We start from the raw sequence: 922,746 nt of genomic DNA, 5'->3' as shown, positions 1-922,746 counted from the left end.
GAAAAACTAGAAGTGCGCGGTTATGTGGGCTTTTTTTACCGTAACCAATACTGGTTAAAAGTAGAATAGTTAAGAATTAAAAAGCGCTGCATGGCAGCGCTCTTTGCAATAGTGAGTTATAGGGTTTTAGCGTACTCTGTCATCACTTGTTCTACCCACGTGGCAATACGCTCGTCGCTTAGCTCGTACTGACTATCTTCGTCTAATGCTAAACCTACAAACTGTTTACCGTCTTCGGTAAGGGCTTTTGATGCTTCAAATTCGTAATTACTGTCGTTCGGCCAAAAGCCTAATTGAGTAATGGCTTGGGCATTTATTTCGTCGTGAAGCATGCCTAATGCGTCTTGAAACCACTGGCCATACCCTTGCTGATCGCCCATGCCAAATAAGGCAATGGTTTTACCATTTAGGTCGACATCTTTTATGTCGTCCCACTTTGATTCCCAATCTTCTTGAATTTCGCCAAAGTCCCACGTAGAAATACCAAAAATGATAAAGTCATATTGCTCAGCGTTTTTAAGCGGCTCGTCTTTAATATTGTGTAAACTGACGATATCGGCGCCAATAATGTCGCGTATTTTTTCTGCCGCCATTTCGGTATAGCAGGTAGTAGAACCAAAAAATAAACCAATCTGCATCGTATTTATCACTGTGTAATTGCCTGTTATGATAGGCTCAAGTTTACCGTAAGGTATTTTTAATTGATACCTTCTCCCGTGGTATTACCAACATGAGATCACAACGTGACAACGCTATCTGACGATTTACCTGAACAAAATACTGAGCTAAGCAGCAATAGCGACTTTTTAGAAACCTTTTTAGATAGCCTCTATTTAGAGCAAGGCGTAAGTGAAAACACACTGAGCGCTTATCGCAGTGACTTAGATAAGTTTTGCCAGTTTTTAAAAGGCGAAAACTTAATGACGGTAACCAGCTTAGATGTTGAAAGTTACCTAGCACACCGCGTTGATTTAGGGCTAAAACCACGCAGCACTGCGCGAAGTATTAGTGCATTAAAACGTTTTTATCAGTACTTTGTACGTGAAAAAATAATTAGCGACTCACCTATGGTCAATATTGCTCAGCCAAAGGCAGGGCAGTCGTTACCAAAAACGCTATCTGAGGCCGAAGTAGAAGCGCTATTAAGTGCGCCCAACATTGAAGAGCCAATGGGGCTGCGCGATAAAGCCATGCTGGAGTTACTGTATGCAACAGGCCTGCGGGTAACCGAGCTGGTGGGGCTTAGAATGGAGCAAATAAATTTGCGCCAAGCTGTGGTGTTTGTAAAAGGTAAAGGTAACAAAGAGCGATTAGTGCCTTTAGGTGAAGAGGCCATGTATTGGCTCGAGCAATTTTTAAAGCTCGGGCGCGCGCAAATGATAAAACATGCTACCGATTTTGTGTTTCCCTCAAAGCGAGGAGTGGGTATGACACGACAAACTTTTTGGCATCGGATTAAACACTATGCTATTTTGGCATCCGTTGAGTCGCCGCTATCACCCCATACCTTGCGACATGCATTTGCAACGCATTTATTAAATCATGGGGCTGACTTGCGTGTGGTGCAGATGATGCTTGGCCACAGCGACCTATCAACTACCCAAATTTATACGCATGTAGCGAATGAGCGATTAAAATCGGTGCATGCTGAGCATCATCCTCGTGCTTAAGCGAATTTTTTTGTCACTAAGCCGGTCATATAGACACGATAAGATAAGTATTTTTAGGATAGAGAACCCGTTATGAAAAAATTAATGTTAGCAGGTGCCATGTTGTGCACTAGTTTGAGCGCTTTTGCTAATAGCGTTGCAGTCACTCCGGATGCTACAGATCCTATCGTGACAAAATTTGCCGCGCTAGGGGTGACCGTTAAACAAATTAATCCAAGCCCAGTTGCAGGCTTAAAAGAATTGATCACCAATAAAGGTGTGCTGTATGCAAGTCCTGACGGTCAATTTTTAATGCAAGGTACGCTAATCGATCTAAACAACCGTAGTAACCTAACCGAGCAAGCACTTAATGGTGTGCGCCAATCAGGGTTAAAAGAATACGAAGACTCAATGATTGTTTACAAAGCACCTGAAGAGAAGCACAGCATTACTGTATTTACCGATATTAGCTGTGGTTACTGTCGTAAATTACACCGTGAACTAGATGACTTACTTGATGCGGGTATTACCGTTAAGTATTTAGCATTTCCACGCGGCGGTCTGCAAGGATCTGGTTACGCTGATTTAATGAATGTATGGTGTGCGAAAGATCAGCAAGAAGCATTAACTGAAGCTAAATCGGGTGCAGATACCCAAATTGTTAAAGGCTGTAGCGCACCTGTTGCTGAGCATTATCAGTTAGGCCAGAGTTTTGGTATTAGCGGTACACCGGCTATTATTTTAGAAGATGGCACGATGATCCCAGGTTATCAGCCTGCTGCGGCATTAAGCGCAGCGCTTGAGGCTAACAAAGCGGGCTAAGCAATACCACGAGTATGTGTTTAAAAAGGCCTTAATGGCCTTTTTTTGTCTTATATCATGAACATCATAAGTTAAAAACTAGCATGAAAAAAATGATCATTGCGCGAGAACCCGTTGACGACTCTCATCTGCCGAGCCATCTTCACCCTGTTATTAAGCAAATTTATGCCACGCGAAATGTGTCCCATGCCGATGAGCTAAACAATAGCGCAGCTACACTCCACGACTTCAAACTTTTTAAAGATATAGACAAAGCCAGCCAACTGTTAATTGAAGCCCTACACGCACAAAGCAAAATACTTATTGTGGGCGACTTTGACGCCGATGGCGCAACCAGCACCGCCACCTTAATGCAAGGGCTGGCCATGTTTGGCTTTACCCACTTAGATTACTTAGTACCAGACCGCTTTAGTTTAGGATACGGCTTAAGCCCAGCATTGGCTGAGCAAATAGTGACGATGCAGCCCGATTTAGTGATCACCGTCGATAACGGCATATCGTGTATCGCAGGCATTGATATTGTTAAAGCCGCAGGCATTAAAGTGCTGGTAACAGATCACCACTTGCAGGGTGAACAACTGCCTAACGCCGATGCTATTGTTAACCCTAACCGCCACGATTGTGATTTTCCCTCTAAGTCGATAGCCGGTGTTGGTGTGGCATTTTATTTACTCATTGCCCTGAGAAGCGCATTGCGTGAACAAGGTTATTTTGAGCAGCATCCTATGCCAAATATTGCTGATTTGCTTGATATTGTAGCGTTAGGTACGGTGGCCGATGTGGTAGCCCTTGATGCGAATAACCGCACCTTAGTGCACCAAGGCTTGGCACGTATTCGCAGTGGTAAAACTCGCCCAGGTATTACCGCACTGATTGAAGTGGCTAATCGCAATGCCGCGCGCTTGAGCGCCAGTGACTTTGGTTTTTCGCTTGCTCCACGCTTAAATGCAGCAGGGCGCTTAGACGACATGAGTCTAGGCATAGCGTGTTTACTTAGCAACGACATAAATCAAGCAAGGCGCATAGCTGGCGAGCTTGATAGTTTAAACTTTGCCAGACGTGAAATAGAGCAAGGCATGCAAGTAGAAGCGCAAGCGGTGCTCGATAGGCTCGCCTTTAAAGAAGATAGTGTGCCCGATGCTATTTGTTTGTACCAAGACGATTGGCACCAAGGGGTAATTGGTATTTTAGCCGGGCGCTTAAAAGAAAAGTACCACCGCCCAACGGTGATATTTGCCGGTGGTGAAAATGGTGAAATAAAAGGCTCATGTCGCTCAATTGAAGGCTTGCATATGCGCGACCTACTTGAGGGATTAAACACCGCGCAGCCTGGTTTAATTAATAAATTTGGCGGCCACGCAATGGCGGCAGGGTTAAGTATTAACGAGCAGCAATTTACTGAGTTTAAACGTGCGTTTGATAGTGCGGTCAGCGCGCAACTCAGTGAAGAAAGTAAACGCTGCATTGTATTTACTGATGGTGAACTACCTAACGACTGCTTTAGCATGGATTTTGCCCAGCTTTTAAAACAATCAGGCCCGTGGGGGCAGCAATTTCCTGAGCCGATATTTGAACACACCTTTGAAGTGATACAGCAGCGCATTGTGGGTGAAAAACACCTAAAGTTAGTCCTTAAACACCAATCTGCACGTTTAGTTGACGCCATAGCTTTTGGCATTGATGTAAAAGCGTGGCCAGATACCGAGGCGCAGTTTGTTAAAGTAGCGTACCAGCTCGATATAAATGAATTTAGAGGTAAATTTAGCTTACAACTGATTGTAAGAGAGCTTGAAAAAGTGGGCTAAAAAATATCTTCAAACCATGCATAAAAGGCTAATAAAACGCGCGGTTTTTTGTTAAAATCGGGCGTTTTTATTATTTGATGATTTTTAATTGCGCTCGGTCTCTTTTTTAAGTGCGCAATAACCTAGCCATTTTGGAGTAATGTACATGTTTGAAGTGAATCCTGTGATTAATCAAATCAAGGAAATTCGCGAACGTACTGAACTGCTTCGGGGGTACCTTTGACTACGCTCTTAAACAAGAACGTTTAGAAGAAGTTAACGCCGAACTTGAAGATTCAGCCGTATGGAATGAACCTGAGCGCGCACAAGCCCTTGGTCGTGAAAAGTCAGCACTAGAGGCTGTTGTTGAAACCATTGACACCTTAGTGGCGGGTACTGACGACGTTGAAGGGTTAGTAGAGCTTGCTGTTGAAGCCGAAGATCAAGACACCTTTGATGAAGCACAAAGCGAACTGGCTGATTTAAATCAGCAGCTTGAAGGCTTAGAGTTTCGCCGTATGTTTTCAGGTTCTCACGATTCAAACGATGCTTACCTTGATTTACAGTCAGGCTCTGGCGGTACTGAAGCACAAGACTGGTGTAATATTTTACTGCGTATGTACTTACGCTGGGGTGAAGCAAAAGGCTTTAAAGTAGAGCTAGTTGAAGCGACCGATGGTGATGTTGCTGGTATTAAAGGCGCAACGGTACGTTTTTCTGGTGAATACGCTTATGGTTGGTTACGCACTGAAACAGGCGTACACCGCCTCGTCCGTAAAAGCCCATTTGATTCAAGTGGCCGCCGTCATACCTCGTTTGCTTCTGCGTTTGTTTACCCAGAAGTTGATGACAACATTGAGATTGATATTAATCCGTCTGACTTACGTATAGACGTTTACCGTGCATCAGGCGCGGGTGGTCAGCACGTAAATACCACTGAATCAGCGGTACGTATTACTCACGTGCCAACTAATACTGTGGTGCAGTGTCAAAACGAGCGCTCGCAGCATAAAAATAAAGCCCAAGCAATGAAGCAGTTAAAAGCGAAATTATTTGAGCTTGAGCTACAACAGCAAAATGCAGAAAAGCAAAGCCAAGAAGACAACAAGTCTGATATTGGCTGGGGAAGTCAAATTCGTTCTTACGTACTTGATGACTCGCGTATTAAAGATTTACGTACCGGCGTTGAAAACCGTAATACTCAAGCGGTACTCGATGGCGACTTAGACAAATTTATTGAAGCCAGCTTAAAATCTGGTTTATAACCACCAAGCTAAAAAAGAGCTAAAAAATGACTGATCAAATCCAAGACGAAAATAAGTTAATCGCTGAGCGTCGCGGCAAATTAGACGCTATTCGCGCAAATTGCCCAGCCAACGGTCATCCAAACCAATTCCGTCGTGAGCATTACACGGCAGATTTGCAGGCTGAGTTTGGTGATAAGAGTAAAGAAGAATTAATCGAATTACAGCACGTAGTATCGATTGCAGGTCGTATTCTTGCTAAGCGTGGTCCGTTTATGTCTATTCAAGATATGAAAGGCCGTGTACAAGTTTATGCATCAAAAGACGTACAAAAAGATTTAAAAGCAAAATATGGCCAGCTTGATATTGGCGATATTATTGGTGTTAAAGGGCCGCTTAATAAATCGGGTAAAGGCGATTTATACGTAGACATGGCTGAGTACGAACTACTGACTAAGTCACTTCGTCCACTTCCTGAAAAATTCCATGGCCTATCGGATCAAGAAACGAAATACCGTCAGCGTTATGTTGATTTAATTACTAACGAAGCAACGCGTGAAACATTCCGTATTCGCTCACAAGTGGTTGAAGGTATTCGTCGCTTTTTAGCAGACCGCGATTTTATGGAAGTAGAAACGCCAATGCTACAGGTTATTCCTGGTGGTGCATCTGCGCGTCCATTCGTAACTCATCATAATGCGCTTGATATCGACATGTACTTACGTATTGCGCCTGAGCTTTACTTAAAGCGTTTAGTAGTAGGTGGTTTTGACCGTGTATTCGAAATTAACCGTAACTTCCGTAACGAAGGGTTATCAACGCGTCACAACCCAGAATTCACCATGATTGAGTTCTACCAAGCATACGCTGACTACATTGATTTAATGAACATCACCGAAGACATGTTACGTACAGTTGCAACTAACGTATTGGGCAGCCCAATCGTGGTTAACACCACTAAAGATGAAAACGGTGAAGTGATTGATTCAGTAGAGTATGACTTTGGTCAACCGTTCACACGTTTAAGCATGAGTGACGCAATCTTAAAATATAACCCTGAGTTTGATGCTGCGGTATTTAACGACCCAGAAAACCACTTTGAAGAATTAAAAGCGTACGCTAAACAAGTGCATGTTAAAATTCCTGAAAACTGCGTATGGGGCCCGGGTAAGTTTTTATGTGAAATATTTGAAGAGACGGCTGAGCATATGCTTATCCAACCTACATTTATCACAGGGTATCCGTGGGAAGTATCGCCACTTGCACGTCGTAACGACGAAAACCCATTTGTAACTGACCGCTTTGAATTCTTTGTTGGTGGCCGTGAGCTTGCAAATGGTTTCTCTGAGCTTAATGATGCACAAGATCAAGCTGAGCGTTTTTCTCGCCAAGTTGAAGAAAAAGACGCAGGTGATGATGAAGCAATGCACTACGACGAAGACTACATTCGCGCGCTAGAGTATGGTTTACCACCAACAGCCGGTGAAGGGATTGGTATTGACCGTTTAGTCATGTTGTTTACTGACTCATCAACTATCAAAGATGTTATTTTATTCCCGCATATGCGCCCACAAGCAGACTAAGCTTGAAGGAATAAACTAAAAAATTATCAACGCCGCTAACTAGCGGCGTTTTTTTTGCCCTATTGTTTGTGAGACATTGCCTAAACTTCACATTAGGGCTTTTAATTAATAAGTACTACACTGATAATTAAGTGTAAGTATAAAAGTAAATTAATCTTTAATTCAGCTTCATTATCATAAAGTTGCTTGACTGCTTAGCAACATTACAGCAGTGCTATAACTTTTTGGTATGATTGTTTTTTAAACATTATGTTGTATTTATGTGAATTTTTTAGCTAAAATGTGGCCGAAATTTATACACGGTCATTCTTAGTCGTAAAAAATAAAAATTTCTAAAGGACTTAGAGAAATAATATGAAAGCTAAACGAGTAGAATCTTTACCTGATGAGAACACTACAGAGCAACAGCGAGAAGCGTATTATCGCGCGTGTATTGCCGAGTTTCAGAAGTTAGGCTATCAAGAGCAATACCTTGCTGAACTTACGGACGAACTAGTGCCAGTGATGGGTGTAAATTCAAGCACCCCAAACACCTAACCTGATTATTTTTCAAACTAATTACACTTTAAAACCAGGCATGTGTGCAATCTATAGCCATATAGTCACTTTTGTCAGAAAAGTGTTTGACATATTTTCTGAAATCTTTATTATACGCCCCACAAGACGGAGAGGTGTCCGAGTGGCCGAAGGAGCTCCCCTGCTAAGGGAGTATAGAGTTTGTAGCTCTATCGAGGGTTCGAATCCCTCCCTCTCCACCATTTTTTAAATGGCGCATCTTGTAAAATAAAGTATGGGCGCATAGCTCAGCTGGATAGAGTACCTGGCTACGAACCAGGCGGTCGGAGGTTCGAATCCTCCTGCGCCCACCATACTTTACTCTCTTTTAGAGAACGCTCTGCTTAGAGTTAAAACAAGCAAAATGAAAGTGGGCGCATAGCTCAGCTGGATAGAGTACCTGGCTACGAACCAGGCGGTCGGAGGTTCGAATCCTCCTGCGCCCACCACTTTCAACTCTCACTTAGAGTTTAAATAAGTAAATATGAAAGTGGGCGCATAGCTCAGCTGGATAGAGTACCTGGCTACGAACCAGGCGGTCGGAGGTTCGAATCCTCCTGCGCCCACCACTTTCATACATAAGCCGACATTAAGTCGGTTTTTTTGTGCCTGAAATAAATCAAAGCGTGGATGTGGATAAAGTAACCTACTGCGAACCAAGCAGTCGGAGGTTCACTCTTACAAGATACGTCCTGCGCCCAGCACTTTCATACATAAGCCGACATTAAGTCGGTTTTTTTGTGCCTGGAATAAATCAAAGCGTGGATGTGGATAGAGTAACCTACTACGAACCAAGCAGTCGGAGGTTCACTCTTAGAAGATACGTCCTGCGCCCACCACTTTCATAAATAAGCCGACATTAAGTCGGTTTTTTTGTGCCTGAAATAAATCAAAGCGTGGATGTGGATAGAGTAACCTACTGCGAACCAAGCAGTCGGAGGTTCACTCTTACAAGATACGTCCTGCGCCCAGCACTTTCATACATAAGCCGACATTAAGTCGGTTTTTTTATGTCTGAAATTTGAGAAAGCTTTCAGATATCAGTTAAACCTAATGATACATACTGCCAAATCTTCCATTCAGTCACTTTTCTAAAAGCGCAGCGCCTCTTAACCTCTTTGTGAATAACGCCCTTAAAAACTTAAATGCACAAAGAGAAATGAAAGAGGGGTAAATGAGAAGTTCAAAATCACCATGAGTATTTAAACGCCTGTAAGCTACGGTCTATAAATAATATCACCACAACGTTTTAATGTAGACGAAGAGCTTGCTCACGTAGATGTGCCGTTTCCTCTAGCTACGAACAGGCTGTCATAGGTTAACCCTTACAAGAGATATCCTGCGTCTACCGCTTTTATAAATAAGCCGACACTAAGTCGGTTTTTTTGTGTCTGAAATAGAATCAAAAGGCTAAACTACGAGGAAAATACTTGAGGTTTATCTGGCTTTAGCTTCAAAAATTAGAAGGTGATTTCGGTTTGTATTATATCTAACTCGTCTTGGCGTATTTGACTAGTAATAAAAATAATCGATATGGATACTATGAGACTGTTAAATAAAAGTAACAAAGTTTAACGTTTACACACACATCCAAAAGGTCAAACATGCACACAATAAATAAAACAGCACTATCAATAGCCGTTGCGTTGGCTTGTTCAATGCCATTGAATGCTCAAGAAGCTTCTACGGATAAAGAGCAAGCGTCAGAAAAAGAAACAGTTTCATTAGAAATCATTTCGGTAACAGCAACTAAGCGAAAAACAAGATTAATGGAAACACCTGTTGCCATTACAGCATTAACTGAAGCCGAGCTGAAAAGAAACGGTGTTAATAGCGTTAAGGATATTGCTAACTTAGTCCCTGGCTTAGATATTTCAACTGCAACAGATCAAGCTGCGCCGGTTATTTCAATGCGAGGTGTACGCTCTACTAATATTACTGAGCTTGGCGATCCGGCTGTGGGTGTTCACCTTGATGGTATTTACTCACCACGTATGCAAGGTGCCCTTGCATTGATGTACGACATAGACAGGGTTGAAGCTCTAAGGGGCCCACAAGGCACTCTATTTGGTCGTAACTCAACGGTGGGTAGTATTAATGTTATTTCAGCAAAACCAGAGTTTACCGGTTTATATGGCAACGTCAGTATTGAAGCGGGAAACTTTAATAGTAAAAATATTGATGCAGTCTTAAATATTCCTATTAATGATGAATTTGCCGTTAGGTTTTCAGGAAAAGGCTTGAAACGGGATTCTTATTTAGAAGGGTATTACGATCCTAACCAATATGACTCAAGACGCTTAAGCGACGATATTCTTAATGCGCCAGTAATCTCTGAAGATTCTTATCAAGGCGTGGGTCAAACAATTACCCAACGAGAAAACTGGTGGATAGATGGCGCTGGCACAGATCCAGAAGCGCAAAAAGTTCGCGCGCTAACACCGGCTGATAAAAGCAATTTTTACAATAATGCTGATGAATATTCATTTAGAATTAGCACCTTGTGGGAGCCTTTGGGCGGCAATTTTTCAAACCACACTGTTTTTCAAAAGTATGTAAATGACAGCAATAACAACCTAGATTTAGTTAACTGCGATAAAATTCGTGGCAGAAGTGCTGAACTAGGGGGAGACTGCACTAACTTTTTACCCAGCGATAATACTTATCAGGCGGTTGTAAATGTGCCCGGTAAGCTTAATTTAGATATCACGTACTTAAGAAACACCCTTAATTACAACATAAACGATGAATATTCACTTGTCTGGTTATTGGGCTATGAAGATATGGAACGCTCTTCAGCACAAGATAGTGAAGTAGGTTTAGACCCTTGGGATGGCGCAACTTACTTTTTAGACGGCACTGGCGCAGAGTCTTTTTCAACTGAGCTGCAAATACAATCTGATGAATATGGCGACTTTATCTGGATTGCAGGTATTAATTACTTTCATGAAAGAACAAAAACCTTAGGTTATTACGATAATCCTATGGATGACAAAGCGTTTTGGGATCAACCCGATCGCTCTACCGACGCCCTCGCATTATTTGGTCAAGGTACATACAACTTAACTGAAAAGTTACACCTAACACTTGGCTATCGATTTAGTGATGAAACAAAAGAAGATAAAGGCGGAAAAACCTATCGCTGTTCTAATGCTGATGGCTGCGCCGTAGGTTGGTTAAATAGAACTGATTTAAATAACCTTCCTGTTGACTACTACGAAGATCCTTCTATTTATGCGTCATACTTTGAAAACGACAATAAGGGAAGTTGGAAACACCATGATTTTCGTGTTGGTTTAGATTATGACATTTCACCTGAAACCATGGTTTATACCTATCTTGCCAGTGGCTTTAAAGCCGGTGGTATTGGTGATGTTTACGAAGTGGTAAATGACAGAACCGGTGACGTTACTCGTTTTGAAACCAAGTTCGACCCAGAAGAAGTACTAACATGGGAATTGGGTGCTAAATCGAGCTTTTTTGATAACTCATTAAACCTAAAAGCCGCATTTTTTTATACAGATTACACCGACATGCAATACGCATCAGTGGGCTCTATTGGTAACGTAGAGCGTTTATCTGTGGTAGAAGATGAAGATGGCTCTCCCGTTTTAGACGGTAATGGCGAGCCTGTACTCGATTTTCAAAACAAGCCAGTTATAGCTTACTACACACAAAATGTCCCTGGCTCAACAATAAAAGGGATTGAGCTTGAGTTTGATTGGAAGCCGTATCCAAATGGTCGAATTAGTGGTTACGTAACGTGGACTGATGCAAAAGTTACTGAAGATTGGAATACTAAATGGGATTACGACGCGGAGTATCTGTTTGATATTTCTTATGAAGAATCAAAAAATCCTGAAAATACCCTGTTAGCTACCAATCTAAAGGGGAATAATTTAGCAATGACCCCTGAGTTTACCGCCAATATCAGTTACACACATACACTCAACTTAGGAGAGTATGGTTTTGTTCACGCATGGTTAAATGCCAGTTGGAAAGATGAGTCGTACTCAACGGTATGGAATGTTGATAAACATTTAGATGACATGGATTTTCAAGTGCCAGATGAAGCAACAAAATATATCGATGATAGCCGCGATGCGTTTGCCGTATTTAACGCCTCTATTAAGTATGAGCCGCAAGGACAAAACTGGTTTGCAGAAGTGTTTGTTAATAATGCTTCAGATGAAACTATTCAATACTGGAATAATACTGGTAAGGGAATCCCAAAAGGCAGCTTTGGTATGCCGAGATACTACGGTATGAGAGCGGGTTTTTCATTCTAAATAACCGAGTAAAAGTTACCCTCCTACAGGCTAAAGTACTGTAGGAGGTGCTTGATTAAATAAGGATTTAATAATGAAAACGAAGTTAATTTCAACCTTAGTTGCTGGCCTTATAGTTATTTCACCCGCCACATACGCTAACTATTTTAAAGACGATTTTTCGTGGGGATTTGACACAACTCTTTGGAGTGCACGTAGTGGCGATAATGGCTCACCTTTTGGCTGCGAATTTGTCCCAAGAATGATTAACCCAAGTCAACACGGCATCACCCTTTCTCTGTCACAAGGTGCATGTGCTGAGCTGCAAAGTAATCACTTTTATAGTTTTGGTAAGGTACAAGGCAGTGTTAAGTCGGGCAATATCGCCGGTACCGTGTCTTCTATTTTTACTTATACCTCATGGTGGGATTCGCCAGGACGCGCATGGCAAGAAATAGATATCGAACTATTACCTTCTTTAGGCAATGTTGTTCATACCAATGTGATTTACCAGCCCCAAGGAGGCACGTATCAAAGTTGGGAAAAGGATATCGATTTAAGCCAGTTTGGGCTTGATTACAGAGAAAACTTATTAACCATTGGCTTTGATTGGTCAAGCTCATCAATTCGTTGGTATCTGTACGACTCACAAGGAAACGAGAAAACAATTAGAGTGATGTACAAAGACAATGGGGATGGCGTAATAGCCGATAATGAAATTCCCGGCTATGCATGGCCAATTGATAAAACAAAAATAATGATTAACCAGTGGAATGGTGACAACTCGACTCAAGGGAATTACTTTCCGGGTCAATACTACGACAGCCCTTCATGGGCATATTATGATTTTATTGAATATATTCCACACTAAATTAATCAGTCCGTATTTTATAAAACAGTATTTAATCTCGAAGGTTTTAAATGTCGAAAATAAAACACCCTAAATTATTACTTTGCTTATTGCCTGTTTTTGGCATGTTCAACTGTCAAAATGTATTGAGTGCAGACAATCAGCAAGTTAACTGGCCTTATGTGAATACGCAACTTAAGCGTGATCCAGCCGTTGAAAAACAGATTGATAAACTGCTCGCAACAATGACTTTAGAGCAAAAAGTGGCGCAAATGATCCAGCCAGAAATTGGTTATTTAAGTGTAGAGCAAATGAAAAAGTATGGATTTGGCTCTTATCTAAATGGCGGAAATACTGCCCCTTACGGAAATAAACGAGCGGATCAAGCTACTTGGTTAAAATACGCAGATGAAATGTACCTAGCCTCTATGGATTCGACCATAGATGGTATTGCGATCCCGACAGTATGGGGAACCGATGCCATGCATGGGCATAGTAATGTGTATGGCGCTACGTTATTTCCGCACAATATTGGCTTAGGAGCTGCGCATGATGCTGATTTAATTAAACGCATAGGCCAAGCAACAGCAAAGGAAGTATCTGCCACAGGGATTGAATGGAGTTTTGCGCCTACTGTTGCTGTAGTCAGAGATGATCGCTGGGGCAGAACTTATGAAAGTTACTCAGAAGACCCTGAATTAGTTAGGTTGTATGCAGGTAGTATGGTGACCGGTATTCAAGGTGACATAGGCGCTGACTTTTTAAAAGGCAGTAACCGTATTGCCACCGCTAAGCACTTTGTGGGTGATGGTGGCACTGAGCGAGGCGTTGATCGCGGAAATACCCTTATTGATGAAAAAGGATTAAGAGATATTCACAGCGCAGGTTATTTTTCTGCTATTAATGAAGGCGTGCAATCAGTGATGGCATCCTTTAATAGTTGGAATGGCAAACGTGTACATGGCGATAAGCATTTATTAACGGATGTACTTAAAAACCAACTTGGTTTTGATGGGTTTGTAGTAAGCGACTGGAATGCGCATAAGTTTGTAGAAGGCTGCGATTTAGAGCAATGCGCCCAAGCTATAAACGCAGGTGTTGATGTAATCATGGTGCCAGAGCATTTTGAAGCCTTTTATCATAATACTGTTAAGCAAGTGAAAGAGGGGGTAATAGCCGAATCAAGAATAAACGATGCGGTTAGACGCTTTTTAAGGGCTAAAATCCGCTGGGGGGTGTTTACAAAGGGTAAACCATCAGCGCGACCTGAATCACAACACCCGCAGTGGTTAGGCGCTAATGAGCATCGCACTTTGGCAAGAGAAGCGGTTCGCAAGTCACTCGTTCTATTAAAAAACAACGAAAACGTTTTGCCAATTAAAGCGCATAGCCGCATCTTAGTTGCCGGTAAAGGCGCCAATGCAATCAATATGCAAGCCGGTGGCTGGAGCGTTTCTTGGCAGGGCACAGACAATACTAATAGCGATTTTCCAAATGCGACCTCTATTTATGCAGGTTTAAAGTCGCAAGTATTAAAAGCAGGCGGTGAAATAAGCTTAAGTGAGTCTGGTGACTATAAAACCAAGCCAGATGTAGCCATTGTTGTTATTGGTGAAGAACCTTATGCTGAGTGGTTTGGTGATATAGAAATGCTAGAGTTTCAGCATGAAAGCAAACACGCTCTTGCACTGCTGAAAAAACTTAAGGCAGACAATATTCCGGTAGTCACCGTATTTTTAAGTGGTCGCCCGCTTTGGGTCAATAAAGAACTCAATGCATCAGATGCCTTTGTTGCTGCATGGTTACCAGGCTCTGAGGGTGAGGGAGTTGCAGACGTATTACTAACAGATAAAAACGGTAACAGTCGGTTTGATTTTAGCGGTAAGTTGAGTTTTTCGTGGCCTAAATACGACGACCAATTTAGCCTTAACTTAGGCGATGTAAATTACGACCCGCTCTTTGCCTATGGCTACGGGCTAACTTATCAAGACACAGTAAACATACCTGTTGTGAGTGAAACTACAAGCCCTAAAAAAATCGTTAAAAGCGATGCACACCCATTGTTTGTAAAAAGTTTAGCTAAAAATCTCACTTGGGCGTTAGCTGATACAACAGCAAAGGTTTTAACTAGTGGTTCATCGGCCACCAGTGGCGATAAAAAAAGTTTGTTAATGCAATCGGTTAATTTATCGTATCAAGAGGATGCAAGGCAGTTTAAGTGGCAATCTCAATCCTCAGATGCAACGCTTAGCCTAAGTTACTTAAAACCTACGCTACTCGAACGCAAATTTAAATCAGGTTACCTTGAACTAAAGATGCGATTAGATAAAGCTCCAGAGCAAGGTGCCCAGTTACAAGTAATGTGTAATTTAGATAACTGTTTAAGAAGTATTGATTTTTCATCGTTTGAAAAAACAATGGCAGATAAGCGCTGGCATACTTTATCAATCGCACTCAATTGCGCCGATAGCGAACTGATTGAACAATCTATGTCAGATGTAATTCGTATTTCAGCTCAGCGTTTAAGTTTAGCAGTTGCAGATATCGCGTTGACTGCAAAACCTAATAATGACGCATTATCAATCACGTGCTCAAAATAAATAAGGCAAAGGCAGTTGATAATAAGTAAGCTATTCAACTGCCTTTAAAGTTGGACGTATTAATTTGAATTCCAAAAATCCCAGAAGTCATCTTTTCTGGTTGTTTCAGAGCTGCGGTTGGATTGTGTATGCAATGCTGACCGAGCTAATGATAAAAATACCAAGCGACGAGCCATGGTCGATACATATTCCGCATTTAGTTATTGATGTAGCGTGTGGCTTTTTAATCACCTTACTTTTAAGAAGGGCTTATAACTGCTCAAATAGGCAAGGGATTAAAGTTAAAATAGCACTGCATCTGGTGCTACTGTTAACTGCCACATTAATTTGGACACAAATTAAATGGGCGTCTTTGCAGTGGTTATATGGCAATTGGTGGCTTTCCATGTCGTGGTTTGACTTTGGTACATGGACGTCTGCATCGTTAACTATGCTCTCAACATGGACTGCTTTTTATTACGGGATCAAAATATATCTCGACAATTTAGAGCAAACTCAAAAAGCCGCAGAAGCGACACACCTAGCTAAAGAGTCACAGCTTAAAATGCTTCGATATCAGCTTAATCCGCACTTTATGTTTAACAGCATTAATGCTATTTGCACCTTAATCTTAAAAAAAGAAAGTGTGCAGGCAGTGAATATGCTCGAAAAGCTTTGTGATCTTCTGCGCCATAGTTTGTATACCGATCCGCTTGAAAAAGTAGCGATTAAAGAAGAAATTGCCATATTAAAAACCTACTTAGATATAGAGCAATGTCGATTTACTGACCGGTTAGAGGTTAATATTAACGTTGATGAACCATGCAACGATTTATTAATACCTTCTTTATTAATTCAACCATTGGTAGAAAACGCGTTAAAACATGGTATGCGCGCAGATCAAAAAATGGTGATCACAATTAAAGTTGAAAAAACAAAAACCGCATTGCTCATTAAGGTTGCAGATACTGGTAAAGGGTTTGACGATAATAAAAAATCGAAAAGGGGCATTGGCTTGGCTAATTGCGAGCAACGCTTAAAATTAATGTATGGAAATAGCCATCGCATTGAGAAAGGCAATGGCAAATTAGGCGGCGCATGGCTTTGTATTTCTCTTCCTATTAATGGTTTGCAATAATGATTCAATTAAAAACATTACTTGTTGACGATGAATACAGCGCTATTGAAGGGTTGCGTATTCGTTTAGAGGCCTTTGCTGAAATTGAAGTGATTGGCAGTGCACAAAGTGTTGATGACGCTATTAACGTACTTAACAAACATGACGTTGATTTAGTGTTTCTAGATATAGAAATGCCAACAAAATCAGGCTTTGAACTAATTAAATATTTTCAACCAGAAAGCTGTCCAGCGGTTATTTTTGTTACTGCGTTTCACCAGCATGCCGTTAAAGCATTTGAGGTAAGAGCCCTTGACTACTTACTCAAGCCCGTTAAGTTAGCTCGCCTTGCAGAAGCCATAGAAAGAGTAGTAAAAACAGAGCAACTCCACAGAAAAAATACATTGATTGAAGTACACCAATCGCTGATAGAAAACGAACATCAAGAATTAGAAAGCTCAAAAAACTCAGAATATAAATTTGAAGCCGAAAACTTAGTCATCCAAGATGCTAAAAACCCAATTCAAATAATTCCGTTTAAAGATATTTTATGGATTGATGCCGCAGGCGATTATATGTGTGTTCATACACTGGCTGAAACCCATGTAATGCGTGCGCGTTTAAAAGATCTTGAAAAAAATACCTTACCAGAAGACTTCTTACGCATACATAAATCAACGATTGTTAATTTAAGCCATATCAAACAGCTCAACCCATTACGTAATTCTGAATATATGGCGGTGTTAGATAACGAAAAAACACTCAAGGTAAGTAGAACGTACAGTAAAAACTTAAAGAGCTTAATAAAACAATAACGGTGGTTTTTTGGTAACACCACCGCCAACATTATCAATGTGGATGGAGAGCTTGCTTACGTTAGAAGCGCAGCTTCTGATTTATAATGTTTTAATCACTTCTCTAAAAGCGCAGCGCCTCTTAATCTCTTTGTGAATAACGCCCTTAAAAACTTAAATGCACAAAGAGAAGTGAAAGAGGAGTAAATGAGACGTTCAAAATCACCATGAGCATTTAAACGCCAGCAAGCTATATTTTAGAGATAATATTATCGTCTATTTTCAATGTGGACGTAGTGCTTGCTTACGTTAAAAGCGTCGCTTTTGATTTATAATGTTTCAGTCACTTCTCTAAAAGCGCAGCGCCTCTTAACCTCTTTGTGAATAACACTCTTAAAAATTTAAATGCACAAAGAGAAATGAATGAGGAGTAAATGAGACGTTCAAAATCACCATGAGTATTTGAACGCCAGCAAGCTATATTTTAGAGATAATATTATCGTCTATTTTCAATGTGGACGTAGAGCTTACTTACGTTAGAAACACAGTTTCTCATTGCTAAAACCTGAAACCTGCGCGAGGTAAACTCCCGCCTACAATATAAAAATTGCGCTTGCAAAAGGCTCGGTGTTTTATTTTTATTACCTGACCGCTGACCGCTGACCGCTGACCGCTGACCGCTGACCGCTGACCGCTGACCGCTGACCGCTGACCGCTGACCGCTGACCGCTGACCGCTGACCGCTGACCGCTGACCGCTGACCGCTGACCGCTGACCGCTGACCGCTGACCGCTGACCGCTGACCGCTGACCGCTGACCGCTGACCGCTAATTCTTAAAACCTAAGCTGCTCTTTAAACTTAGCTGTGTTATTTTAAATGCCTTGTTTAAAAGGATCTTGCTGTATGTTTAAAACCGTGTTTTTTACCTTCTTTTTTATACTAAGTGCACTTTTTACCGTTGCTACACATGCAAATGAGACTAAACATGCAATCGCCGTTGGTGCAGAGCAATTTGCTTTGTATGCACCCCAATTAAAAAACAAACGTGTAGGGCTGGTGGTTAACCAAACCTCTCTTGTGGGGCAAACGCATTTAGTTGATAGCTTGCTGGCTAAAAACATCAACATCACTAAAATTTTTGCACCTGAGCATGGCTTTCGAGGCGATCACGATGCCGGTGCTCATGTACAAAACGCCGTTGATAGCAAAACCGGTATTGCGCTTATTTCTATTTACGGTAAACACAAAAAGCCAACCCCCGAGTCATTGCAAAATGTAGATGTAATTATTTTTGATATTCAAGACGTGGGCGTACGTTTTTATACCTACATAAGCTCTATGCATTACATGATGGAAGCCGCGGCCGAGCAGGGTGTTGAATTTATAGTACTCGATAGGCCAAATCCTAATATTAGCCACATTGACGGCCCATTATTAGAAGCAGAATTTAAATCGTTTGTGGGTATGCACCCAATCCCTGTACTTCATGGTATGACGGTAGGCGAGCTTGCTAACATGATCAAAGGTGAGGGGTGGATCAATCAGGCTCGTGATTTAAAGCTAAACGTGATCCCTGTTGCCGGCTACACCCGCACAACACCATATAGTTTGCCGGTAAAACCAAGCCCTAATTTACCCAACGATCAATCAATTGCGCTTTATCCATCACTTTGCTTTTTTGAAGCCACTCCTATTAGTATAGGTAGAGGAACTGACTTTGCCTTTCAGGTTATTGGTTATTCACCAGTAGCACTTGGGGACTTTAGCTTTACCCCTCGCTCAATAAAAGGCGCAGCGCTTAATCCTAAATTTAAAGACCAAATGGTGAAAGGGATTGATTTACGCCATAGTAATATCACAGGCTTAAACTTAAATTATTTAATTAATGCTTACCAGCAGCTTACACAGGCTAAGCAGGTGTTTTTTGAACGTGCCGATTTTATGGATAAGCTCGCAGGTACCGATAAATTAAGGCTCGCCATAGAAGCAGGGCACTCAGCTGAGGAAATTAAACAAAGTTGGCAAGCCGGGCTTAAACAGTTTAAACAGCAAAGAGCGCCTTATTTGCTGTATTAATAAAAGGGATGCGTGCATTGGGCTTTAAAAATGATAAATAATAAAACGTACTATAAAGTAGTTATATTGCTGCTGAGCATTATTATTGCTGGCTGTAGTCGCTCTACAGCAATTAAATCAGAGCGCCCTTTAACGGCTAATCATATTAACGCGTTAGCTAATGCGCAGGTGATTGCTACCTTTCCTGAGCCAAATCCCAGCACCAGAGAATATGTAAATAACCGCGGCACTTTTAAAGCCTACCGGGGCCGAGGACAACTATTGCTACAAAATGTCAGTGCGGTTAGCGCCGATATATACATCAATAATAAAAAGCTCTCACTTAATGAGCCTTTACGCGCTAACACCGAGTACGACTTTAATTTAGGGCACTATACGCATAACGGCGTGAATACCTTTAAGGTAGAGAATATTCAACCTGCTGGCGGCAGTTTAACTCTGCGCTTTGCATTTGCTACCTTAGAAAATACCGCCACAAAAGAAATCGACTTTAGCCAAGTTGATACCTTAATTGAAAACGATATAAAAGCAGGCTTTCCAGGAGCAGTAATAGCGGTTGTTAAAGCGGGTAAGGTATTAAAATTAACCGCGTATGGCGATGCAAAACAATATCAGCAAAGTGATTTAATGCTACTGCGCCCAGAGCCTATGCAAACCAATACCTTATTTGACTTAGCCTCAAATACTAAAATATTTGCTACTAACTTTGCATTAATGAAGTTGGTCAGCGAGGGGCAGTTAAACATAAATCATACGGTGCATTCATACCTAAAAGAGTATCAGGGTAATGGCCGAGAGCACCGCCAAGTAAAAGACTTACTAACTCATAGTGCCGGTTATCCGCCAGTGTTTGATTTTCATCGAAAAGACACCGCTTACGGCGATGCGTTTTTCTCACAAACAAGCGAAACCACTAAACAGCTATTATTAACAAGTGTGCCATTAACCGCTGAACCTACAGCGCCGCATGTTTACTCTGATATTGATTACATGATTTTAGGGGTTTTAATTGAGCGAATTAGCGGCCAACCTCTCGATGAATACCTAGAGCAGCATATTTACGCGCCTTTAAAACTCAATAACACCTTATTTAATCCGCTTAAAAAAGGTTTTAATCGTCAGCAGTTTGCTGCCACGGAGCTTAGCGGTAATACCCGAGATGGGCGTATTCATTTTGATAATATTCGCACCAATGTACTGCAAGGGCAGGTGCATGACGAACGTGCTTATTATTCGCTCGATGGTGTTGCAGGCCATGCGGGATTATTTAGTAACGCTCCCGATTTAGCTGTGCTGTGCCAAGTTCTACTTAACAAAGGTGGTTATGGCGATACGCAAATTTTTAACGCCAGTAGCTTAGCGCAATTTTTAACGCCACAAAGCAGTGATGAAACCTACGGGTTAGGCTTTCGTCTTGCTGGAAATAACCAAGCGCGGCGTTGGCACTTTGGCCCTTATGCCAGCGCTCAGGCCTATGGCCACACAGGGTGGACAGGCACAGTCACCGTGATTGATCCGGCTTACGATTTGGCCATTATTTTACTGACTAATGCGCGGCATACTCCTATTAAAGGCACTGAAAAGCGCTATCAATTCGTAGGGAAAAATTTTGAAACAGCGCAATACGGCTCTATTGTGTCGCTTGTTTATGAGGCATTATTAAATCAATAAGTGTTAGTAAGTGACTTAAGTGCTTATATCTATTAAGTTAAGTAAAGCGTCGTCATTATAAAAATAAATAAGGTTTGTTTATGCATTGGTATTCTATTTTACCGCCACTGATTGCCATTGCTATCGTGTTTTGGCGTAAAGAAGTGATTATGGCTCTTTTGGTGGCAGTGGCTTCATCAGAGTTTTTACTGGCCATTCAGGGCGAAGGAAATAGCGTATTTAATACATTTTTAAATACCATAGAGCGCATTATTTCGGTAGCAAGTTCCCCCGGTAATACCCGTATACTCATATTTAGTATTTTAATAGGCGCATTACTGGCCTATATTCGCGAGTCTGGCGGTGTTGCTGCTACCGTTAATTTGCTGATGAACAAAGGCGTTGCTAAAAGTAAGCGCCAAGTAGGCTTTTTAACTATGTTTACCGGCGTAGCGGTATTTATAGAGTCAAACTTAAGTGTGCTTACCTCGGGTATTTTATCTCGCGGTCTGTTCGACAAATTTAAAATGAGCCGCGCGCGTTTAGCCTACATAATCGATAGCACTAGCGCCCCTGTGTGTATTTTAATATTACTAAACGGCTGGGGGGCATTCGTACTGGGCTTGCTAGGTAATTACGAATTAGGCGAGTCGGCCGTATCGGTGCTGTGGGGCAGTGTAGGCTATAACTTTTACGCCATAATCACCTTGGTTATTGTTTTTTATACTATTGCCTTTGATAAAGTTCATGGCCCAATGAAAGTAGCTGAACAAAAACTAGAGCTACAAACAACTGAACTAAAAGAAGAAGTAAAAGGCTCTAAAGCACGCTTTATGCTAGTGCCACTGCTAACGCTAATTGTTAGCATGGTCGGCTTTATGTTTTACACCGGTAACGGGGTACTTGCCGAGGGTAGCGGTTCAAAATCAGTATTGTACGCCACGGTTTTAGCTATTGTTGTAGCCTATTGTTTAATGATTGGCTCGCGCCAATTTACCCATCACCAACTTGTTGATACCGGCTTTAAAGGCATGGGCGAATTAATGCCGTTAGTGGCCATAGTACTGTTGTCGCTTACACTGGGTGCAAGCTTAAAAGAGCTAGGTACAGGTGTGTTTGTCGCATCTTTGGTTGGCGACTACTTACCTATTTATTTAATAGTACCGGTGCTGTTTTTAACCGGCGCGGTTATGTCGTTTACTACAGGCACCTCTTGGGGCACGTTTGCCATCCTCATCCCCATTGGTGTACCGCTTATTCAAGCGCTTGGTTTACCGCCATCGTTGGTGGTAGGCGCTATTTTAGGCGGCGGGATATTTGGCGATCACTGCTCCCCAATATCCGACACCAGCGCGGTATCTGCCATCGCCTCGGGCTGTGATTTACTCACCCACGTTAAAACCCAGCTACCTTATGCGTTAGTGGGCGGCGGCCTAACGTTTGTAGCTTACTTAATAACGAGCTTAATTGTTTTGTAGGTTGGGTAGAGCGTAGCGAAACCCAACAGAACGGCAACCCACTTTGCAGCTTTAACGTTAAATATAATTACTTTTTTGTAGGCGCTTAGCTTGTTAGGGCATCGGGCTATCTTTACTATTTGTGAATTTGATAGATGTAAGTTATGTAATAAATATACAGTATTTATTATTTAGCTTCGCGTTTACGAAATTACATATTCTCAGAACGTTGCAAGTTAGGTTTATGCTACTAGTTATTATAAAGATCACGTCTGACATTCTTATATAACACTAAAGAAAACTCCTTTGTATTACAAGGATGCGAACATTGCATTAAGGCTAGGCAATATTTTACTTTTATAATATTTATGTTACTCATGAAACTATGTTTTTTAATTGTAAATGAGTTAATATATTTACAATTGCATTTCAGTATTAAATCAGCTTTAGGTTATGGTATTAATTTGATTAATTATATGAAGAAAGTTTTAAGTCATCATTTGACTCTTATTTTTGCTTTAATTGTATTTCTCAGTTGGATCCTAGTTCAGTTTTATTTTTATAAATCTATTAACTGTGCTTCAGAAACTTGCAGTATTAAGCTGCCATTTTTTGGTGTACTACCTAAATCATTAGTTGAATCTTACCTTGCGTCTTCTATTGATAGCTTCATTTTCTTTTTATTTATTGGTGCCATTGCACTGTTTATTTCACTTAAAAGTCCTGAAGAAGAAGATTTATTAAAAAAAATAAACTTTATCTTTCCCGAAACTAAGAATGATCAGAATTTATTACTGCATATAAAGGAAAGAGTTGCTTCGCTCGCATGCATTGTTACAGAATCTAAGAGGCATATCGATCTACAAGATATTTCTCAGTGTAGTAACTTTGTAAAAGTGTCTATTAAAAGTGAATCTCAGTTGACGAATATATATCATAATCATGATTATATTAATAATAAAATGACCTTCTCTATTAAAGCCAACCCTGTCCAAGGTGAAGAACTATGGGGTGAAGTAACAGAGGCTTCATTGACTAGCTGCACTAAAACTTTACCTAAAGATCATAATAATTTGCGGGCCAATAAAAAACTAACAGCGAAAAAGCCTGAGTATAGTAAAAATCTTTCTATAAAGTTAAAGCCTTCACAAGGCGCAATTTATCGTACAAGTGCGTGGTGTTGGCAAAATCCAAATGATGATTTTAAATTTAAAGTTAATCGATATACTAAAAAGCAAAGCTACACAGTTAGGAACTCATCGTCTAATACAATTAACTTTTCAGTAAAGTCTAAAAAATTAACGATAGGTGTAGCTGAGAAAATAGCAAATTATGTTAAACAGTACTTAGATAAAAATGAAGTTTCTAGTGTTAATATAAATAAATTATTAGACAAAAAGAAAATTGATGCAGATTTTGAGAAGCAAAATGAATCTTCTAAATCTTTTACTCTTAGGCCCTTAGAAGTCGCTGAATTTGAATGTAGAGGCGTAACTCCTGATGATATAGTTATACTTAAAATTCACACTAAAGAAGCTAAAGAATCTAAAGAAGCTAAAGAAGCTAAAGAAGCTAAAGAAGCTAAAGAAGCTAAAGAAGCTAAAGGTTGATAAAGATAGTCTTTATTTTATCCATTTATGTTGCTATGATTAAGGTCAGATAAAAATTTAAGGTGGTGGAATATGAAAATAGTTATTATTTATAAATCTAGTGAGTTCACTGGAGCATAATTCTGTAACTCATCTAATAGAAAAAGCTATTATTATTGAATCTTAGAGTATTCTAGCTTGACATTAAGAGCCCTCATTTACCAAGAGGGCTCTTTCGTTTTTATAGGTAAAAACAGATTAGTGCATGAATAAATAAACTTAGTCTATTATTCAAGCCTCGCACTGCCTAATCCCAACCCCAGCATGTTTAAGTGCAATAATCTGCCCTTTGCCGTTATGCGCCATAGCAAGCGTGTCACCGGTATTGATATTACTTTCAACTGCATGCTTTCCTTTTAAATCACTGAGCAGTGATTGTTTAATGTGTACCAGTACCTCGTCATTGCAGCTGGCTATGTACCAGTCGTTGTCGACCTTTACGAGCGTGCCGTATTCTATATGGTGTTGTTGATGGCGGCGTAAGTCGTTTGCTAGTTGGGTGTCGAGCGCGCGTTTTTGTTGCGTTATGGTGCTTGCGTAGCTACCTGTTTGATCTATTTCATGCGTTGTTATAAACGAGTAGTCGTGTATGTCTATGGTGTTTAATACGGTTTTAGGGGCAGTATTTATCACGTTGTTACTGTCGAGCACTATAAAAGCCAGTAAGCCCAGTGCGCAGGTAAGACTTGTGAGTTGCAGGGCAAAACCAAGCCTTTTAGGTTGTTTTTGGATTACGGAGTGTTTTAACGCCTGTTGTTGAGCATGCGAAAGAGTGGTACGTGCTTTTCGCTCGTTATAATGTTGTGTGAGCTTTTCATTAAACTGCTCATCAGGCTTATTCATTACATTCTCCTAATAATTGTTTTAGGTTTTGTTTGGCGTAGCGTAGCCTTGTTTTTATGGTTTGGGCGTTGCTTTGCGTTATAAGCTCTATATCGGCAAGGCTAAAGCCTTCTTGTTGTAAGGTTATGGCCTCGCGCTGCACAAAACTAAGTTGCTTGAGCGCAGCATTAAACGCTTCATAACTTATGTGTGTGTCGCCTATGTGTGAGTCACTACTTGTTAATTCACTTTGATTGTTATTTTGCGCAGGTAGTTGGCTGTTTTCGTCAAGCTCGACAAAGTGTTGCTGTTTGCGGTATTCGTCTATTAGGGTGTTGCGTGCGAGTTTAAATAACCAGGCTTTGGGCGTGGTTTGTGTTTGGTAAAGGTGGCGCTTTTCAATAACCTTTAGCCATGTTTGTTGGCTTACGTCATATGCTAAATGTGTATTAGACTGGATAACTAGGTAGTGATATAAATCGTTACTGTATAAGGCAATAAGCTGCTCTAAGTGGCGGTTGTCGCCACTTTTTGCATACCGCGCCATGCAGTCTTTGCTTGGCGCTTCAAATAACCATGACTTAATACTCAATAGCATAGGCGCTTATTCCTTTACTGCGAACTGTCTAATTTAAAATCAAGCTGTACGGTTTGACCTGTTTGTAATTGTGCCACACCTTCAATTACTTTTGGACGATATTTCCAGCGTTTAATTGCGCGAAGTGCCTCGCGATCAAATATGCGTTTTGGTTCGGCATTTACTACTGTGGCATCAATCACTTCACCAGTGGGTGAAATATTAAAGCTAAGTTGCACCCAGCCTTCTATACCATCACGTGCTGCGCTAGTTGGGTACTTTGGATTTATGCGCACAATGGGTGAAGCATCTCCCGTAGGGCGGGTCAGTGTTTGCTTCATATCGTTACCAAATCCGTTAATTACTATGGGTGGTGCTGTGCTTATTGCTGTTATTGGCTCATTGCTAGGTGTTACACGTGGTGGTGTTTTAGGCGGCACTTTAGGTGTGGGTGGTGGCGGTATTCTTTTAATATGCGTGGTTTGTTTATCTTCTGGTGCTTGAAAAATCTCAACAGTAATATCATCACCCAATTTTATAGGTGCTCTTTGTTCGCCACTAATTAAGTATTGCATAAAGGCGAATGCAATAAAGGTCATCACAGCACCGCCAAGAACAGCTGTTGATGTTTTGAACATGGGGTTTTTAGGGAATTCAAGTGTGTGCATAAGCCGCTCCAAATTAACTTATTATGTTGTTTCAGAGCTATAACGGTTGGCAAATAGAAAAGGGGTCAAATAGTTTTAAAATTTAATTAAAAATACAGGGGTAGTATTTAACCTATATAAAAGGTCTCTTGATTTTTTTATTTTGGGTTGGCTAAAAAGAATGTAGTTAATTTAAGGTTTGCCTGTTATTTTCTATTTTATCTACTCTAGGTAGATGAAATTTAGAGCTTTAAGTTGCTTCCCTGCTGTTGTTAGATTTTGCTTCTCAGTAGTAGCGGTGGCAACATTCAGGCATGCTCATTAAAAAGGATTTTATAAATGAAAAAAGCAATATTCGTTTTTTTATTATTTGTTAGTGCGTGTTCATATTTCGAAAGTGAAACAGAGCAAGCTAATCGTTTATCCAAAACACACGAAGTAGACATTCAAGCTGGTGAACCCCGTTTATTTTTCCCTGAACAATTTACAGTTAGTGATGGAGAGCCTCCAATTCTTGAAATGGAAATGACTACGCTTGCAGATGCTTCTGAGTCACTCGATGGTATTGAGGCCGCATTAACGACCTATCCTCCAGGGTTTGTTGCTGAAGCAATTGACGCTATTTACCTCTCTGGACCTATGCTTATAGAGGGGGCTGCTGCTGGAGGAACCTATTCAAGTAATTCCATAATTCTAGTTAATCTCTCAGGATGGAATGGCATGAATTTTAATTTCGAAAATTCGTTGAAGGGGGTTCATCATGAATTAAGCTCGTTGGTTTATATGCGTTCACCTTTCGTTATTTTTGCATGGCAAGCTTTGCTGCCAAAAGAGTGGAAGCCTGTATCCTCGAACTATGAGGCTTTAACGCAAGATAGAAATATAGGGCCTGATTATGAAAATGGGTTTTTATCTAAATATGGTAAAACTAATATTGAGAACGACTTTAATATTTATGCTGAATTTGTCTTTGCTGAACCTGAAAAATTGCGGGAACTTGCCGTTACCTATCCAATAATAGCTAAAAAGTTGAGTTTGTTTATTACCGCGTATACGCAGTTCTCGGCTAAATATCAGCAAGACTTTGAAGATTATTTTGCGAGAACCGGTTTGAGTGATGTTGCTGTACAGCCTGATAATTTTGAAATGACTATCCATTTAGATTTAAGCGATATAAAGCCACAGATAAGCCAATGAGGTTTTTCTTTTTGGGCTGTTATCTCTGCTTAGCATTATGCTAGAATCGGCCTTATCATATAATAAATAAGGATATTTTTGTGGATATTATCATTGGTCAAAATGTGCTGAAGAAAAAAGCGCAACTAACTCAACTTTCTGAGCGCGCTATTGGGCGGGCTTTCAAAGAGCAAGCCGCTTTGGCAATCCAAATGACACAGTGCAGTGCTGCGGTTTATCGCCGCTTACAACGCACCTATAAATCTACTGTAACACCTAGGGATCAAAAGCGTGTTAAAGCCGGTGGCTTAACGACACAGTCCGTTGTTTTTTCTACCAGTAATAATAGTCAAAAATCTTTTAATAGCTTACTTCCTGCTATGCGTGGGGGAGCTTCAGCACCCGGTAGTGTTGCAAAAACATCTAACGATGTTGCTATTGCTTCAAATCAGCCCCAAGCAATCAACTTATTAGCTTTATTACACCCAGTGATAAACGAAGATATTATGAAAACAGGTAATAGTGTTGAGAAAGCGGCAACTATTTTAGGCCTTGTTACTACAACAGTTGGTTTTGCTGTTCCTGGTGGTAGTGTTGCTTCTTCAATTGTGAGCTGGGTAGGTAGTGGTGCTACTTATTCAGGGTTTACCATGTCGAGAATTCGCCCAGATGCTCCTGATCGTGCGTATCATCAACTAACAAACTATATTACTTGCTTGGCTGCATGGAATAAAAAGGCATGTGAGTTAATTGATATTGCAGATCCAAATGGCAAGTGGACTTTTCGAGATATTGAAACAGGGTTTGCTTAAAATCTAAAACAATTAAGGGAGTATAATGACTCCCTTAATTGATGTTTGCTTAGCGTGTTTTTTAAAACACTTAAAAGCAGTAAAAATTAATTTTTCACGTCATCTTCGTGAAGATCTTTAAACAGCTCCCCTTGGGGATGTTCAAAAAACTCATCATCTATTTCTTCGTCATCCACAACCAACATTTGATCTTGTGCGGTGGTTTCTTCAATACGGGGATCCATAGTTGCTGCCAGTGGCGAGTTAGTTACATCGGACGTACCGACCACATAATCACTGGGTTCAGGCTGCTCTACTTTTTGTTTAGAATTAATAAACGTGAGTAATAAATACATGGTTACGGTTAATAGCGAAATAGACGCATACAATGCTTGGTGACCAAAGTAGCTCATGAACTGTGCGTTAACTGTTGAGCCTATTGCCGCACCAGCGCCAAAAGCAACCAATAACGCTGATGACACGCCTACGCGTTCTTCGTCTTCAACTCGCGAATTGGCCAATGCCGAACAAAGCGGATATAAAGTAAAGGCAAACAAACCAAATATAAAGGTCAGTATGTAAGCAATTAACTGTGAGCTTGGTAATAAAAACAATGCCAAACTCACAATGCCTATAGCTATGGCATTAGTACGAATTAATAAACTGCGGCGAATACGATCAGAGAGCATGCCCATTGGCCACTGGGCTAGTAGGCCGGCTAAAATAGTTAGCGACATAAAAATAGCAATTTCAGCAGCGTTAAAGCCAGATAGCTTAGCAAAAATAGGTGCTAGACCATAAAAGCTACCATTGATAATACCTGCAAAGTGGACCGCAGTAAGCGATTGTGGCACTTTTTTAGCGTAATCAAACAGGCTCATTTTTATCGGTTTTAAGGGTTTTGGGTGGATTCTACGAGTGATAGAAATAGGAATAATACCGATTGCTAACGCCATGCAGACTAAAAATAGCGGCGCATAACCTAGCTCAGGAAATTGTGCGAGCGCTAATTGCCCTAAAATCATCCCCAAGTATGAAGTGATCATATAAAACGAGAATACGCGGCCGCGTGATTCGGGGGCTGACTGTTCATTTAGCCAGCTTTCTAGCACCATGTAATTACACATCATACCTAAGCCAACAAAAAGCCTAAGGCCTAACCATATATAAAGATTATCGCTCACCCCGTGAGCAGCCACACAGGCAGTAACCGCCGCAGTACTGGCGGCAAAGGTTCTGATGTGACCCACCGATTTAATAAGATGATAGCCAAGTTTTGAACCCAGTAATAAGCCAAGGTAATAACACGAGGTCATTAGGCCTATCCAAAACGTAGACGTGCCTTGTTTACCTAAATAAAGCGCTAAATAGGTAGTAAGTAAGCCGGTACCAATAATTAAGAATAAATTGGCAAAGTACAGTGACGGAAATGATTTCATTAAAATGCAAATTATGAGCTAAGACAACTAGATACTAGAGCAAGCGAGAAGGTTTTCCAAGCTGTAAAAGGGAGTTTTATATGGCGCAACCCTATGCAGGCTTTAAATAGAGGTTAATGAATAAAATAATCATTTAATAATATTTTCATTTCACCGTTTTGCAGATATTCGGTAATTTTTTTGTTTATTTTTTCAAAGTCTTTTTTATAGCTTGGGTGGCAAATAATATTATCGTTAATGCTCACCGGTGAGTAGTTATTACTATAGGGTAGATGGGGGTGTATATTTAACGCTTTATAGGCAAAGTTAATATCGGGGTAAAACGCTAATATTAAGTCTACTCGCCCGAGTAATAAAAGTTGTAAGCTTTCCATTTCGCTATTTACTTCAATTACTATTTTGGCTTTTTCTTTTATTCTATCTAGCTCACGACTACTGGGCACCCCTCGAACAATGCTAATAATATCGCTGTTATTAATTTGGCCTACGTTTGAAATAACTCGCTTTGGGTTATTAGAAACCACTTTGATCAGTGCTTTGTTAAAAGGTGTGCTGTGTAAAATGTTTTTAGGTAATGTAATCCCTTCTGAGCCATCAAAGGTGTCCTCACCTGGTGCATAGCAAGCAACAGTTTGTTTTAAAAACTCAAGCTTAGCGCGTTTCATTGGCATGACTTCAATTATGTATTGATCACTCAGTTTTGTATCTGCGAGTGCTTTGGTTAATAACGCATGATAAACCCCTTGGTGTTGATTATTAGCAGCGTGTTGAAACAGTCCACTTAATTCGGCAACAGCAATAATTTGTTTGGCAGCGGCCTTTTGATGCACACAAACCATCAATAAAAATAACCAAAAGTACGATGTAGATAAATACTTACTACTGAGCATGACTTTAAACTAATTTATTTTTTGTAGCTTTAATATAGTCTTTGAGGGCTGAAAATACGACTGGTGATTTAATTAACGCCTCAATTTATACCTATATTACTGCAGAGTAAGCGCTACATAATAAAATAATATGACTAAGTGCCATGCTAGAATAGCGGGCTTATTGCGGGTATTATGCAAAGAAGCAATATTTAGCATTATTTATTCCACATTAGGGGAAATTAATGGCAGCAGTAATATTTTTTGGAACTAAAAATGACCAGTAATAATCAAGCTACAAATAAGCGTAAAAAAAATAATCCGCTTATCGAAATAGTCTTTAATATCATCATCCCTTCAGTCATTTTAATGAAGTTTTCTGGCCCTGAATATTTAGGCAGTGTGACTGGTTTAATTGTCGCGCTTATATTTCCTATTAGTTACGGTATTTATGATTTTATAAAAGCGGGCTCATTAAACTTCATCTCGCTTTTAGGCTTTTTAAGTACTTTGCTTACCGGTGGTATTGCCTTGTTTGAGCTAAACGTTGAGTGGTTAGCTATTAAAGAAGCAGCTATTCCGGCAATCATTGGTTTTACCGTGCTGATGTCGGGCTTTTTTGGCAAACCGTTACTAGCCAAACTTTTATTAAACTCACTTTTATTTAAGCTAGATACTATTTATGATGCCTTAGATGCACGAGGCAATACACAAAGCTTTAAACAAAAAATCACCAATGCTAATTACCTCTTAGCGCTGACCTTTGTGTTTTCATCTACGATGAATTACATCCTTGCTAAATGGATTGTTACCAGCCCTGCAGGCTCCGTTGAATTTAACGAACAGCTTGGTGAAATGACGCTATTGAGTTATCCGGTAATTGCTATTCCGTCTATGCTCATGCTCATTGGTATTTTTGTTTATGTAATTAAAGTACTGACTAAATTAACTGGTATGAAGTTTGAAGACATGGTTAATGCTGAATAGAGTTATACATAATCTATAATAAAAAGCCGTTGTTTAATAACGGCTTTTTTGTTTATGCTTACCTATAACTATTTATTTGTAATCAGAGTACTTCGTTCTGTGATAAGGAATAAGTTTATAATTTGGCTGTAAAAAGGTTACTAAATCAGTAAGTTCAGAAACGGTCATGGTGTCGTTAAATACCGTCATTTTAGATGCTCCATCGGGGGTTCTAGCATCAGCTCTGTAAGGCCTCGAAAAGCGGTGCGAAGGGTTAATAACCGATGTAACTAACTCAGCGTAAGTGACTATTTTGGTTTTATTTCCGCCTAGTCTGATAGAAATATCGTCATGTTTTTTTATACTGTCATCTTCTACACCTGCAAGCGTATGGCATGCCAAACACTCATACTTAATAAAAACGGCTTTACCTTTTTCAGCATTTCCCTCTGGTAAGCTAAACCCCCTTGGAGAATCAACGCCTTTATCGCAACCTGCAAGTGCAATTAAGCATAAAATTATTAATGTATATTTCATGGTAGCTCCTTTGTCTTTCATTGGGTTTAGTGAGCGGCAATTGATAAACCATAGCCATAAACAACTTATGGCTAATTAGCTAAAACTAAAAGCGACCGCATTAGCGACTAAACTATGTATTTACTGCGCTGTATGATATTTGCATCTGGCTATTGTTTGTATTTTTAAGGCTTAGTAAGTAGCAAGAAAAGGTAATAAGGCTACGCTTATTATTAAGTGTTGATTTATTAAAATGCTTGAACACTCTATTGTTTTTATAAAGAGTCATTCACAATAAATGACTCATCTAGTGTAGTTGAGGAAAAATAATAACCCTAATTATTACCTGCATTTATCTCTTCGGAGTTTTGCGATTGAAACATCGTAACCTCGTCGACATGCTGACTGACGCTGTTTTTTTGTAAGGCAATGTATAAGTCTGAATGAATATAAATACCGTCTTTACCTGAGGCGATACCAGCGGTTTTAAACCAAGAAAGTAGCTGGCGTTTTCTTCCTGCTAGCTCTAATCGAATACCTCGTTTTTTAAATATCACATCTAGGTCTGCGAGCATGGCCATAACGCTTAAATCAAGATGAGTGAAGCAGGGCACAGCATCAATAATGACACATTGCGTATCTTCTTTTTGTCTTGCATATTGCTCTAACAAGCGGCGTTTAAAATAACTGGCATTAAAATAGGTTAAAGGAGAATTAAAACGATATATAAAAACCCCTTGTACTGCTTTGGCTTTATCTGTTTCGTCTAAGCTTCTTACTACGCCTTTTATATCCACACCTAAAATGGTGTCTGATGGGCGCATAACAGTTCGAATAAATTGAAATAACCCTAGTAATACAGCAAGGGTAATTCCTGGTATAACACCAATAAACAGCACAGCAAAAAGTGTGGCTGAGGCTAAGTAAAATGCCTGCTTATCTTTAAATTTTAATTGCCAGACTGCCTTTAAATCAAGCAGGTGAACAGAGGCAATTATTAATACAATCCCGAGTGCAGCACTGGGAATAAACTCAAGCGGCGCCGTTAAAAAAAGAGCGATAACGCCAATAATAGCGGCAGCTATAATCGAAACTAATTGGGTTTTTCCGCCAGAGTCGTCGTTTACGGCTGTGCGTGAGTCGGCACCACTAACGGCAAAGCCTTGTGATAATGCTGACGCTAAATTAGCGATGCCCAAGGCTCTAAATTCTTTATCGGCATCGATGTCGTAGCCATTCTTTGCTGCAAAGCTTCGCGCTGTTAGCATCATGCTGACAAAGCTAACTATGGCTAAGTTGAGTGCAGGTACAACAAGTTCTCGAATAATACCCACGTCAAATACTGGAGTGTTAAACACAGGCAAACCACCGGTTACTGTGCCTATGGTTTTTATTTCAAACTGCTCTAAATTAAACAACCAAACGAATACCGCACCTAGTGCAATGGCAAACATAGAGGCTGGCCATGTAGGTTTTAAGCGCTTTAACACAAAGTAAACGCCGAGGGTAAATAAAGCCATTAGCAAGGTGGGAATATGAGTTTGCGATAAATACGTAGGGACGCCACCTAAACGCTCAAGCAAGTAGCGTTCATCAAAGGTAAAGCCAAATACTTTAGAAAACTGACCAACAATAATGGTAATAGCCACACCGTTTAATAACCCCATTAAAATTGGTTTAGATAAAAAGTCGGCTAATACACCTAGCTTAAAGCGGCTGGCAATAAAGCACCAAAAACCGGTCATTGCGGTCATGGTGATCACTAATTGCCAATGTTTAAAGCTATCGCCTGCAGCAAGTGGAGTAACAACTGCTGCAATAACCGCACATGTTGCGGCATCAGGGCCAATAATAAGCTGTTTAGAGGTACCAAAAAGTGCATAAAGCATCATAGGTAATACGCAAGAATACAGGCCAACTGCAGCATTAACGCCTGTAAGTTGCGCATAAGCTATAGCAACAGGTAAAGCAACGGCTGCAACCGATAATGCCGCCCTCACATCATCAGCAAACCATTGGCGTTGATAATTAAATAAGGTGTGTAAACCTGGCATAAAGCTATATAGACGCGACAACACTTCAAATTCCCTGCTAATAATTAGGAGTCGATAGTAAGTTCTCTTTAATAATAAGTATAGTAACTAAACGTGTTAGATGCGCTAAATAGGGGGATTTCTAGTGTATTAATAAGAGGAATATAGTTTAAAAACAAAAAAGCCCAGCAAGTTACTGGGCTTTATAAGTCAAATGACTGCTTTAAAAATTAGCTGTTCAATTGACCAGTAGATGATTCTATGTGGGCGCGAACAAACCACTGATATTGCTCAAGCTCTGCAAGTTGCGCAATGATCATATCTTCAGATACCGGATCAAGCTCAGCAAGTGATTCTATGGCTTTACGGTGATCACCGTTAACGCCGTTATATACTTTGTCTAATGCGGCTAAGTGTTCAGTTACTAAGCCTTTACCTATGGCGTAATCTTCCCATGTACGACGCTCAACAATCGATTTTGGTGTGCCAACTGGGACGCCGCCTAAAGTGGCAATACGTTCTGCTATGGTGTCGGTCATTTCACGGACGGTTTCTACTTGTGGGTCTAGCATTTCATGTACGCCAATAAAGTTTGGACCTACTACATTCCAATGAATATGTTTTAAAGTTAGCTGTAAATCAATTAGCGCTACCATGCGATTTTCTAGTACAGATATTGCTTTATTTGCTGATTCGTTTTCTACACCGGGAGCGGTAAATTCAGCGACTTTATTTGCATTATTACTGTTACTCATGATTCCTCCTACTATTTCAAAAATAGTGCTCGCTTTACTCTAGTGAGTATTTAAATTGCGATAACGAACACCTCTTGTATTTATAGAAGCAATCGTCATGCCGATAGTGATATAGTTTTAACTAACTGAAAAATAGCAGTTTAATTTTTATTTATAGTACTTGATAAAGCAGTAAGATTAAGTGCATATGAAAAATATGCACTTTTTTGTAAATTCTGCAAAACAGCAGTACTTTAAAGTGTTAGCGAATAGCGTGCCCTTTATAGTGGTTATAATGAAGGTATTATCATTGTTGATTAATGTCCTGTTACATATACTCAACTTAAAGATTCATTAAAGGAGAAGTGTATGTTGAGGTTTTTTTCCATCGAGCAAGGAGTGATCAAAGAGTTAGCGCCTTTACCTGATACCCCTGTTGAAGTATCCATAAAGAATGCACATTGGATTGATACTATTAATCCAACACCGCAGGAGCAAAATGCGCTTGCAAAAACGCTCAATATAACTTTTCCAGATTCGGTAGATGTAGAAGAGATTGAAACGTCGTCTAGGTGCTTTATCGATAATGAAGGTTTACATGTGCATGCATTGTTTATGTCACCTAATGAAGGGCGATTTAATACTGTAACGGTAGCTTGTTTGTTGCAAAACAATTGCTTACTTACTATTCGTGATGAGGAATTGGCTGATTTTAGACTACTGCGCTTAAGAGCGCGCAAAGGTCAGGTGGCATGCGATACAGCAAAACAATTATTAATCACTTTATTTGATCAAAAAGTTGAAAACCACGCGGATATGCTCGAAGACATGCATCATCAATTAGAGAAGCTCAGTGCTTATGTACTTGAAGAAGATAACTCAGACTTAGAAGAGGCGGTTGGTCGCATAGCTCGCTTAGAAGATGCTAATGGTAAAGTGCGTTTATGTTTAATGGATACGCGACGCAATATTTCGTTCTTAATACGCCGTATAGGCGCGCAAAATGATGAGCGCGAATCTCTTCGAGAAATTGTACTCGATATAGAAACTTTAATGTCGCACTGTACCTTTTTGTTCGACAAGGTGAACTTTTTGATGGATTCAACACAAGGCTTTATTAATATTGAACAAAATCAAATTATTAAAACCTTTTCTATTGCCTCAGTGGTTTTCTTACCGCCTACAGTAGTGGCTAGTGTGTATGGTATGAATTTTAATATAATGCCTGAGCTACAATGGGAATGGGGTTATCCATTTGCAATTGGCATTATGTTACTGTCGGGCTTTGCCCCTTATTTATTTTTTAAACATAAAGGGTGGTTATAATACTTTAATATTGCAAGCTGAGCGCTCAAATCATTACCCGGTATATTGATGTGCTTTTAATACTTCAAGGGGAATAATATCTAGCGCTTTTTGGTTTGTTGCTTCAAGTACAACAGGAGGAGCAACATTTGCAGCAATGGCATGATACCAACGAATCGCACATAAGCACCATTTATCGCCAGCTTTTAAGCCTGCAAAATCATACAAAGGATTAGGGCTAATTAAATCGTTACCTTGCGCCTTAGAAAATTGCAAAAATTCGTCGGTCATAATGGCGCACACACTGTGATTACCAAAGTCTGAATCTGGCACATAGCAAAACCCTTCGCGAGTATAGCCGCCATTGCCACAACATAGCTGTAGGCGAGTTCCTAATACATTTAATTGATTAGCCATATGACAAATTACCTTTTAGTAATAACTGCTGAAAGTAGAGCTGTTTACCATAACAGGCTGTTAGTGACTTAGCTATATACGAAGAGGCTTCTGGGTAGGTATTTGTTTATAAAAATAGCTGCGCTTTGGGTAAATTCAAAACGCAGGTTTTTTATTGTGCTATTAAGTTAAGATAATAGCGCCGCAGCTAAGCGCACAAAATCAGAAGAGGTTAAAATACCTACCAGCTGACCTTGCTCGCTAACCACAGGCATACAGCCATGGCGATTCTCTACAAAAAACTTAACCACATCTGATAATGGCTGGGCTGGAGTGACACTAATAAAGTCACTCACCATAATATCTTCTACTTTTGTGAGTTTTTCTTTGCGTTGTAGTGCATTTGCGCCAAAAGTAGCCATGATCCCCATTACTTTGGCGACCATAATTTTTTGCGTAAGCATGCCAACAAATGCGCCATCTTCGTCGATAACGGGAATGTGACGAACATTTTTTTCTTTCATTAAATTATGTGCGTCGTGCAAAGTACTTTTTATATTCACTGAGAATGGGTTAGGTGTCATTAAGTCTGCAACGTTTTGACTCATGTTTATTCCTTTATAAAGCGTGTGGTATATCACATTATATTAGCGCGCTTTTTAAGCTTTGCACCTTATTGAGATCAAGGTTTTTGCAGATTTAATTCACAGGAGGGAAACAGGCATCACTTAATAAAACACCCTAAAGCGTTTTATTAAGTGATAAAAAATGACTATGGGTGAATGTTATTCGTAACCACGTTCTTTTTTAGTTTTAATAACCGCAATGTAACCGTGCCAACTAGCGTAACTAAGTAGTGGCATAATAATAATGAATCCAGCGGCACCCGCAGCAAAGCCCAGTGCCACAAGTACAAATATACAAATAGACCACACCAGCATGGCTGCAAAGTTTTCTTTAACTGCATGTATTGAAGAAACCACGGCAGTCATTATATCAACGCGTCTTTCCATCATAATTTGCGGGGTAAATGCCGAAATTGAAAACACACTAACCAGTAAAATACCGCCAATAATACTGCCTATGGTTAAAAACGCCGAAAGCTCTTCAAATGTTGGGTTTGCATGGCTTGGGTACAATGCATGAACAATTGCAGCTAAGCGCATCCAAATAACCATAATTACCATAAGTAACACGGCAAAACCCCACTCACCTACAGGGTTACGAAACATCGATTTTAATGAATGGCTTAAAGTAGGTTTATGGCCTTTTTCAAGCTCCCAAGCCACATCGTACAAACCAACCGCAAACACAGGACCTATTAAGGCAAATGCAACCGTGGCTGGCAGTATGGCAAGGTGGCTGTCGGTAAGTACAACAGAGTAAACAATCGCTACGGGAATAAGTGTGAAGATTAAACCGTAAATTAAGCTCAGCATGGGCGCGCGCGCCATATCCTTAAACGCTAACGAAAGCCAATGAAAAGCGGCAAATGTATTTACTTTGTTGCACTCTAAACAACGTGCGAATTTGGTGTCTTTTTCTATTGTGTTTGTAGTTGGCATAAAGATGCTCCTTTTTTAGTCACCTTTTAGTTTTAGAACATAGATGTTTTATTTACAACTCATAAACAACTTATACGCAAGATTTAGTTGCATTGTTCATTTGTTAATCATTTTTATTGCGTGTTAGCGATTAGGTATATTTTTGAGCACGTACTTAAAAAAGTGGGTTCGTATTTCTTTTACACAGTGGTAATCTAAACGCTGTAGCTAATTTTAAGAGACCGTAATGAAGGAAAATAAACAACAATATCAAGGAGCTTTACTGAGCAGTAAACGGTTTTTACCTCTGTTTGTGACACAGTTTTTCTCCGCTTTAAATGACAATGTTTACAAGCAATCAATCCTGCTTATTTTAATTTTTCAGGCTGCTACGGTGGCCGATGGTGCTTTTTATTCTAACGTGGCTGCGGGATTATTTATTTTGCCATTCTTTTTATTTTCGGGCATGGCTGGTCAAATTGCAGAAAAGTTGGAAAAATCAAAGTTGATCAGCATCGTAAAGTTTTGCGAAATTCCAATAATGCTGGTGGGCGTGGTATCTATTTTAACCGAGCAGGTTTGGTTAATGTTGGGTACTGTGTTTTTAATGGGTTTACAAAGCACTTTTTTTGGGCCACTTAAATACTCTATTTTACCGCAGCATGTGGCTCCTCATGAATTAACCAAAGCTAATGGGTTAGTTGAATCTGGCACCTTTGTGGCTATTTTATTGGGCACCGTATTTGGCACTTATTATATAACCCAAGCTGCAGGCCCTGTTTATATCAGTATCGCGATAGTGAGCTTGGCGGTTATTGGTTATTTGAGTAGTCGTTTTATACCAAAAAGTGCTGCGAATGATGCTAATTTAAAGGTATCGCTTAATCCTATTTCCTCGACCAAAAGTGTATTTAATGCGCTTAACGCACAAACCGAGTCAGTGGGTAAATCAGTATTGGGGATCAGCTGGTTTTGGCTGATTGGTGCAGTGATATTAACCGCGCTCCCTAACTATGTAAAACATGTAATGGGAGGCGATGAGCTGGTGGTTACCTCAGCTTTAGTGGTGTTTTCGTTGAGTATTGCATTGGGGTCTTTACTTTGTGAGAAGCTATCGCGCTCACGTATTGAGTTAGGCATTGTGCCTTTTGGGGCGCTTTTAATTAGCTTGTTTTTATATTTATTAAGCCAAGAGCCAAGCATTGAGTTTTATCGCCAAACTAATGAATCGCTGCTTACCCTTGAACAAGTGATTAATACCGGCGATATGCTCTGGCACTTTATTTGGATGGCTGGTATTGGTATAGCTGCGGGTTTTTATACGGTGCCACTGTATGCACTTATTCAGCAGCGTACTCACCCAGATAGCCGTTCACGAGTGATTGCTGCCAATAATGTACTAAACGCCTTATTTATGGTGGGCAGCGCTGTTTTAAGTATTGTTACCCTAACACTTTTACACTGGGAGATTTCACAATTACTGTTGTTATTAGCAGGGCTTAATTTACTGATATCGCTGTACATATATAGCAAAGTGCCTGAGTTTTTCTTACGTTTTATTATTTATATTTTAGCGATTTGCATGTATCGAGTACGCACTAAGGGAACGCTTAATATGCCCGATGATGGGGCTGCCGTGGTGGTGAGTAACCATGTTAGCTTTGTTGATTGGATGTTTATTTTAGCCGCGTCACCTAGGCCAATTCGGTTTGTCGTGTTTGCCCCTATTTATTATTCACCAGCACTTAATTGGTTGTTTAAAATGGCCAAAGCCATTCCAATTGATAGCGAAAAAGCAAATCCTAAGGCGTTTAATAAAGCCTTTGACGATATCGCTCAGGCACTAGAGCGTGGAGAGCTGGTGGGAATTTTTCCTGAAGGCAAGCTCAGTGGAGATGGCGAAGTTGATGTATTTCGCCGTGGCATTGAAAAAATAATTCAGCGCACACCGGTGCCTGTTATTCCTGTTCATTTAGATGGACTATGGGGCAGTATGTTTAGTCGAAAAACAAAGTGGCGATTGCCTAGACCAAAGTGGTCGTTGGTCAATGTGACTATTGGTGAAATGGTGGCTGCACAGAAGGTTAATGCCGATGATTTGCGCGAGCGAGTGGTTGCTTTAAAGTAGCTTAATAAAAAAGCGCTGCAATTAATTGCAGCGCTATGGTTGTATTACTTAATGGTTATTAACGGTCTAAGTTCATTACTTTAGTCCATGCCGCAACAAAGTCTTCTACAAACTTTTGCTTTGATGTATCAAAGGCATATACTTCGGCAACTGCACGCAATTCTGAATTTGAACCAAAAATCAGATCAACTGAAGTGGCTGTGTACTTTTGCTCACCTGATTGACGATCAAAGCCTTGATAAATCCCCGCATCTGATGACTTTTTCCAAACCGTCGACATATCTAATAAATTAACAAAGAAGTCGTTATTTAGAGTGCCTGGCTTGTCAGTAAATACGCCGTAATCAGTGCCTTTGTAGTTTGCATCAAGCGAACGTAAGCCACCGATTAATACAGTCATTTCTGGCACGGTTAGGTCAAGCTGATCGGCTTTATCTATTAGCATTTCAGTTGGCGATTTATAGCTTTTTTCTGCATCAAAGTAGTTTCTAAAGCCATCGGCAGGCAGCTCTAATAAACTAAATGCATTAACGTCAGTTTGCGCTTGCGTAGCATCGCCACGGCCAGCATTAAACGGTACATCTACTGTGTAACCTGCATCTTTCGCTGCTTTTTCAATCGCTGCATTACCACCTAACACAATCAGGTCGGCCAGTGACACTTGGCTTTTGCTAAAGAAACTATCATTAAAGTCGGCTTGAATCGCTTTTAATACGTTAAGTACTTTTGCGGTTTCGGCTGGATTATTTACCGCCCAATCCTTTTGTGGAGCAAGCGCAATGCGTGCACCGTTGGCACCGCCGCGCATATCTGAATCACGGTAGCTAGCAGCAGAAGCCCAGGCTACACGTACTAACTCAGGTACACTTAGGTTTGAGTCTAAAATAGCGGCTTTAAGCTCTTTTACTGCACCAGCATCAATGTTTGATTGAGTTTCTGCTGAAATAGGGTCTTGCCAAATTAAGTCGTCTTTTGGTACTTCTTTACCTAAAAAGTTACGTGGTGGTCCCATATCTCTGTGAGTCAATTTGTACCATGCTTTAGCGAATGCAAGTTGATACTCTTTAGGGTCGTTTAAAAAGCGCTCAGCAATTTTGCGATACTCTGGGTCAAATTTTAACGCTAAGTCGGCCGTGGTCATTACTGGTGCGTTAAACTTACCTTTAATATGAGCGTCAGGTACAGCGTTGTGTAACGATTCATCCGTTGGGATCCACTGAATGGCACCTGCAGGGCTGCGAGTTTGTTTCCACTCAAAGTTAAGCAGGTTGCTCAAGTACAGTGATGACCAGCGAGTAGGAGCTTGTGTCCATGCGCCTTCTAAACCACTTGATACGGTATCTTCAGAGTGGCCTTTACCACATTTGTTTTTCCAGCCTAACCCTTGCTCTTCAATACCTGCTGCTGCAGGCTCTGCACCCACACAATCTTTAGGTTTGTGCGCACCATGCATTTTACCAAAGGTGTGACCACCGGCGATAAGTGCCAGTGTTTCTTCATCGTTCATCGCCATGCGAGAAAACGCCACACGAATATTTTTAGCTGAACCAATTGGATCAGGAACCCCTTTAGGGCCTTCAGGATTTACGTAAATTAAACCCATGTGCGTTGCACCTAATGGGCGTTCTAATTTGCCGCTGGCATCTTCACGGTCGCTGGCAAGCATTTCTACTTCTGGACCCCAGTAAACCATGTCTGGTTCCCAGTCGTCAGTTCGCCCGCCGGCAAAACCATAGGTTTCAAATCCCATGTTTTCTAGAGCAACGTTACCTGCTAATACGATTAAGTCTGACCATGAAAGTGCTTCTCCGTATTTTTGTTTAATTGGCCAAAGTAAACGGCGTGCTTTATCTAGGCTTACGTTGTCTGGCCAGCTGTTAAGCGGTTCAAAACGTTGTTGACCACCGCCTGCGCCACCACGGCCATCAAGCGTACGGTAGGTGCCTGCGCTGTGCCATGTCATACGAATAAAAAATGGGCCATAGTTACCAAAATCCGCTGGCCACCAGTCTTGAGATTGCGTAAGTAGGGCGTCAATATCACTTTTTACTGTGTCTAAATCTAGGCTGTTAAATGCCTCTGCATAATTAAAGTCTGCACCATAAGGGTTAGAACGTAGATCATGATCACGAAGAGGAGATAGGTTTAGTTGATCTGGCCACCAAAATTGGTTTGTTCTGGTTGCGCCCATTTTAGCCTCACCCATGCCAACAGCACCTTGTGGCTTAGACATTTGTGGTTTTTCTTGGCTAAAAGCAGAGCCAGACATAAGTGCCATACTTATAAATCCAACAAGTGCTTTTTTAGTAAATGATCGGTTTTTCATTGTCAGCTTCCTTAAAGTTAACGAATTTCGTTATATACAAAGCGTATTACTATTATTAAAAATAGAATCTAATAATTTAAAAATTAGTGAGCTTTTACTCCATTCAAGTTGTTGTTTACAAAGCTTGAATGACTAAGCAGTGCGAATAGTATAGTAGAGGGGCTAAAAACCGTGTGCGAAATAAACCGATTGATACAATCTATAAAAATGATTTATTAAAGTTAAATGATTAAATAAACAAATCACTAAAGAGCTTTGAAAGTGGCAGACATAAAAAAGCCCAGCGTAGGCTGGGCTATTAGATTAAAATCTGTGTTATTGATTTTTCATTAATTTACTGGTGATCACACCTGAGGTCATAGAGCCCGATACGTTGAGTGCTGTGCGTGCCATATCTATTAAGGGTTCAATAGAAATAAGTAAAGCCACAACCTCTATAGGTAATCCCATGGTAGGCAATACAACCAACGCTGCGAAGGTAGCACCACCACCAACACCTGCAATACCAAACGAGCTAATAACCACAATACCAATTAGCGGTAAAATAAACTCAAATGTAAGTGGGTCTATCCCCACACTTGGCGCAACCATCATTGCGAGCATCGCAGGATAAATACCAGCACAGCCGTTTTGACCAATAGTGGCACCAAAAGAAGCCGATAAGTTTGCAATTGCTGGTGGTACTTTTAACTGGTTAATTTGCACATCGACATTCATAGGAATGGAGGCCGCTGAGCTACGTGAGCTAAATGCAAAGGTCAGTACTGGCCAGATTTTTTCAAAATAATGCTTTGGATTTACACCCACAAAGCTAAGCAATAAGCCATGCACAACAAACATCAATAAAATAGCTACATACGAGGCAACAATAAAGGCAAGTAAATTTAAAATATCGTTACTGCTAGAGTTTGCCACGACGCTTGCCATTAGGCCCGCAACACCATAAGGCGTTAGTGCAATCACCATGCGAACTAAGCTCATTACCGTAGCTTGTAGGGCGTTTACACCGTTACGAATTGGGCTGGCAAGTTCTGTTTTTTCCAGCATTACTTTACGTGCAGCTATACCAACAAGGACACCAAATATAACCGTGGCAATAATAGAGGTTGAACGTTGATTACTTAAATCCGCAAAGGGGTTTTCAGGAATAAAGCTCAGTAGCATTTGCGGCACGCTTAAGTCGGCTACATTCGCAGCTTTGCTTTGTAGGGTGTCCATTCTAGCGGCTTCTCGAGTACCCGAAACAAGCCCTTCAATACTGAGGTCAAATCCATAGGTGACAGCAATACCCACCAAAGCGGCAATTGCTGTGGTAAAGAGTAAAACAGAAATACTAATAAATGATATTTTACCTAAAGAGCCTTGGTTTTCGAGCTTTACCACTGCGGCAATCATAAAAATTAATACCAATGGCATGATGATCATTTTTAATAAACCGACATAGCCTTTACCCACCACGCTTACCCAGCTGAGTATTTCTTTAATCGTCTCTGGAGAGTGGGCAAATAAAAACTGTAGGGCTAAGCCAAAGGTGCTACCAAGCACTAAGCCAAATAAAACGGTACGAGATAAAGAGCTGCTTTTTTGCGAAAAAAGATAAATCGCGAACAGCAAACCGACAAATAATGCCAACATTAATAATACAGCAAGCGACATAGTACCCTCTTTTATAGCTGTGAATTAGCGCGGCACTTTAACGCTTTGTAAGACGTTAACAAAATACGCTTTCGCTATGGTATAGAATTAAAATGAATATAGTAATAATATTAAAGTATAACGAATGAGCACATTGTTGAAAAAATTAGCCCATATGATTGTATTTTCTTTAATTTATGGCGTTTACTAGATGAAAGTAAGATCTTAACTACAAATAAAATCGTAACCCTAATACGTAGTAATAAATTAATTTGTTCACTTTAGTTTTTATTTAAAAGAGGGAGTAGAGGTATGTTAAAGGCAATAATGGCACTGGTGATGGTTTTAGTGGTTAGTGGGTGTTCAACCCAATACCCAAACCAAGCACTACTTGGTAAGCAATTTCCTACTGTGACGGGAGAAAGCTTAGAGCAAAAGTCATTCACCATTCCTGAGGACTTTAACAACCCCAATACGTTGCTGTTAATTGGTTATAAACAAGATAGCCAGTTTGATATTGATCGTTGGCTTATTGGTTTAGATATGAGCGCAGTGGATGTGACCGCTTATGAGTTGCCCACTATTCAGGGGATGGTTCCTCGTATGTTTAGTACCTTAATTGATAGCGGTATGCGCAAAGGGATCCCAAAAGAGTTGTGGGGTGGGGTGATCACAATTTACAAAGATGGCGATAAAGTTCAAGCATTTACTGGTAACGAAAACCCTAACAACAGCCGCGTAATACTGCTTGATGAGAGTGGCAAAATTATTTACTTTTACGACCGTGGCTTTTCGGTCTCCGCGTTAAATAATTTAAAAGCAGTGATTGAAAAGCAATAGGTTGCAGGTAAAGTTAGCATGCCTTTGGGCATGCTATAACTAAACGTTAGCGTGCCACGTTACAAAAGCATTATTCGCTTACGTTGTTTCTGCCTTTCTTTTTAGCTCTATAAAGCGCTAAATCAGCATTTTTTAAAGCTTCGTCAAAGCTTTGTTTTGCTGTTCTTTGTGCTACTCCAATAGAAACAGTCACGTTCACCGTTTTATTGTCGTTTGGCTGTTTACCTTTGCGAGATTTTTTATCTGTGCGTTTTGGGTTTCTGATCACCATGTCGTAAGTTGCAATATTTTGACGCAGTGTTTCGAGTTCAGGAATTGACTGCTCAGCTGTTTTTCTTGGAAATACAACGGTAAATTCCTCTCCGCCATAACGGTAAATCTTGCCACCCCCTTTAACGCCACTCATTTTTGCTGCCACTAGCTTAAGTACTTGGTCGCCAATATCATGGCCATAGGTGTCGTTGAATTTTTTAAAGTGGTCAATATCGAGCATAGCAACAGTGTATTTTCGCCCTAATGATAGAGCAAGCTGATTAAGTGCGCGGCGCGTTGGTAAGCTCGTTAAATCGTCTCTGTAAGCTAAATAATAAGAGTCGGTACTCACCGCTAATAAATACAGAGAAGCCATAAGTACAGCAATGACAGACCAAGGAAAATCAATAACATGTTGTTGGTTAAGGCACCACACAATAAAAGTGATGAGTAACGCCGTTTGCGTCAGGTTATGTGTTCTTACGCTTTGCCAAATGAGTAAGCTGCCAATGAGCGACAGTGGTAAAGCTATGGGTAAATAAGGAAGCAGTTGAGTATAAACAGAAGGTTGTAATGATAGCCCTTGTAAATGCAGACTCAGTGCCAGCCACGCAAACGCTGCGCCGCCACATAGAATAATTAATAGGGTTCGGGTCGCAGTGTGTATTGATAAAAGTGCGCGTTCTTTAATCACGGCTAACAACATTAATAAACTTGCAGCGCATAGTAAAACCCAATCAGATTGCGCTTTAAGCCAACTTGACCAAGGCATAGCATACTCAAGTGAACATAAATAAAGTAACCAAAACGCGCACAAAATAGCAACTCGACTTCGATTAAACTGAGTGGCAAATATAGCGGTAATAATCAGTAATGGATAAACAAGATTATTAATAAGAGAGAGCTTACTTTGCCATTGGGTTTGAAATTGAGTTAATAACAAAAATAATCCACACACGGCTAAAAGACTCAAAGAAGTTGATTTAACTCCTGCTAATTTTAACAACCCATGCTCCAAAGGCCGATGCCTAAAAAAATAAAAGCTTATTGTATTGATATATAAAAATATTACTACTTTAATGCTTGTTAATTATTTAAAAGCAATACTTTAAAACTAATTTTAATGCTTTTTATCGACATTTTTTAACCAAATGTATGACATTTTAGTAAATGTAAAAATAGTGAGCAGATTAAATTCAACAAAGTGGGAGACGATGTAAAAAGCGTTTAAACATTGAATAAGGCCATCCATGGCCTATTAATTAATCGTTTTTGTAGTAAGGGTAGTCACTGTAACCTTGCTCAGTCCCGCCATACATAGTGGCTGCATCGGCTTCATTTAATGGCCATTGATTTTTTATGCGCGCTGGTAAATCAGGGTTTGCAATAAAAGGGCGACCAAAAGCAAATAAATCACCGTAGCCTTTAGCTAACATCGCCACCGCTTTTTCAACAGTGTACTTACCAGCGTAAATAATACGCCCAGAAAATTCAGCTCTAGCTGCTTGATAAAATAGCTCTGGTAAATCAGGAGCATTGTCCCAATCAGCTTCTGCAATTGAAAGGTAGGCAATACCGGCTTGTTCAAGTACTTTAATCGCTTCAATGTAGGTATGGTGTGGGTCTGATTCTACTAACCCTAAATAAACACGGGTTTCATCAGTACTGCTAAATAAGGGCGCAAATCTAACCCCTAAGCGCTCAGGGCCTACTACGTCACTTACTGCCGCGACAATTTCTTTTAAAAAGCGCAGGCGATTAGTAAGAGATCCGCCGTATTCATCATCTCGTTTATTGGTGTGCTCAGAAATAAACTGATTTACTAAATACCCATTAGCACAATGCAGTTCTACACCATCAAACCCCGCTTCTAGCGCATTACGGGCAGCTTGTGCATACATGCCAACAAGCTCTTTTACTTCATCGGTTGTTAAAGCTTGTGGTTCACTTGGGTTGGCTAAAGCGCCTTGAGCCGGTCCTGTTTCAATAAAGACTTTAACGCTATCAGCTATTAGAGCTGAGGGGGCAATAGGTTTGGCTTCATTAGGCTGTAAGCTGGTATGTGAAACGCGGCCAACGTGCCAAAGCTGGGCAAAAATAATTCCACCTTCTGCATGTACTGCATCAGTTACTTTTTTCCAACCAGCTATTTGTTGATTAGAATGAATGCCTGGTGTCCAGGCATACCCTTGTCCTCTTGGTTCAATTTGAGTGCCTTCGGTAACCATAAAACCAGCACTAGCACGCTGTGCATAATATGTGGCCATCACCTCGTTGGGGATATTGCCAGGAACTGTGCTGCGTGAGCGTGTAAGTGGCGGCATTACAATACGGTTTTTAAGTGTGTATGGGCCTAAATTGATTGATGAAAATAGACTGTCTATATTTTTACTTGGTTGACTCATTTTAATACCTTTTAAATTAATAATGCTGTTTAGCGCCAATTACAATGCTGGTGAGCATAGGGATTAAAAGGTACAATTTGAAACAATGCTTTTTTGTTTAAGATACAATTATGAATGGTATGTCTCGGCTTGATATAAAACAATTACGAATATTGAGTGCATTACTTAAACTAAAAAATGTGTCGGATGTGGCCCGCAAAATGGGCTTAACCCAGCAGGCTATTAGTGAGCAGCTGCGAAAATTGCGTGACTTATTTGACGATCGGCTTTTTATTCGCCAAGGCAATACAATGGTTGCAACACCTAAAGCAATTGCACTAGAGAAGCCCATTAATCAAATATTAACTCAGGTAGAAGCGTTATTAATACCTAAACAATTTATCCCAAGTAGCTACAAGGGCGTATTTACAATAAGTGCGACTGATTACGCTATAGCAGCTCTTTTGCCACAATTATTAGAAATAACAAGACGCGAAGCGCCAGGATTAAAGCTGATTATTCGTGACTTTGCCTCTGATAATGTTAATCAATTAATAAGTGCAGGAGAGCTGGATTTATTAATTAGTTTTCCTGAATTTATCCCTACAAACTTAATCTATGACACATTATTTGAAGAACAACATATTTGTATTGCGGGGAAAAACACGGTGTTTTCTTCATCGACGTTGAGCCTTGCTGAGGTGGCGGCACACCCTCAATTAGTGGTTTCAGCGTCACGTGCTAACTTAAGAGGCTCTCACGACCAATGGTTTGCTGATAAGGGCTATGCGCGCAATATAGTTATGTCAGTGCCTGGCTTTTCATTTGTCCCCGATTTGCTTTGCAGTACTGACTTAATTGCTTTTTACCCATCGCGTTTACTGCCAAACGCCAAAGTGAAATAGCTTGAAGTTGAATTATTACCACCGCCATTTAAGGTGATTGCAGCGTGGCATCCACGTTCAAATAACAGCGATATTCACCAGTGGTTAATAGGGCAATTAAAACGGATTTAGTGATTATTTAATTAGTTGACGAATATCGTTCCCTGTTGGTGCCTCATGGGCACGTAACGAAAAGGCGGGTAATATCGCTAATATATGGTCAAATATATCTGACTGAATATTTTCATACTCACCCCAATTAGTTGTATTGGTAAATGCATAAATCTCAATGGGTAAGCCATTTTTAGTTGGCTCTAGCTGCCTTACCATCAGTGTCATTCCCTGATGAATATGTGGGTGATGTTTTAATAGCGCGACTAAATAATGACGAAATGTGCCAACATTAGTGAGCCGACGACCATTTAACGTACAGCTCATATCTACTTTTTTTGTGGTATTTTGCTCGTTGATAACCGGTAGGGTAATTTCGAGGTAGTGACTTAATAAATCTGCTTTTTTCAGCGCGGTGATCTCTTGCTCATCTAAAAAGCGCACACTGCTCATTTCTATATGGATACTCCGTTTTATGCGCCGCCCACCGGATTCTGACATACCGCGCCAGTTTTTAAATGAGTCAGAAATTAGCGCATAGGTTGGAATAGTGGTAATGGTTTTATCCCAATTTCTTACTTTAACTGTGGTCAAGGCTATATCAATCACATCGCCATCAGCGCCGTATTTGGGCATTTCTAACCAATCACCAACCGCAAGCATATTGTTTGCTGAGAGCTGAATACCGGCCACCAGCCCTAAAATAGCGTCCTTAAACACCAGTAGCAGTACAGCCGATAGCGCACCTAAACCACTGAGTAATATTAACGGGGATTTATTCATTAATAATGAAATCGCTAAAATACCGGTTAATACGCTGGCGATCAGTTTAATTGTTTGTAAAAAACCACGTAATGGAAAGTGAGCTGCAATGGGTTGCCTGTCAGATATTGCTTGAAAAATATTGAGCAAAGAGAACAGCGAGAGCAGTGCAAATAAAATGATCCACTGATCAGTAAACATCTCAATGATATGTAAAAAAGCCGTTCCTTCGGGAACCCAAAGCCTAGCTTGTATAACAACCACAGCACCTTGTAAAACAAAGGAAATATTACGTGTTAATTTAAGCGCTAAGTCGGCAGGCGTGTGGGTATCAGTTTGAACAACTTTATCACTAAAGCGGCCTTTAAGTAGTCGTTTTGAAACTGACCTTAAGATGAGGTGCAATATGAGCGCAAATAAGCCAACCCAGCACAGTACTAATATGTTGTACCATAAATGCGCACTCCCAGGAAAATAAAGACTAAACCATTGCAGTAAAAATTCTCGCAGCTGCGATCGTATTTCAGTCATTTATATTCCCAAGAGATTTATTTGCGTGAGTTTCATCTATTTAATGAAATCTAGTTAAGCAGATGGGGCGAGAAAAGTCTATTTAAGCCGCGCTTAAATAGACGTTTTAAAAATAATATTTATATTTTATTTTCAGCAAGTTGCAGAGTTAACTCCTCAAAAATACTCGGATCGTCAATGGTTGATGGAATTTGCAGTTCTTCACCATCAATAAGTTGACGTAAGTTTTTGCGTAAAATTTTACCTGAGCGTGTTTTTGGTAAGCGTTCTACACACATAATATTTTTAAGACACGCAATAGCGCCGATTTGATTACGCACGGTTTGCACCAATTGCTGCTCTACTTCTTTATGCGAGCCATGAAAATCATTTTTTAACACTACCATGGCCATGGGGTTTTGACCCTTGAGCGCATCATTAACACCAAATACGGCACACTCAGCAACCGCGGGATGAGCGGCTACAATTTCCTCCATTTCACCGGTTGATAAACGATGTCCCGCGACATTAATCACATCATCGGTGCGGCCCATAATAAATAGGTAGCCATCATCATCAATATAACCGCCGTCGCCAGAAAGATAATAGCCTTCATATTCACTTAAATAACCGGCTTTAAAGCGTTCGGTATTTTGCCAAATAGTGGGTAAACATCCTGGCGGTAAAGGCAGTTTAATAACGACTGCACCTTGTTCATTGGGGGCGCATTCGTCACCATTCATATCTAAAATACGTACGTCAAACCCAGGAGTCGCAACCGTTGAACTGCCTGCTTTTGTAGGTAGGTGCTCAATGCCGACAGGATTACAGGCTATCGCCCAACCAGTTTCGGTTTGCCACCAATGATCAAGCACAGGTAGGCCTGTTTTTTCTTTGAGCCAATCGTAGGTGGGGGGATCTAAGCGCTCGCCTGCTAAAAACAAGCGTTTCAGACTTGAAGTATCGTATTGTTTAAACCCATCGGCATTGGGATCTTCTTTTTTTATCGCTCTAAAGGCCGTTGGTGCGCTAAATAAAGCCGTTACTTTATACTGTTCAACCACTCGCCAAAATGCACTGGCATCTGGGGTTCTAACTGGTTTACCTTCAAATAAAATAGTGGCACAGCGGTACATAAGCGGGGCATACACTATGTACGAATGGCCTACAACCCAACCAATATCCGAAGCGGCCCAAAACACGTCACCAGGTTTCATTCCGTATACGGTTTCCATGCTGTAATGCATGGCCACGGCATGGCCGCCATTTTCACGAACAACTCCCTTGGGAGTACCGGTTGTGCCTGACGTGTATAAAATATAAAGCGGGTGATCGCCATTTACCGGAACGGGATCAACGCCAGTAGCTGTTTGCATTGCAACAGCCCAGTCAATATCACGCTCAGGCATAAGTGGTGCAGTTACTTGTTCACGCTGATAAATAATACAATGTTCTACTTTATAAGAGGCTGATTCGAGGGCGTTATCAAGTAACTCTTTGTATTCAATTACGGTATTCACTTCCACACCGCAAGAGGCACTGAGTACTAACTTAGGCTTGGCGTCATCAATACGTACCGCTAATTCATGTGCTGCAAACCCGCCAAAAACAACTGAATGAATAGCGCCGATGCGGGCGCAGGCTAACATACCAATTACGGCCTCGGGGATCATGGGCATATAAATAACCACGCGGTCGCCTTTTGTTACGCCTAAAGACTGCATTACTCCTGCGAATTTAGCGACTTCTTGTTGCAGTTCAAAGTAGCTGTAGCTGCGCGCGGTATTGGTTACGGGTGAGTCATAAATTAACGCTGTTTCATCACCATGGCCTGCAATAACATGCTGATCTACCGCTAAAAAGCAGCTATTAAGTTGGCCGTCGGCATACCAGTGATATAAACCGTTTTCATCTTGTGTGTAAGCTGTTTCGGGAGCCTGGTACCAAGGGAGGCGTTTACTTTGCGATAACCAAAACGCTGCCGGGTTTTGTTTAAACTCGTTGTAGTGTTGTTTGTATTCACCTGACATAAAGGCTCCTGAGCAAAATTTAATATAACTTTATTTAAAACTAAGCGCTTTTTATCAGGAGTGATATTCGACTATGGTCGGTTAAATAATAAACGGATTGTTTGGTTTTTAGCTAACGCTATGGTTTATAAAGAACTAACGACTAGTTTGATGATTTAAATGAGGTAACATATAAAAATGATGAACTATTTAATGTGGTAATAATGAGTCAAGTTGTCAGAGTAGGCGTTGCAGTGATAGTAATGCATGATAATAAAATTTTACTCGGTGAACGGTTAGGTGCGCATGGTGCAAATACGTGGGCAACCCCTGGGGGGCATTTAGAATTTGGTGAAACGGTTGAGCAATGTGCAGTGCGCGAAGTCGCAGAAGAGACAGGGCTTACTGTTACTAATATTCGTAAACTCGATTTTACCAACGATATTTTTAGCGCCGAGAACAAGCACTATATTACTTTATATGTGCAGGCAAAGTATGAAGGTGGCGAGCCTGTGAATAAAGAGCCTAACAAATGTTTACAGTGGCGTTGGTGTGATATTAATAACTTACCTTCACCTTTATTTACTTCATTAAAAAATTACTTAACGCAAGGCGTTTTACCTACTCAATACTAAAGGCGCGTTGGAATAGGGAGCTGCCATTTATTTAAAATTTGTTGGTATTCACCGCTTTCTTTTATCGCGTTTAATCTATCAGTAATAATTTTTGCTGTTTGCGGGTTAAGCTGCTTACTTGCTGCAAAGTGAAGAGAAGAAGGTAGCTCATCTAAATGTATACGCTTAGTAATTAAGTTTGGGTCGAGCCCTGCTCGCTTTAACTCGTTTTCAAGGGTGAGGGTGTTAGTCACCACAAAATCGATACGATTTTTATACAGCATTCTCCATAGCTGCTGGTAGTAACTGACTAAGACTAGATTCTCACTTTCAGTAAAGCCTTGAGCTTCTAAATAAGCTTGTGCAGAATAACCGCGAATAGTGGCCACTTTGTATTCTTTGGCAAAGTTTAAGTGAATCACTTCATCGTTATGACTGCGTAAACTTACTAGGTATGCATCTGCAAAATACACTTTTCCCAGCCACTTAAACTGGCTGTTTCTGTTTGGCGTTTTTAACAGTGACAGCATGATGGCATTAGGATTGGCTTGTTGTTGTTGAAACATACGCGCCATCGGCATTATTTCAAACGTTGCTGTTAAAGCCGTGCCTTTTAATACTGCTTTAGCGATATCTACTAAGGCACCCTGCGCTTCACCTTGAGGGTTTTTAAAATGATAAGGGGGCAAATCTTCAGCGATGAAGGTAACCGGGTTTGCGTGACAGACCGCACTATAAAAAACCAATACAAAAACAGTTAACATCATACGCAAACGCATAAATAATTGTCTTTAAAGCAATACATGAGGCTAGTGTAAATAAAATCAATAAAAAGGTACACGTTAAATGTGTGTTTTAGGTAATCAAATTGTTTAATTATTGTTTTTTATAAATTGACGAGGTGAGCATTGATACCAGCGCTTAAAGGCGCGATTAAAAGAGCTTTGATCATTAAACCCCAACATAGTTGCAATACTGCTTAGCGAATAATGAGGAATATAAGTTAACAAACGGCGTTTTTGCTCTTGCTCAAGAAGAGCGGCAAAATTGATGTTTTCTTGCTTTAGATGACGTTGCACTGTGCGCGGGGTCATATTTAAAGCACTAGCCGTTCTGATCAGTGAACAGTCCTGCAAATCATATTTAGCCATTAAAATATGATTAATTTTTTCTGTTAATAATTGCTGACTTTTAAATTGGGATAGCTGTTGCTCTGACATTTGCTTTAGCACAGCGTTAATCTGGGAGTTATCGGTTTTAAAAGGAAGGGTTAAGTAACTACTTGGAAACTCTACTTGATTAAAGTTAGCGCCAGCTTTTACTGGGCAATTAAACCATTGCGCTAATTGTTGTAACTCACTGTCTGAAAAATGTGCTGTAAAATAAACGCAACTAGGCGAAAGCTGAGGATTAAGCAGTTGGCGTATAACACTTACCCACGCGGTCATATTTCTTAATACGGCTTGTGGACTGCACTGTGGGTCTGCTAACCAGGTTACCTTGCAAAGTGTTTGTTGCTGTTCAAACTCAGCACGCCCTATGTTAGCCACTAAACTGTCGTAGCTCAGTAATGCAGTAATGGCACTGGCTAGATTAGTACTCGATTCAATTAAATACCCAAGTACACCAAAATCAGCGGTACGTATTTGTTTTCCTAATTCAAACCCGAATAAGGAGTCATTTAGCGTTTGCTGTGCATAACTAAGCAGCGCATTATAGCTTTTTAAGCTAATACGAGGCGCTAATTGTTGTGTTTGCTTATTTGTATATTCATCAAATTCAATGGCAGTTAGTATCTCTTTGCTATCTAATCCTGTGCTTTGAAGATAATCCAAACAGCTAGAAAAGTAATGATCGGCTAAGGTTTTCATTTGTCGCCTAAAGCTAAAAAATAGTCATCTAATCGCAAGTTTGCCATGCAATATTTTTATATGCTAGAGATCTATAAAAATAATATGGGGCACACAATGATTGAGATAAACGTTAAACATAGTGTGGCAGCAACGCCTGAACAATTACGCACCTTATTATTAGCGCATGCTGATTTGGGGCGCTTTTTTAATGCGCAGTTTGAAGTGTTAACACCGCAAGACTCGGGTGAAATAAGTGGTGGAAAAGGCACCATTAGACAAATAAAAATGCAAGGTACAACATTTAAGGAGCAAATAATAACGGCCGATAATAGCCACATTTGTTACCGCATTTTAGGGGATAAACCTGTTGCACAGCACCGTGGTGATATTTACTTAAAAGCCAATAATACTCAGCCATCACTCACCGAGATCAGCTACCATATTCGTTGTATTGCGCCTTTGTGGTTACCCGACTTTATACTGGCTTTTTTTATAAAAAAAGATGTTAGCCAAGCACTTAAAAAAATAGCCAGCTATTTTCAGGAGAAACGTCATGAGCATTGAAATTATTTTATTGGCACTGAGCCCTATTTTTTTGCTGTTTGTAGGGGTTGAGTTTATAAAATTTAGACGTTACTACGATATAAAAGACAGCTTAGCCAACGCGTTACTTGCTTTATTACATCAAGGAGCTGATGCCATTGCGTTATTATTATTAATGCCGTTTTTTTATTGGTTGTATCAGTTTCGGCTATTTGATATTGAATTGACGCTATTTACTGTATTAGGCGCTTTTTTACTGCAAGACTTTTTATACTATTGGTTTCATCGTGCATCACATCATATTCATTGGTTATGGGCCGCTCATGTAGTGCATCATAGTTCTACTAAAATGAACTTTACCACGGCATTTAGGCAAAGTTTAATGTATCCGCTGGCGGGAATGTGGCTATTTTGGTTGCCGATGATATTAATAGGCTTTGAGCCTGTGATTGTTTTTGCGGTGGTGGCACTTAATTTGGCTTATCAATTTTTTGTACACACGCAAGTGGTAAAAAAGCTCGGTTGGTTTGAAGCATTATTTAATACCCCATCGCATCATCGGGTGCACCACGCTATAAATAATGGCTACTTAGATAAAAACTTCGCTGGCGTTTTAATTATTTGGGATAAATTATTTGGCACTTATGTAGAAGAGGATGAAAACAAGCCCTGTAAATACGGCATTATTGGTCAATTAAACAGTAATAACCCGATCAAAATCACCTTTCATCAGTGGCAGTATTTATTTAAAAGTACTTACCAAGCTAAAGGGTTAAAAGCCAAGTTAAACGTGTTGTTTGGCTACCCAACAAGCTCTCAACGTAGTAATAAGTAAGCCTATATTTATATAAAAAAAGCCAGGAGCAAATAGCATCACTCCTGGCTTATCTCACAGTAAAATTTAGTTATTTGGCCGTTGTGATCACTGTATCAATTAAGTGTACAACGCCATTACTAGTGTAAATATCAGTGGTTGTTACATTGCTGCCAGCTACTTGTAGTGATGTAGCCGGTAAGCTTACTTGCCACCAAATATCGTTCACAGCTTGACCATTATTCTGACCAGCTGCCGTATCACCTGAGAAGGTATATAAAGGGCGGCCAAGGTAAGCGACTTGCATGCTGTCATCTGAGCGAGCAATCAATGATAAACCCGGAATATTTTCGATAGACGCCGCAGTACCTAACACGGGTGGCCACGTTGTTGCACAAGCTGCTTCACATACGCTCATTGCCTCACCTAAGTCGTTATCAAATACATACACGGTTTTACCAGGCATTGCATCGGCCATACCCGTTACTAAACGATTATTTGTTGCATCATAAGCTACGCTGTCTGTTGCTGTATTTTCGGTGCTGGTAAAATCTACCACGTTTACGCTTAGCATATTATCAGCAAGTGTAGTGACCATTTTACCATTGGCTGCAAATGCATCGGTACTTCCAACTTGAGCGCCTAATACATGTTGAGTCAAAACACCTGTTAGTGCAGCGGTGTCAGCCAATAAGGCATCTAAATCAGCGGAAGGGATTTTACTAAATGCCGCATTTGTTGGTGCAAATACAGTAAATGATTGAGTGGTATCGTTAAACGTATCAACTAACCCTGCTGCTTGCAGTGCAGTTACTAATGTAGATAATGCAGGCGTTTCTGTGGCAACTGTTGCAATAGTTTTAGTCGGTGTGCCGACTTCAGCCGGTGGCATAATCACTTTATTTAATACATGAATAACGCCGTTGCTAGCGGTTACATTTGCCTCTGTGATTGCCGAATCATTGATAAATAGCGAGCTATTTACATAAGAAATAGCAGCCATGTCGCCATTGGCCATTTCTACTTTGTTACTATTGCTATTAGCAATGGCTACAGCGTCATCAGATAAAACAGTGGCGTCAGGGAATACATGGTAAAGCAAAATATCACGAAGCGTATCTGTATCAGCTAACAGCGCATTAATTGTATCCTGACCGAGCGCTGCAAATGCATCATCCGTAGGAGCAAATACACTAAAAGTGTTATCTGGATCAGCAACTAACGTATCTAAGCCTGTTGCCGTTAGCGCAGCAAGAAGTGTAGTAAAGTTACCATTTGCACTGGCTATATCAGCAATTGTTCCTGCGCTTTGCGGTAAGGTTACATCAGAAATAATAACCGAATCGATTACATGGATAACACCGTTAGAAGTCATAATATCTTTAACAATGATGTTTGCACCGCCAAACGACAACATATTTGTATCTGCGTTTATCGCGATTGGAAGTGTATTGCCTAATAGCGTTTCAGCTGATTGGCCGTTTAAAGACATTGCAGTGACTGAATCAACTGACCCAACAAGCACATGCTGCTTTAAAACATCCGCTAAAACGGTGGGATTAGCCAGTAATGTGTTTAAAAAGTTGCTACCAATTGCCTCGAATGCAGCATCCGTAGGGGCAAATACGGTAAATTCTGATGATTCGTCCGCTAGTGCTGAAGTAAGGGATGCAGCGTCAAGAGCCGCAAGTAACGTACTAAAGTTACCAGCTTGCTGAGCTGTTTCAATAATATTATTGGTTGGCGCAGTTTCTGACACTGTTTTTGGTGTGAGCACTGCATCAATAACATGAATAATTCCGTTATCAGTCACAATGTCGGTCATTGTTACTGTGCTGGTATTAACTAATAAATTCTCACCATCTAAAGATAAAGCAATGCTTTGCCCGTTAACAGTTTCAACGGTAGTACCCGCTAAACCAATCGCAGTTTGTGCATCGACTCTGCCAGAGACCACATGGTAAGTTAAAATTGAGCTTAGCGTGTCTGTATCAGCTAATAAGTTATTAATGGTTTCTTCGCCTAGTAATGCAAACGCATCATCGGTAGGGGCAAAAACAGTATAACTGGTGGTTAAATCATCAAGGGTTTCATCTAGGCCGGTTGCTTCAAGTGCTGCAACAAGGGTAGTGAATTCTCCAGAGTCCTGTGCGGCATCAAAAACAGAAACGGCTGGTTGTGGATCTACAGTGACAGGGGCGTTGTTATCGTCGTCGCTACTACAACCTTGAATGAGTAACAAGGGAAGTATGATAGCACCGAGCTTAAATACTTTATTCATAATTTTTCCTTTAATTGAATGTTACAGTGTTACAGCTTTGTGAACTCTACGTAGCCAAACTCTGTATTGATCAAAAAAAGGAGCATTATTTTTGTACGATTTAATAGGTGTAAGATTTAATTGAACTTTTATTCAAGTAAGTCTTAAATTTTAGTTTTTTTACTGCGAGGCGCACCCAGTAAAATAAAAAGGTGGCAAATACACACTGATAAAAATGCACTAATTCCCAAAGCGCCACCAAAGCCATCAAGAATGGGAACCAAATAGGCAAAAAACAATGAAAATATAATTGCTGAACTGGCAAGCGTATAAACACCAAAGCGGTGAGGGGCGCTCATGCCAATAAAGGTGCCGCCAAAAAAAACGATACTATAGAGTTCTGCGTTGAGGCTCAGCTGTGTAAAAATCAGATAGGCAATAATTGAGAGTGCAGCGGAGGCTCTTATAGCATCAAAGCGGTTATGCTTTGCTAAATAAAAGGTAAAAAAAGCACCAGCCAAGGCTAATACTGGGTATGTAATAGTCATATCAGCAATCCTTTAGCTAAAACAAACAGGGCTACACTGGCAAATGCAATACTGCCTAATCGTCCGCCAAATCCTGCAAATACATTAAGTGTTAGTGTATATAAAACAGCGCCAATGGCAGAAATAATAGCGATTTCCCAATAGTTGCTAATTAAGTTGGTGGAACACATACCGGCAAAACTACCTGCATAAATGGAGGCATAAGGGTGGTTTTGATAACGTGCAGGAAACGGAATAAATGAGCCGATGAGGCCTGTTAAAGCAGCAGACACAACAATAGGTAATGCCAATGTGGTATGCATTATAAAGCACGACAAGCAGCCGATAAAAAAGGTGATGAATTTTAAAAGTATGAATTTAGTCATAAGGCGCACATCATAAAGGTTCAGTTTTAGCTTTAATAGTTAAAATCGACAATTTAAGACTAAAAGCGATATATGGCTCCCAAAAGAGCAAATAACCGTGGCTTTAAATTAAATGTACGCAATGAATGACTAAAAATAATGCCGTTAATGTTCTATAAATTACAAATTATGTATAATGCAGCATATTTCATATATTAAAAGTTATAACCTAAGGTAATTTATGTCTAACTGTTTGCATTTGGCTATTCCAGCTGGTGATCTTGAAAAAGCGAAAGCGTTTTATTGTGACGTGCTTGGTTGTAAAACGGGTAATAGTGAAGCTGGGCGATGGGTAGACATTGATTTTTGGGGTAACGAGTTAACGCTTCATCAAAGCACAGAGCGCTTACCAACAGTGCGTCATGATGTTGATATGGGCGCAGTAGCTGTACCGCATTTTGGTATTCACTTATCTGAAGATGAATTTCAGGCGTTAAAAACTCGGATTGCGGCTGCTGGCCTTGAATATTTAGATAAGCCTTACCGCCGTTTTGTAGGTGATGAATTTGAGCAAGAAACGTTTTTTATTGAAGATCCAAATGGTAACGTTTTAGAAATGAAAACTATGGTAAACCCAGAAGTATTATTCAAAAAAGGCGAGTAATGATTATGCGCCTAAACGATTACTTTAGGCGTTTTCTCTTGTGTAGGTTTGCTTAGCCTGCGCTTTTCGTAAAGACTTTTTCTGATACATTGCTTCATCACCGGCTTTTAAAACCTCATCTAAATTTTTAGGCGCTTCGCTATAGTTTATTTGTCCTACGCTTGCGTAAATAGCGATGGTGTTGCCTTGGTGTTCTAAGCTAAGCGCATTTAATTTTTGTTCAAGGGTCGCAACTCGCTGGTTAATTTTATCTTTGCTGGTAAATAATGCCATAGCCACAAACTCATCTCCGCCTAAGCGGCCAACTGCGTCTTCACTGCGCATATGCTGACTAATTGACTCTGCCACCGTACAGAGTACTTTATCGCCAACATCATGGCCGTAGGTATCATTTATTGCTTTAAATCGGTCTAAATCGATATATAAAAAACACAACACGCCACCACGTTGAGCATGTTTTTTTAATAACTCATTAGCTTTTAAACTCCAGCCTCGGCGGTTATAAATATGACAAAGATGATCGTAATTAGCGTGCTGTTCAGCCCGTTTTTTAGCATAACTGAGTCGTTGAATTCGCCTACCAACTGCAATAGCAAGAAGCAGAGATTCAATTGTAAAAGCAATCACAAACCCATAACGCTGCATAAAAGGACTGTATTCGGTTAGTAACACTCTAAATATCATGCTGATAAACACGCAGCTTAAGGCAATAAATACCAAGCTGGCTTCGTTAATGCCTTGTTTAGCTTGCACGGCTGAGAGTATAAAAATGGTCATAACAATCAGTAATGACAAATAGCCAGTAACGATTGTGGTGATATTAGTAATAGCGGGTAAATCTAAAGCTATTTTTTGTAAGCACAAAGTCAGTACACATAACGCGATAATTTTTAATGCATAACTTAATTTGCGCCAATACTCAGGTAGCTCTAATAGTGCGCTCATAAACCAAGTAGCACTGACTATAGTTAAACCAATACTTAATGTATAAAGGTGGCTGATATATGCAGAAAAGTAGCCATTGGTAAATAAATAGGGCTGGCCTTCTTGTAAAAAAATAAAGCTAGCGATACAAAAAAGATAGATGCCATACAGTTTAAAAATAGCGTCTTTAATGCCATAACCTATTATTAAAGCATAAAAAATAAGCGTTGCGCATAATCCATAAAACACCCCAAATATTAAATTGTACAACTGCACCTTTTCAATAAATTGCTGTGAGTCTAGCCAAGTAAACCAGGGGTTATAGCTGGCAGTAGTGGTTAAAGTTAGCTTTGCATTAAAGCTGCCTTGTTCCATTAAAATAGCCATTTGATTTGTTTTTAAAGGGGCTTTTAATTGGTTATTTTGTTGCCACGAAAAACGTTCAAGTGCAGGGCGAGTAAACGTAAAAACACCGCTTTGGTTTAGCGTACATACCAACTCAAATTGGTTAATGCCTTTTTCTAGTTTTATGTCTGCAGCAATACCTTGCGATAAGGGAATGGATACACTGTTTGCGATAGATTTTAAATTGCAGCTATCTTTTGCAATAGCTGTATTGCAGATAAGAAAAATAAAAATGACAAATAAAGCACCGCAAAATTTAATACATAAGGAGGTGGTTGTATGTAAGTGCTTCCTTATTGTTACGGTGTTATTGAGCATAGTAGGGTTATAAAAATGGCAGTTGCCCTATATTAACAAAGCGTGTTATCTTTGCTAGTAAAAGTTAATAATAAAGTTTGATATAGCGCATGAATGGGTAAATCTTATTTTTATAACTGTATTTCACTCGGAGTTTTATTAAAGTGGCGTTTAAACTCACGGCTAAACTGTGATGCACTGGTGTAACCTACCTTAAAAGCAGCTTCATTTGCTTTGCTGCCCGCTGTGGTAATTAACTCTTTTGCTTTAGCTAAACGTACTTTTTTTAAGTATTGTAAGGGAGATTCAAACGTTACCTGTCTAAATGCACGATGAAAAGAGGATACGCTCATATTTACCTCTTCTGCTAAACCTTCAACAGTAATAGGGTTTGCATAGTCCTGATGCATCGTTGCTAGTGTGCGAGCTATACGCGCATAATGGCCATCATGCATAGCTAGGCCTATTAAAGTATTCCCTTGGGGGCCGCAAAGGACACGATACACTAGCTCTTTTACTATATCTTCGCCGAATACCTCAGCCTCAAGTGGATTATTTAAAACCGTTAGTAACCTACATGTTACCTGCTCCATTGCGCAGTCTAGCTTTGCTGATTGTACTGCGCCAATGTTCGCGCTGGAGACAGATAAAGGCTGGTGCTGCATCATCTGATTAACCAGCTTGTGCAACATGACAGGGTTTATATCTATAGCTATGCCCATAACCGGTAAGTCATTATCGGTAAAAGCTTCACACTCTAATGGGACCGGTACACCTAGTACCAAGTAATCACCTTCGCCGTATTTTATTTGATGTTCTGGGAAGTGAATTATTTTATGGCCTTGGCCAACCACGATTATGCCTGAATTATAAATAAGCGGCTGGCGCGGTGAGCTTTTGGTAGCGCGATGAAAATACACCCCAGGAATAATTGTTTCCATGGTGCCCTCAAAGCTTAGTAAATTATTGTGCTCGGCGTATTGTTGCAACATTTTGGCTATGATGGGCATAAAAGTATCTGTAATTAAAATATTTTGCGTAAAATAACAGTGCTGGTAGTTTTAGGCAAGCTTTAGGCAGTTATTGGGCTTTTTATATATTAACTTTGCTACTAATATGCATTCATCAAAGCTTTACTTGATATGTGACTAAGTAAAGCATTATGAAATTAACCGTCACCTAGGAGCAAAATAATGAAATTTAGCTACGTAAATCCCACTCTCATCCAATTTGGCCAACAGCAAATTGCCGCACTTAGCGACTTGATCGCAAAAGATCAAAAAGTATTAGTTGTTTATGGCGGCGGCTCAATTAAAAAGAACGGCGTGTATGACCAAGTTGCTGCTGCACTTGAAGGTTTTGATTGGGTAGAATTCTCGGGCGTGGGTGCTAACCCAACAATTGAAGTACTTGACCAAGCGGTTAAAATTTGTAAAGAACAAGATATCGACTTTGTATTAGGTGTCGGCGGCGGCTCTGTAATAGACGGCGTTAAATACATTGCGGCTTCTGCAGTATACGACGGCGAAGGTTGGGACATTCCTACTGGCAAGCATACAATTACTAGCGCATTACCAATTGGTGCCGTATTAACGCTACCAGCTACAGGTTCTGAATCTAACCAAAACTCAGTGGTAAGCAAAGAAGCGACTAAGCAAAAATTGCCGTTTGCTTCACCAGAAGTACTGCCTAAATTTGCGATTATGGATCCTGATGTAATGAAAACATTACCACAGCGCCAGCTTGTAAATGGCTTAGTTGATGCGTGGGTGCATACTTGTGAGCAATACCTTACGTTCCCTGAAGGCGCATTGGTACAAGAAGGATACGCAGAGGCACTGTTAAAAACGCTCAAAACACTGGGCGATAACTTTGAAAACCAAGACGATGCATGGCGTGCAAACCTTATGTGGGCAGCTAACCAAGCACTTAATGGCTTAATTGGTTCTGGCGTATCGCAAGATTGGGCAACCCACATGATTGGTCATGAGCTTACTGCTGCCTATGGTGTTGACCATGCGCGTTCGCTTGCTATTGTTCAGCCTTCTTTATTGCGCAATCAATTTGCAGTTAAAAAAGCGAAACTAGAGCAAATGGGTAAAAACGTATTTGGCCTTGAGCAAACAGACGATTTAGCAGAGCAAACAATTCAAGCGATTGAAGCGTTTTACCACAGCCTTGAGGTTGCAACACAGCTAACTGAACATGGTGATGATAAAGCGGCTGCCATTGATAATATTATTGGCAAACTAGAAGCACATGGCATGGTTGCCCTTGGTGAAAACCAAGCGATTACGCTAAAAGAAAGCCGTGAAATTTTAGAACACGCGGTTGCTTAAGCGTTAATTTTAAAAAACCACTGGCTATTAAAGCCGGTGGTTTTTTGTTTTATAGTTAACCTCAGTAAACGCAATTGGCGCCATTAATTGATAAAAAGCCCTTTATTGTCGTTTGCCGCTAATATACTATGTGGCTTCAATTGGTTAGGTTTATTTAAGTCAATTTTAGGCTGAGAAGATAGCTAAATTATGCGCTCAAATCGTTTGTTAATGGTCATGTTACTCGTGCTTGTGCACAGCTTTATAAGTTGTGATGGCGCTGCATACCATTTACAAGAAGACGTTGAGCATGTAAGTAACGCATTATCACAAAACACTATAACCGCTGATAATGACCAAGGACAAAGCGATAATCAGCCACCGGTTGAGATTCATGCACACCAACATTGTCACTGTGGCTATTACAGCACACTTAGTCACGCTATTATTCCTCAACAAAGTAAACCCTCAGTACTTGTGTATTACCATGGTTTAAATTATCCACCTGATGTACCCCCACCGAATTCATTTAGCTAGTTTTTAATTTAATTTCAATTAATTATTGTGCTTTTAGCTGCCTGCGCGTAAGCGTTCCATGGGCTGTTATAGGCATGTTTAAATTGCTAACTATTTTACACTGTCGCTGTTTTTAGCGTAGGTTGTGAATGGTTTGCAAGTGAACTCTGTTTATTAAAAAACGGACAAGCTATATGAATAAAAAACCAATTATGCTGGTGGTGATGCTGTGCGCGCTACCTGCTTTTAGTGCGTTTGCAAATGTTAAAACGTTAACCCTAAAACAAGCGTTGATAAATACCGAGCAACAAAATCCGCTATTAAAGCGCTATCCTTATCATCAAAAAATACTCAGCGCGCTTAAATCTCAAGCGGCGCTTTCGCCTAATCCTGTCTTAAATGTAGAAGCCGAAAACCTATTAGGAACTAACGATGCGCGTGGTGTGCAAGGGGCTGAAATAACCTTGGCATTTAGCCAGCTTATAGAGCTTGGAGATAAACGCCAAAGCCGTATAAATTACGCAACGGCGAACATTAAAGCCCAAGCAATACAATATCAAAATACTCGGTTGCTTTATTAGCAACCACTGGTGAGCGATATTACGAGGCGCTTAAATTTCAAACCTTACTTACGCTTAACAGCGAACGACAACACGTGGTGAGCCAAGCTCTCAAAGCAATAAAGCAACGGGCTAACGCCGGCGCTGTATCGCAAGCCGATGTAACCCGTATGCGTTATGCACTAAGCCAAGTTGAGCTTGAGACAGCTAAGCTAAATAGCGAATTTGAGCGAGCGCGTTTATCGCTCAATGAGCTGTGGAATGAGCAACATGACTACACGAATTTCGCAGGGAATATGGCTACCTTAATACCGCTTAAATCTGAGCAAGCGTTACTCAATGCAGTTAACCAAGCGCCTGATTTTGCTATGTTACAGCAGCAATACTTAAAGCAAGCGGCCAACTTAACGCTGCAAAAAGCCAATGGGCAAAGTGACATTAATGTAGGTGCAGGCCTGCGTTACAACCAGCAAAACAATACCAGTTCGTTGTTGTTTTCGTTTTCTATGCCGTTGCAATTGAGTAACTCAAATAGCGGTAATATTGAAGCGGCTAACAGTCAGTTGGCATTGTTACGTGAGCAGCAAGGACAGTTACGGATTCAATTACGCCAACAAGTTCGTACTTTGTATGCCTATTACCAAGGTAAGACGTTACAGGCACAGTTGTTATCTGGGCAAGTTATTCCCCAAGCCCAAACACTCATTGAGCAAAGCTTAAAAAGCTATCAACGCGGACAAATTTCGGTGTTGCAATTACTCGATGCTCAACAAGCCCTTTTTGACTCTAAACGCGCGTTGATTAACACATATGCAGCGTTATATCAGACCCACCTCGCACTTGAGCGTTTAACTGGCCAATCTTTAACTGAGACTTTTCAATCATGAACAACACGTTTATCGCATTATTAGTATTTCTCTCGTTTGTAGCTAGCTTAACAAGCACATATGTATTTGCCTCAGCAGAGCATGGGCAAATGCAGCAATCCCAAAAACAAGGTGCCCATGGCGGCTTTTTATTAACCAACGCAAAGCTCACTCTTGAGTTAAAGCTGCAAGAATTGGCAGGTAAAGTTGAGCTGCGCGTATATGGTTATGAGCAAAAACAGCCGGTAGATATAAACGATTTAAGCATCGAAATGAACTTAAAACGATTAGTAGAAGCGCCACAAAAAATACAATTTACCCGTGAGAATGAGTACCTTGTTAGCACGCAACCCATAAATGAGCCACATTCGTTTGCGCTTTTCATTACTGCCAATTATAAAGGTGAGCGCGTTAGTTTTGAGTACTCTCAGCACGAAGGCCGGACTGTGCTTAGTGAGCGAGTAGTTAAAGGTGCGGGTATTGAAACGCAGATAGCACAAAGTGGCGAGATTGATATTTCCGATACGCTGTTTGGTGTTATTGCACCGACACAGCACGGCACAGTAGAAGTGATGGCGCCATATACCGGATTGATCAGCGATATTTTTGTCAGCATTGGTCAAACGGTTCAAAAAGGTGAGTTACTGGCCAGTGTCACCAACCGTGAAACATTACAAAACTACAGTATTAAAAGCCCCATTAGCGGTGTGGTAACCGAGCAATATTTAAAGCGTGGCGAACTGGCAAGTACTCGCGCGCTTATGCAAGTCGTGAATCTTGATAAAGTATGGGTTGAGCTCTCAGCCTTTCCTGAAAACATCGAAAATCTAGCCATTGGTCAAAGCGCCACGGTGTACGATTTACATCACCATTTAAATGCCCAAGGTAAGGTGTTTTTTATAGCGCCTATGATGACCGGCGGGCACATTGCACGTGCCCGTATAGCGCTTAATAACCCTGATGGTCATTGGCGTCCGGGCATGCATGTTAATAGTGATGTCAGTATCGATAAGGTTAATGCTAACGTGCGTGTAAAGCCTGAGGCTATTCAAGAGTTTAATGGTATGACGAGTGTGTTTGTGCGTAAAAATAGTGTATTTGAAGTACGCCCTGTTACTTTAGGCGCAAAAAGTAGCGAGTGGGTTGAAGTGATCGCGGGTTTAAGCCCAGGTAGCGAGTACGTCACAACCAATAGCTATGTGATCAAAGCCGACATTTTAAAAAGCGGCGCAAGTCACGCACACTAGGAGGTACCATGATTAACTGGATTGTTTCTTTTGCGGTTAAACGCCGCATGATGGTACTGGCACTAACATTTTTATTTGCTGGGTTTGGTGTGTATAACATCCAAAACTTAGCGGTAGATGCTGTACCCGATATTACCAATGTACAAGTGCAAATTAACTCTAAAGCGCCTGGTTTTACGCCGCTTGAAGTTGAGCAGCGTATCACTTACTTAGTCGAAACAGCGATGGCGGGTATTCCTAAGCTTGATTATACCCGTTCGCTTTCTCGCTATGGGCTTTCTCAAGTAACCATTATTTTTGATGAAGGCACCGATATTTATTGGGCGCGTCAACAAATTGGTGAGCGTATTCAAAGTATTCGCGCCGATTTACCTAATAATGTTGAGCCAAACCTTGGACCTATTGCCAGTGGTTTAGGTGAAATATTTACCTATAGCGTGCATGCAAAACCCGATGCGTTAAAAAGTGATGGTATGCCTTACAGCGCCGAAGATTTACGTACTTTACAAGACTGGGTTATTCGTCCGCAGCTTTTAAAAGTAAAAGGCGTAACCGAAATAAATAGCCAAGGTGGCTTTGAGCGCCAGTACCAAGTTGCGCCCATACCAGAAAAGCTCATCGCTTATAAGCTAACAATCAAGGATGTTATTAGTGCACTTGAGCTTAATAACAGCAATCGCGGAGCCGGTTACATAGAGCGCTTTGACGGCCAATATTTAGTGCGCTCCCCTGGGCAATTAAAAACATTAGCGGATATAGCAAACACCGTTATTGCTAAGCGTGATGATGCTCCTGTGCGAATTAAAGACGTGGCAAATGTATACTTAGGAAAAGAACTCAGAACTGGCGCGGCTACTTATAATGGCGAGGAAACCGTATTAGGCACGGCGATGATGCTAATTGGTGAAAATAGCCGTGTGGTTGCCAAAGCCATGGCTGATAAGCTTATACAAGTACAAAAAAGTTTACCTGCAGGGGTTATTGTTGAGCCTGTTTATGACCGCACCAATCTGGTTGATAAAACTATCGCCACAGTAGAAAAAAACCTGTTTGAAGGGGCGGTATTGGTCATCGTCATTCTGTTGTTATTGCTTGGGAATATCACTGGTGCGCTTATTACCGCCATGGTTATTCCGCTGAGTATGCTATTTGCTATTACAGGCATGGTGGGCAATCGAGTCTCGGGTAACTTAATGAGCTTAGGCGCAATCGATTTTGGATTAATTGTAGATGGCGCGGTGATTGTGGTTGAAAACTGCCTTCGTCAATTAGGGATGGCTCAACATAAACACGGGCGCTTACTTACACTCAGTGAGCGTTTAAAAGTTGTCACTTCAGCCACCAAAGAAGTGTTTAGCCCCGCCGTATTTGGTATTTTAATTATTATGTTGGTATATTTACCGCTATTTGCGCTCAGTGGTGTTGAGGGCAAAATGTTTCAGCCTATGGCGTTTACTGTGGTTGCCGCGTTAATAGGTGCACTCATTTTTGCTGTCACCTTTGTGCCAGCGGCTATTGCCGTATTTGTGCGTGGTAAAGTAGATGAAAGCGAAAACGCAGTAATGCGTGGCGTTAAAAAAATCTACAAGCCACTGCTTAACTTATCGCTTAAATTACCGTGGCTGATGGTGAGCATTGCGACGGTTTTAGTACTAGTGCTTGGCTTTAAAGTTAAAAATATGGGCGCCGAATTTTTACCTCAGCTTGATGAAGGTGACATTGCAATGCATGCGCTGCGTATTACTGGCACCGGTATTGAACAATCGGTGCAAATGCAAAAGCAGTTGGAGCAGGCTTTATTAGCACAACCCGAAATTGCGAACGTATTTTCGAAGATTGGTACTGCGGATGTAGCCAGCGATCCTATGCCGCCAATGTTGCCGACACCTTTTTAATGTTAAAGCCGTCCGAGCAATGGCCAAACCCATCACTGAGTAAAGACGCGTTAGTGCAGCAAATTCGTCATCGCGTGAATGAGGTACCGGGTAATAACTATGAATTTACCCAGCCTATAGAAATGCGCTTTAACGAGTTAATTGCTGGTGTGCGTGCCGATGTAGCGCTGCGTATTTACGGTGACGATTTAGCCATACTTAAGCAGTTTGGCGAAAAAGCCACTGGTTTAATGCGAAATATTACCGGTGCTACTGATGTTCGTTTAGAACAAATACAGGGGCTGCCTACACTTTCTGTTACTCCAATGCGAGACCACATGGCGTTATTAGGATTAACTGTAAACGACATTCAACAAACGCTTGCCGCTGCCGTTGGTGGGGTGCAAACAGGGCTCATTTATGAGGGTGATAAGCGCTTTTCGTTACTAGTACGCTTAGATAAGCGTTGGTCTGATGATGTCTCTGCGCTTGCGCGTTTACCTATTGCATTACCTCAAAGTAGTAACCCTGAGCTTGCATTTGTACCGCTTGGAGAAGTGGCTACAATCAGCATTGAAAAAGGGCCGAATCAAATAAACCGCGAAAGTGGTAAGCGTAATGTGGTAGTAACGGCCAATGTAGCGGGGCGCGATTTAGCAAGCTTTGTCAGTGATGCCCAAGCGAAAATGAACGCACAACTTAACCTACCTAGCGGTTACTGGCTTGAATACGGCGGTACGTTTGAGCAATTACAATCGGCGAGTAAACGTTTGTCGTTGGTTGTGCCTGTGACTTTATTGCTTATTTTTGGCTTACTTTATAGTGCTTTTGGCTCGCTGCGTGATTCACTCATTATATTCAGCGGTGTACCTCTGGCACTGACCGGTGGGGTATTGGCGTTATTGCTACGAGATATGCCGCTTTCTATTTCAGCGGGTGTGGGTTTTATTGCCCTAAGTGGTGTTGCGGTATTAAACGGTGTAGTGATGTTGTCGTTTATTAAGCAGTTACGAAACGAAGGGTTAAGTTTATACCATGCAATACACAGCGGCGCATTACAGCGATTACGCCCCGTGCTGATGACCGCGCTTGTGGCAAGTTTAGGCTTTATACCTATGGCGCTCAATACCGGTACCGGCTCTGAGGTGCAAAGGCCATTAGCAACCGTGGTTGTAGGCGGTATTATGTCATCTACCTTACTAACGCTATTAATTTTGCCAGCACTTTATAAGTTAGTGCATACAAAATTTAAAAAGCAGCAAACAGCTTAACTAATTACCAATTAGGTAATAACGTAAAAAGCAGCTGAAGTGTCAGCTGCTTTTTCGTTGTTATTAAGTAAAGCGTGCAGTTTAATTATATTGAAACAGGTTATCCCAGCGTTCATCTAATATGGCTTTTGCGTGCTCTAGATTTATCGCGTTATATAGGGTGTTTGTGCAGGTTACTAAATGCATACGTTCAAGTTTTTCAAGCGCATCACTAATTTCAAAATCTAGCTCGCATTGATACTTAGTTTTAAACCACGTCTCTATTTGCTCATCAAGCGCGTGTGCGCTTAAGCCATTTTTAGATTTTAGTAAAAACGTATACGCAAGCAGGGCTTCTTTAATGTCTTCTTCTTCGGCAGCGTCTATCAGAGTGTGGAATACACCGGCGTTGTTATCTAGGTTTTTAAAGTAGAGATTATCGCTCAACGCTTTCATAAATTTAATTTTGCGGTTTTTAAATTTACTCCACTCTTTAAAAACAAAACTACCAAATACCCCAATACCAATCGCTAACGTAATAAAGTGCTGCTGAGTCATGGTAACGGCTTCATCTCTAAACCCTCCCCAAAATGCAAACAAAGCAAACAATAAAAGTAATGAGGCGCCCAGTTTGGTAACTAACACCACCGCACCGCCAATAAGTGCAGATGAGCCAATAATAATTTTATCAATCGGGCGCATCCGTACTTCGCTATTAGGAAATAGCATTTCTAAGTCAGCTTTTGGCACATTTTGAAATAGTTTTACTATGGTAGAACTTGGCTCAAACCCCATAGGTAGTTTATTTTTTGATTCAAAATAGGCTTTATCTTTAAAGCGAATAAATACCGCTACGCGGTCGTAGTTGGTAAAATGCAGTGGCTTTTTACGTAAGCCCCAAAAGCTGGTTATGGTTTCGGTGAGTTGCGATTCGCCTCTGCGATAAAAGACCACTTCTTCAAAGTCGTCAAACTCTACCTCTAGGCGTACCTTAAAAAGCGATTCTTCGTTGAGTGCATCTTGTAGGTCTTCATTGGTAATCACTTCAAAATTAGCCGCATTTAATACGTTGGCAAAATCTTTAGCAAAATCGCGTTGGCACTGGGCTTTTTGCTCCTTCGAGACAGGAGCTAACGAGCGAGTGTCGCTATTAGGATCAAACGGTGCGTAATTGTTTTTTAGTGACTCAAGGGTTGAGTGGTAATTATAATGAATCAGGCTGGCGAGCACGTCGCAAAACTGTTTGAAAGAGGTTTGTTGTGCACTATCGGCAAGCTCTTGGCTGCACATGCCTATGATATCTTGCTTTCTAAAAGGAATAAAACGCGCAGTTTGCATAATTAATAATTGTCAGAAAAGTATAATGGCATTGAGCAATAATAAAGTACTCTGGGAAGTATTACTATTTTGCCAATGTTAAATCTATAAATAATAAGGCGTTATATTTTCAGGTTAGATTAACCTAACTGTGCGATGATGCCAGTACCCGCTAAAAATATTAATCTCAGTAGTTAAAAGGATGTTTAATGGCTATACAAAAAAAGCTAAAGCAAAAAACGCGTCAGTTTATTGAGTCTAAAAATATGCTCAGCGGTATTACGTTTGCCTCATTTTTAGAATCCACCATAGTGCCCATTCCACTTGAAGCAGTACTGGTGCCATTAATGCAGGCAAGGCGTGAAAAACTGTGGCAAATTGCCCTTATGGCCACAATCGGCTGTGTTATTGGGGCGTTGTTTGGTTATGCGTTGGGTTATTATTTATTTGATGTAGTGGGCGATTGGATCATTAATACCTTTTCTAGTCCTGAACAGTTTGAAAACGTTAAGCAAAAAATGCAGGCACAAGGTTTTTGGTTTGTATTAAGCTTAGGTATTGTGCCTATTCCGTTTCAAATTGCGATGTTGGCCGCTGGTGCAACTAAGTATTCGCTGGCACTGTTTTTAGTGGCATCTGCGATTGCGCGCTCTATACGCTATTTTGGATTAGCGTTAGTGGTATATTATGCAGGCAATCAAGCTGAGCGACTTATCAGTAAACATAAAACTAAAACCATGATTGGGTTAACTATTTTAGTTGCTATTGGCTGGGTTGTTAGCACACTAATATAAATCAATCCGTTTTATAATTTGTGGTATAGTTTTTAATAGTAATTATAAAAATAATTTAAATATCGCCTATGATGAACCCGGAAAAAGTGAGTCTAAAGTTAAGCCATTTTGTTAAAATTACCAGATTAAATAAGCTGTTAATTTTGATGACGCTGGCGTTTATTATCGCTTTCTCAATTTTTTCGTTGATGTACTTTCCCCGATTAGACATAACCCAAAACCTCTATGGCTTTACCACTGACTTTATTAATTTAGTGGTGATTTTTGCTATTTTTTTTGTAGTGCAATGTTCACGGTTAGCTAAAAAAGCGTATTTATATGTCAGTATCGGTTTAATGCTATGGATTGTAGGTTCTACTGCCGATGTGCTTGATGAAGTAATACGTCAGCCTTTTTGGATAAGCAATTACGTAGAAGACTTATGCCGCACATTAGGTATGCTAATTACCGCTTATGGTTTATTTAAAACCATGCACTTTATGCAGCGAATGCACAACCGGTTAGCGCAAGAGTTTATTATGGATGATTTAACCAAAGTGTATAACCGTCGCTGCTTTTATCAGCATGTGAAGGGGGTTGTTAATAATCCTTACACTGTTTTAATTATAGATCTCGACCACTTTAAACGTATTAATGACGATTATGGCCACGATGTGGGCGATAAGGTGCTTAAACAGTTTGCTGATAAAGTGAACCGTCTTTTTAAAGATGAAAATATTTTTGCTCGTATAGGTGGTGAGGAGTTTGCCGCTTACCTGCCTAGTTATGAGCTTGATGAAGTACTTAACTTTTCGCAGACTATTCTAGAGACGGCTCGTACTATTACAGTACAAAATCAGCGTTCTTTAACGGTCAGTATCGGTATTGCACATCGTACAAGCGACCAGACCTTTGATAATGTAATGAAACGTGCTGATCAAGCATTATACCGCGCTAAAAAAGCAGGCCGTGATCGCCTTGAGGTTGCTTAAACATCGTAATTTTATGGTATAAGCTTTGTTTGTAATTTTTTTGGGTACTTGTTTTGTAAAATAAAAAAGGGACTGTATGGATGAGTTAATCGGATTAGCAATCATTATATCTATTGCGATTGTTGCAGGAGGCGTATGTGGTTTAGTTGCCTTAGTGCAATTAAACGGCTTAAAACAAGAGATTGCAGTATTAAAACTCAAGCTATCACAGTATGAGTTAAACCCAAATACAGTCCCTAGCGAATCCCCTGTAAACACACAACCAGATAACGCAAAATCTTTAAACCGCGCAGACATTCCTGATTCTGATTATAAACCTGCGAGCATTAAACATACGCCACTACCTAAAGTAGCAATTAAAAAGCCATCGAGTATTGAACTGCTTTTTAAACAATTACGTGCAGGCTTTGAACAAAACTGGATGACCTGGATTGGTGCTATTGCTTTGGCTTTAGGTGGCGTGTTTTTAGCCAAATACAGTTTAGAGGCGGGGCTACTTTCACCTGCAATGAGGCTCAGTGCCGGTGGATTATTTGGCATTGGCTTAATCGCAGCAGCGTATTATTTACATTATAAACGTATCGTTTTTGAAGGCTTTAATAATTACATTCCTGCAGCCCTTGCCAGTGGCGGCTTTGTGACTTGCTTTGCCTTAATGTTTTTGGCCTATAACAGCTTTACCATGCTAAGTGCTGAGTGGGCATTTATTGGCTTAGCAGTGATTGCTCTTTGCGCCAGTGCAATGGCGATTAAGTTAGGCCCTTTACTTGCTGTAATTGGCATTATAGGCGCATACAGTGTTCCTATTTGGGTAAATACGGGCAGTGGTCAGTTATTTTCTTTACTTATTTATGTTGCCCTTGTGAGTGTTGCCGCAGCGGTTGTGGCACATAAAGTACAGCGAGTGTGGTTGTGGTATTTACTATGGGTAGGGCATATAGGCTGGTACTTGGTTGGACTCACTCTATTTAACTACGACACAGTGTGGTTAATAGGCGCGTATGCGTTACTAAGTATTTTAGGCTTAATCGCTATTGCACGCTTAGGCTTGGGCTTTAATACCCTTGAAGTGCGCCCGCACAGCTTCAAACGATTAGTTAACTTATTTCCAGATCACGGATTATTACTGGCCTTTATGGCGCCTTTAATGATTGCCATGCTATTGAGTTTGTTTAATTTACAATGGCAAATCGTGGCGTTGTTAAGCATCGCTTTGTTACTATTTTTAGTGTTAAAAAATAGCCGTTGGGATGCATGGCAAGGGGTTTCTTTAGTGATTGCGCTGTTACTAGTGATCAGTGCTAAACAAACTTATGCCTTTGATGATGCGTTATTTATTTTTAAAAACGAATATGGGCTAGGCTTATTACTTGCTCTGGGGTTAAGTGGCTATGGACTCTATTTTGGTAATAAATACTCAAAACGATTAGCTTTTCATTTGCTTGCTTCATTAAGTGTGTTTGCATTAGTTGGCACTTTGTATGCGATGATCCCAAATACGGCTTTAGCAACCGCTTATCCACTTTGGGCGGTATTGTTATGTTTAATGAGTGCGGTGTTAATTAAATTTACGCAAAATAATACAACCTTATGGCAGCGTTTTAGTTATTGGGTGGGAGCAAACGCCAATATCACTTTAGCAATTACTATGCTACTGAGCGATAGCGGCCTTACCATTGCACTGGCTGTTCAAGTATTACTGCTGAGCTTATTAATAAAAAAATACAGTGTGGCTATGCCACACTGGCCAATAAAAGCCCTTGTGGCGGCATTACTTTTACGCCTTACCTTATCGCCGTGGACGCCTAGTTATGATTCTCTAACTATCTTTGGTTTGCATTGGAGCTTAGTTGTTTACCCGCTGTGTATTGGGTTATTTTTTGCAGCGGCTAAATGTTTTAATACTTCAAAACTAAAAATATGGTTAGAGGGGGCAGCACTGCATTGTTTAGCGTTATTTGTGACAACCGAAACCAGTTATCAACTGGTAGGGCACTACCCTCAGTTGTTTTCTTTAAGTTTTTATGAGCAAGTTTTGCTCAGCTGTAACTTGCTTGCTTTAGGCTGCGTTTATTTATATCGCGCGCAAAGTGCAGGGCAGCTGGGTAAGTTATACCGCACTGCAGGTTTGATTTTATCAGCGTTAGCTGGCTTATTATTAATCAATACAACGTTGGATGATAATCCGTTATTAATGCGTCTTTATGTTGGTGAAACGCCAATATTTAACTGGGTGCTTTTAATCTGGTTCGTCCCGAGCCTGCTGGCGTTATGGTTAGCGAGTTTAGTTAAATCGTTAAATGCTAAATTGAGTCAAATTACACTCGGTGTGTCTGGTTTATTAGCGGTATTAGCTATCAACACCTTGATCCGCCAATATTGGCAAGGCGGCTTTATTTACCTTGATAAGGCAACCAGTGACGCCGAGCTATATAGCTATTCGGTTATTTGGTTATTACTTGGCGCATTGGTGGTGATCGCCGGACATTTAAAACAGCTGCGGTTATTACAAAATGTCGGTTTGGGGATTCTTGGTGCGGTAATCGTTAAAGTATTTTTAATTGATATGGCTAATTTAACTGGGCTTTTAAAGGCATTATCGTTTATTGGCTTAGGGCTTTCGTTAGTCGGGCTTAGTTGGTTGTTCCAAAAACTAAGAAAGCGTAATTATAGCAATTAAGCATAGCTTTAAGCCCAGTATTTTACTGGGCTTAAGCGTTTATTGGTGGTTAAGTACTATGATTAAGCAGGGCCTTAAGTTTACCTGGTTTTACTGGTTTACTTAGGTAATGAATATTTTCAGCTTTGGTTGTTTGTTTTAGCTCGGTGTCACGCACCGCGGTAATTAAAATTGCCGGAATATCGCTTTGCCAAGTCTCTCGCAGTGTTTTAATTAAAGTAATGCCATCCCAATCATTACCTAATTGATAATCCATTAAAATAACATCGGGCGCGGCATGCGCTTTAGCATACGCCAACACAGCATCAACTTTGTCGAATAAGGTGTAATTTGCCCGCCATTTTTTCAATAAGCTGGCCATCGCGGCTAAGTTTTCAGGATCGTCGTCAACGGCAATAATATTAATCGCAGCGCGGTTGTCTACGATATTTTGATTTGTTTGTTTTTGTTGCACTAATTGCGCATCACCATAAGGCACTTCTATGCTAAATCGACTGCCTTTATTAGGTAAAGAAACGACATCAATCGGCAGGCTCAGTAAATCAGCCATACGTTTAACTACCCCTAGACCAAGGCCTACGCCTTTATTGTCGCCCGCTTCAATTCGGTAAAAGTCGTTAAATATTTTTGCCTGTTCAATATCGCTAATGCCGGGGCCTGTATCCCATACTTCTATTCGTAAACTGTGTTTACGATTTCTGCAGGCAATTAGCACTCGGCCATTTTCGGTGTATTTAATCGCATTAGACAGTAAGTTTTGTAGTATTCGGCGCAAGTAGGTAATGTCACTATGCACTATTTGCTTATTTGAGCGCACTGTAAATGACAGTCCTTTATCGCTCGATAAAATGGCATATTCACTTTTGAGAGGGTCTAAAATATCGTCAATACAAAAGTGACGTGGGCTTGGGGTCATTGCGCCTTGTTCTAATTTTGCAATTTCGAGTAAGGCCGACATTAAATGCACAGTTGAATCTAAACTGTCGCCAAGCTTATTAAAATTATTTTTATTCGTGGTGTCTAGTTGTGTTTCGTCAATCGCGGCAAGGTATAAACGTGCAGCATTTAATGGCTGTAAAATATCGTGACTGGCCAATGCTAAAAAGCGAGTTTTACTATCATTGGCCTGTTCTGCCTCGCGCTTGGCCAAAGTAAGTGCTTGCTCTGTTTGTACGCGGCTATCTATTTGTGCTTGTAGATTACTATTAATCGTTTGTACTTCTTGGGTGCGCGCTTCAATACGGTTTTCTAAGTCCATATTAATTTCTTCTAGCGCATTTTGAGTACTAATGTGAGTAGTAATATCAGAAAAACTGGTTACAAATCCGCCATCAGGAAGTGGGTTACCGATCATTTCATACACTTGGCCGTTTCGACGATGGCGAATAAAGTGATGTGAACTACCATTTTTTAAATGCTGAACTCGCTTATCAACATGACGGTCAATTTCACCTGGGCCACATTCACCGCGCTCTGCGTTATACCGGATTATTTCCTCAATAGGTTGGCCAACTTGTAAAAAGCCCTCGGGGTAGTTAAACATTTCACTGTAGCGCTTATTCCAAGCAACGAGGTTTAGGTCTTTATCAACAACGGATAGGCCATGGCTTAAGTTCTCTAACGAGGTAAACAATAAGTTTTGATTAAACTGCAGTGCTTGTGTGGTTTCATCAAAAAAGTTTACCACCTCTTCAAACGCCATGCGTTTGCCCGATGATACGGTATGAATAAGTGCTTGCGCTGATGAGGCACCTAATACCCCAGTAAGCGCACGTTCGCAGTAAGCAATAAAGTCAGCGCGAGGGTGAGCATTGTTGTCGTTTAAGTCGTGATGAAGCGCATAGTGTGATAATACTTGCTGGCTACGTTGAATGCCTAAAAAGGTTTGCAGCAGTATTTTAAAGTCGTATACCGTGGCTTTTACATTTTTATTTAAGCGACGCGATAAAATAGCCTGATCTTTAGGATTAACAAAAGCAGCCGCTTGAATTTTGTCGATTAAGCGCTCTTCAGCCCCTAGCGAAAAACTAATGTAACAGCCAATATTAGCAAACAAAGCGATAAGTGTACCGCGCGTTATTAGGGTTTGTTGTAACTCACTGTCTAGTGGGTTGGGGGCATCTAAAATAGGCAACATTAAAAACAGCACCCAACATATCACGCCGGCGAGTAGTCCAGCATAAACCCCATAGGCATGGCCTTTTCGCCAATATAAACCACCCACAATGGCAGGCAATAGTTGCGATACCAATGAAAAAGCAACCAATCCCATACTAGCCAGTGCACTGCCATTTCCAAACCATTGCTGATAGAAGTAAGCTAAAATAAGTACTCCGGCAATGGTAAATCGACGCACTAGTAAAATACGTGATTTATAGCTGCTGGTAATTAAGTTACGTTTAAATTTACGACGTAACATTAACGGCAGTACCACATCATTTGAGATCATGGTACTTAACGTTAATGTGGCTACAACAATCATGGCTGTAGCTGCTGAAAGCCCCCCAATAAACACAAACGTAGTCAAAAAAGCATTATTGTGCAGCATAGGTAAGGCAAGTACAAAGCTGTCTGGTGATAAGCTGCGGCCTATTTCTGGGTGAATCGCAGCGGTGGCAATAGGTAAAATCATTGCTGCTGTTAGTAATAAATACAGTGGGAAGGCCCAACGCGCAGTGAATAAATGGCGCTTATCTTGGTTATCGACCACGGTTACATGAAATTGGCGTGGCAAACAAATAATAGCCGCTGCTGCCATAAGTGACTGGCCGATAAAATTAAAACTAAAAAAGTCAAAGTGTGTCCAGTGCATCCAAATAGACTCGGCAACTTGACTGCTACTTTGGGTAGGTAAATTAAATAAGCTGTATATCGCAAGCCCTGCAACGGCGGCTAAGGCAAACAGTTTAACTAGAGATTCAAACGCCACAGCGAGCATTAAACCTGAACGGTATTCGGTTACATCAACTTTGCGCGTACCAAAAAATATAGCAAATAGCGCCATCATTAACGTGGCCGATAGCGCTAAAATATCCCCTGATATCTGATTGCTGTTTTGTAGGAGTAAAAAGCTAGAGCTGAGTGCTTTTAATTGCAATGCAATGTACGGAATGGTGGCCAATAAGGCGATTATTGTCACCATAATGGCGGTGGTTTGACGCTTACCATAGCGGGCTGAAATAAAGTCGGCAATAGTGGTGATATTTTGTTTTTTACTCACCAGTACCAGTTTACGTAAAAAGCCTTGACCGAAAAAAAACAATAAAGCGGGGCCTAACAAGATAGGTAAAAAACTCCAGCTGCTGGTCGCTGCTGTGCCTACTGAGCCGTAGTAAGTCCATGAAGTGCAATAAATACCTAGTGCAAATGAATACACAAACGGGTGATGACTAATACGCTTGGCAAGTGGCGTGGTTTTATCCCCCCAATTAGCCAGCCAAAACAGCACGCCTATGTAGCCAAAGGCAACAATGAGTAGTACAGCCGTCATGTTTATTTAACCTTGTAGAATATTTTTATAATTTGCCATAACTATACCCAAACTATTTCAAGATGCGAGCGTCAGTTGGCGTTTGAGGTAGTTTGGGTTTTTACAATATTTGGTTGCGGGTTAAATAGGGGGGTATACATTTTATTTATATTATCTATAAATAAAATAAAGAATTGATTTTTAATGATTTATTTTAAATTGGTTATTTAGTTAGACTAATGTCTTATTCCCACGCTTTACTCAAAAATTGGCGTAAACACCTCGCAAATAAATTAATTAACTTACTGAAATTAAAGTAGTTCACTTGTTGTTTACTAATTAAGCGCCTACAGTTTACGAAAACGTTAACATGTTGTTACGACTATTGTCGCAATTCAATATTTGAGTAGCGTTGCTAAATTGATTAACGAATATAAAAAACCACCCATCGTAATCTTGCGATGTTTAAAGGGGAAAATAAAAATGGCTTTTAAAAATGAAGAACAAGCAAAAGCTTATTGGGCAGAAAACATTTCATTACTGTTTAAGTTATTAGCGGTATGGTTTGTGGTCTCTTTTGGCTTTGGCATATTACTTGTAGATGTACTAAATGAAGTACGTTTTTTTGGGTTTAAACTTGGCTTCTGGTTCGCCCAGCAAGGCGCGATTTATACCTTTGTAGCTTTGATTTTTGTGTACGTTTTCAAAATGAATACGTTAGATAAAAAATATGGCGTAGACGAATAGGAGCTAAGCAATGGATGTTCAAATACTCACTTTTATAATCGTCGGTTTAAGCTTTGCGCTTTATATCGGCATTGCAATCTGGGCTCGTGCAGGGTCAACAAATGAATTCTATGTTGCCGGTGGTGGTGTACCTCCACTAGCCAATGGTATGGCAACTGCTGCGGATTGGATGAGTGCTGCGTCATTTATTTCAATGGCGGGTATTATCTCGTTTGCTGGCTATGACGGTAGTGTTTACTTAATGGGGTGGACGGGTGGTTATGTACTACTGGCCATGTGTTTAGCGCCTTACTTACGTAAATTCGGTAAGTTTACTGTGCCAGACTTTATCGGGGATCGTTACTACTCACGTACTGCGCGTTTAGTGGCTATTTTATGTGCCATCTTTATTTGTTTTACTTACATTGCGGGTCAAATGCGTGGTGTGGGTGTGGTGTTCTCGCGTTTCTTAGAAGTTGAAATTGAAACCGGCGTTTACATCGGCATGATAATTGTTTTCTTTTATGCTGTACTTGGTGGCATGAAAGGCATTACTTACACGCAAGTTGCGCAGTACTGTGTACTGGTATTTGCTTATTTAGTACCGGCTATTTTCATCTCTATGATGGCAACCGGTCACTTTTTCCCACAAACAGGGTTTGGTGCCACGCTAAGTGATGGTTCAGGCATGTATGTATTGGATAAATTAGATGGTTTAAGTACTGAGTTGGGCTTTGGCCAATACACTGAAGGCTCGAAGAGTATGATTGATGTATTTGCAATCACAGGTGCTCTTATGGTGGGTACTGCTGGTTTACCACATGTAATTGTTCGCTTTTTCACTGTACCTCGCGTAAAGGACACACGTATTTCAGCGGCGTGGACACTGGTGTTCATTGCTATTGTTTACACAACAGCACCCGCAGTAGCTTCGTTTGCCCGTGTAAACATGATTGACACCATTAATGGTAAAGACGGTAGCGGCACAGCGTATGCAGATGCACCAGCTTGGATTAAAAACTGGGAACGTACAGGCCTAATTACCTTTAATGATAAAAATGGTGACGGCAAAATGTTTTACACATCAGGTAAAATCACTGACCCTAATAGCGCGAACGAAGTAAACGTTGACCGCGATATTATGGTACTAGCGAACCCTGAAATTGCCGACTTACCAGCATGGGTTATTGCACTCGTTGCTGCTGGTGGTATTGCCGCGGCACTATCGACTACAGCGGGCTTACTATTGGTTATTTCAACCTCAGTATCGCACGATTTGCTAAAACGGACACTCAAACCGGATATAACCGACAAGCAAGAATTACTTGCAGCGAGGTTAGCAGCGATGATTGCTATTGTAATATCCGCCTACTTTGGGATTAACCCGCCAGGATTTGTGGCCTCGGTTGTTGCCTTTGCCTTCGGCTTAGCGGCGGCGAGCTTCTTCCCTGCAATTATTATGGGTATTTTCTCTAAATCAATGAATAAACATGGTGCAATTGCAGGCATGGTAACGGGTATCACCTTTACTGCTGCATACATCATCTACTTCAAGTTTGTGAGCCCAGAGCTTAATAGCCCAGAAAATTGGTTCCTAGGTATTTCACCTGAAGGGATTGGTTTAGTAGGTATGATCATTAACTTTGCAGTAGCAGCAGGTGTTATGAAAATGACTCAACCAACACCAATTGAAATCCAAGAAATGGTGGAAGGTATTCGTAATCCTAAAGGGTCTAGTGAAGCGCATGCTCACTAATCCATATAGCTAATGATATAACGCATCAAAGCCCGACTTAAGTCGGGCTTTTTATTTGTTTAAAAAATGACTACATTTCAGGTTAAGTCGCTTTTTTATTGAGGATGATTTATGAGTAGTGAGCAACAGGAAGTCGCGCAGTTTATTAACAAGCAAGCACCATTTTCAATGTTACAGGACAGCGCCTGCAGTTATTTTGTTAACCATCTCGATAGTATTTATTTGACCCGAGAAAACCAAACGCAATGGCTTAACAGTGAACAGCCTAAGTTATTTTTAATCCGCTCCGGGTTATACGATTTAGTCGATGCCAAAGGCGATACGGTAACGCGTTTAACCCAAGGTGATTACTTTGGTTACCCCTCTTTACTAACGGGAGATGCAATTCAAAACAGTTTAGAAGTACAAAAAGAGGGCATAGTGTATATGCTCGACCAAACGCATTTTGATTATTTACGCCGAGAATATAAAGCCTTTGAGCAATACTTTGTCCGTGCACATGCAAATCGATTACTTTCATCGCATTATAAGAGCAACAACGACAGCTGGTCTGAGCGTAAAATATCAGAGATCATGACTCGCAAAGCGATAACGCTGCCCCCCGATGCCAGCATCCGTCATAGTGCTAAAAAAATGCAAGAGCATGGGGTTTCTTCAATAATGATCACCGAAAACTCGCACCTTGTTGGGGTGGTTACTGACCGTGATTTACGTAATCGAGTGCTTGCTGATGAGGTGGACCCCGCGCAAGCTATCAATAGTATTATGACCAATAAGCCTAAGTTTATATTTGAAAATAATCGTGTGTTTTCAGCGCTACACTTAATGCTTAAGCATAATATTCATCATTTACCTGTGCTTGATGAAAATCATAAACCGCTAGGTATGATCACTAGTACAGACTTACTACGTCAACAAAAAAGCGACCCTGTCCAGCTCATTGGTCGTATTTATAAAGCGCATAATGTCGCTGATTTAAAGCGTTACGCTAAAGAAATTCCTGAGTTATTAAAGGGGTTTTCTAATAATATTGATGATATTTCACTGATTGGAAAACTACTCAGCGGTTTAACCGATGCGCTAACCTCGCGGCTAATATTTTTATTTCAACAACAACATGGTGTTGCACCTACGAGCTTTAGCTTTATTTGTTTTGGCTCTCAAGCGCGCGAAGAGCAAACACTGCATTCTGATCAAGATAACGGCTTGTTATTACCCGATGGTCTAAACGATGAGCAGCACGCGTACTTTAAACAAATGGGTGAATTTGTTTGTGAAAACTTAGTTGAATGCGGTATTCGTCGTTGCCCTGGTAACATTATGGCCAGCAGTGATGCGTGTCGAATGAGTGTTAGTGATTGGCGGGCGAAGTTTTTAAAGTGGATCACCAGCCCCACACCCCAGGCAATGCTCAACTGTAAAATATTTTTTGATCTGCGTTTTATTGAAGGATCAACCACGCTTTATAGCCAGTTTTGTGAAGAGTTAACCCATATTTCTCGCAACGATCTTTTTTATGCGGCAATGGCCAGCGATGTGAATACCAACAGCGCGCCGATTGGTTTATTCAATAACTTTAAAACTGAAAAAACCGAGCAGCATCACAAATACATCGATCTTAAAAAGCGCGGGGTAGTGATCATTAACGATCTGGCAAGGCTGTATGCATTAAAAGTAGGCATCCGCCGTGCTAACACCCAAGAGCGATTAGACGCCTTATTAAAGTATTCATTGTTAAGCAAAGAAGATATTTATAATTTAAAAGATTGTTGGCGATTTTTAACTCAACTTAGGTTGCGCACACAAATAAACGAAGAGGGGTTGCCCAGCAATTGTATAAACCCAGATAAGCTCAATTCGTTAGAGCGTCATCAGCTTAAAGAAGCATTTTACCTAGTAAAACAAGCGCAGCAAGGCGCGGCGTTTAAATTTGCGCGTGGGAGTTTGTAACAACAATGGTTAAGCAGCTTATTACTCGTTATTTAAAGCGCCGCCACTTGCTCATGCAAAGTGCTTTAAAGCAACGTTACTTAGTGATTGATTTGGAATTAACAGGGCTTGATCCTAAACAACATGAAATTGTTTCGGTTGCTTGGGTACTGATTGATAACGAATGTATCAAAAACAGTCAGTCGCAGCATTTGGTTAATAAAGAGGTGAAAAGTCTAGAGCAGAGCCCCGTTTTTCATGGCATTAGTACTGACTCTGTGGCACAAGGGCAAAGTCTACAAAGCATTATAACGTCTTTAAGCGCTCACTTTAGTGACTGTATTTTAGTATTTCATAATGCCATGCTCGATTGGGGTTTTTTAAAGTTAGCACTAAAAAATGCAGGGATCACCCAGCGCCCCAAGTTGATTATCGATACCTTACAAATAGAAAAAAAGCGTCTGCTAAAGCATAGCTCAGATATAAAATTAGACGATTTAACTCTTAATGAATGTCGTAAACGCTACGACTTACCAAGCTATCATTGTCATCACGCCCTTACCGATGCACAAGCTACTGCTGAGTTGTTATTAGCCCAATGCCATCAAATAAGCGCCGGTAAGGAGCTCAAAGTAGGCGAGTTGACGTAGGTTGGGCAGAGCGAAGCGAAACCCAACCTATAAAGAATGCATAAATACTTGGTTAATGAGGCAGTTTACTTTTGTTTTTATTTGTATAATTATGGGAACGTGTGATTTATTATGAATTCAAGGAACGAATATGAAACTTATCATCGCTATTTTTATTAACTTATTCCCTCTTATTACTTTTGCTAATTCAAGCGTGCCAGCTAATCGTCATATTTCAGTGCAGGGGTCAGCTGAGGTATTTGTTGAGCCTGATATGGCTCAAATTATATTTGAAGTAAAAAGCACTGAAGATACATTACTTGAGGCTAAACGTGAGCTTGATGGCCGGATTAGCTTGCTACTTGAACAATCAGACAAATACGGTTTTGGCCAAGACGATGTTTATATATCTGGTTTAAAAAGCAAGTTATACACTATGATTGGTACAGAATCTGGGACTGTTTCAGGCGATAAGTATTTAGCCCTGAAAACAGTTAAAGTCACATTAAAAGATATTAAAAAAGTCGATGAATTTATTAATTTTGCTCAAAGCTTAAAAATAGACAATATCGAAAAAATTAATGGTTTATCCTCTAAAGTTAATCAGTTAGAGGCAGAGGCAACACAATTAGCAATCGATAACGCAAAAGCGAAGGGAAATAAGCTCGCTCAAGCTTTTGGCGCTGAACTTGGCAACGTTTACAGTATCAGTGCAAATTCCAGCAGCTCAGATTACGATTATGACGCGGGCGGTGTTAAGCACATTATTTTATCTAGCCACAGAAATAGTATGGTTGCTAGTAATAACGAGAATCCATTTATGCAGCAGCAATATTTAGGCGCAACAATAAGCGTTAAAGCATCAATAAAGGTGGTGTTTGATTTAAAACTAAAATAGCAAACAGTGCAAATACCCACTAGCAGGGCTAAAAGTAAAAGTGCAGTGTGTGTTGATTATGACGTTAATTTAAAGTTTCTAATGCTTGGCTCTTATAATCACAGGCAAGGTCGATTACAATACCGCCATCTAAAAGGCGACGCTGCCTTTCTCTGTACGTAACTAGAGTGGATTTTATATTTCATGGCAATCAAACTTGCAATTAATGGTTTTGGTCGTATTGGTCGAAATATTGTCCGTGCACTATACGAATCAGGCTTAAGCGACGAGATCAAAATTGTTGCAATTAACGAACTAGCCGACCCTGAAGCTATTGCCCATTTATTAAAATACGACACCTCTCATGGTCGTTTTGCTTTTCCAGTTAAACTAGGTGAAGACACTATCAGCGTTGCTGATGACACCATTGCGTTATTTTGTGAACAAAATCCAGTTGAATTACCGTGGCAAACGTTAGATGTTGACGTGGTGCTTGAATGTACGGGGGTTTACCACTCACGTGAGCATGCACAGTTACATTTGACTGCGGGTGCAAAAAAGGTGCTGTTTTCACATCCTGCGGATAATGATGTTGATGCCACTATTGTTTACGGTATTAATGACGATGAGCTTAAAAGCGAGCATACTATTGTCTCTAATGGCTCGTGTACCACCAACTGCGTTGTTCCTGTTATTAAAGTACTCGATGATGCCTTTGGCATTGAATCAGGTGCTATTACGACCATTCATGCGTCAATGAACGATCAGCAAGTGATTGATGCGTATCATCATGATTTACGCCGTACGCGTGCCGCCAGCCAGTCTATTATTCCTGTAGATACAAAATTAGCCCGTGGTATAGACCGTATTTTACCTAAATTTAAAGGTCGCTTTGAGGCCATTGCGGTCCGTGTACCGACCATTAATGTGACGGCGATGGATTTAAGTGTCACGGTTAATGCAGATGTAGATTTAAGTGCGGTTAATAATGCCCTTAAAGCACAAGCTAAAGACCGCCTTGAAGGTATTTTAAGTTACACCGAAGAGCCGTTGGTATCGGTTGATTTTAACCATGACCCACATTCTTGTATCATAGATGGCACACAGACACGTGTTAGTCATAAACGACTGATAAAGTTATTAGTTTGGTGTGATAACGAGTGGGGGTTTGCGAATCGCATGCTCGATACCGCGCGTGCTATGATGGCATTTAAGTAATATTTAAAACGTATTTTTCAGGTTCAGTATCGTTAACTAAGGAGATGTTCATGTCGGTCATTAAAATGGCAGATTTAGATTTAAACGGCAAACGCGTATTAATTCGTGAAGATTTAAATGTACCCGTTAAAGCAGGAAAAGTGACGTCAGATGCACGTATTCGTGCTGCGTTACCTACTATCAAACTAGCGTTAGAGAAAGGCGCGAAAGTGATGGTTATGTCACACCTTGGCCGTCCTACGGAAGGGCAATACGAAGAAGAGTTTTCATTGGCTCCGGTTGTTGATTACTTAAATGATGCACTTGAGCAAACAGTTCGCCTAGAAAAAGATTACCTAAACGGCGTTGATGTTGCAGATAACGAAGTCGTTGTTTTTGAAAACGTGCGTTTTAATAAAGGCGAGAAAAAAGACGACGAAACCTTATCAAAGCAATTAGCTGCATTATGTGACGTGTACGTAATGGATGCCTTTGGTACTGCGCATCGCGCACAAGCATCAACGCATGGTGTAGGTTTATTTGCTGATGTAGCGTGTGCCGGTCCATTATTATCAGCTGAACTTGAAGCGCTAGGCAAAGCACTTGATAACCCAGCACGCCCGCTCGTGGCGATTGTGGGTGGCTCTAAAGTGTCAACTAAGTTAACCGTACTTGATTCGTTATCTAAAATTGTTGACCAGCTTGTTACGGGTGGCGGTATTGCTAATACCTTTATTGCCGCTGCAGGTTATCCTGTAGGTAAGTCCCTTTTTGAAGCTGACTTAATGGACGAAGCTAATCGCTTATGTGCAGCAGCAAAAGCTAACAATGGTGAAATTCCAGTACCGACTGATGTTGTTGTGGGTAATGAATTCTCAGAATCAGCTGTAGCAACACTTAAAGATGTAAGCGAAGTTACCAGCGACGATATGATTTTTGATATTGGCCCTGATACAGCAAACAAACTTGCAAAAATTATTGCTAATGCGGGCACCGTTGTATGGAATGGCCCAGTCGGTGTGTTTGAATTTGATCAGTTCGGTAATGGTACACGTGCTATTGCCCAAGCAATTGCTGATTCAAAAGCGTTTTCAATTGCAGGCGGTGGTGACACTTTAGCAGCAATTGACAAGTACGGCATTAGTGACAAAGTTTCGTATATTTCTACCGGTGGTGGTGCTTTCTTAGAGTTTTTAGAAGGTAAAAAACTGCCAGCAGTAGTGATGCTAGAATCACGTGCTAAGTAATACGTTAAGTATTAGCTAGCCGTTAGGCAGATGTGGAGTGTCCGCATCTGCTACACTTAACTGATAAATACCTCTCACTTTTATTTATTAGTTATTTAATTCGAATTTTAGGCGTTGAGCTTTAAGGTTCGAGGTGCAGTTATTGCGCCAAACTAACAAATCCGTTCAAACTAGATAGTTAAATGACTATCGATAAATTGGAGAATACCCAATGGCTTTAATCAGTATGCGACAACTTCTGGATCATGCCGCTGAGCATGGTTACGGTGTACCCGCGTTTAATGTAAATAACCAAGAGCAAATGCGCGCAATTATGGAAGCGGCTGATAAAACAAACAGCCCTGTTATTGTGCAAGGTTCTGCGGGCGCACGTGCGTATGCCGGTGCACCTTTTATTCGTCATATGATTTTAGCGGCAGTTGAAGAATGGCCACATATCCCCGTGGTTATGCATCAGGATCACGGTACATCACCGGGTGTATGTCAGCGTTCAATTCAGTTAGGTTTTTCATCAGTAATGATGGATGGCTCGTTAATGAGCGATGGTAAAACTCCGTCAAGCTACGATTACAACGTTGATGTAACACGTAAAACAGTTGAAATGGCACACGCATGTGGTGTTTCAGTTGAGGGTGAGCTAGGTGTATTAGGTTCACTTGAAACCGGTGAAGCGGGTGAAGAAGACGGCGTTGGCGCTGAGGGTAAACTTACCACAGAGCAAATGCTAACGAATCCAGAAGAAGCAGCTGATTTTGTAAATAAAACCCATGTTGATGCGCTGGCTATTGCCTGTGGTACATCACACGGTGCCTACAAATTTACTCGTCCACCAACCGACGACATTTTAGCGATTGATCGTATTAAAGAAATTCATGCGCGTATTCCAAACACGCACTTAGTAATGCATGGCTCGTCTTCTGTACCACAAGAGTGGTTAGAAGTGATTAACCAATACGGTGGCGAAATTCCTGAAACATACGGTGTGCCAGTTGAGCAAATTGTTGAAGGTATTAAATACGGTGTGCGTAAGGTAAACATTGATACTGACTTACGTTTAGCGTCTACCGGTGCAATCCGTCGTCATTTAGCAATGAACCCGTCTAACTTCGACCCACGTAAGTTTTTAGCCGCTGCAACACAAGCGATGACTGATATTTGTATCGCCCGTTACGAGGCGTTTGGTACTGCGGGTCAAGCAAGTAAAATTAAGCCAATTTCATTGGATGAAATGCACCTTAAATACTTAAGCGGTGAGTTAAACCCAAAAATAAAATGATGAGCCAATAACGGCGATACTCTCGCACTCATTATAAAAAGCCAGTTGCTTACGCACTGGCTTTTTTGATCTGTAAGAGATCAGTATTTTACTTACCGATAAATCTGGGATCACTCGATTACTAACTAACCTTATCTGGGATCATTACTTTACTAAGTGAAGGGCTTAAAGTGATGCATTTTGTACTTTTAAGTGTCGAACATCATAATTAATGGATAAAAATCACACAGTAAATCATTGGTTTAGCTTTGTTAGTGGGTAAAATAGTGATCCGAAAAGGGATCTGCTTGATAAAACTCTGATCCTTGTATTTAAGATCTTAATAAACCTGATCTAAATAGGTGCCGACTTTTATTATTAAGCCTAAAAATAGCTGCTAGTTAGTAATTTGATGATCCCAAGTTAATATCATAAATAATGCCTTTAATAACGACTCACTTTACTGCAAACCACTTTTTTATTTACTGCTCAAGATGATAAAAATATGACATATTCAATTTTTTGTTACTATTTTGTGTTTTTTTTAGTCTCATTTTAATTTAGACGTTACACTTTAATAAAAATGTCATACTTAGTCATAATAATGAAACCTACTCAATAGCCTAAGAGATAAATTGGAATGTCACGTAAAGTATTAGTCGTTGATGACGAAGCACCTATCAGGGAAATGTTGGTTTTTGTTTTAGAACAAAATGGCTTTCAAGCCATTGAGGCAGAAGATTATGATTCTGCAATAGCCGCAATGGTTGAACCTTATCCAGATATGGTGTTACTCGATTGGATGCTACCTGGTGGTAGTGGAATTCAAATTGCTAAAAAATTCAAACAAAATGAACACACACGCCAAATCCCTATCATTATGCTGACTGCTCGCGGTGAAGAAGAAGACAAAATACGCGGTTTAGAAGTGGGCGCTGATGATTACGTTACTAAGCCGTTTTCACCTAAAGAGTTAATGGCGCGTATTAAAGCGGTTATTCGCCGAGTAGCACCTACCTCTTTAGAAGAAGCAATTGAAGTGCATGGCCTGCGCTTGGACCCTATTTCGCATCGTGTTACCTCAGGGGGCAGTGAGCTTGATATGGGGCCAACCGAATTTAGACTGTTACACTTTTTTATGACCCATCCAGAGCGTGTTTACAGCCGTGAGCAACTGCTTGATCATGTATGGGGCACGAATGTGTATGTTGAAGACAGAACCGTAGATGTTCATATTCGTCGCTTGCGTAAAGCGATTGCTACGCTTGGACATGACCGCTTAGTACAAACGGTACGCGGAGCTGGTTATCGCTTTTCGAGTAAACTATAGTGTGCTTACAATTAAGCTTACTTAGTTAAGTAGCAATCTATTAACCTAGTTCAGTCAACTTGTCTGCTAGCGTTTATAAGGTAAAGAGCGTGTATGTATCGAGTTATTAACAAGCAGGCGCTAACAAAGCGGCTGTTTGTCTATTTTATACCTTTACTTTTAATTGGGGTGCTTATTGGTGCCCCATTTTTGATGTTGTTTTTGGGCGCTTTTTCGCTACTTATGTGGCATTACCATCAACTTTATCGGTTAAGTGATTGGCTGCATAACCAGCGCAGTTTTAACCCACCAGAAGGTGAAGGATCGTGGGAGCAAGTATTTGAAGGCATCTATCAGCTGCAACATCGTAATCGTAAAAAGCGTAACGAACTGGCAGAGCTGATACGCCGTTTTCGTGACGGTGCTGAGGCGGTGCCTGATGCTGTTGTTGTATTGCAAAACGATTTATCAATTGTGTGGTGTAATCAACTTGCACTCAAAGTGTTAGGGTTACAATGGCCGGTTGATCATGGTCAGCGTTTAGATAACCTCATTCGCGATCCTAAATTTGCTAAATATATGCGCCGTAAAGAGTTTAGTGATGCACTGGAGCTTGAAAGTGGCCACAGTGTTGAGCAAGTTCTTGAATTTAGGGTGATGCCTTATGCTAATACTCAGTTATTGGTGGTAGTACGCGATGTAACCCGTTTAAAGCAGCTTGAGCAGATGCGTAAAGACTTTGTTGCTAATGTGTCTCATGAGCTCAGAACCCCTTTAACGGTTGTTACCGGCTACCTTGAAATGCTCGACAGTGATTCGCTCCCTCCGCCTGCAATGTGGAATAAAGCACAAACTACCATGCTAGAACAATGTAAACGCATGGATAGTTTAGTGAATCAGTTACTTTCGTTATCACGTATTGAAGGCGCAAAACGCCACAGTAATGATAAGGCAGTAAATGTACCGCAATTGCTAAAACTGATTGAAACTGAAGCACAGTCTATAAATCAAGATAAAGGCCATCAACTTATTTTTAATATTGATGCGTCACTTGATATTACCGGTGCTGAGGATGAGCTCAGAAGTGCGTTTTCAAACTTAGTATTTAATGCCATTCATTATACTAAGTCAGGTGGTAAAATTGAGGTGTGTTGGCAGCGCAACAATGAACAGGCATATTTTAGTGTTACTGATAATGGTGATGGTATTGCACCAGAGCATATAAATCGCTTAACTGAGCGTTTTTATCGGGTCGATAAAGCCAGAAGCCGCACCACAGGTGGCTCAGGATTAGGCTTAGCAATTACTAAACATGTACTTACTCGCCATGGTAGCCAATTAAAAATTAACAGTGAACTGGGTAAAGGCTCCTGTTTTTCTTTTGCGTTTTCAAGCGATAGGCTGATCTCTATTTCGCCATTAGTGACGAGTAATACTGCTAGTCATAAAAGTGTCATTTAAGAGTCACACCATTGTCATGTACTCACTTTAGAGTGAACCGCAGTTAGGAAATGGGACGAACAAACTGGAGAACCCCAAAATGAAATTTAAAAACTTAGTTGCCGCAATGGGTGTGGCTGTTACAACATTTGTATCTGCGCAAGCAGTAGCATTAGAAGACGGTATGCCTGAGTATCAAAAAATTAGCGGTGTATCAGGTAACTTTTCATCGGTAGGGTCTGATACGTTAGCCAACATGATGACCTTTTGGGCTGAAGAATATAAGCGTATTTACCCAAATGTAAATATTCAAATTCAAGCGGCAGGTTCGTCTACTGCGCCACCAGCATTAACAGAAGGTACGGCAAATTTAGGTCCAATGAGCCGTGCTATGAAGTCGAAAGAAATTGAAGCATTTGAAAAGCGCTATGGCTATAAGCCAACACAAGTACGTGTAGCAATTGATGCATTGGCGGTATTTGTTCATAAAGATAACCCAATTGAAGGGCTGCGTATTGACCAAATCGATGCTATTTTCTCATCAACACGTAAATGTGGCGCACCAGAGCAAGTAAACCGCTGGAGTGATGTTGGTCTAGAAGGTGATTGGGCTGCAAAAGACGTGCAATTATATGGACGTAACTCAGTATCAGGGACTTACGGTTACTTTAAAAAGAAAGCCTTATGTAAAGGCGATTTTCGTAATAACGTGAACGAGCAACCGGGTTCAGCTTCTGTTGTACAGTCAATTTCAGCATCACTAAATGCCATTGGTTATTCTGGCATTGGTTATAAAACATCGGGTGTACGTACTGTTCCGTTATCTAAAAAAGGTACTAACTTTGTTGATGCCACGCTTGAAAACGTAGCTCAAGGTAAATACCCACTTTCACGTTTCTTATATGTTTATGTAAATAAACACCCAAATAAGCCACTTGGCCCAGTTGAAGCTGAGTTTTTAAAGATGGTACTTTCGCAAGAAGGTCAAAAAATTGTAGAAAAAGATGGTTATGTGCCACTTTCTGCAAAGCTAGTTGAAGTTGAGTTGAAAAAGTTAGGCTTAAAATAAACCGCTAATAATTAAAAAACCGCTCAAATGAGCGGTTTTTTTTGGTTTACAATTTATGCCAATTGATATTAGTCAGCTTTACTTAAGTTTTCAGCTTGTACTTTGCATTGATTATACGCTTCGATGCATTTAGATGAGCAAACCTGTGACTTAAGGCTATCGGTGGTTGTTTGTTGTTCACAGCTGGTTTCGCATTGATAACTTTGCTGAGCGCATTGGTTAAGTGCTGGATTACCTGCTTGGCTTTGGCACCCTGCCAATGCTGCAAAAGAAAAAGCCACTAGAGTGGTTTTAATAAAAGTTTTCATACTTATCCTTAAAGTGAGGCTACACCAGTATTAAACTTCAACCTGTATATTGTCGATTAATCTAACACTTCCTAAAAAGGCGGCAGCTAAAATAACAAATCGTGTATCTTCGAGTGTAGCAGCTTTTAATGTATCTCGTTGAGCTATCGAAAAATAATCTGGTTTTAGCCCTGCGCTTTCTAAAGTCGCTTTAGCATCAGCTTCAAGAGTAGCAAACGCTTTATTTCCGCTTTTTAGTTGCTGCGCACAGTGATTTAAAGTGTTGAATAAAATCGTAGCGGTTTGCTTTTCATCACTTGATAAATACCCATTGCGTGAGCTCATGGCAAGGCCGCTAACTTCACGCATCGTTGGCACACCAATAATTTCTACTGGTATCGACAAATCACGGGCCATTGTTTTAACAACTTGCAGCTGCTGAAAGTCTTTTTCACCAAAGCAGGCGTAATCAGGTTGGACTAAGTTAAATAGTTTAGTGACAACTGTTGCTACACCTTTAAAATGACCAGGACGTGAGCCGCCGCAATAGCCCATCGAAATACCTGGTACATCAACAAAACTTTGCACCCCTAAGCCATTTGGGTAAATAGCCTCTACACTGGGGATAAACAAAATATCCGTTTCAAGATCGGCTAAACCTTGTTTATCGGCATCTAAGGTACGCGGATAATTGTCTAGATCTTCGTTAGCACCAAATTGCATCGGGTTAACAAAAATACTAACAACGACTTTGTCGGCCAGTGTTTTTGCTTTTTCTACCAACGAAAAGTGACCGCGGTGCAGGTTACCCATAGTAGGTACTAGTGCAACACTTAAACCCGCTTGGCGCCAAGCTCTTATTTGACTGCGTAATGATTTAATTTCAGTGATTGACTGCATTATTTAAACTCGTGTTCAGCGCTTGGAAAAACGCCGCTTTTAACATCGTTACAATACTTTTTAACAGCGGCAGGCATGTTGCCTGTTTCGAGTAAAAAGTTTTTTGAAAATTTAGGAATGTAGCCTGCAGAAATACCGACTAAATCGTGCATAACCAAAATTTGGCCATCGGTTACATTGCCCGCACCAATCCCTATAGTCGGAATGCTTAATGAGTCAGTAATACGTTTTGCTAAGGCACTTGGAATACACTCAAGCACGAGTAGTTGAGCACCCGCTGCCTCTAATGCTTTTGCATCGGCAATAATTTTTTGTGCTTGTGCTTCTTCACGGCCTTGAATTTTAAAACCACCAAATACGTGCACAGATTGCGGCGTAAGCCCTAAATGCCCACACACCGGAATACCTTGCTGAGTAAGTGATTTAATGCTGTCATGCAGCCATTCGCCACCTTCAAGCTTGACCATATTAGCACCTGAGCGCATGAGCTCTGCGGCATTTTTACACGCATCATTTGGATTTGCGTAGGTCATAAACGGTAGGTCGGCAATAACAAATAGATCACGGCTTCCAGCGCGAACACAGCGAGTATGGTACGCAATTTCTTGGTTTGTCACAGCGAGTGTGTCATCGCCACCTTGTAATACCATTCCCAAAGAATCACCGACTAAAACAACTTCAACGCCATTCTCATGAAATAACTTAGCAAAACTGGCATCATAAGCTGTTAACGCAGTGATTTTATTACTTTCAGCCTTCATTTTATTCAAAGTTGAAACGGTTATTTTAGACATAATATTCTCGCAGACAGTGGTCTTAGTTAATTACAGCGGTAATTGTTGTAAGTCGTTAAGCGGTAGGTTATTTGCTATCTGTTTGATAGATGCGCCGCTTGGTAAAATAAGTTCGGGTGCAATTTCTTGCAGCGGGTAAACAACAAACTCTCTCTCGTTTAATCCGTAATGAGGCACCGTTAAACGTTTTGTATTTATAACCTGCTCACCAAATAATAAAATATCAATATCCAGTGTGCGTGCGCCCCAACGCTCAGCTTTTCTGACTCGACCATGCTCCACCTCTATGGCTTGCGTTAAATCAAGTAACTGCTCTGGCTGTAGCGAGGTATTGATACAGGCAACCGCGTTCACATAATCGGGTTGATCTTGTGGCCCCATAGGCTTGCTCGCATAATAATGTGAGCAAGCGATAAACTCGCTGTTAGGCAAGTTTTTAAGTGCAACAACAGCATCATCAAGTTGTTTTTTAGGTGTATTAAGGTTGGCACCTAAGCCTAAATAGACACGTTGCATTCTTTACTCAGCTGGTTTTTTAGTGGTGCGCCGACGAGGACGCTTACGTGGTTTTGGTCCACCTTGATGACCTAGCTCTCGCACCATTTCTTTTTGGCCATTAATATCTTGACTCAAGTACTGTGTCCACCACTGTGCAAGCTCTGTATGCTCAGTTTCACCGGCATCAACACGCAGTAATAAAAAGTCATAAGCGGCTTTAAAACGAGGCTGCTGTGTTAAGCGATAGGCACGTTGGCCTGCACGTTTGTCTAAACGTTGTTGAATATGCCAAATATCACGGGCGCCTAACGTAAAGCGTTTTGGTACTGCAATATGCTGAGCGTTCTCACTAAGTACTTTATTAATTGCTTGGGCAAAGGCATCGTATTCAGAGAGTTGTTCTTGACGTCGAATTTTTTCAGTACGTTCAACCAATGGAAACCACAGTAACGCTGCAAATACAAACGCAGGGGTGACTTTTTTCTCTGCATTAATGCGGATGTCAGTGTTTGCAAACATTTGCTTGATGAAAGTTTCTTCAAGCCCGCCTGGGTTTTTATCCAAAATGCGGTCAAGTTCTGGGAACAACGATTTAAATAACCCGTATTTGCGCAGCATTAAAAAGTTTTGTTGTGCTTTGCCGTTTAAAAACAGCTTGAGTATTTCTTCAAACAAACGTGCCGGTGGAATGTTATCAAGCAAGCTAGCTAGAGCGGTTATTGGCTTTTCGCTTGCAGGTGCTATTTGCATATCGAGTTTAGTAGCAAAGCGCACTGCACGAAGCATACGCACGGGGTCTTCACGATAGCGTGTTTCAGGGTCGCCAATTAACTCAATTTGTTTTGCCTTTATGGCCGCTAAACCATTGGCGTAATCATAAATACAAAAATCATTGATTGAGTAATATAAGGCATTGATTGAAAAATCACGACGCTCGGCATCTTCTTCAATGCTGCCAAATACGTTGTCGCGAAGTAGTTGCCCATGTTCGCTTGATTGGCTAATTTGATTTTTGTCTTCTTGTGCTTCGTGATGGCCGCGCATGGTGGCCACTTCAATAATCTCACGACCAAAAACAATGTGCGCTAAACGAAAGCGGCGGCCAATTAAACGGCAGTTACGAAACAGTTTTTTAACTTGCTCAGGGGTTGCATTGGTTACAACATCAAAATCTTTGGGTTGTTGACCTAACAATACATCGCGAATGCAACCACCAACTAAGTAGGCATCATAGCCACCATCTTTTAGGCGATAGAGTACTTTGATTGCATTTGGGCTAAATTGTTTGCGAGAAATACCATGCTCACCTCGAGGGATCACCAACGGTTCACTGCTGATTGCGACATCTTCGGCACTGGCATTCGGGCCGATAATTTGTCGACAAAATTGAAAAAGCTTGGAAATAATAGTCTGTCTCCTAGAGAAGCGGTTGATTGACTCGCCATTGCAATCAAAATGACAACAAGTACCTTCTCATAGAGCTGTACTTACTGTTTTATGTAATTAGCATATATTTAGGCGGCTATCATATACCAGCAAGGTGGAAAAATTAAGTTGCAGTGCTGAAATTAAGCCATTTTTAACGATTTTATTTGAATTTGTTATACCCAATCCGCGAAAGAGCGTTAAATCTGTATTTCACGCGTAGTGGGAACGCGGCTTAAGTTAAAATGTGCCACGCCCCAAGCAAGTAATTGCTCTGTGGTTAAATCCATAAGTTGGTCGTGGGTTGGCAAACCTAAAAAGTTAAATACCGCTATCAAAGTCGGTTTGGGATTTTGTTTGCAAATAGCGGGGGCGTAATTTTGTTTAGAGAGTTTAAATCCGGGTTTTGCTACCGCTAAAGGTAAATGAGCAAATTCTGGAATAGGGTTATTAAGTTGCTTAAAGAGACTTATTTGACGGGCGGTAGGTTCAAGTAGATCAGCGCCTCGTACAATTCGATTGATCCCTTGCTCAATGTCATCAATAACCACCACCAGTTGATAGGCAAATAAACCGTCGCTACGTTTTATAATGTAATCTTCATGGGCCAGAGCAGGGTCAACGTCAATACGCCCCTGAATAAGGTCGTTATAAGTCACGGTTGCATGGCATTGAGTTAAGCGAAGGGCATGACCCTGTTCACTGAGTTGGCTATGTTTACATTGCCCTTGATAAATTCCACCTAGCGCTTTTATTTGCTTACGAGAGCATTGGCAGGCATAAATAAGGTGTTGTTTTGACAGTGAGTTTACTGCATCTTGATAAATAGTAAGACGCTGTGTTTGATACACAACGTTTTCATCCCAATTAAGGCAGTAGGCGTCTAAGGTATTTAGGATATCGGTGGCTGCGCCTTTAACAACGCGAGTGGTGTCTATATCCTCAATGCGTACTAACCATTTCCCTTGGTTAACTTTTGCATCTAGGTAGCTACCTACAGCCGCCACAAGTGAGCCAAAATGTAACGGCCCCGAAGGAGACGGTGCAAATCGGCCGCGATAGTCAGATACTTGCGCGGTAACGGCTGTAGAAGACATGGCTATAACTTAATTAGCCGCGTCCAGCTTGCTTTTCTTTAATTTCGGCAAGTGTTTTACAGTCTACGCATAAATCGGCAGTAGGACGTGCTTCTAAACGACGAATGCCAATTTCAATGCCACAAGACTCACAAAAACCAAACTCGTCTTCTTTAATTAAGTTGATTGTTTTTTCAATTTTCTTAATTAATTTGCGTTCGCGGTCACGAGTACGAAGCTCTAATGAGAACTCTTCTTCTTGTGCTGCGCGGTCAACGGGATCAGGAAAGTTAGCTGCTTCGTCTTGCATATGTGACTTAGTACGATCAACTTCGTTCCGTAAATCATTACGCCAAGTTTCTAAAATTGTTTTAAAATGAGCACGTTGTGCTTCATTCATGTACTCTTCACCCGGTTTTTCTTGGTATGGTTCTAAACCGGCTTGAGCCAATAAACCATGTCTTTTTTGGTCTGGCATAACTCTCTCCTAAATCCTTAATTTAATGCCTCAGCATTAGCCGGCGGTATAAATAACAGAAACTTATACCCTAGGCAAATTTATTTTTAAATAATCGAATTAGCTTCAACCCTGTTTACCCATATAAAAGTAGCAAAAGCAGTGTTTATACTTTTTTATTACAGTATCGGTTTATAAACTGGCGTTGTTATGTGGGCAAAAATAATAAAAACAACTCATCTTTTACTTTTCGGTTAAGTATTTTTTAGGCGTAATACAATACCAGCGTTTAAAAGCACGCTGAAAAGCGCTTTGTTCAGAAAAGCCCAGCGCAGTGGCAATGTTTAACGAACTGAGTCCTTGTTTTAGTAATATAAGGGCTTGTTGTTTGCATATTTCGTCAATAATTTTGCTGTAGCTGGTGTGTTGTTGTTTTAAGTAACGCTGTAGGCTGCGAGTTGATAGCGCTAATGCCTGAGCAGCTTGCTGAACACTTAAACGCTCTGGCAGGTGTTGTGTTATTAGCGCTTTGAGCTGACTAATATACTGAGCTTCGTGGTTGTAGTTAATAGCCTGTGCGGCTAATAAAGTTTCTAGCTCGTTATTAGCGCCTTTTAGTGGGCAGTGTAGTAATTGGCTATCAAAGATCATGCTATTTGTTGTGCTATTAAACTCAATAGGACAGTTAAATACACTTTGATACTGTTTAACTTCATTGATGGGCGGTTGTGGGCGCATTAATTTTATTTGGCTGAGCATCAACGGGGCTTGCCATTCACAACATTGTTGAGCAAAAGCAAGCCAGCTACTAAAAAGCTCATCTGCCATGAAGTGTGTGACTGGTGTTTTGGGGTGCCATTCTAGGCTGCTGTGTTGTGGGTGATGATGTAGGCTAATAGTGCCAATGTTTCTAACTAAGGTATGCAGCTTTAAAGCATGTTGTAATGCGCTTAATAAAGAGTCACTCACTAAAGCAATATGCCCAAGTAATCCCCAGTTTTGCGCATTAAGCGCTTGACCAAACTCTAATCCTACTGTGTTCCTATTTAAGTGTTTTGCGCCAATGGCCATGAGCTGTTCGTAATCAGCAAGCGGGTATTTATAGCGACTGTTATTAAGTTGCTGCCCTCCTTGAGTAATATTATTAAGTAAGTGTTCTTTATTCAGACCTTGAGAAGCTAAGTAACTAGTTAAAGAACGAATAATTTGGCTACTTACAAAATACATAAAATATCCTTTTCTAGACGGTTAAAGTTTAAGCTGCCCTAACTGGCGCGCAAAGTCAATTTTGTGCGTTTGAGGTCAAGATTTTAATAAGTATTTACGGCATGGTTGTAAAGTTAAACAATAATAATGACAAGGAACACCACAATGAAGCCCCATTTACTCTCACTTTGTATCGCCAGTAGCCTACTTTTAATTGGTTGTAGCGAAGACAATGACAATAACGTTGCACCACCAATTGTCGTGGTGCCTGATCCCGTTCCAGAGACGAGCGCGCCAATAATTGCATTTGATGACGATAATAAACTTGATGCGAATATCCGTTGGACTACCTTCGGTGTGCCGCATATCACTGCTGATAACTTAGAGAGCTTAGCGTTTGGTAGTGGTTATGCTTATGCTAAAGATCATGCGTGTCTATTGATGGATCAAATTATTAAAGTGCGCGGTGAACGCTCGAAATACTATGGTCCAGATAAAGTACCAGGCAGTGGCGACTCAACGCATTTAATTTCTGACTTTGGTTATAAAGCCTTGGGTGTGAATGAATATGCTCAAGCCAATTATGATCAATTAGAAGAGAACAGCCGAGCGCACTTTGAAGGGTTTGTGCAAGGCTTTAATAAATACGTTACTGATACGGGGGTTGATAATTTAGCGCCGGAGTGTGCCTCTGCACCTTGGGTTACCAGTTTAACAGCACAAGATATGTTGGCGTACTCTATGGCTACAGTGCAGCTAGCCAGCTCGGCTAACTTTTTAGAGCTCGCTTTTTTAGCAAACCCGGGTGATGCGAATGAGTATCTGCCAATGCCTACGTCAGAGCAGCCAAGTGCTGTGTCTTCAATGGTAGGCAATATTAATCAGCGAGCAAAGCAATTTAAGCTAGAGAAAAAATTTGATCACTTAGGGTCAAATGGTTGGGGGCTTGGTAAAGATATGATGGCCAATGGTAAAGGTGGTCTATTAGCAAATCCTCATTTTCCTCACGAGGGCAATTTACGCTTTTGGCAATCACACCTAACCATTCCCAACGCTATGAATGTAATGGGGGGCAGTTTGCAAGGGATGCCAGGAGTGATCAATATTGGTTTTAATGAGCACATAGCTTGGACCCATACTTTTTCTACAGCACGTCATTTTTTAATTTATCAGCTAGCACTAAATGAAAATGATCGCATGGGTTACAGCGTTGAAGGTGATAATTATGAAATTACTTCAAAAACAATTAACGTTGAGGTAACTGTGGCACCAGGGACCACAATTACACTTAGCAAACCGTTTTACTATAGCCACCATGGTTTAATGATTGAAACACCTGCCGCAAATGGTTTAGGGTGGAACGACAGCCAAGCATTTACCATCAAAGATGCCAATGAGTTTAATATGGATGTGGTTGCTCAGTGGTCAGCTATTAATCAAGCAACCAGCTTAGAAGAGATGAAGGCCTCGTTTGCTAAATACGATGGCGTTTCATTTAATAACACCATGGCCAGCGATAAAGAAGGTAATGTCTTTTTTGTTGATGACAGCACCGTTTTGAAACTGGGTGATACCGCAAATATGGCAATTCGTTTGCAACCTGAATTGGTTGCACTTAGAGAGTCGACGGGCTTTGATTTAGTACCTGGTAACTTAAAGTTATTTGAGCCGCAAGGCGTTGTGCCTTTTGAACAAGCTCCCCAACTAAGTCGCACTGACTACGTACAAAACTCAAATGACAGCTATTGGGTTACTAATCTTGAACAACCTCTTGTGGGCTTTGCTGCGCAATATGGCGATGTTCATCAGCCATTATCATTGCGTACCCGTATGGGTTTGAAGCTCATAAAAGAGGGAGGCGGTGAAGACAGTAAGTTTGATTTGGCTGAACTTGAAAATGCGCTAGTAGGCAATCGTATCTATTTAGGTGAATTAGTATTTGATGATTTAGTTGCCCAGTGTAAAGCGCGTGGCGCAACACCGGTTACCCTAACTAATGGAACAAGTATTGACCTAACAGCTGCCTGCGCCGTGTTAGAGGGCTGGAATGGCGCTATGAACCTTGATACACAAGGCGCTGCGTTAATCAGAGAGTTTGCTCACTTATTTAATGGTGATGAATACTTATATGATAATTTTGATGTGACCAACCCTGCAAATACGCCAAATACCTTACTTGCCGATGGCTCTGCGTTAACGGCTTTAGCGCATGCAGTGCTTAATTTACAAAGCAATGGCGTGGCATTAAACAGTACTTTAGGTGAGCTGCAATTTGTTGAAAAAACGCTAGCAGGCGGCATTGCTTCAGGCGAGAAACTTCCTTGGAGTGGGCCAATGAGTGTGGAAGGAGGCTTTAATGTGTATCGTTTTGATCGCAGTAGCAGTCGTTCATTTTCTACGGTGATCCCATATATCGATCATCAAACATTGGATGATGCGATAACAGGTAAACCGTTAGCGTCAAATTTAACAGCCAGTGGTTACCCTGTTAATTACGGATCGAGCTGGATGTTTGTGATGAACTTTACCGATGATGGTCCTGTGGCAAAAGGATTACTGACTATGTCGCAGAGTTCAGATTCAAGCTCAGAACATTTTGATGAGCAATCGCGTTTTTACTCAAATACGCCAGTATTAAGACCCATCTTATTTAAAGATGCAGATATTAATCTAAATTTAATTAATGAAATGGATTTATCAATGAGTAAAGAGTAAGCACACTTTGAGCGCCAGTACGAATGCTGGCGCTCTATTTACCTAGTCAATAAACGGCACTTTTTCAATTAAAGTAACTTCACTCGCTGAAATGTGTGCTTTATAAGCTAATACTTCTACGCCTTGCTCAATGGCCTCGCTAAGCAATTCTGCATAGGTTGGGTCAATATGCACCGCAGCACTGACTTGTGTGATGCCTTGGTGCAGCACTGCAAATAGTAATACCGCTCGATGCCCTTGTTTTACCATGTCGATTAATTCACGAATATGCTTTTGCCCACGAACAGTTTGGGCGTCAGGGAAGTAGCCTTGACCACTTTGTGGACGATCTTCGCTCAGCAGCGTGACTGATTTAACTTCAACATAGCAATTGGCTTTGCTGCTGTGGGTAAGTAAAAAGTCGATGCGGCTGTTTTCACTGCCATACTTCACTTCACTTTGTATGTGTTGATAGCCTGTAAGCTCATCAATAACCTCATTATTAAGTGCTTCTTCGACCACTTTATTGGCGATAGCGGTATTTACACAAATAAGCTGTGATACATTATTTTGCGTCAGCTCTAATGACTGCGGGTACTTTCGCTTGGTATTACTGCTGGTGGAATAAAAGGCAGTAAAACCGACATCGGCACAGCCCGTCATCTTACCCGTATTAGCACAGTGAGCGGTAAAAGTAGTGCCATCACTGAGCTCTAAATCAGCTAAAAAGCGTTTGTAACGCTTTAATAAAGTGGCAGATTGTAATGGCGGGGTGTACTTCATTTATGACTTCCTTATGTAACCTGAGCACTGGATAATAAGTTTATTTCAAGTAGTTGTTTTAGCGCTAACTGCGTTGAGTTCATTTTTTCTAGAGATAATAAACTTAAATATTTTTATAGCTCAATATGTTAGCAAACTTATTAACCCGAGTTTAGGGTAAGTAAAATTGAGGTTTACAGGCCGGTTGAGGTTATTCACCTCAAGCAGTTGGGAACTTAAGCGCTCTATAGTAAACTCAACCGCACATTTAAGTGCAAGGATATTCTAACATGAGTGAAAAATTTGTTGTTCAATTAAGCGAGCAGTTGGCACCAGGGCATTGGGGCGAAAGTGCGTCATTATCTTTTAACGAACACGGCGCAACGGTTCATTTATCTGAGCAAGAAACATTAAAAAATGTGCAAAAAGCGGGTCGTACAATTGCAAATCAAGGCATTAAAAATGTTGTTCTTGAAGGTGATGTATGGTGCACAGAGAGCCAATGGGCTTTTTACCAAGGCTTTGTATCACCAAAAGTACTAAACGGTGTTGAGTTTGTTGATAACGCACAATCTGATCTTAAAGAACTCGCTGATTTAAAAGCATCGGCAACGTGGGCGCGCGAAATGATCAATGGTACCGCCGATGACATTTACCCAGAAAGCTTAGCTGAAAAAGCCGCTGAATTTATTCAATCACTTGCACCAGAGCATGTTAGCTATCAAATCATAAAAGGCGATGCGCTATTAGAACAGCAGTGGATTGGTATTCATGCCGTTGGTCGTGGTAGTGAGCGTCCGCCAGTATTACTTGAGCTTGATTACAACCCAACTGGCGATGAGAACGCACCGGTAAGCGCAGCACTTGTTGGTAAAGGTATTACGTTTGACTCAGGTGGTTACTCAATTAAACCAAGCGAAGGTATGTTGGGTATGAAGTGCGACATGGGTGGTGCAGCAACGGTAACCGCAGGTTTGGCACTGGCAATTAGCCGTGGCGTAGAAAAGCGTATTAAGTTGTTTTTATGTTGTGCAGAGAACTTAATTTCGGGTAATGCATACAAACTAGGTGACATTCTTACTTACAAAAATGGCATAACCGTTGAAATTGTAAATACCGATGCTGAAGGGCGTTTAGTATTGGCTGATGGCTTAATGGCCGCAGGCGAGACAGGCGCTCCACTTATTATTGATGCGGCAACCCTTACTGGTGCCGCCCTTGTTGCTGTTGGTCAAGAGTACAACGCATTGTTTGCCCTTGATAAAGAGCTAGTGCGTGAAGTGGAAGACTTTGCGTCACAAGAAATGGAAGCCGCATGGCCATTACCACTTGAAAAGTGGCATCAACAAAACTGCCCATCGCCGTATGCGGATACAGCAAATAGCCGCGCCCAAAAAGGCGGTGGTTTCGGTGGTGCATCTAACGCCGCTGGTTTCTTATCTCGCTTTGTGCCAAACGATGGCAAAGGCTGGGTACACATCGATTTAGCTGCTGCATTTAATATGGGTGGTAGCACAAGTCAATGGGCTTCAGGTGCAACTACACAAGGTATGCGCACCGTAGCACGTACCCTACTTGAAAAGGCATAATCTACTGAGATTACGCATTAGTTAAAAAATAGGTACCTTAGGGTGCCTATTTTTTTATCCGCCAAACAAGCAATTTTGTTTTATTTACGGTAAAATCCTTCGCCATTACGTGTTTGGGCATCTATTTTTATTTAAACCTCGCTCAAATATTATACATACCACTGGGATCCTTACTATGTCAGAAAAGTGCTATATCACGGCTCAACAATTACTTGAAGATTCATTCCGCGTAGCGGCACAAGTGTATAAAGATGGCTTTCGTCCAGATTTTATTATTGGTATATGGCGCGGTGGTGCTCCAATTGGGATTGCGGTTCAGGAATATTATGATTACAAAGGCATAGAAACGGATCACATTGCGGTTCGTACCTCGTCTTATTACGGTATTGGTAAGCAATCAAAAGAAATCAAAGTACATGGTTTACACTACATAGTTGAAAACGCAAATGCAGGTGACTCTTTACTGATTGTTGACGATGTTTTTGACTCAGGTCGTAGTATTGTAGCGTTAAAAGAGAAGCTCTCTGAGCTAATGCGTTTAAACTTACCACGTGATATTCGTATTGCTTGTCCATACTACAAGCCAAAAAATTCAAAAGTTGATACAGTGCCTGATTACTACATTCATGAATCTGAAGAATGGTTAGTATTCCCGCATGAATTATCAGGTTTAACGCCGGATGAAATTATTGAAGGTAAATCTGATTTAGCTAAAATCCACGATATTTTACTTGAAAAGTAAATGTGATTTTGATCAATAAAAAAGGCCTTAATGGCCTTTTTTATTGTCTTTAAAGCTGTGCAAAGCTATCTACATAGTCACTTAATTTAGGAATATCGACAGCTTGTAGTCCTTGTGTGCTTCTTTGCACTAAGTTTTTCTCTACTAACTCACTCACTACACGCCTGTATGCACGCTCAGTGGTTGCAAAGCGCTCAGCTTCTGCATTTACCGTAGGGTAAGCACGTAATAAAGTGGGATTGTTATTCTCTGCACGTAATAAGCAGTCTTTGGCAATATTGTAGCTCAACGGCAGTAACAGCTTATCTAAATTAATTTTTTGATTTTCTTGAAACTTAGCCGCAATCGTTTGCGCTGTATATAAGCTTAGCTCGGGTTTATCGAGCAATAATGAACGCCAATGTTTTAATTCAATCAAGTTATACGTGACATCACTAAAGCAGGTTACCGTGTAAATGCAGGGGTTATTATTAAGTGCTTCAATTTCGCCAATTAGGGTATTGTTACAGTCGAGTTGGCCAAGTAGCAGGCGCCTGCCATTACCTACATCGTAACTAAACGATACAGTTCCACTTCGCACTAATACCAACTTAGTTAACGGCTGGTCTTGCTGTATTAATATTTCTTTTTTTGATTGCTGAAAACTACTGCCGGCAAACGTCAGCAGTTGATCAACAAGGTAACTGGAAAAATGGTATTGAAACATCGATCATGCTCTTCGGACAATTGTCCTATTTATTACACCTTAATGACGATAGCATTAAGATTAAGAATTTATGCTAACTTGCCCACGCCGTTAAGATAATTAATAGCGTTAAATGACCTTCATTCTTCCGTGTAATGATTAAAAATTGTGGTATTAACCAGTATATTTTAAGGTTTTATTGGTAAGTTAGCTTTTTTATTTTAACTACTGCGTAGCGTAGCTTAATAATGTACTAAAATTTAACGCGTAATACTAACCTAAAGCCTAGGAGAGAACAATTGAGTTGGGAATATTTAGGTTATTTAGCATCCGTCTTATTAGTCATATCATTAACCATGACTGATGTAACCAAACTACGTTGGTTTAATTTATTGGGCTGTATTGCGTTTACTTTTTACGGTACGGCTATAGGCTCAGTGCCGGTGGCTTTTACCAACGGCTTGTTGGCTTTGGTCAATATTTATCACATTATTAAGCTATATCGTCAGTCAAAAGTTGATACAAAAAAGGGTTAACGCAAGTTAACCCTTTTTGTTTTTAATTACTCAGCTTTTGCGGCATCTTTTTCGTAGCGTAACGTACCCGCAATCCACGTTTGCAGCACCTGAGTTTTGTATAGCTGCTCAATGGGGACTTTAAAGTAGTCTTGATCAACCAGTATAAAGTCAGCCCATTTACCTTGTTCTAAACTCCCTAGCTTAAACTCTTGATGCGCTGCATACGCGCCGCCAAGGGTAAACGCACGTAATGCATCTTCTCTGCTTAACACTTCACTGGCGCGCCAACCATTTTCAGGCAATTGATTATGATCCATACGTGTAATGGCAGAATATAAGCCATCAAACGGGTTCGCCAGCTCGACAGGGTAATCAGAACCCGCTGCAATAGTCGACCCCTGCTCTAAGAATGTTTGCCAAGCGTATGCGCCTTGGAGTTGTTTATCGGTTAAACGCTGCTCTGCCATATGCATGTCAGATGTAGCATGCACAGGTTGCATTGATGGAATTATTTTCAGGGTTTTAAAGCGCGGTATATCCTCCGGCGAAACTATTTGTGCATGCTCCATGCGATTACGCAGTAGTATACCACCGGTTTGCTTAAATACATTTTGATAGGCATCGAGCACAATTTTATTTGCTCTATCGCCAATGGCGTGGGTATTTGCACTAAACCCGCTTTTAAAAGTGAGTGTAAATAATTGTTCTAGCTTTTGTTGGGTTTCAAGCATTAGGCCAAAGTGGTTTGCTCTGTCTGCGTATTCTTCAATAAGCGCGGCACCGCGTGACCCTAGGGCTCCATCAGCATAAATTTTTACACTGCGAATAGATAAAAAATCTTGAGCATCTTGATACCGACCCGCTTTAAGCATCATGTTTAAATCTGGGCTTGCTGCACTTAACATCGCTACAATTCTAAGCGGTAATGTACCTAACTCAGCGCGCTGTTTATAAACTTGCCACGTGGTTTTATCAATACCTGCATCGTGGGTTGAGGTAATGCCTAAGCTTAATAAATGTTTACCTGCGGCATCTAATGCATTGCTAACCGATTGCGCAGATGTTGCAGGCATATGTTGAGTAACCAAGGTTTCTGCTTTATCTATAAAAATACCGGTTGGTTTGCCAAACTCATCTTTTATAATTTCTCCACCTGCTGGGGCTGGTGTGTCAGCATTAATATTGGCAAGTTCTAGTGCTTTTGAATTAACCCAAATAGCATGGCTATCTACTCGCGATAAAATAACAGGGCGGTCGCTGACGACTTTGTCTAAATCAGCAGCGGTAGGGAAACGCGTGTCGGACCATAGCTCTTGGTTCCAGCCCCGACCAATAATCCAACCTTCTTTGCCTTTGGCAAATTCGTTGAGCTTAGCGGTTATTTCATCTACCGATTTTGCGCCGCGAACATCCAGCTGTGACAAGTTTTCACCCAGGCCAATTACGTGTCCGTGGGCATCAATGAGCCCTGGTAATAAGGTTTTTCCATTGGCGTCAATTAGGGTTGCGCCCGGGAAGCTATTTTTTAAGCTGTCAGGACCTGTTTTTACAACTTTGCCATCTTTTATGACTAAGGTTGTAAATGTATTTACTTCGCCGTGGCGCATTTTTCCTTTGTATAAAGGGGTGTAGCCATTGGCATTATATATTACTTTCGTTTGTGCAATTGCCACACTAGATAAGGCGCAGAGGCTTGCTAGTAATACCGGTTTAATTAATTTATTGAGTCGCATAAAAGGTATGTTGTTATTATTTGTACTATCACAGTAGCAAACTCAAATTTAGAATACCAATAGCATAATTTATTAATAGTCGAATAAGCCCAGCTTTTAGCTAGAGCAAGCAAATTCAGGGTAGGATAGGTTGCGTGTTAACAGGAAAGAATTTGTTTAATCTTCTCAAATAAAGCCTAATTAACTAGGCTTTATTTGAGGGAGCTATTTATTTACTGGCGTACAAACTATATTCGCTTAATGACAATTGTGCGTCTTTGTCACGGTCGTAGCTGCCAAAGCGTGACCATAAAGCAGGATCACTGGCAGTTTCCGAACGAGTTAAAAAACCATCTTGATTACGGTCAAGTTTTTCAAATTCTGAGGCAATATAGCTATTTGTCGCAAAGCTCATGCAGCTAACAACAGTAAGCGTTAGTAAAATAATATGGCGGATAGGTTTCATCTAAATACTCAGTACAAATTGGTGGTTAGATAGTTTTTAAACTCAGTTAAAGAAATTCTGTTGTCTTGATTTTCATCCCAATTTGAAAATGAGTTTAATAGCTGAGGCTGAGCAGCAAGCTCGCTATGGGTTAAATACCCGTCGTTGTTGGTGTCTAGATGTTCAAAGCGTTGCTTTACATCAAGTGCACATGCACTATGGCTAACAAATAGTAAAGCACCAATAAGGAGAAGCTGTATTTTCATGGTTGGCGTTCCAAGGCATATTTTAATTGCTGGCAGTAATGAAATAAAGCACTTGCCATAATTTAAATCCCAACATTAAATCCGTTTACACACTCCCTCAGGGATTATGGCAAGTGCTTTTAACTCTATACTAATAGATTAAACTTGAATCTAAACTTAAGGTTTAAAGTTTTGGAATTCTTTTTTAGAAATCATCTCGTTATTATCTTTGTCTAAATCGGCAAACTGCTTAAGTAATTGTTTATCTTGCTTTGCCTCAACAAGCGATATTTGGTCATCCATATTTTTATCTAAATGCATAAAACGTACATTTAATGGCGATGCCAGTGCGGTGGCACTAATAGCTAAAAATAGGAGCGAAAAAGCACCAATTAGTTGTTTCATGAATGTACTCCTTTATTTTATAAACAGCTTAAATTCGTTTAGAGATATGAGCCCGTTTTCATCGGTGTCTATCTGTGCAAAGTTCTCATGTAATAAAGCATCTTCACCTGCTTCAGCTTCACTCAATGTGCCATTACTGTCTTTGTCTAAACGATTAAATTCAGCATCTACATCAAGGGCGAACAAATGAGTACTGGTTAGGCACAAACCGATAAGTGCAGCGTTCTGTAAATTGTTTTTGAACATTCCTTGGCTCTTTTTAGATTAATATTAATGTTCTCGTAACAAAAATGATGCCAATATTTATTTTTATTAATAATCAGTGAGTTATGTTTTTTTTGTGATGGTTGGTGCGTAATTTTTACAAGTAACTGTGTGTTTTATGCAACAATTTTGCAGTTATAAGCGTTTAAAATTTTTTAAATCAATTGCTTAACTTGTCGCTATTTAGAGACAGCAGGGTTTTTATCCTTGATGGTTCAGCGAGTGTATAAGTTGAGCGCTTAATAATAGAACGTTTAAAAATAGTAAAGGACTTTTGTATGCCCGCAGTCATGGCTGAAAAATATAAAGCATTGATAAATTGGCGCCCCAATTTAATTGGCCAATTTGTAATGAGCATGCTGTTGTCGCTGTTGCCCTTATCTATAGTAGTTATTGTGTTTTTAAATGTATTAAATAAGCAATTAGCGGTCACTCAGCAAATTGTGAGTAATAATTACCAAGTAACTAAGTCGTTTAATGTGCTTAAGCAAGAGCTTAATAGTTTAGAAAGGGCAACAAGACAAAATTGGGTATTAAAGAGCGACTCACTCGATAAGCTAATCGTAGATAAATGGCAATCATCATTACAAAACATCAATGAGCTAAAACAGCTTTCAAATAACCAAGCAAATACACACCAATGGCAACGGCTAACGGATACTTTGCAAACGGCGCATACTCAACTTGTGGTTGAAGCGCGTCAACAAGCTGAGTTATTTGTGCCAATCAGCGAAATATTAGCGGAGCTAACATTGTGGTTGCGTGAGGAAAATGAAGCCAAAATCACTCAAAACCAAATTAAGCTCACAAATTTACAAGCTTCCTTTATAAACTGGTTGATTGCACTTACGCCTTTAACGCTGCTTGTTGGCGGCGGTTTTTTGTGGCGCATAAGCGGGCGCTTAAAAAGCTTAACCTCAGTGATTGATAAATTAGGCCAAGGAGATTGGCAGCAAAAAATATCGGTGCAGGGATCAGCTGAACTCATAGAGTTAGGTAATAAGTTGCAGTGGGTGCAAGCGCAGCTGCATATGTTAGAACAACAAAAAGATACATTTTTACGCCACGTTACTCACGAATTAAAAACCCCTTTGGCTTCTATGGTTGAGGGCACTGAATTACTAGCCGATGAAATCGTTGGCCCCATCAATAACGAGCAAAAAGCGGTACTTGGGCTGATCAGTCAATCGATGGTGAGGCTACGTACTATGATAGACAGTTTATTGAGTTATAACGCCATTCGCACCAGTAAAGACAACGTCAGTGAAGTGGAATTTAATCAGCTAATAAAAAAGGTAAATAACCACTTTGAGCATCGCTTAAATGCGCGAGAACAATCGCTTATTTGGCACAATAGTTTACCTAATATTTCTCTTAGTTTGCCACGGGAGTTAATTGAAATGATTTTAATTCAGTTAATTTCCAATGGCTTAAAGTTTTCTCAGCCAAACCAAGTCGTTACTATTAGCTTGAGTCTAGAAAATAACGGCCTAAATATGCAGGTAGCAGATGAGGGCTGTGGCATTAAAGAGCATGAAAGAGAACATGTTTTTGGGGCGTTTTATCAAGGTAAACATACCAAAGAGATTAGCTTACAAGGCAGTGGTTTAGGCCTTACTATAGTCAAAGAGTCAGTTGAACAGTTACATGGGCAACTAAAAATTGAGCATAATGAGCCGCAAGGCTGTCGATTTAACATTGTCATTCCCTATAAAAATAAAGGAGTTAAATAATATGTCTGCGCGTTTAATGGCTATTGTATGGCTAACCAGCAGTCTTGTTTTTTTATCTGGGTGTGAAATAACAAACACTCAAACACAGGGTGAATCAGCATTAAATGTACCCTCTCAGCCAGATAGCAAAACGAATCAGCCAAATCCCAAACCTCGGCCAAAATCAGAGCCAATATATCCCTCTGCAGCGCTAGTTATTGCTTGGCATGCCAATCAGTGCGGTGGTTTTAAATTAGCGCCTAGCAATGAAGCCTACTTAGGGGAGCAAGCACTGAAAGCGTTTTTTAGTAAAGCATGTTTAAAGCTTAGTAGTGACCCCAATACTGTGATGAGTCAATTACTTAAGCTGGATCAGGCATACTATTGGCCCGATGATATAAAGCACTATTTATGGCTGCAAAAACAGCAGGTATTAATGCAAATAGATGCAAAAAAACAACAGCAAGCATTGAACGTCAAAATGCAAAAAACCTTGTCGTCATTAGCCGCAATTGAACAGCAACTTTTATTACGTGAAGAAACCAAGGAGCAGTAACTATGTCAGTCACACTTCCATCAAGTGCTAAAGTTTTACTCGTTGATGATGATGCCAGCTTGCTGCAATTACTGGCGATTCGAATTCAATCAAAGGGTTATGAAGTAACGACCTGTGATAGTGGTATGAACGCATTACAACTACTTAAAAACCAAGTGTTTGATGCGGTGATCACCGATTTAAGAATGGATGAAATGGACGGCATGGCGCTTCACCGACAGTTGCAAAACCGCTACCCTGCGTTGCCTGTTATTATGATGACGGCTCATGGATCTATCCCTGATGCGGTAGAGGCCACCAAGCAAGGTATTTTTGCCTTTATCACAAAACCCGTTGATAAAGATGAGCTGTTTGACAGCCTAGCTAAAGCCATTGAGATACATGGGGTTAATAATGATGAAGTCGCCCCGCAAAGTAATATTGTCACCCGCAGTGGCGCTATGCTGCATTTGCTGGAGCAAGTGAAACTATTAGGGCCTACACAAGTTAACGTGCTTATTTCTGGTGCCAGCGGTACCGGTAAAGAGTTGCTTGCGCAGGCGATTCATCAGCATAGCCATGTTAGTGATGGTCCATTTGTGGCAATAAACTGTGGGGCCGTGCCTGGTGAGCTATTAGAATCAGAGCTATTTGGTCACAAAAAAGGGGCATTTACAGGAGCTGTAAAAGATCATCAAGGCCTATTTCAGCAAGCGCAAGGCGGTACCTTATTTTTAGACGAAATTGGTGATATGCCGCTTAATTTACAAGTTAAGTTGTTGCGTGTGCTGCAAGAAAAAACCATTCGCCCAGTGGGCTTTCAAGAAGAAATTCCTATTAATGTGCGAATTGTGTCTGCAACCCACAAAAACCTGCCTGAAGCGATTAGTAATCAACAGTTTAGAGAAGATTTATACTACCGGTTAAACGTCGTAAACTTAAAGCTGCCCCCGCTGTGTGAACGCCGTGAAGATATTAGCTTATTAGCCAACTTTTTTAGTGCCAACATCGCAAAGCGTATGGAGCAAAAAGAAAAGCGCTTTGCAAACGATGCCATGCATGCCCTAGTAAGGTATGATTGGCCAGGTAATATACGTCAATTACAAAATGTAGTGGAGCAAGTGGTTGCGTTGACTCCTAGTGAGGTTATATCTGAACATTTAGTGCTTAGTGCCCTAAACAGTAATGAAAGCAACGTTGAGCCATTATCACTTAATGAAGCTAAAAAAGAATTTGAACGAGACTATGTAATTAATACCCTGAAAATGGCAGGGGGCAATGTGGCAGAAGGCGCCAAACTTGCCAAGCGTAATCGTTCTGATTTTTATAAGTTGATTAAAAAGCATGAGATTGACGTAGATAGTTTAATTTAATTTGGTTTTTAAAAGGAAGTGAGCATGCAGTTATTCATGGTGTATTTAGGTGGACGCATTCAAGGTTGTCACATAGAAATGCACGACGTACGTTTTGTGGTAGGCCAAAATATTGAGCAAACCTATACCAAACTAAAAAGCCAATGGGTGGGTGATAAAAACAGTGTACACATGGATAGCTACATGGCGGTTAATCATATTGATGGTTATAAAATCGAGGTGGTTGATAGTTATGTAGAGCAAAATAAGCAACTTTATTTTGTTAACTTAGGTGCTTACAGAAGCGACTCAATGGCAGAGCAACACGACTTTGCTTTGTATGTTGCCAGTAGTAGTGAAGAAGCGAAACAACGCGCTAAAAATGACTTATTAGCAGGGCTGAGTCATCTTCATAAAGATGATTTATATGATGTTGATGACTGCTTTGCGATTGATTTACTCGATAGTCAGCTTAATATTAAGCTAACCCCAAGCGGCCAAGCGCAACCAATTAAACCGGACTGGTTCGGTTATCATGTATTATAGTTGCTAAGCATTTGTTTGGATATTGTGTGAAAAAGTATGCGTTTATACTTTTGCTAGTTGGCTTAAGTGGCTGTAAATCACTGTCGGGTTTACCGCCCGTTGTTGATTTAAATAAACTGGTAAAGCAAGTAAAAAACGACCCGACTAATGTGGTTGCAATTCACAAGCAAGCACAAAAAACACACCGCTCTATTAAAGCACAGGTTGGTAGCGTAAAACAGCTTTTAGCTGCATTAGAAAGCGTTGTTGGGCGCAAGTGGGGTAAGCAAAATACGCAACAGCCTAGTGCAAAAAAATACGTCAAATACAGTAATGATTACCAAGCTCGTGCCATTATTGATTTTGAGCAAGGCACTGTAAAAGTAGAAACCATCGCGTTAAAAAATACAATAAGCTTGTTACAGCAGGCCATTGTTATGACCCTACTGACCTCCAGCGACCCCGATAAAACCGATATTTTTACCAGCGAAGCCCCCATATTAGAAGGCGAACCGTTTTTATATCAACAAGTACTCGACCAAGATAAGTTACCAATAAAATACTCTTGGCGTGCTAATCGATTTGCGCGTTATTTAGTAAATAATAACTTAAAAAAGCAACGACAATATGGACATGTTATTTCGTCAGTTAGTTTTGATTTAGTCGAGCAAAATGCCCATTTAAGAAAACAAAAGTACAGTGATTATGTGCTGGCGGCTGCAAAAAAATATCAAATATCGGCAGCGCTTATTTATGCCATTATTGAAACCGAAAGTAGCTTTAATCCACATGCGGTGAGCTCATCAAACGCATATGGATTAATGCAAGTGATCCCCGCAACTGCAGGGCGGGATGTGTATCAAAAAATTAAAAAAGTACCCGGGCAGCCAACCAAAGCAGTGTTGTTTAATCCAAAACATAATATTGATATTGGCAGCGCGTATCTAAGTATTTTAAAAAATAATTACTTACATAAAATTAATACTGATAAAAGTAAGCACTTTGCCATGATCTCGTCTTATAACGGTGGGGCGGGTAATGTATTGCGTATATTTAATAAAAATAGAAGTGTGGCGTTTTCACAAATAAATCAGCTTACTTCAAGCCAGTTTTATAACATTCTCACCACTAAGCACTCTCGAGTGGAATCAAGACGCTATTTATATAAAGTCACTAAAGCAGAAAAAAACTATCAGTAACTTATTTACTCATCACTTTCTTGTTGTTCACTTTTAGCTGCCATTTTAAAGGCCACTATCACTAAGCCAAACATAGCAAATGGAATCGCAGCTAACAAATACTCAACCAAATGACTGTCTTGAAAATTAGCTTGCAGCAAAAAATGCCCCGCAACACACATAATAATAACGATCAAAAGGATGGGCAGTAACCTAAGTTCTTTTTTTGCTGAGTGTTTTTTCATTAGTTAAGGTGAGTTGAGGTATAAAAAATAATGCACTATTGTAATGAGCTTACTAAAGCTTGGCAAACAACACTGATTTTTAAATTGCGATTAGGTATGATTAACATCAAAGAAAACCTTAAAAGTAGTGGTTGGGGATAAAGTGCAACAAAGCTTAAAGCAAGTTTACCTAGTTGGCGGGGCAGTGCGAGATAAACTGCTAAACATACAATCAAAAGATAACGATTACGTTGTTATTGGTGAAACGCCAGAGACAATGGAAGCGCTTGGGTTTTTACCCATTGGCAGTGATTTTCCCGTTTACTTACACCCACACACTAAAGAAGAATATGCACTAGGGCGCACTGAGCGTAAAAGTGGTAAAGGTTATACCGGCTTCGTGGTGGATGCGAGCCCAAACGTAACCCTTGAAGAAGACTTAGCACGCCGAGATTTAACCATAAACTCTATGGCACTTGACGAAAACGGCACTATTATTGACCCTTTTAATGGTCAAGATGATTTAAAAAATAAAGTGCTGCGCCACACCACACACGCATTTGTAGAAGACCCGGTTCGGGTATTACGTATTGCCCGTTTTTTAGCCCGTTATGGCAGTGAATGGTCTATTCATCCAAGTACTACTGCATTAATGCAGGAGCTTAAAAATAAAGGCGAGCTGGAACATTTAGTGCCAGAGCGAGTATGGCTTGAAACAGAAAAAGCGCTTGGTGAAAAACACCCAGAGCTTTATTTTCAAGCATTAGATGGGTTAGGTATTTTTCCTGAAATAGAACAGATGAAAAACACTCCGCAGCCTGCAAATCATCATCCCGAGGGCGATGTGTTCGCCCATACTATGTTAGTCCTTAGGCGAGCAGCCGATTTAAACTTTAATTTAGAAACGCGTTTTGCTGCTTTAACTCATGATTTTGGTAAAGCGCTCAGTTACAAAAAACAGGGGAATTTACGCGGCCATGAACGTGAAGGGGTTGCGGTGGTTGAGGCCTTTTGTGAACGTTTAAAAGTACCTAATCGCTTTCGTGATATCGGTGTGCTTACCAGTGATAACCATACACTTTGCCACACGCTTGAACAGTTAAGACCGCAAACTATTCATAAATTAATCGTCACTAATTTAAATGCGCTAGTGCATCCAGAGCGTTTTATTGCCTTTACTCAAGCATGTCAGTGTGATGCACAAGGACGAGGCGAAACGCTGGTAGATAAGCCTTATCCACAAGCCGCTAAATTACGTGCTATTCACAACGAACTACAAAAAATGGATAAAAAACAAATTGTGCAACATGCACTTAAAAGCGGTAAAAAAGGCCCCGAAATAGGCGAAACGGTCAAGCAGGCAGAAATAGACTGTATTAAAGCGTTTTTACAGCTTAATGGCTAACTTGTAAGGTTTGTGTCGTTAAGCACTACGAGCTAAAACCTCAGCTTGCATGGCTTGTTTATTACTTACCTTGGGCTTTTTAGTCGCGCCCTGTTGAGCATGGTTATTGGCTGCATTAGGACGATATAAATCGAGAATAAACTCTATTTCTTCGGGTTCTAGTAACTCTTTCATTTTGACTCCTCCTAGGTGAGTAGACTAAGACTGAGCGAATGAATTAAAAGTGAATCGTTACACTTGAGTGTGAATTAAATTGTAACTGCAAAGCTTTAAAATAAAGCGGTTTATAATTAAACCGCTTTTTGTTTAATTATTTAAAGGCAGGTTCACGGTAAACACCACACCATTACCTTGCTCATTATTGTGCGCCGTTACTGTGCCTTTGTGGTAATCACACACCAGCCTGACAATATAAAGTCCTAAACCTAAATGCGGTTGTTGCTGCATTTGCTGGCTGCGCACCGATACCATAGAATCAAAAATATGTTCAGTAAGCCCCTCAGGCAACAAAGTACCTGTATTACTTACCGTTAATGTTGCTTTGTTTTCGCTTTGCTTCAGACTGACTTCAATCGCGGTGTTGGCTTCACTAAATTCCAAGGCATTATTTATTAGCTTATCGAGTAGTTGCGCTATAAATTCAGGGGCACCTTGCATTGGCAGTGTGCTTTGGCAAATGTTGAGTGTAAATAACTGGTTAGGATAAGTAAGTTGGTAGCCCTGCATACAGCCACTAATTACTTTTTGTAAATCAAACGGCTCTGGCTCATTACTTTGAATGCTTTGCTCAAGGCGGGTCGCTTCACTCATAGTGGTAATTATTTTCCCTAAACGCTCAACTCCTTCACTGGCACGCTCAAGATATTTTTGACTCAGTTCACTTTGCTGCAAGCTTTGTAAGTTCTCAAGTGATGAACGTACAACAGCAACCGGCGTGCGCAGCTCATGAGATAAGCGCGACGACATATTTTCTAAATAATCGGTATACCCTCCAAGGCGGCTCACTATATTTGAAAAGCTACGCGATAAATCGCCAATTTCGTCATTGGCATCGCTGTAATTTATATGGCCTGTTACCCGCCCTTGTGCATCAATGGCTTGCTCTGCTGTATCGCGTAGTCGCCTAATACGACTTGATATACGTGAGGCAAAAAAGAACAAAGTGACTGTGCCAATTAACATGACCGCTAAAATCACATTAAACAGTTTTTCCAGCGATTTATTTCGCAGTGTGCGCACGCCATTAGTGGTTTCTTCGGCTATAACTGCACCGATAACTTTATCCTCAATCCAAATAGGATACGCGGCCGATAATATTACCGCTTTGTTATCGGGGGTGAGTCGCCAAGACGAGGCCGGTTGGCCTTTCAGTGCTTTGGCTAAATGAGTCCCTTGCATTGAGGCGACATCGTGCAGGGTGTCTATAAACTCATCTTCGGGACGGGTTAAAATTTTATAGTACAAAGGATGCAAATAGGTTTGTTCAAAGCGTTGCCATGCGGTTTTTGGCGCTTGATTTTTTAGCCCATCAGCCCATACGCCATCGGCATTTTGAATACTGCCCGATTGCGCTAAAACGCGGTGATGATTATCGACCACCCAAATGCGACTGCCGCTGTGGCCCATGCCTTTTAATATACGGTTTATTTCAGGGGAGGGCACCAGTACTGAGCCTAAATCATTTGGGTTATTTAAGTTGGATGTAGACATGATATTAGGTGTTTGGTTTGGTTGTTTACTATCAACATCGGCAATGGCAAACCCCAGTTTATTGCCAAGCATACTCAAAGGAAAGCGCAGCTCAAGGTTGTAACCTGTTTCAGTTTGTTTAAAAAAGCCCTGAATTTTAGTAAAAGGCATTTTACTGTTGGCATCAAATGCGTTGACCCAGCCATCTTGGCGCGGAGCAATAATATAAGTATTAAATTGCCCATCAGGATTTTTTAGGCCAATTTTTACATAGTCATTATTGGTAATGCTGAGGCTGTTTTTAGCACGGTAAATTACAGTGTCATCTGTGACTTTAAAGACTGCATATAAGTAATTATCAAACTTACCCACCATGTGGCTAAATGATAAGTCGCTCAGTTGATGGTTATCATTGGCTGTTTGTAAGTAGCGTTTATCATAAAGCCAAAACAGCGATTGATAAGCGTCCCAGTCGTTGAGTTTGCCATCGAGCTGAATCGGGCTTTTTAAATTATAAGCATAAAGATCGCGACCTTTTACAACTTGATCTAAAAAGTTGGTTTGTTCGTCAAATAAAGCGGGGCGTTCATGCAGGGCCGTGGCCAGTGCGCGTGTAGTGCCTACCAACGTTTTTTCTTGGCCTTGGCGTAAAAACTTTTCCATTTCCCATACATATTCGTAGCCAAGCCATGGCAACAAAAACAAAAAGCACGAAAGTAGGATAAATTTACTGCGTAGGCCAAATCTCAGCATGTGGGTTGCTCCCACCTATAGCCCATGCCATACACGGTATCTATACAGTCAAACTGGCTATCGAGTGCTATAAACTTTTTACGAATACGTTTTACATGCGAGGTAATGGTGCTGTCGTCTACATAAATTTTAGCATCACTCATTAAATCGTTACGGCTTTTAACGTGCCCTGGTCGCTGGGCGAGTGAATGCAGCATCCAAAATTCAGTCACGGTTAAATCAACTAACTGGTGTTGCCAAAGCACCTGCATGCGTTGCGTATCGAGCGTTAGTTGGCCACGAGTTATTAATGCGTTAGCATCGGCGGGTTGCTCTAATGCTTCCATACGGCGAAATAGTGCGCCAATACGCGCAGCTAAATGGGCTAAGCTAATATCTTTGGTTAAGTAGTCGTCGGCGCCCATGCGCAGGCCACATACGGTGTCTATTTCGCTGTCGCGAGCGGTTAAAAAAATAATCGGTAAGGTTTTAGACAGTGAACGCAGTGTTTGGCACAGTAAAAAGCCGCCATCTATTTCATGGCCTAAACCAATATCAACAATGGCCAAATCGGGAAGCGCTTCTTTAAAGGCCGCTTCTGCTTGAGCGCGGTTTTCATAACCACTCACCTGATAGCCTTGAGCGCTCAGCATTTCTATGTAGTTTTCGCGGATTGCGGTTTCATCTTCAATGATGGCTATTTTCTTCATTTTTATTAATTACTCATATTGACTTAGGCGCACTATAGCGAAGTTTTTGCGCTAAGTACGGTTAAAAACACAATTGCCATTTTTTTGCCACAATTGCTCAGCAGTTTGCCATTTTTGATCCCCTTTGTTGCCACTTCATGCTGTTTTAATACAACTATTGAAATTACAGATACAACGCAAGTGCCAACCAATAGCTTGCCAACCCATTACCAATAGTAAGGAATAAATCATGAAGAAAACATTAATCGCACTCACACTCGTTAGTACTTTTTGCGCTCCTGCTTTTGCCGCGGATACTCCATCGAAAGAAGCAAAAAAGGAAACCATAGTCGGCCTAAGCACAGGTGCCATTATCGGTGGCGTTGTTGGTGGGCCTATTGGCGCGTTTGTAGGTGCATTTGCTGGTGGCTTAATTGGCGATGCCAAGGTGGCTGAGCAAACTATTGCCGAGCAGCAACAAGCTTTAACAGTTATGGCAGAGAAAACCAACGACTACCAACATGTTCTTAATCATAACAGCCACTTAGAAGCGCAACTTGAGCTGCTGGCTCAGCAAAATGAGCAACTAACGCAATCACAGCTTAATAATTTATTGGCGATGACAGTGCAATTTAAAACAGGCTCTAGCGATATTGCTCCACATTTTGCCAAGCAGCTTGATCAATTAGTTGCGTTATTAAAAAGCCAACCGCAACTCGCGCTTGATTTAAGTGGCTTTGCCGATCAGCGTGGTGAAGAGCAAGCAAACTTATTACTTTCAAAAGCCAGAGTAAACGCCGTACAAAGTTACTTAATTAAACAGGGGGTTAGCCATACACGCTTAAGCGCACAAGCATTTGGCGAGCAGCAAAGCATAGCAAGCAGTAACACCCTTGAAGATAACTTTTTTGATAGACGCGTTACCCTCACTACCCGTGCGCTAAATCAAACGACTGACCAAACAGCAAGCAATTAACAACGTGCGTTCTATGGAGTGATTTATGTTGAGTAAACCCACCAAAGTGCTTACCAAGGTAAGCCTTTTTATTTTTATTATTATCGTGCTTTTAGCCAGCTTTAAAAGCCATGCGCAGTCGCCAAAACTATCCTTGTTTGATAGCCAAGGAGTGGCGGTTAATCCTGGGGTGATTTTAAAAAGCGATGCAAAAATGACCCTAACAGGACTAATTAATCATGTTGTAGTAACGCAGCACTACATAAATGAAAACCCTTTTGCAGTAAATGCACGTTATGTATTTCCTTTACCCGATGAAAGCGCCGTGCAAGCAATGACCATGCGCATTGGCGAGCGAGTTATCAAAGGTAAAATAACAAAAAAACGCCAAGCTGAAAAACAGTACCAAGCTGCCAAGCAAGCAGGGAAGCAGGCCTCTTTGGTTCGTCAGCAGCGTTCAAATATGTTTATTACAAATGTGGCGAATATAGGGCCTGGTGAAGAGATTGTTATAACGCTTGAATATCAAGAGATTATTGATTACCAGCATGGAACCTTTGCGATTCATTTTCCAACCACAATAACGCCACGCTATCATGCAACAACAGGGAAACTGAACGAAGAGCAAGATAAGCGTACGGTAAAAAGTGATCATACATCTTCGTTTACTCCACAAGGATGGTTAAGCCCTATTTATACAAAGCAAACCAATGAGGCGGCTAATGCCAGCGATTTAAGCTTAACAATTAACATGGATATAGGCTTAGAATTGGTTGATATAAACGCTAAGTACCATCAGGTAAATATTGAAAACTCTGCGTTTGGACAATACAGCATTGTGCTAAAACCACAGCAAGCAATAAATAAAGACTTTGTACTGGAGTTTAAGCCACTACAAAAAGCGCAAGCTCAAGCCGCACTTTTTACTCAGCAAGCAAAAAATGGTGAGCAGTTTGCGTTAGCGATGTTAATGCCGCCAAGCGATCAGTTTACCCAGTCTGAGCGTTTACCGCGTGAAATGGTGTTTGTAGTTGATACCTCGGGCTCTATGCATGGGCAGTCTATGGAGCAAGCTAAAAAAGCATTGTTTTACGCACTCTCGTTACTTGATAGTGATGATAGCTTTAATATTATTGGCTTTAATAATCAGGTTACTGCCATGAGTGATACCCCTTTAGTTGCTAGTGACTTTAATTTACGCCGTGCAAGGCGCTTTATTTATAACTTGCAAGCCGACGGTGGTACTGAAATACAAGGTGCGCTTGATGCCGTACTTAATGGTGCGCAATTTGAGGGTTTTGTACGCCAAGTGGTGTTTTTAACCGATGGTAGCGTGAGTAACGAAGATGAGTTATTTAAAAGTATTGCGCGCACTTTAGGTGACAGCCGCTTATTTACCGTCGGCATTGGTAGCGCACCTAATCGCTTTTTTATGCGCCGCGCTGCTGATATAGGTAAGGGGTCTTATACCTTTATTGGTAGCACCTTTGATGTGCAGCCAAAAATGCAGCAGTTGTTTGATAAACTCGCTCACCCGGCGATGACTAATTTAGCGTTAACAAATACAAATGGAGACAGCTTAGATTTTTGGCCCTCCCCATTACCGGATCTGTATTTTGCTGAGCCTATTATGGTGGCTATTAAATTAGATAATACCGATACAATTACTTTTACTGGGCAAACAACGCATGGTGAGTTTAAGGTTAAGCTTAATTCGCAAGCAAGCTCAAAAGCCACAGGAATTGATAAGCTCTGGGCACGTCAAAAAATAAAGTCATTATTGCTATACAACCAACAAAGTGTTGTAAAACAGCAAGTGCAGCAACTTGCGCTTGAGCATCAATTACTTAGCCCATTTACTGCGTTTATTGCCATAGAAGAGAGCACCATTAAAGAAGTTGCTAAACAAACTACACAAGTGGCTAATTTAATGCCACAAGGAATGAGTATGCGTTTGCCGCAAACTGATGGGCAAAGCAAAATGCATATTGTGTTTGGAGCTTTAATGCTACTAGGTGGCCTGTTGTTAGTAAGGCGCTGTAAATGAAAAAGTGGTTGAGCATAGGTTTACTAGCCTTAGGACTGAGCCTATTTGGCCATGGTGCATATATGCAGGCAAAGGCATGGCTTGCACAAGTGTTAATAGAGCAAGCATGGCAAACAGCCCTTAAATCACCCAATAAAAAAATTAAGCCGTGGTTTTATGCTGATAGTTACCCAGTGGCACAAATAATATGGCCAAAGCATAATAAACGACTAACCGTGCTCGATGGCGCAAGTGGTAGAAATTTAGCGTTTGCGCCCAGTCATTTTTTAGCTGCGGGGGAATTAGGTGGGGCTGATGTTGGTAATTCGCAAGGAGCACTTATTGCTGGCCACAACGATACCCACTTTGCGTTTTTAAAAAACGCTAAAGTGGGGGAGCAATTTTCTCTGCAATTACAAAATGGCCAAGTGCAGCATTATTCAGTGACATATGTTGAGGTGATTAATCAGTACAACACCGATTTTTTGCATCAAGCAGGGCTGTATTTACTGACCTGTTACCCTTTTGATTCGCTGGCCTCGGGTACCGATTTAAGGTGGCTAGTATCGGCTGAAATATCCTCACCCGAGGTAGCGTTAGGAATATCGACCACTAGTTCTTGATGGCGTTGGCTTATCATTACGCCTATAAACACCACAAATATGCTGATCCACTGGCCAAGTGTCAGTACTTCGTTAAGAATAATGGCTGACAAAATTAAAGTGAAAATTGGGATTAAATTAGAATAAGCTGCTGCGGTTAACACCGACACTTTACTAATTGCGTAGTTGTACATGCCGTACCCACCCAAAGTGACACAAGAGCCTAAGTACAAAATGCTCATTAGTGCGGTTAAATCGTGTTGGTTTTCACTGGGTAGGTCAATAAATAATAAAAACGGAGCAAAAAACAAACTACCACTCACACCTTGCAAAGCAATCAGTGTGAGTGGGGAATAGCGGTTAGCTAAATGTTTTATACACACGGTATAAAATGCCGCGCACACCATGGCCATTAATTCTAAAAAATTCCCTAATAACGGGTTTGGTGCTTGGCTTGAACTCGGTGAGAGCAAGGTCAATAAAATACTGCCGCCAATACACAGCGTAAAACCCACCACAATAGCTTTACTAATGTATTCTTTGAGCATAAAAAACGCTAATAACGCCACAATAATAGGTAAGCAAGACACAATAACCCCCGCCTGAGAGGCTGAGGTGTACTCCATTGCGTGGCCTTCAAATAAAAAGTACAAACAAGGCTCTGCCAGCGACATACCTAATAAATACTTCCAATCGCCTTTTAAATATTCAAAACGAATTACGTAACGCCATAAACATAACGAAATCAGTAAAGTGGTGAGCATACGTAAAAATATCACCAAGGCCGGATCATAAATCGCAATCGCGTATTTAAGTGCAATAAAGGAGCTACCCCACAAAAAGGTGGCAATAATTAAACATAAACTGGCAGGCATAAGGTGTAATTTAATCGGTTGAATATAGTGCGATCCTAGCACGCAGAGGGGGTGCTTGAATATTTTTTACTTGTTCAAAAATACCGAACTGGTATAAATAAATTCATCATTTATTGCGCTAAGTAAAAAACATGCAAAGGGATCAGGTAGTAGTTGTAAAGCTAGGTACAAGCGTACTCACTGGCGGTACCGATAAGTTAGACAAAGCACATATGGTGGAACTTGTTCGCCAATGCTGTGAGCTAAAAAAGCAAGGTCACCAGGTTATTTTAGTTTCTAGTGGTGCGGTTGCCGCAGGTCGCGAACAGTTATTAAAACCCTGTGGGCGCACATTAATAGACAAACAAATGTTGGCCGCTATTGGGCAAGGGCAACTCATTCATATTTGGCAAAGCTTATTTGCGTTGTATGGTGTTAACGTGGGGCAAATGCTACTAACGCGCGCCGATGTTGACGACAGAGAGCGTTATTTAAATGCCCGCGATACTCTCAATGCCTTATTAAATTATGATGTTGTGCCGATCATCAATGAAAACGACGCGGTTGCTACCAGTGAAATAAAAGTAGGTGACAACGATAACTTATCGGCATTAGTGGCTATTTTGGCCAATGCCGATAAATTACTGCTACTGACCGACCAACAAGGGTTATTTACCAGCGATCCGCGCACTGACATTAACGCCACCTTGATTGACGAAGTTACGCATATTAATGATGAGTTACGCCAACTTGCGGGTGGCAGTGGTACAAACCTAGGCACAGGGGGTATGGCAACCAAACTACAGGCAGCCGATATTGCCAGAAGAGCTGGGGTTGAGGTGATTATTGCCAAAGGCGCTGATGAAAACGTGATTTTAAAATGCATGAGCGAGCAACTGCCAGGCACCCGTTTTTTAAAACTTACCGCCCCTAAAGATGGCCGAAAAAAATGGTTATTAGCAGGGCCTAAAAGTAGCGGCCAAATTTTAATTGATGCCGGTGCGGTGCATGCATTGCAATCTAAGGGCGCCAGTTTACTTGCTAAAGGCATTACGCGTGCAATAGGTGAATTTGAACGCGGAGATTTAATTAACTTAATTGATGTAAACGAGCAAATTATTGCACGTGGGTTAACGCGCTTTAGCCATCTTGAAATCGATAAAATAAAAGGCGCACACTCTAATCAAATCAGCCAATTACTTGATTACGACAGCAGTGCCGAAGTACTACACAGAGATGATATGGTGGTGTTGTAATTAAGCACTTTTTTAACGATATAGCGCAACGTATAATCCGCTTATAGTGTTGCGCTTTTTTGTGTTAAAATCTTGCACCTTAAATTTGTTGTAAAGAGTATTGAAGATGAAATTAGTTCGCTGGGTTTTAGGTTGTATCATCTTATTTTTTAATTTTGTTTTTACGCCGCGTAGCAAAAAACGTGATCCGCAAGAGCAAACTAAGCTTGATCAGCAAACCGCACAATTTAAGCTCTATCAATTCAAAGCATGCCCTTTTTGTGTAAAAGTGCGTCGTTCAATTAAGCGTGAAGGCTTAAAAATTGAAACACGCGATGCAAAAAATGATGAGCAATACCGCCAAGAGCTATTAGAGCAAGGCGGAAAAGTTAAAGTACCTTGTTTACGTATTGAGCAAGATGGCCAAGTAAAATGGCTTTATGAATCAAACGATATTATTGCTTACTTAAACAAAGTAGCCGCTTAAAATATTTATTGGTATTTCATACCATCTCACTTATTAAAAGAGACATTACCATGACAATTCGTACCCGTGTTGCTCCGTCGCCAACTGGTGACCCGCATCTTGGCACCGCTTACATTGCCTTATTTAACTACTGTTTTGCTAAACAGCAAGGCGGTGAATTTGTACTTCGTATTGAAGATACTGACCAAGTTCGCAGCACACCAGAATCTGAACAAGCCATCATGGATAGCTTACGCTGGTTAGGCCTTGAGTGGGATCATGGTCCTGATGTAGGTGGAGAGTTTGGTCCATACCGTCAATCTGAGCGCAGTGATTTATATAAAAAATACGCCCATCAGTTAGTTGAAGACGGCAAAGCGTTTTACTGTTTCGCAACCAGCGAAGAACTGGACCAAATGCGTGAAGAACAAATGGCCGAAGGTCTGCGTCCTAAATACGATGGCCGTGGCTTAAACCATACAGAAGACGAAATTAAAGCAAACCTAGCTGCTGGTAAACCGTACGTTATACGTATGAAAATCCCAAGCGAAGGTACGTTTAAATTTAACGACTACCTACGTGGTGAAATTGAGATCCCGTGGGAAAACGTAGACATGCAAGTGCTATTAAAAGCGGATGGTTTTCCAACTTACTTTTTAGCTAACGTGGTGGATGATCACCATATGCAAATTAGCCATATTTTCCGTGGTGAAGAGTGGATAAACTCAGCACCTAAGCTATTAAAACTGTATGAAGATTTTGGTTGGGAAGCACCCGTACTAGGTCACTTACCATTACTGCGTAATCCAGATAAATCAAAACTGTCTAAGCGTAAAAACCCAACGTCTATTAATTACTATAAAGAAATGGGTTACTTACCAGAAGCGGTACTTAACTACTTAGGCCGTATGGGTTGGTCAATGCCTGATGAGCGTGAAAAGTTCACCCTTAATGAGATGATTGAGCACTTTGACATGAAGCGTGTATCACTTGGTGGCCCAGTATTCGACGTAGACAAGTTAAGCTGGTTAAACGGTATGTGGATCCGCGAAAACCTAACTGATGCAGAGCTAATGCAGCGTTTTGTTGACTGGAAATTTAATGGTGACATGCTGGCTAAAGTATTACCAGAAGCTAAAACGCGTATAAATACGCTCTCTGACATGGTTGATTTAGCAGGGCACTTTGTAGGCGGCATCCCGACCTACGACCCAGCGCTATTAACAGCCGGTAAAGCTGACGAAGATGTTATTCGCCAAGCATTACAATTTTTTGTATGGCAGCTAGAAGGCTTACGTAGCTTTGAAAAGCCTGCTATTTTTGCAATTGCAAAAGAAGTAGCCACCTTCCACGAGCTTAAAATTAAAGATTTCTTAGAGCCTATATTTGTGGCTATTACCGGCAAAACATCATCAACTTCGGTATTAGATGCAATGGAGATTTTAGGGTCTGACCTATCGCGTGCACGTTTACGTGTCGCGCTTGCCCATTTAGGTATTTCTAAAAAGCAGGCTAAAAAGATAGAGCGCGCATACCGTGATTACCCAAGTGCGTAATCGCGTATACAGATTCAAAAGCCGCTTAATTTAAGCGGCTTTTTTGTGCCTGTAATTCTAAGATGGAGTTGCCAGCATAGGGTAAGTAAATAAGAAAAAATGAAACACGTTAACGAGCCAATGACATAAAATGGCCCATTCTAATCGGCTAGTTTTATAGTAAATATAGCCATAACCAAAACCTGCAACGGCCGCCACGAGCATATAATGAGTACCCGCTGAAAAGTGTGCCAGTGAAAATACACAAGTACTGATAGCCGGTGCGAGCAGTGCAAACCTGCTCGGGGTTATTAGTTTTGAAAGCTTAGTTTGTATCACTCCCCTAAATAATGCCTCTTCTGCAACGCAGGTAAAAAGTAGGTTGATAGCTATAAATAACAACCAAAATTCAGGTACTTTTGGCGCAAATTCAACAAGGTTTAACGTTAAAGCAGTTATGAGCGCCGCTAAAATAGTGATAATTATGATTAAAGCAGGGTAGCCGATAGTTACTGGCTTTGCCGTTTTATTTTTTTCAAAAACATAAGCGGCCAGCATTAAACCCGCTAATGCTTTATCAAAATTAGCATACAAGGTAAATGCAATTGCGTTACTGGTGATTTGTTCATTAACAACAATAGGCAGGTTATTAAAACCCGCAAACCAATGTATGGCCAACCCGAGTGAGGCTGTTATAAATAAAGACGTTAGAACATTACGTTTTAACGCTGAGGTTGCCAATAGCGTAAAGTGAAACAATCCCACATAAACAGCTATAACAGCAACCGCGTTTAAATTTATATATTCTTGATAATAGGCGCTAATAACACTTAGCAGCAATAAGTATTGCCATAATGGTTGGCGAAATACAGAGAGTTTACACTGCGGGAAAACACATAAAATAGCGGCAGCTAAAAAGTAAAAAGTCATTGGCAAATACTGCTTGTTGTTTGATAGAGGAAATGAGAGAAAACGAATCACATAGCGTTATAGTCTCAATTAGATAATTTTGAGCTATTAATAATTATAGGCTTGTCCGGTACAGGTAACGGCTAAATCACAATTGTAGCGGGATACTGATTGGCATTGCTCCAGTGTAAATGCATTGCCACCTAAATAAAGCACATCGTTTTTAAGGGATTCTATAGCTTGTGATTTCAAACGGTTATAGCTAATTGAGGATGTTCGCGTATCGTCTGATACATCGCAGCTTTCGCCTTTTATTCCACCAAGAGGGCTTGCACCTCTATCGAGAGCGTCCTGAACACTGTAAAATTGCTCTAGACCACGTTTTTTAGTGTGGCTTGAAACGTGTTCTGATAAAACCTCGTCGTCGATATTGGTTGTGTAAGTAATGTTATTACAGCCAGTTAATAATGAAACCGCGCATATTAATAAACAAAAATACTTCATTAGTTAATCCCTTAAACTCGTATTTGCCTAATTTACTTAGTTAATTAGCGAGTTGCAAATTATCATTTTTCGCCTTTATTAAACAGATTCGACCTCTCAAGATTTTTTTTCTGGTAGTATAGCTAGGTTATAAGCAGTTTAAGCAGTGAACACACTATGTTAAGTCCTTACTATCAGCAGCATGCTGATTATGTTTCAATTTCTCGTGAGCAAGGTTGTCGCTTTGCTAAATGTGTAGCCGACGACTACAACCCGCTTCATGATAAAGACGCTAAAAAGTTTTGCGCACCAGGAGACTTACTTTTTTCTCTAGTGTTAGACCGCTATGGCATTAGTGAGCGAATGGAGTTTACCTTTGCCGGTATGGTTGATGAAAATACCAAGCTAAATTTTCCAGAACAACCTGGAGAAGAGTTTGATGTAAACCATGGCGAAAAAGTAATTTTAAAGGTTAAACGCGACGGTAAAACCAGTAAATGCCCAACACTTACAAACAGTTTAATAAAAAATTATGTTGAGTTCTCAGGTGCTGCGTTCCCGCATGTGATTATTCCTTTAATGGGCAAGCAAGAGGTAATGATAAACCCTGCGCGGCCTATGATTATTTATGAATCAATGATCATTAATCTTAATAATATTGATATTAAATCACCGACCCTTGAGTTTGCAGAGCCAAGCTTTGAATACGCTGGTAAACGCGGCAAAATAACCTTGCGCTTTAATTTATTAGAAAACGGCGAAAAGGTGGGTTTTGGTGAAAAACACATGGTGGTATCGGGTATTCGTGAATACTGTCAAAGCACCGTAGATGATTTAATTGCATTTTATAATGAGCGTAAAGCCACATTAAAACCGGCTTAAACACTTCATTTTACTTAGGCGCTATTTAGCGCCTTTTTTATTACTAAAGCTCAGGTATAATAGCGTTCTTTGTTATTTTAAAGCCAAGCTTATGTCTGCCACATCGTTCTCATCACTAGCCCTAGACCCGTTACTATTAACGGCAATAGAGCAAAATAATTACACTACGCCTACCGCCATTCAGCACAAAACGATACCGCCAATTTTAGCGGGCAAAGACGTGATGGGCAGCGCTCAAACTGGCACCGGTAAAACAGCCGCTTTTGTTTTGCCGCTATTACATAAGCTTTTAAATACCGCTAAAAAAGACGAACCAGGCATTGCCCGTGTGGTTATTTTAACGCCCACTAGGGAGCTTGCTCAGCAAGTATTTGCAAGCTTTGAAAAATACGCACAAGGTACAGATATAAAAGGTGCACTTGCTTATGGTGGCGCAAGTATTGGTCCACAAATCAAAGCACTTAAAACAGCACAAGTAATAGTGGCAACGCCAGGGCGCTTACTTGATCATATAGTGAAGGGCAGTGTGGTGCTTTCAAGCGTGGACTCTTTGGTATTTGATGAAGCAGACCGTATGCTGGATATGGGTTTTATTGACGAAATTAGACGAATACTGCGTCATATCCCAGGCGATCGTCAAACCTTACTGTTTTCCGCGACCTTTGATGACAGTGTTTTTGAGCTAAGTAAAAAATTGCTCAAAGACCCTGAGCTTATTGAAGTCGATAAGCGCAACTCTGCTGCTGTAGAGGTTGAACAAGTTATTTACGCAGTTGATGAAGACAGAAAGCGCGAGCTGGTATCGCACATGATTGGCATGAAAAACTGGCGCCAAGTGCTTATATTCACCCGCACAAAACAAATGGCCGATAAGCTTGCCAAAGAAATGTGTAAAGATGGTTTAAAAACCGAATCTATTCATGGTGATAAATCACAAGGTGCTCGCGACCGCGCTCTTCATAACTTCAAAGAAGGCAGTACACGTGTTCTAGTGGCCACCGATGTAGCAGCGCGCGGTTTAGAAATACCGGCACTTAAATATGTAATTAACTTTGAATTACCATACATAGCTGAAGATTATGTACACCGTATTGGCCGTACAGGACGAGCTGGCGAGCAAGGCCTTGCTATGTCGCTAGTGAGCTTAGATGAGCAATGGCTGCTTGAAGAAATTGAAGTACTGCTTGATACCCGCTTAACACCACAATGGCTTGAAGGCTATGAGCCCGACTTAAATAAGCCGCCTAAAGATAACCGCAAAAACACTAACAAAGCGCGTAAAGATCGCGATAAAAAACGTATTACAGGGCAAAGAGCGCCAAATAGAAGACGTAAATAAAAGCTTAGGGCTTCACCTAACAGGCAGCTAAGAGCGAGAAGCGGTCATTGATATTGGCTAAATATCGTCGTTAATTGATTTGTTAAACTGTTCTTTGCGCATATATTCATGAAAATGAGCGATGCGCGCATATTGTTCTATTTAACTTTTCTTTAAAGTTTTAGAAAACTTAGTGATAGTAATACCTTAGGTAATTTGTTAAAACTATATAAAGTAGATAAATGAGCGTGGAGTCGGTAGAAATATGCGCGACGAGCGCACTATTAAATTGTTATGTGCCAAAAGGAATTTGAATGCACAAGAATAATCAACTAATAATCGCTGGCAGTTTAAGTATCCTGGCTGCATTACTTCATATTGGTTGTATTTTCGGCGGCTCTGATTGGTATCTTTTTTTTGGTGCTGGTCAACGTATGGCTCAACTCGCAGCTCAGGGCGACCCGTACCCAACAATTGTAACTTTAGCAATTGCTTCATTTCTTACTGGCTGGGGCTTATATGCATTTTCTGGTGCAGGTATCATCATCAAGTTGCCACTACTAAAAACCTGTTTAACTTTAATTACTGCCATCTATTTGTTGCGTGGTATCGCAGGCTTAGCTGGTCCCTTTCTAACTTCAGACCCTGTGGTACACCAAAATTCAATAACCTTTTGGTTAGTCAGCTCAATTATTTGCTGTATTTATGGTACGTTTTATTTATTGGGCACAGTAAAGTTATGGCGGTAGTAGAGAGTGTGCTGGCACATAACAAAAAAATTAAGTACGCCCGCTGCGCGGGCTGGGACGCATACATGCGGGGCGGCTTCGCCATTATGCCCCACATGCCTGCGCCCCTTATTTAAAAGTTAGAGCTACAAGCTCCGAGAGGAATAATGAACATATTTTTGAATATTGTCGGCTTTATCGTATTAATTGTATCCGTATTTTTATTTGGCCTTAAGGGGATGGCTGCTGAAATGGGAATAGCGGTTGCGGCCAGCGGAGTTTTTCTGGCTTTTGCCAATCTAGATAAATTTTCAGAGTTTAAAGGGGCTGGCTTCGAAGCAAAATTAAGAGAAGCTGTAGACGAAGCAAATGCCACAATTGAGAACCTAAAGGAGGTAGCTAAACCTCTTATTAAAACAAATCTATTTGCTTTAGCTAAAGCAGGAAGGTTTTCAGATGGTGCATTCAATAAAAGCCATGATGTCTATGATCAGCTTGCCGAGCTACAAAGTAAAATCGGACTGGATGGGCAAGATCTAGAGAAGTCAAAGGCAAGTTATCTCAATATTCATGCATGGGATATGGTCTCAGAGCTGTCTGGTAATATCGAACGCGCCGGTAATGAGCGGTTTTCAGTGACATCCCGTGAGGCCATGGGCACTCATAGTTTTGAAGTCGCGCCTGATTTAAAAAAATTCAATGAGCTGGTATCAGGCGTAGAGCTTGATGAGGTTTCTCAAAACCAGTTTGAAACTCTAAAGAACTATTATGCCAAATACCAGCTCTAACAATCGGCTGCATCGGACAAATTTCCGCTGTCACCTTTTGTGCAAAAGACGCACAAAAGTCGCCATCAAAAATTTGCTCGGTGAGCCGGGCGTTACCAATGACCGCCCATGGCACTCAGCCGATAGTCGGTATAGAGTGGTTTAACTTACAGTATAAAGCAGTTATATATCGCTAACGTGGTAAATTAGATTGTTTCTGGTAAATTCATTATTTTTGTCGGATGGCGTGGCTCCGCCACTTATCCGACCTACGTCAAAATGTAGGTTGGTTAAGCCGAAGGCGCCACCAAACAGGCTTTCAAATTCACTTTTTATCCGCTCATGGCAAAAATGCGACATTCAGATTTGATAAAGTCCTGACAGATCAAGTTAGTACTTATTAAAATAAACGAAGATAACTACTTGAACTAGCTTATTTTATTTCGCTTATCATTGTTGCCCGAACCCCGAACCCCGAACCCCGAACCCCGAACCCCGAACCCCGAACCCCGAACCCCGAACCCCGAACCCCGAACCCCGAACCCCGAACCCCGAACCCCGAACCCCGAACCCCGAACCCCGAACCCCGAACCCCGAACCTCGAACCTCGAACCTCGAACCCCGTAATTAAGCTATTAGTTTCTCCGCAAGGTTGAGTTCCATTGTTGCTTTTAATAAACGGTATAAGTTAATAGATGCGTCTATTTCTTCTTTACGGTTGGTTAAGCTTTCAATATTTAAACCCAGTGGCACACCTAAGTGGGCACAGCTTTTTAAAATTGAGTCGAGGTTTTCGCGACAAATACGCACCGATTCACTTAATGTATTTTCCGAATCAAGCATGCGCCATTTAGTTGCCTCTGGTACTGAGATACCTAGCCATTGCATAAACTCCAAGGTTTTTTCACCACCACAAGGCGTAAAGGTTAATATAATCCTATTAGGTGTCAGGCCTTGTGCTTTGCATGTGCGCGCATAACTAGTTATTAAATCTATGGTTGCTTGTGCATTGTAAACGGCTTGAGAGATAAAAAACTGGCATCCTTGTGCCGTTTTTTCTATTAAGCGTTGGTGCTCGTTGCGCTTATTGGCATGGCGCTCAGCAATGGTTACGCCACCTAAAAAGAAGTCTTCTGACTGCTCTGCCAGAGTTTTGTAGGCATTCGGTAAGCTCAGCTTTATATCACCCGCTGATGATGGGCTGCCCACTAACACCACGTTTTTTAAATCGTAGTCATTTTTGGTTTCATCTAACCACGTTTTAAACTCACTCACACCGCGCTGAGCTACACTTTTATAAGTAATGACATCAAGATCAGATAAGCCTCGTAAGAGTTGACTGTACTCGCGCGGATCAACTGTTTGCTTAAATGCAAATGGACGCGCTTGCTCTGTACGGCTGCTTTCATCTTGAATGTCATAAATAATCACACCGTCATATTCAATTTCGTGTAAACGGCCTAATAACTTTTCGGCAATGACTTTTAATTGCGCTTTATCAGTCCCAATTTTTGGCGGTGTTGTGCCAATTAGGTAAACACCTTGGTTGGTGTCCTGTATTTTTTCTTGAAGTGATAAAGCCATAATCCCCATTCCAGCTTAATTTGTGATGATGGATTTAATATAGCAGCCATTTAGACGTCTAGATAGATTTATTTGTTGAAAGTTTCTCAACTAACGTGAATTATTTTCATAGTTAATAACTGACACAGTTGTTTACATAATTAATAGGCTTAGGGCTCTTATATTTAATTACTTTACGGCATACTTAGTTTGGTAAATGTTTTAAAAATTGCTCAATTTAAAAAGGGATAACAATGAAATTTAAATTATTGGCAACTAGCCTAGCGGTATCGCTGGCCTTAACAGGTTGTGCTATGCAGCAAAGTCAAAACACGCAAACAGCAGCTCAACAAGAACAAGTTAATAAAGCAGATGAGCGTGTTTTTTCACAAGATTACCTAATAGAAGAGCTAGATAACGGCCTACGTGTGATGGTAGTTAAAACCGATTACCCAGATGTAGTATCGCTACAAATACCTGTATCTGTTGGCTCGCGTAATGAAGTGGAAGCAGGTAAAACTGGTTTTGCTCACTTTTTTGAACACATGATGTTTAAAGGGTCTGAAAAGTTTCCGCAAGATGTGTATTCAGATATTTTAAAAAATTCTGGAGTTGATAACCGCGCCTACACAACTAACGATTACACTAACTACCACTTAAATTTTTCAAAACAGCATCTTGATAAAGTACTTGAAATTGAAGCTGATATTTTTCAAAACTTAAGCTACACCGAAGAACAATTTAGAACCGAAGCGCTTACCGTTAAAGGCGAGTACTTAAAAAATAACGCCAGTCCAATTCGTAAATTATTAAGTGCGGTACGCCAAGAAGCGTTCGATAAACATACCTATAAACACACTACTATGGGCTTTTTTGAAGATATTGAAGCCATGCCAGATCAAATGGCCTACGGTAAAGAATTTTTTGATAAGTTTTATAAGCCTGAATATGTATCGCTTGTGATTGTTGGTGATGTTGATCCAAAAGAGACCATGGCGATGGTTAAAAAACACTGGGGTAATTGGCAAAAAGGCGACTATGTTGCTGATATTCCAAAAGAGCCAACTCAGCAAGCGCCAAAATATGTGCATGAGCAAAACGAGGGATTACCTGGCCATTGGTTACTTGTGTCGTATAAAGGGGCTGCATGGGAGCCTCAGAAAAAAGACAGAGCCGCATTAGATTTACTGTCGCAGCTTTATTTTTCGAGCAATTCAGATATTTACCAAGAACTGGTAGTTGAAAAGCAAATCGCGAGTCAAATGTTTACTTATAACCCAGAAACTAAAGATCCAGGGTTACTGCATGTATTTGTAAAAGTTGAAAATGCCGATGATTTAGCCACAGTGCGTGATGCTATAAACCGTACGTATGCCAAAGCGCGTACCGAGTTGGTTGATAGCCAAAAACTTAGCGATTTAAAGTCTAACCTTAAATACAGCTTTATAAATGGTTTAGATTCGTCGCAAGCAATTGCCTCTACACTTGCCAGCTATATGCATTTTGAGCGCGATCCTGAGGTAATTAACCAACTGTATAAATCGGCAGACAATATCACTAGCGAAGATATTAGAGCCGTTGCCAATAAGTACTTTGTTGATAATGCTCGCACCACAATTACTATGTCGGCACTTGATAAAGCCCCAGGTTTTGAACAAGAAAGCGACTTAAATGCCTTGGTAGCAAAATATCAGCAAGCACCGAGTAAACCTATCTTTAAGGTGCTGGATAAAACTAATAGCTCGCCGTTAATCGATATTAATTTATTATTTAATACCGGTGCCGCTGCTGATCCGCAGGGTAAAAAAGGGGTTGCAGCGCTCACTGCCGCAATGCTGGCGCAAGGTGGCTCAACCTCAATGAGTTACAAAGATATTAAAAAGGCAATGTACCCGCTGGCGGGTAGCTTTGGTTATCAAATAGATAAAGAAATGCTGTCGTTCCAAGGGCGTATTCATAAAGATAATGCAGCTCAGTGGTATGCCTTAGTGAGTGAGCAGCTGCTAAACCCAGGCTTTAGAGAAGATGACTTTAAGCGTCTGAAAAAAGAAATGATCGATGGCATTAAATCGGGTTTAAGAGCCTCTAATGATGAAGAGTTGGGTAAAGAAGTCCTCTACAGTGTGCTTTATAAAGGCCACCCTTATGAAAGCTATAACTACGGTGACTTATCTGACTTAGAAGCGCTGACCCTTGATGATGTTAAAGCGTTTTATAATGCTGAACTTACACAAGCTAAACTTACTGTGGGTTTAATTGGTGCCGTGCCTGAAAAACTCAAAGCACAAATGTTAACTGATTTAGCGACGCTCCCTAAAGGTGAGCAAAGTCGCTTAACAATCCCTGATGCGCCAGTACTTAAAGGTCATCATGCAACGATTGTTGAAAAGTCAGCGCAATCAACGGCTGTGTCGTTCGGGTTCCCTATTGATACCATTCGTAGCAGCGAAGACTGGACCGCATTGTGGTTAGTGCGCTCGTACTTTGGTGAGCATCGCAGTTCTAACAGTTACTTGTACGAACGTATTCGTCAAACGCGTGGCATGAATTACGGTGATTACGCCTACATTGAATACTTCCCTCGTGGTATGTTTCAAACTAAGCCAGATGCAAACTTAGGGCGCTCTGAGCAAATATTCCAGGTGTGGCTGCGTCCACTGCGCTCAAACAACGATGCGCACTTTGCAACCCGTACCGCATTATTTGAGCTGGATAAGTTGATTAAAAATGGTATGACTGAGGCCGATTTTGAAGCCACACGTAACTTTTTAATTAACTTTGTGCCACAAATGGTTGCTAGTCAAAATCGCCAGTTAGGTTATGCGCTAGATAGCGAGTTTTATAACACCGATAGTTTTGTAAACTACGTCACAAGCAAACTGAAAACATTGACTGTTGACGATGTAAATCGAGTGATTAAAGATAACCTACAAACTGAGAATATTCACTATGTGTTTGTTACCGGTGATGGTGAAGATATGCAAAAACGTTTAGCAACTATGCAAACCTCGCCTATGGTGTATAACACCGATAAGCCTGCCGAGTTAGTGGCTGAAGATAAGGTAATTGCTGATTATAAACTGGCAATTCCTGCAAAAAATATTGAAGTAGTAAAGGTGGATAAAGTATTTCAATAATTAAAGTTTTTAAGTATTAAAAAATGCCCCTGTGCAGTAAGCATTGGGGCATTTTTATATTTTAGGTTGTAAATACTAGTTACTTACTAAAAGTACTGAGGCTGCACCAAGAGCAAAACTAATAACAGAGCTAATGACTAAACCAGCAATAAAACTTTTAGATGGACTGTTATTGGCATCATTTTGGTTGTTTTCATCAAGCTTAATAAGCTCACCTTGGCGTACTTCAAATACCGCACATAAGGCCATGGTGGTTTCTTTTGAGGCTGCACCTTCTTTTTCTACTCGTTGAATGGTTCGCAAGCTTACATCGCAGGCATCGGCAAGCTGTTGTTGTGTCCAATCGAATGTGTGCCTGAGCGACTTTACCGTTGTAGGGTTTAATTGCATGTTAAAGTTTCCCTACAATTAGCTCTACGGCTGTTGCAGTGGTATAGCCAAATACTGCACCACCTAACGCGCAGCCTAGAATAAAAAAAGCCGCTTTTTTAGGATCGCTAGGAAGACTACTTTGAACTTGCTTGGCAAGCACTTCTTGATCTTTGTATAGAGTGCACTCAAGTCGTCCTGTGAGTATATTGAGCATGTCAAATTTCACTTGGTACTGCGAATTTTCAAAATCAAATGTGTGTGAGCTTTTTATATTAACACTGCGCCTGCTGCTAACTAAGTCATCGTTAATATAGACTTCTTCTTTACCTGTAAAGTAGCTTCCAAAACAGGCTATTTGGTTATCGCCATCTTGAAAGTAAAATTTATAGCCTAATTTTTTTGTATTTAATATGTCGTTTTTCATCATCGTTATCCTTGTTGAGTTGATGATGCTAATTTAGCGTTTATTATTATTTTTTACGCCGTCAGCAGTACGCCAGTGGCTATTTTGGCACATGACACACGTGCTGTCATATGTTGTTATTTACTGATTTTTATTAACTTATTTTATTTTTGCACAAATGGTTAAACCTGCCTAGCTGTCATATAGTATGGCTTTGAAAAAGTAGTCTAAAAATGAAATTTAACTAGTTATATATAATAACCAGAACAAATAACGAAGGGATTAACACCTAGGCGGCTAAATCCGTTAGAATTGGCGGTAGGCTCTTTGTAATAACTTAAGGCAGTATTATGCGTCATGAAATTTGGCAACAGCTTCGTAGTGAAGCAAATGAAGTAGTAACTCGTGAACCCCTTTTAGCGAGCCATGTGTATTCGTGTATTTTAAATCATGAGTGCTTAGGGTCGGCATTGAGTTTTATTGTTGCTAACAAGCTAGCTGATGCTGTGGTTTCTGCTTTTACAATCCGTGAGCTGTTTGACCAAGCTTTTGTAAAGTGTGACCGCATGCTGACACATGTTGCTCATGATATTAAAGCAGTAAAAGATCGTGACCCTGCGGCCGAAACCTACCTTACTGTGATTTTAAATTTAAAAGGGTTTCACGCGATACAAGCACACCGCTTAGCTAACTGCTTATGGCAACAAAACCGTAAAGAGCTTGCGCGCTTTATTCAAAGTCGTACCTCAGAGGTGTTTGGGGTTGATATTCACCCTGCTTGTAAAGTAGGCCAAGGCATCATGTTTGACCATGCCACCGGTATTGTTATAGGTGAAACCGCCGTAATTGAAGATAATGTATCTATATTACAATCGGTTACATTAGGTGGTACGGGTAACGAGCAAGGCGATCGCCACCCTAAAATCAGAGCGGGCGTACTTATTGGCGCGGGCGCTAAAGTGTTGGGTAATATTGAAGTGGGCGAGGGCGCACGTATTGGCGCAGGTTCAGTGGTATTAAGCCCTGTGCCGCCTCACACAACTGCTGTTGGCGTACCTGCAAAAATTATTGGTCGCCCTGATTGTGAGTGCCCGGCAGAAAGTATGAACCAAAACTTTTTAGAATATCCCGAGCCAGAAAACGAATCGCACACCAGTGCAATGCTTTAATTTTTGAGTACCTAGAAATGATATATAAAAGTAACTTTGTGGCTATGCTGCTCTGTTTTTCTTCAGGCGTGGCGTTAGCAAGTGGTTACTTTTTGTTTTTTAAAGATTCCACTCGTGTTTCCTCAGCGCCCAAACAAGCTGTAATCTCTTCGGCTAACACTCAAGTCAATAATCAGCCAACTACTTTGCAAGGCCTAGTGCAGGTCAATAAAGCCCAAGTGGCTGATCAACAAACTCAGCTAGCACAACATGTGGTTGAGCTTAATCAGCGGCTTGAAAAAAAATCAATCCAGCTTAAGCAGTCTCAACAACAGCTAAAGTTAAATCAATTAGAAAGTGTAGAGCTTGATGATGAGCTCGCAATACAGTTTGAGCAAGAGGCTGATAATCTCGAATGGAGTTACGAGCTTGAAGTCGCGTTAACTGACTTTTTAATTATTAATGAGTTTGCAGATAGCGCTGAGCTTACAGCGCTAAAGTGTAAGCAAACAATTTGTAAGTTTGAGCTTACCATAAATCAACATGCCGTTAATTATGGAGCTAAATTATGGCGCGAGCTAAACGATAAGCTTCACCTTGAACCTTGGTGGCAGCAATTTACACTCAGTGCATCTCAATCTAACGATGCCCGTATTGAGTTTACCGTAAGTACGCAAGGCTAGCGCTTAGCAATATGGCTAAGCTTCTACCTTTGAAATAACCTGGCCATCTACTAACTCAGTGATCAACACATCACCCACTTTTACATCTTCCACTGATTTAACCACTTTATTTTGCGCTGTTTTCGTTATGCTATAACCACGCGCTAATACATTAAGGGGGCTGACCGAATCAAGCCGACTTGCTTGTAAGGCAAGCGTATTATTTGCGTGTTGTAGTTGCTGCTGCATCGCTTGATTTAGCCTTGCATGGAGCTGTGCTAACTGATGGTTTGCATTTGCTAGCTTTTTATCTGGTGATTGGCGCATTAGTCTGGGTGTTAAATTAGCTAACACGCGTTCTTGTTGATATAAACGCTGACGCATTGCCTGTTGCAGTGCAATACTCAACTCATCTAAGCGTTGTGATTTTTGGTTTAGCTGATTGCGCGGGTGGCATAAATTAAGGCGATGCTGCAATTGTATGGCTAGTGCGCGTTTATCGGCAATGTCGTGTTTAAATGCATTCGCTAAACGATTAATTAACTGATTAACCCTATTATGTAGCTCTTGTGTATTGGGGCTTACGAGCTCTGCGGCTGCAGAAGGAGTTGCTGCGCGTACATCAGCAACATAATCGCTAATTGTGGTATCTATTTCATGGCCAACAGCGCTCACAATGGGTAGTGCGCTTTGATAAATAGCGCGAGCAAGGTGTTCATGGTTAAAGCACCATAAATCCTCTAATGAACCACCACCGCGCCCGAGTATGATAACATCGACCTCATTACGTAAATTTGCCAGCTCTATTTGCTTGATTAAATGGCCATGCGCTTCTTTGCCTTGCACCATCGCAGGGTAAATAACCACTTCTAATTGCGGCGCACGACGCTTTAAAACAGTTAAAATATCTTTGATTGCGGCGCCTGTAGGTGAGGTGATCACCCCTATGCGATTAATGTTTTGGGGTAGGGGTTTTTTATAAGCGGAGCTAAATAAGCCCTCTGCAGCCAAACGCATTTTTAGCGCGTCAAACTCTTGCTTAAGTTGCCCTTCGCCTGCAGGCTCCATATGTTCAACAATAAGCTGGTAGTCACCACGGGGTTCGTACAAAGATACACGTGCTTTAACGGTTACTTGTGCGCCGTTAATTGGTCGGTAACTTTGGTTGCGATTATTGCCTCGCCACATGGCGGCTTTAATTTGCGCTTTATCGTCTTTTAACGAAAAATACCAATGCCCAGAAGCAGGCGCAATAAAGTTAGAAATTTCACCAGTGAGTACTAAAGACGCAAAACCTTGTTCAAGTAAGGCACGTATTTCACGATTAAGGCGAGATACGGTATAAACCGTTTGCGAGGGCTTAGAAAACATAAAAACTACCAAAAAACATTTATAAATCTAGCTTATCATAAATAAATACAAAATATTATTTACTAGTGCCTACAACGCTGTTAAAATTTGGCCGCAATTCCTTATCTTAGATCCACATGTGAGAAGTTGCCAAAATGCTTAGAATCGCTAAAGAAGCTCTTACCTTTGATGACGTACTTTTAGTACCTGGTCATTCTACTGTTTTGCCACATACGGCAAATATTTCAACTCGCTTAACGCGTGGTATCAAACTTAACTTGCCGCTCATTTCAGCATCTATGGATACTGTTACAGAAGCTCGTTTAGCTATTGCCCTCGCGCAGGAAGGTGGTCTTGGTTTTATTCATAAAAACATGACCATTGCAGAACAAGCGAAAAATGTTCGTAAAGTTAAAACCTATGAAGCAGGTATTGTTTCATACCCTGTTACAGTAACGGCCGATCTGACTATTGCAGATGCTGTTGAATTGTCTCAGGAAAAGGGATTCTCAGGTTTTCCGGTCACCGATAGCGAAAATAACCTAGTAGGTATTGTAACTAGTCGTGATATGCGCTTTGAAACTAAGCTTGAACAGCCGGTTTCAACAGTGATGACGAAAAAAGAAAACCTAGTAACGGTTAAAGAGGGAACGGCTCGCGAAGATATCTTAAGCTTAATGCACGAACATCGCATTGAAAAGATTCTTGTGGTTGATGATGCGTTTAAACTTAAAGGCATGATCACCGTAAAAGATTACCAAAAAGCACAAGACAAACCAGATGCATGTAAAGACGAACAAGGTCGTTTACGTGTAGGTGCTGCGGTAGGTGTTGGCGCGGGCACTGATGAGCGTATTGCTGCATTAGTTGAAGCCGGTGTTGATGTACTTCTAATCGATACTTCTCATGGTCACTCTCAAGGTGTTATTGACCGTGTTGCAGCGACTCGTCAAGCTTACCCAGATTTACAGATTGTTGCAGGTAATGTAGCAACAGCAGAAGGGGCCATTGCGCTTGCAGATGCCGGTGTTGATGCTGTTAAAGTAGGTATCGGCCCAGGTTCTATTTGTACTACACGTATTGTTACTGGTTGTGGTGTACCACAAATAACAGCCATTTCAGATGCGGTTGAAGGCCTTAAAGGTCGCGATATTCCAGTGATTGCCGATGGCGGTATTCGTTTTTCTGGTGATATTGTAAAAGCATTGGTTGCGGGTGCATCGTGTGTAATGGTTGGCTCTATGCTCGCGGGTACTGAAGAAGCACCAGGTGAAGTTGAACTTTATCAAGGTCGCTACTACAAATCTTACCGTGGTATGGGTAGCCTAGGTGCGATGGATCAAAAAGAAGGTTCATCGGATCGCTACTTCCAAAAATCAAACCAAGCTGACAAGTTAGTACCAGAAGGTATTGAAGGTCGTGTTGCTTATAAAGGGCCAATTGCAACCATTATTCACCAACAAGTTGGTGGTCTTCGCAGTGCAATGGGCTTAACCGGTTGTGCCACAATCGAAGAGCTAAACACTAAACCACAGTTTGTACGTGTAACTTCTGCTGGTATGGGTGAGTCGCATGTTCATGATGTGCAAATCACTAAAGAAGCACCGAACTACCGTTTAGGCTAATCAGCCTTAACAACTTGAAATAAGTGGGCTAACCTTTGTTAGCCCTAATATAGTCACACAGCTTAAGCTGGTGGCGTTTAGCACCTGACTTTACGAGATACTTCATGAGCAAAGACATTCACGATTCACGAATCCTCATTTTAGATTTTGGTTCACAATACACGCAGTTAATCGCCCGTCGCGTACGCGAAATTGGTGTTTACTGTGAGCTTTGGGCTTGGGATGTAACCGAAGAGCAAATTCGCGAGTTTAACCCACAAGGTATTATCCTTTCAGGTGGCCCAGAATCAACTACGCTTGAAAACAGCCCACGTGCTCCTGAGTATGTATTTAATGCAGGCGTTCCAGTACTTGGTATTTGTTACGGTATGCAAACTATGGCAACGCAGCTTGGCGGCCGTGTACATAGCTCAGATAAAAAAGAATTTGGTTACGCAAAAGTTGAAAAAGTGGGTAACTGTGCATTATTTGATGCCATTGAAGATCATATTACTGATGGCGGCAATGGCGTACTAGATGTGTGGATGAGCCACGGCGATAAAGTAATGGAAATTCCAGATACGTTTAAAACCACTGCTAAAACATCTACTTGCCCACATGCGGCAATGTCTAACGAAGAAAAACGCTTTTACGGCGTACAATTTCACCCAGAAGTAACACACACACATCAAGGTCAACGCTTATTAGAGCGTTTTGCTATTGATATTTGTGGCTGTGAAAAATTATGGACGCCAGCAAAAATCATTGATGATGCTATTGAGCGTATCAAAGAAACTGTAGGTGACGACGAAGTTATTTTAGGCTTATCAGGCGGTGTAGATTCATCGGTTGTAGCTATGCTTATTCACCGTGCTATTGGTGAGCGACTAACCTGTGTATTTGTTGATAATGGGCTACTTCGTTTAAACGAAGGCCAGCAAGTTATGGATATGTTTGGCAATAAGTTTGGCTTAAACATCGTCAAAGTAGATGCCGAAGATCAATTTTTAAATGACTTAGCAGGTAAATCAGATCCTGAAGATAAGCGTAAAGCTATTGGCCACACGTTTATTAATGTATTTGATGAGCAAGCTAAAAAGCTTAAAAACGCGAAATGGTTAGGCCAAGGTACAATTTACCCTGACGTAATCGAATCAGCGGCATCAGCGACTGGTAAAGCACACGTGATTAAATCGCATCATAATGTGGGCGGCTTACCAGATGACATGCAAATGGGCTTAGTAGAGCCATTACGTGAGTTATTTAAAGATGAAGTACGTAAAATTGGTTTAGAGCTAGGTTTACCGTACGATATGCTTTACCGTCACCCATTCCCAGGGCCAGGTTTAGGTGTGCGTGTACTTGGCGAAATCAAAAAAGAGTACTGTGATTTACTTCGCCGCGCAGATGCTATCTTCATTGAAGAGCTTCACAAAGCAGAGCTTTACCATAAAGTAAGCCAAGCGTTTACTGTATTCTTACCGGTTAAGTCGGTAGGGGTTATGGGTGATGCACGTAAGTACGATTGGGTTGTTTCACTTCGTTGTGTAGAAACCATCGACTTTATGACTGCCCGTTGGTCACATTTACCGTATGAATTCTTAGGAGTGGTTTCAAACCGTATCATTAATGAAATCGACGGTATCTCACGTGTTGTTTACGATATTTCAGGTAAACCACCTGCCACTATCGAGTGGGAGTAATCCTCCCGTTACTGTAATTTCGTAATAACTAACGGCGAATTAGCATGCTAATTCGCCGTTTTGTTTATTTAAAAAGCAAACAAACCGAAAAGTTGAATTTTTACTTTACCTTTGTCAAAAGGTCTTTATAATTCATCGTCATTGCAGGGGCGTAGTTCCAATTGGTAGAACAGCGGTCTCCAAAACCGACGGTTGGGAGTTCGAATCTCTCCGCCCCTGCCATTTCTTCTTTACATCGTTTTGATTACTTCCTATATTATTCATCTTACTAATCCATCGAGTTGTTATGCATTCACGTTACGCATCTGTTTTTGGTATAGAAAAGCTTGAACTTAATCAACACTTTCGCCCAGCTCAAGCTGAGTTGTCAGCGACTTCATCGTTAATTCTCTGTGATACATTAAAAGATGATATTGAGCGTGCCTTTGCGCCTGTAACAATAAACAAGATTGTTAAATCATCAACCATTGAGTTTAGTGAGCAACAATTAGGCCTGCCTGATTCTAATCTAACCTGTGCGCAAAAACGTGCGTTATGGGCTTTAATGAGTGAACACCTTGATACACTTTAAGTCGGTTACCGATGAGAATATCAATGAGCTGATGGCTATTGAAAATGCCTGCCATACACACCCTTGGACGTTAAAAACCATGCAGTCGTGTTTGCAGGGGCGTTATTTCAATTTAGCTGCGTTCAAAGACGAGCAAATGATAGGCTTTTACATTGGTGAAAAAGCAGGGCCCGATTTTACCTTAATGGATATTTGTGTCGCCCCGAGCTTTCAGGGACAAGGATTTGCTAAGCAGTTATTAACGCAGTTTATAGCGTACGGCGAGCAACACAGTGCCGAAAACTTATTTTTAGAAGTGAGAGAGTCTAATACGCGGGCGATTGCTTTGTATGAGCGTGCGGGCTTTATTGAAATGTCAGTACGTAAAAATTATTACCCCAGCGATGCGCCAAATAAAAATGGCTTTGAAGATGCGATTTTAATGGGCATGGCACTGGGTTTAAATTTTTAATGATTACTTATTAGCGATGGCTTGTTCTATTGCTGTAATGAGTTCTACAACGCGTTTTTCTCTTTGAGTCATATCATTGCCTTTTAAACTTTGCTCAAGCGCTGATGCGCTATGGTAAATATCATCAAAGTTAAAACAACCGGCACTGCCCTTAATACTGTGGGCAAGTGCGCGTAGTGTTTCGCAATCTTGGTTGTTATAAAGGGTTTTTATCTGCTTTAAGTAATCAGGTAAACTTGCCAAATAATTAGCATTTATTTGCTGAAATTTCTCACTTTTTAATAAGCTATCCCACTTATTTTGATTATCGCGTTCAAGGTGTAAATAGCTGACTAATACATTTTCTAGTGCGTCTTTATCAATGGGTTTACCAAGCGCTTTGTTACAGCCTGCTTCAAGGTAAGTATCTATATCATGGTTCATGACATTTGCGGTTAGGGCGATAATTGGGCCATCGTAGGCGGCATCTCTGAGCATTTTAGTTGCTTCTAAGCCGCCCATAACCGGCATTTGCATATCCATGATTATAAGCTGGTAGTCGTTCACTAGTGCCATTTCTACTGCTTGTGCGCCATTATTGGCTATATCAGGCTCTAACCCCCATGTTTGAAGGAGTAATTTTATCAGCAACTGATTATCGGGGTTATCTTCTGCCACTAAAATATGCGCATCAAAGTTATTGGTTGCAAAAGAAAGTTGCGGGTCTTTTTCGGGTGATAGCTGAGAGTGTTCAGTCAAAAGCAGGTTACTACTAAGCCCATTACCTAAATGGCAATCTATATCGATAGTAAAGCAACTACCCACACCCACTTCACTGGTTACGCTGACATCGCCACCGAGCAGCTGAGCCAAGTTTTTTGAAATACATAGCCCTAATCCTGTACCACCAAATCGGCGTGTGGTTGTGGCATCAGCTTGTTCAAATGGCGTAAATAATCGACTTATTTGGTTTGCCGACATGCCTATACCGGTGTCTTCAACTATAAATGTAAGAATTTTTGGTGCTTGAAACTTTGCCGTAATTGTTACTTGGCCTTGCTCAGTAAATTTAACTGCATTACTGGCAATATTAATCAGTATTTGTTTTAAACGAGTAACGTCACTATTTATCGTATGCGGCAAAGGTAGCGAATAATTAATTGTAAATGAAAGCTGCTTCTCTTGTGCTAAAGGTTTAATGATTGATTCAACATCATGAATAAGCTGCACAACATTTAATGGCGTTTGCTCAACAGCGAGTTTTTCGGCTTCAATTTTTGATAAATCGAGGATGTTATTAATAAGCTCTAATAAATGTTTTGAATTACGAAGAATAGTGCCTAAATGATGTTTATCGTTTGTTTTCTTATCGCTATGCAGTAGTTGCTCGGTAAAACCCATAATGGCAGTGAGTGGAGTGCGAATTTCATGGCTCATATTGGCTAAAAAACGACTCTTAAGCTGGTTTGCTTGCTCTGCTTGAGCGATGGCTGTTTCAAGCTTACTATTCATTGATTCAAGTGCCTTAGTACGGCTCTCTACTTTGTCTTCTAAGTGATGCTTATATTCTTCTAGCTGCTCTTGATAATGCTTAATTTGGTTAATCATGTGATTAAAGTCGTTAAACAGTATGCCTACCTCATCGGTTGTATAAGCAGGCAGTGTGACTGAAAGATCGCCATCACCAACGCGATGACTTGCTTCACCTAGTAATTCAATTGGGTTAAGCAGTAAATTGCGCACCACAATAAAAATTAAGATCGGTAGGGTGATCACAGAAATAATTACAATTAGCCCAGTGATGACACTAATTGCTTTACCTGATTGATACAGTACCGCTTTAGGGATGGTCGACACATAATAGTAGCCGCCACTCATTTGGGCTGCGAAAATCAATCGTTCTATTTTATCAACGCTCGAAAGCTCAATGGTTGATAAGCTGCCAATATCAGCTAGGTCATTAATTTTATTAAGTTCATACTCACTAACATAGTGGCCACGCATTTTGTAATCAGAGCTAAATAAAATTTTACCATCATTGGCGAGCAGTAAATTTAAGGTATTGTTATAAGGGGCTTCTAAAATACTGGTGTTTAAAATCGAAGGTTCGACCTTAAGGACAATAAAACCAAGTTGTTGTGGGCGTTTTAAATAGTAGTCAACGCTGTATATGCGTTGCACAAAATATAAGTTGGTGGTGCCGTCTTCTTTTTGCACCATAAACTGCTGCTGGCTTAAATTGCTTTGTATGACTTGGTCAAAAAACGGATAAGACTTTGGCGCGACAGTTAAATTACTGGAGTAATAGGCATCACTTTCACCGGTTTTTGAGACTAAATTAATACTAATAATATCAGGGTAGGCTTCACTGTAACTGGCAAATACATCCATTAACGCGCCAAGGCGATAGGTATAGCTGGCGTCTTCAAATAAATCTTTAGCTAAAAAGTCACTTAGTACCGGTGAGGCAGAGAGTAACTTAGCCGTTGCATGAAAAGAGTCTATATAGTTAAATACTTTTTGCTGTTGTTGCTCTACAAAGCGACTCATGATCAAGTCAGCTTGTTTTTGCGTAGAGTTAGTTACATTAGTGAGCGTAAACCCACCTAAAAATAACAACGGCAGTATAACCAGTGGAGTTATATACCATAATAATCGAATACTTAGCTTACTGGTTTTCATTACCCAACATCAAATCCTCCATGTAATCGAACAATAATATGATTTACAGAACCATTACTCAAGCTTGGTGTTAAGTTAGTGGGCAATTTATAGCGTTATTGTTAATAATCGCTGAAAACACCAAACTTAAAAAAGATCCGTTAATAACCAACCATTGATTGTTTATAAAGCCAAGATCAGCGAAAATAGTCTTCAATTACGATTAACTTAACGGATAGCGTCACAAGAGCTAATTTGGGTTCTTGTTGGGGTATGTTGCGCTTTCTAGGTTAGCTTGTTTTTAGCCTTGAAAGCTCAGCATACTAAAATACAAATACATCCGTATATCAACTAAAAGAACCTTTTTAATGGCAGACCAAAATCTCCTTAGCGAAATTAATAAACGCCGTACCTTTGCGATCATCTCGCATCCGGATGCGGGTAAAACCACTATCACAGAAAAAGTATTGTTATTCGGACAAGCAATTCAAAAAGCCGGAACAGTAAAAGGGCGTGGCTCTAATCAGCATGCTAAGTCTGATTGGATGGAAATGGAAAAAGAGCGTGGTATTTCTGTGACTACCTCAGTAATGCAATTTCCATATAACAATGCGTTAGTTAATTTACTTGATACTCCAGGACACGAAGACTTCTCTGAAGATACTTACCGTACATTAACCGCGGTAGATTCGTGTTTAATGGTGATAGATGCCGCCAAAGGTGTAGAAGAACGTACCCGTAAGTTAATGGAAGTAACACGTCTGCGCACCACGCCGATTGTTACCTTTATGAATAAATGTGACCGTGATATTCGCGACCCAATGGAACTACTCGACGAAGTAGAAACAGAGCTAAATATTGCCTGTGCACCTATTACGTGGCCTATTGGCTGTGGTAAAGAATTTAAAGGTGTTTATCATATCCATAACGAAGAAACTATTTTATACAAAACAGGCCAAGGCCATACTATTCAAGAAGTGCGTAGCATTAAAGGACTTGATAACCCAGAGCTTGACCAAGCGATTGGTGATGAACTTGCAGCCCAGTTACGTGACGAGTTAGAGCTGGTTATTGGTGCATCACACGAGTTTGATTTAGATCTGTTCTTAGCGGGTGAGTTATCGCCTGTATACTTTGGTACTGCACTTGGTAACTTTGGTGTAGATCATGTTCTAGATGGACTGACTGAATGGGCGCCAACGCCTTTACCTCGTGAAACAGAAGACCGCCAAGTTGTAGCCACAGAAGAAAACTTCACTGGGTTTGTATTTAAAATTCAGGCCAACATGGATCCAAAACACCGTGACCGTATTGCCTTTATGCGTATTGTGTCGGGTAAATACAGCCAAGGCATGAAAATGAATCATGTGCGTATAGGTAAACAAGTGAGTATTTCTGATGCGGTAACCTTTATGGCGGGCGATCGTGAGCGTGCAGCTGATGCTTACGCTGGTGATATTATTGGTTTACATAACCACGGTACGATTCAAATTGGTGATACCTTTACCCAAGGCGAAAAAATTAAGTTCAGCGGTATTCCAAACTTCGCCCCTGAATTATTCCGCCGTATTCGTCTGCGCGATCCATTAAAACAAAAACAGCTATTAAAAGGACTGGTACAGCTTTCAGAAGAGGGCGCAGTACAAGTATTCAGACCATTAATTAATAATGACTTAATTGTAGGTGCGGTAGGTGTATTGCAGTTTGACGTGGTGGTAGCGCGTTTAAAAGCTGAATATAACGTTGATGCAATTTACGAAAGCGTGAATGTAAATACAGCCCGTTGGGTTAGCTGTGATGATGTTAAAAAGTTTGAAGAATTTAAACGTAAGTGCGAAAGCAACTTAGCACTTGATGGTGGCGATAATTTAACTTACATCGCGCCGAGTCGTGTAAATCTTAACTTGTCGACAGAGCGTTACCCTGAAGTGACATTTAATCACACGCGTGAAAACTAGCACTTAGCCTCTAGAATTAACACAAAGCCTGCTTTGGCGGGCTTATAAAGGTAAATAATATTATGAATATTCGTACTATTTTAGTAGAAAAAGCCATTGCCGCTATGACCGCCGCAGGCCTACCAGAAGATACTAACCCAGCGGTTACCCAAAGCACTCGCCCACAGTTTGGTGATTACCAAATTAATGGCGCGATGGGCGCAGCTAAAAAAATGAAAAGTAACCCGCGTGAATTGGCGCAAAAAATTATTGATCAGTTAGATGTAAGCGACATTGCCGAAAAAACGGAAATTGCTGGCCCTGGTTTTATTAATATTCACTTAAAGCCGGAGTTTTTAGCTCAAAGCGTACAAGCTGCTAATAACCACGCAAAACTTGCCGTAAATGAGCACGCCAAACCACAAAAAGTAGTGGTTGATTACTCATCGCCTAACCTTGCAAAAGAAATGCACGTAGGTCACTTACGCTCAACTATTATTGGTGATGCCGTAGTACGTGCGCTTGAATTTAGAGGCGATACCGTTGTTCGTCAAAATCACATGGGTGATTGGGGCACACAGTTTGGTATGCTAATTGCGCATTTAGAAGATCAAATTAACCAAGGTGTTGATTTAGATACTGTTGCGCTTGCTGATTTAGAAACCTTTTACCGCGATGCGAAAAAGCGTTTTGATGACGAAGAAGGCTTTGCCGATAAAGCGCGAAATTACGTAGTTAAACTGCAAGGTGGCGACGCACACTGTGAAAAACTGTGGAAACTATTTATTGCCACTTCAGTTAAGCATTCTGAAGAAGTATACAAGCGTTTAAATGTAACACTAACACCTGCCGACATTATGGCTGAAAGTGCATACAACAGTGAACTTAACGATATTATAAGCTTATTAAAAGATAAAAATATTGCAGTAGAGTCGCAAGGCGCACAAGTGGTATTTTTAGATGAGCTGGCAAATAAAGACGGTGAACCTTCAGCGTTTATCGTGCAAAAATCAGGTGGCGGCTTCTTATATGCAACCACTGATTTAGCGGCGTGTGATTACCGTTCAAACAAGCTAGGCGCTGAGCGTATTTTAATCTTTGTTGATGCGCGCCAGAGTCTTCACTTTAATCAAGTGGAGCTAACTGCGCGTAAAGCCGGTTTGTTACGCGATGAAACTAGTTACGAGTTTTGCCCATTTGGCACCATGATGGGCGCTGATGGCAAACCATTTAAAACCCGTACAGGCGGTACGGTTAAATTAGCTGATTTACTTGAAGAGTCAATTACTCGCGCAGCAGCTAAATTGGCTGAGCGTGAATCAGATTTATCTGACGAAGATCGTAGTGAAATTGCTCGTAAAGTGGGTATTGGCGCGGTTAAATATGCTGACCTTTCTAAGCATCGTACCAGCGATTACATCTTCAACTGGGACAGCATGCTAAGCTTTGAAGGCGCAACAGCCCCTTACTTACAATATGCTTATACGCGTGTTCGCAGCATTTTCCGTAAATCTGGCGTTGATGCTGCAAGCTTAAAAGCCGATGTAAGTATTATTGAGCCGCAAGAGAAAACCCTCGCGCTTAAATTATTACAGTTAGAAGAAGTCCTTGATCTGATGATCAATGAAGCCACACCGCACGTATTATGTGGTTACTTATACGAACTAGCCAGTTTATACATGACATTCTATGAAGCTTGCCCAGTACTTAAAGAGGGCGTAGAGCCAAGTGTTCGTGATAGTCGTTTAGTGTTGTGTAATTTAGTGGCAGATACGTTAAAAACGGGTTTAGATTTGTTAGGCATCGAAGTCATGGAGCAAATGTAATCTGCTGCGTGTAGTTCGCTTTGACTGCGTTGTCGTGCTTTTTTAGCCTAAGTCACATACAAAAACGTATGCTCCTTGGCATAAAAAAGCACTTCGCCTTGTCAGCACTTCTACACTTGCAGATGCGAAGCTTGGCACTAAATAGTTGACCCTAATCACATACAACTACATATGCTCACAGGGATAAGTCGAGTGTCCGCCTTATCTTAGACTAAACTACTTAGGTGAACGTCTGCTGCGTGTAGTTCGCTTTAGCTGCGTTGGTAAAACTATTTAGCCTAAGTCACATACAAACCGTATGCTCCTATGCATAAATAGTTTTACCGCCTTGCTAGCACTCCTAGACTTACAGATAATTTTAGGTTTAGGTGTTAGATTTATATTGACACTGTTCGGTATGTTCACCAATTTTGTAGCTGATAGCTGATAGCTGATAGCTGATAGCTGATAGCTGATAGCTGATAGCTGATAGCTGATAGCTGATAGCTCATAGCTCTTTAGAAGGATTTGATATGAAACTCGAAGATATTCGTCGTGAATACCTGCAAGATGCGCTCAGTGAAGACAACTTGCTTGATGATCCGTTTAAGCAGTTTGAAACCTGGCTTGAGCACGCTGTTGCTAGTAACTTGCCCGACCCTACAGCAATGGTGGTCGCTACGGTTGATGACACCGGTCAGCCTTCACAGCGTATTGTGCTGCTAAAGCATTTAGATGATAACGGTTTTGTGTTTTTTACTAATACCGGTTCACGAAAAGCACAAGAGCTTAAAGGCAATAATAAAATTTCCTTGCACTTTCCATGGCACCACATGGAGCGCCAAGTAATTGTATATGGTGAGGCGCAGCCGCTTCCAACGTCTGCCGTGGCTAAGTACTTTTTATCACGTCCAAAAGAAAGTCAATTAGCCGCTTGGGCGTCGCAACAAAGCCGCCCGGTGTCGTCGCGCAAAGTGTTAATGGAAACCTTTGCCAATATGAAAAACAAGTTTGCCAAAGGTGAAATACCACTCCCTGATTTTTGGGGCGGATATTGTGTTGTGCCGCAAAAAATCGAGTTTTGGCAAGGCGGAGCTCATCGTCTACATGATCGCTTTATGTATCAGCGTCAGGCCGATAATAGCTGGCAAATAACGCGCTTAAATCCGTAGTGGGCTAGTTTTTTGAAGTTTATAGATTCGCATTGCCATCTTGATTTTAGTGAGTTTGATGCAAACCGCGAATCACTTATTAATGCCTGTGTAGCAAAGGGCGTTAGCCAATTTATTGTGCCAGGTATTAGCTTGGCGCAATCTCAAAACCTACTAGAGTTTAAAGCAACCTACCCACAAGTCAGCATAGCGGCAGGGCTGCATCCTTATTTTTTAGAGCAACACCAACAATCACATTTAGAGTCATTATTTAATTTTGCTAAAGCAAATAAAACACAGCTGGTGGCTATTGGTGAGTGCGGGCTCGATCGCAGTATTTCCAATCTTGAAAAACAAACATTTTTGTTTGAGCAGCAAATAGCGCTTGCTAATGAGCTTGATTTACCGCTAATTGTTCATCACAGGCAAAGCCATGATTTAATTGCGCAGTCGTTTAAGCGTTGTAGGCCAAAAAACGGCGGTGTGATCCATGCTTTTTCAGGCTCAATTCAACAAGCGCACTATTATATAAAGCAGGGTTTTAAACTTGGAGTCGGTGGGGTTATAACTTACGAGCGTGCAGCTAAAACACGTGCGGTTATAGCAAAGCTTGAGCCGCAGCAGTTAGTGCTTGAGACAGACTCACCTTCAATGCCGCTAAGTGGCTATCAAGGGGAGGTAAATACCCCACTGCATATTCCTAACGTATTTGATGCGCTTTATGGTTTAAAACCAAATAGCGATAAATTTCAATTAGCTGAGCAGCTTTATGATTCATGCTCAGACGTTTTTTGTATATAACGATTTACTTGCCAGCGCTTTAATCCTCGGCCTAATTGCCAAGTAAAAATACAGGCAATCACTAACATAAGTAGCACCTGGCGACCTAAATCATGAAAATGATTATGGCTAGCCGATACCGCAGCACGGGTTAAATAGGTAATAGATACAAAGCCAATCGGGCGGTTGTCGTCTGAAATAACTTGCTCAACAAAAGGCGTTTTTAACTTACTAATACCCGGTGATGAGTCAGGTAATAAGCCATATACATGATGCGATTGCCAATTATCACTGCTCGCAAGTACCACACCTTGTTTGTCATAAATAGTGGCCGAGAGTACAAATTCATCTTTACTGATATTGTTGCATAAGGTGGTCAGTTGCTGCTTGTTTTTTTCTATCAGCGGATTTTTAGCATTCAGTGCCATAAACTGAGTGAGAGATTTAGCTGCGCTATTGGCATTATCGTAAAGCAGTTGATGACTTTGAAAGCTACTATTTATACCCACCCAGCTTAATAATACAAAGCAGCCAGCGGCCAATAGCAAACGGACTAAACGCTTTTTTTGCGAGGCTGTAAGTGGATTTTTAAGATGGTTATTTTTCATAGTCACCGTATATGCTGCTGACAGCATTTTGATTTGATGTTACAACTACACTATAACCTTAAATCCACCCTGATGGCGAATTTTGTATCTTATATCCTTATCATCAATGCGCTAAATGTCAGGAAATATAAACGGAGATCCCATGTCGAACGCGAACATGGCACAGCACAGCGCTGAGCAACCATTATCACAACTTACCCTAAATAAATGGTTCAGCTATCAAAAGGGCGTATTTGCACCTTTAAATACAATTCCAAGCAGAGAACGAGGGCTTTTTAGTATCGCATTTGCAGGCGATTTTAGTATGGCGCATATCAATAGCATGATTGAATTTTTTGCCACTCATCAGCAAAATGTGACAGCAATGTGCCAATACCAGCCAGATTTAGGGTTATCTCCGGCATTATGTTTTTATATAGAAAATGCAGAGCAGGCAATAAACCCACTTGAACTTCAAACTTTTGCAAATACCTTGGCGTGTCAGTTAGTGCAAGTAACCAATCCCCCTGATTTAAAAAAACCAGGATTATTGGTAATGGATATGGATTCAACAGCCATTACTATTGAGTGCATTGATGAAATTGCGCGTTTAGCCAATGTATATGACGAGGTTGCCAGTGTGACCGCGCAGGCAATGGCAGGTAAGCTTGATTTTAGTGAGAGTTTAAACCAACGCGTTGCCAAGTTAAAAGGGATTGAAAAAAGCTTAATTGATGATCTAAAAAGTGCACTGCCTTTAATGCCGGGTATTAAAGCGTTGTGCCAAATTTTAAAGCACCACCAATGGTATTTAGCCATTGCATCAGGCGGGTTTGTGCCGTTTGCAGAGCGTGTACAAGAGCTGATTAATTTAGATGAAGTGCATGCCAATGTATTGGAATTTAAAGACGATAAACTAACAGGTAAGGTGTTAGGAGGCATTGTTGATGCTGAGCAAAAAGCGGTTATTTTAGAATCGCTCCAACAAAAACTAGGCCTTGAAAAAACGCAAACTGTTGCCATTGGTGATGGCGCAAATGATTTAAAAATGATGGCTCAAGCAGGATTAGGCGTTGCTGTGCATGGCAAACCTAAAGTAGTTGAACAAGCCCAAGCGGCTATTTGCCAAGGCTCGTTATTACAATTGCTGTATATGTTGGCGGTTCCGCTAAATCCATCACAGGGTTAACGTAAACGGTTTAACCAAATTAGTTTTCGCCTAGACATTTGCTCAACCTGTTGTTGGTTGAGCGATAAATGTACAAGGGCTTCGTCACTTACATCAATAATATCGCCAACTCCCGATACTGACCACAAGGCATCCTCTAAGTCTTTAGCCTTGTGAATTGCGTATTGGCTAACGTATTTTAGCTCATTTGCTAAGTAGTCAGTATCGAGTCGACCAGTACGTGAAATATATAAACGCATTATAAAAACCAGCTCAGACTTCAGCCCTTTACTTACTTGCTGTTTAAACTCGCTGCAGTCGGTGCCTAAAATACACTGACTGGTAATTGCATCGGCTATATTTTCTTTTTTAGGATCGAAGTTAATCACCAAACTAAATTCTAATGGCGAGTCTTGGCGAGAGCGCTCTTTAATATTCGGGGTGATCACATCAGCAATGTGCGCTTTAGTAATAATATTTGATAAGTCTGTTTTAGTATTTAGCAGTGAAAAATTTTGTAAAATAACATGCAGAGGGCTTGGATATAAACCAAATCCCATGGCGCCAATTTCAAAGTGAGCCATTGATTTATGTAAGTATATTGGGAACTGGCAAAGTGTTTTGGTTACCATATTTCTAAGTGCTGTAGAAAGCCCAGGTACTTTAGGTGACTCTTCTGCTATTTTTAATTTTTGTTTATTGCTGTTAATTAAAAGAGTAAAAAAATCGACCCCAGTATGAGGCGACTTTTTCTCTACATGTGCTTTTAAATTAATCGTGGTTAACGATTTACTCACCGCCATTACTTCATATTGAATAAGACTTAATGAATAACTTTTGGTGATTTTTTGTAAATCGGGGAATGACAGCGACACGATATCGCCTTTTTTAAAGTTTACTTCTTGATTACACTCTAGCTGTAAACCAAAGACTGAAAAGTCCCGAGTATGGCCATGCAGTACTGAGTCACGGGTGTTAATAACGACGCTGGTTTTATAAAGGTAACGCTTATTAGAACGAAGGTTCACGTACTCTAACGGCACGGTATTTAGCTCCGGCGGTGATGCATGCTTACTGTGGCCAAACAATTTCAATTTATTGGCCAAGGCTTTATCAAATTCATACTGTTGATAATGCTGTTGTTCATGCTTATTACCTACTTGAGTAAGTAGCATTAAATATTTTACGTCTTTTATGGCGCCTTCAACACGTGGTGAAGGCGGTTTATTAAGTTTCTCAATATCCTTACCCAAAGAGTTAGGTAAAGATAAAGGAATATAAGCATCTTCAGTATGGCTTGGCATCAATTGTAATTTAAAGCAGCGCCAACTGTCTCTTCGGCTACCAAAACCAAAAAATAACGCTTTTAATTGTGCATGTTGCTCAAGCTCTGAACGAGTGGCTGAATAGTAGTAAATTTTTCCTGCAGAGACATGGGTAAAGGTATATAAATATTCCTCTTTTACAGCAACAGGTTTTAGTGCCAAGTTACGAATACGCTTATGGTTTAACACACTGTATAGGCAAGATACTTTGCGCTCATCGGTAAAGTAACGCTGAATAAACAGGCTGTTTTCTGTAGTTAAACTTAAGCTTGGATAATAAACACCGTTTTTTTGACTTATAAAAACGTATAGCGAATTGACCCTTGGAATGTAATATTGCTCGTATCCTTTAGAAATAACTGCATCGAGGGTGTTATCTAAGTTCACTTTGTAGCGGCGTTTATTGCCGTGAATAAAGCTTTCTAAAAAATGGTCAAACGCGGTGTTGTTTTCTTTAAATGTGCGTTTTAAGCGAATATGATTAAATTCATCCGAGGTGTTTTCTATCGCAACCACTTCGTATTCAATCCCATTTTTCAACCCAAGCTCAAAATCTTGTTCAAGGCCAACTAAGTGCATAACAATAAGCTGACCTTTTTTTAAGTTATAGCGGGATGCCAACTTAATTTTACAGCCACTGAGTGAAATATCAGAAGTACTTGCTTCAATTTTTGTTTGCTCATCGTACTCAATAGTAATTTTAATTGAGTAATTCATTCGCTCTTCGCTACGACTTTCATAAGCCGCAAACTTAATTACATCGGTGGTTAGTTCGGGTAATGGTTCAATTATTTTAGCTGGGGTGGTCGTTGATTTTTGCTGTAATACACGATAATTATTTTCGGTATTCATCACCGCTTCGTACACGGCAAGGGTGTAGCCTTTATGTTGTTTTATTGATGCTTCGAATACTTCAATGGCGGTGTCATCCATAAAGTGTTGTTTACCGTTATGCTCATATGGTTTTACTTGGCCGGTTACTGAGCCACGCAGATCAATAAAGCGGTCTATCGGCTGAGATAAACGCGACATTTCCATTTTTATTAAAAACTGCTCGGGTTTGCTTAACTCGGCGGTTTTTGACTTGAAAATGAGATCAAACTTAGCATTTCCCAAATACTGTTTTAATTCATTTACAAGCGCTTCATGCTTGAGCAATACGTCTTCAGCCATTTATAAATCATCACCGTCTAATTTAAAAGTAGGTATACTGTTGCAATCATTTATTAGAGAATTAAATAAATCTAATATCGAAAAGTGGTTAAATGCGACCACGATATTATGCGTAACTATACTTTGTGTTTATTGTTATTCGTTATGAGCCAATTAATTGGCATGTTTTTATTAGCTTTTTAAAGCAAGAAGCATGCCCTAAAGCAGGTTAAATGAAACTACATCAGTATAGTGTGAGTGTGATACTAAATGCGCTATTCCACAAGGCGTTGTTGCTAAGGTAAAGCCAGCAATGGCAAAATAAGCGCTTAACAGTCAATATTTCAAAATAAAGAATAGTAGGTAAGGTTTTAAATGGCTAAAGCGGCAAAAGTAGAGTTTGTTTGTACAGAATGTGGCATGAACTATCAACGCTGGCAAGGTCAGTGTCGCTGCGGTGCGTGGAACACATTAGCAGAGTTTAAACCTTCTGCAGGGCAAAGCAAAAAAGTAGCAGCTCGTGCAAGTGTCGGTGGCTACGCCGGTGGTATTGGCGGTGGCTCTAAAAAAATTAATGAGGTAGCAACCTCAGAGGCAGAAAAACAGCTTACTGAAATTGGCGAGCTTGACCGTGTACTAAGCGGCGGTGTAACCACCGGCTCGGTTAATATTATTTCTGGCGATCCGGGGGCGGGTAAAACCACGCTACTATCGGATTTAGTGGCAAGAATGTCTCAGCGCATGCCATCGCTTTATTGTACTGCTGAGGAGTCTTTGTCGCAGTTTAAAAACCGAGTAAACCGTTTAAAACTTAACTATAACGAAGATGAGCTCTATTTACTTTCTGAAACCAGTGTTGAAACCATTATTGAAGAGCTGGATAAAAACAAAATTAAGTTTGCCGTTATCGACTCTATTCAAGCCGTGGTCACCGACACCGCTAATGGTAGCCCTGGCTCACCCTCGCAAGTAAAAAGTGCCGCTCAAGCGCTAACCCAATATTGTAAGCAAAACGATGTCACTATGTTCATTATTGCTCACGTAAATAAAAATAATGAAATAGCTGGCCCGCAAACATTAGTGCATATTGTTGATGCACTGTTACATATTGATACCAACGATGGTCAAGTGCGTACGCTGCGTGCTAATAAAAACCGCTTTGGTGATATAGATACTGTGGGCATTTTTAAAATGTGTGAACGCGGTATGCTCAGTGTGGATAACCCCAGCGAAATTTTCTTATCCGGTTCAACCACTGAATCACCGGGGTCGACGATTACCTGTATTCGTAAAGGTAATCGTAATTTACTACTCGAAATTCAATGTTTAACCACTGAAACAGAAGCAGAATTTCCACAGCGAGTATGTGTTGGTTTAAATATGAACCGGATTAAAATGCTCACTGGTATTTTACGTAAACACACTAAAACTAAAATATTTCACGATACGTTTTTTAATATTGTGGGTGGTCTAAAAATTGATGAATCAGAAACCTGTATTGATTTAGCGCTTGTTACTGCACTTTTAAGTAGTTTGAACGAGTTTGTTGTACCTCGAACCACCTGTATTATGGGGGAGCTAAGTTTAAACGGTGATGTGCGTCCAATCGACAGTGGTGTACCCCGTGTTAAAGAAGCGGCGCAACATGGGTTTACTGAAATATTTATCCCATTTCGTAACTACCATAAATCGATGGAAGGGCTGGGTGCTAAAATAACGCCAGTTAAAACAGTGCACGAGCTACTGAGTTTAATTAACTAGCAAACAAAAAGTGCTTAACGATGCATGTTCTCAATGTTAGTCTTGCTTAAAGCCACTTATATAAAGAGTTTAATAAGGAAATGACATGAAAAAATTAGTGATTGCAGCCGCGATTATTGCTGCAGGTGTGGGTGGCGTGAGCTATGCAAACTATGTTGCAACACAAGAGGTACGTGCTGAGGTTGATAAACAGTTGGCCTTGGTCAGCGAACAAACAGGTGCTACTTTTAACTACGCAGAGCTATCGGCGAGTGTTATTTCAAACAGTGTTGCCATTAGTAATATTGAAGTGACTAGCCCTGAGGGCGATAAAATTGCCACGGTTGAGCATGTTGAAGTGACAGGTTACGAAACCGATAAAATATCGCCACATACTGCTTTTACGTTAAAAAACTTTCAATTTGATAAAAGCTTTGTCGATACACTTCCTGCAGATACAAATACACAACTTGCCTCAGCCAGTTATGATTTACACTCTTCATTAGATTACGATGAGCAATCAGGTAACAGTGATATTGTTGTTAAGCTGCAAGCTAATGATATTGCCAGTATTGATATGGACATGGGGCTTGCTAATTCTAAAGCGCTCATGGACGCTTCACTTGAAATCAGTAAGGCTCAACAAGCTGCAGGCAGTACGCCACTTACTTATGAGCAAGAGTTACAGCAGCAAACAATGATTATGCAAGCAATGAGTAAGCTAGAGCCACGTAATGTTAGCTTAGTTATTAATAACCAAGGTGATCTTAAAGGCTTATTAGAAAGTGAGCTAGCAAAGCAAGGTATGACGTTAGAGCAAATGCAAACAATGCTTGATCAACAGCTTCAACAAGCACCTGTGACCGAAGAAATAGCCAAGGCGTTAACTGATTTTGCTAAAGGACTAAATTCGTTTAGTGTGTCAGCAAAACTGCCTGAAGGTAAAACTATGATGGAAGTGAATCAGCAACTAATGATGTTAGCAGGGCAACCCGAAGAGCTGGTTAAGTTTATAAATTTAGAAGTTAAAGGCAAATAACAGCGGTAAGTTATAAGCCGTCAGGATTCAATTTAAAACAAAAAAGCCGTACTTGATTATTCAAGTACGGCTTTTATTATTTTAGCTGATAGTTAGTGAAGAATACGCGCTCTAATTGTGCCTTCAACTGCACTAAGTTCTTTAAGTGCGACTTCTGAGTGATCTGTGTCTACATCAATAACCACGTAGCCAATTGCTTCATCCGTTTGTAAGTACTGCGCGGCAATATTAATACCGTGCTGAGCAAACGCTTGGTTAATTTGCGTTAGCACGCCAGGGCGGTTGTGATGCACGTGTAACAAGCGGCTGCGATTAGCAAGCTCTGGCAATGATACTTCAGGGAAGTTAACCGCAGTAATAGTTGAGCCGTTATCTGAGTACTTAGCGAGTTTACCCGCTACTTCAATACCAATGTTCTCTTGTGCTTCTTGAGTAGAACCACCTATATGCGGCGTTAAAATAACGTTGTCGAATTCACGCAGTGGCGAGATAAATTCTTCATCGTTAGATTTAGGTTCAACTGGGAATACGTCAATTGCTGCGCCGCTGAGTTTTTTCTCTGTTAGCGCTTCTGCTAGGGCGTCAATATCAACGACAGTACCACGTGAAGCGTTAATTAAAATAGAGCCTTGCTTCATTACCGCCAATTCAGCCGTGCCAATCAGGTTTTTAGTTTGCGGTGTTTCAGGTACGTGCAAGCTAATAATATCAGCGCGTTGCAATAGCTGCGTTAAGTTATGTACTTGTGTCGCATTACCTAAAGACAGTTTGTCTTCAATGTCGTAATACTCCACGTTCATACCAATATTTTCAGCCATAATGCCCAACTGAGTACCAATGTGACCGTAGCCAATAATACCTAAGGTTTTACCGCGCGCTTCAAACGAGCCATTGGCTGTTTTTAACCAGCCACCACGGTGCGCAGCGGCATTTCGCTGTGGAATACCACGTAATAAAAGCAGTATTTCACCTAGTACAAGCTCAGCTACAGAGCGAGTATTTGAAAACGGGGCATTAAATACTGCAATACCGCGTTCACGTGCTGCGTTTAAATCTACTTGGTTGGTACCAATACAAAAACAACCGATAGCAACCAGTTTTTCAGCTGCATTTAATACCGATTCATTAATATGAGTACGAGAACGCAGCCCCACAAAGTGCACATCTTTAATGCGCTCAATAAGCTCGTCCTCAGGTAGCGATGTTTTAACGTAGTCGATATTGCTATAACCGTTACGTTTTAGCGTTTCTACAGCGCTTTGATGAACACCTTCAAGCAAGAGAATTTTAATTTTGTCTTTTGCTAACGATACCTTACTCATAACCATATCCTATTTAATTTGTGGCCCATTTTTTGTGCCGATAATCACTTTATCAGCACCGCGCTCTGCAAATAGGCCGTTGGTGACTACGCCAACAATTTGATTTATTTGTGTTTCAAGCTGTTTAGCATGGGTAATTTTTAAATTATGTACATCTAAAATAACGTTGCCGTTATCGGTTACAACACCTTGGCGATACACAGGATCACCGCCAAGTTTTAATAATTCGCGGGCAACATAGCTGCGCGCCATCGGAATAACTTCAACTGGCAGCGGGAAATCCCCTAAGATATCGACTAGTTTGGTGTCATCAACAATACACACAAACTGTTTAGCCACTGCCGCGACTATTTTTTCACGGGTGAGCGCTGCACCACCGCCTTTAATCATTTCGTTTAGAGCGTTAATTTCATCTGCGCCATCAACGTATACATCCAGAGCATCAACATCATTTAGCTCAAATACTTCTATACCAAGTTCTTTTAAACGTGCTGTAGACGCTTCTGAACTAGATACTGCACCAACGATGGTGTCTTTTACTGTGCCTAAAGCATCAATAAAATGATTAACGGTTGAGCCTGTACCAACACCCACTATGGTGTTTTCTTTTACAAACTCCAGTGCAGCCCATGCAGCTGCTTTTTTTAATTCATCTTGTGTCATTGCTATGTGCTCATTTATGTCAAAAATAGACTGTTAGTTTACAAGATTAATTGTTACCAACAGTAGGTTTTATTGGGTGTAATAATAGTTTTAAGAGGCACATCCCACGATTCAATTGGGAGCTTATCCACTTGTTGGCATTCGTGTGCTAGGCCAATAAGTTGTGGTTGCTGCCAGTTTTCTTCGTGTAAACGTGCCAAGGTTCTATCGTAAAACCCACCCCCCATTCCAAGGCGATTACCAAATTTATCAAATGCAACAAGTGGCATAAGTAGATAATCAAGCGCTGGCAATGGGCATATTTGAGAGCAGTTCAGCTTAGGCTCCAAGATACCATAGCGGTTTGCTCTCATGGGTGAGTTTTTTTCATATCGTTGAAATAGTAAATTAGCCCCGTTGAAAGGGTGAATTACAGGTAAGTAAACATGCTGTTCAATGCTCCATAATTCATTAATTAACAATGAGGTATCTAATTCGCCATCATTGCTTAAATAAATGGCGATATGTTTTTTTTTAGCTGTTTTTTGGCTTTTTATATATTGAATAAAATTCAATTTAAGCGAGTGGGCCGCTATTTCTTGCTGGTTTTTTGATAGATTATTCCGTGCTTTACGAATATCGAGTCTTATTTGTGCGCGATTATTGCTCATTAAATAACTAAACCATGATTAAAAAGAGAATAAATTAGGAAATAATAAGTACACAGCAAGCACAATAAGTAATATTACAACTGTGGCAATCAGTGAATATAAAACAAGGTTACTGCGTTTTTTGGGTGTTGTAGAGAGTGGCTCATCTAGCATTAAATCGTCATCTTGCCATGGTTCGTCATTTTCATCAGGCAGTGATAACTCAACCTCGGGGAGACGTTGCTCAAGATCCTCAAGTTTCTCTTCAAGACGAATTAAGCTACTAGTAATGTAATCTAGGGCATCAAATAAGCGCTGATCTCGCTGGCTGTCGTGCGCTTTTTGAGAAGTAGCTTGTGTAGGGGCTGTTTGCTGAAGTTTGCTTTTGATCCCCAGCGTTGAAAGTAACTTAGCTTGCTTAAGGGCTTTCTCTTTGTTGCTAGGAGCAAACAGCGGCTTGCCATTAAAAAATGCCGCCACCTTTTCAGGTGAGGTTTTTAGTTTTTCTGTCAGTGCATTGGTCACTGCTTGGCTGTCTGCGCCTTCTGCAAGTCCTACAAATATAACACGAAAATTGTCGGCCATTTTTTATCCCTAACACGCTTTATTGTATAAGCAGAGTATATACCTAAAATGTTAAACAGTTCGAGACTGTTTTATGACTAACTTAATACACATAGCAAAACGGCCCTAAAAAGGGCCGTTTTAATATTAGCTAGGTGGCTTACAGGCCAGCTGCTGCGCGAAGTACGTCTGCTTTATCTGTGCGTTCCCATGGGAATTCATCACGGCCAAAGTGGCCGTAAGCCGCTGTTGGAAGATAAATAGGGCGCTCAAGATCAAGCATTTGAATTAGGCCGTAAGGGCGTAAGTCAAAGTGTTCACGAATAAGTTCGATTAAACGCGCTTCTTCTAATTTACCTGTGCCAAATGTTTCAACACTGATAGATGTTGGCTCTGCAACACCAATAGCATAAGACACCTGAAGTTCACACTTGTCAGCAAGGCCAGCAGCAACAATGTTTTTAGCAACATAACGTGCAGCATAAGCCGCTGAGCGGTCAACTTTTGATGGATCTTTACCAGAGAAAGCACCACCACCGTGACGAGCCATGCCACCGTAAGTATCTACAATGATTTTACGACCAGTTAAACCACAGTCACCCATTGGTCCACCAATTACAAAACGACCAGTTGGGTTAATAAAGAATTTAGTGGCACTAGTAATAAGCTCAGCAGGAAGTACTGGCTTAATGATAGTTTCCATTACCGCTTCTACTAAATCACTTTGCGATACATCTTCGCTGTGCTGAGTAGAAAGTACAACGGCATCAATGCCTACAGGCTTGCCATTTTCGTATGCAAACGTAACCTGTGATTTTGCATCTGGACGCAACCAGTTAAGCTCGCCGCTCTTACGTACTTGTGCTTGGCGTTGTACTAAACGGTGAGAATAAGTAATTGGAGCAGGCATTAATACTTCTGTTTCGTTACATGCGTAACCAAACATTAGGCCTTGGTCGCCAGCGCCTTGCTCTTCAGGGCTTGTACGGTCAACACCTTGGTTAATGTCAGGAGACTGTTTACCAATCGTGTTTAAAATTGCACACGAATCGGCATCAAAGCCCATGTCTGAATGTGTGTAACCAATTTCACGTACTGTTTTACGTGTAATTTCTTCGATATCAACCCATGCGCTAGTCGTGATTTCACCACCAACCATAACCATACCGGTTTTAACGTAAGTTTCACACGCTACACGGGCATGAGAGTCTTGCTCTAGGATAGCATCAAGTACCGCATCAGAAATTTGATCGGCGATTTTATCCGGATGACCTTCAGAAACAGATTCAGAAGTAAATAAATGTTTTGCCATTGTAATTATGCTCACAAATATTGCGCTTCACAAACGTCGGTATTAGCGCTAAAAAATTAAGGCGCGTATTTTATCTAAAACAAATGAACTTGCATAGTTTTTTTACGCCTAGACGTCTAAATAAAATATCTAATAGTAAATGGTTCTTAAAAAATATTCATAATGCCCTATTTTTATGGGTTTTTAATTGCACACAGCCCCCACAATAAGTAAGAATGGGGATAAATAAATACCCGCGCAAATACATATAAAGGTAGGAGAATTCATGCCATCTCGCAAAGAACTTGCAAATGCTATTCGCGTCTTGTCAATGGACGCAGTACAAAAGGCCAAATCTGGTCACCCTGGAGCCCCTATGGGCATGGCTGATATCGCAGAAGTATTATGGCGCGATTATCTAAAACATAACCCAACAAATCCAGAGTGGGCTGACCGAGATCGATTTATACTCTCAAATGGTCACGGTTCAATGCTAATTTATTCTCTACTGCATTTAAGTGGTTATGACTTGCCACTGGACGAAATTAAAAACTTCCGCCAAATGCATTCTAAAACACCAGGCCATCCAGAATATGGATACGCGCCAGGAATTGAGACCACTACGGGCCCATTAGGTCAAGGGATCACAAATGCGGTAGGTATGGCGATTGCTGAAAAAGCATTAGCAGCGCAGTTTAACCGTGAAGGCCACGACATTGTTGATCACCACACGTATGCGTTTATGGGTGATGGCTGTTTAATGGAAGGCATTTCTCATGAAGCATGCTCACTAGCCGGGACATTAGGCCTAGGCAAGTTAGTGGCATTTTGGGATGACAACGGCATTTCAATCGACGGTGAAGTTGAAGGTTGGTTTAGTGATGATACCCCAGCACGTTTTAAAGCATACGGCTGGCATGTAATTAGTGACGTTGATGGCCATGATAGCGATGCAGTAAGTGCAGCAATTGCAGAAGCTAAAAGCGTGACTGATAAGCCAACACTAATTTGTTGTAAAACTATTATTGGTTACGGCTCACCTAATAAATCAGGTAGCCACGATTGTCACGGTGCACCGCTAGGTGATGACGAAATTAAAGCGTCTCGCGAGTTTTTAGGTTGGACGGGCGATGCATTTGAAATCCCTGAAGATATTTATGCACAGTGGGATAACAAAGAAAAAGGCCAACAGCTTGAAGCAAGCTGGGACGAAAAATTTGCCGCATACGAAAAAGCATACCCAGAGCTAGCAGCAGAATACAAACGCCGTACACATTCAGAATTACCAGCTGACTGGGCTGAAAAATCACAAGCGTACATTGAAGAGCTGCAAGCAAACCCAGCAAACCCAGCATCACGTAAAGCGTCGCAAAATGCATTAAATGCGTTTGGCCCGTTACTACCTGAATTTATGGGTGGCTCTGCCGATTTAGCGGGTTCAAACTTAACAATTTGGGATGGCTCTAAAGGCTTAACTGCTGATGATGCAAGTGGTAACTACATTTACTACGGTGTACGTGAGTTTGGTATGTCGGCCATTATGAACGGTATTGCACTGCATAAAGGCTTTATTCCTTACGGCGCAACGTTCTTAATGTTTATGGAATACGCACGCAACGCGGTACGTATGGCTGCATTAATGAAGCAACCAAGCATTTTTGTATACACGCACGATTCAATCGGTTTAGGTGAAGATGGTCCAACTCACCAACCAGTTGAGCAAATTGCCAGCATGCGTTTAACGCCTAACCTATACAACTGGCGCCCATGTGACCAAGTTGAGTCAGCAATTGCATGGCAACAAGCTATTGAACGTAAAGACGGTCCTACATCTTTAATCTTTACTCGCCAAGGCTTAGAGCAACAAGCTCGTGATGCCCAGCAATTAAGCGATGTTAAAAAGGGTGGTTATATCCTAAGTTGTGACGGCAACCCAGAGCTTATTTTGATTGCAACGGGTTCTGAAGTACAGCTAGCGCAAGACTCTGCGAAAGAGCTACGTGCACAGGGTAAAAAGGTACGTGTTGTATCTATGCCGTGTACCGATGCGTTTGAAGATCAATCGCCTGAGTACAAAGAAAGCGTATTACCAGCAAGCGTTTCGCGTCGCGTAGCGATTGAAGCCGGTATTGCTGATTACTGGTACAAGTATGTAGGCCTAAATGGCGCAGTAGTTGGTATGACCACCTTTGGTGAGTCGGCACCGGCAAACGAGCTATTTGAGTTCTTCGGCTTTACGGTAGAAAATGTAGTTAACAAAGCAAACGCATTGTTTTAATTAATTACTTTAGTGTTTTAAAAGCCCGCGCTGTGTAAACAGGGCGGGCTTTTTTATGAGTTGTACTTTTATCACTTCTCTAAAGCGTAGTGTCTCATCGCCCTCTTTGTGCACAAATCATTAAAAATTAATTTGGACAAAGAGAAGCGAATGAGAAGAAAATGAGGTAATACAAAACCCAAATTATAAAAAATAGTTGTTTGATCACTTCTCTAAAGCGCAGCGTCTTTTAGTTCTCTTTGTCCATAAATCACTAAAAGTACTGTTCGAAACTCGTAGCCCGTTGCTCGAAGCATATCTCTCTATAAAGTCGTTCTTTTTTAACCTTTTGGATTTTAGATGAGTAATTTTCACAGCACTTAACTTGCAAGGTTTTTATGTATCAGGCACTGTGGGGGTAACAAAATTATAAATTAACAACAGGAGTTAACATGCCAAAGTTCGATAACGTTAGTGTGGTTAAAAAAGCCAATGTGTACTTTGATGGCAAAGTATCAAGCCGTACTGTGCTTTTAGGTAACGGTGAAGCAAAAACCTTGGGTTTTATGCAACCCGGTGAATTTGAGTTTAATACTAACCAAAAAGAGTGCATGGAGTTGTTAGCAGGGCAGTGGGATGTATTACTACCTGGTGAAAGCGAGTGGAAAACATTTAATGCGGGCGAGTCATTTAATGTTGATGCTAATGTGAGCTTTCATGTAAAAGTAAGTGATTTTGCAGATTATTGTTGTTCATACACCGATTAATTTGTTGGTTGATTAAATTATCAACACCTCTAAAGGCCGCTTCAAAGCGGCTTTTTGCATACTTAATGCTAAATGAATGATCTAAATCAGGTGGGGTAATAAATAATTGCGTAATTTTCATTTTTTCTCTTGTGTTAATTCGTTTAGCCCCCAATACTAACTATGAGGTAACAAATAAAAGGATACCCTATGAAAATTAATCTTTCTGGTCACCATGTTGACGTTACTGATTCTATTAAAGAACACATTAACGAAAAGTTCTCAAAAGTCGCGAGCCATTTTCCATCATTGATATCTCTAGATATTATTCTTTCAAAAGAGCATCATAAGTTCCAAGCAGAAATTAGCACAAATTATGAAGGTGCGCGTATATCGGTAAAAGGGGAAAACGAAGTTATGTATCCTGCTATTTCCAGCGCAGCTAAAAAACTCGATGCCGCACTAAAGCATCGTAAAGGGCAAATAAAAGCGAACTTACATGAAAAGCCTGTAAGTACCACACCAGAAATAGCACATGAAATCATCCAAGAGATGGATTTAAATTAATAACTAACAGCGTGTTATTTTAAAAAGAGCCTAAGGGCTCTTTTTTATTGCCTGTAAATTAGGTAAGTTATGCATTCACACAGTTTATTAATGATAAAAATTAATAATAAAAGCACATAACACACCAAATTTGAGAAGTTAATGCAGTACACACAAAACACATGGAAGTCTCGGTTAGGGGCGCTCGGCCCAGGTATTTTAATGGCAACCGCTGCCATTGGTGGCTCACACTTGGTGGCCTCTACTCAAGCAGGCGCATTATTTGGCTGGCAGCTATTTTGGCTTATTGTGGTGGTTAACGTTTTAAAGTACCCGTTTTTTCGTTTTGGTATGGAATACACACTCGCCACCAAAAATAGTTTAGTAGAAGGGTATAAAAACCAAGGGCCTGGGTATTTTTACAGTTTTATTGCCCTGAATATTATCGCCGCTGTGGTAAATACTGCGGGCGTATTGCTGCTTACGGCGAGCTTATTACACTACGCATTACCTATTAGTATCCCTGTTACCTTATTGTGCTGGTTAATATTGGCTGTGTGTTTAATTATATTATTACTAGGGCACTTTAAAGCGCTCGATAACGTAGCAAAAGCTATTATGGGGCTACTTACTATAGCAACCATAACCGCATTAGTTATTGCTATAAATAACGGCCCAGTAGCGCCTGTAAACTACGTTGGCCCCTCACCGTATGAACTTGCCATGTTAGGCTTTATGGTTGCCTTAATGGGCTGGATGCCAGCGCCTATTGAAATATCGGCACTGAGCTCTTTATGGCTTAAAGAAAAACAAACTCAGCAAAGTGTGACTAAAAGCCAAGGTTTATTCGACTTTAATTTAGGTTATTGGTTAACCGCAGGGCTTGCGCTGGTATTTTTTAGTTTAGGCGCGTTAGTGCAATACGGGCAGAGTACAAATATAGAGCTAGGCGGCGTGGCGTTTGCTAAACAGCTGATTGATATGTACGCATCAACAATAGGCGAGTGGGCAAGGCCTTTGGTATCAGCTATCGCGTTTTTGTGTATGTTTGGCACCACACTCACCGTACTTGACGGTTACGCCCGCACACTTAACGAATCACACAAATTACTTGGTTTTAAGCAATCTAAACACAGCTTAAATACGTGGCTTATACTGCAAGCATTGGCCGGTATGGCGGTTATTTTATTTTTTAAATCAGCCCTTGGCCCTATGCTTACCTTTGCAATGACACTTGCTTTTGTAACCACCCCTGTTTTTGCATGGCTTAACTTCAGCCTAGTGCGCTCAGAGCCCGCGATTAAACACAGTCTACTTTTGCGTAGCTTAACGTGGTTAGGTTTAGTGTACTTGGTTGGTTTTGCTGTGGCGTTTGTAGTGTGGAAGTTGATGTGATTTTATTTTCGAGGTTCGAGGTGAAAGGTGCAAATCAAACAACCTCTGCATAAATACCGACTAGTGTGGACCACGATAGCCTACGGTGGGCGAGAATTTGCCTGTCAAAAGTAATAGCTAGGTGAAAAAGATGATCATACTTGAAAGCCAAGTATTTAAGACAATCCCTAAGTCTCCAGAACAGAGCTTTATCTTTTTAAATAATACGCAAACAGATAAAGTTGTTGATGGTACTTATTTGGAGCTTTGCATTAAAGCCGGTTGTAAATACCTTGTCTTTATGACGGATGACACTCCTTACGAGGATATGCTTCATATCCATCTTTTGAATGAGCGCCTTGATATTATTGATTCAGCTACGATTGGTAGCATGTATTCAACGGGATCTTTTCGAAATTATAATATTCAAAACTCGAACACGTTAACTTTTCATTTTATTGGCGATACTAAATGGAAAATAGAAATACTAGATAGCAAGGAGTTCTTATTTCCTCTTATTTCTTCACTTAAAGGAGTTTCGAGAAAGAATATTTTTTATCAATATTTTAAAATTTATAGCAATCCTTCGTTATAAACCTTGTAACTTTAAATTGTCCTAGGTAATCATTATTTTATGTTTAATCTACAAGGTGGAAACTATGATATTTAATATGGTCATTACAGACAACTTCGCATCATTTTATGGTGAGGATAAAGAAGTACATATTTTTATTGATAGTTTTGATAATCAAAAGTTTGAAATGCGAATAGGGGACTTAGAACACTCGAAACCACTCGGTAGTGTTATCGCTTTTACTGATGATGAGTTAAATATAAAGTTATTAGCGCTTTATATTAAATATTAATACACGGAAAAATGAGTTGTAAATGGAAATAAGAACAGGCGAGCTTTCAAACCCACACGTCATAAAACTATTAAAAACGCATCATAACGATATGCTAAAGCACTCACCTGTTGAGAGCGTACATGCACTTGATGTGAGTAAACTCACTCACCCCAACATAACATTTTATAGCTTATGGATTGATTGTAATTTAGCGGGTGTAGGTGCATTAAAAGCGCTTAATACAACTCATGGCGAAATTAAATCAATGCGTACATCAAGTAACTATTTGCGCCAAGGCATAGCGGCTAAGCTACTTACGCATATTATTGAGCAGGCAACACTGCGAGGTTACAAAAAGCTAAGTTTAGAAACTGGAACAGCAGAGGCATTTTTGCCCGCACAAAAGCTCTACGCCCAATTTTGTTTTAAAGAGTGTGAACCGTTTGGGAATTATGAGCTAGATCCATATAGCTTGTTTATGAGTAAAGCGCTTTGAGTAAAAATGAACGAGAAAGTAAGGTTTCATAGTCATAGGACGTATATATTATCTGTATGGCGGTTCAGTTCGTGAAGTCGATAGTCAAAAATTATGATGTATGAAGTCAATATTTGACACTTTAGCTTCATGAAGTGGAACCGAGATCATGTTATGTTACTAAGATTGCATCTAAGGGAAATGTTAAATGTTCAAGCGTCTAAAAGTAAAAGTAGGTCGATTTTATATACATTACTTTTTTTGGTTTGCTCTGTGGCTTTCAATAGCAATTCTTTTATACGGCTTATTTATAATTTTATCAGCAAAGGGAGAGTCCAGTAATATTTTAGCAAACTTTGGAAGCTTTTCTGGTGGAATGGCTACAGTTATAGCTGCTCTTGTTGCTGTAAGAGAATTTATATTATTTAGGCATAATCAAGGTGTTAAAGAGTTTAGAGAGTTTTTCAGTACACAGGTACAATCTTTGCCTAATTTTGTTCTTGAGATGGCCGATGAGGCTTATTTACTATTTGCTAAGTTGGATCGTAAAGTTAAAGATGATTTAAAAAGACCCGGAGTAATCCATGAAATCCAAGAGCTTGAGAATAAATTAAAGCTGTTTGAAGAAGAAGTTTCTATCCGATACCATCAGCTAAGTGCAGAGTCAGCTAATATTTTTTCTATGAGTACATACTTAGAAATATTACTAGGCACTAAAACTAAACGTTTAATTTGTATTTTAGAAGAGTTAAGGGACGCAATTCTTAATTACGAGTTGAGAGCTGATTTTTATATAAATACAGTTACAAAAATGAGTAGCTCAGAAATAAAGTGTGATTACTTAGTTAATAATAAAAACGAGTTTATATCGCACTACCCTGGCTTGGATTACAAACGAAGAGGATCACTATTTCATAGGATGCCAAAGCTCCTAGGAGCTAAACGTAATTCAATAATAGGTGAAGTCTTTAAAATATATGAAGAGTTTAAAGAGTTAAAGATAACTTAAAAATTACGACCATAAAAGAAACTACTATTTCTAAATAACCACAAGTATGAGAGGAGTTTGGCTTGCATACAATTAACGCGGTGCATCGGATTGTTTCTGGTACATCCATCATTTTGTCGGATGGCGCGGCTTCGCCACTTATCCGACCTACGTCAAAAGGTAGGTTGGTTAAGCCGAAGGCGCCACCCAACAAAGTTATAGGTTCACGCCCGAAGCTCTGCTGCTGAGCTGTCGTAAATTAATATTTAACTCAGCTCTTTTATCGCGCTACTTATTCCATCTAAACTCAGCGGGTACATGCGGTTGTTCATCAGCTGCTTTATAAAATCAATTGATTGATAATACGGCCAGTGTTCAACCGGTTGTGGGTTGAGCCACGCGACTTTATCAAAGTGATTAGTGATTCGTGCCAGCCACGCGCTGCCGGGTTCTTCATTCCAATGTTCTACTGAGCCGCCAGGATAGGCAATTTCATACGGGCCCATAGTGGCATCACCGACAAATATAACTTTGTAGTCGCTGGTAAACTTGTTGATCAGCGTCATGGTGTCAATAACGTTTGAGTGGCGGCGTTGGTTATCTTGCCAAACATGTTCGTATAAACAGTTATGAAAGTAGTAAAACTCTAAATGTTTGAACTCGCTGTGGGCGGCGCTAAATAATTCTTCACAGGTATGAATGTAGTCATCCATTGAGCCGCCAATATCAAACAGCATCAATACTTTTACGGCGTTGTGGCGCTCGGGTGCCATTTTTACATCCAGCATGCCACCTTGTTTGGCGGTCGCGCGTATGGTTTCGTTTAAATCAAGGGTGTCGCTTGCGCCAGTGCGGGCAAATTTGCGTAGTTTTTTAAGGGCCAGCTTTATAGTGCGTGAGCCAATTTCGCGGTCAGAATCGAGGTTACGGTATTCGCGCTTATCCCACACTTTTACCGCTTGGCGATTGCGGTTGCCGTCTTGACCAATGCGTATGCCCTCAGGGTTATAGCCGTGTGCCCCAAAAGGCGAGGTGCCGCCGGTACCTACCCACTTATTGCCGCCAGCGTGGCGTTTTTGCTGTTCTTCTAAACGCTCTTTAAGAGTTTTCATCAGCTCGTCTAGCCCGCCCATGGCTTTTAGTTGAGCTTTTTCTTCATCGCTTAGGTGCTTTTCAAACTCTTTACGCAACCAATCTTCAGGTAAGTTGTGCTGCTGTTTTAAGCTCTCGAGCAGGTCTAAGTCGGCAATACCGCTAAAGTAATCGCTGAAAGCTTTATCGAAACGGTCAAAATGGGTTTCGTCTTTTACCATAATAGTGCGCGCTAAATGATAAAAGGCGTCTACATCAGCAAATACAACGCCTTGTTTTAAAGCGTTTATTAAATCGAGCAGTTCGCGCAGACTCACGGGTAAGCGGTATTTGCGTAGCGTGAAAAAAAACTGTACCAACATATTAGCGACGGCTCATAAACGCGAGCTTTTCGATTAGGCTTATGTCTTGCTCGTTTTTAAGTAGTGCGCCAAACATCGGCATTAAGCCGCCTTTTTGCGCTTTGTCGTGCAGGGTTTTTGCGTCTATATCTTCAGCCATTAATAGTTTTAACCAATCCAGTAACTCGCTGGTGGATGGCTTCTTTTTAAGGCCGTTGGCTTCGCGTAAGTTAAAAAACACTTCAAGTGCTTGGCGAACTAAATCTTGTTTAACATGCGGGTAGTGCACATCAATAATTTGCTGCATTTCGTCGCTATTTGGAAAATCAATATAATGGAAAAAGCAGCGGCGTAAAAACGCATCAGGCAGCTCTTTTTCATTGTTTGACGTGATGATCACAATAGGGCGCTCTTTGGCCACAATGCGCTCACCGGTTTCGTAAACGTGAAATTCCATTTTATCGAGTTCGAGTAGTAAATCGTTTGGAAACTCAATATCGGCTTTGTCTATTTCGTCAATCAGGAGTACTGGGCGTTTTCCGTTTAGCTCAGCGTACATGAAGGCTTGCCACAGCTTACCTTTAACTATGTAGTTACTAATATTGTGAACGCGCTCATCACCTAGCTGGCTGTCGCGTAAACGCGATACTGCATCGTACTCGTACAAACCTTGCTGCGCTTTAGTGGTTGATTTTATATGCCACTGAATAAGCTCTGTATCTAAACTTTTTGCCAGCTCTTCAGCCAACATGGTTTTACCTGTGCCCGGCTCGCCTTTAATTAAAAGCGGCTTTTGCAGCATAATAGCGGCGTTTACGGCCTGTTTTAATGCTGAGCTTGCGATGTAATTATCAGTAGAATTAAATTGCACGGGTTATCCTTTATCTGGTCTGAGCAGTAATTATTATGCGTTATAATGCCATAGTTAATCGGCTTCACCAAGGTAGGCAAAACGCGCAATCGTTTTACCGTCTTTTTCTACGGTTTCAGTAAACATACTTAGTGGACGTGCCCATATGCCGTATTCACCGTATAAGGCTTGGTAAATAACCAATTGCTCGTTGGTTTCGCTGTGAGTTGCCACATGCATAACTTTGTATTGTGGGCCTTTGTAGTGTTGATATAAACCCAGTTTTAGTGCTGTAGTCATAGTCTGTTATCTTGTATAATTTGCCTTCGCTTTTTATTATGCCAAAGAATACGCCAATACTATGAATTATATTTCTCTTGATGATTACAAAAAAGCCTGGGTATTTCGCCACAAAGATATTCCGGTTTCAGATATTGATGCAGCTAATATTAAACCGATGACCAGCGAACGTGCTGCAGTGCTATGGACAACCATGGTGAGTCGTGAACATGATCATCCTGACTTTTTTGATAAAACCGATTGGTGCGCGCAAGAGCAAAACTTTAGCCAAGAAGTAAATTGGGAAGACGCATGGGAAAGCGAAGCTCCCCAATTTCCTGACGCTATTTTAAACCACCTAGACTGGCAGGCTAACACCACCGTTTATTTTTGTATGGCGCGCGATAATATTATTGAAACGAGCTTTGATGTGTTTAAACGCAACTGGCAAAACTTTATGTTTTTAGCCGATGGCAGTTTATTAATTGGAAAAAAACGTAATACTGTTGTGCAATTTTTAGAATCAGGCATTGCGAAATTAGGCGAAAAGCCCTAACAATCGGTGCTTAAAAACTGTGCATTACTGTGTTATAAAACATCTATTAAGGTGTTTTTGAGTACAGCGATTGGTCAGTAAAAATAAGCAGTTTGACACAAATCAGCAAGTTGAAATGTGGCAAACTGATGCACAAAAAGTGCTTTATGCACAATTATGTAATGCCTTTTATCAGCGAGAGGTGCAACGCTTAGTTGCTGAACCTAATGGTGATCGTTTACGCAGGCAATTAAAAAGCCTGCCTTATTACATTGAACGTGCCGCAACACGGGTGGCTAATGCAACATCGCCTTTTACGTTCGATGCGCAAAATGGTGGGTGGCTTGAAAAGCAAAAACCAACTCCGCCAGAAGTTAATTCTTCAGCGAATGAACTTTTTTATCAAGTCTATGCCAAAGTTGGGCTGATTATTCCTGTATTATTACAAAATCACGGCCAAATTCGGGTTAGAATAGACAGCATTGATCAAGTAACTAAAACACAGATTCATTGCAATGAGCTTGGCTGGTTTGATTTTTTAGGTCAAGGGCTTGAGCAGCAAAGTGCGCAATTACTCAAACCCAACAAAGCAACGCTTGCTGCGGCGTGTTGTGGCCACCAGTGGCAGTTTTCAAAGCGCAGTACGCCACGGGTATTATCGTTACGGGAAATGTTATTGGCTGCCAATATTAATTGGCGCAATGTTAAGCGGCCATTGGCGTAAAGCTTACAATTCAAAATTAAAATAAGGAGTGTTTAATGCGATTTTTTCAATTTGGCTTGTTGTGCTTAGCACTTTTTATTCAGTATAGACTTTGGTTTGGCCATAATGGTGTGCAAGACTACACCCGTCTAAAAAATGCGGTAGCATCGCATCAACAAACAAACGAAAAGCTGATCAAGCGTAATAAAGTATTAAAAGCGGATATAGAAGATTTAAAGCTCGGCCTTGAAGGCATTGAAGAGCGTGCCCGCAACGAATTAGGAATGATTAAACCGGACGAAACCTTTATTCGTGTTTTACCGGCTCAACACCATGACAAATAAATTTACTATTGCAGCTATTGTTCCTGCCGCAGGTGTTGGCAGCAGAATGCAACATGCAACACCTAAGCAATATATTTCCTTAGCGGGAAAAACTATTTTAGAGCATTCGCTTGCCAAGTTGTCTGGCTTATCGCAGTTAAGTTCTATTGTGGTGGCACTGAGCGACAACGACCCTTACTTTGACGACCTCACCCTAACTGATCCTCGCATTGTGCGTGCCACTGGCGGCAAAGAACGTGCAGATTCAGTATTAAATAGTTTACTTTTTTTAGCAGCAAATCCGCCTACCTGGGTATTGGTGCATGACGCAGCAAGACCATTAGTGAATATTGCTGATATGGAGCATTTAATAACACAGTGCGTGCAATCAGATGAAGGCGGCATTTTAGCCAGTAAAGTAAAAGACACCATAAAACGCGGCCAAACACATGCACAGCACACTGTGCCGCGTGACGATTTATGGCAAGCGCTTACTCCGCAACTGTTTAAATATGACGAGCTGAAAACAGCACTGCAAAATGCGCTTAACAGCGGCGTAACCATTACTGATGAAGCCAGTGCAATGGAGTGGGCAAATAAGCCGGTAAAGCTGGTGGCAGGGCGCAGTGATAATATTAAAATTACCACCCCAGAAGATTTAGACTTAGCAGGCTTTTTACTGCAAAAACAAAATAATGAGAGTGCAACATGATACGAATAGGCCATGGTTTTGACGTGCATAAGTTTGGAGGCCAAGGGCCTTTAACCATCTGCGGCGAAAAAATTGATTACCCGCAAGGCTTTTTAGCGCACTCAGATGGTGATGTAGCTATTCATGCGTTGTGTGACGCGATTTTAGGCTCATTAGCGCTGGGCGATATTGGTAAGCACTTTCCAGATACAGCCAGTGAATATGAAAATATCGATAGCCGTATTTTACTTCGCCATGTAGTGAGTCTAGCCAAGCAACAGGGCTATGTATTGGGCAATGCGGATGTCACCATTGTGGCACAAGCACCAAAAATGCTGCCGCACATTCAAGCAATGCGAACCAATCTTGCCAGTGATTTAAATGCTGAGCTCTCACAGATAAATGTTAAAGCCACAACCACTGAAAAGCTCGGGTTTGAGGGGCGAAAAGAAGGTATTTCAAGCCATGCCGTGGTCATTATGAGTAAACAAAGCGCATGAGCGAATTAAATTATTTATATGGTGCGCCGCTTTCTAAAGCCGACTTTAAAACCACCGCAGAAGACTTTATGGTTGATGAAGATCTTGGTATAGAGTTTACCGGTAGTGGTGAACACGTGTGTTTGCAAGTGGTTAAAAAGGGTGAAAACACCCAATATGTTGCCAAGCTGATTGCACAAAAAGCGGGTGTATCGCCACGTGATGTAAGCTATGCCGGTATGAAAGACCGCCATGGAGTATGCTCGCAGTGGTTTAGCGTAAAAGTACCGATTAAAAAGCATATTGATTTTACTGAGCTCAACAGTGAAAGTGTGTTTGTGGTATCGCAGCAGCGCCATGAGCGAAAATTACGCACCGGTTGTCATAAAGGAAATAGATTTACTATTACCTTGCGCAATGTAACCGAGCCGCTTGATATTTTGTGCCGTATAAACGCAGTGCGTGCTGGTGTGCCTAACTATTTTGGTGAGCAGCGTTTTGGCCGTGATGGACACAACCTAGTGATGGCCGAAAAAATGTTTGCCGGTGAGCGCATACGCGATAAAAAGCTGCGAGGCATTATTATTTCTGCAGCACGTTCACATGTGTTTAATCAAATTGTTAGTTTACGCGTGGCAGAACATGGCCTTGCTAAAACCATGCACCGCGAAGTATTTATGCTTAGCGGTAGCAATGCGTTTTTTGAAGATGCGATAAGTGATGAAAATATTGCGCGTCTTGCCTCTGGCGATATTATGATGTCGGCGCCCATGGTGGGAAAAAGCGAAAAAGGCCTTACCGAACAAGAAAAAACATGGTTGGCACCGTATCAAGCATGGTGTGATGGCTTAGGTGAGTTAGGGCTTAAAAACGAGCGCAGGATGCTGCGTTTAATCCCCCAAGATCTAAGTGTAGAAACACTTGATGAACGCACATTAAAACTCAGCTTTGGTTTACCCAAAGGCTGCTTTGCAACGGCTTTACTGCGCGAACTGGTTGATTATACTGACGCCAGTCCTCGCGAGCGAAAAGAAAAGGATAACGTAGATGAAGATTCTATTAAGTAATGATGATGGTGTTAATGCCAAAGGTATTGCTGTTTTATACCAAGCATTAACACAAATTGCTGAGGTAACGCTGGTTGCGCCAGATAGAAATTGCAGTGGCGCAAGTAATTCACTGACGTTAATGAATCCTTTGCGTGCAACGACACTCGACAATGGCTTTATGTCGGTTAATGGCACGCCAACGGATTGTGTGCATTTAGGTGTGAATCAATTAATGGATGAAAAGCCCGATTTAGTGGTAGCCGGTATTAACCACGGCGGCAATTTAGGTGACGATACACTTTACTCTGGTACGGTTGCTGCGGCGACTGAAGGTCGTCATCTGGGTTTACCAGCAATTGCGGTGTCTTTGTGCTCTCACCATGGTGAACACTTTGAAACGGCAGCAGCCGTTACGGTCAATATTATTAAAGGGCTTGCTTCGCATCCACTGCCTAAAGATCAGATCATCAATATTAATGTGCCAGATATTCCTTTAAGTGAGCTAAAAGGGGTTCAGGTAACTCGCTTAGGCGCGCGACACAAAGCAGAAACCATGACTAAGCAAAGCGATCCTTGGGGACGCGATATTTTTTGGTATGGTTCTTTGGGTACAGAAAGCGATGCCGGTGAAGGCACTGATTTTTATGCTGTAAATAATGGCTATGCATCAGTCACCCCATTGAGCGTTGATATGACCGCTAAAGACAGTATCAAAGCTGTGGGAGAGTGGTTAGCCGAGTTGGAGATCAACCGTGCTGGCTAATTATACCCGCAGTGCACAAGCGCTTTCAGACCTATTACAACGAGAGGGCGTAGAAGATAAGGAGGTTTTAAAGGCGATTGCGCAAATTCCTCGGCATATCTTTATTGATGATGTACTAAAGCACAAAGCGTATCAAAATACGGCGCTACCGATAGGGCAAGGACAAACTATTTCTCAGCCTTACATTGTTGCCCGTATGACCGAATTGATGCGTTTAGCTGGCGTGAAAAGTAAAGTGTTAGAAATTGGTACCGGATCCGGCTATCAAACCGCGGTACTGGCTAAAACCTTTGATAAGGTGTATTCGGTTGAGCGTATAAAAGCTTTGCAATGGCAAGCAAAGCGTCGATTACATCAGCTCGATTTATATAATGTCACTATGAAACACGGTGATGGTTGGCAAGGATGGCAATCGCAAGCGCCATTTAATGGCATTATTGTGACGGCTGCGGCAACGATTATCCCTCCAGAACTACTCGCACAACTTGCAGATGGAGGCGTATTACTTGCCCCCATTGGTGAGGCAGAACAAAAATTAACCATGGTTATTCGCCAAGGCGATAGCTTTACAGAGCATGTAATTGCGCCAGTAAGATTTGTACCTTTGGTCCCTGGCGATATTGAATAGGAATTCATTTTGAAGTTGTTTACCAAGTTATATGATATGGCCTTAGTGTGGGCTAAGCATCGCCATGCAGAACGTTATTTAGCAGGGATGAGCTTTGCCGAATCGGTTTTTTTTCCGGTGCCACCCGATGTAATGTTAGCGCCTATGTCGCTGGCACAACCGAGTAAAGCATGGCGATTTGCAAGCTTTGCTACCGTAGCTTCTGTGCTTGGCGGCGTGCTAGGTTATCTACTAGGGTTTTGGTTATTTGAACCTGTTGTAGAGCCTTTTATTGCACAAATGCAATGGCAAGATAAATTTAATACGGCACTTACATGGTTTAAAGATTATGGCGTATGGGTGGTATTTTTAGCCGGGTTTTCGCCTATTCCTTATAAGGTATTTACTATTGGTGCAGGGGTATTACAAATGGCGTTTTTACCCTTTATTGTTGCATCGGCGGTTGGACGAGGGGCGCGTTTCTTTTTAGTATCTGCTTTAATGAAATGGGGCGGAGTTAAAATGGAGCAAAAATTACGTCAATATATTGAAGTGCTTGGCTGGGCTGTTGTTGCTTTAATTGTTGTTGCGTACATTTTATTACGTTAAGTACTATATATTAATGTTATTAACGCAGAGGGCAAAACGCATTGAATAAACAAATACGCTGTTATGTTGCTTTATTTATTAGTGTTTTGCTCTGTGCATGCTCGTCTCGCCATGTTCCCGCTCCGGTAAGCAGTTTAAATAATAATATTAATGACTATCCCTCACGGATTAATATTAACGGCGGAAAATACACAGTACAAAAAGGCGATACACTTTACTCGATTGCTTTTAGTGCCGGAAAAGATTTCAGAGAGCTTGCAAAAAACAATTCAATTCCATCACCTTACACTATTGTTCCTGGTCAGGTTGTTTCTCTTTTAGAGCCAAGCAAGCCAAGGGTTACAGCAAAAACGAATCAAAAACACCCAGCTAAAAAGTCATCTCGTTTACAAAAAAATAACAAAAAATTAAAGAAAGAGCTTGATAAGCCGAAAAAACGAAGGTATGTTCAAAAACAAGCTAACCAAAAAATTAGCAAGTCTCAAGGTTCTACAAACAGAAAGTTGAGTTGGTTTTGGCCTGCTAAAGGTAAAATAATCCAACGCTTTTCTAACAAGGAAAATGGTTATAAAGGCCTACAGATTGCTAATAAAAAGGGGACGGCAGTATTCGCCGCTGCTCAAGGAACGGTAGTCTATGCGGGTAGTGCACTAAGAGGTTACGGTAATTTAATTATATTGAAACATAATGATGATTACCTAAGTGCTTATGCACATAACTCAAAGTTACTTGTTAAAGAAAAGCAAATAGTGAAGGCGGGACAAAAAATAGCAGAAATTGGTAATTCAGAGTCTTCAGTAACGGCACTTCGCTTTGAAATTCGTTATCGAGGAAAAGCTGTTAACCCTGCTAAATACCTACCCTGAACTAAAGGTGTTGATTGACAGTTCTGGAGAAGGCTCATGGCTAATACAGCAAAAGCTAATAAAACGACTACAGACCTTAATCATAAAGTTATTGATAGCTTGCTCAGGAGAAGTCTTATGGCTGATGTAGCAAAAGCTGAGAAAACCCCCACTGATGATAAGTTTGACGATTCAAAAGTTGAAGAGCCAACGCAACTACTTGATGACGTGGAAGATGAAGACGTATTTGTTAAAGAAGAAGTCACTAAAAACTTCGACGCCACTCAGTTATACCTAGGCGAAATTGGCTTTTCCCCTCTATTAAGTGCCGAAGAAGAAGTTTTTTTTGCACGAAAATCGCTTAAAGGCTGTGAAGCTTCCCGTAAACGCATGATTGAAAGTAACTTACGCTTGGTTGTGAAAATTGCGCGCAGGTATAACAATCGTGGGCTTGCTCTACTCGATTTAATTGAAGAAGGTAACTTAGGACTCATTAGAGCGGTTGAAAAGTTTGATCCTGAACGTGGTTTTCGATTTTCTACTTATGCTACATGGTGGATACGTCAAACCATTGAGCGGGCGATAATGAATCAAACGCGTACGATTCGTTTGCCTATTCATGTAGTTAAGGAGCTTAACGTTTATTTACGTACAGCACGTGAGCTAACGCAAAAGCTTGATCATGAGCCTACCGCAGAAGAAATTGCAGAAAGCTTAGATAGACCGGTTGAAGACGTCACCAAAATGCTACGCCTAAATGAAAAAATAGCCTCTGTAGATATGCCCATTGGTAGCGAGAATGACAGTGCATTATTAGATGTGATAGCTGATGAAAAAAATGTAGGCCCTGAAGGTGAAGTACAAAACAACGATATGAATACGCATATTATTGACTGGTTAGGTGAATTAAACCCTAAGCAACGCGAAGTACTTGCACGTCGGTTTGGTTTACTAGGCTATGAACCCTCAACCCTTGAAGATGTTGGCCGTGAAATAGGCTTAACCCGTGAGCGAGTTCGCCAAATACAGGTTGAAGCGCTGCGCCGCTTAAAAGATATTTTGCAACAAGAAGGCTTAAGTACCGAAAGCTTATTTGAACAATTTGCTTAATCTAATCTAAACACACAGAGAAATGAATACAGCCCGGCTTTTTAAGCCGGGCTGTTTGCGTTTAAAGCAGTGCTTTTAATTTATAAAGCAGTTCATGCGCCTGACGCGGTGATAGGTTATCAGGGTCTATTGCGCTCATTTGTTGCTCAAGCTCACTAGGCTGAATTATTTGCGGTTCACTATCAAACGGTAAAACCTGTTGCTCTGTAGTGACTGTGGTGACACTTTGATGGTTTTCAAGCAAGCTTAGCTTTTGTTTAGCTTGGGCAATAACTGCTTTAGGCACCCCGGCCAGTGCCGCTACTTGCAAACCAAAGCTCTTACTCGCTGCGCCATCTAATACCGTATGCATAAAGGCAATGGTATCGTTGTGTTCGATGGCATCTAGGTGCACATTAACCAGCCCAGGCGTTTGCTCTGCAAGTTCTGTAAGTTCAAAGTAATGGGTTGCAAACAGGGTTTTAGCCGCTATTATTGAAGCGAGGTGATCAGCCGTCGCGTACGCCAGTGATAAACCATCGTAAGTACTGGTTCCTCGGCCTATTTCATCCATAAGCACCAATGATTGCGCGGTGGCATTATTTAAAATAGCCGCGGTTTCGGTCATTTCAACCATGAAGGTTGAACGCCCAGATGCTAAGTCGTCACTGGCGCCAATACGGGTAAATATTCTATCTATATTACCAATTTTAGCGCTATCGGCAGGAACGAAACAGCCAATATGTGCCATAAGCACAATAAGCGCAGTTTGGCGCATGTAGGTTGATTTACCGCCCATGTTAGGGCCGGTAATAATCAACATTTTACGCTGGTTATTGAGCTCCACAGGGTTGGCAATAAACGGGTCTTTCATTACCTGCTCTACCACAGGGTGGCGGCCTTGTTTAATGCTGATATTATCGTTATCGCAAAGCTCAGGCTTGGCATAATTAAGTGTTTGAGCACGCTCTGCCAAGTTATTTAGTACATCTAAATCGGCAATCACCGAAGCCATTATTTGTAGCTGCTCAATATGCGGAGCTATAAATTCAAATAACTGTTCGTACAATTGTTTTTCAAGAGCCAGCGCTTTTGATTGACTGCCGAGGACTTTGTCTTCGTGTTCTTTTAGTTCTGGGATTATATAGCGTTCGTTATTTTTTAATGTTTGACGACGAATGTAATCTGCAGGCACTAAGTGCGAGTTGGCGCGGCTCACTTCAATAAAAAAGCCATGCACTCGGTTATAACCAATTTTAAGTGTACTAATACCGGTGCGTTCACGTTCGCGCAGCTCTAGCTGTTCAAGCACATCGGTGGCACCTTGGCTTAAATTACGCCACTCATCGAGTTCGCTGTTATACCCTGGCGCAATAACACCGCCATCACGAATTAACACTGGCGGATTATCAATGACAGCACGTTCAAGTAATGCTTGTAGCTCAGGAAGCTCTTTAGAATGCGTAATTATATGTGAAATACGTGTATCAGTTGCATCGTTTAATAAGCTATGCAGCGGTGCTAATGCTTGAAGCGCACTGCGAAGCCGTGTTAAATCGCGTGGGCGAGCGGTATGTAATGCCAAGCGAGCAATTACACGTTCTATATCACCAATCTCTTTGAGCGCGTCATGCAGTTCACCACATAATTGTGCATCTAAAATGGCAGTAATAGCATTAAGTCGTGAGTTGAGTTCATCTTTATTACGAATAGGAGTATGAATGCGACGTTTAAGTAATCGCGAGCCCATCGCCGTTGCTGTTTTATCAAGCACTTGGGCTAAGGTGTTTTCAAAGCCGCCGGATAAATTAACCGTTAACTCAAGGTTTTTACGGGTTGGCGCATCCAAAATAACCGCGTGTTCGTTATGCTCAAGAGTGATTGCGCGGATGTGCGGTAATGCAATACGTTGGGTATCTTTTACGTACTGCATTAAACAGCCTGCTGCCACCAAGGCGCTATGTGCTTTGTCGACGCCAAATCCCACTAAATCTTTGGTCCCAAACTGCTCGCACAGTAAGTGTTGCGCGGTATCAAGGTCAAACTCCCAATCAGGGCGACGTCTTGCCCCTTTAATGTGTTCAATTAAGTGGATATTTTCAAAGTGTTCGCTATACAGTAATTCAGCAGGCGCTAAGCGTTGTAGCGTTGAGCTAAATGCTTCATCAGTGTTTACTTCAACAACATTAAAGCGTCCTGAGTTGATATCAAGATACGCAATACCGTATTGGCCTTTTTTATTTTGCCAGACACTGGTTAAAAGGTTGTCTTGGCGTTCTTGCAGTAAGGCTTCGTCAGAAATGGTACCCGGGGTGACAATACGTACTACCTTGCGCTCAACAGGACCTTTGCTGGTGGCTGGGTCGCCCACTTGCTCACAAATAGCCACCGACTCGCCCATTTGTACCAAGCGGGCTAAATAGTTTTCTACTGCATGATAAGGCACGCCCGCCATAGGAATAGGATCGCCACCGGCTTTGCCGCGATGTGTTTGTGAAATATCAAGCAATTGCGCGGCGCGTTTTGCGTCGTCAAAAAAGAGTTCGTAAAAATCCCCCATCCGATAAAACAATAAAATATCGCGATGCTCTGATTTTATTTTTAGATACTGCTGCATCATAGGGGTTTGTTGTTTTATAGTGTGCGGTGCATAAAGATCAAACGACATGTATTTACCCAAAGGCTGAATATGGAATTACATCAAGAGATTAAGACACTTGCTGCGCAATTAGGCGCTATTTTAACGGATAAACGCTTATGGATCACTACCGCTGAATCATGTACTGGTGGTGGAGTGAGTTATTCGCTTACCGATACCCCCGGAAGCTCTGCATATATTGACCGCGCATTTGTCACTTATAGCAATAACGCAAAGCATGAATTGCTCAATGTGAAGCGTGATACCCTCGAGGAATTTGGCGCGGTGAGCGAACAAACAGTCATTGAGATGGCAGCAGGTGCATGTAAGGCGGCTAATGCTGATATTGGCATTGCTATTTCAGGAATTGCAGGTCCCGGTGGTGCCACTGAGGGCAAACCGGTAGGGCTTGTGTGGTTTGGGCTACAAATTAACGGTAAACACTGGACGTTTGAGCAAGTATTTGATGGAGATAGGGCGCAAGTTAGGCTGCAAGTTATTGTATTTTCATTGAAAAGTATAATAGAGAAGATAAAATAATAAAATTAGCTTGATACTGTGATTTCATACAGTATACTTGTCTGCATTAGCTGGATTTGGAGAGTAAAATGAACGATAACAAACAAAAAGCATTGGACGCAGCTTTATCACAAATTGAACGTCAATTTGGTAAAGGCTCAATTATGAAATTGGGTGATAACAAGGCGTTAAACATTGACGCTGTATCAACAGGCTCGCTAGGTATTGATATTGCTTTAGGCATAGGCGGCTTACCAATGGGGCGTATTGTTGAAGTATATGGCCCAGAGTCATCAGGTAAAACAACGCTAACATTGCAAGTTATCGCTGAAGCTCAAAAAGAAGGTAAAACGTGTGCCTTTGTTGATGCTGAGCATGCTCTTGATCCAATTTATGCACAAAAACTAGGCGTTAACATTGATGAGTTACTGGTATCTCAACCAGATACGGGTGAGCAAGCACTGGAAATTTGTGACATGTTAGTGCGTTCAAGCGCGGTTGATGTGGTTATTGTCGATTCGGTTGCAGCATTAACGCCAAAAGCTGAAATTGAAGGCGACATGGGTGATTCACACATGGGCTTACAAGCACGTTTAATGTCACAAGCATTACGTAAGCTGACTGGTAACATTAAGCGCTCAAACACGCTATGTATTTTCATTAACCAAATCCGTATGAAAATTGGTGTAATGTTTGGTAACCCTGAAACAACAACCGGTGGTAACGCCCTGAAATTTTACGCCTCTGTACGTATTGATATTCGTCGTATTGGTTCGGTAAAAGAAGGCGACGAGGTTGTTGGTAATGAAACGCGCGTTAAAATTGTTAAAAACAAAGTTGCACCGCCGTTTAAACAAGCTGAATTTATCATTATGTATGGTGAAGGTATTTCTAAGCAGGGTGAGCTGATTGATTTAGGTGTTAAGCACAAACTTGTTGAAAAAGCAGGTGCTTGGTATAGCTACAATGGCAACAAAGTTGGCCAAGGTAAGTCTAATTCGATTAAGTTCCTTAAAGAAAACCCTGAAATTGCAGATGAAATTGAAGGTAAACTGCGTGAAATGCTATTGCTAAAAGCAACAGTTGAGCCAGAAGATGGCGAAGACGTATTAGGTGACGAAGGCGACCTTTAAGCCAATTAGTTTTAAAAGCTTGATTTGACCCGAGCTTAAAAAAAGCGCTAACCAATTAGGTTAGCGCTTTTTTATTGCTTGCTATAAATTGACTTAAGCTCTGTTCATGAGAGCCCAGTACTCAGGTTTATAGCTGCCAGTTAACTGACAGTGAGTAGTTACGCGGTGCACCGTAGTAACCTTGAGCCCAATAGAGGCTGTTTATGTATTTTTCATCAGTGCTGTTATTAACATTGAAGGTAACACCGACGTTTTGAGTGATTTCGTAGGTGGCCATTAAATCTAGTAAGCCATAAGCACCTTGTTTTGTAGTAACCAATGCGTTGCCTGCTGGATCTTTTACTTGCACGCGGCTAATAGAGTCTTGCCAGCGGTAATTAGCACCTAAGGTTAAACCATCAATAAATGGCACCTGATAAGTGGCAGCCATTTTTAATTGGTTTTCTGGGGTGTAGTCTTTAACAAGTTCGTCACCATCAATACTTAAATTACTAAAGCTGATACTGGCACTTAAATCATCAGTTAAGCGACCGCTTAGCTCAATTTCGAATCCATCGCTATTGATACCATCTGCAGCATAATAACGCGTATCGCTAGGAAGAGAGTTTGGAAGTGCAACAGCAAGTCCATCTTGCTTGGCATCAAAGTAGGCGAGTGTAACAAATACTTGCTCACCTAAAAGCTGTGCTTTTAGGCCAACCTCAGTACTTTTGCCAATTACAGGAGCCAGTTGTTCAGCGTTAATGTCTAACTCTTTTTGTGGCACAAACGTTTCGGTGTAGCTAGCATACGCAGATAACGACTCGGTAAAATCGTACACTGTGCCAATATAAGGAATTAATTCTGAGTCATCACGGGTTTGTACTACATCATAAGCAATACCTTTAGTTTCCCAATCGGTATAGCGTACTCCAGCTAAAATACTCAGTGGTTCAGCTAATTTGATGCGGGTTGAAATATAAGCCGACCTTTGTGTGTTTTGTACATCACTGCCATTAGGTCTATCAACCAATGTCGCTTCTGGAATAACACCATCCCAACTTGCTAAATCAGGCATACCTGGAAAACCATTACCTGTAGTGTAGTCATAAAGCGATTGGTCATTAAAGTCCATGTTTGCTTGGCTGATGCCGAATGATAAGTCGTGCTCTAGCGAAAATAGCTCAAACTTACCGCTGGCATATAAATCATACAAATCTTGTGTGTCTTTGTAATCATAACGACTCGCATAGCCCGTTAAACCTAAACCAGTTTCTTTATCTGGTGTGCCATACACATAAAACAACTCTGAATTTTGTTCATTTTTTATGTGGGCATAACGCGCTTTAGCGACCCAAGTCGCTGATAAGTTTTGCTCAAGTGTTACATAAACACGTTCAGCGCTATTATCCCAATACGACCAATCTGCAGCTGTGCTAGTTGAGTCATCATAGTTAGTTGCTGAGCCATCAGTGTAATAAAGTGGTAACGCGCCCCATAAAGGACTGTCGGCATCTTTTTGTTCGTTTACGTAGTTAATGCTCAGTAGTGTATCGTCAGTCAGCTTACCCTCATAGGCAAGGTAGGCAACGGTTTTATCGGTTTCGTAACGGTCTAGGTATGACTCTTTATCTTGCTTAGTAAATACAGCACGAACAGCGTGTTCATCGTTAATCGGTGTGGAAACATCAATATCTACACGTTTATTATTCCATGATCCATAAGAAGCGGATGCATGAGCTTGCGTGGTGTAGGTTGGTTTTTTTAGCACCATATTAACAGTAGCCGATGGGTTACCTGCACCGGTCATCATGCCGTTGGCACCACGCACTATTTCAACGCGATCGTAAATTGCCGTATCAAGTGTACCTTGAATTGAACCTGAACTTTGCGGCGTGCCTAAACCATCAATTAAAAAGTTAGTTATTTCAAAACCACGGGCTTTAAAGTAAGTACGATCGGTTTCTATTTGTTCCACTGTTACGCCTGGGGTGCTTTCTAATACCGCATTAATATCATCAAGTGAAAAGTCATCCATCAACGCACGTGAGACAACAGAAATTGACTGTGGAGTTTCTTTAATTGTTAAACCTAGCTTAGTCGCTGACTGTGCTTCTTCGGTAATATAATTTTTATGATGTTGCCCATAAACGGCAATTTTTTCTAGAGGTAGGTCGTCTTGCGTGTCGTTAGCAATAGCATGCCCAGATAAAACCAGTGAAGTAAGTAGACTCAGTTTAAATGCAGAGTTTTTATGTTTGTACAGCATCTTGTTTCCCATAAGATAAAATGTGGGTGTAATTTAATCTAAATGAGAGTGATTTGCAATTGCGTTAAGTCGGTATTTTACACATCTTTGATATTTTTTAAATAAAGTGTGTGGTTGTAGTTAACCTGAGCGCTAGTTAAAAACCAAAAAAAGCGGCCGAAGCCGCTTAGGAAGTAAATCAGTACTTTAATCAGTAAAGAAATTAAAATGCATATTTAACAGAGAACTGTAAGCGATCCATATCGCCATCTACGCCACTTTCAAGCTCACGTTCTGCATGTTTTAATTCAGCACCAAAGGTTAAGCGTTTAACCGGTGAGTACAGAATATTTGCGCTGTAGCTTTGGCTTGATTCTGTCGGATCACCTGAGAATGAAAGTAAGTCTGTATTGTTATCTGCAGAGAAAAACGAATATAGGAATGTAGAGCGCCATTGGCTGTTCCACTTATGTTGATAAGCAATAAAACCTGATGTTGAATCAATGGCATCTAAATCATCACCGTTGAGTACTGCACCACGTGCTACGTTTAGACCAACATAACGGCCTAACCCTTTACCTTGAGTAAGCATAAATTTAAGGTTGTCTTCACCTAGTTTAACCATACCTGATGCACTGACACCAAAAGAAGTTTCATCGGCATCAACACCGCCTACTTTATAAGTTAATTGACGAGCGAGTGCAGCAACTACAAAGTTACCCCAGTCAGCATTGTGGGTATAGCGTGCAGTAAAATCAGGTAATGAGGCATCATCCGTCACTGCCATGCCACCACCAGGTGTTGTAATTGTACTTTCTGGGTTTTCTAAAGAGAAAGACCATGCGCCCGTAGTGTATTTAATTTGAGATTGACGAACAAAGACGGTGCCTTCAGCTGGGCCAACAAAATCAAGCGCTTCTGGTAATGCACCGACGTTTTGAAAGTTTGACCATGTTTGACCAAATAACCAGCCATCATAAGAAATAAAGGCATGGCGAATACGCGGAGAATATGAATTGGACACACGCTCGTTGCCGCCAGGAGCAGACGCTAAAAAGTCTAACTCAATTTTAGTTTTAACCGTTTTGCCATTATCTAAAAGTGTAGACGTACCAAAGTTAAAGCGAGATTCACGTGCGTGCATATCAAATACAGCATCTGAGTTATTATCGCTGCCAACGGTTAATGTACTTGGTACATAAAAGTCACGGCCAACACTGGTGCCTGCAGGCGCACCTGCTGAGTAGTCACTCCACATTGCGTCGAGTTTAATGTATCCACCGTAGGTGAATTCGGTATCACCTATTTTTGCAGCTGTTGCGGCATAAGCTGTGCTAGAAAGTGCACAAAGTACAGCTGTAGCTGCCAGTGTTTTAATTGGAGTAAGTTTCATTGTTGCGTCCTTTTATAGGCTACTTGTTGTATGTTTTTTCTAACGTGTGTTACTTATATAGTACTAACAAATTGAATTTACATAGTTTTAATTTAATTTGTAAGTAAATAAGGATTGTTAATAAACAGTCAATACTTTTAAATATTTAAGCTACTGTTGTATATGTACACAATTTACTCAATCAACTATTAGTCTATTAGACTAAGGTTTAATAAATATGAGTTGTTCATATTCTTTGCTTTAATAATGTGTATTTTTATGTATATCAAGTGTAACTAAGGGGATTATAGATAAGATAATAGCTGTTTGAACCTAGATACAACTAATGTCTAATATTTAATAGTGCACCGCTGAGTAATCCTTGATGAAAAGCCTAAGGCAAGTAATATAAATTGGAGACTAATATGTCACAAAGTATCTACCCAGTTCCTGCGCATATTAAAAACGCAGCGCTCGTCGATAATGAAAAATATAATACGATGTATAAACAGTCTGTAGAAGACCCTGAAGGGTTTTGGGCTGAGCACGGTAAGCGTCTTGACTGGTTTACTCCTTATTCAAAAGTAAAAAATACTTCATTTGATAAAGGCCATATTAATATCAAATGGTATGAAGATGGCTACCTTAATGCATCTTACAACTGTATCGACCGCCACTTAAAAACAAAAGCAGATAAAGTAGCGCTTATTTGGGAAGGCGATGATCCTTCGCAAAGTGAAAATATTACCTACCAACAACTACATGACGAAGTCGCTAAATTTGCCAATGGCTTAAAAAAATTGGGTGTAAAAAAAGGTGACCGTGTTGCCATTTATATGCCAATGAGCCCACAAGCTATTTATGCAATGCAAGCTTGTGCCCGTATAGGTGCGATTCATTCAGTTATATTCGGTGGCTTTTCACCATCTGCTATTGCAGATCGTATTAATGATTCAGGCGCTAAGGTGGTGATCACATCAGATGAAGGTCGACGCGCGGGTAACTGTGTACCGCTTAAAGCCAATGTAGATGAAGCGGTGTTACAAGATTCGGTAACTACCGTTGAGCATGTAGTTGTTCATAAACTGACCTCTGGCGATGTTGATTGGCATAGCCATGATATTTGGTGGCATGACTTAGTTGCTGATGAAGCACCCGAGTGTGAGCCTGAGCGCATGAACGCTGAAGACCCGCTATTTATTCTGTATACCTCGGGTTCTACAGGTCAGCCTAAAGGTGTGGTACATACCACTGGTGGTTATTTAGTGTATTCATCAATGACTCATGAATATGTTTTTGACTTACAAGAAGATGATATTTTTTGGTGTAGTGCCGATGTGGGCTGGATCACAGGTCACAGTTATATTGCTTATGGCCCGCTTGTTAATGGGTGTACGCAAGTCGTATTCGAAGGTGTGCCAACTTACCCAACAGCAGGGCGTATGGGTGAAGTTGTTGATAAACATAACGTTACTATTTTATACACCGCACCTACTGCTATCCGAGCGCTTATGGCCAAAGGAGATGAGCCAATTGCCAGTTCAAACCGAGATAGCCTGCGTATTTTAGGTTCAGTAGGTGAGCCAATTAACCCCGAAGCGTGGACGTGGTACTACGAAAAAATTGGTAAATCTAACTGCCCAATCGTTGATACCTGGTGGCAAACTGAAACTGGCGGCATTATGATTGCGCCTCTTCCAGGTGCAACCGATATGAAACCAGGCTCTGCAACTCGTCCATTCTTTGGTATTGCACCGGCGTTATTTGATGCTGAGGGTAATACATTAGAGGGCGCTGTTGAAGGAAACCTAGTTATTTTAGATAGCTGGCCTTCGCAAGCACGAACTGTTTATGGCGATCACGAGCGCTTTGAGCAAACTTATTTTAGTGCCTACCCGGGTGTTTACTTCACCGGTGACGGTTGTCGTCGTGATAAAGACGGAGATTACTGGATCACAGGGCGTGTGGATGATGTGCTTAATGTATCTGGACACCGTTTAGGTACTGCTGAAATTGAAAGTGCCTTAGTTGCTCATGAAGCCGTAGCTGAAGCTGCAGTTGTCGGTTACCCGCACGATATTAAAGGCCAAGGTATATATGTTTACATTACACCTAACGAGGGTGTAACGGTGAGTGATGAGCTAACAAAAGAGATCCGTAATTGGGTACGTAAAGAGCTGAGCCCTATTGCATCACCCGATATGATCCAATGGTCGCCAGGGTTACCAAAAACTCGCTCAGGCAAAATTATGCGTCGTATTTTACGTAAAATTGCTGCAAATGAGTATCAACAGCTTGGTGATACGTCGACACTCGCCGATCCGTCAGTCGTTGATGAGCTAGTAGAAAATCGATTAAATCGTTAATTTCGCGTTAAAAGCTTGATTAGAAGTTGATTCTAAACGTAGTATATCGGCTGTTGTCTATCGGATAGCAGCCGAATTTTTGGGAGTGAACAATGAGTCAGTTTTTAATAGCGGACGATCATCCGTTATTTCGCGAAGCATTAAAGGGCGCTTTGAGCGCAAAATTTGCAGGTTTAGAGGTTTTTGAATCGGCCGATTTTGATAGCACATTGAAAGTGTTAAGCGAACAAGAAGATCTTGATATATTACTACTAGATTTACACATGCCAGGTAACGGTGACTTATACGGATTAATCCGTATTCGTGAAGATTATCCGAGCTTACCGATTGCGGTGGTTTCGGGGAGTGAAGATGTAAATATTGTTTCTAAGGTAATGGGTTATGGCGCTATGGGGTTTATTCCCAAATCATCTTCATCGGATGATATTGCTAATGCAATAAACCAAATACTTGAAGGCGACACTTGGCTGCCAACTGAACTAAAAAGTAAGGTAGCTGAAATAGAAGGCGAAGATAGGGAAATTGCCGCACAAGTTGCATCACTTACTCCACAGCAATACCGTGTATTGCAATATTTGCACGAAGGCCTACTGAATAAACAAATAGCTTACGAACTGCATATTTCAGAAGCCACCGTCAAAGCACACATAACTGCCATATTTAGAAAACTCGGTGTTTATAACCGAACTCAAGCTGTTTTAATTGCTGCAAAATTACAACTAGAACCCATAGAGCAAGTTTAAACAGGTTAAATTAGAGGCGAGAGCCTCTTTTTTGCAACTCAAGCACGCGAAACCATTCAGTTACTATGACATAACAAGTCATTCATCTTTATTACATGACCTGCTGGGTAAATAATGCTAGGTTACGGGCATTTTGTAATTAAGAGAGCATGGTATGTCAGACTCAATAGACTCACCAAACACATCCCAAGATGAAAATCAGGTCGCAAAGAACGGCTGGTTTAATCGATTTTTAGCCACTGTAGAATTTTTAGGGAACATGCTTCCCCACCCAATTACGTTATTTGCATTGTTTTGTATTGCCATTATTTTATTTAGTGGTGTTGCCGATTGGTTTGGACTCAGCGCTATCGATCCACGGCCTGAGGGCTCTGCTGGGCGCGATCCAGATGGTGTTATTGAAGTAGTAAGCTTACTCAGTGCAGAAGGCTTACAACGTATTGTAACGGGGCTGGTGACCAACTTTACTAGCTTTGCGCCATTAGGGACGGTATTAGTTGCGCTATTAGGTGTGAGTGTAGCTGAGCATTCAGGGCTATTATCTGCCGCTATGCGTGGCATGGTAATGGGGGCATCAAAACGCTTAGTGACCTTTATGGTGGTGTTTGCCGCTATATTATCAAATACAGCTTCTGAGCTTGGCTATGTGGTATTGATTCCGCTAGCGGCAATGATATTTCATAGCTTAGGTCGTCATCCGCTTGCCGGTCTTGCTGCGGCATTTGCTGGGGTATCTGGTGGTTACAGTGCTAATTTATTATTGGGTACTATCGATCCGTTACTAGCCGGTATTACCACACCAGCTGCACAAATGATTGACCCAACTTACCAAGTAGGCGCAGAAGCAAACTGGTATTTCATGATGATATCGGTATTTTTAATTGCCATATTAGGCACGCTAGTTACTGAGAAAATTGTAGAGCCGCGATTAGGCAAATATAACCCAGACGAAGCCAGTGAAGATTTAGCTCAAAACAACATTGCCGGTTTAACTGACAAAGAAAAGTCGGGCTTAAAATGGGCTGGATTCTCATTACTTTTTGTTTCATTACTACTCGCGTGGACGGTTGTACCCGCAGACGGTATTTTACGTAACCCAGAAACAGGCCTAGTTGCTCACTCGCCGTTTTTAAAAGGGATTGTGGTTTTTATTTTTGTCACCTTTGGTATTCCAGGTTTTGTTTATGGCCGCGTTGTTGGCACCATGAAAAATGATAAAGACGTGATTAACGCCATGAGCAAAAGTATGAGCTCTATGGGAATGTACATTGTATTAGTTTTTTTTGCTGCGCAGTTTGTGGCATTTTTTAAGTGGACTAACTTAGGTACTATTTTAGCCATTAATGGCGCTGCATTATTACAGGCACTTAGCCTAACGGGGCCGGAAGTATTTGTGTTGTTTATTTTAATGTGTGCTTTAGTGAACTTAACGCTAGGCTCATCGTCAGCGCAGTGGGCAGTAACAGCCCCTATTTTTGTTCCTATGCTGATGCTTATAGGTTATGCCCCCGAGACAATTCAAGCAGCTTATCGTATTGGTGATTCGGTAACTAACTTAATTACCCCGATGATGAGTTACTTTGGCTTGATCCTCGCGGTTGCCACTAAATACAAAAAAGACATGGGAATAGGTACTTTGGTAGCGACTATGTTGCCATATAGTATTATTTTCTTTGTTGGTTGGGTGGTGCTGTTTTACTTATGGGTATTTGTTTTAGGTATGCCAGTAGGTCCTGGAGCACCAACGTATTACACACCCTAACTAAGTAAGGTTTAATATTTACTTATAAAAAATGCCAGCTTATTAGCTGGCATTTTTATTTAAAAGTAAAAATTATGAAAATACGACGGTTTTATTGCCATTAATAAATAGCTTATGTTCTGATGCTAGTTGCAATGCTTTACAAAACACTGTTTTTTCCACGTCTTTACCCATTTTAGCCATCATTTCAGCCGTATTAGCATGGGTTACACTCGATACGTCTTGTAAAATAATAGGGCCTTCATCTAGCTCATTATTTACAAAGTGAGCCGTGGCACCAATAATTTTTACACCGCGCTCAAACGCCTGATGATAAGGTTTAGCACCAATAAAAGCCGGTAAAAATGAGTGATGAATATTGATGATTTTACCCTCAAATCGACCAACAAACTCAGGGCTTAAAATACGCATGTATTTAGCTAATCCAATAATGTCAGGGTTATAGCTGGCAATTAAGTCACCGACTTTTTCGTCGTGCTCACTGCGCGTAAGTCCTTCATGAGAAACCACATGAAAAGGAATATCAAATCCCTTAACCAAAGGTTCTAATGTAGGATAATTGGCAATCACGGCAAGTATCTCTATGTTTAGGGTTTGTTCAAATTGCTTTAACAACATGCCGCCTAAACAGTGGGCTTCTTTTGTGGCTAATAATACGACTTTGGTTTTTTCTTCACCGTGTAGCGCCACTTTTGCACCTGCGGGTAATACTTCGCGCAGCTGTGCTAAAAACTCAGTGTGGGGTTCGCCAGTGAGTTCAGTGCGCATAAAAAAGCGCTGTGCATCTTTATCTACAAACTCGTTATTACGAATAATGTTTAAGTTATGTCGGTGACACAGCCCGGTAATTTTGGCGATTAAGCCAATATCATCGGCGCATTGGGTGGTTAGTATGTAACTCATTTTCCTCATTCTTACCCAGTAGTTAGTTGCTTCATTATTTGCGTTTTAACTCAGAAAGCAAGACCTTTGTGTGATGCCCAATATTTAATTTCATTAAAGCTAAAATAGCGTTAGTCAGGTTAATTTAGCTTTAAGGAAGTTTAACAAGCTGTGTACTGGCTATTTGAAAGGCTAAATTGTTTTTGGTTCTTTATTACTGCTTATATACTATCGTCTAGTTATAAAGTGTTTTTTAGTGTGTTTTACTATTGTAAGAGTGTATTAGATTGCTAAACGATCTCGTTTGTGCTTAATTTGTATACAGGTATGCGTTGTATAGTAATGCAAACAATGAAATTTTTTAGCTAACGGGCTACAAAATAAAAAGAGCTTGATGGCTTGTAATGTTAATTGGAGAAATAATGGGTAATTTAAGCTTAAAAAACAAATTGCTACTGTTGGCTGTTTTACCATTAATTGTATTGCTAATCAGTTTTATGGCGGGTTCATATTATTTAGAGAAGCAAAATCAGCAGCAATACTTTAATGAATTCAAAACCAAACTAATAGCAGATAAACAAACGCTGCTAAAAACAGAAATTGAAATTGGTTCTCAAATAGTGCAATACCAATTAGCACAAGGTAATGAACAAGACGCAAAAAATGCGCTAAGGGATTTAAAATTTGGCGAAGATGGCTATTATTTTATTTACGATACCGATGGCGTGAGTGTTTTTCATGCATTGTTAGGCGATGCAATTGAAGGGCAAAATAAAATAGACATGACCGACCCAAACGGTAAAAAAATAGTGGTTGGTTTACTAGAGCAAGCTCGTAAAGGGGGTGGGTCTTTTACCTATCACTTTCAAAAACCCAACACGACGGGTTTGATTGAAAAAATAGGGTATGCAGCCATGATCCCAGGTACTAACTGGATGATTGGTACGGGTACTTATATGGATGACATTGAGGCTGAACTAGTTAAATACCAAGCAACCATGGCTGAGCATTTAACTGAAAAAATGACCACCTTATTTTTAATATCACTTCTGCTACTTGGTTTAGCAGCCGTGGGTGCCTTATATGCAGCGAGTAATATGGTTAAACCAATACATCGAATGGTACAAAGTTTAGATGACATAGCCAAAGGTGAAGGTGATTTAACCAGAAGATTAGTGATTGACACCCATGATGAAATTGGTCAACTAGGTGAATCGTTTAATCTGTTTGTTAGTAAGCTGCATAGTATTATTTCGGGCGTGGTCGATGTGACGAGCGATGTTAAAACGGCCTCATCAGATATCAATACGCAAACCTTATTAATTGAAGATAAATTATTGAAACATAACCATGAAACTGAACTAGTAGTCACCGCTATTACTGAAATGTCAGCAACCTCGCATGAAGTGGCACAAAATACCACACAAGTTGCGGTATCAACGCAGGCAGCAACAAAAGAAGTGGCCAATGCGCAAGATTGTGTGGATGTTTCACTCAGTGAAGTTTCAAACTTAATGGGCGAAATTAACCAAGCCGCTGAGCAAGTAAACTCGTTAAGTGAACAGTCTAAAAAGATTAATAGCGTGTTGAGTGTTATTGGGGGTATTGCTGAGCAAACGAACTTACTGGCATTAAACGCCGCTATTGAGGCTGCACGAGCGGGTGAGCAAGGTCGTGGTTTTGCCGTTGTAGCTGATGAAGTAAGAAGCTTAGCAAGCCGTACTCAAGATAGCACATTAGAAATTAATGAAATGCTTAGCGAATTACATAACTTAGTCACTGCGGCTGTAGGAGCCATGCAAGCGAGTCAACAAAGCTGTAACCGCTCTGTAGAGTCTTCACGCGCTATATCTGAAAGTTTAGGTGCGGTTACTACATCGGTAACAACAATTAACGATATGAGTACACAAATTGCCACCGCAGCTACTGAGCAAAGTAGCGTTACAGAAGAGATAAACCGTAACGTGTATGCAATTCAAGAAATTGTGAATGAATTAACGCAATCGAGTAAAACGACTTCTTCGGTAAGTCAGCACTTAGCGGGACGAGGTCAAAACTTAGGTGATTTAGTTGGTCAGTTTAAAATATAAATAACACTTAGCTATTAATTGCTTTTGGAAGCCGTGACTTATTTAGTTACGGCTTTTTTTTGCTTTATTTTTAGCTAAAGCGCAATAGTTTATAGCCTGCTACATCCATAAATATTTAACAGCACAGCGATTTTTTAATATTTTTATTAGCGACTAATGTACACTATAAGGGTCTGTTGACCTTTTTGGATTGAAACATGTTCAACCTCGAAAGATAAACAGATCCTAGCTAATCTCATTAATAAGTACTTACTTATTACAGTAAATTTATAGTGAAACGACTATTTTAGGGTTTTTAAATGATAGAGTATCCGGTTGATCAGTTACCACAACTCATAAATGACTTATTGCAGTGTGATACCACTGAGCGCAAAAATAAATTACTTATAGATGCTCAGCAAACTTTATCAACTGAGCACTTATCTTTATTGTTTGAGGCGATCCCTAAAGAGCAGCGTCTTGAAATTTGGCATTTATTAGATGAAGACACGCAGCACGAAATTTTTGTTAATTTAAGTGAAGATAGCTGTTTATGGTTACTACAAACACTAGATGACAGTGCCGGATTTAAATTATTAGACGAAGTAAATGTTGAAGAGCTACTTGAGTTAGAAGAAGTTATTCCACAACGTTTTATTGATTACGCTAAAAAACAACTCGATGAAGCACAAACTAAGCAATACGAACTGGCTCAGCAATATACGCCAGAGCAATTAGGTCACTGGATTGGGTTTGATTTTTTAAAGGTGTCAGACAAACTCACTGCGGGTGGCGCTAAAAAGCTGCTACACAAAGGCTTACCGCAATACAGCGAAGTTATTTATTTGGTGAGCCGTAAAGGTAGCTTAATCGGTGAAGTTGCGGTTAATGATCTGATAAAAGCGCATGATAACGAGAGTTTAATGACGTTAGCTAATCATGACTTTACCTCATTGCACGCAGACCATGATTTATATGAAGCCGCTGAAGTGGTTATTCATAGCGAGAAAATGGCCATGCCAGTGGTTAATGCCGATAACAAATTAATAGGGCGTTTAACCATTGCATCAGCTTATGAATTACGTCAAGAAATAGCCGACGAAGCCACAGCAAAGGCCGGTGGTTTACGAGAAGACGAGGACTTATTTGCCAGTGTTCGTAAAAGTGCTAAAAACCGTGGTATTTGGTTAGGTATCAACTTAGCAACGGCATTTTTAGCCTCGTGGTTTATCGGTTTGTTTGGCGCAACTATAGAGCAAGTGGTTGCACTTGCGGTATTAATGCCTGTAGTGGCGTCAATGGGCGGTATTGCCGGTAGCCAAACCTTAACGGTTATTGTACGAGGACTGGCTCTGGGTCAGGTTACTGACTCAAACCGAAACGCATTACTTAAAAAAGAGTTGCGAGTAGGGGCGGTAAATGGCTTGGTGTGGGCATTAGTGATTGGTTTGCTAACCTTTGTATGGTTTAACGATATTATGCTCAGTATAACCATTACTGTGGCAATATTACTTAACTTAGTGGCAGCATCGTTGGCGGGCGTAGTGATCCCCTCTATTTTAGATAAAATGAAAATTGACCCTGCGTTGTCGGGTTCAGTGATTTTAACCACAGTCACTGATATTGTCGGCTTTGTGACCTTTTTAGGGTTAGGTAGTTTGTTATTACTGTAATTTTTATATAAAGATTAATCTCTTATCTACAGCATTTAAAATTAATCTAAACGCCAGTAAAGTAACTCAATTTAGTGGCTTTTAGGGTAGATATAGCGCCATGGAATGGCCTTTAATTTAAACTTTAAACAACAGTACTTATTTTATTTCTACCTTCGGTTTTTGCGCGGTACAAAGCCGTGTCTGCGGCGTACAACAGCGCCTCGTAGGTACGGTATTGACTATTGTGCTCACAGGCAATCCCTTGGCTCACACTAACTTTAACCTCTGGTGGCAGGCCTATATCTGTAAATGTCATCGCATTAATTTGTTGTTGTACATGCTTGGCAACAATCGTTGCACTTTTTATATCGCAACGCGGTAAAATAATAGCAAACTCCTCACCGCCATATCTCGCTGCCAAACACTCTCTTGACGGGATACAATGCAAAAGCATTTTTGCAATTTTTTGTAAGCATTTATCACCTTTAATATGCCCATAGGTGTCGTTGAATTTTTTAAAGTGATCTACATCAATCAATATGCTGGTTAGAGGTTGTTGGCTTTGAATACTTTCTTGCCAGTATTTTTTTAGTGACTCATCTAAAGCTAAACGATTAGCGAGCCCAGTTAAGTGATCGGTTGAAGCTTGTATTTTTAAACGGTTGTACATCGCTTTATGCGTACTGAGATCATGAAGTATGCAAACGTATAATTTTTGCGCCGATGCAATACTTTTTGGCATACTAGATATTGATAAGTCTGCTTCAATAATATCACCATTCGCTTTATTTATTTTTATTTCATTTGGGCCAAAGCTAAGGGAAGTATCTTTAATGTCTATCCAATTTAATAACGTCTGTTTATATTTATCAAGGTCTGCACCGTGTAAAAACGACAGTAAATTTTCGCCTATTAGAGATTGCTGAGAGTAACCTAATAGCTGTGCTGCTTTTGGGTTTGCAAACTCAAAACCACCGTGCTCATTAAGTACAAAAATGCCTTCGGCGGTGCCGTTAAATAATTCAATTAAAGCGCCAAATTGGGTATGAGAAAAAGGACTCGATAAAGCGCAATCGAAGGGGAGTGCTTTATCGTTTTTAACCGCTGGAGTCTCTTTTTTATTAATTTGTTTAGACACGTTTTAGCCTTAGCATGATACAGACGTTTTTGATGTCTACAAATTTACATAAAAAAGTGCAATTAAACCTTTCGGTAATCTTCTGCTTTTAAGTTTTTGATTAATAGTATTTTTTATTATGCACAGGCGTTAAAGGCCTGTGCAATTTGGAAAACAAAAATTAAATATTAAGCGTTGTTTATTAATTTTTGTCTTTATTTTCAATTTGTGGGTCGGCGCTTTCATAGGCTTTACCATTGCACTCAACATTAAATATTAAACACACAGTGCCATTATTTTCATCTGTGTCTGTGATGGTGATTGATTGGCCATCATCATTGATTTCTGATTTAAAATCACCAGCACAGTCGCCTTCTTTATCAGTGATAGTGGCTCCGGTGAATAAAAAACCTTTAGCAAGTGTTGCTTCATTTAAGCTATAAATACCTGCGGTTTCAGTTCTGACAACGCCACCGCCAGAGACTTCTTTGTTATCTTTAAAGTATGTAAAATTGGCGTTGTCGTTACTGTCTAATTCAATATTTACAGTAAAGTTAATTTGTTCTTGAGAGCTATCCATATTATTTCCTTTTGTATTCGTGGTTATAGTTTAAAGTGAGTAATGCCTAATTTAACTAGACTTGCTTTTATTTTGGGGATTTCGTTTGCTCTATTTAAGCAGGTGTATGCCTGTAACAGCGGGTGCGTTACGTGAACGCTTTGGTTTATTTTTACTGTTTCAGCAATGGCTTTAAGCGCATTTAAGCAAAATTGCTCTCGCTGTACGGTATTTTCAGCTAATTTAGCTTTAAGTAAATTTATATTCGTAAAGTCTACATTATCACCACTCTTTGCTTTATTAGCTATGTACTGTTGGTAGCTTGTATCACTTTCAAGGGCTGTTAAAAACTCATATGCTTTAAGTGGTGACTGTCTATCAATAAAGTACTGTATAAGGATCAATTGAGTATTAATTGCAAAGTTATTTTTAAAGTCCTGCACTTTCAAAAAGTTAATAATATCCTTAACTCGGTTATCAATGTTTTTATTAGGTGAAAGCATTAGCTGGTGGGCTAAAAAACGATAATAAGAATGTTGAATGTCTTTACTTTTTGGATCTTGCAATCGTGCGGTATTAACTGTTTTTGTGGCTTGCTGTGCTTTTTTGTAGGCTGGTTGTTTATTTGGCAGGTAGCTCAAAAGGTAGCTTTGTTGAATATAAGTATAAGCTAAACTGCTTGATAAACTGGCATCATCTGGATATTCAATTAATAAACTTTTTAACTCATTAGATGCATTTTCATACATGGTTAATGCGGCATTAAAGTTACCTAGCCTTTCTTCTGTCTTTGCCAGCCAACTGATGGTATCGGCTTTATCGCGCAGTAAGTTTTTGTTGCTGGGTTTAAGCTCAAGGGCTTCATTTTTAAGGGCGAGCGACTTTGTAAAGCGTTGTTTCGCGGCAGTGTAGTTAAATTGCTTTAAATACAAAGAGCCCAGCGAATTATGCGAATACGATAGCTCCATAATCGAGTTAAAACCATTCGGTGCTAATGAATACATTTTCTCGCTGTAGGCATGATATTTTTTAAATAATGGCTCAGTAGCAGCGTAATCACTTTTATCATAATGAAGCTGACCGAGCCAAAAGGCATTGGCACCGGCAAGCGTTAATAGCTCTAAATTATCTGGTTGTATTTTTAATAGTGCTTCAAGGCGAATGCGGGCGTTTTCAAAGGCAGTGAAGGCCTCAATGGTTTTACCGCGAGAATAGGCCACTTCGCCCATAGCCTCAAGAGTTTGTGCATATTGAAAGCGGTTGTTAAATTCGGCTTTTTGGTCGTTAAAACTAAAAAGAGAGCTGGGCTCATCTGCTTGATTGGTAAAATACTCAAGTGCTTTATTACTAATGCCATCGAGCAAATCCATACGCTTAACGCTGCGCAGTTTATCGGCAAAGTCACCGACCATAAAGCCAAGTAGGCTTTCGGCCTCTTGGCGCTTTTGCTGTGCAAGTTGCTGCGCTTGAAAACTGGTAACACTCATAAATAGGGCAACACAGGTAAGTAAGCAAAGCAGAGCGACCGTGCCGCGTTTTATGATTATTTTTGTTTTACTGTGTTTAAGAGAGCTGGTTATAAGCGCGCGTTCGTCATTGTCTAGTTTGAATATATTGTCGTTTAATAACGTGAGCGCTTCTTGCAATGGTTTACCCGGTGCTAATAGGTAAGCGCTACTTTTATGTTCATTAAGCCACTGTTGCGTGTGGTGGTGCAAACGGCTTTTAATAGCAAGGGCGTCTTTATGATCGTTTATCCACTGTTTGGCACGTGGCCATTGGCGTAATAATGCCTCGTGGGCAAGGCTAAAGCAGGCTTCTTGGTTTTGTAAGTGCGATACAAATAAGCGACTGTCGACCATGGCTTGTACAAGCTCTTTTTGGCTGGTGTTGGTTAATGCTTGTAAGCGGGCCGCACGGCTAGTAATGGTTTTACCATCTGGGTTTAGCGTCACTAACTGCGATAATACGCTTTTTAGTTGCTGTTGTTGTTTTGCGCTCAGCCCAATAAAAACATCTTCTGCCTTTTTACCAATAGCGCCTTCAATACCGCCGAGTTTTTCATACACGCTGTGCAATAACTCATTATTTTCACTGCGCTGTAAATACAGCTCTTGCAGTGTGTATTGCAACATGGGCAGGGCATCAGGGTTGTTGGCGGTATCTGCAAAGAGTATTTCATCCAGCGGAGTTTTGGTTTGCGGGTCGTGTGAGAACGTTAAATTAGCGGTTAATGCCGGCAAGCGAATAATTTGTTGTAGTTCCTGGCGGTTGGGCGGGGTTAAATCATAATGGGCGCCGTTCGCTTTTGCGGCCATAAGGCTGGGTTGCTCTACCACTAAAGGGTAAAAGTCGTTACGACACGCACTAAATACGATCACCGCTTTAGAGGTGGCTAAACGTTCAATAATCGATAAAAAATGACTTCGGGTGTTGGGACTAAATAGTGGCGATGAAAGCAGCACCTCTAAGCGGTCTATAAACAAAAAAAACTGCGGTGTGTTTAGCTTTGTATTTGCCTTACTGATTGCAGTTTGTAACGTGTTTATCGCTTCGTCAATTGTGTGCTCTAATTGCTGCGCCAGTATTTGCGAGCTTAATCCTTCAAATACGGGGTGTTGGTTTATATCCCAATCAAGCATGGCAGAGGCTAAATCTAAATAGAGCCTAGTTTGATGCACATCTGCAAAGTCGAGCTGAGTGTATGAAACAACGCCAATACCATCATAACCACGCTCATCAAGTAGCTTTGGTAAAATACCCGCATTGACTAACGACGATTTACCCGTACCACTTGGGCCAAGTATTAAGCAAAAAGCACGGCCAGATTTTACTTGGTTTGATACGTTTTCGAGTAAGGTGGTGATGGCTTGGTTACGACCAAAAAATAAATGAGTATCGGTTGGGTTATACGCACTTAAGCCTAAAAAAGGAGAACCGCCTTGCCACGTGTTTACAGGGCTTGATGTATCTTCTGCAAATGGAAACTCAAGTTTTGCAATAATACGGTAGCCGCGTTTACGAATGGTTTCTATGTATAGCGGGGAGCTTGCCTTATCACCCAATGCTTTTCGCAGTTGTGTGATGGTTTTATGCAGTGGGTTATCGCCTACTTCAATGTTTTGCCAGCACTGATTGAGTAACTCGTCACTGGTGACCATATCGCCTTTTTGTAAGCACAGATATAATAATACATCCATTGCTTTAGGTTCTAATTGCGTTACTTTTTCAGCACATTGTATACAATTGCTGGCAGGCGTTACCTGCCAGTCGCCTAAATAAAAAGGTGATTGATGCATAAGGACTCGTTATTATTTTATTTGTAAGCACGCTTAATTAATTTAATATGATTTAAAATCATATTAAGGTTTTTATTTATTTTAGGTCGCTTTTATTAAGCGTAACAATGCGTTGTGGAAACGGAATTTCAATATTGGCATCGTTAATCGCTTTATACACACCGCCATTTATAGCGAGTTTAGTTTCAATAATTTTAGTGGTGGGCACCCAATAACGATAACTAATGGTGACGCCGCTATCAGCAAAACGTTCTATACCAATTTGTGCATTAGGGTGTTTAGCTACGAGTTCATGATTGACTAATACGTTTTCAATAAGGCTTATCGCAGTATCACTACAGGCACTGTAGGCTATGTCTATTTCACCTTTTACCAGTGAATAATTAAATGAGTTATGCAGAATTTCGCCAACAATATGTTTGTTAGGAATGGTTATTTCTACTTTTTCTTCATTAATTAATATGGTGTGCCCCAGCTCAATTACTTTTACTTGGCCACTAACGCCTTTTACTTCTATGGTATCGCCAACCACAAATGGCCGCGTAGCAATAATGGCAAGCCCCGCGCCATAATTAGAAAGCATACCTTGTAACGCTAAGCCTGCGCCTAATGAGGCGGCACCTATTGCAGCTACAAATGGGGTCACACTAATGCCAATTTTACCAAGCGCAATAATGATCACCATAATGATCAGCAGTACTTTTACAACATTACTGACAAAATTAGTCAGGGTGATATCAATGTTGTGGCGGGTCATTAAGTTTGCGACAACTTCGGCGAGCTTTTTAGCGACCCACAGGCCAACGAGTAGAATAAAAATAGCGCCCACTATTTGCATACTGTAGGTAACTAAATACTCGGTAAGCAGGGCGTAGTACTTTTCAAATTGCTGAATTTCGGAACTGATCATGCTGGGCTCTATTTTTAGCGATACTGTTATCTGCTTACTATAACAAAGTGTTAACTAAAATTGGATATAATAGTGGTACTATCACTGCGGTTAATAATGCACTGAGTGCCATAGCCACTGATGAAAATGCGCCTATTTTTGGGTGTTCGGCAATAGCTGCCGCCGTACCAATTGCATGGCACGCGGTACCGATTGCAATTCCTTGTGCCTCAAAGTTATAAATCTTAACTAATTTGAGTAACATAAAGCCAAACAAAGCCCCCAATAAACCAATAAAAATAACCATGGCAGCGGCAAGTGAGCTAATTCCTCCTAATGAGTCAGTAACCAGCAGTGTGATAGGGGTTGTTACACTGAGTGCCGCAACAGAGGCGCTCAATTGTGAGGGCACAGCAAATAAAATACTTAATACAAAAGCCACTAGTGTGGCGTTAACAATACCTATACTGCAAGTAGCGACAATTAATAGTAAGTTTTTACGTACGTGCATAAATTGCTGATAAAGCGGCAAGGCTAAAGCAACTATGGCCGGCTCTAATAGCCAACTTAGTAACTGACTATGTGAGGCAAATTGTGAATAGGGTAATTTAAGGTTGACTAACAGTAGGGCAATAATGCCAATGCTTAAAAAAACAGGGTTGGTTAATGACTTTAAAATACTCTGGTTTATTTTAAGATTAACCGCTCTTAGTGCAATAAAGAGAATAATAATAAATGGCACGGTTAACCACCATAGGCTGGGGGTTATGCTGGTGGTTAAGTTAGTCATTATTAGCTCTGCCTTTAAAATAGCCCACTAGGCTTGCCACTAAAATTAAACTACTGAGTGGGACTAATAAGATGACCGCAGTTAAGAAAGGCCAATGTGATTTAATTAGCCCTAAATGTTCTATAAAACCGACGCCTGCAGGAATAAAGAAAATAGGCATTACATTCAAAATAGGTGATGCGCAGGGAGCGAGTTGATGTTCTTTAACTATGCCCAATAACAGTAACGTTAGCAGCAAAACCATGGCGAGTAGAGGAGCAGGAAAACTTGCATCAAGAAGATGCATAATGAATTTGCTTGTTGCCAAGCACAATAAAATAATTGCGCTACTTAGTAGGTATTTCATTAATTTGGCTCACTAGAATAGAAGAGCCTAACTTTAACAAATAACGCTGTTTTATGCATTGTGCCTTAGTATTACCATCAATGTTACCAGCGCTTGGCGTTTGTAAACTCAATATCAGCTTTCCCTTTAGCTTTAGCAATGGCTTTTTTAGTATTAGGGTTGATCAGTAAGCGAATTTGGCTCCATGTTTCTTTAGCGAGTATTTTTCGAGCAGGGGCTTTATAGCTTTGTTGAGTTACACGCTTTACTGCGGCTAATGTGTCAGGTGAGCGCGCTAGCAGTGTATCAAGCATCTCTTTAGTTGCTTTATCTGTATCGTCGGTTGTTTTGGTTACTAAACCTAGTTCAAAAGCATGTTGTGCGTTTATTGGATTTGCGTGACTTGCTAACCAGAGCGCTTGGTCGCGTTTTACTAAGCCTGAAAGCATAACATTAGCGCCCATATCTGGGCATAACCCCCAGCGCGCTTCCATAATGGCGAGTTTGGCATCGTGGTGAACAATCCGGTAATCGGCACCCAGTGCTATTTGCAATCCACCCCCAAGGCAATTTCCGTTTATTTTGGCAATAACAGGCACACTCAATGATTGCCAACCAAGTACTACTTTTTGCGCTAAATTTTGATTACCAGGAAGCCATTTAAATAGGAGTTTTATAATATTCATTGGCGAGGCCATAACCGCGTTAATATCAAGCCCTGCACAAAAGTGTTCGCCTTCACCGGTTAATACAACCGCACGAATATTGGCATCTTTTTTAATATTTTTAATCACCTTGTTAAGCTCAATAAACATAGTAAAGCTTAAGGCATTTTGTTTTTCTACTCGATTTAATGTGACGGTGGCAATGCCCTGTTTTTTTTCTAGTTTTATCATCTTGCACTCCTCTGACCTGTTACTTGAGCTTATGTTTTTATTTGTGCTAAGTAAAGTGGGTGAAGATGAATAAAAAACAAAGTGAATTTTTTAATGCAATTGCGGTCTGTTATCTTTCAAGGCAAATTTAATCTTGAAAGGCCAACAGACCCTAATGCTAACCAATCCATTAATATCTATAAGTATTAGGTAAAAGCAAAAAAGTCAGTATTTAACGTGTTTTTTTTATCAAAACACTAACAACTTTTGATATTATGGCGCCAACTTAAAAGCTCAGAGGTTAACCACTCATGTCAGGTCCACGTTTATTTACGGTAGAAGAAGCAACCCATCAAGCTTATGATATTTTTTTGGAGCTGGCTCCCAACAACCTGAGTGATAAAGATGTTGAAGAATTTAACCTGCATCGTGAAGAACTTGGCTTTATTGAAGAAGATGAGCCCGATGAACAGTGGCAAGATTTTGTTGCACTAGAAATAGAGCCTGAGCATTTTATTCAAGTATTAGTTGGGCTTGAATTTGAAAGTGAAGACGTTTTATTTGCGAAAATATTAATTAGCCGTGATAAAGACGCGCCTTTTTGCCATATTTTATGGAAAGAAAGTGAATAACTTTTTCGGCCCCTTTTCATTATTACCATTTGCAAGAGAATGTATTTTGCGAAAGTACGTTGTATTACTGCTTTTATTATTTAGCTCCTACAGCTGGGCAGTGGATCCCTTTGAAGATTTTCATCAATATGGGGAGCTCTCCGATGAAGAAATTCATGAGCTACACAAAGGCGAAGTACTTTATGGTGATACCGAGTTTGGTTTTATTTTAAGTAAAGGTAATACCAACTCAACCAGTTTTAAACTCAAAGGTAATCTTTACCAAGATTTTGAAAACTGGCGTAATCAATTCAAAATAGATTCCTTATACAAACGTGACGAAAATGAAGAAACGGGCCAGTCGGATGTTACGGCTAATCGCGTGTTTGTTTCTGCGCAGGGTAACTATAAAGTTGGTGTTAAAAATTCGTCGTTCTTTATTTATGGTGATTATGAAGAGGATGAATTTAGCGGTCTGGATTTTAAAAGTACGGTGGCAACCGGCTATGGTGCACGTATTTATCAAGGGGTTAAAAACAAAGTAGATATAGATATTGGCCCTGGTTTATATCGCTCCGTTGCTGATGATGAGTCAACAATAAGCGAAGACGATAAAGACAAAATGGGTTACTTGTTACGTATTGCCATGCAATGGGAGCGATTAGTATCTAAGCGCACCCGATTTAATCAAGACATTAGTATAGAGCAGTCTTTATCTGGGCTTAACTCACGGTTAAAGTCAGAAACCGCCTTAATTAGCCAAGTGGTTGGGGCTGTATCGCTCAAGTTTGCTTATATGTACCGTTATAACTCTAAGCCTGAAGAAGATAAGCTTAAATATGATTCAGAGCTCAGCGCAACGTTAGTATACAGTTTTTAACTTTTTAATTGAGAGTGTTATGTATCAGCATAAGCAGTATGCGGTATTTATATTTGTAGTATTGGCATGGATAGGTGGGTTTGTTGCACTTGCATGGAATTTAATGGGTGCCGATGTGCCGTTAATGGTATTTGCAGGTATTTTATTGCTGGTGGGTTTTTTATTTCATGGTTTAACCATTAAAGTTGATGAAGCCCATATTAGCTGGGCATTTGGTCCAGGCGTTGCGGGTCAAAAATTAGCACTAGAGGACATAGTTGACGTAAAAGCAGTACAAAACTCATACCGTCACGGTATTGGTATTCGCATTACGCATGATGGTTGGATTTATTCAGTATCAGGCTTTAGTGCCGTGCAATTAACGCTTAAAGATGGCAGCCAATACCGTATAGGCACTAATGACCAAGCCGGATTAGTTGCTGCGCTTGAAGATAAAATAACCCCTGGCGAAGCAGCAGCAGAGCCTCAAGTTAAATTACGTACGCATAATAATATGCTATAAAAAAAGCGCCTGAGGCGCTTTTTTTATTACTGGATTAGGGTTTAGTGGTCGTGACCACAACCGCCTTCACCATGTACATGGCCATGCTCGAGCTCTTCAGCCGTTGCATCGCGTACTTCTAAAATCTCTACATCAAAATTGAGCGTAATACCAGCGAGTGGGTTGTTACCATCAACAATCACTTCTTCGTCTTGAATATCGATGATCATGACTGACTGGTCGCCGTCATCGGTGGTTGCACGAAATTGCATGCCCACTTCAATGTCCATGCCTTCAAACATTGATTTTGGCACGGCTTGCATTAGGTGATCATGACGTTCACCGTAACCTTCTTCAGGTTCAACTTTTACACTTAGTGTATCGCCAGCTTGTTTGCCTTGCAGCGCGTTTTCAAGTCCTGAGATAAGGTAACCCGTACCAACGATAAAAATTAATGGCTCACCGCCAAATGAGTTATCAATGGTATTGCCGTCATTATCTAGTACAGAGTAATGCATTTTTACCACTTTATTTGCTGCAACGATCATAGTCATTCCTATTATTCATCTTCAAGAGAGTAAGGTAGAGGCAGAATGTTTAGCTCTACCGAAGGGGTATGTTTTGCACGAAGAACCTGAGCGGTGTCAGTATCGTTTGGCAACACAACTAAGCCAGTTAAAGTGTGTGTTTTTTCATTAAAGCTTTGCGCAATAAGTTTGCCCGCGCGGCGCCAGTTTTCACCTAACTGGGTTTCGATATCGGGTGCATCGAGCAATCCTTCACTTTGCCCTGTAACGATATACATGGCACGTTTATTTTTACCTAAGTATTTCATACGTGCGACGGTTTCTTGGCCGGTGTAGCAACCTTTTTTAAAACTGATGCCATTGATGGCTTGAAGGTTAACCATTTGCGGCACATACTCATCAATTGCATCAACGCTTAACTGAGGCTCACCAGCTAGCAGTGAGGCCTGTTGCCACATAGCGTCGTTGTCGAGGGTAGATACTTCATCAGGTAAGCAAAATTGGCTATCAACCATAAGTAAAACGCGGTTTGGCGCAAGTTTAAGGGCTTTGCCGTTAGCAAAGTCGCATGCTGTGGCATCGTCACTAAAGTGAATATCAAGTTGCGTAAGCAAATCAGTTAGGTCATCACCTAATAAACCAATTAATCGCTCTGGGGCTTTATTAATTTCAACTTTTGCAAATACAGCGTATTTTTTTAACTCAGCCAGTGAGCGTTCTACTTCAGCACTTGATCCGGTTAAATAATAGTTTTGCTGGTAAGAAAATAGCTTAAATACACCCCACAGCTTACCTTTTGCGCTACAGTGACCTGTCCACAAAAAGTTGTTGTTGTTGATTTTATTGAGATCTTGAGTGATTTGTCCGTGTAGGTAAGATAATTTATCTGTGCCTGAGAGGCTAATAACCTGATGTGATAAAGGACATGCATAAACCAGAGACATAAACACCTTCTTTGCAATAACAAATGAAACCACATAATAACGTAGTTAAAGCCGATGGTACAGCCACCAACAAGCGTTGTTTTTTTATAATTTAGTGCTGTTAAATTAACGCGCATTTGTTAAACTCGAATTAATTAAATATGAGGTTTAAAATGGTTGAAATACATAGTAAAGCACGTATCCGTTGGGCTTGCCGCCGTGGCATGTTAGAACTAGATGTTTTGTTTATGCCGTTTGTTGAAGAAGCTTATGATTCGTTAGATGCTAAACAGCAGGCGACTTTTCAGCGCTTATTAACACAAGAAGACCCAGATTTATTTGCTTGGTTTATGGGCCATGAAAAATGTAAAGACGTTGAGCTAAACAGTATGGTTGAGCTAATTTTAGACCGAGTTCGTGTATAGGTTTACCGTCACAGATAATCAGACAGACCACAAACAGATTGTGGTCTTTTTTTGTGTGCTAACTTTAATATTATGCTTATTTACCACTTCTATTTTGGCAACTCTTTTTTGCATTGCGCTTAATATCGTTGCTGGCATTATCGTTTGGCGAAAAATCGTGGCTGCTCAGCCAGAGCAGGGCGTTATATTATTAGAGCCAAATCAATTTCGTTTTGAGAATGAAAAGCTGCTAATTCAAGGGGTTATTGGTAAGCAAAGCCGATTACTTGGTCGCAGTGTGTGGTTGTATATTAATGGCTTTAGTGAAAACTATTGGCTGATTATCTCAGCCAATAGTGTTGATGAGCAAAGCTACACGCGTTTAAAACGGGCAACACTTGCGGCAATTAATTGCGCTTTGGAGTCAAAATAGTTGGCGTTGGATTTTCGTTTTGCTCTGGGTAGTCAATGGTAAAGTGCAGTCCGCGACTTTCTTTACGTTCCATAGCACTTCTAATTATAAGCTCGGCTACTTGAACTAAGTTACGTAACTCAAGTAAGTTATTACTCACTCTAAAGTTCGCGTAGTAATCGTGGATTTCTTGCTGTAATAGTTCAACACGATGAAGCGCGCGTTCAAGTCGTTTGGTTGAGCGCACAATCCCAACATAGTCCCACATAAATAATCGCAGCTCATGCCAGTTATGGGTGATCACGATTTCTTCATCTGAGTTAGATACGCGGCTTTCATCCCAACTAGGTAACTCAACCAGTGCAGGAGCGGTCTCTATTTTACTCAAAATGTCTTTTGCTGCTGCATGGGCAAATACAATGCACTCTAATAATGAGTTACTTGCCATACGGTTAGCACCGTGCAGCCCAGTGTAAGCCACTTCACCCACAGCGTATAAATTAGCTAAGTCGGTTTTGCCATTAAAGTCGGTCATAACGCCGCCACAGGTATAATGCGCAGCAGGGACAACAGGAATTGCCTCCTTGGTGATATCAAGCCCTACGCTTAAACATTTGGCGTAAATCGTTGGGAAGTGTTCAATAATAAAATCTTTGTCTTTGTGGCTAATATCTAAATATAAGCAATTTGCACCAAGGCGCTTCATTTCAAAATCGATAGCGCGCGCGACTATGTCGCGCGGGGCGAGTTCTTCTCGCTCATCAAACTCTTTCATGAATCGCGTGCCATCTGGGCGTTTTAAATAGGCTCCCTCACCACGCATTGCTTCGGTAATTAAAAAGTTTTGCAACTCAGGGTGATAAAGACTGGTTGGATGAAATTGATTAAATTCCATATTAGCAACGCGACACCCTGCACGCCATGCCATGGCAATACCATCACCGCTAGAAACATCAGGGTTAGAGGTATAAAGGTATACTTTACTTGCGCCACCCGTTGCTAGGGCAACAAATTTTGCGCCAATTGTTTCTACTTTTTTGGCTTTTTTATTCCACACATACATGCCATGAACATGTGAACCCGTTTTGCCAATACTTTTATCGGTAATTAAATCAATCGCGTTGTAATGCTCTAACAAGGTGATATTGCTGTGCGCTTGAACTTGGCTAATCAAGGTTGTTTGCACAGCTTTACCTGTAGCATCGGCTGCATGCAAAATGCGTCGGTGGCTATGCCCACCTTCACGAGTTAAATGAAAGCGCTCTTTACCTTTGCTATCAAACTCCATATCAAAAGGCACGCCTTGGTCAATCAGCCATTGCAGGCAGTCATGAGCATTGCTGGCAGTATAATGAACCGCCTCTCTGTCGCATAAACCGCCACCGGCGTCTAAGGTATCTTCAACGTGAGACTCTATACTGTCATTTTTTTTATCAAAAACAGCGGCAATTCCGCCTTGGGCATAAAGAGTAGAACCTTCGGTTAATTCACCTTTACTAATTACGGTAACGTTACAGTAATTAGCCAAAGATAAAGCAAGTGATAAGCCTGCTGCGCCGCTACCAATAATAGCGACATCGGTAATGTGATGTTTATTTTGGTTCATCTGTGAGGTACTTTGCGGTTACAATGCTCAGATAGAGCAATATTTATTTTTAATACTTATAGTTGTACCATATTTGTAGCACTACCACGAAGTGGTTTTAGCGTATAAATACGTAATTTTTTAGCTATTTTATAAAAAAACAATATGAAGCAGAACTTTTTATTCATCTAAGGGTCAGAGTAGGTGTGAACAATGGCGACACTATGAATAATAAGCAAGAATCAATCAGAGGAGTACCGGCTCGAATGAGCGAGCAGGAATTAGATTTAGCGTTAGTGAAAAGGGTTCAGCAGGGAGATAAAAACGCCTTTAACCTATTAGTTAAGAAGTATCAGAACAAGATTGCCGGTTTGATCTCACGTTATGTATCAAATCAGGGTGACATTGCTGATGTAGCACAAGAGGCGTTTATTAAAGCGTATCGTGCCCTTCCTAATTTTCGTGGTGACAGTGCTTTTTATACTTGGCTTTACCGTATCGCCGTTAATTGTGCTAAAAATTACTTAGTGGCTCAAGGGCGTAAACCGCCAGCAAATGATATAGATGCTGACGATGCCGAGTTTTATGAGGGTGCTGATTCAATGCGTTCAAACGCATCACCTGAAAATTTACTATTAAGCGAAGAAGTACGCGCTGTTATTTTTAATACGATTGATAGTTTGCCTGAAGATCTTAAAACCGCGATTACCCTTAGAGAAATTGAGGGGATGAGCTATGAAGAAATAGCCGTGGTGATGGATTGCCCAGTCGGGACGGTGCGTTCGCGTATTTTTCGTGCCCGTGAAGCAATTGATAACAAATTAAACCCATTAATAGGCGAGTCTTAGTATGACAAAAGCACACGTTAACCGCTTAGATAACGAATCGTTATCAGCATTACTTGACGGTGAGCAAGCATTAAATGATGCCGAGATTGCATCTGCTGATGTAGCTACATTTGGCCGTTACGCGTTAATCGGTGATGCAATGCGAGCTAAAGAAAACAACAAAAATATGGATTTTGATATTAGCGATCGCATTTCGTTAGCACTTGATAGTGAGCCGGTTTATGCAGACTTTAGCCAGTCTGAAAGTGTGGCAAAGTCGGTAAATACTGAAGCCGATAATAAAATCGTGGCGTTTAATTGGCGCAAGCCGGTTGCGCAGTTAGCAATTGCAGCTAGTGTGGCAATGTTTACTATTGTTGGCGTGAACACCTTGCCGCAAGGTGAAGATGCTGTGCAAAACGAAATTCCTTTATTACAAACCACGCCGTTAACCGGCATGGCATCGCCAGTGAGTTATTCATCAGCACCGGCGCTAGAGAACGCAGAGCAAGGCTTACGAGAGCTTCAACAGCAACGTATTGGCGCTCTAGTACTTGAACACCAGCGTCAAGCACGTGTGGCTCATTCGTTGAAAACTGCGAAAACAGATGAAACGTCGCAAGAGGAAAAAAACTAATTAGATGAAAGTAATAACTTTTGTTATGTCGTTGGTGTTAAGTTTTAATGCTTTTGCCAATGACACAAACCCCGCTAAAGATTTACTGCTTGAAATGGCCAGTGCAGTTCATACACGTAATTTTGATGCCTCTTTTGTTGTTGTTAAAGGCAAAAGTATGGAGCCCTACCGTTGGGTGCATGCTAAACAGGGGGACGTTGAGCTTGAGCATTTGAGTTTACTCAACGGTGCTGGCCTTGAAATGATCCGCATTGACAACCAAGTTACCTATTTTGAGCCACAATCAGAGCCGTATTCATTAACAACCGACTCAATTGCCGGCCCTATTCCTGAAGTGCTTTTTAAAGATATTAACCGCTTAAGTGCGCATTATGATTTTGTGCTTGGTGGTAAAGGCCGTATTGCTGGGCGTCCCGCGCAATTAGTTCGAATTGAATCTAAAAACGAAGACAAATACAACTATTGGATATGGATTGATACTGAGTCGTCGTTATTATTAAAAGCGGCGTATGTTAATCATCAAGGTGAAGCGCTTGAGCAATTACAGCTCACTCATATTAGCGTGACTGAGCAACCGGCAAACTTATTATTAGAAGTGCTTAATCGTAACTTTCCAACCCCATTACCTGCCAATTCAATTGATGAACAAACTAAAGCGAATGCCATGAATTGGACTATTGGCTGGTTACCTGAGGGGTTTGAATTACTTAAGTCAGACAGGCATAAGCTCGACTTAAATAATGAATTAACAGACTATTATTTATTTTCTGATGGGTTTGTTGAAGTATCTGTGTTTGTACAACGACCACTACCGGGTAAGCGTTTAAGCGGTGCCCTCACCTCAGGGGCAACTACGATTTATGTACACAACGGCGGAAATTTTGATGTCTCTGTGGTGGGAAACATTCCAACCATGAGTGCCAAAGCCATTGCTGAGTCTGTATCGCGGGCATTATAAGTAACTAAACTATGATTGAACAAACGTTAACCGTCGTGGCCCTTAGTGGCCACGTTGCGCATTTAGAAGCCCAACAAAAACAGGCCTGTGAAGGCTGTAATGGACGTTGTGGCTCACAAGTGTTTAGTAAGTTATTTGGTACCGCCAAAAAAACATTACCTTATAAATTTGAAACACAGTTAGAAATAGGCCAAAAAGTAACTTTGTCATTGGATGATAGCCATGTTGTAAAGCATGCCTTTGCAGTTTACATGCTGCCTTTGTTTTTGAGTTTAATATTCGCTTTAATAGCCAGTGAATTGATATTGTTAGCCGAAGGCTGGCAAATTTTAGCCGCGATATTGGGTGGGATCACCGGCTTTTTAATTGCTAAAACATGGGTGAAATCATTAAGACATGAGATAAAAGTGATAAAAATTCATCCAATTAGCCTCCCTTTAACTCAAATAGATGGTGATTGACGCCAATTAAATGTAAAATTGCGTTTTTATGCCACAGTAACTTGAAAATACACAGCAAGTATTTTCAAGTTATTTAGGCATATGACCTTAGTCCTTTAAAATAGAAGTTTAGAATCCAGTTTATGAAGCATATCCGTAATTTTTCGATCATCGCCCACATTGACCATGGTAAATCGACCCTTTCTGACCGTTTGATCCAAGTTTGTGGTGGTTTAACCGACCGTGAAATGCAGAAGCAAGTTCTGGATTCAATGGATATTGAACGTGAACGTGGCATTACCATCAAGGCACAAAGTGTAACCTTAAATTATAAAGCGAATGATGGTGAAACTTACCAACTTAACTTTATCGACACCCCTGGGCACGTTGACTTTACCTATGAAGTATCGCGTTCGTTAGCGGCTTGTGAAGGGGCACTGCTCGTTGTTGATGCTGGTCAAGGCGTAGAAGCGCAAACATTAGCAAACTGTTACACCGCCATTGAAATGGACTTAGAAGTTATACCGGTACTTAATAAAATTGATTTACCGCAAGCTGATCCATTACGTGTAGCCGAAGAAATTGAAGACATTATTGGTATTGATGCCCTTGATGCGGTGCAATGTAGCGCCAAAACAGGTGTAGGTATTGCTGAAGTACTTGAAATGATCGTTAAAGATGTACCGCCACCAGTTGGTGATAAAGACGCGCCATTACAAGCGCTAATTATCGATTCTTGGTTTGACCCGTACCAAGGCGTTGTATCGCTAGTGCGTATCAAACATGGCGAACTTCGCGCGGGCGACAAAATTAAAATCATGTCAAACGAAAACGTACATACCGCAGATCATGTGGGGATTTTTACGCCTAAACAAACTAACACCGGTGTTTTACGCACTGGTGAAGTAGGCTTTGTTATTGCTGGTATCAAAGAAATACATGGTGCACCGGTGGGTGATACCATTACTCATCAAAAAAATGCGGCACCACTGCGCTTACCTGGTTTTCAAAAAATTAAGCCGCAAGTTTATGCGGGTATGTTCCCAATAGCCTCTGATGATTACGAGTCATTCCGCGATGCCCTTAACAAACTTAGCTTAAACGATGCCTCGTTATTCTTTGAACCAGAAAATTCAACTGCGTTAGGGTTTGGTTTCCGTTGTGGATTCTTGGGCATGTTACACATGGAAATTATCCAAGAGCGTTTAGAGCGTGAATACGACATTGATTTAATCACCACGGCACCAACGGTTATTTACGAGGTGGTAACTAAAGAGGGCACGACGCAAATTGATAACCCGTCTGATCTTCCACCAGTTAACGATATTTTAGAGATACGTGAGCCGGTTGTAGAAGCTAATATTTTAGTTCCACAAGAGTACTTAGGCAGCGTAATCACCTTATGTGTTGATAAGCGCGGTATGCAAACTAAAATGAGTTATCACGGTAAGCAAGTTGCAGTAACGTATGAACTGCCAATGGCTGAAGTGGTAATGGACTTCTTTGATAAGCTAAAATCAACAAGCCGTGGTTTTGCCTCGCTTGATTATAACTTTAAGCATTTCCAAACTTCAGACATGGTACGTGTAGATATACTTATCAATGGCGAGCGTGTGGATGCATTGGCTATCATTGTTCACCGCGACAGCGCACAATCACGTGGTCGACAGCTTGCTGATGCGTTAAAAGAACTTATACCACGTCAAATGTTTGATATTGCGATTCAGGCAGCAATTGGTCAACATGTAATCGCCCGAACAACTGTTAAGCAACTACGTAAAAACGTAATCGCTAAATGTTACGGTGGTGACGTGAGCCGTAAGAAGAAATTACTTCAAAAACAAAAAGATGGTAAAAAGCGAATGAAGCAACTTGGTAACGTTGAAGTGCCTCAAGAAGCGTTCTTAGCCATTTTGAAAGTTGGTAAATAAAAATAAAGGATAATAAATGGCTGGCTACTTTTCAGTTTTATTGGTGTTGTTAACTTTAGGCTCAGGTCTAATATGGTTAGTAGATCACTTAATGTTTGCCCCTAAAAGGCAGGAACGTTTAGCAATTGCTCAAACTTCTGCCGGTGGTCAACTTGATGAAGAAACCGCAGCATTGATTGCGCCTGAGCCAATGATTACTGAAACAGCAAAGTCGATTTTTCCGATGATTGCTGCTATCACTATTTTTAGATCATTTATTTTTGAGCCGTTTCAGATCCCATCGGGTTCAATGATGCCCACCTTATTAGTGGGTGATTTTATTTTAGTGCAAAAGTATTCTTATGGGATTAAAGACCCAGTATGGCGCAGCCAATTAGTGGATGTAAGCGAACCAGAGCGTGGCGATATTGTTGTTTTTAAATACCCGTTAGATGAGAGAGTGGACTATATTAAACGTGCTATAGGTTTACCTGGCGATAAAATTGTTTATCGTGATAAGCGTTTATATATTCAACCAAAATGTGAAGAAGGCGAAGTTCAAAAGGGCGCACTTCTTTGTAATGAATTCAATAAAATTGATTTTAAATTAATTAATGATAATGAATTTAAGCAAGGCCCAATGGATTTAGCGCGTTTAAATGAAGATTTAACCACGACTAACCATGACATTTTAATCAACCCAAAATCGCCTGAACGTAAGGGGCGTTACTACCAGCAATTGGGCACACCTGCGGATGAATGGGTGGTTCCAGCTGATCATTACTTTATGATGGGTGATAATCGCGATAACAGCCAAGATAGTCGCTTTTGGGGCTTTGTACCAAAAGAAAACTTGGTGGGTAAAGCTGTCTTTATATGGATGAGTTTTGAATTTGATAATGGCCCAGATGACATTTTACCAGGATGGGTTCCAACTGGTGTTCGTTTTGAACGCCTAGGTAATATTCAGTAACAATGAAAAAAAATGTAACAGAGTTATACAAAAGAATTGGCTACACATTTGCTGATCAAGGGTTACTTGAGCAAGCAATGACGCATCGCAGCCACAAAGGTCAACATAACGAGCGACTCGAATTTTTGGGTGACTCAATTTTGAGCTTTGTCATTGCCAATGCACTGTACGCTAAATTTCCTAAAGCACGCGAAGGCGATTTAAGCCGCATGCGTTCGACTTTAGTTCGCGGCCAGACGTTAGCTGAATTTGGCCTTGAATTTGAGCTTGGTGATTACCTACGCTTAGGTCCTGGCGAACTAAAAAGTGGTGGTTTTAGACGCGAGTCAACCCTAGCGGATGCAGTTGAAGCTATTATTGGCGCTGTATTTTTAGATTCAGACATAGATCGCTGCGGCGAGCTTATTTTAGCGTGGTATGAATCACGTTTAGATGCTATTTCACCAGGGCTTAACCAAAAAGATCCTAAGACCCTGCTGCAAGAGTATTTGCAAGCTCGTAAGCTATCATTACCAGGCTACACCGTAGTTGATACTAAAGGTCAGGCACACAATCAAACATTCACGGTTGAATGTATCGTTGATGGAATGGATAGCATTATTTCTGTTGGCAGCTCACGGCGTAAAGCCGAACAAAAAGCGGCCGAAAAAGCATTGAAGATACTTAAAAATGAATCTTGATACCTTAATACAGCCTCATGAAGGCGAAATAGACACATTTTGTGGCATGGTTGCGATTGTTGGTCGTCCTAATGTGGGTAAATCAACACTGCTTAATGAAATTATTGAGCAAAAAGTCAGTATTACCTCACGTAAGCCACAAACCACGCGCCACCGTATTATGGGTATTCATACTGAGGGTAAGCACCAAGCTGTGTACGTCGATACCCCAGGCCTGCACGTTGAAGAAAAGCGTGCTATTAACCGTTTAATGAACCGTGCAGCGTCTAGCTCAATTGGTGATGTTGAGCTGATCATTTTTGTGGTTGAAGGCACTCATTGGAATGCCGATGACGACATGGTACTTAACAAAGTAAGCCAAAGTGGCAAGCCGGTATTGTTAGTTATTAACAAAATTGACCAAGTGAAAGATCGCGACCTTGTACTTCCACATATGAAGTTTTTAGGCGATAAGTTTGATTTTGTTGGTATTATGCCCGTATCTGCGACTCAGGGTAAAAACATTAACCTGATCAAAGAAGAAGTGACTAAGCGCTTACCACCGTGCGAATTTTATTTTCCTGATGACTACGTAACTGACCGCTCAATGCGCTTTATGGCGGCTGAAGTTATCCGTGAAAAGCTAATGCGCTTTATGGGTGAAGAGTTACCGTATTCAGTGACTGTGGAAATAGAGCAGTTTAAATGGCAAGAAAACGGTATTTGGCATATTAATGGCCTGATACTAGTTGAGCGTGAAACGCAAAAGCGCATGGTAATTGGTAACAAAGGCGAAAAGCTAAAAGTAATCGGCCGTGAAGCGCGTAAAGACTTAGAGGAAATGCTTGAAAATAAAGTGTTTTTAGAACTGTGGGTTAAAGTTAAATCGGGCTGGGCTGACGATGAGCGTGCCTTAAGAAGCTTAGGTTACGGTGAAGATTAACATTTTATACGCAGCATAATTTATGGACAGCGATTTCTATAAAGCTTATTTATTACATCGGCGTCCATATAGCGACTCGCAAGTAATGCTCGATATGCTAGTAGAAGGCGTTGGCCAGCTTAGAATGCTCGCACGAGTTAGTGGCCGCCAGGCCACTAAATACAAAGCCCAACTCCAACCATTTCAAGCCTTACTCGTCCATTACAATGGCAAATACGATTTAAAGTACATCAATAAATTTGAGCTTCATGGTAATCCGTTATTTTTAACCGGTGATAAGCTTTACTGTGGCTTTTATTTAAATGAATTAACCAACCGAATTGTGCCGATTAATGAACCCATTGATCAGGTTTTTCAACTTTATAAAACTCACCTAGAAAACCTTAATAGCAGGACTGACATGCAAGCAGTGCTTCGCTCTTATGAGTTTCAATTGCTAGAGCTACTAGGCTATGGGGTTGATTTTAGTTTTGATGCGGATGGTGAGCCAATTGATGACACGCAAACGTATAGCTACTTTGCAGAAGTGGGCTTTGCTGTGCAACACGACTCGCGTTCTGGGTTTACTGGTTCACAACTCAATGCCATAGCAAATCATGACTTTAGCCAAGCGGATGTGTTATATATGGCAAAGCAATTAAGTCGTTATTTATTAAAACCATTGTTGGGCAACAAGCCATTAAAAAGTCGTGAATTATTTACGGCCTCTCAATAAACAAATTTCACAGGTACAAAAATGAAAGATATTCTTCTAGGCGTGAACGTAGATCATATTGCAACGCTTCGCCAAGCACGAGGTACTTCTTACCCTGATCCTGTCCATGCAGCCAGTGTTGCAGAGCATGCCGGTGCTGATGGCATTACTATTCATTTACGCGAAGACCGCAGACACATTCAAGACCGCGATGTGTATGTAATGGCTAAAACCATTCAAACACGTATGAACCTTGAAACCGCAGTAACCGATGAAATGATTGCTATTGCACTTGAGGTTAAGCCTGAATATGTATGCTTAGTGCCTGAAAAACGTGAAGAGCTTACTACCGAAGGGGGCTTAGATGTGGCAGGCAATATCGATAAAATAGCCGCTGCGACTAAAACATTAACACAAGCTGGAATTAAAGTATCACTGTTTATTGATGCTGATAAAGCGCAGTTAGATGCAGCAAAAGCGTGTGGTGCACCTTATGTTGAAATTCACACTGGGGCTTACGCAGATGCCACCAACGATGAAGACACCGCCAAAGAGCTCGAGCACATTCGCCAAGGCGTGAAATATGCAGCCAGTATTGGTTTAATTGTTAATGCTGGCCATGGTCTGCATTATCACAATGTAAAACCAATTGCAGCGATGCCAGAGATTTATGAGCTAAACATTGGCCACGCTATTATTGCCCGCGCAGCCATTGACGGTTTAGATAAAGCGGTTCGTGATATGAAACGCTTAATGCTTGAAGCTCGCGCGTAGAGTTATAATTAACGATATTAAAGACGAGCTTATTTATTAGTGATATCAATGTTGGCATCAACAAGTAAGTTTTCAAGCTCGTCTTGCAACTCAAATAACTCGGGCTCAATATTCTCAAGCGTACATTCATTTTTAAGTGATGTTTCGATCGTTTCAGCCAATGTTTTTAATTTTGGTACACCTGTATAGCAGCATGCGCCATGAAATTTATGGATAACGCTAAGTACTTGAGGGCAATCTTCGCTGGTTATTGCTTGATTTAGTAAGTTCAGGGTTTCGGGCACGCTTAGCAGTAACATATTAAGCATTTCATTGGCTAATTCTGCTTTACCGCCTGCACGTTGCAATGCCAGCGTCCAGTCAAGGCGAGTGCTATCAAAAGGAGCAGGGCTATGTTCAAATGTGCTTTTTGACTTATCACGACTCACTGGTAATTGCGGGCTATGATCGCAAATAATTTGGTTTAGCATATCTTCATCGATAGGCTTAGTTAAATAACCTTCAAAACCATCTTTTAATAACTGTTCTTTTTCACTATTAAGTGCATGCGCCGTCACGGCAATAATAGGCGTATCTTCATTCAAAGATGACTCTTTAATGAGTTTACAGGCTGTAATACCATCCATTATAGGCATTTGAATATCCATAAAAATCACATCATATTTATGGCTTTTGCTTAAACTATACGCTTGTGACCCATTATGTGCGGTATCAATTAATTCAACTTGCTCGTTGAGTAGGGTGTAAATTAATTTTAAATTAGCGTCATTATCATCCACCACTAACACTTTTAGTGGCAGCAGGGTTTGTTCATGCTGTTCTATATTATGTGCCGGGTGGTCGAGTCGATAAGGCGCAGCTAATAGCTCACATAGCTTTCGGTGATTAAGAGGTTTACTCAAACAGGCGTCAGCGCCGCTGCCGATGAAGGCTTCGCGCATGTTGTGCGATACGGTATTAAGCATTAAATATAAATAATCGGTTGATTCTCTAACCGCTTTTACATAGCTTTTTAAACGCTGCATATCGTCAACTGATGCCATGTGACCAATAAGACAAATATCAAAATTGATCTCTGAATTTTTTATGCACTCTAAAAATTCGGTTTCGTTATAGCAAGGAGTGACACTGACTTTCCACTCTTGTAATAATGAGGCAACAGCATGATGGGTATGCTTATGCGGCTCTAAATAAAGAACACGTTTACCAATTAATGACTGGGTAGGCAAATCGTTGATAAATACATGATTTGGTAATCTAAATACGCCATTAAAGGTAAAACAAGTACCGCTACCAGGGGCTGAATTTAAGGTAATACGGCCGCTCATTGCTTCAACGATATGTTTAGTAATAATAAGCCCTAAGCCGGTACCACCAAATTTGCGGGTAATACTGGAGTCGGCTTGACCAAAGGCGGTGAATAGCGCGTCTTGTTTATCTGCTGGAATACCTACCCCAGTATCTGCGACTGACACCAAGACAGAGGTGCGCTCTTCATCAAGCAAACGATGGCTAATATCAACTTTTATCGCGCCTTTTTCAGTAAATTTAATCGCGTTACTTAACAAGTTAATCAGCACTTGTTTAAACCGTGTGGGGTCGCCAGTTAAGTGATCAGGCACCTGAGGATTAATATAAATAGAAAGCTCAAGTTGTTTGTCGTGTGCGCTAGGTGCTAGTAAGGTCATAACTTCGTTTACGCTATCGCGCAGTTGAAACTGAATAGACTCAAGCTCCATGGCTCCGGCTTCTAACTTGGAGAAATCTAATATGTCGCTAATAATAGTCATTAAGCTGTTAGCCGAAAGCTCTATGGTATCAAGGTAATCTTTTTGGTTTTTATTCAGAGGCGTTTTATAAAGCTGGCGGGTAAATCCAATAACCCCGTTAAGTGGGGTGCGTAACTCATGACTCATTTTAGCTAAGAAGTCAGATTTAACGCGGTTAGCATCCTGCGCTTCTTTTTTAGCCATGGTGAGCTGGATATTTTGTGTTTCGTATTGTTCAAGCGTTTCGCGGTAATCGCTGGTTGCCTGATCAATATTTTTTTGCATTTCATCTTTTTGCATCACCATAGAATGCGAGATGGTATTGAGCCCCTCACGTAATAACTCAAACTCGCCATTCATGGGTTCAGTTAATCCGGTTTGTCTTTTACCTTCAATCAACCTGTCGGTAGCAAGTACTAACTTATTAAGCGGGGTCATAAACATCCGACTAAGTCTTAGCGCTAAAATAGCGGCTAATACTAAGGCGAGAATAATAATAATACCGCTGACCAATAATGCACGTTGTTGGCCAATAACAGCTTTATCGCGGTTAAGCTGAATCACAACGGTGCCCAACGAGGTTTGGAACTCAGAAGTATTCCAGTCGCTATTGGGGGTTGTATGGTTAATGATAGGGGTGAAAAAGGTTACTAAGTCTTCACTTTGCTGAACATAGGTGGCTTTAAAGCCATTTAATTGCGTCTGCTCAATTAAAGTGTCGAATGAGCGATGATAATTACTGGTTATAATAAGTTGGTTGTTATCATTAAAGATGGCAATCGATTTAATCGAAGGAGAGTGTTTGTTGTGTGTATAGCGAATTATGCGATTAAGCAGTTTTTTATTTTTTTCCAGTAAAGGTTGTTCAAGTGCAATAGCCAGAGGTTCAGCAATCGTTGTGCCTTGTTGATATAAAATTTCATCAAGCTCAATGTAACGATTTATTGTAAAATAACCACCTAGTAATAGCCCGATGATCACTGTGGGGATCAGGGTGAGTGTTAAAACAGAATCGCGCAAGCCTAGTTTGGTCATAATCTGAGCATTATTATCATTTTTATTGAATGTGAGTATATACATACTCATAGTTATTCTCAAAGTATCTAGGTAGAGACGTGATTCATCAACCTTTTAAGGTAATGCCTAATGGCACAAATATTTAAAGCAAAGAAAAAACCACTTCAACAGCAATCACTTGAACTTGATATAACGGCAATGGATCACCACGGACGTGGTATTGCTAAGCATAATAATAAAGTGTGTTTTGTCAGTGGGGCATTACCTGGTGAGCGAGTAAAAGCCAAGTTAATTGATGATAAAGCACGTTACAGCCAAGCTGACACGCTTAAAATACTCAAAGCCAGTGAATATCGCACTACACCCATTTGTGAACACTACAGCCAATGTGGTGGTTGTCAGTTGCAGCATTTAGATGCCACACAACAAGTCGTTGAAAAGCAAGCAGCAGTAAATCAATTATTTGCCAAATTTGCAAAATTAACCGATTTAAACTGGCAAGCTCCGCTGCTAAGCCAAGCAACGCATTACCGACGTAGTGCCCGCATTGCCGTAATGTTCGACAAAGCAGCAAAAAAAATGCGGGTAGGCTATAGAGCACGTGGCTCTAAAAGTATTGTTAGCATTAATCATTGCCCAGTATTAAGTGACGTATTTGCAGAGGTATTTAACGTATTTGATAACATAATTAATCATAATAAGGCGCTGCACAGTATAAGTCATTTGCAGTTATGCGCTGCAGATGAGCAACACTTTATTGTTATTCGTCATACAAAAGCCATTTCGCCCACAGATAAAGCGTTTGTTGAGCAAAGTGTCTCGGCGCATCATTGGCAATTAGTGTGGCAAAGTGATAGCGATATGATTGATCATGCCCATTTAGCGATGCCATTTTATAAGCTTGATCAGTTAGATATAAAATTTGAATTTGGACTAAATAACTTTATTCAGGTCAATGCGAGTGTAAATCAGGCAATGTTAATTCAAGCGGCGAGCTGGTTAGCATTACAAGGTGATGAAAATGTACTGGATTTATTTTGTGGTATTGGTAACTTCTCTTTAGTGTTAGCAAAGCAGGCTAAAACAGTAACAGGAATTGAAGGCGTTACTTCGGCGGTTGCATTAGCGACGCAAAATGCGCACACTAACTCTATTTTAAATACTCAATTTCATTGTTTTGATTTAACCACGAGTATTAAAAAAGCGCCGTGGTTTAATAAAGAGTTAGATATTTTAGTACTCGACCCCTCTCGCACTGGTGCTATGGCAGTTTTAGAGCAGCTTCCATTAACGCAGTTTAAAGCGATTTTATATGTCTCTTGCGACCCTGTTACTTTAGCCCGTGACAGCGCTATTATTTCGCAAGCCGGCTTTGAACTTAATAAAATAGGGCTAATGAATATGTTCCCTCATACGGGGCATATCGAAACTATGGCGTTATTTCAACGGAGGTAAAGCGCATTATGGTAGCGACACGTCAATCTCATCAACATGACAAAGCGGGTGACTTTTTTTCACGCGTAGAATCTCTTGATTTGTCTCAGGAAAAAATTAGCTTACTCAATAAAGCGCAGCAACTTTGCCAAACTTGTGATAACAGCGAACGCCAAAATACCGCCATAGAGATGGTGGAGATTTTGGTTGAGCTAAATTTAGATGCTGACTCGTTAGCCACCGCCTATTTAACCCCTTATTATTTAAATGATGTAGTGAGCATTGACGCTGTCGAAGAGCATTTAGGAAATCATGTTGCGGTGTTATTAACGGGTGTGTCGCAAATGGCCACCATAAGTACGTTAGCTCATCAAGGAAATGGTACCGTGCAGGTCGATAATATTCGCCGTATGTTGCTTGCTATGGTGGAAGATGTGCGTGCCGTGGTGATTAAATTAGCCGAACAGGTGTGCCATTTACGCAACGTAAAAGATGCCGCTGAAGAAGAGCGAGTGATTGCAGCCAAAGAGACTGCGGATATATTTGCACCGCTTGCTAATCGCCTTGGTATTGGCCAATTAAAGTGGGAGCTAGAGGATTTAGCCTTTCGCTATTTACACCCAGATATTTATAAAAATATAGCTAAACAACTTGATGATAAGCGCCTTGCCCGTGAAGCGTATATGGCTGATATGGTTGAGCAAGTAAAACAGCGCCTACATGAAGCGGGTATTAAAGCCGAGGTATACGGCAGGCCAAAACATATCTACAGCATTTATAAAAAAATGGCGAAAAAGAACTACGAGTTTGATCAGCTGTTTGACATACGCGCGATGCGAATTGTGGTTGAGCGCCTGCAAGATTGCTACGGTGCCCTAGGCATAGTGCACACTAATTGGCGCCATTTAAATAAAGAATTTGACGATTACGTTGCGACCCCAAAACAAAATGGCTATCAATCTATTCATACCGTAGTATTTGGCCCCGAAGGTAAAACTGTTGAGATTCAAATACGAACGCACGACATGCATCAAGATGCAGAGCTGGGCGTTGCCGCACATTGGATGTACAAAGAAGGTGCGTTACCAGGGCGTGGTTCAGGCTATGAGCAAAAAATTAGCTGGTTGCGTAAGTTACTGCAATGGCAAGAAGAAGTGGTTGATGGCAGCGATTTAGCGCAAGAGCTTAAAAACCAAGTGGTTGAAGACCGGGTCTATGTGTTTACTCCACGTGGAGATATTTTTGACTTACCGCTAGGGGCAACGCCTCTTGATTTTGCTTACTACATTCACTCCAATGTAGGGCATCGGTGTATTGGTGCAAAAATATTTGGCAAAATAGTGCCGTTTACTCATCAATTAAGTACCGGCGATCAGGTTGAAATACTGACCCAAAAGCAGCCAAATCCAAGTCGTGATTGGCTAAATCCGTCGTTAGGTTACATTAAGTCTTCTCGCGCTAGAGCCAAAATACATCATTGGTTTAAACAGCTCGACCGCGATAAAAATTTAAGCGCGGGTAAAGAAATCCTTGATAACGAATTACAAAAGTTAGAGTTAACTTACAAAGATTTAGACCCAGCGATAAAGCGCTTTAACTTTAGAGAGCTTGATGACTTAATGGTCGCCATTGGTGCAGGCGATATTCGCCTTAACCAAATGCTCAACTTTATTACCCATAGAACGGAGCACGAGCCGGTTATTCGCTTTAAATCGCCCAGTAAAGTGACTGGCGATAAAAACGGTATTGTGGTTGATGGAGTAGGCAGTTTAATGAGCCATGTTGCTCGCTGTTGCCGCCCTGTACCTGGGGATGAAATTATTGGGTATATTACCCAAGGCCGTGGCATTGCCGTGCATCGTGAGGATTGTGACTCGTTTAGTAATTTAAAAAACAAGCACCCAGAGCGCGTTATTTCAGTAAGTTGGTCAGATGATATTAGCAGCTCCTACGCGTTAACTATTCGTATTGAAGCCAGCGATCGGTCTGGTTTAATTCGTGATATTAGTTCTGCTTTGGCGAATGAAAAAGTCAATGTGCTCAATATGAATGTCAACACGGTTGATAGCACTCAAACGGCTATTTTTGTGATGCAAATAGAAGTGCATGACTTACAAGGCACCAATAAAGTGCTTTCTAAGTTACACCAGATAGAAGGGGTGCACAGTGCAAAACGAGGGCAGTAATCAGGCTAATAATGAGGCTTTAAGCCAACTGCTGGAAATAATGCAAACACTGAGAAACCCTGATGGCGGATGCCCTTGGGATCTCAAGCAAACGTTTGCGTCAATCGTGCCACACACGCTTGAAGAAGCCTATGAAGTGGCTGATTGTATTGAAACGAATAATTTAAGCGATTTAAAAAATGAGTTAGGCGACTTACTATTTCAAATTGTGTTTTATGCGCAACTAGCACAAGAGCAGCAATTATTTAATTTTAACGATGTAGTGGCACAGTTAAATGAAAAGCTGTTGCGTCGTCATCCGCATGTATTTTCAGCGCAAGACACACCTAAAACCGATGCCGAATTAGCCGCGCAGTGGCAAGCAATAAAAGCACAAGAGCGTGCGGCTAAACCTCAAGATCAAAGCTCAGCGCTTTGGCAAGATATACCAAACAGTTTACCTAGCTTAACAAAAGCTAAAAAAATTCAGCAACGGGTCGCTGCGTTAGGGTTTGATTGGCCAACTTATCACGGTGCTATTGATAAAGTGAGTGAAGAGGTTGAAGAAGTGAAAGAAGCCTTAGCTCATGACCCATACTCAGATCATACAGCAGAAGAGCTAGGTGATTTGCTGTTTGCTACTGTTAATGTAGCGCGCCACGTTAAACGCGACCCCGAACAACTGCTTCGCAGTGCCAACGATAAGTTTTCTGCACGGTTTGAAAAGGTACAAAACTACTTAATTGCACAGGGTAAATGTATTGATTCTGCGTCTTTAGAGGAAATGGATGCAGCATGGGATGCGATAAAAAAACTAAATAAATAGGGACATAAAAAATGTTTGTTTTTTGTGCACAGATTTACCAATTTTAGCTGGATTGCTTAGCTATGTTTTGGTACAATTTCGCCCCGTCTTGTTTATATTCCAAAATCACTTGTTTGGGTATTATATTCCTTTTAATTCCTGATATTCTAGGGTTCGCATGAGTACAAAATTTATCTTCGTTACTGGCGGAGTTGTTTCTTCGTTGGGTAAAGGTATTGCAGCAGCATCGTTGGCCGCTATTTTAGAGGCCCGTGGCTTAGATGTTACCATTTTAAAGCTGGATCCTTACATCAACGTTGACCCAGGCACAATGAGCCCAATTCAACACGGTGAAGTATACGTTACCGAAGACGGCGCAGAAACGGACCTTGATTTAGGTCACTACGAACGTTTTATTCGCACCAAAATGACCAGCCGTAATAACTTTACGCAAGGGCGCGTATATGAAGATGTACTACGTCGTGAAAGACGTGGCGAATATCTTGGCGCAACAATTCAAGTTATTCCTCATATCACTAATGATATTAAGCAACGTGTTTATGATGGCGCAGAAGGCCATGATATAGCAATCGTTGAAATTGGTGGTACGGTAGGCGATATTGAGTCTCAACCATTTATCGAAGCTATTCGTCAAATGGGCACAGAGATTGGTCGTGAACGTGCGCTATTTATTCACTTAACGCTAGTGCCATTCTTAGGCCCTGCCGGTGAAGTGAAAACAAAACCAACTCAGCACTCAGTTAAAGAGTTACGCTCAGTCGGTATTCAACCAGATATTCTTATTTGTCGCTCAGACCGTAAGCTGCCAAATAACGAGCGTGCAAAAATTGCATTGTTCACAAACGTTGAAGAAAAAGCCGTTATTTCACTGCCTGATGTAGACAGTATTTATAAAATCCCTGCGTTATTAAAGTCGCAAGAGTTAGACAACTTTGTATGTCGTCGTTTCCATTTAGACGCGCCTGAGGCTGATTTAGCTGAGTGGGAACAAGTATTGTATCAAGAGTCTAACCCAACGGGTGAAGTGACAATTGGTATGGTTGGTAAATACATTGAATTACCGGATGCATACAAATCAGTAAACGAAGCATTAAAACATGCGGGACTAAAAAATCGTTTAACTATTAATATTCAATACGTTGATTCACAAGACTTAGAAACTAAAGGAACGGATATTCTTTCTCGCTTAGATGCTATTTTAGTGCCAGGTGGTTTTGGTGGTCGTGGTGTTGAAGGTAAGATTCTAGCGGCTAAATATGCTCGTGAAAACAAAGTGCCTTACTTAGGTATTTGTTTAGGTATGCAGGTTGCGCTAATTGAATACGCACGAAATGTTGCCGGTTTAGTTGATGCAAACTCAACGGAATTTAATGCAAACTCAGAGGCTCCAGTGGTTGGTTTAATCACTGAGTGGCTAGACGCTGAGGGTAACGTAGAAGTACGTGATGAAAAGTCTGATTTAGGTGGCACAATGCGTTTAGGCGCACAAAAATGCCATTTAACGCCTGGCTCTAAAGTACACGAAGTGTATGGCAGCGACGAAATTGTTGAACGTCACCGTCACCGTTACGAAGTTAATAACAACTTCGTTGCACAGCTTGAACAAGCAGGTTTAAGCTTTACTGGTTTATCTGAAGATAAAAAGCTAGTAGAGATTATTGAAAATAAAGATCACCCTTGGTTTATTGCAGCGCAATTCCACCCGGAATTCACTTCAACGCCACGCGATGGTCATCCGCTATTTGAAGGGTTTGTAGCTGCGGCTCATACCTACCAAAAAGCGTCTTCGTAATTTAAAAAAGGCTGTGCATATTGCGCGGCCTTTTTTGTTTCTAAGGCTAGCCTAGGTTAGCCGTACTCACCATTTTGGGAATATAGAGGAATCAAGATGTCAGAAATCGTAAAAGTAATCGGTCGTGAAATTATGGACTCGCGTGGTAACCCAACTGTAGAAGCTGAGGTATATTTAGCTGATGGTTCATGGGGCCGTGCTGCTGCACCATCAGGTGCATCTACAGGAACTCGCGAAGCATTAGAATTACGTGATGGTGATAAAACTCGTTATTTAGGTAAAGGCGTATTAAAAGCGGTAGGTTTCATTAATAATGAAATTGCAGCGGCTTTAAAAGGTCAAAATGCACTTGCTCAAAGTGATGTAGACCAAGTAATGCTTGATTTAGATGGTACTGAAAATAAAGAAAAACTAGGTGCTAATGCTATTTTAGCGGTTTCACTTGCTAACGCAAAAGCGGCTGCACAATCTAAAAAAGTAGAGCTATACGAGCACATTGCTGACTTAAATGGCACGCCAGGTGTTTACTCTATGCCACTACCAATGATGAACATCATCAACGGCGGTGAGCACGCTGATAACTCAGTAGATATTCAAGAATTTATGGTTCAGCCAGTTGGTGCTGCTAATTTCCGTGAAGCATTGCGTATGGGTGCTGAAGTATTTCACAGCCTTGCAAAAGTGCTTAAAGCAGATGGCCATTCAACAGCTGTTGGTGACGAAGGCGGTTTTGCACCAAACCTTGCATCAAACGAAGCAGCACTTGCAGCAATTAAAGTGGCTGTTGCAAATGCCGGTTATGAGCTTGGTAAAGATATTACCCTTGCACTTGATTGTGCTGCCTCTGAGTTTTATGACAAAGAAGCAAATATCTACGACCTTAAAGGTGAAGGTAAAAAGTTTACCTCTGAAGAGTTTAACTACTTCTTAAAAGACTTAACTGAGCAATACCCAATTGTATCAATTGAAGATGGCTTAGATGAGTCTGATTGGGATGGCTTTGCACATCAAACTAAACTAATGGGCGATAAAGTCCAATTAGTGGGTGATGATTTATTCGTAACCAATACTAAGATTTTAAAACGTGGTATCGACAATGGTATTGCTAACTCAATCTTAATTAAATTTAATCAAATTGGTTCACTAACAGAAACGTTAGCGGCAATCAAAATGGCGAAAGATGCTGGTTTTACAGTCGTTATTTCTCATCGCTCTGGTGAAACTGAAGATGCAACCATTGCTGATTTAGCGGTTGGTACAGCTGCAGGCCAGATCAAAACAGGTTCATTAAGCCGTTCAGACCGTGTTGCTAAGTACAACCAATTGCTTCGTATTGAAGAGCAATTAGGCGCTAAAGCACCGTACAATGGTTTAAAAGAAGTTAAAGGTCAGTAATTCTTTAATTTGTTTAAAATTATAAAAATCCTCGCTTATGCGGGGATTTTTAATCATAAATGCAAATATAACAGGTGGGTGGTTTATTGTTTGTAAATTTATTGTTACTTTAGGGGCGTATTAAAAATAACAATAAAATGATTATGAAAAATAACTATGTTACTCACCTCATAAATGCCAAATATCATGGCACGCTTCCTCCAAAACAAGAAATAGTGTCTTTTGCGCTAACAGCTCCTGAATTTGTTCACTATTGGTTATGTCATGCGGTTTCATCATCAACTTCTTCTCAGGAGCTAGCCATTGTTTTATGCTTAGCTAAGTATCATAAAATTGAAGCTCTTAAGGTTTTATCTCACTTTTGGCCAATCCGAACAGCTGCTCCGCAAGTAACAATTAACTTTGAAAAACATATATCGGGCCTTCCTAAGACTATACAGCAGGGTATTGAAACCGATTTAATAGGGTTGTGGAGTAGCTTAATTATGCCATTGAATATTCAATCCTCTGAACAATCATTACCTGTGACAACATTAGAAACGCAACTAACGAATGAATTAGCGCAGGAGATTATAAAGCTTGCTAATAATAATTTAAATTTAGCTGGGGTGTATGCTGAAAACTCTACAAGACAAAAAGTTATAGACATCAGAGACAATGAGCAGCTTATAACACAATTACCAGTCGATAATATTTTAATAGCTATATTACAGCGCATCATATGTTCAGACGACTATGCTGACTTAGCATATGCTGAGCCTATGATTATTTATCGTTATACTCAAGGTCAGCAATACAAATGGCACTATGATTTTATTACACCTTCAAATGAAAATGCTAAAAAAGAACTTAATTTTTTTGGTCAAAGACGGCGAACACGTATTATAAATTTAAATGACGGATTTGAAGGTGGAGAAACCGCTTTTAAAGACTGGAATGTAAGTGTTAAAGCCAAGCAAGGACAAGTAATTAAATTTAATAATATGATTGGTAATCAGGTAGATAAAAACTCAGTACATAGTGGAAAACCCGTATTATTAGGTGAAAAGTGGATTTGTACGCTTTGGATGCGAGAAAAACCTTTTTGGTTACGCGAATCTATTTGGTGCAAAAATTAATACCGACAAATAATTACAACTGAAACTGCTGTTTTAATATCTCTTTTGTAAAACTGGTTTTCAAATAAAAGCCACGGGGCAGAGTTTGTATAATTTGCCCGTTGGGGCCTATGGCATCGGTAACTACTTTGCTATTAGCTGCTTTTGGCCGTATTTGCATTACATCCCCTAAATGTCCTGATATTTCATCTACCCGGCCAAGGGCTATAAGCTCCATTTGCTCTTCCCAGTCACGCTGTAATTGCGCATCTTGCACGGGGGAAGGTTGCCACAAAAAGCCACTGCCTATGGTTCTATCAAAAGGGGCAATATCGCGCTCACTTAAAATAGGCAACCATAAAACATGATTCAACTTTTTACGTACGCTACTTGTGTGCCAGGTCATGCCGGTTACATTCATTAACGGGGTGACCGACACAAAGGTAGTTTCTAGCGGTTTACCTCTATATGAAATAGGCAATGTTTTAAGCTCTATGCCTAAATCTTCAAAGTCGGGTAGCGGTTTTGACCCAGCTGTTGCGCCTAATACATACTCAATCAGTTGACCTGTCCAGCCTTTTTCACGCAATAAATCATCTGGCGTTTTAAAGTGGTACTGCTGTGCGAGTTGTCCAAGTGTGAGCCCTGCAATAGCATTGACACGTTGCATTAATTGATTGATTGAATGAGGTTTTAAAGGTTGCATACTGTTTATTTTAGTTGAATAAATACCAGCGCCATGATAGCAAATTAGCTTGTTAGTGGATATCTTTAGCGGTTGGTTGAATTTTGTTCGTACTGTATGTGATGCAATTTTATGCGCTGTTTTAAAACGCTAAATTTAACTAAGTAACTGAACTGCATTGTTTTTTTTGTTTTAAGTGTTCAGTTTTAATTAAGGTCTATAATTGTTGTAAGGATAAATACAGATGTATAAACATGTTTATCCACAGATTCTGTGGAGAACATCACTTTTTAGATCTTGTATTGTGGATTTGTTTGCTAAATGAGCGTGTTTTACAAAAGTTATGCACAAGCTGTGAGTAACCAGCACAAACAGTGTGGTTTTTATGTATTTACACTCATGGCAGTGTTGTTTGTTATTCACATGCAATGGATTTTGCCATTAATTTGCCTTAACCGAGGATGTTAACGAGGCTTGCACGTAATAGTATTTGCCGTATTGCAGCTAATGTGGAACAATCATAAAAAATCGACTTACAAATGAGGCACTAAGGTGATTGATGCCGAAGGTTTTCGTGCCAATGTCGGAATTGTAATTTGCAATAATCAGGGGCAAGTGTTTTGGGCCAGACGCTATGGTCAACATTCTTGGCAATTTCCCCAAGGCGGTGTTGATGATGGTGAAACACCAGAACAAACTATGTACCGTGAATTACACGAAGAAGTAGGTTTGCGACCAGAAGATGTAGAAATAGTTGCAAGCTCAAAACATTGGTTACGCTATAAATTACCCAAACGATTAATCCGCCGCGACTCAAGTCCGGTGTGTATTGGGCAAAAACAAAAATGGTTTTTACTGAAGTTACGCTGTAAAGATGAAGATGTAAATTTACTAAAAACGCACCATCCTGAATTTGATGATTGGCGGTGGGTGAGTTATTGGTATCCAGTAAGGCAGGTAGTATCGTTTAAACGGGATGTTTATCGACGTGTTATGAAAGAGTTTGCTCCTTTTGCTATGCCCTTCAATAAGCGAGAGCAACAAAAAGACAATTGGCGAAGCAAAAGGTAGTTTTACATAAAAAGGAGCAGTGTATGCTGGCAACACTCAGATCGATAGCTGAGTCTGTTTCGCAACAAGCGAATTTAGACGATGCGTTAGTGTGCTTTGTGAAAATGGTAAAAGATGCCATGAATACCCAGTGCTGCTCCATTTATTTTGCCGATTACAGTCAAGATAACTTTGTACTAATGGCCAGCGAAGGGTTAAACCCCGATGCGGTGGGTAAATTTAGAATTGGCTTTACTGAAGGACTTGTTGGGCTAGTTGCTCAGCGCGAAGAGGCGATTAACATTGCGTTTGCTAAATCGCATCCTCGCTTTAAACTCTCCCCAGAAGTGAACGAAGAAGGCTACAACGCTTTTTTGTCTGTGCCTGTTGTTCATCAAAAAAAGGTATTAGGCGTTATTGTTGTGCAACAGAAAATGGCTCGAGTATTTTCTCAAGATGAAGAGTCGTTTTTAATTACGCTCTCAGCGCAGTTAGCTTCACAGCTTGCGCATGCCGAAATAAAAGAAGTATTGCGCCAAGATGAGTCGTCTCATCAAACATCGGTTTTAAAAGGGGTGTCTAGTGCGCCAGGCATTAGTATTGGTAAAGCCTTTGTTGTTATTCCTAAACTTAATTTTAAGTCCATAGAGCTTACTAAAAATAGTGATGTGAATGAACAACGCCGTTTATTCACGCAAGCGGTTGCTGCAACGCGCAAGGAATTTAGCACTTTATCGATGACATTAAGCGATACCATACCGCAAGAGGCGTTGGCGGTGTTTGATGTGTATCAGCAATTATTGGATGCTAAAAGCTTAGGTCATAATGTAGAGGCACAATTACAAGAAGGTTGGTGTGCAAAAAGTGCATTAAAAATTGTGATTGAACGTTTAGTTGCGCAGTTTAATGAAATGCAAGACCCTTACATTAAAGAGCGTGCGGTTGATGTTAAAGACATTGGCTTACGGGTGCTTCATCACTTAGTGAACACTGAGCATGCAATAAAAGACTACCCTGAAAACACAATCCTCATCGCTCACACATTAACGCCAGCGATGTTAGCAGAAGTGCCAAATGAGCGTTTAGCAGGTGTGGTAAGCATTAATGGTTCAGCTAATAGCCATGCCTCTATTTTAACGCGAGCAATGGGGGTGCCTGCAATTTGGGGTATTGAAGATTTACCGTTACTGCAGTTTGATAACAAAGAAATGATTTTAGATGCTTTTGCTGGGCGTTTATATATTTCGCCTTCGCAAATGCTTATTGATGAGTATACCGAGTTACAACATCAAGATAACTTACTCAACAATCGTTTTTTAGAAGAGCAATCACTGCCTGCAATTACCTTGGACGGGGAGCATATTAGTTTATTGCTCAACGCAGGGCTTGAACTTAATACGCAACAAAATAGTGCCCATATTTGTGATGGTGTTGGTCTTTACAGAACCGAAGCGTGGTTTATGCAAAAAGGGCAGTTTCCATCGCAACAAGAACAAGAAAAATGGTATCGCGAAGTACTCAGTAGCTATTATCCTAACCCCGTAGTTATGCGAACGTTAGATATTGGTGGCGACAAAGTTTTAGATTATTTTAATATTACCGAAGAAAACCCGTTTTTAGGATGGCGTGGTATTAGAATTAGCCTAGATCATCCTGAGCTTTTTTTAGATCAGCTCAAAGCCATGCTCAAAGCGAATATTGGCTTAGGTAATTTAAAAATAATGCTGCCTATGATCAGTGGCACTGATGAAGTTGAAGAGTCGCTGGCATTGTATAACCAAGCCTATTATGAGTTAAGCGAAACATTTCCTGAGCAATTAATAGAAAAGCCAGATATTGGCATTATGCTTGAGGTACCTTCAAGTGTATTTATGCTGCCAGAGTGGTCTAGAAAAGTCGATTTTTGCTCAGTGGGTAGTAACGATTTAACTCAGTATTTATTAGCGGTAGATAGAGCAAATGCCCGTGTGGCCGATTTATTCAATCCTTATCATCCAGCTGTGTTACGTGTATTAAATAATATTGCCAGCGAATGTGAGCACTATGAATTGCCCTTTAGTTTATGTGGTGAGCTTGGCGGCGATCCCGAGGGAGCAATATTACTTATTGCCATGGGCTATAGACGTTTAAGTATGAACTTATCGTCGTTAAATAAAGTGAAATGGGTGCTTAGGCGCTTAAATGTTAGTGACATGGAACAATTACTGAGCGAGTGTTTAGCACAGCCCAATGCTAAACAAGTGTTGCGTTTAACCCGTAATTTTATGATAGAGCATCAGCTAGGTAATTTATTTTATACACCTAAATGATAGAGCTGTTATTGTTTATATAATCAATTAAAATATACATATTCTTAAATGTATTAGAGATAACTATGTATGAACTAGGACTTCTAGTTGCAAGTTGTGCGTTATTAGGTTGCATTGTTGGTTTTTTAGCAGGACTTCTAGGCATAGGCGGTGGTTTAATCATTGTGCCGGTGCTAACGAGCTTGTTACTGGGTTTTAATGTGGCCGCTGCCGATCATGTATTAGTTATCGCTATTGCGACATCTTTAGCCTCTATTTTATTTACCTCGACTTCTTCAGCGTTAGCTCATCATAAAAATGATAATGTGCCTTGGAAAATTGCCCCTTGGGTAATGTCGGGTGTGGCCATTGGCGCCTTGATTAGCGGCTTTGCTGCCAGCTTTATACCTGAGAAAATGTTACGAACCGTGTTTGCGGTGAGTGTGGTTTTTATTGCTATGAGAATGGTGCTTTCTGCCCGTAATAAAGTGAGCGTAGGTCACCCGATGCCTGCAGGCCCCGTGCTAGGAAGTATTAGTGCGATAATGGGGGCACTATCTGGGTTGATTGGGATTGGCGGTGGCGCACTACTTGTGCCTATGTTGCACTATTTTTCGGTTGATATTAAAAAGGCAATTGGTTGCGCTGCTGCATGTGGTATTGTAATTGCCTTTTTTGGCTCTATTGGTTATGTCAGCGCCGGTTGGCAAGTAACTGACTTAGCGCATGGTTTTATGGGATTTGTTTATTTACCTGCATTGTTAGGGATTGTTGTTACCTCATGGTTTATAGCGCCAATAGGCGCCAAAGCAACGCATTACTTACCTGTGAATACAATTAAGAAAGTTTTCGCGATGTTACTTGTTATCATCGCTATTAAAATGGTTTTTAGCTAAAGGTTTATTTTTATGGCACTGGAGTTTCCTCAAATTGATCCAATAATTTTTTCTATTGGGCCACTTAGCGTTCGTTGGTATGGATTAATGTACTTAATTGGTTTTGCGTTTGCGATGTGGTTTGCTAATCGTCAAGCTAATAAGTCCGGTTCAGGTTGGACTAAAGACGAAGTCAGCGATTTACTCTTTTACGGCATGCTGGGCGTTATATTAGGTGGGCGTATTGGTTATGTTCTGTTTTATCAGTTTAGCTATTTTATCGAAAACCCCTTATATTTGTTTAGAATAGACCAAGGTGGCATGTCGTTTCATGGTGGAACACTGGGGGTGATCACTGCAATTGCTATTTTTGCTTACAAGCGTAAAAAATCGTTATTACAAGTCGGTGATTTTGTAGCACCTTTAGTGCCTGTTGGTTTACTGGCTGGGCGTATAGGTAACTTTATTAACGGCGAATTATGGGGGCGTACCACTGATGTTCCGTGGGCAATGGTGTTTCCAACTGGAGGCCCGCTTGCACGCCACCCTTCACAACTTTACGAAGCTTTTTTTGAAGGGCTTGTATTGTTTGTCATATTATTGTGGTTTATTAAGCGTCGACGTCCTGCGGGAAGTGTGTCGGGTTTGTTTTTACTGGGTTACGGCGTATTTAGATTTTGTATTGAATATTTTCGCCAACCAGATGCGCAATTGGGGCTATTTGCCGACTTTATCTCTATGGGGCAAATTCTATCGTTACCAATGATAATTGGCGGGTTAGGCTTACTTATTTGGGCCTATAAACAACCACAATCAAAAACAGCGGCAAAAGCTTAAAAGAAGAAGTTAGATGAAACAATATTTAGAATTATGTCAGCGCATTGTTGACCAAGGACAATGGGTTGAAAACAAGCGTACCGGTACACGTTGTTTAACGGTTATAAACGCTGATTTAGAATACGATGTGGCTAATAATCAGTTCCCAATGATCACCACGCGAAAAAGCTATTACAAAGCGGCTATTGCTGAATTATTAGGTTATTTAAGAGGCTATGACAGTGCTGAGCAGTTTCGTAGCATAGGCTGTAAAACTTGGGATGCCAACGCCAATGAAAATAGTGCCTGGCTTAATAATCCTAATCGTAAAGGTGAGGATGATATGGGGCGCGTTTATGGCGTGCAAGGACGAGGCTGGCAACGCCCTGATGGTTCAACACTGGATCAACTTGCAAAGGTCATCAATAATTTAAAAAATGGCATTGATGATCGCGGCGAAATTATTACCTTTTACAACCCAGGTGAGTTTGAGCTTGGCTGCTTGCGCCCATGCATGCATACACATACCTTTTCATTACTAGGTGATACCCTGTATTTAACCTCGTACCAACGAAGTTGTGATGTACCGCTAGGTCTAAACTTTAATCAAATTCAATGTTTTGTTTTATTGGCACTGGTTGCACAAATTACTGGCCACAAAGCAGGTAAGGCATATCATAAAATCACCAATGCCCACATTTACGAAAATCAGCTAGATTTAATGCGAGATGTGCAATTAAAGCGCGAGCCATTTGCTTCTCCTCAATTAAAAATTAACCCAGAGATTAAGTCGCTCGAAGATATAGAAACATGGGTAACACGTGATGATTTTGAGGTGGTTGGTTATCAATGCCACGAGGCTATTCAATACCCATTTTCAGTTTAAAAAATAAGGAGAGCATAATGAAAGCAGTGATCCCCGTAGCCGGCCTTGGAACACGTATGTTACCGGCAACTAAAGCAATTCCAAAAGAAATGCTGCCCGTTGTAGACCGTCCACTCATTCAATACGTTGTTAGCGAAGCGGTTGCCGCTGGTATTAAAGAGATAGTGCTAGTAACGCATTCGAGTAAAAACTCGATTGAAAACCATTTTGATACCAGCTTTGAACTAGAGGCAACGTTAGAGAAACGTGTAAAGCGGCAATTACTTGCCGAAATACAGTCTATTTGCCCTAAAGATGTGACCATTATTCACGTACGTCAAGGTGAAGCAAAAGGCCTAGGCCATGCTATTAACTGTGCCGCCCCTATTATTGGCAATGAACCTTTTGTGGTTATTTTACCCGACGTTATTATTGATGATGTAGAAAGTGACCTAACAAAAGACAACTTAGCTGAAATGATTACTCGCTTTGAGCAAACTAAACACAGTCAAATTATGGTTGAGCCAGTCCCTAAAGATGACGTAGATAAATTTGGTGTTGTGGATTTAGGTGATGTTGAGTTAAACCAAGGTGAAAGCTCACCCATTCAAAGCATGGTAGAAAAACCACCCGTTGACGAGGCACCTTCAAACCTTGCTGTGGTTGGTCGTTACGTGTTGAGTAAAAATATTTGGCCATTACTGGCTAAAACCCCTCAAGGTGCTGGTGATGAAATTCAGCTAACAGATGCAATAGCCATGCTTATGCAAGATGAAAAAGTAGATGCCTACGCAATGAAAGGCCGAAGCCATGATTGTGGCAGTAAAATTGGTTATTTAAAAGCAACCATTGAATTTGCTCTTCGTCGTGATGAATTCGCCGGTGAGCTTAAAACGTTTATTAAAACGTTAATTTAAATAAACTTATCATTATTAGAAGCGCCTATATGGCGCTTTTTTTGATTGTAAAATAGTTTTTTTAGTATTTTAAATTATCACTATTTTTGCAGTTATACAGACATATTTAACATTGTGTTGTAATCTTTATGTTAACCCAAGTTTTTTTGTTGTTAACGTGCTTTATTGATTCAATTGAAAATTGACTTAATTGAGCGGTCTAAACTATTGAAAGAGAAACAATCAATGTGTGAATACAGCAAAAAGTATCACCGATATCTATTAGTCGTATTACTGTTGTTATTAAGTACTGGTTGTACGATATCGCCTGATAAAACATCATTAAATGAACAAGTTAAAGATTCACCTGAATATGTAACTATCACTGCACTTGAGCTTGCTCAACTAAAAGATGCCGCCTTGCAATGGCAGCAAGCACGCTCTGGCATAGAGCGGCTATTAAAGTTAGAACGTGAGCTCACATATTTAGTTGATAACCTGGATATTATTAACAGTAAAGCAATAGCGCAATCTAATCAGGCTGTTAGCAATCGTTATGCTCGCTCAGTAATAAACACAAAGGCGCCGCCAAATCTTAGGTATGGTAATAATTACGCAAGCACCTCAGATAAAGTTGAACGACCAAGGCAAAGGTATAGTAATCGCTACGCAAAATCCTCTAAAGGGGACGTTCTATACAATCAGCGACACAGTAGTCGCTATGCTAGCGTTCCTACAAAAATGATTACAGCCCCTTCAAAAAGCTACAGTAAGCACGCTGTTAGTTTGCCTGCGAAAGCAACGAACTCAATCGTGAAGAAAAAAGTATTCTCTCAAACATCGAAGCTAACAAAAGTGGCAATGGTTGATACCAACAAAAAAGTATTTGCATTGCAGGTTGCGTCACTCGATTCACAAGAGAGTGTTGCTAAAGAATGGAAGCAAATTAACAAAAAAGCAGCGCCTTTGTTTAAGGACAAAATCACGACAAATATTGAAAAAGCAAAGGTTAATAACAAAACCTATTATCGACTAAAATTAGGTGAGTATTTTAACTTTAAAAGTGCAGAGGATGATTGCGAAGTATTTAAATTTTATAAAGTTGACTGTTTTGTGAGTAACTACACTGACGGACCAATTAGGTTATAAAACAGTATTACTTGGCGCTTTTATTGCATAATAGCTTTAGATAGCTAGTCTTTTGTAATGGGTGCCTAAAGTGAAACTTCATTTAATAACATTATTAATACCATTTGCATTAGCTGGTTGCAGCAACCAGCTAATGCCCGTCGACTCACAAAGCGACAAGCTTGTGCGTGAAAAAGATATAAAACCTTACTTAGAGCAATGGGATAACAACAAAGAGCAGATAGCGCGTTTAAGCACCATGGAAGAGGACTTATCATTACTGATTCAAGCTCTTTCTGCACAAACAGATATTGATACCGTACCTGAGCCATTGAAAGAGAAGGTAAAACGTGTTGAATATGGCTCTAAGCAATCTTTACAACTCTCCTCAGAAACTGTCTTAGCCGATAACACTATCAGTATAAACAAAGCAATTTACGGTGTACAAATTGGACGTTATTTAGTTTCTAACGGAGCCAAAAGGCAAGTACAGCGACTAAAAGAGCAATACCCTCAGTTAAACAGTATTTTACAATACCGCATTAATGAGCAACAAAAGGAATCAACAACGTTTTATAGTGTTGTAGCAGGCCCGCTGAAAAATCAACAGCAAGCGGCGCAGTTGTGTTTGTTTTTTTACAAAATAGGTAATAAGTGTACCTTAGCGACATTTTCAGAGGATGTTTAAGGTTTTTTTACGCTTATTTTTTCATCCTGTTATTATAAATCAAAATAAAGTAAATATTTTCTAACTTTTTAGTGATTTTGGCCGATACTTAACATAACCTGACTAACAGGTTTATACTTTATGTCTAAGGGAAAACTATGAACAAAATATTTACTAAAGCAGCGTTAGCTGCATCAATGACTGTTCTTTCTTTCGGTGCGGCTGCAGAAACTGCTTCTTTTCAAGCGGGTGTTACAGTTCAAAACGCATTCACCTTTACGAATGATGCACCACTAGATTTTGGTACAATCAGGGCTTCAGGTGATTTAACGGGGACGGAGACTGCAACATTAGTATTAGCCGCAAACCCTGCTACTGCTCCTACAACGGCTTCTACAGATGCAACCGCAGCTGAAATTGCAATTTTAGTAGCAGGTACACCAGCTTCTTTTTCTGTTTCTGGTGTTTCTCCTTTTGGTACATTGACCATTACAAATCCGACTGAAACTGCGATTGCGCCTGATACAGCACCTGCGGGCACTGCTGCATTTACTTTGGGCACTCCAACGTATTATGTGTTAACCGGTGCGACGCCTAATAGCGCAGCTACAACGACCATTCAGGTTGATTCAAATGGTGAAGCAACTTTTAATTTTGGTGCAACATTAACCACAACAGGGGTTGCTGCAACTAGTGATTATATCGATGGATCATACAGTGGCACGTTTACATTAGAATTAAATTACTAATGGGCAAAGCCTGCTTTATTGTATAAAGCAGGCTACTTTATGAAATTATTTTTACTCATACTAGCAGCTTTCTTAACTACGGATTTATACGCACAAGTTACACCGCTTGAGCAATTGAATTTTGGTAAAATTGTTATCAGTGATAACCAAAGTGTTAGCTCTATGACCTTGTTGCCCAGTAACACAAATACCTTAACCAATAAGATATATTTACTTGAAAAAGGCCATGCAGCCGAATTGTTGCTTGAAGGATACCCTGCACGTATCCAGGTAAACGTGAGTGACTTTGTAAGTGATCAGCCCCTAAATAACATTTTTGGTGGCGCGCCACTGATTTTAAATCAACTCATTTATAATACGACCATTACAACCGATACCACAGGAACTGCTTTATTGAGAGTAGGGGGGCAATTAAGTACCTCGGGTGACGGAAATACTTATAAAGATGGTATCTTTGATACTACAATTGAAGTGACGCTAAATTATTAGACAACTAGAGATGTTGATTAAATGACAATAATAAAAACTTTTTTTATCTTAGTAAGCTTTATCTTAACTAGCTTCCATTCTTATGCAAACTTACTTATCTCGCCAACAAGAATCAATTTTGATGAGCGTCAACGTGTTGCTAAAGTTATTGTTGTTAATAACTCTAATGAAGCAAAAACTTATAGGTTGGAGTGGCAAGACAAAGTTGCACTAGCTGGCGGTGGGTATGCTAATTTAGCGGCTGATCAAGAAAGTTCATCTTCACTTAAAAATATGGTTAGGATCAGCCCATCGCAAGTTAGATTAGCACCAGGAGAAAGGCAGATTGTTAAGCTTGCTATTCGAAAGCCAAAAGGTTTAATAGAACAGGAATACCGTTCTCACTTAGCATTTAAAGCACTCCCTAATGAAACTCAAATCCAGCAACAAAGACTTGGTATTAATTTGAAATTACTATTAAGTTACACTATCCCTGTTATTTTGCGAAAAGGCGCTGAAAAACCTAATGTTAATATTAGCAATTTACAGCTTATACATAGCCCAGAAAAAAAAGCGCTTGAGATTGAAATTAAGCGAGAGGGGGGCTTTAGCTCTTTTGGCAAGTTAGAAGTTTTCTTTAAGCAAAAAGGAACGGATACAGAGAAAAAGATCGCTATGTTAAACGATTTTAGTATTTACCCTGAGCTAAAAACAACAACGGCGACGATACCAATTTTTGCAGATCAAAATATCCCGAAAAATGGTCAAATTCGCGTAATTTATACAGGGCTTAAAGAATATCGCGATACTATTTTTAGTGAAAAGGTTGCGCCAATTAATAATGCAATTATCGGTAACTTGAAATAGGCGATGTATTACTTTAAGCGCTTAAAGTGGTTGTTGATCATTTTTTTATCAATTGATCCATTATTAGCAGCAGAGCCTGACACTCAGGCCATTTTTGCTAGCATAAAAAAAATAGATAAAAAATGGCAGCGATACAACACTGGTCAAGCTGCAAATGAAAGAACAGAGCCTGAGCTTAATGTGCAGCAAGGTGAGGGCATCCCCGAAGGCGAGTTATTATTTTTTTCATCGTTCGTGAAAAAAAATTACCTGGGTGAAATGCTCGGGGTGAAAAGTAAAACCGGTGTATTAATAGATTTATTAAGTTTTTCAGAAAGCCTGGATTTTGCTATCGATATAAATAGCGATGACCTTATTGCTCAAGGCTGGTTTATTCGTGAAGATAATCAGTTTTATCTAGACCTAAATACAAAAACAGTACAAATTAACGGCGCTAGATATTCATTTAACAGCCAACAAGCTTATGCTGAGAACGGCGATATGTTTGTTGATAGTAACTTGTTAGCGCAGTGGTTTTCGTTAGATATTGATATTGAATATTCAGCACTTGAGCTAAATGTAAGCTCCCCCACCAAATTGCCTATAGAATTAAAACGCGAAAGAGAGCAGCGAGAAACTGTAACGAATAGAGAGTCACGTCAAGCAATATTACCTTGGAAGGCCAGTCCATACAGCGCAATTTCATCGCCTCTTGCTGATGTGCAGCTTAGTGCAACTAAGAGTAATACGGATTCAGCGATAGGGTACTCTGTATTAGGATCAAATGACTTGGCCTATTTTAATACTCAGTATTTTTTTGCAGGGCGAAAACAAGATTTACTATCTGATTCAAGATTATCATTTAGCCGTCAAAGTAAAGATGCACGCCTATTAGGTCCTTTAAATGCGACAACGGTTCAATTTGGAGATGTATTAGCAACTCAAGTCGGTAAACGATTTAATGGTAGTTACGCCAGAGGAGTAAAAGTTGATAACAAACCACTTTTTAAACAGGTTAATAGTAATCAAATTAACTTAACGGGTGCCATTCAACCAGGGTGGGATGTTGAGTTATATAGAAATGATGTACTGCTAGCGCAGCAGTTTAGCTTAGCTGATGGGCGCTATTTATTTGAAGACATTGATTTATTATTTGGCGCTAATAATTTTGAGCTGATTTTTTATGGTCCACAAGGACAAGTAGAGCGAAAAACAGAGCAATATTTTATAGATGGTAATAGTTTGTCAGCAGATGAATCGTTTTATGAGTTGTCAATTACTGAGCAAGGTGAGCAGTTATTTAATCAGTCACTTTATTCGACACAAGGCAAAGGTTGGCAGCTAGCGGGTCGTTATGAAACGGGATTAACTGATTATTTATCGGTTTATGCTGGTACATCAATATTAAATAGCAATTCGGGTGATAATGTTAACAATTATGCCTTTGGTTCAAACCTGAGTATATTTGATAAGGTATTACTTAATCTAGATTATGAAAAAAATAATAACGATGAAGATAAGCTAGAGGTCGCAGCTAGAGGTGAATTAGTTGGTCAATCGGTACGTTTAAGCCTGTCTCAAAACAATGAAAAAATAGTTGGTGATACAGATACAGCGAAAACTGAAAGTTATCAACTATACACGGCAGGAAAGTTATTTGATGAATCATTTGGAAGCTTGAGCTATCAAAATACGCTCGCCTATAACAACAGAGAATTTAGTGACTCATATTTAAGTGTTGATAATACCTTATCGTATAATTTAGGTGGTACCGTTGTTAGTAACAATTTAATTTGGCGAAAATTTGATTCTTTAGATGATGCAACAACACTTGGTAGTATGCGTCTTCAACATCGATTTGGTAAAACATACACTCGTTTTAGTGTTGACTACAGCGCAGACTCTGGTTCGACTATACTGGGTTACCAAGCAGAATTAAGCCGTAATTTATCTCAGAATTTGCAATCTGAATTCACACTAAGAAACTCCCGTATAAACGATTTAGTTTCTATGGAGTTGGGTCTAAATTGGCAAAGCGATAGTTTTAGCTTAAATAGCACAATGAGCTACGATGACGATGATAATTGGCGACTAGGTTTATTTAGTCGCTTTAGTATCGGTTTTGATACGAACACTGACGAGTACTTTTTAAGTAAAAGAAGCCTCGTAAATTCAGGGACTTTAATGGTTCGAGTTTTTCTTGATTCAAATAATAACAATATTCAAGATGACGGAGAAAAGGGAATTGAAGGCGTTAAGGTAAAAGGAGTTCAAAATTATCGCCGAGCTGTAACTAACGAAAATGGCTTAGCGATACTTAAAGGTATGCCGGCGAATAGAACAACCGACATAGTGATTGAGCCTGTTAGTATTAGCGAGCCTTTTTTAGTTGCCGCCAACGATGGCTTTTCAATTACACCGCGTGCCGGTTTTGTTGAATATATGGAAATACCGCTTAACAACAGTAGTGAATTAGAGGGAACTGTTTACAAACAAGATGAGCAAGGCAGTAGTGAAGTACAGCCTTTTGCTACCGTAAAATTACTCGACAAACAAGGCAAGCAAGTGGCGCAAACTCAAGCTGCTTATGATGGTTATTATTTGTTTACCGATTTACGCCCTGGCGAATATAAAGCGGTTATAGATGATGAGTTTAAGCAACGTAAGTCCTTAAAAGATACGCAACAAGTAATGGTGAATTTACCAGCGCAAGGTGAAGTAGTAATGGGCGTTGACTTTGAACTGAAAGAAAAAACACAAACGCCAGCGTATATTGCCAATGCGGGTGGGTTTTCATCATTGCCGATTATGAAAGCGTATTATCAATTAATTAAGCGCCATCTAAATGAGCAATTAAAGCGTGATGCTTTTTATATTAAAGACGATAAACAAAAGCGGTATATTTTAGCCGTCGCTTATGCCGAGTCTGCCCAAGGAGAGCTTGAACAAGTATGCGCAGAATTAAAAGTGAAAGGCTTGAACTGCCAAGTCCAAGCGCAACTTATTAGCCACTAATAACAATAAGGTTTAACCATGCAACATGCTAATTTATATAAACGCTATTCAATACTCATCGCCTGTATTGGTGCTCTTTTTATATCTGGATGCAGCAGTCCCAAAACAACAGTAGAGTCGCCTCAGCCTAAACAAGCCAGTGCAAGCCTTTCTGACGAGGAGTTAGCGCAGCTAAAAGCCTCGTCTCAGCAGTGGCAAGCAGCCAAAGCGGGGGTTGAGCGTCTATTAGTGATTGAACAAGACTTAAAGCTATTAATAAGCCAATTAAATGCGGTGGCAAATCAAGACACCGCATCAACAAATACGCCTGTAGTACCAACAGCTAAAGCTTCAGCTGAAACGGTATCACCAAAAGTAGCACAAAAAGCTCAAGTGGCAACGAATGCAGCAGCTGATGAAAAACAAGCCGTTAAAGCGCTGTTTGCCCTCCAAGTTGCAGCCGTTACCGACAAAGACCGACTTAGCCAAAGTTTAAATCAAATAAAAGCCAGCGCATCTTCGTTATTTGAGGGGGAATTTGTGGCGAATGTAGAAACTATCAACGTGAGTGGCATGACTTACTACCGTTTAAAGCTTGGGGCTTATCAGGAACAAGCGAATGCGGCTGCTGATTGCGATAAACTTAAACAGCGCCAAATCAACTGCATTGTGAGTCATTACACCCAGCAGCCTTTAAAATAAATATGTGACAAGGGGATTCGGCATAATAATTGCTTTGTTGTTATTATGTTTTTAGAGGATGGCAACTATGCGCCTTTTGTTACCCTTACTATTATTAAATTTAGCGGGCTGTAGTTTAACACCTCAGCCAAAGCCGAGTATAAGCACTGATGCGCCTAAAGCGGTTATGGCACCTTATACGGTGAACCAGTACGTAAGTAGCTTAAGTGCCCAGCTTAGCCATATTAAAGAGCCTTTTAAAAGCACTGCTTCAATTGCGGTCAGTAGCTTTTATTTAGCAGATGCCCTAGATTCTCACGTTGCTCAAGGGCAGGGGGCAGGGCTTAGCCAGCAGATTCAGGAAAGCTTAATTACCCAGTTCACCCAATTAGGTTATAACACGGTTGAATACCGGCTTGAAAACCAACTTAACTTATCAGCGAGTGCAGACTCAGTACTAAGCCGCAATACTGGCAACTTAAAGCAGCGTCAGATTATTGACTTTGTCATCACCGGTACTTTAACCCGCCAAGAGCATGCTTATATTGTTAATGCACGAATGGTAAATATGCAAACCAACCAAGTTGTATCTGCCGGCAGTACTGAAATTCCCATCAATGTGATGTGGAGCAATGAAAAAATACAGCAGCGCGGTGACTACATTTACCGCAGTGAATATTAATTAGGAGCACACATGAAACGCCTACTATTAACTTTATGTTTGCCACTAGGCTTTGGTTGTTCACAAATGACAAACCATAGTGACACACAAATTACCGACGATGCGCCTATGTTTTTTGAGCAACGCCCTGTAGCCGCACCTACACAAAGCGACTCGCTGTATCAAAATAAAACAGCAGTGATGAATAAAAACAAACAAGTTAACACGCCAACACGCAAAAATATTAATCACTATGTGCGTGGAATTATGCAAGACATGGCCGAAAATTTACAGTACGTAAATACTAAAACGCCATTGGCGGTATCGAGCTTTGTTTTTTTAGACCGTGACTATAACAATGCTGACTTAGTGGGTAACCAAATAGCAGAGAGCTTTATGCATGAGCTGCATAATTTTGGTGTGCCGGTCATTGATTTTAAAACCACCGATTATATGCGCGTAACGCCTGGCGGCGATTTTGTTTTTAGTCGCGACTACTTAGAGCTTAACCAAGAACAAAATTTTAGTTACGTATTAGCCGGCACGCTAGTAAACCACCAAGGTGGCATACTAGTAAACGCACGTATTGTTGGTTTAGCGAGTAAAGCGGTTGTAGGCTCTGCACAGGGCTTTATTCCGCAATCAGTGATCGACGCGTTAAATAGCAGTAACAGTGCTGATGGCATCATGCTAAAACAAGCGAGTAAGTGAGGTTTATCATGGCTAACTTAGCTAAGCGCTCAGCTTTAATTAGCATAAGTGCATTATCATTATTACTTTCAGGCTGTAATTTAATGGGCGAGTCGACCGCGACCGAGCCCGCCAAATCTGAGCCAGAGCAAACAGTGGTAAGTGATCTTGATTTTAACCAGATCATGGCGCAAATGCAGCGCAATGACGAGCAAGAGCAATATGCTGATACAACGCAATTTAATCCAAACAAGCACCACAAAAGCTTAGTTAATTACGTTGAGCAAATGGCACTTGATTTAACCGACACCATGCAAGTAGCCCCTCAAGATGCAGCGATTGCGGTTACGTCGTTCGTTGATTTAGACGCAAGTTTAACTACAGCAAGCCAGTTAGGTAATCAGTTATCAGAAACCTTTATACATCAACTACAAAAGTTTGGTTACAGCGCCGTTGATTTTAAAACAGCCAATTTAATTACCGTAAATAAGCAAGGCGATTTTGCTTTTACACGTAACACTCGCAAACTTGCAGGTACCAGTATAGCCAGCCATGTATTGTCAGGCACCCTTATTTATAGAGAGGACGGCGTAGAAATAAACGCACGCGTTATTGATATTCAAAGCAAACGCTTAGCAGCCAGCAGCCGAACATTTATACCGCTTTACGTATTAAATAAAGAAGATATATATTTATCAAGCAATTAACTTAATTTGATGCTTGATATAAAAAACCAGATGCCGTTATAATTTCCAAACACCTAGTACTTAGCACCCAGCGTGGCCTCTTAGTTAAATGGATATAACGGCCCCCTCCTAAGGGGCAGTTGCAGGTTCGATTCCTGCAGGGGCTACCAATTAAATCAATGGGTTATTTTTTCTCTCTATTCCTATCCCAACTCTATGTAGTATATTTGTAGCAATGTCAGCAATGTCAGCAATGTCAGCAATGTCAGAAAGCCTGTTGGGTGGCGCCTTCGGCTTAACCAACCTACATTTTGACGTAGGTCGGATAAGTGGCGGAGCCACGCCATCCGACAAAAATGATGAATCTACCAGAAACAACTGCTTTACACTGTAAGTTAAACCACTCTATACCGACTATCGGTTGAACATTAGTAACGCTAAGCTAACGGGTAGTGACCGAAAGGAGCGGGTTTAGTGCCTTATATGTGATTACCTATTACGCGCCTAAAAGAGGCAAATGCTTTCGCTGCTGATAGGTTAAAGCTAGCTCTAAGCAGTTCTTGATTTCCGCCTCAGGCAACGAACTCGATAAACTTAATACGATTGCTCTATTACCTTGAAATTCGAGTGTGTCATTGTGCAGCTCTCTAAATGTATCGATTAACTTAGTTTGGCAGTTGAAGAACAAGTAGTATTGGTTTGGCGATTCCAACTTCCAATCAGTTCTAATTGGACTGCCTGTTTTTACACTATAACTATGCTCACCCCATTTCAGTGACTCTTCGACTTCACCTAGCTCCAAATTGGATGCAAGCTTGAGGATTAAAGTTCGTAACTCCTCAAGTCGTAGCCGAACTTTTTCGGGATATTCTTCGAAGCGATTTTTGACTACCTCGTCCATTGAAAGCTCCTATTCAAATAACAACTTTATCAGAGGACACTTGCCCTATTCTAGCGCGAAAACGTCCATATTTTATGAGCTTCTATTATTATTCTTGTAGCTTATCTGAGCGTATAAAAAAGAGGAAAGTTTTTTTCTTTCTTACTAAGTAAATGAAGACTCACCTCAATGTTCGGTGATCGCTCAAAGAAGCCCTCCATTAAATTTTTCATAATAAAAAAGCGAGCTATCAATTAGCCCGCTTTATAAAATACTTTGCCGAACCCCGAACCCCGAACCCCGAACCCCGAACCCCGAACCCCGAACCCCGAACCCCGAACCCCGAACCCCGAACCCCGAACCCCGAGGCTATAAATCAGCCATCACTGGTAATCGTAGCAATCAGCTCACTCAATACTTCTTCGGCTTTGTCAGTGTCTACTTGGCAAGTGCCGGCATTTAAATGGCCGCCGCCGCCGTATTTAAGGCATAACTCGCCAACATTAGTATTTGAGCTGCGATTGGTGATTGATTTACCAATGGCGTACACCACATTTTGCTTTTTAAGCCCCCACATTTTATGAATTGAGATATTACACTCGGGGAACATGGCGTAAATAACGAAGCGGTTAGTAGCGTAAATGGTTTCTTCTTCGGTTAAATTGAGTACCACTAAGTTGTCGTGTACTGATGAGCAGCGGTCTATTTGCTCTTTAGCTTGTGCGTTGTGCTCGTGGTATAACGCAACACGCTCGGCAACATCTTCCATTGCTAGTATTTGTTCTATGCTGTGATCTTTACAGGCGTCAATTAGCTTCATCATTAACTGGTAATTAGAAATTTTGAATTCACGAAAACGACCAAGCCCTGTGCGCGCATCCATAATAAAGTTCATCAGTACCCAATCAGTTGGGTTTAAAATTTCATCTTTTGAAAATTGTGCAGAATCCCCTTTATCGACCGCTTCCATCATGTCAGTTGAAATATTAGGGAATTTCTCTGCACCGCCATAATAATCATAAACAACGCGTGCTGCAGAGGGCGCATCTGGGTCAATAATGTGGTTTTTTATATCGCTTGCGTTACGAACGGTTTCACTCAAGTGATGATCAAATGCAATATGACAACCGGCAACATAGGGGAGGTTAGTGGTAATGTCGTTGCTGGTAATGGCTATTTTACCGTCTTGCATGTCTTTTGGATGCACAAATAAAATATCGTCGATTAAGTCTAAATCTTTAAGTAATACGGCACACACTAGGCCGTCAAAATCGCTTCGAGTGACAAGTCTATATTTATTATTGCTCATTTTCGGTCCATTTTTGTTTGTTTATTAATCTGAGTGTAGCAGTTTAAACTCCATTTTATATACCAGTTTTTAACATAAAAAAAGCCAAAACAATGGTTTTGGCTTTGAGTAGCAAGTGTGTATTAGTGATGTGTTATGCGCCTGGGCCACATTCCATACAATGGTTAAGAATGTCTGGGCCAAATTTTAGTTTAGCGTTTAAATCACGCAGTGCAGTGCGTAGACCTTCTTCAATAACAGGGTGATAAAAAGGCATATCTAGCATTTGCGGTACAGTCATTTTGTTTTGTACAGCCCATGCAAGTAAGTGTGCTATGTGCTCTGCTTGTGGGCCAATAAATTCAGCACCTAAAAATAAGCCGGTACCGTGCTCGGCATACACACGCATGTGCCCTTTGTTTTTTAGCATAACGCGGCTACGGCCTTGGTTTTCAAAGCTGACTTCGCCTATTTCAAAGCAGTCACAGCTTCCTAATCGTTCGCTAATTTCTTTAAAGCTTTCACCAACCATGGCTATTTGTGGGTCGCTAAACACAGCGGCAATTTTAGCTCTACGTAAACCAGCACGCACTTGAGGATAACGGCCTGCGTTTTGCCCTGCGATTGTTCCTTGATCAGATGCTTCGTGAAGCAGTGGGATCATGTTACTGGCATCACCGGCTATAAATATGTGTGAGTCGCCACATTGCATAGTATGGGCATCGGCCGTTGGTACGCCACGTTCATCGAGGTCTATGCCGGTGTTTTCTAACCCTAGTTTATCTGTGTTTGGTACTCGCCCTGTTGCAGCCAGCACGTAGTCAAATTGTTCAGTGTGTTTAATGCCTTGTTTGTTGGTGTAGGTGAGCTCTGCTTTATTACCAACTTTTTTCATGTCGGATACGTTTGAGTCGGTATCAACATAAAATTCTTCTGCAAATACGGTGTTAGCGTAATCTTTAACTACTGGGTCGGTTAATGGACCTATGGCACCACCTACACCAAATAGTTTTACCTTTACACCCAATCTGTGTAACGCTTGGCCAATTTCAAGGCCTATAACACCTGGGCCAAATACGGCTACTGATTCTGGTAAATCATCCCAGTCGAATACATCGTCATTTATAATCAGTCGGTCGCCAAAGTTATTAAATACACCTGGGTAAGAAGGGCGTGAACCCGTTGCTATTACAAAGCGCTTGGCAGTAATAATGGTGTGGTCGTCTATTTGTACGCGGTTGGCATCTAAAAACTGTGCATAGCCGCGAATTTTATCTTCGCTAGGTATTTCATCTACCGCTTCTACTACGAATCCTGCAAATCGATCGCGCTCACTTTTTACTCGTGCCATAACGGCTTTACCGTCAATTACCGGTTTTGAGCTGTGAACACCAAAGGCAGGGGCCATTTCTATTGAATGGGCGGCTTCTGCTGCGGCAATCAATAATTTACTTGGCATGCAACCAACACGTGCGCAGGTTGTACCGTATGGGCCAGATTCAATCATAAGTACGTTTTGAGTAAATTGTTTAGCATTACGATAGGCACTTAAACCAGCGGTACCTGCACCTATAACAACAACGTCGGTTTGCAATTCTTTCATAGTGTTTTTCCTTTAGTAAACAGGGGCGTTGCAGCCCCTGTTTTATTTACTTAATTAAGCAAAGTATTTTTCTAGGTCGTCTGAGCCACCAATGTGCTTACCGCCAATAAATACTTGTGGTACGGTTTCACGGCCCGATACAGCTTTAAGGCTGGTAAGTGATGCGCCAGCGCCCATTACGATTTCTTCAAATGCAAAGCCTTTAGCTGTAAGTAGCTCTTTTGCTTTTTTACAGAAAGGACAGCCAGGCTTAGTAAATAGAGTAACTGCTTCTGGTTTTACTTGAGTTGGGTTGATGTAATCAAGCATAGTGTCAGCGTCTGATACTTCAAATGGGTCGCCTGGTAAATCTGGCTCAATAAACATTTTCTCTACTACGCCATCTTTAACCAGCATAGAGTATCTCCAGCTGCGCTTGCCAAAACCTAAATCGTTTTTATCAACTAACATGCCCATGCCGTCGGTAAATTCACCGTTACCATCTGGTAGTAAGGTAATGTTTTGCGCTTCTTGATGTTCAGCCCATGCGTTCATTACAAACGTATCGTTTACTGATACACAAACAATGTCATCAACGCCATTTTGCTTAAGTACGCCAGCTAGTTCGTTATAGCGTGGTAAGTGCGTTGATGAACACGTAGGTGTAAATGCACCAGGTAGTGAAAATACAACAACCGTTTTACCTTTAAAAATGTCGTCTGTAGTCACTGATTTCCATTCGTCGTTTTGACGCGTTGCGAATGTTACGTTTGGGATTGTTTGACCTTCAATATTATTTAACATGTTTTTTAGTTCCTCTTGATTTGTTGATAGCCATTATGGCGAGTATTTAAATATAGTTCCAATCGTTTGTTTGTATTAAACTGATAGATGTAAACTATCAGGTTGAGTGTGAATATGAACTTAAAAGATTTAGAGTATGTCAAAGCGGTTGCCCACTATAAGCATTTTCGTAAAGCGGCCGATGCCTGTTTTGTAAGCCAGCCTACCTTAAGCGGGCAAATTAAAAAGCTTGAGCAAGAATTGGGTGTTATTATTTTTGATCGCTCTACCAAGCACGTTACCTTAACTGCCAAAGGTGAACGTTTATTGACACAAATAGCTGTCGTTCTAGAGCAAACACAAATATTAAAAGAGCTGGCAGCAACATCTAATGAACCACTGCAGGGCAAGCTTACCATTGGTATTATTCCAACGATTGCGCCTTATTTATTACCTACGCTACTAACATCAATGAAAGCAGCGTTTATAAATAGCCAGTTTTCGTTTATTGAAATGCAAACAACCACTATTTTAGCTGCGCTAGAAAGTGGTGAAGTCGACTTTGCAATTTTAGCGGATGTACCTGAACTTAAAAGTTACCATACCATTGATTTATATAAAGAAGACTTTTTAGTTGCCGTATCAAGCGATAACGTATTGTGTAAGCATAAAAAAGTGGCACTGCAAGACCTGCAAGGTTGCAACCTATTAATGTTAAGTGATGGCCATTGCTTTAAAGATCAAGCCCAGCAGTTTTGTTTTTCGGCAGGAGTCGATGTTTCCAGCCAGTATCAAGGAAATAGCCTTGAGACTTTATTAGCGCTGGTGGCGATGGATGATGGAATTACATTTGTGCCAAAACTTGCAGCAATACCACGAGTGGGTATTCATTATTTGCCTATTTTTCCTAATCAACAACGTAATATTGTGTTTGCATGTAGAAAGCATTACCCGCACTTATCTGGGGTTGAGCAATTGGCTCAGTGGTTAAGCGCCCACTCTAATTTAAAGGCTAAACTAAGCGAGGCGCTTTAGCATTTTACACGCGGCTATTGCTCGGCAATCTCTACAATGTCATTAATTTGTACGCCCGGCAAAGGCTGATCATTAATACTAACGGCAATAGCGCTGTGCTGATAAAGCTGCTCAATTCGTATACGGTTAAGTGTAGTGATGGTATGCGGCATAGTGTTGCCTTGTGCGTCGGTTAAATAATTATGATGGGCAATACTCAGTTGTTGGCCTTTTTCTAAGCCATGAGCCTTACCTAAATTAATCACTAATTTATTGTTTTCCATATGCATTATTTTACCTTGAGTAGGTAGACAGGCCATGGCAGCTTGTAGGTCGTAACTTAAGGTTTGGTTTATATCACTAATGCTTTGGCCAAAAGGTGATTGCCAAAACCGATTACTATTTACATCAATAATAGCTGTTTTTTCAAATGGCCAAATTGCTTGGCTTTGATAGCTATTTTGCCATAACGGCTCGTAAGTGGTGCCATTAAATAAGCTAAACTCTATTTGGTAGTGGCGCTGATAGCTTTCATCTTGCCAAAACGCATAGTCGCTATTGAGTTTATCGCTGGTAGATAAACTGGTTATTTGACTTAACAGCACATATTGCGCGTTGCTGCGTGATGAAATTTCTTCTAACTGACTGTTTGAATAGTCATGCTGCTGATTAAAGTAGGTATCAACCTTTATAGCTTTGTTGAAATAGGCAACGGGTATTGCACTCATTTTTGATTTTTGCAACGAGGTATAAATGTTTTTACTGACTGCTTTGTTAATGTCAAATATTTGACCCATTCTCGCTTGTTCACGATTTGTTAATTGGCTTTGCGTGACGGCTATAAACTTATTAAAGTTACTTTGTGGACATTGCTCTGTTTGCGCAAAGATATCTAAGCGTAAGGTAATTGCAAACTCATCACTACTGCGGTTTTCACTGACAAGCTCTATTTTTTGAATTTCGCCTTGGCTACTTATTTTTAGCTGATCTTGGGTTAAAACACCATCAACAAGCGTTTGCACCGAGCTCACCCGCGCACCAGAGAATACAAGGGCTTGGGTAATCGCATCTTTTATTGCAGCGGCCTTTGCACCGGGAATGTCGCTATTTTGAATAACCGCATGGCCTGTAGACTCATACCACTGAGCGTGGGTAAAAGGTGAAAACGTTAATACAGCAGTGGTGCTTAATCCTGCCAATACTGCTTTTAAAAACGACTTCATACTCTTACTCCAATTAAACGTTAGCGTTAATGAGTCTCAGCAAGTAATGTACCACTATTATTTGTTGTTACAGAATATATGTATCACTGGCATTAAACGTGCATAACTGAGTTTAATTAGTTTTTAAAGGGCCTGTATGATGCGAGTAATGCCATTAATGATCACATTAGGCTGCTTAACGTTAAGCGGTTGTAGCAATATATTTGATAAGCACGTTGAATATAAATATGTTGAGCCAAATAATTACCCTGTATTAAAAGCAATAGGGTACGCGCCCATTAGTTTGCAGTCGGGAAGTAATGACACTCAAAAACAGCTTATGGCAATTAAAGCCTCTAAGCTAGAAGCATACCGCGAACTAACGGAACAAGTGTACGGGCAAAAAATTACCGCAGGCACAACCGTCGCAGGCTCTGTTGCCCAAGATGATTATTTACAGAGTAAAGTGCAAGGTATTATAAAAGGCGCGCAAATTATAAAAACTTATGCCGTTAATGATATGTATATTACTGAGCTTGAGCTTAATATGAAGCGCGTACACGACTTGTACATCGGTGAGATAAAACCACGGGAAGTGAAAAAAGTCACTTATTACTAAGCGACAAGTTATTACTCATAAAAAACGCCTAAACGAATAATCGTTTAGGCGTTTTTTTATGAGTATTCTTTAGGCTTTTAGGTTACGCACAATACTGTTGTCAGTATTAACTACGCTACCGGCTTGATCGTAGGTCATAGACGAAGGTGCGCCAATTAAAATACCCTTTAATTGCTTTACACTTAACTGCGCTTGATGCGCTGCGTGAGCGTTAACTTCATTTTGTTTTTGACACTGCTCAAGCTTTTCTCGAGTTAGCTTTATTAAGTCAGCGTTTTCATCTGTTTGCTGATCATTACTGGCAATAAGTTTGCTAAGTTCTTTATCAAGGGTGCTTACACTGGTTAAAAAAGACATTTTTTGTTGGGCAATTTCTTTTAAACCTTCACCTCTTCGAGATGCAATCGCAGTAAGCTCCTGAGTGAGTAACTCGCTCAGTTTTGTTAAGCAAGTAATTTGCTCATTTAGTTTAATTGTAATTAAACTATTGTGATCAGCCATAAACGTTAAACTCAAAGTCTGCTAGATTTTTGGCAAGCTTCTCACTGTCGATTTGATAATTACCTTCAGTAATCGCTTTTTTAAGCTCAGCAACTTTGTTGCTATCAAAACCAGAAGACTGCTGCGCTTTCTCTTGTAACGATTTTAATTGCTTAGCTTGCGGTGTTAAGCTCACCGAATCGCTGGCAGCTTTAGGTGAAGGCGTTTGTGCCGCCTGTGTATTTGCATTATCTCTTTTTAAATCAACTTTTTGCTGTTGAGTGTTTGTTAAAACACTCGGTTGTTGATTTGATTTATTTACTTGACCGACCATAATAAAAATCCGTATATTGCCCAACTGATGCCTTTATATCGGCATTTATTAAAGATACTTTAGCATAAATTTATATTAAATATTTACTTGCACAGACTCTACACCATCTACACGCGCATTTAAAACTTTACCTGTCTTTTTGTTTTCTACTCTTACTTGCTCGCCCAAGGTGCCATCCTCTAATGCAATACCCGTCGTTTTTACTCTTAACCCTTTGATATTAGCATAAATTGTAACAGAATCACCTTTGCACACCATACATATTTGATTTAGTAAAACGGGCATTCCTTCACGGATGTTGCGTTTGCTACGACTACCAATAAGAGCCGTTGGATCTTCAAGGTACTGCGCTCTGATAAAGTGTGCAGGGCGCATATCAATACTTAAATGGGATGGAGTAATCACTTCACCTCGTGCTAAATTGGTAGTTGCAACTACAACAGGTGCTGATTCAGTGATTCTGACATGAACGTACTGTGCCCAGTTGTCACTATCGTTACATTTTATTTGAATAGTGACTTGGCGATTAAAGGGAGGCTCACTTGGCGTTATTAGCTCAGGCTCAGAATTACATTGGCGATCGGGAATGCGGCTATCTAGCGGTAATGCGCTAAACTGTATTTTGTTATCATTTGTAGTCACTGCTTTTTGAGCAACATAAGATACAGCCATTTCTTGCAATAACTCTTTACTAAATACTTGTGCCTTTAGTGGCAAAGCGAAGCAGAGGCTAGCAAGAAAATAAAAAACACTGTATCTTCTGGTTTTTTTTAACAAACTCATAATGTTTCGACTATGCTTATGGTTGCAAACAGGGTATAAATATTTTGCGTCAGAATTTAGACGCCCCCGTTGTGTTATGACGCTTTATTAATTGAAAGCAATTATCGTTCCTTATATTTGTTTTCTTAGGAGATTTAAATGGCAGGTATTTTAGACTCAGTAAACCAACGTACACAGTTGGTTGGGCAAAACCGCTTGGAATTATTGTTATTTAAGCTTAATGGGCGTCAGCGCTTTGGTATTAATGTGTTCAAGGTAAGAGAAGTTCTTCAATGCCCTCCATTGACTAGCATGCCGAAATCTAACACTTATATCCGTGGCGTAGCACATATTCGTGGGCAAACTATTTCGGTAATTGACTTATCTATGGCTGTAGGTGGGCGCCCAATAAAAAGCATAGAAGATGGCTTTATAATAATTGCTGAGTATAACCGTACAGTGCAAGGATTCTTAGTAGGTGGTGTTGAACGTATAGTTAACATGAACTGGGAAAAAATAATGCCACCGCCGTCAGGAGCGGGTCGTTATTCTTATTTAACAGCCGTCACTGAAATTGAAAATGAGCTCGTTGAGATACTCGACGTAGAAAAAATCTTAAACGAAATCTGCCCAGTTAATACTACCGTGAGCGATGATGTTGCCTCGCAAGGTAATATACAAAAAGATTTAGGCGAGAGAATAGTATTTATTGCTGATGATTCGGCTGTTGCGCGAAATCAAGTAAAACGAGCATTGGAACCATTAGGTGTAACAACTGAGTTGGCTAAAAATGGTAAAGAAGCTTTAATAAGATTAAAAGAAATTGCAGAGCTCGATTGCGTAAATGATATTACAGAGCGAGTAGGGCTACTCATTTCTGATGTAGAAATGCCAGAAATGGATGGTTACACGCTGACTGCAGAAATCAAAGCTAATCCTAAACTTGCGCCACTACATGTGATTTTACACACATCATTGAGTGGTGTTTTCAATCAAGCGATGATTGAAAAAGTAGGAGCAGATGATTTTATTGCAAAATTTAACCCAGACGAGCTTGCAACAGCCGTTAATAAATGGGTTCATCGTGATTAATAAACATAGGTGTTATTGATTTGACTAATAAAGATTTGCAGCAAAACGAATACGATCAATTTCGCTTATTTTTAGAACAACAGTGCGGTATTGTTTTAGGTGAAAATAAGCAGTATTTAGTAAAGAGCCGTTTGGCACCATTAATGTCTCGATTTAATGTTGAATCGTTGTCTGAATTGGTAAGTAAAACTCTCGGTGTGCATGAGCGCCAGTTGCGCGCAGCCGTTGTTGATGCCATGACAACCAATGAGACATTGTGGTTTAGAGATCAGTATCCGTTTGAGTTACTTAAAACCAGATTATTCCCTGAGTTTAAAACGTTAAACAGGCCATTAAAAATATGGTCTGCGGCGAGCTCATCAGGACAAGAACCCTACTCAATAGCGATGTCGGTTGCTGAGTTTCAATCCAGCAGCCCTGGTGTTTTAAAAATGGGTGCACAAATAATTGGTACAGATATATCAAATACCATGCTTGATATGTGTAAACATGCTGAATATGATGCATTGGCATTGGCTCGCGGACTCTCTGCTGAACGTCGTAAAAAGTTTTTTAAAGACAGCGGCAATGGTATGGCACAAGTGGTTGATTCATTGAAAAAGCAAGTGAGCTTTAGGCATTTAAATTTGCTCGATTCGTACGCTTTAATGGGTAAGTTCGATATTATATTTTGCCGTAATGTTTTAATTTACTTTTCACCTGAGGTGAAAGCCAAAATAATTGCACAATTCTCTCAAGCACTTAACCCTAAGGGGTATTTATTTTTAGGTGCGTCGGAGTCTATGTCTGGTTTAAGTACTGACTTTGATATGGTGCGTTGTAACCCTGGTATCATTTATCAAAAGAAATGACCTTCATTAATATATTATCCCTCCTCTAAACGACGCCTATTGCGTCGTTTTTTGTTTTTATCATCACTATTTTCACTGCTGGCTCATTTATTGCTTTATCGGTACTGAGTCAATTTTTTGGAGGTAGTTATGGCTATCAGTTTTGATAAAGCATTAGGCGTGCATCCGCATGCGATGTTGATCCGTTCGCAAAGAGCAGAAATGCTCGCTACTAATATCGCAAATGCTGATACGCCCGGCTATAAAGCAAAAGATATCGACTTTGCCTCAGCATTAAAAACGGCAAAGTCCAACCAACTAAGCGGCAATACCATGGTAAGAACCAATGAAAAACATATTGCCGGTGGTACCCGTAGTGTAGGTAGTAATGAACTATTTCGTACGCCAAATCAAACAGATACAGGTGATGGTAACTCTGTTGATATACAAGTGGAACGGAACTTGTATACACAGAATGCTATGGAGTATCAGGCCAGTGTCCAGTTTCTTAATGGTAAATTTAAAGGCCTGAAAAAAGCCCTCGGTAGTCAAGGAGCCTAATTATGAGTTTATATAATGTGTTTGATATTGCTGGTTCTGGTATGAGCGCGCAAAACGTGCGATTAAATACCACGGCAAGTAATATCTCTAATGCCAATACAATTAGCTCTTCACAAAATGAGACGTACCGAGCGCGACAACCTGTATTTGCTGCGGAGCTAACAAAAGCGTCAGCGTCAGCAAGCAACCCACAGGGCTCTGCCGTTGGTGTGAAAGTGTTAGGAGTGGTTGAAAGTAATAAACCACTACAAATCGAATATAACCCAAATCACCCGAGTGCGGATGAAAATGGATATATTTACAAACCCAACGTGAATGTTGTTGAGGAGATGGCAAATATGATTTCTGCTTCTCGCTCTTATCAGACAAATGTTCAAGTTGCTGATGCAGCTAAGCAAATGTTAAGTAAAACACTGCTGTTAGGTCAGCGGTAACTGAGGGTAGCTCATGAGTAACGATATTAGTACTTCTTCATCCTACATGGACTCTTTACGTTGGCAAGATAAGCAAGTGCCAAAAAAAGAAGAGAGTGATGCGTTAACCCAAGAAGATTTCTTTTCGTTGTTAACACAGCAGTTGTCATATCAAGATCCCAGCAAACCAGCTGATAACGATCAGATGATTGCACAAATGACAAACTTTACCATGGCTGAAGGGATCTCAAATTTAAACTCTAACTTTGAGTCTTTAGCTGCGTCGATGACATCAAATTCAGCATTGCAAGCATCAACACTGGTTGGTAAGCAAGCGCTGCTGGAGTCTGACACACTTGAGCTTAATGAGTCGGGTGAGGTAAAGGGAGCGATTGTTGCTGAAAAGCCGGTAGACAATTTAACGCTTCGTATTGAAGATGCATCAGGGCAATTAGTTAAAACTATTGATTTAGGCACGCAGCCTGCAGGTGCGGTTCGCTTTGCATGGGATGGTAAAAACGAAGCGGGTGAACGACTTCCTCCTGGTGAATACAATGTTAAAGCTGAAGGCAGTACGGATGGCGAATTCTCTAGCTTACCAATTGCCTCATTCAAAAATATTGAGAGTGTTAATATTAATGGCTCAAGCGGCATTATTATTAATACCAAAGAAGGTGCGGTTAGGCTGACTGATGTCGCAGAAATCGCGTAATAGATTTTATGTATTTTTTAGCCAATAGGCTAAATATTTTTTAGGTTAGAGGTTAATTATGAGCTTCAATATTGCATTAACAGGCCTTGCTGCCGCACAAAAAGATTTAGATGTTACCGCCAATAATATTGCCAACGTAAATACCACGGGCTTTAAAGAGTCTCGCGCTGAATTTGCTGATGTATACGCATCATCAGTATTTAGCGCCGGTAAAACGAAAAATGGTGATGGTGTACAAACCACTATGGTTGCCCAGCAGTTTCATCAGGGCTCGCTGCAGTTTACTAATAATTCACTGGATTTAGCGATCACAGGTGAGGGGTATTTTGCTACCAGTCAAGACTTAGGCGCACAAGACTTTACCTACACGCGTGCGGGTGCATTTAAGCTTAATAAAGATAACTTTGTTGTAGATGCTAAAGGTAATTTTTTACAAAGCTTCCCAGTTGATGAAGTTAGTGGTGATACGACCTCTGTAAGTCTTAGTACTTCATCTGCTTTACAAATACCAGATTCTTCGGGCTCTCCGCGCTCTACTTCAAACGTTTATACATCATTTAACGTCGATTCTCGAGAAGATGTAATAGCTGTCCCTTTTGATGCAACAGACAGTACTACTTATAACTCTTCGACATCGACCACAATGTATGACTCACTTGGTGAGCCACATGTTCTACAATTCTTTTTTGTAAAAACAGCGCCTAATGAATGGCAAGTACATGGTACGCTTGACAAAACTCCCTTTGATGCAACTGGTGCCGCGACAGCAACACCAAGCCCGCTAAGTACCTTTGGGTTTGATGCTAGCGGTTTGCCTGCAACGACTAATGGTGCTCCAAATGTTGGTCCAACCTTTACTGATGTTAATTTAACCGGAGCTAATTTATCGGGTATTTTATCTAATGGCGCCCAATTTGATGATATTGCGATTAATTGGCGCGATGAGGCCGGTACTGCAAATAGAACGCCTACTCAATATGCGAGTCGCTTTGAGGTGAAAGCACTAGAGCAAGATGGTGCGACAGTAGGTCGCTTAGCGGGTATTGATATTGGTACAGATGGAAAAGTTGTTGCATCTTACAGTAATGGTGATTCAACTTACTTAGGTCAAGTTGCCATGGTGCGCTTTTCAAACTCACAAGGTTTGCAGCAAGTAGGTGACACTTCATGGAAAAAAAGTTTGACCTCGGGGGAACCAATTGCGGGTGAGCCAGGTTCAGGCACACTAGGCAACATTAATTCGTCAGCTCTTGAGCAGTCTAACGTAAACTTAACCAATGAGCTGGTTGATTTGATTAGTGCGCAGCGTAACTTCCAAGCAAACTCTCGTGCGCTTGAGGTTAACTCAACTATTCAACAGAACATCCTTCAGATCAGATAATCATATTTTGATTTACTAAGGCTGCTTAGTGCAGCCTTTTTTATTCCTCTCCTAAAATCTTATTCACACTTAAATTTAATTTGGCACTTATATTGCATTTACTCATGCATAGATTTCTTAATGAGTCGATGTTATGGATAAAATGGTCTACATAGCGGCATCTGGCGCTAAACAAAGCATGCAAGGGCTTGCTCTTAAAGCCAATAATTTGGCAAATGCGAATACCACTGGGTTTAAATCTGATTTTGCGCAAGCACGGTCAATGCAGGCTTTCGGTGAAGGTTTGCCGACTCGTGTTTTTGCTATGCAGGAGCGCCCAGGTTCTAACATGACATCGGGCGGTGTTGTCGAAACAGGTCGCAGCCTTGATATTGCTATGAGTGATAATGCATGGCTGAGTGTTCAGGATGCCTCCGGTAATGAAGCCTATACAAAAGTGGGTTCGTTAAATATAACGGCTGAAGGAATGTTGACTACCAGCGACGGTCGTCAAGTTATTGGCGAAGGTGGGCCAGTCATATTACCTGTACCGATTGAAAAAATTGAATTTAGCAAAGATGGCACTATTCAAGTTCGCCCTCAAGGTGCACCGGCTAACTTTTTAGAAGAAGTTGATCGGCTAAAAGTAGTTGATGCAAACAACGCTACACTCGAGAAGGGTAACGATGGCTTATTTAGAGCTAAACCAGGCCAAATAGTCGAAACATCAGCCAATGTACAAGTATTAGGTGGCACATTAGAAAAATCGAATGTAAATCCTGTGCATGAAATGGTCGATATGATCAGTCATCAACGCCAATTTGAATTACAAGTAAAACTGATGAAAACAGCTGAAGAGATTGACGAACGTCAAGAACAGCTGATGCGCATCGTTTAACTATAACGTGAGGATATTATTATGAATCCAGCATTATGGATAAGTAAAACAGGGCTTGACGCTCAACAAACAGATATATCGGTTATATCAAATAACTTAGCGAATGCCAGTACAGTGGGTTACAAAAAAAGCCGCGCTATTTTTGAAGACTTACTCTACCAAAATATTAATCAACCAGGCGGTCGCTCATCGCAAGACACCGAAATGCCGTCGGGCTTAATGCTGGGCGCGGGTACGAAAGTGGTCGCTAATCAGAAAAACTTTTCCCAAGGTAACATGCTCACCACTGAAAATTCATTAGATTGGATGATTTCTGGTCCTGGATTTTTTGAGGTTTTACAGCCTGATGGCAATATTGCCTATTCGCGTAACGGCCAGTTTACCACCGACGGTGAGGGGCGAGTTGTAACTTCGGGTGCCGGTTACGTTGTTCAGCCTGAAATGAATGTGCCTGATGATGCACAGTCAATCACCGTATCTCAAGATGGTGAAGTGTCAGTTCGAATTAAAGGTCAAGCCGAAAACGTGGTTATTGGTCAAATTACTATTAGTGATTTTATCAATCCGTCGGGCCTTGAGCCTATAGGGCAAAACCTTTATACCGAAACTGCAGTAAGTGGTGCACCTGTTCAAGGTAACCCGGGGGTTGAGGGCTTAGGTACAATTATTCAAGGTTCACTTGAAACATCAAATGTAAATGTGACCGAAGAGTTGGTTAATTTGATTGAAACTCAGCGAGTTTACGAAATGAACTCAAAGGTAATTTCAGCGGTTGATGAAATGATGAGCTACATCAATCAACAACTATAGTCTTGGGGGATTGTATGCGTAATATCATGTTATTTGCAGTAGGGACTTTACTGTTAAGCGGTTGTGTATCTACACAAAATAATGAAGTAGTGCAGGACGATCCCTACTATGCACCTATGTATCCTGAGCCTAATATGGAGCCAGTGGTAGCAACTGGCTCTTTATTCAGTACTCAGTTATCGAATGACTTATATGCCGATAAGAAAGCACTTAGAACAGGCGATATCATTACTGTTAAATTGCAAGAGTCAACCCAAGCCACAAAAGCGGCTAAAACAGAAACAGATAAACAAACAGATGCTAGCCTCGATCCTGTTATTGGTTTAGGTGGTTTACCGGTTAATATTGGTGGCGATAGTATTCAATTTGGGGTTGGTAGTGATGCGTCGTTTAAAGGTGACTCAAAATCAAATCAATCAAACAGCCTAGTTGGCGATATTTCGGTTAACGTGATGCGAGTATTACCAAATGGTAATTTAGTGATTCGCGGTGAAAAATGGCTAACGCTAAATACCGGTGAAGAATTTATTCGCTTAGAGGGGTTAGTGCGTCCACAAGATGTTAATGCTGATAATACCGTTGAGTCTAATCGTATTGCGAATGCGCGTATTCAGTATTCAGGTAAGGGTCAAACTCAAGAGGCACAAAGCCCGGGTTGGTTAACGCGTTTCTTTAGTAGCTCATTGTTTCCCTTTTAGAGGACATTCAACATGAATGGTTTTAAAGTTTTTTGTTTTATGGTGCTACTAGGCTGGCAATTTACTGCCAGTGCTGAGCGAATTAAAGATGTGTCTATGGTCGAAGGGGTGCGCTCAAACCAATTAGTGGGCTATGGATTGGTTGTTGGTTTACCGGGTACCGGAGAGCAAAGCCGTTTTACCGAGCAAAGTTTTAAAGGCATGCTTAATAGTTTTGGTATTACACTACCTGCGAGTTTAAAGCCAAAAATTAAAAATGTTGCAGCGGTTGCTGTTCATGCTGAACTTCCTCCATTTAGAAAGCCAGGGCAAACCATAGATATAACCGTGTCATCGATTGGCAGTGCAGGCAGCTTGCGCGGTGGCACATTACTACAAACATTTTTAAAAGGGGTTGATGGTAATGTATACGCTATCGCTCAAGGCAGTTTAATTGTAGGTGGCTTAGGCGCTGAAGGCCTAGATGGCAGCCGAGTCGTTATTAATACGCCAACGGTAGGGCGCGTGCCAAATGGTGCAACCGTTGAACGTGCCGTTAAAAGCCCATTTATGCAAAACGATTATATAACCTTTAATTTAAATCGTCCGGACTTTACAACCGCAAAACGTTTAGAGAAAACCATTAATGATTTAATCGGCCCAAATAGCGCACAAGCACTCGATGCCGCCTCTATTCGGGTTGTCGCGCCACGAGATGCTTCACAGCGCGTATCGTACTTATCAACTCTTGAAAACTTAGAGTTTAAGCCTGCGGATACTTCGGCAAAAATAATTGTTAACTCACGTACCGGCACTATAGTTATTGGAAAAAATGTAAAATTACAACCTGCGGCAATTACACATGGTGGCCTTACTGTGACCATTGCTGAGCAACAAAATGTGGCGCAGCCAAATCCTCTAGCAGAGGGGGAAACAGTGGTTACCCAACAAAGTATTATTGACGTTAATCAAGATGATTCACGTGCTTTTGTATTTGACCCAGGTGTAAGCCTTGATGATTTAGTTCGTGCTATTAATGAAGTTGGCGCTGCCCCTGGCGATTTAATGGCGATTCTTGAAGCACTTAAAGAAGCCGGTGCAATTAACGGTCAGCTTGTTGTAATTTAGTTTTATAAGACCCTAGACCCTAGGGTCTGATACGACTCTATAACCTTTCACCCTTTACCTTTAACCTTTCATCGCTACTCTTTTTTTGGCTCAATTATTGCATTTCATTAGGTATTATTAATTATTGTGTCAAAAAGCTGATGGAAACAAATCATCTAGATAAGCAAAACTTTTTTGATTTAGGCAACTTAGACTCTTTGCGTCGAGATGCTTTAAACAGCGGTGATGCATCAACCGATGCATCTAAAGCGGCGTTAAAAAAAGCGGCGGCACAATTTGAAGCTATCTTCACCCAAATGCTACTGAAAAGTATGCGTAAAGCCAATGAGGCTTTTGAAGACAAAGAAAGCCCATTTAATGCAAGTGGCGTGAAGTTTTTTGAAGAAATGCACGACCAACAGATGGCTACAGAGCTTTCATCAAATGGCTCTTTAGGTCTTGCTGATTTAATTGTGCAGCAACTATCGCCAGATGGAAAAAACTTTATGCCAGGCTCAGTTCTTCGTACAACGTCAGATTTCTTTAGTGACCAACGTGCGGGTAGCACCTTACCTCATCAAGAAAACCAAAAGGTCACTGAAAAAGTGCCGCTCGTTGATTCAACTGAAAAAAGCGAACAAAACATAGCGTCTGGCACGTTTGAGAATGCTGAGGAATTTGTAAGTACAGTGTGGGAGCATGCAAAAACAGCGGCTAAGAAAATTGGTTTAAATCCGGCGGTTATGGTTGCGCAAGCAGCATTAGAGACTGGTTGGGGTAAACATATTATCAGTAAAGGTGATGGCAATAGCTCAAATAATTTATTCAATATAAAGTCAGATAAAAGTTGGCAGGGCGAAAAAGCCAGTAAGGTCACTTTAGAGTTTGAGCAAGGCGCTGCAGTTAAAAAGCAAGCAAGCTTTAGAGCGTATGACTCAATAAAAGATAGCGTGAATGATTTTGTGGATTTTTTAACACAGAACCCTCGCTATCAAGATGCATTAAACAATACAGCAAAGCCGCACAAATTTTTAGACTCTTTACAGCAAGCCGGTTATGCAACCGACCCTAACTATGCAGACAAAATAAAAAGAGTGCTTAACAGTAACGAGTTAAAGAATATCGCCACAAGCGTTATCCGCCAAGGAGTAGAGTAACATGTCGTTTAATTTATTAAATATTGCTAATTCAGGAATAAGAGCAAACTCTGAGTTATTGCAAACGACAAGTAAAAACATCGCAAACGTCAATACTGAAGGGTATGTACGAGAGCGCACTGAATTTACTACCATGATTGATAATCAGGTGGGCCGCGGTCAAACGTACCGGTTATTAAATGAGTTTGCACAAAAGCAATTAAACCGAGATACCTCAAATAAAAGCTTTTTTGATCAATTTGTTAGCGAGGCGAGTCGGGTTGATCAAATTTTTTCAGAAAAATCAAACAGCTTATCAACTAGTATCAACTCGATGTTTAACAACGTACAAGAAGCACTTAACCAACCTTCATCTACGGTTGCTCGTTCATTAGTGATGAGTGATGCGCAAAATCTGATTGATCAAATGGACCGGCTTGCAGGTATTGTTTCAGAGCAAAAAGCAGTGGTTAATGAGCAATTAGAAATATTTTCTGAAGAGGCGAATACGTTAATCGAAAGTATTAGTTCGTTAAATCAAGAAATTGCGGGTGTTCATGGCACTAAAAACGAAGCAGATGCTAGCTCAGCTTACAATGAGCGTGATAAAGCAATACGTGATTTATCAAAACTAATTGATATAGAAACACTCGATGGCCCTAATGGTGAAAAACAAGTATTTATGGGCACAGGTGAAGCGGTTGTTATGCAAAATGGTTCATTTAACTTGTTTTCGATTAGTGGCGATCCCGATGCTAATTTTAAAGAGTTACGCTTAGATGTAAATGGTGGCCAAGCCGTTCCACTAGAAATAGATCCCACTAAACTCAAAGGTAAAATTGGTGGCTTATTGGCATTTAGAGACGATATTTTGGTGCCTGCACAAAATCAAATAGGTCAGATGGGCATTGCGCTTGCTGATTCGTTTAATCAGCAAAACCGTTTAGGAATGGATGCAAACGGTGAGCTTGGAGGCGATATTTTTGATATCCCAACGGTCAGTGCTTTTGTTTATCAAGCAAATACCGGAACAGCTAATATGTCAGCAACCGTTGAAGCTGGTAAAGGCAGTGAACTACCAGCGAGTGATTTTGTGATCACCTATACGGGGAACCCTAACGAAGTAAGTATTCAGCCAATAGATAATAAAGGCGAGCCTTTAGGCAGTGCATCGTTAGCTGTTATTCCACCGAGTGGCATTATTGACTCTGCGGCAATCACCAGCGGGGAGTCGTTTGGTTTAGAGCTAAACGTAACCGGAGCTGGTAATGCCGGTGATCAATTTCAGATAAAACTTAATAGTGGCGCGGCTGGCAATATATCGCTGACAACAGGTCGGGGCGAAGACATTGCCTTGGCCTCTCCAATTAGAACAGCAGACGGGCTTGATAATACAGGCACTGGGACTATTTCACCGGGTGATGTGAGCGATGTAACTACCGGCAGTTTTACAAACCCTTTAGACTTAGCAAATGGTCCTATTAACATTGTTAAAACTGCTAATGCTAACGAATATCAACTTACTGATGGTAATGGTACAACCACGTTTACGGTTACACCGCCTGCTAACAATATTTTGGCGCAAGCGGGGCCTCCTTATGATGGCTATGGTTTTGACTTTAATATTGAAGGGGTACCGGCTACAGGTGATACCTTTAATTTAGAATTTAATGAAGGCGGTTTTGATGATAACCGTAATGGTCAAAAACTCGCTGACTTACAAAATAGCGACTTAGTACGTCAAAATGTGGTAGCAAGTGCCTCAGCCGATAATCATAAAACCTTGAACCAGGCCTATGCTGGATTAGTAACCGATGTTGGTGTAGTAACCAGTCAAGCAAAAACCAACGGGGCGGCATTTGATGCTTTAGCACAGCAATCAGAAGCCTGGTATGAATCGTTATCCGGCGTAAATTTAGATGAAGAGGCAGCTAATTTGCTGCGTTTTCAGCAATCTTATGCTGCATCGGCTCAAGTACTGTCTGCAGCACGTTCTATTTTTGACACTTTACTGAGTGCGGCGAGGTAATTATGCGTTTATCAAATAATTTAATGTATCAAAATAACATTAATAAAATACTTGAGAATCAACAAAATGTAGCTGGTGCGCAGGAGCGCGTTACGACAGGTCAAAAATATTTGAGTACCTCAGAAAACCCTGCTGCTATTTCGCAGGGCATGTTGTACACCAATAAAATAGAAACTAATGAGCAGCTGACGAAAAATATTAACCAGCTAAAAGGGCGTTTAGAAACCGAAGAAAGTTTATTACAAGGTATGAACGACACTATTTTAGAAGCGCAAATGTTAACTATACGAGCGGGCAATGGTTCGTTAGATAAAGGTGATTTGGCTTCGGTTGCCAGTGAACTAAAAGAATTGCAAAAATCGCTGCTTAACTTAATGAATAGTCAATCTGAAGGGGGGAAATACCTATTCTCTGGCTATCAAGACGATATTCAAACTTATACATTTAATACCACTAATGGCAAATACGAATACCAAGGCGATCAAGGCCAGCACGAAGTAACCATTGCAAAAGGCGTTGAGATCAAATCCAGCGATAATGGCTTCAATGTATTTGAACGCGTAGATGCGCGACTAGATGTCGTTTCAAACGATGGAACGCCAACAGGCGGCATTACCGCTGGAACTGTTTATGTTCAAAATCAAGGTGAGTTTGATCGTTTTCATAAAGATAATTATAACTCAGACCCAGATCCGCTTATTTCTCCAACGATCAATACCTATAACGTTAATGTGATCCCTGGTGCGACCCCTTCATCGCCTGATCAGTATGAGATATTACGTGATGGTAATCCTCTTGTACCACCTGTGACTGGTGAAGTAACTGATGAGCCGATTGAATTTGCCGGTATGGAAATTCAACTTGAAGGTGTAGCACCGGGGCAGCTTGATTTTACCCTTGAGAAACCAAGCAAAGAAAATGTATTGAATACACTAGAAGATTTGATCATTAGCCTAAATGACGAACAACTTGATGAAGCGCAAATTAACCAAGCATTATCGGATGGTTTAATTCAGCTTAAAAATGCTAGTGAACAGATTGTATTTACACAAGCTGGTTTAGGTGGACGGATGAATGTGGTTGAGCGTGTGACCGATTCAAACAGTGCACTGGATATTAATAATCAAGAAAATAGATCCAGCCTGATTGAGATTGATGCTGCTGAAGCCATCAGCGATCTTACTAAACATGAGTCTGGTTTACAGGCTTCACAAGCGACTTTTGGTCGCTTGGCTAAACTTTCATTATTCGATTATTTATAAATACCATCCAAGGCAGGTTATTACTTTACGAGAAAAGTAGGTAATAACTTGCCTTAACGAAGCGGCAAAAAACTGTCACCCCCTTTTTATCTTCTGTCAAAAAATCGCTAACTTCTAATTTAAAGCCGCAATAAGTGTTATTTAGTTGTTTTAAAACATAAGGTTAATCTTTTTTTTCTAGTTGGCACAACTAATGCATTTAGCTAGTTATAGAAAGTGTGGTTTTTGCTTAAATATTTTGAACCACATTCTGATTGAAACTAGGAGATGGTAAAATGGCTTTAAGCGTAAATACAAATGTTGCATCACTTAATGGGCAACGCAATCTATCTAAATCTAGCATGGCACTTGAAACCTCAATGCAGAGACTATCATCTGGTTTGCGTATTAATAGCGCAAAAGACGATGCTGCAGGTTTACAAATTGCCAACCGACTAACTTCTCAGGTTAATGGCCTAACAGTTGCTCAGCGTAATGCCAATGATGGTATTTCTATGGCGCAAACCGCTGAGGGTGCGATGCAAGAGTCTGCAAACATCTTACAACGTATGCGTGACTTATCACTGCAATCAGCGAATGGTTCAAACAGTGCGGTTGACCGTGCATCCCTGCAAAAAGAAGTCAGTGCACTGCAACAAGAACTCACTCGAATTGCAGACACCACCAAATTTGGTGGCACCAGCTTACTTGATGGTACCTTTGGTACAAAACAATTCCAAGTGGGCGCAAACGCGAATGAAACCATTAATGTAAGCTTACGTAATGTAGCAGCAGATTCAATTGGTGCGCATGAAATTAAAGGGCCAGGCAACGCCGCAGATGCAAATACTAGGCTTGGCGATGTACAAACGGTTAACTTAGCAACCAACCATGGCACCAGTGCTGATACAGTTAACATTAATGGTACAGATATTGTTATTGCCGGTGGGTCCGGTGCGGCTGTAATTGCAGATACAATTAATAAGTCGGGTGCAGGCGTGGTTGCAGAGGCCAAAATTGATACGAGTTTTGCAGGTATTACCTCATCAAGTACGGGTGTTATTGAAATTAAAAAGAATGGCGCTGTAGAAAAGTCATTTGATTTAGGTACCTACGGTGGTGATATGGAGCGTTTAACTAGCGATATGCAGCAAGCTGGTTATGATGCTATTTACGACCCTGCAACAAAAGAAATTGCATTCAAAGCAACGGATGTTGATGGTATCGATATCACTGGAACTGATGTAAGTGGCTTTACAATAGGTGGTACTGCAGTAACAACAGTAGCTAACTCTTTTAGTGTGTCTGCAGAGTTAAACTTATCATCAGCAAATAAAATTGGTATTTCAGGTACAACTGCAAATCAGTTATTTGGTACAGGTACGGCAGCAATACAGTCAACAGGTGGTACTAGTTCGCTAACAAGTATTGAAAGTGTGGATATTTCTGGTTCGACTTCGGAAGGTGCTCAAAATGCTATAAAAGCGATTGACGCTGCACTGGCGCAAATTGATGCACAGCGAGCTGACTTAGGTGCGGTACAAAACCGTTTTGGCTTTACTATTGCCAACCTTGCAAACGTATCTGAAAACGTGTCAGCTTCGCGTAGCCGTATTCAAGACACAGATTACGCGCTTGAAACAGCAACCCTGACTAAAAACCAAATCATGCAACAAGCAGGTACTACTATTTTGTCACAAGCAAACCAGTTACCGCAGGCTGCATTAAGCTTGTTAGGTGGTTAATAATAATTAAAATTAAAAAGCCAAGTATTTATACTTGGCTTTTTTGTTTGTATTTCAATTAACTAAAGTTTTTTACTGTTTTTTTTAAAAAAAAGCTAAAGGTAATTTTATAACGGCCGTTAACTTAATTAGAACGGAGCTTGAACAGATTTTTATTGTGATGGCTCTTGGTTAAAATCAATTAGTTACATTACGAAAGTAATCAGGAGTTATAACATGGCTTTATCAGTAAATACTAACGTTGCATCAATAAATGCACAAAGAAACTTATCAAAATCTAGCGATGCATTAGGCACATCAATGCAACGTCTTTCATCTGGTATGAAAATTAACAGCGCGAAAGATGATGCGGCTGGTCTACAAATTGCTAACCGTCTATCTTCACAAATTAACGGTCTAGGTGTTGCTCAGCGTAATGCTAATGACGGTATCTCAATGTCGCAAACCGCTGAGGGTGCGATGACAGAATCATCAAACATTCTACAACGTATGCGTGACCTAGCGCTGCAATCAGCGAATGGTTCAAACGATGCTGATGCACGTGCGGCCCTTCAAAAAGAAGTAGGCGCATTGCAACAAGAATTAACGCGTATCGCAGAAACAACTAAATTTGGTGGTACTAGCTTACTAGATGGCTCATTTGGTACTAAGCAATTCCAAGTAGGTTCTAATGCAAATGAAACAATTAACGTAAGTCTTCGTGATGTATCAGCTGATGCTATCGGTGCAAATGAAATTAAAGGTGGTGCAACATCGACTGTTTCTGCTCTTGGTGATGTTCAAACGGTTGCTTTAAGTGCCAATGTAGCTACTTCAGCACAAACAGTTAATATCAACGGTGTTGATATTGAAGTTGCAGCAAGCTCTGGTGCTGCAGCAATTGCTGATACTATTAATTCTTCAGGGGCAGGTGTAAATGCTCAAGCTAAATTAACAACTACAATCGCTGGTATTGATGCAAGTAGCTCGTCTACAATTGAGATTAAAAAGGGTGGCACTGCGGTTGATAAATATGACTTGGGTACATTTGGCGGAGACATGGCTCGCCTAGCTAAAGATATGCAAGAAGATGGCTATGATGCTGTTTATGATGAGGCAGCCGGCTCTATATCATTCACAGCTACAGATATAGATGGTATTGATGTAACTGGTGCTGGCGATACAAGTGGTTTTACTATTGGCGCTCAAGCTGTGGCTAGTACAGCAGGTTCGCTTAGTGTTTCAGCAGAACTAAACCTAAGCTCAGCTGATAAAATAGGTATATCAGGAACAAAAGTAGATGAGATATTTGGTTCAGATGCATCTACAATAGATTCAACAGGTGGTTCAAGTGCGTTAACTTCAGTTGAGACTATTGACATCTCAGGTGCTACTTCTGCAGGTGCACAAAATGCAATTAATACAATTGATGCGGCACTTGCTCAAATCGATGCGCAACGAGCTGATTTAGGTGCGGTACAAAATCGTTTTGGCTTTACCATAGCAAACCTTGCAAACGTATCAGAAAACGTATCGGCTTCTAAAAGCCGTATCGAAGATACCGATTACGCTGCAGAAACGGCTAAACTGACTAAAAACCAGATTATGCAACAGGCTGGTACAACAATCTTAGCTCAGTCTAACCAGTTACCACAGGCAGCACTTAGCTTATTAGGTTAATTTAACAATAAGCTCTATACTTTAACTACTAAGGAAGGGGCAACCCTTCCTTTCTTGTATAGGTATAAAGCTTTATATCGCTTTATAGTAGGAGCGAATTATGGAAACGCAAAATTTAAATTTAAATATCAGCTCAGCGCAAAAAGGTGAGGTTACCTCAAGTTATCAAGCCCCATCTCAAGTTAAGCAAAATATTGATGAACAGAAGAATACAACCACCCCTACTGCTGCAAGTAATAATGAAGTCTCTAAAACTGAGTTGTCACCTGAAAAGCTAGAGAAGGTGGTACAGCAATTGCAGGACTTTATGGGTGAAATGAACCGCAGTCTTCAGTTTAAAGTAGATGAAGATTCTGGCCGCAATGTAATCAAGGTTATCGACAAAGAAAGTGGTGATTTGGTAAAGCAATATCCGTCAGAGGAAGTATTAGGTATAGTTGCTAAATTGGCTGAAGCCACCGGTGTATTGGTTGATTTTAAAGTTTAATTTTTCAGTAATTTAAGAGGGTAATTATTATGGCTATTTCATTTACGGGCATAGGCTCCGGACTTCAAGTAAACGAAATTGTAAGTGCTTTAGTCAATGCTGAAAAATCCCCTTATCAAGCGCGAGTAACAAAACAGCAAGCTAATTTCACGACTGATATATCTGCTGTAGGCACACTAAAAGCGTCTTTAGAAGAGCTGAATGGTTCTTTGGAGTCACTATCATCAGTTGATGAATATCAAAAAAGAACAATAAGTGGTAGTGATGAATTTGTTTCTTTTAGCTCTGAAAAAGATGCACAAACCAATAATTACTCAATTAAAGTTAATAGTTTGGCCGAAAACCATAAGCTAACATCAAATGCTATAGCTGGCGATGAAGCGGTGGGTGAAGGTAAGCTATCTATAAGTTCTGGCGCTAACAGTTTTGGTATTAATGTGTCAGACACCGCAACACTTGCTGATATACGTGACGCGATTAATGACTCAACTGACAATGACTCCGTGAATGCCACTATTATTACCGATGACACGGGGCAGCGGTTAGTATTATCAAGTAAAGAAACCGGCGCCGAAAACGCAATAAAAATTGTAGTTGATGATGTCTCTGATGGCAACAATACAGACGCCTTGGGTTTATCTCGTCTTGCGTATGACAGTGATACAGCATCAGCAACTTACGCTGAAAACCTAAACGAAGTAACTGCAGCGACGGATGCCTCAATTACGATAGATGGTACGCTTGTTGCGACGAGCAGTACAAATGAATTTAAAGATGTCATTGAGGGCGTCACCATTAATGCCAAAAAAATGCATGGAACTGACGATGATTTAAGTAAAGCCGTAATAACAGAAAATAATAAAAATATTACAGCTGGTTTGAACTCATTTGTAGACAAATTTAATGCTTTTATTGATTTATCTAAGCAATTAGGACGCTCAAGTGCTGAAGAGGGCGTAGGGGCGCTTGCTGGTGACTCATTATTAAGAGGGTCTGTAAACCAGGTGCGCTCATTGTTAACCTCAGAATTTAGCACGGGAAATGGTAATACCGATTTTTTAGCTAATTTTGGTATTAGAACGGAGCGTTCAGGTAAATTAAGTATTGATTCTGATGCATTAAAAGCTGCGATAGAAAAGGATCCTCAAGCCTTACAAACCTTTTTTATCGGAGAAAGTGACGGTGATGGTTTTGTTGGCCAGTTAGACACAGTCATTAAAGGTTATACGGCTTCTGATGGTATTATTAGTTCACGTATAGAAGGTCGTGAATCACAGCTTTCTAAACTAGAAACTGATGTAGAGAAATTTAATATTCGTATGGCGAAATACGAAGAACGGTTATACAGTCAATATAATGCAATGGATTTATTAGTCGCCAATTTAAATTCAACAGGCAGCTATTTACAACAACAATTAGCTAACCTACCTGGGGTGGTTAAAAAATCAAGTTAAGCGGAGTGAAATTTGGACGCTAATCAACAAGAATTAACAAAAATGATGTTGCAAGCAACCTTGCTTGCAAACCTAGCTCTATTGCAAGAGCAAATGCCAGTTATATATGAGTCATTTAAAGACTACACACCAAGTGATACGGGCGTAGCTATAGATGAAGCAAATAATGCAAACTTATTTAATAATAATGAGTTTGTCTATCAAGTTAATCCTAGGGAGTTTGCAAAACAACAAGTTGTTCAGTTTTTAGAAAATCCGCTTTACTTCAAATATCAACTAGGTCATCAAGATGACGAAAATATTGTTTTTGAACATGCCGCGCTTTTGAAATCAATTTATAACGTTCGTTCGTCAGAGACAGATAATAAAATTCACAACCCTGCTGCAGAGAATCGTCTCGACTTTATCTGCTTTTTAGGCGGTGGCTTAGGGTATCAGATAGAAGAGCTACTCAGTAAAAAAGATGTACTAAATGTGTTTTTATTTGAGCCAAGTAAAGACGCTTTTTATGCGTTACTACATTGTATAGAATTAAAACCACTTTTTGATAAATGCACAGCTAATGGCGGACAGTTTTCAATACGTGTAGGCGGCAATGAAGATGGCGTGATTAACGAAATTTCCAAATTTTTGTTTAATCAAGGTCACTTTAATATCAGTCAAATACTATTTTTTAAGCATTATGATAGCTCATTGATTGAAAAAACAATTGATCGTATAAAAGGTATTGGCCATCGTTGGGCTGCAGGCTGGGGGTTTTTTGAAGATGAAATAATTGGCGTGTCGCACACATTAGCCAATTTAAATGCTAAGTTTCCAGTGTTAAAAAAGCCTGAACTAGTTAAAAATTCATTAAATGATTACCCCGTATTTATAGTCGCTAATGGTCCTTCTCTTGATGATGCAATTGAGTTTTTAAAAAATAACCAAGACAACATCATCATAATTTCTTGTGGTACTGCATTGAGAGCTTTGCTTAGCAATAATATTAAACCTGATATCCATATTGAAATGGAACGTACTGCGGCACTATTAGACTGGATTGAGTCAATTGATCGCACATCTGATTTAAATACAAAGTTAAATCAAATAAATATAATTGCGTTAAATACTGTTTACGATAATATTTTAAAGCGTTTTAAAAATGCGCATTTGTTATCAAAAATAAATGATGCAGGCGGTCGTCTTATTCGTGCTTTGGATACAAAGAAGCAGTTTACTTACCCTGATTACAGTAATCCTACAGTATCAAATACAGCGCTTGCTACAGCAATTGAATTAGGGTTTAAGAAAGTATATTTAGTTGGTACTGACTTAGGATTTGTCTCTAAAGAGCACCATCATTCAAAACATAGTATATATTTCGATAATGACTTTAAGCATAAAAAAGTAGTTGAAAAAGGTATTGAAGGTGCATTTGTTGTTAAAGGTAATTTTACTGAAGAAGTATTCACAACCCCGATATTTGACTCATCAAAAGGTAACTTAGAATTACTACTTCAAGAAAACCTAAATGTTAAAGTATTTAATACCGCCAATGGTGCTTTCATTAGGTATACTGAACCTAAACTTATTAAAGATATTGGTAATATAAAACCGATTGTTAATAAGGAAGATAAGATCACAGCGCTACTTTACAAAGCTACTTCTTTAGAGCAATTGTCTGCTGGTAATGTTAATCATAAAATGGAAGCTATCAAAACGAGAACAAAAGATGTTCTTGAGCAGCTGTTGTCTATAACTTCTCAATATTTTGAAACACGTGAGCAGCTTGCTGATGCGTTTAATTTACAAAATAAAATATTACTTACATTACGTAATAGCACCGCAGACGATGTTGTAGTTTATTGGCTGATTCAGGGAACTTTTAGATATTTTCAAGCTTATATTATGACAAGTAGCTATTATTACAATGACTTAGAAATGCGTACTGGATTTATAAATGCATGTGTTGACGCGTTTCATGAACATGTAAAAGGTATCTATTTAGAGTTTATTGAAAACTATAATAAACCGGCCAAAGTCTAATCAAAGTTAGTCGTTATTTATTAGTAACGACTAACTCAATAAAGTCATCTTGTGGTTTTTTGAATAAAGACATGAACACGACATCAGATGGCTTACCATCTAAAATATAATGCTCCTTTAAAATACACTCATTTTCATACCCAGCCTTTAAAAATGCTTTGATACTACCAATATTAGAGGTATAAGCACTTGCAGTGAGCTTTCTTAATCTCAATTTTTGAAAAGAGTACTGGCTTACTAGTCTTATTGCTTGGCTAGCGTAGCCTTTTCCCCAGAACTTTTTATCCCCTATAAAGAGGCTAACCTGGGCAACATTATGAATTGTATTGATACTTCCTATTTTTATATTGCCAATATGTTCATTTTCACTTGTTCTTATTGTAAAAAGTTGCTCGAGAGGGTTATTTAGCTGTAAGGATATATAATTTTTAACAGAATCTATATCCTGCTTATGAAAGCGTGTTTCTAAATACTGGTTCACTTTTGAGTCATTTAACCAACTTACGTATTTAGTTGTAACGTCCTCCAACTGAATACTTCTAATAAAGATACCTTGGATATTGTGACTTTTTATCGTTAATTGGTTCATGGGTTTCCTAAAATGTGAATTTATCGATCGCCTAATTAATGCATTTATTTTAAGGCATAAGGAGCGTAGATATTTCCTCGCCAACCTAATGAGGTCAGCTCATGCTTTATTTCATCATGAAATGAAGATGAGATAATGACTGTTAGCTTTTTGTCTAAATCTTTATTAATGAGAGCATTAATAGTATCGATTGAATACTTAATCGTATAATTGAGACCACAAAAGCGTTTCCCAGTTTTATTTGGATTTCCATCGATAATATACAGAGGCTTTAACCCTGTTAAAGCCAATAAAGTTACAGCTCCAGAACCTGCACCCCAGAAGATAAACTCTTCATCTTTACAGTAGCTTTGTAATGCTTGAATATCTTTATCTATCTTTTGTTTTAGTTTGCCATTATCCGATGGTGCTAAAGGCAGTAAAGATTTTTTCTCTTTATTTGTGAATGAAATAATTAAATTACCGGATGCAGTTACAATACTTTTATCTTTAAACCAACCAAATTGATTTGCAAGGGTTACTAATGAACGCTCTGAGAAAACATGTATATGTTCAACATGAAAAGCTTGTGTTGAAGGCTGTGTGATAGACCAGTCTAAACTAGGTGTTTCTAAAATGAGTGTAGAAGTTGAATGACTTACCTTTGATATGGCTTTGAAAAAATCTTTAAAATCAAAAATGTGTTCAATTACATGGCGAGAATAAATAAGGTCAGATTTAAAACATAGGCTAGAGGCAATTTTTTCAGTGAAAAAAACCTTTTCTACTATCAACTCTTTTTTTTCAGCTGCTATCGCAGTTTCTTCATTTGGCTCAATGCCATGGTAGTCCACATTAGAATAAATTGTCTTTAGTTCTGCTAGTACTTCTCCACTTGAACAGCCTATTTCTAGAACATTTAGCGTTTTTTTATCAATGATATTGTTTTCACTAATAAACTTTATGAAATCATACCTAAATGAGGCTCCTATATTTTCAGGTGACGGTGTATAGTAATGATGCTTATATATAGCTTCTAGAATATCTTTATTGTAGTTTAATTGAAAAGCATGTGCGCACTGCCTACAGATTGAGTATTCAATATCAATAACATGTGGCAAAGGTATATTTGACGTATCATCCATTGGATGTTGGTAAATTGGAAAGTTATTTAACTTAAGTAATAAAGTGTTTTTTTTATAATTACAAACAGGGCAATTCATAGCTACTCCTTCTTAACTAACTTTTCTTTTGAGCATAAAAGCTTCTGCATAATCAACACCGACGGTATTACCTCTTACTTTTGCCAATGCCTCAATTGCATCAATAGAACGAGAGTGGGGAGGCTTGCGCATTTCATCTTCATATATTAAGAGTAGCTTTTTCTTTTCTGCTATATGTTCTGAGATATCGACAAAAAACGTTGGTGAAAATGCAAATGCATTGATTGGCGTATTCCACTCTGTACTTGAGTTAACTTCAAATGAATATATTGTTGGGGTTTTTACTAAGGGAATAGGTCTAAATGCAGTCATGACTGCTTGATGTACAATACGATGATCTATATTTAAGTCGCCATAATGGTGTGTATAAATAATATCTGGTAGTTCTTTTTTAGTGACAGACTCTATTGCTTGGACTACATCAAGGATCGCAACTGTGTCCATTTTATTATCAGGAAAATTAAAAAAGTATTGCTTAGCAGACAAATACTCTCCCGCTTTTTTTGTCATCCTAAGGCGCTGTTCATAATCCGTATCAGAGCTGTTTTTTCGTGCTGAAACGCCATTTGTCATATATACAATGGATATATGATCACCTTGTTTTTGATGTTTTAATAAAGTACCACCACATCCAATCGCTTCATCATCAGCATGAGCGACAATAGCAAAAATATTTTTTTTCACTTATTAGTTTCCATTGTTAAATGTTTATTTGATAGCGCTGTTCCTCGGATGATGTCAGATGTAAATTTTTGTCCGATAACTAAATCATAATTATTAGGGGGTAAGCCAAAACCTGGGCGTATTACTCTAATGTTTTCTGAGTTTACAGTATCCCCTTCCTTAACATCCTTTACAACGTAGATTGAACGCCCATGTTCTTTACCTAATCTAGAACCTTTAGCCAGTATTTCGGCGCTACCCAATGCCTTCCATGTGTTGTGGCATGAAATTACTAAAGACTTTAATTCATCTGGCTCTATTGAAAATGTTGCATCAGGTCCGCCTAGTTTACGATCTAGAATAAAATGCTTTTCTATTATCCTTCCACCCATAGCAATAGATGTAATCGCTGGGATATTTGAAAGACTGTGATCAGATAAGCCAGTAATTATGTTTAGCCTTTTTAATTCGTTAAGAGCATTTAAATTCATCTGCTCAAACGATGCTGGGTATGAACTTGTACAGTGCAAAACGGCTATTTGGCTACTGCCATATTTTTTCAAATACTCAACACTTTCTTTTATTTCTTCAAAGCTAGATATACCGCTTGATAAAATTACAGGTTTTCCAGTCTTTGCTATCGCTTTTAATAATTTAAAATCTTGCACCTCAAAGGAGGCAACTTTGTAAAGAGGGCAGTCAAATTTTTCTAATATCGAGACTGAAACTTCATCAAATGGAGAGCTAAATAAAATAATATTATGCTCTTTTGCTTTTTGAAAAAGTGACTCTGTCCAATCTAAAGGCATTGAGATTTCTTCATATAATTTATAATAGCTTTGACCTTTCCAAGGCGGACTTTTGATAATGAAGTCATCCCTATCGCAGTCAATAGTTAGAGAGTCAGCTGTATATGTCTGTATTTTTATTGCATCAACGCCGCACTCAGATGCGACTTCAATCATTTTTAAAGCAAGCTCTTTATTTCTTAAGTGGTTGTTAGACATTTCGGCAATAATGAATGGCTTACTGTTTGCTGAAATTTCTTTATTTAGTATTTTCATGTAGATAATCTTTGTAACTAAAATGAATAAAAGGAATTTTAGCATTTTTTGCGAAAAGTCCGTCTGTTTCTGTTGTATCTCCAACCATTACAACAGAATTAAGTTTATGGCGTTTATTTAATAAATCAAAAGCATATCTGTTTGGTTTTAAACGCTCAGGTGATTTAGGATCGCATAACACTATATCGCAAACATAATTATTTAACTGCAGCCTATCTATTTTAGTTTGCTGAACATTTTTTTGGCCATTGGTAACGACAAATAACCTTTTTTCATCAAGTATCTCAAACAAAGTTGGGATTAAGCTTGCTTTTTTGCTTATGTACTTTCCATCATGTTTATAGTAGGTATTTAGCATTATGCTTAGGTAATGGTTTGGTAATTCATAGGCTGCTATCGCATCATTAAATAGGTACGGATGAAGTACTCCCATTTTTAGCTTATGAGTATGGAGGAATATAGCTAGGCCTTTGAGGGGAAGTTGGGTTATTTCGGAAAGTATTTTTTCAATCTCTTTAAACGCTCCAATGTCATAATCACTTTGATCAAATAGTGTATTGTCTAGATCGAAAATAATATCATCATATTTGCTTAACTGATGCGCCAATTTTTTTATCAGCATATATGTTCTTGCCAATATCTTATTAAACGGTTATCAGAAATATTTTCTTCTAGTGGTATTTGATATGGCAGCGACAACCAGCTTTTTATGCTCAAATCGATAATGTCGAACCCTGAGTTTATTGAAAAAATTAAACTACCTGAAAGTCTAGGATTGATTTCAATGATATGTGCGTTCTCTCTATCTTCATCTAACATTATTTGTATATTTATGGGGCCATTAAAGCGAATCTTTTCAACACATTTTTTAGCTAATGTAAGCACTAAAGGGTGTTGATTTATTTCACCGACTCTCGACACCCCAACTGCTTCAAGGCGCTTTCTCGCTAACCCAAAAACCCAATCACCCTCGGAATCTACAAGCACGTCGACGGTATATTCTGTGCCCTTTAATAAGGTTTGTATTACGCCTTTTTTATTTTTAAAAAAAGGAAATAATTCATCGTCTTCAATAATATAAATTCCCTTCCCACCTCTACCATACTCTGGCTTAAATATCGCGGGGGCAGATGTTGATGTTGGGGCTACGGGCAAGTTATTTTCTTCGCAGAATAGTTGAAAATTAACCTTACTTGTACAGATGCTTATTGTTGACTTGCTATTAATTAATATCTTCTTTGAGATACTTTTTGATAAGTCTGAACTTTGAGAAAGAATAATAAGTTCTTCATCAATAAATGGAATATATAAGTCAAACTTATCATCAAGTTGGTTGATAAATGGAATAAACTCAGAGCTACTGCATAAAGGCGATAAGTAGAAGTCATCACAGAAGTGCATTGCAATACTTTTGCTATTCTCATTTGCGTCAATACCTATCACTTTGTGACCTAAGGTTTGCAAGTGCTTAATAATAGATATAGCTGCAGCAGATGCCGCAGCACTCATTAAAATTCTCATAATAAAGCCTATAGCTATTTTTAATTCGAGAGCTCTTCAGCTCTCTATTCTTAAACTATATAAAGATGGTGTTAAAGCTGTAAAACCTGCTTTTGTAAAAGCAGTGATAGATGCTAAATTATCAGGTCTAATCTCAGCAATAATCGTTCCATGTTTCTTTAGTTCGGTTATATTATTCAAAGCTGCAACTCCAATACCTTTTCCCTGAGCTTGGGGCGAGATCAGAATCGAAACTTCATATTTATTTAATTCAATTTCATCTAAACGAAGAGTGCCAATATCATTTCCATCATGATTAATTATATATAGGGTCCTATCGGCTCTTTTTAGTGTATCTTCGAACCATTTGCAATGCTCTGGCCATGTTGGAATTGCAGTTTGCTTAAAGTATTTACGAACACCACTACTTGTTTGCCACTCAAAGACATTTTTTTTATCGGAATAAGTGGCTTTTTTTAGTTGTACTTTAGATATGAGATTAGGGTTTTGTTGCATTTATATAGTTCTCATTTAAATATGTAAGAGAGTCAATTTTCACTTATATCAACGATGAATTTTGATGGATACAATGAGCAATTCTATATTTTCCTTTGCCATCACTAATAGCTTTTGCTTTTAATGCTAATATTTTACTTTTATCTTCAATTATTTGAATACAGCTATATATGTTGGAGACGGTTGATAAAATAGCTGCTTCACTTAATTCAAATAACTCAATGTTACCATTTTGATTTTCTGCTGTTTTTATCATTATAATGGATTTTCCCATTGATGCAGCTTCGAAGAGCATTGAACCAGGAGCTGTAATGATTACTTTTGATTGATACATTAAGTCAGCTAAGTTTGGAGGTGCTTGATGCCAAGTTATGTTTAAATTTGTATTTTCAATGAGGCTTTTTAGCGTTTTTCCGTGTGCATAACCCAAACCTGTAGTTAAACAAATTTTACCCTTGTATTGCCTTACATCAAGTTCATATAACGAAGCAAAGCTATTGTTTTGAGGATCTGAGGCGCCAAAACATATAAATATGTCATAGGCTAAGTGCTCATCGTTTAATTTTCGAATGAATTCATCTCTGATAATTCCATATTTAGGACCCAGTAGAAGTTTGCATTGCTTAGGCACAAGCTTTTTATAAGCGCTTAGCCTAGACTCTGATGCCGTATCAATTAGTAAATTACAAAGATGTGCTCTATCAGCTAGATCATCGATTATAACTATATAATCAGCTATTAATTGTTGCTCCCATTGAATATCTATTTCATAATGGTCAATTAAAATACTTTTGATATTGTATTTTTCAAGTATTTGGTTGGTTTCTTCAAGTCCATTATTTGCTGTAGATAATTTTAAATAACTAACTAACTGGCTCTTTAGTAAAGATTTCGCTAAAGCAGACTCTTTTACAATGAATCTAATTTTTATATTTTTTTCGGCTAAAGTGTTTGCTAACTCTAAACAGCGCATCAAATGGCCGGCACCGATTAATTCGTTGGCATCTGTTCTTATGGCTAATTGCATTATCTCACCTTAAAAACGGGCTCTAATAGTTTACCTTTAAAAATATCATACAAATTTTGCGTTTTTATTGTATTTTTTAAAATAAAAATAACTTCATCGTATGCATTAAGTAATTTCTCTATATCATCATGTGTATGGGCAAAGCTAAGGTTATGACTACCACCAATTAAAATACCTCTAGTGCACATCTCTTGAATAAATAAAGATTTTAGCTCTAATGAGGAATATTTTTGAGTGTCTTTAATAATAATAAAAGACCATGACGGATGACCTGCAGTGCTCAGCCAATCTTTTACATCGTGTTTTTCTATTAATTTATTAAGCTCACAAATTAATTTTTCACCTAAAGTGTGAATATGTGTCAGTACTCTTTCTTGCTGCATTTTTTTTAATGTTGTTTTTGTAGCAACTAAAGACATGGTTTCGCCCGCAAAGGTGCCGGAGAAGAAAATATCTTCCATCAATGACATTATTTCTTTCTTTCCAACAATAGCTGAAATAGGGAATCCGTTTGCCATGCCTTTGCCAAAGGTTGCTAGGTCAGGTGTAATATTAAATAAGCCTTGAGCACCATGTAGATCAAACCGAAAACCGGTAATTGTTTCGTCAAAAATTAGTACAGAGCCATGTTTTTTACAAAGTGCTTGTACTCCTTCAAGAAATCCAGCTTCTGGAAAGGCTATATTCATTGGCTCCATAATTACAGCAGCAAGCTGTTCAGGGTATTCAGTAAAGAGCCTTTCTAATGAGCTAAGGTCATTGTATGTAAACGTATGGGTAAGCGCTCTAACACACTCGGGAACACCTAAATTTCTGGTTGTTGAGCCAATATACCAATCTTGCCAACCATGATAACCACAGACTGCAACATGCTCTCTTTTTGTATAAGCTCTTGCTAGTCGAATAGCAGCAGATGTTGCGTCACTGCCATTTTTACCAAAACGCACCATTTCAGCGCAAGGTATTAGCTTTGTGAGTTCTTCGGCGACTTCCATTTCTAATCTATGAGGAAGGGAGAAAGTGATCCCTGAGCTAAGCTGGTCTATCACAGCTTGATTTACATCAGCATCACAGTAGCCTAAAGAAACAGAAAGTAAGCCATTCACAAAGTCAATATACTCATTATTATCTGCATCCCACACTTTAGAACCTAAACCTCGTTCAATAAATAAAGGTGCTGCATTTTGTGGGAACGCAATTCTACTCTTACTAAAAGTTTGGGAACCTAGAGGAATGGTTTTTTCAGCTCTATGTAGCCACTCCGCTGAATTAGTGTAATTATTCATAGCCTTCTTCTTTATCTTGTTTTAATGATTTAACCATTCCCTCATTTCGAGCAATTTGGGAGTTTAATAAGTTCAGCTCTGGTTTATGCGATAACAATTCCAGTATATCTTGATAATTAAAATTAGGCTTTTTTACATATAAATTTTCATATATTGATGAAATCAACTCAAAGTCATTGGGTTCGTCAACAGTCCATCTATAGGCAGAGAGGTCTTGCTCACTTTGGATATTCTGTAACTTATACTTATCAGGGTGACTTGTTATATAAGGTGTTACGTGTTCTAGCTCAGAAGGCTTTTCTGCATATTTATAAGCGTTATGTAAGGCCTTTTTACTGATCACTTCAATATCGAGACCATCAGGGTATGTGGCTACTAAGCAGTTTGAAGTATAATCATTTTTGTTTTTTAAATGACTATTAATGACATAGTCCATGAGCTCAGGGTCAATCACTGGGCAGTCAGCTGTTATTCTAACGATAGCATCACAAGGGTAATTGAGTTCAGCATGAAAGTACCGGCTGAGAACATTGCTTAAACTTCCTCTAAAGCATAATAAATTATTCTCATTGCATAACTGTTCAATAATGTCGTCACTTTCATCAGTACTTGTGACAATAACTAGGTTGTCTACTAATTTTGCTCGTTGTACACGCTTAGCTTGTTGAATAAACATAGGTAAACCTTGGAGGTTCTTTAAAACTTTATTAGGTAAGCGTGTTGATCCTGTCCTAGCTTGCATGAAAGCATTTATCATATTTTTAATCCTAGCGCTTAATTAACCAAGCCATTGCGATGGATTGATTAATGCTAAATTACTTGAAGCTAAAGAGGCTAAAACGTCATCCGAGGGGAGTGTAAGCTTTTTTGCGGCGCAGTAGCTGTCTATTAATTGTGTTAACTGTTCTTGTGAGCAACATCCTATAATTGCATTTTCGATATGAGGGGCTTTTTGCGCAATAATTGCTAATGCGAAAGTTAGCCGATTGCAGCCTAATTCATTAATAACACGATTATACTGAGAAAACTCATTATTAAACTGTGAAAAATAAGCGTTATTTTGAATCATTGGCTCTAATAAAAGCCCTTGTAAAAATATCGAGCGAGCGTGAAGCTTTATATTTTTTTCTATTAGCTTATCGATAATTTCAGGTTGTATAAAACGTTGATCTAACCAATTAACAGGAGCTTGAATCAGATCTAAATTAAACCTTTCACTAAGTAATTCAAGTTCTTTAGGATTATAAACAGAAACACCTATTCGCTTAACTATGCCTTTGGTTTTTAACTGCTCTAGCTGCGAAAAATAGTCTTCCCCTGAGCTGCTTAAAAGCAACTCACAATTATGAAATAACACTGCATCAATTGAGTCACAGTTCAGATTTTTTAAGCTTTTTTCTACCTGCGCGTGAATATTTTCACTTGATACTTTAGTAACGATAGATAAAGCTTGGCTTAAACCCGATTGGCCAATATTACTCTCGCTAATTCCATAAGCTGATGCCGTATCAACCACTGTAATGCCAGCGTCTAGCGCAGCACTAAGTATTCGTTTGATCTCATTTTTTTTTACCTGCCCAAGGGTGTTACTAATACCATAATTCAAACCAAATTGGGCGGTTCCTAAAGCGATTTTCATAGTTGTTTAGCTAATGTTTCTATTATGAAGTTTTGTTCTGAATTAGTTAATCCAGGATGCAAAGGTATGGTGAGAGCGCAGCTGTAGTATCTCATTGCATTTGGAAAGTCATTTGCCTTAAAGCCAAGCTCTTTGTAATAAGGTTGTATATGAATTGGAATGTAATGCAAATGACTCGTTATGCCTTGCTCTCTTAAACTACAGATAAGAGAATCATGTTTTACAATTGCATCACCAAACAAGGTTAAAATATATAGATGGTAACTAGAATAGCTTTGGTGTGATTGAGTTAAATGATTGATAGACATATCTTTTAGCTTGCTAGTATATACTTTAGCTAGCTGGTTGCGTTTTGCAACAAATTCATCAAGCTTTGAGAGCTGGCTAAGGCCTAGTGCAGCTTGTAACTCAGTCATTCTATAATTAAAGCCGAGTTCAACTTGCTGATAGTACCAAGGGCCATGACTTGGCTCTGTCATTTCACTCTGATCGGATGTAATCCCGTGACTACGTAAACGCACCATTTTATTAGCAAGTCGTTTGTTGTTTGTTACCGCCATTCCACCTTCAGCTGAGGTGATTATTTTGACTGGATGAAAGCTAAATACGCAAATATCTGAAAACTCACAGCTGCCCACAGGCTTACCTAAATATTTTGCACCAATAGAATGTGAAGCATCTTCAATAATCTTAAAGCCATATTCAACTGCAAGTTGATATATAGCCTGCATATCACATGATTGACCTGCCAGGTGAACTGGGATGACTACCTTTGGTAAACGATTATTTTCTTTAGCAATAATAAGTTTTTTTTCTAACTCATCAGTGCACATATTCCCTGTTGCTACATCAATATCCACAAAGTCTATTTGAGCACCACAGTACAGTGCACAATTTGCGGAAGCAACGAACGAAATAGGGGAGGTCCACACGATGTCATCTTTCCCCACATTTAACGCTAAACATGCAACGTGCAATGCTGATGTGGCACTGTTTGTTGCACATGCATAGGTGCTGCCACAATAATTTGCGATGGCTTGCTCAAAAGCGGGTACTTTTGGGCCTTGCGTTAACCAATCAGATTTTAAGACATCAACTACTGCGTCGATGTCTTGTTGAGAGATAGCTTGTTTGCCGTATGGGATCATGGAGTCATTACTTTTAAATTAAGGCTTCAATATTGAAGGCTTCAATTTCTTCAATCGTCATGTAATGTGGGTTGTTCAAAGAGTTATATTCAAAGCCTTGCTGAACTTTTTTTCCCTTTTCATTAAGTGCATTAACTGTAAAGTCATTACTACGACTGCTAAATTTGATGCCTGGTGCAATTACAAAATGATCGTTATATTCATAGGTTTCAAAACACAGATCGGCAGGGCACATAACTTCATGAAGTTTCTCTCCTGGGCGAATACCAATAATTTTAATAGGTAATTCAGGAGCCATTGCTTTTGCTAAATCAGCAATTCGAATTGATGGGATTTTAGGTACGAAAATTTCACCGCCCAACATGCGCGCGAAATTTGTTAAAACAAAATCAACACCTTGTTGAAGGCTTATCCAAAAACGAGTCATTTCGTCATGAGTGATAGGGATGTGATCACGGCCTTCATTAATGAATTTTTGGAAAATAGGCACAACTGACCCTCGCGAACATACTACATTCCCATAACGCACTACTGAAAAAGTCGTTTTATGGCCGCCTGCAATATTGTTTGCCGCTACAAATAATTTATCCGAGGCTAATTTAGTGGCACCATACAAATTAATAGGGTTAGCTGCTTTATCTGTAGAGAGGGCAATGACTTTTTCAACATTGTTATCAAGTGCTGCATTAATGACGTTTTCTGCCCCATTAATATTAGTTTTGATGCATTCCATTGGGTTGTACTCTGCGGCAGGTACCTGCTTAAGGGCTGCAGCATGGATGACATAATCAACGCCACGCATTGCGCGATTTAGTCGTTCTTTATCTCGAACATCACCAATAAAGTAGCGCATGCAAGGCTGATCAAAATCTTGCTGCATCTCAAACTGTTTTAACTCGTCACGAGAAAAGATAATAATTTTTTTTGGACTGTACCGCTCTAATAGTGTTTTTACATACTTTTTACCGAACGACCCTGTTCCACCTGTTATTAAAACTACCTTTCCATCAAACATGAGATTCTCTCCACAGCTAACCAGCCTAATATTGCCAAATCTATTTTAAAAGTTAGATTTATACTTATTTACAGCTTTTTTATTTTTTTGATTACCAACTATTTTAACCGCTAATAGTTGTTTTTGAGCATCCATTTTAGCAGATAGCTGTTCTATTAGGTTAATTAAAAACTCAAGTTCAGTCGCAGAGTAAAAAGCTTTTTCTCTTGTAAGTGATTCACTTATATATGTATCAAGCTTATTATGAATACTCAGCGCTTGCTCAATATCCCAATCCTCTGAGTCATTAATCAAACTCACTAGCTCATTACAATATTTGCGAGTTTCACTATCTGTAACTTGTGAACTCGTTATTTGCTTTAAAGCCATTATAGTTGTGGTTCTCTTTGCTCGAATGGAATTGCTTCCCAACCTGATTTAATCTCTTTAATCAAGGTAATTACTTCATCGATTTTATCTATATTGTTTTCAAGGTTTGCAGTTAATAAGCAGCGCTGGCAGTAGTCATACAAAGAGTCTAAGTTAGTTGATACTTCATTATTGTGTTCAAAATTTAATACCTGCTGCAACGCACCAAGTAGCACAATACAATCAGAGATTGCGTTGCCTTTTTTTTCTAACTCTTTACGTTCAATAAATCCTTTTGCAGCAGAGAGCTTGCCAACAATATTCACAAACACGAGTTTAACTTGGTCGTAAGGCGTCATTTCTTTAACACTGCTAACTGTTATTTGACGGTATTTATTGATTGATGCATGAGCCATAGGTAATTCCTCAAATTTTAATAACATGTTCAGAACTCTAAGCAAGTTTAGTTCCAACATAAGTTTGACTATTACTTTATCGGCAAAAACAGTCACACCTTTAAGTAATAATAGCAGTTTTTATGTGTTTCTTCTGTGTGGAATCGTATCATTGAAAATCGCATTATATGTCGTTTAATTCATCCTAAGTATGTATATCACTAAAACTACCCAGGTAATTAATAGTTATAAAGTATTGACTTTGTGCGGCCAGTGTCTGTTTTTTGGCGTTAATGTCAAAAAATCGCCGCTATTGCTTGCATCCAAACCCAACTGGCTTACAATTTGATTAATAAAACAAATTAGTGAAATAAATGGCTCGCTAAAGATGATCTTAATTTTAGATAATAATAACAATCGCTCTATTGGATTATACGCATCGCTTACTTTTATTGGTGAGGCTGTACAGTTGCAAACAGAAGCTGACTTTGAACAGGCATGCAGCCACTATCAAAACAAAGAATGTATTGTGGTGTTAGGTGCTTTGCAGTCTTTAGATCACGAAAGTTTAATTAAACGATACCCAACATTTCCTTTTTTACTCATTGGTGAAACGCTTAAACCTTTGTTGAGTTTGGCTAATGTTGTGGGGTTGATATGTGAGCCATTTACTCATGAAATAACCACACAGCTGTTACACGACTGTCAGCAATATCAGCGCATGTTGCCGCATGAACATAAAAATAATAAAGAGAAAAGCACCTTTGATGGTCTTGTTGGTGAAACCAAAGCGGTAAAAGATTTACGCTTTTTAATTACGCAGGTTGCTAAAACCGATGCTAACGTACTTATTTTAGGTGAATCGGGCACAGGTAAAGAAGTAGTTGCCCGTAACGTACATTTGCTTTCTAAGCGTAACAAAGGCCCATTTGTACCAGTAAACTGTGGGGCAATTCCTGCAGAGCTACTAGAAAGTGAACTATTTGGTCATGAAAAAGGCGCGTTTACTGGGGCTATTTCAGCACGAAAAGGCCGTTTTGAGTTAGCGCAAGGTGGCACGCTATTTTTAGATGAAATAGGGGATATGCCACTGCAAATGCAGGTTAAGTTACTGCGAGTACTACAAGAGCGTAGCTATGAGCGCGTTGGTGGTACCAAAGCGATCCAAGCTGATGTGCGTGTGATTGCTGCAACCCACCGTGACCTTGAAAACATGATAGAAAAAGGCTCATTTAGAGAAGATTTATACTATCGCTTAAATGTTTTTCCTATTGAGAGCCCATCTCTTGCTCAACGCGCAGAAGACATACCATTACTACTTAAAGAGCTTATGCGCCGTGTAAATGAACAAAGCGGTACTACGGCTAAGTTTACAGAGCGTGCTATTGATAGTTTAAAAGAACATTCTTGGCCGGGTAATATTCGTGAGCTCGCTAACTTAGTTGAGCGTATGGTTATTATGTTCCCAGACAAGGTGGTGGATGTTCCTGACTTACCTAATAAATACCGCTACATTGAAGTTGAAGCCTATGAGCCACAGTACCCAGAAGAACTGATGGAGCGTGATGCATTTAATGATATTTTTAGCGGCGGATTTAGTGAAGATGAAATAGATCTAGAAGATGACTTTGCTCAGGCCGCACCTGGTTTATTGCCCGATGAAGGTATTGAGCTTAAAGAGTACTTAGCTGAGCTTGAAATTAACTTAATCACACAGGCATTAGAGCGCTTTGATTACGTTGTCGCCCGTGCTGCCGAGGTGCTTGGCGTAAGGCGAACCACTCTGGTCGAAAAAATGAAAAAATATAACCTATCGAGAGATTGAGAGCTAAGGGCAGGTTTCAGGTATTAGGTTAGAAAAACTAAACACCGCGTTTAATGCAAACTCGGCGCTATACTTGTCAGCGGGTTAACCCCGCGTCTCGTAACCCGTAACCCCACCTAGCCTAGCTTTTTAACTTCTTCTTTTCTAAAGCAATTATTACTATGATCGTTAACCATTCCACACGCCTGCATGTAGGCATACACTGTGGTTGGGCCTAAAAACTTAAAACCGCGCTTTTTTAAATCTTTTGCAAATAACGTTGATGCTTCAGTAACTGCAGGGTAATCCGCAAGCGTCTCTAAATCGTTTACCTGAGGTTTATTGCCAACAAACCGCCACTGGTAATCACTAAAGCTGCCAAACTCTTTTTGAATAGCAATGAAGCACTTTGCATTATTAATTGTTGCGGCTATTTTTAAGCGGTTGCGAACAATTCCCTCATTTTGCATTAATGTTTCTAGGTCCTGCTCAGTAAAGGCCGCTACTTTATTTACATCAAAGTTTGCAAAGGCGTTTTTATAATTAGCGCGCTTTTTTAATATGGTGTACCAACTTAACCCTGCTTGTGCCGATTCTAACGTTAAAAACTCAAAAAGTAGGTGATCGTCATACACAGGTACGGCCCATTCATGGTCATGGTAATCCACGTAGTCGGGTTTTGAAGTATCTAACCATGGACAGCGACACTGAGCTTCTTCTTTCATGCTTATTCCTTAGCGCGTCATTTTTACGGCACGTATTTTAACTATTTAAATTGTTGATATTATTATGAAATAATTTTGGTACATATTGTGCATTAGCTACAGTATCTACATTATTTTAGAGAGTTGATTATGGCCCTTGCAAGTGTGCTAAAACCCCAGTTTATTTCTGCTAATCAGTATAACCCATGTTTACTGCAAGAGGAGTATGTTGGTGAGTTGAGTGATTTGCGTCAACAAGCAAGTTGGCTCTCTCATCTGGTTGATACCATGCCTGCGGGCGTTATTGTACTTGATGGTAAAGGAATGATCGCTAAGGCAAACCAAATAGCTATCGATATGCTCGGCGAGCCATTAGAAGGAGAGAAGTGGTTTAGCGTTATTCAGCGCTCATTTCGTCCTCATCAAGATGATGGTCATGAAGTGTCGTTAAAAGATGGACGCTTAATAAAGCTCGATATTACTGCACTCGCGCCTGAGCCTGGGCAACTTATACTAATGACCGATTTAACCGAAACCCGACGCTTACAAAAGCGAGTCGCGCATATGCAGCGTTTAAGTGCCTTAGGTAAAATGGTTGCGTCTTTAGCTCATCAAGTACGCACACCGTTATCAGCGGCTATGTTGTATGCCGCAAATTTAGGCTCAAAACGCTTACCCGAAGCGTCTCGCGGCAGTTTTCATACTAAATTAATGTCACGTTTAAAAGATTTAGAAACCCAAGTAAACGACATGCTGTTATTTGCTAAAAGTGGTGATCAGCAAGTTGTTGAGCAAGTGTCGATGCAACAGCTACTAAGTGAAGTTAAAGCCGGTGCCGATGCTATGGTAGCGCTCAATGATAGCGAATTAAATGTGAGCTTACCTGAACCCGATATTGAAATTATGGGTAACAAAACAGCATTGGCAAGCGCAATTCAAAACCTAATTCATAATAGTATTCAAGTCATTGGCAGTGGTGCACAAGTACATCTTAGTGCTTTGCGTGATATACAAGACTCTGATTATGTTCGCATTAGTGTTAGTGATAATGGCCCTGGGCTTGATTTAGCACAAACTGAAAAAATATTTGAACCCTTTTATACCACTAAAAGCCAAGGTACTGGTTTAGGACTTGCCGTTGTAAGTTCAGTGGCCAGTGCACATCAGGGACGTGTTGAAGCAAACAACAACCCACAAGGGGGAGCAATTTTTAGTATGTTGCTACCTATTAGTGTCACATCTAAATTAGGGGAGTCACAATGAGTAACACTATTTTAGTTGTAGAAGATGACGCCGGACTTCGTGAAGCATTAATTGATACGCTTGAAATGTCAGGTATAGCCTGTATGGCCGCCAATAGTGCCGAGCAAGCCATGGTGCTACTAAAAAAAGAAGCATTTTCATTGGTGGTCAGTGATGTACAAATGGGCGCAATGAGCGGCTTGGATTTATTACGTAGTATTAAATTAAATTACCCTGATTTACCCGTACTAATGATGACGGCCTACGCCACTATTGATGATGCTGTAGAGGCTATGCGTTTAGGCGCGATTGATTATATGGCCAAGCCATTTGCACCAGAAGTGCTATTGAATATGGTGAGTCGTTACTTACCAGAAAAAGAAAAAGAAACAGACGGGCCCATTGTCGCCGACCCTAGTAGTATTCAATTACTCGAACTTGCTAATAAAGTTGCTCGATCAGATGCCAGTGTGATGGTGCTTGGGCCAAGTGGCTCTGGTAAAGAAGTACTGGCGCGTTATATTCATGACAAATCAAAACGCTGTAATGAACCGTTTGTTGCGATTAACTGTGCTGCTATTCCTGAAAATATGCTCGAAGCCACTTTATTTGGTTATGAGAAAGGCGCGTTTACTGGCGCGATTCAGGCCTGCCCGGGTAAGTTTGAACAAGCACAGGGCGGTACTATTTTACTTGATGAAATCACCGAAATGGATTTAGGCCTGCAAGCCAAGCTGTTACGTGTACTACAAGAGCGTGAAGTTGAGCGTTTAGGTGGTCGTAAAACCATTGCACTGGATGTACGTGTGCTTGCCACAAGTAACCGAGAGTTAAAAGAAGCGGTTGCTGAAAACCAGTTCCGCGAAGATTTATACTATCGACTCAATGTTTTCCCACTGCTATGGCGACCACTGTGTGAGCGCCCAGGGGACATTATTGTGTTGGCTAAGCATTTGATTGAACGTCATTTAAGTAAAAGCAAAGAGCCAATGGCGTATTTAGATAGCAGTGCAGAGCAAAAACTGCTTAGCCATAGCTGGCCCGGTAACGTACGCGAACTAGATAACGTTATCCAGCGAGCATTAATTTTACGCAGTGGAAATAGTATTGATGAGCATGCTATTTTTATCGAAAATCTAGCCCCAACGCATTTTGTGGCAGAAACTAAAGCTGACATTGAGCCTGTAAAAAGTAGTCTCAGTAACGCTTATTATGATGAAAAAGCAGCGCCTGCAGATGAGCAAAAAAATGATTTGTTAGCCGTCGATACTGGTAGTTACAAAGATGAGCTTAAAGATAAAGAACATCGTATTATTTTAGAAACCTTGGCACGCTGCCAAGGAAAACGCAAAGAGGTCGCCGAAACCTTAGGTATTAGCCCGCGTACTTTACGCTACAAATTAGCACAAATGCGTGATTTAGGTATTTCCCTCCCAGCATAACCCCCATAAGCCCTAAGTTCAATCACTTGAATTTAGGGCTGTCAAAACTCTGACTGCTTAATTATTTTACTTAAAGCGTTGTTTTAATTGGTTTTAATTTTTGGCATGTTTTGTGCTTTATTCTCTTTAAGAGTTTACTGCATTATCAGAGACAATTATGAAAATTCAAAACAGTGCTTTATTTCAAGAAATGCAATCAATGGCTGCAGAGGCCACACGTAGTAATCAAGTTAATAACTTGCCAACGCAAGTGCAATCAACCTCTACAGCACAGTTTGGTGACATGTTGAGTAATGCCCTTAATACAGTGCATGAACTTCAGCAAGACACAGGACAAAAAGTAAAAGCGGTAGAGAATGGCGACAGAAGCGTATCACTTGCTGAGGCTATGATTGCTTCGCAAAAGTCTTCTGTGGCATTTGAAGCTACGGTACAGGTTCGTAATAAGCTTGTTGAGTCTTATAAAGAAATTATGAACATGCCTGTTTAACTAGGTAGTGGAGAATTATTGTGGCGCAATCTAATCAATCTACAGATCTGGCACTTGCTGATGGCATGATGGAGCAAAGTGAAAACGAAGATCAACAAGAGCAAAAATCAGGCTATTTCAGTTCCCTTGGCGGTGTTGATGTTTTACGTCAAATTACCCTGATTGTTGCATTAGCTATTTGTTTAGCCATTGCTATTTTCGTTATTATTTGGGCTCGTCAGCCAGATATGCGCCCTTTAGGTAAAATGCAAACTGAAGAGTTAATAGAAACACTCGACTTTTTAGATGCACAAAAAATTGACTACCAACTTGATGGCAATGTGGTCTCGGTGGATGAAACTGAATATCAAAATATCAAGTTATTGATGACCCGTGAAGGTTTAGATCAAGGGCCTACATCAGGTAGCGACATTATTATGCAAGACATGGGGTTTGGGGTAAGCCAACGTTTAGAACGTGAGCGCCTTAAACATGGCCGTGAGCAACAACTTGCCCGTACTATAGAAGAGCTAAATAATGTTACTCGCGCCAAAGTATTGTTAGCTATTCCCAAAGAAAATGTATTTGCCCGTAGAGAGAAAAAACCCTCTGCGACTGTTGTACTTACTCTTAAACGCGGTCGCTCTCTAGATGGCGAAGAAGTTGACTCGGTTGTTGATATGATAGCTTCAGCGGTACAAGGGCTTGAGCCTTCGCGCGTTACTGTGACCGATCAAAATGGTCGTTTATTAAATTCAGGCTCGCAAACCTCTTTAGCTGCACGCTCGCGTAAAGAATACGATATAGAACGTAAACGTGAGCAAGAATACCTAGAAAAAATCGACAGTATTTTGATCCCCGTGGTTGGATTAGGTAATTACACCGCACAAGTAGATTTAAGTATGGACTTTAGTGCGGTAGAAGAAACACAAAAACGTTACAACCCAGATTTACCTGCGGTAAGAAGTGAAACGACCTTTGAAGAAAATAATATTGGTGGCCTAGCGGTTGGTATTCCAGGCGCGCTTACTAATCAGCCACCAGTTAACTCAACTATTCCTGAAGATGCGATGGCGGGCGGTGCAGGCACTGCAACCTCACCGAGTAGAACTCACAAAGAAGCCACTCGTAACTATGAACTCGATACCACTATTTCACATAAGCGTCAGCAAACTGGAGTGATCCGCAGAATAAGCGTCTCTGTTGCGGTTGATTACCTGCCTACGGTGGGTGAAAATGGTGAAACAACTATGACGCCACGCTCGGTTGAAGCCCTGTCAAATATTCGTCGCTTGTTACAAGGTGGCGTAGGCTTTGATATGCAACGTGGCGATGCACTTGAAGTAGTGACCGTACCATTTGTTCGTGAAGACTCAGCGCTTGATTTTGAGTTGCCTTTATGGGAACAAGATTGGTTTATGAAAATGATGCGCTTAGTATTAGGTGCACTGGTTATTATTGTACTGATTTTAGCTGTCGTTAAACCTATGCTTAAACGCTTAATCTACCCAGATAATACACTTGAAGAATACGATGAAGATTCTCTTAGTTCAGGTGTTGATCTTGGTGACAGCACATTAGATATGCTAAATAATGACTTTGATTCTGCTTCTGTTGGCTTCTCAAGCGATGGTACACTACGCTTACCAGACCTACACGGCGACGAAGACTTACTCAAAGCGGTTCGTGCCCTTGTAGCCAATGAACCAGAACTATCATCACAAGTAGTGAAAGCGTGGTTAACAGAAGATGACTGATCAAGAACAAAAACAACTACCTCAAGCGTTTGATGTTGATAAACTTGATGGTGTAGATAAAGCGGCAATATTATTGCTGAGCTTAACTGAAGAAGATGCAGCGCAAATCCTCAAGCACTTAGAGCCAAAACAAGTGCAAAAGGTCGGTATGGCCATGGCGGCAATCGATGATTTGTCGCAAGCTAAAATTAGCGCGGTTCATAATTTGTTTATTGAACAAATTCAAAGTTTTAGTACGATTGGTTTTCAGTCTGAAGACTTCATCAAAAAAGCACTTACAGCCGCATTAGGTGAAGATAAAGCCGCCAGCTTGATAGACCAAATAGTGATGGGCTCAGGCGCTAAAGGTCTTGATTCATTAAAATGGATGGACTCTAAACAGGTGGCTAACATTATTCGTAATGAGCATCCACAAATTCAAACAATTGTTCTCTCTTACCTAGAGCCTGAACAGTCGGCTGAAATTTTAGCGCAATTTCCTGAAAAAGTGCGCCTCGATTTAACCATGCGTATTGCTAATTTAGAAGAAGTACAACCGGCAGCATTGCAAGAATTGAATGAAATTATGGAAAAACAATTTGCCGGTCAAGCGGGTGCACAAGCTGCGAAAATGGGTGGCTTAAAAGCTGCGGCAGATATCATGAACTACCTCGATACCAATGTTGAAGGGCAGTTAATGGATTCAATCCGTGAGCATGACGAAGAAATGTCGCAACAAATTCAAGACTTAATGTTTGTCTTCGAAAACTTAATGGATGTAGACGACAGAGGCATTCAAGCAATCCTGCGTGAAGTGCCGCAAGATGTATTAATGAAAGCCATTAAAGGAACCGATGATGCCCTTAAAGAGAAAATTTTGGGTAACATGTCAAAACGTGCCGCTGAAATGCTCGCTGATGATTTAGAAGCTATGGCTCCTGTGCGCATTAGTGAAGTAGAAGCGGCGCAAAAAGAAATTTTATCAACAGCACGTCGCCTTTCTGATTCAGGTGAAATTATGCTTGGTGGTGGCGGTGGTGAGGAGTTCTTATAACCTATGAGTCACTCTAAAGGTCGCCCATTACATGCAGATGAAGCTGATGAGTTATTAAAAAATTGGCCAATTCCTGATGTTGCTCCCGATGAGCGAAGCTTTCGCAATCGCTCTACGGCTTATGGCACACCCTTAGCCGAGCTATACCGTAAAGAAATAGCAAAAGAGCAAGTAGAAGAACCGGAAGAACCAGAGCTGCCTTCATTAACTATGGTAGAGCTGGAGCGTATTCGCCAAGATGCCTACGAAGAAGGCCTTAAACAAGGGCACGAACAAGGCTATATAGATGGCTTTGACAAAGGCGTAACCGAGGGTAAAGAGGCGGGTTACAAAGAAGGTGTAGAGCTGGGTAAAACACAAGGCCAAGAAGACGTTAAACCCTTAATTGATGAGCAGTTGATCAGCCTGCGTGGCTTACTAGATAGTTTAAGCGACCCGCTTAAAAAAGTGGACGAGCAAGCAGAAAAACAGCTGGTACAGCTAGCCACTATGCTCAGTGAAGCGATTATTTATCAAGAAGTAAAAACATCACCTGATATTATTTTACATACTTTGAAAAAAAGCATTGATGCACTCAATGCAGAACAAGAAAAAGTTCGAATTCATCTTCATCCAGATGACTTAACGCTGATAAAAGCCAGTTATGGTGAACAAGCTATTGAAGATAATCATTGGCAACTAATTGCAGAACCCACTCTAGAGCGGGGCGGTTGTGAAGTTAAAACAACGTTATCATCTTTAGATATGACCTTGAAAACCCGTGTCAAAGAAACGTTGGATAGCTTTTTGCATAACAGTGGTATCTAACTTTTTTATTGGCGTGTTATGTCTGTGAGCGATACTTCATTAAGCGAACGCTTATCTCAATACCAACGGCATATTAAAATTCCAGCGCCTGCAGTCGCGGGAGTTTTAACGCGTGTGGTTGGTTTAACACTGGAAGCCAAAGGTTTGCGCGCTCCGGTAGGCAGCCAATGTAAAATTGAAACAATGAACGGCTTTGTTGACGCTGAAATTGTTGGATTTAACGATCAAACTTTGTATTTAATGCCTAACGACCACATTTCAGGCGTACTGCCTGGTGCGCGAGTTATCCCCCAAGTTAATGACACAGGTTTGCCTGTTGGCATGAGCTTACTTGGTCGAGTGGTAGACGGCTTAGGCAGACCTTTAGATGGCTTAGGTAAAATTAATGCAGAACATACACTCAAATTTGCTCAAAATGCAATAAACCCTCTTGCAAGACGCCCCATTAGTAAGCCTATGGATGTGGGGGTACGTGCTATTAACTCGGTGATTACTGTCGGCCAAGGCCAGCGCATGGGCTTATTTGCAGGCTCTGGTGTGGGTAAATCAGTATTATTAGGCATGATGACCCGAGGCAGTGAAGCCGATGTGATTGTAGTGGGTTTAGTCGGTGAGCGTGGTCGAGAAGTAAAAGAATTTATTGAAGAAATACTGGGTGTTGAAGGGCGTAAACGTTCAGTTGTTGTTGCAGCCCCCGCTGATGCCTCACCATTAATGCGATTAAAAGGCTGCGAAAGTGCGGTAACCATTGCAGAGTATTTTCGAGATCAAGGCTTAAACGTATTGTTATTACTCGACTCGGTGACGCGTTATGCTATGGCACAGCGTGAAATCGCGCTGGCTGTGGGTGAGCCCCCTGCAACAAAAGGCTATCCACCTTCAGTATTTGCTAAATTACCTGCGCTGGTGGAAAGAGCGGGTAACGGCGGGGAAGGGCAAGGCTCTATTACTGCCTTTTTTACCGTACTGAGTGAAGGCGATGACATGCAAGACCCGATTGCTGATGCTGCACGTGCCATACTTGACGGACATATTGTTTTATCTCGTGATTTAGCCGACAGCGGCCATTATCCTGCCATTGACATAGAAAAATCGATTTCTCGAGTTATGCCTCAAGTGGTGTCTGAATCGCACATGCAACAAGCTCGGGTGCTTAAGCAAGTGTATTCAATGTATCAACAGAACAAAGACATGATCACCTTGGGCGCTTATCAAAAAGGCAGTGATCAAATGCTCGATCAGGCAATAAACATGATGCCAAGAGTGAACGCATTTTTACAACAAGGGATGCGTGATGTGATTAGCTATGATGATGGCCTTCAAGGGCTCGCGCAATTATTAGGACAAGCATAATGGCAAAAAATAAACTGCATTTGTTGCTCAGGCTTGAAAACGAAAAAGAAGAAACGTTACGCATGAGCTACTTGCAAGCTAATCAAAATTTGCAAGTAAATCAGCAAAAGCTGCAGGGCTTAAATGACTTTCGACTTGAATACACGCAGCAACTTCATATTAAGGGGCAGTCGGGTTTATCAAGTGCCGGATTTAGTCAGTATCATGCATTCATTGCTAAGATTGAAGAAGCGATACGTCAACAAGCAAGCACTGTTAACACTGCAAAGCAGGTGGTTAGCCAGCGTAAAACCTTGTGGTTAAAGCAACAAGTAAAAGCGAAAGCGGTTGCTAAGTTAATTGAAAAACAACAGATAAAAGCGGATATGTTGGCCGCTAAAAGTGAGCAAAAAATGCTCGATGAATTTTCCTCTAATCAGTTTTATCAAAGGCATAAAGCACTATAAGGTAGGCATGCTAATTGCTTAGATTCTACAAGAGCAATGATTTTTAGGATTGTGCGGTGGGCTGTTGCCGCTTTTATTAGGTGATTTATGGCGATAAATGATATTTCAATGTTAGCGGTATCTGAGCAAGACTCATACTTAGTTAAAAAAGACAGTGATAAAACAAAGCTAGATAGCAGTAATGATGCTGGCTTTTTTGATCAATTAGCCCTTGCTAACCAAGCTTCTGAAACACACAGTACGCAAGCTAAAGCGCCAAACAAACAATCAGCAGATGAACAATCCGATCTAAAAGAGCAAAGTAGCGAAGAAAAGCCTTTGAGCGGTGAAGATATGCTGGCGCAAATTAATGCGGCACAAGTCATCGATACCTCAGTAAAAAATAACCCCCATGGTGGTGCGCAGTTAATAGACAAAGACGCTGTTAAAATAAACGCTAAGCCTGAAGATAAGCTGGCACCTATTATTACTATGCCAAGTGATGCCGTTGTGGATGATGAAATCATTCCACAAACACAAAATGTACAAGGTGCTAATTTAGCAGGAAAAGGCGAAGGTGAGCCGACACTGCTTGACACAAAAGCGCTAGCAGCTGTTAATGCGAGTCAAAAAGGCGATGTTGTTTCAAGTCAATTAGCAACAGATAAGGTGGCCGATAAGCCGACTGATACCACAACCGTAAAATCATCATTAGACTCATCAATTTTGGCGCTGTTATCAAAAGATGATAATGCCATTAAAGCAGATAAATTATTGGCAAATTTAACACCTGCTCAGCAAGGTGAGTTAGCTACTGAACTTAATGCGATGAGCAAGCCAATTAATAAAGATAACCTAGCGGATTTAAAGCAATTACTCAGTAAGTATGTGAGTGAAAGTGAGAAGCCGCAAACACCTCAGCAGACCATTAATGCACAAATAAGTACGTTAACTACCTCAGAAAAACAGGCCTTACTCAATCAGTTGCAGGGTTACGTTAAAAATGAATCTTTATCAACGAAAGAACTTACCTCGCTAAAAGGAGTAATCAGTGATTTAGAGACCGCGATTGACGCGGACAGCTTGTTTAGCGCCAAAGATAAGCCACTATTTTCAAATAATGCTTTGGCGGGAGCAATAGCGCCAAAAGCACAGACTGGTACTGAATCAGCCAATGTAAAACCTGAGCTAAAATTAGAGAGTTCAAAATCGGTAGCTGATAACCCTGACGAGCTTGCCAAACAGTTAGACGCATTACAAAAAGAGAGCATGCGCGGCACTAATGCTGAGCAAATGCCACCGCGTGCAGCACAAATTTTCTCTCAGATCATTAATATATTTGACAAACAGTCGCTTAATAGTCTCGCTAAATACGATACTTTAGGGTACGAACAAGCTATTATTGAAGCGCAAAGCTTGCAAGCAGGACAGTTACAAAGTACAGCACAAGCGAAACAAGTAAGCATTGATCCTGCCACCTTACAGGCTTTAAACATTATTAAAAGTGATGCGGCAAAAATGCTACAAGAGCGGGTTAGCTCAATGTTAAGTATTAATAATAAAGAAGCTGAAATTCGCCTAGATCCGCCAGAAATGGGCAGTATGCAAATTCGTATTAGAAGTGATGCTGAGCAAGCACAAATCAACTTTGTAGTGCAAAACCAGCAAGCCAAAGAAGCGCTGGAGCAGTCGTTACCTAGGCTTAGAGAAATGCTGATGCAGCAAGGTTTAGAACTAGGTGAAAGCAGTATTTCTTACGGTGATTCCTCAGGTGAACAAGCACAGCAACAAGAAAGTGATGCACAAGGGCAAATGGCTAATAATCGCTCTACAGATGAGACAAATAGTGAGCAACCAGATAAGCAAATACAGGGTTCTGGACAACAAACGTTATCATCAATAGATTACTATGCCTAAGTCCTGCTATTATAATAGTTAAAACAAGCAAATACCTTTGCAAATAAAGGAAATACAATGGCTGAAGATACTAATTTAGAAATAGAAGAAGTAAGTAAAAGTAAAAGCAAACTCATAATAATTATTGCCGCTGTATTACTTATTGTTGGCGCTGTGGCAGGGTACTTTTTATTATCAGGTGGTGATGAGCCAGTAGAAACCCTTGCAGATGATGCTGCCAATGGTGAGGTAGCTGCTGCGCCAACAAGTTCTTCGGCAACGGTTGGCAGTGCTTTATATGTTGCGATGCCTAGACCGTTTATTTTTAATGTGCCAGGGGCTAGTCGCGATAGAATTGTACAGATTAAAGTGCAATTATTAGTGCGCGGCGATGGTAATGAAGAAACGGCTAAAAAACACATTCCACTGATTGAAGGCACACTCCTGAGTGTATTTTCCATGACAACGGCTGATGAACTTAGCACAAGTGTAGGCAAAGAAACACTGCGTTTTACTGCACTTGATAAAGTACAGGCCGCTATGATGGATGTTGAAGGGAATAAAGTAATTGAGCGGGTACTATTTACCGGCTTTGTGATGCAATAAGGGGCCAGTGTGAGCGATTTATTATCCCAAGACGAAATTGATGCGCTATTACATGGTGTCGATGAAGTCGAAGAGGAAGATATACACGACGGTGAAGATGGTGAGGGAAGTACACTACAGTACGACTTTTCTTCGCAAGATCGCATCGTGCGTGGTCGCATGCCGACACTTGAAATTGTTAACGAGCGATTTGCCCGTCACATGCGAATTAGCTTATTTAACATGATGCGCCGCACCGCTGAGGTGTCAATTAACGGCGTGCAAATGATCAAGTTTGGTGAGTACATACATACCTTGTTTGTACCAACGAGTTTGAATATGGTGCGTTTTCGCCCACTAAAAGGCACCGGCCTTATTACCATGGAAGCACGCTTAGTATTTATACTGGTAGACAACTTCTTTGGTGGCGATGGCCGTTATCATGCCAAAATTGAAGGACGTGAATTTACCCCAACAGAACGCCGAATCGTGCAAATGCTGCTGAAAATAATCTTTGAAGATTACAAAGAAGCATGGGCACCAGTGATGGATGTGTCGTTCGAGTACCTCGATTCTGAGGTAAACCCTGCGATGGCTAATATTGTTAGCCCAACCGAAGTGGTGGTTATTAGCTCTTTTCATATTGAGCTGGATGGTGGCGGGGGAGACTTCCATATTGCGCTACCTTATTCAATGCTCGAACCTATCAGAGAGCTATTGGATGCGGGTGTTCAGTCTGATACTGAAGATACCGATTTACGTTGGAGTAAGGCGCTTCGTGACGAAATAATGGACGTAGAAGTCGATTTATCGACCCAGCTACTTGAAGTTGATTTAAGCTTAAAACAAATAATGGAGCTCAAAGCCGGGGATATAATTCCAGTTGAAATGCCTGAGCATATTACCGTATTTGTGGAAGAACTCCCTACATTCAGAGCTAAAATGGGTCGTTCACGCGATAACGTTGCGCTACAAATTAGTGAAAAAATTAAACGCCCTGATTCAGTTAAATCTGAGCTGCATGTCTTTACCAAAGGCGGCAAAAAAATTGATTCAGATGCAGAATTAGCAGAACTAGAAGATGATTTACACCTTTCAAACGGTGTAGACTTAGACTGGTAATTGATTAAAAGGTTAAAAGTATGAGCGATGATCAAGATACAATGGACGAATGGGCAGCAGCACTTGCTGAAGCTGAAGGCACTGACGATAGTCCTGAGGTCAAAGTAACCGAGCTTGATGAGCTTGATGATTCAAAGCATGAACTCAGCGGTGAAGAAAAACGTAAACTCGATACTATTTTAGATATTCCCGTTACTATTTCTATGGAAGTAGGGCGTTCTAAAATTAATATTCGTAATTTATTACAACTTAACCAAGGTTCGGTCGTTGAGCTTGACAGGGTTGCCGGCGAACCGCTTGATGTTTTAGTTAATGGTACTTTGATTGCGCATGGCGAAGTGGTTGTGGTGAACGATAAGTTCGGTATTCGTTTAACGGATGTAATTAGCCAGGTTGAACGGATCAAAAAGTTACGATGATAGCACTAGCCAGTTTAAGCAATTCGGTGTTTGCAGCAACCGATGCTGCAACACCGACCACAGATATCGTATCCATGGTGTTATCTTTGGGTATGGTTGTGGTGTTAATTTTAGTGTTGGCTTTTTTTGTAAAAAAGCTCAATCCAAATTTAACCAATAACGATGAGTTTAAAGTGATCCGCAGTCTTCCGTTGGGATCACGTGAGCGCTTAATGGTGGTTGAAATAGATAATGCACAGCACCTATTAGGGGTTACTCCACACAGTATTAATTATCTACACAAGTTAGAAACCCCCCTAACAGAAAAAGAGTTACCAGAATTAGCGAAGCGGTTTGGCAAAATGTTGAATCCGCAACTTAATCAAAATAAAAAGAACTAATATTATGACTAAATGGCTGCTTTTCCTATTTGCCATGCTGTTCGTCCCAGGGGTCAATGCCGAGGGGATTGACGCGCTGACGATCACCACTAATGCCGATGGCACCCAAGACTACTCAGTGACGCTACAAGTGTTGGCGATCATGACGGCTATGAGCTTTATTCCAGCCGCCATTATCATGATGACCTCTTTCACTCGAATTATTGTTGTTTTAGCTATTTTGCGCCAAGCCATTGGTTTGCAGCAAACGCCTTCGAACCAAGTATTACTAGGTATGTCGCTGTTTTTAAGTATTTTTATTATGGCGCCAATTTATGAGCAAATAAATGAGCGAGCTATCGAACCGTATTTAAGTGAACAAGTAACGTCACTTGAAGCACTTGATTTAGCCAAAGAGCCAATGAAAGCGTTTATGCTCTCACAGGTACGTATAAAAGATTTAGAAACCTTTGCTAAAATAGCAGGTTACGATCAGCTTGACTCGCCTGAAGCAACGCCAATGGTTGTGCTTATTCCTGCGTTTGTGACCAGTGAGTTACAAACCGCTTTTATTATTGGTTTTATGTTTTTTATTCCCTTTTTGATTGTCGATTTGGTGGTTGCATCGGTATTGATGGCCATGGGTATGATGATGTTATCGCCCATGATTGTGTCGCTACCGTTTAAAATTATGTTGTTTGTATTGGTTGATGGGTGGAGCTTGGTGATGGGTACACTCGCTAAAAGCTTTGGCTTGGGCACGTAGTTGTGCACTCTTCATTGAACCAACCACACTAGGAGTCGTCCATGGAACCTGAAGTATTTGTTGATATTTTAAGTGGAGCCCTATTTTTAGTGATTAAGCTGGTGTCTGCCATTGTGGTACCTGGCTTAATTATTGGGTTGGTTGTGGCTGTGTTTCAGGCAGCAACCTCAATTAACGAACAAACACTGAGTTTTTTACCGCGTTTATTAATCACCATCAGTGCCCTGATTGTGGGAGGACATTGGTTTACTCAAGAGCTAATGGACTTTTTTAATCGCTTAGTGCTGCTTATCCCCGAAATTGCAGGTTAACAATGGAATTTCCATTTTCCGTTGTAATTCAATGGTTAAGTGATTTTTTACTGCCCTTAGTGCGCATCAGCTCTATGATCATGATCATGGCGGGTATTGGCGCAAAAAACGTACCTGCTCGAATAAAAATGGGCTTGGCTGTAGTGGTCACCTTCTTAGTTGTTCCTGTTCTTCCTGCTGCTACATTTACTAATCTATTTTCTTTTGAAATGATTTTAGTGGTACTCCAACAAATGTTGATTGGTGTCGCAATTGGTTTTGCGTCCACACTATTACTCAATACGTTTGTGTTAGCCGGTCAAATTCTTGCTATGCAAACCGGTTTAGGTTTTGCATCTGTTGTTGACCCCTCTAATGGAATGAGTGTGCCTGCAGTGGGGCAATTTTATCTAATATTAGCTACCTTATTATTTTTTGTGTTTAATGGTCATTTAATGATGATTCAAATGGTGGTGCACAGTTTTGAAGTACTCCCGATTGATGGCAATTGGTGGGCGGTTGATCATTACTGGGACATAGTGACATGGGGTGGTTGGATGTTTACCACTGCATTAGTGCTGTCATTAGCACCATTAACCGCCATGCTGGTTATTAATATGGCATTTGGTATTATGACTCGTGCTGCACCGCAGTTAAATATTTTCTCGATAGGCTTCCCGTTTACCTTAGTGGCAGGGCTCGTTATTATTTGGGCAACGCTCGGTAACTTTGTCACTCAGTTTGAGTTCCAATGGCTAAAAATGGTTGAGCTGATGTGTACTCTAGTTGGTTGTTCCCCTTAGGAGAGCGTAATGGCTGAAGATTCCGGACAAGAAAAAACCGAAGAACCCACCCCCAAAAAAGTTGATGATGCTAAAAAGAAAGGCCAAATAGCGCGTTCTAAAGAGTTAGGTACCATGTTTGTGCTTATTTTTTCTGCTATTTCCTTATTAATGTATGGGCCTGAAATTGGCAAAGGCTTGTACCGCATTATGGGAAGAATGCTGAGTCTTAACCGCAATGAAACCTACGACACCACCAAAATGTTTGCCGTATGGGGAGAGGTGGCCGACGTACTGTTATTTCCTATGTCGATGTTTGTACTCATTATTGTATTGGCTGCATTTATCGGTAATACCATGCTTGGCGGCTTTAATTTTAGTTTGCAAGCAGCTGCGCCCAAAGCCAGTAAAATGTCGCCAATGAAAGGCTTTACCCGCATGTTTGGTCCACAAGCGGCTATAGAATTGCTTAAGTCATTATTAAAGTTTGGCTTAGTAGCCGCATTTGCTATTTTTTTAATTAATACGTTTTTTGATGAAATCTTACATTTAAGTATAGAAAGTGCGCCTGGCAATATTGTTCATGCTTTGGAAATTTTAGCGTGGATGTTTTTAGGCATGTCTTGCACCTTAATTATTATTGCTGCTATTGACGCCCCATTTCAAAGCTATAGTCATAACAAACAGCTTAAAATGACTATGCAAGAGGTAAAAGACGAATATAAAAACTCAGAAGGTGATCCGCAGATTAAAGCGCGCATAAGGCAAACCCAACGTCAAATGTCGCAAAAGAGAATGATGCAGGATGTGCCAGACGCCGATGTTATTGTTACCAACCCTACTCACTATTCCGTAGCTTTAAAATACGATACAGAGCGAGCAGGCGCGCCTATTGTATTAGCCAAAGGTCTGGATGAGCTCGCCATGCAAATTCGTAAAATTGCATTGGGTAATGAAGTGCCTATTGTTGAGTCTCCAACTTTAACCCGAGCGCTTTATCATACTGCAGAAGTGGGTGAGCAAATCCCCGATCAGCTATTTACTGCGGTTGCTCAAGTGCTTGCTTATGTGTTTCAGCTTAAACGGTTTAAAAAAGGCCGTGGAAAACGCCCTGTTGCCCTTAATAAAAAGCTGCCTATCCCCGATGAATTTAAGTATTAACTGCTAACCAACTAACTTGGAATAGTTATTGCAATTTCAGCGTAGTGTCAATTTTTTGAAATTGTAGAGTTATGGAATTTAAAGCGGTATTACAACAACTTAATAAAGATAAAAAAGAATATGCGAAGGGCGTTGGTACACCGCTTTTGGTGTTGGCTGCGCTGGGCATGGTTATTTTACCACTGCCTCCATTCCTGCTTGATATATTATTTTCGTTTAATATCGCGCTTGCGTTAGTTGTATTACTGGTCACCGTATACACCATGAAGCCGCTTGAGTTTGGTATGTTCCCAGCGGTGCTGTTAATCGCAACCATAATGCGCTTAGCACTCAATGTGGCCAGTACCCGGGTGGTACTGCTTGAGGGCCATAACGGTGGGGATGCCGCAGGTAAAGTCATTGAAGCATTTGGTTCAGTGGTAATCGGTGGTAACTACGCCGTGGGCTTGGTGGTGTTTTTAATTCTGATCATCATTAACTTTGTGGTAATCACCAAAGGTGCTGGTCGTATTTCAGAAGTATCAGCGCGTTTTACTCTAGATGCTATGCCAGGTAAGCAAATGGCCATAGATGCAGATATGAATGCCGGTTTTATCAGTGCCGAGCAAGCCAGAGAACGTCGTGAGGAAGTAACCCGTGAAGCTGACTTTTATGGTTCTATGGATGGAGCTAGTAAATTTGTAAAAGGTGATGCTATTGCTGGCATAGTCATTTTAGTGATCAATATTGTGGGTGGCTTATTTGTTGGCATGATCCAACATGATTTAAGTTTTTCACGCGCTATGGAAGTGTACACACTATTGACCATTGGTGATGGCTTAGTCGCGCAATTACCTTCATTACTACTTTCAATTGGTACTGCAATTGTTGTAACCCGTCAAAATGAATCGCACAACATGGGCGATCAGTTTAAGAAGCAATTAGGTAACGAAAAGTCGTTATTTATTGCCTCAGGTATCCTTATTACTATGGGCTTAGTCCCAGGTATGCCACACCTTGCATTTTTAAGCTTAGGGGCGCTTTTAGGTTACCTTGCATACTATACTCAGCAAAATAAACTGAAATTAGCCGCTGCAGAAGCAGAAGAAGCCGAAAATGCCGCCTCAGGTACCGGAATTGCGGCTAAACAAGAGCAAAAAGAACTGGGTTGGGATGATGTTCAACAAGTTGATGTTATTGGTCTAGAAGTCGGTTACCGACTTATTCCTCTCGTTGACCAATCACAAGGTGGCGAGCTGTTAAACCGTATTAAAGGAGTGCGTAAAAAATTATCTCAAGAGCTGGGCTTTTTAGTGCCGCCGGTGCATATACGCGATAATCTAGAACTCGACCCAAATGCATACCGCATAACCATGATGGGTGTATCAAGTGGTGAGGGTGAGCTTAAACATGGTGATGAATTAGCGATTAACCCAGGCCAAGTATTTGGCCCGCTAAAAGGAATTGAAACTAAAGATCCTGCGTTTGGTTTAGATGCAGTTTGGATAAAACCTGATCAAAAAGATGAAGCACAGTCTTTAGGTTACACGGTGGTTGATTCGGCTACCGTGGTGGCAACCCATATTAGCCAGTTACTCACCAATAGCGCCGCATTATTACTCGGACATGAAGAAGTACAAAACTTATTAGATATGTTAGGTAAGAGTCACCCTCGCTTAGTTGAAGGACTTGTACCTGAGGTATTACCGCTGACCACCATCGTTAAAGTACTACAAAATTTATTAAATGAAGGGGTAGCAATACGAGATATGCGCTCAATTGTTCAAACCCTTGTTGAGTATGGCCCTCGTAGCCAAGACCCAGATGTATTAACGGCTGCAGTGCGAATATCACTGCGTAGATTAATCGTCCAAGATGCCGTTGGTATGTCTTCTGAAATCCCTGTCATAACCTTGGCGCCTGAGTTGGAACAGATGTTGCATCAGTCACTTCAAAATGCAGGTGATGAAGGTGCCGGAATAGAACCAGGGCTTGCTGATAGACTTCAAACATCATTGAATGAAGCGCATCAAAATCAAGAAATGGCCGGTGAACCTTCAATATTGCTAACGTCAGGAATGTTACGCACTGTGTTATCTCGATTTGTTAAATACACCATTCCAGGATTGCGAGTGATGTCTTATCAAGAGATACCAGATGAAAGACAGATCAAGATTGTCAGCTCTGTAGGCCAACAATAAGATTTTAAAGGGGTTTGAATTATGAAAATTAAACGTTTTTTTGCTAAAGACATGCGCACTGCACTAAAAGAAGTAAAAGAAGAGTTGGGTGTTGATGCGGTTATTATGTCAAATAAAAAACTAGCTAATGGCGTTGAAATTGTTGCTGCAGTTGATTACGACAAAGCAGCGACAAAACCGCCAGAGCAGCCTCAAAGCCAACCTGCTGCAAGAGCTTCATTTGCACATACTGAGCAAAGTTCACATAATTTTGTTAAACCAGAACCGCAACGCGCTCAACCTAAGCCACAGGCAAAGGTTGCAGATAGCTTACAAGCTTTACTAGAGCGTCAGTCTCCACGTCCTCGTTCAGCAGAGCTTGCTTCAATGTTTTCACACTCTGGCATTGACACTTCTGGTCACTATCAAGAACAAGAGCCTGTGCAATCACGACCTAAAAATATGTTTGAACGTGAACAAAGCGCGCCAGTGCGTCCTCGCACCCAAGCCGATAGCTTAGGTTTCGACGACTTAGACAGTGGCTTTGACGATTTAGATTCACCTAGCGCACCGCGTCAGCAAACAATGCATAAAGAATCCAGTGACATCAGCACAATGCGTGAAGAAATGAACGCAATTCGTCAACTATTAGAGCACCAAGTATCAGGTTTAATGCAGCAAGATATGGCACGTCGCGACCCGACCCGTGCATGTATGATTGACCGCTTAGTCGGTATGGGGATAGAAAAAAATGTTGCTGAGCAAATGGCATGTTTTGTACCAGACGATGTGTCTCGCCAACAAGGCTGGAAAGCTTTATTGAACATGGTTGAAGATCAAATGCAAACCACGAACAACGAAATACTTCGCCAAGGCGGTGTTTTTGCGTTAGTTGGACCTACTGGCGTGGGTAAAACCACCACAGTTGCAAAACTGGCAGCATTGGGTGCACAAAAATACGGTGCCGATAAAGTAGCGCTTATTACTACCGATACCTACCGTATTGGTGCTTATGAGCAGCTAGCAACGTATGGTCGTATTATAGGTTGTGGCGTTAAACAAGTTAAAGATGCAAATGAATTAGCAGAAGTTTTATACCATTTACGAAATAAACGTCTAGTCTTAATTGATACAGCGGGAATGAGTCAACGTGATTTACGCTTAACCGAGCAGTTAAACACCTTGATGCGTAATCAGCGTGTTGATATACGTAGTTATTTAGTATTAAGTGCGACGGCGCAAATTAATGTATTACAAGAAACAGTAAGGCACTTTAAAAAAGTCCAGCTAAGCGGATGTATTTTTACTAAACTTGATGAGTCATTGAGTTTAGGTGAGATTATTAGTATTGCGATTCAAAATCGTCTCCCAATAGGGTATCTTACTAACGGTCAGCGAGTACCAGAAGATATTAGAGTGGCAAATGCCGAAAAACTAGTAAAAAAAGCTGAGCAATTGTATTTAAAAAGAATAAAAGCACAACAATCACGACACCAATCAGTGGCGTCGAGCACAGTAGAGATGTATGATTAACACAGTTTTAGATCAAGCAAGCGGCCTTCGCAAAATGAGCAAGAATAATAATAGCGGCGTAAAAGTTATCGCTGTCACCGGCGGCAAAGGTGGAGTGGGTAAAACGAACGTATCCCTTAACACGGCAATCGCGTTAGGCCAACAAGGCAAACGTGTGCTTGTACTAGATGCTGATTTAGGATTAGCGAATTGTGATGTGATGCTTGGACTGCGCGTTGAGCGTAATTTATCTCATGTTTTATCGGGCGAATGTGAACTTGATGATATTTTAGTCGAAGGTCCCGCAGGCATAAAAATAGTGCCTGCAACATCGGGTTCGCAAAGTATGGTTGAGTTATCACCCTCAGAGCACGCTGGACTTATTCGTGCATTTAGTGAACTTAACACCGACTTTGATATTTTAATTGTTGATACCGCTGCGGGTATTTCCGATATGGTGCTGAGTTTTTCTCGCGCAGCGCAAGATGTGGTTGTGGTGGTATGTGATGAGCCTACATCAATTACCGATGCCTATGCTTTAATTAAAGTACTTAGCCGTGAGCACGGCGTTTATAAATTTAAAATTGTTGCCAATATGGTGCGTAGTTTACGCGAAGGGCAGGAATTGTTTGCAAAACTTTCAAAGGTTACCGACCGATTTTTAGATATATCAATGGAGTTGGTTGCAACGGTTCCATATGATGAAAATATGCGCAAATCAACGCGCCGCCAAAAAGTAATTGTTGAGGTTTTTCCTGGGTCGCCTGCTGCAATTGCTTTTAAAACACTGGCTACAAAAATTGCTAAGTGGCCAACACCTAGTCAAGCCTCGGGTCATTTAGAGTTTTTCATTGAGAAACTAGTTAGTAACTAACAATGACAATACCGGTGAATAGAGCTATGGGATATCAGTCAACACAAAATTTAAATATGATTGTTGAAAAGCATGCCTCATTAGTCAAAAAAGTGGCGTGCCATTTAATTGCTCGTTTACCGGCCAGTGTGCAGCTAGATGATTTAATTCAATCGGGTATGATTGGTTTAATTGAAGCTTCAAAAAACTTTGATGCAAGCAAAGGCGCAAGCTTTGAAACCTTTGCCGGTATTCGTATTCGTGGTGCGATGATAGACGAAATGCGCCGAGGCGATTGGGTTCCACGTTCAGTTCACAGAAAAAGCCGTTTGGTTGCAGAAACTATTGTTGCGCTTGAGAACAGTTTAAACCGTGAACCTAAAGATAGTGAAGTTGCTGAAAAACTTGAAATTTCGCTAAATGAGTACCATCATATTTTAAACGATGTAAATGTAAGCAAAGTGTTAGGTATTGAAGACCTTGGTATAGATGACGATGTGATTACACCTCATGGCCAAGATTTAGCACTAGACAAACCGTTCAATAATGTTAAAAATGAACGGTTTAATGAGTCTTTACTCAGTGCAATAAAGTCGTTACCGGAAAAAGATGCAATGGTGCTTTCTTTGTACTATAACGATGAGATGAATTTAAAAGAAATTGGGCATATACTCGATGTAAGTGAATCGCGTGTAAGTCAGATACATGGTCAGGCGATGATTAAGCTTAAAGCAAAAATCAATGACTGGATAAACTAGAAGTAAGTAAATAAAGGTTCAGGCCTCACTGGAGGATGTTTTGGATAAAAACATTAAAATTCTTGTTGTTGATGATTTCTCAACAATGAGACGTATTATTAAAAACCTGTTGCGCGATTTAGGTTTTACCAATGTTCAAGAAGCAGATGACGGGTCAACTGCTTTGCCTATGTTGCAAAATCAAGCGTTTGATTTTGTTGTAACAGATTGGAATATGCCAGGCATGCAAGGTATTGATCTTTTAAGGGCAATTCGAGCTGATGAAAAATTAAAGCATATTCCTGTTTTAATGGTTACAGCAGAAGCTAAAAAAGAACAAATAATTGCTGCGGCCCAAGCAGGTGTTAATGGTTATATTGTTAAACCATTTACTGCAGGTACATTGAAAACTAAATTAGAAAAAGTGTTCGAACGCTTAGGTTAATGAGAGGGAGAGGCTTATGTCAGCACCTGCTGCGCCTCAGATTACTTTAGAACAAGCTCGCCAGTTAGTTGTTTTTTTAGAAAATGGTGAGCAAGATAAAGCGAATCAGTTAATTTTAGAAACAGCTTCACAAGAGCAATCACAGTTATTTGCTGAGGTGGGTAAGTTGACGCGTCAACTGCACGAAGCTTTAAAAAGTTTCGAGTTAGACACGCGTTTAACAGACATTACCACTGATGCCATCCCTGACGCAAAAAAACGCCTTAACTATGTCATGGAAATGACAGAAAACGCAGCCAATAAGACAATGGATGCGGTTGAAGCAAGCTTACCATTAGCACAAGAAATCGCTGACGAAATAGCTGATATCAAGCCAACGTGGGATCGTTTAATGAACCGCGAAATAGAGCTTGGTGAGTTTAAATCACTTTGTCATAGTATTGATAAGTTTATGAGCAGTTCTCATTACAAAACCGATGAGTTACAAATGCTGATGACTAATGTGCTGATGGCTCAAGACTATCAAGATTTAACCGGTCAGGTTATTCGCCGTGTTATTGAACTTGTCCGTGAAGTTGAAGAAAGTTTAATTCACCTGTTGACTGCATTTGCAGCGCAAGGTGGTGAGGTTGAACCAACTGAACAACCAGAAAAAATAGAAGATCCCATTGTTGCACAAACACTAGCAGGTCCCGAAGGGCCTATTATTGATAAAGAAACGCGTAATGATGTTGTATCTGATCAAGATGAAGTTGATGATCTATTATCAAGTTTGGGCTTCTAATAGGAGAGTACTGCATGAGCTTTGAAGTCGATGAAGATATTTTACAAGACTTTTTAGTAGAGGCCGGAGAAATCCTTGAGCTTTTATCTGAACAGTTAGTAGAACTGGAAAACAACCCAGATGATACTGAGCTACTAAACGCAATATTTCGCGGTTTCCACACTGTAAAGGGTGGCGCTGGCTTTTTGGCTATGACAGAGCTTGTTGATGCATGTCATGGTGCTGAAAATGTGTTTGATTTACTGCGCCAAGGTGTAAGAACAGTTAACTCTGAATTAATGGATGTGATTTTACAAGCACTGGACACCATTAATGAAATGTTTGCCACGATTAAAAATCGTGACCAGCCAGAGCCTGCTGATCCAGAATTACTTGCAGTACTTCACAAACTTGGACAGCCACCGACAGCAGAAGAGCTTGCCGGCGATTCTGTGGTTGAAGATATAGCTCCTGTCGAAACCCCATCGGTAGAGCCCGAACCAGTTGCAGAGCAACCGAGCAACGATGCTGAAGAAGACCCGTTTGCTTTTGATGAATTATTTAGCGGCTCAGATAGCAGCAGTACTGAGTCTCAGATTGATGAAATAACCGAAGACGAATTCGAAAGCCTACTTGATGAACTTCATGGAAAAGGGCAAGCCCCACAAGAAAAACAATCATCATCAAGTGACAATGATGTCAGTGGTGATATAACTGACGATGAGTTTGACAGCTTATTGGATGAACTTCATGGTGTAGGCAGCTTTGGCGAAGTGAGCCAAGCAACCGCAAGTACACCACAACAAACACCATCAGCCCCTGTGGCTCCACCAAGTAACGAGCAAAGCTCGGGCGATGATGAAATAAGTGACGACGAGTTTGAAGCGTTACTTGATGAACTTCATGGTAAAGGTGCACCTAAGTCGATAGAAACACCGGCTCCTGTAAGTAAACCTGAACCAGTGGCAGCTAAAAAGCCAGAACCAGTTGCTGCAGCTAAGCCACAGCCTAAACCAGAGCCAGCTAAGCCGGCTCCTGCGGCACAAGCAGCTAAAGCTGCGCCGCCCAAAAAAGCAGCGCCTCCACCGGCAGAAACAACTGTACGTGTTGATACCAAACGCCTAGACCAAATAATGAACATGGTGGGCGAGTTAGTACTTGTGCGAAATCGCTTAGTGAGTTTGGCGACTAACTCTGATAGCGAGGCTATGGGTAAAGCTATTTCCAACTTAGATGTTGTTACTGCTGATATCCAAGGTGCAGTAATGCAAACACGAATGCAGCCGATTAAAAAAGTATTTGGCCGTTTTCCTCGTGTTGTACGTGACTTAGCACGAACACTTAAAAAAGATATTAATTTATTACTTGTCGGTGAAGACACCGATTTAGATAAAAATTTAGTGGAAGCATTGGCCGATCCATTGGTGCATTTGGTTCGCAACTCGGTCGACCATGGTATTGAAATGCCCGATATTCGTGAAGCATCGGGTAAACCTAGAACAGGTACGGTGACTTTATCAGCTTCGCAACAGGGTGATCATATTCTACTTACCATCCAAGATGATGGTGCCGGTATGGATGCTGAAAAGCTTAAAAAGATTGCGATTAGTAAAGGGGTGCTTGATCACGACCAAGCGAGTCGTCTTTCTGATACTGAAGCTTATAACCTTATTTTTGCACCTGGGTTTTCAACCAAAGAAGAAATCTCAGATATTTCTGGCCGTGGTGTTGGTATGGATGTGGTTAAAACAAAAATCACTCAGCTCAATGGCTCGGTTAACATAAAATCAGAAATGGGCGTAGGGACTACTTTAGAAATCAAAGTTCCACTAACACTTGCGATATTGCCTACCTTAATGGTGGTGGTGGGAGAGCAAACCTTTGCCTTGCCGCTAGCGGGTGTAAGTGAAATATTCCACTTAGATTTAACAAAAACTAATGTGGTTGATGGCCAGCTAACGATTATTGTTCGTAAAAAGTCGATTCCATTATTCTACCTTGAACATTGGCTTATAAAAGGCGCTGATAGAGGTCAGCGAAAAGCACAAGGGCATGTCGTTATTGTGCAAATAGGGACTCAAAAAGTAGGGTTCGTTGTTGATTCACTAATAGGTCAAGAAGAAGTGGTGATCAAGCCTCTAGATGCATTATTGCAAGGTACGCCGGGTATGGCGGGTGCGACTATTACCTCTGATGGTGGAATTGCACTGATATTAGATGTACCGAGTATGCTAAAGCATTACGCTGGATAATAAAAAGTAGGTATAAACTTTATGCCTACCCATTCATTGAATAAGAGAGCGAAATGGCTGTTAAAGTTTTAGTAGTTGATGATTCAAGCTTTTTTCGCCGCAGAGTGAGTGAAATTCTTGAACAAGACAGCGGCATTGAGGTAATAGGCTTTGCTGTAAATGGCCGAGAGGCCGTCGAAAAAACAGCTCAGTTACGTCCTGATGTTATCACCATGGATGTTGAAATGCCGGTGCTGGATGGTATTAGTGCTGTGAAAGAGATCATGGCGAGTAATCCAACACCTATTTTAATGTTTTCATCGTTAACACGAGCAGGGGCATCTGCCACTTTGGATGCGCTTGATGCTGGGGCGATGGACTTTTTACCTAAAAAGTTTGAAGATATTGCTCGCAATAACGATGATGCAATTAAGTTATTGCAAAATAAGGTTAAGGAAATAGGCCGCCAGCGTATTGGAAGAATTACGAGAACGGCCCCATCTCCAAGTATTAGTAAACCAGCGTCAAACAGTTCTGAACGCTTTTCTAACCTTGCTAAAAAGCCGATAGTTCAACCTGATCGTAGCTTTAATAATCCGAGTCCTGCACCTACTAGCAGCAGTGCCTCAGCGCGTGCCAGTGGTAAGCAGTATCAGCTAGTTGCTATTGGTACATCCACAGGTGGGCCGGTTGCACTGCAAACTATTTTGACGCAATTACCTGCTAATTTTCCACACCCTATTTTACTCATACAGCATATGCCTGCTGCATTTACCCCGGCCTTTGCAACTCGCTTAGATGGCTTGTGTAAGATTAAAGTAAAAGAAGCGCAGCAAGGCGATAGATTACAACCTGGGTGCGCTTATTTAGCGCCAGGTGGCCAGCAAATGATGGTAGAAGGACGTGGCTCTAATAGAACCCTTCGTGTGTTTGAAGATAAAAATGAACGAGTAAACTATAAACCAAGTGTTGATATTACCTTTGCCAGTGCGGCCAAAGCGTATCAAGGTGATGTGCTTGCCATTATTTTGACAGGCATGGGTGCAGATGGTCGTGATGGTGCTCGCATGCTTAAGCAAACTGGCGCTACAATTTGGGCTCAGGATGAAAAAAGCTGTGTTGTCTATGGTATGCCTCAGGCGATAGCCAGTGCAGGTTTAGCGAGCGAAAGCATTAGCCTTCATGATGTGGCTGCACGTTTAAAAAGAGAGGTTGGCTGTGGATAAGCTTTCTGTTTTAGGATTACTGGTTGCATTAGGTGCTATTGCAATCGGTTATTCTTTAGAGGGAGGTGTGGTATCTGCGCTGTTTAATGGGCCTGCACTAATTATTGTATTAGGCGGTACATTAGGTGCGGTGATGCTACAAACATCAGCCAATACATTTAAAAAAATGCTTAGTATTACTCATTGGGTTTTTGTTACCGACGACCATGATATTGAAGATGCTATTGAGCAAGTAAAACGCTGGTCGCATAAAGCCCGTCAAGAGGGTTATTTAGCATTAGAAAACGAAGCACTTGCGCATTCAGATCCCTATGCTGCCAAAGGACTGAGTTTATTAGTTGATGGCTGTTCAGAGCAAAAACTACGCGATACCCTCGAGATTGACTTATTACTTGAGCGAGAACGATTACTTGAGGCTAGCCGGGTATATGAAGCAATGGGTGGGTATAGCCCAACTATTGGTATTTTAGGTGCGGTACTTGGGCTTATTCAAGCCATGTCATTTATTAACGATCCTGAGCAGTTAGGAACGGGTATTGCCACCGCGTTCATTGCAACTATATATGGTGTTGGTTTGGCTAATTTATTATTTTTACCTATGGCCAATAAGCTAAAGCAACGGGTTGAACAAAAGATGCTTTATCACGAAATGTTAGCGGAAGGTGTAATTGCTATTAGCCAAGGTGAGAGCCCTATTAATATTGAACTAAAGCTTGAAGCCTACCGCGTTGAACGTCCAATTTTACAGGCCCATTAGCGCCTATGTTACGCCGTCGCTTACGTCATCACCAATTAAAGAGCCAACATACTGAGCGTTGGTTAGTTTCTTATGCGGATTATATGACCATAATGTTTGCATTTTTTGTTGTATTGTATGCAATTGCGATAAACAAAGAAGACAACATCAAGGTTTTATCTGATTCTCTTGAGCATGTTTTTGATAAGTCTGCAAAACAATATTCTCAGCAGGGTAACGGGGTAAATGGTGATGCTTTATTGCTTGAAAGGGTGACCCCTGAGGCTGAAATTCTCTATGGCGAAAGTATTCAAGAGCTAGAGCAAGGCCCAATGTTACTCGATGGTCAAAGTGACAATAGCAATATTAGTCAACGCCACTTAGGTAAGCCGCTGGATAGTTTATTGGCTAAATTACAATCGTCGCTGATTGATGAGATACGCAGTGGCGAGGCTAGCTTAGAACTAAGCCAAGACTGGTTGGTTATTGAGCTCAATTCCGGATTGTTGTTTGCTAGTGGTAGTGCTGTTGCACATAACAAGGCCAAAGAGATTGTAAAAAAAATTGAAGCAATCATCGCATCAGTCGATAACTATATAAGAGTACGCGGGTATACAGATAACGAAACCATACGAAATGAAATATTTCGTTCTAATTGGGAGTTATCAGTGGCGCGTGCAACCTCAATATTAGTTGAGCTAGAGCGTTTGGGCATTGAATCCGCGCGCATGGCCATTGAGGGATATGGTCAATACTCTCCCTTTGCCGATAATAATACCGAAGCTGGGCGTGCTGAAAACCGTAAAGTCGTGATTGCACTTTCTAAATATGGTTTAGCACCCGAGCCCTCTGATGAACAAACGAGATCATCAATTTCAGTATCAGAGCAAAGTCAGCCAGAAATTGAGCTACCAGCCCAAGACGATACAATAAAAATAATTCGTTTACCGCATGGTGGCATCCGTGTTACAACGCGCAACGAACAGTAATTAGGATGTAATGTGAAAGTTTGGACAGTAGCCAATCAAAAAGGGGGAGTTGGCAAAACCACTACAGCGGTTAGCCTTGCAGGGATCCTTGCGCTTCAAGGCAAGCGTGTGTTATTGATTGATACAGATCCTCATGCTTCACTAACCTATTACTTTGGTATTGATTCAGAAGATTTAGAGGTCAGTGTTTACGATATTTTTACTCGCGGCTCGAGTATGAAAAGTGAAGAAATACTGCAAGCATTATGCCCCTCAACAATTGAAAACCTAGATATTTTACCTGCAACTATGGCGATCGCGACACTTGACCGTAGCATGGGTAATAAAACGGGAATGGGCCTGATTTTAAAAAAAACACTGGCTAAAATTAGCGAGTATTACGATTACGCAATTTTAGATTGCCCACCTGTTTTAGGTGTGCTGATGGTCAATGCGCTTGCCGCCTGTGAAAGAGTCTTAGTGCCGGTGCAAACTGAGTTCTTGGCGCTTAAAGGGCTCGATAGAATGATGCGTACTATGGAATTAATGCAAACCTCTCAAGCGAAAAGCTATGAATATACTATAATTCCAACTATGTATGATAAACGAACCAAAGCATCGCTTGAGGCCTATAAAACACTACAAGAAACGTATAAAGAAAAAGTATGGCCAGGCGTTATTCCTGTTGATACTAAATTTAGAGATGCAAGTTTAGCGCAAAAAGTACCGGTAGATTTTTGCCCAAATGCGCGTGGAGTCTATGCTTATAAAGCATTACTTAAATATTTAATAAAACAAGGTTAATAAATGAGTAAGCAATTATTTGCTAATGAAAAAGTAGTCACTCAGTACTTAGGGGCGTTATTATCTGATGACGAACCAACAAAAGACCTTGAGCCTGTTGCTAAACTGCTTGAGCAGGTAACGTATGAAGAGCAAAAAGAACAACCAGTAATAGTTGAGCCTGTTGTTGAAGTTGAAAAGCTTAATAAGCAAGTATCGAATGTAGAAATTGACACTCTCCAAGAGCAACACGTCGTGCCTGAGCAAGAGGTGGTTGTAGGTGGTGAAGCTGACTACTTTGATGGTGAGTTTCAAGCGCTGTTTTTTGAAGTGGCAGGACTTACTTTAGCGGTGCCGCTAAAAGCCTTAGGTGGCATTCATGAGCTTGGAGAAGTAAATCATTTATTTGGCAAGCCTAAGTGGTTTAAAGGGGTTATGATCAACCGAGAAGAAAAGCTCAATGTTGTTGATACCGCTCGCTGGGTTATGCCTGAAAAGTACGATGAGCAGTTAGAGGCATCTTTAAATTATCAATACCTCATCACTTTAGGTGATAGCCAATGGGGTTTATTAGCAGAAAAACTAATAAATAACATTACATTGAGTAAAGAAGATGTAAAATGGCGTACAAATAACAGTAAGCGCCCATGGCTTGCTGGAGTAATTAAAGAAAAAATGTGTGCTTTAATAGATGTTAATAATTTAAACGCACTATTAGAGAAAGGCTTAGATAGCCGTCACAAGTAATGACCATTACGAGGTAAGAGCATGAGTGAAGATAAATTACTGTCAGCTAAGAAAAATGCAGATAATAATGATGAGATTTTGCAGTGGGTTACGTTCAAGCTAGAAGATGAAACTTATGGCGTAAATGTAATGCAAGTGCAAGAAATACTGCGTTACACCGAGATTGCTCCTGTACCAGGTGCACCTTCGTATGTGATTGGTATTATTAACTTACGTGGTAATGTTGTTACCGTTATTGATACTCGCTCTCGTTTTGGTTTACCTGATATTGAAGCGACGGATAATTCACGTATTTTAATTATTGAAGCAGAAGAGCAAGTGATTGGCATTCTAGCCGATAGCGTTTCTGAGGTTGTTTACCTACGCAGCTCTGAAATTGACAGTGCGCCAAATGTAGGTACAGAGGAAAGTGCTAAATTTATTCAAGGTGTATGTAACCGCGACAATGAGTTACTTATTCTGGTTGATTTAAATAAACTACTTAGTGATGACGAATGGGATGAGTTAAGCGATATATAAGCTTCTCTACATAAAACTATGTTATTACTTGGTATTGCTATTGCGGGTTTAGTTTTTGGACTATTCTCGCTGCTTTTAATTGTGATGTTTAAAAAGCGCTATGCGAGTGAGCTTGGCGCGCAATTACAACAGTTTAAAGATTCATCAGAGCAGATTAATATTTTACGTAGCGAAGTGTCTGAGTTGCGAACCGGTTTACTGAGTATTGGTAAGCGTGTGCTTGAGGTAGAACAACAAAACCAAGAGCTGATACAGCAACAAGCAGCTCAAAAATACGATGACCCCGATGCTAAAATATACTCTCGTGCAGTAAAAATGGTTGAGTTAGGTGCTGATTTAGATGAGGTTATTCGCGAATGTGAATTACCCCGCGCCGAGGCTGAACTGTTGTTTTCATTACACAAACAAAAAGGCGCTTAGCGCCTTTTTTGCTTTTATAACACTGCGTTATGCTTTTATATTTAGCTTTCCCTGAAAGTCTTGCCAACCAGGCGGAAACTTTCCTCTAACCACGTATGAAAACGCAATGAGCTCAGCAATAACAAAGTACAACTCTTTGGGGATCTCTTCTGCGAGGTCTAATTTCGATAGCGTATTTGCAAGTGCTTCATCTTGATGGATTAAAATTCCTTTTTCTTTGGCTAGGGCAATAATTTCATCCGCCAGTTCACCAAACCCTTTAGCACTTACAATGGGTGAATGTCCCGCCTCGTAGAGTAGTCCAATTGCTGAATTGCTTTTTGATGACTCAGTCATGGCTAAACCTTAATATTAATAATGGCATGCGATTGGTAAAATGCTTGATGGTTGTCATCCGCTCGTTTTAGTTTAAGCTCACCCACTTGTAAGCCTTGTTTTGCCAGTTTTGAGCGTAAATTATCAAGATGTGGATGAGCTAAAGCGCTCACCGCTTGGGTTGAGGCTAACAACTGACAATCTAAAGCTTTATCCATGAGTTCTGCGATTATTTGTAGCTTACCCAGCTCGGCATAATCAAAGTTGAGCCTAACAAACCAGACATTTTTATCCGCTAGTTTACCGCTACTGTGCTTTTTATACTGCCCTAAAGTTATTTCTGTTTGCGCCGCTTCAGCAGGCAGCTTCATCGGTAATAAAAATTGCACTAAGGCGTTTGTGTCAGGTTGTTGGCTAATAGCAGGCGTTTGTACTTGACTTAATGTATTTTTAATTTGGGTTAATTCACCTGCTAATGCTTGTACTTGTGGTTGCTGTAATTGTTCCAACAATTTATTGGCGCTATTACCCACTTTAAACGTCGGTAATAAAACCTGCAGTAAAGCTTCTAAACCCGTTTGATTATTAATACTCACTGCACTTGGATTTTGGTTAATGATAGGCGCGGCTAAAATGCTTAATGAAAGCTGTTCAACACCTCTATTAAACGAGCTCTGTAAAATGTCGCTTTGAAGTTGTGTGGGCTTTATGGTGCTGAGTATTTCGCGCTGTATGGTTGCTGAGTGTAAATTAGTATCTGACAACATGCGATTAAAAGCCTGATTAACTAAACGGTTTAAATCGGTTCCTTGATCAGTCAGTTTGCTTGTAATGGTATTAAGTTGGCTGCTTATTATTTGGTTGGTCGCATCTTTTTTTTCTATTGAGGTGATTGGACTGTGTTTTATAACCGTCGCTAATAAGAGTTTTTCTAAAGGCTGTAAGCTCTGACCAAATGTAACTGCGTTAGTTGGTGGGGATGAAAAAGGACTCACTAAAGGAGATAAAGTGTGTGCTACTAACGGTTGTTGTTGCCACATAGAAACGCTTGATTTTATTTGCTGGGTAAATTGCATTAGGGGCGGCGCTAAACTTGACACGTTTTTTAATTGTGTGATGTCAATTTTTTGCATTGAGGTGAGCCATTTTTGCTGATCATTGCCAGTAAATTCTGGTTTTTGAGATGAGCTTAAGGAAGTCGTAAATGGCTTGCTTTCAAAGTACTTTACCGCATCTAAAATACGTGTTTTAAAATCAGCAAAACTGCTTTTTAACCATGATTGTATGGGGCTGTTTATCGTGCTGAGCGGATGCTGTTTACTTGGCGAGGAATCAATTAGGCCTTGCGACTGTTGCAAAGAGAGCATCTCATTAAACGGTTTACTAAATGAGTTTTTAAGGCTCACAGTCATAGTGTGATAAGCGGTTTTGATCAGTAATTTATCTGCTTGGTGAGTAATGTTTACCTTAGTCGGGATGGTAGGTAGTTCACTTAATTGTCGATGACTTAGGTTAATAGTTAATGAGTCTTTAAAAGAGTTTGGGCTTAATACCGCAAACTTAGGCATAGCATGAAGCTGAGCAGGGGTTAAATTACTGGCAAGCAACTGTGTTAGTTTGGCTTGGTTTATTGGCTGTGAATGCACTATATCAGCAAAACGGTTAATAATATTAAGTCGTGTACCTTTGCTATCCGTTTCAATCACCCCTTTTATTGAAGGCTCATCTGCGAGTAATTGTGCAACGTGTTTATTAATAGCAATACTGGCATTAAATTTTTCAATGACCAACTTTGGTGTTGGTTGTAATACCACCTGAAGTGATAGTGGACTGTTTTGAATATCACTTTGGGTGTTTATAAAATTTAAAAATCGTTGCAACTGAGCCGGTTGTTTAATTGTTAAAGTTGTATTGTTAGGGATGATGGTTAAGCTTTTACCATCTGCACTTAACTGTATGTTAGCGCTTGCTATTTTTTCAACGTTTGTGAATGTCTCAGTTGTCCCAAGGCGAATCGTTTGCCAATGCTTATTCATAAACACATCAAGCGTGACTGAATCTTTAGAAAACTGAATATTTTTTGCCGCCAGCACTTCAGGTGGCAGTGTTGCTAACGCAGCCTTACCTGAATCAGTTGTTTGATTACTAACCTGTGGGTTAGACAATGTGATGTGCGTTGGTGTATTCATTATTTTATATCAAGTTTTCTTTATTTTAAGTAAATCGATTCTAAAGCAATATTCGTATTACCCTATCATTATGGTAGACTTACGGCTAATTTTTGGCAGAGAGAATCGTCATCTTGTTACACATTAAGTCCGTTACTTGTATCAAGCAAGAGCGTTGTTTGTTTGATGAACTTAATTTTAGCCTTAAAAGCGGTCAAATCATGCAGTTAGCTGGCCCTAATGGGGCTGGTAAAACATCATTATTGCGCATTATTGCTGGTTTTTCGCTGCCGGATGAAGGTGATATTTTATACCTAAATCAATCTATCAAAAAATATTATGACGAATATGCCAGAGACTTATTATTTATAGGCCATAAAACCGGTGTTAACGTACAACTTAGTGCACTTGAAAATGTAGCACATTGGTTGGCTATTAATGGTTATGTTGATACTCCTGACTTATACCCTTTATTAAGTAAGTTAGGTTTAGTGGGGCTGGAAGATGTGCCTGTAAGAACGTTATCTGCGGGTCAACAGCGGCGGGTGGCACTCGTTCGATTATGGTTATCTGAAGCGAAGTTATGGATTTTAGATGAACCTTTCACGGCGCTAGATAAAAGCGGGGTTGCCTTTTTACAGCAACGTTTTACTGAGCACTTATCAAAGGGGGGCGCTATTTTGTTAACAACACACCAAGATTTAACCACCCACTTTAGTGACTTACAAACGTTGACTTTGGAGTACCGCCACTAATGATACGACAGCATTCATATTGGCAGTTATTTGTCGCGGTATTTAGCAAAGACGTTAAGCTCGCTTTTCGTCAGCGCGCTGAAATAGTTAATCCTATCTTGTTTTTTTTAATTGTTATCTCACTGTTTCCATTAGCCATAGGGCCTGAGCCAGGCTTGTTATCAAGAATGGCACCGGGCATTATTTGGGTTGCGGCTTTATTATCGACCATGCTTGGCCTTGATAAACTGTTTAGAGATGATTACCACGACGGCTCTTTGGAGCAGCTCATTGCTTCGTCATACCCCTTATCATTAACGGTGCTGGGCAAAGTAGCCGCACACTGGGTGATCACCGGCCTCCCGTTAGTGCTAATGACCCCTTTATTTGCTTTACTACTAAATTTAGATACGACGGCCCTAATGGCTACGTTATTAACGCTATTATTGGGTACGCCTTTATTAAGCTTCATAGGCGCAATAGGGGCGGGCTTGACTGTGGGATTACAAAAAGGCGGCATTTTAATGAGTCTGCTCGTTTTGCCTTTGTATATTCCGGTTTTAATTTTTGCAACTTCCGCTATTGATACCAGCACTATGTCGCTGGATTACAGTGGTCAGCTTGCAATCCTTGGTGCGATGTTAGTCGTTGCGACTATCAGTGCGCCAATTGCCATATCATCAGCATTAAAAGTGAGTGTAAGTTAATATGTGGAAGTGGTTACATCCGTATGCGAAAGCAGAGCGAGCATATCAATTATGCAATACTCTACTGCCATATTTTGCAGTAGTAACGGTTATTAGTATGATTGTCGGTTGGGTATGGGGATTAGGTTTTGCTCCTGCCGATTACCAACAAAAAGACAGTTACCGTATTATTTTTATTCACGTGCCCTCCGCTATTTTATCTATGGGCGCCTATTCATCAATGGCGATTGCTGCCATTGTTGCGTTGGTATGGCAATTACGCAATGCAGAGCTTGCGGTTATTGCAATAGCACCCGTAGGTGCCTGCATGACCGCAATAGCCTTAATCACCGGTGCTGCGTGGGGTAAACCTATGTGGGGTGCTTGGTGGGTATGGGATGCACGACTGACCTCTGAGCTCATTTTGTTATTTTTATATCTAGGGGTGTTGTCTTTGTACCATGCCTTTGAAGATAAAAAATCAGCCGGTCGCGCCGCGTCTATTTTAGCTATTGTTGGGGTTATTAACTTGCCTATCATTCACTTTTCGGTGGAATGGTGGAATACCCTGCATCAAGGGGCAAGCATCACTAAGTTTAACCGCGACGCGGTAGATCCAAGTATGTTTTGGCCGTTAATGATTAATATTTTAGCCTTTGCCGCGTTTGTTGGTACTGTGACTTTAATTCGTCTTAAAAATGAAATTTTACACCGTGAAAAGCACCGCCCATGGGTGCGACAGTTGTTAACTAAGGGGTAATTATGCAGTTTGACTCGTTTTCAGATTTTATTGCAATGGGAGGCTATGGCTTTTATGTATGGCTTTCTTTTGGTACATGCGCATTAATTTTATTAGGCATTTTATTTAGCTCGTTACGCGACAAAAAACAAATTTTAGCGTCGGTAGAGCAGCAAATTGCGCGTGAAACTCGAATTAAAAATTCTAAGCAGGAGCAAACCTCGTGAACCCTAGACGTAAAAAACGCCTTTTGGTTATTATTGCCGTACTCTTTGGTATTGGTGGATCAATTGGTTTAGTGTTGTACGCCTTACAAGAAAACATTAATTTGTTTTACACCCCCAGTGAATTAATTGATGGTAAAGGCCCAAATAAAGAAAAGCCTCATATAGGACAAAAGCTCCGCATTGGCGGTATGGTTGTCCCTGGTACAGTACAAAGAAATGAGCAAAGCTTACAGGTAAGCTTTAAGTTGATTGATACTGGCCCATTGGTCACGGTGCGTTATCAAGGAATTTTGCCTGATCTATTTCGTGAAGGGCAAGGAATTGTCGCACAAGGTGTGTTAGTTGAACCTAACGTCATTGAAGCGTTTGAAGTACTGGCTAAACATGATGAAGAATATATGCCAGCCGAGGTTGCCGAGGCAGTAAAAGGAATTAAGCACGAGAAACCAAAATACAATTTAGATAGTGGGAGCTAATATGATCCCAGAACTTGGTTATTTTTCCCTAACATTGGCCATGGTACTGAGTATTCTGTTGTGTATTTTCCCACTTTGGGGTGCACACACAGGAAACCTTCGTTTGATGCGCGCTGCGCCATCACTTGCTATTGGTCAGTTTGCATTTGTTGCTTTGTCTTTTGCTGCGCTTATTTATGCCAGCTTAACCGATGATTTTACCGTATCTTATGTAGCGTATCACTCAAGTAGCACCTTGCCTTGGTATTATAAAATAACTTCAACATGGGGTGGCCATGAAGGCGCTATTTTACTGTGGTTATTAATGCAGGCCGGTTGGACCGCCGTTGTTGCTTTGCGTTCAAAGTCACTGCCTTGGGTACTTCGTGCTCGCGTATTAGGTGTGCTTGGTTTTTTAGGTGTCGGATTTATGATGTACACCTTGCTACTTTCAAGTCCGTTTGAACGTTTACTGCCCTATTTCCCTGTTGAGGGACGCGATTTAAATCCATTATTACAAGACCCAGGGATGATCATTCACCCTCCATTACTTTACATGGGGTATGTCGGTCTTTCTGTTGCTTTTGCCTTTGCTATTGCCGCGTTGTTAACCGGCAAGCTTGATAACACCTGGGCAAAATGGTCACGCCCATGGACAATGACGGCATGGGGCTTTTTAACCTTAGGTATCACCATAGGTAGTTGGTGGGCCTATTCAGAGCTAGGCTGGGGCGGCTGGTGGTTCTGGGATCCTGTTGAAAATGCATCACTCATGCCATGGTTAGTTGCAACCGCGTTACTGCACTCTTTAAGTGTGACTGAAAAACGTGGCGTATTTAAATCATGGACAGTGTTACTGGCTATTGCGGCATTTTCATTAAGTTTACTAGGCACCTTTATCGTTCGCTCAGGAATTATTGTTTCGGTGCATGCCTTTGCAACAGACCCTGATCGTGGCTTATTTATTCTTGGCTTTTTGGCCGTAGTTGTTGGCGGCGGTTTAGCGTTATATGGCTTGCGTGTCTCACAAGTTAAAAGTGAAGGGCGTTATAAATTTGTATCGCGTGAAGTGGCACTTTGGTTAAACAATATTTTCTTAGTGGTTGCTACGTTAATTGTACTGTTAGGTACATTATTACCTATGGTGCACAAGGAAATGGGGCTAGGCAGTATTTCAATTGGCGAACCTTTCTTTAATAAAATGTTTGCTATTTTACTGGTGCCATTTGCTATTTTAATGGGCATTGGACCTTTCCTGCGTTGGAAGCAAAATAAGTGGGCCTTTTTACAAAATAAAATATTTGTAGGCGCATTAGTCAGTATTATCATTACCTGTGCGTGGTTATTTAGTAGCTATGAGGTAGTGACTCCATTAACACTTTTAGCAACCACGCTAGGTGTATGGATATTTATTGCCACTTTTATTGATTTATATACCAAAGCAGCGGTTCATGGCTCGCTTAAACTCGGTATAAAGCGTTTAGGTTTAAGCTATTGGGCAATGGTGCTGGGGCATGTTGGTTTAGCCTTTGTTATAGCGGGCATTACACTCACCTCGGCGTATTCAGTTGAGCGTGATGTATCGATGAAGCAAGGCGATATCGTGCAGCTTAACCAGTATCAATACCGCTTTGAAGGTGTGAAGACTATTCGTGGTGCAAACTACAGTGGTCATGCTGGTGTCGTGACGGTATTAAAAGGGAATGACACTGTAACGCGTTTATATGCAGAAAAGCGTCGTTACGATATTGGTATGCAATTTATGACCGAAGCCGCTATTGATGCCGGATTCACTCGTGATTTATATCTTGCGCTTGGTGAGCAACTAAGTGAAGGGGCATGGTCATTACGCATTTACCATAAGCCGTTTGTACGTTGGATGTGGATTGGCGGTATTCTGATCTCACTCGCTGGTTTTGTGATTTTATTCGATAAGCGCTATCGCGCCTCACCGCGAAAAGATGAAATAGAGGGGGCAGTATGAACCGTAAACTTATCGCAATTGCCCCTTTATTAATTTTTATCTTTATTTGTGTGTTTTTATACCAAGGGTTGTTTGCCAACCCGCGGGAAATACAAACAGGGCGAATTGGTCAAACGGTGCCTGCGTTTAATTTACCTGATTTAATGCAAGACGATAAACGTTGGACTGATGAGCAGCTAAAGGGTGACGTGTATTTGCTAAACGTTTGGGGCACATGGTGTCCGACGTGTTTAGCTGAGCTTGGCTATTTAACTAAGCTACGCGAGCAAGGGGTTAAAATTATCGGCTTGTATTATGTACAAAGTTACGACGCCGATTTTGATGGCCCATTTGATATGCAAGCGCTGCGTGATGATGTGAGTAATATGCTTTCACGTGCGGGCGACCCTTATCAATTTAATATTTTAGATTTAGAACGTTCATTGTCTTTAGATTTAGGGGTGTCCGGTGCACCAGAGACATTTTTAGTAGATAAAAATGGCACTATTTTGTTACATCACACTGGTGATATAAACCCTCGAGTTTGGCGTGCTAAGTTTGCGCCTATTATGCAGGAGCTGCAGCCATGAGATTGTTTTTATTAACCCTTAGCTTGTTTGTTAGTGTAGCTGTGTTTGCTCAGCAAGACCGTTATCAATTTGATAGCAACGAGCAAGCTGTTCGCTTTGAAGAGCTAACAAAAGAATTACGTTGCCCGAAGTGTCAAAACCAGAATATTGCTGACTCTGATGCCGTTGTCGCAAAAGACTTGCGCGAGCGAGTACTGGCGTTGGTAAAAGATGGCAAAACCAAAGATGAAGTTATTGATTACATGATTGATCGATATGGCTATTTTGTTCATTACGATCCACCGGTAACGCCGGCTACGTTAATACTGTGGGTACTTCCGGTACTCATTGTAATAATTGGGTTTGGCTTTATTGTGATTCGCCAACGTAAAGCGTCGGTAAAACAAACCTGGAGTGACGCTGATGAAGTGATGCTCAATAAGCTGATTAAACAAAATAAACATCAGGAGCAAAGTTAAATGATTTTAATGTGGGCGTCTTTTGCTTTACTCACACTCATTGCATTGCTGTTTATTATTGTGCCTTTTTTAAAAAAAGAGCGCATAGTAACCATCACCCATAACGCCAATGCACAGCTTATCAGCATTTATGAACAGCGTTTAGTTGAATTACAGGCAGATTTAGATAATCAACGTATAGACTCGCAAAATCACAGCGAAGCTATTATTGAATTAAAACGCCGTTTACTTAATGAATTATCGCCGGAGAAGTCACTAAATAGCCGTGGTGACAATCGTATATTTGCTTTAACAGGGGCGGCGTTTTTAATTGCATTAGCAGGTATTTTCTATGCAATGACAGGCAGCCAGCAACAAATTGCAGCTTGGCATGATGCAATGGATAACTTGGCCGATTATGGTCAGCGCGCCGTAATGCAAAAGGGCGAGCCGTTAACTAAAAATGAGTTACAAGCGTTTGCCCTAGCACTGCGTACTAAGTTAAGTCAAAGCGGTGATGATGAAGTGGCTTGGATGTTGTTAGGGCGTGTTGCTTTAATGCTAAATGAATTTGATATGGCGAAACAGTCATTCGATAAAACATTAAAAATAAACCCTGATAATATGCAAGCGCTTGTTAGCTACTCTCAGGTGCTATTACTTGAGGGCAGTGAAGAAAACATGACTCGTGCAGCGGGTATGCTTTCTAAAGTACTGCAAGCTCAACCAAATAACCTTGATGCGATTTCGTTACTTGCACTGATCGCCTTTGAGAGAAAAGACTGGCTACAGGCAAAGGCAGCGTTTGAGGTGCTACTTGCAAGTATGGATGAGTCTGATACGCGCTATGCTATGATCAACCAACGTATTAGCGAAATCGATCTACAAATTGCTCAGCAAAACGTGGCAACCAGTGGCGATCAGTTAGCGGCTCAAAGTATTCAAGTTACCGTTGATATCGATAGCCAACTTGCAGACAAACAGCCCAATAACGGTATTTTGTTTGTGTTTGCTAAAGCGGTTAAGGGATCACCGATGCCTTTAGCCGTGGTCAAACTAACAGACTATAGCTTTCCAATTACGGTTGAGCTGAGCGATGCTAATGCCATGATGGCAGGGCTAAACTTATCGAGTGCGAGTGAAATTATCATTTCTGCGCGTATCTCTAATGATGATTCAGTTATGCCAAGCACTGGGGAGCTTGAAGGGCATTCTCAAGTGCTTGCTTCTAAAGAGGTGCGCCAAGTGCAACTGAACATTGATACATTAATACCTTAAGGATTTGAGATGTTAAAACAAGGCTTACTTTTATTATGTTTACTCACGTTATCGGGTTGTGCTCAAGTTCCTGAGAGTAAATATGATGAGCGCGATCCCATACAAAGTGTAAACAGACCTATTTATGACTTTAATATGGACGTACTTGATGCTTATATTTTAAGGCCTGCGGCAGTGGGTTATATAACAGTAACCCCACAGCCTGTGCGTCGAAGTATTGTGCATTTCACCGATAATATTACCGCACCGGTTGATATTATTAATGCGGGTCTGCAAGGAAAGCCAAGCAGTGCCGGAATTAATTTTGCGCGCTTTTTAGTGAATTCTACGGTGGGAGTGTTTGGCTTATTTGACGTTGCAAGTTCGTTAGGGCTTGAAGTAACTGATGAAGATTTTGGCCAAACCTTAGGTGTGTGGGGAGTAGGCGATGGTGCCTATTTAATGATCCCGGCAATGGGGCCATCAACTGCACGTAACTTAACCGGTGATGTTGTTGATAATGTGGTTTTACCTGAAATTGCACTGACAACACCACAAACAATTTTAGTGTTTGCGTTAAAGGCGGTTGAGGCAAGGGCGTCTTTAATGGCTCAAGAGGGTTTATTAAATGATTCATTAGACCCATACCTGTTTGTTAAAGACATTTACTTTCAGCGTCAGTTATATGAACTCTACGATGGCAATCCGCCAATAAAAGAAGAGCCTGAAGATTTTGACGAAGATTTCTTAGAAAGCCTTTGATAAAAATAAAAACGCCAGCAAATGCTGGCGTTTTATTTTTAGTTATTAATTACTAATGAGCGCTTTAATTATCAATCATTATCTGCATTTGTTCACTAACCCAATTAAGTGCTTCGTGGTAAGCATCAGGCACATCATCACCTAAGTTAAGCTGTTGGGCTTTATCGTTAGCAGCGTGCCAGTTACCCTGCTCATAGAGGGTTACTAAGTTTAAATACTCAGCAAGCAGCCCTTCATTGTTTAACAGTGCCGCTTTTATCTCATTTGAAAGCGGTAGTTTAAGCATTACACTGTCCATCTCTTCATCTAGTATGGCATCCATAAGCGACATCATGCCGGTTAAAAATGCTATTCCTGTATCTCTAAGTTTGCCATGTGAAATTGCTAAAAGCTCACAAAAACGCGCGCGTGTTAGCGACAACCTAATAAGCTCCAGAGGTTTGTCTGCAGAGACTTGTGCGGCAAATAATAAAGAGAGTAGTTTTTTTATTTCAGCCGCGCCCAATACAATAAGCGCTTGTTTTATTGTGTTTATTTCAGAGCGGCGAGCAAATGCTGCCGAGTTTGAGTAGCGTAGCAGCTTATACGATAAGTTAACATCACGCTCAAATACATCGGTGATTTTTTTAAGATCCATTTCTACGCTGGATGTTTCATAGAGTAGCTCAGCCAGTGCCATGCCCGATGGCGGTAATGCCTTGCTTTGCACCATTTCTGGTTTTGAAAAGAAAAAGCCTTGAAAGTATTCAAAACCTAGTTCAAAAGCTTGATTGTAAAGCGCGTAAGTTTCAACCTTTTCAGCAAGTAATTTTATGTGTGGATAAGGTTTTAAATCCTCTATGATCGTTTTAACGTTTTCAATATCACAAGTTAAAAAGTCGACTTTAATAATATCGATAAACGGATAAAAGTGCCGCCATACAGGTTGATGTGCATAGTCATCTAGCGCTAGCGTATAGCCTTTTTCTTTTAGGTCTTTAACAATTGCCAATAAGCGTTTACCTGGCTGGACGGTTTCGAGTATTTCAATTACCACCCCATCTTTGTTTAAAAGGGTTGGGTAGCCTTTTAACAAGGTGTCTAAGGTAAAGTTAATATAAGCGGGTTTATTATCAGTTAAATCTTCTAAGCCAAAGTTAAATTGACTGCCTTCAATCAGTCGAGACGTGGCTTCATCGCCGTCAATATTTGGAAATACGTTATCAACTCCATCACGAAATAAAAGCTCATAGCCAATTAGTTCTTTATTGCGATCTAAAATAGGTTGCCGAGCAGCGTAAAAATACATATAAGATTCCGAAAGAGTAGAAATTGATTAACATTGTAATAATATATTGGAAAACATTCAAAATAGCATCGGTAAAATGAACATTATTAATAAAATACTATGGTTGGTTTGGTATTTCTTAATCTAATTTTATTGTTTTTCATTTTATTTGTTGCAAAAGTGAGCTAACCGATGGTTTTTTATCTACTTAAATGAGCGGGTTGGAGTTATTAGCAATTACCGTGTTATAGTTCAGTAGAAAGCTTTTATTCCAATACTGTCTTAATTATAAGATTTCAAGAGTCATTATTTGGATTAAAAGCCTGTTATTACTTATTTAAGTGGAGGCAAATTTGGAAACAGGAATGATTATTTCACTGGCATTATATTTTATTGTAATGCTGGGAATAGGACTATACGCATATAAGCAATCTACCAGCGATATATCAGGGTATATGCTAGGTGGTCGTAATTTAGCCCCCAGTGTTGCTGCCTTATCAGCGGGTGCATCAGACATGAGTGGTTGGTTACTTATGGGCCTACCTGGCGCAATGTACTTGTTTGGGCTTAGCAAGGTTTGGATTGCTATTGGCTTAGTGTTAGGCGCATGGGCAAACTATTTCTTAGTCGCCCCAAGACTGCGTGTTTATACTGAAAAAGCAAATGACTCTATTACCATCCCTGATTATTTTGCAAATCGTTTTGATGATAACAAGAATATCCTTCGTGTGATCTCTGCAATTGTTATTATTGTGTTCTTTACTTTGTATACTTCATCAGGCGTTGTCGCCGGTGGTAAGTTATTTGAAAATTCATTTCAGATGAGTTACGAAATGGGTTTATACATCACCACAGGTGTGGTTGTTGTTTACACCTTATTTGGTGGCTTTTTAGCGGTTAGCCTAACAGACTTCGTGCAAGGTTGTATTATGTTTATCTCCTTGCTTGCAGTACCTATCGCTACTTATATGATGCTTGATCAGCCATTTATGGATACTTTAGCAAATGCAAATTACCAGCAGTTGTTAAGTTCACCAAAAGCCAGTGAAATCCATTCATTGAATATGCTTGATTGGTTTGCTGGTGGTTCTACCATTGCTATTATTTCAGCGATGGCTTGGGGCTTAGGCTACTTTGGTCAGCCACATATTATTGTTCGCTTTATGTCTATTCGCTCAGTAAAAGAAATGCCAACTATGCGTCGTATTGGAATGTCTTGGATGACACTATCTGCGATTGGTGCGGTATTTACCGGTTTATTTGGTGCTGCCTTTATGATTGAAAACCAAATGCCAATTGCCGATAAAGAGACCATTTTCTTAGTATTAGCTGAACTTATTTTCCACCCATTAATTGCTGGTTTCCTACTGGCTGCTATTTTAGCTGCGATTATGAGTACGATTTCATCGCAATTATTGGTGTGTTCAAGCTCGCTTACTGAAGACTTCTACAAGATTTACTTAAACCGCGATGCCTCGCAAACTGAGCTGGTGTTAGTAGGGCGTATTAGCGTAATACTGGTTGCGTTATTTGCTATTTACCTAGCGTATGACCGTAATAGTTCAATACTTGATTTAGTTAGTAACGCATGGGCTGGTTTTGGTGCTGCATTTGGTCCACTTGTCTTGTTTAGCCTTTACTGGAAACGTATGAACTTAAAAGGGGCTATTAGCGGTATGGTTGTTGGTGCTTTAACAGTGCTTGTATGGATTTATGCGCCTATTACCATTAATGGTGAGAGCTTAAGCAGTGTAATTTATGAAATCGTCCCAGGCTTCATTTTAGCGAGTATTGCTATTGTGGTAGGAAGCCTTGTGACAGCTGAACCGAAAAAAGAAATTACTGATCTGTTTGATGAAGTTGAATCGTCATTGTAACTGATTAGCTAACGTAAAGTGTTGGTTTTTATAAATGCCAATCAGTTTAACTGGTTGGCATTTTTTATTAGCTTTAGCTGACCTTTAGCTATTATTATTTAAAGGCATAAAAAAACTGAATTCGAATACCGAATTCAGTTTTTTAATAATTACTATTGAGCTTTTGAAAGTACTAACTCGCTGCTTTATCTTTTATATCCGCAACGTTATCTGACTTTGTTTTTTTAGCTTTAGTGGGTACTTCTTTACCACCTTTAAGTACGGCCATAAAGTCGTCTTTACTTTTTGCAATCTCCAGCGCGAGCGACTCAACCTGTTGTTCACTTAGTGGCACATCTACTTTTTCAAGCATGAGTTCTAGTGACTCGGCAATATCGAGCATTTTGTCATAGGCATCAGCTTCTTTTTTAGTAGTAAACGTCATGCGCTCGACTCCGTTTCGTTCTACAACATATTTAACAACAACAGCCATGATTTCTCCTGCTTACTTACGTGGCAATATGATTAATTTAAATCATTAGATTACTGTTTTTATATACAGTACAAGCTTGCGCGTGGTTTTGCAAGCTTTAGCCTTAGTTTATCTGCAGCTTGGTTGACAATAAAGAGTAACTCTACTTTATTTATTAAGTCACTTTATAACGCGTTGCAGTAAAGGAGTCGCAAGGAGTGATTGTTACCGTTAGTACTTAGTAACCACAACGTTATGTAAAAGTGCTGGGTGTAAATAATCAACGAATGTTCATGTAAGAACACAAAAGGAAATAGTATGAAATTAATTAAAATCATCTCATTAGCCGCTGCTTTATGTTTATTACCTATGGGTAGCACCTTTGCGCAAAGCGATATGCTATCAGAGCAGATGCAATCAGCCGTGGTTAATATTAATACTGCTGATTTAAAACAGTTAATTAAGTTACCAGGTGTTGGCAAGAAAAAAGCACAGGCAATTATCGATTATAGAGAAACAAATGGTGATTTCTCATCACTTGAAGATCTAGCTAAAGTAAAAGGGGTGGGTAAAAAAATGCTAGCCAAACTTGATGGAAAGGTGGCGTTTTAACTTAAAAGGGCGCTATGCGCCCTGATTAAACTGTTTTAAGGCAGCACCAAGGTGCTTTTTAGCAAAATTAACATCTACGGGGGCGGTTAGTAGCGGGTAGCTTAAACCAGCCACAATCAAAAAGGGCACGAGTAGCCATCCTTCAAAAAGGGTAAATATTAAAAAAAATGGGCTTAGCAGCATAAGCTTTACAATACGCATTAACACTCTGTCACTAGGAGAGAGCATACTTAACGAGATCGCAATAACGGTTTGTCTTTGACGAACTTTTAAGTGTTTAAGTTCGTCAACGTGGCTTGAAAAAAAAGTAAACATATTAAAGTGACTTTTTAGAGATTAATCGACTGGCCACTAACGCAATAAGTGTGGCGGTAAACAATACAAAAATAACTTCCATCCATGCTGGCATACTTAAGCCTGCAAATTGCCAATCTATGTTTCCGCAATCACCGGTTGCCTCAAAAAATTGCGGTATCCAATGATGTAATGGCATAAACTCTGGAAAATTTGGCTCAAACTCACAGCTAAATGCGAAGGGGTCAGTGGTTGTTTGCATTTCAATGTGCTCACGAGCTATTAGTAACCCCCATACACTTGAAACCCCCCACACTGTATAAGCGACAATACGGACTACGAGGTTGTTTGGTTTACTGGCGCCAATAATACCGGCAAAAAGTAAGCCTAATACCGCGGTGCGTTGGTAAATACACATAATGCACGGTGCTAATCCCATGTTGTATTGAAAAAAGAGCGCGATGACTTCAAGCAGAAAAACAATCCCACTGAATAATAACCAAGGTGTACGTTGAGTACTTAGATTAGCAAGCCAGTTCATAACAAATCCGTATTTAAATAAGGGCTTAGATTATGACGTAGGATAAACAGCGGAGCAAGTAAAAGGGAAAAAGTGAGGAGCTATGAAATTTCCTAGCTCCTCAAAGTCGGGGAAGCTCTTAATGCCCAGAATTCGCTACAGGGATGTGGTGTTGTATTATCCCCCAGTCATAAAACAAACTGGTTATTTCACTCAAGCCAAAATAAGTCGCGCTTAACCCAACAAAGGTAAGCACAAAAGTGTAAGGTAAAGCCATATACACCATTCGACCGTAAGATAGGCGTAACACGGGAGCTAGTGTTGATGTAAGTAAGAATAAGAAAGCAGCTTGACCATTAGGGGTGGCCACGCTGGGTAAGTTTGTGCCGGTGTTTATCGCCACTGCAAGTAAATCAAATTGGTCTCGAGTTATTTGACCTGCTTTTAGAGCTGCAGCAACTTCATTTATATATACAGTGCCGACAAATACATTATCACTGACCATTGAAAGCAATCCATTAGCGATAAAAAACATCACCAATTGTAAGTGCCCTTCAAATGTTAGTACCCAAGTAATCACAGGGGTAAAGAGTTGTTGATCGATGATTACTGCAACCACACTAAAAAATACACAAAGTAGTGCAGTGAAGGGGAGGGCCTCTTCAAAGGCTTTACCGAGTTGGTGCTCTTCTATTATGCCGGCCGACGACGTGGCTAAAATAATTACCGATAAACCAATTAAGCCCACGGTTGCTAAATGTAACGCTAAGCCAGTAATTAACCAGATAGCGATAAGTGCTTGAATTGTGAGGTTCACTCTATCGCGTTTGGTGCGTTTTTTATCAAGTGTTTGTGCATGGTTTTTTAAAATAGCATGAATTGTTTCTGGCAGTTTTGCCCCATAGCCAAAGGTTTTTGTTTTTTCTAATAAAAAGGTTGTTAATAAGCCCGCAAAAAGCACGGGTAAAGAAACGGGCAGCATTCTTAAAAAGAACTCTCCAAATAGCCAACTTGCTCGCTCTGCAATAATTAAATTTTGTGGTTCACCAACCATAGTACACACGCCGCCAAGTGCGGTCCCAATCGAGGCATGCATGAGTAAATTACGTAAAAAAGCACGAAACTCTTCAAGCTCTTGACGGTTTACCTCTTTTACTTGGTTATCATCGTTAATATCGTGCTCACTAATAAAATCTTTTCCTGAGGCCACCTTGTGATAAATACTATAAAAGCCCATGGCCACCGCAATAACAACCGCCATTACAGTTAGGGCATCTAAAAAAGCTGATAAAAACGCAGCAGCTATTGCAAAGGCAAGCGATAAAACGGTTTTACTTCTTACTGAAACCACTAACTTGGTAAAAATATACAGCAGCAGATCTTTCATGAAATAAATACCGGCAACCATAAAAATAAGTAATAAAAGCACATCTAGGTTTTGTGCTATTTCATGTTCAACTTGCGTGGTTGATGTCATACCAATTAATAGTGCCTCAATGGCAAGTAGACCACCAGGTTGCAGTGGGTAACACTTGAGCGCCATGGCCAGTGTAAAAATAAACTCAATAACCAGTACCCAGCCAGACAAATAAGGGTTTAATTGAAACAGCAGCGGGTTAATTATTAAAAATGCAATAATGGTGTATTTATACCATTGAGGTGCTTTACCTAAAAAATTTATAAATATTGCAGATGGGACACTCTGTTGCATGATTTTTCCCTAGGGAGGCGTTTAATAGTCTGGTTAATGTCATTAACTTAGTCCAGCTTATAGAGGGTGTAAACAACTAAATAATAATAGTCAAAGTGTCTGGTATGAATAATAGGTTGGCATTCATATTGTGTTTAAAACCTATCGGTAAAACTAGCGAATCATACAAGTAAAGTTGCCTTTTTAATCACATACCTAGGTAATTTAACTTACTTTACTTGTTAGTTGTGGCTTGTCTGGTACAATCAGTCAGTTAATCGTATGTAGCGATGTGATGTGAATTAATTCGAGTAGGAATTGAATGAGAATTTTTAAAGCGAAAAGCCCAGCAGGATTTGCTGAGGAATACATAGTAGAGTCAATCTGGAATGGTGATTTTCCTCCAGGTTCAATTCTGCCTGCTGAGCGTGAACTCTCAGAGTTAATTGGTGTTACTAGAACCACATTACGAGAAGTATTACAGCGATTAGCTAGGGACGGTTGGTTAACAATACAACATGGTAAACCTACTCGCGTTAATAACTTTTGGGAAACCTCAGGATTAAATATCCTTGAAACACTGGCACGTTTAGATGAAGATAAAATGCCAGAGCTAACCGATCAGTTACTCTCAGCACGTACTAATATCAGCGCAATTTATACCCGTGCAGCTATAAAGCTTGCACCAGAGCGTGTTATCGAAATTTTATCACAAAGCGATGAATTAGAAGACAGCGCGCAAGCGTTTGCAGATTATGATTATAAAGTTCATCATGAATTAGCTGTTGCCGGTAACAATCGCATTTATGTGCTCATCCTTAATGGCTTTAAAGGTTTTTATTCTAAGATTGGCTGCCATTACTTTTCAGATCCTCGCACTCGCGAGCTTGCACGCCAGTTTTATAAAGACTTAACTAAGCTTGCTGAGAATAAAGAGCACGATGGTGCAATATTCATGATGCGTAAATATGGTCATCAAACCGGTGAAATATGGCAACATATTCGCGGTGATATGCCTAGCGATATTATGGATTAGTAAAAAGAACCTGCTTAAAGCAGGTTTTTTTATGAACAAAAATCAGTCCATTTATCAAGCGTTCGCTATTTTAGAACGGTGCTATCTATAAATACGATTGTTAATTTATTTTTGATAGCCATAGAATAATGTTTAATTAAATATGGTTGCTATTGTAATTTTAAAATTAGTGCCCATATTAGTAATCAGTATTGCGTAAGCAATTGACAATAAACTCAAAATATTTGGAGAATAAAATGGGTGTATTAGTAGGCCGTCAGGCACCAGACTTTACCGCTGCAGCTGTTCTAGGTAACGGTGAGATTGTAGATAGCTATAACCTTCACGAAAAAATCAAAGGTAAAAAAGCAGTAATCTTTTTCTACCCACTAGATTTCACATTTGTATGTCCTTCTGAGCTTATTGCTTTTGATAAGCGTTATGCAGAATTCCAAAAACGTGGTGTAGAAGTAATTGGTGTTTCTATCGATTCACAATTCTCACACAACGCATGGCGTAACACGGCTGTAGCAGACGGCGGTATTGGTAAAGTTCAATACGCACTAGTTGCAGACGTTAAACACGAAATCTGTAAAGCATACGACGTTGAGCACCCAGAAGCGGGCGTTGCATTTCGTGGTTCTTTCCTAATCGATGAAGAAGGTAACGTACGTCACCAAGTAGTGAACGACTTACCACTGGGTCGTAACATCGACGAAATGATCCGTATGGTAGATGCACTAGCATTCCACAGCGAGCACGGTGAAGTATGTCCTGCTGGTTGGACTGAAGGTAAAAAAGGAATGGACGCAAGCCCTGAAGGCGTTGCTAAATTCTTATCTGAAAACGAAGGCGAGCTATAATTTAGCCCTTTAGTTTGAGAAAAAAACCGCCAAAATGGCGGTTTTTTTATTATTTTAAATTAAAACGAAAAGCTAACTTTAGTGTAAATGTAACGACCACGAGGGTTGTGTACACCCGATGCGTAACCATACAGATCTGAATCACCGTCACCAATTGCAAACGGTGGCTCTTCATCAAATAAGTTGTTCACACCTAGTGATACTTTTGCTGACTCAGTAATACGGTATGATGTTTGTAAATCTACCAGTACTTGTGAATCAACAGTACGCGATGTATTACTATCGAAGTCTAAGTTACCATCGAAGTCGATATCTGGCGTATCTTCAAACTCACCTACATAACTAATGTTCATGTTTGTGTTGAACTGACCAATTTCCCAGTTAGTTGAGAAAATCCAGCGATGCTCTGGGTAACCATATTCACCGGTATAATCGCGGCCGTCTTTTTCAAATTTATCTTGGTAAGCCCATTCTAAATTGAATTTTAGTAAGCCTAAATCATCCAGTGAGTGATTGTAGTTTGCTGAAATATCAACGCCCGAAACTTCTTGTGATGACACGTTTTCAAAAGTACTGAAAATCTTTTGAATAGTCCCTAAACTGTCCGTACCTGAAGGAGGTAAGCGAACACATACGGTACTGTTTTGGTTATTACACTCTGAGTTGTAAATTGGACCAAACTCTTGCTCATCAATTTTATTGTCTTGGGTGATACTCCATACATCTATACTCAAACCAAAGTCAGTTGTAGGTGCCCAAATAAAGCCGACGTTCCAAGATTCAGACTCTTCAGCCTCTAAGTCAGGATTACCAGCAAATTCAATGTTGTAATCTAGTGCATCACAATCTTTACCTGTTGCGTCACAACGGTAATTATCGATAAAGAACTGGCTCTCTTGAGATGGCCCTAAACCTACTTGTGCAAGTGACGGTGCTCTAAAGCCTTGTGCCCAAGAACCACGCACTGTGATTTCATCAGTAGGTGCCCAGCGTAAAGCGACTTTAGGATTGGTTGTGGTACCAAAGTCACTGTAATCATCGTAACGACCAGCAAGTTGTAGCTCTAAGTTCTCAGCAAGTGGAATTGAAAACTCTACATAGGCAGCGTATTGGTCACGCTCTGCTGCAGCTGACACAGACTCGGTACCAAAGATTAATCCTCGTTGGAATTGATCATCTGGCGTATCCGTTACGTCCTCTTCGCGGTATTCAATACCGGCCGCCATCATGACAACATCATCACCAAAGCTAAATGCTTCACCTGAAATGTTAGCATCGAACGACGTCATATGAGACTCGCCTTGACGAACCAAGCTCGTAGTAATTCTATCAATTACGGCCGGATCGTTGTAAGTGCCGCCAAATGGGTTGTAGTTACCGGCATCAATTTCTTGTTGTAAGAAGTCGGTGCGTACCCAACCTTGTGAGCGATCCCCAGTTTGTAATGACTTACTACGTCCTTTTTGTACCGCTGTTTCCCAGCTCCAATCGTTTATTTCACCTTTTAAACCAGCAACAAAACGTAATGTGTCTGATTCGATATCCCATTGGCGCGCACCCGCATCTACGGTTCTGTAACGACCTATTTCAATATCTTGGCCGAATGGGTTATTAGGGTGACTACCTGGTACTGTTAAGCCCGCATCTTCATCAAGTGGCGTTGGGGCACCTGCTGCAATTGAGCTGTTATGCTGAACGGCCATTTCTAAGAAGCCCGTTATGCCATTATCAAAGCGGTATTCAAATTGTGAAATAGCACCTACACGTTCTGATGCCGGTGCAATATAGCCAAATGGACCATAGTCAAATAAACAACTGCCACTTGATGTTGCATTTTCTGCAGGACACGCAGGGTCTATTGTTTTAACGCCATCAACATAGAAGTAGCCAGGGAAGCCACGTGATGAACGGAAATCTTCACCGCCATATGGAGATTGATTAGCAGTACCTAAACGCCCCATTTCATCTGATGATAAAGAGGTGTTTTTAAAGTAATCAATAATAACGGATGCGCTACTTTTTGCACTAGTAGTACCCCAAACAATACTAGCTGTAGTTTCTTCATAGTTAGGGCCATCTGTGCCGCCGTAACCTAAGTTTACTTCAATACCGTCAATATCTTTTTTCAAGATAACGTTTACAACACCCGCTACAGCATCAGAGCCATAGATTGCTGAGGCGCCATCTTTTAAAATATCAATACGTTCGATTGCTGAAACAGGAATACTGTTGATATCAACGAATGAGTTGGTGATCCCTTCAGCAAATGCGCTGATTGCAACACGACGACCATTAATAAGTACCAAGGTAGCATCGGCGCCTAAGCCTCGAAGGCTGACGGCAGCTGAGCCATTTGCGGTTGAGTCTTGGTTATTACCACGGGTTGAAAAAGTACCATTACCTGCAACAGGCATTCTTTCAAGAAGCTGTTGTAGGTTGTCATAACCCATGTTTTCGATGTCTTCTTTATTAATGGATTGTACTGGAGACGGGCCTTCGATGTCCGAACGTTTGATACGAGAGCCTGTTACTTGAATACGTTCTACTTTTTCTGCAGTTTGCTGTGCAGCATAAGTCGTTGTACTAAAACCTGCTGACAATGCGATAGTAGCACCGATGATTAAGCTCGGTGTAAATGCAATTGATTGCTTCATCCTTAAGTCCTTGTTGATATGTTATAATTTACTTGTTTTACAAGTCGAATTATTAATACCATGTAACTTAACTGTTATCAATTGGCCACAAAGATGATTTTGTTATCTGCACTAATATGTACTGATTTTCTCAATAAAGGTAAACGATAGGATGCTCGCTATTTGGCGCTGTAACGTGATTTAGTTATTATTGATAAACAAAACGCCGAGCGACTTTAATTTGTAATAATTTGTATTTTCCTAAAAATTTAGCAAAAAAAAGCCTAACATGATGTTAGGCTTTTTCATTTAAACTTTATGTTTCATTAAGCGTTCTTTTTCACGGGACCAATCTTTATTTTTACCGTCTTCACGTTTGTCATGCATTTTCTTACCTTTCGCTAAATGGAATTCAAGCTTTACCCAGCATTTTTTCCAATACATAGCTGTGGCAATTAATGAATAACCATCACGCTCGGTTGCACCTACCAAACGGTCAAGTTCACGTCTGCTGAGCAATAATTTACGATAACGCAGCGGGTCGCAAATAACATGGGTTGATGCACTATTTAAAGGCTGGATTGTGCTGCCTAATAAAAACGCTTCACCGTTTTTAAGATGAATATAAGTTTCAGAGATATTTACTTTACCTGCTCGGATACTTTTTACTTCCCAGCCTTGGAGTTCAATACCTGCTTCAAACTTGTCGTGTAAAAAATACTCGTGTCGCGCTTTTTTATTTAGCGCGATGGTATTACTTGTCGATTTTGATGAATTTTTCTTAGCCATAGTGCCCTATAATATACGTTATACGAGATGTTTTACATCGATTTTTTTAAATTATACATGCAAAAGCGAAGGATTCATTTAAGCGCGATGAAAGTTTGGGGAAACGCACAAAGCTTGCTAAAATTCCTGCACACAGTTGGGAGTGAGTATGCCACAAATAGAAAAAAGTGCGCTGGTTATGTACAGCACTAAAGAGATGTTTGATCTAGTCAATGATGTAGAAGCTTATTCGCAGTTTTTACCTAATTGTTCAGACTCAAAAATTATTAAGCAGCATGATAATAACATGACCGCCAGTTTAGAAATATCTAAAGCCGGTATAAAAAAATGGTTTACCACTGAAAATACGCTAATTGATGAGCAAACAGTGATGCTTCGCTTGGTCGATGGGCCTTTTAAAACCTTACAAGGTCGTTGGCATTTTCAGCAATTAGATGCACATGCGTGCAAAGTACATTTACAGCTAGACTTTGAATTTTCTAGTAAGTTAATAGAACTTGCGTTTGGTAAAATTTTTAATGATGTGGCTAAAAATATGGTGAGTGCCTTTACTCAACGTGCAAAAGCGGTATATGGAGAGCGTGCATGATCAATATTGAAATTGTGTTTGCGTTGCCAACGAAAGCAACCACGCTAAATATAGAGGTATTCCAAGGTACCACCGCAGAGCAAGCAGTGATCCAGTCAGGTATTATTAAGAAGTGCCCTGAGATTGATGCAACCGCTTTAACTTTAGGTGTATGGAACAGAACGGTAAAGCTTAATCATGAGCTTAAAGACGGCGATAGAGTTGAAATTTACCGCCCATTAATTGCCGACCCTAAAGATGCCCGCAGAAAGCGCGCCGAAAAAGCCAAAGAAGAGGGCCGCGCAAATAAAGTAACCGGTGGCCGACCGTTAGATCGTTAGATACAAAAAAGGTGAGCCATGCTCACCTTTTTCAATTAAACCCAAATGGCTTATTGCTCTAAAGGGGTTGTAAAGTTTTCTGGTTGCTCATAGTCACCAGAGACCGTTACCAACTTTTCATTTTCAAAGTTTAATACTAATGATTTATATTGTTCATTAGCGCGCCCTTTATTAAAGCTGTAAACGTAACGCCAAGTATTTTTATCGAAGGCGTCTTCGGCAATCGGTCTGCCTAGTACATAAATTACTTGCTCGCGAGTCATATTAACGCGAAGCTTATCAACGTCTGATTGTTCTAAAAAGTTACCTTGAGGGATGTTGATTCTGTACACCCAGCTAGAACAACCTGCGGCTGAACTAAGCGTTAAAGCGACGATAAGCCAAAGAGAAAAAGTTTTTAACGACTGCATTGTTAGTTGTGATCCTTATTTTTTATAATCTGCATGATACCTATTAGTCACTCAAGGTAAAACCCTTTTGAGTAATTGTTTTTGTTTAGCGCGTTAAGGCGAGGTTTTGACCATTAATAATCAAAAAAGTTTAAACGATGAGTTGTGCAATAGTAAAAGTAAACCGGCTGTTTGGTCACTGTATATTGTGCAAACACGGTTTGGTCATTGGTATACCGGCATTACAGTTGATGTAGCGCGTCGTTTAGCAACGCACCAAGCGGGTAAAGGGGCAAAAAACCTCAAAGGGAAAGGACCGCTGGTGCTCATTCATCAGCAACAAGTTGGGACTAAAAGCGACGCAAGTAAATTAGAATATGCGATTAAAAAACTTCCACGGGCAAAAAAAGAGGCTTACGTTGCTGCTTTTAAAGGGGGACTGAATACCTCAGGTTTTGTCAAAAGCTGATTAATAAATGCCTCAATTAGCAATACTGCTTCTTGATAAAGAGCAGTATTAATATTTTCGAGCGTATCTTTTGCTGTGTGATGATAATTATCGGCGCCCATCGAAAAGTACACATACGGAATTTTCTGTTTAGCGAATGAATAATGGTCGCTGGCTCTGTGCCAGTCTATTTGTTTCGTGTTGGTGAGTCGACTCATTTTTCGTGATGAATAAACGGGCTTTAATTCGACACTCGTATTTTTTATTTGGCTAAATAGTGGAGTGAGTTGGTTTTTTAACGAACGACTTGTTAGCGCGTATAACCGCTTATGCGATTTTTTAATTGCCAACATATCTAAGTTAATATTTAAAGCAACAGGGAACTGGCGCATTGTTTTGGCAAAGTGCTCACTGCCGTGTAAACCGTTTTCTTCAGCGTCTGTTGCAACAAACACAAAACCATAGGATGATTGCACCTTTAAAGCGTTCGATAAGTATAGTAATGCGGCAACACCCGAGGCATTATCGTTAGCGCCAGGGTGTAATTTTCCGGCTTTTAGGCCTAAATGGTCGTAATGCGCTGTAATAACAATAACAGGCAAATTTTTTTCTGTTTTGGTCGCAACAATATTTACGCCTTGCGCCTTAGAAAACAGCCCTGATGGATAAGTAAAAGGTTGTTCAATAACCGTCAGTTGATGCTCTTTAAAGCGTGCTTTTAAATATTCTCTGGTGAGTAAAGCCGAGTGACTATTCGTTTTTCTGCCTGCTAATTTAGAGCTGGTTAGCGTTGTTAAATCAGTGAATAACTGCGGCTCAATCGGCTTTGAGAGTCCACTCCAACTTATAAAAAATACAATGCAGGTTAAACTAAATAATTTAATAATGATTCGCCTTAACGATAAGTGATTTTAATGCGATGAGTTTATTATCATAGCGTTGTTTGTCATGTGTAAAGTCTGCTTTTTTTCTGGCTTTACGCAAATGAAATTCCGCCCTAGCTATATTATTTAACTCAAAGTAACTTCGCGCCAGTCCAAAGTGGCTTTCATGTAAGGTTGGTGACATAGCGTTAGCTTTTTTATAGTGGCTAATTGCGCCTTTAAAATTACCATTTACATACTCACTGTTACCAAGCGAGATATGATAGTAAGGATTTTCTTGGCGTTTTTTGTCAAGCTCAGCCAATAGCTTTTCGCCTTCGGCCACTCTATCTGTGAGTGTGTATAATAATGCTAAGTTACCTTGTGCAGTATTATTATCAGTATTTAAGGCAATAGCATAGCGATACATTTGCTCCGCTTGCTTTAAATCATCTAATTGTTTAAAGAGTACCCCTAAATTGCCCCAGCTAGCACTAAATGAAGCGTCCGTATTGATTGCTGCTTTGAAATAGCTAAACGCTAAATCATAGTGTTTATTTACCAGTGCCTCACCCCCTTTATTATTATAAAACATGGCGGTCACTCTTTTTTTTGAAAGCAATGAGGTTGCAAAACGGGCTTGTCTGCTATTGGGATCAAAATCAATGATTAAACGCTTATTACGCTGATAAACAAGTGAGCTGTCTTTGAGTTTCGTTTTATTGTCTATGGCAAGGTTGATGTGCCCCGTGAGTAAATTAAATCCCTGATTTAGTGACCAATACTCCGGAATGTGTACTTTTTGAAAGCGAGCTTTAAGCCCTAAATGCTCAGCTAAACTATATGCTAAAATTGATAGTGACAAGCAATTGGCGTTTAAGTTTTGATAGCTCTGAGATGCGGTTTGTGTCGTGGTGGATTGATAAGATAAAGCGCTATCGCCATTTGTGAGTAAAAAACTAAGTAGGCTATACGCTATTTCATCAACTGATTTACTCGATTGCACGTAAGCATTTAATTGCTGTTTGAGGCTATCGTCGAGTTGAAATATTTGTTGCTCAGACTCTACCAGCTGCTGTTGTAATTGCATGGGAGGAGTAATAGTGGGGATTGGCACGCTTATATTGGCGTTATCTGTGGTGCTACAAGCACACAGAGCCAGCAGACACACAATCAGTAAATAATGTTTACCTTGGAGAGCATTCATACACACCTCTGTACAAAAAACACACTTAAGTATAGTGGTTATTTTGTACAGAGGTTATTTTTTAATGTAACACTCTATTTAACGTTGCTGATTAAACGTTGCAACGAGTGCATCAAGTGTTTGTGCGCTGGTGGCTAAATCACGAATTGCTTGTTCTGTATTGATTTGTTCACTCATTGACTTATCACTGATCTCACTTATTTGCTCAATACTACGACCTACATCATTCACAACGCTACTTTGCTGTTCGGTGGCGGTGGCAATTAAGGTCGCCATATCGTTAATTTCATTGGCTGTTTCAGTAATGGTATTAAGTAACTCAACCGAGTTTTGCATTGCGCTTACGCTTTGTTGTGCTTTATCTTTTGATTGACCGATATCGCTGACAACGTCATCTGAAATATGAGTGAGTTCTTCAATCATTGATTGAATTTCAGTGGTCGATTGTGAGGTACGATTCGCCAGCGCTCTTACTTCATCAGCAACTACAGCAAAGCCTCGTCCATGTTCACCAGCACGAGCAGACTCAATGGCTGCATTAAGAGCCAGTAAGTTAGTTTGTTCAGATATACCTCTAATTGAATCCACAATACTAGCGATATCAATAGTCTTTTTAGAAAGCAAAGCAACTTGCTCGGTTATGCCGTCAATGTCGCTGGCAAGGGCTGAGATTGTCGTTTGGCTTTGTAACACTTGTTGATGGCTTTGCTTGGTGTTATCGCGGCTATCGTTGGTTAACTTAGCTGCATTGGCAGCACTTTGCGCTATTTCTTGCACTGTAGCGCCCATTTCATTAATGGCTGCTGCAACTGAAATAGTTTGCTCTTTTTGCTTATCAAGCGCTAAAGAGTTTTGCTTGGCTTGCGAAAATACATGATCTGAGCTGTGGCGAATACCGTGGCTCTCATTAGCTACTTGCACAATAGCGGTTTCTATTTTTTCAATAAATTGATTAAAGCCGGTGGTTAAATTATTTAGCTCAGGTTGGGGAGATATTGGTAAGCGATAGGCTAAATTTGCATCGCCACGCCCTAAACGCGAAAATAACTCAGCCATTGTTGATAACGGTGAAGCTAAAGACCGAGCTAATAAGTAACTGATCACGCTTGCGATTAGCGCAGTGATGATAGTGAAAGTGAATATTTGCCACTCTAGGGTATTTACACTAGAAAATACTTCGCTTTTTGGGACTTGAGCTAAGACAAATAAGTCAGTGTTTTTAATCGGTGTGGCTGCAATGAGTGTGGCTTGCCCGTTGATATTTACTTCCTCTAAAGCGAAGCCGTTTTTATTAAGTAATTTGTTATGAATATTAGCGCTGTAAATACTATCTATATTAACCTTAGCGACTTTGTCTGCATCTTTATGTAACTGAATTAATCCGTTTTTATCGGCAATAAACACAAACCCTGATTGCTCAATTTTAAATTGTTGTAGCAGCTTTTGCATATCTGTAATGCTTTTTGCTAAGCCTGCCAAGCCTAAACCATTAGGTTGTTGGTGGTTAACAAACATTTTTACATCGTTTTCAGACTCTTGATAAATACTAATTGAGTAAGGTTGCTTTGATTGTGTAAAAGCAAAAAACCAGCCATCTGCGGCATCATTTTTTAAAACACGTAAAAAGCCATCTTGATTCCAATATTGTGCCGTGTTTTTATTCGCCCACGAAGCCGTGGCAAGATCGTATTGGTCAACCAAACGATTGAGCTCTTTAAGTAATAGCGTGTCGTTGTTGTTGCCAGCATTTGCCCAATCTAAAATAAAGGTATTTGCCGAAAGCTGCTGTGCTGCACCAAGAAGTTCATTGATCTCGCCACCAATATGATTACTGATTGTTTGCAATTTACTTGGCAGTTCAGATTCGATCATGCGTTGCTCAATAATATTCTTTGAGTTATGCAAAGACGTCAAACCAATTAATACAGCAACACAAATAGCAATAATGCTTCCAAGGGCTGTTATTTTTTGAGTAATAGAGAGATTTTGTATCGTCATGATAGTGCTTATATTTACAACTGAGGCAATGAGGGGAATTATTTTAGCACATTATTTATTTTCAGCTATTGATGATTAATTTGCACTTAAAAAAGCCCACAGCAAAATGCAAGTGGGCTTGGTTTCTAACAAGTGAAAGTTCTAGGACCCTTGGGTTAAACTATTTTTTTCATTGCAGACATGTAGCCGCGTAATTTTGCGCCTACTTTCTCAACAGGGTGCTCACGTAGAGCCGTATTTATTTGAATTAAAGTTTGATTATCAACTTGATTACTTTGCTCATTTAAGCCTTTACCAATAACATCAGTATCAATACCTTGCATAAATTCTTGTAGAAGCGGCAAACAGGCATGGTTATATAAATAGCAGCCGTACTCAGCGGTATCTGAAATAGTGCGGTTCATTTCAAATAACTTTTTGCGTGCAATAGTATTGGCTATCAGCGGCGTTTCATGCAGTGACTCATAATAGGCAGATTCTGCAATAATACCGGCCGCTGTCATGGTTTCAAATGCCAGTTCTACACCCGCTTTTACCATTGCCACCATTAAAATACCGTGGTCAAAAAATTCTTGCTCAGCAATTTCTACATCACCTGCAGGGGTTTTTTCAAAATGAGTTTCTGCAGTTTCAGCACGCCATTTTAGTAAGTTAGCGTCATCATTTGCCCAGTCTTCCATCATTACACGTGAAAATGTGCCATCGATAATGTCATCTTGGTGTTTGTTATAAAGAGGACGCATAATCACTTTAAGCTCTTCACTTAGCTCAAACGCTTTAACCTTTGCAGGGTTTGATAAGCGGTCAAGCATGTTTGTCACACCGCCATATTTAAGTGCTTCTGTGATCACTTCCCAGCCATATTGAATAAGCTTTGAGGCGTAACCGGCATCAATTCCTTTTTCAATCATTTTGTCAAAACATAAAATAGAGCCAGTTTGTAGCATGCCACATAAAATGGTTTGCTCGCCCATCAGATCAGATTTCACTTCAGCGATAAATGATGATTTAAGCACCCCCGCGCGATGACCACCCGTACCTGCTGCATAGGCTTTTGCTTGTGCCAAGCCATGGCCCTGAGGATCATTCTCTGGGTGAACCGCAATTAATGTAGGTACACCAAAGCCGCGTTTATACTCTTCACGTACTTCTGACCCCGGGCATTTTGGTGCAACCATAATAACGGTAATGTCTTCACGAACTTGCATGCCTTCTTCAACAATATTAAAGCCATGTGAATAGGCAAGGGTTGAGCCGTGTTTCATTAATGGCATGATGGCATTAACAACTGCAGTATGTTGTTTATCAGGTGTTAAGTTAAGTACTACATCGGCTGTTGGGATTAACTCTTCATATGTACCCACTTTAAAACCATTGTCAGATGCATTTAAGAATGACTGACGACGCTCAGAAATGGCTGAATCACGTAGTGTATAGGCTACATCTAAACCAGAATCACGTAAGTTTAAGCCTTGATTTAAGCCCTGTGCGCCACAGCCTACAATTACCAATTTTTTACCTTTAAGTGCAGCAACACCGTCGTTAAATTCGTCTGCGCCCATAAATTCACATTGTGCCAATTGCGCTAATTGTTCGCGTAAAGGTAAGCTATTAAAATAATTTGCCATGATAAGTTTCCTATTAATTCAGTTTGTTAGATGCATTGCTTTTGCTTTGCTTGGAATAACAATATGGAAAATCTTTTCTTGCGTAAAATGATATATTTGAATTAAAGTATTTCATAATATGAAATACCGGTGTTATTATGGATCATAAGCATTTAAATTACTTTTTGGCGTTGGCAAAAACGCTTCATTTCTCTCGTGCCAGTGAGTTATGCCACATAAGTGCGCCCACTTTAAGTCGTAATATTAAGCAGTTAGAAGATGAAGTAGGGGTGATGTTATTCCAGCGTGATAATCGCAGTGTAAAGCTTACCCGCGAAGGCGTTGCATTTAAGGAGTATGCCAGTGCAACACTTAGTCATTGGCAGCGGTTTAAAGCTAATTTAAACGAACCGCAACAACATATTTATGGCAATGTGAGCCTTTATTGCTCCGTTACCGCGTCTTACAGTTTTTTGCATCATATTTTAGAGCAACTTAGAGCTCAGCATCAGCATATTGAAATTACCTTAAATACGGGCGATCCCGCCTTGGCTATTAACCGAGTGTTAGATGGACATGAATCTATGGCCATTGCAGCCAGACCCAGTAAATTACCTGCACAAATTGCATTTGTAGATATTGGCTACTCGCCATTGGTATTAATTGCACCCACTATTCAATGTCCGATCACAGAAAAATTAGCCACTAGTAGCGAAACTATTGATTGGTCTGAGCTTGAATTTATTGTTGCTGAACAAGGATTTTCAAGACAAAGGTTGGAGCAGTGGTGGCGAAAAAATAATGTACAAGGAAAAATTTACGCGCAAGTGGCAGGGCATGAAGCTATGGTATCTATGGTGAGTTTAGGGTTAGGCGTGGCCATGATCCCAAAAATTGTACTCGATAATAGTCCGCTTAACGATAAGGTTCAGGTTTTAGAGTATAAAGGCGAGCCACCACAAGGGTTTAAAATTGGTTTGGCTGTATTACATAAAGAACTAAACGACCCTGCTATTAGTGCGCTTTGGAATATTGCACAAAATATGGGAGAAAACATAATATAGGCTTGTTGGATGATAAAAAACTGTTAATATAAACCGCTAATATTTATGTGTTTATTAACATCTTTGTTGTGATGTCTAAGAGTTTTAATTATGGATAATACGGTTTCACTTGCTCATTCTGCCCAGTGTTTAAAAAAAGCCATTCCGTTGATGGTTAAATACAAAATGCCTGTAACGCCAATAAATTATACTATTTGGTACTGTTATGTACAGGGCGACAACCCACAACTAAACACAGAGCTTGATAAAGTCATCTCTTTGCACAATACGTGTTCAGCTCAAACCGCCCAAGAAATTTTTAATAAGCATATTAATGACGAAGAGCTTGCATTTTTTCAACAAATGTCTGAAAGGTTTCATGGCACCGTAGAGCAAATGCAGTTTGATCTTAGTGACTCCATTCAATATTCGAAAAGCTTTACTACCTCGTTAGTTGATTCACAAAATGAATTAAAAACACTCTCTAGTATTAACTCATTTAATGAGATCCTTTCTTGCGTTGAGCGCCTAACTGACGAATCAATTGCGATGCAAGATTACGCCCGTGGATTCCAAACCAAATTAGCGCAAGCGTACAACGAAATTAAAGATTTAAAAGAAGCGCTTAGCGTGACCCAAGAAGCGGTTGATAAAGATTCCTTAACCGGATTATTTAATCGCGGTAAGTTTGACACAGACATTGTTGAGTTTTGTTTGAACGCCTCTTCACAAAATGAACACGGTAAATTAGCGGTGTTGATTATGTTCGATATTGATCATTTTAAACGTTTTAATGACGATTTTGGCCATCAAAAAGGCGATGAGGTACTCAAGCTAGTAGCTCAAAAAGTGCAAAATAGTGTACAAGAGCAATACAGAGCTTATCGTTTTGGTGGTGAAGAATTTTGTATTACGGGCTACTTTGAAAGCATTAATGATGCGATGGCATTTTGTAATCAGCTTCGTTTGAGCATTGCCAAATTGACGATTCGTAAAAAAGAAGACAGTAATAATAAACGTAATATTTCAGCCAGTTTCGGCATTGCTTTAATGGAACCCTTTAGTAAAAGCTGTTTATTAGTTGAAAAGGCAGACAGAGCACTTTATTTAGCTAAAACCCATGGTCGTAATCGGGTCGAAATAGCGGCCGATATGTAAACGTGTTCTGTTTGTATCAAATTTGTTAATGATTGTAACCCTCTAGAGCTTGTGTTCATACTACTTGCTACTATAGGGTCAAAGCCACTTTATAAGCTAGCGATTAACTTCATGCGGTTCCATCTGAGAATAAACACATGCCTGTTATTAGTGCTATTAAGCACTAATGCGATTGCTCAGAAGCAGCAACATATATCCACTGATGAGCTTAACCTTAGTGTGAGTGTTGGTGTTGGGGTGATCACAAATCCTCTGTATGGTGCAGATAACATCCCCTTAGTTGTTATTCCGCAAGTGGCCTATTATGGTCAAAATTGGTTTTTTGATAATGGCCGCCTTGGTTATTCTTTTTTACAAAGCAAACAACATAACGTTAGTTTTGTGTCAGAAATTAACCCTGAGTCACGCTTTTTTATTGATTGGCATCCACAAAATATTTTCGCCTTTAAAACAACCGCTGAGAACGAGATATTAGAATCGCTACACACTGACTCACCTCGTCAAGTAAATATAAATAATATACAAAAAAGACGAGTCGCACTTGATGCCGGTATCAGCTATTTTTTTGTAAAGCAGCAGCAAGTATTTTCTGCGCAATTATTGCATGATGTAAACAGCGTTTATAATGGCTATAGGGGATCGTTGCAATGGCAATATCACCATGAGTTTAAGCAATTAACGTTAAAGTCGACGTTAGGCGTTAATTACAAATCAGCCCAACTAAATAACTATTTTTATGGTTTAAATAGCGCTGAATCTATTTACGGTGAAATAGAAGTTGGTAGTAGTTGGCAACCTTATGCTAAAATCGACGCCCGTTGGCCTGTAGATGGAGTCAACGCGCTTCGTTTTCATTTAGCCTATTATGATTATTCAGCAATGGATAGCAGCCCGCTTTTTGAACATGACTATTCAATGACCGCCTTTATAGGATTCGAACATACATTTTAATATGAAGTGTTTTATGTTGGTTGTGCTTGCAGCTTCATTTTTTAGCAACGCTAGCGTTGCAAAAGCCTCTTCACTTAACGTATCACCCAAAGTCTGTGTGGTTTCCGAACAACAAGAATTTTGTGATCTTGAGTTAAAATTTAAGTGGCAACTGTCAGCCGCTAGCGATGTATGTTTATACCAACAAGATACACAATTACAATGCTGGCAAGGTGTCAAAAAAGGCCAACTTAGTTATAAAGCGCGTGTTCAGGTGGAGACCATATACTCCCTGATTAATCCCCATACAGGTGTATCGTTAGCGAGTGTGCAAATAGAAGTGCAAACCGCATACGCTAAGAAAAAACATCGGCTACGCTCACCTTGGAGCTTTTTTTAATTTAGGAGCAGTAAATGCCAAAGATATTACTTGTTGAAGATGATTTAGGGTTGCAACAATTAACCAAAGACTATCTTGAGCATAATGGCTTAGAAGTTGACGTTTTAGAACGCGGTGACGAAGTGTTCCCTTATCTTAGTGAAAACCACGTCGACTTGATCATTTTAGATGTAATGTTGCCAGGAAAAGATGGCTTTAGCGTATGTCGACAAGTACGTGACAAATACACTCTCCCTATCTTAATGCTGACAGCAAAGGGTGAAGACTTCGATCAAGTCATAGGCTTAGAACTCGGGGCTGACGACTACGTTATAAAACCAGCAGAGCCGCGTGTACTTCTTGCTCGAATTAGTGCATTGCTTCGCCGTGGACAGCCAAGTGTTAAAGCGATTGAAGAACTTCAATTTGGTGATTTATCAATAGATAAAACCAGCCGCATTGTAAAGCTAAGCGGTGTTGAAATTGTCCTGACTTCTCATGAATTTGAATTGCTGTGGTTATTGGCTTCAAATGCTGGTGAAGTGCTCAGTCGAGAGCATGTCCATCAACATATGATAGGGCGTGAGTACGACGGGTTAGACCGCACGGTGGATGTTCGTGTATCACGCATTCGTAAAAAGCTCGGTGATAACAGTGATAAACCCTATCGAATTAAAACGGTATGGGGGCAAGGCTATCTATTTGTATCAGATGCGTGGGATATGTAATAAATGCAAGGTGTTAGGCTAGGTTAATGGGAAAGCTATTTATAAGCCTTTACGTGTATATTATTGCCTCTTTGTTTATTGTTAGTGGCGTTATAGAGCAGTTTTGGCCCTATGATGAATCTCAGCAAAGTGTATTGTTAGATGACGAATTCGGGCAGTCTTTATGGCTGCTTTCACAAACCCCAGATGGGCTTGAGCAGCTTAAACATAATTTTGATAGCCAAGTCATTGCCCAGCAAGATCTGGTGCTCCCACCAGAACAGCAAGCACAACTATTTCAAAACCATTACCTTTATTTATATGATAAACAGCAGCGTATCGTTTGGTATGTAACGCTAAATAATTCACAATTGCTACAAGTAGGCCCTGTAGGTGTTAAACACAGCAGCTCAGGGACTGTGTTACCGTATTTACTGGTGTTGTTTATTATAAGTTTACCAATAGGTTTGTGGAGCTTTTTGTTGTGGCGAGACTTTGCAAAGCTGAGTCATGCATGCGAGGCAGTGGGTGGCTCGCAAGATTTTCAATTAAGCGATGGCTCAAAGTCATTCTTCTTACCCATCACCGATACATTGCAAGTAATGCAGCAACGTATTGAGTTTTTACTGAGTGCTCAGCAAGAGCTCACCTCTTCTGTATCTCATGAATTTAGAACGCCATTAGCGCGGTTGAAGTTTGCTATTGCAATACTCGAGGATAAAACTCACGATACCAAAGCACAGCAGTATTTATCTGACATGCAAATGGATATTCATGAACTGGAGTCCTTGGTATCTGAAATGTTGGAATACGCCCGTTTAGATACACAGCAACCCAGTCTACAATTAGCCCCTTGCGATATCGTTGCATTAATTAAAACTAATATTGAAAAAGTAAACTTTGATACCCGTATTAAACTAACAACAACGCTCCCCACTCAATTTATTTACTTATGCGATAGTCATTTTATGTCGCGGGTGCTGCAAAACTTAATCAGTAATGCACTTAAACATGCCTCGAAAAGTGTACATATTAGTTTAAGTACTGCCGATGAAAAGTTACTGCTAGTGGTTGAAGATGATGGCCCTGGTATTGCCTTCTCTGAGCGCGAAAAAGTATTTAAGCCGTTTACGCGCTTAGATAAAAGTCGTGATAAAAAAACCGGAGGGTTTGGGCTAGGGCTGGCGATAGTAAGTAAAATTGTGTCATGGCATAAAGGTCAGTGCGCAATTGAAGACTCATCATTGGGTGGGGTTAAGTTTATTATCACCCTCGACAACTAAATCCCACACAATAAAAAAGCGCCGTAAAGGCGCTTTTTTGCGGTTTAAAACCAAAAAATCAACAAGTAGCAAATAGATAGACAGGCCACTTATAGAAAAGTTCTATTTTATTTACTATTTTTTTCTAATAATGGCATCAACATTTGCTCTAAACCATTAAGCTTCACTTCGTACATCATTGCAAGTTGAGAGCCGAGCTTGCTATCAGGAAAGCCTTGCTGTTTAAACCACACTAAATAAGGCTCAGGCAGCAAAAGTAAGGGGCGTCCCGCATATTTACCAAACGGCATAATGGTATTAATGGCGACTTTAAGTTGTTGAGGATCCATTATTGACATCTTTTATGAGTAGAGGTGTTAAGTGTAAGGGATAATAAAGAAATAAAATAGGCTGTAACGGGCAAGTAACAGCCTATTGATAGAGGGAGTAGGCCCTCTAATTTGAGAATCTTATTGGTTAATTAAAAGCAAGGGGTCCAGTTGTGTATATTTTTATTTAAATACACACTTAGGTATTAGCTTTACTAAACCAACACAGACATTTTACCTTATTTTTAAACCAATAAAATACGCAGATGTAAAGGAATGTAAATGCAATCCATTTGCATCTAAACCCTATTAAGGAAACAGGGTTTGCTTTACATGCTCTGCAAAACCGCTACCTGCTTCTAAGTAAAAGTTGTAAGTAGAGTCTATTCCCATTTCTTCTAATTCTTTTTGCTGATCGGGGTAGTTGGCAATCGCCGTTACTTGTCCTTTATAACCCGATGCTTGTAATTGCTCTAAGGCAAAAATATTTTGCATGTGCTTAGGCATAGCTAGCATTACCATTTCAACGTGGGAGTGGTTAACACGTTGCCAAAAATCAGGATCGGTGGCATCGGCAATTAATACTCGGCGACCTCGCTTTACATGCTTATCAACTACCTCAGGCTTAATATCAATACCTGCAACAACATCCGGATGAGTTGCGTTTATTGTTTCATAGGCACCTGTGCCAATTCTACCCATGCCAAAAATAACAATTTTTGTGTCATTTAAGTTTACTGGGAGCTCTTCAGCTAAGCGGGTTTTGCTTTCAAACTTTAATAAAAAGCGTTCAATTTTAACGTATAGCTCGTTAGAGCGTTTATTTAAAGGAGAAGCAATTACAAAGGTGATCGACACCGCAATCGCAATAACAGCAAGCCACTCAGAGGTAACCATGCCGGTAGATGCGGCAACTGCACACACAATCAAACCAAATTCGCTAAAGTTAGCTAGGCTAAATGCTGTTAACAAAGAGGTACGCGCACGAAGTTTAAATAGGTTGGTTAGTATGTAATAAAGCAGGGTTTTAATTGGAATAATTAATACCAGCACTAAAGCGACGACTAAGGAGTGGGCAGTAAGCTCTGCACTTAAACCAATGCTTAGGAAAAAGCCAACTAGCAATATATCTTTTAGGCTAAGCAATGACTTAGACAATTCACCGGCTTTTTTGTGTGGTGCGAACATCATACCTACAATCAAAGCACCTAAATCACCTTTGAGACCTGCAAATTCAAAGGCGTTATAACCTGCTACTAAGGCAAAGAAAAACCCAAATAGCGGCAGTAACTCACCATGTTTAGAGCGGTTTAACACCCAGTACATAACAGGGCGAAATAAAGGTAAGGCAATAATTAACCCTAAGGCCCAAATATTCGGCAACTTACCGGTACTGACCGCTAAAAATATAACCGCAAATATATCCTGCATAACTAAAATACCAATGGCTATTTTACCGTGCAGGCTTGCCATTTCACCGCGCTCTTCAAGGACTTTTACCGCAAATACGGTGCTTGAAAAGCTCAGAGCAAAACCAACTAACAGCGCACTTTGCCAACTTAAATCGACGAATAATGGCAGTGCAAAAACACCCAGTAGTAGCATAAAGCCACTAAATAAAGCGCTGCTTAGAATAATATGTAAGGTGGCCGGAGCCCAGACTTGAGGTTTTATTAAATTTGAAATTTTAAGCTTGAGGCCAATACTAAAAAGTAGCAGTGTAACCCCTAAAGATGCAATTGTTTCCAGCAATTCCGTGCTTTTATAACCCGCTAAATTAAGAATAAATCCAGCCATAAGAAAGCCGATAAGTGGCGGCAATTTTAGCTGGTATATACCAAAACCGCAGACGAAGGCGGTAGCAAAATAAATTAGTTCCATAGTTATTAATACCACTTTTTTAGGCACTGTAGTGTAGCGAAAAACAATGCTTATTGACAATTAATCTACTTATTTAACGCAGTTAGTTACGTGATAGTGAGTATTTATCAAATGATTGCTACTGTCAGTTTATGCAGAGGTAAAGTAGCTTCAATGTATAAAAAATGCACATATATGGCTAGTTTTATGGTAAACAGCATGTAAATAGCAGTTTTTCGCTGACAAGAGCTTTTAAATGTGGTTAAGATGCCATAACGAAGGAGTTTAAGCGTAAGCAAACATTAGAGTTGCTTAGCTTAAGGAGAAAATATGTTTAAAAAGATTTTAGCATCGGTAGGCATTGGTGCCGCCAAAGTAGATACTATTTTAGAGACCGAGCATCTTCAGCCGGGGCAATTATTTAACGCGCAAATTGTAATTACTGCAGGTGATGTGAGCCAAGAAATTACCGGTTTAGACTTAATGTTAGTTACCCGTGTCAAAGTGGCGAGTGAAGACGGTGATTATTTCACTAATCATGTTATTGACCAGTGGCGCATTACCGATATTGGTATTATTGAGCCCGGTGAAGTAAGAACTATTCCGTTTGAAGCCCGTTTACACTCAGAAACGCCTATAACTGAAATTAATGCAGGTTATAATCAATCTTATGTATGGTTAGAAACAGGCCTTGATATTGACCTTGCGCTTGATCCAACAGATAAAGACCATTTACACATTTATCCTAATGAAGCGGTTAAAACATGCATGCAAGCGATGGAAAAGCTTGGTTTTAGTTTAGTTAAAGCCGATGTAGAACAAGGCCATTTACGTGCCCCTACTTTTCAATCTGTATCGGGATGTTATCAAGAGCTTGAGTATCAGCCTAATAGCCGCAGTTTGTTTGGTATAAAAGAAATTGAGTTGTCATTTATTCCTGAAGCGCATAAAACCCATGTATTGATTGAATTAGACAGAGCGTTTAGAAGTGATGGCTATGTTGATTTAACCATAGAGCATGACCATGTTAATTTATCGCAGTTATGTGATCAGCTAGAACGGTTATTTGCTTAACAAAGTGATAGGGGCTTTAAGCAGCCCCTGTAATAAAAAAGGTGTTTAAATGGCGTTTAAATGTGAGCCATTCTCTGCGCTCGACTCCCAAACCCTGTTTTCAATCATGCGTGTACGTGTCGACGTATTCGTTGTGGAACAAGCATGTCCTTACCCCGAACTTGATGATCACGATATCGCAGACTCTACACGTCATGTCTATTTACTTGATGGGCTATCGGTGAATGCCTATGCCCGTTGTTATGAAAAAGATGCTCAGTACAGTGCGATAGGGCGTGTATTGGTTGCTCAATCACAGCGAAGTTCTAGATTAGGCAAACAGTTAGTCAATGAAGCAATAGCATGCTGTAAGGCGCAATGGCCGACTCGCGATATTTATATTGGCGCACAAACCTACCTACTGAATTTTTATCGCTCATTCGGTTTTGAATGTGTTGGTGATGAATATATAGAAGATGGCATACCCCATCAGGATATGATTTTAAAGCAGTAATATTGCTCCACTAAAAAGGCCCACTGATGTGGGCCTTTTTTATGCATCTTTTAACTAGCTTAGTAGGGAATGTAAAAATACTAAGCTAATGGCAATAGGGCATACAAACTTAGTATACCAAGGCCATATCTTCCAAAATAACGTATTATGCACCTCAGGGTTACCTTGTTGAATCGCTTTTAGTAGTGACGATCTGTACCAGATCCAACCTACAAATATACAGCACATAAGCCCTAATAAAGGTTGTGCAACTTTGGTTGTTAGGGTGATCACTAAGCCAAATAAAGTGCCTAGGTTACACACTATGGTAATGCTCACTATGGCAATTAAAGCGCCTATTAACCACGTTGCTTGAACACGTTTCATCGCAAAGCGCTCTACCGTGTACGACACTGGCGCTTCTAGCATGGAAATAGATGAAGTTAGTGCGGCAATACTCATCAATGCAAAAAAAGCAAAGCCAACAAATAAACCTACACCACCCATGCCATCAAATAAGGCAGGCAATACCTGAAATACGAGAGTATCTTCAGAGAGAAGTTTACCTGTAGTTGCAGAGAATATTTCAACACCTTGCGCTTGTGCCACATACATAGCAGGGATGATCAATAAACCCGCTACAAACGCTATAAACACATCAATTAAGGTTACATACGCGCCAAGGGAAACAAGGTTTTCTTTTTTACTGATATATGAGCCATATATAATCATCACACTGGTGCCCAGTGACAATGAAAAGAAAGCTTGGCCTAAGGCACTCACTAACAATGTAGGGTCAAAAATAGAAGAAAAGTCAGGGACTAAGTAAGCTTTTAACCCCTCAACAGCGCCTTCTTGAGTCATCACGTAGGCAATGAGGGCAAACAAAATACCGAGCAGAGCGGGCATTAAGCGTTTAGACCATTTTTCGATGCCGTTTTCTACACCGCGGCTGATAATAGCAACAGTTAAAATAATAAATAAAACAGTGAAAAGAATATTACGAGTAAGCGATTGCTCACTTAACCATAAAGAGACGGCATCAGCGCCGACCAATGTGGTTACCGGTTCTAAAGTGGCACTTAACATCCAACCGGCAACAATGGCATAAAAACTTAAAATAAATCCAGCACATAAAATACCACCAAAACCGACAGCAAAGGCAAATTGCTTTTGCCATGGTCGCGTGGTTAATTTAGTTAATGAAGAAACCGCATTAGCTTGCCCATGGCGACCTATCATCAGTTCTGCCATTAAAGCGGGGTAGGCTAAAAAGAAAGCCAGTACTAAATACGCGACTAAAAATGCAGCGCCCCCATTACTTGCTGTTTGAGTCGGAAAACCCCAAATATTACCCAAGCCAACAGCTGATCCTGCCGCAGCCATTATAAAACCAAAGCGGGAGCTAAACTCACCTCTTACTGCACTCATATTATTCTGCTTCTCTATTTTTTCGACGCCGTGACAATCTACTGGAATTGTAATTAAATAAAAAGTGCTTATTTGTCTCTGTTGCACAATTATTGCGTTTTATTTAGCTGTATAAATAACACGTGCGTATTTTGATTATAAATAGCACAATTTTTTAATTATATTTCGTTTATCAGCTGTATTGAGCATCTTTGCATTGTTGATTAATGTTCAAACTGAGCGATGGTTAATGTGAAACAGGCGCCTGAGAGTCGTTCACTTTTACTCACTTTTACGGTGCCATGATGCCAATCGGCAACTTTGGCGACGATTGCTAACCCCAAGCCATAACTATTATCACTGCGATTACGGTGGCTGCGTTCACGAAAAAATGGGCTAAATACTTTATGATTATTTTCTTGAGCAATGCCTGGACCGTCGTCGGCGATGTTCACCACCAGAAAACGTTCTTGTACTGAAGCGGTTACTTGAATGCTGTGATTTGCAAAGTCGCAGGCATTATTAATTAAGTTGGTGATTGCTCTTGCCAGCCAATGTAAGTCAGCATAAACGGTATGATCATCACATTCTAAAGAAATATTAAGCGAGCGAGAGGTTATTCTAGGCTCAAGTTGCAATACAATATCACTTAGGTATTGTTTAAGGTTTGCTGATGAGTAAGTAAGCTTATTCGCATTTTGCTCTAAAGTAGCAAACGTTAAATAGCTTTTTAGCATTGACTCCATATGGTCTAAGTCGGTTTCCATGCGAGTTAAATAATGCTTTATTTTACTCTCGTCATGACTATCAAGAGCGGCGTCGACACCAAAGCGTAAGCAAGCAATTGGAGTTCTAATATCATGCGATAAGCTGGAGGCCATTAGCTTGTTTTCAGCAACTAGCTTTTCAATTTGACTCGCCATACGGTTAAAGGTCAGTTCCACATCTTTTATATAGGTAAATCGAGAGGGGGTAATACGCGCTTTAACATTACCAGATGCAAATTGCTTTGCTGCTTCGTTTAACACCGTAAGGCGCTTTGCTAAAGGGGTAATAATAAAACCCATAAAAACACATAAGCCAGTGTAAAATAATAGCGTTAAAATAATATCGTTTCGTTGTGTGGCCTCATAGGGTTTATCTAAACGCATGGTTAAATGATAAGGACTTAACTCATCATTTGTGTAGAGCATATAAAAGCCTTGCTCGTCTTCGAGTATTAATCCGCCTTGGGTTTGCATTTTATCTAATAGCGCTAAGGGCAGTGCCAGCGACTGATTTAATTTGTAGTTAAGTATAAGGTCAAAGTCAGCGGCGAGCTTTGTTACTTGTTGCGGGCGAGCATCGGGTTTAAGCGCCGTGAGCTGTTTACTTAACCCGACAATAATCTGGCTTTGAACGCTAAACTCATCCAAAGGCGCATGCGCTTGTTGGCTAAATGCATCAATAAGCCAACCTAAAACAATAATTGAAAGCAGCGCACTGCCTAGTAGTGAAATATAAAACTTTTTCATTGATGCTATTCCATAATAGGCTGGGTGTACTGAAGTGACTTTTATTACTATCGCGCTAATTATTTTAAGCACTCAGGCATTAAAACTTACCACGCTGTAGTCACAAACAAATAACCACGTCCCCAAATGGTTTTAATTTTTTCTGGTTTTTGTGGGTCATCATTAAACTTTTTACGCAAGGCAGAAATAAGCACATCAACGCTTCTATCTAAGCCATCATATTCCCTGCCTTTGGTTGCTTTAAACACCGCATCGCGGGAAACAACTTGTCCAGCATTACTGGCTAAGTAATGCAGTAATAAATACTCTGCACTTGAAATGTTCACATCCTGTTGGTTAAGGGTAACGTTGCGTGACTCGGTATTAATACTTAATTGACCGATATTGATCATATTTGCTTGATCATCGGTTTTAGGCGTGTCGCTACTGTAGCGCAAGGCAGATTTAATGCGTGCAAGCAATGCGCGAGGGCGTACTGGTTTTATTATATAATCGGTAGCACCGACTTCTAGCCCAATGACTTCATCCATTTCTTCATCGCGGGCAGTAAGCATTATAATTGGGGCATGATAAAAGCTACGTAGCTCACGACATACACTAATACCATCAAGCCCTGGCAGCATAATGTCGAGTAAAATAAGTTGTGGGTTTAAACGTTTTACTTGGCTTATTACCTCATCACCTCGATGACATACATGTACAACATAGCCTTGCTCTGTTAAATACTCAGTGACCCACTGTGCAAGAGAAATATCATCTTCAACCAGTAAAATAGTACCGTAATTATCCATAAGCTTTCTTCGCATACCTAAATGATGTTTAGCTATCATAATGTTTATAGTGTGTGACTAAAATAACCGCCAACGCCGCTTTTTTTGCCTATTTTGATACACCCATTGTAATTTTACTTCTGTGACGGCAATGACTTGTGATGTATTACTGTCAAATAGTTCAAACGAAATACTTTGCGTTGAGTCAAAGGCATAATTAAACGAACCTTGTCGCTGTTTAAGCCAGCACTGCATAATGTACTTTGAGGTAGCATCGCGTAGACAATAATTCCCCACTTCTACTTGCTGCCATGACAAAACAACATCGGCGTAACAGTGACGTCCTTCACGTAAGGCCACACAGGTATCAGGTACTGCACTCAATTGAGCGGGTATTTGCACTGGGGCTGCCAGCAAAGAGCCTGAATAACTAAACAATAAACAGTAAAAAAATCTAAAGTACATAACGCACGCCTACCTTGGCTTTGTGTTGATATCCTTGGGAAATAATTGGGCTGTCATCAATTTCTTTTGAAAACCAAGTAGTTAACCAGCCTGCTAAAAAGACCCAATCTTGGTTAATGGGATATTCAGCATGAAATTCAAACATAATACTGGTACTGGCATTGGTTTGATAAATAGGGCGAGTTGCGTTTGCTTCATCGCTATCAATACCAAAATAATAGTTTGTAAAATCTGCAGAGTAGGCACTTAGGCCAATACCAGAGCGAAACTCCCAATTACGCCAAGGCTGAATATGACTAAAAAATACGTTTGCCACCCAGCCATTATGAGCACCAGATATGTCATGTAAGTATTCAAGGGAAATTTGTGAGTTTTCAAATCGACGTGTTAATCGAAGGCCGGTATCAAAATCATAGTTACGTTTTTTGATACCGCGCAGTGGCTCAATAATGCCATCGTTATAAATACCTAAGCCTTGTTCGTCAAACCCGGCTTGGGAATTAGTGCCTAATAAATCAAGGCCCCAATCGTATTTGTTAATTAAGCTATAGCCTAAAACAAGTCCACCGCTGAGTTGATTATGATCAAAATCAAGGTAAAAATTATCGTAAGAAACCGCAAGGCTTAAATCTAACTCGGCGCCAACATCATAAGAATTCATGCCCACCAAATAAGAATCTTCTATGTAATAACCTGCTCCCGCACTCCAGTCCCAGGCAAACCCTGTAGTGGGTTCCAATGTGTTATCGGCATAGTAACGATTGCTTGCTGTGCTCTGGCCACTAAAAATGAGCGCAAACAATAAGGCTGCACAACGGAAAAAATGTCTTTGTGGGAAATGCTTCATCCTTGGAACCTAAATTAGAGTTTGCTTAAAAGGGTAGTATATTGTCAAACTCTTGGCTAAATCTGTAAAAAAATGTAGCGGTCGTCCTGCAACTACTGAACCTTAATTTTATCGATAAGTATACTGCTTAAGTAAAATTGCATCATGGGAGTTAATGCGCTTATCTCAGTACGTGTACATGGCCCATTTAATTTAGTTAAACGACTCAGTTTAGTGATCGTTTTATAAGCAGGCGCCGTTACTTCATTTTTAAGTTCAGCACGCTTAAGCCGAGCCTGTTCGGTGTTATGTTTATGAATAAACGCAACAACTTCTAACTCGTTAGTGATCTTTTTTTCTTCAGTAAAGCTATAGGTTAGGGGCTCACGGTGAAAGCTTGCACTATCTATTGATGATTTGGCAAACCACACTACATCTCCCGATGCTTTGTGTGTAAGGCGCATACTAACTTGTGCCAGTATATTTGCGCATTGTTGAGAAGGGAATTGCTGTGCTACTTTTGAAAACAATGAATAAGGTTTTTCTGGCTGCGCTAGGATGTACTTAGCATCATCTATAAACTCCAGGTCAACTTGATGGATAGCTAACGTGTAATCACTGTTATCGGTTGTGGTAACTTTTAGTTGTTTATCGTTAAGTGCTTGGCTAATTTGAGATACTAATGTGTCGGTGACACTTGCACGGTCTACGATCACTCTGACAGTCTGATTTTTTTTAATGTTATGTGCAGGTAATTGCACCGATTTTACTTTCGGTGAAGCATGCTCGGTTTCATATTTAAGTTGGTAAGTTTGACTCTTAAGCAAAGGTTTTGCAGGCATTGCTAAAGGTTCTGCAGGCTGCTTAACTACGGCACAACCTGAAGCTAATACAATAAAAAGTGATACAACTAAAAAACGCATAAATATTTTACATCCACTCAAAAGCCATTAATCGAACATATTGTACGTTAGTCCGAGCAAAAGTTCATGATATTATAGAGGCTGATTATGACTAAAAAAGAAAAATTAGCTAAGAATGAAGTATTTTAACTCCTTACCCTTTTATTTTTTTGCTTTATGTATTTTAGGGACGCATTTACAGGCAAGTGCAAGCACAGATCCTGACTGGGAAGCTTTTGTTAAAAATTATGGACGCTACGTAGAAAAAAAACTAAAAGTAAAAAAGATTCCGGGCGGAGCGCTTTCCATCGTCAACGCACAAGCGCGTGACTATATACATACTATGGGGCATACCAAAGTGCGCAGTGGGCAAAAAATTAATCCACACACTCGGTTTCGTTTGGCCTCAGTATCTAAAACGTTTGCAGGGTCGTTAGCGGCAAAACTTGCAAATGAAGAACAACTTAATTTGTATTTTCCTGTTAGTCATTACATTCCTGAATTTAAACAAACCGACTACAAAGATGATTTAAAGGTTTTTCATATTTTAAGCCATTCTAGTGGGCTAGTACCGAATGCATACGATAATTTAATCGAATCGCGAATGGGGTATAGCGATATTGTAGAAAAGCTATTAAGTGTAAAACCCATATGCGAACCCGGTGACTGTTATGGCTATCAAAATGTCATGTTTAGTTTAATTGATGACGTGATTTTAAAAAGCACCAACAAAACTTATACTCAGTGGCTCAATGACGCATTTTTTATCCCTCTAAAAATGAACGATGCAAGTTTAGGCTACGATGCCATGGTGCAAGATAGTAACTACGCATACCCTCATGTGCGTGGGAAAAAGCGTTGGTACAGTGCCCGTTTGAAAAAGAATTATTATAAAGTCGCTCCGGCAGCTGGGGTAAACGCCAGTGCGTCAGATATGGCTATTTGGTTAAATGCGCAATTAGGGCAATATCCATCGGTATTATCCTTAGATGCATTGGCCACGCAAACGCGTCCTTATACACATACTAAAAAAGAACGCTACAGACGAGTATGGCGAGAGCACATGAACGAAGCCTACTATGGGCTAGGCTGGCGTGTGTATGATTATGATGATGAAACGCTTTATTACCACAGTGGTTGGGTGCAAGGTTATCGCAGTGATTTGGTTGTGTTTCCACACTTAAATGTTGGCTTTAGCTTAATTTTAAATGCAGAAACTGGACTCATAAATGAGCTTACAACTGAGTTTATAAATCGCCTATTAGCATATAAACGAGAGAAGCAATAATGAACGCCCACATAAAAACATTGTTAATAGCATTATTACTTATTTGCCAACCCGCCTTTTCTGCGCCTGAACAGGTTTACTTGTTTCGACATAGCGAAAAACAAACAGGGGAAAATCCATTTCTAACTGCCCAAGGCCAAGCGCGTGCTGAGCACTTGGTTTCGTTAGTTAACACCTATCCAAACATAACGTTATTCAGCAGTAACTATAACCGTACCCTAAACACGGCAGCGCCATTAGCCGCGTATTATAATATTAAAGTTATTACCTATGATGCTGCTGATCTAATGACATTGAAAAAACAATTATTAGCACAAAATGGCGTTGTGGTAGTAATAGGGCATAGTAATACCACACCGCAGTTGGCTTCATTATTGAGTAACCAAGCTATTGAAAGTATGGATGAGAGTCAGTACGGGCATTATTATTTAGTGAGTAAACTAGAAAATAATAGTTATGAAGTTAAAACGCTGACAATGGGTTTTTAAGCAGGCATAAAAAAACCAGCAATGGCTGGTTTTTTTGTTATACCTTTAAATGGCCTTATTAGCCACGAGGTAATTGAATTTTTTTCTCAGGGCTTTGACGATAAAGCACAATCGTATGACCGATAGTCTGTAATTTAGTAGCCCCTGTTTCGCGAACAATAGCATCAAAAATAAGCTTTTTGGTTTCACGATCGTCTGTTGGCACCTTCACTTTAATTAATTCGTGAATTTCTAGTGCGCTTTGGATTTCAACTACTACGCCTTCGGTTAAACCGTTAGAACCTAGTAAAACTACAGGCTTAAGGCTATGCGCCTGACCTTTTAAAAACTGCTTTTGTTTGTTTGATAATGTCATGATATTACAAATTTTGCTGAATATGGCTTGAATTAAGGGTATTCTAACGCCATCTAGAGAATATTACTAATTAGTTGCGTGTTAATTTATGACAAATAAAAAACAGTCAGCCAGTTCACAACGTTGGCTTAAAGAACATTTTGATGATAAATATGTTCAAGAAGCGCAAAAAAAAGGCTGGCGCTCTCGAGCTGTTTTCAAATTAGACGAAATCCAAAACAAAGATAAGTTATTGCGCCCAGCGATGACCGTTGTTGATTTAGGCGCAGCCCCAGGGAGTTGGTCACAATACTTAGCTGAAAAAGTGGGTGACAAAGGCCAAGTGGTTGCGTGTGATATTTTACCTATGGACTCTTTAGCGGGCGTTGACTTTTTACAAGGCGATTTTCGTGAAGAAGCGGTACTTGATGCATTGTTAAAACGCATTGATGGTAAAAATGTAGATGTGGTATTGTCTGATATGGCACCTAACATGAGTGGCAATAACTCGGTTGATCAGGCAGGCAGCATGTACTTGGTTGAGCTTGCACTTGATATGTGCAACCAAGTTTTAAAGAAAAATGGCGCGTTTATTGTTAAAGTATTCCAAGGTGAAGGCTTTGATCAATATTTGCAAGATGTACGTAATAGTTTTAAAGCAGTGAAGATACGTAAACCGGATGCCTCGCGTCCCCGTTCTCGGGAAGTATATATAGTAGCGACTGGATACAAACTGTAGTACAGTTGCTTGGCGTTTAGTTGAATTTAAATTAATTGGATACAAGAGGTTAACCCCTTGAGCGATATGGCGAAAAATCTAATACTCTGGCTGGTTATTGCAGTAGTGCTTATGTCAGTATTTCAGAGCTTTAATGGCGGCGATCAAGTTGATCGTCAAACAAGTTACAGTCAATTTGTAAAAGACGCCCGTAGCGGCTCTATACAAGAAGTGTCCATTGAAAGTGGTAGTGGCACAATTACTGGCATAAAAAATAGTGGCGAGCGTTTTCAAACCATTATGCCTATTTATGACAAAGACATTTTAAATGATTTGTTAAAAAGCGATGTGAACGTTAAAGGTGTTAAACCTGAAGAACAATCGTTTTTAGCAAGCATTTTTATTTCTTGGTTCCCTATGATCCTGCTTATTGGTGTGTGGATTTTCTTCATGCGTCAGATGCAAGGTGGCGGTGGAAAAGGCGCCATGTCATTTGGTAAAAGTAAAGCCCGCTTAATGAGTGAAGATCAAGTCAAAACGACCTTTGCTGATGTAGCTGGCTGTGATGAAGCCAAAGACGATGTAACCGAGCTGGTGGACTTTTTACGTGACCCTTCTAAGTTTCAAAAATTAGGCGGTAGTATTCCTAAAGGCGTACTTATGGTCGGTCCTCCAGGTACAGGTAAAACATTACTTGCCAAGGCGGTTGCTGGTGAGGCAAAAGTACCGTTCTTTACTATTTCGGGTTCTGACTTTGTTGAAATGTTTGTAGGTGTAGGTGCATCACGTGTACGTGACATGTTCGAACAAGCTAAAAAAGCAGCTCCTTGTATTATCTTTATCGATGAAATTGATGCGGTAGGGCGTAAACGTGGCGCTGGTATGGGGGGCGGCCATGATGAACGTGAGCAAACTCTAAACCAAATGCTTGTTGAAATGGACGGCTTTGAAGGTAATGAAGGTATTATCGTTATTGCTGCGACAAACCGTCCTGACGTACTAGACCCTGCGTTGCTTCGTCCTGGTCGTTTTGACCGTCAAGTAGTGGTCGGTTTACCTGATATTCGTGGTCGTGAACAAATTCTCAAAGTACATATGCGTAAAGTGCCATTAGGCGATAACGTTGAAGCGGCCGTGATTGCACGTGGTACACCAGGATTTTCGGGTGCTGATCTCGCTAACCTTGTAAATGAAGCGGCTTTGTATGCTGCGCGTGGCAATAAACGTGTTGTTAGTATGGCTGAGTTCGACGCTGCGAAAGATAAAATCATGATGGGCGCTGAGCGCAAGACCATGGTTATGAGTGAGCAAGAGAAAGAAATGACGGCTTACCATGAAGCTGGCCACGCAATTGTAGGTCGTATGGTGCCAGAGCACGACCCGGTTTATAAAGTATCTATTATCCCACGTGGCCGAGCGCTAGGTGTGACTATGTATTTACCAGAACAAGATCGTGTTAGTCACTCTAAAGAGCTTTTAGAATCAATGATTTCAAGCCTTTACGGTGGTCGTATTGCTGAGGCAATCATTTATGGTGAAGACAAAGTAACCACGGGTGCAAGTAACGACATTGAACGTGCCACTGATATTGCGCGTAAGATGGTGACTCAGTGGGGCTTAAGCGAAAAGTTAGGTCCATTACTTTATGCTGAAGATCAAAGTGAGATGTACATGGGTGGCGGCGGTGGTCGCTCTATGAGCATGTCTGATGAGACGGCGAAAGTAATTGATGCAGAAGTACGTTTATTCTCAGACCGCAACTATCAACGTGCAGAATCAATATTGAAAGAAAACATTGATATTCTGCATGCAATGAAAGATGCACTAATGAAGTATGAAACCATTGATGCGAAGCAAATTGATGATTTAATGGCTCGTCAGCCTGTACGTGAACCACGTGATGCGCATGACCGTCATGAAGCTAAACCAGAAAAAGAAGATGTTTCTAAAGACAAACCAGTTGATGAAGTACAAAAACCAGCTGATGAATCTAAAAAAGATGAAACAAACCTTGATGATAAAGCTGAATAATCGTTAAAATAACGTATCCAAAAGCCCCGAAGTTCGGGGCTTTTTTGTATCAGTTTGATGTAAATAACTAAAATTATCACATATTAAGGTTAGCGATGAATAATAAAATTAACCTTGCGCGCGGCCGAACGCTTGATTTTGCAGAGCCTGTGATTATGGGGATCGTGAATGTTACCCCTGATTCATTTTCTGATGGCGGTCAGTTCTTAAATACAACTGCCGCGCTGAGTCATGCGATGCAATTACTTGATGATGGTGCGACCATTTTAGATATCGGTGGCGAGTCAACACGCCCAGGCGCACCTGATGTTAGCCTTGAAGATGAGCTAAAGCGTGTTATTCCTATTATTAAAGCTATTCGTGAGCAAAGTGACTGCGTTATTTCAATCGATACCAGTAAAGCTGAGGTGATGCGCCAAGCGATTGAAGCCGGTGCTGATATTGTCAACGATGTACGGGCATTGCAAGAACCCGGCGCAATTGATGTGGTTGCACAGTTTCCTGAGGTAGCAGTGTGTTTAATGCATATGCAAGGGCAACCTCGTAGTATGCAACACGCTCCTCACTATAATGACTTAGCGGGTGAGATAAACGATTTTTTTAGCCAGCGAATAGCCGCATGTGAAGCTGCTGGCATTAAACAAAGCCAGTTAATTTTAGATCCTGGTTTTGGTTTTGGAAAAACACTAAAGCATAATTATCAAATATTGGCTCAATTTAACGATTATGCAAAATTGGGACTTCCTTTGCTCGCGGGATTATCGCGTAAGTCAATGATTGGTAAATTATTAAATAGAGACACAGACGATAGATTGGCAGGCAGTTTAGCTGGAGCACTGATCGCCGCACAAAACGGTGCACACATTATTCGTGTGCATGATGTAAAAGAAACCGCAGATGTGCTTGGCGTATATCAAGCCTGCAAACAAGGAGTACTTTAAATGAAAGAAAGAAAATATTTTGGCACGGACGGTGTGCGTGGTTTAGTAGGTCAAGGTCCTATTAACCCAGAGTTTGCGATGAAATTGGGTTGGGCCGCAGGGCGTGTACTCTCACTTCATGGCACTAAAAAAGTCATTATAGGTAAAGACACTCGTATTTCAGGTTACATGCTTGAGACTGCCCTAGAGGCTGGATTAATTGCAGCAGGTATTGATGTTATTCTTTTAGGGCCGATGCCAACGCCTGCAGTTGCTTATTTAGCGCAAACGTTTCGCGCTGAAGCGGGGATAGTGATCAGCGCATCACATAATCCTTATTATGATAACGGCATTAAGTTTTTCAATGGCCAAGGTTTAAAGTTAGATGATGAGGTAGAGCTACAAATTGAAGCGATGCTTGACGAGCCTATGACCTGTGTTGCTTCTGACAAGTTAGGTAAAGCAACACGTTTATCTAGCGCTGATGGCCGTTATATTGAATTTTGTAAAAGCCAGTTTCCACAAGGATTGTCCCTGGAAGGAATTAAAATTGTTTTAGATTGTGCTAATGGTGCTACATACCATATTGCTCCTTCTGTAATGCGAGAGCTTGGTGCAGAGGTGATCACCCATGCATGTGAGCCAAACGGTGTAAACATTAACCATGAATGTGGCGCAACCCATGTTGATACATTAAAGCGTAAAGTACTTGAACACAAAGCGGATGTCGGTATCGCCTATGATGGCGACGGCGACCGTGTGATGATGGTTGATCATAATGGCCGCGTATTCGACGGTGATGATTTGGTTTATATTATTGCTTGCCAAGCTGCACAAGATGACAATTTAGGCGGTGGTGTTGTTGGCACGGTTATGTCGAATATGGGACTTGAAAATGCGTTAAAAGCAAAAAATATTGCTTTTGCTCGCAGTAAAGTCGGTGATCGTTATGTGATGGAACTGCTGCAGCAAAAAGGCTGGAAAATTGGCGGTGAAAGCTCAGGCCATGTGTTGAATCTAGATTTAATCAGCACGGGTGATGGCATCATCTCAAGCTTACAAGTGCTTGCTGCTATGGTAGCACAAAATCGTACACTTCAAGACTTAGGAGCCGGTTTTACTAAGTACCCAATGAAAATGATTAACGTACGCTACACTGCCGGTACTGATCCGACCCAAGCACCCGAAGTGCTCGCTGCAGTTGCTGAAGTAGAGCAAAGCTTAGCAGATAAAGGGCGCGTATTACTGCGTAAATCAGGCACTGAGCCTGTAGTACGAGTAATGGTTGAAGCTGAGCAAGAAAAAATAGTAATAGATAGTGCACAGAAAATAGCAGCGGTTGTCGAATCTATGAGCAAACAAACTGATTGATAACAATAACCTCTTGTAACTTTGGGCGAGTCGAGTTAATATCTCGCCCGCTTTCTAATGTGGAGTGGAAAAATGGCAGCACGCAAAGCGATGGTCGCAGGCAACTGGAAAATGAATGGTTCATTAGAACTCGTTCAACAACTGTCTGATGCTATTAACGATGTTAAATCTTCTGAAGTAAACATTGTTTTATTTCCTCCGTTTCCTCTAGTCCCAGCAATGATTGCAAGTGGTGTAACAACAGGCACGCAAACAGTGTCTGAAAATACCCCAGGTGCGTTTACTGGTGAAGTAGATGCAGAGCTAATTAAGCAGCTAGGTGCGAAATATGTACTGGTTGGTCACTCTGAACGACGCAGCATATACAAAGAAAGCAATGATACCGTTGCTGCAAAATTTGCTCGCGCGCAACAAGTAGGTCTAACGCCTATTTTATGTGTTGGCGAAAGCGAAACAGAGCAAGAAAGCGGTCAAACAGAACAAGTAGTTGCTGCGCAGATTGACGCAGTAATTAATAAATTAGGTGTAGCAGCACTAAAAGAATCTGTGATAGCATATGAGCCCGTTTGGGCTATAGGCACAGGTAAGACTGCATCGCCTGAACAGGCACAAAGTGTTCACAAATTTATCCGTGACAAAATTGCTGCACTAGATAGCGATTTAGCACAAGGGCTAACCATCTTATATGGTGGTAGCGTTAATGAAAAAAATAGCGAATTATTATTTGCGCAAACAGATATAGACGGCGGCCTAATTGGAGGCGCAAGTTTAAAAGCAGAATCATTTACTGCTATCTGCAATAGTGCAAAAGGGACCGTATAAGATGTACGAAATTTTATTAGTAGTGTATTTAATTGTAGCTTTAGCGCTTGTTGGTATGGTTTTGATCCAACAAGGTAAAGGTGCGGACATGGGGTCATCATTTGGTGCCGGTGCATCGTCTACAGTTTTCGGTTCTTCTGGGGCTGGGAATTTCATGACGAAAACGACAACGGTATTAGCTACAATCTTTTTTGTGCTTAGTATTGTGTTAGGTAACCTAACTGCCGGTCAAATTAAAAAGACTGACGAATGGGAAAACCTAGAAGCGGCTCCAGCTGTTGAAACAGTGTCTCCAGTTGAAGAAGATGTGCCAGTCACATCAACTAAAGAGCAAAGCTCTGACGTACCAAATTAATTTAGTTTTAAATCGTTAAGTTGTTTATTTCCCTCAAATAAACATGCGGACTTAACACTAAGCAATAGCTTAAAAAATGCGGATGTGGTGGAATTGGTAGACACGCTACCTTGAGGGGGTAGTGCTTTCGGGCGTGGGGGTTCAAGTCCCCCCATCCGCACCAAATACAAAAACCAGTAACAGCAATGTTACTGGTTTTTTTGTGCCTAAAATTTAAAATATTAAACAACTCTTTTAGGATTAATGTTGATCATTGAGTAGAACACTCTATATTTCAATTGTTAGTGTTTACAAAAGAATATTACGGTACATTTAACTTTATGTATAAAAAGCGTCTAAAGTTAAAAATAAAGTTAACATTTCTGCATCTTAAGCCGATAATAACTATAGATAATTAAACGGAGTAAATGAATATGGCTTCAGGTTTCTCTTTTAAAAACCTCAGCATTACTAAAAAAATACATGCAATTACATCTATAGCGATCATCGCATTCTTAGTAATCGTTTTGGTTAACTACTTTGCCATGAACGAAAATCGCATATCACTCAATGAAATGGAGAAATCGTCTTATAAAGTAGCCAAATTAACCTTGGCTAACGTTAGTATTTTAGAAAAATTAGATGAATTATACACCCAGGCTGTAACCTTTGGTGAGCAAGACTTAGTAACAAAGGCGAGTGAAACCTATGCGCAGTTGGTTACTAATCTTGGTGCGATTGAGGCAATTAATACCTCTTATATTGATAATGATACAAAAACACGACTAGCTAATTACGAAAAAATATCTGCAACTATTGCCAATGGTATGGTTAATGGCACGGCAGATTTCAGTAAAATTCAACAACAAGCTCAGCTTAAAACAAGCCTATATGAAGCCGTATTAACCAGCTTTAAAAACGCACAACAAAAAGCAGATGCTCGCTTTTTCGAACTGGTGGCCAATACAAAAGCACGTTCTGATGATGCACTTAACTTAATGCTGGTTGTTGCGGTAGTTTCATTAGCACTGTTATTACTAATGGCCATTTGGATTGCGCGTAATATCGGTTCATCAGCCAGTGATGCCGCTAATAATTTAAGCCTTTTGGCAAGTGGTAAAGGGTCGTTAAGTACCAAGCTTGCTGTTAACTCAGAGGATGAAATAGGACAGGTATCTATAAACTTTAATGCTTTTATTAGCCTGCTTAGAGAAACCGTTTTAGAAGTCATCGCGGTATGTGAACCGTTAATGGAAAATTCAACCCGTCTTGTACAAGGGATGGAGCGAGCGGAGAGAGCGACCACCAAACAAACCACCGATGCAGATGTTGTTAAACAGTCGATGGAAGAAATGAAGCAAAGCGTGGGTGATATTTCACAATCAGCTGCAAGCGCATCTAATGCCGTGCAAACCGCAGAAAAAGAAGTAGATCAAAGCCGAATACAAGTAAAAATGTCTGTAAATGCGTCGCGAACGCTAAGTGATGAAATTAATATAGCGGCCAGCACCATTAATAAGTTAGCTGATGACACTAAAAATGTATCGCAAATATTAAATGTAATTACATCCATTGCCGAGCAAACAAACTTATTAGCCCTAAATGCCGCAATAGAAGCTGCACGCGCGGGTGAACATGGCCGAGGCTTTGCCGTGGTTGCAGATGAAGTCCGTGAGCTTGCCTCTCGTACGGCGCAGTCAACTAATGAAATACGTGAATTGTTAAGTACATTAAGTGTGGCAGCTAATGAATCTGTAAGCGCGATGACCTCTGCAAGAGATATGGCAACCGATAATGCTAGTGCAGCAGAGCAAACCGGTGTTTCGATTGAAAAAATTGCAGAGCAAATACTAGAAATTAATGGCATGAACTCGCAAATTGCAGCTGCAACAGAAGAGCAAACCTCTGTTGCTGCAATGGTTGTAGACAACGTATCTAATATGCATGTTTCATTTGAAGATACTATGAGCTCACTAAAAGCAGTAAGAGATGTGGCTAAAAACTTACATTACCTTTCAGATAACTTATTAGATGCAACTGCTAAGTTTAAAATTGAGTAGTTGCTAAAGCACATTACTTTAACGTTTTATGATTTTGTAAAACGTTAAGGGATAAAAAAGCCCGCAATAAAGTATTTATTGCGGGCTTTTATTTTAATTTAGCAGATTAATACTTACCCACTACTTTAACTTTATCACTTACTTTGGCGCTATCGATATAGCCAATTGCATCTGCATTAGCAGCGACAAAATCAATCACAGCTTGGTCATTATCAAGTTTACCCGGCGGTGTGCCTTTACCTGTAAATACGAGCTTTGACCAATAGGCATTTAACTGACTACCCGATTTACCAACAAGTTTGTCGTTAAATTCATCAGCGACTGCAGTGCCATTTTGATTAACAGGATTAACTTTGGTGCCATCGGCAAACGATTTGCTCTTGCCAAGGTATATTTTTTTAATATCGTCTTGGCTTACTGCATTAGCATTCGCAGGGTTAATGATGACTGCAACTTCAGCAAAAACTGCTGAGCTACATAATGTTAGCATGCTGGCTAAAATTAATTTTTTCATGATTCGCTCCAATTAAAATACTAAATCAACGCCAACGGCCACTACGTCGGTTTCAGTATTTGTTATGTCATCTTTTAAGCGGCTAAAGTCTACTTTTAAGGCAGCCATTGGGTGGAAATCATAACGAGCACCAATAGTGTACACATTACTTTTTGCTTTAGAGCCTTCCAAAACTTGGTTAAGGCCAGCATTTAATTGCGGCACAGTTGGGATTGCATTATAACGATTACTGTCATGCTCATCATCGTTATTTTCATAGGTTAAATGAACAAGCCATTCATCCATGCGGTAGCCTAAAGATGTGTAATATTGAGTTTGCTTAGCGAGCGCACTGTTATCTACTTCAAACTGTGTGTATTCAGCGTCAAACAAGATATTGTTGTAATCAATTGAAAAGCCAAGCGCTAAAAATGCACCATCGTCTTCGTCAATAGCAATACTGTTAGCTTGGTCAACAAAACCTGAGTTACGAAGGGCTTGTTCTAAGCCGTTAAGGGCCATACCTTCGGCCGTATCATTTTCAATCTCAATACTCGTTTCGGCAACAAAGTAAGCAGCGCGAGCACTGAACCAATCGTAACTTAATGTCCAGTTTAACCCTGCAATATCATTAAGCTCGGTATCACCATTTACTGATACAACCGCGATATTATCATCGAAGCTGCCGTAAATAACCTGTAGAGTAGAGTCCCAATCACCAAGCTGAGTTGTATATAATAAGCTTAGGCCTTCATAGGTTGAAAAAGGTAAGTTATATACAGACTGAGGTGGGCGCACCCAGCGGTAGGTATAGCCAACATCTAAAAAGTCAGAGTAACGATAAAACGGTGCACGCATTTTACCAGCACTGATCTGTAATTCGTCAGATATCTCATAAGTTAAGTATGCCCATTCAAAATCGGCATCAAAATCATTTTCGCCGCGAGCCACTATTTGGGCTGTAGCGGATAGCTTCTCTTGCAAATCAGCAGTTAGCTGAAGAGCAAATACGCTTTCATTTTTGAATGAAATATCATCATCATATCCATATAAAGTTTGATCACTATCGAGCGACTTACCACCGACAATAGAAGCAAACCCATTAATACGAACTTCAGCACTCGCGTTGCTTGTGGCAAGTGCGCAACAAATTGCTACTGCTACAGATAGTTTTTTCATTGTGTATCCTATTTAATTTCATGTGTATCCCGCTGCAGTATAAGACGAGTATTAACTTTTTTCTAATTAAAATTAATAAATTAAGTACTTTTCACTACCTTTTTGCAACAAGAACACATGACTGTGATTGAAAATTAAGGCTTTTATATTTTAAGGTAATGTAACTAGCTGAGTTTTTTGAATTATTTATGATGAGATAATATTTACTGCAGTACGTATTAAGTAGTAATTATTTTTTTAGTTATAAACGTGAATTTATATTTTTTAAGTTATCTTGGCACCAACGAATTGCTTGCTGTTTATTTTTGACCGCTATTTTTTTATAAATTTTATGTAAGTGCACTCTCACCGTCGCTTCACTTATAAATAAACTATCAGCAATAGCACTGGAATGAAGTCCGCTAAAGAGTAGATTGAGTACTTTAATTTCTTTATCGGTTAGGTTAGTTGTTTGCAAAGCGTTTTTTTGCTCTGTATCGAGCATTTGGCGCATCCAAATGTCACTAATGGTTCGTGGAAACCACAATTCACCTTGTTTAATTGCATCTAACCCTCTATTGAACAACTCTTCACTAGTATCTTGATAAAAAAGACCTTTTAAATTTGGCCATTCTTTGAGTGAAGCCGCATCGGTATTTTTAGGGATATTAAAAATAACGAGCCCTTGGTAATTATTTGTATGAATAAATTGGTTTAAAAGTTCGTAATTAGTAAGAGAATTTAGGGCTGAATAGCAGACTAACAATATGTCGTTATTCAATGTAGTAAAAAATAATGGATTATAGTGGTTGTTGTTAAAAAGCATGTTAGCTGATTGTGTGGTCTGTTTTTTTGTCATGCTTTTCACCTAAAAATGGCTTTGCTGTAGACTTAAATATAAAGGGTCTTTGGATATTGTCATAATCTCATGTAGCTTTAATGTGTTTTTCACAATAAATTATGTGTGCGATTTATGCACAACATGGCTGCTGGCTAATGTTAAAGTCTTAATTTAAAACCAAAGTTGCGTCATTATTGAGATAATTAGTTCAGATTAAAAACTGAAAATTAATTTTTTTGTATAAACTAAAGTTAAATATACATTTTGTAACTTTTATGTAATACAATACACTCCCAGAGGAAAGATGCATCTAAGCATCTTTTTTTATGCCTACAGTTTATGTTTACACAACATATAACGCATAATTAAATTAATACCCTTTGGAGAAAACCTTGAAATTACGCACCCTCTCACAGTTAAGTTTAGCGGTTATTGCAGCCCTAACAACTTCCGTAAATGCACAAGAAGCTAAAACCACTGCCAAACAAGACGCGTTTGAAAAAATTGAAGTTACAGCACGTAAACGTACCGAGAGCTTGTTCGAATCTCCAACTGCAATTACATCAATAGGCGCTAACCTTATTGATAAAGCCAATATGGGTAACTTAGAAGACATTGGCAAATACGTTCCTAACTTAAACATTACTCGTTATGGTGTTGGTAACGCGGCACATGCTTCTGTATTTATTCGCGGCATTGGTTTACAAGATCACATTATAACAACCGATCCCGGTGTAGGTGTTTACCTAGATGGCGTTTACCTAGGTCGCCAAATGGGGTCTAACTTATCGCTTCCTAATGTTGAGCGAGTTGAAGTTCTACGTGGACCACAAGGCACGCTTTATGGCCGTAATACATTAGGTGGTGCAGTAAACGTAATTACTAAGCAGCCTGGTGATGAAGGTATTTTAACGACAACTGCTAAAGTGGGTAGCCGTGGGCGTATTGCTGGCGATATTTACTTTAATAATGCACTAACCAATGATTTAAGCTTGTCAGCCAGTGCGTCATACAAACAACGTGACGGTGTAGGTACGGCGGTAAATTTAGCTAACCCTGAAAAAGAAATTGGTGAAGAGCAAGAGTTTAGTGGTCGTATCGCGCTTAAATACGAAGCCACCAGCGACTTAGCGTTTACTTTCTCATTAGATGGGGTTGATAATGAATCAGGTCAATCACCTTATACTATTGAACTAACAGATTCATTAGATTCAAATGATGTATTCAATGGCGATTTCCCATTATTAACTGAAGACTTAATTCCATCGAATCCAGATGATTTAGGCACAACAGTTGCCGGTATTGAATCAACCTCATATTCAGGTTGGGGTACGTCATTTACCGCTGATTGGGCAATTAATAACACGTATACAACTAAGTTTATTTCAAGCTACCGCACTTCTGAGTATGAAGGTGGCTTAGATGATGATGCATCACCACTTAACTTATCTGAGTTCCCAGAAGTAGGCGGTGCAGATCAATACTCTTTTGAAGTTCAGTTAAACGCAACGTTTGACAAAATGGACTTTGTATCGGGTCTATACTTCTTTAATGAAGATGGTTTTACTCGCTCAGAAGATTTTGTATTTAGCCCGTTTAACACGCCAAATGGTCTGTTAAATGATGGAGTTACTCCGTCATTTGGTGGCTTTGGATTTTTTGAAATCAATCAAGAAACAAACTCATATGCAGCTTACATTAACGGTAGTTACGATTTAACGGATGATTTAACAATTGGCGGTGGTCTTCGTTACTCAGAAGATAAAAAAGACGCGAATGCGATTTTTCCAAGCTTTTCAGAGCGTAAATACATTAGTGCAGACTTTAATGCAGTGACATGGGATATTAATGCTTCATATCAGCTTAGCAATAATATGAATGTGTACGGCCAAGTACAAAAAGGCTATCAAACAGGTGGTTTCCCGCCGCGCCCATTTGGTGGTCCAGATCAGTTTGTATCGTTTGATGAAACCAAAGCAGTTAACTACGAAATTGGTTTAAAAGGCCAAGTACATGAAAATGTGTCTATGATGCTTGCGATGTTTGTTACCGACTACACTGACTTAGCACTACCATTCTCAGATCCAACTGCGGGTGGTGGCTTTGTAACTATCGTTGAGAATGCAGGTCAGTCTAAAGCGCAAGGTATTGAACTTGAAACCACAATTGCAATAACTGATGACTTTACTATTCGCAGTGCGGTAGGTTATTTAGACTCAGAGATTACCGAAGTCGCCGAGGGCGTACAAGGTATTGGTAAAGGTGATTCACCAGCATTGACTCCGCGTTGGACAGTGATGGTTGCGCCTTCTTACTTTGTAGATTTAAGTAATGGTGGCACAGTTGCATTGAATGCAAATTACTCATACCGCAGTGAAATGCAAGGTCAATCAGTTTTTAATAAGAGTGAAACGATTGATTCGCGTGAGCTCGTTGGCTTTAATATTTCTTACACTAACCCATACGGTGATATGGAAGTGACGTTATATGGCGAAAACGTATTAAACGAAGTTTACGATGTAGGACGTCTACAGCAAACTGGCTTTGTTGGCGTTATGCGCAGTAATGATCGTAGTGAGTTTGGTTTAAAATTCAAAAAAGACTTTGAACTATAATCTATATTTTACTTTAAAAGTAAAACAAAAAAGGTAAGCCATGGCTTACCTTTTTTTATGGTTAAAAATAATTAACCTTCTTTATGTTCTTTACGTGCCTGCTCAATTTCTGCGGCAATTTCACGTGCTTTTTGCTTGGTTTTTTCAGTCAGCTCGCCAGCCGCTTCTTTGCTTTTAATCCATGCATCAACAGCTACTTCTTTGCCGTCGTCGTACATGTCTAAGCCCATTTCTTTACTCTCTTCAAGTAGCTCATTTAATGATTCATCATTTTTAAGCTCATTGGTTTTTTCCTTTACTTCATTCCAAGTTTCATCAAGCTTTTCTTTCACTTGAGCGCTTGTTTCTTTTGCATCTTGTTTTACTTCGTTGGCATCTTCACAGCCAGTTAACGTAATTAAAGTGCCTAATAAAGCTAAACCTGCTAATTTCTTCATTTACTATCTCCTTTAGAGAAAATTATATTTCAGAGGTAACTATACAACAATGAAAATGAACATAGCTGTAACAACACGATTAAGTTTTAAATTAATGGACGAACATGATTGGCCGCAATTATACGAGCTCGATCAAGACCCAGCCGTTATGCAGTATTTAACACAAGGTAAACCCACTTCGCTTGAAGAGATAAAAACAGTCAGTATTCCCAGAATGCTTGCTTATCGTAACGAGCAACAAGGGTGGGGGTTATGGCAAGTAACCTTGCGTGAAAGCAATACCTTTATAGGATGGGTACTTGTTCGGCCGATGGGCTTTTTTTCAGATACGCCTGATTTTAGTGATATTGAAGTGGGCTGGCGGTTTAAGCAAGCGAGTTGGGGCAAAGGGTATGCTATTGAAGCGGCAGGCGCTATTTATTCAGAGCTTGAAAAGCAACGCCAAGTAAAGGCAATTAGCGCTACAGCACTGACCTCAAATGTTGGCTCAATTAATGTTATGAAAAAACTCGGTATGCAGCTTAAACATTATTATATTCATACAGAGGATGGCTCAAATTTAACAGCCGTACTTTATTCAAAGTCATGTGGATAATCTAACAACAATCCTAAGCTCTTTAAATGTGGCGTATAAATATTGACCTAGTGTTTGTTACTGTGCATTAATGTTTGCCATCAATGTATAAAAATAACCTAAGGATATGGGATGGGATCACTTTTTTCACCACGCAAGCTAATTATTAGCAGTGTCTTAATAATACAAGTAGGCTTTTTTAATGTAGCGGCTAAACAAAGTGCGGTGGCGATGCCCGACACATTTAGTGCCCACGCTGCAAAAGCCGTGTTAGAGCAAGGCGGCAACGCGATTGATGCAGCTATTGCTGCTCAGTTTGTATTAGCCGTTACGCTCCCCGAAGCGGGTAATATTGGTGGCGGTGGGTTTATGCTTATCCATAAAGATGGAAAAGGTGATTTTATAGATTACCGCGAAACCGCGCCCAGTGCCGCGCATCGTGATATGTATTTAGATGAGCAGGGGCAAGTAATTGAAAATAAATCTATTTACGGCATACACGCTAGTGGCGTGCCTGGCAGTGTCGCAGGAATGTGGTTAGCCCATAAAAAGCATGGTACGTTACCGTGGAAAGCGTTAGTGCAACCTGCGGTAACATTAGCAGAGCAGGGCTTTGTTGTGCCTGAAAAGTTGGCTCAGCTGATTGAGGACTATATAGCGCATCTAAATAATAAAAACATTAAAGTAAATTTTGCCAGTTATTTTGCTACAGCTACGGCAGGTGCGCTTTTTAAACAACCAGAGCTAGCTGCCACACTCAAACGCATTCGCGATGACGGTCAAGATGGCTTTTATCAAGGTGAAACTGCCGCAATTATTGCAAAATTTATGCACCAACATGGCGGGATCATTAACCAAGATGACTTAAAACGTTATCGTGCTAAATCGCGGACTCCTATAAAAGCGAACTGGAATGGCTACCAAGTGCTTACTTCACCGCCACCAAGTTCAGGCGGCATTGCTATATTGCAATGGCTGAAAATGTATGAGCTTAAAAAACCAACGCCTGCACAACAACATAATTCAGTAGGGTATGTGCATTTATTGGCTGAAATAGGTAAGCGAGTATTTGCCGATAGAGCAGAGTACTTAGGCGATCCTGATTTTTACCAAGTACCTACAGCAAAACTACTTGCAGAAAACTATCTTAAAAACCGTAGTAGCAGTATAGATTTAAAGGCTATTTCAACCACCGAAAATATTAAACCCGGTTTAAAAGAAAGCGAGCAAACCACTCACTTTTCCATTGTCGATAACATGGGTAACGCTGTAGCTAATACCACCACCATTAATTTAGGCTTTGGTAGTGGTGTGGTGGTAGAAGGCGCAGGCTTTATTTTAAACGATGAAATGGATGACTTTAGCGCTAAACCCGGGGTTATGAATGTATTTGGTGCCATTGGCGGCAAAGCAAATGAAATTCAGCCGCATAAACGTATGCTCAGCTCTATGACCCCCACTATTTTACTCAGTAATAATCAGGTGAAAATGGTAACAGGGTCGCCAGGTGGCACTACTATTATTAGCTCGGTGTATCAATCGATACTCAACGCGATTGAATTTAATATGAGCGCCGATGATGTGGTAAATAGCCCACGCTTTCATCATCAGTTATGGCCAAAAAATGTGATCAGAGCACATGCCGGCTTGGAGCCATCAGTAAAACAACAGCTGATAAAAATGGGCTACACAGTGGATGAACGCCACTTTGGTGATATGCATGTGATTATTAATCATAATGGCAAATTAGATGCGGCGTCAGAGCAAAGCGGTAGAGGAAAAGCAATCGTGTTTTAACGTTAGCGTTTGCATGGCAATCCCCCCAAACTCTTGTTTGGGGGGATTGCCAATAGAGTATTACTTATTATTGGGTATTAACCTATTGCAGGTATTAGCCCTGCCATTTGCAGGCATTGCGCACTAATAATTGAAATGCCACACAAAGCGGCTATGGCTAAACCAATATTACCGCTTCGTACTTTATAACCGCTTTTTTCAACGCCTTGACGCTGTTTGTACACCATACTCACCGGCAAAAATACAGCCAATATCACCAATGCAATGGCGGCATAACCTAATGCCATAATAAACCCTTGCGGATAAAATAAGGCAAACCCAAGAGGAGGAATAAAGGTAATAAATGCGGTTTTTATTCTATCTGCGCCCGTATCTGCTTTTTTGAATGTGTCGGCAAAAAAGTCAAACAACCCTAAGCTCACTCCTAAAAATGACGTTGCCAGCGCTAAATCAGCAAAAAGCTTAACGGCTGTAGAAACGCTCGTGTTGTTAGCAATATTTGCCACACTGGCTACAAACCCGCTTAACCCTTCGCTTTGTAGTAATTGATCTTGGCTCATTATGCCTTGGCTTAATACTTGCCAAAATACATAAATAACCAGTGGTAAAGAGGCGCCTGCAATCATAACTTTGCGTAAGGTTTTTATGTCAAGGCCAACGTATTTAACAATAGAAGGAATAGAGCCATGAAAGCCAAAAGAGGTAAATACCACAGGAATAGCCGAAAGTATCAGCCCTTGCTCAACCGGCATTTCAAGTAAGTGCTGGCCATGCACATAAGGCGTAAGCATATAAAATAAGCTACCCAATACCACTATTTTTATACTAAACAGCACTCTATTAAGCTTATCTACCTTGCTGGTGCCTAAAGTGACAACACCTGCAATCACCACCGCTAAAATAACGGAGCCTAACTGTGGGGCAATACTTAAGTTAAAACCAGTGTTTATACGTTCTTGTAGCTGGGCTCCGCCACCTGCTATGTAGGCCGCGCATAACGCATAAAATAAAAATATCATTGAAAAGTTAGCCACATACTGACCGCGCTTACCTAGCCAAAGCTTAGCCAAGGTATTTAAGGTGGCGTCGCGAGGGGCGTATTGATGTAGTTCCAACATAAGTAAAGCGGTGTAGGTCATAAGTAACCAACAACCGATAATTAATACCATCGCGGTATTAAATCCAAGCCCTGCAGAGGCGATAGGCAGGGCAAGCATACCTGCACCTATGGTGGTTCCTGCAACAATTAACATGCTACCTATTGTTTTATTTTTAAGCACTTAATGATCCTGATCAAACGTGAGAGACACGCAAGATATAACTAGTTGTGCAAAACTTAAATAGTTTTGTCATAAAAGAGACAAAATAAAATGTAATCTTCTATTTACAACTGTATTTAAAAAGCAGAGATATTTTGCTGATGTAATTTAACTCATTAATATAATTAATAAATAAAAAGCCAAATGTTAATAACTAAATGGTCAGATTATTGGTTTTGCACAATAGAGGGATTACTAAAACAATAGGTGTTGGCCGAAAGTGCTAAAATTGCACCTTCAACCATTAAAAGAGGGGGCTGAATTTACATTTTAGCTATTTGAATCACTAAGCGGCGGTTTTTATCACGGCCCAAAATATTATCGTTGGTATCTACAAAGCGTTTTTCACCAAAGCCTTCAGTAACCACTTTAGCTTCATCAACACCTAAGCTCACCATGTAATCTTTAATCGCCTTGGCACGGGTTCTAGATAAATCGAGGTTATTCCAGCGGCCACCGTAACTATCGGTATAGGATGCAATACTGATTGACTCTATACTGGGGTCGTTTTTCAAATACTCAGCAATTTTATCAAGGCGTTGTTGCGATGACTTAGTTAACTTACTGCTATTAGATTCATAGTTCATTATAGTGAACGAAATATCTTCAAAATTGTATGGCAGTAGTTCATCGCGACACTGTAAAAACGCCCAATACGCTTGCTTAAAGTTAACATTAGACATGCCCACGGCAATTTTATCGGCACTATTTTGCCAGTCTTGGTAGTAAAAAGTGGGTTGGTTACCTTTTTCAAGCTCAGTAAGCATTTCCCATGCTGTTTTATTACCTAATTCACCATCAAACTTTTTAAGTAATTTCATATCAGCAATATCACGGGCAGGGCGGCCTGCTCGCCAGCTAGGTGGCACCGCTTTCAAACCGGCAATCGCGTAATTTTCTGGGCGCACAACCATGTCTAAATTAAAGGTGAGATCTTTGTTTTTACTGGCTGATGCTTTAAAAACGGCTTCACCATAGTAGGGAACTTCATGATTTAATTGGCATTGTAAGCGAGTTGTTTTAACCAAGTTCCAGTTTGAATTATCTTGGTTAGCCGTGTACTGGCGCATTGCCGCAGTTGTATCCAAACTACACAGCACACTACTAATGCTTAGGCTAATAAATAACAACTTACACTTCATTGAGAATTCTCCAGTTATCTAGCTTTGCCAAAAAAGTGACAAAAACCGTAAAATATTACGCAACAGTAAATAATTCAGCGCAAACGCTAGGGTCTGTTGACCTTTCAAGGTTAAATTTGCAGCAGCCTGTTTGGTATTTAGGCAAGGCAGCGCCTATGTGGTGTGGTTATTCCCCATAAATAGGCGATAACAAAGCATCAATGCCAAACAGGCGCTGCCCGAAGGGTTCTGCCTAGGGGCGATTTACTCTTTGTTGCTCGGTTTTTACTTAGCCCACTAGGTTACAAACCTCGCGCCGCGATTAAACCGCCCCTAGCTTGAACAAATTTTAATCCGCAACGGTCAACAGACCCTAATTACTAAGCAAGTAACATGCCTATAGTTTAACTGTAATTAATCAATAAATCCCCTAGCCGACAGGCCACCAATTTTGACATAATAGATAGCTAATCCCTATAAACCAAGAATACTATGGCAAATACTGAGCAAACACTTTTCGCACAACGCTTTCGTGGCTTTTTTCCAGTGGTTATTGATGTTGAAACCGCCGGTTTTAACAAAGAAACCGACGCACTACTTGAAATTGCAGCATCCGTTTTAAAAATGGATGACGAGGGATTGCTTAGCATAGATCATACTGTTCATTTTCATGTGCAACCGTTTGAGGGCGCAAACATTGAACAAGCCGCCATTGAGTTTAATGGTATTGAGCCTTTTTCAGCACTGCGAGGGGCAGTCCCTGAAGAAGAGGCGATTAAAGAAATTTGTAAAGTAGTGCGCAAAGCGCAAAAAGCCGCAGGGTGCCAGCGCTCTGTGGTGGTTGCTCATAATGCTGCTTTTGATCATGGCTTTTTAAATGCGGCTATTGAGCGTAATAACATTAAGCGCACACCATTTCATCCGTTTGTTAGTTTTGATACCACATCACTTGCAGGCTTGGCATTAGGGCAAACAGTATTGGCTAAAGCGTGCCGCGCGGCAGGAATAGAGTTTGATAACAAACAAGCACACTCTGCGTTATACGATACAGAACGCACCGCTGAATTATATTGTTTAATTGTCAATCGTTGGCAGCAACTAGGTGGTTGGCCACTTGCTATAGATGAAACACAACAAAACGAAGACGAAGTAAGCAACCAAGATTAGCATAAACTCAGCTCATATTAATGAGTGTTCACTGTGTGGGCTGAGCCAGTCTTAATATGCGTTATTAAAACGATTGCGTTATTTTACCTTCACTGTGAGTAATTAAATGTGGTGGATAATTACGCGAAAAGCTAATTGATTCTCGTGCAATTTTAAGCTCCACCCCGGGGTGCATGAGCTCATTAACTTTCAAACGACTGAGCGCTAAAAGCTGCGCCATTTTCTTTCTTAGCAACTGCTTTTGCTGACTGATACTGGCGCTTCGGTTTGCTATGTGTTCTTCATTCGTTGTTATTTTATTCAAAAACTGCTGACGCTGTGCGCTTGCAACTTGTTTATTAATTCGCTGGCGCGCTTGCTGTAGTTCAATTGACTTACTGATTAAAACTTTTTCAAAGTCAGTGATTTGCGCTTGTTTTTGTTTTAGCACATACCATCGCTGTGCGATGCAAACACGGGTTTTAGTTCCTGCTGGTGCGCCCAATTCACCTGTTTCAATGCGCATTGCGTCTAGAATATGACCACCAATAATTTTCCCTTTAGGATCTTTTGCGCTGCCAACCCTAATTAAATTTCCAGCACTCAAGTCACAATGTAATGATTGGCGTTCTATTAATAAGTTTTGCTCCGTTTTTATGTCACAGTATTGAGAGTAACCAAGTGCAACGGTTCGTTTAGCAAAAATAGAACAGGTGAATGGCTCATCGGCTTCTCGTTTTCTGCCAATTGCCCCCTTTACTATTGTGATGGCGTTATTACTTTTTAACTGCGCCGATTCAACAAAACCTAAAACAGTAATATCGCCGGTAGCAGTCACGCGCATGCCATCTTTTATATCACCACTGACTATAATACTGCCATCAAATTCAACATGGCCGGTACTTGGGTCAATATTATGAAAACATAAAACATCATCAACACGCATACCACGGGGAAGGGCAACCGGTACACCAGTACAGTCGGCAATTAGTAAGTTGGGGTTATCGGGCGCAATTTTAGTACCGTCAAAAGGTTGTAATTTATGCTCTTTGCCAGGGATTGCAGTTAGCACATCTCCAAACACAGTAAAGCCATCAACTCCCGATGTTGCTGGAATGCGCCGCATTAGTTCACACCCAGGTTTTACAGTAATAATATCACCTAGGTTTCTCATATCGACTTTACCACCGCCCTTAGCTTGCGGGCTAAGTACGCGGTCTTGCGCTGTGCAGCAAAGACGCACAAATTTGGCATCGTTACCCACTTTAGGCGCGCGACCAAAAGCGACTTCAGCGCAATGCGTGCTTCCTGAGGGTTGTTCAAATTGTTGTGCCAATAACTGTTCTAATGCATGAGAGCTAATACCCTTTACAATCCCTGCCTGAGCTAACACGTCAATTGCTTGTTCCATGTTAAGTAATTTACCGCCCTTAGCAGTAATAAGGGTAGCTTCAACAAGCATATTTTTTTCATCAATGTTAATGGTTAGCTTTGCATCAATGGCTTGAGCAACCACCAAAGAGGGGGTCTCTTCGTCGTTATTTTGAGCAAACAACTTACCAATATTGCTAGCAATAATGTCACACTCGCAATATTCTGACTGCCTAATTAATTCAATAAGCTGTGTTGCTGTTGAGGCTAAACCTGAGACATTAGGGTGGGAGAGCAAAGAGATATGCCCCGTTTGCTCATCAAAAGAAAAAACCGACATTTATAAATCCTCTAGGTAATATGCCTGTTATTATTTTTTATATTGTATTAGACCAAGGTCTAGCCCTACATTTGAGCATAAAGCATCATGCTTGTTAAGTAATTGTTTCTTAATTATCCAATATTTTACATTTAAGAGTGTGTTTGATGCAGGATTAACCAACCAATAAAATAAAACGCCTAAGGTGTTGAGTATTGATGGGTTACTCAGTTATACTGCTCACACGCTCTGAATGAGTAACCTTATTCAGGGGCTGATTAGGATTCGACGGAATTCAAGAAGCCCAAGGTGCATGTCGAGGTGCGGTTTGCCTCGTAAAAAAGCCGCAATTTAAAGTAATCGCAAACGACGATAACTACTCTCTAGCAGCTTAGGCTGGCTAGCGCTCCTTCCATGTATTCTTGTGGACTGGATTTTGGAGTGTCACCCTAACACCTGATCGCGACGGAAACCCTGGCCGGGGTTGAAGCGTTAAAACTAAGCGGCCTCGCCTTTATCTACCGTGTTTGTCCGGGATTTAAAGGTTAATTAAATGACAATACTAAACATGTAGTACCGACGGTCGAGGCTTTTCGGACGGGGGTTCAAATCCCCCCAGCTCCACCAATAACGGTTTTTAAATTCGTTTGTTTAAAAACCCTAAAAAACCCGCAACTTGAGCAATCAAGTCGCGGGTTTTTTTATGGCTAAAATTATTGAATTTATTGTGCTTTGGTTTATCTTGCGAACCCCGAACCTCTTACAACTAATAGACTAGTCGCTTACTTGCTTATTTTTTGTATTATGAGCCAATGATTAACTGCGAGCTTTGATATGAATATTTTTACAGCTGAACACATTTCCCCTTTGATCTCGCTGTTACTTATTTTACTGGCGGGGTTTACTTCGTTTGTATCGGCGGCCTTTGGTGCGGGTGGCGGTTTAATGCTGTTGGTGGTAATGGCGTCGGTTATGCCGATGGCGGTGGTTGTGCCTGTTCATGGTTTAGTGCAGTTAGGCTCTAATGCCAATCGATTATTGTTAAGTATTGCTCATCTTGATAAGCCGATGTTGTTGTATTTTACTCTGGGTGGGTTAATTGGTGCCGGGTTGTCGAGCCAAGTAGTGAGCGATATTAACCTTGATAGCATGAAGCTGTTTGTGGCTTTATTTGTGATTTATTTACTGTGGGGAACAATCCCTGAATTTAATAAAGACTCACGATTAGGGCGTTTAATAGCGGGTTTAATTACGGCATTTATTTCTACTTTTGTGGGAGCAAGTGGGCCTCTGGTGGCAAGTTATTTACACATTAATCATTACGATAAGCTTAAATTTACCGCGACTTTTTCAAGTATTATGACCTTGCAGCATAGCTTAAAAGCCGTTGTTTATGCGGGGCTGGGTTTTAGCTTTTGGCAATGGTTGCCGTTAACACTGGCGATGATTTTAAGCGGAGCCATTGGCACTTGGTTAGGGATTCGTTTACTTAAGCGGCTCTCGGTGGCACGTTTTAGGGTTATTTTTAAAGTGATTTTAACTCTGCTTGCCATGCAGCTTGCATGGCAAGGGGTGAGTGTAATGCTTACTTAATAGCGGCTTTTATTGGTTTGTCTCCATCAAATAACTCAAAAATACGATTGCTATTAAATGAGTTTGTAGCAACGTGAAGCAATGCGTTGGCTACATTTTCGCGGCTAATTTTAGCCTTTGACTGATCGCTAGGACGCTCTGTTGTTACTTCCAAAGAGGCACTTTCGTCGGTTAATGTTCCTGGGCGGACAATTGTATAATTGAGTCCACTGTGAATTAAATGCTCATCGGCCATATGTTTTGCTACAAGATAAGGCTTTAAGTCACTATCTATCGCATCAGGATCGTCTGCACCAATAGAGCTGACCATAATAAAGTGTTTTACACCGTGCTCTTTAGAATAAGTTGCTGCTTTTGTCGCTGCCCACAAATCAATAAGTACGGTTTTATCTGTGCCTGTACTTCCACCTGAACCTGCTGCAAAGATAACTTGGTCGCAGCCATTAATGGCACTTGAAAAGTCACCTTCTAAATCCTGTTCAACAATACTTAAAAATGGGCTATCTAAATCACGCAGTTTGCTTTTGTCTCTTACAAGTGCAACAACATTTTGCTCATTTTCTAAAAGTAGTTTGGTAGCCATTTTACCAATTTGACCACTTGCGCCAATAATTAAAGTCTTACTCATAATTAATTCCTTCTCAATATAGTGTAAAGATTATTCGTACAAACAGACCTTGGGGTAGGAAATTATTTTTAAAGAGTAAATGGGATTTAAACGAGCTTATTTAAAAAAAACATATTAGTTAAAAGTTATTACTTAACTGAGTATTAAAATTAGCTATTTTTTAAGGCGTTTTTTAGAACTTTTTACTCGATCATTATACTTACTTCGGTTACAAAGCTACGGTGGTATAAGCTAATACCTACACTGCGTTCTTGGTAATTACAGTAAAGGGCTTTGTAGGTCTTATTACCTTTAAATTTTATTGCGAATAAGGTCACGAACAATAAAGCGGCCTGGGTGAATAGCTTGGCTTACGCGTTCGCTTAGTGGGCGAGGTTCATTGTTTAAACTACTAATTAGGTGCTCGGCAGATAGCGGTGCACTGCATAATGCTCGCGCGCCAAAGCCGGTAAAAATATGCAGGCCCTGTTGTGGTTTTTTTAATGCTTGGTATTGATAGCGCTTACCCAAACGTAAATTAGCAAATGCATGTGTATAGTCAGTTTGCTCCACCCATTCACCGGCCATAGGTAAGTGATCAATAAAACTACAGCGAACAGCGGCTTTAGCAGAGCTAATATCGCCTAAGCTGGTGGCAAATTCAGTGTTGTTATAAAAGCTCAGCAGTTGCTCGCGGTTAGTGTGGTTGTCTTGCTCGGTCACTTCACGGCTTTTACTGTTTTTTTCAAAGGTGGCGCCCATACAATGGTGATCTAAATAAGCTGGGGTGAAATACCCCTTATGACACAACACGGTTTTTAGCTTACGTGATTGCGTGCTTGCTTGAACATGTGACACCTGTCCGCGTACGCCAACAATAGGGAGCGTTTTAGTTTGCGCAAATGCATCGCTGTGTTCACCGGCGCAAATAATCACATCGCTAAAAGGGCCAAATGTTTGTTTTTGCGTGGTTAAGTACCAGCCATCGGGTTGTTTGTTAAGTTGCTCAATGTGGCAATTAAATAGGCTCTCAAACTCATTTAATTGCTGTGCGGCATCTAACATAGCACTGACTAACTGCGGGGGATTAACCCAGCCGCCTTGTTCAAAAAACACCCCTGAGTAACCTGTTTTAACCCCAGCAATAGCATCACCCTCATCAGCAGTCACATTTCGCATAAGCTGCTCTGGCCACAGTTGTTTATCAGAGAGATTTTGATGACGCTCTGCCAATGGTTTTTTTACTGCATGTTGCAGCACACCACACCACTGGTGATCAAACAAAAAGCCATTGTTGAGTAATTGATTGTAAAGCCGCTTTGCGTATAAAAAACTATGGGCAAATAGTTCACTGTGTGGCGAATTTTTTGCTTGTAAATGCGGATATATCGCCCCTTGTACATTGTGAGATGCCCCCATGGCCGGTTGTTTATCTTGGCAAAATAAGTGGCTTGGTATACCGCGTTTCGCAAGGCTATAAAGAATACAACTGCTGGCTATACCACCGCCAATAACAGCCACATTGGTAAGGGGAGAGAAGTGATGCTCAAAATAGGCGGGGGCCGATTGTTTTGAATTAGCCTGAGCGAGTGTGCCAACTAGCATCTCTCGTTTTCGGCCAAAGCCTTTAGCTTTTTGCATGCTAAAGCCCGCTTCAATTAAACCACGGCGAACAAAGCCCGCAGCGGTAAACGTGGCTAATGTCGCGTTGCATCTGGAAATATCAACCATGGCGTTAAATACACTTTGCTGCCACATGTCGGGGTTTTTACTCGGTGCAAAACCATCTAAAAACCATGCGTCAACGAGTCCACTTTGTGGGTAGCTCATGCTATTAATACATTCCAACACATCACCAAAGTAGAGGTCGAGCACCACAAGGCCATTGGCAAATTCAAGGCGATGACAACCGGTTAAATTAATCGGGTAGTGGGAGACGAGTTGGGCGCTTAAATGACTTAAACTAGGCCAAGCTTGCAAGGCTTGTTTTAAATCATTTACGCTAAGTGGATATTTTTCAAAAGAAATAAAATGCAGTCGTTGCACGTTATTAGACTGTTGACTTTGAACTTGTGGGCATTGCAGGTGGTCATAAAACTGCTGCCATGCATTTAAAAAATTAAGCCCTGTACCAAAACCGGTTTCGGCTATAACAAAGTGCTCACGGTCATGATTTTGTAACCGTGACTCTATATTGTTTTGTCGATAAAACACATAATGAGATTCAGCGAGGCCGTCGTCATTAGAAAAATAAACATCATCAAAGTCATTAGCAACCGGTGTCCCTAAATCATTAAAGTGTATGTGGGCGTTTTTTATCATGACCAATTCAATTTTATAGATAATTTTTTAATTATTTTACGTGTTTTCTTTGAAATAGTCTGGCGTTATTTATAAGCTGTAGGTTCAGAGTACAAGTGTACGCTAGAAAGCTGACCACTTAGGTGATTAAATTCGCGTAAAATAGAACACAATTAAGTATTAAGCTAAGGGAATTACCCATGAGAAGAGCCGTAATAACAGGCATCGGTGTTGTATCAAGCATCGGCAATAATAAAGAAGAAGTATTAGAGTCACTAAGAGCGGGTAAAAGCGGTATTGCTTTTAACCAAGAATTTGCTGATTACAAATTGCGCAGCAATGTATCAGGTAAAATTGATATTGATGTTAAAGAGCATGTTGACCGCAAAGCAATGCGCTTTATGGGTGATGCAGCGGCTTATTCTTATATCTCAATGGCACAAGCGATTGAAGATGCGGGCCTTAGCGACGAACAAGTATCAAACGAGCGCACTGGTTTATTAGTGGGTTCTGGCGGCGGTTCATCAAAATGGCAAGTAGAAGCGGCCGATATCCTTCGCGAAAAAGGCGTTAAGCGCGTTGGCCCTTACATGGTGCCACGTACTATGGCGAGCACCACCTCGGCTTGTTTAGCAACGCCATTTAAAATTAAAGGCGTTAACTATTCAATTAGCTCTGCGTGTGCAACCTCTGCGCATTGTATTGGCCATGCCGTTGAGCAAATTCAACTAGGCAAGCAAGACGTTATTTTTGCAGGTGGTGGTGAAGAACTTCACTGGACGCTAGCGATGGAGTTTGACGCTATGGGCGCGCTTTCGACTAAATATAACGACACACCTGAAAAAGCATCACGTACATACGATGCTAACCGTGATGGTTTTGTGATTTCAGCCGGTGGCGGTATTGTGGTTGTTGAAGAGCTAGAACACGCACTTGCACGTGGCGCGCACATTTATGCTGAAATTACCGGTTACGGCGCAACCTCAGATGGTTACGATATGGTTGCACCATCAGGTGAGGGCGCAGTACGTTGTATGCGCCAAGCAATGCAAAACGTTGATAGCATTGATTACTTGAATACCCATGGTACGTCAACACCCGTAGGCGATGTGAAAGAGCTGGGCGCTATTCAAGAAGTATTTGGTGGTAACTCGCCAATGATCAGCGCAACTAAAGCAATGACAGGCCATGCACTGGGTGCGGCAGGTGTACACGAAGCCATCTTTTCATTGCTAATGCTTGAGCATGGTTTTGTTGCGCCATCTATCAATATTGATGAGCTTGATGAGCAAGCAGCGGGCTTGAACATTGTAACTGAAGCCAAAGACGTTGAACTAAATACGGTTATGTCTAACAGTTTTGGTTTTGGCGGCACCAATGCCACATTAGTAATGAGCAAATACAAAGGCTAAGTAAACCTTTAACTATTTTAAAGCCGAGCAAAATGCTCGGCTTTTTCGTTTGTGCAAATAGGCGGTTGTTCGTTACAATAGGGTCTCATTTTGCCAAACGGATTCACAATGAAAATTCTTGCCGATCAAAATATGCCTTTAGTTGAGCAATTCTTTAAAGATATGGGTGAGGTTGAACGATTTGATGGCAGGCAATTAACTCCAGAAAAACTCATTGATGTTGATGTATTACTCACTCGTTCAGTCACGCAGGTCAATAGTGAATTATTAGCACAGGCTAATAAGCTAAGCTTTGTAGGTACAGCCACTATTGGTGTGGATCATATTGATACCGATTTGCTCAACGCAAGAAATATTGATTTTACCAGTGCGCCTGGCTGTAATGCGATTGCGGTTGCTGAATATGTGATCAGTAGTTTATTTGCATTAAGTCAAGAAAACGCCAGCCCATTAAGCGGGAAAACAATTGGTATTGTGGGTGTGGGTAATATTGGTAGTTGCCTCGCGCACAAGCTAAAAGCACTTAACGTTAATTTACTATTGTGCGACCCAATAAAGCATGAGCAAGGGCTATTACCCGAGCAAGTTGAGCTTGATGAGCTATTAGCGCAGTCAGATATAGTCACGTTTCATGTGCCGTTAGTAAAAACAGGTACGCATAAAACACTGCACATGCTTGATAAAAAGCGCTTAACTACGCTTAAACCTGGACTTACTTTAATTAACGCCAGCCGAGGTGATGTGATTGATAATCAAGCATTACTTGAGGTGATGGAAGCAGGCGCTGAGCTCGATTTAGTGTTGGATGTCTGGGAAAACGAACCTAACATTTTAACCGAGTTACTTGAGCATGTTCGCTATGCCAGTGTGCACATTGCCGGACATACTCTTGAGGGTAAAGCTCGGGGTACACAAATGTTGTATCAAAGCTTGTGTGAGCTAAAAGGGGTTAACGCAATAAAATCACTTGATGATTTTTTACCGCCTCCTGCAATTAAAAAAGTCGCCCTAGGAAGTAGTTTTAGCGAAACAGATATAGCCCGTTTAGTGCACTTAGTTTATGACGTACGCCGTGATGATGGCATTTTACTGCGTCACTTGGCCGATGAAGGCTTTGACAGTTTACGAAAAAATTATCCAACCCGACGTGAGTTTAGCACCGTGGTGGTTGAAGGTGATAGCACCGAGCTTGCTGCACTTGCGCAGCTTGGTTTTACTACAGCAAACTAATTTAATTAGCACGGTTGTTTTAATCGTGCTTACAGAGGATGAAATATGTCGCAAAAATATAACGTTGCCGTACTCGGCGCTACAGGCCTTGTAGGTCGTCAAATCATTGAAACTTTGGAAGATCGTAAATTTCCGGTCGATCAGCTGTTTTTATTAGCAAGCAGCCGCAGTGCTGGCGAAGATATAAAGTTTCGTGGTGAGACCATAGAAGTACGTGATGTTGAAGGCTTTGACTTTAGCCAAGCGCATATCGGTTTATTTTCTGCTGGTGGCAGTGTATCTGAAAAATATGCCCCTATCGCCGCAGACGCTGGCTGTATCGTTATTGATAACACATCTCATTTTAGAAATGACTTTGAAGTGCCGCTCATTGTGCCAGAAGTAAATGCATCGAGTTTAGCCGATTTTAGAAATCGTAATATTATTGCCAACCCTAATTGTTCAACCATTCAAATGATGCTTGCGCTTAAGCCTATTTATGATGCATACGGCATTGATCGTATTAACGTTTCAACTTACCAAGCGGTGTCGGGAGCGGGTAAAGAGGCAGTTGATGAACTGGCTAAACAAACTGCAAATTTAATGAATGCACGCCCAATGGAAAACGAAATATTTCCTAAGCAAATTGCGTTTAATGTAATACCGCAAATCGATAGCTTTGAAGATAACGGCTATACGCGCGAAGAAATGAAAATGGTAAACGAAACGCATAAAATTTTAGGCGATACAACCATTGCGGTAAACCCGACTTGTGTTCGCGTCCCTGTATTTTTTGGTCATTCTGAGTCAATTAATATTGAAACGCGTATGCCTTATGATTTTGAGCATGTAAAGCAACTCTTGAGTGATGCGCCAGGTGTTGAGCTAATTGATGATGCTGGCGACTACCCAACGGCTGTGTCGGATGCCAGTGGTAATGATACTGTTTATATCGGCCGTTTACGTGCTGATATTTCACACCCACATGGATTAAATATGTGGGTAGTAAGTGATAATACCCGAAAAGGGGCTGCAACCAATAGTGTACAAATAGCAGAAGAACTGATTGCTAATTATATGTAATTAGCCTGAAAATAGTGATAATTTCAATTAACGGCAAACCACAGTGGTTTGCCGTTTTTTTATGCTTTAACCGCCATTTTTTTGCCACTTATTAACTGAGAGAGTGTAAACATCTTGATAAACAACATAAAAACATTTTTATCATGATGTTTAAGGTATTTATTTTCAATGCGTTGCGATGGATATTATGGCTTAACTGGTTTATAGTTTGTAACTGGAATAGAGCTTGCAATAAAAATAGATTGTAATAAAAATGTGCGTTGGCCACGTGGCTAACAACGGCAAGAATAATCAATGTTTAAGCGCCAATTTTAAAGCGCTGCGTTAACATTTAAACATTAAAGGATCAGCATGCGCGGTTTCGTTTCACTTATTATATTAGCGTCTGCACTGATGGTAACGACTGTTTACTCTCAAGACAGTACCCAATTAAGAGGGCCTAAAGGCGCAGATTACGGCGCGCAGGGTCGCTCTATTGGGCCAATAAAACCAACCGATACACTTTGGCGTATTGCCGTTAAAGTTCGCCCAGATAACTCAGTCAGCATTTATCAAGTTATGCAGGCCTTGTATAACAAAAACCCCAACTCATTTTTAGAACAAAACTTAAATCACATGCAAAGTGGTTCGTATTTAAAAATACCTACTTTGGCAGAAATTAGACGAGTAAACCCGCAATTAGCTAAGCAACGTTCTGAGCAAGACGATGAACTGTGGGAAAAAAAGAAAAATGGCACACTCACTCAAGCAGAGATCAATTCAGCACAAACACAAGTAACCCAAGCCCGCAAAGCAGACGTTGATGAAGCCAAAAAAGAATTACAACAAGAATTAAAAGCGATTAAAACAGATCAAGGTAATAAATTAGTTGAGCTTCAGCAGCAGTTTAAAAGTTCGGTTAGTAACGTAGAAGAGATTTTAGTTGAAAACAACAACCTTAAAAAACAGCTGACAGGTATTTCAAACGAGTTAGAAAACGTTCGTTTACAACTAGGGCAAGATAGTGAAATTCAACAACAGTTAAAAGAATTAATCGTTAAGCAAAACGAGATCATTGCACAGCAAAAATTAAAAGATGCAGAGCAAGAGAATGAATTTAGCTTTGCTGCATTACTCTCGAGTCCTTTGGTACTCATTTTATTAATGACCATTCCAGCGTTGTTGATTATTTTTGCTGTAGTTATGTGGCTGCGTAAGCGTGGTAATAACCAAGAGCCTGAGAGTAACGATGATGAATTTATACCACAAGCGCCTGCTTATACTGACCCTCTAGATGAAATGCCAGAACCCACGCTTGACGAAGCGCCTGCTCCCGATCCACTTGATGATTTAAGTGTGCAGTTAGATGAGAACATGGATGACGTATTACTTGATGATGATGTGGAGTTTAATGATGATCTCGATGATGACAGTTTATTAGATCAAGATGAGTTAGAAAGCTTACTTAATGATGATGTTGTTTTTGAAGATGAAAATACTGAGGGCGATGAACTTGATGTTTTCATGCAACAAGATTTTGATAGCCCTGATGAAGATGACACGGGCGATACAATTAATCTTGACGAATCGGATGATATTTTAAGTGCGGATGATTTAGATAGCCTGTTTGATGAAGAAGATGACGATTCATTACCAGATGAACCCCAAGGTGAATCGAATGATGATATGGCTGCACTCAGTGAAGAGCTCGCCGAAGAGGGCGAAGACTTCGACATTGATGATTTACTTGATGAAAATAATGAGCAGGCAACTGACACATCAGCAGACGATGACGAATTTGATATTGACGATTTACTCGATGCAGAGCAGCCCGCTACTGCACAGAGTGAAGAAACCGATATTGACAGCTTAGTTGATGAAGATGACGAATTTGATATTGACGATTTACTCGATGCAGAGCAACCCGCTACTGCACAGAGTGAAGAAACTAATATTGACAGCTTAGTTGAAGAAGATGACGAGATTGACATTGATGACTTGCTTGATGCAGAGCAACCCGCTGCTGCAGAGAGTGAAGACGCGGATATTGACAGCTTAGTTGATGAAGATGACGAGATTGACATTGATGACTTGCTTGATGCAGAGCAACCCGCTGCTGCAGAGAGTGAAGAAACTGATATTGACAGCTTAGTTGATGAAGATGACGAGATTGACATTGATGACTTGCTTGATGCAGAGCAACCCGCTGCTGCAGAGAGTGAAGACGCGGATATTGACAGCTTAGTAGATGAAGATGACGAAGTTAATATTGACGATTTACTTGATGCAGAACAATCGGCTACTGAAGCTCAAAGTGAAGAGCCAGACATCGACAGCCTAGTTGATGAAGACGAAGTAGATATTGACGATGTACTGGATGCGGAGCAACCTGAAAGTGATGTTCATGATTCTGAAATAGATCATGCATTGGCGGACTCAATTGAAGATTTAGCTGACGCGCAAGAAGAGTTAAATAGTGAAGATGTAGAATCTATCGTTTCATCTTTTGCTGAGCCAGAAGTAGAGCCAGAGCCAGGCGTTGAAGCTGAGCCTGAGCTTGAAGCAGAGCCTGAACTTGAAGTAGAACCAGAGCTTGAAGCAGAGCCTGAACTTGAAGTAGAGCCTGAACTTGAAGTAGAACCAGAGCTTGAAGCAGAGCCTGAACTTGAAGTAGAACCAGAGCTTGAAGTAGAGCCTGAGCTTGAAGTAGAGCCTGAGCTTGAAGTAGAACCAGAACTTGAAGCTGAGCCAGAAGTTGCAGCTGAGCCGGAGCTTGAAGAAGAACCTGAACTTGAAGTAGAACCTGAACTTGAAGCAGAGCCTGAACTTGAAGTAGAACCAGAGCTTGAAGTAGAGCCTGAGCTTGAACTAGAACCAGAACTTGAAGCTGTGCCAGAAGTTGCAGCTGAGCCGGAGCTTCAAGCAGAACTTGAACCTGAGCCTGAGTTTGACGTTGGATCTGAAGGTGATTTCACCGATACATCTTCTACATTACTCGATCAAGAGGATGCCTTAGATGAATTTAACGATGAAAACCTTGAAAGTATTGATGATCTGTTAAGTGAGTTAGAACAACCTACCGACGACTATGTAGAAACACCAGATTGGTCAGTTGATGGTGTAGATGATGAACTTAAAGCAGAATCTGAACTTGAAGTAGAAGCTGAGCCAGAAATTGAAGCAGAGCCAGAACTTGAAGCAGAGTCTGAACTTGAAGTTGAGCCTGAACTTGAAGCAGAGCCTGAGCTTGAAGCAGAGCCTGAACTTGAAGCAGAGCCTGAACTTGAAGCAGAGCCTGAACTTGAAGCAGAGCCTGAACTTGAAGCAGAGCCTGAACTTAAAGCAGAGCCTGAGCTTGAAGCAGAGCCTGAGCTTGAAGCAGAGCCTGAACTTGAAGCAGAGCCTGAACTTGAAGCAGAGCCTGAGCTTGAAGTAGAGCCTGAACTTGAAGTAGAACCAGAGCTTGAAGCAGAACCAGAGCTTGAAGTTGAGCCAGAACTTGAAGCAGAACCTGAACTTGAAGCAGAGCCAGAACTTGAAGCAGAGCCTGAACTTGAAGTTGAGCCAGAACTTGAAGCAGAGCCTGAGCTTGAAGCAGAGCCTGAGCTTGAAGCAGAGCCTGAACTTGAAGTAGAGCTTGAACTTGAAGCAGAGCCTGAGCTTGAAGCAGAGCCTGAAATTGAAGCAGAGCCTGAGCTTGAAGCAGAGCCTGAGCTTGAAGCAGAGCCTGAGCTTGAAGCAGATCCGGAGCTTGAAGCAGAGCCTGAACTTGAAGTAGAGCCAGAGCCTGAGCTTGAAGCAGAGCCTGAGCTTGAAGCAGATCCGGAGCTTGAAGCAGAGCCTGAACTTGAAGTAGAGCCAGAGCTTGAAGTAGAACCAGAGCTTGAACAAGATCCTGAGTTTGACGTTGAATCAGAAGATGACTTTACCGATACGTCTTCAACCTTACTCGACCCAGAAGATGCGCTCGACGAGTACGACGGTGAAAACTTTAAAAGCGTTGATGATCTTTTAAGTGAACTTGAGCAAACAAGCGATGAAGATGAGCACGTTCCTGATTGGTCACTCGACGATTTAAACGATGAGCTTGATGAAGATGAAATTGATTTAGGTGATGATCCGCTTGCTGGTGATATCCAAAACAATGATTTATCGACAGATGACGATGAGCTATACGAGCCAGAAATAGTTACACCGAGTGAAGAGCTTGAAGAGTATCCTGAGTTAGAGCTTGATGATGAGTTGCCTTTATCTGATGAAGAGCATCAATCACTAACACCAGAAGAGCTTCAAGGTGATAATTTAGACGGTGATGCAACGGGTATGTCACCAAGTCAAGCAGAGCAAGATCTCGCTAATGCACTATCCGCAGGCAATGATCTCGATAGCTTAGAAGACGATTTTGATGATGAATTATTACTAGACAATGAGTTTTCAGAGTCAAACACTGCGCAAGGTCTAGATAATGAAGCTTCAGAGCCTGAAAAGCTGACTGAACAAATTACAGATGAGCAAAGCGTTAGCACAGACGATGAGTTTGATGATGAACAACTTGATGTTTTAGCTGAATCATCAGAGTTTACTGACGAGCAAACGAACGCTGACCGTGAAGCAGATTTAACGCAAAGCCCAGTATCGCCAGAATCAGACATGATTTCAGATGATGAGCTTGACGATGAGTTCATGGCTGATTTAACACAAACTGATTTTGATGCCTTGCTTAATGAACTGGCAGAACCTGAAAATGTTGATTTAAGTGACAGCAGTGAGTTTGATGTTGATTTTAATAGCTTACTAAGTGAAGACTTAGCTGACGAAAGCGCATCCTCGTTGCAAGAGCCTATTGAGCAACCTGAGGTTACTGAGCCATTAGCGCAGGATGACTTTGTTGATATTGATGCATTGTTAGAGCAAAGCGATGAAGCTGATTTAGATCACGAACCTTACACAGACGTCGATATGGATGTTGGTTTAGGTGAGTATGATTCACTTCTGGCTGGTGATAACCCTATGGATGTTGATACCCAAAGCGGGGGTTACTCAGCTAAGCTTGATCTTGCACATGCCTATATTGAGATTGATGATGCAGACTCAGCAGTTAAAATCCTGGATGAGATCATTAATAATGGCCCGGATGATGTGCAAGAAGAAGCGCAAAGCTTAAAGGCTAAACTTAAAAATTAATAACCAAGCTCCTGTAAGGTATGGTTGATATGAAAACCCGTTATTAGTGATGCTAATAGCGGGTTTTTTGTATTGCATAGTTAGGAACCTTAGTTCGCTGCTTTTATTGGGACGCCATATAGCATAAAATGCAGCGTCGATTAGCACAGTAGGTAAAGCAGTAATTATGCGAGTAGCACTTGGAGTAGAATACAATGGCGCACGTTACAGTGGTTGGCAGCGTCAATCACACGTAAATAGTGTACAACAAGAAGTAGAAAAAGCGTTGTCGCGCATTTGTAATCATCCAGTTGAAATTGTATGTGCAGGGCGTACCGATGCCGGTGTACATGGCACTGGACAAGTAGTGCATTTTGATACACATGCTGAGCGTGAAATGGTGGCCTTTACATTAGGTATGAACACCTTATTACCCAAAGATATTGCTATTCGTTTTGCACAACCTGTGGCGGAAGACTTTCATGCCCGCTTTAGTGCAACTGCTCGTCGTTATCGTTATGTTATTTACAATTATGCGTTTCGTGGTGCGGTATTAAATGAAGGTGTTACACATTTTCATCACCCACTAGATGAAGTGAAAATGCAGCAGGCGTGTCAATATTTACTAGGTGAGCATGACTTTACCTCGTTTAGAGCGCTGCACTGCCAAGCTAATACGGCAACGCGAACGATTCATCATTTATCGGTACAGCGCCAAGGTGCTTATGTCATTATTGATATTAAAGCCAATGCGTTTTTACACCATATGGTACGTAATATTACGGGTTGTTTAATGGATATTGGCTTACATAAACATGAACCAATTTGGTTAAAAGAGCTGCTAGATGTTAAAGAGCGAGCTAAAGCGAGCGCTACAGCAAAAGCAGCAGGTTTATATTTAGTGGATGTTGATTATCCAGATCATTTTAATATCCCTAGAACGCCGCTAGGACCATTGTTTTTAGCCGACAGTGATATTTGATAAGTAACGAGATGTGTATATTTTGAGGCTAAATTTATACGCTGTTATTCGTATTGCTAACTACTAAGACCAGTTTTTTATACCGTGACAGCGTAATTCATGTTTTAATTGGAAAAATTTGTTTGCATGGTTAACATGTAGACTCGCGACACAGAACAGCATTAAGAGAGTTGCAAATGAGTTGGCTAGAAAAAATCTTACCAAAAACGACTAAATCTTCAGGTCGTAAAGAAATTCCAGAAGGTGTATGGGCTAAATGTACGTCATGTGATTCAATTTTATATAAAGCAGAATTAGAAAAATCACTGAACGTATGCCCTAAATGCGATCATCATATGCGTGTTAGTGGTCGTAAACGTCTTGAACAGTTTTTAGATGAAGGCGATCGTCACGAGTTAGGTGCCCAACACGAACCTAAAGATGTGCTTAAATTTAGAGACTCAAAAAAATACTCAGATCGTATCAATGCAGCTCAAAAGTCAAGCGGTGAAAAAGACGCGCTTGTCGCAATGAAAGGGAACCTAAAAGGCATTCCGGTTGCTGCTGTTGCATTTGAATTCTCATTTATGGGTGGCTCAATGGCATCGGTAGTGGGTGCTCGTTTTGTTGACGCGGTTGACCAATGTTTAGAGCATAATATGCCGCTGATTTGTTTTTCTGCATCGGGCGGTGCTCGTATGCAAGAAGCCCTTATGTCACTTATGCAAATGGCTAAAACCAGTGCGGCACTGGCTAAAATGACTGAAAAAGGCCTACCGTTTATTTCTGTAATGACAGATCCAACAATGGGTGGTGTATCAGCATCATTGGCAATGCTTGGTGATATTAATGTTGCAGAGCCTAAAGCTTTGATTGGTTTTGCCGGTCCGCGTGTTATTGAACAAACTGTTCGCGAAACGCTACCAGAGGGTTTCCAACGCAGTGAATTCTTGTTAGAACATGGCGCAATCGACATGATTATAGACCGTCGAGAAATGCGCGATACGCTAGCACGTATCTTAGCAAAATTTATGAACTTGCCTTCTACGGAACAAGAGCATAGAGTAGCGTAAATTTCAGCTTTACTGATTACATGCTATGACAAAAACAATTCCTAGCCAATCATCAAGCCTTGATGATTGGCTTTGTTATTTAGAGAGTGTTCACCCTGCTAATATAGAAATGGGTTTAGAACGCGTTGCTCGTGTTGCTAACAACATTGGGCTTTTAACCTCCTCAAGTAAAATCATTCTTATTGCAGGCACCAATGGCAAAGGCACAACAGCACGTTGTTTAGAGTCACTGTTATTAGCCCAAGGTTATCGTGTTGGTACGTATGCTTCTCCGCATTTAATTCGTTACAATGAGCGCGTACGCGTTGATGGCGCAGAGCTTGACGATCAATACCATGTCGATGCGTTTAATTTATTAGAACAAGGTCGTGGTGACACCCCACTGACATATTTTGAATATGGCACCTTAGGCGCGTTAGCAATATTCAAGCGTTTAGAGGTTGATTACGTGCTGTTAGAGGTAGGTTTAGGCGGGCGTTTTGACGCGACCAATATTGTTACCCCCTATGCCAGCATCATTACCACCATCGACTTAGATCATAAAGAATACTTAGGTGACACGCGTGAATTAGTTGCTTATGATAAAGCGGGTATTTTTCGAGAGAGTACTCCTGCAATTATTGGGGACTTAAATATTCCACATACAATGACCGATTATGGTAAAGAAATTAACGCTAATATGGTGTTATCTGGCAGCGACTTTATTTTTAAAGAGCACGCGCAGAGTTTTAGTTGGCAATTTAAAGAGCATAATCTTGAGTTACCTAAACCAGCAATCCCATGTCAAAATGTAGCCACGGCATTAACCGCTCTATCGGTACTAAACTTATTACCGAGCGATGAGGTGATTACTCAGTGTTTAGCGAACTTAGTCGTTGAGGGACGTTTTCAACAACTAAGTGCAGAGCCATTAGTGTATACCGATGTAGCACATAACCCTGAATCAGCTCGCTATTTAGCGACTAAATTAGCAAGCTATAAAGATAAAGGCTTTAAAATTCATGCATTAGCCGCTATGCTTGCTGATAAAGATAAGGTTGGTGTGCTTAAAGAAGTTAGTGATGTAGTAGATGAATGGTCGTTTGCGAGCTTAGAGGGCCCACGCGGCGATAGCGCTGCTAATTTACATCAGGCACTTTTAAGCATTCCTAATAGTTATTTTAAACAGGGTTATAATAGCGTAGAGGCAGCATTGGATGCTATCTTGCCAAACCAGCCAACTAACACACTATTAATTGTATTTGGTTCATTTTTTACCGTGGCTGGCGCTATTCATTACTTTAAAAAATAGAGAGGATGTCGGTGAACTCAGGTTTTATTAATCGCTTAGTCGGAACAAGTATTGTGGTGATCGCAGCAATTGTGTTTATTCCCAATATACTCGATGGTGAAAAAGTGCACTATAAAGAAGGCTTTAAAGCGATTCCAGAACGCTCTGAGTTCAAGACCATTGATTTGCAAGAATCAATCGATCAAAAAGTGGCAAATGCACAGCCTTTAAAAGAGGATGAAGTTGAAGATATTCAGCCTGATGATGCCGCATTTGAACAGCAAAACAGTGCTGCTCAAACAGACATTACCGACCAGCCTGCAATGGTTGAAGCGGTAATACCTGATACAAACCAAAGCAGTACGGCTGCAATTCAAGAACCTACGCGCCCAGCTAACGAAAACTTAACTAGCATGGCGTATGTTATTCAGTTAGGTAGTTTTTCACATGCAGCCAATGTAAAAGCGCTGCAAGCTAAGCTCAAGGCTAAAGGGTTTAAAACTTTTACTAAACCAGTTAAAACGCCAAATGGGACGTTAACGAAAGTTTTTGTCGGACCATCACTGAATAAACAAGAACTGCAATCTCAACTTCCTGCACTTAAAGAGTTAACCAAACTCAACGGTAAAGTCACCCAATTTGAAGTGACCAAATAAATTCAATAAAAGGAAGTGTGTTTATCGCGAGATATTACACACTTACCTCGTCTTATTTTATACGTTTAAATAGACCTTTATCGCATTTTTAGCTTCGCTCCTTTACTTATCAATGCCCACACAAAAATAGCAAAATAGATGCGCTATAAACAAAATGTTTGTTGTTTTTATAACGGTGAGACTGCGCTATTTTTAATCTAATAATGGTGTGTGTTTACTCACCTGTAATCTCACGCTTAAACTTGCATCACAAGGAGGTTTAGGTATAGAATGCGCCCAAAATTAGCGACTAATTGGTTCTTATGATCTGGGTTGATTACGCCATTCTTGGCATTATTGCACTCTCTACCATCATCGGTTTAATACGCGGCTTTATTAAAGAAGCTATGTCATTAGCGGTATGGGCAGGGGCTTTCATCATCTCCAGCTTATTTTATCAATATTTAGCTTCCTTCCTAACATCCATTTCTGAACCCCTTTTAAGAAATGCGGCGGCCATTGCCATATTATTCTTTGCGACGCTATTGTTAGGCGGTTTACTAAACTATATTTTAGGTGAGCTTGTACAGCGAACCGGATTATCCGGCACAGACCGTGTTTTTGGTGTGGTGTTTGGTGCTCTTCGAGGCGTGTTGGTCGTGAGCGCGTTACTCTTCTTTCTTGATGCTTTTACTGGTGCGCCAAGTACGCATTGGTGGGGCAACTCTATTTTGATTCCAGAATTTGGCTTTGTAGTTGAATGGTTCTTTTCGTACCTAGAAAACAACTCGAGCTTTTTAAATTCAGTAAACCGTTAATCGGCGAGGATAAATTACATGTGTGGTATCGTTGGAATAGTCGGAACATCGCCAGTTAATCAGGCGATTTATGATGGCTTAACCGTTTTGCAACACCGTGGCCAAGATGCTGCGGGTATCATAACTATTGAGAACAATACATTTAGCTTGCGCAAAGCAAATGGCCTAGTGAAAGATGTATTTCACACTCGTCATATGAAACGTTTGCAAGGCAATATTGGCATTGGCCATGTGCGTTACCCAACAGCGGGTTCTTCAAGTTCGTCAGAGGCTCAGCCGTTTTATGTAAACTCTCCATTTGGTATAGCGCTTGCGCATAATGGTAACTTAACCAATGCCGAGTCGTTAAAAGAGCAGTTATTTTCAGAGGCACGTCGCCATGTTAATACGACCTCTGATTCTGAAATTTTACTTAACATCATGGCGCATGAGCTAAGTAAATCAGACAAACTAAAATTAGACCCTGAAGATATTTTCACCGCGGTTACTGAAGTTAACAATAAAGTAAGTGGCGGTTATGCCACTATCGCCATGATTATCGGTCATGGTATTGTGGCGTTTCGCGATCCAAACGGTATTCGTCCATTGGTGTTTGGTAAACGTGAATCAGCAAACGGCACTGAATACATGTTTGCCTCAGAAAGCGTAGCATTAAAGCCTGACGGTTTTGAATTTGTTCGTGACGTTGCCCCAGGCGAAGCTATTTATGTCACTGAAAATGGAGAGTTTCACTCTTTAAGCTGTGCAGATAAAGTGTCTTACTCACCGTGTATTTTTGAATTTGTTTATTTTGCACGACCGGATTCAACCATTGACCGCATGTCAGTGTATGCAGCGCGTGTAAATATGGGGACTAAGTTAGGTGAAAAAGTAGCGCGTGAATGGGCAGACAAAGACATTGATGTGGTTATTCCTATTCCTGAAACCTCGTGTGATATTGCATTAGAAATGGCACGCGTGCTTGACTTACCGTATCGCCAAGGCTTTGTTAAAAATCGTTATATTGGTCGTACGTTTATTATGCCTGGCCAAGAGCTTCGTAAAAAATCAGTTCGCCAAAAACTCAATGCGATTGATCGTGAGTTTAAAGGTAAAAATGTCCTACTTGTTGATGACTCAATTGTACGTGGTACCACCTCAGCACAAATTGTAGAGATGGCACGCGAGTCAGGCGCTAAAAATGTTTACTTTGCATCAGCAGCACCTGAAATACGCTTTCCAAATGTATACGGTATAGATATGCCATCTGCGGCAGAACTTATTGCACACGGCCGTGAAGTAGAAGATATTAACCAAAGCATTAGCTCTGATGGTTTAATCTTTCAATCGTTAAGCGATTTAATTGCTGCCGTTAGCCAAGAAAACCCAGAGATCACTAAGTTTGAAACATCAGTGTTTGACGGACAATACATTACTGGCGACATTGATCAAGATTACTTAAACCGTATAGATAAGCTGCGCAACGATTCAGCTAAAAGCATCCGTGAAAACGCAATGTCATCTGGTTTAGAAATACATAATCAAGATGAAAACGAATCTGATTAATAATGTAATGTTAGCCTGATAGTATTTTAAGGCTAATAAAAAAAGGAGCTTAACAGCTCCTTTTTTGCGTCTATAGAAAAGGAATATTTAAGTAAACATGGGGCTGATAATACCGTTGGTCCATAGCATAGCGGTAAGTGCTAATATAATAACCAGTAAAATTAATCCACAGGTAACAACAGAGCTTGCATAAATAAAGCCGCGCTCTTGCGGAATGTGCATCAAAATTGGCACGCCGGTGTACAGTAAATAAACTGAGTAGGCGAGTGCAACTAATCCAACACACACCACAAACCACAGCTCAGGCCAAAAAGCTGCCAATGCCGACATAAACACCGGTGTAGCGGTATAAGCTGCCAGCTCAATTGTTTGGGTAAAAGTCGGTTTAGCACCAAAAGTAACCGCCATCCAATGGGCTAAATAGGCCAGTGCAAATACACCGCCAATTAAAGCGACATACATGGCTGCGCCAATCATCAGTGCGCTTTCATGGGTTAAAAATACTGGATTACCTGTACCTATACTCCAGCCTAAGTAAACCGATGAGTAGTACCCCATTGCAGAGGGAAATAAAGCGATAAGCAAAATGTGCGATAAGCTATAGGTTAAGCTTTCGTGACGGTTATCAATTGTTTGCCATTCTTCGAGTGGATGGGCGTATAAACCCCATAGGTGATTTAGTATCATTGCGTGCTCTCCATAAAAGGATATATTACTGTTTGGTTATAATTGGTTTGTTTTTATACAGTCCATTTAGTTATGGTTCAGTAAGTATACAAAGTCAAGTTATCCACATGCTTGCAATAAGGGCGAGTGTTTATTTTATTCAGAGTAATATTTCATGTTAAAATGCCATAATCGCAATTTTTAGCAATGAGTAGTCAGCGTGCCACATAGCCAGCTTTTAGAGCCAATTAACAATTTTTTATTATGCAGTACTCCCGATGAGTGGGTTGAACAAGCAATCAAAAAAGAAAACTTACCCATCATATTAATTGATCACTTAATATGTGAATTAAAAGCGGCGCAAAGTGCCATGTTTTTAATTCGTAAGTATGCGGTAGATAAAGAGAGCAGTGATGCACTGCTTGAATGGCTTAAACCGTTTGAAACGCTTATTTATAAACGTGAGGGAAATTGGCGTGATTTAGCGGCTAAAAATAAACTCACTAAATCCATTATCCCTAAATCTAACTCGCCTTATGGCCAAGATTTAATTGATAAAATGGTAATGCTGATAAAAGAAGAGCTGCATCATTTCTATCAAGTGCTCGAAATTATGGATGAATACGGTGTTGAATATAAAAGTATAACGCCATGTCGTTATGCTAAAGGCATGCTACGCAATGTTAAAACGTTTGAGCCCAATGCCTTAGTTGATAAGCTTATTGTAGGTGCTTACATAGAGGCTCGCTCGTGTGAACGCTTTGCCAAGCTTGCACCCCATGTAGATAAACGCTTAGGGGATTTTTATATTTCATTGCTGCGCTCTGAGGCACGTCATTACCAAGATTATTTAACCCTTGCTCAAGACATTGCTGATTTTGATATTACCGAGCGGGTAAAAGAATTTGCTGAAATAGAAGCACAGTTAATTTTATCTGATGACGAAGACTTTAAGTTTCACAGTGGAACACCGTTAAGTAAAAGTGCTTAGTATACTTGAGTGCTACAAATGGGTTATGTTGTTGTAGCACATACTTTAGTATCAAAATTATTTTTAAATTAGACACTTCCAAAACTCTCTCCTAATATTTAAGCAAGTCGAATTTTGAGTTATCAACGGTCTATATTGCTTTGTAATTCATTTTAATAAAAGGGCCATACCTTATTTATTATTGGGTGAGAATGTATGCAAGATAAAGAGGGATTATTTGTATTTGCAGCTGAAGAAGAACCAGCAGATACAGATCTGAAAACTTGGAAAATATTAACCGTTGAGGATGATCTTGATTATCAAAACGCGTTAGTTAACAGCTTAAAAGAGCTAAAAGCCAAAGATGGTTATAAATATGAGTTGTTAACAGCAAATTCGGTACCAGAGGCGGCTTTGGCGTTGAGCATGCACCCTGATATTGCACTTATTTTTATAGATGTGGTGATGGAGGAGGATGACTCAGGTCTGCGTTTAGTGAATACTATTCGAGAGGTCATCGGTAACGCAGAAATGCGTATTGTGCTCTTAACAGGGCAACCTGGTTTTGCACCAGAGAGCGATATCATGAAAATGCTCGATATCGATGAATACTGGAATAAATCAGACCTATCTGCCGAGAAGCTGCAATCAATTGTTAATAGCAACGTGCGCACTTGGGAGTATATCTCACAAATTAGGTCAGCCAAGCAAGGTTTACAGTTGGTGCTTGATGCATCTAGAAGTATTAACGGTAAGCACGATATGGCCTCTTTCTCTTATGCTGTGCTTAAAGAAATTAGCAACATTTTAAAAATAACCGAAGGTGGTGGTATTTTTTGTTCGAGTAATTCAGACCCTAGCTCTGAATGTTTAATACTCTCAACCCATGGTTGCTTTAGTGGCATTAAAGGGCAACCTGTGGGACCTAATCTGCCTGCAGAAATGCTGCAAGACTTTAAACAAGCGATTAGAGAGCGTCGTCATATTTTTTCAAAGCACCACAGTGTGTTTTTTTTCGAAACGCCAGATCAGCAGGGCGCTGATTACATAACTATCGTCAAATCAGACAACCCAATTAGTGAGCAAAACGAATATTTACTTAAAGTATTTAGTGAAAATGTGAGCACAGGATTTGCTAATATTTCGTTATTAAATCGCTTAACCGAGCTTGCTTATACCGATGTGTCACTTAACTTGCAAAACCGTAACTGGCTAACCCGTGAAATAAAGAACATGAATGCGCAGGAGCGGCTAAAAACGCGATTGGTCATTTTTGATATTTATCAGTTTGACGAAAAAGCATTCACCTTTGGTCATGAATTTTGTAATAAATTAATGAAGTTAGTTTACCAGAGTATTGTTGATAGCTTTACTAGGTATGACCCCCGCATAGCATTGATTAGTAACAAAGCGTTTGGCATGTTAGTGAGCGTTGACTTTGATATCTCAGATGCAGTTAGTTACTTTCAAAATAAACAAAAATTCGAAATTGAACAAGTTAAGCAATACATTGATGTCCGTATTTTAGAATTAAAATTAAATGTAGCTTTAAACTTAACACCTGAAAAAGTAATCAGTCTTGCAGAGTCGAGCCTGAACTCTTCGCAGCTAAACCAAACTAAGTATATTCAGCATACCGAGGAAAAAACAGATCAAATTACTCGTCGTTATGAGCTGATGGCTGAGCTCAGAACGGCTATAGGTAATAAAAGTTTACAAGTGGCGTTACAACCCAAAATCAGCTTATCAACCTTGAAACCAGCAGGTTTTGAAGCGCTCGCTAGGTGGCAAAAAGCTGATGGCAGCTTTGTACGCCCTGATGAATTTATAGAGTTAGCTGAAACAGCCGGATTAATTAATGAACTAGACCATGTAATTTTCGAAAAAATACTAGAGACTATTAATCAACTTAAAGAGCAAGGCTGCAACTTACCCGTTGCATTTAATGCATCCTCTTATGATTTAGTTGAACCTAGTTACTTTGAGCAAATAAAAACTAAAATTGAAGAGTACAACATTCTGCCTTCTATGCTTGAGCTAGAGGTGACAGAAACGCAAGCCATAAGTAACTATAACTTAATTAAAGAAGCACTTGAACGGTTTATCGCCTTAGGTATGAAAGTCAGCATTGATGACTTTGGCACTGGTTACTCGTCGTTAGCTCACATTAATGAAATACCGTCTACGTCGATAAAAATAGATCGCTACTTTGTTAGTGATCTTGAATTTAATGACAACAATCAGTACATGATTAAGATGATATTATCTTTAGCGAATCAGTTTAACTTCTCGGTAATTGCTGAAGGTGTTGAGAATGAATTTGAGGCTCAGTGGTTACATCAGCAGGGGTGCGAAACTGCTCAAGGATACTACTTTTCTAAACCATTATTTTTAAAAGATTTAATTGTGTGGCTAAAACAGTTTGAAGTGAGTAAGAATGAATAGCCTTAACAGCTTGCCGGTCGGCTCAAAAAAAAGTGTGTTATTAAAGTCTTCGTTCAGTTTATTTATCACTTTATTTATTGGCTGGCTTATATACGAACAAACATATCAAGAAAAAATAAACACCATAAAAGCTAAGCAAGATGAAAAGTTAGTCCTTATCAGTGGAGATTTTTCTAAAGAGCTCAGTAGTATTAAAAAGCTTACGCGTATCCTGGCCCAAGGGCCGATTTTAAAAAGCGACACACCAAACAAGCCTATACAATCAAAGCAAAGAAGAGATGAAATAAATAACTATTTTTTAAATTTTGCTGCTATCTCTACTAATATCGCGCAAATTCGCTGGCTAGATACACAAGGCCAAGAGCAATACCGCATTAACGCAGCCAATGGTATTGGCGAAATTGTATCGCCTGATGAGTTGCAAAATAAGCAAACCCGTTACTACTTTCAAAAAGGGATGCAGGTCAGTGCGCCTGACATTTTTGCCACAGAAATAGATTTAAATATCGAACGCAACCAAATTGTAATGCCTCATCAACCAACAATCCGTGTAACCTATCGTACGGATAAAGAAAATTACCTATTAGATGGTTTGCTAGTGGTAAACTTTAACTTAGATTATTTGTTTGATCAGATTAAAAGTTACAGCCAAGAGAGCACTTTAATTAGCATTTTAAATCACGATGGCTTTTGGTTATTAAATACTGATGCTGAATTAGAGTGGGGGTTTATGTATGGTAAAAATGAGCAAACACTCGCTTTAAAAAAACCAGAGCTTTGGCAGCAAATTATTGATGGCAATGTAGAATATGGTTCGCACTTTTTTAACCTTAGTCTTTATACCTACCGCCGTTTTTCTATTTTTTCGTTGCGCGAGAACAAAGGTAGAATTAGCAATGCTGACAAAGAATTAATTATTCTTATAAGTAGCCCCAATGAATTGTTAATAACTGTACGAAATGCGGCCTTAAGGTTAGCGTTAATTTGCAGTGGATTACTATGTTTAATTAGCTTTGGTTTTATTTATCGTGAGTATAAGTTTCAAAATCAGCTATTAGCCCTGTCACATAAATTACATATTGAAAAGATAGAACTAGATATCGTTAACCGTGAGCTTGATGCCACAATTAAGCAGCAGCAGCAACTGCAAGAAGGGTTAATTGAAGCGCAAAAACTATCCTCATTAGGGTTGCTCGTGGCAGGTGTTGCTCATGAAATGAATACGCCTATCGGTGGAGCCGTTATTTCTGTTTCAAATGCAGATATGGCATTGAATAAATTAAATGAAGCGATGAAACAGGGGCTGACTAAATCAACGTTAGAATGTACTACAACAAGTATTGGAGAGAACCTAGCGCTGGCTAAAATTAATTTAAATAAAACCGCCGTATTAGTAAAAAGTTTTAAAAAAATGGCGATTGATCGCCATAATGATGAATTTATAGCATGTGATATTGAAAAAATTATTGAAGAGCTATTATTGTCATTAAACTCCAGGTTAAAAAACTCGCCAATAAAAGTGAAAACTGTTTTTTTACTTAATAAACAGGTAATTAGCTTGCCAGGTATTATTTCTCAGGTGGTCGAAAACTTAGTGGTTAATGCGCTAAACCATGCTTTTGATGAAAAGCAGGAAGGGGTAATAGAAATAAAAGTCGAACAAGCGAGTAATAATAGGGTGAGGCTGAGCGTGTCAGATAATGGCAAAGGTGTTGATGGTGAGATAAAGGCAGATATATTTGAACCCTTTTATACTACAGCTAGAGGTAAAGGTAACACGGGTTTAGGTTTATATATGGTTTATCAATGGGTAACCCAGGTTTTAAAAGGGGACATCAAACTTCATTCAGAACCACAAAGCGATACCTATTTTAAAACGCAATTTATTATTACTTTACCTGACTTAAAAGCAAAGTCTCATTACGATTAGTCAATAAAGGCTAAAAACCCTACAAGGGGGTCGAAACTAACTCTTGAGAATTAGGGGTAACCACTAAATACGAACCTTGAGTATACCAATCGCCCAATACTGTGCGAGTAAGCGTTTGGTTATTAACTTCATAGGTATGTACATCAGGGCGGTGAGTATGGCCGTGGATCATATTAGCCACGTTATGTTTGGCGAAGGTTTCGAGTACTGCGCTTTGCACTACATCCAGTATTTCTATAGGTTTGTCTGCTTGGCTAAGTTTACTTTTTTCACGTGCATCACGCGCTATTTTTTTACGATACCACAATGGCATAGCAAGCATAAGTTTAGGCCACCACCAACCACGGCTCTTTCGACGAAACTTTTGGTACTCAACATCCTGGGTACACATTTCATCACCGTGCAAAATGACAGTAGGAGTGCCGTAGAGGTCGATCACTGTTTGCTCATTCAGTAAGGTCATTCCTGCCATATCGGCGTATTGTTCTCGCATGATAAAGTCGCGATTACCGTGTACAAAATAAATAGGAATACCTAAGTTATTAACTGCTTTTAGCTGTTCTGCCACTGTCGCTGAGAGTTCGCTAACATAATCGTCACCAACCCACACTTCAAAAAAATCACCTAAAATATATAGGGCGTCTACTTTTTGAGGAGTAATATGGGCGTGTAAAAATTTAAAAAATGCCGCTGTAATATCAGGGCGATTTTCACTCAAATGTAAATCGGCGATAAAGTAGGTTTGGCGAGTCATGGTGATTCCATTTAGATAAAAGCGGGTGAATACCCGCTTTATGTATTCTTTGAAGAATAATGCGGTCTTAGCTGACAGTTACACTTTCAATTACCACATCTTCAAGTGGTACATCTTGGTGGAAGCCATTGCTACCTGTAGCAACACCTTTGATTTTATTTACTACGTCCATGCCTTCTACTACTTCAGCAAACACACAGTAACCCCAGCCCTGTGATGTTTCACTGCTGTGGTTTAAAAAGTCGTTGTTATTCACGTTAATGAAAAATTGCGCTGTAGCTGAGTGTGGATCAGGCGTGCGTGCCATTGCTAATGTACCTACTTTGTTTGATAGGCCATTGTTCGCTTCATTTTCAATTGGGTCGTTTACTTCTTTTTGTTCCATACCCGGTGCAAAACCACCGCCTTGAACCATAAAACCATCAATTACACGATGAAAAATAGTGCCGTTATAAAAACCTGAGTTTGCATACTCTAAAAAGTTTTTTACTGTATTTGGAGCTTCGCTTTCGTGCATTTTAATGGTGATATCACCAAAATTTGTGTGTAGAACAACCATGAGATTTCCTATAGCTGGTTTGAATATTGACGCTATTTTATCGTAGTTGACCCAGATTAACAAAGAGCTTTGATAAACCGCTAGAGCCCATGCTTAGCAAGTGGTAACATAGCTTTTCTGTTAATCGTGAAGGAAAGCAACTAAATGGTACAAATATACAACACACTGACACGCCAAAAAGAAGAGTTTAAACCTATGGTCGATGGAAAAATCGACATGTATGTGTGTGGTATCACCATTTATGATTACTGTCACATTGGCCATGCACGCACATTTGTGGGTTTTGATGTAATTGTTCGCTACCTTCGCCACTTAGGTTACGATTTAAAGTATGTACGTAATATTACCGATGTTGATGATAAAATTATCAAGCGCGCAAATGAAAACGGTGAGGCGATTAACGACTTAACCGTTCGTATGACTAAAGCCATGCATGAAGACTTTGACAGTTTAAATATGCTACGTCCTGATATAGAGCCAACCGTAACCGGCCACATGGATGAAATTATTGCTATGGTTGAGCGTTTGATTGCCAAAGGCCACGCTTATGTTGCAGCCGATGGCGACGTTTTATTTGATGTTTCTACCTTTGAGCAATACGGAGCTCTTTCGCAACAAGATTTAACCATGTTGCAATCAGGTTCGCGTGTTGAAGTAGCTCAAGATAAAGACGATCCTCTTGATTTTGTTTTATGGAAAAAAGCCAAAGCAGGGGAGCCGTCGTGGTCATCACCTTGGGGTGAGGGTCGCCCTGGTTGGCACATAGAATGTTCAGCAATGAGCTCTAAGCATTTAGGTGAGCATTTTGATATTCATGGTGGTGGTTCAGACCTACAGTTCCCGCACCACGAAAACGAAATCGCGCAATCGTGCTGTGCAAATAATGGCCAGTATGTAAATACTTGGATCCACACCGGTATGGTACAAGTGAACAAAGAGAAGATGTCTAAATCGTTAGATAATTTTTTTACCGTTCGTGAGGTATTAAAACAATATGACGCAGAGTCGGTTCGTTACTTTTTAATATCAGGTCATTACCGCAGTCAGCTCAATTACTCGCAAGAAAACTTAGACCAAGCACGTTCGTCTCTTGAGCGTATTTACACCGCATTACGTGGCGTTGAGCCAGTTGAATGTGTGCTTGAGGGTAATGAGTATGTGGCTAAGTTTAGAAAAGCCATGAATGATGACTTTAATTCGCCAGAAGCATTACCGGTTGTGTTTGAAGTTGCTAAAGAGCTAAATCGTGTAAAAGACAGTGATAGCGAAAAAGCAGGACATTTAGCCTTTATTCTACGTAGCTTAGGTGAAATACTTGGTATTGCTCAACAAGCACCAGAGGCATTTTTACAAGGCGGTCAAAACGACGATGAAGTGGCTGAAATTGAGGCACTGATTGTAAAACGTAATGACGCACGTGCCAGTAAAAATTGGGCTGCAGCAGATGAAGCTCGCGATGCTCTAAATGCGTTAGGTGTAGTACTTGAAGATTCAGCGGGAAAAACAACGTGGCGTAAAGCTTAGGGTTTGTTGAGCTTTGCGGATTTAGCCATAACGCGCTGAACACAAAAAAAGGGTTGCCATAGGGTAACCCTTTTTTGGTTATATCAATTGCATTAGATTGATTATGCTTTTAATAAAATTGATATTGTTGACCTCAATTATAGTTGAGGTTTTAAACTCGCATTCATCAATTTAAAAATGGAAAATTAATGAATATTTTACTTGCCATGATCCCAGCTTTTTTATGGGGAACGACTTATGCGGTAACTAAATACGCAACCCCAGAGTGGCCGCCAATCTTGCTAGGAGCCATACGTGCACTCCCTGCTGGTTTATTATTGTTGTTATTTAAACCTTCTTGGCCAACGGCTAAACAGTGGCCAGGCATTTTTCTAATAGGCGCAATCAATATTGCGTTGTTTTTTAGTTTTATTTTTGTAATGGCGATTAATTTACCTGCTGCGATTGCAGGTGTCGGTATGGTGTCTGTACCGGTAGTGGCATTATTGTATGCCTGGCTTGTTAAACGGCAACAGCCAGCGTTAGTGCAAGGATTTTGTGCCCTTGCTTTAGTGGTTTTAGCATGGCGCTTATTTGACCCACAACATATTGCACTTAATTTATTGGGAGTAGTGGCACTGATAGGGGCGCTATTGACTATTGTTATAGGCAGTACGCTGGTAAAAAAAGTGACCGCTAAAGTACACTGGTGGACGGTACTTACGTGGCAATTAATCATTGGTGGCAGTTTGCTAGCGATTGTTGCTGCAATACAGGCTTTTTATTTTGCTCCCCAGCAGTATCAATTTTTAACTGCATCAATAAATACAACCCAATGGCTGGCGCTATTTTGGCTGGTGGTACCTAACACTGCTTTAGCCTATATTTTGTATGTTTGGTTATTAGGGCGAATGACAGTGGTTGAATTTACTTTTGGCACTATAGCTAACCCAATTGCCGGCATTTTATGTGCAGGGTTATTGATTAACGAACAATATGAAAGTTGGCAGTACGCGATTATGTTATTAATGATCGTGTTTTCGGTATTGCCACAAGGCTTGGACTTAATAAAACGAAGAATGATGATACAAAAAGCCCGCAATTAAGCGGGCTTTGGATTACTTTATTTTTATTTATTAGCTGTGATATTTCTCACACGCTTCTAACGTATTTTCAATTAAGCTAGCAACTGTCATCGGGCCTACGCCGCCAGGTACAGGGGTAATAAAGTCAGCTTTTTGTTCTGCAGTAGCGTATTCAACGTCACCCACTAACTTACCGTTGTCTAAACGGTTAATACCCACATCAATAACAATCGCGCCTTCTTTTATCCAGTCACCCGGAATAAACTCTGGTTTGCCTACAGCAACAACCAATAAGTCAGCACGGCGAACATGGGTTTCTAAATCTTGTGTGAACTTATGACAAACAGTAGTAGTACAGCCAGCTAACAACAGCTCAAGTGACATAGGTCGACCCACAATATTAGAGGCACCAACAACCACAGCATGCATGCCTTTGTAACGTACGCCGGTTGAATCTAGTAAAGTAATAATACCCTTAGGTGTACATGGACGAAGAGCAGGCATACGCTGTGCTAATCGGCCAATATTATAAGGGTGAAAACCATCAACGTCTTTGTGTGGAGTAATACGCTCAAGAATTTTTTCTGCATCTAAGCCCTCTGGTAAAGGGAGCTGCACTAAAATACCATCAATTTCACCATCAACATTCAACTCATCAATTAATGCTAATAGCGCTTGCTCTGTGGTGTCTGCTGGTAAGTCGAATGACTTAGAAATAAAACCAACCTCTTCACAGGCTTTACGTTTTGAACCAACGTAAACTTGGCTTGCTGGATCTTGTCCAACAAGTACCACAGCTAATCCTGGGGCTCTAAGGTTTTGTGCAACACGTTCTGAAACTCGTTCAGCCACTGCGCTACGTACTTGTTTTGCTACTGCTTTACCATCAATGATGTTTGCCGTCATGGGTGACCTTTAATTAGGTTAATTAACTTGATACCGATACATTTAAAAAACGAATGCATATATAGGGGTTAAAATGCCGATAAAGAAAACACCTTTATCTTACTCATTTTTTAATATGGCAGCTATTTTCGCAGAAAAGCGGTTAAGCGCCAAGTTGCTTTTAAAGTATAAGCGCTCGAATTATAAAAAAGAGTTTAAATTTTATCCCTGTATCGTAATATTTGACCATTATGAACTAAAAATGAGCAATTGATTTGTTTTCTTAAAAAAACGTTTGACCTAACCCAGTCAAATCACTATTATGCACCCCGTTGTCAACGAGGTCACTCGCAGACAATAGTAAGTATCGGCGATTAGCGCAGTTTGGTAGCGCACTTGGTTTGGGTCCAAGGGGTCGCAGGTTCAAATCCTGCATCGCCGACCATTTTTATGTTTACTCATAACAATTTAACTTACTAGTGAACTATGAAGTTTTCGATGCGCCCATAGCTCAGCTGGATAGAGCAACGCCCTTCTAAGGCGTCGGTCGAAGGTTCGAATCCTTCTGGGTGCGCCATTTTGAAAACAATGTAATGCCGTGGTGATTGTAGCTCAGTTGGTAGAGCCCCGGATTGTGATTCCGGTTGTCGTGGGTTCGAGCCCCATCAGTCACCCCAATTTACAAAAAAGAATATCGGCGATTAGCGCAGTTTGGTAGCGCACTTGGTTTGGGTCCAAGGGGTCGCAGGTTCAAATCCTGCATCGCCGACCACTTTCTTATAAGTGGTCTTAAATCCAACATTTAAGTATTCAAGAAAAAGTTATATCGGCGATTAGCGCAGTTTGGTAGCGCACTTGGTTTGGGTCCAAGGGGTCGCAGGTTCAAATCCTGCATCGCCGACCATTTTCCCCCTAAGCAAAACATATCTAAATTCTACCTTTATTACACAACATCCTAGTTCTATCTTTATTAATCGTATTTTCACTTAATTAGTCTGTTTTTTATTCGCTTAGTCGTTATCTACCTTGATCTACTCCAAATAATTGTCCCCTACACTCGACTATCATAAATATTAGGTTATAATGCCGCGTCTATTTGTTTAATAATATAGTGCCCTAAGGGCAGAGCAGCAATGGTATCTCCTGGTAGCGACGGATTTTTTTAAGCACCAAAGCTTGAATTTTATCAAGACGCCTATAGATTACTTTGTTTGTAAGGAAGGCGAACAGTCGCCAAAATTGAATATTGAGGTAAATCATGCAAGTTTCTGTTGAGACGACTCAAGGCCTTGAGCGCCGTCTGACCATCACCGTTCCTGCAGAGAACGTTGAGACCGAAGTAAAAAAACGCTTACAACAACTGTCAAAAACGCAGCGTATCGACGGTTTCCGTGCTGGTAAAGTTCCAGTATCAGTAATCAACAAGCGTTTCGGACCAGCTGTTCGTCAAGAAGTTGCTGGCGAAGTAATGCAACGTAATTACATTGAAGCAATTGTTGCTGAAAAAATTAACCCTGCAGGCGCACCTACATTTGCTCCTAAAGCACTTGAAGCAGGTAAAGATTTAGAATTCTCAGCAACATTTGAAGTTTACCCTGAAGTTGAAGTTCAAGGTTTAGAGAAAATTGCTGTTGAAAAACCTGCGGTAGAAGTTACTGACGAAGATTTAGCTAACATGCTAGAAACACTTCGTAAGCAACACGCTTCTTGGGCTGATGTTGATGCAGCGGCTGGCGCAAACGACCGTGTAACGGTTGATTTCGTTGGTACTATCGACGGCGAAGAATTTGAAGGCGGCAAAGCCGAAGACTTCCCATTAGAACTTGGCCAAGGTCGTATGATCCCAGGTTTTGAAGATAACATCGTTGGTAAAAAAGCAGGCGAAGAAGTGGTTGCTGATGTAACTTTCCCTGAAGATTACCATGCTGAAAACTTAAAAGGTAAGGCGGCTCAATTCACTATCACAGTGAAAAAAGTGGAAGCGCAAGAATTACCTGAATTAAGCGATGAGTTTGCAACTAAATTCGGTGTTACCGAAGGCGGCGTAGACGCGCTTAAAGAAGAAGTTAAAAAGAACATGACGCGTGAGCTAGACCAAGCGGTTAAAGCTAACGTTAAAGACCAAGCAATTAAAGGTCTTTTAGAGCAAAACGAAGTTGAAGTGCCTAAAGCATTAATCGACCAAGAAGTTGACGCACTACGTCAGCAAGCAGCTCAACGTTTTGGTGGCAATGGTCAAAACATGCCAGAGCTTCCAGCTGAATTGTTCCACGAGCAAGCAGTAACACGTGTTAAAACTGGCCTATTATTAGGTGAAGTTATTAAAGCGAATGACATCAAAGTTGATGACGCTAAAGTTGAAGCATTAATTGCTACTGTAGCTTCTGCATACGAAGATCCAACTGAAGTAGTAGAATACTACAAAGCAAATGATCAACTAATGCAGCAAATGCGTAATGTAGCAATGGAAGAGCAAGCTGTTGAAGCTATTATGGCTAAAGCAACTGTGACTGATGTTGAAAAAGCATTTGATGACATCATGAATCCACAGCAAGGTGCATAATAAGTCATTGACTTAAGCGCTCGCTAACGATTAAATGGCTCGTGTTACTCTGTTTATGCAGTGTGCCCGGGCCATTTTAGTTTGTGGTTCTTAATTAGCTAAAAATGATCATTATGCTTTTCTTAGAATAAGTATAAGCGCATAAGGAATTAAATAAGTATGAACACTGGTATGACAGATCCCCTAAACGCATTAGTCCCTATGGTTGTTGAGCAAACAGCTAAAGGCGAGCGCTCGTTTGATATTTATTCGAGACTATTAAAAGAGCGTATTATCTTTTTAACGGGCCAAGTTGAAGACAACATGGCAAACCTGATCTTAGCGCAAATGCTATTTTTAGAATCAGAGAACCCAGAAAAAGATATTTTCTTATATATCAATTCACCGGGTGGCTCTGTCACTGCGGGAATGGCTATTTACGATACAATGAACTTCATTAAACCAGACGTAAGCACAATCTGTGTAGGCCAAGCGGCTAGCATGGGCGCATTTTTACTGTCTGGTGGCGCGAAGGGTAAACGTTTTTGTTTACCGAATTCACGCGTGATGATTCACCAACCGTTAGGTGGATTCCAAGGTCAAGCGTCTGACTTTGAAATACACGCAAAAGAAATCCTGTCTATTAAAGACAAGTTAAATCGCTTAATGGCTGAGCATACTGGCCAACCGCTTGACGTTGTTTCACGCGATACAGACCGTGACAATTTTATGAGTGCAAGCCAAGCTGTAGATTACGGTATTGTTGACTCAGTATTTACTAATCGCGGTAGCAAGTAAGTATGCCTGCAAGCAGTGATGCTTGCTAATGAGAGTTACTATGCGAAAAACACTAAATTTTGGTATAGTTAAAGCGTATTAAAATAGCCACCAAGACTTTGGTGGCCAACGTAATAAAATGAGGTAGCTGAATGTCTGACACTCCTACAGACGGCGACAAAAGTAATAAATTGTTATACTGCTCTTTTTGTGGCAAAAGCCAGCATGAAGTTCGAAAGTTAATTGCAGGACCTTCAGTATACGTTTGTGATGAATGTGTAGAGCTGTGTAATGATATTATCAGGGAAGAAATTAAAGACATCGCGCCTAAGCATGATGCCGCTGACAAATTACCTGTGCCAAAAGAAATTCGTAACCACTTAGACGACTACGTTATTGGTCAAGACCATGCGAAGAAAGTATTGTCTGTAGCGGTTTACAATCACTACAAGCGTTTACGCAATCAATCAACTAAACAAGACGTTGAACTAGGTAAAAGTAATATTTTATTAATTGGCCCAACCGGGAGTGGTAAAACATTATTAGCTGAAACGTTAGCTCGTTTACTTGATGTGCCGTTTACTATGGCCGATGCCACCACACTAACCGAAGCTGGTTATGTAGGTGAAGATGTTGAAAACATTATTCAAAAGCTTTTACAAAAATGTGACTACGACGTAGAAAAAGCACAACGTGGTATTGTTTACATTGATGAAATTGACAAAATTTCTCGTAAATCAGATAACCCATCAATCACACGTGATGTATCAGGTGAAGGTGTACAACAAGCCTTACTTAAACTGATTGAAGGTACAGTGGCTTCTGTTCCTCCACAAGGTGGACGTAAACATCCACAGCAAGAGTTCCTGCAAGTAGACACCTCTAAAATACTGTTTATTTGTGGTGGTGCATTTGCTGGTCTTGATAAAGTTATTGAGCAGCGTAGCCATAAAAACACCGGTATTGGTTTTGGTGTTGACGTTAAAGAGTCGGCGGCGAGCCGTTCTTTGAGTGAAACATTTAAAGATGTTGAGCCAGAAGATTTAGTAAAATATGGTTTAATTCCAGAGTTTATTGGACGTTTACCTGTGGTTGCAACACTGACAGAACTTGATGAAGCCGCGCTGGTACAAATTCTAAGTGAGCCTAAAAACGCCATTACTAAACAGTTTTCAGTATTGTTTGGTATGGAAGATGTTGAGCTTGAGTTTCGTGATGATGCACTGCGTGCTATTGCTCATAAAGCAATGGAACGTAAAACCGGTGCGCGTGGCTTACGTTCAATCGTAGAAGGTGTATTGCTTGATACTATGTATGAGCTGCCTTCAATTGATAACGTTAGCAAAGTGGTTGTTGATGAAACCGTTATTAAAGGCGAGTCTGATCCTATCTTAATTTATGATAGCAGTCATCAAGAACACGCTGCGGCAGATTAAATTCTGAGCGAATTATAAAAAAAGGGAGCCAATGGCTCCTTTTTTTATAATTAATTTAATCGAGTTAACAAAAATTGTTGAACTTTAATTAGGTTATCCCCATATACTTGAGTAATCTTTAAATAAATGAAGTGCAAAGAGAAAATACAATGACGCTTGAGAGAAACGATCGAGTCGAAATCCCTGTGCTAGCACTGCGCGATGTGGTGGTGTATCCACACATGGTGATCCCGCTTTTTGTAGGCCGTGAAAAATCAATAAAATGCCTTGAAGCGGCAATGGATAAAGACAAACAAATTTTCTTAGTTGCACAAAAAGATGCAACTGTAGATGAGCCTGAGAAAGACGATATTTATCGTGTTGGGACAATTGCGACTGTACTTCAATTATTAAAGCTACCCGATGGTACAGTAAAAGTATTAGTTGAAGGCACACAACGTGCGAATATCGAAGAGTTTGTTGATAACGAAGACTTCTTCGTTGCCAATGCACAGTTTATTGAGTCTGATTCAGTGAACGAACAAGAACAAGATATCTTTATTCGTAGTGCATTGAGCCAGTTTGAAGGCTATGTAAAATTAAATAAAAAAATTCCACCTGAAGTGATGACCTCGGTCTCTGGTATTGATGAGCCAGCGCGCCTTGCTGATACCATGGCTGCGCATATGCCATTGAAAGTGCCTGAAAAACAAAAAGTACTTGAAATATCTAGCGTTACAGAACGTTTAGAGTACTTAATGGCGCTGATGGAAGGTGAAATAGACTTATTGCAAGTTGAGAAGAAAATTCGCACCCGCGTTAAAAAGCAAATGGAAAAATCGCAGCGTGAGTATTACCTCAATGAGCAAATGAAAGCGATTCAAAAAGAGTTGGGTGAAATTGATGACGTACCGGATGAATTTGAAGCGTTGAAAAAGCGCATTGAAGAGTCTGGCATGCCATCAGAAGCGAAAGAAAAAGCCACAGCTGAGTTAAATAAGCTTAAGATGATGTCGCCAATGTCGGCAGAAGCCAGTGTTGTTCGCTCATACATAGATACGTTAATTAACGTACCGTGGAAAAAGCGCTCTAAGGTGAAAAAAGACTTAGCCGGCGCGCAAAAAATATTAGATAGCGACCACCACGGCCTTGATAAAGTCAAAGAGCGCATTATTGAGTACCTCGCAGTACAACAGCGCACAAATAAACTTAAAGGGCCAATCTTATGTTTAGTTGGACCGCCAGGTGTAGGTAAAACATCACTTGGACAGTCTATTGCGCGTTCAACGGGTCGTAAATACGTTCGTATGGCACTCGGTGGTGTACGCGATGAGGCTGAGATTCGTGGGCATCGTCGTACTTACATTGGCTCTATGCCTGGTAAGTTAATTCAAAACATGACTAAAGTGGGCGTTAAAAACCCATTATTCTTGTTAGATGAAATTGACAAAATGTCAGCAGATATGCGCGGTGACCCTGCATCAGCATTGTTAGAAGTATTGGATCCTGAGCAAAACAGTCATTTTGCGGACCATTACTTAGAAGTTGATTACGACTTATCTGATGTGATGTTTGTTGCAACCTCAAATAGCTTTAATATTCCAGGTCCTTTATTAGACCGTATGGAAGTGATTCGATTATCGGGTTACACCGAGGACGAAAAGCTAAATATTGCTAAAGAACACTTAATTCCTAAGCAAATTAAGCGTAATGGTCTAAAAGCTAAAGAAGTTGAAATCGCCGACAGTGCTATCATTGGTATTATCCGTTATTACACTCGTGAAGCGGGCGTGCGTAATTTAGAGCGTGAAGTATCTAAGCTATGTCGTAAAGCGGTTAAAAATATCTTAATCGAAAAAGACACTAAAACAGTGACAATTGATGCAGATAACCTTGAAGAATACTTAGGTGTGCAACGCTTTGATTACGGTAAAGCAGAAGACGGCGACCGTATTGGTCAAGTTACAGGCCTTGCATGGACAGAAGTAGGCGGTGACTTACTCACGATTGAATGTGCTGCAGTACCAGGTAAAGGCAAATTGACTTACACCGGCTCGTTAGGCGATGTAATGCAAGAGTCGATTCAAGCGGCAATGACCGTTGTGCGTAATCGTGCTGATGAGCTGCGTATTAATAGCGACTTTTATGAAAAGCGCGATATTCACGTACACGTACCTGAGGGTGCAACACCTAAAGATGGCCCAAGTGCCGGTATTGCAATGGTAACGTGTTTGGTTTCAAGCTTAACCGGTAATGCGGTGCGCTCTGATGTAGCCATGACAGGTGAAATTACCTTACGTGGTGAAGTATTGCCTATTGGTGGTTTAAAAGAGAAATTATTAGCGGCTCACCGTGGTGGGATTAAAACGGTCATCATTCCAAAAATTAACGAACGTGACTTAAAAGAGATACCTGACAATGTATTGGCGGGTCTTGATATTCACCCAGTTACATGGATTGATGAGGTATTAAAGCTTGCTTTAGTGCATCCAGTTGATAGTTTTTCAGTCGAAACACCGAAAAAGCAGTAAAAAAGCCAAAAAAAGTGCTTTTAGGGGCTTTTCAAATCTAAACGGTATGATAAGTTAAGCACTGGTTTTCAAGCCTAGCCCTTGCAGGGCCTAGGCTTAAGAAAAATATAATCATATGAGCTTTAAATAAATGCTCAAAAATTTCAAAACAGTGATGTTAGTTTAAAAAAACAATCGCTCTTGATAACAACAATGAAAGAGGATGATATTGTGAATAAATCTCAATTAATCGATCAAATCGCAGCTGATGCTGACATTTCTAAAGCGGCTGCAGGTCGTGCACTAGATTCATTCATCGAATCTGTATCTGGCGCGCTAAAAGATGGCGACTCAGTTGCACTTGTTGGTTTTGGTACTTTCTCTGTACGTGAGCGTGCTGCTCGTGCAGGTCGTAACCCACAAACTGGTGAAACGATTCAAATTGCTGCAGCTAACATCCCAGCTTTTAAAGCCGGTAAAGCGCTTAAAGACGCAGTAAACTAATCACTGTGTAAACAAATTAGTTATGGCGAGTGAACAATACGCTTAATTATTCTAATCGATGAATTAAGTTACTTCACCGCCAGTTACTTCAAGTGAAAAAGCGTATCTGGTAAGATACGCTTTTTTTACATATGACAAGGTAGAAAAGACCTTGGTCAGAAAAGAGATAAACAAATGCTTGAGAAAATCAGAGAAGGTTCGCAAGGGCCGGTAGCCAAAGTCATTTTAGGCGCGGTGATTTTATCTTTTGCCTTAGCTGGGATCGGTAGTTACTTAGGTCAAACCACAGAACAACCCGTTGCTGAAGTAAATGGAATTAAAATTAGCCAAACAGAATTTAGCCGTGCGTTGCAAAATGAACGTAGCCGCTTAGAACAACAATTTGGTGAATATTTTACCCAAATAGCAGCCGATCCAACTTATATGGCTCAAATACGTCAAGGCGTGATTGACCGTTTAGTACAACAAGAATTACAAAGCCAGTTAGCGACTGAGCTGGGTCTGCGTGTGAGTGATGAAAGTATTCGTCAAACAATTTTAGAGCTTCCTTATTTTAAAATTGGCGATCAATTTAATAACGACCGTTACTTACAAGTGATTCGTCAAATGAACTTCCAACCTGATTCATTTCGAGAGTACCTTCGTGATGATATGACACGTAGCCAGTTAGTGTCAGCGGTTGCAGGAACTGACTTTGCATTGCAAAACGAGCTTAAATCAGCCATTGCACTGCAACAACAAACTCGCAGCATTGATTATTTAGTCATTGATAAACAAGCAATGCAGGCTAATGTTGACGTTACTGATCAAGAAGTGGCTGATTATTACGAATTAAATGCAGGGCAATTTTTATCGCCAGAGCTTATTTCAGTTAATTACATTGAGTTAGATGCAGATGATATCGATGTTGCATCGGTAAGCGAAGACGACGTAAAAGCATATTATGAGCAGAGTAAAGCGCAATATATTGAGCCTGAAAAACGTCGTGTATCACATATCTTAATTGATAACAGTGAAGATGACGATGCGGCAAAAGCGAAAGCTGAGTCTTTATTAGCACAGCTTAATGCGGGTGCTGATTTTGCACAATTAGCTGAATCGTCGTCAGATGATATTGTTAGCGCCGAAATGGGTGGTGACTTAGAGTGGATTGAACGTGATGTCATGGAGCCTGCATTTGAAGATGCTGCTTTTGCACTGCAAAACAAAGGTGATTACTCTGATGTAGTAGCCTCTGAATTTGGTTATCACATCATTAAACTTACAGACATTCAATCGCAGCAAGTTAAACCTTACGATGCCGTGAAAGCCGATTTACGTGCTGAACTTGAACAAGCTGAAAAAGTGGATGCGTTTTACGAGAAGCAAACAGAAATGGGTGCGTTAGCATTTGAGATTTCTGACCGCTTAGACGATGCTGCTGAAGTGGCGGGTGTTGAAGTACAATCTACACCGCTATTAGCACTGAGTGCGCTTCCTGAGCCGCTTAATAATCCTGCGGTTATAACCGCATTATCATCAGTTGAATTACTAGAAGATAAAGTAAACTCAGAAGTAATCGAACTAGGTAATGAGCACGTGATTGTGGTTCGTGTTAACGAGCATCAACCGGCTGCAACTAAAGCATTGAGCGAAGTAAGCGAGCAAATTAAAACACGCTTAGTAAACGAAAAAGCGTCCGATCTTGCTAAAGAAAAAGCACGTACCTTATTTGCACAAATCAAAGACGGTAAGAGCTTAAACGATGTTGCTGCTGAGCAGTCACTAAGCGTTCGTCAAGAGTCGCAACTTACTCGTGAAAGCTTTGCTGTTTCGCCTGCTATTGTTACCCAAGTATTTAAAATGGCGCACCCACGAGATGGCGCAGTTTATGATGTAGTTAACTTAAACAATGGTGATGCTGCTATTGTTGCGCTTAACTCAGTCACGGATGCACTAGTGAGTGACAGCATTGAGCCACAAATGAAGCAAAATATCACGATGGCCCAAGCACAGAAAAACTATACGGTATTCATTGAGTCGCTTAAGCAACAAGCGGAACTAAATGTACCAAAAGCAGCGCAACCTGCGGAATAAATAATAGCTAAACTATAAAAGGCGCCAATTGGCGCCTTTTTTGTTTTTGTATTAACAGCTTAATAAGCGTTGAGTAACCTTTGACTGTGGGCTTTGAAAAATAGCTTCAGTGGGACCGTATTCAACAATTTCACCTTTATTGAGAACGACTAATTGGTCGCTAATATGACGCACTAAACTTAAGTGATGGGTGATCAAAATATAGGTTAAACCGGTTTCGAGCTGTAATTTAAGTAATAAGTTAACTATTTGCGCCCTCACAGAGGGGTCAAGCGACGAAAGTGCCTCATCGAGTACAACAACCTTGGGATCTAAAATAAGTGCGCGAGCGAGCGCTATACGCTGTAATTGCCCAATACTAAACATATGCGGATAGTATTGTTGATGATCAACCAGCAAACCGACCTTAAGTAAAGTACTGCCAATTTTTTCACTGCGCTGATCTTTATCAAAATCGGTATTAAATTTTAGGCAATCGTCGAGCATTTCTGCAATGGTTAATGCCGGGTTTAATGAGGTGGCCGAATCTTGAAAAATCATTCGGATGTAACGGCACTGAGCATCGCGCTGGCCGTTGTTTTCAATGGTGTTATTTTCTAATAATATTTGTCCGCTGTCTGCACTGTATGCGCCAACTAACAATTTAGCGAGGGTGCTTTTTCCTGAGCCGGTTTCACCAATAATGGCAATCGTTTCACCTTTACCAATACTAAATGAGATGTTTTTTAGTACATCAAATTTTTTACGGCTAAATAAACCTGCACGCATGTTAAAGGCTTTTGACAAGGCTTGAACTTTTAACAAGGGTTGCATTATTTTACTTCCTTGATCAATGGAAAGTGACACGCGTAACTATGGCCGTGGTGTTTAGAGAGTTTAGGGGCAACCACACACTCTTTTTGTGCTTGCGGGCAACGCGGTCCTAAACGACAACCAATCGGTAAATGTTGTAGTGTAGGTATGGTGCCTTTTAATGCATAAAAAGGTTCTTTATGGGCTAAGCCGTGCTCATAATCAGGTAAGCTTTTTAATAAAGCCTGCGTATATGGATGACGCGGTTGGCTAAAAATACGGTGCGTTGGACCAGCTTCAACCATTTGTCCGCAATACAAAACATGAATACCATGTGACCAATTTACTATTTCTTCTAGCTCATGGGAAATCATCAAAATAGACATATTCTTTAGCTGATTCAAACTTTTTAATAATCGAAATACCTGCGCACGAGTGGTACTTTCTAGTGCGGTTGTTGGCTCATCAGCAATGAGCAATTTAGGTGTACGCGCAATGGCCATGGCTATCATGACTTTTTGACAAACGCCTTCAGAGAGTTCATGAGGGTAGCTATCAAGCACGGCTTCATGATTTTTAATGCCCACTTTGTGTATCAGTGCTTTTACACGATCTTTACGCTCTCGGTTGCGTTTTAAGAAAAACCCTTTGGCGGCCACTTCAGGCAGTGTTTCAGCGATTTGGTTAAATATTTTTGCAGTAGGGTCAAGGCAGCGACTTGGATCTTGGTAAATCATTGCAATGTCTTGGCTGACGGTTTTACGGCGCTGCTCTGGTGTGAGGCGCATTAAATCAACACCGCGCCAATGCATTCTATCGGCGGTTATAACCCAGCGTTCGTTAAGTACGCCTACAATGGCTTTTGCAATTAAGCTTTTTCCTGAGCCGGATTCTCCCACTAAGGCGTGTACTTCACCTTCTTTTAAACTAAAACTTACCCGGTCAACAGCGCGAATAGCAGTTTCAGACGTTTGCAGCTCTATGGTTAAGTTTCGAATATCTAGTAAATGCATTTAATCGGCCTTACGCGCTTGTAAAACTTTGCGAAGTCCATCGCCCACCAAGTTTGTTGAAAGAACGGCTAAAAATAGCAGTACACCCGGAAGAGCCACCGTCCATGGCGCTAAATAAATAAGCCCTAAGTTTTCGGCCAAAATAGCACCCCATTCAGTGGTGGGCGGCTGCGCGCCAAGTTTTAAAAACCCTAGCGCAGCAATATCTAAAATAGCAGTAGAGAGGGCCATAGTAAAAATAACCACAATATATTCATACACATTAGGAAAAATACCGCGCGATAAAATATGCCACTTAGAGGCCCCATCGAGCCGGTACGCTGTGACATAATCTTTACCTAGCTCATCAACGATTAGGTTTCTAATGGAATGAATAAACTGTGGTAACAGCGCTAAAATAATTGCCCAAACGGTATTCATTAATCCAGGACCGAGTATGGCAATAATAATAATGGCCAATAATAATGAGGGGATAGACAAGGTTACATCAAGTAAATGGTTCAAAAAGCTAGAGCGTATGCCTTTGCTAATACCAGCAAATGTACCGACTAACACACCAATTATGGTGGTAATTAGTGCAGCCACGACCGACAAGCCAAATGTATAAGTCGCGCCATTCATTAAGCGTGAAAGCACATCTCGGCCTAAGTCATCGGTGCCTAAAATAAACCGCACATCGCCCATTTCATTCCATGACGGTGGCAGCAGTAGTGCATTACTGTGCTGTTGGTTTACTCCATAGGGCGCAAGAAACGGTGCTGTTGCAGCTAATATACTAAAGGCAATAAACACCCATAAGCCCACCAATGCAGGATGGTTATTTTTAAATTTTCGCCATAGTCTCGCTAATGGCGATTTATTTGAATCTTCTGAAAATAAATTAAACTTTGCCATGCGCTTGGTTCCGAGACAGAGGATCGAGTAGGGTGTATGTTAGTTCAGCTATAATTGTGGCAATAATAATGAAAAAAGAAACGGCCATTAACCCCCCTTGTATGGCAGGGTAGTCACGTTGATAAATACTGTCTATTAACCAACGGCCAATCCCCGGCCATGAAAAAATAACCTCGGTGATCATAGCAAGGGTGATCAAGGTGCTAAATTGCAGACCTATTTGCTTTATGACTGGCAGTAATGCATTTCTCAGGGCGTGATGAATAATAAGCTGCCCACGGTTAAGGCCTTTGGCGCGAGCTGTTTTGATAAAGTTTTGATCCATTACTTTTAACATTGACTCGCGAGTAAAGCGCACCAATACAGTGGTCGGATACATAGCCAGTACAATGGTAGGTAATGTTAGGTGATGCAGTGCATCAAGCATTGCCATGCCATTGTAGGGAAAATCAGCTAGTAAAATATCCAGTAAGATAAACCCCGTACTGGCAGGTATTTCATACAATAAGCTCACTCGCCCCGACATAGGAAACCAACCAAGTTTGAGCGAAAAAACCATAATTAGTAATAACGCGAGCCAAAAAATAGGCATAGAATAGCCAACCATAGCTGTTGAGCTAATTAATTTATCAGGCCATTGTTTATGATAAGCCGATGCTAAAATCCCGACAGGCACGCCTACCACAACCGAGATGACTAACGCATAAATACTCAGCTCTAAGGTCGCTGGAATTAAATCAACCACGTGAGCAAAAACACTATCTCCTGAGGCAAACGACACGCCCCAATCGCCTTGTACTATTCGCCCGACAAAGGCAATGTACTGCATAAAGTAGTTACTGTTAAACAGGTACTTTTCTTCTAGCTGTGCATTTTGAGTAAAGTTAGTGTCTGGTATGCCACTTAAGTTACTCAGTGGATCGCCAGGGAATAAGTAGCTCAGCGAAAAAGTAAAAATACTCAGTAATAACACCATGAAAAATAACAATCCGAGGCGGCGTAAAATATAATCGAATAACATTACTTCTTCCTCGCGTTAGCCAATGAAATAGCGCCAAATGGCCCGAGTGTGATCCCCTCAACATCAGCACTACTTGCCTGAAAACGCATGCCGTGGGCTATTGGGTATAAGGGTAATTGTTCGATGATCATACTTTGTGCAGCGTCGTAATATTGTTTACGTAAATTTAAATCGGTCGTATCGAGAGCTTTAGTTAACAGTAAATCAAATTCAGGATTACACCAGTTCGCTGGGTTTTTGCCACTGAAGGTCGCGGTGCAGCTAAGTAACGGGCTAAAAAAGTTATCAGGATCAGGCGTATCTGCTGCCCAACCTAATAATACACTGTCGTGACGGTGCTCGCCTATGCGTTGAATAAAGGTGTTCCACTCATACTCGACAATATTAACGTTAACGCCAATTTTGCGTAAATCGCTTTGCATCAGCTCTGCCATTTTTCGTGCATTAGGGTTATAAATACGGCTGACAGGCATAGCCCAAATGCTCATATCAAACCCTTTTTCATAACCGGCTTCTGTTAATAGTTTTTTTGCCAGTTGTGGGTCGAAAATTGGCATGTTCTTTTGTGGTTCAAACGCCCACGACGTGGGTGGTAGTATTGACCGCGCACGAAGTCCATTACCGTAGTAAACTGCCTGCATTATTTTTTCTATATCAATGGCATGCACTAAGGCTTGGCGTACTTTTAAGTTATCAAACGGAGGGCGTTCGGTATTAAATGCCCAATAACCTATGTTTAAGTTGGTTTCCCTTTCAACGTTAATATCATCTCGCTGAGCTAAAATACTTAACTGTGCACTGCTAGGATGCGCAGTTACGTCACACTCTTTGGTAAGAATTTTAGCAATACGCGTGGTGCCATTAGGGGTAATGTCGTACACCAACTGCTCAAGTGCCACCTCGTGTTTCCAATAGTCAGCGTTTTTATAAAAGCGTACTAAATGGTCTCGTCGGTATTCTTTGTAAATATAAGGACCGGTGCCAACTGGATATTGATCAAATAGGTTTTCTTGGTTGTTGGCTTTGAGCGCCATGGCATATTCTTTAGAGAGCACCACGGCGAAATCGGTCGCCATATTCGCTAAAAAACTGCTTTCTGCGTTAAATAATTCAAACCGAACTTGGTGATCAGACACCCTGACAATTTTACGAATAAGTTGGTCAATACCCACACTTTGAAAGTAGGGGTAATTCGCATCACCGACAAAGTGATAGGGGTTGTATACATCAAATAAACGACTGAAAGTGAAAATGACATCATCAGCGTTAAATTCGCGTGTTGGAGTAAAATACGCGGTGGTATGAAATTTAACCCCTTTGCGCAGAGTAAAAGTGACAGACTTACCGTCTTTGCTAATTTTCCAGTCGGTGGCTAGTTCGCTTTTAAATTCAGCAGTCACAGGGTCAATACTAATTAACCGGTCGTACAACTGGTTAGCAATAATATCGATGGTTGATCCTGTGGTTGTGACTTGAGGATTGAACGACACAGGATTTGCCTCAGCGCAATAAACGAGGCCTTGGTTTTTTTCTTCTAAGATTTCTTCTTTACTATCAATGCAACCTACTAAACTCAATGATAATAAAGCAAGTAATAATTTATGCACCCGCACAACCTCTACTATTCCAGCAAATTGTATTTTTTCAAATAACCACGTAATTGATGATACGTTAAACCAAGTACTTCTGCAGTCTTCTTTTGATTAAATTGGCTATGTTCTAATGCTTTTTTTATTAATGTGATCTCAAATTCATTAGAGAGTGTTTTTAAGTCACAAGGAAACTCAGGTTCTGCGTTACTCAAACTCGGTGTTACAGGCGCTTCTGTGGGCTGGGTGTTAACAACTTCATTTTGCACAGCAACAGGGGCTTGTGTATGTTTAATACGTGCTTTAGGTCTAAAGCGGCTTTCGAATGGGTCTAAAATAATTTTATGCACAGGGATGTGTTCATTGCCGTGGCGATACAGACTTCGCTCCACCACATTTTTAAGCTCACGCACATTACCCGGCCACTCATAACTGAGTAAACTTTCTTGTGCATTGCGAGTAAAGCCACTAAATAACTCCCACTCTAAGTCGCGTGCCATATTCATTGCAAATTGCTCAGCCAGTAACATAATATCGTCTTGGCGTTCGCGCAGTGGCGGTAGAGTGATCACATCAAATGCGAGCCTATCGAGTAAATCGCTTCTAAATTCACCTTGCTGCGCTAAATGCGGTAAGTCTTCATTGGTCGCACAGACTAAGCGCGTATCTACTTTAACCGTTTGTTTGCCGCCAACACGCTCAAACTCACCATACTCTATTACCCTTAATAGCTTTTCTTGCACTAGGGCAGAAGTATTTGCCAACTCATCTAAAAATAAGGTGCCGCTATTAGCCCGCTCAAATCGGCCTTCATGGCGTTTACTTGCGCCAGTAAATGCACCACTTTCATGGCCAAATAATTCACTTTCGAGTAGATTTTCGTTTAATGCCGCACAGTTGAGTTTGACGTAACTTTGATCCCAGCGCTTGGATAAAAAGTGTAAACGTGCTGCAATAAGCTCTTTACCGGTACCACGTTCACCAATAATAAGTACGGGTTTATCTAGGTTTGCTAGCTGCGATACCTGATCAAGAACCGATAAAAAGCTGTCTGATTGGCCGAGCAAATTATCCTGTTGGCGATATTGACTCATATTTCCTAACTCTTAGTCATTTTTACTAACAGTTAGTGTATTTCATTATGATTGATAACAAAAGCAATTTGTAATTTACATTTAACTATTTGAAATTTATTGCTATTTTAAAATTAAAAAAGTTGGCAAGCATATTGATACTAATAAAAGCAGACACATTTAGATTAAATAATAGAGGTATATGTTATGGGAATTTTTTCACGTTTTGCAGACATTGTTAATTCTAATATCAATGCCATTTTAGATAAAGCAGAAGACCCTGAAAAAATGGTTCGTCTTATTATCCAAGAGATGGAAGATACACTGGTAGAGGTACGCTCTACATCAGCAAAAACACTCGCTGAGAAAAAAGAATTAGTACGTCGCGTAGACACACTAAAAGCCCAAGTAAACGATTGGCAAGATAAAGCCGAATTGGCACTGAGCAAAGATCGTGACGATTTAGCACGCTCAGCATTACTTGAAAAGCAAAAATCAGCCGACGCAGTTGCTGCGGTAGAAAGTGAACTTGACCATGTAGAGTCTCATATTGAGAAGCTACAACAAGAGGTAACTACGCTACAAGAAAAGCTAGCAGATGCTAAGGCACGTCAAAAAGCGATTATTTTACGTCAACGCTCGGCTGAGTCGCGCCTTGAAGTTAAAAAAGCGCTTGATAGTTCTAAAGTAGAGGATGCACTTAATCGCTTTGAACGTTACGAAACCAAAATTGATGGGCTAGAATCTCAAATAGAGTCTTATGATTTAGGTAAACAAACGTTAGCTGATGAAATTGCAGACTTACAAAAGAATGAAAAGATTGATGACGAGTTAGCTGAACTTAAAAAGAAACTCGCAAATAAATAAAACGATAATATCAGGGGCCACGTGCCCCTGACATCAACATAGAATACGGATTATCAGGAGAGGATTATGTTTGATCCAGAGATACTAGTTGCCCCCTTTATCTTATTTATGATTTTTGTTGCGCCACTGTGGTTAATTTTACACTACCGTAGCAAAAAGCAAGTAAGCCAAGGGTTGAGTGAGCATGAGCATCGCCAATTATTGGAGCTTGCACAAAAAGCTGAAAAAATGGCTGATAGAGTAGAAACATTAGAAGCGTTGCTTGATCAAGAGTCACCTCAGTGGAGACAAAAAGTATGAACACTAAACGCGAATTATTCAGAGACCCACAACGCGGCAAAATAGCTGGCGTATGTGCCGGTTTAAGTGACTACTTTAATATGGAGTTATGGTTAGTTCGCATTATATTTGTTAGTGCGGTACTACTAACCGGTGGCCCATTATTTGTGGTAGCGTACATTGCAGCATGGTTTATTTTAGATAAAAAACCTGCTGCAACACATAAAACGCATTCAACTTACAGTGATGACCCACTAGAAGTTAAGTTTAAAGTATGGCAAAAGGGCGAGCCACCTCGTCGTGCATTACAAGACTTAAAAGAGCGTTTAACACGTGTTGATGTTCGCTTACAAGAGATGGAACGTTACGTTACCTCAAGCGAATTTACAGTCAGTCGTGAAATTAATAAACTTTAAAGGATTGATAAGCACCTTGTTTGTAACGTGAACAATTACGGCAGATAGGGTGCAAAACACTTTATGAGCCAATCATTTGCAAAAAAGACCTTTAAAACTTTTAAAGGCAAAGCACAAAAAGCCCTGCACCGTAGTTTAGACCAACATGTTAAGCTTGCTGTAACTGGGTTGAGCGGCAGTGGTAAAACCGCGTTTATAAGTGCGTTAGTTAAGCACTTAACCTCTCAGGCGAATGACAACAACTTACCTTTTTTTGATGTGATGCGCGAGCATCGTCATATTGCCACTAAAATTGTGCCGCAAGAGGCATTAAACGTGCCCACCTTTGATTATAACCGTGCAATGAGTGCCTTACTGCCAATGGAAGGTAACCCTGCCTGGCCGGCGTCTACAGAGCGAATAAATACTCTGCGCTTGGCGATTAAATACCAAAGTAATGCGGGTCTGCGAGGTCATTTTTCACCGCAATCAACGTTATACCTTGATATTATTGACTATCCAGGCGAATGGCTGCTCGATTTACCTATGCTTGAACAAAGCTATACTGCGTGGTGTGAACAGCAATACCCATTATTAAATCAGTCTCCTCGCAGCGCTACCTCAGGCGATTTTTTACACGCCGTAGAGCAACTTGATTTACATGCCCCTGTGGATGAAAGTGAGCTTGCTAACATTGCACAACGTTATCAACGCATGCTGGTAGGGCTAAAAAAAGACACCAAACTTGCGATGCTACAACCCGGGCGAATGTTAATGCCGGGCGACTTGCAAGGTGCGCCGTTATTGTTATTTTTTCCAATAAACCCTGAAATGATGAAAGACGATGTGGTGGCGGGTTCTAATTTAGCGCATTTAATTAAACGTTTTAATGCTTACGTGAAAGAAGTCGTTAAGCCATTTTATAATGAGCATTTTCGTCACTTTGACCGCCAAATTGTGTTGGTTGATGTACTCAGTGCATTAAATGAAGGCCATGAAACTTTGCATGAGCAAAGCCGTGTTATTAATCAATTGTTGGCACATTTTAGTTATGGGGAGTCTGGCTTTTTTAAACGTTTATTCAAACCGAATATTGATAAAATATTGTTTGCTGCTAATAAGTCAGATCACATCAGTGCTAAGCATCATAAAGCGTTAGCCTTGTTACTAGACTCGCTGGTCAAAGAGCAAAGTAATCATTTAAAGTTTGACGGTGTACAAATTGAAACTATGGCTATGTCATCAATTACCGCAACCCAACCTCGCCAAGTGGTTGATAAAGGTCAAACTCTTGATTGCGTTTACGGTAAACCTTTAAATGAGCATGAGTGGCTGACTTATTTACCACCAGAGCCGCCAAGTCGAATGCTTAATAAAAGTGAGTGGCCAGCGCAAGGGTTTGAATTTTTGTCATTTTCGCCGATGCCAAGCCCCGACAAACAACTTAAACATATTCGATTAGATCATGTGATGCAGTACCTGCTAGGAGACAAATTAACATGATTGAGTCAACGCAACAGTTTCAAGCAGGGCGTCGTATTAATGCACAAAATATTGAGCAAAACGAGCCTGCGTTAACACCCGCTAAAATTATTGAACACGGACAAAGTGATTACACCTCTGAGCTTGAGGATGATGCGCTTGAGCCTGAAGTTGATTTAGAGCCGGTGTATAAAAAGTCAAAATGGCAAACGCTCAAAGGCTTGTTTGCGCTCAGCTTTATTATTTTAGTACTGCTAGAGTTTGGGTTTTCTATTGTGCTTGCTTATCAGCAATCGCTTATTTTGGGCAGTGTTTATTTAACCGCTGTGGTAAGCGGTGTGTTATTAATAACAAGATTGTTATGGCGAGAGTATCGGATGTTGCGCAGTTTAAAGCGTAATCAGCTGCATCGCCATGAAGCCGATAGGTTATTAAACAGTGAGCAAGTGGGTGGTGCACTCCCTTGGCTTGAAAAATTGAACAAGCACCAGCAGTTAGACAATTTTGAAAACTTTAAAAACCAAGTTGCTACGCACCATAGTGATAAAGAAATAATGACACTTTACGCTAATAGCCTACTGGTAACGCAAGACACCCAAGCTAAAAAGCTTATAAACCGCTTTGCAACAGAGTCAGCCTTATTAGTCGCATTAAGCCCTCTTGCGCTGGTGGATATGATGGCGGTGTTATGGCGCGGTACAAAATTAATTGAACAAATAGGTAAAATTTATGGCATTGGTTTTGGTTACGCCAGTCGCATTAAACTCTATCGAATGCTGTTAAAACAAGTCATGTTTGTAGGCAGTGCAGAGCTTGTATCTGATTTAGCGGCCACGGCACTTAGTGCTGAGCTATTAGGCAAACTTTCAGGGCGAGCCGCGCAAGGCGTCAGTGCGGGTATATTTACAGCACGTATAGGCTATAAAGCCATGGAATTAAGCCGACCCTTACCGCGTCTTGAAAATAAACGCAGCTTGTTAAAAGGCACTGTTCAAGGGGTTGCGAGTAAAATTATGAGTCGCACTAAGAGAGCCGAGAGTAAATAGTTGGCAATATTTGTGTACAGCTTTTTGAGTAAAGTTTGCACAAATAGCCATCTGAGCATCCGGCATGCTTGTGATTTAAAGTGCGGTGCGTTTTATTTATGTAATTGACACACATAATAAAAACGAGAGCACATAATGAGCAAGCATCATCCACACACCCAATGTATCCATGGTCCACAAAAAGCCAATGATCCCCATGGCGCATTAACCTCGCCATTATACCAAACATCGACATTTCATTTTGAAAATGCCGCCCAAGGTGCTGCACGGTTTGCTGGCGATGAGCCCGGTTATATTTATACGCGTTTGGGTAACCCTACCACCACTGAACTTGAACAAAAAGTGGCGCAATTAGAGGGCTGTGAGGCTGCAGCGGCAACGGCTACAGGTATGGGAGCGGTATCGGCTTCAGTACTGAGCTTTTTATCACAAGGCGATCACTTAGTTGCATCAAGTGCGCTTTATGGTTGCACCTTTGCTTTTTTTGCGCATATGTTGCCGCGTTGGGGCATTGAAGTCACCTTTGTGGATATGACCAATGAAGATGAGTTACGTGCTGCAATAAAGCCAAACTCAAAAATGATATTTGCAGAAACCCCGATAAACCCAACGATGGCCGTTATTGATTTAGCACTTATTGGTGATGTAGCAAAACAGCATAATTTAATAAGTGTGGTCGACAATACCTTTTTAACGCCGCTGCTACAGTCACCTAAACAATACGGCATCGATATTATTATGCACAGTGCTACCAAGTATTTAAATGGTCACGGCGATGTAGTCGCAGGTATTGTGTGTGGATCCCTTGAGCACATTACACATATTAAAATGACGGTGTTAAAAGATATAGGCGCGACGATTAGCCCACACGATGCATGGTTAATTAACCGAGGTTTAAAAACATTAGCTATACGGGTAGAGCGTCATTGCCAGAGTGCGCAAACAATTGCTGAATATTTAGAGGCTCACCCTCAAGTGAGTAAAGTGTACTATCCTGGACTGAAGTCGCACCCAGGTCATCGGTTTATTGGTAAGCAAATGAAAGCAGCTGGCGGTGTTATTGCTTTTGAAATTAAAGGGAGTTTAACCGACGGTGAGCAGTTTATTGATAGCATGAAGCTATGTACTTTAGCGGTTAGCTTAGGCGATGCTGAAACACTTATTCAACACCCTGCATCTATGACCCATTCGCCTTACACACCCGAAGAAAGATTAGCAGCCGGAATTAGTGATGGTTTAATTCGCTTATCTGTTGGGCTTGAAGATGTTAACGATATTATTAACGATCTCAACCAAGCATTTACTAAAATATCGTAAGATGTAATTTATTATTTACAGAGATTTCGATCTGTAAGAGCTGTTAAATATAGGGTGTGTTTTTATCTTTGCTTTGGTGTAATTATAAATTTACGATCTTCGCGTTCTGCGAAAGTATTGATCTGAGTCAAGCTATTAAACTTTTGTTCACTTTTGCATAGTATGGCTACATCGAATAGCCGAGCATGTGGCTATTATTTTGACACCGATTTAGGGTTTAAACCCAAAGAAGGTATTTATGGCTAAAGCAAGTAATTACACCTCTAAAACACCAGATGAAAATGGCGTTATACATTGGAGCGATGAAGAAAATAAAATTTGGTCTGAGCTTGTAGCACGCCAACTTGCGTGCATTGAAGGCAAAGCCTGTGACGAGTACATGGAAGGGTTAAAAAAAATTAATCTACCGCATGATCGTATTCCACAGCTAAGTGAGCTAAACGAAGTGCTATTGGCAACAACAGGTTGGCAAGTAGCACCTGTACCTGCACTTATCGACTTTGATGAGTTTTTTAGACTACTGGCCAACAAGCAGTTTCCTGTTGCTACGTTTATTCGTAGCCGTGAAGAATTTGATTATTTACAAGAGCCAGATATTTTTCATGAAATATTCGGCCACTGTGCCATGCTAACAAATCCTGACTTTGCTGAATTTACGCATAAGTACGGGCAACTAGGTTACGCGGCAGAGAAAAAAGACCGCGTTTATTTAGCGCGCATGTATTGGTTTACGGTCGAATTTGGTTTGATGCAAACTGAAAAAGGATTACGTATTTACGGGGGCGGTATTTTATCAAGCCCAGGAGAAACCCAATACGTGTATTCAGATACACCAGAAATTAATCCAATGAATGTGCTAGATGTGCTGCGCACGCCATACCGTATTGATATTATGCAGCCGCTGTACTACACCATTAATTCGATTCATGATCTGTTTGAAATATCGCAAATGGATATAATGACTTTAGTTGAGCAAGCTAAGGCGCTTGGTTTACACGAGCCGAAATTTCCCCCAAAAGAAAAATTAGCTAGTTAGTTTTTTAATAAAAGTAACACTAGAATTAAGGATTTAAAATGTCTTCATTAAGTGAACAAAAATGTGAAGCCTGTCATGCAGATGCTCCAAAAGTATCAGATGCAGAATTGGCTGAATTAATTAAAAAAATCCCTGATTGGGTGCCGGAAGTACGCGACGGTATTATGCAATTAGAGCGCGTTTATAAGTTTAAAAACTTTAAGCAGGCTATTGCATTTACCAATAAAGTTGGCGATATGGCTGAAGATGAAGGCCATCACCCTGGTCTATTAACCGAATGGGGTAAAGTAACTGTTACTTGGTGGAGCCATTCAATTAAAGGTTTGCATAAAAACGATTTTATTTGTGCCGCTAAAACAGATGATGTGTTTAACGCGCTGTAATTAATTATATTTGAGTTAATAAAAAGGCACTTTACAGTGCCTTTTTTATTTTTAATTACCGTTTTACCAATATTGACTGCATCCGTTAAGCTTTATCGGTATTTAACATGTCATCATGTTCGGCCATATCCCAAGGAAGTTCGCCTGGGCTATTACCTAGAAAGTGTAAGTAGTTCTCAAATTGGTCAAGAATATCTTTCACAATATCATCTTCAGTGTAGCCATAAACATCGTATGACAGACCACCACGACGTAAAAACACGTCGGCCTTATAATACTTTTCAGCATCGTTGTTATCAGGCTTTAGCTCTGAGTAAGCAAAGCTTGGCATAGGATGCTCGGTAAGGCGAATATCATAAACAAAATCCACATGTTCATGGCGCAGTACCGTTAAATGAGCGCGGCCTAAATCCGTATCAAATTCCACCACTGCATGCCATTGTCTAGATTTCAATTCTGCTTGTACGGCTTTCATTGCCTCAACTACCACGCTACCAATAAAAGTATGTACTTTTTCTTTATTAGGGTAATTGACCATAGCCGCTAAACGACGCTTCCAGTGAGACAAGTTAATGTTGCGGCTATTAAGTGTATGTGCTTGCAAGCTGGTGTCTCGATGGCCTTCAATTTTTAGAGCTCGCCAAAGCCCCGCCGTGGCAATTAGCATAATAATAGCAAAGGGTAAGGCACTGGCTATGGTCATGGTTTGCAGCGCACTTAGTCCGCCTGCAACTAATAAAACAGCCGCCACAGCACCTTCAAGTACCGCCCAAAACACGCGTTGCCAAGCCGGCGTATTAATGCTTCCTCCAGAGGCGAGTGAATCAATGACTAAAGAGCCTGAATCAGATGATGTAACAAAAAAAGTTATGATCAAAATGACAGTGAGCAGTGAAATGAAAAATGACAGTGGTAACACTTCAAATAATTGAAATAATGCGACGGCATGATTTGCTTGTACATCGCCAATAAGGGTATCAAATCCCTCATTCATAATTAAGTTAAGTGCGGTATCACCAAAGACTGAAAACCATAAAAAGGTAAAAATAGTGGGAACTAACATTACCCCAACAACAAATTGTCGGATGGTTCTGCCGCGGCTAATTTTTGCGATGAACATACCCACAAACGGTGCCCACGCAATCGTCCAGCCAAATATAAATAAGGTCCAGTTACCAATCCAATCACTGCGGCTGTATGCCTGTAAATTAAAGGTACGTTCAACAATGCCGCTTAGGTAACTGCCGGTATTTTGTAAAAATGATTCTAGAATATGGATAGTCGGGCCGATAAAAAAGACAAAGGCCATTAATGAGATGGCCAATGCCATGTTTATAATTGATAATCGCTTAACCCCTTTATCCATCCCGGCAACTACTGAGAGCGTAGCTGCGGCAGTAATTACGGCAATCGCGGTAATTTGCACTGTGGTATTAATAGGGATGTTTGGCCATAAGTAATGTAGGCCAGCATTTATTTGAGTAACCGAAAGCCCTAGTGTAGTGGCAATACCAAATAAAGTACCTAATATGGCAAATACATCCACAGTATGGCCGATTGGGCCATAAATTTTATCGCCAATAAGTGGATACAAGGCAGAGCGAATAGACAGTGGTAAGCCATGGCGAAATGCAAAATAAGCAAGCACTAAACCAACAATTCCATAGATAGCCCAAATATGAAATCCCCAATGGAAAAAGGCAATTTGCATTGCCTGCTTGGCGGCATCAACGGTTTCAGCCGCCCCCGATGGCGGGGATGCGTAATGCAGCACAGGTTCAGCAACACCAAAGTAAAGCAGTGCCACGCCATAACCGGCAGAAAAGAGCATGGCAAACCATTCACCAAAGCTGTATTGTGGCTGTGCATGATCAGGGCCTAATTTTATATTCCCCCAGCTAGAAGCCGCGACTGAGACAATAAATACCAAGAAAATAGCGACAGACAACATATAAAACCAGCCAAAGGTTTCTGTTATCCACATAAGGGCAACACTAAATGCCTGACCAGCGAGTTCAGGGTTACTACTTGTACCAATCACCAAAAGTAGAATAATAAATACTGCAGGCAAAAATACAGGTAGCAAAATGGTTGAGCGTAAAGCAGTTTTTGTCATATTAATCCTTAATATTAATTGCTAACTTTCAAGTATGCCTGACTACCTTATTATAAATTCACTAGGGTTGGCTAATTTTGCAGCTTAAAAATGTCACTTTTTTAAATTAAAGTTAATATTTACAGCAGCTTGGTTTTAAAAAAGAAAGTAAGAGAAAGTTGATGTGAGAGTATTAAAGTATTTATTTTAGAGGGGTATAGCCTTATATAGGCTAAGGACTAAATCGAGTCTTAGCGTTTCCAATCACATTGCTTTACCAGCTCAAACCAAGGGCTGGTAAAGTCCTTAGCGACAATAGGGGCGGGTAAGGTTACAGCTACATCTAGCTTGTTGGCTAAATAGCGCGCGACTAGTTGTTTCATTTTATCGCTTTCTAATTGCTCATACGCTGTTTGTAACTGTTGTTTGTCTTTTTGGCTTATAAAACCCCCAGTCAAATTTTTGTAGCCTATTTCAAGCCAAAAAAGTAATGCTTGTTTCGCTTCATTGGGAAAGGCATGGGTTAATGTGGCCGTTGGGCTATAGAGTCGCTCAAAATTAATTTGCTGCTCTTGAATCAAAAAAACCATTAATAAATTAAGCCCGGTTGAGATTTGCCCCGCGCGTTTATCAATGTTTTGGTTATTTCTTAATGCACTTCTAAAATAGCGCTCAGCTTCGGGTATATTGCCCTCATCCAGGGCTAAATAACCTAAGTTACTTTCTATCAGTGCGGTTACATTGGGAAGCTGTAATTGTGTGGTGATCTTATGACTGTCGAGGTATAAAGCACGCGCTTTTGCAAAGTCATCTTGCGAGCGAGCAACCAATGCCATACTGTTGGTGAGTGTTAAGCGTTGACGATCGTTTTGAGCATATTTGTAAGCACATTTAAATGAGTACTGGGCATCGTCTAAATATTCTGCATGGCGAAGCCATATTCCCAAGGCACTCATAATGGTGGTCAGTTTTTGTTTGAAATAATCAGTTTGATGATGCTGAAATATTGCGTCAATCGATGTATAAAGCTCGTCATAGTGACTTGTAGGTACTGCTGTACGGGCATAGATAAGGTGCCAGCGGATAAATAATTCTGGCGGCATGAGTTGTAACCCTGTGAGGTTTTCTAAAATAGTAATAGATTGAGCTGGATTAACAGTAAGATAATCTTCGGCTTCGTCTAATTTTTTTTCAAAGGTATTGAAGTCATTAGCAAAGACGTGTTTTGAACATAATAATATCAACCAACTTATTACAAAAAGCCGCAACAACTTAACCTCGACAATCGAACTATGCGTTAATTCACTATAGTTGTAGGCATCTAACAAAGCAACGCAATTGCGATGAGCATACTCAACGATGTGGCTATCTGCTATAGCTAAAAAACAAAAAAGCCTTAAACCCAGAAGGGTTTAAGGCTTTTAAAGATTCAATTAAAGTTTAGCTAAAGTACTTAACTTTAAAAGTATCGTTGGGTTTCGTTTCACTCAATCCAAGCACCGTATTACTCATCAATCGAGCGCAGTAGGGCATTAATGCCCACTTTTTCGCGAGTTTGTTTATCTACTTTTTTCACAATAATAGCCGCATACAAGCTATGGCTGCCATCTTTTGAAGGCAGTGCACCTGGAACCACAACAGCGCCGGCAGGCACGCGGCCATAGTGAATTTCACCGGTTTCACGGTCGTAAATACGGGTACTTTGGCTAATGTAAACCCCCATTGAAATAACGGCGCCTTCTTCAACAATTACGCCTTCAACAATTTCTGAACGTGCGCCAATAAAACAGTTGTCTTCAATGATGGTAGGATTCGCTTGTAACGGCTCTAAAACGCCGCCTATGCCTACGCCGCCAGATAAGTGTACGTTCTTGCCAATTTGAGCACATGAGCCCACTGTCGCCCATGTATCAACCATGGTGCCATCGTCAACAAATGCACCTATGTTTACGTACGATGGCATTAATACGACATTTTTACCTACAAAGCTGCCTTTACGAGCAACGGCGTTGGGTACGACACGCATGCCGCCTTGCTGAAATTGCTCCGGCGTGTAGTCGCTAAATTTAAGCGGTACTTTGTCGTAAAATTGGTTTACGCCGTCGTTCATTGGCTGATTTTCACGAATTCTAAATGAAAGTAGTACTGCTTTTTTAAGCCACTGGTGAACAACCCATTCGCCTGAAATTTTCTCTGCAACGCGAGCAGCGCCGCTATCTAATAGCTCAAGCGCATCTATAATCGCTTGTTTAACATCGCTTGATACTGTAGCAGGGCTAATGCTGTCGCGGTTATCCCACGCATTTTCAATCATGGTTTTTAAATCTGACATAGTGTCCTCTTATTCAATTTCGGCGTTGAGTTTTTTACGTAATGCCTGATGAATTTTTGCTTGCTCTTCATCAGTCAGCGCTTGATATTCGTTATTTGATACCACAAAGAAATCTTCTGCACGTTCGCCTACCGTGGTAATACGTGCGGCATGTATGTGGAGTAAGTAAGCTTGAAAAACCTCGGCTATTTTAGTTAATAGTCCAGGTATATCAACCGCTTGAATTTCTATTAAGCTACGATCCTTACGAGGGTGCGGGCGCAGTACAATTTTAGGTTTAATATTAAAGTCTTTAAAACGCTGTGATCGGCTCTTTTTAAAGCGTATTTTTTTACGTGGATCATGAAGCGCTTGCTCTAATCCGCGTTTAATCGATTGTGCGCGGCTACTGGCAATCGGATCGCCGTTAACTTCTAAAATAACAAAGTTGAACAGTACGTAGCCATCTTTGGTGGTCAGTACTTGGGCGTGCTGAATTTGCGCTTTTTTAGAGCCAATAACACTTACCAGTCGAGCAAAGAGGGCACCTGAATAGGGGCTATAAGCAAACACTTGGGTACCGCCATGCATCGCTTTATTAGAAACGATAACACTGGGCTGGCTTAAATCAGTGCACTTGAGTAAGTGCTCAGTATGCCAAGAAATTTGTTGCTCACTAAAAGCGGTAAAGTAATTTGCTTTAAAACGGCTCCAAATTAAGTCAATTTGCTCCTCGTGATAATGCAAATTAAGCAGGCGTTGCTTAGCTTGGTGCTTTTTATCACGAATTTGGTCGCGTTGATCCATTGGGTTTTCAAGCCCAAGGCGCAAGGCGCGCTGTGTGTGCAAATAAAGCTCGCGCAGCAGCGTGTTTTTCCAGTCATTCCATAGGTTGTCATTGGTGGCTCGAATATCAGCCACGGTTAAACAATAGAGGTAATCGAGTTGGCGTTCGGTTTTTACTCGCGATGCAAAATCTTTTATTACATCGGGGTCGTTAATATCTTTACGTTGCGCAGTTACCGACATAAGTAAGTGATTGCTTACCAACCACGCTATGAGTTTACCATCTGAAGAGGCAAAACCATGCAGCTTTGAAAACGCTATGGCATCAACAGCGCCCAGCTCTGAGTGATCGCCACCACGCCCCTTAGCAATATCATGAAAAATACCAGCCAAATAGAGTAATTCGGGCTTATCCATACGCGTGACTATTTCACTGCAAATTGGAAAATCACTAATACTGGTTTTATCGAAGTATTGGTAAATATTATTAATTAATTTATGGGTATGTTCATCTACGGTATAGGCATGAAACAAATCAAACTGCATTTGGCCAAAAATATTGCGCCACTGCGGAAGGTAAGCCGCAATCATGCCGTGCTTATGCATCAGCGTAAATGCACGGCCCATGCCGTTAGGGTGCTTTATAATACGTAAAAAAGCTTCGCGGCACGCAGCATAATCTTGTAAGTCACCTAATAAGCGACGACGCACTTGGCGGATAGTTCGAATAGTGCTTGGGTATATATGGGTAATTTCTGGGTGATCAGCAATGTGCTCAAATAATACAAAAAGTTGGTCACGCCTAAAAAATACTGACGGACTTTTTACCCGAATTTGATGGCCAACGCGTTCAAAATTGCGGTCAAGCTCTTCAACGGTGGCTTGGCTGCTGTCTGGTGAAATACTTTGCTCAAAGTACGAAAGTAGCATTTGATTAAGTTCACGAACACGGCTCATTATTCTGAACAAGCGTTTCATCATGCGCTCAACAGAGGCTTTTCCATCACTACCAAAACCCAAAATTTCAGCCGCTTGCGGCTGGTGATCAAACAATAAACGGTTTTCTGAGCGACCCGCGGCTAAATGCAAAGCAAAGCGAATGTTCCATAAATTTTCAAGGCACTCTAACAGTTCTTGATATTCTTCGTGAGTTAGGTAGCCGTGATTTATCAGCTCTTGCAGGGTTTCGGCTCTAAAGTGTTTTTTAGCAACCCAAATAATCGTTTGTAAATCGCGCAGCCCGCCTGGATTTTCTTTTATATTAGGCTCTAGATTATAAGCCGTACCATGGCATTTTTTGTGGCGTAAATTTTGCTCTTGTACTTTTGCAACAAAGAACTCTCCAGAGCCCCATACAGGCCTTTCGATGAGGTGACTTTTGAGCTTTTCGAATTCAATATGGTTGCCGAAAATTAATCGGCTTTCTAGTAGGCTGGTGGCAAAGGTAACATCTTCACGTTTTTGCTCTATGGCTTGTTCAATGGTACGTACACTGTGACCTATTTCTAAATTAAGATCCCACAGCATAGTGACAAACTGGCCAATTTTTTCGCAAATATCGTCATTGGGTTGCTGGGTAACAAGCAGTAAAAAGTCAATGTCGGAGTAGGGATGAAGTTCACCGCGACCATAACCTCCTACAGCAATTAAAGCGAGATCTGGCTCGTGGGCTAAATCGAAAACATGAAAGAGTTTAATCAGTAACCGGTCTATAAATTCTGCACGGGCGTTTATTAGATTACCAACGGGTTGTTTTGAGAATTCATTATGCAACCATTTATAAAAATAGGCGGAGCAATCGCGGTATTCGCTAAGTTGCTGAGCATCATTGAGCAACTTTTTTACTTTGTTAGGTAATGCCACTTAGGCTGGCTCCTATATATGGACTGCATTATAAGTCTTGGATTAAGTTATTTTTATACTGTGTTTGCTGCAAAGGGAATAAATCATGTTATTTCCCTTTGCAGCAAACCACTTAATCTGTACGCAGGCTAAAGCCTGTTATTACTATGATTAAGCACACACTACTATTAGTGCTCGATGATTCTATCGATAGTATCATCTGATCGTAGTGTTAAAATTTCAACACCATTTTCAGTTACCAGTAAGGTATGTTCCCACTGAGCTGATAAACTACGGTCTTTTGTTACCACAGTCCAGTCGTCTTTTAGTAATTTACATTGGCGTTTGCCTGCATTGACCATGGGCTCGATTGTTAAACACATACCGGCTTTTAATGTTTCGCCTGTACCTGGTTTTCCGTAATGCATTACCTGTGGTTCTTCATGAAATTCACTGCCAATACCGTGCCCGCAGTATTCACGGACGATAGAGTAATTAAAGCTCTCTGCATATTTTTGAATAGCTGCACCAATATCACCAAGGCGAACACCCGGTTTTACCATTTTAATGGCAAGGTAAAGGCTTTCTTGAGTCACTTCTGCAAGGCGTTTGCCTTGAATGTTAGGTGTGCCAACATGGAACATTTTTGAAGTATCACCATGGTAACCATCTTTAATAACAGTAATGTCAATATTGACACTGTCACCGTCTTTTAATGCTTTGTCGTTCGGAATTCCGTGACAAATTACATGATTTACCGAGGTACAAATTGATTTTGGAAAACCATGATAATTAAGAGGAGCAGGAACGGCATCTTGCACATTAACAATATAATCATGACAAATTGTATTTAGCTCATCGGTGGTGATACCTGGTACCACATGTGGTTCGATCATTTCTAGCACATCAGCAGCCAAACGGCCGGCTACACGCATTTTCTCGATTTCTTCAGGGGTCTTAATCACAGCGCTCATTGAGGCTCCAAAGTTGCGTTTTTAGATGATTATCGTCGCACAATTTTTGCACGAGACGTTGAGTATTTAATTTTAATATGGTATAAAGCGCGCCGTCTTTTTACAAATAAATTCTTAAATGATTTTTTGTATTTAAGGCAAACACAATTTTATTTTAACACACACACGTATCGTCACATACACTTGGGTGCATTTCAGTTTCATTTAACTGCGGTGTTGGTGCTATGGGATATGTGGAGGCCTAACCCTAAACAACTTAGAGGATTTACAAAATGGCAAACGTTTCAATGCGCGATATGCTTCAAGCTGGTGTTCACTTTGGTCACCAAGCACGTTACTGGAACCCTAAGATGAAGCCTTTCATCTTCGGCGCACGTAACCGTGTACATATCATCAACCTTGAGCAAACTGTACCAATGTTCAACACTGCACTTAAGTTTTTATCTGGTGCTGCTGCAAACAAAGGTAAAGTTCTTTTCGTTGGTACTAAGCGCGCAGCAAGCGAAGCAGTAAAAGAAGCTGCTTTACAAAGCGATCAATTCTTCGTTAACCACCGTTGGTTAGGCGGCATGTTGACTAACTGGAAAACAGTTCGTCAATCAATCAAGCGTCTTAAAGACCTTGAAGCTCAAAGCCAAGACGGTACTTTCGAGAAGTTAACTAAGAAAGAAGCGTTAATGCTTACTCGTGAAATGGACAAGCTTGAAAAAAGCCTTGGTGGTATTAAAAACATGGGTGGCCTTCCAGACGCTATCTTTGTAATCGATGCTGACCACGAGCACATTGCTATCCGTGAAGCTAACAACCTAGGTATCCCAGTTGTTGCAATCGTTGATACTAACTCTAACCCAGACGGTGTTGATTACATCGTACCTGGTAACGATGATGCTATCCGTGCAATCAACCTTTACACTAGTGCTGTTGCAGCTGCGATCACTGAAGGCCGTGAGAGTAACATCGTTGCTCAAGCTGAAAAAGATGACTTCGTAGAAGCTGAGTAATTAGCTGTCATCAAGTCTTCATCTTTTAAAGGTGAAGACTTGCTATTCTTGTGGAGCGGGTAACCCGCTTATCTAAACCTGATTTCAGATTTGAGGATTTACTAATGGCTGTAACTACTGCCCTAGTTAAAGAATTACGCGAGCGTACTGGCGCTGGCATGATGGATTGTAAAAAAGCGTTAACTGAGACTGATGGTGACATCGAGTTAGCGATTGAAAACATGCGTAAGAGCGGTGCTGCAAAGGCTGCTAAAAAAGCAGGTAACATCGCTGCTGAAGGTACTATCATCATCAAGCAAAACGCGGGTGTTGCAGTACTTGTAGAAGTTAACTGTCAAACTGACTTCGTAGCTAAAGATGCAAGCTTCTTAGCATTTGCTAATAAAGTTGCAGATGCTGCTATCGCTGACACTTCATCTATCGAAGACTTACAAGCTAAGTTTGAAGAAGATCGTGTTGAGCTAGTAACTAAAATTGGTGAAAACATCAATGTACGTCGTCTTCAGTACATCACTGGTGAGCAACTAGTTGAGTACCGTCACGGCGAGCGTATTGGTGTTGTTGTTGCAGGTGTTGCTGATGAAGAAACACTTAAGCACGTTGCAATGCACGTTGCTGCTTCAAACCCAGACTACCTAACGCCAGATGATGTACCTGCTGATGTTGTTGAAAAAGAAAAGCAAGTACAAATCGACATCGCGATGAATGAAGGCAAGCCTGCTGAAATCGCTGAGAAGATGGTTGTTGGTCGTATGAAGAAATTTACTGGTGAGGTTTCTCTTACTGGTCAAGCTTTCATCATGGAACCTAAAAAGTCTGTTGGCGAAATTCTTAAAGAGAAAAACGCAACAGTTACTGGCTTTGTACGTATGGAAGTTGGTGCAGGTATCGAGAAGAAAGAAGAAGATTTTGCTGCTGAAGTTGCTGCTCAAATTGCAGCTGCTAAAGCTAAGTAAGATTAGCTATTTGTGATGCCAAAGGAAAATAGATGCAATTAAAGTACTATTTGCTTTTGCGTCACGCTTAGAAATTCTTTAAAATAACCGCGCTTTTATGTTTAACATAAGCGCGGTTATTTTTTATCCATAATTCAATAAAAGTTGGCCCCAAAACTATGACTATCAATCGCAAACCTATTTTTAGACGTGTTCTTCTCAAATTAAGTGGTGAAGCTTTAATGGGAGACGAAGGCTTCGGCATCGACCCTAAAGTTTTAGATCGTATGGCACAAGAAATTAAAGAGCTCGTAGAACTCGACGTAGAAGTGGGTTTAGTTATTGGTGGCGGTAACTTTTTACGTGGTGGCTCACTAGCCGAAGCGGGTATGAACCGCGTTGTTGGCGACCACATGGGTATGCTTGCAACCGTCATGAATGGCCTTGCTATGCGTGATGCGTTGCACCGTGCATTTGTAAATTGCCGTTTAATGTCAGCCATTCCTTTAAATGGCGTATGTGATGCGTATAACTGGGCAGAAGCCATTAGCTTATTAAAAACAGGTCGCGTTGTTATTTTTGCAGCCGGTACGGGTAACCCGTTCTTCACAACTGACTCTGCAGCGTGTTTACGTGGCATTGAAATTGAAGCTGACACAGTAATTAAAGCAACCAAAGTAGATGGTGTATTTAGCGATGATCCGGTTAAAAACCCAGATGCGACACTTTACCGTCACTTAAGCTACAATGAAATTATTGATAAAGAACTAAAAGTAATGGATTTAGCGGCATTTACATTAGCTCGCGACCATAATATGCCATTGAGCGTATTTAATATGAATAAATCAGGCGCATTAAAGCGCGTAATAATGGGTGAAGAAGAAGGAACCCTTATTTCTTCACAAGCCTCAGATGAAGTTAGTAACTAGATTAGGATTAAACCGTGATTAACGATATTCAAAAAGATGCGCAAGCGCGCATGCAAAAAAGTGTAGCAGCACTTGGTAGTCAATTATCTAAAATTCGTACTGGCCGTGCTCATCCTGCAATTTTAGACGGCATCATGGTGTCGTACTACGGCGCACCAACACCGTTAAACCAAGTTGCAAATGTAACAATTGAAGACTCACGTACATTGGCTATTGGTGTATTTGATAAGTCATTAGCGCAAGCTGTTGAAAAAGCGATTATGGCATCTGACCTTGGTTTAAATCCAATGTCTGCAGGTACAGTGATCCGTGTACCACTTCCTCCATTGACTGAAGAACGTCGTAAAGATTTAATTAAAATCGTACGTGGTGAAGTAGAAGGCGGTCGTGTTGCTATTCGTAACATTCGTCGTGATGCAAATGGCGATATTAAAAACTTATTAAAAGATAAAGACATCTCTGAAGATGAAGCGCGTCAAGCTGAAGATGCTATCCAAAAAATCACTGATAAGTTTATCAAAGAAATGGATACGCAACTAACAGCGAAAGAAGCTGAGTTGATGGAAATCTAATTGCTAATCTAGGCTCGGATTAACAGCTTTACTAAAGTAACTAAGTCGTTGTTTATATGCCTTCGCACTTAACTTTAATTGTGTGATTTTAAAGAGTAACAGATTGTGTTTACTCTTTGCTATTGGCTCGATTATCAGTAAATACAGGGTTGTTAGCTGTATAATTATTTGCTTTATGTAGATTTATTATCACGGGTACAGGTTAAAATTATTAGTTTTGAAACGCCGTCTGGGGTATACTAGGCGGCGTTTTTTTATGGAATACACAAAATTTATGGTTCTAGACGCTGATACAATTTCACAGCAATGTTTACCTAAACATGTTGCCATCATCATGGATGGGAACGGGCGTTGGGCACAAGCTAGAAATAGACCTCGTGTATATGGGCATAAAAAAGGCGTGGATGCAGTTCGTCAATCCGTGCAGTTTTGTACTAAATTAGGAATACAATCGTTAACCTTATTTGCTTTTAGTAGTGAAAACTGGCGCCGCCCTGAAGACGAAGTAAATACACTTATGGAGCTTTTTTTATTTGTACTGAGTAAAGAAGTTAAAAAGCTGCATAAAAATAACGTAAAACTAACCATCATTGGAGATTTATCTCGATTCTCTGAAAGCTTGCGCGCTAAAGTACATACAGCTCAAGAACTAACAGCGAACAATACCGGGCTGCACTTAAATGTTGCGGCAAATTACGGTGGTCGCTGGGATATGACTCACGCTGCTAAGCAAGTTGCTTTACAAGTAGCGAATGGAGAAATTGACCCAGCAGATATTACAGAAGAACATATTGCACAGCATATGAGTATGGCAGATCAAGCTCAGCCTGATTTATTGATCCGTACCGGTGGCGATGTCAGAATTAGTAACTTTTTACTTTGGCAGGCAGCCTACGCTGAACTTTATTTCACAAATACACTTTGGCCTGATTTTAATGAAGCTGCTTTTGCAGAGGCCATTGCATGTTACGTTGCCAGAGAGCGACGTTTTGGTTGCACGGGCGAACAAATAAAACAATTACTCGCTCAAACCTAAAATAGATTAAGGGTCATCATTTTGTTAAAACAACGTATTTTAACCTCACTAGTGCTAGCGCCATTAGCACTGGCTTTGGTTTTTTACACCCCACTAACGTTATTTAGTTATTTTGCGGGTGCTATTGTATTAATGGGCGCGTGGGAATGGTCTGCCTTTATGGGACTATGCGATAAGCTAAAACGTGGCGCCTTCGTGTTATTAGTGGCAGTATTACTAGGGTTACTCAATTTGCATTGGCCTATAGAGACTCTATGGCAAGATGGTCAACTTGTAGGCGATGCTAATTACTTATTTACCTTGTCGTTTTCTTGGTGGTTGGTAGCCAGTTACTTAGTGTGGCGTTACCCTGCTATGGCGAAAGGGTGGAACGAAGGGCTTGTGATGCGCGGCATTGCTGGTTTGTTGACCTTAGTACCGCTATGGCTTGCACTTAACACACTGCGTAGTGCGCAATATACGGAATCTACTCACTATGGCTCTATGCTCATTTTAGTTGTATTAGGCATTGTATGGAGTGCCGATATAGGCGCTTACTTTACAGGTAAAAGTTTTGGTAAACATAAGTTAATGCCTAAAGTTAGTCCAAATAAAACCATAGAAGGCCTCGCAGGTGGCGTGGTTGCCGCGGTGTTATTTGTACTGGCTTTTTGTTATTACACTAACGTTGATACCTCTGTATGGCCTATTTATGCAGTTATGACAGCGTTTATTGCCTTGTTTTCTGCGGTAGGTGATTTACTTGAGAGTATGTTTAAGCGCGAAGCGGGACTTAAAGATAGCGGCAGTTGCTTACCAGGACACGGTGGTATTTTAGACCGTATTGATAGTTTAACTGCGGCAGCACCGATGTTTGTTATTTGCTTTGCTTGGACGCTTAGCTTATGAGTGCTGTGCAACAACTGGTTATTTTGGGTGCGACGGGGTCGATAGGTCTTAGCACGTTAGATGTTGTTGCAAGAAACCAACAGCAATTTAAAGTTTTTGCATTGACCGCAGGACAAAATGCAAAAAAAATGGCTGAACTGTGTATAGCTCACCAGCCTCGTTATGCTGTAATGGCATCTGAATCGGCGGCTAAGCAGCTTTCTGCGCTTTTAAAGCATGAGAGTAAAACGCAAGTAATGCATGGCGAGAAAGCCATGAGTGAGCTCTGTGCTCATGGTGATGTTGATACGGTTATGTCAGCGATTGTCGGTGCAGCCGGATTACTACCTACCTTGAGCGCTGTTGAAGCGGGCAAAAAAGTATTGCTTGCCAACAAAGAGTCACTGGTGATGTCGGGTCAGTTATTCATTGATAAAGTTAAAAAGCATCAAGCAACTTTATTACCCATCGACAGCGAGCATAATGCTATTTTTCAGTGTTTACCTAGTGCGTTACAAAATACCCAAGGGCAAGCAAGGCTTGAGCAACATGGGGTTAGCAAAATTTTATTAACTGGCTCAGGTGGCCCGTTTTTAAATCGCGATATCAATACCCTTAACACCGTTAGCGTCAGTGAAGCGGTTGCTCATCCTAATTGGTCTATGGGGCAAAAAATATCAGTAGACTCAGCTACGATGATGAACAAAGGCTTAGAGTTTATTGAGGCTAAATGGTTATTTAACTGTGATGCAAGCGATATTGATGTGGTGATTCATCCTCAAAGTATTATCCATTCTATGGTGCAATACCAAGATGGCTCTATTTTAGCGCAAATGGGTAACCCTGATATGCGCACCCCGATAGCGCATGCACTTGCGTATCCAGAGCGCATTGATGCGGGTGTCAAGCCGTTAAATTTTTCTGATATTTGTGATTTTTCGTTTACCAAACCTGATTTCTCACGTTACCCCAATTTAAAGCTTGCAATTGCAGCCTGTGATGCAGGCCAAGGAGCCACCACCACCGTTAATGCGGCTAATGAGATTGCAGTTAATGCGTTTTTACAGGGGCAGATTGGGTTTACGGATATTTATAAAGTGAATGCGCAAACGCTAGACGCCGCACAATTTACTGATGCGAAAACTCTCGATGAAATTTTAGAGTGTGACCGTTTAGCACGCATCAGCGCTGCGCAGTTTATAACAAAAGTGGTGCATTGATATGTTCGATTTTTTTTGGAATTTAGGTTCGTTTATACTCGCACTAGGCATTCTAGTGACCGTTCATGAATATGGTCATTTTTGGGTTGCGCGTAAAGCGGGTGTAAAGGTACTGCGCTTTTCAATTGGTTTTGGTAAACCCTTACTAAAATGGCACGATAAATATAATACTGAGTACGTTATTGCGGCAATCCCGCTGGGCGGATACGTGAAAATGCTCGACGAGCGTGTTGATGAAGTGCCTGCCAATCAACGTCATTTATCGTTTAATGCTAAATCAGTTCAAGCCCGCATAGCCATTGTGGCAGCAGGGCCGATGGCGAACTTTTTGTTCGCTATTTTTGCTTTAGCGGTGATGTACATGGTAGGTGTGCAAACCATAAAACCAGTTGTGGGTAGTGTTGTTGAAGGCAGTCGAGCTGAACAGGCCGGTATTATGCCAACCCAGCAAATTATTAAAATTGGTGATGACGACATAAGTAATTGGCAAGATGCGACCTTTTCTTTGATGTCTCATTTAGGTGATAAAAGCGTTGCCGTAACCTTACGTAACGAAAATTATCAGCAAACAGTGCAAACGCTTAACCTAGATGGTTGGAAGCTTGATCAACAAGATGTACCGCCGCTCAGTTCGTTAGGTATTGTACCGTTTCGTCCTCAGGCAACCTTGGTTATTGCTGCTATTACTAAAAACTCAGCTGCTGAACAGGCTAATTTACAGGTTAACGACGTTATTTTAGCTGTGAATGGTGAAACAATGAGCAGTTGGCAGCAATTAGTTAATCTTATTACTCAATCGGCTAACAAATCCTTACAATTTAGTGTAAAAAGACAAGATAGTATAAAAACAATAACAGTTACTCCAAAGAGCCGGGTCGTCAGTAATGGCATAGAGCAAGGCTTTTTGGGTGTTGCTCCCGTTGTAGAGCAGTGGCCTGATGATTTTGTAGAGACTAGACATTATGGGCCACTAGATAGTATTGTGCTGGGCACAAAAGAAACATGGCGTTTAATTACGCTGAGTTTTGACATGATAGGTAACTTAATAACAGGCCAAGTGTCGGTTAAAAACCTAAGTGGACCCGTCGGCATAGCCGTAGGCGCCGGCACCAGTGTTAGTTATGGATTAGTCGCATTTTTAAGCTTTTTAGCTTTGATAAGCGTTAACTTGGGAGTATTTAATTTACTTCCTCTGCCAGTGCTTGATGGTGGGCACTTAATGTATTACATAATTGAACTTTTTCGTAAAAAGCCAGTCTCTGAAAAGACACAAGAGTTTGGTTTTAAAGTGGGAGCCTTGCTACTCATTTTTCTAACATGTTTCGCTTTGTTCAATGATGTATCGCGCTTGTAGTTATGTAAGCGTGGTAACGACAAATTAGAACACGATTGTAAAGCTCGTAAATATTTAATTTTCGATGCTAAGCGGTAATACAGTTGTAAAGGATAAAGATAATAAAATGGCTATAAAAAAACATTTGGTAGTTTCAAGTTTATTGGGTGCAAGCTTTGCAGCCCTAGGCCAAAACTCCTTTATTGTTGAAGATTTAAAAGTTGAGGGATTGCAACGTGTTGCACTTGGTGCTGCATTAACGCATATTCCTATTAACGTGGGCGACAATGTTGATGAATATACAATTTCAAAAACAATTAAGTCACTTTATCGCTCTGGTCACTTTGACAATATAAAAGCGTTACGTGATGGTAATAACGTTATTTTTAAAGTAACTGAACGTCCAACCATTAGCTTTATTGAATTTGAAGGCAATAAAGACATAAAAGATGAGCAGTTAAATCAGTCACTCGATCAACAAGATATTCGCCAAGGCGAGCCGCTTGATAAAACGGTAATCGATAACATCGAAAAAGGCCTGATTGAATTTTTCCACAGTATTGGTAAATACAATGCAAAAGTGGATATCAGTGTTACTAAATTACCACGTAATCGGGTTAAATTAAGACTTGAGTTTGACGAGGGCGATGCAGCCTCCATTCGTCAAATTAACTTAGTAGGTAATGAGCTTTTCTCAAACGAAGAGTTATTGCAACTAGTTGAGTCACAGCAAGACTTACCATGGTGGCAGTTTATGGGTAGCGACCGCTATCAAAAACAAACCATTGAAGGCGATTTAGAGAAAATTCGCAGCTTTTATTTAGACCGTGGCTATTTACGCTTTAATATTGACTCAACTCAAGTATCAGTTAGCCCTGAACGTGAGTCTGTTTATGTAACGGCAAATATTACCGAAGGCGTTAAATACAAAGTGAAAGGCTTTGATTTCATCGGTGATTTACTCGGTCGTGAAGAATTAATAAAAAGTGTTATTCCACTGCGTACAGGCGAGCTTTATAACGGATCAGTGGTTACCTCATCAGAAGAATTTATCAAAAGCTACTTGGCGCGTTTTGGTTACGCCAATGCTGAAGTACGTACGATTCCAGAAATTGATGACGAGAACCAAGAAGTACAATTGACTCTGTCGGTTGACCCAGGCAAGCGTGTGTATGTTCGTCGAATTATTGTAGGTGGTAACCAAAACACGGCTGATGAAGTACTGCGTCGTGAAATGACACAGCTTGAAGGCGCATGGTTATCTAATCAAAATCTAGAGCGTTCTAAACTACAAATTCAACGTTTACCTTATATGGAAACCGTTGATTTTAATGTGGTGCCAGTTCCAGGTGTGGATGACCAAGTGGACGTTGACTTTACTGTTAAAGAGCAATCTGCGGGCAGCTTCAATGCCGGTCTTGCCTATGGCTCATACTTAGGTCTGCAGTTTAATATTGGTGTAACCGAGTCTAACTTTTTAGGCACAGGTAACCAAATTGGCTTTAATATTAATACTTCACGCGGCTCTGAGCGTGTCAGTGTATCGTATACCGACCCTTACTTTACGCCGGATGGCGTATCGCAGGGCAGCAGTATCTTTTACAGTAACTACGATGCCAGTCAGTTTAGCTTGATTGACTATAAGTCAAAAAGTTATGGGTTAGGGACAAACATTGGTTTCCCAATTGATGCCATTAACCGTATTAACTTTGGCGCACGTTGGATAGAAGAACAATTGTCAGATATTGCTGAATATGAGCAAACACGTGTACTACGTGAAACCTTCTTAGATCCAGAAAATCCAGATGCGGGCTTTGAATTTACAAAGTACGAGCTAAGTGTTGGTTGGTCACGTGTTACAGTTAACCGTGGTTTATTCCCAACGGCAGGTTCACGACAAACATTAAACTTAACAGCCACAACGCCAAACTCTGATTTACAGTACTTTAAATTAAATTATGATTCGCGTTTTTACTGGCCGATTTCTAACGATCATCGTTGGGTTTTCTCAACGCGTGCTGCATTAGGTTATGGTAATGGTTATGGCTCTACCAATGGCTATGATCAAACTTTACCGTTCCAAGAATACTTCCGTATCACTGAAATGGAATTACGTGGCTTTGATAGAAATACCATTTTACCGCGTGCTGTTTCGCGTATACCGCAATCAATACCAGGTACGCCATCAGGTGATGGCACAACCACAGGCAACATTGGTGGGGCGTCAGAGTTTGACGTGCTAATACCACAAGGTCGTATTGGTGGTAATGCTAAAGCAGTGGCAGGTATGGAGCTTATTGTACCTACTCCATTCTTAGATGAAGAGAATACTAGCTCAGTGCGAACGAGTTTCTTTGTTGACGCTGCCAATGTATGGGATACCGAATTCAGTGTTGATCGCTATCAAAACTTAGGTATTGATGAGCGTGCAAAATTAGATGACTACTCAGACCCAATGCGCTTTAGGGTTGCAACCGGTTTATCATTACAGTGGATCTCACCTATGGGTCCGATGCTGATCAGCTTTGCGTATCCGTTGCAAAAAGAAGAAGATGACGATACCAAGACCATCAGTTTTAATATTAGTAACACTTTCTAAAGGAGTTTATTGTGAAAAAATTATTCAAATCAACAGCAGTTGCCGTTTTAGCTACACTTATGATGGGTACATCAGTTAACGCTTTTGCTCATAAAGTGGGTATTGTAGATATGCAAGAAATCTACAAGCAGCTTCCACAAATGGCTAAAATTGAACAGTCTCTGCAAACTGAGTTTGCAGAGCGTCGTCAAGAGCTTGAAAAGTTACAAGGTGACATTCGCTTTGAAGCTGAAAAGTTTAAGCGTGAAAGCACTACAATGAGTCAAGACCAAAAAGACGCATTACGTGATAAAATTCAAGGTATGCAAAAAAATCTTGCTGAAAAAGGTCGTCCTCTAGAGCAAGAAATTAAATCACGCCAAAATCAAGAGTTGGCTAAAGTTCAGACTCTAATCATTGAAACAATCCAAGAGATTGCTAAAAAAGGCGACTTCGACGAAGTTAAAGTAAAAGACACAACAATTTACTTTAACCCTAAAGAAGTAACTGATCTTTCTGAAAAAGTTGTAGACGCTGTAAGTAAGAAATAATTAATCTATGCAAAATTATACGCTTTCGCAAATTGCGGAACTTCTAGGCGCCGAGCTACAAGGTGATGGCGCTTTAGAAATTAAAAAAATAGCAACACTTGCAAATGCCCAGACTGGGCATATTGCATTTTTAGCGAACAAGAAATATCGCTCTCAGCTTGAAACAACACAAGCCAGTGCTGTGATACTGAGTCCTGAGGATGCGCCTTATTTTTCAGGCAACAAAATCATCGTCGCCAATCCGTATGTGAATTACGCCAAACTCGCTCAGTTAATGGATACCACGCCACGTAGTGCCATTAGTGGTATACACCCAAGTGCGGTTATACATGCCAGTGCGCAAGTCAGTAAAAGCGCAGCCATAGGCGCGAATGTTGTAATTGAAGCTGACGCTGTGATTGGCGATAACGTACAAATTGGTCCGAACAGTTTTATTGGTGAACGTGTTAAAATAGGCTCAGGCACCAAACTATGGTCAAGTGTGAGCGTTTATCATGATGTTGAGATTGGCGCAGACTGTTTATTTCAAGCGAATACTGTTATTGGCAGCGACGGTTTTGGTTATGCGAATGAACGTGGTCAGTGGCTTAAAATTCCACAACTAGGCTCAGTGATCATTGGCGATAAAGTCGAAATTGGTGCAAGCACCACCATAGATCGTGGTGCACTCGATGATACTATTATTCACAGTAACGTTATTATTGATAATCAGTGTCAAATAGCACACAACGTTGAAGTTCAGTCAGGCACTGCAATTGCCGGTTGTACTGTACTTGCAGGCAGTGTCAGCATAGGTAAAAATTGCCAGATTGGCGGCATGAGCGCAATTAACGGTCACATGTCTGTATGTGATGGTGTTATAATTACTGGTATGAGTATGGTGACTAAATCAATCACCGAACCGGGTATTTACTCATCCGGTATGCCTCATACGACTAACAAAGAATGGCGAAAATCAATTGCTCATTTGCGTAACCTTTCAGACATGAAGTCACGTCTAAAAGCGCTTGAAGCATTGAATAAGTCATGAACGTTGAACACTAATAAGGATGCTATTTTGGCAAACGAATTAAATAGCCTTGATATTCAAGAAATTTTAAGTTTATTACCGCACCGTTACCCGATGCTACTGATTGATCGCGTTATAGATTTCACCCCTGGTGAATCGTTACATGCAATTAAAAACGTATCGATTAATGAACCCATTTTCACCGGCCATTTCCCAAACCAGCCGATTTTTCCTGGTGTGCTAATATTAGAGTCAATGGCACAAGCAACGGGTCTATTAGGGTTTAAAACGGTTGAAAATCGTAGTGAAAACGAACTTTACCTATTTGCAGCCGTAGACAATGCTCGTTTTAAGCAGCCGGTTGTGCCAGGTGATACCATGCATCTTCATGTTAAGTTTTTAAAAGAGCGTCGTAACATATGGAAATTTGCGGCTGAAGCTAAAGTTGACGGCAAAACAGTGTGTAGCGCCGAAATCATGTGTGCTAGAAGAGAGTTTTAATTGTGATCCATGCTACGGCAATAATCGAACCGGGTGCAAAACTTGGTAACAATGTGTCAGTTGGACCATACAGTTACATCGGTAATGATGTTGTTATTGGTGATGACTGTATTATTGAGTCTCACGTTGTTGTTAAAGGGCCTGCTACTATTGGCTCTGGTAACCATATTTTTCAGTTTGCTTCTGTGGGCGAAGCCTGCCAAGACAAAAAATATAACAACGAACCAACAAGCTTAATTATTGGCGACAATAATGTTATTCGTGAATGTGCGACTATTCATCGCGGTACAATCCAAGATGAAGGTGTTACCAAAATAGGTAGCAATAACTTATTTATGGCTTACACTCACGTTGCACACGATGCGGTGATTGGCGATAACGTTATTTTTGCAAATAATGCCAGTGTAGCAGGTCACGTTCATGTTGGTGATTGGGTTATTTTAGCGGGTAACTCAGGTGTGCATCAATTTTGTAAAATTGGTGCTCATGCATTTGTTGGTATGTATTCTGGTGTAAATAAAGACGTACCTCCTTTTGTTACCACTATTGGGATGCCAGCAGGCCCTGCAGCAATCAATACCGAAGGTATGAAACGCCGTGGTTTTGAAAGCGATGAGATAATGGCAGTACGCCGCGCGTACAAAGCGTTTTATCGCAAGAGCCTAAGCGTTGATGAAGCGATAGAATCGCTTTCAGAAGACGCTGAAAAATACCCTGCTGTGCAGCTGATGATTGATTTTGTTAAAAGCTCAGAGCGCGGTATCGTGCGTTAATAAAGAGCATTTTAATTTATAAAAAAACCACCTTTGAGTAATCAAGGTGGTTTTTTATTAGCTGATATTTGATTAATAACTCAGCCATGAAGTGCATGTTGCTATGTTTATTAAATTCAGTCTCTACTCAGGCTTACCTTATTACACTCCCTACACATTTTCCTATAAAGTATTAATAATGAAACGGATAAAGTTAGTATTGCTTTCAATGCTATTGGTTATGTTAACTGCTTGTAGTACTGCGCCAAGGCAAATAATTAATCAACAAAGTGATATGTCAGAGCGAGGTAAAGCATCATTCTATGCAGACAAATATCATGGCAGAACCACGGCTAATGGCGAACGTTTTAGCCAACAGGCGGCAACTGCTGCGCACCTAAGACTCCCATTTGGTACAAAAGTGAAAGTTACCAATATTGCTAATAATAAGTCTGTAGTGGTCAGAATTAATGACAGGGGGCCTTATATTCGGGGGCGAATTATTGATTTATCTAAGGCGATGTTTAAAAAAATAGCCGACCCTAAAGTCGGCGTTATTGATGTAACGGTCACCGTTATTGATAAAAGTAATACTGCTAAGGACTAAAAGCGGGTCGTTAACGCCACATAGTCAGGGTGTTCATTGAGCAATTGTTGATGTGAACCTTGAGCGATGATTTGTCCACTGTCTAGCCAGATGACACTATCCATTTGCGATAACAACGCTGGATCATGAGTAATTGTTAATACACTAGCATGCTCTTTTAGCTGTAAAATACTGTTCATAACGGCTTGTTTAGAAATATTATCGAGCCCTTCAGTGGGTTCATCGAGCACTACAATGGCGGGTTGTTGCAGCAGCGCTTGTGCCAAGGCAATGCGTCTTGACTGGCCTTGAGAGACACTGCGTCCCCCTGTGCCTAAACGAGTATTTAAGCCTTCTTTTAGCGCGCTAAACCAGTTACCCAGCTCGGCTTGTTTTAACGCCGCTGTCATTTGTTGCGGTGTTGCATCAGGTGCCGCATAGGCAAGATTATCGCTTAATGTACCATCAAAAATATGATGCTGCTGGGCTAAAATATTTAATGTTTTTGCACGGCTTTCATTATTTAAATTATGCAGGTTTATTGTTTCTTTTTCGTTTTGTAAGCTAATTGCACCTTGTTGCAGAGGCCATAAACCGCTTAGTAAATTCACTAAGGTTGTTTTACCACTGCCGCTTCTACCAACAATCGCCACTTTATGCTTTGCAGGTAGCTCAAAACTCACATTATTTAATGCCTGCTTTTGGCCATAGTGGTAGCTAATTTTATCTAGCGAAAGTGTCCATTTTTTATTTTTTGAATTAATTACTTGTGACGGTACCTCGTTTTTCTTTAGTACTTTATCTTCAAGGGTAAATAGTCGCTCAGCTGCTTTTAATACATTAGGTAGTTCAATAAACGCGTTGGGTAGTAACAATACGCTTTCAAAACTGGCCAGTACAAACAAACTCAACATCGCCAATTCAACATTTACCATCTCGGCGCTAAACACCAGCGGCACAATAGTGACAATGCTGGCGAGCATAGCCAGTTGCACTATGAGTAAGCTCAAACCATCAGCATTGCCAAGAGCCTTATGACGAATAAATAATTGCTGATTATACTGCTTACTTAACTGATCACACTTAGTGAGTTGTTGGTTTCGAGCTTGGTAAATATTTAGTTCTCTAAGACCCGTTAAGGTATCAGATAGCTCAGCTCTTAATTGGGCGCTGAGTAATGTTTCTTGGTGGCTGTTTTTATCTAATTGTCTGCTCAATATAGCGGGTATAACCACCCCAATAACAACGATGCCCGTAAAGCAAATTAAGGCTACACTTGGGCTGTAAGCAGACATAAACAGCATAATAATAGGCACTGTTAGTAGAGCAACTAACATCGGCAGCAACACATTTAAATAAAATTTATCTAGTGCGTCTACATCATTTTGTAAGCGGTTAACTAAATCGGCACTGCGGCTCATAGCCAAATCAAGATTATTAAGTTTACTGAGTGTGGCGAACATATTTACTCGTATTTCACTTAACAATAAAAATGTGGCGTTGTGAGTAACTAAGCGTTCAGCGTAACGTGAAGCGGTGCGCATAATCGCCAAAAAACGAATGGTGCCAGCTGGGGTAAAGTAGTTCATATGGACGCCTGCAATTCCTGCGGCAGCCATTGAAGCTAAAAACCAGCCGGAAATAGCGAGTAAGCCTACATTAGCTAGCACCGTGAGTGACGCTAGAAACGTCCCTAAAAGCATCGCTTTATAATGAGGGCGGCACAATTTAAGTAAACGAATAAAGTTAGTCATTAGTCGCTCCATGTTGCGCTGTTTGCAGCAGCTTTGCAAATTCGCCAGCTTGCTGGCTGAGCGTTATAAAGTCGCCTTGCTGAGCGATGGCACCGTTTTCCATAACGATAAGTTGTTTGGCATTTCTTACTGTATTTAAGCGGTGCGCTATGGTGATCACTAAGTGTTCTTTTGCATACTCAGCAATAGCGTTTTGAATGAGCTGTTCAGTTTGACTGTCTAAATGAGCGGTTGGCTCATCAAGCATTAAAATAGGGGCGTTTTTTAAAAATGCACGAGCTAAAGCAATACGCTGCTTTTGCCCTCCAGAGAGCCCTTCGCCTTGTTCACCTATTAAGGTGTTAAACCCATCAGGTAAGTCGTTAATAAATTCCAGCGCACCAGCTTGCTGCGCCGCCTGCTCAAGTGCTGCATTTGAAACGCCTGGGTTACCTAGCTTTATATTAGCGCCAATGGTGTCGAAAAATAAGGTTGGCTTTTGTGGGATCCAGGCAATGTTTTGTTGTAATTGGCTTATATCGGCTGTCGTCAATGGTTGTTGGTCAATGGATATGTGTTGTATTACTTCTGGGTGAAAACCAAGCATGCAATCAAGTAGGGTGCTCTTACCTGAGCCGCTAGCTCCCACAATGGCTACTAGTCCTGTGTTTGGCAGGGTTAAATTAATATTATTAATTCCCTCATTGCTATTAGGGTAACTAAAATTGAGATCATGGACGCTGATAGTGCTGTTACCCTCCATGTTTATATGAGCTGTGTGGTTATTATTTTTTGATGGCAGTGGTGCATTTAAAATGATTAGCATATCTGCAGCAGCACTAATTCCTTGTAAGCGCGCATGATAATGGCTGCCTAATTGGCGAAGCGGTAAGTAAAATTCAGGCGCTAGCAGCAATACTACAAAGCCGGTTGCAAAATCGAGCGTGCCAAAAAATAATCTAAAACCAATAATAACCGCTACCAGTGCCACACTAATTGTGGCTAAAAACTCCAGTGCAAAAGAAGATAAAAAAGCAATTTTTAACACGCTTAGCGTTGCATGCCTAAAATCATCTGAAATTTGGGCTATTTGCTTTAGCTCTTTGCGCGTAGCATTAAACAATTTTAGTTGGGTAAGCCCTTGTATGCGGTCAAAAAAGTAGTTGCCTAATACCGCCAGTTGTTGCCAGCGCTTTTGGTTAAGCGCTTCTGCCTTATGACCAACTAGAATCATAAAAAACGGAATAAGTGGTGCGGTTAATAAAAATATCAGTCCTGCTTTATAATCGGTCGGAAATATAACCACTAATATTGCCAGAGGAATAAGCGCACTATAGGCAACCCCTGGTAAGTACTTTGCATAGTAGTCATGCAGAGCTTCTACACCATTGTGCAGCGTGTTGAGCGTAGCGCCTTGGCCGTGTTGTTCTATATAACTTGGCCCAAGTAGCGTGAGTTTATCGAGTAAAGTTTGGCGAATAGCCGATTTGATTTTAAGCGCTGCAAATGCGCTTAAGCGCTCACTTAACGCTAAAAAAATGGCGCGAAGTAAAATAATACCCGCTAAAGGCCATAAAAAGTGGGTTACTTGGGCTAAATTACGACCTTCAAACATCACATCATGAATGGTTTGTGCAAGTAAATAAGCGCCTGCAATCATTAAAATCGCATTAACTGTACCTAGGGCAATGCTTAGCTTTAACCACATTGCTGCCGGCTTACTTTGCTGCTTTAAAAAAGCGCGCAGAGACTGTTGCTGCGCGCGATTAGGTCGGGGGTTAGTCGTCATTATGAGTTGTATTATGCTCGTTTAATAAATCATGGGTGGCTTGTTCATCATCAGCAATGCTGTTTTTATTTTGATGAAACTCATACCACATTACATTTATTACGCCTAAGGTACAGGCAAGTAATACACCTAAAATCCACGCGAAATACCACATAATTTAGTCTCCTTAATAGCTGCCGTGAGGGTTGTTTTCAATTTCATCAACCGTCACTCTGCGCCACATTTTTACATAACACCACGTGGTGTAGGCTAAAATGAGTGGCACAAATATAACCACAGCAATAAACATAACATTGAGTGTTCTGTGGCTTGATACCGCATCCCAAATGGTTAAGCTAATATCAGGGTTGTTGCTTGAGGGCATGATAAATGGGAATAACGAAACGCCCGCGGTCATAATCACTCCAATTAACATCACACTGGTTGCCAGTAAGCCTAAAGCGGGTTTATTTACTTTAGAAAACAGCAGTGCACACAGTGCCATTGCAAATGCCAAAATAGGGAAGGTCATTGTCCATGGACGTTCGCTGTAGTTATTCAGCCATGCGCCTTGGGCGGTTGTGACTACTTTTGCCAGTGGATCTGCATGGCCTTGAGTATCACCCATAGAAACAATTTGATAGCCCGTTAGGTTGGCAATCCACACACCAGCCGCCGCAAATAACACTATAAAGGCAAGTAATGAGTAGCGACCATATTGTCCTGAGCGCTCAGCGACCTGATCTGCGGTGCGCAGTTGTAGCCACATTCCCGCGTGTGCAATTAACATGGTAATACTAACTAAGCCGGCAATGAGCGCAAACGGATTAAGTAAAGCAAAAAACGACCCTTGGTAACTGACTCTTAATAAATTATCGATATTAAACGGTACACCCAAAAACAAGTTACCAAACGCGACACCAAATACCAGCGCAGGTATGGCACTACCGGCAAACAAGCCCCAGTCCCAGTTATTACGCCAGCGTTTAGAGTCAACTTTAGAGCGATAATCAAAGCCAAGAGGTCTAAAAAATAATGCAAATAACACCAGCATCATGGCAAAGTAAAAACCAGAAAACGCTGCCGCATAAACCATAGGCCACGCTGCAAACAAGGCACCGCCTGCAGTAATAAACCATACTTGGTTACCATCCCAGTGGGCACCAATGGTATTAATAACGGTACGACGTTCACTGTCTGTTTTGCCCACAAAGCGCAGTAACATAGCAACGCCCATGTCCATACCATCGGTAATGGCAAAACCAATTAACAGCACACCAATAATTAACCACCAGAGCATTTTTAATGTTTCATAATCAAAAATCATGATAGTTCTCCTTTAGCAGCCGTGCTGTGATCAGGTAATTCAAAATGGTACTTACCGGTATGAAGGGAGCTTGGGCCTTGCTTAATAAATTTAATCATTAACCATGCTTCAACAATCGCCAATCCAGTATAGAAAACAATAAAACCGGTCAAGCTAATTAAAATATCATTTACCGTCAGCGATGACGTTGCTAAAAAGGTCGGTAATACTTCAGAAATAGCCCATGGCTGGCGGCCATATTCAGCCACAATCCAACCAAATTCAATAGCAATCCAAGGCAGAGGAATGCTCAATACCGCCGCCCACAACAACCAACGTTTTTGTTCAATAATACGATGGGCGTTGTAATAAAAAGAGAGAATAAACACGCCAAGCATAATTACGCCACAGCCAACCATAATCCTAAATGACCAAAACATAGGGCCCACTTTAGGGAAGGAGTCTTTAACGGCTTGTTGTATTTGTGCCTCGCTGGCATCTACCACATTAGGAGTGTAACGTTTAAGTAATAAGCCATAGCCTAAATCATCTTTGACGTTATCAAACTTTTCGATATTTGCAGGGGTATCGTCACCTGCGCGAAGTTTTTCTAGGTATTCATAAGCAATCATGCCATTGCGAATACGCTTTTCGTGTTTTTTCTCAAGATCTGAAATACCAATCACTTGCTCATCAAGTGAGCGAGTTGCAATAATCCCTAATGCGTAGGGAATTTTTACTGCAGCATGAGTGACTTGCTCTTCTGAGTCAGGGAAACCTATTGCAGTAAAGGCTGCTGGAGCTTCTTCTGTATGCCATTCAGCTTCTATGGTCGCGAGTTTTACTTTTTGTACTTCACCGACTTCGTAGCCAGATTCATCACCGAGTAAAATAACACACAAAATAGAGGCTAAACCAAAGCCTGATGCCACCGAGAACGACCGTTTAGCAAATGCCAAATCACGTCCTTTTAATATGTACCAGCTACTAATTCCAAGTACAAACATAGAGGCGGCCACATAACCTGCAGACACGGTATGAATAAACTTAACTTGTGCTACAGGGTTAAATACCAGCTCTGCAAAACTGGTCATTTCCATGCGCATGGTTTGATAGTTAAACTCAGCCCCTACTGGATTTTGCATCCACGCATTAGCGACTAAAATCCACAGCGCAGACATATTTGTGCCCAGCGCCATTAAAAATGTGACCCCTAAATGCTGGCGTTTAGAGAGCCTATCCCAACCTAAAAAGAACATTCCCACAAAGGTTGATTCTAAAAAGAAGGCCATTAAGCCTTCAATGGCCAGTGGCGCACCAAATACATCACCCACATAGTGCGAGTAATACGACCAGTTAGTACCAAACTCAAATTCCATGGTGAGGCCCGTCGCCACGCCAATAGCAAAGTTAATACCAAATAACTTGCCCCAAAACTTAGTCATATCACGATAAATTTCGCGACCGGTCATAACATAAACCGATTCCATGATAACTAAAATCCAGGTCATACCGATTGTTAACGGCACAAATAAAAAATGAAATAGAGCGGTGACAGCAAACTGTAATCGCGATAGATCCACAAAGGTTTCATCTATCATTTTTGGCTCCTTTGGTTGTGATGCAGTGACAGCACAAAGCAATTGTTAATGTTTTAATAAACTTTCAGTAATTTCTGAAAGTTTGCATCATTATTAGCGTTTGTACAATTTTTGTCAATATGTATATTAGAAAACTTTAATATACTATGACATTACATCAGTCTATAAAATACGCAATCATCAATTAAGAGTAAGTTAGAAAAAAGTGGTGTGTTTTAAGCGTTTAACCTAGCCTTAAAACACGGTAAACTAATCGGTATGAACGCCGGGTTTACTTGTGAAAAAATAGCAAATGAAAAAAGATAAAAAACAACTACGAATTGGTATTGTGGCAGGTGAACTGTCGGGCGATATTTTAGGTGAAGGGCTCATAAAAGCGCTTAAAATACACTTTCCTGATGCCACTTTTGAAGGTATTGCAGGCCCTAAAATGCAAGCTCAAGGCTGCAAAACGCTGTTTGATATGGATGAGTTGTCGGTTATGGGCTTGGTTGAAGTCCTAGGCCGTTTACCGCGTTTACTAAAAATCCGCAAACAGTTAGTACAGCACTTTATTGATAACCCTCCTGATGTTTTTATAGGCATTGATGCGCCCGATTTTAATTTACGTGTAGAAAAACCGTTAAAAGATGCAGGCATCAAAACCGTGCAATACGTAAGCCCTTCAGTGTGGGCGTGGCGTGAAAAACGTATTCACACTATAAGTGCAGCCACTAACTTAGTATTGGCTTTATTGCCTTTTGAAAAAGAATTTTACGACAAACACCAAGTACCGTGTACTTTTGTAGGCCATACATTAGCCGACGACATTGCACTTAAGCACGACGATAGCCAAGCCCGCAGCCAACTAGGCTTAAGTGCTGATGATAAGGTGTTAGCGTTATTGCCCGGGAGCCGGGGCTCAGAAGTGGGCTTGTTAAGCGAAACTTACATAAAAACAGCGGCGCAGTTACAAGCGCAGAACCCTGCATTAAAAGTCGTGGTGCCACTGGTGAACGAAAAGCGCAAAGCGCAGTTTATTGCTATTTTAAATGCCACAGCGCCCTCACTTAATGTTAACTTACTAGATGGCCAATCAAATTTAGCCATGCAAGCCGCCGATGCTATATTGCTTGCATCAGGCACAGCAACGCTTGAGGGCATGTTATATAAAAAGCCAATGGTGGTTGGTTATAAAATTAAACCCATGAGTTATTGGATTTTTAAAACCTTATTTACCTTTAATATTAAATATTTTTCGCTACCCAATTTATTGGCAGATGAAGAGTTAGTACCAGAGTTTTTACAAAGTGAGTGTAATGTGGCTAATTTAACCGCGGCGCTCACTCCTATGCTCAATAGCGATAATAAAGAATTAAAAGCACGCTTTTTAGCTATACATGAAAAAATTAGATTAGATGCAAGTAAACAAGCTGCAAATGCAGTGGCGGAGTTAATAGATGCAAATTGAACGACCCAATGTAACCTTAATAGCCGGTGTGGATGAAGTTGGTCGTGGACCGCTGGTGGGTGATGTGGTTACAGCCGCTGTTATTTTAAATCCCGCTAAACCGATTGCTGGCCTTGCCGACTCTAAAAAATTAACCGATAAAAAGCGCCAATTATTAGCCATCGAAATAAAAGAAAAAGCACTGTGTTACGCCATTGGCCGTTGTAGCCCCAGTGAAATAGATGAGTTAAATATATTACAAGCCACTATGCTTGCTATGAGCCGCGCGGTGGAAGCACTTAACACAGTGCCTGAATTTGTGTTTGTAGATGGAAACCGCCTTCCTAAATTAGCCATGCCCGCACAAGCGGTGGTAAAAGGCGATAGCCTAGTTGCTGAAATATCAGCCGCGTCTATTTTAGCAAAAGTTGCCCGGGATGATGAAATGATTGAACTTGATGCACGCTACCCACAATATGGGTTTGCAGGGCATAAGGGGTATCCAACTAAGGCACATTTTGCAGCGCTTGAACAATACGGTGCGATAGATGAGCATCGCAAGAGCTTTAAACCTGTGCAGCGTGTGCTTGCGCTTTCGGGTAAGGAGTAATTATGGCGGCTCCTGAATTTGTTCATCTAAGAGTTCACTCAGACTTTTCAATGGTTGATGGTTTGGCAAAAACCAAACCAATCGTCGCTAAAGCACAAGAGCTTGAAATGCCAGCGTTGGCAATTACCGATCAAATGAACTTTTGTGGTCTGGTGCGTTTTTATGGCGCAGCGCATAATGCGGGTATTAAGCCGATTGTTGGTGCGGATTTTTGGGTACGTAGCCCAGAATTCCCCGACGAACCAAGCAGATTAACATTATTAGCCAAAGATAACATTGGCTATAAAAATATTACTTTATTGATCTCTAAAGCCTATCAACGTGGCCATGTTTTTCATCGCCCTGTCATTGACCGTGAGTGGTTAGTTGATTTAAAAGAGGGGCTTATCATACTCTCGGGCGCCAAAGATGGCGATTTAGGAAAAGCCTTAATAAAAGGTAACCCCGCTATTGTTGAGTCGGTGGTCAGTTTTTATAAACAGCATTTTAGCGATCATTATTATATAGAGCTTATTCGTACCAACCGTGCTCAAGAAGAAAATTATTTGCACATGGCGGTGGAGCTTGCAACAAATGAGCAATTGCCAGTAGTGGCCACCAATGAAGTGGTATTTTTAAAACCTGAAAACTTTGAAGCCCATGAAATTCGTGTGGCTATTTTTGATGGTTACACTCTAGATGATAAACGCCGACCAAAGCGTTTTTCACAAGAGCAATACCTAAAAACGCCAGAACAAATGGCAGAGCTATTTAGTGATATTCCAGAAGCGCTACAAAATACCGTAGAAATTGCAAAGCGCTGTAATGTAACCGTGCAATTAGGTGAGTATTTCCTACCAGATTACCCGACGGGCTCACTAAAAATTGATGAGTTTTTGGTTAAAGTGTCACAAGACGGCCTTGAAGAACGATTACAGTTTTTATTTCCTGACGAGCAAGAACGTCAAGAAAAACGTGGCGAATACGATGAACGTTTAAAAATAGAACTTGATGTAATTAACCAAATGGGATTCCCTGGTTACTTCTTGATCGTAATGGAGTTTATTCAGTGGAGTAAAGATAACAATATTCCAGTAGGCCCAGGGCGTGGTTCAGGTGCGGGTTCATTAGTGGCTTATGCCCTTAAAATTACCGACCTTGATCCGCTCGAATTTGACCTACTCTTCGAGCGATTCTTAAACCCTGAACGTGTTTCTATGCCCGACTTTGACGTCGACTTTTGCATGGATAGGCGTGATGAAGTAATTGATCATGTATCGGCCTTGTATGGCCGTGACGCGGTATCGCAAATTATTACCTTTGGTACTATGGCAGCAAAAGCGGTAATACGCGATGTAGGCCGGGTACTTGGTCATCCGTATGGGTTTGTCGATCGTATTTCTAAGCTTATTCCGGGCGACCCTGGGATGACACTGGCTAAAGCATTTGACGTAGAACCCCGTTTGCAAGAAGCCTACGACGGCGATGAAGAAGTTAAAGACTTAATCGACATGTGTCGTATTCTTGAGGGCTGTACGCGTAATGCCGGTAAACATGCCGGGGGGGTTGTAATATCGCCGACCACCATTACCGATTTTGCGGCGCTCTATTGCGATGACGAAGGCAAGTTTCCTGTTACCCAGTTTGATAAAAACGATGTAGAAACCGCCGGTTTAGTTAAGTTTGACTTTTTAGGCTTACGTACGCTCACCATATTACAGTGGGCGCTGGATATGACCAATGAGCGCTTAAAGCGTGAAGGCAAACAGCCGGTCGATATCAACACCATTCCATTGGATGATAAAAAAAGTATAGAGTTACTGCTGCGCGCTGAAACCACCGCGGTATTCCAGCTAGAATCACGCGGCATGAAAGACCTAGTCCGCCGATTAAAGCCCGATTGCTTTGAAGATATGATAGCCCTAGTGGCCTTGTTCCGCCCAGGTCCACTGCAATCAGGCATGGTAGATAACTTCATCGACCGAAAGCTCGGCAGAGAAGAAATCTCATACCCCGATGCGCAATACCAACACGAAAGTTTAAAGCCGATTCTTGAGCCGACATACGGCATTATTTTGTATCAAGAACAAGTTATGCAAATAGCGCAGGTGCTGGCCGGTTATACACTGGGTGGCGCCGATATGTTACGTCGTGCTATGGGTAAGAAAAAGCCTGAAGAAATGGCAAAGCAGCGTTCAACCTTTGAAGAAGGCGCACGTAACAACGGTATTGACGGCGAACTGGCAATAAAAATATTTGACTTGGTTGAAAAGTTTGCGGGTTACGGTTTTAACAAATCTCACTCAGCAGCTTATGCATTAGTATCGTATCAAACGCTGTGGATGAAAACGCATTATCCGGCCGAGTTTATGGCGGCGGTAATGTCGGCTGATATGGATAACACCGACAAAATAGTAACGCTGGTGGATGAGTGTGAAAACATGAAACTCACTTTGTTACCGCCCGATGTAAACGCGGGTGAATACAAGTTTACTGTTAACCTTCAAGGTGAAATTGTTTACGGCATAGGGGCAATTAAAGGCGTAGGTGAAGCGCCGGTTGATGCCATATTAGAGGCGCGAGCAAAAGGCGGCCCATTTAAAGACCTATTTGATTTTTGTGCGCGTGTTGATTTAAAACGCTTAAATAAACGCGTTACCGAGAAATTAATTTATGCAGGCGCATTAGACCAACTAGGGCCTGAAAAAACTCAGCCAGGGCGAGCAACACTATTAGCCAGCTTAAAAGATGCGATGCGCGCAGCCGATCAGCACAACAAAGCTGAATTATTAGGGCAAAGTGATTTATTTGGTTTATTGGCTACAGAGCCTGATGAAGTAGAGCAAGCGTTTATAAAAGCAACACCGCTTACGGATAATCAGTGGCTTGATGGCGAAAAAGACACCCTAGGCCTTTATTTAACCGGACATCCTATAAACCAGTATCGACGAGAGCTTGGGCATTATACCAGTGGGCGACTCATCGACTTACAACCAACTAATCGTGATGTAGTCTCAACCGGAGCAGGTTTAGTGATTGCAGCGAGAACCTTAATTAATAAAAAAGGAAATCGTTGGGGACTGATAACTTTAGATGACAAAAGCGCCCGAATTGATGTACGCTTGTTTCCAGAACAGTTTGAAATGTACCAAGATATGTTGCAAATCAACAATATTTTGGTGATATCCGGACAGGTCAGCTTTGATAACTTCTCTGGTGGTATTACAATGACCGCCAGAGAAATAAACACCATTGCTCAGGCGCGTGAAAAGCGTATAAAAGCGATTAAGATGACGCTGAATATGGTGCAGATCGAGGCTGGTTTCTTCGATAAATTACAAAAAGTACTCGAACCATACAAAATGGGAACGTGTCCGATCAAGGTATATTATCAACGCCCCGATGCGTTGGTGCAATTAACCCTAGGGATCGAATGGTGTGTTACGCCAAGTGACGACTTAATTCATAAGTTATCGCTGATGGCAGCGCAAAATGTAGAACTAGAATTTAACTAATTAGGTAGTTTAGAGCATGAGCCTCAATTATCTTGATTTTGAGCTTCCAATTGCAGAATTAGAAGCAAAAATTGAAGAATTACAAAATGTAAGCCGCGCTGGCGAATTAGACCTTGGATTAGAAGAGGAAGTCAGTAAACTTAAAGAAAAGAGCGCACAAATGAAGGAGAAAATTTTCTCTGAACTAGGCGCTTGGCAAGTATCACAGTTAGCACGTCATCCGTTGCGTCCTTATACTCGAGATTATATCGAGCGTATTTTTACGGAATTTGACGAATTTGCGGGTGATCGCACGTTTGCTAACGACCCTGCCATTTTAGGCGGCGTAGCCCGTTTAGATGGTGAGCCAGTAATGGTGATCGGTCAGCAAAAAGGCCGTGGTACTGCTGAAAAAATCAAACGTAATTTTGGCATGCCAAAACCTGAAGGTTACCGTAAAGCATTGCGCTTAATGGAAATGGCAGAGCGTTTTAAAATGCCAATCATGACCTTTATCGACACCCCAGGTGCATACCCTGGTGTTGGCGCTGAAGAGCGTGGTCAGTCTGAAGCAATTGCACGTAACCTAAAAGTAATGGCCGCACTTAAAGTACCAACAATTTGTACTGTTATTGGTGAAGGTGGTTCAGGTGGTGCATTAGCCATTGGTGTGGGCGACAGAGTAAACATGTTGCAATACAGCACTTACTCGGTTATTTCACCAGAGGGTTGTGCCTCTATTTTATGGAAAAGTGCTGACAAAGCACCATTGGCTGCAGAGGCAATGGGTGTAACAGCAGAGCGTGTTAAAGAGCTAGATTTAATTAATAATTTAGTTGAAGAGCCTCTAGGCGGCGCGCACCGTAATTATGATGCGATGGCACGTAACTTAAAAGTACGCCTTAAGCGAGATTTAGCAGACCTACAAGCGTTATCGCTTGAAGAGATGCTTGACCAACGTTACAAGCGTTTAATGTCGTTTGGTTATTGTTAAAAATAGCTAAATATAGAAAAAAGCCGCCTATGCGGCTTTTTTTGTTTTAAAATACCGTAACGTAGAGCCTTTATTGTTCGGGTTATTAGCAATTTACTCATTGGGTATATTAATGCACAAAACACCTATTTATCTGCAGGTAAAAAAAGCCCTTAATCACTACTTAGAAAATGGGCAATTCACATTTACAGTAGCCTTATCTGGTGGGGTAGACTCGGTGGTGCTGTTGCAGGTAATGCATGCGTTAAAACAGCAGTGCCCGCAATTAGATTTAAGTGCAATTTATGTCAATCATGGCTTAAGTGATAACGCCCATCACTGGCGGCAATTTTGCCATGCACGCTGTGAGCAGCTTTCAATTGATTTTAAGGCGGCAAACGTCATTATTGAGCCGAAATCGCGCACCAGTATTGAAGCGCAGGCTCGCGAAGCGCGTTATCAAGCGCTTGATGAACACAGCCCAAGTGATAGTGTCATTTTGTTAGGCCAGCATTTAAACGACCAAGTAGAGACATTTCTACTTCGTTTAAAGCGCGGCTCAGGCTTAAAAGGGCTCGGCGCTATGCAGCAAACTCGCGTGCTTGAAAGTGGCCGTGAGTGCTACAGGCCATTACTTGGGGTAAAACGCAGCGACATAGAAGCGTTTGCTCAGCAATTTAATATTAGCCATATTACTGATGAGTCAAACTCCAATGAACGCTTTGATCGTAATTTTTTGCGTCAACAAATAGTGCCTAAGTTGGCTGAGCGTTTTACTGGGTTTGAGCAGTGTACAGCCCGTAGTATAGAATTATTACAACAGCAACAAGCACTGCTTGATGAATATACCCAGCAAGATCTCGCACAGTGTATTAACCAACATCAGGCGCTTAATATACAAAATATGGCTCATTACAGCGCTATTCGCATTGCGAATCTTCTGCGCGCATGGCTGGCTTTATTTACTCATACCATGCCTTCGCAAAAACAGTTAATGCAAATAATGAGTCAGGCTATTCATGCCAAAGCTGATGCGCAAATGGTTATTGAGCTAAGCGATGGACAAATACGCCGTCATCAAGGTTATCTGTATTTTGTGCAACCGACGCCTTTAGCCGTTAATATTGAACACGTAACAAGTCGCGAACTAGTGCTGAATGACGGACAAATACTACAATGCCTGCAGGGAATAGGTATACGCGCCCCTAAACCTGATGAACAAGTCAGTGTTCGTTTTAACTGTAATAGTGCGCGTATTAAACCACTCAAAAAACCAGGCAGTAATACCCTTAAGCATTGGTTTAAAGATGCAAAAGTAGCGCCTTGGCTACGTGCTGATATTCCATTAATTTTTTACAATGATGAGCTAGTTCAAGTGGTTGGCTATTTTATTAGTGATAATCACAAAGATGATACTGGTTTTATTTGGGAGTATAAATCATGAGTCAACAACCTCATGTTGGGCTGTCGCTTATAAATAAGGCACCTACTGGCATATTAATTACGCTATTGATTGCGGTTTTAGCGAATGTATTTTTAACCCTTAATATAATTACATTAGGCTACGCTGTGTTGGGCGGTATGGTATGTGCCGCCATTTTACTTGCCTATTGGTTAGGTAAGGGGGGCGTATTTTTCATTCTAGGGGTGAGTATGCCCTTACTGTTAGTGCTTTTTACACCGCTTGCGACAATTGCCGCATTGCTTAATTTACTCAGTGGCTTCTTTTTTGGCTTTTGCGCCATGTTGCTCATTTATAAGCACGTGATATTAAAAAAGTAGCGTAAAAAAGCCCAGCGGGGGAGGCTAGGCTTTTTAAAAATAATGTTTTTATTACTTAATAGGCTTTTGCGCAGTTTCGCCCAGATGCTTTTGCTTTATATAAGCCTTTATCTGCGCGAGAAAATATCTCGTTCTGGCAATCGTCGCTATTAGTCAGCGTAAAACCAATACTGGCTGTGACGTTGTATTTAGACATAATCGGTGAGTTTCTGACTAAACGCATAATACGTTCAGCCACCACTTTATTGGTGGTAAAAGCCGGGTCTTCGATTAATATTGAAAACTCATCGCCACCAAAGCGAAATACCGAATCAGTCCCCCTAATACTACTAGATAAAACCGCAGCAAACTCGATTAAAACGTCATCGCCAATTTTGTGACCATAGTTGTCATTTACTTGCTTAAAATTATCTAAATCAAGCAGCATTAAACTAAACGAATGACCGTTACGTCGATGATTTTCAAGCTTTTGTAGCAACATGTCATTAAATTGACTACGGTTGTTTAATCCGGTTAATGAATCTTTTGTGGCTAACCTTAATACACGGTTATACATAAGCGCATTACGCAATGGATAAATTAGTACACTATGAAAGTGTTGTAGCTTTTTCTCAATAGCCGCACTAAGCGGATACTTTGTATAATAAGTTAATGTGCCTAAGTACTCATTTTCAACTTTTAAATCAAACGAGTACGCTGGATTTTCAACATCACTATTGGGTGTTTTTACATCAATACTTGTTGCTTTAAAATGCACACCAGAAAAATTAAGCAGTTGTTTTGCAAAATTTGCAAACGTTCCTAAAATATCTTCTAAAACTAAGCTCGTTTGCAGTTTAGCTGCTAGCTCATGCAGTGCTGTCGGTGTATTGCTATTATATTGCTCTGCTGAGAACGGCAAAAATTCGCCGCGACCAGAGATACGTTGTGTCAAAATATGAACGTTTTCCACTATTTCTTCCCCCTATAGTATTACTTTTTATAACTAAGCAGGTTATATGCCATATTTACATTCTGGCTGAAACTTATACGGTTGCTATAGTTAAGTTACATTCCATTGATTGCTTATAAGGATTGCATTGCAAAATATTAATGCTCAGGTTTTTGGACTTTTAGTTGCTGCGGTTCTATTTGTATGGCTATTTAAGCGAATAGGGCTTCCCCCTGTATTAGCTTATTTAGCGGTAGGTTTACTAGCTGGTGGCCATGGCGTTGGTTGGATGGCACAAAGCCATGAAATGGACTTTATTGCTGAGCTGGGTATTGTGTTTTTGTTATTTAGTTTAGGGCTGGAGTTTTCTGTATCGCGCTTAATGGCAATGCGAAATATCGTATTTGGCTTAGGCTCATTGCAAGTCATAGTCAGCAGTATCTTGCTTATTTTAATCCTTTATTTATTAAATTTTAGTTTATTAACTAGTTTTACCATCGGCATTATTATTATGCTCTCCTCTACGGCGGTGGTTGCTAAATTATTAAAAGAGAGTGGTGATTTAAATAAACGCCGAGGGCAATTGGCAATCGGTGTTTTACTATTTCAAGACATTGCGGTTGTGCCGTTACTCATTATTTTGCCATTATTTGCCAGCAGTGATCCCAATAGTATTGGTTGGGCATTACTGTTTGCGCTGACTAAAGGCGCGTTTGTGTGTGTATTGCTATGGGCTATTGGCAAGTGGGTTTTGCCCAAGGTGTTTAAAGAAGTGGCACTAGCACGAAGCGATGAGCTGTTTGTATTAACCACGTTATTGGTGTCTTTGTTTGCCGGGTTACTCACATACTCTTTTGGTTTATCGATGGCATTAGGGGCTTTTTTAGCAGGCATGATGCTAGGGGAGAGCCACTATCGTCATCAATTAGAGGCCGATATTCGCCCGTTTCGCGATATTCTCATGGGGTTATTTTTTGTAACCGTGGGGATGCAGTTAGACATTGGTTTTGTTGTTGATCATGCGGGTATTATTATTGTTGCCTTGATGGGCATCTTAATCTTAAAAATTGCCGTAGTGATGTTATCTTCTTTATTTATGGGAGAGCGAAAACAAGATGCGTTAGCGTGCGCTATAATGTTGTGGCAAATGGGTGAGTTTGGCTTTGTGTTAATTGCACTCGCTGCACAGCATAACTTGCTGAGCGTTGAGCAAGTATCATTTTTAATTGCCATGGGCGTAATTTCTATGGCGCTTACGCCCTATTTAATTGATAAAACCCCTTTTATTTTAAAACGACTAGGCATGTTAGAGCGCGCAAAGTTTGCCTTTGAAGACGAGCTTCAAAGTAGCACGCTTTATCATAACCATGTGGTGATATGCGGTTTTTCTCGCGTAGGACAAACTATTGCCCGCTTTTTATCCCCAGAGGCAATTGATTATGTGGCAATAGAGAGCGACCCCATTTTAGTACAGGAAGGAAAAGCGGCGGGCGAGCCTTTAATATTTGGTCATGTTGAGCAAAAAGATATTTTAAAGTGTGCGGGGGTAGAGCGAGCGCGACTAATCATTATTACTTTTACCGAATTTCAACAAACTCAAATAGTCATTAATGCCATTAAACAGGTTGCACCTAAGGTTAAAATACTCATAAGAACCCGTGATGATAGTCAGTTAGAGCGCTTAAAAGCGCTAGGGGTTACTGAGGTTGTGCCTGAGGCGCTTGAAGCAAGCTTAATGTTGGTGTCGCATGTGTTGTCAATGTCTGGTGTGCCAATGAGCCGTATTATTCGCCGTGTTAGTAGTGAGCGACGAAACCGTTATAAATTATTGCATAGCTTTTTTGCCGGCGAAAATATTGACAGCGATACCAACTTGCCAGAGCGTTTAGAGTATTTACATGCAATAGCCTTACCAGATAAAGCATTTGCGGTTAATAAAGCAATTAGCGAACTCAATTTAGCAAAAAGAAAAGTGCTAATTAAGGCGCTTCGCCGCGAGGGCGAAGAAATAGACACACCACAAGAACACACAATATTGTATGCTAATGATATTCTAGTGCTGCAAGGTAAACCACGGCGTGTAGAACGTGTTGAGCATTATTTACTTGATGGTATAGAGTAGCCCATCAAGCAAAAAAACTTACTCTAGCTCTAAGAACTTTCTGATTTCAGGGAGTTGTTTCATACCATCGTCGTATCCGATTTGAATTAAATGCTGGGTGTAGCGTTTTTCAAATAACAAATAGCTGGTCAAACTCGACTGAGAGCGCTTTTTTACCCCGATCATACGTAATAAAACTTTTATCGCCCAAGGCATATCATCGTAATACTGCGCGGCAATGGCATTGAAGTTTTGCGATGGATTAATAATAAAGCTATCTATTTGTTTCAATTCTTGATGCTTATGCTTATTGGGCAGTAAACCGAGTGTGCGGTTTATTCTGTCCAAGCGCTCTAAATCAGATTGCATGGTGTCGGTAAATACACTGTCGAGTAAATGCCCTGCCACGGCCGAAAGCCCCGGGAAATGTGCAGAGTACCCTGGAGGATGTGGCTCTTTGGGTTGATCAACCCCAATAATAAATATTTTATTTGCCCCTAAGTGAATAGAGGGGCTCAAAGGTGAAAGCTGATGTATTGAGCCATCGCCAAAGTAATGGTTATAAATATTCACACTTGGAAACACCATAGGAATGGCACTTGAGGCCATTAGGTGTTCAACATTGATACGAGTAGCGCGTCCTTCGCGCTTGGCTCGTTGCCAAGAATGCTGCGTATTTGACTGAAAAAAAGCAACAGAATCGCCAGTAGTATAACTGGATGCAGTGATAGACAGCGCCTCTAAATATTCACGGTGTAAATTACGCTCAATACGATGTAAATCCAGTATATCGTTTAACAGTTTTCTAAGTGGTCGGTTATTTAACAAGCTTGCTGGTGGATGGTTTATATGCTCTGACTGGAAACTGGTTAAAATATTACGGGTAATATGACCAAACACACTTAAAAAGTCGCTTTTATATACCATCGAAGTTGAAAAGTTTTTCCAAACTGTTTCTAGTTTTCTTACCGCTAAATGCATACATGAGGCGTAACATGCTAAGGCTGCAGAATTAATTGCACCGGCAGAGGTGCCATTTATCACTCTAAAGGGGAGCGGGGCGGTTCTGGGCATACTTTGCGCTAACGCTTTCAAAACACCCACTTGATAAGCCGCTCGGGCACCACCACCTGTTAGTAATAAGGCAATTTTAGGTTTACTAGGATCGACTTGCTTAATTTTCATGTTAGGTATTTAAACTGTTCGCTGTCTTTACTTTATTTATTTACTGTAAGTCTTTAAGCTAGAAGAATCAAAGGATATGTTAGAGTCTATTTATCTTTCGAGGTTGAATTTTTAGTAGTGTGTTTGTTTTTCAGGCAAGGCTGAGCCTATGTATTGTGGTTACTTCCCATAAATAGGCGATAACGTAGCTTAAAAATTAAACATCCTCTACCCAAGGGGGCTGAACAAATTTTAATCCGGAAAGGTCAACAGACCCTACTTATTAATGAATATTAGTGTAAGTTAGGAATTAAATCTGTTTAGAGTACTCTAAACGGTATCGCATTTTTATATTTATGGAGTTCGTATGTCAGATAAACCATCAGAATCAGATGTTCAAAAACGTCCACCGAATAACAACCTTATCTTCGCAGGGGTTATTTTATTAATCATTATTATTGCCGCCGCGTTTGTATTATTAAAACCAAGCGGAGCCCCAGAAACAGTTATGCAGGTTGAAGAACCCATAAAAGAGCAACCCGTTATGGAGCTAAAACCTGAAAACGACCCAGTGGTCGGTGCGCCATCGGTTAAGCCAGAAAAACCTGAAGAGTTGGCAGTGCCAACACAGCGCCCAGACGTTGAGCCAGAGTCTGAGGTTGTGCCTTTACCAACATTAAATGACAGTGATCCTGTCGTGGTTGCAAAATTAGATGAATACTTAGGCGATGCGGCAATGAGCCTAGTGTTGAACGATGATGTTATTCGTCGTGGTGTGGTGTTTATCGATAACTTAGCAAAAGGTAAGGTGGCTAAGAAACATACCCCAGTTGTAAAGTTAGAAGAAGGTTTTAGCGTAAACGAAGGCGATATTTTAACCATTGACCCTAATAGCTATGAACGCTACACCCCATATGTAAAAGTACTAACAAGTATGAGTGCCGCACAAGCTGTTCGTTTATATGAAGAATATAAACCGCTAATCAACAGTGCATACACTGAAATTGGCTATGGCGATGATGAGTTTACACAAACACTTGAAGATGCCATTGACTTGCTACTTGATACTCCAGAGCCAAAAGGCAGCTTACCTTTATTGCGTGACTCGGTTACTTATCAGTATGCGTTTTCTGAGTGGGAGCAATTACCCGCTGCACAAAAACAACTTTTACGCATGGGCCCAGAGAACATGAAAAAGGTAAAAGCAGCGCTACGTAATATAAAAGCGCAGTTAGAGAGTAATTAATAACCGCTTTAATAACTAAATACCCTGCGATTGTATATGAAGTATGCAATCGCACTTTCTTTTTTGATTATCCCTTGAATAACAGAGTAAAAGTAGCGATAATCTCAATCGCGCCAACCAAGGCCCTCAATGGTAGTCTTATTGGTCCTCTCGCAACACTAGCAGGCGAACCTGGTCAGGCCCGGAAGGGAGCAGCCACAGTTTGTGACGTGTGTGCCGAGATGTGGCTGGTAAGACTGCCACCCAAATTCCTCATTTGGGTGTATTAAAATTCCATTTTTCAATATTTCTTATTTATATTATTCGTACACTAATTCTAGATCATACCCACTTAGCTAAATTTTTACCTTTATAGACAATAGCTAATGAGTGAGCAATAATTAAAACTCGTGATTATACTTTACGCCGCAGGTGTTAAATAAGCTATTAAGGGTCAATATGACGTCTCAGAGGAATAAGTGGGCGCTTGCTATATTATTAGGGCTTTTGGGGGGATGCGCTAACCTTTTACCTCTGTATTTTTTTGATAGCTCTGAATTTTTATTTGGTCAGACGTTTGTAATACTCAGTTTAGTGTTTGCTGGGCTTCGTTATTCCCTCCTTAGTTTAACTATTGTCACTGGTTTTTTATTTTATCGCTGGGGGCATAGCTGGACCAGTATTGTTTATGTACTTGAGCTGTTTTGGCTTTATACCTTTTGCTTAAAGCGTTCTAAGCCAATACTTCCTTTAGGCGCAGTGTTTTGGTTTTTAGTCGGCTTACCACTGGTGTGGGCTTTGGGTCACTTTGTTATAGGCCTGCCTTGGCTCACGCTTGTTGTGGCTGCCTCAAAATACTTTATCAATGCCATGATAGCGTTAGCTTTGGTCGACTTAGTGAGTGTATTTGTCCCTCATGCAAGCCGGGCTTATCAAGGGCAGCCTCTGGCCCGTATATTAAGTTATGTTGTCAGTATAATTATTGTTTTGGTGGTTTTGATCACCAGTGTCTTTTTGGTTAATCAGCATTACTCGCGCTTAGAATACGAAGTAAATACGCAACTTAAAGAAAAATCACGCTCGATCAGTGCCCAGCTTAGTGACTATTTGTTGTTTCATAAAAATGCAATGGTAATAACCAGTGATGCAATGAGTGCAGGAGCACCAATACAGCAGCAGCTTGAGCGGCTAATGGCTTTATACCCTGGTTTTGCAACTAGTCTGTATGCGAACTCCGAAGGTTATGTTGAGAAAAGTATACCCAGTGAATTGCTAAGTGGTTTAAGTCAGAGTCAGCGTTATGTTAATGATCGTCCTTATTTCGCTCAGGCTCAGCAGTTCCCGTTAGGCTACAGCAGTGGCGTTTTTCAAGGCAGAGGATTAGGCGATCAACCTATTGTTGCGCTTTCGGCTCCCATTTATAAAAATGATGAGTTTTATGGTGTAGTTGAGGGGTCGCTCAAGCTAGATCAGTTAGAGCGGTTTATTCCCAATTTATTTGAGTATAAAGGGGATTTACTTGTTCTTGATGCCGATAAAAAAGTAGTATTTAGCTCGTTAAGTCAGTTTGCTGCGCTGACTGATTTTAAGCATCAGGATCTTAGTATCCAACGTTTTAGTGGTAATCAGCTTTTTTGCTCAAACGATAACGAGGTGTACCATACAAATCAGTATGTTGACGACACCACAGGTTGGCAGGTTATATCGCTCTACAATCGTAAATATTTAAGCTTGGTGGTAGTGGCTGCTTGGTTGCCCACTATGTTGCTGGGGCTATTTTCTATTGCACTGGTGGTATTATTTATTTATAAATTCACCCATTTGCTGGTTAAACCCATCATAGAGTTAACTCATTTAATTAACAGCTTTAGTAAAACTAAAAAACACGTATTTAATACAGACTCTAGTTGGTATGAAGTACTGCAATTACAGCAACAATTTGAAATGTTGGGCAATGCACTTCAGCATTCAATCAAAAGTTTGCAAGCCTCTAATGTAAAAAATGAAGACCTTAATAAACAACTTAGTCAATTTAATCAGCAACTCGCAGATAAAGTAGCAGAACAAACAACTGAGCTAACACAAGCCGTTAAACTCGCTAATGAAGCAAATATCGCTAAGTCACAATTTTTAGCTAATATGAGTCACGAACTTCGCACACCTATGAATGGCATATTAGGTATGGGAGAGGTTTTGCTTCGAGATCAGTCTTTAAGTAATGAACAAAAAGAGTTGTTGCTCACGCAGCAAAAAAGCGCAAAAAATTTGCTTGATATTCTTAACGATATTTTAGATTTTTCTAAAATTGAAGCAAATGCCATGGAGCTAAATAGTAGACCCACGCAGGTCGCTCCATTTATCGAAAATATACGCTCTTTATTTACGCCGATTGTTAGTACTAAAGAAGTAGAATTTAGCATAATTCAAACCACAAATTTACCACTGTACATTAGTGTTGATGAATTACGCTTAAATCAGGTGATTATTAATTTACTCTCTAATGCGTATAAATTTACAGAGCAAGGCTTTGTGCGATTATCGTTCGATTATAACGATAATAAACTTCAGGTTAGCGTTGAAGATAGCGGTATTGGTATTGCAAAGGCACAGCAGTCATTATTATTTAGTGAGTTTACTCAAGCTGATGTGGGCGTTGCTCGTAAGTATGGCGGAACAGGGCTGGGGCTGGCTATTTCTCAAAAGCTAATAAAAATGATGGACGGTGAAATTCATTTACACAGCGAAGAGGGTAAAGGTAGTACGTTCACCTTTAGTATTAGTGCGCCAGAATCAGCAGAGGCTCCCTCAAAGTTACCTAAAAAAACAGCCTCGCAGCCCAGTCTTTTGGATAAACGTATACTGTTGGTAGAAGATAATGCGATTAACCGACAGGTGATTGCAAAAATGCTTGAGCCTACTAAAGCGAGTTTAACAATGGCTGAAGATGGCTTAAAGGCGCTTGAAGTATTAAAGAGTCAGTCGTTTGATTTGATTTTAATGGATTGCCAAATGCCGAACATGGATGGCTATGAATGCACTCGCGCGATTAGAACCACTGAAATTAAAACCGGCTTACGAGTACCTATAGTGGCGATCACTGCAAATGCTTATGAGGAAGATAAGCAGCGCTGTTTAATTGTTGGTATGGATGACTTTATAGCCAAACCCATTAATAGCGATGATTTATATACAGTGATTGGTAATATACTCAGTTGAGCAGCAGTTGAAGAGCACACAACATAGATCACGGTTAGTATGCTAAGTGGCCGAGGCGTGCTCGGCAATTCATGTTATACTTTTTTGGTCAGCCACATACCGCCAAGTACGGAAGCAAAAAAATAACCAAAACTCTGTTTTAAGTGATACCAGTTGTACAAGCCCGGGGCCCGGGCACACGCCGCTTAAGCCCCAACCTAAACCAAATAAAATAGAGCCAGTAATTAACCGCGTATCGACCTTTTTTAAATCGCTAAGGCTTAGTTTGTCGTTAAACACCGGCGTGCCTTTTTTAGTGAGCCAAAACCATGCGCCCATCATAATGGTCATTGCAACAGCCATAACAATAATTAAGCTACCGTCCCATTGCTGATTAAAAGTGAGAAAGTTAAGCACTTTATCTGGGTTGGTCATGCCACTAATAATTAGTCCCAAACCAAATACAAACCCTAAAATAAGCGTAATAATTGCGTGCATGATTTACCCTACTAAATTAGCGGTGATAATGGCGATTGCCATAAACGTACAGGTTGATACCCATGAACGGGCCGAAAAGCGAGACATACCACATACGCCGTGACCACTGGTGCAGCCATTCGCTAACGTGGTCCCCGCACCGACCAAAAGCCCTGCAATAATAATCATCCAAGGCGATAAGTTTAATTCGCCTACTAACAGCTCAGGGGCAAATAATTGTATAAATACACCTGCTAGTAATAACCCCATCACAAAACACAGTTTCCAACGAGAAGCTGCTGCCAGTGGATTAAAAATTGATTTTATAAGCCCTGAAATTCCCGCTACTTTACCAAATAAAACCAGTAATAACGCGCAGGCTAGACCAATTAAACCACCGCCAATAGCCCCAGATAGTGGTGTGAATTCGGTTGTCATCGTTTAAATCCTCCAAGCAAGGGATACACCCAATCCTGATTGTTCCATTGAAATTGATAGTTGTTGATTAGGCGCTAAATAGTTTGCACCTGTTACATTTTTAGAGGGTGAATAAAAAGCCATTGCGTTAAATTGCACCGCGTCACTAAGCGCATGACTAATGCCTGCTGTAAAATGCCATTCTTGCACACCGGGCGCTAAAATATTAAATAAAATGTCAGATGATGGAATGGGTTGCTCAGTATAAGAAGCACCAAACCTAATTTTTTGTTGCTCAGTGCGTTGCCATTGATAACCCAGTTTATAAATACTCATATCGTGCCAACCAAAGCCTGCACCGGCTTCTGCCCCTAGTGGCGCTGACATTAAATTAGTAATAGGGTTGGCGATACTTTTTACTTCACTGTAATTTATTTTTTGCCAATCAAACACCACTTGGTGCGATGGTAAAAACTGCCAAGCGGTACCGAGCTGAATAGAGCTTGGTAAATCAAACCCGCCTTGCTCTGCAAACAGGCCGCTGTAACGGTCAAATTCATCCATAGACACTGATGAACGGTAACTGGCGCCCCAGCTAAATGACGAGTTAATAATGTGGCTGATCCCAAGTTGCATTCCAATGCCTGTGCTGGTATCAACGCCATTATTAGACAGCGCCTCTGGCTTTTGCGAAAAGGCGGCAAAATTTGCCAAACCTTGTGCTTCAAATTGTTGCACTACATAAATAGCAGAAACACCTAGGCGTATTTGCTCATTTAATTGATAGCTCATGGTTGGACTGACAAATAACTGTTTTAAGTCAACACCAGTGGTGCCGCCATAAAATGTGCCTTGAGGGGCAGAATCAGCCACATATTCTGTGTTCATTCCGCCGTTACCGTAAACTAATAGGCCAATATTAATGCGCTCATTTAGTTGATGGCCAATAGCAAATTCGGGAATTGCAAATAAGCTGTTATCACTTTTTTTGTGGTTGCGTCCAAATACAGTGCATTGGGAAAGTATTCATCGACCTTTGCAGCGGTGTAGTTACGCTCAGGAGCAAATAATTCTATGCCTACCGACATTTGCGTGCCATTAGCTGAAAAAGCAGCCGGGTTATTTGCACCCGACATTAATTCTTCTGATAACGCTACACCAGCACCTGCCATGCCTTTGTGAGTCATACCGTAGCCATGAGTAAAATAGCCATTCGTTGCAAATACATTAAATGTGCTTAACGCAGAGGTGAAAACAAGGCCTGAGAATAACTGTTTTTTCATTTAAATTGAGACTAAGTAGAGAAAGTTGGCGAACAATAGCTAACTTTTTATATTCCAAAAAAGAACTTTAAAAGATTATATATACTAAAAAAGCATATTGTTTGTGGATGAGGAACAGGTAAATGAAAGGGCTTACAAAGGAGGGTTATATACACTGGAGTAAAACAGCATTATTAAGCGCTATTTTACTCCAGCCAAGTAATTACATTGACTCTAACTTCATACCGCGTGTCTCTTTAATGTATTTAACTACAAAAAACACACTAATAAACGCCGAGAGGGTATAAAAGCCATAGGCGCCTGCTAAACCAATACTACCTAGCATGATAGGGAAGGTCATAGTAATAGCAAAGTTAGCTATCCACTGCGCACTAGCAGCAACTGCAAGCGCGGCGCCGCGAATGCGGTTATTAAACATTTCACCAAGCAGTACCCACACAATTGGGCCCCAGCTTAAACCAAAAAATACCACAAACAGGTTAGCCATTATTAAAGCAAAGGTACCCATATTTTCGCTAAGTGCTAACTTGCCCGCTTCATCAAGGCCTGCACTGCCAAAGGTGTAGGTAAGTGCACTTAAACTAATAAACATACCTATACTACCTACCAGTAACAATGGCTTACGTCCCACTTTATCAACTAAAGCAATAGCAATAAAAGTAGACAAAATATTAGTGGTACCCGCAAGCACGTTTATAAACAGTGATTGTGATTCATCAAAACCAGCGGCTTGCCAAAGCTCTGAACCGTAATAAAATACCACGTTAATACCAACAAATTGTTGAAACACTGACAAGGCCACACCCACCCAAACAATAGGGTGTACCTTTTTACTGCCATCGATAAATAAATCGCGAATACTTGGTTTTTTATCGCTTTTCAGAGACTGCTTTACGTCATTGATTTGCGCATCAGCATCATCGTTTGAAATTTTATTAAATACAGTTTTAGCGTGTTTAAGCTTGCCTTGTGCGACTAAGTAACGCGGTGACTCAGGAATAAACAAGACCCCAATTAAAAATAAGCCTGCAGGAACCAGTTCAGCCCAAAACATCCAGCGCCATGCAGCTAAGTCTAACAGTAAAATACCCTCGGCACCGCCAGCAGCGTTAGCAATTAGGTAGTTACTTAAAAAGGCTGCAAATAAGCCAAGAACAATAGCAAGTTGTTGCAATGTCGCTAAGCGACCACGCAAACTTGCTGGTGCTACTTCTGCAATATAAGCAGGCGCTAAAACAGAGGCTGCACCTATGCCTAATCCGCCAAATAAGCGGTAAAAAATAAACTCAGCTGAGCTATCAGCAATACCAGAGCCAAATGCACTGATAGCAAATATAAGTGCAGTGACAATCATAATAGCGCGACGGCCAAATTTGTCAGCTAATGGGCCAGCAGCTAAAGCACCCAGCGCACAACCAAGTAAAACAGAGGCAACATTAAACCCTGTTGCTACACTGCTTGAGTTAAATGTATTACCTAACGCCGATACAGTGCCGTTTATAACGCCTGAATCAAAACCAAATAAAAAGCCACCAATGGCGGCAACAGCCGATATAAAAATAACGTATAAAAGTGAGCACTTTGCCGCTGCGCTTTGCTCACCTTTAGTTGCATGCTGTGTTGTCATGTTGTTCAATCCTAATTTTTATTATGTGTAATGAAGTTAAAGTACCACTAATAATTTGCGGGCAACCTTAGCACAGAGTAATCACGCTAAAAAAGATATTTCAATAGTAATACGTATGCATAAATAAATTAATTGAGTTGCGCGAGGGTCTGTTTATCTTTTGAGATTGAAGTTTCAGCAGTGTGTTTGGTTTTTAAGAAAAATAGATCTTTTGCCATGTGAATGCCCGTAAATAGGTACTAACGCTTCGTTAATGTTAAACACGCACTGCTTGAAGGGTTCTGCTATCTACACAGGTGAAGATAAGGGCCAGGGTATAAAAAGGGTGCTCGGTTTTAACTTAGTTTATTAAGTAACAAACCTCGCTAAAATTAAAGCGCCCGAGATTGAATCAATTTAAATTCTAAAAGGCTATTAACTCCTAATTGGGTTGCTAAAAGCGCTCAAATAATTATACTGTTTTTATATACAGTATTGGCGGTTTTTATGAGAAAAGAGTTACCAGCAAAATATTATTTGGCACATTTTAAAGAGCTAATAGGCTTTGTGAGCGATAAATGTATGCATTTACTTGAGCAAAAGCACATTACATTTATTAATAAAATAAACACCCTCGACGAGCAAAGCCAATGCATGCTAGCACGTATTTATTCTCGTAAACCTTATTTAGTGCAAACTCAGTCATTAAATTATGAAGAGATTATTTCGCCTTATCAGTCACTTTTTAATTTAAAAACAGCTGGGTTAATCTGTGAACCCTCACAAGCAGACGCTAAGCAACTGCTTAGCCATCTAACAAAGCCGGCCTTAATTGAGTTGTTAGCTCAACAAGACCTGCCACCACTATTTAAAAAAAGTGCTGCTAAAGGTTGTTTAGTTGAAGTCGCTATTTCATTTTTTGAATCTAAGCCAGAGCGTCTTTCGCATTTGTATAATCAGTACGTGATCAATAATAGAGATGAGTGTTACCAGTATTTTGAGTTTTTGTATATTGGCAGGCTCAGTGCCGGTGATGTGAATCATCAAAACCGGTTTGTACTAAGAGACTTAGGGGTAACCCCTGTTAGGCAAGGGCATAATGAAAGTTTGTCTCGCTTTGACTCAATTGAGGAAGCGCAATCTAACTATGTGTTAAACCGTTTTCGGTTAGCCGTTAAAAACGCGAAAGATGACAATGAAAATGAGACGTTAGCAAAACAGTTAATAAATGAATTAGCAGTAGGGGTTGTAGCTCGAGAGCTAAAGAATAAGTTATTGGTCATACTTTATAAGCAACTAAAAACAACTAACCCTGTATTAGCGTTTGATGTACTTAATGCCTGCGAAGACGATGCGCACGCACTAGAAATTCAAATAAGAGAGCAATACCGTTTAGGTAATAAAGAATGGGTAAAGGCGCAACTTGAGAAAATTATAGAAAATCCGCTCACCGATGAGTTACTGTACTTTGCGGATGACTTTTTAATGCGCAAATTTAACAAGCAAACACGCTCACGGCTTAGTGAAATGTTAGCCAGTACACGCTGTATTATAGAAGTTGATGAACTTTACCGTGGCGATGTTGAGTTAGGTGTAAGTGATCACTACACTCGTCAAGGCAAACAGGTTTTTTATACTGAAAATACTTTGTGGCAAAGCTTATTTGCGCTGGTTTTTTGGCAGGAACTTTTTATTGAAACCCCAACCCCCCCCTGCAACGAATTTGATATTTATCCGCAAGCCTTAAAAACAGATACATTTTATTTAAATCAATCCTCGCAAGTAGAGGCGCGGCTGGCTGCGTGTAATAGTACCCAAAAATTGCTGCGTTTAGTGTGTAACCATGCAGCGAAGTATTATGAGCAACCAAATGGCTTATTTAGATGGCACAAAGATGTATTAAAGCCATTAGAGATGCTTATTTTAAACAGCCCGATAAATGCGCTATTAAGCCATTTAAAAAACATGGCAAAAAACTACCGACAGCTAAAAGGTGGTTACCCCGATTTAATGATTGTTGATAACAGCGCAGTTCATTTTGAAGAGGTAAAAGCGCCCGGAGACAAGCTTAAAAGAAACCAGCTAGTGAGCATCGATAATTTAAAAAACAGTGGTTTTAAAGTCAATATTGCAGCGGTGAAGTGGTATGTAGACCCTAACCGTGTTTATAGTGTAGTTGATATTGAAACTACAGGAGGCCTCAAAGGCGGTAACCGTATTACCGAAATTGGTATTGTTAAAATAAAGCAGGGCGAAATAGTTGATACATGGACCACATTGATAAACCCAGAGCGTCCCATCCCGCGTTTTATTACCTCGCTTACAGGCATTAACGATGCCATGGTAAGCAATGCGCCCATATTTAGCGAGATTGCAGCGCCGTTACTGAATCAATTATCAGGCAGTATTTTTGTGGCGCATAATGTTAATTTTGATTATGGATTTATTAAAAAAGAGCTTGAGAGGATAGGGATTAATTTTAAAATGCCGAAACTGTGTACAGTCGTTGAATCACGCAAAGCATTTAAGGGATTAAAGTCATACTCACTCGGTAATTTATCGGCACACTTTAATTTAGACTTAACCAATCATCACCGTGCATTAGACGATGCCAAAGCGGCCGCGCAGTTATTATTACTGGTTCAGCAAACGGACAGTCAGTGATAGATTTACGTCAGTTAAATGCATTGTGCGTAAAGTAAAGTACCTTGTGTATAAATACAGGGTATTAAAAAAATAGGTTTATCTATTTTTAATGGGCGATTAAAACTGCGCTTATAAAAATAATCGCTGTAAGCTTTGCAATCCCACATAAATATTAAATTTATGTTAACAGGTTTTAGGGCAGATGCTTTAAAAGTGGTTATGTTTCTGAGCAAAAAATAATAAATTAAGGATAATAATGAATCATCAACGATTGAGTGCCACTTTGCTGGTATTGGTGGCTTTAATAACTGGCTGTAATTCGTCACCAATAAGTCTTTACAGCGATAATACCATGAAGAAAAAAGAATATAATGATGTTAAGGCATACAAAAAAGGGGAGTTTGAAGAAGCTTTTAACTATTTAGAAGAGCCTGCTGCATTGGGCTATAAAAGTGCACAATACACCCTAGCGTTTATGTTTTTAAAAGGGCAATATCTAGAGCAATCAACTAAGCTTGGTATGGGGTGGTTAGGTGTTGCAGCAGAAGCTGGCGTTGAAAATTGGTCACAACAATATGATACTTTTTATACTGCTGCGACAACACACGAGAAGCAAGAAATAGATGCAATTGTTGCCGTTTATATTGAACAATTTGGTGTTAAAGCTCAAAACATGACATGCCGTAGATCAACATCACCGAGACGAACATTCGGCGAAATTAAAATTGATTGTAGTAAACATGACGGCGCTGTCACTGTGTATGAAGTAGACACAATTGAATGAAGCTAGTTGTTAACTAGCTTCTTTTCAAAGTCACTTTTTACGATATCGAGCGCTTTTAATACTTCTTCGGGCTCTACATCGTGTTGCTCTAATATCATAATTAAATCAACAGCCAGTTTTATGTGTGTAGGGGCGTCTTCTAGCGGTTTACTCATTAATATCTTTCTTTTTAGCAATCTGATCAATCGCAAAGTTAATGGCAAGTTCAACGCGTTGCTGCATATCTAAACGATCTGTTTGAGTTAAATAAAATGCCATATCTACATCGTATCTAATATAGCGTGGGGGTAATTGATTGAGTACGGTACAGCAAAAGTCAGCCATTACATCGTCGTTGTAACGTTCATTAAGTTTACGTTTTTCTATTTCTTCTAAAACGAGTTTTTCGTAAAAATTATGTATGTCGTCATCTAATCGCATATTCCTGCCACTCTTTTTTATTGTCTTTGTTGAGTCTATACCAAGGATTGTTATAAATCGAGAGCCGCTTTAAATAGTTGCTTATGGACACTGACTAAATTGTTGATGTTACGCTGATAACCACCACCTAAAGCGCACATCAGCGGTATGTTTCGCTGCTTACAAAAGTTAAGAACCTTAAAGTCGCGCTCATATACACCAGCTAGTGAAATATCAAATAAGCCAAGTTCGTCTTTGGTATAAATATCGGCGCCCGCATTATATAAAATAATATCGGGCTGGTGGAGGCGAACACATAACTCAAGAGCTTGCTCTAGTGGTGTTAAATACTCTGCATCTGTGGTGTTTGCAGGTAAGCCAAAGTCGTAGTTTGAGTGCTGTTTTTGCCGAGGAAAGTTTTGTTCACAGTGAATTGAACAACTAATTATCTGCTCGTGCTGTTGGGTTATTTGTGCGCTGTGCCGTCACCTTGATGCACGTCACAATCAAATATTAATACGGTGTCGGCTTGCTCCGTTGCAATAAGGTGGGCTGCAGCAATGGCTAAATCATTAAAAATACAAAAGCCACTGCCGTAATTGCTGTAAGCATGATGATAACCGCCACTTAAATTAGCCGCTAAACCACTTTCAAGTGCTGTTTCAGCGGCTTGAATACTGGCACCAACAGAGTAAAGAGTTCGCTCAACAAGTTTATAAGAGTGAGGAAATCCCATTTTCTTCACCGCTTTGTCAGTCAACGACCCGTTTAAAAAGTCAGCAATATAATCTGAGCTATGACACAATTTCAATTGCGCTGTTGTTGCTGGCGAAGGTGATATAAATTGGGTGTAGCCCAGGGTCTGTTGACCTTTCAAGGTTGAATTTGCAGCAGTCTGTTTGGTATTTAGGCAAGGCAGAGCCTATGTGGTGTGGTTATTCCCCATAAATAGGTGATAACGCAGCATTAATGCCAAACAGGCGCTGCCCTTCGGGTTCTGCCTAGGGGCGATTTACTCTTTGTTGCTCGGTTTTTACTTAGCCCACTAGGTTACAAACCTCGCGCCGCGATTAAATCGCCCCTAGTTTGAACAAATTTTAATCTGCAAAGGTCAACAGACCCTAGACATTCAACTTCATGCTTAAGCTGCTGATACTTTTTAATTGGAAATCGATGGCGGTCAGGTAATTCTAGCTGCGAGTACAGTTCGTGGTAATAAAGCTGCATTAGCGTAGCTGTTGTTTTTCTACTTGTTGAATTTTGTCTTCGGTGGCAGAAATCGCTTTTCTACAACGGCCGAGTCGTGCATGAGTGGTTAAAATTTCCTGGTTAAGCTTTTGTGCTTGCGCAGGCGATGCTTTTTCCATTTGCAATTTACGCTCTTCAATCATTAATACCAGGCGGCGTTCAAATTCATGGTTTTGTTTAAGTTCGTCATATAACTCGTGGGATGATTGCATGATTTTTTGCACCGCTTGTTTATAAACAGGCTGTTTAGCACGAGGCTTATAATGACTTTTATTTTCTTTCACCCAAATAGGGGTCGATTTAATAACATTAAATACCGCTTGTACCTGACTGGCAATACGCTCAAGTGCGTAAGTGTAGGCATGGCGGTGTTCGCTCGGTGGTAAGCTAGCTATTTCATCTTCTATTTCTACTACGTAGTCGGCTAAGTTCATACTTTTGGTGCTAAACACGGCTCTGTCAAATAAGCTTGGCTGTGCCTGCATATAACGATTTTTAGCAAATAATTTTGCTTTATCAAATTGCTCAGCTTGTTGCTTAAGCGTAGCAACTTGTTGGCGTAGTTTGTCTAAAGCAGCAGATTGCATATTAAAAGTATGCCTCGTAAATTAGTTTTAACGCTAAAAGTATAACCATAGTATTAAATACTGGGCGAATAAATTTACTGCCAAAACGAATAGCTGAATGTGCGCCAAACCATGCACCAAGCATGATAAAGAAGCCCATTGTAATTCCCAGTAAAAAGTTAACATGGCCAAGTGCAACAAAGGTGATCAGAGAGATGAAGTTAGAAACAAAATTCATTGAACGCGCCAAACCACAATTGAGTAGCAAACTCATTTTATAAAACATACCGTTTGAGGCAGTCCAAAAAGTTCCCGTTCCAGGCCCAGCTAAACCATCAAAAAAACCTAGGCTTAATCCTTGTAGCCACTGTTTTACTTTTATTGTGCGGGTTAATTTAGGCAGATCATCACTTTGTGTGGTACTTAAATTACCAAACAAGCTGTAGCAAGCCACTAAAATAATAATAATGGGTAAGAGCTTATTTAAAAACTCGATACTTAAATGATCAACAATAAGTGTGCCTAACAAAGCACCTATGGCGGTAGCCATAATAGAAGCAAACCAAAATCGTGGGTTAAATAGTTGTTTTTTATAATAGGTGATACTGGCCGTTAACGAGCCAAAACTGGCGGCCAATTTATTAGTGCCAAGCGTTAAATGAGGAGGTAATCCTGCCGTTAACAGTGCTGGTACAGTGAGTAATCCACCGCCGCCAGCAATAGCATCAATAAAGCCAGCTAAAAGTGCAACGCCACATAAAATAGCCCAAGTTGTTGGGTCGAGTGCAAGTTCAAACATCAGTAATCTATTTGTCTTTTAAAAGGTGGTAAGGTGTCAAGCATGGCTTTGCCATATCGTTTGGTGACTAGGCGTCTATCTAAAATAGTTATTGTGCCTGCATCACTTTCTTTACGCAGCAGTCTACCACAGCTTTGTACCAATTTCTTTGCTGCGTCTGGGACGGTTATCGATAAAAACGGATTACCGCCTTTACTTTGCACAAACTCTGCTTGCGCTTCTTCGATAGGCGAGGTGGGCACCGCAAACGGAATTTTGGTAATAATCAGGTTTTCTAAATACTTCCCAGGTAAATCAAGCCCTTCAGAAAGACTTTGGGTACCAAATAAAATACTGCCCTTGCCTTCATCAATATTTTTAATATGTAATTTGAGTAAAGCTTCTCGTGACATTTCACCTTGTACTAATAAGTTAAATCCTTTTGTTCTAAGAAACTTACTTACATGGTCCATTTGCCAGTAAGAGGCAAACAACACTAAGTTGGCTTTTTTAGTGTTCAGATATTCGGGTAATGTTTTAGCAATATGATCGCTAAATTCTTTATCTGTTGGCTCTATACTTGAGGCCGGAATGCGTAAAGTGGCTTGTTTTGGGTAGTCAAACGGAGAGGGGACTTTAATGAATTTTACCCCTTTTTCTTTGGCAAGGCCGCTTTCATAGGCAAAATGATCAAATGAACCGAGTGCGCTCAAGGTAGCTGAACATAACACGGCTCCAGCACATTCGCTCCACAGCTTATCTTTTAAATAGTAACCGACCTCAATGGGGCAGTCGCTAAGCAAGTGATCATGATGGCTTTTATATTCAAGTCGTTTTATCCATCGCGCATGCGGTGTGCCTTCGCCTTTAGTAGCGTAACTAAACCATAATTTATTAAGTTGTTCTAACCGGTTTATGTATTGCCCACTTTCAGCCAGAATAGGGTCGGCAACATAAGGTTTAATATCACCGTCGCTTACATCTTGTGTGAGGGTATCGTGCATCTTATTTAAACACCGTAATGCATCAAGCGTGGCTTCGCTAATGTCTTTTGCTTTTGCGTGTAACGATTTAGGAATTTCACCATGTTCAAAGCGATAGGTATCGTCTTTTGAATATTCAAAATCGGCGTTGTCGAGTATATCGCGCACCACTTTTAAATCTTTGTTGGCATCGTTAACGCTATCGCATAACTTAAAGTTTTGCCCAATACCTTTTTGACCCACTAACACTTTGGCCATTTTGCCACTAAATTTAGTGAGTTTGTCGAGCCAATCTATCGTGCCTTTTATCGTAGCTGCAGCAGATGAAAAATCGCGGGTAATATGCGCAAGGTGGTGCGCTTCATCGATTACATAAATGGTATTGTCGGGCTCGGGTAAAATTTTTCCGCCCCCTAAGTCTAAATCGGCTAACAGTAACGAATGGTTTATAACCAATACATCCATTTGCATTAACTGCTGGCGAGCCAGTTGAAAAGGACATGTTTGGTGTGCTTTCATCTGGCGTTGGCAGGCATGTTTATCACAAGCAATGAGTCCCCATACTCTATCAGGAATGGTATCGGCCCAGCTGTCTCTATCACCTTGCCATTTTTTATTGATATAGGCATCGTAAAGTTGCTTTAAGCACTTAGTTTCCATATCGCTTAATGGCGATGTAAGGGTAGGCATAAACTCCATTTGAGTTTGGCTATCGCTGTTTAGTGCATTATGAAGTTTGTGTGCACAAATATAACGTTGGCGACCTTTGACTAAATCAAATTTAAAATCGAGTCCTGAGTGCTTTTTAAAAAATGGTAGCTCTTTAGCTATTAATTGTTCTTGCAAAGCCACAGTAGCCGTAGAAATAACCAATTTCTTTTTTTGTGCTAATGCCAGTGGCAGAGCGCCTAGGCAGTAAGCTAATGACTTTCCGGTGCCGGTACCTGCTTCAATAACACAAATACGTTGTTTTTTATGGTATTCACCGGCTAATGTTTTGGCGATTTCAGCAACTAAATAGTTTTGACTACTGCGAGGGCGGTAATCGGTTAGGTTATTTGCAACATGCTGGTGTACTTGTCTAATTGTTTTTTTAAGTGAGCTCGATAGCATGTGATGATTAACCTAAAATATGTATATAATTACAGTGTATATATTAAGTGGGATCGAACATTGACACAAGCAATCTATCAGGGCTTTATTTTATCAAGGCAACAATACAGCGCTAAAAATACGCAAGGTATTACTTTGTGTTATTGGCTAAGCTCTGATCAGGGCCCACTTAAAGTTATTATTGAAAACCAGCAGGCAGTGTTTTTCATCCCATTGTCAGCGCAACATACTGCAAATACTTTACTCGCACAGGCAAATATAAAAGCGCAGTTTAATAACGTTGAGTTGTGCCATTTTAGTGGCAGCGAATGTGTGGCTTGTTACTTCAACGACATACATAGTTTATATACTGCGCGAACTCTACTAGAACAAGCAATGCCAATTTATGAGGCCGATGTACGCCACAGCGACCGCTTTTTAATGGAGCGCTTTATTAAAGGAGGTGTGTGGGTAACGGGTAACGCCACAACTAAAAATGGTTTTATTGAAATTAGTGACGCAAAGTTAAAAGCAAACAAAGATTACACGCCAACGCTTACGTCTGTTTCTTTGGATATAGAATGTAATGGCGATGGGGTGTTATTTAGTGTAGCACTTGTGGGAAATGGCTTAGATTGTGTATTGATGATAGGGGAGCCGCAGCAAAGTGATTCGACATTTGAAATAGACTGGTGCTATGACGAAATTAACCTGCTTACCAAGTTGCAGCAGTACATTATAAATAACGATCCTGATGTTATTGTTGGTTGGAATGTTATTGATTTTGACTTTAGTTTATTGCAAGAACGCGCTGAGGCGTTAGGGCTTACTCTAAACTTTGGCCGAGATAATCAACCTTTATATATTAATAAGGGTCATTATACTCGATTAACGCTCCCAGGGCGGTGCGTCATTGATGGCATTGATACATTAAAAAATGCCACTTACCGATTTGACAGCTTTTCATTAGCCAATGTTGCAGAGCGGGTACTTAACGAATCTAAATTAATAAAAACCGACAACCGACTAACTGAAATTGTTCGTCAATTTAACGAAGATAAGCTTTCTCTAGCGGCTTATAATCGTCAAGATTGTATTTTGGTTAATCAAATTTTCGAAAAATTAAAGCTATTTGAATTTGCCATTGTCAGAACCCAAATAACAGGGCTCGAACTGGAACGCATGGGGGGCTCGGTTGCCGCATTTACAAACTTATATTTACCGTTATTGCATCGCAGTGGTTATGTTGCACCCAATTTAGGCGATCATGGGCTCTCATTTGAGAGCCCTGGTGGCTATGTGATGGAGTCGACCCCAGGGCTGTATAAAAACGTTTTGGTACTTGATTTTAAAAGCCTATACCCTTCAATTATGCGTACGTTTTGTATTGACCCGTTAGGTTTAATCGCAGGGTTAAACGCACCAGAGCATGCGGTTGAAGGGTTTAATCAGGCGTTATTCTCAAGAACGCAGCACCATCTACCCAAATTAATTGCACACCTCACCCAAACACGCCAAGAGGCAAAAGACACTAATCAACCTATGCTCTCACAAGCGATTAAAATTATTATGAATAGTTTATATGGCGTACTCGGCTCTAAGGGTTGTCGGTTTTACGACCCCCGTTTATCGAGTTCTATCACGTTACGTGGTCATGAGATAATGCAAACAACCCGTAAATGGATAGAAGCGCAAGGCTTTGAGGTGATATATGGTGATACCGACTCTACGTTTGTAAAACTTTGTGAAGATAAAAGCCCTGAGCAATGCAACGAAATTGGCTGCCAACTTGTTCATCATATTAATACGATGTGGCAAGCTGATTTAAAACAACGCTATGATTTACATAGTTATTTAGAAATTGAATTTGAAACTCATTACAGTCCGTTTTTTATGCCAACTATACGAGGTAAAAAAACAGGCTCTAAAAAGCGATATGTAGGGCAAGTAACCAAAAATAATGAAAAAAAACTGGTATTTAAAGGTATGGAAACGGTACGTAGTGACTGGACTGAATTTGCACAAGAGTTTCAAACACAATTATTTGAGACGTTATTTACTGACAACTTCGAAATACAACAACTGCACGATATTATAAATAGCTACACTCAAAAACTTTATAATGGTGAGTTCGACCGTAAATTAGTATATAGAAAGCGGTTAGGGCAGCACCTTAACGATTACATCAAAAATATTCCTCCTCATGTTCAAGCTGTTAAAAAATATAAAGCGAATCATCCTGAGTTTGAAATAAAACGCGGGCAGGTGATTGAATATGTTTACGCAGTAACCGGCGCTGAGCTTTATACCGGTAAAAACACTCTGAACTACCCACTGTACATTCAAAGACAACTCGACCCTGTTGCGCAAATGATATTAAGCGCATTAAACACAACATCTGAATCTACACAAGCCTCGTTGTTTTAGCTTAACTATGAGCTTAAAAAGTCTTTTATAGTTAATTATTCGCCTATAAACGTCAAAGGTGAATAAAAAATTTAAAGGTAAATTAACAATTGTGGCCTTGGTTACAATTTTATCTAAAAAGAATACAAAGCGTAATTTAAATAATCATTTATTCAAACTATTAAAAATCAATTGGTTACCATGATGTTGTTTCTAATTCTCAAGTTTGTTTCTAAATCGTATCCATAAATTAATTTAAAAAACTAATAAAATACCGCCAAAAATGATAATGAAAAGTCATGCAAAGTGCTTTTAAAGTTAATTTAATGTTGACCATCTTGTGTTTGAAGTATTATCATCTGAAGCGTGATCACAAATTAATTAACAAGCTGTGATCAAAAAAATACAAAAACAAATAGTATTCTAGGGAGAATCAAATGTTAAATAACAAAGTTTCAAAAGCAGTTCGCTTAGCGATCGCTTTTGGTGCAGCTTCTACTGCTGCTTTCTCAGCAAGTTCATTTGCTGCAGAAGAAGGCGCAGAAAAAGTTGAACGTATTCAGGTTACAGGTTCACGCATCAAGCGTACTGATTTAGAAAGTGCTAGCCCGGTTTTAGTTCTTAGCCGTGATGATTTAAATGTTAGTGGTCAATTAAGCATCGGTGACATTCTTCAACAAATTCCAGCTGCGGGTGCTGCACTTAATACTGCCTTTAATAACGGTGGTACTGGCGCAACAAACATGGATTTACGTAACTTAGGCGCACAACGTCTTCTTGTATTAGTAAATGGTAAGCGCTGGGTTTCATCTTTAGGTTCTACAGTTGATTTAAACACAATCCCATCGTCAGCAATTGAACGTGTTGAAGTTGTTAAAGACGGCGCTTCTGCTATCTACGGTTCTGATGCTATTGCTGGTGTTGTAAATATCATCACTCGTAAAGATTTTGAAGGTGTTGAGGTTTCTGTATACGGTGGTGAAAACTTAAAGTACAACGATGGACGTCAGTATTCTGCAGATATCACTGTTGGTACTACTTCAGACCGCGGTGGCTTAATGTTTAATGCTAGCCATGTAACTCAACAAGAAATTTGGGCAGGTGATCGCGATATTTCTTCTATGGGTAACAGCTCTACAACTGAAAAAGGCCGTTTACGTCTTACTTCAAGTGCAATCAGCCCTGATCTTCGTGATAGCTTACTTGCTCAAGGTTACACTGAAAACAACGCTGGTAAGTCAAACGCTGGTTTTGATTTAGTTCCTAATGGTGCAGGTTCAGCTGTAGGTTTAGATTCATTCCGTGACCGAGCTGGTGATGTTTACAACTACGCGCCTGAAAACTACCTTGCAACGCCACAAGAGCGTAACAGTTTTTATGTTCAAGCTTTTTATGACTTAAGTGATGACGTTCGTTTCGTATCAGATTTCATGATGACTAACCGTAAATCTTCTCAGTTACTTGCAGCGATGCCATTAACAATTGGTGCATCTTTTGGTGCAGCCGCTAGCCGAGTAGACATCCACGAAAATAATATCTACAACCCATTTGGTGAAACACTGTATGGTGATGCTTCTCGCTCAGGTGTAGAAGGTTATATCCCATTTGCTGGTCAACGTCGTTTTGTAGAAGCGGGTAACCGTATTTACAGACAAAATGATACTACTTACCGTGCAATGGTTGGTTTAGAGGGCGGTATTGGTGATACATCTTGGGTTTGGGATGCTTCTTACATTTATGGTAAGAATAGCCAAGACGTTTTAACAACAGGTCTACTTAACCTTACTCGTGTTAACCAAGCATTAGGTGACAACTGTAATGCATCTACTTCTTGTGTACCGCTTAACCTATTTGGTGGTGCTGGCTCAATTACACAAGATATGGTTGACTTTGTAACGTTTGACAGTGTTTCTCGTGAAGGTTTAGAACTTAAAGATTACACAGTAAACTTTGCTGGTGATGCGTTTGAATTACCTGCAGGTGTTGTAGGGATGGCTGTTGGCTTTGAACGTCGTGAAGAATCAGGTTACGATACGCCTGATCCACTAACTCAAAGTGGTGAAACTTCAGGTAACCAACGTGATGCAACTTCAGGTGGTTTCCGCTTAGATGAAGCTTATGTAGAACTTTCAATTCCAGTATTTGATGGTTTAACCATTGCACCAGCAATTAGATTCTCTGACCACAGCGCATATGGTAGCAACTCTACAGCTAAAGTTGGTGTTGAATACCGTCCAATGGATGATTTACTTCTTCGTGGTACTTGGGCTGAAGGTTACCGAGCTCCTTCAATCTCTGACTTATATGCAGGTAATGCAGATGCATACCCTACATTAACAGACCCGTGTAATTCGGATGCTGATACAGGTGTTGTTCCAAGCCTACCTGGTTGTGCTGGCGTACCAAATGGTTACACGCAAGCTAATACACAGATCCGTGAAACTCGCGTTTCTTCTCCAGATTTACAACCAGAAGAATCAGAATCTAAAACGTTTGGTATTGTTTATAACCCAAGCTATGTTGATGGTTTAGAATTCACAATCGATTACTACGATATCGAAGTTGAAAACTCAATTGGTCGTTACGGTGCTAATCGTATATTGAACGAGTGTACTTCAGGAAGTAATGCATCTTCTTGTGATTACATTGACCGTGATGCTAACGGTAATATCGTTGATTTACGTAACTTCCTACAAAACTCAGGTACCTACAATGTTGAAGGTATAGATTTTTATACTGCATACAAGTTTGATACTGAGTACGGTAGCTTCAGAACATCTCTTGATTTGTCTTATGTAATGACTAACGAGTTCGATGGCGAAGATCAAGTAGGCGTACAGTATGGTGATGCTGGTTATCCTGAATATAAAGGCACATTTGCTCTAGATTGGTCTCAAGGTGACTTTGATGCGCATTGGCAAACACGTTATGTTGACCGTATGCAAAACTACTATGACATAGCTTACGGCGCAGAAAATTACCCAGGTATGGCTGATTACATTGGTTCTTACTTTGTACATGACGTATCTGTAGGTTATGCTCTTGACGCTTACAACACTAAAATTAGTGTAGGTATTGAGAACTTATTCGCGAAAGAACCTTCTCGTGAATACACTAACAATGATTTTGCAATCTCAACTAACAACTTCTCTGTTACAGAGTACGACGTTAATATGGATCGCTTTGTATATGTACGAGCTACAATTAAGTTCTAATAACTTAGAAACTTAAACTTTATTTAAAAGCCACTTTTTAGTGGCTTTTTTATTTTTGGAATATTTATGATTCAACTAAATAAAAATATTGATGTAGTTAATTTACATAGGGAATACTCTAAAAATAAGAGAATTATGGTTGATAGTGTTTTAGAGTTTGATGGTTTTTCTAAAATTACAGAAAAATTAAAACACAATATTCCTTATTTGAATGCATATTCTTTAAATGGCCAATACATTCAATCATCAGATGATGAATTAAAAAATATGTCTCCCAATAAAATGAGAGCGCTTCAGCAGACTATTTATGAAAATGCGAGTAAAGGGGTTGGCTTTTTTTATGGGCGATATGAAATAACTCAGAATGAAAAAGATGAGTTACTAAAGGATCTATTTAATTATCTTAATGGCCAAGAAGTTTTAAAATTGATTAGTGATGTTACAGGTGTAAAGGGTTTAAAAAGTGCAAGTGTGCAATTAACACGCTATGTACCAGGGAATTTTTTGACACGACATAATGATGTACTCCCTACAAAGCAAAGAGCAATCGCTTTTGTTTTTGGTTTTACACCACAGTGGCACCCAGACTGGGGTGGTTTGTTACATTTTTATGAAATGGATGGAAAGCTGACAGAGACGTTTATGCCCAAAAGTAATGTTTTATCCCTTTTTGATGTGCAATTACCACATTCTGTTTCTTATGTAACTCCATTTGCTCGTGCTGCAAGATACTCAATTACTGGCTGGTTTAACTTAAAATAATATTATTTAAGCGGTGCTAAGTTAGGTGTTGATAACTTATTCAATCGTGGCTTACCAGGAAGTACGACTGGCACAGGTGCAGGCTCAGCGATTTACGATAATATTGGTCGATTTGCCTACCTACAAGCTACTTACAAATTTTAAAGCTATTACCTATTAATATAATATTTTTATACTAATAGAGTTTCTTAGAATTGCAGATAAGTTAAGTATGTAATTAAATACCCTTAATCATTTTGATTAAGGGTATTTTTTTATATTTATACATAATATAGTTCTCTAAATTTATAAACAGTTTGAATATTAGTTTATGAATATAAATTATTTAAACAAATGTGAAATAAAGCTGTCTTCCTAAAACATAACCATTAATTAGATTAAGAATTCTTACCTTTGATGACCTACACCCTTAGACCCTACCAGAGCGAGGCGGTTGAACGCACCGTTTTACACTTTAGAAAAACCAATGATCCTGCTGTCATTGTGCTGCCTACAGGTGCGGGTAAAAGTTTAGTGATTGCTGAACTTGCGCGTATCGCTAAACAAAAAATATTGGTGTTGGCGCACGTAAAAGAATTAGTTGAGCAAAATGCTCAAAAGTATAAAAGCTTTGGTCTTGAGGCAAGTATATTTTCAGCCGGATTAAAAGAGAAGTCGTTAACCCATCAGGTCACTTTTGCGAGTGTGCAGTCGTTATCGCGTAATTTAGACAAACTTAATGAGCACTACTCACTACTTATTATTGATGAGTGCCACAGAGTGAATGGCGAAAAGAAAAGCCAATACGGTAAGGTTATTAATGCACTTAAATCTCACAACCCTGAATTAAAAGTATTAGGTTTAACCGCGACGCCTTACCGACTAGGGTTAGGCTGGATTTATCAGCATCATTACCATGGGTTTGTAAGAGGCAATAAAGAGAGTCCATTCAAACACTGTATTTTTGAATTACCTTTGCGCTATATGATCAAGCATAACTATTTAACTCCCCCTAAAGAGGTTGATGCTGCGATTAGCCATTATGACTTTTCATCTTTAACTAGCAATGCATTTGGGCAATATAGCAATGAGGATATGAATGCGCTGTTAAAAAAATCGACCCGTGCAACTCAAACAATTTTACAACAGGTTATACAATACAGTGAAAATCGTTACGGCGTGATGATTTTTGCAGCTACGGTTATGCATGCACAAGAGATAATGACTTATCTACCAGAGGATCACAGTGCGCTGATCACGGGGGATACGCCAAATAGCGAACGCGATAAAATAATAAAGCAGTTTAAAGCTAAACAGTTAAAATATTTAGTAAATATATCAGTACTGACGACGGGTTTTGATGCCCCTCATGTTGATTTTATTGCTATTTTACGGCCCACAGAGTCGGTAAGTTTATACCAGCAAATTGTCGGTAGAGGCTTGAGGTTGGCTGAGGGTAAAGATGATTGTTTAGTGATTGACTATGCGGGCAATGGCTTTGATTTATTCTACCCAGAGGTGGGAGATAAAAAAGGCGATAGCGATAATGAACCCGTGCAAGTACTGTGTCCTGGGTGTGGCTTTGCCAATATATTTTGGGGAAAAACAGATGCTGATGGCAAAGTAATCGAGCACTTCGGCAGGCGTTGTAAAGGTTTGCTAGAAGATGATAACGGTTTAAGCGATCAATGCGATTATCGTTTTCGTTTTAAAGAGTGTGAGCAGTGCGGCGCACAAAATGATATTGCTGCTCGAAAATGCCATGATTGTGATGCTGTGATGGCCGACCCTGATGATAAGTTGCGCAATGCGTTAAACCTTAAAGATGCATTAGTCCTACGTTGTAGCGGCTTGAGTGTGGTAAAACTTAAAGAGCAATTGTTAAAAATTACTTATTTTGATGAAGACGGAGCCAGTTGTGATGAAATTTTTGATTTATCAAACAAAGGTGTTCGGTATTACTTTAATCAGCAGTTTGGTAAGCGTATAAGTCAGGGCCAATCCCCGATTGAATTTGTCAGTGCAGAGCAAGTTATAAAAGCGCAGTTTGATTTAATACCACCGGATTTTGTGATTGCGCGAAAAAGTAAAAAATATGGCTGGAAAGTAGCAGATAAACTTTTTGATTATAAAGGCAGCTTCAGAAAAGCAAACCAGCTAAGTCGATAGACTAAGCTGGATATCATTCATCATTTAAATTAGGGATTATGCCTCTTCTGCGTCTAATCCCCAACCATCACCATAGCCATTAAAGCTGTTCGCTATGCTTTCAATGTATTGTTCTGCTTGGCCTAACAGAGCATGTTCAGGCACCATTTGTACATGGGCAATTACTTCCCAAACGCCGGTATCTTTGCATTTTTCAACATCAGCAGTTTGCACTAATGCATCGTTTACAATCTCAGTTGCAAATTTTTCGGCATCAACCTGTTGTTCAAATAAAATGTAAAAATCAATTTGTTGCATTTTACTTAAATCTACACCAGCGGCGGAAATTTCAGCAAGTAGCTGGCCATTGTCATCATCAGGGAATTGCATTAAAAAACTCATTAATTTTATTTTGTACTCGTTATAGCTATTGTAACCAAAATAAACCGTTAACGCGTACTAAATTTTGACTGCATCTTTGAGTGTTAATTGCGATTAAGTTAATGTTAGGCTCATTGTGGCTATGGTAGTATATCTCTGTCTAGCGGTTTATTTTATGGATACCACAGTAAGGATATTTACTTGTTCAATCAGCTTTTAAAGTTTTTTTGTTTTTTTTGCTTGTTAGTAAGCCTGTCTTCTATTGCTTCTGAAAATATAATTGAAGATTATGAAATTAAAGGGATCAGTGGCGACTTAGAAAATAACGTTGCACTTTATTTAAAACAACTTGTTGGTGAAAAACCAACCCGTACACTTCGTCGGTATGCAAAAACGCAAGTTGAGAACAGTATCAAAGCCTTAGGTTATTACAGTCCAGTAGTAAATATTGATTTTGATAAAGACGAGCGCGAACTTGTTGTAAATATAGAGCGAGGCCCAGCCACACGTATTGAGTCACTTAATATAACTATTAATGGTGAAGCAAAACAGGATCCGTTCGTTCAAAAAACGATTGAAGATCTTAATTTAAAACAAGGTGATATTTTAAATCATGGGGTTTATAGCAGCGCGCATAAAAAAATAGAGTCAGTGTTGCTAGAGTATGGATATTTCGATGCAAAATGGCCTGTTAGAAAATTTGAAGTATCACTAAAAAAACACAGCGCAACCATTACTTTTACTATTGATAGCGGAGTTCGTTATCAATTTGGTGATATTTTAATTGCCAGAAATACTCCAGCCGAAAAATATATCCGCTCTTTGGCGCCATTTAAAATGGGTCAGTCGTACAAAGCATCCTATATTGCCGATTATAATCTTGATTTATCAAGTACCCCTTATTTTAAGAGCGTGCGTGTTTACGCCGATATTACAGCGAGAAAAAACAAGCAAGTTCCTATAAAAGTGGATGTGTTACATAAACCAGAAAATAGTTATGAAATTGGTGGTGGCTTTAGTACAGATTTAGGGCCGAAAGTACGTTTTAAATGGAGTAAACCATGGATCACCGATAACGGGCACTATCTTGAAAGCAATTTAAATGTTTCTCAAAAACAGCAAGATATTTCCATGGCTTACACCGTGCCGGTGAATGATCCGAACGATGATTTATGGCGCTTTTCTGTCGGTTATAAGTTGGAAGATGAATTAACCAATCAAACTTACAGTGAAATACTAACAGGTCAGTTACAGCGCCAATGGTTAACTGAGCATAAATGGGTACGAACGGCTTTTTTAAGGCGTGAGCAAGAAACCTACCGCATAGGGGATGACGAAGAAAAAACAACTGAAATGTTAATGCCTGGGATCAGTTATGCGCGTAAACAATCAAAGGGTGGCACCACACCTTATTGGGGGGAGCAGTGGTCTATTTCAGCTGAGTTTGGACTCGATAGCGTACTCTCAAGTACCAATTTGGTTAGAGTTCAATTACAGCATGCTTGGTTACGTACTTACCTTGACCGCCATCTGCTCTTTTTAAAAGCAAACGTGGGCGCAATGATTGTTAATGATATAAATAACGTGCCATTTTCTTTGCGATTTTATGCCGGTGGCGATCAAAGTGTCAGGGGTTTTGCTTATCAGTCGATTTCTCCGCAAAACGAGCAGGGTGAGCGTATTGGTGGTAAATATTTATTAGCGAGTACCGTTGAATACAACTACCAATTTGCTAAAAATTGGCGAGCTGCGCTGTTTGTTGATGGGGGGACCGCAACCAATGATTTTTCTGAGCAATTTGAAGTTGGTGCAGGGTTTGGTTTTCGTTATTTAACGCCTATAGGGCCAATAAGAGTTGATCACGCGTGGGGGCTCACTAAAGAAAGTAAAAGTACCCGTTTAAGTATTACCATAGGGCCTGAAATTTAATGTCAGTATTTAAAAAAGTAACGGCGATAATTAGCGCCGTTTTAGCAACGCTGTTAGTTACACTGTTTTGCGTTTTGTTTACCGCCCCTGGTAATCAATTGCTTGCTTATACAGCGAATAAATTGGTTGATGGATTAACCATTGAAATAAAAAATGGCCGATTTTTATACAATGATGCGTTTAACTTACAGTTCGACCAAAATGGCGTAAGCGTTAATGCACAGCAACTAAAGATAGATTTATTTTGGTGGCAATGTGATGGTATTTGTATTGATAATTTAAGCGCTAAGTCGATTAAATTAACCTTGCCAAAAAGTGCTGAGAATAAAGACGATACGCCAACCGAAGCATTAAAAAAAATAACCTTACCCTTTAATATTGCATTAAAAAATCTAGCTATTGATGAATTTATTTTAAATCATTCAAGTGCAAACGTAACACTTAACACTCTGCAATTGTCGGCAAAGGCTGAAGGGCCTGATATTACAATTAAACGCTTAACCATTCCTCGCATTAATGTGGTATTGAAAGAGCAAACCGCAGCTCAACAAGCAGCGGCTAATCAACAAACAACAACGGCTATTAAGGAATTACCAGCTTTACCCAATATCGAGTTTATCTCACCACTTAACATCAATGTTGAGCAGTTCAATATCACCAACGTAACAATAAATCAGGGCGAGCAACACTATTCAATTGATGATATTGCCCTGCAAATGAGCGTAGAAGATGCCACTATTAAAGTACAGTCACTATCGGCAGGTTATCAGCAGTGGCAGTTAAAAACTCAGCTTGATGCAACACTGGAAGGGGCAATGCCAATTAACGGCAACATTAGCTTAAAAGGGAATGAACATGGAGCTACTCTTGATATAAATGGTGATCTAGCCAAGCTTAACATTGCGCTTGATACCACAGGATTATTTCCTTTAAATTTGAGAGCAACAGCCAACCTCAAACAGAAAAATTATCCCTTTAGTGTTAATGGCAAAATTAATCAATGGCTTATTAATACACAAAATAATGAGCTAAAGGTTAAAAACATCAATTTAAGTGCCCAAGGTAATGCTAACGACTATCAATTAAGTTTAACGGGTAATACTCAGCTAGATGCTTATCCAAGTGTAGATTTAAATGCTCAGCTAAAAGGCACACTAACCAAGGCAACGCTTGAAACGCTTGCTTTAAAAACTAACGATAGCGCTGCGAATATTCAAGCACAGCTTGATTGGCAACAGGGAATTAAAGCGGACTTTACCGGCGTTTTATCAAATTTAAAAGCGCAATACTTAACCGATGCCCTAACCAGTGATGTTTCAGGGACGTTTAAAGGCGTATTTAACGCTCAAGCCGATACCTGGCAGCTACAAATGAACAATACTAAGCTAGCTGGCTTTTTAAACAACGTTCCCTTAGAGTTTGCTGCAAACTTTAAGTTAGATAATCAATTAAAAGCGGATATCGATAGTTTTTATTTAAGTAGTGGTGCTAACAAGTTAACTTTGAATGGGCAGGTAGATGATACATGGCAAGTTGACGGTGATATCACGCTTAATAGTGATGAGCAGGCTAACCTTCCTTTTATTGCTAACGGTAAAGCGGACTTAAAAGTACGCGGCAACAGATTAACCCCTTCGGTTAACTTAGCCGTCATGCTAGAGCGTTTTATTTTTAATGAGATAAACATTAATAAACTTGCTATAAAATCTCAACTAGATACGGCTGCTGATTGGCAAACTGATCTCAGTGTTAATGTTGCATCTGCACTGGTCGCTGGGCAGCAAATTAATAATATAAACATAGCTGCCAGTGGTGATAAAACAGATCATCAACTTAGCGCGTCGATTGATGCCGAAAAAGGCGCGGTGGAACTTGAGCTTAATGGCAAAATGAAAAATGCCATTTGGAATGGTGAGCTAAGTGACATAACCCTTAGTGATAAAAAGCTGAGTTTTAATAATACTAAAAAAATATCCGTTATGGTGAATACACAAAACGGGGATTTTGATGTGAGCGCTCATTGTTGGCAATCAGCTCAAAGTAAGTTGTGTATAGATACCTTGTCGCAAACAAAAGCGCTAGGGCAGTTTAATGCAAAGCTTGCTAACCTCTCACTTGCAGAGCTTAAGCACTTATTACCAGATAATATTCGCACACGCGGAGACTTAACAGGTGATTTTGCTGCTAATTGGCAGTCAGGTGCACTTAAAACACTCAGAGCCAATGTAAATTCTAATGGATTAAATGCAGTGCTAACCTCAGAAGAGGATCGATTTAAACTCCCAATAGAAACACTCAGTATTCGTGCTTTTTCAGATTCGCAGGTTGGTAAAATTGAAGCTAACTTGTCATCCAGTGTGTTAGGTAAAATAGCAACCGATATAAATATTGACGACATTCAAAATACACAAACACTCTCTGGTAACGTTAATATAGATAAAATTTTACTTTCAGACATTCAGCCATTTTTAGATACGCTTGAGCAACTTAAAGGGGCAATCAGCGGACAGGTTACATTAGCAGGAACGCTCAAAGATCCTCAGTTAGATGGTGAGCTTAATATAGCAGACATTAATTTAGAGGGAGAGCAATTACCCGTTGCACTTAAAGACTCTAATATACATATTTTATTTAATAAAACCACGGCAACGATTAAAGGTAACTTAAGTGATCCTCAAGGCGGGCAAGTTAAACTTACCGGTGATGTTGATTGGCAAGGTGAGCAACCCGCGGTTAATGTTGCAGTTGTTGGCAATGAGTTTTTTGTTAGAGCGCAGCAGGGTGTGATATTTAAAGTATCACCCGATCTAAAAATCGGCATAGCAGATAACGCGCTTAACCTTGTCGGTGAAGTGGTTGTGCCTTATGGACGTATAGAAATTGAAGAGCTGCCCGAGGGCGCAGTGCAAGTAAGTGATGATGAAATAATTATTGATCAAAAAACACAAGCGGCTAAAAAAGTCCCTTTTGATTACGATATAGACTTAAAAGTAACAGTAAAAAATGATGTAAAAGTCGAATCGTTTGGACTCAAGTCTAAAGTAACTGGTGATTTAGCGCTTAAAATGAGCCAAGGTACGCCAATTATTGCAACCGGAGAGCTTAATTTAATAGAAGGGACGTATTTAGCCTTCGGGCAAGACTTGATAATTAGAACAGGGCAAGTAGGTTTTAGTGGCGCAATCGACAAACCGTATCTCAACATTAAAGCGATTCGTAACCCAGATAATACCGCTGATGGTGTGATTGCCGGGGTGACTTTAACCGGCAGTGTTGAGCAACCTACGTTAAAAGTATTTTCTGAGCCTGCGATGGATCAAGCCCAAGCCTTAGCCTATTTACTCAATGGGCAACCATTAGGAGAGGGCGACAGCTCTACAGATGCTATGTTAACTCAGTTATTACTTTCTCAAGGTGTGAGTCGCAGTGAGGGAGTGGTTTCTAAGGTGGGTGAAACCTTTGGTTTATCTGATGTAAGCTTAAGCTCTAAAGGCAGTGGTGAGCAAACAAAAGTAGAGATATCAGGTTATATAGCCCCAAGCTTACAGGTTAAGTACAGTGTCGGGGTATTCGACTCACTCAGTGAAGTGGCTGTGCGCTACCAGTTACTCTCTAAACTATACATAGAAATAACCAGTGGCTTATACCAAAACGTAGACATACTGTATAAGTTTGATTGGGACTAGGGTCTGTTGACCTTTGCGGATTAAAATTTGTTCAAACTAGGGGCAGTTTAATCGCGGCGCGAGGTTTGTAACCTAGTGGGCTAAGTAAAAACCGAGTAACAAAGAGTAAATTGCCCCTAGGCAGAACCCGAAGGGCAGCGCCTGTTTGGCATTGATGCTGCGTTATCGCCTATTTATGGGGAATAACCACACCACATAGGCTCTGCCTTGCCTAAATACCAAACAGGCTGCTGCAAATTTAACCTTGAAAGGTCAACAGACCCTAATAGATAACAATAAAAAGGAAAGGTATGAAAAAGTGTGTAGTGACCCTTTTAGTGTCGGCTTTGTTAGGTGGATGTGCCCAGCAAAGTACTCAATCACCAGCCTCATCGGCTAAAAAACTAACAAGCAGTGAGATTATTGCGGCGGCTAAAGATGATGAATGGCGATGGGTCGAATCAGAGAATATTCTAAAGTTAACCCTGCCGACAGGCGCTGCATATATTGAGCTTAACCCCAAACTTGCGCCTAAACACACTGCGAACATTAAAAAACTGGCAAGACAAGGCTTTTATCAAGGTACTCACATTTACCGTTTTGTTGAAGGGTTTGTAGCTCAAGGTGGCGATAGTACGGGTAAAAAGTTAGCCAAAACTAAAGATAACACGGTGCCAGCGGAATTTTATTTAACCACCACTGAGCCACTTTCAATAACCGAGATGGGCAGTGATGGTTATGCACCCGTAACGGGGTTTTTAGGTGGCTTTGCGGTTGCACAAAACCAAGCGCATACACAAACGTGGCAAGTCCATTGTCATGGCATATTTGCAATGGCGCGCGATAACGATATAAACAGTGCCAGCAGTGAGTTTTTTGTCACCATAGGTCAAGGGCCGCGTTATTTAGACAAAAATATTACCGTGTTTGGTCGGGTGCTTAAAGGCATGGCACATTTTCATCAGTTAGCGCGAACGCCAACTGAGAATACCGAGTTTAACCCCATTACTGATCTACAAGTATTAGCGGATTTAGCAGACGATAGCAGCCGATTTAAAGTAATGAAAACAGACTCTGATTCATTCAAACAATTAATTATTGCTCGGGGTAACCGCAGCGAGGAATGGTTTGCGTACAGCCATAATTATATTGATGTGTGTGGCATGGCGGTGCCAACTAAGCAACTTAATGACTAAAAAAGGAGCCTCAGGCTCCTTTTTTGTTAAGGTAACGCGACACTTATTGACGGTTTATTTTTACCGAAAATGGGGTTTCGTTATAATGTGTTGAGCGATATGGGTTTATATCAAGCCCACCACGGCGCGTATAACGAGCGTATACTTCAAGTTCTTTAATATGGAGTTGAGTGGTTAAGTCGCTGTAAATACGTTCCACACATTGCTCATGAAACTCATTGTGAGTTCTAAATGAAATTAAATAGCGTAATAATGACTCACGACAAACTTGCTCACCGGTATAGCGAATAATAATACTCGCCCAATCCGGTTGTGAAGTAATTAAACAGTTAGACTTAAGCAAGTGGCTATGCAAAGTTTCGGTGACTATTTTATTGCTTTGTGATTTAAGTGAATGGGCATCAATATGGTAGTTATCTATCTCAATATCTAACTCATCTACACACTCACCTGGCAGTGGTGTGCAAGGAATACAATTGTAGTCATCAGCGCTGTATAAGGTTACCTTTACAGGGCTGTTTACCGCATTGGATAAGTCGTCAATTAAATGTTGTTTAACAATTTCAATACTCCCAAAACGGCTTTGATTAAAGCTGTTTAAATAAAGCTTAAACGACTTTGATTCAATAATATGACTACTTTGACATTCGAAAGTAAACAATGCCACCGCAACTTGAGGCTTACCTTTAGTATTTAACCAAGACAGTTCGTAACCTGTCCATATGTCTTGGCCTTTAAACGGCAGCGCAGTTTCATCAATACTTAATGAATCACGATTAAGCTTGCGAGCAATAGGAAAAAGCAAGCTGGGCGTGTATTGATCGACATACTCAGTAGATTGACCAAGTACGCTGCCTTTAAGATCGGGAGAATTGCTGTAATCTGTCATGTTTGCTCTTAAATAGTTACAATGGATGCATTATATATAAATTAAATGAGTTTCACAGTATGTCTGTTGCAATGCAATTAGCTCAACTTCACGAAAAATTTAGCGAACAAACGATTACTAATACACAAAAGCGCCCATTAATCGTCCACGATGAGCAATGGCCAAGCCCATGTGAAATAGGTAGCGCCGATGAACATGGCATGATCCAATGGCAAGCGATAGTTAGAGAGCCTACAGGTTCATTAACCGATCTCGCTAACGCATTGGAGCTTGAGTTTCCAGAGGCGTTGAGTCAATTTTATGGTCATATGTTTGCTGGCAGTGTTGTAGCCAATATTGACGGACATCAAGTGGAATTATTACAAGCATGGAATGAAGATGATTTTGACCTACTGCAACAAAATATCACCGGTCATGTTTTAATGAAACGTAAACTCAAACAAGCGCCAAGTGTATTTATTGGGTTAACCGACCAAGACGATTTGCTTGTTACCGTATTAGTAGAAACAGGTGAGGTGTGCTTAGAGTATGTAGGTAAAAAGCCACATCATGTACTTGCCAAAAACCTCAGTGAATTTATAGCATCGTTGACAGTATAATTATAAGGTAGTTTTAAGGTGTGATGTTTTTAGACATAGCACCTTGAGTGTGGGATTTATTGAAAATCCCACGAAATATTAGAGACTAAACCACACGGTTCACACCTAAAATCAAACAAGCCAAACCAAGGCTCGGGTAATTTCCATTCACCATGGCAACTCGGGCATTTACGCTCAAGTTCAGAGGCTTTATCAACCCCCCCTACACGGTATAAATAATAGTAAACAGGCTTTTTAGTTAAAAAACTAATCCGTTTAGTTATATCTTTACCACGGCGGTATAAATCACTTTGGGTGCTGGCTATTTCTTCAAGCGCTGGAAATTCACAGCGTGTTGCACCATTAATTTGAATTTGATCGCACGCTTGCCAATCTTCTTGCCATTTAATTAGTGTTTTATAGTCACCATTAGCAATCGCAGGAATATTAAATAGCGGCACGGGTAAAAAGTCATCGCCACAATACAGTGGGCTACATGTATGCACATAGGTAGTGTATAAAATATAGCTTGATGGCTCTTTACAGCCATCGGCACCATTGGAGTGAATATCTTGGCCGATGACCTTTACTTTGGGAGCAAGCAAACCAGCGCCATGAAGCTTTTCAACACTGTGTTTAACAAACGCACTGTTATTAAGTGGGTGCATGGCGTCTTCGGTCGGGCACATTACACGAGTAATAAAATAGCCATCTTTTAAAACCGTTGGAAATTCCTCTCCAATGATTTGGCCATTAAAGCGTAATGCATTCACTAAGCGGTTTATTGCCTGCTCGGCTTGCTCTAGGGTTGTGTCTTGGTAGCAATCAAATGTTAAATCAACAACAAACATCTATAGTCTCAAATTATTTTTGCTCTAGCAAAGCAAGTAATCGATCAAGTTTTTGCTCAATTCTATCTAACTGAGTGTTTTTAGGATCTGAGTTACTTGCTTGCTCGGGTGTTTTCATTAAATTATAAATTGAATCGGGATTATTTTTATATTGACTCACTGCCGCAATAATAACCGGCATAGGAAGTGGTTTTACTAAACGGCTTTTAGTTAGTGCAACAGTGGGGACTTTGCCTTCATCAAGAAGGACTTTAATAGCTTCAAATACAGCAGCATTCATTCGATTTATAACTCTTTAATAAAGTAAGCTCGCAACATGGAAGTTGCGAGCAGGTATGGTAACAATAAAGTGGCTCAGACACATTAAAATGTGCGATTTAATTATTTTGACGAAGGCGAGAGTCGAGTTCGTCAATTACCTCACTCCAATCGCCATCAACCGCCAGCGATTCAGCAATAAAGTGTTGTTGGGCTTCATCCCAAAAGGGAGCATCTTGCAATAATGTGGTATCCGAAATGGCATGCGATGCAATAAATGCATCTATTTCTGCTTCTGTATTAGGTAACCCTAATTGTGCGAACAATGTATTTATGTCGTGCTTAGTCGTATCCATAATCGTGCTCCTTAATGAATTAATACTTAATACTTATTAACTCTAGGGGGGAATGATATATCTAGCCAGTTTAACCCTTACTGAATTTACGCTTTATTTACTCAGTAGTAAGTCGCTAAAGCATGATCTGACTCAATGCAGTGGATGAGCGTACTAACTAAAATGTAAATTCGCTTATTTGTCCCACTTAGGTATATAGTTATATGAGCATTTGGTCATCGTTGTAGTTCAAAATTAATCCCAAACAAGTTACGCGGCGTAATGACAAAGGGTATAAAATAATAAAGGAAATAAAATGACAGCCACAGCAGAATCCACAGACACGTTTAGCGTGCAACATATTGCACCAGAAGATATCAGTACCGCTGCAAGCCTTATATATCAGGCTTACCAAAATGACCCTATTTTACAAACTCTGCTAGGGTATAACGAAAAAAGCTCTCTGGACTATGAAAAAAAACTCCGTGCGCTTATTCGCGAAGAGCTCAGTAGCTTTTGGCAAGAAAAACAGCCTTTAATTGGCCTTTACCGTAACGATAAGTTAAAAGCAGTTGCTTGTGTATTTGAGTCAAGTAGCCAACTTCAAGCAGAGCGTTATTGGCATTGGCGATTAAAGTTGATGTTAAGTGCCGGTTATTTGCAAACGAATCAATTAATTGAAAAAGAAAAAACTATTCGTGATGCACTAAAGCCGCAAGGCAATTACTACTTTTTAGCGTTTATCGCCGTTGACCCACATTTTCATGGTCAAGGGTTTGGCCGCCAATTACTTAAAGGCTTAGATGGTTTATTACATGACAATCCTGAGTCCTCTGGTATAGCGGTATTTGTGACTCGTGACGAACATACGCAATTTTTTAAATCACAAGGCTTTGAGCACTTTAAGCAGCTCACATTTAACCGAGTTAAAGGTGAATTACTTTTTAAAACTGCTCTATCTGTACAAGGCTAGGTGTTTAGAATTGTGATTATGTAAGCCAATGTTCCAAATAGGGCGCACTTACGTGAGATATATCTTACATTAACGTGCGCCTTGTCAGTTTAACTCCGTATTTTATCTTCTTAAAAACATCAAGCCATTGTTATTTATAGTTATTTTTATTTTTCAATTTTATGACCGTAATTTTTTTTGTTTTCCTCACTATCATACGAAGCCGTTTGCTTTAAACTTTACTTTGTCAAGACGACATAGCCCAATGATTGAGCTACTGCCATGGATAAGGAATCAGGCAACTAAGTAGTTACTAGCAGGAAGCACAAAGGACAAGTTAACACGGATGCAGGGATGAAACAGGAAGTACACGGAGTACTAAAATAGCTGGGAGCTATTTAAAGGACACCAAGGATGATGCGATAGGAAATTGCAGGAGCGTTAGTTTACGCAGGATAGCCAAGGCGGCAAGTGGATATTGCAGGATGCAATGGAGAGTAAACACGGTAGTTTGCTCGTTCAGAGGATGATAAACAGGGAATAGGTAAAGGATACCTTACAGGATGTTTGCAATTGGGGCGTAACTGAGGTTACGCCTTAGTTTTTTGTGCTAAGAAATTATATTCTATGTGGTGGCACAACCACACTTTTTAGTTTTTCATCTTCCATGATTAATACCCCTTGGTAGGCGTTTTCACCGTCACTTGAAAACTCAAAAATAAATTCGCTTTTCATGCCCGGTTTACCACTTTTTAAAATGCCAAATCGACGTTTGTTGCAAGCTACACTCATAAGTTGCACTTGCAATTGCTCGCTTTGCCGTTTGGCATGAACGTTCGCTGCTTCGGCTATTTTACGATTTAGCCAAAAAAAATAAATTACAGCACCAATAAGTATGAACGTCCATAAACTAGCCATTTAAGAGAATAACCTTCCAATTGCGCGAGCTAATGTCTCGCTTCTGTTTTCTTCACGTAATAAAGCTAATAAGTGAGGGCGAATAGTCGCAATTGCAACTAAATCTGCAAAAACGCTAGGAAATAATTCAGCTATTTTCTCATGATGCGCACAGTTATCCATAAACACATGTAAACGCTGTGGCTGTTCTAACTGTTTGAAGCAGCGACCAGCAATGGTCAACAAAATATCAGAATCTTGCCCTAAAGGTGAGTTAAGCGCGCAGTCAACAAGTTGTGCGCTAAGCCCTGCTGCTTGCCCTGATGATATTGCACGCAGCGCGGCAGAGGCCGCAACAACATCATTATTACTAAGGGCGGTTTGCCCATAACTTAACAATAACTCACTTAACGAGGGCGGTATTTCGATGTGTTCAAGCATTGCACTTAATGGCTGTAATACTTCAACTGGTAATTTAGGCCACGCTGCTTGTAAGTGCTTTAAGTTATCAGCACTATGAAGACGATAAGCAAAATCGGCAATGCCTTGTAACGCGACATTTTGCCAATTATCAAAGCCAATTTGGCCACTAAAGTAGAGTTGGGCGTGCTCGTAGTATTGCGACGCTGGTTGCTTTAGCAACACTTTAACTTGTGCATTAAACGCCGCTAATTTATTCGCGTTCGGAGTAAATACATAAGGGTTGTTATCGAGTGTGCCATCGGCTTGCTCGCCGGTAATTTCTGTTCCTAGTGCCTGAATAACCATATCTGCAAAGTGATCACGGCTCGCGCTTACTAACTTACTTTGCTCATCAAGTGGGAATTTTAAGAACCACACATAGGGTTCTTTACTGGCTTTGCTATCCCAAAACTGAATCGCTAACCATGCATGACCTGCTAATGGGTAAGGGTAAGGAATTTGCGCTTGTTCAACGGCTAAAAATTGTTGTTTATCAAGCTTGGTAATGTGCCTGCCAATATCAAAAGCACGCCATTGAGTGCCTGCACCATCTAAAAGCTGGCCTAACGTAGCTATATGTTCACTCATGGATTTCCAACTGTTTTTACTACAAAATTACCTTAATTATACGCCATAGCGACTGTTGTGGGAACAGGGTATAATTGCATAATACACAGACCAAAGGGTGATTATGTACCAGCAAACCCACATATATTTACAGCAATTAGCGGCGCTACTTAAAAAGCATCAACTGTGGCAGGTTGAGCCACTGAATCCCGATTTATTAGATTCTAGCGTACCGTTTTGTCACGATACACTGGCATTTGAACAATGGTTGCAGTTTGTATTTATTGAAAAGTTACAGCGGCTAATTGACAACAAGCAGCCGTTACCGCGCAATTTTGCAGTCGCCCCGATGGCGCAAATGACACTCACTGATAAATCAGGCAGCGAAGACATTATCGCTTTACTGACTCAATTAGATTCATATTTAGGAGAGCCTAATGAGTGAGCGCCCAGAGCCTATTGAATACGGCGAACTGTCGATTCTTTATCAAGATGAAAATTATGTAGCAATAGATAAACCCTCTGGGCTACTTGTTCATCGCTCATTTTTAGATAAACATGAAACTCAATTTGCAATGCAAATGCTGCGCGATCAAATAGGGCAACATGTGTTTCCTGTTCACCGTCTTGATAGGCCTACTTCGGGTGTATTACTGTTTGCATTAAGCTCAGAGGCGGCGCGAGATATGAATCAATTATTTATTGAGGGCACAATAACAAAACGTTATTTAGCGTTGGTACGCGGGTTTGCGCCTGAATCTGTTTTTTTAGATAAACCGTTAAAAGAAGAACTCGACAAAATAGCCGATAAGTTTGCTGATCAAGACAAAGCCGCGCAAGAAGCACAAACACAATTTAATTGTTTGCATCAAGCTGCGCTGCCTATCCCAATAGGAAAATACCCAACGGTTCGTTATTCTTTGGTAGAGTGTTTTCCTAAAACGGGTCGCAAACATCAAATACGCCGGCATTTAAAGCACTTGTCTTTACCTATTATTGGTGATGTAAATCATGGCGATAATCAGCATAATCAGTTTTTTAGGGAGCATTTTTCGCTTCGCCGTCTAATGTTGTTTGCATCAGAGCTTAGCTTTGTGCACCCTTATAATAATGAACCCATAACAATTAAAGCGCCGCTGGGTGATGCAATGTTAAACATTTGCAAACAGCTGGGGTGGCCAGAACAAGAAGAGGATTATTAAATGGCACATATTAGTATTTTTGTTGGCAGCGTGTATGGCGGTGCAGAGCGATTAAGTGAGCAAGTTAGCGACACGCTAGAGCAAGCTGGTCATCAGGTTAGTGTCTTCGAGCAACCTACTTTAGATGATATAAAAAATGCTTCGCATATTTTAATTGTTACCTCGACCACTGGGCAAGGCGATATTCCTGATAATTTAGCGGATCTTTATCATCAATTAAATAGTACTTTTCCAATGCTAACAGACAAGCCTTTTGGTATTGTTGCCATGGGTGATAGAAGTTACGGTGATACGTTTTGTGGGGCAGGGCGCAGCTTTGATGAGCTACTACGTGATTTACAAGCTAAACCTGTTGGTAACCGACTAGAAATCGATGCCTGTGAAGACTTTGAGCCATGGCCGGTAACTGAGCCTTGGTTGCAAGCCTGGCTTGGTAAATTACCCTCATAAATGCGCAGACTCTAAATGAAAAAACATAAACTGAGTTTGGTTGTGCTTGCCGGTGGCTTAGGTAGTCGCTTTGGTGGCAATAAACAAATAGCAGAAATACCTGGGCTAAATTGCACGATTATGGAGTTAAGCATTACTGATGCGTATCGCGCCGGTGTGACACAGGTTGTACTGATCATCAATCAAGCCGTTCGCAGTGAGATAGAACACACTATTTTACCTCGCTTACCTAAAGCCCTTGACGTGGTATTAGTAGAGCAACATAACGCGCTTGTTCCTGATGCATACAAAGCACTATCACAGCAACGTATAAAACCATGGGGCACAGGGCATGCGTTACTGTGTGCCAAAGCATATATTAACAACCCTGCAATTGTTATTACCGCAGATGACTATTATGGTGCGTCTTCATTTTTATTGCTTAGTGAGCATTTTAAAAATAGCCCCGAATGGGCAATGGTGGGGTACCCGATTATCAATACCCTCTCTGAGCACGGTGGGGTTAATCGCGGAGTATGTAGTATTGCTGATGGAAGGCTTGTTGCAGTGACGGAATATTTAAATATTCAAAAAGAGTCTGCACATATTGTTGGAAATAATCCGCAGGGCTTGCGTGAAAAAATTAGCCGAGATGCGCTAGGATCTATGAGTTTTTGGGGGATCACGCCGTGCTTTTTTGATTATTTGCAACAAGGTTTTGAGACGTTTTTACAGCAATATAATGCTAATACTCAGCAAGAATATTACTTACCTGATCAAATCCAGCAAGCGATTAATGTAAAAGCACAGCCTGTATTTGTATACACTGCAAAAGAGCCTTGGTTTGGTGTTACCTATAAATCAGAACTGACAAGCATTGCGGCTACTTTGTGCGCATTGCGTCAAGCGTAAAGGTGTTAATACCAATTTTATTAAAAATATGATCAATCTAGCGTATTAAATAACCCGCTTCCTGCGTTAAAAATTATTTATATAGAACAACTATGTATCATAATTTTCGCCTTGCTATCGCGTTATTTCCTTGTCGCTGTAATCGTTCACTAATTTAATGCAATTGATATAAATTATTGTCGCCTTGGGCGAAAAGAGTGAAGTAGAAAATGAATTCAATTCCTATAGAAGTTTACTTATCTGAGAATTTTGGCCTTGACGATAAGCATGCGAGTATAAAACCCATTGGTAGTGGGCACATCAATACTACCATGTTATTGAGCACACCTAAGCGGTCATTGGTTGTACAAAAGCTCAATACGGTGGTATTCCCAAAACCACAGTTACTTGTTGATAATGCAAGATTAATAGAACAACACTTAAGTAAAAAGCAGCAAGTCGGTGAGTTCAACTTAGCAATTGTGCGGCATGTAGCAACAACTCAGCATGACTATTTAGTAAATAATAATAACGATACTTGGCGAGCCCTTGAGTTTATTGGTGGCAGTTACAGCGAAGATGTGGTTAATACTGTTAGCCAAGCGCAAACCGCGGCTAATGCATTTGGCCAATTTGCTGCAGCATTAGAGGATTTTGACGCTAACAAATTACATGCAGTTATCCCTAACTTTCATAATTTAGCCATGCGTGCAGAGGTTTTTAAGCAAGTTATTAACGCCGATCCTCATAAACGTGTAGCTCATTGTCAGGAGGAGGTTGATTTTTGCTTGTCGCAGTTCTCACTCATTGATGAGCTCAATGCATTAGCTGGAAAAGTCCCTATTCGCGTGTGTCATAACGATACTAAAATAAACAACATGCTATTTTGTTCAGATTCAAATGATGCAAAAGCGGTGATTGATTTAGACACCTGTATGCCAGGTTATTGGCTTAATGACTTTGGCGATATGGTCAGAACATTCTGCTCTGCAGAGCAAGAAGATTCAACAGCGCTTGAAAAAGTAGGTGTTCGTGAAGACATTTTTGCAGCAATTGTTAAAGGTTACGTTGAACCATTAAAGTCAGTATTAACGGCCGCAGAAAAACAAAGCTTTTGGTTAGGTGCTAAAGTAATGCCTTTTATGATTGGCTTACGCTTTTTAACCGACTATATAGACGGCGATAATTACTTTAGTGTTAAATATGAGAGACACAATTTAGATCGCGCAAAAAATCAATTTGCGTTGTACAGGGATATAGTAAGTAAGCAGCAGGTATTAAAGGCGATGTTAACTCAGATATAAGCCCAATTGGTTATATTGCTCAAAGTGTTAAAGCTAAGCTTTGAGCAATATAAAGCGAGGTTAAACGCTGAAAATACGTATAAACTTCCAACCCCTCAATCGTTATTAAGCATCGGCTAGTTTTACGCGGATTTTGCTTTTATCAACGGTTGTTTGATTAAGGGCTTTAATAGCGCCTTTAACTTCAATGTCGTTTGGCATTTCCACAAAAGCAAAACCTTTTGATTGGCCAGTTTCTTTATCGAGTACTAAGTTACAGGTGGTCACTTTACCGTGCGCTGTAAATAAAGTACGAAGCTCATGCTCAGTGGTAGCACGAGATAAGTTGCGAACTAATAGTTTCATAATGAACCTAATTAAGGGTATCAGCGGTAATTATCTCAAGTAACCCCGCTTTAGCCTAACTTTATTTTACATTTGGTGAAAATAACGCCCATAAACAAAAAAAGCTGCTCGTTGGCAGCTTTTTGTTTATCAGCAGGCTTATTTTACTTCTTTACCCGCTGCTTGTTGATCTGCGTGATAGCTTGAGCGTACAAACGGGCCAGAAGCCGCGTGTGTAAAGCCAATTTCATCAGCATACTCTTTTAGTGCATCAAACTCAGCAGGCGGCACGTAGCGTTTTACTGGTAAGTGATGCTTAGAGGGTTGTAGGTATTGGCCTACGGTTAGCATATCAACGTTATGCTCACGTAAATCACGCAGTACTTCTTCAATTTCGCTAATTTCTTCACCAAGGCCAACCATTAACCCCGATTTAGTTTTAACCTCAGGGTGTGCTTCTTTAAAGCGACGTAATAATTCAAGTGACCACTTGTAATCAGCACCTGGACGCGCCAATTTGTACAAACGTGGTGCTGTTTCTAGGTTGTGGTTAAATACATCTGGCGGCGTTTCAATTAATATTTCCAACGCTCTGTCCATTCGACCACGAAAATCAGGGACTAATATCTCAATGGTGATTTCTGGATTGTGCTTGCGAATTTCACGGATACAATCGGCAAAGTGCTGAGCGCCACCGTCACGTAAATCATCACGGTCTACCGAAGTGATCACTACGTAGCTTAGCTTCATGTCTTTAATGGTCAGTGCAAGCTTTTCAGGCTCTGCTGCATCGGGCTTTAATGGACGGCCATGTGCAACATCACAGAATGGGCAACGACGTGTACAAATAGCCCCTAAAATCATAAAGGTCGCCGTACCGTGGTTAAAACATTCTGATAAGTTAGGGCACGAGGCTTCTTCACATACAGAGTGAAGGCCATGCTTACGCATTGCTTGTTTTATGCCGTCAATCCGCTCGGTTGACTTAGGTAAGCGGATTTTAAGCCACTCTGGCTTACGGAGCATTTCGGTTTTTTCTGTTGGTAAAACTTTAACGGGGATCAACGCCATTTTTTCTGCGTCGCGTAGTTTTACACCTGGTTCCATTTTGACTGGTTTATTCATTCGTTTTCAAACCCTTCAGTATGCTTAACCTGTGTTGCATTAAGCTTTTTGATCATGTGTTTTACCAGCCCTTGACCTGCAGCTTCAAGGTTTTGAGGGCCATTTAATTCTTTAGTTTGCACCATATTCATGCCCGCATAACCACAAGGGTTAATGCGTAAAAATGGACTTAGGTTCATGTTAACATTTAATGCTAAACCATGAAATGAGCAGCCACGACGAACTCTTAGGCCTAAAGAGGCAATTTTGCTGTCGTTCACGTAAACACCGGGTGCATCGGCTTTTGCGTATGCATCAATACCGTACTCAGCAAGGGATTCAATAATACATTCCTCAAGCCATGTTACTAGCTCTCGTACGCCAATCTTTAAACGACGTAAGTTAAATAATACATACATCATTTGCTGACCTGGGCCGTGGTAAGTTACTTGTCCGCCACGGTCCACTTTAATCACTTCAATGTCACCTGGGGCAAGCAAGTGCTCATCTTTACCGGCTTGGCCTTGGGTAAATACACTTTCGTGCTCTACCAGCCAAATTTCATCTGGGGTATTTTCATCACGGGTGTCGGTAAAGTCTTGCATTTTTTGCCAAATCGGCATGTAACGCTGACGACCCAGTTGGCGTACGATTAGGGTGTTTTCGCTCACAACAAATCTCAACTATGGATTAAAGCATATGGCGTACGTCATCGATGTTGCTGATCACGTTGTAAATTTCTTCAATGTGTTTGCCGCTTGTTACAGTAGCTACTAGCGTTACAGACTCGTAATTACCTTTACTGCTTGGTTTTACTTTTGGCGCATAATCACCTGGAGCAATAGGTTGTAATTTAGCTAAAATTTGATCAGTTAAGTTTACATTAGCTAGACCCATAATTTTAAATGTAAATGGGCAAGGGTACTCTAAGTACTCATCAAATTTAGTGTCTTTAACAGGTTCAACCACGACGGGAACTCCTCAAACAAAAAGTGTTGGCTTTGCTAAAACGCGAAGCTTAAAACTGACAGGCTAATGGCAATCTTGAAATGATGCTATTGTTGACCCAAGCCAATGATAGTCATTCAATACGATTGGTATATATGGGGCGCATTCTAGCACTTTTCAAGCAAAAAAAAACGCCTCACAGTGGAGGCGTTCATATTACTTTACTCGCAATTACATAATCTGTAAGCGTAAGTAGTCATATATTTTACTAAAGAAGCTACCTTCTTGTATTTCTTCAAGTGTAACTAGCGGATATTGTGCAATATCTTCGCCTTCAAGCTGTAAAAATAAAGTACCTACTTTTGTGCCTTTAGCTAAAGGTGCCTCAAGGGTATCGTCTAGCTCAAAGTTTGCTTTAAGGTTTTTATGCTGACCACGAGGAATAGTAATAGGTGTATCTTCTAAAATTCCTAAAGAAACATTCTCTTTATTGCCCATCCAAACACGTTGCTCAGCAAAGCTGTCGCCGGCTTTATACGGGGTAATTGTTTCAAAAAAGCGAAAACCGTAGTTTAGTAGTTTTTTACTTTCTACCTTACGCGCGCGCTCACTTGAGGTGCCCATTACAACGGCAATTAAACGCATGTCGTTTTTTGTTGCAGAGGTGACTAAGCTGTAACCGGCATCAGATGTGTGACCCGTTTTAATACCATCTACATCAAGGCTTTCATCCCACAACAACGAGTTGCGGTTATATTGCTTTATGCCATTGAAGGTAAAAGACTTTTGTTTATATAGCGCGTATTCATCAGGTACGTCTCTGATAAGTGCAGCCCCTAATGTTGCCATGTCGCGTGGCGTTGTATAATGCGCATCAGTATCAAGGCCATGACTATTAACAAAATGCGTATTAGTCATGCCTATTTTTTCGGCGTGAGCATTCATTAAATCTGCAAACGCGCTTTCGCTACCAGCAATATGCTCTGCCATAGCAACACATGCATCATTTCCTGATTGAATAATAATGCCATGGTTAAGATCATCGACACTAACTTGTTTACCGACTTCAATAAACATTTTTGATGATTCAGGGAAGTTTTTTGCCCACGCTTTTTCACTAACAGTAACCATATCGGTAGGCGCAATATTACCAGCATTAATTTCGGTACCAATTACATAACTGGTCATCATTTTAGTTAAGCTGGCCGGTGCTAGTTTAGTATCAGCCTCGCCTTGTGCAATGACTTTACCTGTGGTGAAGTCCACCAAAAAGTAACCTTTTGCATTAACTTGAGGAGGCGCTGGAATAATTTGGGCGGTGGCTGAAAATACGGCGGCAGAACAGACTAAGCCGCAAACACCAGTAAGAATTTTATGTTTAATAGATTTCATCATACTCATTAATGGTTAAAGTTAAAAATATGCGTATTCCCATTCTAAAGGGCTTACTGAGTGTAAAGCAAGAACGCGTTTTGAAATTGATTTTGTTTTAATGTTTCTAGTACTTGTTGCGCATGTTGGGCATCTTTTATTGGCCCTAAGTGCAATCTATAAATAGCGTCTTTTTCAACGATATTTGTCGGTAACTTATACTGTTCTCGCAGTGTACTTGCTAACGCTTCTATGTTGGCTAAGGTACTGCCCGCGGCAACTTGAACGTAGGTTTTTCGTGCATGGGTATCGGCTAGAGTAATGGCTTCTAGCTTAACCTCTGCTGTACCATACTTATGGTATCCAAGTTTGTATGCAGCGGCATAAGAAAGGTCAATAATTCTATTATCATGAAAGGGGCCACGGTCATTAACACGAACAATAATTGACTTGCCATTAGCCGTATTTGTTACCCGCACAAAACTAGGTAAAGGCAACGTTTTATGGGCTGCGGTCATCGCGAACATGTCGTAAATTTCGCCATTAGAGGTGTGATACCCATGAAATTTACGGCCATACCACGAAGCAATGCCCGTTTCTGAATAGCCGGTTTCATCGAGCATCGGGGTATAACGTTTGCCAAGCACTTCGTAGGGGCGCGTGGTACTCGCACTTTTAATAACTTGAGTAACAATGGCATCTTGCATTTCTAATTCGGTCGGTGCACGAAGCGGCGCCGCATCATGGCGCATGCTGTAACGACTATTTGAACTGCTGCATGCACTTAAAAAGAGGCTAACGAGAATAATAATTATAAGTTGTTTGTAAAGGCGCATTATTTTAAGAGCATCCTTTTATCTGTGGCAATCGACATAATAATGCCAAATGCAGCCATCAGGGTCACCATCGAGGTACCGCCATAACTAATTAATGGCAACGGTACACCTACAACAGGCAACAAACCCGATACCATGCCAATATTTACAAAAATATAAACAAAAAATGTGAGCGTGAGTGAGCCGGCTAATAGTTTACCAAACGCATCTTGTGCGTTAACCGCAATATACAGTCCACGGCCAATAATAAATAAATATAAACTAAGTAAAACACACACACCAAATAAGCCAAACTCTTCACTCAGTACTGAAAAAATAAAGTCAGTATGTCGTTCAGGTAAAAATTCTAGCTGCGATTGCGTGCCTTGCAGCCAGCCTTTTCCTTCGATACCGCCTGAACCAATGGCAATTTTTGATTGAATAATATGATAGCCAGAACCCAGCGGATCGCTCTCAGGGTCTAAAAAGGTCAGTACCCTTTGCTTTTGATAATCGTGCATACCGTAGTGCCAAAATGGCCATGCTGCCAAAGCAACAACCGAGCTTAAAAAGCCGATTAAACGCCAGCTCAAGCCTGATAAAAACAACACAAATACACCGGAACTGGCAATCAAAATTGAGGTGCCCAAATCAGGTTGTTCTTTAATAAGTAGGGTAGGCAGCATAACAATGGCAAAGCCAATGACTAAATGTAACGGACGCGGCGGCAAATGATGACGGCCAATATACCAAGCAACCATCATCGGAACCGCTAATTTCATTAGCTCTGAGGGTTGAAAGCGAGTAATGCCTAAATCTAACCAGCGCTGAGCTCCCTTAGAACTTACACCAAATAGCAGTACCCCAACCAGCATGAGTAATCCTAGGCAATACATGGGAATAACTAAGCGTTTTAAAGTCGCTGGTGGAATTTGAGCGAGTACAAACATACCTATAATGGCGCCAGCCATTCGCGTAATATGGCGAACCATCATGGCAGAGTCTTGCCCTGAGGCGCTGTATACAATGGTGATACTACCGGCCATCATCAGCAATAACGCAATAAAAAGTGGCAAATCAATATGCAGTCGCAGCCAAATAGAGCGCTTATCATGTAAAGCCGTCATGGTGCTTTGTCCCCTGAAGGTTGGATTGGGTTAGCTGCAAAATAGTAATCCATTAATTGGCGCGCAATGGGCGCACCTACTGAGCTTCCCCCACCGGTATTTTCTACCACAATAGAGACAACAATTTGTGGGTTATTAAACGGGGCAAAACCTATATAAATGGCGTTGTCGCGTTGGCGCTCTTTGAGTGCATCGGCGTCGTAACGCTCGCCCTGAGCAATACTCACCACTTGGGCAGTACCGGTTTTACCTGCAGGATCATAAGTAGCCCCTTTAAACGCACGATGGGCAGTTCCGGTGGTTTTTTTAACGGTGTTATGCATGGCATCAATAGCGATGCGCCAGTTATCTTCGTTATTGAGTACAACCGGCGGTTTTTCTTCATTATTGAGCTGAGTAATTTGATCTTCTTTTTTAGCAACTTGCACTAAATGCGGAGGGTGATTTATCCCTCTGTTAACTAAAATATTAGTGGCATTCGCTATTTGAATGGGGGTGGCAGTCCAATAACCTTGGCCAATTCCTACAGAAATAGTATCTCCAGGCCACCAAGACTCTTTAAAACGGGCTTCTTTCCACTCTTTTGAGGGTAAAATAGCGGTTGTTTCTTCATGAATATCAATACCGGATAATTCACCAAAGCCAAAGCGAGCCATAAAATTACTTATTTTTGTGATCCCCATTCGATAGGCTGCGTCATAAAAGTAGGTATCGCATGACTCTTCTATTGCTTTATAAACATCCACATGGCCATGGCCCCAACGTCGCCAATCACGCCATCTATGCTCTACGTTGGGAATTTGAAAAAAGCCCGGATCCCACATGCTGGTGGTTTCTTGCACTATATTTTCTTCTAATGCCAAAATAGCCATGTGTGGTTTAACAGTAGATGCTGGTGCGTAGCGACCTTGAGTCGTGCGATTGATCAGTGGACGATCAGGGTTGAGTAAGGCTTTGTAGTCTTTACTGCTAATACCGTGCACAAATAAATTGGGATCATAACTCGGGTTTGAATACAGCGCTAAAACGCCGCCATCTTTTGCATCCATTACCACAATAGCGCCGCGCATATCTTTAAGTGCATGTTGGGCTATTTGTTGTAAACCAATGTCGAGAGTAAGTACTAAGTCGTCACCCGCTTGCGGTGGATCCATACTTAAAGTGCGGATAATTCGGCCGCGGTTATTAACTTCAACTCGTTGTGAGCCAACTTGACCATGTAATAACGGCTCGTAGTACTTTTCGATACCCAGCTTACCAATATCATGCGTGGCTCGGTAGTTTGTGGCTTCATCTTGTTGTTCAAGCTTGTTTAACTCTTTTCTATTGAGCTTTGCGACATAGCCTAATGCATGGGTTAAAGTATCGCCAAAGGGGTAATATCTCGCTAGACGTGCCTCAATACTAAAGCCTGGAAACTTATGTTGGTTTACTGAAAACATCGCTACTTCGTTTTCATTTAAACGGGCTTTGAGGACTTGACTTTTAAAACGTCGAGTATGTTTTATATCATCAAGAAAATCAGCTTGTTGCTGCTCGGTTATTTCAATGATTTTGCTGATAGACTTCAAAGAGGCGGTTAAATCATTAACTTCTTCGGGGATCACCTCAAGGTTATAAACGGGCTTATTTTCGGCCAGCAAAACACCGTTGCGGTCGTAAATTAAACCGCGATTGGGGGCTATAGGTATAACTTTTATACGGTTATCATTAGAACGAGTTTGATAATCTTGATGATCATCTACCTGAATTTTATACAAGTTAGACAGCAATATTGCTACAAGGACTAATATAAAAATAAAACCCACGAATGCACGCCGAGCAAATAAATTAGCTTCTGCTGAGTGGTCGCGAATGGTGGGTCTTCGTTTTAGCATGGCAAGAAACTACTCGCGATGATAAGGATGGTTGTTATTTAAGCTCCAGCCTCTGTAGAGGCTTTCAGCAACAATAATGCGTACTAAAGGGTGTGGGAGCGTTAAATTTGATAACGACCATTTTTGCTCAGAGGCAGCAATACACTCTGGGGCTAAGCCTTCAGGTCCGCCAATTAATAAACTGACATCGCGACCATCTAGTTGCCACTTTTCCATGTTTTTCGCTAGTTGATGAGTATCCAGTGCTTTACCGGTTACTTCTAGTGTGACAATACGATTGCCTTTAGGTATGGCGGCTAAGGTTTTTTCACCTTCAATGTGCAAAATACGCTTTATATCGGCATTTTTTCCACGTTTACCAGCAGGGATCTCAATGAGTTCCAATGCCATATCTTTGGGAAAGCGGCGTTGATACTCTGCAAAACCTGTCTCTACCCATGCTGGCATTTTTGTACCAACAGCAATCATTTGTATTTTCACGACGTTACTTCCAAGCGTTGTCTAAAATAGGGAGCAATTAGCCCCAAAGCTTTTCTAGATCGTAATAGCTACGTGCTTGATCTTGCATAACGTGAACAATCACATCACCTAAATCAACGAGTGCCCATTCACCATCGCTTTGGCCTTCATACCCTAATGGCTCTTCACCAGCGTGGCGAGCTTCTTTTGCTAAGTTATCAGCAATTGACAATACATGACGTCTTGATGTGCCTGAACATACAATCATGTAATCGGTTACGTCTGAGCTGCCAGTTACGTCAAGTTGAATCACATCACGTGCTTTCATATCGTCAATTTTGTCTAGTGCAAAAGCGAGTAGTTGTTTCGAATCCAAGGTTTTGTCTCAATTTAAAATTTAATAGCGGTTATTTTAACACGCTGAGGGGTTTATACCAATCACTCTTGATAAAGCTGGTGCTGCTTAATATAGTGACTCACGGCGTCGGGTAATAGTTCACTCTTTTTAGTACTTTTTTTAAGGGCTTGACGGATCTCGCTGGATGCGGCATCCAGCTGTTCCCCCTCTAAAAAGTAAAGGTGTCCGGCATTTGTTTTTTGCAGCAAGGCAATATCAGTGGTAACAGCGTTATGTTGATAGCATTTAAGTTCACCCTGTGTATCACAAATTTGGCCAGGGCGTTGATACACCACCAGATGACAAAGGCGAGTTATTGTTTGCCATTGATACCATTTATCGAAATTGTTGAATGAGTCCATGCCAATTAAAAATAAAATAGGGGTATCGGGGTTTTCTGCTCTTAGCTCTTGCAAACTTAATAAAGAATACGACGGGCCGCTGCGTTGCAGTTCTCGTAAATCAAGTTTGAACGGCGCATAAGGTGTTATTGCGGCTTTAAGCATTGCTATACGATGCTCGGTGCTGATCCCCGGTGCCGCTTTGTGCGCAGGTATTGCACAGGGCATAAAATAGAGTGAGTGTAATTTAAAGGTCGCAACGCATTGCTGCGCCATATTAAGGTGTCCCAAATGAACGGGATCAAAAGTACCACCAAAAATTGCAATCATGTATTTCCCTTTACTGACGGTTACTATGGCAGGGAAGTGGAATATCGAGCGGTTGGCAGAACTTAATGCAAATATGCGCCAATGCTTGGTAAGGGGCAATCAATGCACCTTGCTTGTAACTTGCATCAAACAATGCCAGTTCACTGCTAATATTCTCTAGGGTATGAATGTTTAGCCTGTTAATGGCTGTTTGTACTGGCGCTTGTTGATTTTTCCAAATAGCTTTTTGTTTAAATAAGGTTGCTAATGACTCACCTTGCAATAATCCCTGCTGCACACTCAATAATGTATTAAGGTCTTTATTAATGGCCCATAAGATACTCACAACCTCAGTGTTATCACTGGCAAGTTTGTTAAGTACTTTTATAGCCTGAGCGGTGTGGCCGTTTAAAAGCGCATCACTTAAATCAAAAATATCAAACTTAGCTTGGTTTAGTAGTCCTTGCATCACCAGCTGTTGCGTGATCAGAGCGTCACCGTGTATTAATGCTAGTTTTTCAAGCTCTTGGTAACACGCAAGTAAGTTGCCTTCAGTGGCATTAATTAAACTGAGTTTGGCCTCGTTTTGAATATTTAGTGACAAACGTTGGCACTGCTCATCAAACCAACGCTTTAAGTGATTTCCGCTAAGTGGGTAACAGGGTACAAATAACCCATGCTTATCAAGTGCTTTAAACCACGCGCCGCGCTGAACATCTTGACTGGCCTTAGCGCCTTTTACGATTAAGATCGTATCAGGGTTTTCAAGCTCTACTATTTTTTTAAAGGTGTTTGCGCCGGGTGTCCCCGGTTTTTGCTGGTTTAAATCAAGCTCAATAATAGTGCGCGCGCTAAACAACGACATACTTTGGTATTGCGCGATTATTTCTTGCCAATCAAAGCCCTGAGCTAAAGTGAATTTAATTACTTCATCAAATCCTTGTGCCTTTGCCGTGTCGCGAATGAGCTGTACACATTGCGCTTCTTGAAAAGGCTCTTCGCCAAAAACCAAATAAAAAGGTTTTAAGCCTTTTTTTAATTCACTCGATAGCTGATTTGCATAACAACGCATTATAGTTGCGACAACTCTCTAACAATACGACGACTCGCTTGTTGGCGAATTTCGCTAATTAGCAGCTCAAGCTCTTTTGCTTTTGCTAGTGCATTATCTGGATCGTCTTGGTAGTTACGGTATAACTCAAAGCGTTTTTCGATGGCTTTTTGTTTCGGGCGTTTTACTACATAACTTACGCTGTATGCCAGTTCGTACTCAGCTACTTGTCCATTTTGGAACAACGATAAGGTTTGACGCTCTAGTTGTTCTTTAAATAAATAAAGCTGCGCTGATTGTTTACTTGCAGGCACTAAAGTGACATCGCTCATAGCCAGTTCGCTTTGCAAATAGCTAAATAAAGCAGATTTTTGATCATCCCCCACAAGCGTTAGCTGTTTTAAATCATCGGGTAGGCTAGAGGCTTTTTTAAGATGAAAGCCACAGCTCGATAACAAAAAACAGACTAGCACTAAGGCTAGTCCGTTTTTAATGGCGTTTAAAGCAGCCATATTAGTTAGCTACCACGTTAAGTAATTTACCTGGTACATAAATAACTTTTCGTATCGTTGCACCATCAGTAAATTTAGTCACGTTAGACTCGGCAAATGCCAAAGCTTCTACTTGCTCTTGCGTAGCATCAGCTGCCACTGTTAGTTTTGCACGCAGCTTACCATTTACTTGTACGATGATTAGTTTTTCATCTTCAACAAGAGCAGATTCGTCAACTTTTGGCCATGCCGCATCTAAAATATCACCTTCTTTACCTAGGTCTTGCCATAATTGATGCGATAAATGCGGTGTAATAGGTGCCAGCATAATTATTAATGCTTCCAGTGCCTCGTTAGCAATGGCAACATCTTGTGTGTCACTTAATGGCGCTTTTAATAGCTTGTTAGAAAGCTCCATAATTGCGGCAATAGCGGTGTTAAAGGTTTGACGACGTTCTACATCATCGCTCACTTTTGCGATTGCTTTGTGTAGCTCACGACGTAGTACTTTTTGTGGGTTAGTAAGCGCCGATTTATCAAGTGCTTGGTAACCTACTGTTTTAACATCTACTGCGTATTTCCACACACGCTTTAAGAAACGGTGTGCGCCTTCAACGCCTGAATCTGACCATTCAAGTGTTTGCTCTGGTGGTGCAGTAAACATCATAAATAAACGTACTGTATCTGCACCGTATTGGGCAATAACTTCTTGTGGGTCTATACCGTTGTTTTTCGACTTAGACATTTTGCTCATGCCTGATGAGAATACCGGTTCACCATCATCTTTATGCCATGCTTTAGTTACGCGACCTTTGTCGTCGGTTTCGGTGTTTACATCACTTGGCGAAATCCAAATGTCGCCACCTTTTTCATCTTTACGATAAAATGTTTCAGCAAGTACCATACCTTGACAAAGTAAGCGGTCGAATGGTTCATCTGAATTAACTAAACCAAAGTCACGTAATAATTTGTGGAAAAAGCGCGAATATAATAAGTGCAATATAGCGTGCTCAATACCACCAATGTATTGGTTTACTGGTAACCAGTAGTTAGCGGCTGCAGGGTCTAACATCCCTTCGTCATGACGTGGGCTACAGTAGCGAGCGTAATACCACGATGATTCCATAAAGGTGTCAAAAGTATCTGTTTCGTGAGTAGCAGGTACGCCGTTTACAGTTGTTTTAGCCCAATTTGGATCGGCTTTAATTGGCGATGTAACACCATTCATTACCACATCTTCTGGTAAACGCACAGGGAGCATATCTTCAGTGGCAGCAAGCTCGTTACCGTTTTCATCGCTCAGCATTGGGATTGGAGAGCCCCAGTAACGTTGGCGGCTTACGCCCCAATCGCGAAGACGGAAGTTTACTTTACGCTCACCTACACCTAATGCTTCTAGTTTGTCGGCAACAGCGTTAAATGCATTTTCAAAATCAAGGCCATCAAATTCACCTGAGTTAACCAGTACGCCTTTTTCGGTGAATGCTTCTTTGCTTAGGTTTACTTCAAGCTCTGAACCTTCAGCAGGGGCAATAACTTGTTTAATATCGAGGCCGTAAGCGGTGGCAAATTCAAAGTCACGTTGGTCGTGCGCTGGTACTGCCATTACTGCGCCTGAGCCGTAATGCATCAATACAAAGTTTGCAACCCAAATAGGCACTTGCTCGCCCGTTAATGGATGCGTGGCGTAAAAGCCCGTTGCAATGCCTTTTTTCTCCATGGTTGCCATATCCGCTTCGGCAACTTTAGTGTTTTTACACTCTTCAACAAACATCGCGATCGCGTCGTTGTTTTTAGCTGCTTCTTGCGCGATTGGGTGGCCACCGGCAACGGCTAGGTATGTCACGCCCATAAACGTATCTGGACGAGTGGTGTATACACTAAATTTTTCGTTATTGTCGGTACGCGTAAACTCGATATCTAACCCTTCAGAGCGACCAATCCAGTTGCGCTGCATAGTTTTAACTTGCTCAGGCCAATCTTCTAGTTTGTCTAAGTCGTCTAATAGCTCTTGAGCATAGTCGGTAATTTTAATAAACCACTGTGGAATTTCTTTTTGTTCTACTACTGCGCCTGAACGCCAACCACGACCATCAATTACTTGTTCGTTAGCTAATACTGTTTGATCCACAGGATCCCAGTTAACCGTTGACATTTTTTTGTACACTAGGCCTTTTTCGTAAAGCTTAGTGAAGAACCATTGTTCCCATTTATAATATTCTGGGTGACACGTCGCAATTTCGCGATCCCAGTCGTAGCCAAACCCTAATTGCTTAAGCTGGTTACGCATGTAATCAATATTTTCGTAAGTCCACTTTGCAGGGGCTGTTTTATTTTTAATAGCCGCGTTTTCTGCAGGTAAACCAAACGCATCCCAACCCATAGGTTGCATTACGTTTTTGCCTTGCAAGCGCTGAAAGCGAGAGACCACGTCACCAATGGTGTAGTTACGCACATGACCCATATGCAGTCGACCACTTGGGTAAGGAAACATTGAGAGGCAGTAGTACTTTTCTTTGCTCTCGTCTTCTGTGACTTTAAATACTTGGTTTTCTTCCCAGTAGCGTTGGACTTTTGACTCTATGTCTTGTGGGTTATATTGCTCTTGCATTTACGTTTCCAAACTTCTTGCATACTAATAAAAAATTGTCGATAGGATACCCCAAATAAAGCGTTATTCACAGCGCCAAAGCGGCGCTTTTTATAAATTTGCCGCTAAATTAGTTTTCAGTGCAGGTTAACCTATACTTATCTATGTTAGGAGTCAGTTTTAACTTAGCGTTTGTTAATCTTTTTAGTTGAGTTTACACGCAAGTATTTGAGTTTTAAGCTAGGGTCTGTTGATCTTTGTGGATTACAATTTGTTCAAACTAGGGGCGATTTAATCGCGACGCGAGGTTTGTAACCTAGTGGGCTAAGTAAAAACCGAGCAACAAAGAGTAAATCACCCCTAGGCAGAACCCTTCGGGCAGCGCCTGTTTGGCATTGATGCTGCGTTATCGCCTATTTATGGGGAATAACCACACCACATAGGCTCTGCCTTGCCTAAATACCAAACAGACTGCTGCAAATTTAACCTTGAAAGGTCAACAGACCCTAAACAAAGCCTGTATGGTGTTGTTTTTATCAACAGCTAATAGCGCCGTATTAATATCAGTCCCCTCACAACTTTGAAGGAGTAAAAAATGGCAGATTACAGAGCATGGCTAAGCGATTTAACCGATTGGTTAAAAAATGTAAAAGAACATGAAGTTAAAGCAGCAGTAAAGCGATTTATTGAATCCGAGCAGGCACTTAAAGATTTAGGTGAAGAAAAATATTATCTTTATCGTAATTACCTAATGCGTGACATTTCTCATCTACAAGAAAATAACAACTACTATAATTCGCTTGCATGGCAGGAGCTTAAAGAGTCATTGTGGTTTGAGCTTTCTCATATTGAAGACAAAACACAACTTGAATGGCAGTCATTAAGTGAAGATTTTAAGCATAATGGTGTTTATCACGCAGGTGAATGGATAGCCATGGGCACATTAGTATGTAAGAATTGCAACCATAGTTACGATGTTTATCATGCAACGCAAATTATTCCGTGTACACAGTGTGATGGCATCTATTTTAGCCGCCAGGCTTTACAACCTTAAATATGAATATTGAGTGGCTTATATAGCCACTCAATACGTCCAAAACCTAGCGAATATGCTGGTAAAAAAAGAAGTTAGAATGACGAAAAAATTGCTGCCACTACCCGTATCAAATCTTGCACCGAGTATTTCATCGAGCCATGTAAACACTTGCATGAGTAATCCATACCCTGAGCAACTTACCTTTATAGGCCAACAACGTGCGCAAAGTGCATTGGACTTTTCTTTAGGAATGGACCTACCCGGTTATAATGTTTATGTAATGGGAGAGGCGGCACACGGGCGTTTTACTTTAGTAAAAGACAAATTAAAACAACACGCTAAAGAGCGCACAACACCGCATGAATGGTTATATGTTAATAACTACGACGATCACCGTGAGCCTATTGCGTTATTTATGCATGCAGGGCAAAGCAAACAATTAGCCGATGATATTGACTCATTTATTGATGAAGTACTCGACACTTTTCCTGCTGCATTTGATAACCCAGCCTATCAGCGCAAGAAAAAATCGATAGACCGTGAATTTAACGATGCTTACGACGGCGCAATTACCGCGGTAGAAATAGCAGCACTTGAACAAAGCGTGGCATTAATCGAAGAGAAAGGTGTAGTCGGCTTTGCACCGCTGATTGATGGTAAACAACTTTCCGATAATGAGTTTTCTGATCTTGAAGATGATTTACGCGAGATGTTTTTTGAGCGTATAGAAAAACTAGAAGATGCCCTCATTGAAGCGCTCATTGAGCTACCACGTTGGAAACGCGAGTCGAAAGAAAAGCTCCGTAATCTTAAAAAGTCTACTGCTGAGCAAGCCACTAAACCGTTATTAAAAGATTTAGAACATAAATATGCCAGCCATATTGGTGTACTGCGTTATTTAAAAGATATACGTGTAGAAATTATTGATGCCGTCCTTGAATGGCTTGATGATGAAGGTGAAAGCGAAGAAAACAAAGAAGACTTTGATCGTAAAGGCATGCTTACCGACTTTTTTGCGCCTAATATTTTGGTCGAATATAAAGAAGGCGATGCGGCACCGGTTGTTTACGAGCCGAACCCAACTTTTGGTAATATTTTTGGCAAAATTGAATACGCAACATCGCAAGGGTCGTTAATTACCAGCTATCGATCAATTCAACCAGGTGCATTGCACCGCGCGAATGGCGGCTATTTAATTATGGATGCTGAAAAAGTAATGGCTCAACCTCAAGTGTGGGATGGGCTAAAGTTGTCGCTAAAAACGCATCAAATAAAAAATGACTTACCTTATCAAGACAGTGTAGTTGGCAGTAGCTTTACGCTTCGCCCGCAGTTAATACCGCTTGATGTGAAAATTATTTTACTCGGCTCACGTGAACTCTATTACACCATCGGTGAATACGACGAAGAATTTGCCGAGTTATTTAGAGTACTTGCCGATTTTGATTATTACTTACCAAGCAGCGATAAGCTGCAGTATCAGTTTATTACTAAAGTCAGTGATTACTGCGAGCAAACATTAAAGTGCACGTTAAACGAATCAGCAATGGTGCGATTGCTTAAGTTTAGTTATCGCCAAGCTGAGCACCATAATAAACTCTCAGCCCGTTTTGCTGATGTACTAGAGCTTGTGGCTGAGGCTAGTTTTTACGCTAAGCAAGATAAGCTGACGGTGATTGATGCTCGCCATATTGACGAAGCGATTGAAGGCAAACAATACCGTACAGGGCAAATTAGTGAAAATATGCTCAGCGATATAAAAGAAGGCCACACCTTAATTGCGACCGACGGGCAAGCCGTAGGTAAAGTAAACGGTTTAACGGTACTGCACATTGGTGATACTTCGTTTGGTACACCTGCACGCATTACCGCCACTGTTTATGCGGGTGCTGATGGCGTTATTGATGTGGAACGCGAAGCTGAGCTGGGTAAAGCAATTCACTCAAAAGGGGTAATGTTGCTTACCGGTTATTTAGGTAACAAATATGCGCAACACTTTAGCTTAACACTCAGTGCGAATATAGCCATTGAACAAAGCTATGGCTACATAGATGGTGATAGCGCCTCATTAGCTGAACTTTGTGCGCTAATATCGGCGATCACCAGTTTACCAATAAGCCAATCTATTGCACTAACCGGCTCTATTAATCAGCATGGTGATGTGCAAGCAATCGGTGGCGTAAATGAAAAAATAGAAGGCTTCTTTAAGCTATGTAAAATGCGTGGCTTAACGGGTGAGCAAGGCGTTATTATTCCAAAATCAAACCAAGTTAACTTAGTACTTGATGATGAAATACTGAATGCGGTTGAACTGGGTAAATTTAATATTTTCGCCGTTGAAACAGTTGACCAAGCGCTAAACTTACTAATGGACATTGACGCGGGTGACATGATTGATGAGCAGTACCCAGAAGATTCAGTGAATGGCATTGCATTAGCACGATTAAAAGACATTGCTGATATTGTTAACGGCGATAACAGCGACGATAAAGACGACTCAGAAGATGAAAAAGGGGAGTTATGATCAATATTATTTTACTGATTGTTATCGCTATTTTTTGCGTTTTGATTTTTAAAAACAGTAAAAAAGCCAAGCAGCAAGCAATCGCTAATGCGCAAATTGAAAGTGATTACTTAATTGCCAATGCAAAGGTAGAAGGCGTTCAAGAAACCGCGTCTGGCTTGCAATATAAAATAATCCATAAAGGGGATAGCGAAAATACACCTAGTCTAACGAGTATGGTGAAAGTGCATTATCACGGCACTTTAATCGACGGCACTGTATTTGACAGCTCAGTGGAGCGTAAAACTCCGATTAGCTTTGGCTTGCACCAAGTTATAAAAGGCTGGACTGAGGGTCTGCAACTGATGAGCCCGGGCGATAAATTTCAGTTTTATATACCGCACCAGCTTGCCTATGGTGAAAAGCGGGTAGGGAGTATACCTCCTGCGTCATTGCTTATTTTTGAGGTGGAATTACTGGCTATTGAGTCGTAATTTTAAGGTAAAAAATACTTTAAGCCCTGCTTTAATCAAGTAGGGCTTTTTTATTTGCTCTTATCAGTCAATCCTACTCAAGAATTTAAAATATCAGTCGATACCTAAAATAGTGACAAATTTATTTTAGGGATAAAATAATGAAGATTTCAACCGCCTCAATTCAATATCAAGCATCTAATTACAACAACCAGCCTTTAATAGAATCAGAACAGCAACGCATTGATGATAAATCAGAGGAAGAACCTGACTATGTTTTATCAGAGTTTTTAGATGCAAAGGTTCAAAAATACAGCGAAGATAACGCAACATTTGCTGAGCAATATCAAAATTTAGAAAAGGCATATAAATATTTCACCCAGCAAGTGGTTGCATTGCAAGAACAAGTAAATAAGCTTAAGCAGAGTACGGTACAACGCAGTTTAACCATAGATAATAGCCAATATGGGCCAGCTGAAGGCGATAGTCGCTTAACTATGGATGCTGAGCATATGGGAGCTAAAAAGTATAAAACCGAGCAACAACAAGAAGAGATAAATAGATTGGAGCTGCAACTTAGTGAGGTAAAGTCACAGCAGGCAGCAATAAAACAACAAATTATTGAGCTAGTAATCAACGAAATGAAAAGGCGAGGCGACGACTTTACTATTTAACCAAAGTCTAACTGTATTAGTTCAGGTTATTTAATCTTGTAATGTACGCAGAAAAGTTAGTTTTTAAACTCAATTTTTTCTACCTCAAGCCTAAATTCTCCCGCTTGTTTACCTGCAATCATAAACCCAAGCTGCTTTATATCTTTAAAGTTAATTGTAGGTTGTTGTTCAAGTAAGCGGCCGCGATAAGTAAGCTGAAAATCCTCAGGTAAAAACTCAATATTAAGCCACTCGTTCTTTGTGGTACTAAACGAGCGGGTATAAGCCGCACCATCCATGTACTCATTGGTTCTTAAACGTAATTGATAGGTTTGACCATCGCCCTTAATACGTAGCATAATTTTAGTGATGTCTTGGCTTTGTACATCCAATAGCGTTCGAATAGAAGCAAACCCGCCATTGTTTGCAAGCGATACATTGCCTGTAAACACTAAATTGTCGTTTTCATACAAAACCTGACTATTAGAAATGCCACCCATCACCGAATCATTCACTACATACCAGCGAGCATTGGCGTTTGCCTCGGTTGTGGCAAACAGTAAGTTAAAAACGAAAAGTGATGAGAGTTGTTTGGTTGTCATAAGCTCTTCCTCGTAGCTTTTATATTTAATACGATACGATAGATTAATTGTTCACTCTTTTAAGAATTAATCTATTACTAGCGGCTATTTTCAATGTGAACTCTCGTTATCCATTTTATTCGCTTGAGCAAAAATTAAAAAGCGCGTAATTTAATCGCGTTACCTATTTTAATAACAAGTATAATAATGAAAGCACAAGAATTAGAACAATTAGCGTTATCTAAAGCCGAAACTCGAGAAGTGATCACGCCATATGCATTTGAGGTTGATAATGCTTTACTTGGCTTGCCTTTGGCTTCGCCGACTCGGCGCGCATTAGCTATGATTATTGATGTTGCATTAATATTCATAGCTGCAAAGCTCAGTGCGACTATTATTGCATTCGTTGCTGCGATGGCTTTTTACAAAGGAACGGCGCAGCAATACCTTCCTAAAATGTCGAGTGTGTGGCGAAGAATATTAAAAATAGTAGCAGCAAGTATTTTATTTGTAAGCGCTCTTGCTGTGCTTTCAATTGGCATAGATTACTTAGAAGGCGATGACCCTGTTCAAGGCTTAACTGTTAAAGGCTTAAAAATACAGGATGACATTCAGCTTACCTCCACAGAAAAAAAGCAGGTAAATGCCTACTTAGTGCAAACAGCCGACGAAAGCTGTGAGCAACTTTGCCAACAAAATGCGCTTGATAATTTGATAGGGCAAGTACCCAAATTAGCCGAAATGGACGACTTACAAAACCCACAACTTGCAAAAGCATTTTTACAATTATTAGTGTTTAGTGAAAATAATGAATTAAAGCTTGCGCAGTTAATAGAAGATAAACCCGCACAAACAAGCACGCACAGTATTTTGCAGTGGGGTAAAGGTATTATTCAAGATTTAGGTTTGGGTTTTGGCTGGGCGGCTGTGTACTTCACACTTTTTTCTTTATTATGGCGCGGTCAAACCCCTGGTAAAAAGCTCTGTAACACCCGAGTGGTTGCATTAAGTGGTGAACCGCTGGGTTTACTTGATTGTTTTGGCCGCTACGGTGGTTACGGCGCAGGTTTTGCCACCGGCTTGTTAGGCTTTTTACAAGTGTACTGGGACCCAAACAGACAAGCTATTCAAGATAAAATATCAGCCACGGTGGTTATTAAAGGGAGTATTAACCAAGTTGTAAATGTGCAAACGGTAGAAGAGACTGTTAAAAGTTAATTTTGCTCTTATTACAAGGATGGTTATGAAAGCTTTATTAATTGTATTTATTAATCTGTATTTTATTACGGTTTCGTATGCGTCAGAAAATATTGTGTTCGCAAAAACGCATCAGCTTACGTCTGTTATTTTAGGTGAGCAACGCAGCTTTAGCGTTTATTTACCGCCAAGCTATAATGAAAACCCTAATAAAGTATATCCAGTTATTTACTTGCTCGATGGTGACCAAACACATCTAAAAGCCGTAGCTGGGCTAGTAGAGGCACTTAGTACGGACCGGCTAGAGCAGCAAATACAGCAAGCAATTATAGTAGCCATTCCTAATAGTAAAAATGCGATAAGAGAGCGTGACTTTACCCCAACCAATGTTGATTGGACATTTAACGGTAAACTCCTAGAAAGATTTGAAAATATCGGCAACGCCTTAAACTACAGCGCCTTTTTTGAAAAAGAACTTATTCCACTCATTAATAAAAATTACCGGACATCAACTAAACGCGTATTAATTGGCGAGTCTTTCGGTGGCTTATTTGCCAGCTATGTATTGCTTACCAACCATGCGCTATTTACAGATTACTTAATTATTGATGCAACCTATCTGTGGGATAATAACTACCTCAATCGTTATTTTAATGATAACCAATTTATAAATAAGCAGCTTAACGGCAATGTGTATTTTACCTTTGCAAATAATGTCGAAGCGTTTGGCGAAATTGGTAAAACAAATTACCAATGGGGTTTAGCGTTTGCTAAAAAGTTAAAAGCGCACCCGAGCGATAATTTAGTTATAAATCAACGTTATTTTGAAGATGAAACCCATGGCACAGTCGCCGCACTTAGTTGGTATTATGGGATTAAAGAATTATTAAGTAACTAGAAACCTAGTTTTATAAGAATAAAAATATTTAGATTATTTTTAAGGAAAGGCTATGAACGATGACAGCTATGATTGGGTTTTAGCTCCTCATATGATTGAAACATCATATCTATATTTGAAGGCATCAGAGCTTATGTGGAGTCATTCAATTAGTATTTCGATAGCTAATGCAGCATTAGCTTTGGAGATATTACTTAAAAGCTTTAACTGCAAAGTAGTAAGCAATGATGGATTAATAAACGAAAAATATCAATTTAACGCTAAGGTTCTTAATAAAAAAGAAAATGCACATGATTTGGTGTATCTATTTAATGCGTTACCAACTTCAATTAAGCATAAATTTTCAAGCGACCTTTCATTGATACTGATTGAAAGATATCGACATACCTTTATTGAAAGTCGCTATATTTATGAGAAAAATGCAATTACTGGGGGAACAACTGCATTAATGGACATGACAAGTCGTCTTTTAAAGAAAACAATCTCAATTTATCTTGAAAGAGGGTGTACTGATCAATGGATAAAAAATTACCCTGATGTTTAAATCTTACTAAATTATTGGGGTTGTATTTATATACTGATAGCTGACAACCGACAGCTATCAATTCCATTCATTTTCTAAACCTAACCCCAAATCCAATCATACCCAACAACACCATTACTCCCCACACAACCATATTGCCGTATTGGCTATACACGCTATCCCCTTGTATGAGCTTTATATTGGCTTTGAGAGTAGTAGCTTCAAACTGTGGCATAGTTTGGCGTGTTTGGCTTATGGGGTCATATACACCGCTTATGCCGTTGTTGGTAACACGTACCAATGGGCGCTGTAGTTCAAGGGCGCGCATGCGGGCAATTTGCATATGCTGGTGGGGGCCGATTGAATCACCAAACCAGGCATCGTTGCTTACGGTAAATAGTAAATCAGAGTCGCTTTTGTAGTTACCCCGCACTAAATCGGCAAAGACTATTTCATAGCAAATAGCGGGCAGTAGATTAAAGCCATTCGCGCGTAAGTTATTTTGCACTTTATCACCGCGAGAGAACGACGACATAGGCAAATCAAATAACGGAGCTATGGGGCGTAGTATGTCTTCAAAAGGAACAAATTCTCCAATAGGCAATAACTGATGTTTTTGATAGCGGTTACTATCTAAGTAACGGTAGTGGCCGTGTTCATCATTTTGCTCTTTGTTACCGACCACAATCAGCGTATTAAAAATGGTTCTTGTATCGCGTTGGTAATCGACAATACCCGTTACTAGCGCGGTTTTATTAAATGAGGCGGCACTGTCTAAGCCTGCTAAATATGAATTAGCGAGGGCTTCTATTTCAGGGACTGCGGCTTCAGGCCACACAATTAAATCAGCATCCCAGTGACGGCGCGTCATATCCTGATACTTACTCATGGTGGTCCAAAACTCACTGGGGTCAAAGCGCAAGTGTTGTTTTATATTACCTTGTACAAGCAGCACAGAAAGGTCTTTATTGGAGTAATGGGGTGCCTTTGTAAAATGTGCACCTGCAAAAGCTAAAACAACCACAGCAGCGGTAATAGCAGGCACTTTATATTGTTTTTGGGTTAAGCAGTACAATGCAAAACCAATGGCAATACATAATAGCGTGAGTCCAAATTCACCAATAAAAGGAGCAAGGGCATTAAGTGGACTGTCGGTTTGTGTATAGCCAAAGCTTAACCAAGGAAAACCGGTTAATAGGTTGGCTCGCAAATACTCACTAATCGCAAAACAAGGTAGTAGTAGCGCTGCAAAATTTATAGAGCCGTTTGAAAAACGAGTGGTTGCCCATAGTGCCAACGCAGGAAATAATGCAAGGTAGCTGCACAGCAATACCATTAACGAAATGGAAGCGATAAGTGGCATACCACCAAAGGTGGCAATAGATACATGCACCCAGCTAATGCCTGCACCAAACCAGCCTAGACCAAATATAAAGCCATATTTAGCCGTGGTTTTAGCGTGTTTTTTTCCGGTGAGGTTTGCAGGGATACAATAAAATAATGCGGCCAAGCTAAAAAATACAATTGGCCAAATACCAAAAGGCGCGTAGCTAAAAGTCAAAACAAGGCCCGCAACCAGTGCGAGCCATGCTTTTTTATCTTTTGCTAGTAGGGTGAGGCTAGTTAGCAGTTTCTTCACTGTCGTTATCATCAGCCTTAGGAATGGTGACTTGCAGTTGTAATATACGACGGTTATCAGAATTAGTTACTTTAAACTGAAATCCGTCTATATCAATGGTTTCGCCACGACTCGGCATATGGCCAAAGGCATGTAATACGGTACCACCAATAGTATCGGCGTCTTGCGAACTATAGCCTGATTTAAAATGCTCGTTAAAGTCATCTACAGGCGTTAGTGCTTGCACAACGTAAACATGTTTAGCTAGTTGACGAATATCTTGTTGTTCTTCTTCTTCATCGTGCTCATCTTCGATTTCGCCAACAATGATCTCAAGAATATCTTCAATGGTGACCAAACCAGATACGCCGCCGTATTCATCAATCACAATCGCCATATGGTAGCGTTGCTGACGAAACTCGTTAAGCAGGGTATCAACCCGTTTACTTTCAGGCACCACCATAGCAGGACGTAAATAGTCACGAAGCGATGGTAAATGCTCATCTTTGTTTAAAATGAGAGGTAATAAGTCTTTTGCGAGTAAAATCCCTTCTACATGGTCTTTATCTTCACACACAACCGGAAAACGAGAGTGGGTAGAGTCAACCATCATAGGTATATGCTCTTCAAGCGGGCTATCAATTTCCAAAGTGACCATTTGTGAGCGCGGTATCATAATATCTCGCACTTTAAGCTCAGACACACCAAGCACACCTTCAATCATTTCTTTGGTTTCAGGATCGATTACATCCCGCTCTTGGGCATCGGCAATCACCTCAACCAGCTCTTCTCTATTCTGGGGTTCCCCTTGCAACATGTGGGTTATACGGCCCAGCCAAGTCCTGCCAGAAGAACCCTGGCTAGATTGCGAGTTATCGTCGCTCATTACGTCTAATTGCTCCGTTTATTTAAATATCGTCCCGGTATGGGTCTGCTATGTTTAGTTCAGCAAGTAATTGCTTTTCTATACTTTCCATCTCTAACGCATCTTCACTCTTTATATGGTCAAATCCAAGTAAATGCAAGCATCCATGAATAACCATATGGGCAAAGTGGTCATGAAATGACTTTTCTTGCTCTTGCGCCTCAGCCAAAACGATGGCTGGACAAATAATTAAGTCACCCACAAGTGGGATATCAATGCCCGGTGGCGCTTCAAATTCAAACGATAATACGTTGGTAGGCTTATTTTTACCACGGTAGTCATTATTGAGCTGTTGCGACTGTGCTTCATCGCTAATGACAATGGTCAGCTCAGATTCATCGCGGTATTGGCTAAGTACTTTATCGGCCCACATTGCAAACTGCTCAAGGCTGGGTAAGTTGTCAAACTCACACGCTATTTGTAAATCAAGTTCTGTTTTCACGGTATTACTCTTTAGTCGCAGGTTGCTCATGAGCGGCAAGCGCTTCTTTAGCTTGTTGTTTCTCTAATCGCTTAAGGCGCTCACGTTCATCGTTGCGCTCATAGGCTTCAACAATACGTGCTACCACAGGGTGGCGTACTACATCATGCGATTTGAAAAAGTTAAAGCTAATTTCATCAACGCCATCTAATACTTCAATAGCATGACGAAGGCCAGAGCGCGCTCCCCGAGGTAAATCAACTTGGGTTATGTCGCCGGTGATCACCGCTTTAGAATTAAAGCCAATACGGGTTAAGAACATTTTCATTTGCTCTGTGGTGGTATTTTGGCTTTCATCTAAAATAATAAACGCATCATTAAGTGTGCGTCCGCGCATATAAGCCAGTGGCGCAATTTCGATGATGTTTTTTTCAATCAGCTTTTCAACACGCTCAAAGCCAAGCATTTCAAATAAGGCATCGTAAAGTGGGCGTAAGTAAGGGTCTATTTTTTGGCTTAAATCACCGGGTAAAAAGCCAAGTTTTTCACCCGCTTCAACCGCAGGGCGAGTGAGCAATATACGACGTATTTCTTGGCGCTCTAGTGCATCAACTGCCGCCGCAACGGCAAGATAGGTTTTACCTGTACCCGCAGGGCCAATACCAAAGGTAATGTCGTGGTGCAAAATATTAGCAACATACAAGCCTTGGTTATCGTTACGCGGTTTAATAACGCCACGACGGGTTTTAATCATCATTTCTTTGCCGTAGGCGCTACTTGAGGTGTCTTGCTCAAGCGCTTTAGACTCAGTGATGGCTAAATGGACGTTGTCAGGTTCAATTTCGCCAATTTCCCCACGGACAGGCTGAGTATCAATATAAAGGTTTTTTAAGATCTCTACCGCGCCGGCGCTACTGTGAAGTTTACCGGTTACTTTAAAAAAGTTATCACGATGAATAATTTCAACACCTAGACGGCGTTCAATTTGTTTGATGTTTTCGTCAAACGGGCCACATAATGAAGAAAGGCGTTTGTTGTCGGCAGGTTCTAAATAAATCTCTAATGTTTTTAACTGATTACTCAAAATTACTTCCTATTACAGTGCGCCAGCGTTAACTGGCGCAATGAATTTTTGCAACTAAGGTACGAAAGTAGCAACGCCAATTTCGTTAGCTGTCTCGGTTTTTTGCTCACTCGCTGCTTTGGTTAAAATAGCAGAAGGGGCAATTTCGCGGCGTAAGTTCATTTCTGATTCTGTACGAATTAAATCGCCACGTAAAGAGTTTGGTAGTGCCTCGGTAATACGTACATCAACAAACTGACCGATCACTGTGTGTGGGCCAACAAAGTTAACTACACGGTTGTTTTCAGTTCGGCCACGTAATTCCATTGGGTTCTTCTTAGAAGGACCTTCAACTAAAATACGTTGTTCGGTATCAAACATTTGGCGGCTAATTTGCTGTGCCATTTGTGTAATACGGTTTTGTAATAAGTACAGGCGCTCTTTTTTCTCTTGCTCGGTTACGTCATCTGGCAAATCGGCCGCTGGCGTACCTGGGCGTGCACTGTAAATAAAGCTAAAGCTCATATCAAAACCAATATCGTTGATAAGGTTCATGGTCGCTTCAAAATCGGCCTTGCTTTCACCTGGGAAACCTATGATGAAATCTGACGACATACTTAAGTTAGGGCGAATTTTACGTAGCTTACGAATAGTTGATTTGTACTCAAGTGCAGTATGGCCGCGTTTCATTAAGTTTAAAACACGATCTGAGCCACTTTGTACTGGAAGGTGTAAGTGATCAACCAGCTCAGGCACATCGGCATACGCATCAATTATGTCAGGCGTAAACTCAACGGGGTGTGAAGTGGTGTAACGAATACGGTCAATCCCGTCAATTGCGGCTACTAAACGGATAAGGTCTGAGAAATAGCAAATTTCACCATCGTGTGTATCACCACGGTACGCATTTACGTTTTGACCTAGTAAGTTAACTTCACGTACGCCTTGCTCGGCTAACTGTGCAACCTCTAATAGCACGTCATCAACAGGGCGACTTACTTCTTCACCACGCGTGTAAGGTACAACACAAAAAGTACAGTACTTAGAACACCCTTCCATAATTGATACAAACGCAGAAGGACCCTCTGCTTTTGGCTCAGGAAGACGGTCAAATTTTTCAATCTCTGGGAATGAAATATCAACCACTGATGACCCTTTGTTACCTTGCACTTGTTTGATCATTTCAGGTAAACGATGCAATGTTTGTGGGCCAAAAATAACATCGACAAACGGCGCGCGTTGACGAATTGAATCGCCTTCTTGCGATGCTACACAGCCGCCAACACCAATAATTAGGTCTGGTTTGTCATCTTTTAATAACTTCCAACGACCTAATTGGTGGAATACTTTTTCTTGCGCTTTTTCACGAATTGAACAGGTGTTAAGTAATATAACATCTGCATCAGCAGCTTCTTCAGTTAGCTGATAGCCGTTGGTCGCATCTAGAAGATCAGCCATTTTCTGAGAGTCGTATTCGTTCATCTGACAACCCCAGGTTTTAATATGCAGCTTTTTGCTCATTGAAATATAGCCTCGTGTTCAATTCGATAGTGGCACAAACATGTGCTAGAAACAGGTATAAGTGGCGCAATTATTAAATTTTGCTCGACTTAAAGGACGCGTATTTTAGCTGGATACACGCTCAAAACCAAGTATAGATTTCATGTTTGTGATCTGAAATCAATATAGTATGGGTTTAATAAGAGAATTAAGCGAAGCGCTCACACAGAGCAAACTAATTACGATACAATCAAAGTAGAGTTAAGTCAGAAGTAAAATGATGAAAAACATGGCTAAAAATAATGTAATTGTAGTAGGAGGCGGCATGGTTGGTGCCGCTATGGCTATTAAATTAGCGCAACAAGGCAAAGCCGTACGTGTTATTGAAAAACACCCAATAGATGCATCACTAGTGCTTAGCAGTGATGCAGTTGATATACGAGTATCAGCTATTAACCGCTTTTCGGAAAAACTGCTTGATCAGCTTGGTGCTATGCCATTGCTGCGCGAAAATAGACTCGCTCCCTATGAGCAATTAGAAGCTTTTGAGCGTGGTAACGATCATTTATTATTTGATTGCCATGCCATCAATACCACGCATTTAGGTCATTTAATCGAGAATAAGTTAATTCAAGCAAGCTTATGGCAGCAATTTGGGCAGCATAATATTGAAATGATTAATCCTGCATCGGCTTTAACTGCAATAGAGCAAAACCCTGATAGCATTACCTTACACTATAACGAACAAAGCTATACTGCTGATTTAGTGATTGCAGCCGATGGTGGGCAATCACAATTACGTAGCAAAGCCAATATTGGTATAACTGGGTGGCAATACCAGCAGCATTGTATGGGCGTGCTAATAAAGCTCGATGCACCGCAACAAGTTAAAACATGGCAGCAGTTTACACCTACAGGGCCTGTTGCGTTTTTACCTATGCAAGCACCTTATGCAAATTTAATTTGGTATGACGATGCAAATACCCTCAAAGCATTTAAAGCCCTACAACCTAGCGCATTAAAAGCTCATATTATTGAAAAGTTTCCAAAGCTCGCTGGTGATTTTGAAGTACAAAGCCATGCTATATTTCCTCTAGCAAGGCAGCATGCCAATAATTATTCACAAGGGCGACTCGTTTTAGTGGGTGATGCGGCGCACACCATTAATCCTCTGGCAGGACAGGGCGTTAATTTAGGCTTTCAAGATGTGGCTGCCTTAGCTGAAGTGTTGCGTACAGCTGATGATGTAGGTTGCCCGCTAATGCTTAAAGAGTACGAACGTAGTCGTCGTAACGCTAATTTATTAATGATGAGTATGATGGATGCTTGCTACTTTGGTTTCTCAAACCAAATAGCCCCATTAAAATGGGCGCGCAGCACATTTTTAAAGTTAGCTAATAATACAGGGCCGGTAAAAAACTGGGTATTAAAATACGCAATAAGTGGTGAGCTTAGTTAGTTGATGAAAAGGCTCAAACTTGGGTCTTTTTTTATATCTGAAAAATGTGGTATTGGATTATAAAAGTAAAAATATTAGTGGTTTCGAAGCTAGTGTGGGGGTGCAATCAAAAAAGTGTGCAAATTGGCTGGGATACCAGGATTTGAACCTGGGAATGCCAGGATCAAAACCTGGTGCCTTACCGCTTGGCGATATCCCAACTCTAAATTTGGATGAGTTTTAGTTCTAATTAAGAACATGGTGCGGAAGGAGAGACTTGAACTCTCACATCCTAAGATACTGGAACCTAAATCCAGCGCGTCTACCAATTCCGCCACTCCCGCAGTTCTTATTCTTATACAACATTCTTTGGTAGAAGAAGTTGGCTGGGATACCAGGATTTGAACCTGGGAATGCCAGGATCAAAACCTGGTGCCTTACCGCTTGGCGATATCCCAACTAATAAATTGCTGATAATTTTAATTCTTATCAAGAATGTGGTGCGGAAGGAGAGACTTGAACTCTCACATCCTAAGATACTGGAACCTAAATCCAGCGCGTCTACCAATTCCGCCACTCCCGCATACAAATTTATGTTTATACTCCTAACAGAGTATTTCTTAATTCAACATTCTTTGGTAGAAGAAGTTGGCTGGGATACCAGGATTTGAACCTGGGAATGCCAGGATCAAAACCTGGTGCCTTACCGCTTGGCGATATCCCAACTAAGAAATTGCTGATAATTTTAATTCTTATCAAAGAATATGGTGCGGAAGGAGAGACTTGAACTCTCACATCCTAAGATACTGGAACCTAAATCCAGCGCGTCTACCAATTCCGCCACTCCCGCATTATCACTTTGAATTAATCAAAGAAATGGTAGTTATTTTAAACTCTTCATTGAGCTGCAATTTAACTCTTGCAGAGCCACTTCTATAAAAGAAATGGTGGCTAAGACGGGATTTGAACCTGTGACCCCATCATTATGAGTGATGTGCTCTAACCAGCTGAGCTACTTAGCCATTGTTGGCTGGGATACCAGGATTTGAACCTGGGAATGCCAGGATCAAAACCTGGTGCCTTACCGCTTGGCGATATCCCAACAATAAACAATTGATAGTTTTAATTCTTATCAAGAATATGGTGCGGAAGGAGAGACTTGAACTCTCACATCCTAAGATACTGGAACCTAAATCCAGCGCGTCTACCAATTCCGCCACTCCCGCATTATCACTTTGAATTAATCAAAGAAATGGTAGTTATTTTAAACTCTTCATTGAGCAACAAAAAATAAATGGTGGCTAAGACGGGATTTGAACCTGTGACCCCATCATTATGAGTGATGTGCTCTAACCAGCTGAGCTACTTAGCCATCTTTTTTGTTAGCACTTCATCGCTGAGTGCGGGGCGTATTATGCTGATATGCCCCAAATTCGTCAACACCTTTTTTGCAAAAAAACACTTAAGTTGGTTTGTTTGCAGGAAAAATAGGCTAACCGGCTACTTTTTAATTAAAACGTTGCTTTTTTAACACTCTTTGTGGGCTTTGTATTGTAATTTTGGCTTTGCCTTAGAATTCTAAGCCTCATAGTAAGGGTAGACTAATTATTACTTTTATTCGGCTGAAAAATAAAAAGGCTCGTAAAAACGAGCCTTTAAAAAACAATGAGCCACTTAACGTGGTGCAATGTTTAATTATACGTTGAACAAGAAGTTCATTACATCGCCATCTTTTACAATGTACTCTTTCCCTTCTTGGCGCATTTTACCTGCTTCTTTTGCACCGCTTTCACCTTTAAATGCAATAAAGTCATCAAAAGCAATTGTTTGTGCGCGGATAAAGCCACGTTCAAAGTCGGTATGAATTTTACCCGCTGCTTGTGGCGCTGTTGCACCCACTGGGATAGTCCATGCACGTACTTCTTTTACACCCGCAGTAAAGTAAGTTTGCAAATGTAGTAGCTCATAGCCACCACGAATAACAAGGTTAAGTCCTGGCTCTTCAAGACCAAGGTCAGCCATAAACTCTAATTTGTCTTCTTCGTCAAGCTCAGATAGCTCAGATTCGATAGCTGCACACACAGGCACAACAACCGCATCTTCAGCAGCCGCTATTTCACGGACACGATCTAGCAATGGGTTATTTTCAAATCCGTCTTCAGCCACGTTAGCAATATACATAGTTGGCTTAATAGTTAAGAAGTTAATAGGCGCAATGGCTGCTTTTTCTTCTTTTGTTAGCGCTAAAGAACGTAAAGTTAAGCCTTCATCAAGATGTACTTTTACTTTTTCAAGTACCGCATTTTGCTCTTTAGCGTCTTTATCGCCACCTTTTGCTTTTTTTGCATTACGGAACATTGCTTTATCGGCACTGTCCATATCAGCAAGTACTAGCTCGGTGTTGATCACGTCAATATCGTCAGCAGGGTCGATAGTACCAGCAACGTGAATAACGTTTTCATCTTCAAAACAACGAACTACATGACCAATCGCATCTGTTTCACGGATATTTGCTAAAAACTGATTGCCTAGGCCTTCACCTTTCGATGCACCTTTAACTAAACCTGCAATATCCACAAATTCCATACTGGTTGTAAGAATACGTTGTGGGTTAACAATTTTAGCAAGTTCGTCTAGGCGAGGATCTGGCACCGGTACCACACCTGTATTAGGTTCAATGGTACAAAAAGGAAAGTTAGCGGCTTCAATACCCGCTTTAGTCAATGCATTGAAAAGTGTTGATTTACCAACATTAGGCAAGCCAACGATGCCACATTTAAAACCCATAGTAAGATACCTTGTTTAGATTCGTTTAATACGTGCGACCGTATACCCAAAAATTAGGGTTTAAACGAATGTAGTCTGTTTTGTGCTTTTAACACACCGTCTTTAGCAAGTATTTCCATACAACGAACTGCTTCATCAACTGCGGCATCCATTTTTTCTTGATCGTCCTTGGCTGCTTTACCAAGCACCCAACCGGTGACCATTTCGCGATGTCCTGGATGACCTACACCTATGCGCAAGCGCATAAAGTCTTTTTGATTTGCCATTTTTGCAATAATGTCTTTTAAGCCATTATGACCGCCATGTCCGCCGCCTTTTTTTAATTTAGCAACGCCCGGGTCTAAATCCAATTCATCATGGGCAACAAGTATGTCTTCCACGGGGATTTTAAAAAAATTGGCTAAACTACTCACCGCTTTGCCACTTAAGTTCATGTAAGTGGTGGGGATCAGTAATTTGAATTCTTTGCCTTGAATAATCACTTTGCCAGTAAGGCCGTGATATTTAGGGTCGTGTTTTAGCGTGCAGTTGTAGCGTGCAGCGAGTTCTTGAATGAACCAAGCACCTGCGTTGTGGCGTGTATTTGCGTATTCGGGGCCTGGATTAGCCAGGCCCACAAGCATTTGAATAGAATTCAAGGTGCGAGACCTTAAATATTATTCTGCAGCGTCTGAAGCGTCGTCTTCAGTTGGAGCTGCTTTGTTAGCTTTGATAGTAACGATAGACTGATCGTGGCCTTCGCCTTTACCAAGCTCAACAGATTGAACACCTTTAGGGAACGCAAGATCTGTAAGGTGGATTGAATCACCAGCAACAAGATCAGATACGTCTACTTCGATGAATTCTGGAAGTGACTTAGGAAGACAAGAAATCTCAACTTCAGTTAACTGGTGAACAACAGTTGCACCTAACTTAGTTACTTTCTCTTCACCGATGAAGTGTAAAGGAACCTTAGTTACTAGTTTATGAGTTGCGTCTACACGTTGGAAATCAAGGTGAGTAAGCTTAGGCTTGAAAGGGTGACGTTGGATATCTTTTAAGATTGCTTCAACTTTCTCGCCACCTACATTTAATGTAAGGATGTGAGTGTAAAAGCCTTCGTCTTCTTGTGCTTTGATCATATCTTTATGAGCAAAAGTAAGCGATACCGCTTCTTTATCAGCTCCATAAAGGATTGCCGGCACTTTGTCTTCGCGACGTAGGCGGCGGCTCGCACCAGTACCAGTTTCTACGCGAAGTTCAGCGTCATAAGTATAAGTTGTGTTAGACATGATGTCTCCAATAATTAAAAGTGTTAGGGCCTTTGCGACCAAGGTCCCTAGCCAAAAGGCGCGCTATCATACCACTGCGGGTTTATAAAATAAACATCGCTTACAAAAAAAGCGCCAAAAGGCGCTTTTATACTCATTAATGTTTAACTTTAGTGTTCAAACATTGCCGAGATAGATTCTTCGTTGCTAATGCGACGAATAGTCTCTGCTAACATATCTGCAAGCGTTAATACTTTAACAATATCAAGCGCTTTTAGTTCGTCAGACAGTGGAATTGAGTCAGTTACAATCACTTCGTCAATCACAGAGTTACGTAAGTTTTCTGCAGCTGTACCAGAAAGAATAGGGTGAGTAGCGTAAGCAAATACACGTTTAGCACCATGCTCTTTAAGGGCTTCAGCGGCTTTACACAATGTACCACCGGTATCAATCATGTCATCAACAATAATACAATCGCGGCCTTCAACGTCACCAATAATGTGCATTACTTGAGAAACGTTAGCTTGAGGGCGACGTTTATCGATAATTGCTAAGTCGGTATCGTTTAATAGTTTTGCAATTGCACGGGCACGCACCACGCCACCAATATCAGGTGATACAACAACCACGTCATCAAAATCGCGGTTTTTCATATCTTCTAATAGTACAGGGCTACCAAATACGTTATCCACTGGTACATCAAAGAAGCCTTGGATTTGCTCAGCGTGTAAATCAACCGTAAGAACGCGGTCAACACCTACACTTGATAAGAAATCCGCAACCACTTTAGCTGTAATTGGTACACGGGCAGAACGTACGCGACGATCTTGACGAGCATAACCAAAATAAGGGATAACAGCAGTGATACGACCGGCAGATGCACGGCGTAACGCATCAACCATAACGATAAGTTCCATCAGGTTATCGTTAGTAGGGGCACAGGTTGATTGCAGGATAAAAACATCCGAGCCACGAACATTTTCATTAATTTGAACACTGATCTCACCGTCACTAAAACGGCCAACAACAGCATCGCCTAATTCAATATATAAACGTTTTGCAACTTTTTGAGCTAGGTCAGGTGTTGCGTTACCAGCGAAGAGCTTCATGTCAGGCACGGTAGGGTTCCTCAGGCACTGAATTTTTGGACTAACTTACATTGAGTGAACAAAGTAGGTTAACTTATGATTACTTGTACGTTACTTCATTTATCAATGATGGCGGCTAACTCCGTATGAGCAGGAGAGGTACTAACGCTGGATGCGATAAAACCCTGCCAAGTATGGGGGAGGTTAGCAAGTACATCTTGTGCTTGAACTTGGCTAGCAAATTCAACAAAACAACATGAGCCTGTTCCGGTCATCTTTGATGGAGCGTATTTTAGCAACCACTGCAGGGTTTTTTCAACCTCGGGGCACAGCTTTTTCACTAAAGGCTCACAATCGTTGGTTAAAATTTGCTGTTGCCAGTCGCCAGAAAGTTTTGGTGTATCACGTTTTAAATCTGGGTGAGTAAATATTTGTGCTGTGCTGACATGTTGATTTGGGAAGACAACACAATACCACTTCGGCTGCAGTTCTAGGTACTCTAATTGCTCGCCAATGCCATGTGCTATGGCACTTTTACCTTTAATGAACACAGGCACATCAGCACCGAGTTTCAGGCCTAAATCAGCCAGTTCATCTAAAGATAGGGCTGTATTCCAAAGCGTATTAAGAGCTAAAAGCGTTGATGCAGCATCGGATGAACCGCCTCCAACACCTCCCCCCATGGGTAAGCGTTTAGTTAAATTTATTTTTGCACCCATATCCACTTTACAGTGGGTTTGTAATAATAACGCCGCTTTGTAAATCAAATTGTCGGTTAGCGCAATGCCATTGGTGTCGCCGCTAATACTTATAAGAGTATCCGTGCTTAGTTTAAAATGGAGCTCGTCACCATAGTTTAAAAACGTAAACAGAGTTTCTAATTCATGGTAGCCATCATCACGGCGGCCATTAATGTGTAAAAATAAATTAAGCTTAGCTGGGGCGATCAGTGAAAATTCAGAGTGAGTATACATAGTTAGTTAAACTGCCAGTCATAGAGTTTGATTTTAATTTTAATCTTTTCATGGGTTAAGGTTAAAGCATTCGGTAACCAAAAACCGTATTTTTGGACGTAACTTGTGTAACTTATTTGCCACTTTTTACCATTATCATCAAACCATAACACGCTTTTAGCACGCCCTAATTGATCAATTTCTAAGGTGTGATCGTCAATGGTAGCTTTTAACCATGGGCCTGCGTTATTAACTGGTAAAGTAAACCCTGTTAAACGTTGTAAAAGTGCACTGGCGTTACTATCAAAATACGGTTGGTCATCAAAGATTAATTCGGCGCCGACTGCGGTTTGTTTAAGCGATAAAATCCGTGTGCCAATAAACGTGGTTAACACTAAATAATTACTATTTTGTGTTTGTTGCCAATTTAAGTTGGCAGATTGGCGCTCATCTGGGCTAATAAACGCAAGTTTACCGTCTACTTGCCAAGTTTTTTGCTCGCCAAGGCGTAACTTCCAGTCTTCGTAAAGCTCTGTTTTATAATTGTTTTTACTTGCGCAGCCGGTTAAAAATACAAATAGCAGTGTTAAAATCAAATATTGTCGAGTCAAATGTTGTTCCTTACTTTCCATATTCCTGAGATTTTTGATAAAATTGCCGCCTATGTAGTAGGGCTCAGCAATATTTGGCAGATATGACCATAATAGCACTTGGTATTAATCACAAAACCGCATCCGTAGAATTACGAGAAAAAGTGGCCTTTTCGCCTGAGCAAATTTCAGAGGCGCTACAACAATTAAGTGGCCATGCCGACTTTAATGAAGCGGTTATTGTCTCTACCTGTAATCGCACTGAGGTGTATTGTAGCCTTGCACAGCAAAATTCCCAAACATTGTTGCAATGGTTGGCCAGTTTCCATGGTTTAGATGAACATGAACTGAGTAAAAATATCTACTGTCATGAAGACAGCGCTGCAATAAATCATTTGATGCGTGTAGCCTGTGGGCTTGACTCGCTGGTGTTAGGCGAACCACAAATTTTAGGGCAAATAAAACAAGCCTATAATAGTGCCAAAACCCATGATGCGGTGGGCGTTACGTTTGACCGTTTGTTTCAAAAAACGTTTTCGGTGGCAAAAGAAGTCCGTACCGAAACCAACATTGGTGCCAGTGCTGTATCGGTTGCCTTTGCGGCAGTTAATTTAGCAAAGCATATTTATGGAAAGCTGGATAAAACCAAGGTGTTACTCATTGGTGCCGGTGAAACCATAGAGCTGGTAGCAAAACATTTATACCAAAATGAGCCGCAAAAAATTACTGTTGCCAACAGAACAATAGAAAGAGCGCGCAGTTTAGCCGATGAAGTATCAGCCGATGTTATTGCGTTGGCACAATTGCCTGAACGTTTGCATCAAGCTGATATTGTGATTAGCTCCACCGCCAGCACTTTGCCCATTATTGGTAAAGGTGTAGTTGAGCAAGCACTGAAACAACGCCGCTATAAGCCGATGCTGTTTATTGATATAGCTGTACCACGCGATATTGAAAGCCAAGTCGGTGAGCTCGACGACGCCTACTTGTACTCGGTCGATGACTTACAAGCCATTGTTAGTGAAAACATGGCTGCTCGTGAGCAAGCGGCAGAGCAAGCACAAATTATTATTAGTGAGCGCACCAAAGAGTTTTTTATGTGGTTGCGCTCGCTTGATTCAGTGGATTTAATTCGCCACTACCGTAATGATGTACAAACAACAAAAGCAGAACTTGTAGATAGGGCGCTTAGCCAGCTAAATACAGGTAAAGATGCAGAAAAAGTAATTTTAGAGCTGGCCAATAAATTAACCAATCGCTTAATGCACGCGCCTACCCGTGCCATCCAAGATGCAGCGAAAAAAGGTGAAGTGGCTCAGTTAAACCAATTGAAAAAAATGTTAGGTATAGATCAGGAATAACAGTTAAATGAAAGAGTCCGTTTATCGTAAATTAGAAACCTTAGTTGAGCGCTATGAAGAAGTTCAAGCGCTACTAAGTGACCCATCGGTCATTAGTGATCAAAACCGCTTTCGTACTCTTTCAAAAGAATACTCTGAGCTTGAAGAAGTGGTGAAAACGTTTTTAGCATACCAGCAAGCACAAGAAGACTTGAGTAGCGCTGAAGAAATGCTAAAAGATTCAGATCCTGAAATGCGCGAAATGGCACAAGAAGAATATAAAGAAGCAAAAGCACAAATTTCGACTTTAGAAGACGACATTCAAGTGCTCATGTTGCCTAAAGATCCGAAAGACAATAACAACGTGTTTTTAGAAGTTCGCGCCGGAACAGGGGGCGACGAGGCCGCTATTTTTGCTGGCGACTTGTTTAGAATGTACAGCCGCTACGCAGAAACAAAAAAATGGAAAGTAGAAGTTGTGACGACCAACGAAGGTGAACATGGCGGCTACAAAGAAGTAATTGCTAACATCAGCGGTGAAGGTGTGTATGGGCAATTAAAATTTGAATCAGGCGTGCACCGTGTACAGCGCGTCCCAGAAACTGAGTCACAAGGGCGCGTACATACCTCAGCCTGTACTGTTGCTGTCATGGCTGAAGTGCCAGAAGCCGAAGCCATAGAAATTAATACCGCCGATATTAAAGTTGATACCTTTAGAGCATCGGGCGCGGGTGGTCAGCACGTTAATAAAACCGACTCTGCCATTCGTATTACTCATTTACCAACCGGTGTTGTGGTTGAGTGTCAAGATGAGCGTTCTCAACATAAAAACCGTGCAAAAGCGATGTCGGTATTGGCAGCGCGTTTGCAACAGGCTGAAGATGAAAAACGTCATGCTGCTGAGGCGTCTGAACGTCGTAATTTAGTGGGCAGTGGCGATCGTTCTGAGCGTATTCGCACATACAACTATCCGCAGGGGCGTATTACCGATCACCGTATTAACTTAACGCTTTATCGTTTAAACGAAGTGGTAGCGGGTGATTTAGGCGCTGTGGTTGAGCCGCTAATGCAAGAGCATCAGGCCGACTTATTAGCAGCGATGGGCGACGATTAATCGTGAACCTCACTGTTGAAAACGCTATTACTACCGGTGCTAATTTATTAGCATCAAGTAGTGATAGCGCAAAGTTAGATGCTCAAGTACTACTGCTTAATATTTTACAAAAGCCACGTAGTTATTTATTTACTTGGCCAGAAAAACAATTAACGGATGAGCAATCACAAGCGTTTGAGCGTGCATGTGAGCGTCGTTTAAACGGCGAGCCTGTTTCGCACATTACAGGGTATCGTGAGTTTTGGAGTTTACAGCTTGAAGTAAATCCAACAACACTCATTCCTCGCCCTGATACAGAAACCTTAGTTGAGCTTGCTCTTTCATGTAATGTACCAAATGACGCTAAAGTGCTCGATTTGGGCACAGGCACTGGAGCAATTGCACTTGCGCTTGGTAGTGAAATGCCTACATGGGATATTATTGCCGTTGATCGTATTGATGATGCGGTGGCACTGGCCAAACGTAATCAAAAACGATTAGCGATAAATAATGTGTGTGTTGAACAAAGCAATTGGTTTAGCGCGTTAAATAATAAAAAATTTGATCTAATTGTAACCAACCCTCCCTATATAGAATATAACGATAAACACTTGCACCAAGGTGATGTGCGCTTTGAGCCTTTGTCTGCATTGGTTGCAGATGATGCTGGATTAGCTGATATTAAACAAATAATTACACAATCACGTGACTATTTACATTCTAATGGCTATCTTTTAATTGAACACGGATTTGAGCAAAGTGCAGCTGTTCGCCATATATTCAACCAAATGGCGTTTATAAATGTAAGCACAGTGAAAGATCTTGGTAATAACGACCGCGTAACTTTCGGACAATGGCCTTAACTTATTAAAAATAGCCCCGTTGTTTGTTTGCATATGTTTTAAGGAACTCTTTGTGATGGAAGATTTTTTATTTTCAAATGAACAACCACCTGAAGTAGTAAGTGAAGAGCAAGGAACATGGAAAGTTCTAATTGTTGATGATGAACCCGAGGTTCATGCTGTTACGCGTTTAGCGTTGAGTGATTTTAAGTTTCAAGATAGACGCTTGGAGTTTATAAGTGCTTATTCCGGCGCAGAAGCGAAAAAGTTGATTGATGATCATCCTGATGCGGCCATCATCCTGCTCGATGTTGTTATGGAAACAGACGATGCGGGTTTGCAAGTAGCAAAATACATTCGTGATACCGTTAAAAATAATTATATTCGCATTATTCTACGAACCGGGCAGCCAGGCCAAGCACCCGAGCGCCAAGTAATCGTAAATTACGATATTAATGACTATAAATCTAAAACAGAACTTACCGCACAAAAATTATTCACCGTTATGATGGCAAGTCTTCGCTCGTATCGCGATATTATTTCGATTGAGCAATCGCGTGAAGGGCTAGAAAAAATAATCACCGCTTCGCGCAATATTTTTGCAACCCATTCAATGGATAACTTTATTGAAGGCGTGATGCAGCAGCTTACTTCTTTACTAAACGTTGCTGATGAAGCCATGTATGCCACCACCTTAGTTGCACAAAATCCGTCAGAGGAGATGAATAAAAAACTGATTGTTTGCTCTGGTACCGGCGATTTTGCTAAGCGCGAGGGAGAAGAGTTAGAAACCGTACTAGCAGAAGACCAACTGTTAGCGTGCCAAGAGGCCCTTGCTAACAAAGCAATTGTGTACAGAGATGATTATTTGTTTGCTTATTGCAGCAGTAAATTTAACCATAATTCAATGTTGTTTGTATCAGGTGTGCCGTCAAAGTTGACGGATACACAACGAAACCTAATTGAAATCTTTTCTCAAAATGTGCAGTTGGCATTTGAAAATGTGCAGTTACATACTGAAGTTGAAGCCACACAACAAGAGCTTGTTTATCGTTTAAGTGAAGCCGTTGAACAGCGCTCGTGCGAAACGGGTAATCATGTAAAACGGGTTGCTTATATTTGCTATGAATTAGCATTAGCCTACGGGTTATCTGAAGAGCAAGCGAATTTAATTCGCTTTGCATCGCCTTTACATGATGTGGGTAAAATAGGTATTCCGGATGCAATTTTAAATAAGCCTGGCAAGTTAAATAGCGAAGAGTGGGAAGTTATGAAAACTCATGCTGGCAAAGGCTATGCTATTTTGAAAGATTCACCGCGTAAAATAGTCAGCGCAGGGGCATTAATCGCACAGCAGCACCACGAAAAGTGGGATGGTTCTGGTTACCCTAGTGGATTAAAGGGGGAGCGTATTGATATTTTTGCCAGAATAGTGGCATTGGCTGATGTGTATGATGCACTGCGCCATAAACGTTGTTATAAAGGTGCGTGGACACTTGAAGAAGCGGTTGCGGAGATAAACGCAAATAAAGGAACACATTTTGATCCTAAACTTGTTGATGTATTTAATGATAAACTTGAAGACCTCGAAGCGGTACTTTTACGCTTTCCTGACAAAACACATAACTAAACAGAAGTAACAATACCTATGGATTATTTAGCATTAAAACACTCACACATGGCCATTGCGCTAGTGAGTATTATTTTATTTTACGTACGTTCTTTTTCTCGTATGGGCAGTGGCAGCCTTGCCAAAAATAAATTGGTTTTTATTGGTAGCCACAGTATAGACACTTTATTAATTGTCTCAGCCATCGGTTTAATGGCAATGGCTAAAATAAACCCATTAGAGCAGCTTTGGTTATTAGAAAAAATTATTCTAGTTATCGTTTATATTGTTGTGGGTATTATTAGCGCTAAACAAACGACAACCGTTCCAAAAGTCGTATTTTTAGTACTTAACACCGCTGTTATTTTAGCTATTGGTTACTTAGCAACAGCGAAAGCACCGCTGTTGTTATAATTAACAATGCCTATTTAAGCTTTGCACACCAAAGGTGTAAAGCTTACCTCTTCAATTCATTTCTGATTATTGGTATCTAGCTTTAAAATTAGGTAAACTACGTCCTCGTTTTCTAGAATGTTGTAGTATGAATGACCACCCTCGGGTTTGATGAACACGATGAATCTTATATAGAAGATGCTTACGATGATTTTTTGCCGCCGGCTATATATCGTTGTATCAAAGCTGAAGCTAAATGGGACCCTCAAATAGACTTAACACCAAGTCTTGAAATACTCACTGCGTTTGAGCAGCAAATAGAGTCTATTTGTCAGCAGATGCCGGACGAACACGATCGCCTAGATAAACTACTTGATAGCTTTTATAGTGAGTGGCTATTTAGTGCATCAAGCTTGAAAGTTCCTGAGTATAAGTTAAATAGCATCAGCTACACCTTGTCTATGCGCAGTGGCACACCGACAACCTTAGCTATTTTGTTATGCCACTTTTTACAGCATGCTAAACTCGATGCCAGTGTAAGCATAACTCAAGGCGAAGTGGGCATTCACGTCGCAATGAGTGATGAAGAGGGTTATCTTGTTGACCCTAGCTGTGGCCAACAAAGTTGGTACATCATTCCTGAAAATATTGATGAAGAAAACCCTCAAGAACAAGAGCCTTTAGAGCTTATTTTTGAAGACGAAGTGTATAAATTATTTTTAGCGCAGCAAAAATGGTCTTTCATTAGTGAAAATAAATTTGGTCATGCATTAACTTGCGTCGATTTATTAATGGAAATGTTAGGTGATGATCCCTATGAGCGACGCGACAGAGGTTATTTACTAAATCAGCTTGGCTGCCCTAAAATGGCACGAGATGATTTACAGTTTTTTGTTGATGAATGTCCTGATGATCCTGCTATTGAAATCATTCTACATCAAATTGAAGAACTTGAAGACAATCATAAAACTCACCACTAAGAATAAAAAATAGGAAATGTTATGGCTGATCCCCAAACTGCATTAATTACCAATGATGCCGTTGTACTTGGTTTATTGGCGATTATTTTAGGGTTTATTTTCAAAACCTCAAATAGTCAACGCCCAGGTCTTGTGGCATTTTATAAATATGTACCGGCATTATTGCTGTGTTATTTTTTGCCGTCATTGTTAAATACCTTTGGTATTGTTGATGGTTCTCAATCTAACGTATATTACGTCGCTTCGCGATATTTACTGCCAGCGTGTTTAATTTTGCTTACCATCAGTATTGATTTAAAAGCGATTATTAATTTAGGTCCTAAAGCATTAATTATGTTTTTAACCGGCACCGCAGGTATTGTGATTGGCGGCCCATTAGCTATTTTAATAATGAGTGCTGTTTATCCAGAAGCGGTAGGTGGACATGGCCCTGACGCTGTTTGGCGTGGTATGACAACCATTGCAGGTAGCTGGATTGGTGGCGGTGCAAACCAAGCATCTATGAAAGAAATGTTTGAAGTGGGTGGCGATATTTTCTCAGCCATGGTCACCGTGGATGTGATAGTGGCTAATTTATGGATGGCAGTATTATTATTAATGGCAGCTAATCATAAAGCGATTGACGCTAAAGCCGGTGCAGATACCACCGCGATTGAAGACTTAAAGCAACGTGTTGAAAAATACCATGCAGAGCATGCGCGTATGCCAACGCTAAATGATTACATGATGATTATTGCTATTGCCTTTGGTATTACCGGTTTAGCGCACTTTTGTGCAGATATTTTAGGGCCCTTCTTTGCCAATAATTATGCGTGGGCAAAAGAATACAGTTTAAACAGTAAGTTCTTTTGGCTTATTGTTATATCAACGACGATAGGTATTTGCTTATCGTTTACCAAAGTACGCCATATTGAGGCGTTTGGTTCATCGAAAGTGGCGTCAGCCTTTTTGTATATTTTAGTGGCATCGATTGGCCTGCATATGAATGTAATGGCGATTTTTGATTCACCGATGTATTTTGTTATTGGTGCAATTTGGATGTTAACTCACGCAAGCTTAATGCTCATTGTGGCTAAATTAATTAAAGCGCCGTTATTTTATATGGCTGTTGGCTCACAGGCCAATGTAGGTGGCGCAGCGTCTGCCCCTGTTGTGGCCGCTGCGTTTCATCCGTCACTGGCACCGGTCGGCGTATTATTAGCTGTACTTGGCTATGGTGTAGGTACATATATGGCGTATATTTGTGGATTAATGATGCAAGCAGTTGCACCATAAGGAATTAAAATGAACAACCAAGTTATTAATATCAATGAAATAGAACTGGCAAATAATAAACCTTTTGTTTTATTTGGTGGCATGAATGTGCTTGAATCACGCGACTTAGCGATGCGTATTGCCGAGCATTATGTTGAAGTGACCACTAAATTAAATATTCCTTATGTATTTAAGGCGTCATTTGATAAAGCCAATCGCTCGTCCATCAATTCTTACCGTGGTCCAGGCATGGAAGAAGGCTTAAAGATATTTGAAGAGATTAAAAATACCTTTAATATTCCGCTTATCACCGATGTGCATGAACCTCATCAAGCAGCACCGGTTGCAGAGGTTGTTGATGTTATTCAGCTACCAGCGTTTTTGGCTCGTCAAACAGACTTAGTGGTTGCAATGGCTAAAACAGGCGCGATCATTAATGTGAAAAAGCCACAGTTTTTAGCTCCGCATGAAATGCGTCATATCATTACTAAATTTAATGAAGCCGGAAATAATAATGTGGCCTTATGTGAACGTGGTTCAAGCTTTGGCTATAACAACCTAGTGGTTGATATGCTAGGTATGGATGATATGAAAACCATGGCTCCCGTTATATTTGATGCAACTCATGCGCTGCAGCGTCCTGGCGGTCGAGCTGACTCAGCCGATGGTCGTCGTGCTCAAGCTGCTGAACTTGCCCGTAGCGGTATGGCATTGGGTATTGCAGGCTTATTTATTGAAGCGCACCCCAATCCAAATGAAGCAAAATGTGATGGCCCCTGTGCATTAGCATTGAGCAAGTTAGAAGGGTACTTATCGCAAATGAAAGCGGTGGATGATTTAATCAAGAGCTTTGCCCCTCTTGATACCAGTGCTAGCGATTTATAAAGTTGATTAGCACTTTAAAAAGCGACTTAGGTCGCTTTTTTTATGGCTTGAATATACTCTTTCCTAGCATAGGTATATAATTCACCGCATAAGAAAAACTAATTCTAAGCTTGGTTGCCATGTCAAGACGAGTTCCTCCATTAAACGCGCTGAAAGCTTTTGAAGCTGCAGCACGTCATTTAAGCTTTACTAAAGCCGCAGAAGAGTTGTATGTCACGCAAGCTGCGGTGAGTCATCAAATAAAAACGCTTGAAGAGCATTTAGGCTTAAAGCTGTTTTTACGTAAAAATCGCTCGTTATTATTAACCGAAGAAGGCCAAGGTTACTTTTTAGATATTAAAGAGATTTTTACTCAGCTAATAGATGCAACTGAAAAGCTATTAGCTCGTGGTGCCAAAGGCTCGTTAACCGTAAGTTTAACCCCCAGTTTTGCGATTCAATGGCTCATTCCTCGATTGAGCTTATTTAACGAATTACACCCAGAAATTGATGTGCGAATTAAAGCCCAAGATCAGGATGAAAACTCGTTAACAGACGATGTTGATATCTCAATTTATTATGGTCGCGGTCATTGGAGTGGGGTGCAAGCCTATAAACTGCACACTGAGTATTTAGTGCCGTTATGTAGCCCGTTACTGTTAAATGGCCCCAGAGCGCTTAACCAACCCAGTGATTTAGCAAACCATACCTTGCTACATGACACCACCCGTAAAAACTGGAAAACCTGGATGAAAACCGCCGGCGTACGTAATGTACAAGTTAACCAAGGACCTATATTTAGTCATTCTTCTATGGTGTTACAAGCTGCGGTACATGGCCAAGGTGTTGCAATTGGTAACAGCGTACTAGCAAAACCAGATATTGATGCAGGACGTTTAGTGATCCCGTTCAATCACAGTTTAGAGAGTAAAAATGCCTATTACTTAGTGATCCGTGAGTCACAAAATGAGTTAGGCAAAATTGTATCGTTTAAAGACTGGATGTTAAGTTTAGTTGAGCAGGAGCAAGAATATTAATGAGCATCGAATGGGTTAGAAGTAGTCAGCAACCGGCAATCGCACAGTTTATATTTGCTCATGGCGCAGGGGCTGGCAGTGATTCTGAGTTTATGCAAATCATGGCTAAACAACTCAGTGAGTACGGTATTGACGTTGGCTTGTTTGATTTTGAATATATGCAAATTGCTAAACAAACTAACAAACGTCGCCCACCAGAGCGAGCGCCTAAACTACTTACTTATTTTGAACATATAGTGACTCAAGCTGATGCAAATTTACCGCTATTTATAGGGGGTAAATCAATGGGCGGGCGCATGGCATCGATGCTTGCCTGTTCGACCTCTCATCCTGTTTTAGGTGTGCTTGCGTTTGGTTATCCGTTTCATCCTCCGGGCAAGCCAGAAAAACTGCGTACAGATCATTTTGCAGACATACCGTGTCCTTTTTTAGTATTACAGGGGGAAAGGGATACCTTTGGCACCCGCGAAGAGCTTGCCACAATGGCCATGCCAAAGCAGCCAAAGTATGTATGGTTAACGGATGGTGACCACTCACTAAAACCGCGTAAAAAAAGTGGCGTGACTGAGCAACAAAACCTGAATGCTGCGGCAATACAGGCAGCAAGCTTTATAAAGAATACGCTTGAAAATTTAAAAGAGGATAAACATGATTAAACTATTTTTATTAGCAGGCAGCTTTTTTTGCATGCTTTCAGTGATACTGGGCGCATTTGCTGCTCATGGTCTGAAAAGTCGTTTATCAGAGTACTCCATTGGTATTTTTAAAACCGCCGCTGAGTATCAAATGGTGCATGGGCTGGCGTTAATTGCAGTGGCTATTTTAATTAAGTGGGGTATGCACCTCAGTATGGCGGGTGGTTTTTTTATTGCCGGTACATTGTTATTTAGTGGCAGCTTATACTTATTGGCTTTAACAGGGTTGAAGTGGCTGGGCCCAATTACCCCATTGGGTGGGCTGTGCTTTATTATTGGTTGGATAGTTATTTTAGTGCAAGTTGCACGATTTAAGTTTTAAAGAGTTTAAGGGTTAATATGTCTAGTGTTGTGATTTACTGTCGTAGTGGTTTTGAAAACGATGCCGCTGCTGAAATAACGTTTCACGCTGCCGAACAAGGATTTGCTGGGTATGTAAAAGCAAAACCAAATACCGGTTATGTTATTTATGAATGTTTTGAAGCGCAGCACAGCGACGAAATAATCAAAAAAGTTGATTTTAAAAATATGGTGTTTGCACGCCAATGGTTTGCCGGTAACCTAATTGAAAATATGCCCGTAGAAGATAGAGTAGGCGCTATTGTAGATGCCGCAAAAGATTTTACTTTGTGTTCTGAGCTTCGTGTCGAAACACCCGATACCAACGAGGGCAAAGAGTTACTGACTTTTTGTAAAAAAATATCGACCCCGCTAAAAAAAGCCCTCGAGAAACAAAACACTGTATTGCGTGAGCCAAAAGCAAATCGCCCAGTAATGCATGTGCTGTTTTTAGCTAATAATACTGCGTATGTGGGTTACTCATATAGTTATAACAACTCTCCTTTTTTTATGGGGATCTTACGTTTACGTATGCCAAGCGATGGCCCAAGTCGTTCAACGCTTAAGTTAGATGAAGCGTTTAATGTGTTTATTCCTGAGCAACAGCGTGAGTCACGCGTACAAGCTGGGATGCGCAGCGTTGATTTAGGTGCATGCCCAGGTGGCTGGACTTATCAGTTAGTTCGCCGTGGTATGTTTGTTAGCGCGATAGATAACGGCCCAATGAACGAAAGTTTAATGGAAACGGGTCAGGTAAAGCATTTTAGAGAAGATGGTTTTAAATACCGTCCAGAAAAAAGAAACATCACTTGGTTGGTTTGCGATATGGTAGAAAAGCCGACTAAAGTGACTAACTTGATGATTGATTGGGCAGTAAATGCTTATGCAAAAGAGCTTATTTTTAATCTGAAATTACCGATGAAAAAACGCTTTGATAGTGTGTATGAATGTTTAAAAATGATCAGAGAAGAAATGGCGAAGTACGGCATAAGCTATGAACTTCAAGCTAAGCATTTATACCATGATCGTGAAGAAATAACGGTGCACTTAAATGTCACTAAAGTGCCACAGAGCTTATATAGTTAATCTATTAGCGAGTATAAAAAATGGGCCAAGTGGCCCATTTTTTATTTTAACTACGGTATTGTGGTCGGTAATTTTCAACCCATAATCGTGTGGCACCACATACCGCCACAGGCATAACAATTAAATTTACAAATGGGATAGCGGTTAGCAGCATCACGGCAAAGCCAAACCCATAAGATAACCCTTGTTTGCTTTTTAAGTCATTTTTCATTTGTGTAAAGCTAATTTTGTGATTATCAAAAGCATAATCTTTATATTGCACCGCATACATCCAGCAGGTAAAAAGCACCCATAGCACTTGGCCTATTACAGGTAGTACCCACAATAAAATAAAAAAGCCGATAGCGCGTGGGAGGTAGTAGCAAAGCTTAGTCCATTCCCGGCCCAGCATTCGCGGAACATCTTTAACTAAATCAGCTAATCCGTCGTCGTTAATTTTTTGACCAGTTAAGTAAAGCTCTACCTTTTCACTTAGTAAGCCATTAAAAGGTGCGGCGATAAAGTTAGTAATAACGGTAAATAACATACTGTAACTAAACAGCACCACCAGCACAGCAATTGGCCACATTAACCATTCGAGCCAACTTAGCCATTCTGGGAGCATGGCGTTTACGGCATTAAAGCCATCACTAAGCCAGCCAAATAAAAAGAATAAGGAGCTACCAAATAATAAAATATTAATAAGTAGGGGTATAAGTACAAAGCGTTTTAGCCCTTTTTGACTAATTAACTTAAACCCTGAAAAAAAATATTCCATACCTTGTGTTATTTGCACACTAACCTCATCGATTATTTATGTTTTAGCTATTATAAATAGCTTGATGATTTTAAACAGTACTTTTAAGTAACAAAGTATTTAATAAAGGGTATTTACAGATGGTATGTAAATAAATGATTTGTTGATAAGTACATTTCAAATCGCCACCTTGTATTGAATGGCAAACGCTCGTGAAATAGACGAAAATAGCATAGATGCTGATTTCAATATTATGTATAGTCAAAAGACTATAATAAATTATTATAAACAGGCCCTAAAATAGAGCGACGCATTTAGCGTTAGTGATTGTTGAGGAATATAATTTGATTGAAATAATGAGAGTCAGAAAGCTGCTTTCTCAGCAACAAAGTATATTATCGAAAATAGCACTCGGTGCGCCACTTGATGAGGTACTGGAAAATATTTGTTTATCTATTGAGGAGCTTATTGAAGACTCTTCTGCAAAGTGCTCTATATTAACGCTCAAAGGAGAGCAGCTATTTCATAGCGCGGCTCCTAATATTGCACAGGGTTATTGCCAAGCAATTAATGGTGTGAAAATAGGGCCAACTGTCGGTTCATGCGGTACTGCAGCCTATGAAAAAAAACGCATTATAGCCGCAGATATTTCAACATCGCCATTATGGGATGATTATAGAGCATTGGCGTTAAGTTATGGTTTAAGGTCATGTTGGTCTACCCCCATTATTTCAACAAAATCAGACATATTAGGCACTTTTGCAATTTATCATGACAGCGCAAAGTCACCGACACCACAAGATTTAGAATTAATAGATTTTTTTGTTGATTTCACCAGTATTGCTCTTGAAAAGCACACCGAGTCACTAAGATTAAACGCGTTGCTTTTTGAATTACAGCAAAGTAATGAAAAGTTTAAAGCCTTTACAAAAGTGCTTCCTGATTTAACCCTCATTTTGAGTGAAGAGGGGGAGTATACCAATGTTTACGGCACAGCTAATGAAAGTTTATATTTAAGCCAAGAGCACGTTATTAATCAAAATGTCAGAGATATTATGCCTCCTGAAGATGCAAATCCTATTCTGGCGGTGATTGACAAAACGTTGCAAACTAATGAAGTTCAAGTGTTTGAATATCAGCTCAATATAAAAGGTAAGCAGCTTACATTTGAAGGGCGAACAGCTCCCCTTGAAAGTTACCAGCCTACTAACCCGTCACTGAGACATGTGGTGTGGATGGCCAGAGATATCTCTAATCGCAAAGCTGCCGAAGAAGAAGTACAACGGTTAGCATTTTTCGATCCGCTCACTAACCTTCCTAATCGCAGAATGCTCAATGATAGGCTCAGTATGTATGTGGAGCGAATTAAGCAGTCTGATCATTCTGGCGCACTCTTATTTTTAGATTTAGATAATTTTAAACGCATAAATGACTCACTAGGTCATAATGCAGGCGATGAAATACTGGTTGAGTTATCACAACGATTAACAGCTATTTTGAACCCGGCAGATACCCTCGCACGAGTCGGTGGTGATGAATTTATTATTCTTATCGAGCATGTCGGTGATAGCCACATGCAAGCTAATAGTGAATCTGAGTTGATTGCTAAAAAAGTACAAAGTGTCTTTTATGAAAAATTTGAAGTAGGCGATTTAGCGTTTCAGGTCAGTTGTAGTATTGGTATTTGTTTGATTAACACGAGCAATGCCATAACCGCTAATATTTTAAAATTTGCAGATACCGCTATGTATCGCTCTAAAATGAAAGGCGGTAATAGTAGTAGCTTTTACGACCCCGCACTGCAAACCTTACTGGAAAATCAAACTGAGCTTGAAACTGACATTGTTAGGGCTATCGCGTGCGATGAGTTTTGTGCTTATTTTCAGCCACAATTAGCAATTGATGGAACCCTTGTGGGTGCTGAGGCATTAATAAGGTGGAATCATCCAACCAAAGGACTTATCCCCCCTAATGCATTTATTCCAATTGCCGAGCAATTTGGTTTAATTCAAAAGTTACAAAATATTGTATTAAGAGATATTTGTATTTTACTTGAAACACTTCGAGATAATAACTTACTCGATGACAGTTTTATCGTATCAATTAACATTAGCCAGTGTCAGTTTAATTCTTCCACTTTAAAAGGTGAGCTATTTAAAGCAATTGAAGCGTTTGACGTCTCGCCAACTCGAATTAAATTAGAGATCACTGAATCAATGTTAGCGGGTGACTTGATGGGGACCGTAAAGCAAATGGAAGAATTAAAATCGCAGGGATTTGTGTTTTCAATTGATGACTTTGGTACGGGCTACTCGTGTTTAAAACATTTAAGCGTGTTTCCTATTGATGAGTTAAAAATTGATAAAAGCTTTATTGATAAAGTGCTCAATAGCGCTTCGGGTCAAAGTATTGTGCAATCTATTATTGGCTTAGGTCATAGCTTAAATATTAACATTGTGGCCGAAGGGGTCGAAAGTGCTGAGCAACTAACAACATTAAAGTCGATGGGCGTGAATGCAGTGCAAGGTTATTTATTTGCAAAACCATTAACCCACAGCAACTATTTAACATGGCATAAACAGCATCAATAACCCTGTATTTATCACTAACAGAGCGACAGGTTTAGTTGCCCTAATCGATAAGCCGCGTTGTTTGCGTACCCACTGCGCAGCAACGTTTAATAACGTACCGCGCTTTTGCTAAAGCAAAAATGTATATTTTTTGTTTGTTTGATACCGTGATGTAATTTATCTTTTATTATTGTGTAACTACTACACAAATCATTCCTGAGGCATTGGTTTAGCGTTTTTAACGCGTTAAACTAGTCAGGAATTGGCAATAAGTCTACTTGTTGTGACATTACCTAGACGTGAACATGACAAGTACTTAAAACTCGCTTTTGAGTTGCTTTGTCGTTTGTTGAAACTAGGGTTTAGTGTGATGTCATGGTGTGTCGCTATGTCGGTAACTTTAAAGAACCATTAGGAGCGATAAATGAATACCACTAAAGCAACTTTAAAGTCGGGTGAAACACATTCTTCCCGAGTTAAGTTTCTGGATGGGGTTGATATACCCGTATTTTTAATCAGTGGCGGTATATTAGTTTTATTTGCCGCGCTGGCCCTTTACGACATTAAACTGATGTCTGATTGGATAAATACGGCCTTTGCCTTCTCAACCAAAATATTTGGCGCCTTTTGGCAAGTCCTACTTTTATTAACCTTTGTGATTGGCATTTTCTTAGCTATCGGCCGCACTGGCTCAGTGGTACTGGGTGGCTTAAAAACCCCTGAAATTTCTACCTTTAAGTGGATAAGTATTATTATGTGTACTTTGCTTGCTGGTGGCGGCGTATTTTGGGCCGCAGCAGAGCCAATGGCACATTTTATTTCTCCGCCACCGCTATTTGGTGGTGAAACAGGCTCTAACGATGCCGCTTATAACGCACTTGCACAAAGCTTTATGCACTGGGGATTTTTAGCCTGGGCTATATTAGGCAGCTTAACGGGCATTGTTTATATGCATCTTCATTACGAAAAAGGCTTACCGCTTAAACCTCGTACTTTGCTTTATCCCGTATTTGGCGAGTGCGTAATGAAAGGCGCGCTAGGCACTGTCGTTGATGCATGTTGTGTACTCGCTGTGGTTGCTGGCACTGTAGGTCCAATTGGTTTTTTAGGCTTACAGGTGAGTTTTGGCCTAGATAAATTGTTTGGTATTCCTGACACCTACACCACACAAGTAGTTATTTTATTTAGTTTAATTGGCATTTACACACTTTCAGCGGTAAGTGGCGTTACTAAAGGTATTCAGCTGTTAAGTCGTTTTAATGTTGTATTGGCTGTAGTGCTGATGTTGTTTATATTACTGATGGGGCCCACTGCGTTTATTATTGATAGTTACATTCAATCGTTTGGCTTGTACTTAGATAACTTTATACCTATGGCTACGTTTCGTGCCGATAAACCATGGTTAGACTGGTGGACCGTATTCTTTTGGGGCTGGTTTTTAGGTTATGGCCCTTTAATGGCGATGTTTGTTGCGCGTATATCGCGTGGCCGAACTATTCGTGAAATGATTTTACTCATCTCTGTGGTTGCGCCAGTGATCACCTGCTTTTGGTTTACCATTGTGGGTGGCTCAGGCATATTTTTTGAGTTAAATAATCCAGGTGTTATATCAGAACCTTTCGCAGGGCTTAATTTACCAGCGGCATTGTTAGCCATTACTGAGCAGTTACCCATGGGGTTTGTTGTGTCTGTATTATTCTTAGTACTGACCACTATTTTTGTGGCAACAACCGGTGATTCAATGACGTACTCGGTATCTATGGTGATGACCGGTACCGATCATCCGCAAACATCAATTCGTGTGTTTTGGGGAGTTATGATGGGGGTAATGGCTGCATTACTCATCTCAATTGGCGAGGGCGGAATTTCAGCGCTACAGTCCTTTATTGTGGTGACCGCGGTGCCAGTTTCTTTTGTGTTACTTCCGTCACTGTGGACGGCACCACAAATAGTTAAAAAAATGGCAGATGAGCAAGGGCTCTAATAGCACATAAAAAAGGCGCTCGTTAGCGCCTTTTTCTATTTTATACATCACTTAAATTTTAACAAAAAACAGCCACATTTTTTCAGCCTATATCAACTCTACCGGATTAAAATAATTTACTAAAGAACAGTTTAATTTGTTGATTGAGCAAGTTTGTTAAGTTTTTTCAAACTATTTAATTATTTTAAAAATGAGGCCAGCTCGTCAACGTGCGTTTGAGTTTCATTTATTAAAAGTCCAATTTGTGCCGCAGCTTCGTTTGACGTTTTGGCAAGGTTACGTACTTCGTCAGCAACCACGGCAAAACCTCGTCCAGCTTCACCGGCTCTCGCAGCTTCAATGGCCGCATTAAGAGCAAGTAAATTAGTTTGATCTGCCACGGCATTGATGGTGGTGACCGTAGTTTGAATTTTCCCTAATACGGTTGACATTGATTGATGCGTTCCAGTAACTAATTTGTTTCTAGAAGAGACATTACTACCAAATACAACGTATTTAGAAACCTTACCGTTTAAATCGGTAATAGAAGAAATAATGCAATCTAGCGTTACGTCTTCATTTTGATGCGTCAATGACATCATTACTTCAGTCGGCTTGCCTTGGTTGAGTATTTGAATACGTGAAGCGTCTAAATGATCCCTTAAATTACCAAACACACTCGCTATGTTTGAGCTCTCAGATATGTTTAATTGCTTTTTGGTATACTCATTGGCAGATAGGAACTGGCCATCTTCATTAAACTCAATCACAGCCGAGTGGCTACTTATTGCATCTTTTTGGTTTATTTGTTCAAGTACTTGGCGCTTAATTTCGCGAATATCTGAACTGACGCCCACAAACCCTGTGTGCTGGCCATTATCATCAAATGTTGGGTTTACCGACAGAACAATCCAATATGGCACACCATTTTTATCAAAATTTAGTATTTCTTCATAAAATGGTTGTTTGTTTTTAAGGTTTTTTGAAATCCGCTTAACGGTTTCTTTGTCTGTTTGTTCTCCCTGCAAGAAATTGCCTGGTTTTTTGCCTTTTACTTCTGCAAGTGTATAACCTGAAAGTACTTCAAAGCCAGGGTTAACATATTCTACTAAGCCATCTTTATTGGTAATAAGTACACTAGTACTGGTATTGCTGACCACCTTAGATAACAGTTCAAATTGCTTATAGTCTTCAACTTGTGATTGTTTTGATAATACAAATGCAGACAACAAGGTATTATTGAAGTTAAAAGTAGTGTGGGCAACATTATAATAAATATTGTCTTTTACAGATAAACACAGTGAACCGTGTTCGCTATTTAAAGCATCTTGTAAAACGTTTAGCAATTTAGTGTTTTCTTTGGGCAGTAGTGCAGCGTCGCCACTGTTCGACGTATCTAAATTATTCGCAACAAGCTTTGAGTTATCATCGAAGACTGCATAGATATCTTCACCTAAACTCAGAAGTGTTTGCCAAGCTTGCTCATCTAAGACTCTCACAGGCTCAGGCTTAAATACATGGAGCGAGCATGTATCAAGCTCTTTTAATGTAAGCGGGCTAATGTGTTGGGTTAAAAACAAGTTATTTCCACAAGCAATGGTTTTGCTTGTTGGATTATAACGTTTATTTAAATAAGTTAATGTATTAGTGTCATTAGTTTGGTTAAGTGTCTTACTTAGCGATGTAAACTCGTCATTCACTGCAATAACAGTGTTGTCGTTGTTAACGATAATCGCAGCTGCTTCGTGTGTACTAACTAGCTGTTTTGCAAACGCCTGTTTTCTTTTTTTTGGGCTAAACCACATTATTTATTCCTAATTTACACTCTAATTGATTGCATTATACGACCGTCATAGTACATCTAGGTCAAACTATTGTTTTTTATTTTGCAATAATAATTTTGTGTCGGTATTTTTTAAAAGTAATGACATAAAACATAGTTATTGTTCATTTGTTACAATGCGTTATAGTTTGCTAACAAATAAGAAAATAAATTAGAGATAACCTATGCAGTTAATAGATTTAACCCCTGATGATCCCGATGTGATTAATGTTTTTTCTGATATCGACAGACTTATTAATTCTTTATATCCAGTAGCGACAGCACAGTCATTGTCTGTTAGTCAATTGGGCCAACCCAATGTCTATGCAATAGGCTTGAAAAATGAAGAGGGGATTATTGCTTGCGGGGCGATTGTTATGCAGTTTGATACCAAGCCCTATGGCGAGATACGCCGTTTATATGTCAAACCTAGTTATCGCGGAAAAGGCTTATCGCGCCGTATTATGCAAATATTATTACACCATGCTGGCGAAGAAGAAATCCCAATCATAAAGCTAGAAACAGGGCCAAAGCAAAGACAATCAATCCATCTTTACGAGAATTTAGGGTTTGTACAATGTGCCCCTTTTGGTGAATACACAGAAAACCCGAACAGCCTATTTATGGAGCTTGCGCTCAGCTAATAATACGCTATTTACTGTTTTTCTTTATCAATTTTAATCCTCACTCGTTACGAGTAGAAATACTTGTTGGACATGAATCGCTATTTTTCTTTTAATGCGCGCAACTAGCCGGTTTGGCATTCATAAATAAAAGAGAAAGATAAATGAAAGAGACAACATCACTTGAACAAGCTCGTACGAGCTACAACGTTCGTCATTGGAGCCAAGGTTTTTTTGGTATTAATGATCAAGGTGATGTGTATGTTGCGCCTAAGGCTGATGCCCCACAGCAAACCATTGCACTAACAGACATTGCTAAGCAACTTGAAGAAAAAGGCTTAAGTTTGCCAGCGTTAGTTCGCTTTCCACAAATTTTACACCATCGCGTGCATAGCTTATGTGGTGCATTTAATACTGCTATAGAAAGCTATGGTTACCCAAAAGATTATTTATTAGTTTATCCAATTAAAGTTAACCAACAACGCGAAGTAGTTGAAGAAATTGTTGCCAGCCAAGCACAAGTAGAAAAAAAACAGCTAGGTTTAGAAGCAGGCAGCAAGCCAGAGTTATTAACCGTATTAGCACTGGCTGAAAAAACCAGTGCGGTGATTGTGTGTAATGGCTACAAAGATAAAGAATATGTGCGCTTAGCGTTGATTGGCGAAAAGCTGGGCCATAAAGTGTATATCGTACTTGAGAAACTGTCTGAGCTGGATATGGTACTTAGCCAAGCTAAAGAATTAAATGTAAAACCACGTATTGGTATTCGTGTGCGTTTAGCATCGCAGGGCAAAGGTAAGTGGCAAGCCAGTGGCGGAGAAAAATCTAAGTTTGGTTTATCTGCTTCTCAAGTGCTGTATGTAGTAAACCGTTTAAAAGAAACAGATCAGCTAGATTTAGTCCAACTGGTGCATTTTCACTTAGGTTCGCAAATGGCCAACATTCGTGATGTGCGCTTAGGTGTAAGCGAGGCTGCGCGTTTTTATTGTGAATTACGTAAGTTGGGTGCACACATAGAGTGTCTTGATGTAGGCGGCGGTTTAGCGGTTGATTACGACGGCACGCGCAGTCAATCACACAACTCAATGAATTACAGTTTAGCTGAATACGCAAATAATATTGTGTACACCATCGGTGATATTTGTAAGCAGTATGAACAGCCTTTCCCTACCATTATTTCAGAGTCGGGAAGAGCATTAACGGCGCATCATGCAGTGCTTATTTCCAATGTAATTGGCACCGAAACGTATACACCAGAAGAAATAGAAGCACCAGCTGACGAAGCGCCGCAGCTACTTAAAAACATGTGGACGTCATGGCAACAACTGCATGTGCTTACTGATGACCGTGCATTAATTGAAATTTTTCACGACAGCCAAGGTGATTTAGCCGAAGCGCATAGTCAGTTTGCGATGGGATTATTAGATTTAACCCAGCGTGCATGGGCAGAGCAAATAAACTTACGCGTTTGTTATGAACTCAATAAATTAATGGATAACAAAAACCGTTTTCATCGACCGATTATAGATGACCTAAATGCGCGTTTAGCGGACAAGTTTTTTGTAAATTTCTCATTGTTTCAGTCATTGCCAGACGCGTGGGGAATTGATCAAGTGTTTCCAGTATTGCCATTAAGTGGTTTAACGCAAGCACCGCAAAAGCGCGCGGTGTTATTGGATATTACTTGTGACTCAGATGGCGCTTTAGAGCATTATGTAGATGGCCAAGGTATTGAAAGTACGTTACCAGTACCTGAATACTCAGCCGATAAACCGTATTTAATGGGATTTTTCTTGGTGGGTGCCTATCAAGAGATTCTAGGCGATATGCATAACTTATTTGGTGATACGCACAGTGCTATTGTCAATATGGATGAGCAAGGTGTTGCCAGCATTACAGAAATTAACCTCGGTGATACTGTTGCTGACATGATGCGTTATGTACATTTAGATGTTGAAGGTTTTCAGCAGTCTTATGCGCAGTTAGTCAGCGCAAAAATTGCAGTAGATGAACAGCAAAGCGTCCTCGACGAATTGCAAAGCGGCCTTGACGGCTACACTTATTTAGAAGAGTTATAAGCAATGTCTAGCTTGTTTGGTCATGTTGACCACTCATTATACTCAAATGGGATGACGTTTTTACGTCGTCCTATGGTACAAAACATTAACGCCATAGACGCCGATGTAGTAGTACTAGGCTTACCGTTTGATTTAGCCACCTCTGGGCGCCCTGGTGCCCGCTTGGGGCCAGATGCAATTCGCAGAGCGTCGGTGCATTTAGCATGGGAAGATACTAAATATCCGTGGACGTTTCCTTTGTTTGAACGGCTAAAAGTAGCGGATGCTGGCGATTTTACCTATCCGGTAGGCGATCCTGAGTATTTTACTGCCCAGCTAGAAATGGCGGCAGAGCAAATACTTCGCCAAGGTAAAACATTATTAGGCTTAGGTGGCGATCATTTCGTAACGTTACCGCTGTTGCGCGCACATGCAAAAATTCATGGCAAAATGGCGTTAGTGCATTTCGATGCGCACACCGATACCTATAGTAATGGGTCGCGTTTTGATCACGGTACTATGTTTTATCATGCGCCAATGGAAGGGTTGATTGATGTTAATCACAGTATTCAGCTCGGCATTCGTACCGACTTTGATCAAAGCAAGCATGAGTTTGCAGTGATTGATGCTATGCAGGCCAATGATCTTCATGCGAATGATATTGCAGCGCAGATTATTGAGCGAGTGGGCGATTTACCGGTTTACTTAACCTTTGATATAGATTGTTTAGACCCTGCCTTTGCGCCAGGTACAGGTACACCAGTATGTGGTGGTTTAACTTCTGATAAAGTGCTGAAAATTTTACGTGCACTCAAAGGCATTAATATGGTGGGTATGGATGTAGTTGAAGTATCGCCTTCTTATGACCAAAGTGAGCTCACCGCCATTGCCGCAGCAACGATTGCCAGTGAATTATTGCATTTGTGGGCACTTAAGCATAAATATTAGTATGTTTTAATGCAGCTCAAAAAAGCGCCAATTTGGCGCTTTTTTTGTATAAAAATAAGAGTACTATGAAAACTGCATATTGTGCTTTTTAGCATAAATAAAAAACACCGGAATTTCGATTATTACGTAAGTTAAAAAAGTAAACCAAAACCAATTAACTTCAAATAGTAACCAGCTAAATTGCACGCCCGAGTTGTAATAAAGGCGAGATGCAATTAATAGCGTAATGCCTGTTGCAAATAAATCTTGTACCGATACCTTTTTAAAGCTGCTGCCTGCAAAGCGCGGATAAATAAACCCGTAGCCAAGCGTTATCACAATGATGACTAATAACAATAAATTCAGTTCAGGGGTCATAGTGGTTTATATTGCCTCGCATATTCTATTCGCTCTTGAGAGCTTGGGTGCGTTGATAAATACTTTAACCAAGTATCATCAAGGGTCGCCTCTTGTGCTTTTAAATTATTTTCCAGTGCTTCAATTGCATCAGCAAAGTCGTGGTTAGAATATCCTAATTTTAAAAGATTTTTAATAGCATATTCATCGGCCTCTTGTTCCATATCTCGTGAAAACGCTTGTTGTAAAAAAGATGAACCAGAGCCAAGCACGACCTCTAATATCCCTTCTAAATCACCAAAAATAATTGCAAATACAACGGTGCTCGCTGCAGCTTGTGCTGCAAGGCGAATGCTGTGATGGTGCTGAACATGACCAATTTCATGAAGTAAAATAGCACGCAGGGCATCAGGTTCATTCTTTAATAGCTCAACAAGTTCGTCAGTCACAACAACCCGCCCATTAGGAAGAGCAAACGCATTAGCTGAAAAATAATCTGACTGATAAAAAGAGAGTCTAAATTTTGCACTGTCTAAATTGAGTGAGTTAAGCATTAAACGCCATTGTTGCTGTATTTCTGATTGCTTATTAGTAGAAAGTTGAGAAGGTTCTAATGCGACTTTTTCTATCACACTGAGCGTTTGCTCTCCCATCGTTTCAATTGTCGAGGCAGGTGCTAAGTTAACGCTATATACGGCTACTGATGGTATTAAGCGGTATAAAATTAACCAAAGCAATAGGGGAATTAGCAGCACGGATGCAACAATAAGAATCTTATTTTTTTCTAAGCGTTCACTTAGTCCATGCTTTTTAAGCGCGAATGGCCATCTAAATTCTACATCTTGAGGAACAAATCGCCCACCATCAGCAAAATTTAACTCTGATGCCATGCCCGGTAACGGACTATCAAGTTGGCAATCGTCTAAAGTTGATGAAAGTAACGTCGTATTCTCAGAGTCAACAAGCGTTATTTGCTCATGGGAAAGGCGTGCGTAGCTTTTAATATATTGGCTGCTATTAGGGTAATAATAACAGCCAAAAATAGGATAATTACTCATTAGGTGAGTGAAATATCAATATCAAACACATTAGCAGCTTCTTCAGCAAATGATGACTGCTCATTTTGTGCAACATCAATCAACGAAAGTGCAGCGCTATAAATAGTGACCTCTGTAACCGATGCTAACAGCTTTGCTCTACGTACTTTAGCCCACGGGTAGGCCAGTCCTAAGGTAAAAATAATTGCCAGTACATTGGTAAATAGTAAAATTGCATAGTCAATAGCTTTTAAGCTCGATTCAAAGGTAGCGACCTCTGTAAATTCGCTGTTATTAAAAATATGATTTCTAATAAGCGAATGATAAACAGCGCCTACCAGTGTTAAAAACGCAATATACAACGCAGCAATTAATAGCGGCACTACAATTGTCGAAAGGCTAAAGTTTTGTGTGTTTAAGTTATCGATCGTTAAGGCACTTGCACCAGCAAAAATGCCAAAAATAACTAAGCCACCAATTGCAACTCCTAGGGTAATAAGTGCAGCGATATAATAGCGTTCGCCCTTAAGGTTTACTGTGAGAGGTTTGTTTCCATAGCTGATGTTTTCATGCATATATTGATCAATTCGCTTTAATACATACGGCAGCAATAGGTGTAATGTGAACACACTCGCAATAGGTAATAAAACAAAGTTAATAAATGCATCGCCGTAATTACCTGAAAAAGCAAAGCGTACATTACGATGGCGGGTCATACGCATGTTAAAGCGCAAACCTTGGTTAATGATCCATGGCAACAAAAATAAAAAACCAATAGCAAATAAAAGGCCTATCGCCGGTGCGAGGCTGCTTAGTATGGTGTAAATTAAAAACACGATTACCGCTAAAATGCGGCCTTTTAGAATTTGTATAGGAGTGGCTAGGTAGTCAAAGCTATGGCCGTCGATACGCGTATGGCCGTAAAAATAACGGTAGGTGCGTACTTTTGCCCATGCAGAGTAAATTCCGAGAGTAATAATACTAAGTAGTATATTAACACTCCATATGCCAAAAAATTCGCCGGCTTTGCCGCTAAATTGTACTTTACCGCTAAAAATAGCAGGGGGTGTTTGGTTTGACTTAGGTGAAGTTGGGTGTATTGATTCCATTTAAAAAAAGTCCTTGTAATTTTTTGTAAATTTACCCTTTTTAGAGAATAAAAACAATCTTTATAATTAGCTAGCTGATTGTAAGTAGGCTATTTTTATTGCTTTTACTGTTTATGGGGCTGCACTTTAAGTCACCTCTGGTATACTGTGCAGATAATTTAATGGGGCTGTCATGATTTCAAAAAACCAACTTAAACTTATTCGCCAGCTTGGCCAAAAAAAGTATCGCAAGCAATTTAACCAATACTTAGTACAAGGCGAAAAAAATGTACTGGAGTTATTAAATAGCCCATTAAAAGTAAACGATGTATTTGCAACGCAAACCTTTATTGATACTAACCAAGCGGCATACCCCAATACGCATTTTATTGTTGCTGATGAAGAGCAGTTAACAAAGGTAAGTACTTTAGTCAGTAATAATGCGGCGATTGCCATTGTTGATATGCCAAGCACCACATTACCCGATGAAAACAGCTTAATATTGGCCTTAGATGGAGTGTCTGATCCGGGTAATTTAGGTACCATCATTCGCGTGGCTGATTGGTACGGTATAAAACACATTGTTGCCAGCACTGACAGTGCCGATCCGTATAACCCAAAAACAATTAGCGCCACTATGGGGTCATTTGTTCGTGTATCGGTAAGCCAAGTTGATTTACCTAGCTATTTAACATCTTTGGATGTGCCTATTTATGGTGCATTTTTAGAGGGCGAGAATGTTCATCACTGTCAGTTTACTGGGAAAGGGGTTTTATTAATGGGCAGCGAGTCACATGGCATACGCCAGCAGTGTGCCGCGCTTGTGAGTAATAAAATTACTATTCCCGCCTTTGGCGGTGCTGAATCGCTTAACGTGGCAATGGCAACGGGCATTATTTTAGATAACTTTAAACGCCAAGCTTAACCTTTTGCCTAAAAATAGGTTAAATTGTAAAAACTAACAAAAATAATAAAAATTGGTAAAACAAACAGATGCGCTTAAGCACTATAAAATTAGCGGGCTTTAAATCCTTTGTAGAGCCCACTAAAATTCCATTTCCGGATCAAATGACGTGTGTTGTCGGCCCTAATGGCTGTGGCAAATCGAACGTGATTGATGCGGTGCGATGGGTGCTTGGTGAAAGCTCAGCTAAAAATTTACGTGGCGATGCCATGACAGATGTTATTTTTAATGGCTCCACTAACCGCAAGCCCATCTCACAAGCTTCTGTTGAACTCATATTTGATAATACCCAAGGTAAATTACCCAATACCTTTGCTGATCGTAACCAAGTGGCTATTAAGCGTTTGGTAACTCGCGATGGCCAATCGCTGTACTTTTTAAATGGTAGCAAATGCCGCAAACGTGATATTACCGATATATTTTTAGGCACTGGGCTTGGGCCGCGAAGCTACGCTATTATAGAACAAGGCATGATCTCGCGTTTAATTGAGAGCAAACCGCAAGAGCTGCGTGTTTTTTTAGAAGAAGCGGCAGGCGTATCGAAATACAAAGAGCGCCGCCGTGAAACACAAACCCGCATAAAGAGCACCCGAGAAAACCTAGAGCGACTCCTCGATGTTCGCCAAGAGCTACAAAATCAGCTTGATAAACTTGCAGTACAGTCGGTTGATGCTAAAAAATACCGCGAATTTAAAACCCAAGAACGCACTTTAAAGGGGCAAATAGCGGTATTAAAATGGCAAAAGCTGCATCAGCAACAAGTTGATAAAAGCGCACAAATAAAAAAACTGGATGAACAAATCAGCTTTTTTAAAACGGCGCATTCAGGCCATGATGATGTTCTGGCAAGTCTTGAAGCTCAAGTACAAGTTCAGCAAGATAAACTTAATGATGCACAGCAACAGCAGCACCATACACATACAGAATTGACTCGCAGTGAACAGCAGCAAATTAGCATTAAACAACAAACGCTGTCACTGAAACAAAATTTAGCCAAGTTAGAGCAACAAAAAAATCAAAGTGAAGAAGTCAAAACGCAGCAACAAAGTCTCTGCCAAGAGTTAGATGACAGCTTACAACAGGCTGTAGAGCATAACTTAATGTGTAGCGAGCAGGTTATAGAGCTTACCGATGAGGTTAATCGGCTGCTGGAGATTAAAAATGCCGACACATCACACTGGCAATCGCTAAAAGAAGATTATCAACAATTGCATAATCAGCAGTTAGCGCATACCAACGCAGTAAAACATACAGAACAGAAACTCAGTTATGTTAAGCAACAACTAACGCAGCTTGATGAGCAAATAGATGAGTTAAAACACAGTGAGATAGAGCAGCTATTAACTCAGCAACAACAGCACAGACAAGCCCTGACTGAGCAGCTAGCGAAAGCGCAAACGGCTCACAGTAAAGGCCAAACTGCGCAAACTACTCAGCAGCAACAGCTAGATGATGCACAGCAAGATTGGCAGCATTTATCTCAGCAAGTAAATGAATTAAAAGCCGGTATAGCGGGGCTACAAACTACTCTTGGGCTTGAAAAAAGCAGCGATGAAAGTTTAACCTTATTTAAGCAGTTAACTGTTCAGTCGGGTTATGAGTTTTTAGTCGAGCAGGCGCTGTCATCACTTGAGCATATTCATATATCACAAGGTAAAGCAGAAAATAGCACGTGGGAAATTGCATCGCAGTCTGCAGCTAAGCACAGTATTGCCGCGTTTATTACCTCAGGCGTGTATCCTGAGTTATTAAATCATATTGCTTATGATGAAGCCGGCGATATAAGCGCACTTAACGACAATAGTTATATTGCGGTTATAGATAAGCAAGGGGCATTACACGGTCGAAACTGGCATGTAAGTGGCGATAAAAATGCAGAAAATTCCTTATTATTAATGCACAAAAAACTCAAGCAGCAAGAAACCTTACTTGAGCAACAACAACAGGCATTGACGAACGCACACTCCACACTTGAAGATCATCAAGCGCAAGCTGCATTAATAACCGAGCAGCAAAACGAGCGCAAAGACACTATTCATCAATTAGCACAACAACTTGCTGTAGCAACAACGCGTGGCGATATGCTTAAAGCGCAAGCTGATCAACATCTGCAGCAGGTGACGAAATTACAACAACAGCGTCAGCCTCTGCTAGAACAACAACAGCAGTTAAGCGAATTATTGAGCGAAGAGCTTGATAAAAATGAACAGCTTGCACAGCAGTTACAGGCCTTAGCTGAAGAGCTTAACCAAGCCGATAGCACACGAATAAATAGTGATGAGCGTTACAAACAAGCTATTAATAATGCTGAACAATATAAAACACTAGCGCATCAGGCAAACCTTAATGAGCAAAAAGCACGAAGTGAATGGCAGCTCAGTCAAACAAAACTGAGTCATGCTGTACAGGCGTTTACTAGTGCCGAAGAGGGTGCGCAAGAGATAATAGAGCAGATTGAAGCGTTACTTATTCCTGAGCAAGAGCTTGCACTAAGTATTGAGCAATTATTAGTACAGCACCAACAAGGCGAACAAACCCTTGTGGATATTCAGCAGCAGTTAGCTCAAGCAAAACAAGAATTACAAAACAAACAAGCGAGTTTAAAAACGTCACAAGCTGAGCTGGTGGCATTGCAAGAGCAGCATCAAAAACTGAGTATTGAAGAGCAAAGCTTACTAATAAAAGCGCAAGCGGTACTAGAGCCACTTAGTGAGCTTAATCAAAATTTAAAACAGGTATTAGCAGAGCTTCCTGCAGAGTTGTCATTAAATGCGGCGCAAAATCAACTTGCTGGAGTAAGTAATCAGCTAGAGCAATTAGGAGCCGTTAACCTTGCAGCCATTGATGAATTTGAACAAGCGAAGCAAAGAAGTGATTATTTAAATAATCAGCTGGACGATTTAACCCAAGCATTAACAGCTTTAGAAGGCGCTATTCATAAAATAGATCGTGAAACAAAAACGCGCTTTAAGTCTACGTTTGATCAGGTAAATCACGATTTTGGCCAGCTTTTCCCCAAAGTGTTTGGCGGCGGCAGTGCTTACTTAGAATTAACCAGTGACGATTTACTCGAAAGTGGTGTTAGTATAATGGCAAGGCCACCAGGTAAAAAAAATTCGACAATTCATTTGTTAAGTGGTGGAGAAAAAGCGCTGAGCGCATTATCATTGGTGTTTTCTATATTCAGGCTCAATCCAGCTCCATTCTGTATGCTGGACGAGGTAGATGCTCCATTAGATGATGCCAATGTGGTTCGTTTTTGCCGTTTGGTTGAAGAAATGTCACAATCTGTGCAGTTTATTTATATTAGTCATAATAAAATTGCAATGGAAATGGCGGGTAGATTAACGGGTGTAACCATGGCAGAGCCCGGCGTGTCGCGCATGGTTGCTGTGGATATTGAACAAGCGGTGCAACTTGCACATGCATAATTTTATAGTCATTTGCTGGTTATTTTAGGTAAAATGATGGCTGTTAGGCATATTAATAATAAAAGGTGAGGGGATGGCCGAAGAATTAAGATGGGTTTTAATTGTGATCAGTGTATTTGTCATTGGTGGCTTATTAATACACGGTTTGTGGTCAGTAAGAAAAAAAGAGAATGCTGAACTCCCTGCAAATGAGCGAGTCGAGCCTGTTCAAGAACAGCAGCCTTCATCTGTACATACTGAGCCACAAGAGCCAACGTTAGCGCAACGAGAAGAGCCACAAATGAGTGAGTTAAACTTCAGCGCTGATGAACCACAGATAGACGAAAGCCCAGTAAATACACCTATCGAGGATGACCTTGAAGTGGTAACAGAAGAGGCCGCAGACACACAACAAGATGCCCCTAAAGACGTTGCAGACTTTGTCATTGTGCATATTCAAATGCCAGAAGGGCTCACTATGCAAGGCAGTAAATTACTGCCTGCTGTTAACATGCTAGGTTTTAAATATTCAGAAGAAGGCTTTTTTAATCGCCACCTAGATCCAGCAGGCCAAGGGCCGGTGTTATTTAGGCTGGTGAATATGTATAACCCAGGCACGTTCGATATTGATAATATGGAACAATTTAGCACCGCTGGGGTGAGCTTATTTATGACTCTGCCATGCGATGGCGACGGTTTAGCCGCGTTTAACATGCTGCACAGCGCCGCTAAAAAAATAGCGGATGAATTTGGTGCCGATATTTTAGATGCAGAGCGAAATGTAATGACGGTAGAGCGTATTCGTCAATATGTTGAACAGGTTCGCGCATTTTCTGCGTAACATACGCATAAGTTAAATTTTGTAAGCCACTGGGCGTTCACTCGTCAAAGTGGCTTTTTTTATGTTTTTTGAGGTCTACATGACAAGCAGCATTAGTGAGCAAATTAATCATCTTCGTACCACGCTTGAGCAACACAATTATAGTTATTATGTGCTTGATACACCCAGCATACCTGATGCCGAATATGACCGCTTGTTACGGACACTAAGTGAATTAGAAAGCCAGCACCCTGAGTTTTTAACAGCCGATTCACCCACTCAAAAAGTTGGAGGAGCGGCGCTTGCCAAGTTTGAGCAAGTAGCGCACCAAGTGCCTATGTTATCGCTTGATAACGCCTTTGGTGAGGATGAATTTAGCGGTTTTAATCGTCGTATTAAAGAGCGCTTAATGAGCACTGAAGAGCTTGCATTTTGCTGTGAGCCTAAACTGGATGGTTTAGCGGTATCGATTATTTATCGCGATGGAGTACTGGTTCAAGCGGCGACCCGTGGCGATGGTTTTACTGGCGAAAATATTACTCAAAATGTAAAAACAATCCGTAATGTGCCATTAAAATTGCGCGGTGATGATTACCCTCGTGAACTTGAAGTGCGCGGTGAGGTATTTATGGATAGCGCGGGCTTTGAAAAATTAAATGCAGAGGCAGAAAAACGTGGCGATAAAGTCTTTGTTAATCCACGTAATGCGGCGGCAGGAAGTTTACGCCAGCTCGACTCAAAAATTACCGCAAAACGCCCATTGATGTTTTATGCCTACAGCACCGGATTAGTTGCCGATGGCACCTTACCTGAAGATCACTACCAGCAACTTGCTAAGCTTACCGATTGGGGATTACCGCTGTGTCCAGAAACCAAATTAGTTGAAGGCCCAAAGGCTGCGCTTGCCTATTACAATGATATTTTAACGCGTCGTAGCGAGCTAAAGTACGAAATAGATGGCGTGGTAATAAAGGTAAATAAAAAAGCCTTACAAGAGCGCTTAGGCTTTGTAGCTCGTGCACCGCGTTGGGCAATCGCTTATAAATTTCCGGCGCAAGAAGAAATAACGCAATTATTAGATGTTGAATTTCAAGTAGGGCGTACAGGGGCAATTACACCCGTAGCAAGACTAGAACCAGTATTTGTTGGGGGTGTTACGGTATCAAATGCAACGCTGCATAATGCCGACGAAATAGCTCGTTTAGGCGTTAAAGTGGGCGACACCGTGATTATTCGCCGCGCAGGGGATGTTATCCCGCAAATTACTCAAGTGGTACTTGAGCAACGCCCAAGCGATGCAAAAGAAATTGTCTTTCCAACTATGTGCCCCATTTGTGACTCGCATATTGAACGGGTTGAAGGTGAAGCCGTTGCACGTTGTACCGGTGGCTTAGTATGCCAAGCACAACGTAAACAAGCGATTAAGCATTTTGCATCGCGTAAGGCATTAGATATTGACGGCTTAGGCGACAAAATTGTTGATCAATTAGTTGACCGAGAGCTGATCAAAACCCCGGCTGATTTATTTATTTTAAAGCAGGGACATTTTGAATCACTTGAACGAATGGGGCCAAAATCAGCAAAAAACTTAGTTGCCGCACTTGATGATGCAAAAACGACTACCTTAGCAAAGTTTTTATATTCACTGGGTATCCGTGAAGTCGGTGAGGCAACCGCGCAAAACTTAGCTAATCATTTTTTAACGCTTGAAAACGTAATCGATGCCAGCATTGAACAGCTGATTGAAGTAAGCGATGTAGGTGAAATAGTGGCAAAGCACGTGCGTGGCTTTTTTACTGAAGAGCATAATTTAACCGTGGTGAACGAATTAATAGCCCAAGGCATTAACTGGCCACAGTTAACAGCGCCATCAGAGCAAGAACAACCGCTAGCGGGTTTAACTTATGTGCTAACTGGGACGCTTAATACGCTTAATCGCAATGATGCGAAAGCGCGCTTACAACAATTAGGTGCCAAGGTATCTGGCAGTGTTTCAGCCAAAACGGATGCGCTAGTGGCGGGCGAAAAAGCCGGCTCTAAACTAACTAAAGCGCAAGAACTCGGTATAGAAATACTGACAGAGGATGATTTAATTACTTTGTTAGAGACTCATAATGGCTAGTTTTACAAATATACTTAATACCTTGTTAATTGACCTAGGCCAGTGGCTACAAGGCTATTTACCGCATTTATCATTGCTTTTGATGGTGTGCTTAGTGTCGCTTTATGCGGATGATATTTTAAAGCTCACCAAAGGCGTGGTAGCTAGGCGTCACTTTATTATAAGGGTGGCATGTTTTGTGTTGATCACCGCGTTTGGGTTTGGTTTATTAGTGGTGTGGTTAAGCCCACTGCTAACTAAAGCCTTACTGTTTTTTGGTACTAAGTGGTTAGGGCTCACATTATTAGCTGCATTTTTTATTTTGGGCACTATTGCCGATAGGAAAAACCAGTTGTGAGCCGTTATGGACCTGAATACTGGGATAAATATGGTAGCTATCGTACGCCAATAGCGTTTCATTTGAGTATTTTAGTGTTACTGCGGGCCTATTTTATTTGGGTGATTGCCGCGCTGAGCCGTCGTCCTGAACTTGATCTAATGTCATTGTTTTTTAAATCAAAAAATGATTTTTTTATTGCCATAGCAATTGGTGCCGTGGCAATTGTACCCACTATTTTGTTTTGTTTACGCAGACCCAGAGACTCGCATCAAGCTACGAAACGGTTAGCGCGTATTTGGCGATACATGCGTTGGCCGCTTATTGCTTGCGCGCTAATAGACTTGTCGTGGTTAAGTATCCAGGCGGCCCATAGTCATTATCGCTTTTCACTGTTTTTAGCCATACAAATGGTGATTGTATTGTGGGTATTGTGGTATTTGGCAAAAAGTCGTTATTTAAGTGTTTTTTTTAGTGATTGGCCTGAGCCGACAGAAAAAGCAACCGATAAAAAGTAAGAGATTATGCACACTATTAATAAAAAAATAGCGCAAGTAGTGGCCTTTATAGGGCTGATTATTATCTGCGTTGGCTATTTTTTATCATTAGGCGAACATATTTGGTTTAAAGGGATATTGCTATTGTGGATAGTGGTATTTTGTTCGTGCTGTTACCGGTTAACGCCGTTATTTAAAATGCGTAACCCGCTGCGTAACTTTATTCAGCGTGATGCACAGCATTTGTTTGTTTTTAGTTTAACCGGGTTGTTTGATAAAAAGAATGGCCCGCATTGGTTAGTCATCAGCAATATTGAGTCAATAGAGATAAAAGACGATGAGCTAATAGTGCATAGTAATAATGACAGGCAATTAAGCGTGAGTATTCCTGGTAGTCAAGCTCAATTACACGCTTATATAAGCTGTATACTTACAGCAACAGAGAAGCACCGTATAGTGTTTAAATAGCGTTGATCGTGGTATTAGCCACGGACGTAATGATAGGCTGTCAGCCAATGCTTTTGGCTCAGTATGAAGCAAATTTATAACGCAATGAGGTTGTTATGTTGAAATGGAACGATATTGTTAATTTTGCCAACCATGGCAATCCGACACCGGTTCAAAAAGTAGTTAAAACAGAACAGCAATGGCGTGAACTGTTAAACGAAGAGCAATATTACGTGACCCGTAAAAAAGGCACAGAGCGACCAAATAGTTCAACTAGTTGCACACTATTAGAACCGGGAAAGTACGTATGTGTGTGTTGTGACAACCTACTGTTTGATGCGGATGAAAAGTTTGATAGTGGCACAGGATGGCCTTCATTTACACAACCTGCAACGGTTGATGCGATAGGGTATGTAATGGATAACAGCCATGGCATGGAGCGAGTTGAAGTTGTTTGTAATGTGTGTGATGCGCACTTAGGGCATATTTTCCCTGATGGCCCACTTCCTTCCGGCTTGCGCTACTGTGTAAACGCACTGGCAATGAAAAAGCTCTAGGGCCTGTTGGCCTTCCAAGGTTAAATTTGCAGCAGTCTGTTTGGTATTTAGGCAAGGCAGAGCCTATGTGGTGTGGTTATTCCCCATAAATGGGCGATAACGTAGCATCAATTCCAAACAGGCGCTGCCCAAAGGGTTCTGCCAAAGGACGATTAACTCTTTGTTGCCTACATGGATGTAGGTAAGGGGCGTGAGCAGGACGCGGAAGCTTTGCTCGGCTTTTACTTATTCTTACATGGATGTAAGCCAGTAGAATAACGCAGGAGCAGTTATCGAGCCCACTAGGTTACAAACCTCACGCTGCGATTAAATCGTCCCTTGCTTGAACAAATTTTAATCCGCAAATGTCAACAGGCCCTAGCTAATCTCTAGTTTCATTTCTTTAGCAATCTGAAGTAGTTTATCGAACCGCTCTGATTGCTCTTCTGCTAAGGGTGATTTTTTTAATAGTTTAAAGCACTTTTGAGCCAATAGACTATTGAAAGAGCCCCCCTGTTTTTTTGATTTATCCACTAAACACTGTAATAAGTTAAGCGCAATACTTGGGTTGTGTGGCATGACCCTAAAGGCTTGACTGAATGCCTCTAAAGCAACATTTAACTGGCCACGCTCAAACTGTTTAACTGCATGATTGTTAAGTTCCTTCGGCCCCATTTTAATATCACGTCTTTCACTTTGCTGTTGCTGTATATAACGCAAGTACGTCGCGTCGCTCCTACTTGGGTGGCGTTCGCAATGATCAATAATTTGGCTAAATAGCGCTTGCGCCTTCTGATGAAAACCTAATTCATGTAATGCTTTTGCTTTATCTAGGGCACCATCGACTGAACGTATTTGAGTATCGCTGTCATCAAGTTGTTCAATCAACTGTTTCGCTTTTTTATGTTCATCTTTTAAATAATAAAGGCGTGCATTGAGCACATCGATTTGAGTTTGTGCATTACTGGTTGGGAATTGTGTTTTTAGCTCATTAATATATTTATTTGTTTGACGGGAGATTCTGTTTATTTGGTCAGTTTGATCTGTGGTTAGTGCAAAATCAATCCCAGCACGAGCGGCATTTAAATAAATGTCTGGGCTATCATGCATAGAGTACTTAGCAAAAGTGGCAATATCCTTTTGAGTTAAGTAGCTGGTTTCATAATCTCTATTAATGAGCGATACGCTGTTCAGTGACTTTTGACGGTCTATATTACGTGGAGCAATATGGGCCGCTTGACTTAAAAACTCTTGAGCTAACTCAAACTGGTTTAGTTTTATTTCTAAACGGCCTAATAAGTCTAATGCAACTAGTCGTGTTTCATTACGTTCAAGCATAGTTTTGAGCATGCGTTGAGCCAAAATATGCTCATTGTTAGCAATTAAGGCTTCTACTAATCCTACTTTTGCCCATGCAAATTTTTGAATATTCAAAACTGATTTAAAAAAGTCTTTCGCTTCTTGGTTTTGTTTTAGCGCCAGTAAAATATTACCTTTTAATCTAAGCAGAATAGGGCTGTATTTATTACTTTTATCAAGCTGAGCATTAATTTTTTTTAATGCTTTAGACTGGTTATCGTCATCAATTAAAGTGTATATAGCTTTTAAGTCGCTTTTGCGTTTGAGAATACGCTCTATGCGCACTCTTAGCTCTTGTACAGAGAAAGGTTTTACTAAAAAGTCATCGGGTTGAAGTTCTAACACACTGTGAACTAACTCTCCGCTAGTTTCCGCAGATGTAAAAATAAACCCAGTAGAGTGTTTTATTAATGCTTTAGCGCGTAATTCTTCATAAAGCTGGTAGCCATCTTGGCGTTTGCTTAGATTAAAAGAGCAAATTACCAAGTCAAATTCTTCATGTAAGCATTGTTCTTTTGCCGCTAGAGCATGATCTGCAAAACGCATATGTCCAAAGCCAATTTTTTCGAGCGACTGTTTCATGTAGCTTTGAGCAAGTGGCTGCTCCTCTACAATCAGTATTTTTGCTTCATTAAAAATATTTTTAGACATTGGCTTAAGCGTAATTGAATTTAACACAGACTATAATCAACAGTTTAGACGCTTACAAGGTAATTTAAAGATTCGCTTCGAAGATGAGAGCTTATTAAGCAAATTAATTCTAAAGGTTTATATTTTTATCTTAAAAGAGCTAAAAACCCATTTAAAGTAAATGGATAGCACGCGTAATAAAATAAGTTTAAACAAAATGATTTTGGAGATAATAAAACTCGGAAGATAGGTTTTTGGCATGTGATTGGTAATACTGATTTTTTTTGAAACCGAAGAATTGCTTGATAACGAATTTCTAAATGGCAATTAATACTGAACATGAACTAAAGGAGTGAAGGATAATGAATATTAAAATGGAAGGTGATACTGGAGAATTTAGATTTTTGTAATATGCACCATTCAAAAAATGGTGGGTCGTACTGGACTTGAACCAGTGACCCTCGCCTTGTAAGGGCGATGCTCTCCCAACTGAGCTAACGACCCATATTACAACTTTAAAACATGACTATTAACATAATAATAGATTTTATATGTGGTGGGTGATACTGGACTTGAACCAGTGACCCTCGCCTTGTAAGGGCGATGCTCTCCCAACTGAGCTAATCACCCACATATAAATTAAAACGCTACTATTAAAATAAATAGTACTGGACTTTAACCAGTGAACCTCGCCGTAACTTGTAAATAGCGGTGATGCTCTCTTTTTCTAACTGAGCTAATCACCCATTTAGATATCTTGTAATATGCACCATTCAAAGAATGGTGGGTCGTACTGGACTTGAACCAGTGACCCTCGCCTTGTAAGGGCGATGCTCTCCCAACTGAGCTAACGACCCATATTACAACTTTAAAACATGACTATTAACATAATAATAGATTTTATATGTGGTGGGTGATACTGGACTTGAACCAGTGACCCTCGCCTTGTAAGGGCGATGCTCTCCCAACTGAGCTAATCACCCACATATAAATTAAAACGCTACTATTAAAATAAATAGTACTGGACTTTAACCAGTGAACTTCGCCGTTACTTGTAAATAGCGGTAATGCTCTCATTTCTTGTAACTGAGCTAACGACCCATATTACAATTTTAATACAAATCACTATTAACATAATAATAGATTTTATATGTGGTGGGTGATACTGGACTTGAACCAGTGACCCTCGCCTTGTAAGGGCGATGCTCTCCCAACTGAGCTAATCACCCACATATAAATTAAAACGCTACTATTAAAATAAATAGTACTGGACTTTAACCAGTGAACTTCGCCGTTACTTGTAAATAGCGGTGATGCTCTCATTTCTTGTAACTGAGCTAACGACCCATATTACAATTTTAATACATATCACTATTAATATAACAATAGGTTTTATATGTGGTGGGTGATACTGGACTTGAACCAGTGACCCTCGCCTTGTAAGGGCGATGCTCTCCCAACTGAGCTAATCACCCACATATAAATTCAAACGCTACTATTAAATTTTAGTAGTACTGGACTTTAACCAGTGAACCTTGCCGTTACTTGTAAATAACGGTGAGCTCTCTTTTTTCTAACTGAGCTAACGCCCATATAGAATCTTAGATACGACACATTAAAATGTGGTGGGTGATACTGGACTTGAACCAGTGACCCTCGCCTTGTAAGGGCGATGCTCTCCCAACTGAGCTAATCACCCGCATCTAAACAACACCACATTGCTGCGTTGTTGTGGGGCGCTATTATAGATAGAGTTGCAAATGTGTCAACACTTGAATGATAAAAATGTGCTGAGTGAAGCTTTTATAAACAATACAGTGCGAACGGTGTTCACTTTATCAACAAACTAATATTAAACGAACAATTGTTAAGCTTAATGTTTATTTAAAGTCGGCGGCGTAGACTAAATAGATGTCATTAGTGGTCGGATAAACAATAAAATATTTATGTAATAAAAGGCTAACTTTCAATAATTGTATTGCGTGATACAAATTAGCGGATAATAAAAAGTTACTTAAAGTTTAACATGCCAATGAACAGCGCTTTTTTAGTAGTAAAACAGCACCAAGCTAATTTGCATATAAATGTATACCCTTTAAATCATATTCAAACTCATATTATCGGTTGAATAGGGTACTTAGTCGTATACATGTGGCGAGTACAACAACGTAAAGCGCAACGTGACATCTAAATTAGTATGAAAATCTGTTTTTTAGCACGTATGATAGCCAGTTTGTTGAAATTTAAACCATTTAAATAATGTCGCATAAAAAACTGTTGACTTTATTTTGGGGGGTGCATAGAATGCGCCCCGCACTAAGCGATACACGACGTGATTATCACCGAGCGTATTGAATAAGTTGGGGCTATAGCTCAGCTGGGAGAGCGCTTCGCTGGCAGCGAAGAGGTCTGCGGTTCGATCCCGCATAGCTCCACCAATTTTTAGTGTTTGTCCTAGGGTAACAGTTTTCTGTGTCCCCATCGTCTAGAGGCCTAGGACACCGCCCTTTCACGGCGGTAACAGGGGTTCGAATCCCCTTGGGGACGCCACTTAACTTTTTAGTTAAAGGCGGTTTTACCGAGAAAATAGCGTAACACATAAAGCTCGAGTCTTTATTTGTACTATACGCCATTACCTTAAAGCTCAGGATGTGAGTAAAACTAATCGATTGTCCTAGTGACACATATTCTGTGTCCCCATCGTCTAGAGGCCTAGGACACCGCCCTTTCACGGCGGTAACAGGGGTTCGAATCCCCTTGGGGACGCCACTTACCTATTTTAAATAGGGAAGTGCAGTGTTATTAAGCAGCTCGCCTGAAACGAGTCGAACCATTCAGTTGTCCTAGTGACACATATTCTGTGTCCCCATCGTCTAGAGGCCTAGGACACCGCCCTTTCACGGCGGTAACAGGGGTTCGAATCCCCTTGGGGACGCCACTTACCTATTTTAAATAGGGAAGTGCAGTGTTATTGAGCAGCTCGCCTGAAACGAGTCAAACCATTCAGTTGTCCTAGTGACACAGAAAATGTTTCTGAGAAGATAATGCCATTCGCCTCGCAGGCTCGGCTCATCTTACGCAGAAATAGCAAATCAGTGATTTGCAAATCAATTTCTGCGTCCCCATCGTCTAGAGGCCTAGGACACCGCCCTTTCACGGCGGTAACAGGGGTTCGAATCCCCTTGGGGACGCCACTTACTTGTTTTAAATAGGGAAGTGAAGTGTTATTGAGCAGCTCGCCTGAAACGAGTCAAACCATTCAGTTGTCCTAGTGACACATATTCTGTGTCCCCATCGTCTAGAGGCCTAGGACACCGCCCTTTCACGGCGGTAACAGGGGTTCGAATCCCCTTGGGGACGCCACTTACCTATTTTAAATAGGGAAGTGCAGTGTTATTGAGCAGCTCGCCTGAAACGAGTCAAACCATTCAGTTGTCCTAGTGACACATATTCTGTGTCCCCATCGTCTAGAGGCCTAGGACACCGCCCTTTCACGGCGGTAACAGGGGTTCGAATCCCCTTGGGGACGCCACTTACCTATTTTAAATAGGGAAGTGCAGTGTTATTGAGCAGCTCGCCTGAAACGAGTCAAACCATTCAGTTGTCCTAGTGACACAGAAAATGTTTCTGAGAAGATAATGCCATTCGCCTCGCAGGCTCGGCTCATCTTACGCAGAAATAGCAAATCAGTGATTTGCAAATCAATTTCTGCGTCCCCATCGTCTAGAGGCCTAGGACACCGCCCTTTCACGGCGGTAACAGGGGTTCGAATCCCCTTGGGGACGCCACTTACTTTAAGTAATATATACAGCAGTGTGACACCACACACTCTATCCGCAACTTTAAAAAGAGTGAAAATCTCTTGATACGCCACCTACTATTCATTAGTAATATAGCTTTTAATAAAAGTGTCTAAAATAAGTTTACCTACATTTCCATCACTACTTCAAAATTATTCAGTGAAGTTAAAATCTCAAAATTAAATATTTTATATAATAACTCCTAAATTTTATTAGCATCTTTCCCTTTCTTATATTCAGCTTAAATAAACTTCACCTATGTTAGGTTACATATAAACGTCCAAATAAATAGGAGGTTATATGGCAAGTGGATGGGCACGCGATGGTGCAATTCAAGATCAAATCGACGCCAGCGTTAATGATGCTGTGCAATATGCTAGAAGTAACTTAGTTTCTGGAGCCAGTGCCGAGCTATGTGAAGAATGTGATGAACCAATACCACAGGCACGAAGACTTGCGTTACCAGGTGTTAAGTATTGTGTAAGCTGCCAAGTTGAACTAGAAGGTAAAGGCGCACTTTCTAAAGGGCTTAATCGGCGTGGCAGTAAAGATAGTCAATTACGATAAAAAGGTGCATATAGCACCTTTTTTAAAATTGTATCAGAGTTAAGCTTAAATAATTAAAAAGCCGCTTAGTAAACCTATTAAATATATTTACTAAAATTTATTCATATTTTCTTTTTTCTGAATAAGTTCAATTGAGTAGCCATCTGGATCTTTTACAAACGCTATTTCTGTTGTGCCACCCTTTACTGGACCTGGTTCACGGCTTACGTTACCGCCAGCGGCCTTGATATCAGCACAGGCTTTATAGATATCATCAAACTCAATCGCGATATGACCATAGGCATTGCCTAAATCATAGCTGTCGGTATCCCAGTTATAGGTCAGTTCAAGCACTGTTGTGTCAGTTTCATCACCGTAGCCTACAAAGGCGAGGGTATAGCGGTACTCTTCGTTATCAGCACGGCGTAACTCTTTCATACCAAGTACTTGAGTATAAAACGCAATTGATTTATCTAGATCTGCAACCCGTAACATGGTGTGTAGTAAACGCATTTAAATCCTCTTTAAAATTCATATAAATTTTTATAACGCAGCTAGTTTTAAATACTATTGCTGCGCAGTTAAAATATCAATAATCCGATTATAAATTATTTCTGTGAGCATCACAGTATCATCGCCATTAGTATTTATAAACTGCACAACGACTGTATCGATATCTTTATAATAACGAGCAATGCTTGAATACCCTAATACCCAACCTGTGTGTTCATACTTATAAAGTGATGCATACAAAGCTTGCTCTTGTTCGTCGAAAAAAGTGCCTTTGTTTAAAGCAAAAATAAAGTCGCCTACATCTTGTGCGGTTGCCACATAGCCTTGATCGAGTGCTTTAAAATCATTCTCATAACCTACGTAGTAACCACTCATCAAATCTACTAAATTGATTTCATGTACAGATGAAAACGTATGCGTTAGGCCCAGAGGCGTTAAAATTTCATCTTTAATATATTGGTTATGATCATAACCCAGCACGTTAGACATAATTTTTCGCAGCAACAAATAATTGGTATTAGAATAGCCATAGTCAGCATCAGGGCTAAAATCAGCGGGTTTATCGAGTACTAATGCAAGTGGGTCAGGGTAGGTGATTGACCAATCGAAATTATCAGTGTCTGTGTAATTGGGTATGCCACTTTTGTGTTTTACCATCATTCGTAGTGTTATTTTATCTGCGTTTTCAATGCGTCCAATTAACGATGGAAGATAATCAGCCAGTGTTTTATCTACATCAATACGTCCAGCGGCTGAAAGTTTAGTTAAAGCTGCTGCATCATATAACTTTCGAATGCTGCCAATTTTAAAAAGTGCACTAGGGTAAGCGGGTATTTTGTGCTCTCTATTATGCCAACCATTTGTAAAATATTCAGGTTGCAGTCCTTGTTTATGAATATACACAATAATGCCATCGACTCCTTGTTCAATAGCCTCTTGTGTTTGTGCTTGAACATTAGCGGGCAGTGGGTGAAAGTAATATAAAGCAAACTGCCAAGGGGCAAAAATGTATATGCTAGTAAGAGTAACAATGAGAGCTGCAATCCGCAGAAGTGTAAGCGCTTTTTTGTTCTTCAATTGTATCATTGCATTCTGGCTTCATTTATTTTTGGAGTGTGAGGATCAGCTTTTTACTCTACTAAACAGCAATATCATGTGATATTGCTGTTTAGTTATGAGGAGTTCGACTGTATTAAAGTATATCTTTACTTATTAACTTTGCCCTTAAGAACATAGATTTCACCATCAAAACTCCCTTGAATCGTCAAACCTTGTCCTGCTAGCTCTTTAAGGTACTCTATATGTTCCTCAGTAATATGCTGGCCAGGCACCAAAAGCGGAATACCTGGCGGATAGGGGGTAACTAAACCGGCACAAATACGGTTGTTACTTTTACCGATAGGCACAGATTCGCGCTCGCCATAAAAAGCATCACTTGGAATACACGCAAGGTCTATGGCTGGTAGATTCTCAGGCAAGCGAGATCGTCGCGTCGACTTTGACAACTTGACTTTACCGCTGTCGAGTTTTTTGAGCGCATTGTAAAGACGAATTATTTTTGAGCGCGTGCCACCAAGGGTGAGTAATACCAAAATGGTACTGTGGGTGTATTTTTCTATTTCTAGGCCAATTTCATCCAGCAGGTATTTATGAATATCCTTTAACGAATAAGGTAATTCGCTTATGTCGATGAGAATTTTTAGCGGATCGTGACCCATGTTATCACCACTGAAGTGCGGAAATATTTCCATAAAGTCTTGCTTACCTAGTACTTTAATTTGTTTGAGTGAAGCCATCTGTTGTTTAAATTCTTCCACATGGTTCAACAAAGCATTGAGTAACTTATAGCCTTCCATCTCTAATTGCTTTTGGCACACATCAAGCGACGCGATAAGCTGATATTTTGGCGATGTACTGGCGTAAATACTGTAAATCTCACGAAAGAAATCAGCATCGAAATCAGGGTCGTTAACATGAATATAAGATGCTTGAGAAAACGCCGATACCACTTTATGCGCCGAATGAGTGACGTAGTCAGCGCCAGCATGAATGGCGGAATAGTATCGTAGGCTTGGATGAAACAGCGAGTAAGCAAACCATGCCTCGTCAATAAATACTTTAATACCATGTTGATGGGCAAAATCGACCACCTGTTTCAGATCGCTCAGTAGGCCATCGTAAGTACAACCGGTAAGAACCAGTAATTTTGCATCGGTATTTTGTTCTATCGCTTGTTTTATATCGGCCAACGACGGCGGCGCAAAAATGCCATATTTAGGATTTAAAATACTCGACAAATAAACAGGTAAACTCGCTGATTGCAAAATGCCATAGTGCACAGATTTATGACAATTGCGGTCGATGATCACTTTATCGCCCTTACGCAGCAATGTCTGCAAGATGATTTTATTTGAGGTAGACGACCCATTGGTAACGAAATAGGTATGCTTGACTTCAAACGTCGCCGCTGCTGACTCTTGCGCACGGCCAATGGTATTAGTGCTATCTGATAATGATCCTAACGAATCAACAGAAACCGACAGATCGCCCACAAACACATTACGACCATAAAACTGATAAAAATCTTTAATATAAGGAGAATTTCTAAAGCTCGAGCCGCCACTGTGACCTGGTGTATGCCAAGAATCGTTTGCTTCGCCAACATAGCGGCGGTACGCAGTCCAAAATGGGGTCTCTGAGCGGTCATCGAAATCGTTGATCATATAGCCTAAAATTGCTTCAGGATCAGAAATTACCTCATCTTTAAAAAAGAAAGACTCAATCTCCTCCGACTCATTAACGATTTCTAGCCCCTTCGTATCATCGCCAATAACATAAACAGGCAGCTCAAGGCGGATCCCTTTTAACTGCTCGATAAAGCGACTATAAGTGCGTTCGCCAACCTTATTTTGCAAATCCCAGCTAAGCACTACAGCCTGAATATCACCATCTTCCTCTACAATGTCCAACGCTTGTTTTAGCTCAAGACGCTCAATAATATCGATATGAATATCATCTCGCTCAAAATTGACAATGGTCTTCGACAGATTCGTTGAAAGCTCTTGTAAGGTGACTGGATCTTGCTCAATTAACAAGATACGAAGTATTGGTAGCATAGGAATTCTCGTAATAAAATTTCATAATGCTCAACAGCATAACTAAAGGATTGACGCTTGTGAAATTAATACTTTGAAAATGTTCCAATAATTACGGCAAATCACGAATAAACAGATTTTATTTGAATTGATTTACAAGGTATGAAAAATGAAAGGTGCCAAAGTTAGACACCTACTTTGAATAAACAAAAAAGTAACACTGGAATACGAATTAATCATTGAGCTTATTCTTATAAGCCTGATAATTGAGGTTTAGTATTAACAATCGTGCTAAATGAACGTTTTTTATTTACGGATCTATTCTGCTTTATCTTTAAACTCTTTAGGCACTACTTTTTCGAGCTTCTTTTCTACTTCAACAACGTTCTTACCCATAGCAAACTTATCAAGGTTTGAGTCGGCCAGCCGAAAGATAATAAAAGTAGATGCAAAAGGTAATACCTATAGGATGCTTTTATTAACTTCCTGACTGTTACTATCGACATAGCATTATTTACCCTAATTAAACGGCTAATAGTCTCAATAGTTTTAGTTTTTTAGAACAATGTTTTGGCCTACTAAGTGCATTTTTTAAAAATCCATTCTAAAGGCCCGTGTTTAAAATACTTGAGCCAAAACACACTGAAAATTATGCTAATTATGCAAAAGACCAATGCGGAAAATATTGACAAGTCTATGGTTTGATTAACGAGTAAGCCAGTTGCCTCAAGAATTCCCATGCCAATAATGACATGTGCTACATACAGAGTTAACGTTAACTGCCCAGTTTTGCTTAGCCACTCAATTAACCGGTTGGTAGGAAATACACTTGCTAGTTTTAGAGAAACCAGCAAAACAAGAACGGCAGAGCTTGCAGCTGAAAACATATATTGTGGCAACGGCGGTATTATTGACGTGGTTAACAAAAACTCAATTTCATCTTTTGACATGCCAATAGACGGGTCATCTCCTGCCCACATTCTCAGCATATAGAAGCTTGCTTCTACAATAAGTAAAATACTTAAAGACCATGTAAACAAAGACTTCCTTACATTAGCATTGGATAAATCTTGTTTACCCAACCATATGCCAAATAACAAGAAACCACACCATGGTAAAACTGGGTGATAACCATTAAAGAAAAGGTGTCTAATCACTCCTTCATTTGTCCAAAAACCAGAATAACTAAGCTCAAGCCAATCCCATCCTTTTTCGTAATCAAAGAATAGCCACATTAATGGAAATGCAAAAACAAAACCGATAGATGCACTGAGCAGTTTCTTGCTGCTAAGAGTAAATAATAATGCAGCTATCAAAAAATAGAATGCATAGAATTTCAAGATGTCGGCTTCCCAAATAGGTGTAAAAGCCAAGCCAATCAAAAGTAGTAAAACAGACCTTTTTATCAAAGAGGTTCTTACTTGCTTGATGTGTTCAAGTGATTCACTGGTAACACATTTTTTAGTTAAAAACGCAATACCTATACCCGCTAATATAACAAACAAAGCCGAAGCCCGACCTTCGAATAGAGCCGCAAACTCTATTAATTGTGGTGTGCCAATATCGGCGTTCATGGCTAACTTAAAGTTGACAATAACCATACCAAAGAGCGCTAACGCTCTTGCAAAGTCAATACCGATTAGTCTATTCACTCTCTTGCTCCACAGAATTCATTTTTAACTTTTGAGACATTGATGTATCATAATGGAACTTAATAGATGATACAAGGCTGTCTCATAAAATGGATGCAAGAACAAATAATTCGAGAAAAAAAATTATTCAATCGGGGTTAAAACTGTTTATTCAAAACGAGGACTCAACGCTAGTTGACGTGGCTAAAAGGGCTGAAGTTGGTAGAGCAACGGTGTACCGCCAATTTAAGCATAAGGAAGCGCTTCAAGAAGAGATTGCGTTATATTGTTTAGACCGCTTTGATGAAGTAAATATGTCCGTTGAAAATAAAGCTAAAGACTCATTGGATGCTATTAGGCTTGTATTCGAAAATACTTTGCCGTTATACGAGGAATTCGCTTTTTTGCAAAAATTCGAGAAGATGTTTCAGAAAAGTGAAAAGCTTCAAGTTCGTATACAACAGCAAGATAACGAGATACGAGAATTGATAAAACTTGCGAAAGATGAGGGGTTATTAAGTAAGCACTTCTGTGTTGATTGGGGTTTTTATTTTTTTGAAGGTTTATTGTACGCAGGTTACAAGATGAGTCATCTAGATAATTACAGTTCAGGTAAGGCAGCACATTTAGCTTTTTTATCGTTCAAGAGTGGGGTTGCTTCATAACCCCCTGCAAGAATATAGATGTAACATTAATTTACTGAAGACAGTTACTAAGCACATCTTGTGGTTAATTTATTTAAAAGATCAGTTTGCTACCTATCTGTTCTTTTTTGGGTGGAAATCGACACAACTTAAGCCAGCGATGTCGCAACATGACACTGGGTAAGCCAAAGCTAAGGTACGCTTTCGTATCTTAACAGGTGGGAGCTATTCAGTCTTATCTTTAAACTCACATAAATCTTCAATAATACAGCTGCCACACTTTGGCTTTCGCGCCACACAGGTATAACGTCCATGTAAAATGAGCCAGTGGTGCACGTCTACTTTAAATTCTTTGGGGATCACTTTTTCGAGCTTTTGCTCAACCGCTACCACGTCTTTACCCATGGCAAGCTTGGTACGGTTAGATACACGAAAAATATGCGTGTCTACCGCGATAGTCGGCCAGCCGAAGGCTGTATTTAATACTACGTTAGCAGTTTTACGGCCAACGCCAGGAAGGGCTTCTAGGGCTTCACGATTCTCTGGCACTTCACCGTTATGCTGATCTACCAATATTTGGCACATTTTGTATACGTTCGCAGCTTTGGAATTAAACAACCCGATGGTTTTTATATAATCACGCAGTGTGTCGTGGCCAATATCTAAAATAGCTTGCGGTGTGTTTGCCACTGGAAAGAGTTTTCGGGTGGCTTTATTTACCCCAACATCGGTGGCTTGTGCAGAGAGCGTAACGGCAACTAGTAACTCAAACGGGCTTGAGTATTCAAGCTCCGTTTCAGGATGTGGGTTGTCGTCGCGTAAGCGCGTGAGTATTTGGTGACGTTTTTCTTTATTCATGTAACTTAAAACGCATTAGCTTTATTCAGTTAATGCGTTTTCCCCTTAAGTTAAGCTAGTAACACGTGCACGTGGGCCTTTTTCAGCTTCTGGCGGCGTTACTTGTTTTGATTTTATTTGTGCATCAATGACGTTTTTAGCGGCGATCAGCAGCCCAAGCCCTAAGAATGCGCCTGGTGGTAAAATGGCCAGTAAAAACTGGCTATCAAAGCTAAATACTTCGATGCGTAAAGCTGAAGCCCAAGGACCGAGTAATAAATCGGCGCCATCGAATAAGGTGCCTTGGCCAATCAGCTCTCGCATAGCGCCAAGTACAACTAGTACCAGCATAAAGCCTAAGCCCATCATCAAGCCATCAAAGGCAGATAAATGCACTGGATTTTTAGAGGCAAATGCTTCAGCACGACCAATAATGGCGCAGTTAGTCACAATCAACGGAATGAAAATCCCTAAAGATTGATAAAGGCCAAAAGTGTAGGCGTTCATTAACAGCTGCACAATCGTCACAAAACCGGCAATGATCATTACAAAAACCGGTATTCTGATATCTTTAGGCACCCAATTGCGCACAAATGATACGGTAATATTAGAGCCCACTAAAACTAACAAGGTTGCTAAGCCTAAACCTAGCGCATTAGTAATCGTGGAGGTAACAGCAAGTAAAGGACATAAACCTAATAACTGTACTAAGGCGGGGTTATTTCCCCATAAGCCTTCTTTGTAAAGGGTTTTTAATTCACTCATGGTGTTACCTCAGGGCAAGCATTCGCTGCTGCAAAAAGATCATCAAAGTTATTTTGTGCATACACTACCGCATTTTTAACTGAGCCAACAACGGCGCGAGGCGTAATGGTTGCGCCAGTAAATTGATCAAACTGACCGCCATCTTTTTTAACGGCCCAACGCGCGTCACTTTCGCTTTGTACTGTTTTTGAATTAAATGAGGTGATCCAGTCTGACTTTTTAATTTCGACTTTATCGCCCAAACCAGGGGTTTCTTCATGCTTAGTAACCCTTACACCAGCAACGCTGCCATCGCGATATACCGCGCTAAGTAAGTTTATATCGCCACTGTAGCCGCTAGGAGTGACATGACGAATGACTAATGCAACGGGCTCGTCATCTTTACGTGCACGGTAAATTACTTGGTTGTCGTATGGCCCCAGTAAAGGGTCTGATATGATCACACAATCTTGAGAAAGTTCATTAGTGTACTTACTGTGCGGTAATACTTCTTGTAACTGATTAGTTAATTGCAGTTGCTCTTGCTCTGCAATTTTATTGGCCGTTAACGAGTTTATTGTGGCCACTAATCCTGTTGTAAGGAGTGCGAAGCCGCATAATATTGCGCCATTTTTTACCATTGAAGAAATAATCATTTTACTGCTCCATGGCCATAGGTTCTTGGTTGTGTGTAGTAATCAATAAGCGGTACTGCAATATTGATCAGTAATATGGCAAATGCAACCGCATCCGGAAAGCCACCAAATGTACGAATTAAATACACAATTAAACCAATCGCGGCACCATAAATAAGGCGGCCTCGATTAGTGGTTGCAGCTGATACAGGATCGGTGGCAATAAAAAAGGCTCCGAGCATAGTCGCACCACTAAATAAGTGAAACACCAGACCCGGCTCAGTGCCTGGCGAGGCAATATAACCAATTGCAGCGCATAGGCTTAAACTGGCAATAAAACTCACTGGTATATGCCAGTTAATCACTTTTGTTTTTAATAAATAAAGGCCACCGAGTAAGAAGGCTAAATTAACCCATCCCCAACCTAGGCCAACCCATTCATTAAATACCGGTTTTTGCATACTTTCAGTGACGGTAAGGCTATGAGCAATATCTGTTTTTAACGTATCAAGAGGGGTGGCCATCGTGCTGCCATCAATACCCACTCTGAGCTGATCTAAGCTATATCCAAGAGTTGTAAAGTCACTAAATATTAGACTAAGCTGCTGGCTAAAAGTAATGCCCGTATTGAGTAACTCTGTAACCGGTAACCAGGCCGTCATTTGCACAGGGAACGACACTAATAAAAGTACATAGGCTGCCATTGCAGGGTTAAATAAATTAAAGCCTAAACCACCATAAAGTTGCTTAACAATAACAATGGCAAACAAACACCCTATAACAATAACCCACCACGGCGCTAAAGGTGGAATACTAATCGCTAATAGCACGCCGGTTAGCCATGCGCTGCCATCGCTTAATGAAGGCCAAATAGGGCGCTTACGCATTAGCATAATGGCTGCTTCAAATGCGCTTACACACACTAACGCTAATAATAATTGGATAAGTACACCGGTACCAAAAAATACAACTTGTGCAATAACACCAGGAATACAGGCCGCAATCACAGTTAGCATTAACCGTGTCACAGACTTGTGACTATGATTGTGGGGTGAACTGGCCATGGTTAGTTTCATGACTGATCGTTTCCTTCTTTTTGTTGCTTTTTAGCTTTAGCACGGGCAATGGCGGCGGCTACGGCGGCTTTCTTTTTTTCTTGAGCTGTTTGCTGTGAATTTTCTGAAGATTCATCGTTGCCTTGTGGCTCAGCATTTTCATTCTGTTGTGCTAATGCATTAGCTTGCGCTGCTTTCTTAGCTTTAGCACGGGCAATAGCAGCAGCTACCGCAGCTTTTTTATCATCGGCAGCGACAGGTGATTCACTTGCTGTGTTATCAGCTGCTGCTTGCTCATTAGCTTGTGCTGCTTTTTTGGCTTTAGCGCGGGCAATAGCGGCAGCCACGGCGGCTTTTTTATCATCGGCGGCGACAGGTGATTCACTTATTGCGTCATCATTTGGCGCTTGCTCATTAGCGTGCGCTGCTTTTTTGGCTTTAGCACGGGCAATGGCGGCAGCGACGGCAGCTTTTTTATCATCTGCAGCAGCTGGAGATTCACTTGCAGTGTCATCGCTTGCTGTTTGCTCATTAGCTTGTGCTGCCTTTTTGGCTTTAGCGCGGGCAATAGCGGCAGCGACGGCAGCTTTTTTATCATCGGCAGCAACTGGAGATTCACTTGCAGTGTCATCGCTTGCTGTTTCCTCATTAGCTTGTGCTGCTTTTTTGGCTTTAGCACGGGCAATGGCTGCAGCGACGGCGGCTTTTTTATCATCTGCAGCAGCTGGAGATTCACTTGCAGTGTCATCGCTTGCTGTTTGCTCATTAGCTTGTGCTGCCTTTTTGGCTTTAGCGCGGGCAATAGCGGCTGCAACTGCTGACTTTTTGTCATCTACAGCTTCGTCATCACCATTATTTTGTGCTTTTTGCTCTTTATAAAGGCGAGCTTGCTCTTTACGTGCTGCGCGCTCTTTTGCAACTTCACTGTTATCTGGCTCGAGTTCGCCACCTTGCTTTTTAGCTTTAGCACGCGCAATTGCCGCTGCTACAGCTGATTTATTGTCACCATCGCTGGTTTTATCTTTAACGCGAGCAAGGGCATCGGCTACTTTTTGCTGCTCTTCGGTCGATTTAGGGGCAGGTTTACGTTTGTGGCGATTTTTTCGCTCAGCTTGTTCTTGCTCTAAACGCGCTTTACGTGCATCAAAGCGCTCTTTAGCGCGATCTGATTTTATCTTCTCGGCAATTTGCTCTTTAATTTCAACTTTTGCAACGCGGTAATACTGAACAAGTGGTATTTCACTAGGGCATACATAGGCACAGGCACCACATTCAATACAGTCAAATAAGTTATGTTCTTGGAGTTTGTCGTATTCTTTTGATTTAGCAAACCATTGTAATTGTTGTGGCAATAACGAGGCAGGGCAGGCATCGGCACAGGCACTGCAGCGAATACAGGCTTTTTCTGGGCCAGGCTCTGCTAATTCTTTATGATCTGGGGCAAGTATGCAGTTTGTTGTTTTAACAACGCCAATACGAACTGTGGGTAAGGTAAAGCCCATCATAGGGCCGCCCATGACCACGCGTTGTTGTGGCACCGGTGAAAAACCTTGGCAATCAAGTAAGTGCTTAATTTCAGTACCTAATAACGCCCATACATTGCCAGGATTATGTATAGTATTGCCGGTAACGGTAACGACACGTTCAATTAACGGTTTACCTTCGTATACAGCTTGCTGAATCGCAAATAAAGTGCCGGTGTTATGTACTAAAATGCCGATATCAGCAGGGATACCGCCGTTTGGTACTTCACGGTTAGTGAGCAGTTTTATCAGCTGTTTTTCACCGCCAGAAGGGTAAACAGTAGGCACGGTTTGTATTAAGATATGCTCGTTATGCTTCGCCGCTTCTGTCATGGCTGTGATAGCCTCGGGCTTATTGTCTTCAATGCCAATAATACACAGCGTCGGATTGAGTAACTGCTGCATTAGCTCAATACCTTTGACTATTTCAGCGGCGTGCTCACGCATTAAGGTATCGTCAGCCGTGATGTAAGGCTCACACTCAACCGCGTTCACGATTAAAAACTCAATCGGCTGCTTAATATCAGCTTTTACATAGGTTGGGAAGCCTGCGCCGCCCATGCCAGAGATCCCCGCATTATGAATAACATCAACCAGTTCATCGTGTGATGCAGTGGCTGGGTTTGCTAAAGGCGATAATTCACACCAGGTATCGTTGCCATCGGGTTCAATAATAATGCTTAATTCAGGTAATGCCGAAGGATGCGCTGATGGCATAGGCGTAATATCAATAATAGTACCTGATGTAGGTGCATGTATTGGCACCGACCAATTAGCTGATGGCTTTGTTAACGCTTGGCCTTTTAACACGTGCTGGTTTTTTTCAACTATTAATTTACCACTAGCGCCAATGTGCTGCTTTAAAGGCAGAACAAGTTTTTCAGGCAAAGGGAGTCTGGCTATAGGCGCACTATTAGATAATGATTTCTGCTGAGGAGGATGTACGCCGCCAGGAAATGCCCAAACGGTGCCTTTTTTTATTTGTTCAAGTAACTTTTCCACTCAAACCTCTAATCTATTTGGGTAACAGGAATAGCGTCTAATTGCCATTTCCAGGTTTGTTTTGTTGGTGCAACAGGTAGCATGTCAATACAATCGACCGGACAAGGTTCAACGCATAAATCGCAGCCAGTGCATTCGTCAATTAGAACGGTATGCATTTGACGTGTTGCACCCACAATGGCATCAACAGGGCAGGCTTGAATACATTTAGTACAGCCAATACATTCATCTTCGCGGATATACGCCACTGTTTTAACCGGATCTGCTTGTTCGCCGCCAGCGAGGGGTTTAGCCTCAACCCCCATTAAATCAGCTAGCTTTTTAACGGTCGCTTCACCACCTGGAGGGCATTTATTTATTTCATCGCCATTGGCAATGGCTTCTGCATAAGGACGACAGCCCGGGTAACCACATTGGCCGCATTGTGTTTGCGGTAAAATGGTGTCGATTTGTTCTACAACAGGATTACCTTCAACTCGAAAGCGTACTGCTGCAAACCCTAAAATTAATCCGAAAATTAACGCCAGCAAACCCAGCGCTATTAAAGCGTACAACAAGGTCATATTAAAACTTCACTAATCCAGTAAAACCCATGAAGGCCATTGACATTAAACCTGCCGTTATCATTGCGATTGAGGCACCTTTAAATGGGGTTGGTACGTCTGCTGCGGCTAAACGTTCGCGCAATGCAGCAAATAAAACCAATACTAATGAAAAACCCACCGCAGCACCAAAGCCATAAACGGCCGATTGTAAAAACGTGTGATCTTCTTTGATATTTAATAAAGCAACACCCAATACCGCACAGTTAGTGGTTATTAAAGGTAAAAATATTCCCAGTAACCGGTAAAGCGTTGGACTGGTTTTTCTGACAACCATTTCAGTAAATTGTACAACAACAGCTATCACTAAAATAAAGCTCATTGTTTTCAGATAGGTAATATCCAATGGTAATAAAATATACTCATTTACTAAATAGCTTGTCACAGAGGCAAGCGTTAGCACAAAGGTAGTTGCCAAAGACATACCTATGGCTGTGTCAAGTTTCCCAGACACACCCATAAACGGGCAAAGGCCTAAAAATTGTACTAATACAAAGTTGTTGACTAACACTGTTCCAATTAATAACAAGACGTATTCTGTCATGTGTGCCTCACGCTAATAAAATCCCGTGTATTATCCTTTTTTCTACTGTGATTAACAACACGTTGAGTGATTATCAGTTAAATAAACAACGTTAAATAATGGGCTAATTGTAAAGGGTTAAAATCAAGGGACATTGCAATTAAAAAACTGTCAGCATTTTAACGGCTGAAAATTCATAAAAGCACACTTTAGAACGTAAAAAAGAGCATACATGCTCTTTTTTACGTTAATTGGAGTAGAGGCGTTAGATGTCTTTGGGCTTTTCAATGTAGTAACCTTGAACACCATCTAGGCATAACGTTTCTACAATGTGTTTTTCTTCTTGGCTTTCAACGCCCTCAGCAAAAACACTGACACCAATTCGGTGAGCAAGGTCGACCATTAAACGCATAAAGTACTGATTATTTTTATCATCCTCTAAGCCTCGGGTATAACTTGCATCCATTTTAATAAAGTCTGGTTTTAAATCTCTGAAAAACTTAAATGATGTGAGTCCTACACCAAAGCGTTCAACAGTAATTCTGGCTCCAACGCGATGCACCATATCAATAAAACGTTTGCTTGCTTTAATGTTTTGTTGCAGACCAAATTCACTCACCTCAAAAATTAACTTAGAAGCAATATGGGTATCTTTAAGCAAACGACGCTCTAACCAAATCATAAATTGGTCACTGTGCGCACTTGAAGGGGTAATATTTAAGCCAAAGTATTTTTCAGATAAATTACTCGATTTTATTCTTTCTAATGACGATTCTATAATTAACTTATCAATTTCTATTGCCATATCGAGCTTTTCAGCCATTGCTAAAAATGAAGCGGTAGGCAAAGCTTGATTTTCTTCTGTTTTGAAGCGGGCTTGAATTTCAGCATAGGCTTTAATGCTTTTACCTAATGGCATAATATTTTGGATCACTAAATGGACGCTTTTAGACTCGATCACTTCGTTAATCACTTTACGCCAGTTTTGATTACCAAACCCTGCGCTCACATTATTAACAAGATCAGTATCGCGCTGCACATGCCACGCATTAGCTTGCTTAGATTGCGCCATACTCATTGCGTTATCAACGATAGAGAGCAACTCACCTAAAGGTTTGGCTTTTTCGTAACCCACAATACCTGTGTTTGCAACCGAGCTAAGTTCTTGGTTTTGCATATATTGAGTAAAGCGAGATTGTAAGTTTTCACCAAATTTTTCAGCTTCTTTTAACGGGGTATTCGGCAATATAATTATAAAGTCAGAGCTGTTTACTCTAAAAACTTGACTGCCGGAATAGGTACCACTGATATTTACTATGATATCTGCAACCGACTTAATGTACTCATCACCTTTTTGATAGCCTCGACTTTGATTAATTGACTGTAACTCACTACAGCGGACAAGTGCTAAAGAGCCAAATGTACTTATTTCGGTGTTTTCTATATTTTTTTCGTAGTAATCAACAAACATATTGCGATTACCTAATTCAGTAACGCCGTCTTTGTAGGCTTCACGTTTAATATCGTGGGCTGCATTTTTTATATTGTCGTTTTTGCTTTTTAAAAAGTGCGATAAACGATTAAAGCTAGGAATTAAACTTTTCCCCAACTTAGCTAACTCAGGTGAATCAATTTTAGTTGCAAAATCATCACCTAGTTGGTTTTGATTGATATATACATCAATAACATCAGCAACGTCCGTACATATATTGTCGTTAATGTGCTTAACAATGGTTTTCATCAATATAATAGGTATTAGGGCGAGTAGGGTGCTAACAATTAAAATAACAAAAAACGCGGTTTGAAACTGCTCACCCAAGTGAGTAATGTTTAATTTAAATTCAATTTTTATATCGGCGTTATTATTTGTGGCGTACTGAGGACGTACTGAGTTGCTACTAGATTGAATAAGCTCAGCAATAAAAGGTAATTGCACTGCATTGTTAACCGAAAATACTTCAACGCCTTGATAGTCACGTAAAACAAAATTTGAAAAGGTTTCACTAGTTGCAAGCGTGTTTTTAAGATTTTCTGCTGATATATCTGTCGCAGAGAGATTTTTAATGTATTGCTCAACGGTCGCTTGTGCATTTTTTTGAGCATTGCCGATGGCATTATCAAAATTTTGGCTAATAAAATAACTACCAGCGGACACAAGTACCAGCCAAGCTAACAGTTGTATAAGAATAAGTTTTTTGAAAGCTGCCATTATTTAATCTTTTTATGTCAAATGGGGGAGGACACAACCTCATGATTATTAAACTAATTATAGCTCGATATCAATAGTTATCAAATGGTTAGTTTTTTAAGCAAAAAAAGTTTTTATTTTAAAAGAAGAATGGTAGAGCAAATTGGAGGGTATGTCTATGTGATTGTAGTAAAATGGCTCCCCCTCCCCGACTCGAACGGGGGACCTGCGGATTAACAGTCCGTCGCTCTAACCAACTGAGCTAAGGGGGAACTAAAATATACTTTTTATGACTTGGCTCCCCCTCCCCGACTCGAACGGGGGACCTGCGGATTAACAGTCCGTCGCTCTAACCAACTGAGCTAAGGGGGAACTACATCATAAACATAAACTTGGCTCCCCCTCCCCGACTCGAACGGGGGACCTGCGGATTAACAGTCCGTCGCTCTAACCAACTGAGCTAAGGGGGAATCGTTTATGGCTGAAAAACTTGGCTCCCCCTCCCCGACTCGAACGGGGGACCTGCGGATTAACAGTCCGTCGCTCTAACCAACTGAGCTAAGGGGGAAGCGTCTTGCCTTTCAACGGGGCGAAATATTAATGACCGCATAGCAAAGTGTCAACATATAAAAGATCATAAATTCAAAAAAGAGGTCTATTCGTTGTTTTTATGTGCAATCTGCGCGTTTTGTAACACTATTTAAGTAAAGCGCAGTGATATTGTTTTATAAAAACAGGGTAATATTTGCATGAAGTTTGTAATTTGAGCTAATAAAGTGATGAGTAAAATTTAAGAAAACGGCTTTTAATAGCAAAAACGCGTTCTATTTCCTGTATTTTTATAAAGCGATAATTAACTTATTTAAAATAAATGGCTCCTTTTTATTTTTGGTACGTTAAAACGGTTGAACTAAATGCGTATTAGTTACGTAAACTAAAACTAGCGCTAAAACATAATATAAATTTTGACTGCAGCAGCAATGCTTTGTACAAAAATAAAACAATCAATGAGTTAGCTACCTGTTTGAGTGTGTTACTCACTGATATTAGTCTAAGAAAATATCGCCTTCATACACATAACAGGGGCATACTATGCTGTTTGCATATTGGTAACGGAAAAAACCAAATGATCAGACAATTTAGCACTCGGTTGTAGCCCTTTATAAACGTGGGGTTGATTGAGTTATCCACGGTTTCTGTGGATAACTCTGTTTATGAAACTTTAAGAACATCAGCACCCCCAGCATTGTAGGGCGCTACAACGATTTCAAGTATTTAAAAGCTTTTTTTTTATACATTTAAAAACAATAGCTTACGATTCAGCTAAGTTACTCACTTAATCGATAAATAAAATTTTTCGTGACGATAAAACACAGTCTCTGACTGTGTGATAAATCAACAAAACCTAAAAAATAAATGTTGCAAAAGTTACATAAATGTATTTTATTTGGTTTTTAGTGTGTTAGCGCAAAATTTGTTTACAAAGGCATAAAAATAACAGTTTGTAGATTAAACGTTTAATTAATTGTTTAGATTTAATAAAGCATGGCTTGAACAGCTCGGATGCTTTAAAATATGCCGTTCAGTAAAAGAGGCTTATTTATTTTATGCGCGCACATTCTCAATCACATACTCGCCCTGATTTACTCACCGCCCCAATCTTGCCTACATTAAAGACAATGACCATTCCGATGATCTTTGGGATGATCACCCTAATGATGTTCAACATAGTTGATACTTTTTTCATTAGCTTATTGGGTACTGAGCCGCTTGCTGCAGTGAGCTTTACATTTCCCGTCACTTTTACCGTTATTAGTTTAGCGATTGGTTTAGGCATAGGTACCTCAGCGGTAATAGCAAAAGCATTAGGCAGTAACAATATTGAAGAAGCGCGTTTTGATGCCAGTATATCGTTGTTGATTGCGGTGGTATTAGTGTTGGTTTTATCTACGTGTGGCTATTTATTAATTGATCCTATTTTTACTTTACTCGGAGCTGGGGAGCAAGTATTACCGCTCATTCATGAATATATCAGTATTTGGTTTTTAGGCAGTGTATTTTTAATTACCCCGATGATTGGTAATTCTGTACTGCGTGCCAGTGGCGATACTAAAACACCGAGTATTATTATGGGTGGAGCGGGGCTTATCAATGCGGTACTCGATCCTGTACTTATTTTTGGTTTTGGCCCCATTCCTGCGTTTGGCATTAAAGGAGCCGCCATCGCCAGTGTTATAGCATGGGCAGTTGCTGTGGCAATTATTTTATACTTATTAATTGCTAAAAAGCGCTTATTGAGTTTAAAAGCAGGGTCGCAAACGGTTATTGGAGCAATTCGTAAAATATTAAAAATAGGCTTACCCGCAGCAGGTGCTAACATGCTAACACCGGTTGCTATGGCAGTAATGACGGCATTGGTTGCACATCATGGTCCAGAGGCTGTGGCTGCTTTTGGAGTAGGGAGTCGAATAGAATCAATAGCGAGTTTGGTGGTATTAGCATTATCGATGACTTTGCCACCTTTTATTAGTCAAAACTTTGGAGCCAGTCATTTTTCTCGCGTAAAGGATGCCTACCTAGGAACCTTAAAATTTGTGATGTTATGGCAGTTTGTTATTTATATTTTATTAATTATGTTCTCAGGCGTCATCAGTGAAATATTTGGTAAAGAGCAAGCCGTTGTTGATGTCATAAAACTGTTTATTTATACCATCCCATTAAGTTATGGCTTGCAAGGAGTGATCATTTTATCCAACTCCTCGTTTAACGCTTTACACAAACCCATGAACGCCTTAGTTTTGAGCGTCATTCGGTTATTTATTTTTTATGTTCCCTTTGCGTATATCGGGAATGAACTGGCAGGTTTAATCGGCTTGTTTATTGGCGCGGCCATTGGTAATTTATTCACAGCCCTTGTAGCCTATAAGTGGTTTATGAAAGAAATTGAAGCGTTAAGCAGTCAAGCATTACAGGAGTGTAGTCATTGAGCGATCATTTTCAGTTAGAATCAAAATTTAAACCCGCTGGGGATCAGCCTACCGCTATCGCTCAGTTGTGCGAAGGTTTAGAAGCAGGGCTTGCTCATCAAACCTTATTGGGCGCAACAGGGACGGGAAAAACCTTCACGATGGCTAACATCATTAGTGATTTAAATCGCCCCACTATAATTATGGCGCACAATAAAACCTTAGCGGCGCAATTATACGGCGAGATGAAAGAATTTTTCCCGCATAATGCGGTTGAGTACTTTGTATCTTACTACGATTACTACCAACCAGAAGCCTACGTGGTAGCCAGCGACACCTTTATTGAAAAAGATGCATCCATCAATGAACACATTGAGCAAATGCGGCTCAGCGCCACTAAAGCGCTGTTAGAGCGTCGCGATACCATAATCGTTGCGTCGGTATCGGCGATTTATGGTCTGGGCGATCCTGATTCATACATGAAAATGATGCTGCTTTTAAAAGTGGGCGAAAAAGTCGACCAGCGCGATATGCTGCGCCGCCTTGCAGAGCTGCAATACACCCGTAACGATATTGATTTTAGTCGTGGTACATATCGTGTTCGCGGCGAAGTGGTGGATATATTTCCCGCTGAATCAGATACCTATGCAGTACGTGTAGAAATGTTTGATGATGAAGTTGAACGCCTAAGTATTTTTGACCCCCTCACTGGTGCTGTTGAAAAACACATAGTGCGTGCAACTATTTACCCTAAAACTCACTATGTAACGCCACGAGAAAAAATACTCGAAGCCATCGAAAAAATAAAAGTTGAGCTTAAAGAGCGCAGGGCACAATTACTCAGCGCTAATAAATTAGTTGAAGAGCAACGTATTGCGCAGCGTACCCAATATGACATAGAAATGATGACCGAACTTGGTTATTGCTCAGGCATTGAAAACTACAGTCGTTACTTATCGGGGCGCACACCTGGCGATCCACCGCCGACATTACTTGATTATTTACCCGACGATGCATTAATGATTATTGATGAATCGCACGTAACTGTCTCGCAAATTGGCGCTATGTATAAAGGCGACAGAAGCCGTAAAGAAAACCTCGTTGAATATGGCTTTAGAATGCCCTCGGCCATGGATAACCGTCCACTGCGTTTTGAAGAATTTGAAGCCATTGCACCGCAAACTATTTATGTGTCGGCCACACCGGGTGATTTTGAATTAGAGCGCAGCAATGGCGAGGTTGCTGAACAAGTTATTCGTCCAACCGGCTTACTTGACCCATTAATAGAAGTGCGCCCGGTTGGCGATCAGGTTGATGACTTACTCTCAGAAATTTATAAAAGTGTTGAAAAAGGCGAGCGCGTGTTAGTAACAACACTGACCAAACGCATGGCTGAGGATTTAACTGATTATTTAAGCGAACATAATGTAAAAGTACGCTATTTACACTCTGACATAGACACCGTAGAGCGGGTCGAAATTATTCGTGATTTACGTGCCGGTGTGTTTGATGTGTTAGTAGGCATTAACTTACTACGTGAAGGTTTAGATATGCCAGAAGTGGCATTAGTAGCTATTTTAGATGCCGATAAAGAAGGCTTTTTACGCTCAGCTCGCTCGCTTATTCAAACCATAGGCCGTGCTGCGCGCCACCTTGATGGTCGTGCTATTTTATACGGTGATAGAATCACTAAGTCGATGGCCAAAGCCATTGATGAAACCCAGCGCCGCCGCGATATACAGCATGCTTATAATGTTAAGCACGGTATTGAGCCTAAAGCACTGATCAAAAAGATACTCGATGTAATGGATGTAGGTGAAGATGCTTCACCGCAAGATAACTTACAGCTTATTCGTAAAGAGTCTAAAAAAATTCTTAGTGCGAAAGAAATTGCCACGCAAATTAAGCAGCTTGAAACCAAAATGCATGCCTACGCCAGTGATTTAGAATTTGAAAAAGCCGCCTCTGTACGCGACGAAATACATGAACTACAACAACAGTTGATTAATTAAATGACAATCGATTTTACTCCTCTTATTAATGCATTAGCAGACACGCCTTTTGCAGATAACGAATTATGCCGCGTATTTCATGGTCGCGGCCACAGCGTAGAAGCGCTAAGCCATATTAACTTAGACTTTTATCCACCGAGTTTGTTTTTGGTGTCATACAGTGAAATTGATGAGGTAACACTCACTACGCTCACCGATATGTTATGGCAGTGGGCACAACAACATCATCCAGAGCTAATTACTGCATTGGTGTATCAGCAGCGAGCGGGGCTGCAAAGCCATAACACCCTTGTTCACGGGCAATTGCCCGCGCGCCATAGCGTAGCCGAAAATGGTGTGCGTTTTTTGGTTGATTTAATGAGTAAGCAAAACACCGGTATTTTTCCAGATATGCGAAAAGGCCGTGAGTTTGTCATGGACAATAGTAAACATGCCAAAGTACTTAACCTGTTTTCTTATACTTGTGGTTTTTCGGTAGCGGCTATGCACGGCGGTGCCGATCATGTGATGAACATGGATATGAGCAAAGGCGTGTTAAAAGTCGGTAAGCAAAACCATCAATTAAACAATGTTGATAGGGGCGTCAGTTTTTTACCGCATGATATTTTAAAGTCGTTTGGTAAGCTAAAAAAAGCCGCACCGTTTGATTTAATTATTGTTGATCCACCCAGTTTTCAAAAAGGCAGTTTTATATTAACAAAAGACTACCAAAAAGTGCTGCGCAGACTTCCAGAGCTTTTAAACGACACTACACAGTTGTTGTTATGCGCTAATAGCCCAGAGCTTTCAGAAAACGACTTTAAAGCACTTATTCAAGAACATACTCAAGGTGCTATTGAGTTTGTTAAACGCCTAGAACCGACTGATCGCTTTATTGAAATTGATAGCGATAAAAGCTTAAAAGCATTGGTGTACAAAACAAAAACATAGTGAGTTAAATGAAACTGAGTAAACGTTTAAACGCCATCAATTCATTAATTACAGAGCCTTACGATATTGTTTGGGATTGTTGCTGCGATCATGGCTTTTTAGGGATGGCGTTACTTGAGCGCGGTATAGCAAAACATATAAATTTTGTGGATATTATTCCAACGTTAATGGAAGCGCTCGAACAGTCGCTGCAACAATTTGAGCAAGGTAAATCTTTACCTTCATGGCAAGTGCGCTGCGAAGATGTTGCGCAAATTAAATTGCCAACAGCTGCAAAGCAAGTGGTGGTTATTGCTGGTGTGGGGGGCGATTTATGTTTAAAGCTTATTGAACAAATTATTGCCAACCACCCGCAAAGCTTGCAACAACTCAGTTTTATTATTTGCCCCATTCAGCATCTTTACAAAGTGCGTGCAGGTTTAAAAGCCTGTAATTTAAAGCTCGAAAACGAGCAAATTATTGTTGAAAACAAACGTTTTTACGAAGTATTACACGTTAGTGTAAATGCCAGCCAAACACTCACTCAAACCGGTGCTCAAATGTGGGATAAACACAATCCACAACATCATCAATATCAGCAGCAATTGCTTAACCATTATACTCGAATGCTCAATAAAGATAGACTTTACTATCAAAAAGTTATAACAGAGTATCAACGAGTATTTGAATGCTAAATACTCCTGTCAGTGTGATCGGTTTTTGTGATTAACTACGTAAAGTGCTTCATAGTTAATATCTTGCCATCAGGCGGATTTATTTGGTTTAAATATGTCAGATAAAAATATAAAAATTGAGCCATTATTAGGCGATGGGCAAAAGTGGCAACACAGTTACGAGCAACCGATTTCGTATGCACCGTTAGTGCAATTGGCTAATAATAACTGGATTGTTCCCCAGCATTTTTTACGTTACAAACATACGCTAGCCAGCGTTAATGAAGTGCTTAACGACATTAGTTTTTCTACTCACTTTAGTGTGTTAGCTGCAGAAAAAAACAGTGATATTTATCTGCAAGTGGCGGTACTTAGTCCAGATAATTATCGTGCTGAGAGCAAAGCAAAAAAGTTACTGTTTGGTCGTCGCTGGCCAGTAGAGCAAAATTTGCCAACCTCAGAGCTTATTCAAACAGCATTTTTAGCATTGAAAGTGGCACGCGAGCATGAAGTAAGAGAGCTTTTTCAGCTGCAGCATCAAGGCGCAACCAGCACGCCGTTTAATAATCATCATGATTTACCTGTTATGGCGCAAAACCCTGAGCTTGTTAAAAGCACATCGTTTAAAAATATTCCATTGAACGACCTGATAGAGCGCCTGGTGTTTGCGGAGAATAAAATTGCGCTAATTAACTGCCAAGCCATAATCACCGGCGAGCAGGTGTATACGGTTAAACTTCATTGCGATAGTTGTCAGCTAAGCGAATTTAATAATAAAACCTTGTCATTTTTAGTACCTGATGCAACAACCAACAGCTTTTTACATAGCTTTATTGCCGCACTTGTTGCTGTAAGTAACGAGTATGTGAGTGAGCATTTTAAATACCAAGGCTTTGCGCGCTTTAGTAAAGATGTACACGCAGAGCAGGTCGGGGAGCTAAGCATTGCCATGCGTTCACCAAGTTCAGTTAGTTTATGTTCTATGGGTAAGCAAGAGGCGAATCAGTTAAACTTTGAAATAGACAGCGGCAGGGCACCCCAAGGGTGTGGACAAGCCATTGGCGGGTTTTTAGCTGCCCATGGTATAGAGCAGCCAGAAAATGCACATTTATACCCTAATTATTTATAACTAAGGGACGGCTATAGTTTGTTTATTTCTTGTTTTACGCTATAGCTTGAGTCGGTAACAATGGCTTCAAGTGTTTGTACTCGCTGTTTGAGTTCAGTCACTTGCGCGGTTACTTCTGCTAGTTGCTTATGAGCATCTTGATTGTTGTCTTGAACTTTATGTTTAAATTCAAGGTGCTTTTTATACATATCGTAAATAACCCCCGAACCTACAGAAATTAGTACAATGAGAACTATCATTGTCGTGCCAGACATAATTACTTCCTTTAATTTTATTTTAAGTTTAAATTATAACCATAATTAAGCGCCGATAAAGGCAATAAATTGTAACTTTATTTGTATTTATAAAGTCATTGTTATTATTTGTGCTGCCACCATATAGTAACCATGTAGTTTTTTTAATCGATACAAGGAATAGGTATGTTAAATAATAAAATTCCACCGGTTGTCGTTGTGGTATTTTTCGCTGCTCTTATGGCACTGATTGCGCATTACACAGTAATAGACTTTACCGCCTTCATAACTTACCTAGCATTAGGATTAGTCGGCATAGGTTGTTTCTTTTGTATTGCTGGGGTCGTCAGTTTTCGTTTAGCCAAAACCACGGTACTACCAAATAAACCTGAGCAAGCAACAAGCTTAGTTACCTCAGGGGTATATAAACTCTCACGTAACCCTATGTATTTAGGCTTTGCTTTTATACTGGCGGGGTGGGGCGTGTGGCTAAGCTCTATTTGGGCTTTTTTAGGTATTGTGGGCTACGTTGGTTATTTAACGCTGTTTCAAATCATTCCCGAAGAGCGGGCGTTACATCAGTTATTTGGTGAGCAATTTGAGGATTACAAATCGCGGGTAAAACGCTGGCTTTAATGTTTTTTCATACTAAAAAAGGCTACCCTTGGTAGCCTTATAGTGTGCTTATTTTAAACTTTACTCGTATTCAAGCGGGTCGGTTACGTTGTTCAGCTCAAAGGCTTCTAAACGTTCTTGGCAAGCGCCACATTTGCCACAGGCCTTATCACGACCGTTATAACAGGTCCATGTTTGGCTGTAGTCTAATCCCATTTTAATACCATCGGTTAAAATATCGATTTTAGTATTATTTAAATACGGGCTAAAAATTTCTACCGCATCGTAATTAGCAATACGACACACATCATCCATCTTTTTAACAAACTCAGGGCGGCAATCTGGGTAAATAGCATGATCGCCCGAATGCGCACCGTAATATACTTTGCTTGCTTTAAGCGACACCGCATAACCTACCGCTAAAGAAAGTAAAATCATGTTGCGATTAGGCACAATGGTGCTTTTCATGCTTTCTTCTTCGTAATGGCCTTCTGGCACATCAATATCGTCTGTTAACGACGAACCACCAATAAGCTGATTAATTGCCGATATATCAACAATTTTGTGCGGTACATTTAGCTTTTCACATACGCTGGCGGCGACTTTAAGTTCTTTAACATGACGCTGACCATAATCAAACGAGAGGGCATAAACATCATGGCCTTGCTGCAGGGCTTTATTTAATACAGTAAATGAGTCCATACCGCCGGAATAAATAACAACTACTTTTTGCGTCATACGTGGTTTGCTCTTTAGTTTTGATAGAGGTTTATATCAGGGCGCGATATACTACACGGCCAAGGCATAAATGACAATTTTTGCACCATGCTTTGTGATTTCTAATAGTAACAATTTTGCCGTCAGGTTGTAAGTGAGATTTCTTTTGTACAAAATTAATGAAGTGTTTGAAACCATTCAAGGTGAAGCGAGTTTTACTGGTACGCCGTCTATTTTTTTACGCCTGCAAGGTTGCCCTGTGGGATGTTCATGGTGCGACACAAAGCAAACCTGGGATGTTGATAACGTATATAAAGTATCACTTGATGACACGGTAGAAAAAAAAGCCGATTCAGATCATTGGGCTGAGGCCAGTGCCTCGCAAGTACTGGAGTTATTTACATCCCGTGGCTATACCGCCAAGCATGTTGTTATAACCGGTGGCGAACCTTGCATGTATGATTTGAACCCATTATGTAATTTACTGCATGATCATGGCTTTAGCACACAAATAGAAACCAGTGGCACCTTCGAAATACTCGCCCCTGCACAAACGTGGGTCACGGTATCGCCAAAAATTAATATGCGCGGTGGTTACAAAGTATTGAGCAGTGCTATGCAACGCGCCGATGAAATTAAACACCCGGTTGCTATGCAAAAACACGTAGAAGAACTGGAAGAGCTATTTACCGCCACCGGCGTAAACCCAAAACTGGTATATTTGCAGCCAATCAGCCAAAAAACCTCAGCCACTAAATTAGCCATTGATACTTGTATCGTCAAAAACTGGCGCTTATCAATTCAAGTACATAAGTATTTGGGGATTAGTTAAAGGGCAGCTGTAAGCTGCTCTGCGTTAAGTTATATAACGTAGATACAAGGTTGGGTTATGAACCCAACCTAACTATACAAATTTCAACTCATAAAGTTAAGCTGGCTTTAAATATAATTTTCATCAATAAACTGACACCACAGCTGTGTATTTAATTCTGGTACATTTGGCTTATCTCTAATACCGAGTTTAAACATGATCACAGAGCGCCATTCTAAAGAGCCAATGTCTGGACCATGTCCATAACCGTCACCGGTATTAATTTGCTGTTCAACATAGTTAAACCATGCTTCAGAGCACGGCGAATATTGTTCTTCTTTTTGCGCAACACTACTGCATCCAGCAATAATGAGTAATAAAGGGGCCAATAATGGTCTCATATTTTACCTATGTGTTTATTTTGCTAATCGCTGCTGTGTTAAGTTTAAACGCTTATGTGAGCTGTATACTTGCAACCTTTCATCGTCCGTAATTAAAAATGCATCCATTTCTACAGATATTAAAGCAGATATGGGGAAAATCTCTAAAATACCAAGATCAGCAAGTTTAGCTGAAAGAAGTGCTGTTTTGCCATTAACAATAAAAGTAGAATGTTGATCACGAAAATCGCCATCAACATATAGTTTTACACCACCAAACCATGAGTTAACAATTTTAATTTTATGACCCTTGACCGTGAATTCGAACTCTTTTCTCATTTTCAAACTCCATTATGGTTGTTATGTTTTTTCTTTAAACTCAACAGGTACTTCAATTTCAATGCCGCAACCTTTTCCATAGCTAAAAATAAATGCATACTTTTCGCCATTAAGAGGTTTAGCAATAAACCAAGCTTTTGTCTTTCCTTCTTCTTTGACCACAGTTGTTGGTATGGCAAATAGTGGGTCATCTTGCTCACCTACTGCAACCCAAACAAAATTAAACATCTCTTCTTTAATTTTCTCTGGTAAATATACTGTAACGGAAAATGAACTATTATTTTGCTGTACACTTACATTAAATAAATGATTGTATTTTAAGTTCCATGCTGCAACTTGATCATCAGTTTGAATGCATGATGCAGCAGAAGAGCCAAATCTAAACAGATATAATAAAAATAAACATCGAATTATCGATTTACCTAAAACCAATAGTTATTTCTCCTGATTAGTTGCTTGTTAGGTGCATTATGATTCTATTTCAGCTTCTGACTTAATAAGCTCCGAGATCTTAGATAAATCGAATTCATCGTGAGGAATAATTTCAATTTTATCAGTAAACTTTGATGACATGGATTTAAGATTTTTGGCTAGGAAATAATCCCACTCATATAAGAGTTCGAGGATGTCTGCCTTTACAAAATGATCTTCACCATTTGTATTTGACGAATAGCCTTCAACAGAACCATTTAATAGTGCATGTCGGTCGAGAATATAAGAACGTCTATCAGAGCTATATCCTGTGTTTACGGTGTGTGAAGCGTAATACGTCCTAAATAGAAAGATTGGTAACTCGTCCGCCTCACTCTTTGAAAATGGTATTTTTAATTTAGAAGATAGTGCTATTAAAGCTTGTAGCTGAAGATAACAGGCATTGAATATTCCGTACATGCGTAAGTATGCTTCACCAAATTTTTCGTTTCTCGATTCATGTATATTGATTCCATGATTGTAGAAGTCATCCTTAGCTAGTTGAGTATCTTCGAGCAGATACAAAGAATCTATTACAAATCCATAGTCACGGATATTGTCTAATTCGAGTATTGAAATAATTTGAGAATTAAAATCATCAGAGATGTTTATTGAGCATAAGCTTAAAACTTCTAGCATTATTTTAATGCGTAAATCAATTAAATTAATATTGCTCATTCGCTTAATATTTACTCCTTGCACCTTACTATTTTCTAGTCCGCGCGTCGCGCAGGTTTCTACTATGTCACGCTCATTTATTTAATTTATATAGTTTTAACAAATTACCTAAGATATTACTATCACAAACTTTTCTATGACTTTTAAGCAAAGCTAATACTAAAAAACGTTGTTATTGAGCAGCGCTTTTGTTTTTATTTTGTGATACGACTCTATAAAAGTGGACACTTATTTAAGGAATAAGTGTTATGAAAATCAAAACTAGGCGTAGTCATTCAATTGAATTTAAAACAAAAGCAGTTGAACAATCGTTAGACTCTCCAGATACTGTTAATGTAATAGCTCATCGGCTGGGCATTAACCCTGTCTTATTATCTAAATGGAGACGAAAAATGACGTCAAAAAGTACATCTAACCCAATTAAAAACCAAGGCCCTGATAAGTCATATAAAGATTTGGAGCGCCAAGTGCGTAAGCTTGAAAAGCAATTGGAAGATGCGCAGTTGGAGAACGATGTGTTAAAAAAGGCGAAGGCCTACTTGGACAGCCGAAAAGAATAAGATTTGAGTATATTCACCAAGCTGCGACAGCTAAGAAAACGATAAAAAAATTATGCACATGGTTGTCAGTATCAAAAGCTGGATATTATAAATGGCTAAAGCAATCATTAAGTCAACGTGCGTCAGAAAACGACTCATTGCTTGAGTTTTTGAAAAAAGTAAGTAGTGATGAGCACTGTATTCCGGGCTACAGAAAGTTGTGGAAAGCCGCTATAGATAATGGGTATGAGTGTAGTAAAGGCCGTGTGCAGCGATTACTGCAGAGTATGGGTTACCGCTCAGCCGCGGGTAAACGCCGATATACCGGTAGCGGAAAAAAGCAGGGGCATATCACTGCAGAAAACTTATTGGGTCGTGAGTTTAGTGTTGATGAACCCAATACGGTATGGGTGTCAGACATAACGCAAGTTCGTTGCAGAGAGGGTTGGCAGTATTTATGTGTAATTTTAGATTTATACTCACGCAAAGTCGTTGGTTGGGCAACAAGTCGAGTTAACAGCGCAGACTTGGTGATTAGAGCGTTAAAAAAAACATGGGATGCACGTAAACCTGATGGAAGTCGCTTATTATTTCACTCAGACCAAGGCAGCCAGTATCGTGCAAAAGAAACAATATCGTGGTTGAACAACCGACAGGTAACAATTAGCATGTCGAGAAAAGGGAATTGCTGGGATAATGCCTGCTCAGAAAGCTTTTTTGCCCAGTATAAAAAAGAATGGATGAACAATTTAAATGAACTGAGTCGTAGTGAAATGACAGTACAAAGTCGCTTTTATATCGAAAACTACTACAACTCAGTAAGAATGCATGGCACGCTAGGAAATGTGAGTCCCATGCAATACGAGTTAATGAATTAAAAACCCGTGTCTACTTTATCGGGGTCGTATCATTGTTGAACCTTGAACCTTGAACCTTGAACCTTGAACCTTGAACCTTGAACCTTGAACCTTGAACCTTGAACCTTGAACCTTGAACCTTGAACCTTGAACCTTGAACCTTGAACCTTGAACCTTGAACCTTGAACCTTGAACTAAAACCTAAGTTTGCAAAGTACACGGGGGGTGCATATATTAAACTAAGTGATTGGGAGAATGCGCTTGGTTAAATACCTACTACTGTTGTTTGTTTTTTCTTATGTTTTTATAAACTCGGCTTTTGCTACTGTAAAAGTGGGCGTGACTCACTGGGTTGATTACACTAATCCGGATGAAACAGGCGTTTATATTGAATTATTAAAAGAAGTTTATGCGGATGAACAGCTCGAGTTCGATTTTAGTACTTACAAACGAATTACCAATTTATTTGAACAAAAACAATATGATATTGTTGTTGGTGTTGCTAAAGAGGATATTCCTTTAGCTTATTATCCTAATTGGTATTTAGACTACGATTACCCAATTAATGCGTATTTTGTAGATTCTGCTCATAAGTTTAATAAACTGTCTGATTTAAACAACAAAGTATTAAGCTGGCTCGATGGCTACAATTTCGATAAGTTTATTGAATACCCACACGATTATTACCCGGCTTCTACTATTGAAAACGCAGTGGCACTGCTACTCAATAAACGCATAGATGCTTTCGTTGATTTTGACTACAACATTCCCAAAGAGTACAAATCAAAGCTTAATTATGTAGAGGTTGTGCCAGCAAGGCCTATTTATTTAGCCTTTTCGAATAATGAAAAAGGGAAAGCCTTGGCGAGAAAATTTGACCAAACAATGCCAAAATTAAAATCATCGGGACGGTTGCAGGCATTATATAAATTAGATTATGAAAATACGCGTTTTGCAGAGTTTGACGCAAATAAAACAAAAATCGTATTAAGTAGTAACGATGAGTCTTTGCTACGAATGAACTCAGTTACCGAAGGAAAATCGCTCGACGCGCAGCTTTATAAGTTAATTTTGGCTGAAATGCGAGATTACAGAATTGAGTTTGTAAAAGCGCCAGATACCAATGCGGAGGTGCAATTTGGCATTAGTCATTGTTTCGCCAATAAAATTAACACGCCAGAACGAGCAAGCCGCTATTTAATATCAAAGCCGTTTTCTTTGTATCTCGCACCGCGACTTTATTCTCCAAATAGCTTGGCTCAATTTAAACATATAAAAAATTTAGACGAGTTGGTGTCACAAAGTGAATTAAGGTTGGGGTTATCAAAATTCAGAATATTCTCCGAAGACATTATGTCTCTACTTGAAGAGGTAGATAAAACTAAAATAAAACCAGCTCCCACAAATATATTCTCTAGATTACAACAATTAGCGAAGTTGCAAGAGTTTGATGCGTCTATTGAATACCCCAGCGATGTAGCCACGTATTGGCACGATATAACAGACGCTGATATTCACTCCTTTGATTTGAAATTAAAAACATCGTTTACTGTTGGGCATTTAATGTGTGAGCGCAGTGAAGAAAATATAAAATTTATGCAGGACTTTAATAATACACTCTCAAAATTAATTCAAAGCGATGAGTATAAAGCGCTTATATACTACTTTGCGGCAGACTTACCTGCTGAACAGTTTAATAAAATTTATCAGCAAGCACTGTTAGATGAAGAGTGAGAACGCAAACACAACGTGGTTGTTTAACCGCTAGGGTAGGCATATTTATCATTGAAATAATAAGCCGATGATAAAAATAAAGCCGCCTTTGTAAGGTAAATTAGTATAACGCTGAATACTTGGCTCTGAAAATTCAAACAATGGCACTAACAAGTGCACCCGCGTCAGTAATACCGGCGTCTTTCATGGCTTGGCTAATCATTTGCACTAGCGCGACTACTTGAGATTGTGTTGATGAAACGATATTTGCCTGTGCTTCAATTTGTGCTTGTATGACCTCGTCTTCCGGATCGAATTGAGCTTGTAATTGAGTGAGTTGTTCTTTTTGTTCTTCAAGCTGCTGTTTGAGCTCTTTAAGTTGCTCTATCATTTTTGCGATATATTCAGGCATTTCTGAATTTGCTGTTTTTTCAGCGTTTTGCTCAGCCTCTTTTCCTGAGAGTTTATTGCGTTCTTTATCTGATAATTGATAACCAGTGTTGTACTGATTTTTTGTTGTGTCTTTTGTTTGTTGTGCAATATTTGTTTTTTCGGCTGTAATTTTAACGTCAAAGGCTGAGTGTTTATTTAGCTGTATCACGGTTTATTATCCATAATGTTATTCGTTACCAATTTAGCTATCGGCAGAGATACTAATGTACTAAAGCGATAAATACAAAAAATGACATCTCATTATATATGATCACTTCGATAATGATGCCTCTTATCGGTTATATATTTGCCGACCTCTAAATTTATTTTTTATTTTAAATTATATAATTTTAATATTGACACACTGAACGCTTATTACTACATTTGTAACAGTTAATAACTACAGATGTAGTAATGGAGGTTAAAATGAAACTCAGTGAATTTGAATTAGATATTATGCAGTTGCTTTGGCAACACGAGCCATGCACGGCTAGCCAATTACATAAAGCGCTCCTAGCGGATACACAAAAAGACAAAAAAGTAGCTTATACAACGGTGAAAACAATTGTCGATAGGTTGGAGCAAAAAGAGGCGATAGTACGCTGTGGGCAAGAGGGGAGAGCGATTGTATTTAAATCAGTGATCACTCAAAACGCATTTTCAGCACAAGCAATGCCTAGCTTTATGCAACGTTTTTTTAAAGGTAACTCTCGCAGCTTAATTGCCCATTTTATTAAAGAAGAAAAGCTGAATGACGAGGATATTGAGTACCTACAATCGTTATTGAAAAATAAAAAGCAAGATTAAAGGAGAAGGCTATGATGGATTATTTTGTAACTTGCACAATTATTAGTGTGTGTTGTTTGCTTGCATCATTAGGGATGAAAAGTGCCCCTTCTAGATTAAATTTTTACGTAATAATGCTGGCTTTAATAGCCTGGTTTGTTCCTTGGCAATACTTTTCTCAATTGCCATTATTTGAAAGTACATCGCAATATACTGTTAATGTTGCTGAGTTTAGTTTTTTAAATACGTTAATAGCCCCTACCGGTGCGCAGGTCATAACATCAGAAAGTAGCATAATTGCACCAGTGAGTTGGTTACCATCATTAAACCATATTTTTAGTGTATTGCTGCTTAGTGGAATTGGCTTGTTTACATTGCGTGTTGCTATGTATGTAAAGTTAGTCAAAAACTTAAAAGCTAACTCAAGCTTATATAGCACTTCAAAACGAGAAAACTGTATATACCCAATAAGATTCACCTCAATTGGAGGGCCTGCTTTTGCAACAGGGTTAGTCAATCCGGTTGTTTGGCTTACTCCTGAGATGGAAAATCGAAAAGAATTAAACTCTGTTATTGAGCACGAATTAACGCACTTACAACAAGGTGATATTTATTGGACATGGCTAATTTGCTTTATAGAAAGTGTTTTTTGGTGGAACCCAATATGCTCAAAACTAGCGCGTTTGGCAAAAGAGCAGTTAGAGCTTAGTTGTGACGAAAAATGTATGCGTAAACTCAAAGGTAAGTATCAGTTAGATTTAGCCAGTTTGTTACTCTCTGAGCATGAAAAAAAATCTAAATATAACTTTTTCACTCCCCCTCTTTTGAATATTGAACACTCAAAGAGTTTTAATATTCAAAGGATCAAAATGTTAAACAAGGAAAAAACAATGAAAAGTAAACATATGGTAATGGCTTTGGCTGCACTGTCTTTTAGCGCGTTGGCAGCAGCACAAATTGTTGATGAAAATCCAAAGAATGAACAACATAGTGCGCAAAAACAGCCCGCTGCTAGTAATCAGTATAACCAACAGTTAGCGCAACTTTTAGAGGTAGCTGGTGATGCAAAAAGTGATCAACCAACACAACTAATACAAACGGCAAAAAATATTCAAAAATGGTATGCAAATAGAGGTGTGCTATCAGGTTTTGAAGAGGGAAAAATTAAATTAGAAAGTTATACTTTACTCGTTCATGTTTTTTCTAAACTTGAACAATATGAAGATATCTTAAGTGCTTACGAAACATGGTATCCAGCAGGAAGCAACCCACCATATTTTACCAAAAACTCGCTTGCTAATGCCTACATACAACTAGGTCGTTATGAACTGGCTATAGCTGAATTAGAGGGGTTGTCTAGAGAGCTTGACGGTAACTTACACGAAGGTTCTGCTGGAAACTTAGCATTAGCTTATATTTATGCAGCAGATTACGACAATGCATTAGATACACTGCAACAAGGTAATTTAGAGGGAAGTGCTTATGGTGATGTTTTAAAATACTACATTTACGATCAGCAAAATAATCAAATAAAAATGGCTGAATTGAAAGGACGTTTACCAGCAGCCTTTGCGGTAACACCGGCTCTACTTCCTAGAATAGGTATTCCACAATCACCGTTATTAGCTAAATTATAAATAAGCAAATATAAAAAAGCGTTGCCCTTGAGCAACGCTTTTATTTTTATCTTGTTTAGCCTTTAGCCTTTAGCCTTTAGCCTTTAGCCTTTAGCCTTTAGCCTTTAGCCTTTATTCAGCTGCTAAATAATCTAATACCACTTGGTGGTGATCTTTGGTTTTGAATTTATCAAACAAGTGTTTAATTTTACCGTCTTGGCCTACTAAGAAAGTGAGGCGGTGGATACCGTCGTACTCTTTGCCCATAAACTTTTTATAGCCCCACACCCCAAATGCCTCAGCAATGGCATGATCTTCATCTGAGAGTAGGTCAAAGTTAAGCTCTTTTTTTGTTTCAAAGTTTTTAAGACGCTTAATCGGATCTGGGCTTATGCCAACAACATGGGTGTTAAATTTAGCAAGCTCGGCTTGTTGGTCACGCAGGTTTTCGGCTTGTACGGTACAGCCAGGCGTTGACGCCTTAGGGTAAAAGTACACCAGTACTTGTTTTTCTTTTAATAACTCGCTGAGCACGACGGTTTCATCATTTTGGTTTTGTAAGCTAAAAGCCGGTGCTGTGTCGCCACTTTGTAATGGGGTAATTTTGTTCATGCTAAACTCCTTAGCGAATACGTCGAAAGATGTAATCTACGTTTAAAACGTGCGAAAGGTTTTCAAAACTAATTTTAAATTGGTCAATATCAACATCAACGGGAATATTAAATTCAAGTTCACAACGCATTTTTAGCTCAGTTTCTTCTTCGTAGGTGTCTGACTTTAATGAGCAAATATTAATATTATTATCTGCAAAAAAACGCGTTACTTTACTTAATGTGCCAGGGGTGTCTATGCCGGTATATTCTAAGGTATAGCCTGCACAAAACTCGCTTTGATTATGGCTTGAAGTACGCTTCATCATAGTGAGCAGGCCAAGCTCCATGCCTTTGGTCGGTAATGTATGCTCTATGCGGCTAATGGCTGACATATCACCGCTAAGTAGCATAATAAAGGTGAATTCGTTGCCTAAAATTGCAATACGGCTATCTATAATATTACAGTGGCAATCGCTTACGAGTTGCGTAAGTTCACTGACGATGCCCGATCTATCCTCGCCAATTGCGGTTAAAACAATTTGATGATTTGAAAATGCAGTCATGGGTTTTAAAGTACCTAAGTTACTTGGATGAAAACAACCGACTTGGCAACAAAAAAATAAACACGTAGCGTTGCACGGCGGCAAAGTTTAACACAAAACCCGCGTTAAACTATAGCAGCGGTTAATTTTAGGCGGTTAATAGTGCAGTGTTTCTTGTTTTTACAAGCTTGTGAAAGTACCATAGCAAAAATGTGTCTATTTGTAGCCTAGTCCGTTTGTTATCTCATAGGCTGAATGCAGTTAGGCAAGCAAATTATAAATGTAAAGTTAATATTGATTTTACACTGAACCAAATCGGCATTACCCACTCATATATTTGTTAAAACAATTAAGGGTATGCTAAGGAGAATTATCTGTGCAGTATTGGATCCCAAAAGCACTAGCAGTAAGTGTATTGGTAAGTTTGTCAGGGTGTAGTGTATTTACAAGTGATGCTCATAATGAGCGTAATTACCGCGCCCATGAGCCGGTTAAAGCGCCTGCATCGTTATCTCAACCCGCTCAAGATCCTGTTTATAAAATGGATGTGGGTCAATATGATAATAATCCGGAGGCAACAAACTATCGTCCGCCGGCGCAAGTTTTAACCATTGCTAAAGGCAGTTGGGTTGAGGAAGCAGATAAACAAGCGCGTATTTATTTTGATAAAAATGACGGCATTGAAGATTTAGATGTGTTTATTTGGGATTCGATTCAAGCGGTGCTTGCTGATAATAACATTAACGCAACACAGCAAGATAAAACGCAAGGAACACTCGTAACCGATTGGTACGCTATTGTAAAGCCTGAAGAAAGCTGGTTATGGGGCAATGATGAAAGCGTTGATTTAGAGCGTTTTAAATTTACCATTGAAGAAAAAGAACACCAACGCACAGCGTCTTTAACCGCTGAGCTTATTGATTTTAAAGGTGATAAGCCGCTAACTGATTTATTAAAACAACAGCTTGAAGTGCGTGCGCTTAACCAAGTAGTGAGCGAGTTTGATTACCGCTACCGTCAGCTTGAAGTTGATATGCGTAAGCGTCAAGGGATCATCTCGTTAGAACTCGGGTTTGATAACAAAGGCAATGCCGCACTTGTTACTGAGCAGGCTTATGACACCGTATTCGATCGCTTTTCTGGATTTTTAGAGCGTTTGTCGTTCACAATTGTTGAAGTAAACCAAGAGACAGGTTTAATTACAGCAGATTATGCGAAAGTAGAAAGCAGTGTGTGGGATTCAATTTGGGGCGATGAACCAACAGAGCTTCCAATTGATGAAGGTCAATACCAAATTTTGGTTAGCAAAACCAAACAAGGTGGCACCAGTCTAACGTGGATGGATGACAAAGGCGAAACGCTTGAACCAGGTACAATGAATGGGTTACAACAAGCATTAGAAGCGGCGTTAATCAAGCGCGGTATTAAAATTTAATAAATATAAATACTTCCCACAAAAAGAGCACTTAGCTCTTTTTGTGGTTTTTACAGGTTGAAAATATGTCTCAGTTAGATTCATCACGCCCAGCACCAGTCCAAAAAAGTTATGATTTGAAAGTATGGTTGGTTTTTTTAATTCCTTCTTTAATCGGTGTTTTTTTGTTCATGACGCCAGTACCGTCTGGCGAAATAATGACGATCCCTATTGCGGTAATGGCAAAAGCAATTCAAGCCTTATTTAGTGAAATAGCACTAGGGCTAATAGCGACAATTATTTGTATTACTGGCGTTATGTCGTTGATATTTAGTGTGTTTAAACTGAAAAGCTTAACCAAATTTCGCTTATTAAATCATTTGTTTAATGTGAGTTGGATTTGGTTAGTAACACGGTTATTTGGTATGGCGTTTGTGCTTTTAACTTATTTTCAAGTTGGGCCGCATGCTATTACCTCAGAAAATACCGGTTTATTAGTATTAAAAGATTTACTACCGGTGTTGTTTTCGGTGTTTATTTTAGCGGGCTTGTTACTGCCGTTATTACTTAATTTTGGTTTACTTGAGCTGGTGGGTACCTTACTTACTAAAGTAATGCGTCCATTGTTTGGGGTGCCGGGGCGCAGTGCAGTTAACTGTGTTGCTTCGTGGTTAGGTGATGGCAGTGTCGGTATTTTGATGACTGCACGCCAGTATGAAGATAAATACTACACTCAACGTGAAGCTGCGATTATTGGTACCACTTTCTCTGCTGTATCAATTACCTTTTGTTTGGTTGTTATTGGCCAAGTAAAGCTTGAATATTTATTTGCACCTTTTTACCTAACCGTGTGTTTAGCGGGTGTAGTGGCTGCGATAATTGTTCCGCGTTTACCGCCACTGCGTTTTAAAAAGGACGTGCTTATTGATGGTGAAGAGCCCGATGGAAACGCTGAATTGGTTCCTGAAGGCAAAACATTATTTAAGCATTCACTTGATGTTGCATTAACTAAAGCAGAAAAAGCACCAGGCTTAAAAGGCACAATTGAAGAGGGCTTACACAACGCATTTGATATGGTGTTTGCAGTATTACCTGTGGTAATGGCTGTGGGTACATTTGCTTTAATTATTGCTGAGTACACGCCAATATTTCAATATTTAGGTATGCCGTTTATTCCATTTTTAGAATTACTACAAATACCTGAAGCCGAAATGGCGGCGCAAACGATTATGGTGGGATTTGCAGATATGTTTATTCCGTCTATTTTAGCCGCAGGCTCAATTGAAAGCGATGTAACACGTTTTATTATTGCGGCAATGAGTGTAACGCAACTTATTTATATGTCTGAAGTGGGCGCACTTTTATTAGGTAGTAAAATACCGGTTAATATTTTTGAGTTATTTGTTATTTTTATTCTCAGAACTTTAGTAACCTTGCCAGTTATTGCCTTAATGGCACACTGGTTAGTTGGCTAGAACAATCATTTAAACGAAAAAAAGCCCTGATTATTCAGGGCTTTTTTGTTTCTTTGCTTTGCGCAGATGAGCGTGGTGCTGAGGGTTTAAACTCGCTTTTTGCACTTAAACGCAGCAGTACTAAATTGCCGATAACAATAGCCAGTACAATCACGATAACGAGTACGATTTGCCAAATTTGCATTGCGATGCTCTTATTTTTTATTAAGCGATAATTATGACCACTTTAAATAAAAGCTGCAATCCTCTCTAGGGCTGTAAATAAGCAATTAAAACCGTTGTGCCACCGATAACGTTAAAAAGTTAATGCCTGGGTTTGGCGCTTTAAACCCGGCGTTTGAATAGTGAATAATTCGCAGCGCTACATTAGTTTCACCAAAATCTGCCACTAGGCCTATCCTATCTTCAAACTGATAGTGAGTACTTAGGTTTTTACCAGCAAAATAGCGCTCATCAAGTAATGAAAAACCAATGCCAGCCTCTACATAAAAGGGGGTGTTGTATACACTAAATGCTGGAAATTGCACCACCGGTGACACAGCCAAGACTACGTTGGATTGTGATTGTTGATCATGGCGGTATTGCCACACGTTAACGCTGCTTTCTAAATAAAAACGAGCATCGCCGACAAAGTTTTGCATTCCTTGAGGGTGATATTGATACGCAAGCTTTGCCCCTGTTACATTGCCTTCTCCTTTTAAAAGATCGACGGCATAACCATGGTTAGAGGATGCATAAGCGGCTTTGGTAGCCAATATAAACAGGGTAAAAACAAGAACTAAAAGTCTGTTGTATGAGGTTTTCATAACGGCCAACTAGGGTTTAAGTCAAAATAGTAAAGGGATAATAAGGGCGGTGAATTGGTGTTTTCAATGAGGACAAAAAGCCGCTTGTATATGGCTTGTTAACTGATTTATTTAACCAATTGAATTTATTTAATTAATTCAATTGGTGCCAATTAGGCATTAATAAGTTGCTTATTTATGCCTTTTTTATTGCCTGTTATTTGCGTAAATTACGCTTAAATTAATTATTTAAACTATGCATTTTTTATGAAACTTATAAAGCTTTTAGTGGTTATTGCTGTTTTTTTCAGTAGCGCTTTGTATGCACAAACGCAGCCATCACCTAAGCAGTTATTGCAAACTGTAGCAGAATCATTATTTAACGATATTGGACAGGTAAATGCCAAAGGCGATGCCAGCAAAGAAGCCATGTCGTTAATTGTTCAGCAGCGTTTAATGCCACATATTGATGTTAAGTTTGTGTCTTTTAAATTATTAGGTAAGCATATTAAAGATATTAACCGCGACCAAGGTGTTGCGTTTATTAATGCTGTAGAGCATTACTTAACAGGGACTTATGCCGGTGCGCTTATGAAGTACACAGGGCAGGATGTAATATTTGAGCAAGACGCTGCTGCAAGCGACTCTAAATTTGCTACGGTTAAAACGCAAATTATTGAACCGAATAAGCCAACCATTGATTTGCACTTTAAATTGCGTTTAGGTAATAACAATCAGTGGAAGGTATACGATATTGTTGCAGAGGGAATTTCGTTGCTCAGTGCTAAGCAAAAAGAGATCATTCAACGTATTTCTGATGTGGGATTAGACCAAGTCACAGCAGAACTTCAGCAAAGTTAGTACTTTTGCAATTAACAGCTCCAACCTAAAAGCAGCTAATGACGTATGTCGTTAGCTGCTTTTGTATTTTGGCCTATATTGCATGAGTTTACGCTAGCTTGGCTACCTAGCTGTGGTAGAATATTGGCTTCTTTGATTAAGCGTGGTGTCAGCTAAATACTGTTATAACTGACTACTCACCCGAGCTACACTGGAGTTGTGTTGTTTTAATGGAAAATGTACTAATTTGGCCAAAGGAATACCCGTTACTGGTCAAAGGGCTGGTTGAACAAAACGGTGCCTTCATTTTAGATGCTTTAGAAGCTTGGCCCGCCTGTCGCTCTACTGAAGAAGATAATGGTGTATGCACTACTGTTTTACCCCCAATTTATTATTTAACCTGGTTAACCCCCTTAGAGCCATTTGAAGAGTGTTATTTTCAGCATATTTCTGAATATGATGAAAACGCACAAGAGTATATTGCTGCACTGAAAGAGCATTATTTTGCCAATGATTACAGCATAGAAAATATTGTGCTAATGCTGTGTCAGCGACTTGAAAAGTATGCAAGTGTGTCGGCACAAAATAACATTGAAACGCCACTTTCTTTAATTAGCTTATTTTTTAGTAAACGCTTTTTTACTCTGATAGAGCATGCGCTAGAGCAAGGTGCAAAGCTCTCTGCTGCAGATACCTTATCTATTTGGAAAGAGGTCGATTTTAGAGAGCGTTTAAGTGCGCATATTCCCCAGTCGATTGCTGATATTGACCACTTAGCAGAGCTGACCAGCGAAAAAGTGGCTGCTGGCAAAGATTACTTTACTTTGTTAACTCAGGTGTCTCCTGATGTTGACTCTATTGTGCTTTTAGAAAATGCCTTACTTGCGCATTTAAACAAGAAAAAAGCTAAGCAAACCATGGCAATGCGCTTTATTGAGCAAGGCGCCACGGGCACCTTAACCGATGAAGATAATAAAACAGCATTTATGTGGGCGGCAGAAAAAGGCTACGTAAATGTAGTAGAAACACTCCTGCAGTACCAAGATAAAAAAGCGGTAGACGGCCAAGGTAATACGGCGCTGCATTACGCGGTGATAAGTAAAAACGAATCGTTAATGATTTTACTGCTCAAAGCAGGGTATGACTTTAGAGCGCGAAATAACGAGGGGTTAAGTTGTTACCGATTAGCGGTTAGTATAAAAGCCAGCAACTTAGTTAAGTGCCTTGAGCGTGACTTTGGTATTAAAGAGTTATCGCCAGAGGGGCAGCTAGAGCGAATTAAAAAGGTGCATGTGCTACATGCGGTTGTGGCTTTATTATTACCGCTACAGTTATTTTTCTTTTTTGATGAAAACATCACTATAAAAAGTGAGCTTACTCTTTTTATGACCATGACGGCGGTGGTGTGTTTTTTCTTTGCAACTAACTTAAAGCGTTGCTCATTGTATCCGCATGTAAAACACCCATGGGGATTGTTTTTAATACGAATGATGTCTGTTTTTAGTCTTGTTGCACAACTAGGTTTAGCCTGTATTGTGGGGCTGGCAGCTTTAAGCGAGTTAGTTTAAAAGTTAATGTTTTGCTACAAAAAAACGCGCTAATTAGCGCGTTTTTGCATTGTAGGGTATTTATTACGGATTGTTTTTATCGTGCTCGTGTGCGGCTTTTTCTTCAGCGAGCTCATCTTTAAGCTTTCTAATTTTAAGCCCAAGTTCTTGCCCTCTATGGCGCGCATAATAAGTACAGCCAATAAACATAGATGAGGCAAATAATAACTCAAGCAATACCCATATAAGCTCATCTTGTGCGACCCACAGCAATGTAAAGCCATGAATAAAGTAAAACATAACAATAAAATTAGCCCACGCATAGGTGTAGGTTTTATCTTGTAATATGCCTTTTAATGGCAGTAATAGTGGCAATACATACACTAAGAAAAGAAAGGTGTTACTGTGGCCGTCTCTAGGGACTAATACAAACATCCATAACGGCATTAAAATAAGCAGACCAATATAACCAAATAAGGCTAGGCGCTGAAATTTAATGGTAATCGGTTTTTTAGCAGGCTCGCTTGCTTGAATCATTTAAGTTTACTCGCAACTTGAGTCAGGCGTTTTCCTACGCTTTGACATATTTTAATTTCATCCTTACTCAGGGTTGAGCTGTTATTGCTACCTGCAACGTGAGAGGCGCCATAAGGTGTTCCTCCTGTTTCGGTGCCGAGCAACTCAGGTACATCGTAAGGTACGCCCATCAACATCATCCCATGGTGTAACAAAGGCAATGACAAATTGAGTAGGGTTGCTTCATTGCCACCATGCATACTGCTTGATGATGAAAACACACAGGCAGGTTTATCAATAAGTTGGCCTTTGAGCCAAAGATCGCTGGTGGTTTCCCAAAACGTTTTTGCTTGTGAGGCCATCATGCCAAAGCGGGTCGGCGTACCAAATGCAAGCCCGTCGCAGGCAACTAAATCATCTTTACTGATCACAATGTCATGCGGGTTTTTGGCCACAAAAGTACGCAGTAATGCGGTTGCGCCTTGTTGCTCTATTGACTCTGCAATCTCATGCGCCATAGCCTCTACTGAGCCATGGCTTGAGTGATACAGCACCACGATGGTTGTGCTCATTATAGAACGCTTAATACGTTTTCAGGCGGGCGACCTAGGGCGGCTTTATTGTTATTTACTACAATAGGGCGCTCAATTAGTTTTGGGTGATTGACCATGGCATCAATAAGCACTGACTCGCTGTTTTCATCTTTTAAATTAAGCGCTTTGTACTGCTCTTCTTTGATGCGCATCAAATCTCGTGCCGAATTAAACCCAAGTTGAGAAACTAAGGTACTAATTTGCTCATGAGAAAGGGGTGTTTTTAAGTATTCAACAACACTCGGTTCAATGTTTTTACTTTGTAATAGGTTAAGGGTTTCGCGTGATTTTGAACAACGCGGATTATGATAAATAGTAACTGACATAAAAATACATCCAAAGTATAAATTGTGGCTATTTTAGGTGAACTCACTAAAGACTTAAAGCCTCGCAAGCTCTTTTTGCAATAACCGATACTGTGTGAGTAACGCTTTTAAGCGCTGTTGCTTAACATTTTCACTTGGCTCTACAAAATTAAGCGCTTTTTGTATTTCATCGGCCGCTTTTAAATACGCACCATACTGAGATAATACATCGGCATTGGCTTCATGGTAGGCCGCCAATTTTTCTTGTTTTTTGTAGGCGTCAGTTAAAAGCTGTTTGCCTAAACTGTGATCGGGTTTTTCCAGTAAAAACGACTTTAATATATTTTCAGCTAACTCATTTTGCTCAGCCTCTAGTGCCGCGTTGGCGTAATTTAAGGTGATCACTTGGTTATTTGGCCGATAATTATTTAGCTCGCTTAAGTAACTAACAGCCTCTGCGGCTTTTTTTTGTGCAATGAGTAAATCTGTTTTGGTATCAATATAAAATAAGTTTTTAGGATCGTCTGCTAGTAACTTATCAAGTATAGGCTGTGCTTCATCCGTCTTTTTTTGATCAAGCAAACTAATAGCTAAGCCGTACTGTAATGCTACGTTGTTATAGGTGTTTTCGCGCATTAACTTTCTAAATAAGGCTTCTGCGTTTTCGGGTTTGTTATCGTAACGCGCTAGGACTCGGCTTTTTGCTAAGTCAAAATCAAGGCTCGAGCTTACCTGGCGTTTAGGGTATTGCTCGGCGCGAAGGCGAACATCTGACACACGACTTTCAGGAAGAGGGTGAGTGAGTAAAAACGCCGGTGGTTTATATTTATAACGAATTTGTGCGGCAAGTTTAGTTAAAAATTCACTTGATGCTCTGGCATCAAACCCTGCGTTGTTGAGGGTTTGCATGCCCATTCTGTCTGCTTCTTGCTCGGCAGAACGGCTATGTGTCAGCTGACTGAAAGCTGATTGTGTTTGGCTGGCTGAAATAATAGCCATACCGGCATCAGGGGCTACAACCGCGGCTAAAATACCAGCAATCATGCCTGCAATGGTAAGCCCGCTATTATCTTGCTGCTGCTGAATGCGCCTTGCTAAGTGGCGCTGTGTAACGTGTGCAATTTCATGGCCAAGAACCGATGCAAATTGACTCTCGTTATCGGCTTGGGCTATTAATCCGGTGTGTACACCAACATGGCCGCCATAAAATGCAAATGCATTGATTTCGGGATTATTTAACCAAAAGAATGAAAACCCAAAACGCACATCATTGGCGTTAGCAACTAACTTTCTACCTAAGGTTGTTAGGTATTCATCAAGCACCGGATCGTTAATCAAAGGCGATGAGCCTCTGATCTGCATCATCATCACTTCACCAATCGCTTTTTCTTTTTCAATTGGCAATGCTTGTAAGGCTGAAGTGCCTAAGTCGGGCAGTTGAAGATTGGTTTGTGCCTTTAACGGCTCACTTATCAGTAGGCTAAACGTAAGCGCTGCACTGCATAAAGTGATAAAGGCTGATTTTAGCTGCATTATATTCCTTGTTTATTTTTTATCAGGGGCACTAGCACTTGAAGGATCATCTGTGTATAAACGGCTGTCCTTTTCACATAGTTGATAAAACGCCTTTATTGTGACCCCATCAACCTTAACAATGTTCAATTGAGTTTGTAAAAAAGCAATAATTTTATGAACCACTTTGTGAGAATGTAATATAAGCGCTTTATCTGCCTCATCACCTTGGTCTAAGTAAAAGCCAATAAATTTATGTAATTGATTAATGCGAATAACGGTTTTCATAGTCAATGGATCCCATAACCTAAACTCCATCGATTCATCATGTCGTGCGTACCTATCGATGGCGGTATCATTAGAAAAAGGGAAGGCTTGTAATTCAAAACCACGCTCGGTAAACACTTGATGCAGTGAAATTCGTGGTTTGTTATTGCTTTCTTTTTCATAAAGCTCGTTGGGGTCTATTCCCAGCGCTTCTAAATTCCAATTGCGTTTGTCGATAATACGCTTAATGGCATTATCAAATCCGTGATCTAAAATACTTTCACATTCACTTACCGACGAAGCCACTAAATGATAAAAATGCGGCAGCTCCCCCCAATTAATTTGCTTTTTAAACCAATTAATTTCTTTGAGAGTTGGATTGCTAGGCAATTGCGCTTTATTATGCGAATTAGGCATTAACGTATCCTGATAGCTAACGATGTTATAAGGATAAACCATTGCAGAGGTTGTTTTAAGAAAAAGTTAAATTTAACTGCGGTTAATCTCAATTGGCCCTGTTATAGGACTTATTATTAATGTGAATAGGTAGCGAAACGAGTATGCTAGAGCTAAATTTACGCGCTTATAAATGCCCACAGCAATTTATTCAGTTTAAATTAGGGCTGCGTGATGCAATATCGTTAAAACAAGCAATTACCTTTAATATCTCACAAGAACAAAACACTGATGATATTGAACGATATTTGCAAAAAAAAGCGTATTATTACAAGTTAAATAAACAACAGGGGTTGTTATTAGTGGAGCCGTTACGTGTTTGAATATGTAAAAGCATGGTATGAAAAAAAGTTTTCTGATCCTGATTCAGTCACTTTACTTTTTTTATTGTTGGCACTGGTTGCCATGTTGTATTTTTTTGGCCCATTAATTGTGCCTGTGTTAGTGGCACTGATCATAGCTTATTTATTAGATTGGCCTGTGGTTCACTTAGAACGGTTTGGCCTTAAGCGTTTTACTGCCACCAGCATAGTAATGCTGATATTTATTGGCATTATGCTCACTTTAATATTGGTTATAGGCCCTGTGCTTTGGCAGCAAAGCAGTAACCTAGTCCAAGAAACACCGCATATGGTCGAACAAGGTAAATCGTTTTTACTCGATCTGCCTGATAAATACCCCAGCCTTATTAGCGCAGAGCAAGTACAATCGATTGTAGTAACCGTTGAAACCAAAGTTCTCGACTTTGGCCAAGTGGTATTGTCTGCGTCGCTTAATTCATTAAAAGACGCTGTAGCATGGTTAATTTACCTTATTTTGGTACCGCTACTGGTGTTTTTTATGCTCAAAGATAAAGTAGAGCTCAGTGCCAGCATTGCTAAAATGATCCCACGCCAACGCCGCTTAATTTTACAAGTGTGGCATGAAATGAATCAGCAAATCATGAATTATATTCGTGGCAAAGTATTTGAAATTTTAATTGTTGGTTCTGTGTCGTTTATTGCTTTTACCATACTGGACTTACGGTACGCCGCGCTTTTAGGCGTTCTCGTAGGCTTTTCGGTGCTTATTCCGTTTGTGGGCGCAGCGTTAGTAACTATACCAGTGGCCGCAGTAGCGCTGTTTCAGTTTGGTTTAGAAACTCAATTTTGGACCGTTTTAATTATATACGGCATTATTCAAGCGCTCGATGGCAACGTATTGGTGCCTTTATTGTTCTCTGAAGCGGTTGATTTAAATCCGGTATTTATTATTGTTGCGGTGCTATTTTTTGGTGGGCTATGGGGTTTTTGGGGAGTGTTTTTTGCCATTCCATTAGCATCATTAGTCAAAGCACTTATTAATGCTTGGTCATCCAAACACGAAGAACTCGCGCAAGAGCTCGGTAACTAAAAGGTATAGTAAACGCACTTTAATTACGAAAGATTATTACTCATTCCTGTCAAAACTATGTACTATTGGGAATAAGATATATTTTTTAGTAATAAGGTGCGTTTTTAATGTCAGAGTTTTTATTGCCAGATGAACCCAAAGCTCAAGTTTATCTCGATGCAAATGCGACCACACCTGTATTGCCATGTATTGCAGAGGTGGTGTGCCATGCTATGCAAATTTGTTTTGGTAATCCCTCAAGTCCTCATATAACCGGTATTCAAGCTAAACACTTATTAGAACAAACTAGGCAAAAAGCCCGTACCGTCATTGGCGCGCAGCAAGGTGATATTTTATTCACCTCGGGTGCCACTGAGGGGATTCAAACCGCCATCGTATCGACGCTCATTAATGCAAAACACCATACAAAGCCAAATCCCGTTTTATTGTATGGGGCAACCGAACATAAAGCGGTGCCTAATACGCTAAAGCATTGGAATACAGTGCTTGAGATTAACGCTGACATTATTGCTATTCCAGTTAATCGTGATGGTATTTTAGATTTAGACTTTATTGCTCAACATATTGATGACGCTTTGATGATTTGCACGATGGCCGTTAATAATGAAACCGGTGTTTACCAAGATTTAAGCGCCATAGAAAAGGTGATTCGTAGTCGTAATAGCCAAGTCACTTGGATGGTTGATTGTGTACAAGCGCTTGGCAAACAACAGCTCAACCTAAGTGAAACAACGATTGATTATGCGCCTTTTTCAGGGCATAAACTTTATGCACCTAAAGGCATAGGTTTATTGTATATTCGTCAAGGCAGCCCATACACGCCTTTTATAGCCGGTGGCGGCCAAGAAAGTGGCATGCGCTCTGGTACAGAAAATCTCCCCGGTATAGCTGGGCTCAATAAGCTGTTTAGTTTGCTGCTAGATAAACAAGACGAGACTTTTAAATCAATAGATGTACTTAACTTGTATCGGGATAAACTGCATAGCGCCTTAGTTGATACTTTTGGAAGTATTACCTTTAATCATGACTTTGCCTGCTCTGTGCCCACAACGCTTAATTTTGCGGTTAACGATTTAACTAGTAAAGAAGTTATTGATTTGTTTGACGCTGCAGGTATTAGGGTCAGCGGTGGCTCTGCATGCAGCACGGGAGCTACGCAGAGCTTTGTGCTTGATGCGATGGGAGCCTCACAGTGGCAAAGTGAAAACGCTATTCGTTTATCATTTGGCCCTGCTGCTACGATGGCGCAAATAGATGATGCATGTGAACAAATTAGAGCGCTTAAAACGGTATTACAAGCTAACTGTTTAGTGATTTCTGATAGCAGTTTTCCTTTGCAAGAAGTATGTGCTTTAGGGCTTACCCAATTTAGACACCAAGGTGCATGTAGTTGGTTGTATGTAACAGATGATCAACATGCATTTATTATCGATCCGATTATTGAACTGATCCCTCGCTTTGAAAAAATAGTAACTACGCAAAATTTAACTATTACCGCTATTTTAAATACGCATGAGCATCAAGAACGTCACTGCGCACTTGATTTAATGCGCAGCGCACTTAAAGAATACTTAGTCGCTGGAGAGGTTGATAAATTAGGCTGGCCAACTAATAGCGACAAATTGCAATTAACCACTCACGTACTCGAAAAGCTAGCCACACCCGGGCATAGCCAAGATAGCGTGAGTTATTTATTAAAAGCGAATAATGGAGATGTTCAGTATTGCTTTTGCGGTGATTTAATTTTACCTGCAGGGCTTGGAAATACCGCGCTTGATGGCGGGGATGCAATGAAAATGGCGCATTCTTTGACGATTTTAGCAGCAGAGCTGAATCCGCAAAGTGTGGTGTGTTCAGGGCATGATTACCAACAGTGCTTTGCAATGAACTGGGCTGTTCAACAGCAGCAAACGCCATTGTTACAAAAGCTAATTAAAGGTGATATTGATGACGCTGAATTTGCCGCACAAAAACAGCAAGCAGATTTACAACAACACACACAAGCCAACACGCTCTGTGGTTATGTTAATGCTAAGCCTGCTGTAGAAACTTCGCAATTAAGTTTTAACCAAGCAAAAGAAATACTGGTAGAGGGCAATGCGTATTTAATTGATACCCGAGAACCTTATGAACACGGCGCTAATAATTTAAGCGCATTGCTAAACGTACCCATAGCTAAAACCTTAAATATTCCTTTAAGTCGAATGGCTCATGCACTTACGCAAGGCCAATTGGACAAAAACAACCAGTATATTTTAGTGTGTCGCAGTGGTAACCGTTCAAAAATTGCGGCAGCAAATTTGACTGAGCTTGGTTACAGCAGTGTTTATAACTTATCGGGTGGTTTAGCGTTAACCGGTTAATTATTTATTTAGAGGAAAGGCCGACATTTGTCGGCCTTTTTTTTGCTCGCTTTAATTTGGATCAGTTAGAAATTAATAAAATCTTCATTAAAGAGAAGGGCTGATCAGTTGTTAAATTCAATTTTTAATTTTATGATACCGGTGTCAAAAGCAAAAAATTGCGCTATTATCTGCATCGAAGCTTATAAAAATAACGCAAATTAGACTTTTTAAGCTATAATATTGGGCTTTGCTTTTTACAAAATTCGGTTATTTTGCGTCGTAAAAAATTAAATAAAGCGCTTTAAATCAATAGATTAATAAATTAGGGGATGTTTACATGGCGAGCCGTTCTGAGTTAGTAAGTTGGCAAGCACTAGAAAATAGTGCACAAAAGATGGCACAAACACATCTGAAAACTTTATTTGCACAAGACGATTCTCGTTTTTCTCAATTTTCTACTCACATTCCTGGTGTATTGTTTGATTATTCAAAACAACGTATTGATGAGAAAGTTTTCGCTCAATTAATCTCATTAGCTAAAGAGTGTGATATTGAAGCGTGGCGTGAAAAAATGTTTGCCGGTGAGAAAATAAATATCACCGAAGACCGTGCCGTATTGCATACCGCACTTAGAAATCGCGCCCATACACCGCTTATTGTTGACGGTGAAAATATTACTGAGGCGGTCGATAGCGAACTTGCTAAAATTAAAACCTTTGTTGAAAAAGTACGCAGCGGGCAGTGGTTAGGTTACACCGGTAAAGCGGTGAAAGATGTAGTGAGTATTGGAGTAGGGGGGTCAAACCTAGGCCCTCAAACGGCGACTGAAGCACTTAAAGCAGTGGTTGATAAGCCGTTAAGCGTTCATTATGTTTCTAATGCTGATGGCGTACAAATTGCGTCAGTATTGAATAAAGTTGACCCTGAAACAACGTTATTTGTTATTTCGTCAAAAACCTTTACTACCTCAGAAACCATGACCAACTCAAAAACAGCGGTTGATTGGTTTTTAAATAGCGCCAAAGATAAAAGCGCCATAGCAAAGCATTTTGTGGCAGTAAGCACCAATTTAGAAAAAACCGCGGCATTTGGTATTAGTGACGAAAACGTATTTACCATGTGGGATTGGGTTGGCGGTCGTTTTTCACTTTGGAGTGCCATTGGTTTACCTATTGCACTTTATGCCGGCTTTGAAGCATTTGAAGCTATTTTAGAAGGGGCGTTTGAAGTTGACGAGCACTTTAAGTCGGCACCGCTTGAGCAGAATATTCCTTTAATTATGGCGCTGTTGAGTGTATGGAATACCAGCTTTTTAGGGTTTGATTCGCAAGCTATTTTACCTTACGACCAAGCATTGCATATGTTGCCTGCGTATTTACAACAAGGTGAAATGGAAAGTAACGGTAAGCACGTCACTTTTGATGGGCAAACCGTACCTTACACTACCGTGCCTATTATTTGGGGCATGACGGGAATAAATGGCCAGCATGCGTTTTATCAATGTTTGCACCAAGGCAATGTAATTGTCCCTGCGGACTTTATTGGCTCTGTAAAACCACAGGTTAACGTTGATAAGCATCACAATATTTTATTATCGAACTTTTTTGCACAAACCGAAGCATTAATGAACGGGGTAGATGCGCAGCAGATAACCGCTGATTTAACAGCCAAAGGCAAAACGCCTGCGCAAATTGAAATGCTACTAAAGCATAAAATTCATCAAGGAAACCGCCCAACAACGTCTATATTATTAGACACGGTTGATGCAAAAGCGGTGGGTCGTTTAATTGCACTGTATGAACATAAGATTTTTTGCCACGGTATTCTTTTACAAATATGTTCATTTGATCAGTGGGGCGTTGAGCTTGGTAAAGGTTTAGCCTCTAAAATTGAAGCTGAATTAACCGACGATAACGTGGTTAATGAGCACGACAGCTCAACACAGGGCTTGATGGCGTACTACAAACAACACCGTACGCAGTAACACATTCACTTATTGCACAATAAGTAACCAAATACCTTTGAACGGGTAGCGCTGGAGTCCTAGGGCCTGTATTTTTGTGAGAGGAATTACAGTGTCCCTAGACCCATTTTTTATGGCGCATATAACGAACAACATTAGTAGGCTTTGTGCTAAGGCCTGCATATCCAGATAATAAACCGCTATAACTGATTACCAATACGGTAGTGGCAGGTAGCATAAACGTAGAGAGTAACTATGCTTAATCCTTTTGATATTATAATTTTTGGGGGCGGTGGTGATCTTGCGTTACGCAAATTACTTCCTGCAATGTATCGAGCATATCAAGAAGGTAACTTACCGCAAGGCTCACGTATTTTGCCTACCGTGCGCGAACAAAGTAAATGTGATGAATACATTGATACCGCACACAAAGCATTACAAGAATTTTTAAGCGAAGGCGAGTATAACGCTAAGGATTGGAAATCGTTCTCAGCGTTTTTAGTGCCTGTAGTGAGTAATGTTACCGAAGCGGATGATAACTGGGATGTACTGAAAAAGATTCTTGATGAAGACGACAGCGATAAATCTCGTGTGTTTTACTTATCTCTTCCGCCAGCTGTGTATGGCACTTGTTGTGAAATTCTATCTACTAAAAAATTAATAACAGCCAATTCACGTGTTGTTGTAGAAAAACCAATTGGCTATTGTGGCGAGTCTGCAGAAGTTATTAATGCGAAAATTGCACAGTACTTCGACGAAGATCAAATCTTCCGTATTGACCACTACCTAGGTAAAGAAACCGTTCAAAACTTAATGGCATTGCGTTTTTCAAATTCATTATTTGAAAACATGTGGGATGCTAAATCGATTGATAACATCCAAATTAGCTTATCAGAAACGGTAGGGCTTGAGAGCCGCGCTGGTTTTTATGATAAAGCCGGTGCTTTGCGTGACATGGTGCAAAACCACTTGTTACAGCTACTTTGCTTAGTCGCAATGGAGTCACCGCATAAACTTAAAGCCAATAGTATTCGCAATGAAAAGTTAAAAGTATTAGAAGCATTACGCCCATTAGAGGGCAGCGATGTTGATGACAATATTATTCGTGGGCAATACGTACCGGGTGATTTAAACGGTAAAATAGTCCCAGGTTACTTAGAAGAGCTAAACGAAGGGGCAAGTAAAACTGAAACCTTCGTGGCTATTCGTGCGCACATTGATAATTGGCGTTGGGCCGGTGTGCCTTTTTACCTGCGTACCGGTAAACGTATGGCAAAGCGCTGCGCTGAAATTGTGGTTGAATATAAAAAAGTATCTCATAACGTGTATGAGGACAGCGTAGGTAATATCGAGCCAAACCGTTTGGTGATCCGTTTACAACCACAAGAAAGCATTCAATTAACGCTGATGTCGAAGCGTTTAGATAATTTAGACATGCAACTTGAACCTGTAACGATGAATATTGAGCTGTCGCAAGCATATAGTAATGGCTTTCACTCAGATGCTTACAAACGTTTAATGCTTGATGCTGCAGCGAATAATCCATCATTATTTATTCATCGTGATGAAGTACGCCAAGCATGGAAGTGGATTGATCCAATAATTGAACGTTGGCAAGAGAAAGGCAAACCAGCACTGTATAGAGCCGGTAGTTGGGGCCCTGAAGATGCAGATGAATTATTAGCAGAGAATAATCATGTTTGGTTTAATACTGGCGATAAGGCATAAGTGATGGCAACAATAGTAGAAAAGTTTTTTGACGATAAAGCTGCGCTGACTGATGAATTATCTCAGTCGTTAGAGCATGCTTTACGTGATGGTATTGAACGTGATGGCCGTGCAGTATTAATGGTTTCAGGCGGTTCTTCACCTGAGCCGGCTTATAAACATTTATCGACCCTTGATTTAAACTGGGCAAACATTGATGTTGCTATGGTTGATGAGCGCTGGGTTGAGGCAAGTCATGAAAAGAGTAATGAAGCATTCATCAAGCGTACTTTGTTACAAAACCATGGTGCAGCGGCTAATTTTATTAGCATGAAAAATACAGCAGCCACTGCAGAGCAAGGGGTTGATGCCTGTGAAGCGCAGTTTCAAGCATTAAAACGTCCTTTTGATGTGACTATTTTAGGCATGGGCCCAGATGGCCACACCGCGTCATTATTCCCACATGCACAAGGCCTGAAAAACGGCTTAGATTCAAGCCAACTTGTGTGCGCTATCAACGCGATACAAAGTGACGTAACAGGCAGTATTACTGAGCGCATGAGCTTAACGTTAAATGCGATTGCACAATCTAAAGTGGTTAAATTGCTAATTAGTGGCGATGAAAAGTTGGCTGTTTATAAACAAGCTTTAGCGGGGGGCGATGTGAATGACATGCCGTTACGTGCGGTATTAAATCACCCTGAGATCAACATTGAAGTGTATTGGGCGCCTTAATTTTAATATAAATTAGATGTGCGCTAAACCTCTTTGTATTGATGGTTTAATGAAAGGTCAGTCGCTTTTGCTACTGACCTTTTTTATTGCTGATCTGTTTTACTCTTTGCTGAATTAAACAAAGCAGCGCAGAGATAAAGATGAAATGCTGAGTATTGCCTCCACAATTAGCAGTATAAAATAGGCTTTTACACCGGTTGTAAATACTGAATAAATTTTACTTATAGCCAAAAAATCAAATGGTTAAATTTATTAAACACTAACTCACAAGCATGTTTTACGGTTTGAAAATTCCTACTCACCACGTCGTTTTAAACAAAATCAATTTAAAAATGCTTCAAGTACATGCTGGAAATGTGAGCGAATTAAATAAATTTAATTCGGCTTTTTCATGCAATAATTAATTTCTTTAAAATCATTTGCTTAATGTTGAATTGGCTATTTTTCGTACAAAAAGAGCGGAAAAATGTAGCAAAATTGTAATTTTGCATGTATGGTTTGTTACTACTATGACAGCGCTGTCATGGCGGTAGGCAAAATGATAAACAAAAACCAACAAAATGATTCAAGGGGAATCCTGTGTTAGCTAAAAATTTTAAAAAAAGCTTATTAGCAGTAAATATCGGCTTAGTAATGGGAGCCGGGTTCACTGGTGCTGCATTCGCAGCCGATGAAACTAAAGTTCAAGAAGATGTTGAAGTAATCCAAGTTACGGGTATTCGCGCTTCAAATAAAGAAAACTTAAACGGCAAGCGTTTTTCAAATGCCGTTGTTGATGTTGTAACAGCTGAAGACGTTGGTAAGTTTCCTGATGGCGATGTAGGTGAATCTCTTGGTCGTATTTCTGGTGTCAGTGTATCTCGTCAATTTGGACAGGGTCAGCAAGTATCTATCCGTGGTGCATCAGCACAATTAACACGCACATTACTTGACGGTCATACTGTTGCCTCAACTAGCTGGTTCGATCAACAAGCGGTTGATCGTAGCTTTAATTATTCATTACTACCTTCTGAATTAGTAGGTGGCTTAGAAGTTTATAAATCATCTCAAGCTAATCTAGTTGAAGGTGGTATCGGCGGTACTGTAATTGTTAAAACTCGTAAACCGCTAGATTTAGATGCAAACACTGTATTTGCTAGTGTTAAAGCTGATTACGGTACAGTATCTGAAGAGACAGATCCTGAGCTTTCAGGCTTGTACAGCTGGAAAAATGATGGTGAAACATTTGGTATCTTAGCTGCGGGTTCATTATCAGAAGTAGATTATCAACGTAACGGTATTGAATCGTCAGGTGGTTGGAGTGGCGGTATGGCACCCACAACCTTCCAGCAAGCTCGTGAGCGTACTGCGTATAACGTAGCTATGCAATATCAGCCATCAGATTCGCTAGTTTTAGGTCTAACTTATACAAGTTTAGAGCTAGATGCTAACAATGCTAACTCGCAAATCATTATATTCCCAGGTGATGGTTCATGTGAACAAACGAACGCCTCAGGTAACTGTGTTTCGCGTAATATCGACGGCAATGGCACGGCTTTTTTCCAAACATGGGCGCGTAAAGCAAGCATGAAGTCTGATACTATTGACTTAGATTGGAAATATGACTCAGAGTTATTCACCTTTAAAGGTCGTGTAGGTAAAACAAGCGCAGACAGTGATGTAACAACGGCAAACTATGGTATGTTTGCAAATAACAATAGCGACTTAAATGGGTCTATTGATATGACTGGCGACGTGACTAGATTTAATTTAGCTAACCAATCATACGATGCTAGCATTTTACCTGATACCATCAGCCCACAAACTTGGGCGCCTGAATACAACCCTGATTCAGATGAAGAAAGTTACTTAAATTTAGACTTTGAAATTCCTGTTGAGCTTGGTGTTATTACCGCAATTAAAACGGGCTTAAGATATGCCGATCACAAAGTTGTACAAGATGGTAATGCAGCTAATGTGAATGCCGATTTAGTACCTGTACGTAATGCTAATGAATACTACCCAGGTACTGTGACTGCGGGTGGTGGTTTTGTAATACCTGAACCTGATATGGATCTAATGATTGCTGATTCATTAGCAATGACAGAAGGTTATACAGCGCGTCCACAAGCATACGGCACCATAGAAGAAGAAAATTTTGCTTTATATGCGATGGCTGATTTTGACACCGGTGGTATTCGCGGTAATTTAGGTGTTCGTTATATATCAACTGATATTTCGTCAGATTACTATGATTTAAGTGATGAAGGTGTTTACGACTCGACGTTATCTACAGACAAAGCCGATTACAGTGAGTTCTTACCAAGCTTAAACGTGGTTATGGACTTAGCTGACGACTTAATCTTACGTACCTCAGCAGCACAAGTTATCTCTCGCCCTAATTACGCAGATTTATTTGCAACGCGTAATCTAGCGGGTTATACAGATAACCGTCCTTTAAATGAAGTGTTAAATACGGGTAATGTAGGTTTAAGTCCATTTAAAGCGTTCCAAGCAGACATTGGTGTTGAATGGTATTTTGATGACGATGCTATGTTAAGCGTCACATACTTCACTAAAGAAGTAAGCTCATTTATTTCTACCCAACAACAAACAAACCAACAAATTGGTATCGACATCCCAGTTTATACGACTAACCCAGATGCCGGCGAGCCACCGTGTGGTGCTCAGCAATATGACTGTTGGACAGTAAGCTCATCAACAAATGGTACGGGTGGTTCAATCGAAGGTATTGAGTTCCAAATTCAAGATTCATTCGATAACGGCTTTGGTTATTCATTTAACTACACCTATTCAGATGCGAAAGCACCAGCAGAAAACTACCCAGACCGTGTTGGGGTATTCTCTGATTCATCGAAAAACAGCTATAACGTAGTTGGTTTTTATGAAAATGATGATTTCTCTGCCCGTTTAGCATATAACTGGCGTTCAGAGTTTATTATTCGTGAAGCACCAGGTTGGTACGGTAACCGCGAGCATCAAGACTACGGACAGCTAGATTTCAGTGCAACATACTCTGTAACTGATTACTTAGATGTTACTTTCGAAGGTATTAACCTAACAGAGGAAGACAGCGTTCAGTTGGGTAACAATGATGCATCTACCTCATTACCAAACCCTGATTTACTGAATGACTTCCCAGTGTGGAGTTTTGAAGGTGAAGCACGTTACAAGCTTGGTGTAACAATGCGTTTTTAATACGCTAAATGAGTAAAAATAACCTAGGCCCAGCATTGCTGGGCTTTTTTACAAGGTTAAACTTTATTGGTGATTTATGGATATAAAAAAAGTTGCAATTGTAGGTGGTGGAACAGCCGGTTGGTTAGCTGCAAACCACATTGGCAAAGAGATGCTCAATCGTAAAGGTATATCTGTTACTTTAATAGAGTCCCCAGATATACCGCCAATTGGTGTCGGTGAAGGCACAGTCCCCGATATAAGGAATACCCTAAAAAGCTTTGGTATTCGTGAAGATGAATTTATTAGGCAATGTGATGCAACGTTCAAGCAGTCAATAAAGTTTATTAACTGGATGGATAAGAAAAAACATGGCGAAGGCAACTTTTTTCATCATTTATTTGATGTGCCAAGCTCTTATGATGCCAAGCATTTAACTTCTTATTGGTTAAATAACAAAGAGAAAAGTCAAAGTTATGCGCAGGGCTTATCTTCTCAGCATGTTATTTGTGAGGCAGGCTTAGCACCTAAAAATATCACTAATGCTCAATATGAAGGGGAGTTGGCTTACGCGTATCATTTTAATGCAGGCCAGTTTGCACAGCTACTCGCTTGTAATGCAAAAGAAAAGTTTTCTGTAGAGCATATACACACCCATGTTACACAGGTAAAGCTTGGCGATGACGGCGCTATTGCTGCACTTATTACAGATAACAATGAAGAGCTTGAGTTTGATTTTTATATTGACTGCTCAGGCTTTGAATCTTTACTTATGAGTAAAGCGTTAAAGATTCCTTTTGTTGATGTATCTGAGAGTTTATTAATTAACAGCGCATTAGTGGTGCAAGTACCAACCAAAGCCGATGATGCTATTCCTCCTTACACACTTGCCACCGCTCATCAAGCTGGCTGGATTTGGGATATAGCGCTCACCAATAGGCGTGGAGTCGGTTTTGTTTATTCAGATAAGCATATGACGGATGAACAGGCACATGAAAAACTTGACCGTTATTTAGGTGACAGTAAGCAAGATCTTACCTACAGAAAAATACCAATGCGGGTCGGTTACCGGAAAAAGTTTTGGCATAAAAATTGTATTGTACTTGGCTTAGCGCAAGGCTTTTTAGAACCATTAGAGGCAACGTCAATATTATTAACTGACTTTTCAGCTAAATTTTTAACGTTGCGCTTCCCATCATCAACTGAGCAGCTTGAACAGTTAGAAACGCGGTTTAATCACGCTATGGGGTATGCGTGGGAACGTACTATTGATTTTATTAAATTGCACTACTGTATTTCAGATAGAACAGATTCAGCTTTTTGGGTGGCCAATAAAAGTGATGACACTATTTCTGAGTCATTAAAAGAAAAGCTTAGTTTGTGGGAAGAGTTCATTCCGGTTAGAGATGACTTTTTCAGCCAGTTTGAAGTGTTTTACTTAGAAAACTTTTTATTTGTACTTTATGGAATGCATTTCAACACTAAGGCACCGCCTTGTACCAGTGCAGAACATGAACACTGTTTAGTACGTTTACAACAACGAGCTGAGATAGATCAATACTTAATAAATAAGCTACCCAATCACAGAGCGCTTTTAGATAAAATTAAACAATATGGACTGCAGTCAATCTAATGATTTGTGAAAGGCGTAAGCGGTATATTCAAACAGCTCATCTCACACTTGCGAAAGAGGCTATCGAAAGACGGCCTTTTTTAGCATCCGCTAAGCAGCTTTGTTCAGAATAAATATTGGCACTGTGTAATAAGTTACCTTGGTAAATAACAAGGCGGTTAAATTTAGCATCAACTTTAAAAACCTGTTCAAATAAACTTGTGCTGCCAGCTAAATAGCCTTGATGCTCATTAGGGGCTTTTTTAACATCATTAACTATATCTGCGAGCAGTGGTTTGTGCTGTTGTTTAAATTCAATAATGTTTTGAGGTATATACTTATAAATACTTGTTCCACCAAGCTCCTCTGGCGATAAGTAATGTACAAATGCGTAATCTCTCTCATCACAAGAATCAATATGCGGTACTTTTTGATCAACAATTAAATTCGCAGGTTTGCATGAAACTAATGAAAGTAAACTTTTATGTAGAACAGACTGCTGATAATCTTTATTGTCTATTTTAGGCAGTATTTCATTTTGAAAAAATGCATGTAAAACCCTTAAATAAGGTTGCGGCATATTGTCGCGAATACCAGGGTAGAAGGAGTTGTCTGAAAACATAGGGTTAAAGTAGGCTATGTTGTGAGCAAAATTCAATACACTCTTGGTATCTAAAAGAAAATCATCTACAACGAAGGCTGATAGTTTAGTGCCTGGGATCATCACCTTTTTAATTACTAAGTTTGGGTTTACAGTTAAATTTTTCATTATTTAATGTCTATTTTTGATGGGCTTATTTAAGTGAGAACTTTTTATTTAGGCACAAAAGTAATATACCACCGAAGACAGCGTTGTCAAAGGGCGCTTTTTGAGCTAATTGTGTTTACGAATTTCTTCTTCAGTGGCTTTTATTGGTTATTTGTTGAAATAATCAGCGATAATGTTTTTGTTAATTATTAACGTACAAAATGACACAAAATTTTCACTTCCTTTTTGTCACCAAAACCATTAGCCTTAGGCCACTAACAGTAATAAATCAAATTAATAAATAACGGAGCAGTAACATGGCGGAGCAACAAGTACAGCCTTTACACAACGAAAAACATGCCAACACTAAAATTAAAAATGGCATCAATATCGAATTTATGAAAACTCAACACTTAGTGCCAGTTGTAGCACACGAGTTTGCGCGTATCGCCAATGAGTTTCCAATGTCTTTTGTTAAAAATAACGAAACAGGTACTTTTCAAGCGGTTGCTATGTTTGGCCTAGAGCCAGGTGAAAACTTATTTGTTGATGGCGACAAATGGACAGCTGCGTTTGCACCTATGGCAACAACGCGTTACCCATTAGGTTTAGTAAAGCACCCTGAGCAAGATCAATTTGGTATTGTAATTGACGAAGCGAGCTCATTAGTTGGTGAAGAAGAGGGTAATGCATTATTCGAAAACGGTGAAGAAACTGATTACCTTAAGCGTCGTAAAGAAGCGTTAGTATCGTTCATTGAGTTTTCACAAGTCACTGATGCGTTCACTAAATTCCTTGCTGATAAAGAATTACTAGTAGCACAAACGCTAACGGTTGATATTAAAGGCGAGAAAAAAGACATCAACGGTATTTACCTTATCGATGAGAAAAAACTAAATGAGCTAAGCGATGCAGACTTTCTAGAGCTTCGTAAACGCGGTTATTTAGCACCTATCTATTCTTTCTTAACGTCTACTCACCAAGTAGCACGTTTAGCACGTTTAAAAGCGCAACAAGCGTAATTTTTAAACAGAATTTAAAAAGCGCCTCAGGGCGCTTTTTTTATGCCATTAAACTCAGTTCACTTGAAAAACCCCACGTAACCATTCACATTAGTTTTAATATTAACTAACAAAAGAACGCACAATGAAAAAATCACTATTACTAGGACTGCTTTGCGGTAGTTTAATGAGTGTGAGCTCATCTGCATTGAGTGCGAGCACGCCGTTTGCTATTGCGATTCATGGCGGGGCGGGCACAATCGAAAAAAGTAAATTTACGGCTGATCAAGAGCAAGCTTACCGCGATAAATTAGCTCAAGCTGTTGAGGCCGGGTATAAGGTACTTGAACAAGGCGGAGAAAGCCTTGATGCAGTCACAGCAGCCATTGAAGTGTTAGAGCAATCGCCTTATTTTAACGCCGGACGCGGCGCGGTATACACCTATGATGGTAGCCATGAGTTAGATGCCTCTATTATGGATGGTCGTAACCGCCAAGCTGGAGCAGTTTCGGGCATTAAGCACATAGAAAGTCCAATTAAACTTGCCCGTTTAGTGATGGAAAAATCGGTGCATGTGATGCTAAGTGGCCAAGGTGCAGAAGAGTTTGCTAAAGAGCAAGGCGTTAGCTTAGTAGAGAATAATATATTTGATACAAAGCATCGCTATGAAGCTTTATTAAAAGCAAAGGAAAAACTAGAGGCGAGCAAAAGCACCAATAAAGATTATCAAGCAGCGCACAAGGCGTTACCCGCTAATTATAAAATGGGGACTGTGGGTGCGGTGGCACTGGATAAACAAGGTAATTTAGCCGCGGGTACGTCAACTGGCGGAATGACCGCAAAACGTTTTGGCCGTATTGGTGATGCACCAGTTATTGGCGCGGGTACCTTTGCAGAAAACGCCTCGTGTGCGGTATCGGCAACCGGCCATGGCGAATATTTTATTCGTTATAATGTGGCAAGCGATATTTGCGCACGAGTAAAATATCAAGGTAAAACCATTGCTCAAGCTGGGGATGAAGTAATAAATGGGGTGCTTAAACCGATTGGCGGCACAGGCGGTGTTATTATTGTTGATACAAAAGGCAATATTAGCCTGCCGTTTAACACCACAGGCATGTACCGTGCGAGTAAATCGAATACGCAAGCGACTTATGTAGGTATTTTTAGCGACGAATAAGCGTTTTTCTTTAGTGGCTGGAGGTTTATATAATAATCTGCTGATTGTTATGTCCTTTACAGGATTAACCCCAGCCATTTAATTTGCTACAATCGGGGCTCTTTGACTAATTTTTATAAGGTATGCAGGTGGTAAACCTAGGTCAGTTGTTTGGCGAGCTAAAAACGTGCTTAAAAAAAGATCAATTCAGTTTTAAAAAGCGCCTTCATGGCGTAAAAAAAATTACCGACGAGGCAAAACTTACCAGTGCGCTTGAAAAAATTACGGCTGATATCAGTCGCAGTCAATCGCTTCGCGAGCAGCGTTTAGCTGGGCTACCTAAAGTTACTTATCCTGAGCAATTACCGGTCAGTCAAAAAAAAGACACCATTAAAGAGGCCATTGCTAATAATCAAGTGGTGATTATTGCTGGTGAAACCGGCTCAGGTAAAACCACACAAATTCCTAAAATGTGTTTAGAGTTAGGACGTGGGGTTGATGGGTATATAGGCCATACTCAACCTAGACGTTTAGCTGCACGTAGCGTTGCCAATCGTATTGCAGAAGAAATGCAATGCGAGCTTGGTCAGCAAGTGGGTTTTAAAATTCGCTTTAGCGATCAGGTTTCTAATAACAGTTATATAAAACTGATGACCGACGGTATTTTATTAGCTGAAATACAACAAGACCGTTTTTTGAATCAATACGACACCATTATTATTGATGAGGCGCATGAGCGCAGTTTAAACATTGATTTTATTTTAGGTTACCTTAAAAATTTACTTCCTAAACGTCCTGACTTAAAAGTTATTATTACCTCAGCGACCATTGATCCAGAACGTTTTTCTAAGCACTTTGATGATGCGCCAATTATTGAAGTATCAGGCCGGACATTCCCTGTGGATGTACGCTATAACCCCATCAGTGATATCCAAAAAGAAGACATGGAAGCCGAAGGCGACCAGTTACAGGGGATTTTTGATGCGGTCGATGAACTTTGCGCTGAAGGCCCCGGTGATATTCTGATCTTTTTAAACGGTGAGCGAGAAATACGCGATACCGCAGATGCGCTAAGTAAGCGTAATTTAAAACACACCGATATATTACCTTTGTATTCAAGGCTATCGAACGCTGAGCAAAATCGTATTTTTGCGCCGCATTCGCGCCGCCACATTATTCTCTCAACCAACGTGGCTGAAACATCGCTAACGGTGCCAGGTATTCGTTATGTTATTGACCCGGGTACGGCGCGTATTAGTCGTTACAGTTACCGTACAAAGGTTCAACGCTTACCTATAGAGCCTATTTCGCAAGCCAGTGCTAATCAGCGAATGGGGCGTTGTGGACGTGTTGAAGCGGGTATTTGTATTCGCTTGTATTCAGAGGACGATTTTTTATCACGTCCTGAATTTACCGACCCTGAAATATTGCGTACTAACTTAGCGTCAGTTATTTTACAAATGCTGGCATTAGGGCTGGGTGATATGGCGCAATTTCCTTTTGTGCAAGCTCCAGATAGCCGAAATATTAATGATGGTTTAACATTGCTTGAAGAGTTAGAAGCGGTAAAAGCGGCTAAGCGTCATCAAAAAACCAGCCTAACACAATCTGGGCGAGAGCTAAGTCGTTTGCCGGTTGATCCGCGTTTAGCAAAAATGGTGCTAACTGCACATAAACTGGGTGCATTGCGTGAGGTGATCGTTATTGTTGCCGCGCTTTCAATTCAAGACCCCCGCGAGCGACCACAAGAAAAACGTCAAGCCGCGAATGAAAAACACGGTCGCTTTGACGATCCAGACTCTGACTTTATCGCCTTTTTAAACTTGTGGAATTACCTCGAAGAGCAGCAAAGTGAGCTGACCAATAGCCAGTTTAGAAAGCTATGTCAAAAAGACTTTTTAGCCTATATGCGTATTCGTGAATGGCAAGACATCGTTTATCAAATCAGCACTGTGTGCAATGAAATGAAAATGAAAGCCACCACTAATGTTGCAGACAGCGAGCTTATTCACAAAGCACTGTTAAGTGGCATGCTCAGTCATATCGGTTTTAAAGACGAAAAGCAGCTGTATAAAGGCGCACGTAATAGCCAATTTCATATTTTTCCAGGATCAGGCTTGTTTAAAAAGAGCCCCAAGTGGATGATGTCGGCTGAATTGGTAGAAACCAGTAAACTCTATGCCCGTATTAATGCCAAAATAGATGTGAACTGGGTAGAACCGTTTGCTCAGCATTTAGTAAAACGCAGCTACACAGAGCCTCATTGGGAGAAAAAGCCCGGTGCAGTGATTGCCTTTGAGCAGCAAACTTTGTATGGCTTATTAATTGTTAATAAACGCCGCTGTGTGTACAGCAATATTGACCCTAAAGTAAGCCGAGAGTTATTTATTCGCACAGCGCTGGTTGAACAAGAGCTGGGACTCAATGAAGCATTTTTAGCGTATAACCGCGAATTAATTGAAGATATTCAAGTGCTCGAGAACAAATCTCGTAGGCGCGATATTTTAGTTGATGAGCAAACCTTGTTTGAGTTTTACGAGAAGAAAATACCCAGCGATATTAACAATCGTGCTGCGTTTATTAAGTGGTATAAAACACAAAAACAGCAAGACAAACGCTATCTGCACATGACGCGTGAAGAGCTCATGCAGCATGGTGCAAGTAGCATTACCGAATTTGACTATCCAGATACATGGCAACAAGATAACTTAATGTTGCCGCTTACTTATCATTTTGATCCAGGCCAAGCGGTTGATGGCGTTGCCGTACAAATACCCGTTGCACTGTTAAACCAAGTGCAAGAAAGTGGCTTTGATTGGCATATACCGGCATTTCGTCATGAGTTAATTTGTGGGTTAATTAAGTCATTACCAAAGTCATTGCGTCGTAACTTTGTCCCTGCGCCCAATTATGCCGATGCGGTGTTAGCGGCTATAGAGCCATTACAAGGCTCGTTAATCGACTCGCTAAGCAATCGATTACTGCGTATGACCGGCGTCCGTGTAGACCCTGAGGCGTGGGATTTAACTGCGCTTGCTCCGCATTTAAGGCTACAATTTGAAGTGCGCGATGAACACGACAAGCTACTGGCACGTGGACTCGATTTAGCTAAACTTAAAGCGCAGCTACAAGGCAAGGTCTCCGACACCTTATCTAAAGTCGCCGACAAAGGCATAGAAAAAACCGATTTAACACAGTGGGATTTTGGAGAGTTACCAACATCCTATGTGAAAAAGCAAGGTCAGTACGAAATTAAAGCGTACCCTGCGCTGGTGGATAAAAAATCAACGGCGGCAGTGGAGTTATTCGATAACGAAATTAAAGCGCAATTAGCGCACCAGCAGGGGTTGCGTCGTTTAGTGTTATTAAACGTGCCATCACCCATTAAATACCTGCAGCAAAATTTACCAAACAAGGCTAAGCTAGGGTTGTACTTTAATCCTTTTGGTAAAATTGCCGATTTAATAGATGACTGCATTGCATCGGGTGTTGATAGCCTATTAGTTAAATATGGTGATATTCGTACAAGTGATGCATTTGAAACGGTTAAAGAGCATATTCGCGGCGAATTAGGCGACACCGTAGTAGCAATTGCAACCCAAGTAGAGCAAGTACTGAGTATTGCTCATGCGCTGCATAAAAAAATGAAAGGGCGAGTAGATTTAACCATGATCACTGCCCATGGCGATATTAAATCTCAGTTAGAATCGCTTATTTTTAAAGGTTTTGTGAGCCAGCATGGGGCGGATAAGCTCGGCGATTTAATTCGTTACTTAAAAGCGATTCAAAAACGACTAGAAAAGCTACCCGTTGACCCAAATCGTGATAGATTATGTGTACTAGAGCTTGAAAAAGTGGCGCAAGAATATAAAAAACTGACGAATAAAACCCCTAAAGGAATGCCATTGCCTGATGATGTTGAGGCTATTTTTTGGATGCAGCAAGAATTACGCGTATCCTTATTTGCGCAAACCTTAGGTACACCTTATCCAATTTCAACAAAACGTGTGTTAAATGCGATAAAAGAAATTGAATAATCCCTTTATTCGCTATTAAGCTAGGGTCTGTTGACCTTTTTGGATTAAAATTCGTTCAAACTAAGGGCGGTTTAATCGCGGCGCGAGGTTTGTAACCTAGTGGGCTAAGTAAAAACCACACCACATAGGCTCTGCCTTGCCTAAATACCAAACAGGCTACTGCAAATTCAACCTTGAACGGTCAACAGACCCTAAGGGACTAACTTGAGAAGGAAATGACATTGCTATGTCCTCATTACTAAAACACCAAGCGCGACAATTGTTAGTGGTTGATGATGAGTATTTCAATTTTGAAATACTCAAAGCAGGGTTAGCATCAACATTTGATTTAAGCTATGCTGATTCTGGTAAAAGTTGTTTAGCATCTGCCATTGCTAATCCGCCTGATATTATTTTGCTTGATGTATGTATGCCGGGGCTTGATGGTTATGATACCTGTCGCCTACTTAAACATACGCCAGAGACAAAACACATTCCGGTGGTGATGATATCAGGACTTGAGTCAGAGCTTGAGCAACAAGCAGGCTTTGACTCAGGGTGTGATGCTTACGTTGTAAAACCTTTTTCTATCGCCGTACTACGAGAAAAAATTAATAATATTGTGTAGAGGGAATTATGTTTACTGAAGATAAGCGAAACTACAGACGTATGCAGGTTAACACACCCGCTAAGTTAACCTCGATTGAGCCCGTCGCAGGACTAAGTTACACAGGCACCTGCCTTGACTTAAGTGCAACAGGGCTCTCCTTGCAGCTCGATGATTTATTAGAGCTTAACTCAATTTTATCGGTTGATATTGCATCAACCCATCCAAGCATTGCACCGTTAAAAGCCACTGCAAAGGTGATACGTGCCAGCACAGAAGAGGATGGCACGATAACCGCAGGGCTAGAAATTATTGAGTTTAACTAAAATTAGTGTTTAGTAAACCTTACAAATAAGGCCTTTAAGATAAAAGCCTTCAGGGTAGCTGCCCGCAATAGGGTGGTCAGCTGCTTGATTTAAGCGCTCCATGATCAGTAAATCTTTACCTGCATCAAGTGCTGCATCTGCAACCACTTTTTGAAACAAATTTTGTTCCATTAAACCAGAGCATGAGAAAGTAAGCAGTGTGCCGCCTGGTTTTAATATTTGCATCGCAATCATATTAATATCTTTGTAACCCCGACACGCCCCAGTTAACTGCGCTTTATTATCAGCAAATTTAGGCGGATCCATCACAATCGTATCAAACATCACGCCGTCTTCACGGTATTGGCGCAATAACTTAAATACATCTTGTTTTACAAAGTCGACTTTATTTAAATCAAGGTTGTTATGTTCAACATTGCGCTTTGCTGTATCAAGAGCTGGTTGTGAAACATCGACATTGGTTACATGCTTACAGCCACCACGCAGGGCATAAAGAGAAAACGTCCCCGTATAACTAAAGCAATTTAATACGGTTTTATCTTTTGAAAAACGCTCCAGCGCAGCACGGCTATCACGTTGATCTAAATAAAAGCCGGTTTTATGGCCTTCAAGAATATCAACTTCAATTTTTAAACCATTTTCTTCAATGATAACTGGCGCTGTGGGTTCATTACCCCAAAGCACTCCTTTAATTGGCTCCAAGCCTTCTTTAGTGCGCACATCTACATCTGAGCGCTCATAAATATTTGAGCCTGGGAAAATAGCCATTAATGCGCCAACAATTTCACCTTTGTGGCGCTCAGCACCGGCACTGAGTAACTGACAAACCAAGGTGTTATCAAATTTATCTATGGTAACACCCGGTAAATAATCTGATTCAGCGGCGCAAAGCCTAAAACCGGTCAGTCCACCTTCTTCAATCGCATGACTGCGAGCTTCTAAAGCACGACGTAGGCGACGCTCGAAAAAATGTTGATCTATGACTTCTTTTTCATCAAAGCTCCATACGCGCGCGCGAATTTGTGAATGCGGGCTGTAAGCCGCGGTGGCTAAAAACTTACCTTCACTGTCGTGTATGGTTACCGTGTCACCTAATCCAGGTTTACCTTTAATTTTTTTGATGGCTTTAGAAAATAACCAAGGGTGTTTTCTTTTTAATGATTTATCGCGACCAGCTTGCAGGTAAACGGCAGATGACATAGGGCTTCTCTGTAGTAATAAATAAGCGCTGTATTTTAGTCAAGCCACGCGCAACATACAATGAATGTTTTGCAAGGGCCTTATAAATCGCGTTAAAGTAGGGGATATAACCTCGTTTAAATAGATTTTTGGAAGCTCGGTGAACAATTTAGCCCTTAGCCCTTCATTAAAGCAACTTGATCAGCAATGCAGAGAATTTATAACAGCGCTTATCCATGCTGATGTAGCCCATGATATCACTCATATTGAACGCGTTGTCCGTGTCGCAGTTAAATTATGCACTGCTGAAAAAGCCAATATGAATGTTGTTTTACCTGCTGCGTGGTTACATGATTGTGTGGCCGTAGCAAAAAACCATCCCGATAGGGCAAAAGCTTCAACGATGGCTGCCGATAAAGCGATTAGTTTTTTAGCGTCTATTGGCTATGATGAAGCGCTATTTGATGATATTCACCATGCTATTGCCGCGCATAGTTTTAGCGCCAATATTGCTATTAAAACCGTTGAAGCACAGATTGTACAAGATGCTGACAGAATGGATGCTTTAGGGGCTATTGGTGTTAGTCGTTGTATGAAAGTGGGGGGCTCAATAAGCCGACTTTTATACAATCCTAATGATCCATTTTGTTTAGAGCGTGAACCTGATGATAAACAGTACACCTTAGATCATTTTTTTATAAAGTTGCTGCATATTGCAAAAAGTATGAATACACCTTCAGCTAAAGCTGAAGCACTTAGAAGAACAGATTATATGTATGACTTTTTAGAGCAGTTAAAATCTGAAATTGGAGGGTAAGACAGTGAGGCCAAAATTGAGCGGTATTGATCATTGTCATTTAAATGTTCAAAGCCTCACCCAAGCCGTTGATTGGTATGAAAAGGTGCTTGGTTTTACTGTAGTAGAGGAATTAGCATTTTGGAATGAAGAAGGCAAAGGCCCTTTAACGCTTGAAGATGAAAACGGATCGACACGTTTAGCTTTATTTGAGGCGCCAGGGCGAAGTAAAGGAATCGCTTTTGCTGCAACCGGTGAGCAATTTATAGCGTGGTTAGCACATTTTGAGCAGCTTGAAATTAAAACGATACTGGCTGATCATGGCGTGACTTTTTCTATGTATTTTAAAGATAACAGTGGGAATAGCCATGAGATCACTTCCCATGACTACCGCATTATAAAACAGCATTTTCCAGCTGTAGCGTTAGGCTCTCACAATGCCAAAAGAGGCTAGGTCCTGTTGAACTTTGTGCAGTAATATTTGTTCAAAAAAGAGACGATTTAATCGCGTTCTTGATGAGCCTTTTTTATCGCTAGAACAGCGTCTATCTGACCAATAAAAAGCTCAACTAGATGTGGGTCAAAATGTTTTCCCGCTTGGTGCTGCATATGTTCTATTGTTTGCTCAATGCTCCACGGCTCTTTATAAGGACGTTTTGATGTGAGTGCATCAAATACATCAGCAATCGCCACAATCCGTCCCTCAATCGAAATTTCTTCGCCTTTCAATCCATTAGGATAGCCTGTGCCATCCCATTTCTCATGATGTTCAATTGCCAGTACGTGGGCAAGTTGCAACAAAGGGGAGGGTGAGTTGGCCAATATTTTAGCTCCTATAGCAGCATGCTCCTTCATGTGTGCAAATTCGTCTGGAGTTAATTTTCCTGGTTTTAATAATATTGAATCAGGAATGCCTATTTTTCCGACATCGTGCATTGGTGCAGCTTGGCGTAATAACTCAGCGTGTTGTTCATTCATTCCTAGCGCTAAAGCAAGTACCTTGCTGTATTGACTCATTCGAGCAATATGTTCACCCGTATCGGTATCTTTGTACTCTGCCGCGCGACCCAATCGCTCAACTAAATCTACATGTGCTTGTTTTAGTTGCTCGGCTTGTACTAAAGAAAGATGAGTTTTTACCCTTGCCTTTACTATCGCAGGGCTAATAGGTTTGGTTATATAGTCAACCGCACCTAGCGAAAACCCTTCCGATTCATCTTGTTCTTGCGTGAGTGCGGTGACAAAAATGACCGGAATGTGTGCGGTTTTAGGATTAGCTTTTAAAATTTTGCACACTTCAAAGCCATTCATATCTGGCATCATAACATCAAGTAAAATGAGGTTCGGTGGATCGTTTTCAATTAATTGCAGTGCTAATGGCCCCGATTTAGCGAACGACAAACGGTAGTTACTCGCTAAAACCTCGCGCATTACTTTTAAATTTGCAGGTTCATCATCGACGATTAATATTCGCGCCTGATTTATAGATTGAGCCATCGTCGTCCTCAGAAGAGCTAATTATTAAGTGTGGTTAATAATGCATTGAGCTCTATTTTTGCATTATCAAATTCAAATTCATTAAACTGTTCACAAATGCTTAAAATAGCATTTTTATGCTGTTCTGGTGTTATTTTCTCAATATAACTTAATAACGTATCGTCCAACTCTGCTCGTTTAGCTTGGCTAAGTAAAAGCGTTAATTGGTGAATAAATTCAGCATTTGACACGGTTACTTTTTGTAATTTATTCTCTTTAAAAGCAATGTGTAAGTGTGATAATTCATCTGCTAGCTGCTGCCACTCTTGCTGACATTTTAATATGCACTGAGTATAACTTGTTATATCACGTTGTTTTTCAGCTTGCGTAATTAAGTAAGATAAATTATTGAGCGCTAAATTACCGGCAAGACCTTTTAAATTATGCAAAATATGAGCATGATGTTTATCGTTTAGCTTAATGGCCGCTAAGGTTTGCATACTATTTTGATGCTGAGCTAAAAAGAGCGCGACTTCTTTGAGGTGCTTTTCTTTACTGCCCCACATTTTCTCACCTTTAGCTAAATCTATACGGAGTTTTGAGTTAATCGGATCTGCAGTTTCTAACTGGCTTATAGCAAGCCCAAGCACTCTTGCTATTTCGTAGTTGAGCTGGTTTATGTCAACGGGTTTAGTTGTAAATCCATTCATACCCGCTTGTTTGGCTGTTAGCTTGTCTTGCTGTAGCACACTGGCCGTTAAAGCAATTATTGGGGTTTGCTCTAGTTGCTTTTGCTGCTCTAAAGAGCGAATTGATGCCGTAGCACTGATCCCATCGCATTTAGGCATATGAATATCCATTAAAATAATATCAAAGCGATGTTGATTAAATATTTCAATGGCCTCAAAGCCATTATTAGCCTTTCTTACCTGATGCCCAGCTTGTGAGAGCATAATGGTGAGTAGCTCAATATTTTGTTCAATGTCATCGACCACTAAGATTTTTAATGTTGGTAAATTAAATACGTTTTTACTAATGGTCTGTACCTGACTTTTCTCGCCTTTTTCAAGCGCGACAGTAAAGCAAAAGCAGCTACCTTGGCCAAGGGTACTTTGTGCATATATATGGCCACCCATTAACTCAACCAGCTGTTTACTAATCGTTGTTCCAAGCCCTGTGCCACCAAATCGGCGAGTTGTGGTGCCGTCTGCTTGCTCAAAAGGTTTAAAGATAGCCTCAAGACGATCTTTTTCAATACCTATACCTGTGTCTTGTACTTCAAATAAAATAGGATGATTGGGGTTATGAGTAACCGACAAAGTAACATGGCCTCGTTCGGTAAACTTTATCGCATTGCCGATTAAATTGGTTAGCACTTGGCGTAAACGCGTATCGTCACCAAAATAAAATGGATTCACATTGTCAGCTATTTTTAAATTGAGTTTTAGGTCTTTACGTTTTGCATCCAGCCAAAATGTCGACACAATATTGTCGAGTAATTCTTGCAAGTTAAAATGTACATTTTGAATTTCGAGTTTACCTTTTTCTAACTTTGCTGAGTCGAGGATATCGTTAAGTAAGTGCAACAAAGAACGCGCGGCGTTATTAACAGTAATTATTTGCTTCTGTTGATCTTTATTAAGCGGGCTATCTATCAAAATATCACTAAAGCCAATAATTGCATTCATGGGGGTACGTATCTCATGACTCATATTTGCCATAAAAGACTGTTTAGCTTGCGCGGCTACTTCAGCCTCGTATTTAGCTTGTTTTAAGCTTTGCTCATATTCATAGCGTTTGGTTATATCAACCAAAACGCCATCAACCCAGCGGGCATCATTTTTAGAGCCTGTGACAATACTTGCTTGATCCAGTACCCAAATAATATTGCCGTTGCGATGGCGAATGCGGTATTCAATTGAGTATTGATTGGTTGATGCAACCGCTTGATCAATGGCTAAAGAAATAGCCGCTTCATCTTCTTTAACAATCAGCTCGGCAAAGGTAATACGCTGCTCAGTAAACTCTTCAGCGCGATAACCCGTTAGTTCATAGACGCTTGGGCTTATAAACAACATACTCCAGTGTTCATCTAACAAGCAGCGAAATACAACACCGGGCATATTGTTCATCAAGGTACGATATTGTCGCTCTTTTTCAATTAAGCTTTGTTGTAATGCTTTTTGCTCAGTTAAATCGGTAATAAAGCCCACAAACAATGTTTCAGTTTGTAATTGCTTTACTTCACCAATCCCTAAGCGAATTGGAAATTGATGACCATTTTTATGTTTTGCCCACACATCGCGATTAACACCAATAACACGTTTTACCTCATGGTTTGTTGTATTTTTTAAAAAAGCATCGTGTTGATTAGCAATATCATCAGCCATTAATATTTTTACATTCTGGCCAATGACCTCATTATCTTGCCAGCCAAAAATTGTTTCTGCGGCTTTATTAAAGCTCAAAATAGTGCCTTTAATATTGATAGTAACGATGCCGTCAATGGCAGTTGATAAAATAGCATCAAGGCGAGACTCTTCAGCTGATTTTTTCCCCAACAGCATTCTGTAACGGATCATGCCATTGATGATCACAACCACCGCTGTTAATAAAAGCGTGGCGAACGACACACTAATAGCAATAAAGGTTAGATGTGATTGGTTTGTTTGCTCGTTAATTATCGGGCTTGTTGCAATAAATCGCGTAGCAGCCATGCCCATATAATGCATACCAGCCACGGCAAGGCCAAGAATAAGGGCGCAAATAATACGATTATGCACAGGCGTTAATTTTTTAAAGTGTGCTGGTAAATGAAAACGTGCATAGAGACTTATAAAAGACAGCAGCACTGCAACAACAATTGAAGCGCCAAACCATATTGGATCATAACGAAGTAAAGGACTTAATTGCATCGCTGCCATACCGCTGTAATGCATGGTGCCAACACCCGCGCCAAATAAAAGAGAGCTTAGAATTAAATTGATAATACGAGGGTGAGAGCTATATGTTTTCAAACAAGAAAAAGCAATGGTACATGCCAGTAACGCCGGTATAAACGACACAAAAGTGAGTGTGGGGTCGTATTCAATTGTAGTGCACAAAGAAAATGCGAGCATAGCAATAAAGTGCATGCTCCAGACCCCTCCGGCAAGGACTAAGGCTGCGGTTATATTGGCTAACTTTCGATAAGATTTAAAATGTGTATTATTTGCTAAATCGATAACGTGCAAAGAAAAATAAGCTGCAAAAATTGCGGTGAGTATAGATAGTGTCACTAAACTTGGGTCGTATACACCATTAATAATTAGGCTTGGATCTGGTTCGTTTATAAAAAAATTAGCTAACATCAATCATTCACATAATAACTCTTAAATTCAGTCTAATATAAAATACAATAATAATCACAAGGTATTGAGTTATAAATTACAAAAGCAACGTAAGTGTTTTAAGCTCTAAACCATACTATTTATTGAGTAGCACTAAATGCATTGTTATTAAAATGGCATTTAGTGGGGATTATTTATAGATCAGCCGTTATGGTACAAGGTAAAATAAAACCCAGTGGTTAATTATAAATAGGCAGCATTCATTGTTGGATTACACTTTAAAGCGAAGTAAGCAAAGAAAAACAGTGGCTATCAAAGTCGCACAACGTGAGCTTACGGTATATGCGCCCCATTTTGTAACGAAAACACAAATTAATGAATGGCTGTTAAGTAAACAGAACTGGATTGATGCTCAGTTACATAAGCAACAAATTCAAGCCGATACACGACAGTTTCCACTCAAAACCCAGAGTATTAAATTATTTAATGAAGCTGTTAATGTGCAATTTGAAAACGCAGCACGCACTCAATGGCAGCAGCACAATGAAAGCCAAACGCTGTTACTGAGTATTTCTTCACGTGTAAAGCATCAAACGCAAATGTATCAAAGTTTGCTAGAGCAGTTTTTGCATGAGAAATTAGAAAGTTATATTGAAATGCGAGTTAACGATTATTGTCAGCTGATGGGTGAAAAGCTACCGAGTAATATTCGTATTCAATTGTATAAACGTCGCTGGGGTAGTTGTAATCGCAGGCGTGAAGTAACCTTCAACTTACACTTGGCAAGTGCACCGACATGGGTCATTGACTACGTGATTGTTCATGAATTAGCACATTTAAAATATTTAAATCACAGCGCTCAATTTTGGCAACGTGTGGAATTATTTTATTCAGATTATAAACAAGCAAGTAACTGGTTAAACAATCATGGTATGAGTTTACAGTGGGTATTTGAATAAAAAGAAATAAGGTAGAGAAGTGGTGGAGGGAGCTGGATTCGAACCAGCGAAGGCTGAGCCGTCAGATTTACAGTCTGATCCCTTTGGCCGCTCGGGAACCCCTCCACACTAATTGTTATTGCATTTGGCCCCACTTAACTTAGCCTAAGAAAAGTGGTGGAGGGAGCTGGATTCGAACCAGCGAAGGCTGAGCCGTCAGATTTACAGTCTGATCCCTTTGGCCGCTCGGGAACCCCTCCAATGCAACGCGGCAGATAATAGCAAACTTCTTATTTAAGTAAAGAAAAAAGCTAAAGAAAATTCAAATTTAGCCGATAAATACTTATTAATTAGTTAAATAGGCTAAAGTCTATGCAGATTGGTGATTTGTTAATCACGGAGAGCCAGTTAAAAACGAGGCTTAACGAAAGTGTTCACGAAAACCGCCGAGGCGAGTTTGCATTTTTATTAGCAATGCTCTCTCACGATGCACTCGATTTTAGTGAATTCCACCTACCCAAAAGTGACACTAAGCATTATCAAGCTGATGAAGATGCTCTGCGTAAACAATTTGGCGCAGGTCCAAAGCAGCCATTAGCGCCAGATACCTTTAATATGTTAATTGGTAAAAATAACACAGAGCTTTTAGCAAAAATGGGAAGCGCTGTAGGGATGAGTGATATAAAGTTAACTCAGTGCTTAAAGCCTGAGCCATTTAATATTCGTGATGATAAAAACCACATTCCACTGACTGTCATTGATAACTGTGAATTAGCGGTACGTCGACGAATTAAAAATACCAACACCGAGTTATCAAACCCTCAAATGGATGCGGTGGCATTTTATGATGATTTACAAAATGAAGCTATCCACCAGCCATTACATTTGTTTAGTGCCTAATTATATGTGTTCAATTGCTGCTTTATACATGCCATTTGATTGTAATAAACTGTGTTTATAGTAGTAAGTAACTATTGGTTTTATAGGTGCTTTATTTTAATAACTGATTTAATATAAAAAAAGCATCCAAAATTTAAATGCAATTGCTATAATGGCGCAAATGGTATGACATTAAATGCCATTATCATTAAACCAAGGTAATTAGGAACGTAATGAAGAAAACATTCACGCTGAATCATGAGAAAATCAAATACCCTCGTATGGTTGATGCTGCAAAGCATGAAGTGAAAAAATATTTGAAAAGAGAACGTAATAAAACTTTACCTGTTGATGCCGACTACTGGGCATTCGATTGTAAGTTTGGCAACACGGCTGAAGAAGCCCAAGTGGTTCACGTTGCTGAAATTAACAATCACATCAGTGAAATTGAAAAGCAAGGTTTAACTTCTTTTTACTTAGAGATTTTAGCAAGACCTGCACAGCGTCAAGATTTCGATGAAGATGATGGCGAATAAAACGCTAATTTGCGTTTAGTGTAGTTTTTGAAAATGGGCCTTGTGGCCCATTTTTTGTAGCTGTTATTTATACACTATGACATTTTTTGTATTTTTTATTACTGCCACAAGGGCACGTATCATTGCGTTTTACTTTAATATCGGCAACCGGTGTAATCTCACCATCAAGGTATCGCCATTGTCCATCTTCTTTAATAAACCTTGAATTTTCTGCTAACTGGCAATATAAATCTTGATAAAAGTAGTGAGCTTTAAATGTAACAAATCCTGTTTCATCATTATAACCAGAGTCTAATACGGTTAAGTTTATAAAACGGCAACTATTTGCAAAATCTTTAATTTCTGAAATTGAATTTTCAGCTTGTTTTTCTTTTGCATAACTTTCACGAACAAAAACCGCGTTTTTAACAGCATAAGCACTGTAGCGTGCACGCATAAGTTGCTCTGGTGTGTGTGGCTGTTTGGTTTTTAAATGAAAAGGCTCGCAGCAATCAGCATAAGGTTGCTGACTGCTACAAAAACATAATAGAGCGTTAGAAGTCATGATAAATGTACTGTGTATTAAAACGCTAGTTTATCAAGCTTATTGCGTAAGTGAAATCTCAGGGTGAGCGCTTTTTTTGCTAAAGCAATACAACTTAGTGCGCGTATGGCTCAAGTTTAATGATAACTGCGACAGTTGTTGGTTATTTATTATGTCAGTCCAGGTGATCACCGCGGCAAAATTTCCATTGTGAAGTGCAGAACTTAAAACATACTCTAAATTAACTAAATGCTTTTGACGAATAACCAGCAATTTACTGGTATCAATTGAGCATGAATCAAGTAGCGCTTTGCTCGGTACGTTATCGGGTGCTATTAACAGTGTCCATGCGTTTAGGCTGTTGTATTGGTGTAATACTTTTAATAACTCAAACGTTGCTGAAATTTCATCTTCAATTTGTACAACGTTAACACAATCTGATTGGTCATCTTGTTGATAGCTTTTAACTGTTCTTAGGGTAATTGGCTGTAACATAATCTTCTCACTCACTGGGTTTTTATACAGTACATTCATACAGTAGTTTATACAGTTGTTTGGTGCAAGTGTTTTTTGCTATTTTTTTGTACAGTTATTCATCTTAAAACGCGACAGTTATTATAAATATACAAATAATCTATATATAACAAAGGTTTAATTTTTATTGGAAATTAATCCCCACAGAATTAATTTTAAGGCTGGGAGCAAATAAATACAGATGAACAGGGGGTATACAGTAGTTTAAATTAATTAAGCGTGCTTGCTTTGGCTATAAACGCTTAATTAATTTACAGATGAAATGAGTTGCTGCGCAGTGAAATTATTTTTCGCTACTAGAGGGGATCAAATGTGAGAATTGTAACTGATGAATTTGTTCATACAGGCTGGCTGCGTAGCATTGAGCATCTTTAAGTCGTTTGGTACTAATATGTTTTCGTATATCGCTCATTGCTTCTATGGCGGGTTCATAGCCTTGACTACCGGCTAAGCTAAGCCACGCAGCACCATGAAATACACTTTGCGGCACACCTTGTCCTTTTATAAAAAACAGCCCTAAATAAAACTGCGCGCGATAATTTCCTGCCATTGCTGCCAAACGCATCCATTTTGCGGCTAAGGCGCCTTGTTCATTTTTAAGGTAATAAAGGGCTTTATTTAATATGTCTTGATCGGTGTTTTTAGAGCTCGCAGGGAGATTTGCATCGCTTGGTTGCGTTACAAAAGAAAGAATGTTGTCTAATTGTTGCTCTAAGTCTTGGCCACTTGGTGTCGTTTTGATCATGCTACTTCGTTTGTTATTTTAATCACTTAGCTAGTTTAGTATATAGCAAGGTAAAATGTCCTGTAAAAAGTTATTTTTATGCTAAAATCTCGCCACTTTTTACAACCACAAGTTTATTATGCTCGAAGCCTTATTCAAAATCCGTGCAAATGATTCTTCGGTTCGCCGTGAATGTATTGCCGGTATGACTACATTTATTACGATGGTTTATATCGTATTCGTTAACCCAGCTATGCTTGCTGAAGCCGGTATGGACCAAGGTGCTGCCTTTGTTGCCACCTGTATTGCAGCTGCAATAGGGTGTTTTATTATGGGTTTGTGGGCCAATTATCCATTGGCACTGGCACCGGGTATGGGATTAAATGCATTTTTTACCTATGGCGTTGTATTAGGTATGGGTTATAGCTGGCAAGCTGCGTTGGGTGCGGTATTTATGTCAGGGTGTATATTTTTAATTTTAAGCTTGTTTAAGGTGCGAGAGTGGATTATTAATGCAATCCCTCTGGTGCTCAAGCAAGCAATAGCAACGGGTATTGGCGCATTTTTAGCTCTCATCGCACTTAAAAGTGCCGGTATTATTGTATCAAGTCCTGCAACACTGGTGCAGTTGGGTGATATTACCTCGCCAGGTCCTTTATTGGCTATTTTCAGCTTTTTTGTTATTGCTGCACTGCTTTATCGCGATTTTAAAAGTGGCGTACTGATTAGTATTTTACTAGTCACCGCGATTGCTGTGTCTATGGGGTTAGTGGAGTATCATGGTGTTATTGCTATGCCACCTTCTATCATGCCGACCTTTATGCAACTGGACTTTAGTGCCGCGTTTGAACTGTCGATGTTGAGTGTTATTTTTGCGTTTTTATTCGTTGATTTGTTTGATACCTCAGGCACGTTAGTTGCGGTAACTCAGAAGGCTGGTTTAGCAGATAAAAACGGTAATATGCCGCGTTTAGGTCGTGCATTAAGCGCCGACAGCACAGCAACTATTGCAGGTGCAATGCTCGGTACTTCAACAACCACGTCATACATTGAGTCTGTTGCAGGTGTATCTGTTGGTGGTCGAACGGGTTTGACCGCTGTGGTTGTGGGTTGCTGCTTTTTACTGATGATGTTTTTTGCGCCTTTAGCTCAAATGGTGCCTGCATACGCAACCGCGGGAGCTATTTTATATGTATCTGTATTGATGCTACAAAACTTAAAGTTTGTAAATTGGGACGACATGACTGATGCAATTCCGGTGAGTGTTGTATTATTAATGACACCGCTGACTTTCTCAATTGCACACGGTATTGCACTTGGTTTTATTTCTTATACGGCAGTAAAAGTGCTGTGTGGCAAAAAAGATCAGGTAAGCATTAGTGTTTGGATTTTAACTGCCTTGTTTATTGTTAAGTTCGCATTTTTATCTTAATGCAGGCAGCTTGTTAGAATACGTATATGTCTTAGTATGTAAACACAAAGTGGGGCAAAATCCTATTCAAAAAAAAGCCCATGCAACTGCATGGGCTTTTTTATTTAGAAAGGAGTTACCATTTCTTTTTAGGTGCAAATAATACGTCTAAATCATCTTGCTCTTGTTCGTTCTTTTTCTTCAATGATGTAGCATTTGATGCCTTGAGTTCATTACTTATCGTTTCAAGGTAGCCTTCAACTTCAGCTCGTTTTGCCGTAATGTAATCGTCATTAAATGAAACACTGTTAAGTGTGGCAGCTGCTTTTTCAAAGTACTGCCTAGCAGAGCCTATCATTCCAGCTGTTTGCGCTGATAACCCTCGTTTTATTTGGCTTTCAATGTTGATTCTTAGTTGTAGCTTTTCAAGGCGTTTGTCTTCTGCAATAAATACCTGGCTGTCTACTTTGCCTTTATTATGCTCAGAACGAATAATAGTGCGTAACTTTTTAATGCCTTGTATCAGCGATATCAGTTGTTTGTCGTTGCCTGGTAATACAAAGCCATCTGAACCGTCTTGAATTGGGTTTTGTAGTCGCTCTTTTGCTTCTTTTAAGCGGTTTTTTAGTCCACTACCTCCGCTTGAAATAGACACCATTTGACTGAGCGCATCATGAATTCGTCGTTGTAATATTCGCTGAGTTGCCTCTGAAAGTGGAATGTTGGCGCTATTCATTAATGCTTCTTCGGTTTCTTCAATGATTGCTTTTTGTTTTGTTAACTCTTTGCGTCGTTCAGCTTCTTGTTTTTCTTTGTGTTGCTGAACAGCACTAACCCATAGTGCAATGACTATAAGTGCAACAATTAATACAATTATAATGGAAACTATCATGTTATAATTCTCAAATTCTTAACCTTATTATCTAATCTTACATTAAATATATAAAAGGTGGGAAACTTTGCTCAGATTAACTGAAAAAAGCGTCACCATAAAGCGTTTAAATCTTAATATGTTATGTTTCGATTGCTGATAATCATTGCTACCTCAAGTTTATTTATTGTGTTAACCTGAAATTTCAACAAATTAATTGTTATATTATGTAACATTAATCAGCCTTTTATATAGCTACCTATAGTTAGGGTGCGCTTTTATCTGTCAATGTGAATTATAACGAAACTACATAGCCATGAAATTACAACAACTTAGATATATCGTAGAAGTTCAAAATCATAAATTAAATGTTTCAGCTACGGCTGAGAGTTTATTTACCTCCCAGCCTGGTATTTCTAAGCAAGTACGTATGTTAGAAGATGAGCTCGGTGTACAAATTTTTGGCCGCAGTGGTAAGCATTTAACTCATGTTACAGGCGCTGGCGAGGAAATCATTAACATATCACGCGAAATACTCTCAAAAGTTGAGGGTATTAAAGCGGTGGCGAATGAACATACTTTACCGGATCAAGGCAAACTTAATATTGCTACCACGCATACACAAGCACGGTATGCGTTACCGAGTGTAATTAAAGGCTTTACTCAAAAATACCCTGCGGTATCACTGCATATGCATCAAGGTACACCACAGCAAATATCGGATGCAGCCGCTCGCGGTGATGCTGACTTTGCCATTGCCACAGAAGCGCTTCATTTATATTCAGATTTAGTAATGCTGCCTTGCTACCATTGGAATCGTAGTATTGTGGTTGCTAAAGATCATCCCCTTGCGAAAAAAGTGGATAATTTAACTGTGGCTGATATAGCCCAATACCCACTCATTACTTACGTATTTGGCTTTACAGGTCGTTCGGAGCTCGACAAAGCATTTAATGCTTACGGATTAGAGCCACATATTGTATTTACTGCCACCGATGCCGATGTCATTAAAACGTATGTGCGTTTAGGGCTAGGTGTGGGTGTGGTTGCATCTATGGCAATTGATCAGGTAAACGACAGCGACTTAGTGTGCATTGATGCTAGCCATTTATTTGAGGCGAGCACGACTAAAATTGGTTTTAGAAAGGGCAGCTTTTTACGCACCTACATGTATGACTTTATCGAACGTTTTGCACCGCATTTAACTAAAGAGCGAGTAGAGCGTGCGAGTTTACTGCGAAATCAAGAAGATGTTGATAAGTTATTTGCTGATATTGAACTTCCTGTAAAGTAACGGCCATAAACAGCAATGAAAAGCCGCTTAGTTTTGCAACTAAGCGGCTTTTTTTGTGCTATGTAATTAACCTGAACTGTGGATAATAAATCCATCTCAAGCAGCTATTTTCAGCGCTAACTGCGTTGAATTTACTTGCAATAGGCTAGCTATTGACGCGTAATTTCGCCTTGTTTTCACTAAAAATCTCTAGCTTGAGAAAATAAACATAAATATCATTTTGATTCAATATGTTAGTAAATCTCTTAACCAGAGTTCAGGTTAATTAGCACTCGATAATATTAACGGCCAGTCCACCGCGAGCGGTTTCTTTGTATTTTGTTTTCATATCGTTGCCCGTATCGAGCATGGTTTTTATCACTTTATCTAGTGATACTTTTTGCTCACCACTGCCGCGAATAGCCAGGCGCGACGCATTAATTGCTTTAATAGCCCCCATCGCATTACGCTCAATACACGGCACTTGCACTAAGCCTCCTACAGGGTCGCAGGTTAAGCCTAAGTTATGCTCCATACCAATTTCAGCGGCATTTTCTACGTGTACAACGTTACCACCAACAATTTCAGTAAGTGCGCCTGCGGCCATTGAACAAGCAACACCTACTTCGCCTTGGCAACCCACTTCGGCGCCAGAAATAGAGGCATTCTTTTTATATAAAATGCCTATTGCAGCGGCAGTTAATAAGTAGCGGGTAGCAATATCACGGTCTACTTCTTTAATAAAAGTATGATAATACATTAATACAGCCGGTAAAATTCCGGCTGCGCCATTTGTGGGTGCAGTTACTACACGCCCTCCGGCTGCATTTTCTTCGTTTACAGCCAATGCGAATAAATCAACCCAGTCCATAGCGCGCAGCGGATCGTTACTGACTTCTACATTAAGCTTTAAATATAAGCTTGGCGCACGGCGTTTTACTTTTAATCCGCCAGGTAAAATACCTTCGGTGCGCATACCTCGCTCAATACAGGCTTTCATTACTTGCCAAATATTAAATAGCTCATCTTTAATGGCTTCTTCACTGCGTAACGTTTTTTCGTTTTTCATCATTAACGTTGATACGCTGTAACCCGACTCTTTACACATTTCGAGTAATTCTTTAGCCGAGCCAAACGGGAACGGGGCTGGGTTTTCTTCACGGATATCTAAAGCGGCTTGTTTTTCTTTTTCAAACTCTTCATCCGTAACAATAAATCCGCCACCAATAGAGTAGTAAACTTTGCTATATACTTTTTCGCCATTGTTATAGGCAATAATTTCCATTGCGTTGGAATGTTTAGGGAGTGTTTTTCTACGATGAAAAACAATCGCGCCCTGCTTAGGGAATTTAGCTTTGTGAGTTTGGTTCAGGTAAATAACCTGTTCTTTTTCAATTTTAGCGAGTATGTCATCCACTAAATCGGCATCAATGGTTTCAGGATCATACCCTGCTAAGCCAAGTATCACTGCTTTACCAGAGCCGTGGCCAACACCTGTTTGGCCAAGCGAGCCGTAAAGCTCTACTTTTACATCGGTCACATTTGCTAATAGTTGTTGTTCGTTTAGGTCATTAACAAATAAGCGTGATGCACGCATTGGGCCAACGGTATGTGACGATGAAGGGCCAATACCAATGCTAAACATATCAAATGCACTGATCATAATGTGTGTCTCTACTTAGTTTTCTCAGCATTAAGCTGTTCTTTGAACGGTCGACTATAATAACGTGGAAACGCAGGTGTGTAACCCTTATTAGTAAAGATTTAAACTGGTATGGCGAGTTGTTTTGTAAAGTTTTTAATAATGCTGGCTGTGGCTCCCCACAAAAGCCCATGTGGGGTGATAAAGCCATTTAAGGTAATGATTTTTCCACCTCGTTCAAATGGCAAAGGTTGCCAGTTAGCCGCGTTATTCAGCGCTTTTATAGAGAGTAAAAAGCTAGCTTGCACTTCGTTGTGGTCGTTTTCCCACACTGTTTCTTTTTTAATTAAGCCTACAAAGGGGCGTATAGTAAATCCGGTCAGGGTTGAATATTCAGGTAACTGACCTAACACATGGACATTTTGCGGGGCAATATTAAGCTCTTCATGTAATTCACGCAGTGCGGTGGTGCGTAGGTTAACATCATCAATTTCAAACTTGCCGCCCGGTAAACAAATCTCCCCAGGGTGGTGATGAAGGTAGGTTGGTCGCTTACACAATAAAATGTGTGCTTCGTTATCTATATCAATCAATGGCAGCATTACTGCGCTTGCGCGCTTTTTTTTATTATCTTTGAGCTGATCCACGGCTAAACTGCGGTTTAATTGAAAACGAGCCGAAATGGTTTCACTATTCAAAGCGACCTTCATTTAATATAGGAAGTATTTTATTTACTTTATCGTAAGTTTCTTGATATTCCAATTCGACTTTTGAATCAGCAACAATACCACCCCCAGCCCAACAATATATTTGTTGTTGATGTGTGACTAAAGTTCGAATAGTAATACTGGTATCCATATTGCCGCAGCCACTAATGTAACCAATAGAGCCACAATAAATGCTACGTCTATGTGGCTCTAGTTCTTCTATTATTTCCATGGCACGGACTTTTGGTGCGCCTGTAATTGAACCACCGGGAAACGCAGCTTCCAGTTGATCAACCGCTGTTTTACCCTCATCAAGGGTTGAGGTGACCGTACTCACTAAATGGTGTACCGCCGGAAAACTTTCAATAGCAAATAATGAGGGCACAATAACCGAGCCCGGTTTAGCGACTTTTCCTAAATCATTTCGCAGCAGGTCCACTATCATGACATTTTCGGCGCGGTCTTTACTCGAATTTGCCAGCAAGGTCGCTTGTTTTGCATCCTCAAGGGCATCTGCTTTGCGAGGTAAAGTCCCTTTAATGGGTTTTGTTTCTACTTTATTGTCGTGTACTGCAATAAAACGCTCGGGTGAGATTGACAAAACAGCGCCCTGGGGATGATTAATAAAACTAGAAAAAGGCGCTTTATTAGCCTGAGTTAATTTAACATAGGCGCTCCAAGGCGAGCCTTGGTAATGCGCACTAAAACGCTGCGCTAAGTTAATTTGATAGCAATCACCACTTTTTAGGTATTCTTCAATCGCGGCAAACTTTTCGCTATAGCTAGTCTGACTCATATTTGACTGCCACGGTGATGTAAGCGAAAAGCTTTCGTGTTTAGTTGGTTGCGCTAAATGATGTTGATACAGCCAAAGGCGGTCTACATTGGGCTGCGAAACATAAAACCACGTGCGCAGTTGTTTATCGTAAATCAGTGCATCGAGGTAAAGTCCAACCGCCATTTGCGGTAAATTTATGTCGTGTAAAGCGCTGCTTGGAAGTTGCTCTATAGTACGGCCTAAGTCATAGCCAAAATAACCCAGCCAGCCACCATTAAAAGGTAAGTTGTTGGCAGCTTTAGTGCTGTCTAACTTTGCCAGTTCATTATTCATTATTTCAAAGCAGCTTTTTATGTTTGGCTGGTTATTAAAAACGCTTTGATTATTTTCGACTTCAAGGGTGCTCTGGGGGTCAATCGCAATCATGTCAAAACGACTGTTTATGTGATCGCTATCACCCGAATCTAGCAAAATAGCGTAGGGTAAATGAGCAAAATGCGAAAATACCTCAAAACAATTTTGTGATATGGCTAATTCAACACAATTTTTTTTATTGTTTAGCATTTACTACCCCTTTAATAACTGGCTCGAAACGGGCTGGGAGGGTATCATAAGTCAAATTTTTTTGGCAGCGTTTAGTGAGCGCTGTGGTTGAAAACAGTTCGAACCACCGTCACGGGTTTGATAAAGCTTACGTGCAGCGTGCGTAACAACAACTTAAGGAACCACTATGAGTACAATTCGTCAGCAAGACTTTATTGATAGCATCGAAGATGCCTTGCAATACATCTCGTTTTACCATCCTCTTGATTTTGTTCAAGCGCTAGAAAAAGCGTATAACAAAGAGCAAAGCAAAGCCGCTAAAGATGCGATTGCGCAGATTTTAATTAACTCGCGTATGTCGGCAGAAGGTAAGCGCCCGCTGTGTCAGGATACCGGGATCATCACTTGTTTCGTAAAAGTAGGGATGGATGTTAATTGGGATAAAACCGACTTAACCGTACAACAAATGGTTGATGAGGGAACGCGTCGTGCGTACTTAAATCCAGATAACCCTTTACGTGCATCGATTGTTGCAGATCCTGCGGGAACACGTAAAAACACTAAAGATAATACGCCATCAGTGGTTCACATTGACTTAGTTGCAGGCGATAAAGTCGAAGTGATGGTCGCTGCTAAGGGCGGCGGCTCAGAAAACAAAAGTAAAATGGTGATGTTAAACCCATCTGACGATGTGGCTGAGTGGGTAGAAAAAACGTTACCAACAATGGGGGCGGGTTGGTGTCCACCAGGCATGCTAGGCATAGGTATTGGTGGCACGGCAGAAAAAGCAGCGGTAATGGCCAAAGAGTCATTAATGGATCCGGTTGATATTCATGAACTCATTGAGCGCGGCGCAGAAACAACAGAAGAAAAGCTGCGTTTAGAAATCTTTGAACGTGCGAATAAATTAGGTATTGGTGCGCAAGGCCTTGGCGGTTTAACCACGGTTGTTGATATTAAAATTAAAACGGCGCCAACTCACGCGGCTTCAAAGCCAGTGGTTATGATCCCAAATTGTGCTGCTACGCGCCACGTTCACTTTACTCTTGATGGTTCAGGCCCTGCGAATTTAGAAGCACCTAAATTAGAAGATTGGCCAGAAGTGACTTTCGAAGTGGGTGAGGGCACACGCCGTGTTAATTTAGATACTCTTACTAAAGAAGACACTAAAGAATGGAAAATGGGTGAAACCGTTTTACTCTCAGGTACTATTTTAACGGGTCGAGATGCTGCTCATAAGCGTCTGCAAGATATGATCAACTCAGGGGAAGGTTTACCTGAAGGTGTCGATTTTGATAACAAGTTTATTTACTACGTTGGTCCTGTGGATGCAGTAGGCGATGAAGCAGTAGGTCCAGCGGGTCCTACAACGGCAACTCGTATGGATAAATTTACCGACATGATGTTAGAAAAAACCGGCATCGTGGGAATGATTGGTAAAGCTGAACGAGGCCCAGCAACGGTTGAGTCTATTAAAAAGCACCAGTCAGTGTATTTGATGGCGGTAGGCGGTGCGGCATACTTAGTATCTAAAGCTATTAAAAAAGCACGTGTTGTTGCCTTTGAAGATTTAGGTATGGAAGCTATCTACGAATTTGAAGTAGAAGATATGCCAGTAACAGTTGCCGTTGACAGTGAGGGTGCAAATGCTCACACCCAAGGCCCTGCTATTTGGAAAGCAAAAATTGAAGAGCTAGACAGCAAAATGAAGTAAATTTTTACTTAAAAAGCAATCATATAAGCGAGCACTGTGTGCTCGTTTTTTTATTTACTTTTACTTTTGCAAAGACTTATACACCTCAGACCAGTTAATGCTGCGTAGGCAATTAGTGTATAAGCCACTGTATTTTAAGCTGTAGTATACTTTTTTAGGGTGTATGGTTAAGTTTACAAATAACTGCAAGGTGACGTTCACGTAAGCGTAAGCTTTAATTGCGATGGTGTTTTTAGCTTTTATACGTAATCAAATGGTTATTTTTGGAATTTTTATGCTTACTTTTAACGATAAGTCATTTTATTTTTCACTTTGACGCGCTTTATTTGGTTTATCTACTCATAGTGTGGCGAACCATTAACTGAAGTGATAAAGTCTCGACAATTTGTAGCGTGCTTGCCCAAAAGGGCCCATTATTTCGGAGTATTTAAAGTGGTTGTATTTAATCAAGTTGAATTTGATAACCATGAACAAGTGGTTTTTTGTTCAGACAAAGCGTCTGGTTTGAAGGCTATTATTGCGGTACATAACACAAACTTAGGCCCTGCGGTAGGCGGTTGTAGAATGTGGGATTATGCTAACGATGAGGATGCAGTATACGATGTGCTGCGTTTATCAAAAGGGATGACCTATAAAAATGCCGTAGCACGCTTGCCATTTGGTGGTGGTAAATCGGTTATTATTGGTAATGCCAAAGAAATCAAATCAGAGCAGTTATTTCGCGCATTTGGTCGCCAGTTAGAGCGACTAAATGGTAGCTACTACTCAGCAGAAGACGTAAACATTACCTGTGATGATGTGGCGTTAATGAACAAAGAAACAAATTACGTGCTAGGCCTTGAAGGAAAAAGTGGTAACCCTTCGCCGTTTACAGCCTATGGTACGTTTTTAGGTATGAAAGCAGCGCTTAACCATCAACGCGGTATTCAAGACTTTTCTGGTATTAAAGTGGCTGTGCAAGGTTTAGGTGCAGTAGCTTATGGATTATGTAAACATTTGGCTGAAGCTGGTGCTGAGTTATTTGTTACCGATATTAATCATGTTGCAGTAGAACGTGTAGTAAATGATTTTGGCGCAACCGCAGTTGGTATTGATGAAATATACGACCTAGATGTGGATGTTTATGCACCCTGTGCATTAGGTGCCACTATTAATGACACAACAATCCCACGCTTAAAAGCAACGATAGTGGCAGGCTGTGCAAACAATCAACTTGCTGAATCACGCCATGGTGAAATTTTACGTGAAAAAGGTATTTTATATGCGCCTGATTATGTAATAAATGCAGGTGGTATTATTAACGTTTATTACGAAACTGCACCAGAGGGTTACAGTAAAGAGGCTTCTAATAAACACGTAGAAAGAATTTACGATACACTTAGTGAAATTTTTACCCGTAGTGAAAAAGAGCAAAAATCAACGCATTTAATTGCCGATGAACTGGCACAAGAAATTATTGAAAACGGACTTTAAGTTTCCACTCGGTTTAAAATAGGAGCGAAATACGCTCCTTTTTTACACTTTATGTAAGACTTTGGTATAACTACACCCAAAGCGTCATTTTAGTTAATGCGAATATAGATAAAGCACGGTAAAATTTAGTTTTACACTTTATCTATATTTTATGTCCTCTACTGATTTTTCTATTACCCCTCTTGATTTTGAGCAATGGCCTCGAAAGCAACACTTTGAGTTATTTCAGCAGTTCACTCAGCCTTATTTTAATGTGTGCGTACAACTGAATGCGAAAAAGTTATATACCGCCTGTAAACAAGCTAATATTGCTTTTTTTCATGGTTATATTTATTGCTTATTAAAAGTCTGTCATCAGTATGAGCCGATGATGCTGCGCATTATTAACCAAAAACCTTGTTACTTAAGTGCTACGCGGGCAAGTGTAGTCGAGCTTGCCGATGATGAGTCGTTTCGCTTTAGTTATTTTAAATTACACGGGTCGTTAAATAAATTTTCCCGTGAGGCGAAAGCTATTAGCGATACCACAAAATTAAACCCGCTGTTTTCTGATGCTTTTGCGGCAACAGAAGGGCAAGCTGATTTAATTCACGTTTCTGTTTTACCTTGGTTAAACTTTAGTAGCTTTTCGCATGCGTTTACCCAGGGTCAAAGCTGTGGCATTCCTAAATTTGTGTTCGGCCAATACAACCCTAATACCGGAGAAATGCCACTCTCCATTGATGTTCATCATGCGTTACTAGATGGACTACATGTGGCTAAGTTCGTTCAACAATTACAACATACATTTGATAGTTTAAGTGATAATACTTAATGAAAAAGTTGTAAATCTTATGTTATTATTTGTTGGTGATGTTTTTTAATTAAATTTTCACCTTGAATTTACTCAAATATAAAAACTAATAATTATAAAGGCAGTGTCTGATGAATCGCTTGGTGATTTTATGCTTCTTGTTGGTGATTTTTACTGTTGATGCTCAGCAACAGACTCGCCTGCCGTTGCGCGATTATTTTTTTGAAACGTGGAATACCCGTTCGGGCCTTCCTCACAATAGCATTAATAGCCTTGCACAAACACAAGATGGCTATTTATGGGTAGGTACTTGGGAAGGGCTTGCCCGCTTTAACGGTCAAGAATTTAAACTATTTACCCGCTCAGAAATTACCGATTTGCCTGACTCAGGCGTACGTGCGCTTACCCCCACATCCGATGGCGGCTTACTCATAGCCGGAGCGCGCGGCGGTATTAGTTTATATCAGCACCGACAATGGGACACTCAACCACCTGCCCAAGCTATGGTTAACCATATATTTAAAAGTAAAAATGATAACTTGTGGCTAGCGCTTGAGAATGATGGTGTGTTTTATCGTTCAGCTAGTAGCACTCAAGACATCCCAATAATACAAAATGTCAGTGCGTATCGAATCATTGAAGACCCTAAGGGGGTTATATGGGCGGCGACCAGTGATGGCCTGTATAAAATAGTCAACTACAAACCCACTTTGATGACGCCACAACAAGGGTTACCAGATGCACCTGTATATACTCTATTGATTACCCGTGAAGGACGCCTTGTTATTGGTAGTGAAAGAGGTGCGCGAGTATTAAATGGCAATGTGTTCGAGTCACCCCATCCACAGCTTAGTGCTGAGTCGATTTCTAGTTTATTAGAAGATAACCATGGTGATTTATGGTTTGGCACCATTAATAAAGGTGTTTTTAGGCTTAGCGTCGATGGTTTAGAGCAATTAGATGCTAAAAATGGTTTACCCGCCAACCGTATTCTTTCTTTGTTACAAGACAGAGAAAATAGTATTTGGGTAGGCACCAATGCTGGTGTATTTAGGTTAAGAGAAGCGCCGTTTTCATCGTGGGGCAAAAAGCGAGGTTTGTCTAGCGATTATGTCCGCACGGTCCTGTCACATTCTGATGGCAGTTTATGGATAGGGGGAAGCACTGGCTTAGATCGGCTGCAAAACAATAAAATTACCCATATTAAAGGCACTAAGCAAGGCTCTCCTTATTCAGTATTGAGCTTACTTGAACAAAGCCAAGGTGATGTTTGGGTAGGTACATACACTTCAGGTGTGTTGAAGGTGGTTAATAACGAACTCATACCTTATTTAAACCGTGATAATGGCTTAGGTAGTAATGAAGTAAGATCTTTACTTTTTGATTCAAAAAATCGTTTATGGATTGGTTCGGCTATGGGGCTGACACGCGTTAATACCGACGGCAGTTTAGTGCAATTTACTAATGAGAGAGAGTTGCCGAGTGGTTTTATTCTGGCTTTGAGTGAGGATAAAGCCGCTAACATTTGGATAGGAACTGGTAATGGCGTGGTGGTTTACAATACCAATACGGAGGAATTTCAACCAATCCAGTTCCCTAAAGCGTTTTCGGCTCAATATGCGTTTGGCTTTTATATTGACGATAAATATACTTGGATGGCGACCGATAGAGGTTTATTGCGTTATCAGCATGCAAATGGGCATATGACTATTTTAGGACGAGAGCTAGGATTACCGGTCGATAAGCTTTTTCAAATTGTGCCGTTTAAAGACTCACTCTGGCTATCAAGTAACCGTGGCATTATTGAAGTTAATTATAAACAGGTTAATGAGCTACTAGATTCACCTACAAACAATAGTCAGTCGTTAGCTTTTCAATTATACGATGAGGGTGATGGCATGCTCAGTGCACAAGCAAATGGCGGTTCAACCCCCTCTGCAACCGCTCATTCAGATGGCACAATTTGGTTTGCTACCGCAAAAGGGGTGAGTACAGTAAAACCGGAACGCTTAAAAGAAGCCACTAAAATAGCGTTACCAACGATTGTTGAAAGCTTTTCTGTTGATGGTAAACCAACGTCGTTACCTATAGACGGTGAAACTATTATTTTACCACCAGGGGTGACGCGCTTGTCATTTCAATACGCGGGACTGAGCTTTATTATGCCGCAGCGATTAAACTTTCAAACAAAATTGGAAGGCTTTAATAACGAATGGATCAACCGTCAACACATAGCTACTGCTGAATACACTAACTTACCTGCGGGCAAGTATTCTTTTGCTGTACGTGCAGCCTATCCAAATACTGATTGGCAACAAAATCACAAAGTCGTTAACTTTGAAATTCAATCGCACTTTTGGCAAAAAACAAGCTTTAAGTTATTAGTATTTTTTATTTTTGTTGTTGTTATATACAGCGCATATCGTTATCGCTTGTACCACTACAAACAAGTAGAAAAAGAATTAACGAGTCGAGTGGTGAAGCAAACGCAAGCACTGCAAGAGCAAGCCAGTGCCTTTGCGTATCAAGCCACACACGATCAGCTTACCGATTTACCGAATCGCCGCGCATTTGATGGCTGGCTGGCGGATAACTTTTCAGACTTTAAAGCATGTTATAAATCATTTGCTATCGCTATTATGGATATTGATCACTTTAAACGGATTAACGATGGTTGGTCACACCTCATAGGTGATCAGGTTATATGTGAAGTAGCTAACATTCTTAAAGCGCACTGCGAAGGTGAGCAAGAGGTAGCTCGCTGGGGCGGCGAAGAGTTTACTTTTGTGTTTCCTGATATGAGTGCAGTGCAGGCACAAGAAATGTGCGAGAAGTTACGCAAATGTATTGAAAATAAAAACTTTTCAAATATCGCAGAAGGCCTCAGCGTAACCGTGAGTTTTGGTGTTTCTGACTCTGGTGATGTTGATGATTATGACCGATTATTATCACGGGCTGACCAAGCTTTGTATAAGGCAAAAAACAATGGCCGAAATCGAACTGAAGTGATGTGATTGAAAAACAGCCTCACTGCACCCATTACTATTTTAATAATACGGGCGCAGTATTTTGGCGTTAAAGCTAAATGGTTTGATTTAGGACGACCCAATGATAAATGGGCTATTAATTTTTGTTTTAATTGTATTTATTATAATGTTTTGGCGCTGGCCTGATATTCAAAATGCCGTGTGGCACCGTAAATACAGTGATTTATTGTTAAGTGAGCAACAACACACGTTGTTACTGCGTGCTATGCCCATATACAACAAAATGACCGATGCAGAGCGAGCCAAGTTAGCATCCCATATTGTGTGGTTTTTAAATGAAAAGCGTTTTGTTGGCTGCGATGGGTTGCAACTAACGGAGGCAATGAAACTCATTATTGCCGCCGATGCCTGCTTGCTTGTGCTTAACAAGCCTTGGCCTTTGTATAAAAACGTAAAAGAAATTTTACTCTACCCCAGTGCGTATTACGCGCCCCAATCAAGCCGCGATAACGCAGGCCTTGTCGGTTTTCATAATACAGTAAGGCAAGGTGAATCGTGGCCGGGGGGAACATTGGTGCTTAGCTGGCATGATGTGCTTGAGGGCAACCGCTTACCCAGTGATGGGCATAACTTAGTGTTTCATGAATTTGCACATCAACTTGATCAAGAAACCGGTAAAACCACCGGCACGCCACTACTTGCATCACAGGCAAAATACCAACAATGGGGCAGAGTATTTAGCCGAGCGTTTTCGCAGTTAAAAACCCATGTTGCTTATAGTATGCCGCATGTAATACATAGCTATGGAGCCACCAATGAGGCTGAGTTTTTTGCGGTGATCACCGAAACATTCTTAGAGAAACCCGCCGATTTACGCCGTGAAGACCCTGAAATTTACCATTTGCTAGTGGATTTTTATCAATTTGATCCTATTGTTTGGCACTGATTTTATGCACTTCATCCTATTACGCTGGTAACTTGCTGGCGTTTTTGTTGCAATGATGTAATAGATCAACACACAGCAACAATAATAAGTGAGATAAGCATGAAAAAAATGCTGCAAACAGCACTCGCGTTATCGGTTTCATTGGCATTAGGCCACGCACACGCAGAGCAAACGGATGAAAAAAAATGGCAAGTTGATTCACCTAAAGGGCAATTTGTTGATGCATCTATTAGTGTAGAGCAAGGCACATGGATGAATGTCGATATAAGTCCTGACGGAGAAACCTTAGTATTTGATTTACTGGGCGATATTTACACCATGCCAATGAGTGGTGGTAAAGCGACTAAAATAACCTCAGACATTGCATGGCAAATGCAGCCGCGCTTTAGCCCAGATGGCAAGCACATTGCTTTTACATCAGATCAAGGCGGTGGTGACAATATTTGGATAATGGATGTTAACGGCGAAAACCAAACCGCCGTCACTGACGAAACATTTAGATTACTCAATAGCCCTGCGTGGAGCCCTGATGGCGATTATTTAGTTGCACGTAAGCATTTTACCGCCAGTCGCTCGCTAGGTGCGGGTGAAGTTTGGCTTTATCACAAAGCCGGCGGTAAAGGGGTGCAACTGACTAAACGTGAAAACGATCAAAAAGATTTAGGTGAACCCATGTTTTCACAGGATGGTCGGTATGTTTATTTTTCGCATGATGCAACCCCGGGTAAAACTTTTCATTATTCAAAAGACTCTGTTGCCGGTATTTATAAAATTAAGCGTTATGACCGTGAAACAGGCGACATAGAAACCATTATAAGTGGCATGGGCGGGGCAATAAGACCGACGCCGTCGCCAGATGGTAAAAAACTAGCGTACATAAAGCGTGATGACTTTCAAACCAGCCTGTACTTATATGATTTAACCAGTGGTGAGCATACTAAGCTATACGACAAACTAGAGCGCGATATGCAAGAAACGTGGGCGATTCATGGCGTATATCCGACTATTGCGTGGACCCCAGATAACGAAGAGCTGGTATTTTGGGCTGGTGGCACCCTTCATAAACTCAATGTCGATGATAAATCAGTTAGCGATATTGCATTTAAAGTAGACACCACGAAAAAAATTCAAAAAGCAGTGCGTTTTACTCAAAATATCGACACTGATGAGTTTGATGTAAAAATGCTGCGTAATGTGCAAATTAGCCCTGATGGTGAAACCGCACTTTTTGAAGCGCTTGGTTATATTTACAAGCGCGATTTAGAATCAGGAAAAATAAAGCGCTTAACTAAGCAAACCGATCATTATGAGTTATTCCCGCAGTATTCTCGTGATGGCAAAAACATTGTCTACACAACGTGGGATGATAACGAACAAGGCACCGTGCGTGTCGTCTCTGCACGTAGTGGTCGTGGCGACACTATTACACAAGAGCCGGGAAAATACGTAGAGCCAACATTTAGTCCAGATGGCAAAACCGTGGTGTATCGTAAAGCCAGCGGCGGCAGCATTTTAAACCCTAAGTGGTCACTGCATCCTGGGGTATACAGTGTTAGTGCTAAAGGCGGAAAAAGTGAGCTCATTTCTAAAAGTGGCTATCAACCTCAGTTTGGCAGTGCCAACGATCGTGTTTATATTATGAGCCCATGGCCTAAGCCGACATTAAGTGTGGTAGCGCTTGAAAGTAAAAAAGTACGTAAACTGTATGAGTCAGAGCACGCCACTGAATTTAGAGTCTCTCCAGATGGTGAGTATTTAGCTTTTGCTGAGCGCTTTAAAGTATTTGTTACTCCATTTGTAGAGCGCGGTAAAACGATAAATATTGGGCCCAAAGACAGTCAATTTCCAATTGAGCAGCTATCTGTACGCGCCGGTGAAAACATTAGCTGGAGTGCCAATAGCAATAAACTGTATTGGACACTGGGGCCTGAGCTTTACCATGCCAGTTTAGAGGGTATGTTTGCGATTAATAAAGCGGATGATAAAGACGTTAAAGTAAAAAGCGGTACTAACATCGGCTTTAGTAAAAAAATGGCTGAACCGCAGGGCATGATTGCATTAACTGGCGCTAAAATTATTACCATGGAGGGTGAAAAGGTCATTGAAAATGGCGTTATTGTTACCGATGGCAAACATATCAAAGCTATTGGTACTGCTGCCGGTGTGAGCATTCCTAAGGGGGCAAAGGTCATTGATGTAACAGGTAAAACAATTATGCCTGGCATTGTAGATGCCCATGCTCATGGCTCACAAGCCAGTGATGAAATTATCCCGCAGCAGAACTGGAAAAACTTAGCAGGTCTTGCGCTGGGTGTTACTACTATTCACGACCCATCAAACGACACCACTGAAATATTTACCGCGAGTGAAATGCAAAAAGCGGGGATGATCGTTGGTCCGCGTATTTTCTCTACCGGTACTATTTTATACGGCGCGAATATGCCTGGGTATACCTCGCATATTGATTCATTAGATGATGCTAAATTTCATTTAGAGCGCCTTAAAAAAGTGGGTGCGTTTAGTGTTAAATCTTATAACCAACCGCGCAGAGAGCAGCGTCAGCAAGTTATAGAAGCAGGGCGAATGCTTGAAATGATGGTAGTCCCTGAAGGGGGTTCATTATTACAGCATAACTTGAGTATGGTAGTCGATGGCCATACAGGCATTGAGCATTCAATTCCTGTTGAACATATTTATGACGATATTAAGCAGCTATGGTCACAAAGTGATGTAGGTTACACACCTACATTGGTAGTTGCCTATGGCGGTATTTGGGGTGAAAACTACTGGTATGATAAAACGGACGTATGGAATCATCCACGTTTAAGTAAATTTGTGCCTAAAAACCAATTATTACCGCGCTCAATGCGCCGAGTTAAAGCACCCGATCATCACTATAATCACTTTAACAATGCTCGCGTAGCGGCTGAGTTACAAGATTTAGGTGTACTTGTTAATTTGGGGGCGCATGGTCAACGTGAGGGGTTAGGTGCGCATTGGGAAATGTGGATGTTTGCCCAAGGCGGCATGACGCCACTGGAAGCAATTAGAGCATCTACACTCGATCCGGCAAAATATTTAGGCCTAGATAAAAATGTGGGTTCATTAGAGGTCGGTAAACTGGCAGATTTAATGGTTATTGATGGCGACCCACTGAAAAACATTCGTGATTCAGACAAAATTGATTACACCATGATCAACGGCCGTTTGTTCGACGCAGCCACCATGAACGAAGTAGGCAAAAAACAGAGTGAACCATTATTTTTTGAATAATGCAGCCATTTTTTAGTCAATAAGCGGCTATTTAGCCGCTTTTTTAATACTGTATTTACCTATTTAACCAACCGCTACTATCGCTTTTAAAATATTATCACTAGGTGGAGTCACTGTTACATCATGCATCACCCTCGCTCTACATATATAACCTTCCTTTAAAATAAGTAAGTGTTGCGTGGCTTCAATTGCTTTTTCTCTATTGTGAGCAAATTCAGGTGTTTCTAAAAGAGCTGATAGTATGATCTCAAAGTTCGCTTGCTTGTGCTGTTTGCAAAGTTTGGCAATAGGGTCGTTCTCTACAGGGTACTCAGCTGCAGTATTAATAAAAAAACAGCCATTAAAACACCCTAACTCTGAAACCTCATTATTAATCCACTTTTTCAGTCCGGCAAAAATTGCCTGTGCGACTAACATAGCACTTGGTTGTATACATATTTTTTTAAGCCAAGCGTTAAAGCAGATGTCACGTGAGACTAAACAAGCACAAATAAGCGCGTCTTTGCTTTCAAAGTGCTTATATAAGGTTTTTTTTGCAATGCCCGATACAGCTAAAATTTCATTAATACCAACAGCGTGTATACCCTTTTTATAAAAAAGACTCAGTGCCGTACTGATTATTTGTTGTTGTTTATCCATGATATTCCAAATTTGAGCAGTAAAAACACAGCTTGACATGGGTAGACCGACTTGTCTACATTACAGGTGTAGACAAGTCGGTCTACTTTTGAGGAGGTAATATGCATAGTGAGCAAATAAAGTCGGCATTAATCGCAGGTGTTTTTTCTACTTTTGTTTTGGGGTTTTTGGCGTGGCTAAATTATATGGGTGATTACGGTATTTGGTTAATGGCGCCATTCGGCGCAACAGCTGTACTTGTTTTTGGCGTACCGCAGAGCCCGTTAGCTATGCCAAAAAACGTAATAGGGGGGTATATGCTGACCGCAATGATTGGGGTTGTTTTTAGCTATTATAGTGCTGATAGTGCGATTATGATTGGGCTGGCTGTGGGTATTGCTATAACATTAATGATAATCACAAAAACTATTCACCCTGCTGCCGGCGCAAACCCTATCTTAATTATTGAGTCTGGCCAAAGTTGGGATTTTTTAATAATGCCAGTACTGGCAGGAACTGTATTTATAGTTTTGTCTGGCTTTGTTGCGAGGTGGTTTATTCAATACTTGATGGATAATAAATATAAAAAAACCGCTTAACGCGGTTTCTTTTATACAAAGCACTCAGCTGATCAAACAACACCGCGAGGTAGGCGGCAATCGTGATCTTTGCGAGCAAGCTCAACTATCCAAAGCTCTTCTGCTGTGTAGCCTTCTTCGTTTTGTGTGATCACGGTGAAAGGCGCTTTTTTCTGTGCTTTTACAGGAGCAGCTTTTTTAGTTTTTTTAGCAGGTGCTTTTACTGCAGCTTTTTTTGTAGACTTACCAGAGCTTAATTCTTTAGTCAGCTCTGCTACATCAGCTAGGCGCATGTTCTTGCCGCCATCAATGCTATACCAGCCAGGTTTAGTTGTTATTTCAGGTTTTTTACCGTTGGCAGCTTCATATGCAGCTTCAAAGGCAGATAACACTTCTGTTTTGTCTAGTTTGCTCATCAGAGACCCTATACGTTGTTTACACAGATAAAGAGGAGGTATTTATACCTATTTTAGAACTGTTTTTCAATTTTTTGCGATTTTCCTTTCATTTTTAGCGCATAACCGCCAAAATTTGTACAAAATTCAGTGCAAAGTAAGGTAAGTAGTATGCAACGTAGAGAATTTAATCAATTATTAAACACCCTGTTAAAGCCAGAAACCATTAACGATTTTTGTCCAAACGGGCTTCAGGTAGAAGGTAAAGATGAGATACGCACTATAGTAACGGGTGTAACGGCAAGCCAAGCACTTATTGATGCCGCGATTGAAAATAATGCCGATGCCATTTTGGTACACCATGGCTATTTTTGGAAAGGCGAGTCACAACCTATCACTGGCATGAAAAAACGTCGTGTGGCTGCGCTTTTAGCTAAAGACATCAATTTATTTGCCTATCATTTGCCGTTAGATATTCACCCTGAAATGGGTAATAACGCACAGCTGGCGCAATTGCTCGATATTGAAATTGAAGCAGGCCTTGAGCCAACTAACAACAGTGTAGCGATGAAAGGGCGTTTAAAAACACCGTTAACGGGCAGTGAATTTGCTAAAAAAATAAGCCAAGTGCTTAAGCGCGAGCCACTAACGAGTTTAGTACGTACTGATAAAATTGAAACCATCGCTTTGTGTACAGGTGGCGGGCAAGGGTATATCGACTTAGCAGCCGAGCAAGGTATTGATGCTTACTTAACTGGTGAGGCATCAGAGCAAACCATTCACAGCTCACGCGAGCAAAATATCGACTTTTTTGCCGCAGGCCATCACGCCACCGAGCGCTACGGTATAAAAGCATTAGGCGAATATCTTGCTAAGCAACATGGCTTTGACGTGACATTTATTGACATAGACAATCCTGTGTAAACACCTAGCTTAAAAGTAATTTTATAAATAACCTACTTGTAACGTATTTCGGGTAGGTTATTTAAAATATAGCGTTCTAAATAGCTAATTTAGCAAACTATGGTAAGTCAGTATGTTGATTTTTTATATACCCGCATACCCTTTTATCCTTTTTGTGAGTTAATTATTTTTGGTTTATGCATCCCAAAAATTTAATAAACGTAATAGATATAAACCTACGCTTAAAATCATAATTACATCCATTCTTATATTGCAAAAAACACAGATCTTTCGCTGTACTTACCTCGTTTAAATTACAATGTTACTTTGCTTGCTACTAAGGTAGTTACTTTAAAGGAATGAAATGGAAGGGGTATTAGCTTTAATTGAGCAGTACGGGTTGTTGGTTTATCTGTTACTTTTTGGTTATTGTGCGTTAAAAAGTGGATGGCTACCTTTGTTCGCAGGCTATGCTGCACATACTGGCGCACTAGATGTTGGTTTTGTTGCTTTGGCTGCTTTTATGGGTGGCTACTTGGGCGATGAATTACGTTTTGCTCTAGCAAGAGCGTATGGCGCGGCATGGATTGAAAAACCAGGCCGCCTTGGTCGATTATTTAAAACAGCCAGTCAGCTTGCTGAACGCCATGGCACAGCCTACATTTTTCTATATCGTTATCCTAAAGGATTACGCACGATTGGTGCCCTTCCCGTAGGGCTTACAGCAATTAGTTGGCGCCGTTTTAGTGTGTTAAATGGATGCTCTACACTGCTATGGGTTATTGTTTTAGTCGGTGGAGGCTACATTTTCGGTGCTACTTTTGATGCTTTAGGTGTTGAGAATTTAACAGCACTAAGTCTGCTATTTCTTTGCGTATTTTTAGTGACACTGTACCGGCTTTGGAATAAAACAGCTGAGGTTAAAACCCTCTAAGAATAACAAAACACCCAACGCTACTATAAACGAATATTCAGTTTTATTTTTTCATAACCCCCTGTGTAAAACGCAAATAATTGCGGTTTTTTAGGGGGAATTTATGCAGCGTAATAAGCGTTAACTTAATTAAAGTGCTTCAGGGTTAATTGTACGGCGTACATTTATCCACGCATTGCCAATAACTTCATGAGCATACTGGGTGACTACTAGTAGTGCTTTTGCATTGGGTATGAGTTGTTTATACCAAGGGAAAGCGGCAAAGTTGTGGTAGTCGGTTGCGGCAGGGATAACGTTAATGCCTTGCGCATTAAATAAATTTTTTGCTCTGGGCATATGGCTTACTGAGGTGACTAAAGCGACCTTGTAATCAACGAGTTTTGAGGCTAAAAGTTTTGCCTCTTGGGCGGTATCCATTGCGTTTGGATTTTGCACAATACGATTTTTATTAATACCTAAGCTAATTGCGGTTTTATACATTAACGCGCTGTTGGTGACTTTTTCATACCCCCCACCTGAAACAATCAGTTGCGCATGGGGGTAAATGTTAGCAAGTCTTATTCCTTCCACCAAACGGGTTAACGCACAATTACCTAACTGACTGTTAGCACTCAATGCAGGGTTGGGGTTTATGTCACAGCCAAGCACCACAATTTTATCTATATTGGGGTGTTTAAGATAATTAAATGCTAATGAGGTTGGTTGGCTATTTTTAATCAGTAAGTTGGCCACCAAAGGGGTGCTGGCAATAAGCAGGGTTGCTAGGCTCATTAAAGATATAGCGATTGCGACTTTTCGTTGTTTGAGCGCAAAAATGAGTAATATTAGGCTTACTAAGCCCAACAAAGGTAACGGCATGAGCAAGCCGCCCAGTATTTTTTTTAGTTCAAACATAGTGAGCAACATGATTAAGTATATTTATTAGCATGTTACTCATAAGTTTAAGATTTATCGACCGTTATTTAATTTACAGGTGTTTAAAAAGTGACGATAAACTGGATTGTCTTTCATGTCTTTTTTCATCGCTAAGTACATTGGACGCGTTAAACCAAGCGCGCCCAGTGGAATTGACTTAATTAACCCTTGGCTTTCATAAGGGGTTACTAACCAATCGGGTAAGGCGGCCACACCCATACCTGCACTGACTAATTGAAATATAAGTAAACCTTGATCAACCGTTTTTAGGGTGCCGTCAAAACGCGCATTTTGGATGAAATGCTTAAATATATCTTGGCGCTCACGCGGAATAGGGTAAGAAATAATAGTTTCGCTTTTCAAATCAAGCGCAGTTACATAGGCTTTTTTCGCTAAGTCGTGATCTGGTGCCACAATCAGTTTCAGCTTAAAGTCAAACAAATGGGCGTATTCAAGTTTGTCAGGGTCGCGAATATCTGATGTAAGCACGAGATCTAATTCATCATTTAATAAGTCTGGGATAGCGTCGTAACTAAAGCCACGCTCGTAATCAATTTTTATATCAGGCCAAAAGTTATTAAATTCTTTGATAGTAGGCAATAACCAATGAAAACAGGCGTGACATTCAACGCTTAAACGCAGCTGCGAAATAGGCTGGTTTAGGCTTTCTTTGAGTCGGCACTTGGTGGCTTCTAATTTAGGTAATATTTCGTGTGCTAATTCAAGTAATAACATACCTTGAGGTGTAAATCGGACTGGCTGAGTTTTACGCTCAAACAATTGGCAGTCTAATTTGTTTTCTAAATCTTTGATTTGATGTGATAAAGCTGACTGAGTTAAAAATAGTTCGCGGGCTGTATTGACGAGAGAACCCGTTTCTTTAAGGGTAGCAATTGTTTTTAAGTGTTTAATGTCAATCATCTTTAATAAATCTCATGGATATGGTGAGTATAGCTCAGATTCATTACATACTACGCCTTTACAAAAACCGTTTCAACGTCTGGATGGCTATAAAATTGCACTTTAGTGTGTTTTTTACTGCGAACATTAAGTTTTTTAACTTTGTTGAGTCAAACAGTGTTTAGTTTTTTATTTATTGTTGAATTTGTCTCATGTTTGTTTGAGTTTTTTATTAATGATTATTGTTCTGGTAACAGATAACTTTATTGTCATGTAACTCTCTAAAATAAGTAGGTTATAGCGCGACATTAATATTTAGATGTTTCATAGCGAGGTTAAAATGCGAATTAAAATTTACGGCGAAGGGTTTGGCAGGCAAAAGCTCAGTAAACGCAACTGAGGTGTAAAGGATACACGATTGAAAAAAGCAGCGAATGCAAGGATTGAATGATTAGGGGCTACTCATTGGCATACATTAATACCAACTCGTATACGCCTTTAAATAATGTAATGTATTAAAGCATTCGCTAACGGGGTTAAAGATTTTTATTAAGAACAATGTGGCACAAACTAATTATAAGGTTTTCTACTGGTTAAATAGACCCTTACTTAAGTAAGCAGTTATAAGGCAGATTGTAAAAAGCTGTAAAGTGACGTTGCATGAGTTAGTGTTGGCAAAAGCGTAAAAGTAATTACTGTGATTTTTAAAAGCCAGCAAACCTGGCTTATTAATTAAAGAGGGCTATGTATTAGTAAAATAGCTTCTTTTGCTGTAACAGGTTTAGACTTTAAAAAGCCTTGGCCATAATCACATTGGGTTTTTTGCAAAATAGCGAGTTGTTCAGGGCTTTCTATCCCTTCTGCTATAACAATAAGATCTAATGAAATGGCTAAGGTTAAAATAGCATCAATCAATGGATTGGCTGTGGTTTTTAAATTATCGATAAAGCTTTTATCAATTTTAAGGACATGAATAGGCAGTTGATGCAAGTAACCAAGGGCAGAGTAACCGGTGCCAAAGTCATCTAAACAGAGCAATACTTTTAAAGGCGATAATCCTTGAATAATTTGTGTTGCTAACTCTAAATTTTCAATCAATCCCGATTCGGTTATTTCTAGACATAATGAGCCTAAAGGTAGTTGATGTTTTTTGTAGATTGCATGAAGCTGATCCACAAACTCTAAACTTGCGAAGTGGCGAGATGAAACATTAACCGTAACGCGTAAAAAACGATGCCCTTGTTGTTGCCATAAAGCGATATGCTGTGCTGCAAGGTCGAGCAAATGCAAATCTAAATTGATAATCTGCCCCGTTTTTTCTGCAATAGGGATAAAGTCACCTGGCGATACAAACCCTTTTCGTGGGTGATGCCAACGTACTAAAGCTTCAAACCCCATAACGTCACTGCTAGTAATGTTAAAAATAGGCTGAAAATACAGTTCAAACTCATCATGCTCAATACCGTGTTGTAAATCATTTTCAAGGTCGGCATGTGTTTTTAACTTGTTACGCATGACATTATTAAAAAACTTAACTTGGCCACGCCCTGATGATTTTGCTTCGTACATAGCCGCGTCTGATTGCTGTAATAAAACAAATGCTTCATCGTTTACATTATCGCTAAATGCAACGCCAATACTGGTAGAGGGTTGCAGTAAATGACCATCAATATCAATGGGATCTGACAGGGCGGTTTTTATTCGAGCGAGGGCATCGTTTACTTGGTCACGATGACTGAGATTTTCCATAAAAATAGCAAACTCATCGCCACCTAAGCGAGAAAAGGTATCAGTATTGCGAACGGTTTGAGTAATCAATTTACAAATAGCAATTAAAAAATGGTCACCTACTTCATGGCCTAACGAATCATTAATACTTTTGAAGCGATCAAAATCAAGGTAGAGCAGAGCATGAAAAGTCCCTTTTTTAGCGCGATTCAAGCGTAAAATTGCATGCTTCATTCTTTCTATTAGTAACGAACGATTGGCAAGCCCTGTTAGTTCATCATGCAGTGCTTTGTGCTCGAGTTCTTGGCGAGCTAAATGCCTGTCTATAACCATACTTATTTGTCGGCTCACATACGTCAACAGCGAGCTATCATGTTCGTTGTAGTAATGTTGCTTGTCATAGCTTTGTACGACAATAACGCCACTCATGCGCTCATTAACTTTATATGGCACACCAAGCCAAGAGTCTGCTAGTTCACCGACCAATTTAAAGTGGCCTTGCTCTATATAGTGTCGGTATTGCTCTTTATTAAGCAGTAAAGGGCGCTCGTTAATTAATAAATAGTAAGAGGCTGTTTCTTTTAACTGATCTTTTGAAATAATTTTATGCGTGTTTGTTTGTACACCGCCTTCAACGGTATAGACAAAATCTAGAACATCTTCTTTTTTATCATACAAAGCAATAAAAAAGTTACTTGCATTAAGAAGGCTATCAATAATCACATGCAGCGATTTAAAAAAGGTATCTAAATTTTGTGCTTTATAGGTTAAGTTAGCTATTTGCAGTAGGCTACTTTCTAATTTTTGCGCATTATTAAGTTGCCGAACGGTATCTTGCAAGCTGTTGACGGTATTCACTTGATTTATTTTTGCGCTTAGTAAGTGGGCAACGGTAGTTAAAATTTCTAAATGTGAACTGGTAAAGTAATTTTTTATTGGGTGTTCACAGTCAATTACGCCGAGTACTTTATCTTTATATATTAAAGGCACACACAGCTCTGATTGCGCAGGGCGCTCATCAGCAATGTAGCGGCTGTCTTTAGTTACATCGCCTATTATTAAAGCTTGCCCAGTTGATGCAGCATAGCCCGTTATCCCCTCATTAAAGCGGATTAACTTTCGTTCTGACTGATAACTAGTGTGTTCGCTTTCAATACCCATAGACGCTACTTGATTTAGCGTAGATTGGCTGTCATCGGCTAAATAAATCACGCAGTCGACAAATCCAAGTCGATTAACAACTTGTGTGGTGACATAACTAAAGAGCGCTTCTAACGTATTCAGTTGCAATAAACTTGAGGAGAACTGATTGATTATACTCAATTGATCCGTTTTAGTTTCGAGCGCTTTAGTAGTATCGATAGTGTTCGACATAGGCAACGAAGGTAGGCCTTATAATTATTATTAAAGGTACATACGTTAACCTAATATTAACCTTTCTACAAAATAAAACGATAAATGAGAAGCGTGAAGTGTAAAGTTTACTTTATATATAGTATCTAAGGATTATTTTTTAATAAGGTCTTTACTCGAAAACCCCATATGCCTATGATCAGTTAACTTAAGCATTAGGATTTTACGATGACGAGCAAAATGACAACTCTAACGATTACTAGGCCCGATGATTGGCATGTACATTTACGCGACGGGGATCAGCTAAAAGATACAGTACGTGATATCAGTCGTTATATGGGCCGAGCGATCATTATGCCAAACCTAGTACCGCCAGCCACGTGTACTGAAACCGCATTATCGTACCGAGAGCGCATTATGGCAGCGAAACCTCAAGGGCAGTTTGAGCCACTAATGGTACTTTATCTTACTGATAAAACGACACCAGAAGAGATAAAAAAGGCAAAAGCAACGGGTAAAATATTTGCAGCTAAATTGTACCCAGCGGGTGCAACCACAAATTCAGATTCTGGCGTAACATCGGTTAAAAATATTTATCCGGTGTTAAAAGCAATGCAAGAAGTTGGCATGCTGTTACTCGTCCACGGTGAAGTAACCGACTCGTCTATTGATATATTTGATCGTGAAAAAGTGTTTTTAGAGACTATTTTAGGCGATGTTGTCGCTGACTTCCCTGAGCTTAAAATTGTTCTTGAACACATAACAACGAAAGATGCGGTAGAATTTGTAGAAAGTGCCTCTGATAACGTAGCAGCTACAATTACTGCGCATCATTTACTATACAACCGTAACCATATGTTAGCAGGGGGCATTCGCCCACATTATTATTGCTTACCTATATTAAAGCGAAACATTCATCAGCAAGCACTTATGGCGGCGGCAACGAGTGGCAATAAAAAATTCTTTTTAGGCACTGATTCAGCGCCACATTATAAAGATAAAAAAGAAGCTGCATGCGGTTGTGCAGGTGCATACACTGCACATGCTGCTATTGAACTTTATGCTGAAGCTTTTGAAGAGGCTGGTGCGCTTGACAAGTTAGAGGGCTTTGCAAGCCATTTTGGTCCAGATTTTTATGGCTTAGCGCGTAACACCGACACTATTACCTTAGAAAAATCGCCTTGGACAGTGCCGGCAAGCTACTCGCTAGGTGACTCTGAAGTAGTACCAATCAAAGCTGAGAGCGTTATCGACTGGCAAGTTAAATAGTTAATATTTAAACACTAAACTTTAAACCACCTTAAATTCAAGGTGGTTTTTTTATTTTAAGTGGCTAAAAAATATACTGATAAAAACTATTTTAAAGCAATTGTAATCTGTTTATAAAAAATACAATATTTTGTTTGTTATTTTCTATAAAAATTAAAAGGTTACACCGTAGTTAGTAAAACAATGAAACTTCAAAAATAAATCCTAATTAATAGAGCTAAAAAAATTTTAATGTGTTAATCTTAATTGGCTTTGAGTTTTTGCGTATTGAATTACGGTATTGTGCTGCGTTTAAGGTTACCGGTTTGGTTATTACTTCTTCCTGTACTATCACCTCCAGTTTTTTGGGCATTGACTCAGGGAGGATATTGCCATAATTATATGGCTGAATTTTAATTATTGACTTACAGGAAAATTTAGTATGTCGGTTACTGGTAAAGTAAAATTTTTCAACGAAGCTAAAGGCTTTGGTTTCATTGAACAAGAAAATGGTCCTGACGTGTTTGTACATTTCAGCGCAATCACTGGTTCTGGTTTTCGCACTCTTAGCGAAGGTCAAGCAGTGACTTTCAGCATCAAGCAAGGTCAAAAAGGCCCTGAAGCTGAGAACGTAGAAGTAGCATAATTTATTATGTGAACCTAAGTTCATCGTGGTGAAACACTAACCTGTTTCACCATAATTCTTAAATAATTATCAACTCTATTTTTAATCTCTCTGTATTGCCTTTCATTTCTGATATCCGTTATTCATATTTTTAACCCCGATATACCAAATTAAACGTAAACCTTTATGCACTAGTCCGTTGTTGGTCAATGATCACCTAGCGATTTAAATTTAGTCTACTGCTTGATGTGAGTTTAATTATATTGAGTTCATAAAAGTGCGTAAGATTGATATTTCTCCATGGAAAAATATAAAAAATCGGCAGGATATTAATGATCAGTAGAAACAAAAAACACAGGTGTTAATAAAAATGATTCTTTGTAATCTATTTCCCCTCCTTTGTATTGCTTTTTAGATAATCGGCACGTCCTTATTACTATGCGACGAATGCGCGAATAATAACGATTAGTTGTATTTTTAGCTTAAAAAGTCTCAAAAACCACTAAAAAAGAATATTCGGGACAGAAAATAAGCTTATTTTTAATTTTTTTTCAGCCACGATTAAGTTAATTTTAAATGTTATATTTTTGTTTACTTTAACTAGGTGGTTTATCAGTATTCTTACTATATCTGGCTTTGCTGAAATTGCATTTGTCACGTTAGTTACGATAATGTTAATTTTTTTGTGTGAGCCCTTTAAATATCTTACAAACAAGCTGATTTATTTATAGGTTATGCGAAACATGAAGTTGACATGACTTAATGCATTTAGCATTATTGGTAAGTTGATATCTATTAAAAGATATCAGGGTTGTCTTCCCCTTGCGGGTTGATAATTAAATTATAAAAGTAACATTACTTAATTGGTTGGGAACTATGTCTGTTAAAATCAGAAAGAGTCTTGTAGCAACTGCGTTGGTTGGCGCTTTTGCATTTGCAAGCAGCAATGTGATTGCAGATCCTTTGAATGACGTGCAAAAAGCAGGTCAAACAATTCAAAAGGCTGCGGTTAAGTCTCAAACTAAAATTGACAATGTATATGGTCAAACTCAGGAGCTAATCGCTGAGTACCGTAGCATCGTTGATGAGACTGAACTTATGAAAGTGTACAACGATCACGTAGCACGTTTGGTCGCTGACCAAAATGCGTCTATCGCATCGTTCGATCGTCAAATCGCGACTATCGATAACACTAAACAAAACGTTGTGCCTTTGATGTATCGCATGATCGATACGCTTGAGCAATTCATCAAAGCGGACGTTCCATTTAACCTTGAAACACGTCTTGGACGTGTTGAAAGGTTACGTGAGATCATGGCATCTGCATCTGTAACAACGTCTGAGAAGTTCCGTCAGGTACTTGAAGCGTACACTGTTGAAACAGCATACAGTTCAGCTGTAACTGCTTCTCAAGGTACTTTAGATGTTGATGGTCGTAGCATTAACGTTGATATCGGTCGTTTAGGTCGTATCACTTATGTAGCGCAATCATTCGATCTAAAACACGCTTGGGTGTGGGATAACAACACTAAACAGTGGAAAGAATTAGGTGAAGAATACCTAAAGCCTGTTAAAGAAGTGATCCGTATGGCGCGTAAGCAAGCGACACTAGAACTTGTTAAACTACCAATTTTTGGCGCGGAGTAATCAATAATGAAGAAACTATTTAAAGGTTTTGCTGTTGCAGCAGTACTGTCTGTTTCTGCCGGTACCGCGCTTAATGCACATGCAAATACTGATGCTTTAGATAAAATTCTTGAGCAAGTAAAGCAAGAGCGTATTTCTGAAGGGAAAATCAATAAGCAACGTGAACAAGAGTTCTTATCAGATCGTGCTGATAAGCAAGCGTTACTTAACAAAGCGAAAAGCCAATTAGCTGCTGAAAAAGCACGTGGTGATCGTCTTAGCAAAGAATATGCACAAAACGAAAATACTTTAGCGGAAAAAGAGCAAGCTCTTCAAAACGCGCAAGGTACGTTAGGTGAAATGTTTGGTGTTGTTCGTCGTGCAGCAGCTGACGCGATTGGTTCAATTGAAGCATCTTTAGTAAGTGCTGAAAAACCAGGTCGTGCTGAAGTACTTCGTTCATTAGCTGCGGCTAAAGAACTTCCAACAGTTCGTGAACTAGAAGAACTTTGGATTTCACTTCAAACAGAAATGACTGAGTCAGCTAAAGTTTCAACGTTTGAAACTGAAGTTGCAGGTCTTGACGGTAACCCGTCAATGAAAAAAGTAACACGTATCGGTAACTTCAACTTAGTTACAGACGATGGCTACTTAATCTACTCACCAGAGACTAAGTCTATACAGCCTCTAGGTAAGCAACCTGACAGCTATATCTTAAAAGGTATTTCTGATCTAGAAGGTACTTCAGCTGATAACTACGCTGGCGTATACGTGGATCCTACACGTGGTGCAATCTTACGTATCAACACGCAGAAGAAGTCTCTTATGGAGTACTACGAGCAAGGTGCTGAAGTTGGTTACATCATCACCGTATTGCTTGCTGTAGGTCTTTTAATCTTCTTAGTACGTTTCGTTGATTTAGCGCTTACTACTTCTAAGATCAAAGCTCAGCTTAAGAACTTGTCTACACCGAATACAAACAACCCATTGGGTCGTATTCTTAAAGTGTACTCTGACAACAAAAATCAAGATGTTGAAAACCTTGAGCTTAAACTTGATGAAGCGATTCTACGTGAAACGCCACGCATCGAAGCGGGTATTAACATCATCAAGATCCTTGCTGCTATCGCACCATTACTGGGTCTACTAGGTACGGTAATCGGTATGATCCTAACGTTCCAAACAATCACATTGTTCGGTACGGGCGATCCGAAGATCATGGCTGGTAACATCTCTCTAGCACTTGTAACTACAGCGCTAGGTCTAATTGCAGCACTACCACTTATCCTACTTCATTCAATTGTTGCAGGTCGTAGTAAGTCGGTACTACATATCCTTGATGAGCAAAGCGCGGGTATCATCGCGACTCACGCGGAGAAGGAGAAAGCCTAATGCTAGTCCTGATGGAGATCTGGGAATCTATCAGGGATTTTGTTGGCACAGGCGGCCAGGTTTTATACGTGGTCGCGATAGCACTCTTTCTTATGTGGGTTTTAATGATTGAGCGCTATTGGTTCTTACTTGCTGAGTTTCCTCGTTTAACGAAGGAAATTGTAGCTAAGTGGGATGCCCGCCAAGACACTACGTCTTGGTACGCACACAGAATCCGTGAAGCATGGATTTCTGAAGCGTCTGAAAAATTAGATCAGCGTATGTTGTTGATTAAAACATTAGTAGCTATATGTCCTTTAATAGGCTTACTTGGTACTGTTACGGGTATGATCGCGGTTTTTGAAACCATGGCAACCCAAGGTACAGGTAATGCACGTTTAATGGCATCAGGCATATCAATGGCAACAATCCCAACAATGGCTGGAATGGTTGCGGCACTATCTGGGGTATTCTTTAGCTCACGCCTTGAGGCAAGAGCGAGAATGGTGAAAGCCAAGCTTATAGATAGTATGCCTCATCACTAGAGAGAGAATTAAATATGGCACGTAAACAACGTTTTCGTGAAGAAGAAGAAGCAGCGGTAGATATGACGCCAATGCTTGACATCGTATTTATCATGCTTATTTTCTTTATCGTAACTACATCGTTCGTTAAAGAGGCTGGTATCGAGGTCAATAAACCAAAAGCTGCCCAAGCTACGAAGCAAAAAAATGCTAACATTTTTATTGCAATTCGCAGTGACGGTGCAATCTGGATTGATAAACAGCAAGTTGATGTTGAACGTGTTTCAGCAAAAATCGAAAGTTTATTAGCAGAACAACCTACTGATGTTGTAATTTTGCAAGCTGATAAAGAAGCAAAACACGGCACAGTGGTTAAAGTGATGGACCAGATTAAAGCGACGGGTGATAACCTGAGAATTTCAATAGCTGGAGATCAGTAATGATTCGTTTTCTGTTTTCACTGATTGCAGGTGGGGCAGTTACTTTCGGCTTGTTCTACTTCATGGCATACCTCATCTCTGGTGGGGCTGACCGTAATACGGAACAAAAAGAGCAGATCATAGTCGAAATTATGACGAATCCGCCTGAATCTAAGGTGCAGGAGAGGAAGCGTGTACCGCCTCCGCCTCCGCCACCGCCAAAGCAGCCGCCTAAACCGCAGCCGCCACAGCCGGAAAATAGCAACCCAAATACTGGTGGCTTGTCATTTAATATGCCAAGTATCGATGTGGGAAGCACGGCCGGTGGACTAAGTGGTCCAGGTGCATTTGGACGAGATGGTGATGCGACACCTATCGTTCGTATTGAACCAAAATATCCAACACAAGCAGCACGTGATGGTAAAGAAGGTTGGGTTCAACTTTCATTCACAATTGATGAGTTAGGTGGCGTGATTGACGTTGATGTTATCGACGCAGAACCAAAACGTATCTTTGACCGTGAAGCTAAACGTGCATTGCGTAAGTGGAAATACCGTCCTAAGATCATTGACGGGAAACCACAAAAGCAAGTTGGTTTACAAGTTCAACTAGACTTTAAACTTAACCAAGGCAACTAAGGAGGCGAGTAATGAGAAATTTTTCCAAAGTAACTGCACTTGCAATTCTTATGTCTGTGTCAGGTGCATCATTAACTGCACCTGTTTTAGCGGCGCCAGATTACGCAAAGATTGAAGAGCGTAAGAAAGCAAAAACTAAAATCATGGGCGAACGTACTGGTAAAAAAGTAATTAAAGCGTTTGATTTGTATAACGAAGATGATGTTGATGGTGCAATAGCGTTATTGAAAGAGTTAGAACCGTCTAATGACTTTGATAAAGCAACTGTTAATCGTTACTTAGGCAGCATGTACGCTCAAAAAGAGCAATACAAAGTTGCAATTAAGTATATGAAAGCAGCGATTGCACCTGATGTATTGAACTTTGCTGATCAGGCTCAAGGTTTAAAAACCTTGGGTGATATGTACGCGGGTACTGAACAATACAGTGCTGCCAAGCAAGCATATTCTGATTGGATGGACTTCACAGGTGAAGAGGACCCGAAAGTTTACACTCGTATTGCGCAAGCAAGCTATGAGCTTAAACAATTTGATCAGGTTCTTGAGCCGGCAAACAAAGCAATTAAGTTAGCTGAAGAGCCAAATAAAGCTCCTTATCAACTTAAATTAGCTGCCTATTTTGAGAAAAAGCAATATCAAGATATGGTTAAAGTTGCAGAAGAAATCGTTCGTGTATGGCCTGAAGACAAAAAATCTTGGGTAGGTTTAGGTAAGTATTATTTACAAACCGAAGACTACCAAAAAGGTCTAGCAACTATGGAAGTTGCATACAAGAATGGTTACTTCGAAAACGAAGTTGAATACAAAGTACTGGCTAACTTTTATTCTTTAAACGAAATTCCTTACAAAGCAGCAGTAACGCTTGAAAAGGCTGTTAAAGAAGAGAAAGTAAAACGCACTAAGCAAAATATTAGCGCGATTGCTAGTAACTACCATCGTTCGAAAGATATAGAGAAAGCTGCTAAGTATTACGAAGAAGCTGCTAAATTTGATGACGACGCTGAGCTCTACCGCAAAGCAGGTTCATTACTTTTACAATCTGAAAAATTCAGCGCTGCTGTTGTTCGTTTGAACAAAGCATTAGAGCTTGGCTCTGATAAAAAAGGCACTATTTATTCAGATTTAGCTGAAGCGTTTTACTACCAAGGTAAGTATAAGCAAGCTTATGCTGCTATTACTAAAGCCATGGACGACTCAAGCACACGTAGGTTTGCTAAAGGTTGGGCTACATATATTAAAGATAAAGCCGCTCGCAACGGTGTTAAAATTTAGTATTTAATGTACTCTAGTATTTTTAAAAAGCCCCATTGGGGCTTTTTTTATTGGAATTGACATGAAAAAAACGCCTATTATTTCACTGCTATTTTGTTTGCTGTTAACGTCTTGCTCTAAGCCTACAGATATATTTTCATCTTATGAAGAAGCGCAAAGCGCGTTAATATCACTTAATACTGCTTTAAGTGCGCAACCGAATTCACAGGTTACACAGCTCAGTAATGAGCAGCTCCCTTTTACAGATGCTTATTTAGAGCGTCGCCACGCTATTTATCAGCAGCTAATGCAAATGCAGTTATCAGCAGAGCAAACCAATCAGGTTAATTATTTAGTTATTGCTGAGCGATTCCCTGAGCGCTATTTTGCATGGCCTGCACAAACAAATGTTTTGGCTAATATGCTCACTATGGCGAAAAATGATGCCCAGTATAAAAATATTGAGCAATGGTTAAGGTTTGTAAAATCTCAGCTAGAAGCTGCCGAGCAAAGTAATTTAAAGCTAAATAAAGTTGAACATAGTTATTTAAAAAAGTACGTGCAACAAGCCATAAATCGCACTAACACACCGGTTGAACTTAATGCAGCGTTGAGTGAGTTAAACAATTATTTGGCGGACTATAAGCCAAGAGGCAGCATTGGTTTATCAGGCCTTGCTAATGGCAGTCAGTGGTATCAAAGTAAATTAAATTATTTTGCAAATGCTGTGCTCTCACCGCTTGAGTGGCTAAGTCGTATTGATAGCAAATTCAAATCAATGCAGAGTCAAAAACAGCAAACAACGGTAGAAGCCTCAAATGCCTCACAGCTTACCACATTACTTTTAACTGATTCGAAAATAGCGGGTTTAGACTGGTTAACGGGTTATACGCTATTACCTCTGAGGGCTAACGCTTCACAATTAGAACCAGCCGATGAATTGCTCTATATGGCTATGATGGAAACTGATCTAGGGGTGCATTATCACGCTTGGACATTGTCACAAGCACGCTTAAATTTACTTAAACGATTAAACATAAGTGAAGAGGAAGCGACTTTATTAGTTGAAGATATTCTTTTTTATCCAGGGCAAGCGTTTAGTTTTGCTCCACAACTACTTAATTAAACTTTAGTGCGCTATTAACTAGCGCACTGATCACATCGCTGCGCTGCAGGGTCTTGCTCCAAGCGCTGCGCTGATATTTTTTCCTCACAGTCACAACAGTAACCATACTGGCCAATGTCAATTTGGCTTATTGCCGCTTCAAGCTTATTCATACGCTCAATCAAGGGATTATACTCGGTGCCTAATTGCTGAGCTGCTATATCAAGCCACTCTTCATTTGAGGTACGGGTTAGTATACAAAGCAAATTTTGATGTGTAGGGTGTGTAGATTGTGATAGCAAGCCTAATATAGTCGCTTTAACACTTTCAATTTCATCGTTTAGTCGTTGCTGATGATGCATTAGCAGTATAACCCTTAAATTAGTCCTCAGTGATACTGCTATTATCTAGTTAGATTATCTTAGATGTTATGATTTGTATCAAATTGTGGCGCTTTCGCATACTTCTTTAACACTTCGGCTACTTCATCCTTGGCTTTTAAACGACGAATTTCATCAAATAATAGTCCTGCTTGTGGATATTGGCGTTTTAAATAACCAAGCCATTGTTTTGTTCGAGATGCAAAGTATTTAGTATCTTTGCTTGCTGTTTGGTGCATAGATGAATGAATAATATGGTGTAAAATATTTTCCCATGTCAGTTCACTGTAGCTTTCTTTATTAACCTGCGCTTTAATTTTTCTTGCTAGATCAGGATGTGAAAGCGCGCCACGACCAATCATTAAGTCAGTGCAACCGCTGCGCTTTTGGCATAAAAGGGCATCTTCTACCTGCCAAATCTCCCCATTGGCGACCACTGCAATTTTTTTATCTTTGACCAAAGGAGGGATTTTTTCCCAATAGGCGGGTGGATTGTAGCCATCGCGTTTAGTACGTGCATGTATAGCAATGCTGTTAGCACCAGCGCTAACAACGGCATCGACAATTTCTTGGCTATTACTATCATCATCAAAACCTAAGCGAATTTTAGCACTTACTTCATGCTCATCATCAACGGCATCCCTTACCGTTTTTATAATCGAGTACATATGATCTGGATCTTTGAGTAATACAGCACCGCCTTTGCTTTTATTGACAGTTTTTGCTGGGCAACCAAAGTTTAAATCAACACCATGAGAGCCTAAGCCAATTGCTTTTACAGCATTTTCTGCTAACACGTCGGCTACTTGGCCTAATAACTGAATGCGAACTGGAGTACCACTACGAGTGAGCCCCGCATTTTTAAGTTCAGGGCAATAACGGTGAAATACTTTATCTGGAAGGCAAGTATCTACAACACGGATAAATTCGGTCACACAAAGATCGAAGCCACCTATGTCGGTGAGTAGTTGGCGCATTTTAAAGTCAACGACACCTTCCATCGGTGCTAAAACAAGTTTCATAGTGTGATTAATTTATTACTGAAAAAGAGCGCCAGTTTACCTGTAAATCATAAATTGATAAAACGCTTATTAGGGTTTATAGTTAGTTTACTAAGTTATTTTTGAAAAAATAGATAATGTGAAAGTTTTTAGTTTTATGCAGGTCTACTTGTATAATGATGTTCAACAAGTTTAGAAGGTAATAAAAAATGAATACAATAAAGAAAAATTCAATTGCATTAACACTCGGCGCAGTGGTTGTTGGCAGTGCAAGTATGGCCAGTGCAGATGTACAAGCCAACCCATTTGAATTTCAACAAATGGTAGCTGGTTATCAATTAGACGCTGGTGAAGGCAAGTGCGGCGAAGGTAAATGTGGCGGCGACGCTAAAGCGAAAAAAGAAGGCAAGTGCGGCGAAGGTAAATGCGGCGGTGATGCTAAAGCGAAAAAAGAAGGCAAGTGCGGCGAAGGTAAATGCGGCGGTGATGCTAAGGCCAAAAAAGAAGGCAAGTGCGGCGAAGGTAAATGCGGCGGTGATGCTAAGGCCAAAAAAGAAGGCAAGTGCGGCGAAGGTAAATGCGGCGGTGATGCTAAGGCTAAAAAAGAAGGCAAGTGCGGCGAAGGTAAATGTGGTGGTAGCCACTAAACTTTTCTTTTTCAGATAAGTGAGAGGGCCATTAGGCCCTTTTTATTTAATATGAGGTTTTATTATGGCTCAAAATCAAACGCCTAACTTTGGCATGGTCGGTTTAGGCTTGCGAAGAGAAATGCTAGATGAGCTTGAGCATGCCATACCAAAACAAATTGAGTTTATGGAAGTGGCCCCAGAGAACTGGTTAAAGCTAGGTGGGCGCTTTGAAAAGCAATTTAAGCAGTTAACCAATACTAATTATTTTGTTTGCCATGGTTTATCTCTTTCTATTGGCTCACCTGAGCCGCTCGATATTGAATTTATAAAGTCGTTAAAATCTTTCTTTGATAACCACGATATTAAAGCTTATAGCGAACATTTAAGCTATTGCTCAGGTAAAGGCCATATGTATGACTTAATGCCAATTCCTTTTACTGAGGAGGCGGTTAACCATGTTGTTTCTCGGGTTAAACAGGTACAAGATATTTTAGAACGCCCGCTAGCGCTGGAAAATGTGTCTTATTATGGTGCCCCTGGTCAGCAGCTATCAGAGCTTGAATTTACCAATGCTATTTTAGAAGACGCAGACTGCCAGTTGCTATTAGACGTTAATAATATTTATGTGAACTCGATTAATCATGGTTATGATGCACAAGCGTTTTTAAGTGGGCTACCAACTAATAAAATTGCCTATTGTCATGTTGCAGGCCACTACAATGAAGCCGAGGACTTGATTATAGATACTCATGGCGCCGATGTTATTGATCCCGTATGGCAGTTGCTTGATAGCGCTTATGAAACACATGGTGTATTTCCGACGCTGTTAGAGCGGGACTTTAATATTCCACCTATTAACGTGTTAACCAAAGAGCTGGATATAATTCATCAATTACAAGCAAAGCACCTGCAGCTGTTATCCACTGAGCAAAGTGCTTAAACAGTCCTATGCAGCTAGTAATAACAACAGCATGGTTTTAAAAGAGTATTAACTATGAGTTTTATCGATATTCAAAATGAGTTTATGGCTCATATTCGCCAGCCCAACACGAACCCTTGCCCAGCAGATGTTGAAGACAGACGTATGGCTATTTATCGGGAGCTTTTTTTTAATAATATTAATGGCTTTGTTTCATCTGCATTTCCAGTTTTAAAAACACTCTATAGTGAGCAACAGTGGCTATTACTGGTTCGTCAATTTTTTAGTGAACATGATTGCCAGTCTCCTTACTTTTTAGATATTGCTGAAGAGTTTATAACGTATTTAATGACAAGTTATGTGCCCAAAGAGTGCGACCCTGTGTTTATGCTAGCGCTGGCGCATTATGAATGGATTGAGCTTGATGTATCGGTAACTCAGGCTGACTTGGATGAGAGCGAACTGGTAACGAATCAATTAACTCAAAGCCCTTTATATTTATCTAAAACGGCACGTAACTTAAGCTATGAATTCCCCGTACAACATATTAGCGAAGCGTTTCAACCGCAACAGCCCTCTGAGCAGCCACATTATTTTGTGGTGTACAGAGATAAAGACGATGAAGTACAATTTTTAGCAACTAATGCGATGACCGCCATGCTTTTGTCTATTATTGACAATAACGCAGGAAGCACATTTGCGCATGTTTGCCAGCAAGTCAGTGAAAATGCACCTCAATTTAGCCTTGAGCAAATAACTCAAGGCGCATTAAGTACCCTAACGGCTATGGCACAGCGTCAAATTATAGTGACAAAAAATCAAGATTAAGCTCTTTATAGATTATTTCACATCGTCTATTATAACGCCTTTATTTGTTGTGCTTAATAAAAGGTTGTACCGATGTCAGATGATAAAGAGTTTAAAGACCCGTTTAATGCGGCTTACTTTTTTGCATTTTTAGCCGTGTTTGCTGGAATAGGGTGTTTAAATGCTATTTTAGGTTGGATCACCAGCTTGACGTAATTTTTGCTTTATTTCATAGGGCTGTTGTTTTCATCAGCCTTATATTTTTTTATCTTGTTTACCCTTCCTGAATTTTTATAACTACCGCAAACTCGCAATTTACGCTCACTTAAGGTTATAATCACCTGCTTTGTAATATGAACCATTGAGCAGTTAAAATTATGACTCAAGTAACACCAGCAATTATCAAAAACAGCATTACTACAATTGCTGATTACCCTAAAGCGGGCATTATGTTTCGCGATGTAACAACCCTAATGGCAAACCCTGAAGCGTTTAAAGCAACCATAGATGCATTTATTAACGCCTATAAAGATCAAGGTTTTACTAAAATTATTGGCACAGAATCGCGTGGCTTTATTTTTGGTGCACCGCTATCTTATGCCTTGGGAATTCCTTTTATCCCTGTTCGTAAACCTGGTAAATTACCGCGCGAAGTTATTCGCCAAGATTACCAACTCGAATATGGTGAAGATACATTAGAGCTTCATACTGATGCGATTGTAGCCGGTGATAAAGTATTGCTTGTTGACGACTTGTTGGCGACCGGTGGTACAATTGAAGCAACAGCCAAGTTGGTTGCAAAATTAGGCGGCAACGCCACAGATGCAGCATTCGTCGTATCGTTACCTGAACTAGGTGGGGAGCAGCGTGTTGAAAAAATGGGTATTAAAATCCTAAAATTGGTTGAATTCGAAGGCGAATAATCGATGAGTTATCAGGTTCTAGCGAGAAAATGGCGTCCTCAAACCTTTCATGAATTGGTTGGGCAGTCTCATGTTAAACAAGCGCTGGTTAATGCGCTGAATCAAAATAGACTGCATCACGCTTATTTATTCACTGGAACCCGTGGTGTTGGTAAAACGACCATTGCGCGTATTTTTGCTAAAAGCTTAAATTGTGATGAGGGCATTTCTGCCACCCCATGTGGTCAATGTAGTAGCTGTGTTGATATAGAAGCAGGGCGCTACATTGATTTACTCGAAATAGATGCGGCCTCACGCACAAAAGTTGAAGATACTCGCGAAATACTCGATAACGTTCAATATGCGCCAACCCGCGGACGCTACAAAGTGTACTTAATTGATGAAGTACACATGTTGTCAAAGCACAGCTTTAATGCCTTATTAAAAACGCTCGAAGAACCACCTGAGCATGTAAAGTTTTTACTGGCGACCACCGATCCACAAAAATTACCGGTAACTATTTTATCGCGCTGTTTACAGTTTAATTTAAATGCCTTGTCGCAAGCTGAAATTAAGCAACAGCTTGAGCATGTTCTTACACAAGAACAGCTCAATTTTGATAATGATGCCCTAAGTATTATTGCTAAAGCAGCCGATGGCAGTATGCGAGATGCGCTGAGCCTGACCGATCAGGCTATTGCTCAAACAAATGGCGATATTAATAATCAAGCTGTTCAAGCCATGCTTGGTTTAATGGATACCCATTATAGTCAGAGTTTACTCGCTGCATTACTCGCGCAGGATGGCGCAGCCTTAATGGCTGAAGTTGCCCAAGTCGCGAGCAGAAATCCTAATTACATTGCACTACTTGATGACTTAATTGCACTTACGCATATTATTCAATTAAGCCAATTAGTGCCTGAAGCGGCAGCACTTGATAGCAATAATGCTGACTACATTAAGCATGTTGCAGCGCACACTCATGCTCAGCAAATTCAAGTGTATTATCAGTTATTACTGAATGGCAAAAAAGATTTACAGTGGGCGCCTGAGCCACGCTTAGGGTTTGAGATGATTATGCTACGATTGTTAGCATTTCAACCTGAGCACTCACAAACGACGCATTCAGCACCTAGCTCGCAACCCGCGCCAGAGCAAAATGCCACAGGGCGTACCAATGCATTGCGTGATATTTTAAATAAAAATAAACCAGCGCAGAGCAATAGCACTGAAAGTCAGCCATCAATACATAATCCACAGCCAATAGAGGCTGCTAAGCCTGAGGTTTCGCGCTCTGATAATAGCCGGACTCACATTGAGCAAGAGTCAACGCAAAGTCAGCCAAACGTGTCTGATACAACGCCAATGAGCGATGAACAAGCGCAGCGTCAAAGCGAAGATGATGCCTACATGCAGCACAGCGATGTAGAACAAACCATTGCAGCGCAATACGATGATGTAATGAGTAGCGCGGTTGACCAAGGATTTAATCCTGAGCTATCAAACGTACCTAGTAGCACTGAGCATTCAGCGCCAACAATGGGCGAGCAAGAAGCACGTGCACAGTCTGCAATAGCGCGTATTTTACGTGACAGAAATATTTCCGGTGCGGGTAAACTGTCAAGCGCAGCAACCGAAAAACCTGTTGTGCCAAAATCGACCCCTGCTAGGCCCGTCGATAAACCTATTAGCAATACACCTCAAGCTGTAGGGCAGGAGCCGCCTCCATGGGATAGTGAGACGGGTGATGAGTTACCAAAAAAGCCAGCGCTCCCCATGTCAGGGAGCAAGCCACAGGTAAGCACTAAACCTGCAAATAAAGTTGACTTTAAAGCAAAGCATCAAACAATTACCGAAAATCTTGCACCTGAGCTATTAGAGCAAATTAATCCGCAAAAACCGGCTCCAGTTGTTGAACAAGCACCAAGTATTCCGGTGCCGGATGATTTTCAAAGCCCCATCAGTGAAATTAGATTTGCCCATCAACAAGATGAATGGGCTTATTTAATTAAGCGAATGGGGCTTGGCGGGCGCATGCGCCAGTTTGCCTTGCATTCAATTTTTACCAAGCAAGACAATCATTTTCATATTGAAGTCGATGAATCGCAAAAGCATTTAGATACGCCTATGCTGCGCCAAAAGTTAAATGTGGCGTTATCGACTATTTATGGGCATAACGTTGAGCTAAATATCGACTTTGCCAGTGGGGTGATTGACTCGCCTTATCTGATTCAACAAAAAATTGATGCAGGTCGTCACCAGCAAGCGATTGATGTGATCATAAGTGATGAAAATATAGTACAATTTCAACAGCTATTTAGCGCTGAAATTGACGAAAACAGTATTCAGGCATTGTAATTAACTATCAGTGCCCTTATTTATACTTCAGTTAATGTATTAAAAGAAAGAGAGACGATTATGTTTAAAGGTGGAATGGGTAACATGATGAAGCAAGCGCAGCAAATGCAAGAGCGCATGCAAAAAGCCCAAGAAGAAATCGCAACAATGGAAGTCGTTGGTGAAGCTGGTGCCGGTTTAGTTAAAGTAACCATGCTTGGTAACCACAACGTGCGCCGTGTTGAGCTTGATGAAAGCTTAATGGAAGACGACAAAGACATGATTGAAGATTTATTAGCTGCAGCATGTAACGATGCTGTGCGCCGTGTTGCCGATGAAACGCAAGAACGCATGGGTAAAGTGACAGGCGGTATGCAGTTACCACCTGGTATGAAAATGCCGTTCTAAGCAACTATGCAACTTTCAGATAGTTTAACATCGCTTATTGAAGCACTGCGATGTCAGCCCGGCATCGGTCCGAAGTCTGCCCAGCGTATTGCGTTTCATTTGTTAGAGCGCGACCGTAAAGGCGGTGCTCAACTTGGTAATGCCTTGACTAAAGCAATGAGCGCTGTAGGTCATTGCCAATCGTGCCGCACATTTACCGAGCAGGCGCAGTGTGATATTTGCTTAAGCACTAAACGCCAAGACAGTGGTATTTTATGTGTTGTTGAATCGCCAACGGATGTACTCGCCATTGAGCAAACAGGTCAATACAAAGGGCTTTACTTTGTATTAATGGGGCATTTATCACCGATTGATGGCATAGGGCCTAAAGAAATTGGCCTTGATGTACTCGAGCAAAAGCTTGCGCAAGGCGGTATTAATGAAGTCATTTTAGCCACAAATCCTTCGGTTGAAGGCGAAACAACGGCGCATTATATTGCTCAGCTTTGCCACAAAAACAATGTGGGTGCATCGCGTATTGCTCATGGTATTCCTGTTGGTGGTGAGCTTGATTTAGTCGATGGAATGACGCTTATGCATGCATTTAGCGGTAGGCGATTAGTCAGCCATGAATAGTTTATTTTAAGCTTAACTATTTGAACTTACTTTAAAAGCCTACATACATGCTGTAGGCTTTTTTGTTGGCTTTAATTGCAATACAAACAAAAGTTTAAGGATGATATGGCTGCAATAACCCAAAGTGCTAATGTGATTGTTGATGACTTTATCGCACCTGTTTGCCATGAACACATAAAAATTATTTATCAAGATGAGGCGCTTTTAGTGATCAATAAGCCCAGTGGTTTATTGAGTTTGTCGGGTAAAAACTCACTAAATTGGGATTCCGTTCATTATCGCTTAGTCAATGGTCAACAGGGTAAAACAGCCGCCTTTGCAGAAGCAAAGTTACCTCATCGATTAGATTTTGGTACCTCAGGGATCATGCTGGTGGCACTCAATAGTGAGTCGGCAAAAAACCTCAATCAACAATTTCAAAGTCACACCATAAGCAAACGCTATGTCGCTATGTTACAAGGAAAAGTGTGCGATAACCACGGACAAATAAATTACCCGATTGCTAAAGACAAACTCTATTTTCCTCGTGTTAAGTTATGTAACACCACAGGCAAAGCGGCCTTAACACACTACACAGTACTTAAGCGTTTTATTCAACCAATAAAGACGTTAGTGCAATTTACCCCCGTTACTGGTCGAACGCATCAATTACGTATTCATAGTCATGCAATTGGGCATCCTATTTTAGGTTGCGATTTGTATAAAAGTGAACAGAGTGAGCAGATGGCGTCGCGTTTGCAGCTACATGCCAGCGATATATATTTTCATCACCCAAGCACTCAAAAGCCGATGCATTTACACTGTGCCAGCCCATTTTGAACAGATATTGTTTTTATAATATTGTTGTTTTTTGCTGGCAGCTTTTTTTACTTTTTTCCCTTGAAGTTCTGACACCTCCCCCCATATTAAGTGCATAACGCAGACACTTTGCAAATTGGAGATACATAAATGACTGCAGCACAAAAAGAAACATTAGGCTTTCAAACAGAAGTAAAACAATTACTAAACTTAATGATTCACTCGCTTTATTCTAATAAAGAAATATTTTTACGTGAGCTTGTATCAAACGCATCTGATGCAGCCGATAAATTACGCTTTTTAGCGTTATCAAACGGCGACTTATATCAAGGTGATGCTGATTTACGTGTACGTATTAGTGCTGATAAAGAAGCCAATACGGTAACCATTTCTGATAATGGTATTGGTATGACACGTGATGAAGTGATCAGCTCTTTAGGTACAATTGCAAAGTCGGGTACCGCAGAGTTTTTCAAAAACTTAACGGGCGACCAAAGCAAAGATTCACAACTTATTGGTCAATTTGGTGTGGGCTTTTACTCAGCGTTTATTGTTGCTGATGAAGTGACAGTGCGTACCCGTAAAGCAGGCGAGACAACGGCTGTAGAGTGGCAATCAAAAGGTGAAGGTGAATACACGCTGCAAGAAATTGAAAAAGAAGGCCGCGGTACAGACATTATTCTACACCTACGTGAAGAAGAAAAAGAGTACGCAGACGAATGGCGCCTTCGTAGTATCGTGACTAAATACTCTGATCATATTTCTACACCAGTACAAATGTACAAAGCAGAAGTACCAGAGTCTGAAGGCGAAGACGGTGAGAAAATTCCAGCAGTTCCTGGTGAGTGGGAAAGCATTAACCGTGCTACGGCATTATGGACGCGTGATAAGTCTGAAATCTCTGAAGATGAATACAAAGAATTTTACAAGCATGTAAGCCATGACTGGGAAGATCCACTTAGTTGGGGACATAACAAAGTTGAAGGTAAAACTGAATACACCAGTTTGTTATACATTCCGAAAAAAGCGCCGTTTGATTTATGGAACCGCGAGCGCCAAAGTGGCTTAAAATTATACGTGCAACGTGTATTCATTATGGATGATGCTGAGCAGTTTATGCCAAGCTACCTGCGTTTCGTTAAAGGTCTATTAGATTCAAATGATTTACCACTGAACGTATCGCGTGAAATACTTCAAGATAACAAAGTGACCCAAGCTATCCGTAAGGGGTGTACGTCGCGTATTATTAAAATGCTTGAGCGTATGGCGAAAAACAAAGCCGATGATTACCAAACGTTTTGGAATGAATTTGGTCAAGTAATGAAAGAAGGCCCAGCTGAAGATGCGGCTAACAAAGAGAGCATTGCTAAGCTATTACGTTTTGCTTCAACGCATACCGATTCAGACACTCAAGATGTCTCGCTTGAACAATACATTGAGCGTATGAAAGACAGCCAAGATAAAATTTACTATGTTGTTGCTGACTCATTTATTGCAGCTAAAAACTCACCGCATTTAGAGATCTTCCGCAAAAAAGGCATTGAAGTTTTACTACTAAGTGACCGTGTTGATGAGTGGATGATGAGCCACTTAACTGAATTTGCAGACAAGCAATTTCAATCAATTACTCGCGGTGATTTAGATTTAGGCGACTTAGACGACGAAGAAACTAAAAAAGCACAAGAAGAGTCTGAAAAAGAAGTTGCAGGCCTTATTGAGCGTATTAAGACCGCATTAGGTGATGATGTTAAAGAAGTACGCTTTACACATCGTTTAACCGATTCGCCAGCCTGTGTGGTGAGCGACGACAACGACATGAGCTCGCAAATGCAAAAGCTGATGGAGTCAGTAGGTCAAGCAGTGCCAGAAGCTAAACCTGTGTTTGAGCTAAACCCTGAGCATCAGATTGTTAAGCATTTAAATGATGAGCAAGACGAAGATAAATTTGCGCAGTGGTCACATGTATTGCTAGATCAAGCATTACTAGCTGAGCGCGGTACGCTTAAAGATCCAACTGGATTTGTCACTCGCTTAAATAAACTTATGCTTGATTTAAGCAAATAAGTATTAAAAATCAATGATTGAGTAAAAAGGGAACGTTTGTTCCCTTTTTTTATGCGCTGGAGCATAGAGTTTATTGATTTTTAAAGGTTAAATTTGCTGCATAGACGCTGCCCGAAAGGGTCTGTCTGCCTACATGGATGGTGGCAAATGGCGTGAGCAGGACGCAGAAGCTTTGCTCGATTTTTACTCAGCCTACTAAGTAGCAAACATTGCGTCGCGATTAAAGTGCCCCTAGTTTGCACAAATATTAATCCGCAAAGGCCAACAGACTCTAGACAATTAGTATAAGTTACTTGAGTATCTGCGGCGCTTGTGGAAGAATTCAGACTTTAAAATAAACTCTCATATTAGGGGACAATGATATGCGCATTATTCTTTTGGGCGCGCCGGGTGCAGGTAAAGGTACTCAAGCTCAGTTTTTAATGGATAGATACGGTATTCCACAAATTTCTACCGGTGATATGCTACGAGCTGCAATTAAAGAGGGCACACCACTTGGCCTTGAAGCAAAAAAAGTAATGGACGCAGGTCAGTTAATTTCTGATGACATCATCATTGGCCTTGTTAAAGAGCGCATTGCAAAACCTGATTGTGAGAAAGGCTTTTTACTTGATGGCTTCCCACGTACCATTCCACAAGCTGATGCAATGAAAGATAATGGCGTTGTCGTTGATCACGTTATTGAATTTGATGTTGCTGATGAAGTGATTGTTGAGCGTATGGGTGGCCGTCGTGTTCATCCTGGTTCTGGTCGTGTTTATCATGTTGTTTACAATCCACCAAAAGAGGAAGGTAAAGACAACGAAACAGGCGAAGAGCTTATTATCCGTGCGGATGACACAGAAGAGACAGTTCGTAAACGCTTAGGCATTTACCATGAGCAAACAATGCCATTGGTTGACTACTACCAAGCAGAAGCGCAAGCGGGTAATACGCAGTACCATAAATTAGACGGTACTCAAGCGGTTGAAGCAGTAAGCAAGCAACTAGCTGAGCTTTTGGGTTAATTTTTATCTAAAATTAAAAGCATAATTAAAAAAAAACCGCTTCATAGCGGTTTTTTATTATCTGAAATTCGACCTTTAAAGCGTTTTAAGCTTTTCAATAACGCTATCGTATTCAGGCTCGGTTGATAAGCTAGTAACTAATTGTTTATATATAACTTTATGGCTTTTATCGAGAATAAAAACAGCGCGAGTAAGTAACCCCATATCTTTAATTATTAACCCATACTTTTGGCCAAAATCACGCCATACAGAATCAGACAGTGTCGTAACTTTATCGATATTTTCTGCTTTGCAAAAACGTTTTTGTGCAAAAGGTAGGTCGGCACTAATCGTCAACATGGCCACGCCAGGAAACTGTTGCGCTACTTTTTCATTAAAATGCTTTGTTTGTAGGCTACAAATGCCAGTATCTAAGCTTGGTACTACGCTGATTAATACAGCTTGCCCTTGGTAATTTTCTAATGTAATGGCAGTAAAGCTGTCGTCGACCACTTTAAAATTTGGCGCATCAGCACCGACTTTGAGGCCTTGGCCTAGTAACGTAACAGGTTTACCTTGCGCTGTTACTTTTCCTGCATCTAAGGTGTTTTCAGGTAACTCTGATGCAAAACTAGTGCAACAAAATAGGCTCAATGCAAAGGCTAATGAACGACGCATGGATTTTTTCCTTTTAAGAATTAACGTAATAGTGGTGAGTGTATTATACTGTGATGGAGTTACCAAGCAGAATAATTGACGCGTTTATTTTTCCCTAAAATTGTAAATAAGCAATACTTTGATTACTATGTATATATAAGAAATAGGTATTAATTAATAATATCCGTGCCTTTATTTTTTGCGGTGTCAGCGTACAACAAGTTTTAAAATAGAGAGATAATATGTCAACATCGGTTTTAATTTGTGATGATTCAAAACTAGCTAGACGTCAATTAGCTCGCTCTTTACCCGATGATTGGGATATTAAAGTTGAATTTGCATGTGACGGTGTAGACTGCATAAAACAAATAACTAAAGCCCAGCCTGAAATTCTTTTCCTTGATTTAAATATGCCAGAAATGGACGGCTATGGCGTGCTTGCTGCAATGAAAGAGCAAGGACTCGACGTTCTCACTGTTGTGGTATCAGGCGATATTCAACCGAGTGCGCATCAACGTGTGCTTGAGCTTGGCGCCATAGATTTTATTCAAAAACCGTGTTCCCCCGAAAAGCTTGCTGCCATTATTGAACATCATGGTATTAGAGATAGAGCACTGCGTGAACGCATGTCTCACTCGTTAGGTGAACAAGTTGACCCTGATGTTCGTGATATATATCAAGAGCTGACTAATGTTGCCATGGGTCAAGCGGGAGATTTACTTGCAAGACTGCTTAATGTATTTGTTAAGTTACCCATTCCTAATGTTAATGTTTTAGAAGTCAGTGAGCTCAACATGGCGTTAAGCTCTGTTGATACCAATGATACTACATCGGGTATTTGCCAAGGCTTTATAGGTGGCGGGGTATCTGGCGAGGCATTATTACTTTTAAATGACTCTAGTTTTAAAGAAATAGCCTCACTGATGAATTACGAAGGTGAACTAAACGACAAGGTTGAGTTAGAGTTGCTAATGGATGTAAGTAACATTTTAATAGGCGCTATTTTAACCGGCTTGTCAAAACAGCTCGACATGACCTTTAGCCAAGGGCATCCAATAGTTTTGGGGCAGCATCGGGACGTTTCTGAACTTGTTCAGTCGAATAAGTCGCGCTGGCAACGGACTCTAGCCATAGAAATAAGTTACGGTATTGAAAATCATGATATTAGTTGTGATTTAATGTTGCTCTTTACTGAAGATTCACTAAAAACTTTGAAATACAAAGTTGCTTATCTACTAGAAGATTAAATATTTATGCCAGCTGATTTAGATTTGAATGAAATCCATTGGTTAATGGATATGTTTAATACGGTTGATGTCGGTCTTGTTGTACTCGATCGAGAATACAAAGTGCATGTATGGAATGGTTTTATGGAAAATCATTCTGGTTTGTTACCGAGCGCTGTAAAAGACAAAGACTTATTTGATTTATTTCCGGCCATTGATGAAAAATGGTTTAGAAGTAAATCTGAGTCAGTGTTTGTATTAAAGAATCGTTCATTTACTATTTGGGAGCAGCAGCCGTATATTTTTCGTTTTAAAAACTACCGACCAATTACCGGTAAAGCGGACTATATGTATCAAAATGCCACGTTTATTCCACTTACCAATGTGCGAGGCGAAGTCGAGCATATTTGTATTATTATTTACGATGTGACAGATATTGCGGTTAACAAAAAAGAACTAGAAGAGTTAAATAAAAAACTAGAACAAGTAAGCCAAACAGATAGTTTAACCCAGCTTGCCAATAGAGGGCATTGGGAGCACTTACTGCACCAAGAATTTTTACGAACGAAGCGAAACGAAGGTTGTTGCTCGTTATTAATTTTTGATATTGACCACTTTAAAAAGGTAAATGATGATTTTGGACACAGTGCTGGAGATGAAGCACTTCGTCATATAGCGAGTTTACTGAAAACTGCATTGCGTGAAACAGACATTGCTGGGCGATACGGCGGTGAAGAGTTTGTTGTTACTTTATTAGATACCGATAAACAAGGGGCGATTGTATTTGCTGAACGTTTACGCCAATTAATTGAAACCTCTCCGGCGAAATACAATGAGCACACGGTGCATATGGCCATTAGTGTGGGTATTGCGTGTTTTGATGATCAGTTTAAAGATCACGAACGATGGATTGAAGCTGCCGATAAAGCGCTTTATCATTCAAAAGAAACAGGTCGAAATAAAGTGTCGGTATACGCTGATATAAAAAATGATGCTTAGGCATCATTTTTTAATTGGGGGGTAAAATAAGCAAGTCAGTTTTAAGTAAGCGCATTATTTTTTCTGCAGTATTACCAATGAGTTTTGCTTTAATTCCTACATTCCCAACAGATCCTATAATCACTAAATCAGCATTGAGCTTGGCCGCTAAGCTTGGGATCACCTGCTCAGGTAAACCCGCTTTAATATAAAGTTTGTCGCGTAAGTTATTATCAATAATGAGTTGTTGCTGTGATTGAGGTAATTTCTCAAAGGCATTGACTAGTTGCTCTTCTGAAAATACTAAGCCTAAATCTCTTAATATTGGAGAAATATACACTGTGTAGCCGGCATAAAATTCACAGTCTGTTCGCTGTGCGTATGCTAGGCCATATTTAATAATTGACTGATTAAGCTTATGTTTTGCGGTTTTTTCGCTGGCTAAATCAAGTGCGGCGAGTATGTTGGTATGCTTGCGCCATTTGTTATCTGCCGCTAAATACAAAGCGATGGGCGTAAAGCGGATAAGTTGCCAATCAAGTTCACTAAATTGGCTGTCGCTGTCGATATGGCGTGTTTTTATCACCATTTCGTAATCATCAGTATTAATATCTTCGTTAAGCCACTGCTCGGGGGCTTCATGCCATGCGGTTTGAAAGGTATAACTGCAACCCTCCAGTTCTGCGCTAATCAGTGGCTCCAACTGTGCCCTTAATGATGAAAGGCATTTATCTTGGAGTGAAAGCAATTGTTCTGGCGACAGAGAAAATAAAATATTGCCGGTTTCTTCAAAGCTAAATGCAACAATATCAATATGTTTATTGCCTTGCAGCGCTTTTTGTTTAGCATGCTGCAATGACGTTTTTGCAAATTCAACCGAATCAATCAGTACAAGAAGCTTTTTTTTGTCCATTATTTTTACTCTGTTGTATGGCGTGAATCATCAATTGGACATTGACCAATGGTTGAAATCTCACCAGAATTTGACTCCTGTTCCAGTTTTACCTTAAAGCCCCATAGTCTGTAAAGGTGTTTTAATACCTCCCTATGGGAGTTAGCCAGTGGAACGGCGTTGTGAGGGATATATCGTAGGGTTAAAGAGCGGTCGCCGCGTAAGTCAACATCGTAAACTTGTATGTTAGGCTCATGATTACTAAGGTTATATTGTGTAGAAAGTGCTTCTCTAACCGCTTTGTAGCCATTATCGTCGTGAATAGCGCCTATTTCTAAATGTGGGTTACTAGCATGGTCGACTATGGTGAATAATTTAAAATCCCGAATCAGCTTAGGGGATAAAAATTGGCTAATAAAACTCTCATCTTTGAAATTTTGCATTGCAAAGTGCAGTGTCTCGAGCCAGTCACTGCCCGCATGCTCAGGAAACCAGCGTTTATCTTCTTCTGTTGGGTTTTCACAAATACGACGTATATCAACCATCATATTAAAGCCCAGTGCATAGGGGTTAATACCTGAGTAATAATCGCTATTGTATGGAGGTTGGTACACAACATTAGTATGGCTTTGTAAAAACTCCAACATAAATGAGTCGGTTAGTTTTCCCTCATCATATAAATGGTTCAAAATAGTATAGTGCCAAAAAGTGGCCCAACCTTCATTCATTACTTGGGTTTGTTTTTGCGGATAAAAGTATTGTGATATTTTTCGCACTATCCTGACGATTTCTCGCTGCCATGACTCGAGTAAAGGGGCATTTTTTTCAATAAAGTACAGAATATTTTCCTGTGGCTCTTGCGGGAAGTGGCGTTCGTGTTTTTTTGACTCTTGCTGTTGAGAAGGAATGGTACGCCATAATTCGTTAACTTGTGATTGCAAATACTCAGCCCGTTCTTGCTGGCGTTTTTGCTCTTCAAATAACGAAATTCGTTGTGGACGTTTGTACCTATCAACACCGTAACTCATTAATGCATGACATGAGTCGAGTATGCTTTCTACTTCGGAAATACCGTACTTTTCTTCACAGCGGCTAATATAGTTTTTAGCAAACAATAAATAATCAATAATTGAGCCTGCATCAGTCCATGTTTTAAATAAATAATTCCCTTTAAAAAATGAGTTATGCCCATAGCAAGCATGTGCCATAACCAGTGCCTGCATCGGAAGGGTGTTTTCTTCCATTAGGTAAGCAATACAGGGGTTCGAATTAATCACAATTTCATACGCAAGTCCCATTTGACCGCGTTTATAATTTTGCTCCGTTTGAATAAATTTTTTACCATACGACCAGTGAGTGTAGCCAATGGGCATGCCTACACTTGAGTAGGCATCCATCATTTGTTCTGCGGTGATCACTTCAATTTGGTTAGGATAGGTGTCTAGCTTATAGTGCTCAGCCACACGCGCTATTTCGTCTTGGTATTGTTGCAATAGTTCAAAGGTCCAATCGGGCCCATCACTTATTCGATTATCTTTCATAATGCTACCTCGCTTTGGCTATGCAGCCCCTTGCTGTTGACGACCTTTTTTAAATAGCTCCCTAAATATAGGGTAAATATCTTCAACACCTTGGATATGCTGGATGGCAAAATTACTGTTCGTTTGACTAATGTTTTGATACTCGCGCCATAAACTTTGATGAGCACGTGTGGTAATTTCTATATAGGCAAAATAGCGAACAGCTTTAAGTATTTTATTACGTAAAATGTGCCCACATTGGGGCGTGTCATCGGCCCAATTATCGCCATCAGAAGCTTGTGCTGCGTATATATTCCATTCATCAGAATTATAGCGCTCAGCTATTATTTCATTCATCAGTTTTAGTGCACTTGAAACAATGGTACCGCCTGTTTCTTGTGAATAAAAAAATTCTTGCTCATCAACTTCTTTAGCCTGGGTATGATGGCGAATATACACAACGTCGATGTCTTTGTAGCTGCGAGTTAAAAACTGATAAAGCAAAATGTAAAAGCGTTTTGCCATGTCTTTTGTTGCTTGGTCCATCGAACCTGACACATCCATAATACAAAACATCACCGCTTTACTGGTTGGGTGTGGTTGCTTGTCGTAGTTACGAAAACGTAAGTCGTAATTATCGATAAAGGGCACGGTTTTTATTTGCTGTTTGAGTGTGTCGATTTCTTTTTGTAATAAGGCCACAGCGGCTTTATCACAGTGTGGTTGTTCAAGCAGCAGTGCTAGTTGTCCCTCAAGCTCACTAAGGCGGCGTTTTTTACCTGCGGTCATTGCAATACGACGAGCTAGAGAACCTTGTAATGAGCGCACTACATCAATATTACTGGGCATACCATCGCTGCAAAACCCAGCGCGATGGGTTTTCATTTGTACGAGCTTATCAAGCTGATTTTCTTGCAAGTTAGGGAGTTCTAAATCCTCAAATAACAAATCAAGGTATTCATCTTTAGAGATAGAAAAAACAAATTCATCTTGGCCTTCGCCAGAGTCACTTGCTTCACCTTCGCCTGCGCCACCGCCTTTGCCTCCTTTAGGGCGTTCTATTTTGTCGCCAGTAGAGAACTGATCGTTCCCAGGGTGTATTTGCTCTCTATTACCGCCTCTACCTTGATGAAAAGTAGGTTCACTAATATCGCGCTGCGGAATAGAGATACTCTCTCCAGAGCTTGAATCAGTGACACTGCGTTTATTGATCGCATCAGACACCGCTTCTTTGATCTGCTTTTTATAACGCCTAATAAAACGCTGGCGGTTAACTGTGCTTTTGTTTTTGCCATTTAAACGCCTGTCGATAAAATGCGCCATAATGACCTCCTAAAAACTGCAATTATGAAGGTTATTGCGATTTTCTAACCCGTAAATACCACTCAGATAGCAAGCGCACTTGTTTTTGCGTGTAGCCTTTTTCAACCATACGATTAACAAAGTCCTCATGCTTTTGCTGATCTTCAGCTGATGTTTTTGCATTAAATGAAATAACAGGGAGTAAGTCTTCCGTGTTTGAGAACATTTTTTTCTCAATAACCGTGCGTAGTTTTTCATAACTTGTCCACAGCGGATTTTTGCCATTGTTATGAGCGCGAGCACGCAGTACAAAGTTAACAATTTCATTTCTAAAATCTTTAGGGTTTGAAATACCTGCAGGCTTTTCTATTTTTTCAAGCTCAGCGTTGAGTGCATCACGGTCAAATAATTGCCCTGTATCAGGGTCGCGGTATTCTTGATCTTGAATCCAAAAATCAGCATAAATAACGTAGCGGTCAAAAATATTTTGGCCATATTCTGAATATGACTCTAAGTACGCGGTTTGTAGCTCTTTACCTATAAACTCAACATATTGTGGAATTAAATAGCCTTTTAAAAAGCTTAAATAACGTTCTTCAACCTCGGCACTAAATTGTTCACGCTCAATTTGTTGCTCAAGCACATAAAACAAATGCACAGGGTTGGCGGCCACTTCGGTAGTGTCAAAGTTGAATACTCGCGATAAAATCTTAAACGCAAAACGGGTTGAAAGACCGGTCATGCCCTCATCAACACCAGCATAATCACGATACTCTTGATACGACTTCGCTTTTGGGTCGGTGTCTTTAAGGGTTTCACCATCGTAAACTCGCATCTTAGAGTAAATGCTTGAGTTTTCCGGCTCTTTTAAGCGCGAAAGAGTGGTAAATTGGGCTAAAATTTTAAGTGTACCTGGCGCACAGGGGGCGTTGTAAAGCTCACTGTGTTCAATAAGCTTATCGTAAATTTTAATTTCTTCGGTCACTCGTAAGCAATAAGGGACCTTAACAATATAAACACGGTCTAAAAAGGCTTCGTTGTTTTTATTGTTTTTAAAGGTTTGCCATTCTGATTCATTAGAGTGGGCGAGTATCATGCCGTTAAATGGCAGGGCGCTTATGCCTTCTGTGCCGTTATAGTTACCTTCTTGGGTCGCTGTTAAAAGCGGATGTAACACTTTTATGGGGGCTTTAAACATTTCCACAAATTCCATTAAGCCTTGGTTGGCTAAACATAATGCGCCTGAATAGGCATAAGCATCAGGATCATTTTGTGCAAAGTGTTCAAGTTGGCGAATATCTACCTTACCAACAAGAGCAGAAATATCTTGATTGTTTTCATCTCCGGGCTCTGTTTTAGCAATCGCAACTTGATTTAAAATTGATGGGAAGCGTTTAACCACTCTAAATTGACTAATATCACCATTAAATTCTTGTAAACGTTTTGCGGCCCATGGCGACATTACCGTTTTGAGGTAACGAGACTTAATTCCATATTCTTTTTCGAGTAGGCTGGCATCTTCAACGGGATCAAATAATGCCAGCGGATGGTCATTAACCGGGGAGCCCTTAATTGCATAAATAGGCACTTGTTGCATTAAATACTTTAGCTTTTCAGCAATCGATGACTTACCGCCACCCACCGGACCAAGCAAGTAAAGCACTTGTTTACACTCTTCTAATCCTTGCGCGGCGTGTTTTAGATAAGAAACAATTTGCTCAATGGCGTCTTCCATACCATAAAAATCGGCAAATGCAGGGTAACGTGCAACAACACGGTTCGAAAATAAGCGACTTAAACGAGTATCGGTAGCGGTATCTACCATTTTAGGCTCGCCAATGGCCATCAGTAATCTTTCAGGAGCACTGGCATAAGCAGACTTATCGGTTTTACAAATTTCTAGAAACTCAGCAACACTGTACTCTTCTTCTTGTGTTGATTCATAACGTGCTTGGTAGTGATCAAAAATAGTCATAATGACCTCCGAAACCTACTTGGAAAATGTACTCACTATTTAAAGTCTAGTCACGAATTTAAATTTTTGTGCAATAAAATTAAAAATTTATATGAAAAATGATCATGATGCACTTTTAGAAAACAACCTACGTATAACCCTAATCAAATAAAGTAGCGGACATAAAAAAAGACGCCTAAGCGTCTTTTTAAAGATTAGTTTAAAACTAATTATGCGAAGTTAGCGTTCGCGAATTCCCAGTTAACGAGTGACCAGAAACCTTTAAGGTAATCTGGACGCACGTTACGGTAATCAATGTAGTATGCGTGTTCCCATAAATCCACGGTTAGGATTGGTGTAACACCTGCATCTGTTAATGGTGTTGCAGCGTTAGATGTATTAACGATGTCTAGTGAACCATCAGCTAGTTTAACTAACCAAGTCCAGCTTGAACCAAAGTTATTTACTGCTTTGTCGTTTAACGCGTCTTTAAATGCGTCAAATGAGCCCCATTTAGCGTTAATTGCATCAGCAATTGCACCTGTTGGAGCGCCACCGCCATTTGGAGATAGGCTGTTCCAGTAGAAAGTGTGGTTCCAGATTTGAGCAGCGTTGTTAAATACACCGCCTTCTGAAGAACATACGATTTCTTCAAGTGATTTACCTTCAAACTCAGTGCCTGGGATTAAACCGTTAAGTTTAGTCACATAAGTATTGTGGTGTTTACCATGGTGAAACTCTAACGTTTCTTGCGAAATATGTGGCTCAAGTGCATCAATTGCATACGGTAGTGACGGTAGTTCAAATGCCATTTTTTATCTCCATCTTCTTTTGGTTGATAGTCTATTTAGTAATACGTAATGCCTGCGCAAACAGGGCACTTATCTATACCAAACAGGAATATAGTGTTACTATAATTGTTGAGTATTTTACTCAAGTTTTAGCAAACAGCAATGCTCTTGCTAAAGCTATTTAAGATTGAGGCTTTAATTGCCTATGTTAATCTATATATCTGAGGCCACAGTGAAACTTTTTCAAGGCCTAATGTGTTCGCTATCGTCATTTTGAGGTTGTAAATGGAAACCATCGATAAAATTAAACAGCAAATTGCTGAAAACCCAATCATCTTATACATGAAAGGATCACCAAAACTGCCTAATTGTGGTTTTTCTTCACAAGCATCACAAGCATTAATGTCGTGCGGTGAACCGTTTGCATATGTGGATATTTTACTTAATCCAGACATTCGTGCAGAGCTTCCTGCTTACGCTAACTGGCCTACCTTCCCGCAACTTTGGGTTGAAGGCGAGTTAATTGGTGGCTGTGACATTATCATTGAAATGTTTCAACGTGGTGAATTACAACCACTGATTGCTGAAACAGCTGCAAAGCATAAACCTGCAGACGCTGAATAAGCGTTTAGGTAAAAAAAGCTGCAATTTGCAGCTTTTTTTATGTCTAGCGTAAGCTTAAATAGCACTGAACCTGCCGATTTCACAATGGTATAGGCTGATTTTCCTATGATGGGGATTTAATTCTCAGCCGATCCAATAACCTGTCGATATAATACCCACCTCAAACAATTTGCTGCCATTAAAAGCTGTAAAAGTAACGAACAGTATTAGGGTCTGTTGACCTTTCAAGGTTAAATTTGCAGCAGTCTGTTTGGTATTTAGGCAAGGCAGAGCCTATGTGGTGTGGTATTCCTCATAAATAGGCGATAACGCAGCATCAATAACAAACAGGCGCTGAACTTCGGGTTCTGCCTAGGGACGATTTACTCTTTGTTGCTCGGTTTTTACTTAGTCCACTAGGTTACAAACCTCGCGCCGAGATTAAACCGCCCCTAGTTTGAACAAATTGTAATCCGCAAAGGTCAACAGACCCTAAGCTTTTCTTATCGTTTTTGCTTAATTAACTTAATTATTTTGTGCACAGGCATCTTTTTTCATCACCGTTCCTTGGCGTTAATACTTATTCAAAGTAAGCCATATGCGCAGGCCATAGTTGATAAAATTAAAAATAATTCACTCGTAAACAGTGCTAGCTTACTCAAAAGTGAGCCTATTTTTACGCAGTCAAGTGAGATGTTAACTTTTAGTATGTTGATTTTAAAGTGCTTTATATTTAATGACTGTGTTCATAGCAGTCACTGTTTTTGCTTAGGTGGCCAAACAAAGTTTACCTATAGGTAAGGTAGATAAAACGTCAGTAGATGCATAATATGAAAGCAAATACTGGTAACTATTAAATAATATATGCATTAATTTAAACCACTGTAAAAAACTATTAATTAATTTGCTTGTAAAAGGTAAATATCAGCAAGTTAATAAAGAATAAAATACGGCTATGAATAATTATTCATTATTTGCATGGTTTACGTTTACGTAAACTGACTATTGAGGGGGGGTTATTTACAAGTTCTTAAAAATAACACCGGTGTCATTAAAGTTTTCGATCCAATATCTACTCAAATGTTAATATTTAGCATTATTTTATGATTTTTAATGAAGTTGAAATATATTCAATATAATGAATATGTATTCAGAAAGATATTGACTCAGGTTAGGAATAACGCTAATTTTGATCGTCTGTTAGCAAATCGTCGAGCCGTTCATCCACGTTAACAGTGCAGCAAGGGGAGGGGTCCATGTTATATGACTCAAAACTAGAAAAAGATAATTGTGGCTTTGGCTTAATAGCCCAAGTTAATAACCAAGCGAGTCACCGACTCATCCGTACGGCGATCACCGGTTTAGATCGCATGCAGCACCGCGGCGGTATATCTGCTGATGGTAAAACGGGTGATGGTTGTGGCTTGTTACTTCAAAAACCAGACAGCTTCTTTCGTGCTATTGCTGCTGAAAATAATTGGCATTTAGGTAAAAATTACGCCGTTGGGATGATTTTCCTCAATGCTGATCCGGTATTAGCACAAGCAGCTAAAGATGTTTTAAGCGAAGAACTAGAAAAAGAAACGCTTAATATTTTAGGTTGGCGTGTTGTCCCTACCGATCCATCAATGTTAGGACCTATAGCCCTAAAGCAATTGCCTGGGTTTGAACAAATTTTTATTAGTGCGCCAGAAGGGTGGCGTTCTAAAGATTTAGAGCGACGTTTATATGTTGCACGTCGTCGTGCAGAAAAGCGCTTGATGGATGATGAATCATTTTATATTGCGAGCTTATCTGGGCTAGTCACCATCTATAAAGGCTTAATGATGCCTGCTGACTTGCCAAATTTTTATCTCGATCTTGCTGATATTCGCATGACCAGTGCTATTTGTGTTTTTCATCAACGCTTCTCTACAAACACACAGCCTCGCTGGCCTTTAGCGCAACCATTTCGTTATTTAGCGCACAATGGTGAAATTAATACTATTGAAGGTAACCGCCAGTGGGCCCGTGCACGCTCTTATAAATTTGCTTCGCCGCTTATTCCTGATTTACAAAGCGCAGCGCCGTTTGTTAATGAAACAGGGTCTGACTCATCTAGCCTCGATAATATGCTAGAGCTGTTTTTAGCTGGTGGTATGGATTTATTCCGTGCGATGCGCATGCTAGTGCCGCCAGCATGGCAAAAAAACCGTGCTATGGATGACGACTTACGTGCATTCTATGATTTTAATTCGATGCATATGGAACCGTGGGATGGCCCTGCAGGCATCGTTATGTCGGATGGGCGTTTTGCAGCCTGTAACCTAGACCGAAATGGTTTACGTCCAGCGCGTTATATTATTACTCAAGATGGCTTTATTACTTTAGCCTCTGAAGTGGGTATATGGGATTACACCGCTGACGAAGTGGTCGAAAAAGGACGTGTTGGCCCGGGCGAACTCCTCGTTATTGATACTAAATTGGGTAAAATTTGGCATTCAGATGAAATTGACCAAGATTTAAAATCACGCCACCCTTATAAGTCGTGGTTAGAAGAAAACGTTAAACGATTAACGCCTTTTGAAGCACTTACCGAGCAAGATGCGGGCAATCGCTCATTTGATGATGAAACCCTTGTCAAATACCAAAAGATGTTTGGCTATACTAACGAAGAGCTAGACAGCGTCATTCGTGTCATGGGTGAAAATGGGCAAGAAGCCACTGGCTCAATGGGTGACGATACGCCGTTTGCCGTACTGAGTGAAGGGCACCGTTCACTTTATGATTATTTCCGTCAAAAGTTTGCTCAGGTTACTAATCCGCCAATTGATCCGTTACGTGAAAACCATGTAATGTCGCTTGCAACGTGTATTGGCAGTGAGCAAAACGTATTTAATGAAACAACAGGGCACGCTAAACGCCTGCAATTTGATACGCCTATTTTAATGTACGCTGATATGCAGCAGCTACTTAACGCCGATGAAGCGCACTACAGCTATTGTAAGATTGATATTACTTACACCGTAGAAGAAGGCCTTGAGAATGCGGTTAAGCGCATCTGTGATGAAGCACAAGCAAAAGCCGCATCTGGCTGCATTATGCTGGTATTAACGGATCGTAACTTTGATGACAATCAATTACCTATCCCTGCTGCTATGGCGGTGGGTGCGGTACAAAAACGCTTGGTAGATAATAACTTACGCTGTGAGTCAAATATTATTATTGAAACTGGCAGCGTTCGCGATGCGCATCAATTTGCGGTACTACTTGGATTTGGTGCAACCGCAATTTACCCGTATTTAGCGTACGAGTCACTTGTGGCTATGAGCGATACCAAGGTAATTAATAAGTCATACTGTGAAGTTACACTGGCTTATCGTCAAGCAATTAATAAAGGCTTGTACAAAATCATGTCTAAAATGGGCATTAGTACCGTGGCTTCATATCGTTGTTCAATGCTGTTTGAAGCCGTTGGTCTATCGGACGCTATTGTTGAGATGTGTTTTAAAGGCGTGGCGAGTCGTATTAAAGGGGCGTGTTTTAGCGACTTTGATGACGATCAGCAAAGCTTGCATAAACTGGCGTTTAGTAAACGTAAATTATTAAGCCATGGTGGTTTATTTAAGTACGTACACGGCGGCGAGTACCATGCTTACAACCCTGATGTGATTCAAACGTTACAAAAAGCAGTACGTAGCGGCGAGTACAGTGATTACAGCGAATACGCAAAGCTAGTTAATCACCGTCCAGTCGCGACTCTGCGCGATATGTTGGCTTTAAAACTGCCAGAAAAGGGTATAAGCATTGATGAGGTAGAGCCTGCCACTGAGCTTTATAAACGGTTTGACTCAGCCGCCATGAGTATTGGTGCATTATCACCAGAGGCGCATGAAGCACTTGCAATTGCCATGAATCGTTTAGGTGGCTGCTCAAACTCTGGTGAAGGTGGCGAAGACAAACTTCGTTACGGTACAGAAAAAAATTCACGTATTAAACAAGTAGCTTCGGGTCGATTTGGTGTCACCCCACATTACTTACGTAGCGCTGATGTTATTCAAATAAAAGTGGCACAAGGCGCTAAACCTGGGGAAGGCGGACAATTACCGGGTGAAAAAGTCACTCCCTATATTGCCAAGCTTCGTTACTCGGTACCGGGTGTGACTCTTATTTCACCTCCGCCGCATCACGATATTTATTCTATCGAAGATTTAGCCCAGCTGATTTTTGACTTAAAACAAGTAAACCCGAATGCATTGATTTCAGTAAAACTGGTATCTGAACCGGGTGTTGGCACAATTGCAACCGGTGTAGCAAAAGCGTATGCCGACTTAATTACTATTTCAGGCTATGATGGTGGCACAGGTGCAAGTCCATTAACCTCAGTTAAATACGCTGGCAGCCCATGGGAGTTGGGACTTGCTGAAACACAACAAGCATTGGTAGAAAATGGCCTTCGCCATCGTATTCGCCTGCAAACAGATGGCGGTTTAAAAACCGGCCTTGATATCATCAAAGCGGCCATTTTAGGCGCCGAAAGTTTTGGCTTTGGCACAGGGCCTATGGTTGCATTAGGCTGTAAATACTTACGAATCTGTCACTTAAATAACTGTGCGACAGGTGTGGCAACACAAGACGAAACATTACGTCAAAAGCATTATCATGGTCTGCCAGAAATGGCGATGAATTACTTTAAGTTCATTGCTCAAGAAGCGCGCGAAATTATGGCAAGTTTAGGGGTTGCAAACCTAACCGATTTAATTGGTCGCTTAGACTTACTCGAAGCCATTGAAGGCAAAACAGCGAAGCAGCAAAAAATAGATTTATCAGCGGTTATCGCTCAGCCAAATAATCCAACGGGTGAAACTTTGTTTTGCAGTGCACCAAATAGCTCGCATTATTTAGGTGAGTTAAATGAGAACTTACTTGGTAAGGCACAAGAGGCAATAGATAACTCAAGCGGCATTTCATTAGTAAGTCGTATTTGTAATACCGACAGATCAGTAGGTGCCATGCTTTCTGGGTATATTGCTGATAAACACGGTAATCAAGGCATGGCCGCAGATCCGGTAGTTATTGAATTACATGGTACAGCTGGTCAGTCATTCGGTGTATGGAATGCCGGTGGCCTTGAAATGACTTTGGTTGGCGATGCTAACGATTACGTTGGTAAAGGCATGGCTGGCGGTAAGCTAGTTATTCGCCCACCATTGGGTTCGTCATTTGAAAGTCATAAAGCAACAATTATTGGCAATACCTGTTTATATGGTGCAACCGGCGGTAAATTGTTTGCAGCAGGATGTGCAGGCGAGCGTTTTGCTGTACGTAACTCAGGCGTGCAAGCTGTTGTTGAGGGCGTAGGTGATAACGGTTGTGAATACATGACCGGTGGCGTTGTGTGTGTACTTGGTAATGTAGGAGTGAACTTTGGTGCAGGTATGACCGGTGGTTTCGCTTACATTTTAGATGAACGAGGTGATTTTGAGAAACGCATTAACCCAGAGTTGGTTGAAGTGGTTACTTTAGATGACTTAAGTTCACATCAAGAGCATTTACGCGGCTTAATTGCTGATCATTTAGAGCTAACAGGCTCATGCAGAGCAGAAACTATTTTAGCTAACTTTGAACTTTATTTACCGATGTTCAAATTAGTAAAACCTAAATCAAGTGACGTAAAAAGTTTACTCGGGCACCGCGCTCGCAGTAGCGCCGAACTACGTGTTCAGGCGCAATAAGGGGGCAGTATGAGCGAAAATGTATATCAATTTATAGACGTGCAGCGTGTAGACCCACGCAAAAAACCAATCTCGTCGCGTAAAAAATCGTTCGTAGAAATTTATGAACCCTTTTCAGAAAATCAGGTTAATTCACAAGCGGATCGTTGCCTTGATTGTGGTAACCCTTATTGTGAGTGGAAATGTCCAGTACATAATTATATTCCACAATGGTTAAAACTGATCCGTACAGGGCGTATTTTAGAGGCCGCTGAGCTATCGCACCGTACTAACAGTTTGCCAGAAGTGTGTGGACGAGTATGCCCGCAAGACCGCTTATGCGAAGGCTCATGTACATTAGATGAAGAGTTTGGTGCAGTAACAATCGGTAATATTGAAAAATACATCACCGACACCGCGTTTAAAATGGGCTGGAAACCAGACATGTCCTATGTGACATGGACTGATAAAAAAGTTGCCATTATTGGCGCAGGGCCTGCGGGCCTAGGCTGTGCAGATATCTTAGTGCGTAATGGCGTAAAGCCTGTGGTATTTGACCGTCACCCTGAAATTGGTGGGCTGTTAACCTTTGGTATTCCTTCTTTTAAATTAGAAAAAGAAGTCATGCAAAAACGTCGCGAAATATTTACCGAAATGGGTGTTGAATTCAAGCTTAATGTCGAAGTAGGTAAAGACATTAGCATGGATGAAATACTTAATGAGTATGACGCTGTATTTTTGGGCGTGGGGACTTATCAGAGTATGCGAGCGGGGCTTGAGAACGAAGATGCACCGGGAGTACATGATGCCCTGCCATTTTTAATTGGTAACACTAATCGTGTTATGGGTTACGATGAGTCTAAACAAGCTTGCATTGATATGGCAAACCAAAAAGTAGTGGTACTAGGTGGTGGTGATACAGCAATGGACTGTGTGCGTACCTCTATTCGTCATAACGCGTTAAAAGTAACGTGTGCTTATCGTCGTGATGAAGAGAACATGCCTGGTTCAAAACGCGAAGTAAAAAATGCCAAAGAAGAGGGCGTCATTTTTACTTATAACGTTCAGCCTAAAGGGATTGTGCTTGATGACAAAGGTGCTGTAGCCGGTGTTAAAATGGTAAAAACTCAGCTTGGCGAGGCAGATGAAAACGGCCGCCGTCGCGCTGAGGAAGTACCGGGTTCAGAGCATATTATTGAAGCCACACAAGTGATTATGGCATTTGGTTTTAAGCCACATAAAATGGATTGGCTAGAGCAGTACGACGTAGAAATTAACCACTGGGGTGGTATTAATGCACCCGAGCAAGGTGAATTTACACATCAAACCACTAATCCTAAAATATTTGCTGGTGGCGATATTGTTCGTGGTTCAGACTTAGTGGTCACCGCTATATTTGAGGGGCGTAACGCTGCAGAAGGCATTATGGATTATTTAAAAGTGTAAATAATGCTTTTGTTAGAATGGAGTCAAAAGCAAACCTTCGGGTTTGCTTTTTTTATTTCCTCAGTTTTACAAACAAAGGTAAATATTTATGGTTCCATAGTCGGTGTTTAAGGTCTACAAAAAGGGACGTAGGTTTTGACCTAGCTATTTACAATTATAAGATTTTACAAATAAAAAAGCCCGCAATACATAGATTGTGGGCTTTTTTAAACGCGCTGTTAGTTAATCCATCGAGAAGTGATCTAGGCTCGGTTTCACTCTGGCTTGTCGGCGTTTCACACTTTTATAGCAAATAACGTTACAAACAAGCTGTAGGCCAATAACTAACCAACTTAGTGTTATTAAGCCACTAATAGCTGTGCGGCTAAAAACTAACATAACAGCAATAACAATATGTACAATTAATGCCACATTTAAAAAGCGATATAAGCTCTGCTTAAATTGTGTATGTTTAAACTTACTAAAAACAGCCAAAAGTATACTGACAATCAGTAGCAGCCAGTTAATTGCTAAGCCAAAATAAATGACCGTCGTTTGCATTAATGTATCCTCATCGTATCAAGGTAACGCACTATAAAGCGATTCACTTTATCCGTGCGCTTTTATAAGCTCTTTTGCATTTGCTTTAGCTGTTTTGCTAATGTTATCACCACCCAGTAATCGAGCAATCTCATTTACTCGACCATCTTTATTCAATGCCAGCATATGCGTAAATGTTTCACCGTCTGCAATTTCTTTGGCAACAAAAAACTGCTGATGAGCGCTACTGGCCACTTGCGGTAAATGGGTTACACAAATTACTTGCGTAGACTTACCTAGTTGGCGCAGTAGTTTACCAACAGCAGCAGCTGTTGGGCCAGAAATACCAACATCCACTTCATCAAATATAAGCGTAGGGGTCGTGACTTTTTGCGCAATAATAACCTGAATAGCCAAACTAATGCGTGATAGCTCACCACCCGAGGCTACTTTTGCTAAAGGTTGCAATGGTTGCCCTGGGTTTGTTGATACTAAAAACGAAACATTATCAAAGCCTAAGCTATTTGGAGCGCGATCGTTTTGTGCAGTCAATGCTATTTCAAATACGCCATTTTCCATAGATAGATTAGCCATGCTTTCGCTGATCAATCCATTTAATGTATTCGCATACTGGTGGCGACTTGCACTTAATTGTTCACTGGCGTTTTGATAATCCTCAAGGGCATGTTCAATTTCACCTTCAAGTTGCTCAAGACGTGAGCTGTTATTACTTATCGACTCAAGCTCTTGTGCAATAGTTTGATGAAATCCAACGAGCTCTTGGGGTTTTATATGGTGTTTTCTGGCTAAGTCCATTGCACCACTGAGTCTATTTTCTACTTCAGTTAATCGCTGAGGATCCAAGTCGGCTTGTTCAGTGTAATTACGAACTTCTCGGCTTGCTTCTTCAACTTGAACAGCGGCTTCTGATAATAATGTTGCCACACTGGCTAAGCTTTCATCATACTGTGCAAGTTCAGTAAATTGTTGGGCGCTGTGCTGTATAATGGAACACGCATTTTGTTCATCATTTTCATATAAATGCTGCAACTCGCGCTGGCAGACTTGCAATATAGTTTGGCTATTGCTGAGTTTATAATGTTCGGCTTCTATTTGCTCAAATTCATCTGCCTGCAATGCAAATTCATCAAGCTCTGCGACTTGATACTCCAATAGTTGCTTTTGTGCGGCTTGTTGCTGCTGCTGTTGTTCTAGCTGTTTAAATTCTTTTTGTAAGTCAGCAAATTGTTTATAACGCTGGCTTACAGCATTAACAAGATTATGATGGCCTGCATATGCATCGAGTAATTGTAGCTGATGCTCTGCCTTTAATAGGTGCTGGTGCGCATGTTGACCATGAATAGAAATTAAATATTGGCCTAGCTCTTTTAGTTGTGCAGCGGTAACTGGGCTGCCATTAATGTAGCTTTTACTGCGACCATTTTTACAAACAACTCGACGAAGTAAACATTCGTTGTCGTCGTTATTAAGCATGTTCTCTTCTAAAAAAGCATGAGCGAGTGGTAAATTGCTTAAATCAAATTGTGCACTTACCTCTGCTTTATCAGTACCTGGGCGCACAGCAGACGCTTCTGCTCGCTCTCCAAGACACAATGATAATGCATCAATGGCGATTGATTTACCTGCTCCCGTTTCACCGGTGATAGCGGTCATACCCGAATGCCATTCTGTGCTTAAATTACTTACGATTGCAAAATTTTTAATTTCTAAACCAATTAACATACTGTTCATCCATCCAGTGAATTAACTGTTAATTTATACAGTGTTTTGGTTTTTTGCAAATTAAATTTCTATATTTTAAGCAAGGCTGGACTCAATTAATGTTTTTTTTTCTTCATCAATAGGGAGGTTTTCATCGTTAAGGTCAATACTATCAACTGGTTGCGCTATGTCTTCAGTTTTTAACTTTAAAATTAGCGTAGGAAGGACTTCTTGATAAAAGTTTTTATTATATAAAATACCTTGAGCTGGTAACTCTGCTATGAAATATTGAGTGGTATCGGAAAAAGCTTGGCTGTTATTATTTTTATAGGTTTTTATTAGTTCTTCGTTAAGTATATTAATAAGTAAATCGCATAGCGATTCTAGCTTATTTAAATTTTCATCAGTGTGTGGCTGTACCACAAAAAAATTACTGACAACGGCTTGAATTCGAGGAAGGTGTTTAGCACTAATGACTTTTGCATCAAGTAACTCGTTAAGTTTTATTTTTAAACGTGATTGAGTACTTGCAACGCGCTCGTTAAACAGCTTTTTCTTTGCTTCAATAGTCTTTTTACGATTACTTTCAATGAGTAAGTAACTGCCAAGTAAAGTAATTAACAATAATAAAGCAAGAAATACTACATAAGTCATTGCTACAATTTCCTGATGGTGATGATTAATAATCTAGCCCGATATTTTGCTCTAAAGTTGCATGTTTGGCAATAACTGAGAGATTGTTTATCTTTTGGGGTGAAACATGCACACTCAAAGAGACTCAGCCTTGCCTACCTGTTTAGAGGCAAGGGATATGAGCATGCGCAGTAGTTTTAATCGCTTTTTACTTTGTCCACTCGATTAACTATCTCTTGCTGCGATTACATCGCCTCTCAATTAAACAACTCTCAGTCCTAAAAGCTCAACCGTTTTTAGTATAAACGGCTACCCCAGTTTAACTTCTTACGAAGCACATTATAATAAGAGTAATTTTTTGGGTGAATTAACCGTAATTTTCTATCTGCTTTGCGAATAACGACCTCATCACCGGGTAATACGGCAAGTACAACATGGCTGTCGCAACTTACCTGTAAGCTATCGGTATTTTCTAAACTAAGCTTTAAACGTACTTCGTTATCGGCATCTACCACTAAAGGGCGGCTTGATAAAGTATGCGGGAACATAGGAACCAATGACATGGCGTTGAGTTCTGGGGTTAAAATAGGGCCGCCGCCCGATAAAGAGTAGGCTGTTGAACCTGTTGGAGTCGATACAATTAATCCATCAGAGCGTTGTGAGAATACAAAATCATCGTTAATAAATGCTTCAAACTCAATCATGTGTGCTACTTTATCAGCATGAAGCACCGCTTCGTTTACTGCCGAATTAGCGCTTTTAAGTTCGTTATGACGGTACACTTCTACTTCTAATAAAAAACGTTTTTCTTCAATGTAATCGCCACTGAGTACTTGTTCTAAACTGCCTTCAAATCCTTCTGGATTTAAATCGGTTAAAAAGCCTAAATTGCCTCTGTTTACACCGATTACCGCAATATCAAAACGAGCGAGTACTCTTGCAGCGCCAAGCATATTGCCATCACCACCAACCACAATGGCTAAATCGGCGCGCGCTCCCAAATCAACGAGTTTTACGAGCTTGTCCTCAGGTACATCACTAAGTTGACCTCCCGTGCGTTTTTCAACAATCACCTCAAAGCCTAAAGCTAATAAAAACGTATGTAATCGTTGTAACGTAGCGGCTGCATTAGGATGATTTGGCTTACCAATCAAGCCAATAGTGTTAAAGGGAGAGTCCATAATAAATACACTGAAAGTTTCGGTATTGGTAGAGTAACCTAAAACAGAAGTGTTTGAAAACACAGATCTTAGGGTCTGTTGTCCTTTCAATGCGAAACAGACACTGACTGAAGGGTTTTGACTAGAGGCGATTAACTTTTTGTTTTCGGTTTTCACTTAGGCCACTAGGTTACAAAGCTCGTATCGCGATTAAATCGCCCCTAGTTTGAACAAATTTTAATCCGCAAAAATAACAGAGCTTAATAGTGACTAATTGATTTAATTAATTCACTGTAAAATTTAGATTTATTAAATTTCTTATACTTGAAATAATAATACCTAGCCCCGATATAACAGTCATGCGTAAAGATGTAGATAACATGAAATTAAATCCTCGAGACCAGCAAATTTTTGCCGCTGTTATGAGCCTGTACTGTAATGGTGATGGCTTACCTGTGCCTTCAACAAAAATTGCAAAACAAAAAGGTATGGCGGTGTGTTCTGCCACTGTTCGCAACGCGATGGCACGCCTTGAAAAAATAGGCTTATTGTATTCACCACATACATCTGCAGGACGAGTCCCCACCAATGATGGCTTTGACTATTGGTTTGATGAGTTTTTTACTTTGGGTGCTATTGCTAATTATTGGCAGCCTGAGCAGGCTGAGCTAGTCGAATTGGCACATGGCTTGAGTCAACGTTATCAAGTATGCTGTTGTGTGGGGCTACCACAAGTTAGAACTCAGCAGGTATTTAGAGTAGAAGTACTCGACTTTGACGCTAATAATTGGCTTATCTTACTTTTAGACAGAGCAGGGCAAAGCCATAATATTTGCATTAACAAGCCTGATGATCCCAGTGACGGCCAACGCTACGAGTTTGCTACTTGGCTTAACACTGTATTTAGCCAGCAAACGCTCATTGAAGGGCTATACAGAATGCAGGCCATGGCAAATACGGCACCGCGTAATTGTCATGACTCTTTAACTCAATGGACGCGTGAGTTAAGCCAAAAATTAGGCTCAGATAACAGTATTGTGGTGGGCGAAAACTACCTTTATAAAAAAATAGATTGTGAGCAAAGTCTTAATATTGGTGTTTCATTTTTAAATTTTGTGGAAGATAAGCTCGCATTTAAAAACGGGGTCTCTATACTCAGTGCTGAAAATTTACCTTTTAGTACTTGTGATGATCTCATTGTGATCACTGTGCCGTACTTTCAAAATCAGGAATATCAAAGTCGTTTTTGTGTTATTTGTCCGAAATCAGCGCAATTAGAGAAAATAATCCAAGAATTTAAATTATTAGAGCCATCGGGCTCTTGAATCTTTTTATTCAATCCCCATAATTACCGCAGTTGTAAAGAATTGGAGCGTATATTTTATGTCTGAGCAGACACAAAACCCAGAGCAAGAAGTAGAATTGAACGAAGAAGTGGCGCAAATGGAAGCCGACGTTGAGGCTGCAGTAGAAGCAGCAGAACAACACGCCGAGCAAGAGCAAAGCCCTGAAGCAGAAATTGCAATGTTATATGCTGAGTTAGAAGCGGCAAAACAAACTATTGCAGATCAGAAAGATAGCGTCGTTCGCGCTGCTGCTGACGTTGACAATATGCGTCGTCGTGCTGCACAAGATGTTGAGAAAGCGCACAAATTTGCACTTGAAAAATTTGCTAACGAATTACTTCCTGTTATAGATAACTTAGAGCGTGCTATTGAGTTCTCTGATAAAGAAAATGAAACGCTTAAGCCTTTGTTAGAAGGTATTGATATGACAGTAAAAAGCTTTAACGATGCAGTGGCTAAATTTGGCGTTGAAATTGTAAACCCACAAGGTGAGCAGTTTAACCCAGATTTTCATCAAGCAATGTCGATTCAGCCAAGTAATGATGTGACGCCTAATACTGTGTTAGCAGTAATGCAAAAAGGTTACACATTAAACGGTCGTTTATTACGTCCTGCAATGGTTATGGTATCTAAAGCAGCTGATGCTTAATTAAGTATACAATTAAAAAATGCCTCATTATGAGGCATTTTTTTTGTCTTTAAAATAATGAACTAACTGCACTAGGATAGTGAGTACAACTGCGCTGAACATTAAACTTGAAAATGGAACTGCACTTTGTGCATGCATTACCGCTAATATAGGGCCTACTAATGCGCCACTACCAAAACGTAAGGTGCCAATAACCGCCGTTGCAGTCCCTGTATTTTGCTCAAATTTCATCAAAATCAATGAATCTGCGTTACTTGCTATTATACCTAGGCTCATCATCAACGGAGCAATAGCCGCAACAATAAAGTAAAGTGACAAGTTTAATACGCTAAAGCTAAGTAATGCTGCGCCAGAGATAAAGCCACACATTAAGCCATAATAAAGCATTTTGCGTGAGCCAATACGTGGCACTACGCGAGTATTTAAAAAATTACCAAACATCAACGCCATTACATTAAAAGCGAATAACAGGCCAAACAATTGTTCTGATACTTTAAATAGGTCGAGGTAAATATAAGGGACGGACGTTAAAAAGCAAAAAAAGCCAAACGACACAAACATCGAGCTTAAAATATCGGCGCGGGCGTGCGTATTACTTAATACCACTTTATAACTTGAGAAGAATAATGCTAATCCTTTTCGCTCATTTTTAAATATTGGAATATCGATTAAGTAACGTTGCACAAAAAGTAAAATAACAAAGCTATAGGTCGCTAAAACAATAAAAATAGTCGACCATACCGAAAAGCCTAAAATGACCGAGCCGATAGAGGGGGCAAGTAACGGTGCTATCATCATAATCATAGACACGTAAGACATACCTTTAGCAGTATTTTTTTGATATATATGCCTAATGATCCCAGGGACGACAACCGTAGCGGCCGCGCCTGTAAATGCCTGTACAGCTCTTAACAGCCAAAAAGTATGCACTTCAGTGGTAAATGCTAACGCCAGTGAACTTAAGCCAAATAAACTGAGACCTATCCGTGCCAGTTTACGCCTGCCAATTTGATCGGCTATGGGGCCAAAAAATAACATGCCCAATGCATAACCCGCTAAGTATATACTCAACGATATTTGAACATTTGGCATGCTGGTATTGAGATCATTGGCAATCACCAGCATCGCCGGTAAATACATATCAATGGCTAAAGGCGTGATCGCGACAATACTGGCTAATAAAGGCAATAAAATACGGGTATTAAAAGAAGAAGCCGAAGCGCTCATTTAAAAACTCAAAACAACGAATATAGGCCCAGCATTATAGCAGGGCAATAGCCTTGGATAAACTTAGTTTGCCTGCTAACTTAATTGTTTAATTGCAAAAAGCAAAGATTTTAAACTAACACCGCGTTTGCTATTCTATACTTAGTAACAAACTTTTTTAGGGTAACACAATGAAAAAATTGGTTTTGGTAGTTCTAGCCAGTGCAGTATTAGCAGGTTGTAAAACATCACCAACTGGGCGAACGCAAATTGCGCTTTACTCAGATCAACAAATGACTCAAATGGGTACTGCCAGTTTTGCAGAGATGAAAAAAACGCAGCCGATAAATAAAGATCCAAAAGTAAACAGTTACGTCAATTGCATTGCTGAAAAAGTAGTGGCCGTGCTTCCTACAGAATATGCATCTCAAAATTGGGAAGTGGTGGTATTTGAAGATGAATCTGCAAACGCCTTTGCATTGCCTGGCGGTTATATTGGTGTACATACGGGGCTCTTAAAAATAGCCACAAATCAAGATCAGGTTGCCACTGTTTTAGGTCATGAAGTTGGACACGTGATTGCTGAGCATTCAAATGAACGGGTCTCACAAAGTTCTATTTTACAAACGGGTATGCAGCTGGGCAATGCGGCGCTTGAAATGGGTAACGTGCAATACCGTAATGAAATTATGCAAGGCCTTGGTTTAGGCGCTCAATATGGTGTGGTTTTACCCTTTAGTCGCTCACATGAGTCAGAGGCAGATACAATTGGTTTAGATCTTATGGCGCAAGCAGGGTTTAATCCCAAAGAGTCTGTAACACTTTGGCAAAATATGAGCCAAGCGGGCAGTGGGGCTACGCCAGAGTTTTTATCAACTCACCCAGCACCAACGAGCCGTATTGCAAATTTACAATCGCAAATGAGTAAAGCGCTTAGCGAGCAAAAAACAGCTAAAGCACAAGGTAAAAATCCGCAGTGTAAGTTGTGATCAGCCATAAAAAAACCTGTCTAATGACAGGTTTTATTTTTTATAATTAAAACATTCAATTATATATTAGAAAGTCCACTCTAAATGAACTTGCGGTACTGATTCACTAACATCAGTACCAAATTTATTGTGCCAGTATTGCCATTCCATACCTAACAGTAAGGTATTTTCTTTCATTTCTAGCGCATGTCCCATATCCCATACAATAATAGGTTGGGCTAAAAACCAAGCACGCACATCGTTACCAAACTCATCTTTTCGTTCAGCAATGTACTCTGCATGTCCTTTTACGTTAAACTTTTGCGAGCCAATCATGAACGGGTAATCAAAGGCTACATCAAACATCCAGCTGTTAGTTTCAATGGGTGCACCGCCTTTTGCAACGCCTTCGCTATCATCAATGTATGCACTGATAAGGGTTGAAAAGAAATTAAAACCAGGCACATCCCAGCTTAATTTTACGCCTGGTAAATATTTAACTACTTTGGCATCGCCTGCAGCATTAATACCCATGGTTAGGCCAACATCAACAAGCGCCCCTGACGCTACTTTTTCGTCCATTACTGCAGATAAACTAAGGGTAGAGTAACCTTCAAAGTAAAAGTCTTGATCTTGAAAGCCATCATCGTTGCTGTCGGTACTGTAATCAATAAAGAAAAAGTTATCGCCATAATCATGCCCAGAAGCATGCTCAATTGAGTACACCGTGGTATTAGATTTTTGTTCAGTAAATGGGTTTTTGTGGTTGCCGTTATTAATATGAAGCGCCGTATTGCTCCAATTAGCAGCGGTAGCTGTTGAACTTAAGGCACACGCACTTAGTGCAACGAGAGGAAGTAAGTTTTTAATTTTCATAACCATATTTTATGTGACACGCTGAATATCACATTATAGCAAACACGGTTAATTTGTTAATTATTTATTGTGATAAACAGTGCATTAGCACGCAGCTAATACACTGTAAAAAGGGAGATTATGCTTTATTGCGGCGCAAACAAATAACAGCAATAGCAGTAAAGGCTAAAATAAAGCAGTAGTAAGATGAGGTTGAAACATCCCACGGGCTAATTTTAAATGTAGCACCGAGTAATAATGCTTGCGCGCCATAAGGCAAAGACCCTTGGGTTACACAGGCAAAAATATCTAATAAACTGGCAGAGCGTTTACCACTAATTTCGCCATCATCAGCCAGTTTTTTAGCAATAGGGCCTGTCACAATAATAGACACGGTATTATTGGCAATACACATATTACTGGTGACAACTAATGCCGCGATCCCTAACTGATCGGCTACTTTACGGTGCCATTTGGCAATGACTTTAGTAATAGCTTGAATTTTTTGAGCGATATAGTCGAGGCCGCCATTAATACGAATAAACTCAGAGAGGCCACCAATAAACATAGACAGTAAAAATATTTCCTGCATTTCACTAAAGCCTTTGTAAATATCTTTTACAAAGCTTGCACCTTCATAGCTGCCGGTAAAGCCCATTAATGCGGCAAACACAATACCGCTTAACAGCACTACAAACACATTAAAGCCCATTACCGCCAGGACTAAAATAAAGGCATACGGAAGTACTAATAAAATATCGTAGTCTTTGGTATCAACTACTTGTGCTGCAGGCGTTAAAAATAATAGCAATGCAATAGTGAGTATGGCGGCCGGAACAGCAATTTTAAGGTTTTCTTTAAACTTATCTTTCATTTCACAGCCTTGCGTGCGGGTAGCAGCAATCGTGGTGTCAGAAATTATTGATAAGTTATCACCAAACATAGCACCAGATACAATGGTACCGGCCATTAAAGCAGGATCAATTCCTGTTTTAATAGATACTGCATAGGCAATTGGGCCAATAGCACCAATAGTTCCCATTGAAGTGCCCATAGCAGTAGAAATAACCGCCGCTATTAAAAATAAACCAGGTAGTAGTAACGAAGGGGGAATAAGTGAAAGTCCGGCATTAACAACCGCATCCACACCGCCGGTAGCACCAGCAACCGCCGAAAAAGCACCCGCTAGTAAGTAAATAAGACACATGGTAATAATATTGTTATTACCTACGCCCTTTATAAAGGTTTCTACGCTTTGGTTGATGCTGGTTTTATTTAAAATAAAGGCTAAAACAATCGCGGGTAAAATAGCGACTGGTGCTGGGAGTTGATAAAACGCGTAATCAACCCCTTGAGATTGTAAATATAAGCCTGAGCCTAAAAAAATAGCAACAAAGGTGAGTAGGGGAAGCAAAGAAAATCTTGCTTTATTTTTATCAAATGATGGCTGCATCATAATCCTCGTTAATTATTCATAGCAATCGAAGTCGATTGATATATTAAACAGCCAAAGCATCCCTCTTTTAGCTGAATTTAGTTGTTTGTTTTACTATCTAACCAGATAAGTAACCCAACAGCGCCCGCAAGCCAAAGACCAAATCGGCGCAAAAAAAGAAGTTTAAATGTATAGATGGCTAAATGCAAAGACTATCTGTTATTATTATGAGGGTCTGTTGATCTTTCAAGGTTAAATTTGCAGCAGTCTGTTTGGTATTTAGGCAAGGCAGAGCCTATGTGGTGTAGTTGTTCCCCATAAATAGGCGGTAACGCAGCATCAATGCCAAACAGGCGCTGCCCGAAGGGTTCTGCCTAGGGGCGATTTACTCTTTGTTGCTCGGTTTTTACTTAGCCCACTAGGTTACAAACCTCGCGCCACGATTAAACCGCTCCTAGTTTGAACAAATTTTAATCCGCAAAGGTCAACAGACCCTAAAATAATCGAAGCTTTTTTATAAGCTTTCCTGACTATTACATGAGTTTTAGATAAAATCTAGCTAACTAAAAAATACATAGGTTGTAAAAAGATGAATCGAGTAGGTGTGTTTGGTGCGAATGGCCGTATGGGACTGGCACTTGTAGAAGCAGCAACAATCAATAAAAATTCACAATTAGCGGCGGCCTATGTGCGCAGTCAGTCACCGTTATTAGACCTGCCCGTTAATCAGCTTAATAGCGCAGCGGCAAAAGAGATTAAGTTTAGCAGTGAACAGCAGGTTGAAAATGTAGATGTGCTTATAGACTTTACTTTGCCTGAAGGCATGAGAAATCATTTAAAAACAGCCGTTGAGCAAAAAACACCTATGGTAATTGGCACCACCGGCTTAACTCATGACGATATGGCGCTATTAACGGATGCAGCTAAACATATTCCGATTGTATTTGCGCGTAATTATAGCGTGGGCGTAAATTTACTGCTTAACTTAGTGCAAACGGCAGCAACAAAACTAGGCGATGATTTAGATATAGAAATTTTTGAAGCACATCATCGTCATAAAATTGATGCGCCATCGGGCACTGCACTTGCCATTGGCGAGTCGATTGCTCAGGCAAAAGGGTGGGATCATGATGAGGTTGCCGTTTATGATCGCAACAACATAGAGCAGGCCAAATCACAAAATGAAATTGGTTATTCGGTGCTAAGGGGCGGTGATATAGTAGGTGAACACACGGCCTACTTCGCTACAATGGGCGAAAGACTTGAATTAACCCATAAAGCAAGTTCGCGAATGACCTTCGCGCTAGGTGCTATAAGAGCTGCGCAGTGGTTGAAAAATAAACCTGCAGGACTTTATGACATGCAAGATGTGCTAGATTTAAAGTAGTTAAGTTCCTTTTTTAACGCTTTGGGGTGGTTTTTTGCTATAACCACTTATTTATTGCAATTTACTAATTAGCGTTAGACCTAAAAGCCAACTTCATGTAGAATGCAGCCAATTTGCCAAAAATTACTAAATGCGTGTTTCCAATTATACTCATATGGTTAGCAAAACCGGGGTTTGTGTGGGAATGAAAAGAGTTTTAGGCAAGAAAAATGAATGAAGGTTTAGTGGTTTACATCGGCATCATTTAAGACTGCGTAAAACAATTTAAGCTCACAGAAATCAGGTTTTGACCAATTATCTGAGTATTGGCGGGGTGTTAAGCAATTTGCTTACTCCCGTTTTTTACTGTTAGGAGGTTTAACTTGACTAAATCCGCTCTGTTAGTCCTAGAAGACGGCACAGTGTTTCGCGGTACTGCAATCGGCGCTGACGGCATGTCAGTCGGTGAAGTAGTATTCAATACGTCTATGACTGGTTATCAAGAAATTTTGACTGATCCATCGTACGCGGAACAAATCGTAACTTTGACGTACCCACATATCGGTAATACGGGTACCAACAGCGAAGACGAAGAAGCGAGTCACATTTGGGCTAAAGGCCTAGTGATCCGTGATTTGCCACTGCTAGCGAGTAATTTTCGTAACGAGCAATCGTTAGATGATTACTTAAAAGAACGTAATATTTTAGGTATTGCGGACATCGACACCAGAAAACTAACCCGTATTTTGCGTGATAAAGGCGCACAAAATGGCTGTATCGTTGCCGGTGACGAACTAGACGAGAAAAAAGCGCTTGAAGCTGCGCAAGCCTTCCCAGGCTTAAAAGGCATGGATTTAGCAAAAGTTGTCTCAACCAAGGAAAATTTTGAGTGGCGCGAATCAAGCTGGACATTAGGCGAAGGGTTTAAAACCTTACACGCTGATGATGAAAAGTTTCATGTTGTTGCCTACGACTTCGGTGTTAAACGTAATATTTTACGTATGCTTGTAGATCGTGGTTGTAAACTAACGGTTGTACCCGCACAAACCTCTGCCGCTGACGTACTAGCATTAAACCCTGATGGTATTTTCTTATCAAATGGCCCTGGCGATCCTGAGCCATGTACTTATGCCATTGATGCAATTAAAACCTTTTTAGAAACCGATACGCCAATTTTTGGTATTTGTTTAGGGCATCAACTATTAGCGCTTGCCTCAGGTGCTAAAACAGTAAAAATGAAGTTTGGCCACCATGGTGGTAACCACCCAGTTAAAGATCTTGAGCGCGATGTCGTAATGATCACCGCACAAAACCATGGTTTTGCTGCAGATGAAGCCACATTACCAGATAACCTACGTGCAACGCATAAATCGTTATTTGACGGCACATTGCAAGGTATTCACCGTACAGATAAACCAGCATTTAGCTTCCAAGGTCACCCAGAAGCGAGTCCTGGTCCGCACGATGCAGCCCCATTATTTGACCACTTCATCGATTTGATGCAAGCGCGTAACCACTAATTTAACCGGAGTAATAATGCCAAAACGTACCGACATAAAAAGCATTCTTATCTTAGGCGCAGGCCCAATTGTAATTGGTCAAGCTTGTGAATTTGACTACTCTGGTGCTCAAGCGTGTAAAGCACTAAGAGAAGAAGGCTATCGAGTTATATTAGTTAACTCAAACCCAGCAACTATCATGACTGACCCAGAAATGGCCGATGCAACATACATCGAACCAATTCACTGGGAAGTGGTAGAAAAAATCATTGAAAAAGAAAAGCCAGATGCTGTCCTGCCTACAATGGGTGGCCAAACAGCATTAAACTGTGCGCTTGATTTAGACAAGCATGGTGTATTGGCTAAGCATGGCGTTGAGCTTATTGGCGCAACAGCCGATGCAATCGATAAAGCAGAAAACCGTGAGCGCTTTGATGTTGCTATGCGTAACATCGGCCTAGAATGTCCACGTGCTGAAATTGCCCATTCAATGGATGAAGCGCGCGATACCATGACCCGTATCGGCTTACCGTGTATTATTCGTCCTTCTTTCACAATGGGCGGCACCGGCGGCGGTGTGGCTTACAACATGGAAGAGTTTGAAGAAATCTGTGAGCGCGGTTTAGACCTTTCACCAACCAGCGAGTTATTAATAGATGAGTCGTTAATTGGTTGGAAAGAATACGAAATGGAAGTTGTTCGTGACAAAAAAGACAACTGTATTATCGTCTGTTCTATTGAAAACTTTGACCCAATGGGTGTGCACACAGGTGACTCAATCACTGTGGCTCCAGCACAAACATTAACCGACAAAGAATACCAAATCATGCGTAATGCCTCTATGGCCGTATTGCGTGAAATTGGTGTTGAAACCGGCGGTTCAAACGTACAATTTGGTGTAAATCCCGTTGATGGCCGTATGGTTATCATTGAAATGAACCCACGTGTATCACGTTCATCGGCACTGGCCTCTAAAGCAACCGGTTTCCCTATTGCTAAAATCGCCGCTAAGTTAGCGGTAGGCTACACGTTAGATGAGCTTCAAAACGATATCACTGGCGGTAAAACCCCAGCGTCGTTTGAACCGTCAATCGATTACGTTGTAACAAAAATTCCTCGCTTTAACTTTGAAAAATTTGCCGGTGCAAACGACCGTTTAACGACGCAAATGAAATCAGTGGGCGAAGTAATGGCGATTGGTCGTAACCAACAAGAGTCATTACAAAAAGCATTACGTGGTTTAGAAGTAGGCGCAACAGGCTTTAACCCAATTGTGGCACTTGATGACCCTAAAGCAAAAGAAAAAATCATTCGTGAATTACGTGAGCCAGGTGCAGAGCGTATTTGGTACATTGCCGATGCAATGCGCCATGGTATGAGCGTTGAAGATGTATTTGAATTAACTAAGATTGACCCTTGGTACTTAGTACAAATTGAAGATATCTTAAAAGACGAAGCTAAAATTTCAGAAGTCGGTATGGCCGGCTTAAATGCAGACTTCTTGCGTAAACTTAAACGCAAAGGGTTTGCAGATCCGCGTATTGCAGAAATTGCCGGTGTGTCAGAAGCTGAAATCCGTAAAAAGCGTCATCAACTCAATATTGTGCCTGTGTACAAACGCGTTGATACGTGCGCTGCCGAATTTAGCTCAGATACAGCTTACATGTACTCATCTTACGATGAAGAGTGTGAAGCGAACGCATCTGACCGTGATAAAATCATGGTGATTGGTGGTGGTCCTAACCGTATCGGCCAAGGTATTGAATTTGATTACTGTTGTGTACACGCAGCGCTTGCGCTTCGTGAAGACGGTTACGAAACTATTATGGTTAACTGTAACCCTGAAACGGTATCTACCGATTACGATACGTCTGATCGTTTATACTTTGAGCCAATTACGCTTGAAGACGTACTAGAAATTGTACGTGTTGAAAAGCCAAAAGGCGTTATCGTGCAGTACGGTGGTCAAACACCACTTAAACTAGCGCGTGAGCTTGAAGCGAACGGTGTGCCAGTAATTGGTACTTCGCCAGATGCGATTGACCGTGCAGAAGATCGTGAACGCTTCCAACAACTTGTTGAGCGTTTGGATTTACTGCAGCCAGAAAATGCCACCGTAACCTCAACTGAAGAAGCTATTTTAAAATCAGTTGAAATTGGTTTCCCACTGGTAGTACGTCCTTCGTACGTATTAGGTGGTCGTGCGATGGAAATTGTATACGATGAGCAAGACTTACGTCGTTACATGACCGAGGCCGTATCTGCATCAAACGAAGCACCCGTGTTACTTGACCGTTTCTTAGATAACGCAATCGAAGTTGACGTTGATGCTATCTGTGATGGCGAGCAAGTGATTATTGGCGGCATCATGGAGCATATTGAACAAGCGGGCGTTCACTCTGGTGACTCAGCGTGTTCATTACCAGCTCACTCGCTAACGCAAGAAGTACAAGATGTAATGCGTAAGCAAGTAACTGATATGGCCCTTGAGCTTGGCGTAGTTGGTTTGATGAATACACAGTTTGCGGTTAAAGATGGCAAAGTGTATTTAATCGAAGTAAACCCACGTGCAGCACGTACAGTTCCATTTGTATCTAAAGCAACGGGTGTAGCACTTGCAAAAGTTGCGGCACGTTGTATGGCAGGTCAATCTTTAGCAAGCCAAGGCATTACTAAAGAAGTGATTCCACCGTACTACAGCGTAAAAGAAGTGGTATTGCCATTTGCTAAGTTCCAAGGTGTGGATCCTATCCGTGGCCCAGAAATGCGCTCTACGGGTGAAGTAATGGGTGTTGGTGATACTTTCGCCGAAGCGTTCGCAAAAGCACAATTAGGTGCAAGCAACACTTTACCACGTGGTGGTCGCGCGTTACTATCTGTACGTAATAGCGATAAGCCACGTATTGTAGAACTAGCTAAAACCATGACAGACCTTGGTTTTGAGCTAGATGCAACAGGTGGAACAGCTGCTGCACTTGAAGATGCTGGAATTACGGTTCGCCGTGTAAATAAAGTATATGAAGGTCGTCCGCACATTCTTGATAGAATCAAAAATGGCGAGTATAGCTATATCGTTAATACCACCGAAGGTCGCCAAGCGATTGAAGATTCGAAGGTGTTACGTCGTGGTGCATTGCAGCACAAAACCAATTATACTACGACATTGAATGCGGCATTTGCTAACTGTACTGCTAACCAAGCAGATGACCGCAGTAAAGTGACGTCTGTTCAAGAACTACACCTGCGATTGAACTAAGGAAATGTGCCAAGGCCGTAACCACGGCCTTGGGATTAAGTGAGAAAAGTATGCAATCAATTCCAATGACAGTTCGTGGCGCAAAATTATTGCGCGATGAACTTAACGAATTAAAAACTGTTACCCGTCCAAAAATTGTATCTGATATTGCTGATGCACGTGAACACGGTGACTTAAAAGAAAATGCTGAGTATCACGCTGCGCGTGAGCAACAGGGTTTTTGTGAAGGCCGTATTCAAGAAATTGAAGCAAAACTTTCAAACATGCAGATGATTGACGTAACAAAGATGCCTAATACAGGTAAAGTGATTTTTGGTACTACAGTAACCATCGTTAATGTTGAAACCGACGCTGAAGTTAAATATCAGATTGTTGGCGATGATGAAGCAGATATTAAAAGTAATTTAATCTCTGTCAATTCACCAATTGCTCGCGGCTTAATTGGTAAACAAGCGGATGACGCTGTGATTATCAAAACGCCAAAAGGTGATGTAGAGTACGAAATCATTGAGGTTGAGTATATTTAATTAGTTAACTCACTTTAACGTTTTATAAAAACCAGTGCTTAGCAATAAGCACTGGTTTTTTTATGCTTGGTTTTTATATTTGGTTTAGATACCGGTCAATTATTATTCATTGTTTGTAAATGTAGACTATGTTGTTATGGTAGTAACCTATTCTTCAATAAGGAAATAATATGGCAAATATACTGTATCCAGCACCTTTAAAAGTGGGATCTAAAATCGCCGTGTGTTCTTTATCAGCGGGGATCAAATCAAAATATCACCCACGGTTAGACATCGTCATTAATGGCTTAAAACATCGAGGTTATGAGGTTGTTGAAGGGGAGTTTTTACGTCAAAACGAGCCGCGAACTCAACTTACTGCTAAGCAGCATGCCAAGCAATTAATGGACTTTTTATTGGATGATAAAATAGATGCGATTATGCCGCCAATGGGCGGAGAGCTGGCAATGGAAATATTGCCGTTACTTGATTTTGGCGCAATTAAAAATGCCAAACCTAAATGGTTGGTGGGTTATTCAGATGTCAGCACGATTGCTTGTGCACTGACAGCAAAATGTAATTGGGCAACACTGCATAGCGCCAATTTAATTCAGTTACACCCCGATGAAAAAGATCCGTATTGTTTACAAATTTTTGAAAGTCTAAGCTATGAGGCTAATAGTGAGTTTGAGCAAGCCCCCTCGACTTACCATCAACATAGCAAGCCTGATTATGCACAAAACCCAAACGTATTATTTGATCACAGCGCGCCAACCCAGTGGCAATGTTTAAATTACACCGATAAACGCAGTATCGAAATGTCAGGGCGATTGTTTGGTGGGTGTCTTGATACGGTTGGGCTGTTGCTTGATTCGCCTTTTTTAGCACTGCATGAGTTTAAAAAGCATAATGCCTCGCAAGGTATTGTGCTTTATTTAGAAAGCGCAGAGCTCACGCCTGCGACGGTTGCACGGTTTTTATTGTCACTCAAATTAGCCGGTATGTTTGATGATATAAACGGGGTGATTATTGGCCGCCATGTAACCTTACAGGGGCAAGATCCGGGGTTTGATTATCGCCAAGGCTTAAATGCCGCTTTTGGCGGGTGTTTATTTCCGGTGATCATTGATGCCGATATTGGTCACATCCCTCCTAATTTAAATTTAATCAATGGAGCTTTATGCACTGTTACCGCAGATGTTGATCAAGGCAAAGTTATTAGTGCGTCTGTGGTCACAAAACTAGCCTAATAAAGTGAGCTGCTCACTAACAATTTAAAGTGAGCAGCTTTGACTTATAAAACCTGAATTACTTGTTCTTTGCTTAAACGTGATTTTGGCAGCTTAGCATTGTAGTCTTCTTCTGCATCATGGTAACCCAGCGCAAGTGCCACATCACAGATGTAGCCGTCTAATTCGCTTGCAAACTCTTCACCAATCAGCTGTGCATCAACGCCTTCCATCGGCGTGGTATCAATCCCTAAGCGTGCTGCTGCATGCATAGTATTGCCTAAAGCAATGTAGGTTTGTGCTTTGGTCCACGCGGCATTATTACCTTGCTCATCGGTATTTAAATCAACAAACGCAAAGGCGCCAAAAGCTTGCTCGCGGTTTTCTTTTTGAGTTCGGCCATTTTTTATATCAGCATCAATTACGTGTCCGTAATCTTCACGAGTATATTGCGGATTATGAGCAAATAAAATAATGTGCGACGCCGCTTTAATGTGTGGCTGATTAAATTGAAACTTATTAGCAAAGGTAGTGTGCATACGCTCTTTTGCAGCGTCTGATTCAATCACTACAAATTTCCAAGGCTGCGAATTAATTGACGAAGGAGAAAGACGCATAGCATCATACAATACCGTTAAATCGTCTTGAGAAATGCGCTTTGTCGCGTCGTAACGTTTAGCAGTATGGCGGCTTTCAAGGTCGCGAATAATAGGGTGAGTCATAGTCTCTCCATAATAAAAAAGGGCTAATAAACAGTGTTCACTGAGTGTATGAGCAACATAATACAATTTGCTTTATTTAAAATAAACAGCATAATTATTGAATCATTATCAAATAAAAATAGATAATATGCAGATTGATGACTTAAAACTGATTTTAAAAGTAGCAGAGTGTCGAAGTATTACTTTAGCTGCTGCTAAGTTAGATATGCGCACAGCAACCGCCAGTGCGGCTATTAAGCGCGTAGAATCAGCCCTTGGCTGCGAATTATTTATTAGAACAACTCGCCATTTGCGTTTATCCAGTGCAGGGGAGCGGTACATACCCCAATGCGAACAAGCGCTGGCTGTACTTGAAACGGCAAGGCAAAACCTCAAAGGAGAACATGATGCTATTGAGGGAGAATTGCGGGTGGCTACTTCATCTGATTTAGGGCGCAACCTAGTGATCCCCTGGATTGATGACATTATGGATAGGTACCCAAGTGTGAGCTTGCGTACGCACATTAGCGATAGCAATATCGATTTTTTTCGTGATTCGGTTGATATTGCACTGCGTTATGGCTCCCCAAGTGATAGCAGTGTTTATGGATTTAAAATTTGCAACGTACCGCGACTACTCTGTGCTACACCTACCTATTTAGCTAAATATGGTGAGCCAGAGCACCCTGATGATTTAGCGCAGCATCAAGGGTTATTTTATCAGCTGCAAGATATTATCAATAATGTATGGGAGTTTACCGATGGCCAAAAAAAATACAAAGTAAAAATGCAGGGCAGACGTGCCTCAAACGATGGCGATTTAGTAAGGCGCTGGTGTGTGGCAGGTAAAGGTTTAGCGGTTAAATCAGCGTTAGATATTGCAGATGATTTGCTAAATGATCGCGTGATCACGCTGATGCCTGGTTATCAACACACCTGTGGCGAACTTTGGTTAATATGCCCAAGCCGCCAATCCATTACGCCAGCAGTGAGATTGCTAAGAGATGTGTGCAGAGAAAAAGCTACTCGTTTGTTACAACAGTTAGTTGATAAAGGTGTTTTAGCAAAAAGTGCACTTGAATGATGTTTTTCCAGCCAAGTGCATGTTGATTTAAAGTTTGCTGCTGAGTGTTTTAATTGCCTGGGATGCATTTTCACTCGTAGGGTCGAGCTCTAAAGTTTGTTGATAAAACTCAAGTGACTTTGCAATGTTACCATCAGCTAAATATGCTTCCGCTAAACTGTCGTGGGCATTCGCAGAGTCTGGATTTGTTTGCACATTGAGTTTAAATACAGCAATGGCTTCTTTTATCATCTTCATTTCGAGTAGTTCATAGCCAAAATAATTAATTGAGCGCTCGCGAGGAGTATCGCCACTAGAGACCAATTCTGCGTATTTCTTATTTAACTCACTAATGCCACCACTTTTTATTGCCTGAAACAGCATGCTATCAACATTTTCGGTTGCTACCTCGTAAGATTTACCATAAACAATATTGGTTAAGCCTTTCGTCATAGGCGTGAGCGGAGCTCCGCCAGTGTTATTTAAAATCACGATAAGTAGCTGATCTTCCAATATACGACTAATAAATGCATTAAATCCATCTATACCTCCACCATGTTGTACTTGTGTTAGTGGTTTGCCATATTTATAAGCACTTAATTGATTAACTTCCCAGCCAAATGCGTAATTACGCTGCTGCGATACGGTATACATTTGCTTTTTTAGCTCTTCATTTATTAGCTTATTTGTATAAAGTGCTTGGTCCCATTTTACGAGATCGCGGGCGGTTGAATAGAGAGACCCCGCGGCATAGGGAATAGACATATCTAGATAATCGGCATTAGTGTAACCGTCTAAGTTATTGTTATAACCAGATGCACGTTGCTTGAGCAGCTTTTCATGAGAGTCATAACCGCTGTTGTGCATATTCAGCGGGGTAAAAATGTTCTGCTGCAGTACGTCTTGGTATGTTTGTTGAGTGACCTTTTCAATCACGGCACCTAAAATAAAGTAGCCTGAATTGCTGTAGCGAAATTGTGTACCGGGCTCAAATAATAAATCATCACTACATAACAGCGTTATAAACTCATCAACGCTGTAAGGGTTGCGGCTGTAATCATCTCTAAATGCTTTTGCATGAGTATAATTACTTAGGCCTGAAGTATGGTTAAGGATTTGGCGAATGGTAATTTTATCGCCAATATCTTTACGATAGCCGGGTAGGTAAGTGCTTAAGGGGGCATCGAGCTGTATTTTGTTTTGTTGAACCAATTGTAGAATGAGTAGGGCTGTAAATTGCTTTGTAATAGAGCCTATTCGAAACTTGGTCTGTGATGTGTTTTTAATATCCCATTCAAAGTTTGCGTAACCATAGCTTTTTTCAAAAATAACTTCGCCGTGTTTGGCAACTAACACGTTACCATTAAATTGTTTTAACTCATGAAAGCCTTGTATGAAAGAATCAATTTCTGTGGCTTTATTAGCGGCTAAGCTTATTGTAGATATAAAAAGTACACTCATAGCTAATAATTGAGTTAGCCAAACTCTAGTCTTGTGACTCATAATTTTCCTTAATTATTATTGTTTGTTTTAAAATGAATTTTTAGCGTGGTTAGTATGAAAAGTAAACTTATTTCGTGTTGCAATTTTGTGTTCAGCTTGTTTTTTTTTATTTTTTGCAATAAAAAGCCCGAGTTGTAAATAGCTCGGGCTTGTTGGTTGGGATAACAAATTTATTAGTGAGAAGGGGTGGTTTTATCTACCATTATGGTATTACTCAGTTTCGTATCCGAAGTCGACTCTTTACCTCGAAATTTACGTATCACTCGTTTCAAATCTTCAAGCGCAACGTACTGACACGGTATAAGAATAAGCGTAATTACTGTGGCAAACAGCACACCAAAGGCGAGTGATACGGCCATAGGTATTACAATTTTTGCTTGTAAACTGGTTTCCATAATAATGGGCATTACGCCAATAAAAGTAGTAACAGAGGTTAGTAATATCGCTCTAAAGCGACGCGCTCCGGCTTGCATTACCGCTTCTTTTATTGCCACACCTTCTGCACGGGCTTTGTTTACAAAATCCACCATAACAAGTGAATCATTAACCACCACACCGGCTACCGCAATAATGCCAAACATCGATAAGCTGCTCATGGTCATACCTAGTACCATGTGGCCAAACATGGCGCCAACCACACCAAATGGAATGACCGACATAATAATTAATGGTTGCGAGTAAGAGCGCAGAGGAATAGCCAATAATGCAAAAATTATGATCATCGATAGCGCAAAGTCACGTAATTGCTCATCAGCGCTATCCATTTCCTCTTGAATACGACCAGCCACATTACTTTGTACCCCTGGGTAGTTTTTAAGTAATGAAGGTAAGTACTCATCACGAATTTGTTGTGCAATGGCAAAGGGTTCTACTTGGTCAGTATTTACCGCAGCCCACACGTTTACTGTACGTTTTGAATTTTCACGGCGAATACGATTAACCCCATCAACTAATGAAATATTAGCAACTTCACTTAATGGTACTTCAGCGCCTGTTGGGGTGATAATACGTACGCTGTCGATATCACTGATTGAGTTACGCTCATCTTCTGGGTAGCGGATCATCACTTTAATTTCTTCACCTTCGCGAAGAATACGTTGTGCTTCAAGACCGTAATAGCTAAAGCTTACTTGAGAGGCCACATCAGCAAGGGTTAAGCCCATACTGTAAGCAAGTGGTTTTAAATCTAGCTGTACTTCATCGGTAGCGCTTTGCATTGAGTCATTAACATCGCCTACGCCTTCCATACTTTGCAACTTGGTTTTAAGCTTACCAGCAACTTCTTTAAGTACTTGTGCATTTTTACCTTCGAGTTTAAAGCTTACATCGCCATCGTCTCGACCCCCGTTCATAATACTGTCTTGAATGGTTAGGGTTTTAACACCCGGTAAGTTAGGCATTTGTTCGCGCCATAAGGCACTCAGTGCAAAGGTATCAATAGGGCGCAGGTCGGGTTCAACTAAAATAGCCATAATGTTTGCTTGCGTTCGCCCACGTAAGCTAACTGATAAATCGCGGATCATCGGTTTACCGTATTGCTCTTTGAGCTGGTTATCAACGCTCAGTATTAGCTGCTCTACTTTTTTAGCTGTCTCAAGCGTTGCTTGCTCAGAAGACGCTAAGTTCATTTCTATATCAATGCGAGGAAAATCGTGCGGTATTTTAGGATTAGGCACAAATTTAACTAAACCACCGGCAAACATTCCCGCACTGACAATCAGTAAACACATAAAACCGACAATTACGGTATAGCGATAATGAATGCAGCGACCAACAAACGGGGTGTAGTAGTTATCAACAAAACTTTTTAGGCCGTTATCCATTACTTTACGTGCACGGTGAAGCGGGTTTTTTGGATTTGGTTTACGGTCTTTCATTGCTGCAATATGTGCTGGTAAAATAAGTTTTGATTCAATCAGTGAGAAAATTAAACATAAAATAATCACCCCACCAATGGCTTTAGAAAAAGCCGCACCAGGGCCTGTGGCAAGAGTTTGCGGTAAAAATGCCGCAATAGTGGTAAGTACGCCAAATGTGGCTGGCATTGCCACGCGCTTTACGCCGCGTACTACGTTATCGAGTGTATGGCCGTGTTTTTCTATTTCAGCACTAGCAGATTCGCCCACAACAATGGCGTCATCAACCACTATCCCAAGCACCAGTATAAAGGCAAATAACGAGGCTAAATTAATGGTGACATCTAAAAAGCCAATTGGCATAAACAAAAAGGCACCTAAAAATGACACAGGTAAACCCATCATTACCCAAAAAGCTAAACGTAATGGTAAAAACAGCGCTAATACCAACATAACTAATAAGCCACCCCAAATCATATTGTCGACCATCATATCGAGGCGACCTTCGAGGTAGTAAGTTAAATCAACAATAGGAGAGAGCTTAACACCTGCAGGCAGTTGCGATTCTTTTTCAGCCATATAGGTTTTAAGTACTTTAGCAACATCGGTAATATCTTGATCTTTAGAGGCGTTTACTTCAAACGACAATGAGTTTTTACCATTGTATTTTGAGTATTGCAGGCCTTCTTCAAAGCCATCATTTATGGTGGCAACGTCACCTAAATAAACTTGCGCGCCATCGGCAAGGGTGATCAGTGGTAGTTTTGCAAACTCGCTACCACGGTAGGCTTGTTTTTCAACGCGCATTGAAATATAGCCATTTTCAGAGCGAATTTGCCCAGCTGACATATTGGCAGAAAAGCTTTGCACTGCACTGGCAATATCTCTAAACGTTAATCCATAAGCACGCAGTTTGTCTGGGCTTACTTCAATACCAATTTCGTAATTAAGGCCACCATTAAAGTTAACTAAATTAATATTAGGCAGTGCCTGAAGCTCGTCTTTTATATCGTTTCCGAGCTCTTTAAGTTGGTAGTTACTCATGTCACCGTAAAGCGCAAGTATCATTACTTCTTGTTCGTATTTATCGCGACGAACAATAGGGCGCTCCATACCCGCAGGAAACGTATTAATTGAATCTACTTGTACTTTAATTTCATCGAGTACTTCTTGCGGGTCAAACTGCTCTTCTATTTCAATCCACGCTTGTGAAGAGCCTCTATTGGAGTAGGTGATAAGGCGCTTTATTCCCTCTATACCCTCAAGGTTCTCCTCGACTTTTATGGTAATGCCCTCCTCAACCTCTTGCGGGGCTGCGCCAGGGTATACCGCGGAGACACTGATCCAGTTACTTTCAAATTGTGGAAACATTTGTTTGCGAATAGTAAACGCCGTTAAAATGCCACCAATAAGTATAAATATCATCAATAGATTTGCTGCAACAGGGTTGCGCGCAAACCATGCAATTAGGCCTTTTTCACGTGTAGACATAAGTTACTCCTGTTTCAATGCAAGTTGAGTAACGTCTGGGGTTGTTACAACGTCTTCAATTTTTACCGCCATTCCCTCGGTAGGGTATTCAAGGGCAGAAGTAATTAGCTGTTCACCTTCATTAAGCCCTTGGTCTGCGATCACCATGCCATTTTGTTCACGTATAATATTGAGAGTTTTAAACGACAGGGTTAAATCGTCATTTAATATCGCAATTTTATTTTCTTTGACTAAATGATGTGGCACAACAATGGCGTTATTAACTGCACGACCTTCTATGCTAGCGTTAACATAGGAGCCAAAACGCAATGGTTGAGTTTTGTTAGCATATGGGGTTGGTAATTGTGCCACTAAGTAGCTCATACGGCTTTTTTGATCTATCACCCCTTCACTGCGTACCACTTTAGCCTGCCATGTGGTTTCTTTGCCCGCGAACTGCGCACTAAATAACACTGTTGCACCAATACCGCCATTATTTAAGTATTGAAGCTCTTTATCGGCAACCGGTAAACGTACTTCAGCGACCGAAGTGGCGCTGAGTGAGCCAAAGCTATTACCTGGATTTACAACAGAACCCAAACTAATGCTACGCGCGTTTATAATTGCATCGTAGGGGGCTTTAATATAAGTGCGTTCTAAATTACGTTTAGCACGTTTTACACTTGCTTGTGCTGAGCGATAACGCGCCATTTTCTCTGCTAATTGCGGTTTACGTAAATAAAGCGCAGAGGCGGTGATATCACTTGAGTCTGCTTTAATGCGTTCCCATTCAGCTTTAGCAACATGCGCTTGAGCACGTTCTATCTCAAGCGCTGAACTTGCTTGGGCGAGCCCAGCCTCAGCTTCAATTAAATCAGCTTCGTAATCATTTGGGTCAATTCGTGCTAAAATATCTCCTTGCTTTACGAAGGCACCTTCAACAAATTGCCCTGCAACAGAAATAACTTGGCCACTTACCTGAGCAATCAGCTCAGTGCGGTCTTTAGGTTGCACAATACCGTACGATTTAACATCGAGAGTGATTGCATCAAGGTGAATAGGTTGTGCTGCAACCAATGGGCGAGTATCTTGTTCTGGTTTTTCTTCTGGTGGTTTTTTCATTGCTGAAAAGCCCGCTGCAAGGGCGATGCCACCAACAAGGACCGCGATAGGGAGTATTATTTGTTTTTTAGTCGCCACAGGGCATTCCTTCATAAATTGTGCTGATGAACTAATGATACGCAATAAAGTGTTTACAGTGTGTTTGAAGATGTAACAAGTCATTGCATAATGCGGTTACAAATAGAACAAATCGCTCTGTTTGTATGCAAAGCAGCAACAATATAATTAAAATTTATTACTGAGGTTATAATGAAAACACAATCAATGGCGTGCCGTTTAGGCTGTGGAGCATGTTGTATTGCACCAAGTATTAGCTCGCCAATACCGGGTATGCCAAATGGTAAAAAGGCCGGAGAACGTTGTATTCAGCTGGATGAGCGTAATTTATGTAAGCTATTTGGTGATGAGTCGCGCCCTAAAGTGTGTAGTGATTTTAGCGCCACTTTAGATGTATGCGGGACAACCAATGAACACGCATTAACGTTAATTACAGAATTAGAGCAATTAACCTAATTTATTGTATTAAATACACATATATTTACAATTTATACGCTTGAAAAGTGTAGTCACTTACTTTGTCTTTCTAAAAGTAGTACTGAGAGAGTGCAAAGAGACACTGCGCTTTAAGAGTAAGTGACTTAGACACAAAGTCACTTGGTTTAGTGAGTCGTGTTTTTCTCATTTTCTTCTCATTCAATTCTCTTTGTTCATACGGTTTTAATGATAAATGTACAAAGAGGGCGAAGAGGCGCTGGGCTTTTAGAGTACGTAAAGTAGGGCGAGCTGCGGTATGAAATTTTTAAGTCAGCTTGTTGCTAGTCTGTTTATTATTTCAATTTAAAAAACACGCTCAGCGTGGGATACACCCTCGCTGAGCTAAATTGTTACCAGCTATACGTGGCGCTCAGCGTATATTGCTCACCGCGACCCGGCGTGCCTGGGATTTCTTCAAACGATTCATCCCACAAATTATCCGCTGCTAAAGTAATAAAGAAATTTTGCAGTGTAGCTGGGGTTATTTTTAACGTCAGCTGAGTAAATAGTGCCTCGTCATCTGAACGGCGAAGGGCATTTTTATGCTGTTTACGCCATTCATTATCTACTCGAAACTCTAACTTATCCGTCGGGTTCCAAATTGCACCGAGCGTTACACGATGATCAGGAAAATTTAAGGCATAAAAGCTAGCATCAACATTTTCAGCGCCATAGGTTTCTGTTTTATGTAAGTAGGTATAGCTGGCAACAATTTCTGTATTATTAAATTGTTTAGTGGCTAAAAACTCAAGGCCTGTGGTGTCAATATCAACCGGCTGTGCAAATCGCGCTGAGCTTGAATCAAAGCTAAATGTCCAATCGGTTAGGTTGTTATCTTTACGATAAAAAAGTGCGGAATTAAGCTGCCAGCTTTGTTGCTCAAGCAATAAGCCCAGCTCTAAATTTTTAGTGGTTTCGCGCTCAAGATTAGCGTTACTTCTGAACAACCCACCAGTCTCGCTGCCACCAATGGCGGTGTAGCCTGCTACTTGGCTTGCCTCAGCATACGACAAATACAATGTACGCTCAGTGCCATCGTTATTATGGGTATTTAAACTAACATCACCAATCAATGATAGCTCAGAGTCATCACGACTGGTGTTATCAAATGCAGCCCCTAAACGCACCGTTAGTTGCTGGTTGCTTGCTAGTGCTGTTGTGTATTCTGGTAATACACTAAGCTTAAAGTAGTTACGTGAAGTAAAGTTATTTTCAAGGGTGGTGGAGTCAATACTGTCTTCTATATATTGCGCCGAGTAATTAACCGCAACTGACTTTGTTTGCGCATGACGACCTGAAATAGCCAATGATTTTACTTGTGTTTCATGAAATGCTTGGAACGCGCTTGGGTTTTCTCTTGAATAAACATAATGGTCGTTATGCTTGCGGTAATAAGCCGATACTTCAAATTCACTGTTGGTAGCATAGGCTTGCTTATGGTTGAGCATCCATAATTGGGTTTCTAAGTCTTCGGTTTCATTTACACCAAAGGGGGTATAAAGGTTTGGCCAACCAAAAAACTTTTCTTGTAAGCCGTAAAATAAATCAGTTTGTGAATCGCTCCCAGTTAACTGCACTCTTCCAGAAGTACGGGTAAAGTCATGATCGCCAAAATCAATTGAACCATCACTTTGTGAGTGCGAATATTCACCTTCAAAACCAATACGCCAATTAGCGTTTGCTTCAATTGGAGTACTCACACCTGCATGAATTGTTTGTAGGTTAAAGTCATTTGAGCCTGCGCCCAAAGAGACACTGCCACCGGTTGTTATTGGTTTCCAAGCAAACGACACAGTACCTACCGAGCTATTCATGCCATAAAGTGCGTTATCGGCTCCGGTTAATACGCTGGCACCCGTTAGCATTTGTGGTGCAATAGGAATTTCTGCAAAGTAGTGACCAGACTGCGGGTCGAGTAGAGTTGTACTGCCGACTCTAAAGCCGGTATTTTCAAAAATACCCCCGCGTATCGTTACATCAGCTTGTGCTTCAGCCATATTGCGTGATTGCAAGTCAACACGCGGGTCGTACTCTAAATTTGAAATAGGTGAATCAAATGTACCAACGGGTAAGGTATTGGCAGTGGGAGACGCTTCAATTGTTATTTGTTCTATGGTTGCTGTTTCTTTACTCTGTTCTGCATAAGCAACAGTCGAAATACTGGCTAGTACAGCCGGTATAATAAGGTGCGGGGCACGATTCATATCATTATTCTCATTTTATGCAATGGCGCTAACAATTAAATACCTATCACTTTTTATCACATGATAAGGTAAGCTCACTAAGCTAGGGTGATTTTGGGCGCTATTGTACATTAATGATAAAAAACTGCATTTGATAATCAAACCTAGCGTTACAAAATAGTAACTCTGCATCCTATAAATTATTTACATTGGTCACTTTATTATGCAAACACAACAACCGAGCCATTCATTAAATCAGCACACACTTTATTTTGCTGGTGGTTGCTTATGGGGCGTGCAAGAATTTATGAAGTATTTACCTGGAGTAGTGACTACTGAGGCGGGGCGTGCCAATGGCACTAGTAACACAACACAAGGTGAATACGATGGCTATGCCGAATGCGTGAAAGTAACCTTTGATATTCAAGGAGTGACCTTAAATGAATTAATCGGCTATTTTTTTGAGATTATTGACCCATACAGTATCAATAAACAAGGTAACGATGTAGGCGAAAAATACCGCACCGCCATTTTTAGCCAAGACAGTAATCATTTAAACATCGCCAGAGACTATATTAGCCAGCGTGATGATGCTGAAAAAATAGCGGTACAAGTAGCGCCATTGACTAATTATGTCCCTAGCGATCCCGAGCATCAAGAGCGTTTAACCAATCACCCTGATGATTATTGCCATATCCCACTTGATTTATTACACAAGTATAAATAACAACTTCATTGATGCGTATTTAAATAAAAAAGGCTGGTAACTAATAAAGCTAAAATTAGCTGTTACCTCGTTTATGCTTTTTTTTAGATTTATTAGGCTTTTTCTTTTTTCGAGGGAACATATCTCTAAAAAGGTAGGGCACAGCTAAAAAGTAGATCCCAGTTCCTAAATAAAGAAAAAGGTAAAATAGATAAGTAAACGGCGACGCTGAAAAGAAATAAACGTCAGATTCGACCCGGTAATCTGTTGGGGTCAGAATATAGCCATCATGTATAAACTTTATCGCAAATAAAATAGATAAAAGGCCTAAAGCCCAAAAGACTAAAGAGAATGCGATTTGATTCAATAGCATTCTCGTATTACTTATATCTACATATTTTACTTTTGGTTTCTTTTTATTTTTTGATTGCTTCATTTTGGCCAAAAAAAGTAATAATGATTGCCATTAGTATGCCTACTAAGCCAATGCTTGAAAAAACCAGACTGTATTCACTCTTAATATTGAAGATATTTAATAGGCTGGTTATTAACAATAAAAAAATACCAATAATTTTTATAATCGTTAGTGTTTTATTCAAACAAAACCATGTTTGACAAGAAGGGCATTGTTTTTCAATAAAAATACTATTTTTGTTAATATTTTTTATATCTTTAGCTGCAAAATTACTTTTACAATTTGGGCATGTTTCTTTCATTTTAATCCTTTAATTTACCTCACAACTTTAAACACTAGGTTTACTAAACATCTTATTGATTAAGCTTTATCCCTGTAACATGGTAACTATAGCATTGAGCTATCACCTTGTTAATGCGCAACTTATTACATTATAGGCAAACAGTTTTTAAGCCATAAAAAAGCCCGCGAACATACGGGCTTTTAAATATTAATTAAAATTTATTGCTGCGCTTTAGGCGGGAAGTTGCTTAAAATATTGGCAACCGTTTCTTTAATAGCGGCTTCACGTTGTGATGGTGTTTGTTTTTTCTTTAAACGACCATCTTTAGCACCACGCCAAATTAATTGGTTTGACTCACGATCAATAATATCGATAACTAACGTGCCTACTTCATACTCACGTGCGCTTACATCGTGGTTAAAGCCTGTGCCCCAGTAACCCCAACGTGCACCGTAGCCTACATTAAAGGTATCTACTTCTAGCTCTTTATCAACACTTGCATGGTAATTAACAAGTACATCAGCTTGCGCTACGTCAACCAATTGCATACCTAACTGTTGGCTTAGTTGGTTGTTTACCGCATTGCGAACGCGTTTTTCCATAAGGCCACTGATTTGGTAGTTATTCGTGTCTTTAGTTAGGCTCGCGTTTTCTACCCAAGCAAACGTTTTGTAGTTACTAAAGTTTGCTGATTTATCGTAATCCCAATCGGGCGTTTGTGTACAGGCGGTAAGTAGCGCCAGTGCTGCGACAATAAATATATGTTTCATACCGTTTGCTCCAATAAAGTGCGTTTGTTTAAACTACCATGGGCGAGGGTAATTTAAAATCTAAAAATAAGTGTAACTGGCTAAGATGAATAGCCAATTAACTCTTAGTCCAGTAGAGAGGCTTTATGTTCAACCTCAATCCAATCTTTTTCATCTACCCAGTTTTGTGCGCCGTCTTTTACTGAACGAATTGGCACAATATAATCACAACTTATTTGCGGTTTAACCGAAGCAAATATTGGCACAAAGCCAAAGCTCAGGGCGGTTTCTATAATTGCTTTTTGGTTTTGCGGATCGATATCAGCCGCTTCATCTATGTAAATAGGTATACGGTATAAGTTTTGTTCCTGATCGCTTAATAAGTAACGAATAAACAACATGCCACATAATAGCTTAATGGTGATACGCGTACCATTTGAACCAGCCGAATCTATTTTTTCAAAGTGCTCGGTTTCGCCCGCGCGGTTAACCACTTCAAAACGAATATCAAATAAATCGGTAAGGGTCAGGCCTGCTTTGTCTGAGGCGAGTTTAATTAAATGATCTTTTGCGTCGTTTACCGCACTTTCGCTGTACGGCTCTTGGCTGAGTAAATCCAGGGTATCGCCTTGTTCAATTTGGTTAGATGTACTGATAATGGTATCAATGCTATCTACCAACATTTTTCGCGGGATAATATTAATTTTAAACGCTTGCAGGTTTGAAATGCGGTGCTGGCTTATGCCTTTATTAAAGCTATTCATTTCACGGCGTAGGCGGTCTAAATCTTCACGTAAGCCTTTAATCGTGGCGGCCACTTCGGTGAGGGCAACGCGACCTTGGCGCTCAACGGCATCGCGCTCGTTATCAATGTTATGAAACGCGCTAATAAGTTTTTGGTATTTACTAAACTCATCGTTTTCGTTATCGAATTTGGTAATACCTGCATTGTAAATATGCATATAAGTATTACGTACATTTATATCGAAATTACGTAGCTCTTGGCAGTCTTTGTTAAAGTGGTGAATTAAATCGCTTAAATTATCAAAATCGATTTTTATATCAATCATGTAAGGTGTCACTTTACCACTGTATAAATCTAACGTGTGGTCAATACGCTCGGTTTTAACTTGGCGCAGGCGCTCTGTTTGACGATTAATTTGCGCTTGTTTTGATTTAATTAACGAGCGTCTATCAGCAATTGAGCCACTGTTTTTTTGAATATCTTGTAGGTAGTCGTCAACTTGTTCGCGTTCGGCTAAAAGCTGCTCTTTTAGCATTGCTTGGGCGTCAACCGATTGTTGCATCACTTCAAATTGCTCTAAGCGTTTAAGTGCACTTTCAGCACTCATAAGCTCATCGTATAGCGCGTCTTTTTCTTTTTGCTTATCTGCAACATTGGCGGCCACTTCGCGCTGTTGTTTAAACTCTTTTAATGATTGCTCAAGTGCGGTTAATTGAGCACTCAGTTGCTCTTTGTTTTCGCCGCTTTGCATTTGCACAGGCGAGAGTTTTTTAAGCTTAATACTGGCACCGGGCAGGGTGAGTACACCGCCTTTTACGTTTTCACTAAGCTGCGCTAAAAATTCGCCGAAAGCATCGTCATCATCAATAGTGATATCGCCATTGCTGGTGGTAGCAAAGGAGAGAAGATCGGGGTTTAATAGTCGCGATATTTCTTCAACTTCTTTCAGTGATAAGTCTTCACGCATACGAGTGAATAAATTAAATTCTAAGTTTTTAAGTTGTAACTTTAAGCTTTTAATTTGTTTTTGTGTTTCGCCAATGCGGTAATCAAGGGTGTGCAGGCTTTGACCTTGTGCACTCGTTATTGAGTGTGACAACGACTCGTAGTCATTTTTTAACTGCGTTAAGCTGGTTTTGAGCGTGGCTTTATTAACCAGCTCAAACTCACTTTTAAGAGCGTTGTAATCTAAAAACCACTGTTCAATTTGGGTTTGTTTGCGCTCTATATCGCGCGATTGTTGAACGTATAGGCTTTGTTTTTGTTCAAACTCGTGTTTTTCGTGCTCAATATCTTCAAGAGCGATGTTGAGCTCGCTTAGTTGCTCTTCCTGATACGTATCAAAATCAATCAGTGCTTGGTCAATTTTTGGTGCATAAGCGGCCAGTTTACCTTTAAGAACGGTTTGGTTTTCAAGCATAGATTCGAGGGCGGCTATGGGCTCTTGCATTGACTCAAGGGCTTTTAATTCACGTTTTGCGCGGTTTACTTTATCAAACGACCGGCGCCATACTTCGTAAAAGTCGACCTTTGAATTTGACATGTGGCGTTCAAACACACGTAACATAAAGCGCTTAACGTCGTTTGCGCCTAATTTATGTAAATTAAGAATACGACGAAAGATTTCTTTGTATATTGCAGAGTCTTGAACGTTGTTAAGGGGGATCATTTTTAAATTGATCTCACCATCAAATTGCGTTGCACCGCCAGTAAGTAGGGCGTTTAACTCTTGCGCTTTAAGCTCTATCGGGTTGTAACCTTGCTGCTTTAAGTGATTAAACAGCTTGGTAAACTTAATAATGGTATTGCCTTGGGTGTACTGGGCTAAATCAAGTTTGCCTTGATAGCAAAAGTATTGGTGTGCATAACCGGCAATTTTACCTAAGCCTGCTACGCCAATGACAACTGAGCCATGGGGTAAATCGGCTTGCAATAAAATGTACGATTGATCTGATGAAAAATAAAACTTACGGGTTTCATCTAAATCGTGGCCATCCCACTCGGTAAGGCGTAAATCGTTAATTAGCGGAAATTGCAGTGCATTAATAACTGAGCTTTTACCTGTGTTGTTAGGCGCACAAATCGAGCTACTTTTATCAAGTGGGATCACACACTTTGCATAGCCTGCAGTATTAAGTAGGGCGAGTTTACTCAGTCCGTATAAGTTTTTCATTCCTCGTCCTCTCCTAAAAAGGTTTCTTCATTTACTTCCATTAAGGCATCAATATAGCGATGAATTGGCGCCTGTAGCATAAAGCCGCCTTCCACTTCGCGGGCAAGGCCTAAACGTACCATGCGTAAATACACATCTTTGCGTAAATCAGAACCCGAGAATATTTCAAGCTGATCAAATAAATGTTTATTAAGTTGTACCAAGGTTTGCATTAGCTCTAAATCGTTTGGCTCATCAAATAATGCACGCATTGGGTCTTTACCTGTGTTGGCAAAGTGTTCGATTAAAATATAAATAGTGAGCGCTATCGCGCGCGATATTTTGCCCATATTGGGGGTGCTTTCATCGCTAGCAAAATAATAAAAGCCACGACTGTCGTGCTTTAAATCATGGCCTAATGCTGTGAATAAGGCGCTGTAGGCTTCAATTTGTTGGTCAAGCTCTTGCCACATTACCGTGTCTTGTTCGCAAATGTGGTAACCCGCGACTAATTTTTTATTAATGGCTTGTAAGTGAGAAAGCTCATTTAAGTTTATCTGTGTCATGGTCATTACTCGTGCTCGGCTTTATCAGCCTGAGGCTCTGAATTAAAGGGGTACAAAGAAAAGTGCTGGCCTGCAATGTTAACGCGGGCTTTTTTATCGCTTTGGCTAATGTGTAGGGTGGTATCGCTCACTAGCTTTTGATATAAAAACAGCATTTCATCGGCTTCAAGCTCTGGGTAGCTTTCGTCTAAAAATTGCAGCAGAGGCTGTGGTTTTTTACGCTGCTTTTTGAAGCGTTTTGCAAACTGCGCTTTTACATCGTGATAGTCAGGAATGTTTGGCGTGACAAACGCAGGCACATCGTTTTGCTCTGGTAGCTGATATTCATGATGCTCAAATTCAGCCAGGCTTGCCATGTAGGCTACTATATGGCGCTGTTGACCCAATGAATACTTTTGCGCATCGCTTACAAAATGTGGCTGCACGGCGCTGAGCATATTATCTACCCCATTTTTACGTATTAGCCCTAATACTTTTGCTACTTGGCGGGTAACAAGGTTATTACGGCGCAACTCTTCACGCAGTGGCATAAGCATATCGGCACTTTTACGTAAGCTTATCCGGCCAACTAAGTGCATTTCTAGAATTCGGGTACGCAATTGCTCAAGCATGCGTTTATCGTTGTACGCTTTGCCTGAACGTTCAATATGTTCTATTTGGGTGCTAATTTGTTGCTCAATTAAAGTAAAACAGGCATGAAAGTCGCCTCTAATATCCACCATTTCCAGCATGGGTTCTATATACTCATCAAACGCTTCTATCACGGCTTTATAGCGTTTTTGTAGCGACTGCACTGCATTATTAGATTTGGCTTGCTCAACAATATTTAAAATGGCGTTTTCGTTGTGTAAAAACAGTTTGATTATTTTACGCACCCGATCATCCATAATACGGCTAAAGCGGCGTAAATCATCAAAATCTTCCATTTCACCGGCATTAGATAGCCGATTACCTAAACGGGCCAAATCATCAACCAATACACTTATTTCTTGTGCTAAGCCTAAATGTTCTTCTTGCAGTAAAAAGGTGGCAAAATCGGCAATGGCGCGGTTAATTTCCAGTTGTGACGATTTAGCCAGCGGAATAATAATTTCTTGATTTAATAACCGGTTGGTTTCTTTATAAATACGCTCATTATTCCACGTGGGTTGCTTTTGCTTAATGGCATTTTGAAGATCTTTAATACTAAAGTCGGCCATTTTAAAGCGCTTAAATAATAGCTCTAATACACCCCAGTGTTCATTTAGGGTATTAAGTAGCTTTTTAGCTGGGATCATAAGGCGTTGCAACTTCCTAGTATTCGTTATTTTATATTTCTCGAACTTATATGGTATTCGTTTTTGCGACGATTTAATAATAGTTTTTACACCCGCTTAGTGATAGTATCCGCGCCGAATATAGGCACATAGAGTTTGTGGGTATATTTTTTACATGGTTTCAATTTTTACTTAACCCCGAAGGTTGTTTAATATCATGGTTTCCTCGATTATCCTGACGCTGATAGCGATTGCATTCTTGCTTATCGTTATTGAGGATGTGATCCACGTTAACAAAGCCAAAACGACGTTATTTTTTGGTACACTTTGCTGGATTATCTCCTTTATTTTTCCTCTTAATGGGCAAAGCCCCGAAACGATTCAAACCCTCCTAGACCACAATATTTTAGAAATTGCTTCTTTATGGCTGTTTTTAATGGCCGCAATGACCTTTGTCGCCTATTTAAACTCTAAAGGACTTATCGAAAATGTTGTGAATCGGATTATGCCAACCAGCATTAGTGAGCGAAAGCTGATGTTTTTGGTGGGGTGTTTTGCGTTTTTATTTTCATCTATTTCAGACAACGTTACGGCCACGCTAATATCACTGGCAGTGATTATGTCATTAAAACTTGAAGCCAAAAAGTTAGTTAAGTACGCCACGCTTATTGTATTTGCTGTAAACTCCGGTGGTGTATCACTTATCACGGGTGATGTAACCACACTTATGATTTTCCTTGATGGTAAAGTAACAATTAGCAATTTATTACTGTTAATTGTGCCTGCGTTACTAAGTGTATTATTACTGGCTACTTTGTTATCAATTGGCATGAATAAGCAACTCGAGTTTAAAAAAACTAAATTTAAACGTATTGAAAAAACCGACATAACCATTGCGGTTATTTTCTTCACTACGGTTATTGCTACGCTTACATTGAGTGTTTTATACAGTGTACCGCCTCTGCTTACTTTTTTATTGGGTTTATCTATTATGTTTTTAGTCGCGCAATTTTTAATGCGCAAAAAAGACATCAACAAAGATATGATCGATTTTATACGCGACATAGAGTACGACACCTTATTGTTTTTCGTGGGTGTGTTACTGCTTGTTGGTGCGTTAAAAGAAGTTGGGGTACTGAGCCAATTTACTAATTTGTATACGGTAATGGCGCCAGAGTACGCAAACTACTTAATGGGTATTTTATCTGCAGGTGTTGATAACGTGCCACTAACGGCAGCGTTATTAAAAGCCGACATTGTAATGAGTCAACAGCATTGGTTGTCGTTTACGTATGCAACCGGTGTAGGTGGCTCTATGCTAATCATTGGCTCGGCGGCCGGTATTATAGCCATGAGTAAGGTAAAAGAGCTGACGTTTGCAAGTTACCTTCGCTTATCGCTGTATTTATTACTGTGTTACACCTTTGGTTATGCGGGCTCTTACTTAATGGGTAGTTTTATTTGATTTTATAGTAAAACGACTTGACAGCTAGACGTCTAAACGATAACTTTCAAAGCCGCACTCTTAGTGCGGTTTTGTTTTATTAGCCACAGGTTAATAATACATTCAGAAGAGGTGCGATACTTAGGTACTTAATGTGAGGCAACGACAGCCTGCGATCATTAAGGAGGGAAGTACTCGCCGAGGAAAATAATGGGTCGTTACCATTGTTTTTCGGTTTATGGGGCTGAATCCTCAAAACTGTCACCAATTTAGGTGGAGAGCTTCTGGCAGTAGATTTTTCTTATCTTTATTTCCTGCCAAGTTCTTCTTGTTTTATTGCGGTTTGGATGCCGCGAAAGGAGACGAAATGACTACCCAACCAGTGCCACAAAGTTCACAGTGCACAAAATCAGATTACATTGTTGCCAAATTTGGTGGCACCAGCGTTGCTAACTTTGAGGCGATGAGCCGTTGTAGCGAAATTATCGTAAACGATAAAAATGTACGTATTGTTGCAGTAAGCGCCAGTGCCGGAGTGACCAATCATTTAGTGGAGCTTTGCAAAGCGGGTATTGAAGCCACTAAACGCCAACAGCATATTGATGGTGTCCTTGCGATTCAGCAGGCTATTTTAAATGACCTGTCGTTAGATGAGGATTTAGCCCTTGGGTTTAATCAAACGCTTGATGCATTTCAAACGTTGGCGGCACAAACACTCAATACTGAGCAGCAGTTCGATGAGCTACTTAGCTTTGGCGAGCGTTTATCGTCGTACTTATTTACCCAAGTACTAAGGTTAAAGGGTTTAAATGCCACTCGTTTTGATGTGCGCCAGGTGCTTAAAACCGATAGCCAATTTGGTAAAGCAACACCAAATGTGGCCGCCACAGCGCAAGCCGCTCAAACACATTTAATTCCGCTGCTTGATGATAGCGTTATTGTGACCCAAGGGTTTATTGGTAGCGATGCAAACAATTTAACGACCACGCTCGGTCGAGGCGGCTCAGATTATAGCGCTGCACTGCTTGCTGAGGCTATTAACGCTAAAAGTGTGCATATTTGGACTGACGTAGTGGGTATTTTTAGCACCGATCCTCGTTTGTGTGTAAAAGCCACTCCTATTGCGCGTTTAAGTTTTGATGAAGCAGCAGAAATGGCGACCTTTGGCGCTAAAGTATTGCACCCGGCAACTATTTTACCTGCCAGTCGCAGCCATATTAATGTGTTTGTTGGCTCAAGCACAGAGCCAGAACTTGGCGGTACGTGGATTGAACGTGAAAAATCGCAGCTACCTGGTATTCGTGCGGTAACACAACGTAAAAATCAAATATTATTAACCCTTAAAAGCCCAGAAATGCTGTTAGCCAGTGGCTTTTTAGCGCGTATATTTACTATTTTAAGTGAGTGTAATATTTCGGTAGATTTGGTTACCACCTCTGAAATTAGTGTAGCAATTACCCTTGATAATGCGCCTAATGCATCACGCCCAGAGCTAGATCAAGAGTGCTTAGATAAACTCGCTGAATTTTGCCATGTATCGGTTGAAAACAATTTAACGCTGGTAGCGTTAATTGGCTCTGAAATTGTTTTGCGCCAACATGAAATGAATTTAATGAAAGTATTAAGTGACTTTAATATTAGACTCATTTGCCATGGTGCGAGTAAACACAACCTGTGCTTTTTAGTTGAGCAAAGCGAGTCTGATGCAGTGGTTCAAGCGATTCATAGTCGATTACTAGAAAGTGATTGCGCTGCGTAAATCGTTAATAGTCATTATTGAGCACCGCCAGTCGGTGCTTTTTTTTGCCACAACGCTAATATCAAACATGTCGTTATGTGCTCCAACCACGGTATTGCTGCAGGCTGTAAGCTGGGCGTTATTAAGTTCGTTAAACACATTAGGGCTTAATAGCTGAGCAATAGGGCGGGTGGTGGCTTTAGCCAGCGCTTCTTTTAATGTCCAAATCCTAAAGAAATGATGTGCTTGAGTTGTTATGTTATCTGTATCGGTTATTAAGCTCACTTCGGCTGGGTGGTAAAAGTGTTTAGCGAGTTTATTAAAAGGGCGCTTTAAACTAATTTTTTCAATATCAAAGCCAAATTGAGTTGATGCTACATTTAACGCTGCACCTACAAAACCATGAGAATGAGAAATACAGCAACTGATCACGCCTGTTGTATTTTTAATATGTAATTCTAATTTACTGTTATCGGGGTTAAATTCAGAACTAATATCACACAGCTTTAATGATGCATAAGAAGAACAAGCGGATTTTACTAGGTATTTAAGCACTAAACGTGTGGCTAAATATTCTTGTTTAGCCTGTGGATTTTTACGCCGATTAATAACATTGAGCTCAAAAGGGCTTAAATAGTGGGGTAAATCAAATTCACCCACATTGAGGGTGGTCGCGTTAAGCAACGCAATGCAATGGCTGTTATTTGCTAAAGCGGGCGTGATTTCTAGCTGGTTTTCAAAGTAAGTTACACTCATCATTGCTCGTTATAAATGACGACCGATTACATATTTATTACCCAAAGCTGGATAGTTTGTGAGCGGTTGTTAGTTGTTGTGAGCGCTAAGTACATTTTTATTACTCAGTGGCTCTTAAATATGGTTTAATTCGCATTCGTTAAAATAATAACAGATTTGTAGGTGTATGGCACAAGTGCGTGATGGTTTTCAAAGTCGACTAGGTTTTGTATTGGCAGCAGCCGGTGCAGCCGTAGGTTTAGGTAATATATGGGGTTTTCCTACGCAGGCTGCTAATCATGGTGGCGGCGCATTTTTACTGGTTTACTTTATCGTTATTTTTTTGCTGGCGTTACCTGCTTTATACACCGAGCTGTATTTAGGTTACAAAGCCCAAGCTAACCCTGTTAAAGCGCTAAGCCAAGCATGGCAAGATCACGCCCCTAAAGTGGGAGCCGCAGCAGGCTATATTGGCCTTGCCGGTGCCATCGTTATGTTAAGTTTTTACTCTATTGTGGCCGGTTGGATGCTTTCCTACGCTATAGAGCCTATAAGTAGCTTTTTTGGCTTGCATAGCTTGAGTGAGTTTTTACATAGCGACTCTATGTTACGTAATTTTATTTTTACGCCGCTTATGCTTATTTTAACCGCCAGTATTATTTTAAAAGGGGTGAAGTCGGGAATAGAAACCTGGTCACGCCGTTTAATGCCGCTTTTACTTGTTCTCCTTATTGGGCTTATTATTTATATTGCAACGTTAGATGGCGCAAGCGAAGGGTTTGCTGCTTATTTAGTGCCTGACTTTAGTAAAATACTCGACCCTGATTTAATTATTGCCGCAATGGGGCAAGCGTTCTTTTCGTTGTCGCTTGGGGTAGGCTGTATGATGATTTACGGCTCATATTTAAAACCCGGAGCTAACTTACCAAAATTAACCGCAAGTGTTGCGCTACTTGATACCAGCGTGGCGTTTTTGGCGGGCTTATTAATAATTCCGGCTATTTATGTTGCCCAGTACAATGGCGTTGAAGTATTTAATAACGGTAAATTAATTGGTGAGGGACAACTTATTTTTGCCATATTACCTGAGCTATTTGGCACTATGGGTGAAATTGGTTTATTGGTTGGCTTATTATTTTTTGTATTGATGTCGATAGCTTCAGTTACCTCAACTATTTCATCAACTGAGATCCCTGTGGCATTTTTGGTTGAAAACCACAGTGTAGATAGAACCAAAGCAACATGGGCAGTCAGTGCAATTGTATTTGTTTGTGCCAGTACCATTATTTTAAACTTTGATTGGTTATTTGGTTTAGTGATTATGGTATTTACTCAATACCAATTGCCGTTAATGGGGCTGTTTTACTTTATAACGGTAGGCTGGCTATGGCAACGTGGTAATAAGCTTCATCAAGCAAGTTCTGGTGCACATTATTGGTTTGCTCAGTACATTCGTTTTGTCTGCCCAGTGCTAATGACCTTAGTATTTGCAAACGTTGCGTTTGGCTAGAACGCGTTAATAACTCATGTGTTATTGATAACAAAAAAGCGAACACTATATTTTGTTCGCTTTTTTGCTTTTTGTTTAGCCGCGCTATAGCACTTCGTTTGTTAAGCTATTTCCTTGAGTAACCTCAAATGCATTTTGTAATGTTATATTAGCGATTTCGGTTAGAGCTTCTTGAGTAAAAAAGCCTTGATGCCCTGTTATTAACACGTTTCTAAAACTCACTAAACGAGAGAATATATCGTCTTGATTTATTTCGTCACTGTGGTTTTTAAAAAACAGTTCTGATTCTTGTTCGTACACATCAAGCCCTAAGTACCCCAGTTTTTGTGATTTAAGTGCTTTAATACACGCTTGGCTGTTTACCAGCGCACCGCGAGAAGTATTAATGAGCATGACGCCGGTTTTCATTTTATTAAATGCAGCGTCATCGATTAAATGATGCGTATCTTCGCTCAGCGGGCAGTGCAGTGAAATTATATCGCTTTGGGCAAGTAGGGTATTTAAATCGGTAATAGTGTAATTGCCTGGTTTTGCAAAAGGGTCGCACACTAAAACGTTAGCGCCAAAACCATTTAAAATGTTACACAGTGCCAAGCCTATTTTTCCGCAGCCTATAATCCCTATGGTCTTGTTATGTAAGTTAAACCCGAGTAAGCCATTTAAATCAAAGTTGTCTTCGCGCACGCGGTTATAAGCTTTGTGTGTTTTACGGCTGAGGGTGAGCATAAGGGCAACACAATGTTCAGCTACTGCCTCAGGGCTGTAAGCGGGTACGCGTAATACGCTGAGGTTATGCTGTTTGGCAACAGGCAAGTCAACGTTATTAAACCCCGCACAGCGTAATAAAATAGCGCTAACACCCAATGTGGCAAGTTGCTCAATCACTGCTTTATCTACTGTATCGTTTACAAATACGCACACAGCGTTAAAGTTTTTAGCTAATATTGCCGTCTGCGCCGATAAACTTTGCTCAAAGTAAGTAATAGTGATGTTAGAAAAGCCATTTAAACTTTGCTCAAAAAAAGGGCGCTCATATTTCTGAGCACTAAAAAAAGCAATATCCATTAACTAGCTCCAAGTAATCAATTATTTTATTACCATAAACTATTCTTACTATAGATGCTTCACTCTTGTTGTTTTAATTACGACAGGATTATTTTAATGCAGCCGAACGGACTCCTAAACGAGCGGTCGTCGGTTTTATAACGGGCACTGATTCTAAGCAGCTTGTTATTACATTATGTAATGACTCCGGTTTAGTTCGCGGTGCATAGCGAGCAACCAGCTGCCCTTGTGCATTAACTAAAAACTTAGTGAAGTTCCATTTTATTGCTCGGTTTTGTGCAATACCTCGTGTATGAGACTTTAAATAACTAAACAGTGGATGCGTATCTGGGCCATTTACCATGACCTTATTAAACACCTCAAAATTAATTGAAAAATGTTTTTGATAATAGTCTTTAATGGCCATTCCCTCTAATGGCTCATTTTTATCAAATTGATTACACGGAAAGGCTAAAATAGTAAACCCATCGTTTTTGTATTGTTGATATAGCTTTTCTAGCGCGCATAATTGCGCAGAAAAATGACATTTACTGGCGGTATTAACAATAAGAACCGTTTTTCCTTTTAGCTGACTCAAAGAAAAATCATCGTTATTACAAAGTGGTGCGTTAAATTGATAAATACTATCCATAGATTACCTACCTAATTTCCGTATTAGGGAAATTTTAAAAGACTTTCATTCGCTTTTTTAGCGGCCGATTGACATAATCGAGCTTATGTTTCTAAGTTATCAGTTAAATAGGTCATTTTTATGTCAGTAAAAATTGCATTTATAGGTTTAGGCGTAATGGGTTACCCAATGGCAGGGCATCTAGCAAAAGCGGGGCACAGCGTATGTGTTTATAACCGCACAGCAGCTAAAGCACAAAAATGGGTTGAAGATTTTAACGGTAGTTTTGCACCTACCCCGCGTGAAGCTGCAAGTGGTGCCGATATGGTATTTATGTGTGTTGGCAATGACGACGACTTACGGTCAGTGGTATACGGCGATGATGGCGTTTTAGCTGGTATGGACAAAAACACGATTTTAATCGATCACACAACTACTTCTGCTGAGGTAGCGCGTGAAGTTGCGGCAAAAGCGGCTTTACAGCATATCGACTTTATTGATGCGCCAGTATCGGGCGGTCAAGCAGGTGCTGAAAACGGGGTATTAACCGTAATGGCTGGTGGCAACGAAGCGGTATTTGCTAAAGCGCAACCTATCATGGCGGCGTTTAGCCGTTTTAGCCAGTTATTAGGGGAAGTTGGATCTGGACAATTATGTAAAATGGTCAACCAAATTTGTATTGCTGGTGTGGTACAAGGCTTAGCTGAGGGCTTACATTTTGCTAAACAAGCAGGGCTTGATGGCGAAAAAGTAATAGAAACCATTTCTAAAGGCGCAGCTGGTTCGTGGCAAATGGAAAACCGCTACAAAACAATGTGGGCAGGCGAGTACGAGTTTGGTTTTGCTGTAGATTGGATGCGTAAAGATTTAGGTATTGCACTCGATGAAGCTAAAAATAACGGTGCAACGCTGCCAATGACCGCCACGGTTGATCAATATTACGCCGATGTACAGGCTCTTGGCGGCGGCAGGTACGACACATCAAGTTTACTAGCGCGTATTGAAGCACTGCATAAAAAGTAATGTAATTGGTAAAAGTAAACTTTTCACAAAAAGGGTAAGAGGTGCTGCGCTTTTAGAGGAAGTGATATACATAAAAATAACTGTAGGTTTTATGTTTTCTCATTTACCTCTCTTGTTGAGATAGTTTTTTGGTTTTTTACCTAGTAACAAAAAACGCGACACTTTTTGCTAAAGGGTCGCGTTTTTCATGGGTTATATACACTAAAGCAAATTACATGCTTTGCGCGTAGTTATACAGTGCTTTTAAAATTGTAAGATTTTTTTCACTGTCATCATGCTCATGCGCTAGGTTTTCAAGGGTGATCATAAAATCTTGTGCGCTGATTGAGGGTTGATCTTCGCCATGCATTAACTTGCTTTGACAATATTGACGCCATTGATCAAGCTCTTGTTGGTTTAGCGTTTGTGGCCAGTTACGGGCGCGGTATCTAAACAACAAAGTATTAAATTTAGGATCTTCAAATTCAAGCTTTAAACTTGCCAAGTCTTCAGGTTTTGCATCACGAATAATCGCAAATTTGGCTTTATCAGCATGGCTAGTAAAGCCATCATATAATAAGTAATCCACGTTCGTGGTGGCGCTGTAATCGCCTTGCTCATTAAATACCTCAGTGACTTTATCGCGAAGCTCGGTATTGGCTTTTAAAATGGCTAAATTAGTCAAGCATTGCTCTCGGTCAATACCCAAGCGAGCAGCGTTTTCAGGCAGTAGTGTTTTAGCTGGTGCTAAAATAGGGCACTTGTTTAAATGCACCAGCTTTAAACCTACGGGTAAATCACCCTCTGCTAAATCTATACGTTTGGTGTATAAACGCTTGCGTAACTCTTCTACATTTAAATCAAGTAATACCTGTGGGTTTTGGGTTAAATCAAAACAAATAACCGCGTTTTTATTAACAGGATGAAAGCTCATAGGTGCCACCCACGTGGTACAACCCTGGGTTGCTGGAATACGCGACGATGTATGCACTAATGGCGTCATGTTAAACACGTCCACCAATTCAGCAAGGGCTTTTTTATTGCGCAAACTAAAAAAGAAGTGATACAGCTTAGGCTGCTTTTCTTTTATTAATTTAGCCAGTGCAATGGTAGCCGTTACATCACTTAATGCATCGTGCGCAGCGGCATGTTCAATACCATTAGCGACAGTTAAATGCTCAAGTTTAAAACTTGGGCTGCCATCTTCTTTTAACGGCCATTCAATACCCTCAGGGCGAAGTGCATAGCAGGCGCGCACTAAATCTATAATATCCCAACGGCTGTTATTGTTTTTATATTCACGCTCATATGGGTCGTAAAAGTTACGATAAAAGCTATATCGGCTTACTTCATCATCAAAGCGAATACTGTTATAACCAGCCACACAGGTATTAGGCACGCTAAATTCGGCATGAATTTTAGCAATAAACTCAGCCTCAACTAAGCCTTTTTGCATCGCCACTTGTGGGGTAATACCAGTAATTAGACACGCCTCAGGATGGGGTAAATAATCCGCTTGCGGCTTACAGTACTCAATAAGCGGCTCGCCAATAATATTTAAATCAAGATCGGTGCGCACACCTGCAAATTGGCTCGGCTTATCCTTTTGTGGGCTTGCCCCCCAGGTCTCGTAGTCGTGCCAGTAAATAGTTGCTTGGTTTTGCTCTTGATAAGCCATTTAAAAACCCTTTAAGTTAGCTTGAAACGGTTTATATACCGCCAAGTTACTAAATTTATGAATTATTTAGATTATGGCATATGGGCGAGGGAGTTTATAGGTGTATGAAATTAAATGGTATGGCATTATGTGGTTAAAAAATAATATGTTGTTTGCTATAAGTATTAAATATTATTTATTAGATAATTTAGTTCGTGTGAGTTATGTGTCTTATATGTAAATTTATGGGGGATTTAAATGGAATTTGAATATATTAATGAGGACAAACTAAATAGTCTTGCTAAAAGCAGAGGTGTGAAGAAGTTAAACGTGCAAAGTGCTGTAAATTTGCTTAAATATGATGGCAATTTTATGAGCGAAGTCAATGAATTATCGTTAAATGGAAAGAAAGTAATTTCAGTTGAAGAGCCAGGCACATATTTATTATTAAATTATTTGTCTGAAATGTTAAAAACAACAGCTAATACCCAACAATCAGATAAAGATTTAATATTAAGAACATTGATTCAACTACTTAGAGAAAAAACTAGTAAATTTATTTACAGGCTTGATATAAAAAAATTTTACGAATCAATCCATCCAGAGGTAATTTACAATAAAGTTTTTAGTGATTTAAGGCTATCGCCAAACTCAAAAAAATTGATTTTACTCTACCTAAATAGTGTGGAGGATTATGGGTTCGAAGGTATAGGAAGAGGGACTACCTTAAGTGGGAGTTTAGCAGAGTATTTTTTAGAAGATTTCGATAAAAATGTTAAAAAAATAGAAGGTGTGTATTTTTATGCAAGATTTGTGGATGACATAATAATTTTTAGTTTCGATGAAATTATTAATATCCAAGAAAAGCTAACTAAATTGTTACCTTCAGGGCTGGTTTTCCATAGTAAAAATGAAAAATTCCAAGAGATTTCATTAAATGACGACACTTTAAAAACATTTAATTATTTAGGCTATAGTTTCGAAGCGAACAAATCTAAATTAAGTAAAATAGATATATCAGAGAATAAAGTAAAAAAAATAAAAGGTAGGCTTGTTAAGTCGCTTTTATCCTTTGGTGAAGATCGAAATGAAGAGTTGCTTCTAAAAAGGTTAAAATTCATCACCGGTAATCGAAGAGTTGAATTCAAAAATGGAAGAAGTTTTAATTTGGGTCTGTACCACAGTTATAAGTATATAGATATTACTAACTCCTTATCTCTGAAAGAAATTGATAGGTTCTATAGAAGTATTTTATATTCAAAAAAATCTAGAATAAGACAGCTAATTAAAGTCGAAAAAATTGAAAAGAAGAAGCTGAATTTTGTCAAAAACCTTTCATTTAAAAGTGCTTTTTTAAGTAAACCGATATATTCATTTGAGGATATTAAATTAATAAAAAGGTGTTGGACTAATGCTCAATAAAATAAATCAAGATGATACTTTGAGAGTGCTAGCAACAGAAGTAACACCTTTTGAAACACCTTTGCTTTTCTCCAATACTGGTTTCTATAAAAATTACAAAGAAAAAGAAAATATACCTAGTTTTCTAGTTGGACTCATTGAACAAAAGCAGTCGGACTATTCGATTCCTTTTAGTTTTAAAATAGACAAAGATGTTAATTCATATAGGGTACTATCTTTAATTCACCCGTCTTTACAAATAGATATAGCTTCTTTTTATGAGGCTTTTTCATCAAGAATACTAAACTCATGTTCAATTAGTGAGTTTTCTATAAGACATCCATCAAAAAAAGCATCAAGGTATTATACAAGCGAGTACATTTATACAGAAGAGCATTTGAAATCAAATTCTGTAGAGCTTGATTTAGAAGAAAACCAGTATCAAAATTCATACTATTCATATAAAAAGTTTCAACATATAAATTTTTTTACAAGCTCCAAAGAGTTTTTATACTTAGAGGAGAAATTTAAATACCTTTTAAAACTTGATGTACAAACATGTTTCGACTCTATCTATACACATTCAATATGCTGGTCTGTTAAAAATAAACGATTCGCCAAAAATAATACAAATAAAAACCTAAAAACTTTCGAAAATGAGTTTGATAGTTTAATGTCCAAGACTAATTATAATGAAACAAACGGTATTATAACTGGCCCCGAATTTTCAAGAATTTTTAGTGAGGTTATATTTCAAGGAATAGACTCGGAAATTTACAAGGCCTTAGAGAAGTTGGATATCATCTGTGGAGTAGATTACGAGATAAGAAGGTATGTTGATGATTACTTCCTATTTGCTAATAATATTAGTAAGTTAGATATAATCGAAAGAAAAATTATTGATATGCTTTATTATTACAAGCTATCAATAAACAAAAGTAAGAGAGTTTTTCAGGAAAGGCCTTTCTATACATCTAAAGATATTGCTATTGATAAAGTCAGAGAATTAATAAAATCAGTTAATATTAAGATCACAGAACTTAAGCCCAACGATGAAAAGTTTATTAGGCTACCCTCTATGAAGAGGATTAAGAGGGAGAATGTTGTTACCCAATTCATCCGAGATGTAAAGTCTGTCATAAAAGATGTGAATGTTGAGTTGCTAGATGTCACAGCTTACATACAGAAATCACTTAGTAAACTAGTTTATTCGATGATTGATAAGTATGAATTTCAACCTTTACAGATAACCAATAGTGATTTCGAATATTTTGCTTCTTATTTTGATATTATCTTGTATTTCTATTCTCTAGACAGAAGAACTTCGACTTCTTTCTCATTTTGTCAGCTGATAATAACTCTACATGACTTTTCTAGTAGGAAATCTTTAATTTATTCTCACTACTTCCGAGATAAGCTTTCCCACTACCTACAATTAAAAATATTACAAATGGATCGTGAATATCAAGAGGGCATGAAAATTGAAGTTTATAATTTAGCTTTGACTCTTGAATACATAGCAGAAAATATACAAGAAAGGTTACCTGATAATAGCTTCAGGAGGCTTATTGGGCTAAAAGATTATAATTATTTTGATTTCATATGTTTGATGCATATTGCTGGGAAAAATAAATCGTTATCTCACTATATTCCATCCATGACGATACAAGCTGAAGATTATATGACGAAGATCATGCAGGACTTAGGTTTTAAATCCGCAGAACTTATACATATGCTTTTAGATTATCTTAGTTGCCCATTCATTACCTGTGAAAGAAAAGTCATCTATTTAAAAAGTGTTATTTGCAATTCTGAACTTAAAGATAAACTATCAAGAGTAAAAGTGAAACTTCCAAAAGAAATAGTGTCTTTAGAAAAAGAGTTAAAAATAATAATAGATTATTCGACTAGTCGTTACTGGTTTTCTAATTGGGATAAAGTAGATATCTGGAATTTATTAATGAAAAAACAGTTGAATCCTACATACTAATCAATGTACTGTTAACCAGAACCTAGTATGAAGTAGTGTCGTTTAATAGCACCCTAGTTCTGCTTTCCCATTGTGGGAATCCGCCCGAGATATACTCTTAGGGTTGGCCGAAAGGCACACACAAAAGGTTTGTGATGGCTACCAAAATTGGTGGCCATCAAATTTAATGTTCACCTTTTTCTAATCCTTTCATCAATGGGTTAAGTAAACTACCAACTTTCTCTAATCATATGCAAATAAAAATAAACATTGTCCTAATTTACTCATTTCTTGTATCTACTAGTGCCTTTGCGGAGCTTGCAAAAGTTAAAGTAAATGGCTTTGATATTGAATATGAAATGGCGGGTAGTGGTAAACACACTGTTTTACTCGAGGCGGGTGGCTCTGCAGGGCTGAGTGATTGGGATCCCATTTATAACTCGCTTATCAAGCATGCAAAAGTAATTCGCTATTCTCGAATTGGCAATGGCGGCTCAGCGCAAATAAAGAAAAACTATAGCTCTGAGGAGTATGCTGCTGAAGCTTTACTATTACTTAAAGCGTTAAAAATTGAAGAACCTGTGATTTATGTGGCGCATTCTTATGGTGCTTATATCGCAAGGGTATTTGCAGCAAGCTACCCTCATAACATTAAAGCGTTAATGTTAATTGAACCCGCCTCAGAGCATGATGTTGATATTATGCGTAAGATTGATTTACCGCGCGCTGAAAAAGAAATTGCCGCTATAAAACGTGATGATATGAAAAACGGCATGTCGAATCAGTATTTAGACTTTTGGTCGAAGCGACCTTTGCCCGATTATCCACAAATAGCAGATATTCCCGTGACGGTTATTGCCTCAGTTAAAAAATATGAAAATCCATCGGTGTTATTTTTTACTGATAAAGGGCGTGAAATGTGGGGAGAACTGCATTTAAACTGGGCTAATGCTTTTCCTCAAGGTGAGATAGTGCTAACCAGTGAAAGTTACCACTATCCACAAAATGATGAGCCAGAAATGGTGATCACCCAGCTAGTCAGGTTACTTAATCGCACTGATTAATTTTTAGTTTACAAAAATATACACAAGCCAAGTTTTAATTCTGTTATTTGGGTCGTTATTCTGTAAAATTATCGGCTTAACATTTGTGACCTAGTCGTTACATTTGTTGTTGGGGTTAATTATTCAATTAATATAAGCAGACGTTATGATTTTTTATATTATTGGGTTAAGTACGCTTGTTATTATTTTGTGTGTGGCGCTTTATGTGATTTACAGCAATATACGTAAGAGCCGAGTAAGAAAGTCAAAAGAATATAATGTGTTATTTGATAAAGACACCATCATTGATGATCTTATTGCTCAACTTAGCGAGAAAAACCAAACCCAAGAAAACCAGGAAAAAACAATTAAAGGCAAACAAGAGATCCTTGCAACATTTATAGATTTGCATCGATCGGGTAGTTTTTGTGCGCATTTAAGCGAACAAGAAATTACGTATTTTGTTAAAAAGAAACTAAACATGGAGAGTACTAAAAATGGATAGCGAGCAACAAGCAGTCGCTGAGGCAAAAAATACCTCATTTATGGCACGTTTTGGCCGTCGTAATGTGATTTTACTAACATCCGTTGTTGTGGTGTTAGCAGTGATTGCAACATTAACTTCGCAGGTTATTTCATGGAATGAAGCCGATGAACGGCTAGTTCATCAGTCAGCTTTTACCGGTAATTTAACGGTAATAAATCAAGCGGGCCCTTACTTAAAAGCATTTGGCACGACATCAGCCTATAAAAAAGTTATTTCAATTAACTTTACCGGCGATAGCAGTGCAACAGCCAGTGCTATTGTTCCGTTAATTCCTATTCGATTCTTAGATACCACGACTGGTGGAGCACGAGGTGTTTCCCGCTTTAGATTACCTGGCAACGTACCCGCTAGTGAGTCGGGCGCTTTGCGTGGTTTATTAAAAATTCATGAAGAATTTGGCTCTCAAGAAACCCTAATTTCTAACCTTTTAATGCGTGCGACCACTGAAAATGTAAAAGCGTCGGCTCGTATGATGTCGGTTGAACAACATTATTCAGGTGGTAATGGCCAGTTAAGCCAGGATTTTTCTGATCAACTGACTAATGGTATTTTTGTTACTGAGCAAATTATTAGTACCGGTGAGCGTGATAAAACAGATGATTTAAGTAACTTAAGTAAGCAACAGCGCGTTACTATTAATATTAAAATGGATGATGAAGGTAATCCGCTACGTAATGCGCCTATTTTAGGCTCTTATGGGATCACAGTCGTTGATGCGAGTATTATTGATATTGATTACGAAAATAAAGTAAATGCACGTTTAGAGGCGCAAAAACAAGCGGCTGCTGATGAAGCGCTGGCAAGACAAAACCTTAAAAAAGCAGAGCAACAAGCACGTACTGAAGTGGCATTAGGCGAACAAGCGATTGCAAAGCAAAGAGCTGAGTCTGAAAAGCTAAAAATTAAAGAGCAAATTGATGCAGAACGAATAAAAGCGAATGCGATTATTTCTGCTCAGCAACGTGTAGCTGTTAAAGCGGAGCTTGCAAAAGAGCAAGAAGAAATTTTAAAACAGCAACGCTTAGAAGCATTAGGTATGGACGTTTTAGCTGAAGCACGTTTACGCGCAAAATCAGCAGCGCTTGATCCTAAGTATGTATTTGATGAAACACTTAAAGCAGAAGTTAAAATTCAAACGGCTTTATTTAATAGCTTAGGTAACAGTCGCTTAGTGCCTGAAATTGTTATAGGTGCAGGGCAGGGTGAGCAAAATAATGGTTCTGAATTTATGCGCTTACTGGCGGCCGACGCGGCATTGAGCCTTAAGAAGCGTTTAGAAAAAGAGAAAAAATAAACGTTAAAAATCATTATAAAGCCCTAGCTTTAATTGCTAGGGCTTTTTTTGTGGTATCGCTTTGTAAGTGGTGAGTTTAAAACTTAGGGCACAAAGCGTGGCTAAAGCCTTTTTCGGTTAGCAAAAAAGTGGCGCTGGGCGTCGAAAATATATATTCCTCATGAAGAAGAAACGCAATTGTTCCTTTTATTTGCTCACCTTGATGATCTGAGGCATCGCTAATTAATTGTTCAGGATCTAACTGGCTTGGGCTTGGAAAGTTATTATAAAGATGCTTAAAAATTAACGTAGCAATTGTGTTAAAGGTATCGTTATTTTTCATTTTTGGAGAGTCCTTAATTTATATATGTAGCAACAAACTGGCTGTTTTAAATATGATTTTTAAATAATAACACATTAAAAATAGGTACATGATCATCCTACTATTTTTTTAAGCTTTAATTTTGCAAGCTGCTGCTTTCATTTATTAAAATGATGATTAATTGTCATGCTTACCCTGCTAAAAAGTAGTTTGTGTGTTGCTGTTGTGTTGCGCAAAATCACAAGGTGTAATTGAAGAGTTGTAAAAATACGTTATCATTGTAAAACAACATGTAAAATCAAGCAGGTACTTAGCTCACGCTGACCAAGTTCGAGTTAATAATATCAACAAGGCAAGCAAGGACAAATTATGACACCTATGAAACCTTTAGCACTAGCAGTGGCTATGGTTGTTTTTTCACATCCGGCACATGCAGATACAGATCTTGATAAAGTAAAGCAGCAATTAAGCAGCTTACAAAAACAAGTGGAAATGCTGCAAAAGCAACTTGCGAAAGCAGAGCAAAAAAGTGAAAAGACAATCGAACGCACCATTGAAGTGAAAGAAGATACAGCTGAAGTTAAAGTAGCTAAACATGAACACAAGCCTCAGGGAATTAAAGTTGGTGGTGCTGTTCGAACCAACTACAGCCATACTTCGTATGATGACGATAATAAAAATCGCGGCGGCGATTTTGACTTTGATATTTTTCGTCTAAATTTCTCAGGCGATGTGGGTGATGTAAAACTAAACGCTGAAATTCGTTTTTTTGATTACATGACAGCTGTTAAATACGCCTATGCTGCTTACGATTTTGCTGATGATTGGCAAGTTCAAGCAGGTATTACTCAGGTTCCTTTTGGTAACTGGCCTTACAATTCACATAACTACTTTTTCAGCACTAACTATTACGTTGGCCTTGAAGACGACCACGATTTAGGGGTGTTATTTAAGCGTAAAATTGCCGATAACTGGCAGCTTGATTTAGGCTTTTTCAAAAATGATGAATTAGGTGGTGTTGATGGTTATGTAGATAACCGCAGCGATCGCTACTCATACGATATTGTTGGTTTTAGAGAAGCTGGTGATGGTGTTTACGCTGAGCCGACCAATCCAATTGGCGAATATAATACGTTCTCAGGTCGTTACGGCTACCACATAGAGCATGAGGGTGGTAAAACTGAAATTGGTGTGTCAGCGCTTGCTGGTGGCTTGCATGATGGTGTTGACCGCGCAGGTGACTATAACGCATGGGCGCTTCACTTAAACAGTAATATGGGCCCTTGGAACTTGCAACTTCAACACGGTGAATATAACTACGATATTGATAACGTAAACCGTATTGCTGTAGGCGCTTACTCGTTTTACGATAGCATGGCAGCGGAAGCAACTATGTCGAGTGCAAACGTAGCATACAGTGTGCCGGTGCAATGGGGCGCAGTAACAAACTTACAGTTTTATAATGACTACAGCGCTATTTACGACAAATCAGACAACAGCAAAGATACGTGGATGAACGTAACAGGCTTTTCAGTAGCTGCAGGTGGCTTATTTACTTACTTTGATTTAGTTCATGGTAAAAACATGCCGTTTGTTGGCGGTTCATTAGCGGGCGATAGCAGCGAAACTGAGCGTCGCTTCAACATTAATATTGGCTATTACTTCTAAGCTAATATTCAAAGCACACGTCTATATACCGGGCGTGTGCTGCCGTCGTTTTAAAAATTATTTTTACCCTACCAATTTCAGCACCTACAAATTGATAAATCTCTAATCAACTTCTAGTATAAAAGTTCAAATGGAATTAAATAAATAATCCATATAGCTTAGCTGGAGGCTAGACATCGATGTTTGTCGTTAATGAGCAGGTATTATCTGATGTAAACAAAAACTTTATTATTCCCCCAAAACCGCAAATTTTAGATGATCTTGATAGATTAGCACGTCAAAATGAGCCGTCTTTAATGGCTGCTGCAGATATCGTTGCTAAAGATGTGGCCATATCGTCTGCTATTTTAAAAATTGTTAATTCACCCGCTTACGGCTTAGTGCGAAGCATTGCTGACATAAAACAAGCCATCATGTTTTTAGGTTGGAATGGCATAGAAGCACTTATTCCTGCGCTTAAATTAAAGCAAATGTTTTTACAAAAAACATGTTGTATTAGTTTAGAGCGTTTTTGGGATAACGCGTCTGAAATTGCTAATGTAAACATGATTGTTGGGCAGCGAGTAAAAAATAAAATTCCAGTTGAATACTTATACACTCTCGGTTTATTTCATGATTGCGGCATAGTTCCGATGGCGATTAAATATGACGACTACGTCAATGTGCTGCATGGTTCAAATAGAAGCAGTAAAGAAAGTTTAGTTGATATTGAAGATCGTGTTTATGGCGCTAATCATGCCATTATCGGCTATTACTTAGCATCGAGTTGGCATTTACCAAGAGATATTTGCCAGCTTATTCTACGCCATCATGATTTAAGTTTACTTGAGGACACATCCGATCCTAATCAACAGCTCTGTTTTTGTGTGTTAAAGCTCTCTGAAAGCATAGTAAATAGTATTTTACGTGATGAAAAAATTAAAGATTGGGAGCGCCTTGAACCGTTTATACTTAAAAAGTTAAATATGTCTGAAGATGAATATATTGATTTACAAGAAGAAGTTATTGATTACTTAAATCAGTAAATAATCATGCCTGGTTTGCAGCCTAGTTAAACGAGCGGTTATTTGTCGCTTTTATTAAAACGAATATGCTCAGTTTAATTAGACTAAAGTCTATAGGTTAGTTTTTTTCACTTATTGGTTTGTTTTTAATCGTTTGTCGAGATTAAGTAAACACTCTAAAGTTTAGTTGTCGGCAACAAGCACGACTAACCAAATAGGAAACTAATCATGAAACGCTCACTTATCAAAACCATCGCTCTTGGCTCTTTATTAACTTGCTCAGCTGCTGTAATGGCTGATCAAAGTGACTACAAGTTAATGGTTATTGAAGAGGCTGCAACAGCCCCACAAGAATTCGAAGTTGCATTTAACAGTTGCGCATTAAATGTAAAATCAAAAAACTACAGCCAAGCTGAAGAAATTTGTTCAAAAGCAATTACATTATTACAGCAAAGTACAGGCCCACGTTTTAAAGTACGTGAGCTGACTTCATTTGCTTTAAGTAACCGCGGTGTTGGCCGTTTAATGGCTAAAAACGAAACCGCAGCGTTATCTGACTTTTACGAAGCACAGCAAATATCAGGTAACGAGTTAGTGTCGCACAATTTAACACGTGCTAAGCAAGATCTTGCTCTATAAAATCTATTAGTGATTAAAAAAGCCCATGCTAATTTAGTTAGCATGGGCTTTTGCATTTATGTAGTTGGCTTATTTCATGTCTGTAAATTATTGTCGATTAAAAGTTGAGTCAATTTTTTTAATCCTTTACCTTTGTTGGTTATTTTCCATGCAAGGTATAAGTCTTGAATAGGACGTGGTTCAATGAGCTCCACAACATGAAGTTTTTTAGCTTTAATATGTTCAGCAATAAGGTTTACTGGTAAATAACCAATCCCGATTCCCGATAAAATAGCGGTAATTTTTTGTTTTACGGAGCTTACATAAAAACGTTGACTACCTTCGATTAAATTAGCTGACCACGGAATACTTTGTTTTGCAGAGTCATGAACTATCACTGTGGTGTATTGACCAAGCTCACTAGGCTTGATGGGTTTTTGCTCTTTTGCTAAAGGGTGGGTTGGGTGAACCACAAGTACATTTTGAATATCCGTTATTTTCACTGCCCTGATCCCTTTTTGAGCAGGCACGGGGGCGGGTGCACCAATCACTAAGTCAACATTGTCTTCTATTAACGCCTCCCATGTACCGCTCATGACCTCTTCTTTTACATCAATTTCAATGCTTTTATGTTCAATTAAAAATTGTTGCAAAGCAGCAAAAACATTAGTTACGTCAATAATTGAGTCACAAGCAATCCGCATTCTAGGCTCCCAGCCATTAGCTATGGTTTGTGTTTGCTCCGATAAATTATTTATAGCATTGAGCACTTTACGCCCCTCGCTCAGTAAATGTTTACCTGCGGGGGTTAAAACTGCTCGCCGACCTTGGCGCTGAAACAAAGTTACATTTAATTGCTCTTCAAGTTTATTAACAATATACGACAGGGCTGATGGCACTTTATTAAGTTGCTCTGCAGCGGCTGCATAACTGCCACGATGCTCAATGGCGTCTAATACCAGTAAAGCTTCTATGCTAATGGGGGGTGTATTCATCATCATACCAAATATTAACTGTTCAAAATATTTGAACATATAAAGCAAATAATAGGAGTTATTTAATTTTAATTCAACTTATACAATAGCTGCATAATCAACAGAAACAATACAGGTAAACATTATGACGATTAAAAATATCACAGCTGTCATCACAAAAACTGAACAGTCTTTTGCAACACTACCATTAAGGCTTATTGCAGGATTAGTGTTTAGCGCTCATGGGGCACAAAAACTGTTTGCGTGGTTTGGTGGCTATGGCTTGGAAGGCACAGGGCAATGGATGGAGTCGATTGGCTTAGCACCGGGCTATTTAATGGCATTAATGGCGGGTGGCGCTGAATTTTTTGGTGGGTTACTACTCATCGTTGGTTTGCTGGTGCGTCCTGCGAGTTTTGTACTGGCTATCACTATGGTGGTTGCTATTTTTACCGTACATATAGATAACGGCTTATTTATGAGCAACAACGGTTACGAGTTTGGTTTATCGTTGTTGGCAATTACCTTGGCCTTATTTATTCAAGGAGCTGGAAAGCTATCCCTTGATGGAAAAATTCATAACAAATTAAACCAATAAGCTGATCATATAACTGATTGAACTTTAAGCTGCCAATCTGCGTAAGGTTGGCACATTCTACATACTTAGGAGGCGGACATGGGATTACTTGTTAACGGTGAATGGGTCGATAAATGGTACGACACCGAAAAAAGCGACGGTAAATTTGTACGCCAAGACAGCCGTTTTAGGGATACTATTTCATCAGCGCCACAAAGCAAATTTACCCCTGAGGCGGGGCGTTATCATTTATATGTATCGCTAGCGTGCCCTTGGGCGCACAGAACGATTATTTTTCGTAAATTAAAGCAGCTCGAAGACATTATTTCTATGAGTATTGTTGAAGCTCCCATGATGGAAAACGGCTGGGAATTTGGCGAGCAGGGCGATCCACTTTATAACTTAGATTACGCCTATCAATTGTATTTAAAAGCCGATCCTAGTTATGAAGGGCGGGTTACTGTGCCGATTTTATGGGATAAAAAAACGCAAACTATTGTAAATAATGAATCAATAGAGATTATTCGTATGCTTAATAGTGCGTTTAATGAGCTCACTGGCAATACTGATGATTATTATCCAGAGCCACTTCGTGAAGAAATTGAAGCCGTGAATAACCGTGTCTATAACACCATTAATAATGGCGTATATAAAGCCGGTTTTGCTACTACACAAGAAGCTTACAACGAGGCTTACACCGCACTATTTGATAGTTTAGACTGGCTAGAAGCGCGTTTAGCTAAGCAGCGCTATCTCGTTGGTGATGTTATTACAGAAGCTGATTGGCGTTTATTTACAACCCTCATTCGCTTTGATGCGGTGTATCACGGGCATTTTAAGTGTAACCGTCAAAAATTAAGCGAGTTTCACCATATTAGCAATTACGTTAACGAGCTGTACCAAGTACCGGGTGTTAAAGAAACAGTCGATTTAGAGTACACAAAGGTGCATTACTATGTAAGCCACTTAACGATTAATCCAACACAAATAGTACCGCTGGGTGCAAAGCATCATTTTGATGCTCCACACGACCGTGAACGTCCATATTAATTAATGTTTATTCTTTTTGAGGAAAGACCATGATCAATCATTATCCAAAGAATAGTTTAGGCAGTGCCGATCACGGTTGGCTTAAATCTAAACATCATTTTAGTTTTGCACATTACTATAATCCGACACGTATGGGCTTTGGTACACTACGCGTTGTTAATGATGATTGGGTTGCACCTGAAATGGGATTTGGAGCGCATCCACACAAAAATATGGAAATTATTAGTTTCATACGCAGTGGTGCCATTACTCATCAAGATAGTATGGGTAATAAAGGCATAACCGAGCAAGGTGAAGTGCAGGTAATGAGTGCAGGCACAGGTATTGTGCATTCTGAGTATAATCGTACCAATGAGCCACTTACTTTTTATCAAATTTGGATTCAAAGTAATAAACAAGATGTGCCGCCGCGTTGGGAAAGTAAAAAATTTCCGACCGACGTAGCTAACGAGCTTACGCTTTTAGTGTCGGGTTATGCAGAAGATGCGGGTAACACCTTATTTATCAATCAACAAGCACGCATTTATGGTGGAAAGCTTGCAAAAGGTACCACCATCACTCAGCGTATTGATCATCAAGCTTATGTACTTGCATCTGATGGTGCATTTACTGTAGATGACAAAAACAGTGTAATTACCATGAACAAAGGGGATGGTGCTGAGGTCACTCATGCTGATTTTATCACGCTAACTGCAGCAACAGAGTGTGAAATAATTATTATTGATACACTAGCCTAGGCTATTCGGCTTAGTTGGGTTTATCTTAATGGCGCAGTAAACACTGCGCCATTGTTTTAAAAACATACAGCACTATACCTTAAAGCTATCTACTTGCGATTTCATTTGCTTGTAAAGCGCTGATACATTTTTTGACTGCAATGTTGTTTGCTCAGAGATTTGTTTCATTTGTGCTGACTGTTCTTTTAACGATACCAAATTTCTATTAATCTCGTTTGCTACATGGGATTGTTCTTGTGTTGCTTGTGCGGTTTCGGCCGACATTTGCTGCACTTTTTCAAAGGCGTGAGTTAGGTTGCTAAAAATACTAATAACGGCATCAAAATTACTGAGTGTGGCATTAGCATTTGTTTGACTGTTTTTAATAGAATCTGATGACGCTTTTACATTGTTATTTAAGCGTTGGATCATTGTATCTATTTCATCGGTGCTTTGTTGTGTGCGAGTAGCCAACGTTCTAACCTCATCAGCGACAACGGCAAACCCTCGGCCTTGCTCGCCAGCTCTGGCAGCCTCAATCGCGGCATTTAACGCTAATAAGTTAGTTTGTTCGGCAATATTTCTAATGACCTCAAGTACAGACGTAATATCGGTTGAGCTGCTTTCTAATTCAATAGAATTAGATAAAGCCGATTGAATATCATTGATTAAATCTTCAATTGCTTTACTCGATACATCAATGGCTTGAACTCCTTGCTGTACCTGCTCGCTAGAAATATCAGCTTCGTGGGCGGTATTTTTAGCCAGCTCAGCCATTTGCTGGTTTGCCATATCCATTTCATGACCAGCGCTTACAATAGAGTCAGACGCATTAGCAAGTTGCTGGGTCACGTCCATCGCGGTATCAGAGACATTATTAAGATCGCCGGTCACAGTACCTAGTTGAATGGATTGCTGCTGAATGTTTTTTATTATTTGCTGCAGGTGCGCTAAAAAGTTATCAAACTCATTACTCAGCTCACCGAGCTCGTCATGTGATGTAGTATTAATTCTTTGCGTTAAATCACCATCACCAGCGGCAATTTCTTGGATTCGTAGAGTAATATTATTTATATTGTCGGTGAGTTTTTTAGGGATGTAATAACCCACAGCTAAAGCAACAATAAAGGCAATAATAATGATAACAAACACAATTTTTTCAAAAAGTTGAATGCTAGCTTGCACTTCATGTTTTACTTTTCGGGCATAGGTTCGCGCTTCTTCGCCCGCTATATCAAGTATTTCTCTCAATTCATTAAAGCTTTTATCTGCTTGCGCTAAATTATCATCAATTAAGGCTATTTGATTAGCCGAACTTGAGTAAACTAACGCTTTTCCTTTCTCGTACCACTGTTGATAAAGTTGATCAAAATTAGCGTATTTTTGTGTCAGTTGTGGCTCATCAATTAAGTAGCTGCGGTAACTATTAAAACGACGAATAACCTGAGCTGCATTTTCTTCAAATAGTTTTTGGTTTTGTGCCAATTCGCCATGTTGGTTTACAATTTTTTGTTTTGCTAGTCGAGCTTGGTATATATCTCTATCTGCATTGAGCACCTCGGCCATTGCTTCTACATAGCGACTTAATAACTCTGAGCCGACTTTATCTTGCTGCTGTTTATTGGTATGGATGCGAAGCTCTTCACCTGCTTGATCCATCATTTCTCGTATTTGTAAAAATTCAGATTCAGTTTGATTCAAATCACTTTGCATTTTACCTTGTGAGTGACTGGAATCCATTAACGTTTTACTGTGGTCTAGCCATTGATTGTATAAAGGCTCAAAACGAGAAAAAGAGTCATGTTTTGACAATAGTGCTTGTTCATCTTTTAAGTACGTTAAGTATTTGTTGAAGCGGTCTTTGACTTGTTCAGCGTTTTCTAAAAACTCTGCTTTATTGGTCTCATTATCGCCTGTGGCACTGAGTAGATTTTCCAGTGCAATACGTGCTTGGTATATGTCTCTGTCAGCATTTAAAATAACGGTAACGGCTTCAAAAAAGGTTTCGGTTTGCCTTTTCATCGCGTTGTCTTGTATGTAAGTAATTGATGCAATTGAAACAAGTAAACCTGCAAGGATCAGTGCTAAAAAAGCAATAGGTAAAATAACTTTGGTTCTAATTGAGTTAATTCGCATGTTTCAATCCTTGTTAAATCACTGTATGTAGAGTAAATATTAGTCACAATAGGGAGTTATGCCAAGGAAATGGATAAATTGATTGGTTGTTTTTTGTTCTACTTTAACGCGTTGAAAATTTTACCGCCAGATTTATTATCCTTACAGCGCGTATTACCTTAAAATAGCGTTAATTGGTTCATTTTTATAAAGGAATTCTGCTGTTAATGAATTCTATTTTCCCCAGCGTATTTGGCCGCCTGTTTACCCAACACCTCGCTGTTGATATTAATCAACAAGGTTTAGTCATTAACAACAAAAAGCACACAGATACACTGAATTGGTGCGATTTAACCTCGCCTATTTGTTATGAATATGGGGTTTTTGGACAAACACTACGTTTTTCAACAAAGTCTAGGCAGTATCGAGTGTGGATGAGGGCTTATGGCAGTCACCGAATACTTAAAGCTAAGACGGATCAGCTATGGGTCAATAATAATATTGAACCATTAAATGAGCTGCTAGAAAATATTAACCAATTTGCACATCATCAATTTTTGCGTCAATCCTATGTGGCAGATATAAAACAGCGCGTTAAACAACAATACAACCGCTGGTTACCTTGGATAAAAAAGAGTGAGGCATTGGCTGTTGTTAGCACGCAAATAAAACTGCTCGAACAATATAGTCAGTGGAGCGATCCATTAACTCGCTTTTTACAGCATAAATACACACAGACACAGTTGCAGCGTTATGCTGGTTTTTTCGATAACGTTGAAGCAAACCCACTTACTGAGAAGCAAAGACGGGCATGCATTATTGATGACGATAATAACCTCGTATTAGCAGGTGCCGGCACAGGTAAAACCAGTGTAATGGTTGCGCGAGCGGGCTATTTAGTTAACAGTGAGCAAGCTAATTACGATGATATTTTATTACTCGCCTATGGTAAGCAAGCTGCCAGTGAAATGGACGAACGTATTAAAGCTAAGCTGAATACACAGGCTATAAAAACCGCTACTTTTCACAGCTTAGGTTTAACAATTATTAGTGAGGTTGAGAGAAAAACGCCTAAAATATCTAAACTTGCTGAAAACGAAAAAGCTAAAATAAAATGGGTTGAAGGGTGTTTTGAATCGCTTGCTAATGCTAAGCCACAGTATGCTAAAGCATTGGTAAACTATATAAATAACAATCTTAATGACGTTAAAAGTGGGTTTGAATTAAGCACTGCAAAGCCTAATCATATAGCGCTTCTAAAAGAGATAAAAGCTGGCGGTTATTTAACCAAATTAGCGACTTTATTTAGTCAATTAATTAGCGTGTATAAAACAGCAAATATAACGCTTGAGAACGATTCAAAGCAGATACAGCAGGCTTGGAAATTATTAAAGCCATTATTAGCCAACTATAACCATTATTTACATACTCAAGGTGAAATAGACTTTGACGATATGATCCTCAAAGCCCTCGATTATGTTAATACAGGAAAGTTTATATCATCTTGGCGTTATATCATGGTTGATGAATTTCAAGATATATCGCCTACGCGTGCGGCGCTGGTTAAAGCGCTGCGCGATAGTAAGCCTAGAAGCTCATTGTTTGTAGTAGGCGATGACTGGCAAGCTATTTACCGTTTTAGTGGTGCTGATATGCGCCTGACCACAGAATTTGCCGCACATTTTGGTTTTACCACACAAACCATACTGGATGTTACGTTTCGTTTTAATAATAAAATTAGTGAGGTTGCTTCATGTTTTATCATGAAAAACCCTGCCCAGTTAGCTAAGCAAATTAACTCGTTATCACAAGTGACAAAGCCCGCTATTAGCGTATTAAAAACAGCGAATGTTGTCTCAAGCAAAAATACAAAAATAGCTGAGCTAAATAATGGGGCACTTGCCCATTTACTCGACACTATCAACAAAAATAAGCCCGCTGTTGTGTATTTACTGGCACGCTATCGCTTTCAGTTACCTACTAAAGCCGATATTAACGCCTTGCAGCACACCTTTTCTTCATTACAAATTGAGTGTGATACCTTTCATGGTTCAAAGGGTAAAGAAGCCGATTATGTAGTTATATTAGGTATGCATGGCGGGCAATTTGGATTTCCGAGCACTAAGCCATCGCCTGCAATGTTAGAAGCTCTTTTACCCGCTAAAGATTTGTATGCCCATAGCGAAGAGCGACGCTTATTTTATGTGGCGCTCACTCGTGCTAAACACAAGGTGTTTATCATAAGTGATGACAACAACCGCAGCTGTTTTGTTGACGAGCTCATAAACGAGCATCAAATTGAGCTAAAAGAGTTAAAAAACATAGCTAGTAAAGTGGTAGCGCAGGTATAAACCGCTTAGTGGCAAACGAATAAGCTTAAGCGGTCTATTGCGTTAGTTAACCTGCAACAGGGGTGTTACCTGTGGGTATTTTTTTCATACTTTTTATGAGCATATAAATACAGGTGGTAATTAAACAACCACCTAAATAAATAAGCACACCATGGCTTGCATCAGAAAAATGCGTTGCCAACAACGGGCCTAATACAGAGCCAACACTGTAGCTGAGCAGCATTATTTCAGTGGCTGACACTATCTTTGCCATAGGTAACGAGTCGCACGCTAAAGTAATTGCAATCGGATAAAGTGCAAAACTACACGCACCTAATACAAAGTAACTTACAACTAATCCGCCAAAGCTATGCGCGTTTAATATTCCCATTACGCTGGCAGCACCAACAAAACAAAAAATAGCCATAAGTAAGCTTTTTATAATACGGGTTGATAAATAACTCACTAAAGGTTGCACCAGCATGCCACCTAAAATAATCACCGCCATAAGTAAGCCGGTATATTGGGCTTGATCAGTTTGCGCGGCTATATAAATAGGTAATAACCCGTAAATAGGTCCTAGTAATAATCCTGATACTAAACAGCCTAAAATAGCAGGGCGGCTGAGAGTTTTTAACTCTTTAAGTGGCAGCTTTTGTAATTGCTGAGCATTAGGTTGGCCTGTGGTAATTAATAATGGAGCTAAAATAGCCAACGCCAAAAGGGCCACGACAAATAAATACGGTACGGCACCTTCAGTGCCAAGCGGTGTGATTGCTAATTGCCCCACAGCGCTGCCACCATATAAAGAGGTCATATATAAACCTAAGCGTTTAGCTCGCGCCTTAGGTGTATTCGCCATTAACAACCACGACTCAACCACTACAAATACTCCCGCAACAGCAATACCAGCAACAAAGCGAGCAATTAACCACATTGTGGCTGTAGGGGAAATGATCTGCGCAATAACACTGATGATCAGCAACATTAAAAATGCGATAAATGCCATACGGTGGCCAATTTTTACTACCACACGCTCAATACACAGCGCGCCAATAAGTAAACCAAAATAAAAGACGCTGGCAAGCCAAGGCGCAAGATCAATACTTAACTTAAAAGCACTCAGTGATAACGGGATCAGGCTCATTAAAAAGCCCGAAGCAATAGCAAAAAAAGATAAACCAATAACAGGGGCTAAAGGATTATTTGATTTACTATTAGCGGCAAGTTCCACCATTAGATTATTCCGATAAAAAGGGTTTAAATAATTGCTGATTTAGGTGTGATAGTGGCGCGATTATTTGAAGCAGGTTAATTTGGCTGCGAATTTATGCTGCTTTTTATACCAAGTAAAGTGTTTTTTAATTGCTCAATCAAAATGATTTTTAAAATGTTTTTTTACGTAAACTAATCGCTTAATTGCAATCTGATTGTAGAAATAAGTTAGCGTTTTTGTTTTATATTTGTTGATTTTTTAAAGAGGGTGATAACGTAGTAATGGCGGGGCATAGTTAAAAAATAAAAGCCCATGTTGGGCTTTTATTGGTGTTTATTTTAGTGCATGGCAAGCGCAAGCTTATGGTACAAACCAATACCAACAATCACATTAAACGGAAACGTTACCCCTAAAGAGCTGAGCATAGCTAGGCCAATATCAGCCTTGGGAACGGCTGCTTTAATTGCCGCAGGGGCTGCAATATAAGACGCACTAGCCACTAAACTACCGAGTATCACCACCGAGCCTAATTCTAATTTTAATAGTGTGCCTACAGCCACGCCGATAGTACCTAAAAATAGCGGAGTAATAATAGCAAATGCAGCGAGTCTCCAATGCTGCCAAGGAAATGGGCGCAGAGTTTGCGCAGCCACTAAACCCATTTCAAGTAAAAACAATGCCAGTACTACTTTAAAACTACTGGTTAAGAGACTGGTTACTTGACTGCCTTGCTGTGTGCCATACATCATTCCGATGATCACACCGCCAACTAACAAAATCACGCTTTTGTTAGTAAGTGTTTCGTGCCAAAGCGCTTTGAGTGACAGTGTATTACTTTGGCTATGTTGTTTATCGAGTTTACGATAAAGCATTAAACCGACAATAATGGCAGGTAATTCGAGCATCACTAAATACAGTGTAACCTCAGCACCTACCTCTAATTTAGCTGACTCTGCATAAGCCAATGCAACTGCAAAGGTACCTGCGCTTACCGAGCCATAATGCGCGGCAATACTGGCGCTATTAGCCACACTGAGTCTAACAACATATTTTAAAATAGGGTAAAGAGTGAGGGGAATAAGGCCACCGAGTAACATAACCGAGGCCATTTCAGGAAGAAGCTGCCAGCTTAAATTTCCATGCAGCACCATGCCACCTTTTAACCCTATGGTGAGCATTAACAATAGACTTAGCGTGTCATAAGTGGCTTTAGGTATCGCTAAATCAGAACGTAAAATCCCCGCCACTAATCCTAAAATAAAAAACATTACGACGATATCAGGCACACTGTTCTCCTTTTTGTTATTAGTTACTCAATTTGTTAAGCGGCGCTATTGTAAGCCTATCTTTGTATAGTAAATAATAAAATGAATGATAGTATCTTATAGGTAAAAATCTATGAGGTGAATAATGAACACAAGGCAACTATCATTTAGGCTACTCGAAGTCTTTATGAGTGTAGTTAAAACCGGCTCCATTAGCGAAACAGCTCGGCAATTGCATTTAACCCAGCCTACTGTTTCTTTGCAAATTAAGCGCTTACAAGAAGCCATTAATGAGCCTTTAATTGTTATGCAACAGCAAAAATTACAGGTTACCGAGGCTGGCTTACAATTATTTAGAACTTGTGAGCAAGTGTTTGGGCACTTTGATGATTACCAAGACTATTTAGCCGAGCTTAAAGGCGGGGAGCGCGGGCGCTGTAAAATTGCCATGGTAAACACTGCACAATATATTTTGCCTAAGTTACTTGGGCCTTACAGTAATGCCCATCCCCATGTAGAGCTGCCATTGGAAATTGGCAACCGCTCTGCAGTGTTAGCGCGTTTTGAGCGTGGAGAAGACGATATTTATGTGTTTAGCCACCCACCATCACTTGAACATGCCCAAGCTGCGCGTTTTTTACATAACCCCTTGGTCTTTATTGTGCTGCTTGATCATCCGCTTGCCGATGTAAAAGCATTAACATTAGCTGATTTAATGCCATATCGATTTTTATTAAGAGAGCCAGGCTCTGCTACGCGTATGCTTTTTGAAAGCGAATTACAAAGCCGTGGTTTAGTCCTTAGTGATAGTGTGAAAATGGCCAGTAACGAAGCCATACGGGTTGCTGTTTCCTCGGGAATGGGGATTGCGGTGCTTTCCCATCATGTATTACCTAAAGGCGATAACAGTTTTAAAGTGCTCAATGTAACCGACACCTGCTTAGCCAGCCATTGGTATTTTGTAGTGCGCACAGACAGGCATATTTCTCATGCTGCGCGCAGCTTTTTAAAATTTGCCCAGCTGAATTTAGAGCAATATCTCGATAAGCAATGGGTGCGTAATGAGCTAAATGGGCTTAATTTAAAATAAAGAGTTAAAGCGAAGCGAAAAAATATAAGTTGGTATTAAAGTTGCTGTAGTTATTCACATACAAGTATCTAAGTGAAAATAGTTAAAGATAGATATTTTAACGCAAAAATGGATTTGAGCTGATGACATCAATAACCTTTAAAAATCAATATAGTACTTATGTTAGTACAATAAATAAACCGGCAAAAGCTGACGAAGTAGTGACAACTTCTGGCCCTGCGGCAACAGCTAAAACCAACGATAGCGAACAAACGCAAATCGCAAGCACTAAGCCACAAGACAAAAGCTTTTTAGAAAATGCGCAAGAGGCGCTTATTTATCAACGATTAGGGGTTGATAAAGAAAAAATTGCTGAGTTAAAAGCAGCAATCGAAGCATTGGCAGAAAAACTTCAAGAGCAAGGTGCTGATATAGACACCATTAAAGAGCAGCTTGCAGAGTTACAAAAAATGCTGGAGCAAGAATACGAAAAAGGCACTGATCGAATGGCCATGCAACCTACGCATGAAAAAGGCAAGCTTGTAACCGCGTTAGCTTAGGTAACGACACGTTGCAAGCTCATTTACTCCTGACTTTAAATAGATTTTAAGTGAATTATGCACAAAGAGGGCAAAGAGACGCTGCGCTTTTAGAGCAGTGATCTAAAGCATACTTTTTATGGCTTCTCATTTTCTCCTCATTCAATTCTCTCAGTTCATACTGTTTTTTATGATCAATGCACAAAGAGGGCGAAGAGACGCTGCGCTTTTAGAGCAGTGATCTAAAGCATACTTTTTATGGCTTCTCATTTTCTTCTCATTCAAGTCTCTCAGTTCATACTGTTTTTTATGATCAATTTACAAAGAGAGCGAAGAGACGCTGCGCTTTTAGAGAAGTGATCTAAACCATAACTTTCATCTGCAACCAAAAAACCAAGCTTGGGCATATAAAAAGTATCAACATGCCTACACTAAGCAAGTTGCCTTTAAAGAGATTAAAGTCATCAAAAATTCTGTGCCATTTATATTTAAATAAATACCTACCCACAAAAATATCTAAACTAAGCATTATTATTAGCCACATTGAGCCTAATTTAAAACAATCTAGGTAATTTGTAGGGGCAACCCATGGCAGGGCTAACCAAGCTATAGCAAAAATAATGGCGATGCCTGAGAGTAAACTAAGTGTTTTAGCGCGTCGTTGCCCATATAATCGATGCAGAACTCGCACCCGAATGTTGCCATTAATTATCTCGCCTAAAGCAAGTAATAAGCCTATGGCTAGAGCTTTTAATAACATGATGATTTCCTTATATTACAAGGGCCAACAGTTAAACATTTATTTTAAATAGTTTACATCAATACCCAATTAAAGAGCCATTAGTAAGCCTTTTAATTTATAACCATCGGTATTTGTTGTTATTGTGCGCACTTTTTTATAAGGTGAACTTTGCTTATAAAAATAACAACGGGATCAACCTATGAAAACTCTACAACAACAACTTGGCCAGTATGGCTTGTATCATCGTTCAAAGCGTAACGTATTAACTCACTTTTTTGGTATTCCACTGATTGTATTTGCTGCATTGTGCTTACTAGCGCGTGTTGAAATTCCTCTAGGGAGTTTTAATGTCGATGGGGCGCAGCTTTTTGTCCTTGCCAGTGTGGTTTACTATTTTATGCTTAGCTTTTCGCTAGGTTTAATCATGGGCATCATTTTTACTTTATTGTTAGTGGCAGCGCAGCCTATCGCCGCAATGCCCTTTACATCTTGGCTGACGATTGGTGTGGGTGTGTTTGTATTTGGCTGGGTGTTACAGTTTATTGGTCATTATTTTGAAGGCAAAAAGCCCGCCTTTGTTGATGATTTAGTGGGTTTAATTATTGGCCCTTTGTATGTCACCGCAGAGCTGTTATTTTTAATGGGTTTTTATAAAAATTTAGAACAGCAAGTTAATGAAATAGCGGGCCCAACTAAAGCATAATCAGTCAAAGACTATAAGGTAAACCATGGATTATAATAATAAAACAGTGTGGATCACCGGTGCATCATCAGGTATTGGTGAAGAGCTTGCAAAACAATTTGCAGAGCAAGGTGCGAAGGTTATTTTATCAGCGCGAAATATCGATAAACTCAACCAAGTAAAAGACGAGATAAAAGGCGAGGGGCATCGTGTTATTCCCCTTGATTTATCAAAGCCCGAAACTGTACTGCAGGATGTATCAGCGCAAATAGATAGCTTAGGCCCAATTGATATTTTAATAAATAATGGTGGCGTATCACAGCGTAGTTTATTTTTAGAAAATGACTTTAAAGTGTACCGCCAACTCATGGAAGTAAATTACTTTGGTTTAATTGCACTCACTAAAGCAGTGCTACCTTCAATGGTGGCGCGAAAAAGCGGCTCTGTAGTGGCTATTAGTAGCGTGGCAGGCAAAGTGGGCTCTAAGTTTAGAACGGGTTATTCAGGCAGTAAATACGCTGTAGTAGGCTTTATGGATTGCTTACGCGCCGAAGTCGCGCAGCACAATATACATTGCTTAACTATTTGCCCTGGCTCAATTAAAACAGCGATTGCCCATAATTCATTGAACGGGCAAGGAGAGGCACAAAACAAACCTGAGCCTTCAATAGAAAATGGTATGAATGTAAATGTAGCCGCATCGAAAATGCTCACCGCAATCTATAATAAAAAAGACGAAGTGGTAATAGGCCAAGGGTTAAGCGGTTGGGCACCGTTTATAAAACGGTTTTTCCCTAGTTTATTTAATCGATTAACCGCTAAGGTAGAATATAAATAACTAAGTACAGTACTTAAACACCAGCATTGAGCCCCTGAGCGCAATGCTGATTCGTGTAAAGTTAATAGCTATTTTTGTACTTTCCAAGGTGGGTTTAATCGATTTTCTCCAGCTTTGTAGAGTTTAATTTTATTGCCTGAAGGGTCTCTTAAAATCGCTTCTTTCCATAGATACCTTTGCTCTGTGGGTTGCTGTTCGAATACGATCCCCTTTTTGATCAACTGTTGGCACAATTGCTCAAGGTCATCGTTTTCAAAATAAATTACAGAATGATTTTCAAAAAATTCACTCTCTAGAGACAATGAAAATGTAGAGTCACCTTCAGGGCAACTAAAACGTGCATAATGAGGTGTGTCAACAATTTGGGTAAAGCCAAGTGAGCGATAAAAACTCACCGCTTCATTCATATCTTTGACTGGCAAAGTTACTTGATTCAGTTTCATGTAAACTCCCACTACAAAAAAATAGATAAATTTATGGCGATTTACTTTCGCCCTGGCTCATGTCCCTCATAACGAGGAAGCTGAGCATCTAAATCTTCCCAATTAGCTTTTGAGGTGATGAAATTGTGCGATATTGGTCGCTCTGTAATATCGCAGGTCAACGCGCCTAATCGAAGGCGATATCTTTGAGGAGATTGTGCATTAGCACTATAAATTGGTGCACCACAGGTTTTACAAAAGTACTTACGTTTACCTTCACTACTTTGGTAAAAGGTGAGGGTTCCGTTTTTGTCAGTTAACGTCAACTCGCTGGCATTAATAAACCCATTGGTAGCAAAGGCACTGCCACTGGCCTTACGGCAAAGCGAACAATGACAATGGATAATATCAGTAACATTACCATTAATTGAAAAATTGATTGAGCCACATAAACAACTACCTGTGTACATCTGTATTCCTTGGTTTATATAATTTGTTCGTTATATTGTATTCTTGCCAGTAAATTGTTGACGCTTTATGGCTTGATTACACCCCACTAAAAATGCTTTTCTCGTATCCACATAACCATTAGCGCTTAAATGGTTTGCTATTTCAAACAATTCATCAAGTCCTTGTCGTATTAGGTAAATAATTTCACTAATTAACTTTAATGTAAACAACTGATTATGCGAGAAATAAAATGGCTTTTGAGTGTCGCACTAATAGGGCTGTAATAACGTGATGGGGGAAATGCAAAGTGAACTTATAAGAAGTGTATCTAATTTTACTTAGTTGGATAAATGTTTATCGAAGTTATTTAGTCGGGGAAATACAAACCCCGCACTGTTAATGCGGGGGATAAGTTTAAACTTATTAGGTTTAATGTTTACTTGGCTTTTTTGGCTTCGAGCGCTTCTATTTCATTCCAAATTTTTTCAGCCTCGTCGGTTAACATAGCGTAGCTTTTTATATCGCCTTTTCTTTGCGCTTGCATGCCTTGTTCTAATTTTGCGTCGTATTCTTTACGTAATTTTTTGATTGGATCTGGCTTTAAAAATGAAAACATCAACACCCTCGTTGTTTATTAGCTAGTTACATTAACAATACGCAGTGAAGACGCAAAAAGTTTGCTGTTACTGTAATAGCGTATTAAAAGATTATTGTGGGTCAAGGCGCATAATGCCTTGGCCGTCCAATCCTAAGTAAATAGTGCCATCATCACTTTGTGCTAGACTGCGAATACGACCAATGCCTTCCAGTAATTTACTTTGTTTAACGACATTGCCATCTGCTATTTCAAGTACGCTAATAAACGCGTATTTCATTGAAGCGATTAAAAATTTTCCTTTAAGCTCAGGATATTTGTCACCTTTTACGAGCAGCATGTCTGAAGGAGCAATAGAGGGTGTCCATTGTAATGTGGGCGCTTGCATGCCTGATTTTTCGGTTAAATCGGTAAACGAGGTGCCACTGTAGTTAATACCATAGCTTACCACTGGCCAGCCGTAGTTAGTTTTAGGTTTAATCATATTAAGCTCATCGCCGCCACGGGGGCCGTGTTCGTGTGCCCAAAATACATTATTTTCACCATCGAACCACATGCCTTGTGGGTTACGATGCCCGTATGACCAAATCGCTGGTTTTGCGTCTTTTTGGTTTACAAATGGGTTGTCGGTTGGAATTTTACCATCGTCGTGTAAACGATAAATTTTACCGCCATCGCGGCTTAAATCTTGTGGGTTAATATCTCGTGAGCCGCGATCGCCAATCGAAAAATACACATAGTTTTGGTTATCAAACACAATACGGCTGCCGTAGTGCTGGCCTTTTTTAGAATTATGCTCGCCTTTGTATAATTGTTGTGGCTCGCGTAATTGGCTGTGATCGTTACTTAATTTTGCGCGCATAAGTGCGGTGTTACTGCCAGCACCGTCACCTTCACTGCTTGAGTAAGTGATATACAGCCATTGATTATTAGCAAAATCAGGATGAAGCTCTAAATCAAGTAGGCCGCCTTGGCCGTTGGCATCAATTTTAGGTAGCCCAGAAATTTTAGTTAAGCTGGTGGTATTTTTACGCAATAAATATAAGGTGCCACTGCGCTCGGTTATTAATAAATCACCGTTTGGTAGAGCCTCAATAGCCCAGGGAATAGAAACCCCTTGGGCAACAGTGACCGGTTTTACATTAAGCGCTAATTTATCTAGTTCTTTAAAATCAACTGCATGAGCACTAAGGCTGGTAAGCGCCGAAAATGCCAATGCACAACTGGCTGTGGCGAGTGTAGAAAATTTTTTACGCGTTGTTACTTTGTTCATAATGGCTTCCAAAATTAACTAAATTTTAACCACCTTAGCACGCTATTAATCACAGTGTTAAGTATTTGGGATGAATGAAATTGCACGCTATTTAACCGCTTTAATGTTGGTTTTTAGCTTAATGAGTTTGTTTATGTCCCTCAGGTGTTTAACTAACTTTACGGGTATAGGAATTAAAGACCGCTTTAAAAAAATTGAATAATTACTCTATTAGGGTTGAAATTTAAAAATTCGAGCGTACACTTGTGCGCTGAAAGTTTAGCTTACACGTGTAGGCTCAAATATTTAAAGCCCAGCACATGTGTTTGCGTGAATTCGCTTAACACAAAGTGATGGGTAGTCGATTTAAGTAGAGAATTAATAACCATGCTAACTTCGGTATTAGACCAATTTTCAAAATGGTTTTTACACCATCAAAGCTTTGCCGCTTACATAGAGCCTTTAATACAGGTCGTTAAACCTGCATGGCGAGCCGGCTTTTTTCGTGCGCAAATTGTTGATGTACACGCGTTGAGTGGTCAGTTTTTAAGTGTAACGCTTAAACCCAATAAACAGTGGCGCGCCCACATTGCGGGCCAGCATATTAGTTTAACGCTTGAGCTCAACGGGCGTTTGCTTACCCGTGTATTTACGATTGCTTGCAGCCCCGCGCAATACAAAGCAACCGGATTGCTGCGAGTTTTAATTAAAACCAATGAGCAAGGACGTTTTACAGCTCAGTTGCAAAGCACATTAAAGGCGCCGTCGTGGTGTAATATTTCTGCGCCAAGTGGCGACTTTGTATTTAAAAGCTGGCATAAAGCCAGCACCTTTGTTGCTGGTGGCTCGGGTATTACACCTATGCTGGCAATGCTTAGCCAGCAATTAGCAAATACTCAGCACACTATCAAATTACTGTATTTTGCAAAAGCTAATGAGCACCAATGCGTTGAAGAACTTGCCGCATTAGCAGAGCGTTATGCGCATTTTTCTTACTTGTTACTCACTCGCGATATGAGCCCGCAATTAACTACGCATATAAACATCGATGACAATCCTGATATTTACTGCTGTGGGCCAGCAGCGTTTATGCAAAAAATTGCACATTTTGCAAACCAGCATCATTTAACCTATTACCAAGAAGCCTTTGGCCTTGCATTGCCAAGCTTAAATGATGACAGTCAATTTACTGTAAAAATTAATAATGATCACCACGACGTAGCAGCGAATGAGGTGTTGTTAACTCAGTTTGAGGCAAAAAAACTACCTGTGCAGCGAGGGTGTGGGATTGGTATTTGTCATCAATGCCAGTGCATTAAAAAAACGGGCGTGGTGCGCAATTTAAAAACCGGTGAGTTATCAGATAACGGCGAGCAGTTAATTCAACTGTGTGTTAGCCAAGCGGTCAGTGATTTGGAGTTACAGCTATGACAACCATAAATTATCAACAATTAGCCGAAGATTTAGATGGCATAAAAATGTCGACGTTTGCCAAAGTAGGGCAAAAGGATGCTAATTATATACGCTCTATTGTCCGCAAGCAGCGACTGTGCGAAATAGGTGGGCGCATTTTATTAATGCTTGGTTTTGTACAGCCTTTATTGTGGGTGGCGGGTGTGTTGTTACTGGCTTTGGCTAAAATTCTCGACAACATGGAAATTGGCCACAATGTAATGCATGGTCAATACGATTGGATGAACGACAAACAGCTTAATTCAAAAACATACGAGTGGGATATAGCCTGCGACGGCCAAAGTTGGAACCGAGTACACAATTTTGAGCACCATACTTACACTAATATTATTGGCAAAGACCGCGATTTTGGTTATGGCTTATTAAGATTAAGTAATGACTTTAAATGGCGTTTAAAAAATACTTGGCAGTTTATTACCTATTTAAATTTAAGTGTGCTATTTCAGTGGGGCGTGTCGTACCATGAGCTGGCGGGTGAGCGTGTGTTTATAGGTAAAAAGAAGCCAAACCGCAAAGGGGCTGTAGCGCATAGTACGTTAAAAAAACGCTTTTTTAGTAAAGGGGCGCGCCAATTAATTAAAGACTATGTGCTGTTTCCACTTTTAGCGGGGCCTCTGTTTTTATGGGTGCTAAGCGGTAACTTATTGGCGAACCTAATTCGTAATTTATGGACATCAACCATTATTTTTTGTGGCCATTTTACCGAGCAAACGCATACCTTTTACGAGCAAGATTGTGAAAACGAAAGCCAGGGTCAGTGGTATTATCGCCAAGCGCTTGGGTCGTCAAACATTAAAGGGGCGCGTTGGTTTCATATTTTAACGGGGCATTTAAGTTTTCAAATTGAACACCACTTATTTCCTGATATGCCATCGTCACGCTACCAAGAAATAGCACCACAAGTGCAAGCTGCTTTACAAAAGCAGGGCATTGCATACAACACCGGCGGTTTTTTTCACCAATATACCTCGGTGTTAAAACGTATATTTCGTTATTCATTTAAATAGAGGTTAATAAAATAGCCGCTACTATAATGTATGCATTAAATAATCAGCTAGCCTTAAATTGTTAGCTGATTATTGCATTAAAGAGTTAGCAAGTGCTTTTTTGATTAAATAATCATCAGTACATGCAAAAAATTCGTCTAATTAATTTAAAAACAGCCTGTTTTGCTATGGTTAAATAGTAGCGGGTTGTCATACAATGGAGAAAAATAGACCACACAAGAGAGAATAAAAATGGCCGCATTTGGTACTGTGTTTATGCCGCAGATGATTCAAGCTAAGTTTTCTGACAATCAGTGGGGCGAAAGCTCAATTGTTCCTTGCGATAAGCTTGAGTTGCATGCAGGTGCACACGTTCTTCATTATTCAAGTACATGTTTTGAAGGTTTAAAAGCCTTTCGCCATGAAGATGGTTCGGTAAATATTTTTAGAATGGATGCAAATATTGCGCGTATGCAGCAAAGTTCTGAATTATTAAGTTTACCAGCGGTTGATGGCGAGATGCTAAAAACAATGATCATCGATATTGTTCGTGAATACGCCGATGAAACGCCGCTTCCTCCTGGTTCTATGTATATTCGCCCAACCCACATTGGTACTGAAGCTGCCATTGGCAAAGCGGCTGCGCCTTCAATGAGCTCATTGCTTTATACGTTATTATCGCCAGTGGGTGACTACTTTTCAGGTGGTGCTACCGCGTTACGTGTTTTATTAGAAGAAGACGGCATGCGCTGTGCCCCGCATATGGGTATGATTAAAAGCGGTGGTAACTATGCTAGCGCGCTTGGCCCAATATCAGCAGCGCGCACTAAATATAAAGCCGACCAAATTTTATTTTGCCCAGGTGGCGATGTGCAAGAAACCGGCGCGGCCAACTTCATATTAATTGATGGCAACGAAATCATTACTAAAGCACTCGACAGCACCTTTTTACATGGTGTTACTCGTAATAGTATTTTAACCATTGCGAAAGATTTAGGAATGACGGTAAGCGAGCGTAACTTTACCGTAACTGAGCTTTTAGAGCGTGCAGCAAAACCAGGCACTGAAGCAGCACTTTCAGGCACTGCAGCAGTATTAACACCAGTAGGTACGTTTATCCATAACGATAAAGAATACAAAGTGGGTAATGGTGAACCAGGACCAACAACAGCACGTTTACGCCAAGCATTGAACGATATTCAATGGGGTAAAAGTGAAGATACACACGGTTGGTTAACTAAAATCTAATCGGGTTCTAGGGTCTGTTGACCTTTGCGGATTAAAATTTGTTCAAACTAGGGGCGGTTTAATCGCGGCGCGAGGTTTGTAACCTAGTGGGCTAAGTAAAAACCGAGCAACAAAGAGTAAATCGTCCCTAGGCAGAACCCTTCGGGCAGCGCCTGTTTGGCATTGATGCTATTTATGGGGAATAACCACACCACATAGGCTCTGCCTTGCCTAAATACCAAACAGACTGCTGCAAATTTAACCTTGAAAGATCAACAGACCCTAATCTATTAAAAAGCCACACTAAATAGTGTGGCTTTTTGTTTTTAGCTGCAGCTTAAAATTTCATTTCAACTTTGCCGTAAACATAGCGGCCATTAAAACCAAATGGCGAAAAGCCCGAGTAAGAGAACAAACGAGAGAAAGTGGTTACATCGCTCACTAAATCCCGAGTTGGATCTGGGTATACATCAAACACATTATTCGCGCCTAAGCTCAGAGTAATGTTGTTATTAAGTGCATAAGCAACATCTAAGTCGGTGATCCACTTTGGCTTGAGCACTTCGTTACGCTCTGGAATTTCTGATGGGTCTTGTGTTTCACCATAGCGAGTGCTGCGAAGTGTGGTACGCCATTCGTTTAGTGTCCATGTAGCGCTTAGGTTGTATTTGTTACGCGGGGTACTTACTTCAAAACGACGCAGTTCATTACCCGAGAACAAATTATCTTGTTCAACACCTACGCTTTGTAGCTCAGCGGGTGGGGCAATAATATTAGTCACTTCGTTTTTGCCGTAGTTATAGCCTAAATTAAATGCTACATCACCGTAGTTATCGGTCATTAGGTTGTAAGAGGCAACCACATCAACGCCACGGGTTTTGCTATCAATCGCGTTTAAGAAAAACCGCCCTTGGTTAGCTCCAGTGCCCTCAAGTAAGCTTGCTACACCTGCACCCGACAGGTTATTTGATAACACAATACGGTCATCAATTAATATTTGGTAATAATCCACAGATAAGCTGAAATTAAAGTCGGTTGACCAGGTAAAACCTACCCCGTAGTTGGTGGCTTCTTCTGCATCTAAGCCCGGTGATCCCAATGCAACGGCTACATCACTACTTGGGGCAAACGTCCCTGTTTGTGTTGGAATACCATCAACAAACACGGTGGCCACTGAAGTAAAATATTGCTGTTGCAGAGAGGGCGCTCTAAAGCCGGTTGATACAGAGCCGCGTAATGCTAAATCTTCTGTTAGCGTATAACGTGTGGCAATTTTACCATTAAGCGTATCGCCAAAATCAGAGTAGTCTTCGTAACGCGCAGCGACGGCAACGTTCCAGTTATCTGTAATAAAGGCTTCTAAATCAATGTAAAGGCTAACATTATGGCGGCTGTTATCACCCGCAGACTCAGGTGTGAAACCTGGGAATACTTGCGAACCTGCAGAGCCAAATGGGCCATTAACTGGGTCGGTTACTGCGCCACCAGGGCCAAAAGTGCCTTGTGCGTATGAGGCTTCTTCGCCTGCCTGAATTTCGTAGCCTTCACGACGATACTCAGCGCCCACTGCGACGTTAATTCCGCTAGCTAAAAAGTCTGCATCAATCTCGCGGCTAAAATCAAGATTAATAGTCAGCTGATCGTAGGTAAGTGTACCGGCATCAAAACTGGTTTGACTGCTAGGTCCATATGAGGTGTTTAAGCTATCAATAACACCAAAGTTAAAGGCATCTTGGCCGTATACAGCAGAAGCGTCGTAATTCCATTCATTAGCAAAACCTTTTACGCCAAGTGCTAATGAAAAATCGTCAATATCTGAGGTGATCACCGGTAAAAAGCCATCAGGATAAATATCTGTTACGTTACGGCTGTCTTGTGCGCGACGATAAAAACCACCGCCTTCGCCTTCACGCTTGCTGTAAGAGCCAAACGAGTAAAGCTCGGCATCGTTAGTTAACTGATAACCGGCATTATAAAACAGCGCGAAGTCTTCAACGGTGCCATTACCAAAGTTATGATTGTAACGATCCCATGTGAACTCACGCGGATCAAGAGAGCCATCAGGTAGGCGGGCGTAATTTTCGCGCTGGTCATAATCAGAGCGATTCGTTGAGCTACGGTCGCGATATTCAGTAGAAATACTTAAAAAGCCGTTATCGCCCAATTCAAACCCCATATTACCTTGCAGGGTTAAGGTTTGGCCGTCGGTCAGCGAACGGTCGCTGCCTTCATTAAAGGCTAAGTTGCCATTGGCATCTTCAGAAACGGATTCTAGTTGAGGCACACCCTGCATTTCGGTGATGTTTGCTCCATATACAGCACCTAGGCTGCCGCCACTGCTATTACTTTTAAGGACAATATTAATCACACCGGCAATGGCGTCTGAGCCATATTGCGCAGCGGCACCATCGCGCAATACTTCTATTCGCTCAATGGCATTGGCTGGAATAGCGTTTAAATCAACCGATGATGACCCACGACCGGTTGAACCATTTAAATTAAGCAGTGCATTACTATGGCGACGTTTACCATTTACGAGCACTAAGGTGTGATCAGGTGCTAAGCCACGCAGTTGAGCTGGGCGCACATGGTCGCTGCCATCGGTGATTGATGGCTGAGGGAAATTAAAGCTTGGTAATAAAGTGCTCAGTAGTGCATTGGTTTCAGTTTGCCCTGAACTTTTTAGGGCATCACCGCTAATGATATCAATCGGAACTGGGCTGTCTTCAACTGTGCGGCCGAGTCGGCGAGAGCCAATTACACTAATTTGTTCAATATTTTCTTCTGCTTGTGTGTCTTGCTGTGCGGCATTTACCGACCAGGATCCAAGTAGTGCAGCGGCAACACTGAGTGTAATGGTTTTTTTTGCTGTAAATAGCTGTTTTAGTTGCATGATTAGTTTCCCTCATTCAATGCTCTACAGGTAATTCAATTATTAATGAACTAATTGAAATTTCTGTTGTCAAGGTAGACCATTTTTACAACCAAGGTCAATTGAATTACATTCAATCTACAATTTATTTACAGCGGCAGGTGGACTATTTGAGTAGCCTGTAGCGTAAGTCGCCATTTACCATTTTATTTTACCTGTGAGCATATCTTTAAACATTACCCAATCGCCCCATAAACTATATAACGGGTGCTTAAATGTAGCAGGGCGGTTTTTTTCAAAAAAGAAATGCCCAACCCACGCAAAGCCATAACCAATCACTGGTAATAACCATAACAACATAAGTTGTGAGCTAAAAAACGCATAGCCTGCCAGTAACAGTACTAAACTACTGCCTATAAAATGCAATCTACGGCAGGTTTGATTACGATGCTCTTTTAAGTAATAAGGGTAAAAGCGTTTAAAGCTTTTAAAGGATTGGGTTTCTGTCATTACTTAGCCTATTGGTGTTTAAACGTTGTTCATTAATGTATTTAAGCGTAACTAAGCGCAGGTTAACAGCGATAAATGACGTTTACCGCATCTTAATAGACAAAAGCAGGAAAAGTTAATAACTTAGAGTGATTATCAACAAGGAACTAAAATAACAATGCTAAAAAAAACACTGACCTGTGCGGTTGTAATCGCACTTGCGGGTTGTTCACAACCTGCAGAAAACACCACTCAAAATGAAGTAAAAACAGCAATGAAAGCAGTTAACTCTCTAGATTACCCTGAAACTAAAAAAGGCACAGTGGTTGATAGCTACTTTGGTGAAACTGTGGCTGATCCGTATCGTTGGTTAGAAGATGATATGAGTGATGAAACGGCTCAATGGGTTAAAACACAAAATAACCTAACCTTTTCATATTTAGAGCAAATACCGTACAGAGATACGTTAAAGCAGCGCCTTGAAAAGTTAATGAACTACGAAAAAATCAGCGCGCCGTTCACCGAAGGTGATTACACCTATTTTTACAAAAATGATGGCCTGCAAAATCAGTACGTTTTATACCGCAGTAAAGACGGGGGCGAGGCTGAGATTTTCTTAGATCCTAATACGTTTAGTGAAGATGGTACCACTTCAATGTCGGGCTTATCATTTTCAGAAGATGGCTCATTGTTAGCATACCAAATATCGGAAGGTGGCAGTGATTGGCGTAAAATCATTGTTATAGACACCGAAACCAAAGAGCAAGTAGAGCAAGCACTGGTTGATGTTAAATTTAGTGGCGTGAGTTGGTTGGCAAATGATGGTTTTTATTATTCAAGCTACGACAAACCAGAAGGCAGTGAGCTTTCTGCAAAAACTGATCAACATAAAGTGTACTACCATAAATTAGGCCAAGCCCAAAGCGAGGATACGCTAGTATTTGGCGATACCGCTGAGCAAAAACACCGTTATGTAGGCGCTAAAGCGACCAAAGATGGCCGTTATTTGTTTATTAGTGCTAGCGTATCGACCTCAGGCAATAAGTTATTTATTAAAGATTTAACTAAGCCAGATAGCGAGTTTGTTACCGTAGTGGGTAATACCGACTCTGATACCAGTGTGATTGATAACGAAGGTAGCAAGCTATTTTTGGTTACTAACTTAAATGCTCCAAATAAAAAAGTAGTGACGGTTGATGCAAGCAACCCGCAACCTGAAAACTGGCAAGACTTTATTCCAGAAACTGAAAACGTACTCAATGTAACGCTTGGCGGTAACACATTCTTTGCCAACTACATGGTTGATGCTATTTCTAAAGTGAAGCAGTATAACAAGCAGGGCGAATTGATCCGTGATATAAGTTTACCAGGGGTTGGTACGGCGGGTGGTTTTGGCGGTAAAAAAAAGCAAACTACGCTTTATTACTCATTTACTAATTACAAAACCCCTGGCACGACTTACAGTTTTGACGTACAAAGTGGTGAGTCTAAAGTATATCGTAAGTCAGGGATTGATTTTAATAGCGACAACTACACCTCTGAGCAAGTATTTTATACCTCTAAAGATGGCACTAAAGTACCGATGATTATTACTTACAAAAGTGATATTAAATTAGACGGTAGCAACCCAACTATTTTATATGGCTATGGTGGCTTTAATATAAGCTTAACACCTCGCTTTAGTTCAACAACAGCGGCTTGGCTTGAGCAAGGCGGCGTATACGCAGTGGCTAACATTCGTGGTGGCGGTGAGTATGGTAAAGAGTGGCATAAAGCAGGTACGCAATTGCAAAAGCAAAACGTATTTGACGACTTTATTGCTGCTGCACAATACTTACAAGATAAAAAATACACCTCTAAAAAGCGCCTAGCACTGCGAGGTGGTTCAAACGGCGGGTTATTAGTCGGTGCCGTAATGACCCAGCGACCTGACTTATTTCAAGTGGCGCTACCTGCGGTAGGTGTACTCGATATGCTGCGTTATCATACTTTTACAGCGGGTGCTGGCTGGGCATACGATTACGGTACTAGCGACCAAAGTAAAGAAATGTTTGATTACTTAAAAGGCTACTCGCCAATTCATAATGTAAAAGCAGGGGTTGAATATCCGGCGACGATGATCACTACAGGCGATCATGATGACCGCGTTGTACCGTCGCATTCATTTAAATTTGCAGCAGAGCTTCAAGCGAACCAAGCGGGCACTAATCCAACGCTTATTCGTATTGAAACCAATGCAGGCCATGGTGCGGGTACGCCAACAAGTAAAATTATTGACCTTTATGCCGACATGTACGGTTTTACGCTTTACAACATGGGCATTAAATCACTTTAATGTGACTTTATAAGCTAACGAAAAGCCGAGTTACTTAAATGACTCGGCTTTTTTTTAGGCTCACTACTTTATTGTATGGGAGAGAACAACCGTTGATAAGTTTTATAAGCGTATTCGTCGCTCATACCGCTTAAGTAGTCACAAATAATTCGCATGCCTTGATGGTGCTTTTCGGCTTCTAGGTAAAGTGCTTGCGTGGTTTCGGGTAATAACCGCATTGGATCGCTGGCAAATGCGGTAAACAGTTCAATAAGCAGATTTTGCCCTTTAAATTCTATTTGTTGCATTTGTGGGTCGCGTATCAAGCGTTGAAACACAAAATGCTTAAGTATTTGTAATACGCTTTCGTATTGCTGATCTAATTTAGCGGTGTGCTTTAAAATAGGGCATTCAAAGGCATCGTTTTGTATGTCTAAATGAATATGAATAATAAAGGTATTTACTAATTCACCAATGGCATCTTTACGCTCATGTTCGTGTTTTGAAAATAATCGCTCTGTAAGTGATTTAAGTAGCGTATTTAACCAATCATAGTTGAGTGCTTGTAAGTGCGGCAATGCATGGGTTAACCAATCGTCTAGGCTTAACACATCGGTGGCTATGGCATCTTCAAGATCGTGAACGGCATAGGCAATGTCATCAGCCAGTTCCATAATGGCACTATCGAGAGATTTATAGCGTGTTTTAGCTCGGTATGAATCTACAATATTTTGGCTGGTTAATAATGCTTTATCATTTTGACTCAGTGGTTCAATGATCCAATTAAATATAGGTGCATCGTCATTGTAAATACCTTTAGCAGGTCGCCAGTCGTCGGCTTTTATAAACGCGCGTTGTTTATCTACTTTGGGAATGTTATACCACAGCTGGTCGATAAAACCAGGGTACTTTATAAACCCTAATAATGTGCGCCTTGTTAAGTTCATGCCATAGCCATTACTGTAAGGCTCTAGTTTGGCTACTATTCGTAGTGTTTGTGCGTTACCTTCAAACCCGCCATGATCACGCATCATGTAGTTAAGCGCAATTTCTCCGCCGTGCCCAAAGGGCGGATGGCCGATGTCGTGCGCTAAACATAAGGTTTCGAGTAATCCGGTTGATGGAAAATGTTCAAAACGAGGGTGCTGGGCTTTTAAGTGACGTAATATGCCCGTGCCTATTTGCGATACTTCTAAAGAATGGGTGAGACGTGTGCGATAAAAGTCATTTAAACCAATACCCATTATTTGAGTTTTGGCTTGAAGGCGTCTAAATGCTGCAGCATGAATAATTCGAGAGCGGTCTATTTGCCAAGGAGAGCGGTTATCGTTTGGGCGGTGCTTATATTGTTCAATTATTCTATTTTGCCACTGTTTATCCATGTCACAACCTATCTCTATATCTACGACTTTAACGCTTAGTATATTATAAATAACTCACAATAGGCGTATGAATTTTATTCAGTTGTTCGGTATTCGCGTTTATAAAGTGGCTTAGGTATAATGAGTGCTCGTATGTATGTGACTACACCATACATAACTTAGAGTTTAATTGAGATAATACATGTTAAAAACTATTTTTCAGTTGTTGTTAGCCGCCCTTGTTATTTGGGCACTTACTCATCCATTTATACAAACTGATGAGTTTGTTTCAGATGAACAAACACGTGCTGACGACATTAAAAAAGAAAAGAAGAAAGAAAAACCATTGCACAATGTTAAGTTGCCAAAATTCTCAGAATACACCGATGTAAAAGAGAAAAAGCATGCGTTTTTTAACTTCATTAAGCCCCATGTAGAAGCCGAAAACAAAAAGATTTTACAGCAACGTGCAAACATTGAAATTGCGCGCATGATGCTAGAACACGACGAGCCGTTAAGTAAAAAACAAGCGAGCGATATTAAAAAAATACTTAAATTATACCGCTTACCTGAAACCTTAGACACGCTTACACTAACTCAAGCGCTGCGCCGTGTAGATATTATTCCTAAAGAACTTGCCCTAATGCAAGCTGCTAATGAGTCGGCATGGGGTACCTCACGCTTTGCCCGAATAGGCTTAAACTTTTTTGGCCAATGGTGCTACAAAAAAGGCTGTGGCATGGTGCCAAGAAGACGTAATAATGAAGCCGAGCATGAAGTGGCTGCATTTAAATCGGTTCGCGCTGCTGTAACGTCATATTTTAGAAATATTAATACGCATAATGCCTATAAACAATTACGCAGTATACGTGAAGATTTACGCGCACAGCAAAAGCCAATTAAGGCGACTAAGCTAACCCTTGGGCTGATGTCCTACTCAGAGCGTGGTGAAGCGTATATTGAAGAGCTAAATACGATGATCAATCAAAACCGAGCGTACTTTGATGAATAAACCAGTATTAAAATTAGTTACGACTATAGCGACCTGCTTTTTAGCAATAGCGGCAAATAACACCTATGCTAAAGAGTTTGTTATGTCGTATGACGGTTTTTACGACCGTTTAAAAGTAGTAAACAAAGGCGATTTTCAGTACGCCCGCGTAAACTTTTATATTAGCGATATTGGTACTAACGAAGTATGTAGTATCAAAAGCGGGACTATTTTAACTGAAAAAAATGAGTACCCGCTTAATTACACTGACAAAGCGCAACTGTTATTACCGTATGATAAGCAGCTCGATACTGACAAAGCGGTGATTGTGGTTCAGCCTAAAAATCCGATTCATGATTGTCAGTTAAAGCTCCAAATAGAGGCCAACGAGCTAGAAGGGCTAACCTTTTCAAAGCAATCATTATTAACCATTAATAATGAGCTTGAAGCGCTTTTAACAGACTTGTCGGGCTTTTTTGTTAGCAAACTAATGTGGTTTTTACTGCCTGAGCAAAAAGGGGTGGTTGTTACTTTTAATGCGCCTAAACAATTTGATGATGAGCGCATAACATGCGAAGAATCAGTATGTTATTTTGAAGTAACAGACAGCTGGCAAAACGACACCAAAGTATTGGCTGATATAAACGAGGTAGTTAAAGTAACGCCTTGGATCAGTAAGTAATAAAATTAATTGGTTTGATTATAAAGCGGGGTCAGGTTTGACCCCGCTTTTTTTATTGCTAAATTAAATAATGGCAGAGTGGCTATTCATGAGTGCGCTTTTTTCATCATGAGTAACAACTTTATTTCGGCCCGTTTCTTTAGCAAGGTAAAGGCGTTTATCAGCTTGCAATAGCAGCTCTTGCATATTTAAATCGCGAATAAGTGCGCTACTTACTCCAGCACTAACAGACAATGCAATACTATTACCGTTAAAATAAAAGGGATATTGATCAATACTTCTGCATAGCTTTTGGGCTAACTGCCTTGCTTGAGTAAGATTTTTTTGGTTAAGGAAAATAGCAAACTCTTCTCCGCCAATTCGAGCGGTAATGCCTGCTTCAAAAAACAATTCGTTAATATGTTGTGCAATCCATTTTATTGCTTCGTCGCCAGTTTCATGACCATATTGGTCGTTCACTTGTTTAAAAAGATCGATATCGAGCATAATTAACGACACTCTGCTGTTAAGTGGTGCAGTGTGGGTTATTTTTTTACACAGGCGGAAAAAGCCTCGCCTGTTTAATAATTGTGTAAGCGGATCGTGATTCGCTAAGTTTATTAGTTTTGATTCTTCATTGGCAAAAGCAATAAACGGCAGAATTAATGCACTGGCTGTGGTTAAAAATAAATGCGAGACCAATAATAGTTGTAATCCCGCGGCTAAGTTCGCCTGACTAATTTGGCTAAAGTAGGGTAAAACAAGGAGTACAACTTGCAACAGCATTACTACACTGTGTAGTGAAAAGCAGGCAATTAGTAGTCGTTGCTGTACTTTAGCAACACTGGGGGTTTTAATCATTAAATAGGCCGCGTAGCTAAATAGTACGGCAGTAATAATACTGGTAATAATTTGCCCCGCATCAATGAGATACACAGCAAGTAGCAATGTGCAACATATAGCACAGGCATAATATAAAGGCGTTAGCTTTACTGCAAGCACCGTACTTTGTGGTATTAACCCTAAAATAAGCAGGAGTGGGGTTAAAATAATAAATAGGTAAGCAAAAAAGTAAGTTAAAAGTGGATAGTCAATCACTCCTCTCAAACCAATTAGGGCAATAGCGGTTATAAACGAGCAGCAGGCAGTAGCAAAAAATAAAAAGCTAGGTTGTTTTTTATATGAATACACTGAAAAAAAGAACACTGCAATAAACAAGTTAAGAATAAAACAGAGGCTAATTAATGTGGGTAAATGAAGCATGTTTTAGTTGCTCTTTTAGCTGAATAAGAAATAACGCTTAACTCATTATTAGGTAGTAACACTAAAATAGCAAGGGAGTAAAAAGTATTAACTTTATACTCCCTTGCTACAAACTTAACCCTTTAAGGTCAGTCGTTAAACTAAACTTTTTAATGCGGCATCGATTTCAGAAAAGTGAAAACGGTAATTATTTTCTAATGCTTTTTTAGGCACCACAAATTGGCCGGTTGTGAGTAGATCTGACATTTCTCCCATTAAAACATTGAGCACAGCTGCAGGCATGGGCATAAAGGCAGGGCGTGACAATGCTTTGCCCAATGATTGGCTAAATTGTTTATTGCTCACCGGATGCGGGGCAGTGGCATTTACAGCACCAGAGATATCTTGATTACGAATCAAAAATAAAATGAGCTGCACCATGTCATCAATGTGGATCCACGACATACCTTGCTCGCCATTGCCAATTGGCCCGCCTAAACAAAACTTAAATGCAGGCAACATTTTTCCAAGTGCGCCGCCTTTTTTAGCCAGTACAATACCTGTGCGAAGTAAGCAAACACGGGTATCGTCAGACTCAGCTTTTAATGCAGCGAGTTCCCAATCCTTACAAAGTTGGTGACTAAATTCATCGTGCGGTTCTGTGTTGTTTTCATCAACTTGGGTTTTACCTTGGCGACCATAATAGCCTATTGCACTGCCTGAAATAAACGTATGTGGTGGTGTATGACACTGATTAATTGCATCACTTATGGCTTGGGTAGTAATAATTCGGCTATCACGTATTTTTGCTTTTTGTTTATCACTCCAGCGTTTATTAACGATAGGTTCGCCGGCTAAATTAATGACAATATCGACCGTATTTAAATCGACATCGTCTAAGCTGCTAACAGCATTTACTCTGTGGCCTAACAACACTTTAGCTTTGGTTGGATTTCTACTTAGTACCGTAATGTCGTGGTGGTGCAACAAGAAAGGGCAAAGGTGCCTACCAATTAAGCCCGTGGCGCCTGTAAAAAATATATGCATTGCAACTCCAAAATTATAAATAAAGCGGGATGTTTAAAATTTATACTCCCCAGCTCAACGATTTGCAAATTTATACGTACTAATCATTATTATGATCACCCATAAATATTTCATTCTATTGGGTTTTGCCTTACACTGAAGCCAAATAACAGCAATAGGATAAGAGTATTGGCAAGTTTAACTGGGGTAAATAAAAGCTTAATTATTTTTGCAGCGTTGGTCATTGTATTAGCGGGCATTAAAGCCGCAAGTGCTATTGTTATTCCGTTTATTTTGGCAGCATTCATCGCCATTATTTGTAGCCCACTCATTAATTTTTTTGCTCGCTACCGTATTCCAAAAGGCATAGCGGTGGTGCTTGTAGTGCTTATTATTATGGGCTTAGGTGTTAGCTTAGGCGGTTTAGTGGGGCAGTCGGTTAACGATTTTTCAAAGCAGTTACCAGAATACAAAGCACAGTTAAAAGAAGAATTTGTATGGCTGGTTGATATGGCTTCGCAATACAATATTTTAATTAATAAAGAACAAATTTTGTCTATGTTCGACCCCGGTAAAATGGTTGATGTTGCCACCAATATGTTAACCGGCTTAGGTAGCGTAATGGCCAATATGTTTTTAATTATTTTAACGGTTGTTTTTATGCTGTTTGAAGGGCCCATACTTGGCAAAAAAATTCATTTAGCACTAGACGACCCCGACAGCAAAATTAAGCAAATTGACCGCTTTTTAGACTCTATTAACTCTTATTTGGCCATTAAAACCCTAGTAAGTTTAGCCACCGGTGTAATTGCTGGTTTTTACTTGTGGATACTCGATGTTGATTACTTTGTACTTTGGGGCGTATTGGCATTTATGCTTAATTACATTCCTAACATTGGTTCAATCATAGCGGCTGTTCCAGCACTGTTACTGGCGCTTATTACTCAAGGCCCCTTAGTGGCAGGGCTTGTTGGCGCGGGTTATTTAACTATAAACACCGTAATGGGTAATATTGTTGAGCCTAAATACATGGGTAAAGGTTTAGGGCTTTCTACGTTAGTGGTGTTTTTATCGTTAATATTTTGGGGCTGGCTATTAGGCTCTGTGGGTATGTTGTTATCGGTGCCGTTAACCATGATTGTAAAAATAGCGCTAGAAGCCAGTGACGAAGGGCGTTGGTTAGCAACCATGCTTGGCACAGGTGAAGAAACCGTCATTAAATCAGAAGACTAATATCTTACAAAGGCGTGGCTAAGCACGCCTTTAACATTATTAAGTATTTATTAAATTAGCTAAGGCGCTATCTACGGCGTTTATAGCCCCCTCTAAATAGCCAGCCTCCTGCTTTGCAAACTCACTGCCCACAAAATGCACTTTTAACTGTTTAAGCTGCTCGCCAAGCCCTGAAAAATTAAATTCAGGATGCTGCGATACACCTAGTTGGTCATCCTTGTTGGCCACAAATTCATCCTCAGCCCAATCTTTTAATGTGCAATGAGTGGCAGTATAAGCCTGCTCACCATAAAAATAACCAAGCTGATCAAGGCAAGCTTGGGTTAATTGCTCGCGAGTTACTTGACTTCGCTGCAAGTAAGGCACACCAATAAAGCCAAATAGAGCAGGGTGAGCATGATCACTTGCTGAGGCATCATGAATTTCTACTAACGGGCCAACACGACTAAAACATTGCCCCGATAAGTTTTTATCTCGCCAAAAAGCGTGCTCAAAAGTGGCAACAAATTTTGCTTGGCCAGCCATCCACGTCGGCACCGACGTTAAACGCTGAGTTAAAACATTATCAGCCCATAAATGCGGGGTTAAATGCTGGCCGATCATTCTAGGGGGTAACGCAAACAGTAACTGATCGCAAGTAAAGTGCTGCGTACTCCCTTGGTAATTAGCGCTTATATGCCAGCCATCGGAGAGCTTTTTTACTTCGCTAACAGCGTGCTCTAATTTAACGGTGTTTGGGTCAAGCTGCTGATAAAGCGCATTAATAAGCTCGTTCATACCGTTTTGAATTCTAAATAGCTGCATTTCACCCGCCCCTGCAATTTGCTGAGCAGGGGCAGTATGCGATGCTTGATACAACACATCACCTTGGGTGTATTGCTCAAACACAGGGATGTTTAAAGCAGCAACTAACTGTTGAATATTAGGCTGGTGCGGAAATATCCAGGTAGGGCCCAAATCGTGGCCAATGCTGTTGTTAGTCGCTAAAAAGTGAGAGGCAATCCTGCCACCCAAATTGGCTTTGGCCTCTAATAATAAAAACGGAATATTTCGTTTTTTTAGGCTGTAAGCGGCATATAAGCCCGCTAAGCCACCACCAATAATAACCACAGGTTTATGCATTTTAAAATCACTTTAGCTAAGTCAATCTACTAGTAGGTAGTTTGTGGTTTTTATGCAGATTTGTCAAAACGTTTTATGGGCTAAGTGAGTAAGCTTTAGTGTGCACTCATACTCAGGAAAATGAGCGACGCGCGTATAGTATGCTAATTAGCACTGCTTAAAAGAATAAAACTTAATGATAGCAATGTGTTAGCTAATTTGTTAAAACTATATGTAGTAGAAAAAATAAGCGCAGCGCTGGTAGAGATATACGCGAGTCGCGCAATATAAAATTGTTAGCTGCTTTTGGAAAGAATCATGGATGTAATAGATATAAAAACATTTATCCCAAGTAAGGACTTCGAAATTTCAAAGTCTTTCTACTTGGAAATTGGATTTAAATCAGAGTACGTAACCGACGATCTCACACTTTTTGAAAACGGTGATTGTCTTTTCTTTTTGCAGCGCTTTTACAATGAAGATTTTGCCAAAAATTTTATGTTGCAAATCTGCGTTTCAGACATCTACGAAGCATATGAGTTATGCTCTAAATCCGAACACAAAACAAAGATTACCCCAATCCAACAAGAAGCTTGGGGTAAGATCTTTTATTTATGGGGGCCAGTGGGTGAACTGTTGCATATCACGCAGCTGAGCAGCTAACAAAACGCTGTTGTGGCTCCATTTGGTCGCTGGGACGCTAACACGTGGGTTGACTCGCTTCGCTCGGATTTTAGCCCATGAGCTTATTATTCAATAAAAATAATGTAGACACCCAATTTAAAACAAAAAATAGAAAACACCCATTAAAAGTGTTGATATTTTATAGACTTAAACAATCTTTGTTAATCTTTCTATGCAGTGCGGCAAGACATTACAAACAGCAACCGTCCCCATGATCGTTTATGATGCAAATCAAATTTAAGTACAAGTAGTTCTGTTTCAATGGAGATGAAGAGTGATATTAGTTTTGTTTTTTATGTTTATATCTTTTTTTAGATGTTGTTATCTTTACTTCATCTTAGTTAAGTTAAAAAGAAATAGAGCAACGGCTATCAGGATCGATATTGTAATATTATTGGTGCAAGTATACGTGGCAGTCTGTATTGAAAACTCGACTTATTTTTTATCGGATTCTGGGTTTGTTTTTGTTCTCATCGCAATGGTTGAAAGTATGGTGCTCAGGAAGAAATCATTAGATTAGTAGCAAGATCGTTCCTAATTTTTCAGAAGCTGAAGTAATTTCACTTAAGTCTCAGACGACTAAGGCAATATTTAAACATAGTGTGGTTGGCAGTAATTAAATTTCCGCACTTGTTCTGTTAACTTAAAACGACATTGATGCCACTAAAGTTAACCAAGAAAATTAAACTATAAAACTTTTTAAAAGATAAAAATGACAGGACTAATTTATCAGTGAGAATGATTGATAGAGTTTATGTCTGAAAATAATCCTTTTATGAAGAACAATTAACAACAGAGTAAAGTTGATGCATGTTTCGCTAAAGCCAGTATTCGTTAATAGGATAAGATGAGTGAGGGAATATACATTCAGTTAGTTGCTATTCTGGCAGCTTTAGGCTGGACCTTTTTACAGGTTTGTTGCCTGTTTATCGCTACACAATGTGTTTTTGGAATTGTGAATTTGGGATCTAATAGCTCAAGTATTCGTGAGAAAATATTACTGCATGCTGTTACGGGAGCTTTTTACTCTTTGTTTATTCTGCCATTTATTTCGTTAGGGATGTTTTACTTTGCCACGATTAATATTCAAGGCTGGTATGAGCTCAAACCGTCAATTTGGGTTTTTGTAACTTGGTGCGTCGGGTTGTTTATGTTCTTTTTTTTCATATCCTTAACGGAATGGTTGTGCGATCTAGTGAAAATAAACAAAAGAAACGTATGAATAACGATAATTAATATTAAATCAGCCCTTAATTTTGTACTTTCAAATGCTTTCTAAGTGGGTTTTATTCAGTATAAATTATAAATAGTGTCTAAGCGCATTCTTATTAAACTTTATCAGCTGTTTATGCTTTTGCTGCTATCTTTATTTATTACTAGTTCAAGTCGCAAATAATACAAACTAGAATAAGGGTAAAAAACTAAAATGACTCAAAATAATAAAATTAACTATATTGAAATTCCTGCACAAAATATTGCAGCTACAAAGGCTTTCTTCAGTACGGTGTTTGGCTGGTCATTTGTAGATTATGGCCCAGAATATTGTAGTTTTACCGCGCAAGGGGTTGATGGTGGTTTCTTTAAATCTGATTTAGTTGTTTCTACTAAAAACGGAAGCCCGTTAATTGTGTTATACAGTAATGACCTTGAAGCGACTCAAAATAAAATTGAAAAAGCTGGAGGCAAAATAATTAAGCCTACATTTTCATTTCCCGGTGGTAGACGATTTCACTTTAGCGACCCTAATGGAAATGAATTTGCGGTATGGTCAGAGTAATCACATAACAAAGTATAAAAACTAACAAAAATGCAGCCTTTGAGGCTGCACTTTTTAAAACACTAATAAACTGAACTCTAAATTACCAAGCCACAGCACACATCGCTTACCTATGAGCTAATTAAAGAGCCGTTTTAAGCTGCTGAATAAATTGCTCGGTCATGGCTATTTCACATTCTTTGTAGGTAACAACGGCTTGTTGTGCATTAGGTTGTTTTAGCATGTAGCGCCATTGGCAACTTCTTTGAATGTAATTGTCTTTAGCGTTAATACTTAGTTTAAATAATGACAAAATTTGGGTGTTGCCGGTTTCGCTTTCTAATGCAGATAGTTCAAAGGTACGCTTTTGGATCCAGCTATCTTGTTCTTGCTGTACTCTATTTAATTTGGCATCTAAACATTGTGTATATGCTTTGATTTGTTCGGGTAGGGCGTTTTTTTCAAGTGTGCATTCAAGCGGCGCTGCAACGCTTGGAACAGCCCAAGAAAATAACAGAGCTAGAGTAAAACAAAGAATATAGTTATTTTTTTTCATGGTAATTAAACTCGAGAATAAATTTTGCGCCGCCCAAACTTTGCGACTGAGAAATAGTTAACAACCCGTGATACGACTTCACCAAGTCAGATACAATCGCCATGCCAACACCATGGCCACTCTCGTAAGTATCAAGGCGCGTACCGCGTTGAAGCAATGACTCGCGTTTATCTGGTTGAATACCCGGGCCGTCATCACAAATACTAATGCTGAGCGTTTTAGCTTGTGAAACGTCAATACTGACTTGGGAGCGACAGGCTTTGCAGGCATTATCTATTAAGTTACCTAATAACTCCATTAAATCGGTTTTATCGCCTAAAAAGTAATCTTTATCACTCACTTTGCAATTAAATATGATGTCTTTATCGCGATAAACCTTACCCATTGCACTTAAGATAGAGTCGATAACCGGTTTGATGGGGGTTTGCTTTTTCCATGTATCGGAAGCCCCAGTAGCAGCACGTTTTAATTGGTGCTCGATCATCACATTAATTCGGTCGAGTTGTTCTTGTGCGTCGGCATCGTTGGCCAGTGGGCTTGATTTTAATACAGCTAGGGGCGTTTTAAGTGCATGTGCTAAATCGCTGAGTGAGGCGCGGTAGCGCTCTTTTTGGCGCTGCTGCGACTCTAACAATAGGTTGAGGTCGGCTTTTATTGTTTGTAGTTCAACGGGGTATAAGCCTTTAATTTCTTGAATATCGCCTGATTCAATAGCTTTTATTTCTTTATCTAGGCGCTGCAGCGGCCTTGCACTCCAAATAAAACCAATAGCCATTAACCCTGCTATAGCAATCCCCATTATAAACATCCAATCGACTAAGGTTTGTTTAAACCCGTCCATTAAACGCAGTAGGGCATCGTTGCGTTTTAATAAAATAAATCGTGCTTGCTCTGATTGGTCAATATTATTAAGAATGACCGTTAAGCTTAACTGCCAATAGGCGGTGTTGTTATAAACCACGCGTCTAAAGTCTGCAGCACCGGCTTTGGGCTCTATATATTGGGGAACAAAGTTAACGTTAACCGCCGACTCAGAATGCCAAATAGGCACATCGTCACGGTAAATCATGGCGTAGGTGTCTGAGTTTAGGTTATTGAGTTCGGGCGTTAAGATAGAGCTGGGCATGATAATACCGCGCTCGGTAAAATCAACCTCGGAGATGAGTGAATACAGGTGCGCTTCGAGGTTTTTTTCGGTGGCATCAACAAGTGACGCGTAATACGCCTTACCTATGGAGTAAAACAAAATAGGTAAGGCAACTAATAAAACAAAGACAAGGATAAATCCTTGCCTTATTTTTAACGAAATTTGCGGTGCTACCACTGGCTTTTAAGCCTGTAACCACGCCCACGTAGTGTTTCGACTGGGTTAAGCACACCGTCAGGGTCGAGCTTTTTACGTAAACGCAATACAAACACTTCAATGACGTTTGAATCAAGATCGAAATCTTGGTCATAAATATGTTCTGTTAACTCAGACTTTGAAATTACTTTTTGCGGGTTAACCATTAAGTATTCAAGTACTTTATATTCGTATGCGGTTAAGCTTAGCTCTTTGTCGTTTACCCACACTTGTTGTGAACGCGTATGAATTTTGATAGGGCCGGCTGTCATTTCTGGGTTTGCTTTACCTGCACTTCGACGAATAAGCGCATTACAGCGAGCAATGAGTTCTTCAACATGAAATGGCTTAGTTAGGTAGTCGTCAGCGCCCGCATCGAGGCCTTCAACTTTGTCTTGCCAGCGATCGCGCGCCGTTAAAATTAAAATAGGGATAGTGATCCCTTGGGCGCGGGCTTTGTTTATAAGCTCTATGCCATCTATTTTAGGCAGGCCTAAATCAACCACTGCCATGTCTAAAGGGTATTCTGTTATATGAAAAAGGCCCGCTTCGCCATCGTGACATAAATCAACACTGTAACGCTCTTTTTCTAATGCATTGCGCAGATTATCTGCCAAATGTAAATCATCTTCTATTACTAAAATTCGCATTGGTTAATCCTTTTTCACTTCGCCAGTTTTTTTGTTTATCTTCAAATCGACGACGTGGCCGTCAGCTTTTAAAATTCGTACTGTATAAAATTGTGTTTCTTCTGAAATTTTTAATGTTGTACCGTCTGTAGTTTGTTTTGCAAGTATTACTGCTTTCTTTTTGCTTATCTCAACTTTATCGGGTGTGCTGTTAGTATTATTTGCATGGGCAACATTAGCCAAACAAAAAACAGCAATTAAATTGAGTGTTAATAATACACGCATTACGAAACTCCTAGAACATACCTGCTTAGCCTAAAAAACTAAGCCACTAAAATTTAAGTACTCTATTGGGTATTTAAATTTTTATAAGACAAAGTCTAATTAAAAATGAGTGAACAAACCCTGAATTACTGGTTGCAGTTAAACAGGGGAACTCACGTTAATGTTAAGCAGGGAACACTTTTTTGAATGGTTTAACGATTGAGTTTTCATATACGCCACCCGCAACATAAGGATCATCTGCGGCCCATTCTCTGGCATCTTCTAAAGAGTTAAATTCAGCAATTACTAAAGAGCCAGTAAAGCCAGCATCTTGAGAGTCTTCACTATCAACCGCTGGAAGGGGGCCGGCTGTTAATAGTCGACCTTCGTTTTCTAGCGTTTGTAAACGTGCTAAATGAGCAGGGCGAGCGGCTTTTCTGTGCTCTAAGCTGTTCTGGACGTCCGTTGAATAAATCATATACAACATAAAAATACTCTCAAAACTTGTTAAATTTAATTAACTGCATACTAGCATAGCGTTGATAAATGGTGAATTAAAAGTGTTTATGGCGATGTTTACAGCAAGAATGTTTTTTTACGCGGTAATTGCTTGAAAAGCGCTGCGTAACACTGGTAGAGTCCCTTGGATAAGATAAATAATAACAAGGTTATTACATGAGTGAAAATAGAGAGCACTTTAGCTCCCGCTTAGGATTTATATTAGCAGCGGCAGGTTCTGCTGTGGGCATTGGTAACTTAGTAGGCTTTCCCGTTTCTGCGACTAAGAATGGCGGTGGTGCATTTTTGCTCGTCTATGCTTTGTTCGTCGCATTCATTTGTTTACCCGTCATGATGGCCGAAATGGCTATGGGTCGCCACGCACAGAAAGATCCTCTTGGTGCATACAAGGCGTTAGCCAATAACGACAAAAAATGGAAGTTTGCTGGCTTTTTAGCCGTGTTAACGCCATTTATGATTGCCGTTTTTTACATGGTGATCACGGTGTGGATTTTTGGTTACTTAAGCCAAACCGCATTTGGTAATTTGGATAAGTTGGCAAACCCTGGGCACTTTGATGAGTTTATTAATAGCTACACGGTGTTTGGCTATATGGCACTGGTTGTGGTGATTGTTAACTTAATATTGGTCGGTGGCGTAAAAGATGGCATAGAAAAAGCGGCTAAATTTTTGATGCCGGCGTTATTTGTCATGCTTATTATATTAGTGGGTTACGTACTCACCCTTGATAACGCAATGGCGGGTGTGAAGTACTATATTATTCCTGATTTTAGTAAAATGAATGCCAGTGTTCTTAATGGCGCATTGAGCCAAGCGTTTTTCTCATTGTCGTTAGGTATGGGTATTTTAATTACGTATGCCTCTTACATTTCTAAAAAAGATGACATTGTGGGCAGTTCGAAAATGGTTGCCATTACCGACTCATTAGTTGCCTTTGTTGCAGGCTTAATGGTATTACCGGCTATTTTTAGCTTTGACCCAAATACCGATCCAACAAAGTTATCTGACTCGTCAGTTTCAATGATTTTTGTGTACTTACCAAAAATCTTATTAGCGTTACAACACGATATTGGTTACTTTGGCGCATCAGCCGTGGCATTTATTTTCTTCTTATTGGTATTTTTTGCTGCGATCACATCATTGGTATCTATTGTTGAAGTTCCAACTGCCACACTCAGCGACCGTAAAGGCATTAGCCGTAAAAAAGCGCTAGGCATACTTACCTTATCAACCGGTGTGTTAACCATTATGTGTATTATGTCGTTTGGTATGATTGACAGCCTAACTACCTTTACTAGCTACGGCAGTGGTAACAAGAGCTTTTTTGATATTGTATATGACGTGTTCTACGACACTATTTTACCACTCAATGGTTTAATGGTGTGTTTGTTTGTAATGTATAAATGGAAGAAGGTTCGTTTAAGTGAAGAGCTAAGACAAGGTTCGCCTAATTATGCGAATAGCTTTATGGAAAAGTACGTTAACTTTTCACTACAAACATTTATCCCAGCGATTTTACTGCTTATTTTTGTAAATACCGTTGCGACCAAGTTTTTTAATATCAGTATTTTTGGTTTTTAATTAAAAACTAATTTAATAAAGCCGCGCTTGTCGCGGCTTTATTTTGCGGTTAGTTAATTCAGTGCACCCGAATCTAAGTAGTCACCAATCCCTAGGGTAAACATCCAAATGCCCCATAAGCTGTGCTCAATAACACAGGCAAAAGTTGAGCGGCTTTGCGCGTAGGTATAGGCAAATAGTAAGCCACCGACAAACGCTAAACTAACAGCTATCCAATTGGCGTAAATAATATGTGCCAATGCAAATACACTGGCGCTAATAATAATGCGCAACCATTTACTGGGCATAATGCGCTTATAGCGATGAAAAAAGTAGGTTCTAAATATTAACTCTTGCGGGATCACCGACAATAAAGGGTAGAGCAACAATAGCATCAGCCAATCGGTGAGGTTTTCACGCGGTAAAGTAAACCAGTGTCCTTGGTAGAGTAGGTTATAAAACACCCCTGAAAATAATGCGCCAATAAAGAAAAAGCTAAACACACGGCGCTTCACAGCAGAAAACTGCCCCATACTGGTTAATCTAAAGCGCTTAAAGTGAATGTCGTTTAGCAGCAGCATACAGCACACACTCATTAAAATGATCAGTGCTGGAATAAGCCAGTTAGATAAATACTGGCGAATATTAAAGCCAATTAAAGGCAGGATGATAAAAATAAAGGTAAATTCAAACCAGCGGTATTGATTAGCGTTCACGTTTGCTCACGGTGATTTTTATTTTACCTTAGCAAGCGATTAAGTCATCTTTATGACTATAAAACAGCCAAGCTGATTATATTTAAACCCAATGACTCTCACTAAGCCCCTTAGCCCTTGGTTAAGGTTGACTTACCCCCTTGCAACCCTTAGCCTGCCTGCTTTTATTTTTACATCATTGTATTGCCACGCTAGTTGGCTAAAGCCAGCGCGTGTATTTAGGAGCAAAAAATGAATAAGGCAGAACTGGTTACAGCCATGGCACACACGAGCGAGTTAACAAAAAAAGACGCACAAGCAGCGTTAACCAGCTTACAAAAGGTGATTACCAAATCATTGTCTGAAGGCGATCAGGTACAAATATCTGGTTTTGGCACTTTTGCATTAAGTTATTACCCAGCCCGTACGGGTCGTAATCCACAAACCGGCGAAGCAATAGAAATAGAAGGGGCTAATAAAGCCGTATTTAAGCCAGCCAAAGCGTTAAAAGACAGCCTTTAATTGTCAATGCCTGTAAGGGAGTTTTGTTATTCAAACAAAGCATGTACCTTGCAGGCTATTTCCATTTTTGAAAAATGGCTGTGTAGTATCTGCAACCACTGTAAATAATTTACATAGCACTCTCATCTCTTTATATAAAACGCCAATATTATCAGTATGTTATTTTTGGTATGTGATATGCAAACCTCTCTGTGTATCAAAAAATAAGATAAGGAGTATTTAATGAGTAATTTACATAGCAGCACCCGTTTACAAGGTAAAAAAATTGCCATTTTAGCCACCGATGGATTTGAACAAAGCGAGCTACTTTCGCCGCAAAGCGCATTACTAGAGGCGGGCGCCGATATAGAGGTGGTGTCTATTAAAGAAGGGCAGATCACTGGTTGGAATAAAGATAATTGGGGTGAAAAAGTAACCGTTGATAAATTAGCTGCCGATGCCAATGCCGCTGACTACGATGCACTTTTATTGCCGGGTGGTTTGTTTAATCCCGATAGCTTACGTCAAAATACAGATGCCAAAGCGTTTGTTGATGGCTTTTTTGGAGCTAAGAAAAACAAACCTGTGGCCGCTATATGTCATGCACCGTGGTTATTAGCTGAAATTAATAAGCTCAGAGATAAAAAAGTGACTTCTTTCCCTAGTATTAAAAGCGATTTAATTAACGCCGGAGCTCATTGGGTAGATCAAGAAGTGTGTGTTGATAACGGCTTAGTCACTAGCCGCAGCCCTGCAGATTTAGATGCATTTAATGCAAAATTTATTGAAGAAATAATCGAAGGTAAGCACCAAGCGCACTAGCTCTGGGCTTTTAAATAGAAAAGGGCATATTACATGCCCTTTTTTATTGATAATGATAAAACACAGCTTGCTATTAAAGCGCAGTAGCGGCTTTCATATCGCTTACAAATGTTTTTAGCTGCGAGGTCATCGCATCTAAATCATCTAAGTTTGCTTCAATTATTTTTACCACAGCAGAGCCCGAAATAGCCCCCGCAGCACCGGCTTTAAGTGCCGCTTTTACATCTTCAGGCGTTGAAATACCAAAGCCTAATAATGCAGGTGCACTGTGGTACTCTTGTAAGCGCGTAACCACATGTGTTGCTGGCATTTGTGCTTTGGTGTCTGTACCTGTTACCCCAGCACGAGAAAGCAAGTAGGTGTAGCCACGGCCGTATGAGGCACATTCACGCAGTGTATCGTCACTGGCGTTCGGTGTAGCGATAAAAATCGGGTCGATACCATTGGCCATGGCGGCTTTTCTAAACATTTTAGACTCATGTAATGGCACATCAGCCACTAAAATAGAGTCAACACCCACAGCTTTTGCATCGGTGTAGAACTTTTCTAAGCCACGTTTAAATATTAAGTTTGAATACAATAACAAACCAATTGGAATGTCGGCGTTATATTCACGGATCTCTTTAATAATATCAAAGCAGTCTTGCGTATTAATATGCACATTTAAGGCACGAATATTGGCTTTTTGAATGACAGGGCCATCGGCAATCGGGTCGGAAAACGGAATACCTAATTCAAGCCCGTCAGCGCCGCCATCAATTAAGCTTTTAATAATTTCGATGCTTTGCGCTTTGCCTGGATCGCCAATGGTTACAAACGGTACAAAAGCACCCTGGTTTTGCTCTTTAAGCGCGGCAAACATTTGTCCATAACGGTCAGTTTTTACGTGGCTCATAGTTGACCTTCCTCTGATAATACCTTGTGTACGTGGGCTAAGTCTTTGTCGCCACGACCACTTAAATTAATAACAATAATACTGTCTTGCGTTTGCTCTTCTGCATATTCGAGGGCATAGGCTAGCGCATGACTTGATTCAAGCGCAGGAATAATCCCTTCGTGTTTAGCTAATGCTTGAAAGGCATCAAGTGCTTTGGTGTCGGTAATACCGACATATTGAGCACGGCCAGTTTCGTGCAAAAAGGCATGTTGAGGGCCAACTGCGGGGTAATCTAGTCCCGCCGATACAGAGTAAGACTCTTCAATTTGGCCATCTGTATTTTGCATAATATAAGTGTAAGTACCGTGCAAAATACCTTTTGATCCTTTACAGATAGTTGCGCCATGTTCGTGCGTGTCTAACCCTTTACCTGCAGGTTCAACGCCAATGAGTTTAACGCTTGGCTCATCAATAAAATCGGTAAACATACCAATTGCGTTAGACCCACCGCCTACACACGCAATAACCGCATCAGGCAAACGGCCTTCGGCTTTAAGTACTTGTTGTTTTGCTTCTTCACCAATAATTTTTTGATATTCACGTACAATAGTCGGGAATGGGTGAGGACCCGCTGCAGTACCTAAAAGGTAATGAGCCTCTTGATAATTGGCAGACCAATCACGCAGTGCCTCGTTAACCGCATCTTTTAATGTACCCGAGCCTGCGGTTACCGGAATAACTTCAGCGCCCATTAGCTTCATTCTAAATACATTTGGTTGTTGGCGTTCAACATCTTTTGCACCCATATAAATGCGGCATTTTAGTCCAAGTAACGCACAGGCAAGTGCCGTTGCAACGCCGTGCTGGCCGGCGCCTGTTTCAGCAATCACTTCTTTTTTACCCATACGTTTGGTAAGCAGTGCTTGGCCTAAAACTTGGTTTGTTTTGTGCGCACCACCGTGGAGTAAATCTTCACGCTTTAAGTACAGTTTTACTTTTGGGTTTTTAACTAAGTTACGCGTTAAAGTAAGCGGGGTAGGACGACCCGCATACTCGTTAAGTAATTTACTTAGCTCTGCCTGAAATTCAGGATCTTTTTGTGCTTTATTAAATTCGTTTTCTAACTGCTTAAGCGCAGGGACAAGCAGTTCGGGTACAAACATACCGCCAAACTCGCCAAAATAAGCTGGATTTTGCATTTTAACCTCAATAATTTCTGATACTTGTAAAAGCATGATGTAGTTTGTTTGCACACTTTTTACCTGGAGACTCTTCAACACCTGAATTTAAATCAAGCCCAAGAGCACCTTGAAAAAGTGCATCGCTAATATTGTCTGGGTTTAAGCCGCCAGCAAGCATAAATGGGGTCGTGGCATCGCGAAGCACCGACCAATCAAATGTTTTGCCTGTGCCGCCAGCCTGTGAATCACTGTGGGTGTCGTATAAATGGCGATCGGCTCCTGTAATAGGTTGAGGCAAAGCATCTTTAATGGCCTGTGCTTTCCATATTTCACAATTACGTGGTAGTTCATTACGTAACGACGCAATGTAATGTTCATCTTCTTGGCCATGTAATTGAACAGCAGACAGTTTTAGTTGTTTAGCGTGCTCAGCAACCTCTGCTATGGCGGCATTAACAAACACCCCAACAAATTTTAGAGGGGTACTTTGGCTGATTTCTTTGGCGCAATCTAAATCGACAAAGCGCGGTGATTTTGGATAAAAAATTAATCCGCCATAAAGGGCACCGTTGTCGTAAGCCGCAATGGCATCTTGATTACGGGTTAATCCACAAACCTTGTTTTCGCCTAGAATTACGCGGCGACACGCTTGTAATAAATCAGCCTCAGCCATTAATGAGCTGCCAATTAAGAAACCATTACACAAAGGCGCTAAACGCTTTACATCTTGATGGGTATAAATACCTGACTCTGAAATAACCACTTTATCGTTAGGAATAAGCTTACGTAGTCGTTCGGTTGTGGCTAAGTCGGTGCTTAAATCGCGCAAGTCACGATTATTAATCCCAATTATTTGTGCATTGAGTGCCAGTGCACGATGCACTTCTTCTTCGTTACTCACCTCAGTTAGTACCGACATATTTAACGAATCGGCGACGGCATGAAGCGCTTTATACTGCTCATCGTCAAGCACTGATAGCATCAGTAAAATAGCGTCACCACCATAAATACGTGCCATATAGACTTGGTATTCATCAATAAAAAAGTCTTTACAAATAAGTGGCTGCTCTACTTGGCTGCGCACAAACGCAAGGTAATCAAAGCTACCCTGAAAGTACTTTTCGTCAGTTAATACACTCATACAAGTGGCATACTGCTTATACGCTTGGGTGATTTCTGTTAAATCAAACGGCTGACGAATTAACCCTTTAGAAGGCGATGCCTTTTTACACTCTAAAATAAACTGCGTGCCAGGTGCTGCTAACGCTTGATAAAAGCTACGCTCAGTCGGTTCAGCTTGATGCTTAAAGCTCTCAAGTGGGCGTGCCGCTTTGCGTTCAATGAGTTCTATTTTTTTATCGGCAATAATTTTGTCTAATACATTAGCCATGACTTACCTCAATAATTGCATTTAGTGTGTCCATGGCCTTGCCTGAACGTAATAATGAGTGTGTTATTTGTGCACCTTGTTTTAACGATTGTGCTTGGCCAGTTAAGTACAGCAATGCAGCAACGTTAACAATAATAGCGGCGTTATGTGCCTCGCTGCCTTTGCCCTGTAAAATGGCAAGGCTGGCGTTTGCATTGTATTGTGGGCCTTCACCGGCTAATTGTTCAAGTGAATAGTTTGCAAGGTCAAAATCACTAGGGTTGAGTGTGTATTGGGTGATTTTGCCGTTATCCAGCTCAACAACCTGTGTTGGGCCATGCAAGGCAATTTCGTCGGTGCCAGAGCCGTGAACTATCATAGCGCGTCTAGTGCCCAGAGTATGAAGAGTTTGCGCCATAGGTAGGCACAAAGATTCATCGTATACCCCCAGTAATTGAACATCTGGAGCAGCGGGATTAGCTAGCGGCCCAAGAATATTAAAAACAGTACGGGTTTTTAAAGTGGTTCGTACGTTCATCGCATGGCGCACGCCGCTGTGATAGTGCGGTGCAAATAAAAAGGTAAAATTTGTGCTCTCTAAACAATGAGCAGCGACCTCTGGGGTCATATCGATATTGATCCCCAGTGCTTTGAGTAAATCAGCAGACCCTGAGTTACTCGATACACTGCGATTGCCATGTTTTACCATATTAACACCGGCAGCGGCTGCCACAATTGCCGCGGTTGTACTGATATTGATAGTGTTCGAACCATCGCCACCGGTACCACAGCTATCGGCAAGTTGAGTTTTATTGGTTATAAATGCCACGGCGTTTTCACGCATTGAGGCCGCGGCACCGGCGATTTCATCGCTTATTTCACCTTTCATTTTAAGGCTAATTAACAGTGCAGAGAGCTCAATATCGCTCATATTCCCTTGCATTATTTGATCAAAAAGTGTTTTTGCTTGTGCATAGCTCAATGATTGCTTGGCAATAACGTGCTCAATAGCCTGTTGAACATTAAGCGAGTTTTGTAATTGTGTAGTCATAATGTTCCCTTTATTTGGCACGCGTTAAATAGGCAACGCTTTGCTGTAGCAGCATAGCGCCATTGGGCGTTAAAATAGATTCTGGGTGGAATTGATAACCCAGCGCAGTGTCTTGATGATGATAAATAGCCATTGGGATATCTTGATACTTTGCAATAACCGCTAAGTTATCAGGTACTTTTGTGGCCATTAATGAGTGATAACGCGCCACTGGCATAGTGCTGCCCATTCCGTTAAACACCGGGTGATCGTCTAACTCAATAATTGATGACTTACCATGTACGGTTTCACCAGCATGACCGATTACTCCGCCATAACTTTGTGTTAGTGCTTGTTGGCCTAAACAAATGCCCAGCATTGGAAATTTACCTTTGCACAAGCTAATTAATTCCATTAGGCAGCCCGCATCACTCGGTGCCCCTGGGCCTGGCGATAAAACCAGTAATACCTGCTTATGCTCTGCCTGCATTTTGTTGAATATTACTTCAGCGCTAATGTTATTTCTGTAAACAACTAACTCAGCACCTAGCATTGTTAGTTCATCAACAAGGTTATAGCTAAATGAGTCAAAGTTATCTAAAAAGTAAATTTTAATAGGGTGTGCTTCACTCATTTTATACAGCCTCATATGTCGATTTAATCGCGGTGATCACCGCCTGTGCTTTAGCGCGAGTTTCGTTAGCCTCTGACATTGGGTCTGAATCAAATACAACCCCAGCGCCAGCTTGCACATAAGCAATATTATTTTTAACAAAGGCTGCACGAATAACAATACAGCTGTCCATTGCACCATCACCAGTTAAATAGCCAACTGCGCCGCCATAACTGCCGCGGCGTTTTCCTTCGGTTTGGCGCACAAGCTCTGCAGCTCTTACCTTTGGCGCGCCCACTAATGTGCCCATGTTCATGCAGGCTTGATAAGCATGTAGGGCATCTAGTTCGGGTTTTAATTTCCCCACCACGCGCGACACTAAGTGCATTACTTGTGAGTAACGGTCTACTTTTAATAGCTCTTTGGCATGGCGCGTACCCGGCACGCTAATGCGGGCCACATCATTACGCGCTAAATCAACCAGCATTAAATGCTCTGCACGTTCTTTTTGATCGTTTCTAAGCTCAAGCTCAATACGGCTATCTAAATCAGGGTTGATTTGTCCATTAGCAAATTTGCCGCGAGGGCGTGTGCCGGCAATCGGATAAACCTCGACCTGTTGAGATTGAACTTCGTATTTAAGCGCGGACTCAGGAGATGCGCCAAATAATGAGAAATCTTCATCGCGCATATAAAACATGTACGGACTAGGGTTTTGTTTTTTTAGCTGGCTGTAGGCATGTAAAGAGTCAGGACAGGGTAGTGAGAAGGTACGAGAAGGCACCACTTGAAAAATATCGCCATCGACTATGTGTTGCTTGAGCTTAATTACTTGCTGGCAGTATTGCTCATCACTAATATCGACACTCACTGGGCAGTCGCCAGTTTGGCTTGGTGCGTTAAAGTCAGCAGCATGGTCGCATAATGTATTCAAACGCTCTAATTGTTTGCCTACTTCAAAGCAGTTTGCATGTACATCAGGGCCATTAAATACGTTACCAATTAATTCCGTTGTTTGTTTTTGATGATCAATAACAACCAGTGTTTCTGCTAAATAAAAAACATAGTCTGGACAGGTGTTTTCCCCGTCGGATACATCGGTGAGTTGTTCAAAATTAGCCACCATGTCGTAGGCAAATACGCCGCCTAAAAACACCGAGAATGGATTGTTGGTGGTACTTTTAATGCTATTTAAACAGCTGCGTAATGCACTAAAAGCGTTATCTGCAATCAGCTTACTGGCTTGGTCAATGGTGTCATCTACTGGGTGATACTCCAGTGTTAATGTGGTATCGGATAACTGTGATGCGCAGTTTTTTACATTAGCTTGTAAATAACTGAGTAACTGCTGACCATTATTTGATTGTGCTGTTACGCTCACTTGATTGCCTTGGCAGACAATACGCAGTGCACAATCAACGAGTATTAAGCTTTTTACGCTATCTTTAGAATCTATCTCTGCAGATTCAAGTAATAGTGAGTTAGGTTTATCAAGTGCGGCATACAATGCAAGTGGGCTACTTATGTAGTCTCGTACTTGCGTTATGCTGGTCACTTCACCTGGTGTTGTTGTTATATGACTAAAAATCAAACCTCATCCCCTAAAAAAAATAAAACCCCGCAATGCTAAGCAGTGCGGGGGTTGAATAACGATGTCTAAATTATAGATAGACCATTACCGTCCCGCTATGCCAGGCGCCACCACCAATGATGTGTAAGAGTGTTTACGTTATTCATGTTTTTAATTCCTGTTAATCTTGTATTACAAAATTTAGTGATAAAAAAACCCGCATGGTAGCGGGTTAGAATTTTTTGTTTAGACACGACAATTCATCACCCTTGATTTTAAGAGTGCCACCACCAAATGATGTTGTGAATTGTATTTTTCATTGTTGTTAATTCTTTAATGTCTAAAAGTGGCTACAGTAAAACGTATCAACTGCTTTTGTGTCAAGTGTTTATTTAAAACAATTTAGTTAAAAAACTTGTTATACTGGGTGAAACACCGTTAAACCCTAAATTTAAGTAGTTTTCATTTGATAAAATACGACCTACATAGTCACACCACGCACTCAGACGGACATTTAACCGTTGAGGAATTATTAGCGCGAGCAGTCGACAAAAATATTGATGTATTTGCTATTACCGATCACGATACGGTGGCTGCTATTGAACCTGCACGGGCTTTTATCAAACGTGAAAATTTGCCGCTTAAACTTATTAACGGGGTTGAAATATCAACCAAGTGGGAAAGTTTTGAAATTCATATTGTTGGACTAAATATTGATACCAAAGATAGTACCTTGCATACATTACTAAGCGAGCAGCAGCAAAAACGCGAAACCCGCGCGATAGAGATTGGCCATCGACTAAATAAAAATGGTTTTGAGGGTATTTACCAACAAGCTCGCGAGCTGGCCGAAAATGCACAAATTACTCGCGCTCACTTTGCCAGAGCATTGATTGAGCGTGGTGTAGCTAAAAACTTTCCTGGGGTATTTAAAAAGTATTTAGGGCGAGGTAAAACCGGTTACGTGCCAAGTAATTGGTGTGATATGCAAACAGCTATTGCGGCGATTCATGCCGCAGGTGGGGTGGCCGTTTTAGCGCACCCAAGTAGCTATAAAATGTCGAACAAGTGGCTACGTAAATTGTTAGTGGAATTTAAATCAGTAGGCGGAGATGCAATGGAAGTTGCTCAGCCGCAGCAGGCGCCAAGTGAACGTCAGTTTTTAGGGCTATTGAGCCAAGAATACGAGCTACTTTGCTCACAAGGCTCTGATTTTCATTTTCCGACTAGCTATTTAGAACTTGGAAAAAATTTATACTTACCTAAAGATTGCCAAGGGGTTTGGCAAACATGGGAAAAGCACGAAGGAGTTGCATTATGAGTCAATTATTTCATATACATCCAGATAATCCACAGCCTAGATTAATTTCTCAAGCTGTTGATATTATTAAACAAGGCGGCGTAGTTGTGTATCCTACAGATTCAGGATATGCGATAGGCTGTAATTTAGGTAATAAGCAAGCTAAAGAGCGCATTGAACGTATTCGTGGCATTGAAAAACATCACAATTTTACTTTGGTATGCCGTGATTTATCTGAGCTGTCTACTTATGCACGTGTTGATAACCAAATGTTTAGGCTTATTAAAAATAATACCCCAGGGCCTTACACATTTATTTTTAAAGGTACAAAAGAAGTGCCTAAGCGGTTATTAAACGACAAGAAAAAAACCATAGGCATACGTGTTATAGAGCACCCAATAGCGTGTGCTTTATTAGCTGAGCTGGGTGAGCCCTTAATGTCGTGCTCACTTATTTTACCGGGCGAAGAGTTTACTCAAGCTGATCCCGATGACATTTTAGAGCGCCTTGATAAACATGTGGATTTAATTATTCATGGTGGGTATTTACCTGAGCAGGCGACCACAGTGATTGATTTATCAGAAGATGATATTCAAATTCTTCGTGTTGGTTGCGGTGATACGACGCCATTTGAATAACAATGAAACAGTCTGAGACGCTATCATCAACGCCAACACCTGATATGCCAGTGCAGCAAAAGCTGCCTCTGGCATTTTTACATGGTAAAGCCGTTGTTGATAAACCCGAAGATTTATATATCCCGCCTGATGCCCTTGAAGTTATTTTAGAAACCTTTGAAGGGCCCTTGGATCTGCTGCTTTATTTAATTAAAAAGCATAAGTTAGATGTTCTTGAGTTGTCTATTTTTAGCATTACTGAGCAGTATGTTAAATATGTTGAAATGATGAGCGAGTTCCAGCTAGAACTCGCGGGTGAATATTTAGTAATGGCGGCATTGCTGGCCCAAATTAAATCTAGGCTGTTACTGCCTGTTCATGAAGAGTTAGAAGAAGAAGACGATCCCCGCGCCGAACTTATAAAACGTCTACAAGAGTACGAACAATTTAAAAAAGCGGCCGAAAATATAGACAGCCTACCTCGTGTTGGCCGCGATATCTTTATAGCGCAGGCAAGCGTGCCGGAACTAGCAGAAAAAAACCAGCCATTACCTGAACTGGCAGTCAAAGATTTATTGTTAGCGCTAAGCGATGTCATGGCGCGTGCAAAAACATTCGAGCATCATTTAATTAGCGCTGAAACCCTTTCAACGCGTGAGCGCATGAGCTTGATTTTAAATACCTTATCCCAATCAAAAGCGCCTGTTGCGTTTACTCAATTATTTACCTTTGAAGAGGGACGCAGTGGGGTTGTTGTTAGTTTTATCGCTATGTTAGAACTAATAAAAGAGGGCCTGATTGCCTGCTTACAGGTTGAACCTGATAGCCAAATATACGTGTCTCTTAACGAGTCAGCTGCTAGCTAATCCCTTCTCAACGTCATTTGCAATTATATTAACCTTATACATTTTACTGTGCGTATACGCACGATGAGTGTTTGCATATGCTATTTTAATCACCACTTAATCATTATATCGTAGTGTTATTACTAAATAAGAGATTGGCAGTAGGGAATGTTTAAAAACTCAAAAACCAGCTATGGCGTGGTGGCTATATTTTTACACTGGCTAATGGCGCTGACCGTGTTTGGTCTGTTTGGTTTAGGTTTATATATGGTTGAGCTGACTTATTATGATAGTTGGTATAAAGGATCATTAGACCTACACAAAAGCATTGGCCTTAGCTTAGCAGCGGTTTTTGTTTTTAGGCTGTTATGGCGACACTTTAGTGTTAAACCAAGTCCGATTGGCAGTAACAAGCAGTTAAATCAATTAGCCCAAACAGCACATATTTTAATGTATCTGTTTTTACTGATCATTATGGTGTCAGGGTATTTAATTTCGACGGCTGATGGACGACCCATAGAAGTATTTGGCTTTTTTTATGTAAAAGCTATCGACTTTGCGTTTGATTCTCAGGCTGATATAGCCGGGCAAATCCATTTCTATAGCGCATGCTTATTAATTGGATTTGTAGTATTGCATGTGTTAGGTGCGCTAAAACATCACTTTATCGATAAAGATAAAACATTAATTAGAATGATCACATTACAAAAGGATGATTAAAATGAAAAAATTATTTTTAACTTCAGCGTTATCAGCAGCGATGTTTATGACAGCGACCACTGCGAATGCCGCAGATTATGTTATTGACACAAAAGGTGCGCATGCTTTTGTAAACTTTAAGATTAAACATTTAGGCTACAGCTGGCTGCACGGTCGTTTTAATACCTTTGATGGCAAATTTAACTACGATGCTAAAAATCCAAATGCGTCTCAAATTAGTGTAAATATTGATACGGCAAGCCTAGATTCAAATCACGCAGAACGTGATAAACACTTACGTGGTAGTGACTTTTTAAACGTAAGCAAATACCCACAGGCAAGCTTTAAGAGTACAGCGATTAAGTTTGACGAAGACGGTGAAGAAGCCACTGTAACCGGTGACTTTACTCTACACGGTGTTACGAAGACAATTACCTTTGAAATAGATAAAATTGGTGAAGGTCAAGATCCATGGGGTGGTTACCGTGTTGGTTTTGAAGGAGAAACTAGCTTAAAACTGGCCGACTACGGTATTGACTATAACTTAGGCCCAGCATCTACCCATGTTGATATTGGTTTATTTATTGAAGGTATTCGCCAGTAAGACTATTTTAAAAAAGCTAAGCGCTAATTAGTAACACGCTTAGCTTTTTATTATTGTAAATGTGCTTCTAATTTGGGTTTTAAATGACTTGGCAACCACCGAGTTAATATCTGTTTATAGTCTTCAGTCTGCTTAATCAGTTTGAGTTGTTGATTAAGCGTAGCAATATCTTCTGCACCTTGCTCGTTTTTAGTACAGCCAATGTAACCGTAACTTATTTCTGGTGCTTCAGTGAGCATCCGCTGGGTTAAATTATCAGTAAAGCCCATTGTTTTTGCTAAATAATAATGTTCACTTGGGTAACCTAATAAAATATCAATTCTTTTAAGGTTAAGCATATATGTTAACGTACTGAGGGTATCGCGAGTTGGTCGAATGACCAGATTTATACCGGGTGTGGTGTTGATTATTTTATCAATTTCACTGCCATAGGAGCGATTCATAGATACACCTAAGGTAAGCTTTTTATTAACTAATAAATTGGTTAATGACACTGGTTTAGCGTCTTCAATCTCTAGCGCACTGCTTAACTTGGTATGCATGGCAATTGATGGCGAAAGCCCTGCTGTAGAGCTTTGATGTGTGAAATAAACACGCTCTTCGCGGTATTTATTCTTATAGAGCGACAAAGCACAGGCATTAGACTGCAGGTTTGCGAGTTCCTGAATCACTTTACCTGAGGGGATGATCACTCTTTCAAAGGTAATATGCGGCAGCTGCTGTTCTAAAAGCGAAATAATACTTTCGTCACGACCTTGGGATTTGTTCGGCCCGCTTATAATGTAGTAGGGCGCAAAATCATGTGTTAACCATTTTATTGTTCTGGCATTACACTTTGTGCTTAAAAATACACAGACTAACAGTATTAACCACGAAAACCGCATTTGCACTACAACGAATAAATAAACAAGGATTTAAGTGTAGTCAATAATACACCAAAAAGTAAAATGCCAGCTTTACGCTGGCATTTAGATTTATTTATAAGTGTTTAACTTATCAATGATAATTAGCTGGCTTTGAGCCACTTTACAAATTGACGTGCATCACTTGCTTTTTGAAACAATGCATTTTTCAAACCTTGTGTATCGCTAAAGATTACACGATGTTTGTTAACCGAAATTGATTGCACTGGATGTGCTATTTGGATCATAGATCCGTTATATTTGTATGACATAATAAAACTCACTTTATTTTTGTTATTTATTCTGGGCTTTTTCTTAAAGCACATTACAGATGATAAATAATCTAATTGTGTTTAGCTTCATTACAGTGTTGACGATCTTTATGACACTTTTACGATGATATTAAAAATAAATCATCAAGGTATTAATAGGGGTTCTCGCCGTACAATAACTTAGCTTCTGAATATACGTTTTGCGGGGCTTACTGGATCAGGGTAAAGAGGTTAACCGCTAGGGCTTTTTATAGCCAAGCAGCGATACTACCTCACAACATTTTACTTTGCAAGCAATTTATTAATATACTTTGAATCGAGTGGAATTCACATATAGCCATAAATATTAATTCGCAAAGGTCAACAGACCCGAATATATCTGACTATACTCAGTTTTTAACTGAGGGGGTCAAATGAGCTCACTATCTACGCCATATCAACATTTTTTATCTAATCCAATAGCAAAGCCGCCTTGTCGTATGCACAATGCGAATATGTATGGCTTTTTTGCTGAGGTAGAATTAGCTAAATCACAAAGATATATTGATTCAACGCTAAACGTAGGCGTTAAAGGGAATATTCGTTTTAAAATACTTGGCGAGTTTGCGCTTATTACATTTACAGATATTGAAAAAATAGCCTCAATGACACCGCCTTTCGATCAGCATGGTTGGATGCAAGAAACAGATATTATCATCTGGTTGCCTGTCGCTAAAGTTGAAAATGAGGATATAAGCTACTTATATTGGTATCCAGCATTTATCTGCGTTAATAACATTTATGCACTCATAAATGGTCGCGAAACGTGGGGCTATAATAAATATTTATGTGATTACATTATGCCCGAGTGTGTAACTGAGCTTTCGAATTTTTCACTATCTTTAGAATGCTTTGATCATTTTTCGCCTGAATCAAAGCTGCAAATGCATGAGTTATTTACAATTACAATAAACTCTCAGGGGCACGAAAATGACTTTTTCTCTGTCCTAGATGATTTTGGCGAGCAAGTAGCAAATTTGTTTTCTCGTAAACATTTAGGCATTGATTTGTCATTATTAAAGCAGCTATTGAGTGGGTTTGTTAATCCACAAATGGATCAAATATTGTTTAAGCAATTTCCCGATGGCAGTAGTGATTCAGCGGTATACCAAAGCGTAATGTACTCACCCTCTATGATTAAAAAAATACATCGCTTTAAATTTCTGAAACCTGAGTTTACTTTACATCTTAATAAATTAGATAGTTTCCCCCTTGCCGATATGTTTGGTCTGAAGTTAGGTAGTCAAGCGCTGCACTTACCATTTTATGTTCAAATGGATTTTGACCAGTTAGCCGCAACTAAAATTTAAATTACTTAGAAGGATTTATCATGGGCCAAGAAAAAATTGTGATAATTGGTGGCGGTGTATCGGCTATGACTGCTGCACTGTATTTAACCGAGCAGCGTGATTGGCAACAGCATCGAACTATTACTGTATACCAACAAGGTTGGCGTTTAGGTGGTAAAGGCGCAAGTGGCCGCAATGCGGCTCGTGGGCAGCGTATTGAAGAGCATGGCTTGCATGTATGGTTTGGTGCTTATGTAAATAGCTTTAAAACAATAGAAACGGTTTACACTCAGTTACAACGCCCAGTCGATTCACCTTTATCTACATGGCAGCAAGCATTAAAGCCGCATAGTTTTATAGCACTAGAAGAATATATTAATGATCAATGGCAAACATGGCCAATAGATTTCCCCTTATTACCTGGAAATCCTGCGGAGGGTAATTTGGATATTACGCCATGGGACTTTATTAAAATGACCCTAGCTTGGCTAAAAAAGTGGATACTGGATTTACAATTAGCCGCAAAAAAAGCCAATAAAAATATAAATTTGAGCACAAAAAAATCTCGTGATCAGTCTTTATTACGCCATTTACATCAACAAATAGCGGACTTGGTTGATGATACAGAGGAAACTTGGCAACACTTTGCTGATGATATAAAACAATACTCGAGTGAAATAGCCTCTACTCCCAGCTTATTAATAAGTAAATTAAATCAGTTTGCTCACGCTGACAATACATTAAAACCCCAAGTACAAGAGAAAAAAGATGGCCTTGTCATTTGGTATATAGTTAGAAAACTAAAGCGTTGGCTAAATAGCGAAATGATTGAGTTATTAGACAATAATGCGCAGCTTAGACGATTATATATTTGTGCAGACCTTGCTATTGCAATGTTGGTTGGCCTGGTCAAAGACAAAGTATATCGAGATGGGTTTGGGGTCATAAACAAATTTGATTTTAGACAGTGGCTGATAAGAAATGGGGCAAATGAGCAGTACAGTGCTAACTCTGCGCCAATACGGGGATTTTATGATTTAGTATTTGCTTACGCTGATGGAGACATCAGTAAGCCTAATGTTGAAGCCGGTGTTGCATCACTGGCTATGTTACGTATTGCGCTGTGTTATCGCGGTGGCGTCATGTGGAAAATGCAAGCGGGGATGGGCGATGTCATTTTTGCTCCACTGTATGAGCTACTAAAAAAAAGAGGGGTTAAGTTTGAGTATTTCCATCAATTGCAAAACCTGGAACCCAGCCTAAATGAGCAGGGTGAACGTTTTGTTGAGATAATTAAGTTACAGCAACAAGTTACTTTGAAATCAGGCGCTGAATATCAACCACTTGTTGATGTGAAAAAACTACCTTGTTGGCCAAGTGAGCCGCTTTATGCGCAAATTAATAGTGAACAAGCTGCACTATTAAAACAGCATAATATTAATTTAGAATCTTTTTGGTCTAACTGGCCTGCTCAGTATGAAAACCATTTTGGGCAGCCCCTACCAATAAAAGAATTACGCTACAAAGATGACTTTGACAGGATTATTCTTGGCGTATCTGTTGCCTCACTTGAACATGTATGTCCTTCTTTACTTGCATTGGATACAAATTTTGCAGCTCAAGCAAAGCAAGTTAAAACGGTGGCAACGCAGGCAGCCCAATTGTGGCTTAGTAAGACTGACGAGCAATTAGGTTGGCAATATAGGCCACCTAGCAAAGAAGGCCCCATTCTCAGTAGCTTTAGCGAACCATTTGATACATGGGCGGCGATGATGAATTTAATCGACAAAGAGCAATGGCCTATCGATTGTTCTCCTAAAAACATTGCTTACTTTTGCAGTGTTTTTCCTTGTGACTATTACCCGCCACAAAGTGAACATCAATTTGTCTTTCAAGCAAAATCGCAAGTAAAAGCTAATCTTAAAGGTATGCTAGAAAATAACATACAGGCTATTTGGCCATTAGCGTATCAAAATAATCAATTTGACTGGTCTGTTTTGCATGGCTCTCAGTTATCAGGGGATGAACGATTAAATGCTCAATACTGGCGAGTAAATGTGGATCCCAGTGAGCGCTATGTTTTGTCAGTTGCGGGCTCAAGTCAATATCGTCTGGCAACTGATGAAACACAATTTACCAATCTTTTTATTACCGGTGACTGGATAAAAACAGGCGTTAATGCCGGTTGTGTTGAAGCGGCTGTCATGGCTGGTATGCAAACAGCAAGAGCAATGGTAGGTTACCCACAACACATTAGTGGCGAAGATGCATTTGCAGCCCTCAAACATTAAAATATTATTCATATAACCGTATTATCGATTGATTAGTATATAATTAAACATGCTGTTTACATTTGTCTAGCGTAAAGGTCACAAGAAATGAAAAATAAAGGCAAGCTTCTCAATAAGAAAATAGGGTTGATATGCTTACCAGGCTTTTTACTGCCACTGCAGGCGAAAGTACTTGTAGATGATGAAAGTGCGAATGCGCGTAATATGGAAATCATAGAAGTTTATGCGCAAAAAAGAGCGCAAAAAATTGAAGAAGTTGGCATTTCTATAAGCACCATTAAAGGTAATGATCTTCAAGTACAACACGTTAAAGATTCGACAGAGTTGTCTGTATTTGCTCCTAATCTAAAAATTAGTCAAAACGCAGCGGAAGGCACACCGCCAGCGGTTAACATTCGTGGTGTAGGGCTAGTTGATTACAATACGGCGAATACATCCCCTGTGGCGATGTATGTTGATGACATTGCTGTTGGCTCTGCAAGTAACCAAATTGTTAATTTATTTGATATTGAACAAATTGATATTTTGCGTGGTCCTCAAGGCACTTTATTTGGTCGCAACTCTACAGGGGGCGCTATTTTAATCCGCTCTAAACGCCCTGAGTTTGAACAAAGTGGTTATTTAAGCACTGGCATTGCTAATAACAATGCGACCAGTGTTGATGCTATGTTTAATTCAGCAATTAGTGAAAACACTGCCGTTCGTATAGCGCTTAATCATCAAGATTATGATTATTCCACTAACAATATTTTTGCCGACTCACCGAAAGCTGGCATGCGACAAACGAATGGCCGAGTTTCCTTTTTAGCTGATTTTGACACGGTACAGCTATTGATAAAAGGGCATATTGCCGATTGGGATGGCATAGTACAGCCGGTTGGCAGTATTGGAATTGTTGCTAATCCACTAACAGGAGAGCGATGCTCGCCAGCACAAGCGGGTTCAACCAGCTGTTTTGATAATTTTGGCTTTAATGATGCCAGTGATGATTTTTATACAGTCAGCGTAAATAATAATTCGCCTCATAAAACAGATGGTAAGGGCATTAGCGCCCATGCTAATTGGCAATTAGACACACACAATGAGCTTGTTTTTTTAAGCAGTTATAACAAATTAAAACGGGACCATGCTTTTAATTGTGATGGCTCTCCCGCACAGTTATGTGAGGGCAACTTAGGGTTAAATACTGATTTGGTGACGCAAGAATTGCGATTGCAATCTCAGTTGGGTGAGCATTTTTTAACGACGGGAATATATTATGCTGATGAGTCTATTGTTCAAGATAATGTAAATGATATTTTACGCGACTATCGGGGAATTTTATCGACAGATTTAACCGCTACTTTTTTTTATAATAATAAAATAAACACAAAGAGTATGGCTGCGTTTACGCAACTCGATTATCAATTAAACCAAGATTGGCTGATCACTGCAGGGCTTCGTTACTCTTATGAATCGTTAGACTACGACTCAGTGTCACAGCTTAATGTTATTTTAGATGCTAACGATTTAACGGGGGTTAAGGTTCCATTTTATCGTGTTCAGGGAGAGCAGTCAGATAATGGCATTTCAGGGCAGTTAGGAGTGAACTTTAAAGTCGATGATTCAACTTACGCCTATTATCGTTTTGCTAATGGCGCCAAAAGTGGAGGCTATAACGGTGGCTTTTTATCATCGGTTGAACAGGCCCAACTCGCTGACTATCAAAAAGAGCGGTTAAACTCACATGAAATCGGATCAAAGTCCTGGTGGCCACAGCAGGGTATTCGATTTAACTGGGCTGCATTTTATTATGATTATAATGATCAACAAGTCTTTATGAATCAGCCTTCAACATCTGAGCAGAGCCCGCCAATTCAATTATTAGAAAATGTGGCTGACTCCATTATTTACGGCTTAGAAGCTGATCTTGAGTATTGGCTGACCGATAATTTGAATGTTAAGTTTGCTATGGGTTATATACCTCATGCAGAGTTTGAAGAATATGTTGATCCACTAGGGAATGCGTTAACTGATAATCGTTTGCCGTTTACCTCAAAATGGAATCTCAGTGCGGGTATTGAATACACTCTTGAGGTGGCTAATCACCCACTAACTACTCAATTATTAGTTGATTATCAATCCGATTACTATTTTGATCAGAATCAAAACCCCTATGCGATGCAAGACAGCTATAGTATTTTTAACGCCAATATACACTATCAACACGATAACTGGGGGGTTGCCATTTGGGGTAAAAACCTGTTTGGTACTCAATACAGTCACTTAAAATTTGATTTAAGTTCTTTTCTTGGCATGCTTGAAGATTTTAAGGGTGAAGGCCGGCGTTTTGGCTTAGATATTAGTTATCAGTTTTAATTTAAGGTGCAAAGTATGCCAATAAAGGCAGCTCTAAAGCTATTTATATATTGTGTATTTATATGCTTTAGCAATTTAGCAGTGGCAAATGCACTTGAGCCTTTTGCTTATACTTTGAAACAACAAGATACTGATTTGCTTAATCAAGGCAGTGTATTTCAAGTCACTGATGGCGCTTTTCCCCGAGATCATAGCGATATAGAAACGTGGCTTGAAAAAAAGCAACCACAATCGAGAACATCGTTTTTTGGTGGTAGTTTTTGGTTTGTGATTAAGCTGGAAAACAAAACTGATTTAAATGAACTTGTGTTATATCCCTATAACACGCTGCTTTCAAAAATTGAGACGCGTATTTATGATATGTCGAATTTTGATGAGCCAATAAATCGTTATACAACGGGTGGCATTTACCCTAATGAGTTTGCATTTCATTATGGTAATAGAATCGAGCTGACGCCTAATCGGCCCTACATATTAATTGCAAAATTTCAAAGTGAATACTTTTATACCCCACCTAAATTAGTGCTTTCACCTTATGATGATTTTTTTGTGAAAAAAACATCAGATAACATGATTATGCTACTGTGCTTCGGGGTTGGTATTGCATTAGGTTTATATAATTTTCTTATTTACTTGGGTGATAGAGATAAAACCCATTTGTATTACGCTCTGTTTACCGCGTGCTGGGTATTAGCTTGGAGTCAGTTTTTTCATATACCAGATCAAATTTTTGGTTTTTACAACGCCCATTTTCATTGGCTAGGTTTTACCTTAATTCCCATCACAAATATCTTATTTTTTAACAGCTTACTTAAATTAAAGGAAACGTCTCCTCAATTATCACGGTTTTCAATTTACTTGGGCATTATTGCTACCGCAGGTACTCCATTTGCAATCATTTGGCCAGGTTTTGGCTTTATATGGGCTACTTTAGTAACGGGGGCTACTTTGTGCCTGGGTATGATTGTTGGTATACGAAGTTGGTTAAGTGGCTTTAAGCCCGCTCGCTATTTTGTTTTAGCGTATTTGGCGATGGCCATTCCTAATATGGTCGGCAATTTAACTAATTTAGGGCTAATTGAACCCATAAAGATGGATCTCTATTTACTTGGGCTCATTGGTACCGCACTCGATGCAGTGCTACTTGCTTTTGCCGTGGCAAATAAATTTAGCATTTTACACCATGAGAATGTTGAGTTGACTAAAAATTTAGAACACAAAGTACAGTTGCGTACTCAAGAGTTACAACAATTAGCTGAAGAACTTCGTGATGCAAGTGAAGCTAAAAGTCGATTTTTAGCCAATATGAGCCACGAAATTCGCACCCCAATGACATCAATCATTGGTTATGCTGATGGTATTATTTTAGGTGATATACAGCCTCATGAGAGAAACCATGGCATTCGGGTGATTTTGCAAAATAGTCGTCATGTTCTTGGCTTAATTAATGACATTTTGGATATGTCAAAAATTGAGGCTAACCGTCTAGAGATAGAGCTAGTTGAAACGGACTTGTTTGCCACTATTGCTGAAATCGAATCGTTATTAGGAAAAAAAATTCGTGATAAAGGCTTAAAATTTAAAGTTGATTATCAATTTCCGCTACCTGATTGGATAGTCTCAGATCCAACTCGATTGAGACAAATATTATTAAATTTAGCAAGCAATGCGCTTAAATTTACCAGCCAAGGTTATATAAAGCTAACGGTTAGCTGTAATAAAAAACAACTAATTATTAAAGTGAAAGATACGGGAATAGGTATGACCGACAGTGAGCAAAAAGACCTATTTACTCCCTTTCATCAAGCTGACTCGTCGATTTCTCGTAAATACGGTGGTACTGGACTTGGATTAAACATATCAAAAAGCTTAGCCACTAAACTAGATGGCGATATTACGGTTTATTCTGTGCTCGGAAGCGGCAGTGAGTTTTGTTTTACTATGGCACTGCATACAACGGCTCATACAAAATGGGTTAACGCATTTGACGATATTTGTAAGTCACAAAACAAAGAGCTCCCTATAAATAGTAACCAGCGAAATTTGATTGGTAGGGTACTCGTGGCTGAAGATCACCCAGAAAACCGACAGCTGATTAAGCGGATTTTAGAGCGAATGGGTTTAACTGTGGTGGCAGTAGAAAATGGCCGAGATGCTGCACAAGCGACACTTGATGAACAATTTGATTTAATTTTATTAGATATTCAAATGCCAATTATGGATGGTGAACAAGCAATTAATATTATGCAAGCAACAGGAGTAACAACACCGATTGTGGCGCTTACTGCGAACACGATGAAGCATGAAGTAGATCGTTATTTAAAACAAGGTTTTACCGATCATATTGCCAAACCCATCGATAGACGGTGTTTTAGTAGTAAAATCGCAAGTTATCTTGATATTGATATATGCGAAAATATTAAGCTGCCTGATGATGAGTTTGCACTGCTCAAGCAAGAATACATTAAAGGATTAAAAAAACAAAAACACACATTACAATCGCAATTTAAGCAGGGTGATATAACCGGTTTTGCACGCAGCGTACATATGATTAAGGGAACAGCAGGGATGTTTGAATGCCAAGCACTGTATCAACAAGCTGTTGAGTTTGAAAAACGATTAAAATCCGCTAACGCCGTGCTTGATAGACATCAAGTAGAGGCTTTACTCAATACAATTGACGTTATTTTAGAAGCTTAAAACCATACTTTTTAAAGCCTTGTTTCCTGTGTTGTTATGATCTGTTTATAATAGGAAGATAATTTTTAAAATACAGCGTTATTAAAAAGGAAATTTTGTGAAGCTATCTGTTTGTATTATATGTAAAAATGAAAAGGATAAAATTGAGCGTTGTTTAGAGTCAGTAAAGTGGGCAGATGAAATCATTGTACTTGATTCAGGCAGCACTGATGAAACACGTGCTATTGCAAATAAATACACAGATAAAGTATTTGTGCGTGATGACTGGCAAGGGTTTGGTGAGCAACGACGTAGAGCAGAAGCATTAGCAACTAACGATTGGATTTTTGCAATTGACTGTGATGAAGTTGTCAGTGAGCGTTTAAAGGAAGAAATAATAACGACATTGGCAAAATGCAATGAGAAAAATATTTTAAAGCTTAACCGTTTAACGTATTTTTGTGGCCAATTTATTCGACACAGCGGCTGGTATCCTGATCGTATTGCGCGTATCTACAATAAAAAAATAACAGGTTATAACCAAAACTTAGTGCATGAGTCTGTTGTAATGCTTGATTGTAAACCAATTGAGTTGAAAGAAAATATATTACATTTTCAGCATGAAGATATTTTTGGCTATATGAATAAAAGAAATCATTATGCGCACATAGGTGCAGAGCAAATGGTAAATAAGGGTAAAAAACCATCACTCTTGAAGGCAAGTAGTTCCGCTTTTTTTGCTTTTATCCGCCATTATTTTTTAAGACGTGGCTTTTTAGATGGTAAGGCAGGATTTGTTATTGCGGTTATACAAAGTCAATATAGCTTTAATAAATACTTATTTGCCTATTATAAATAATCTCACTTAGCAGGTTAATTTTATAATCATCCGGTGGTTAAAATTAATCTGCAGTTATGCTCTACTCAGTAATGTTCTATTTGGTCGGGTGTTAAATAAAATGCCTGATGCCACCTTGGTTAATAAATCGTTCCCTTATTTTTACTAATAGTGAATACCGTGCAGTTATTCGCTGCGGTGATATCAATTATAAAAATGCAATTACAGACACCTATTAACGAACATGCTTTAATGAAAAGAGGATGTTTTTCTAGGTGTTAACAATGCAATATCAACATATTACTGTGCCAGAAAATGGTGAACATATACTTATTGATGAACAAGGACAGTGGCATATACCCGAACACCCTATTATTGCTTATATTGATGGTGATGGCGTCGGCCTCGATGTCATGCCAGTGATGCGAAAAGTAGTGGATGCCGCCATAGAGCATAGTTATGGCGCAAGACGCAAAATTCATTGGATGCAAGTTTACAATGGTGAGCAAGCTGCCAAGCTTTATGACGGTGATTGGTTCCCTCAAGAAACGATTAATGCAGTACGAGATTGTAAAATCGCGATTAAAGGCCCTTTAACAACACCGCTTGGAGGCGGATTTCGCTCGCTAAATGTCGCGCTTCGTCATGAAATGGATTTGTATGTAAATATGCGAACCATTAAAGGATTTAGTGCATTACCGTCACCATTAAAAAACCCATTTACCACGCATATTACCGTGCTGCGTGATAGCAGTGAAGATGTGTACTCAGGAATTGAGTGGCAAGCGGGCAGTGTTGAAAGTGAAAAAATGCTCGATTTTTTATGTGAAGAAATGGGCGTAACTCGGCTTCGTTTTACCCAAGAGTGTGGTTTAGGTATTAAAAATATCTCTAAAGAGGGATCAGAGCGATTAATACGCTATGCAATTAATTATGCCCTAAAAAATAATAGTGAATCACTCACTTTAGTTCACAAAGGCAATGTACTTAAGTTTACCGATGGCGCATTCAAGCGCTGGGGATTTGCGCTGGCCAAACGTGAATACGCTGCCGTTGAGCATCAAAACGGGCGCTGGCTTGAAATACAACGTGCTGATTTACCGCCGCTGGTTATTAAAGAAGTGATTGCCGATAATATGCTTCAGCAGTGTTTAATGGATCCTGCTCAATTTGATGTGGTGGCCACCACTAATCAAAACGGAGACTTTTTAGCCGATATGCTCAGTGCACAAGTCGGTGGAGTAGGAATTATGCCGGCGGCAAACTTAAATACCGAAGTTGCGTTTTTTGAACCCACACATGGTACATTTGAGCGCATAGCAGGGCAAGATAAGGCAAATCCGAGCAGTAGCTTATTAAGTGCGGTGCTAATGCTTAAGTTTATGGGATGGAGTGAGGCTGCTTGTTTAATTGAAAACGCGCTTGAAAGCACATTTGCCAGTGGACAGGTTACATTTGATTTAGCTCAATCAAATCATAACTCGACAACCTTAAGTTGCAAACAATTTGCCAACAAGGTTATCGAGCACTTTTAAAGGGCAGCATTTTACGCTGCAGAGGCGTTAGCTGTTTGCTCGCGATGAACGCATGGACGCTCTGTCAGCTCTGCAGCTCTGTGGTAAAGTTTATGGGCGCTTGGCTCATCACAGAGTGTGCCACTAAGCGTATCCATTAAAGCAACCACAATAATCGCAGGCACTTGGCAACAGTATTCATCTAGAACGGCTGCGGTTGTTTGTGCATCTACATGACAATGTGGATGACTTTTACGTTGATATGCATTTAATAAAGTATTCACGTCGAGAATGTCGTTTTCTTGGTGTTTGGTTTTACGACATGCACACCCAAACTCATCAACTAGCGTGGCTAACGCTTGGTAAACGTGTTGCGTTTGAAGTGTTGTTTTACGACACAATTGTTGTTCAATGAATTGATGTAAATTTGCATCAATGAATAATCCGTCTTGTTGTGTGAAGCTTGCTGATGTTTGCATAATTATTACTCTTAGTTTGTTGGCTTAACTTCACTGTAGCGCTAAGTGTAATATTAATGAAATTGTTGTTTTCAATAACTGATATTGATTTGATCAATATTTTAATTCTTTACCTATCAATCACTGTATTTGCAAACGCCAACAACTCGCGTCTAAGCCATTGGTGCGCTGGTGTATGGTGTAACAACGGGCTCCATATCATTTTTACTTCTATGGGCACGACTTGAAATGGCACAGGGCTAATCACTAAATTAGTATGGCTTGTTAAAAGCTTTGCTTGACGGCGCGGAAGGGTTGCAATGAGTTGCTCAGATTGACACAGTAAACTGGCAATCATGTAATGACGAGTAAACACGCGTATTTTACGTGTTTGTTCTAATTGCCATAATGCCTCATCGACCCAGCCTAATTTTTGTTTACCTGATTTATTGGTTACAGCGGGTTCGGGGCCCCAGCCGGCTCGATTAACCCAAATATGTTCACTTTTTAAGTATTGGTCTAAGTTTGCATCGTTTAAAAATGGATTATGTGGATGGGTTAAACAACAGTAGTTATCTCGCCATACAGTAGCTTGATGAAAAGAGCGCGGCAGACCATTAAAACGGTTTATTGCCAAATCGATAGTGCCTTTTTCCATATCCTGTAGGTTAACGTCGCTGGGGCTAAGTACATCGAAGTCAATGCCCGGATTTTTAGCTAGCTGCTCGCAAATAAAGGGGGCAATTAGCGTCGATTCTATATAATCGTTTGCCATAATACGAAACGTCACGTTGGCGGTAGCCGGATTAAACTGCTCACTGGGCTGCGTGATCTCTTCTGCCATTTTTAACAGCGCTTCAATTTCGGGCTTAAGGGCAAGGGCTTTAGCTGTTGGGGTCATGGAGCCAGCAGCTCGTACCAGCAAAGGATCGTCAAATAAATCTCTTAGGCGTTTTAACGCATTGCTCATAGCCGGTTGTGTTAATGCTAGTTTATTGGCCGCTTTAGACACACTTTTTTCATCTATTAATACATTTAAATAGACGAGTAGGTTGAGATCGACATTTCTTATATTCATATGATCAATTTTATTTATTTGCTGTATTAATTATCTAAATTAAAGCGTGCTTGCTAAGGTGTAAACCTCTAATAAAAAATAATCAGCATAATTGCTAAAAATAGAAGCGCCTATACTATGCCTAGCACGTCGTTAACGTCTTCCCACAATCCTATACAAGAACTCATAGCCACTAAGTTAGCACGCGCTGTATTTGCTGGCTTTGAAGCTATGTTTGCACAGTTCTTAAATATTACCTTAGGGGCACAAAGTCGCTTTGAACAACGCCAATATCATGAGGTGCAAGCGGCAATGCGAGCGCGCTTGCAAGTGTATGAGCGTCAAGTAAAGCAGGTGAGTGAGGCCGTTAAAGTGATTGCCTATGATGAACTAAACTGTCCACAAACATGGCAACGTGCAAAAAATATTTATGGCGAAATGGTTAAAGAGCATGAAAACCAGCCAATTGCACATACGTTTTTTAATTCTACTTTTGGCGCTATTTGGGATGATAAAAAAATTCGTACGGTGCATTTATTTGTCTTAAAAGCAAAGTACCGGGGGCAACCACGTTCTTATGAAGGGCTTGTGAGTCGTATTTCCTTAAAAGAAGGCTTTGATAGCGCAGTTAAAACTTTAGTCAATGAACAAGTGTTTAGAGTGCCATTTAAAAATTTAAACGAGGACTTAGCTAAACTACAAGCAACGTTAACCCAAGGGGCGCAGCAACAATGCAGACAAGTGTATGAGCTAATAAGTTTAAATGACGGCTATATTGAGTACGCCAACTCACACTTTTACCGAAATAAAGCGTGTTATGTAATAGGACGTTGTATTGCTAAAAATGGCGATAATATGCCCTTTGCAATAGCCATTTTAAATACCCCTGACGGGCTTACAATTGATGCTGTAATGATGGGCGCTGATCAGCTGAGCTTGTTATTTGGCTTTGCGCGCACGTACTTTATGGTAGATACCGACCAACCTGCACGGTATGTAGATTACTTAAGTGTGTTAATGCCTCACAAACAACGGTTTGAATTGTTTAATGCGATAGGTTTTATTAAACATGCGAAAACAGAATTTTATCGCTATAAGGTGGACACGACTAAAAGTAGCCCCGAGCAATATAAATATCATTTAGCGCCAGGTACACCAGGTATGGTGATGCTTGTTTTTACAATTGATGGCCTAGACTATGTGTACAAAGTAATAAAAGATAAATTTAGTGCACCAAAAACGGCGACAAAACAGCAGGTAAAAGATAAATATAACTTTGTAAAACAGGCTGATAGAGTAGGGCGATTAGTTGATACTCATGAATTTAGATACCTAGCCTTTGATTTAAGTCGTTTTAGTGATGAATTGCTTACACAAATGAAAAAACACATTGGTGATAGCTTAATTATTTCGGGCAAAGCGTTAATACTCAAACATGTCTATGTTGAGCGAAAAATGACACCGCTTAATTTATATATCGGTCAATGTACCAGTAAATCACTGCAGCAGGTGATGGTTGATTATGGTAAAGCGATTAAAGAGCTTGCCAGTGCAAATATTTTTGCCGGTGACATGCTAATGAAAAACTTTGGCGTGACACGTTGGGGGCGAGTGGTATTTTATGATTACGATGAAATTTGCCCTCTTACTGATTGTAATTTTAGAGAAGTGCCAAATACTGACAACGCGTTAGAGGAAATAAGCTCACATTCTTATTTTGATATAGACCAAAATGATATATTTCCTAGTCAATTTAAGGTGTTTTTTAGTGCCAGTAGCAGTGCCTTTAGCCATTTTAATCATTATCATAGTGATTTATTTACGGCAAAGTACTGGCAAATGACCCAGCAAGGTATTGAGCAAGGTCAGCTTCCTGATGTATATCCTTATAAACAAAGCTGGCGTTTTAATAATTTATAGTTTTGTTTATCTTTCAAGGTTAAGTTTGAAGTCGTGTTTTTAGGCAATGCTTCCCCAGCAATTGCTGATAACGCAGCATAAATGCAGAACATGCACTGCCCAACGAGTTCGGCCTAAATTGAACAAAGGTTAGTCGACAAAGGCCAATACACTGGTTAAATCAGCACTGAATTTTCGTGCTTAAGGCGCTGTTAACACCAAAAGGAGTATTATTAAGTTTATATTAGTTGGCTTTGCTTTGTTGTCAGGCTTTGTGTTTGCCAGTGCTAAAACCCCGAGGTTACATCAATAAAATTAATAACTGCTACACACTTTAATCATATGACACAGTAAATAACGAGTTAGTTGAAGCCGAAGTATGGCGAAAAATTAAATAGAATAAAATACGAGGAGATTTATGCAGTACATTTCACATCAAGATCAGCAGTTAGCGTTTGAACAAACCGACAAGCCGAAGATTAGCAGTAATGAAGTACTGGTAAAAGTAGCAGCTATTGGCGTTAACCGCGCCGATTGTATGCAGCGTCAAGGTAAGTATCCTGCTCCTGAAGGGGATAGCCCTATTCTAGGACTCGAATGTGCAGGTACCGTGTGTGAGCTTGGCAGTGAGGTAGACCCTAAATGGCAAGATAAGCGTATTTTTACTCTATGTGCTGGAGGTGCTTACAGTGAATATGTCGCGGTAGATGCGCAGCAATTAATGGAATTGCCAGATAATATTTCTATGGCACAAGGTGCTGCTATTAGTGAAGTGTATTTAACTGCCTTTGGCGCACTCTTTGAGTTAGGAAAACTACAATCAGGGCAAACGGCGCTTATTCATGCCGGTGCCAGTGGCGTGGGCGGAGCGGCTATTCAAATGGCAAAAAGTGCCGGTGCACAGGTGGTAATAACAGCAGGATCTGATGAAAAATGTGAACACGCTAAAAGCTTGGGTGCTGACCATGTGATTAATTATAAAACCACTGATTTTGTTGAATATATGAAGGCACATAACTTAAGTGCAAACGCCATAGTCGATCCGGTTTCTGGCCGCTATTTGAATAAAAATGCCAAAGTGGCCGCAATGGATTGTCAGATTGTGATGCTCGCATTTTTAGATAGTCGCTTTGCCGAAGTCGATTTTGCACGCTTATTACAAAAGCGTATTTCGTATCATGCCTCCACATTACGTAATCGGAGTATCGCGTTTAAGCGCGCGTTAAGAGATGCATTTGTAGCGCGCTTTTATGATGATATTGCCAATCAAAAGTATGACTTTAATATTTATAAAACCATGCCATGGCAACAAGCTAGTGAGGCACATGCCATCTTAGAGGGTAATGAAAACTCAGGTAAAGTTGTATTGTTGGTAGAGTGAAAAAAGTAATGCCACAGGGATTAATATTGTTAATCCCTGTATGAGGCCATATACTTTAAAAAACTATTTCGATTTTAAGGTTAATAATGAATCCAATTATTGCAATATTAAAAGAGCACAATGTCAGCGATGAAAAAGTAGCGGCATTATTTGAAGCATTTACCCAAAACCCAATGATGGCTATGGCATTAGTACAAGAGCTGGGCATACCACCTGAAAAACTTCAGCAATTGATGGCGGTAGTAATGACCCAACCTCATTTAATTAAAGAAGCAACGGATGAGTTAGGTTTAGATTTTGCAAAAGTACAAGAAGCGAAAGACAAGTTAAACCAGCAGTAAACTATCTTTAGAGACATGTTTTGTAACACACTCATTTGAACGGCTCTGCATTTATACAGTCAAATAAATACTTAACCTATAGCAGGGACAAAACATGAAGCGACTTTATAAATTTTGGAAAAATAACCGTTCTTAAGGGCCTGTTAACCTTTCAAGGTTGAATTTGCAGTAGTCTGTTTGGTATTTAAGCAAGGCAGAGCCTATGTGGTGTGGTTATTCCCCATAAATAGGCGATAACGTAGCATCAATGCCAAACAGGTATTGCCCAAAGGGTTCTTCCAAGGGGCGATTAACTCTTTGTTACTCGGTTTTTACTTAGCCCACTAGGTTACAAACCTCGCGCCGCGATTAAATCGCCCCTTGTTTGAACAAATTCCAATCCGCAAAGGTCAACAGGCCCTATTGTTTTTATTATTTTAAAGAGTGTGTTTCGTAGTGCCGTCGCCGATTGGTACGAAGTACCAACAGGTTCAATGAAACCGACTATTGAAGAAGGCGACCGAATCCTTACCGATAAAATGGCGTATGATTTACGTATACCATTTACGCATGTATCCCTGATAAGATTGGCAGAACCACAAACCGGCGATATTATTGTATTTGATTCTAAAGTGGCGGAGAACCGTTTAATAAAACGCGTTATTGGCACACCAGGTGATATAGTTTCGTTGCAAAATAATGAATTGACCATTAATGGCGAGAAAGTAAGTTATAGCACTTTAAACGAGAGTATTCGGTGGCTAGATAAAACTGAGCACTTAAAGGAGCATGCTCATACCATACGGCTTACCAAATCGGTAGCAAGCTTAGTAGAGTTTCCGGCAACACCAATAGCAGCAGATCATTATCTTGTTATGGGTGATAACCGCGATAACAGTGCGGACTCACGGGTTATTGGATTAATTCCACGTGATGAGTTGCTGGGTCGGGCAGAGCGAGTGATTGTCTCGCTTGATTATGATGATTACTACTTGCCAAGAAGTGACCGGTTTTTGAAGCGTTTAGAATAAAAAACTAACTATTACAATGGCTAAGCAAGATTGGTTAGCCATTGCTGTTTCTGCAGGTAGGATTATTTAAGGCATTAATCAATATCAATCGAGTAAGCTTCTAACAGCTTGTTAAGCTTAACTTGCTCTGAAGCATCAAACTCTATACCAACGCTAAGGCGGTTGCCTTTCATTTGGTTATTCCTAATGTAAGACGTAATAATAACAGGCTCGTTGTCTAATGGAGAAAGTATATGCACAAAAACTTGACGTTTTTTTAGTGCAACAAATCCAGAGCTTACGTGAATAGCAAAGCGACAACCACTCGGAGAAATATCAATAATTAAACCGTGCAATAAGCTTTTATTATCAGCATCAATATCGCCTTTATGTAAACTAATTTTAGCCGGAATGTGTGTAGGCAACCTGCTAGTTTCACGTAATTGTCGGCTTTCAATTTTTTTAGGGTAAGCTAAATAAATTAATCGTTCAGGGCGAAATGAAATCGCTAATATGCTGGTTGAAAAAGCAACACATTCGCCCCGTTCGTCTTCAATGATATAACGTACAATAGCCCCATTACCTTCAACTAAAATGTCGCTGTAATCATTTCTACCTGCTTGAGCAGGGTATTTTAATATTAAATATTTACCGGTGTCGTAGCCGATTAAAGTGAGTTTAAAGCGAACCTGAATGGGATTGTTAAATTGTATATCAATTAGCTTTCCAGGGAGTAAATCGAGGAAAAACTTCTTTTGATCTTCAGTTGGTTTATCTTCAACAGTAGTATTATTTTTATTTGTTTCCACAAACACTTTCTCAATATTAACAGACGCTTAATTATCTTTTAATATAGTGTAAAAATCACTAGTATAAAAGAGGGCATTTAGTAAAATAAAATAATACTTTGTGCTTGCAATAGTGAGCGGAGTTAGTATTTTACTCCGCTGTGGAGATTAGATTGTTACTCTTTTGGCAACAAAACAGTATCAATGACATGAATCACGCCGTTGCTGGCTTTTACATCTGCCATTACTACGTTTGCATTGTTGATCATAACAGAGCCATCATTGGTGGTTACATTCACAGACTGGCCTTGCACGGTCGTTGCATTGTCTAATTTTACAACGTCTGCAGCCATTACTTTACCTGATACCACATGGTAGGTAAGAATTGCAGTTAACTTGTCTTTATTTTCGCTCTTAAGAAGGTTTTCAACGGTACCTGCTGGTAGCTTAGCAAATGCTTCATCAGTTGGCGCAAATACAGTAAAAGGGCCATCTCCTTTTAACGTATCAACGAGGCCTGCCGCTTTGACAGCTGCAACGAGTGTTGAAAAAGAACCATTGGCAGCAGCTACATCAACGATATCTTTTTTCATACCATGGTGATCGGCATGAGCTGCTGTAGATAGGGTTAAACTTGCTAATACAAAAGTCAGAACAGACGCTATTTTCTTAAACATGTTACTTTCCTTTAAATTGATTAGATGTCGGTTAAATGTTACGCCGGGTTGCTAGCTTACGATCATTTTAAAAAAGGGTGGGTCATTGCCTTATCCCAATAAAGGTATTTAATAAAAAGCAAAGCCTGCTATTAACCCTCCTAGTGAAAGCTTTTATGAGTAAACACGGTCTGTTTATTTTCAATTTTTTATATCCAGTTCAGCGATATAACGTCATTAATTAACAATAGGAAATAAACCATGAAAAAACGGGCTATTTTTACAGCGCTCATTGCATCACTTTCTTCATTAGCGTCTGTTGCTGGACAAACTGAAATGCAGATAAATACTTATAATCAACAGCTTGAAAATGTGGCTATGGTGGCACAATTAACGGGTGAAATGGCACAGCGTATAGTCAATGCAGCGTCTGCAGCGGCGCTCAAGGACAATTTAGCTGTATCAATAACCGTTGTGGATGCATCTGGGCAAACGCTGGCAGTACTTCGCGCTCATCGTGCCGGTGTTCATACTATTCGTGCCAGTTATAAAAAAGCCTATACCGCTAATTCGCAAAAGCGAGAAACGGCGGTAATAGCCAAAGGAATTAAAGAGGGAACAATTCCAGCAGACCTTCGTTATTTAGATGAAAACATTTTAATATTGGATGGCGGGGTGCCTATCTATATAAACGATACTGTGGTGGGGGCTGTGGGAGTTGGCGGTGCTCATGGCAGTGAGGATGTACGTGTTGCAAAAGCAGGGATCAAAGCGTTATGGTTAGCGCAGTAGAAAAACAGATCACGTTACTAAATATCCCCAAAAGTGATAGTAAAGGAGTTTACAGATTATGAACGAGACTGATTTAGCGCACTTAAAACGCACCGTAGCACTAGCTAAAGAGGCGTTAGAAGCAGGAGATGAACCATTTGGCTCTGTGCTTGTTGATGCTGAAGGAAATGTATGTATGGAAGATCGTAACCGTGTTGCGAGTGGCGATCATACACGTCATCCTGAGTTTGAAATTGCTCGTTGGGCAGCCAACAATATGACCCCTGAGCAACGCGCTGGGGCTACTGTGTATACCTCAGGGGAACATTGCCCTATGTGCGCCGCAGCACACGCATGGGTAGGTTTAGGTCGAATTATGTATGTCAGTTCATCTGCGCAATTAACTAGCTGGCTTAGCGAGCTCAAAATGACTAAGTCGCCGGTTAACCCGTTACCTATTGAAGCGGTTGCTCCTAATGTCGCTGTTTATGGGCCCGTACCAGCACTTGTTGAGCAGGTTCACGCCCTACATCGTCAATTTCACCAAGCAGATTAACAGCGCAGCAGCGCATGGTATTTAGACTAAAGCGACTACCTGTTATAGTTAACGGTAGTCACTTTTATTAAACGCAGCACAAGGGATTATTATGATCGTTAACCTGTTCGATAAGGTAATATTTGCTTGCGCTTTTATTGTTTCATTGCAACTACCGCAGCTGAGTGATCATTACCAACAACATTTAGCGGGCTTATACCATGCAACAAAATGGCAAGTCGACGGCTATGCAAAAACGGCCAAGCAATATAACTTTTCTAGCACGCAAGCGATGATAAACCGCCACTTAGCTAACGCTGAACCTAGCGTTAGAGCCGATGCAAATCAAAAGCAGCAAACATTACTGCAATTTGCCGATTTAAAAAAAGGGATGGCTATTTTTGAACAAGGTAATTTAGTGCAAAAAATGCTGTATATGTTCTCCCCTGAGCGCGTTGACAGATTACAAAATACACTTGATAACTTTAAGTTAGGTATCCCTTTAACCGCGAGTGCAGTGTTGTTTGCATTGGTATTAGCTATTTTATTAAATCAATTACTTATGCTGCCACATACTTTATATGTTAGGCGTAAAAAGCGTATTGCATCCGATGCAGTAAAATTTAATAGCTGATCGTCAATGAGTTATCATTGGTGATTTTCACTGGCCCTTTTAACAACAAATGCGCCACGAATGTCACCCAGTTTAAAATCAGTTGCCTGATCATTAGGGTATAAAGTCGCTATTTTTTTAGAAACTGTGGGGTCAATCTGACTGCCATGACACGCTAAACACGCTTTTTGAGTAGGAATCGCTTTTACAAAATACCAGCCATCCGGTCTTTGCTCTTGATATTCTATGCTTGCTACCGGCTCGCCATTGAGCTTACGTTGTTCAAAGTTTAATAAGACATTTTTGAGCCATGCATCGGGTTGATTATCTGAGTTACGAGTTTTCAAAGCACTGCGGCTAATTTGCCAAGGACTATTGCTATGTTGTGAAGCGATAGCGGGTGCAGCTGTATTACATACACTTATTGCCGCTAGTGAGCCGCTTTGTTTCATAGTACTAACCAGTACCTGTTTTAAATCACTTGAAAATGCCTTAATGGTTTGTCGTGCCTCGTCGGTATTGCTAGCAAAAGCAGCGGATGAAATAAATAAACTGGAAAAAAGCAAAATAATGCGCATAATACACCTCTAAATATTAGAAGTTTCTAATATACAGGGTGTCAGGTGTTTTTCAAGTAAATCGTTTAGCGTTTAAGCACTTTTTTACTTAAGGCACCGCGCCTAAAATCGATAAACAGTTTCAAGAGAAAAGATATGCACAATAAGCACGATGAGAATAAAATAATAAACCAACAAAATAACCATGATGCTGGTGGACTTAATGCACAAGCTCCATTAGCCGCTATTAAAGCAATTCGACTCAAACAATTAGCGCAATGTCGGCTTAAAACACGAAAAGAAATACAACACATGCAAAACAAAAAATAGCCTTGGGCGGTAAAAACTTGCTAAGTTAACGTTATTAATTTTAAAGGTTGGATAGTGCAATTAATCCGTTATCTATAAAACATCCGCATCAAATTATTACTTTTATAGCTTGGCTGTGCGCTTTAGCTGTGATGTTAATAGGGCTACTTGCGCCTGAAAATAAACGTGTTTTAATGCTGTTGTCACTGAGTTCGCTCTGCTTACTTGTGTTTAATAGTGTAACGATGTCAGCTTGGGTATTTAAACGTTTTAAAGACCAACAATTACGCTTTATTGCTCTTTTAGGCAGTGGCGCTTTTATGTTGTGTATCGCGGGTGATGTGATTAATTTTAATTTACCCCAACACTATTATCGCTATAGTACCTTGATAAAACATGATTATTTAGTGGATTCAATCTTATTTTTTGCACCTGGTTACAGCCTTTTATTTATAGCCTGTGTGTTAGTTTTTAATATAAAACGCCGGGTCTCGCTTATAAAAAGTGCACTTTTTTTTGTTGTTGTGTTGGTGCTAAGTAGTGCGTCGCTCTCTTCTATGTATCTTGAGGGGGCAGGAGATACTATTTTAGCTATGACTGGGGTTTATAGCTTAGTGATAACGGCTGTTGGGCTTATGGGTCTGGTATTAGTTGTTGCCTATGGTGGGATTAACGCACCCAAATCAATAGTGTGGGTGAGCTTAGGGCTTTTCCTTGCTGCATTGGCTGATGCCATTATTGGTGCTTTTTGGATTTATGGTAATCAGGGGCAAGGCTTTTACCCTCAAGTGCGCTATATAAACTGGTTTGTGTATATTAGCTCGCAAAGCTTGGTGATTCACTTAGCAAAAGTTGTTGCAGTAATACCAAATCGCAATAATGCTTAATTATTTTTCAGGGAGCAAACCAGAGAATAGCGGCGTTAAAAATTCTCATTAGAATAGCTAAATAACAGGTGAAAAAAAAGCCGCTAAATATTAGCGGCTTTAAGCGATAATAATTACATTACGCGCATACCCGGCTCAGAGCCGTCGTCTGGGTTAAGAATGTAAATTTCTTTACCACCAGGGCCTGCCGCAAGTACCATGCCTTCAGACATTCCAAAACGCATTTTACGTGGTTTAAGGTTAGCAACCATTACCGTTAATTTACCTTCAATGTCTTCTGGTGCGTAAGCCGATTTAATTCCAGCAAACACTTGGCGAGTTTCACCGCCTAAATCAAGGGTTAATTTAAGCAGCTTGTCAGCGCCTTCTACGTGCTCTGCTTTGGCAATTTTAGCAACACGCAGGTCTACCTTTGCAAAGTCATCAAACTCAATCTCTTCGCTAATAGGCTCTTTTGCAAGTGGGCTATTAGGATCGATTTTATCTTTTTCAGCAACTAAGCTTTCTTTTGATTCTTCAACCATTTTATTCACTTTATCCATTTCTACACGTTGCATTAACGGCTTAAATTTATTGATAGGGTGGTTTACTAACGCTGTTTGCGCACCCTGCCAAGATAATTCATCATTTAAAAAGGCTTCAACATTACTTGCCATGCCAGGTAGCACTGGTTTTAAGTAAGTGATCAACACGCGAAATAGGTTAAGTCCTAGTGAACAAACCTGATGCGCTTCTTCTTGCTTTGACTCATCTTTAATAAGCACCCAAGGCGCGGCATTATCAATAAACTGGTTTGCTTTATCAGCAAGTGCCATGATTTCACGAATTGCACGGCTGTATTCACGATTCTCGTAATATTCGGTGATTGTCGCTGATGCGTTCTGGAATTCTGCAAGCAATTGAGGTTGCATAACTGTATTGCTCAGCTTACCGTCGAACTTTTTAGTAATAAAACCAGCACAACGACTGGCAATATTCACTACTTTACCCACTAAGTCTGAGTTTACACGTTGTGCAAAATCTTCAAGGTTTAAATCTAAATCGGTAATGCCACTATTAAGTTTAGCTGCGTAGTAGTAACGTAAAAATTCTGGGTCTAGGTTATCTAAATAAGTACGCGCTTTAATAAACGTGCCTTTTGATTTAGACATTTTTGCGCCATTGACCGTAACAAAACCATGGGCGAATACATTAGTTGGCTTTCTAAATTGAGCGCCTTCTAACATAGCAGGCCAAAATAGGCTGTGGAAATAGATGATGTCTTTACCAATAAAGTGATAAAGCTCAGCGTCTGAACCTTCTTGCCAAAATGCATCAAAGTCGATGCCCTGTTTATCACATAAGTTTTTAAAGCTCGCCATATAACCAATAGGCGCATCTAGCCATACGTAAAAGTATTTACCCGGTGCGTTTGGAATTTCAAAACCAAAATAAGGTGCATCACGGCTGATGTCCCATTGCTGGAGACCATCGGCAAACCACTCATCTAACTTGTTGGCCATTTCTTGTTGAATTGTGCCTGAATGTAGCCACTCTTTAAGCATGTCTTCAAAGGCGGGTAAATCAAAAAAGTAATGCTCAGAATCTTTTAAGATAGGCTCAGCACCCGACATAACAGAGCGTGGGTTGATTAGCTCGGTTGGGCTGTAGGTTGCGCCACAGGCATCACAGCTATCCCCGTTCTGATCTTCTGATTTACATGTAGGACACGTGCCAGTAACAAAGCGATCTGGCAGAAAAATGCCTTTTTCTGGATCGAATAACTGTGAAATAGTGTGCTTTTTGATATGACCGGCATCGTTAAGGCGGTTATAAATAAGCTCACTAAATTCTTTATTCTCTTGGCTATGGGTACTGTGGTAATTATCAAATTTGATATTAAAATCAGCAAAGTCGCGTTGGCGCTCGATACTAACGTTTTTTACCATTTCCTCAGGCGTGATCCCTTGCTTTTGCGCATTAAGCATAATAGGTGTGCCATGAGCATCATCGGCGCATACATAGTATGCTTCGTGGCCTTGTAGTTTTTGAAAACGCGACCAAATATCAGTTTGAATATACTCTAATAAATGCCCTAAATGGGTAGGGCCATTGGCATAAGGTAATGCGCTAGTAATCAGGATCTTTCGCTGTGCCATAATCATTCCGAATTAAGCGTTCCTAGTCAGGAACAGATGAAAATTATTACATTATCGATAAGCAAAGTGATAACAGAGCACACTGCTTATCGATATTTACTAATTGACTGGTGTTAATGCCCTGAATGTTACATAATTCCGTGGCACTTTTCATCAAAGAAACGCTATTTTATTGCTATGTTTGGACTGTCGAAACTATTCTCTGCAAAATCGGTGCAAAAACAACCGATTATTTCTGCTCTAGCGGCCTATCGCAGTGCCGCTTTCGCTGTGGGTATTGAGCAAGATTTCATTGCTGATATCACTCAAAACACCGATAAATCAATTACGGTTAAACTCATTCTCCCTTTTGCGGCGCAATCTGAAATGCCGCACGTGGCTCAATTTTTGACTGAGCGTTTAAAGGTTGATGTAAACGTAACGGCTAATGTTCACCTCAAAGAAGCTGCGAAGTTTAAAGCCATTAAACATATTGTTTTAGTCGCCTCAGGCAAAGGCGGGGTAGGCAAATCTACTACGGCTGTAAATCTTGCGGGCTCGCTTAAAAATGAAGGCGCAAAAGTAGGCATATTGGATGCCGACATTTATGGTCCGTCAATTCCTATGTTGTTAGGATTAGTTGGCAGTGAGCCGGTTACAAAAGACAATAAACAATTACAACCGTTTGATGCCAATGGTATTAAAGCGCAATCTATCGGTTTTTTAGTCCCCAGCGATGATGCCACCGTATGGCGCGGCCCAATGGCCTCAGGCGCGCTTAGTCAGCTTTTAAATGAAACCGATTGGGGTGAACTTGATTATTTAATTGTAGATATGCCGCCAGGTACCGGTGATATTCAATTAACCATGAGCCAAAAAGTGCCAGCCAGTGGCACCGTGATTGTCACGACGCCACAAGACTTAGCGCTTGCTGATGCGCAAAAGGGTATTGCTATGTTTAATAAAGTAAATGTGCCAGTGCTCGGTTTGATTGAAAATATGAGCCATTACATTTGTGGGCATTGCGGCGAGGCCAACCATGTATTTGGTAAAGACGGTGCACAAAAATTAGCCCTTAAGCATGGTGTGCCTGTGCTTTCGCATATTCCGCTTGCGATTGATATCAGAGAATCCTCTGAGCAAGGTAAGTTGATTGCCGATGATACAGATGCGGTTATTAGCAAAACTTACAGCGCGGCCGCACGATTGATTGCCAGCACGCTTTACTATCAACAACATCACAACGCGATTGACGTTGTGATTACGGAAGATTAAAAATGAGACTTTCAGATACACATATTAAAGAATACTTAAACGATGGGCGCATTGTTATCGAGCCCGCGCCAACGAGTGAAATGATTTCAGGGGTGACTGCGGATCTTCGTTTGGGTAATAAGTTTAGAACATTTCATGCCCATAATGCCGCTTATGTTGATTTAAGTGGTCCAAAAGATCAGCTTAATAAAGCGTTAGAATCAATCATGAGCGACGAAATTGTATTAGCTGAAGGCGAAGCGTTTTTTCTACATCCTGGCGAGCTTGCGTTGGCAATAACCTATGAAAAAGTAACCCTACCTGCAGACATTGTTGGTTGGTTAGACGGGCGTTCATCGCTGGCACGTTTAGGTTTAATGGTGCATGTTACAGCACACAGAATCGATCCTGGTTGGAGTGGTAATATTGTTTTAGAGTTTTATAACTCGGGTAAGCTGCCGCTTGCGCTCAGACCTATGATGAAAATTGGCGCAATGAGTTTTGAAACACTTACCGGTCCGTGTGAAAGCCCTTATAACACCCGCATTGATGCAAAATATAAAGATCAGAATAGTGCGGTAGCAAGCCGTATCAGTGACGATAAATAACTAAGCTAAACAATAGCTTATTTTTCTAGTTGATGAAGCGCATAACCTAATAGTTGAAAATAATGGTTAAGCGCTTCATTGGCGTGTAACGTGTGATTTAGCTCAGGATAAATTAAGTTATTATTACTCAAACCGCCGACTAAAAAACTGTTTTTGATTGTTTGATGCTCGTTGATACAGGCTTCAAAACACCGAGCAGCAAGCTCCTCTGGCATACTCATATACTGCTGATTATGCGCTTTATCAAACGCAATGCATTTATTTACAAATTCATTGGCATGTTCACCGCTTTGCTCTAAAAACACCTGTTTATAAAATTGATTAAGTGCATCATTAAGTGGATGGCTTAAGTCGGGAGAGTGTGATAACCATAACTTAGAAGCGAAACCAAAGCGGGTTTTTGATTTAAACAAATGCTCACTAATATGATGATCAAAAGCATGAAACCATTCATGGGCTAAAGCGCCACCGCCTGCATTTTTAGCCAGTGCTAAGGTTTGGTCATACGCATTATAATGTGCTTGCACGCCTTTTTGTCCACCGTGACCAAAAGCGAAATTAAGTTTGCCACGCAGGCCAATGGCTGTGGGTGGTAAATGCAAAATCTGCGCTAAATCAGCCAGCGCATCATAAATTAAGTTGGCACTAATAAAGCGCTCTTCTTTAGTAACCCATTTACCAACCACCATAGAACGAAAACCAAAAGTGGTTCTTATATCATTAAAATCGACTTGATCGTCAAAACGATAGTCGGGGCCTTGGCGAGAAAATCCGCGTTTTAATCGAGATGTGGTATTACGCATCGGTTATTTTATTTCAGCTCATACATTACAAGTAACGTGCTTTTACGTGAGCGGGCATGTGTTGGGTTTGTTTTTTTATTAATTCCTCTAATAAACCATACAAGGGCGCAGGGTTTAGTGCTTCTATGAGCCATAAACTATGTGCTACTGCTTCTAGTGTCGATAAACTATCTGCTCTAGGGGCTTTACGAATAGCATAACGGTTGGTGGGAATATGGTTAAAGCTTACCGTTTTAAACTGTTGTAATAACGGGGTTAATTGCAAAATTTTAAAGGCTTTATTCCATGTACCATCAATCACAATTAAATGCGTAATCTCTTGTAGATTTTCTTTACTATTCGGTCGGTCTAATTTTACGGCGCTCTCGCTTGGGTAGAGTAATACGCTCGATTCTATAGGCAGGTTTTGTAAACAGGCGAAGTCCTGATTATTTTCGCCTCTAATCATTTTACAGTGGGTTAAACCCAAAGCTAATAGCTGCGCCGTATTTTTGCTAACTTTTGCTTCACTGGGGTGCTGCAAAATAATAACCTGTGTTTGGTTATTAACACGGGTAATTGCGCTGCAAATACAAGTGCTTAGCGAAAAGTTACACTGTTTACAAAGAGGACGTGCCATTGAATACACTATTTCGTTGGTACATTTGCCGTAATTATACATTTTTGCACTAATAAAGTTGGTTTTTTTTGTGCTTAGATATAGAGTAAGAGATAAGAAGAAAATCGATGGACCGTATTGAAGGGCATGAATATGACAGAGATCAATATTGACGAATCCGCTTTAGAAAGTATGGAATCGCTATTAGGTGAACAATTTCCAGATACGTTGGAATTTTGTTGTGCGGAATTTGAGCGATTGGGGAACGAAGCAATTGCTGCGCTTGGGCAAGATAAAGAGGCTGCTATTCGCCACTCTCATAGCCTTAAATCAAACGCCGCTCAATTTGGTGCGGCAAGTTTAGCCGAAGTTGCTCGTTTAATTGAATATAATTTAAATAACGGGAATGACGAGCAGGCTGTTAATGCAGCCGATGGATTAATGGCGCAAGTTACTGGTTCACAAGCAAAACTAAATGCATGGTTAGCTGGGCGCTAAACGCGTTTCAATAGTAATAAAAAAGAGTGTTAACGTGAATTTTTTTCAGTTTTAAGCGCTTAATTTTCCTAGTAATTCACGGCTTTACTGCGTTAGTCTAATGGCTAACTTGCTCTTTAGAGGTAACAATGTCAGAAATAAAAAAGAGTCATAAATTAGACGGCGTCTGTTATGACATCCGAGGTCCCGTTTTAGTGCAAGCTAAAAAAATGGAGGATGAGGGCCAAAAGGTATTAAAGCTTAATATAGGCAACCCCGCCGCATTTGGCTTTGATATGCCAGAAGATATGCATCGCGATATCATTCGTAATTTATATTCAGCTCAAGGATACTGTGACTCTAAAGGTCTTTATTCTGCGCGTGTTGCTATTTATCAGCACTACCAACAGCGTGGCTTACACAATTTAGACGTTGATAATATTTACATTGGCAACGGCGTGAGTGAGCTTATCCAAATGGTTACTCAAGCACTGTTGAATAATGATGATGAAGTGTTAATTCCCGCTCCAGATTATCCGCTTTGGACTGCCTCGGTAAAATTAGCAGGTGGTAATCCGGTTCACTACTTGTGTGATGAAGAGCAAGATTGGTTTCCTGACATTGATGATATTAAAAGTAAAATCACCTCTAAAACCAAAGCATTGGTGCTGATTAATCCCAACAACCCAACCGGGGCTGTGTACAGTGACGCTTTACTTGAAGAATTGATCAATATTGCTCGAGAGCACAAGCTTTTGCTGTTAAGCGATGAAATATACGAGAAAATTCTATACGACGGCGTTACCCATACTTCTATTGGTTCATTATGCGATGATCTCCCTATCATCACCTTTAATGGCTTAGCTAAAACATACCGTGCTGCTGGGCTGAGAATGGGCTGGATGGTGCTAAGTGGTCGCACCGCATTAATGACAGATTTAATTAAAGGCTTAGATATTCTTGCCTCAATGCGTCTTTGTGCCAATGTGCCCGCACAATATGCAATTCAGCAAGCATTGGGTGGCGTTCAGTCGATTGATAGCTTAATTGACCCCGGTGGGCGTTTATATGTGCAACGTGATATTGCTTGGCGCGGCTTAAATGCGATTGATGGAATTAGTTGTAAAAAGCCTAAAGGGGCGCTTTATGCTTTCCCTAAAGTGGATACCGCTAAATTCAATATTAAAAGCGATGAACAAATGATGTTTGATTTGTTAAAAACAGAAAAAATATTGTTAGTACATGGGCGCGCCTTTAACTGGCCAGAGCCTGATCATTTTAGATTGGTGTTCTTACCTAATAAAGATGATTTATCGAGTGCAATGATGAAAATGCAGCGTTTTTTCAAAGATTACCGACAAGAATAAAGAAAAAAACGAGCCAAGTGGCTCGTTTTTTCGTTAATGCACTAAAGTAAATGGTCGTGTTTCAAAGCATGCAATAGGGCACTGCATACGTTGCCTTGGGATACCTGCTTCCATAAAGACGTGGCCTTGCACAGTAAACCCATTATTTTTGAATCGCTCTACTTCGTTTAAAATACAATTAATACTGATTGCTTCAATACCTTGCTCCGCTGCTAATTTAACAATGAAATTAAGCAGTGACTTATAAACATTGCGGTTGCGATGCTGCGGCAATACGGCGATTCTACCAATTAAACCATCATTACATAATCGACCTGTGGCAACAGGTGAGTGCATATTATCGGTGACCAGAATATGTTGAGCGAGTGCATCTAAGTTATCAAACTCAATACGTTTAGGAATATGTAACTCATATACAAACACTCGCTCCCTTATATGTTGCAGTTGACTTTTTTCACTTTGCCAATCAACTTTGTCAACGGTATAAACCATGACCTCCTCCTAGCTAAACCAAATACCCTCATTAACCAGTGTAGTAAAAGTTTCGATAAAATCTAGGCTAGGTGTGGTTGCATTAAGCACGCTGCTATCAAATTCAATAAAATCAGTAAGCTGTTTTACCGCTTCTAAATCTGATAAGGGTAAATCGTAGTTTTCGCCATTGATACTTAGAAGTAACTCTGCATCCATACATTGATAAATAGCACGTGTGCCCCCTAAACGCTCAAATGTTACTTGGTTTTCAAGCAGTTGTTGTATTTGTTCGACACTAAATGGGTCTTCTTCAGGGGCTAAGTCCATATCATGCTTAGGTTGGCTAAGGGTATTACCTAGCCAGTGTTTAAATAAACTCTCGTCTTCTAGCAATGCTTGCATTAACGTTTTTACTTTATCGACTTCGCTTTGGGTTAGCTCACCTTTGGAATCACGTAGGGCGAGGGTATGGTCGGTATACCTTTTTTGGCCGCTTTCTGTGTCGATAATATGATCAGCAAAACTTGAAAGTAAATCTTGTTGATTAGGTGCTCTAAAACCGACTGAATAGTTGAGTGCATTTTCAACCGCATAGCCTTCATGAGGACAACCGGGTGGTATATATAAAATATCACCGGGCTCCAAAATACAATCAATTACTGCACTAAAAGCTTCAACTTGCAGTAATGTTTTATTTTGAGCAAATTGTTTTAGTGTTGGGTCGGGTAATCCTACCCGCCAATGGCGCTTACCTTCACCTTGAATAATAAATACATCGTATTGGTCTAGGTGTGGGCCAACACCGCCACCTGGGGTTGAGTAGCTGATCATCAAATCATCTATTCGCCAATTAGGTATAAAGCGAAAAGGTTCAAGTAACTGAGCAGCTTCTGGGTGCCAATGATCCACTGCTTGCACGAGTAGTGTCGAGTGCTGATCAGTGAGTATTTCAAAATCGTCAAATGGTCCCTGATGCGATTGCCATTGTTGATTGTGGTTAGTAATAATGCGCGATTCTATGCTGTCTTCCATAGCAAGGCCTGCGAGTTCATTCGCATCAAGTGGGTCTTGAAAATCTTTAAAACCAGCTTTGATCAACAGTGGTTTTTTTTGCCAATATTGACTTAAAAACGCTTGCTCTGATAATTCATTTATTTTTAATTGATACATAGAATGCCTATAACGTTAAGACCTAAATGAAAAAAGCGAAAGGCAGGTACCTTTCGCTTTTTATTAGTAGATTTGAGTGATTAAACTAAATCATCAATAAACTCAACAGCGCGACCAATGTAGTTAGCCGGCGTTAGTTTTTTCATTTCAATTTTTGCAGCTTCTGGTAGGTCTAAACCATCGATGAAATCAGCCATAATTTCTTGATTTACACGTTTACCACGGGTTAAATCTTTTAGCTTTTCATATGGTTTTTCAATACCGTATTTACGCATAACGGTTTGAATTGGCTCAGCGAGCAGCTCCCAGTTTTGGTCAAGCTCATCTGCCAAACGTTGCTCGTTTACTTCAAGTTTGCTTACACCTTTAAGGGTTGATTGGTATGCAATTACCGCATAACCCATACCTACACCTAAGTTACGTAATACGGTTGAGTCAGTTAAATCACGTTGCCAGCGAGACACAGGTAGTTTTTGTGCTAAATGACCAAAGATAGCATTGGCTAAGCCTAAATTACCTTCTGAGTTTTCAAAATCAATCGGGTTCACTTTGTGTGGCATAGTTGATGAGCCAATTTCACCGGCAATGGTTTTTTGCTTAAAGTGATTAAGTGCAATGTAGCCCCACATGTCGCGGTCAAAATCGAGCAAAATGGTATTAAAGCGTGCAATTGCATCAAAAAGCTCTGCTATGTAATCATGCGGTTCAATTTGCGTGGTAAACGGGTTGAGTGTTAAACCTAGGCTAGTTACAAACTTATCGGCGTGGGTATGCCAATCGTAGTCAGGGTACGCACTTAGATGTGCATTGTAGTTACCCACAGCACCGTTTACTTTACCTAGCATTTCTACTTGTGCAATTTGGTCACGTTGACGCTTTAAACGCATGTAAACATTTGCAAACTCTTTACCCATAGTCGAAGGCGTTGCAGGCTGTCCATGTGTACGAGTCATCATTGGAATGGCTTTGTACTCAATTGCTTTTTCTTTAATGGCGCTTAATAACTCATCACAATAAGGTAAAACGACGTGGTTACGCGCTTCAGTTAACATTAAACCATGAGATAGGTTATTAATATCTTCAGAAGTACAGGCAAAGTGAATAAATTCGTTAATTGCGTGTAGCTCAGCATTATCAGCAACTTTTTCTTTTAGTAAATACTCTACGGCTTTAACATCATGGTTTGTCGTGCGTTCGATGTCTTTAACCCGCTGAGCATCAGCTTCACAGAAGTTATCTACAATTGCATTCAACAGCGCATTTGCTTCGTCGCTAAAAGCGGGGACTTCTTTAATCTCGCTTGCTGCAGCTAACGCTTGCAACCAACGCACTTCAACGGTTACGCGGTATTTGATTAATCCAAATTCGCTAAAAATACTGCGTAGTTCAGTGGTTTTGCTGCCGTAGCGACCATCAACCGGAGAGATAGCCGTTAACGCTGAAAGCTCCATAATAACTCCTAAATTTTAGTTTGAACGATAATTAAATTTTTGTTTTAGCTATGGCGAGAATTTTTCTTTTCGCAAAAAAGAAATGACGACGTTTGCCGCCCATTTGTCGCCATAATACTGCACTGCGAATTCCGGCTAAAAGTAATGCGCGGATTTTATTTTGCGTGAGCTGCTGTTTTAATAACTCGGGTTTACCATAAACCTGAATTCGGTGCCCAAGGGGGCTTAGCACCGACGAGTATATATCTGCTAAACCGGCGACAACACTGTCATCGGTAATAGCAAAATGATCTAAACGACGATGAATATCATCAATACGTTTACCTAATTCATTGAGGCTTTTACTGTTAGCACTAAGCGCACGCTCTAACTGCATTAAACCACCTACATATTTGACTATTTCTACATCTTTTTGAGCACCGGCACTCAGTTGTGCCATCAATGTTTTATAGCCGTCACGTAAGTTATGTTCACCTTGATATACATCTTCTGGGGAAGCTGGCGAGGTTTGCACAATACTTGATAATAAAATCGATAAATCTTGTTCATCAGCGCGACCATATTGGGCAACCTTCTGAACTTGCTTAGCCACTTGACACATGGCTGCAAGCGCCATGACTTGATGTTGATTCATTATTTGATCACCGAGTCAATAATACCACCACCTAAACACACTTCATTAGCGTAAAATACGGCAGATTGTCCTGGGGTTACCGCTTTTTGTGGCTCATCAAATAATACGCGTGCCATACCATCTTCACCAACTAACAAGGTACAGCTTAGGTCTTCTTGACGGTAGCGTGTTTTTACGGTGCAACGAGTAGTACCTTGAGGACCGACACGATCTACCCAGTGTAATTGGTTGGCATTTAGGCCATTACTGTAAAGGCGAGGGTGATTTTTACCTTGGCCCACAATCAATACATTGCGTTCAACATCTTTGTCTACAACATACCAAGGTTCGCCTGAGCCTTCTTTCATACCACCAATTAACAAGCCTTTGCGCTGACCTAAGGTGTGGTACATTAAACCTTCATGTTCACCAACGTTGTTACCATCTGTGTCTTCAATAACACCAGGTTGAGCAGGTAAGAATTTTTGTAAGAAATCTTTAAATTTACGCTCACCGATAAAACAAATACCAGTACTGTCTTTTTTATCGTGGGTAATTAAATCTTGCTCTTCAGCAATACGGCGCACTTCTGGCTTGGCAATATCTCCGACAGGGAACAGCGTTTGCGCGATGTGTTCATGACCCAATGTGTACAAAAAGTAGCTTTGATCTTTATTATCATCTAGGCCACGGCACATAACATATTTATCATCTCTGAGCTCACGACGCACGTAGTGGCCCGTTGCTATAAAGTCAGCACCAAGTGCTTGAGCCGCAAATTCTAAAAAGGCTTTAAATTTAATTTCTTTGTTACACATGATGTCTGGGTTAGGTGTGCGACCAGCTTTGTACTCAGCTAAAAAGTATTCGAATACGTTGTCCCAGTATTCTGCTGCAAAGTTAACGGTATGAAGTTCAATACCTAATTTGTCACAGACAGCTTGGGCATCTTTTAAATCTTCAGCGGCAGCGCAATATTCATCATTGTCATCTTCTTCCCAGTTCTTCATAAACAAGCCTTCTACTTGGTAGCCTTGTTGTTTTAATAAATATGCAGATACAGAAGAATCAACACCGCCGGACATACCAACGATGACTTTAATGTGACTATTTTCGCTCATGAATAATTTCGCTTATACAGATTACTGTTAACTTGGAAAGGCCGCGATTATAGCATGTATTTTGTAAGTGCTTAAAGAGAGGAAGGGCTATTGAATAGATTTTGTTGCTTTTTTTTATGTTGGTTAGGGATGATTTACTCCTTGTTAGTCGATTTTTACTTAGTCGATTAGATTACACATTTTGCGGTGCTATTATAGCCCCTTTGTTTGAACACATTTTAATTTGCAAAGAACAACAGGTCCAAGATGTCAGGCCATTAAATTATAAACACTCATTTAAGTTATAAATGATGAGTAAATGTTGTTTATTTAAGGTGTTAGTACTGTTTATATAATATCAAAGAATATATTTATTATTGTTCATTAACAAACCTTTACAACCAAATGATTATGCAATACCTTTAGATGAGTTTAAATTGAATAAACACTCAAATAAGTATTTATAATATAGTCAATGGAATGAATATATGAATTATGCTTCTCAAGCACAAAAGGTAAAATCTTACGTTGTTGAGTTATCAACAAAGTTACAACGCGATGATTGCTTAGTAGCAGAACAATTACCACATAACGTTAAAGAATCAGCTTACCAACTGTTTTATCAAACCATTAGGGTTCCTCGTCCTTACCGCTTTGAAGAACCCAACCCTATTTCAGCGCTATTTAGACTCATTGAACATTCTTTAGACTTTATTAATCCCTTTCAACAAGTCATTTTAAAGCAGCTAGAAAAGTGGTGGTTAGAATGGCATTTTGTTGCCACTATGAATGCTTCTCTTGAAATGAAACACGTTGAACAGCAGCGTTTTGTTAGTAGTGCAACTGAACATCCAATGCGAAAACATGAGCTGAGCCATTATGCAAAATTATTTACTATTTTGCCTTTGCCCGTGTGTAATGTTTGTATGGTAACCGGCGATATTTTAAAGCTTAATCAACGCTTTGTAGATGTATTTGGCTATACAATTGATGATATCCCTAATTTAAAACAGTGGTGGAAGGTCGCGTATCCTGAGCCTAGTTATAGAGAGTCTGCTCAAACGATGTGGGGTGAGTCTTTAGCGCAGGCAAATAAAAATAATGACGATATTCCTGCTAATGACTATCAAATTGTATGTAAAGATGGCTCAAAAGTGATAATGCAAGTGTCAGGTATTAGTGTAGAAAGTGAATTTATTGCTGTATTTAACGATGCGACGGAGCGTTTGAAAACTCAAGAGATACTCAGCGATATGGCCTTTTTAGACTCATTGACTAAAATTGCCAACAGACGCCGTTTTGACGAAAAATTACATGCTGAATTTAAAAAACTGATAAAAGTAAATACTCAACTTTCTATGATCATTATTGATATAGATAATTTCAAAAAATTTAATGATAGGTATGGTCATATTGCCGGGGATAAGTGTTTACATAGCGTAGCGCAAAAGCTAGCAGAAACAGTCAGTCGTCCTGAGGACTTTGTAGCGCGCTATGGCGGAGAAGAGTTTGTTGTTTTACTCCCACAAACAGATAATCAAGGTGCACTCTTTATTGCAGAACAAATACAAAAATCTATTGAAGATTTAGCGATAGCTCATGAAGATAGTTTTACTGGCTTTCTCTCTGTGAGTATGGGAGTTCATACGGTAAAACATGGCGAAAAAACTAACCATGTCGATTTCTTTAAAGCAACGGATAGTGCGCTGTATTATGCAAAAAGGCAGGGCAGAAATTGTATTGCCTTAGGAAGGCATGAATAACACAGCATGTTTAACCTTTGCTTTTAATACCAGATAAGCAAAGGCTAACGTAAAGTATTAACTGTTGGTTGGTGGCCCACTGATTTTATATTGACCTGTTTCAATTCCATCGAGTGTGTATTTACCAATACTATAGCGAATTAACCGTAACGTTGGGTGGCCAATGTGTGCGGTCATTCGTCGAACTTGACGGTTCTTCCCCTCGTTTATAGTGATACTCAACCAAGATGTTGGAATTGATTTACGTTCTCTCACTGGGGGAGTGCGTGGCCAAAGCGCTGGTTCATCGATTAACTTTACCTGTGCAGGTAAGGTTAATCCATCTTTGAGTTCGACCCCTTGACTGAGCGCATCAATAGATGCTTCTGTAGGCACCCCCTCAACTTGTACCCAGTACGTTTTGTTGGTTTTTTTACCAGGAGCGGTTAAGGTATTTTGTAATTTCCCGCAATTGGTCAATAATAACAAGCCTTCACTGTCTCTGTCTAAGCGACCCGCAGCATAAACATCTTTAATAGGAATAAAATTAGCCAGTGTTTGTCTATTTTGCTCGTCTGTGAATTGGCAAAGGACATCATAAGGTTTGTTAAATAAAATAACTTTTTTATCGCTTTGGGCTATCTGCGGCTTAATTGCTCTTTTTATCGGGCTCTTTTTTACAGCACTGCGCGAATATGTACGACCTGTATTGCGTTTACTTGTTGAAGATGACGTGTTTGTAGCTTTGTGTTTCATTAAATACACCGTGCAGGTTTAGGTAAGCCCGCAATTTTAGTGGCTTGTTTGGCCGGTCCCTTCGGAAAAAGCTTATACAGGTACATGCTATTACCTTTATCCTCACCGAGCGCTTTAGCCATCGCTTTGACTAACATTCTAATAGCTGGACTGGTGTTGTATTCTAGATAAAATGCGCGCACAAAGTTAACAACTTCCCAATGCTGTTCGGTTAATATAATGCTTTCATGTTGTGCAATAACATCGGCCAATTCTTTAGACCAATCAGTATGATCTAGCAGGTAACCTTGCTTATCTGTGTCTATTGTTTGATTATTAAATTCCAGCATGGATCACCAAGTAATTGATTGTTTAGTTGATAAGCTAAGCGTAACGAACTCATCATAGCTAATCGCTTTATCATTCAAATTTAAAGAGATACCACGCGCCGCTGCATCGTCCTTTAAAATATAAAGCGAATCGGCAAATTGTCTGTATTGCCCTTTAGCAAAACAGGCATCACCCACTAATAAAACCGAGTCTGTTAGCATAATCAGATTATCGAGACTGTTTGCACTGTAGTAATTCAGCGGTTTTGAAAATATATGTAAAGTGCTCATAGCGTTACCACGTGCTGCTGATTTTGAATTAACTGTTTTTGGGCATTAAAGTTAACGGTTTTTACTTCAATAAGTAGCTCATTTTTACTTAAACCGTAGTCAATGAGTGACTTCTCACACACGTAGATATTGTCAACATCATATATTTCTAGGGTTTTAATATTTTTAAAAAAATCTTTAAGCCCCAAACTATTCGGGCTTTGATTTTTTTTAAGAGCTAGCACCGCAGGACCGCTAAACAACCAACTTATATTTTGATCAACTGCGGCAAAAATAAGCGTCATATCGAGTGCATCGCGAATATGCATGTCATCAAATGGGCTTGATTGACTAATAACGAGTACATTAATCATTTAAATTGTATCCATTTATCTGCTTCACTGGCTAACATAGCAAATTCAGCGAGGCCTGCGACAGCAAATACACCAGTATTTTGCATATCTAAGCCACGCTTTTCAGCTGCGGTAACGCACAGCATTAAACTAATATTTTTGTCGGCTAGCTGTTGCCAAAGAGAGGATAAATTTAACTCATCAGAGGCAAGCTCAAAATGAGTAGAAGCATGATAGATACCATCTTGGTATAAAAATATTGCATCAATAGTATGCCCTTGTGCTAAACAGGCGTGAGCAAATTTAACAATACGCTGTGTGGTATCGTGATCCGATGGTGGAGTATGTAAAGAAAGTACAAAGCGTGCCAAAACTATTCCAATAAAAAAGCCCCAATAAAGGGGCTATTTTAACAGAACTATTTAATTAGTCATTATTTGCGCCAAGTAACGCAAGTAAAGACGTAAATAAGTTATAAACGCTCAGGTATAAAGAAACCGTTGCGCGGATATAATTCGTTTCGCCGCCATTAATGATTCTGCTCGTATCGAACAAAATTAGGCCAGACATGATTAGTACCACAGCTGCGTTTAGTACCATAAACATTAAAGAGCTACCTAGGAAAATATTTACAATACTTGCCACGATAACCACAATTAAGCCCACAGTTAAAAAACCACCCATAAACGAGAAATCTTTTTTAGTGTTAAGTGCATAAGCAGATAAACCAAAGAAGATTAACGCCGTAGAACCTAGCGCTTGCATAATTAGCATAGGGCCATTAGGTAATTGTGCATAGTGATTAAGGAGTGGGCCTAAACCAGCGCCCATTAATCCTGTAAACGCAAACACCCAAAATACACCAGATGCTGTGTCGGCTTTTTTGTTTACAACAAAAAGAAGGCCAAACGAAACCAGAGTGAACACTAGTCCCATGAAATAAGGTAATTGCAGTGCCATTGAAATGCCGGCGGTGACGGCACTAAATGCAAGTGTCATTGCAAGTAGAAAATAAGTGTTTTTAAGCACTTTGTTTGTTTCAATGGTCGACATTACCGGCTTTGCAGTATTGTACGATTGATTAAATGCCATTGTAGAGCTCCTGTAAGTGAAACTAAGTAGTTCCTGTAATTTAACTAAAATTAGATTACCAACTCTTATATGTTTGGGCAAACCTTTGTAGATCAATAGACAATTAAATTTAAATAAAAGTTCACTCGGCGTATAGGAATCGATCTTTTTGCTTTATGTTTAAACAAATTAGTTGTTTTTTAATCACTTGAACAAATAATTGAAAAAAAAGCTTCACAAAGCCCATGGGTTTCCCTATTATTCAGGCCGTGCGGAGAGATGGCAGAGTGGTCGAATGCACCGGTCTTGAAAACCGGCAGGGGTTTATAGCCCCTCTAGGGTTCAAATCCCTATCTCTCCACCACCTTATTAAAATAACTATGAGTACACGCTTACTTGTAGTTTATGCACTTTCGGAGAGATGGCAGAGTGGTCGAATGCACCGGTCTTGAAAACCGGCAGGGGTTTATAGCCCCTCTAGGGTTCAAATCCCTATCTCTCCACCATTATATTAAAGCCCGCTTATTAGCGGGCTTTTTTGTGTCTAATTTTCGCTATACCTAACCTCAAAACCAAGTATATTTAGTTAAAAAATACGACCATAGTCTCTATTTATAAGCTACAGCTCTTAGGGCATGCTAAGAAATAAGATTTATGCTTGTGTATTTAAGGTTCTTACTATGAAACATCAACTTGCTAAAAGCGTCGCACTTTCATTATTATCTCCTGTTATTATCGGCAGTATGCTAGGAATATATTACGCATTGACTATGCGTGGTGACGCGGTGTCTATCTTTTTAGGACTATTGATGACGGCCATTGCTAATGCCCACATAGTAGGGTTAACAATGGCTGCGTTTGTGGTGCCAGGCTACTTACTTATGTTTAAGTATTCTAAGGTGAATTATTCTGGGGTATTAACTCTTGGCTTACTGGGTGGCGCTATTTTTAGCTATCTGCTTAGTGCGACTACTGGCGAGATATTTTTAATCAATAGTGTGATGTCGGGATTTGCTGCAGGACTGTTTTTATTTGGCTTGCGTAAATCGGTACAAAGCTAATTGCAGAATATTTAATCAAGTGTGTCGTAAAACCATGTAATTTCCTTTTTTTTACCCGCAAAAGGTTTCAATTTTTAGTGACAAAGAGTACCTTTAGCTACTGTATGTTTAATAAGAAGTAGTTTGGTATGCAAAAGCACGATTTTTACCAGTCATTAGTTAAGCAAACTGAATCGCTGATAGGCGGTGAATCAAACATAATTGCCAATATGGCAAATATTAGCGCGCTGTTATTTACTTCTTTAGAAGATGTGAATTGGGCGGGCTTTTATTTTATGGATTCACCGACAGAATTGGTACTTGGTCCATTTCAAGGCAATCCAGCTTGTATTCGTATTCCGGTAGGGAAAGGGGTATGTGGCACTGCTGCGGCAACCGAGCAAACCCAGTTAATTTCAGATGTGCATGCGTTTGACGGTCATATAGCCTGTGATGCGGCGTCAAATTCTGAGATAGTTGTACCTATCATGAAAAACGGCCATGTATTTGCGGTACTTGATATAGATAGCCCAAGTATTGGCCGATTTGATACTGATGACCAAGCAGGGCTTGAAGCACTTGTAAAATGCTTAGAGGCTAGCCTGTAATGAAAGATTTGCTAAATGTTCAAGATTACCTATTCGCCGTTCAAGATGTAGGTGATTGGGAAGGTGAAGAAGAACATGTAGCGGAAACGCTCAATGATTTGATTCACATGGCCTGGGATCGTCTACCTGATGATTTAGACTGTGATTCAATTGATGAAATTATAAATGGTATTTGGGAACATTTACGTGGTGATATGGCTGTGATTGAAACTGACTTTGAAGAGTTAGTTGATTGGAGCATCCACTATGTTGATTCTGCCCTTGATGAAAAGATGTGATTAAATAGGTTCTAAAATGGAAACCACAAACAAGCTAAAAGATATTAATGAAGTATTGGAGTTCTTATACCAAGAATTTCCACAATGTTTTAAACAAAAAGAAGGCATTCAGCCGCTTAAAGTAGGTATCTTTAAAGATATCGCTGAGCGTATTGAAGGGTCTGAAAAAGTTAGTAAAACACAAGTACGCCAAGCACTTAGAAAATACACATCTAACTGGCGCTATCTTGAAGCGGTTACTAAATCTGAGTTCCGTATTGATCTTGACGGAAATCAAGGCGAGAAAGTTGAGCAAGAGCATATCGACCACGCACAAAAAGCGTTGGAAGAAAGCCGTGCTAAAATGGCAAAGCGCAAAAAGCAGCAACGCCCACGTCAAGACTCAGATGCAAAATCTTTTAAGAAGAAGCCAGCGCATTCAGCTAAAAATCCATCAGCTGCAGCAAAACCTGCCAAAGCCGCTGCGCCTAAGCGTTCAGGAAAAGTTGAACCTTTACCTGCAGGCGAGGTCAAGGTTAATAACAAGGTTAAAGTTAAACTTGGCCAAGCACTTGTTAATGCAGTAATCACTGAAGTAAACAAAGACGATGTTCACGTTGAATTAGTGACAGGTATGCAAGTAAAAACCAAAGCCGACAGCTTATACATTATTTAAGTTGCGAAAAAAATTAAGGAGTTGTGTATGAGTAAAAAGTTTACGCTCATTCCGTTAGTTGCTGCGCTGTTTTCAGGTTCGTTATTTGCTGCAGTAGAGCCGGTAACATTAGAAGACTTACCCTTGTTAAAACAAGAAAGTCAGCACGGTACAGCCAGCAAACGAGTGGCTAATCTATTTACTCGTTCACATTACACACCCGTTCGATTTAACGATGAGCTTTCGAGTAAAGTATTTGATCGTTACATCGAATCCCTTGATTTTAATAAAAGCGTGTTTTTAAAAAGCGATGTAGACTCATTTGAGCAATATCGTAACCGTTTTGATAACGCGCTTCTTAGCGGCCAGTTAGGGTTTACGTTTGATATTTTCAACTTAAGCCTTAAACGTCGTTTTGAACGTTATGAATTTTCACTGTCGCTACTTGAAAACGAAATGACGTTTGACGAAGAAGATGAATATTTTTATGACCGCGAAGATGCGCCGTGGGCAACTACCCAAGCTGAGCTTGATGAAATTTGGCGCGAACGGGTAAAATATGATGCACTGCGTTTAAAAATGACTGGCAAAGATTGGCCAGGCATTAAAGAGGTGTTGACTAAGCGCTATAAAAACGCAGAAAAACGCCTTGTTCAGTCAAAATCTGAAGACGCATTTCAAATTGTAATGAACTCGCTAGCACGCAGTATTGAAGCGCATACTTCATACTTGTCACCTCGTCGTGCTGAACAATTTAAAATGGACATGGACTTAGAGCTTGAGGGGATTGGCGCAGTATTAACGCCCGATGAAGACTACACAGTTATTCGTAGTCTAGTTCCAGGAGGCCCTGCAGACAAATCTGAGCAGATTAAAGCCGATGATCGCATTATTGGTGTGGCTCAAGAGGGCGAAGAGTTTGTTGATGTTATTGGTTGGCGTTTAGATGACGTGGTTGATCTTATAAAAGGCCCTAAAGGCACTAAAGTACGTTTACAATATTTAAAGGGTGCAGATGCTCACGGTACGCCAAAGGTAGTTGAGATAACCCGTGATAAAATTCGTCTGGAAGACCGAGCAGCAAAATCAGAAGTATTTGAAGCCAGCTATTCAGATCTGACTAGTAAAATAGGGGTAATCGAAATCCCTGGCTTTTACAACAACCTTTCTAAAGATGTAAAAGTAGAACTTGCTAAATTAAAAGAGCAAAAAGTTGACGGTATTATTATAGACCTACGTCAAAATGGCGGTGGTTCGCTATATGAAGCGACGCAATTGTCAGGCTTGTTTTTTGATCAAGGCCCAGTGGTACAAATTCATACATTAAATAATCGCATTGAAGAGCAAAAAGACCGTGATGGCATTACCTATTACGATGGCCCACTGACGGTACTTGTTGATAGATACAGCGCGTCTGCATCTGAAATATTTGCAGCGGCAATGCAAGACTATGGCCGCGCAGTTATCATAGGTGAACAAACCTTTGGTAAAGGCACTGTGCAGCAGCATAAAGGCCTCGCACGCGCTTATGATTTATACGATAACCCGCTAGGCAGTGTGCAATACACCATTGCTAAGTTTTACCGTATTAACGGCGGCAGTACGCAGCATAAAGGTGTGATCCCAGATATTACGTTCCCATCTGCCATTGACCCAGCTGAGTGGGGCGAAAGCAAACAAGACAATGCATTGCCATGGGATAGCATAGTAAAAGCACAGTATAAACAAATAGGGCGTTTAGATCCGGTCATCAGTCATCTTGAAAAACAACATGATGAGCGAATTAAAACAGAGCCTGAATTTAATTATGTGTTTGAAGATATTACCCGTTACAACGAAGAAAAAGATCGTAAAACTATTTCTTTAGTTGAGAAAAAACGTATTAAAGAAAAAGAAGAAAATGAGGCACGTGCATTAGCTCGTACTAACGAGCGTTTAAAACGTTTAGGTAAAGAGCCAGTAGAAAACCTTGACGATGTACCAGAGGTGATTGAAAAGCTCGACCCATTCCTTGAAGAAGCGGCACTAATAACGCAAGATTATATTAGATACGGTCGTATGGCTAAGCGCTAATTAAGGCTTTGCTAGTTAAAAAAAGGCGCTTAGGCGCCTTTTTTACTATCGATAATTTGCTAAATTGTTATAATCGCGGATTACCAAAAGTTGAGCTAGATCAACACTGCTCAATAAATGCGCGTACGTGCTAATAAAAATAATCAACATGCATCGAATGTGTGTAGGAGTCTATATTTTGAAGCCCATTGAAGAAAAACCACTTAAAAGTGCCACACTTTTTGATGCACTCATTCCAATTGCTGTATTAATTTGTTTGTTAGGTGCCGCCGTGTACTTATTTGGCGATGATTCATCATCAGGCCCGAATCAAATTGCATTACTGTTTGCAACTTTTGCTGCAGCACTGATTGGTTTAAAAAATGGCTACACATGGAAAAAATTAGAAGATGCAATGATTGAGGGAATTACCTTATCTCTTAGCGCTATTTTAATTTTACTCATGGTGGGGGCACTTATCGGAACTTGGTTATTATCAGGAACGGTTCCGACCTTAATTTATTACGGCTTACAAATTATCAACCCTAGCTGGTTTTACGCCGCGAGTTGTTTAATTTGTGGCATTGTAGCAATGAGTATTGGTAGTTCGTGGACCACGGCAGCGACCATAGGTGTCGCATTACTTGGCGTTGCTTCTGGACTTGGCCTAGAGCCGACAGTTACCGCCGGTGCAGTTATATCAGGCGCTTACTTTGGCGACAAGCTTAGCCCATTGTCAGAAACAACCAATTTAGCACCGGCTGTTGCTGGTGCTGATTTATTTGAACACATTCACCATATGTTATGGACAACTGTTCCAAGCTTTGTGATTGCATTAATCATTTTTGTATTTATGGGGTTCAATGCCACCGCGGCAGGCGAGTCGGGTCAAATTGATGAAATAACATCAATTCTTCAACAAAACTTTAATATTGGTTTAGAAATGTTGGTGCCTTTAATCGTGTTACTAGTTTTAGCAATAAGAAAAATGCCAGCGTTTCCGGCTATTTCTATTGGTGCTGTAATAGGGGCTGTATGGGCATTGTTATTTCAATCTGATTTGATTGCTAACCAAATAGATATGACTCAAGGTGAGTTTGTTGGTTACTTTAAACTGGTTTGGACCACCTTTTTTGACGGTTTTACTATTAGTACCGGTGATGAAAAAATGGACTCTTTGCTCAGTGGCGGTGGCATGTCAGGCATGCTAACAACCACATGGTTGATCATGACGGCACTTATGTTTGGTGCGATTATGGAAAAAACGGGTCTACTTGATATATTTGTTAAAAGTATTCTTAAAATCGCAAAAAGTACCGGTTCATTAATTGCTTCAACTATTGCTACCTGTATTGGTACCAATATTATCGCAGCCGATCAGTATATTGCTATTGTTGTACCCGGGCGTATGTTTAAAGAAGAATATAAAAAGCGCGGGTTAAAGCCGGTTAATTTGTCACGCACACTAGAAGATGGTGGCACAATTACCAGCCCGCTCATACCATGGAATACCTGTGGTGCGTATATGCAAAGTGTCCTATTAATCAATCCGTTTGATTATGCACTTTATGCATTTTTCAACCTTATAAATCCTTTCTTAGCCGTTATTTATGCTTACTTAGGTATTAAGATACTGCGTATCAAGCCTAAGCAAACGGCTTAATTTAAGTAGCTCCTTTTATCACTAAAAGGGGCTATTTTTTTGGAGTGATCATGACTGAACTACAAAAACCTCAAGCAGAATATTTAAAAGACTATAAAGCCCCCGATTTTTCAATCGAGCATACTGAGCTTACTTTCGACTTACAGCCATTAACGACTCAAGTAAATGCTTTATTAACGCTTAAACGCGTGGGTGATTCAAATGCCCCCCTGGTATTAGATGGCATTGACTTAACTTTGATCTCTTTATCGATTGACGGTGCAGAGCTCACAGATTATAAAATTATAAATCAGCAATTAATCATTAATAATCTGCCTGATGAATGTCAGTTAAGCATAGTGACGCAAACTTCACCGCAAACAAACACATCACTTGAGGGATTGTACTTATCGGGAGGCGCTTATTGTACTCAATGTGAAGCGCAAGGGTTTAGAAAAATAACCTACTACATGGATCGTCCTGATGTACTTTCAACTTTTGATGTCACTATTATTGCCGATACGGCATTTCCGCATTTGCTCTCTAATGGTAACCAAGTGGACAGTGGTGAAACGCAAGATGGACGCCATTTTGTAAAATGGCAAGATCCGTTCAAAAAGCCGAGTTATTTGTTTGCTCTAGTGGCAGGGGACTTTGATGTTTTACACGATAAATACACTACCCGCAGTGGTAAGGATGTCACCCTAGCGTTATTTGTCGATAAAGGAAACTTACCTAAAACAGAGCATGCTATGACGTCGCTTAAAAAAGCGATGGCTTGGGATGAGTCACGTTTTAATTTAGAGTATGACCTTGATATTTATATGATTGTTGCCGTTGATTTCTTCAATATGGGAGCAATGGAAAATAAAGGGTTAAACATTTTCAACAGCAAATGTGTGCTGGCAAATCAAGAAACGGCAACCGATAAAGATTACCACACCATTGAGTCTATAGTTGGCCACGAGTACTTTCATAACTGGACCGGAAATCGTGTAACTTGTCGTGATTGGTTTCAGCTGTCTTTAAAAGAAGGTTTAACGGTATTTAGAGATCAAGAGTTTAGCAGTGATTTAGGCTCTCGTGCGCTAAATAGAATTGACGCGGTAAAAGTGATGCGCACTCATCAATTTAGCGAAGATGCCGGCCCAATGGCACACCCAATACGCCCAGAAAAAGTCATCGAAATGAATAACTTTTACACCGTTACAGTGTATGACAAAGGGGCTGAAGTTATTCGTATGATGCATACATTGTTGGGTGAGGAAAATTTTCAAAAAGGCATGACACTGTATTTTCAGCGTCATGATGGCCAAGCGGTTACCTGCGATGATTTTGTTACGGCAATGAGTGATGCATCATCAATTGATTTATCACAATTTAAGCGTTGGTATAATCAGTGTGGGACACCACGTTTAAACGTTACCAAAGCGTATGATGAAAGTGCACAAATCTTCACGCTCACTATAGAGCAACTTGCGCCCCTGAATCAGCCTGATAATGCGATGTTACATATTCCTTTTGCGATTGAACTTTTAGATCAGCAAGGCCAAAGTATTGCATTGCAATACCAAGGTAAAAAGGTTGATAGCGTATTAAATGTTACTCAAGCTAAACAAACATTTCATTTTGATAATATTGAACACAGTCCAACCGCCGTATTGCTAGAAGATTTTTCAGCACCGTGTATTTTGAATCAACAGATCACTGAAGCTGATTTATTACATATTATGCGTTTTGCACGCAGTGACTTTTCACGCTGGGATGCACAACAACAATTGTTTATTAATGCACTCAAGGCAAACGTTATTTCAGCTAGTAATACACCACTAAGCGATGCCGTTATTGATGCACTTAGGGTGCTAATATCGCAACGAGAGGGTGATTTAGCGCTGATTGCTGAACTCTTAAAACTGCCTAGTTTTGATACTTTAGCTGCGGAGTTTGACGTTATTCCGGTTGATGACATTATTGCCAATATTGAGCTATTCGAACAACAAATTGCCAAACAACTACATACTGAGTTTTTAAGTTGTTATCAGGCAATCACCGATGATGGTAGTGTGAGTGCCAAAGCGGTGGCTATTCGCGCTTTAAAACAACTTTGCTTGCACTATTTAGCAAAAACAGACAGTGCTAAGGCGGCAAGCTTAATTGAGCAGGCAGCAGCATCAACAAATATGACTAATGTGCTTGGTGCTTTGAGCAGTGTAGTTAAAGCTGCGCACCCATTATCAAATCAATTACTTGCGCATTTTGACAGCCAATGGCGCCATGATGTGCTAGTAATGGATAAATGGTTTGCTTTACAAGCAATGAACAGCGCTGATGATGCCATTGAGAAAATTAAGGCCTTGTATACACATCCATGTTTTGATTTTTCAAATCCGAATCGAGTTCGTGCATTAGTGGGAAGTTTTTCGCACTTTAATACCGCACAATTTCATCGCTTAGATGGTCAAGGTTATACATTACTTGGCGATTTATTAATTAAGCTTAATGCGATTAACCCGCAAAATGCATCACGTATGTTAACGCCGTTTATGTCATGGCGCCGCTATGATGAAACCCGTGCAATTGCAATGAAAGCGCAATTAGAGCGCCTTTCGAATTTAGAAGGTTTAAGCGATGATTTATTTGAAAAGGTTGAAAAAGCTTTACAATAAATCATGATAGAACATTATTTTTATATAAATTTGAGCTATAACGAGTGCATGGATTATTACCATGGCCGGTATAGCTCAATTCAAGTAACAGCTGATAGCGGCAAAACAATTCGTTTTGCTGCGCATTATCTTCGGCCCTTCATGTCTAGTTTAGGTATTCGTGGTCGGTTTAGACTTATTTTAAGTAATGAAAACAAGTTCATCCGTCTCGAACGAGTAGCCTAGCTGTTGTTTTTTGTGATATAGATATACACAAATATTGCCTTTTTGTTAATTTCGATTTGTTCTATTGTTAATTTACGTGTATAAATTATCTGGTATGACGTCTTACCAATACGTAAACGTTAAACAAATAAAAAACTTATAACTGATTGAAGGCGACCATTTGTAATTTGTTTAATTCGCTTCTATCGTTACGATTACACTAAAAACAATAACTTGATCACACAAAAAATACCCGCGACAGGGGGGAACCAAAATGATAAGAAGATCGCTTTTTGTTAAAAATAAAATAGTACTCGGCTTAACAGCTGCGGCTATCGGTTTATCAGCAGCACAGACACAGGCTGCAACATTTGAGGTAGGCGGTTTTGATATCGCTTTCGACTCTACTTTTTCTTATGGGCAAAGTATTCGCGTAGAAGACCGTGACTTTAACCTCATTGGTAAAAGTAATAACCCATCATTTGATTGGACAGGTTATAACCCAGCAATCAATACAATTTATTCATCTCAAGATGTCTGGGCTCAACCGGGCTCTTACTCAAATAATGGTGATGCAGGCGATTTAAACTTTGATAGCGGCGAAACTTTTTCAAAGCTATTAAAAGGCACGCATGATCTATCAATAAGTAAAGATAACTACGGCTTATTTACTCGTTTTATGTACTTTTATGATTTTGAATTAATGGACGGCGATCGTGCCTACGTTAATCCAACATCAGGTCAGGGTGTAGATCCGTGTGATGATGATGATACTAAAGAGCAAAGCTGTGCTGACATTCGTTTACTTGATGCGTATGTGTGGGCAAACTTTGATTTAAATGAAGGCAAAAACCCGCTTTCTATTCGAGTTGGTCAACAAGTGGTTAACTGGGGGGAAAGTACATTAATCTCTCATGGTATTAACGTAAACCCGGTTGATATTGACCGATTAAAAGCACCAGGTGCTGAACTAAAAGAAGCGTTTATTCCGGTTGGTATGTTGTGGGCCTCATTAGGGCTTACAGAAAACATGACCTTAGAGGGCTTTTATCAATACCAATGGCATGAAACACGTTTACCAGCAGCAGGGACTTATTTTTCTACCAATGATTTTGCGGCTGAAAACGGTTATCAACAAAATGTACAGCTTGGTTTTACCTCAAATCCTGATATTGACTTAGCGTTTTTAACAGATAACTTGAATAACCTGATGGCAACTTATGGCCAAGTGGCTGCAAGCCAAGGTATTGACCCATCAAGCTCAGCTGGCCAAGAGCTATTGGCAAATATGTACTTAGCGTACCCGACCAAGGTCGCCCTTAAAGGCAAAGGCTACGATGGCAAAACAGAGCCAGATGATGGCGGCCAATATGGTTTACGCTTAGGCATGTTCTTACCCGAGTGGAACGATACAGAAGTGGCACTTTACCATGTAAATTACCATAGCCGTCGTCCACTTATTTCAGGTCGCGTATCTAATTTCACGCAAGCATCAATACAACAAGATTTAGCGATGATTGCCACCACAGAAATTACCTCTGATAACGTATCTGATTTAAAAGCATTTGCTAAAGCGACAAACGAATACCCTGAAGATATTAAACTTTACGGTTTAAGCTTTAACACTTCACTTGGTGAAACAGCGTTTGCTGGTGAGTTTACTTTTCGTGAAGACGAACCATTACAAATCGATGACGTAGAATTACTTTATGCAGCTATGCCTGAGCAATTAGCGATTGCCGGCTTACGCCCTGAATTTGCGGGTATTTCGCAAATGAGTAAAGGTGATGCTGCAAGTGTTGTAGGTCCAGGCGAGCTGGCTAAAGGTTACATTGAACGTAATACTTCACAGCTACAGTTTACGGCAACGCATTTATTCGGCCCTTCATTAGGTGCTGATAGCTGGGCAGTTGTCGGTGAAATTGGTGGTGTTCGCATCAACAATATGCCTGAATACGATGAAATGCGCTTGAATGTGTCTGGTACTGGTCGAAGCGGTATCATGCAAGGCCCTGGTAGTTCAGATTACTCTTCACTACATATGGCATTATCTAATGGACCTGAGCAAAAATCGTTTGCTACGGCGTCGTCTTGGGGTTATCGCTTAATTGCCAAAGGTGATTACTTTAATATTTACAATGGTATTAACTTCTCACCTCGTTTTGTGTTCTCGCATGATGTAAATGGTAACACGCCAGATCCAATGTTCTTATTCATTGAAGATCGTAAGTCATTAGGTGCAACTATGAGCTTTAATTACCAAAATGCATGGTCTTTGGATGTAAGTTACAACTCATTTTGGGGTGGTGGCGACACCAACACTTTCTCTGACCGAGATTACATTTCTTTTAACTTAAAATATTCTATCTAGGGGTAACATTATTATGATTAAAAAACCTACCCTCCTTGCTACAGCGTTTTGTAGTTTGTTTGCAAGCCACGCAGCGCTGGCTAAAATTAGCCCAGAAGAGGCTGCGCGCCTTGGTAAAGACTTAAGCCCAATTGGTGCGGAAAAAGCAGCGAATGCTGATGGCTCAATCCCAGCATGGAATGGCGGTATTACTGCTGCTCCAGCAGGTTATGAACCGGGTATGCACCACTTAGACCCTTATGCAACCGATAAAGTATTGTTTACTATAGATAAAAGCAATATTGATAAGTACAAAGAAAATTTAAGCCCTGGGCAAATAGCATTATTTGAAGCGTACCCAGATACGTTTAAAATGCCTATTTACAAAACACGTCGTTCAGCATCATACCCACAGTTTGTATACGATGCGACAAAGAAATTTGCTACTACAGCTGAATTAGTTGAAGGCGGTAACGGCATTAAGAACACAGCAATTGGTATTCCATTTCCAATTCCTAAAACGGGTTTAGAAGCAATTTGGAACCATTTACTTCGCTATCGTGGTCAATCAATTGAGCGCTTTGGTGGTCAAGCAGCGCCAACGGCATCGGGGTCGTACAACTATGTTGGCTTTGATGAGCAACTATTAGTTAAATATTCTGATCCAAGTGCAACGCCTGCTGAGCTGCAAGACTCTAATATTTTGTTTAAGTTTAAACAGCAAGTGACAGAGCCAGCACGTTTGGCAGGTACGGCATTGTTAGTACATGAAACCATGGATCAAATATTAACACCACGTCAAGCGTGGACGTATAATTCAGGTCAGCGTCGTGTTCGTCGTGCACCTAATGTAGCGTATGATGCTCCGGGTACAGCAGCAGATAGCTTACGTACTACCGATGATTTTGACATGTTTAACGGCTCACCAAATCGTTATAACTGGACGCTAAAAGGCAAGCAAGAGCTTTACATCCCATACAATAGCTACAAGCTTCATAGTGATAAGCTAACCTATGATGATATTTTAAAGCCGGGCCACATCAACCCAGAGCATACACGTTATGAAAAACACCGTGTGTGGGTTGTTGAAGCAAACTTAAAAGATGACACGCGCCATATTTATAAAAAACGTGTGTTCTACATTGATGAAGACAGCTGGCAAGTACATGTTACCGATATTTACGATAATCGCGACCAACTGTATCGTGTAGCAATGGCTTATGGCCTTAACTACTACGAAGTACCGACTCAGTGGAGTACGCTTGAGGTTTACCACGACCTTAACTCACGTCGCTACTTAGCCATTGGTTTAGATAACCAAGAAAAGATGTATGATTTTTCTCAGTCATTTAATGATAATGAGTTCACATCGAGCGCTTTACGTCGCGCTGGCAGATAGTATAAAAGCAGGCACCTAGTTTCCTAGGTGCCTTTTTTCTTTCACATCGCGTTTGTCTATTAACGCACAGGTTTTCCTCTTTATAACAGACAAACAAATCCTCAGTTCAAGGCGAATTTAATTTATGAAGTATTTGGTTTATGCCAGCCTGATCCTAAGCGGTGCGAGTTTTGCACAAGACGCACCTTTAAGTGCGATTAGCGCGATTAATGCAGATAAAGCACTCCTTACCGATATCACACAAACCTCAGCAGGGCTCATTGCTGTGGGTAAGCACGGTACGGTCATTAAAAGTGTTGATGGTAACAATTGGCAACAAGCACAATCAGTGCCTACACAAGTATTACTAACGGCGGTTGAATTTACTAATGATTCTCACGGCTGGGCATGTGGACATGACGCCACAATTATAAATACCACCGACGGTGGTGAAAACTGGCAGTTACAACAAGCAAAGCCCTCACTTGATAAACCCTGTTTAGATATTTATTTTAAAGACGATTTACATGGTTATGCCGTGGGCGCCTACGGTATGTTTTATCAAACCAGTGATGGCGGCGAACATTGGCAAAAACGTTTTTTAGATTCACTGTTATTTAGTGAAGATAGAGCGTACTTAAACGATTTAAAACAAACCGATCCCGAAGGGTATGAAATAGAAACTTCGTCTATTTTGCCACATTTTAACCGCATAGAACCGACTAGCACGGGTTTAATGCTGGTCGGTGAGATGGGCTTAATGGCAAAAAGTGATGACGATGGCCAAACTTGGCAACGTTTAGATGAAATTTACCCTGGCTCGTTTTTTGGTTTTGCTTCTGATTCATCGCAACAAATCGTCGCAGGGCTACGCGGTAATATTTTCGTAAATAAAACCGACAGTGGACAATGGCAGCATTTAGAAAATGACAAAACCGCCACTATTAATAGCATTATCAACTACAACAATAAACAATGGCTATTACTGGCTAATAGCGGTGTTATTTTTCATCTAAAAGATGATGAGTTGTCATACGAGCAATTGGCCGATGGTAAGGCAATACTTGATGGTGTAATTGTTAAAGATAGACTTATTCTGGCGACAGAAAATGGCATTAAAGTGAAGGAGTTGACCCCTTAATGCAAGCAATTTTAGATTTTTTAGAAAAAGCGATTTTTAGACACCGCTTAGTGGTGCTCATAAGTTTTGTGTTGATCACCTGTTTATTGGTTTTTAAAGCAACACAGATTCAACTTGATGCGTCATTTAATAAAAATATTCCGCTCAATCATGAATACATGAAGGTATACACTAAACATGAGAAACAGTTTGGTGGTGCAAATAGTATTTTAATTTCCGTATGTGACGACAGCGGAGATATTTTCAATCCTGAATTTTTTACCCAATTAAAAGCAGTGCACGATCAGCTTTATTTTATTCCTGGGGTAAATCGTCCTTTAGTAAATTCTATCTTTTCACCCAGTGCCCGTTTTGTTGAAGTCGTTGAAGACGGTTTTGCCGGTGGCCCTATCATTCCAGCTAACTTTAAAGCAGACAAGCAAGGGTTAGGCGTTGTAAAAGAAAATATTGAAAAGGCAAAAGTAGTTGGTCGTATGATAGCAAGCGATTATTCGTGTGCCATGGTCACCGCCCAACTGTTAGAGACTGATCCGCAAACACAAGAAAAATTAGACACTCTCGCGTTTGCAAAAAAATTAGAAACCGAAATTCGTGAACCTTTAAGTACTGATAATATCAGTATTCATATTATCGGTTTTGCAAAAATGGCTGGCGATATCGCTGAAGGTGCAAAAGGGGTTGTTTTATTTTTTGCCATCGCGATTGCGTTTACATTCGTCATGGTATGGCTATTTTGTGGCAGCTTGAAACTCACTATTTTACCGATTGTGTGTTCTATTATTGCCGTTATTTGGCAGTTAGGATTGCTTTCTAGCTTAGGCTTCGGTCTTGATCCTATGTCTATCTTAGTGCCATTTTTAGTCTTCGCTATTGGCGTAAGTCACGGTGTGCAGATGATCAACGCCATTGGTAAAAAAGTCACTGAGGGCAAAACGACCGCCGTATGTTGTCAATCTAGCTTTAGAGCTTTGCTGGTACCAGGTGGGATTGCGTTGTTATCAGATACGGTTGGCTTTTTAACACTTTTAACTATAGATATCGGCATCATTCGTGAACTGGCTATTACAGCAAGTTTAGGGGTGGCTGTTATTATATTTACTAATCTTATTTTATTGCCTGTATGGGCATCGTATATGCGTTTTGAAAACAGCATCCATATTCAATCGGGTGATGCCAACAAACCGAATATACTCGATGCAATGCGCGATTTATTAGTTAAAGCAACTGACCCAAAAACAGCAAAAATCATTATTGGTTTCACTCTGGTTTTATTTGCACTGGGCTATTGGCAAGCGGATAAAATGCGAATCGGTGATTTACACGCAGGTGCGCCATCGTTGCACCAAGATGCACGTTACAACCAAGATACCTTTTTAATATCGGACAAATACACCATTTCGTCTGATATTTTAAAAGTGATTGTGGAAGCATACCCTGCGGCCTGTACAGAGCACGATGTAATGGAACGTATATCGCGTTTTCAATATAAAGTTGAAAACTTAGCAGGTGTGCAGTCAGCAGTGAGCTTAAGTTCAGTGGCACAATCAGTCAATGCCGGTTACAACGAGGGCAATTTAAAGTGGCAAAGTTTGCCGCGCAATTCTGCCAGCTTAGTGCAATCAACGTCACGTGTGGAAACAAGCACAGGGTTATTAAACGGTGATTGCTCGGTAATGCCGGTGATTATTTTTTTAGACGATCACAAAGCACAAACAATTGATAACGTGATTGCAAAAGTAAAACAATTTGCTGATGAAGAGGGCACAGACAAGCTTGCTTTCAAATTGGCATCAGGGCCAGTTGGTGTTATGGCTGCAACGAATGAATCTGTTTCAGCAGCACAAATACCCATGATGCTCTATGTTTACGGTGCGGTTATTATTTTATGCTTACTTAGTTTTAAGAGTGTAAAAGCAACAATTGCGGTGGTATTACCCTTGTACATAGTATCAACCCTTGCACAAGCACTGATGGTACAGCTTGAGATTGGTCTGACTGTTTCAACGTTACCAGTGATTGCTCTGGGTGTAGGTATTGGTGTTGATTACGGTATTTATATTTTGTCATCGATGATGGGGCAGTTAAAACAAAACGTACCATTGAGTATTGCTTATCGTAATGCATTAGTTGAACGTGGTAGTGCGGTGTTATTTACCGGTATTACATTAGCGATTGGTGTAAGTACGTGGATTTTTTCTGATTTGAAGTTCCAAGTTGATATGGGAATTCTGCTTACCTTCATGTTTTTAGTAAATATGTTGGGCGCAGTGTTACTTTTACCTGCAATTGGCAGCTTGCTCTGGACTGACCAGAAAAAATAAGGTGAATAAATTTGCTCCAAAATGGCCAGTAATGGCCATTTATATCTATATTTTGTGAATAGATGACCAAATAGCTGAAATGCTTAAAATGTTTTCATCGAAAAGGCTGTTTATTAGTTTCAAAAGGGTTAGAATTTAACTGACTCCACGCTAATAAATGGCTGTACAAATACTCTGCTAAACTAGCAGTGATAGATTAAGGAACATACAATGACACGAAATGAAGGCCAAGCCTCGGTTATTTTAGATAACGTCTGTAAGCTTATCCAGAAAAAAGTTCGCGCTGATAATGTGTTACTCGTTGAGAAATTCGCCAAAGCCTTGTACAGCAATATGTCTAAAGAGGATTTGGCAAATCGCAACGACAGTGACTTATATGGTGCTGCACTTAGCCTTTGGAATTCGCTAGAAAAAAATACATCAGATGACGCAGTTATTCGCGTTTTCAACCCTGAAGTGGCAAAAGATGGCTGGCAGTCATCGCATACCATTGTAGAGATCATTGCTAAAGATATGCCATTTTTAGTTGACTCTGTGCGTATGGCCATGACACGAGAAAACATTGCCTCTCACTTACTTCTACATAGCCCACTGAAAATTCAACGTGATAAAAACGATAAAATATCAGGGTTATCAAGCTTAAAAGCAGAGCAAGAATCAACATCAACAAAAACAGTATTCTTCATAGAAATTGACCGTCAAACAGATGCTACTGTTATTGAGTCTTTCAAAAAAGAACTTGAATCTGTACTCGTTGATGTATCGGTTGCGGTTGAAGATTGGCAGCCTATTCGCGAAAAACTAATCGCAGTTAGCAAAAGCTTACCTAAAAGCCACAAAGATAAAAATGATAACGAAATAAATGAAACCGTTGAGTTCTTAGATTGGCTAGTAAAAGACAACTTTACATTAATGGGTTACCGCCAATATGAGCTTTCGCCAGTCCAAGGTGATTATCAATTAAAAGGTAAAATGGATACCAGCTTAGGGTTAATGAAAAACTCAGATGCTGAGCATACACGTTTGCTTTCTGAGTTACCTGAAGTGGCTCGTCAAGAAGCACGTAGTAGTAACTTATTAATTTTAACAAAAACCAATTCATTATCTCGAGTTCATCGCCCAGCCTATATTGATTATGTGGGTGTTAAGCGTTTTGATGACAAAGGTAATGTGATTGGTGAAGACCGTTTTATAGGTTTATTCTCATCTAACTTTTATAATAACAGCGCTGCTGATGTCCCAGTTCTTAAAAGCAAGATTAATCGCATTATGGATATGTGTGATTTTGCTAAGGGTACACATGCATACAAAGCGGTATTAAACATCTTAGAAACCTACCCACGTGACGAATTAGTGCAAGCTCGCGAACATGAGCTACTTGAAGTTGCTATGGGCGTGTTACAAATTCAAGAACGCGATATGTGTCGTTTATTTGTTCGCAAAGATGCATACGGTCGCTTCCTATCTTGTATGGTGTATGTACCACGTGAACGTTATAACACGGCGCTGCGCCGCGAAACGCAGGCTATTTTAGCAAATGCATTTAATTCTGACGTTAAAGTCGAATTTACTACCTATTTCTCAGAGTCAACACTGGCGCGTACTCATTACACCGTTCGTGTGACCGATAACAATATTGAATATAACGTGAAAGACATAGAAAATAATCTAATAGAAGCCGCTCGTACCTGGGAAGATAAACTCCAATCAGCCTTACTCGAATCTGCTGGTGAAGCACGTGGTAACGAATTAAACCGTAAATACTGCAACGCTTTTGCACGTTCATACAAAGAAGAAGTACTACCAAGTGCCGCTGTTGTTGATATTGAAAAGCTAGAAATGCTAAACGATGACAACAAACTTGAGATGTTGTTTTATCGTCCACAAGAAGAGGCGAGCAGCAATATTGTTCGTTTAAGCTTATTCCACAAAGATGAGCCAATTCACTTATCAGATGTGATGCCAATGCTGGAAAACTTTGGTTTACGTGTTGTAGGTGAAACACCTTACTCAGTTAAAACCAGTGATGGTGGAATTAATTGGATCATGGACTTCTCAATGCTGATTGATAGCAAAGGGATGGCCGATTTTGATAAAATTTCCGCACGTTTTCGTGCCGCACTAACCAGTGTGTGGGCAAATCGTTTAGAAAACGATGGTTTTAACCGTTTAGTGTTAATGGGTGGGTTAACCGGTCGCGAAGCATCAATTTTACGTGCGTACGCTAAATACATGCGCCAAATTGGGGTTACTTTCTCGCAAACGTACATCGAAAGCACCTTTGCTAATTACCCACACATCGCGGCTAAAATCGTTAATTTATTTGCTAAAAAATTCTCAGTTAAAAGTCCTGCAAGTGCTAAAACACTTGAAAAACTAGGCTTAGAAATTTATGCAGAGTTAGAAAACGTAGCGAATCTTGATGATGACCGTATTATCCGTTTATACGTTGATATGATTGTTGCAACGCTGCGTACAAACTACTTCCAAAAAGATGCTGAAGGTAAGTTTAAGTCATATATTTCACTTAAAATTCAACCAAGTTTAATTCCAGAAGTACCACTGCCTGTTCCTGCGTTTGAGATTTTCGTTTACTCGCCGCGTGTTGAAGGTGTGCATTTACGCTTTGGTAAAGTTGCGCGTGGCGGCCTTCGTTGGTCAGACCGTCGTGAAGACTTCCGTACTGAAGTTTTGGGCTTGGTAAAAGCGCAGCAGGTTAAAAATACCGTAATTGTACCGGTTGGTTCAAAAGGTGGCTTTGTATGTAAACAACTACCTAGTGAGCGCGAAGCGTTTATCAAAGAAGGCCAAGAATGTTACAAAATCTTCATTCGTGGCTTATTAGATATCACAGATAATATTGAGCGCGGCGAAGTTGTACCTGCTGTTGATGTTACTCGTCATGATGAAGACGATGCGTACCTAGTGGTTGCAGCGGACAAAGGAACTGCGACTTTCTCTGATATCGCGAACGGTATCGCAATCGAATATAACTTCTGGCTGGGTGATGCGTTTGCATCAGGTGGTTCAGTAGGTTACGACCATAAGAAAATGGGTATTACTGCGCGTGGTGCATGGGAGTCTGTCAAGCGTCATTTCCGTGAAATGGATATTAACTGTCAAACCACAGACTTTACTGCCGTTGCCATTGGTGACATGGCCGGTGATGTATTTGGTAATGGTATGTTGTTATCAAAGCACATTCGTTTGCAAGTGGCGTTTAACCACTTACATATTTTTGTGGATCCAAACCCTGATGCAGCTGCTTCTTACCCAGAGCGCGAGCGTTTATTTAATTTGCCACGTTCATCATGGGAAGATTACAACAAAGAGTTAATTTCAAGCGGCGGTGGTGTGTTCTCTCGTGCAGCCAAGTCGATTACGCTAAGCCCAGAAATGAAAAAAATGTTGGGCACTAAAAAAGCCAGCATGACGCCTAATGAATTGATCAAAGCCTCACTTATGATGGAGTTCGATTTATTGTGGAATGGCGGTATTGGTACATACATTAAGCACTCTAAAGAAACAGATGCGGATGTAGGGGACCGTGCAAACGATGCACTGCGCATTAATGGTAAAGACCTTGGTGCTAAAGTCTTTGGCGAAGGCGGTAACTTAGGGGCAACCCAGTTAGGTCGTATTGAATTTGCTGCTAAAGGTGGCCGTGTAAATACTGATTTTATCGATAACGTAGGCGGTGTTGCGTGTTCAGATAACGAAGTAAACATTAAAATCTTACTTAATGGTTTAGTTGCCGAAGGTGATTTAACACGTAAGCAACGTGATGAGTTACTTTACTCAATGACCGACGAAGTATCTGAATTAGTGCTTAAAGACTGTTATCGTCAAACACACACTTTATCGATTACCCAATCGAAAGGGACCTCAACGCTTAAAGAAAAAATTCGTTTTATTCATGCGCTTGAAAAAGAGGGCAAGTTAGACCGTGCGATTGAGTTTATTCCGACGGATGAGGAGTTAGCAGAGCGTGCTGCCGCAGGCAGAGATTTAACACGTCCTGAGCTTTCAGTGTTGGTCTCTTATGCGAAAATGGTTCTTAAAGAGTCATTAGTAACCGACGAAATTACCGAAAACCCTTACTATCGTCAGTTATTGGTTAAATCATTCCCACGTCCATTACGTGAGAAGTTTAACGATGCTATGAATAATCACCCACTACGCAAAGAGATCATTGCCACTAAGTTAGCAAATAATATTGTTAACGATATGGGCTTAAACTTTATGGTGCGTATGAATGAAGAAACAGGTGCAAACGAAGCTGAGATTGCATTATGTTATTCAATCGCAAGTGAAATATTCCAAATGCGTGACACTTGGTTATCAATTAGTGACTTAGATAACAAGATACCGTCTAACGTACAAACAGAAATGTTGTACCAGTTACGTCGTACTGTTCGTCGTGCAACTCGTTGGTTCTTACGTCACCGTACGAAAGCACAAACAATTGAGCAATCAATTGAAGCATTTGCACCAACATTTGCCGATTTAAGTGAAAACTTAAATAAATACATTGTTAAAGCAGAAAGCGATCGTATAGAAAGTGCACGTGAAGAGCTAACGCAAAGCGGTGTTCCGGTTGAGATTGCTCAGCGTATTGTATCGTTATCAAGCTTGTTCTCTGTAATGGACTTGACACAAATTGCGCAAAACTCTAATCGTAAAATCGATATGGTATCGCACACTTACTTCAAACTTGGTGCGCAAATGGGGCTACATTGGTTCTTAGACCAAATTACTAATCAACCTGTTTCAAACCATTGGCAAGCACTTGCGCGTGCTTCATATCGTGAAGAGTTAGATTGGCAACAACGTACATTATCTGAAGTAGTGTTAAACAGCTTTGAAGGTGATAGTAGTGATGTTGATGGCCAAATTGAACAGTGGATGGATAGCCAAGATCTGTTGTTACAGCGCTGGAAACAAATGCTCACTGAATTTAAAACATCGCAAAGTCATGACTTTGCAAAATTCTCAGTTGCACTTAGAGAGCTTATGTTACTAGGCCACAACTGTGATACCTCTGCAAAGTAATAAACTGCAACTGATTAAAATTAATCGTTAAACAGTTTTTTGTTATATAATACCTCAGCCTTGTCTGAGGTATTTTTTTGTCTACAACTTTAAGAGGATTATATTCATGTTTTACGATTTAGCTCGCCGTTTTATGTTTACCCGTGATGCGGAGTGGGCCCATGATTTTGCTCTTAATAACTTACGTCGCTTTGCTAATACACCGTTAAGTGCCGCGTGGTCACAAAGCGTGGCAAATAAGCCTGTTAACTTTTTAGGCCTCGAATTTAAAAATCCCGTAGGGCTTGCCGCTGGTCTTGATAAAAATGCCGAGTGTATTGATGCATTCGCCCAAATGGGGTTTGGTTTTGTCGAAGTAGGCACAGTAACACCGCGTCCACAAGCAGGTAACGATAAGCCTCGTATGTTTAGATTGCCACAGTCGAATGCAATTATTAATCGCATGGGCTTTAATAATAAAGGCGTTGATAATCTAGTAAATAACGTAAAAGCAGCAAAGTATGATGGCATTTTAGGTATTAATATTGGTAAAAATAAAGATACGCCGAATGAACAAGGCAAAGATGATTACATTCACTGTATGCGAAAAGTGTTTGAGTATGCATCTTACATAACCGTCAATATTTCATCACCTAACACACCAGGATTGCGTGACTTACAATATGGCGCAGCATTAGATGACCTATTGCAAAGTTTAAAAAATGAACAGTTAGATTTAATTGCCAAGCATAATAAAAATGTACCTGTGCTGGTTAAAATTGCGCCAGACTTAGATCCTATTCAAATTGAACAAGTGAGCGAATCATTATTAACGAATAAAATTGATGGTGTGATTGCCACAAATACCACCCTTGAGCGTAGCCTAGTGCAAGGTCAGCAGTATGCTGATGAAGCAGGGGGGTTATCGGGTGCTCCGGTAAGAGAGCGTTCAACTCATATTGTTTCTGAACTAAAACGTTTAACTAATAATCAATTACCTATCATTGGTGTAGGCGGTATTGATGACGTTCAATCGGCTAAAGAGAAGATGAACGCAGGGGCTGATTTGATTCAAGTTTACACTGGATTTATTTATAAAGGACCACAATTGGTCAAGTCGATCATTAACGACTTATAAGGATCAGTTATGTAAGCTTTTGATCGTTCGATAAATGTTCTAAAAAGACGTTTTAAAAATGGTCAAAAGCAGCTATACTCTAAGCTTATTGTCTTATTTTATTTTTTTAAGTACTAAGTAGGGAGGAGCAAATGTTACAAGCGTCAAAGCAATGGCAGTGGATAGCGTGTGCTGAAAAAAACCGCTTACTGCTTGATTTAAATGACGATATGCAACTATGCACCCCTTATAAACTAAGGCAATTAACAGATTGCACCTTTAAAAACCCTTACTTTAGTTTAGAAGACGCTGCTTTTTATGAGCAGGTATATTATTACCTCGAGCAGTTTAACTTATGGAATCCTGCGCAATTATGTCAAATAGCGCTCAATGCCACCGCGGTTAAGTTTCAATTAAAGCCCGTTTTAGCTAAAAGTTGGTTTTTTAAAACTTACACGGGTACAACACCTAGTACTGAAGCCGTTATCAACTTGAGCTCTGAATCTCAAACTGGCGAGTTTTTAATTGTGGAGCATTGCCCTGATGCTTCTGTGTGTATTAATTTAAGCGAAACCTTTGCGCTTGACGATAATTTATCACTCTCACAGTTTGAAGTGATCCGCGTATTAAACAACCGTGTTCACCCGCTTATTATCTCACAGTACGATAGTCAAACCGCTTAATCTAATTTAGTTTTCCCACCGTGTTTATGGCGTATTTGTACGCAAACCTATGTTATAATCCCGCGCAATTAGCTATTAAGGGTTTTTACTTTGCAATTTATCGCACTTACTTCTATCGGAATCGAAAATTTATTGGTTGATGAACTTACAGAGCTTGGCGCTACGGTGTCAAAACAAACTGTGGGTTCTGTTCGCTTTGAGGCTGACTCATTGCTAGCGCAAAAGGTGTGTTTATCAACACGCTTTGCTACGCGTGTACTTATGCTTATTGAAGAAAAAGAAGGCGTAAATGACAAAGACAGCTTGTATAAATTTGCACGCTTACAACCTTGGCAAGAGTGGTTTGGGCCTACGCAAACCTTTGCTGTTGACTTTAATGGCACAAACGACTCGCTTAAAAATACCCAGTTTTCAGGGTTAGTGATTAAAGATGCGATTGTTGATTATTTTAATGATCTGTATGAACAGCGCCCAAATGTTGATAAGCAAGATGCGAATGTACGAGTGGTTGCACGTTTAAATCGCCATGGTGTTTCACTTTATATTGATTATTCAGGCCCGCGTTTATCAGAGCGTGGTTACCGTCAAGGTCAAGGTAAAGCACCAATTAAAGAACATTTAGCTGCAGCAATTATTAAACGCAGTGGCTGGCTTGAAAATGTTAACCAGCCTTTATTTGATCCCTGTTGTGGTGCTGGTACTATTTTAATTGAAGCCGCTGGAATGGCGCGTAATGAAGCGCCAGGTCTATTTCGTGAAGGCTTTGCGTTTGAACGTTTACCTAGCTTTAGAGTGGCAAAATTTAAAGAACTAAAAGAGCAGCTTTTAGCAAATATTACCGACCCTAAATTGTGGTTGATTGGCCATGATTACGACGCAAATGTCCTTGATAAAGCCATTGCCAATGCGCAGCGCGCAGAACTTGATACGGTAATTAAGTTTAAACAAAGCGATGCAACTAAATTGACTGCGGTTGCTAAATTGCCGGGTGTTGTTATTTCTAATTTACCTTATGGTGAGCGAATTGGCTCTATGGCTGAGCTGGTTAACTTACATCGCAGTTTAGGTGTTGGCTTTAAAAAACACTTCAACCACTGGAAACTAGCTTTATTAGGCATGGATGAAAGCTTGTTTAAACTGCTTAAATTGGTTAAGCAAAAACGTTATAAATTTAAAAATGGCCCACTTGATGTTGAATTAAACTTGTATCAACTTGATGACAAGCAAGTGAGTCTTACCACGGATGATAAACCGGCTTTAAACTTTGAAGGCTCAATGGCTTTTGCTAATCGCTTGAAAAAGAATAAGCAAGGCTTAAAAAATTGGCTTAAGCAAAATCAAGTACACGCCTATCGCGTGTATGATGCAGATATTCCTGAATATAACGTTGCGGTTGATATTTATGGTGATTCAGCGGTTATTTTTGAATACGCAGCACCAAAAGAAATTGATGAAAAAACCTCAGAAAAACGCTTGCAAGATGTTATTAGCTTAACAGCGCAACAACTGGATATTGCACCTGAAAACATTGCGGTAAAAGTACGTAAAAAGCAAAAAGGTGAAGAACAATATACCCCGATGGCTAAGCAAAACAGAACCATGGTGGTAGAGGAGTTTGGTGCTAAGTTTAAAGTTAACTTATTTGATTACTTAGACACCGGACTATTTTTAGATCACCGTCTTGCGCGTCGTTACATTCAAGAAAATGCAAAAGATAAGCGCTTTTTAAATCTGTTTGCCTACACGGGAACAGCGTCGGTTCATGCTGCATTAGGCGGTGCAAAAGCGATTACTACCGTTGATTTATCTAAAACCTACCTAAAATGGGGGCAAGATAACTTTGCGCTTAACGATATTAGCAATACGCGTTATCGGTTTGAGCAAGCAGACTGTTTAAAATGGTTAGAGCATGCACAAGGCCAATACGACTTGATCTTTTTAGACCCTCCAACATTTTCTAACTCTAAGCGAATGAAAGATGCGTTTGATGTACAAAATGATCACATTAAGCTGTTAACTTGGGTTAAAAAAATATTGAGCCCATCGGGTACGCTTATATTTTCTAACAATAAACGCGGCTTTGTGATGGACGAAGTAGGGTTAATGGGCTTAGGCTTAAAAGCGGAAAATATTTCAGAAAAAACCTTATCTCCCGATTTTAAACGTAATAAAAAAATTCATAATAGCTGGTTAATTAAACATGGCTAAGTGGGTTTTATATCACACAGACGGTTGCCACTTGTGTGAGCAAGCTGAGCAACTGTTAAAACCGTTACTTTCATCAGCTGATGAATTACAACTTATTGATATTATGAGCGATAACTCATTAATTTTAGAGTATCAAATCAGTATTCCGGTTTTAAAAAATCAACAAGGCCAGCAATTGTTTTGGCCGTTTACTGCACCTCAGGCGCAGCAGTTTTTAGCGCAAGCAGAATAAGAGTAAAGATTAATTATGGATTTAATTAGAATTTCAAAAGCACAATTAGCCTACGGTACGCACCCATTATTAGATAATGCCGATGCGGTTATAGAAAGCGGTGAACGTGTATGTATTGTAGGGCGTAACGGTGCGGGAAAATCAACGCTTCTAAAAGTATTAGATGGCCAAGTAATACTAGATGACGGCGAAATAAACCAAGTCGGTAGTTTAAAAATATCGCGTTTAGAACAAGATCCGCCTAAAGGGGCAAGCGGTACTGTATTTGATTATGTTGCCCAAGGTATGCCGGAAATTGCTAACTTACTGATTGATTTTCATCATGTAAGTACACAATTGCAAACAGATTGTACTGATCAGTTACTCAATAAATTAGAGCGCTTATCAAATAAGTTAGAAGCAGCTGATGGCTGGCGTTTTGATAGCCGTATTCAACTGGTTTTAACCCAACTAGAATTAACCCCCGATGCAAAACTAGAATCACTTTCTGGTGGTTGGTTACGTAAAGTTGCACTTGCGCGTGCGCTAGTGAGCGAGCCTGATTTATTATTACTCGATGAGCCTACCAACCACTTAGATATGACAAGTGTAATGTGGTTAGAGCAATTTTTAAAAGAGTTTAAAGGCGGGATTGTATTTATATCGCATGACCGTGCTTTTATTCGCGCCGTTGCAACACGTATTTTAGATTTAGATCGCGGTAAACTAATTTCTTATCCAGGTGATTATGCCACTTACTTAGAACAAAAAGCGCATGATTTAAAAGTGGAAGAAACGCAAAATGCATTGTTCGATAAGCGTTTAGCGGAAGAAGAAGCGTGGATCCGCCAAGGTGTTAAAGCGCGTCGTACGCGTAACGAAGGGCGTGTTCGTGAGCTTAAACAATTACGTAATGAGCGTAAAAAGCGTGTTGATCAAGTAGGCAAAACCGATTTCAATATTGAAACGGCAGATCGTTCAGGTAAATTAGTGTTTGAAGCGAAACACTTACACCATGCATTTAAAGATAAAATCATTGCTGATGACTTTTCTACTTTGGTTATGCGTGGTGACCGTATTGGATTAGTCGGCCCTAATGGCATTGGTAAAACAACACTATTAAAATTACTATTTGGTGATTTAAAAGCTGACAGTGGCAAAATAAAGCAAGGTGTTAATTTAGAATTTGCTTATTTTGATCAATACCGTGAAAAGCTCGATGAAGAAGCGACCGTTCAAGATAACGTGGCTGAGGGTAAGCAAGAGGTCATGATGGGCGGGCGCTCTCGTCATGTATTAGGTTATTTACAAGACTTTTTGTTTCCACCAGCACGTGCTCGTACCCCCGTAAAAGCGCTCTCAGGTGGTGAAAAAAATAGATTACTTCTGGCTAAGTTATTCTTAAAGCCATCAAATATATTGGTTCTTGATGAGCCTACCAACGACTTAGACATAGAAACGTTAGAGTTACTAGAAGATATTATCAATCAATACCAAGGTACTGTGCTGATAGTTAGCCATGACCGTGAGTTTATTGATAATACGTGTTCGAGTGTATGGGCCTTTGAGGGTAACGGCAAGGTAACAGATATCGTTGGCGGTTACAGCGATTATGAAGCCTATACCAACTATTTAGCAGAGCAAGAAAAGCAGCAGCAACAGCAGCCAATGAAAAAGGTTGAAAAATCTGAGCCGGCACCCGTTAAAAGTAATAACAAAGCAAATAAACTCTCTTACAAATTAAAACTTGAACTAGAGCAACTACCTAATAAAATGGAACAACTTGAAGCTGAGCTTGAAAAACAACAAGAACGAGTAAGTCACGAAGACTTTTTCAAGCAAGACAGTGATGTAACAGCTAAGGAATTGAACCATTTAGCCCAACTCGAGTCTGACCTTGAAGCCGCTTTTGAGCGTTGGGAAGAACTTGAAGAATTAAAGAATCAGTAGTAAGGAATAAAATGAAATATAAATTACTCGCGGCCAGTGTTTTAGCAACACTGAGTACATCGGCATTAAGTGCTACCTATGCGTTAACGGAGTTAGGTAACTTTGAAAACGCAAAACATACTTATGTTACCGATGTGAGTGAAAACGGACATGTCATTGGGCTTGCTAATGGCTTATACAATATCCCAATTGATATTAGTTATATTGATTTTACCGATAGTTTAATTAAGAACGCTTATACTAATGAAGTAAATTCATTTGAACTAAGTGACAAAGAAATTACGTTTACACTTGATGACATCGAAAACAACGACGCTATTTATACCAATGCTGATGCGCATACTTTTATGGTTCGTTTTTTGTCAAACTTATCTGCTAACTTTGAATATCAAAAAATTAGCTCAATTGTTGCTACAAATTACAACAGTGGTGTAATTACAGAGCAATCTTTGTTTGATGTGGCTTCGGTTGATTATGATGGATTAACGCGCTCGACTAGCAACTTTTATAATGCTGTTGCACAGGACGGTACGACCGTAGGTTGGGGCAGTGCACCGTTTGATAAAATCACTTTTACACCAGATGGTGAAACTGAAGAAGAAACTTGGTTTACCCGAGAGTTTATAGAACGTGGTATTTTAATTTCTGAAGGCGGTGTAGAAGTGCCGCTTGTTTCAGAATTTACTGAACATGGTGGGACGAGTAAAGCGTCTGATATTGTTGCCACTGACACGGGTTACGTTGTTGTTGGTAATGTATCAGTGAGTATCCCTACAGAGAGACAAACCTTAATTGCTGATAATTGTGATGGTCTTGATGAACCTGTAATGACTTGTATTGAATCAATTAATAGTCGTAACACACGTGGTTTATTTAATAAAACAGCGGTTAAGTGGACACTAGACAGTGCCTATAATGTAACCTCAACAGAATTGTTAGGTTTAGCGCTGACACCAAAAGAAGATGAAGACAGTAACCCATTTATTAGTAATGCATTAGCGGTGAATAAAAATGGCGTTGCGGCCGGTTTTTCTAATACCCGTTACTTTGATAGAGATTCCACAATTTTAACGATGCCAGTTTACTTTAAAGATGGTGAAGTAGTTGATTTTATTGAACAAAGAGATGACTGGCAAAGTGGTAAAGCATTTGCTATCAACGATAACGATATTGTTGTAGGTTATGCGACCAAGCGAATAGAAGGCACGCTAAGAAACAAACTTTTTTACCATGATATAAATACAAACACGACCGTGTTTCCTGAAGATTACTTTATAAGCTCAAGCTCATATGCAAATGACATTAATAATCAAGGTTACATTGTTGGTGAAGGTGAAATTGGTGAATCTGAGAACACCCGCCGTTCAGAAGCCTTCATTTATAAAATTGGCGATGACAAGATCACTAACCTAAATAAATTGCTGCCTTGTTATGACAGTGATGGTGAAACCAGTTTCAGCTATAAAATGGTAGAAGCTAAATCGATTAATGAAAACAACGAAGTATTTGGTGTTGCGACTAAAACAGTTGAAAAACGAAATTCATTGGGCGGAGTTGTTACCGATGTAAATGGTAATATTGAGTATGAAAGTGTAGCCGTTGCGGTAAAACTTTCGCCTATCCCTAATGGTGAAGTTGAGAATTGTAAAGCCCCAGATGCTGAATTTTACGAACGCAGTTCAGCGAGTTTTTCTTGGTTTGGTTTATTATTACTACCACTTGTTGGTTTAAGACGTGTATTTAGATTTTAAATGAGCTTAAATCGTTAAACAGAACGACTAAAAAACCCAACTTGTTAAGTTGGGTTTTTTTTGTCTATAGTAATGTAAGCATTTAAAGGAAGAGAGGCTAATTATTTCTCATTCCCCATGCCCGCCTTACAGAGCGGCGCCACATTAGATCTATTCCAAAGTAGCCAATAATACTGGCGATAGAGGCGCATACCAAAGAACCGACTAAGAATGCAGGGCCAATTGTCGTTAAGCTTTCTATAAACCATGCCCAACTGGCTTCGAACGCAAAGTGTTGTTCTGGTTGATTAAGTACTAATGTACCAACAAGGTAGGAGCCGTAAAAAATTGGCGGCATAGTCAGTGGATTAGTGATCCATACTAGCGCAACAGAAATGGGTAAATTAACTCTCAAAATTATCGCTGCGGCAGCCGCGAGCACCATTTGAAAAGGAACAGGGATGAAAGCAAAAAAGAGCCCAACAGCAAAAGCACCTCGTGCCGAACGTCTATTTAAATGCCAAAGGTTAGCATCATGTAAAAGACGGCCAAATATTCTTAGC

General features: G+C 40.3%; 820 protein-coding genes, 45 tRNA genes, 2 other RNA genes, 7 pseudogenes and 1 riboswitch (2 of these 875 cut by a window edge). Of the genes and pseudogenes, 517 read left to right on the top strand and 357 right to left on the bottom strand.

Going from position 1 to position 922,746, the window contains the following annotated elements:
- Nucleotides 1-69, top strand: partial view of a DUF2147 domain-containing protein gene (locus KK487_RS12635; RefSeq protein WP_036956626.1) — the 3' end only. Its footprint begins 390 nt before the window's first position; 69 of the gene's 459 nt are visible here — the last part of the coding sequence; its start codon lies off the left edge, out of view; the stop codon is at nucleotides 67-69.
- Between the two features lie 47 nt (nucleotides 70-116).
- Here KK487_RS12635 and fldB read toward each other — a convergent pair whose 3' ends face one another.
- Nucleotides 117-638: a flavodoxin FldB gene (gene fldB, locus KK487_RS12630; protein ID WP_008110660.1), complete on the bottom strand. Its 522-nt coding sequence runs from the start codon at nucleotides 636-638 to the stop codon at nucleotides 117-119.
- A 105-nt stretch (nucleotides 639-743) separates the two neighbouring features.
- Here fldB and xerD point away from each other — a divergent pair, with 105 nt between their 5' ends.
- From xerD to KK487_RS12555, 15 genes are all read left to right on the top strand, one after another.
- Nucleotides 744-1,670 (top strand): site-specific tyrosine recombinase XerD, encoded by a 927-nt coding sequence (gene xerD / locus KK487_RS12625; protein ID WP_008110662.1) that lies wholly within the window; start codon nucleotides 744-746, stop codon nucleotides 1,668-1,670.
- Nucleotides 1,671-1,742: 72 nt separating this feature from the next.
- Complete coding sequence (gene dsbC, locus KK487_RS12620; RefSeq protein ID WP_008467797.1) at nucleotides 1,743-2,471, top strand: bifunctional protein-disulfide isomerase/oxidoreductase DsbC; 729 nt, start codon at nucleotides 1,743-1,745, stop codon at nucleotides 2,469-2,471.
- Between the two features lie 83 nt (nucleotides 2,472-2,554).
- Nucleotides 2,555-4,276 (top strand): single-stranded-DNA-specific exonuclease RecJ, encoded by a 1,722-nt coding sequence (gene recJ, locus KK487_RS12615; protein ID WP_008467799.1) that lies wholly within the window; start codon nucleotides 2,555-2,557, stop codon nucleotides 4,274-4,276.
- 145 nt (nucleotides 4,277-4,421) lie between these two features.
- A protein-coding gene (prfB, locus tag KK487_RS12610; RefSeq protein ID WP_096038752.1) for a peptide chain release factor 2 occupies nucleotides 4,422-5,520 on the top strand; the annotation gives its coding sequence in 2 pieces (ribosomal slippage) (nucleotides 4,422-4,496 and nucleotides 4,498-5,520; 1,098 coding nt in all).
- A gap of 26 nt (nucleotides 5,521-5,546) precedes the next feature.
- Nucleotides 5,547-7,082 (top strand): lysine--tRNA ligase, encoded by a 1,536-nt coding sequence (gene lysS / locus KK487_RS12605; protein WP_008467803.1) that lies wholly within the window; start codon nucleotides 5,547-5,549, stop codon nucleotides 7,080-7,082.
- A 354-nt stretch (nucleotides 7,083-7,436) separates the two neighbouring features.
- On the top strand, nucleotides 7,437-7,619 hold the full coding sequence (locus KK487_RS12600) for a hypothetical protein (RefSeq protein ID WP_013465804.1): 183 nt from the start codon (nucleotides 7,437-7,439) through the stop codon (nucleotides 7,617-7,619).
- Nucleotides 7,620-7,747: 128 nt separating this feature from the next.
- Nucleotides 7,748-7,840 (top strand) — tRNA-Ser (locus tag KK487_RS12595).
- 34 nt (nucleotides 7,841-7,874) lie between these two features.
- A tRNA-Arg gene (locus KK487_RS12590) sits at nucleotides 7,875-7,951 on the top strand.
- A 58-nt stretch (nucleotides 7,952-8,009) separates the two neighbouring features.
- Nucleotides 8,010-8,086: transfer RNA gene (locus tag KK487_RS12585), tRNA-Arg, on the top strand.
- A 43-nt stretch (nucleotides 8,087-8,129) separates the two neighbouring features.
- Nucleotides 8,130-8,206: transfer RNA gene (locus KK487_RS12580), tRNA-Arg, on the top strand.
- A gap of 1,035 nt (nucleotides 8,207-9,241) precedes the next feature.
- Nucleotides 9,242-11,926 carry a TonB-dependent receptor gene (locus KK487_RS12575; RefSeq protein WP_036956625.1) on the top strand — a complete coding sequence of 895 codons (2,685 nt, stop codon included), beginning with the start codon at nucleotides 9,242-9,244 and terminating at the stop codon, nucleotides 11,924-11,926.
- Nucleotides 11,927-11,999: 73 nt separating this feature from the next.
- Complete coding sequence (locus KK487_RS12570) at nucleotides 12,000-12,776, top strand: family 16 glycosylhydrolase (protein ID WP_024600785.1); 777 nt, start codon at nucleotides 12,000-12,002, stop codon at nucleotides 12,774-12,776.
- A 50-nt stretch (nucleotides 12,777-12,826) separates the two neighbouring features.
- A complete protein-coding gene (locus KK487_RS12565) occupies nucleotides 12,827-15,355 on the top strand; it encodes a glycoside hydrolase family 3 protein (RefSeq protein WP_036956624.1) in 2,529 nt (842 codons plus the stop codon).
- A 133-nt stretch (nucleotides 15,356-15,488) separates the two neighbouring features.
- Complete coding sequence (locus KK487_RS12560; RefSeq protein WP_036956623.1) at nucleotides 15,489-16,472, top strand: sensor histidine kinase; 984 nt, start codon at nucleotides 15,489-15,491, stop codon at nucleotides 16,470-16,472.
- A complete protein-coding gene (locus tag KK487_RS12555; protein ID WP_024600782.1) occupies nucleotides 16,472-17,266 on the top strand; it encodes a LytR/AlgR family response regulator transcription factor in 795 nt (264 codons plus the stop codon). Before KK487_RS12560 ends, KK487_RS12555 begins: the two co-directional genes overlap by 1 nt.
- 537 nt (nucleotides 17,267-17,803) lie before the next feature.
- Here the strand turns inward: KK487_RS12555 and KK487_RS18640 are convergent.
- Nucleotides 17,804-18,013, bottom strand: a pseudogene (locus KK487_RS18640) (hypothetical protein); the annotation flags it as partial.
- Nucleotides 17,961-18,077 (bottom strand): annotated as a pseudogene (locus tag KK487_RS18635) (hypothetical protein); the annotation flags it as partial. The pseudogenes KK487_RS18635 and KK487_RS18640, both read right to left, overlap by 53 nt.
- Nucleotides 18,078-18,149: 72 nt before the next feature.
- Here KK487_RS18635 and KK487_RS12550 point away from each other — a divergent pair.
- From KK487_RS12550 to KK487_RS12535, 4 genes are all read left to right on the top strand, one after another.
- Nucleotides 18,150-19,322: an exo-beta-N-acetylmuramidase NamZ family protein gene (locus KK487_RS12550; protein ID WP_036956622.1), complete on the top strand. Its 1,173-nt coding sequence runs from the start codon at nucleotides 18,150-18,152 to the stop codon at nucleotides 19,320-19,322.
- A gap of 30 nt (nucleotides 19,323-19,352) precedes the next feature.
- The gene (pbp4b, locus tag KK487_RS12545; RefSeq protein ID WP_036956654.1) at nucleotides 19,353-20,993 is read left to right on the top strand and encodes a penicillin binding protein PBP4B; all 1,641 of its coding nucleotides are present in this window, start codon (nucleotides 19,353-19,355) and stop codon (nucleotides 20,991-20,993) included.
- 80 nt (nucleotides 20,994-21,073) lie between these two features.
- Nucleotides 21,074-22,450 (top strand): Na+/H+ antiporter NhaC family protein, encoded by a 1,377-nt coding sequence (locus KK487_RS12540; protein WP_036956621.1) that lies wholly within the window; start codon nucleotides 21,074-21,076, stop codon nucleotides 22,448-22,450.
- Between the two features lie 356 nt (nucleotides 22,451-22,806).
- Nucleotides 22,807-24,039: a hypothetical protein gene (locus KK487_RS12535; protein ID WP_215521819.1), complete on the top strand. Its 1,233-nt coding sequence runs from the start codon at nucleotides 22,807-22,809 to the stop codon at nucleotides 24,037-24,039.
- A 270-nt stretch (nucleotides 24,040-24,309) separates the two neighbouring features.
- Here KK487_RS12535 and KK487_RS12530 read toward each other — a convergent pair whose 3' ends face one another.
- From KK487_RS12530 to KK487_RS12520, 3 genes are read right to left on the bottom strand one after another with little or no spacing between them, the layout of a single operon-like run.
- Nucleotides 24,310-24,921: a hypothetical protein gene (locus tag KK487_RS12530; protein ID WP_036956620.1), complete on the bottom strand. Its 612-nt coding sequence runs from the start codon at nucleotides 24,919-24,921 to the stop codon at nucleotides 24,310-24,312.
- A complete protein-coding gene (locus KK487_RS12525) occupies nucleotides 24,914-25,498 on the bottom strand; it encodes a sigma-70 family RNA polymerase sigma factor (protein WP_036956619.1) in 585 nt (194 codons plus the stop codon). Before KK487_RS12525 ends, KK487_RS12530 begins: the two co-directional genes overlap by 8 nt.
- A gap of 14 nt (nucleotides 25,499-25,512) precedes the next feature.
- Entirely contained in the window at nucleotides 25,513-26,145 is a 633-nt protein-coding gene (locus KK487_RS12520; RefSeq protein WP_036956618.1) for an energy transducer TonB, read from the bottom strand.
- A gap of 318 nt (nucleotides 26,146-26,463) precedes the next feature.
- On the opposite strand from KK487_RS12520, the gene KK487_RS12515 reads away from it, so the two are divergent.
- Nucleotides 26,464-27,321, top strand: coding sequence for a hypothetical protein (locus KK487_RS12515; RefSeq protein ID WP_036956617.1), 858 nt, complete (start codon nucleotides 26,464-26,466; stop codon nucleotides 27,319-27,321).
- Between the two features lie 80 nt (nucleotides 27,322-27,401).
- On the top strand, nucleotides 27,402-28,112 hold the full coding sequence (locus tag KK487_RS12510) for a hypothetical protein (RefSeq protein WP_010387555.1): 711 nt from the start codon (nucleotides 27,402-27,404) through the stop codon (nucleotides 28,110-28,112).
- An 86-nt stretch (nucleotides 28,113-28,198) separates the two neighbouring features.
- On the opposite strand, the gene KK487_RS12505 is transcribed toward KK487_RS12510, so the two are convergent.
- Both KK487_RS12505 and KK487_RS12500 read right to left on the bottom strand, forming a co-directional pair.
- The gene (locus KK487_RS12505) at nucleotides 28,199-29,530 is read right to left on the bottom strand and encodes an MFS transporter (protein WP_036956616.1); all 1,332 of its coding nucleotides are present in this window, start codon (nucleotides 29,528-29,530) and stop codon (nucleotides 28,199-28,201) included.
- 113 nt (nucleotides 29,531-29,643) lie between these two features.
- Nucleotides 29,644-30,420: a transporter substrate-binding domain-containing protein gene (locus KK487_RS12500; protein ID WP_024601439.1), complete on the bottom strand. Its 777-nt coding sequence runs from the start codon at nucleotides 30,418-30,420 to the stop codon at nucleotides 29,644-29,646.
- Between the two features lie 255 nt (nucleotides 30,421-30,675).
- Here KK487_RS12500 and KK487_RS12495 point away from each other — a divergent pair, with 255 nt between their 5' ends.
- On the top strand, nucleotides 30,676-31,386 hold the full coding sequence (locus KK487_RS12495) for a VC0807 family protein (protein ID WP_028835687.1): 711 nt from the start codon (nucleotides 30,676-30,678) through the stop codon (nucleotides 31,384-31,386).
- A 72-nt stretch (nucleotides 31,387-31,458) separates the two neighbouring features.
- Here KK487_RS12495 and KK487_RS12490 read toward each other — a convergent pair whose 3' ends face one another.
- The 3 genes from KK487_RS12490 to dps form a co-directional block, all read right to left on the bottom strand.
- Nucleotides 31,459-31,902 (bottom strand): c-type cytochrome, encoded by a 444-nt coding sequence (locus KK487_RS12490; RefSeq protein ID WP_028835688.1) that lies wholly within the window; start codon nucleotides 31,900-31,902, stop codon nucleotides 31,459-31,461.
- Between the two features lie 314 nt (nucleotides 31,903-32,216).
- Nucleotides 32,217-33,959 (bottom strand): SulP family inorganic anion transporter, encoded by a 1,743-nt coding sequence (locus KK487_RS12485; protein WP_016900504.1) that lies wholly within the window; start codon nucleotides 33,957-33,959, stop codon nucleotides 32,217-32,219.
- 185 nt (nucleotides 33,960-34,144) lie between these two features.
- The gene (gene dps / locus KK487_RS12480; protein WP_016900503.1) at nucleotides 34,145-34,669 is read right to left on the bottom strand and encodes a DNA starvation/stationary phase protection protein Dps; all 525 of its coding nucleotides are present in this window, start codon (nucleotides 34,667-34,669) and stop codon (nucleotides 34,145-34,147) included.
- Nucleotides 34,670-35,017: 348 nt separating this feature from the next.
- Between dps and corA the strand changes: the two genes are divergently transcribed.
- The gene (corA, locus tag KK487_RS12475; RefSeq protein ID WP_016900502.1) at nucleotides 35,018-35,974 is read left to right on the top strand and encodes a magnesium/cobalt transporter CorA; all 957 of its coding nucleotides are present in this window, start codon (nucleotides 35,018-35,020) and stop codon (nucleotides 35,972-35,974) included.
- A 33-nt stretch (nucleotides 35,975-36,007) separates the two neighbouring features.
- Here corA and KK487_RS12470 read toward each other — a convergent pair whose 3' ends face one another.
- The 3 genes from KK487_RS12470 to KK487_RS12460 form a co-directional block, all read right to left on the bottom strand.
- Nucleotides 36,008-36,370, bottom strand: coding sequence for a DUF2237 family protein (locus KK487_RS12470; RefSeq protein ID WP_016900500.1), 363 nt, complete (start codon nucleotides 36,368-36,370; stop codon nucleotides 36,008-36,010).
- A 167-nt stretch (nucleotides 36,371-36,537) separates the two neighbouring features.
- Nucleotides 36,538-36,957 (bottom strand): CBS domain-containing protein, encoded by a 420-nt coding sequence (locus tag KK487_RS12465; RefSeq protein ID WP_016900499.1) that lies wholly within the window; start codon nucleotides 36,955-36,957, stop codon nucleotides 36,538-36,540.
- A gap of 177 nt (nucleotides 36,958-37,134) precedes the next feature.
- A complete protein-coding gene (locus KK487_RS12460; RefSeq protein WP_016900498.1) occupies nucleotides 37,135-37,914 on the bottom strand; it encodes a DUF2189 domain-containing protein in 780 nt (259 codons plus the stop codon).
- 226 nt (nucleotides 37,915-38,140) lie between these two features.
- On the opposite strand from KK487_RS12460, the gene KK487_RS12455 reads away from it, so the two are divergent.
- Nucleotides 38,141-40,021 carry an MFS transporter gene (locus KK487_RS12455; RefSeq protein WP_215521818.1) on the top strand — a complete coding sequence of 627 codons (1,881 nt, stop codon included), beginning with the start codon at nucleotides 38,141-38,143 and terminating at the stop codon, nucleotides 40,019-40,021.
- Between the two features lie 58 nt (nucleotides 40,022-40,079).
- Here the strand turns inward: KK487_RS12455 and katG are convergent, their stop codons facing one another.
- Together katG and KK487_RS12445 are read right to left on the bottom strand one after the other, a co-directional pair.
- Complete coding sequence (gene katG / locus KK487_RS12450; protein ID WP_215521817.1) at nucleotides 40,080-42,347, bottom strand: catalase/peroxidase HPI; 2,268 nt, start codon at nucleotides 42,345-42,347, stop codon at nucleotides 40,080-40,082.
- Nucleotides 42,348-42,662: 315 nt separating this feature from the next.
- Complete coding sequence (locus tag KK487_RS12445) at nucleotides 42,663-44,003, bottom strand: L-cystine transporter (RefSeq protein WP_024601432.1); 1,341 nt, start codon at nucleotides 44,001-44,003, stop codon at nucleotides 42,663-42,665.
- Nucleotides 44,004-44,294: 291 nt separating this feature from the next.
- On the opposite strand from KK487_RS12445, the gene KK487_RS12440 reads away from it, so the two are divergent.
- Nucleotides 44,295-44,822 (top strand): hypothetical protein, encoded by a 528-nt coding sequence (locus tag KK487_RS12440; RefSeq protein WP_024601322.1) that lies wholly within the window; start codon nucleotides 44,295-44,297, stop codon nucleotides 44,820-44,822.
- A 70-nt stretch (nucleotides 44,823-44,892) separates the two neighbouring features.
- On the opposite strand, the gene KK487_RS12435 is transcribed toward KK487_RS12440, so the two are convergent.
- Both KK487_RS12435 and KK487_RS12430 read right to left on the bottom strand, forming a co-directional pair.
- Entirely contained in the window at nucleotides 44,893-46,080 is a 1,188-nt protein-coding gene (locus KK487_RS12435) for a GGDEF domain-containing protein (RefSeq protein ID WP_252190547.1), read from the bottom strand.
- A gap of 256 nt (nucleotides 46,081-46,336) precedes the next feature.
- Entirely contained in the window at nucleotides 46,337-47,479 is a 1,143-nt protein-coding gene (locus tag KK487_RS12430; RefSeq protein WP_175610027.1) for an alkene reductase, read from the bottom strand.
- 110 nt (nucleotides 47,480-47,589) lie between these two features.
- On the opposite strand from KK487_RS12430, the gene KK487_RS12425 reads away from it, so the two are divergent.
- Nucleotides 47,590-48,363, top strand: a complete 774-nt coding sequence (locus tag KK487_RS12425; protein WP_252190546.1) for a LysR family transcriptional regulator — start codon at nucleotides 47,590-47,592, stop codon at nucleotides 48,361-48,363.
- Nucleotides 48,364-48,477: 114 nt separating this feature from the next.
- On the opposite strand, the gene KK487_RS12420 is transcribed toward KK487_RS12425, so the two are convergent.
- Nucleotides 48,478-49,746 carry a mechanosensitive ion channel family protein gene (locus tag KK487_RS12420; RefSeq protein ID WP_215521815.1) on the bottom strand — a complete coding sequence of 423 codons (1,269 nt, stop codon included), beginning with the start codon at nucleotides 49,744-49,746 and terminating at the stop codon, nucleotides 48,478-48,480.
- A gap of 119 nt (nucleotides 49,747-49,865) precedes the next feature.
- Nucleotides 49,866-51,755, bottom strand: a complete 1,890-nt coding sequence (locus tag KK487_RS12415; protein ID WP_215521814.1) for a propionyl-CoA synthetase — start codon at nucleotides 51,753-51,755, stop codon at nucleotides 49,866-49,868.
- Between the two features lie 203 nt (nucleotides 51,756-51,958).
- Between KK487_RS12415 and KK487_RS12410 the strand changes: the two genes are divergently transcribed.
- Complete coding sequence (locus tag KK487_RS12410) at nucleotides 51,959-52,369, top strand: nucleotide triphosphate diphosphatase NUDT15 (protein WP_215521813.1); 411 nt, start codon at nucleotides 51,959-51,961, stop codon at nucleotides 52,367-52,369.
- Here the strand turns inward: KK487_RS12410 and KK487_RS12405 are convergent.
- Nucleotides 52,366-53,127, bottom strand: a complete 762-nt coding sequence (locus KK487_RS12405; RefSeq protein ID WP_024601316.1) for a substrate-binding periplasmic protein — start codon at nucleotides 53,125-53,127, stop codon at nucleotides 52,366-52,368. The genes KK487_RS12410 and KK487_RS12405 overlap by 4 nt on opposite strands.
- A gap of 93 nt (nucleotides 53,128-53,220) precedes the next feature.
- The gene (locus tag KK487_RS12400; RefSeq protein ID WP_215521812.1) at nucleotides 53,221-54,219 is read right to left on the bottom strand and encodes an AraC family transcriptional regulator; all 999 of its coding nucleotides are present in this window, start codon (nucleotides 54,217-54,219) and stop codon (nucleotides 53,221-53,223) included.
- Nucleotides 54,220-54,315: 96 nt separating this feature from the next.
- Here KK487_RS12400 and KK487_RS12395 point away from each other — a divergent pair, with 96 nt between their 5' ends.
- The gene (locus KK487_RS12395; protein ID WP_090493841.1) at nucleotides 54,316-54,765 is read left to right on the top strand and encodes an SRPBCC family protein; all 450 of its coding nucleotides are present in this window, start codon (nucleotides 54,316-54,318) and stop codon (nucleotides 54,763-54,765) included.
- Nucleotides 54,755-55,579, top strand: coding sequence for a sterol desaturase family protein (locus KK487_RS12390; protein WP_215521811.1), 825 nt, complete (start codon nucleotides 54,755-54,757; stop codon nucleotides 55,577-55,579). Before KK487_RS12395 ends, KK487_RS12390 begins: the two co-directional genes overlap by 11 nt.
- 70 nt (nucleotides 55,580-55,649) lie before the next feature.
- Here the strand turns inward: KK487_RS12390 and KK487_RS12385 are convergent, their stop codons facing one another.
- The 3 genes from KK487_RS12385 to KK487_RS12375 form a co-directional block, all read right to left on the bottom strand.
- Nucleotides 55,650-57,839, bottom strand: coding sequence for a fasciclin domain-containing protein (locus KK487_RS12385; RefSeq protein ID WP_215521810.1), 2,190 nt, complete (start codon nucleotides 57,837-57,839; stop codon nucleotides 55,650-55,652).
- Between the two features lie 143 nt (nucleotides 57,840-57,982).
- Nucleotides 57,983-58,366 carry a hypothetical protein gene (locus KK487_RS12380; protein ID WP_215521809.1) on the bottom strand — a complete coding sequence of 128 codons (384 nt, stop codon included), beginning with the start codon at nucleotides 58,364-58,366 and terminating at the stop codon, nucleotides 57,983-57,985.
- Complete coding sequence (locus KK487_RS12375; protein ID WP_028835701.1) at nucleotides 58,363-58,668, bottom strand: hypothetical protein; 306 nt, start codon at nucleotides 58,666-58,668, stop codon at nucleotides 58,363-58,365. Before KK487_RS12375 ends, KK487_RS12380 begins: the two co-directional genes overlap by 4 nt.
- A 283-nt stretch (nucleotides 58,669-58,951) precedes the next feature.
- Here KK487_RS12375 and KK487_RS12370 point away from each other — a divergent pair, with 283 nt between their 5' ends.
- Nucleotides 58,952-59,374 (top strand): VOC family protein, encoded by a 423-nt coding sequence (locus KK487_RS12370; protein ID WP_024601311.1) that lies wholly within the window; start codon nucleotides 58,952-58,954, stop codon nucleotides 59,372-59,374.
- A 24-nt stretch (nucleotides 59,375-59,398) separates the two neighbouring features.
- Here the strand turns inward: KK487_RS12370 and KK487_RS12365 are convergent, their stop codons facing one another.
- Both KK487_RS12365 and KK487_RS12360 read right to left on the bottom strand, forming a co-directional pair.
- Nucleotides 59,399-61,021 (bottom strand): sensor domain-containing diguanylate cyclase, encoded by a 1,623-nt coding sequence (locus KK487_RS12365; protein WP_215521808.1) that lies wholly within the window; start codon nucleotides 61,019-61,021, stop codon nucleotides 59,399-59,401.
- A gap of 110 nt (nucleotides 61,022-61,131) precedes the next feature.
- Nucleotides 61,132-62,010, bottom strand: a complete 879-nt coding sequence (locus tag KK487_RS12360) for an AraC family transcriptional regulator (RefSeq protein WP_024601309.1) — start codon at nucleotides 62,008-62,010, stop codon at nucleotides 61,132-61,134.
- A gap of 183 nt (nucleotides 62,011-62,193) precedes the next feature.
- Between KK487_RS12360 and KK487_RS12355 the strand changes: the two genes are divergently transcribed.
- The 5 genes and pseudogenes from KK487_RS12355 to KK487_RS12335 all read left to right on the top strand — a co-directional run bounded on the left by KK487_RS12355 (nucleotide 62,194) and on the right by KK487_RS12335 (nucleotide 69,652).
- Nucleotides 62,194-63,339, top strand: coding sequence for an iron-containing alcohol dehydrogenase (locus tag KK487_RS12355; RefSeq protein ID WP_013465765.1), 1,146 nt, complete (start codon nucleotides 62,194-62,196; stop codon nucleotides 63,337-63,339).
- 189 nt (nucleotides 63,340-63,528) lie between these two features.
- The gene (locus KK487_RS12350) at nucleotides 63,529-63,855 is read left to right on the top strand and encodes a hypothetical protein (RefSeq protein ID WP_013465764.1); all 327 of its coding nucleotides are present in this window, start codon (nucleotides 63,529-63,531) and stop codon (nucleotides 63,853-63,855) included.
- 173 nt (nucleotides 63,856-64,028) lie between these two features.
- Nucleotides 64,029-65,281, top strand: a pseudogene (locus KK487_RS18630) (TolC family protein).
- Nucleotides 65,278-66,507 (top strand): efflux RND transporter periplasmic adaptor subunit, encoded by a 1,230-nt coding sequence (locus tag KK487_RS12340; RefSeq protein WP_215521807.1) that lies wholly within the window; start codon nucleotides 65,278-65,280, stop codon nucleotides 66,505-66,507. Before KK487_RS18630 ends, KK487_RS12340 begins: the two are co-directional and overlap by 4 nt.
- A gap of 8 nt (nucleotides 66,508-66,515) precedes the next feature.
- Nucleotides 66,516-69,652, top strand: a pseudogene (locus KK487_RS12335) (efflux RND transporter permease subunit).
- Nucleotides 69,653-69,733: 81 nt separating this feature from the next.
- Here the strand turns inward: KK487_RS12335 and KK487_RS12330 are convergent.
- Nucleotides 69,734-70,969 carry a TMEM143 family protein gene (locus tag KK487_RS12330; protein WP_013465759.1) on the bottom strand — a complete coding sequence of 412 codons (1,236 nt, stop codon included), beginning with the start codon at nucleotides 70,967-70,969 and terminating at the stop codon, nucleotides 69,734-69,736.
- 188 nt (nucleotides 70,970-71,157) lie between these two features.
- Between KK487_RS12330 and KK487_RS12325 the strand changes: the two genes are divergently transcribed.
- The 3 genes from KK487_RS12325 (at nucleotide 71,158) to KK487_RS12315 (ending at nucleotide 75,393) form a co-directional block, all read left to right on the top strand.
- A complete protein-coding gene (locus KK487_RS12325; RefSeq protein ID WP_013465758.1) occupies nucleotides 71,158-71,742 on the top strand; it encodes a YqaA family protein in 585 nt (194 codons plus the stop codon).
- Between the two features lie 71 nt (nucleotides 71,743-71,813).
- Nucleotides 71,814-72,713 carry a GGDEF domain-containing protein gene (locus KK487_RS12320; protein ID WP_024602348.1) on the top strand — a complete coding sequence of 300 codons (900 nt, stop codon included), beginning with the start codon at nucleotides 71,814-71,816 and terminating at the stop codon, nucleotides 72,711-72,713.
- Between the two features lie 76 nt (nucleotides 72,714-72,789).
- Nucleotides 72,790-75,393 carry a DUF2339 domain-containing protein gene (locus KK487_RS12315; protein WP_215521806.1) on the top strand — a complete coding sequence of 868 codons (2,604 nt, stop codon included), beginning with the start codon at nucleotides 72,790-72,792 and terminating at the stop codon, nucleotides 75,391-75,393.
- A 49-nt stretch (nucleotides 75,394-75,442) separates the two neighbouring features.
- Here the strand turns inward: KK487_RS12315 and KK487_RS12310 are convergent, their stop codons facing one another.
- Nucleotides 75,443-78,883, bottom strand: a complete 3,441-nt coding sequence (locus KK487_RS12310; RefSeq protein WP_013465755.1) for a hybrid sensor histidine kinase/response regulator — start codon at nucleotides 78,881-78,883, stop codon at nucleotides 75,443-75,445.
- A gap of 462 nt (nucleotides 78,884-79,345) precedes the next feature.
- On the opposite strand from KK487_RS12310, the gene KK487_RS12305 reads away from it, so the two are divergent.
- From KK487_RS12305 to KK487_RS12255, 11 genes are all read left to right on the top strand, one after another.
- Nucleotides 79,346-79,609 carry a DUF4212 domain-containing protein gene (locus KK487_RS12305; RefSeq protein WP_008464847.1) on the top strand — a complete coding sequence of 88 codons (264 nt, stop codon included), beginning with the start codon at nucleotides 79,346-79,348 and terminating at the stop codon, nucleotides 79,607-79,609.
- A gap of 10 nt (nucleotides 79,610-79,619) precedes the next feature.
- Entirely contained in the window at nucleotides 79,620-81,344 is a 1,725-nt protein-coding gene (locus KK487_RS12300; protein WP_215521805.1) for a sodium:solute symporter family protein, read from the top strand.
- A 111-nt stretch (nucleotides 81,345-81,455) separates the two neighbouring features.
- A complete protein-coding gene (locus KK487_RS12295; protein ID WP_013465753.1) occupies nucleotides 81,456-83,294 on the top strand; it encodes a DUF294 nucleotidyltransferase-like domain-containing protein in 1,839 nt (612 codons plus the stop codon).
- Between the two features lie 5 nt (nucleotides 83,295-83,299).
- Complete coding sequence (locus tag KK487_RS12290; RefSeq protein ID WP_024602352.1) at nucleotides 83,300-83,923, top strand: 3'-5' exonuclease; 624 nt, start codon at nucleotides 83,300-83,302, stop codon at nucleotides 83,921-83,923.
- Nucleotides 83,924-84,053: 130 nt separating this feature from the next.
- A complete protein-coding gene (locus KK487_RS12285) occupies nucleotides 84,054-84,800 on the top strand; it encodes an SIMPL domain-containing protein (RefSeq protein ID WP_215521804.1) in 747 nt (248 codons plus the stop codon).
- 183 nt (nucleotides 84,801-84,983) lie between these two features.
- A complete protein-coding gene (gene epd / locus KK487_RS12280; protein ID WP_016900482.1) occupies nucleotides 84,984-85,997 on the top strand; it encodes an erythrose-4-phosphate dehydrogenase in 1,014 nt (337 codons plus the stop codon).
- 50 nt (nucleotides 85,998-86,047) lie between these two features.
- On the top strand, nucleotides 86,048-87,223 hold the full coding sequence (locus tag KK487_RS12275) for a phosphoglycerate kinase (protein ID WP_016900480.1): 1,176 nt from the start codon (nucleotides 86,048-86,050) through the stop codon (nucleotides 87,221-87,223).
- 211 nt (nucleotides 87,224-87,434) lie between these two features.
- Nucleotides 87,435-88,499, top strand: a complete 1,065-nt coding sequence (gene fba / locus KK487_RS12270) for a class II fructose-bisphosphate aldolase (RefSeq protein ID WP_008111197.1) — start codon at nucleotides 87,435-87,437, stop codon at nucleotides 88,497-88,499.
- A gap of 619 nt (nucleotides 88,500-89,118) precedes the next feature.
- Nucleotides 89,119-89,808, top strand: a complete 690-nt coding sequence (phoB, locus tag KK487_RS12265) for a phosphate regulon transcriptional regulator PhoB (RefSeq protein WP_013465747.1) — start codon at nucleotides 89,119-89,121, stop codon at nucleotides 89,806-89,808.
- A gap of 93 nt (nucleotides 89,809-89,901) precedes the next feature.
- Complete coding sequence (gene phoR / locus KK487_RS12260) at nucleotides 89,902-91,248, top strand: phosphate regulon sensor histidine kinase PhoR (protein ID WP_128583333.1); 1,347 nt, start codon at nucleotides 89,902-89,904, stop codon at nucleotides 91,246-91,248.
- 79 nt (nucleotides 91,249-91,327) lie between these two features.
- Entirely contained in the window at nucleotides 91,328-92,296 is a 969-nt protein-coding gene (locus KK487_RS12255; protein WP_013465745.1) for a PstS family phosphate ABC transporter substrate-binding protein, read from the top strand.
- 68 nt (nucleotides 92,297-92,364) lie between these two features.
- Here KK487_RS12255 and KK487_RS12250 read toward each other — a convergent pair whose 3' ends face one another.
- The 8 genes from KK487_RS12250 to KK487_RS12215 all read right to left on the bottom strand — a co-directional run bounded on the left by KK487_RS12250 (nucleotide 92,365) and on the right by KK487_RS12215 (nucleotide 98,960).
- Entirely contained in the window at nucleotides 92,365-92,604 is a 240-nt protein-coding gene (locus tag KK487_RS12250) for a hypothetical protein (RefSeq protein WP_013465744.1), read from the bottom strand.
- A gap of 30 nt (nucleotides 92,605-92,634) precedes the next feature.
- Nucleotides 92,635-93,483, bottom strand: coding sequence for a pantoate--beta-alanine ligase (gene panC / locus KK487_RS12245; RefSeq protein WP_016900475.1), 849 nt, complete (start codon nucleotides 93,481-93,483; stop codon nucleotides 92,635-92,637).
- The gene (gene panB, locus KK487_RS12240) at nucleotides 93,483-94,277 is read right to left on the bottom strand and encodes a 3-methyl-2-oxobutanoate hydroxymethyltransferase (RefSeq protein WP_013465742.1); all 795 of its coding nucleotides are present in this window, start codon (nucleotides 94,275-94,277) and stop codon (nucleotides 93,483-93,485) included. Before panB ends, panC begins: the two co-directional genes overlap by 1 nt.
- Before the next feature lie 30 nt (nucleotides 94,278-94,307).
- Nucleotides 94,308-94,793, bottom strand: a complete 486-nt coding sequence (gene folK, locus KK487_RS12235; protein WP_013465741.1) for a 2-amino-4-hydroxy-6-hydroxymethyldihydropteridine diphosphokinase — start codon at nucleotides 94,791-94,793, stop codon at nucleotides 94,308-94,310.
- A gap of 3 nt (nucleotides 94,794-94,796) precedes the next feature.
- On the bottom strand, nucleotides 94,797-96,095 hold the full coding sequence (gene pcnB / locus KK487_RS12230) for a polynucleotide adenylyltransferase PcnB (protein WP_024602358.1): 1,299 nt from the start codon (nucleotides 96,093-96,095) through the stop codon (nucleotides 94,797-94,799).
- 305 nt (nucleotides 96,096-96,400) lie between these two features.
- Entirely contained in the window at nucleotides 96,401-97,297 is an 897-nt protein-coding gene (gluQRS, locus tag KK487_RS12225; RefSeq protein ID WP_013465739.1) for a tRNA glutamyl-Q(34) synthetase GluQRS, read from the bottom strand.
- A gap of 13 nt (nucleotides 97,298-97,310) precedes the next feature.
- Complete coding sequence (gene dksA / locus KK487_RS12220) at nucleotides 97,311-97,754, bottom strand: RNA polymerase-binding protein DksA (protein ID WP_013465738.1); 444 nt, start codon at nucleotides 97,752-97,754, stop codon at nucleotides 97,311-97,313.
- A 222-nt stretch (nucleotides 97,755-97,976) separates the two neighbouring features.
- A complete protein-coding gene (locus KK487_RS12215) occupies nucleotides 97,977-98,960 on the bottom strand; it encodes an AraC family transcriptional regulator (RefSeq protein ID WP_013465737.1) in 984 nt (327 codons plus the stop codon).
- A gap of 144 nt (nucleotides 98,961-99,104) precedes the next feature.
- Here KK487_RS12215 and KK487_RS12210 point away from each other — a divergent pair, with 144 nt between their 5' ends.
- Nucleotides 99,105-101,654, top strand: a complete 2,550-nt coding sequence (locus KK487_RS12210) for a penicillin acylase family protein (RefSeq protein WP_013465736.1) — start codon at nucleotides 99,105-99,107, stop codon at nucleotides 101,652-101,654.
- A 42-nt stretch (nucleotides 101,655-101,696) separates the two neighbouring features.
- On the opposite strand, the gene sfsA is transcribed toward KK487_RS12210, so the two are convergent.
- Nucleotides 101,697-102,416, bottom strand: coding sequence for a DNA/RNA nuclease SfsA (gene sfsA, locus KK487_RS12205; protein ID WP_013465735.1), 720 nt, complete (start codon nucleotides 102,414-102,416; stop codon nucleotides 101,697-101,699).
- A gap of 269 nt (nucleotides 102,417-102,685) precedes the next feature.
- Between sfsA and pepB the strand changes: the two genes are divergently transcribed.
- Together pepB and KK487_RS12195 are read left to right on the top strand one after the other, a co-directional pair.
- Entirely contained in the window at nucleotides 102,686-103,984 is a 1,299-nt protein-coding gene (pepB, locus tag KK487_RS12200) for an aminopeptidase PepB (protein WP_013465734.1), read from the top strand.
- A 175-nt stretch (nucleotides 103,985-104,159) separates the two neighbouring features.
- Nucleotides 104,160-104,726, top strand: a complete 567-nt coding sequence (locus tag KK487_RS12195) for a phosphoribosyltransferase (RefSeq protein ID WP_008111161.1) — start codon at nucleotides 104,160-104,162, stop codon at nucleotides 104,724-104,726.
- Between the two features lie 49 nt (nucleotides 104,727-104,775).
- Here KK487_RS12195 and KK487_RS12190 read toward each other — a convergent pair whose 3' ends face one another.
- The gene (locus tag KK487_RS12190; protein ID WP_016900456.1) at nucleotides 104,776-105,432 is read right to left on the bottom strand and encodes a Crp/Fnr family transcriptional regulator; all 657 of its coding nucleotides are present in this window, start codon (nucleotides 105,430-105,432) and stop codon (nucleotides 104,776-104,778) included.
- Nucleotides 105,433-105,710: 278 nt separating this feature from the next.
- Here KK487_RS12190 and KK487_RS12185 point away from each other — a divergent pair, with 278 nt between their 5' ends.
- Entirely contained in the window at nucleotides 105,711-105,947 is a 237-nt protein-coding gene (locus KK487_RS12185; protein WP_215521803.1) for a YgjV family protein, read from the top strand.
- A gap of 26 nt (nucleotides 105,948-105,973) precedes the next feature.
- Here KK487_RS12185 and KK487_RS12180 read toward each other — a convergent pair whose 3' ends face one another.
- The 5 genes from KK487_RS12180 to KK487_RS12160 form a co-directional block, all read right to left on the bottom strand.
- A complete protein-coding gene (locus KK487_RS12180) occupies nucleotides 105,974-107,662 on the bottom strand; it encodes an amidohydrolase (protein WP_128583340.1) in 1,689 nt (562 codons plus the stop codon).
- A gap of 208 nt (nucleotides 107,663-107,870) precedes the next feature.
- The gene (locus KK487_RS12175) at nucleotides 107,871-108,107 is read right to left on the bottom strand and encodes an EF-hand domain-containing protein (protein WP_016900453.1); all 237 of its coding nucleotides are present in this window, start codon (nucleotides 108,105-108,107) and stop codon (nucleotides 107,871-107,873) included.
- 8 nt (nucleotides 108,108-108,115) lie between these two features.
- Nucleotides 108,116-108,352 (bottom strand): EF-hand domain-containing protein, encoded by a 237-nt coding sequence (locus KK487_RS12170; protein ID WP_016900452.1) that lies wholly within the window; start codon nucleotides 108,350-108,352, stop codon nucleotides 108,116-108,118.
- Between the two features lie 156 nt (nucleotides 108,353-108,508).
- Complete coding sequence (locus KK487_RS12165) at nucleotides 108,509-108,736, bottom strand: hypothetical protein (RefSeq protein WP_024602367.1); 228 nt, start codon at nucleotides 108,734-108,736, stop codon at nucleotides 108,509-108,511.
- 12 nt (nucleotides 108,737-108,748) lie between these two features.
- Nucleotides 108,749-108,982, bottom strand: a complete 234-nt coding sequence (locus tag KK487_RS12160) for an EF-hand domain-containing protein (protein WP_013465728.1) — start codon at nucleotides 108,980-108,982, stop codon at nucleotides 108,749-108,751.
- Between the two features lie 296 nt (nucleotides 108,983-109,278).
- On the opposite strand from KK487_RS12160, the gene KK487_RS12155 reads away from it, so the two are divergent.
- From KK487_RS12155 to KK487_RS12135, 5 genes are read left to right on the top strand one after another with little or no spacing between them, the layout of a single operon-like run.
- Nucleotides 109,279-110,733: a HAMP domain-containing sensor histidine kinase gene (locus tag KK487_RS12155; protein ID WP_128583341.1), complete on the top strand. Its 1,455-nt coding sequence runs from the start codon at nucleotides 109,279-109,281 to the stop codon at nucleotides 110,731-110,733.
- Nucleotide 110,734: 1 nt separating this feature from the next.
- The gene (locus tag KK487_RS12150) at nucleotides 110,735-111,268 is read left to right on the top strand and encodes a hypothetical protein (protein WP_128583342.1); all 534 of its coding nucleotides are present in this window, start codon (nucleotides 110,735-110,737) and stop codon (nucleotides 111,266-111,268) included.
- A 2-nt stretch (nucleotides 111,269-111,270) separates the two neighbouring features.
- A complete protein-coding gene (locus tag KK487_RS12145; protein WP_013465725.1) occupies nucleotides 111,271-112,620 on the top strand; it encodes a sigma 54-interacting transcriptional regulator in 1,350 nt (449 codons plus the stop codon).
- 24 nt (nucleotides 112,621-112,644) lie between these two features.
- Nucleotides 112,645-113,145 carry a DUF1543 domain-containing protein gene (locus tag KK487_RS12140; RefSeq protein ID WP_024602371.1) on the top strand — a complete coding sequence of 167 codons (501 nt, stop codon included), beginning with the start codon at nucleotides 112,645-112,647 and terminating at the stop codon, nucleotides 113,143-113,145.
- A gap of 26 nt (nucleotides 113,146-113,171) precedes the next feature.
- Complete coding sequence (locus tag KK487_RS12135) at nucleotides 113,172-114,323, top strand: murein transglycosylase domain-containing protein (RefSeq protein WP_215521802.1); 1,152 nt, start codon at nucleotides 113,172-113,174, stop codon at nucleotides 114,321-114,323.
- Between the two features lie 5 nt (nucleotides 114,324-114,328).
- Here the strand turns inward: KK487_RS12135 and KK487_RS12130 are convergent, their stop codons facing one another.
- A complete protein-coding gene (locus KK487_RS12130) occupies nucleotides 114,329-114,547 on the bottom strand; it encodes a hypothetical protein (protein ID WP_024602373.1) in 219 nt (72 codons plus the stop codon).
- Nucleotides 114,548-114,689: 142 nt separating this feature from the next.
- Here KK487_RS12130 and KK487_RS12125 point away from each other — a divergent pair, with 142 nt between their 5' ends.
- Nucleotides 114,690-115,931 carry a multifunctional CCA addition/repair protein gene (locus tag KK487_RS12125; RefSeq protein ID WP_215521801.1) on the top strand — a complete coding sequence of 414 codons (1,242 nt, stop codon included), beginning with the start codon at nucleotides 114,690-114,692 and terminating at the stop codon, nucleotides 115,929-115,931.
- A gap of 18 nt (nucleotides 115,932-115,949) precedes the next feature.
- Here KK487_RS12125 and KK487_RS12120 read toward each other — a convergent pair whose 3' ends face one another.
- From KK487_RS12120 to pdsR, 3 genes are all read right to left on the bottom strand, one after another.
- Entirely contained in the window at nucleotides 115,950-116,105 is a 156-nt protein-coding gene (locus tag KK487_RS12120) for a hypothetical protein (RefSeq protein ID WP_175416153.1), read from the bottom strand.
- A 132-nt stretch (nucleotides 116,106-116,237) separates the two neighbouring features.
- Entirely contained in the window at nucleotides 116,238-118,373 is a 2,136-nt protein-coding gene (pdsS, locus tag KK487_RS12115; RefSeq protein WP_215521800.1) for a proteobacterial dedicated sortase system histidine kinase, read from the bottom strand.
- Entirely contained in the window at nucleotides 118,367-119,062 is a 696-nt protein-coding gene (pdsR, locus tag KK487_RS12110; RefSeq protein ID WP_215521799.1) for a proteobacterial dedicated sortase system response regulator, read from the bottom strand. Before pdsR ends, pdsS begins: the two co-directional genes overlap by 7 nt.
- Nucleotides 119,063-119,291: 229 nt before the next feature.
- Between pdsR and pdsO the strand changes: the two genes are divergently transcribed.
- The 3 genes from pdsO to KK487_RS12095 are packed head-to-tail and all read left to right on the top strand — an operon-like array spanning nucleotide 119,292 to nucleotide 122,645.
- Nucleotides 119,292-120,017, top strand: coding sequence for a sortase-associated OmpA-like protein PdsO (gene pdsO / locus KK487_RS12105; RefSeq protein ID WP_213608941.1), 726 nt, complete (start codon nucleotides 119,292-119,294; stop codon nucleotides 120,015-120,017).
- 25 nt (nucleotides 120,018-120,042) lie between these two features.
- Nucleotides 120,043-122,043 (top strand): marine proteobacterial sortase target protein, encoded by a 2,001-nt coding sequence (locus KK487_RS12100; RefSeq protein ID WP_215521798.1) that lies wholly within the window; start codon nucleotides 120,043-120,045, stop codon nucleotides 122,041-122,043.
- Entirely contained in the window at nucleotides 122,040-122,645 is a 606-nt protein-coding gene (locus KK487_RS12095) for a class GN sortase (protein WP_215521797.1), read from the top strand. Before KK487_RS12100 ends, KK487_RS12095 begins: the two co-directional genes overlap by 4 nt.
- On the opposite strand, the gene KK487_RS12090 is transcribed toward KK487_RS12095, so the two are convergent.
- A complete protein-coding gene (locus tag KK487_RS12090) occupies nucleotides 122,540-123,499 on the bottom strand; it encodes a DMT family transporter (protein ID WP_028835731.1) in 960 nt (319 codons plus the stop codon). The genes KK487_RS12095 and KK487_RS12090 overlap by 106 nt on opposite strands.
- Before the next feature lie 131 nt (nucleotides 123,500-123,630).
- Here KK487_RS12090 and proB point away from each other — a divergent pair, with 131 nt between their 5' ends.
- The 3 genes from proB (at nucleotide 123,631) to gltX (ending at nucleotide 126,735) form a co-directional block, all read left to right on the top strand.
- Nucleotides 123,631-124,734, top strand: a complete 1,104-nt coding sequence (gene proB / locus KK487_RS12085) for a glutamate 5-kinase (RefSeq protein ID WP_215521796.1) — start codon at nucleotides 123,631-123,633, stop codon at nucleotides 124,732-124,734.
- Nucleotides 124,735-124,840: 106 nt separating this feature from the next.
- Complete coding sequence (locus KK487_RS12080) at nucleotides 124,841-125,200, top strand: glutaredoxin family protein (RefSeq protein ID WP_008111110.1); 360 nt, start codon at nucleotides 124,841-124,843, stop codon at nucleotides 125,198-125,200.
- A gap of 50 nt (nucleotides 125,201-125,250) precedes the next feature.
- Complete coding sequence (gene gltX / locus KK487_RS12075) at nucleotides 125,251-126,735, top strand: glutamate--tRNA ligase (RefSeq protein WP_036956570.1); 1,485 nt, start codon at nucleotides 125,251-125,253, stop codon at nucleotides 126,733-126,735.
- Nucleotides 126,736-126,792: 57 nt separating this feature from the next.
- Here the strand turns inward: gltX and KK487_RS12070 are convergent, their stop codons facing one another.
- Entirely contained in the window at nucleotides 126,793-127,644 is an 852-nt protein-coding gene (locus KK487_RS12070) for a CPBP family intramembrane glutamic endopeptidase (RefSeq protein ID WP_215521795.1), read from the bottom strand.
- A gap of 87 nt (nucleotides 127,645-127,731) precedes the next feature.
- Nucleotides 127,732-128,127 carry a hypothetical protein gene (locus tag KK487_RS12065; protein WP_215521794.1) on the bottom strand — a complete coding sequence of 132 codons (396 nt, stop codon included), beginning with the start codon at nucleotides 128,125-128,127 and terminating at the stop codon, nucleotides 127,732-127,734.
- A 156-nt stretch (nucleotides 128,128-128,283) separates the two neighbouring features.
- Here KK487_RS12065 and KK487_RS12060 point away from each other — a divergent pair, with 156 nt between their 5' ends.
- The 4 genes from KK487_RS12060 to KK487_RS12045 all read left to right on the top strand — a co-directional run bounded on the left by KK487_RS12060 (nucleotide 128,284) and on the right by KK487_RS12045 (nucleotide 131,822).
- The gene (locus tag KK487_RS12060; protein ID WP_016900441.1) at nucleotides 128,284-128,988 is read left to right on the top strand and encodes a DUF3581 domain-containing protein; all 705 of its coding nucleotides are present in this window, start codon (nucleotides 128,284-128,286) and stop codon (nucleotides 128,986-128,988) included.
- Nucleotides 128,989-129,079: 91 nt separating this feature from the next.
- The gene (locus KK487_RS12055) at nucleotides 129,080-130,327 is read left to right on the top strand and encodes a DEAD/DEAH box helicase (RefSeq protein WP_215521793.1); all 1,248 of its coding nucleotides are present in this window, start codon (nucleotides 129,080-129,082) and stop codon (nucleotides 130,325-130,327) included.
- A gap of 293 nt (nucleotides 130,328-130,620) precedes the next feature.
- On the top strand, nucleotides 130,621-131,055 hold the full coding sequence (locus KK487_RS12050; protein WP_215521792.1) for a hypothetical protein: 435 nt from the start codon (nucleotides 130,621-130,623) through the stop codon (nucleotides 131,053-131,055).
- A gap of 146 nt (nucleotides 131,056-131,201) precedes the next feature.
- Nucleotides 131,202-131,822, top strand: a complete 621-nt coding sequence (locus tag KK487_RS12045) for a hypothetical protein (RefSeq protein ID WP_215521791.1) — start codon at nucleotides 131,202-131,204, stop codon at nucleotides 131,820-131,822.
- A gap of 606 nt (nucleotides 131,823-132,428) precedes the next feature.
- On the opposite strand, the gene KK487_RS12040 is transcribed toward KK487_RS12045, so the two are convergent.
- Nucleotides 132,429-133,385, bottom strand: a complete 957-nt coding sequence (locus tag KK487_RS12040; protein ID WP_036953487.1) for a methylenetetrahydrofolate reductase — start codon at nucleotides 133,383-133,385, stop codon at nucleotides 132,429-132,431.
- Between the two features lie 233 nt (nucleotides 133,386-133,618).
- Between KK487_RS12040 and KK487_RS12035 the strand changes: the two genes are divergently transcribed.
- Nucleotides 133,619-136,501: a M16 family metallopeptidase gene (locus KK487_RS12035; RefSeq protein WP_215521790.1), complete on the top strand. Its 2,883-nt coding sequence runs from the start codon at nucleotides 133,619-133,621 to the stop codon at nucleotides 136,499-136,501.
- A 75-nt stretch (nucleotides 136,502-136,576) separates the two neighbouring features.
- Here KK487_RS12035 and KK487_RS12030 read toward each other — a convergent pair whose 3' ends face one another.
- Nucleotides 136,577-136,891 carry a helix-turn-helix transcriptional regulator gene (locus KK487_RS12030; RefSeq protein WP_075169747.1) on the bottom strand — a complete coding sequence of 105 codons (315 nt, stop codon included), beginning with the start codon at nucleotides 136,889-136,891 and terminating at the stop codon, nucleotides 136,577-136,579.
- 1 nt (nucleotide 136,892) lies between these two features.
- On the bottom strand, nucleotides 136,893-137,300 hold the full coding sequence (locus tag KK487_RS12025) for a hypothetical protein (protein WP_215521789.1): 408 nt from the start codon (nucleotides 137,298-137,300) through the stop codon (nucleotides 136,893-136,895).
- A gap of 326 nt (nucleotides 137,301-137,626) precedes the next feature.
- Here KK487_RS12025 and cysE point away from each other — a divergent pair, with 326 nt between their 5' ends.
- A complete protein-coding gene (cysE, locus tag KK487_RS12020) occupies nucleotides 137,627-138,445 on the top strand; it encodes a serine O-acetyltransferase (RefSeq protein ID WP_010387694.1) in 819 nt (272 codons plus the stop codon).
- A 17-nt stretch (nucleotides 138,446-138,462) separates the two neighbouring features.
- Nucleotides 138,463-139,107: a hypothetical protein gene (locus KK487_RS12015; protein WP_215521788.1), complete on the top strand. Its 645-nt coding sequence runs from the start codon at nucleotides 138,463-138,465 to the stop codon at nucleotides 139,105-139,107.
- Between the two features lie 15 nt (nucleotides 139,108-139,122).
- Here the strand turns inward: KK487_RS12015 and xseA are convergent, their stop codons facing one another.
- The gene (gene xseA / locus KK487_RS12010; protein ID WP_215521787.1) at nucleotides 139,123-140,457 is read right to left on the bottom strand and encodes an exodeoxyribonuclease VII large subunit; all 1,335 of its coding nucleotides are present in this window, start codon (nucleotides 140,455-140,457) and stop codon (nucleotides 139,123-139,125) included.
- Between the two features lie 134 nt (nucleotides 140,458-140,591).
- On the opposite strand from xseA, the gene guaB reads away from it, so the two are divergent.
- The 5 genes from guaB to rimI all read left to right on the top strand — a co-directional run bounded on the left by guaB (nucleotide 140,592) and on the right by rimI (nucleotide 144,765).
- Nucleotides 140,592-142,061 (top strand): IMP dehydrogenase, encoded by a 1,470-nt coding sequence (gene guaB / locus KK487_RS12005; protein ID WP_008110278.1) that lies wholly within the window; start codon nucleotides 140,592-140,594, stop codon nucleotides 142,059-142,061.
- A 104-nt stretch (nucleotides 142,062-142,165) separates the two neighbouring features.
- On the top strand, nucleotides 142,166-143,743 hold the full coding sequence (gene guaA, locus KK487_RS12000; RefSeq protein ID WP_215521786.1) for a glutamine-hydrolyzing GMP synthase: 1,578 nt from the start codon (nucleotides 142,166-142,168) through the stop codon (nucleotides 143,741-143,743).
- A 145-nt stretch (nucleotides 143,744-143,888) separates the two neighbouring features.
- A tRNA-Trp gene (locus KK487_RS11995) sits at nucleotides 143,889-143,965 on the top strand.
- 64 nt (nucleotides 143,966-144,029) lie between these two features.
- A complete protein-coding gene (locus KK487_RS11990; protein ID WP_024602105.1) occupies nucleotides 144,030-144,314 on the top strand; it encodes a hypothetical protein in 285 nt (94 codons plus the stop codon).
- Nucleotides 144,301-144,765 carry a ribosomal protein S18-alanine N-acetyltransferase gene (rimI, locus tag KK487_RS11985; RefSeq protein WP_010387705.1) on the top strand — a complete coding sequence of 155 codons (465 nt, stop codon included), beginning with the start codon at nucleotides 144,301-144,303 and terminating at the stop codon, nucleotides 144,763-144,765. The genes KK487_RS11990 and rimI overlap by 14 nt, the downstream gene beginning before the upstream one ends.
- Nucleotides 144,766-144,768: 3 nt before the next feature.
- On the opposite strand, the gene KK487_RS11980 is transcribed toward rimI, so the two are convergent.
- Nucleotides 144,769-147,426 carry an ATP-binding protein gene (locus KK487_RS11980; protein WP_024602103.1) on the bottom strand — a complete coding sequence of 886 codons (2,658 nt, stop codon included), beginning with the start codon at nucleotides 147,424-147,426 and terminating at the stop codon, nucleotides 144,769-144,771.
- 347 nt (nucleotides 147,427-147,773) lie between these two features.
- Here KK487_RS11980 and prfC point away from each other — a divergent pair, with 347 nt between their 5' ends.
- The 4 genes from prfC (at nucleotide 147,774) to KK487_RS11960 (ending at nucleotide 153,099) form a co-directional block, all read left to right on the top strand.
- Nucleotides 147,774-149,363: a peptide chain release factor 3 gene (gene prfC, locus KK487_RS11975; RefSeq protein WP_028833913.1), complete on the top strand. Its 1,590-nt coding sequence runs from the start codon at nucleotides 147,774-147,776 to the stop codon at nucleotides 149,361-149,363.
- A gap of 62 nt (nucleotides 149,364-149,425) precedes the next feature.
- A complete protein-coding gene (gene argS, locus KK487_RS11970) occupies nucleotides 149,426-151,168 on the top strand; it encodes an arginine--tRNA ligase (RefSeq protein WP_028833914.1) in 1,743 nt (580 codons plus the stop codon).
- A 512-nt stretch (nucleotides 151,169-151,680) separates the two neighbouring features.
- The gene (pdxH, locus tag KK487_RS11965) at nucleotides 151,681-152,319 is read left to right on the top strand and encodes a pyridoxamine 5'-phosphate oxidase (protein ID WP_024602100.1); all 639 of its coding nucleotides are present in this window, start codon (nucleotides 151,681-151,683) and stop codon (nucleotides 152,317-152,319) included.
- Nucleotides 152,320-152,331: 12 nt separating this feature from the next.
- Entirely contained in the window at nucleotides 152,332-153,099 is a 768-nt protein-coding gene (locus KK487_RS11960; RefSeq protein WP_215521785.1) for a TatD family hydrolase, read from the top strand.
- Here KK487_RS11960 and KK487_RS11955 read toward each other — a convergent pair.
- Nucleotides 153,066-153,686: an AhpA/YtjB family protein gene (locus tag KK487_RS11955; protein WP_013465696.1), complete on the bottom strand. Its 621-nt coding sequence runs from the start codon at nucleotides 153,684-153,686 to the stop codon at nucleotides 153,066-153,068. The two genes, KK487_RS11960 and KK487_RS11955, sit on opposite strands and share 34 nt — an antisense overlap.
- A gap of 142 nt (nucleotides 153,687-153,828) precedes the next feature.
- On the opposite strand from KK487_RS11955, the gene serB reads away from it, so the two are divergent.
- Nucleotides 153,829-154,854, top strand: a complete 1,026-nt coding sequence (gene serB, locus KK487_RS11950; RefSeq protein ID WP_215521784.1) for a phosphoserine phosphatase SerB — start codon at nucleotides 153,829-153,831, stop codon at nucleotides 154,852-154,854.
- On the opposite strand, the gene KK487_RS11945 is transcribed toward serB, so the two are convergent.
- Nucleotides 154,851-157,331, bottom strand: a complete 2,481-nt coding sequence (locus tag KK487_RS11945; protein ID WP_215521783.1) for a PilZ domain-containing protein — start codon at nucleotides 157,329-157,331, stop codon at nucleotides 154,851-154,853. The genes serB and KK487_RS11945 overlap by 4 nt on opposite strands.
- 354 nt (nucleotides 157,332-157,685) lie before the next feature.
- Here KK487_RS11945 and radA point away from each other — a divergent pair, with 354 nt between their 5' ends.
- Nucleotides 157,686-159,071, top strand: a complete 1,386-nt coding sequence (radA, locus tag KK487_RS11940) for a DNA repair protein RadA (protein WP_013465693.1) — start codon at nucleotides 157,686-157,688, stop codon at nucleotides 159,069-159,071.
- Between the two features lie 85 nt (nucleotides 159,072-159,156).
- The gene (locus KK487_RS11935; protein WP_036953516.1) at nucleotides 159,157-160,089 is read left to right on the top strand and encodes an aq_1923 C-terminal domain; all 933 of its coding nucleotides are present in this window, start codon (nucleotides 159,157-159,159) and stop codon (nucleotides 160,087-160,089) included.
- Between the two features lie 92 nt (nucleotides 160,090-160,181).
- On the opposite strand, the gene serA is transcribed toward KK487_RS11935, so the two are convergent.
- The 5 genes from serA to metK all read right to left on the bottom strand — a co-directional run bounded on the left by serA (nucleotide 160,182) and on the right by metK (nucleotide 164,579).
- A complete protein-coding gene (gene serA, locus KK487_RS11930; protein WP_028833921.1) occupies nucleotides 160,182-161,411 on the bottom strand; it encodes a phosphoglycerate dehydrogenase in 1,230 nt (409 codons plus the stop codon).
- 9 nt (nucleotides 161,412-161,420) lie between these two features.
- The gene (gene rpiA / locus KK487_RS11925; protein WP_215521782.1) at nucleotides 161,421-162,074 is read right to left on the bottom strand and encodes a ribose-5-phosphate isomerase RpiA; all 654 of its coding nucleotides are present in this window, start codon (nucleotides 162,072-162,074) and stop codon (nucleotides 161,421-161,423) included.
- Nucleotides 162,075-162,127: 53 nt separating this feature from the next.
- Complete coding sequence (locus tag KK487_RS11920) at nucleotides 162,128-162,724, bottom strand: 5-formyltetrahydrofolate cyclo-ligase (protein ID WP_036953519.1); 597 nt, start codon at nucleotides 162,722-162,724, stop codon at nucleotides 162,128-162,130.
- 18 nt (nucleotides 162,725-162,742) lie between these two features.
- Nucleotides 162,743-163,288: a hypothetical protein gene (locus KK487_RS11915; protein WP_036953523.1), complete on the bottom strand. Its 546-nt coding sequence runs from the start codon at nucleotides 163,286-163,288 to the stop codon at nucleotides 162,743-162,745.
- A 139-nt stretch (nucleotides 163,289-163,427) separates the two neighbouring features.
- The gene (gene metK / locus KK487_RS11910) at nucleotides 163,428-164,579 is read right to left on the bottom strand and encodes a methionine adenosyltransferase (protein ID WP_215521781.1); all 1,152 of its coding nucleotides are present in this window, start codon (nucleotides 164,577-164,579) and stop codon (nucleotides 163,428-163,430) included.
- Between the two features lie 265 nt (nucleotides 164,580-164,844).
- Between metK and tkt the strand changes: the two genes are divergently transcribed.
- The 8 genes from tkt (at nucleotide 164,845) to KK487_RS11870 (ending at nucleotide 171,813) form a co-directional block, all read left to right on the top strand.
- Nucleotides 164,845-166,836 carry a transketolase gene (gene tkt, locus KK487_RS11905; RefSeq protein WP_028833925.1) on the top strand — a complete coding sequence of 664 codons (1,992 nt, stop codon included), beginning with the start codon at nucleotides 164,845-164,847 and terminating at the stop codon, nucleotides 166,834-166,836.
- A gap of 431 nt (nucleotides 166,837-167,267) precedes the next feature.
- Nucleotides 167,268-167,582 carry a pyrimidine/purine nucleoside phosphorylase gene (gene ppnP / locus KK487_RS11900; RefSeq protein WP_010387728.1) on the top strand — a complete coding sequence of 105 codons (315 nt, stop codon included), beginning with the start codon at nucleotides 167,268-167,270 and terminating at the stop codon, nucleotides 167,580-167,582.
- A 189-nt stretch (nucleotides 167,583-167,771) separates the two neighbouring features.
- Nucleotides 167,772-168,128 (top strand): ribosome hibernation-promoting factor, HPF/YfiA family, encoded by a 357-nt coding sequence (gene hpf, locus KK487_RS11895; protein WP_013465684.1) that lies wholly within the window; start codon nucleotides 167,772-167,774, stop codon nucleotides 168,126-168,128.
- 141 nt (nucleotides 168,129-168,269) lie between these two features.
- On the top strand, nucleotides 168,270-169,502 hold the full coding sequence (locus KK487_RS11890; RefSeq protein WP_215521780.1) for an NRAMP family divalent metal transporter: 1,233 nt from the start codon (nucleotides 168,270-168,272) through the stop codon (nucleotides 169,500-169,502).
- 130 nt (nucleotides 169,503-169,632) lie between these two features.
- Nucleotides 169,633-170,076 carry a hypothetical protein gene (locus tag KK487_RS11885; RefSeq protein WP_215521779.1) on the top strand — a complete coding sequence of 148 codons (444 nt, stop codon included), beginning with the start codon at nucleotides 169,633-169,635 and terminating at the stop codon, nucleotides 170,074-170,076.
- Between the two features lie 64 nt (nucleotides 170,077-170,140).
- A complete protein-coding gene (locus tag KK487_RS11880) occupies nucleotides 170,141-170,347 on the top strand; it encodes a hypothetical protein (RefSeq protein WP_215521778.1) in 207 nt (68 codons plus the stop codon).
- A gap of 22 nt (nucleotides 170,348-170,369) precedes the next feature.
- Nucleotides 170,370-170,825 (top strand): GNAT family N-acetyltransferase, encoded by a 456-nt coding sequence (locus tag KK487_RS11875; protein ID WP_215521777.1) that lies wholly within the window; start codon nucleotides 170,370-170,372, stop codon nucleotides 170,823-170,825.
- A gap of 187 nt (nucleotides 170,826-171,012) precedes the next feature.
- The gene (locus tag KK487_RS11870; protein WP_215521776.1) at nucleotides 171,013-171,813 is read left to right on the top strand and encodes a hypothetical protein; all 801 of its coding nucleotides are present in this window, start codon (nucleotides 171,013-171,015) and stop codon (nucleotides 171,811-171,813) included.
- 245 nt (nucleotides 171,814-172,058) lie between these two features.
- Here KK487_RS11870 and KK487_RS11865 read toward each other — a convergent pair whose 3' ends face one another.
- The 3 genes from KK487_RS11865 to KK487_RS11855 are packed head-to-tail and all read right to left on the bottom strand — an operon-like array spanning nucleotide 172,059 to nucleotide 174,375.
- Nucleotides 172,059-173,246, bottom strand: coding sequence for a vWA domain-containing protein (locus tag KK487_RS11865; RefSeq protein ID WP_215521775.1), 1,188 nt, complete (start codon nucleotides 173,244-173,246; stop codon nucleotides 172,059-172,061).
- A gap of 1 nt (nucleotide 173,247) precedes the next feature.
- Nucleotides 173,248-174,096 carry an AAA family ATPase gene (locus KK487_RS11860; RefSeq protein WP_008464234.1) on the bottom strand — a complete coding sequence of 283 codons (849 nt, stop codon included), beginning with the start codon at nucleotides 174,094-174,096 and terminating at the stop codon, nucleotides 173,248-173,250.
- A 54-nt stretch (nucleotides 174,097-174,150) separates the two neighbouring features.
- On the bottom strand, nucleotides 174,151-174,375 hold the full coding sequence (locus tag KK487_RS11855) for a DUF1653 domain-containing protein (protein ID WP_008110327.1): 225 nt from the start codon (nucleotides 174,373-174,375) through the stop codon (nucleotides 174,151-174,153).
- Between the two features lie 61 nt (nucleotides 174,376-174,436).
- On the opposite strand from KK487_RS11855, the gene KK487_RS11850 reads away from it, so the two are divergent.
- The 11 genes from KK487_RS11850 to rpoS all read left to right on the top strand — a co-directional run bounded on the left by KK487_RS11850 (nucleotide 174,437) and on the right by rpoS (nucleotide 182,068).
- Entirely contained in the window at nucleotides 174,437-174,910 is a 474-nt protein-coding gene (locus KK487_RS11850; RefSeq protein WP_036953550.1) for a DUF2947 domain-containing protein, read from the top strand.
- A gap of 70 nt (nucleotides 174,911-174,980) precedes the next feature.
- Nucleotides 174,981-175,613 (top strand): hypothetical protein, encoded by a 633-nt coding sequence (locus KK487_RS11845; protein WP_215521774.1) that lies wholly within the window; start codon nucleotides 174,981-174,983, stop codon nucleotides 175,611-175,613.
- A gap of 35 nt (nucleotides 175,614-175,648) precedes the next feature.
- Entirely contained in the window at nucleotides 175,649-175,936 is a 288-nt protein-coding gene (ftsB, locus tag KK487_RS11840) for a cell division protein FtsB (protein WP_013465673.1), read from the top strand.
- On the top strand, nucleotides 175,926-176,627 hold the full coding sequence (gene ispD / locus KK487_RS11835) for a 2-C-methyl-D-erythritol 4-phosphate cytidylyltransferase (RefSeq protein ID WP_215521773.1): 702 nt from the start codon (nucleotides 175,926-175,928) through the stop codon (nucleotides 176,625-176,627). Before ftsB ends, ispD begins: the two co-directional genes overlap by 11 nt.
- The gene (gene ispF / locus KK487_RS11830; protein WP_016899658.1) at nucleotides 176,624-177,106 is read left to right on the top strand and encodes a 2-C-methyl-D-erythritol 2,4-cyclodiphosphate synthase; all 483 of its coding nucleotides are present in this window, start codon (nucleotides 176,624-176,626) and stop codon (nucleotides 177,104-177,106) included. The genes ispD and ispF overlap by 4 nt, the downstream gene beginning before the upstream one ends.
- Nucleotides 177,103-178,152: a tRNA pseudouridine(13) synthase TruD gene (gene truD / locus KK487_RS11825; protein WP_215521772.1), complete on the top strand. Its 1,050-nt coding sequence runs from the start codon at nucleotides 177,103-177,105 to the stop codon at nucleotides 178,150-178,152. The genes ispF and truD overlap by 4 nt, the downstream gene beginning before the upstream one ends.
- A complete protein-coding gene (gene surE, locus KK487_RS11820) occupies nucleotides 178,133-178,897 on the top strand; it encodes a 5'/3'-nucleotidase SurE (RefSeq protein ID WP_028833935.1) in 765 nt (254 codons plus the stop codon). The genes truD and surE overlap by 20 nt, the downstream gene beginning before the upstream one ends.
- On the top strand, nucleotides 178,887-179,525 hold the full coding sequence (locus KK487_RS11815; RefSeq protein WP_016899661.1) for a protein-L-isoaspartate(D-aspartate) O-methyltransferase: 639 nt from the start codon (nucleotides 178,887-178,889) through the stop codon (nucleotides 179,523-179,525). The genes surE and KK487_RS11815 overlap by 11 nt, the downstream gene beginning before the upstream one ends.
- A gap of 9 nt (nucleotides 179,526-179,534) precedes the next feature.
- A complete protein-coding gene (locus tag KK487_RS11810) occupies nucleotides 179,535-180,113 on the top strand; it encodes a YqaA family protein (RefSeq protein ID WP_016899662.1) in 579 nt (192 codons plus the stop codon).
- A gap of 41 nt (nucleotides 180,114-180,154) precedes the next feature.
- Nucleotides 180,155-180,979 carry a peptidoglycan DD-metalloendopeptidase family protein gene (locus tag KK487_RS11805; protein ID WP_215521771.1) on the top strand — a complete coding sequence of 275 codons (825 nt, stop codon included), beginning with the start codon at nucleotides 180,155-180,157 and terminating at the stop codon, nucleotides 180,977-180,979.
- Nucleotides 180,980-181,096: 117 nt separating this feature from the next.
- Nucleotides 181,097-182,068: an RNA polymerase sigma factor RpoS gene (gene rpoS / locus KK487_RS11800; protein ID WP_033102888.1), complete on the top strand. Its 972-nt coding sequence runs from the start codon at nucleotides 181,097-181,099 to the stop codon at nucleotides 182,066-182,068.
- Between the two features lie 61 nt (nucleotides 182,069-182,129).
- On the opposite strand, the gene mutS is transcribed toward rpoS, so the two are convergent.
- Nucleotides 182,130-184,715, bottom strand: coding sequence for a DNA mismatch repair protein MutS (gene mutS, locus KK487_RS11795; protein WP_215521770.1), 2,586 nt, complete (start codon nucleotides 184,713-184,715; stop codon nucleotides 182,130-182,132).
- Between the two features lie 21 nt (nucleotides 184,716-184,736).
- Here mutS and KK487_RS11790 point away from each other — a divergent pair, with 21 nt between their 5' ends.
- Together KK487_RS11790 and recA are read left to right on the top strand one after the other, a co-directional pair.
- Nucleotides 184,737-185,225 carry a CinA family protein gene (locus KK487_RS11790; RefSeq protein ID WP_215521769.1) on the top strand — a complete coding sequence of 163 codons (489 nt, stop codon included), beginning with the start codon at nucleotides 184,737-184,739 and terminating at the stop codon, nucleotides 185,223-185,225.
- A 68-nt stretch (nucleotides 185,226-185,293) separates the two neighbouring features.
- Nucleotides 185,294-186,337: a recombinase RecA gene (gene recA, locus KK487_RS11785; protein ID WP_013465663.1), complete on the top strand. Its 1,044-nt coding sequence runs from the start codon at nucleotides 185,294-185,296 to the stop codon at nucleotides 186,335-186,337.
- Nucleotides 186,338-186,464: 127 nt separating this feature from the next.
- On the opposite strand, the gene KK487_RS11780 is transcribed toward recA, so the two are convergent.
- Nucleotides 186,465-188,585, bottom strand: coding sequence for a TonB-dependent siderophore receptor (locus KK487_RS11780; RefSeq protein ID WP_197487245.1), 2,121 nt, complete (start codon nucleotides 188,583-188,585; stop codon nucleotides 186,465-186,467).
- Nucleotides 188,586-188,787: 202 nt separating this feature from the next.
- Complete coding sequence (locus KK487_RS11775; RefSeq protein ID WP_013465661.1) at nucleotides 188,788-189,957, bottom strand: DcaP family trimeric outer membrane transporter; 1,170 nt, start codon at nucleotides 189,955-189,957, stop codon at nucleotides 188,788-188,790.
- Nucleotides 189,958-190,361: 404 nt separating this feature from the next.
- Between KK487_RS11775 and acs the strand changes: the two genes are divergently transcribed.
- The 3 genes from acs (at nucleotide 190,362) to KK487_RS11760 (ending at nucleotide 194,807) form a co-directional block, all read left to right on the top strand.
- Entirely contained in the window at nucleotides 190,362-192,302 is a 1,941-nt protein-coding gene (gene acs / locus KK487_RS11770; RefSeq protein WP_215521768.1) for an acetate--CoA ligase, read from the top strand.
- 92 nt (nucleotides 192,303-192,394) lie between these two features.
- On the top strand, nucleotides 192,395-193,045 hold the full coding sequence (locus KK487_RS11765) for a response regulator transcription factor (RefSeq protein WP_013465659.1): 651 nt from the start codon (nucleotides 192,395-192,397) through the stop codon (nucleotides 193,043-193,045).
- A gap of 154 nt (nucleotides 193,046-193,199) precedes the next feature.
- The gene (locus KK487_RS11760) at nucleotides 193,200-194,807 is read left to right on the top strand and encodes an AbgT family transporter (protein WP_016899668.1); all 1,608 of its coding nucleotides are present in this window, start codon (nucleotides 193,200-193,202) and stop codon (nucleotides 194,805-194,807) included.
- A gap of 72 nt (nucleotides 194,808-194,879) precedes the next feature.
- Here the strand turns inward: KK487_RS11760 and purU are convergent, their stop codons facing one another.
- Nucleotides 194,880-195,710, bottom strand: coding sequence for a formyltetrahydrofolate deformylase (purU, locus tag KK487_RS11755; protein WP_013465657.1), 831 nt, complete (start codon nucleotides 195,708-195,710; stop codon nucleotides 194,880-194,882).
- Between the two features lie 401 nt (nucleotides 195,711-196,111).
- Here purU and KK487_RS11750 point away from each other — a divergent pair, with 401 nt between their 5' ends.
- Nucleotides 196,112-197,779, top strand: coding sequence for a methyl-accepting chemotaxis protein (locus tag KK487_RS11750; protein ID WP_024602336.1), 1,668 nt, complete (start codon nucleotides 196,112-196,114; stop codon nucleotides 197,777-197,779).
- Nucleotides 197,780-198,078: 299 nt separating this feature from the next.
- Nucleotides 198,079-199,431 (top strand): magnesium transporter, encoded by a 1,353-nt coding sequence (locus KK487_RS11745; protein ID WP_013465655.1) that lies wholly within the window; start codon nucleotides 198,079-198,081, stop codon nucleotides 199,429-199,431.
- A 124-nt stretch (nucleotides 199,432-199,555) separates the two neighbouring features.
- Here the strand turns inward: KK487_RS11745 and KK487_RS11740 are convergent, their stop codons facing one another.
- The 7 genes from KK487_RS11740 to KK487_RS11710 all read right to left on the bottom strand — a co-directional run bounded on the left by KK487_RS11740 (nucleotide 199,556) and on the right by KK487_RS11710 (nucleotide 207,288).
- The gene (locus tag KK487_RS11740) at nucleotides 199,556-200,551 is read right to left on the bottom strand and encodes a sensor domain-containing diguanylate cyclase (RefSeq protein WP_024602337.1); all 996 of its coding nucleotides are present in this window, start codon (nucleotides 200,549-200,551) and stop codon (nucleotides 199,556-199,558) included.
- A gap of 181 nt (nucleotides 200,552-200,732) precedes the next feature.
- Entirely contained in the window at nucleotides 200,733-201,110 is a 378-nt protein-coding gene (locus tag KK487_RS11735) for a DP-EP family protein (RefSeq protein ID WP_016899671.1), read from the bottom strand.
- A gap of 23 nt (nucleotides 201,111-201,133) precedes the next feature.
- The gene (locus KK487_RS11730; RefSeq protein ID WP_138764417.1) at nucleotides 201,134-204,388 is read right to left on the bottom strand and encodes an nSTAND1 domain-containing NTPase; all 3,255 of its coding nucleotides are present in this window, start codon (nucleotides 204,386-204,388) and stop codon (nucleotides 201,134-201,136) included.
- A gap of 76 nt (nucleotides 204,389-204,464) precedes the next feature.
- Nucleotides 204,465-205,298 carry a mechanosensitive ion channel family protein gene (locus KK487_RS11725; protein WP_016899673.1) on the bottom strand — a complete coding sequence of 278 codons (834 nt, stop codon included), beginning with the start codon at nucleotides 205,296-205,298 and terminating at the stop codon, nucleotides 204,465-204,467.
- Between the two features lie 37 nt (nucleotides 205,299-205,335).
- Nucleotides 205,336-206,067 carry an LrgB family protein gene (locus tag KK487_RS11720; protein ID WP_016899674.1) on the bottom strand — a complete coding sequence of 244 codons (732 nt, stop codon included), beginning with the start codon at nucleotides 206,065-206,067 and terminating at the stop codon, nucleotides 205,336-205,338.
- Nucleotides 206,060-206,413, bottom strand: coding sequence for a CidA/LrgA family protein (locus KK487_RS11715; RefSeq protein WP_013465649.1), 354 nt, complete (start codon nucleotides 206,411-206,413; stop codon nucleotides 206,060-206,062). The genes KK487_RS11720 and KK487_RS11715 overlap by 8 nt, the downstream gene beginning before the upstream one ends.
- A gap of 83 nt (nucleotides 206,414-206,496) precedes the next feature.
- Entirely contained in the window at nucleotides 206,497-207,288 is a 792-nt protein-coding gene (locus KK487_RS11710; protein ID WP_138764416.1) for a crotonase/enoyl-CoA hydratase family protein, read from the bottom strand.
- 290 nt (nucleotides 207,289-207,578) lie between these two features.
- Between KK487_RS11710 and KK487_RS11705 the strand changes: the two genes are divergently transcribed.
- The 3 genes from KK487_RS11705 to KK487_RS11695 are packed head-to-tail and all read left to right on the top strand — an operon-like array spanning nucleotide 207,579 to nucleotide 209,260.
- Nucleotides 207,579-207,899 carry an HI1450 family dsDNA-mimic protein gene (locus KK487_RS11705; RefSeq protein WP_016899676.1) on the top strand — a complete coding sequence of 107 codons (321 nt, stop codon included), beginning with the start codon at nucleotides 207,579-207,581 and terminating at the stop codon, nucleotides 207,897-207,899.
- 46 nt (nucleotides 207,900-207,945) lie between these two features.
- Complete coding sequence (locus KK487_RS11700; protein WP_013465645.1) at nucleotides 207,946-208,758, top strand: DUF481 domain-containing protein; 813 nt, start codon at nucleotides 207,946-207,948, stop codon at nucleotides 208,756-208,758.
- A 19-nt stretch (nucleotides 208,759-208,777) separates the two neighbouring features.
- Nucleotides 208,778-209,260 (top strand): hypothetical protein, encoded by a 483-nt coding sequence (locus tag KK487_RS11695; RefSeq protein ID WP_138764415.1) that lies wholly within the window; start codon nucleotides 208,778-208,780, stop codon nucleotides 209,258-209,260.
- Nucleotides 209,261-209,301: 41 nt separating this feature from the next.
- Here the strand turns inward: KK487_RS11695 and KK487_RS11690 are convergent, their stop codons facing one another.
- The gene (locus tag KK487_RS11690) at nucleotides 209,302-209,787 is read right to left on the bottom strand and encodes an FKBP-type peptidyl-prolyl cis-trans isomerase (protein ID WP_013465643.1); all 486 of its coding nucleotides are present in this window, start codon (nucleotides 209,785-209,787) and stop codon (nucleotides 209,302-209,304) included.
- 11 nt (nucleotides 209,788-209,798) lie between these two features.
- On the bottom strand, nucleotides 209,799-210,710 hold the full coding sequence (ygfZ, locus tag KK487_RS11685) for a CAF17-like 4Fe-4S cluster assembly/insertion protein YgfZ (protein ID WP_016899678.1): 912 nt from the start codon (nucleotides 210,708-210,710) through the stop codon (nucleotides 209,799-209,801).
- A 152-nt stretch (nucleotides 210,711-210,862) separates the two neighbouring features.
- Here ygfZ and KK487_RS11680 point away from each other — a divergent pair, with 152 nt between their 5' ends.
- Both KK487_RS11680 and KK487_RS11675 read left to right on the top strand, forming a co-directional pair.
- On the top strand, nucleotides 210,863-211,114 hold the full coding sequence (locus tag KK487_RS11680; protein WP_013465640.1) for an FAD assembly factor SdhE: 252 nt from the start codon (nucleotides 210,863-210,865) through the stop codon (nucleotides 211,112-211,114).
- A 55-nt stretch (nucleotides 211,115-211,169) separates the two neighbouring features.
- Nucleotides 211,170-211,526, top strand: coding sequence for a hypothetical protein (locus KK487_RS11675; protein ID WP_016899679.1), 357 nt, complete (start codon nucleotides 211,170-211,172; stop codon nucleotides 211,524-211,526).
- On the opposite strand, the gene nadB is transcribed toward KK487_RS11675, so the two are convergent.
- The gene (nadB, locus tag KK487_RS11670; RefSeq protein WP_013465638.1) at nucleotides 211,501-213,111 is read right to left on the bottom strand and encodes an L-aspartate oxidase; all 1,611 of its coding nucleotides are present in this window, start codon (nucleotides 213,109-213,111) and stop codon (nucleotides 211,501-211,503) included. The two genes, KK487_RS11675 and nadB, sit on opposite strands and share 26 nt — an antisense overlap.
- Nucleotides 213,112-213,356: 245 nt before the next feature.
- On the opposite strand from nadB, the gene rpoE reads away from it, so the two are divergent.
- The 10 genes from rpoE (at nucleotide 213,357) to pdxJ (ending at nucleotide 221,905) form a co-directional block, all read left to right on the top strand.
- Nucleotides 213,357-213,938: an RNA polymerase sigma factor RpoE gene (gene rpoE / locus KK487_RS11665; RefSeq protein ID WP_010387792.1), complete on the top strand. Its 582-nt coding sequence runs from the start codon at nucleotides 213,357-213,359 to the stop codon at nucleotides 213,936-213,938.
- Nucleotide 213,939: 1 nt separating this feature from the next.
- A complete protein-coding gene (locus tag KK487_RS11660; protein ID WP_064663060.1) occupies nucleotides 213,940-214,554 on the top strand; it encodes a sigma-E factor negative regulatory protein in 615 nt (204 codons plus the stop codon).
- Between the two features lie 4 nt (nucleotides 214,555-214,558).
- Complete coding sequence (locus tag KK487_RS11655) at nucleotides 214,559-215,512, top strand: MucB/RseB C-terminal domain-containing protein (protein WP_016899682.1); 954 nt, start codon at nucleotides 214,559-214,561, stop codon at nucleotides 215,510-215,512.
- Between the two features lie 11 nt (nucleotides 215,513-215,523).
- Entirely contained in the window at nucleotides 215,524-215,973 is a 450-nt protein-coding gene (locus tag KK487_RS11650; RefSeq protein ID WP_013465635.1) for a SoxR reducing system RseC family protein, read from the top strand.
- 122 nt (nucleotides 215,974-216,095) lie between these two features.
- Nucleotides 216,096-217,883, top strand: coding sequence for a translation elongation factor 4 (gene lepA, locus KK487_RS11645; protein ID WP_013465634.1), 1,788 nt, complete (start codon nucleotides 216,096-216,098; stop codon nucleotides 217,881-217,883).
- Between the two features lie 16 nt (nucleotides 217,884-217,899).
- Nucleotides 217,900-218,835 carry a signal peptidase I gene (gene lepB, locus KK487_RS11640; protein WP_138686845.1) on the top strand — a complete coding sequence of 312 codons (936 nt, stop codon included), beginning with the start codon at nucleotides 217,900-217,902 and terminating at the stop codon, nucleotides 218,833-218,835.
- Between the two features lie 2 nt (nucleotides 218,836-218,837).
- Nucleotides 218,838-219,515, top strand: a complete 678-nt coding sequence (rnc, locus tag KK487_RS11635) for a ribonuclease III (RefSeq protein ID WP_008466504.1) — start codon at nucleotides 218,838-218,840, stop codon at nucleotides 219,513-219,515.
- A complete protein-coding gene (gene era, locus KK487_RS11630) occupies nucleotides 219,505-220,437 on the top strand; it encodes a GTPase Era (protein WP_013465632.1) in 933 nt (310 codons plus the stop codon). Before rnc ends, era begins: the two co-directional genes overlap by 11 nt.
- 22 nt (nucleotides 220,438-220,459) lie before the next feature.
- On the top strand, nucleotides 220,460-221,152 hold the full coding sequence (recO, locus tag KK487_RS11625) for a DNA repair protein RecO (protein ID WP_128583130.1): 693 nt from the start codon (nucleotides 220,460-220,462) through the stop codon (nucleotides 221,150-221,152).
- A 21-nt stretch (nucleotides 221,153-221,173) separates the two neighbouring features.
- Nucleotides 221,174-221,905, top strand: coding sequence for a pyridoxine 5'-phosphate synthase (pdxJ, locus tag KK487_RS11620; protein WP_013465630.1), 732 nt, complete (start codon nucleotides 221,174-221,176; stop codon nucleotides 221,903-221,905).
- A 29-nt stretch (nucleotides 221,906-221,934) separates the two neighbouring features.
- Here the strand turns inward: pdxJ and barA are convergent, their stop codons facing one another.
- On the bottom strand, nucleotides 221,935-224,709 hold the full coding sequence (gene barA, locus KK487_RS11615) for a two-component sensor histidine kinase BarA (RefSeq protein ID WP_013465629.1): 2,775 nt from the start codon (nucleotides 224,707-224,709) through the stop codon (nucleotides 221,935-221,937).
- Between the two features lie 111 nt (nucleotides 224,710-224,820).
- Between barA and rlmD the strand changes: the two genes are divergently transcribed.
- The 6 genes from rlmD (at nucleotide 224,821) to KK487_RS11585 (ending at nucleotide 233,421) form a co-directional block, all read left to right on the top strand.
- Nucleotides 224,821-226,146 carry a 23S rRNA (uracil(1939)-C(5))-methyltransferase RlmD gene (gene rlmD / locus KK487_RS11610; protein WP_215521767.1) on the top strand — a complete coding sequence of 442 codons (1,326 nt, stop codon included), beginning with the start codon at nucleotides 224,821-224,823 and terminating at the stop codon, nucleotides 226,144-226,146.
- 8 nt (nucleotides 226,147-226,154) lie between these two features.
- Nucleotides 226,155-228,311, top strand: a complete 2,157-nt coding sequence (relA, locus tag KK487_RS11605; protein WP_215521766.1) for a GTP diphosphokinase — start codon at nucleotides 226,155-226,157, stop codon at nucleotides 228,309-228,311.
- On the top strand, nucleotides 228,292-229,116 hold the full coding sequence (mazG, locus tag KK487_RS11600) for a nucleoside triphosphate pyrophosphohydrolase (RefSeq protein ID WP_215521765.1): 825 nt from the start codon (nucleotides 228,292-228,294) through the stop codon (nucleotides 229,114-229,116). The genes relA and mazG overlap by 20 nt, the downstream gene beginning before the upstream one ends.
- A 157-nt stretch (nucleotides 229,117-229,273) precedes the next feature.
- Nucleotides 229,274-230,908, top strand: coding sequence for a CTP synthase (pyrG, locus tag KK487_RS11595; RefSeq protein WP_013465625.1), 1,635 nt, complete (start codon nucleotides 229,274-229,276; stop codon nucleotides 230,906-230,908).
- 96 nt (nucleotides 230,909-231,004) lie between these two features.
- Nucleotides 231,005-232,303 carry a phosphopyruvate hydratase gene (eno, locus tag KK487_RS11590; protein WP_013465624.1) on the top strand — a complete coding sequence of 433 codons (1,299 nt, stop codon included), beginning with the start codon at nucleotides 231,005-231,007 and terminating at the stop codon, nucleotides 232,301-232,303.
- A 143-nt stretch (nucleotides 232,304-232,446) separates the two neighbouring features.
- Nucleotides 232,447-233,421, top strand: a complete 975-nt coding sequence (locus KK487_RS11585) for a prolyl hydroxylase family protein (protein WP_128583133.1) — start codon at nucleotides 232,447-232,449, stop codon at nucleotides 233,419-233,421.
- A gap of 13 nt (nucleotides 233,422-233,434) precedes the next feature.
- Here the strand turns inward: KK487_RS11585 and mutH are convergent, their stop codons facing one another.
- Nucleotides 233,435-234,106 (bottom strand): DNA mismatch repair endonuclease MutH, encoded by a 672-nt coding sequence (gene mutH, locus KK487_RS11580; RefSeq protein ID WP_128583134.1) that lies wholly within the window; start codon nucleotides 234,104-234,106, stop codon nucleotides 233,435-233,437.
- Between the two features lie 531 nt (nucleotides 234,107-234,637).
- Between mutH and rppH the strand changes: the two genes are divergently transcribed.
- The 17 genes from rppH (at nucleotide 234,638) to KK487_RS11495 (ending at nucleotide 250,615) form a co-directional block, all read left to right on the top strand.
- Nucleotides 234,638-235,156 carry an RNA pyrophosphohydrolase gene (gene rppH, locus KK487_RS11575; protein ID WP_013465620.1) on the top strand — a complete coding sequence of 173 codons (519 nt, stop codon included), beginning with the start codon at nucleotides 234,638-234,640 and terminating at the stop codon, nucleotides 235,154-235,156.
- A gap of 23 nt (nucleotides 235,157-235,179) precedes the next feature.
- Complete coding sequence (gene ptsP, locus KK487_RS11570) at nucleotides 235,180-237,444, top strand: phosphoenolpyruvate--protein phosphotransferase (protein ID WP_013465619.1); 2,265 nt, start codon at nucleotides 235,180-235,182, stop codon at nucleotides 237,442-237,444.
- A gap of 65 nt (nucleotides 237,445-237,509) precedes the next feature.
- The gene (locus KK487_RS11565; protein ID WP_013465618.1) at nucleotides 237,510-238,319 is read left to right on the top strand and encodes a sulfite exporter TauE/SafE family protein; all 810 of its coding nucleotides are present in this window, start codon (nucleotides 237,510-237,512) and stop codon (nucleotides 238,317-238,319) included.
- Nucleotides 238,320-238,331: 12 nt separating this feature from the next.
- On the top strand, nucleotides 238,332-239,135 hold the full coding sequence (lgt, locus tag KK487_RS11560; protein WP_215521764.1) for a prolipoprotein diacylglyceryl transferase: 804 nt from the start codon (nucleotides 238,332-238,334) through the stop codon (nucleotides 239,133-239,135).
- 13 nt (nucleotides 239,136-239,148) lie between these two features.
- Nucleotides 239,149-240,000, top strand: coding sequence for a thymidylate synthase (locus KK487_RS11555; RefSeq protein WP_010387816.1), 852 nt, complete (start codon nucleotides 239,149-239,151; stop codon nucleotides 239,998-240,000).
- A 17-nt stretch (nucleotides 240,001-240,017) separates the two neighbouring features.
- Nucleotides 240,018-240,896, top strand: a complete 879-nt coding sequence (gene galU / locus KK487_RS11550; protein ID WP_013465615.1) for a UTP--glucose-1-phosphate uridylyltransferase GalU — start codon at nucleotides 240,018-240,020, stop codon at nucleotides 240,894-240,896.
- A gap of 225 nt (nucleotides 240,897-241,121) precedes the next feature.
- Nucleotides 241,122-242,024 carry an SPOR domain-containing protein gene (locus KK487_RS11545; RefSeq protein ID WP_252190543.1) on the top strand — a complete coding sequence of 301 codons (903 nt, stop codon included), beginning with the start codon at nucleotides 241,122-241,124 and terminating at the stop codon, nucleotides 242,022-242,024.
- 70 nt (nucleotides 242,025-242,094) lie between these two features.
- Nucleotides 242,095-242,691 (top strand): SPOR domain-containing protein, encoded by a 597-nt coding sequence (locus KK487_RS11540; protein WP_128583136.1) that lies wholly within the window; start codon nucleotides 242,095-242,097, stop codon nucleotides 242,689-242,691.
- 137 nt (nucleotides 242,692-242,828) lie between these two features.
- Nucleotides 242,829-243,419: a DUF4402 domain-containing protein gene (locus KK487_RS11535; protein ID WP_215521763.1), complete on the top strand. Its 591-nt coding sequence runs from the start codon at nucleotides 242,829-242,831 to the stop codon at nucleotides 243,417-243,419.
- Between the two features lie 39 nt (nucleotides 243,420-243,458).
- Nucleotides 243,459-243,908: a DUF4402 domain-containing protein gene (locus tag KK487_RS11530; RefSeq protein WP_128583137.1), complete on the top strand. Its 450-nt coding sequence runs from the start codon at nucleotides 243,459-243,461 to the stop codon at nucleotides 243,906-243,908.
- Nucleotides 243,909-243,929: 21 nt separating this feature from the next.
- On the top strand, nucleotides 243,930-244,754 hold the full coding sequence (locus KK487_RS11525; protein WP_215521762.1) for a fimbrial biogenesis chaperone: 825 nt from the start codon (nucleotides 243,930-243,932) through the stop codon (nucleotides 244,752-244,754).
- Nucleotides 244,755-244,787: 33 nt separating this feature from the next.
- Nucleotides 244,788-247,748 (top strand): hypothetical protein, encoded by a 2,961-nt coding sequence (locus KK487_RS11520; protein ID WP_252190542.1) that lies wholly within the window; start codon nucleotides 244,788-244,790, stop codon nucleotides 247,746-247,748.
- An 18-nt stretch (nucleotides 247,749-247,766) separates the two neighbouring features.
- Nucleotides 247,767-248,429, top strand: coding sequence for an SPOR domain-containing protein (locus tag KK487_RS11515; RefSeq protein WP_128583138.1), 663 nt, complete (start codon nucleotides 247,767-247,769; stop codon nucleotides 248,427-248,429).
- A gap of 67 nt (nucleotides 248,430-248,496) precedes the next feature.
- Entirely contained in the window at nucleotides 248,497-249,090 is a 594-nt protein-coding gene (locus KK487_RS11510; protein WP_013465607.1) for a FlgO family outer membrane protein, read from the top strand.
- 12 nt (nucleotides 249,091-249,102) lie between these two features.
- Entirely contained in the window at nucleotides 249,103-249,780 is a 678-nt protein-coding gene (locus KK487_RS11505) for a FlgO family outer membrane protein (protein ID WP_013465606.1), read from the top strand.
- Between the two features lie 8 nt (nucleotides 249,781-249,788).
- Nucleotides 249,789-250,466: a FlgO family outer membrane protein gene (locus tag KK487_RS11500; RefSeq protein ID WP_090495294.1), complete on the top strand. Its 678-nt coding sequence runs from the start codon at nucleotides 249,789-249,791 to the stop codon at nucleotides 250,464-250,466.
- A 74-nt stretch (nucleotides 250,467-250,540) separates the two neighbouring features.
- Nucleotides 250,541-250,615, top strand: a tRNA-Arg gene (locus KK487_RS11495).
- Between the two features lie 326 nt (nucleotides 250,616-250,941).
- Here the strand turns inward: KK487_RS11495 and KK487_RS11490 are convergent.
- The 4 genes from KK487_RS11490 to KK487_RS11475 all read right to left on the bottom strand — a co-directional run bounded on the left by KK487_RS11490 (nucleotide 250,942) and on the right by KK487_RS11475 (nucleotide 254,999).
- Entirely contained in the window at nucleotides 250,942-251,346 is a 405-nt protein-coding gene (locus KK487_RS11490) for a DUF1801 domain-containing protein (protein WP_128583139.1), read from the bottom strand.
- Nucleotides 251,347-251,701: 355 nt separating this feature from the next.
- Nucleotides 251,702-252,634, bottom strand: coding sequence for a DHH family phosphoesterase (locus KK487_RS11485; RefSeq protein ID WP_128583553.1), 933 nt, complete (start codon nucleotides 252,632-252,634; stop codon nucleotides 251,702-251,704).
- Nucleotides 252,635-252,767: 133 nt separating this feature from the next.
- Nucleotides 252,768-254,216 carry a dihydrolipoyl dehydrogenase gene (locus tag KK487_RS11480; protein WP_128583554.1) on the bottom strand — a complete coding sequence of 483 codons (1,449 nt, stop codon included), beginning with the start codon at nucleotides 254,214-254,216 and terminating at the stop codon, nucleotides 252,768-252,770.
- Nucleotides 254,217-254,270: 54 nt separating this feature from the next.
- Nucleotides 254,271-254,999: a glutathione peroxidase gene (locus tag KK487_RS11475; RefSeq protein WP_008466566.1), complete on the bottom strand. Its 729-nt coding sequence runs from the start codon at nucleotides 254,997-254,999 to the stop codon at nucleotides 254,271-254,273.
- 114 nt (nucleotides 255,000-255,113) lie between these two features.
- Between KK487_RS11475 and KK487_RS11470 the strand changes: the two genes are divergently transcribed.
- Entirely contained in the window at nucleotides 255,114-256,013 is a 900-nt protein-coding gene (locus KK487_RS11470; RefSeq protein ID WP_028833973.1) for a LysR substrate-binding domain-containing protein, read from the top strand.
- A 14-nt stretch (nucleotides 256,014-256,027) separates the two neighbouring features.
- On the opposite strand, the gene KK487_RS11465 is transcribed toward KK487_RS11470, so the two are convergent.
- On the bottom strand, nucleotides 256,028-257,215 hold the full coding sequence (locus KK487_RS11465; protein WP_013465600.1) for a flagellar assembly protein T N-terminal domain-containing protein: 1,188 nt from the start codon (nucleotides 257,213-257,215) through the stop codon (nucleotides 256,028-256,030).
- Between the two features lie 139 nt (nucleotides 257,216-257,354).
- Between KK487_RS11465 and KK487_RS11460 the strand changes: the two genes are divergently transcribed.
- Nucleotides 257,355-257,813, top strand: a complete 459-nt coding sequence (locus KK487_RS11460) for an LPP20 family lipoprotein (protein WP_010387855.1) — start codon at nucleotides 257,355-257,357, stop codon at nucleotides 257,811-257,813.
- A gap of 69 nt (nucleotides 257,814-257,882) precedes the next feature.
- Here KK487_RS11460 and flgN read toward each other — a convergent pair whose 3' ends face one another.
- The 3 genes from flgN to flgA all read right to left on the bottom strand — a co-directional run bounded on the left by flgN (nucleotide 257,883) and on the right by flgA (nucleotide 259,410).
- The gene (flgN, locus tag KK487_RS11455) at nucleotides 257,883-258,314 is read right to left on the bottom strand and encodes a flagellar export chaperone FlgN (protein WP_128583555.1); all 432 of its coding nucleotides are present in this window, start codon (nucleotides 258,312-258,314) and stop codon (nucleotides 257,883-257,885) included.
- Nucleotides 258,307-258,627 (bottom strand): flagellar biosynthesis anti-sigma factor FlgM, encoded by a 321-nt coding sequence (gene flgM / locus KK487_RS11450; protein ID WP_013465598.1) that lies wholly within the window; start codon nucleotides 258,625-258,627, stop codon nucleotides 258,307-258,309. The genes flgN and flgM overlap by 8 nt, the downstream gene beginning before the upstream one ends.
- A 75-nt stretch (nucleotides 258,628-258,702) precedes the next feature.
- Nucleotides 258,703-259,410: a flagellar basal body P-ring formation chaperone FlgA gene (gene flgA / locus KK487_RS11445; protein ID WP_016899218.1), complete on the bottom strand. Its 708-nt coding sequence runs from the start codon at nucleotides 259,408-259,410 to the stop codon at nucleotides 258,703-258,705.
- A 138-nt stretch (nucleotides 259,411-259,548) separates the two neighbouring features.
- Here flgA and KK487_RS11440 point away from each other — a divergent pair, with 138 nt between their 5' ends.
- The 18 genes from KK487_RS11440 (at nucleotide 259,549) to KK487_RS11355 (ending at nucleotide 279,628) form a co-directional block, all read left to right on the top strand.
- A complete protein-coding gene (locus KK487_RS11440) occupies nucleotides 259,549-260,481 on the top strand; it encodes a chemotaxis protein (RefSeq protein WP_013465596.1) in 933 nt (310 codons plus the stop codon).
- A gap of 20 nt (nucleotides 260,482-260,501) precedes the next feature.
- Complete coding sequence (locus KK487_RS11435; RefSeq protein WP_013465595.1) at nucleotides 260,502-261,332, top strand: CheR family methyltransferase; 831 nt, start codon at nucleotides 260,502-260,504, stop codon at nucleotides 261,330-261,332.
- A gap of 129 nt (nucleotides 261,333-261,461) precedes the next feature.
- Complete coding sequence (gene flgB, locus KK487_RS11430) at nucleotides 261,462-261,872, top strand: flagellar basal body rod protein FlgB (RefSeq protein WP_013465594.1); 411 nt, start codon at nucleotides 261,462-261,464, stop codon at nucleotides 261,870-261,872.
- Between the two features lie 2 nt (nucleotides 261,873-261,874).
- Entirely contained in the window at nucleotides 261,875-262,306 is a 432-nt protein-coding gene (gene flgC / locus KK487_RS11425; protein WP_013465593.1) for a flagellar basal body rod protein FlgC, read from the top strand.
- A 13-nt stretch (nucleotides 262,307-262,319) separates the two neighbouring features.
- Nucleotides 262,320-262,997: a flagellar hook assembly protein FlgD gene (locus KK487_RS11420; RefSeq protein WP_013465592.1), complete on the top strand. Its 678-nt coding sequence runs from the start codon at nucleotides 262,320-262,322 to the stop codon at nucleotides 262,995-262,997.
- Nucleotides 262,998-263,055: 58 nt separating this feature from the next.
- On the top strand, nucleotides 263,056-264,378 hold the full coding sequence (flgE, locus tag KK487_RS11415; RefSeq protein WP_024602010.1) for a flagellar hook protein FlgE: 1,323 nt from the start codon (nucleotides 263,056-263,058) through the stop codon (nucleotides 264,376-264,378).
- 133 nt (nucleotides 264,379-264,511) lie between these two features.
- A complete protein-coding gene (locus KK487_RS11410) occupies nucleotides 264,512-265,255 on the top strand; it encodes a flagellar basal body rod protein FlgF (protein ID WP_013465590.1) in 744 nt (247 codons plus the stop codon).
- A gap of 21 nt (nucleotides 265,256-265,276) precedes the next feature.
- Nucleotides 265,277-266,065, top strand: a complete 789-nt coding sequence (gene flgG / locus KK487_RS11405) for a flagellar basal-body rod protein FlgG (RefSeq protein WP_013465589.1) — start codon at nucleotides 265,277-265,279, stop codon at nucleotides 266,063-266,065.
- A 14-nt stretch (nucleotides 266,066-266,079) separates the two neighbouring features.
- On the top strand, nucleotides 266,080-266,763 hold the full coding sequence (gene flgH / locus KK487_RS11400) for a flagellar basal body L-ring protein FlgH (protein WP_013465588.1): 684 nt from the start codon (nucleotides 266,080-266,082) through the stop codon (nucleotides 266,761-266,763).
- A gap of 12 nt (nucleotides 266,764-266,775) precedes the next feature.
- A complete protein-coding gene (locus tag KK487_RS11395) occupies nucleotides 266,776-267,870 on the top strand; it encodes a flagellar basal body P-ring protein FlgI (protein ID WP_028833974.1) in 1,095 nt (364 codons plus the stop codon).
- Between the two features lie 140 nt (nucleotides 267,871-268,010).
- Nucleotides 268,011-269,006: a flagellar assembly peptidoglycan hydrolase FlgJ gene (gene flgJ / locus KK487_RS11390; RefSeq protein WP_008113076.1), complete on the top strand. Its 996-nt coding sequence runs from the start codon at nucleotides 268,011-268,013 to the stop codon at nucleotides 269,004-269,006.
- 1 nt (nucleotide 269,007) lies between these two features.
- Nucleotides 269,008-271,014 carry a flagellar hook-associated protein FlgK gene (gene flgK / locus KK487_RS11385; RefSeq protein WP_128583035.1) on the top strand — a complete coding sequence of 669 codons (2,007 nt, stop codon included), beginning with the start codon at nucleotides 269,008-269,010 and terminating at the stop codon, nucleotides 271,012-271,014.
- 2 nt (nucleotides 271,015-271,016) lie between these two features.
- Nucleotides 271,017-272,276 (top strand): flagellar hook-associated protein FlgL, encoded by a 1,260-nt coding sequence (gene flgL, locus KK487_RS11380; protein ID WP_128583036.1) that lies wholly within the window; start codon nucleotides 271,017-271,019, stop codon nucleotides 272,274-272,276.
- Nucleotides 272,277-272,551: 275 nt separating this feature from the next.
- The gene (locus KK487_RS11375; RefSeq protein WP_016899220.1) at nucleotides 272,552-274,000 is read left to right on the top strand and encodes a flagellin; all 1,449 of its coding nucleotides are present in this window, start codon (nucleotides 272,552-272,554) and stop codon (nucleotides 273,998-274,000) included.
- Between the two features lie 216 nt (nucleotides 274,001-274,216).
- The gene (locus KK487_RS11370) at nucleotides 274,217-275,659 is read left to right on the top strand and encodes a flagellin (RefSeq protein ID WP_016899221.1); all 1,443 of its coding nucleotides are present in this window, start codon (nucleotides 274,217-274,219) and stop codon (nucleotides 275,657-275,659) included.
- 100 nt (nucleotides 275,660-275,759) lie between these two features.
- Nucleotides 275,760-276,146, top strand: coding sequence for a flagellar protein FlaG (locus KK487_RS11365; RefSeq protein WP_016899222.1), 387 nt, complete (start codon nucleotides 275,760-275,762; stop codon nucleotides 276,144-276,146).
- Between the two features lie 29 nt (nucleotides 276,147-276,175).
- Nucleotides 276,176-277,600: a flagellar filament capping protein FliD gene (gene fliD / locus KK487_RS11360; RefSeq protein WP_128583037.1), complete on the top strand. Its 1,425-nt coding sequence runs from the start codon at nucleotides 276,176-276,178 to the stop codon at nucleotides 277,598-277,600.
- A gap of 81 nt (nucleotides 277,601-277,681) precedes the next feature.
- Nucleotides 277,682-279,628, top strand: a complete 1,947-nt coding sequence (locus KK487_RS11355; RefSeq protein WP_236613514.1) for a motility associated factor glycosyltransferase family protein — start codon at nucleotides 277,682-277,684, stop codon at nucleotides 279,626-279,628.
- A 13-nt stretch (nucleotides 279,629-279,641) separates the two neighbouring features.
- On the opposite strand, the gene KK487_RS11350 is transcribed toward KK487_RS11355, so the two are convergent.
- From KK487_RS11350 to fliS, 15 genes are read right to left on the bottom strand one after another with little or no spacing between them, the layout of a single operon-like run.
- Nucleotides 279,642-280,217 carry a GNAT family N-acetyltransferase gene (locus tag KK487_RS11350; RefSeq protein WP_013465579.1) on the bottom strand — a complete coding sequence of 192 codons (576 nt, stop codon included), beginning with the start codon at nucleotides 280,215-280,217 and terminating at the stop codon, nucleotides 279,642-279,644.
- A gap of 44 nt (nucleotides 280,218-280,261) precedes the next feature.
- On the bottom strand, nucleotides 280,262-281,419 hold the full coding sequence (locus KK487_RS11345; RefSeq protein WP_013465578.1) for a class I SAM-dependent methyltransferase: 1,158 nt from the start codon (nucleotides 281,417-281,419) through the stop codon (nucleotides 280,262-280,264).
- A 12-nt stretch (nucleotides 281,420-281,431) separates the two neighbouring features.
- The gene (locus tag KK487_RS11340) at nucleotides 281,432-282,103 is read right to left on the bottom strand and encodes a PIG-L deacetylase family protein (RefSeq protein WP_013465577.1); all 672 of its coding nucleotides are present in this window, start codon (nucleotides 282,101-282,103) and stop codon (nucleotides 281,432-281,434) included.
- A complete protein-coding gene (gene pseI, locus KK487_RS11335) occupies nucleotides 282,100-283,146 on the bottom strand; it encodes a pseudaminic acid synthase (RefSeq protein ID WP_058155108.1) in 1,047 nt (348 codons plus the stop codon). Before pseI ends, KK487_RS11340 begins: the two co-directional genes overlap by 4 nt.
- Nucleotides 283,130-283,768, bottom strand: a complete 639-nt coding sequence (locus tag KK487_RS11330) for an HAD family hydrolase (protein ID WP_215521760.1) — start codon at nucleotides 283,766-283,768, stop codon at nucleotides 283,130-283,132. The genes pseI and KK487_RS11330 overlap by 17 nt, the downstream gene beginning before the upstream one ends.
- Nucleotides 283,762-284,667 carry an ATP-grasp domain-containing protein gene (locus tag KK487_RS11325; RefSeq protein WP_016899223.1) on the bottom strand — a complete coding sequence of 302 codons (906 nt, stop codon included), beginning with the start codon at nucleotides 284,665-284,667 and terminating at the stop codon, nucleotides 283,762-283,764. Before KK487_RS11325 ends, KK487_RS11330 begins: the two co-directional genes overlap by 7 nt.
- A 36-nt stretch (nucleotides 284,668-284,703) precedes the next feature.
- Entirely contained in the window at nucleotides 284,704-285,162 is a 459-nt protein-coding gene (locus KK487_RS11320; RefSeq protein ID WP_058155105.1) for a GNAT family N-acetyltransferase, read from the bottom strand.
- Nucleotides 285,163-285,205: 43 nt separating this feature from the next.
- A complete protein-coding gene (pseG, locus tag KK487_RS11315; RefSeq protein ID WP_058155104.1) occupies nucleotides 285,206-286,189 on the bottom strand; it encodes a UDP-2,4-diacetamido-2,4,6-trideoxy-beta-L-altropyranose hydrolase in 984 nt (327 codons plus the stop codon).
- Nucleotides 286,189-287,475 carry an aminotransferase class III-fold pyridoxal phosphate-dependent enzyme gene (locus tag KK487_RS11310; protein ID WP_215521759.1) on the bottom strand — a complete coding sequence of 429 codons (1,287 nt, stop codon included), beginning with the start codon at nucleotides 287,473-287,475 and terminating at the stop codon, nucleotides 286,189-286,191. Before KK487_RS11310 ends, pseG begins: the two co-directional genes overlap by 1 nt.
- On the bottom strand, nucleotides 287,468-288,232 hold the full coding sequence (locus KK487_RS11305) for a cytidylyltransferase domain-containing protein (protein WP_058155101.1): 765 nt from the start codon (nucleotides 288,230-288,232) through the stop codon (nucleotides 287,468-287,470). Before KK487_RS11305 ends, KK487_RS11310 begins: the two co-directional genes overlap by 8 nt.
- A gap of 21 nt (nucleotides 288,233-288,253) precedes the next feature.
- Entirely contained in the window at nucleotides 288,254-289,114 is an 861-nt protein-coding gene (locus tag KK487_RS11300; RefSeq protein WP_013465568.1) for an aldo/keto reductase, read from the bottom strand.
- A complete protein-coding gene (gene pseC / locus KK487_RS11295) occupies nucleotides 289,111-290,262 on the bottom strand; it encodes a UDP-4-amino-4,6-dideoxy-N-acetyl-beta-L-altrosamine transaminase (protein ID WP_215521758.1) in 1,152 nt (383 codons plus the stop codon). Before pseC ends, KK487_RS11300 begins: the two co-directional genes overlap by 4 nt.
- Before the next feature lie 13 nt (nucleotides 290,263-290,275).
- Nucleotides 290,276-291,277, bottom strand: a complete 1,002-nt coding sequence (gene pseB, locus KK487_RS11290) for a UDP-N-acetylglucosamine 4,6-dehydratase (inverting) (protein ID WP_013465566.1) — start codon at nucleotides 291,275-291,277, stop codon at nucleotides 290,276-290,278.
- 45 nt (nucleotides 291,278-291,322) lie between these two features.
- Nucleotides 291,323-291,646 carry a hypothetical protein gene (locus tag KK487_RS11285; protein ID WP_013465565.1) on the bottom strand — a complete coding sequence of 108 codons (324 nt, stop codon included), beginning with the start codon at nucleotides 291,644-291,646 and terminating at the stop codon, nucleotides 291,323-291,325.
- Complete coding sequence (gene fliS, locus KK487_RS11280) at nucleotides 291,646-292,041, bottom strand: flagellar export chaperone FliS (protein ID WP_013465564.1); 396 nt, start codon at nucleotides 292,039-292,041, stop codon at nucleotides 291,646-291,648. Before fliS ends, KK487_RS11285 begins: the two co-directional genes overlap by 1 nt.
- 367 nt (nucleotides 292,042-292,408) lie before the next feature.
- Between fliS and KK487_RS11275 the strand changes: the two genes are divergently transcribed.
- Nucleotides 292,409-293,845, top strand: coding sequence for a sigma-54 dependent transcriptional regulator (locus KK487_RS11275; RefSeq protein ID WP_008112169.1), 1,437 nt, complete (start codon nucleotides 292,409-292,411; stop codon nucleotides 293,843-293,845).
- Nucleotides 293,846-293,961: 116 nt separating this feature from the next.
- Here the strand turns inward: KK487_RS11275 and KK487_RS11270 are convergent, their stop codons facing one another.
- Entirely contained in the window at nucleotides 293,962-294,549 is a 588-nt protein-coding gene (locus KK487_RS11270; RefSeq protein WP_215521757.1) for a DNA-3-methyladenine glycosylase I, read from the bottom strand.
- Between the two features lie 129 nt (nucleotides 294,550-294,678).
- On the opposite strand from KK487_RS11270, the gene KK487_RS11265 reads away from it, so the two are divergent.
- The 31 genes from KK487_RS11265 (at nucleotide 294,679) to KK487_RS11115 (ending at nucleotide 324,535) form a co-directional block, all read left to right on the top strand.
- Nucleotides 294,679-295,791, top strand: coding sequence for a sensor histidine kinase (locus tag KK487_RS11265; protein ID WP_128583041.1), 1,113 nt, complete (start codon nucleotides 294,679-294,681; stop codon nucleotides 295,789-295,791).
- Complete coding sequence (locus tag KK487_RS11260) at nucleotides 295,788-297,212, top strand: sigma-54-dependent transcriptional regulator (RefSeq protein WP_008112175.1); 1,425 nt, start codon at nucleotides 295,788-295,790, stop codon at nucleotides 297,210-297,212. The genes KK487_RS11265 and KK487_RS11260 overlap by 4 nt, the downstream gene beginning before the upstream one ends.
- Nucleotides 297,213-297,369: 157 nt before the next feature.
- A complete protein-coding gene (fliE, locus tag KK487_RS11255) occupies nucleotides 297,370-297,702 on the top strand; it encodes a flagellar hook-basal body complex protein FliE (RefSeq protein ID WP_016899229.1) in 333 nt (110 codons plus the stop codon).
- A gap of 20 nt (nucleotides 297,703-297,722) precedes the next feature.
- Nucleotides 297,723-299,438, top strand: a complete 1,716-nt coding sequence (fliF, locus tag KK487_RS11250; RefSeq protein WP_024602023.1) for a flagellar basal-body MS-ring/collar protein FliF — start codon at nucleotides 297,723-297,725, stop codon at nucleotides 299,436-299,438.
- A complete protein-coding gene (gene fliG / locus KK487_RS11245; protein WP_013465559.1) occupies nucleotides 299,431-300,471 on the top strand; it encodes a flagellar motor switch protein FliG in 1,041 nt (346 codons plus the stop codon). Before fliF ends, fliG begins: the two co-directional genes overlap by 8 nt.
- Nucleotides 300,472-300,474: 3 nt before the next feature.
- Nucleotides 300,475-301,278, top strand: a complete 804-nt coding sequence (gene fliH, locus KK487_RS11240) for a flagellar assembly protein FliH (protein WP_128583042.1) — start codon at nucleotides 300,475-300,477, stop codon at nucleotides 301,276-301,278.
- Nucleotides 301,279-301,296: 18 nt separating this feature from the next.
- Complete coding sequence (fliI, locus tag KK487_RS11235; protein ID WP_008112184.1) at nucleotides 301,297-302,631, top strand: flagellar protein export ATPase FliI; 1,335 nt, start codon at nucleotides 301,297-301,299, stop codon at nucleotides 302,629-302,631.
- Nucleotides 302,631-303,077, top strand: a complete 447-nt coding sequence (gene fliJ, locus KK487_RS11230) for a flagellar export protein FliJ (protein ID WP_008112186.1) — start codon at nucleotides 302,631-302,633, stop codon at nucleotides 303,075-303,077. The genes fliI and fliJ overlap by 1 nt, the downstream gene beginning before the upstream one ends.
- Before the next feature lie 87 nt (nucleotides 303,078-303,164).
- On the top strand, nucleotides 303,165-304,973 hold the full coding sequence (locus KK487_RS11225; protein ID WP_128583043.1) for a flagellar hook-length control protein FliK: 1,809 nt from the start codon (nucleotides 303,165-303,167) through the stop codon (nucleotides 304,971-304,973).
- A gap of 57 nt (nucleotides 304,974-305,030) precedes the next feature.
- Nucleotides 305,031-305,558 carry a flagellar basal body-associated protein FliL gene (fliL, locus tag KK487_RS11220; RefSeq protein ID WP_013465555.1) on the top strand — a complete coding sequence of 176 codons (528 nt, stop codon included), beginning with the start codon at nucleotides 305,031-305,033 and terminating at the stop codon, nucleotides 305,556-305,558.
- A gap of 9 nt (nucleotides 305,559-305,567) precedes the next feature.
- Nucleotides 305,568-306,659 carry a flagellar motor switch protein FliM gene (fliM, locus tag KK487_RS11215; RefSeq protein WP_010387912.1) on the top strand — a complete coding sequence of 364 codons (1,092 nt, stop codon included), beginning with the start codon at nucleotides 305,568-305,570 and terminating at the stop codon, nucleotides 306,657-306,659.
- 20 nt (nucleotides 306,660-306,679) lie between these two features.
- Nucleotides 306,680-307,078 carry a flagellar motor switch protein FliN gene (gene fliN / locus KK487_RS11210; RefSeq protein ID WP_013465554.1) on the top strand — a complete coding sequence of 133 codons (399 nt, stop codon included), beginning with the start codon at nucleotides 306,680-306,682 and terminating at the stop codon, nucleotides 307,076-307,078.
- Nucleotides 307,075-307,458 (top strand): flagellar biosynthetic protein FliO, encoded by a 384-nt coding sequence (fliO, locus tag KK487_RS11205; protein WP_024602027.1) that lies wholly within the window; start codon nucleotides 307,075-307,077, stop codon nucleotides 307,456-307,458. Before fliN ends, fliO begins: the two co-directional genes overlap by 4 nt.
- Before the next feature lie 4 nt (nucleotides 307,459-307,462).
- The gene (fliP, locus tag KK487_RS11200) at nucleotides 307,463-308,203 is read left to right on the top strand and encodes a flagellar type III secretion system pore protein FliP (protein WP_128583044.1); all 741 of its coding nucleotides are present in this window, start codon (nucleotides 307,463-307,465) and stop codon (nucleotides 308,201-308,203) included.
- Between the two features lie 41 nt (nucleotides 308,204-308,244).
- A complete protein-coding gene (locus tag KK487_RS11195) occupies nucleotides 308,245-308,514 on the top strand; it encodes a flagellar biosynthetic protein FliQ (protein WP_010387922.1) in 270 nt (89 codons plus the stop codon).
- Nucleotides 308,515-308,516: 2 nt separating this feature from the next.
- Entirely contained in the window at nucleotides 308,517-309,296 is a 780-nt protein-coding gene (gene fliR / locus KK487_RS11190; RefSeq protein ID WP_013465551.1) for a flagellar biosynthetic protein FliR, read from the top strand.
- A gap of 9 nt (nucleotides 309,297-309,305) precedes the next feature.
- A complete protein-coding gene (flhB, locus tag KK487_RS11185; protein WP_215521756.1) occupies nucleotides 309,306-310,436 on the top strand; it encodes a flagellar biosynthesis protein FlhB in 1,131 nt (376 codons plus the stop codon).
- Between the two features lie 71 nt (nucleotides 310,437-310,507).
- On the top strand, nucleotides 310,508-312,616 hold the full coding sequence (gene flhA / locus KK487_RS11180; RefSeq protein WP_008112204.1) for a flagellar biosynthesis protein FlhA: 2,109 nt from the start codon (nucleotides 310,508-310,510) through the stop codon (nucleotides 312,614-312,616).
- A gap of 21 nt (nucleotides 312,617-312,637) precedes the next feature.
- Nucleotides 312,638-314,128, top strand: a complete 1,491-nt coding sequence (flhF, locus tag KK487_RS11175) for a flagellar biosynthesis GTPase FlhF (RefSeq protein WP_013465549.1) — start codon at nucleotides 312,638-312,640, stop codon at nucleotides 314,126-314,128.
- Nucleotides 314,121-314,981, top strand: a complete 861-nt coding sequence (locus KK487_RS11170) for a MinD/ParA family ATP-binding protein (protein WP_128583045.1) — start codon at nucleotides 314,121-314,123, stop codon at nucleotides 314,979-314,981. Before flhF ends, KK487_RS11170 begins: the two co-directional genes overlap by 8 nt.
- 26 nt (nucleotides 314,982-315,007) lie before the next feature.
- Nucleotides 315,008-315,718 (top strand): RNA polymerase sigma factor FliA, encoded by a 711-nt coding sequence (locus KK487_RS11165; protein ID WP_008112209.1) that lies wholly within the window; start codon nucleotides 315,008-315,010, stop codon nucleotides 315,716-315,718.
- Nucleotides 315,719-315,758: 40 nt separating this feature from the next.
- Entirely contained in the window at nucleotides 315,759-316,142 is a 384-nt protein-coding gene (gene cheY, locus KK487_RS11160; protein WP_008112210.1) for a chemotaxis response regulator CheY, read from the top strand.
- 16 nt (nucleotides 316,143-316,158) lie between these two features.
- Complete coding sequence (locus tag KK487_RS11155; protein ID WP_138764394.1) at nucleotides 316,159-316,926, top strand: protein phosphatase CheZ; 768 nt, start codon at nucleotides 316,159-316,161, stop codon at nucleotides 316,924-316,926.
- A 14-nt stretch (nucleotides 316,927-316,940) separates the two neighbouring features.
- Nucleotides 316,941-319,157 (top strand): chemotaxis protein CheA, encoded by a 2,217-nt coding sequence (locus tag KK487_RS11150; RefSeq protein WP_064662609.1) that lies wholly within the window; start codon nucleotides 316,941-316,943, stop codon nucleotides 319,155-319,157.
- A gap of 53 nt (nucleotides 319,158-319,210) precedes the next feature.
- Complete coding sequence (locus KK487_RS11145; RefSeq protein WP_076920611.1) at nucleotides 319,211-320,362, top strand: protein-glutamate methylesterase/protein-glutamine glutaminase; 1,152 nt, start codon at nucleotides 319,211-319,213, stop codon at nucleotides 320,360-320,362.
- Complete coding sequence (locus KK487_RS11140) at nucleotides 320,355-321,119, top strand: flagellar motor protein (RefSeq protein WP_028833993.1); 765 nt, start codon at nucleotides 320,355-320,357, stop codon at nucleotides 321,117-321,119. The genes KK487_RS11145 and KK487_RS11140 overlap by 8 nt, the downstream gene beginning before the upstream one ends.
- A 5-nt stretch (nucleotides 321,120-321,124) precedes the next feature.
- On the top strand, nucleotides 321,125-322,087 hold the full coding sequence (locus KK487_RS11135; protein WP_076920610.1) for a flagellar motor protein MotB: 963 nt from the start codon (nucleotides 321,125-321,127) through the stop codon (nucleotides 322,085-322,087).
- Between the two features lie 12 nt (nucleotides 322,088-322,099).
- On the top strand, nucleotides 322,100-322,870 hold the full coding sequence (locus KK487_RS11130) for a ParA family protein (protein ID WP_008112222.1): 771 nt from the start codon (nucleotides 322,100-322,102) through the stop codon (nucleotides 322,868-322,870).
- Nucleotides 322,871-322,873: 3 nt separating this feature from the next.
- Entirely contained in the window at nucleotides 322,874-323,596 is a 723-nt protein-coding gene (locus tag KK487_RS11125) for a chemotaxis protein CheW (RefSeq protein WP_033104085.1), read from the top strand.
- 21 nt (nucleotides 323,597-323,617) lie between these two features.
- Nucleotides 323,618-324,115: a chemotaxis protein CheW gene (locus KK487_RS11120; protein WP_008112225.1), complete on the top strand. Its 498-nt coding sequence runs from the start codon at nucleotides 323,618-323,620 to the stop codon at nucleotides 324,113-324,115.
- Between the two features lie 18 nt (nucleotides 324,116-324,133).
- Complete coding sequence (locus KK487_RS11115) at nucleotides 324,134-324,535, top strand: DUF2802 domain-containing protein (protein WP_008112228.1); 402 nt, start codon at nucleotides 324,134-324,136, stop codon at nucleotides 324,533-324,535.
- Nucleotides 324,536-324,562: 27 nt separating this feature from the next.
- Here KK487_RS11115 and KK487_RS11110 read toward each other — a convergent pair whose 3' ends face one another.
- Together KK487_RS11110 and fliK are read right to left on the bottom strand one after the other, a co-directional pair.
- Nucleotides 324,563-324,871 carry an EscU/YscU/HrcU family type III secretion system export apparatus switch protein gene (locus KK487_RS11110; protein ID WP_010387940.1) on the bottom strand — a complete coding sequence of 103 codons (309 nt, stop codon included), beginning with the start codon at nucleotides 324,869-324,871 and terminating at the stop codon, nucleotides 324,563-324,565.
- A gap of 2 nt (nucleotides 324,872-324,873) precedes the next feature.
- Complete coding sequence (gene fliK, locus KK487_RS11105) at nucleotides 324,874-327,039, bottom strand: flagellar hook-length control protein FliK (RefSeq protein WP_138764393.1); 2,166 nt, start codon at nucleotides 327,037-327,039, stop codon at nucleotides 324,874-324,876.
- 113 nt (nucleotides 327,040-327,152) lie between these two features.
- Between fliK and ccmA the strand changes: the two genes are divergently transcribed.
- The 10 genes from ccmA to KK487_RS11055 are packed head-to-tail and all read left to right on the top strand — an operon-like array spanning nucleotide 327,153 to nucleotide 334,868.
- A complete protein-coding gene (gene ccmA / locus KK487_RS11100) occupies nucleotides 327,153-327,773 on the top strand; it encodes a cytochrome c biogenesis heme-transporting ATPase CcmA (RefSeq protein WP_138764392.1) in 621 nt (206 codons plus the stop codon).
- A complete protein-coding gene (gene ccmB / locus KK487_RS11095; RefSeq protein ID WP_090494420.1) occupies nucleotides 327,773-328,459 on the top strand; it encodes a heme exporter protein CcmB in 687 nt (228 codons plus the stop codon). Before ccmA ends, ccmB begins: the two co-directional genes overlap by 1 nt.
- A 1-nt stretch (nucleotide 328,460) precedes the next feature.
- Nucleotides 328,461-329,198, top strand: coding sequence for a heme ABC transporter permease (locus KK487_RS11090; protein WP_029609912.1), 738 nt, complete (start codon nucleotides 328,461-328,463; stop codon nucleotides 329,196-329,198).
- A 2-nt stretch (nucleotides 329,199-329,200) separates the two neighbouring features.
- A complete protein-coding gene (gene ccmD, locus KK487_RS11085; RefSeq protein ID WP_008112240.1) occupies nucleotides 329,201-329,404 on the top strand; it encodes a heme exporter protein CcmD in 204 nt (67 codons plus the stop codon).
- Nucleotides 329,401-329,880, top strand: coding sequence for a cytochrome c maturation protein CcmE (gene ccmE, locus KK487_RS11080; protein ID WP_008465420.1), 480 nt, complete (start codon nucleotides 329,401-329,403; stop codon nucleotides 329,878-329,880). Before ccmD ends, ccmE begins: the two co-directional genes overlap by 4 nt.
- A gap of 1 nt (nucleotide 329,881) precedes the next feature.
- On the top strand, nucleotides 329,882-331,843 hold the full coding sequence (locus KK487_RS11075) for a heme lyase CcmF/NrfE family subunit (RefSeq protein WP_036953653.1): 1,962 nt from the start codon (nucleotides 329,882-329,884) through the stop codon (nucleotides 331,841-331,843).
- A complete protein-coding gene (locus KK487_RS11070) occupies nucleotides 331,840-332,412 on the top strand; it encodes a DsbE family thiol:disulfide interchange protein (protein ID WP_013465537.1) in 573 nt (190 codons plus the stop codon). Before KK487_RS11075 ends, KK487_RS11070 begins: the two co-directional genes overlap by 4 nt.
- Nucleotides 332,409-332,870, top strand: coding sequence for a cytochrome c-type biogenesis protein (locus tag KK487_RS11065; protein WP_138764391.1), 462 nt, complete (start codon nucleotides 332,409-332,411; stop codon nucleotides 332,868-332,870). Before KK487_RS11070 ends, KK487_RS11065 begins: the two co-directional genes overlap by 4 nt.
- On the top strand, nucleotides 332,871-334,127 hold the full coding sequence (gene ccmI / locus KK487_RS11060; protein ID WP_138764390.1) for a c-type cytochrome biogenesis protein CcmI: 1,257 nt from the start codon (nucleotides 332,871-332,873) through the stop codon (nucleotides 334,125-334,127). It begins immediately after the preceding gene.
- Nucleotides 334,128-334,136: 9 nt separating this feature from the next.
- Complete coding sequence (locus KK487_RS11055) at nucleotides 334,137-334,868, top strand: MlaA family lipoprotein (RefSeq protein ID WP_028834001.1); 732 nt, start codon at nucleotides 334,137-334,139, stop codon at nucleotides 334,866-334,868.
- 64 nt (nucleotides 334,869-334,932) lie between these two features.
- Here KK487_RS11055 and KK487_RS11050 read toward each other — a convergent pair whose 3' ends face one another.
- Nucleotides 334,933-336,156, bottom strand: coding sequence for an EAL and HDOD domain-containing protein (locus KK487_RS11050; protein ID WP_013465534.1), 1,224 nt, complete (start codon nucleotides 336,154-336,156; stop codon nucleotides 334,933-334,935).
- A gap of 344 nt (nucleotides 336,157-336,500) precedes the next feature.
- On the opposite strand from KK487_RS11050, the gene putP reads away from it, so the two are divergent.
- Entirely contained in the window at nucleotides 336,501-338,012 is a 1,512-nt protein-coding gene (gene putP / locus KK487_RS11045; RefSeq protein ID WP_008113313.1) for a sodium/proline symporter PutP, read from the top strand.
- Nucleotides 338,013-338,184: 172 nt separating this feature from the next.
- Here putP and KK487_RS11040 read toward each other — a convergent pair whose 3' ends face one another.
- Nucleotides 338,185-338,484 carry a YebG family protein gene (locus KK487_RS11040; protein WP_013465532.1) on the bottom strand — a complete coding sequence of 100 codons (300 nt, stop codon included), beginning with the start codon at nucleotides 338,482-338,484 and terminating at the stop codon, nucleotides 338,185-338,187.
- A 297-nt stretch (nucleotides 338,485-338,781) separates the two neighbouring features.
- Here KK487_RS11040 and KK487_RS11035 point away from each other — a divergent pair, with 297 nt between their 5' ends.
- The gene (locus KK487_RS11035; RefSeq protein WP_013465531.1) at nucleotides 338,782-339,075 is read left to right on the top strand and encodes a ComEA family DNA-binding protein; all 294 of its coding nucleotides are present in this window, start codon (nucleotides 338,782-338,784) and stop codon (nucleotides 339,073-339,075) included.
- Nucleotides 339,076-339,087: 12 nt separating this feature from the next.
- Here the strand turns inward: KK487_RS11035 and KK487_RS11030 are convergent, their stop codons facing one another.
- The 3 genes from KK487_RS11030 to nhaB form a co-directional block, all read right to left on the bottom strand.
- Nucleotides 339,088-339,390 (bottom strand): DUF6170 family protein, encoded by a 303-nt coding sequence (locus KK487_RS11030; protein ID WP_013465530.1) that lies wholly within the window; start codon nucleotides 339,388-339,390, stop codon nucleotides 339,088-339,090.
- Nucleotide 339,391: 1 nt separating this feature from the next.
- A complete protein-coding gene (gene dsbB, locus KK487_RS11025; protein ID WP_013465529.1) occupies nucleotides 339,392-339,910 on the bottom strand; it encodes a disulfide bond formation protein DsbB in 519 nt (172 codons plus the stop codon).
- A gap of 118 nt (nucleotides 339,911-340,028) precedes the next feature.
- Nucleotides 340,029-341,600: a sodium/proton antiporter NhaB gene (nhaB, locus tag KK487_RS11020; RefSeq protein ID WP_013465528.1), complete on the bottom strand. Its 1,572-nt coding sequence runs from the start codon at nucleotides 341,598-341,600 to the stop codon at nucleotides 340,029-340,031.
- Nucleotides 341,601-341,901: 301 nt separating this feature from the next.
- Here nhaB and fadR point away from each other — a divergent pair, with 301 nt between their 5' ends.
- On the top strand, nucleotides 341,902-342,615 hold the full coding sequence (gene fadR / locus KK487_RS11015) for a fatty acid metabolism transcriptional regulator FadR (RefSeq protein WP_008109093.1): 714 nt from the start codon (nucleotides 341,902-341,904) through the stop codon (nucleotides 342,613-342,615).
- A gap of 236 nt (nucleotides 342,616-342,851) precedes the next feature.
- Complete coding sequence (locus KK487_RS11010; protein WP_008109095.1) at nucleotides 342,852-343,457, top strand: peroxiredoxin; 606 nt, start codon at nucleotides 342,852-342,854, stop codon at nucleotides 343,455-343,457.
- 59 nt (nucleotides 343,458-343,516) lie between these two features.
- Here the strand turns inward: KK487_RS11010 and KK487_RS11005 are convergent, their stop codons facing one another.
- Nucleotides 343,517-346,111, bottom strand: a complete 2,595-nt coding sequence (locus tag KK487_RS11005) for a TonB-dependent receptor (protein WP_128583051.1) — start codon at nucleotides 346,109-346,111, stop codon at nucleotides 343,517-343,519.
- Between the two features lie 288 nt (nucleotides 346,112-346,399).
- Nucleotides 346,400-346,879 carry an SsrA-binding protein SmpB gene (gene smpB, locus KK487_RS11000; protein WP_013465526.1) on the bottom strand — a complete coding sequence of 160 codons (480 nt, stop codon included), beginning with the start codon at nucleotides 346,877-346,879 and terminating at the stop codon, nucleotides 346,400-346,402.
- Between the two features lie 148 nt (nucleotides 346,880-347,027).
- Between smpB and KK487_RS10995 the strand changes: the two genes are divergently transcribed.
- Together KK487_RS10995 and KK487_RS10990 are read left to right on the top strand one after the other, a co-directional pair.
- On the top strand, nucleotides 347,028-347,468 hold the full coding sequence (locus KK487_RS10995) for a type II toxin-antitoxin system RatA family toxin (protein WP_013465525.1): 441 nt from the start codon (nucleotides 347,028-347,030) through the stop codon (nucleotides 347,466-347,468).
- A complete protein-coding gene (locus tag KK487_RS10990; RefSeq protein ID WP_013465524.1) occupies nucleotides 347,465-347,788 on the top strand; it encodes an RnfH family protein in 324 nt (107 codons plus the stop codon). The genes KK487_RS10995 and KK487_RS10990 overlap by 4 nt, the downstream gene beginning before the upstream one ends.
- 50 nt (nucleotides 347,789-347,838) lie before the next feature.
- Here the strand turns inward: KK487_RS10990 and KK487_RS10985 are convergent, their stop codons facing one another.
- A complete protein-coding gene (locus tag KK487_RS10985; RefSeq protein WP_013465523.1) occupies nucleotides 347,839-348,198 on the bottom strand; it encodes an outer membrane protein assembly factor BamE in 360 nt (119 codons plus the stop codon).
- A 106-nt stretch (nucleotides 348,199-348,304) separates the two neighbouring features.
- Between KK487_RS10985 and KK487_RS10980 the strand changes: the two genes are divergently transcribed.
- Nucleotides 348,305-348,646, top strand: coding sequence for a GIY-YIG nuclease family protein (locus KK487_RS10980; protein ID WP_069438684.1), 342 nt, complete (start codon nucleotides 348,305-348,307; stop codon nucleotides 348,644-348,646).
- Here the strand turns inward: KK487_RS10980 and KK487_RS10975 are convergent.
- The 4 genes from KK487_RS10975 to ilvC form a co-directional block, all read right to left on the bottom strand.
- Nucleotides 348,592-349,254, bottom strand: a complete 663-nt coding sequence (locus tag KK487_RS10975; protein ID WP_215522130.1) for a M28 family metallopeptidase — start codon at nucleotides 349,252-349,254, stop codon at nucleotides 348,592-348,594. The two genes, KK487_RS10980 and KK487_RS10975, sit on opposite strands and share 55 nt — an antisense overlap.
- Nucleotides 349,255-349,504: 250 nt before the next feature.
- On the bottom strand, nucleotides 349,505-350,695 hold the full coding sequence (locus KK487_RS10970) for a tetratricopeptide repeat protein (RefSeq protein ID WP_028834004.1): 1,191 nt from the start codon (nucleotides 350,693-350,695) through the stop codon (nucleotides 349,505-349,507).
- Nucleotides 350,696-350,773: 78 nt separating this feature from the next.
- On the bottom strand, nucleotides 350,774-352,693 hold the full coding sequence (locus KK487_RS10965; protein ID WP_128583052.1) for a methyl-accepting chemotaxis protein: 1,920 nt from the start codon (nucleotides 352,691-352,693) through the stop codon (nucleotides 350,774-350,776).
- Nucleotides 352,694-352,848: 155 nt separating this feature from the next.
- Complete coding sequence (gene ilvC / locus KK487_RS10960; RefSeq protein WP_064662601.1) at nucleotides 352,849-354,321, bottom strand: ketol-acid reductoisomerase; 1,473 nt, start codon at nucleotides 354,319-354,321, stop codon at nucleotides 352,849-352,851.
- Between the two features lie 137 nt (nucleotides 354,322-354,458).
- Between ilvC and ilvY the strand changes: the two genes are divergently transcribed.
- The 6 genes from ilvY (at nucleotide 354,459) to KK487_RS10930 (ending at nucleotide 359,800) form a co-directional block, all read left to right on the top strand.
- A complete protein-coding gene (gene ilvY / locus KK487_RS10955; protein WP_024602050.1) occupies nucleotides 354,459-355,364 on the top strand; it encodes an HTH-type transcriptional activator IlvY in 906 nt (301 codons plus the stop codon).
- 90 nt (nucleotides 355,365-355,454) lie between these two features.
- The gene (locus KK487_RS10950; protein ID WP_128583053.1) at nucleotides 355,455-356,501 is read left to right on the top strand and encodes a GGDEF domain-containing protein; all 1,047 of its coding nucleotides are present in this window, start codon (nucleotides 355,455-355,457) and stop codon (nucleotides 356,499-356,501) included.
- Nucleotides 356,502-356,651: 150 nt separating this feature from the next.
- Complete coding sequence (locus KK487_RS10945) at nucleotides 356,652-357,452, top strand: MipA/OmpV family protein (RefSeq protein WP_128583054.1); 801 nt, start codon at nucleotides 356,652-356,654, stop codon at nucleotides 357,450-357,452.
- Between the two features lie 13 nt (nucleotides 357,453-357,465).
- Nucleotides 357,466-357,831 carry a DUF3019 domain-containing protein gene (locus tag KK487_RS10940; RefSeq protein ID WP_028834008.1) on the top strand — a complete coding sequence of 122 codons (366 nt, stop codon included), beginning with the start codon at nucleotides 357,466-357,468 and terminating at the stop codon, nucleotides 357,829-357,831.
- Nucleotides 357,832-357,845: 14 nt separating this feature from the next.
- On the top strand, nucleotides 357,846-358,538 hold the full coding sequence (locus KK487_RS10935; protein WP_013465514.1) for a response regulator: 693 nt from the start codon (nucleotides 357,846-357,848) through the stop codon (nucleotides 358,536-358,538).
- A gap of 26 nt (nucleotides 358,539-358,564) precedes the next feature.
- Nucleotides 358,565-359,800, top strand: coding sequence for an ATP-binding protein (locus KK487_RS10930; RefSeq protein WP_128583055.1), 1,236 nt, complete (start codon nucleotides 358,565-358,567; stop codon nucleotides 359,798-359,800).
- A gap of 107 nt (nucleotides 359,801-359,907) precedes the next feature.
- On the opposite strand, the gene KK487_RS10925 is transcribed toward KK487_RS10930, so the two are convergent.
- Nucleotides 359,908-360,129: a DUF3820 family protein gene (locus KK487_RS10925; RefSeq protein WP_010387988.1), complete on the bottom strand. Its 222-nt coding sequence runs from the start codon at nucleotides 360,127-360,129 to the stop codon at nucleotides 359,908-359,910.
- 288 nt (nucleotides 360,130-360,417) lie between these two features.
- A complete protein-coding gene (locus KK487_RS10920) occupies nucleotides 360,418-361,989 on the bottom strand; it encodes a cation:proton antiporter domain-containing protein (RefSeq protein WP_024602056.1) in 1,572 nt (523 codons plus the stop codon).
- Nucleotides 361,990-362,298: 309 nt separating this feature from the next.
- Between KK487_RS10920 and KK487_RS10915 the strand changes: the two genes are divergently transcribed.
- Both KK487_RS10915 and KK487_RS10910 read left to right on the top strand, forming a co-directional pair.
- Complete coding sequence (locus KK487_RS10915; protein ID WP_013465509.1) at nucleotides 362,299-363,042, top strand: sporulation protein; 744 nt, start codon at nucleotides 362,299-362,301, stop codon at nucleotides 363,040-363,042.
- A 49-nt stretch (nucleotides 363,043-363,091) separates the two neighbouring features.
- Nucleotides 363,092-363,535: a GNAT family N-acetyltransferase gene (locus tag KK487_RS10910; protein WP_128583056.1), complete on the top strand. Its 444-nt coding sequence runs from the start codon at nucleotides 363,092-363,094 to the stop codon at nucleotides 363,533-363,535.
- A gap of 54 nt (nucleotides 363,536-363,589) precedes the next feature.
- On the opposite strand, the gene KK487_RS10905 is transcribed toward KK487_RS10910, so the two are convergent.
- From KK487_RS10905 to KK487_RS10880, 6 genes are all read right to left on the bottom strand, one after another.
- Nucleotides 363,590-364,945, bottom strand: a complete 1,356-nt coding sequence (locus KK487_RS10905) for a sodium-dependent transporter (protein ID WP_128583057.1) — start codon at nucleotides 364,943-364,945, stop codon at nucleotides 363,590-363,592.
- Between the two features lie 203 nt (nucleotides 364,946-365,148).
- Complete coding sequence (locus KK487_RS10900) at nucleotides 365,149-366,438, bottom strand: HAMP domain-containing sensor histidine kinase (RefSeq protein WP_033104097.1); 1,290 nt, start codon at nucleotides 366,436-366,438, stop codon at nucleotides 365,149-365,151.
- 86 nt (nucleotides 366,439-366,524) lie between these two features.
- A complete protein-coding gene (locus KK487_RS10895; protein WP_028834012.1) occupies nucleotides 366,525-367,229 on the bottom strand; it encodes a response regulator in 705 nt (234 codons plus the stop codon).
- Between the two features lie 57 nt (nucleotides 367,230-367,286).
- Complete coding sequence (locus KK487_RS10890) at nucleotides 367,287-367,673, bottom strand: DUF3019 domain-containing protein (protein ID WP_016899250.1); 387 nt, start codon at nucleotides 367,671-367,673, stop codon at nucleotides 367,287-367,289.
- Nucleotides 367,663-368,520 (bottom strand): MipA/OmpV family protein, encoded by an 858-nt coding sequence (locus KK487_RS10885; RefSeq protein ID WP_024602061.1) that lies wholly within the window; start codon nucleotides 368,518-368,520, stop codon nucleotides 367,663-367,665. Before KK487_RS10885 ends, KK487_RS10890 begins: the two co-directional genes overlap by 11 nt.
- Before the next feature lie 92 nt (nucleotides 368,521-368,612).
- Nucleotides 368,613-369,422: a hypothetical protein gene (locus tag KK487_RS10880; protein ID WP_024602062.1), complete on the bottom strand. Its 810-nt coding sequence runs from the start codon at nucleotides 369,420-369,422 to the stop codon at nucleotides 368,613-368,615.
- Nucleotides 369,423-369,537: 115 nt separating this feature from the next.
- Between KK487_RS10880 and KK487_RS10875 the strand changes: the two genes are divergently transcribed.
- Nucleotides 369,538-370,689 carry a serine hydrolase domain-containing protein gene (locus KK487_RS10875; protein WP_128583058.1) on the top strand — a complete coding sequence of 384 codons (1,152 nt, stop codon included), beginning with the start codon at nucleotides 369,538-369,540 and terminating at the stop codon, nucleotides 370,687-370,689.
- The gene (locus KK487_RS10870; protein ID WP_024602064.1) at nucleotides 370,689-371,177 is read left to right on the top strand and encodes a SixA phosphatase family protein; all 489 of its coding nucleotides are present in this window, start codon (nucleotides 370,689-370,691) and stop codon (nucleotides 371,175-371,177) included. The genes KK487_RS10875 and KK487_RS10870 overlap by 1 nt, the downstream gene beginning before the upstream one ends.
- 58 nt (nucleotides 371,178-371,235) lie before the next feature.
- Here KK487_RS10870 and yhbY read toward each other — a convergent pair whose 3' ends face one another.
- On the bottom strand, nucleotides 371,236-371,532 hold the full coding sequence (yhbY, locus tag KK487_RS10865; protein ID WP_008112687.1) for a ribosome assembly RNA-binding protein YhbY: 297 nt from the start codon (nucleotides 371,530-371,532) through the stop codon (nucleotides 371,236-371,238).
- An 88-nt stretch (nucleotides 371,533-371,620) separates the two neighbouring features.
- Here yhbY and rlmE point away from each other — a divergent pair, with 88 nt between their 5' ends.
- The 8 genes from rlmE (at nucleotide 371,621) to KK487_RS10825 (ending at nucleotide 379,767) form a co-directional block, all read left to right on the top strand.
- Nucleotides 371,621-372,250 (top strand): 23S rRNA (uridine(2552)-2'-O)-methyltransferase RlmE, encoded by a 630-nt coding sequence (gene rlmE / locus KK487_RS10860; protein WP_013465499.1) that lies wholly within the window; start codon nucleotides 371,621-371,623, stop codon nucleotides 372,248-372,250.
- A 66-nt stretch (nucleotides 372,251-372,316) separates the two neighbouring features.
- Entirely contained in the window at nucleotides 372,317-374,260 is a 1,944-nt protein-coding gene (gene ftsH, locus KK487_RS10855) for an ATP-dependent zinc metalloprotease FtsH (protein ID WP_033104106.1), read from the top strand.
- 95 nt (nucleotides 374,261-374,355) lie between these two features.
- On the top strand, nucleotides 374,356-375,201 hold the full coding sequence (gene folP, locus KK487_RS10850; protein ID WP_013465497.1) for a dihydropteroate synthase: 846 nt from the start codon (nucleotides 374,356-374,358) through the stop codon (nucleotides 375,199-375,201).
- On the top strand, nucleotides 375,202-376,551 hold the full coding sequence (gene glmM / locus KK487_RS10845) for a phosphoglucosamine mutase (protein ID WP_013465496.1): 1,350 nt from the start codon (nucleotides 375,202-375,204) through the stop codon (nucleotides 376,549-376,551).
- A 72-nt stretch (nucleotides 376,552-376,623) separates the two neighbouring features.
- On the top strand, nucleotides 376,624-377,373 hold the full coding sequence (gene tpiA, locus KK487_RS10840) for a triose-phosphate isomerase (protein WP_013465495.1): 750 nt from the start codon (nucleotides 376,624-376,626) through the stop codon (nucleotides 377,371-377,373).
- 1 nt (nucleotide 377,374) lies between these two features.
- Nucleotides 377,375-377,728, top strand: coding sequence for a preprotein translocase subunit SecG (gene secG, locus KK487_RS10835; RefSeq protein WP_128583059.1), 354 nt, complete (start codon nucleotides 377,375-377,377; stop codon nucleotides 377,726-377,728).
- Nucleotides 377,729-377,806: 78 nt separating this feature from the next.
- Nucleotides 377,807-377,891 (top strand) — tRNA-Leu (locus tag KK487_RS10830).
- Between the two features lie 250 nt (nucleotides 377,892-378,141).
- A complete protein-coding gene (locus KK487_RS10825) occupies nucleotides 378,142-379,767 on the top strand; it encodes a methyl-accepting chemotaxis protein (protein WP_128583073.1) in 1,626 nt (541 codons plus the stop codon).
- Nucleotides 379,768-379,873: 106 nt separating this feature from the next.
- On the opposite strand, the gene KK487_RS10820 is transcribed toward KK487_RS10825, so the two are convergent.
- From KK487_RS10820 to KK487_RS10810, 3 genes are all read right to left on the bottom strand, one after another.
- Nucleotides 379,874-380,281: a type 2 periplasmic-binding domain-containing protein gene (locus KK487_RS10820; RefSeq protein ID WP_013465492.1), complete on the bottom strand. Its 408-nt coding sequence runs from the start codon at nucleotides 380,279-380,281 to the stop codon at nucleotides 379,874-379,876.
- A gap of 12 nt (nucleotides 380,282-380,293) precedes the next feature.
- Nucleotides 380,294-381,439, bottom strand: a complete 1,146-nt coding sequence (locus tag KK487_RS10815) for a porin (RefSeq protein ID WP_064662590.1) — start codon at nucleotides 381,437-381,439, stop codon at nucleotides 380,294-380,296.
- Between the two features lie 241 nt (nucleotides 381,440-381,680).
- On the bottom strand, nucleotides 381,681-382,277 hold the full coding sequence (locus tag KK487_RS10810) for a LuxR C-terminal-related transcriptional regulator (RefSeq protein WP_128583060.1): 597 nt from the start codon (nucleotides 382,275-382,277) through the stop codon (nucleotides 381,681-381,683).
- 374 nt (nucleotides 382,278-382,651) lie between these two features.
- Here KK487_RS10810 and KK487_RS10805 point away from each other — a divergent pair, with 374 nt between their 5' ends.
- Nucleotides 382,652-384,874 (top strand): TonB-dependent receptor, encoded by a 2,223-nt coding sequence (locus tag KK487_RS10805; RefSeq protein ID WP_138764047.1) that lies wholly within the window; start codon nucleotides 382,652-382,654, stop codon nucleotides 384,872-384,874.
- A gap of 71 nt (nucleotides 384,875-384,945) precedes the next feature.
- On the opposite strand, the gene KK487_RS10800 is transcribed toward KK487_RS10805, so the two are convergent.
- Complete coding sequence (locus tag KK487_RS10800) at nucleotides 384,946-385,311, bottom strand: hypothetical protein (RefSeq protein ID WP_013465487.1); 366 nt, start codon at nucleotides 385,309-385,311, stop codon at nucleotides 384,946-384,948.
- A gap of 49 nt (nucleotides 385,312-385,360) precedes the next feature.
- On the opposite strand from KK487_RS10800, the gene KK487_RS10795 reads away from it, so the two are divergent.
- Complete coding sequence (locus KK487_RS10795) at nucleotides 385,361-385,906, top strand: GNAT family N-acetyltransferase (protein ID WP_016899255.1); 546 nt, start codon at nucleotides 385,361-385,363, stop codon at nucleotides 385,904-385,906.
- 111 nt (nucleotides 385,907-386,017) lie between these two features.
- Nucleotides 386,018-387,682 carry a gamma-glutamyltransferase gene (gene ggt, locus KK487_RS10790; protein ID WP_016899256.1) on the top strand — a complete coding sequence of 555 codons (1,665 nt, stop codon included), beginning with the start codon at nucleotides 386,018-386,020 and terminating at the stop codon, nucleotides 387,680-387,682.
- Between the two features lie 77 nt (nucleotides 387,683-387,759).
- Here ggt and KK487_RS10785 read toward each other — a convergent pair whose 3' ends face one another.
- A complete protein-coding gene (locus KK487_RS10785; protein ID WP_016899257.1) occupies nucleotides 387,760-388,962 on the bottom strand; it encodes an aromatic amino acid transport family protein in 1,203 nt (400 codons plus the stop codon).
- Nucleotides 388,963-389,264: 302 nt separating this feature from the next.
- The gene (locus KK487_RS10780) at nucleotides 389,265-390,143 is read right to left on the bottom strand and encodes a flagellar protein MotY (RefSeq protein ID WP_016899258.1); all 879 of its coding nucleotides are present in this window, start codon (nucleotides 390,141-390,143) and stop codon (nucleotides 389,265-389,267) included.
- A gap of 471 nt (nucleotides 390,144-390,614) precedes the next feature.
- Here KK487_RS10780 and rnt point away from each other — a divergent pair, with 471 nt between their 5' ends.
- Complete coding sequence (rnt, locus tag KK487_RS10775) at nucleotides 390,615-391,289, top strand: ribonuclease T (protein ID WP_013465481.1); 675 nt, start codon at nucleotides 390,615-390,617, stop codon at nucleotides 391,287-391,289.
- Between the two features lie 64 nt (nucleotides 391,290-391,353).
- On the opposite strand, the gene KK487_RS10770 is transcribed toward rnt, so the two are convergent.
- Nucleotides 391,354-392,979: a flagellar assembly protein A gene (locus KK487_RS10770; RefSeq protein WP_016899259.1), complete on the bottom strand. Its 1,626-nt coding sequence runs from the start codon at nucleotides 392,977-392,979 to the stop codon at nucleotides 391,354-391,356.
- 249 nt (nucleotides 392,980-393,228) lie between these two features.
- Here KK487_RS10770 and ssrA point away from each other — a divergent pair.
- Together ssrA and KK487_RS10760 are read left to right on the top strand one after the other, a co-directional pair.
- Nucleotides 393,229-393,585, top strand: a transfer-messenger RNA (tmRNA) gene (ssrA, locus tag KK487_RS10765).
- A 207-nt stretch (nucleotides 393,586-393,792) separates the two neighbouring features.
- Nucleotides 393,793-394,551: a sulfite exporter TauE/SafE family protein gene (locus KK487_RS10760; protein ID WP_016899260.1), complete on the top strand. Its 759-nt coding sequence runs from the start codon at nucleotides 393,793-393,795 to the stop codon at nucleotides 394,549-394,551.
- On the opposite strand, the gene KK487_RS10755 is transcribed toward KK487_RS10760, so the two are convergent.
- Nucleotides 394,544-395,179: an SDR family oxidoreductase gene (locus KK487_RS10755; RefSeq protein WP_016899261.1), complete on the bottom strand. Its 636-nt coding sequence runs from the start codon at nucleotides 395,177-395,179 to the stop codon at nucleotides 394,544-394,546. The genes KK487_RS10760 and KK487_RS10755 overlap by 8 nt on opposite strands.
- Nucleotides 395,180-395,470: 291 nt before the next feature.
- Nucleotides 395,471-397,480 carry a bifunctional tRNA (5-methylaminomethyl-2-thiouridine)(34)-methyltransferase MnmC2/FAD-dependent 5-carboxymethylaminomethyl-2-thiouridine(34) oxidoreductase MnmC1 gene (mnmC, locus tag KK487_RS10750; protein ID WP_016899262.1) on the bottom strand — a complete coding sequence of 670 codons (2,010 nt, stop codon included), beginning with the start codon at nucleotides 397,478-397,480 and terminating at the stop codon, nucleotides 395,471-395,473.
- A 179-nt stretch (nucleotides 397,481-397,659) separates the two neighbouring features.
- Here mnmC and fabB point away from each other — a divergent pair, with 179 nt between their 5' ends.
- The 10 genes from fabB (at nucleotide 397,660) to purF (ending at nucleotide 412,607) form a co-directional block, all read left to right on the top strand.
- Nucleotides 397,660-398,871, top strand: a complete 1,212-nt coding sequence (gene fabB, locus KK487_RS10745; RefSeq protein ID WP_013465470.1) for a beta-ketoacyl-ACP synthase I — start codon at nucleotides 397,660-397,662, stop codon at nucleotides 398,869-398,871.
- Between the two features lie 108 nt (nucleotides 398,872-398,979).
- Entirely contained in the window at nucleotides 398,980-400,101 is a 1,122-nt protein-coding gene (locus tag KK487_RS10740; protein ID WP_016899263.1) for a 4-phosphoerythronate dehydrogenase, read from the top strand.
- Nucleotides 400,102-400,146: 45 nt separating this feature from the next.
- Entirely contained in the window at nucleotides 400,147-401,163 is a 1,017-nt protein-coding gene (locus KK487_RS10735; RefSeq protein ID WP_013465468.1) for an aspartate-semialdehyde dehydrogenase, read from the top strand.
- A gap of 351 nt (nucleotides 401,164-401,514) precedes the next feature.
- The gene (locus KK487_RS10730; RefSeq protein WP_215521755.1) at nucleotides 401,515-406,326 is read left to right on the top strand and encodes a FimV/HubP family polar landmark protein; all 4,812 of its coding nucleotides are present in this window, start codon (nucleotides 401,515-401,517) and stop codon (nucleotides 406,324-406,326) included.
- A 166-nt stretch (nucleotides 406,327-406,492) separates the two neighbouring features.
- A complete protein-coding gene (gene truA, locus KK487_RS10725) occupies nucleotides 406,493-407,287 on the top strand; it encodes a tRNA pseudouridine(38-40) synthase TruA (RefSeq protein WP_016899264.1) in 795 nt (264 codons plus the stop codon).
- Between the two features lie 176 nt (nucleotides 407,288-407,463).
- Nucleotides 407,464-408,339: an acetyl-CoA carboxylase, carboxyltransferase subunit beta gene (gene accD, locus KK487_RS10720; protein ID WP_013465465.1), complete on the top strand. Its 876-nt coding sequence runs from the start codon at nucleotides 407,464-407,466 to the stop codon at nucleotides 408,337-408,339.
- Nucleotides 408,340-408,364: 25 nt separating this feature from the next.
- Complete coding sequence (gene folC, locus KK487_RS10715; RefSeq protein ID WP_016899265.1) at nucleotides 408,365-409,630, top strand: bifunctional tetrahydrofolate synthase/dihydrofolate synthase; 1,266 nt, start codon at nucleotides 408,365-408,367, stop codon at nucleotides 409,628-409,630.
- Nucleotides 409,631-409,641: 11 nt separating this feature from the next.
- Nucleotides 409,642-410,265, top strand: coding sequence for an SPOR domain-containing protein (locus KK487_RS10710; RefSeq protein ID WP_013465463.1), 624 nt, complete (start codon nucleotides 409,642-409,644; stop codon nucleotides 410,263-410,265).
- A 302-nt stretch (nucleotides 410,266-410,567) separates the two neighbouring features.
- Entirely contained in the window at nucleotides 410,568-411,062 is a 495-nt protein-coding gene (locus tag KK487_RS10705) for a CvpA family protein (RefSeq protein ID WP_016899266.1), read from the top strand.
- 18 nt (nucleotides 411,063-411,080) lie between these two features.
- Nucleotides 411,081-412,607 (top strand): amidophosphoribosyltransferase, encoded by a 1,527-nt coding sequence (purF, locus tag KK487_RS10700; RefSeq protein ID WP_013465461.1) that lies wholly within the window; start codon nucleotides 411,081-411,083, stop codon nucleotides 412,605-412,607.
- A gap of 87 nt (nucleotides 412,608-412,694) precedes the next feature.
- On the opposite strand, the gene KK487_RS10695 is transcribed toward purF, so the two are convergent.
- Entirely contained in the window at nucleotides 412,695-413,294 is a 600-nt protein-coding gene (locus tag KK487_RS10695; RefSeq protein ID WP_008111059.1) for a Yip1 family protein, read from the bottom strand.
- A 199-nt stretch (nucleotides 413,295-413,493) separates the two neighbouring features.
- Between KK487_RS10695 and miaE the strand changes: the two genes are divergently transcribed.
- From miaE to KK487_RS10680, 3 genes are all read left to right on the top strand, one after another.
- On the top strand, nucleotides 413,494-414,264 hold the full coding sequence (gene miaE, locus KK487_RS10690; RefSeq protein WP_016899267.1) for a tRNA isopentenyl-2-thiomethyl-A-37 hydroxylase MiaE: 771 nt from the start codon (nucleotides 413,494-413,496) through the stop codon (nucleotides 414,262-414,264).
- A gap of 195 nt (nucleotides 414,265-414,459) precedes the next feature.
- Nucleotides 414,460-416,688 carry an EAL domain-containing response regulator gene (locus KK487_RS10685; RefSeq protein ID WP_215521754.1) on the top strand — a complete coding sequence of 743 codons (2,229 nt, stop codon included), beginning with the start codon at nucleotides 414,460-414,462 and terminating at the stop codon, nucleotides 416,686-416,688.
- Entirely contained in the window at nucleotides 416,681-418,618 is a 1,938-nt protein-coding gene (locus tag KK487_RS10680) for a sensor histidine kinase (protein WP_016899268.1), read from the top strand. Before KK487_RS10685 ends, KK487_RS10680 begins: the two co-directional genes overlap by 8 nt.
- Nucleotides 418,619-418,637: 19 nt before the next feature.
- Here the strand turns inward: KK487_RS10680 and KK487_RS10675 are convergent, their stop codons facing one another.
- Together KK487_RS10675 and KK487_RS10670 are read right to left on the bottom strand one after the other, a co-directional pair.
- A complete protein-coding gene (locus KK487_RS10675) occupies nucleotides 418,638-419,372 on the bottom strand; it encodes a UDP-2,3-diacylglucosamine diphosphatase (protein ID WP_016899269.1) in 735 nt (244 codons plus the stop codon).
- 67 nt (nucleotides 419,373-419,439) lie between these two features.
- Nucleotides 419,440-419,931: a peptidylprolyl isomerase gene (locus tag KK487_RS10670; RefSeq protein ID WP_013465455.1), complete on the bottom strand. Its 492-nt coding sequence runs from the start codon at nucleotides 419,929-419,931 to the stop codon at nucleotides 419,440-419,442.
- Nucleotides 419,932-420,075: 144 nt separating this feature from the next.
- Here KK487_RS10670 and cysS point away from each other — a divergent pair, with 144 nt between their 5' ends.
- Together cysS and KK487_RS10660 are read left to right on the top strand one after the other, a co-directional pair.
- Nucleotides 420,076-421,455, top strand: coding sequence for a cysteine--tRNA ligase (cysS, locus tag KK487_RS10665; RefSeq protein ID WP_016899270.1), 1,380 nt, complete (start codon nucleotides 420,076-420,078; stop codon nucleotides 421,453-421,455).
- 188 nt (nucleotides 421,456-421,643) lie between these two features.
- On the top strand, nucleotides 421,644-422,540 hold the full coding sequence (locus tag KK487_RS10660; protein ID WP_016899271.1) for a DMT family transporter: 897 nt from the start codon (nucleotides 421,644-421,646) through the stop codon (nucleotides 422,538-422,540).
- Between the two features lie 30 nt (nucleotides 422,541-422,570).
- Here KK487_RS10660 and folD read toward each other — a convergent pair whose 3' ends face one another.
- The gene (gene folD, locus KK487_RS10655; RefSeq protein ID WP_016899272.1) at nucleotides 422,571-423,425 is read right to left on the bottom strand and encodes a bifunctional methylenetetrahydrofolate dehydrogenase/methenyltetrahydrofolate cyclohydrolase FolD; all 855 of its coding nucleotides are present in this window, start codon (nucleotides 423,423-423,425) and stop codon (nucleotides 422,571-422,573) included.
- A 347-nt stretch (nucleotides 423,426-423,772) separates the two neighbouring features.
- Here folD and KK487_RS10650 point away from each other — a divergent pair.
- From KK487_RS10650 to ppiD, 11 genes are all read left to right on the top strand, one after another.
- Nucleotides 423,773-423,849, top strand: a tRNA-Pro gene (locus tag KK487_RS10650).
- 55 nt (nucleotides 423,850-423,904) lie between these two features.
- Nucleotides 423,905-423,981: transfer RNA gene (locus tag KK487_RS10645), tRNA-Arg, on the top strand.
- A 24-nt stretch (nucleotides 423,982-424,005) separates the two neighbouring features.
- Nucleotides 424,006-424,081: transfer RNA gene (locus KK487_RS10640), tRNA-His, on the top strand.
- An 18-nt stretch (nucleotides 424,082-424,099) separates the two neighbouring features.
- Nucleotides 424,100-424,176: transfer RNA gene (locus KK487_RS10635), tRNA-Pro, on the top strand.
- A gap of 55 nt (nucleotides 424,177-424,231) precedes the next feature.
- Nucleotides 424,232-424,308: transfer RNA gene (locus tag KK487_RS10630), tRNA-Pro, on the top strand.
- 354 nt (nucleotides 424,309-424,662) lie between these two features.
- A complete protein-coding gene (tig, locus tag KK487_RS10625) occupies nucleotides 424,663-425,967 on the top strand; it encodes a trigger factor (RefSeq protein ID WP_016899274.1) in 1,305 nt (434 codons plus the stop codon).
- 159 nt (nucleotides 425,968-426,126) lie between these two features.
- Nucleotides 426,127-426,744, top strand: a complete 618-nt coding sequence (gene clpP, locus KK487_RS10620) for an ATP-dependent Clp endopeptidase proteolytic subunit ClpP (RefSeq protein WP_013465450.1) — start codon at nucleotides 426,127-426,129, stop codon at nucleotides 426,742-426,744.
- A 131-nt stretch (nucleotides 426,745-426,875) separates the two neighbouring features.
- Nucleotides 426,876-428,159 carry an ATP-dependent protease ATP-binding subunit ClpX gene (gene clpX / locus KK487_RS10615; protein ID WP_016899275.1) on the top strand — a complete coding sequence of 428 codons (1,284 nt, stop codon included), beginning with the start codon at nucleotides 426,876-426,878 and terminating at the stop codon, nucleotides 428,157-428,159.
- A 149-nt stretch (nucleotides 428,160-428,308) separates the two neighbouring features.
- Entirely contained in the window at nucleotides 428,309-430,669 is a 2,361-nt protein-coding gene (gene lon / locus KK487_RS10610; protein WP_013465448.1) for an endopeptidase La, read from the top strand.
- A gap of 210 nt (nucleotides 430,670-430,879) precedes the next feature.
- Nucleotides 430,880-431,152, top strand: coding sequence for a nucleoid-associated protein HU-beta (hupB, locus tag KK487_RS10605; protein WP_008111035.1), 273 nt, complete (start codon nucleotides 430,880-430,882; stop codon nucleotides 431,150-431,152).
- Between the two features lie 174 nt (nucleotides 431,153-431,326).
- Complete coding sequence (ppiD, locus tag KK487_RS10600) at nucleotides 431,327-433,228, top strand: peptidylprolyl isomerase (protein ID WP_016899276.1); 1,902 nt, start codon at nucleotides 431,327-431,329, stop codon at nucleotides 433,226-433,228.
- A 51-nt stretch (nucleotides 433,229-433,279) separates the two neighbouring features.
- On the opposite strand, the gene KK487_RS10595 is transcribed toward ppiD, so the two are convergent.
- The 6 genes from KK487_RS10595 to pspF are packed head-to-tail and all read right to left on the bottom strand — an operon-like array spanning nucleotide 433,280 to nucleotide 439,631.
- The gene (locus tag KK487_RS10595) at nucleotides 433,280-434,041 is read right to left on the bottom strand and encodes an ATP-binding cassette domain-containing protein (protein ID WP_013465446.1); all 762 of its coding nucleotides are present in this window, start codon (nucleotides 434,039-434,041) and stop codon (nucleotides 433,280-433,282) included.
- Nucleotides 434,041-435,033, bottom strand: coding sequence for a peptide ABC transporter ATP-binding protein (locus KK487_RS10590; RefSeq protein WP_008111028.1), 993 nt, complete (start codon nucleotides 435,031-435,033; stop codon nucleotides 434,041-434,043). Before KK487_RS10590 ends, KK487_RS10595 begins: the two co-directional genes overlap by 1 nt.
- Nucleotides 435,034-435,927 (bottom strand): ABC transporter permease subunit, encoded by an 894-nt coding sequence (locus tag KK487_RS10585; RefSeq protein ID WP_013465445.1) that lies wholly within the window; start codon nucleotides 435,925-435,927, stop codon nucleotides 435,034-435,036.
- A complete protein-coding gene (locus tag KK487_RS10580; protein ID WP_008111022.1) occupies nucleotides 435,914-436,948 on the bottom strand; it encodes an ABC transporter permease subunit in 1,035 nt (344 codons plus the stop codon). The genes KK487_RS10585 and KK487_RS10580 overlap by 14 nt, the downstream gene beginning before the upstream one ends.
- The gene (locus KK487_RS10575) at nucleotides 436,948-438,555 is read right to left on the bottom strand and encodes an ABC transporter substrate-binding protein (RefSeq protein ID WP_013465443.1); all 1,608 of its coding nucleotides are present in this window, start codon (nucleotides 438,553-438,555) and stop codon (nucleotides 436,948-436,950) included. The genes KK487_RS10580 and KK487_RS10575 overlap by 1 nt, the downstream gene beginning before the upstream one ends.
- 14 nt (nucleotides 438,556-438,569) lie before the next feature.
- Nucleotides 438,570-439,631 (bottom strand): phage shock protein operon transcriptional activator, encoded by a 1,062-nt coding sequence (gene pspF, locus KK487_RS10570; RefSeq protein ID WP_033104002.1) that lies wholly within the window; start codon nucleotides 439,629-439,631, stop codon nucleotides 438,570-438,572.
- Between the two features lie 186 nt (nucleotides 439,632-439,817).
- Here pspF and pspA point away from each other — a divergent pair, with 186 nt between their 5' ends.
- The 8 genes from pspA (at nucleotide 439,818) to KK487_RS10530 (ending at nucleotide 446,415) form a co-directional block, all read left to right on the top strand.
- Nucleotides 439,818-440,477, top strand: coding sequence for a phage shock protein PspA (pspA, locus tag KK487_RS10565; RefSeq protein WP_016899278.1), 660 nt, complete (start codon nucleotides 439,818-439,820; stop codon nucleotides 440,475-440,477).
- Between the two features lie 66 nt (nucleotides 440,478-440,543).
- Entirely contained in the window at nucleotides 440,544-440,777 is a 234-nt protein-coding gene (gene pspB / locus KK487_RS10560; protein WP_008111014.1) for an envelope stress response membrane protein PspB, read from the top strand.
- Nucleotides 440,774-441,172, top strand: a complete 399-nt coding sequence (gene pspC / locus KK487_RS10555; RefSeq protein WP_013465440.1) for an envelope stress response membrane protein PspC — start codon at nucleotides 440,774-440,776, stop codon at nucleotides 441,170-441,172. The genes pspB and pspC overlap by 4 nt, the downstream gene beginning before the upstream one ends.
- A 63-nt stretch (nucleotides 441,173-441,235) precedes the next feature.
- Nucleotides 441,236-442,654 carry a YcjX family GTP-binding protein gene (locus tag KK487_RS10550; RefSeq protein ID WP_024601800.1) on the top strand — a complete coding sequence of 473 codons (1,419 nt, stop codon included), beginning with the start codon at nucleotides 441,236-441,238 and terminating at the stop codon, nucleotides 442,652-442,654.
- On the top strand, nucleotides 442,651-443,679 hold the full coding sequence (locus KK487_RS10545) for a TIGR01620 family protein (protein ID WP_215521753.1): 1,029 nt from the start codon (nucleotides 442,651-442,653) through the stop codon (nucleotides 443,677-443,679). Before KK487_RS10550 ends, KK487_RS10545 begins: the two co-directional genes overlap by 4 nt.
- 135 nt (nucleotides 443,680-443,814) lie before the next feature.
- Entirely contained in the window at nucleotides 443,815-444,996 is a 1,182-nt protein-coding gene (gene megL / locus KK487_RS10540) for a methionine gamma-lyase (RefSeq protein WP_076922202.1), read from the top strand.
- Nucleotides 444,997-445,234: 238 nt separating this feature from the next.
- On the top strand, nucleotides 445,235-446,032 hold the full coding sequence (phhA, locus tag KK487_RS10535; RefSeq protein ID WP_013465436.1) for a phenylalanine 4-monooxygenase: 798 nt from the start codon (nucleotides 445,235-445,237) through the stop codon (nucleotides 446,030-446,032).
- A gap of 38 nt (nucleotides 446,033-446,070) precedes the next feature.
- A complete protein-coding gene (locus KK487_RS10530) occupies nucleotides 446,071-446,415 on the top strand; it encodes a 4a-hydroxytetrahydrobiopterin dehydratase (protein WP_013465435.1) in 345 nt (114 codons plus the stop codon).
- Nucleotides 446,416-446,500: 85 nt separating this feature from the next.
- Here KK487_RS10530 and KK487_RS10525 read toward each other — a convergent pair whose 3' ends face one another.
- The 5 genes from KK487_RS10525 to map all read right to left on the bottom strand — a co-directional run bounded on the left by KK487_RS10525 (nucleotide 446,501) and on the right by map (nucleotide 454,423).
- Nucleotides 446,501-448,531 carry a BCCT family transporter gene (locus KK487_RS10525; protein ID WP_215521752.1) on the bottom strand — a complete coding sequence of 677 codons (2,031 nt, stop codon included), beginning with the start codon at nucleotides 448,529-448,531 and terminating at the stop codon, nucleotides 446,501-446,503.
- 230 nt (nucleotides 448,532-448,761) lie between these two features.
- The gene (locus tag KK487_RS10520; RefSeq protein WP_024601803.1) at nucleotides 448,762-449,778 is read right to left on the bottom strand and encodes a tetratricopeptide repeat protein; all 1,017 of its coding nucleotides are present in this window, start codon (nucleotides 449,776-449,778) and stop codon (nucleotides 448,762-448,764) included.
- Nucleotides 449,779-450,014: 236 nt separating this feature from the next.
- Nucleotides 450,015-450,842 (bottom strand): 2,3,4,5-tetrahydropyridine-2,6-dicarboxylate N-succinyltransferase, encoded by an 828-nt coding sequence (gene dapD, locus KK487_RS10515; RefSeq protein WP_013465432.1) that lies wholly within the window; start codon nucleotides 450,840-450,842, stop codon nucleotides 450,015-450,017.
- Nucleotides 450,843-450,851: 9 nt separating this feature from the next.
- Nucleotides 450,852-453,470 (bottom strand): [protein-PII] uridylyltransferase, encoded by a 2,619-nt coding sequence (glnD, locus tag KK487_RS10510; RefSeq protein WP_016899280.1) that lies wholly within the window; start codon nucleotides 453,468-453,470, stop codon nucleotides 450,852-450,854.
- 167 nt (nucleotides 453,471-453,637) lie between these two features.
- On the bottom strand, nucleotides 453,638-454,423 hold the full coding sequence (gene map / locus KK487_RS10505; RefSeq protein ID WP_008467527.1) for a type I methionyl aminopeptidase: 786 nt from the start codon (nucleotides 454,421-454,423) through the stop codon (nucleotides 453,638-453,640).
- 272 nt (nucleotides 454,424-454,695) lie between these two features.
- Between map and rpsB the strand changes: the two genes are divergently transcribed.
- From rpsB to KK487_RS10435, 14 genes are all read left to right on the top strand, one after another.
- Nucleotides 454,696-455,424, top strand: coding sequence for a 30S ribosomal protein S2 (rpsB, locus tag KK487_RS10500; RefSeq protein ID WP_013465430.1), 729 nt, complete (start codon nucleotides 454,696-454,698; stop codon nucleotides 455,422-455,424).
- Between the two features lie 104 nt (nucleotides 455,425-455,528).
- The gene (gene tsf / locus KK487_RS10495; protein WP_013465429.1) at nucleotides 455,529-456,380 is read left to right on the top strand and encodes a translation elongation factor Ts; all 852 of its coding nucleotides are present in this window, start codon (nucleotides 455,529-455,531) and stop codon (nucleotides 456,378-456,380) included.
- A 158-nt stretch (nucleotides 456,381-456,538) separates the two neighbouring features.
- Entirely contained in the window at nucleotides 456,539-457,288 is a 750-nt protein-coding gene (gene pyrH, locus KK487_RS10490; protein ID WP_016899281.1) for a UMP kinase, read from the top strand.
- Between the two features lie 50 nt (nucleotides 457,289-457,338).
- Nucleotides 457,339-457,860, top strand: a complete 522-nt coding sequence (gene frr / locus KK487_RS10485; protein WP_013465428.1) for a ribosome recycling factor — start codon at nucleotides 457,339-457,341, stop codon at nucleotides 457,858-457,860.
- A 256-nt stretch (nucleotides 457,861-458,116) separates the two neighbouring features.
- The gene (uppS, locus tag KK487_RS10480) at nucleotides 458,117-458,896 is read left to right on the top strand and encodes an undecaprenyl pyrophosphate synthase (protein ID WP_008110986.1); all 780 of its coding nucleotides are present in this window, start codon (nucleotides 458,117-458,119) and stop codon (nucleotides 458,894-458,896) included.
- Between the two features lie 21 nt (nucleotides 458,897-458,917).
- Complete coding sequence (locus KK487_RS10475; RefSeq protein ID WP_008110985.1) at nucleotides 458,918-459,784, top strand: phosphatidate cytidylyltransferase; 867 nt, start codon at nucleotides 458,918-458,920, stop codon at nucleotides 459,782-459,784.
- Nucleotides 459,781-460,983, top strand: a complete 1,203-nt coding sequence (gene ispC / locus KK487_RS10470) for a 1-deoxy-D-xylulose-5-phosphate reductoisomerase (protein WP_138764499.1) — start codon at nucleotides 459,781-459,783, stop codon at nucleotides 460,981-460,983. The genes KK487_RS10475 and ispC overlap by 4 nt, the downstream gene beginning before the upstream one ends.
- A 1-nt stretch (nucleotide 460,984) precedes the next feature.
- Nucleotides 460,985-462,337 (top strand): sigma E protease regulator RseP, encoded by a 1,353-nt coding sequence (rseP, locus tag KK487_RS10465; protein WP_058155036.1) that lies wholly within the window; start codon nucleotides 460,985-460,987, stop codon nucleotides 462,335-462,337.
- Between the two features lie 106 nt (nucleotides 462,338-462,443).
- The gene (gene bamA, locus KK487_RS10460; protein ID WP_058155514.1) at nucleotides 462,444-464,915 is read left to right on the top strand and encodes an outer membrane protein assembly factor BamA; all 2,472 of its coding nucleotides are present in this window, start codon (nucleotides 462,444-462,446) and stop codon (nucleotides 464,913-464,915) included.
- 11 nt (nucleotides 464,916-464,926) lie between these two features.
- A complete protein-coding gene (locus KK487_RS10455; protein WP_008467513.1) occupies nucleotides 464,927-465,445 on the top strand; it encodes an OmpH/Skp family outer membrane protein in 519 nt (172 codons plus the stop codon).
- A 7-nt stretch (nucleotides 465,446-465,452) separates the two neighbouring features.
- Complete coding sequence (lpxD, locus tag KK487_RS10450; RefSeq protein ID WP_215521751.1) at nucleotides 465,453-466,475, top strand: UDP-3-O-(3-hydroxymyristoyl)glucosamine N-acyltransferase; 1,023 nt, start codon at nucleotides 465,453-465,455, stop codon at nucleotides 466,473-466,475.
- A gap of 27 nt (nucleotides 466,476-466,502) precedes the next feature.
- Entirely contained in the window at nucleotides 466,503-466,955 is a 453-nt protein-coding gene (fabZ, locus tag KK487_RS10445) for a 3-hydroxyacyl-ACP dehydratase FabZ (protein WP_008110974.1), read from the top strand.
- Nucleotides 466,956-466,957: 2 nt separating this feature from the next.
- Entirely contained in the window at nucleotides 466,958-467,728 is a 771-nt protein-coding gene (lpxA, locus tag KK487_RS10440) for an acyl-ACP--UDP-N-acetylglucosamine O-acyltransferase (RefSeq protein ID WP_215521750.1), read from the top strand.
- A 178-nt stretch (nucleotides 467,729-467,906) separates the two neighbouring features.
- Entirely contained in the window at nucleotides 467,907-468,314 is a 408-nt protein-coding gene (locus tag KK487_RS10435; RefSeq protein ID WP_013465421.1) for a septal ring lytic transglycosylase RlpA family protein, read from the top strand.
- On the opposite strand, the gene cydC is transcribed toward KK487_RS10435, so the two are convergent.
- The 5 genes from cydC to KK487_RS10410 are packed head-to-tail and all read right to left on the bottom strand — an operon-like array spanning nucleotide 468,311 to nucleotide 474,701.
- Nucleotides 468,311-470,047 (bottom strand): thiol reductant ABC exporter subunit CydC, encoded by a 1,737-nt coding sequence (gene cydC, locus KK487_RS10430; RefSeq protein WP_013465420.1) that lies wholly within the window; start codon nucleotides 470,045-470,047, stop codon nucleotides 468,311-468,313. The two genes, KK487_RS10435 and cydC, sit on opposite strands and share 4 nt — an antisense overlap.
- A complete protein-coding gene (gene cydD / locus KK487_RS10425) occupies nucleotides 470,040-471,815 on the bottom strand; it encodes a thiol reductant ABC exporter subunit CydD (protein ID WP_013465419.1) in 1,776 nt (591 codons plus the stop codon). The genes cydC and cydD overlap by 8 nt, the downstream gene beginning before the upstream one ends.
- Nucleotides 471,805-471,969, bottom strand: coding sequence for a cytochrome bd-I oxidase subunit CydX (gene cydX, locus KK487_RS10420; RefSeq protein ID WP_013465418.1), 165 nt, complete (start codon nucleotides 471,967-471,969; stop codon nucleotides 471,805-471,807). The genes cydD and cydX overlap by 11 nt, the downstream gene beginning before the upstream one ends.
- A 12-nt stretch (nucleotides 471,970-471,981) precedes the next feature.
- Nucleotides 471,982-473,121 carry a cytochrome d ubiquinol oxidase subunit II gene (gene cydB, locus KK487_RS10415; protein ID WP_128583366.1) on the bottom strand — a complete coding sequence of 380 codons (1,140 nt, stop codon included), beginning with the start codon at nucleotides 473,119-473,121 and terminating at the stop codon, nucleotides 471,982-471,984.
- Nucleotides 473,118-474,701, bottom strand: a complete 1,584-nt coding sequence (locus KK487_RS10410) for a cytochrome ubiquinol oxidase subunit I (RefSeq protein WP_013465416.1) — start codon at nucleotides 474,699-474,701, stop codon at nucleotides 473,118-473,120. Before KK487_RS10410 ends, cydB begins: the two co-directional genes overlap by 4 nt.
- A gap of 292 nt (nucleotides 474,702-474,993) precedes the next feature.
- Here KK487_RS10410 and lpxB point away from each other — a divergent pair, with 292 nt between their 5' ends.
- From lpxB to KK487_RS10380, 6 genes are all read left to right on the top strand, one after another.
- Nucleotides 474,994-476,151 carry a lipid-A-disaccharide synthase gene (gene lpxB / locus KK487_RS10405; protein WP_128583365.1) on the top strand — a complete coding sequence of 386 codons (1,158 nt, stop codon included), beginning with the start codon at nucleotides 474,994-474,996 and terminating at the stop codon, nucleotides 476,149-476,151.
- Nucleotides 476,141-476,740, top strand: a complete 600-nt coding sequence (gene rnhB / locus KK487_RS10400; protein ID WP_096038617.1) for a ribonuclease HII — start codon at nucleotides 476,141-476,143, stop codon at nucleotides 476,738-476,740. Before lpxB ends, rnhB begins: the two co-directional genes overlap by 11 nt.
- Before the next feature lie 2 nt (nucleotides 476,741-476,742).
- Nucleotides 476,743-480,234, top strand: a complete 3,492-nt coding sequence (gene dnaE / locus KK487_RS10395; protein WP_013465414.1) for a DNA polymerase III subunit alpha — start codon at nucleotides 476,743-476,745, stop codon at nucleotides 480,232-480,234.
- A 16-nt stretch (nucleotides 480,235-480,250) separates the two neighbouring features.
- Nucleotides 480,251-481,207, top strand: a complete 957-nt coding sequence (gene accA, locus KK487_RS10390) for an acetyl-CoA carboxylase carboxyl transferase subunit alpha (RefSeq protein ID WP_008467493.1) — start codon at nucleotides 480,251-480,253, stop codon at nucleotides 481,205-481,207.
- Nucleotides 481,208-481,319: 112 nt separating this feature from the next.
- Nucleotides 481,320-482,630: a tRNA lysidine(34) synthetase TilS gene (tilS, locus tag KK487_RS10385; RefSeq protein ID WP_013465413.1), complete on the top strand. Its 1,311-nt coding sequence runs from the start codon at nucleotides 481,320-481,322 to the stop codon at nucleotides 482,628-482,630.
- Nucleotides 482,627-482,968 (top strand): hypothetical protein, encoded by a 342-nt coding sequence (locus KK487_RS10380; protein WP_008467489.1) that lies wholly within the window; start codon nucleotides 482,627-482,629, stop codon nucleotides 482,966-482,968. Before tilS ends, KK487_RS10380 begins: the two co-directional genes overlap by 4 nt.
- A gap of 55 nt (nucleotides 482,969-483,023) precedes the next feature.
- Here KK487_RS10380 and KK487_RS10375 read toward each other — a convergent pair whose 3' ends face one another.
- Complete coding sequence (locus KK487_RS10375; RefSeq protein ID WP_008467488.1) at nucleotides 483,024-483,920, bottom strand: GGDEF domain-containing protein; 897 nt, start codon at nucleotides 483,918-483,920, stop codon at nucleotides 483,024-483,026.
- 127 nt (nucleotides 483,921-484,047) lie between these two features.
- Between KK487_RS10375 and KK487_RS10370 the strand changes: the two genes are divergently transcribed.
- On the top strand, nucleotides 484,048-486,021 hold the full coding sequence (locus KK487_RS10370; protein WP_013465412.1) for a monovalent cation:proton antiporter family protein: 1,974 nt from the start codon (nucleotides 484,048-484,050) through the stop codon (nucleotides 486,019-486,021).
- An 18-nt stretch (nucleotides 486,022-486,039) separates the two neighbouring features.
- On the opposite strand, the gene KK487_RS10365 is transcribed toward KK487_RS10370, so the two are convergent.
- Nucleotides 486,040-487,185: a patatin-like phospholipase family protein gene (locus KK487_RS10365; protein WP_013465411.1), complete on the bottom strand. Its 1,146-nt coding sequence runs from the start codon at nucleotides 487,183-487,185 to the stop codon at nucleotides 486,040-486,042.
- Between the two features lie 346 nt (nucleotides 487,186-487,531).
- On the opposite strand from KK487_RS10365, the gene KK487_RS10360 reads away from it, so the two are divergent.
- The 3 genes from KK487_RS10360 to KK487_RS10350 all read left to right on the top strand — a co-directional run bounded on the left by KK487_RS10360 (nucleotide 487,532) and on the right by KK487_RS10350 (nucleotide 491,605).
- Nucleotides 487,532-488,410 (top strand): DUF3014 domain-containing protein, encoded by an 879-nt coding sequence (locus KK487_RS10360; protein ID WP_013465410.1) that lies wholly within the window; start codon nucleotides 487,532-487,534, stop codon nucleotides 488,408-488,410.
- Between the two features lie 139 nt (nucleotides 488,411-488,549).
- An RNA gene (gene ffs / locus KK487_RS10355) (signal recognition particle sRNA small type) lies at nucleotides 488,550-488,646 on the top strand.
- A gap of 202 nt (nucleotides 488,647-488,848) precedes the next feature.
- Nucleotides 488,849-491,605, top strand: a complete 2,757-nt coding sequence (locus KK487_RS10350) for a response regulator (protein WP_128583751.1) — start codon at nucleotides 488,849-488,851, stop codon at nucleotides 491,603-491,605.
- Between the two features lie 74 nt (nucleotides 491,606-491,679).
- Here KK487_RS10350 and KK487_RS10345 read toward each other — a convergent pair.
- The 5 genes and pseudogenes from KK487_RS10345 to KK487_RS10330 all read right to left on the bottom strand — a co-directional run bounded on the left by KK487_RS10345 (nucleotide 491,680) and on the right by KK487_RS10330 (nucleotide 495,388).
- Nucleotides 491,680-492,082: pseudogene (locus KK487_RS10345) on the bottom strand (DUF6691 family protein).
- 3 nt (nucleotides 492,083-492,085) lie between these two features.
- Nucleotides 492,086-492,499: a YeeE/YedE family protein gene (locus KK487_RS10340; protein ID WP_036981994.1), complete on the bottom strand. Its 414-nt coding sequence runs from the start codon at nucleotides 492,497-492,499 to the stop codon at nucleotides 492,086-492,088.
- Between the two features lie 3 nt (nucleotides 492,500-492,502).
- Entirely contained in the window at nucleotides 492,503-493,426 is a 924-nt protein-coding gene (locus KK487_RS10335; RefSeq protein ID WP_236613538.1) for an OmpP1/FadL family transporter, read from the bottom strand.
- Nucleotides 493,411-493,761 carry a hypothetical protein gene (locus KK487_RS18540; RefSeq protein WP_236613511.1) on the bottom strand — a complete coding sequence of 117 codons (351 nt, stop codon included), beginning with the start codon at nucleotides 493,759-493,761 and terminating at the stop codon, nucleotides 493,411-493,413. The genes KK487_RS10335 and KK487_RS18540 overlap by 16 nt, the downstream gene beginning before the upstream one ends.
- 202 nt (nucleotides 493,762-493,963) lie before the next feature.
- Entirely contained in the window at nucleotides 493,964-495,388 is a 1,425-nt protein-coding gene (locus tag KK487_RS10330; RefSeq protein WP_013465388.1) for a sugar porter family MFS transporter, read from the bottom strand.
- A gap of 486 nt (nucleotides 495,389-495,874) precedes the next feature.
- Between KK487_RS10330 and KK487_RS10325 the strand changes: the two genes are divergently transcribed.
- Entirely contained in the window at nucleotides 495,875-498,031 is a 2,157-nt protein-coding gene (locus KK487_RS10325) for an exonuclease domain-containing protein (protein WP_215521749.1), read from the top strand.
- A 238-nt stretch (nucleotides 498,032-498,269) separates the two neighbouring features.
- Entirely contained in the window at nucleotides 498,270-498,797 is a 528-nt protein-coding gene (locus KK487_RS10320) for an SEL1-like repeat protein (RefSeq protein WP_013465385.1), read from the top strand.
- A gap of 2 nt (nucleotides 498,798-498,799) precedes the next feature.
- On the opposite strand, the gene KK487_RS10315 is transcribed toward KK487_RS10320, so the two are convergent.
- The 6 genes and pseudogenes from KK487_RS10315 to dinG all read right to left on the bottom strand — a co-directional run bounded on the left by KK487_RS10315 (nucleotide 498,800) and on the right by dinG (nucleotide 503,884).
- On the bottom strand, nucleotides 498,800-498,952 hold the full coding sequence (locus KK487_RS10315) for a YbaM family protein (protein ID WP_008467474.1): 153 nt from the start codon (nucleotides 498,950-498,952) through the stop codon (nucleotides 498,800-498,802).
- On the bottom strand, nucleotides 498,945-499,217 hold the full coding sequence (locus KK487_RS10310; protein ID WP_013465384.1) for a late competence development ComFB family protein: 273 nt from the start codon (nucleotides 499,215-499,217) through the stop codon (nucleotides 498,945-498,947). The genes KK487_RS10315 and KK487_RS10310 overlap by 8 nt, the downstream gene beginning before the upstream one ends.
- Nucleotides 499,218-499,267: 50 nt before the next feature.
- Nucleotides 499,268-500,073 (bottom strand): annotated as a pseudogene (locus tag KK487_RS10305) (histone deacetylase family protein).
- A 349-nt stretch (nucleotides 500,074-500,422) separates the two neighbouring features.
- Nucleotides 500,423-501,031 carry a primosomal replication protein gene (locus KK487_RS10300; protein WP_024601576.1) on the bottom strand — a complete coding sequence of 203 codons (609 nt, stop codon included), beginning with the start codon at nucleotides 501,029-501,031 and terminating at the stop codon, nucleotides 500,423-500,425.
- Nucleotide 501,032: 1 nt separating this feature from the next.
- Nucleotides 501,033-501,809: a TSUP family transporter gene (locus KK487_RS10295; RefSeq protein WP_008467467.1), complete on the bottom strand. Its 777-nt coding sequence runs from the start codon at nucleotides 501,807-501,809 to the stop codon at nucleotides 501,033-501,035.
- Entirely contained in the window at nucleotides 501,809-503,884 is a 2,076-nt protein-coding gene (gene dinG / locus KK487_RS10290; RefSeq protein ID WP_128583750.1) for an ATP-dependent DNA helicase DinG, read from the bottom strand. The genes KK487_RS10295 and dinG overlap by 1 nt, the downstream gene beginning before the upstream one ends.
- A gap of 60 nt (nucleotides 503,885-503,944) precedes the next feature.
- Between dinG and KK487_RS10285 the strand changes: the two genes are divergently transcribed.
- The 4 genes from KK487_RS10285 to radD all read left to right on the top strand — a co-directional run bounded on the left by KK487_RS10285 (nucleotide 503,945) and on the right by radD (nucleotide 512,394).
- Complete coding sequence (locus KK487_RS10285; RefSeq protein WP_215521748.1) at nucleotides 503,945-506,290, top strand: DNA polymerase II; 2,346 nt, start codon at nucleotides 503,945-503,947, stop codon at nucleotides 506,288-506,290.
- Nucleotides 506,291-506,706: 416 nt separating this feature from the next.
- Nucleotides 506,707-509,484 (top strand): TonB-dependent receptor plug domain-containing protein, encoded by a 2,778-nt coding sequence (locus tag KK487_RS10280; RefSeq protein ID WP_013465378.1) that lies wholly within the window; start codon nucleotides 506,707-506,709, stop codon nucleotides 509,482-509,484.
- A gap of 66 nt (nucleotides 509,485-509,550) precedes the next feature.
- Nucleotides 509,551-510,246 carry a 2OG-Fe(II) oxygenase gene (locus KK487_RS10275; RefSeq protein ID WP_013465377.1) on the top strand — a complete coding sequence of 232 codons (696 nt, stop codon included), beginning with the start codon at nucleotides 509,551-509,553 and terminating at the stop codon, nucleotides 510,244-510,246.
- Between the two features lie 396 nt (nucleotides 510,247-510,642).
- Nucleotides 510,643-512,394, top strand: coding sequence for a DNA repair helicase RadD (radD, locus tag KK487_RS10270; protein ID WP_013465375.1), 1,752 nt, complete (start codon nucleotides 510,643-510,645; stop codon nucleotides 512,392-512,394).
- Nucleotides 512,395-512,430: 36 nt separating this feature from the next.
- On the opposite strand, the gene KK487_RS10265 is transcribed toward radD, so the two are convergent.
- Entirely contained in the window at nucleotides 512,431-512,763 is a 333-nt protein-coding gene (locus tag KK487_RS10265) for a ribonuclease E inhibitor RraB (RefSeq protein WP_008109396.1), read from the bottom strand.
- A 192-nt stretch (nucleotides 512,764-512,955) separates the two neighbouring features.
- Between KK487_RS10265 and KK487_RS10260 the strand changes: the two genes are divergently transcribed.
- The 3 genes from KK487_RS10260 (at nucleotide 512,956) to KK487_RS10250 (ending at nucleotide 519,544) form a co-directional block, all read left to right on the top strand.
- Nucleotides 512,956-514,683, top strand: coding sequence for an autotransporter assembly complex protein TamA (locus KK487_RS10260; RefSeq protein ID WP_128583222.1), 1,728 nt, complete (start codon nucleotides 512,956-512,958; stop codon nucleotides 514,681-514,683).
- Nucleotides 514,683-518,369 carry an autotransporter assembly complex protein TamB gene (gene tamB / locus KK487_RS10255; protein ID WP_128583221.1) on the top strand — a complete coding sequence of 1,229 codons (3,687 nt, stop codon included), beginning with the start codon at nucleotides 514,683-514,685 and terminating at the stop codon, nucleotides 518,367-518,369. The genes KK487_RS10260 and tamB overlap by 1 nt, the downstream gene beginning before the upstream one ends.
- Before the next feature lie 290 nt (nucleotides 518,370-518,659).
- Entirely contained in the window at nucleotides 518,660-519,544 is an 885-nt protein-coding gene (locus tag KK487_RS10250) for a peptidylprolyl isomerase (RefSeq protein WP_128583220.1), read from the top strand.
- Between the two features lie 43 nt (nucleotides 519,545-519,587).
- On the opposite strand, the gene queF is transcribed toward KK487_RS10250, so the two are convergent.
- Entirely contained in the window at nucleotides 519,588-520,433 is an 846-nt protein-coding gene (gene queF / locus KK487_RS10245; protein ID WP_128583219.1) for an NADPH-dependent 7-cyano-7-deazaguanine reductase QueF, read from the bottom strand.
- A gap of 59 nt (nucleotides 520,434-520,492) precedes the next feature.
- On the opposite strand from queF, the gene syd reads away from it, so the two are divergent.
- On the top strand, nucleotides 520,493-521,032 hold the full coding sequence (gene syd / locus KK487_RS10240; protein WP_036953897.1) for a SecY-interacting protein: 540 nt from the start codon (nucleotides 520,493-520,495) through the stop codon (nucleotides 521,030-521,032).
- Between the two features lie 56 nt (nucleotides 521,033-521,088).
- Here syd and KK487_RS10235 read toward each other — a convergent pair whose 3' ends face one another.
- From KK487_RS10235 to KK487_RS10225, 3 genes are all read right to left on the bottom strand, one after another.
- Complete coding sequence (locus tag KK487_RS10235) at nucleotides 521,089-521,862, bottom strand: Zn-ribbon-containing protein (RefSeq protein ID WP_064662909.1); 774 nt, start codon at nucleotides 521,860-521,862, stop codon at nucleotides 521,089-521,091.
- A gap of 13 nt (nucleotides 521,863-521,875) precedes the next feature.
- Nucleotides 521,876-522,142, bottom strand: coding sequence for a hypothetical protein (locus tag KK487_RS10230; RefSeq protein WP_024601586.1), 267 nt, complete (start codon nucleotides 522,140-522,142; stop codon nucleotides 521,876-521,878).
- Between the two features lie 97 nt (nucleotides 522,143-522,239).
- On the bottom strand, nucleotides 522,240-522,476 hold the full coding sequence (locus KK487_RS10225; RefSeq protein WP_013465367.1) for a DUF2789 domain-containing protein: 237 nt from the start codon (nucleotides 522,474-522,476) through the stop codon (nucleotides 522,240-522,242).
- 295 nt (nucleotides 522,477-522,771) lie between these two features.
- Here KK487_RS10225 and KK487_RS10220 point away from each other — a divergent pair, with 295 nt between their 5' ends.
- Nucleotides 522,772-523,428, top strand: coding sequence for a GNAT family N-acetyltransferase (locus KK487_RS10220; protein ID WP_215521747.1), 657 nt, complete (start codon nucleotides 522,772-522,774; stop codon nucleotides 523,426-523,428).
- 597 nt (nucleotides 523,429-524,025) lie between these two features.
- Here the strand turns inward: KK487_RS10220 and KK487_RS10215 are convergent.
- Together KK487_RS10215 and KK487_RS10210 are read right to left on the bottom strand one after the other, a co-directional pair.
- Entirely contained in the window at nucleotides 524,026-524,325 is a 300-nt protein-coding gene (locus KK487_RS10215) for a DUF3301 domain-containing protein (protein WP_013465365.1), read from the bottom strand.
- On the bottom strand, nucleotides 524,326-525,354 hold the full coding sequence (locus KK487_RS10210) for a DUF3549 family protein (protein ID WP_013465364.1): 1,029 nt from the start codon (nucleotides 525,352-525,354) through the stop codon (nucleotides 524,326-524,328).
- Nucleotides 525,355-525,457: 103 nt separating this feature from the next.
- On the opposite strand from KK487_RS10210, the gene KK487_RS10205 reads away from it, so the two are divergent.
- The 5 genes from KK487_RS10205 to KK487_RS10185 all read left to right on the top strand — a co-directional run bounded on the left by KK487_RS10205 (nucleotide 525,458) and on the right by KK487_RS10185 (nucleotide 529,159).
- A complete protein-coding gene (locus KK487_RS10205) occupies nucleotides 525,458-525,778 on the top strand; it encodes a YqcC family protein (protein WP_013465363.1) in 321 nt (106 codons plus the stop codon).
- Complete coding sequence (truC, locus tag KK487_RS10200; protein WP_013465362.1) at nucleotides 525,771-526,535, top strand: tRNA pseudouridine(65) synthase TruC; 765 nt, start codon at nucleotides 525,771-525,773, stop codon at nucleotides 526,533-526,535. Before KK487_RS10205 ends, truC begins: the two co-directional genes overlap by 8 nt.
- Entirely contained in the window at nucleotides 526,536-526,985 is a 450-nt protein-coding gene (locus KK487_RS10195) for a flavodoxin (RefSeq protein WP_013465361.1), read from the top strand. It abuts the gene before it with no gap.
- A 15-nt stretch (nucleotides 526,986-527,000) separates the two neighbouring features.
- Entirely contained in the window at nucleotides 527,001-527,876 is an 876-nt protein-coding gene (locus KK487_RS10190; protein WP_090494292.1) for a nucleotidyltransferase family protein, read from the top strand.
- Between the two features lie 209 nt (nucleotides 527,877-528,085).
- Entirely contained in the window at nucleotides 528,086-529,159 is a 1,074-nt protein-coding gene (locus KK487_RS10185; protein WP_215521746.1) for a phosphotransferase enzyme family protein, read from the top strand.
- A 105-nt stretch (nucleotides 529,160-529,264) separates the two neighbouring features.
- On the opposite strand, the gene KK487_RS10180 is transcribed toward KK487_RS10185, so the two are convergent.
- The 14 genes from KK487_RS10180 to leuS all read right to left on the bottom strand — a co-directional run bounded on the left by KK487_RS10180 (nucleotide 529,265) and on the right by leuS (nucleotide 542,384).
- Nucleotides 529,265-529,504 (bottom strand): RNA recognition motif domain-containing protein, encoded by a 240-nt coding sequence (locus KK487_RS10180; protein ID WP_008109433.1) that lies wholly within the window; start codon nucleotides 529,502-529,504, stop codon nucleotides 529,265-529,267.
- Between the two features lie 138 nt (nucleotides 529,505-529,642).
- Entirely contained in the window at nucleotides 529,643-530,608 is a 966-nt protein-coding gene (gene lipA / locus KK487_RS10175) for a lipoyl synthase (RefSeq protein WP_013465357.1), read from the bottom strand.
- Nucleotides 530,605-531,258 carry a lipoyl(octanoyl) transferase LipB gene (gene lipB / locus KK487_RS10170; protein ID WP_215521745.1) on the bottom strand — a complete coding sequence of 218 codons (654 nt, stop codon included), beginning with the start codon at nucleotides 531,256-531,258 and terminating at the stop codon, nucleotides 530,605-530,607. The genes lipA and lipB overlap by 4 nt, the downstream gene beginning before the upstream one ends.
- Nucleotides 531,259-531,277: 19 nt before the next feature.
- Nucleotides 531,278-531,556 carry a DUF493 family protein YbeD gene (gene ybeD, locus KK487_RS10165; RefSeq protein WP_016898950.1) on the bottom strand — a complete coding sequence of 93 codons (279 nt, stop codon included), beginning with the start codon at nucleotides 531,554-531,556 and terminating at the stop codon, nucleotides 531,278-531,280.
- A gap of 210 nt (nucleotides 531,557-531,766) precedes the next feature.
- Nucleotides 531,767-532,927 (bottom strand): serine hydrolase, encoded by a 1,161-nt coding sequence (locus KK487_RS10160; protein WP_029609897.1) that lies wholly within the window; start codon nucleotides 532,925-532,927, stop codon nucleotides 531,767-531,769.
- Between the two features lie 53 nt (nucleotides 532,928-532,980).
- Nucleotides 532,981-533,742 carry a septal ring lytic transglycosylase RlpA family protein gene (locus KK487_RS10155; protein WP_028834084.1) on the bottom strand — a complete coding sequence of 254 codons (762 nt, stop codon included), beginning with the start codon at nucleotides 533,740-533,742 and terminating at the stop codon, nucleotides 532,981-532,983.
- A complete protein-coding gene (gene rodA / locus KK487_RS10150; protein WP_013465351.1) occupies nucleotides 533,742-534,848 on the bottom strand; it encodes a rod shape-determining protein RodA in 1,107 nt (368 codons plus the stop codon). Before rodA ends, KK487_RS10155 begins: the two co-directional genes overlap by 1 nt.
- A complete protein-coding gene (gene mrdA / locus KK487_RS10145; RefSeq protein ID WP_013465350.1) occupies nucleotides 534,845-536,725 on the bottom strand; it encodes a penicillin-binding protein 2 in 1,881 nt (626 codons plus the stop codon). The genes rodA and mrdA overlap by 4 nt, the downstream gene beginning before the upstream one ends.
- 9 nt (nucleotides 536,726-536,734) lie before the next feature.
- The gene (rlmH, locus tag KK487_RS10140) at nucleotides 536,735-537,205 is read right to left on the bottom strand and encodes a 23S rRNA (pseudouridine(1915)-N(3))-methyltransferase RlmH (RefSeq protein ID WP_002958522.1); all 471 of its coding nucleotides are present in this window, start codon (nucleotides 537,203-537,205) and stop codon (nucleotides 536,735-536,737) included.
- Between the two features lie 37 nt (nucleotides 537,206-537,242).
- Nucleotides 537,243-537,560, bottom strand: coding sequence for a ribosome silencing factor (gene rsfS, locus KK487_RS10135; protein ID WP_013465348.1), 318 nt, complete (start codon nucleotides 537,558-537,560; stop codon nucleotides 537,243-537,245).
- A gap of 62 nt (nucleotides 537,561-537,622) precedes the next feature.
- A complete protein-coding gene (gene nadD, locus KK487_RS10130) occupies nucleotides 537,623-538,252 on the bottom strand; it encodes a nicotinate-nucleotide adenylyltransferase (protein WP_013465347.1) in 630 nt (209 codons plus the stop codon).
- A gap of 10 nt (nucleotides 538,253-538,262) precedes the next feature.
- Nucleotides 538,263-539,303 (bottom strand): DNA polymerase III subunit delta, encoded by a 1,041-nt coding sequence (gene holA, locus KK487_RS10125; protein WP_058154959.1) that lies wholly within the window; start codon nucleotides 539,301-539,303, stop codon nucleotides 538,263-538,265.
- Entirely contained in the window at nucleotides 539,303-539,794 is a 492-nt protein-coding gene (locus KK487_RS10120) for an LPS-assembly lipoprotein LptE (protein ID WP_016898943.1), read from the bottom strand. The genes holA and KK487_RS10120 overlap by 1 nt, the downstream gene beginning before the upstream one ends.
- Nucleotide 539,795: 1 nt before the next feature.
- The gene (gene leuS, locus KK487_RS10115; protein WP_058154958.1) at nucleotides 539,796-542,384 is read right to left on the bottom strand and encodes a leucine--tRNA ligase; all 2,589 of its coding nucleotides are present in this window, start codon (nucleotides 542,382-542,384) and stop codon (nucleotides 539,796-539,798) included.
- Between the two features lie 574 nt (nucleotides 542,385-542,958).
- On the opposite strand from leuS, the gene KK487_RS10110 reads away from it, so the two are divergent.
- From KK487_RS10110 to KK487_RS10095, 4 genes are all read left to right on the top strand, one after another.
- On the top strand, nucleotides 542,959-543,417 hold the full coding sequence (locus KK487_RS10110) for a zinc ribbon-containing protein (protein ID WP_215521744.1): 459 nt from the start codon (nucleotides 542,959-542,961) through the stop codon (nucleotides 543,415-543,417).
- A gap of 79 nt (nucleotides 543,418-543,496) precedes the next feature.
- Complete coding sequence (locus KK487_RS10105) at nucleotides 543,497-545,923, top strand: Lon protease family protein (RefSeq protein ID WP_252190539.1); 2,427 nt, start codon at nucleotides 543,497-543,499, stop codon at nucleotides 545,921-545,923.
- The gene (gene bamJ / locus KK487_RS10100) at nucleotides 545,920-546,396 is read left to right on the top strand and encodes a BamJ family beta-barrel-assembly machinery protein (RefSeq protein WP_215521743.1); all 477 of its coding nucleotides are present in this window, start codon (nucleotides 545,920-545,922) and stop codon (nucleotides 546,394-546,396) included. The genes KK487_RS10105 and bamJ overlap by 4 nt, the downstream gene beginning before the upstream one ends.
- Before the next feature lie 140 nt (nucleotides 546,397-546,536).
- A complete protein-coding gene (locus KK487_RS10095) occupies nucleotides 546,537-547,049 on the top strand; it encodes a hypothetical protein (RefSeq protein ID WP_215521742.1) in 513 nt (170 codons plus the stop codon).
- A gap of 56 nt (nucleotides 547,050-547,105) precedes the next feature.
- On the opposite strand, the gene KK487_RS10090 is transcribed toward KK487_RS10095, so the two are convergent.
- Complete coding sequence (locus KK487_RS10090; protein ID WP_033103800.1) at nucleotides 547,106-547,630, bottom strand: CIA30 family protein; 525 nt, start codon at nucleotides 547,628-547,630, stop codon at nucleotides 547,106-547,108.
- Between the two features lie 186 nt (nucleotides 547,631-547,816).
- Here KK487_RS10090 and KK487_RS10085 point away from each other — a divergent pair, with 186 nt between their 5' ends.
- The 3 genes from KK487_RS10085 to KK487_RS10075 are packed head-to-tail and all read left to right on the top strand — an operon-like array spanning nucleotide 547,817 to nucleotide 550,248.
- The gene (locus KK487_RS10085; protein ID WP_215521741.1) at nucleotides 547,817-548,827 is read left to right on the top strand and encodes an RDD family protein; all 1,011 of its coding nucleotides are present in this window, start codon (nucleotides 547,817-547,819) and stop codon (nucleotides 548,825-548,827) included.
- A gap of 25 nt (nucleotides 548,828-548,852) precedes the next feature.
- The gene (locus tag KK487_RS10080) at nucleotides 548,853-549,704 is read left to right on the top strand and encodes an alpha/beta hydrolase (protein WP_033103802.1); all 852 of its coding nucleotides are present in this window, start codon (nucleotides 548,853-548,855) and stop codon (nucleotides 549,702-549,704) included.
- A gap of 52 nt (nucleotides 549,705-549,756) precedes the next feature.
- Entirely contained in the window at nucleotides 549,757-550,248 is a 492-nt protein-coding gene (locus KK487_RS10075) for a hypothetical protein (protein ID WP_024601599.1), read from the top strand.
- Between the two features lie 67 nt (nucleotides 550,249-550,315).
- On the opposite strand, the gene lnt is transcribed toward KK487_RS10075, so the two are convergent.
- From lnt to miaB, 5 genes are read right to left on the bottom strand one after another with little or no spacing between them, the layout of a single operon-like run.
- Nucleotides 550,316-551,866: an apolipoprotein N-acyltransferase gene (gene lnt / locus KK487_RS10070; protein WP_215521740.1), complete on the bottom strand. Its 1,551-nt coding sequence runs from the start codon at nucleotides 551,864-551,866 to the stop codon at nucleotides 550,316-550,318.
- Nucleotides 551,847-552,731, bottom strand: a complete 885-nt coding sequence (corC, locus tag KK487_RS10065) for a CNNM family magnesium/cobalt transport protein CorC (protein ID WP_013465334.1) — start codon at nucleotides 552,729-552,731, stop codon at nucleotides 551,847-551,849. The genes lnt and corC overlap by 20 nt, the downstream gene beginning before the upstream one ends.
- Before the next feature lie 22 nt (nucleotides 552,732-552,753).
- The gene (ybeY, locus tag KK487_RS10060) at nucleotides 552,754-553,212 is read right to left on the bottom strand and encodes an rRNA maturation RNase YbeY (protein WP_008115159.1); all 459 of its coding nucleotides are present in this window, start codon (nucleotides 553,210-553,212) and stop codon (nucleotides 552,754-552,756) included.
- Nucleotides 553,213-553,216: 4 nt separating this feature from the next.
- A complete protein-coding gene (locus tag KK487_RS10055; RefSeq protein ID WP_008115160.1) occupies nucleotides 553,217-554,275 on the bottom strand; it encodes a PhoH family protein in 1,059 nt (352 codons plus the stop codon).
- A gap of 54 nt (nucleotides 554,276-554,329) precedes the next feature.
- Nucleotides 554,330-555,775 (bottom strand): tRNA (N6-isopentenyl adenosine(37)-C2)-methylthiotransferase MiaB, encoded by a 1,446-nt coding sequence (gene miaB, locus KK487_RS10050; protein ID WP_008467975.1) that lies wholly within the window; start codon nucleotides 555,773-555,775, stop codon nucleotides 554,330-554,332.
- A gap of 256 nt (nucleotides 555,776-556,031) precedes the next feature.
- Here miaB and KK487_RS10045 point away from each other — a divergent pair, with 256 nt between their 5' ends.
- Nucleotides 556,032-557,213: an FAD-dependent monooxygenase gene (locus KK487_RS10045; RefSeq protein WP_215521739.1), complete on the top strand. Its 1,182-nt coding sequence runs from the start codon at nucleotides 556,032-556,034 to the stop codon at nucleotides 557,211-557,213.
- Nucleotides 557,214-557,337: 124 nt separating this feature from the next.
- Here KK487_RS10045 and KK487_RS10040 read toward each other — a convergent pair.
- The 16 genes from KK487_RS10040 to lolB form a co-directional block, all read right to left on the bottom strand.
- Nucleotides 557,338-557,412 (bottom strand) — tRNA-Gln (locus KK487_RS10040).
- 39 nt (nucleotides 557,413-557,451) lie between these two features.
- Nucleotides 557,452-557,536 (bottom strand) — tRNA-Leu (locus KK487_RS10035).
- A 39-nt stretch (nucleotides 557,537-557,575) separates the two neighbouring features.
- Nucleotides 557,576-557,650: transfer RNA gene (locus tag KK487_RS10030), tRNA-Gln, on the bottom strand.
- 40 nt (nucleotides 557,651-557,690) lie between these two features.
- A tRNA-Leu gene (locus tag KK487_RS10025) sits at nucleotides 557,691-557,775 on the bottom strand.
- A gap of 66 nt (nucleotides 557,776-557,841) precedes the next feature.
- A tRNA-Gln gene (locus tag KK487_RS10020) sits at nucleotides 557,842-557,916 on the bottom strand.
- Between the two features lie 41 nt (nucleotides 557,917-557,957).
- Nucleotides 557,958-558,042 (bottom strand) — tRNA-Leu (locus KK487_RS10015).
- A gap of 95 nt (nucleotides 558,043-558,137) precedes the next feature.
- Nucleotides 558,138-558,214 (bottom strand) — tRNA-Met (locus KK487_RS10010).
- Between the two features lie 5 nt (nucleotides 558,215-558,219).
- Nucleotides 558,220-558,294, bottom strand: a tRNA-Gln gene (locus KK487_RS10005).
- 39 nt (nucleotides 558,295-558,333) lie between these two features.
- Nucleotides 558,334-558,418, bottom strand: a tRNA-Leu gene (locus KK487_RS10000).
- Nucleotides 558,419-558,487: 69 nt separating this feature from the next.
- A tRNA-Met gene (locus KK487_RS09995) sits at nucleotides 558,488-558,564 on the bottom strand.
- Nucleotides 558,565-558,887: 323 nt separating this feature from the next.
- Nucleotides 558,888-559,979, bottom strand: coding sequence for a redox-regulated ATPase YchF (ychF, locus tag KK487_RS09990; RefSeq protein WP_008467970.1), 1,092 nt, complete (start codon nucleotides 559,977-559,979; stop codon nucleotides 558,888-558,890).
- Between the two features lie 53 nt (nucleotides 559,980-560,032).
- Nucleotides 560,033-560,617, bottom strand: coding sequence for an aminoacyl-tRNA hydrolase (gene pth, locus KK487_RS09985; protein ID WP_008467968.1), 585 nt, complete (start codon nucleotides 560,615-560,617; stop codon nucleotides 560,033-560,035).
- Between the two features lie 18 nt (nucleotides 560,618-560,635).
- On the bottom strand, nucleotides 560,636-561,250 hold the full coding sequence (locus tag KK487_RS09980) for a 50S ribosomal protein L25/general stress protein Ctc (RefSeq protein WP_013465331.1): 615 nt from the start codon (nucleotides 561,248-561,250) through the stop codon (nucleotides 560,636-560,638).
- Between the two features lie 149 nt (nucleotides 561,251-561,399).
- Complete coding sequence (locus KK487_RS09975; RefSeq protein ID WP_008115168.1) at nucleotides 561,400-562,347, bottom strand: ribose-phosphate pyrophosphokinase; 948 nt, start codon at nucleotides 562,345-562,347, stop codon at nucleotides 561,400-561,402.
- 86 nt (nucleotides 562,348-562,433) lie between these two features.
- Complete coding sequence (gene ispE / locus KK487_RS09970; RefSeq protein ID WP_215521738.1) at nucleotides 562,434-563,291, bottom strand: 4-(cytidine 5'-diphospho)-2-C-methyl-D-erythritol kinase; 858 nt, start codon at nucleotides 563,289-563,291, stop codon at nucleotides 562,434-562,436.
- Nucleotides 563,292-563,293: 2 nt separating this feature from the next.
- Nucleotides 563,294-563,881, bottom strand: coding sequence for a lipoprotein insertase outer membrane protein LolB (lolB, locus tag KK487_RS09965; RefSeq protein WP_028834962.1), 588 nt, complete (start codon nucleotides 563,879-563,881; stop codon nucleotides 563,294-563,296).
- Nucleotides 563,882-563,964: 83 nt separating this feature from the next.
- Between lolB and hemA the strand changes: the two genes are divergently transcribed.
- The 12 genes from hemA (at nucleotide 563,965) to rlmM (ending at nucleotide 575,392) form a co-directional block, all read left to right on the top strand.
- Entirely contained in the window at nucleotides 563,965-565,221 is a 1,257-nt protein-coding gene (gene hemA / locus KK487_RS09960) for a glutamyl-tRNA reductase (RefSeq protein WP_024602657.1), read from the top strand.
- A gap of 7 nt (nucleotides 565,222-565,228) precedes the next feature.
- On the top strand, nucleotides 565,229-566,314 hold the full coding sequence (prfA, locus tag KK487_RS09955; RefSeq protein ID WP_008115176.1) for a peptide chain release factor 1: 1,086 nt from the start codon (nucleotides 565,229-565,231) through the stop codon (nucleotides 566,312-566,314).
- Between the two features lie 2 nt (nucleotides 566,315-566,316).
- A complete protein-coding gene (gene prmC, locus KK487_RS09950; RefSeq protein WP_013465327.1) occupies nucleotides 566,317-567,156 on the top strand; it encodes a peptide chain release factor N(5)-glutamine methyltransferase in 840 nt (279 codons plus the stop codon).
- 55 nt (nucleotides 567,157-567,211) lie between these two features.
- On the top strand, nucleotides 567,212-568,765 hold the full coding sequence (locus KK487_RS09945) for a DUF3369 domain-containing protein (protein WP_013465326.1): 1,554 nt from the start codon (nucleotides 567,212-567,214) through the stop codon (nucleotides 568,763-568,765).
- An 18-nt stretch (nucleotides 568,766-568,783) separates the two neighbouring features.
- Complete coding sequence (locus KK487_RS09940; RefSeq protein ID WP_024602655.1) at nucleotides 568,784-569,158, top strand: SirB2 family protein; 375 nt, start codon at nucleotides 568,784-568,786, stop codon at nucleotides 569,156-569,158.
- Nucleotides 569,159-569,289: 131 nt separating this feature from the next.
- Nucleotides 569,290-570,117 carry a tetratricopeptide repeat protein gene (locus KK487_RS09935; protein WP_215521737.1) on the top strand — a complete coding sequence of 276 codons (828 nt, stop codon included), beginning with the start codon at nucleotides 569,290-569,292 and terminating at the stop codon, nucleotides 570,115-570,117.
- 21 nt (nucleotides 570,118-570,138) lie between these two features.
- Nucleotides 570,139-571,392, top strand: coding sequence for a DUF819 family protein (locus tag KK487_RS09930; protein ID WP_036982079.1), 1,254 nt, complete (start codon nucleotides 570,139-570,141; stop codon nucleotides 571,390-571,392).
- Between the two features lie 9 nt (nucleotides 571,393-571,401).
- Complete coding sequence (gene kdsA, locus KK487_RS09925) at nucleotides 571,402-572,256, top strand: 3-deoxy-8-phosphooctulonate synthase (RefSeq protein ID WP_013465322.1); 855 nt, start codon at nucleotides 571,402-571,404, stop codon at nucleotides 572,254-572,256.
- A gap of 119 nt (nucleotides 572,257-572,375) precedes the next feature.
- On the top strand, nucleotides 572,376-573,272 hold the full coding sequence (locus KK487_RS09920; RefSeq protein ID WP_013465321.1) for a transcriptional regulator GcvA: 897 nt from the start codon (nucleotides 572,376-572,378) through the stop codon (nucleotides 573,270-573,272).
- The gene (locus tag KK487_RS09915) at nucleotides 573,272-573,928 is read left to right on the top strand and encodes an alpha/beta family hydrolase (RefSeq protein ID WP_013465320.1); all 657 of its coding nucleotides are present in this window, start codon (nucleotides 573,272-573,274) and stop codon (nucleotides 573,926-573,928) included. The genes KK487_RS09920 and KK487_RS09915 overlap by 1 nt, the downstream gene beginning before the upstream one ends.
- Nucleotides 573,921-574,289 (top strand): DUF423 domain-containing protein, encoded by a 369-nt coding sequence (locus tag KK487_RS09910; RefSeq protein WP_016900429.1) that lies wholly within the window; start codon nucleotides 573,921-573,923, stop codon nucleotides 574,287-574,289. Before KK487_RS09915 ends, KK487_RS09910 begins: the two co-directional genes overlap by 8 nt.
- 17 nt (nucleotides 574,290-574,306) lie before the next feature.
- Nucleotides 574,307-575,392, top strand: coding sequence for a 23S rRNA (cytidine(2498)-2'-O)-methyltransferase RlmM (rlmM, locus tag KK487_RS09905; RefSeq protein ID WP_028834960.1), 1,086 nt, complete (start codon nucleotides 574,307-574,309; stop codon nucleotides 575,390-575,392).
- A gap of 46 nt (nucleotides 575,393-575,438) precedes the next feature.
- Here the strand turns inward: rlmM and cysZ are convergent, their stop codons facing one another.
- The gene (cysZ, locus tag KK487_RS09900; RefSeq protein WP_414704488.1) at nucleotides 575,439-576,149 is read right to left on the bottom strand and encodes a sulfate transporter CysZ; all 711 of its coding nucleotides are present in this window, start codon (nucleotides 576,147-576,149) and stop codon (nucleotides 575,439-575,441) included.
- A 323-nt stretch (nucleotides 576,150-576,472) separates the two neighbouring features.
- Between cysZ and KK487_RS09895 the strand changes: the two genes are divergently transcribed.
- Nucleotides 576,473-578,719, top strand: a complete 2,247-nt coding sequence (locus KK487_RS09895) for a putative bifunctional diguanylate cyclase/phosphodiesterase (RefSeq protein WP_215521736.1) — start codon at nucleotides 576,473-576,475, stop codon at nucleotides 578,717-578,719.
- Between the two features lie 403 nt (nucleotides 578,720-579,122).
- Nucleotides 579,123-580,682, top strand: coding sequence for a BCCT family transporter (locus KK487_RS09890; RefSeq protein ID WP_215521735.1), 1,560 nt, complete (start codon nucleotides 579,123-579,125; stop codon nucleotides 580,680-580,682).
- Nucleotides 580,683-580,861: 179 nt separating this feature from the next.
- Here KK487_RS09890 and KK487_RS09885 read toward each other — a convergent pair whose 3' ends face one another.
- Nucleotides 580,862-582,466, bottom strand: a complete 1,605-nt coding sequence (locus KK487_RS09885; RefSeq protein WP_215521734.1) for a methyl-accepting chemotaxis protein — start codon at nucleotides 582,464-582,466, stop codon at nucleotides 580,862-580,864.
- Between the two features lie 202 nt (nucleotides 582,467-582,668).
- Here KK487_RS09885 and KK487_RS09880 point away from each other — a divergent pair, with 202 nt between their 5' ends.
- The 3 genes from KK487_RS09880 to speB all read left to right on the top strand — a co-directional run bounded on the left by KK487_RS09880 (nucleotide 582,669) and on the right by speB (nucleotide 586,111).
- Nucleotides 582,669-583,127, top strand: a complete 459-nt coding sequence (locus KK487_RS09880; protein WP_033103812.1) for a GNAT family N-acetyltransferase — start codon at nucleotides 582,669-582,671, stop codon at nucleotides 583,125-583,127.
- A gap of 143 nt (nucleotides 583,128-583,270) precedes the next feature.
- The gene (gene speA / locus KK487_RS09875; RefSeq protein WP_013465311.1) at nucleotides 583,271-585,184 is read left to right on the top strand and encodes a biosynthetic arginine decarboxylase; all 1,914 of its coding nucleotides are present in this window, start codon (nucleotides 583,271-583,273) and stop codon (nucleotides 585,182-585,184) included.
- Nucleotides 585,185-585,187: 3 nt separating this feature from the next.
- A complete protein-coding gene (speB, locus tag KK487_RS09870) occupies nucleotides 585,188-586,111 on the top strand; it encodes an agmatinase (RefSeq protein ID WP_013465310.1) in 924 nt (307 codons plus the stop codon).
- Between the two features lie 63 nt (nucleotides 586,112-586,174).
- Here speB and KK487_RS09865 read toward each other — a convergent pair whose 3' ends face one another.
- The 3 genes from KK487_RS09865 to KK487_RS09855 are packed head-to-tail and all read right to left on the bottom strand — an operon-like array spanning nucleotide 586,175 to nucleotide 588,593.
- Nucleotides 586,175-586,468: a hypothetical protein gene (locus KK487_RS09865; protein WP_090494268.1), complete on the bottom strand. Its 294-nt coding sequence runs from the start codon at nucleotides 586,466-586,468 to the stop codon at nucleotides 586,175-586,177.
- Nucleotides 586,465-587,505, bottom strand: a complete 1,041-nt coding sequence (locus KK487_RS09860; protein WP_215521733.1) for a M48 family metallopeptidase — start codon at nucleotides 587,503-587,505, stop codon at nucleotides 586,465-586,467. Before KK487_RS09860 ends, KK487_RS09865 begins: the two co-directional genes overlap by 4 nt.
- Entirely contained in the window at nucleotides 587,505-588,593 is a 1,089-nt protein-coding gene (locus KK487_RS09855) for a YjgN family protein (RefSeq protein WP_215521732.1), read from the bottom strand. Before KK487_RS09855 ends, KK487_RS09860 begins: the two co-directional genes overlap by 1 nt.
- A gap of 172 nt (nucleotides 588,594-588,765) precedes the next feature.
- Between KK487_RS09855 and KK487_RS09850 the strand changes: the two genes are divergently transcribed.
- From KK487_RS09850 to msrB, 8 genes are all read left to right on the top strand, one after another.
- Nucleotides 588,766-589,497 (top strand): TrmH family RNA methyltransferase, encoded by a 732-nt coding sequence (locus tag KK487_RS09850; protein WP_215521731.1) that lies wholly within the window; start codon nucleotides 588,766-588,768, stop codon nucleotides 589,495-589,497.
- A gap of 68 nt (nucleotides 589,498-589,565) precedes the next feature.
- Entirely contained in the window at nucleotides 589,566-592,967 is a 3,402-nt protein-coding gene (locus KK487_RS09845; protein WP_215521730.1) for a chromosome segregation SMC family protein, read from the top strand.
- A gap of 73 nt (nucleotides 592,968-593,040) precedes the next feature.
- Nucleotides 593,041-593,787 carry a cell division protein ZipA gene (zipA, locus tag KK487_RS09840; protein ID WP_024602645.1) on the top strand — a complete coding sequence of 249 codons (747 nt, stop codon included), beginning with the start codon at nucleotides 593,041-593,043 and terminating at the stop codon, nucleotides 593,785-593,787.
- A gap of 79 nt (nucleotides 593,788-593,866) precedes the next feature.
- Entirely contained in the window at nucleotides 593,867-595,888 is a 2,022-nt protein-coding gene (gene ligA / locus KK487_RS09835) for an NAD-dependent DNA ligase LigA (protein ID WP_215521729.1), read from the top strand.
- On the top strand, nucleotides 595,881-596,225 hold the full coding sequence (locus KK487_RS09830) for a DUF3392 family protein (RefSeq protein ID WP_013465302.1): 345 nt from the start codon (nucleotides 595,881-595,883) through the stop codon (nucleotides 596,223-596,225). Before ligA ends, KK487_RS09830 begins: the two co-directional genes overlap by 8 nt.
- Nucleotides 596,222-596,722 (top strand): DUF2919 domain-containing protein, encoded by a 501-nt coding sequence (locus KK487_RS09825; protein WP_024602644.1) that lies wholly within the window; start codon nucleotides 596,222-596,224, stop codon nucleotides 596,720-596,722. The genes KK487_RS09830 and KK487_RS09825 overlap by 4 nt, the downstream gene beginning before the upstream one ends.
- 6 nt (nucleotides 596,723-596,728) lie before the next feature.
- Nucleotides 596,729-597,169 carry a hypothetical protein gene (locus KK487_RS09820; protein WP_013465300.1) on the top strand — a complete coding sequence of 147 codons (441 nt, stop codon included), beginning with the start codon at nucleotides 596,729-596,731 and terminating at the stop codon, nucleotides 597,167-597,169.
- A 95-nt stretch (nucleotides 597,170-597,264) separates the two neighbouring features.
- Entirely contained in the window at nucleotides 597,265-597,705 is a 441-nt protein-coding gene (gene msrB / locus KK487_RS09815; protein ID WP_013465299.1) for a peptide-methionine (R)-S-oxide reductase MsrB, read from the top strand.
- A 357-nt stretch (nucleotides 597,706-598,062) separates the two neighbouring features.
- Here msrB and KK487_RS09810 read toward each other — a convergent pair whose 3' ends face one another.
- From KK487_RS09810 to KK487_RS09775, 8 genes are all read right to left on the bottom strand, one after another.
- On the bottom strand, nucleotides 598,063-599,694 hold the full coding sequence (locus KK487_RS09810) for a response regulator (RefSeq protein ID WP_058155505.1): 1,632 nt from the start codon (nucleotides 599,692-599,694) through the stop codon (nucleotides 598,063-598,065).
- Between the two features lie 407 nt (nucleotides 599,695-600,101).
- Nucleotides 600,102-600,177 (bottom strand) — tRNA-Val (locus KK487_RS09805).
- Nucleotides 600,178-600,227: 50 nt separating this feature from the next.
- Nucleotides 600,228-600,303, bottom strand: a tRNA-Val gene (locus tag KK487_RS09800).
- A gap of 151 nt (nucleotides 600,304-600,454) precedes the next feature.
- Nucleotides 600,455-600,530: transfer RNA gene (locus tag KK487_RS09795), tRNA-Val, on the bottom strand.
- A 50-nt stretch (nucleotides 600,531-600,580) separates the two neighbouring features.
- A tRNA-Val gene (locus KK487_RS09790) sits at nucleotides 600,581-600,656 on the bottom strand.
- A gap of 170 nt (nucleotides 600,657-600,826) precedes the next feature.
- Nucleotides 600,827-600,902: transfer RNA gene (locus KK487_RS09785), tRNA-Val, on the bottom strand.
- A gap of 170 nt (nucleotides 600,903-601,072) precedes the next feature.
- A tRNA-Val gene (locus KK487_RS09780) sits at nucleotides 601,073-601,148 on the bottom strand.
- A gap of 148 nt (nucleotides 601,149-601,296) precedes the next feature.
- A tRNA-Val gene (locus KK487_RS09775) sits at nucleotides 601,297-601,372 on the bottom strand.
- A gap of 663 nt (nucleotides 601,373-602,035) precedes the next feature.
- On the opposite strand from KK487_RS09775, the gene KK487_RS09770 reads away from it, so the two are divergent.
- From KK487_RS09770 to KK487_RS09730, 9 genes are all read left to right on the top strand, one after another.
- Nucleotides 602,036-602,111 (top strand) — tRNA-Ala (locus tag KK487_RS09770).
- 36 nt (nucleotides 602,112-602,147) lie between these two features.
- Nucleotides 602,148-602,223 (top strand) — tRNA-Glu (locus KK487_RS09765).
- Between the two features lie 143 nt (nucleotides 602,224-602,366).
- Nucleotides 602,367-602,442, top strand: a tRNA-Glu gene (locus tag KK487_RS09760).
- A 93-nt stretch (nucleotides 602,443-602,535) separates the two neighbouring features.
- Nucleotides 602,536-602,611, top strand: a tRNA-Glu gene (locus KK487_RS09755).
- A 180-nt stretch (nucleotides 602,612-602,791) separates the two neighbouring features.
- Nucleotides 602,792-602,867 (top strand) — tRNA-Glu (locus tag KK487_RS09750).
- A 93-nt stretch (nucleotides 602,868-602,960) separates the two neighbouring features.
- A tRNA-Glu gene (locus KK487_RS09745) sits at nucleotides 602,961-603,036 on the top strand.
- A 93-nt stretch (nucleotides 603,037-603,129) separates the two neighbouring features.
- Nucleotides 603,130-603,205: transfer RNA gene (locus tag KK487_RS09740), tRNA-Glu, on the top strand.
- 180 nt (nucleotides 603,206-603,385) lie between these two features.
- A tRNA-Glu gene (locus KK487_RS09735) sits at nucleotides 603,386-603,461 on the top strand.
- Between the two features lie 312 nt (nucleotides 603,462-603,773).
- Nucleotides 603,774-604,040, top strand: a complete 267-nt coding sequence (locus KK487_RS09730; protein ID WP_024602991.1) for a DksA/TraR family C4-type zinc finger protein — start codon at nucleotides 603,774-603,776, stop codon at nucleotides 604,038-604,040.
- Nucleotides 604,041-604,130: 90 nt separating this feature from the next.
- Here KK487_RS09730 and gloA read toward each other — a convergent pair whose 3' ends face one another.
- The 5 genes and pseudogenes from gloA to KK487_RS09710 form a co-directional block, all read right to left on the bottom strand.
- Entirely contained in the window at nucleotides 604,131-604,532 is a 402-nt protein-coding gene (gene gloA / locus KK487_RS09725) for a lactoylglutathione lyase (RefSeq protein ID WP_024602990.1), read from the bottom strand.
- A 54-nt stretch (nucleotides 604,533-604,586) separates the two neighbouring features.
- Nucleotides 604,587-605,618 carry a serine hydrolase domain-containing protein gene (locus tag KK487_RS09720; RefSeq protein WP_096038570.1) on the bottom strand — a complete coding sequence of 344 codons (1,032 nt, stop codon included), beginning with the start codon at nucleotides 605,616-605,618 and terminating at the stop codon, nucleotides 604,587-604,589.
- A gap of 119 nt (nucleotides 605,619-605,737) precedes the next feature.
- A complete protein-coding gene (locus KK487_RS09715; protein ID WP_013465293.1) occupies nucleotides 605,738-607,648 on the bottom strand; it encodes an aminotransferase class V-fold PLP-dependent enzyme in 1,911 nt (636 codons plus the stop codon).
- A gap of 312 nt (nucleotides 607,649-607,960) precedes the next feature.
- A pseudogene (locus KK487_RS18535) lies at nucleotides 607,961-608,044 on the bottom strand (endonuclease III); the annotation flags it as partial.
- Between the two features lie 161 nt (nucleotides 608,045-608,205).
- Nucleotides 608,206-609,279, bottom strand: a complete 1,074-nt coding sequence (locus KK487_RS09710; RefSeq protein WP_013465292.1) for a DUF418 domain-containing protein — start codon at nucleotides 609,277-609,279, stop codon at nucleotides 608,206-608,208.
- Nucleotides 609,280-609,368: 89 nt separating this feature from the next.
- Here KK487_RS09710 and KK487_RS09705 point away from each other — a divergent pair, with 89 nt between their 5' ends.
- Complete coding sequence (locus tag KK487_RS09705) at nucleotides 609,369-609,923, top strand: TetR/AcrR family transcriptional regulator (RefSeq protein WP_028834979.1); 555 nt, start codon at nucleotides 609,369-609,371, stop codon at nucleotides 609,921-609,923.
- Nucleotides 609,924-610,127: 204 nt separating this feature from the next.
- Here KK487_RS09705 and nth read toward each other — a convergent pair whose 3' ends face one another.
- From nth to KK487_RS09645, 12 genes are all read right to left on the bottom strand, one after another.
- Nucleotides 610,128-610,760, bottom strand: coding sequence for an endonuclease III (gene nth / locus KK487_RS09700; RefSeq protein ID WP_054201180.1), 633 nt, complete (start codon nucleotides 610,758-610,760; stop codon nucleotides 610,128-610,130).
- Between the two features lie 45 nt (nucleotides 610,761-610,805).
- A complete protein-coding gene (locus tag KK487_RS09695; RefSeq protein ID WP_028835009.1) occupies nucleotides 610,806-611,504 on the bottom strand; it encodes an electron transport complex subunit E in 699 nt (232 codons plus the stop codon).
- Nucleotides 611,501-612,139: an electron transport complex subunit RsxG gene (gene rsxG / locus KK487_RS09690; protein ID WP_128583768.1), complete on the bottom strand. Its 639-nt coding sequence runs from the start codon at nucleotides 612,137-612,139 to the stop codon at nucleotides 611,501-611,503. The genes KK487_RS09695 and rsxG overlap by 4 nt, the downstream gene beginning before the upstream one ends.
- Nucleotides 612,136-613,194 carry an electron transport complex subunit RsxD gene (gene rsxD, locus KK487_RS09685; RefSeq protein ID WP_128583769.1) on the bottom strand — a complete coding sequence of 353 codons (1,059 nt, stop codon included), beginning with the start codon at nucleotides 613,192-613,194 and terminating at the stop codon, nucleotides 612,136-612,138. The genes rsxG and rsxD overlap by 4 nt, the downstream gene beginning before the upstream one ends.
- Nucleotides 613,191-615,698, bottom strand: a complete 2,508-nt coding sequence (rsxC, locus tag KK487_RS09680) for an electron transport complex subunit RsxC (RefSeq protein WP_128583770.1) — start codon at nucleotides 615,696-615,698, stop codon at nucleotides 613,191-613,193. Before rsxC ends, rsxD begins: the two co-directional genes overlap by 4 nt.
- Nucleotides 615,699-615,706: 8 nt before the next feature.
- Nucleotides 615,707-616,261, bottom strand: a complete 555-nt coding sequence (gene rsxB, locus KK487_RS09675; RefSeq protein WP_013465282.1) for an electron transport complex subunit RsxB — start codon at nucleotides 616,259-616,261, stop codon at nucleotides 615,707-615,709.
- 1 nt (nucleotide 616,262) lies between these two features.
- Entirely contained in the window at nucleotides 616,263-616,844 is a 582-nt protein-coding gene (rsxA, locus tag KK487_RS09670) for an electron transport complex subunit RsxA (RefSeq protein WP_008115244.1), read from the bottom strand.
- A 244-nt stretch (nucleotides 616,845-617,088) separates the two neighbouring features.
- A complete protein-coding gene (locus KK487_RS09665; protein WP_013465281.1) occupies nucleotides 617,089-619,032 on the bottom strand; it encodes a bifunctional diguanylate cyclase/phosphodiesterase in 1,944 nt (647 codons plus the stop codon).
- 174 nt (nucleotides 619,033-619,206) lie between these two features.
- Nucleotides 619,207-619,283, bottom strand: a tRNA-Asn gene (locus KK487_RS09660).
- Nucleotides 619,284-619,306: 23 nt separating this feature from the next.
- Nucleotides 619,307-619,383: transfer RNA gene (locus KK487_RS09655), tRNA-Asn, on the bottom strand.
- 21 nt (nucleotides 619,384-619,404) lie between these two features.
- Nucleotides 619,405-619,481, bottom strand: a tRNA-Asn gene (locus tag KK487_RS09650).
- A gap of 21 nt (nucleotides 619,482-619,502) precedes the next feature.
- Nucleotides 619,503-619,579 (bottom strand) — tRNA-Asn (locus tag KK487_RS09645).
- Nucleotides 619,580-620,618: 1,039 nt separating this feature from the next.
- On the opposite strand from KK487_RS09645, the gene KK487_RS09640 reads away from it, so the two are divergent.
- From KK487_RS09640 to KK487_RS09620, 5 genes are all read left to right on the top strand, one after another.
- Complete coding sequence (locus KK487_RS09640) at nucleotides 620,619-621,998, top strand: MATE family efflux transporter (RefSeq protein ID WP_128583777.1); 1,380 nt, start codon at nucleotides 620,619-620,621, stop codon at nucleotides 621,996-621,998.
- Nucleotides 621,995-623,989 carry an excinuclease ABC subunit UvrB gene (gene uvrB / locus KK487_RS09635; RefSeq protein ID WP_013465278.1) on the top strand — a complete coding sequence of 665 codons (1,995 nt, stop codon included), beginning with the start codon at nucleotides 621,995-621,997 and terminating at the stop codon, nucleotides 623,987-623,989. Before KK487_RS09640 ends, uvrB begins: the two co-directional genes overlap by 4 nt.
- Entirely contained in the window at nucleotides 623,990-624,919 is a 930-nt protein-coding gene (locus KK487_RS09630) for a class I SAM-dependent methyltransferase (protein ID WP_215521728.1), read from the top strand.
- Nucleotides 624,920-624,927: 8 nt separating this feature from the next.
- Nucleotides 624,928-625,593, top strand: a complete 666-nt coding sequence (locus tag KK487_RS09625; RefSeq protein ID WP_128583776.1) for a tRNA (adenine(22)-N(1))-methyltransferase TrmK — start codon at nucleotides 624,928-624,930, stop codon at nucleotides 625,591-625,593.
- 94 nt (nucleotides 625,594-625,687) lie between these two features.
- A complete protein-coding gene (locus tag KK487_RS09620) occupies nucleotides 625,688-626,701 on the top strand; it encodes a hypothetical protein (protein ID WP_128583775.1) in 1,014 nt (337 codons plus the stop codon).
- An 11-nt stretch (nucleotides 626,702-626,712) separates the two neighbouring features.
- On the opposite strand, the gene KK487_RS09615 is transcribed toward KK487_RS09620, so the two are convergent.
- The gene (locus KK487_RS09615; RefSeq protein WP_013465274.1) at nucleotides 626,713-626,955 is read right to left on the bottom strand and encodes a hypothetical protein; all 243 of its coding nucleotides are present in this window, start codon (nucleotides 626,953-626,955) and stop codon (nucleotides 626,713-626,715) included.
- Nucleotides 626,956-627,120: 165 nt separating this feature from the next.
- Here KK487_RS09615 and KK487_RS09610 point away from each other — a divergent pair, with 165 nt between their 5' ends.
- The gene (locus tag KK487_RS09610) at nucleotides 627,121-627,570 is read left to right on the top strand and encodes a methyltransferase family protein (RefSeq protein ID WP_128583774.1); all 450 of its coding nucleotides are present in this window, start codon (nucleotides 627,121-627,123) and stop codon (nucleotides 627,568-627,570) included.
- A 60-nt stretch (nucleotides 627,571-627,630) separates the two neighbouring features.
- On the opposite strand, the gene queC is transcribed toward KK487_RS09610, so the two are convergent.
- Entirely contained in the window at nucleotides 627,631-628,287 is a 657-nt protein-coding gene (queC, locus tag KK487_RS09605; RefSeq protein ID WP_013465272.1) for a 7-cyano-7-deazaguanine synthase QueC, read from the bottom strand.
- A 145-nt stretch (nucleotides 628,288-628,432) separates the two neighbouring features.
- Here queC and queE point away from each other — a divergent pair, with 145 nt between their 5' ends.
- The gene (queE, locus tag KK487_RS09600; protein ID WP_128583773.1) at nucleotides 628,433-629,098 is read left to right on the top strand and encodes a 7-carboxy-7-deazaguanine synthase QueE; all 666 of its coding nucleotides are present in this window, start codon (nucleotides 628,433-628,435) and stop codon (nucleotides 629,096-629,098) included.
- Between the two features lie 107 nt (nucleotides 629,099-629,205).
- Here the strand turns inward: queE and KK487_RS09595 are convergent, their stop codons facing one another.
- Genes KK487_RS09595 through KK487_RS09580 form a run of 4 tightly spaced genes read right to left on the bottom strand, consistent with a single transcriptional unit; the run spans nucleotide 629,206 to nucleotide 630,945 of the window.
- Nucleotides 629,206-629,478, bottom strand: coding sequence for a hypothetical protein (locus tag KK487_RS09595; RefSeq protein WP_128583772.1), 273 nt, complete (start codon nucleotides 629,476-629,478; stop codon nucleotides 629,206-629,208).
- A gap of 15 nt (nucleotides 629,479-629,493) precedes the next feature.
- Nucleotides 629,494-629,796: a hypothetical protein gene (locus KK487_RS09590; protein ID WP_215521727.1), complete on the bottom strand. Its 303-nt coding sequence runs from the start codon at nucleotides 629,794-629,796 to the stop codon at nucleotides 629,494-629,496.
- A 21-nt stretch (nucleotides 629,797-629,817) separates the two neighbouring features.
- Entirely contained in the window at nucleotides 629,818-630,228 is a 411-nt protein-coding gene (locus KK487_RS09585; protein ID WP_252190538.1) for a hypothetical protein, read from the bottom strand.
- A 36-nt stretch (nucleotides 630,229-630,264) separates the two neighbouring features.
- Nucleotides 630,265-630,945: a hypothetical protein gene (locus KK487_RS09580; RefSeq protein ID WP_215521726.1), complete on the bottom strand. Its 681-nt coding sequence runs from the start codon at nucleotides 630,943-630,945 to the stop codon at nucleotides 630,265-630,267.
- Nucleotides 630,946-631,193: 248 nt separating this feature from the next.
- On the opposite strand from KK487_RS09580, the gene KK487_RS09575 reads away from it, so the two are divergent.
- Together KK487_RS09575 and KK487_RS09570 are read left to right on the top strand one after the other, a co-directional pair.
- Nucleotides 631,194-632,362 (top strand): IS3 family transposase gene (locus KK487_RS09575; RefSeq protein WP_128860809.1). Its coding sequence is split into 2 segments (ribosomal slippage): nucleotides 631,194-631,464 and nucleotides 631,464-632,362, totalling 1,170 coding nucleotides; the frame shifts between segments, so codons are not numbered across the junction.
- Nucleotides 632,363-632,596: 234 nt separating this feature from the next.
- Nucleotides 632,597-634,075: a substrate-binding periplasmic protein gene (locus KK487_RS09570; RefSeq protein WP_036954111.1), complete on the top strand. Its 1,479-nt coding sequence runs from the start codon at nucleotides 632,597-632,599 to the stop codon at nucleotides 634,073-634,075.
- A 133-nt stretch (nucleotides 634,076-634,208) separates the two neighbouring features.
- On the opposite strand, the gene KK487_RS09565 is transcribed toward KK487_RS09570, so the two are convergent.
- On the bottom strand, nucleotides 634,209-634,655 hold the full coding sequence (locus KK487_RS09565; protein ID WP_036954114.1) for a hypothetical protein: 447 nt from the start codon (nucleotides 634,653-634,655) through the stop codon (nucleotides 634,209-634,211).
- 257 nt (nucleotides 634,656-634,912) lie between these two features.
- Between KK487_RS09565 and KK487_RS09560 the strand changes: the two genes are divergently transcribed.
- Both KK487_RS09560 and KK487_RS09555 read left to right on the top strand, forming a co-directional pair.
- On the top strand, nucleotides 634,913-635,293 hold the full coding sequence (locus KK487_RS09560; RefSeq protein ID WP_036954117.1) for a BlaI/MecI/CopY family transcriptional regulator: 381 nt from the start codon (nucleotides 634,913-634,915) through the stop codon (nucleotides 635,291-635,293).
- A gap of 11 nt (nucleotides 635,294-635,304) precedes the next feature.
- Nucleotides 635,305-636,909, top strand: a complete 1,605-nt coding sequence (locus KK487_RS09555) for a M56 family metallopeptidase (protein WP_036954120.1) — start codon at nucleotides 635,305-635,307, stop codon at nucleotides 636,907-636,909.
- Between the two features lie 111 nt (nucleotides 636,910-637,020).
- On the opposite strand, the gene bcp is transcribed toward KK487_RS09555, so the two are convergent.
- Together bcp and KK487_RS09545 are read right to left on the bottom strand one after the other, a co-directional pair.
- A complete protein-coding gene (gene bcp / locus KK487_RS09550) occupies nucleotides 637,021-637,500 on the bottom strand; it encodes a thioredoxin-dependent thiol peroxidase (protein WP_024601114.1) in 480 nt (159 codons plus the stop codon).
- A gap of 10 nt (nucleotides 637,501-637,510) precedes the next feature.
- On the bottom strand, nucleotides 637,511-638,044 hold the full coding sequence (locus KK487_RS09545) for a glycine cleavage system transcriptional repressor (RefSeq protein WP_013465263.1): 534 nt from the start codon (nucleotides 638,042-638,044) through the stop codon (nucleotides 637,511-637,513).
- 355 nt (nucleotides 638,045-638,399) lie between these two features.
- On the opposite strand from KK487_RS09545, the gene bamC reads away from it, so the two are divergent.
- Entirely contained in the window at nucleotides 638,400-639,458 is a 1,059-nt protein-coding gene (gene bamC, locus KK487_RS09540; RefSeq protein WP_215521725.1) for an NlpB/DapX family lipoprotein, read from the top strand.
- Between the two features lie 65 nt (nucleotides 639,459-639,523).
- Nucleotides 639,524-640,912 (top strand): YjiH family protein, encoded by a 1,389-nt coding sequence (locus KK487_RS09535; protein WP_036954273.1) that lies wholly within the window; start codon nucleotides 639,524-639,526, stop codon nucleotides 640,910-640,912.
- Between the two features lie 34 nt (nucleotides 640,913-640,946).
- Here the strand turns inward: KK487_RS09535 and KK487_RS09530 are convergent, their stop codons facing one another.
- Nucleotides 640,947-641,096 (bottom strand): DUF2897 family protein, encoded by a 150-nt coding sequence (locus KK487_RS09530; RefSeq protein ID WP_076916055.1) that lies wholly within the window; start codon nucleotides 641,094-641,096, stop codon nucleotides 640,947-640,949.
- Nucleotides 641,097-641,181: 85 nt separating this feature from the next.
- Nucleotides 641,182-641,718, bottom strand: a complete 537-nt coding sequence (locus KK487_RS09525) for an acyloxyacyl hydrolase (protein ID WP_036954276.1) — start codon at nucleotides 641,716-641,718, stop codon at nucleotides 641,182-641,184.
- A 246-nt stretch (nucleotides 641,719-641,964) separates the two neighbouring features.
- Here KK487_RS09525 and KK487_RS09520 point away from each other — a divergent pair, with 246 nt between their 5' ends.
- The gene (locus KK487_RS09520) at nucleotides 641,965-642,558 is read left to right on the top strand and encodes an MlaC/ttg2D family ABC transporter substrate-binding protein (RefSeq protein WP_036954279.1); all 594 of its coding nucleotides are present in this window, start codon (nucleotides 641,965-641,967) and stop codon (nucleotides 642,556-642,558) included.
- Nucleotides 642,559-642,767: 209 nt separating this feature from the next.
- Nucleotides 642,768-644,105 (top strand): ankyrin repeat domain-containing protein, encoded by a 1,338-nt coding sequence (locus KK487_RS09515; RefSeq protein WP_036954283.1) that lies wholly within the window; start codon nucleotides 642,768-642,770, stop codon nucleotides 644,103-644,105.
- A 63-nt stretch (nucleotides 644,106-644,168) separates the two neighbouring features.
- Here KK487_RS09515 and KK487_RS09510 read toward each other — a convergent pair whose 3' ends face one another.
- From KK487_RS09510 to KK487_RS09490, 5 genes are read right to left on the bottom strand one after another with little or no spacing between them, the layout of a single operon-like run.
- Nucleotides 644,169-644,621, bottom strand: a complete 453-nt coding sequence (locus KK487_RS09510; RefSeq protein WP_215521724.1) for a DUF2069 domain-containing protein — start codon at nucleotides 644,619-644,621, stop codon at nucleotides 644,169-644,171.
- Nucleotides 644,618-645,172, bottom strand: a complete 555-nt coding sequence (gene wrbA / locus KK487_RS09505; RefSeq protein WP_013465255.1) for an NAD(P)H:quinone oxidoreductase — start codon at nucleotides 645,170-645,172, stop codon at nucleotides 644,618-644,620. Before wrbA ends, KK487_RS09510 begins: the two co-directional genes overlap by 4 nt.
- On the bottom strand, nucleotides 645,172-645,519 hold the full coding sequence (gene arsC, locus KK487_RS09500; protein WP_013465254.1) for an arsenate reductase (glutaredoxin): 348 nt from the start codon (nucleotides 645,517-645,519) through the stop codon (nucleotides 645,172-645,174). Before arsC ends, wrbA begins: the two co-directional genes overlap by 1 nt.
- 54 nt (nucleotides 645,520-645,573) lie before the next feature.
- Nucleotides 645,574-647,031 (bottom strand): beta-barrel assembly-enhancing protease, encoded by a 1,458-nt coding sequence (gene bepA, locus KK487_RS09495; protein ID WP_036954286.1) that lies wholly within the window; start codon nucleotides 647,029-647,031, stop codon nucleotides 645,574-645,576.
- A 12-nt stretch (nucleotides 647,032-647,043) separates the two neighbouring features.
- On the bottom strand, nucleotides 647,044-647,694 hold the full coding sequence (locus tag KK487_RS09490) for a hypothetical protein (RefSeq protein WP_016900419.1): 651 nt from the start codon (nucleotides 647,692-647,694) through the stop codon (nucleotides 647,044-647,046).
- A gap of 143 nt (nucleotides 647,695-647,837) precedes the next feature.
- Here KK487_RS09490 and KK487_RS09485 point away from each other — a divergent pair, with 143 nt between their 5' ends.
- The 8 genes from KK487_RS09485 (at nucleotide 647,838) to KK487_RS09450 (ending at nucleotide 660,685) form a co-directional block, all read left to right on the top strand.
- Complete coding sequence (locus tag KK487_RS09485) at nucleotides 647,838-648,056, top strand: hypothetical protein (RefSeq protein WP_013465251.1); 219 nt, start codon at nucleotides 647,838-647,840, stop codon at nucleotides 648,054-648,056.
- Entirely contained in the window at nucleotides 648,049-649,125 is a 1,077-nt protein-coding gene (locus KK487_RS09480; RefSeq protein WP_016900418.1) for an AI-2E family transporter, read from the top strand. The genes KK487_RS09485 and KK487_RS09480 overlap by 8 nt, the downstream gene beginning before the upstream one ends.
- Before the next feature lie 107 nt (nucleotides 649,126-649,232).
- A complete protein-coding gene (locus tag KK487_RS09475; protein WP_036954289.1) occupies nucleotides 649,233-651,488 on the top strand; it encodes an aminotransferase class V-fold PLP-dependent enzyme in 2,256 nt (751 codons plus the stop codon).
- Between the two features lie 319 nt (nucleotides 651,489-651,807).
- Entirely contained in the window at nucleotides 651,808-653,454 is a 1,647-nt protein-coding gene (gene pgi, locus KK487_RS09470) for a glucose-6-phosphate isomerase (RefSeq protein WP_036954292.1), read from the top strand.
- Nucleotides 653,455-653,688: 234 nt separating this feature from the next.
- A complete protein-coding gene (zwf, locus tag KK487_RS09465; RefSeq protein WP_013465247.1) occupies nucleotides 653,689-655,161 on the top strand; it encodes a glucose-6-phosphate dehydrogenase in 1,473 nt (490 codons plus the stop codon).
- 3 nt (nucleotides 655,162-655,164) lie between these two features.
- Nucleotides 655,165-655,875 carry a 6-phosphogluconolactonase gene (gene pgl / locus KK487_RS09460; RefSeq protein WP_013465246.1) on the top strand — a complete coding sequence of 237 codons (711 nt, stop codon included), beginning with the start codon at nucleotides 655,165-655,167 and terminating at the stop codon, nucleotides 655,873-655,875.
- Nucleotides 655,876-656,454: 579 nt separating this feature from the next.
- Nucleotides 656,455-659,073, top strand: coding sequence for a TonB-dependent receptor (locus KK487_RS09455; RefSeq protein WP_033104402.1), 2,619 nt, complete (start codon nucleotides 656,455-656,457; stop codon nucleotides 659,071-659,073).
- A gap of 76 nt (nucleotides 659,074-659,149) precedes the next feature.
- Nucleotides 659,150-660,685, top strand: a complete 1,536-nt coding sequence (locus KK487_RS09450; protein WP_215521723.1) for a tryptophan halogenase family protein — start codon at nucleotides 659,150-659,152, stop codon at nucleotides 660,683-660,685.
- Between the two features lie 37 nt (nucleotides 660,686-660,722).
- Here KK487_RS09450 and KK487_RS09445 read toward each other — a convergent pair whose 3' ends face one another.
- Complete coding sequence (locus tag KK487_RS09445) at nucleotides 660,723-661,433, bottom strand: DUF6445 family protein (protein WP_036954296.1); 711 nt, start codon at nucleotides 661,431-661,433, stop codon at nucleotides 660,723-660,725.
- Nucleotides 661,434-661,729: 296 nt separating this feature from the next.
- On the opposite strand from KK487_RS09445, the gene KK487_RS09440 reads away from it, so the two are divergent.
- The 5 genes from KK487_RS09440 to KK487_RS09420 all read left to right on the top strand — a co-directional run bounded on the left by KK487_RS09440 (nucleotide 661,730) and on the right by KK487_RS09420 (nucleotide 668,521).
- The gene (locus tag KK487_RS09440; RefSeq protein WP_013465241.1) at nucleotides 661,730-662,434 is read left to right on the top strand and encodes a SapC family protein; all 705 of its coding nucleotides are present in this window, start codon (nucleotides 661,730-661,732) and stop codon (nucleotides 662,432-662,434) included.
- A 124-nt stretch (nucleotides 662,435-662,558) separates the two neighbouring features.
- Nucleotides 662,559-663,593 (top strand): isoaspartyl peptidase/L-asparaginase family protein, encoded by a 1,035-nt coding sequence (locus KK487_RS09435; protein WP_036954298.1) that lies wholly within the window; start codon nucleotides 662,559-662,561, stop codon nucleotides 663,591-663,593.
- Between the two features lie 128 nt (nucleotides 663,594-663,721).
- Nucleotides 663,722-667,609 (top strand): ATP-dependent RNA helicase HrpA, encoded by a 3,888-nt coding sequence (gene hrpA / locus KK487_RS09430; RefSeq protein WP_171046525.1) that lies wholly within the window; start codon nucleotides 663,722-663,724, stop codon nucleotides 667,607-667,609.
- Between the two features lie 226 nt (nucleotides 667,610-667,835).
- Nucleotides 667,836-668,216, top strand: coding sequence for a response regulator (locus KK487_RS09425; RefSeq protein WP_036954303.1), 381 nt, complete (start codon nucleotides 667,836-667,838; stop codon nucleotides 668,214-668,216).
- Between the two features lie 8 nt (nucleotides 668,217-668,224).
- Nucleotides 668,225-668,521 (top strand): PilZ domain-containing protein, encoded by a 297-nt coding sequence (locus KK487_RS09420; RefSeq protein ID WP_013465237.1) that lies wholly within the window; start codon nucleotides 668,225-668,227, stop codon nucleotides 668,519-668,521.
- Nucleotides 668,522-668,530: 9 nt separating this feature from the next.
- Here the strand turns inward: KK487_RS09420 and KK487_RS09415 are convergent, their stop codons facing one another.
- Entirely contained in the window at nucleotides 668,531-669,721 is a 1,191-nt protein-coding gene (locus tag KK487_RS09415) for a class I SAM-dependent methyltransferase (protein ID WP_013465236.1), read from the bottom strand.
- 139 nt (nucleotides 669,722-669,860) lie between these two features.
- Here KK487_RS09415 and KK487_RS09410 point away from each other — a divergent pair, with 139 nt between their 5' ends.
- Both KK487_RS09410 and KK487_RS09405 read left to right on the top strand, forming a co-directional pair.
- On the top strand, nucleotides 669,861-670,517 hold the full coding sequence (locus tag KK487_RS09410; RefSeq protein ID WP_028835036.1) for an HD domain-containing protein: 657 nt from the start codon (nucleotides 669,861-669,863) through the stop codon (nucleotides 670,515-670,517).
- A gap of 4 nt (nucleotides 670,518-670,521) precedes the next feature.
- Entirely contained in the window at nucleotides 670,522-670,950 is a 429-nt protein-coding gene (locus KK487_RS09405; protein ID WP_232311316.1) for a VOC family protein, read from the top strand.
- A 47-nt stretch (nucleotides 670,951-670,997) separates the two neighbouring features.
- On the opposite strand, the gene KK487_RS09400 is transcribed toward KK487_RS09405, so the two are convergent.
- Nucleotides 670,998-671,993 (bottom strand): response regulator, encoded by a 996-nt coding sequence (locus tag KK487_RS09400; protein ID WP_036954309.1) that lies wholly within the window; start codon nucleotides 671,991-671,993, stop codon nucleotides 670,998-671,000.
- 17 nt (nucleotides 671,994-672,010) lie between these two features.
- Nucleotides 672,011-675,322 (bottom strand): PAS domain S-box protein, encoded by a 3,312-nt coding sequence (locus tag KK487_RS09395; protein ID WP_036954312.1) that lies wholly within the window; start codon nucleotides 675,320-675,322, stop codon nucleotides 672,011-672,013.
- A 245-nt stretch (nucleotides 675,323-675,567) separates the two neighbouring features.
- Between KK487_RS09395 and KK487_RS09390 the strand changes: the two genes are divergently transcribed.
- A complete protein-coding gene (locus KK487_RS09390; protein WP_036954315.1) occupies nucleotides 675,568-676,260 on the top strand; it encodes a M48 family metallopeptidase in 693 nt (230 codons plus the stop codon).
- A 20-nt stretch (nucleotides 676,261-676,280) separates the two neighbouring features.
- Here KK487_RS09390 and KK487_RS09385 read toward each other — a convergent pair.
- Together KK487_RS09385 and KK487_RS09380 are read right to left on the bottom strand one after the other, a co-directional pair.
- Nucleotides 676,281-676,365: transfer RNA gene (locus tag KK487_RS09385), tRNA-Tyr, on the bottom strand.
- A gap of 49 nt (nucleotides 676,366-676,414) precedes the next feature.
- Nucleotides 676,415-676,499 (bottom strand) — tRNA-Tyr (locus tag KK487_RS09380).
- A 112-nt stretch (nucleotides 676,500-676,611) separates the two neighbouring features.
- On the opposite strand from KK487_RS09380, the gene KK487_RS09375 reads away from it, so the two are divergent.
- The gene (locus tag KK487_RS09375) at nucleotides 676,612-677,139 is read left to right on the top strand and encodes a VC2046/SO_2500 family protein (protein WP_036954318.1); all 528 of its coding nucleotides are present in this window, start codon (nucleotides 676,612-676,614) and stop codon (nucleotides 677,137-677,139) included.
- A 212-nt stretch (nucleotides 677,140-677,351) separates the two neighbouring features.
- Nucleotides 677,352-677,654, top strand: a complete 303-nt coding sequence (locus KK487_RS09370) for a DUF6172 family protein (protein WP_008113037.1) — start codon at nucleotides 677,352-677,354, stop codon at nucleotides 677,652-677,654.
- 67 nt (nucleotides 677,655-677,721) lie between these two features.
- On the opposite strand, the gene KK487_RS09365 is transcribed toward KK487_RS09370, so the two are convergent.
- The 3 genes from KK487_RS09365 to KK487_RS09355 form a co-directional block, all read right to left on the bottom strand.
- The gene (locus tag KK487_RS09365; protein ID WP_036954321.1) at nucleotides 677,722-678,198 is read right to left on the bottom strand and encodes a YchJ family protein; all 477 of its coding nucleotides are present in this window, start codon (nucleotides 678,196-678,198) and stop codon (nucleotides 677,722-677,724) included.
- A 39-nt stretch (nucleotides 678,199-678,237) separates the two neighbouring features.
- Nucleotides 678,238-678,672 (bottom strand): SulA-like leucine-rich domain-containing protein, encoded by a 435-nt coding sequence (locus KK487_RS09360; RefSeq protein ID WP_024601139.1) that lies wholly within the window; start codon nucleotides 678,670-678,672, stop codon nucleotides 678,238-678,240.
- A gap of 322 nt (nucleotides 678,673-678,994) precedes the next feature.
- Nucleotides 678,995-679,456, bottom strand: a complete 462-nt coding sequence (locus KK487_RS09355) for an SEL1-like repeat protein (protein ID WP_036954326.1) — start codon at nucleotides 679,454-679,456, stop codon at nucleotides 678,995-678,997.
- 118 nt (nucleotides 679,457-679,574) lie between these two features.
- Here KK487_RS09355 and KK487_RS09350 point away from each other — a divergent pair, with 118 nt between their 5' ends.
- Nucleotides 679,575-680,867, top strand: coding sequence for an NCS2 family permease (locus KK487_RS09350; RefSeq protein ID WP_008113045.1), 1,293 nt, complete (start codon nucleotides 679,575-679,577; stop codon nucleotides 680,865-680,867).
- 115 nt (nucleotides 680,868-680,982) lie between these two features.
- On the opposite strand, the gene KK487_RS09345 is transcribed toward KK487_RS09350, so the two are convergent.
- Nucleotides 680,983-681,738 (bottom strand): hypothetical protein, encoded by a 756-nt coding sequence (locus KK487_RS09345; protein WP_013465225.1) that lies wholly within the window; start codon nucleotides 681,736-681,738, stop codon nucleotides 680,983-680,985.
- 295 nt (nucleotides 681,739-682,033) lie between these two features.
- Here KK487_RS09345 and cysB point away from each other — a divergent pair, with 295 nt between their 5' ends.
- The gene (gene cysB / locus KK487_RS09340) at nucleotides 682,034-683,011 is read left to right on the top strand and encodes an HTH-type transcriptional regulator CysB (protein WP_008466190.1); all 978 of its coding nucleotides are present in this window, start codon (nucleotides 682,034-682,036) and stop codon (nucleotides 683,009-683,011) included.
- Nucleotides 683,012-683,276: 265 nt separating this feature from the next.
- On the opposite strand, the gene KK487_RS09335 is transcribed toward cysB, so the two are convergent.
- The 3 genes from KK487_RS09335 to pabB form a co-directional block, all read right to left on the bottom strand.
- On the bottom strand, nucleotides 683,277-684,653 hold the full coding sequence (locus tag KK487_RS09335) for an L-serine ammonia-lyase (RefSeq protein WP_008112780.1): 1,377 nt from the start codon (nucleotides 684,651-684,653) through the stop codon (nucleotides 683,277-683,279).
- Nucleotides 684,654-684,754: 101 nt separating this feature from the next.
- Entirely contained in the window at nucleotides 684,755-685,330 is a 576-nt protein-coding gene (locus KK487_RS09330) for an NUDIX hydrolase (protein WP_008112778.1), read from the bottom strand.
- Nucleotides 685,323-686,681 (bottom strand): aminodeoxychorismate synthase component I, encoded by a 1,359-nt coding sequence (gene pabB, locus KK487_RS09325; protein WP_138686811.1) that lies wholly within the window; start codon nucleotides 686,679-686,681, stop codon nucleotides 685,323-685,325. Before pabB ends, KK487_RS09330 begins: the two co-directional genes overlap by 8 nt.
- Nucleotides 686,682-686,847: 166 nt before the next feature.
- Here pabB and KK487_RS09320 point away from each other — a divergent pair, with 166 nt between their 5' ends.
- From KK487_RS09320 to KK487_RS09295, 6 genes are all read left to right on the top strand, one after another.
- Nucleotides 686,848-688,374, top strand: a complete 1,527-nt coding sequence (locus KK487_RS09320) for a fumarate hydratase (protein WP_138562907.1) — start codon at nucleotides 686,848-686,850, stop codon at nucleotides 688,372-688,374.
- Nucleotides 688,375-688,806: 432 nt separating this feature from the next.
- A complete protein-coding gene (locus KK487_RS09315) occupies nucleotides 688,807-689,847 on the top strand; it encodes a Leu/Phe/Val dehydrogenase (RefSeq protein ID WP_215521722.1) in 1,041 nt (346 codons plus the stop codon).
- 151 nt (nucleotides 689,848-689,998) lie between these two features.
- A complete protein-coding gene (locus KK487_RS09310; RefSeq protein WP_013465220.1) occupies nucleotides 689,999-690,661 on the top strand; it encodes a CatA-like O-acetyltransferase in 663 nt (220 codons plus the stop codon).
- Nucleotides 690,662-690,771: 110 nt separating this feature from the next.
- Nucleotides 690,772-693,654, top strand: coding sequence for a ligand-binding sensor domain-containing diguanylate cyclase (locus KK487_RS09305; RefSeq protein ID WP_215521721.1), 2,883 nt, complete (start codon nucleotides 690,772-690,774; stop codon nucleotides 693,652-693,654).
- A 94-nt stretch (nucleotides 693,655-693,748) separates the two neighbouring features.
- Entirely contained in the window at nucleotides 693,749-694,573 is an 825-nt protein-coding gene (locus tag KK487_RS09300; RefSeq protein WP_215521720.1) for a M90 family metallopeptidase, read from the top strand.
- A 99-nt stretch (nucleotides 694,574-694,672) separates the two neighbouring features.
- Entirely contained in the window at nucleotides 694,673-697,846 is a 3,174-nt protein-coding gene (locus tag KK487_RS09295) for an amidohydrolase family protein (RefSeq protein ID WP_215521719.1), read from the top strand.
- A 63-nt stretch (nucleotides 697,847-697,909) separates the two neighbouring features.
- Here the strand turns inward: KK487_RS09295 and KK487_RS09290 are convergent, their stop codons facing one another.
- On the bottom strand, nucleotides 697,910-698,485 hold the full coding sequence (locus KK487_RS09290) for a TetR/AcrR family transcriptional regulator (RefSeq protein ID WP_033104386.1): 576 nt from the start codon (nucleotides 698,483-698,485) through the stop codon (nucleotides 697,910-697,912).
- A 101-nt stretch (nucleotides 698,486-698,586) separates the two neighbouring features.
- On the opposite strand from KK487_RS09290, the gene KK487_RS09285 reads away from it, so the two are divergent.
- Nucleotides 698,587-699,063: an HPP family protein gene (locus tag KK487_RS09285; protein WP_036954337.1), complete on the top strand. Its 477-nt coding sequence runs from the start codon at nucleotides 698,587-698,589 to the stop codon at nucleotides 699,061-699,063.
- A 32-nt stretch (nucleotides 699,064-699,095) separates the two neighbouring features.
- Here the strand turns inward: KK487_RS09285 and KK487_RS09280 are convergent, their stop codons facing one another.
- Nucleotides 699,096-699,458 carry a hypothetical protein gene (locus tag KK487_RS09280; protein ID WP_008114254.1) on the bottom strand — a complete coding sequence of 121 codons (363 nt, stop codon included), beginning with the start codon at nucleotides 699,456-699,458 and terminating at the stop codon, nucleotides 699,096-699,098.
- Between the two features lie 150 nt (nucleotides 699,459-699,608).
- Here KK487_RS09280 and KK487_RS09275 point away from each other — a divergent pair, with 150 nt between their 5' ends.
- Nucleotides 699,609-700,361 (top strand): Nif3-like dinuclear metal center hexameric protein, encoded by a 753-nt coding sequence (locus KK487_RS09275; protein ID WP_036954340.1) that lies wholly within the window; start codon nucleotides 699,609-699,611, stop codon nucleotides 700,359-700,361.
- Between the two features lie 343 nt (nucleotides 700,362-700,704).
- Nucleotides 700,705-701,274, top strand: coding sequence for a DedA family protein (locus KK487_RS09270; protein WP_036954344.1), 570 nt, complete (start codon nucleotides 700,705-700,707; stop codon nucleotides 701,272-701,274).
- Between the two features lie 129 nt (nucleotides 701,275-701,403).
- Here KK487_RS09270 and KK487_RS09265 read toward each other — a convergent pair whose 3' ends face one another.
- From KK487_RS09265 to KK487_RS09255, 3 genes are all read right to left on the bottom strand, one after another.
- Nucleotides 701,404-702,168 carry a YdcF family protein gene (locus tag KK487_RS09265; RefSeq protein ID WP_036954413.1) on the bottom strand — a complete coding sequence of 255 codons (765 nt, stop codon included), beginning with the start codon at nucleotides 702,166-702,168 and terminating at the stop codon, nucleotides 701,404-701,406.
- Between the two features lie 54 nt (nucleotides 702,169-702,222).
- Complete coding sequence (locus KK487_RS09260) at nucleotides 702,223-703,110, bottom strand: LysR family transcriptional regulator (protein ID WP_008114241.1); 888 nt, start codon at nucleotides 703,108-703,110, stop codon at nucleotides 702,223-702,225.
- A 711-nt stretch (nucleotides 703,111-703,821) separates the two neighbouring features.
- Complete coding sequence (locus KK487_RS09255) at nucleotides 703,822-706,191, bottom strand: bifunctional diguanylate cyclase/phosphodiesterase (RefSeq protein ID WP_016900410.1); 2,370 nt, start codon at nucleotides 706,189-706,191, stop codon at nucleotides 703,822-703,824.
- 207 nt (nucleotides 706,192-706,398) lie between these two features.
- Here KK487_RS09255 and pyrC point away from each other — a divergent pair, with 207 nt between their 5' ends.
- The 9 genes from pyrC (at nucleotide 706,399) to KK487_RS09210 (ending at nucleotide 714,997) form a co-directional block, all read left to right on the top strand.
- Complete coding sequence (gene pyrC, locus KK487_RS09250; protein ID WP_013465206.1) at nucleotides 706,399-707,439, top strand: dihydroorotase; 1,041 nt, start codon at nucleotides 706,399-706,401, stop codon at nucleotides 707,437-707,439.
- Between the two features lie 421 nt (nucleotides 707,440-707,860).
- Nucleotides 707,861-708,064, top strand: a complete 204-nt coding sequence (locus tag KK487_RS09245; RefSeq protein WP_004588138.1) for a cold-shock protein — start codon at nucleotides 707,861-707,863, stop codon at nucleotides 708,062-708,064.
- 855 nt (nucleotides 708,065-708,919) lie between these two features.
- A complete protein-coding gene (locus KK487_RS09240; RefSeq protein ID WP_013465204.1) occupies nucleotides 708,920-709,690 on the top strand; it encodes a DUF3450 domain-containing protein in 771 nt (256 codons plus the stop codon).
- A gap of 6 nt (nucleotides 709,691-709,696) precedes the next feature.
- On the top strand, nucleotides 709,697-711,061 hold the full coding sequence (locus KK487_RS09235; protein WP_013465203.1) for a MotA/TolQ/ExbB proton channel family protein: 1,365 nt from the start codon (nucleotides 709,697-709,699) through the stop codon (nucleotides 711,059-711,061).
- Entirely contained in the window at nucleotides 711,061-711,585 is a 525-nt protein-coding gene (locus KK487_RS09230; RefSeq protein ID WP_215521718.1) for a MotA/TolQ/ExbB proton channel family protein, read from the top strand. The genes KK487_RS09235 and KK487_RS09230 overlap by 1 nt, the downstream gene beginning before the upstream one ends.
- 14 nt (nucleotides 711,586-711,599) lie before the next feature.
- A complete protein-coding gene (locus KK487_RS09225) occupies nucleotides 711,600-712,004 on the top strand; it encodes an ExbD/TolR family protein (RefSeq protein ID WP_006792384.1) in 405 nt (134 codons plus the stop codon).
- Complete coding sequence (locus tag KK487_RS09220) at nucleotides 712,004-712,621, top strand: energy transducer TonB (RefSeq protein ID WP_013465201.1); 618 nt, start codon at nucleotides 712,004-712,006, stop codon at nucleotides 712,619-712,621. Before KK487_RS09225 ends, KK487_RS09220 begins: the two co-directional genes overlap by 1 nt.
- 11 nt (nucleotides 712,622-712,632) lie before the next feature.
- Nucleotides 712,633-713,892, top strand: coding sequence for a tetratricopeptide repeat protein (locus KK487_RS09215; protein ID WP_215521717.1), 1,260 nt, complete (start codon nucleotides 712,633-712,635; stop codon nucleotides 713,890-713,892).
- 61 nt (nucleotides 713,893-713,953) lie between these two features.
- Nucleotides 713,954-714,997 (top strand): hypothetical protein, encoded by a 1,044-nt coding sequence (locus KK487_RS09210; RefSeq protein ID WP_013465199.1) that lies wholly within the window; start codon nucleotides 713,954-713,956, stop codon nucleotides 714,995-714,997.
- 14 nt (nucleotides 714,998-715,011) lie between these two features.
- Here the strand turns inward: KK487_RS09210 and KK487_RS09205 are convergent, their stop codons facing one another.
- Both KK487_RS09205 and KK487_RS09200 read right to left on the bottom strand, forming a co-directional pair.
- Nucleotides 715,012-715,338, bottom strand: a complete 327-nt coding sequence (locus KK487_RS09205) for a TraR/DksA family transcriptional regulator (RefSeq protein WP_013465198.1) — start codon at nucleotides 715,336-715,338, stop codon at nucleotides 715,012-715,014.
- Between the two features lie 59 nt (nucleotides 715,339-715,397).
- Complete coding sequence (locus KK487_RS09200) at nucleotides 715,398-716,378, bottom strand: tRNA-dihydrouridine synthase (RefSeq protein ID WP_008466224.1); 981 nt, start codon at nucleotides 716,376-716,378, stop codon at nucleotides 715,398-715,400.
- Nucleotides 716,379-716,566: 188 nt separating this feature from the next.
- On the opposite strand from KK487_RS09200, the gene KK487_RS09195 reads away from it, so the two are divergent.
- The 11 genes from KK487_RS09195 (at nucleotide 716,567) to adk (ending at nucleotide 726,843) form a co-directional block, all read left to right on the top strand.
- On the top strand, nucleotides 716,567-717,004 hold the full coding sequence (locus tag KK487_RS09195) for an HvfA family oxazolone/thioamide-modified RiPP metallophore (RefSeq protein WP_215521716.1): 438 nt from the start codon (nucleotides 716,567-716,569) through the stop codon (nucleotides 717,002-717,004).
- Between the two features lie 64 nt (nucleotides 717,005-717,068).
- Entirely contained in the window at nucleotides 717,069-717,926 is an 858-nt protein-coding gene (locus KK487_RS09190) for an HvfB family MNIO-type RiPP peptide maturase (protein ID WP_036954347.1), read from the top strand.
- Between the two features lie 54 nt (nucleotides 717,927-717,980).
- Entirely contained in the window at nucleotides 717,981-718,733 is a 753-nt protein-coding gene (locus KK487_RS09185; protein ID WP_036954349.1) for an HvfC family RiPP maturation protein, read from the top strand.
- Between the two features lie 72 nt (nucleotides 718,734-718,805).
- Complete coding sequence (locus KK487_RS18595; RefSeq protein ID WP_255314607.1) at nucleotides 718,806-718,928, top strand: hypothetical protein; 123 nt, start codon at nucleotides 718,806-718,808, stop codon at nucleotides 718,926-718,928.
- Nucleotides 718,929-719,089: 161 nt separating this feature from the next.
- On the top strand, nucleotides 719,090-719,635 hold the full coding sequence (gene apt / locus KK487_RS09180) for an adenine phosphoribosyltransferase (RefSeq protein WP_013465193.1): 546 nt from the start codon (nucleotides 719,090-719,092) through the stop codon (nucleotides 719,633-719,635).
- 3 nt (nucleotides 719,636-719,638) lie between these two features.
- Nucleotides 719,639-721,972, top strand: coding sequence for a DNA polymerase III subunit gamma/tau (gene dnaX / locus KK487_RS09175; RefSeq protein ID WP_215521715.1), 2,334 nt, complete (start codon nucleotides 719,639-719,641; stop codon nucleotides 721,970-721,972).
- Between the two features lie 60 nt (nucleotides 721,973-722,032).
- A complete protein-coding gene (locus KK487_RS09170; protein WP_013465191.1) occupies nucleotides 722,033-722,359 on the top strand; it encodes a YbaB/EbfC family nucleoid-associated protein in 327 nt (108 codons plus the stop codon).
- A gap of 6 nt (nucleotides 722,360-722,365) precedes the next feature.
- Complete coding sequence (gene recR / locus KK487_RS09165) at nucleotides 722,366-722,974, top strand: recombination mediator RecR (RefSeq protein ID WP_024602877.1); 609 nt, start codon at nucleotides 722,366-722,368, stop codon at nucleotides 722,972-722,974.
- Nucleotides 722,975-723,079: 105 nt separating this feature from the next.
- Nucleotides 723,080-723,793 (top strand): RluA family pseudouridine synthase, encoded by a 714-nt coding sequence (locus KK487_RS09160; RefSeq protein WP_036954357.1) that lies wholly within the window; start codon nucleotides 723,080-723,082, stop codon nucleotides 723,791-723,793.
- Between the two features lie 129 nt (nucleotides 723,794-723,922).
- Complete coding sequence (gene htpG, locus KK487_RS09155) at nucleotides 723,923-725,836, top strand: molecular chaperone HtpG (RefSeq protein WP_036954359.1); 1,914 nt, start codon at nucleotides 723,923-723,925, stop codon at nucleotides 725,834-725,836.
- A gap of 362 nt (nucleotides 725,837-726,198) precedes the next feature.
- Nucleotides 726,199-726,843 (top strand): adenylate kinase, encoded by a 645-nt coding sequence (adk, locus tag KK487_RS09150; protein ID WP_013465187.1) that lies wholly within the window; start codon nucleotides 726,199-726,201, stop codon nucleotides 726,841-726,843.
- A gap of 75 nt (nucleotides 726,844-726,918) precedes the next feature.
- Here the strand turns inward: adk and tpx are convergent, their stop codons facing one another.
- Nucleotides 726,919-727,500 (bottom strand): thiol peroxidase, encoded by a 582-nt coding sequence (tpx, locus tag KK487_RS09145; RefSeq protein WP_036954362.1) that lies wholly within the window; start codon nucleotides 727,498-727,500, stop codon nucleotides 726,919-726,921.
- Nucleotides 727,501-727,721: 221 nt separating this feature from the next.
- Here tpx and KK487_RS09140 point away from each other — a divergent pair, with 221 nt between their 5' ends.
- Both KK487_RS09140 and KK487_RS09135 read left to right on the top strand, forming a co-directional pair.
- The gene (locus tag KK487_RS09140; protein WP_013465185.1) at nucleotides 727,722-728,726 is read left to right on the top strand and encodes a response regulator; all 1,005 of its coding nucleotides are present in this window, start codon (nucleotides 727,722-727,724) and stop codon (nucleotides 728,724-728,726) included.
- A gap of 6 nt (nucleotides 728,727-728,732) precedes the next feature.
- Nucleotides 728,733-729,704, top strand: a complete 972-nt coding sequence (locus KK487_RS09135) for a sensor domain-containing diguanylate cyclase (RefSeq protein WP_013465184.1) — start codon at nucleotides 728,733-728,735, stop codon at nucleotides 729,702-729,704.
- 10 nt (nucleotides 729,705-729,714) lie between these two features.
- Here the strand turns inward: KK487_RS09135 and KK487_RS09130 are convergent, their stop codons facing one another.
- The 5 genes from KK487_RS09130 to KK487_RS09110 all read right to left on the bottom strand — a co-directional run bounded on the left by KK487_RS09130 (nucleotide 729,715) and on the right by KK487_RS09110 (nucleotide 736,163).
- Nucleotides 729,715-730,596, bottom strand: coding sequence for a universal stress protein (locus KK487_RS09130; protein WP_013465183.1), 882 nt, complete (start codon nucleotides 730,594-730,596; stop codon nucleotides 729,715-729,717).
- Nucleotides 730,597-730,601: 5 nt separating this feature from the next.
- Complete coding sequence (locus KK487_RS09125; protein ID WP_036954365.1) at nucleotides 730,602-732,116, bottom strand: SpoVR family protein; 1,515 nt, start codon at nucleotides 732,114-732,116, stop codon at nucleotides 730,602-730,604.
- A gap of 18 nt (nucleotides 732,117-732,134) precedes the next feature.
- Nucleotides 732,135-733,418: a YeaH/YhbH family protein gene (locus KK487_RS09120; RefSeq protein WP_036954367.1), complete on the bottom strand. Its 1,284-nt coding sequence runs from the start codon at nucleotides 733,416-733,418 to the stop codon at nucleotides 732,135-732,137.
- A 31-nt stretch (nucleotides 733,419-733,449) separates the two neighbouring features.
- The gene (locus KK487_RS09115; protein WP_036954370.1) at nucleotides 733,450-735,372 is read right to left on the bottom strand and encodes a PrkA family serine protein kinase; all 1,923 of its coding nucleotides are present in this window, start codon (nucleotides 735,370-735,372) and stop codon (nucleotides 733,450-733,452) included.
- Nucleotides 735,373-735,581: 209 nt separating this feature from the next.
- The gene (locus KK487_RS09110) at nucleotides 735,582-736,163 is read right to left on the bottom strand and encodes a superoxide dismutase (protein WP_010388603.1); all 582 of its coding nucleotides are present in this window, start codon (nucleotides 736,161-736,163) and stop codon (nucleotides 735,582-735,584) included.
- 264 nt (nucleotides 736,164-736,427) lie between these two features.
- Here KK487_RS09110 and KK487_RS09105 point away from each other — a divergent pair, with 264 nt between their 5' ends.
- From KK487_RS09105 to KK487_RS09095, 3 genes are all read left to right on the top strand, one after another.
- Complete coding sequence (locus tag KK487_RS09105) at nucleotides 736,428-736,766, top strand: Grx4 family monothiol glutaredoxin (RefSeq protein WP_024602947.1); 339 nt, start codon at nucleotides 736,428-736,430, stop codon at nucleotides 736,764-736,766.
- A gap of 1,235 nt (nucleotides 736,767-738,001) precedes the next feature.
- Nucleotides 738,002-742,459 (top strand): glutamate synthase large subunit, encoded by a 4,458-nt coding sequence (gltB, locus tag KK487_RS09100; protein ID WP_024602949.1) that lies wholly within the window; start codon nucleotides 738,002-738,004, stop codon nucleotides 742,457-742,459.
- Between the two features lie 9 nt (nucleotides 742,460-742,468).
- Nucleotides 742,469-743,884, top strand: coding sequence for a glutamate synthase small subunit GltD family protein (locus tag KK487_RS09095; protein WP_013465171.1), 1,416 nt, complete (start codon nucleotides 742,469-742,471; stop codon nucleotides 743,882-743,884).
- 222 nt (nucleotides 743,885-744,106) lie between these two features.
- On the opposite strand, the gene KK487_RS09090 is transcribed toward KK487_RS09095, so the two are convergent.
- The 4 genes from KK487_RS09090 to nadK form a co-directional block, all read right to left on the bottom strand.
- The gene (locus KK487_RS09090; RefSeq protein ID WP_024602950.1) at nucleotides 744,107-744,424 is read right to left on the bottom strand and encodes a hypothetical protein; all 318 of its coding nucleotides are present in this window, start codon (nucleotides 744,422-744,424) and stop codon (nucleotides 744,107-744,109) included.
- Between the two features lie 48 nt (nucleotides 744,425-744,472).
- Nucleotides 744,473-746,146, bottom strand: coding sequence for a DNA repair protein RecN (recN, locus tag KK487_RS09085; RefSeq protein ID WP_013465169.1), 1,674 nt, complete (start codon nucleotides 746,144-746,146; stop codon nucleotides 744,473-744,475).
- Between the two features lie 75 nt (nucleotides 746,147-746,221).
- Entirely contained in the window at nucleotides 746,222-746,779 is a 558-nt protein-coding gene (locus KK487_RS09080) for a hypothetical protein (protein ID WP_013465168.1), read from the bottom strand.
- 275 nt (nucleotides 746,780-747,054) lie between these two features.
- A complete protein-coding gene (gene nadK / locus KK487_RS09075; protein WP_024602951.1) occupies nucleotides 747,055-747,939 on the bottom strand; it encodes an NAD(+) kinase in 885 nt (294 codons plus the stop codon).
- A gap of 338 nt (nucleotides 747,940-748,277) precedes the next feature.
- Between nadK and KK487_RS09070 the strand changes: the two genes are divergently transcribed.
- On the top strand, nucleotides 748,278-749,243 hold the full coding sequence (locus tag KK487_RS09070; protein WP_016900402.1) for an HrcA family transcriptional regulator: 966 nt from the start codon (nucleotides 748,278-748,280) through the stop codon (nucleotides 749,241-749,243).
- Nucleotides 749,244-749,301: 58 nt separating this feature from the next.
- Complete coding sequence (gene grpE / locus KK487_RS09065) at nucleotides 749,302-749,913, top strand: nucleotide exchange factor GrpE (protein ID WP_013465165.1); 612 nt, start codon at nucleotides 749,302-749,304, stop codon at nucleotides 749,911-749,913.
- Between the two features lie 27 nt (nucleotides 749,914-749,940).
- Here the strand turns inward: grpE and KK487_RS09060 are convergent, their stop codons facing one another.
- Nucleotides 749,941-751,140 (bottom strand): Bcr/CflA family efflux MFS transporter, encoded by a 1,200-nt coding sequence (locus tag KK487_RS09060; protein WP_013465163.1) that lies wholly within the window; start codon nucleotides 751,138-751,140, stop codon nucleotides 749,941-749,943.
- A 170-nt stretch (nucleotides 751,141-751,310) separates the two neighbouring features.
- On the opposite strand from KK487_RS09060, the gene KK487_RS09055 reads away from it, so the two are divergent.
- A complete protein-coding gene (locus tag KK487_RS09055; RefSeq protein ID WP_013465162.1) occupies nucleotides 751,311-752,108 on the top strand; it encodes a M48 family metallopeptidase in 798 nt (265 codons plus the stop codon).
- 66 nt (nucleotides 752,109-752,174) lie between these two features.
- Here the strand turns inward: KK487_RS09055 and KK487_RS09050 are convergent, their stop codons facing one another.
- Both KK487_RS09050 and KK487_RS09045 read right to left on the bottom strand, forming a co-directional pair.
- Nucleotides 752,175-752,963 (bottom strand): nucleoside-binding outer membrane protein, encoded by a 789-nt coding sequence (locus KK487_RS09050; RefSeq protein ID WP_024602952.1) that lies wholly within the window; start codon nucleotides 752,961-752,963, stop codon nucleotides 752,175-752,177.
- 118 nt (nucleotides 752,964-753,081) lie between these two features.
- The gene (locus KK487_RS09045; RefSeq protein ID WP_013465160.1) at nucleotides 753,082-754,395 is read right to left on the bottom strand and encodes a Na+/H+ antiporter NhaC family protein; all 1,314 of its coding nucleotides are present in this window, start codon (nucleotides 754,393-754,395) and stop codon (nucleotides 753,082-753,084) included.
- Between the two features lie 571 nt (nucleotides 754,396-754,966).
- Between KK487_RS09045 and dapB the strand changes: the two genes are divergently transcribed.
- From dapB to KK487_RS09020, 5 genes are all read left to right on the top strand, one after another.
- Nucleotides 754,967-755,764, top strand: a complete 798-nt coding sequence (gene dapB / locus KK487_RS09040; protein ID WP_008463955.1) for a 4-hydroxy-tetrahydrodipicolinate reductase — start codon at nucleotides 754,967-754,969, stop codon at nucleotides 755,762-755,764.
- A 362-nt stretch (nucleotides 755,765-756,126) separates the two neighbouring features.
- On the top strand, nucleotides 756,127-757,263 hold the full coding sequence (carA, locus tag KK487_RS09035; RefSeq protein WP_016900401.1) for a glutamine-hydrolyzing carbamoyl-phosphate synthase small subunit: 1,137 nt from the start codon (nucleotides 756,127-756,129) through the stop codon (nucleotides 757,261-757,263).
- Between the two features lie 16 nt (nucleotides 757,264-757,279).
- The gene (gene carB / locus KK487_RS09030; RefSeq protein ID WP_016900400.1) at nucleotides 757,280-760,498 is read left to right on the top strand and encodes a carbamoyl-phosphate synthase large subunit; all 3,219 of its coding nucleotides are present in this window, start codon (nucleotides 757,280-757,282) and stop codon (nucleotides 760,496-760,498) included.
- A gap of 50 nt (nucleotides 760,499-760,548) precedes the next feature.
- Complete coding sequence (gene greA, locus KK487_RS09025) at nucleotides 760,549-761,025, top strand: transcription elongation factor GreA (protein WP_010388635.1); 477 nt, start codon at nucleotides 760,549-760,551, stop codon at nucleotides 761,023-761,025.
- 170 nt (nucleotides 761,026-761,195) lie between these two features.
- Nucleotides 761,196-762,254, top strand: coding sequence for a S66 family peptidase (locus KK487_RS09020; RefSeq protein ID WP_013465157.1), 1,059 nt, complete (start codon nucleotides 761,196-761,198; stop codon nucleotides 762,252-762,254).
- 44 nt (nucleotides 762,255-762,298) lie between these two features.
- Here KK487_RS09020 and KK487_RS09015 read toward each other — a convergent pair whose 3' ends face one another.
- Entirely contained in the window at nucleotides 762,299-762,955 is a 657-nt protein-coding gene (locus KK487_RS09015) for a nitroreductase family protein (protein WP_008109298.1), read from the bottom strand.
- A 127-nt stretch (nucleotides 762,956-763,082) separates the two neighbouring features.
- On the opposite strand from KK487_RS09015, the gene KK487_RS09010 reads away from it, so the two are divergent.
- The gene (locus KK487_RS09010; RefSeq protein ID WP_024602953.1) at nucleotides 763,083-764,018 is read left to right on the top strand and encodes a LysR family transcriptional regulator; all 936 of its coding nucleotides are present in this window, start codon (nucleotides 763,083-763,085) and stop codon (nucleotides 764,016-764,018) included.
- A 27-nt stretch (nucleotides 764,019-764,045) separates the two neighbouring features.
- Here the strand turns inward: KK487_RS09010 and KK487_RS09005 are convergent, their stop codons facing one another.
- The 3 genes from KK487_RS09005 to KK487_RS08995 all read right to left on the bottom strand — a co-directional run bounded on the left by KK487_RS09005 (nucleotide 764,046) and on the right by KK487_RS08995 (nucleotide 770,026).
- Entirely contained in the window at nucleotides 764,046-765,500 is a 1,455-nt protein-coding gene (locus KK487_RS09005) for a serine hydrolase (RefSeq protein ID WP_024602954.1), read from the bottom strand.
- 173 nt (nucleotides 765,501-765,673) lie between these two features.
- The gene (locus tag KK487_RS09000) at nucleotides 765,674-768,847 is read right to left on the bottom strand and encodes an efflux RND transporter permease subunit (protein WP_024602955.1); all 3,174 of its coding nucleotides are present in this window, start codon (nucleotides 768,845-768,847) and stop codon (nucleotides 765,674-765,676) included.
- Between the two features lie 3 nt (nucleotides 768,848-768,850).
- Nucleotides 768,851-770,026, bottom strand: a complete 1,176-nt coding sequence (locus KK487_RS08995) for an efflux RND transporter periplasmic adaptor subunit (protein WP_024602956.1) — start codon at nucleotides 770,024-770,026, stop codon at nucleotides 768,851-768,853.
- A 171-nt stretch (nucleotides 770,027-770,197) separates the two neighbouring features.
- On the opposite strand from KK487_RS08995, the gene KK487_RS08990 reads away from it, so the two are divergent.
- Entirely contained in the window at nucleotides 770,198-770,461 is a 264-nt protein-coding gene (locus KK487_RS08990) for a YkgJ family cysteine cluster protein (RefSeq protein WP_008109286.1), read from the top strand.
- Nucleotides 770,462-770,832: 371 nt separating this feature from the next.
- On the opposite strand, the gene KK487_RS08985 is transcribed toward KK487_RS08990, so the two are convergent.
- On the bottom strand, nucleotides 770,833-772,686 hold the full coding sequence (locus KK487_RS08985; protein WP_024602957.1) for a TonB-dependent receptor plug domain-containing protein: 1,854 nt from the start codon (nucleotides 772,684-772,686) through the stop codon (nucleotides 770,833-770,835).
- Between the two features lie 202 nt (nucleotides 772,687-772,888).
- Here KK487_RS08985 and KK487_RS08980 point away from each other — a divergent pair, with 202 nt between their 5' ends.
- Nucleotides 772,889-773,392 carry a peptide-methionine (S)-S-oxide reductase gene (locus KK487_RS08980; protein ID WP_024602958.1) on the top strand — a complete coding sequence of 168 codons (504 nt, stop codon included), beginning with the start codon at nucleotides 772,889-772,891 and terminating at the stop codon, nucleotides 773,390-773,392.
- A gap of 395 nt (nucleotides 773,393-773,787) precedes the next feature.
- Here the strand turns inward: KK487_RS08980 and KK487_RS08975 are convergent, their stop codons facing one another.
- From KK487_RS08975 to KK487_RS08955, 5 genes are all read right to left on the bottom strand, one after another.
- Complete coding sequence (locus KK487_RS08975) at nucleotides 773,788-774,087, bottom strand: hypothetical protein (protein WP_029750492.1); 300 nt, start codon at nucleotides 774,085-774,087, stop codon at nucleotides 773,788-773,790.
- 200 nt (nucleotides 774,088-774,287) lie between these two features.
- Nucleotides 774,288-774,839 (bottom strand): DUF4136 domain-containing protein, encoded by a 552-nt coding sequence (locus tag KK487_RS08970; RefSeq protein ID WP_013465143.1) that lies wholly within the window; start codon nucleotides 774,837-774,839, stop codon nucleotides 774,288-774,290.
- Nucleotides 774,840-774,943: 104 nt separating this feature from the next.
- Nucleotides 774,944-777,736: an Mks condensin complex protein MksF gene (locus KK487_RS08965; RefSeq protein ID WP_024602960.1), complete on the bottom strand. Its 2,793-nt coding sequence runs from the start codon at nucleotides 777,734-777,736 to the stop codon at nucleotides 774,944-774,946.
- Nucleotides 777,733-778,281, bottom strand: coding sequence for a condensin complex protein MksE (locus KK487_RS08960; protein WP_013465141.1), 549 nt, complete (start codon nucleotides 778,279-778,281; stop codon nucleotides 777,733-777,735). The genes KK487_RS08965 and KK487_RS08960 overlap by 4 nt, the downstream gene beginning before the upstream one ends.
- Before the next feature lie 5 nt (nucleotides 778,282-778,286).
- Complete coding sequence (locus tag KK487_RS08955) at nucleotides 778,287-779,558, bottom strand: MksB family condensin complex protein (RefSeq protein WP_013465140.1); 1,272 nt, start codon at nucleotides 779,556-779,558, stop codon at nucleotides 778,287-778,289.
- Between the two features lie 196 nt (nucleotides 779,559-779,754).
- Between KK487_RS08955 and nhaD the strand changes: the two genes are divergently transcribed.
- A complete protein-coding gene (gene nhaD / locus KK487_RS08950; RefSeq protein WP_013465139.1) occupies nucleotides 779,755-781,002 on the top strand; it encodes a sodium:proton antiporter NhaD in 1,248 nt (415 codons plus the stop codon).
- A 98-nt stretch (nucleotides 781,003-781,100) separates the two neighbouring features.
- Nucleotides 781,101-781,273: riboswitch (Lysine riboswitch) on the top strand.
- A gap of 75 nt (nucleotides 781,274-781,348) precedes the next feature.
- Nucleotides 781,349-782,740: a lysine-sensitive aspartokinase 3 gene (gene lysC, locus KK487_RS08945; RefSeq protein ID WP_171040135.1), complete on the top strand. Its 1,392-nt coding sequence runs from the start codon at nucleotides 781,349-781,351 to the stop codon at nucleotides 782,738-782,740.
- Here the strand turns inward: lysC and KK487_RS08940 are convergent.
- Entirely contained in the window at nucleotides 782,717-783,475 is a 759-nt protein-coding gene (locus KK487_RS08940) for a 4'-phosphopantetheinyl transferase family protein (RefSeq protein ID WP_036954390.1), read from the bottom strand. The genes lysC and KK487_RS08940 overlap by 24 nt on opposite strands.
- A gap of 166 nt (nucleotides 783,476-783,641) precedes the next feature.
- On the opposite strand from KK487_RS08940, the gene KK487_RS08935 reads away from it, so the two are divergent.
- Complete coding sequence (locus tag KK487_RS08935; protein ID WP_036954392.1) at nucleotides 783,642-784,964, top strand: sodium-dependent transporter; 1,323 nt, start codon at nucleotides 783,642-783,644, stop codon at nucleotides 784,962-784,964.
- Nucleotides 784,965-785,048: 84 nt separating this feature from the next.
- Here the strand turns inward: KK487_RS08935 and KK487_RS08930 are convergent, their stop codons facing one another.
- Together KK487_RS08930 and KK487_RS08925 are read right to left on the bottom strand one after the other, a co-directional pair.
- Entirely contained in the window at nucleotides 785,049-786,029 is a 981-nt protein-coding gene (locus KK487_RS08930) for a 2-hydroxyacid dehydrogenase (protein WP_036954395.1), read from the bottom strand.
- A gap of 88 nt (nucleotides 786,030-786,117) precedes the next feature.
- Nucleotides 786,118-786,660: a glutathione peroxidase gene (locus KK487_RS08925; protein WP_036954398.1), complete on the bottom strand. Its 543-nt coding sequence runs from the start codon at nucleotides 786,658-786,660 to the stop codon at nucleotides 786,118-786,120.
- A gap of 120 nt (nucleotides 786,661-786,780) precedes the next feature.
- On the opposite strand from KK487_RS08925, the gene KK487_RS08920 reads away from it, so the two are divergent.
- Nucleotides 786,781-787,662 (top strand): NAD(P)-dependent oxidoreductase, encoded by an 882-nt coding sequence (locus KK487_RS08920; protein WP_028835102.1) that lies wholly within the window; start codon nucleotides 786,781-786,783, stop codon nucleotides 787,660-787,662.
- A 211-nt stretch (nucleotides 787,663-787,873) separates the two neighbouring features.
- On the opposite strand, the gene sbcB is transcribed toward KK487_RS08920, so the two are convergent.
- Entirely contained in the window at nucleotides 787,874-789,319 is a 1,446-nt protein-coding gene (sbcB, locus tag KK487_RS08915) for an exodeoxyribonuclease I (protein WP_024602968.1), read from the bottom strand.
- Between the two features lie 237 nt (nucleotides 789,320-789,556).
- Here sbcB and drt3a point away from each other — a divergent pair, with 237 nt between their 5' ends.
- The 5 genes from drt3a (at nucleotide 789,557) to KK487_RS08890 (ending at nucleotide 795,552) form a co-directional block, all read left to right on the top strand.
- A complete protein-coding gene (gene drt3a, locus KK487_RS08910) occupies nucleotides 789,557-790,720 on the top strand; it encodes an antiviral reverse transcriptase Drt3a (RefSeq protein WP_036954402.1) in 1,164 nt (387 codons plus the stop codon).
- Nucleotides 790,710-792,689, top strand: coding sequence for an antiviral reverse transcriptase Drt3b (gene drt3b, locus KK487_RS08905; RefSeq protein WP_215521714.1), 1,980 nt, complete (start codon nucleotides 790,710-790,712; stop codon nucleotides 792,687-792,689). The genes drt3a and drt3b overlap by 11 nt, the downstream gene beginning before the upstream one ends.
- A gap of 230 nt (nucleotides 792,690-792,919) precedes the next feature.
- Nucleotides 792,920-793,732: an alpha/beta fold hydrolase gene (locus tag KK487_RS08900; RefSeq protein ID WP_036954440.1), complete on the top strand. Its 813-nt coding sequence runs from the start codon at nucleotides 792,920-792,922 to the stop codon at nucleotides 793,730-793,732.
- A 145-nt stretch (nucleotides 793,733-793,877) separates the two neighbouring features.
- On the top strand, nucleotides 793,878-794,216 hold the full coding sequence (locus KK487_RS08895; protein WP_024601607.1) for a hypothetical protein: 339 nt from the start codon (nucleotides 793,878-793,880) through the stop codon (nucleotides 794,214-794,216).
- Entirely contained in the window at nucleotides 794,209-795,552 is a 1,344-nt protein-coding gene (locus tag KK487_RS08890; RefSeq protein ID WP_036954443.1) for an SPFH domain-containing protein, read from the top strand. The genes KK487_RS08895 and KK487_RS08890 overlap by 8 nt, the downstream gene beginning before the upstream one ends.
- Before the next feature lie 76 nt (nucleotides 795,553-795,628).
- Here KK487_RS08890 and KK487_RS08885 read toward each other — a convergent pair whose 3' ends face one another.
- Complete coding sequence (locus tag KK487_RS08885) at nucleotides 795,629-795,874, bottom strand: hypothetical protein (RefSeq protein ID WP_013465128.1); 246 nt, start codon at nucleotides 795,872-795,874, stop codon at nucleotides 795,629-795,631.
- 348 nt (nucleotides 795,875-796,222) lie between these two features.
- Here KK487_RS08885 and KK487_RS08880 point away from each other — a divergent pair, with 348 nt between their 5' ends.
- From KK487_RS08880 to KK487_RS08870, 3 genes are all read left to right on the top strand, one after another.
- A complete protein-coding gene (locus KK487_RS08880) occupies nucleotides 796,223-797,521 on the top strand; it encodes a porin (protein ID WP_036954447.1) in 1,299 nt (432 codons plus the stop codon).
- 179 nt (nucleotides 797,522-797,700) lie between these two features.
- The gene (locus tag KK487_RS08875) at nucleotides 797,701-798,546 is read left to right on the top strand and encodes an HDOD domain-containing protein (protein WP_013465126.1); all 846 of its coding nucleotides are present in this window, start codon (nucleotides 797,701-797,703) and stop codon (nucleotides 798,544-798,546) included.
- Between the two features lie 207 nt (nucleotides 798,547-798,753).
- Nucleotides 798,754-799,164, top strand: a complete 411-nt coding sequence (locus KK487_RS08870; RefSeq protein ID WP_013465125.1) for a hypothetical protein — start codon at nucleotides 798,754-798,756, stop codon at nucleotides 799,162-799,164.
- A gap of 74 nt (nucleotides 799,165-799,238) precedes the next feature.
- Here the strand turns inward: KK487_RS08870 and KK487_RS08865 are convergent, their stop codons facing one another.
- Nucleotides 799,239-800,138, bottom strand: coding sequence for a LysR substrate-binding domain-containing protein (locus KK487_RS08865; protein ID WP_036954450.1), 900 nt, complete (start codon nucleotides 800,136-800,138; stop codon nucleotides 799,239-799,241).
- A 124-nt stretch (nucleotides 800,139-800,262) separates the two neighbouring features.
- Between KK487_RS08865 and KK487_RS08860 the strand changes: the two genes are divergently transcribed.
- The 3 genes from KK487_RS08860 (at nucleotide 800,263) to KK487_RS08850 (ending at nucleotide 802,481) form a co-directional block, all read left to right on the top strand.
- On the top strand, nucleotides 800,263-800,715 hold the full coding sequence (locus tag KK487_RS08860; RefSeq protein WP_024601611.1) for a DoxX family protein: 453 nt from the start codon (nucleotides 800,263-800,265) through the stop codon (nucleotides 800,713-800,715).
- Between the two features lie 78 nt (nucleotides 800,716-800,793).
- The gene (locus KK487_RS08855) at nucleotides 800,794-801,744 is read left to right on the top strand and encodes a glutathione S-transferase family protein (RefSeq protein WP_024601612.1); all 951 of its coding nucleotides are present in this window, start codon (nucleotides 800,794-800,796) and stop codon (nucleotides 801,742-801,744) included.
- 29 nt (nucleotides 801,745-801,773) lie between these two features.
- Nucleotides 801,774-802,481 (top strand): pirin family protein, encoded by a 708-nt coding sequence (locus KK487_RS08850; protein WP_128583792.1) that lies wholly within the window; start codon nucleotides 801,774-801,776, stop codon nucleotides 802,479-802,481.
- A 72-nt stretch (nucleotides 802,482-802,553) separates the two neighbouring features.
- On the opposite strand, the gene KK487_RS08845 is transcribed toward KK487_RS08850, so the two are convergent.
- The gene (locus KK487_RS08845) at nucleotides 802,554-804,596 is read right to left on the bottom strand and encodes a methyl-accepting chemotaxis protein (RefSeq protein ID WP_013465120.1); all 2,043 of its coding nucleotides are present in this window, start codon (nucleotides 804,594-804,596) and stop codon (nucleotides 802,554-802,556) included.
- A gap of 206 nt (nucleotides 804,597-804,802) precedes the next feature.
- Here KK487_RS08845 and helD point away from each other — a divergent pair, with 206 nt between their 5' ends.
- The gene (helD, locus tag KK487_RS08840) at nucleotides 804,803-806,926 is read left to right on the top strand and encodes a DNA helicase IV (protein WP_128583791.1); all 2,124 of its coding nucleotides are present in this window, start codon (nucleotides 804,803-804,805) and stop codon (nucleotides 806,924-806,926) included.
- A gap of 46 nt (nucleotides 806,927-806,972) precedes the next feature.
- Here helD and KK487_RS08835 read toward each other — a convergent pair whose 3' ends face one another.
- The gene (locus tag KK487_RS08835; RefSeq protein ID WP_128583790.1) at nucleotides 806,973-808,142 is read right to left on the bottom strand and encodes an MFS transporter; all 1,170 of its coding nucleotides are present in this window, start codon (nucleotides 808,140-808,142) and stop codon (nucleotides 806,973-806,975) included.
- 317 nt (nucleotides 808,143-808,459) lie between these two features.
- Nucleotides 808,460-809,407, bottom strand: coding sequence for a sodium-dependent bicarbonate transport family permease (locus tag KK487_RS08830; protein WP_024603122.1), 948 nt, complete (start codon nucleotides 809,405-809,407; stop codon nucleotides 808,460-808,462).
- A 124-nt stretch (nucleotides 809,408-809,531) separates the two neighbouring features.
- Between KK487_RS08830 and KK487_RS08825 the strand changes: the two genes are divergently transcribed.
- Together KK487_RS08825 and KK487_RS08820 are read left to right on the top strand one after the other, a co-directional pair.
- Nucleotides 809,532-810,476, top strand: coding sequence for a LysR family transcriptional regulator (locus KK487_RS08825; RefSeq protein WP_128583789.1), 945 nt, complete (start codon nucleotides 809,532-809,534; stop codon nucleotides 810,474-810,476).
- 122 nt (nucleotides 810,477-810,598) lie between these two features.
- Complete coding sequence (locus tag KK487_RS08820) at nucleotides 810,599-811,015, top strand: hypothetical protein (protein ID WP_128583788.1); 417 nt, start codon at nucleotides 810,599-810,601, stop codon at nucleotides 811,013-811,015.
- A 340-nt stretch (nucleotides 811,016-811,355) separates the two neighbouring features.
- On the opposite strand, the gene KK487_RS08815 is transcribed toward KK487_RS08820, so the two are convergent.
- Nucleotides 811,356-811,754, bottom strand: a complete 399-nt coding sequence (locus KK487_RS08815; protein WP_128583787.1) for a hypothetical protein — start codon at nucleotides 811,752-811,754, stop codon at nucleotides 811,356-811,358.
- Between the two features lie 181 nt (nucleotides 811,755-811,935).
- Here KK487_RS08815 and KK487_RS08810 point away from each other — a divergent pair, with 181 nt between their 5' ends.
- Together KK487_RS08810 and KK487_RS08805 are read left to right on the top strand one after the other, a co-directional pair.
- On the top strand, nucleotides 811,936-812,439 hold the full coding sequence (locus KK487_RS08810; RefSeq protein ID WP_013465113.1) for an Mpo1 family 2-hydroxy fatty acid dioxygenase: 504 nt from the start codon (nucleotides 811,936-811,938) through the stop codon (nucleotides 812,437-812,439).
- 25 nt (nucleotides 812,440-812,464) lie between these two features.
- Nucleotides 812,465-813,256, top strand: a complete 792-nt coding sequence (locus tag KK487_RS08805) for an SDR family oxidoreductase (protein WP_013465112.1) — start codon at nucleotides 812,465-812,467, stop codon at nucleotides 813,254-813,256.
- 68 nt (nucleotides 813,257-813,324) lie between these two features.
- Here the strand turns inward: KK487_RS08805 and KK487_RS08800 are convergent, their stop codons facing one another.
- The 4 genes from KK487_RS08800 to KK487_RS08785 all read right to left on the bottom strand — a co-directional run bounded on the left by KK487_RS08800 (nucleotide 813,325) and on the right by KK487_RS08785 (nucleotide 815,996).
- Complete coding sequence (locus KK487_RS08800; protein ID WP_013465111.1) at nucleotides 813,325-813,699, bottom strand: VOC family protein; 375 nt, start codon at nucleotides 813,697-813,699, stop codon at nucleotides 813,325-813,327.
- 41 nt (nucleotides 813,700-813,740) lie between these two features.
- A complete protein-coding gene (locus KK487_RS08795; protein WP_013465110.1) occupies nucleotides 813,741-814,148 on the bottom strand; it encodes a GFA family protein in 408 nt (135 codons plus the stop codon).
- Between the two features lie 416 nt (nucleotides 814,149-814,564).
- Nucleotides 814,565-814,744: a DUF6435 family protein gene (locus KK487_RS08790; protein WP_010390276.1), complete on the bottom strand. Its 180-nt coding sequence runs from the start codon at nucleotides 814,742-814,744 to the stop codon at nucleotides 814,565-814,567.
- 91 nt (nucleotides 814,745-814,835) lie between these two features.
- Complete coding sequence (locus tag KK487_RS08785; protein ID WP_036954482.1) at nucleotides 814,836-815,996, bottom strand: PQQ-dependent sugar dehydrogenase; 1,161 nt, start codon at nucleotides 815,994-815,996, stop codon at nucleotides 814,836-814,838.
- Between the two features lie 366 nt (nucleotides 815,997-816,362).
- Between KK487_RS08785 and KK487_RS08780 the strand changes: the two genes are divergently transcribed.
- From KK487_RS08780 to KK487_RS08770, 3 genes are all read left to right on the top strand, one after another.
- Nucleotides 816,363-817,406 carry a flavin reductase family protein gene (locus KK487_RS08780; RefSeq protein ID WP_036954485.1) on the top strand — a complete coding sequence of 348 codons (1,044 nt, stop codon included), beginning with the start codon at nucleotides 816,363-816,365 and terminating at the stop codon, nucleotides 817,404-817,406.
- The gene (locus KK487_RS08775; protein ID WP_036954487.1) at nucleotides 817,403-818,455 is read left to right on the top strand and encodes a fatty acid desaturase family protein; all 1,053 of its coding nucleotides are present in this window, start codon (nucleotides 817,403-817,405) and stop codon (nucleotides 818,453-818,455) included. The genes KK487_RS08780 and KK487_RS08775 overlap by 4 nt, the downstream gene beginning before the upstream one ends.
- 231 nt (nucleotides 818,456-818,686) lie before the next feature.
- Nucleotides 818,687-819,682 carry a branched-chain amino acid aminotransferase gene (locus KK487_RS08770; protein WP_024603113.1) on the top strand — a complete coding sequence of 332 codons (996 nt, stop codon included), beginning with the start codon at nucleotides 818,687-818,689 and terminating at the stop codon, nucleotides 819,680-819,682.
- A gap of 316 nt (nucleotides 819,683-819,998) precedes the next feature.
- On the opposite strand, the gene KK487_RS08765 is transcribed toward KK487_RS08770, so the two are convergent.
- Together KK487_RS08765 and KK487_RS08760 are read right to left on the bottom strand one after the other, a co-directional pair.
- A complete protein-coding gene (locus tag KK487_RS08765; protein WP_215521713.1) occupies nucleotides 819,999-822,554 on the bottom strand; it encodes a TonB-dependent receptor plug domain-containing protein in 2,556 nt (851 codons plus the stop codon).
- A gap of 177 nt (nucleotides 822,555-822,731) precedes the next feature.
- Nucleotides 822,732-823,043: an Mpo1-like protein gene (locus KK487_RS08760; RefSeq protein WP_013465102.1), complete on the bottom strand. Its 312-nt coding sequence runs from the start codon at nucleotides 823,041-823,043 to the stop codon at nucleotides 822,732-822,734.
- A 157-nt stretch (nucleotides 823,044-823,200) separates the two neighbouring features.
- Here KK487_RS08760 and KK487_RS08755 point away from each other — a divergent pair, with 157 nt between their 5' ends.
- On the top strand, nucleotides 823,201-825,357 hold the full coding sequence (locus KK487_RS08755) for a prolyl oligopeptidase family serine peptidase (RefSeq protein WP_013465101.1): 2,157 nt from the start codon (nucleotides 823,201-823,203) through the stop codon (nucleotides 825,355-825,357).
- A gap of 68 nt (nucleotides 825,358-825,425) precedes the next feature.
- On the opposite strand, the gene KK487_RS08750 is transcribed toward KK487_RS08755, so the two are convergent.
- Nucleotides 825,426-826,718, bottom strand: a complete 1,293-nt coding sequence (locus KK487_RS08750) for an anti-phage deoxyguanosine triphosphatase (protein ID WP_013465100.1) — start codon at nucleotides 826,716-826,718, stop codon at nucleotides 825,426-825,428.
- A 181-nt stretch (nucleotides 826,719-826,899) separates the two neighbouring features.
- Here KK487_RS08750 and KK487_RS08745 point away from each other — a divergent pair, with 181 nt between their 5' ends.
- Both KK487_RS08745 and KK487_RS08740 read left to right on the top strand, forming a co-directional pair.
- Nucleotides 826,900-827,709 carry a glucosaminidase domain-containing protein gene (locus tag KK487_RS08745; protein WP_013465099.1) on the top strand — a complete coding sequence of 270 codons (810 nt, stop codon included), beginning with the start codon at nucleotides 826,900-826,902 and terminating at the stop codon, nucleotides 827,707-827,709.
- A complete protein-coding gene (locus KK487_RS08740) occupies nucleotides 827,702-828,370 on the top strand; it encodes a DUF2987 domain-containing protein (RefSeq protein WP_016900395.1) in 669 nt (222 codons plus the stop codon). The genes KK487_RS08745 and KK487_RS08740 overlap by 8 nt, the downstream gene beginning before the upstream one ends.
- 63 nt (nucleotides 828,371-828,433) lie before the next feature.
- Here KK487_RS08740 and KK487_RS08735 read toward each other — a convergent pair whose 3' ends face one another.
- Together KK487_RS08735 and KK487_RS08730 are read right to left on the bottom strand one after the other, a co-directional pair.
- Nucleotides 828,434-829,612 (bottom strand): GGDEF domain-containing protein, encoded by a 1,179-nt coding sequence (locus KK487_RS08735; protein ID WP_013465097.1) that lies wholly within the window; start codon nucleotides 829,610-829,612, stop codon nucleotides 828,434-828,436.
- A 135-nt stretch (nucleotides 829,613-829,747) separates the two neighbouring features.
- Nucleotides 829,748-830,638 carry a TIGR01777 family oxidoreductase gene (locus KK487_RS08730; RefSeq protein WP_013465096.1) on the bottom strand — a complete coding sequence of 297 codons (891 nt, stop codon included), beginning with the start codon at nucleotides 830,636-830,638 and terminating at the stop codon, nucleotides 829,748-829,750.
- Between the two features lie 168 nt (nucleotides 830,639-830,806).
- Between KK487_RS08730 and KK487_RS08725 the strand changes: the two genes are divergently transcribed.
- A complete protein-coding gene (locus KK487_RS08725) occupies nucleotides 830,807-831,850 on the top strand; it encodes an AI-2E family transporter (protein WP_013465095.1) in 1,044 nt (347 codons plus the stop codon).
- A 39-nt stretch (nucleotides 831,851-831,889) separates the two neighbouring features.
- Here the strand turns inward: KK487_RS08725 and KK487_RS08720 are convergent, their stop codons facing one another.
- Nucleotides 831,890-832,972, bottom strand: a complete 1,083-nt coding sequence (locus tag KK487_RS08720; RefSeq protein ID WP_215521712.1) for a flavin monoamine oxidase family protein — start codon at nucleotides 832,970-832,972, stop codon at nucleotides 831,890-831,892.
- A 297-nt stretch (nucleotides 832,973-833,269) separates the two neighbouring features.
- Here KK487_RS08720 and KK487_RS08715 point away from each other — a divergent pair, with 297 nt between their 5' ends.
- Together KK487_RS08715 and KK487_RS08710 are read left to right on the top strand one after the other, a co-directional pair.
- Entirely contained in the window at nucleotides 833,270-833,614 is a 345-nt protein-coding gene (locus KK487_RS08715) for a VOC family protein (protein ID WP_036954510.1), read from the top strand.
- A 1,447-nt stretch (nucleotides 833,615-835,061) separates the two neighbouring features.
- Nucleotides 835,062-835,412 (top strand): VOC family protein, encoded by a 351-nt coding sequence (locus KK487_RS08710; RefSeq protein WP_013465093.1) that lies wholly within the window; start codon nucleotides 835,062-835,064, stop codon nucleotides 835,410-835,412.
- Nucleotides 835,413-835,533: 121 nt separating this feature from the next.
- Here KK487_RS08710 and KK487_RS08705 read toward each other — a convergent pair whose 3' ends face one another.
- From KK487_RS08705 to KK487_RS08685, 5 genes are all read right to left on the bottom strand, one after another.
- Nucleotides 835,534-835,947: a hypothetical protein gene (locus KK487_RS08705; protein ID WP_036954515.1), complete on the bottom strand. Its 414-nt coding sequence runs from the start codon at nucleotides 835,945-835,947 to the stop codon at nucleotides 835,534-835,536.
- Nucleotides 835,934-837,271 carry an ATP-binding protein gene (locus KK487_RS08700; protein ID WP_036954518.1) on the bottom strand — a complete coding sequence of 446 codons (1,338 nt, stop codon included), beginning with the start codon at nucleotides 837,269-837,271 and terminating at the stop codon, nucleotides 835,934-835,936. Before KK487_RS08700 ends, KK487_RS08705 begins: the two co-directional genes overlap by 14 nt.
- Nucleotides 837,265-837,939 carry a response regulator transcription factor gene (locus tag KK487_RS08695; RefSeq protein ID WP_008109187.1) on the bottom strand — a complete coding sequence of 225 codons (675 nt, stop codon included), beginning with the start codon at nucleotides 837,937-837,939 and terminating at the stop codon, nucleotides 837,265-837,267. Before KK487_RS08695 ends, KK487_RS08700 begins: the two co-directional genes overlap by 7 nt.
- A 3-nt stretch (nucleotides 837,940-837,942) precedes the next feature.
- Nucleotides 837,943-838,203 (bottom strand): PepSY domain-containing protein, encoded by a 261-nt coding sequence (locus KK487_RS08690; RefSeq protein ID WP_013465090.1) that lies wholly within the window; start codon nucleotides 838,201-838,203, stop codon nucleotides 837,943-837,945.
- 163 nt (nucleotides 838,204-838,366) lie between these two features.
- A complete protein-coding gene (locus KK487_RS08685) occupies nucleotides 838,367-838,669 on the bottom strand; it encodes a YciI family protein (protein ID WP_036954522.1) in 303 nt (100 codons plus the stop codon).
- A 188-nt stretch (nucleotides 838,670-838,857) separates the two neighbouring features.
- On the opposite strand from KK487_RS08685, the gene KK487_RS08680 reads away from it, so the two are divergent.
- The gene (locus tag KK487_RS08680) at nucleotides 838,858-840,282 is read left to right on the top strand and encodes a sodium-dependent transporter (RefSeq protein ID WP_036954525.1); all 1,425 of its coding nucleotides are present in this window, start codon (nucleotides 838,858-838,860) and stop codon (nucleotides 840,280-840,282) included.
- Between the two features lie 53 nt (nucleotides 840,283-840,335).
- On the opposite strand, the gene KK487_RS08675 is transcribed toward KK487_RS08680, so the two are convergent.
- Complete coding sequence (locus KK487_RS08675; protein WP_036954527.1) at nucleotides 840,336-840,977, bottom strand: CPBP family intramembrane glutamic endopeptidase; 642 nt, start codon at nucleotides 840,975-840,977, stop codon at nucleotides 840,336-840,338.
- A gap of 231 nt (nucleotides 840,978-841,208) precedes the next feature.
- Between KK487_RS08675 and KK487_RS08670 the strand changes: the two genes are divergently transcribed.
- Nucleotides 841,209-841,478 carry an HU family DNA-binding protein gene (locus KK487_RS08670; protein ID WP_036954530.1) on the top strand — a complete coding sequence of 90 codons (270 nt, stop codon included), beginning with the start codon at nucleotides 841,209-841,211 and terminating at the stop codon, nucleotides 841,476-841,478.
- A gap of 222 nt (nucleotides 841,479-841,700) precedes the next feature.
- The gene (locus KK487_RS08665; RefSeq protein WP_036954532.1) at nucleotides 841,701-842,279 is read left to right on the top strand and encodes a type 1 glutamine amidotransferase domain-containing protein; all 579 of its coding nucleotides are present in this window, start codon (nucleotides 841,701-841,703) and stop codon (nucleotides 842,277-842,279) included.
- A gap of 73 nt (nucleotides 842,280-842,352) precedes the next feature.
- On the opposite strand, the gene trpA is transcribed toward KK487_RS08665, so the two are convergent.
- From trpA to KK487_RS08635, 6 genes are read right to left on the bottom strand one after another with little or no spacing between them, the layout of a single operon-like run.
- On the bottom strand, nucleotides 842,353-843,174 hold the full coding sequence (trpA, locus tag KK487_RS08660) for a tryptophan synthase subunit alpha (RefSeq protein WP_013465084.1): 822 nt from the start codon (nucleotides 843,172-843,174) through the stop codon (nucleotides 842,353-842,355).
- A complete protein-coding gene (trpB, locus tag KK487_RS08655) occupies nucleotides 843,171-844,355 on the bottom strand; it encodes a tryptophan synthase subunit beta (protein ID WP_036954685.1) in 1,185 nt (394 codons plus the stop codon). The genes trpA and trpB overlap by 4 nt, the downstream gene beginning before the upstream one ends.
- A gap of 7 nt (nucleotides 844,356-844,362) precedes the next feature.
- The gene (gene trpCF / locus KK487_RS08650) at nucleotides 844,363-845,727 is read right to left on the bottom strand and encodes a bifunctional indole-3-glycerol-phosphate synthase TrpC/phosphoribosylanthranilate isomerase TrpF (protein ID WP_036954534.1); all 1,365 of its coding nucleotides are present in this window, start codon (nucleotides 845,725-845,727) and stop codon (nucleotides 844,363-844,365) included.
- Nucleotides 845,720-846,757, bottom strand: coding sequence for an anthranilate phosphoribosyltransferase (gene trpD / locus KK487_RS08645; protein WP_036954536.1), 1,038 nt, complete (start codon nucleotides 846,755-846,757; stop codon nucleotides 845,720-845,722). Before trpD ends, trpCF begins: the two co-directional genes overlap by 8 nt.
- A gap of 10 nt (nucleotides 846,758-846,767) precedes the next feature.
- On the bottom strand, nucleotides 846,768-847,370 hold the full coding sequence (locus KK487_RS08640; RefSeq protein ID WP_013465081.1) for an aminodeoxychorismate/anthranilate synthase component II: 603 nt from the start codon (nucleotides 847,368-847,370) through the stop codon (nucleotides 846,768-846,770).
- 1 nt (nucleotide 847,371) lies between these two features.
- A complete protein-coding gene (locus KK487_RS08635; RefSeq protein WP_128583785.1) occupies nucleotides 847,372-848,940 on the bottom strand; it encodes an anthranilate synthase component 1 in 1,569 nt (522 codons plus the stop codon).
- Between the two features lie 445 nt (nucleotides 848,941-849,385).
- Between KK487_RS08635 and rnm the strand changes: the two genes are divergently transcribed.
- The 5 genes from rnm to KK487_RS08610 all read left to right on the top strand — a co-directional run bounded on the left by rnm (nucleotide 849,386) and on the right by KK487_RS08610 (nucleotide 852,984).
- Entirely contained in the window at nucleotides 849,386-850,240 is an 855-nt protein-coding gene (gene rnm, locus KK487_RS08630; protein ID WP_036954542.1) for an RNase RNM, read from the top strand.
- Nucleotides 850,237-850,857 carry an L-threonylcarbamoyladenylate synthase gene (locus KK487_RS08625; RefSeq protein ID WP_013465078.1) on the top strand — a complete coding sequence of 207 codons (621 nt, stop codon included), beginning with the start codon at nucleotides 850,237-850,239 and terminating at the stop codon, nucleotides 850,855-850,857. Before rnm ends, KK487_RS08625 begins: the two co-directional genes overlap by 4 nt.
- 2 nt (nucleotides 850,858-850,859) lie before the next feature.
- A complete protein-coding gene (locus KK487_RS08620) occupies nucleotides 850,860-851,702 on the top strand; it encodes a segregation and condensation protein A (RefSeq protein WP_036954544.1) in 843 nt (280 codons plus the stop codon).
- 147 nt (nucleotides 851,703-851,849) lie between these two features.
- Entirely contained in the window at nucleotides 851,850-852,401 is a 552-nt protein-coding gene (locus tag KK487_RS08615) for a cytochrome b (RefSeq protein ID WP_024603087.1), read from the top strand.
- A gap of 1 nt (nucleotide 852,402) precedes the next feature.
- Nucleotides 852,403-852,984, top strand: coding sequence for a YceI family protein (locus KK487_RS08610; RefSeq protein ID WP_028835143.1), 582 nt, complete (start codon nucleotides 852,403-852,405; stop codon nucleotides 852,982-852,984).
- A 50-nt stretch (nucleotides 852,985-853,034) separates the two neighbouring features.
- Here KK487_RS08610 and KK487_RS08605 read toward each other — a convergent pair whose 3' ends face one another.
- Nucleotides 853,035-853,868, bottom strand: a complete 834-nt coding sequence (locus tag KK487_RS08605; protein ID WP_036954547.1) for a transporter substrate-binding domain-containing protein — start codon at nucleotides 853,866-853,868, stop codon at nucleotides 853,035-853,037.
- A gap of 122 nt (nucleotides 853,869-853,990) precedes the next feature.
- The gene (locus KK487_RS08600) at nucleotides 853,991-854,158 is read right to left on the bottom strand and encodes a hypothetical protein (protein WP_007375427.1); all 168 of its coding nucleotides are present in this window, start codon (nucleotides 854,156-854,158) and stop codon (nucleotides 853,991-853,993) included.
- 413 nt (nucleotides 854,159-854,571) lie between these two features.
- Between KK487_RS08600 and KK487_RS08595 the strand changes: the two genes are divergently transcribed.
- From KK487_RS08595 to icd, 6 genes are all read left to right on the top strand, one after another.
- Nucleotides 854,572-855,507: an acetoacetate decarboxylase family protein gene (locus KK487_RS08595; protein WP_215521711.1), complete on the top strand. Its 936-nt coding sequence runs from the start codon at nucleotides 854,572-854,574 to the stop codon at nucleotides 855,505-855,507.
- A gap of 20 nt (nucleotides 855,508-855,527) precedes the next feature.
- Nucleotides 855,528-857,777: an NAD(P)-binding protein gene (locus KK487_RS08590; RefSeq protein ID WP_215521710.1), complete on the top strand. Its 2,250-nt coding sequence runs from the start codon at nucleotides 855,528-855,530 to the stop codon at nucleotides 857,775-857,777.
- Nucleotides 857,778-857,864: 87 nt separating this feature from the next.
- Nucleotides 857,865-860,135, top strand: coding sequence for a TonB-dependent receptor (locus KK487_RS08585; protein ID WP_215521709.1), 2,271 nt, complete (start codon nucleotides 857,865-857,867; stop codon nucleotides 860,133-860,135).
- A 15-nt stretch (nucleotides 860,136-860,150) separates the two neighbouring features.
- Nucleotides 860,151-862,835, top strand: a complete 2,685-nt coding sequence (locus tag KK487_RS08580) for a 7TM diverse intracellular signaling domain-containing protein (protein WP_215521708.1) — start codon at nucleotides 860,151-860,153, stop codon at nucleotides 862,833-862,835.
- Nucleotides 862,836-862,932: 97 nt separating this feature from the next.
- Nucleotides 862,933-863,673 carry a glycosyltransferase family 2 protein gene (locus KK487_RS08575; protein ID WP_058154721.1) on the top strand — a complete coding sequence of 247 codons (741 nt, stop codon included), beginning with the start codon at nucleotides 862,933-862,935 and terminating at the stop codon, nucleotides 863,671-863,673.
- A gap of 263 nt (nucleotides 863,674-863,936) precedes the next feature.
- Complete coding sequence (gene icd, locus KK487_RS08570; protein WP_064662516.1) at nucleotides 863,937-865,187, top strand: NADP-dependent isocitrate dehydrogenase; 1,251 nt, start codon at nucleotides 863,937-863,939, stop codon at nucleotides 865,185-865,187.
- Nucleotides 865,188-865,198: 11 nt separating this feature from the next.
- Here the strand turns inward: icd and KK487_RS08565 are convergent, their stop codons facing one another.
- Together KK487_RS08565 and KK487_RS08560 are read right to left on the bottom strand one after the other, a co-directional pair.
- Nucleotides 865,199-865,645 carry a hypothetical protein gene (locus tag KK487_RS08565; RefSeq protein WP_013465068.1) on the bottom strand — a complete coding sequence of 149 codons (447 nt, stop codon included), beginning with the start codon at nucleotides 865,643-865,645 and terminating at the stop codon, nucleotides 865,199-865,201.
- 109 nt (nucleotides 865,646-865,754) lie between these two features.
- The gene (locus tag KK487_RS08560; protein WP_215521707.1) at nucleotides 865,755-866,702 is read right to left on the bottom strand and encodes a LysR family transcriptional regulator; all 948 of its coding nucleotides are present in this window, start codon (nucleotides 866,700-866,702) and stop codon (nucleotides 865,755-865,757) included.
- 117 nt (nucleotides 866,703-866,819) lie between these two features.
- On the opposite strand from KK487_RS08560, the gene aceK reads away from it, so the two are divergent.
- The 4 genes from aceK to lepB (KK487_RS08540) all read left to right on the top strand — a co-directional run bounded on the left by aceK (nucleotide 866,820) and on the right by lepB (KK487_RS08540) (nucleotide 871,312).
- Nucleotides 866,820-868,601: a bifunctional isocitrate dehydrogenase kinase/phosphatase gene (gene aceK / locus KK487_RS08555; RefSeq protein ID WP_215521706.1), complete on the top strand. Its 1,782-nt coding sequence runs from the start codon at nucleotides 866,820-866,822 to the stop codon at nucleotides 868,599-868,601.
- A gap of 397 nt (nucleotides 868,602-868,998) precedes the next feature.
- Complete coding sequence (locus KK487_RS08550) at nucleotides 868,999-869,961, top strand: zinc-binding dehydrogenase (RefSeq protein ID WP_036954567.1); 963 nt, start codon at nucleotides 868,999-869,001, stop codon at nucleotides 869,959-869,961.
- A gap of 86 nt (nucleotides 869,962-870,047) precedes the next feature.
- Nucleotides 870,048-870,302 carry a DUF2999 family protein gene (locus tag KK487_RS08545; protein ID WP_008113615.1) on the top strand — a complete coding sequence of 85 codons (255 nt, stop codon included), beginning with the start codon at nucleotides 870,048-870,050 and terminating at the stop codon, nucleotides 870,300-870,302.
- Nucleotides 870,303-870,727: 425 nt separating this feature from the next.
- A complete protein-coding gene (lepB, locus tag KK487_RS08540; RefSeq protein WP_252190537.1) occupies nucleotides 870,728-871,312 on the top strand; it encodes a signal peptidase I in 585 nt (194 codons plus the stop codon).
- A 74-nt stretch (nucleotides 871,313-871,386) separates the two neighbouring features.
- On the opposite strand, the gene KK487_RS08535 is transcribed toward lepB (KK487_RS08540), so the two are convergent.
- Nucleotides 871,387-872,100 carry a flagellar brake domain-containing protein gene (locus KK487_RS08535; protein WP_215521705.1) on the bottom strand — a complete coding sequence of 238 codons (714 nt, stop codon included), beginning with the start codon at nucleotides 872,098-872,100 and terminating at the stop codon, nucleotides 871,387-871,389.
- Between the two features lie 155 nt (nucleotides 872,101-872,255).
- Nucleotides 872,256-872,756, bottom strand: a complete 501-nt coding sequence (locus KK487_RS08530; protein ID WP_215521704.1) for a fasciclin domain-containing protein — start codon at nucleotides 872,754-872,756, stop codon at nucleotides 872,256-872,258.
- 240 nt (nucleotides 872,757-872,996) lie between these two features.
- Between KK487_RS08530 and KK487_RS08525 the strand changes: the two genes are divergently transcribed.
- The 3 genes from KK487_RS08525 (at nucleotide 872,997) to KK487_RS08515 (ending at nucleotide 874,675) form a co-directional block, all read left to right on the top strand.
- Nucleotides 872,997-873,527: a GlcG/HbpS family heme-binding protein gene (locus tag KK487_RS08525; RefSeq protein ID WP_215521703.1), complete on the top strand. Its 531-nt coding sequence runs from the start codon at nucleotides 872,997-872,999 to the stop codon at nucleotides 873,525-873,527.
- A 58-nt stretch (nucleotides 873,528-873,585) separates the two neighbouring features.
- Nucleotides 873,586-874,062, top strand: coding sequence for a nucleoside deaminase (locus KK487_RS08520; RefSeq protein ID WP_076922253.1), 477 nt, complete (start codon nucleotides 873,586-873,588; stop codon nucleotides 874,060-874,062).
- A 91-nt stretch (nucleotides 874,063-874,153) separates the two neighbouring features.
- Nucleotides 874,154-874,675 carry a DUF2937 family protein gene (locus KK487_RS08515; protein ID WP_215521702.1) on the top strand — a complete coding sequence of 174 codons (522 nt, stop codon included), beginning with the start codon at nucleotides 874,154-874,156 and terminating at the stop codon, nucleotides 874,673-874,675.
- Nucleotides 874,676-874,689: 14 nt separating this feature from the next.
- Here the strand turns inward: KK487_RS08515 and KK487_RS08510 are convergent, their stop codons facing one another.
- The gene (locus tag KK487_RS08510; RefSeq protein WP_215521701.1) at nucleotides 874,690-875,232 is read right to left on the bottom strand and encodes a Tll0287-like domain-containing protein; all 543 of its coding nucleotides are present in this window, start codon (nucleotides 875,230-875,232) and stop codon (nucleotides 874,690-874,692) included.
- A gap of 135 nt (nucleotides 875,233-875,367) precedes the next feature.
- Here KK487_RS08510 and KK487_RS08505 point away from each other — a divergent pair, with 135 nt between their 5' ends.
- Nucleotides 875,368-875,541 carry a hypothetical protein gene (locus KK487_RS08505; protein ID WP_215521700.1) on the top strand — a complete coding sequence of 58 codons (174 nt, stop codon included), beginning with the start codon at nucleotides 875,368-875,370 and terminating at the stop codon, nucleotides 875,539-875,541.
- A 224-nt stretch (nucleotides 875,542-875,765) separates the two neighbouring features.
- Nucleotides 875,766-876,407 carry a hypothetical protein gene (locus KK487_RS08500; RefSeq protein WP_235190258.1) on the top strand — a complete coding sequence of 214 codons (642 nt, stop codon included), beginning with the start codon at nucleotides 875,766-875,768 and terminating at the stop codon, nucleotides 876,405-876,407.
- Nucleotides 876,408-876,520: 113 nt separating this feature from the next.
- Here KK487_RS08500 and metG read toward each other — a convergent pair whose 3' ends face one another.
- Nucleotides 876,521-878,545 carry a methionine--tRNA ligase gene (gene metG / locus KK487_RS08495; protein WP_013465054.1) on the bottom strand — a complete coding sequence of 675 codons (2,025 nt, stop codon included), beginning with the start codon at nucleotides 878,543-878,545 and terminating at the stop codon, nucleotides 876,521-876,523.
- Between the two features lie 177 nt (nucleotides 878,546-878,722).
- Between metG and apbC the strand changes: the two genes are divergently transcribed.
- Both apbC and dcd read left to right on the top strand, forming a co-directional pair.
- Nucleotides 878,723-879,799 carry an iron-sulfur cluster carrier protein ApbC gene (gene apbC / locus KK487_RS08490; protein WP_013465053.1) on the top strand — a complete coding sequence of 359 codons (1,077 nt, stop codon included), beginning with the start codon at nucleotides 878,723-878,725 and terminating at the stop codon, nucleotides 879,797-879,799.
- A gap of 2 nt (nucleotides 879,800-879,801) precedes the next feature.
- Entirely contained in the window at nucleotides 879,802-880,386 is a 585-nt protein-coding gene (gene dcd / locus KK487_RS08485) for a dCTP deaminase (protein ID WP_013465052.1), read from the top strand.
- Nucleotides 880,387-880,403: 17 nt separating this feature from the next.
- On the opposite strand, the gene KK487_RS08480 is transcribed toward dcd, so the two are convergent.
- Nucleotides 880,404-881,189 (bottom strand): CLCA_X family protein, encoded by a 786-nt coding sequence (locus KK487_RS08480; protein ID WP_013465051.1) that lies wholly within the window; start codon nucleotides 881,187-881,189, stop codon nucleotides 880,404-880,406.
- Nucleotides 881,190-881,214: 25 nt separating this feature from the next.
- The gene (locus tag KK487_RS08475) at nucleotides 881,215-881,808 is read right to left on the bottom strand and encodes a tRNA-uridine aminocarboxypropyltransferase (RefSeq protein ID WP_041695864.1); all 594 of its coding nucleotides are present in this window, start codon (nucleotides 881,806-881,808) and stop codon (nucleotides 881,215-881,217) included.
- A gap of 132 nt (nucleotides 881,809-881,940) precedes the next feature.
- On the opposite strand from KK487_RS08475, the gene KK487_RS08470 reads away from it, so the two are divergent.
- Entirely contained in the window at nucleotides 881,941-882,285 is a 345-nt protein-coding gene (locus KK487_RS08470; RefSeq protein WP_013465049.1) for an Hpt domain-containing protein, read from the top strand.
- A 128-nt stretch (nucleotides 882,286-882,413) separates the two neighbouring features.
- On the top strand, nucleotides 882,414-883,631 hold the full coding sequence (locus KK487_RS08465; RefSeq protein ID WP_041695718.1) for a pyridoxal phosphate-dependent aminotransferase: 1,218 nt from the start codon (nucleotides 882,414-882,416) through the stop codon (nucleotides 883,629-883,631).
- A gap of 33 nt (nucleotides 883,632-883,664) precedes the next feature.
- Here KK487_RS08465 and KK487_RS08460 read toward each other — a convergent pair whose 3' ends face one another.
- The 5 genes from KK487_RS08460 to mnmA all read right to left on the bottom strand — a co-directional run bounded on the left by KK487_RS08460 (nucleotide 883,665) and on the right by mnmA (nucleotide 888,460).
- On the bottom strand, nucleotides 883,665-884,123 hold the full coding sequence (locus KK487_RS08460) for a GNAT family N-acetyltransferase (RefSeq protein ID WP_013465047.1): 459 nt from the start codon (nucleotides 884,121-884,123) through the stop codon (nucleotides 883,665-883,667).
- A 9-nt stretch (nucleotides 884,124-884,132) separates the two neighbouring features.
- On the bottom strand, nucleotides 884,133-885,275 hold the full coding sequence (locus KK487_RS08455; protein ID WP_013465046.1) for a ribosomal protein uL16 3-hydroxylase: 1,143 nt from the start codon (nucleotides 885,273-885,275) through the stop codon (nucleotides 884,133-884,135).
- Between the two features lie 80 nt (nucleotides 885,276-885,355).
- A complete protein-coding gene (gene purB, locus KK487_RS08450) occupies nucleotides 885,356-886,726 on the bottom strand; it encodes an adenylosuccinate lyase (RefSeq protein ID WP_013465045.1) in 1,371 nt (456 codons plus the stop codon).
- A gap of 31 nt (nucleotides 886,727-886,757) precedes the next feature.
- Nucleotides 886,758-887,360 (bottom strand): high frequency lysogenization protein HflD, encoded by a 603-nt coding sequence (gene hflD / locus KK487_RS08445; RefSeq protein WP_008113587.1) that lies wholly within the window; start codon nucleotides 887,358-887,360, stop codon nucleotides 886,758-886,760.
- Nucleotides 887,360-888,460, bottom strand: a complete 1,101-nt coding sequence (gene mnmA / locus KK487_RS08440) for a tRNA 2-thiouridine(34) synthase MnmA (protein ID WP_013465044.1) — start codon at nucleotides 888,458-888,460, stop codon at nucleotides 887,360-887,362. The genes hflD and mnmA overlap by 1 nt, the downstream gene beginning before the upstream one ends.
- Before the next feature lie 467 nt (nucleotides 888,461-888,927).
- Between mnmA and KK487_RS08435 the strand changes: the two genes are divergently transcribed.
- A complete protein-coding gene (locus KK487_RS08435) occupies nucleotides 888,928-890,202 on the top strand; it encodes a sensor domain-containing diguanylate cyclase (protein ID WP_013465043.1) in 1,275 nt (424 codons plus the stop codon).
- A gap of 57 nt (nucleotides 890,203-890,259) precedes the next feature.
- On the opposite strand, the gene KK487_RS08430 is transcribed toward KK487_RS08435, so the two are convergent.
- From KK487_RS08430 to KK487_RS08405, 6 genes are read right to left on the bottom strand one after another with little or no spacing between them, the layout of a single operon-like run.
- Nucleotides 890,260-890,937, bottom strand: a complete 678-nt coding sequence (locus KK487_RS08430) for an rRNA large subunit pseudouridine synthase E (protein WP_013465042.1) — start codon at nucleotides 890,935-890,937, stop codon at nucleotides 890,260-890,262.
- A complete protein-coding gene (locus KK487_RS08425; RefSeq protein ID WP_008112024.1) occupies nucleotides 890,937-891,266 on the bottom strand; it encodes a TusE/DsrC/DsvC family sulfur relay protein in 330 nt (109 codons plus the stop codon). Before KK487_RS08425 ends, KK487_RS08430 begins: the two co-directional genes overlap by 1 nt.
- 3 nt (nucleotides 891,267-891,269) lie before the next feature.
- Nucleotides 891,270-891,536: a DsrH/TusB family sulfur metabolism protein gene (locus KK487_RS08420; protein ID WP_016900381.1), complete on the bottom strand. Its 267-nt coding sequence runs from the start codon at nucleotides 891,534-891,536 to the stop codon at nucleotides 891,270-891,272.
- Nucleotides 891,533-891,889: a sulfurtransferase complex subunit TusC gene (gene tusC, locus KK487_RS08415; protein WP_008112028.1), complete on the bottom strand. Its 357-nt coding sequence runs from the start codon at nucleotides 891,887-891,889 to the stop codon at nucleotides 891,533-891,535. The genes KK487_RS08420 and tusC overlap by 4 nt, the downstream gene beginning before the upstream one ends.
- A complete protein-coding gene (tusD, locus tag KK487_RS08410; protein WP_013465040.1) occupies nucleotides 891,886-892,239 on the bottom strand; it encodes a sulfurtransferase complex subunit TusD in 354 nt (117 codons plus the stop codon). The genes tusC and tusD overlap by 4 nt, the downstream gene beginning before the upstream one ends.
- 55 nt (nucleotides 892,240-892,294) lie before the next feature.
- Nucleotides 892,295-892,960 carry a Bax inhibitor-1/YccA family protein gene (locus KK487_RS08405; RefSeq protein WP_008112034.1) on the bottom strand — a complete coding sequence of 222 codons (666 nt, stop codon included), beginning with the start codon at nucleotides 892,958-892,960 and terminating at the stop codon, nucleotides 892,295-892,297.
- Nucleotides 892,961-893,212: 252 nt separating this feature from the next.
- Between KK487_RS08405 and KK487_RS08400 the strand changes: the two genes are divergently transcribed.
- The 21 genes from KK487_RS08400 to KK487_RS08300 all read left to right on the top strand — a co-directional run bounded on the left by KK487_RS08400 (nucleotide 893,213) and on the right by KK487_RS08300 (nucleotide 922,204).
- Nucleotides 893,213-893,303, top strand: a tRNA-Ser gene (locus tag KK487_RS08400).
- 51 nt (nucleotides 893,304-893,354) lie between these two features.
- Nucleotides 893,355-893,445, top strand: a tRNA-Ser gene (locus tag KK487_RS08395).
- Nucleotides 893,446-893,619: 174 nt separating this feature from the next.
- Nucleotides 893,620-894,000: a hypothetical protein gene (locus KK487_RS08390; protein WP_008112036.1), complete on the top strand. Its 381-nt coding sequence runs from the start codon at nucleotides 893,620-893,622 to the stop codon at nucleotides 893,998-894,000.
- Between the two features lie 128 nt (nucleotides 894,001-894,128).
- On the top strand, nucleotides 894,129-894,587 hold the full coding sequence (msrC, locus tag KK487_RS08385; RefSeq protein WP_013465039.1) for a free L-methionine (R)-S-oxide reductase MsrC: 459 nt from the start codon (nucleotides 894,129-894,131) through the stop codon (nucleotides 894,585-894,587).
- A complete protein-coding gene (locus tag KK487_RS08380) occupies nucleotides 894,587-894,865 on the top strand; it encodes a hypothetical protein (RefSeq protein WP_008112039.1) in 279 nt (92 codons plus the stop codon). Before msrC ends, KK487_RS08380 begins: the two co-directional genes overlap by 1 nt.
- A 16-nt stretch (nucleotides 894,866-894,881) precedes the next feature.
- On the top strand, nucleotides 894,882-895,520 hold the full coding sequence (proQ, locus tag KK487_RS08375) for an RNA chaperone ProQ (RefSeq protein ID WP_008112041.1): 639 nt from the start codon (nucleotides 894,882-894,884) through the stop codon (nucleotides 895,518-895,520).
- 27 nt (nucleotides 895,521-895,547) lie between these two features.
- The gene (gene prc, locus KK487_RS08370; protein ID WP_016900379.1) at nucleotides 895,548-897,572 is read left to right on the top strand and encodes a carboxy terminal-processing peptidase; all 2,025 of its coding nucleotides are present in this window, start codon (nucleotides 895,548-895,550) and stop codon (nucleotides 897,570-897,572) included.
- A 157-nt stretch (nucleotides 897,573-897,729) separates the two neighbouring features.
- Nucleotides 897,730-899,214 carry a Na+/H+ antiporter NhaC gene (gene nhaC, locus KK487_RS08365; RefSeq protein ID WP_016900378.1) on the top strand — a complete coding sequence of 495 codons (1,485 nt, stop codon included), beginning with the start codon at nucleotides 897,730-897,732 and terminating at the stop codon, nucleotides 899,212-899,214.
- A 50-nt stretch (nucleotides 899,215-899,264) separates the two neighbouring features.
- Nucleotides 899,265-901,859, top strand: a complete 2,595-nt coding sequence (pepN, locus tag KK487_RS08360; RefSeq protein ID WP_013465036.1) for an aminopeptidase N — start codon at nucleotides 899,265-899,267, stop codon at nucleotides 901,857-901,859.
- Nucleotides 901,860-901,862: 3 nt separating this feature from the next.
- Entirely contained in the window at nucleotides 901,863-902,084 is a 222-nt protein-coding gene (locus KK487_RS08355; protein ID WP_016900377.1) for a DUF2835 family protein, read from the top strand.
- A 253-nt stretch (nucleotides 902,085-902,337) separates the two neighbouring features.
- Nucleotides 902,338-904,434, top strand: a complete 2,097-nt coding sequence (locus tag KK487_RS08350; protein WP_013465034.1) for a DUF1302 domain-containing protein — start codon at nucleotides 902,338-902,340, stop codon at nucleotides 904,432-904,434.
- Nucleotides 904,435-904,447: 13 nt separating this feature from the next.
- The gene (locus KK487_RS08345; RefSeq protein ID WP_013465033.1) at nucleotides 904,448-905,812 is read left to right on the top strand and encodes a DUF1329 domain-containing protein; all 1,365 of its coding nucleotides are present in this window, start codon (nucleotides 904,448-904,450) and stop codon (nucleotides 905,810-905,812) included.
- Between the two features lie 124 nt (nucleotides 905,813-905,936).
- Nucleotides 905,937-906,932, top strand: coding sequence for a WD40/YVTN/BNR-like repeat-containing protein (locus tag KK487_RS08340; protein ID WP_013465032.1), 996 nt, complete (start codon nucleotides 905,937-905,939; stop codon nucleotides 906,930-906,932).
- Entirely contained in the window at nucleotides 906,932-909,253 is a 2,322-nt protein-coding gene (locus tag KK487_RS08335) for an efflux RND transporter permease subunit (RefSeq protein ID WP_024603054.1), read from the top strand. The genes KK487_RS08340 and KK487_RS08335 overlap by 1 nt, the downstream gene beginning before the upstream one ends.
- Before the next feature lie 210 nt (nucleotides 909,254-909,463).
- Nucleotides 909,464-914,305 carry an NAD-glutamate dehydrogenase gene (locus tag KK487_RS08330; RefSeq protein WP_036954632.1) on the top strand — a complete coding sequence of 1,614 codons (4,842 nt, stop codon included), beginning with the start codon at nucleotides 909,464-909,466 and terminating at the stop codon, nucleotides 914,303-914,305.
- Nucleotides 914,306-914,411: 106 nt separating this feature from the next.
- Nucleotides 914,412-915,422 carry a quinone-dependent dihydroorotate dehydrogenase gene (gene pyrD / locus KK487_RS08325; protein ID WP_036954635.1) on the top strand — a complete coding sequence of 337 codons (1,011 nt, stop codon included), beginning with the start codon at nucleotides 914,412-914,414 and terminating at the stop codon, nucleotides 915,420-915,422.
- Nucleotides 915,423-915,553: 131 nt separating this feature from the next.
- Nucleotides 915,554-916,084: a cell division protein ZapC gene (locus KK487_RS08320; RefSeq protein WP_036954637.1), complete on the top strand. Its 531-nt coding sequence runs from the start codon at nucleotides 915,554-915,556 to the stop codon at nucleotides 916,082-916,084.
- 90 nt (nucleotides 916,085-916,174) lie between these two features.
- Entirely contained in the window at nucleotides 916,175-918,292 is a 2,118-nt protein-coding gene (gene rlmKL, locus KK487_RS08315; protein ID WP_024603050.1) for a bifunctional 23S rRNA (guanine(2069)-N(7))-methyltransferase RlmK/23S rRNA (guanine(2445)-N(2))-methyltransferase RlmL, read from the top strand.
- On the top strand, nucleotides 918,285-918,524 hold the full coding sequence (locus KK487_RS08310; RefSeq protein WP_036954640.1) for a glutaredoxin family protein: 240 nt from the start codon (nucleotides 918,285-918,287) through the stop codon (nucleotides 918,522-918,524). The genes rlmKL and KK487_RS08310 overlap by 8 nt, the downstream gene beginning before the upstream one ends.
- A 15-nt stretch (nucleotides 918,525-918,539) precedes the next feature.
- Nucleotides 918,540-920,453, top strand: a complete 1,914-nt coding sequence (gene uup, locus KK487_RS08305) for an ATP-binding cassette ATPase Uup (protein ID WP_215521699.1) — start codon at nucleotides 918,540-918,542, stop codon at nucleotides 920,451-920,453.
- Between the two features lie 11 nt (nucleotides 920,454-920,464).
- Nucleotides 920,465-922,204 carry a DUF3466 family protein gene (locus KK487_RS08300; RefSeq protein ID WP_215521698.1) on the top strand — a complete coding sequence of 580 codons (1,740 nt, stop codon included), beginning with the start codon at nucleotides 920,465-920,467 and terminating at the stop codon, nucleotides 922,202-922,204.
- Nucleotides 922,205-922,301: 97 nt separating this feature from the next.
- Here the strand turns inward: KK487_RS08300 and KK487_RS08295 are convergent, their stop codons facing one another.
- Nucleotides 922,302-922,746: the 3' portion of a DUF2062 domain-containing protein gene (locus tag KK487_RS08295; protein ID WP_215521697.1), read on the bottom strand. The gene runs 62 nt beyond the window's last position; the window shows 445 of its 507 coding nt (coding positions 63-507); its start codon lies off the right edge, out of view; it ends in the stop codon at nucleotides 922,302-922,304.

Origin of the sequence: Pseudoalteromonas sp. SiA1, assembly GCF_018732205.1 — a bacterium.
Lineage (GTDB): Bacteria > Pseudomonadota > Gammaproteobacteria > Enterobacterales > Alteromonadaceae > Pseudoalteromonas > Pseudoalteromonas tetraodonis.
This window is presented reverse-complemented; position numbering and strand designations above follow the sequence as displayed.

What these genes read in the sequence shown, in the direction of transcription:
- KK487_RS11010 (WP_008109095.1), top strand. Translation starts at nt 342,852, where the DNA reads ATGGGTGTATTAGTAGGCCGTCAGGCACCAGACTTTACCGCTGCAGCT.
- KK487_RS08390 (WP_008112036.1), top strand. Translation starts at nt 893,620, where the DNA reads ATGAAACATCAACTTGCTAAAAGCGTCGCACTTTCATTATTATCTCCT.
- KK487_RS12370 (WP_024601311.1), top strand. Translation starts at nt 58,952, where the DNA reads ATGTCTAACTGTTTGCATTTGGCTATTCCAGCTGGTGATCTTGAAAAA.
- KK487_RS12440 (WP_024601322.1), top strand. Translation starts at nt 44,295, where the DNA reads ATGTTAAAGGCAATAATGGCACTGGTGATGGTTTTAGTGGTTAGTGGG.
- KK487_RS08595 (WP_215521711.1), top strand. Translation starts at nt 854,572, where the DNA reads ATGAGCTCACTATCTACGCCATATCAACATTTTTTATCTAATCCAATA.
- KK487_RS12395 (WP_090493841.1), top strand. Translation starts at nt 54,316, where the DNA reads ATGATTGAGATAAACGTTAAACATAGTGTGGCAGCAACGCCTGAACAA.
- corA (WP_016900502.1), top strand. Translation starts at nt 35,018, where the DNA reads ATGTTGAGGTTTTTTTCCATCGAGCAAGGAGTGATCAAAGAGTTAGCG.
- KK487_RS12410 (WP_215521813.1), top strand. Translation starts at nt 51,959, where the DNA reads ATGAGTCAAGTTGTCAGAGTAGGCGTTGCAGTGATAGTAATGCATGAT.
- rnhB (WP_096038617.1), top strand. Translation starts at nt 476,141, where the DNA reads ATGCAAATTGAACGACCCAATGTAACCTTAATAGCCGGTGTGGATGAA.
- pyrG (WP_013465625.1), top strand. Translation starts at nt 229,274, where the DNA reads ATGAGTACAAAATTTATCTTCGTTACTGGCGGAGTTGTTTCTTCGTTG.
- guaA (WP_215521786.1), top strand. Translation starts at nt 142,166, where the DNA reads ATGAGCAAAGACATTCACGATTCACGAATCCTCATTTTAGATTTTGGT.
- KK487_RS11070 (WP_013465537.1), top strand. Translation starts at nt 331,840, where the DNA reads ATGAACCGTAAACTTATCGCAATTGCCCCTTTATTAATTTTTATCTTT.
- pspA (WP_016899278.1), top strand. Translation starts at nt 439,818, where the DNA reads ATGGGAATTTTTTCACGTTTTGCAGACATTGTTAATTCTAATATCAAT.
- KK487_RS09290 (WP_033104386.1), bottom strand. Translation starts at nt 698,485, where the DNA reads ATGGATAAACAACAACAAATAATCAGTACGGCACTGAGTCTTTTTTAT.
- flgH (WP_013465588.1), top strand. Translation starts at nt 266,080, where the DNA reads ATGCGTAATATCATGTTATTTGCAGTAGGGACTTTACTGTTAAGCGGT.
- KK487_RS10530 (WP_013465435.1), top strand. Translation starts at nt 446,071, where the DNA reads ATGTCTTCATTAAGTGAACAAAAATGTGAAGCCTGTCATGCAGATGCT.
- ccmD (WP_008112240.1), top strand. Translation starts at nt 329,201, where the DNA reads ATGCAGTTTGACTCGTTTTCAGATTTTATTGCAATGGGAGGCTATGGC.
- KK487_RS11320 (WP_058155105.1), bottom strand. Translation starts at nt 285,162, where the DNA reads ATGCAACAAAACCCTAATCTCATATCTAAAGTACAACTAAAAAAAGCC.
- flgB (WP_013465594.1), top strand. Translation starts at nt 261,462, where the DNA reads ATGGCTATCAGTTTTGATAAAGCATTAGGCGTGCATCCGCATGCGATG.
- KK487_RS09070 (WP_016900402.1), top strand. Translation starts at nt 748,278, where the DNA reads ATGCGTAAAGATGTAGATAACATGAAATTAAATCCTCGAGACCAGCAA.
- KK487_RS09555 (WP_036954120.1), top strand. Translation starts at nt 635,305, where the DNA reads ATGATGGATTATTTTGTAACTTGCACAATTATTAGTGTGTGTTGTTTG.
- KK487_RS08465 (WP_041695718.1), top strand. Translation starts at nt 882,414, where the DNA reads ATGTCAGAAATAAAAAAGAGTCATAAATTAGACGGCGTCTGTTATGAC.
- proB (WP_215521796.1), top strand. Translation starts at nt 123,631, where the DNA reads ATGCAAAGGGATCAGGTAGTAGTTGTAAAGCTAGGTACAAGCGTACTC.
- KK487_RS12300 (WP_215521805.1), top strand. Translation starts at nt 79,620, where the DNA reads ATGGATGTTCAAATACTCACTTTTATAATCGTCGGTTTAAGCTTTGCG.
- KK487_RS11330 (WP_215521760.1), bottom strand. Translation starts at nt 283,768, where the DNA reads ATGCTGATAAAAAAATTGGCGCATCAGTTAAGCAAATATGATGATATT.
- accA (WP_008467493.1), top strand. Translation starts at nt 480,251, where the DNA reads ATGAGCCTCAATTATCTTGATTTTGAGCTTCCAATTGCAGAATTAGAA.
- KK487_RS10295 (WP_008467467.1), bottom strand. Translation starts at nt 501,809, where the DNA reads ATGTTTGAACTTGCACTCGACCCAACAACTTGGGCTATTTTATGTGGC.
- KK487_RS12060 (WP_016900441.1), top strand. Translation starts at nt 128,284, where the DNA reads ATGTTAAGTCCTTACTATCAGCAGCATGCTGATTATGTTTCAATTTCT.
- tig (WP_016899274.1), top strand. Translation starts at nt 424,663, where the DNA reads ATGCAAGTTTCTGTTGAGACGACTCAAGGCCTTGAGCGCCGTCTGACC.
- KK487_RS12160 (WP_013465728.1), bottom strand. Translation starts at nt 108,982, where the DNA reads ATGTTCAAAAACAATTTACAGAACGCTGCACTTATCGGTTTGTGCCTA.
- KK487_RS09020 (WP_013465157.1), top strand. Translation starts at nt 761,196, where the DNA reads ATGGCAAATATACTGTATCCAGCACCTTTAAAAGTGGGATCTAAAATC.
- KK487_RS08625 (WP_013465078.1), top strand. Translation starts at nt 850,237, where the DNA reads ATGAGTCAATTATTTCATATACATCCAGATAATCCACAGCCTAGATTA.
- KK487_RS09080 (WP_013465168.1), bottom strand. Translation starts at nt 746,779, where the DNA reads ATGACTTATGTAGTATTTCTTGCTTTATTATTGTTAATTACTTTACTT.
- KK487_RS09110 (WP_010388603.1), bottom strand. Translation starts at nt 736,163, where the DNA reads ATGGCATTTGAACTACCGTCACTACCGTATGCAATTGATGCACTTGAG.
- KK487_RS10090 (WP_033103800.1), bottom strand. Translation starts at nt 547,630, where the DNA reads ATGACAACCAAACAACTCTCATCACTTTTCGTTTTTAACTTACTGTTT.
- trpB (WP_036954685.1), bottom strand. Translation starts at nt 844,355, where the DNA reads ATGCAAAATCCAGCTTATTTTGGCGAGTTTGGCGGTATGTTTGTACCC.
- KK487_RS10265 (WP_008109396.1), bottom strand. Translation starts at nt 512,763, where the DNA reads ATGCAATTCCCTGATGATGACAATGGCCAGCTACTTGCTGAAATTTCC.
- pspB (WP_008111014.1), top strand. Translation starts at nt 440,544, where the DNA reads ATGTTTGATCCAGAGATACTAGTTGCCCCCTTTATCTTATTTATGATT.
- KK487_RS09715 (WP_013465293.1), bottom strand. Translation starts at nt 607,648, where the DNA reads ATGCTACCAATACTTCGTATCTTGTTAATTGAGCAAGATCCAGTCACC.
- fliO (WP_024602027.1), top strand. Translation starts at nt 307,075, where the DNA reads ATGATAGCACTAGCCAGTTTAAGCAATTCGGTGTTTGCAGCAACCGAT.
- KK487_RS09360 (WP_024601139.1), bottom strand. Translation starts at nt 678,672, where the DNA reads ATGTTACAGCCAATTACCCTAAGAACAGTTAAAAGCTATCAACAAGAT.
- KK487_RS10085 (WP_215521741.1), top strand. Translation starts at nt 547,817, where the DNA reads ATGAAAGCACAAGAATTAGAACAATTAGCGTTATCTAAAGCCGAAACT.
- KK487_RS10075 (WP_024601599.1), top strand. Translation starts at nt 549,757, where the DNA reads ATGAACGATGACAGCTATGATTGGGTTTTAGCTCCTCATATGATTGAA.
- rlmD (WP_215521767.1), top strand. Translation starts at nt 224,821, where the DNA reads ATGGCACAAATATTTAAAGCAAAGAAAAAACCACTTCAACAGCAATCA.
- KK487_RS18540 (WP_236613511.1), bottom strand. Translation starts at nt 493,761, where the DNA reads ATGAAAAAACAGTTATTCTCAGGCCTTGTTTTCACCTCTGCGTTAAGC.
- cydD (WP_013465419.1), bottom strand. Translation starts at nt 471,815, where the DNA reads ATGACGACTAACCCCCGACCTAATCGCGCGCAGCAACAGTCTCTGCGC.
- KK487_RS10810 (WP_128583060.1), bottom strand. Translation starts at nt 382,277, where the DNA reads ATGACAAAAAAACAGACCACACAATCAGCTAACATGCTTTTTAACAAC.
- KK487_RS11865 (WP_215521775.1), bottom strand. Translation starts at nt 173,246, where the DNA reads ATGTTGGTACAGTTTTTTTTCACGCTACGCAAATACCGCTTACCCGTG.
- KK487_RS10985 (WP_013465523.1), bottom strand. Translation starts at nt 348,198, where the DNA reads ATGCAGTCGTTAAAAACTTTTTCTCTTTGGCTTATCGTCGCTTTAACG.
- KK487_RS08960 (WP_013465141.1), bottom strand. Translation starts at nt 778,281, where the DNA reads ATGACACAGATAAACTTAAATGAGCTTTCTCACTTACAAGCCATTAAT.
- KK487_RS11300 (WP_013465568.1), bottom strand. Translation starts at nt 289,114, where the DNA reads ATGAAAATCGCTTTAGGAACCGCCCAATTTGGTTTGAATTATGGTATT.
- holA (WP_058154959.1), bottom strand. Translation starts at nt 539,303, where the DNA reads ATGCGTTGTTATGCAAATCAGCTATCGAGTGAATTAAAAAAAGGCTTA.
- KK487_RS11475 (WP_008466566.1), bottom strand. Translation starts at nt 254,999, where the DNA reads ATGTTAAATAATATTGAAGGTCAAACAATCCCAAACGTAACATTCGCA.
- KK487_RS11715 (WP_013465649.1), bottom strand. Translation starts at nt 206,413, where the DNA reads ATGAAATACCTACTAAGTAGCGCAATTATTTTATTGTGCTTGGCAACA.
- KK487_RS10895 (WP_028834012.1), bottom strand. Translation starts at nt 367,229, where the DNA reads ATGGATAATTACGGTACTATTTTACTGGTTGAAGATGATATTTCTCTT.
- KK487_RS08890 (WP_036954443.1), top strand. Translation starts at nt 794,209, where the DNA reads ATGGATAGCGAGCAACAAGCAGTCGCTGAGGCAAAAAATACCTCATTT.
- phoB (WP_013465747.1), top strand. Translation starts at nt 89,119, where the DNA reads ATGTCACGTAAAGTATTAGTCGTTGATGACGAAGCACCTATCAGGGAA.
- proQ (WP_008112041.1), top strand. Translation starts at nt 894,882, where the DNA reads ATGGAAACCACAAACAAGCTAAAAGATATTAATGAAGTATTGGAGTTC.
- KK487_RS10120 (WP_016898943.1), bottom strand. Translation starts at nt 539,794, where the DNA reads ATGGCTGCTTTAAACGCCATTAAAAACGGACTAGCCTTAGTGCTAGTC.
- KK487_RS09365 (WP_036954321.1), bottom strand. Translation starts at nt 678,198, where the DNA reads ATGACTTCTAACGCTCTATTATGTTTTTGTAGCAGTCAGCAACCTTAT.
- KK487_RS10360 (WP_013465410.1), top strand. Translation starts at nt 487,532, where the DNA reads ATGTCAGATAAACCATCAGAATCAGATGTTCAAAAACGTCCACCGAAT.
- KK487_RS08815 (WP_128583787.1), bottom strand. Translation starts at nt 811,754, where the DNA reads ATGTTATTAAAAGCTCTAGCCATAGGCTTATTACTTGCTTTAGGCGAG.
- drt3a (WP_036954402.1), top strand. Translation starts at nt 789,557, where the DNA reads ATGGAATTTGAATATATTAATGAGGACAAACTAAATAGTCTTGCTAAA.
- flgC (WP_013465593.1), top strand. Translation starts at nt 261,875, where the DNA reads ATGAGTTTATATAATGTGTTTGATATTGCTGGTTCTGGTATGAGCGCG.
- fliD (WP_128583037.1), top strand. Translation starts at nt 276,176, where the DNA reads ATGGCTATTTCATTTACGGGCATAGGCTCCGGACTTCAAGTAAACGAA.
- KK487_RS08720 (WP_215521712.1), bottom strand. Translation starts at nt 832,972, where the DNA reads ATGCATAAACCTGTGGTTATTATTGGTGGTGGCTTAGCGGGCTTATAT.
- KK487_RS08800 (WP_013465111.1), bottom strand. Translation starts at nt 813,699, where the DNA reads ATGAAACTGAATCAAGTAACTTTGCCAGTCAAAGATATGAATGAAGCG.
- KK487_RS11680 (WP_013465640.1), top strand. Translation starts at nt 210,863, where the DNA reads ATGGTTGAAATACATAGTAAAGCACGTATCCGTTGGGCTTGCCGCCGT.
- pgi (WP_036954292.1), top strand. Translation starts at nt 651,808, where the DNA reads ATGGCGAGCCGTTCTGAGTTAGTAAGTTGGCAAGCACTAGAAAATAGT.
- nadB (WP_013465638.1), bottom strand. Translation starts at nt 213,111, where the DNA reads ATGAACCAAAATAAACATCACATTACCGATGTCGCTATTATTGGTAGC.
- apbC (WP_013465053.1), top strand. Translation starts at nt 878,723, where the DNA reads ATGTTTGGACTGTCGAAACTATTCTCTGCAAAATCGGTGCAAAAACAA.
- KK487_RS08615 (WP_024603087.1), top strand. Translation starts at nt 851,850, where the DNA reads ATGTTTAAAAACTCAAAAACCAGCTATGGCGTGGTGGCTATATTTTTA.
- KK487_RS08420 (WP_016900381.1), bottom strand. Translation starts at nt 891,536, where the DNA reads ATGAGCACTTTACATATATTTTCAAAACCGCTGAATTACTACAGTGCA.
- lysS (WP_008467803.1), top strand. Translation starts at nt 5,547, where the DNA reads ATGACTGATCAAATCCAAGACGAAAATAAGTTAATCGCTGAGCGTCGC.
- rnt (WP_013465481.1), top strand. Translation starts at nt 390,615, where the DNA reads ATGGCAAATACTGAGCAAACACTTTTCGCACAACGCTTTCGTGGCTTT.
- KK487_RS11285 (WP_013465565.1), bottom strand. Translation starts at nt 291,646, where the DNA reads ATGGCTTTAAAGCAAATAACGAGTTCACAAGTTACAGATAGTGAAACT.
- KK487_RS09160 (WP_036954357.1), top strand. Translation starts at nt 723,080, where the DNA reads ATGGCTGCAATAACCCAAAGTGCTAATGTGATTGTTGATGACTTTATC.
- KK487_RS09845 (WP_215521730.1), top strand. Translation starts at nt 589,566, where the DNA reads ATGCGCTTAAGCACTATAAAATTAGCGGGCTTTAAATCCTTTGTAGAG.
- KK487_RS10685 (WP_215521754.1), top strand. Translation starts at nt 414,460, where the DNA reads ATGCAAGATAAAGAGGGATTATTTGTATTTGCAGCTGAAGAAGAACCA.
- KK487_RS12465 (WP_016900499.1), bottom strand. Translation starts at nt 36,957, where the DNA reads ATGAGTCAAAACGTTGCAGACTTAATGACACCTAACCCATTCTCAGTG.
- mutH (WP_128583134.1), bottom strand. Translation starts at nt 234,106, where the DNA reads ATGCAACCTTTAAAACCTCATTCAATCAATCAATTAATGCAACGTGTC.
- KK487_RS08795 (WP_013465110.1), bottom strand. Translation starts at nt 814,148, where the DNA reads ATGTACACAGGTAGTTGTTTATGTGGCTCAATCAATTTTTCAATTAAT.
- KK487_RS11270 (WP_215521757.1), bottom strand. Translation starts at nt 294,549, where the DNA reads ATGAAAGAAGAAGCTCAGTGTCGCTGTCCATGGTTAGATACTTCAAAA.
- KK487_RS08810 (WP_013465113.1), top strand. Translation starts at nt 811,936, where the DNA reads ATGAAAACTCTACAACAACAACTTGGCCAGTATGGCTTGTATCATCGT.
- KK487_RS10885 (WP_024602061.1), bottom strand. Translation starts at nt 368,520, where the DNA reads ATGAAGCATTTCCCACAAAGACATTTTTTCCGTTGTGCAGCCTTATTG.
- folP (WP_013465497.1), top strand. Translation starts at nt 374,356, where the DNA reads ATGAATAATAAAATTAACCTTGCGCGCGGCCGAACGCTTGATTTTGCA.
- KK487_RS09510 (WP_215521724.1), bottom strand. Translation starts at nt 644,621, where the DNA reads ATGATTCAAGCAAGCGAGCCTGCTAAAAAACCGATTACCATTAAATTT.
- rlmM (WP_028834960.1), top strand. Translation starts at nt 574,307, where the DNA reads ATGTCTAGTGTTGTGATTTACTGTCGTAGTGGTTTTGAAAACGATGCC.
- recR (WP_024602877.1), top strand. Translation starts at nt 722,366, where the DNA reads ATGCAACTTTCAGATAGTTTAACATCGCTTATTGAAGCACTGCGATGT.
- KK487_RS10585 (WP_013465445.1), bottom strand. Translation starts at nt 435,927, where the DNA reads ATGGCAAAGTTTAATTTATTTTCAGAAGATTCAAATAAATCGCCATTA.
- KK487_RS11325 (WP_016899223.1), bottom strand. Translation starts at nt 284,667, where the DNA reads ATGAGAATTTTAATGAGTGCTGCGGCATCTGCTGCAGCTATATCTATT.
- KK487_RS08565 (WP_013465068.1), bottom strand. Translation starts at nt 865,645, where the DNA reads ATGCAAACATCAGCAAGCTTCACACAACAAGACGGATTATTCATTGAT.
- KK487_RS08640 (WP_013465081.1), bottom strand. Translation starts at nt 847,370, where the DNA reads ATGAGTGAAGCACACCCTATTAAAATTTACTTTTTAGATAACTTTGAC.
- cydB (WP_128583366.1), bottom strand. Translation starts at nt 473,121, where the DNA reads ATGATTTTTGATTATGAAACATTAAAAATGCTCTGGTGGTTAATTATT.
- KK487_RS08780 (WP_036954485.1), top strand. Translation starts at nt 816,363, where the DNA reads ATGCTAACTTCGGTATTAGACCAATTTTCAAAATGGTTTTTACACCAT.
- KK487_RS08310 (WP_036954640.1), top strand. Translation starts at nt 918,285, where the DNA reads ATGGCTAAGTGGGTTTTATATCACACAGACGGTTGCCACTTGTGTGAG.
- KK487_RS11535 (WP_215521763.1), top strand. Translation starts at nt 242,829, where the DNA reads ATGAACAAAATATTTACTAAAGCAGCGTTAGCTGCATCAATGACTGTT.
- rpoE (WP_010387792.1), top strand. Translation starts at nt 213,357, where the DNA reads ATGAGCGAGCAGGAATTAGATTTAGCGTTAGTGAAAAGGGTTCAGCAG.
- fliK (WP_138764393.1), bottom strand. Translation starts at nt 327,039, where the DNA reads ATGAATACACCAACGCACATCACATTGTCTAACCCACAGGTTAGTAAT.
- KK487_RS09055 (WP_013465162.1), top strand. Translation starts at nt 751,311, where the DNA reads ATGAAAAAATTGGTTTTGGTAGTTCTAGCCAGTGCAGTATTAGCAGGT.
- KK487_RS08470 (WP_013465049.1), top strand. Translation starts at nt 881,941, where the DNA reads ATGACAGAGATCAATATTGACGAATCCGCTTTAGAAAGTATGGAATCG.
- fliN (WP_013465554.1), top strand. Translation starts at nt 306,680, where the DNA reads ATGAGCGATGATCAAGATACAATGGACGAATGGGCAGCAGCACTTGCT.
- KK487_RS10195 (WP_013465361.1), top strand. Translation starts at nt 526,536, where the DNA reads ATGGCACATATTAGTATTTTTGTTGGCAGCGTGTATGGCGGTGCAGAG.
- rodA (WP_013465351.1), bottom strand. Translation starts at nt 534,848, where the DNA reads ATGACGGCTTTACATGATAAGCGCTCTATTTGGCTGCGACTGCATATT.
- KK487_RS11075 (WP_036953653.1), top strand. Translation starts at nt 329,882, where the DNA reads ATGATCCCAGAACTTGGTTATTTTTCCCTAACATTGGCCATGGTACTG.
- gloA (WP_024602990.1), bottom strand. Translation starts at nt 604,532, where the DNA reads ATGCGTTTACTACACACCATGTTACGGGTTGCAGATCTAGATAAATCA.
- KK487_RS09255 (WP_016900410.1), bottom strand. Translation starts at nt 706,191, where the DNA reads ATGTCGAACACTATCGATACTACTAAAGCGCTCGAAACTAAAACGGAT.
- dsbC (WP_008467797.1), top strand. Translation starts at nt 1,743, where the DNA reads ATGAAAAAATTAATGTTAGCAGGTGCCATGTTGTGCACTAGTTTGAGC.
- KK487_RS11420 (WP_013465592.1), top strand. Translation starts at nt 262,320, where the DNA reads ATGAGTAACGATATTAGTACTTCTTCATCCTACATGGACTCTTTACGT.
- KK487_RS12425 (WP_252190546.1), top strand. Translation starts at nt 47,590, where the DNA reads ATGAATGGTATGTCTCGGCTTGATATAAAACAATTACGAATATTGAGT.
- sbcB (WP_024602968.1), bottom strand. Translation starts at nt 789,319, where the DNA reads ATGGCTTATCAAGAGCAAAACCAAGCAACTATTTACTGGCACGACTAC.
- KK487_RS12305 (WP_008464847.1), top strand. Translation starts at nt 79,346, where the DNA reads ATGGCTTTTAAAAATGAAGAACAAGCAAAAGCTTATTGGGCAGAAAAC.
- KK487_RS11565 (WP_013465618.1), top strand. Translation starts at nt 237,510, where the DNA reads ATGTATGAACTAGGACTTCTAGTTGCAAGTTGTGCGTTATTAGGTTGC.
- megL (WP_076922202.1), top strand. Translation starts at nt 443,815, where the DNA reads ATGAGCAAGCATCATCCACACACCCAATGTATCCATGGTCCACAAAAA.
- KK487_RS09225 (WP_006792384.1), top strand. Translation starts at nt 711,600, where the DNA reads ATGGCACGTAAACAACGTTTTCGTGAAGAAGAAGAAGCAGCGGTAGAT.
- nhaB (WP_013465528.1), bottom strand. Translation starts at nt 341,600, where the DNA reads ATGCAACAGAGTGTCCCATCTGCAATATTTATAAATTTTTTAGGTAAA.
- KK487_RS09245 (WP_004588138.1), top strand. Translation starts at nt 707,861, where the DNA reads ATGTCGGTTACTGGTAAAGTAAAATTTTTCAACGAAGCTAAAGGCTTT.
- purB (WP_013465045.1), bottom strand. Translation starts at nt 886,726, where the DNA reads ATGGAGCTTTCAGCGTTAACGGCTATCTCTCCGGTTGATGGTCGCTAC.
- helD (WP_128583791.1), top strand. Translation starts at nt 804,803, where the DNA reads ATGAATTCTATTTTCCCCAGCGTATTTGGCCGCCTGTTTACCCAACAC.
- KK487_RS12555 (WP_024600782.1), top strand. Translation starts at nt 16,472, where the DNA reads ATGATTCAATTAAAAACATTACTTGTTGACGATGAATACAGCGCTATT.
- KK487_RS11695 (WP_138764415.1), top strand. Translation starts at nt 208,778, where the DNA reads ATGTATCAGCATAAGCAGTATGCGGTATTTATATTTGTAGTATTGGCA.
- KK487_RS11410 (WP_013465590.1), top strand. Translation starts at nt 264,512, where the DNA reads ATGGATAAAATGGTCTACATAGCGGCATCTGGCGCTAAACAAAGCATG.
- KK487_RS12420 (WP_215521815.1), bottom strand. Translation starts at nt 49,746, where the DNA reads ATGACTGAAATACGATCGCAGCTGCGAGAATTTTTACTGCAATGGTTT.
- KK487_RS08350 (WP_013465034.1), top strand. Translation starts at nt 902,338, where the DNA reads ATGATAAGAAGATCGCTTTTTGTTAAAAATAAAATAGTACTCGGCTTA.
- KK487_RS08590 (WP_215521710.1), top strand. Translation starts at nt 855,528, where the DNA reads ATGGGCCAAGAAAAAATTGTGATAATTGGTGGCGGTGTATCGGCTATG.
- KK487_RS08740 (WP_016900395.1), top strand. Translation starts at nt 827,702, where the DNA reads ATGAATAAACCAGTATTAAAATTAGTTACGACTATAGCGACCTGCTTT.
- KK487_RS08880 (WP_036954447.1), top strand. Translation starts at nt 796,223, where the DNA reads ATGACACCTATGAAACCTTTAGCACTAGCAGTGGCTATGGTTGTTTTT.
- aceK (WP_215521706.1), top strand. Translation starts at nt 866,820, where the DNA reads ATGCCTAGCACGTCGTTAACGTCTTCCCACAATCCTATACAAGAACTC.
- KK487_RS11660 (WP_064663060.1), top strand. Translation starts at nt 213,940, where the DNA reads ATGACAAAAGCACACGTTAACCGCTTAGATAACGAATCGTTATCAGCA.
- KK487_RS12175 (WP_016900453.1), bottom strand. Translation starts at nt 108,107, where the DNA reads ATGAAACCTATCCGCCATATTATTTTACTAACGCTTACTGTTGTTAGC.
- icd (WP_064662516.1), top strand. Translation starts at nt 863,937, where the DNA reads ATGCAATATCAACATATTACTGTGCCAGAAAATGGTGAACATATACTT.
- KK487_RS11915 (WP_036953523.1), bottom strand. Translation starts at nt 163,288, where the DNA reads ATGGCCGACAATTTTCGTGTTATATTTGTAGGACTTGCAGAAGGCGCA.
- KK487_RS10590 (WP_008111028.1), bottom strand. Translation starts at nt 435,033, where the DNA reads ATGCATTTACTAGATATTCGAAACTTAACCATAGAGCTGCAAACGTCT.
- tamB (WP_128583221.1), top strand. Translation starts at nt 514,683, where the DNA reads ATGTCAGTATTTAAAAAAGTAACGGCGATAATTAGCGCCGTTTTAGCA.
- speB (WP_013465310.1), top strand. Translation starts at nt 585,188, where the DNA reads ATGTCTAGCTTGTTTGGTCATGTTGACCACTCATTATACTCAAATGGG.
- KK487_RS10380 (WP_008467489.1), top strand. Translation starts at nt 482,627, where the DNA reads ATGAGTCAACAACCTCATGTTGGGCTGTCGCTTATAAATAAGGCACCT.
- KK487_RS08430 (WP_013465042.1), bottom strand. Translation starts at nt 890,937, where the DNA reads ATGAAACACAAAGCTACAAACACGTCATCTTCAACAAGTAAACGCAAT.
- rsxD (WP_128583769.1), bottom strand. Translation starts at nt 613,194, where the DNA reads ATGAAACTAACCATGGCCAGTTCACCCCACAATCATAGTCACAAGTCT.
- serA (WP_028833921.1), bottom strand. Translation starts at nt 161,411, where the DNA reads ATGAGTAAGGTATCGTTAGCAAAAGACAAAATTAAAATTCTCTTGCTT.
- KK487_RS09810 (WP_058155505.1), bottom strand. Translation starts at nt 599,694, where the DNA reads ATGTCTAAAAATATTTTTAATGAAGCAAAAATACTGATTGTAGAGGAG.
- xseA (WP_215521787.1), bottom strand. Translation starts at nt 140,457, where the DNA reads ATGTTTTCTAAGCCCTCGCAAACGGTTTATACCGTATCTCGCCTTAAT.
- ispD (WP_215521773.1), top strand. Translation starts at nt 175,926, where the DNA reads ATGACAAATAAATTTACTATTGCAGCTATTGTTCCTGCCGCAGGTGTT.
- KK487_RS12120 (WP_175416153.1), bottom strand. Translation starts at nt 116,105, where the DNA reads ATGAAAGAGTTACTAGAACCCGAAGAAATAGAGTTTATTCTCGATTTA.
- queF (WP_128583219.1), bottom strand. Translation starts at nt 520,433, where the DNA reads ATGACAGATTACAGCAATTCTCCCGATCTTAAAGGCAGCGTACTTGGT.
- KK487_RS10435 (WP_013465421.1), top strand. Translation starts at nt 467,907, where the DNA reads ATGAAACGGATAAAGTTAGTATTGCTTTCAATGCTATTGGTTATGTTA.
- KK487_RS12040 (WP_036953487.1), bottom strand. Translation starts at nt 133,385, where the DNA reads ATGGCTTTATCACTTCAAGAAAAAATACAGGACACCAACCAAGGTGTT.
- KK487_RS10155 (WP_028834084.1), bottom strand. Translation starts at nt 533,742, where the DNA reads ATGCGCCTTTACAAACAACTTATAATTATTATTCTCGTTAGCCTCTTT.
- fldB (WP_008110660.1), bottom strand. Translation starts at nt 638, where the DNA reads ATGCAGATTGGTTTATTTTTTGGTTCTACTACCTGCTATACCGAAATG.
- KK487_RS11125 (WP_033104085.1), top strand. Translation starts at nt 322,874, where the DNA reads ATGAGTAAGCAATTATTTGCTAATGAAAAAGTAGTCACTCAGTACTTA.
- KK487_RS11735 (WP_016899671.1), bottom strand. Translation starts at nt 201,110, where the DNA reads ATGGATAGCTCTCAAGAACAAATTAACTTTACTGTAAATATTGAATTA.
- KK487_RS10780 (WP_016899258.1), bottom strand. Translation starts at nt 390,143, where the DNA reads ATGAAGTGTAAGTTGTTATTTATTAGCCTAAGCATTAGTAGTGTGCTG.
- fliL (WP_013465555.1), top strand. Translation starts at nt 305,031, where the DNA reads ATGGCTGAAGATACTAATTTAGAAATAGAAGAAGTAAGTAAAAGTAAA.
- tilS (WP_013465413.1), top strand. Translation starts at nt 481,320, where the DNA reads ATGCACAAAACACCTATTTATCTGCAGGTAAAAAAAGCCCTTAATCAC.
- ftsB (WP_013465673.1), top strand. Translation starts at nt 175,649, where the DNA reads ATGCGATTTTTTCAATTTGGCTTGTTGTGCTTAGCACTTTTTATTCAG.
- KK487_RS08775 (WP_036954487.1), top strand. Translation starts at nt 817,403, where the DNA reads ATGACAACCATAAATTATCAACAATTAGCCGAAGATTTAGATGGCATA.
- KK487_RS08985 (WP_024602957.1), bottom strand. Translation starts at nt 772,686, where the DNA reads ATGAATCGTGCCCCGCACCTTATTATACCGGCTGTACTAGCCAGTATT.
- KK487_RS11710 (WP_138764416.1), bottom strand. Translation starts at nt 207,288, where the DNA reads ATGATAAAACTAGAAAAAAAACAGGGCATTGCCACCGTCACATTAAAT.
- KK487_RS11990 (WP_024602105.1), top strand. Translation starts at nt 144,030, where the DNA reads ATGCATTCACGTTACGCATCTGTTTTTGGTATAGAAAAGCTTGAACTT.
- KK487_RS08710 (WP_013465093.1), top strand. Translation starts at nt 835,062, where the DNA reads ATGACTCAAAATAATAAAATTAACTATATTGAAATTCCTGCACAAAAT.
- KK487_RS10180 (WP_008109433.1), bottom strand. Translation starts at nt 529,504, where the DNA reads ATGAAACTATTAGTTCGCAACTTATCTCGTGCTACCACTGAGCATGAG.
- KK487_RS08860 (WP_024601611.1), top strand. Translation starts at nt 800,263, where the DNA reads ATGACGATTAAAAATATCACAGCTGTCATCACAAAAACTGAACAGTCT.
- KK487_RS10970 (WP_028834004.1), bottom strand. Translation starts at nt 350,695, where the DNA reads ATGAATGCTCTCCAAGGTAAACATTATTTACTGATTGTGTGTCTGCTG.
- ppnP (WP_010387728.1), top strand. Translation starts at nt 167,268, where the DNA reads ATGCCAAAGTTCGATAACGTTAGTGTGGTTAAAAAAGCCAATGTGTAC.
- KK487_RS09335 (WP_008112780.1), bottom strand. Translation starts at nt 684,653, where the DNA reads ATGATCAGTGCATTTGATATGTTTAGCATTGGTATTGGCCCTTCATCG.
- KK487_RS09265 (WP_036954413.1), bottom strand. Translation starts at nt 702,168, where the DNA reads ATGTTTGAACTAAAAAAAATACTGGGCGGCTTGCTCATGCCGTTACCT.
- KK487_RS11885 (WP_215521779.1), top strand. Translation starts at nt 169,633, where the DNA reads ATGATCATACTTGAAAGCCAAGTATTTAAGACAATCCCTAAGTCTCCA.
- KK487_RS12195 (WP_008111161.1), top strand. Translation starts at nt 104,160, where the DNA reads ATGTCAGAAAAGTGCTATATCACGGCTCAACAATTACTTGAAGATTCA.
- KK487_RS08980 (WP_024602958.1), top strand. Translation starts at nt 772,889, where the DNA reads ATGCAAACACAACAACCGAGCCATTCATTAAATCAGCACACACTTTAT.
- KK487_RS11765 (WP_013465659.1), top strand. Translation starts at nt 192,395, where the DNA reads ATGAGTCAGTTTTTAATAGCGGACGATCATCCGTTATTTCGCGAAGCA.
- KK487_RS12350 (WP_013465764.1), top strand. Translation starts at nt 63,529, where the DNA reads ATGCGCTCAAATCGTTTGTTAATGGTCATGTTACTCGTGCTTGTGCAC.
- clpX (WP_016899275.1), top strand. Translation starts at nt 426,876, where the DNA reads ATGTCTGACACTCCTACAGACGGCGACAAAAGTAATAAATTGTTATAC.
- ispF (WP_016899658.1), top strand. Translation starts at nt 176,624, where the DNA reads ATGATACGAATAGGCCATGGTTTTGACGTGCATAAGTTTGGAGGCCAA.
- KK487_RS11370 (WP_016899221.1), top strand. Translation starts at nt 274,217, where the DNA reads ATGGCTTTATCAGTAAATACTAACGTTGCATCAATAAATGCACAAAGA.
- ggt (WP_016899256.1), top strand. Translation starts at nt 386,018, where the DNA reads ATGGGATCACTTTTTTCACCACGCAAGCTAATTATTAGCAGTGTCTTA.
- pdsS (WP_215521800.1), bottom strand. Translation starts at nt 118,373, where the DNA reads ATGCTGAGATTTGGCCTACGCAGTAAATTTATCCTACTTTCGTGCTTT.
- KK487_RS10350 (WP_128583751.1), top strand. Translation starts at nt 488,849, where the DNA reads ATGACGTCTCAGAGGAATAAGTGGGCGCTTGCTATATTATTAGGGCTT.
- KK487_RS12405 (WP_024601316.1), bottom strand. Translation starts at nt 53,127, where the DNA reads ATGCGTTTGCGTATGATGTTAACTGTTTTTGTATTGGTTTTTTATAGT.
- KK487_RS11870 (WP_215521776.1), top strand. Translation starts at nt 171,013, where the DNA reads ATGTTCAAGCGTCTAAAAGTAAAAGTAGGTCGATTTTATATACATTAC.
- rsxA (WP_008115244.1), bottom strand. Translation starts at nt 616,844, where the DNA reads ATGACAGAATACGTCTTGTTATTAATTGGAACAGTGTTAGTCAACAAC.
- clpP (WP_013465450.1), top strand. Translation starts at nt 426,127, where the DNA reads ATGAACACTGGTATGACAGATCCCCTAAACGCATTAGTCCCTATGGTT.
- KK487_RS12375 (WP_028835701.1), bottom strand. Translation starts at nt 58,668, where the DNA reads ATGCATACCACATTGGCATTACCTATTGTTGTGTCTGCTGCTTTAACA.
- mrdA (WP_013465350.1), bottom strand. Translation starts at nt 536,725, where the DNA reads ATGCTAAAACGAAGACCCACCATTCGCGACCACTCAGCAGAAGCTAAT.
- KK487_RS11035 (WP_013465531.1), top strand. Translation starts at nt 338,782, where the DNA reads ATGAAATTAATTAAAATCATCTCATTAGCCGCTGCTTTATGTTTATTA.
- flhF (WP_013465549.1), top strand. Translation starts at nt 312,638, where the DNA reads ATGAAAATTAAACGTTTTTTTGCTAAAGACATGCGCACTGCACTAAAA.
- KK487_RS08745 (WP_013465099.1), top strand. Translation starts at nt 826,900, where the DNA reads ATGTTAAAAACTATTTTTCAGTTGTTGTTAGCCGCCCTTGTTATTTGG.
- pyrH (WP_016899281.1), top strand. Translation starts at nt 456,539, where the DNA reads ATGACTATCAATCGCAAACCTATTTTTAGACGTGTTCTTCTCAAATTA.
- KK487_RS12140 (WP_024602371.1), top strand. Translation starts at nt 112,645, where the DNA reads ATGCAGTTATTCATGGTGTATTTAGGTGGACGCATTCAAGGTTGTCAC.
- pepB (WP_013465734.1), top strand. Translation starts at nt 102,686, where the DNA reads ATGAGTGAAAAATTTGTTGTTCAATTAAGCGAGCAGTTGGCACCAGGG.
- map (WP_008467527.1), bottom strand. Translation starts at nt 454,423, where the DNA reads ATGAGCGCTGTGATTAAGACCCCTGAAGAAATCGAGAAAATGCGTGTA.
- KK487_RS11775 (WP_013465661.1), bottom strand. Translation starts at nt 189,957, where the DNA reads ATGAAACTTACTCCAATTAAAACACTGGCAGCTACAGCTGTACTTTGT.
- KK487_RS11720 (WP_016899674.1), bottom strand. Translation starts at nt 206,067, where the DNA reads ATGACTAACTTAACCACCAGCATAACCCCCAGCCTATGGTGGTTAACC.
- KK487_RS12570 (WP_024600785.1), top strand. Translation starts at nt 12,000, where the DNA reads ATGAAAACGAAGTTAATTTCAACCTTAGTTGCTGGCCTTATAGTTATT.
- KK487_RS08320 (WP_036954637.1), top strand. Translation starts at nt 915,554, where the DNA reads ATGTTACAAGCGTCAAAGCAATGGCAGTGGATAGCGTGTGCTGAAAAA.
- KK487_RS11050 (WP_013465534.1), bottom strand. Translation starts at nt 336,156, where the DNA reads ATGTATTTTTACGCTGCTCGGCAACCTATTTTAGATCGCAATAAAGAA.
- KK487_RS08550 (WP_036954567.1), top strand. Translation starts at nt 868,999, where the DNA reads ATGCAGTACATTTCACATCAAGATCAGCAGTTAGCGTTTGAACAAACC.
- KK487_RS08530 (WP_215521704.1), bottom strand. Translation starts at nt 872,756, where the DNA reads ATGTTTAAGAAAATAGCGTCTGTTCTGACTTTTGTATTAGCAAGTTTA.
- KK487_RS09855 (WP_215521732.1), bottom strand. Translation starts at nt 588,593, where the DNA reads ATGGAATCAATACACCCAACTTCACCTAAGTCAAACCAAACACCCCCT.
- KK487_RS08690 (WP_013465090.1), bottom strand. Translation starts at nt 838,203, where the DNA reads ATGCGTGTATTATTAACACTCAATTTAATTGCTGTTTTTTGTTTGGCT.
- KK487_RS11750 (WP_024602336.1), top strand. Translation starts at nt 196,112, where the DNA reads ATGGGTAATTTAAGCTTAAAAAACAAATTGCTACTGTTGGCTGTTTTA.
- KK487_RS08520 (WP_076922253.1), top strand. Translation starts at nt 873,586, where the DNA reads ATGAACGAGACTGATTTAGCGCACTTAAAACGCACCGTAGCACTAGCT.
- KK487_RS09060 (WP_013465163.1), bottom strand. Translation starts at nt 751,140, where the DNA reads ATGAGCGCTTCGGCTTCTTCTTTTAATACCCGTATTTTATTGCCTTTA.
- KK487_RS08850 (WP_128583792.1), top strand. Translation starts at nt 801,774, where the DNA reads ATGATCAATCATTATCCAAAGAATAGTTTAGGCAGTGCCGATCACGGT.
- msrC (WP_013465039.1), top strand. Translation starts at nt 894,129, where the DNA reads ATGCAAAAGCACGATTTTTACCAGTCATTAGTTAAGCAAACTGAATCG.
- cysE (WP_010387694.1), top strand. Translation starts at nt 137,627, where the DNA reads ATGCGTCATGAAATTTGGCAACAGCTTCGTAGTGAAGCAAATGAAGTA.
- KK487_RS09820 (WP_013465300.1), top strand. Translation starts at nt 596,729, where the DNA reads ATGCACACTATTAATAAAAAAATAGCGCAAGTAGTGGCCTTTATAGGG.
- ppiD (WP_016899276.1), top strand. Translation starts at nt 431,327, where the DNA reads ATGCTTGAGAAAATCAGAGAAGGTTCGCAAGGGCCGGTAGCCAAAGTC.
- KK487_RS09885 (WP_215521734.1), bottom strand. Translation starts at nt 582,466, where the DNA reads ATGTGGTTTAGCCCAAAAAAAAGAAAACAGGCGTTTGCAAAACAGCTA.
- KK487_RS10275 (WP_013465377.1), top strand. Translation starts at nt 509,551, where the DNA reads ATGATTCAACTAAATAAAAATATTGATGTAGTTAATTTACATAGGGAA.
- KK487_RS11005 (WP_128583051.1), bottom strand. Translation starts at nt 346,111, where the DNA reads ATGAAGCAATCAATTGCATTTACACCGAGCTTAATCATCGGTGCTACT.
- fliI (WP_008112184.1), top strand. Translation starts at nt 301,297, where the DNA reads ATGTCTGTGAGCGATACTTCATTAAGCGAACGCTTATCTCAATACCAA.
- KK487_RS09135 (WP_013465184.1), top strand. Translation starts at nt 728,733, where the DNA reads ATGCCAGCTGATTTAGATTTGAATGAAATCCATTGGTTAATGGATATG.
- KK487_RS08425 (WP_008112024.1), bottom strand. Translation starts at nt 891,266, where the DNA reads ATGCTGGAATTTAATAATCAAACAATAGACACAGATAAGCAAGGTTAC.
- lysC (WP_171040135.1), top strand. Translation starts at nt 781,349, where the DNA reads ATGACTACCCAACCAGTGCCACAAAGTTCACAGTGCACAAAATCAGAT.
- KK487_RS09305 (WP_215521721.1), top strand. Translation starts at nt 690,772, where the DNA reads ATGAATCGCTTGGTGATTTTATGCTTCTTGTTGGTGATTTTTACTGTT.
- tpiA (WP_013465495.1), top strand. Translation starts at nt 376,624, where the DNA reads ATGGCAGCACGCAAAGCGATGGTCGCAGGCAACTGGAAAATGAATGGT.
- KK487_RS09720 (WP_096038570.1), bottom strand. Translation starts at nt 605,618, where the DNA reads ATGATACAATTGAAGAACAAAAAAGCGCTTACACTTCTGCGGATTGCA.
- KK487_RS12285 (WP_215521804.1), top strand. Translation starts at nt 84,054, where the DNA reads ATGAAACTTATCATCGCTATTTTTATTAACTTATTCCCTCTTATTACT.
- KK487_RS11440 (WP_013465596.1), top strand. Translation starts at nt 259,549, where the DNA reads ATGGCAGGTATTTTAGACTCAGTAAACCAACGTACACAGTTGGTTGGG.
- KK487_RS10315 (WP_008467474.1), bottom strand. Translation starts at nt 498,952, where the DNA reads ATGAGTAAACCGCTAGAAGACGCCCCTACACACATAAAACTGGCTGTT.
- KK487_RS10545 (WP_215521753.1), top strand. Translation starts at nt 442,651, where the DNA reads ATGATTGAGTCAACGCAACAGTTTCAAGCAGGGCGTCGTATTAATGCA.
- KK487_RS08735 (WP_013465097.1), bottom strand. Translation starts at nt 829,612, where the DNA reads ATGCTTCATTTACCCACATTAATTAGCCTCTGTTTTATTCTTAACTTG.
- fliR (WP_013465551.1), top strand. Translation starts at nt 308,517, where the DNA reads ATGGAATTTCCATTTTCCGTTGTAATTCAATGGTTAAGTGATTTTTTA.
- KK487_RS10770 (WP_016899259.1), bottom strand. Translation starts at nt 392,979, where the DNA reads ATGTCGGTTTTTTCTTTTGATGAGCAAACGGGGCATATCTCTTTGCTC.
- cydX (WP_013465418.1), bottom strand. Translation starts at nt 471,969, where the DNA reads ATGTGGTATTTCGCGTGGATTTTAGGTGTATTACTTGCCTGTACCTTA.
- KK487_RS12495 (WP_028835687.1), top strand. Translation starts at nt 30,676, where the DNA reads ATGACCAGTAATAATCAAGCTACAAATAAGCGTAAAAAAAATAATCCG.
- flgG (WP_013465589.1), top strand. Translation starts at nt 265,277, where the DNA reads ATGAATCCAGCATTATGGATAAGTAAAACAGGGCTTGACGCTCAACAA.
- KK487_RS09665 (WP_013465281.1), bottom strand. Translation starts at nt 619,032, where the DNA reads ATGGCAGCTTTCAAAAAACTTATTCTTATACAACTGTTAGCTTGGCTG.
- KK487_RS08680 (WP_036954525.1), top strand. Translation starts at nt 838,858, where the DNA reads ATGAGTGAAAATAGAGAGCACTTTAGCTCCCGCTTAGGATTTATATTA.
- trpD (WP_036954536.1), bottom strand. Translation starts at nt 846,757, where the DNA reads ATGACTACACAATTACAAAACTCGCTTAATGTTCAACAGGCTATTGAG.
- KK487_RS11505 (WP_013465606.1), top strand. Translation starts at nt 249,103, where the DNA reads ATGAAACGCCTACTATTAACTTTATGTTTGCCACTAGGCTTTGGTTGT.
- KK487_RS12025 (WP_215521789.1), bottom strand. Translation starts at nt 137,300, where the DNA reads ATGATGAAAAACGACATATTAAATACAAAAAAATTAGGCTATAAATTT.
- yhbY (WP_008112687.1), bottom strand. Translation starts at nt 371,532, where the DNA reads ATGACATTATCAAACAAACAAAAGCAGTTTTTAAAAGGTCAGGCGCAT.
- KK487_RS08405 (WP_008112034.1), bottom strand. Translation starts at nt 892,960, where the DNA reads ATGGCATTTAATCAATCGTACAATACTGCAAAGCCGGTAATGTCGACC.
- KK487_RS11500 (WP_090495294.1), top strand. Translation starts at nt 249,789, where the DNA reads ATGGCTAACTTAGCTAAGCGCTCAGCTTTAATTAGCATAAGTGCATTA.
- ccmB (WP_090494420.1), top strand. Translation starts at nt 327,773, where the DNA reads ATGATACGACAGCATTCATATTGGCAGTTATTTGTCGCGGTATTTAGC.
- KK487_RS12565 (WP_036956624.1), top strand. Translation starts at nt 12,827, where the DNA reads ATGTCGAAAATAAAACACCCTAAATTATTACTTTGCTTATTGCCTGTT.
- recN (WP_013465169.1), bottom strand. Translation starts at nt 746,146, where the DNA reads ATGTTAATTGGTTTAGAAATTAAAAATTTTGCAATCGTAAGTAATTTA.
- KK487_RS11585 (WP_128583133.1), top strand. Translation starts at nt 232,447, where the DNA reads ATGAAAAATAACTATGTTACTCACCTCATAAATGCCAAATATCATGGC.
- ychF (WP_008467970.1), bottom strand. Translation starts at nt 559,979, where the DNA reads ATGGGTTTTAAATGTGGCATCGTTGGCTTGCCTAATGTTGGTAAATCA.
- KK487_RS10820 (WP_013465492.1), bottom strand. Translation starts at nt 380,281, where the DNA reads ATGAAAAAATTAATTTTAGCCAGCATGCTAACATTATGTAGCTCAGCA.
- KK487_RS11155 (WP_138764394.1), top strand. Translation starts at nt 316,159, where the DNA reads ATGTCAGCACCTGCTGCGCCTCAGATTACTTTAGAACAAGCTCGCCAG.
- KK487_RS09930 (WP_036982079.1), top strand. Translation starts at nt 570,139, where the DNA reads ATGGCTGATCCCCAAACTGCATTAATTACCAATGATGCCGTTGTACTT.
- KK487_RS09595 (WP_128583772.1), bottom strand. Translation starts at nt 629,478, where the DNA reads ATGAGACCATTATTGGCCCCTTTATTACTCATTATTGCTGGATGCAGT.
- fliP (WP_128583044.1), top strand. Translation starts at nt 307,463, where the DNA reads ATGACTAAATGGCTGCTTTTCCTATTTGCCATGCTGTTCGTCCCAGGG.
- ptsP (WP_013465619.1), top strand. Translation starts at nt 235,180, where the DNA reads ATGCTGGCAACACTCAGATCGATAGCTGAGTCTGTTTCGCAACAAGCG.
- KK487_RS10870 (WP_024602064.1), top strand. Translation starts at nt 370,689, where the DNA reads ATGAACGCCCACATAAAAACATTGTTAATAGCATTATTACTTATTTGC.
- KK487_RS10230 (WP_024601586.1), bottom strand. Translation starts at nt 522,142, where the DNA reads ATGAATGCTGCTGTATTTGAAGCTATTAAAGTCCTTCTTGATGAAGGC.
- wrbA (WP_013465255.1), bottom strand. Translation starts at nt 645,172, where the DNA reads ATGAGCACAACCATCGTGGTGCTGTATCACTCAAGCCATGGCTCAGTA.
- trpCF (WP_036954534.1), bottom strand. Translation starts at nt 845,727, where the DNA reads ATGGCTAATGTATTAGACAAAATTATTGCCGATAAAAAAATAGAACTC.
- miaB (WP_008467975.1), bottom strand. Translation starts at nt 555,775, where the DNA reads ATGAGCAAAAAGCTGCATATTAAAACCTGGGGTTGTCAGATGAACGAA.
- KK487_RS09865 (WP_090494268.1), bottom strand. Translation starts at nt 586,468, where the DNA reads ATGACCCCTGAACTGAATTTATTGTTATTAGTCATCATTGTGATAACG.
- KK487_RS08330 (WP_036954632.1), top strand. Translation starts at nt 909,464, where the DNA reads ATGACACGAAATGAAGGCCAAGCCTCGGTTATTTTAGATAACGTCTGT.
- KK487_RS10795 (WP_016899255.1), top strand. Translation starts at nt 385,361, where the DNA reads ATGAAAATGAACATAGCTGTAACAACACGATTAAGTTTTAAATTAATG.
- KK487_RS09850 (WP_215521731.1), top strand. Translation starts at nt 588,766, where the DNA reads ATGATTTCAAAAAACCAACTTAAACTTATTCGCCAGCTTGGCCAAAAA.
- KK487_RS10735 (WP_013465468.1), top strand. Translation starts at nt 400,147, where the DNA reads ATGTCGCAAAAATATAACGTTGCCGTACTCGGCGCTACAGGCCTTGTA.
- KK487_RS10915 (WP_013465509.1), top strand. Translation starts at nt 362,299, where the DNA reads ATGTTTAAAAAGATTTTAGCATCGGTAGGCATTGGTGCCGCCAAAGTA.
- KK487_RS08300 (WP_215521698.1), top strand. Translation starts at nt 920,465, where the DNA reads ATGAAATATAAATTACTCGCGGCCAGTGTTTTAGCAACACTGAGTACA.
- fliE (WP_016899229.1), top strand. Translation starts at nt 297,370, where the DNA reads ATGAAAATTCAAAACAGTGCTTTATTTCAAGAAATGCAATCAATGGCT.
- KK487_RS09415 (WP_013465236.1), bottom strand. Translation starts at nt 669,721, where the DNA reads ATGTCATCTGCCGTTTACCTGCAAGCTGGTCGCGATAAATCATTAAAA.
- KK487_RS09230 (WP_215521718.1), top strand. Translation starts at nt 711,061, where the DNA reads ATGCTAGTCCTGATGGAGATCTGGGAATCTATCAGGGATTTTGTTGGC.
- KK487_RS12525 (WP_036956619.1), bottom strand. Translation starts at nt 25,498, where the DNA reads ATGCTATTGAGTATTAAGTCATGGTTATTTGAAGCGCCAAGCAAAGAC.
- KK487_RS09115 (WP_036954370.1), bottom strand. Translation starts at nt 735,372, where the DNA reads ATGACTATTTTTGATCACTACCAAGCACGTTATGAATCAACACAAGAA.
- KK487_RS09915 (WP_013465320.1), top strand. Translation starts at nt 573,272, where the DNA reads ATGAGCATCGAATGGGTTAGAAGTAGTCAGCAACCGGCAATCGCACAG.
- KK487_RS11780 (WP_197487245.1), bottom strand. Translation starts at nt 188,585, where the DNA reads ATGCTGTACAAACATAAAAACTCTGCATTTAAACTGAGTCTACTTACT.
- carB (WP_016900400.1), top strand. Translation starts at nt 757,280, where the DNA reads ATGCCAAAACGTACCGACATAAAAAGCATTCTTATCTTAGGCGCAGGC.
- KK487_RS08935 (WP_036954392.1), top strand. Translation starts at nt 783,642, where the DNA reads ATGGCACAAGTGCGTGATGGTTTTCAAAGTCGACTAGGTTTTGTATTG.
- KK487_RS08895 (WP_024601607.1), top strand. Translation starts at nt 793,878, where the DNA reads ATGATTTTTTATATTATTGGGTTAAGTACGCTTGTTATTATTTTGTGT.
- KK487_RS10880 (WP_024602062.1), bottom strand. Translation starts at nt 369,422, where the DNA reads ATGCGTTTTTTAGTTGTATCACTTTTTATTGTATTAGCTTCAGGTTGT.
- KK487_RS09350 (WP_008113045.1), top strand. Translation starts at nt 679,575, where the DNA reads ATGCTCGAAGCCTTATTCAAAATCCGTGCAAATGATTCTTCGGTTCGC.
- KK487_RS09270 (WP_036954344.1), top strand. Translation starts at nt 700,705, where the DNA reads ATGGAAGGGGTATTAGCTTTAATTGAGCAGTACGGGTTGTTGGTTTAT.
- prc (WP_016900379.1), top strand. Translation starts at nt 895,548, where the DNA reads ATGAGTAAAAAGTTTACGCTCATTCCGTTAGTTGCTGCGCTGTTTTCA.
- lepA (WP_013465634.1), top strand. Translation starts at nt 216,096, where the DNA reads ATGAAGCATATCCGTAATTTTTCGATCATCGCCCACATTGACCATGGT.
- argS (WP_028833914.1), top strand. Translation starts at nt 149,426, where the DNA reads ATGAATATTCGTACTATTTTAGTAGAAAAAGCCATTGCCGCTATGACC.
- syd (WP_036953897.1), top strand. Translation starts at nt 520,493, where the DNA reads ATGTCTGTTGCAATGCAATTAGCTCAACTTCACGAAAAATTTAGCGAA.
- adk (WP_013465187.1), top strand. Translation starts at nt 726,199, where the DNA reads ATGCGCATTATTCTTTTGGGCGCGCCGGGTGCAGGTAAAGGTACTCAA.
- fabB (WP_013465470.1), top strand. Translation starts at nt 397,660, where the DNA reads ATGAGAAGAGCCGTAATAACAGGCATCGGTGTTGTATCAAGCATCGGC.
- ygfZ (WP_016899678.1), bottom strand. Translation starts at nt 210,710, where the DNA reads ATGTCTCTGGTTTATGCATGTCCTTTATCACATCAGGTTATTAGCCTC.
- guaB (WP_008110278.1), top strand. Translation starts at nt 140,592, where the DNA reads ATGCTTAGAATCGCTAAAGAAGCTCTTACCTTTGATGACGTACTTTTA.
- KK487_RS11030 (WP_013465530.1), bottom strand. Translation starts at nt 339,390, where the DNA reads ATGTTTACTTTTTTTTCAAGCCACGTTGACGAACTTAAACACTTAAAA.
- KK487_RS08560 (WP_215521707.1), bottom strand. Translation starts at nt 866,702, where the DNA reads ATGAATATAAGAAATGTCGATCTCAACCTACTCGTCTATTTAAATGTA.
- KK487_RS09215 (WP_215521717.1), top strand. Translation starts at nt 712,633, where the DNA reads ATGAGAAATTTTTCCAAAGTAACTGCACTTGCAATTCTTATGTCTGTG.
- KK487_RS11460 (WP_010387855.1), top strand. Translation starts at nt 257,355, where the DNA reads ATGCGAGTAATGCCATTAATGATCACATTAGGCTGCTTAACGTTAAGC.
- KK487_RS11195 (WP_010387922.1), top strand. Translation starts at nt 308,245, where the DNA reads ATGGAACCTGAAGTATTTGTTGATATTTTAAGTGGAGCCCTATTTTTA.
- pepN (WP_013465036.1), top strand. Translation starts at nt 899,265, where the DNA reads ATGACTGAACTACAAAAACCTCAAGCAGAATATTTAAAAGACTATAAA.
- KK487_RS09260 (WP_008114241.1), bottom strand. Translation starts at nt 703,110, where the DNA reads ATGATTGACATTAAACACTTAAAAACAATTGCTACCCTTAAAGAAACG.
- KK487_RS09355 (WP_036954326.1), bottom strand. Translation starts at nt 679,456, where the DNA reads ATGATCAAAACGACACCAAGTGGCCAAGACTTAGAGCAACAATTAGAC.
- rnc (WP_008466504.1), top strand. Translation starts at nt 218,838, where the DNA reads ATGAAAAAAAATGTAACAGAGTTATACAAAAGAATTGGCTACACATTT.
- fliH (WP_128583042.1), top strand. Translation starts at nt 300,475, where the DNA reads ATGAGTCACTCTAAAGGTCGCCCATTACATGCAGATGAAGCTGATGAG.
- KK487_RS11510 (WP_013465607.1), top strand. Translation starts at nt 248,497, where the DNA reads ATGCGCCTTTTGTTACCCTTACTATTATTAAATTTAGCGGGCTGTAGT.
- flgM (WP_013465598.1), bottom strand. Translation starts at nt 258,627, where the DNA reads ATGGTCGGTCAAGTAAATAAATCAAATCAACAACCGAGTGTTTTAACA.
- KK487_RS09545 (WP_013465263.1), bottom strand. Translation starts at nt 638,044, where the DNA reads ATGACTGCATTTTCAAATCATCAAATTGTTTTAACCGCAATTGGCGAG.
- grpE (WP_013465165.1), top strand. Translation starts at nt 749,302, where the DNA reads ATGTCTGAGCAGACACAAAACCCAGAGCAAGAAGTAGAATTGAACGAA.
- folC (WP_016899265.1), top strand. Translation starts at nt 408,365, where the DNA reads ATGACAAAAACAATTCCTAGCCAATCATCAAGCCTTGATGATTGGCTT.
- folD (WP_016899272.1), bottom strand. Translation starts at nt 423,425, where the DNA reads ATGACGGCAAACATCATTGATGGTAAAGCAGTAGCAAAACAAGTACGT.
- rpiA (WP_215521782.1), bottom strand. Translation starts at nt 162,074, where the DNA reads ATGACACAAGATGAATTAAAAAAAGCAGCTGCATGGGCTGCACTGGAG.
- hemA (WP_024602657.1), top strand. Translation starts at nt 563,965, where the DNA reads ATGACCATAATAGCACTTGGTATTAATCACAAAACCGCATCCGTAGAA.
- KK487_RS08820 (WP_128583788.1), top strand. Translation starts at nt 810,599, where the DNA reads ATGACATCAATAACCTTTAAAAATCAATATAGTACTTATGTTAGTACA.
- KK487_RS10670 (WP_013465455.1), bottom strand. Translation starts at nt 419,931, where the DNA reads ATGGTTGTTCTACACACAAATTTTGGTGATATCACCATTAAAATGCAC.
- KK487_RS09980 (WP_013465331.1), bottom strand. Translation starts at nt 561,250, where the DNA reads ATGTCTAACACAACTTATACTTATGACGCTGAACTTCGCGTAGAAACT.
- KK487_RS12600 (WP_013465804.1), top strand. Translation starts at nt 7,437, where the DNA reads ATGAAAGCTAAACGAGTAGAATCTTTACCTGATGAGAACACTACAGAG.
- KK487_RS09300 (WP_215521720.1), top strand. Translation starts at nt 693,749, where the DNA reads ATGATAAATGGGCTATTAATTTTTGTTTTAATTGTATTTATTATAATG.
- KK487_RS11065 (WP_138764391.1), top strand. Translation starts at nt 332,409, where the DNA reads ATGAGATTGTTTTTATTAACCCTTAGCTTGTTTGTTAGTGTAGCTGTG.
- KK487_RS10365 (WP_013465411.1), bottom strand. Translation starts at nt 487,185, where the DNA reads ATGAAAATTAAGCAAGTCGATCCTAGTAAACCTAAAATTGCCTTATTA.
- fliS (WP_013465564.1), bottom strand. Translation starts at nt 292,041, where the DNA reads ATGGCTCATGCATCAATCAATAAATACCGTCAAATAACAGTTAGCAGT.
- barA (WP_013465629.1), bottom strand. Translation starts at nt 224,709, where the DNA reads ATGACCAAACTAGGCTTGCGCGATTCTGTTTTAACACTCACCCTGATC.
- KK487_RS12045 (WP_215521791.1), top strand. Translation starts at nt 131,202, where the DNA reads ATGAACATATTTTTGAATATTGTCGGCTTTATCGTATTAATTGTATCC.
- purU (WP_013465657.1), bottom strand. Translation starts at nt 195,710, where the DNA reads ATGAGTTACATACTAACCACCCAATGCGCCGATGATATTGGCTTAATC.
- speA (WP_013465311.1), top strand. Translation starts at nt 583,271, where the DNA reads ATGAAAGAGACAACATCACTTGAACAAGCTCGTACGAGCTACAACGTT.
- KK487_RS09240 (WP_013465204.1), top strand. Translation starts at nt 708,920, where the DNA reads ATGTCTGTTAAAATCAGAAAGAGTCTTGTAGCAACTGCGTTGGTTGGC.
- purF (WP_013465461.1), top strand. Translation starts at nt 411,081, where the DNA reads ATGTGTGGTATCGTTGGAATAGTCGGAACATCGCCAGTTAATCAGGCG.
- KK487_RS09210 (WP_013465199.1), top strand. Translation starts at nt 713,954, where the DNA reads ATGAAAAAAACGCCTATTATTTCACTGCTATTTTGTTTGCTGTTAACG.
- eno (WP_013465624.1), top strand. Translation starts at nt 231,005, where the DNA reads ATGTCAGAAATCGTAAAAGTAATCGGTCGTGAAATTATGGACTCGCGT.
- KK487_RS09560 (WP_036954117.1), top strand. Translation starts at nt 634,913, where the DNA reads ATGAAACTCAGTGAATTTGAATTAGATATTATGCAGTTGCTTTGGCAA.
- KK487_RS09590 (WP_215521727.1), bottom strand. Translation starts at nt 629,796, where the DNA reads ATGAGAAAAGAGTTCGAATTCACGGTCAAGGGTCATAAAATTAAAATT.
- KK487_RS12295 (WP_013465753.1), top strand. Translation starts at nt 81,456, where the DNA reads ATGAGTAGTGAGCAACAGGAAGTCGCGCAGTTTATTAACAAGCAAGCA.
- KK487_RS08975 (WP_029750492.1), bottom strand. Translation starts at nt 774,087, where the DNA reads ATGAAAGAAACATGCCCAAATTGTAAAAGTAATTTTGCAGCTAAAGAT.
- KK487_RS09130 (WP_013465183.1), bottom strand. Translation starts at nt 730,596, where the DNA reads ATGGACAAAAAAAAGCTTCTTGTACTGATTGATTCGGTTGAATTTGCA.
- KK487_RS10215 (WP_013465365.1), bottom strand. Translation starts at nt 524,325, where the DNA reads ATGGCTAGTTTATGGACGTTCATACTTATTGGTGCTGTAATTTATTTT.
- truA (WP_016899264.1), top strand. Translation starts at nt 406,493, where the DNA reads ATGCGAGTAGCACTTGGAGTAGAATACAATGGCGCACGTTACAGTGGT.
- KK487_RS10550 (WP_024601800.1), top strand. Translation starts at nt 441,236, where the DNA reads ATGAGCCAATCATTTGCAAAAAAGACCTTTAAAACTTTTAAAGGCAAA.
- KK487_RS11145 (WP_076920611.1), top strand. Translation starts at nt 319,211, where the DNA reads ATGGCTGTTAAAGTTTTAGTAGTTGATGATTCAAGCTTTTTTCGCCGC.
- KK487_RS08335 (WP_024603054.1), top strand. Translation starts at nt 906,932, where the DNA reads ATGCAAGCAATTTTAGATTTTTTAGAAAAAGCGATTTTTAGACACCGC.
- KK487_RS09485 (WP_013465251.1), top strand. Translation starts at nt 647,838, where the DNA reads ATGCTAGAGCTAAATTTACGCGCTTATAAATGCCCACAGCAATTTATT.
- KK487_RS09570 (WP_036954111.1), top strand. Translation starts at nt 632,597, where the DNA reads ATGCGCTTGGTTAAATACCTACTACTGTTGTTTGTTTTTTCTTATGTT.
- KK487_RS12330 (WP_013465759.1), bottom strand. Translation starts at nt 70,969, where the DNA reads ATGCAAACTGCGCGTTTTATTCCTTTTAGAAAGCAAGATATCATAGGC.
- KK487_RS08620 (WP_036954544.1), top strand. Translation starts at nt 850,860, where the DNA reads ATGAAACAGTCTGAGACGCTATCATCAACGCCAACACCTGATATGCCA.
- KK487_RS10525 (WP_215521752.1), bottom strand. Translation starts at nt 448,531, where the DNA reads ATGACAAAAACTGCTTTACGCTCAACCATTTTGCTACCTGTATTTTTG.
- KK487_RS11480 (WP_128583554.1), bottom strand. Translation starts at nt 254,216, where the DNA reads ATGAAAGAATTGCAAACCGACGTTGTTGTTATAGGTGCAGGTACCGCT.
- KK487_RS09490 (WP_016900419.1), bottom strand. Translation starts at nt 647,694, where the DNA reads ATGCCTAATTCGCATAATAAAGCGCAATTGCCTAGCAATCCAACTCTC.
- pdxJ (WP_013465630.1), top strand. Translation starts at nt 221,174, where the DNA reads ATGAAAGATATTCTTCTAGGCGTGAACGTAGATCATATTGCAACGCTT.
- apt (WP_013465193.1), top strand. Translation starts at nt 719,090, where the DNA reads ATGACTCAAGTAACACCAGCAATTATCAAAAACAGCATTACTACAATT.
- lepB (WP_138686845.1), top strand. Translation starts at nt 217,900, where the DNA reads ATGGCTGGCTACTTTTCAGTTTTATTGGTGTTGTTAACTTTAGGCTCA.
- KK487_RS09220 (WP_013465201.1), top strand. Translation starts at nt 712,004, where the DNA reads ATGATTCGTTTTCTGTTTTCACTGATTGCAGGTGGGGCAGTTACTTTC.
- KK487_RS12030 (WP_075169747.1), bottom strand. Translation starts at nt 136,891, where the DNA reads ATGCAATTAAACCCTACAACGGTAAAGTCGCTCAGGCACACATTCGAT.
- KK487_RS08755 (WP_013465101.1), top strand. Translation starts at nt 823,201, where the DNA reads ATGCTAAAAAAAACACTGACCTGTGCGGTTGTAATCGCACTTGCGGGT.
- KK487_RS09310 (WP_013465220.1), top strand. Translation starts at nt 689,999, where the DNA reads ATGTCCTCTACTGATTTTTCTATTACCCCTCTTGATTTTGAGCAATGG.
- KK487_RS12560 (WP_036956623.1), top strand. Translation starts at nt 15,489, where the DNA reads ATGCTGACCGAGCTAATGATAAAAATACCAAGCGACGAGCCATGGTCG.
- KK487_RS08785 (WP_036954482.1), bottom strand. Translation starts at nt 815,996, where the DNA reads ATGAACAAAGTAACAACGCGTAAAAAATTTTCTACACTCGCCACAGCC.
- zwf (WP_013465247.1), top strand. Translation starts at nt 653,689, where the DNA reads ATGCTTAATCCTTTTGATATTATAATTTTTGGGGGCGGTGGTGATCTT.
- KK487_RS09320 (WP_138562907.1), top strand. Translation starts at nt 686,848, where the DNA reads ATGAGTACAATTCGTCAGCAAGACTTTATTGATAGCATCGAAGATGCC.
- KK487_RS09005 (WP_024602954.1), bottom strand. Translation starts at nt 765,500, where the DNA reads ATGAGTCACAAGACTAGAGTTTGGCTAACTCAATTATTAGCTATGAGT.
- KK487_RS12155 (WP_128583341.1), top strand. Translation starts at nt 109,279, where the DNA reads ATGCCCGCAGTCATGGCTGAAAAATATAAAGCATTGATAAATTGGCGC.
- KK487_RS11275 (WP_008112169.1), top strand. Translation starts at nt 292,409, where the DNA reads ATGATCTTAATTTTAGATAATAATAACAATCGCTCTATTGGATTATAC.
- KK487_RS09205 (WP_013465198.1), bottom strand. Translation starts at nt 715,338, where the DNA reads ATGCATCATCAGCAACGACTAAACGATGAAATTGAAAGTGTTAAAGCG.
- pdsR (WP_215521799.1), bottom strand. Translation starts at nt 119,062, where the DNA reads ATGAAGAAAATAGCCATCATTGAAGATGAAACCGCAATCCGCGAAAAC.
- ilvC (WP_064662601.1), bottom strand. Translation starts at nt 354,321, where the DNA reads ATGGCAAATTATTTTAATAGCTTACCTTTACGCGAACAATTAGCGCAA.
- pbp4b (WP_036956654.1), top strand. Translation starts at nt 19,353, where the DNA reads ATGATAAATAATAAAACGTACTATAAAGTAGTTATATTGCTGCTGAGC.
- KK487_RS10160 (WP_029609897.1), bottom strand. Translation starts at nt 532,927, where the DNA reads ATGAAATCTATTAAACATAAAATTCTTACTGGTGTTTGCGGCTTAGTC.
- KK487_RS11345 (WP_013465578.1), bottom strand. Translation starts at nt 281,419, where the DNA reads ATGAATTGCCCTGTTTGTAATTATAAAAAAAACACTTTATTACTTAAG.
- KK487_RS10910 (WP_128583056.1), top strand. Translation starts at nt 363,092, where the DNA reads ATGGCGTTTAAATGTGAGCCATTCTCTGCGCTCGACTCCCAAACCCTG.
- KK487_RS11120 (WP_008112225.1), top strand. Translation starts at nt 323,618, where the DNA reads ATGAGTGAAGATAAATTACTGTCAGCTAAGAAAAATGCAGATAATAAT.
- KK487_RS10965 (WP_128583052.1), bottom strand. Translation starts at nt 352,693, where the DNA reads ATGACGATACAAAATCTCTCTATTACTCAAAAAATAACAGCCCTTGGA.
- KK487_RS09445 (WP_036954296.1), bottom strand. Translation starts at nt 661,433, where the DNA reads ATGAAAAATTTAACTGTAAACCCAAACTTAGTAATTAAAAAGGTGATG.
- KK487_RS12290 (WP_024602352.1), top strand. Translation starts at nt 83,300, where the DNA reads ATGGTTAAGCAGCTTATTACTCGTTATTTAAAGCGCCGCCACTTGCTC.
- KK487_RS10675 (WP_016899269.1), bottom strand. Translation starts at nt 419,372, where the DNA reads ATGACTCGCCAAACCTACTTTATCGCCGATTTACATTTGAGTGAAAAT.
- KK487_RS10875 (WP_128583058.1), top strand. Translation starts at nt 369,538, where the DNA reads ATGAAGTATTTTAACTCCTTACCCTTTTATTTTTTTGCTTTATGTATT.
- KK487_RS10995 (WP_013465525.1), top strand. Translation starts at nt 347,028, where the DNA reads ATGCCACAAATAGAAAAAAGTGCGCTGGTTATGTACAGCACTAAAGAG.
- KK487_RS11115 (WP_008112228.1), top strand. Translation starts at nt 324,134, where the DNA reads ATGTTATTACTTGGTATTGCTATTGCGGGTTTAGTTTTTGGACTATTC.
- rpsB (WP_013465430.1), top strand. Translation starts at nt 454,696, where the DNA reads ATGGCAAACGTTTCAATGCGCGATATGCTTCAAGCTGGTGTTCACTTT.
- greA (WP_010388635.1), top strand. Translation starts at nt 760,549, where the DNA reads ATGCAATCAATTCCAATGACAGTTCGTGGCGCAAAATTATTGCGCGAT.
- KK487_RS11650 (WP_013465635.1), top strand. Translation starts at nt 215,524, where the DNA reads ATGATTGAACAAACGTTAACCGTCGTGGCCCTTAGTGGCCACGTTGCG.
- flgL (WP_128583036.1), top strand. Translation starts at nt 271,017, where the DNA reads ATGCGTTTATCAAATAATTTAATGTATCAAAATAACATTAATAAAATA.
- KK487_RS11875 (WP_215521777.1), top strand. Translation starts at nt 170,370, where the DNA reads ATGGAAATAAGAACAGGCGAGCTTTCAAACCCACACGTCATAAAACTA.
- phoR (WP_128583333.1), top strand. Translation starts at nt 89,902, where the DNA reads ATGTATCGAGTTATTAACAAGCAGGCGCTAACAAAGCGGCTGTTTGTC.
- KK487_RS10280 (WP_013465378.1), top strand. Translation starts at nt 506,707, where the DNA reads ATGTTAAATAACAAAGTTTCAAAAGCAGTTCGCTTAGCGATCGCTTTT.
- KK487_RS09275 (WP_036954340.1), top strand. Translation starts at nt 699,609, where the DNA reads ATGCAACGTAGAGAATTTAATCAATTATTAAACACCCTGTTAAAGCCA.
- KK487_RS11530 (WP_128583137.1), top strand. Translation starts at nt 243,459, where the DNA reads ATGAAATTATTTTTACTCATACTAGCAGCTTTCTTAACTACGGATTTA.
- relA (WP_215521766.1), top strand. Translation starts at nt 226,155, where the DNA reads ATGGTAGCGACACGTCAATCTCATCAACATGACAAAGCGGGTGACTTT.
- KK487_RS18595 (WP_255314607.1), top strand. Translation starts at nt 718,806, where the DNA reads ATGTCAGATGATAAAGAGTTTAAAGACCCGTTTAATGCGGCTTACTTT.
- KK487_RS12145 (WP_013465725.1), top strand. Translation starts at nt 111,271, where the DNA reads ATGTCAGTCACACTTCCATCAAGTGCTAAAGTTTTACTCGTTGATGAT.
- uppS (WP_008110986.1), top strand. Translation starts at nt 458,117, where the DNA reads ATGGAATACACAAAATTTATGGTTCTAGACGCTGATACAATTTCACAG.
- KK487_RS09935 (WP_215521737.1), top strand. Translation starts at nt 569,290, where the DNA reads ATGACCACCCTCGGGTTTGATGAACACGATGAATCTTATATAGAAGAT.
- KK487_RS08970 (WP_013465143.1), bottom strand. Translation starts at nt 774,839, where the DNA reads ATGAAACATATATTTATTGTCGCAGCACTGGCGCTACTTACCGCCTGT.
- flhB (WP_215521756.1), top strand. Translation starts at nt 309,306, where the DNA reads ATGGCTGAAGATTCCGGACAAGAAAAAACCGAAGAACCCACCCCCAAA.
- KK487_RS10325 (WP_215521749.1), top strand. Translation starts at nt 495,875, where the DNA reads ATGAGAAAAGAGTTACCAGCAAAATATTATTTGGCACATTTTAAAGAG.
- KK487_RS12430 (WP_175610027.1), bottom strand. Translation starts at nt 47,479, where the DNA reads ATGAGTCAACCAAGTAAAAATATAGACAGTCTATTTTCATCAATCAAT.
- KK487_RS10925 (WP_010387988.1), bottom strand. Translation starts at nt 360,129, where the DNA reads ATGGATCCTCAACAACTTAAAGTCGCCATTAATACCATTATGCCGTTT.
- KK487_RS11165 (WP_008112209.1), top strand. Translation starts at nt 315,008, where the DNA reads ATGGGATATCAGTCAACACAAAATTTAAATATGATTGTTGAAAAGCAT.
- dcd (WP_013465052.1), top strand. Translation starts at nt 879,802, where the DNA reads ATGAGACTTTCAGATACACATATTAAAGAATACTTAAACGATGGGCGC.
- KK487_RS12355 (WP_013465765.1), top strand. Translation starts at nt 62,194, where the DNA reads ATGAAATTTAGCTACGTAAATCCCACTCTCATCCAATTTGGCCAACAG.
- KK487_RS09395 (WP_036954312.1), bottom strand. Translation starts at nt 675,322, where the DNA reads ATGTTAGCTAATTTTTTTATAAACGAACCAGATCCAAGCCTAATTATT.
- KK487_RS09620 (WP_128583775.1), top strand. Translation starts at nt 625,688, where the DNA reads ATGTCAGATAAAAATATAAAAATTGAGCCATTATTAGGCGATGGGCAA.
- KK487_RS11880 (WP_215521778.1), top strand. Translation starts at nt 170,141, where the DNA reads ATGATATTTAATATGGTCATTACAGACAACTTCGCATCATTTTATGGT.
- KK487_RS09170 (WP_013465191.1), top strand. Translation starts at nt 722,033, where the DNA reads ATGTTTAAAGGTGGAATGGGTAACATGATGAAGCAAGCGCAGCAAATG.
- KK487_RS12065 (WP_215521794.1), bottom strand. Translation starts at nt 128,127, where the DNA reads ATGAAGTATTTTTGTTTATTAATATGCGCGGTTTCATTATTAACTGGC.
- KK487_RS10900 (WP_033104097.1), bottom strand. Translation starts at nt 366,438, where the DNA reads ATGAAAAAGTTTTATATTTCACTACTAGGCAGTGCGCTGCTTTCAATT.
- KK487_RS11690 (WP_013465643.1), bottom strand. Translation starts at nt 209,787, where the DNA reads ATGATCGTTGCAGCAAATAAAGTGGTAAAAATGCATTACTCTGTACTA.
- prfC (WP_028833913.1), top strand. Translation starts at nt 147,774, where the DNA reads ATGGCAGACCAAAATCTCCTTAGCGAAATTAATAAACGCCGTACCTTT.
- KK487_RS11545 (WP_252190543.1), top strand. Translation starts at nt 241,122, where the DNA reads ATGTGTGAATACAGCAAAAAGTATCACCGATATCTATTAGTCGTATTA.
- KK487_RS11760 (WP_016899668.1), top strand. Translation starts at nt 193,200, where the DNA reads ATGTCAGACTCAATAGACTCACCAAACACATCCCAAGATGAAAATCAG.
- KK487_RS08525 (WP_215521703.1), top strand. Translation starts at nt 872,997, where the DNA reads ATGAAAAAACGGGCTATTTTTACAGCGCTCATTGCATCACTTTCTTCA.
- KK487_RS08515 (WP_215521702.1), top strand. Translation starts at nt 874,154, where the DNA reads ATGATCGTTAACCTGTTCGATAAGGTAATATTTGCTTGCGCTTTTATT.
- bcp (WP_024601114.1), bottom strand. Translation starts at nt 637,500, where the DNA reads ATGAACAAAATTACCCCATTACAAAGTGGCGACACAGCACCGGCTTTT.
- KK487_RS09580 (WP_215521726.1), bottom strand. Translation starts at nt 630,945, where the DNA reads ATGAGCAATATTAATTTAATTGATTTACGCATTAAAATAATGCTAGAA.
- ispC (WP_138764499.1), top strand. Translation starts at nt 459,781, where the DNA reads ATGAGTGCTGTGCAACAACTGGTTATTTTGGGTGCGACGGGGTCGATA.
- bamA (WP_058155514.1), top strand. Translation starts at nt 462,444, where the DNA reads ATGGCTATAAAAAAACATTTGGTAGTTTCAAGTTTATTGGGTGCAAGC.
- dapB (WP_008463955.1), top strand. Translation starts at nt 754,967, where the DNA reads ATGAATCGAGTAGGTGTGTTTGGTGCGAATGGCCGTATGGGACTGGCA.
- KK487_RS12090 (WP_028835731.1), bottom strand. Translation starts at nt 123,499, where the DNA reads ATGCCTGCCAGTTTATGTTTAATTATTGCCACCTTTTTGTGGGGTAGC.
- KK487_RS11855 (WP_008110327.1), bottom strand. Translation starts at nt 174,375, where the DNA reads ATGACTACAGCACTAAAACTGGGTTTATATCAACACTACAAAGGCCCA.
- flgJ (WP_008113076.1), top strand. Translation starts at nt 268,011, where the DNA reads ATGGAAACAAATCATCTAGATAAGCAAAACTTTTTTGATTTAGGCAAC.
- epd (WP_016900482.1), top strand. Translation starts at nt 84,984, where the DNA reads ATGGCAATCAAACTTGCAATTAATGGTTTTGGTCGTATTGGTCGAAAT.
- KK487_RS08500 (WP_235190258.1), top strand. Translation starts at nt 875,766, where the DNA reads ATGTCAGCTTGGGTATTTAAACGTTTTAAAGACCAACAATTACGCTTT.
- cysZ (WP_414704488.1), bottom strand. Translation starts at nt 576,149, where the DNA reads ATGGAATATTTTTTTTCAGGGTTTAAGTTAATTAGTCAAAAAGGGCTA.
- KK487_RS08835 (WP_128583790.1), bottom strand. Translation starts at nt 808,142, where the DNA reads ATGGTGGAACTTGCCGCTAATAGTAAATCAAATAATCCTTTAGCCCCT.
- KK487_RS09345 (WP_013465225.1), bottom strand. Translation starts at nt 681,738, where the DNA reads ATGATAGTTTCCATTATAATTGTATTAATTGTTGCACTTATAGTCATT.
- KK487_RS12505 (WP_036956616.1), bottom strand. Translation starts at nt 29,530, where the DNA reads ATGAAATCATTTCCGTCACTGTACTTTGCCAATTTATTCTTAATTATT.
- mutS (WP_215521770.1), bottom strand. Translation starts at nt 184,715, where the DNA reads ATGTCGTTTGATCTTTATGCACCGCACACTATAAAACAACAAACCCCT.
- KK487_RS11055 (WP_028834001.1), top strand. Translation starts at nt 334,137, where the DNA reads ATGTTAAAACAAGGCTTACTTTTATTATGTTTACTCACGTTATCGGGT.
- nadK (WP_024602951.1), bottom strand. Translation starts at nt 747,939, where the DNA reads ATGGACTCTCCCTTTAACACTATTGGCTTGATTGGTAAGCCAAATCAT.
- KK487_RS08435 (WP_013465043.1), top strand. Translation starts at nt 888,928, where the DNA reads ATGAATTATGCTTCTCAAGCACAAAAGGTAAAATCTTACGTTGTTGAG.
- lpxD (WP_215521751.1), top strand. Translation starts at nt 465,453, where the DNA reads ATGCAAAATTATACGCTTTCGCAAATTGCGGAACTTCTAGGCGCCGAG.
- KK487_RS12130 (WP_024602373.1), bottom strand. Translation starts at nt 114,547, where the DNA reads ATGAAAAAACACTCAGCAAAAAAAGAACTTAGGTTACTGCCCATCCTT.
- KK487_RS10340 (WP_036981994.1), bottom strand. Translation starts at nt 492,499, where the DNA reads ATGACAACCGAATTCACACCACTATCTGGGGCTATTGGCGGTGGTTTA.
- KK487_RS09625 (WP_128583776.1), top strand. Translation starts at nt 624,928, where the DNA reads ATGAAACTGAGTAAACGTTTAAACGCCATCAATTCATTAATTACAGAG.
- KK487_RS09440 (WP_013465241.1), top strand. Translation starts at nt 661,730, where the DNA reads ATGGCGGAGCAACAAGTACAGCCTTTACACAACGAAAAACATGCCAAC.
- KK487_RS09520 (WP_036954279.1), top strand. Translation starts at nt 641,965, where the DNA reads ATGAAACTTATAAAGCTTTTAGTGGTTATTGCTGTTTTTTTCAGTAGC.
- gltB (WP_024602949.1), top strand. Translation starts at nt 738,002, where the DNA reads ATGTTATATGACTCAAAACTAGAAAAAGATAATTGTGGCTTTGGCTTA.
- KK487_RS08610 (WP_028835143.1), top strand. Translation starts at nt 852,403, where the DNA reads ATGAAAAAATTATTTTTAACTTCAGCGTTATCAGCAGCGATGTTTATG.
- phhA (WP_013465436.1), top strand. Translation starts at nt 445,235, where the DNA reads ATGGCTAAAGCAAGTAATTACACCTCTAAAACACCAGATGAAAATGGC.
- pseB (WP_013465566.1), bottom strand. Translation starts at nt 291,277, where the DNA reads ATGTTTGATGGAAAGGTAGTTTTAATAACAGGTGGAACAGGGTCGTTC.
- secG (WP_128583059.1), top strand. Translation starts at nt 377,375, where the DNA reads ATGTACGAAATTTTATTAGTAGTGTATTTAATTGTAGCTTTAGCGCTT.
- ftsH (WP_033104106.1), top strand. Translation starts at nt 372,317, where the DNA reads ATGGCGAAAAATCTAATACTCTGGCTGGTTATTGCAGTAGTGCTTATG.
- KK487_RS09830 (WP_013465302.1), top strand. Translation starts at nt 595,881, where the DNA reads ATGGCTAGTTTTACAAATATACTTAATACCTTGTTAATTGACCTAGGC.
- dapD (WP_013465432.1), bottom strand. Translation starts at nt 450,842, where the DNA reads ATGTCAGATTTAAAAACCATGATTGAAAATGCGTGGGATAACCGCGAC.
- KK487_RS12400 (WP_215521812.1), bottom strand. Translation starts at nt 54,219, where the DNA reads ATGAAAACCTTAGCCGATCATTACTTTTCTAGCTGTTTGGATTATCTT.
- KK487_RS11705 (WP_016899676.1), top strand. Translation starts at nt 207,579, where the DNA reads ATGTCAGGTCCACGTTTATTTACGGTAGAAGAAGCAACCCATCAAGCT.
- KK487_RS10760 (WP_016899260.1), top strand. Translation starts at nt 393,793, where the DNA reads ATGAATATTTTTACAGCTGAACACATTTCCCCTTTGATCTCGCTGTTA.
- era (WP_013465632.1), top strand. Translation starts at nt 219,505, where the DNA reads ATGAATCTTGATACCTTAATACAGCCTCATGAAGGCGAAATAGACACA.
- dnaE (WP_013465414.1), top strand. Translation starts at nt 476,743, where the DNA reads ATGGCGGCTCCTGAATTTGTTCATCTAAGAGTTCACTCAGACTTTTCA.
- KK487_RS09420 (WP_013465237.1), top strand. Translation starts at nt 668,225, where the DNA reads ATGTTTACTGAAGATAAGCGAAACTACAGACGTATGCAGGTTAACACA.
- ispE (WP_215521738.1), bottom strand. Translation starts at nt 563,291, where the DNA reads ATGTATACTCACTCTGAATTTTCACTGATCGCCCCAGCTAAGCTTAAT.
- flgA (WP_016899218.1), bottom strand. Translation starts at nt 259,410, where the DNA reads ATGAGTTTGTTAAAAAAAACCAGAAGATACAGTGTTTTTTATTTTCTT.
- KK487_RS12390 (WP_215521811.1), top strand. Translation starts at nt 54,755, where the DNA reads ATGAGCATTGAAATTATTTTATTGGCACTGAGCCCTATTTTTTTGCTG.
- bamJ (WP_215521743.1), top strand. Translation starts at nt 545,920, where the DNA reads ATGATCAATATTATTTTACTGATTGTTATCGCTATTTTTTGCGTTTTG.
- tsf (WP_013465429.1), top strand. Translation starts at nt 455,529, where the DNA reads ATGGCTGTAACTACTGCCCTAGTTAAAGAATTACGCGAGCGTACTGGC.
- KK487_RS09880 (WP_033103812.1), top strand. Translation starts at nt 582,669, where the DNA reads ATGCAGTTAATAGATTTAACCCCTGATGATCCCGATGTGATTAATGTT.
- pseC (WP_215521758.1), bottom strand. Translation starts at nt 290,262, where the DNA reads ATGATCCCATACGGCAAACAAGCTATCTCTCAACAAGACATCGACGCA.
- KK487_RS08790 (WP_010390276.1), bottom strand. Translation starts at nt 814,744, where the DNA reads ATGTTTTCATTTTTAAAGCCAGATCCAATCAAAAAATTACGTAAAGAA.
- KK487_RS09730 (WP_024602991.1), top strand. Translation starts at nt 603,774, where the DNA reads ATGGCAAGTGGATGGGCACGCGATGGTGCAATTCAAGATCAAATCGAC.
- KK487_RS10330 (WP_013465388.1), bottom strand. Translation starts at nt 495,388, where the DNA reads ATGACAACACAGCATGCAACTAAAGGTGAGCAAAGCGCAGCGGCAAAG.
- rsxG (WP_128583768.1), bottom strand. Translation starts at nt 612,139, where the DNA reads ATGATTATTTCTTCAATGGTAAAAAATGGCGCAATATTATGCGGCTTC.
- surE (WP_028833935.1), top strand. Translation starts at nt 178,133, where the DNA reads ATGAAGATTCTATTAAGTAATGATGATGGTGTTAATGCCAAAGGTATT.
- KK487_RS08580 (WP_215521708.1), top strand. Translation starts at nt 860,151, where the DNA reads ATGCCAATAAAGGCAGCTCTAAAGCTATTTATATATTGTGTATTTATA.
- KK487_RS10225 (WP_013465367.1), bottom strand. Translation starts at nt 522,476, where the DNA reads ATGGATACGACTAAGCACGACATAAATACATTGTTCGCACAATTAGGG.
- KK487_RS12415 (WP_215521814.1), bottom strand. Translation starts at nt 51,755, where the DNA reads ATGTCAGGTGAATACAAACAACACTACAACGAGTTTAAACAAAACCCG.
- KK487_RS09015 (WP_008109298.1), bottom strand. Translation starts at nt 762,955, where the DNA reads ATGACTCACCCTATTATTCGCGACCTTGAAAGCCGCCATACTGCTAAA.
- hpf (WP_013465684.1), top strand. Translation starts at nt 167,772, where the DNA reads ATGAAAATTAATCTTTCTGGTCACCATGTTGACGTTACTGATTCTATT.
- KK487_RS09195 (WP_215521716.1), top strand. Translation starts at nt 716,567, where the DNA reads ATGAATACAATAAAGAAAAATTCAATTGCATTAACACTCGGCGCAGTG.
- KK487_RS09200 (WP_008466224.1), bottom strand. Translation starts at nt 716,378, where the DNA reads ATGAAACTTGTTTTAGCACCGATGGAAGGTGTCGTTGACTTTAAAATG.
- glmM (WP_013465496.1), top strand. Translation starts at nt 375,202, where the DNA reads ATGAAAGAAAGAAAATATTTTGGCACGGACGGTGTGCGTGGTTTAGTA.
- KK487_RS12530 (WP_036956620.1), bottom strand. Translation starts at nt 24,921, where the DNA reads ATGAATAAGCCTGATGAGCAGTTTAATGAAAAGCTCACACAACATTAT.
- KK487_RS09095 (WP_013465171.1), top strand. Translation starts at nt 742,469, where the DNA reads ATGAGCGAAAATGTATATCAATTTATAGACGTGCAGCGTGTAGACCCA.
- KK487_RS11850 (WP_036953550.1), top strand. Translation starts at nt 174,437, where the DNA reads ATGAATTATATTTCTCTTGATGATTACAAAAAAGCCTGGGTATTTCGC.
- hflD (WP_008113587.1), bottom strand. Translation starts at nt 887,360, where the DNA reads ATGAATCAACATCAAGTCATGGCGCTTGCAGCCATGTGTCAAGTGGCT.
- gluQRS (WP_013465739.1), bottom strand. Translation starts at nt 97,297, where the DNA reads ATGTCTTCTACAGCCGTTACCGCGCAAGTATCTGACTATCGCGGCCGA.
- KK487_RS12165 (WP_024602367.1), bottom strand. Translation starts at nt 108,736, where the DNA reads ATGAAACAACTAATTGGTGCTTTTTCGCTCCTATTTTTAGCTATTAGT.
- bepA (WP_036954286.1), bottom strand. Translation starts at nt 647,031, where the DNA reads ATGCAGCTAAAATCAGCCTTTATCACTTTATGCAGTGCAGCGCTTACG.
- smpB (WP_013465526.1), bottom strand. Translation starts at nt 346,879, where the DNA reads ATGGCTAAGAAAAATTCATCAAAATCGACAAGTAATACCATCGCGCTA.
- KK487_RS12445 (WP_024601432.1), bottom strand. Translation starts at nt 44,003, where the DNA reads ATGTCGCTTGCTGTATTATTAATGTTGGCATTATTTGTCGGTTTGCTG.
- KK487_RS09045 (WP_013465160.1), bottom strand. Translation starts at nt 754,395, where the DNA reads ATGCAGCCATCATTTGATAAAAATAAAGCAAGATTTTCTTTGCTTCCC.
- KK487_RS09280 (WP_008114254.1), bottom strand. Translation starts at nt 699,458, where the DNA reads ATGAGCAAACTAGACAAAACAGAAGTGTTATCTGCCTTTGAAGCTGCA.
- KK487_RS12170 (WP_016900452.1), bottom strand. Translation starts at nt 108,352, where the DNA reads ATGAAAATACAGCTTCTCCTTATTGGTGCTTTACTATTTGTTAGCCAT.
- KK487_RS08955 (WP_013465140.1), bottom strand. Translation starts at nt 779,558, where the DNA reads ATGATCCCAGCTAAAAAGCTACTTAATACCCTAAATGAACACTGGGGT.
- pseI (WP_058155108.1), bottom strand. Translation starts at nt 283,146, where the DNA reads ATGAAAATACTAAATAAAGAAATTTCAGCAAACAGTAAGCCATTCATT.
- KK487_RS09945 (WP_013465326.1), top strand. Translation starts at nt 567,212, where the DNA reads ATGGAAGATTTTTTATTTTCAAATGAACAACCACCTGAAGTAGTAAGT.
- KK487_RS11515 (WP_128583138.1), top strand. Translation starts at nt 247,767, where the DNA reads ATGCAACATGCTAATTTATATAAACGCTATTCAATACTCATCGCCTGT.
- KK487_RS09375 (WP_036954318.1), top strand. Translation starts at nt 676,612, where the DNA reads ATGCAGATTGGTGATTTGTTAATCACGGAGAGCCAGTTAAAAACGAGG.
- cydC (WP_013465420.1), bottom strand. Translation starts at nt 470,047, where the DNA reads ATGACTAACTTTATTCGTTTACTTAAATTGTGCCGCCCTCATTATAAA.
- KK487_RS11170 (WP_128583045.1), top strand. Translation starts at nt 314,121, where the DNA reads ATGATTAACACAGTTTTAGATCAAGCAAGCGGCCTTCGCAAAATGAGC.
- nhaD (WP_013465139.1), top strand. Translation starts at nt 779,755, where the DNA reads ATGGTTTCCTCGATTATCCTGACGCTGATAGCGATTGCATTCTTGCTT.
- KK487_RS08345 (WP_013465033.1), top strand. Translation starts at nt 904,448, where the DNA reads ATGATTAAAAAACCTACCCTCCTTGCTACAGCGTTTTGTAGTTTGTTT.
- KK487_RS09860 (WP_215521733.1), bottom strand. Translation starts at nt 587,505, where the DNA reads ATGAGTAATTATCCTATTTTTGGCTGTTATTATTACCCTAATAGCAGC.
- KK487_RS09295 (WP_215521719.1), top strand. Translation starts at nt 694,673, where the DNA reads ATGAAAAAAATGCTGCAAACAGCACTCGCGTTATCGGTTTCATTGGCA.
- KK487_RS11955 (WP_013465696.1), bottom strand. Translation starts at nt 153,686, where the DNA reads ATGAAAAATAACCATCTTAAAAATCCACTTACAGCCTCGCAAAAAAAG.
- KK487_RS10660 (WP_016899271.1), top strand. Translation starts at nt 421,644, where the DNA reads ATGAATATTTTACTTGCCATGATCCCAGCTTTTTTATGGGGAACGACT.
- KK487_RS09140 (WP_013465185.1), top strand. Translation starts at nt 727,722, where the DNA reads ATGTCAACATCGGTTTTAATTTGTGATGATTCAAAACTAGCTAGACGT.
- flhA (WP_008112204.1), top strand. Translation starts at nt 310,508, where the DNA reads ATGGAATTTAAAGCGGTATTACAACAACTTAATAAAGATAAAAAAGAA.
- fliG (WP_013465559.1), top strand. Translation starts at nt 299,431, where the DNA reads ATGACTGATCAAGAACAAAAACAACTACCTCAAGCGTTTGATGTTGAT.
- arsC (WP_013465254.1), bottom strand. Translation starts at nt 645,519, where the DNA reads ATGTCAGTTACTATTTATCATAATCCGCGTTGTTCAAAATCACGCGAA.
- KK487_RS10105 (WP_252190539.1), top strand. Translation starts at nt 543,497, where the DNA reads ATGACGAAAAAATTGCTGCCACTACCCGTATCAAATCTTGCACCGAGT.
- KK487_RS11790 (WP_215521769.1), top strand. Translation starts at nt 184,737, where the DNA reads ATGGAATTACATCAAGAGATTAAGACACTTGCTGCGCAATTAGGCGCT.
- KK487_RS09940 (WP_024602655.1), top strand. Translation starts at nt 568,784, where the DNA reads ATGGATTATTTAGCATTAAAACACTCACACATGGCCATTGCGCTAGTG.
- pabB (WP_138686811.1), bottom strand. Translation starts at nt 686,681, where the DNA reads ATGCTAAACAATAAAAAAAATTGTGTTGAATTAGCCATATCACAAAAT.
- KK487_RS09890 (WP_215521735.1), top strand. Translation starts at nt 579,123, where the DNA reads ATGAATACCACTAAAGCAACTTTAAAGTCGGGTGAAACACATTCTTCC.
- KK487_RS10320 (WP_013465385.1), top strand. Translation starts at nt 498,270, where the DNA reads ATGAATCATCAACGATTGAGTGCCACTTTGCTGGTATTGGTGGCTTTA.
- KK487_RS12325 (WP_013465758.1), top strand. Translation starts at nt 71,158, where the DNA reads ATGGCTATACAAAAAAAGCTAAAGCAAAAAACGCGTCAGTTTATTGAG.
- dksA (WP_013465738.1), bottom strand. Translation starts at nt 97,754, where the DNA reads ATGCCAGACCAAAAAAGACATGGTTTATTGGCTCAAGCCGGTTTAGAA.
- KK487_RS09615 (WP_013465274.1), bottom strand. Translation starts at nt 626,955, where the DNA reads ATGTCTGGCACGACAATGATAGTTCTCATTGTACTAATTTCTGTAGGT.
- KK487_RS10815 (WP_064662590.1), bottom strand. Translation starts at nt 381,439, where the DNA reads ATGAAAAAACTATCTGTAGCAGTAGCAATTTGTTGCGCACTTGCCACA.
- KK487_RS11980 (WP_024602103.1), bottom strand. Translation starts at nt 147,426, where the DNA reads ATGAAAACCAGTAAGCTAAGTATTCGATTATTATGGTATATAACTCCA.
- KK487_RS08355 (WP_016900377.1), top strand. Translation starts at nt 901,863, where the DNA reads ATGATAGAACATTATTTTTATATAAATTTGAGCTATAACGAGTGCATG.
- msrB (WP_013465299.1), top strand. Translation starts at nt 597,265, where the DNA reads ATGTTGAAATGGAACGATATTGTTAATTTTGCCAACCATGGCAATCCG.
- leuS (WP_058154958.1), bottom strand. Translation starts at nt 542,384, where the DNA reads ATGCAAGAGCAATATAACCCACAAGACATAGAGTCAAAAGTCCAACGC.
- KK487_RS12015 (WP_215521788.1), top strand. Translation starts at nt 138,463, where the DNA reads ATGATATATAAAAGTAACTTTGTGGCTATGCTGCTCTGTTTTTCTTCA.
- KK487_RS10990 (WP_013465524.1), top strand. Translation starts at nt 347,465, where the DNA reads ATGATCAATATTGAAATTGTGTTTGCGTTGCCAACGAAAGCAACCACG.
- lpxB (WP_128583365.1), top strand. Translation starts at nt 474,994, where the DNA reads ATGAAAAAAGATAAAAAACAACTACGAATTGGTATTGTGGCAGGTGAA.
- KK487_RS09425 (WP_036954303.1), top strand. Translation starts at nt 667,836, where the DNA reads ATGTCCTCATTACTAAAACACCAAGCGCGACAATTGTTAGTGGTTGAT.
- frr (WP_013465428.1), top strand. Translation starts at nt 457,339, where the DNA reads ATGCAAAAAAGTGTAGCAGCACTTGGTAGTCAATTATCTAAAATTCGT.
- KK487_RS09525 (WP_036954276.1), bottom strand. Translation starts at nt 641,718, where the DNA reads ATGAAAACCTCATACAACAGACTTTTAGTTCTTGTTTTTACCCTGTTT.
- KK487_RS09695 (WP_028835009.1), bottom strand. Translation starts at nt 611,504, where the DNA reads ATGAGTGAATTAAAAACCCTTTACAAAGAAGGCTTATGGGGAAATAAC.
- KK487_RS09910 (WP_016900429.1), top strand. Translation starts at nt 573,921, where the DNA reads ATGATTAAACTATTTTTATTAGCAGGCAGCTTTTTTTGCATGCTTTCA.
- KK487_RS08900 (WP_036954440.1), top strand. Translation starts at nt 792,920, where the DNA reads ATGCAAATAAAAATAAACATTGTCCTAATTTACTCATTTCTTGTATCT.
- KK487_RS11725 (WP_016899673.1), bottom strand. Translation starts at nt 205,298, where the DNA reads ATGATCAGTTCCGAAATTCAGCAATTTGAAAAGTACTACGCCCTGCTT.
- KK487_RS11465 (WP_013465600.1), bottom strand. Translation starts at nt 257,215, where the DNA reads ATGAAGTCGTTTTTAAAAGCAGTATTGGCAGGATTAAGCACCACTGCT.
- KK487_RS12360 (WP_024601309.1), bottom strand. Translation starts at nt 62,010, where the DNA reads ATGCCCATCATAGCCAAAATGTTGCAACAATACGCCGAGCACAATAAT.
- fliJ (WP_008112186.1), top strand. Translation starts at nt 302,631, where the DNA reads ATGGCAAAAAATAAACTGCATTTGTTGCTCAGGCTTGAAAACGAAAAA.
- KK487_RS08665 (WP_036954532.1), top strand. Translation starts at nt 841,701, where the DNA reads ATGAGTAATTTACATAGCAGCACCCGTTTACAAGGTAAAAAAATTGCC.
- KK487_RS09640 (WP_128583777.1), top strand. Translation starts at nt 620,619, where the DNA reads ATGCGCGCACATTCTCAATCACATACTCGCCCTGATTTACTCACCGCC.
- recJ (WP_008467799.1), top strand. Translation starts at nt 2,555, where the DNA reads ATGAAAAAAATGATCATTGCGCGAGAACCCGTTGACGACTCTCATCTG.
- KK487_RS11655 (WP_016899682.1), top strand. Translation starts at nt 214,559, where the DNA reads ATGAAAGTAATAACTTTTGTTATGTCGTTGGTGTTAAGTTTTAATGCT.
- KK487_RS11365 (WP_016899222.1), top strand. Translation starts at nt 275,760, where the DNA reads ATGGAAACGCAAAATTTAAATTTAAATATCAGCTCAGCGCAAAAAGGT.
- KK487_RS11395 (WP_028833974.1), top strand. Translation starts at nt 266,776, where the DNA reads ATGAATGGTTTTAAAGTTTTTTGTTTTATGGTGCTACTAGGCTGGCAA.
- pdsO (WP_213608941.1), top strand. Translation starts at nt 119,292, where the DNA reads ATGAAGAAAACATTAATCGCACTCACACTCGTTAGTACTTTTTGCGCT.
- KK487_RS09120 (WP_036954367.1), bottom strand. Translation starts at nt 733,418, where the DNA reads ATGGCGCATTTTATCGACAGGCGTTTAAATGGCAAAAACAAAAGCACA.
- KK487_RS10930 (WP_128583055.1), top strand. Translation starts at nt 358,565, where the DNA reads ATGGGAAAGCTATTTATAAGCCTTTACGTGTATATTATTGCCTCTTTG.
- KK487_RS12385 (WP_215521810.1), bottom strand. Translation starts at nt 57,839, where the DNA reads ATGAATAAAGTATTTAAGCTCGGTGCTATCATACTTCCCTTGTTACTC.
- rlmE (WP_013465499.1), top strand. Translation starts at nt 371,621, where the DNA reads ATGACAAATAAAAAACAGTCAGCCAGTTCACAACGTTGGCTTAAAGAA.
- truD (WP_215521772.1), top strand. Translation starts at nt 177,103, where the DNA reads ATGAGCGAATTAAATTATTTATATGGTGCGCCGCTTTCTAAAGCCGAC.
- nth (WP_054201180.1), bottom strand. Translation starts at nt 610,760, where the DNA reads ATGAATAAAGAAAAACGTCACCAAATACTCACGCGCTTACGCGACGAC.
- KK487_RS12515 (WP_036956617.1), top strand. Translation starts at nt 26,464, where the DNA reads ATGAAAAAAGCAATATTCGTTTTTTTATTATTTGTTAGTGCGTGTTCA.
- KK487_RS10940 (WP_028834008.1), top strand. Translation starts at nt 357,466, where the DNA reads ATGTTGGTTGTGCTTGCAGCTTCATTTTTTAGCAACGCTAGCGTTGCA.
- KK487_RS12070 (WP_215521795.1), bottom strand. Translation starts at nt 127,644, where the DNA reads ATGACTTTTTACTTTTTAGCTGCCGCTATTTTATGTGTTTTCCCGCAG.
- KK487_RS12095 (WP_215521797.1), top strand. Translation starts at nt 122,040, where the DNA reads ATGAAAAAGTGGTTGAGCATAGGTTTACTAGCCTTAGGACTGAGCCTA.
- KK487_RS11490 (WP_128583139.1), bottom strand. Translation starts at nt 251,346, where the DNA reads ATGGACGAGGTAGTCAAAAATCGCTTCGAAGAATATCCCGAAAAAGTT.
- KK487_RS11150 (WP_064662609.1), top strand. Translation starts at nt 316,941, where the DNA reads ATGAGCTTTGAAGTCGATGAAGATATTTTACAAGACTTTTTAGTAGAG.
- panC (WP_016900475.1), bottom strand. Translation starts at nt 93,483, where the DNA reads ATGCAGTCAATCACTGAAATTAAATCATTACGCAGTCAAATAAGAGCT.
- KK487_RS08730 (WP_013465096.1), bottom strand. Translation starts at nt 830,638, where the DNA reads ATGCATATATTTTTTACAGGCGCCACGGGCTTAATTGGTAGGCACCTT.
- KK487_RS12100 (WP_215521798.1), top strand. Translation starts at nt 120,043, where the DNA reads ATGTTGAGTAAACCCACCAAAGTGCTTACCAAGGTAAGCCTTTTTATT.
- KK487_RS08750 (WP_013465100.1), bottom strand. Translation starts at nt 826,718, where the DNA reads ATGGATAAACAGTGGCAAAATAGAATAATTGAACAATATAAGCACCGC.
- KK487_RS10825 (WP_128583073.1), top strand. Translation starts at nt 378,142, where the DNA reads ATGGCTTCAGGTTTCTCTTTTAAAAACCTCAGCATTACTAAAAAAATA.
- pseG (WP_058155104.1), bottom strand. Translation starts at nt 286,189, where the DNA reads ATGCAATTAGCCATAAGAACAGATGCCAACGAATTAATCGGTGCCGGC.
- KK487_RS10045 (WP_215521739.1), top strand. Translation starts at nt 556,032, where the DNA reads ATGATGAAAAACATGGCTAAAAATAATGTAATTGTAGTAGGAGGCGGC.
- KK487_RS10580 (WP_008111022.1), bottom strand. Translation starts at nt 436,948, where the DNA reads ATGTTATTCGATTATATTTTACGCCGCCTCGGATTGTTATTTTTCATG.
- queC (WP_013465272.1), bottom strand. Translation starts at nt 628,287, where the DNA reads ATGACGCAAAAAGTAGTTGTTATTTATTCCGGCGGTATGGACTCATTT.
- KK487_RS08705 (WP_036954515.1), bottom strand. Translation starts at nt 835,947, where the DNA reads ATGAAAAAAAATAACTATATTCTTTGTTTTACTCTAGCTCTGTTATTT.
- KK487_RS08545 (WP_008113615.1), top strand. Translation starts at nt 870,048, where the DNA reads ATGAATCCAATTATTGCAATATTAAAAGAGCACAATGTCAGCGATGAA.
- sfsA (WP_013465735.1), bottom strand. Translation starts at nt 102,416, where the DNA reads ATGAAGTACACCCCGCCATTACAATCTGCCACTTTATTAAAGCGTTAC.
- KK487_RS11260 (WP_008112175.1), top strand. Translation starts at nt 295,788, where the DNA reads ATGAGTAACACTATTTTAGTTGTAGAAGATGACGCCGGACTTCGTGAA.
- KK487_RS09435 (WP_036954298.1), top strand. Translation starts at nt 662,559, where the DNA reads ATGAAAAAATCACTATTACTAGGACTGCTTTGCGGTAGTTTAATGAGT.
- KK487_RS09000 (WP_024602955.1), bottom strand. Translation starts at nt 768,847, where the DNA reads ATGTCTACACGTGAAAAAGGCCTAATTGCATGGTTTGCGCGCAACCCT.
- KK487_RS08695 (WP_008109187.1), bottom strand. Translation starts at nt 837,939, where the DNA reads ATGCGAATTTTAGTAATAGAAGATGATTTACATTTGGCAGATAATCTG.
- KK487_RS08505 (WP_215521700.1), top strand. Translation starts at nt 875,368, where the DNA reads ATGCACAATAAGCACGATGAGAATAAAATAATAAACCAACAAAATAAC.
- pgl (WP_013465246.1), top strand. Translation starts at nt 655,165, where the DNA reads ATGGCAACAATAGTAGAAAAGTTTTTTGACGATAAAGCTGCGCTGACT.
- KK487_RS08475 (WP_041695864.1), bottom strand. Translation starts at nt 881,808, where the DNA reads ATGGCACGTCCTCTTTGTAAACAGTGTAACTTTTCGCTAAGCACTTGT.
- KK487_RS09125 (WP_036954365.1), bottom strand. Translation starts at nt 732,116, where the DNA reads ATGAAAGATAATCGAATAAGTGATGGGCCCGATTGGACCTTTGAACTA.
- KK487_RS11225 (WP_128583043.1), top strand. Translation starts at nt 303,165, where the DNA reads ATGGCGATAAATGATATTTCAATGTTAGCGGTATCTGAGCAAGACTCA.
- KK487_RS09050 (WP_024602952.1), bottom strand. Translation starts at nt 752,963, where the DNA reads ATGAAAATTAAAAACTTACTTCCTCTCGTTGCACTAAGTGCGTGTGCC.
- KK487_RS11470 (WP_028833973.1), top strand. Translation starts at nt 255,114, where the DNA reads ATGAACTTAAAAGATTTAGAGTATGTCAAAGCGGTTGCCCACTATAAG.
- KK487_RS08380 (WP_008112039.1), top strand. Translation starts at nt 894,587, where the DNA reads ATGAAAGATTTGCTAAATGTTCAAGATTACCTATTCGCCGTTCAAGAT.
- KK487_RS11040 (WP_013465532.1), bottom strand. Translation starts at nt 338,484, where the DNA reads ATGGCTGTTGTTGTTAAATATGTTGTAGAACGAAACGGAGTCGAGCGC.
- KK487_RS08965 (WP_024602960.1), bottom strand. Translation starts at nt 777,736, where the DNA reads ATGAAAAACTTATACGGACTGAGTAAACTCGCCCTACTTAATACTGCA.
- KK487_RS12150 (WP_128583342.1), top strand. Translation starts at nt 110,735, where the DNA reads ATGTCTGCGCGTTTAATGGCTATTGTATGGCTAACCAGCAGTCTTGTT.
- KK487_RS10110 (WP_215521744.1), top strand. Translation starts at nt 542,959, where the DNA reads ATGGCAGATTACAGAGCATGGCTAAGCGATTTAACCGATTGGTTAAAA.
- KK487_RS11945 (WP_215521783.1), bottom strand. Translation starts at nt 157,331, where the DNA reads ATGGCTGAAGACGTATTGCTCAAGCATGAAGCGCTTGTAAATGAATTA.
- KK487_RS09190 (WP_036954347.1), top strand. Translation starts at nt 717,069, where the DNA reads ATGGCTCAAAATCAAACGCCTAACTTTGGCATGGTCGGTTTAGGCTTG.
- KK487_RS09235 (WP_013465203.1), top strand. Translation starts at nt 709,697, where the DNA reads ATGAAGAAACTATTTAAAGGTTTTGCTGTTGCAGCAGTACTGTCTGTT.
- KK487_RS12310 (WP_013465755.1), bottom strand. Translation starts at nt 78,883, where the DNA reads ATGACGGCTGTACTACTCATTGTTGCCTTTGGCTACATAGGCGTGCTG.
- mnmC (WP_016899262.1), bottom strand. Translation starts at nt 397,480, where the DNA reads ATGATAAAAAACGCCCACATACACTTTAATGATTTAGGGACACCGGTT.
- serB (WP_215521784.1), top strand. Translation starts at nt 153,829, where the DNA reads ATGTCGAACGCGAACATGGCACAGCACAGCGCTGAGCAACCATTATCA.
- KK487_RS10800 (WP_013465487.1), bottom strand. Translation starts at nt 385,311, where the DNA reads ATGAAGAAATTAGCAGGTTTAGCTTTATTAGGCACTTTAATTACGTTA.
- KK487_RS09105 (WP_024602947.1), top strand. Translation starts at nt 736,428, where the DNA reads ATGGAAACCATCGATAAAATTAAACAGCAAATTGCTGAAAACCCAATC.
- KK487_RS12050 (WP_215521792.1), top strand. Translation starts at nt 130,621, where the DNA reads ATGCACAAGAATAATCAACTAATAATCGCTGGCAGTTTAAGTATCCTG.
- recA (WP_013465663.1), top strand. Translation starts at nt 185,294, where the DNA reads ATGAACGATAACAAACAAAAAGCATTGGACGCAGCTTTATCACAAATT.
- KK487_RS10190 (WP_090494292.1), top strand. Translation starts at nt 527,001, where the DNA reads ATGAAAAAACATAAACTGAGTTTGGTTGTGCTTGCCGGTGGCTTAGGT.
- ligA (WP_215521729.1), top strand. Translation starts at nt 593,867, where the DNA reads ATGACAAGCAGCATTAGTGAGCAAATTAATCATCTTCGTACCACGCTT.
- KK487_RS10755 (WP_016899261.1), bottom strand. Translation starts at nt 395,179, where the DNA reads ATGAGTAAGACTTTAATTATTGGCGCAAGTGGTCAAATTGGTAAAATG.
- KK487_RS08770 (WP_024603113.1), top strand. Translation starts at nt 818,687, where the DNA reads ATGGCCGCATTTGGTACTGTGTTTATGCCGCAGATGATTCAAGCTAAG.
- KK487_RS12035 (WP_215521790.1), top strand. Translation starts at nt 133,619, where the DNA reads ATGAAATTTAAATTATTGGCAACTAGCCTAGCGGTATCGCTGGCCTTA.
- dnaX (WP_215521715.1), top strand. Translation starts at nt 719,639, where the DNA reads ATGAGTTATCAGGTTCTAGCGAGAAAATGGCGTCCTCAAACCTTTCAT.
- KK487_RS08510 (WP_215521701.1), bottom strand. Translation starts at nt 875,232, where the DNA reads ATGCGCATTATTTTGCTTTTTTCCAGTTTATTTATTTCATCCGCTGCT.
- KK487_RS12255 (WP_013465745.1), top strand. Translation starts at nt 91,328, where the DNA reads ATGAAATTTAAAAACTTAGTTGCCGCAATGGGTGTGGCTGTTACAACA.
- metK (WP_215521781.1), bottom strand. Translation starts at nt 164,579, where the DNA reads ATGGCAAAACATTTATTTACTTCTGAATCTGTTTCTGAAGGTCATCCG.
- ilvY (WP_024602050.1), top strand. Translation starts at nt 354,459, where the DNA reads ATGGATCATAAGCATTTAAATTACTTTTTGGCGTTGGCAAAAACGCTT.
- KK487_RS10595 (WP_013465446.1), bottom strand. Translation starts at nt 434,041, where the DNA reads ATGCAACCCTTGTTAAAAGTTCAAGCCTTGTCAAAAGCCTTTAACATG.
- flgN (WP_128583555.1), bottom strand. Translation starts at nt 258,314, where the DNA reads ATGGCTGATCACAATAGTTTAATTACAATTAAACTAAATGAGCAAATT.
- KK487_RS08930 (WP_036954395.1), bottom strand. Translation starts at nt 786,029, where the DNA reads ATGGATATTGCTTTTTTTAGTGCTCAGAAATATGAGCGCCCTTTTTTT.
- KK487_RS11730 (WP_138764417.1), bottom strand. Translation starts at nt 204,388, where the DNA reads ATGCATCAATCACCTTTTTATTTAGGCGACTGGCAGGTAACGCCTGCC.
- KK487_RS08865 (WP_036954450.1), bottom strand. Translation starts at nt 800,138, where the DNA reads ATGAATACACCCCCCATTAGCATAGAAGCTTTACTGGTATTAGACGCC.
- KK487_RS08340 (WP_013465032.1), top strand. Translation starts at nt 905,937, where the DNA reads ATGAAGTATTTGGTTTATGCCAGCCTGATCCTAAGCGGTGCGAGTTTT.
- KK487_RS09920 (WP_013465321.1), top strand. Translation starts at nt 572,376, where the DNA reads ATGTCAAGACGAGTTCCTCCATTAAACGCGCTGAAAGCTTTTGAAGCT.
- KK487_RS11090 (WP_029609912.1), top strand. Translation starts at nt 328,461, where the DNA reads ATGTGGAAGTGGTTACATCCGTATGCGAAAGCAGAGCGAGCATATCAA.
- kdsA (WP_013465322.1), top strand. Translation starts at nt 571,402, where the DNA reads ATGAACAACCAAGTTATTAATATCAATGAAATAGAACTGGCAAATAAT.
- corC (WP_013465334.1), bottom strand. Translation starts at nt 552,731, where the DNA reads ATGAGCGACGATAACTCGCAATCTAGCCAGGGTTCTTCTGGCAGGACT.
- KK487_RS10300 (WP_024601576.1), bottom strand. Translation starts at nt 501,031, where the DNA reads ATGCAATCTGCTGCTTTAGACAAACTACGCCAACAAGTTGCTACGCTT.
- KK487_RS12275 (WP_016900480.1), top strand. Translation starts at nt 86,048, where the DNA reads ATGTCGGTCATTAAAATGGCAGATTTAGATTTAAACGGCAAACGCGTA.
- KK487_RS10205 (WP_013465363.1), top strand. Translation starts at nt 525,458, where the DNA reads ATGTACCAGCAAACCCACATATATTTACAGCAATTAGCGGCGCTACTT.
- KK487_RS08825 (WP_128583789.1), top strand. Translation starts at nt 809,532, where the DNA reads ATGAACACAAGGCAACTATCATTTAGGCTACTCGAAGTCTTTATGAGT.
- fadR (WP_008109093.1), top strand. Translation starts at nt 341,902, where the DNA reads ATGAGAATTTTTAAAGCGAAAAGCCCAGCAGGATTTGCTGAGGAATAC.
- KK487_RS09090 (WP_024602950.1), bottom strand. Translation starts at nt 744,424, where the DNA reads ATGCAAACGACGGTCATTTATTTTGGCTTAGCAATTAACTGGCTGCTA.
- KK487_RS08990 (WP_008109286.1), top strand. Translation starts at nt 770,198, where the DNA reads ATGAAAACACAATCAATGGCGTGCCGTTTAGGCTGTGGAGCATGTTGT.
- KK487_RS10935 (WP_013465514.1), top strand. Translation starts at nt 357,846, where the DNA reads ATGCCAAAGATATTACTTGTTGAAGATGATTTAGGGTTGCAACAATTA.
- KK487_RS10695 (WP_008111059.1), bottom strand. Translation starts at nt 413,294, where the DNA reads ATGATACTAAATCACCTATGGGGTTTATACGCCCATCCACTCGAAGAA.
- tkt (WP_028833925.1), top strand. Translation starts at nt 164,845, where the DNA reads ATGCCATCTCGCAAAGAACTTGCAAATGCTATTCGCGTCTTGTCAATG.
- KK487_RS11310 (WP_215521759.1), bottom strand. Translation starts at nt 287,475, where the DNA reads ATGAATAATTACACTAATTCAGCGGAGTGGCTACATAGAGCTGAAAAA.
- nadD (WP_013465347.1), bottom strand. Translation starts at nt 538,252, where the DNA reads ATGATTGCAATTTTTGGTGGTACTTTTGATCCCGTTCATTTGGGACAC.
- KK487_RS10920 (WP_024602056.1), bottom strand. Translation starts at nt 361,989, where the DNA reads ATGGAACTAATTTATTTTGCTACCGCCTTCGTCTGCGGTTTTGGTATA.
- KK487_RS09535 (WP_036954273.1), top strand. Translation starts at nt 639,524, where the DNA reads ATGTCTCAGTTAGATTCATCACGCCCAGCACCAGTCCAAAAAAGTTAT.
- KK487_RS11135 (WP_076920610.1), top strand. Translation starts at nt 321,125, where the DNA reads ATGTTACGCCGTCGCTTACGTCATCACCAATTAAAGAGCCAACATACT.
- rsxB (WP_013465282.1), bottom strand. Translation starts at nt 616,261, where the DNA reads ATGACCTTGTTGTACGCTTTAATAGCGCTGGGTTTGCTGGCGTTAATT.
- radA (WP_013465693.1), top strand. Translation starts at nt 157,686, where the DNA reads ATGGCTAAAGCGGCAAAAGTAGAGTTTGTTTGTACAGAATGTGGCATG.
- zipA (WP_024602645.1), top strand. Translation starts at nt 593,041, where the DNA reads ATGGCCGAAGAATTAAGATGGGTTTTAATTGTGATCAGTGTATTTGTC.
- KK487_RS11890 (WP_215521780.1), top strand. Translation starts at nt 168,270, where the DNA reads ATGCAGTACACACAAAACACATGGAAGTCTCGGTTAGGGGCGCTCGGC.
- KK487_RS10185 (WP_215521746.1), top strand. Translation starts at nt 528,086, where the DNA reads ATGAATTCAATTCCTATAGAAGTTTACTTATCTGAGAATTTTGGCCTT.
- KK487_RS11935 (WP_036953516.1), top strand. Translation starts at nt 159,157, where the DNA reads ATGAAAAAATTAGTGATTGCAGCCGCGATTATTGCTGCAGGTGTGGGT.
- KK487_RS12250 (WP_013465744.1), bottom strand. Translation starts at nt 92,604, where the DNA reads ATGAAAACTTTTATTAAAACCACTCTAGTGGCTTTTTCTTTTGCAGCA.
- KK487_RS09630 (WP_215521728.1), top strand. Translation starts at nt 623,990, where the DNA reads ATGACAATCGATTTTACTCCTCTTATTAATGCATTAGCAGACACGCCT.
- panB (WP_013465742.1), bottom strand. Translation starts at nt 94,277, where the DNA reads ATGTCTAAAATAACCGTTTCAACTTTGAATAAAATGAAGGCTGAAAGT.
- KK487_RS11265 (WP_128583041.1), top strand. Translation starts at nt 294,679, where the DNA reads ATGGCCCTTGCAAGTGTGCTAAAACCCCAGTTTATTTCTGCTAATCAG.
- KK487_RS12490 (WP_028835688.1), bottom strand. Translation starts at nt 31,902, where the DNA reads ATGAAATATACATTAATAATTTTATGCTTAATTGCACTTGCAGGTTGC.
- pspF (WP_033104002.1), bottom strand. Translation starts at nt 439,631, where the DNA reads ATGAGTCAATATCGCCAACAGGATAATTTGCTCGGCCAATCAGACAGC.
- flgK (WP_128583035.1), top strand. Translation starts at nt 269,008, where the DNA reads ATGTCGTTTAATTTATTAAATATTGCTAATTCAGGAATAAGAGCAAAC.
- KK487_RS09185 (WP_036954349.1), top strand. Translation starts at nt 717,981, where the DNA reads ATGAGTTTTATCGATATTCAAAATGAGTTTATGGCTCATATTCGCCAG.
- KK487_RS12210 (WP_013465736.1), top strand. Translation starts at nt 99,105, where the DNA reads ATGAAGCCCCATTTACTCTCACTTTGTATCGCCAGTAGCCTACTTTTA.
- KK487_RS11305 (WP_058155101.1), bottom strand. Translation starts at nt 288,232, where the DNA reads ATGATAAATGCTTTCATGCAAGCTAGGACAGGATCAACACGCTTACCT.
- nhaC (WP_016900378.1), top strand. Translation starts at nt 897,730, where the DNA reads ATGTGTGTAGGAGTCTATATTTTGAAGCCCATTGAAGAAAAACCACTT.
- KK487_RS12455 (WP_215521818.1), top strand. Translation starts at nt 38,141, where the DNA reads ATGAAGGAAAATAAACAACAATATCAAGGAGCTTTACTGAGCAGTAAA.
- KK487_RS12055 (WP_215521793.1), top strand. Translation starts at nt 129,080, where the DNA reads ATGTCTGCCACATCGTTCTCATCACTAGCCCTAGACCCGTTACTATTA.
- acs (WP_215521768.1), top strand. Translation starts at nt 190,362, where the DNA reads ATGTCACAAAGTATCTACCCAGTTCCTGCGCATATTAAAAACGCAGCG.
- pspC (WP_013465440.1), top strand. Translation starts at nt 440,774, where the DNA reads ATGAACACTAAACGCGAATTATTCAGAGACCCACAACGCGGCAAAATA.
- KK487_RS08855 (WP_024601612.1), top strand. Translation starts at nt 800,794, where the DNA reads ATGGGATTACTTGTTAACGGTGAATGGGTCGATAAATGGTACGACACC.
- KK487_RS10740 (WP_016899263.1), top strand. Translation starts at nt 398,980, where the DNA reads ATGAAAATTCTTGCCGATCAAAATATGCCTTTAGTTGAGCAATTCTTT.
- pyrC (WP_013465206.1), top strand. Translation starts at nt 706,399, where the DNA reads ATGACGAGCAAAATGACAACTCTAACGATTACTAGGCCCGATGATTGG.
- KK487_RS08480 (WP_013465051.1), bottom strand. Translation starts at nt 881,189, where the DNA reads ATGCGTAATACCACATCTCGATTAAAACGCGGATTTTCTCGCCAAGGC.
- KK487_RS09010 (WP_024602953.1), top strand. Translation starts at nt 763,083, where the DNA reads ATGCAGATTGATGACTTAAAACTGATTTTAAAAGTAGCAGAGTGTCGA.
- KK487_RS11110 (WP_010387940.1), bottom strand. Translation starts at nt 324,871, where the DNA reads ATGACTGAGTCATCAAAAAGCAATTCAGCAATTGGACTACTCTACGAG.
- KK487_RS09705 (WP_028834979.1), top strand. Translation starts at nt 609,369, where the DNA reads ATGGATGCAAGAACAAATAATTCGAGAAAAAAAATTATTCAATCGGGG.
- KK487_RS12540 (WP_036956621.1), top strand. Translation starts at nt 21,074, where the DNA reads ATGCATTGGTATTCTATTTTACCGCCACTGATTGCCATTGCTATCGTG.
- KK487_RS08760 (WP_013465102.1), bottom strand. Translation starts at nt 823,043, where the DNA reads ATGACAGAAACCCAATCCTTTAAAAGCTTTAAACGCTTTTACCCTTAT.
- KK487_RS12320 (WP_024602348.1), top strand. Translation starts at nt 71,814, where the DNA reads ATGAACCCGGAAAAAGTGAGTCTAAAGTTAAGCCATTTTGTTAAAATT.
- galU (WP_013465615.1), top strand. Translation starts at nt 240,018, where the DNA reads ATGAAAGCAGTGATCCCCGTAGCCGGCCTTGGAACACGTATGTTACCG.
- KK487_RS08605 (WP_036954547.1), bottom strand. Translation starts at nt 853,868, where the DNA reads ATGCGGTTTTCGTGGTTAATACTGTTAGTCTGTGTATTTTTAAGCACA.
- mnmA (WP_013465044.1), bottom strand. Translation starts at nt 888,460, where the DNA reads ATGAGCGAAAATAGTCACATTAAAGTCATCGTTGGTATGTCCGGCGGT.
- KK487_RS10210 (WP_013465364.1), bottom strand. Translation starts at nt 525,354, where the DNA reads ATGAGTGAACATATAGCTACGTTAGGCCAGCTTTTAGATGGTGCAGGC.
- radD (WP_013465375.1), top strand. Translation starts at nt 510,643, where the DNA reads ATGACCTACACCCTTAGACCCTACCAGAGCGAGGCGGTTGAACGCACC.
- gltX (WP_036956570.1), top strand. Translation starts at nt 125,251, where the DNA reads ATGACAATTCGTACCCGTGTTGCTCCGTCGCCAACTGGTGACCCGCAT.
- putP (WP_008113313.1), top strand. Translation starts at nt 336,501, where the DNA reads ATGATTATTTCACTGGCATTATATTTTATTGTAATGCTGGGAATAGGA.
- KK487_RS11920 (WP_036953519.1), bottom strand. Translation starts at nt 162,724, where the DNA reads ATGAGCAATAATCGCGCACAAATAAGACTCGATATTCGTAAAGCACGG.
- KK487_RS12460 (WP_016900498.1), bottom strand. Translation starts at nt 37,914, where the DNA reads ATGCCAACTACAAACACAATAGAAAAAGACACCAAATTCGCACGTTGT.
- KK487_RS08715 (WP_036954510.1), top strand. Translation starts at nt 833,270, where the DNA reads ATGGATGTAATAGATATAAAAACATTTATCCCAAGTAAGGACTTCGAA.
- KK487_RS10730 (WP_215521755.1), top strand. Translation starts at nt 401,515, where the DNA reads ATGCGCGGTTTCGTTTCACTTATTATATTAGCGTCTGCACTGATGGTA.
- lgt (WP_215521764.1), top strand. Translation starts at nt 238,332, where the DNA reads ATGGCACTGGAGTTTCCTCAAATTGATCCAATAATTTTTTCTATTGGG.
- KK487_RS08455 (WP_013465046.1), bottom strand. Translation starts at nt 885,275, where the DNA reads ATGTATCAATTAAAAATAAATGAATTATCAGAGCAAGCGTTTTTAAGT.
- KK487_RS10250 (WP_128583220.1), top strand. Translation starts at nt 518,660, where the DNA reads ATGAAAAAGTGTGTAGTGACCCTTTTAGTGTCGGCTTTGTTAGGTGGA.
- recO (WP_128583130.1), top strand. Translation starts at nt 220,460, where the DNA reads ATGGACAGCGATTTCTATAAAGCTTATTTATTACATCGGCGTCCATAT.
- ccmI (WP_138764390.1), top strand. Translation starts at nt 332,871, where the DNA reads ATGATTTTAATGTGGGCGTCTTTTGCTTTACTCACACTCATTGCATTG.
- KK487_RS10235 (WP_064662909.1), bottom strand. Translation starts at nt 521,862, where the DNA reads ATGTTTGTTGTTGATTTAACATTTGATTGCTACCAAGACACAACCCTA.
- KK487_RS08765 (WP_215521713.1), bottom strand. Translation starts at nt 822,554, where the DNA reads ATGCAACTAAAACAGCTATTTACAGCAAAAAAAACCATTACACTCAGT.
- KK487_RS09515 (WP_036954283.1), top strand. Translation starts at nt 642,768, where the DNA reads ATGGAAAATGTACTAATTTGGCCAAAGGAATACCCGTTACTGGTCAAA.
- cysB (WP_008466190.1), top strand. Translation starts at nt 682,034, where the DNA reads ATGAAATTACAACAACTTAGATATATCGTAGAAGTTCAAAATCATAAA.
- rpoS (WP_033102888.1), top strand. Translation starts at nt 181,097, where the DNA reads ATGGCTGATGTAGCAAAAGCTGAGAAAACCCCCACTGATGATAAGTTT.
- KK487_RS08805 (WP_013465112.1), top strand. Translation starts at nt 812,465, where the DNA reads ATGGATTATAATAATAAAACAGTGTGGATCACCGGTGCATCATCAGGT.
- KK487_RS10950 (WP_128583053.1), top strand. Translation starts at nt 355,455, where the DNA reads ATGGATAATACGGTTTCACTTGCTCATTCTGCCCAGTGTTTAAAAAAA.
- drt3b (WP_215521714.1), top strand. Translation starts at nt 790,710, where the DNA reads ATGCTCAATAAAATAAATCAAGATGATACTTTGAGAGTGCTAGCAACA.
- KK487_RS10410 (WP_013465416.1), bottom strand. Translation starts at nt 474,701, where the DNA reads ATGATAGATGAAACCTTTGTGGATCTATCGCGATTACAGTTTGCTGTC.
- htpG (WP_036954359.1), top strand. Translation starts at nt 723,923, where the DNA reads ATGACTGCAGCACAAAAAGAAACATTAGGCTTTCAAACAGAAGTAAAA.
- KK487_RS10890 (WP_016899250.1), bottom strand. Translation starts at nt 367,673, where the DNA reads ATGTACTTTAGATTTTTTTACTGTTTATTGTTTAGTTATTCAGGCTCT.
- KK487_RS08685 (WP_036954522.1), bottom strand. Translation starts at nt 838,669, where the DNA reads ATGTTGTATATGATTTATTCAACGGACGTCCAGAACAGCTTAGAGCAC.
- rseP (WP_058155036.1), top strand. Translation starts at nt 460,985, where the DNA reads ATGTTCGATTTTTTTTGGAATTTAGGTTCGTTTATACTCGCACTAGGC.
- KK487_RS08600 (WP_007375427.1), bottom strand. Translation starts at nt 854,158, where the DNA reads ATGTCATACAAATATAACGGATCTATGATCCAAATAGCACATCCAGTG.
- KK487_RS12520 (WP_036956618.1), bottom strand. Translation starts at nt 26,145, where the DNA reads ATGCACACACTTGAATTCCCTAAAAACCCCATGTTCAAAACATCAACA.
- pdxH (WP_024602100.1), top strand. Translation starts at nt 151,681, where the DNA reads ATGAAACTCGAAGATATTCGTCGTGAATACCTGCAAGATGCGCTCAGT.
- lipA (WP_013465357.1), bottom strand. Translation starts at nt 530,608, where the DNA reads ATGAATAAACCAGTCAAAATGGAACCAGGTGTAAAACTACGCGACGCA.
- tpx (WP_036954362.1), bottom strand. Translation starts at nt 727,500, where the DNA reads ATGCGTCGTTCATTAGCCTTTGCATTGAGCCTATTTTGTTGCACTAGT.
- KK487_RS09530 (WP_076916055.1), bottom strand. Translation starts at nt 641,096, where the DNA reads ATGCAAATTTGGCAAATCGTACTCGTTATCGTGATTGTACTGGCTATT.
- folK (WP_013465741.1), bottom strand. Translation starts at nt 94,793, where the DNA reads ATGCAACGTGTCTATTTAGGCTTAGGTGCCAACCTTAATACACCTAAA.
- KK487_RS12380 (WP_215521809.1), bottom strand. Translation starts at nt 58,366, where the DNA reads ATGACTATTACATACCCAGTATTAGCCTTGGCTGGTGCTTTTTTTACC.
- katG (WP_215521817.1), bottom strand. Translation starts at nt 42,347, where the DNA reads ATGAAAAACCGATCATTTACTAAAAAAGCACTTGTTGGATTTATAAGT.
- KK487_RS10310 (WP_013465384.1), bottom strand. Translation starts at nt 499,217, where the DNA reads ATGCGATTAGATGACGACATACATAATTTTTACGAAAAACTCGTTTTA.
- KK487_RS12080 (WP_008111110.1), top strand. Translation starts at nt 124,841, where the DNA reads ATGAAATTAGTTCGCTGGGTTTTAGGTTGTATCATCTTATTTTTTAAT.
- KK487_RS09610 (WP_128583774.1), top strand. Translation starts at nt 627,121, where the DNA reads ATGTTAAATAATAAAATTCCACCGGTTGTCGTTGTGGTATTTTTCGCT.
- KK487_RS12190 (WP_016900456.1), bottom strand. Translation starts at nt 105,432, where the DNA reads ATGTTTCAATACCATTTTTCCAGTTACCTTGTTGATCAACTGCTGACG.
- KK487_RS08670 (WP_036954530.1), top strand. Translation starts at nt 841,209, where the DNA reads ATGAATAAGGCAGAACTGGTTACAGCCATGGCACACACGAGCGAGTTA.
- KK487_RS10080 (WP_033103802.1), top strand. Translation starts at nt 548,853, where the DNA reads ATGAAAGCTTTATTAATTGTATTTATTAATCTGTATTTTATTACGGTT.
- KK487_RS12550 (WP_036956622.1), top strand. Translation starts at nt 18,150, where the DNA reads ATGTTTAAAACCGTGTTTTTTACCTTCTTTTTTATACTAAGTGCACTT.
- trpA (WP_013465084.1), bottom strand. Translation starts at nt 843,174, where the DNA reads ATGAGCCACGTAAAAACTGACCGTTATGGACAAATGTTTGCCGCGCTT.
- dinG (WP_128583750.1), bottom strand. Translation starts at nt 503,884, where the DNA reads ATGCTATCGAGCTCACTTAAAAAAACAATTAGACAAGTACACCAGCAT.
- tusC (WP_008112028.1), bottom strand. Translation starts at nt 891,889, where the DNA reads ATGATTAATGTACTCGTTATTAGTCAATCAAGCCCATTTGATGACATG.
- KK487_RS11525 (WP_215521762.1), top strand. Translation starts at nt 243,930, where the DNA reads ATGACAATAATAAAAACTTTTTTTATCTTAGTAAGCTTTATCTTAACT.
- KK487_RS12470 (WP_016900500.1), bottom strand. Translation starts at nt 36,370, where the DNA reads ATGGCTAATCAATTAAATGTATTAGGAACTCGCCTACAGCTATGTTGT.
- KK487_RS11375 (WP_016899220.1), top strand. Translation starts at nt 272,552, where the DNA reads ATGGCTTTAAGCGTAAATACAAATGTTGCATCACTTAATGGGCAACGC.
- KK487_RS12340 (WP_215521807.1), top strand. Translation starts at nt 65,278, where the DNA reads ATGAACAACACGTTTATCGCATTATTAGTATTTCTCTCGTTTGTAGCT.
- KK487_RS12180 (WP_128583340.1), bottom strand. Translation starts at nt 107,662, where the DNA reads ATGCGACTCAATAAATTAATTAAACCGGTATTACTAGCAAGCCTCTGC.
- KK487_RS10680 (WP_016899268.1), top strand. Translation starts at nt 416,681, where the DNA reads ATGAATAGCCTTAACAGCTTGCCGGTCGGCTCAAAAAAAAGTGTGTTA.
- KK487_RS10705 (WP_016899266.1), top strand. Translation starts at nt 410,568, where the DNA reads ATGATCTGGGTTGATTACGCCATTCTTGGCATTATTGCACTCTCTACC.
- uup (WP_215521699.1), top strand. Translation starts at nt 918,540, where the DNA reads ATGGATTTAATTAGAATTTCAAAAGCACAATTAGCCTACGGTACGCAC.
- KK487_RS12315 (WP_215521806.1), top strand. Translation starts at nt 72,790, where the DNA reads ATGGATGAGTTAATCGGATTAGCAATCATTATATCTATTGCGATTGTT.
- KK487_RS12575 (WP_036956625.1), top strand. Translation starts at nt 9,242, where the DNA reads ATGCACACAATAAATAAAACAGCACTATCAATAGCCGTTGCGTTGGCT.
- KK487_RS08585 (WP_215521709.1), top strand. Translation starts at nt 857,865, where the DNA reads ATGAAAAATAAAGGCAAGCTTCTCAATAAGAAAATAGGGTTGATATGC.
- KK487_RS08870 (WP_013465125.1), top strand. Translation starts at nt 798,754, where the DNA reads ATGAAACGCTCACTTATCAAAACCATCGCTCTTGGCTCTTTATTAACT.
- KK487_RS12215 (WP_013465737.1), bottom strand. Translation starts at nt 98,960, where the DNA reads ATGTATTTTGTAAGTAGCCAAATTATTCGTTCTTTAACTAGTTACTTA.
- KK487_RS12500 (WP_024601439.1), bottom strand. Translation starts at nt 30,420, where the DNA reads ATGCTCAGTAGTAAGTATTTATCTACATCGTACTTTTGGTTATTTTTA.
- cysS (WP_016899270.1), top strand. Translation starts at nt 420,076, where the DNA reads ATGGTACAAATATACAACACACTGACACGCCAAAAAGAAGAGTTTAAA.
- dps (WP_016900503.1), bottom strand. Translation starts at nt 34,669, where the DNA reads ATGAGTAACAGTAATAATGCAAATAAAGTCGCTGAATTTACCGCTCCC.
- flgE (WP_024602010.1), top strand. Translation starts at nt 263,056, where the DNA reads ATGAGCTTCAATATTGCATTAACAGGCCTTGCTGCCGCACAAAAAGAT.
- KK487_RS11745 (WP_013465655.1), top strand. Translation starts at nt 198,079, where the DNA reads ATGATAGAGTATCCGGTTGATCAGTTACCACAACTCATAAATGACTTA.
- KK487_RS08920 (WP_028835102.1), top strand. Translation starts at nt 786,781, where the DNA reads ATGTCAGTAAAAATTGCATTTATAGGTTTAGGCGTAATGGGTTACCCA.
- KK487_RS08460 (WP_013465047.1), bottom strand. Translation starts at nt 884,123, where the DNA reads ATGGTTTATACCGTTGACAAAGTTGATTGGCAAAGTGAAAAAAGTCAA.
- KK487_RS11350 (WP_013465579.1), bottom strand. Translation starts at nt 280,217, where the DNA reads ATGAACCAATTAACGATAAAAAGTCACAATATCCAAGGTATCTTTATT.
- KK487_RS09285 (WP_036954337.1), top strand. Translation starts at nt 698,587, where the DNA reads ATGCATAGTGAGCAAATAAAGTCGGCATTAATCGCAGGTGTTTTTTCT.
- metG (WP_013465054.1), bottom strand. Translation starts at nt 878,545, where the DNA reads ATGGCACAGCGAAAGATCCTGATTACTAGCGCATTACCTTATGCCAAT.
- fba (WP_008111197.1), top strand. Translation starts at nt 87,435, where the DNA reads ATGGCTTTAATCAGTATGCGACAACTTCTGGATCATGCCGCTGAGCAT.
- KK487_RS08940 (WP_036954390.1), bottom strand. Translation starts at nt 783,475, where the DNA reads ATGAGTGTAACTTACTTTGAAAACCAGCTAGAAATCACGCCCGCTTTA.
- KK487_RS12535 (WP_215521819.1), top strand. Translation starts at nt 22,807, where the DNA reads ATGAAACTATGTTTTTTAATTGTAAATGAGTTAATATATTTACAATTG.
- pyrD (WP_036954635.1), top strand. Translation starts at nt 914,412, where the DNA reads ATGTTTTACGATTTAGCTCGCCGTTTTATGTTTACCCGTGATGCGGAG.
- KK487_RS08925 (WP_036954398.1), bottom strand. Translation starts at nt 786,660, where the DNA reads ATGGATAGTATTTATCAATTTAACGCACCACTTTGTAATAACGATGAT.
- KK487_RS08875 (WP_013465126.1), top strand. Translation starts at nt 797,701, where the DNA reads ATGTTTGTCGTTAATGAGCAGGTATTATCTGATGTAAACAAAAACTTT.
- KK487_RS09400 (WP_036954309.1), bottom strand. Translation starts at nt 671,993, where the DNA reads ATGGCTCAATCTATAAATCAGGCGCGAATATTAATCGTCGATGATGAA.
- accD (WP_013465465.1), top strand. Translation starts at nt 407,464, where the DNA reads ATGAGTTGGCTAGAAAAAATCTTACCAAAAACGACTAAATCTTCAGGT.
- lon (WP_013465448.1), top strand. Translation starts at nt 428,309, where the DNA reads ATGACGCTTGAGAGAAACGATCGAGTCGAAATCCCTGTGCTAGCACTG.
- KK487_RS10905 (WP_128583057.1), bottom strand. Translation starts at nt 364,945, where the DNA reads ATGAGTGCAGTAAGAGGTGAGTTTAGCTCCCGCTTTGGTTTTATAATG.
- KK487_RS11485 (WP_128583553.1), bottom strand. Translation starts at nt 252,634, where the DNA reads ATGAGCAATAATAAATATAGACTTGTCACTCGAAGCGATTTTGACGGC.
- KK487_RS09450 (WP_215521723.1), top strand. Translation starts at nt 659,150, where the DNA reads ATGGATATAAAAAAAGTTGCAATTGTAGGTGGTGGAACAGCCGGTTGG.
- prfA (WP_008115176.1), top strand. Translation starts at nt 565,229, where the DNA reads ATGAAAGAGTCCGTTTATCGTAAATTAGAAACCTTAGTTGAGCGCTAT.
- KK487_RS11555 (WP_010387816.1), top strand. Translation starts at nt 239,149, where the DNA reads ATGAAACAATATTTAGAATTATGTCAGCGCATTGTTGACCAAGGACAA.
- KK487_RS08845 (WP_013465120.1), bottom strand. Translation starts at nt 804,596, where the DNA reads ATGCGAATTAACTCAATTAGAACCAAAGTTATTTTACCTATTGCTTTT.
- truC (WP_013465362.1), top strand. Translation starts at nt 525,771, where the DNA reads ATGAGTGAGCGCCCAGAGCCTATTGAATACGGCGAACTGTCGATTCTT.
- KK487_RS08885 (WP_013465128.1), bottom strand. Translation starts at nt 795,874, where the DNA reads ATGAAAAATAACGATACCTTTAACACAATTGCTACGTTAATTTTTAAG.
- KK487_RS12365 (WP_215521808.1), bottom strand. Translation starts at nt 61,021, where the DNA reads ATGCTCAATAACACCGTAACAATAAGGAAGCACTTACATACAACCACC.
- KK487_RS10220 (WP_215521747.1), top strand. Translation starts at nt 522,772, where the DNA reads ATGACAGCCACAGCAGAATCCACAGACACGTTTAGCGTGCAACATATT.
- dsbB (WP_013465529.1), bottom strand. Translation starts at nt 339,910, where the DNA reads ATGAACTGGCTTGCTAATCTAAGTACTCAACGTACACCTTGGTTATTA.
- KK487_RS09370 (WP_008113037.1), top strand. Translation starts at nt 677,352, where the DNA reads ATGAAGAAAACATTCACGCTGAATCATGAGAAAATCAAATACCCTCGT.
- KK487_RS09475 (WP_036954289.1), top strand. Translation starts at nt 649,233, where the DNA reads ATGTCAGAGTTTTTATTGCCAGATGAACCCAAAGCTCAAGTTTATCTC.
- KK487_RS10095 (WP_215521742.1), top strand. Translation starts at nt 546,537, where the DNA reads ATGAAGATTTCAACCGCCTCAATTCAATATCAAGCATCTAATTACAAC.